The sequence below is a fragment of the Chryseotalea sp. WA131a genome (assembly GCA_025370075.1).
In the GTDB taxonomy this organism is placed as follows: Bacteria; Bacteroidota; Bacteroidia; order Cytophagales; family Cyclobacteriaceae; genus ELB16-189.
The window spans coordinates 3,114,262-4,037,007 of sequence record CP073016.1; the positions used below are offsets into that span (position 1 = coordinate 3,114,262).

At 42.0% G+C, this 922,746-nt stretch carries 825 protein-coding genes, 3 tRNA genes, 5 pseudogenes and 1 riboswitch (2 of these 834 cut by a window edge); of the genes and pseudogenes, 454 read left to right on the plus strand and 379 right to left on the minus strand.

Annotated elements, in window-relative coordinates; translation table 11 throughout:
* Positions 1 to 275: the start of an NAD-dependent epimerase/dehydratase family protein gene (locus tag KA713_14295; GenBank protein ID UXE65633.1), read on the minus strand. It extends 637 nt beyond the left edge of the window; 275 of the gene's 912 nt are visible here — the first part of the coding sequence; it begins with the start codon at positions 273 to 275; its stop codon lies off the left edge, out of view.
* A 70-nt stretch (positions 276 to 345) separates the two neighbouring features.
* Between KA713_14295 and KA713_14300 the strand changes: the two genes are divergently transcribed.
* Positions 346 to 1,692, plus strand: a complete 1,347-nt coding sequence (locus tag KA713_14300; protein ID UXE65634.1) for an MATE family efflux transporter — start codon at positions 346 to 348, stop codon at positions 1,690 to 1,692.
* A gap of 28 nt (positions 1,693 to 1,720) precedes the next feature.
* Here KA713_14300 and KA713_14305 read toward each other — a convergent pair whose 3' ends face one another.
* Positions 1,721 to 4,156 carry a TonB-dependent receptor gene (locus KA713_14305; GenBank protein ID UXE65635.1) on the minus strand — a complete coding sequence of 812 codons (2,436 nt, stop codon included), beginning with the start codon at positions 4,154 to 4,156 and terminating at the stop codon, positions 1,721 to 1,723.
* Between the two features lie 223 nt (positions 4,157 to 4,379).
* On the opposite strand from KA713_14305, the gene KA713_14310 reads away from it, so the two are divergent.
* On the plus strand, positions 4,380 to 5,036 hold the full coding sequence (locus tag KA713_14310) for an NAD(P)H-binding protein (GenBank protein UXE65636.1): 657 nt from the start codon (positions 4,380 to 4,382) through the stop codon (positions 5,034 to 5,036).
* Between the two features lie 7 nt (positions 5,037 to 5,043).
* Here KA713_14310 and KA713_14315 read toward each other — a convergent pair whose 3' ends face one another.
* Positions 5,044 to 5,643 (minus strand): Crp/Fnr family transcriptional regulator, encoded by a 600-nt coding sequence (locus KA713_14315; protein UXE65637.1) that lies wholly within the window; start codon positions 5,641 to 5,643, stop codon positions 5,044 to 5,046.
* Between the two features lie 102 nt (positions 5,644 to 5,745).
* The gene (locus KA713_14320) at positions 5,746 to 6,870 is read right to left on the minus strand and encodes an aminotransferase class V-fold PLP-dependent enzyme (protein UXE65638.1); all 1,125 of its coding nucleotides are present in this window, start codon (positions 6,868 to 6,870) and stop codon (positions 5,746 to 5,748) included.
* Between the two features lie 266 nt (positions 6,871 to 7,136).
* Here KA713_14320 and KA713_14325 point away from each other — a divergent pair, with 266 nt between their 5' ends.
* From KA713_14325 to KA713_14335, 3 genes are read left to right on the plus strand one after another with little or no spacing between them, the layout of a single operon-like run.
* Positions 7,137 to 7,448, plus strand: coding sequence for a hypothetical protein (locus KA713_14325; protein ID UXE65639.1), 312 nt, complete (start codon positions 7,137 to 7,139; stop codon positions 7,446 to 7,448).
* Positions 7,445 to 8,320, plus strand: a complete 876-nt coding sequence (locus tag KA713_14330) for an aldo/keto reductase (GenBank protein UXE65640.1) — start codon at positions 7,445 to 7,447, stop codon at positions 8,318 to 8,320. Before KA713_14325 ends, KA713_14330 begins: the two co-directional genes overlap by 4 nt.
* A 52-nt stretch (positions 8,321 to 8,372) precedes the next feature.
* On the plus strand, positions 8,373 to 9,989 hold the full coding sequence (locus KA713_14335) for a DNA mismatch repair protein MutS (GenBank protein UXE65641.1): 1,617 nt from the start codon (positions 8,373 to 8,375) through the stop codon (positions 9,987 to 9,989).
* Between the two features lie 22 nt (positions 9,990 to 10,011).
* Here KA713_14335 and KA713_14340 read toward each other — a convergent pair whose 3' ends face one another.
* The 4 genes from KA713_14340 to KA713_14355 form a co-directional block, all read right to left on the minus strand.
* Entirely contained in the window at positions 10,012 to 10,503 is a 492-nt protein-coding gene (locus tag KA713_14340; GenBank protein UXE69141.1) for a RidA family protein, read from the minus strand.
* Positions 10,504 to 10,622: 119 nt separating this feature from the next.
* Positions 10,623 to 11,105 carry a YcxB family protein gene (locus KA713_14345; protein ID UXE65642.1) on the minus strand — a complete coding sequence of 161 codons (483 nt, stop codon included), beginning with the start codon at positions 11,103 to 11,105 and terminating at the stop codon, positions 10,623 to 10,625.
* 174 nt (positions 11,106 to 11,279) lie between these two features.
* Positions 11,280 to 12,143, minus strand: coding sequence for a carboxylating nicotinate-nucleotide diphosphorylase (gene nadC, locus KA713_14350; protein ID UXE65643.1), 864 nt, complete (start codon positions 12,141 to 12,143; stop codon positions 11,280 to 11,282).
* Entirely contained in the window at positions 12,144 to 12,536 is a 393-nt protein-coding gene (locus KA713_14355) for a DUF4783 domain-containing protein (GenBank protein ID UXE65644.1), read from the minus strand.
* 174 nt (positions 12,537 to 12,710) lie between these two features.
* Between KA713_14355 and KA713_14360 the strand changes: the two genes are divergently transcribed.
* Complete coding sequence (locus tag KA713_14360) at positions 12,711 to 13,052, plus strand: carboxymuconolactone decarboxylase family protein (GenBank protein UXE65645.1); 342 nt, start codon at positions 12,711 to 12,713, stop codon at positions 13,050 to 13,052.
* On the plus strand, positions 13,052 to 13,426 hold the full coding sequence (locus KA713_14365; protein ID UXE65646.1) for a hypothetical protein: 375 nt from the start codon (positions 13,052 to 13,054) through the stop codon (positions 13,424 to 13,426). Before KA713_14360 ends, KA713_14365 begins: the two co-directional genes overlap by 1 nt.
* Here the strand turns inward: KA713_14365 and KA713_14370 are convergent.
* Positions 13,419 to 14,000 carry a hypothetical protein gene (locus KA713_14370; GenBank protein ID UXE65647.1) on the minus strand — a complete coding sequence of 194 codons (582 nt, stop codon included), beginning with the start codon at positions 13,998 to 14,000 and terminating at the stop codon, positions 13,419 to 13,421. The genes KA713_14365 and KA713_14370 overlap by 8 nt on opposite strands.
* A 182-nt stretch (positions 14,001 to 14,182) precedes the next feature.
* On the opposite strand from KA713_14370, the gene KA713_14375 reads away from it, so the two are divergent.
* The 8 genes from KA713_14375 to KA713_14410 all read left to right on the plus strand — a co-directional run bounded on the left by KA713_14375 (position 14,183) and on the right by KA713_14410 (position 25,227).
* A complete protein-coding gene (locus KA713_14375) occupies positions 14,183 to 17,128 on the plus strand; it encodes a hypothetical protein (GenBank protein UXE65648.1) in 2,946 nt (981 codons plus the stop codon).
* Between the two features lie 243 nt (positions 17,129 to 17,371).
* Positions 17,372 to 18,229: a dienelactone hydrolase family protein gene (locus KA713_14380; protein ID UXE65649.1), complete on the plus strand. Its 858-nt coding sequence runs from the start codon at positions 17,372 to 17,374 to the stop codon at positions 18,227 to 18,229.
* Entirely contained in the window at positions 18,226 to 18,372 is a 147-nt protein-coding gene (locus tag KA713_14385; GenBank protein ID UXE65650.1) for a hypothetical protein, read from the plus strand. The genes KA713_14380 and KA713_14385 overlap by 4 nt, the downstream gene beginning before the upstream one ends.
* Positions 18,373 to 19,491, plus strand: coding sequence for a DUF1343 domain-containing protein (locus tag KA713_14390; GenBank protein ID UXE65651.1), 1,119 nt, complete (start codon positions 18,373 to 18,375; stop codon positions 19,489 to 19,491).
* Between the two features lie 99 nt (positions 19,492 to 19,590).
* On the plus strand, positions 19,591 to 22,821 hold the full coding sequence (locus tag KA713_14395; GenBank protein ID UXE65652.1) for a PD40 domain-containing protein: 3,231 nt from the start codon (positions 19,591 to 19,593) through the stop codon (positions 22,819 to 22,821).
* A 6-nt stretch (positions 22,822 to 22,827) separates the two neighbouring features.
* Entirely contained in the window at positions 22,828 to 23,316 is a 489-nt protein-coding gene (locus tag KA713_14400) for a hypothetical protein (GenBank protein UXE65653.1), read from the plus strand.
* 17 nt (positions 23,317 to 23,333) lie between these two features.
* On the plus strand, positions 23,334 to 24,374 hold the full coding sequence (locus tag KA713_14405; protein ID UXE65654.1) for an IS5 family transposase: 1,041 nt from the start codon (positions 23,334 to 23,336) through the stop codon (positions 24,372 to 24,374).
* Between the two features lie 232 nt (positions 24,375 to 24,606).
* A complete protein-coding gene (locus KA713_14410; protein ID UXE65655.1) occupies positions 24,607 to 25,227 on the plus strand; it encodes a DUF1684 domain-containing protein in 621 nt (206 codons plus the stop codon).
* On the opposite strand, the gene KA713_14415 is transcribed toward KA713_14410, so the two are convergent.
* The gene (locus tag KA713_14415) at positions 25,224 to 27,524 is read right to left on the minus strand and encodes a carbohydrate binding family 9 domain-containing protein (protein UXE65656.1); all 2,301 of its coding nucleotides are present in this window, start codon (positions 27,522 to 27,524) and stop codon (positions 25,224 to 25,226) included. The two genes, KA713_14410 and KA713_14415, sit on opposite strands and share 4 nt — an antisense overlap.
* Before the next feature lie 160 nt (positions 27,525 to 27,684).
* Here KA713_14415 and KA713_14420 point away from each other — a divergent pair, with 160 nt between their 5' ends.
* Both KA713_14420 and KA713_14425 read left to right on the plus strand, forming a co-directional pair.
* Positions 27,685 to 28,866, plus strand: a complete 1,182-nt coding sequence (locus KA713_14420) for an MFS transporter (protein UXE65657.1) — start codon at positions 27,685 to 27,687, stop codon at positions 28,864 to 28,866.
* A 288-nt stretch (positions 28,867 to 29,154) separates the two neighbouring features.
* Entirely contained in the window at positions 29,155 to 30,288 is a 1,134-nt protein-coding gene (locus tag KA713_14425) for a hypothetical protein (GenBank protein ID UXE65658.1), read from the plus strand.
* Positions 30,289 to 30,565: 277 nt separating this feature from the next.
* Here KA713_14425 and KA713_14430 read toward each other — a convergent pair whose 3' ends face one another.
* Positions 30,566 to 31,357, minus strand: coding sequence for a helix-turn-helix transcriptional regulator (locus tag KA713_14430; GenBank protein UXE65659.1), 792 nt, complete (start codon positions 31,355 to 31,357; stop codon positions 30,566 to 30,568).
* Positions 31,358 to 31,457: 100 nt separating this feature from the next.
* Here KA713_14430 and KA713_14435 point away from each other — a divergent pair, with 100 nt between their 5' ends.
* From KA713_14435 to KA713_14455, 5 genes are all read left to right on the plus strand, one after another.
* Positions 31,458 to 31,745 carry an alpha/beta fold hydrolase gene (locus KA713_14435; protein ID UXE65660.1) on the plus strand — a complete coding sequence of 96 codons (288 nt, stop codon included), beginning with the start codon at positions 31,458 to 31,460 and terminating at the stop codon, positions 31,743 to 31,745.
* On the plus strand, positions 31,714 to 32,184 hold the full coding sequence (locus KA713_14440; GenBank protein ID UXE65661.1) for an alpha/beta hydrolase: 471 nt from the start codon (positions 31,714 to 31,716) through the stop codon (positions 32,182 to 32,184). The genes KA713_14435 and KA713_14440 overlap by 32 nt, the downstream gene beginning before the upstream one ends.
* A 146-nt stretch (positions 32,185 to 32,330) precedes the next feature.
* Complete coding sequence (locus tag KA713_14445; GenBank protein ID UXE65662.1) at positions 32,331 to 32,735, plus strand: hypothetical protein; 405 nt, start codon at positions 32,331 to 32,333, stop codon at positions 32,733 to 32,735.
* Positions 32,736 to 32,833: 98 nt separating this feature from the next.
* On the plus strand, positions 32,834 to 35,239 hold the full coding sequence (locus tag KA713_14450) for a TonB-dependent receptor (GenBank protein UXE65663.1): 2,406 nt from the start codon (positions 32,834 to 32,836) through the stop codon (positions 35,237 to 35,239).
* A gap of 18 nt (positions 35,240 to 35,257) precedes the next feature.
* Complete coding sequence (locus tag KA713_14455; GenBank protein UXE65664.1) at positions 35,258 to 35,890, plus strand: hypothetical protein; 633 nt, start codon at positions 35,258 to 35,260, stop codon at positions 35,888 to 35,890.
* A 44-nt stretch (positions 35,891 to 35,934) separates the two neighbouring features.
* On the opposite strand, the gene KA713_14460 is transcribed toward KA713_14455, so the two are convergent.
* The gene (locus tag KA713_14460) at positions 35,935 to 36,645 is read right to left on the minus strand and encodes a methyltransferase domain-containing protein (protein ID UXE65665.1); all 711 of its coding nucleotides are present in this window, start codon (positions 36,643 to 36,645) and stop codon (positions 35,935 to 35,937) included.
* 74 nt (positions 36,646 to 36,719) lie between these two features.
* Here KA713_14460 and KA713_14465 point away from each other — a divergent pair, with 74 nt between their 5' ends.
* The gene (locus tag KA713_14465; protein ID UXE65666.1) at positions 36,720 to 37,595 is read left to right on the plus strand and encodes a hypothetical protein; all 876 of its coding nucleotides are present in this window, start codon (positions 36,720 to 36,722) and stop codon (positions 37,593 to 37,595) included.
* Positions 37,596 to 37,714: 119 nt separating this feature from the next.
* Here the strand turns inward: KA713_14465 and KA713_14470 are convergent, their stop codons facing one another.
* From KA713_14470 to KA713_14485, 4 genes are all read right to left on the minus strand, one after another.
* Positions 37,715 to 38,557, minus strand: coding sequence for a dienelactone hydrolase family protein (locus tag KA713_14470; protein UXE65667.1), 843 nt, complete (start codon positions 38,555 to 38,557; stop codon positions 37,715 to 37,717).
* Between the two features lie 62 nt (positions 38,558 to 38,619).
* The gene (locus tag KA713_14475; protein ID UXE65668.1) at positions 38,620 to 39,093 is read right to left on the minus strand and encodes a DinB family protein; all 474 of its coding nucleotides are present in this window, start codon (positions 39,091 to 39,093) and stop codon (positions 38,620 to 38,622) included.
* A 4-nt stretch (positions 39,094 to 39,097) separates the two neighbouring features.
* Positions 39,098 to 39,475 carry a type II toxin-antitoxin system VapC family toxin gene (locus KA713_14480; protein UXE65669.1) on the minus strand — a complete coding sequence of 126 codons (378 nt, stop codon included), beginning with the start codon at positions 39,473 to 39,475 and terminating at the stop codon, positions 39,098 to 39,100.
* Positions 39,457 to 39,672: a hypothetical protein gene (locus KA713_14485; protein UXE65670.1), complete on the minus strand. Its 216-nt coding sequence runs from the start codon at positions 39,670 to 39,672 to the stop codon at positions 39,457 to 39,459. Before KA713_14485 ends, KA713_14480 begins: the two co-directional genes overlap by 19 nt.
* A gap of 65 nt (positions 39,673 to 39,737) precedes the next feature.
* Here KA713_14485 and KA713_14490 point away from each other — a divergent pair, with 65 nt between their 5' ends.
* The gene (locus KA713_14490; protein ID UXE65671.1) at positions 39,738 to 41,384 is read left to right on the plus strand and encodes an amidase; all 1,647 of its coding nucleotides are present in this window, start codon (positions 39,738 to 39,740) and stop codon (positions 41,382 to 41,384) included.
* Between the two features lie 125 nt (positions 41,385 to 41,509).
* Here KA713_14490 and KA713_14495 read toward each other — a convergent pair whose 3' ends face one another.
* From KA713_14495 to KA713_14515, 5 genes are read right to left on the minus strand one after another with little or no spacing between them, the layout of a single operon-like run.
* Complete coding sequence (locus tag KA713_14495) at positions 41,510 to 42,385, minus strand: hypothetical protein (GenBank protein ID UXE65672.1); 876 nt, start codon at positions 42,383 to 42,385, stop codon at positions 41,510 to 41,512.
* Between the two features lie 23 nt (positions 42,386 to 42,408).
* The gene (locus KA713_14500) at positions 42,409 to 45,573 is read right to left on the minus strand and encodes an N-6 DNA methylase (protein UXE65673.1); all 3,165 of its coding nucleotides are present in this window, start codon (positions 45,571 to 45,573) and stop codon (positions 42,409 to 42,411) included.
* A gap of 54 nt (positions 45,574 to 45,627) precedes the next feature.
* The gene (locus KA713_14505) at positions 45,628 to 46,827 is read right to left on the minus strand and encodes a DUF418 domain-containing protein (protein UXE65674.1); all 1,200 of its coding nucleotides are present in this window, start codon (positions 46,825 to 46,827) and stop codon (positions 45,628 to 45,630) included.
* A gap of 37 nt (positions 46,828 to 46,864) precedes the next feature.
* Positions 46,865 to 47,602 (minus strand): hypothetical protein, encoded by a 738-nt coding sequence (locus tag KA713_14510; protein UXE65675.1) that lies wholly within the window; start codon positions 47,600 to 47,602, stop codon positions 46,865 to 46,867.
* 40 nt (positions 47,603 to 47,642) lie between these two features.
* Complete coding sequence (locus KA713_14515) at positions 47,643 to 48,593, minus strand: tetratricopeptide repeat protein (protein ID UXE65676.1); 951 nt, start codon at positions 48,591 to 48,593, stop codon at positions 47,643 to 47,645.
* Between the two features lie 165 nt (positions 48,594 to 48,758).
* On the opposite strand from KA713_14515, the gene KA713_14520 reads away from it, so the two are divergent.
* From KA713_14520 to KA713_14535, 4 genes are all read left to right on the plus strand, one after another.
* On the plus strand, positions 48,759 to 50,300 hold the full coding sequence (locus KA713_14520; GenBank protein ID UXE65677.1) for an alkaline phosphatase D family protein: 1,542 nt from the start codon (positions 48,759 to 48,761) through the stop codon (positions 50,298 to 50,300).
* Positions 50,301 to 50,418: 118 nt separating this feature from the next.
* Entirely contained in the window at positions 50,419 to 50,961 is a 543-nt protein-coding gene (locus KA713_14525; protein UXE65678.1) for a hypothetical protein, read from the plus strand.
* The gene (locus KA713_14530) at positions 50,962 to 51,915 is read left to right on the plus strand and encodes a pyridoxal-phosphate dependent enzyme (GenBank protein ID UXE65679.1); all 954 of its coding nucleotides are present in this window, start codon (positions 50,962 to 50,964) and stop codon (positions 51,913 to 51,915) included.
* A 101-nt stretch (positions 51,916 to 52,016) separates the two neighbouring features.
* Complete coding sequence (locus KA713_14535; protein ID UXE65680.1) at positions 52,017 to 52,865, plus strand: hypothetical protein; 849 nt, start codon at positions 52,017 to 52,019, stop codon at positions 52,863 to 52,865.
* Positions 52,866 to 52,902: 37 nt separating this feature from the next.
* Here KA713_14535 and KA713_14540 read toward each other — a convergent pair whose 3' ends face one another.
* Both KA713_14540 and mutY read right to left on the minus strand, forming a co-directional pair.
* A complete protein-coding gene (locus KA713_14540; protein UXE65681.1) occupies positions 52,903 to 54,222 on the minus strand; it encodes an amino acid permease in 1,320 nt (439 codons plus the stop codon).
* 56 nt (positions 54,223 to 54,278) lie between these two features.
* A complete protein-coding gene (gene mutY, locus KA713_14545) occupies positions 54,279 to 55,322 on the minus strand; it encodes an A/G-specific adenine glycosylase (GenBank protein ID UXE65682.1) in 1,044 nt (347 codons plus the stop codon).
* Positions 55,323 to 55,483: 161 nt separating this feature from the next.
* On the opposite strand from mutY, the gene KA713_14550 reads away from it, so the two are divergent.
* The 5 genes from KA713_14550 to KA713_14570 all read left to right on the plus strand — a co-directional run bounded on the left by KA713_14550 (position 55,484) and on the right by KA713_14570 (position 61,009).
* Positions 55,484 to 55,789 (plus strand): integration host factor subunit beta, encoded by a 306-nt coding sequence (locus tag KA713_14550; GenBank protein ID UXE65683.1) that lies wholly within the window; start codon positions 55,484 to 55,486, stop codon positions 55,787 to 55,789.
* Between the two features lie 72 nt (positions 55,790 to 55,861).
* Positions 55,862 to 56,680, plus strand: a complete 819-nt coding sequence (locus tag KA713_14555) for a tetratricopeptide repeat protein (GenBank protein UXE65684.1) — start codon at positions 55,862 to 55,864, stop codon at positions 56,678 to 56,680.
* A 199-nt stretch (positions 56,681 to 56,879) separates the two neighbouring features.
* Positions 56,880 to 58,481, plus strand: coding sequence for an Rne/Rng family ribonuclease (locus KA713_14560; GenBank protein UXE65685.1), 1,602 nt, complete (start codon positions 56,880 to 56,882; stop codon positions 58,479 to 58,481).
* Positions 58,482 to 58,732: 251 nt separating this feature from the next.
* Positions 58,733 to 59,539 carry a class I SAM-dependent methyltransferase gene (locus tag KA713_14565; GenBank protein ID UXE65686.1) on the plus strand — a complete coding sequence of 269 codons (807 nt, stop codon included), beginning with the start codon at positions 58,733 to 58,735 and terminating at the stop codon, positions 59,537 to 59,539.
* A 147-nt stretch (positions 59,540 to 59,686) separates the two neighbouring features.
* Positions 59,687 to 61,009, plus strand: a complete 1,323-nt coding sequence (locus tag KA713_14570; protein ID UXE65687.1) for an IS1380 family transposase — start codon at positions 59,687 to 59,689, stop codon at positions 61,007 to 61,009.
* Between the two features lie 20 nt (positions 61,010 to 61,029).
* Here the strand turns inward: KA713_14570 and KA713_14575 are convergent, their stop codons facing one another.
* From KA713_14575 to KA713_14585, 3 genes are all read right to left on the minus strand, one after another.
* Positions 61,030 to 61,629: a thioredoxin family protein gene (locus KA713_14575; GenBank protein ID UXE65688.1), complete on the minus strand. Its 600-nt coding sequence runs from the start codon at positions 61,627 to 61,629 to the stop codon at positions 61,030 to 61,032.
* 11 nt (positions 61,630 to 61,640) lie between these two features.
* A complete protein-coding gene (locus KA713_14580) occupies positions 61,641 to 62,120 on the minus strand; it encodes a TlpA family protein disulfide reductase (GenBank protein ID UXE65689.1) in 480 nt (159 codons plus the stop codon).
* Positions 62,121 to 62,580: 460 nt separating this feature from the next.
* Positions 62,581 to 62,835, minus strand: a complete 255-nt coding sequence (locus KA713_14585; protein UXE65690.1) for a hypothetical protein — start codon at positions 62,833 to 62,835, stop codon at positions 62,581 to 62,583.
* Between the two features lie 98 nt (positions 62,836 to 62,933).
* Here KA713_14585 and KA713_14590 point away from each other — a divergent pair, with 98 nt between their 5' ends.
* Positions 62,934 to 63,848 (plus strand): hypothetical protein, encoded by a 915-nt coding sequence (locus tag KA713_14590; protein UXE65691.1) that lies wholly within the window; start codon positions 62,934 to 62,936, stop codon positions 63,846 to 63,848.
* Positions 63,849 to 63,850: 2 nt separating this feature from the next.
* Positions 63,851 to 64,996 (plus strand): aminotransferase class V-fold PLP-dependent enzyme, encoded by a 1,146-nt coding sequence (locus KA713_14595; GenBank protein UXE65692.1) that lies wholly within the window; start codon positions 63,851 to 63,853, stop codon positions 64,994 to 64,996.
* Here KA713_14595 and KA713_14600 read toward each other — a convergent pair.
* On the minus strand, positions 64,989 to 65,834 hold the full coding sequence (locus KA713_14600; GenBank protein ID UXE65693.1) for a lysophospholipid acyltransferase family protein: 846 nt from the start codon (positions 65,832 to 65,834) through the stop codon (positions 64,989 to 64,991). The two genes, KA713_14595 and KA713_14600, sit on opposite strands and share 8 nt — an antisense overlap.
* A gap of 54 nt (positions 65,835 to 65,888) precedes the next feature.
* Between KA713_14600 and KA713_14605 the strand changes: the two genes are divergently transcribed.
* The 4 genes from KA713_14605 to KA713_14620 all read left to right on the plus strand — a co-directional run bounded on the left by KA713_14605 (position 65,889) and on the right by KA713_14620 (position 71,556).
* Positions 65,889 to 66,695, plus strand: coding sequence for an SDR family oxidoreductase (locus tag KA713_14605; GenBank protein UXE65694.1), 807 nt, complete (start codon positions 65,889 to 65,891; stop codon positions 66,693 to 66,695).
* Entirely contained in the window at positions 66,692 to 68,080 is a 1,389-nt protein-coding gene (radA, locus tag KA713_14610) for a DNA repair protein RadA (protein UXE65695.1), read from the plus strand. The genes KA713_14605 and radA overlap by 4 nt, the downstream gene beginning before the upstream one ends.
* Positions 68,081 to 68,159: 79 nt before the next feature.
* Entirely contained in the window at positions 68,160 to 69,809 is a 1,650-nt protein-coding gene (locus KA713_14615; protein ID UXE65696.1) for a hypothetical protein, read from the plus strand.
* Positions 69,810 to 70,032: 223 nt separating this feature from the next.
* Complete coding sequence (locus KA713_14620; GenBank protein UXE65697.1) at positions 70,033 to 71,556, plus strand: GH3 auxin-responsive promoter family protein; 1,524 nt, start codon at positions 70,033 to 70,035, stop codon at positions 71,554 to 71,556.
* 1 nt (position 71,557) lies between these two features.
* On the opposite strand, the gene KA713_14625 is transcribed toward KA713_14620, so the two are convergent.
* Genes KA713_14625 through KA713_14640 form a run of 4 tightly spaced genes read right to left on the minus strand, consistent with a single transcriptional unit; the run spans position 71,558 to position 74,898 of the window.
* Positions 71,558 to 71,929, minus strand: a complete 372-nt coding sequence (locus KA713_14625) for a hypothetical protein (GenBank protein UXE65698.1) — start codon at positions 71,927 to 71,929, stop codon at positions 71,558 to 71,560.
* Between the two features lie 53 nt (positions 71,930 to 71,982).
* Positions 71,983 to 73,386: a peptidase gene (locus KA713_14630; protein ID UXE65699.1), complete on the minus strand. Its 1,404-nt coding sequence runs from the start codon at positions 73,384 to 73,386 to the stop codon at positions 71,983 to 71,985.
* Between the two features lie 2 nt (positions 73,387 to 73,388).
* Positions 73,389 to 73,850, minus strand: a complete 462-nt coding sequence (locus tag KA713_14635) for a hypothetical protein (protein UXE65700.1) — start codon at positions 73,848 to 73,850, stop codon at positions 73,389 to 73,391.
* A 49-nt stretch (positions 73,851 to 73,899) separates the two neighbouring features.
* Positions 73,900 to 74,898 (minus strand): gliding motility lipoprotein GldB, encoded by a 999-nt coding sequence (locus tag KA713_14640; protein UXE65701.1) that lies wholly within the window; start codon positions 74,896 to 74,898, stop codon positions 73,900 to 73,902.
* Between the two features lie 101 nt (positions 74,899 to 74,999).
* Between KA713_14640 and KA713_14645 the strand changes: the two genes are divergently transcribed.
* Entirely contained in the window at positions 75,000 to 75,629 is a 630-nt protein-coding gene (locus KA713_14645; GenBank protein UXE65702.1) for a deoxynucleoside kinase, read from the plus strand.
* A 52-nt stretch (positions 75,630 to 75,681) separates the two neighbouring features.
* On the opposite strand, the gene KA713_14650 is transcribed toward KA713_14645, so the two are convergent.
* Complete coding sequence (locus KA713_14650) at positions 75,682 to 76,791, minus strand: hypothetical protein (GenBank protein ID UXE65703.1); 1,110 nt, start codon at positions 76,789 to 76,791, stop codon at positions 75,682 to 75,684.
* Between the two features lie 82 nt (positions 76,792 to 76,873).
* Between KA713_14650 and KA713_14655 the strand changes: the two genes are divergently transcribed.
* A complete protein-coding gene (locus tag KA713_14655) occupies positions 76,874 to 77,446 on the plus strand; it encodes a Uma2 family endonuclease (GenBank protein ID UXE65704.1) in 573 nt (190 codons plus the stop codon).
* A 10-nt stretch (positions 77,447 to 77,456) separates the two neighbouring features.
* Here the strand turns inward: KA713_14655 and KA713_14660 are convergent, their stop codons facing one another.
* Genes KA713_14660 through KA713_14675 form a run of 4 tightly spaced genes read right to left on the minus strand, consistent with a single transcriptional unit; the run spans position 77,457 to position 79,302 of the window.
* Complete coding sequence (locus KA713_14660) at positions 77,457 to 78,482, minus strand: RluA family pseudouridine synthase (protein ID UXE69142.1); 1,026 nt, start codon at positions 78,480 to 78,482, stop codon at positions 77,457 to 77,459.
* Positions 78,482 to 78,835, minus strand: coding sequence for a phage holin family protein (locus KA713_14665; GenBank protein ID UXE65705.1), 354 nt, complete (start codon positions 78,833 to 78,835; stop codon positions 78,482 to 78,484). The genes KA713_14660 and KA713_14665 overlap by 1 nt, the downstream gene beginning before the upstream one ends.
* Before the next feature lie 3 nt (positions 78,836 to 78,838).
* Positions 78,839 to 79,105 carry a hypothetical protein gene (locus KA713_14670; GenBank protein ID UXE65706.1) on the minus strand — a complete coding sequence of 89 codons (267 nt, stop codon included), beginning with the start codon at positions 79,103 to 79,105 and terminating at the stop codon, positions 78,839 to 78,841.
* Positions 79,102 to 79,302, minus strand: a complete 201-nt coding sequence (locus tag KA713_14675; protein ID UXE65707.1) for a hypothetical protein — start codon at positions 79,300 to 79,302, stop codon at positions 79,102 to 79,104. Before KA713_14675 ends, KA713_14670 begins: the two co-directional genes overlap by 4 nt.
* A gap of 49 nt (positions 79,303 to 79,351) precedes the next feature.
* Here KA713_14675 and KA713_14680 point away from each other — a divergent pair, with 49 nt between their 5' ends.
* Positions 79,352 to 80,722: a GIY-YIG nuclease family protein gene (locus KA713_14680; GenBank protein ID UXE65708.1), complete on the plus strand. Its 1,371-nt coding sequence runs from the start codon at positions 79,352 to 79,354 to the stop codon at positions 80,720 to 80,722.
* On the opposite strand, the gene KA713_14685 is transcribed toward KA713_14680, so the two are convergent.
* The 3 genes from KA713_14685 to KA713_14695 are packed head-to-tail and all read right to left on the minus strand — an operon-like array spanning position 80,618 to position 82,428.
* Positions 80,618 to 81,010 (minus strand): Txe/YoeB family addiction module toxin, encoded by a 393-nt coding sequence (locus tag KA713_14685; GenBank protein UXE65709.1) that lies wholly within the window; start codon positions 81,008 to 81,010, stop codon positions 80,618 to 80,620. The two genes, KA713_14680 and KA713_14685, sit on opposite strands and share 105 nt — an antisense overlap.
* Positions 81,011 to 81,032: 22 nt before the next feature.
* The gene (locus KA713_14690) at positions 81,033 to 81,326 is read right to left on the minus strand and encodes a type II toxin-antitoxin system Phd/YefM family antitoxin (protein UXE65710.1); all 294 of its coding nucleotides are present in this window, start codon (positions 81,324 to 81,326) and stop codon (positions 81,033 to 81,035) included.
* A gap of 49 nt (positions 81,327 to 81,375) precedes the next feature.
* On the minus strand, positions 81,376 to 82,428 hold the full coding sequence (locus tag KA713_14695; GenBank protein UXE65711.1) for a PA0069 family radical SAM protein: 1,053 nt from the start codon (positions 82,426 to 82,428) through the stop codon (positions 81,376 to 81,378).
* A 71-nt stretch (positions 82,429 to 82,499) separates the two neighbouring features.
* On the opposite strand from KA713_14695, the gene KA713_14700 reads away from it, so the two are divergent.
* Positions 82,500 to 83,345: a 1-aminocyclopropane-1-carboxylate deaminase/D-cysteine desulfhydrase gene (locus KA713_14700; GenBank protein ID UXE69143.1), complete on the plus strand. Its 846-nt coding sequence runs from the start codon at positions 82,500 to 82,502 to the stop codon at positions 83,343 to 83,345.
* A gap of 41 nt (positions 83,346 to 83,386) precedes the next feature.
* On the opposite strand, the gene KA713_14705 is transcribed toward KA713_14700, so the two are convergent.
* The gene (locus KA713_14705; protein ID UXE65712.1) at positions 83,387 to 83,740 is read right to left on the minus strand and encodes a YraN family protein; all 354 of its coding nucleotides are present in this window, start codon (positions 83,738 to 83,740) and stop codon (positions 83,387 to 83,389) included.
* Between the two features lie 41 nt (positions 83,741 to 83,781).
* Here KA713_14705 and KA713_14710 point away from each other — a divergent pair, with 41 nt between their 5' ends.
* The 12 genes from KA713_14710 (at position 83,782) to rpiB (ending at position 93,306) form a co-directional block, all read left to right on the plus strand.
* Entirely contained in the window at positions 83,782 to 84,780 is a 999-nt protein-coding gene (locus tag KA713_14710) for a bifunctional phosphoglucose/phosphomannose isomerase (GenBank protein UXE65713.1), read from the plus strand.
* Positions 84,777 to 85,484: a lipoyl(octanoyl) transferase LipB gene (gene lipB, locus KA713_14715; protein UXE65714.1), complete on the plus strand. Its 708-nt coding sequence runs from the start codon at positions 84,777 to 84,779 to the stop codon at positions 85,482 to 85,484. Before KA713_14710 ends, lipB begins: the two co-directional genes overlap by 4 nt.
* 25 nt (positions 85,485 to 85,509) lie before the next feature.
* The gene (locus tag KA713_14720; GenBank protein ID UXE69144.1) at positions 85,510 to 86,526 is read left to right on the plus strand and encodes a hypothetical protein; all 1,017 of its coding nucleotides are present in this window, start codon (positions 85,510 to 85,512) and stop codon (positions 86,524 to 86,526) included.
* Positions 86,510 to 86,914, plus strand: coding sequence for a hypothetical protein (locus KA713_14725; protein ID UXE65715.1), 405 nt, complete (start codon positions 86,510 to 86,512; stop codon positions 86,912 to 86,914). Before KA713_14720 ends, KA713_14725 begins: the two co-directional genes overlap by 17 nt.
* A gap of 110 nt (positions 86,915 to 87,024) precedes the next feature.
* Positions 87,025 to 87,828, plus strand: a complete 804-nt coding sequence (locus tag KA713_14730; protein ID UXE65716.1) for an endonuclease/exonuclease/phosphatase family protein — start codon at positions 87,025 to 87,027, stop codon at positions 87,826 to 87,828.
* Positions 87,829 to 87,866: 38 nt separating this feature from the next.
* Positions 87,867 to 88,517 carry a hypothetical protein gene (locus tag KA713_14735; protein UXE65717.1) on the plus strand — a complete coding sequence of 217 codons (651 nt, stop codon included), beginning with the start codon at positions 87,867 to 87,869 and terminating at the stop codon, positions 88,515 to 88,517.
* Between the two features lie 13 nt (positions 88,518 to 88,530).
* A complete protein-coding gene (locus tag KA713_14740; protein UXE65718.1) occupies positions 88,531 to 89,289 on the plus strand; it encodes a TPM domain-containing protein in 759 nt (252 codons plus the stop codon).
* Positions 89,290 to 89,319: 30 nt separating this feature from the next.
* The gene (locus KA713_14745) at positions 89,320 to 90,291 is read left to right on the plus strand and encodes a TPM domain-containing protein (protein UXE65719.1); all 972 of its coding nucleotides are present in this window, start codon (positions 89,320 to 89,322) and stop codon (positions 90,289 to 90,291) included.
* 114 nt (positions 90,292 to 90,405) lie between these two features.
* Complete coding sequence (locus tag KA713_14750; GenBank protein UXE65720.1) at positions 90,406 to 91,677, plus strand: serine hydroxymethyltransferase; 1,272 nt, start codon at positions 90,406 to 90,408, stop codon at positions 91,675 to 91,677.
* Between the two features lie 36 nt (positions 91,678 to 91,713).
* A complete protein-coding gene (locus KA713_14755) occupies positions 91,714 to 91,941 on the plus strand; it encodes a hypothetical protein (GenBank protein UXE65721.1) in 228 nt (75 codons plus the stop codon).
* A gap of 90 nt (positions 91,942 to 92,031) precedes the next feature.
* Positions 92,032 to 92,871 (plus strand): twin-arginine translocase subunit TatC, encoded by an 840-nt coding sequence (tatC, locus tag KA713_14760; GenBank protein ID UXE65722.1) that lies wholly within the window; start codon positions 92,032 to 92,034, stop codon positions 92,869 to 92,871.
* A 3-nt stretch (positions 92,872 to 92,874) separates the two neighbouring features.
* A complete protein-coding gene (gene rpiB / locus KA713_14765) occupies positions 92,875 to 93,306 on the plus strand; it encodes a ribose 5-phosphate isomerase B (protein ID UXE65723.1) in 432 nt (143 codons plus the stop codon).
* A 4-nt stretch (positions 93,307 to 93,310) separates the two neighbouring features.
* Here the strand turns inward: rpiB and KA713_14770 are convergent, their stop codons facing one another.
* Both KA713_14770 and KA713_14775 read right to left on the minus strand, forming a co-directional pair.
* Entirely contained in the window at positions 93,311 to 93,400 is a 90-nt protein-coding gene (locus tag KA713_14770) for a type II toxin-antitoxin system HicA family toxin (GenBank protein ID UXE65724.1), read from the minus strand.
* Positions 93,401 to 93,507: 107 nt separating this feature from the next.
* Complete coding sequence (locus KA713_14775) at positions 93,508 to 93,729, minus strand: type II toxin-antitoxin system HicB family antitoxin (protein ID UXE69145.1); 222 nt, start codon at positions 93,727 to 93,729, stop codon at positions 93,508 to 93,510.
* Positions 93,730 to 93,811: 82 nt separating this feature from the next.
* Between KA713_14775 and prmA the strand changes: the two genes are divergently transcribed.
* Positions 93,812 to 94,642, plus strand: coding sequence for a 50S ribosomal protein L11 methyltransferase (gene prmA, locus KA713_14780; protein ID UXE65725.1), 831 nt, complete (start codon positions 93,812 to 93,814; stop codon positions 94,640 to 94,642).
* Positions 94,643 to 95,025: 383 nt separating this feature from the next.
* Here the strand turns inward: prmA and KA713_14785 are convergent.
* From KA713_14785 to KA713_14795, 3 genes are all read right to left on the minus strand, one after another.
* Positions 95,026 to 95,111, minus strand: a tRNA-Leu gene (locus tag KA713_14785).
* Positions 95,112 to 95,195: 84 nt separating this feature from the next.
* Positions 95,196 to 95,268, minus strand: a tRNA-Gly gene (locus KA713_14790).
* Between the two features lie 82 nt (positions 95,269 to 95,350).
* Positions 95,351 to 95,905 (minus strand): DUF1572 family protein, encoded by a 555-nt coding sequence (locus tag KA713_14795; protein ID UXE69146.1) that lies wholly within the window; start codon positions 95,903 to 95,905, stop codon positions 95,351 to 95,353.
* 111 nt (positions 95,906 to 96,016) lie between these two features.
* On the opposite strand from KA713_14795, the gene KA713_14800 reads away from it, so the two are divergent.
* On the plus strand, positions 96,017 to 96,583 hold the full coding sequence (locus KA713_14800; protein ID UXE65726.1) for a hypothetical protein: 567 nt from the start codon (positions 96,017 to 96,019) through the stop codon (positions 96,581 to 96,583).
* A gap of 184 nt (positions 96,584 to 96,767) precedes the next feature.
* Here KA713_14800 and KA713_14805 read toward each other — a convergent pair whose 3' ends face one another.
* Complete coding sequence (locus tag KA713_14805; protein UXE65727.1) at positions 96,768 to 97,289, minus strand: DinB family protein; 522 nt, start codon at positions 97,287 to 97,289, stop codon at positions 96,768 to 96,770.
* Between the two features lie 77 nt (positions 97,290 to 97,366).
* On the opposite strand from KA713_14805, the gene KA713_14810 reads away from it, so the two are divergent.
* The 3 genes from KA713_14810 (at position 97,367) to KA713_14820 (ending at position 99,264) form a co-directional block, all read left to right on the plus strand.
* Positions 97,367 to 97,525, plus strand: coding sequence for an RDD family protein (locus KA713_14810; protein ID UXE65728.1), 159 nt, complete (start codon positions 97,367 to 97,369; stop codon positions 97,523 to 97,525).
* Positions 97,526 to 97,630: 105 nt separating this feature from the next.
* Positions 97,631 to 98,899 (plus strand): IS4 family transposase, encoded by a 1,269-nt coding sequence (locus KA713_14815; GenBank protein UXE69147.1) that lies wholly within the window; start codon positions 97,631 to 97,633, stop codon positions 98,897 to 98,899.
* Positions 98,900 to 98,958: 59 nt separating this feature from the next.
* A complete protein-coding gene (locus KA713_14820; protein ID UXE65729.1) occupies positions 98,959 to 99,264 on the plus strand; it encodes an RDD family protein in 306 nt (101 codons plus the stop codon).
* A gap of 34 nt (positions 99,265 to 99,298) precedes the next feature.
* Here the strand turns inward: KA713_14820 and KA713_14825 are convergent, their stop codons facing one another.
* Together KA713_14825 and KA713_14830 are read right to left on the minus strand one after the other, a co-directional pair.
* On the minus strand, positions 99,299 to 100,186 hold the full coding sequence (locus KA713_14825) for a YegS/Rv2252/BmrU family lipid kinase (GenBank protein UXE65730.1): 888 nt from the start codon (positions 100,184 to 100,186) through the stop codon (positions 99,299 to 99,301).
* A gap of 180 nt (positions 100,187 to 100,366) precedes the next feature.
* Positions 100,367 to 101,479, minus strand: coding sequence for a tetratricopeptide repeat protein (locus KA713_14830; protein UXE65731.1), 1,113 nt, complete (start codon positions 101,477 to 101,479; stop codon positions 100,367 to 100,369).
* Between the two features lie 508 nt (positions 101,480 to 101,987).
* Here KA713_14830 and KA713_14835 point away from each other — a divergent pair.
* From KA713_14835 to KA713_14870, 8 genes are all read left to right on the plus strand, one after another.
* Positions 101,988 to 103,100, plus strand: a complete 1,113-nt coding sequence (locus tag KA713_14835) for an amidohydrolase family protein (GenBank protein ID UXE65732.1) — start codon at positions 101,988 to 101,990, stop codon at positions 103,098 to 103,100.
* Between the two features lie 90 nt (positions 103,101 to 103,190).
* Positions 103,191 to 104,507: an ethanolamine permease gene (gene eat, locus KA713_14840; GenBank protein UXE65733.1), complete on the plus strand. Its 1,317-nt coding sequence runs from the start codon at positions 103,191 to 103,193 to the stop codon at positions 104,505 to 104,507.
* A 127-nt stretch (positions 104,508 to 104,634) separates the two neighbouring features.
* Complete coding sequence (locus tag KA713_14845; protein ID UXE65734.1) at positions 104,635 to 105,993, plus strand: glutamine synthetase; 1,359 nt, start codon at positions 104,635 to 104,637, stop codon at positions 105,991 to 105,993.
* Between the two features lie 71 nt (positions 105,994 to 106,064).
* Positions 106,065 to 106,319 (plus strand): addiction module protein, encoded by a 255-nt coding sequence (locus KA713_14850; GenBank protein UXE65735.1) that lies wholly within the window; start codon positions 106,065 to 106,067, stop codon positions 106,317 to 106,319.
* The gene (locus tag KA713_14855; protein UXE65736.1) at positions 106,312 to 106,617 is read left to right on the plus strand and encodes a type II toxin-antitoxin system RelE/ParE family toxin; all 306 of its coding nucleotides are present in this window, start codon (positions 106,312 to 106,314) and stop codon (positions 106,615 to 106,617) included. Before KA713_14850 ends, KA713_14855 begins: the two co-directional genes overlap by 8 nt.
* 58 nt (positions 106,618 to 106,675) lie before the next feature.
* On the plus strand, positions 106,676 to 107,824 hold the full coding sequence (locus KA713_14860) for an iron-containing alcohol dehydrogenase (protein UXE65737.1): 1,149 nt from the start codon (positions 106,676 to 106,678) through the stop codon (positions 107,822 to 107,824).
* Positions 107,825 to 107,831: 7 nt separating this feature from the next.
* A complete protein-coding gene (locus tag KA713_14865; GenBank protein UXE65738.1) occupies positions 107,832 to 108,524 on the plus strand; it encodes a gamma-glutamyl-gamma-aminobutyrate hydrolase family protein in 693 nt (230 codons plus the stop codon).
* Positions 108,525 to 108,565: 41 nt separating this feature from the next.
* Entirely contained in the window at positions 108,566 to 109,930 is a 1,365-nt protein-coding gene (locus tag KA713_14870; GenBank protein ID UXE65739.1) for an aldehyde dehydrogenase family protein, read from the plus strand.
* 1 nt (position 109,931) lies between these two features.
* Here the strand turns inward: KA713_14870 and KA713_14875 are convergent, their stop codons facing one another.
* Positions 109,932 to 110,129: a hypothetical protein gene (locus KA713_14875; protein UXE65740.1), complete on the minus strand. Its 198-nt coding sequence runs from the start codon at positions 110,127 to 110,129 to the stop codon at positions 109,932 to 109,934.
* A gap of 151 nt (positions 110,130 to 110,280) precedes the next feature.
* Here KA713_14875 and KA713_14880 point away from each other — a divergent pair, with 151 nt between their 5' ends.
* The 4 genes from KA713_14880 to KA713_14895 all read left to right on the plus strand — a co-directional run bounded on the left by KA713_14880 (position 110,281) and on the right by KA713_14895 (position 114,400).
* On the plus strand, positions 110,281 to 111,117 hold the full coding sequence (locus tag KA713_14880; GenBank protein UXE65741.1) for an alpha/beta fold hydrolase: 837 nt from the start codon (positions 110,281 to 110,283) through the stop codon (positions 111,115 to 111,117).
* A gap of 87 nt (positions 111,118 to 111,204) precedes the next feature.
* Entirely contained in the window at positions 111,205 to 112,029 is an 825-nt protein-coding gene (locus KA713_14885) for an alpha/beta fold hydrolase (GenBank protein UXE65742.1), read from the plus strand.
* On the plus strand, positions 112,026 to 113,804 hold the full coding sequence (locus tag KA713_14890; GenBank protein UXE65743.1) for a long-chain fatty acid--CoA ligase: 1,779 nt from the start codon (positions 112,026 to 112,028) through the stop codon (positions 113,802 to 113,804). Before KA713_14885 ends, KA713_14890 begins: the two co-directional genes overlap by 4 nt.
* 53 nt (positions 113,805 to 113,857) lie before the next feature.
* Positions 113,858 to 114,400, plus strand: coding sequence for a hypothetical protein (locus tag KA713_14895; GenBank protein ID UXE65744.1), 543 nt, complete (start codon positions 113,858 to 113,860; stop codon positions 114,398 to 114,400).
* An 87-nt stretch (positions 114,401 to 114,487) separates the two neighbouring features.
* Here KA713_14895 and prfA read toward each other — a convergent pair whose 3' ends face one another.
* Entirely contained in the window at positions 114,488 to 115,555 is a 1,068-nt protein-coding gene (prfA, locus tag KA713_14900) for a peptide chain release factor 1 (GenBank protein UXE65745.1), read from the minus strand.
* A 91-nt stretch (positions 115,556 to 115,646) separates the two neighbouring features.
* Here prfA and KA713_14905 point away from each other — a divergent pair, with 91 nt between their 5' ends.
* Positions 115,647 to 116,138, plus strand: a complete 492-nt coding sequence (locus KA713_14905) for a hypothetical protein (protein UXE65746.1) — start codon at positions 115,647 to 115,649, stop codon at positions 116,136 to 116,138.
* Positions 116,139 to 116,189: 51 nt separating this feature from the next.
* Here the strand turns inward: KA713_14905 and KA713_14910 are convergent, their stop codons facing one another.
* The 11 genes from KA713_14910 to KA713_14960 all read right to left on the minus strand — a co-directional run bounded on the left by KA713_14910 (position 116,190) and on the right by KA713_14960 (position 126,120).
* Positions 116,190 to 116,747 carry an OmpH family outer membrane protein gene (locus KA713_14910; protein ID UXE65747.1) on the minus strand — a complete coding sequence of 186 codons (558 nt, stop codon included), beginning with the start codon at positions 116,745 to 116,747 and terminating at the stop codon, positions 116,190 to 116,192.
* An 18-nt stretch (positions 116,748 to 116,765) separates the two neighbouring features.
* On the minus strand, positions 116,766 to 117,299 hold the full coding sequence (locus KA713_14915; protein UXE65748.1) for an OmpH family outer membrane protein: 534 nt from the start codon (positions 117,297 to 117,299) through the stop codon (positions 116,766 to 116,768).
* A gap of 2 nt (positions 117,300 to 117,301) precedes the next feature.
* A complete protein-coding gene (locus KA713_14920) occupies positions 117,302 to 120,037 on the minus strand; it encodes a BamA/TamA family outer membrane protein (protein UXE65749.1) in 2,736 nt (911 codons plus the stop codon).
* 4 nt (positions 120,038 to 120,041) lie between these two features.
* On the minus strand, positions 120,042 to 120,785 hold the full coding sequence (locus KA713_14925; GenBank protein ID UXE65750.1) for an isoprenyl transferase: 744 nt from the start codon (positions 120,783 to 120,785) through the stop codon (positions 120,042 to 120,044).
* Between the two features lie 110 nt (positions 120,786 to 120,895).
* On the minus strand, positions 120,896 to 121,597 hold the full coding sequence (locus tag KA713_14930; GenBank protein UXE65751.1) for an outer membrane beta-barrel protein: 702 nt from the start codon (positions 121,595 to 121,597) through the stop codon (positions 120,896 to 120,898).
* Complete coding sequence (locus tag KA713_14935) at positions 121,597 to 122,703, minus strand: hypothetical protein (protein UXE65752.1); 1,107 nt, start codon at positions 122,701 to 122,703, stop codon at positions 121,597 to 121,599. Before KA713_14935 ends, KA713_14930 begins: the two co-directional genes overlap by 1 nt.
* Positions 122,704 to 122,798: 95 nt before the next feature.
* Entirely contained in the window at positions 122,799 to 123,677 is an 879-nt protein-coding gene (locus KA713_14940; protein UXE65753.1) for an NAD kinase, read from the minus strand.
* 9 nt (positions 123,678 to 123,686) lie between these two features.
* Complete coding sequence (locus KA713_14945) at positions 123,687 to 124,325, minus strand: CBS domain-containing protein (GenBank protein ID UXE69148.1); 639 nt, start codon at positions 124,323 to 124,325, stop codon at positions 123,687 to 123,689.
* Between the two features lie 27 nt (positions 124,326 to 124,352).
* Entirely contained in the window at positions 124,353 to 125,108 is a 756-nt protein-coding gene (locus KA713_14950) for an alpha/beta hydrolase (GenBank protein ID UXE65754.1), read from the minus strand.
* Between the two features lie 56 nt (positions 125,109 to 125,164).
* Positions 125,165 to 125,671 carry a CvpA family protein gene (locus KA713_14955; GenBank protein ID UXE65755.1) on the minus strand — a complete coding sequence of 169 codons (507 nt, stop codon included), beginning with the start codon at positions 125,669 to 125,671 and terminating at the stop codon, positions 125,165 to 125,167.
* Positions 125,668 to 126,120 (minus strand): GatB/YqeY domain-containing protein, encoded by a 453-nt coding sequence (locus KA713_14960; protein ID UXE65756.1) that lies wholly within the window; start codon positions 126,118 to 126,120, stop codon positions 125,668 to 125,670. Before KA713_14960 ends, KA713_14955 begins: the two co-directional genes overlap by 4 nt.
* Positions 126,121 to 126,201: 81 nt before the next feature.
* On the opposite strand from KA713_14960, the gene KA713_14965 reads away from it, so the two are divergent.
* Positions 126,202 to 126,693: a hypothetical protein gene (locus KA713_14965; protein ID UXE65757.1), complete on the plus strand. Its 492-nt coding sequence runs from the start codon at positions 126,202 to 126,204 to the stop codon at positions 126,691 to 126,693.
* A 43-nt stretch (positions 126,694 to 126,736) separates the two neighbouring features.
* On the opposite strand, the gene KA713_14970 is transcribed toward KA713_14965, so the two are convergent.
* Positions 126,737 to 127,867, minus strand: a complete 1,131-nt coding sequence (locus KA713_14970; protein UXE65758.1) for an ATP-binding protein — start codon at positions 127,865 to 127,867, stop codon at positions 126,737 to 126,739.
* A gap of 125 nt (positions 127,868 to 127,992) precedes the next feature.
* Between KA713_14970 and KA713_14975 the strand changes: the two genes are divergently transcribed.
* Positions 127,993 to 128,706 carry a pyridoxine 5'-phosphate synthase gene (locus tag KA713_14975; protein ID UXE65759.1) on the plus strand — a complete coding sequence of 238 codons (714 nt, stop codon included), beginning with the start codon at positions 127,993 to 127,995 and terminating at the stop codon, positions 128,704 to 128,706.
* An 80-nt stretch (positions 128,707 to 128,786) separates the two neighbouring features.
* Here the strand turns inward: KA713_14975 and KA713_14980 are convergent, their stop codons facing one another.
* The gene (locus tag KA713_14980) at positions 128,787 to 129,986 is read right to left on the minus strand and encodes a BamA/TamA family outer membrane protein (GenBank protein ID UXE65760.1); all 1,200 of its coding nucleotides are present in this window, start codon (positions 129,984 to 129,986) and stop codon (positions 128,787 to 128,789) included.
* A gap of 515 nt (positions 129,987 to 130,501) precedes the next feature.
* Here KA713_14980 and KA713_14985 point away from each other — a divergent pair.
* The 4 genes from KA713_14985 (at position 130,502) to KA713_15000 (ending at position 136,961) form a co-directional block, all read left to right on the plus strand.
* Positions 130,502 to 131,671: a peptidoglycan DD-metalloendopeptidase family protein gene (locus tag KA713_14985; GenBank protein ID UXE69149.1), complete on the plus strand. Its 1,170-nt coding sequence runs from the start codon at positions 130,502 to 130,504 to the stop codon at positions 131,669 to 131,671.
* An 88-nt stretch (positions 131,672 to 131,759) separates the two neighbouring features.
* The gene (locus KA713_14990; GenBank protein UXE65761.1) at positions 131,760 to 134,057 is read left to right on the plus strand and encodes a patatin-like phospholipase family protein; all 2,298 of its coding nucleotides are present in this window, start codon (positions 131,760 to 131,762) and stop codon (positions 134,055 to 134,057) included.
* A gap of 118 nt (positions 134,058 to 134,175) precedes the next feature.
* Complete coding sequence (locus KA713_14995; protein ID UXE65762.1) at positions 134,176 to 136,245, plus strand: OmpA family protein; 2,070 nt, start codon at positions 134,176 to 134,178, stop codon at positions 136,243 to 136,245.
* 2 nt (positions 136,246 to 136,247) lie between these two features.
* Positions 136,248 to 136,961, plus strand: coding sequence for an OmpA family protein (locus tag KA713_15000; GenBank protein ID UXE65763.1), 714 nt, complete (start codon positions 136,248 to 136,250; stop codon positions 136,959 to 136,961).
* A gap of 12 nt (positions 136,962 to 136,973) precedes the next feature.
* Here KA713_15000 and KA713_15005 read toward each other — a convergent pair whose 3' ends face one another.
* A complete protein-coding gene (locus tag KA713_15005) occupies positions 136,974 to 137,768 on the minus strand; it encodes a hypothetical protein (GenBank protein ID UXE65764.1) in 795 nt (264 codons plus the stop codon).
* Between the two features lie 124 nt (positions 137,769 to 137,892).
* Here KA713_15005 and KA713_15010 point away from each other — a divergent pair, with 124 nt between their 5' ends.
* Both KA713_15010 and gltB read left to right on the plus strand, forming a co-directional pair.
* A complete protein-coding gene (locus KA713_15010) occupies positions 137,893 to 139,329 on the plus strand; it encodes an aldehyde dehydrogenase family protein (protein UXE65765.1) in 1,437 nt (478 codons plus the stop codon).
* 164 nt (positions 139,330 to 139,493) lie between these two features.
* Positions 139,494 to 144,008 (plus strand): glutamate synthase large subunit, encoded by a 4,515-nt coding sequence (gene gltB, locus KA713_15015; GenBank protein UXE65766.1) that lies wholly within the window; start codon positions 139,494 to 139,496, stop codon positions 144,006 to 144,008.
* Between the two features lie 79 nt (positions 144,009 to 144,087).
* Here gltB and KA713_15020 read toward each other — a convergent pair whose 3' ends face one another.
* From KA713_15020 to KA713_15030, 3 genes are all read right to left on the minus strand, one after another.
* Positions 144,088 to 145,614, minus strand: coding sequence for an IS1634 family transposase (locus KA713_15020; protein UXE65767.1), 1,527 nt, complete (start codon positions 145,612 to 145,614; stop codon positions 144,088 to 144,090).
* A 107-nt stretch (positions 145,615 to 145,721) separates the two neighbouring features.
* Positions 145,722 to 146,480, minus strand: a complete 759-nt coding sequence (locus KA713_15025; protein ID UXE65768.1) for a hypothetical protein — start codon at positions 146,478 to 146,480, stop codon at positions 145,722 to 145,724.
* The gene (locus tag KA713_15030) at positions 146,477 to 147,799 is read right to left on the minus strand and encodes a hypothetical protein (GenBank protein ID UXE65769.1); all 1,323 of its coding nucleotides are present in this window, start codon (positions 147,797 to 147,799) and stop codon (positions 146,477 to 146,479) included. Before KA713_15030 ends, KA713_15025 begins: the two co-directional genes overlap by 4 nt.
* Before the next feature lie 188 nt (positions 147,800 to 147,987).
* Here KA713_15030 and KA713_15035 point away from each other — a divergent pair, with 188 nt between their 5' ends.
* Positions 147,988 to 148,353 carry a helix-turn-helix transcriptional regulator gene (locus KA713_15035; protein ID UXE65770.1) on the plus strand — a complete coding sequence of 122 codons (366 nt, stop codon included), beginning with the start codon at positions 147,988 to 147,990 and terminating at the stop codon, positions 148,351 to 148,353.
* Between the two features lie 37 nt (positions 148,354 to 148,390).
* The gene (locus KA713_15040) at positions 148,391 to 149,854 is read left to right on the plus strand and encodes a glutamate synthase subunit beta (GenBank protein ID UXE65771.1); all 1,464 of its coding nucleotides are present in this window, start codon (positions 148,391 to 148,393) and stop codon (positions 149,852 to 149,854) included.
* Positions 149,855 to 149,868: 14 nt separating this feature from the next.
* On the opposite strand, the gene KA713_15045 is transcribed toward KA713_15040, so the two are convergent.
* The 4 genes from KA713_15045 to KA713_15060 all read right to left on the minus strand — a co-directional run bounded on the left by KA713_15045 (position 149,869) and on the right by KA713_15060 (position 155,615).
* Positions 149,869 to 150,525, minus strand: coding sequence for a dienelactone hydrolase family protein (locus KA713_15045; GenBank protein ID UXE65772.1), 657 nt, complete (start codon positions 150,523 to 150,525; stop codon positions 149,869 to 149,871).
* 23 nt (positions 150,526 to 150,548) lie between these two features.
* Positions 150,549 to 152,948 (minus strand): ABC transporter permease, encoded by a 2,400-nt coding sequence (locus KA713_15050; protein ID UXE69150.1) that lies wholly within the window; start codon positions 152,946 to 152,948, stop codon positions 150,549 to 150,551.
* Between the two features lie 360 nt (positions 152,949 to 153,308).
* Positions 153,309 to 153,641: a PadR family transcriptional regulator gene (locus tag KA713_15055; protein ID UXE65773.1), complete on the minus strand. Its 333-nt coding sequence runs from the start codon at positions 153,639 to 153,641 to the stop codon at positions 153,309 to 153,311.
* Between the two features lie 108 nt (positions 153,642 to 153,749).
* Complete coding sequence (locus KA713_15060; GenBank protein UXE65774.1) at positions 153,750 to 155,615, minus strand: LPP20 family lipoprotein; 1,866 nt, start codon at positions 155,613 to 155,615, stop codon at positions 153,750 to 153,752.
* A 178-nt stretch (positions 155,616 to 155,793) separates the two neighbouring features.
* Between KA713_15060 and mqo the strand changes: the two genes are divergently transcribed.
* Positions 155,794 to 157,293 carry a malate dehydrogenase (quinone) gene (mqo, locus tag KA713_15065; protein UXE65775.1) on the plus strand — a complete coding sequence of 500 codons (1,500 nt, stop codon included), beginning with the start codon at positions 155,794 to 155,796 and terminating at the stop codon, positions 157,291 to 157,293.
* Between the two features lie 104 nt (positions 157,294 to 157,397).
* On the opposite strand, the gene KA713_15070 is transcribed toward mqo, so the two are convergent.
* Positions 157,398 to 157,961 (minus strand): hypothetical protein, encoded by a 564-nt coding sequence (locus KA713_15070; GenBank protein UXE65776.1) that lies wholly within the window; start codon positions 157,959 to 157,961, stop codon positions 157,398 to 157,400.
* Positions 157,962 to 158,093: 132 nt separating this feature from the next.
* Positions 158,094 to 159,293 carry an IS4 family transposase gene (locus tag KA713_15075; GenBank protein ID UXE65777.1) on the minus strand — a complete coding sequence of 400 codons (1,200 nt, stop codon included), beginning with the start codon at positions 159,291 to 159,293 and terminating at the stop codon, positions 158,094 to 158,096.
* A gap of 610 nt (positions 159,294 to 159,903) precedes the next feature.
* Here KA713_15075 and KA713_15080 point away from each other — a divergent pair.
* The 4 genes and pseudogenes from KA713_15080 to KA713_15095 all read left to right on the plus strand — a co-directional run bounded on the left by KA713_15080 (position 159,904) and on the right by KA713_15095 (position 163,614).
* Positions 159,904 to 160,080 (plus strand): annotated as a pseudogene (locus tag KA713_15080) (acyl-CoA dehydrogenase).
* A 430-nt stretch (positions 160,081 to 160,510) separates the two neighbouring features.
* A complete protein-coding gene (locus tag KA713_15085) occupies positions 160,511 to 162,028 on the plus strand; it encodes a Do family serine endopeptidase (protein UXE65778.1) in 1,518 nt (505 codons plus the stop codon).
* Positions 162,029 to 162,046: 18 nt separating this feature from the next.
* Positions 162,047 to 162,220 (plus strand): hypothetical protein, encoded by a 174-nt coding sequence (locus KA713_15090; protein UXE65779.1) that lies wholly within the window; start codon positions 162,047 to 162,049, stop codon positions 162,218 to 162,220.
* 416 nt (positions 162,221 to 162,636) lie between these two features.
* On the plus strand, positions 162,637 to 163,614 hold the full coding sequence (locus KA713_15095) for a YpdA family putative bacillithiol disulfide reductase (GenBank protein ID UXE65780.1): 978 nt from the start codon (positions 162,637 to 162,639) through the stop codon (positions 163,612 to 163,614).
* Positions 163,615 to 163,618: 4 nt separating this feature from the next.
* Here KA713_15095 and KA713_15100 read toward each other — a convergent pair whose 3' ends face one another.
* Positions 163,619 to 165,679 carry a TonB-dependent receptor gene (locus KA713_15100; GenBank protein ID UXE65781.1) on the minus strand — a complete coding sequence of 687 codons (2,061 nt, stop codon included), beginning with the start codon at positions 165,677 to 165,679 and terminating at the stop codon, positions 163,619 to 163,621.
* Positions 165,680 to 165,786: 107 nt separating this feature from the next.
* Between KA713_15100 and KA713_15105 the strand changes: the two genes are divergently transcribed.
* The 7 genes and pseudogenes from KA713_15105 to KA713_15135 all read left to right on the plus strand — a co-directional run bounded on the left by KA713_15105 (position 165,787) and on the right by KA713_15135 (position 173,891).
* Positions 165,787 to 166,155: a hypothetical protein gene (locus KA713_15105; protein ID UXE65782.1), complete on the plus strand. Its 369-nt coding sequence runs from the start codon at positions 165,787 to 165,789 to the stop codon at positions 166,153 to 166,155.
* Positions 166,156 to 166,272: 117 nt separating this feature from the next.
* Positions 166,273 to 169,405 (plus strand): annotated as a pseudogene (locus KA713_15110) (efflux RND transporter permease subunit).
* Between the two features lie 95 nt (positions 169,406 to 169,500).
* Positions 169,501 to 170,628 carry an efflux RND transporter periplasmic adaptor subunit gene (locus KA713_15115; GenBank protein ID UXE65783.1) on the plus strand — a complete coding sequence of 376 codons (1,128 nt, stop codon included), beginning with the start codon at positions 169,501 to 169,503 and terminating at the stop codon, positions 170,626 to 170,628.
* 75 nt (positions 170,629 to 170,703) lie between these two features.
* On the plus strand, positions 170,704 to 171,039 hold the full coding sequence (locus KA713_15120) for a helix-turn-helix transcriptional regulator (GenBank protein UXE69151.1): 336 nt from the start codon (positions 170,704 to 170,706) through the stop codon (positions 171,037 to 171,039).
* Between the two features lie 28 nt (positions 171,040 to 171,067).
* Positions 171,068 to 171,697, plus strand: coding sequence for a DUF4062 domain-containing protein (locus tag KA713_15125; protein ID UXE65784.1), 630 nt, complete (start codon positions 171,068 to 171,070; stop codon positions 171,695 to 171,697).
* Positions 171,694 to 173,196 carry a putative DNA binding domain-containing protein gene (locus KA713_15130; GenBank protein ID UXE65785.1) on the plus strand — a complete coding sequence of 501 codons (1,503 nt, stop codon included), beginning with the start codon at positions 171,694 to 171,696 and terminating at the stop codon, positions 173,194 to 173,196. Before KA713_15125 ends, KA713_15130 begins: the two co-directional genes overlap by 4 nt.
* 56 nt (positions 173,197 to 173,252) lie before the next feature.
* Positions 173,253 to 173,891 (plus strand): lipid-A-disaccharide synthase N-terminal domain-containing protein, encoded by a 639-nt coding sequence (locus tag KA713_15135; protein UXE65786.1) that lies wholly within the window; start codon positions 173,253 to 173,255, stop codon positions 173,889 to 173,891.
* 282 nt (positions 173,892 to 174,173) lie between these two features.
* On the opposite strand, the gene KA713_15140 is transcribed toward KA713_15135, so the two are convergent.
* Complete coding sequence (locus KA713_15140) at positions 174,174 to 174,518, minus strand: hypothetical protein (GenBank protein UXE65787.1); 345 nt, start codon at positions 174,516 to 174,518, stop codon at positions 174,174 to 174,176.
* 69 nt (positions 174,519 to 174,587) lie between these two features.
* Here KA713_15140 and KA713_15145 point away from each other — a divergent pair, with 69 nt between their 5' ends.
* The 3 genes from KA713_15145 to KA713_15155 are packed head-to-tail and all read left to right on the plus strand — an operon-like array spanning position 174,588 to position 178,157.
* Positions 174,588 to 174,920, plus strand: coding sequence for a tRNA-binding protein (locus tag KA713_15145; protein ID UXE65788.1), 333 nt, complete (start codon positions 174,588 to 174,590; stop codon positions 174,918 to 174,920).
* A gap of 6 nt (positions 174,921 to 174,926) precedes the next feature.
* The gene (locus tag KA713_15150) at positions 174,927 to 177,359 is read left to right on the plus strand and encodes a bifunctional UDP-N-acetylmuramoyl-tripeptide:D-alanyl-D-alanine ligase/alanine racemase (GenBank protein ID UXE65789.1); all 2,433 of its coding nucleotides are present in this window, start codon (positions 174,927 to 174,929) and stop codon (positions 177,357 to 177,359) included.
* A 45-nt stretch (positions 177,360 to 177,404) separates the two neighbouring features.
* Positions 177,405 to 178,157: an arylamine N-acetyltransferase gene (locus tag KA713_15155; protein UXE65790.1), complete on the plus strand. Its 753-nt coding sequence runs from the start codon at positions 177,405 to 177,407 to the stop codon at positions 178,155 to 178,157.
* Positions 178,158 to 178,234: 77 nt separating this feature from the next.
* Here KA713_15155 and KA713_15160 read toward each other — a convergent pair whose 3' ends face one another.
* The 5 genes from KA713_15160 to KA713_15180 all read right to left on the minus strand — a co-directional run bounded on the left by KA713_15160 (position 178,235) and on the right by KA713_15180 (position 184,367).
* A complete protein-coding gene (locus KA713_15160) occupies positions 178,235 to 178,393 on the minus strand; it encodes a hypothetical protein (protein ID UXE65791.1) in 159 nt (52 codons plus the stop codon).
* The gene (locus tag KA713_15165) at positions 178,390 to 179,574 is read right to left on the minus strand and encodes a glycosyltransferase family 4 protein (protein ID UXE65792.1); all 1,185 of its coding nucleotides are present in this window, start codon (positions 179,572 to 179,574) and stop codon (positions 178,390 to 178,392) included. The genes KA713_15160 and KA713_15165 overlap by 4 nt, the downstream gene beginning before the upstream one ends.
* A gap of 457 nt (positions 179,575 to 180,031) precedes the next feature.
* Positions 180,032 to 182,551, minus strand: a complete 2,520-nt coding sequence (locus KA713_15170) for a zinc carboxypeptidase (GenBank protein ID UXE65793.1) — start codon at positions 182,549 to 182,551, stop codon at positions 180,032 to 180,034.
* A 134-nt stretch (positions 182,552 to 182,685) separates the two neighbouring features.
* The gene (locus KA713_15175; protein UXE65794.1) at positions 182,686 to 183,591 is read right to left on the minus strand and encodes a type IX secretion system membrane protein PorP/SprF; all 906 of its coding nucleotides are present in this window, start codon (positions 183,589 to 183,591) and stop codon (positions 182,686 to 182,688) included.
* Between the two features lie 8 nt (positions 183,592 to 183,599).
* Positions 183,600 to 184,367, minus strand: a complete 768-nt coding sequence (locus KA713_15180; protein UXE65795.1) for a gliding motility-associated C-terminal domain-containing protein — start codon at positions 184,365 to 184,367, stop codon at positions 183,600 to 183,602.
* Between the two features lie 7 nt (positions 184,368 to 184,374).
* On the opposite strand from KA713_15180, the gene KA713_15185 reads away from it, so the two are divergent.
* Entirely contained in the window at positions 184,375 to 184,656 is a 282-nt protein-coding gene (locus KA713_15185) for a response regulator transcription factor (protein ID UXE65796.1), read from the plus strand.
* A 9-nt stretch (positions 184,657 to 184,665) separates the two neighbouring features.
* Here KA713_15185 and KA713_15190 read toward each other — a convergent pair whose 3' ends face one another.
* Both KA713_15190 and htpG read right to left on the minus strand, forming a co-directional pair.
* Positions 184,666 to 185,085 carry a retroviral-like aspartic protease family protein gene (locus KA713_15190; GenBank protein ID UXE65797.1) on the minus strand — a complete coding sequence of 140 codons (420 nt, stop codon included), beginning with the start codon at positions 185,083 to 185,085 and terminating at the stop codon, positions 184,666 to 184,668.
* 50 nt (positions 185,086 to 185,135) lie between these two features.
* Positions 185,136 to 187,028 (minus strand): molecular chaperone HtpG, encoded by a 1,893-nt coding sequence (htpG, locus tag KA713_15195; protein UXE69152.1) that lies wholly within the window; start codon positions 187,026 to 187,028, stop codon positions 185,136 to 185,138.
* Positions 187,029 to 187,497: 469 nt separating this feature from the next.
* Here htpG and KA713_15200 point away from each other — a divergent pair, with 469 nt between their 5' ends.
* The gene (locus KA713_15200; GenBank protein ID UXE65798.1) at positions 187,498 to 192,189 is read left to right on the plus strand and encodes a hypothetical protein; all 4,692 of its coding nucleotides are present in this window, start codon (positions 187,498 to 187,500) and stop codon (positions 192,187 to 192,189) included.
* A 275-nt stretch (positions 192,190 to 192,464) separates the two neighbouring features.
* Here the strand turns inward: KA713_15200 and KA713_15205 are convergent, their stop codons facing one another.
* From KA713_15205 to KA713_15215, 3 genes are all read right to left on the minus strand, one after another.
* Positions 192,465 to 193,733 (minus strand): D-alanyl-D-alanine carboxypeptidase, encoded by a 1,269-nt coding sequence (locus KA713_15205; GenBank protein ID UXE65799.1) that lies wholly within the window; start codon positions 193,731 to 193,733, stop codon positions 192,465 to 192,467.
* 5 nt (positions 193,734 to 193,738) lie between these two features.
* Positions 193,739 to 194,248 carry a DinB family protein gene (locus tag KA713_15210; protein UXE65800.1) on the minus strand — a complete coding sequence of 170 codons (510 nt, stop codon included), beginning with the start codon at positions 194,246 to 194,248 and terminating at the stop codon, positions 193,739 to 193,741.
* Positions 194,249 to 194,368: 120 nt separating this feature from the next.
* On the minus strand, positions 194,369 to 195,130 hold the full coding sequence (locus tag KA713_15215; GenBank protein UXE65801.1) for a hypothetical protein: 762 nt from the start codon (positions 195,128 to 195,130) through the stop codon (positions 194,369 to 194,371).
* Between the two features lie 186 nt (positions 195,131 to 195,316).
* Between KA713_15215 and KA713_15220 the strand changes: the two genes are divergently transcribed.
* Both KA713_15220 and KA713_15225 read left to right on the plus strand, forming a co-directional pair.
* Complete coding sequence (locus KA713_15220; GenBank protein ID UXE65802.1) at positions 195,317 to 197,815, plus strand: ABC transporter permease; 2,499 nt, start codon at positions 195,317 to 195,319, stop codon at positions 197,813 to 197,815.
* A 126-nt stretch (positions 197,816 to 197,941) separates the two neighbouring features.
* Positions 197,942 to 198,682 carry a hypothetical protein gene (locus KA713_15225; GenBank protein UXE65803.1) on the plus strand — a complete coding sequence of 247 codons (741 nt, stop codon included), beginning with the start codon at positions 197,942 to 197,944 and terminating at the stop codon, positions 198,680 to 198,682.
* 52 nt (positions 198,683 to 198,734) lie between these two features.
* Here KA713_15225 and KA713_15230 read toward each other — a convergent pair whose 3' ends face one another.
* A complete protein-coding gene (locus KA713_15230) occupies positions 198,735 to 199,301 on the minus strand; it encodes a DNA-3-methyladenine glycosylase I (protein UXE65804.1) in 567 nt (188 codons plus the stop codon).
* A 168-nt stretch (positions 199,302 to 199,469) separates the two neighbouring features.
* Here KA713_15230 and KA713_15235 point away from each other — a divergent pair, with 168 nt between their 5' ends.
* Both KA713_15235 and KA713_15240 read left to right on the plus strand, forming a co-directional pair.
* Positions 199,470 to 199,757 (plus strand): hypothetical protein, encoded by a 288-nt coding sequence (locus KA713_15235; protein UXE65805.1) that lies wholly within the window; start codon positions 199,470 to 199,472, stop codon positions 199,755 to 199,757.
* A 2-nt stretch (positions 199,758 to 199,759) separates the two neighbouring features.
* Positions 199,760 to 200,245 (plus strand): RecX family transcriptional regulator, encoded by a 486-nt coding sequence (locus KA713_15240; protein ID UXE65806.1) that lies wholly within the window; start codon positions 199,760 to 199,762, stop codon positions 200,243 to 200,245.
* 7 nt (positions 200,246 to 200,252) lie between these two features.
* Here the strand turns inward: KA713_15240 and recG are convergent, their stop codons facing one another.
* The 6 genes from recG to KA713_15270 are packed head-to-tail and all read right to left on the minus strand — an operon-like array spanning position 200,253 to position 205,296.
* Positions 200,253 to 202,343 carry an ATP-dependent DNA helicase RecG gene (gene recG / locus KA713_15245; protein ID UXE65807.1) on the minus strand — a complete coding sequence of 697 codons (2,091 nt, stop codon included), beginning with the start codon at positions 202,341 to 202,343 and terminating at the stop codon, positions 200,253 to 200,255.
* Between the two features lie 34 nt (positions 202,344 to 202,377).
* Entirely contained in the window at positions 202,378 to 202,689 is a 312-nt protein-coding gene (locus KA713_15250) for a type II toxin-antitoxin system RelE/ParE family toxin (GenBank protein ID UXE65808.1), read from the minus strand.
* The gene (locus tag KA713_15255; GenBank protein ID UXE65809.1) at positions 202,674 to 202,865 is read right to left on the minus strand and encodes a hypothetical protein; all 192 of its coding nucleotides are present in this window, start codon (positions 202,863 to 202,865) and stop codon (positions 202,674 to 202,676) included. Before KA713_15255 ends, KA713_15250 begins: the two co-directional genes overlap by 16 nt.
* A gap of 25 nt (positions 202,866 to 202,890) precedes the next feature.
* Positions 202,891 to 203,490, minus strand: coding sequence for a gliding motility lipoprotein GldD (gldD, locus tag KA713_15260; GenBank protein UXE65810.1), 600 nt, complete (start codon positions 203,488 to 203,490; stop codon positions 202,891 to 202,893).
* Positions 203,487 to 204,824, minus strand: a complete 1,338-nt coding sequence (gene gldE / locus KA713_15265; protein ID UXE69153.1) for a gliding motility-associated protein GldE — start codon at positions 204,822 to 204,824, stop codon at positions 203,487 to 203,489. Before gldE ends, gldD begins: the two co-directional genes overlap by 4 nt.
* A gap of 31 nt (positions 204,825 to 204,855) precedes the next feature.
* On the minus strand, positions 204,856 to 205,296 hold the full coding sequence (locus KA713_15270) for a single-stranded DNA-binding protein (protein ID UXE65811.1): 441 nt from the start codon (positions 205,294 to 205,296) through the stop codon (positions 204,856 to 204,858).
* A 174-nt stretch (positions 205,297 to 205,470) separates the two neighbouring features.
* On the opposite strand from KA713_15270, the gene KA713_15275 reads away from it, so the two are divergent.
* The 6 genes from KA713_15275 (at position 205,471) to KA713_15300 (ending at position 213,217) form a co-directional block, all read left to right on the plus strand.
* On the plus strand, positions 205,471 to 206,865 hold the full coding sequence (locus KA713_15275) for a DUF58 domain-containing protein (GenBank protein UXE65812.1): 1,395 nt from the start codon (positions 205,471 to 205,473) through the stop codon (positions 206,863 to 206,865).
* The gene (locus KA713_15280) at positions 206,862 to 209,567 is read left to right on the plus strand and encodes a hypothetical protein (GenBank protein ID UXE65813.1); all 2,706 of its coding nucleotides are present in this window, start codon (positions 206,862 to 206,864) and stop codon (positions 209,565 to 209,567) included. The genes KA713_15275 and KA713_15280 overlap by 4 nt, the downstream gene beginning before the upstream one ends.
* A complete protein-coding gene (locus KA713_15285; GenBank protein ID UXE65814.1) occupies positions 209,564 to 210,550 on the plus strand; it encodes a MoxR family ATPase in 987 nt (328 codons plus the stop codon). The genes KA713_15280 and KA713_15285 overlap by 4 nt, the downstream gene beginning before the upstream one ends.
* Before the next feature lie 80 nt (positions 210,551 to 210,630).
* The gene (locus KA713_15290) at positions 210,631 to 210,867 is read left to right on the plus strand and encodes an addiction module protein (GenBank protein UXE65815.1); all 237 of its coding nucleotides are present in this window, start codon (positions 210,631 to 210,633) and stop codon (positions 210,865 to 210,867) included.
* A gap of 6 nt (positions 210,868 to 210,873) precedes the next feature.
* Complete coding sequence (locus KA713_15295) at positions 210,874 to 211,182, plus strand: type II toxin-antitoxin system RelE/ParE family toxin (protein ID UXE65816.1); 309 nt, start codon at positions 210,874 to 210,876, stop codon at positions 211,180 to 211,182.
* 1 nt (position 211,183) lies between these two features.
* Positions 211,184 to 213,217 (plus strand): hypothetical protein, encoded by a 2,034-nt coding sequence (locus KA713_15300; GenBank protein UXE65817.1) that lies wholly within the window; start codon positions 211,184 to 211,186, stop codon positions 213,215 to 213,217.
* Between the two features lie 298 nt (positions 213,218 to 213,515).
* Here KA713_15300 and KA713_15305 read toward each other — a convergent pair whose 3' ends face one another.
* The gene (locus tag KA713_15305; protein ID UXE65818.1) at positions 213,516 to 215,039 is read right to left on the minus strand and encodes a T9SS type A sorting domain-containing protein; all 1,524 of its coding nucleotides are present in this window, start codon (positions 215,037 to 215,039) and stop codon (positions 213,516 to 213,518) included.
* Positions 215,036 to 215,800, minus strand: coding sequence for a hypothetical protein (locus KA713_15310; protein UXE65819.1), 765 nt, complete (start codon positions 215,798 to 215,800; stop codon positions 215,036 to 215,038). The genes KA713_15305 and KA713_15310 overlap by 4 nt, the downstream gene beginning before the upstream one ends.
* A gap of 97 nt (positions 215,801 to 215,897) precedes the next feature.
* On the opposite strand from KA713_15310, the gene KA713_15315 reads away from it, so the two are divergent.
* Positions 215,898 to 216,119, plus strand: a complete 222-nt coding sequence (locus KA713_15315; GenBank protein UXE65820.1) for a helix-turn-helix transcriptional regulator — start codon at positions 215,898 to 215,900, stop codon at positions 216,117 to 216,119.
* A gap of 235 nt (positions 216,120 to 216,354) precedes the next feature.
* Here KA713_15315 and KA713_15320 read toward each other — a convergent pair whose 3' ends face one another.
* Genes KA713_15320 through KA713_15335 form a run of 4 tightly spaced genes read right to left on the minus strand, consistent with a single transcriptional unit; the run spans position 216,355 to position 218,496 of the window.
* Positions 216,355 to 216,831 (minus strand): hypothetical protein, encoded by a 477-nt coding sequence (locus KA713_15320; GenBank protein ID UXE65821.1) that lies wholly within the window; start codon positions 216,829 to 216,831, stop codon positions 216,355 to 216,357.
* Between the two features lie 10 nt (positions 216,832 to 216,841).
* Positions 216,842 to 217,459 (minus strand): hypothetical protein, encoded by a 618-nt coding sequence (locus KA713_15325; protein UXE65822.1) that lies wholly within the window; start codon positions 217,457 to 217,459, stop codon positions 216,842 to 216,844.
* Positions 217,456 to 217,845, minus strand: a complete 390-nt coding sequence (locus KA713_15330; protein UXE65823.1) for a hypothetical protein — start codon at positions 217,843 to 217,845, stop codon at positions 217,456 to 217,458. The genes KA713_15325 and KA713_15330 overlap by 4 nt, the downstream gene beginning before the upstream one ends.
* 51 nt (positions 217,846 to 217,896) lie before the next feature.
* Complete coding sequence (locus KA713_15335) at positions 217,897 to 218,496, minus strand: Crp/Fnr family transcriptional regulator (protein ID UXE65824.1); 600 nt, start codon at positions 218,494 to 218,496, stop codon at positions 217,897 to 217,899.
* 149 nt (positions 218,497 to 218,645) lie between these two features.
* Here KA713_15335 and KA713_15340 point away from each other — a divergent pair, with 149 nt between their 5' ends.
* On the plus strand, positions 218,646 to 219,062 hold the full coding sequence (locus KA713_15340) for a DUF1761 domain-containing protein (protein UXE65825.1): 417 nt from the start codon (positions 218,646 to 218,648) through the stop codon (positions 219,060 to 219,062).
* Between the two features lie 20 nt (positions 219,063 to 219,082).
* On the opposite strand, the gene KA713_15345 is transcribed toward KA713_15340, so the two are convergent.
* Positions 219,083 to 219,688 (minus strand): DUF1801 domain-containing protein, encoded by a 606-nt coding sequence (locus KA713_15345; protein UXE69154.1) that lies wholly within the window; start codon positions 219,686 to 219,688, stop codon positions 219,083 to 219,085.
* Positions 219,689 to 219,870: 182 nt separating this feature from the next.
* On the opposite strand from KA713_15345, the gene KA713_15350 reads away from it, so the two are divergent.
* Together KA713_15350 and KA713_15355 are read left to right on the plus strand one after the other, a co-directional pair.
* Positions 219,871 to 220,218: a hypothetical protein gene (locus KA713_15350; protein ID UXE65826.1), complete on the plus strand. Its 348-nt coding sequence runs from the start codon at positions 219,871 to 219,873 to the stop codon at positions 220,216 to 220,218.
* An 8-nt stretch (positions 220,219 to 220,226) separates the two neighbouring features.
* Positions 220,227 to 221,234 carry a DUF4065 domain-containing protein gene (locus KA713_15355; GenBank protein ID UXE65827.1) on the plus strand — a complete coding sequence of 336 codons (1,008 nt, stop codon included), beginning with the start codon at positions 220,227 to 220,229 and terminating at the stop codon, positions 221,232 to 221,234.
* A 171-nt stretch (positions 221,235 to 221,405) separates the two neighbouring features.
* On the opposite strand, the gene KA713_15360 is transcribed toward KA713_15355, so the two are convergent.
* Complete coding sequence (locus tag KA713_15360) at positions 221,406 to 222,167, minus strand: DUF2971 domain-containing protein (GenBank protein ID UXE65828.1); 762 nt, start codon at positions 222,165 to 222,167, stop codon at positions 221,406 to 221,408.
* Between the two features lie 388 nt (positions 222,168 to 222,555).
* Between KA713_15360 and KA713_15365 the strand changes: the two genes are divergently transcribed.
* Positions 222,556 to 224,271, plus strand: coding sequence for a carboxypeptidase-like regulatory domain-containing protein (locus KA713_15365; protein UXE65829.1), 1,716 nt, complete (start codon positions 222,556 to 222,558; stop codon positions 224,269 to 224,271).
* A gap of 89 nt (positions 224,272 to 224,360) precedes the next feature.
* Positions 224,361 to 225,416: a metallophosphoesterase gene (locus KA713_15370; protein UXE65830.1), complete on the plus strand. Its 1,056-nt coding sequence runs from the start codon at positions 224,361 to 224,363 to the stop codon at positions 225,414 to 225,416.
* Positions 225,417 to 225,422: 6 nt separating this feature from the next.
* On the opposite strand, the gene KA713_15375 is transcribed toward KA713_15370, so the two are convergent.
* The gene (locus KA713_15375) at positions 225,423 to 226,118 is read right to left on the minus strand and encodes a GNAT family N-acetyltransferase (protein ID UXE65831.1); all 696 of its coding nucleotides are present in this window, start codon (positions 226,116 to 226,118) and stop codon (positions 225,423 to 225,425) included.
* A gap of 555 nt (positions 226,119 to 226,673) precedes the next feature.
* On the opposite strand from KA713_15375, the gene KA713_15380 reads away from it, so the two are divergent.
* Positions 226,674 to 227,441, plus strand: coding sequence for an alpha/beta fold hydrolase (locus KA713_15380; protein UXE65832.1), 768 nt, complete (start codon positions 226,674 to 226,676; stop codon positions 227,439 to 227,441).
* A 104-nt stretch (positions 227,442 to 227,545) separates the two neighbouring features.
* On the opposite strand, the gene KA713_15385 is transcribed toward KA713_15380, so the two are convergent.
* Positions 227,546 to 228,169 (minus strand): hypothetical protein, encoded by a 624-nt coding sequence (locus KA713_15385; protein ID UXE65833.1) that lies wholly within the window; start codon positions 228,167 to 228,169, stop codon positions 227,546 to 227,548.
* A gap of 96 nt (positions 228,170 to 228,265) precedes the next feature.
* On the opposite strand from KA713_15385, the gene KA713_15390 reads away from it, so the two are divergent.
* From KA713_15390 to KA713_15400, 3 genes are read left to right on the plus strand one after another with little or no spacing between them, the layout of a single operon-like run.
* A complete protein-coding gene (locus tag KA713_15390; protein ID UXE65834.1) occupies positions 228,266 to 228,667 on the plus strand; it encodes a hypothetical protein in 402 nt (133 codons plus the stop codon).
* Positions 228,664 to 229,839, plus strand: a complete 1,176-nt coding sequence (locus KA713_15395; GenBank protein UXE65835.1) for a class I SAM-dependent rRNA methyltransferase — start codon at positions 228,664 to 228,666, stop codon at positions 229,837 to 229,839. Before KA713_15390 ends, KA713_15395 begins: the two co-directional genes overlap by 4 nt.
* A gap of 9 nt (positions 229,840 to 229,848) precedes the next feature.
* Positions 229,849 to 231,627 (plus strand): ABC transporter ATP-binding protein, encoded by a 1,779-nt coding sequence (locus tag KA713_15400; protein UXE65836.1) that lies wholly within the window; start codon positions 229,849 to 229,851, stop codon positions 231,625 to 231,627.
* Between the two features lie 27 nt (positions 231,628 to 231,654).
* Here KA713_15400 and KA713_15405 read toward each other — a convergent pair whose 3' ends face one another.
* Entirely contained in the window at positions 231,655 to 232,980 is a 1,326-nt protein-coding gene (locus KA713_15405; GenBank protein UXE65837.1) for a carboxypeptidase-like regulatory domain-containing protein, read from the minus strand.
* 58 nt (positions 232,981 to 233,038) lie between these two features.
* Between KA713_15405 and KA713_15410 the strand changes: the two genes are divergently transcribed.
* From KA713_15410 to KA713_15495, 18 genes are all read left to right on the plus strand, one after another.
* Positions 233,039 to 233,377: a PadR family transcriptional regulator gene (locus tag KA713_15410; GenBank protein UXE65838.1), complete on the plus strand. Its 339-nt coding sequence runs from the start codon at positions 233,039 to 233,041 to the stop codon at positions 233,375 to 233,377.
* A 71-nt stretch (positions 233,378 to 233,448) separates the two neighbouring features.
* Complete coding sequence (locus KA713_15415) at positions 233,449 to 236,043, plus strand: ABC transporter permease (GenBank protein ID UXE65839.1); 2,595 nt, start codon at positions 233,449 to 233,451, stop codon at positions 236,041 to 236,043.
* Between the two features lie 12 nt (positions 236,044 to 236,055).
* Positions 236,056 to 237,288: an SUMF1/EgtB/PvdO family nonheme iron enzyme gene (locus KA713_15420; GenBank protein ID UXE65840.1), complete on the plus strand. Its 1,233-nt coding sequence runs from the start codon at positions 236,056 to 236,058 to the stop codon at positions 237,286 to 237,288.
* 26 nt (positions 237,289 to 237,314) lie between these two features.
* Positions 237,315 to 238,577: a carboxypeptidase-like regulatory domain-containing protein gene (locus KA713_15425; GenBank protein UXE65841.1), complete on the plus strand. Its 1,263-nt coding sequence runs from the start codon at positions 237,315 to 237,317 to the stop codon at positions 238,575 to 238,577.
* An 11-nt stretch (positions 238,578 to 238,588) separates the two neighbouring features.
* The gene (locus KA713_15430) at positions 238,589 to 239,827 is read left to right on the plus strand and encodes a carboxypeptidase-like regulatory domain-containing protein (GenBank protein UXE65842.1); all 1,239 of its coding nucleotides are present in this window, start codon (positions 238,589 to 238,591) and stop codon (positions 239,825 to 239,827) included.
* 128 nt (positions 239,828 to 239,955) lie between these two features.
* Positions 239,956 to 241,254: an amidohydrolase gene (locus KA713_15435; GenBank protein ID UXE65843.1), complete on the plus strand. Its 1,299-nt coding sequence runs from the start codon at positions 239,956 to 239,958 to the stop codon at positions 241,252 to 241,254.
* 1 nt (position 241,255) lies between these two features.
* Positions 241,256 to 241,756, plus strand: a complete 501-nt coding sequence (locus tag KA713_15440; GenBank protein UXE65844.1) for a hypothetical protein — start codon at positions 241,256 to 241,258, stop codon at positions 241,754 to 241,756.
* Positions 241,757 to 241,884: 128 nt separating this feature from the next.
* Positions 241,885 to 245,367 carry a hypothetical protein gene (locus KA713_15445; GenBank protein UXE65845.1) on the plus strand — a complete coding sequence of 1,161 codons (3,483 nt, stop codon included), beginning with the start codon at positions 241,885 to 241,887 and terminating at the stop codon, positions 245,365 to 245,367.
* 52 nt (positions 245,368 to 245,419) lie between these two features.
* Positions 245,420 to 245,824 carry an ATP-binding protein gene (locus KA713_15450; protein UXE65846.1) on the plus strand — a complete coding sequence of 135 codons (405 nt, stop codon included), beginning with the start codon at positions 245,420 to 245,422 and terminating at the stop codon, positions 245,822 to 245,824.
* A gap of 42 nt (positions 245,825 to 245,866) precedes the next feature.
* Positions 245,867 to 246,286 (plus strand): rRNA maturation RNase YbeY, encoded by a 420-nt coding sequence (gene ybeY, locus KA713_15455; GenBank protein ID UXE65847.1) that lies wholly within the window; start codon positions 245,867 to 245,869, stop codon positions 246,284 to 246,286.
* Between the two features lie 169 nt (positions 246,287 to 246,455).
* Positions 246,456 to 248,318 (plus strand): tRNA uridine-5-carboxymethylaminomethyl(34) synthesis enzyme MnmG, encoded by a 1,863-nt coding sequence (gene mnmG, locus KA713_15460; GenBank protein UXE65848.1) that lies wholly within the window; start codon positions 246,456 to 246,458, stop codon positions 248,316 to 248,318.
* An 80-nt stretch (positions 248,319 to 248,398) separates the two neighbouring features.
* Positions 248,399 to 249,289: a methyltransferase domain-containing protein gene (locus tag KA713_15465; GenBank protein UXE65849.1), complete on the plus strand. Its 891-nt coding sequence runs from the start codon at positions 248,399 to 248,401 to the stop codon at positions 249,287 to 249,289.
* The gene (locus KA713_15470) at positions 249,286 to 250,908 is read left to right on the plus strand and encodes an Ig-like domain-containing protein (GenBank protein UXE65850.1); all 1,623 of its coding nucleotides are present in this window, start codon (positions 249,286 to 249,288) and stop codon (positions 250,906 to 250,908) included. Before KA713_15465 ends, KA713_15470 begins: the two co-directional genes overlap by 4 nt.
* A gap of 252 nt (positions 250,909 to 251,160) precedes the next feature.
* Positions 251,161 to 253,116, plus strand: a complete 1,956-nt coding sequence (locus tag KA713_15475) for a tetratricopeptide repeat protein (protein UXE65851.1) — start codon at positions 251,161 to 251,163, stop codon at positions 253,114 to 253,116.
* A gap of 27 nt (positions 253,117 to 253,143) precedes the next feature.
* Complete coding sequence (locus KA713_15480; GenBank protein UXE65852.1) at positions 253,144 to 254,037, plus strand: helix-turn-helix domain-containing protein; 894 nt, start codon at positions 253,144 to 253,146, stop codon at positions 254,035 to 254,037.
* 66 nt (positions 254,038 to 254,103) lie between these two features.
* Positions 254,104 to 255,168: a DUF3500 domain-containing protein gene (locus tag KA713_15485; GenBank protein ID UXE65853.1), complete on the plus strand. Its 1,065-nt coding sequence runs from the start codon at positions 254,104 to 254,106 to the stop codon at positions 255,166 to 255,168.
* Positions 255,169 to 255,232: 64 nt separating this feature from the next.
* Entirely contained in the window at positions 255,233 to 255,787 is a 555-nt protein-coding gene (locus KA713_15490) for a hypothetical protein (GenBank protein UXE65854.1), read from the plus strand.
* Between the two features lie 89 nt (positions 255,788 to 255,876).
* The gene (locus KA713_15495; protein UXE65855.1) at positions 255,877 to 256,548 is read left to right on the plus strand and encodes a DUF4396 domain-containing protein; all 672 of its coding nucleotides are present in this window, start codon (positions 255,877 to 255,879) and stop codon (positions 256,546 to 256,548) included.
* Here the strand turns inward: KA713_15495 and KA713_15500 are convergent.
* Both KA713_15500 and KA713_15505 read right to left on the minus strand, forming a co-directional pair.
* The gene (locus tag KA713_15500) at positions 256,545 to 256,856 is read right to left on the minus strand and encodes a WYL domain-containing protein (protein ID UXE65856.1); all 312 of its coding nucleotides are present in this window, start codon (positions 256,854 to 256,856) and stop codon (positions 256,545 to 256,547) included. The genes KA713_15495 and KA713_15500 overlap by 4 nt on opposite strands.
* 75 nt (positions 256,857 to 256,931) lie before the next feature.
* The gene (locus tag KA713_15505) at positions 256,932 to 259,775 is read right to left on the minus strand and encodes a carboxypeptidase-like regulatory domain-containing protein (GenBank protein ID UXE65857.1); all 2,844 of its coding nucleotides are present in this window, start codon (positions 259,773 to 259,775) and stop codon (positions 256,932 to 256,934) included.
* 220 nt (positions 259,776 to 259,995) lie between these two features.
* Here KA713_15505 and KA713_15510 point away from each other — a divergent pair, with 220 nt between their 5' ends.
* From KA713_15510 to KA713_15525, 4 genes are all read left to right on the plus strand, one after another.
* Positions 259,996 to 261,447 carry a fasciclin domain-containing protein gene (locus tag KA713_15510; GenBank protein UXE65858.1) on the plus strand — a complete coding sequence of 484 codons (1,452 nt, stop codon included), beginning with the start codon at positions 259,996 to 259,998 and terminating at the stop codon, positions 261,445 to 261,447.
* A 277-nt stretch (positions 261,448 to 261,724) separates the two neighbouring features.
* Complete coding sequence (locus KA713_15515) at positions 261,725 to 262,747, plus strand: histidine kinase (GenBank protein ID UXE65859.1); 1,023 nt, start codon at positions 261,725 to 261,727, stop codon at positions 262,745 to 262,747.
* A gap of 2 nt (positions 262,748 to 262,749) precedes the next feature.
* Positions 262,750 to 263,511 carry a response regulator transcription factor gene (locus KA713_15520; protein ID UXE65860.1) on the plus strand — a complete coding sequence of 254 codons (762 nt, stop codon included), beginning with the start codon at positions 262,750 to 262,752 and terminating at the stop codon, positions 263,509 to 263,511.
* Positions 263,512 to 263,521: 10 nt separating this feature from the next.
* Positions 263,522 to 263,869: a hypothetical protein gene (locus KA713_15525; GenBank protein ID UXE65861.1), complete on the plus strand. Its 348-nt coding sequence runs from the start codon at positions 263,522 to 263,524 to the stop codon at positions 263,867 to 263,869.
* Between the two features lie 82 nt (positions 263,870 to 263,951).
* Here the strand turns inward: KA713_15525 and KA713_15530 are convergent, their stop codons facing one another.
* Together KA713_15530 and KA713_15535 are read right to left on the minus strand one after the other, a co-directional pair.
* The gene (locus KA713_15530) at positions 263,952 to 265,145 is read right to left on the minus strand and encodes a Gfo/Idh/MocA family oxidoreductase (protein UXE69155.1); all 1,194 of its coding nucleotides are present in this window, start codon (positions 265,143 to 265,145) and stop codon (positions 263,952 to 263,954) included.
* Between the two features lie 146 nt (positions 265,146 to 265,291).
* Positions 265,292 to 266,485, minus strand: a complete 1,194-nt coding sequence (locus KA713_15535; protein UXE65862.1) for a nucleoside permease — start codon at positions 266,483 to 266,485, stop codon at positions 265,292 to 265,294.
* 201 nt (positions 266,486 to 266,686) lie between these two features.
* On the opposite strand from KA713_15535, the gene KA713_15540 reads away from it, so the two are divergent.
* Together KA713_15540 and KA713_15545 are read left to right on the plus strand one after the other, a co-directional pair.
* Positions 266,687 to 267,679, plus strand: a complete 993-nt coding sequence (locus tag KA713_15540) for a Gfo/Idh/MocA family oxidoreductase (protein UXE65863.1) — start codon at positions 266,687 to 266,689, stop codon at positions 267,677 to 267,679.
* Between the two features lie 28 nt (positions 267,680 to 267,707).
* Complete coding sequence (locus KA713_15545; protein UXE65864.1) at positions 267,708 to 271,034, plus strand: ThuA domain-containing protein; 3,327 nt, start codon at positions 267,708 to 267,710, stop codon at positions 271,032 to 271,034.
* Positions 271,035 to 271,256: 222 nt separating this feature from the next.
* Here the strand turns inward: KA713_15545 and KA713_15550 are convergent, their stop codons facing one another.
* The 4 genes from KA713_15550 to KA713_15565 form a co-directional block, all read right to left on the minus strand.
* Complete coding sequence (locus KA713_15550; protein UXE69156.1) at positions 271,257 to 272,474, minus strand: 4-hydroxy-3-methylbut-2-enyl diphosphate reductase; 1,218 nt, start codon at positions 272,472 to 272,474, stop codon at positions 271,257 to 271,259.
* Positions 272,475 to 272,785: 311 nt separating this feature from the next.
* A complete protein-coding gene (gene polA / locus KA713_15555) occupies positions 272,786 to 275,491 on the minus strand; it encodes a DNA polymerase I (protein UXE65865.1) in 2,706 nt (901 codons plus the stop codon).
* A gap of 69 nt (positions 275,492 to 275,560) precedes the next feature.
* The gene (locus KA713_15560; GenBank protein ID UXE65866.1) at positions 275,561 to 276,562 is read right to left on the minus strand and encodes a hypothetical protein; all 1,002 of its coding nucleotides are present in this window, start codon (positions 276,560 to 276,562) and stop codon (positions 275,561 to 275,563) included.
* A gap of 3 nt (positions 276,563 to 276,565) precedes the next feature.
* Entirely contained in the window at positions 276,566 to 277,255 is a 690-nt protein-coding gene (locus KA713_15565) for a carboxypeptidase-like regulatory domain-containing protein (GenBank protein UXE65867.1), read from the minus strand.
* A gap of 285 nt (positions 277,256 to 277,540) precedes the next feature.
* On the opposite strand from KA713_15565, the gene KA713_15570 reads away from it, so the two are divergent.
* The 6 genes from KA713_15570 to KA713_15595 all read left to right on the plus strand — a co-directional run bounded on the left by KA713_15570 (position 277,541) and on the right by KA713_15595 (position 291,027).
* Entirely contained in the window at positions 277,541 to 278,590 is a 1,050-nt protein-coding gene (locus KA713_15570) for a phosphotransferase family protein (protein ID UXE65868.1), read from the plus strand.
* Positions 278,591 to 278,674: 84 nt separating this feature from the next.
* A complete protein-coding gene (locus tag KA713_15575) occupies positions 278,675 to 279,541 on the plus strand; it encodes a 3-hydroxyacyl-CoA dehydrogenase (GenBank protein UXE65869.1) in 867 nt (288 codons plus the stop codon).
* 57 nt (positions 279,542 to 279,598) lie between these two features.
* Positions 279,599 to 280,144: a hypothetical protein gene (locus tag KA713_15580; GenBank protein ID UXE65870.1), complete on the plus strand. Its 546-nt coding sequence runs from the start codon at positions 279,599 to 279,601 to the stop codon at positions 280,142 to 280,144.
* A 288-nt stretch (positions 280,145 to 280,432) separates the two neighbouring features.
* Positions 280,433 to 284,254: a PKD domain-containing protein gene (locus tag KA713_15585; protein UXE65871.1), complete on the plus strand. Its 3,822-nt coding sequence runs from the start codon at positions 280,433 to 280,435 to the stop codon at positions 284,252 to 284,254.
* A 44-nt stretch (positions 284,255 to 284,298) separates the two neighbouring features.
* Complete coding sequence (locus KA713_15590; GenBank protein ID UXE65872.1) at positions 284,299 to 289,392, plus strand: M4 family metallopeptidase; 5,094 nt, start codon at positions 284,299 to 284,301, stop codon at positions 289,390 to 289,392.
* Between the two features lie 69 nt (positions 289,393 to 289,461).
* Positions 289,462 to 291,027 (plus strand): serine hydrolase, encoded by a 1,566-nt coding sequence (locus KA713_15595; protein ID UXE65873.1) that lies wholly within the window; start codon positions 289,462 to 289,464, stop codon positions 291,025 to 291,027.
* A gap of 214 nt (positions 291,028 to 291,241) precedes the next feature.
* On the opposite strand, the gene KA713_15600 is transcribed toward KA713_15595, so the two are convergent.
* Positions 291,242 to 292,564, minus strand: coding sequence for an IS1380 family transposase (locus KA713_15600; protein UXE65874.1), 1,323 nt, complete (start codon positions 292,562 to 292,564; stop codon positions 291,242 to 291,244).
* Between the two features lie 114 nt (positions 292,565 to 292,678).
* Between KA713_15600 and KA713_15605 the strand changes: the two genes are divergently transcribed.
* Positions 292,679 to 292,876 (plus strand): hypothetical protein, encoded by a 198-nt coding sequence (locus tag KA713_15605; protein ID UXE65875.1) that lies wholly within the window; start codon positions 292,679 to 292,681, stop codon positions 292,874 to 292,876.
* 520 nt (positions 292,877 to 293,396) lie between these two features.
* Here KA713_15605 and KA713_15610 read toward each other — a convergent pair.
* Positions 293,397 to 294,137: a 1-(5-phosphoribosyl)-5-[(5-phosphoribosylamino)methylideneamino] imidazole-4-carboxamide isomerase gene (locus KA713_15610; protein UXE65876.1), complete on the minus strand. Its 741-nt coding sequence runs from the start codon at positions 294,135 to 294,137 to the stop codon at positions 293,397 to 293,399.
* Positions 294,138 to 294,166: 29 nt separating this feature from the next.
* Entirely contained in the window at positions 294,167 to 294,721 is a 555-nt protein-coding gene (locus KA713_15615) for a DUF2911 domain-containing protein (GenBank protein ID UXE65877.1), read from the minus strand.
* A gap of 215 nt (positions 294,722 to 294,936) precedes the next feature.
* On the opposite strand from KA713_15615, the gene KA713_15620 reads away from it, so the two are divergent.
* Both KA713_15620 and KA713_15625 read left to right on the plus strand, forming a co-directional pair.
* Positions 294,937 to 295,479, plus strand: coding sequence for a TIGR00730 family Rossman fold protein (locus KA713_15620; protein ID UXE65878.1), 543 nt, complete (start codon positions 294,937 to 294,939; stop codon positions 295,477 to 295,479).
* 42 nt (positions 295,480 to 295,521) lie between these two features.
* Complete coding sequence (locus KA713_15625) at positions 295,522 to 296,763, plus strand: aspartyl protease family protein (GenBank protein ID UXE65879.1); 1,242 nt, start codon at positions 295,522 to 295,524, stop codon at positions 296,761 to 296,763.
* Here the strand turns inward: KA713_15625 and KA713_15630 are convergent.
* On the minus strand, positions 296,760 to 297,218 hold the full coding sequence (locus KA713_15630) for a hypothetical protein (protein UXE65880.1): 459 nt from the start codon (positions 297,216 to 297,218) through the stop codon (positions 296,760 to 296,762). The genes KA713_15625 and KA713_15630 overlap by 4 nt on opposite strands.
* A 121-nt stretch (positions 297,219 to 297,339) precedes the next feature.
* Between KA713_15630 and KA713_15635 the strand changes: the two genes are divergently transcribed.
* The 3 genes from KA713_15635 to KA713_15645 all read left to right on the plus strand — a co-directional run bounded on the left by KA713_15635 (position 297,340) and on the right by KA713_15645 (position 299,926).
* A complete protein-coding gene (locus tag KA713_15635; protein ID UXE65881.1) occupies positions 297,340 to 298,470 on the plus strand; it encodes an NAD(P)/FAD-dependent oxidoreductase in 1,131 nt (376 codons plus the stop codon).
* 83 nt (positions 298,471 to 298,553) lie between these two features.
* Positions 298,554 to 299,540: a TIM barrel protein gene (locus tag KA713_15640; GenBank protein UXE65882.1), complete on the plus strand. Its 987-nt coding sequence runs from the start codon at positions 298,554 to 298,556 to the stop codon at positions 299,538 to 299,540.
* Positions 299,540 to 299,926 (plus strand): rhodanese-like domain-containing protein, encoded by a 387-nt coding sequence (locus KA713_15645; protein ID UXE65883.1) that lies wholly within the window; start codon positions 299,540 to 299,542, stop codon positions 299,924 to 299,926. Before KA713_15640 ends, KA713_15645 begins: the two co-directional genes overlap by 1 nt.
* On the opposite strand, the gene KA713_15650 is transcribed toward KA713_15645, so the two are convergent.
* Positions 299,920 to 301,017 (minus strand): type III polyketide synthase, encoded by a 1,098-nt coding sequence (locus tag KA713_15650; GenBank protein ID UXE65884.1) that lies wholly within the window; start codon positions 301,015 to 301,017, stop codon positions 299,920 to 299,922. The genes KA713_15645 and KA713_15650 overlap by 7 nt on opposite strands.
* Before the next feature lie 81 nt (positions 301,018 to 301,098).
* Here KA713_15650 and KA713_15655 point away from each other — a divergent pair, with 81 nt between their 5' ends.
* From KA713_15655 to KA713_15665, 3 genes are all read left to right on the plus strand, one after another.
* Entirely contained in the window at positions 301,099 to 301,989 is an 891-nt protein-coding gene (locus KA713_15655) for a UbiA prenyltransferase family protein (protein UXE65885.1), read from the plus strand.
* A 134-nt stretch (positions 301,990 to 302,123) separates the two neighbouring features.
* Entirely contained in the window at positions 302,124 to 302,633 is a 510-nt protein-coding gene (locus tag KA713_15660) for a hypothetical protein (protein ID UXE65886.1), read from the plus strand.
* A gap of 11 nt (positions 302,634 to 302,644) precedes the next feature.
* A complete protein-coding gene (locus KA713_15665) occupies positions 302,645 to 303,403 on the plus strand; it encodes a triose-phosphate isomerase (protein ID UXE65887.1) in 759 nt (252 codons plus the stop codon).
* A gap of 1 nt (position 303,404) precedes the next feature.
* Here the strand turns inward: KA713_15665 and KA713_15670 are convergent, their stop codons facing one another.
* Positions 303,405 to 304,799, minus strand: a complete 1,395-nt coding sequence (locus KA713_15670) for a hypothetical protein (protein UXE65888.1) — start codon at positions 304,797 to 304,799, stop codon at positions 303,405 to 303,407.
* An 86-nt stretch (positions 304,800 to 304,885) separates the two neighbouring features.
* On the opposite strand from KA713_15670, the gene rbfA reads away from it, so the two are divergent.
* The 5 genes from rbfA to KA713_15695 all read left to right on the plus strand — a co-directional run bounded on the left by rbfA (position 304,886) and on the right by KA713_15695 (position 311,293).
* Positions 304,886 to 305,248 carry a 30S ribosome-binding factor RbfA gene (gene rbfA, locus KA713_15675; protein ID UXE65889.1) on the plus strand — a complete coding sequence of 121 codons (363 nt, stop codon included), beginning with the start codon at positions 304,886 to 304,888 and terminating at the stop codon, positions 305,246 to 305,248.
* Positions 305,248 to 306,471 carry an ABC transporter permease gene (locus KA713_15680; protein ID UXE65890.1) on the plus strand — a complete coding sequence of 408 codons (1,224 nt, stop codon included), beginning with the start codon at positions 305,248 to 305,250 and terminating at the stop codon, positions 306,469 to 306,471. Before rbfA ends, KA713_15680 begins: the two co-directional genes overlap by 1 nt.
* Before the next feature lie 180 nt (positions 306,472 to 306,651).
* Positions 306,652 to 309,600 carry an ATP-dependent helicase gene (locus KA713_15685; GenBank protein UXE65891.1) on the plus strand — a complete coding sequence of 983 codons (2,949 nt, stop codon included), beginning with the start codon at positions 306,652 to 306,654 and terminating at the stop codon, positions 309,598 to 309,600.
* 92 nt (positions 309,601 to 309,692) lie between these two features.
* Positions 309,693 to 310,628, plus strand: a complete 936-nt coding sequence (locus KA713_15690; protein UXE65892.1) for a DMT family transporter — start codon at positions 309,693 to 309,695, stop codon at positions 310,626 to 310,628.
* Positions 310,625 to 311,293, plus strand: a complete 669-nt coding sequence (locus KA713_15695; GenBank protein ID UXE65893.1) for a hypothetical protein — start codon at positions 310,625 to 310,627, stop codon at positions 311,291 to 311,293. The genes KA713_15690 and KA713_15695 overlap by 4 nt, the downstream gene beginning before the upstream one ends.
* A gap of 78 nt (positions 311,294 to 311,371) precedes the next feature.
* Here KA713_15695 and KA713_15700 read toward each other — a convergent pair whose 3' ends face one another.
* From KA713_15700 to KA713_15715, 4 genes are all read right to left on the minus strand, one after another.
* Complete coding sequence (locus KA713_15700) at positions 311,372 to 312,238, minus strand: PD40 domain-containing protein (protein ID UXE65894.1); 867 nt, start codon at positions 312,236 to 312,238, stop codon at positions 311,372 to 311,374.
* Positions 312,239 to 312,254: 16 nt separating this feature from the next.
* Positions 312,255 to 312,899, minus strand: a complete 645-nt coding sequence (locus KA713_15705; GenBank protein ID UXE65895.1) for a hypothetical protein — start codon at positions 312,897 to 312,899, stop codon at positions 312,255 to 312,257.
* Positions 312,899 to 314,161, minus strand: coding sequence for a DNA cytosine methyltransferase (locus KA713_15710; protein UXE65896.1), 1,263 nt, complete (start codon positions 314,159 to 314,161; stop codon positions 312,899 to 312,901). The genes KA713_15705 and KA713_15710 overlap by 1 nt, the downstream gene beginning before the upstream one ends.
* Before the next feature lie 72 nt (positions 314,162 to 314,233).
* Complete coding sequence (locus tag KA713_15715; GenBank protein UXE65897.1) at positions 314,234 to 315,535, minus strand: amidohydrolase; 1,302 nt, start codon at positions 315,533 to 315,535, stop codon at positions 314,234 to 314,236.
* Positions 315,536 to 315,571: 36 nt separating this feature from the next.
* Here KA713_15715 and KA713_15720 point away from each other — a divergent pair, with 36 nt between their 5' ends.
* From KA713_15720 to KA713_15730, 3 genes are read left to right on the plus strand one after another with little or no spacing between them, the layout of a single operon-like run.
* Positions 315,572 to 315,892 (plus strand): Rieske 2Fe-2S domain-containing protein, encoded by a 321-nt coding sequence (locus KA713_15720; protein UXE65898.1) that lies wholly within the window; start codon positions 315,572 to 315,574, stop codon positions 315,890 to 315,892.
* Between the two features lie 43 nt (positions 315,893 to 315,935).
* On the plus strand, positions 315,936 to 317,507 hold the full coding sequence (locus KA713_15725) for a hypothetical protein (protein UXE65899.1): 1,572 nt from the start codon (positions 315,936 to 315,938) through the stop codon (positions 317,505 to 317,507).
* A 23-nt stretch (positions 317,508 to 317,530) separates the two neighbouring features.
* On the plus strand, positions 317,531 to 318,547 hold the full coding sequence (locus KA713_15730; protein ID UXE65900.1) for a hypothetical protein: 1,017 nt from the start codon (positions 317,531 to 317,533) through the stop codon (positions 318,545 to 318,547).
* On the opposite strand, the gene KA713_15735 is transcribed toward KA713_15730, so the two are convergent.
* The 5 genes from KA713_15735 to KA713_15755 all read right to left on the minus strand — a co-directional run bounded on the left by KA713_15735 (position 318,548) and on the right by KA713_15755 (position 321,123).
* Positions 318,548 to 318,841, minus strand: coding sequence for a hypothetical protein (locus KA713_15735; protein UXE65901.1), 294 nt, complete (start codon positions 318,839 to 318,841; stop codon positions 318,548 to 318,550).
* A 201-nt stretch (positions 318,842 to 319,042) separates the two neighbouring features.
* Entirely contained in the window at positions 319,043 to 319,471 is a 429-nt protein-coding gene (locus KA713_15740; GenBank protein ID UXE65902.1) for a hypothetical protein, read from the minus strand.
* A gap of 21 nt (positions 319,472 to 319,492) precedes the next feature.
* A complete protein-coding gene (locus KA713_15745; protein UXE65903.1) occupies positions 319,493 to 320,041 on the minus strand; it encodes a hypothetical protein in 549 nt (182 codons plus the stop codon).
* Positions 320,041 to 320,388 (minus strand): hypothetical protein, encoded by a 348-nt coding sequence (locus KA713_15750; protein ID UXE65904.1) that lies wholly within the window; start codon positions 320,386 to 320,388, stop codon positions 320,041 to 320,043. Before KA713_15750 ends, KA713_15745 begins: the two co-directional genes overlap by 1 nt.
* A gap of 6 nt (positions 320,389 to 320,394) precedes the next feature.
* Positions 320,395 to 321,123, minus strand: coding sequence for a TIGR04255 family protein (locus KA713_15755; GenBank protein UXE65905.1), 729 nt, complete (start codon positions 321,121 to 321,123; stop codon positions 320,395 to 320,397).
* Between the two features lie 437 nt (positions 321,124 to 321,560).
* Between KA713_15755 and KA713_15760 the strand changes: the two genes are divergently transcribed.
* Both KA713_15760 and KA713_15765 read left to right on the plus strand, forming a co-directional pair.
* On the plus strand, positions 321,561 to 322,382 hold the full coding sequence (locus KA713_15760) for a helix-turn-helix transcriptional regulator (protein ID UXE65906.1): 822 nt from the start codon (positions 321,561 to 321,563) through the stop codon (positions 322,380 to 322,382).
* 177 nt (positions 322,383 to 322,559) lie between these two features.
* On the plus strand, positions 322,560 to 323,798 hold the full coding sequence (locus tag KA713_15765; GenBank protein UXE69157.1) for a beta-lactamase family protein: 1,239 nt from the start codon (positions 322,560 to 322,562) through the stop codon (positions 323,796 to 323,798).
* A 37-nt stretch (positions 323,799 to 323,835) separates the two neighbouring features.
* On the opposite strand, the gene KA713_15770 is transcribed toward KA713_15765, so the two are convergent.
* Positions 323,836 to 324,165: a hypothetical protein gene (locus KA713_15770; protein UXE65907.1), complete on the minus strand. Its 330-nt coding sequence runs from the start codon at positions 324,163 to 324,165 to the stop codon at positions 323,836 to 323,838.
* 184 nt (positions 324,166 to 324,349) lie between these two features.
* Here KA713_15770 and KA713_15775 point away from each other — a divergent pair, with 184 nt between their 5' ends.
* Positions 324,350 to 324,943 (plus strand): hypothetical protein, encoded by a 594-nt coding sequence (locus tag KA713_15775; GenBank protein ID UXE65908.1) that lies wholly within the window; start codon positions 324,350 to 324,352, stop codon positions 324,941 to 324,943.
* A gap of 523 nt (positions 324,944 to 325,466) precedes the next feature.
* Here KA713_15775 and KA713_15780 read toward each other — a convergent pair.
* The 3 genes from KA713_15780 to KA713_15790 are packed head-to-tail and all read right to left on the minus strand — an operon-like array spanning position 325,467 to position 326,801.
* Complete coding sequence (locus KA713_15780) at positions 325,467 to 325,700, minus strand: hypothetical protein (protein UXE65909.1); 234 nt, start codon at positions 325,698 to 325,700, stop codon at positions 325,467 to 325,469.
* A gap of 1 nt (position 325,701) precedes the next feature.
* Positions 325,702 to 326,058 (minus strand): hypothetical protein, encoded by a 357-nt coding sequence (locus tag KA713_15785; protein ID UXE65910.1) that lies wholly within the window; start codon positions 326,056 to 326,058, stop codon positions 325,702 to 325,704.
* Between the two features lie 11 nt (positions 326,059 to 326,069).
* Positions 326,070 to 326,801 carry a TIGR04255 family protein gene (locus KA713_15790; protein UXE65911.1) on the minus strand — a complete coding sequence of 244 codons (732 nt, stop codon included), beginning with the start codon at positions 326,799 to 326,801 and terminating at the stop codon, positions 326,070 to 326,072.
* Between the two features lie 232 nt (positions 326,802 to 327,033).
* On the opposite strand from KA713_15790, the gene KA713_15795 reads away from it, so the two are divergent.
* The 5 genes and pseudogenes from KA713_15795 to KA713_15815 all read left to right on the plus strand — a co-directional run bounded on the left by KA713_15795 (position 327,034) and on the right by KA713_15815 (position 329,789).
* Positions 327,034 to 327,585: a hypothetical protein gene (locus KA713_15795; GenBank protein UXE65912.1), complete on the plus strand. Its 552-nt coding sequence runs from the start codon at positions 327,034 to 327,036 to the stop codon at positions 327,583 to 327,585.
* 101 nt (positions 327,586 to 327,686) lie between these two features.
* A pseudogene (locus tag KA713_15800) lies at positions 327,687 to 328,070 on the plus strand (GNAT family N-acetyltransferase).
* Positions 328,071 to 328,225: 155 nt separating this feature from the next.
* Positions 328,226 to 328,651 carry a hypothetical protein gene (locus KA713_15805; GenBank protein UXE65913.1) on the plus strand — a complete coding sequence of 142 codons (426 nt, stop codon included), beginning with the start codon at positions 328,226 to 328,228 and terminating at the stop codon, positions 328,649 to 328,651.
* Positions 328,652 to 328,685: 34 nt separating this feature from the next.
* Positions 328,686 to 329,375, plus strand: a complete 690-nt coding sequence (locus KA713_15810; GenBank protein UXE65914.1) for a DUF4386 domain-containing protein — start codon at positions 328,686 to 328,688, stop codon at positions 329,373 to 329,375.
* Between the two features lie 12 nt (positions 329,376 to 329,387).
* Positions 329,388 to 329,789, plus strand: a complete 402-nt coding sequence (locus tag KA713_15815; GenBank protein UXE65915.1) for a hypothetical protein — start codon at positions 329,388 to 329,390, stop codon at positions 329,787 to 329,789.
* Here KA713_15815 and KA713_15820 read toward each other — a convergent pair.
* Positions 329,777 to 330,760 (minus strand): helix-turn-helix domain-containing protein, encoded by a 984-nt coding sequence (locus KA713_15820; protein UXE65916.1) that lies wholly within the window; start codon positions 330,758 to 330,760, stop codon positions 329,777 to 329,779. The two genes, KA713_15815 and KA713_15820, sit on opposite strands and share 13 nt — an antisense overlap.
* Before the next feature lie 380 nt (positions 330,761 to 331,140).
* Between KA713_15820 and KA713_15825 the strand changes: the two genes are divergently transcribed.
* The 3 genes from KA713_15825 to KA713_15835 all read left to right on the plus strand — a co-directional run bounded on the left by KA713_15825 (position 331,141) and on the right by KA713_15835 (position 332,473).
* Complete coding sequence (locus KA713_15825) at positions 331,141 to 331,557, plus strand: SRPBCC family protein (GenBank protein ID UXE65917.1); 417 nt, start codon at positions 331,141 to 331,143, stop codon at positions 331,555 to 331,557.
* Positions 331,558 to 331,576: 19 nt separating this feature from the next.
* On the plus strand, positions 331,577 to 331,996 hold the full coding sequence (locus KA713_15830; GenBank protein ID UXE65918.1) for a VOC family protein: 420 nt from the start codon (positions 331,577 to 331,579) through the stop codon (positions 331,994 to 331,996).
* 105 nt (positions 331,997 to 332,101) lie between these two features.
* Positions 332,102 to 332,473: a DUF1801 domain-containing protein gene (locus KA713_15835; protein UXE65919.1), complete on the plus strand. Its 372-nt coding sequence runs from the start codon at positions 332,102 to 332,104 to the stop codon at positions 332,471 to 332,473.
* Positions 332,474 to 332,498: 25 nt separating this feature from the next.
* Here KA713_15835 and KA713_15840 read toward each other — a convergent pair whose 3' ends face one another.
* Positions 332,499 to 332,858 carry a hypothetical protein gene (locus tag KA713_15840; GenBank protein ID UXE65920.1) on the minus strand — a complete coding sequence of 120 codons (360 nt, stop codon included), beginning with the start codon at positions 332,856 to 332,858 and terminating at the stop codon, positions 332,499 to 332,501.
* Positions 332,859 to 333,050: 192 nt separating this feature from the next.
* On the opposite strand from KA713_15840, the gene KA713_15845 reads away from it, so the two are divergent.
* The 11 genes from KA713_15845 (at position 333,051) to KA713_15895 (ending at position 343,341) form a co-directional block, all read left to right on the plus strand.
* A complete protein-coding gene (locus tag KA713_15845; GenBank protein UXE65921.1) occupies positions 333,051 to 333,467 on the plus strand; it encodes a hypothetical protein in 417 nt (138 codons plus the stop codon).
* 97 nt (positions 333,468 to 333,564) lie between these two features.
* Entirely contained in the window at positions 333,565 to 335,211 is a 1,647-nt protein-coding gene (locus KA713_15850; protein UXE65922.1) for an AMP-binding protein, read from the plus strand.
* Positions 335,212 to 335,287: 76 nt separating this feature from the next.
* Positions 335,288 to 336,016, plus strand: a complete 729-nt coding sequence (locus KA713_15855) for a hypothetical protein (GenBank protein ID UXE65923.1) — start codon at positions 335,288 to 335,290, stop codon at positions 336,014 to 336,016.
* A gap of 70 nt (positions 336,017 to 336,086) precedes the next feature.
* Positions 336,087 to 336,347 (plus strand): DUF4372 domain-containing protein, encoded by a 261-nt coding sequence (locus tag KA713_15860; protein ID UXE65924.1) that lies wholly within the window; start codon positions 336,087 to 336,089, stop codon positions 336,345 to 336,347.
* The gene (locus KA713_15865; GenBank protein UXE65925.1) at positions 336,280 to 337,287 is read left to right on the plus strand and encodes an IS4 family transposase; all 1,008 of its coding nucleotides are present in this window, start codon (positions 336,280 to 336,282) and stop codon (positions 337,285 to 337,287) included. Before KA713_15860 ends, KA713_15865 begins: the two co-directional genes overlap by 68 nt.
* A gap of 783 nt (positions 337,288 to 338,070) precedes the next feature.
* Positions 338,071 to 338,349 (plus strand): GLPGLI family protein, encoded by a 279-nt coding sequence (locus KA713_15870; protein UXE65926.1) that lies wholly within the window; start codon positions 338,071 to 338,073, stop codon positions 338,347 to 338,349.
* A gap of 233 nt (positions 338,350 to 338,582) precedes the next feature.
* Positions 338,583 to 338,789 carry a hypothetical protein gene (locus tag KA713_15875; GenBank protein UXE65927.1) on the plus strand — a complete coding sequence of 69 codons (207 nt, stop codon included), beginning with the start codon at positions 338,583 to 338,585 and terminating at the stop codon, positions 338,787 to 338,789.
* Between the two features lie 302 nt (positions 338,790 to 339,091).
* Positions 339,092 to 339,652, plus strand: coding sequence for a GLPGLI family protein (locus tag KA713_15880; protein UXE65928.1), 561 nt, complete (start codon positions 339,092 to 339,094; stop codon positions 339,650 to 339,652).
* A gap of 12 nt (positions 339,653 to 339,664) precedes the next feature.
* Positions 339,665 to 339,868, plus strand: a complete 204-nt coding sequence (locus KA713_15885) for a hypothetical protein (protein UXE65929.1) — start codon at positions 339,665 to 339,667, stop codon at positions 339,866 to 339,868.
* Between the two features lie 72 nt (positions 339,869 to 339,940).
* Entirely contained in the window at positions 339,941 to 340,645 is a 705-nt protein-coding gene (locus tag KA713_15890) for a GLPGLI family protein (protein UXE65930.1), read from the plus strand.
* A gap of 5 nt (positions 340,646 to 340,650) precedes the next feature.
* A complete protein-coding gene (locus KA713_15895; protein ID UXE65931.1) occupies positions 340,651 to 343,341 on the plus strand; it encodes a TonB-dependent receptor in 2,691 nt (896 codons plus the stop codon).
* Between the two features lie 49 nt (positions 343,342 to 343,390).
* Here the strand turns inward: KA713_15895 and KA713_15900 are convergent, their stop codons facing one another.
* Positions 343,391 to 344,593, minus strand: a complete 1,203-nt coding sequence (locus KA713_15900) for an acyl-CoA dehydrogenase family protein (GenBank protein UXE65932.1) — start codon at positions 344,591 to 344,593, stop codon at positions 343,391 to 343,393.
* 180 nt (positions 344,594 to 344,773) lie between these two features.
* Between KA713_15900 and KA713_15905 the strand changes: the two genes are divergently transcribed.
* Positions 344,774 to 345,280, plus strand: a complete 507-nt coding sequence (locus KA713_15905; protein UXE65933.1) for a hypothetical protein — start codon at positions 344,774 to 344,776, stop codon at positions 345,278 to 345,280.
* A 108-nt stretch (positions 345,281 to 345,388) separates the two neighbouring features.
* Complete coding sequence (locus tag KA713_15910; GenBank protein UXE65934.1) at positions 345,389 to 347,608, plus strand: TonB-dependent receptor; 2,220 nt, start codon at positions 345,389 to 345,391, stop codon at positions 347,606 to 347,608.
* A gap of 72 nt (positions 347,609 to 347,680) precedes the next feature.
* Here KA713_15910 and KA713_15915 read toward each other — a convergent pair whose 3' ends face one another.
* The 8 genes from KA713_15915 to KA713_15950 form a co-directional block, all read right to left on the minus strand.
* The gene (locus tag KA713_15915; GenBank protein ID UXE65935.1) at positions 347,681 to 347,938 is read right to left on the minus strand and encodes a SemiSWEET family sugar transporter; all 258 of its coding nucleotides are present in this window, start codon (positions 347,936 to 347,938) and stop codon (positions 347,681 to 347,683) included.
* 130 nt (positions 347,939 to 348,068) lie between these two features.
* Entirely contained in the window at positions 348,069 to 349,214 is a 1,146-nt protein-coding gene (locus KA713_15920; protein UXE65936.1) for a histidinol-phosphate aminotransferase family protein, read from the minus strand.
* Between the two features lie 139 nt (positions 349,215 to 349,353).
* The gene (locus tag KA713_15925) at positions 349,354 to 351,123 is read right to left on the minus strand and encodes a hypothetical protein (GenBank protein UXE65937.1); all 1,770 of its coding nucleotides are present in this window, start codon (positions 351,121 to 351,123) and stop codon (positions 349,354 to 349,356) included.
* A gap of 5 nt (positions 351,124 to 351,128) precedes the next feature.
* Positions 351,129 to 351,632 carry a GAF domain-containing protein gene (locus KA713_15930; GenBank protein UXE65938.1) on the minus strand — a complete coding sequence of 168 codons (504 nt, stop codon included), beginning with the start codon at positions 351,630 to 351,632 and terminating at the stop codon, positions 351,129 to 351,131.
* Positions 351,632 to 352,288, minus strand: coding sequence for a lipoprotein signal peptidase (locus tag KA713_15935; protein ID UXE65939.1), 657 nt, complete (start codon positions 352,286 to 352,288; stop codon positions 351,632 to 351,634). The genes KA713_15930 and KA713_15935 overlap by 1 nt, the downstream gene beginning before the upstream one ends.
* Positions 352,289 to 352,450: 162 nt before the next feature.
* Entirely contained in the window at positions 352,451 to 352,678 is a 228-nt protein-coding gene (locus tag KA713_15940) for a hypothetical protein (protein UXE65940.1), read from the minus strand.
* 14 nt (positions 352,679 to 352,692) lie between these two features.
* The gene (locus KA713_15945; protein ID UXE65941.1) at positions 352,693 to 356,502 is read right to left on the minus strand and encodes an isoleucine--tRNA ligase; all 3,810 of its coding nucleotides are present in this window, start codon (positions 356,500 to 356,502) and stop codon (positions 352,693 to 352,695) included.
* Between the two features lie 362 nt (positions 356,503 to 356,864).
* On the minus strand, positions 356,865 to 359,282 hold the full coding sequence (locus tag KA713_15950; protein UXE65942.1) for an MMPL family transporter: 2,418 nt from the start codon (positions 359,280 to 359,282) through the stop codon (positions 356,865 to 356,867).
* A gap of 155 nt (positions 359,283 to 359,437) precedes the next feature.
* Between KA713_15950 and KA713_15955 the strand changes: the two genes are divergently transcribed.
* The 17 genes from KA713_15955 (at position 359,438) to KA713_16035 (ending at position 377,226) form a co-directional block, all read left to right on the plus strand.
* Positions 359,438 to 360,427: an AAA family ATPase gene (locus KA713_15955; protein UXE65943.1), complete on the plus strand. Its 990-nt coding sequence runs from the start codon at positions 359,438 to 359,440 to the stop codon at positions 360,425 to 360,427.
* Positions 360,428 to 360,467: 40 nt separating this feature from the next.
* Positions 360,468 to 360,701, plus strand: a complete 234-nt coding sequence (locus KA713_15960; GenBank protein ID UXE65944.1) for a hypothetical protein — start codon at positions 360,468 to 360,470, stop codon at positions 360,699 to 360,701.
* On the plus strand, positions 360,686 to 360,985 hold the full coding sequence (locus KA713_15965) for a type II toxin-antitoxin system RelE/ParE family toxin (GenBank protein ID UXE65945.1): 300 nt from the start codon (positions 360,686 to 360,688) through the stop codon (positions 360,983 to 360,985). Before KA713_15960 ends, KA713_15965 begins: the two co-directional genes overlap by 16 nt.
* Positions 360,986 to 361,222: 237 nt before the next feature.
* Complete coding sequence (locus tag KA713_15970; GenBank protein ID UXE65946.1) at positions 361,223 to 364,051, plus strand: carboxypeptidase-like regulatory domain-containing protein; 2,829 nt, start codon at positions 361,223 to 361,225, stop codon at positions 364,049 to 364,051.
* 171 nt (positions 364,052 to 364,222) lie between these two features.
* Complete coding sequence (locus KA713_15975) at positions 364,223 to 366,046, plus strand: hypothetical protein (protein UXE65947.1); 1,824 nt, start codon at positions 364,223 to 364,225, stop codon at positions 366,044 to 366,046.
* A gap of 78 nt (positions 366,047 to 366,124) precedes the next feature.
* Entirely contained in the window at positions 366,125 to 366,670 is a 546-nt protein-coding gene (locus KA713_15980; protein UXE65948.1) for a hypothetical protein, read from the plus strand.
* A 233-nt stretch (positions 366,671 to 366,903) separates the two neighbouring features.
* Positions 366,904 to 367,893 (plus strand): hypothetical protein, encoded by a 990-nt coding sequence (locus KA713_15985; protein UXE69158.1) that lies wholly within the window; start codon positions 366,904 to 366,906, stop codon positions 367,891 to 367,893.
* Positions 367,893 to 368,714 carry a glycosyltransferase family protein gene (locus tag KA713_15990; protein ID UXE65949.1) on the plus strand — a complete coding sequence of 274 codons (822 nt, stop codon included), beginning with the start codon at positions 367,893 to 367,895 and terminating at the stop codon, positions 368,712 to 368,714. Before KA713_15985 ends, KA713_15990 begins: the two co-directional genes overlap by 1 nt.
* A 51-nt stretch (positions 368,715 to 368,765) precedes the next feature.
* Positions 368,766 to 369,614 carry a transketolase gene (locus tag KA713_15995; GenBank protein ID UXE65950.1) on the plus strand — a complete coding sequence of 283 codons (849 nt, stop codon included), beginning with the start codon at positions 368,766 to 368,768 and terminating at the stop codon, positions 369,612 to 369,614.
* Positions 369,615 to 369,762: 148 nt separating this feature from the next.
* The gene (locus KA713_16000; protein UXE65951.1) at positions 369,763 to 370,701 is read left to right on the plus strand and encodes a transketolase; all 939 of its coding nucleotides are present in this window, start codon (positions 369,763 to 369,765) and stop codon (positions 370,699 to 370,701) included.
* Positions 370,702 to 370,784: 83 nt separating this feature from the next.
* Positions 370,785 to 372,116: an aminotransferase class III-fold pyridoxal phosphate-dependent enzyme gene (locus tag KA713_16005; GenBank protein ID UXE65952.1), complete on the plus strand. Its 1,332-nt coding sequence runs from the start codon at positions 370,785 to 370,787 to the stop codon at positions 372,114 to 372,116.
* A complete protein-coding gene (locus KA713_16010; GenBank protein ID UXE65953.1) occupies positions 372,113 to 372,919 on the plus strand; it encodes an SDR family oxidoreductase in 807 nt (268 codons plus the stop codon). The genes KA713_16005 and KA713_16010 overlap by 4 nt, the downstream gene beginning before the upstream one ends.
* A gap of 95 nt (positions 372,920 to 373,014) precedes the next feature.
* Positions 373,015 to 373,524, plus strand: coding sequence for an HAD-IIIA family hydrolase (locus tag KA713_16015; GenBank protein UXE65954.1), 510 nt, complete (start codon positions 373,015 to 373,017; stop codon positions 373,522 to 373,524).
* A gap of 26 nt (positions 373,525 to 373,550) precedes the next feature.
* Positions 373,551 to 374,441: an N-acetylneuraminate synthase family protein gene (locus tag KA713_16020; protein ID UXE65955.1), complete on the plus strand. Its 891-nt coding sequence runs from the start codon at positions 373,551 to 373,553 to the stop codon at positions 374,439 to 374,441.
* A gap of 214 nt (positions 374,442 to 374,655) precedes the next feature.
* Entirely contained in the window at positions 374,656 to 375,924 is a 1,269-nt protein-coding gene (locus KA713_16025) for an IS4 family transposase (GenBank protein ID UXE69159.1), read from the plus strand.
* A gap of 49 nt (positions 375,925 to 375,973) precedes the next feature.
* Positions 375,974 to 376,861, plus strand: a complete 888-nt coding sequence (locus KA713_16030) for a sterol desaturase family protein (GenBank protein UXE65956.1) — start codon at positions 375,974 to 375,976, stop codon at positions 376,859 to 376,861.
* Complete coding sequence (locus KA713_16035; GenBank protein UXE65957.1) at positions 376,858 to 377,226, plus strand: hypothetical protein; 369 nt, start codon at positions 376,858 to 376,860, stop codon at positions 377,224 to 377,226. Before KA713_16030 ends, KA713_16035 begins: the two co-directional genes overlap by 4 nt.
* Here KA713_16035 and KA713_16040 read toward each other — a convergent pair.
* Complete coding sequence (locus KA713_16040; GenBank protein ID UXE65958.1) at positions 377,221 to 378,891, minus strand: glycosyltransferase family 39 protein; 1,671 nt, start codon at positions 378,889 to 378,891, stop codon at positions 377,221 to 377,223. The genes KA713_16035 and KA713_16040 overlap by 6 nt on opposite strands.
* A gap of 2 nt (positions 378,892 to 378,893) precedes the next feature.
* Complete coding sequence (locus KA713_16045; protein UXE65959.1) at positions 378,894 to 379,610, minus strand: glycosyltransferase family 2 protein; 717 nt, start codon at positions 379,608 to 379,610, stop codon at positions 378,894 to 378,896.
* 180 nt (positions 379,611 to 379,790) lie between these two features.
* Here KA713_16045 and KA713_16050 point away from each other — a divergent pair, with 180 nt between their 5' ends.
* Together KA713_16050 and KA713_16055 are read left to right on the plus strand one after the other, a co-directional pair.
* Positions 379,791 to 380,456: a phosphatase PAP2 family protein gene (locus KA713_16050; GenBank protein ID UXE65960.1), complete on the plus strand. Its 666-nt coding sequence runs from the start codon at positions 379,791 to 379,793 to the stop codon at positions 380,454 to 380,456.
* A gap of 76 nt (positions 380,457 to 380,532) precedes the next feature.
* Positions 380,533 to 381,444 (plus strand): sphingomyelin phosphodiesterase, encoded by a 912-nt coding sequence (locus tag KA713_16055; protein ID UXE65961.1) that lies wholly within the window; start codon positions 380,533 to 380,535, stop codon positions 381,442 to 381,444.
* A gap of 135 nt (positions 381,445 to 381,579) precedes the next feature.
* Here KA713_16055 and KA713_16060 read toward each other — a convergent pair whose 3' ends face one another.
* The 16 genes from KA713_16060 to KA713_16135 all read right to left on the minus strand — a co-directional run bounded on the left by KA713_16060 (position 381,580) and on the right by KA713_16135 (position 396,435).
* Positions 381,580 to 382,023 carry a BLUF domain-containing protein gene (locus tag KA713_16060; protein UXE65962.1) on the minus strand — a complete coding sequence of 148 codons (444 nt, stop codon included), beginning with the start codon at positions 382,021 to 382,023 and terminating at the stop codon, positions 381,580 to 381,582.
* 71 nt (positions 382,024 to 382,094) lie between these two features.
* Positions 382,095 to 382,811: a PrsW family intramembrane metalloprotease gene (locus KA713_16065; GenBank protein ID UXE65963.1), complete on the minus strand. Its 717-nt coding sequence runs from the start codon at positions 382,809 to 382,811 to the stop codon at positions 382,095 to 382,097.
* Positions 382,812 to 382,899: 88 nt separating this feature from the next.
* On the minus strand, positions 382,900 to 383,664 hold the full coding sequence (locus KA713_16070; GenBank protein UXE65964.1) for a type III pantothenate kinase: 765 nt from the start codon (positions 383,662 to 383,664) through the stop codon (positions 382,900 to 382,902).
* On the minus strand, positions 383,664 to 383,852 hold the full coding sequence (locus KA713_16075; protein UXE65965.1) for a type II toxin-antitoxin system HicA family toxin: 189 nt from the start codon (positions 383,850 to 383,852) through the stop codon (positions 383,664 to 383,666). The genes KA713_16070 and KA713_16075 overlap by 1 nt, the downstream gene beginning before the upstream one ends.
* A 5-nt stretch (positions 383,853 to 383,857) precedes the next feature.
* The gene (locus tag KA713_16080; GenBank protein UXE65966.1) at positions 383,858 to 384,070 is read right to left on the minus strand and encodes a type II toxin-antitoxin system HicB family antitoxin; all 213 of its coding nucleotides are present in this window, start codon (positions 384,068 to 384,070) and stop codon (positions 383,858 to 383,860) included.
* A gap of 35 nt (positions 384,071 to 384,105) precedes the next feature.
* The gene (locus KA713_16085; GenBank protein ID UXE65967.1) at positions 384,106 to 385,911 is read right to left on the minus strand and encodes a hypothetical protein; all 1,806 of its coding nucleotides are present in this window, start codon (positions 385,909 to 385,911) and stop codon (positions 384,106 to 384,108) included.
* Between the two features lie 120 nt (positions 385,912 to 386,031).
* Entirely contained in the window at positions 386,032 to 387,024 is a 993-nt protein-coding gene (locus KA713_16090) for a FecR domain-containing protein (GenBank protein UXE65968.1), read from the minus strand.
* A 2-nt stretch (positions 387,025 to 387,026) separates the two neighbouring features.
* Entirely contained in the window at positions 387,027 to 387,602 is a 576-nt protein-coding gene (locus KA713_16095) for an RNA polymerase sigma-70 factor (protein UXE65969.1), read from the minus strand.
* 117 nt (positions 387,603 to 387,719) lie between these two features.
* Positions 387,720 to 388,460: a DUF2807 domain-containing protein gene (locus KA713_16100; GenBank protein ID UXE65970.1), complete on the minus strand. Its 741-nt coding sequence runs from the start codon at positions 388,458 to 388,460 to the stop codon at positions 387,720 to 387,722.
* 173 nt (positions 388,461 to 388,633) lie between these two features.
* Positions 388,634 to 389,326: an ABC transporter ATP-binding protein gene (locus KA713_16105; protein UXE65971.1), complete on the minus strand. Its 693-nt coding sequence runs from the start codon at positions 389,324 to 389,326 to the stop codon at positions 388,634 to 388,636.
* Positions 389,327 to 389,335: 9 nt separating this feature from the next.
* The gene (locus KA713_16110; GenBank protein ID UXE65972.1) at positions 389,336 to 390,823 is read right to left on the minus strand and encodes a hypothetical protein; all 1,488 of its coding nucleotides are present in this window, start codon (positions 390,821 to 390,823) and stop codon (positions 389,336 to 389,338) included.
* 47 nt (positions 390,824 to 390,870) lie between these two features.
* Positions 390,871 to 392,472, minus strand: coding sequence for a GMC family oxidoreductase N-terminal domain-containing protein (locus KA713_16115; protein UXE65973.1), 1,602 nt, complete (start codon positions 392,470 to 392,472; stop codon positions 390,871 to 390,873).
* A 131-nt stretch (positions 392,473 to 392,603) separates the two neighbouring features.
* The gene (locus tag KA713_16120; protein ID UXE65974.1) at positions 392,604 to 393,077 is read right to left on the minus strand and encodes a hypothetical protein; all 474 of its coding nucleotides are present in this window, start codon (positions 393,075 to 393,077) and stop codon (positions 392,604 to 392,606) included.
* A 65-nt stretch (positions 393,078 to 393,142) separates the two neighbouring features.
* The gene (locus tag KA713_16125; protein UXE65975.1) at positions 393,143 to 393,685 is read right to left on the minus strand and encodes an RNA methyltransferase; all 543 of its coding nucleotides are present in this window, start codon (positions 393,683 to 393,685) and stop codon (positions 393,143 to 393,145) included.
* Positions 393,686 to 393,742: 57 nt separating this feature from the next.
* Positions 393,743 to 395,143, minus strand: a complete 1,401-nt coding sequence (locus KA713_16130) for a M20/M25/M40 family metallo-hydrolase (protein UXE65976.1) — start codon at positions 395,141 to 395,143, stop codon at positions 393,743 to 393,745.
* Between the two features lie 365 nt (positions 395,144 to 395,508).
* Complete coding sequence (locus KA713_16135; GenBank protein ID UXE65977.1) at positions 395,509 to 396,435, minus strand: SRPBCC family protein; 927 nt, start codon at positions 396,433 to 396,435, stop codon at positions 395,509 to 395,511.
* Between the two features lie 168 nt (positions 396,436 to 396,603).
* On the opposite strand from KA713_16135, the gene KA713_16140 reads away from it, so the two are divergent.
* The 3 genes from KA713_16140 (at position 396,604) to KA713_16150 (ending at position 400,489) form a co-directional block, all read left to right on the plus strand.
* Positions 396,604 to 398,790: a S9 family peptidase gene (locus KA713_16140; GenBank protein UXE65978.1), complete on the plus strand. Its 2,187-nt coding sequence runs from the start codon at positions 396,604 to 396,606 to the stop codon at positions 398,788 to 398,790.
* Between the two features lie 132 nt (positions 398,791 to 398,922).
* Positions 398,923 to 399,060, plus strand: coding sequence for a hypothetical protein (locus KA713_16145; protein UXE65979.1), 138 nt, complete (start codon positions 398,923 to 398,925; stop codon positions 399,058 to 399,060).
* A gap of 157 nt (positions 399,061 to 399,217) precedes the next feature.
* Complete coding sequence (locus KA713_16150) at positions 399,218 to 400,489, plus strand: hypothetical protein (GenBank protein UXE65980.1); 1,272 nt, start codon at positions 399,218 to 399,220, stop codon at positions 400,487 to 400,489.
* Between the two features lie 156 nt (positions 400,490 to 400,645).
* Here KA713_16150 and KA713_16155 read toward each other — a convergent pair whose 3' ends face one another.
* Both KA713_16155 and KA713_16160 read right to left on the minus strand, forming a co-directional pair.
* On the minus strand, positions 400,646 to 401,230 hold the full coding sequence (locus tag KA713_16155) for a 2'-5' RNA ligase family protein (GenBank protein ID UXE65981.1): 585 nt from the start codon (positions 401,228 to 401,230) through the stop codon (positions 400,646 to 400,648).
* A 38-nt stretch (positions 401,231 to 401,268) separates the two neighbouring features.
* Positions 401,269 to 402,999, minus strand: coding sequence for a hypothetical protein (locus KA713_16160; protein ID UXE65982.1), 1,731 nt, complete (start codon positions 402,997 to 402,999; stop codon positions 401,269 to 401,271).
* Positions 403,000 to 403,118: 119 nt separating this feature from the next.
* On the opposite strand from KA713_16160, the gene KA713_16165 reads away from it, so the two are divergent.
* Together KA713_16165 and KA713_16170 are read left to right on the plus strand one after the other, a co-directional pair.
* The gene (locus KA713_16165; protein ID UXE65983.1) at positions 403,119 to 404,027 is read left to right on the plus strand and encodes a sugar phosphate isomerase/epimerase; all 909 of its coding nucleotides are present in this window, start codon (positions 403,119 to 403,121) and stop codon (positions 404,025 to 404,027) included.
* 23 nt (positions 404,028 to 404,050) lie between these two features.
* Positions 404,051 to 404,767, plus strand: a complete 717-nt coding sequence (locus tag KA713_16170; GenBank protein ID UXE65984.1) for a ComF family protein — start codon at positions 404,051 to 404,053, stop codon at positions 404,765 to 404,767.
* Between the two features lie 52 nt (positions 404,768 to 404,819).
* Here the strand turns inward: KA713_16170 and gldJ are convergent, their stop codons facing one another.
* A complete protein-coding gene (gene gldJ / locus KA713_16175) occupies positions 404,820 to 406,127 on the minus strand; it encodes a gliding motility lipoprotein GldJ (GenBank protein ID UXE65985.1) in 1,308 nt (435 codons plus the stop codon).
* A 199-nt stretch (positions 406,128 to 406,326) separates the two neighbouring features.
* Here gldJ and KA713_16180 point away from each other — a divergent pair, with 199 nt between their 5' ends.
* Complete coding sequence (locus KA713_16180) at positions 406,327 to 406,644, plus strand: hypothetical protein (GenBank protein UXE65986.1); 318 nt, start codon at positions 406,327 to 406,329, stop codon at positions 406,642 to 406,644.
* On the opposite strand, the gene mfd is transcribed toward KA713_16180, so the two are convergent.
* Complete coding sequence (mfd, locus tag KA713_16185) at positions 406,639 to 410,016, minus strand: transcription-repair coupling factor (protein ID UXE69160.1); 3,378 nt, start codon at positions 410,014 to 410,016, stop codon at positions 406,639 to 406,641. The genes KA713_16180 and mfd overlap by 6 nt on opposite strands.
* Before the next feature lie 84 nt (positions 410,017 to 410,100).
* On the opposite strand from mfd, the gene KA713_16190 reads away from it, so the two are divergent.
* Positions 410,101 to 411,426, plus strand: coding sequence for a hypothetical protein (locus KA713_16190; protein UXE65987.1), 1,326 nt, complete (start codon positions 410,101 to 410,103; stop codon positions 411,424 to 411,426).
* Positions 411,426 to 411,614 carry a hypothetical protein gene (locus KA713_16195; GenBank protein ID UXE65988.1) on the plus strand — a complete coding sequence of 63 codons (189 nt, stop codon included), beginning with the start codon at positions 411,426 to 411,428 and terminating at the stop codon, positions 411,612 to 411,614. The genes KA713_16190 and KA713_16195 overlap by 1 nt, the downstream gene beginning before the upstream one ends.
* Before the next feature lie 18 nt (positions 411,615 to 411,632).
* Here the strand turns inward: KA713_16195 and KA713_16200 are convergent, their stop codons facing one another.
* From KA713_16200 to KA713_16210, 3 genes are read right to left on the minus strand one after another with little or no spacing between them, the layout of a single operon-like run.
* On the minus strand, positions 411,633 to 412,844 hold the full coding sequence (locus KA713_16200) for a class I SAM-dependent methyltransferase (GenBank protein ID UXE65989.1): 1,212 nt from the start codon (positions 412,842 to 412,844) through the stop codon (positions 411,633 to 411,635).
* Entirely contained in the window at positions 412,844 to 413,515 is a 672-nt protein-coding gene (locus KA713_16205) for a DUF1080 domain-containing protein (GenBank protein ID UXE65990.1), read from the minus strand. The genes KA713_16200 and KA713_16205 overlap by 1 nt, the downstream gene beginning before the upstream one ends.
* A gap of 15 nt (positions 413,516 to 413,530) precedes the next feature.
* Complete coding sequence (locus KA713_16210) at positions 413,531 to 414,355, minus strand: MBL fold metallo-hydrolase (protein ID UXE65991.1); 825 nt, start codon at positions 414,353 to 414,355, stop codon at positions 413,531 to 413,533.
* A gap of 93 nt (positions 414,356 to 414,448) precedes the next feature.
* On the opposite strand from KA713_16210, the gene KA713_16215 reads away from it, so the two are divergent.
* Positions 414,449 to 415,186 carry a hypothetical protein gene (locus KA713_16215; protein ID UXE65992.1) on the plus strand — a complete coding sequence of 246 codons (738 nt, stop codon included), beginning with the start codon at positions 414,449 to 414,451 and terminating at the stop codon, positions 415,184 to 415,186.
* Here the strand turns inward: KA713_16215 and KA713_16220 are convergent.
* Positions 415,167 to 415,427, minus strand: a complete 261-nt coding sequence (locus KA713_16220) for a hypothetical protein (protein UXE65993.1) — start codon at positions 415,425 to 415,427, stop codon at positions 415,167 to 415,169. The two genes, KA713_16215 and KA713_16220, sit on opposite strands and share 20 nt — an antisense overlap.
* Positions 415,428 to 415,437: 10 nt before the next feature.
* A complete protein-coding gene (gene mutS / locus KA713_16225) occupies positions 415,438 to 418,044 on the minus strand; it encodes a DNA mismatch repair protein MutS (protein ID UXE65994.1) in 2,607 nt (868 codons plus the stop codon).
* A gap of 294 nt (positions 418,045 to 418,338) precedes the next feature.
* Between mutS and KA713_16230 the strand changes: the two genes are divergently transcribed.
* The 4 genes from KA713_16230 (at position 418,339) to KA713_16245 (ending at position 422,150) form a co-directional block, all read left to right on the plus strand.
* Positions 418,339 to 419,202 carry a tetratricopeptide repeat protein gene (locus tag KA713_16230; protein UXE65995.1) on the plus strand — a complete coding sequence of 288 codons (864 nt, stop codon included), beginning with the start codon at positions 418,339 to 418,341 and terminating at the stop codon, positions 419,200 to 419,202.
* 50 nt (positions 419,203 to 419,252) lie between these two features.
* Positions 419,253 to 420,380: a glycosidase gene (locus KA713_16235; protein ID UXE65996.1), complete on the plus strand. Its 1,128-nt coding sequence runs from the start codon at positions 419,253 to 419,255 to the stop codon at positions 420,378 to 420,380.
* Positions 420,381 to 420,538: 158 nt separating this feature from the next.
* On the plus strand, positions 420,539 to 421,492 hold the full coding sequence (locus tag KA713_16240; GenBank protein ID UXE65997.1) for a LytTR family transcriptional regulator DNA-binding domain-containing protein: 954 nt from the start codon (positions 420,539 to 420,541) through the stop codon (positions 421,490 to 421,492).
* A 256-nt stretch (positions 421,493 to 421,748) separates the two neighbouring features.
* On the plus strand, positions 421,749 to 422,150 hold the full coding sequence (locus tag KA713_16245; protein ID UXE65998.1) for a hypothetical protein: 402 nt from the start codon (positions 421,749 to 421,751) through the stop codon (positions 422,148 to 422,150).
* 80 nt (positions 422,151 to 422,230) lie between these two features.
* On the opposite strand, the gene KA713_16250 is transcribed toward KA713_16245, so the two are convergent.
* Together KA713_16250 and KA713_16255 are read right to left on the minus strand one after the other, a co-directional pair.
* Complete coding sequence (locus tag KA713_16250; protein UXE65999.1) at positions 422,231 to 422,512, minus strand: hypothetical protein; 282 nt, start codon at positions 422,510 to 422,512, stop codon at positions 422,231 to 422,233.
* Positions 422,509 to 422,733, minus strand: coding sequence for a hypothetical protein (locus tag KA713_16255; protein UXE66000.1), 225 nt, complete (start codon positions 422,731 to 422,733; stop codon positions 422,509 to 422,511). The genes KA713_16250 and KA713_16255 overlap by 4 nt, the downstream gene beginning before the upstream one ends.
* Positions 422,734 to 422,827: 94 nt before the next feature.
* Between KA713_16255 and KA713_16260 the strand changes: the two genes are divergently transcribed.
* The 6 genes from KA713_16260 to KA713_16285 all read left to right on the plus strand — a co-directional run bounded on the left by KA713_16260 (position 422,828) and on the right by KA713_16285 (position 427,664).
* Positions 422,828 to 424,168, plus strand: a complete 1,341-nt coding sequence (locus tag KA713_16260) for a dihydroorotase (GenBank protein ID UXE66001.1) — start codon at positions 422,828 to 422,830, stop codon at positions 424,166 to 424,168.
* A 146-nt stretch (positions 424,169 to 424,314) separates the two neighbouring features.
* On the plus strand, positions 424,315 to 424,893 hold the full coding sequence (locus tag KA713_16265) for a Crp/Fnr family transcriptional regulator (protein ID UXE66002.1): 579 nt from the start codon (positions 424,315 to 424,317) through the stop codon (positions 424,891 to 424,893).
* A gap of 62 nt (positions 424,894 to 424,955) precedes the next feature.
* Entirely contained in the window at positions 424,956 to 425,381 is a 426-nt protein-coding gene (locus KA713_16270) for a DUF2141 domain-containing protein (GenBank protein ID UXE66003.1), read from the plus strand.
* A gap of 7 nt (positions 425,382 to 425,388) precedes the next feature.
* Positions 425,389 to 426,045: a hypothetical protein gene (locus tag KA713_16275; protein ID UXE66004.1), complete on the plus strand. Its 657-nt coding sequence runs from the start codon at positions 425,389 to 425,391 to the stop codon at positions 426,043 to 426,045.
* A 13-nt stretch (positions 426,046 to 426,058) separates the two neighbouring features.
* The gene (locus KA713_16280; GenBank protein ID UXE69161.1) at positions 426,059 to 426,835 is read left to right on the plus strand and encodes a hypothetical protein; all 777 of its coding nucleotides are present in this window, start codon (positions 426,059 to 426,061) and stop codon (positions 426,833 to 426,835) included.
* Between the two features lies 1 nt (position 426,836).
* A complete protein-coding gene (locus KA713_16285; GenBank protein ID UXE66005.1) occupies positions 426,837 to 427,664 on the plus strand; it encodes an SDR family NAD(P)-dependent oxidoreductase in 828 nt (275 codons plus the stop codon).
* A 28-nt stretch (positions 427,665 to 427,692) separates the two neighbouring features.
* On the opposite strand, the gene KA713_16290 is transcribed toward KA713_16285, so the two are convergent.
* Together KA713_16290 and KA713_16295 are read right to left on the minus strand one after the other, a co-directional pair.
* Positions 427,693 to 428,406, minus strand: coding sequence for a response regulator transcription factor (locus KA713_16290; GenBank protein ID UXE66006.1), 714 nt, complete (start codon positions 428,404 to 428,406; stop codon positions 427,693 to 427,695).
* The gene (locus KA713_16295) at positions 428,403 to 429,212 is read right to left on the minus strand and encodes a histidine kinase (GenBank protein ID UXE66007.1); all 810 of its coding nucleotides are present in this window, start codon (positions 429,210 to 429,212) and stop codon (positions 428,403 to 428,405) included. The genes KA713_16290 and KA713_16295 overlap by 4 nt, the downstream gene beginning before the upstream one ends.
* 412 nt (positions 429,213 to 429,624) lie before the next feature.
* Between KA713_16295 and KA713_16300 the strand changes: the two genes are divergently transcribed.
* The 3 genes from KA713_16300 to KA713_16310 all read left to right on the plus strand — a co-directional run bounded on the left by KA713_16300 (position 429,625) and on the right by KA713_16310 (position 432,700).
* On the plus strand, positions 429,625 to 429,930 hold the full coding sequence (locus KA713_16300; GenBank protein UXE66008.1) for a hypothetical protein: 306 nt from the start codon (positions 429,625 to 429,627) through the stop codon (positions 429,928 to 429,930).
* Between the two features lie 5 nt (positions 429,931 to 429,935).
* Positions 429,936 to 431,312 (plus strand): erythromycin esterase family protein, encoded by a 1,377-nt coding sequence (locus KA713_16305; GenBank protein ID UXE66009.1) that lies wholly within the window; start codon positions 429,936 to 429,938, stop codon positions 431,310 to 431,312.
* A gap of 128 nt (positions 431,313 to 431,440) precedes the next feature.
* Complete coding sequence (locus tag KA713_16310) at positions 431,441 to 432,700, plus strand: carboxypeptidase-like regulatory domain-containing protein (GenBank protein UXE66010.1); 1,260 nt, start codon at positions 431,441 to 431,443, stop codon at positions 432,698 to 432,700.
* 656 nt (positions 432,701 to 433,356) lie between these two features.
* On the opposite strand, the gene KA713_16315 is transcribed toward KA713_16310, so the two are convergent.
* Positions 433,357 to 434,340 (minus strand): helix-turn-helix domain-containing protein, encoded by a 984-nt coding sequence (locus tag KA713_16315; protein UXE66011.1) that lies wholly within the window; start codon positions 434,338 to 434,340, stop codon positions 433,357 to 433,359.
* A gap of 142 nt (positions 434,341 to 434,482) precedes the next feature.
* Here KA713_16315 and KA713_16320 point away from each other — a divergent pair, with 142 nt between their 5' ends.
* Both KA713_16320 and KA713_16325 read left to right on the plus strand, forming a co-directional pair.
* Positions 434,483 to 434,863, plus strand: coding sequence for a VOC family protein (locus KA713_16320; GenBank protein ID UXE66012.1), 381 nt, complete (start codon positions 434,483 to 434,485; stop codon positions 434,861 to 434,863).
* A 12-nt stretch (positions 434,864 to 434,875) separates the two neighbouring features.
* Positions 434,876 to 435,292, plus strand: a complete 417-nt coding sequence (locus tag KA713_16325; GenBank protein UXE66013.1) for a hypothetical protein — start codon at positions 434,876 to 434,878, stop codon at positions 435,290 to 435,292.
* A gap of 136 nt (positions 435,293 to 435,428) precedes the next feature.
* Here KA713_16325 and KA713_16330 read toward each other — a convergent pair whose 3' ends face one another.
* The 7 genes from KA713_16330 to KA713_16360 form a co-directional block, all read right to left on the minus strand.
* Positions 435,429 to 436,244 (minus strand): RNA polymerase sigma factor, encoded by an 816-nt coding sequence (locus tag KA713_16330; protein ID UXE66014.1) that lies wholly within the window; start codon positions 436,242 to 436,244, stop codon positions 435,429 to 435,431.
* A complete protein-coding gene (locus tag KA713_16335) occupies positions 436,241 to 436,876 on the minus strand; it encodes a hypothetical protein (GenBank protein ID UXE66015.1) in 636 nt (211 codons plus the stop codon). Before KA713_16335 ends, KA713_16330 begins: the two co-directional genes overlap by 4 nt.
* 178 nt (positions 436,877 to 437,054) lie before the next feature.
* Positions 437,055 to 437,885 carry a prolipoprotein diacylglyceryl transferase gene (gene lgt / locus KA713_16340; GenBank protein UXE69162.1) on the minus strand — a complete coding sequence of 277 codons (831 nt, stop codon included), beginning with the start codon at positions 437,883 to 437,885 and terminating at the stop codon, positions 437,055 to 437,057.
* Positions 437,870 to 438,058 carry a hypothetical protein gene (locus KA713_16345; protein ID UXE66016.1) on the minus strand — a complete coding sequence of 63 codons (189 nt, stop codon included), beginning with the start codon at positions 438,056 to 438,058 and terminating at the stop codon, positions 437,870 to 437,872. Before KA713_16345 ends, lgt (KA713_16340) begins: the two co-directional genes overlap by 16 nt.
* Positions 438,039 to 438,542: a sigma-70 family RNA polymerase sigma factor gene (locus KA713_16350; protein UXE66017.1), complete on the minus strand. Its 504-nt coding sequence runs from the start codon at positions 438,540 to 438,542 to the stop codon at positions 438,039 to 438,041. Before KA713_16350 ends, KA713_16345 begins: the two co-directional genes overlap by 20 nt.
* Positions 438,543 to 438,672: 130 nt before the next feature.
* The gene (locus KA713_16355) at positions 438,673 to 439,224 is read right to left on the minus strand and encodes a DinB family protein (GenBank protein ID UXE66018.1); all 552 of its coding nucleotides are present in this window, start codon (positions 439,222 to 439,224) and stop codon (positions 438,673 to 438,675) included.
* 54 nt (positions 439,225 to 439,278) lie between these two features.
* Positions 439,279 to 439,785: a Crp/Fnr family transcriptional regulator gene (locus KA713_16360; protein ID UXE66019.1), complete on the minus strand. Its 507-nt coding sequence runs from the start codon at positions 439,783 to 439,785 to the stop codon at positions 439,279 to 439,281.
* Between the two features lie 428 nt (positions 439,786 to 440,213).
* On the opposite strand from KA713_16360, the gene KA713_16365 reads away from it, so the two are divergent.
* From KA713_16365 to KA713_16435, 15 genes are all read left to right on the plus strand, one after another.
* On the plus strand, positions 440,214 to 440,426 hold the full coding sequence (locus KA713_16365) for a hypothetical protein (protein UXE66020.1): 213 nt from the start codon (positions 440,214 to 440,216) through the stop codon (positions 440,424 to 440,426).
* 46 nt (positions 440,427 to 440,472) lie between these two features.
* A complete protein-coding gene (locus KA713_16370) occupies positions 440,473 to 441,321 on the plus strand; it encodes a hypothetical protein (GenBank protein UXE66021.1) in 849 nt (282 codons plus the stop codon).
* Between the two features lie 29 nt (positions 441,322 to 441,350).
* Positions 441,351 to 441,821: a hypothetical protein gene (locus KA713_16375; protein ID UXE66022.1), complete on the plus strand. Its 471-nt coding sequence runs from the start codon at positions 441,351 to 441,353 to the stop codon at positions 441,819 to 441,821.
* Positions 441,822 to 442,032: 211 nt separating this feature from the next.
* The gene (locus KA713_16380; GenBank protein UXE66023.1) at positions 442,033 to 442,239 is read left to right on the plus strand and encodes a hypothetical protein; all 207 of its coding nucleotides are present in this window, start codon (positions 442,033 to 442,035) and stop codon (positions 442,237 to 442,239) included.
* Between the two features lie 62 nt (positions 442,240 to 442,301).
* Positions 442,302 to 443,417: an FIST C-terminal domain-containing protein gene (locus tag KA713_16385; GenBank protein ID UXE66024.1), complete on the plus strand. Its 1,116-nt coding sequence runs from the start codon at positions 442,302 to 442,304 to the stop codon at positions 443,415 to 443,417.
* Positions 443,418 to 446,223: 2,806 nt separating this feature from the next.
* A complete protein-coding gene (locus KA713_16390) occupies positions 446,224 to 446,574 on the plus strand; it encodes a DNA methylase (protein UXE69163.1) in 351 nt (116 codons plus the stop codon).
* A 355-nt stretch (positions 446,575 to 446,929) separates the two neighbouring features.
* Positions 446,930 to 448,036 carry a helix-turn-helix transcriptional regulator gene (locus tag KA713_16395; GenBank protein UXE66025.1) on the plus strand — a complete coding sequence of 369 codons (1,107 nt, stop codon included), beginning with the start codon at positions 446,930 to 446,932 and terminating at the stop codon, positions 448,034 to 448,036.
* 89 nt (positions 448,037 to 448,125) lie between these two features.
* Positions 448,126 to 449,679 carry an IPT/TIG domain-containing protein gene (locus KA713_16400; protein UXE66026.1) on the plus strand — a complete coding sequence of 518 codons (1,554 nt, stop codon included), beginning with the start codon at positions 448,126 to 448,128 and terminating at the stop codon, positions 449,677 to 449,679.
* Positions 449,680 to 449,865: 186 nt separating this feature from the next.
* Positions 449,866 to 450,696, plus strand: coding sequence for an AraC family transcriptional regulator (locus KA713_16405; GenBank protein ID UXE66027.1), 831 nt, complete (start codon positions 449,866 to 449,868; stop codon positions 450,694 to 450,696).
* A 72-nt stretch (positions 450,697 to 450,768) separates the two neighbouring features.
* Positions 450,769 to 451,296, plus strand: coding sequence for an SgcJ/EcaC family oxidoreductase (locus tag KA713_16410; GenBank protein ID UXE66028.1), 528 nt, complete (start codon positions 450,769 to 450,771; stop codon positions 451,294 to 451,296).
* Positions 451,297 to 451,504: 208 nt separating this feature from the next.
* Positions 451,505 to 451,984 carry an RNA polymerase sigma factor gene (locus tag KA713_16415; protein UXE66029.1) on the plus strand — a complete coding sequence of 160 codons (480 nt, stop codon included), beginning with the start codon at positions 451,505 to 451,507 and terminating at the stop codon, positions 451,982 to 451,984.
* A gap of 1 nt (position 451,985) precedes the next feature.
* A complete protein-coding gene (locus KA713_16420; GenBank protein UXE66030.1) occupies positions 451,986 to 452,588 on the plus strand; it encodes a hypothetical protein in 603 nt (200 codons plus the stop codon).
* Between the two features lie 89 nt (positions 452,589 to 452,677).
* Positions 452,678 to 455,515: a S9 family peptidase gene (locus KA713_16425; GenBank protein ID UXE66031.1), complete on the plus strand. Its 2,838-nt coding sequence runs from the start codon at positions 452,678 to 452,680 to the stop codon at positions 455,513 to 455,515.
* Between the two features lie 123 nt (positions 455,516 to 455,638).
* Complete coding sequence (locus KA713_16430) at positions 455,639 to 456,532, plus strand: Abi family protein (protein ID UXE66032.1); 894 nt, start codon at positions 455,639 to 455,641, stop codon at positions 456,530 to 456,532.
* 79 nt (positions 456,533 to 456,611) lie between these two features.
* The gene (locus KA713_16435; protein ID UXE66033.1) at positions 456,612 to 457,586 is read left to right on the plus strand and encodes a hypothetical protein; all 975 of its coding nucleotides are present in this window, start codon (positions 456,612 to 456,614) and stop codon (positions 457,584 to 457,586) included.
* Between the two features lie 32 nt (positions 457,587 to 457,618).
* Here the strand turns inward: KA713_16435 and KA713_16440 are convergent, their stop codons facing one another.
* Together KA713_16440 and KA713_16445 are read right to left on the minus strand one after the other, a co-directional pair.
* A complete protein-coding gene (locus KA713_16440) occupies positions 457,619 to 458,275 on the minus strand; it encodes an ureidoglycolate lyase (GenBank protein ID UXE66034.1) in 657 nt (218 codons plus the stop codon).
* A 200-nt stretch (positions 458,276 to 458,475) separates the two neighbouring features.
* Positions 458,476 to 459,150, minus strand: coding sequence for a DUF1669 domain-containing protein (locus KA713_16445; GenBank protein ID UXE66035.1), 675 nt, complete (start codon positions 459,148 to 459,150; stop codon positions 458,476 to 458,478).
* Between the two features lie 393 nt (positions 459,151 to 459,543).
* Here KA713_16445 and KA713_16450 point away from each other — a divergent pair, with 393 nt between their 5' ends.
* The 7 genes from KA713_16450 to KA713_16480 all read left to right on the plus strand — a co-directional run bounded on the left by KA713_16450 (position 459,544) and on the right by KA713_16480 (position 466,335).
* Positions 459,544 to 460,245 (plus strand): hypothetical protein, encoded by a 702-nt coding sequence (locus KA713_16450; GenBank protein UXE66036.1) that lies wholly within the window; start codon positions 459,544 to 459,546, stop codon positions 460,243 to 460,245.
* A 2-nt stretch (positions 460,246 to 460,247) separates the two neighbouring features.
* A complete protein-coding gene (gene arfB, locus KA713_16455) occupies positions 460,248 to 460,661 on the plus strand; it encodes an aminoacyl-tRNA hydrolase (GenBank protein UXE69164.1) in 414 nt (137 codons plus the stop codon).
* 110 nt (positions 460,662 to 460,771) lie between these two features.
* The gene (locus KA713_16460; GenBank protein UXE66037.1) at positions 460,772 to 460,996 is read left to right on the plus strand and encodes a ferrous iron transport protein A; all 225 of its coding nucleotides are present in this window, start codon (positions 460,772 to 460,774) and stop codon (positions 460,994 to 460,996) included.
* On the plus strand, positions 460,996 to 463,110 hold the full coding sequence (gene feoB / locus KA713_16465; GenBank protein ID UXE66038.1) for a ferrous iron transport protein B: 2,115 nt from the start codon (positions 460,996 to 460,998) through the stop codon (positions 463,108 to 463,110). The genes KA713_16460 and feoB overlap by 1 nt, the downstream gene beginning before the upstream one ends.
* 95 nt (positions 463,111 to 463,205) lie before the next feature.
* A complete protein-coding gene (locus tag KA713_16470) occupies positions 463,206 to 463,577 on the plus strand; it encodes a hypothetical protein (GenBank protein UXE66039.1) in 372 nt (123 codons plus the stop codon).
* Positions 463,574 to 465,472, plus strand: coding sequence for a peptidylprolyl isomerase (locus KA713_16475; GenBank protein ID UXE66040.1), 1,899 nt, complete (start codon positions 463,574 to 463,576; stop codon positions 465,470 to 465,472). The genes KA713_16470 and KA713_16475 overlap by 4 nt, the downstream gene beginning before the upstream one ends.
* Entirely contained in the window at positions 465,469 to 466,335 is an 867-nt protein-coding gene (locus tag KA713_16480; protein UXE66041.1) for a hypothetical protein, read from the plus strand. Before KA713_16475 ends, KA713_16480 begins: the two co-directional genes overlap by 4 nt.
* 23 nt (positions 466,336 to 466,358) lie before the next feature.
* Here the strand turns inward: KA713_16480 and KA713_16485 are convergent, their stop codons facing one another.
* The 5 genes from KA713_16485 to KA713_16505 all read right to left on the minus strand — a co-directional run bounded on the left by KA713_16485 (position 466,359) and on the right by KA713_16505 (position 471,866).
* The gene (locus KA713_16485; GenBank protein UXE66042.1) at positions 466,359 to 467,318 is read right to left on the minus strand and encodes a polyprenyl synthetase family protein; all 960 of its coding nucleotides are present in this window, start codon (positions 467,316 to 467,318) and stop codon (positions 466,359 to 466,361) included.
* 6 nt (positions 467,319 to 467,324) lie between these two features.
* The gene (locus tag KA713_16490; GenBank protein ID UXE66043.1) at positions 467,325 to 468,230 is read right to left on the minus strand and encodes an Abi family protein; all 906 of its coding nucleotides are present in this window, start codon (positions 468,228 to 468,230) and stop codon (positions 467,325 to 467,327) included.
* 185 nt (positions 468,231 to 468,415) lie between these two features.
* Complete coding sequence (gene rnr, locus KA713_16495; protein UXE66044.1) at positions 468,416 to 470,572, minus strand: ribonuclease R; 2,157 nt, start codon at positions 470,570 to 470,572, stop codon at positions 468,416 to 468,418.
* 293 nt (positions 470,573 to 470,865) lie between these two features.
* Positions 470,866 to 471,114, minus strand: a complete 249-nt coding sequence (locus KA713_16500) for a hypothetical protein (protein ID UXE66045.1) — start codon at positions 471,112 to 471,114, stop codon at positions 470,866 to 470,868.
* Between the two features lie 35 nt (positions 471,115 to 471,149).
* The gene (locus tag KA713_16505; GenBank protein ID UXE66046.1) at positions 471,150 to 471,866 is read right to left on the minus strand and encodes a 3'-5' exonuclease; all 717 of its coding nucleotides are present in this window, start codon (positions 471,864 to 471,866) and stop codon (positions 471,150 to 471,152) included.
* 53 nt (positions 471,867 to 471,919) lie between these two features.
* Here KA713_16505 and KA713_16510 point away from each other — a divergent pair, with 53 nt between their 5' ends.
* Positions 471,920 to 473,275, plus strand: a complete 1,356-nt coding sequence (locus KA713_16510; GenBank protein ID UXE66047.1) for a dipeptidase — start codon at positions 471,920 to 471,922, stop codon at positions 473,273 to 473,275.
* Between the two features lie 115 nt (positions 473,276 to 473,390).
* Here the strand turns inward: KA713_16510 and KA713_16515 are convergent, their stop codons facing one another.
* Together KA713_16515 and KA713_16520 are read right to left on the minus strand one after the other, a co-directional pair.
* Positions 473,391 to 476,486, minus strand: coding sequence for a hypothetical protein (locus tag KA713_16515; protein ID UXE66048.1), 3,096 nt, complete (start codon positions 476,484 to 476,486; stop codon positions 473,391 to 473,393).
* Between the two features lie 87 nt (positions 476,487 to 476,573).
* On the minus strand, positions 476,574 to 477,329 hold the full coding sequence (locus tag KA713_16520; protein ID UXE66049.1) for an outer membrane lipoprotein-sorting protein: 756 nt from the start codon (positions 477,327 to 477,329) through the stop codon (positions 476,574 to 476,576).
* 205 nt (positions 477,330 to 477,534) lie between these two features.
* Between KA713_16520 and KA713_16525 the strand changes: the two genes are divergently transcribed.
* Together KA713_16525 and KA713_16530 are read left to right on the plus strand one after the other, a co-directional pair.
* Positions 477,535 to 479,607, plus strand: coding sequence for a thioredoxin family protein (locus KA713_16525; protein UXE66050.1), 2,073 nt, complete (start codon positions 477,535 to 477,537; stop codon positions 479,605 to 479,607).
* Positions 479,608 to 479,726: 119 nt separating this feature from the next.
* The gene (locus KA713_16530) at positions 479,727 to 480,101 is read left to right on the plus strand and encodes a YHS domain protein (protein ID UXE66051.1); all 375 of its coding nucleotides are present in this window, start codon (positions 479,727 to 479,729) and stop codon (positions 480,099 to 480,101) included.
* Here the strand turns inward: KA713_16530 and KA713_16535 are convergent.
* Both KA713_16535 and KA713_16540 read right to left on the minus strand, forming a co-directional pair.
* Positions 480,098 to 481,420, minus strand: a complete 1,323-nt coding sequence (locus tag KA713_16535) for an IS1380 family transposase (protein UXE66052.1) — start codon at positions 481,418 to 481,420, stop codon at positions 480,098 to 480,100. The two genes, KA713_16530 and KA713_16535, sit on opposite strands and share 4 nt — an antisense overlap.
* Positions 481,421 to 481,856: 436 nt before the next feature.
* Complete coding sequence (locus KA713_16540) at positions 481,857 to 482,303, minus strand: hypothetical protein (GenBank protein ID UXE66053.1); 447 nt, start codon at positions 482,301 to 482,303, stop codon at positions 481,857 to 481,859.
* Between the two features lie 79 nt (positions 482,304 to 482,382).
* Between KA713_16540 and KA713_16545 the strand changes: the two genes are divergently transcribed.
* The gene (locus tag KA713_16545) at positions 482,383 to 482,997 is read left to right on the plus strand and encodes a 2OG-Fe(II) oxygenase (GenBank protein ID UXE66054.1); all 615 of its coding nucleotides are present in this window, start codon (positions 482,383 to 482,385) and stop codon (positions 482,995 to 482,997) included.
* 21 nt (positions 482,998 to 483,018) lie between these two features.
* Here KA713_16545 and KA713_16550 read toward each other — a convergent pair whose 3' ends face one another.
* Positions 483,019 to 483,369, minus strand: coding sequence for a VOC family protein (locus KA713_16550; protein ID UXE66055.1), 351 nt, complete (start codon positions 483,367 to 483,369; stop codon positions 483,019 to 483,021).
* A gap of 115 nt (positions 483,370 to 483,484) precedes the next feature.
* Here KA713_16550 and fumC point away from each other — a divergent pair.
* A pseudogene (gene fumC / locus KA713_16555) lies at positions 483,485 to 484,875 on the plus strand (class II fumarate hydratase).
* A gap of 17 nt (positions 484,876 to 484,892) precedes the next feature.
* Positions 484,893 to 485,837, plus strand: a complete 945-nt coding sequence (locus KA713_16560) for a hypothetical protein (GenBank protein ID UXE66056.1) — start codon at positions 484,893 to 484,895, stop codon at positions 485,835 to 485,837.
* Here the strand turns inward: KA713_16560 and dcm are convergent.
* Both dcm and KA713_16570 read right to left on the minus strand, forming a co-directional pair.
* Positions 485,776 to 487,173: a DNA (cytosine-5-)-methyltransferase gene (gene dcm, locus KA713_16565; GenBank protein UXE66057.1), complete on the minus strand. Its 1,398-nt coding sequence runs from the start codon at positions 487,171 to 487,173 to the stop codon at positions 485,776 to 485,778. The two genes, KA713_16560 and dcm, sit on opposite strands and share 62 nt — an antisense overlap.
* Entirely contained in the window at positions 487,160 to 487,447 is a 288-nt protein-coding gene (locus tag KA713_16570; GenBank protein ID UXE66058.1) for a hypothetical protein, read from the minus strand. Before KA713_16570 ends, dcm begins: the two co-directional genes overlap by 14 nt.
* Positions 487,448 to 487,622: 175 nt before the next feature.
* On the opposite strand from KA713_16570, the gene KA713_16575 reads away from it, so the two are divergent.
* On the plus strand, positions 487,623 to 490,130 hold the full coding sequence (locus tag KA713_16575) for an erythromycin esterase family protein (GenBank protein UXE66059.1): 2,508 nt from the start codon (positions 487,623 to 487,625) through the stop codon (positions 490,128 to 490,130).
* Here the strand turns inward: KA713_16575 and KA713_16580 are convergent.
* A complete protein-coding gene (locus KA713_16580) occupies positions 490,127 to 491,056 on the minus strand; it encodes a hypothetical protein (GenBank protein ID UXE66060.1) in 930 nt (309 codons plus the stop codon). The two genes, KA713_16575 and KA713_16580, sit on opposite strands and share 4 nt — an antisense overlap.
* Before the next feature lie 159 nt (positions 491,057 to 491,215).
* Here KA713_16580 and KA713_16585 point away from each other — a divergent pair, with 159 nt between their 5' ends.
* The 3 genes from KA713_16585 to recJ all read left to right on the plus strand — a co-directional run bounded on the left by KA713_16585 (position 491,216) and on the right by recJ (position 494,452).
* Positions 491,216 to 491,842, plus strand: a complete 627-nt coding sequence (locus KA713_16585) for an Ezrin/radixin/moesin family protein (protein UXE66061.1) — start codon at positions 491,216 to 491,218, stop codon at positions 491,840 to 491,842.
* A 128-nt stretch (positions 491,843 to 491,970) separates the two neighbouring features.
* Positions 491,971 to 492,750 carry a hypothetical protein gene (locus KA713_16590; GenBank protein ID UXE66062.1) on the plus strand — a complete coding sequence of 260 codons (780 nt, stop codon included), beginning with the start codon at positions 491,971 to 491,973 and terminating at the stop codon, positions 492,748 to 492,750.
* A gap of 1 nt (position 492,751) precedes the next feature.
* Positions 492,752 to 494,452, plus strand: a complete 1,701-nt coding sequence (recJ, locus tag KA713_16595) for a single-stranded-DNA-specific exonuclease RecJ (GenBank protein UXE66063.1) — start codon at positions 492,752 to 492,754, stop codon at positions 494,450 to 494,452.
* A gap of 68 nt (positions 494,453 to 494,520) precedes the next feature.
* Here the strand turns inward: recJ and KA713_16600 are convergent, their stop codons facing one another.
* Together KA713_16600 and KA713_16605 are read right to left on the minus strand one after the other, a co-directional pair.
* A complete protein-coding gene (locus tag KA713_16600; protein UXE66064.1) occupies positions 494,521 to 496,662 on the minus strand; it encodes a T9SS type A sorting domain-containing protein in 2,142 nt (713 codons plus the stop codon).
* Between the two features lie 11 nt (positions 496,663 to 496,673).
* Complete coding sequence (locus KA713_16605) at positions 496,674 to 497,507, minus strand: hypothetical protein (protein ID UXE66065.1); 834 nt, start codon at positions 497,505 to 497,507, stop codon at positions 496,674 to 496,676.
* A 113-nt stretch (positions 497,508 to 497,620) separates the two neighbouring features.
* Here KA713_16605 and lptB point away from each other — a divergent pair, with 113 nt between their 5' ends.
* Entirely contained in the window at positions 497,621 to 498,367 is a 747-nt protein-coding gene (gene lptB, locus KA713_16610; protein ID UXE66066.1) for an LPS export ABC transporter ATP-binding protein, read from the plus strand.
* A gap of 3 nt (positions 498,368 to 498,370) precedes the next feature.
* Here lptB and KA713_16615 read toward each other — a convergent pair whose 3' ends face one another.
* The gene (locus KA713_16615) at positions 498,371 to 498,805 is read right to left on the minus strand and encodes a hypothetical protein (protein UXE66067.1); all 435 of its coding nucleotides are present in this window, start codon (positions 498,803 to 498,805) and stop codon (positions 498,371 to 498,373) included.
* 142 nt (positions 498,806 to 498,947) lie between these two features.
* Between KA713_16615 and KA713_16620 the strand changes: the two genes are divergently transcribed.
* Positions 498,948 to 500,474, plus strand: coding sequence for an IS1634 family transposase (locus tag KA713_16620; protein ID UXE66068.1), 1,527 nt, complete (start codon positions 498,948 to 498,950; stop codon positions 500,472 to 500,474).
* Positions 500,475 to 500,479: 5 nt separating this feature from the next.
* Here KA713_16620 and KA713_16625 read toward each other — a convergent pair whose 3' ends face one another.
* Both KA713_16625 and KA713_16630 read right to left on the minus strand, forming a co-directional pair.
* Positions 500,480 to 501,151, minus strand: a complete 672-nt coding sequence (locus tag KA713_16625; GenBank protein UXE66069.1) for an acyloxyacyl hydrolase — start codon at positions 501,149 to 501,151, stop codon at positions 500,480 to 500,482.
* 38 nt (positions 501,152 to 501,189) lie between these two features.
* Positions 501,190 to 501,963: a hypothetical protein gene (locus KA713_16630; GenBank protein UXE69165.1), complete on the minus strand. Its 774-nt coding sequence runs from the start codon at positions 501,961 to 501,963 to the stop codon at positions 501,190 to 501,192.
* Positions 501,964 to 502,088: 125 nt separating this feature from the next.
* Between KA713_16630 and KA713_16635 the strand changes: the two genes are divergently transcribed.
* From KA713_16635 to KA713_16655, 5 genes are all read left to right on the plus strand, one after another.
* On the plus strand, positions 502,089 to 502,538 hold the full coding sequence (locus KA713_16635; protein ID UXE66070.1) for a GNAT family N-acetyltransferase: 450 nt from the start codon (positions 502,089 to 502,091) through the stop codon (positions 502,536 to 502,538).
* 20 nt (positions 502,539 to 502,558) lie between these two features.
* Positions 502,559 to 503,095: a Uma2 family endonuclease gene (locus KA713_16640; GenBank protein UXE66071.1), complete on the plus strand. Its 537-nt coding sequence runs from the start codon at positions 502,559 to 502,561 to the stop codon at positions 503,093 to 503,095.
* A gap of 56 nt (positions 503,096 to 503,151) precedes the next feature.
* Positions 503,152 to 506,010 (plus strand): excinuclease ABC subunit UvrA, encoded by a 2,859-nt coding sequence (gene uvrA, locus KA713_16645; GenBank protein ID UXE66072.1) that lies wholly within the window; start codon positions 503,152 to 503,154, stop codon positions 506,008 to 506,010.
* Positions 506,011 to 506,079: 69 nt separating this feature from the next.
* Complete coding sequence (locus tag KA713_16650) at positions 506,080 to 506,304, plus strand: DUF4160 domain-containing protein (GenBank protein ID UXE69166.1); 225 nt, start codon at positions 506,080 to 506,082, stop codon at positions 506,302 to 506,304.
* Positions 506,301 to 506,594, plus strand: coding sequence for a DUF2442 domain-containing protein (locus tag KA713_16655; protein ID UXE66073.1), 294 nt, complete (start codon positions 506,301 to 506,303; stop codon positions 506,592 to 506,594). Before KA713_16650 ends, KA713_16655 begins: the two co-directional genes overlap by 4 nt.
* A 154-nt stretch (positions 506,595 to 506,748) precedes the next feature.
* Here the strand turns inward: KA713_16655 and KA713_16660 are convergent.
* From KA713_16660 to KA713_16670, 3 genes and pseudogenes are all read right to left on the minus strand, one after another.
* Positions 506,749 to 507,007 (minus strand): annotated as a pseudogene (locus KA713_16660) (Txe/YoeB family addiction module toxin).
* Positions 506,998 to 507,216 carry a hypothetical protein gene (locus tag KA713_16665; GenBank protein ID UXE66074.1) on the minus strand — a complete coding sequence of 73 codons (219 nt, stop codon included), beginning with the start codon at positions 507,214 to 507,216 and terminating at the stop codon, positions 506,998 to 507,000. Before KA713_16665 ends, KA713_16660 begins: the two are co-directional and overlap by 10 nt.
* A gap of 42 nt (positions 507,217 to 507,258) precedes the next feature.
* The gene (locus KA713_16670) at positions 507,259 to 507,627 is read right to left on the minus strand and encodes a helix-turn-helix transcriptional regulator (GenBank protein ID UXE66075.1); all 369 of its coding nucleotides are present in this window, start codon (positions 507,625 to 507,627) and stop codon (positions 507,259 to 507,261) included.
* A gap of 126 nt (positions 507,628 to 507,753) precedes the next feature.
* Here KA713_16670 and KA713_16675 point away from each other — a divergent pair, with 126 nt between their 5' ends.
* The 5 genes from KA713_16675 (at position 507,754) to KA713_16695 (ending at position 511,019) form a co-directional block, all read left to right on the plus strand.
* Positions 507,754 to 507,900: a hypothetical protein gene (locus KA713_16675; protein ID UXE66076.1), complete on the plus strand. Its 147-nt coding sequence runs from the start codon at positions 507,754 to 507,756 to the stop codon at positions 507,898 to 507,900.
* Positions 507,901 to 508,523: 623 nt separating this feature from the next.
* Positions 508,524 to 508,703: a hypothetical protein gene (locus tag KA713_16680; GenBank protein ID UXE66077.1), complete on the plus strand. Its 180-nt coding sequence runs from the start codon at positions 508,524 to 508,526 to the stop codon at positions 508,701 to 508,703.
* 63 nt (positions 508,704 to 508,766) lie between these two features.
* Complete coding sequence (locus KA713_16685; GenBank protein ID UXE66078.1) at positions 508,767 to 508,943, plus strand: hypothetical protein; 177 nt, start codon at positions 508,767 to 508,769, stop codon at positions 508,941 to 508,943.
* 47 nt (positions 508,944 to 508,990) lie between these two features.
* Positions 508,991 to 509,629 (plus strand): hypothetical protein, encoded by a 639-nt coding sequence (locus KA713_16690; GenBank protein ID UXE66079.1) that lies wholly within the window; start codon positions 508,991 to 508,993, stop codon positions 509,627 to 509,629.
* Positions 509,630 to 509,894: 265 nt separating this feature from the next.
* Complete coding sequence (locus KA713_16695) at positions 509,895 to 511,019, plus strand: HlyD family efflux transporter periplasmic adaptor subunit (GenBank protein UXE66080.1); 1,125 nt, start codon at positions 509,895 to 509,897, stop codon at positions 511,017 to 511,019.
* Positions 511,020 to 511,152: 133 nt separating this feature from the next.
* Here the strand turns inward: KA713_16695 and KA713_16700 are convergent, their stop codons facing one another.
* The 3 genes from KA713_16700 to KA713_16710 are packed head-to-tail and all read right to left on the minus strand — an operon-like array spanning position 511,153 to position 511,944.
* Positions 511,153 to 511,380 (minus strand): DUF2283 domain-containing protein, encoded by a 228-nt coding sequence (locus tag KA713_16700; protein ID UXE66081.1) that lies wholly within the window; start codon positions 511,378 to 511,380, stop codon positions 511,153 to 511,155.
* Between the two features lie 14 nt (positions 511,381 to 511,394).
* Complete coding sequence (locus KA713_16705; protein UXE69167.1) at positions 511,395 to 511,811, minus strand: PIN domain-containing protein; 417 nt, start codon at positions 511,809 to 511,811, stop codon at positions 511,395 to 511,397.
* Positions 511,786 to 511,944: a hypothetical protein gene (locus KA713_16710; GenBank protein UXE66082.1), complete on the minus strand. Its 159-nt coding sequence runs from the start codon at positions 511,942 to 511,944 to the stop codon at positions 511,786 to 511,788. Before KA713_16710 ends, KA713_16705 begins: the two co-directional genes overlap by 26 nt.
* 69 nt (positions 511,945 to 512,013) lie before the next feature.
* Between KA713_16710 and KA713_16715 the strand changes: the two genes are divergently transcribed.
* Complete coding sequence (locus tag KA713_16715) at positions 512,014 to 512,298, plus strand: hypothetical protein (GenBank protein UXE66083.1); 285 nt, start codon at positions 512,014 to 512,016, stop codon at positions 512,296 to 512,298.
* Positions 512,299 to 512,326: 28 nt separating this feature from the next.
* Positions 512,327 to 512,482 carry a hypothetical protein gene (locus KA713_16720; protein ID UXE66084.1) on the plus strand — a complete coding sequence of 52 codons (156 nt, stop codon included), beginning with the start codon at positions 512,327 to 512,329 and terminating at the stop codon, positions 512,480 to 512,482.
* Positions 512,483 to 512,515: 33 nt separating this feature from the next.
* On the opposite strand, the gene KA713_16725 is transcribed toward KA713_16720, so the two are convergent.
* From KA713_16725 to KA713_16740, 4 genes are all read right to left on the minus strand, one after another.
* Complete coding sequence (locus KA713_16725) at positions 512,516 to 515,128, minus strand: TonB-dependent receptor (protein ID UXE66085.1); 2,613 nt, start codon at positions 515,126 to 515,128, stop codon at positions 512,516 to 512,518.
* 68 nt (positions 515,129 to 515,196) lie between these two features.
* Positions 515,197 to 516,183, minus strand: a complete 987-nt coding sequence (locus KA713_16730) for a FecR domain-containing protein (protein ID UXE66086.1) — start codon at positions 516,181 to 516,183, stop codon at positions 515,197 to 515,199.
* 73 nt (positions 516,184 to 516,256) lie between these two features.
* Positions 516,257 to 516,772 (minus strand): RNA polymerase sigma-70 factor, encoded by a 516-nt coding sequence (locus tag KA713_16735; GenBank protein UXE66087.1) that lies wholly within the window; start codon positions 516,770 to 516,772, stop codon positions 516,257 to 516,259.
* A gap of 365 nt (positions 516,773 to 517,137) precedes the next feature.
* Positions 517,138 to 518,178, minus strand: a complete 1,041-nt coding sequence (locus tag KA713_16740; protein ID UXE66088.1) for an IS5 family transposase — start codon at positions 518,176 to 518,178, stop codon at positions 517,138 to 517,140.
* 255 nt (positions 518,179 to 518,433) lie between these two features.
* On the opposite strand from KA713_16740, the gene KA713_16745 reads away from it, so the two are divergent.
* Positions 518,434 to 519,354, plus strand: coding sequence for a histidine kinase (locus KA713_16745; GenBank protein UXE69168.1), 921 nt, complete (start codon positions 518,434 to 518,436; stop codon positions 519,352 to 519,354).
* A gap of 34 nt (positions 519,355 to 519,388) precedes the next feature.
* A complete protein-coding gene (locus tag KA713_16750; GenBank protein ID UXE66089.1) occupies positions 519,389 to 520,105 on the plus strand; it encodes a response regulator transcription factor in 717 nt (238 codons plus the stop codon).
* Here the strand turns inward: KA713_16750 and KA713_16755 are convergent.
* From KA713_16755 to hemW, 3 genes are read right to left on the minus strand one after another with little or no spacing between them, the layout of a single operon-like run.
* Complete coding sequence (locus tag KA713_16755) at positions 520,083 to 522,617, minus strand: DUF3857 domain-containing protein (GenBank protein ID UXE66090.1); 2,535 nt, start codon at positions 522,615 to 522,617, stop codon at positions 520,083 to 520,085. The genes KA713_16750 and KA713_16755 overlap by 23 nt on opposite strands.
* Before the next feature lie 7 nt (positions 522,618 to 522,624).
* A complete protein-coding gene (locus KA713_16760) occupies positions 522,625 to 522,990 on the minus strand; it encodes a hypothetical protein (protein ID UXE66091.1) in 366 nt (121 codons plus the stop codon).
* Between the two features lie 32 nt (positions 522,991 to 523,022).
* Positions 523,023 to 524,147: a radical SAM family heme chaperone HemW gene (hemW, locus tag KA713_16765; protein UXE66092.1), complete on the minus strand. Its 1,125-nt coding sequence runs from the start codon at positions 524,145 to 524,147 to the stop codon at positions 523,023 to 523,025.
* 52 nt (positions 524,148 to 524,199) lie between these two features.
* Between hemW and KA713_16770 the strand changes: the two genes are divergently transcribed.
* From KA713_16770 to KA713_16805, 8 genes are all read left to right on the plus strand, one after another.
* A complete protein-coding gene (locus tag KA713_16770) occupies positions 524,200 to 525,288 on the plus strand; it encodes a DUF4271 domain-containing protein (GenBank protein ID UXE66093.1) in 1,089 nt (362 codons plus the stop codon).
* A 24-nt stretch (positions 525,289 to 525,312) separates the two neighbouring features.
* Positions 525,313 to 526,089, plus strand: a complete 777-nt coding sequence (locus tag KA713_16775; GenBank protein ID UXE66094.1) for a uroporphyrinogen-III synthase — start codon at positions 525,313 to 525,315, stop codon at positions 526,087 to 526,089.
* Between the two features lie 113 nt (positions 526,090 to 526,202).
* Positions 526,203 to 527,174 carry a type IX secretion system membrane protein PorP/SprF gene (locus tag KA713_16780; protein UXE66095.1) on the plus strand — a complete coding sequence of 324 codons (972 nt, stop codon included), beginning with the start codon at positions 526,203 to 526,205 and terminating at the stop codon, positions 527,172 to 527,174.
* A gap of 143 nt (positions 527,175 to 527,317) precedes the next feature.
* Positions 527,318 to 528,436 carry an SUMF1/EgtB/PvdO family nonheme iron enzyme gene (locus KA713_16785; GenBank protein ID UXE66096.1) on the plus strand — a complete coding sequence of 373 codons (1,119 nt, stop codon included), beginning with the start codon at positions 527,318 to 527,320 and terminating at the stop codon, positions 528,434 to 528,436.
* Positions 528,437 to 528,501: 65 nt separating this feature from the next.
* The gene (gene gldL, locus KA713_16790; GenBank protein ID UXE66097.1) at positions 528,502 to 529,323 is read left to right on the plus strand and encodes a gliding motility protein GldL; all 822 of its coding nucleotides are present in this window, start codon (positions 528,502 to 528,504) and stop codon (positions 529,321 to 529,323) included.
* 41 nt (positions 529,324 to 529,364) lie between these two features.
* Positions 529,365 to 530,951 (plus strand): hypothetical protein, encoded by a 1,587-nt coding sequence (locus KA713_16795; protein UXE66098.1) that lies wholly within the window; start codon positions 529,365 to 529,367, stop codon positions 530,949 to 530,951.
* Between the two features lie 11 nt (positions 530,952 to 530,962).
* A complete protein-coding gene (gene gldN, locus KA713_16800; protein ID UXE66099.1) occupies positions 530,963 to 531,856 on the plus strand; it encodes a gliding motility protein GldN in 894 nt (297 codons plus the stop codon).
* A 64-nt stretch (positions 531,857 to 531,920) separates the two neighbouring features.
* Positions 531,921 to 532,394, plus strand: a complete 474-nt coding sequence (locus KA713_16805; GenBank protein UXE69169.1) for a GNAT family N-acetyltransferase — start codon at positions 531,921 to 531,923, stop codon at positions 532,392 to 532,394.
* Here the strand turns inward: KA713_16805 and KA713_16810 are convergent.
* The 5 genes from KA713_16810 to KA713_16830 form a co-directional block, all read right to left on the minus strand.
* Positions 532,391 to 532,696 (minus strand): DUF4286 family protein, encoded by a 306-nt coding sequence (locus KA713_16810; protein UXE66100.1) that lies wholly within the window; start codon positions 532,694 to 532,696, stop codon positions 532,391 to 532,393. The two genes, KA713_16805 and KA713_16810, sit on opposite strands and share 4 nt — an antisense overlap.
* Before the next feature lies 1 nt (position 532,697).
* A complete protein-coding gene (locus KA713_16815; GenBank protein UXE66101.1) occupies positions 532,698 to 533,915 on the minus strand; it encodes an alanine dehydrogenase in 1,218 nt (405 codons plus the stop codon).
* A gap of 161 nt (positions 533,916 to 534,076) precedes the next feature.
* Positions 534,077 to 534,847, minus strand: a complete 771-nt coding sequence (locus KA713_16820) for a TIGR00266 family protein (protein UXE66102.1) — start codon at positions 534,845 to 534,847, stop codon at positions 534,077 to 534,079.
* Between the two features lie 2 nt (positions 534,848 to 534,849).
* A complete protein-coding gene (locus tag KA713_16825; GenBank protein UXE66103.1) occupies positions 534,850 to 535,068 on the minus strand; it encodes a hypothetical protein in 219 nt (72 codons plus the stop codon).
* A complete protein-coding gene (locus KA713_16830; GenBank protein ID UXE66104.1) occupies positions 535,065 to 536,597 on the minus strand; it encodes a glutamate--tRNA ligase in 1,533 nt (510 codons plus the stop codon). The genes KA713_16825 and KA713_16830 overlap by 4 nt, the downstream gene beginning before the upstream one ends.
* 142 nt (positions 536,598 to 536,739) lie before the next feature.
* On the opposite strand from KA713_16830, the gene KA713_16835 reads away from it, so the two are divergent.
* From KA713_16835 to purE, 4 genes are read left to right on the plus strand one after another with little or no spacing between them, the layout of a single operon-like run.
* Positions 536,740 to 538,959: a M1 family metallopeptidase gene (locus tag KA713_16835; GenBank protein UXE66105.1), complete on the plus strand. Its 2,220-nt coding sequence runs from the start codon at positions 536,740 to 536,742 to the stop codon at positions 538,957 to 538,959.
* A gap of 43 nt (positions 538,960 to 539,002) precedes the next feature.
* Positions 539,003 to 539,410: a GxxExxY protein gene (locus KA713_16840; GenBank protein ID UXE66106.1), complete on the plus strand. Its 408-nt coding sequence runs from the start codon at positions 539,003 to 539,005 to the stop codon at positions 539,408 to 539,410.
* Between the two features lie 34 nt (positions 539,411 to 539,444).
* Complete coding sequence (locus tag KA713_16845; protein ID UXE66107.1) at positions 539,445 to 540,575, plus strand: 5-(carboxyamino)imidazole ribonucleotide synthase; 1,131 nt, start codon at positions 539,445 to 539,447, stop codon at positions 540,573 to 540,575.
* On the plus strand, positions 540,572 to 541,084 hold the full coding sequence (gene purE, locus KA713_16850; protein ID UXE66108.1) for a 5-(carboxyamino)imidazole ribonucleotide mutase: 513 nt from the start codon (positions 540,572 to 540,574) through the stop codon (positions 541,082 to 541,084). Before KA713_16845 ends, purE begins: the two co-directional genes overlap by 4 nt.
* Positions 541,085 to 541,417: 333 nt before the next feature.
* Here the strand turns inward: purE and KA713_16855 are convergent, their stop codons facing one another.
* From KA713_16855 to KA713_16870, 4 genes are all read right to left on the minus strand, one after another.
* Positions 541,418 to 542,437 (minus strand): TerC/Alx family metal homeostasis membrane protein, encoded by a 1,020-nt coding sequence (locus tag KA713_16855; protein UXE69170.1) that lies wholly within the window; start codon positions 542,435 to 542,437, stop codon positions 541,418 to 541,420.
* A 278-nt stretch (positions 542,438 to 542,715) separates the two neighbouring features.
* Positions 542,716 to 544,503, minus strand: coding sequence for an ATP-binding cassette domain-containing protein (locus tag KA713_16860; protein ID UXE66109.1), 1,788 nt, complete (start codon positions 544,501 to 544,503; stop codon positions 542,716 to 542,718).
* Positions 544,504 to 544,505: 2 nt separating this feature from the next.
* A complete protein-coding gene (locus KA713_16865) occupies positions 544,506 to 545,096 on the minus strand; it encodes a hypothetical protein (protein ID UXE66110.1) in 591 nt (196 codons plus the stop codon).
* Positions 545,097 to 545,114: 18 nt separating this feature from the next.
* Positions 545,115 to 546,644 carry a 2,3-bisphosphoglycerate-independent phosphoglycerate mutase gene (locus KA713_16870; protein ID UXE66111.1) on the minus strand — a complete coding sequence of 510 codons (1,530 nt, stop codon included), beginning with the start codon at positions 546,642 to 546,644 and terminating at the stop codon, positions 545,115 to 545,117.
* Between the two features lie 333 nt (positions 546,645 to 546,977).
* On the opposite strand from KA713_16870, the gene KA713_16875 reads away from it, so the two are divergent.
* On the plus strand, positions 546,978 to 547,835 hold the full coding sequence (locus KA713_16875) for a hypothetical protein (GenBank protein UXE66112.1): 858 nt from the start codon (positions 546,978 to 546,980) through the stop codon (positions 547,833 to 547,835).
* Positions 547,836 to 547,886: 51 nt separating this feature from the next.
* Here the strand turns inward: KA713_16875 and KA713_16880 are convergent, their stop codons facing one another.
* From KA713_16880 to KA713_16890, 3 genes are all read right to left on the minus strand, one after another.
* Positions 547,887 to 548,333, minus strand: a complete 447-nt coding sequence (locus KA713_16880; protein ID UXE66113.1) for a DUF2214 family protein — start codon at positions 548,331 to 548,333, stop codon at positions 547,887 to 547,889.
* 1 nt (position 548,334) lies between these two features.
* A complete protein-coding gene (locus KA713_16885) occupies positions 548,335 to 550,680 on the minus strand; it encodes a penicillin acylase family protein (GenBank protein ID UXE69171.1) in 2,346 nt (781 codons plus the stop codon).
* Between the two features lie 97 nt (positions 550,681 to 550,777).
* A complete protein-coding gene (locus tag KA713_16890; protein UXE66114.1) occupies positions 550,778 to 553,282 on the minus strand; it encodes a T9SS type A sorting domain-containing protein in 2,505 nt (834 codons plus the stop codon).
* A gap of 125 nt (positions 553,283 to 553,407) precedes the next feature.
* Between KA713_16890 and KA713_16895 the strand changes: the two genes are divergently transcribed.
* The 5 genes from KA713_16895 (at position 553,408) to KA713_16915 (ending at position 559,918) form a co-directional block, all read left to right on the plus strand.
* The gene (locus KA713_16895) at positions 553,408 to 553,857 is read left to right on the plus strand and encodes a MarR family transcriptional regulator (GenBank protein UXE66115.1); all 450 of its coding nucleotides are present in this window, start codon (positions 553,408 to 553,410) and stop codon (positions 553,855 to 553,857) included.
* A gap of 17 nt (positions 553,858 to 553,874) precedes the next feature.
* On the plus strand, positions 553,875 to 556,274 hold the full coding sequence (locus KA713_16900; protein ID UXE66116.1) for a 3-hydroxyacyl-CoA dehydrogenase/enoyl-CoA hydratase family protein: 2,400 nt from the start codon (positions 553,875 to 553,877) through the stop codon (positions 556,272 to 556,274).
* Between the two features lie 109 nt (positions 556,275 to 556,383).
* Positions 556,384 to 556,779 (plus strand): four helix bundle protein, encoded by a 396-nt coding sequence (locus KA713_16905; protein UXE66117.1) that lies wholly within the window; start codon positions 556,384 to 556,386, stop codon positions 556,777 to 556,779.
* 62 nt (positions 556,780 to 556,841) lie between these two features.
* The gene (locus KA713_16910) at positions 556,842 to 558,017 is read left to right on the plus strand and encodes an acetyl-CoA C-acyltransferase (protein ID UXE66118.1); all 1,176 of its coding nucleotides are present in this window, start codon (positions 556,842 to 556,844) and stop codon (positions 558,015 to 558,017) included.
* 98 nt (positions 558,018 to 558,115) lie between these two features.
* Complete coding sequence (locus KA713_16915; GenBank protein ID UXE66119.1) at positions 558,116 to 559,918, plus strand: acyl-CoA dehydrogenase family protein; 1,803 nt, start codon at positions 558,116 to 558,118, stop codon at positions 559,916 to 559,918.
* 60 nt (positions 559,919 to 559,978) lie between these two features.
* Here the strand turns inward: KA713_16915 and KA713_16920 are convergent, their stop codons facing one another.
* Positions 559,979 to 560,389 (minus strand): YeeE/YedE family protein, encoded by a 411-nt coding sequence (locus KA713_16920; GenBank protein UXE66120.1) that lies wholly within the window; start codon positions 560,387 to 560,389, stop codon positions 559,979 to 559,981.
* Complete coding sequence (locus KA713_16925) at positions 560,386 to 560,946, minus strand: YeeE/YedE family protein (GenBank protein UXE66121.1); 561 nt, start codon at positions 560,944 to 560,946, stop codon at positions 560,386 to 560,388. Before KA713_16925 ends, KA713_16920 begins: the two co-directional genes overlap by 4 nt.
* Before the next feature lie 348 nt (positions 560,947 to 561,294).
* On the opposite strand from KA713_16925, the gene KA713_16930 reads away from it, so the two are divergent.
* From KA713_16930 to KA713_16940, 3 genes are read left to right on the plus strand one after another with little or no spacing between them, the layout of a single operon-like run.
* Positions 561,295 to 561,759, plus strand: coding sequence for a (2Fe-2S)-binding protein (locus KA713_16930; protein ID UXE66122.1), 465 nt, complete (start codon positions 561,295 to 561,297; stop codon positions 561,757 to 561,759).
* Positions 561,760 to 561,768: 9 nt separating this feature from the next.
* A complete protein-coding gene (locus KA713_16935) occupies positions 561,769 to 563,928 on the plus strand; it encodes a xanthine dehydrogenase family protein molybdopterin-binding subunit (protein ID UXE66123.1) in 2,160 nt (719 codons plus the stop codon).
* A 31-nt stretch (positions 563,929 to 563,959) separates the two neighbouring features.
* A complete protein-coding gene (locus tag KA713_16940) occupies positions 563,960 to 564,460 on the plus strand; it encodes a hypothetical protein (protein ID UXE66124.1) in 501 nt (166 codons plus the stop codon).
* A gap of 262 nt (positions 564,461 to 564,722) precedes the next feature.
* Here the strand turns inward: KA713_16940 and bglX are convergent, their stop codons facing one another.
* From bglX to KA713_17040, 20 genes are all read right to left on the minus strand, one after another.
* The gene (gene bglX / locus KA713_16945; GenBank protein ID UXE66125.1) at positions 564,723 to 567,011 is read right to left on the minus strand and encodes a beta-glucosidase BglX; all 2,289 of its coding nucleotides are present in this window, start codon (positions 567,009 to 567,011) and stop codon (positions 564,723 to 564,725) included.
* Positions 567,012 to 567,057: 46 nt separating this feature from the next.
* Positions 567,058 to 568,389, minus strand: a complete 1,332-nt coding sequence (locus tag KA713_16950; GenBank protein UXE69172.1) for a beta-glucosidase — start codon at positions 568,387 to 568,389, stop codon at positions 567,058 to 567,060.
* A gap of 32 nt (positions 568,390 to 568,421) precedes the next feature.
* A complete protein-coding gene (locus KA713_16955; GenBank protein ID UXE66126.1) occupies positions 568,422 to 570,083 on the minus strand; it encodes a family 43 glycosylhydrolase in 1,662 nt (553 codons plus the stop codon).
* 126 nt (positions 570,084 to 570,209) lie between these two features.
* Positions 570,210 to 572,183: an Ig-like domain-containing protein gene (locus tag KA713_16960; protein ID UXE66127.1), complete on the minus strand. Its 1,974-nt coding sequence runs from the start codon at positions 572,181 to 572,183 to the stop codon at positions 570,210 to 570,212.
* A 130-nt stretch (positions 572,184 to 572,313) separates the two neighbouring features.
* The gene (locus KA713_16965; protein UXE66128.1) at positions 572,314 to 573,138 is read right to left on the minus strand and encodes a hypothetical protein; all 825 of its coding nucleotides are present in this window, start codon (positions 573,136 to 573,138) and stop codon (positions 572,314 to 572,316) included.
* 57 nt (positions 573,139 to 573,195) lie between these two features.
* A complete protein-coding gene (locus tag KA713_16970) occupies positions 573,196 to 574,476 on the minus strand; it encodes an Ig-like domain-containing protein (protein ID UXE66129.1) in 1,281 nt (426 codons plus the stop codon).
* A 54-nt stretch (positions 574,477 to 574,530) separates the two neighbouring features.
* Positions 574,531 to 576,042, minus strand: coding sequence for a RagB/SusD family nutrient uptake outer membrane protein (locus tag KA713_16975; GenBank protein UXE66130.1), 1,512 nt, complete (start codon positions 576,040 to 576,042; stop codon positions 574,531 to 574,533).
* On the minus strand, positions 576,042 to 579,008 hold the full coding sequence (locus KA713_16980) for a TonB-dependent receptor (GenBank protein ID UXE66131.1): 2,967 nt from the start codon (positions 579,006 to 579,008) through the stop codon (positions 576,042 to 576,044). The genes KA713_16975 and KA713_16980 overlap by 1 nt, the downstream gene beginning before the upstream one ends.
* A gap of 177 nt (positions 579,009 to 579,185) precedes the next feature.
* Entirely contained in the window at positions 579,186 to 581,135 is a 1,950-nt protein-coding gene (locus KA713_16985) for a transposase (GenBank protein ID UXE66132.1), read from the minus strand.
* 281 nt (positions 581,136 to 581,416) lie between these two features.
* Positions 581,417 to 581,791, minus strand: a complete 375-nt coding sequence (locus KA713_16990; GenBank protein ID UXE66133.1) for a hypothetical protein — start codon at positions 581,789 to 581,791, stop codon at positions 581,417 to 581,419.
* Entirely contained in the window at positions 581,788 to 581,985 is a 198-nt protein-coding gene (locus tag KA713_16995) for an AtpZ/AtpI family protein (GenBank protein UXE66134.1), read from the minus strand. Before KA713_16995 ends, KA713_16990 begins: the two co-directional genes overlap by 4 nt.
* An 83-nt stretch (positions 581,986 to 582,068) precedes the next feature.
* Positions 582,069 to 582,500 (minus strand): polymer-forming cytoskeletal protein, encoded by a 432-nt coding sequence (locus KA713_17000; protein UXE66135.1) that lies wholly within the window; start codon positions 582,498 to 582,500, stop codon positions 582,069 to 582,071.
* 11 nt (positions 582,501 to 582,511) lie between these two features.
* Positions 582,512 to 583,189 carry a M23 family metallopeptidase gene (locus tag KA713_17005; protein ID UXE69173.1) on the minus strand — a complete coding sequence of 226 codons (678 nt, stop codon included), beginning with the start codon at positions 583,187 to 583,189 and terminating at the stop codon, positions 582,512 to 582,514.
* Positions 583,190 to 583,527: 338 nt separating this feature from the next.
* Complete coding sequence (locus tag KA713_17010) at positions 583,528 to 584,289, minus strand: geranylgeranylglyceryl/heptaprenylglyceryl phosphate synthase (GenBank protein UXE66136.1); 762 nt, start codon at positions 584,287 to 584,289, stop codon at positions 583,528 to 583,530.
* On the minus strand, positions 584,276 to 584,677 hold the full coding sequence (locus KA713_17015; GenBank protein UXE66137.1) for a hypothetical protein: 402 nt from the start codon (positions 584,675 to 584,677) through the stop codon (positions 584,276 to 584,278). Before KA713_17015 ends, KA713_17010 begins: the two co-directional genes overlap by 14 nt.
* A 2-nt stretch (positions 584,678 to 584,679) precedes the next feature.
* On the minus strand, positions 584,680 to 585,051 hold the full coding sequence (locus tag KA713_17020) for a phage holin family protein (protein UXE66138.1): 372 nt from the start codon (positions 585,049 to 585,051) through the stop codon (positions 584,680 to 584,682).
* Between the two features lie 3 nt (positions 585,052 to 585,054).
* Positions 585,055 to 585,549, minus strand: coding sequence for an acetyl-CoA carboxylase biotin carboxyl carrier protein subunit (locus KA713_17025; protein ID UXE66139.1), 495 nt, complete (start codon positions 585,547 to 585,549; stop codon positions 585,055 to 585,057).
* 53 nt (positions 585,550 to 585,602) lie between these two features.
* Entirely contained in the window at positions 585,603 to 586,835 is a 1,233-nt protein-coding gene (locus tag KA713_17030) for a cation:proton antiporter (protein ID UXE66140.1), read from the minus strand.
* Entirely contained in the window at positions 586,828 to 587,682 is an 855-nt protein-coding gene (locus tag KA713_17035; GenBank protein ID UXE66141.1) for a universal stress protein, read from the minus strand. Before KA713_17035 ends, KA713_17030 begins: the two co-directional genes overlap by 8 nt.
* 333 nt (positions 587,683 to 588,015) lie before the next feature.
* Positions 588,016 to 588,168: a hypothetical protein gene (locus tag KA713_17040; GenBank protein ID UXE66142.1), complete on the minus strand. Its 153-nt coding sequence runs from the start codon at positions 588,166 to 588,168 to the stop codon at positions 588,016 to 588,018.
* Positions 588,169 to 588,332: 164 nt separating this feature from the next.
* On the opposite strand from KA713_17040, the gene KA713_17045 reads away from it, so the two are divergent.
* From KA713_17045 to KA713_17060, 4 genes are read left to right on the plus strand one after another with little or no spacing between them, the layout of a single operon-like run.
* Complete coding sequence (locus tag KA713_17045) at positions 588,333 to 589,874, plus strand: glycine--tRNA ligase (GenBank protein ID UXE66143.1); 1,542 nt, start codon at positions 588,333 to 588,335, stop codon at positions 589,872 to 589,874.
* 46 nt (positions 589,875 to 589,920) lie between these two features.
* Positions 589,921 to 590,511, plus strand: coding sequence for an RNAase (locus KA713_17050; protein UXE66144.1), 591 nt, complete (start codon positions 589,921 to 589,923; stop codon positions 590,509 to 590,511).
* 2 nt (positions 590,512 to 590,513) lie between these two features.
* Positions 590,514 to 591,833 (plus strand): deoxyguanosinetriphosphate triphosphohydrolase, encoded by a 1,320-nt coding sequence (locus KA713_17055; protein ID UXE69174.1) that lies wholly within the window; start codon positions 590,514 to 590,516, stop codon positions 591,831 to 591,833.
* A 23-nt stretch (positions 591,834 to 591,856) separates the two neighbouring features.
* Complete coding sequence (locus tag KA713_17060; GenBank protein UXE66145.1) at positions 591,857 to 593,125, plus strand: sterol desaturase family protein; 1,269 nt, start codon at positions 591,857 to 591,859, stop codon at positions 593,123 to 593,125.
* Here the strand turns inward: KA713_17060 and KA713_17065 are convergent.
* The 11 genes from KA713_17065 to KA713_17115 all read right to left on the minus strand — a co-directional run bounded on the left by KA713_17065 (position 593,122) and on the right by KA713_17115 (position 603,626).
* A complete protein-coding gene (locus KA713_17065) occupies positions 593,122 to 594,585 on the minus strand; it encodes an aldo/keto reductase (protein UXE66146.1) in 1,464 nt (487 codons plus the stop codon). The genes KA713_17060 and KA713_17065 overlap by 4 nt on opposite strands.
* Positions 594,586 to 594,595: 10 nt before the next feature.
* Complete coding sequence (locus KA713_17070; GenBank protein UXE66147.1) at positions 594,596 to 596,080, minus strand: APC family permease; 1,485 nt, start codon at positions 596,078 to 596,080, stop codon at positions 594,596 to 594,598.
* A gap of 7 nt (positions 596,081 to 596,087) precedes the next feature.
* Positions 596,088 to 597,383 carry an aminopeptidase P family protein gene (locus KA713_17075; protein ID UXE66148.1) on the minus strand — a complete coding sequence of 432 codons (1,296 nt, stop codon included), beginning with the start codon at positions 597,381 to 597,383 and terminating at the stop codon, positions 596,088 to 596,090.
* Between the two features lie 19 nt (positions 597,384 to 597,402).
* Complete coding sequence (locus tag KA713_17080; GenBank protein ID UXE66149.1) at positions 597,403 to 598,464, minus strand: saccharopine dehydrogenase NADP-binding domain-containing protein; 1,062 nt, start codon at positions 598,462 to 598,464, stop codon at positions 597,403 to 597,405.
* 5 nt (positions 598,465 to 598,469) lie between these two features.
* Positions 598,470 to 598,898 carry a hypothetical protein gene (locus KA713_17085; protein UXE66150.1) on the minus strand — a complete coding sequence of 143 codons (429 nt, stop codon included), beginning with the start codon at positions 598,896 to 598,898 and terminating at the stop codon, positions 598,470 to 598,472.
* Positions 598,899 to 598,900: 2 nt separating this feature from the next.
* Positions 598,901 to 599,683, minus strand: coding sequence for a prolipoprotein diacylglyceryl transferase (lgt, locus tag KA713_17090; protein UXE66151.1), 783 nt, complete (start codon positions 599,681 to 599,683; stop codon positions 598,901 to 598,903).
* Positions 599,684 to 599,685: 2 nt separating this feature from the next.
* A complete protein-coding gene (locus tag KA713_17095) occupies positions 599,686 to 600,810 on the minus strand; it encodes a BamA/TamA family outer membrane protein (protein UXE66152.1) in 1,125 nt (374 codons plus the stop codon).
* Positions 600,811 to 600,912: 102 nt separating this feature from the next.
* Positions 600,913 to 601,209 carry a ribosome-associated translation inhibitor RaiA gene (raiA, locus tag KA713_17100; protein UXE66153.1) on the minus strand — a complete coding sequence of 99 codons (297 nt, stop codon included), beginning with the start codon at positions 601,207 to 601,209 and terminating at the stop codon, positions 600,913 to 600,915.
* 49 nt (positions 601,210 to 601,258) lie between these two features.
* On the minus strand, positions 601,259 to 602,137 hold the full coding sequence (locus KA713_17105; GenBank protein UXE66154.1) for a tyrosine-type recombinase/integrase: 879 nt from the start codon (positions 602,135 to 602,137) through the stop codon (positions 601,259 to 601,261).
* Positions 602,138 to 602,236: 99 nt separating this feature from the next.
* The gene (locus tag KA713_17110) at positions 602,237 to 602,431 is read right to left on the minus strand and encodes a 30S ribosomal protein S21 (protein UXE66155.1); all 195 of its coding nucleotides are present in this window, start codon (positions 602,429 to 602,431) and stop codon (positions 602,237 to 602,239) included.
* A gap of 55 nt (positions 602,432 to 602,486) precedes the next feature.
* A complete protein-coding gene (locus tag KA713_17115) occupies positions 602,487 to 603,626 on the minus strand; it encodes an acyl-CoA dehydrogenase family protein (GenBank protein UXE69175.1) in 1,140 nt (379 codons plus the stop codon).
* 200 nt (positions 603,627 to 603,826) lie between these two features.
* Between KA713_17115 and KA713_17120 the strand changes: the two genes are divergently transcribed.
* The 3 genes from KA713_17120 (at position 603,827) to KA713_17130 (ending at position 608,621) form a co-directional block, all read left to right on the plus strand.
* A complete protein-coding gene (locus KA713_17120; GenBank protein ID UXE66156.1) occupies positions 603,827 to 605,140 on the plus strand; it encodes a UDP-glucose/GDP-mannose dehydrogenase family protein in 1,314 nt (437 codons plus the stop codon).
* A 6-nt stretch (positions 605,141 to 605,146) separates the two neighbouring features.
* Positions 605,147 to 606,136 carry an SDR family oxidoreductase gene (locus KA713_17125; protein ID UXE66157.1) on the plus strand — a complete coding sequence of 330 codons (990 nt, stop codon included), beginning with the start codon at positions 605,147 to 605,149 and terminating at the stop codon, positions 606,134 to 606,136.
* Between the two features lie 82 nt (positions 606,137 to 606,218).
* The gene (locus KA713_17130; protein ID UXE66158.1) at positions 606,219 to 608,621 is read left to right on the plus strand and encodes an ABC transporter permease; all 2,403 of its coding nucleotides are present in this window, start codon (positions 606,219 to 606,221) and stop codon (positions 608,619 to 608,621) included.
* Between the two features lie 2 nt (positions 608,622 to 608,623).
* Here KA713_17130 and KA713_17135 read toward each other — a convergent pair whose 3' ends face one another.
* Complete coding sequence (locus KA713_17135) at positions 608,624 to 609,613, minus strand: M28 family peptidase (protein UXE66159.1); 990 nt, start codon at positions 609,611 to 609,613, stop codon at positions 608,624 to 608,626.
* 139 nt (positions 609,614 to 609,752) lie between these two features.
* Between KA713_17135 and KA713_17140 the strand changes: the two genes are divergently transcribed.
* The 5 genes from KA713_17140 (at position 609,753) to KA713_17160 (ending at position 617,403) form a co-directional block, all read left to right on the plus strand.
* Positions 609,753 to 610,214, plus strand: a complete 462-nt coding sequence (locus KA713_17140) for a ribosome maturation factor RimP (protein ID UXE66160.1) — start codon at positions 609,753 to 609,755, stop codon at positions 610,212 to 610,214.
* A gap of 8 nt (positions 610,215 to 610,222) precedes the next feature.
* Positions 610,223 to 611,464 (plus strand): transcription termination/antitermination protein NusA, encoded by a 1,242-nt coding sequence (gene nusA, locus KA713_17145; protein ID UXE66161.1) that lies wholly within the window; start codon positions 610,223 to 610,225, stop codon positions 611,462 to 611,464.
* Positions 611,465 to 611,515: 51 nt separating this feature from the next.
* The gene (gene infB, locus KA713_17150; GenBank protein UXE66162.1) at positions 611,516 to 614,173 is read left to right on the plus strand and encodes a translation initiation factor IF-2; all 2,658 of its coding nucleotides are present in this window, start codon (positions 611,516 to 611,518) and stop codon (positions 614,171 to 614,173) included.
* A gap of 192 nt (positions 614,174 to 614,365) precedes the next feature.
* The gene (locus KA713_17155; protein UXE66163.1) at positions 614,366 to 615,937 is read left to right on the plus strand and encodes a hypothetical protein; all 1,572 of its coding nucleotides are present in this window, start codon (positions 614,366 to 614,368) and stop codon (positions 615,935 to 615,937) included.
* On the plus strand, positions 615,937 to 617,403 hold the full coding sequence (locus tag KA713_17160; protein ID UXE66164.1) for a hypothetical protein: 1,467 nt from the start codon (positions 615,937 to 615,939) through the stop codon (positions 617,401 to 617,403). Before KA713_17155 ends, KA713_17160 begins: the two co-directional genes overlap by 1 nt.
* Before the next feature lie 290 nt (positions 617,404 to 617,693).
* Here the strand turns inward: KA713_17160 and KA713_17165 are convergent, their stop codons facing one another.
* Complete coding sequence (locus tag KA713_17165) at positions 617,694 to 618,353, minus strand: methyltransferase domain-containing protein (protein ID UXE66165.1); 660 nt, start codon at positions 618,351 to 618,353, stop codon at positions 617,694 to 617,696.
* 143 nt (positions 618,354 to 618,496) lie between these two features.
* The gene (locus KA713_17170) at positions 618,497 to 619,075 is read right to left on the minus strand and encodes a LemA family protein (protein ID UXE66166.1); all 579 of its coding nucleotides are present in this window, start codon (positions 619,073 to 619,075) and stop codon (positions 618,497 to 618,499) included.
* 20 nt (positions 619,076 to 619,095) lie between these two features.
* On the opposite strand from KA713_17170, the gene KA713_17175 reads away from it, so the two are divergent.
* A complete protein-coding gene (locus tag KA713_17175; GenBank protein ID UXE66167.1) occupies positions 619,096 to 619,653 on the plus strand; it encodes a hypothetical protein in 558 nt (185 codons plus the stop codon).
* 9 nt (positions 619,654 to 619,662) lie between these two features.
* Here KA713_17175 and KA713_17180 read toward each other — a convergent pair whose 3' ends face one another.
* Positions 619,663 to 620,667, minus strand: a complete 1,005-nt coding sequence (locus KA713_17180; protein ID UXE66168.1) for an aspartate-semialdehyde dehydrogenase — start codon at positions 620,665 to 620,667, stop codon at positions 619,663 to 619,665.
* A 37-nt stretch (positions 620,668 to 620,704) separates the two neighbouring features.
* Here KA713_17180 and KA713_17185 point away from each other — a divergent pair, with 37 nt between their 5' ends.
* The 4 genes from KA713_17185 to KA713_17200 all read left to right on the plus strand — a co-directional run bounded on the left by KA713_17185 (position 620,705) and on the right by KA713_17200 (position 626,480).
* The gene (locus KA713_17185; GenBank protein UXE66169.1) at positions 620,705 to 623,293 is read left to right on the plus strand and encodes a lamin tail domain-containing protein; all 2,589 of its coding nucleotides are present in this window, start codon (positions 620,705 to 620,707) and stop codon (positions 623,291 to 623,293) included.
* 490 nt (positions 623,294 to 623,783) lie between these two features.
* A complete protein-coding gene (locus KA713_17190) occupies positions 623,784 to 624,200 on the plus strand; it encodes a TraR/DksA family transcriptional regulator (GenBank protein UXE69176.1) in 417 nt (138 codons plus the stop codon).
* 48 nt (positions 624,201 to 624,248) lie between these two features.
* Entirely contained in the window at positions 624,249 to 624,815 is a 567-nt protein-coding gene (gene scpB / locus KA713_17195) for an SMC-Scp complex subunit ScpB (protein UXE66170.1), read from the plus strand.
* A gap of 138 nt (positions 624,816 to 624,953) precedes the next feature.
* Complete coding sequence (locus KA713_17200) at positions 624,954 to 626,480, plus strand: rRNA pseudouridine synthase (protein UXE66171.1); 1,527 nt, start codon at positions 624,954 to 624,956, stop codon at positions 626,478 to 626,480.
* Between the two features lie 30 nt (positions 626,481 to 626,510).
* On the opposite strand, the gene KA713_17205 is transcribed toward KA713_17200, so the two are convergent.
* A complete protein-coding gene (locus KA713_17205) occupies positions 626,511 to 627,158 on the minus strand; it encodes an ABC transporter permease (protein ID UXE66172.1) in 648 nt (215 codons plus the stop codon).
* A gap of 56 nt (positions 627,159 to 627,214) precedes the next feature.
* Entirely contained in the window at positions 627,215 to 627,562 is a 348-nt protein-coding gene (locus tag KA713_17210; GenBank protein ID UXE66173.1) for a hypothetical protein, read from the minus strand.
* 164 nt (positions 627,563 to 627,726) lie between these two features.
* On the opposite strand from KA713_17210, the gene KA713_17215 reads away from it, so the two are divergent.
* The 4 genes from KA713_17215 to KA713_17230 all read left to right on the plus strand — a co-directional run bounded on the left by KA713_17215 (position 627,727) and on the right by KA713_17230 (position 633,133).
* Positions 627,727 to 628,305, plus strand: a complete 579-nt coding sequence (locus KA713_17215; GenBank protein ID UXE66174.1) for an RNA polymerase sigma factor — start codon at positions 627,727 to 627,729, stop codon at positions 628,303 to 628,305.
* Positions 628,302 to 628,682 (plus strand): hypothetical protein, encoded by a 381-nt coding sequence (locus KA713_17220; GenBank protein UXE66175.1) that lies wholly within the window; start codon positions 628,302 to 628,304, stop codon positions 628,680 to 628,682. Before KA713_17215 ends, KA713_17220 begins: the two co-directional genes overlap by 4 nt.
* Before the next feature lie 79 nt (positions 628,683 to 628,761).
* Positions 628,762 to 629,595, plus strand: a complete 834-nt coding sequence (locus KA713_17225; protein ID UXE66176.1) for a transporter substrate-binding domain-containing protein — start codon at positions 628,762 to 628,764, stop codon at positions 629,593 to 629,595.
* Positions 629,596 to 629,740: 145 nt separating this feature from the next.
* Positions 629,741 to 633,133, plus strand: coding sequence for a PD40 domain-containing protein (locus KA713_17230; protein ID UXE66177.1), 3,393 nt, complete (start codon positions 629,741 to 629,743; stop codon positions 633,131 to 633,133).
* Positions 633,134 to 633,205: 72 nt separating this feature from the next.
* Here KA713_17230 and KA713_17235 read toward each other — a convergent pair whose 3' ends face one another.
* A complete protein-coding gene (locus tag KA713_17235; protein ID UXE66178.1) occupies positions 633,206 to 633,973 on the minus strand; it encodes a glucose 1-dehydrogenase in 768 nt (255 codons plus the stop codon).
* Positions 633,974 to 634,164: 191 nt separating this feature from the next.
* Here KA713_17235 and KA713_17240 point away from each other — a divergent pair, with 191 nt between their 5' ends.
* The 3 genes from KA713_17240 to KA713_17250 all read left to right on the plus strand — a co-directional run bounded on the left by KA713_17240 (position 634,165) and on the right by KA713_17250 (position 637,689).
* Positions 634,165 to 636,153 (plus strand): sensor histidine kinase, encoded by a 1,989-nt coding sequence (locus KA713_17240; protein ID UXE66179.1) that lies wholly within the window; start codon positions 634,165 to 634,167, stop codon positions 636,151 to 636,153.
* A 92-nt stretch (positions 636,154 to 636,245) separates the two neighbouring features.
* On the plus strand, positions 636,246 to 636,836 hold the full coding sequence (locus KA713_17245) for a TetR/AcrR family transcriptional regulator (protein ID UXE66180.1): 591 nt from the start codon (positions 636,246 to 636,248) through the stop codon (positions 636,834 to 636,836).
* Positions 636,837 to 636,855: 19 nt separating this feature from the next.
* On the plus strand, positions 636,856 to 637,689 hold the full coding sequence (locus KA713_17250) for an alpha/beta hydrolase (GenBank protein ID UXE66181.1): 834 nt from the start codon (positions 636,856 to 636,858) through the stop codon (positions 637,687 to 637,689).
* Here KA713_17250 and KA713_17255 read toward each other — a convergent pair.
* The 3 genes from KA713_17255 to KA713_17265 all read right to left on the minus strand — a co-directional run bounded on the left by KA713_17255 (position 637,674) and on the right by KA713_17265 (position 639,280).
* Entirely contained in the window at positions 637,674 to 638,330 is a 657-nt protein-coding gene (locus tag KA713_17255) for a hypothetical protein (protein UXE66182.1), read from the minus strand. The two genes, KA713_17250 and KA713_17255, sit on opposite strands and share 16 nt — an antisense overlap.
* A gap of 145 nt (positions 638,331 to 638,475) precedes the next feature.
* A complete protein-coding gene (locus KA713_17260; protein ID UXE69225.1) occupies positions 638,476 to 638,706 on the minus strand; it encodes a hypothetical protein in 231 nt (76 codons plus the stop codon).
* Positions 638,627 to 639,280 carry an RNA polymerase sigma factor gene (locus KA713_17265; GenBank protein ID UXE66183.1) on the minus strand — a complete coding sequence of 218 codons (654 nt, stop codon included), beginning with the start codon at positions 639,278 to 639,280 and terminating at the stop codon, positions 638,627 to 638,629. The genes KA713_17260 and KA713_17265 overlap by 80 nt, the downstream gene beginning before the upstream one ends.
* A 190-nt stretch (positions 639,281 to 639,470) precedes the next feature.
* Between KA713_17265 and KA713_17270 the strand changes: the two genes are divergently transcribed.
* The 3 genes from KA713_17270 (at position 639,471) to KA713_17280 (ending at position 643,213) form a co-directional block, all read left to right on the plus strand.
* Positions 639,471 to 639,857 carry a hypothetical protein gene (locus KA713_17270; GenBank protein UXE66184.1) on the plus strand — a complete coding sequence of 129 codons (387 nt, stop codon included), beginning with the start codon at positions 639,471 to 639,473 and terminating at the stop codon, positions 639,855 to 639,857.
* Positions 639,858 to 639,945: 88 nt separating this feature from the next.
* Entirely contained in the window at positions 639,946 to 642,816 is a 2,871-nt protein-coding gene (gene uvrA, locus KA713_17275) for an excinuclease ABC subunit UvrA (GenBank protein ID UXE69177.1), read from the plus strand.
* On the plus strand, positions 642,803 to 643,213 hold the full coding sequence (locus KA713_17280) for a heme-binding protein (protein ID UXE66185.1): 411 nt from the start codon (positions 642,803 to 642,805) through the stop codon (positions 643,211 to 643,213). The genes uvrA (KA713_17275) and KA713_17280 overlap by 14 nt, the downstream gene beginning before the upstream one ends.
* A gap of 74 nt (positions 643,214 to 643,287) precedes the next feature.
* On the opposite strand, the gene KA713_17285 is transcribed toward KA713_17280, so the two are convergent.
* Positions 643,288 to 644,754, minus strand: a complete 1,467-nt coding sequence (locus tag KA713_17285; protein UXE66186.1) for a carboxypeptidase — start codon at positions 644,752 to 644,754, stop codon at positions 643,288 to 643,290.
* A gap of 176 nt (positions 644,755 to 644,930) precedes the next feature.
* Between KA713_17285 and KA713_17290 the strand changes: the two genes are divergently transcribed.
* The 4 genes from KA713_17290 to KA713_17305 all read left to right on the plus strand — a co-directional run bounded on the left by KA713_17290 (position 644,931) and on the right by KA713_17305 (position 653,249).
* Complete coding sequence (locus KA713_17290) at positions 644,931 to 645,257, plus strand: helix-turn-helix transcriptional regulator (protein UXE66187.1); 327 nt, start codon at positions 644,931 to 644,933, stop codon at positions 645,255 to 645,257.
* A 106-nt stretch (positions 645,258 to 645,363) separates the two neighbouring features.
* Positions 645,364 to 647,988, plus strand: coding sequence for an ABC transporter permease (locus KA713_17295; GenBank protein UXE66188.1), 2,625 nt, complete (start codon positions 645,364 to 645,366; stop codon positions 647,986 to 647,988).
* A complete protein-coding gene (locus tag KA713_17300) occupies positions 647,981 to 650,629 on the plus strand; it encodes an ABC transporter permease (GenBank protein ID UXE66189.1) in 2,649 nt (882 codons plus the stop codon). The genes KA713_17295 and KA713_17300 overlap by 8 nt, the downstream gene beginning before the upstream one ends.
* Positions 650,622 to 653,249, plus strand: coding sequence for an ABC transporter permease (locus KA713_17305; GenBank protein UXE66190.1), 2,628 nt, complete (start codon positions 650,622 to 650,624; stop codon positions 653,247 to 653,249). The genes KA713_17300 and KA713_17305 overlap by 8 nt, the downstream gene beginning before the upstream one ends.
* A 210-nt stretch (positions 653,250 to 653,459) precedes the next feature.
* On the opposite strand, the gene KA713_17310 is transcribed toward KA713_17305, so the two are convergent.
* The 11 genes from KA713_17310 to KA713_17360 form a co-directional block, all read right to left on the minus strand.
* Complete coding sequence (locus KA713_17310) at positions 653,460 to 654,215, minus strand: OmpA family protein (GenBank protein ID UXE66191.1); 756 nt, start codon at positions 654,213 to 654,215, stop codon at positions 653,460 to 653,462.
* Between the two features lie 12 nt (positions 654,216 to 654,227).
* Positions 654,228 to 655,418, minus strand: coding sequence for a class I SAM-dependent RNA methyltransferase (locus KA713_17315; protein ID UXE66192.1), 1,191 nt, complete (start codon positions 655,416 to 655,418; stop codon positions 654,228 to 654,230).
* A gap of 1 nt (position 655,419) precedes the next feature.
* Positions 655,420 to 656,217 (minus strand): pyrroline-5-carboxylate reductase, encoded by a 798-nt coding sequence (proC, locus tag KA713_17320; protein UXE66193.1) that lies wholly within the window; start codon positions 656,215 to 656,217, stop codon positions 655,420 to 655,422.
* Positions 656,218 to 656,245: 28 nt separating this feature from the next.
* Positions 656,246 to 658,951 (minus strand): hypothetical protein, encoded by a 2,706-nt coding sequence (locus KA713_17325; protein UXE66194.1) that lies wholly within the window; start codon positions 658,949 to 658,951, stop codon positions 656,246 to 656,248.
* 307 nt (positions 658,952 to 659,258) lie between these two features.
* The gene (locus KA713_17330; protein UXE66195.1) at positions 659,259 to 660,878 is read right to left on the minus strand and encodes an NADP-dependent glyceraldehyde-3-phosphate dehydrogenase; all 1,620 of its coding nucleotides are present in this window, start codon (positions 660,876 to 660,878) and stop codon (positions 659,259 to 659,261) included.
* A gap of 145 nt (positions 660,879 to 661,023) precedes the next feature.
* Positions 661,024 to 661,671: a deoxyribose-phosphate aldolase gene (gene deoC / locus KA713_17335; GenBank protein ID UXE66196.1), complete on the minus strand. Its 648-nt coding sequence runs from the start codon at positions 661,669 to 661,671 to the stop codon at positions 661,024 to 661,026.
* A gap of 3 nt (positions 661,672 to 661,674) precedes the next feature.
* Complete coding sequence (locus tag KA713_17340; GenBank protein ID UXE66197.1) at positions 661,675 to 661,980, minus strand: type II toxin-antitoxin system RelE/ParE family toxin; 306 nt, start codon at positions 661,978 to 661,980, stop codon at positions 661,675 to 661,677.
* Positions 661,977 to 662,231 (minus strand): hypothetical protein, encoded by a 255-nt coding sequence (locus tag KA713_17345; GenBank protein ID UXE66198.1) that lies wholly within the window; start codon positions 662,229 to 662,231, stop codon positions 661,977 to 661,979. The genes KA713_17340 and KA713_17345 overlap by 4 nt, the downstream gene beginning before the upstream one ends.
* 57 nt (positions 662,232 to 662,288) lie before the next feature.
* A complete protein-coding gene (locus tag KA713_17350) occupies positions 662,289 to 662,663 on the minus strand; it encodes a hypothetical protein (GenBank protein UXE66199.1) in 375 nt (124 codons plus the stop codon).
* 44 nt (positions 662,664 to 662,707) lie between these two features.
* Positions 662,708 to 663,196 (minus strand): thermonuclease family protein, encoded by a 489-nt coding sequence (locus tag KA713_17355; GenBank protein UXE66200.1) that lies wholly within the window; start codon positions 663,194 to 663,196, stop codon positions 662,708 to 662,710.
* 233 nt (positions 663,197 to 663,429) lie between these two features.
* A complete protein-coding gene (locus KA713_17360; GenBank protein ID UXE66201.1) occupies positions 663,430 to 666,939 on the minus strand; it encodes a tetratricopeptide repeat protein in 3,510 nt (1,169 codons plus the stop codon).
* 50 nt (positions 666,940 to 666,989) lie between these two features.
* Between KA713_17360 and KA713_17365 the strand changes: the two genes are divergently transcribed.
* Positions 666,990 to 667,169, plus strand: a complete 180-nt coding sequence (locus KA713_17365; protein UXE66202.1) for a hypothetical protein — start codon at positions 666,990 to 666,992, stop codon at positions 667,167 to 667,169.
* Between the two features lie 330 nt (positions 667,170 to 667,499).
* Here KA713_17365 and KA713_17370 read toward each other — a convergent pair whose 3' ends face one another.
* Complete coding sequence (locus tag KA713_17370) at positions 667,500 to 667,811, minus strand: hypothetical protein (protein ID UXE66203.1); 312 nt, start codon at positions 667,809 to 667,811, stop codon at positions 667,500 to 667,502.
* A gap of 64 nt (positions 667,812 to 667,875) precedes the next feature.
* Entirely contained in the window at positions 667,876 to 668,658 is a 783-nt protein-coding gene (locus KA713_17375; GenBank protein ID UXE66204.1) for a DUF2520 domain-containing protein, read from the minus strand.
* 95 nt (positions 668,659 to 668,753) lie between these two features.
* Here KA713_17375 and KA713_17380 point away from each other — a divergent pair, with 95 nt between their 5' ends.
* On the plus strand, positions 668,754 to 670,049 hold the full coding sequence (locus KA713_17380) for an acetyl-CoA hydrolase/transferase family protein (GenBank protein UXE66205.1): 1,296 nt from the start codon (positions 668,754 to 668,756) through the stop codon (positions 670,047 to 670,049).
* Positions 670,050 to 670,060: 11 nt separating this feature from the next.
* On the opposite strand, the gene KA713_17385 is transcribed toward KA713_17380, so the two are convergent.
* The 13 genes from KA713_17385 to KA713_17445 form a co-directional block, all read right to left on the minus strand.
* Positions 670,061 to 671,200 carry a cysteine desulfurase gene (locus tag KA713_17385; protein UXE66206.1) on the minus strand — a complete coding sequence of 380 codons (1,140 nt, stop codon included), beginning with the start codon at positions 671,198 to 671,200 and terminating at the stop codon, positions 670,061 to 670,063.
* A gap of 82 nt (positions 671,201 to 671,282) precedes the next feature.
* Entirely contained in the window at positions 671,283 to 671,903 is a 621-nt protein-coding gene (locus KA713_17390) for a LysE family transporter (GenBank protein UXE66207.1), read from the minus strand.
* Positions 671,904 to 671,929: 26 nt separating this feature from the next.
* Positions 671,930 to 673,252 (minus strand): TonB family protein, encoded by a 1,323-nt coding sequence (locus KA713_17395; GenBank protein ID UXE66208.1) that lies wholly within the window; start codon positions 673,250 to 673,252, stop codon positions 671,930 to 671,932.
* Entirely contained in the window at positions 673,245 to 673,697 is a 453-nt protein-coding gene (locus tag KA713_17400) for a sigma-70 family RNA polymerase sigma factor (protein ID UXE69178.1), read from the minus strand. The genes KA713_17395 and KA713_17400 overlap by 8 nt, the downstream gene beginning before the upstream one ends.
* A gap of 142 nt (positions 673,698 to 673,839) precedes the next feature.
* Positions 673,840 to 675,453: a Na/Pi symporter gene (locus KA713_17405; GenBank protein ID UXE66209.1), complete on the minus strand. Its 1,614-nt coding sequence runs from the start codon at positions 675,451 to 675,453 to the stop codon at positions 673,840 to 673,842.
* Positions 675,454 to 675,527: 74 nt separating this feature from the next.
* Complete coding sequence (locus KA713_17410; protein UXE66210.1) at positions 675,528 to 676,556, minus strand: hypothetical protein; 1,029 nt, start codon at positions 676,554 to 676,556, stop codon at positions 675,528 to 675,530.
* A gap of 59 nt (positions 676,557 to 676,615) precedes the next feature.
* Positions 676,616 to 677,809, minus strand: coding sequence for an amidohydrolase (locus tag KA713_17415; protein ID UXE66211.1), 1,194 nt, complete (start codon positions 677,807 to 677,809; stop codon positions 676,616 to 676,618).
* Between the two features lie 6 nt (positions 677,810 to 677,815).
* Entirely contained in the window at positions 677,816 to 678,364 is a 549-nt protein-coding gene (locus KA713_17420; protein UXE66212.1) for an SPOR domain-containing protein, read from the minus strand.
* The gene (secA, locus tag KA713_17425; protein ID UXE66213.1) at positions 678,361 to 681,711 is read right to left on the minus strand and encodes a preprotein translocase subunit SecA; all 3,351 of its coding nucleotides are present in this window, start codon (positions 681,709 to 681,711) and stop codon (positions 678,361 to 678,363) included. The genes KA713_17420 and secA overlap by 4 nt, the downstream gene beginning before the upstream one ends.
* A gap of 186 nt (positions 681,712 to 681,897) precedes the next feature.
* Positions 681,898 to 682,224: a type II toxin-antitoxin system RelE/ParE family toxin gene (locus KA713_17430; GenBank protein ID UXE66214.1), complete on the minus strand. Its 327-nt coding sequence runs from the start codon at positions 682,222 to 682,224 to the stop codon at positions 681,898 to 681,900.
* Positions 682,218 to 682,454, minus strand: coding sequence for a hypothetical protein (locus KA713_17435; protein ID UXE66215.1), 237 nt, complete (start codon positions 682,452 to 682,454; stop codon positions 682,218 to 682,220). Before KA713_17435 ends, KA713_17430 begins: the two co-directional genes overlap by 7 nt.
* Positions 682,455 to 682,473: 19 nt before the next feature.
* Positions 682,474 to 683,247, minus strand: a complete 774-nt coding sequence (locus KA713_17440) for a diaminopimelate epimerase (GenBank protein ID UXE66216.1) — start codon at positions 683,245 to 683,247, stop codon at positions 682,474 to 682,476.
* A gap of 55 nt (positions 683,248 to 683,302) precedes the next feature.
* Complete coding sequence (locus tag KA713_17445; protein ID UXE66217.1) at positions 683,303 to 683,494, minus strand: hypothetical protein; 192 nt, start codon at positions 683,492 to 683,494, stop codon at positions 683,303 to 683,305.
* Between the two features lie 225 nt (positions 683,495 to 683,719).
* Here KA713_17445 and KA713_17450 point away from each other — a divergent pair, with 225 nt between their 5' ends.
* Entirely contained in the window at positions 683,720 to 686,176 is a 2,457-nt protein-coding gene (locus KA713_17450) for an ABC transporter permease (GenBank protein UXE66218.1), read from the plus strand.
* A 79-nt stretch (positions 686,177 to 686,255) separates the two neighbouring features.
* On the plus strand, positions 686,256 to 686,672 hold the full coding sequence (locus tag KA713_17455) for a hypothetical protein (protein ID UXE66219.1): 417 nt from the start codon (positions 686,256 to 686,258) through the stop codon (positions 686,670 to 686,672).
* 83 nt (positions 686,673 to 686,755) lie between these two features.
* Here KA713_17455 and carB read toward each other — a convergent pair whose 3' ends face one another.
* Entirely contained in the window at positions 686,756 to 689,572 is a 2,817-nt protein-coding gene (gene carB / locus KA713_17460) for a carbamoyl-phosphate synthase large subunit (protein UXE66220.1), read from the minus strand.
* Between the two features lie 183 nt (positions 689,573 to 689,755).
* On the opposite strand from carB, the gene KA713_17465 reads away from it, so the two are divergent.
* Positions 689,756 to 690,991 (plus strand): MFS transporter, encoded by a 1,236-nt coding sequence (locus KA713_17465; protein UXE66221.1) that lies wholly within the window; start codon positions 689,756 to 689,758, stop codon positions 690,989 to 690,991.
* A 12-nt stretch (positions 690,992 to 691,003) separates the two neighbouring features.
* Here KA713_17465 and KA713_17470 read toward each other — a convergent pair whose 3' ends face one another.
* Complete coding sequence (locus KA713_17470) at positions 691,004 to 692,221, minus strand: IPT/TIG domain-containing protein (GenBank protein ID UXE66222.1); 1,218 nt, start codon at positions 692,219 to 692,221, stop codon at positions 691,004 to 691,006.
* Between the two features lie 103 nt (positions 692,222 to 692,324).
* Here KA713_17470 and KA713_17475 point away from each other — a divergent pair, with 103 nt between their 5' ends.
* Complete coding sequence (locus KA713_17475) at positions 692,325 to 693,614, plus strand: aminotransferase class V-fold PLP-dependent enzyme (protein UXE66223.1); 1,290 nt, start codon at positions 692,325 to 692,327, stop codon at positions 693,612 to 693,614.
* A 372-nt stretch (positions 693,615 to 693,986) separates the two neighbouring features.
* Here KA713_17475 and KA713_17480 read toward each other — a convergent pair whose 3' ends face one another.
* Positions 693,987 to 694,565, minus strand: coding sequence for a hypothetical protein (locus KA713_17480; protein UXE66224.1), 579 nt, complete (start codon positions 694,563 to 694,565; stop codon positions 693,987 to 693,989).
* A gap of 1 nt (position 694,566) precedes the next feature.
* Positions 694,567 to 695,250 carry an Abi family protein gene (locus tag KA713_17485; GenBank protein ID UXE66225.1) on the minus strand — a complete coding sequence of 228 codons (684 nt, stop codon included), beginning with the start codon at positions 695,248 to 695,250 and terminating at the stop codon, positions 694,567 to 694,569.
* Positions 695,251 to 695,543: 293 nt separating this feature from the next.
* Here KA713_17485 and KA713_17490 point away from each other — a divergent pair, with 293 nt between their 5' ends.
* The 7 genes from KA713_17490 (at position 695,544) to atpG (ending at position 701,171) form a co-directional block, all read left to right on the plus strand.
* A complete protein-coding gene (locus tag KA713_17490; protein UXE66226.1) occupies positions 695,544 to 695,903 on the plus strand; it encodes a hypothetical protein in 360 nt (119 codons plus the stop codon).
* 148 nt (positions 695,904 to 696,051) lie between these two features.
* The gene (gene atpB / locus KA713_17495; protein UXE66227.1) at positions 696,052 to 697,083 is read left to right on the plus strand and encodes a F0F1 ATP synthase subunit A; all 1,032 of its coding nucleotides are present in this window, start codon (positions 696,052 to 696,054) and stop codon (positions 697,081 to 697,083) included.
* A 78-nt stretch (positions 697,084 to 697,161) separates the two neighbouring features.
* Positions 697,162 to 697,389: an ATP synthase F0 subunit C gene (atpE, locus tag KA713_17500; protein ID UXE69179.1), complete on the plus strand. Its 228-nt coding sequence runs from the start codon at positions 697,162 to 697,164 to the stop codon at positions 697,387 to 697,389.
* A 70-nt stretch (positions 697,390 to 697,459) separates the two neighbouring features.
* Positions 697,460 to 697,954: a F0F1 ATP synthase subunit B gene (atpF, locus tag KA713_17505; GenBank protein ID UXE66228.1), complete on the plus strand. Its 495-nt coding sequence runs from the start codon at positions 697,460 to 697,462 to the stop codon at positions 697,952 to 697,954.
* A gap of 3 nt (positions 697,955 to 697,957) precedes the next feature.
* Positions 697,958 to 698,518 (plus strand): ATP synthase F1 subunit delta, encoded by a 561-nt coding sequence (gene atpH, locus KA713_17510; protein ID UXE66229.1) that lies wholly within the window; start codon positions 697,958 to 697,960, stop codon positions 698,516 to 698,518.
* Between the two features lie 38 nt (positions 698,519 to 698,556).
* Positions 698,557 to 700,131: a F0F1 ATP synthase subunit alpha gene (atpA, locus tag KA713_17515; protein UXE66230.1), complete on the plus strand. Its 1,575-nt coding sequence runs from the start codon at positions 698,557 to 698,559 to the stop codon at positions 700,129 to 700,131.
* Positions 700,132 to 700,286: 155 nt separating this feature from the next.
* A complete protein-coding gene (atpG, locus tag KA713_17520) occupies positions 700,287 to 701,171 on the plus strand; it encodes an ATP synthase F1 subunit gamma (GenBank protein ID UXE66231.1) in 885 nt (294 codons plus the stop codon).
* Positions 701,172 to 701,185: 14 nt separating this feature from the next.
* Here atpG and KA713_17525 read toward each other — a convergent pair whose 3' ends face one another.
* Positions 701,186 to 702,703 carry a putative DNA binding domain-containing protein gene (locus tag KA713_17525; protein ID UXE66232.1) on the minus strand — a complete coding sequence of 506 codons (1,518 nt, stop codon included), beginning with the start codon at positions 702,701 to 702,703 and terminating at the stop codon, positions 701,186 to 701,188.
* 52 nt (positions 702,704 to 702,755) lie between these two features.
* On the opposite strand from KA713_17525, the gene KA713_17530 reads away from it, so the two are divergent.
* Positions 702,756 to 704,132 (plus strand): hypothetical protein, encoded by a 1,377-nt coding sequence (locus KA713_17530; GenBank protein UXE66233.1) that lies wholly within the window; start codon positions 702,756 to 702,758, stop codon positions 704,130 to 704,132.
* Positions 704,133 to 704,143: 11 nt separating this feature from the next.
* On the opposite strand, the gene KA713_17535 is transcribed toward KA713_17530, so the two are convergent.
* Both KA713_17535 and KA713_17540 read right to left on the minus strand, forming a co-directional pair.
* A complete protein-coding gene (locus KA713_17535; protein ID UXE66234.1) occupies positions 704,144 to 705,238 on the minus strand; it encodes an acyl-CoA desaturase in 1,095 nt (364 codons plus the stop codon).
* A 178-nt stretch (positions 705,239 to 705,416) separates the two neighbouring features.
* Positions 705,417 to 706,073 carry a phosphatidylserine decarboxylase family protein gene (locus KA713_17540; protein UXE66235.1) on the minus strand — a complete coding sequence of 219 codons (657 nt, stop codon included), beginning with the start codon at positions 706,071 to 706,073 and terminating at the stop codon, positions 705,417 to 705,419.
* A gap of 107 nt (positions 706,074 to 706,180) precedes the next feature.
* Positions 706,181 to 706,275: riboswitch (TPP riboswitch) on the plus strand.
* Between the two features lie 50 nt (positions 706,276 to 706,325).
* Between KA713_17540 and KA713_17545 the strand changes: the two genes are divergently transcribed.
* The 5 genes from KA713_17545 to purN all read left to right on the plus strand — a co-directional run bounded on the left by KA713_17545 (position 706,326) and on the right by purN (position 715,084).
* Positions 706,326 to 708,776, plus strand: coding sequence for a TonB-dependent receptor (locus KA713_17545; protein ID UXE66236.1), 2,451 nt, complete (start codon positions 706,326 to 706,328; stop codon positions 708,774 to 708,776).
* Between the two features lie 260 nt (positions 708,777 to 709,036).
* Positions 709,037 to 712,018 carry a TonB-dependent receptor gene (locus tag KA713_17550; protein ID UXE66237.1) on the plus strand — a complete coding sequence of 994 codons (2,982 nt, stop codon included), beginning with the start codon at positions 709,037 to 709,039 and terminating at the stop codon, positions 712,016 to 712,018.
* Positions 712,019 to 712,029: 11 nt separating this feature from the next.
* Positions 712,030 to 713,412 carry a RagB/SusD family nutrient uptake outer membrane protein gene (locus tag KA713_17555; GenBank protein UXE66238.1) on the plus strand — a complete coding sequence of 461 codons (1,383 nt, stop codon included), beginning with the start codon at positions 712,030 to 712,032 and terminating at the stop codon, positions 713,410 to 713,412.
* 247 nt (positions 713,413 to 713,659) lie between these two features.
* Positions 713,660 to 714,499 carry a geranylgeranylglycerol-phosphate geranylgeranyltransferase gene (locus KA713_17560; protein ID UXE66239.1) on the plus strand — a complete coding sequence of 280 codons (840 nt, stop codon included), beginning with the start codon at positions 713,660 to 713,662 and terminating at the stop codon, positions 714,497 to 714,499.
* Positions 714,500 to 714,502: 3 nt separating this feature from the next.
* Positions 714,503 to 715,084 carry a phosphoribosylglycinamide formyltransferase gene (gene purN, locus KA713_17565; protein UXE66240.1) on the plus strand — a complete coding sequence of 194 codons (582 nt, stop codon included), beginning with the start codon at positions 714,503 to 714,505 and terminating at the stop codon, positions 715,082 to 715,084.
* Here the strand turns inward: purN and KA713_17570 are convergent.
* Positions 715,081 to 715,764, minus strand: a complete 684-nt coding sequence (locus KA713_17570; GenBank protein ID UXE66241.1) for a response regulator transcription factor — start codon at positions 715,762 to 715,764, stop codon at positions 715,081 to 715,083. The two genes, purN and KA713_17570, sit on opposite strands and share 4 nt — an antisense overlap.
* Positions 715,765 to 715,774: 10 nt before the next feature.
* Positions 715,775 to 717,043, minus strand: coding sequence for a HAMP domain-containing histidine kinase (locus KA713_17575; GenBank protein ID UXE66242.1), 1,269 nt, complete (start codon positions 717,041 to 717,043; stop codon positions 715,775 to 715,777).
* A 172-nt stretch (positions 717,044 to 717,215) separates the two neighbouring features.
* Here KA713_17575 and KA713_17580 point away from each other — a divergent pair, with 172 nt between their 5' ends.
* On the plus strand, positions 717,216 to 717,638 hold the full coding sequence (locus KA713_17580) for a DUF1573 domain-containing protein (protein ID UXE66243.1): 423 nt from the start codon (positions 717,216 to 717,218) through the stop codon (positions 717,636 to 717,638).
* A gap of 47 nt (positions 717,639 to 717,685) precedes the next feature.
* Here the strand turns inward: KA713_17580 and KA713_17585 are convergent, their stop codons facing one another.
* The 6 genes from KA713_17585 to KA713_17610 form a co-directional block, all read right to left on the minus strand.
* Positions 717,686 to 718,672, minus strand: coding sequence for a D-glycero-beta-D-manno-heptose-7-phosphate kinase (locus KA713_17585; GenBank protein ID UXE66244.1), 987 nt, complete (start codon positions 718,670 to 718,672; stop codon positions 717,686 to 717,688).
* Between the two features lie 97 nt (positions 718,673 to 718,769).
* Entirely contained in the window at positions 718,770 to 719,966 is a 1,197-nt protein-coding gene (locus KA713_17590; GenBank protein UXE66245.1) for a pyridoxal phosphate-dependent aminotransferase, read from the minus strand.
* 2 nt (positions 719,967 to 719,968) lie between these two features.
* Positions 719,969 to 720,331: a type II toxin-antitoxin system VapC family toxin gene (locus KA713_17595; GenBank protein UXE66246.1), complete on the minus strand. Its 363-nt coding sequence runs from the start codon at positions 720,329 to 720,331 to the stop codon at positions 719,969 to 719,971.
* Positions 720,318 to 720,482, minus strand: a complete 165-nt coding sequence (locus KA713_17600; protein ID UXE66247.1) for a hypothetical protein — start codon at positions 720,480 to 720,482, stop codon at positions 720,318 to 720,320. Before KA713_17600 ends, KA713_17595 begins: the two co-directional genes overlap by 14 nt.
* A 31-nt stretch (positions 720,483 to 720,513) precedes the next feature.
* Positions 720,514 to 721,119 carry a recombination protein RecR gene (gene recR / locus KA713_17605; GenBank protein ID UXE66248.1) on the minus strand — a complete coding sequence of 202 codons (606 nt, stop codon included), beginning with the start codon at positions 721,117 to 721,119 and terminating at the stop codon, positions 720,514 to 720,516.
* 60 nt (positions 721,120 to 721,179) lie between these two features.
* On the minus strand, positions 721,180 to 721,458 hold the full coding sequence (locus KA713_17610) for an ATP-dependent Clp protease adaptor ClpS (protein UXE66249.1): 279 nt from the start codon (positions 721,456 to 721,458) through the stop codon (positions 721,180 to 721,182).
* A 93-nt stretch (positions 721,459 to 721,551) separates the two neighbouring features.
* Here KA713_17610 and KA713_17615 point away from each other — a divergent pair, with 93 nt between their 5' ends.
* The 4 genes from KA713_17615 to KA713_17630 all read left to right on the plus strand — a co-directional run bounded on the left by KA713_17615 (position 721,552) and on the right by KA713_17630 (position 724,293).
* A complete protein-coding gene (locus tag KA713_17615) occupies positions 721,552 to 721,761 on the plus strand; it encodes a hypothetical protein (GenBank protein ID UXE66250.1) in 210 nt (69 codons plus the stop codon).
* Between the two features lie 75 nt (positions 721,762 to 721,836).
* Positions 721,837 to 723,288, plus strand: a complete 1,452-nt coding sequence (locus tag KA713_17620; protein UXE66251.1) for a sodium:solute symporter — start codon at positions 721,837 to 721,839, stop codon at positions 723,286 to 723,288.
* 354 nt (positions 723,289 to 723,642) lie between these two features.
* Entirely contained in the window at positions 723,643 to 724,095 is a 453-nt protein-coding gene (locus KA713_17625; protein UXE66252.1) for a MarR family transcriptional regulator, read from the plus strand.
* 27 nt (positions 724,096 to 724,122) lie between these two features.
* Positions 724,123 to 724,293: a hypothetical protein gene (locus tag KA713_17630; protein UXE66253.1), complete on the plus strand. Its 171-nt coding sequence runs from the start codon at positions 724,123 to 724,125 to the stop codon at positions 724,291 to 724,293.
* A 60-nt stretch (positions 724,294 to 724,353) separates the two neighbouring features.
* Here KA713_17630 and sdaAA read toward each other — a convergent pair whose 3' ends face one another.
* Complete coding sequence (gene sdaAA / locus KA713_17635; protein UXE66254.1) at positions 724,354 to 725,259, minus strand: L-serine ammonia-lyase, iron-sulfur-dependent, subunit alpha; 906 nt, start codon at positions 725,257 to 725,259, stop codon at positions 724,354 to 724,356.
* A gap of 104 nt (positions 725,260 to 725,363) precedes the next feature.
* Here sdaAA and KA713_17640 point away from each other — a divergent pair, with 104 nt between their 5' ends.
* On the plus strand, positions 725,364 to 726,737 hold the full coding sequence (locus KA713_17640) for a M20/M25/M40 family metallo-hydrolase (GenBank protein UXE66255.1): 1,374 nt from the start codon (positions 725,364 to 725,366) through the stop codon (positions 726,735 to 726,737).
* Positions 726,738 to 726,743: 6 nt separating this feature from the next.
* On the opposite strand, the gene KA713_17645 is transcribed toward KA713_17640, so the two are convergent.
* The 5 genes from KA713_17645 to KA713_17665 form a co-directional block, all read right to left on the minus strand.
* The gene (locus KA713_17645) at positions 726,744 to 727,193 is read right to left on the minus strand and encodes a hypothetical protein (protein UXE66256.1); all 450 of its coding nucleotides are present in this window, start codon (positions 727,191 to 727,193) and stop codon (positions 726,744 to 726,746) included.
* Positions 727,190 to 728,278 carry a HAMP domain-containing histidine kinase gene (locus tag KA713_17650; GenBank protein UXE66257.1) on the minus strand — a complete coding sequence of 363 codons (1,089 nt, stop codon included), beginning with the start codon at positions 728,276 to 728,278 and terminating at the stop codon, positions 727,190 to 727,192. The genes KA713_17645 and KA713_17650 overlap by 4 nt, the downstream gene beginning before the upstream one ends.
* Complete coding sequence (locus tag KA713_17655) at positions 728,241 to 728,801, minus strand: hypothetical protein (protein ID UXE66258.1); 561 nt, start codon at positions 728,799 to 728,801, stop codon at positions 728,241 to 728,243. Before KA713_17655 ends, KA713_17650 begins: the two co-directional genes overlap by 38 nt.
* Positions 728,802 to 729,150: 349 nt before the next feature.
* Complete coding sequence (gene gcvP / locus KA713_17660) at positions 729,151 to 732,039, minus strand: aminomethyl-transferring glycine dehydrogenase (protein ID UXE66259.1); 2,889 nt, start codon at positions 732,037 to 732,039, stop codon at positions 729,151 to 729,153.
* A gap of 100 nt (positions 732,040 to 732,139) precedes the next feature.
* Positions 732,140 to 732,559, minus strand: a complete 420-nt coding sequence (locus KA713_17665) for a nucleoside-diphosphate kinase (GenBank protein UXE66260.1) — start codon at positions 732,557 to 732,559, stop codon at positions 732,140 to 732,142.
* 114 nt (positions 732,560 to 732,673) lie between these two features.
* Between KA713_17665 and KA713_17670 the strand changes: the two genes are divergently transcribed.
* From KA713_17670 to KA713_17700, 7 genes are read left to right on the plus strand one after another with little or no spacing between them, the layout of a single operon-like run.
* On the plus strand, positions 732,674 to 733,696 hold the full coding sequence (locus tag KA713_17670) for a bifunctional oligoribonuclease/PAP phosphatase NrnA (protein ID UXE66261.1): 1,023 nt from the start codon (positions 732,674 to 732,676) through the stop codon (positions 733,694 to 733,696).
* A gap of 10 nt (positions 733,697 to 733,706) precedes the next feature.
* Entirely contained in the window at positions 733,707 to 734,633 is a 927-nt protein-coding gene (locus KA713_17675) for an FKBP-type peptidyl-prolyl cis-trans isomerase (protein ID UXE66262.1), read from the plus strand.
* Positions 734,634 to 734,635: 2 nt separating this feature from the next.
* Positions 734,636 to 735,514: an FKBP-type peptidyl-prolyl cis-trans isomerase gene (locus KA713_17680; protein ID UXE66263.1), complete on the plus strand. Its 879-nt coding sequence runs from the start codon at positions 734,636 to 734,638 to the stop codon at positions 735,512 to 735,514.
* A gap of 11 nt (positions 735,515 to 735,525) precedes the next feature.
* The gene (locus KA713_17685; GenBank protein UXE66264.1) at positions 735,526 to 736,410 is read left to right on the plus strand and encodes an FKBP-type peptidyl-prolyl cis-trans isomerase; all 885 of its coding nucleotides are present in this window, start codon (positions 735,526 to 735,528) and stop codon (positions 736,408 to 736,410) included.
* A 2-nt stretch (positions 736,411 to 736,412) separates the two neighbouring features.
* Positions 736,413 to 736,991, plus strand: coding sequence for an RdgB/HAM1 family non-canonical purine NTP pyrophosphatase (gene rdgB, locus KA713_17690; protein ID UXE66265.1), 579 nt, complete (start codon positions 736,413 to 736,415; stop codon positions 736,989 to 736,991).
* Between the two features lie 32 nt (positions 736,992 to 737,023).
* Positions 737,024 to 738,268: a right-handed parallel beta-helix repeat-containing protein gene (locus KA713_17695; protein ID UXE66266.1), complete on the plus strand. Its 1,245-nt coding sequence runs from the start codon at positions 737,024 to 737,026 to the stop codon at positions 738,266 to 738,268.
* Positions 738,265 to 739,314 (plus strand): hypothetical protein, encoded by a 1,050-nt coding sequence (locus KA713_17700; GenBank protein UXE66267.1) that lies wholly within the window; start codon positions 738,265 to 738,267, stop codon positions 739,312 to 739,314. The genes KA713_17695 and KA713_17700 overlap by 4 nt, the downstream gene beginning before the upstream one ends.
* A gap of 1 nt (position 739,315) precedes the next feature.
* Here KA713_17700 and KA713_17705 read toward each other — a convergent pair whose 3' ends face one another.
* Positions 739,316 to 739,996 (minus strand): septal ring lytic transglycosylase RlpA family protein, encoded by a 681-nt coding sequence (locus tag KA713_17705; protein UXE66268.1) that lies wholly within the window; start codon positions 739,994 to 739,996, stop codon positions 739,316 to 739,318.
* 144 nt (positions 739,997 to 740,140) lie between these two features.
* Here KA713_17705 and KA713_17710 point away from each other — a divergent pair, with 144 nt between their 5' ends.
* From KA713_17710 to KA713_17750, 9 genes are all read left to right on the plus strand, one after another.
* Positions 740,141 to 740,854, plus strand: coding sequence for a DJ-1/PfpI family protein (locus KA713_17710; protein UXE66269.1), 714 nt, complete (start codon positions 740,141 to 740,143; stop codon positions 740,852 to 740,854).
* A 36-nt stretch (positions 740,855 to 740,890) separates the two neighbouring features.
* Positions 740,891 to 742,381: a PAS domain-containing sensor histidine kinase gene (locus tag KA713_17715; GenBank protein ID UXE66270.1), complete on the plus strand. Its 1,491-nt coding sequence runs from the start codon at positions 740,891 to 740,893 to the stop codon at positions 742,379 to 742,381.
* A complete protein-coding gene (locus KA713_17720; protein ID UXE66271.1) occupies positions 742,378 to 743,547 on the plus strand; it encodes a hypothetical protein in 1,170 nt (389 codons plus the stop codon). Before KA713_17715 ends, KA713_17720 begins: the two co-directional genes overlap by 4 nt.
* Positions 743,544 to 744,155, plus strand: a complete 612-nt coding sequence (locus tag KA713_17725) for a VTT domain-containing protein (protein ID UXE66272.1) — start codon at positions 743,544 to 743,546, stop codon at positions 744,153 to 744,155. The genes KA713_17720 and KA713_17725 overlap by 4 nt, the downstream gene beginning before the upstream one ends.
* A 110-nt stretch (positions 744,156 to 744,265) precedes the next feature.
* Positions 744,266 to 745,738 carry an IMP dehydrogenase gene (guaB, locus tag KA713_17730; GenBank protein ID UXE66273.1) on the plus strand — a complete coding sequence of 491 codons (1,473 nt, stop codon included), beginning with the start codon at positions 744,266 to 744,268 and terminating at the stop codon, positions 745,736 to 745,738.
* Positions 745,739 to 745,762: 24 nt separating this feature from the next.
* Positions 745,763 to 747,826 carry a SpoIIE family protein phosphatase gene (locus KA713_17735; GenBank protein ID UXE66274.1) on the plus strand — a complete coding sequence of 688 codons (2,064 nt, stop codon included), beginning with the start codon at positions 745,763 to 745,765 and terminating at the stop codon, positions 747,824 to 747,826.
* Positions 747,827 to 747,862: 36 nt separating this feature from the next.
* Entirely contained in the window at positions 747,863 to 748,213 is a 351-nt protein-coding gene (locus KA713_17740) for an STAS domain-containing protein (protein UXE66275.1), read from the plus strand.
* Positions 748,197 to 748,607: an ATP-binding protein gene (locus tag KA713_17745; GenBank protein UXE66276.1), complete on the plus strand. Its 411-nt coding sequence runs from the start codon at positions 748,197 to 748,199 to the stop codon at positions 748,605 to 748,607. The genes KA713_17740 and KA713_17745 overlap by 17 nt, the downstream gene beginning before the upstream one ends.
* A gap of 69 nt (positions 748,608 to 748,676) precedes the next feature.
* A complete protein-coding gene (locus KA713_17750; protein ID UXE66277.1) occupies positions 748,677 to 749,369 on the plus strand; it encodes a DUF2461 domain-containing protein in 693 nt (230 codons plus the stop codon).
* Between the two features lie 229 nt (positions 749,370 to 749,598).
* On the opposite strand, the gene KA713_17755 is transcribed toward KA713_17750, so the two are convergent.
* Together KA713_17755 and KA713_17760 are read right to left on the minus strand one after the other, a co-directional pair.
* On the minus strand, positions 749,599 to 750,504 hold the full coding sequence (locus KA713_17755; GenBank protein UXE66278.1) for an alpha/beta hydrolase: 906 nt from the start codon (positions 750,502 to 750,504) through the stop codon (positions 749,599 to 749,601).
* 2 nt (positions 750,505 to 750,506) lie between these two features.
* Positions 750,507 to 751,274, minus strand: a complete 768-nt coding sequence (locus KA713_17760) for a TSUP family transporter (GenBank protein UXE66279.1) — start codon at positions 751,272 to 751,274, stop codon at positions 750,507 to 750,509.
* 278 nt (positions 751,275 to 751,552) lie between these two features.
* Here KA713_17760 and KA713_17765 point away from each other — a divergent pair, with 278 nt between their 5' ends.
* The 11 genes from KA713_17765 to KA713_17815 all read left to right on the plus strand — a co-directional run bounded on the left by KA713_17765 (position 751,553) and on the right by KA713_17815 (position 757,006).
* On the plus strand, positions 751,553 to 752,287 hold the full coding sequence (locus tag KA713_17765) for a pirin family protein (GenBank protein UXE69180.1): 735 nt from the start codon (positions 751,553 to 751,555) through the stop codon (positions 752,285 to 752,287).
* A 109-nt stretch (positions 752,288 to 752,396) separates the two neighbouring features.
* Positions 752,397 to 752,651, plus strand: a complete 255-nt coding sequence (locus KA713_17770) for a response regulator receiver protein (protein ID UXE66280.1) — start codon at positions 752,397 to 752,399, stop codon at positions 752,649 to 752,651.
* Between the two features lie 88 nt (positions 752,652 to 752,739).
* Positions 752,740 to 753,609, plus strand: coding sequence for a pirin family protein (locus KA713_17775; protein UXE66281.1), 870 nt, complete (start codon positions 752,740 to 752,742; stop codon positions 753,607 to 753,609).
* Positions 753,610 to 753,628: 19 nt separating this feature from the next.
* Positions 753,629 to 754,027, plus strand: coding sequence for a hypothetical protein (locus KA713_17780; GenBank protein ID UXE66282.1), 399 nt, complete (start codon positions 753,629 to 753,631; stop codon positions 754,025 to 754,027).
* Between the two features lie 67 nt (positions 754,028 to 754,094).
* Complete coding sequence (locus KA713_17785) at positions 754,095 to 754,688, plus strand: nitroreductase family protein (protein ID UXE66283.1); 594 nt, start codon at positions 754,095 to 754,097, stop codon at positions 754,686 to 754,688.
* A 3-nt stretch (positions 754,689 to 754,691) separates the two neighbouring features.
* Positions 754,692 to 755,078: an OsmC family protein gene (locus KA713_17790; GenBank protein ID UXE66284.1), complete on the plus strand. Its 387-nt coding sequence runs from the start codon at positions 754,692 to 754,694 to the stop codon at positions 755,076 to 755,078.
* A 77-nt stretch (positions 755,079 to 755,155) separates the two neighbouring features.
* A complete protein-coding gene (locus KA713_17795) occupies positions 755,156 to 755,584 on the plus strand; it encodes a (4Fe-4S)-binding protein (protein UXE66285.1) in 429 nt (142 codons plus the stop codon).
* Between the two features lie 40 nt (positions 755,585 to 755,624).
* Positions 755,625 to 755,702, plus strand: a tRNA-Val gene (locus KA713_17800).
* A gap of 71 nt (positions 755,703 to 755,773) precedes the next feature.
* Positions 755,774 to 756,157, plus strand: a complete 384-nt coding sequence (locus KA713_17805; GenBank protein UXE66286.1) for a hypothetical protein — start codon at positions 755,774 to 755,776, stop codon at positions 756,155 to 756,157.
* 4 nt (positions 756,158 to 756,161) lie between these two features.
* Positions 756,162 to 756,545 (plus strand): helix-turn-helix transcriptional regulator, encoded by a 384-nt coding sequence (locus tag KA713_17810; protein ID UXE66287.1) that lies wholly within the window; start codon positions 756,162 to 756,164, stop codon positions 756,543 to 756,545.
* An 11-nt stretch (positions 756,546 to 756,556) separates the two neighbouring features.
* Positions 756,557 to 757,006, plus strand: a complete 450-nt coding sequence (locus KA713_17815) for a hypothetical protein (GenBank protein UXE66288.1) — start codon at positions 756,557 to 756,559, stop codon at positions 757,004 to 757,006.
* Between the two features lie 2 nt (positions 757,007 to 757,008).
* Here the strand turns inward: KA713_17815 and KA713_17820 are convergent, their stop codons facing one another.
* Positions 757,009 to 758,298 (minus strand): hypothetical protein, encoded by a 1,290-nt coding sequence (locus KA713_17820; protein UXE69181.1) that lies wholly within the window; start codon positions 758,296 to 758,298, stop codon positions 757,009 to 757,011.
* A 94-nt stretch (positions 758,299 to 758,392) separates the two neighbouring features.
* Here KA713_17820 and KA713_17825 point away from each other — a divergent pair, with 94 nt between their 5' ends.
* The 3 genes from KA713_17825 to KA713_17835 all read left to right on the plus strand — a co-directional run bounded on the left by KA713_17825 (position 758,393) and on the right by KA713_17835 (position 762,004).
* On the plus strand, positions 758,393 to 760,669 hold the full coding sequence (locus KA713_17825) for a TonB-dependent receptor plug domain-containing protein (GenBank protein ID UXE66289.1): 2,277 nt from the start codon (positions 758,393 to 758,395) through the stop codon (positions 760,667 to 760,669).
* 4 nt (positions 760,670 to 760,673) lie between these two features.
* Complete coding sequence (locus KA713_17830; protein ID UXE66290.1) at positions 760,674 to 761,519, plus strand: DUF4249 domain-containing protein; 846 nt, start codon at positions 760,674 to 760,676, stop codon at positions 761,517 to 761,519.
* A 74-nt stretch (positions 761,520 to 761,593) separates the two neighbouring features.
* Positions 761,594 to 762,004 carry a PQQ-dependent sugar dehydrogenase gene (locus tag KA713_17835; GenBank protein ID UXE66291.1) on the plus strand — a complete coding sequence of 137 codons (411 nt, stop codon included), beginning with the start codon at positions 761,594 to 761,596 and terminating at the stop codon, positions 762,002 to 762,004.
* Positions 762,005 to 762,006: 2 nt separating this feature from the next.
* Here KA713_17835 and KA713_17840 read toward each other — a convergent pair whose 3' ends face one another.
* A complete protein-coding gene (locus KA713_17840; GenBank protein ID UXE66292.1) occupies positions 762,007 to 762,693 on the minus strand; it encodes a response regulator transcription factor in 687 nt (228 codons plus the stop codon).
* Between the two features lie 4 nt (positions 762,694 to 762,697).
* Positions 762,698 to 764,116 carry a HAMP domain-containing histidine kinase gene (locus tag KA713_17845; GenBank protein UXE66293.1) on the minus strand — a complete coding sequence of 473 codons (1,419 nt, stop codon included), beginning with the start codon at positions 764,114 to 764,116 and terminating at the stop codon, positions 762,698 to 762,700.
* A 130-nt stretch (positions 764,117 to 764,246) separates the two neighbouring features.
* Between KA713_17845 and KA713_17850 the strand changes: the two genes are divergently transcribed.
* From KA713_17850 to KA713_17875, 6 genes are all read left to right on the plus strand, one after another.
* Positions 764,247 to 764,987, plus strand: coding sequence for a GLPGLI family protein (locus KA713_17850; GenBank protein UXE66294.1), 741 nt, complete (start codon positions 764,247 to 764,249; stop codon positions 764,985 to 764,987).
* Between the two features lie 83 nt (positions 764,988 to 765,070).
* Entirely contained in the window at positions 765,071 to 767,872 is a 2,802-nt protein-coding gene (locus KA713_17855; protein ID UXE66295.1) for a TonB-dependent receptor, read from the plus strand.
* Between the two features lie 115 nt (positions 767,873 to 767,987).
* A complete protein-coding gene (locus KA713_17860; protein UXE66296.1) occupies positions 767,988 to 768,926 on the plus strand; it encodes a glycerophosphodiester phosphodiesterase in 939 nt (312 codons plus the stop codon).
* A gap of 188 nt (positions 768,927 to 769,114) precedes the next feature.
* Positions 769,115 to 770,410, plus strand: coding sequence for an NADH:ubiquinone reductase (Na(+)-transporting) subunit F (gene nqrF, locus KA713_17865; GenBank protein UXE66297.1), 1,296 nt, complete (start codon positions 769,115 to 769,117; stop codon positions 770,408 to 770,410).
* Between the two features lie 156 nt (positions 770,411 to 770,566).
* The gene (locus tag KA713_17870; GenBank protein ID UXE66298.1) at positions 770,567 to 771,727 is read left to right on the plus strand and encodes a formimidoylglutamase; all 1,161 of its coding nucleotides are present in this window, start codon (positions 770,567 to 770,569) and stop codon (positions 771,725 to 771,727) included.
* A gap of 3 nt (positions 771,728 to 771,730) precedes the next feature.
* Positions 771,731 to 772,468 (plus strand): hypothetical protein, encoded by a 738-nt coding sequence (locus KA713_17875; GenBank protein UXE66299.1) that lies wholly within the window; start codon positions 771,731 to 771,733, stop codon positions 772,466 to 772,468.
* Between the two features lie 59 nt (positions 772,469 to 772,527).
* Here the strand turns inward: KA713_17875 and KA713_17880 are convergent, their stop codons facing one another.
* The 3 genes from KA713_17880 to KA713_17890 form a co-directional block, all read right to left on the minus strand.
* Positions 772,528 to 774,957 carry a bifunctional YncE family protein/alkaline phosphatase family protein gene (locus KA713_17880; GenBank protein ID UXE66300.1) on the minus strand — a complete coding sequence of 810 codons (2,430 nt, stop codon included), beginning with the start codon at positions 774,955 to 774,957 and terminating at the stop codon, positions 772,528 to 772,530.
* A gap of 343 nt (positions 774,958 to 775,300) precedes the next feature.
* Positions 775,301 to 775,837, minus strand: a complete 537-nt coding sequence (locus KA713_17885; protein ID UXE66301.1) for an IS630 family transposase — start codon at positions 775,835 to 775,837, stop codon at positions 775,301 to 775,303.
* The gene (locus KA713_17890; protein ID UXE66302.1) at positions 775,818 to 776,339 is read right to left on the minus strand and encodes a transposase; all 522 of its coding nucleotides are present in this window, start codon (positions 776,337 to 776,339) and stop codon (positions 775,818 to 775,820) included. Before KA713_17890 ends, KA713_17885 begins: the two co-directional genes overlap by 20 nt.
* 63 nt (positions 776,340 to 776,402) lie before the next feature.
* Here KA713_17890 and KA713_17895 point away from each other — a divergent pair, with 63 nt between their 5' ends.
* A complete protein-coding gene (locus KA713_17895) occupies positions 776,403 to 777,734 on the plus strand; it encodes an ammonium transporter (GenBank protein UXE66303.1) in 1,332 nt (443 codons plus the stop codon).
* Between the two features lie 8 nt (positions 777,735 to 777,742).
* On the opposite strand, the gene KA713_17900 is transcribed toward KA713_17895, so the two are convergent.
* From KA713_17900 to KA713_17910, 3 genes are read right to left on the minus strand one after another with little or no spacing between them, the layout of a single operon-like run.
* Positions 777,743 to 778,621, minus strand: a complete 879-nt coding sequence (locus KA713_17900) for a YicC family protein (GenBank protein ID UXE66304.1) — start codon at positions 778,619 to 778,621, stop codon at positions 777,743 to 777,745.
* 51 nt (positions 778,622 to 778,672) lie between these two features.
* The gene (locus KA713_17905; GenBank protein ID UXE66305.1) at positions 778,673 to 782,053 is read right to left on the minus strand and encodes a PD40 domain-containing protein; all 3,381 of its coding nucleotides are present in this window, start codon (positions 782,051 to 782,053) and stop codon (positions 778,673 to 778,675) included.
* Between the two features lie 16 nt (positions 782,054 to 782,069).
* A complete protein-coding gene (locus KA713_17910) occupies positions 782,070 to 783,173 on the minus strand; it encodes an FAD-binding oxidoreductase (GenBank protein UXE66306.1) in 1,104 nt (367 codons plus the stop codon).
* A 72-nt stretch (positions 783,174 to 783,245) separates the two neighbouring features.
* Here KA713_17910 and KA713_17915 point away from each other — a divergent pair, with 72 nt between their 5' ends.
* The 6 genes from KA713_17915 to KA713_17940 all read left to right on the plus strand — a co-directional run bounded on the left by KA713_17915 (position 783,246) and on the right by KA713_17940 (position 792,796).
* Positions 783,246 to 783,899 carry an MBL fold metallo-hydrolase gene (locus tag KA713_17915; GenBank protein UXE66307.1) on the plus strand — a complete coding sequence of 218 codons (654 nt, stop codon included), beginning with the start codon at positions 783,246 to 783,248 and terminating at the stop codon, positions 783,897 to 783,899.
* Positions 783,896 to 784,579, plus strand: coding sequence for a CDP-diacylglycerol--serine O-phosphatidyltransferase (gene pssA / locus KA713_17920; GenBank protein UXE66308.1), 684 nt, complete (start codon positions 783,896 to 783,898; stop codon positions 784,577 to 784,579). Before KA713_17915 ends, pssA begins: the two co-directional genes overlap by 4 nt.
* A 12-nt stretch (positions 784,580 to 784,591) precedes the next feature.
* A complete protein-coding gene (porU, locus tag KA713_17925; GenBank protein ID UXE66309.1) occupies positions 784,592 to 787,975 on the plus strand; it encodes a type IX secretion system sortase PorU in 3,384 nt (1,127 codons plus the stop codon).
* Between the two features lie 26 nt (positions 787,976 to 788,001).
* Entirely contained in the window at positions 788,002 to 789,165 is a 1,164-nt protein-coding gene (porV, locus tag KA713_17930) for a type IX secretion system outer membrane channel protein PorV (protein UXE69182.1), read from the plus strand.
* Between the two features lie 5 nt (positions 789,166 to 789,170).
* Positions 789,171 to 790,433: an insulinase family protein gene (locus tag KA713_17935; GenBank protein UXE66310.1), complete on the plus strand. Its 1,263-nt coding sequence runs from the start codon at positions 789,171 to 789,173 to the stop codon at positions 790,431 to 790,433.
* Between the two features lie 110 nt (positions 790,434 to 790,543).
* Positions 790,544 to 792,796 carry a TonB-dependent receptor gene (locus tag KA713_17940; GenBank protein UXE66311.1) on the plus strand — a complete coding sequence of 751 codons (2,253 nt, stop codon included), beginning with the start codon at positions 790,544 to 790,546 and terminating at the stop codon, positions 792,794 to 792,796.
* Between the two features lie 162 nt (positions 792,797 to 792,958).
* Here the strand turns inward: KA713_17940 and KA713_17945 are convergent, their stop codons facing one another.
* On the minus strand, positions 792,959 to 793,495 hold the full coding sequence (locus tag KA713_17945; GenBank protein UXE66312.1) for a DUF1599 domain-containing protein: 537 nt from the start codon (positions 793,493 to 793,495) through the stop codon (positions 792,959 to 792,961).
* A gap of 193 nt (positions 793,496 to 793,688) precedes the next feature.
* Here KA713_17945 and folP point away from each other — a divergent pair, with 193 nt between their 5' ends.
* Together folP and cdaA are read left to right on the plus strand one after the other, a co-directional pair.
* Positions 793,689 to 794,546: a dihydropteroate synthase gene (folP, locus tag KA713_17950; GenBank protein UXE66313.1), complete on the plus strand. Its 858-nt coding sequence runs from the start codon at positions 793,689 to 793,691 to the stop codon at positions 794,544 to 794,546.
* Between the two features lie 95 nt (positions 794,547 to 794,641).
* A complete protein-coding gene (cdaA, locus tag KA713_17955) occupies positions 794,642 to 795,499 on the plus strand; it encodes a diadenylate cyclase CdaA (protein ID UXE66314.1) in 858 nt (285 codons plus the stop codon).
* A gap of 97 nt (positions 795,500 to 795,596) precedes the next feature.
* Here the strand turns inward: cdaA and KA713_17960 are convergent, their stop codons facing one another.
* Positions 795,597 to 795,962 (minus strand): hypothetical protein, encoded by a 366-nt coding sequence (locus KA713_17960; GenBank protein UXE66315.1) that lies wholly within the window; start codon positions 795,960 to 795,962, stop codon positions 795,597 to 795,599.
* An 89-nt stretch (positions 795,963 to 796,051) separates the two neighbouring features.
* The gene (locus tag KA713_17965) at positions 796,052 to 796,210 is read right to left on the minus strand and encodes a hypothetical protein (protein UXE66316.1); all 159 of its coding nucleotides are present in this window, start codon (positions 796,208 to 796,210) and stop codon (positions 796,052 to 796,054) included.
* A 250-nt stretch (positions 796,211 to 796,460) separates the two neighbouring features.
* Here KA713_17965 and KA713_17970 point away from each other — a divergent pair, with 250 nt between their 5' ends.
* The 3 genes from KA713_17970 (at position 796,461) to KA713_17980 (ending at position 804,661) form a co-directional block, all read left to right on the plus strand.
* Positions 796,461 to 799,973, plus strand: coding sequence for a prolyl oligopeptidase family serine peptidase (locus KA713_17970; GenBank protein ID UXE66317.1), 3,513 nt, complete (start codon positions 796,461 to 796,463; stop codon positions 799,971 to 799,973).
* Between the two features lie 905 nt (positions 799,974 to 800,878).
* On the plus strand, positions 800,879 to 804,169 hold the full coding sequence (locus tag KA713_17975; GenBank protein UXE66318.1) for a caspase family protein: 3,291 nt from the start codon (positions 800,879 to 800,881) through the stop codon (positions 804,167 to 804,169).
* A 54-nt stretch (positions 804,170 to 804,223) separates the two neighbouring features.
* Positions 804,224 to 804,661, plus strand: coding sequence for a hypothetical protein (locus tag KA713_17980; protein UXE66319.1), 438 nt, complete (start codon positions 804,224 to 804,226; stop codon positions 804,659 to 804,661).
* Positions 804,662 to 804,699: 38 nt separating this feature from the next.
* Here the strand turns inward: KA713_17980 and kbl are convergent, their stop codons facing one another.
* Positions 804,700 to 805,896: a glycine C-acetyltransferase gene (gene kbl, locus KA713_17985; protein ID UXE66320.1), complete on the minus strand. Its 1,197-nt coding sequence runs from the start codon at positions 805,894 to 805,896 to the stop codon at positions 804,700 to 804,702.
* Between the two features lie 89 nt (positions 805,897 to 805,985).
* On the opposite strand from kbl, the gene KA713_17990 reads away from it, so the two are divergent.
* The 5 genes from KA713_17990 to KA713_18010 all read left to right on the plus strand — a co-directional run bounded on the left by KA713_17990 (position 805,986) and on the right by KA713_18010 (position 812,216).
* A complete protein-coding gene (locus tag KA713_17990) occupies positions 805,986 to 806,945 on the plus strand; it encodes an NAD-dependent epimerase/dehydratase family protein (protein ID UXE66321.1) in 960 nt (319 codons plus the stop codon).
* Positions 806,945 to 808,384 carry a lipopolysaccharide biosynthesis protein gene (locus KA713_17995; GenBank protein ID UXE66322.1) on the plus strand — a complete coding sequence of 480 codons (1,440 nt, stop codon included), beginning with the start codon at positions 806,945 to 806,947 and terminating at the stop codon, positions 808,382 to 808,384. The genes KA713_17990 and KA713_17995 overlap by 1 nt, the downstream gene beginning before the upstream one ends.
* Before the next feature lie 83 nt (positions 808,385 to 808,467).
* A complete protein-coding gene (locus KA713_18000) occupies positions 808,468 to 810,225 on the plus strand; it encodes a tetratricopeptide repeat protein (GenBank protein ID UXE66323.1) in 1,758 nt (585 codons plus the stop codon).
* Position 810,226: 1 nt separating this feature from the next.
* A complete protein-coding gene (locus KA713_18005) occupies positions 810,227 to 810,991 on the plus strand; it encodes a DUF4292 domain-containing protein (protein UXE66324.1) in 765 nt (254 codons plus the stop codon).
* On the plus strand, positions 810,978 to 812,216 hold the full coding sequence (locus KA713_18010) for a peptidoglycan DD-metalloendopeptidase family protein (GenBank protein UXE66325.1): 1,239 nt from the start codon (positions 810,978 to 810,980) through the stop codon (positions 812,214 to 812,216). The genes KA713_18005 and KA713_18010 overlap by 14 nt, the downstream gene beginning before the upstream one ends.
* A 172-nt stretch (positions 812,217 to 812,388) precedes the next feature.
* Here the strand turns inward: KA713_18010 and clpB are convergent, their stop codons facing one another.
* Entirely contained in the window at positions 812,389 to 815,004 is a 2,616-nt protein-coding gene (gene clpB / locus KA713_18015) for an ATP-dependent chaperone ClpB (protein ID UXE66326.1), read from the minus strand.
* 152 nt (positions 815,005 to 815,156) lie between these two features.
* Between clpB and KA713_18020 the strand changes: the two genes are divergently transcribed.
* Both KA713_18020 and KA713_18025 read left to right on the plus strand, forming a co-directional pair.
* Complete coding sequence (locus KA713_18020) at positions 815,157 to 817,001, plus strand: glycosyltransferase (protein UXE66327.1); 1,845 nt, start codon at positions 815,157 to 815,159, stop codon at positions 816,999 to 817,001.
* 51 nt (positions 817,002 to 817,052) lie between these two features.
* Positions 817,053 to 820,217: an SAM-dependent DNA methyltransferase gene (locus tag KA713_18025; GenBank protein ID UXE66328.1), complete on the plus strand. Its 3,165-nt coding sequence runs from the start codon at positions 817,053 to 817,055 to the stop codon at positions 820,215 to 820,217.
* A 38-nt stretch (positions 820,218 to 820,255) separates the two neighbouring features.
* Here the strand turns inward: KA713_18025 and KA713_18030 are convergent, their stop codons facing one another.
* A complete protein-coding gene (locus KA713_18030) occupies positions 820,256 to 821,104 on the minus strand; it encodes a methylated-DNA--[protein]-cysteine S-methyltransferase (protein UXE66329.1) in 849 nt (282 codons plus the stop codon).
* Between the two features lie 155 nt (positions 821,105 to 821,259).
* On the opposite strand from KA713_18030, the gene KA713_18035 reads away from it, so the two are divergent.
* Both KA713_18035 and KA713_18040 read left to right on the plus strand, forming a co-directional pair.
* Positions 821,260 to 822,150 carry an MBL fold metallo-hydrolase gene (locus tag KA713_18035; protein UXE66330.1) on the plus strand — a complete coding sequence of 297 codons (891 nt, stop codon included), beginning with the start codon at positions 821,260 to 821,262 and terminating at the stop codon, positions 822,148 to 822,150.
* Positions 822,151 to 822,305: 155 nt separating this feature from the next.
* On the plus strand, positions 822,306 to 822,599 hold the full coding sequence (locus KA713_18040) for a hypothetical protein (protein UXE66331.1): 294 nt from the start codon (positions 822,306 to 822,308) through the stop codon (positions 822,597 to 822,599).
* A gap of 17 nt (positions 822,600 to 822,616) precedes the next feature.
* Here KA713_18040 and KA713_18045 read toward each other — a convergent pair whose 3' ends face one another.
* Together KA713_18045 and KA713_18050 are read right to left on the minus strand one after the other, a co-directional pair.
* A complete protein-coding gene (locus KA713_18045) occupies positions 822,617 to 822,847 on the minus strand; it encodes a metal-binding protein (GenBank protein UXE66332.1) in 231 nt (76 codons plus the stop codon).
* Positions 822,848 to 822,878: 31 nt separating this feature from the next.
* The gene (locus tag KA713_18050) at positions 822,879 to 823,577 is read right to left on the minus strand and encodes a 2OG-Fe(II) oxygenase (GenBank protein UXE66333.1); all 699 of its coding nucleotides are present in this window, start codon (positions 823,575 to 823,577) and stop codon (positions 822,879 to 822,881) included.
* Between the two features lie 97 nt (positions 823,578 to 823,674).
* Between KA713_18050 and KA713_18055 the strand changes: the two genes are divergently transcribed.
* Complete coding sequence (locus KA713_18055) at positions 823,675 to 824,556, plus strand: DNA-3-methyladenine glycosylase 2 family protein (GenBank protein UXE66334.1); 882 nt, start codon at positions 823,675 to 823,677, stop codon at positions 824,554 to 824,556.
* Between the two features lie 80 nt (positions 824,557 to 824,636).
* On the opposite strand, the gene KA713_18060 is transcribed toward KA713_18055, so the two are convergent.
* The 7 genes from KA713_18060 to KA713_18090 all read right to left on the minus strand — a co-directional run bounded on the left by KA713_18060 (position 824,637) and on the right by KA713_18090 (position 831,607).
* A complete protein-coding gene (locus tag KA713_18060) occupies positions 824,637 to 825,854 on the minus strand; it encodes a HAMP domain-containing histidine kinase (protein ID UXE66335.1) in 1,218 nt (405 codons plus the stop codon).
* 66 nt (positions 825,855 to 825,920) lie between these two features.
* Positions 825,921 to 827,246: an ABC transporter permease gene (locus KA713_18065; protein ID UXE66336.1), complete on the minus strand. Its 1,326-nt coding sequence runs from the start codon at positions 827,244 to 827,246 to the stop codon at positions 825,921 to 825,923.
* A 94-nt stretch (positions 827,247 to 827,340) separates the two neighbouring features.
* Positions 827,341 to 828,285 (minus strand): ATP-binding cassette domain-containing protein, encoded by a 945-nt coding sequence (locus KA713_18070; GenBank protein ID UXE66337.1) that lies wholly within the window; start codon positions 828,283 to 828,285, stop codon positions 827,341 to 827,343.
* A 156-nt stretch (positions 828,286 to 828,441) separates the two neighbouring features.
* Positions 828,442 to 829,332 (minus strand): hypothetical protein, encoded by an 891-nt coding sequence (locus KA713_18075; GenBank protein UXE66338.1) that lies wholly within the window; start codon positions 829,330 to 829,332, stop codon positions 828,442 to 828,444.
* A gap of 136 nt (positions 829,333 to 829,468) precedes the next feature.
* The gene (dnaJ, locus tag KA713_18080; protein ID UXE66339.1) at positions 829,469 to 830,590 is read right to left on the minus strand and encodes a molecular chaperone DnaJ; all 1,122 of its coding nucleotides are present in this window, start codon (positions 830,588 to 830,590) and stop codon (positions 829,469 to 829,471) included.
* Positions 830,591 to 830,636: 46 nt separating this feature from the next.
* On the minus strand, positions 830,637 to 831,008 hold the full coding sequence (locus KA713_18085; GenBank protein ID UXE66340.1) for a four helix bundle protein: 372 nt from the start codon (positions 831,006 to 831,008) through the stop codon (positions 830,637 to 830,639).
* A gap of 38 nt (positions 831,009 to 831,046) precedes the next feature.
* Positions 831,047 to 831,607: a nucleotide exchange factor GrpE gene (locus tag KA713_18090; protein ID UXE66341.1), complete on the minus strand. Its 561-nt coding sequence runs from the start codon at positions 831,605 to 831,607 to the stop codon at positions 831,047 to 831,049.
* A 283-nt stretch (positions 831,608 to 831,890) separates the two neighbouring features.
* On the opposite strand from KA713_18090, the gene KA713_18095 reads away from it, so the two are divergent.
* From KA713_18095 to KA713_18110, 4 genes are all read left to right on the plus strand, one after another.
* Positions 831,891 to 832,397 carry a hypothetical protein gene (locus KA713_18095; GenBank protein ID UXE66342.1) on the plus strand — a complete coding sequence of 169 codons (507 nt, stop codon included), beginning with the start codon at positions 831,891 to 831,893 and terminating at the stop codon, positions 832,395 to 832,397.
* Between the two features lie 123 nt (positions 832,398 to 832,520).
* Positions 832,521 to 832,931, plus strand: coding sequence for a DUF1572 family protein (locus tag KA713_18100; protein UXE66343.1), 411 nt, complete (start codon positions 832,521 to 832,523; stop codon positions 832,929 to 832,931).
* 407 nt (positions 832,932 to 833,338) lie between these two features.
* The gene (locus KA713_18105) at positions 833,339 to 834,694 is read left to right on the plus strand and encodes an IS110 family transposase (protein UXE66344.1); all 1,356 of its coding nucleotides are present in this window, start codon (positions 833,339 to 833,341) and stop codon (positions 834,692 to 834,694) included.
* Positions 834,695 to 834,747: 53 nt separating this feature from the next.
* The gene (locus tag KA713_18110) at positions 834,748 to 836,118 is read left to right on the plus strand and encodes a peptidase S41 (protein ID UXE66345.1); all 1,371 of its coding nucleotides are present in this window, start codon (positions 834,748 to 834,750) and stop codon (positions 836,116 to 836,118) included.
* On the opposite strand, the gene KA713_18115 is transcribed toward KA713_18110, so the two are convergent.
* Positions 836,075 to 836,284, minus strand: coding sequence for a helix-turn-helix domain-containing protein (locus KA713_18115; protein UXE66346.1), 210 nt, complete (start codon positions 836,282 to 836,284; stop codon positions 836,075 to 836,077). The two genes, KA713_18110 and KA713_18115, sit on opposite strands and share 44 nt — an antisense overlap.
* Positions 836,285 to 836,310: 26 nt before the next feature.
* Between KA713_18115 and KA713_18120 the strand changes: the two genes are divergently transcribed.
* The 3 genes from KA713_18120 (at position 836,311) to KA713_18130 (ending at position 838,928) form a co-directional block, all read left to right on the plus strand.
* Positions 836,311 to 837,072: a creatininase family protein gene (locus KA713_18120; GenBank protein ID UXE66347.1), complete on the plus strand. Its 762-nt coding sequence runs from the start codon at positions 836,311 to 836,313 to the stop codon at positions 837,070 to 837,072.
* 59 nt (positions 837,073 to 837,131) lie between these two features.
* Entirely contained in the window at positions 837,132 to 837,947 is an 816-nt protein-coding gene (locus tag KA713_18125; GenBank protein UXE66348.1) for a purine-nucleoside phosphorylase, read from the plus strand.
* Positions 837,948 to 838,058: 111 nt separating this feature from the next.
* Positions 838,059 to 838,928, plus strand: coding sequence for a DUF4097 family beta strand repeat protein (locus tag KA713_18130; GenBank protein UXE66349.1), 870 nt, complete (start codon positions 838,059 to 838,061; stop codon positions 838,926 to 838,928).
* Here KA713_18130 and KA713_18135 read toward each other — a convergent pair whose 3' ends face one another.
* The 4 genes from KA713_18135 to KA713_18150 all read right to left on the minus strand — a co-directional run bounded on the left by KA713_18135 (position 838,929) and on the right by KA713_18150 (position 842,160).
* A complete protein-coding gene (locus KA713_18135; GenBank protein UXE66350.1) occupies positions 838,929 to 839,792 on the minus strand; it encodes a TIM barrel protein in 864 nt (287 codons plus the stop codon). It lies immediately after the preceding gene.
* Positions 839,793 to 839,797: 5 nt separating this feature from the next.
* Positions 839,798 to 841,054 (minus strand): amidohydrolase family protein, encoded by a 1,257-nt coding sequence (locus tag KA713_18140; GenBank protein ID UXE69183.1) that lies wholly within the window; start codon positions 841,052 to 841,054, stop codon positions 839,798 to 839,800.
* 108 nt (positions 841,055 to 841,162) lie between these two features.
* Positions 841,163 to 841,660, minus strand: a complete 498-nt coding sequence (gene tpx, locus KA713_18145) for a thiol peroxidase (protein ID UXE66351.1) — start codon at positions 841,658 to 841,660, stop codon at positions 841,163 to 841,165.
* A gap of 35 nt (positions 841,661 to 841,695) precedes the next feature.
* The gene (locus tag KA713_18150; GenBank protein ID UXE66352.1) at positions 841,696 to 842,160 is read right to left on the minus strand and encodes a DUF4293 domain-containing protein; all 465 of its coding nucleotides are present in this window, start codon (positions 842,158 to 842,160) and stop codon (positions 841,696 to 841,698) included.
* A gap of 34 nt (positions 842,161 to 842,194) precedes the next feature.
* On the opposite strand from KA713_18150, the gene KA713_18155 reads away from it, so the two are divergent.
* The 9 genes from KA713_18155 to KA713_18195 all read left to right on the plus strand — a co-directional run bounded on the left by KA713_18155 (position 842,195) and on the right by KA713_18195 (position 854,113).
* Complete coding sequence (locus KA713_18155) at positions 842,195 to 843,388, plus strand: acetyl-CoA C-acyltransferase (protein ID UXE66353.1); 1,194 nt, start codon at positions 842,195 to 842,197, stop codon at positions 843,386 to 843,388.
* 94 nt (positions 843,389 to 843,482) lie between these two features.
* Entirely contained in the window at positions 843,483 to 844,226 is a 744-nt protein-coding gene (locus KA713_18160; protein ID UXE66354.1) for a DUF1080 domain-containing protein, read from the plus strand.
* A gap of 110 nt (positions 844,227 to 844,336) precedes the next feature.
* A complete protein-coding gene (locus KA713_18165) occupies positions 844,337 to 846,682 on the plus strand; it encodes an ABC transporter permease (protein ID UXE66355.1) in 2,346 nt (781 codons plus the stop codon).
* Positions 846,683 to 846,744: 62 nt separating this feature from the next.
* Entirely contained in the window at positions 846,745 to 847,491 is a 747-nt protein-coding gene (truA, locus tag KA713_18170; GenBank protein ID UXE66356.1) for a tRNA pseudouridine(38-40) synthase TruA, read from the plus strand.
* Positions 847,492 to 847,617: 126 nt separating this feature from the next.
* Positions 847,618 to 849,390, plus strand: a complete 1,773-nt coding sequence (locus KA713_18175) for an ABC transporter ATP-binding protein (protein ID UXE66357.1) — start codon at positions 847,618 to 847,620, stop codon at positions 849,388 to 849,390.
* A 623-nt stretch (positions 849,391 to 850,013) separates the two neighbouring features.
* Complete coding sequence (locus KA713_18180; GenBank protein ID UXE66358.1) at positions 850,014 to 850,961, plus strand: hypothetical protein; 948 nt, start codon at positions 850,014 to 850,016, stop codon at positions 850,959 to 850,961.
* An 82-nt stretch (positions 850,962 to 851,043) separates the two neighbouring features.
* Positions 851,044 to 852,006, plus strand: coding sequence for a hypothetical protein (locus tag KA713_18185; GenBank protein UXE66359.1), 963 nt, complete (start codon positions 851,044 to 851,046; stop codon positions 852,004 to 852,006).
* Positions 852,007 to 852,122: 116 nt separating this feature from the next.
* Complete coding sequence (locus tag KA713_18190; GenBank protein UXE66360.1) at positions 852,123 to 853,085, plus strand: hypothetical protein; 963 nt, start codon at positions 852,123 to 852,125, stop codon at positions 853,083 to 853,085.
* Between the two features lie 5 nt (positions 853,086 to 853,090).
* Positions 853,091 to 854,113 carry a hypothetical protein gene (locus tag KA713_18195; GenBank protein ID UXE66361.1) on the plus strand — a complete coding sequence of 341 codons (1,023 nt, stop codon included), beginning with the start codon at positions 853,091 to 853,093 and terminating at the stop codon, positions 854,111 to 854,113.
* A gap of 232 nt (positions 854,114 to 854,345) precedes the next feature.
* On the opposite strand, the gene KA713_18200 is transcribed toward KA713_18195, so the two are convergent.
* From KA713_18200 to KA713_18250, 11 genes are all read right to left on the minus strand, one after another.
* Positions 854,346 to 857,012, minus strand: a complete 2,667-nt coding sequence (locus KA713_18200) for an ABC transporter permease (GenBank protein UXE66362.1) — start codon at positions 857,010 to 857,012, stop codon at positions 854,346 to 854,348.
* Positions 857,009 to 859,594, minus strand: a complete 2,586-nt coding sequence (locus tag KA713_18205) for an ABC transporter permease (GenBank protein ID UXE66363.1) — start codon at positions 859,592 to 859,594, stop codon at positions 857,009 to 857,011. The genes KA713_18200 and KA713_18205 overlap by 4 nt, the downstream gene beginning before the upstream one ends.
* A gap of 52 nt (positions 859,595 to 859,646) precedes the next feature.
* Positions 859,647 to 859,997, minus strand: a complete 351-nt coding sequence (locus KA713_18210) for a helix-turn-helix transcriptional regulator (protein UXE66364.1) — start codon at positions 859,995 to 859,997, stop codon at positions 859,647 to 859,649.
* Positions 859,998 to 860,183: 186 nt separating this feature from the next.
* Positions 860,184 to 862,562 carry an ABC transporter permease gene (locus KA713_18215; GenBank protein UXE69184.1) on the minus strand — a complete coding sequence of 793 codons (2,379 nt, stop codon included), beginning with the start codon at positions 862,560 to 862,562 and terminating at the stop codon, positions 860,184 to 860,186.
* A 219-nt stretch (positions 862,563 to 862,781) separates the two neighbouring features.
* The gene (locus KA713_18220) at positions 862,782 to 865,202 is read right to left on the minus strand and encodes an ABC transporter permease (GenBank protein ID UXE69185.1); all 2,421 of its coding nucleotides are present in this window, start codon (positions 865,200 to 865,202) and stop codon (positions 862,782 to 862,784) included.
* A gap of 219 nt (positions 865,203 to 865,421) precedes the next feature.
* Positions 865,422 to 867,887, minus strand: a complete 2,466-nt coding sequence (locus KA713_18225) for an ABC transporter permease (protein ID UXE69186.1) — start codon at positions 867,885 to 867,887, stop codon at positions 865,422 to 865,424.
* Positions 867,888 to 868,174: 287 nt separating this feature from the next.
* Positions 868,175 to 868,567 (minus strand): GxxExxY protein, encoded by a 393-nt coding sequence (locus KA713_18230; protein UXE66365.1) that lies wholly within the window; start codon positions 868,565 to 868,567, stop codon positions 868,175 to 868,177.
* Between the two features lie 22 nt (positions 868,568 to 868,589).
* Positions 868,590 to 868,943 (minus strand): PadR family transcriptional regulator, encoded by a 354-nt coding sequence (locus KA713_18235; protein ID UXE66366.1) that lies wholly within the window; start codon positions 868,941 to 868,943, stop codon positions 868,590 to 868,592.
* Between the two features lie 359 nt (positions 868,944 to 869,302).
* Positions 869,303 to 870,253, minus strand: coding sequence for a biotin-dependent carboxyltransferase family protein (locus KA713_18240; protein UXE66367.1), 951 nt, complete (start codon positions 870,251 to 870,253; stop codon positions 869,303 to 869,305).
* Positions 870,250 to 870,972, minus strand: a complete 723-nt coding sequence (gene pxpB / locus KA713_18245) for a 5-oxoprolinase subunit PxpB (protein UXE66368.1) — start codon at positions 870,970 to 870,972, stop codon at positions 870,250 to 870,252. The genes KA713_18240 and pxpB overlap by 4 nt, the downstream gene beginning before the upstream one ends.
* Positions 870,969 to 873,365, minus strand: a complete 2,397-nt coding sequence (locus KA713_18250) for a helix-turn-helix domain-containing protein (GenBank protein ID UXE66369.1) — start codon at positions 873,363 to 873,365, stop codon at positions 870,969 to 870,971. Before KA713_18250 ends, pxpB begins: the two co-directional genes overlap by 4 nt.
* A 120-nt stretch (positions 873,366 to 873,485) precedes the next feature.
* Here KA713_18250 and KA713_18255 point away from each other — a divergent pair, with 120 nt between their 5' ends.
* Positions 873,486 to 873,881: a hypothetical protein gene (locus tag KA713_18255; GenBank protein UXE66370.1), complete on the plus strand. Its 396-nt coding sequence runs from the start codon at positions 873,486 to 873,488 to the stop codon at positions 873,879 to 873,881.
* Positions 873,882 to 874,111: 230 nt separating this feature from the next.
* Here the strand turns inward: KA713_18255 and sucD are convergent, their stop codons facing one another.
* The 3 genes from sucD to upp are packed head-to-tail and all read right to left on the minus strand — an operon-like array spanning position 874,112 to position 876,196.
* Positions 874,112 to 874,987 carry a succinate--CoA ligase subunit alpha gene (gene sucD, locus KA713_18260; protein ID UXE66371.1) on the minus strand — a complete coding sequence of 292 codons (876 nt, stop codon included), beginning with the start codon at positions 874,985 to 874,987 and terminating at the stop codon, positions 874,112 to 874,114.
* Positions 874,988 to 875,041: 54 nt separating this feature from the next.
* Positions 875,042 to 875,512: a hypothetical protein gene (locus tag KA713_18265; GenBank protein ID UXE66372.1), complete on the minus strand. Its 471-nt coding sequence runs from the start codon at positions 875,510 to 875,512 to the stop codon at positions 875,042 to 875,044.
* Between the two features lie 36 nt (positions 875,513 to 875,548).
* Positions 875,549 to 876,196: a uracil phosphoribosyltransferase gene (gene upp, locus KA713_18270; GenBank protein UXE66373.1), complete on the minus strand. Its 648-nt coding sequence runs from the start codon at positions 876,194 to 876,196 to the stop codon at positions 875,549 to 875,551.
* Between the two features lie 69 nt (positions 876,197 to 876,265).
* On the opposite strand from upp, the gene KA713_18275 reads away from it, so the two are divergent.
* The gene (locus KA713_18275) at positions 876,266 to 877,207 is read left to right on the plus strand and encodes a M20/M25/M40 family metallo-hydrolase (protein UXE66374.1); all 942 of its coding nucleotides are present in this window, start codon (positions 876,266 to 876,268) and stop codon (positions 877,205 to 877,207) included.
* Here the strand turns inward: KA713_18275 and KA713_18280 are convergent, their stop codons facing one another.
* A complete protein-coding gene (locus KA713_18280) occupies positions 877,208 to 877,750 on the minus strand; it encodes a Uma2 family endonuclease (GenBank protein ID UXE66375.1) in 543 nt (180 codons plus the stop codon).
* A gap of 74 nt (positions 877,751 to 877,824) precedes the next feature.
* Here KA713_18280 and KA713_18285 point away from each other — a divergent pair, with 74 nt between their 5' ends.
* The 4 genes from KA713_18285 (at position 877,825) to obgE (ending at position 881,863) form a co-directional block, all read left to right on the plus strand.
* Positions 877,825 to 879,177 carry a Gfo/Idh/MocA family oxidoreductase gene (locus KA713_18285; protein UXE66376.1) on the plus strand — a complete coding sequence of 451 codons (1,353 nt, stop codon included), beginning with the start codon at positions 877,825 to 877,827 and terminating at the stop codon, positions 879,175 to 879,177.
* A 228-nt stretch (positions 879,178 to 879,405) separates the two neighbouring features.
* Positions 879,406 to 879,942, plus strand: a complete 537-nt coding sequence (hpt, locus tag KA713_18290) for a hypoxanthine phosphoribosyltransferase (GenBank protein ID UXE66377.1) — start codon at positions 879,406 to 879,408, stop codon at positions 879,940 to 879,942.
* Positions 879,943 to 880,077: 135 nt separating this feature from the next.
* A complete protein-coding gene (locus KA713_18295; GenBank protein ID UXE66378.1) occupies positions 880,078 to 880,644 on the plus strand; it encodes an adenylate kinase in 567 nt (188 codons plus the stop codon).
* Between the two features lie 229 nt (positions 880,645 to 880,873).
* Positions 880,874 to 881,863: a GTPase ObgE gene (gene obgE, locus KA713_18300; protein ID UXE66379.1), complete on the plus strand. Its 990-nt coding sequence runs from the start codon at positions 880,874 to 880,876 to the stop codon at positions 881,861 to 881,863.
* A 142-nt stretch (positions 881,864 to 882,005) separates the two neighbouring features.
* Here obgE and KA713_18305 read toward each other — a convergent pair whose 3' ends face one another.
* The 3 genes from KA713_18305 to KA713_18315 all read right to left on the minus strand — a co-directional run bounded on the left by KA713_18305 (position 882,006) and on the right by KA713_18315 (position 887,405).
* Entirely contained in the window at positions 882,006 to 882,428 is a 423-nt protein-coding gene (locus KA713_18305) for a hypothetical protein (GenBank protein ID UXE66380.1), read from the minus strand.
* Positions 882,429 to 882,845: 417 nt separating this feature from the next.
* Complete coding sequence (locus KA713_18310) at positions 882,846 to 883,679, minus strand: Bro-N domain-containing protein (protein UXE66381.1); 834 nt, start codon at positions 883,677 to 883,679, stop codon at positions 882,846 to 882,848.
* Positions 883,680 to 883,691: 12 nt separating this feature from the next.
* Complete coding sequence (locus tag KA713_18315) at positions 883,692 to 887,405, minus strand: Eco57I restriction-modification methylase domain-containing protein (protein UXE66382.1); 3,714 nt, start codon at positions 887,403 to 887,405, stop codon at positions 883,692 to 883,694.
* A gap of 590 nt (positions 887,406 to 887,995) precedes the next feature.
* Here KA713_18315 and KA713_18320 point away from each other — a divergent pair.
* Positions 887,996 to 888,859 (plus strand): alpha/beta fold hydrolase, encoded by an 864-nt coding sequence (locus KA713_18320; GenBank protein ID UXE66383.1) that lies wholly within the window; start codon positions 887,996 to 887,998, stop codon positions 888,857 to 888,859.
* Between the two features lie 495 nt (positions 888,860 to 889,354).
* Here the strand turns inward: KA713_18320 and KA713_18325 are convergent, their stop codons facing one another.
* Both KA713_18325 and KA713_18330 read right to left on the minus strand, forming a co-directional pair.
* On the minus strand, positions 889,355 to 889,804 hold the full coding sequence (locus tag KA713_18325) for a hypothetical protein (GenBank protein ID UXE66384.1): 450 nt from the start codon (positions 889,802 to 889,804) through the stop codon (positions 889,355 to 889,357).
* Positions 889,798 to 891,084 carry a DegT/DnrJ/EryC1/StrS family aminotransferase gene (locus tag KA713_18330; GenBank protein UXE66385.1) on the minus strand — a complete coding sequence of 429 codons (1,287 nt, stop codon included), beginning with the start codon at positions 891,082 to 891,084 and terminating at the stop codon, positions 889,798 to 889,800. The genes KA713_18325 and KA713_18330 overlap by 7 nt, the downstream gene beginning before the upstream one ends.
* Positions 891,085 to 891,218: 134 nt before the next feature.
* Here KA713_18330 and KA713_18335 point away from each other — a divergent pair, with 134 nt between their 5' ends.
* From KA713_18335 to KA713_18360, 6 genes are all read left to right on the plus strand, one after another.
* Positions 891,219 to 892,079, plus strand: a complete 861-nt coding sequence (locus KA713_18335) for a PocR ligand-binding domain-containing protein (protein ID UXE66386.1) — start codon at positions 891,219 to 891,221, stop codon at positions 892,077 to 892,079.
* A 21-nt stretch (positions 892,080 to 892,100) separates the two neighbouring features.
* Positions 892,101 to 892,415, plus strand: a complete 315-nt coding sequence (locus KA713_18340; protein ID UXE66387.1) for an HAD-IA family hydrolase — start codon at positions 892,101 to 892,103, stop codon at positions 892,413 to 892,415.
* 628 nt (positions 892,416 to 893,043) lie between these two features.
* Positions 893,044 to 894,306, plus strand: a complete 1,263-nt coding sequence (gene solA / locus KA713_18345; protein UXE66388.1) for an N-methyl-L-tryptophan oxidase — start codon at positions 893,044 to 893,046, stop codon at positions 894,304 to 894,306.
* Complete coding sequence (locus KA713_18350; GenBank protein ID UXE66389.1) at positions 894,306 to 894,803, plus strand: nuclear transport factor 2 family protein; 498 nt, start codon at positions 894,306 to 894,308, stop codon at positions 894,801 to 894,803. Before solA ends, KA713_18350 begins: the two co-directional genes overlap by 1 nt.
* 1 nt (position 894,804) lies before the next feature.
* A complete protein-coding gene (locus KA713_18355) occupies positions 894,805 to 896,592 on the plus strand; it encodes a gamma-glutamyltransferase (protein ID UXE66390.1) in 1,788 nt (595 codons plus the stop codon).
* 118 nt (positions 896,593 to 896,710) lie between these two features.
* Complete coding sequence (locus tag KA713_18360; GenBank protein ID UXE66391.1) at positions 896,711 to 898,462, plus strand: DUF885 domain-containing protein; 1,752 nt, start codon at positions 896,711 to 896,713, stop codon at positions 898,460 to 898,462.
* Positions 898,463 to 898,653: 191 nt separating this feature from the next.
* Here the strand turns inward: KA713_18360 and rlmB are convergent, their stop codons facing one another.
* Both rlmB and KA713_18370 read right to left on the minus strand, forming a co-directional pair.
* Positions 898,654 to 899,397 (minus strand): 23S rRNA (guanosine(2251)-2'-O)-methyltransferase RlmB, encoded by a 744-nt coding sequence (rlmB, locus tag KA713_18365; GenBank protein ID UXE66392.1) that lies wholly within the window; start codon positions 899,395 to 899,397, stop codon positions 898,654 to 898,656.
* Positions 899,398 to 899,501: 104 nt separating this feature from the next.
* Entirely contained in the window at positions 899,502 to 900,404 is a 903-nt protein-coding gene (locus KA713_18370; GenBank protein ID UXE66393.1) for a nucleotidyltransferase, read from the minus strand.
* A gap of 90 nt (positions 900,405 to 900,494) precedes the next feature.
* Between KA713_18370 and KA713_18375 the strand changes: the two genes are divergently transcribed.
* Together KA713_18375 and KA713_18380 are read left to right on the plus strand one after the other, a co-directional pair.
* Entirely contained in the window at positions 900,495 to 901,757 is a 1,263-nt protein-coding gene (locus tag KA713_18375; protein ID UXE66394.1) for a sugar MFS transporter, read from the plus strand.
* Between the two features lie 24 nt (positions 901,758 to 901,781).
* Positions 901,782 to 902,627, plus strand: a complete 846-nt coding sequence (locus tag KA713_18380) for an SMP-30/gluconolactonase/LRE family protein (GenBank protein UXE66395.1) — start codon at positions 901,782 to 901,784, stop codon at positions 902,625 to 902,627.
* 5 nt (positions 902,628 to 902,632) lie between these two features.
* On the opposite strand, the gene KA713_18385 is transcribed toward KA713_18380, so the two are convergent.
* Positions 902,633 to 903,004 (minus strand): hypothetical protein, encoded by a 372-nt coding sequence (locus tag KA713_18385; protein ID UXE66396.1) that lies wholly within the window; start codon positions 903,002 to 903,004, stop codon positions 902,633 to 902,635.
* A gap of 162 nt (positions 903,005 to 903,166) precedes the next feature.
* On the opposite strand from KA713_18385, the gene KA713_18390 reads away from it, so the two are divergent.
* The 5 genes from KA713_18390 to KA713_18410 all read left to right on the plus strand — a co-directional run bounded on the left by KA713_18390 (position 903,167) and on the right by KA713_18410 (position 908,659).
* Positions 903,167 to 906,052, plus strand: coding sequence for a serine hydrolase (locus KA713_18390; GenBank protein ID UXE66397.1), 2,886 nt, complete (start codon positions 903,167 to 903,169; stop codon positions 906,050 to 906,052).
* A 25-nt stretch (positions 906,053 to 906,077) separates the two neighbouring features.
* On the plus strand, positions 906,078 to 906,269 hold the full coding sequence (locus tag KA713_18395; protein UXE66398.1) for a hypothetical protein: 192 nt from the start codon (positions 906,078 to 906,080) through the stop codon (positions 906,267 to 906,269).
* The gene (locus KA713_18400; GenBank protein ID UXE66399.1) at positions 906,266 to 906,736 is read left to right on the plus strand and encodes a nucleotidyltransferase; all 471 of its coding nucleotides are present in this window, start codon (positions 906,266 to 906,268) and stop codon (positions 906,734 to 906,736) included. The genes KA713_18395 and KA713_18400 overlap by 4 nt, the downstream gene beginning before the upstream one ends.
* An 88-nt stretch (positions 906,737 to 906,824) precedes the next feature.
* Entirely contained in the window at positions 906,825 to 907,967 is a 1,143-nt protein-coding gene (gene bshA, locus KA713_18405; GenBank protein ID UXE69187.1) for an N-acetyl-alpha-D-glucosaminyl L-malate synthase BshA, read from the plus strand.
* Between the two features lie 56 nt (positions 907,968 to 908,023).
* Positions 908,024 to 908,659 carry a sterol desaturase family protein gene (locus KA713_18410; GenBank protein ID UXE66400.1) on the plus strand — a complete coding sequence of 212 codons (636 nt, stop codon included), beginning with the start codon at positions 908,024 to 908,026 and terminating at the stop codon, positions 908,657 to 908,659.
* A 169-nt stretch (positions 908,660 to 908,828) separates the two neighbouring features.
* Here the strand turns inward: KA713_18410 and KA713_18415 are convergent, their stop codons facing one another.
* From KA713_18415 to KA713_18450, 8 genes are all read right to left on the minus strand, one after another.
* A complete protein-coding gene (locus KA713_18415; protein UXE66401.1) occupies positions 908,829 to 909,707 on the minus strand; it encodes a transglutaminase family protein in 879 nt (292 codons plus the stop codon).
* 3 nt (positions 909,708 to 909,710) lie between these two features.
* Positions 909,711 to 912,290: a circularly permuted type 2 ATP-grasp protein gene (locus KA713_18420; GenBank protein ID UXE66402.1), complete on the minus strand. Its 2,580-nt coding sequence runs from the start codon at positions 912,288 to 912,290 to the stop codon at positions 909,711 to 909,713.
* A complete protein-coding gene (locus KA713_18425) occupies positions 912,287 to 915,757 on the minus strand; it encodes a transglutaminase family protein (protein UXE66403.1) in 3,471 nt (1,156 codons plus the stop codon). Before KA713_18425 ends, KA713_18420 begins: the two co-directional genes overlap by 4 nt.
* A gap of 150 nt (positions 915,758 to 915,907) precedes the next feature.
* Entirely contained in the window at positions 915,908 to 917,041 is a 1,134-nt protein-coding gene (locus KA713_18430) for a divalent metal cation transporter (protein UXE69188.1), read from the minus strand.
* A 38-nt stretch (positions 917,042 to 917,079) separates the two neighbouring features.
* Entirely contained in the window at positions 917,080 to 917,823 is a 744-nt protein-coding gene (locus tag KA713_18435; GenBank protein ID UXE66404.1) for a LamB/YcsF family protein, read from the minus strand.
* Between the two features lie 65 nt (positions 917,824 to 917,888).
* Positions 917,889 to 918,071, minus strand: a complete 183-nt coding sequence (locus tag KA713_18440; GenBank protein UXE66405.1) for a hypothetical protein — start codon at positions 918,069 to 918,071, stop codon at positions 917,889 to 917,891.
* 95 nt (positions 918,072 to 918,166) lie between these two features.
* Complete coding sequence (locus KA713_18445) at positions 918,167 to 920,554, minus strand: ABC transporter permease (GenBank protein ID UXE66406.1); 2,388 nt, start codon at positions 920,552 to 920,554, stop codon at positions 918,167 to 918,169.
* Positions 920,555 to 920,855: 301 nt separating this feature from the next.
* On the minus strand, positions 920,856 to 921,626 hold the full coding sequence (locus KA713_18450; GenBank protein ID UXE66407.1) for a hypothetical protein: 771 nt from the start codon (positions 921,624 to 921,626) through the stop codon (positions 920,856 to 920,858).
* 250 nt (positions 921,627 to 921,876) lie between these two features.
* On the opposite strand from KA713_18450, the gene KA713_18455 reads away from it, so the two are divergent.
* Positions 921,877 to 922,746 carry the 5' portion of a F0F1 ATP synthase subunit beta gene (locus KA713_18455; protein UXE66408.1) on the plus strand. It continues 636 nt past the right edge of the window, so the window shows 870 of its 1,506 coding nt (coding positions 1–870); it begins with the start codon at positions 921,877 to 921,879; the stop codon falls past the right edge of the window.

Genomic DNA, 922,746 nt, shown 5'->3' on the forward strand with positions numbered 1-922,746 from the left:
TTGCACGCATCAATCACATTCTTCATTAACTTCGGCCATTGCTCTTGCCAAAGTGAAGTTTTGTAGGGAAGACCTGCTACCAAATAAACAATTTCACTTCCAGCTACTGCCTTTTCGGTTTGCTCGTGGTTGAGGAGGTCGGCCGAAAAGGTTTCATCGGTGATGTTGACCGCCTTGGGATTGCGGCTAACTTGCCGAATTTTGCTGGTGTACTGAGGCAGGTGTTTGGAGAGTTCTGTGGCAATAACTCCGTTGGCTCCGAGGATGGTTTGCATAGATGGATGATTTGGTTATAAAGTTAGTCGATTGCATCTCATTTTTATTTTACTTTTGAGTTTATCTTTTATGAACCCGCCTGACCTCCGCCTCCAAACAGGCTACAAACAAATCCTCCAATTGGCGTTGCCCATTTCGCTGGCACTCATCGTTCCTCAGATAAACTTTATCACCAACAATATTTTTTTGGGTGGCTTGGGCGAACAGGCCTTGGCCAGCGCGGCCATCACGGGCGTTTATTATTTAATCTTTGCTGTGATTGGTAGCGGATTGAACAATGGCTTGCAATCCCTTATTGCGCGAAAAGCGGGAGAGAATCTGCCCAAAGAAATTGGTAAACTGTTTTACCATGGTGTGTATGTGGCTCTTGGCATCGCCTTCTTGGGAATCCTAGTCAGCTATATTTTTGCGCCTGTTATCTTGCGGACAACCATTCACAATGCAGTCATTGCGGAGGAGGTCATCGGGTTTATTCGCATTCGGGTGTGGGGTTTGCCTTTACTTTATTTGTATGTGATGCGCAACGCGTTGCTCGTAGGCACCAACCAAACGAGATTTTTGGTTTGGGGTACACTGAGCGAGGCCATCGCCAATATTTTTTTCGATTATGGATTGATTTACGGAAAACTGGGAATGCCGCAAATGGGCTTCAACGGTGCAGCGTATGCTTCCATCATTGCGGAAGGAGTCGGACTGTTGGTGATCTATGCGGTAATTCATGCGAAAGGCATCCACAAAGCATTCTCGTTTTTTGAAAGTTGGAAATTGGAAGGAGAGATGGTGAAGATGATACTCATCAAATCTTCTCCGTTGATTTTGCAGTTTGCGCTGAGTATCATCACGTGGGAATATTTTTACATTTTGATTGAGCACCATGGCGCCCGCGACTTAGCGGTATCGAACACAATGCGCAATGTGTTTGGAATTGCGGGCATTTTTTCTTGGGCTTTTGCTGCTACTTCTAATACGATGGTGAGCAACGTGATAGGCCAAGGCAAAAAAGACGAAGTAATGCCATTGATCATCCGCATCTCAAAAGTTAGTTTTAGCTTTTCATTATGCATTACCCTTTTGTTCAACCTGTTCCCCGAAGTGCTTTTGTCATTGTTTGGGCAAGGCGAAGATTTTATTGTTTACGCCACGCCTGTTCTGCGAGTCGTTTCTTCGGCTTTGTTGCTGCAATCTTTTTCAGTTGTGTGGCTGAATGCCGTCACGGGCACGGGGAATACTGCAGTAAATTTGATGATAGAATTGGTCACCCTATTTTTATACACCGCTTACGTTTATTTTGTGTTAGAAGTTTGGCATTTGTCGCTGGTCTGGGGCTGGGTAAGCGAATGGGTGTATTGGATAAGTATGTTTTCGATGGCGTTCGTTTATATGCGGTCGGGAAGGTGGAAGAAAAAAGGGAGCTGACGAATCCATCAGCTCCCTTCACAAAATTCTAAAACGTATACCTCACAAACGGCACCGGGAAAAACCCTTGCTGATATTGATTAGCAATGGAATTCGTGCGCGGGTTGTAGGTTTGCGTAAAGATGTTTTGGTTGCCCGTTACGTTTTGTAAATCGAGTGAAAACTCTAGCGTACTTCGTTTGTATTCCTTACGATACGCTACGCGGAAGTCGGTGCGAAAATACGGTTGTTGTTTTTCGCTGAAGGCCAGGGTTTCATTATACACAGCCTGCCCTTGAGCTTGCGAGGCAGCAAAGTTCAGAGGTGTTAAGTAACGGCCACCAATCGTGGTGACTTTCAAATTCAAGCTTAAGAAATTCTTGTTCCTGCCAACTCTAAACTCTTTTCCTCCCAAGGCATTGACCACATATTGCGTATTGTAGGCAGTGTTGCGTTCAATATTGTCGCTTCCTTTGTATTTTGAATCAAAGATCGAAGTAGTAAAGAGAAAATAATAGCCCTTGCTGAAAAATCGCTCGAGGGTCAGTTCAACACCGTAGTTTTTTCCAGTTCCTCTGTTAATCAAATTTACTTTATCGGAAGGCCCAAAGCTTACACCTGTGTTGATCGCTGAAAAAGAAGACGCGTTGCGCTCTACCGGCACATTGCTCAATTCTTGGTAGTAGGCTTCTGCTTTCAAACGCAGGGTTTCTGATAAATTCCAATCATAGGTGAGCACGTAGTGATTGCTAGCAATAAAATCCAAGTCTTTGTTGGTATAGAGAACACCCGTGGGCGTTTTAGTTTGAGCGTAAGATGTGTACACCGAAGGCGTTTGATGATGCAAACCATAGCCGAAGCTCAACGATTTGTTTCCCGTCATTTGGTAAGTCACATTTCCCCTTGGTTCTACCACCGCTTGGTTATTAAGTGAATAGTGTTGTGCATGAAGTCCAGCAGAAAACGACAGCTTGCTGGAAAAACGATGCTTCCATTGTGTGTATGCTTGGCTCAGCGTGTTGTTGTCGGTGATGTCCACTCGCACAGTATCTTTATTTACATTGGCAAATAAATCGCGGTTGAAGAGAGTAAAGGTGTTGTAATCGATATAGACACCTGATGTAAGCGAGTTTTTAGAATTGAACTTGGTGCGGGTGAAGAAAACGAATGAGGCTTTGTCGGTATTAAACTTTGCTTCCGCCTGCTTGAATCTGCTGACAACATCCAAGTCGGCATTGCGGGTAAGGGAATCAGATGTGAACTTCTCGCGGGTGGTACTATAACCTAAGGTGAACTTAGCATACGTCTTTTTTGAGAGATTTTTTTCGAAGCTGACACCATTGATGGTTGTACCATATCTCGGATAAGAATCCTGATTTTCATTTCCATACAAATCGCTGCTGTTCGGCTTGCGCAAATCGTCTTTTTTGATTTTGCTTCCTAGCAAGTCGATGGAGCTGTTACCCAAAATTCCGAAAACAGTAAACTTGCCATTGTTCTTAGTTGGGAATGTCAACTTGTAATTTAAGTCTTGATAGTTAGGTGTATTGCCGCCCGTGCCAAACTCAATACCCAGTGCTTGAAACACACCTAAGGTAGAGTAACGATAATTTACAATGAAGGAACTTTTACTATTTTTTGAGAATGGCCCTTCAAGGCCTAATTCAAAACCATTAAAGCCAATCTGCGCGACCTTTTCAATTTTTTTATTGTTGCCCTCTCTTAACCGAATGTCAAACGCACCCGCTATGGCATTTCCGTATTGAGCCGGAAAAGCACTTGTTATAAAATCCGATTTGTCAAGGTTGTTGTTGTTCAACATGCTCACTGGGCCGCCCGTGCTGTTCAATGCACCGAAGTGGTTGGGATTGGGAATATTCAATCCCTCCAATTGCCAAAGCATACCTGTGGGTGAGTTGCCGCGCACCACGATGTCGTTGCGGGAGTCATTCCCACCAATTACACCCGCAAAGTTTGCAGCCATACGAGACGGATCGCCCAACGCACCAGCATAACGTTTGGTGTCATCAATGTTAAATGACCGTGCACTCACCGCGGCCAGATCATTGTTGGTGGCGGTTTTGTCGTCTTTGGTGTTGGCCGTAATCACCACCTCGTTCAGTTGTGCTACACGCTCGGTAAGTGATAAGTTCAAAATAAATTCTTTACCGGCCGTAACAATAATATTCGGAATGGTTTGTTCTTCATAACCAACATAGCTTATCTTAATGGTTTGTCTGCCCACCGGTACATTGGCGATAACAAAAAATCCTTCTTCATCACTAGCACTTCCCAAGGGCGATTCGAAGTTGCCTAGCACTTGCACGGTTACTCCTATCAAGGGTGCTTTACTTACTTCGTCCATCACTCTGCCGCGGATGGTTTGCGTAGTTTGGCTGTAAGCCTTCATTGACAATAAAATAGCAGCTACAAATACTCCAATGAGTAGAGTCGCATTTTTTCGGTGTTGATTTAAATTTTTCATGGCGTTTTTGTTTTCGATGGCTCAAAATTGAAACGCTTTTTCTTCCTCAGAATTGATTTGGGTTAAGTTCGGTGCCGGCTCGCGATTACTTAACCCAGATCAAGAAAACAATGCGCTACGAATTGATGTAAGTTAAGAAATCACTCCGCTCGCCAGTACTTGACTCAAATCAATTGCCTTCTCTTAGGCAAACAGCAATTTTGAACATCAAAAAAGCAGCCCTATGGAAAAGACAATAAAATCAATTTTAGTTTTAGGAGGCACTGGTCGCACAGGCAAACATGTGGTTGAACAAGCGCTACAACAAGGGTTGCGGGTTACCACGCTGGTGAGAGACCCTTCAAAAGAAAATAGCCTAAGTGAGCACCCCAACTTAGAAATCGTAAAAGGAGATGTGCTACATTATCCTGATGTGTACAATGCGGTACAAGGAAACGATGCCATCGTCTCTGCGCTGGGGCGCGATGGAAAAGACGTTTCACCAATCACCAAAGGAACGGAGAACATCCTTGCGGCTGTTCGAAAAAGTAGAGTCTGTAAACTGGTTTGCTTATCTTCTTTTGGTGCAGGAAGCACCCGTTCGAAGTCGCCTTGGTTATTGAATGCAATGGTTCGCCTTGCTGGATTGCAACGATCCTTCGAAGCAAAAGCGCAGCAAGAATTACTTTTCTACATGAGCAAAATTGATTTCACGTTGATAATGGCCGGCACGCTCACCGATGAAGGCCAGGATCAAGGAATCGCTTATGCTCTCACGCAACTGCCTTGTGTTACGGGATTGCCGAAGAAAATTTCACGGTCAAAGGTAGCTGCGTTTATGTTAGACCAACTGCATTCCAACCGATGGAGTCGAAACACGGTTTGCTTGCTCGCAGAATAAAAGATCGTTAAATCTTTTTTGATTCGGCCAATCGTTTCCGAATGCGGCTCAATGACTCAGGTTGTATGCCCAAATAGGTAGCAATGTATTGTTGAGGAATATTTGCAATTACCTTCGGGCGCGTTTTCATCAAATCAAGATAGCGCTCTTCGGGGCTCATAAACAAAAGCGATCGGTTTCGTTGGGCGATGCCCACAATGATAAACTCAGCAATCAACCGACCAAAGCGTTCCCACATGTGCGAATTGTTGTAGCCTCGCTGCATATCCTTGTATTCCAGCATCAAGAGTTCTGCATCCTCCAGCGCTTGATGTGTTTCAGTAGAAGGTTGCCGGGAGATAAAACCAGGGTAATCCGTAATGAAGTTTCCGTCAAAAAAGAAGTTATAGGTTATTTCTTCGTCTTGCACAATGCTGAATGACCGAAAATGCCCCTTATTGATAAATGCCACATGTGAACACACTTCACCGGCTTCCAATAGCAATCGTCCTTTTGGCAAATACTTCTTGCTCAGCATGCCTCTAAATTGGGCTAAGTCCACCTCATTAAAATCTACAAAGCGGTAGATATATTCTTTCACTCGCGCAAAATCCTCGTCCGTAATCATCTTATAAAAATCTTTTTAGGCAATTTACAAAGCTGCTCTACACTCGTCAAACTTTTTAACGTACGTAATTGCGGATGTTTCGTTGCATGCAATAAGTTAGGCTCAGGATAATGCCTGTTTCAAATCCTCTATCAAACTGTTCACGTCTTCAATGCCCACACTTAATCGTAAAAGATTTTCTGGTGTGGGCGAATCGGGACCTTCTACACTTTTGCGATGCTCCAATAAACTTTCGGTGCCGCCCAAGCTGGTGGCGTTGGTAAACACTTTTACACGCTGCGCTATTTTGATAGCGTCTTCTTTTGTACCCCTTACTAAAAAAGAAACCATTGCACCAAAATCGCTCATTTGATGCTTAGCAATAGCATGACCCGGATGTGTGATTAATCCAGGGTATAAAACTCGTTCAACTTTTGGATGCTGCGAAAGAAATTCCGCTACAGCTTTTGCATTGCTAATATGTTGCATCATGCGGGGAACAAAACTGCGAATGCCTCGAAGCAACAGCCAGCAGTCGAAGGGAGCGGGTATCGCTCCTTGTATATGTTGAATGTGGCGAATGCGCTCCCACTGTTCGTCTTTTTTAGCGGTGATGAGTGCGCCTCCTGTTAAATCGCTATGGCCTCCCAAATATTTGGTGGTGCTGTGCATCACGATATCCGCACCAAGCGCCAATGGATTTTGCAGGGCAGGTGTGGCAAAGGTATTGTCAACCGCTACTTTGATTCTCTTTTGTTTGCAAATACCAATGACAGAAGCTAAATCAACAATTCGAAGTTGCGGATTGGTGGGCGATTCTGTCCACACCAGTTTTGTGTTGGGTTGAATCGATTTAGAAAGATTGGAGACATCGCTTAAATCGGTAAAGGTAACATCCAATCCCCAAGGCATAAATACATCTTTAAGCATGGCACGAATGCCGGCATATGCATCGAAGTTGATGATAATATGATCGCTAGGCCGAAGGCTTAAAAACACAGCACTCGCAGCTGCGCTTCCGCTACTGAAAGCCGCTGCATCTTCGCCTTGCTCTAATTGAGCTAGCACAGTTTCTAATGAAGCACGCGTTGGGTTTGACTCCCGACTGTAAATATGGCCAAGCGGGTACTCGCCTGTGGGCGGATAATGAAAGGTAGACGAAAAATAAAGAGGTGAAGTAACAGCTCCTGTTGAAGGATCGGGCGTGGCACCTGCGTGGGCACAAATGGTTTTGATGTGTTCGGTCATTTTTTAAAAATCGTTTGGCGACTAAATGTAAGGTTTAATTTTTATTTGAGAAGATGGGAATTTAAAACCTATTTTATCTGGGTTCGACATTAAAAATTATTAAAAATGTCGAACAGCTAACAAACTCCCGGTATAGAAGCAGCATGCTGCTGGCGAAGCAAAGCGGGAGAAGTATAGCGGATAGCCTCCCTCCTTTTGGCTGTACCAAACCATTTTTATTCTTCCTTAAAAAATCACACCTTGTGGCAATAACCAAAACCCATTTTATGAAAAAGATTATGGTCATTGGCCTGTTCCTGTTTTTTGGATTAGCCGTAAAAGGTTTTAGCCAAACGGTGTATGCTTCTGCCAAAGGCGAAAAGTATCATACTGCTGATTGCAAACTTTCTGGCGATGCCGATGGCATGACTCTGGCCGCTGCCAAAAAGGCGGGCAAGGGTGCGTGCGGTGTGTGCAAACCAGACGAGCATGTGAAAGATAAAGTAGCACAGTGCAGCGGGAAGACTGCCGATGGATCAAAATGCAAGCGCATGACGGCCAGCAAATCAGGAAAGTGCTATCAACACGTAAGCAAATGATTTCCCAACCGCTTCATCCTACGGGTCCTAGCTTCTCGCGCATCATTACCGGTGCGTGGCGATGGCATACCGTTTCTCCCGAAACAGTCGAGCGTCTAATTCACACTTCGCTGGACGAAGGCATCACCACATTTGACCATGCCGATATTTATGGTGATCACACCTGCGAAGAAGTTTTTGGGCGTGTGCTGAGCGCAAATCCGGGCTTGCGAAAAAAGATCCAGTTGGTAACGAAGTGTGATATCAAATTTCCCTCAGCGCGCAGACCCAACACATGGATAAAACATTACGATACTTCGGAAGAACACATTACCTGGTCAGTCGAAAATTCGTTGAAGATGTTGGCCACCGACCACATCGATTTATTGCTCATCCATCGCCCGGACCCGTTACTCAATCCGCACGAAGTGGCCGAAACATTTGTGAAGCTGAAGGCAGATGGAAAAGTGTTACACTTTGGGGTATCGAATTTTACAACTGCACAGTTCAACATGCTGCAACACCACTTGCCCATGCCGCTGGTGACCAATCAAATTGAAATTTCGCTTTCGCGGATTGACCCGCTCTTCAATGGCGATTTGGATTTGATGCTGCAACTGGGTGCAAGTGCCATGGCGTGGTCTCCATTGGGCGGAGGCAAGATTAATTTTGACGACCGCGATTGGTTTGCCAAAGCTTCGAAATACAACGCCACCTACAGCCAGCTTTCATTGGCATGGTTGATGAAACACCCCTCTAACATTTTTCCCATTATAGGCACAACTAAACCCGAGCGAATAAAAGAAGCGGCAAAATCTGTTGACTTTGACTTGGACAGACAAGACTGGTTTGAGATGCTTAAATGGGCGATGGGGGGTAGGGAGATGCCGTAGGGCGAAAAATTCTTTTGTGCAAATTTTCAACTATCTGATATGGGCGGCAATTATGGTAATTGCAATTACCATTGTTGTTCACCTTTCTAATAAAAGAAGGTTAACAAAAAAAATCGAGCGCCTTCGTTTGCAGTGGGGTAAACCCAAAGCCGAAAATTTTGATTTTGACGCGATTCGAAAATATTCCGATGTGGCAAAAGCCGACAGCTTCCATCAAATTACAGAGCAGACCATTCATGACATTGATTTTTATAAAGTGTTTGCCTTTGTGGATAGAACAACGAGCAGGGTTGGGCAGCAATTTTTGTTTAAGAAACTTATTCAACCGGGCAATGAACCTAAAAATCCGCTTGACACTCTTATCGAAATTTTTGCTTCTGATAACATGTTGCGGGAAAGTATTCAATTGGAGTTCTCAAAATTGGAAAGCCGTGATGCCAATTACATTTCTTCGTTGCTAACAGACAACAATATCAAAAGACCGAAATGGTTTTGGCTGTTGTATCTGAACGTGGCCGTTTTGATTGGTCTTTTTCTTTTGTCTTTTCAATTCCCATTTTGCATCATAGTAATGCTGGCACCACTTACCATCAACATGTTTATCCATTATTGGAACAAAGGAAATACGTTTCAGTTTGTGCGCTCATTTCCACAGTTGAACATTCTAATATCCGTCTGCGCAGCAACAGAAAAAAAAGGGAGTGTGTTTGTAAACAAACAGGTGATTGCCTCCATGGAAGAATTGAAATCATTTCAACGAAAGTCTGTTTTACTTTCGTTGAAAAACGCCACAGGCCTGGAGGCGGAGTTGTCTTTGATTGGCCTTTACTTCATTGAACTCGCAAAAATATTTTTTCTAGTGGAGGTTTTTGCTCTCTTTGGAATTTTAAGAGAACTGAAAACGAAGCAATCGGCCATTGGTACGCTTTTTAGTTATGTTGGTGAAATTGATTCAGCTATTTCAGTTCTCTCGTTGCGTTCGGGTACCCTAAAAACTTGCGTGCCCGATTTTATTTCTGCCAAAAAGGAGATTTCAGTAAAAGGTATTTATCACCCACTCATTGAAAACTGCGTAAAAAACGATTGGGTAATTGCTGGAAAAAGTATGTTGATTACTGGCTCTAATATGTCTGGCAAATCTACTTATTTGCGAACCGTTACCATCAACTCGATTTTGGCTCAAACTATTTTTACTTGCTTTGCCGATAGATTTGAATCTCCTCCGCTAAAGCAATTCTCCTCTATCCGAATAGATGACAATTTATTTGAGGGGAAGAGTTTTTACTTTCAGGAAGTAAGGAGCGTAGCTTCTTTGATTGAAGCCTCTGAAAAGGATCATCAAAATTTGTTTGTGTTAGATGAAGTGTTTAAAGGCACGAACACCGTTGAGCGAATTGCTTCTGCCAAGGCCATTCTATCGTATCTAAACAAAAATAACAACATCGTGGTCGTTGCAACCCATGATATCGAATTGGCCGAAATGCTCGCTCGAGAGTATGATTTGTACCACTTTACGGAAACGGTAGAAAGCAACCATTTGCACTTTGACCATCGTTTGAAAATCGGGCCATTGAAAACAAGGAATGCCATTAAGTTGCTGGAGATCTCTAATTATCCAATGGAAATTATTAAAGAGGCAAGGGAGTTAAGCGAGGAAATTAAAAGTTGAATCGATCGGCAAGTTTTCGGATTTACTCCACCTCCACAATTATCTCCACCTCCACCGCCATGCCCAAGGGCAATGCATACATGCCCACAGCCGAGCGAGCATGTTTACCTTTTTCACCAAACACCGCTACCATAGTGTCAGAGAAGCCGTTGATTACTTTGGGCTGGTCAGTAAACGTTTCAGTACAGTTCACCATCCCCAATACTTTTACAATGCGTTTTACTTTGTTCAAATCACCCAACTCCGCTTTTAAAGTTGAGAGCAATGAAATGGCCGTTTGTCGAGCTGCTTCGTAGCCTTGTTCGGTGGTTAAATCTTTTCCCACTTTACCAATCGTGTTGCTGCCATCTGCTTTGGTGGGGCCATGTCCTGCCACAAAAAGCAGGTTGCCCGTGCGCACCGCTTTCACATAGTTGGCAATCGGCTTGCCGGGCGTAAACAATTCAATGTTCAGTTCTTTCAGCTTTTTGTCAAAGTCGATTTTTTGAGCGAAGCAGAAACTCACGAAAGACATCGCAATTAAAAGAGAGCACAGCTTTTTCATAAATAAAATTTTAAAAGTCAGAATTTAAAAGACGGTATCAACTGCCGTTTACACTACCGACTGCTTACTGCTAACTGCCTACTTTTTTCTCAACTGATTTCCTTCACCAAACCCTTGTTCTTCAAAATGCTCCCCACAAACTTGCGCTCGTTATCGGTATTGAAAATTTTGAACGGCAAATGAATCAATTGTGCTTTGTTCACAAATAGCAAGTAATGGTCCTTGCCCACTTGTGCACTTTTTATCTGGTCCCACTTTAGTGGCATGCCCTCACGCGGGTTGATTTTCATCACGATTTGTTGGCTGGTGATTTCGTACGAGAATCGCTCGAACAACATCTTGCCTTGTTCCAATTGGGTAACACCGTAAAATTGTATCCACCAAAAGAGCAAATACAAACCGGCACCAACCAATGCACCAATAAACCACCAAATGCTCGGCACTAAAAAATAGAAGAGGCAAATGGCTACCACAATCAAACTTACCCACCATTGCTTGCGCAAAATGCTTCGCATGGCCATTCGGATGTAATCTTTCTTTTCTAAACGGTAATTACGGGTTTTTACAATCATAAAGATTAGCTATCAAACGGCAAAAGTAACGCGGTTTTTCAATTGCACGCAATTTATTTTTCACCTTAAACATTCTTCAGATTTTGGCCACTGATTCACAGATATAGGCGAATAGAAGCCGGAAAAAATTTGCCTTGCTGTCCCATAAATCTGAGAATCAGCGGCAACTTCAACCTAAATCGGCTTCGTCTTCAAGCTCAAATCCAAACTCTTTACCGAGTGTGTCAGTGCCCCTACTGAAATAAAATCTACTCCGCACTCGGCTACAGCGCGCAAGGTGGCCTCGGTAATGCCGCCACTCGCCTCGGTTTGATAGCGCCCCCCAATCCACTCAACTGCTTTTTTCATGTCCTCACCACTCATGTTGTCGAGCATGATAACATCCACTCCGCCCACTTGCAACACCTCTTCCACTTCACGAAGCGAGCGTGTTTCAATCTCTATTTTCAGCTTTTTCTTTTTTTCATGTACGTACAATTGAGTTCGGTCAATGGCATTTTTTATTCCGCCTGCCATGTCCACATGGTTATCCTTCAACATAATCATATCATATAGCGCATAGCGGTGATTATGCCCACCGCCAATGGCTACCGCCCACTTTTCCATCAACCGAAAGTTAGGGGTGGTTTTGCGCGTGTCCAGTAACTTTGCCGATGTGCCTTCAATCAGTTTACAAAGTCGGTGGGTGTAGGTGGCAATACCACTCATACGTTGCATGCAATTCAGCACCAAGCGTTCTGCGGTTAATATCGATTGTGCTGGCCCCACTACTTCAAAAGCAATTTCTCCCGTTGCGATGGCATCGCCATCTTTTTTGAAGAAGGTAACTTGAAGTGTAGGATTAACCTGATGGAAAATTTTTGCAGCCATCTCCAGCCCGGCAATAATTCCTTCATCCTTTACCAGCAACTTTCCTTTGCCAATTACTTTTTCCGGAATTGCAGCCAACGAAGAATGGTCACCTTCGCCAACATCTTCGGCCAAAGCGGAGATAATAAATGATTGGATTGCTTCTTCTGTTAAGTAGGCAGGGCGCATCTACTCCTTAATAAACGAAATCTCGTGCACAAAATATTGCTTGTCGGTTTCTTTTACCCGTATCAACACATTGTAGCTATCGCTTCCGCTTTGGTATTTGCCAATAGCATACTTCAACCCGTTTGGCGATGACCCCGTGTGCAGCACATTGAAATCGCCCGCAGGGTGCTTCTTAAAAAAATCGCGGAGCACAAATTCAGCTTGGGCCTTGCTGTAGTTATTGATGTCGCCTTCAATGTTGATGTCCACCGACTGATTGAAATTCCTGACCAACTCTTTCGCATTGTTCGATTTGATGGCTTCCTTCATAGAGGCAAAAAGTTCGGCTTGGGCAAATACACCCGTGGCCGAAACCCCTAAAACAATCACCAAAACCCATTTCACATTTTTCATAACGGCAATACTAGGCCAAAATTATGCCATAAACCCGTTCCAAAAAATAAAAATCGATGCAATTTGCTCCCCATTTTTAGGTCAAGTGCCAGCATAATCAGGGCTGCCAACCTTTGAAAGGTTGGCAGCCCTTTGTTATTAACTTACTTTTGCAATCTAAATTTAAACCATCCTATGGGCTTAGTAGACCAATTCAACGCATACCGCAGCCAAATGAACGAACGCATTTTGGATGCAGACAACCTCATCATCAAACGCATCTTTAATCTTGATACCAACGCCTACCAAGCAGGCGCACTGGATGTAAAATCCAAAGAACTCATCGGCCTTACCTGTTCACTTGTGCTTCGCTGCGATGATTGCGTAAAATACCACTTGGGCAAGTGCAAAGAAGTGGGTTTCACCACGGCAGAAATACACGAGGCAATGGGCGTGGCCACGCTGGTAGGTGGCACCATTGTAGTGCCACACCTGCGCAGAGCATTTGAGTATTGGGATGAATTAACAAAAGCCTAATGTTCAAGCGCGACCTAGAACAAGAACGAATTTGGGCAGGATTGCTCGCGTCTATGGAAGCCATGATTGGCAAAAAGCCCAAAGACCTCAACGAAGTCTTGTACTTGATTGGCATACAAGAGCTCGGGCAGGGCGTCAAGCATTTCAGCAAAGAAGAGAAGCAAGACCTCATGCATATTGCCATCTGCAAAGTGTTAAGCCTAGCTGGCTATTATGAATTGGAAGGGTTGGATGCACAAGGCTGGCCGCACTGGAAACTCATCAAAAAACTTCCCCACTTCGATTTACTCGAGCAAGAAAAACTATTGAAGATGCACGTGATCGAATATTTTGAGAAAGAGTTTGAGTGGAGATTTGTCGCTAACGCTAATTGACCTTCATCCCAATAATCAATTTAGAAGTAATGTAGCCTTTAGTTTTAGGAAAGTAGATGTCCGCCATCTCGTAAGAAAAAGTGACGTTTCTGTTGATTAAGGTTTTAGGATCACTAACAAAATCATCGGAGCCATTGAAATAACTTATCCACAACAATCGATGTTCCTTGCCAGATTCTTCTTTCAAAACAATTGTGCCAAATTCATTTAGTTCCACGGCTTTTATTTTACCCGAAACTTCAAAACTGGTTGGTTGCTCTTGGGTAATGTCTTCTGTATTGGCAAATGAAACGAATATGGCAGGGCATTTGGTAGCCATTTTTAATCCTACTTTTTCGGCTAGGGGCTCAATCTCTTCCGTGCCTGATTCAAAATTGATGTTGTTTTTACCCGCAGCCTCTAAAAGACAAATGCCTAATTGCATCTCCACTTCTTTGCGATTTTTTAGATCAAGATTTTTTGCATTAACACATTCGCACGTTTGAGTGGCTATGCTTTCGAGTTGTGCATTGGTTTGCGAATAGAGTGGATGAATCGATAGTATAAAGAAAAGCAGGTAAATTGACTTTTTCATGAATGGTTGCTTTGGATAGAGTAGAGTAGTAATGAAACACTCAAATTAAATCATTAGAACCCATTTTACCTACACAGTCCTCGGACAAACGGCCTACCGAAAAAATAACCTAGCCTTCATTTTGGGTAGCGCAAATAGTTTTCATTTCTGTAACTTTACCAATCAAATAAAATTATTAACAAATGAAATGGTTGAAGAGAATCCTTATCGGTGTTGCAATTTTTCTGGTTGTATTGATTTCGGCAGCATTCATTTTGCCCGTCTTGTTCAAAGACGACATCAAAAAAGCCATTGACGAGCAGTTGGCCAAAAGCCTAAATGCAGACGTGTTGTTTGATATCAATAATTTTAGCCTAACGCTCTTTCGAAACTTTCCGAATTTAACCGTGGAGGTAAAAGAGTTAGGTGTCTTCAATCGTGAGCCCTTTGCAGGTGAGCACCTTTTTGTGGTAGATCAGTTTGACGTAGAAATAAATTTGGCTGACGTAATTTTTGGCGATCAGTTACGCGTAAAAGGGATTGCACTTGTTCATCCGCGCATCAACGTAAAAGTTCTAAAGGATGGCCGCGCCAATTATGATATCGCAATCCCTTCCACCGATACCGTCAAAGCCGAGGAAGCACCCGCCAAATTTTCGTTTGGTATTGATCATTGGGAAATTGTAAATGGAGAGTTGGTGTATGACGATGCCACCATGCCATTTTATACCTCGCTAAAAGGATTAAACCATACTGGTAGCGGCAACTTTAATGATCAGGCATTTGATCTTACCACCAAAACCGTAGTCGATTCATTAACGCTTTCATACGGAGGTAGCCAATACATTACCAACAAGAGAGCCGAAGTAAATGCGACTATTGGCATTAGTGAGGCCTACACCAAGTATACATTTAAAGATAACGTTGCTAAGTTAAACGACTTTGCCATGAGTGCCGAAGGCTGGGTAAAAATGGCCGATAAAGACATCAACCTGGATATGAATTTCAAGAGCCCTGATAACTCGTTTAAGAGTTTGTTATCGCTTGTTCCGGGTATGTACTCCAAAGAGTTTAAAAATATTGAAACAAAAGGCGATTTGGCCTTTAGTGGGTTTGTAAAAGGAACCTACAATGAAAAGCAAATGCCCGCTTTCAACTTAGCCTTGCAAGTAAAAGATGCCATGTTCAAATACCCTAGCCTGCCAACGGCTGTTACTAACATTAACATGGATTTGTTGGTCGATAATAAAACAGCCGTAATTGAAAATACCGTTGTCGATTTGAAAAAATTGCATTTGGATTTTGGGAGCAATCCTTTTGATGCTCGGCTATTGGTTGAGAACCTGAAGGACTATCGTATGGATGCCAACCTGAACGCAAGGCTTAATTTAACCGAATTGAGCAAAATGTTCCCCATGAATGGAATGGAGATGAAGGGAACTTTCTCAGCCGATGCTAAAGCCAAAGGCGTGTACGATAGCATCAGAAAAATCATTCCTGCATTGGACATTTCCATGGCATTGGAAAATGGCTACGTTAAAGCATCTCAATTTCCGCTGCCTTTGCAGGATTTACATTTTTCTTCAACAATAAAAAATGCCACGGGCAAGATGGCGGAAACTTTTATTTCTGTAAAAGATTTTTCGATGTTGATGGAGGGTGAAAAATTTACGGCCGACCTGTTACTTCAAAATTTAGAAGACTACACGTGGGACCTGAAAGCCAACGGTGGCATCGACATTGAAAAGATGACGAAGATATTTCCGGTGGAAGGAATAACCTTGGCGGGAAAAGTAAAAGCCAATATTGAGACCAAAGGAAAATTCTCAGATGTAAATGCCAAGCGCTACGATAAACTTCCTACTAGCGGCTCGGCTTCGCTGAAAGATTTTAAGTTCAGTTCTAAAACAATACCTTATGCTGTTACGATTGCCGAATCGCAAGCGGTGTTCAATCCGCAAAAAATAGAATTGAAAAACACCACCGGTACCATTGGCCGTAGCGATTTCAGTGCCGATGGTTCGGTGAGCAATTACATTGGTTTTGTGTTTGGCAAAGAAACCATTAAAGGAAATGTGAATTTTAATTCAAATCTTCTGGATTTAAATGAATTTATGACCAGCAGCAGTGAGCCTGTTAAAAATGATACGGCCAAGTTTGGTGTAATTCCTATTCCGCAAAACATCGACTTTGTTCTTCACTCGGATATTAAAACGGTGAAGATGATGGACTACACCATTACCAATGCTTTGGGCGATGTAATCGTAAAAGATGGAGTTGCCAATTTGAGCGGAGTAAAGTTCAATATGCTGGGCGGTGCTTTCGCGGTGAATGGATCCTATAGTACAAAAGATATCAATCAACCGAAATATGACATGGCGGTGAAGATTGATAATTTGGCCATCCAACAAGCTGCTGCCTCTTTCTCCATTATCAAAACGTATGCGCCCATTGCCGGTTTAGCAACGGGTAAATTCGGAACTGATTTTAAAATTAGCGGTGAGCTGGGCCAAGATATGATGCCAAAGATGAATACCGTGAGTGGGGCTGGATTGATTAAGATTGCCGAAGCCGCGTTAACAAAATCAAACTTGGTTTCGGGAATTACCTCGCTTGCAAAATTAGACAATGCCGATAATGTGACATTCAAAGATGTACTAATGTCTGCGTCCATTACCGATGGACGGTTGAGCGTGAAACCTTTCAATGTAAAGTTTGGCAATTATGCAACCACCGTAAGCGGAAGTACCGGATTGGATAAATCAATCAGTTATGATTTAAAAATGATGGTACCAGCCGGCAAATTGGGAGCGCAATTGAATAGCTTCTTAAACCCAAATGCCAATCCAAATTCAGAGGTGCCTGTACCCATTACCCTCGGTGGCACCATGACCTCGCCTAAGTTCACACTGAACATGAAGGAACAAAAGGAACAGGCAAAGGAAGCGGTGAAAAATGTAGTCCAAGAAAAAACAACAGAGGCCGTTCAAAACCTTGTAAAGGACTCTCCAGCCAAAGATGTGATAAATAACATTTTGGGGGGAGGAACAAAATCAGATTCGACCAAGAAAGACAGTACTAAAGCAAATCCGCTAAAGGATGCTCTTCAAAATAAGTTGAATGGTTTTTTCAAGAAGAAGAAAAATTAAAGCATGCGCTATTATTTTAAAAAGGTAGCAATCTTGTTGGTAAACATCGTTGCTTTTTTCCACGCCTACAAAACGGTTTGTGTTAGATTAAAACTCATGAATGCTCCAATTCGCCCGTCATCCAAATTTTTATTCAAGTGTTTATTACCTTGCTCGTGTTTCCAATAGAGAATTACTTCCGTAAATTTAGGCGAGCAGCTGCCGGAGCTAGCTACAACCGAAGTTTAAAAAAACAAGAATGATATGGATCAGCGCATCATCAACCTATTTGACGAGTACACACACAAACCACTTTCACGCGAAGAGTTTTTAAAGAGACTTGCCATGCTTACCGGAAGCACGGCTGCAGCCTTGACAGTTCTGCCCTTGTTAGAGGTAAACTATGCACATGCAGCCACGGTGTTGCAAGAAGATGAGCGATTGATAACAGAACGAATTGCGTACGCTGGCGAAGAGGGAGAGATGAAGGCCTATGTTGCCCGGCCAAAGAAGGAACAAAAATATGGCGAAGTAATGGTCATTCATGAAAATCGCGGACTGAATCCGCACATCGAAGACGTGACCAGAAGAATGGCATTGGAGGGGTTTTTAGCCATCGCACCCGATGCTTTATCAACGCAAGGTGGCACCCCAATGGACGGAGACAAAGCAAGAGAAATGTTTGGTAAGCTTGATGCTACCAAGAACATCAAGAATTTCACAAAAGCCTTTGATTATTTAAAGACCCGTAAAGATTGCAACGGAAAATTTGGGTGCATGGGTTTTTGTTGGGGCGGAGCATTGGCTAACCAAATGGCCGTGCATGTTCCTGATTTGAAAGTAGCCATTCCTTTTTACGGTAGGCAACCTGAGACAGTAGATGTGCCTAAGATAAAGGCGTTTGTTCAGTTACACTATGGCGAGCAAGATGAGCGTGTCAATGCTGGCATTCCTGCCTATGAAGAAGCATTGAAAAAAGTGGGTACACGGTATGAGCTTTTTATCTATGAAGGGGCTCAGCATGCTTTTCACAACGATACTGCCCCCACTCGCTACAACGAAGCAGCAGCTAAGTTGGCGTGGAGTCGCGCAATTGAACTTCTCAAAAAGGAATTGAAATGAAAAAATCGCTTTTCAAACTTTTAGCAAAAATCAACAAGGCATTGATGCCAAGTTTTGGCAAAAAAGATTTGACCAAACTTTCAAAGCCGGAAAAAGTAATGGTGGCGTATCGTTATTGGGTAACGACTAATGCGTTGGAGTAGATGCTGGGCTGCGATCGATTCATTCAATCAGACCATTTTAAAGAAATCCGATTTGGCTTATTAACCAATCACAGCACCTTTACCTCCAGTTACCAGCCACTTGCCCTCGAGCTAGTCCACCGAGGCGTCAACATTCAAAAAATTTTTTCGCCCGAACACGGGATCAATTCACAAGGCGAGGATGGGGCAAAGCAAATCAGCCACCTTGATGGGCTTACCCGAAAACCGGTTATTAGCCTGTACGAAAACCAACTGTTTCCACCAGTAGAAGACTTAGCAGATATTGAGGCGGTGTTGATTGATCTTCCTAATGTCGGCTGTAGATTTTACACTTATTGGTGGACGATCACCTATATGCTTGAGGCCTGCAGCAAAGCGCACCGTGCGGTATTTTTGTTGGACCGACCAAACTTGCGAGGAATTGAAAGTACGGTTGAAGGTCCGATGTTGGATGTAAATCACTGTCGGTCATTTTTAGGTCGTAAGTCAATGCCCCTAACCCATGGTTTTTCCTACGGCCAACTTGCGCAGCATTATGTGAGAAGTGAAGGAATAGAACTTGAAATGGAGATATTTTCAACCGACACCTTTTCTCAAGCTGAATTTATACCACCTTCACCATCTCTTAACGATTTGCAAGCCGTGACGTTGTATCCCTTTACCGGTTTATTTGAAGGAATTAACGTAAGCCACGGGAGAGGAACATCGTTTCCATTCAAGGTGATCGGAGCGCCTTGGATTCATGCCGAAAGCTTTTGGAGATTTTTTCAGGAACAGAAAATCCCAGGTGTCAAAGCGTACCCTTATTCATTTAAACCAATGTGGGGCAATTTTCCGCAACAAGTTTGCAATGGCTTGTATTTTATGGTTACTGATCGCGCGGCCTTCAGGCCAGTCGCATGCGCCTTGAAAGTAGCCCAATACTTGTTAGAAAAATACAGTGAGCATATATCGCAACAGTCTTATCCAACACATGCCAACCCAACAGGCGCGCACCATCTAGATCTCTTGTTAGGCGTTCCAAACTCATTCTTCAGAATACAAAATGACTCAACAAACCTTTTCGCGCAGCTAACCGACCGTACAGTTAGCCGTTGGGTTTCGGCCGTAAAAACCTGATTGTCGGGTTTATGTTTGTTTTAAATCTGGAATTTTTCCGTGGGCGGTAAGACGTCCTTTAAACCTGCTATTTATCTTCACTATTCTAAATTACCCTTTATGAAAAAGTCCTTTTCGCTTTTTGTGCTTGTCCTGCTTGCCGGCTTCGGATTTTCGCAAGGTACGATGCTCCTTCGCCAGCCAACCATCAGCAATACGCAGGTAGCGTTTGTCTATGCTAACGATTTGTGGATTGTTGGCAAAGATGGTGGTGATGCCAAACGGCTTACGAGCAACGAAGGGCAAGAAAGCCTCCCTCATTTTTCCCCAGATGGCAAATGGATCGCCTTTACCGGCCAATACGATGGCAATACAGATGTGTATCTGATTCCCTCGGAAGGCGGCCAACCCCAGCGATTAACGTGGCACCCTGGTGCAGATAACGTAACAGGCTGGACACCCGATGGCGAGTCGGTTTTGTTTGCGTCTTCGCGCGAAGCCGTGCCTACACAAGAATCAAAAATTTATAAAATCAACTACAAGGGCGGTATGGAAGAAGCGTTGGAAATTCCTCGTGCGGTGGCGGGAGAAATTTCGGAAGACGGAAAATACATCGCCTATCAGCAAATTGGTTTTTGGGATGCCGAGTGGCGAAACTACCGTGGAGGCCAGGCGAAACCCATTTGGATTGTGGACTTGAAAAACTATTCTTTAAAGATGACGCCACAAACGGATAACGAGCGGCACACAGACCCCGTTTGGTTAAACAATGTCGTTTACTTTCTTTCGGAGCGCGACTATGCCAATAATGTGTGGTCGTACAATCCAGCTACCAATGAACTCAAACAACAAACTTTTCATTCTGATTTTGATGCCAAGAGTTTGGATGGAGGAGGCGGTGTGATTGTTTACGAACAAGGTGGCTATTTAAATATTCTCAATCCCGCCAACGGAAACACGAAACGATTGACGATCAATGTGCGGGGTGATTTCCACTGGGCTCGCGAACGTTGGGAAGAAGTAAAACCTATTTCACTTGCTAACGCTTCCCTTTCACCTACCGGACAGAGGGCATTGTTTGAATATCGCGGTGAAGTGTTTACCGTGCCAAAAGAAAAAGGAGATTGGCGCAACATCACACGCAACTCCTCTGCAGCGGATCGCTCGCCTGTGTGGTCGCCCGATGGAAAAAAGATTGCGTGGTTTAGTGATGTAAGTGGCGAGTATCAATTGATGATTGGTGACCAAGAAGGATTGGAAAAGCCAAAAGTTATTTCCATTGAGAAGCCCACTTTCTTTTTCAAACCAGCGTGGTCGCCCGATAGCAAGTACATTGCCTTCACCGATACCGATTATGTGTTGTGGTTTACTGATGTGAATTCTGGCATCACCAAAAAAATTGACAGCGACCGCTACGCTCATCCCAATCGCACATTAAATCCTGTTTGGTCGCCCGATAGCAAGTGGATTGCGTATGCGCGCTTGTTAGACAATCATTACAAGGTCATCAAAGCATACAACATAGAGACTGCACAGAGCGTGCAACTTACCGATGGCATGGCCGATGCCATTTCGCCCGTATGGGATTCCAGCGGAAAGTATTTGTATTTCTTGGCCAGCACGAATTATGCGTTGAACTCAGGTTGGCTGGACATGAGTTCGTACGACCGCCCGCTGACGCGAGCCTTGTATTTAATTGTGTTGAACAAGGAGGATGTATCGCCCCTTGCACCTCGCAGCGATGACGAAAAAGAAAAACCAAAAGAAGACAAAAAGGAAGGTACGCCCGTAGTGAAAATCGATTTGGACGGAATAGCCAATCGCATTTTAGCGGTGGATATTCCGCAACGGAATTATGCAGCCCTCTATCCAGCGAGCGATGGGTATTTATTTTACTCCGAAATCGTAGCAAACCAGCAAGGACAAACATTGCACCGCTATAACTTTAAAGACCGCAAAACAGAAGTGTATCTCACACCGGTAAATGATGTAGCTGTTTCACATGATAGAAAATCGCTTCTCTATCGCAGCAACGCTACATGGGGAATTTTAGGCACAAGTGATTCCAACAAAAAGATTGGCGATGGAAAGTTGGAAACATTAAGCAGCATGAAACTAAAAATCAACCCAATGGAAGAGTGGAAACAAATCTTCCGAGAAGGCTGGCGCTACCAACGCGACTTTTTGTATGTGAGCAATGTGCACGGTGCGCCTTGGAACGATGTGTACAAATGGTATAGCCCTTGGATTGACCATGTGCGCCACCGCACCGATTTGAATTATGTGGTCGATATTTTGGGTGGTGAAGTAGCAGTAGGTCACTCTTATACAAGTGGTGGAGATTTCCCTAACATCGACAATGTGCCGGTAGGCTTGCTCGGTGCTGACTTTGAAATCCAAAATGGAATGTATCGATTTAAGAAAATCTATTTAGGCGAAAGCTGGAATCCAGATATCAAAGCGCCATTGCGCGAGCCGGGTGTGAATATTAGTGCCGGTGATTATTTATTAGAAGTAAATGGGCAATCGATTTCAACTTCTGTCAATCTCTACAAGTACTTTGAAGCTACGGCCAACCGACAAATTAAAATAAAAGTAAGCAGCAAACCTTCGGCAGAGGGTGCACGAACAGTTACCATTGTGCCGGTGGAAAATGAAAATCAACTGCGCAATATCGATTGGGTGGAAAGCAATCGGAGAAAAGTGAATGAATTGTCGAAAGGTCAATTGGCGTATGTGTATGTACCGAACACAGGTAATCCGGGCTATACTTCTTTCAATCGTTACTATTTTGCACAGCAAGACAAGAAGGGAGCCATCATTGACGAACGCAATAACGGAGGAGGTTCGGCCGCGGATTACATGGTCGACATTATGGCGCGTGATTTACACGGATATTTCAACTCGCGCACCGAGGGTCATTTGCCTTTACGTGTGCCTCATGCAGCTATCTACGGCCCAAAAGTAATGTTGATCAACGAACGCGCTGGTTCGGGTGGTGATTTGTTGCCTTACCTTTTCAACAAAATGAAAATCGGGCCCTTGGTAGGAACCAAAACATGGGGTGGCTTGGTAGGCACGTGGGACACACCTCTTTTTGTAGATGGTGGACGGATGGTAGCACCTCGTGGTGGTTTCTATGATGTGAATGGACAATGGGCGGTAGAAGGCGTTGGCATCTCGCCAGATATTGAAGTGCAGCAAACGCCAGCCGATGTGATGAAGGGCCGCGACCCGCAATTGGAAAAAGCTGTGGATGAAGCGTTGAAGTTGTTAAAAACGCAAGCTGTAGAGATGAAGGCTGAACCGCTTGCACCGGTGAAGTATAAGAGGCCGGCTAGAAAAAATTGAAAAAGTATGAGGGTTCAATCAACATTGTCATTGTTATTCTTTTGTTGCGTCTCCTCTATTGGTCAAGTAGATAATGTTAGAATGAAGAATCAGGCTGAAGAAACCGCCAAGGCTTTGTTAAATGACGACTACGAGACATTAATAAAATTCACGTATCCAAAAGTCATTAAGCTTATCGGTGGAAAAGAAAAGATGATTTCTATCATTAAAAAGGGGAAGGTTGAAATGAATGATCAAGGAATCTCCTTTGAAAAAGTCGATATTGGTGAACCGGGAAAAGCAGTAAAGGCTGGAGATGAAATTCATGCCTTGATTCCTCAAACGGTTTTTATGAAAGTGCCGAATGGAAGGATGAAGAGTGAAACTAACCTTTTGGCGATTTCTACAGATAATGGTAACAATTGGTATTTTCTAGATACTGTAAATTTAACCATGGAAACAATTAAGGGTATCTCTAAAAACCCTACGAAATTATCTATAAATTTTGTTTCTTGAGAAAAAGGAGAAAATAGATGAAAAATAAATCGAGAGGATTATTTGATGAGCAGTTTCGGTTGGATAAAATCGGTAAGCAAAACGATCCATTGTTAAAATTGCAAGCCCACATTGACTTTGGGATTTTCCGCAAACCCTTGGAGGCACATTTTGAATCGGGAAAAGACAGAAGCCAAGGCGGTCGCCCTTCCTTTGATTATCTGATGATGTTCAAAATATTGATTTTGCAGCGCTATTATAATTTAAGCGATGACGGCACGGAATATGCGATTTTAGATCGTTTATCGTTCATGCGTTTTTTAGGGTTGACCATATCTGATACGGTGCCCGATGCCAAAACAATCTGGAACTTTAAAAATGAACTTGCCAAAGGCAAGATGGTGGAGAAATTGTTTTCCTTGCTGGATAAAACCTTGAGCCAACGGGGTGTAATTCTTAACAAAGGCCGAATGATAGATGCCTCCATTGTGGAAGTCCCTATTCAACGAAACAGCCGCGATGAGAACCAACAACTCAATGAGGGGATTATTCCCCCAGATTGGAAAGATAAAGAAAACAAGCTACGCCAGAAAGATATTGATGCCAAATGGGTTACGCACAATGGAAAAAGTTACTATGGGTATAAAGACCATGTGAAAGCCGATGCGCGCACCAAACTCATTACGGGTTATAAGGTAACCCCTGCCAATGTTCACGATAGTGAAATGATTGGACCATTGATTGACAAAAGGGATCGCGGACAAAAAGTATATGCTGATAGTGCTTATCGGAGTGAGAAAATTGAAAAAGAGTTGAACGGAAAAAATATGACCTCCATGATCCATGAAAAAGGATACCGCAATAAACCCCTTACCAATGCGCAGCAAAAGCGCAACAAGAAGAAATCAAAGACAAGGGCAAGAGTGGAGCACATTTTTGGGTTCATGACCAACTCGATGAACCGAATGTATATCCGATGCCGAAACTTTGTGAGGGCCAAAGCAACGATTGGTTTAATGAACCTCACCTACAATTTGTTCAGGCTAACGCAGATAAAAGTGAACTTGAATGGCCGATAGTTTGACCAAATGGTCAATCATCATCCTGCCAAGGGTGAAAAGAAAAAGTCAAAAGAGCCCTTAATCACTATTTTTTAAGATTGCAAAGAAAAAATTCGATAAACTAGGAAGTGAAAAAATTTAAAACGGGTTTTTAGAGATGCCCTTAAGAACATTTTACCAAATTACAATACGGATTTAATTTTGCCAATAAAAAGTAAACCCGTGTTTTTATCAAAATAAGTATAAAGCAATGCAAAATAACTTAGCTGGATTAGTTATCGCGATGCTTTTCTCTCATGTTAATTATGGTCAGATTGATTCAATTTCCTCGTTAGCTGAAATCAAAAAATTTCAAACAGAGTTAAACACAGAATACTCGGATAGAAGTAAATCACCACTTGAACCAAAAGACTTTAAGAAATTCAGAGGACACGCATTCTTTCCAATAAATTTGAAATATCGGGTGAAAGCAACGCTGAAGTTAACCGAGTCTTCAGCTTTTTTCTTGATGCAAACCAGCAACGATCAACCACGTTTGTACCGAAAATATGCCGATGTAGTTTTTAGTTTAGAGGGTCAGGAGTTTTCAATCCCCGCTTATCAGTCAAAAGATTTAATGTCGACAAAGGAGTATGCTGATTATTTTTTTTTTCCTTTTACGGACATAACGAATGGAGAAACCACGTATAGTGCAGGAAGGTATATTGATTTAAGAATTCCCAAAGTGGGGAATGAGCTGATTTTAGATTTCAATATGGCCTATAACCCCTATTGTGCATACAGTAAAAATTATTCTTGCCCCATCGTTCCAAGAGAAAATGATTTAAATATAAAAATTGAGGCGGGTGTAAAACTTGCCGGCAAGCATTAAAGATTCAACCAATATGTCAATTTAAACACCAGCGAATAATTTTTACTGCCAAAGGTTGACGGCAGGTAATTTTCGGTGTACACAATAAAGAAATCACTAGCGGGTTTGTACCGCCATTGAAAGCGAGCGTTCAGATTAATGTTATCGCGAAGTGAGTTGTATTGAATAAAAGTAGTAAAGAAAATGGCCCGCGTAAACGTTAAATCAAAACGAGGGCTTAACACAAAAAGTCTTTCTTTGCCATACCCTTCGGCCAAATTCAAGTCGTTGTAGTCAAATCGTAGCGAAACACTTCCGTAAGGCTGATAACGGTAGTTTAGTTCACCGTTGATATTGGCGTTGTTGCCATTGTAAAATCCACCAAGTGTTGTTCCCAGGGAGTATCGAAATATTTTGCGCTGATCCGATCGATACGTGAAGGTGTAATTATGCCACATATAGATCTCTCCTGTTTTGAAAGCTGTATAAACCTTTTCGTCAATGGGATTGAATGAATTGGTAAGTTCTTGAAAAGTGTAGTTGTAAGCGACATTTGCACTTGATGTGTTGAGGAAATTGATCCGATACCCAAGGGCCGCAGTTTTGTCCGTCATCAAACCCGAAGGTACGTTATTCACACCTAAGTCTAAGGTTGGCCCCATCGTGGCAATGGCGGAATTCTTTGGGTAAAAAGTGCCATAAAAACTGGCGAAAGTATTGGACCATCCCGGGTACACGCGTTGGCTTGGCACAAAACCGACTTCTGCATTGTAGTTTTTTTGGTTGAACACGTGACCAAAGAAAATCTGAAAATGGCGCTTGGTGTGTTGTGCAAAGCCTCCACCTGTTTGTGTTTGGTTAGTATTGAAATTATCAAACGATAAACCGTAATATAAACTTGAGTACCATCGGTTGTCGGCACTTCGCATTTCAACGTCAACCGTGGCAGACCGATTGAATACGTTTAAAACTTTGGTGAACGAACCATCGGCATTCTCTCGCTTTTTATATAAGTCGCGTGTAAAGTATTTGAGAGAATCGCTTAGCGAGTGGATACCCAACGACTCTTTGTTCACAAACGATAATTGAATGTTGGATTGCTTCCAAAAGTTTCGTTGGATGGCGGCTACCATGAAATTTTGAGTGGGCAAACCGATTGAAAGAGTTTCTTTTGTTTGCATGTTCAACAAACTCACACGCCAGTTTTTGTTGATGGAACCACTGAGGCGCGCACCATACTCAATGCGCACCTGCTGCAGCGTTGGGCTAACGCGATTGGAGTCAGAGGCCAAACCAATTCTGCGCGAAAAAAATGGACGTGCCGAGGGAAAACCCATACGATCAAACAAATCGCTGTTTTCCAAAAAGAACTGTCGCCTTTCGGGAAACTGAAATTCAAATCGCGTGAGGTTAATCACTTGCCTGTCTACTTCCACTTGTGAAAAATCCGGATTTACAGTCAGGTCTAAGTTGAGCGAAGGCGTCACCGCCACTTTTGCATCGGCACCGTATTGAAAATCGTTGGTTGTGGTTTGCGGGTTGGTGGTTCTATCCGTAGCGGTACTCCCAGCCACAAATGGGATCAATGATACATTAATTGATTGGCGGGGTGGTGGATCTTGCCAAACAAGTTTACCGGAATAAGCAAAGGATGCCGGGATAAACTGAATGGGCGTGGCGATCCAACTGGAAATTTGGTTGCGTTTGACATCGTTGCGCAGAAAGGTAATGTTCCACTCTCGTGCTTCGCTCTTGTACCTAAAACTTTTGAATGGTATCATCAACTCGGCCACCCATTTATCGGCATAGTTGGTTACATGCGAATACCACTTATTGTCCCATGTAGCGTTGTAACCGTTGTCATCAGCGCCAGCGCCCGCAACGGTTCCTTCACGTTGCACGCCTTCGGGCGTTATGCCGAAAAAGAAACCGTTGATACCATCGTTGTATGGCCCTATGTATACGCCAATGTGGTCGTTGGTGGAAAAATCAAAATCGCGTCTGAGCGATTGCACGATATCGGGCCGCTGATCATCATAACAAACAAATGAAACATATAATGCATGCTCATCAAACATTACCCTGGCTTCCGACTGAAAGGAGGGGGCTGCATTATCCACAGGATAGTTAAGAAAAAAATCAGCGGCTACTTCTGCGCTTTGCCAATCGGCCTCATCTAGTTTGCCGTCTAATACAATTTTACCAGTCGCCTTGCGAATGGCCAAGCCTTTGCCCGGTTGATTTTTGATCTGGGCAAAGGCCGTGAGGTTAACGAGCAAGAAAATGAAAGTAATACTAGCTCTGTAGAATAAAACCATAGGTGCCAAAGATAATTGCTGAACGAATTGAATTGACCATGGTTGGGATAAACGGCAGTATTAACAAATTATTTATATGAGCGGAGCGCAACTCAAAAAGTAGTAGCGTTTAAAATTTATAGTCACCTTTGTAAGTCAACCAGTTTTCGACAACCGCTCAATGAAAAAATCTCCTCTCTTCGTACTCTTTATTACCATCTTTATCGACATGCTCGGGTTTGGCATCATCATACCCATCTTACCGATTTTCAGTAAGGAATTGGGTGCAGCCGATTATCAAGTAGGGCTGATTGCCATGATATTTCCCATCATGAATTTTTTGTTTGCTCCCCTGTGGGGAACACTCAGCGATCGACATGGCCGCAGGCCGATTATGCTCATCAGTATTTTTATTACGTCCATTGCCTATTTTGTTTTTTCGCAAGTAACCGTGCTTTGGATTCTGTTTTTTTCAAGATTGCTTTCAGGAGTTGGCTCGGCAAACATTTCAGTTGCACAAGCTTACATCACAGATGTTACTTCGCCCGCAGAAAGAACAAAGTCGTTGGGGTTTTTAGGAGCCGCCTTTGGCATTGGCTTTATCATGGGGCCGCCATTGGGCGGGTGGCTCAAAAGTATTTCCACTTCGGGCACGGTGGATTGGGTAGGCTATGTAGCGTGCGGCATGTGTGTGGTAAATTTAGTGATGGCCTATTTTTTGTTGCCCGAGTCGTTGAAGGAAAAGAAAATAAATGTGCCCTTCAATTTTAAAGTAGTAACCGGCATCATCACCGAATTGAAGAAGCCAATGGTGGGGCAATTGCTGTGGATAAATTTTATTTTCATCACGGCCTTTATGCTCATGCAGATTTCGTGTTCACTGATGTGGAAGGAAATCACACTTTTGGATGAAAAGCAAATCGGTTACGTGTTTGCATTTATTGGCGTGGCCACCGCGGTGGTGCAAGGGCTGCTGGTGGGCAGAATGGTGAAGGCATTTGGCGAAACAAAGATGTTGACCTATGGAATCATATTCATGGCGGTAGGGCTTGCAATTTTACCCCTTACAGGGAAAACGCTTTTTGTACCTGTTCAATTCATAGGGTTGGCATTGATTGCATTGGCCAATGGTTGTTTAACCCCTAGCATCACATCGTTGCTTTCAAAATTTGCCAATCAAAATGAAGTGGGTCATGTGCTGGGTGTGAGCCAATCGTTTGGGTCGGTGGCCCGCGCGGTGGGGATGGGACTCAGTGGATTTTTATACAGTGTTCAATTTGCAGTGCCGTTTGTGGTGGGGGTGGTGTTGATGCTCACATGCTTTGTTTTTACAAAAAAATTGAAGCGTGAGACGGTTGGGTAATCCGTACACCGTAAAACCACTGAGCTTGTAAACAAGTTGATTAAGAGCAGAATTATTTATACGCTCCACTTCGATTAAGGCCCCCATCAATCACACCACTCCGTAGTCAATCGACTGTCGCTCAATTCCAGAGCGCGTGACCATTCTAAGCAAAAAGACTTTGCTGTATAATGATGCCGCCAGTAGTCCTTTTGTTCTATTTTTTAGCAAACCCCATCAGAAAGTGTATACTGTGCGAAACCTGTTTAAAAGACAATCGTTCGACTCAAAAAAATTAAAACACAGCGTATGAAAAAAATTATCACAACCATCGCTTTTGCCAGCCTCTTCGCAGCGTGCAAAGAGAGCGAGACGATAACTCCACAGCTGCCCACTCCACAGCAGCCTTCAACAGCAGTAGCAGCATTTCAAACGGCATCAGCAAATTTGAAAGAAGGCGATCCCATTCAATTGAACGTGGCCATACCGTTGTCAAAAGCAGCACCTGTGGACGGAACACTCACAGTTAAAGTAACCGCTACCAATAGCGAACACGGTGTTGATTTTGTGACGTCACCTGCGGCCGTCAACCAAGAGATTTTATTGCCTGTTTTAAAGGGGGCTACGTCTATTGGTTTTAGTATTCAACCCGTTCAGAACAAAGTTGTAAATTATGAACGCTCTATTCAGTTTACACTTGATCGTGCTTCTGGTGGAGTTTCCGTTACTGCGAATAACTCTTACACCTTGCTAATTCAAGACGATGATTTAATAGGCAAGTTAAAGAAGTACGAAACCGTTTCCAGTAATTGGCGCATGTCGCGCGAGTTTACGTATGTTGATCAGGGGCTTGTAAAAGGAATCAACTGGACATCGTACACGCCATTCCCGGTCACAGGCTCCTACACATACAAACACGAAAATGGGAGGGTAACGTCAAAGACCGATCAAGCAGGTTTTGTAACGCGCTATTTTTGGGCAGGCAATCGAGTGGTGAAAAGTGAGAAGTATGCATCTCAAAACTTGGTGCAACGCATTGAGTATGGCTATGATGATGCCGGCAATGTGGGTGAAATGGTGTACTACGATCGCCAACCTGACGGAACGATGCAACGATCAATAGTGTTTATTTTCCTATACTACAATGACGGTAATGTTTATAAGAAAATGACCTATCATGTACAGGAAGATCAGGAGTTAGTGCTTTCGTCAACACAGACTTTTGAAAACTATCTAATGAAACCGCACCCGGTTCCAATGGTAGAAACACTTCCGCACCTTAACGCACAACCTAATTTACCCCAATCGTATCGCTACGAAATTCAGGATACAGCAGTAGAGTATCAAATGCAATATCGGTTCCGGGAAGATGGCTTGCTGGTGCAGCGAACGGTTGCAGACGGCAAGGGAACCACCGAGACAACCAATTATACGTATCACTAGATATTGATAGCCTGAAATGTAAAAACCTCGATGACCACACCATCGAGGTTTTGCTTTTTTATTGCAATCGGAGCAATTTCAACTTGCGCTCCGCAAGTTTTCGTCCCGCGGAGAGCGTGGGCGACTTTGACGACTTCATCAACGTGGACTTGACTCGGCTTCTAGAGCAAAATTCCCGAGCATGTAAAATTGTGTTTATGCTTGCGCAAACCAATCGACACCAACGCTATGGCAAAAGCCAAATTCCTCCCCAAGAAAAAATGCTATAAGGATGCCGCTATAGCTTACTAGCCAACTCAGTGGCTTTGTGCACGTTCATCTTTTCAAAGATGTTTCTTTTATGGGCTTTTACCGTGAAGGGAGAAATGAAAAGTTTGTTGGCTATTTCCTCACTTGAGTCTCCTTGGGCAATTAACCGCGCGATTTCAAGCTCTCTTTCGCTCAAATTTGAAATTGGATTATCTGCGGGGACAAAAACCTTTACAAATTCTTTATGACCACTCAGTTCATCATAAAATTCAGCTTTGAAAATGATTTTATTGTCTGTCTTTTGATCCGTTATGTCAGTGATCGTTCCTAGCCCAATCAAAGGATAGCCTGTTTCTCTATCAGGAATTACACAAAATTGACTGAGATATTTACCGTAAGTGCCATCCCCGCGCATGGCCCTGTAGTTATTGGTATACCTTACTTTATCACGAAGTGAGATTGGAATATCCTTTGCTATTACTTCAGCCCAGTGGAAGCAATCTTCCGTTAAGATTTTTCGGTCTGCCGGATGTATAATGCTGAAGGTATAATTCATTCCAAATTCTCTGAATTTCTGTTGAATCTCTTCTTCCGGAACACGAAACAGTTTTCCGAAAATATTCGGTGTCAAAAACTTAATCCCCAAATCCACATAACTAAAAATATAGTAAGCCATTGGATCAAGACCGTTGAAAGACTTTACGACAGGATGCGTTTCTAGTAAGTTTTTCAGTAGACCTTCATGATACTCGGGCGGGCTAGCGAGCAGTTGATTGCTAAAGTGAAAAAGATTGGATGGAATATTATCGTTCGGCTTCATTCTATTTTCAAAAATAAAGAAATGATCAAAACAGTCTTTTTGTTCTATTGATTTTTATTTATTGGAATTAGCTTTTCTCAGGCATAGAAAAATACTCCTTTTGATTCAAGATGTTGATACGTTGGTGGAATATCTAAAAAGAAGATTTGAAGTAGACAAAATCTTTTTGGTAGGGCACTCTTGGGGAGCCAGACTTGGCTTATATTCTGTTCAGCGACATCCTGAAAACTATATCGCCTATGTTGGAGTTGGGCAAGAATTGGCAGCTTATGAAGGTGAGCTACTTTCGTATCAATACACACTGGATAAAGCAAAAGAGCAGAATAACGTCAAAGCGATCAACGACTTGGAGGAGAGTGGACCACCTCAGTCGGGTGGTTTCAAGTAAGATGTATAAAAATGGTTTTTGGGGATTGGTTAAACAGAAAGATTGGCTTTTGAAATTGGGAGGAGAACGATATGGAAAAACTAAATATACAGACTGGATTTTTTCAATATGGTTTTCAAGGGAGTACTCATTTTTCGACTTATTCAAGTACGGTAAAGCATCCGCGTTTTCGGCAGGAAACATCATTTACGACCCTGACTTCAATAATTTCGATTTTTTCAAACAAATACCCGAAGTAAAAATACCAGTGTTTTTTATCTCAGGAGCTTACGACTATAACACACCTTGGGAACTCGTGGAAAGATATACTAACGTGTTGATAGGACCCCAAAAGGAGTTTATTAAGTTTGAGAAGTCGGGGCACAGCCCTGTATTTAAAGAACCTGAAAAATTCAATAAAGAAGTTATCAGGATTTACAACTTAGTAAAAGACAAGTAAGCATCGCACAACATACGCGTAGAGGGTCCATTGAACCTCGATAGCCACCGAGGTTTTATTTTTTTTTGCAATCGGAGCAATTTCAATTTGCGCTCCGCAAGGTATCTTAACTTGATACCACAATATTTATTAGCTTTGCCACCTCAATGACAAAGCGAATTAATCCCCGCATTCAGGAAGCACTTTTTCAACTGTGTGTGGGCATCGCCTTGTCGTTATATCTGTTGGGCTCTTTCCCAGACGAGTCCCTTCACGTACTAGTCCATTCAAAAGAAGTAACCGAACTTCACTCCGCAGAACATGAAAAAGATGCTTGCCATCAAACACTTTTTCATGGTCAAACAGAAAAGGGCTGTGCGCACAAAACGCACTTTTTCAATGCGCATAAATGTTTGTTCAGTCAGATTGCGCACCAATCGCCACATCTGCTTCAGGAAGTTGAAGGTAATCAACCATCTGATTTCGCAATCGCAATCATCGGCTACAGCAATGATTGTGCTCTTCAATTTTTTGTAGATTTTTCTTCTGCGCGCGCACCTCCATTGGTTTAAAAAATCTAGTAGGCGTCAAACCAACAAAACCTTCCTAAAAGAAGTAATCAAACGCCTTATCTACTTTTTTTAAAATCAATTTCAAAAATTCCCCTTTCGTGCGAAAGCAACTGGCGCTTTTATACCTATTCATTTTTGGCTTAGCCGTTTTTGGCGATGCACAGCAGCCTTGCGTAGAAACCATTCGCGGCCGCGTGTTCGATGAAAATGATGGGCCGTTATTCAATGCATTTGTGAGCATTGACAACGAAAGCACTGTAACTAAAGCGGATGGCACGTTTTCAATTGTAATCTCCTGTGCCAAAGTTCATCAACTCAGCGTTCGATTTGTTGGCTACAAAACGATTACAGAAAGTGTAGTGGCCAATCGGGTAGTAGATATTCATTTAAAACCCGACCAACAACAATTGGAGGAAGTGGTCATCGAGGCCATTGCTGAAAAAACAGAAACAGCTCAAAACTTTTCAGTTGTGAATGAAAAAATGTTGGAAGCGAGCGCTGGAAAATCGTTCGGAGAAATGCTGAAAGAAGTGCCGGGTGTTAACGCCATTCAAGCAGGGCCTGGAATTTTCAAGCCAGTCATCCATGGAGTGCATAGTCAGCGCGTGTTGATTTTGAACCATGGCATCCGCCACGAAGGGCAACAATGGGGCGCTGAACATGCTCCTGAGATTGACCCCTTCATTGCCAGCAACATTGTAGTGGTGAAAGATGCGAGTTCCATCAAGTATGGTACCGATGCCTTGGGCGGAGTGATCATCGTCAACCCACCCGATTTGCCCGTCACCAATAAGATGGGCGGGGCCATTCAAACGATCGCGCAAAGCAACGGGCGAATGGGAACAGTATCGGGAATGTTGGAAGGCGGTTTGAAAAAACTAAAGGGATTTGGGTGGCGGGCTCAAGGCACAGCCAAACGTGCCGGAGATTTTCATTCGCCTACGTATCAGCTTACCAACACGGGCGTAAGTGAATTGGATTTTTCTGCTGCAATGGGCTATCAAAATGAAAAACTAAAACTCGAGATTTTCTTCAGTCACTTTCAAACTGAAATTGGGATTTTGCGGGGTTCGGCTGTTGGCAGCATCAATGATTTGCTTGCAGCCATGGAGCGCGAGCCACCTTTGGGGACACAATCCTTTAGCTATTCTATTTCGGAACCACGTCAACAAGTGCAGCACAACTTGCTGAAGTTGAGTGCAGAGATAAAACAGAAATCTTCTGTGTGGCGGATGAAATATGGTCTTCAAAACAATGGTCGACAAGAATTTGATTTGCGAATCGGCAATCTTGCGAAGCGGCCTGTGATTGACTTAGATTTGACAACACAAACATTGGACATTGAACGCGAAAGTTTTTCGCAAAACAATACGTTCCATACAACGGTTGGAGTTTCTGTCATGGCGCAAAGCAACAACAACATTCCCGGCACACAACGAATACCTTTCATTCCCAATTATGATAATCTTTCAGGGGGAGCTTATGGAATTGTAAAGAAGGAGTGGGCCAATTTAATGTTGAATGCAGGTGTGCGCTACGACTATCGCTCCTATTCGGTTGCGGGTTTCGATTTTAAAAATGAGTTGTACACCAGCGATTTATTGTTCCACAATTTTAGCGGAACTGTTGGTGGCACCTATCAAATGAAGAATGGAAAAAGTTTTTCGTCTTCGTTTAGCAGTGCTTGGCGGCCACCTCATGTGGCAGAGTTGTATAGTTTGGGTACACACCAGAGCGCGGCAGCTATTGAATTCGGATTGTTGCTGAATGAAAAAACCAATGAAGTAACGTCTATTCAAAATGCCAATTTCAAAAATGAGCAGGCACTAAAATGGGTAAGCACCTATCGCGCAAAGCAGGGCAACATAAACTGGGAAGTAACCGGATATATGAACTACATTTTCAATTACATCTACTTGCAACCCAAGGGTGTTACACAGACCATTCGTGGAGTGTTCCCTTACTTTCGCTATACGCAAACAGACGCTTCTTTTTTGGGTGTTGATGTTTCTGCTGAATGGTCACCTTCATCGCACTTCAAAATTTCGCCAAAAGCATCTTTGCTACAGGCCACGGATGAAACCAATAACGACTACTTGGTTTTTATTCCTGCCAATCGATATGAAAGCAGCTTTCGGTGGGATGCGCTGGAGCGAGTGAACCTAAATGGGTTTTTTGTGGAGGCAAAAGTAACCTTTACCGATCGGCAGCATCGCGCACCACGCACCGTTACCGTTCGAGAAATAAACGAAGCCAATGAGAAAGGAGTCGATTTGTTTGCCAATGATAAGCGAAATTCTGATTTTATGGATGCGCCTGCTTCGTATTGGTTGGTGAATGCCTCTACAGGATTTTCACTGAGAAGTCAAAAGTTGAAATATGATTTTCGCCTTTCGGCTGATAATTTTTTCAACACCGTATATCGCAACTACACCAATCGCTTGCGGTATTTTGCCAATGATCTTGGCAGCAATTTTTCTTTATTAATTAAATGCACATTTTAATATCAAACTAAAATTTTTATGAACAAATCTATTTTAAAATCAAGTGTATCTATTTTGTTATTAGCCATTTCGCTTTTCCTATCAAGCTGTAGCAAGGATGATCCTAAAAAAGAAGATACCCCCGAACTGATTACCAAAGCTACATTAGTCTTTACCCCTAGCGATGGTTCTGCTGCAGTAACTGTTTCGGCTACCGATCCCGATGGAGAGGGCGTGAAGCCACTTGCAGTTGATGGCGCTATTAATTTAGCAAAAGGAAAAACCTATGTGATGACTATTGAATTGATCAATGGCCTTGCCAAACCAACTGATCCGGCTTACGATGTGTCGGAAGAAGTGAAAGAGGAAGGTGACGAACATCAATTTTATTTCGCGTGGACAAACAATATTTTCTCGAGCCCAAGCGGCAACGGCAACATCGATAATCCAAACGATGCAATGAACTATGTTGGTGGTACGGACTCGAAAGATAGCAATGGCAGAAATCTTGGCCTTACTACTACTTGGGCTGCGTCTTCTGCCGCAGGAGCCGCGCTCTCTGGCACGTTCCGGCTTTTGCTAAAACATCAGCCAGGTTTAAAGTCCGCAACATCTGATTCGAATACAGGAGAAACAGATTTAGATTTGACATTTGATATTTCGGTGCAATAAGGTAAAAGAGGTAGCGGCAATCAGCCGCTACCTTTAATCTTCTTTTAGGGATGAATGATCAATTGCCACCTAAAAGCCCACCGCCACCTAAGCGAATAGTTTTCGATACCCGCTTCTTTCAAAATAAATATCCATTCATTTTTGGTGAAGGCTCGCATTACCGACAAGGGGGCATCGAACTTGACCATGGCCGATTTTGAAAATAGTTGCGTTAACCATTTGATGGAGTAGTAAGCCAACGGGTGTCTGTGGATGTCATTCATAATAATCGCGTGTTTTGTTTTGGCACGTATTTGCTTTAGCAAGGCAACCAGCTCTTCGTTCGAGAAGTGATGTGTAAAAAGTGTGGCGAGCACAATATCAAACCGCTGCGATTTGAATGGTTCTTCAAAAACATTGTGTGCGAAGAATTGAATATTCTTGAAGCCTTTTGAATGATCTGTTGCAAACTGAGTGATGTTTGGGTTGGCATCCACCCCAATCAACTCTACCTTTCGTTTTTGCTTCAAAGCGATTGCCGAAATGATTCGCAACATTTCGCCACTGCCACAGCCCAAGTCTGCAATCGTAATCGCTTTATCTTTGGGAATTCCATTCCACACCAAGGCAAGTGCTTGAAGGGTTACGGCATTTCCGCCAAGCCAATGGTTAATAAAATCAAGTTCGCGCAATGTTTGATCCACGACCTCACCTTCACAAAGCAAATCATCCATGATTTCAACATCAGCAGAACGATTAGTAAAGGAGATAGCCATTGGTGCGAGAAAGGTTCTGTTAAAGGTAATGTCAAATAGTCATTCCGTGCATATATTGCAGCAAATCTTTCACTATGCAAACGTGCCACTCAGAATACGGGATCATCAAAACCATCTTTATAAAGAAAGCATTGGATGCATTTAGGGATCAAGAAAAAATTGATGCCGAGTGGAAAACGCTCAATTTTTTAAGCGCCCCCGATTTCAAAGTCGCCTTAACAGAATCGGCTGAATTTGAAAAACACATTCGCGACAACGGAGCAGAGGTAAAGTTTTTTCCATCAGAGGAAGTACTCTCCTTAGATTCAATTTATTGTAGAGATGCCAGCATTGCCACCGATGCGGGGATGATTATTTGCAACATGGGTAAGCCCGCCCGCAGCGGTGAGCCATCGGCATGTGCAAAAGAATACGCAAAAAATGCCATCACGATTTTGGGCGAAATCAAATCGCCTGGCAAGGTGGAAGGTGGCGATGTGGCCTGGCTCGATACCCAAACATTAGCAGTAGGAAGAACGTATCGCACCAATGCCGAAGGCGTTCGCCAACTGCGCGAGATGCTGACGCCCATTGACGTTTCGGTATTAGAAGTTCAATTGCCCCACTACAAAGGGCCGGGCGATGTGTTTCACCTGATGTCTATTCTCAGTCCTGTGGATAAAGATTTGGCAGTGGTTTATTCCCCATTGATGCCGATTGTTTTTCGGGAAGAGTTGATCAATCGAGGATACCGTTTTGTAGAAGTACCCGAATCGGAATTTGACACCATGGGTTGCAATGTATTGGCACTAGCCCCACGCAAATGTTTAATGGTAAAAGGCAATCCAAAAACAAAAGAACAATTGCTAAGGGCAGGCTGCGAGGTGATTGAATACGATGGTCAGGAAATCAGTTACAAAGGTGGTGGTGGGCCTACGTGCTTGACGCGACCCGTTTTTCGCGAAATTTGAATTAAGGGATTCCCTAAATAGCATGATCTGGCTTCACAGGAGATTTTGGAGAAAAAAAGAGCTCTTGAAAAATTCAAGGGCTCTTTAACAAATACTTATCTGTAATTTTTTTTTAAAGATTACTTCAGTCTTTTCTTGAAAAACGCCAGCGTGTTTTTGTATGCATCGGCTGTAAATTCTTTGTTGTGCTTGGCATTGCTGGGATTGGCAAAGGCATGGTCGGCATCGTATGATTTAACGGTGAGCTTTTTGCCAGCTGCTTTCATATTGGCTTCAAATTTATCAGTTACTTCTTTGTTGATCCATTTATCTTGGGTGGGCCAAATGTTGAGCACGTCACAATTTAATCCTTTCAATTTTTCAACATCTTCTTCGGGCTGACCATAATAGATCACACACGCAGCGGCTTGCTTTGCAGCCAACAAACTTGCTTGCATCGATTGCCCTCCCCCAAAGCACCAGCCGATTGTGCCAATCTTGGCCTTTGCTCCTGCAAAAGAAATTGCTGCTTTTACAATTTCCGCACCACGCTCTTTTTTAAATTCTTGCATGTACTTACCAGCTGTTTGCGGATCGGTGGCCAACTTGCCATCGTACATGTCCAAGGCCAACACATTTACATTGCCCAAGTCGTTGTACAGATTTTCAGCCTCGCGTTTGATATGGTCGTTCAATCCCCACCATTCTTGAAAAACAAAAACCCAGTTGTTGGATTTCTTTTTTGATTCAATAAAGAATGCATTTGCTTCCACACCATCTGCTGCTTTTAGCTTAATCATTTTTCCACCGGCCTCACTTTCGTGCACATAAGCCAGCGGACTTGGGTGATCGCGATTGAATTTTTTGTTCGATGCAAATACCGCAAACTTATCGGTGGCATCGGTGTGGCAAATCGTTTCTTTTTGTGCAAATGAAATCGAACACAAGAGCACGAAAGCAACGAGAAGTTTAATTTTTTTCATGGTAATGGATTTTAGTTTTAGGTTAAATGCTTACAATTTTTTGTCGACTAAAAATGCAATAATCAATCTTTCCACTGGCCCAACAACACACGATCGTAGGTGATCAAATCGGTGTTAATGGGTTCATAGCCTCTCTCACGCAAAAGCACCGCCACTTGCCCACGATGATACGAACCGTGGTTGACCAAATGGATCATAATATCTTGCATGTTGTTTTCATAATAATCCCCCACATAGTTGTGGTACTTTAACACGCGATCGAACGAATGGTTTGATTCAATAAATTCGAGCCAGAGCTGGGCGGCCTCTTCCACCATGTTTTTTAGGTCGGCTACAGAGTAATTTCCATCCCAAAGCTTGTAATCGCTTTTGGGCAGACCCATGAAACGGTTGTACCAAATAAAATTGGCAGCCACACAATGCGCAAAAATCGAAAGAATTTTTTCATCTGTTACCGCTTGTCTTTCCAAACAGCCGATTACCCTTCGGTTAGCCCAAGCATTGTATTGATAGAGTTTTAATATGTAATGCTTCATGAAATTATATCTTCCAAGGATTAATAATTGTTAGACCGCTGACAGAATCAAAATCGGTCTCGTTTCTTGTTATCAAAGTAAGGTTCTTAGTCTTGGCGGTTGCTGCAATAATCGCGTCTGGCAATTTAACCTTATGGATTTTTCGAATGGCTATTGTTTCATCCACCATCTCATCCGTTAATGGAATAATGGTGGACGCTTCAATCAACTCGATCATTTGATTGTTTGGGTCAGCAAAACCTTGAACCTCTATTTTATTGATTATTGAAATGATGGGATTGATATCTATAACCTTTGAAACAAATAAGGAGCCTGAAGAGGGAAGTTTTTTATTAGCAAAGTTGATAATGCTATTAGTGTCAATCAGATAGTCCTGTTCCATTCTCCCCTCATCTCGTTTAGTTCAATTCTCATTTTTTCAGCGTCATCGTCCGTGAGACTTCCATACAATCTTTCTGAAAGCTTCTTTGAACCATCTTTGGACTTGCTCTTTACAACATGAATAAGATTCAAAGCCTCTAAGTTTTCAATCAGTTTGAGTGCCTTCGGATCAAGTACATTTATCGTAAGTGTTTCCATAGTCGTTTATACTCTACAAAGATATACATTCAATTCTTATATTGCCTTCTTAAACCATTAATGAAATGAGAGTGAGTAGTAAGGTTTCTTTAATTCTTTTGTTCAGCTTGGCGACAATACCGTTATTTTCACAACAAAAAACACCCACCGCTGATATTGAAACTTACTATGATATAAGTTTTACTAAAGCCGAGCGGGATTCACTTTTCTCCAGCCTACAGGACTATCAAAAATCGTATCAAGCCATTCATCAATATAAATTGGACAACCAAGTGCCCATGTCGTTGGTGTTTGATCCGATACCGGTTGGTTTCAAACCAAACCTAAATCAGAAGCCAATTGATTGGGGCTTGCCGAAAGAAGTTAACGTGCCAGCCAACAAAGAGCAGTTGGCATTTTACCCCGTTTATAAATTGGCCGCGCTGATCCGAACCAAAAAAATTACTTCCACCGAGCTGACAAAACTTTATTTGAGTCGAATAAAAAAATATGCGGATACACTGCAATGCGCCATTTCTGTTTTGGAGGCCACTGCCTTGCAGCAAGCCAAGCAAGCTGACGATGAAATTGCCAAAGGAAAATACCGTGGCCCATTACATGGCATTCCGTACGGGATCAAAGATTTGCTTACGGTAGAAGGAACGGAGACCACTTGGGGAGCTGCTCCCTACAAAGGTCAAGTCATTAGCGAGACAGCCACCGTAGTAAAAAAACTAGAACAAGCGGGTGCAGTACTTACCGTAAAACTAACCTTGGGTGCTTTGGCAATGGGCGATATTTGGTACGGAGGTGTCACTAAAAATCCGTGGAATTTAAAAGAAGGTTCTAGTGGCTCTTCCGCAGGCTCTGCCTCTGCTACGGTGGCGGGTTTGATTGCTTTCGCGATTGGTACAGAAACACTCGGTTCAATTGTTTCGCCTTCTACACGCTGTGGCGCCACTGGCTTGCGCCCAACGTTTGGTGCGGTGAGCCGCCATGGCGCAATGGCACTGAGCCATAGCATGGATAAAATTGGACCGTTGTGCCGATCCGTTTTGGATTGTGCTTTGGTGTTTGATGCCATCCGTGGTGCAGATGACTTAGATCGGGCAACCCGAGCAGCCGCCTTCAACTTCGATGCGAAAACGAATATCAAAAAATTGAAAATAGGGTATTTTAAAAATTGGTTTGATGCCAAATATCCATCGCACGACAATGACCAGAAAGCATTGGACGTTTTGAAGAGCTTAGGTGCAGAACTAATTCCTATTGAATGGGATTCAAAAATCCCGATCACTGCTGTGCGTTTGATGCTGACGGCAGAAGCGGCTGCTTCCTTTGATGAACTTACGCGCTCCAATCGGGATAGCTTGCTAACAGACCAACGTAAATGGGCGTGGCCAAATACCTTTCGCGCGGCACGGTTTATTCCCGCGGTGGAATACATCAACGCCTCACGGTTGCGCCAAGCACTCATTCAAGAGTTCTATGAGAAGACAAAAAACTTTGATGTGATTGTTACGCCAAGTTTTGGCGGTTCGCAATTGCTCACGACCAATCTCACGGGCAATCCGTGCGTAGTGGTGCCAAATGGTTTTAATGACAAGGGCAGCCCCACCAGCATTTCATTTATCGGAAATTTGTTTGGCGAAGCTTCTTTACTATCATTGGCCCATGCGTTTCAACAAGCAACCGATTGGGAAGACAAAGTGCCTCCTCTTTTTAAAGATTAAGTTGCTGGAAACCGTCAGGAAAATACGGCTGCCATCAAAAAACGTTTTGGGTCCTTTTTTCTTCTGTGAGTTTAGTTGACGTAGTCCCGCAAAAACGCCTGACTGTACTAAAGCATTCTGGCAGATTACCGCTTCTGATAGATTTTTTCAAGCCACGAAATGCTACCTGGTTTCGCCTGCCAAATGGGTCGTGCAAAGGTGGCATAGTAAACTGCTTCACTTTTTTCGCCCAGCGAATACGCGTCCGACAGTGGGGGCAATTCTTTGCGCGACATCAGTAGCATCGGTACATGTTTGTTGCTGGACCGAGCCTCCGCCAACAACGCGCGCGAAGTCTCGCTGTCTCCTTCCTTTAAAAAAGAATACAAGACCTTGTTAAACTGATAAAAGGCAGTGATATCATCTGGGTATTTTGTGGCCAGCTTTTCAAAATCATCCAGGCGATTGAGTTCGAGGCAATATAAACTGGCCTGGTCGCGCACGCCTTGGTTATCGTTTGGATTTAATTCCAACATATCAAAATATACATGAAGTGCAGCTTCTGCATGACCCAACAAATACAGTGCATCGGCATAGCCTTGCATGCACCGCATGAAAGGTCGTGTTTCGTGTAAGCCCCAAAAGTGTCCTTTGTTTTCTTTAAAATATTTTTCGCCCAATTTCTTGCGCGCGGCTGTAAAACCGTTTCTAAACAACATCAACGACAGCATAGGGCTGCCCGCTACTCCGGCCAAGTATTCATATGCTTCTACACAATCGGGGTCGAGCAGAAAAGCGTGAAAGATAAGCCGGTCAGCTTCCAGCACATCATCTACTTCGCTGGCCTCGTATACCAAGTCCTGTGCCTGCTCTTCTTTACTCAGTGCTTCTTTGTCAAATTCCGGAATGGTTTTGCCCGTCATTTCGCGGGCGAAGCGTTCATAATCTTCTTTTGTTTTTAAGTTGGCTGCCTCCATCAGTCGGTGGAGGTCGAGCATCATCTTTTGGTGTTTTTTATCCATGCTTTTTATTTCTTAATCGTTTGCTATCCCTTCTCTACAATCGCAATCTCTTCGGGCGTAAGCTCGTAGAGGGCGTACACCAGTTGGTCTATTTCTTTATCGGTTTTGTCAATCTCGTTTTGGGTGGTTTTGATTTTTTCCTTTTCGGTTTTGAAAAGCTCTAGCCACTCGCCCTGCTTTTTGGGTGGCAACTTGGCACCGCCTTTCTCTAGCTCGGCAATCACATCAATAAACTCAAGCGTGTGCCACTTTTTTAGTTTAGCCGTAGGCTCAAAAACAAAATTGGCGCGAAGCAGGTCAATGAATTTTTGTGATTGATCCGAGACGGATTTGTGGAGGGCAATCATTTTTTCGGCTCTGGCAACTATTGAATTCTGTTCTTTCTTGGAGACGGCCTTAATTGGGAGTTTAGCCAAGTGGATTGGCTTTACTTCATATTCATTGTAAACTTTATTGAAATAAAAATCCATCAGTACAGAATTCAACAAAGCGTAAATAAATTTCAAACTATAGTCTTTATTCTCCAAAACCACATTCGAAAGACGATTAAGATTATAAAAACCATCTGCATCAAAATAACAAACCAATTTGCGTTTCATTCCTCGTCTTGTCCTTTGAACAAGTATCTTTTCTTGTTCAAATATTTTTTCTGGTGGTAAAGAGCGACCCAATTCACCTTTGCTCTTTACAAACACAGGGTCATACATGATATAATCGCCAGGCCAATTAACGGAATAGCGACCAATATCTTTTCCGTTCAATACTTTGTGGTAGCGATTATCAATTTTTCTGCTTGATACTAACTCTTCTTTTATATAACCGGTATTTATTCCAACGGTGCAATAGCAAATCTTTCCTAGAACAATTGATTCATTGTTGATTTTATCAATAACTGTTTTGTTTTCCTTTGATAAGTAAATATTGAACTCCTCAAATTCTGTTATCGGAATAAGGTAATCGCTTTCTGGGTCTATTATTGAAAGATCACGATTTCTTTGTATTTTGATTCTAGTTCTTACATCACCTTTGATTTTACCTTTCCTAAATCTGAAGATTACACTCTCCACCACCACATCCTCAAACACATGTAATCCCAAATCATAGACCTCTTGAATTTCAAATTCTTTTAAAATAATCTCCCTTAACTTTTTGTAAGTTGAGGCAGACAAAAATGTATTTGGAACGATAAAGCAACTTAATCCATTTGCGGATGAGAGATTGATTGATTTTTCAATAAAGAATTTGTATAAATCAAAATTTCCCTCGCACGATTTATAATTTTGTTTAAAAAAATCCTTTTCAGACTCCCTTATGGCATTTCGATAAGAGTAAGGCGGATTCCCTACCACCACATCAAAGCCACCCGCTTGCATTATTTCCGCGAAAGCGTGGTTCCAGTCAAAGGCATCATCGCCCGCCACTTTGGGGTCATCTATCAAACTGTTGCCTTGCTTGATGTTGCCGCTCAGGTCGGCCAGCGTTTCTTTGCGGTTGGCGGTTTTCAGCCACAAGCTCAGTTTAGAAATTTCTACGCTTTCGGGATTGAGGTCTACGCCATAAATGTTGTTGGCCACAATGGCTTTTTTGATTTTCCATTCGTCTGTGCCGTTGTACACTTCCAGCGGCTCTGCCACGGCATGGTCGCGCAGTTGGTCTTTCCACGGGCGGGTGAGCTGGTTCCACTCTTTCATCAGCACGTCCCACTCCAGCCACAAAAAATCAAACACGGCATTGAGAAATGCACCCGAGCCGCAGGCGGGATCTACCACTTTCACCTTTTTCAGTTGCTCGCGGTAGCGCTCCAAAAAAGCAAGTGTGGCTTTTACTTTTTCGCTGGGCGCCACGGTGGCGTTTTCAATTTCTTCTGCCGATAAAACAGGGGCAGCATCCAGTTTAAGCTCTTGCAGAATTTCTTTTTTGCGGTCTTCCAGCCATCCGCCCACGGCTTCTTTCACCATGTAGCGGGTAATGTACTCGGGCGTGTAAAAGATGCCATCTTTTTTTCGTTTGCCTGTGTTTGCTGCTTTTGCTTTCTCTTCGTCAAAAGTGGATTGAAACTCTTCAATATCTGAAATGGATTGCTCGAATATATGGCCAAGTATATTTACGTCTAGCTGGCTATCAAAATTGTAGGAAGAAACAAAGTGGATGATTTCGGTGAGTTGGCTATCGAGTACGTGTAGGTTATTGAGTTCTTCATCTTCTTTAAAAAGCCCGCCATTAAATTCGGGGATGTCGCGTTCGGCTTCGGCAAGTCCCTCGTTCATGGCGGTGAAAAAATATTTCATTTCCGTCCATATTGCTTCTTTCTTTTTGCGGAAGCTGCGCTTTACCGCCTGCTGCACGTCATTTAAAAAACGGTTGGCATCCAACAACTCGCGGTCGCGCACAAAGCAAATAAACAAGAGCCGATCCAGCAGTTTCTGCGTGAGGCCAAAGAGTTTTTTGGGTGCGATTGTAGGATGCTGTTTACGCAGGTTGTTGAACAGTGCCAAGCGCAGCTGGTGGTAGCGGTTGTAAAATTCTTTTTCGATTACCTTTTGTTCGGCAACGCGTTCGTGAAAAATCAGGTCGACTTTAGAATCGCCCGCTTCTAAGAACAGTTGTTGATAGCTGAGCAAGAAAAAGAACCGTGCCAGTTGATCGGGTACTAGCAGTTCGGGTATTTGAAAACTTTCGTAGCGGCCAATGTCGGTGCGCGAGTAGAGCCGTATCTCGATCATGTTGGTCACAATTACCCACTCGCACCTGCCGGGCATGCGTGGCACATAGGCAAAAGCCTGATCTACCGGGCTGCCCGAAAAATCGGCACGGTTTTGTTTTTTATCAAGATTGTTGAGCGCTCCTTTTACTTCAATGACACAGCGCACATCATTTTTTTCCTTTTGATCGAAGAAGCCAAGAGCAGCATCAGGCTTTTTATTGTCACTGATCGATTTGAATTCTTTCTCTAAATTCCATTCGGGTTCATGGCTCTCGTAAGAATAGCCCAATACTTGGCCGAAAAACTTGTCTAAAAATTCTCCTTTGATTTGTTCTTCTTTGCTTTTCTGCACTTTGCCATTAGCAATCGCCTTCTGCCAGTTGCGAATGATCGTTTTCTTCTCTTCTAGTTGCAGAACTTTTTGAATGAAGGTGTTGAGTTGTTCTGGCTTAAGATCTTTAGGGGAAAATAGGTTGCTGGCCATGTAGCTGCAAACTAAGAAATTTTTGGCGATGCTAGAAAAGAAAAAGATCCGTTTCTACTTTTTCAACGGCCACTCTTTAAAATAAGTTAAGCTCCGCCACAGCCACTCCGCGGGTCCGTATTGAAATCGACCGAGCCACCACTTGCTGAAAACGATTTGTAAAGCGAACACGATGAGAGAAATCGCTGCCCACACACTGGCGCCAAAATTCCCAAGCAATGCTAAGCCGTACGAAAACAAAAGCCATGTGCCAATAAGTGCTTGCATTAAATAAGAGGTGAGCCCCATGCGCCCAACTTCATAAAAATTCATCAACCGCCTGTGCCACTTTTCTCTTTGAAAGACAGTGACAATCAACCCCACATAAATGGCGGCCAGAGCGATATTGAAAACATCGTATACTGTGCCACCCAATAAAAATTGAACAGCCTGAGACATCTCCACCTTGGCAACGAAAATGATGAGTGCCAACAAACCCGCAAACACCACGCAGCCGAGCAACATCCACAATCCAAGGCGTATCAATTTTTTAAAGAAGGGAATGTTTTCGAAAACTTTCTTTCGGCCAGCATAAAGACCCAACAGAAATAAACCCATGGTGATGTACAGCCTACCTGAAAGAATTTGGAAATCAAACTTTGATTTGAATTCATAGAAATTTGCCCGAAGCATATCTAAATAACTTCCGGATTTTAAAGTGCTGTAGTAAATTTCCAATTCTTTTTCGTCCCCTATGGGAAAAGGACTAGCAGAATTTGATAATAGAATATCAAAAGTACGCTGAAGGATGGCAGGTGTGTCAAAAACAAGCAAGAGCGCTAAAACCAATAAGAATTTATCGGGCAGTTTGTGACAAAGCAATAACCCAAAACCCAGCACCGCATAGATGGTAAGTATATCGCCTCTGTAATGAAGGTGATGGACAAGCCCAATGATAAATAGAACAATCAATCGCCAAGCAAATCGAAAAAGAAATGCGGGCGAGTCATCGCTCTTATCGAGTTGAATAAAAAAACTCATCCCAAACAGGAAAGAAAAAATCATGAAGAACTTGCCCGAGATGAAAATGCCAATGAACCCCAATACAATCATATCAGCCAAGTTGTGCGCTCCATAATTTTCATGAATTTTAGGAGGCTGGCCAGCATAGTATTGTTCGGTGAAATGAACGAGGATAATGCCCAGCAACGTGAAGCCACGAAGCACATCAATTACTTCGATTCGATTGCTTTTCTTAGCGAGGGCAATATCCATTGATGAATTTGATTAAGTTGTTTTTTGAAAAGGCGACTTAACCCTTGTTGCTGCTCCACTTTAAATTTGGCAACCTCCACAACTCAAAACGAAGTTTTATGTTCCATTCAAAACCACTCAACTTAATAGGCGCAGTGCTGCTCAAGGGATAGTCTTCTGTAAAGCGAGAATACGCAAGCCGATAGCCGCCCGATGCACCCAAATAAAAATCGTAAGCGCCAATCCGTAACCTTCTTTCAATGCCAACACCCGCATTAACTTGGATGTAAAATGACATCCACGTTTTGCGATCAGGCACAGTAAGATTAGAAGCACTTGCCAAAAATGATTGCTGCGAAATCTTGTCATATAGTGTAAGCTCTCCATAACCAATGCCTTCGCCAAAATAAGGGTACACTAACCATTTCGGGCTTTTGATTAGATCAAAGACTCTGCCTACTTGAATTTCCCAACTTCGAAGTCTGACATATTTTGGGGTGCCTGCAACAAAAGGCGAAGCCGGATTAGACGATAAAATAGAAACTGCTACAAAGCTGTAAGAGTTGTTTCGTTTGTCTGATAACGTAATTCCGTAGGTAGGGCCACTATAAGAATTTCTAATTTCTGGGTAACCGATAAGGGAAAGGCTAGCATTCAATTCTGAAAAATTTCCATACGTGACGCCCACGTGAGAATAAAAACCAATTTTTCTCTTTGATTTAACCGAATCCGTTTGGCTCCTTGCAGAGAAGGAACAGAGAGCGAAAATAATTAGGAATGAAATCTTTAGTGTCATTAACAAATGTAAAAAAGCATGGTCACTAGGCCAAGCATCATTATTTTGAGACCCTCTCCAACCCTTCTTTTGCCTCCTTCAAACCCCCATCCAATTTCAAGGCAGTCTCGAATAATTTTTTTGCCTCTGCTTTTTGGCCTCGCTTTTCTTTGATTTGTGCCAAGCGCATATTAGCGCCAGCATGCGAGGGTTCGTTTTGCATTGGCGTATGTGTCAAATATTTTTTTAGGCACTCTTCACCCCTATCTAACTTTTGGCCAGAGAGCGCACTTGTTTTACCTACTTGATAAATGGAGGTGTAATCTTGGGGGTTTTTCTTGATGGCCTCCTCAAATAGGGCAAAGGCCTTGTCGTATTGTTTTTGATTGGTATAAAAATTCGCCAACAACGAAATGTAATCCGGATTGATTTTTACGGCCTCCAAAAATTCTTTCTCCGCTTCTGCCGGTTTTTTATCCGACAAATACACATTCCCTAGTTGCCGATGACCTTCTGCCGGATTTAAGGCGATGATTTGTTTGGCCACTTCTTTGGCTTTATCGATGCTACCACCCATAAAGCCGGGGGCTTGCAAATAGTATTGGATAAGAGAGGTGCGCGCATCAAGGTTTTTCGGGTCGAGGGCAATGGCCGTTTCCCAAGCTTTTTTCATCTTAGGGGCCAGCATGCCTTGCTTCAGCATATTGGCATCGCGGGCAATGGTGCCGTAGGTGTTACCCAACCAATTAAAATAATCTGCTCCTTTCGGATCGGCCTCAGTGGCTTCTTCAAAGTAATCTGAAGCATCGTCATACTCCTTTTTATCAAAGGCAATGCGCCCGAGATAATAACGAGCCGCTGCGTAGTCAACTGTCTTTTCTCCTACCGATTTTAAAATCTTTTCAGCCTCCTCGTATTTCTTACTTTCATATAAGGCTTTTGCCTTTTCAACAGACGACTGGCTAAATAAAGCAACCGGCAATAAAAGGACAGCATACAAAAGAGCTTTCATAAGGAAGGGGGTGAGTTTTATGTGATTAAGACTTCAAAAGAGATGAAAAGGTTGCGTTTAAGCAGCATTCTTTACCGAATTGTTAAAAACCTAAGACCAATTGATGAATGGTTAGGAGTATCTTGTTGCAGCGTGTAACTTTCCTTCAAAATAAATTATTGGCATATGAAATCGTTAGGCTGTATATCGTTTTACGTACTAGCAATTGCTTTTTTTATCTCGTGTGAAAAATCAAAACCAATCACTAAAAAATGGAACGATGGAGTAGCCAAGCATTTCGATGAGTCACTCAAACCATTTTATCACGGTGTGGCTTCGGGTGATCCATTGCCCGATCGGGTCATCCTCTGGACGCGCGTTACCCCCGATGATTCACTCTCTTCCATTTCCGTAAAGTGGGAAATCGCGGAAGACGATAAATTTTCTTCGATCTATAAATCAGACACACTGAGTACTTCTCCTTCGCGCGATTACACGGTAAAAGTAGATGTAGATGCACTTAAGCCCGATCAAATTTATTATTATCGATTTAGCGCATTGGGCAAAACATCGATTGTGGGACGGACGAAAACCGCGCCCGTTTCGGCCAAAGACAGTTTGAAGTTTGCTATTGTTAGCTGTGCCAATTGGGAATTTGGGTATTTCAACCCTTACGATAAAATGGCCGATCGCCCGGTGTTGGATGCGGTACTGCATTTAGGTGATTACATTTACGAATACGGAACGGGCAAATATGGCGATACCACCATTGGCCGGATCAATATTCCTCCTCATGAAATTGTTTCGTTGAAAGATTATCGCACGCGCTATTCGCTTTACCGATTGGATAAGGGATTGCGAAGGGTACATCAGCTCCATCCATTTATTGCTATTTGGGACGATCACGAAGTGGCAAACAACTCAACCGTAACAGGCGCCCAAAATCACCAGCCCGAAGAAGGTGACTATCAAGCAAGAAAAGCAGCCGCACGCCAAACTTATTACGAATGGATGCCCATCCGCGAAAACCAAGAATTGTATAGGAGTTTTTCTTTCGGAAGTTTAGCGGATGTAATGATGCTAGACGAACGATTGGCTGGTCGTGACCCGGAAATCACCGACCCAACCAATCCGGATTTGGCAAAAGAAGAGCGCACGATGCTTGGCGCGAAACAATTACAGTGGTTTGAAGAAAAATTGAAAGCATCGAAAGCCACTTGGAAATTGATTGGCAACCAAGTGATTTTTTCGGATGTGTATTTACAAAAGGTGTTTCCAAAAATGCCGCGCAACTTAGATTCGTGGGATGGCTTTCCGGTAGAAAAGAAAAAGATCGTAGATTTTATTTCAGCGAATAAAATTCAAGATGTCATTTTTGCCTCGGGCGATACACACGGTTCGTGGGCGATAGAAGCTGCCATCGATATCAATAAAAATTATTCGCCTTTTGCCATCGAACTGGGTACCACCAGTGTTTCATCTGGCAACGGCAACGAACGCAAGCCTGACGATACGGTGAAGCTGGCAGAGCAGGCCTTGATGAAAGAAAACCCGCACATCAAATATGTAAACGATCGTGACCACGGCTATCTGTTGCTAACAGTTTATCCTACGCAATCAAAAGCGGAGTGGTTTTATGTAGAGACATTGCGCAAACCAGACACCAAAGAATTTTTAGGCAAAACTTTTTGGTTTGAGAAGGGCAAGAATCGGTTGAAGCTAAATTGAAGTGGGTTCCTAAAATCCAAAAGGTCTAATTGCTAAAGCGAAAAGATCTTATTGGATTTGATAAACTCCCTTCAAAAATCAATCGCAAATCTAAAATCGTATTTCGTACATTTGATTTATGAGAAAAGCACTTACCCCATTTGTCTTGTTGGTTTCGATACAAATTGGTTTTGCGCAAGTAATCGGCAAACAATTTCCTGCTATGGTGGCCGAAACCGTAGACGAGAAGAAAGTAAATTTACCGAGCGATGTGAAAGGCAAGTACACGCTACTCGGATTGGCGTATTCCAAAAAGTCAGAAGAGGAACTTAATTCGTGGTTCAACCCTGTTTTTGGCAAGTTCATTCAAAAGAGCAATGGCATGATGTCGAGCTTCGGCTACGATGTAAATGTTTATTTTGTACCCATGTTTACGGGCATCAATGCGGCTGCCTCAGGCACAGCCAAAAAGAAGGCTATCAAAAATATAGACCCCCAATTGTTACCCAACATTTTGTTTTACAAAGGCGAACTGAAGACGTACAAAGAAGCACTTGATTTTGAAAGGCGAGACATTCCTTATTTTTTTGTGTTAGACCCTGAAGGCAAAATAGTATATGCAACTTCTGGTGCATACACCGAAAAAAAGATGGATGAAGTAGAGGAATCAATTCAAGATTAGATGATCACACAAGAAAGCATTTCGCAAGCGCACAAGCGCATCAAGCCCTTTATTGAACATACACCCGTGCTTACCAGTAGCAGTTTAAATGAAGTGGCAGGCTGTCAATTATTTTTTAAGTGCGAAAATTTTCAGAAAGTAGGGGCTTTCAAAGCGCGGGGTGCCATCAACGCTGCCTTAAAGCTGTCGGATGAAGAAAGGAAAAATGGATTGGCCACCCATTCATCGGGCAACCATGCACAGGCCATTGCACGGGCAGGTAAAATTTTAAATGTGAAGTCGTATATCGTGATGCCGCGCACAGCCCCAGAAATAAAAAAGCGCGGAGTGCGAGGATATGGTGGTGAGATTTTTGAATGCGAACCTACGCTGCAAGCACGTGAAGAAACATTGGCGCAGGTGATCAAGAAAACAGGGGCTTCTGAGATTCATCCGTTTAATAATTATAATGTGATGGAAGGGCAAGCAACGTGTGCCAAAGAACTATTTGAGCAAGTGCCCAAACTCGATGTGGTGATGGCACCCGTGGGCGGAGGAGGCTTGCTAAGCGGCACGGCCTTGGCCACCAAGTTTTTTTCCCCAGCTACAATCGTGATTGGGGGTGAGCCGGCCGGATCAGACGATGCGTATCGTTCTATGCAATCTGGCAAAATTGAGCCAGCGCAATCCAATACCATTGCCGATGGGTTGCTCACCACGCTGGGCGATAAAACATTTCCCATTATATATGAAAATGTAAAAGAAATCATCACGGTAACAGATGAAGAAATCATTGCGGCTATGCGATTGATTTGGGAGCGATTGAAAATAATTGTGGAAACATCTTGTGCGGTGCCGTTTGCTGCAGTACTAAAAAGCAAAGAAAAATTTAAGGACATGCGAGTAGGGATTATTCTTTCAGGTGGGAATGTGGATTTGGAGAAAGTAGGGAAGTGGTTTGGTTCGCAGGCTTAAAAGGCGAAGCGAAAAGAATACAAAACCTTCGCATACATTTGGTTCGGTAGATTTACCAAAGTGATGCGTATCTAATTCCCGCAAGAGTTGATAGAGATTTTATGGAGACTACTCGCAACAGATACTATCTATTAAATATTGTTTTCCTTATTAGCTTGGTAACGCTTTTACTTAACGACCACTATTTAAAGTATGCGTTTTCGAATTGGCTGACAGGAAAGCTGTCTGATGTTGTTGGAATAATTATTTTGCCGTTGCTTTTGGCATTTATATTTCCGAAGCTAAAAAAACATTCTGTTTGGATGAGTGCTCTTTTATTTGCATTTTGGAAGTCTCCTTTTTCTCAATCACTAATAGACCTATACAATCAGATTGCTTTTATACAGACTTCAAGAATAGTAGATTTCACTGACTTGTTTGTTCTGCTGCTTTTGCCAGTTCCATACTTTATTATTTACAGAATTGACCAACTAAAATTTTTAAAAATCCATAAAGTAAATATACTGTTTATACTCTTACTAACAGTTGCAACGCTGATGGCGACCTCACCACCACCAAGCCATTACTACACAAGAACTGAAGGCAATTTGGCATGTTACAGGTGCAACATGACCGTAAACTACAATCAGGATGAAATTGTATGGAGACTGAAAGAAGTGAATATTGTTTTTGACAGAATTACATCTATTGACAGCGTTGTGTTGGAACGTGTCCCAAGCCTGAAAAAGGAAAATGTCCATGTTTATCGATTAAACGAACTGGTTATTGACAAGGACACTTTGAGAAATTTAGATTTTACTATGAGGACCATTAAAGATGGGAAAACAAAAATATATTTCAATGGTATGCAAGTTTCTGACGACATTTCGACTATGAAATTGGAAATCAAATTGAGGAACTACTATAAAAAACTTTTGTTTAAGGAACTAAAAAACATGCTTCGAAGATAAAACCTCTTCTAAGAAATTTGGATATAACATGGCGGGGTCAGCTCTCTTGGGTATGCTGTTCCCTACCCTTCATTCTACTCCATCCATAAATAGGAACACCGATCATCAACAAAATAAAACCCCAATACACGGCTTCTTGTCCTGAACCTGCCACAGCCCAAACCGAATACAAGAAGGCTATGAAGGCAACAAAAAGTTTGATGGGGCTTTTCCTCTTTGCTTCGCCCGTTCTCACAGAAATGATTGCAAAGGCTACTGCCGAAAACAAATAAGGCACCAGCACCGTCATCGCGGAAAGCAAAATCGCGAATTGATAAGTGTCGCCAAGGCTTCTGCTAAAATTCATAAGCATCAGCACCGACACGAGTATGCTCGAAATGATCAAACTAAAAACAGGTGCCCCCATTTTGTTTTCCGTTTTAAAAATGGAAGGCAACAGTTTATCCGCTGCGGCTGCGGCAGGGATTTGCCCTTGCATGGTGATCCATCCATTGAGCGCACCAAAAGTGGAAATCACCGCACCTGCGCCAATCAAATACCGAGCCCACTCGCCCCACATGCTGGCTGCAGCATCGGCAAACGGTGCTTTGGAGTGCTGTAAAATAGAAGATGGCAGCACACCCATGATCACGACCGTGCCAACAATATAAAGAAGCGTTACGGCCAGTGTTCCGATCATGGTGGCGCGCGGAATTGTTTTTTCTGGATCTTTCACTTGCCCCGAAGGAATGGTAGCACACTCCAATCCCATAAAAGCGAACAGCGTAAGCGTGGCCGTGGCGGTGATCGCCCCAAAATCAGAATGGGTGCTGGCGTTGAACGGAATATAATTTTCGGTATGGATGTAAAACAATCCACCAATGGTTACTAGCAGCAGCGGAGCAATTTTTAAAATGGTGGTGATGAGTTGTACATTGCCCGCTTGCCGAAGGCCACGTGCATTTACCCAGGTAAGCGACCAAATGGTAATCAATCCGGCCATCACAGCTAATAAAGAATTTGTACCCAGCACGGGAATAAAAACCGTGAGGTAACTGATAAAGGCTACGGCAATGGCGGCATTGGTGCACCAGAGTGAAATCCAATAACCCCACGCTACCAAAAAGGCCGCGAAGTCGCCCATGCCCTCGCGTGTGTAGGCATAAGGGCCACCGTTGGCAACGGGCATCAACTGACTAAGCCAACTGTACACGAGCGCTAAACAGACCGCCCCAATACCCGATACCACCCAACCAATCAAACTAATGCTGCCATAGCTGGCGAGGGTAGCGGGCAGCATAAACATGGCTGAGGCAATCATGTTGCCCATCACCAACGAGGTAGTAGTCCAGATGCCGATGGTTTGAGTTTTGCCCATTGTAATGCTAGATATTAAAACTTTTTAGATTTGTTGCCATGGGTGCATTTCAAAAGCTACAAATACCGATCTATAACAATGGGCTTGGGCAGGTGGCCAATCTGTATTTTGGTAAATGCTTTCAAGCCGACCTCAATTAATTTTTTTTCCAAGGTCGTAGTAAACGAAAGGTTGATCTCAATGAATTTAATTTTCAATTTCTGATGCGAAAGAAGGTGCGTAAAAATTTTGCTCTCGGTTAAAATAGAAGCAGTTGATACGATGCTCTCATTCTTCATAACATCCACAGCCTTTTTATTTCTGTTCGTCTCTACCAAATAAAAATCATACAGCCCCTTCCAAATATCTTTGCCTTCCCGTTTTCTCATCAAAATCTTTTTTTGATGATGGATCAAGAAATAGTAAAAGTACCGCGTGCGCACCTTGGCTTTCTTCTCTTTTACAGGAAGAAGCTTTTGTAATCCTTGCCCATTGGCAATACAGGTTTTAGAAAAAATGCAATCGGTACACAACGGATTTTGAGGAAGGCATTGGATTGCCCCAAACTCCATCATGGCTTGGTTGAAAACATCGGGCTGATGCGCGTCAAGCAGGGCATTCGCTTTTTCAGTAAAAAATTTTTTACCCATTGGCGAGGCAATGTCTGTATCCATTCCAAAAATCCGCGCCAATACCCGAAACACATTTCCATCTACCACCGCCACACTTTCGCGGAAAGCAAACGAAGCGATGGCAGCCGCGGTGTAAGGGCCAATGCCAGGTAGTTTTTGTAGTCCCTCGGCACTATCAGGAAATTTTCCCTGATACTCCGTCACCACTTTTTTGGCGCAAGCATGTAGGTTGCGCGCCCGCGAGTAATAGCCAAGCCCTTGCCACAAGCGCAACACCTGTTGTTCGCTTGCTTTGGCCAAGGCCGTCACGGTGGGGAAAGTGTTAACAAACTTTTCGTAGTAAGGCAGACCTTGTGCCACACGCGTTTGTTGAAGGATAATTTCGGAAAGCCAAATTTTGTATGGGTCTTTTGTTTCTCGCCAAGGCAACGACCGATGGTGGGAAGTATACCAAGCAATGATTTTGGAAGCAAACTGTTTTTGGGTCATCAAGTGGCAAAATAAATAATCGGAGGCTAAACTCGCTTTTAGATGCTGTTTTGGCGAAATAAATAAGTACCCGACTGATTGTCAGTAAATTAATTTTGCATTTGAGTAAAGGGCTTCTAAATTTGCCGTCCCGAAAAAGTTGTACTCAAACCATACTATTTGTGACTAAAGCTGACATCATCAACCAAATTACTGACCGCACCGGAATCGATAAGGCAGATGTTTCTGCTTCCGTAGAAGCCTTCTTCAACATTGTGAAAAGCAACATGGCCGCTGGCAACAACATCTATGTACGTGGCTTTGGCAGCTTTATCAATAAAAAACGAAAAAAGAAAATCGCCCGAAATATCTCTCGTAATACTGCCATTGTGATTGATGAGCATTACATTCCTAGCTTTAAGCCTGCCAAAATCTTTATTAACAAGATCAAGAACAGCGAAAAAGTAAAGCAGCTTGCCGAGAAGTAAATTCGTTGCTGGTCATTAGTTATTTGTTGGTCGCTCCTTTCGATTAACAACCACCAACGAACAACCATTAAGATGTTAAAGACCCGAATCATATTAGTTTTTGTTTGTGCGGCTGTGATTGCGCTGCTTTTCTTTTTGCCAAAAGTGGTGGTTGAAAATGAAGATCAGTTACAAACATCGGTCGATTCAACAAAACAAAATACTGCATCCACTGCTCAAGGCCACTCCACCTTACCCAAAGAATTAACCCAATCCATCAACGCCTTGAGAACCCAATACTTAGCGGGTTTGCCGAATCAAAAAAATGCTATCTTTGCCGACTCTTTGCAAAGCCTGTACACCCAGGCGGGGCAATTTGACAGCGCTGCCTGGTTTGGCGAACAAGCAGCATCGTTCTTTAAAACAACAGAGAGTTACCTAAAAGTTGGCAACAGCTACTATGAAGCTTTCAGCTTCGCCATGCAGCAAGAAAAGCAAACGGCCATGGCAGAAAAAGCCCGCGAGTGGCTGGGCAAAGCGGTGGAGGCCAATCCAAAAAACTTGGAAGCCAAAATCAAAATGGCTATGACCTTTGTGAGCTCGGCCACACCGATGAAGGGCATCCAAATGATGCGCGAGGTATTGGCAGAAGACCCGAAAAATGAATTTGCATTGTTCAACATGGGCATGCTTTCTATTCAATCCGGTCAATATGCCAGAGCTATTGAGCGATTGGAAGAATTGGCTCAGGTAAACCCCAATCATTTGCAAGGCCAGATGCTATTGGGTGTAGCCTATATGAACAATGGTAACAAAGACAAAGCGCGCCAGCAGTTTGAAAGAGTAAAAAAGTTAGATAACGACCCCGCGGTTCAGTCCACGGTTGATTCGTACCTAAAAGATTTAAAGTAAATAAATTGTTAAACCATGTTGACCGTTAGCGTCAGCACTAAAATCCTACAACATTATGCCAAGTGGTAAGAAAAGAAAGAAACACAAAATGGCCACCCACAAACGTAAAAAGCGTTTGAGAAAAAATCGTCACAAGAAAAAATAGGGACGCATAAGTATGCGTCCATACGTATTTTACAACATCTAAATTTTTAAAGTTTTGAGTAATGAACTAATTATTAGTGCAACTCAGGATGGATGTCGTATAGCCCTTCTTAAGGACAAGCAACTTGCCGAATTTCACGAAGATCAAGGAGGCGGTAAGTTTGTAGTTGGTGATATTTATCTCGGCTCAGCAAAAAAAATAGTGCCGGGGCTAAATGCAGCTTTTATTGATATTGGGTATGAGAAAGACGCCTTTCTTCACTACCTCGATCTGGGGGCCAAGTTTAGTTCGTTACAAAAATTCATCAAGCTCGTCCGCGCCAAGAAGATTACCGGTGGCAAACTGGATAAATTTCAACTCGAAAAAGAAATTGATAAGCACGGCAAAATTGCTCAACAGCTTACCAAAAATCAGTTGATTCCAGTACAGGTGGTGAAAGAACCCATCTCCACCAAAGGGCCGCGACTTTCGTGCGAGTTATCCTTAGCTGGGCGATACCTGGTTTTGGTACCCTTCTCATCCGGGGTAAGCATTAGCAAACGGATTGCCAGCAGTGACGAGCGCAAAAGATTGCAGCGCCTGATTCAATCGATCAAACCTGAAAACTTTGGTGTGATTATCCGGACCGTGGCCGAAGGCAAAGAAGTGGCCGAGTTGGACAAAGACCTGCGCAACCTGGTGAAGATGTGGGAAGACGGCATGACACGATTGGTGGATGCCAACCCGCGCGATAAAATCATAGGTGAGATCAATAAAACCTCTTCCATCTTACGGGATGTATTGAACGAATCGTTTGATAGCGTGATGGTGGATGACAAAAAAATCTTTGACGAGGTGTTGCAATACATCAAAAACAATGCACCCGAAAAAGAAAAAATTGTAAAGCTCTACACCGGCAAAACCAAAATATTCGAACACTTTGGCATCGAGAAGCAAATCAAATCAGCCTTTGGCCAAACGGTAAGTTTGCGAGGTGGTGGTTATTTGATCATTGAACACACCGAAGCACTGCACGTAATTGATGTGAACAGCGGCAATAAATCGAACCGCGAAGAAAACCAAGAAACCACTGCTTTATCGGTTAACCTAGAGGCAGCGCGAGAAGTGGCTCGTCAGTTGCGTTTGCGTGATATGGGCGGCATCATTGTGATCGATTTTATTGACATGCGCAGCATGGAAAATAAAAAGCTCATCTTCAACAAGATCAAAGAAGAGATGGAAGCGGACAAGGCAAAGCACACTATCTTGCCTCTTTCAAAGTTTGGTTTGATGCAGATCACGCGCGAGCGTGTGCGCCCGCAAATGAATATTGTGACCAAAGAAGTGTGCCCTACCTGCAACGGCACCGGTAAGATTTCAGCTTCTATATTAGTGACTGATCAGATTGAGCAAACGGTAGAGCATTTATTCACCAAGCAAAACGAAAATGGTTTGGTACTGGCCGTGCATCCGTTTTTGTTTGCGTACTATACCAAAGGCATTTTCTCAAAACGTTTTAAATGGTGGTGGAAATACAAACGCTCGATTGAATTAGTGAAAGATTCTTCGATGGCCATTACCGAGTTTAAGTTTTTGAATAAAGAAGGTGAAGAAATAGATTTAGGCAACGGAAGGAAGGAGAAAGAGAAGATGGTAGAAATGCAGGAAGAAGCATAAATAAATTGATAGAGAGGCTGTCTCAAAAAGGGCAGCCTTTTTTGTTATGCAACAGGTTTGAACTTTGACAAGCGCACGCGTTGGGCAAGCGAAGGAGCACCTTCTACAGCAAATAAAACGAATGGAACGGCTTGGGCTCAGCAAACTGAAGCTGTTGATTCAGCGGTAAGTCAAAAGTCAAATTCAATCGAGGCGAGGGCGTACCCCGCCTTTTTTATTGTGGTATATTGAAATGACATTACCTTTGCCTCATGATTAATTTCGTCATCAAAATCTTTAAGCGGTTTGCCTGGTTCAAACGCTTCAATGCCAAAATCACCTATGAATTATTGGCCAAGTATATTCCAGCCGAAGATTGGCATTTTATGAATTATGGATATGCACCAAATTCGTCTGAAAAACCGATTGAGTTAAAAAGAGAAGTAATGCAGCGGTACCCGTTGCAGATGTACCATTATCTGGGACTAAAAGCCGATTTGACTAACAAAGACGTACTGGAAATTGGCAGCGGCCGCGGAGGCGGGGCAAACTATTTAGCAAGTGCCATGAAACCCAATTCTTATGTGGGGCTCGACTTAGCCCAAAGTGCGGTGGATCTAGCAAATAAGATTCACCGCCAGTCAAATCTAAAATTCATTCAAGGGAATGCCGAAGAAATTCCGATCGAAAGCAATAGCATCGATGTGGTTATTAATGTGGAATCGTGTCATGGATATGGAAACGTACCGAAATTTTTAAGTGAAGTAAAACGTGTGCTAAAACCAGGCGGCCATTTGCTGTTGGTTGACTTTAGAAACGAAGTAAAAAACATGGAGATTTTTCAGCAGCAGCTTAAGCAGTGTGGCTTGTTGTTGAAGGAAGAGGAAGACATCAGCCAGAATGTGATTCAAGCCATAGAGACTGAAAATCCCGCCAAGGTTGACCGAATTCAGAAGCTAGTCCCGAAGCAATGGCAAAAGCTGTTCTCTGATTTTGCGGGCGTGGTTGGTTCACGTTTCTACAATACATTAAAAGACGGTATTCGCGTTTATCATCGATTTGTATTGCAAAAGGTGTAGTCCTTCTAGCAAGTTCACCCCTCAAGTTCGCATACTAAAAATGCTGCCAGTGGCAGCATTTTTTATTCTTCAAAAAATTTTTGTTTGATATTTTAACCCAGATTTTGCAGTAGAATGAAATAGTGACAAGGTGTCTTATATTTGAATATGGAACACCACTATACCGATAAATTAGTAACAGCGTGGGGCGGGATGAAAGAGATGAAAATATTGATTGACCAAACTGGGATCAGCAAGAAGTTGGCCGAGCTTGGTTTGCCTGAGAGCAAGAGTAACAACCGGATAGATGCCGTGGGTATAATAGAGAGTTTTTGGGTGGGCATCTGGATTGGTTGCTTTCGTTTTAGTCACACAGCGGTGGTGCGGGTTGATGAAGTGTTGCGCCAGATATTTGGATGGAAGCGGGTTGCTTCGGGGACCACCTTCGGGCGGTTCTTTAAAAAGTTTACGCCCTCAATGAACCACCAAATTTTCATTGAACTGTACACGTGGTTTTTTGAGCAGATCCAATTCGACAATTATACGTTGGATATGGACAGCAGTGTGATCACCCGTTACGGGGAACAGGAAGGCAGCAAAAAAGGGTACAACCCCAAGAAGCCTGGCCGTGGCAGCCATCATCCCTTGTTTGCTTTTGTCAATGACATACGCATGGTGGCCAATTGCTGGAACCGCAGCGGCAATACAGGGAGCAACAGCAACTGCATCCATTTTTTAGAAGAGACCTTTGCCATCCTCAAAAACAAAACAGTAGGGTTGTTCAGGGCCGATAGTGGGTTTTGTACCGGTACAGTCTTGGATTTCATTGAGCAGAGAAATATCCCCTACGTCATTGCCTGTAAGCTGTATGCCAATTTACAAGCCAGCATTTATGGTATCACCCAATGGAATGCGATAGGCGAAGGCTTATGGGTATCGGAAATAAACTACCAGCAAGGCGGCTGGGGCAAAGCCCGTAGGATTGTGGTCATCAAACAAAGTGAAGAAATCAGGGCCAGGGCAACGGGTAAGAAGCTCAAGACATTATTCAGCAGCGTGGGCATAGCGGACGAAAAAGTGTACCGCAAAAGGTACCATGCCTTTGTCACTAACCAAGCCCTGCCGGCAACAGAAATATGGGAACAATATAAGCGCAGGGGTGATGCCGAAAACAGGATCAAGGAGTTGAAAGAAGATTTCGGTACAGAAGGCTTTTGCATGGATAGTTTTTGTGCTACTGAAACAGCTATGCGCTTTGTGATGGTAGCCTATAATTTGATGAGCCTATTCCGCCAAATAACCCATCAAAAACAGCCACAGCCCAAGCTTTCCACATTAAGGTTCAACTGCTTTGCAGTTGGAAGTTGGGTGGAGCAGGAAGCCCAAAAATGGGTACTGAAAATGTCCGTCCCACTCAAAAGAAGGCAATGGTATGATGGATTATTCTCAAATGTCCAAAAAATAAACCTGCCACTAAGTCTGACTGGATAGTTCTACTGCAAAATCTGGGTTTAAGCGTCCTTCCATTTAATGCCGCATCCAATAGCTTTCACTTTTGTAACGGGTACTGGCTTATTTGCTAGCAATGCATCCACAGCATCTTCTACATAGCGCTTGGTTACCGACTCTGGAGACTTTGCATTGTCATCAATGGTGCCAATGTACTCTACGCGCAAAGTTTTATTGAGAACAAAAACGTGCGGTGTGTTGGTGGCACCGTATGCGGTAGCTACCTGTTGGGTTTCGTCAACCAAATAGGGGAAATCATAATTTTTCTTTTTGGCCAGCTTCACCATATTTTCAAACGAATCACCACCTGGTTTTTGTGGATCGTTAGGGTTGATAGCAATTACCGGAAAGCCCTTGCTTGCATATTTTCTGTTTAAGGCTGCAATGCGGTCGTTGTAAGCTTTAGAATACGGGCACGTGTTGCAGTCAAAAATAATGATGTAGCCTTTAGCTTCTTTAAAATCTGCAAGGGAAACCATCTTGCCGTCTACGTTTTTCAATTTAAAGTCAGAGGCTGTATCACCTACAGTATACCCACCTGAAGTGGGGGCTCCCGCCCAAAAAAGGCACATCATTACCAATAGAATTGTTAGTCGTTTCATAGTTGTTTGCTTTATTTTTTTACAGATTCAATCATTTTCTCTAATTGACCTTCACCTACTTCGCCATTTACAAATTCGCGTTTGTTGGTTTGGGTGTTGATCACAAGGGTAGCGGGCAACGCACCCGACCATTGTTTTTCTATTTTATCGATCCACGCGTTAGGATTATCGGCTTTCAAAAACAATACGTGGGATTGAAGTTTTTTCCGTTCGATGAATCGCTCTACTTTCGCCACATCGGGGTCCAAATCATAATCCATGCTTACTAACAATACGTGAGCCTCTTGGTTTTGCGCTGTCAATTTTTCAAACAAGGGCAGTTCTTTGATACAAGGTGCACACCAGGTAGCCCAAAAGTTAACGACCAGTATTTTATCTGATTTGGTAGTCAGTAGCTTTTGAAATTCGGATAAAGTGGCGGGCTGAGCTTTTTGACTGAAAACCTCAACCGAAAGAAGTATAAAAAGACCGAGAAGGATTAAGCGATTCATGCTTTCAACAATTGTTATCTGGTGGCCAATTTATGGCTCAAAAGTGAGGCAAACCTAGCTATTTTTTGTTGGCAAATGGCGAGTACGTTTGATGAAAGATAGTTGGCTAAATACGGATATTTCAAACAGTTGGCATTTGCAATAATTCGCAGAAAAATTAATCCACAAAAATCAACAGTTGTCAACATTATTGGATTCTAAATGAATAACTATCTGATTTACAGTAATATATATGCATTTCGGTTAATGATTTCTTTGTGGATAAGTATTTTGTTTCACTCATTGCATTACTTTCAATAGATAAAAAGGTAAGAACCTAATTTTCAATACAATACAAGGAAAAGTCCAGATTTGGTGTAATTGATCATCGCTTTTATTTCCTGGAGTCAGCCAAAAGGAATGAATTATACCAGCCTAGGAATGGTGAGCTATGTCAAATAGCAATCACTAGTAGTTGGATTTAAGCCGCATTGAAGGCATGCATGGGCACTTGCACTTCCTCTTGTGATTGCAGAGCAGTTGATTTACCGGCCGGCAACAGGCTTTGCCATTCCAAAAAGTCTTTTACCAGCACACAATCATTTAATAGGGAATCGTGCATTAAGATTTTTATGATTTTATGCTGATCGAACGATTGCAAGAATAACTTTTTTTGTTCCTCTGCTAGTGTTGAAATACGAATGAACTCGATTCCCTTATAGACTTCTGGCGCCATACTCATAGATTACAGGCATGAATTACATTCGAGCAAAAATGGTAACCCAATGTTTTTTGGAGATAACAAAAAGGTTAAGTTTAGCTACAAATTGACGCATGAAAAAACCAGGGCCTTTTTTCTCACTATTGTTTGTATCACTCATTTCTTGTTCACCAACAACCAAGAATGGATCAGAAGCACGATTATTCGAATCGGAAGCCTTTAAAAAATATTGGTATACAGGCAAAGCCGAAATCAACAGTTACACACTTTGGCAATCGCGCTATGGCGAAATGCGCGAGGGCAAAGCTGTTCTTATTTTTGTGACAGAAGATTTTTCCAAAAGAAAGCAAGTAAAGCTTGATGATCCGGCCAATGCTGGAAATGATAAAGTAGGCGTGCTGAAAATGAATTTCACAAAGAATTTTGTTACCGGCATTTATCCGTATTCACTCATGCTATCAGTCTTTACTCCGGTTGATCGCAAGCAATACCCGAACACAACAAAGGTAACCATGAGTTCGCAGGAGTGGTGCGGCCAGGTATTTTCGCAGCTAAATCTTACCTATAAAAAATATAGTTTTCAATCTCATTCTTACTTTGAAAAGGAAGGTGAAGAAAACAAACCATTAAAAGCTGTCCGCTTAGAAGATGAACTGTGGAACCTCGTTCGCCTGGATCCAGAAAATCTTCCAGAAGGTGAAATAGAATTGATTCCCGGAATGTTTTTTTCAAGACTGCTCCATACGGGTTGCACCATTGAGAAAGCATCCATGAAGAAAGAAAAAGTGGCAGCAGACTGGCATTACACAATAACTTTGCCTGCCCAAAACCGCTCGTTGTCCATTCAATTTCAGCAAGCGTTTCCACACAAAATTTTGGGTTGGGAAGAAACTTTTCAAGAAAGAGGCAAACCTGTTCAGACCAAAGCCATACTGGATAAAACGATTGTCACCGATTATTGGACAAAAAACAAAAATGAATTCTTGTACTTAAGGGATTCGCTAGGACTGTCACGCAAAAATTATTGAACATGATTTCATTGCAACGCACAAAATTTTCAATGGCCAGAGGTACCACTTACCTAAACTGCGCTTACATGTCGCCACTTCTTAAAAGTGTAGAGCGGGCAGGAATAAAAGGCATGCTGCGCAAGCGAAGTCCATTTCAGGTAACGCCTCAAGATTTTTTCACCGAAACAGAAACCCTGCGAAAAGAATATGCGAAGCTCATCCACGTAAGCAACCCAAAGCAAATTGCACTCATTCCTTCCGTTTCTTACGGAATGGCCAACGTGGTCAATAATCTGATGGCGCAACCAGGGCAAAACATCATTGTTGCCGAAGAGCAATTTCCGAGTAACTACTATCCATGGCACCGGACCTGCAAAGAGCATCATTTAAAATTGAAAGTAGTGTCGGCTCCAATAGTGGCAGGTAGGGGCAGAGTTTGGAACGAACGTATTCTAGATTCCATTGATAGCCAAACAAAAGCGGTAGCGCTTGGGCATGTGCATTGGGCAGATGGAACGTTGTTTGATTTAGAGGAGATCCGTAGGCGAACCAGAGAAGTGGGCGCTCTATTGGTCATTGACGGTACACAATCCGTTGGTGCGTTGCCATTTGATGTTTCAAAAATTCAGCCCGATGCGCTTATCTGTGGGGGTTACAAATGGCTGATGGGCCCTTATTCGCTTGGCCTTGCTTACTATGGCGAACATTTTAATGACGGCAAACCACTAGAGGAGAATTGGATCAACCGCTTGAATAGCGAGAACTTTGCCGGATTGGTGAATTATCAAAACAATTATCAACCGGGCGCACTTCGCTATGAAGTTGGTGAGCATAGTAATTTTGTTTTAGTGCCCATGTTATTGACAGCCATCAAGCAGGTTAATCAATGGAAACCCGAAAATATCCAAAAGTACTGTCAAAAAATTTCCACAAAGGCTATTGCCCAATTGCGTGATGCAGATTTTTGGATTGAGGATGAGGTCTTTCGCGGCAAGCATTTGTTTGGCATTCGCATTCCCAAAAAAATTGATCTAACCGAAGTAAAATTAAAATTACAAAACGCCAAAATTTCTGTTTCGATTAGAGGAAATGCCATTCGTGTATCTCCGCATGTTTACAATACAGAAGCCGAGATGTTGAAATTGGTAAAAGTTCTCCTTAGCTGACAGGCTTCTTCTCTTTCCATCGTGCGTGTGACCACAGCCAGTTAGCGGGCAACTCTTGAATGGATTTTTCTAAGCTCGCCACATACTTATCAACCACTTCTTCGCTTCCTTTTTCAAAAGGAGGTGAGACCAATGGAATCAATCGGGCCTGGTAGTACCCTCGTTTTATTTTTTTTGACTCTACATAAAAGGCAGGGTATTGAGTGAGTGTTGTTAGCTGACCCACGCCTCTAAAGAAGGCTGTATCTTGCGATAGAAAAGTTGTCCAATAACGTTTTTCAAAAGTGGGGAACTGATCCACCACAATAGCGATAGCGCGCAAAATACTTTTACGTTTGATTGCCTCCCTTGCCGTGCTTTGCCTTTCGATTGGATACGCGCCAAAGCGGGTCCGAACGACTGTGCTAAATCGATCAAACAGTTCACTAGTTTGTTTTTGGTAAATGAAATCAATGGGCAAGGGCAAATTAATGCTGGAAGAAGTTACCAACCACTCCCAATTAAATTGATGCGAAGCAAGCAGGATGACCGATTGCTGTTGGTCACGGTACGGGTTGAGCAAATCACCATTTAGGTAGGGCATTCGTTTACTTAAATCTTCTTTGCTTATGGTGAGTAGCTTGAGAGTTTCTACCCCATAATCACACAAGTTGGCGTAAAATTGTTTTTCAATTTTACGAAGTTCCATTTCAGGCTTTTCGGGAAAGGAATTTTTCAAATTGTTCCACACAATGTTTCGCCTGTACTTTAAAACGCGATAACTCACAAAGAACAGAAAGTCAGAAATTCGATAAAGAACCCCAAAGGGCAGGTAGGAAATCAAACGCAAGAAAAGCATGTGTGTAAAATTAATTTCTGGGTTTACTTACTTTTGTCCGAGTTATTACGAATTATGAAAGACAAAGTTGTGATCATAACAGGAGGCTCTTCAGGCATCGGTAAAGCGTTGGCCGAATCTTTTAGCAAAAATGGTTCGCGGGTTTTAATCACGGGCAGAAGCAAAGACGATCTTTTGGTGGCTCAACAAAGTTTAAAAACAAAAGGTTTGGAGGTGGCGATTTTTCAGGCCGATGTAAGCCTAGAAAGCGATAATCGGTTGATGGTGGAGGAGGCACTTCGGTTGTTTGGGCAAATAGACGTGCTGATCAACAATGCAGGCATTTCGATGCGCGCGTTGTTTGAAGAGTTTGATTTAGAAGCTTTTAAAAAAGTAATGGGGATTAATTTTTATGGTGCAGTGTATGCCACCAAACATGCCCTTCCGCACATTCTAAAATCGAAAGGATCTATTGTTGGGATTTCGTCCATCAACGGAAAAAGGTCTTCTCCCGCACGGTCTGCTTATTCCGCTTCCAAGTTTGCTATGGAAGGTTTTTTAGAAGCTTTGCGCACAGAGGTAATGAAGCGTGGCGTGCATGTGTTGGTGGCCAGTCCTGGGTTTACCGCTTCTAACATTCGAAAAAGGTCGCTCACAAAAGATGGCACGCCTCAAGGCGATTCTCCTAGAAAAGAACAAGAGATGATGACTTCAGAAGAAGTGGCCGACCGCATATACAAAGCGGTAGTAAATCGCAAAAGAGATTTAGTGCTCAGTGTTAAAGGCAACTTGGCCGTATGGATCAACAAATGGTGGCCAACCTTGGCAGATAAAATAGTTTATAACGAATTGGCCAAAGAACCTGATTCGCCTTTGAAATGAGCAAATCCAAAACTTCTTTCTTCTGTCAATCCTGTGGCCATGAATCTGCCAAGTGGGTAGGCAAGTGCCCTTCGTGTAATGCATGGAATTCCTTTGTGGAGGAGATTATTTCAACAGAGAAGACTACCAAAAATGATTGGCGCAATGAGGCTGGCAAGACAAAGCTAGATAAACCCCGCAAGCTCGATGAGATTGCCAGCACCACCGAAGCAAGGATTTCAACCGTTGATGAAGAACTCAATCGCGTATTAGGCGGTGGCATTGTGTATGGATCGCTGGTGTTGATTGGCGGGGAACCCGGTATAGGCAAGTCTACTCTGATGCTTCAAGTCGCTTTATCGTTAACTCGATTAAAAGTACTGTATGTTTCAGGTGAAGAGAGCGATCAACAAATAAAAATGCGTGCCGAGCGACTGCAGCCAACACTAAAATCGAAGCAAGACAATTTTTACATTATTACCGAAACAAATACCCGCAATATTTTTTTGGCGGTGGAGGAGTTGCTTCCCCAGCTTCTCATCATCGACTCCATTCAAACACTTCATTCCAACCAACTAGACTCTGTGGCGGGCAGCGTTGGGCAAGTCCGACAATGTGCTGCTGAGTTAATGCGCTTTGCCAAGGAAACGAACACGCCCGTATTTTTAGTAGGGCACATTACTAAAGACGGCATGCTAGCTGGCCCCAAAGTATTGGAGCACATGGTGGATACGGTATTGCAATTTGAAGGAGACAGGCATTTGGCTTACCGCATTTTGCGAACCACCAAAAATCGCTTTGGTTCCACATCTGAAATCGGTATTTATGAAATGTTGGGAAGTGGCCTTCGACAAGTTTCCAACCCATCTGAGATTTTGATTTCGCAAAAAGATGGAAACCTTAGTGGTGCCACCATTGGCGCGACCATCGAGGGCAATCGACCTTTGTTGATCGAGATTCAATCGTTGGTGAGCCCGGCATCGTATGGCACTCCACAGCGTACACCTACTGGCTTCGATCAAAAGCGACTGAACATGTTATTGGCGGTGTTGGAAAAGCGATGCGGCTTTCGCATGGGCACGCAAGATGTTTTTCTGAACATGGCCGGAGGCATTAGTGTAGAAGATCCAGCCATTGATTTAGCGATCTGTATTTCCATCATTTCATCGATGGAAGAAATTCCAGTATCCGATAAAATTTGTTTTGCTGCCGAAATCGGCTTGGGCGGAGAATTGCGTGCCGTGAATCGAATAGATCAACGCATTTCCGAAGCGGAGAAATTGGGCTTTACCCAAATTTATGTTTCTAAGTTCAGTCAAAAATCGATCGATCTTAAGAAAACCAAAATTGATGTGAAGGCTTTTGGCAAACTGACGGAGGTATTCAAGGATTTGTTTGGTCGTTAAGACTTAAACATTCAACCCATTTTCCCCAGTCAAACAAAATAATGCTACCTTCGCTAACCTTCACCTAAACCTTACAGGTATGCGTAAACCTATCGTACTCTTATGGATTGCCATTTTTGTTGCCAGCTGTCAGCCAACGAAAAAAGAAACTCCTCCAAAAGGCGCTTCCGATTACGCCAGCTTGGTCAACTTGTTTAAAGAATGGCGGGCATTTGAAACCCCACCTATGCGTGATGGAGCACCGGATTATACAGCAACCACGTTTGAGCAGCGAATGCCAGCATTTAAAAAGCTGCAAGAGAAACTTTTGGCGATGGACACCGCGCGTTGGCCAATTGAGCATCGGGTAGATTGGCACTTGGTGTGGGCAGAGATGAATGGTTTTGACTTTAACCATCGAGTGTTGCAACCGTGGGTGCGCGACCCAGCTTATTATGCTACCGTAAAAACAGAACGCAGCGATGTGCCAGCGCACGAAGGGCCTACGCACCATAAAACACTTGAGCTATGGACGTATCAATTTCCATTGTCACCAGAAGCCAAAACAAAGCTGATACAAGAATTAGGTATCATTGTCCCACTTAATGCGCAAGCCAAAATTAATCTCACAGGCAATGCAAAGGATTTGTGGATTGCGGGCATCCGCGATATAAAAACACAAAGTGAAGACCTCGCCACCATTTTACAAAAGCAAGGTGCAAATGAGCACAGTGATTTGGTTGCCGCTGTTAACGCAGCCATTCAATCGACCGATGAATTGGCAAGTTGGTTAGAAAAGGAAGCTGCATCTAAAACGGGATCTTCTGGCATCGGTAAAGAAAACTACACGTGGTATTTGCAAAATGTGCATTTGGTGCCGATGACATGGGAGGACGAAGTGCTCTTGCTTAAACGTGAATTAGTTCGTGCATGGACTGGGTTAAAGTTAGAAGAACACCGAAATCGGAAACTTCCACTACTCACGTCTGCCGAAACACCCGAAGCCTTTGCAGCATTGACGGAACGTGCTGCCAAAAGCCTAATGAATTTTTTGGAGAAAGACGAAATCTTGACCGTGAAAGATTATTTTGAACCCGCTTTGCGCGAACACTTGGGAAGTTTTGTTCCTGCTGAAAAGCGAAACTTTTTTGTCATTGGCCTGCACCACGATCCACGACCGTTGTATTCGCACTTTTATCATTGGTTTGAATTGGCACGCATGGATCGGGAGCCGAATAAAAGCGAAATACGGAAAGGACCTTTGCTTTACAATATTTTTGACACACGCAATGAAGGCACTGCCACTGCGGTGGAAGAAATGTTTATGCAAGCGGGCTTGTACAACGATGATCCACGTGTGAAAGAAATTGTGTACATCATGATTGCACAACGGGCGGCCCGCGGGTTGGGTTCTTTGTATGCGCATGCCAATCAGTTGACCATGGAGGAGGCTGGCAAAATTCACTCGGAGTACACACCTCGTGGTTGGATGAAGACCGAGAAAAAACTGCTTTTGTTTGAACAACATTTATATATGAGGCAACCCGGGTATGGAAGCAGCTACATCACCGGAAAATATTTATTGGAAACCGCAATGGCCGATTTTGCCAAGATGAAAGAAAGCAAGAATGAAGAATTCAAAATCAAAGACTTTTTAGATCAAGTCAATGCCAATGATTGCATTCCGATTTCGTTGATCAATTGGCAAATGACAGGGAACGAAAAGGCTTTGACGGGTGAGATGAAGTAGTATTGGGTTGAAACCATAATCTAAAAAATATGAAAAAGCTTGCCCTTTTCTTTTGGTTAGTCGCCCCGCTCATGGGTCAATCACAAAAAATCATGCTTCGTTCTATTACTGAAGTCATGATTTAGACTGAACAACCTATTTCAAATTAATAGATTTTTGAGGTTTTACTTACACGCCCTTGTTCGCCTTAGGGGCAACCCCTATTTTTGAACCCTTTACCTAAATGCAAATCCTAAACTCAATCCTCTCTTGGGTCATGAAGAAGCGTATCCATCAAATGGAGCTTTTCATGAAATACCCCCACGATGTGCAAGATGAGGTGCTTAAAAAGCTCTTAACCGCGGGCAGATATTCTGAGTTTGGTCAAAAATATGCCTTTGACGATTTGCTCAACTATGAAGATTATAAGAAGCGGGTACCTATCCATACTTACGAACAACTCTTTCCTTATATCGAACGGCTGCTTAGGGGTGAGCAAAACATTCTTTGGCCAAATGAAGTAAAATGGTTTGCCAAATCAAGTGGCACTACCAATGCACGTAGCAAATTTATTCCGGTAACCAAAGACGCCCTAGAGGAGAGCCATTTCAAAGGAGGCAAAGATTTACTTTCTATTTTCATCAATAATTATCCCGATACAAAAATCTTTAGCGGCAAAGGTTTGGCCATTGGCGGCAGCTATCGGGTAAATGAGTTTGACCCAACTAATTCATCCAATTATGGAGATGTATCGGCAGTGATCATGCAAAACCTGCCTCCGTGGGCGGAGTTCATTCGCACCCCCAGTTTGGAGGTAGCCTTGATGGACAATTGGGAGGAGAAAATTGAGAAGCTTGCTAACGAAACCACCAAAGTAGATGTTACACAGATAGCGGGTGTACCTACTTGGACCGTGCTGCTACTGCAATACATTATGGAGCGGGAAAAGAAAAATTCTGTGTTGGAGGTTTGGCCAAACCTAGAAGTTTTCTTTCATGGAGCAGTATCGTTTGCCCCTTACAAAAAGCTTTTCAAAACACTGATTCCCTCTGCGCAGATGAAATACTGGGAGACCTTCAATGCAAGCGAAGGTTTCTTTGGAATCCAGGCGGAAAAAGATTCAGAAGATTTGTTGTTGATGTTGGATTATGGTGTCTTCTATGAATTTATTCCCATGGAAGAATTTGACAAAGAATATCCAGATGCGATTGGTCTGCAAGATGTAGAAGTAGGCAAAAACTATGCGATGGTGATCTCCACCAATGCAGGGCTGTGGCGATACAACATTGGGGATACTATAAAATTTACCAGCGTTGCTCCTTACAAAATCCGGATATCTGGCCGAACCAAACATTTTATAAATGCATTTGGGGAAGAAGTGATTATTGAAAATGCAGACACTGCCATCACCACGGCTTGCGACCAAACAGGGGCGGTGATTGATAATTTTACAGCCGCTCCTATTTTCTTAGAAAAATCCAAACGAGGAGGGCACGAGTGGATCATTGAATTCAAATCGCAGCCAAACGACTTCAATCGATTTGTACATGTATTGGACGATACCCTGCGCAAAATCAACTCAGACTATGATGCTAAGCGGGCCCATGATATTGCACTGATAGCACCAACTGTGCACAGCGTAAGCGAAGGCACTTTTTACAATTGGATGAAGAAACGTGGCAAACTAGGTGGGCAAAACAAAGTGCCACGGCTCAGCAACTCACGCGAGTATGTAGAAGAAATATTGGCGATGTTGGCCGAAAAGTAGGCTAATCTTTAGAGGCTACTTGTATTTCTTCAAGACAAGTAATTTTTACTACATCGCCCACCATGCAAATGCTAGCTTCGTTTTTTAAAATTTCATAACCAATTTTTACTTGCTTGCCGTCTGCAAACTCAAAATTAAAAAGCGGATTTTCGGTTACTTCTTTTGGCAACGGTGGAGTTCCGCAATAGTAAAGTATCTGAGGTTCTAGCCGTTTTCCGTCTGCCAATTCAAATACAAAGCCACAGCCATCTAAACCGCGCAAATCACGAACGGTAGCCAATGTACTGCAGGCAGCATTGCTTTTCTTAACCTCCTCTTTACTGCACGCAGCAAGGCTAAAAACAATTACAGAAAGAAATAGTACTTTTTTCATCGGTTGAGATTTTCATTTTAGTCACTCAATGCAAAGAAAAGGTTGGAAGTAGATTATCTAAATTTTGAATCGATGATCAAATCCATGTTTCGGCCTTTGAAGTCAAACGAATGACCCACAAAAGATCCAAAACTAGGTTCAGAAGCAGCAACTCTACCACCATTGATAATATTATTGATGGCAAGACTTAATAGTTTTTCGTTTACATCCCCTATCGGGTATTGTGCTCCATTATCTAAGTCAAGAATATTTGGTGTAAATCCTGTTGAATAATCGGATTGATCAAGGCTATTGAATGACTTGACAACAATGGGCTGCATGCCCCATGTATTTTTAGGATCACTTTTTTCATAGATCGAAATGGAGCCAACATTTTTTCCATAGGTTTTATTTCCGATTATGAAAACCTCCATATATGGTTTGAGTCCGTTGATGAGCAACTCGCTGGCAGAAGCGGTTCGTGCACTTGTTAAAACATAAACCCGGTTTCGTGTAAGCAAAGAACTTACATTTTGGGTTTTGTTGGTAAACTTCGTCAACAGGAAATTGGCACCAAGCGTAGGGTCATTTAGAATTTGTTGTTTTAAGTTCGCGTTATATTCACGTTTTGCAAAAACCTTGGTGTTATCTACACTTTTACCAATAAGGCTGGCCAAGTTAACCGTAGCCGCTTCTGCACCCCCGCTATTGAAGCGAAGATCGATTACCAAATCTGTAATTCCAGCAGATTTAAAGCGATCAAACACTGCATCCATTTCATCATTATATTGTGAGCTGGTAGAAGAAGGACCAGTGGCAAACAATGTGTAGACGTAGTATCCAATTTTTCGGTTGTTGACAGAAATTACTTTATCTAGAAAATTCGGATTCTCAGAATATTCTACGGTGGTAATAGAAATGGTTTTGGAAGCACCAATAGTATTAGAAACAAAATTGTAAGGTCGATACGTTATTGAATGGTTTTCGCTGATTTGTTGGAGCAGAGTTTGATAATTACTTGCTGTAAGCTGCGTATTATTGATTTGATCGATCACGTCCCCCCTCTTTAGACCAACTGCTTCCGCAGGAGATGATTTTTTTATATAAAGAACCTGGGCCACCAGATTGACTTGTGTGTTGTCAGCATAATAAAGAGCAAATTCGTAACCAGCTTCTTTATTGATGCCTTGCAAAGAATTTAAAAGGTCTTGATAATTTTCTTGAATCCATGAAAACTTGTCATCGGGTTTGTTAAGGAGAGATTTAAAAAACGATTCAGGGTCTAAATTTTTGTTAGGCGAAGCAGGTAGTTTGTCGGTCCAATAATATGCTTCCTTCATATTGCTAATGATCCACGAGTTCACATAGTCATTTGGATTAGTAGGCTGCGGGTCATCCTTTTTGCACGACTGCAAAACAGTAACGCTAACCAAAATAAAGACTGCCAAGACGGCTTTTAAAATTTGATTTATGTTCATACTCAATTTTTATTCAGGGTTATTACGTGATGGGTTTGTTGTATTACAAAACGTTTTTCTACAAATCTCTTTTTTCGAATAACGACTTCTTCTCCAATGCCTAAGGATGGTAAAAAAAAGCTACCACAATCGTTCGTTAAAGTTAATACGGTTCCGTGGCTATTAATAACCTCTGCATTTTTTATTTTTTTTCCTTTTCTATCCACTACCTCACCATAAACTGGAATTTTACCATCGCCACTGATGATGTAAATGCCGCTGGCCGCTTTCGCACCTAGTAGATCAATAGCCTTTTTTCCTTGAATAAAATCAATTCGATCAAACTTGTTGAGGCTTACAGAATCAGTAACGGGTATTCCGTTCAACAATACAATTGGTTTGGTTGTTTTGGCGGAATCAGGTCGTTGTGAAAAGGCACATGTGGCGATAAACAGAATCAAAACGGTAAAGTGTAGGCTTTTCATAAATTCAAATGTTGATTTAATGGATTGAATCAATTTTTAAGCCAGTTGCTTATTTAGGTCTATATTTTGAGTCAGTAAAAATCTGTTGCGCATTGGCTTGCTTCATCAATCTTTGAAGGCTAAGTGTTTCAGAGTTTTGACTCGCATACTTATTAACAATTTGCCACCCCACCCACACACCAATCCTACCCGGACACTGGTCGCTCACCTCTACGGTCTTGGGTCGCTCATCAATGTATTTTTGTTTAATGTTCTTAGCAGTTTTAAAAAACACTTCTTTGTCGATAAAATGTTTCCAAATCACATCTTGGTTTTCACGCGCGCCTTCTATTTCTGTTTTTGTGTAACCTATAAAGATACTATCGGCTACACACGGAAGCATGTGTTTGGCAAAGTAGTACGCTTTTCCATAGGCAACCATATCGGCCAACACGGTTTTGTCATTTGGGTCAACCTCGTTTACTCGGCCATCTATTCCGTATAAAAGCATAGCTGAAGGCACAACAAAATTTTGGGTATATCTTCGCTGCATGTACTTGTGCATATCGGGTTTGTATTTTGCGTTAGCCCCCAAATAGTAATCGAGCCCTACAATAAGAAGGGTATCGCTAACAAACAAATCGCTTTCTAAACCGGTAATGACAGTTTGTATTTTTGGGATTTTAAAATCAGGATAATAGTAACGAAGGTTGGTAAAAGCCAACTCAAATTCTTTTTTTAATTCTTCGCCATTGCCAAACACACGCTTCGTTTCCATTCGAAGCGAATCGAACGATGGATTGTGAAAAACGGTAAACAGTCGATTGATAAATAATGAATCGTTTGGATAGGCGGCTCGATTGAAAAATACATCGCGCAAAGCAACATGACGCGAAAAGAAATCCACCAATTGTTGTTTTGAGCTGAAAGCAAAAAGAGAGTCTTCGAGCGATTCAAATGCTACCGTAACTTTCTGCGAAGCTGGCGGCTGAAACACACATTCTTCCGTGTCTGTTTTGCACGACCACATCACGATACCTAGTAAAGAAGCAAAAAGGAATTTCTTCATGTTTATGTATATAGGATAGAACGAGCTTGAAGATATGAAATTGTTATACAGACACGGCACTTCATAAATTACTATTACTTTTACAAAAATATCATTTCATTTTGAAGAACCTCAAACACGTTGCTGTCGCAGGAAATATCGGCTCTGGCAAAACAACCTTAACCGCAAAATTAGCAAAACACTATGGTTGGACACCTTTGTATGAATCGGTAGACCATAATCCCTACCTGCGCGATTTTTATGACGACATGACCCGTTGGGCATTTCACTTACAGATTTATTTTTTGAACAGTCGGTTTAATCAAGTGCGCCAAATCCGCGAAAGCGAAAAAGCCATTGTGCAAGACAGAACCATTTACGAGGATGCAAATATATTTGCCGCCAACCTGCACAAAAGTGGCCACATCAACGACCGCGACTACCAAAGCTACCTCGACATCTACCATTCGATGATAAACTTTGTGCAGCCACCCGACTTGCTTATCTATCTAAAGGCAGATATCCCAAAACTGGTTCAGCAAATACAAAAACGAAACCGCGATTTTGAGTTCAACATTAAGTTGGATTACTTAAAAACACTGAACGAACATTACGAAAATTGGATTCGAAACTACAAGCAAGGCAAGCTGATGATTGTAGATGTGAACAAAATGGATTTTGTCGAGAACATCGAAGACTTTGCTTATATCATTGGAAGAATTGACTTGGAAGTAAACAGTTTGTTTAGCTAGGCATCAGGCCGCCCTAGTGTGCGCTAACATCGGTCAGAGGCCTCTATGAAATTTACTTTTTAAATCCAAGCAACTTAGGCGCATACCACAGTAACGGCAAGCCGAACACGGCCATCATAGCATAGGCCATCAGCTCATATCCTTTTGCTACCAAATCGATAATGCCTACTTGGGCCAGTAGCAAAGAAGCAATCAATGCCACGGATGAAATCAACGCTTTGGAAATCTTTTTTAACGGTTCTTTTTTTTGCTCCGCCATTTCCATTTCAATGCGACTGATGAACGCGTGTATCATACCCGTAGCCGTTTCCACCAGCGTCCAGCCCACTACAATTCCAAAGACTACGATCAACGATGGGTGGAACGATTTTAAAATCTCGAGCCACGGCACGGTAGCGGCCAACACGCTTGCATCGGGGTAGTAGCCAAGAATGGCGAAGTAAGTCAAAAACCATGGGATGGTCATAAGTAAACCTGCGATAACCCCAGCAGCTACACTTTCGCGCCTTGTGTAAATTTCTTTGAAGGTGAAAAACGAAGCCGGGTAGACCGCCAAGTTGTAGCCCACATACAACAAGCCTGTCCAAAGCAGCAAACCAAAATTTGGTGCGATGGCTTGATAGCTGGTATCCCATTGAGTAAAAACTTTAATAATGGCATCGCCTTTTGCAGAAAAAACAACCACTGCAAACAATATGTAAGCAGCAAAAAGAGCTATCGTTCCCAGTGTTTCCAACTTCGCTATCACTTCTTCGCCCTTGTAGTTAAGGAAGCCCACGAGCACAATGATGATCAATACACCCACCCATCGGTTGAAGCCCACGGTGCTATGCAATATTTCTCCCGCGGCTGAAGCCATTACTGCTATAATCAGGATCGCCAGAAGTAGATAGACGATTTCGTAAGCAATCCATCCTGGGCCAATCATTTTTTTCAGCATCGATTTGTAGTCATACACGTGCCACAATCGGCTTGCCTCCATCGCTAAAATGGACATTAAACTAAAGCCCAAAAAGATGGCAAGGCCACTTACCCAACCGCTGGCTCCAAACTTTGCACCGTACTCTACAATCTCACGGCCAGTCGCATACCCACCACCAATCAACACCGATTGTAGAATGATGCCAAGGAGAAAAATTCGTTTGAGGTAAGATGAGGTCATGGGGAAATCTAAAACTTGCCTCGACAAGATAGATAACATCACGAAGGAGTAAAAAGAAAAGTTTACTAACTTTGATGATGTTATGACACCGACTATTCAAAACAGAAAATATACTGAGCAAGAATATTTGGAGCTTGAGCGAAAAGCCGAGTATAAAAGCGAATTCTTTGGAGGAGAGATATTTGCGATGGCAGGCAGTACCAATCCACACAATATTATTTCAGGTAACTTCTATGCTTTTTTACATAACCTTTCGAAAGGAAAGGGTTGTAGGCCATACGGTTCCGATATGCGGGTGCATACTCCAGTCAATTCATTGTACGCTTATCCTGATATTAGTGTAGTGTGTGGTGAAAAAAAATTTTTAGACAATGGATTCGATACGTTGTTGAATCCGATATTCATTTGTGAAGTACTTTCAAAATCTACGGCCGATTATGATACCGGTGGAAAATTCATGAGATATCGCTCAATTGAATCGCTCAAAGAATACTGGGTAATCTCTTCATTAGAATATCGACTTCAAAAATTTGTGAAGCAACCTAATGGTAGTTGGTTGCTATCAGAAACAACCAATGTAAACGATACAGTATTGATGGAATCCCTAAATGCAGAAGTATCTCTAAAAGAAATTTATTTTGAAGTTTCTCTTTAAGCCATTTACCCTAATGATGCTTCACATAATTTTCCCATTTTTCCATCACGTCTTTAAAATCGTTTGGTAACTCAGAATCAAACTGAAGAAATTTGTTTGTAGCCGGATGTAGGAAGCCCAATGTTTTGGCATGCAACGCTTGGCGCGGAATGATCTTAAAGCAATTATCCACAAACTGTTTGTATTTGCTGAACACGGTGCCCTTTAATACTTCATTACCGCCATACGTGGCATCATTAAAAATGGTGTGACCAATAAATTTCATATGTGCCCGTATCTGGTGCGTGCGACCTGTTTCCAATTTGCACTCGATGAGAGACACATAGCGCAAATCTTTCAGCACCTTGTAATGTGTAATGGCTGTTCGCCCAAAATCCCCTTCCGGAAAAGCAACCGTTATTCTTCTGTCTTTTAAACTGCGACCTACGTTTACATTAATTGTGCCTTGTTGTGGTTCAGGAATACCCCACACAATGGCGTTGTATGTTCGTTCGATGCTGTGGTCAAAAAATTGTTTGGCTAATGAATTCATCGCCACTTCGGTTTTGGCAATCACCAATAAACCCGAAGTATCTTTATCGATGCGGTGAACTAACCCCGGGCGGCCTTCGTTGCCTTTCATCTCAGGCAAGTTTTGAAAGTGGTACGTGAGTGCGTTCACCAATGTGCCACTCCAATTTTGATAGGCGGGGTGCACCACCATCCCCGGTTCTTTGTTTACCACCAACACATGTTCGTCTTCAAAAACAATATTGAGCGGGATGTTTTCAGGTTTTACATCCGTGTCGCGGGGAGGCTCCGGCAACGAAACTGTAATTACATCGTGCGGATGGATTTTGTGATTGGGTTTGATGGTTACATCGTTTACTTTCACAAAACCGTCACGTATGCCGTTTTGAATTTTCGAGCGTGTGACATTCGGCAACCGATCCATCAAAAACTTATCAATGCGGAGCAAGCTCTGGCCGGCATCGGCTACAATGCGGTGGTGTTCGAAGAGACCGTCTTCGTTATCGTCTAGTTCGTCTTCTTGCATCATGCTTGCTTTTTGTCTTTCAAAATATCGTTGATGATGCTATTGAAGATGGACATAATTAAACTGAAGGCCAGTGCCCACCAAAACCCATTCACTGAAAAACCCGGTACAAAGTAATCGGCCATTAAAATGATAATGGCATTGATCACCAATAAGAATAGACCAAGCGTGACAACGGTAATGGGAATTGTCAGTACAATTAAAATTGGTTTGATGATGATGTTGGCGATGGAAAGAACCAATGCCGTGAGTAAAGCAGTTTCGTAATTTTTTACCTCTACACCTGGCAGCAAGTACGCTGTGAGCAAGACGGCTACACCGTTGAGAAGAAAACGAACGAGGAGATTAATCATAGATTATTTTTTAGGAAAGTAGCGATACATTTCCTTACGATTTAGTACTCTTGAAAAGATAATTTCATCTTTGATTAAATAGAACCCAACTCGGTAATGCCCAATTCTAATTCGATAGGCATTTTTAGCAGCTTCCATTTTGGAAGCATTTATTTTAGAAAGTGAATCAGCCCATTGAACTGTACTAATTAGATTTTTTAATTTTTGTTGAATCTCGGTGGGCAGTTTTTTGGCGTCTTTTTCAAAAATTCTTTCAAAAGAAACCTTCATTTGCCCAAGCCTTCTATAAATTTTTTGGCCTCTTCCTCTGAAAGACGACCATATTTTTTACCTTCTTCCATGGCCTTGCTTAACGCTCCATCTTCGTCTTGCTCTGATAAAATCTCAACTTCAATTTTCAATTCTTTGATGAGAGCCTGAACGGCTTTTTCCTGTTCTTCGTTTATGTTAAGAATATAGGTTTTCATGCAGTAAAGATAATGAATTGATGCTACTTTTTAGTTTAACTTTGTTAGGATGTACGCAATTGTAGATATTGAAACCACGGGTGGCTATGCCGATAATCATCGCATTACCGAAATAGCCATTTACCACTACGATGGGCTTCAAATCAAAAATGTATTTCACAGCTTGTTGAACCCCGGGCGCAAAGTGCCGCAATTTATTACCGGCCTTACGGGAATCACTTCCAAAATGGTGGAAGAGGCACCCGAGTTTTCTGAAATGGCCGATGAAATTTTTTCGCACCTCAAAGACCGTGTGTTTGTAGCCCATAATGCACATTTCGACTACAGTTTCATCAAAAAGGAATTTGAAACGATTGGTGTTAACTGGCAGACAAAAAAACTTTGCACGGTTCGCTTGGCGCGAAAAATTATTCCGGGGTTGGAATCGTACAGTTTGGGGCGATTGGCAGAAAGCCTTGGGATCAAAATTCCCGACCGCCATCGGGCGGGAGGCGATGCACAAGCTACCGCCAAAATTTTTGATGTTTTGGTGAAGCGTGACAATTCAGGTGTTATTACCAAAGCACTCAAACGAAATTCAGGTGAGACAATTCTACCACCCAATCTTGCCAAAGAAGAATTTGACCGACTTCCCGCCAAGGCAGGTGTTTATTATTTTTTGGATGGGCGCGGCCAAGTAATTTACGTGGGCAAAGCACTCAACATCAAAAAGCGGATTGCCGGCCATTTTACAGGCGAAGCACGCGAATGGAACCGATCAAACATCCGCAACGAAATTCACCACATCACCTACGAGCTAACCGGCAGCGAATTGATTGCGTTGATTTTAGAATCACAAGAGATCAGGAGGCTGTGGCCCAAGTACAACCTAGCCCAAAAATATAAAACAGAAGAATGGGGTGTGTATGATTATGAAGATCGCAACGGCTATTTGCGTTTTTGTGTAAACGTGGTGAGCAGAGGAACCAAGCCGTTGATCACCTTTAGCAGCAAAGGAGATGCATGGAATTTTATGTGGGAAAAAGTAAAAGAGTACGATCTCTGTCCCAAGTACAGCGGCCTGCAATTGGCAAAAGGCTTATGCTTCAGCCATCAATCGGGTTCGTGCAAAGGCGCGTGCCAAGGTGTGGAATCAGCCAAGAAGTACAACAAACGCGCACAAAAAGCAGTGGATTCTTTTTTTGAAGAAGGTGAATCGGTGGCAATTATCGGGCAGGGAAGAAAAGTGGAGGAGAAATCGTTGGTGTTGATTGAGAACGGAAGTTATGTGGGGTTTGGTTTTGTGCCGAAAGAAGAATCCATCGGCTCGTTTGAGTCAGCTCGTAATTTTATTAAACCAAGCAAGGAAAATAAAGTGGTCCAGAATTTGGTGAACTCGTATTTGCTCAATCCGCGAGGGGCGGAGGTGGTGGTGTTTTAGTTGAGAAAGAAAAAGCATTACGTTATAGTGAAAACGCGCCTTTACAATCACAAGAACTTGGTGGGGTTTTGTGCCATGCACACGATATACCAATCGATGTTCACCAGAGATTCTTCTAGACCAGTATCCTGCTAAATTTCCGCGTAGAGGTTCCGGTTTTCCAATGCCTTTAAACGCGTCTCTTTTTATTTCTTTAATCAAATCATTTATTTTGTCCAAAATTTCTTGATCACTGTCATACCAAAACAAATAGTCATCCCAGCCATTTGGTGTAAACTCTATACTCATTCAATGAACTTTGGCCTTTGTACTAGTTAGTTATTCTCGATTTTTGTTTTTTATCTGATGTTAACCTAACCTTAAGTCCTCTACGGACAGCCTTCCCAGCTTTGTCTTGTTTAATACTTTCCAATAAATGATTCGCGTTGGCAGGCGTAGAAAGTAGATGTGCGGTCTCTTCCATTGAATTGAATTGTGCAAGGGTGAGCACTACAAAGTCCTTCTTCTTTGCACCAGATAGTATCAAGATGTCTTGGTCTATTTCTAGTTGATGCAGATGTCCTTTCATCTTCTTCCTAAAATCAGTAACCGTTGTTGTTTTCACGTTATTTGGAATTTTAGCAAATGTACGTGATTGCGTACGTTTTTCCATATCAAAACAAACTCAAACTGCCTCCCTTTTGAAACTTTGTCAAATCATAAACGGGCATTGATCGGTCAGCAAAATATTTTTTCTTCGATGCTTTGAAGAGTTGATGAATGGCATCGGCAATATTGCCTTCGCCACGCATGCGCCTGCCAAAGTTAGAGTCGTTTACATTGCCACCATGCATGGAACAGATTTGGTTCCACACCTTTTCAAACCGGTCCGGAAAATTCTTTCTCAACCAGTCTTCAAAAATCGGCCCGATAGAACCATTTAACCGGACGACTGTCATGCCTGCATTGCATGCGCCATGGTCGGCAGCGGCTTTTAATACTTCAGGAATTTCATGGTGGTTCAATCCTGGAATAATCGGTGCATTCATAATCCCAACGGGCACGTTCGCCTTGGCCAGTGCTTCTACTGTTTTCAATCGCTTAATGGAACTTGCTGTGCGAGGTTCCATTGCTCTTCGTAAATCTTCGTCCAACGTGGTGATGGAAATATAAACATGAACCAAATTGTCGGCAGCCAAGTCTTGTAGCAAATCCAAATCGCGCAACACCAAACTGTTTTTAGAAATAATGCTCACCGGATGCCGATAGTTGGCCAGCACCTTCAACATCTTTCGCGTAATCTCAAACTTTTTTTCTTGAGGCTGGTAGCAATCTGTATTACCGCTGAGCATGATCGGTACTGCATTCCAAGTGGGCTTCATCAGTTCTTTTTCTAAAAGCTGAGGCGCATTTCTCTTCACAATGATTTTACTTTCAAAATCCAATCCTGCGCTGAACCCATAATACTCATGTGTGTTTCTGGCATAACAGTAAATGCAACCATGTTCGCAGCCCTGGTAAGGATTCATGGAATAGCCAAAACCCAAATCAGGGCTATCTACTCTGTTCAAAATCTTCTTGGCATTTTCTTGAAAGATTTGAGTGGCCGGGTTTTCCAGCAATGGCTCATCAAGCCCCTCTATATGCTCCATTACATATTGAGCTTTTAAAAACTTATTCTCGATTTTAATTTGTGCCCCTCGACCTTTAAAGTAATCTTGCTCCATAGTTCAATATTACTAAATAAATTAGTATTACTAAATTTTTTGTGAAAGAACTTTCGTATCAGCAAACATCTATTCAAGAAATCATATTGCCAGGATCGAGTGCGAAGCTGTTGGTAAAGCGCGAAGACTTGAATCACCCGTTCGTTTCGGGCAACAAGTGGTGGAAGCTTAAGTACAATTTAGAAGAAGCCGTCCGGTTCGGTCACCAAACATTACTGACTTTCGGTGGGGCGTACTCGAACCATATTTTTGCCACCGCTGCCGCGGGAAAAGAACTGGGTTTGAAAACCATTGGCGTGATCCGTGGGGAAGAAACTCTTCCGTTAAATCACACCCTCACATTCGCGGAAAGCTGCGGAATGGAATTGCACTACATCTCTCGCGAAGAGTACAGAAAGAAAACAGAGCCTGATTTCATTCAACAGCTTCAAAACTTATTTGGCAATTTTTATTTGATCCCGGAAGGAGGAACAAATGAATTGGCCGTTAAAGGCGGCACAGAATGGGCAGTAATGCTAGAGCAAGAAACAGATTTTGATTACGTGTGTCTGCCTGTGGGCACCGGTGGCACAGTGGCTGGGATTATCAATGGATTAAGTCCCATTAAAAAAGTAATTGGATTTCCAGTGTTAAAAGGAGCAGAATATTTAGAAGGAGAGATTAAAAGTCTCTTACTTCACTCCAAACAAAATTGGTTTCTGAATTACGATTATCACTTTGGCGGGTATGGAAAATTCAATGATGGTCTGCTCCACTTTATTAAGGACGTAAAAGAAAAATACGGGCTTCCGCTGGATAAAATATATACCGCTAAAATGGTTTATGGAGTTTTTGATTTAATAGGGAAGGGCTATTTCCATAAAGGCTCTCGCGTATTGGTAGTACATACAGGAGGGTTGCAGGCAAATTATTTTTAGAGAGTTACCAAAAAGAATAGAAATCTGCGGCAATCTCAGAATCAGTAAAAAGCATCTTCAAAATGCTTGACTTCGGTTTCGCCACCGATGTCTAAAACTGAAACAATATCATACCGCACATTCCCCTTCCAGTTGATTTTATATTGATATTCTACGGCAGCATCCACCACATTCCTAGCTTTCTTGTAATCCACAAAATCTTCAGGGTAGCCAAAGGCAACCGAAGTCCGGTATTTTACTTCCACAAAAACCAACCAATTATTTTTCTTGACAATTAAATCGATTTCATTGTGCTTGTGGCGAAAGTTTCGCTCCACTATTTCGAAGCCTTTGCTCGCTAAGAATTTAGCGGCCAGTTCTTCGCCCTCTTTGCCTTTTTTGATTTTATCGCTCACGAGAAATAATCTACCTTTGAAGATCGAAGATAAAACAAAGAATGAAGAAACTTATAGAGGGATTTACGCTGCAACTAGCCCAAGCACTTAAGATTGGCCAATCGGTAGATTTGGTGCGACCTGGTAGTGATATTCGTAACATTCACATCACGGGCATGGGCGGCTCAGGTATCGGTGCCAACCTAGTAGAGTCCCTCACATTTGGGCGAGTGCCTATTCCGATCACTGTTTCAAAGGGTTATAATATTCCGCAGTTTATAAGTCCGCACACGTTGTTTATCGCGTGCTCCTACTCGGGCGAAACAGAAGAGACGTTGGCCTCCATCCATAAGGCGATGTTGAAGCGTGCCCATATTATTTGCATTACCTCGGGAGGCAAAATGTTGGAACTGGCGAAAGAATACAACTTATTTTGGATTCAAATCCCGGCAGGTTCTAAAAGCCCGCGTGCCAACATTGGTTATTTGATGATTTCATTGATGTATGCTTTGTACCACACCAATTTGATTGGGGCTGCCTTCATGAAAGAAACCGAAAATGCGATTGAATATTTAGATCGTGGCGAGAAAGCAATTCAATCGGAAGCCGAGCTGATCGCCAAAAAACTACGTGGCAAACTTCCCATCATTTATTGTGACGAACGCTTGCGCGCCATGGCCACACGCTTTCAAAATCAAATCAACGAAAATGCCAAGCAACTTGCACATATCAATACCTTTCCGGAAATGAACCACAACGAAATTGTGGGGTGGCAATTTCCTGAAACCGTTTTGCAGCAGGCACAGGTAATTTATTTGTATTCCGACCACGACCATGAGCGCGTGGAAAAGCGAATGGAAATTTGTCGCGACATTTTCGAAAAGAAATCAAACCCTATCATCGACATCGTGGCCGAGGGAGCCTCATTGCTGGAGCAATATTATTACCTCATTCACTTAACGGATTGGATTTCTTATTTCTTGGCACGAGAAAATGGAGTGGATGCAGATTCGGTAGAAGCTGAAGAGTTTATAAAGGGTGAGTTGACAAAAATTAAGTGAACGACCTTCTGAACAAACAAACTCAGTTCATAGACCTTGGTCTCATTGACTATCAACAAGCGTGGGATTATCAAACTGATTTGTTTAACAAAACGCTGGAGATCAAAAAACAAAACCGTGACCTCCCCATTACCCAGCAGCAAGCAACACCCAATCACTTAATTTTTTGTGAGCACCCACATGTATTTACATTGGGAAAAAGTGGAGAAGAAAAAAATCTGCTGGTGGGCAAGAAAGACCTTCCGAAAATCAAAGCAACTTACTACCACATCAATCGAGGAGGAGACATTACCTACCATGGACCTGGGCAACTGGTGGTGTATCCTATTTTAGATCTCGAGAATTTTTTTACCGACATCCATCACTACATGCGATTACTGGAAGAGGCGGTGATTCAAACCTTGGCACACTTTAAAATGGAATCGGGTAGAATTGCAGGCCTTACAGGAGTTTGGATTGGTGAAGGCGATGAAGCCAGAAAAATTTGTGCGTTGGGAGTAAAAACCAGTCGGTGGGTTACCATGCACGGATTGGCTTTTAATATCAACACAGACTTGAATTACTTCAAGCATATTGTGCCATGTGGTATTGATGATAAGGCTGTTACTTCATTGGCGAATGAAGTGGGGCATCAAGTAAAAATGGATGTGGTCAAATCTTTGATGAAAGAAAAAATAGCTTCACTTTTCAATCTCCAGCTTTAGAATGTCTAAAAAAGTGAACTTTAGAATGCTCTTGTTTCTGGTCTTGTTTATCGAAGCCAGTGAGATAAGTTTGGCGCAACAATCCATTGGCAAAAAACAGCAAGGCGTTTGTTTCGTTGGCGGAAAAAAGGAAGTTACGGAAAAAGAAATCGCCCAACTAAAAAAATGCAACGTCACTTGGATTTCGCAAACTCCTTTTGCGTTTCAACGTGATCCCAATGGTTCAGACATTCGAACGAATTTTTCTTCTGATCGGGTTTGGTGGGGGGAATCCGATGAAGGTATTTCAATTACTACCCAGCTCGCTCGCAAGGCAGAAATCCATTCGCTGTTGAAACCGCACCTATGGGTGAGTAAAAGTTGGCCGGGTGAAATAAAAATGAAAAGTGATACTGCTTGGCAACGATGGTTTCGGTTGTATGAAAAATTTATTGTGCACTATGCCGAACTCGCGGAAAAAAATAAAATAGAAATCTTTTGCATTGGCACGGAGCTTCATCAAACGTTGCGAGAAAAAGAATGGAGGGCTATTATCAAGAATGTGCGCAAAGTATATAAAGGCAAATTAACGTATGCCGCCAATTTCAATAAAGAGTTTGAAGAAGTTATGTTTTGGGATGCCCTCGACTACATTGGCATACAAGCGTATTTTCCGTTGGCAAAAAACGAGGTGCACACTCTGGGGGATTTACGATCGGGTTGGCAAAACCATTTGGTTGCCATTGAGCGCATTCAGAAAAAATATAGCAGGCCGGTTATCTTTACCGAAATTGGGTATCGAAGTGATACCCGCGCTGCAATTGAGCCTTGGACATGGCCTAGCGAAAAAAGCACTGCGGTGCCCTCCGAGCAAGCGCAAGCCGATTGCTATCAGATCTTTTTTCAATCGGTATGGAACAAAGAGTGGTTGGCTGGTGCTTATTTTTGGAAATGGTATCCGCATGGCACTGGACGATTAAACGAAGTAGATTTTACACCGCAAGGCAAATTAGCCGAAAAGGTGATGACTGAAAATTTTTGGCGTGATGATCAAAGACATTAAAAAACCTGAAGTGAAAAACGTAACGTTGGCCGTGGTGCGAGAGAAAAACATTCTACAACAAATTGAATGGAAAGTTTACTTGATCAACAACAATGCGGAAGCTATTGAAAACACACTGGTGGCCAGCACCGGCTATGGCGAAAAGAATGGTGAAACGCAACGCACTTCTACCTTGCGTCATTTTTTGCAAACCGTGCCACCCAAAGGCACAACGCTTATCGAACCGATTGACACCAACGTATTTCATTTGAATAACGAGTATTGGGTAAGCTATTATATTGGCCAAGAGATTTATGACAAGCGCTTTGTGTTTGTTCCCGATTCTATTCGAGAAGAAAACTTAATTTTTATAAAGGAGTTAAACACAGAAGGGGTTTTGCATTCGTAATCATGCGACAAAGAAAATTAGCAATCGTATTTTTTATAGCAGTTTCTTTTTATTCGCCTTTGCAGAGTTTTTCTCAAGATTCTCTTCGCTGTCTATCTTGGAACATCAAAATGCTACCCAGAATAGCCAAGGGAAACAACAGAAGAGCAAAGGTGATCCTAGAAAAATTAAAGAACCATCGGTATGATATTCTGGTGTTTCAAGAAATGTTTTCACCTCGTGCCCGCAACATTATTCGGAAAGGGCTGAATGATCTTTATCCTCATCAATCAAATCTCTTGAACAAAAAGGCATTTGCTATCAAAGCAAGTGGTGGGGTGATGATCCTTTCTCGGTATCCTATTTCCTTTACCAAACAAATCCGTTTCAATAACCGCGAAGGTATCGATCGCATGGCACGAAAGGGTGCTTTGCTGACCGAGTTAAACATGAATGGCAAAGTGGTTCAGATAATTGGCACTCATTTACAGGCGTTTGGCTCACCTGAGGTGATGTATGGTCAGTATAAACAACTGCATGACGAATTACTGAAACCCAACCAAAAGGATAATGTGCCCCAAGTAATTTGTGGAGATTTTAACACCATCAAAAAATTGCCACCTCAACTTCCGCCATCAGTTACCCAAGCGATGGTAGACCGATTAGCCCGCTATTCGGTAATGATCAATACATTGCAAGCCACCGATGGAGAATTGATGGGCGAACAACAATTTACCATGGACCGGCCTTTCAACGATCTTTGCAAAAGCAGAAAAGAGTATCGGCTGCTAATTGATTATTTCTTGCTGCGGCCGAACGGAGTTTCGGATGTTTCTCTTTCGCGCCAAGTGAAAATAATTAGGCAACCTTGGCACAAAAAGTATTCCGACCTATCCGATCATTATGGATTAGAGGCCTTGCTCACATTTCCCTAATGTTTCGTTAACTTTGACCATTATTTTTCCCAAAACTCATGTCCATCCAAAAAAGATTTACTACGCAAGACCTTGACCGCATCAAGGCGGCCGTGCGCCAAGCCGAAGACAAAATTTCAGGAGAAATTGTGCCCGTGTTTGTAGAAAAGAGTGGCATCTACTCTATTGCCACCTATCGCGGTTTTTTGGTGTTTGCTTCTTTGGCCTTTTTGGCCATCATTGTCTTTGATCGTTATGCAGAAAATTTAGCAGTCTATGATCCGTTCATGATTTTTTTATGGGTACTGATGGTCGGCCTGGCAGGAGCATTTATCACCCACTATATCGATCCGCTCAAGCGAATGATGATGAGCCAATCCCATCTTGATAGAGCTACGCGCCAACGTGCCGAAAATGCTTTTTTGGAAGAAGAAGTATTTGCTACGCGTCATCGCACAGGCATCATGATTTTTGTTTCTTTTTTTGAACGTGAAGTAATTGTGATGGCCGACCGTGGTATCAGCAAAGTGGTAGATCAAAAAGAATGGGATAAAATGGTGCGCGGAATTACAGCCAACATAAAAATGGGAAAAATTACCGAGGGTATTGAAGCGGCCATTCTGCGCAGTGGGGAAATTTTATTGGAGAAAGGCTTTATTAAAACCACTGATGACGTAAATGAATTGCGCGATGATTTGCGCATGGAATAAATTCATTAAAGCCATGTTGCGCCCTTTTCATTTATCTAGTCCCTTCATCATGCGAATAATTCATTTTCTTTTCTGCTTCTTTTTCACACTGCCACTGGTAGGCCAAATTAAAGTGCCCGACTATGCGGGCAGGCGCGTGCACGATTTGGCCGGGGTGCTTTCGCCTAGCACGATTGCCCAGCTAGAGCAAGTGCTAATGGCTGAAAAAGATTCTACCACCAACCAAATAGCGGTGCTGATCGTTCCTTCGCTAGATGGAGAAGACATTGATGGGTTTGGCATTCGCGTAGGAGAAGCGTGGAAATTGGGTACTGAAAAAAATGACAACGGAGTGATTCTAATCATTGCCGTTAACGATCGTAAAATCAGAATAGAAGTAGGCCAAGGATTGGAAGGTAGATTAACCGATGCCCTCAGCAGCCGCATCAACCGAAACGAGATCATTCCCTACATAAAAAAAGGCGACTATGATACGGGCGTGGCGGTTGGCGTTTCGGCAATCATTCAAGCGATCAAAGGTGAATACGTAAATACCGATCCGCCCAAGCGCAAACGTGGAGGAGGCAGAGGCGCTTCACCGCTCACTATCATTGTAATCATCATCATCATTGCCTTGCTTTCCAGAAGGGGTGGTGGTGGAATTGGTGGCTATTGGGCTGCGGGCACACTACTAGGTGGTGGAGGCGGTGGTGGATTTGGAGGCAGCTCCAGTTCGTGGGATTCGGGTGGAGGAGGAAGCTTTGGTGGCGGAGGGTCAAGTGATTCGTGGTAGTTTGGGAAAAAAAGCGGCAACGTTATTGGTATGAATAAAGATCAGTTAGAAATAAAAGCTCGACTTGTAAGTGCAAAGCAAATAATCTTGGGAAAATCTTGCCTACTGCTATTTGCCTACTGCCTATTTGCATTAAATGCAACCGCTCAAAAACAAATTCCCGAACTCTGGAACCTACGGGTGCATGATGACGCTAAGGTGCTAAAGCAAGAAACTGCTGAGATACTTGAAAAGCAATTAAAGGCATACGAAGATTCTACCAGCAATCAAGTAGCGATTTTGATTGTTCAATCGTTGGACGGTGAGGTAATTGAAGACTATTCCATACGAGTGGTAGAAAAATGGAAACTGGGCACGAAGAAAAACGATAATGGGGTATTGATTTTGGTAGCGATTGATGACCACAAAATGCGTATAGAAGTAGGTCAAGGATTAGAAGGGGTGTTGACCGATGCCTTGTGCAATCGCATTATTCGAAATGAGATGGCACCCGAGTTTAGAAGAAACGATTACGATGCAGGGATGACGTCTGCCGTAAACGCGGTGATCAGCGGAATTGGTGGTGAGTACAAAGCCGAAGACGATGGGGGCTCCAACGATTTGGATTCAATGAATACCACAACTAAAATTGTCATTGGCTCCATCGTATTTATTTTTCTTGGAATATTTGCTACCCTTGGTCTTTTTTCCAAAGGGGGCATGACGTGGGTTCTGTATGCCTTTTTAATTCCCTTCTATGCGGCCTTCATGGGCTTGCTCATTAGTTGGTGGTTCTTTTTCGGTTACCTGATTGTGTATCCGCTGCTACGCCTTTGGGTGGTAAAGAGTGGGAAGAAATTATTGGAGTGGCAATCGTCAGGTGGCGGAGGCAGTGGAGGCGGTTCCTCGTCTGGCTCGAGCTGGTCATCAAGCGGAAGCAGTTGGTCATCCAGTAATAGCGGCCGTAGTTTTTCTGGAGGCGGAGGAAGTTTTGGGGGCGGGGGGAGTAGTGGGAGTTGGTAAGAAGTAGCTTTCCGTGATCATTCCATTCTAAATCCTAACTCCTAACTTCTATATTCTTTTCTGGTTATTATTTGACGGCATCCCTTATTTTTGCCCTTCCTTATTACACTAGCTATGAAACGCGACAAAATCATCTTCGACCTGATTGAAAAAGAAAAGCAACGCCAAGAGCATGGCATTGAATTGATTGCCTCCGAGAACTTTACTTCTCCGCAGGTCATGAAGGCTCAAGGCTCGGTGCTTACCAATAAGTATGCCGAAGGCCTGCCCGGCAAACGCTACTACGGTGGCTGCGAGGTGGTAGACGAAGTAGAGCAACTCGCCATCGATCGGATAAAGGAATTGTTTGGTGCCGAGTGGGCCAACGTGCAGCCACATTCAGGGGCGCAGGCAAATGCTGCCGTGATGTTGGCTTGTTTAAAATCAGGCGATAAAATTTTGGGTTTCGATCTTTCGCATGGCGGGCACTTAACACACGGTTCACCTGTAAATTTTTCAGGCAAGTTGTACCAGCCATCTTTTTACGGAGTGGAGCAAGAAACAGGACTTATTGATTTCGATAAAGTAATAGAAATTGCTCAACGCGAAAAACCTAAAATGGTAATCTGCGGTGCCTCTGCCTATAGCCGTGATTGGGATTATAAAAAATTGCGCGAAGCGGCAGATAGTGTAGGCGCAGTTCTCCTAGCAGATATTTCACATCCCTCGGGATTAATTGCGCGTGGATTATTGAACGACCCGATGGAGTACTGTCACATCGTAACCACCACTACTCACAAAACGTTGCGCGGCCCGCGTGGGGGTTTGATTATGGTAGGAAAAAATATTGACAATCCTTTTGGTTTGAAAACGCCCAAAGGCGAGTTGAGAAAATTGGGCTCCGTGTTGGATTCAGGTGTGTTCCCTGGTACACAGGGCGGCCCGCTGGAGCATGTGATTGCTGCCAAAGCCATTGCATTTGGCGAAGCTTTGTCGGATGAATACATGGAATACATTGTGCAAGTGGCCAAGAATGCAAAAGCCATGGCACAAGCTTTTGTGGATAAGGGTTATAAAATCATTTCGGGTGGCACGGATAATCACTTGATGTTGATTGACCTTCGCTCCAAGAATTTGACGGGCAAATTGGCGGAAGAGGCATTGATACAAGCAGACATCACCATTAACAAAAACATGGTGCCGTTCGATACACAATCACCGATGGTTACTTCTGGCATGCGCATCGGCACACCGGCTGTTACCACTCGCGGCATGAAAGAAAAAGACGTGATCAAAGTGGTAGACCTGATTGATGAAGCTTTGCAAAAGCCTCAGGATGCGAAACACTTAAAATCGGTGAAGAGAAAAGTAAATACCTTGATGAAGAAGTTTCCGTTGTTCTCTTAGTTTGTAAGAGCAAATGGATTTTTATAATTTAGAGAAATGAAACTAGAAGATCAGGTGAAGCAGTTAACGGATTTGATGTCGGAATTAGTGCCAACAGTAGATCGATTGGTAGAGACGCAGAAAAGAACAAACCTTGAGACCTCTGAGATGAGGATTTCCAATATGCGGCTTGCAGAGGCGATCGAGAAGCTAATCATTAAGATTGACAAGATTGATCAGTTTGAAGAAAGACTAGTAAGAATAGAACGCACACTATTCAAATAGTGAATTTTCTACCTCATTTCCACTTATTTGTACAACCCATTAATTCTGACAAATTGCAGGTTGGTTTGAAGCCGCTTGAATCATTTTACTATGGCTGAAGAAAAAGAAATGTCTTTCCTCGATCACTTGGAGGAGTTGCGCTGGCGCGTGGTTCGGTCATCCATAGCGATGTTTGTTTTTATGATTTTGGCCTTTATTTTCATTGAGGAGATTTTTGATCTGGTAGTGTTTGCACCTACTGAAGTAAGTTTTCCCACCTTCAAATGGATGTGTTCGATCGGCAAAGCATTAGGGTTCGAGGAACTGTGCATAACTGATTTCCCATTTAAATTGCAAAGCCGCAACATGACCGGTCAGTTCATGATGTCGCTCACGGCTTCTTTTGTGATTGGGTTGATTTGTGCATTTCCTTACCTCGCATGGGAGCTATGGTCGTTTGTGAAGCCGGGACTGAAATCAACCGAACGAAAATATTCACGCGGGGCAGTGGCCGCCATCTCTTTCCTTTTCCTTTCGGGGATCTTATTTGGTTATTACATTCTTAGCCCGATGACAATCTGGTTTTTGTCGACTTATTCCATCAGCCCTAAAATTGTAAACGAGTTTGACATTACTTCTTATGTGTCTACCATTTCAAGTTTGATTTTGGGTTGCGGATTATTATTTCAATTTCCGATGGTGATTTATTTTCTGTCGAAGATTGGGATTGTTACACCTCAGTTGATGCGCAGTTACCGTAAACATTCCATTGTGGTGATTTTGATTTTGGGTGCGGTCATTACACCTTCCGGTGATCCTTTTAGCTTAACGGTGATATCGCTACCTTTATACATACTTTTTGAAATCAGTATTTATATTTCTTCGGTGGTAGTTAAAAACAAGTTAAAAGATGAAGAGGCACAATTGCGTGCCGATCAACAAAATCTATAAACGATGAGTACAATCGCGCTGGGTGCCGATCATGCTGGCTTTGAATACAAAGAGCATTTAAAAAACTGGCTTGCAGAAAGAGGGTATACCACCAAAGATTTTGGAGCCTACTCGACTGACTCTGCCGATTATCCAGATTTTGCGCATCCCGTGGCAACGGCTATAGAAAAGAAGGAGTTTGATTTAGGTTTATTGATTTGTGGCAGCGCCAATGGCGTGGCCATGACGGCCAATAAACACCAAGGCATTCGTGCTGCCATTTGTTGGAAAGAAGAATTGGCAGAACTAGCTCGGTCTCACAACAATGCTAATATCCTCTGCATTCCCGCTAGGCATGTTTCAAAAGAGCTAGCTGAAATAATGCTGGACAAATTTATCCATACTGCATTTGAAGGCGGGCGGCACACCAAAAGAGTAGATAAAATCGGGTGTTAAAGGTTCATCTAAGATCATCCCTTTCAATACCGGATTGCTTAAGAATGGCATGAAGTGTTCCTTTCGGTAGGTCTTTCTTATGCATCGGAACCACAGTTACTTTTTTACTGTCAGGGTGCTAAAAGATGTGATGACTTCCATTGATTCTTTTGAGTAAAAAACCTCTGGCCTCTAGTTCCTTAATGATGTCTTTTGGGGTCATTAAGCGGAAATGGCCAATGAATACTCTAGTGTTGCACTATTGTCAGGAATAGGCTCGTTACTTTCCTTTAAAACAGACACATAACCTTCTATTGCTTCTTTGGCCATTGATAATGCATGATTTAAATCTTCACCATAGGTCACACATCCGGGCAAAGCTGGAACGGTAACTGTAAAGCCGCCCTCGGGCTCTTCGTTGAGCAGCACTCGATAGGTTAATATTTTATTATCCATAATCAAATTTACATCAATTAGAAGACAATAAAAATTTTGAACTTGCAGCTGTTTAATTTATTCCCTTATTATGTACTACACCCGCCTGCAAGTAGTCTGCGACTTAGAATTCACTGAAATCTTAATGGCCGAAATTGCAGAGGCTGGCTTTGACACGTTTATGGAAACCGAGAAAGGTTTTGAAGCGTATGTTGAAGAAAAAAATTTCAATGCCGACTTATTTGATAGTATCAAAGAAAAATATAAAGCAGTAAACCCTTTGCTGTTTTTTTACGATCAGGTAAAAAAGCAAAATTGGAACGAGGAGTGGGAAAAAAACTTGCAGCCAATTATTGTGGACAATCGCTGTTTGGTTCGGGCCGAGTTTCACAAAATCGAAAAGCAATATCCCTACGAGATTATCATTACACCCAAAATGTCGTTTGGTACAGGGCATCATCAAACAACTTACTTGATGATTCAAAGTCAGCTCGATATAGATCACACCAATAAACGCGTGATGGATGCGGGGTGCGGAACGGCTATTCTTTCCATCATGGCATCTAAACTAAAAGCCAAAGAGGTTGAAGCTTTTGATATTGACGAGTGGAGCGTGATCAACGGAACCGAAAACATACAAAACAACCATTGTCAGAACATTCATATCCATCAAGGCAAAATTGACGATATGAAATTTGAGGGAAAGTTCGACCTCATTTTGGCTAATATCAATAAGAACATTCTACTTTCAGAAATGAAAAGCTATGCAAATTATTTAGTTGCGGGTGGGCAACTATTGATCAGCGGTTTTTATACCCACGATATTGGTGACTTGTTGAACGAAGCGAATAAACATCAGTTGACGGAGGTAAGCAGAAAAGATAGGGAGACCTGGGCTGCGGTTTTACTTGAGAGAAAATAAGAAAAGCCTCGGAGGAGGCTTTCCCAGGACGGGACTTGAACCCGTACAGATATTACTATCCCGCTTTCAGCGGGACGTGTCTATCAATTCAGAATATGGAAGCTGTAAAAAACAAAAGCCTCTCATCGAGGCTTCATTATGTACCCAGGACGGGACTTGAACCCGTACAGATATTACTATCCCGCTTTCAGCGGGATGTGTCTATCAATTCAGAATATGGAAGCTGTAAAAAACAAAAGCCTCTCATCGAGGCTTCATTATGTACCCAGGACGGGACTTGAACCCGTACAGATATTACTATCCCGCTTTCAGCGGGACGTGTCTATCAATTCAGAATATGGAAGCGGTAAAAAACAAAAGCCTCTCATCGAGGCTTCATTATGTACCCAGGACGGGACTTGAACCCGTACAGATATTACTATCCACAGGATTTTAAGTCCTGCGTGTCTACCAATTCCACCACCCGGGCATTTCAAAAAAATTCAGCAGCCAAATACCACCGAACCAGAACAAAAATGCCCCGCTTAGCGAGGGGCATTTTCTGTCCATTCTGAGCGGGAAACGAGACTCGAACTCGCGACCCCGACCTTGGCAAGGTCGTGCTCTACCAACTGAGCTACTCCCGCTTATCAACTCCTAAACCGAGCTTTTGAGCCCAATTCCCCCAAAAGGGAGTGCAAAGTTAATCTCCCAGTTTAAATTTCCAAATCACAATTTATCCGTAGGATGCCTAATTTCTTTGGGCTGGCCAAAGTGCTTCTCATTAAAAGCCCCTGAATTGCCTTTGGGGATCGACAATGACTCGAATTCATCACCCTTCAAAATCTTGGCTTGGTACAAAATCTGACCCACATGGTGTGGATAATGGGCCAACTGCCGTTGAATGGCCTCAAGTACGGTTTGGCCCTCGTTTCGGATATAGATTACCTTCAGCAAATCATCAGGCTTTATAGAATCAAGGGCATTCAACAAGCAAGTCCATCCTTTTTCCCAAGCAACCAGCATGGCTTGTTTATTAGGGTAAGCCTCTTCAAATTCGGCTTCGCGATTACGCCAATCTTTCTCACCATCGGTGGTCATAAAATCAGTCCAGCGAGAAAGCATATTGCCGCTGAGGTGGTGAACAATCAAGGCAATGCTGTTGCTTGCCTCGTTGGGCTTTTTCATCATCTGTTCATCGGTTAACTGTGCCATGGCTTGTTCTCCTAATTTCTTGTAATACCGAAAGAACTTAATGGCGCTTTCCAGAAATTTTTCTTCTATCATATCTGTTTTCTACTTAGCGATTTAAACGACAGGGAACACGAAAAAGATTTTTGGCATTAAACCATTTTGTAAATTTCACCTCTAATGGAACTAAAACCAATTTATAATATGAAAACATTAATTAGTTGCTTGTTAATAATTGCGCTCGCATTTAGCGCGCAGGCGCAAGGCAGAAAAAGAGCTGGCCAAGCTAGGGAAGCTCGCGAGGGGAAAGTGAGCGGTCAAACCATTGATGCCAGCCAAGTGCCCGATGCTGTGAAAAATGCATTCAGTGCCACTGGAGCCACTGCCATACGTTGGGAAAAGCATGAGGCCAAGGGCAAATCAGAAAAATCGTATGTGAAGTATGTAGCAATTTATGATCAAAATGGAATTCGTTCGAGGGCTCGTTACAAAGAAGATGGCACTGCTTTAAGTTCATCAAAATACTTGAAGGCAGAGCAATTGCCAGCGAATATCAAATCGGCAGCAGAGACAAAAGCGCAAGGCATGAAAGTGATGGGTGGTGAAGAATTTAAAACCAAAAAAGGTGAAGTGTTTTACAGGGTGTTTACTCGTGGTGGAGGTTCTAAAACTGTAACAGTTTTCGATTCGAATGGGCAACCGGTTACAAAAGATAAAATGCACGAAGAACTAAAGGAATCAGAAGGAGAACAAGAAGGGGACGGAAATTAAATCAGGCAATAAAAAAAGGGCTTCGTCAAAAGCCCTTTTTTGTTTTTTAGTTCGGCCTCAAAATCACTTTCCCAAAGAAGAAATCAAGTCCGCATGCATTTAATCTTATCTACAAAACCTTTCAAAATCATTGGCTGGCTGGTTACATTATTTGCCTTTCTGGCAAGCTGAACAGATAGAAAGCTTAGTGCGTAAGTCGCTGAATTTGGGGAAGGTGATGGATGAAATGTTCGCGAAAAAAGATAAGTGCTTGTCGCGAATTTAATTTGCCCGCAAACACGTGTTTGTAGATTTTGCGCTTCACTAAGTGATCGGGTATTTTTTCAAGAAGTTGCTTTAAATCAGAACGCACACTGTCCCATTGGGCAGTTAATTCGGGCAAGGTTGAAAGGGTGGGTGTTGACTCTTTTACCAATTTGGGTGCTTTAAAGCGCAAGGGCAGCCGCTGACTGATGATCAGCACGATTAGCTTTCCTTCTTCAACAATACCTGCATCGCCAGCTTGCTCAATGCCCTGAATTTTCTTTTGCATGTACTGGATGGAGAGCCGCTCGGCCGTGATGAGGTGGGCAACGATTTGCGCAATCGACCATTTGCCGGCAGGTGCGGAGTTGAGTTTTTCAATGGAAAGAGAACTAAGCTCATTAAGGAGGTTGTCTTTTTGTTGCTCGAGTTGAGCGAAGTAGGTTAATAGAGATTTATTCATTTGATAAAGGTAGTGGTTTTGCTTTTTTAATCAGTATTGATAACTTACATCACCTAAAAACTTAAACCTCAAATATTATGGAAAATTATGCTGGATTTTGGAAACGTTTTGGCGCAGTCCTGATCGATGGAATCATTATTGGGGTTGTGCAGACTTTTATTTTTGTGCCTATATTAGGAGCATTAGGTTTTGGACTTTTTAGTTCTCAACCCAATGTCGTTAAGTTAAGGAAATGACGATTAAAAGTGATTATTTTTATGGCATAGTATAAGGGGCATGTTGCATTCGAACCTGTATCTAACCAGTACCGAGAAAACCTATCCGAGAAACTATTAAACCACATATCAAATGACAATTTTAAAAGCCGTTCAAAAGACGGTTCGAAGGGGGCATTTACAAGGGTCCGGAAACTTCCCTTCGGGCATTTGATAGTGAGCATGTTAACGATGGGCAACTCCTCGCTCCAACGTGAGATGGACAAGTTTATACGTGAGGCCCACGGAAGGGAATTCAATATCCGTGGCATCACCAAAAGTGCTTTTAGCCAAAGCCGCAAGCAATTAAAGCCGGAAGCATTTTTAGAGCTCAATGAGTTGGTTTGCAACGAATTTTATGAAGGTGCCCCTTACCTTGGATATAACAACCACCGTGTGCTTGGCCTGGATGGAAGCCGTCTTTTATTGCCCAACAGTGAAGACATTGCCCAGGGGTTTGGTACAGTGGGCTATGGCCCCAATGCCGATGTACAGCGAAGCTTGGCAACGGTATCTTTTCTCTACGATGTGGGCAATTACCTTACCCTTGATGCGCAAGTGGCAGCCCAGGGGGGCAGTGAAAAATCGTTGTTGTACAAGCATTTAGAAAAAGTAAAGGCAGGCGACCTGTTGCTCATGGACAGGGGTTATCCAAGCAAAGCGTTGTTGGGTATCCTGGCCGGCAAGGGGATCGAATTTTGTGTGCGCATGAAAGAGGACTGGTGGTTACAGGTCAACAGCTTTGCGCAAAGCAACGCAGTGGATAGTGAAGTTGTGTTTGAACCCTCTGACAAAGACAGAAAAGAATACGGGGCCCAGTACCCAGAAATGAAACAAAAAGTGAAATGCAGGTTAGTAAAAGTCTTGCTCGACAATGGCCTTACCGAAATCCTGTGTACCTCTTTGTTGGACACACAGAAATATCCGCTTGCAGACTTTAAAGAAGTCTATCACTTGCGTTGGGGCATAGAGGAGGGCTTTAAAATGTTCAAATCAAGGGTCAACATCGAAGCCTTCACAGGAAAATCCGCAGTGTCGGTCAAGCAGGACATTTATGCCAAGGCCATGATGATGAGCCTGTGCGCAGCCTTCGCCTTCCCCATCGAGCAAAAGGTAAAAGCAGAATATGCAGCCAACAAAGACTTGAAACATCCCCAGAAAATAAACAGGACAACCGCTTATGCCAATACCAAAGCAGTGGCCATAAGCATGTTCTTAAAAAGCAAGATAAAACAGGCCATTGCCGCCTTTGATGATATTGTATATAACACAAGGGAAATAGTAAGGCCCAACAGAAAAAACCCACGCAACCACAGGCCCAAGCAACAACACTATATGAACTACAAACACATCTAGCTTAACTTAACGACATTGGTTCTCAACCTGACTTTTCAGATCCTGAAGCTGCTGTAGGAATGATGGGGGCACTCATGGCTGCAATGGGCGCAACGTGGATTTTAGCGATGGTTATTCAAGTGCTTTATTTCACTTTTATGGAGTCTTCTAAAAATCAAGCAACATTAGGTAAAATGGCACTGGGAATAATTGTGACGGATATGAATGGAGGGAAACTAGATTTCTCAAAAGCATTGGTAAGAAACCTTTGCCGTTTGCTATCCAACTTCACCATGCTTATTGGCTATATCATTGCAGCCTTCACAGCCAAGAAACAAGCATTGCATGATATCATTGCAGGGACTCTTGTAGTCAATAAAAAATAGTTTTTTTTTAGTAGCCTCTTGGGAAACCAAGAGACTATCTTAAAAAATTTATCTTGGCGGAAGCCACTTCAACCCTAGCTGGCAGATACCCCACCAACTCACCATCGGCTTCCAGCATTACTTTTTGCTCCGCACTAAGTTCAATTTTCTTCCCCATCGTATAGTGTACATCGGTTGATTGGATTAATTTCTTTGCCTTAATCTGCTGCAGGTAGAGCAGAAATTTTAGCAGGGGAACATTTCCCCCAATAAAAATATCAAAGATGCCATCCTCTGCTTTGGCATGTGGGGCAATGTAAATTTTGTTGCCAAACGATTTTCCATTCGCAATGGCTACCACACGGGCCTTGCCCGTCCATTCAAAACCTTCGGTATGTACTGTTACTTTTTCTGGCCGGTGCATAAAGAAAGTTTGCAAGATCGACAGTAAGTATTTTCCGTTGCTGCCTAGCCACGCGGGCTTTGTCTTCATACGACTAACGGTGGAAGGCCCCATCCCTACGCTGCACACATTCATAAAAAACTTTTCAATGCGCTGGCCGTCCGCATCGTGACAAATAATTTTTCCAATGTCGGTAGGATGTGCAGGTTGAAGCAACCGCTCTTGGATACTAGCCGCAGTAGCCAACATGCCGCAAGCACCCGCAAAATCATTGCCTGTACCCAATGGAATAACCCCGAGGGCTGGGCGTTCAGCGAGGGTCATGATGCCGTTCAATACTTCGTTCAAGGTGCCATCGCCTCCTGCGGCTATCAACACTGAATATTTTTTTCCAAGCTCTGCGGCCAATGTTTGCGCATGACCCGCATGGTTGGTTTCGAAAACGGAAATAGCAAAGCTCGCTTGCAGCGCAGGTAGGATGTCGGTGTAAAACTTTATCTTCTTCGAAGAGATTCCGTTTAAGATGATGGCGATTTTCAACTTGGTAAGTGTAAGAATATAAGGAGGAGTAATGAACTACCTAGGCACATTGGGAAAATCGTAAATGCACACAAAGACAAATTATGATTACATCTAGGTGAATTTCTATGTGTCTATGTTCCTATGTGGTTCAAAAAAATCAACTCTATTTTTACCGCACCTTCGCAGTGACAGTGAAATTTATTTACAATTTTTCTTGATGGCCGCCTTTGCCTCGGCAGAACCTAATTCTTCGGCACGTTTGAAATCCAAGCATCCATCGTAGTTATTGCTCATGGAAATTTTTACCAGCGCACGTTGATAATACGTTTCGGCATCGTTGGGGTAAATGTCGATGGAAGCAGAATAATCTTCTACCGCTCCGGCAAAATCTTCTTTGCTGGTTTTGCTCAACGCGCGGTTGTCAAAGTAGGTGGGATTGATGCCGTCCAATTCAATGGCTTTGGTGTAATCGGCAATGGCTCCTTCATAGTCTTGCATGGTGTGTTTGAGCACGCCCCGCAGATTAAGAGTTTCGGGGTCGTCATTCTCTAATTCCAATGATTTGTTGTAATCCTCCAATGCGCCCTTCAAATCTTCTTTGGCAGTTTTGGCCAACGCACGGTTTTCATATTTCAACGGATCTTTTGCATCGATCTTGATGGCTTGGTCGTAATCGGCAATGGCTTTGTCAAAGTTGCTGGTATTGTAAAAGGCTACACCACGGTAGTTATACAGGTTGGCATCGTTCTTATCCAGTTCAATGGCTTTGCTATAATCGTCAATGGCACTGACGTATTCTCCCAACTCTGATTTTACAATTCCTCGATTGAAATATTTATCATCGTCCGCGGGTCCAAGTTCCAAGGCTTTTGAAAAATCAAAGTAAGCACCTTGTAAATCTTCGGTGTTGTATTTGGCAAACCCTCGGTTGGTGTAGGCTTCGGTATATTTTGTGTTGAAACGAATGGCTTTATCCAAGTCTGCAATCGCGCCATCATCATCACCTAAATTTACTTTGGCCTCGCCACGGTAGTTAAACGCTTCGGCCAACGTAGAGTCCATATCCAAGGCGAAATTGAAATCACCAATGGCACCATAAAAATCGCGCAAGCCAATCTTTGCCTTACCGCGCAGCACATAGGCACTTTTACTTTTGGGGTTAGCTTCTAAAATTTTGGTGAGGTCGACCTTGGCCTCGATAAAATTGAGGGAGGCGATTTTTCGTTTCGCCACATCCAGTTGTTGATCGAGCGTTTGGGCAAGACCTACGGTGTAAAAAAAACAAACGGCAAGGGGTAAAAACTTTTTCATCGCAAAGATTTCAGCTACGCGAGCAAGTTAAGAAGTTTTTGATTGAAAGTTGCTACCCCACTAAATTGCCCTTGTTTTCGTAGGGGTCTGCCACGGATATCCCAGCACGCTTATCCGCACAAGTATCCAGTAATGGAGTATTTTTGAAATGGCTTCTACTTAGTTCTATCGAAATTTACCGGGCGCTGGTTGATACCCGAAATCACCTCTTCAATTTCCTTGATCAGGTTTTGGCTTCTCGATAATTTTGAGAGGTAAATTTCCTCCCTCCGATTGAAGGATCATTTGCCGGAAAATGAAAACGTCCTGTTGAAGAACTCGCGTGGTGTGGTGAAGTGCCTGTTTGATCTTTTCCAATAAAATTGTTTTCGTGAAGTACGTAGGCCTCTTAGACACCCGTCATCATTAAGCGTTTAACCCAACTTGCAAATTGTCGAGTAAAAATTTCCGTTTACACCATTGATGTAAATTTTAAACCGTATTTCACGCATTGCCGTACTTTAGCTTTATGCAAAAACTCCTTTTAACTGCTTTCTGCCTCTTTTGGCTGTCGTTTGATGCCCGTGCGCAAGAGCGCCCGCTCGATATGAAAATGGATTTTGAAGAATACGAACCGCCCAGCAGTTTAAAGGTGCAAGAGCACCGATTGACTCGAGCAAAATTTCCGTTTATCGATATTCACAATCATCAGGGCAATATGAACAATGCCGACTTGAGTGGGCTCATCAAAGAAATGGACAAACTTAACATGGCTGTGATGATTAATTTGAGTGGCCGTGGTTTTCGTAGCAGTGGCGATCATTTGGAAAAATCCATCGACAACATTGCCAAGCAATATCCTTCGCGCTTTGTGTTGTTTACCAATGTTGATTTTGGCGCCATCGATGATGCCGACTGGACAGCCCGCACGGTGAAGCAATTGGAAATGGATGTAAAGCGTGGGGCAAAGGGATTAAAAATTTACAAAAGCTTGGGCATGTTCAACCGCGATAGTAAAGGCAGGCGCATTCATATTGATGATCCGCGCATCGACCCTGTATGGGCCAAGTGTGGTGAGTTGGGGATACCCGTGTTGATTCACGCAGCGGACCCTAAACAATTTTGGGAGCCAATCGATAAAAACAACGAACGCTGGCTAGAGTTAAAGCTGCATCCCGGGCGAAGACACGACACCGATTCGGTCAAGTGGGAAACCATTATTGCCGAGCAACACAACATCTTTAAGAAACATCCGAAAACAAAATTCATCAATGCACACCTCGGCTGGTTTGGCAGCGATTTGAATAAATTAAGTCAGCTCATGGATCAATACCCCAACATGTACACCGAAATAGGTGCAGTGATTGCCGAACTGGGCAGGCAACCGCGCGCAGCCAAAGCTTTTTTGACCAAGTATCAAAACCGTGTGCTATTTGGAAAAGACAGTTGGGTGCCCGATGAATATGAAACGTACTTTCGCGTGCTGGAAACAGAAGATGAATATTTTCCTTACCATAAACGTTACCATGCCTTTTGGCGCATGTACGGCATCGGTTTGCCAGACGAAATATTGAAAAAGATTTACTATAAAAACGCGCTGAGCATTTTGCCGAATATGGATTCACGTATCTTTCCGAAGTAAAAAATACGTCCATGTCAAAACTGCCACCTCGCGAGAGGATATTAACCATAGCTTGTACTGCCTAGAGATTTACAGTTATATTTACTGTAGATGACCCCCGAAACAAATACACACCTTAAACGCTCTCTTTCCCCTTGGATGGTGTGGGGCTTGGGCGTAGGCTATGTGATTTCAGGCAACTACTTTGGTTGGAATTTAGGATTGGAAAAAGGAGGTACGTTGGGCATGAGCATTGCATTGCTTTTCATCATCGTCCTGTACATCACCTTTACATTTAGCTATACCGAATTAGCATGCTCCATACCCAAAGCAGGTGGAGCATTTGATTATGCAACGCGTGCCTTTGGTAAGGATGTTGGTTTCGTGGTGGGCATGGCACAAAATATTGAATTCATTTTTGCTCCGCCCGCCATCGCCTTTGCAATTGGATCCTACGGAAATATCTTTTTTACTGACGTATCGATTTTGGTTTTTTCAGTCGCTGCCTATTTCTTTTTTGTAGCGTTGAATATTTCGGGCGTGAAGGTGGCTGCCACGTTTGAACTGGTCATTACCATTTTAGCAGTAGCCGCTTTGGTATTTTTCAGTCTCCTCACGTTTTCAAAATTTCAATTCAGTCACCTGCAGCAAAATGCTCTTCCGTTTGGCTATGCCGGTGTCTTTGCTTCTATTCCTTTTGCGATTTGGTTTTTTTTAGGGATTGAAGGTGTGGCTAATTTGGCGGAGGAAGCCATCAACCCCAAGCGCACTATTTTGGTTGGGTTTGGTTCTGCGATCGGAACACTTGTGGTTTTGTGCATCATTACGTTTCTCAGTTCCGTTGGTGTGGCCGGCTGGGAAGCAATTGTTTTCAATTCCGATGGAACGACCTCTGACTCTCCGTTGCCATTGGCATTGGGCTATATTGTAGATAGCTATTCTTGGAGCTATCGTTTTCTGTTGGTGGTGGGTTTGTTCGGATTGATTGCATCGTTTCATGGGTTGATGCTTGCAGCAGGACGGTCTACCTATGAATTTGGTCGAGTGGGCTATGCGCCTGCGATGCTCGGAAAAATTCACGACAAGTTTCAAACGCCTGCTAATGCCTTGCTCGTCAATATGGGGTTGGGTTTGCTGGCATTGTTTTCAGGCAAGACGGGCGAGATTATTACCATCGCAGTTTTTGGAGCGTTGACGTTGTATGTTATCTCTATGTTATCATTGATTCATCTTCGCAAAGTAGAACCCAACTTACCGAGGCCGTTTCGCGTTCCGCTTTATCCCGTTTTCCCAATCGTGGCACTGCTCATTGCTACGTTTTCGTTTGTGGCAATGGCTATTTACAATGTAAAATTGGTTGTGATTTATTTTTTGATAATTGGAATAAGTTATGGGATATTTAAGGTGTTTAAAGCGAAGCATATGTAGTCGGGTGAATATTTCAGTTTGTATAGTAGACAATGATTTGCGCCATAAAGACACGAGCTTGGAGGAAACTTGAATTTGTAAATCTTAGTGTCTTCGTGCCTTAGTGGCAATTAATCTTTTTAATTCTATGACCACCAAAACTATTTTTGATTACGTAAAAAAACACCCATCGGGGAAAGTGAAAATTGCTTATGCCGATATCGATGGCATTTTGCGTGGCAAATATATTTCAACCGAAAAATTTCTTTCGTTCAGCAATGGTGCTACCACTTTTTGCGATGTGGTTTTCGGATGGGATGCGAATGATGCAGCCTACGATAATGGCAAGTACACAGGTTGGCATTCAGGCTACCCCGATGCACCTACACGAATTGACTTTAACACGTTCAGAAAAATTCCGTGGGAGAACAATCTTCCATTCTTTTTGGGAGAAGTAGTGGATATGAAAGAAAACCCTTCTTTCGTTTGTCCTCGACAGTTACTTAAAAAAATTTATGCTGATGCAAAGCGCGAGGGCTTTACTCCCTTTTTTGCGCAAGAGTTTGAGTGGTTCAATTTTCAAGAGACGCCACAAAGTGCGCAAGACAAGAATTACAAAAACCTTACGCCACTGACACCGGGCATGTTTGGTTACTCCATTCTGCGCACCACGTTGCAAAACCCGCTCTTCTCCGACTTATTCGACTTACTCAAAAAATTTGATGTTCCTCTCGAAGGACTTCACACCGAAACAGGTCCAGGAGTTTTGGAGGCAGCTATTCAATATGCGGGAGTGATTGAAGCAGCCGACCGTGCTACGTTATTTAAAACAGCAGTGAAAGAAATTGCTTACCAGCATGGTGTCATAGCCACGTTTATGGCAAAGATTAGCGAAAATCTTCCAGGCTGTGGCGGGCACGTACATCAAAGTTTGTGGGACAAAGTCGCGAAAAAAAATCTCTTCTTCGATGCGAAAGATAAACACAACATGAGTGAGGTAATGAAGAGCTATGTGGCCGGGCAATTGTTTTGCTTGCCGCACGTCTTGCCCATGTACGCACCCACCATCAACAGCTACAAGCGATTGGTGGAAGGAGCTTGGGCACCCACTACGTTAACTTGGGCAGTGGACAATCGCACCGTGGCGTTGCGTGTTTTATCGGGTGGCAGCAAATCGTGCCGGTTGGAAACCCGCGTCATTGGTTCGGATGTAAACCCATATTTAGCAATGGCAGCAGCCTTGGCTTCGGGTTTGTATGGCATCAAAAAGAAATTAAAACTTAACCAGCCCGAAACCATTGGCAACGGTTACCGCGATTTTTCAAACGGAATTTTGCCCAGCAGCCTGCACGAGGCCACACAACAGATGAAGAGCTCATCGATCGCCATCGAGATCTTGGGTGAAAAATTTGTGGAGCATTTTACCATGACGCGCGAGTGGGAGTGGCGGCAACATTTAAAGGCCGTGACGGATTGGGAGTACAGGAGGTATTTTGAGATTATTTGAGTCAGGCCACCAAACACGAATTCAAAAATTGAAAGCCTTAATGCCGCGAATATTTTTCGTAAATTTGAAACATGAATAATTCAACTTTAGCTATCCGACATAAACTTTACGACTATATCCGTGTTGCTGATGATAAAAAACTATCGGCCATTTATCATCTACTGGAGAGCGAAATTGAGCAGACGCAAGAATGGTGGAAAGATAAAGAGGTAACACGAGAGCTTGACCAACGTTATAAAGCACTTGAGGATGGCACCGATAAAGGATTTACCCTGGAAGAGTTGAAGAGCTCAGTCACTAAGCTTCGTAAAAAGAAGTATGGATAGACATTCCATCTATCGCACTATTTTTTCAAGCAAGGCTCAAAGGGAAATTGCTGAATCTTGGAACTGGTATGAGGATAGACAGCTCGGTTTAGGCGACCGCTTTTTAAACGAGATAGCAGAGCATATTCGTAAGATAGAACAAACGCCAATCAAATTTCCAATTCGTTTTAAATCATATAGAGAGACGCCAGTACCCGTTTTTCCATTTCTCATCATTTATCGGATAAACGGGAGGAAGAGAATCATTCGAATAGTTTCAATTTTTCACACATCCAGAAATCCAACACGGAAATACTAAGGTAGAAAGCTGTTCAACTTTAGAGTAAATACAAAACAATAATGATTCACAACCGTCTATGACCTTCGACAAAATCTATCAATACAATTTCCCAACCACCATTCGTTTTGGAGCAGGCTCGCGCCACGAGCTAGCAGACTATCTACATAAAAATAATTTGAAAAAGCCGCTCGTGGTTACTGACCCCACGGTTGCACAGTTGGGGTTCTTCAAAAAACTAATAGCCGAACTTCAGCAAAAAAATATTTCCACCGAAGTATTTAGTGACATTCACAAAAACCCAGTGAAGTCAGACGTGTACAAAGGCACAGACGTGTATGATGCAACCCATCGCGACTGCATTATTGGCATTGGTGGAGGCGCTGCCTTAGACGTGGCCCGCGCCATTTTGTTGCGTGTCAATCACCGCGAAGATTTATTTAAATACGATGACTTGATCGGTGGTGATGTTTTTGTCACCAACGATGTTCCTCACTTCCTTACGATTCCCACCACGGCCGGAACCGGTAGTGAGGTAGGAAGAAGTGCAATCATTGCCGATGATACAACACATCAAAAGAAAATTCTTTTTGCACCAAAGTTGTTGGCTAAAATAATTTTTGCCGATCCTGAACTTACATTTGATTTACCTCCGTTTGTAACGGCCGCCACAGGCATGGATGCGCTCACTCATAACATGGAAGCCTATCTCGCAAAAATGCCACATCCGTTATGTGAAGGAATTGCATTGGAGGGCATATCACTCATCCATCAATCGCTGGAGCAAGCAGTGAACAAACCCGACTTGGAATCGCGCAGCAAAATGATGATTGCCTCGCTAATGGGAGCTGTGGCATTTCAAAAAGGGTTGGGCGTGGTGCATTCGTTGGCGCATCCTCTTTCTTCGTTGTTGGATACTCACCATGGCTTGGCAAATGCGGTGAATATTCCTTACGGGATGCAGTTTAACGTGGCAGGAATTGAACACAAATTCAAACGTATTGCACGCACGTTGGAATTGAAAGAGGAAACAGGCGAGGCCGTAGTGAATTATTTGTTTGACTTGAATACGAAAATAAAAATACCACACAAGCTGAGCGAAATTGGAGTGAAGCAAGAACATATTGAAACCTTGGCAGATTTGGCCATTGCCGATTTTGCGCATCCCAATAATCCGAAACCCGTTTCGCGAGACGATTTTAAACAATTGTACTTGCGGGCGCTATAAAATCTTTATGAAAAAAATCGTAGTAGGCGTTACCGATTGCAGCAAATATGCAAAGTATGCCGATTGGATTTCGAGCGATAGGAATGTGGAAGTAGTAAAGCTAGGGTACACGCTTTCTTTTGATGAGGTAAAGAAGTGCGAAGGTGTGCTTTTTACCGGAGGTGAAGATGTGCACCCAAGATTTTACAACCGTATGGATTTGTTGCAGTTCTGTTATCCAGATGATGTGGATGAAAGGCGGGACGAATTTGATTTAAAAGTCTTGGACTACACCCAATCGCATGGCCTACCGGTGTTGGGCATTTGCAGAGGCTTGCAAATCGCCAATGTGTTTTTTGGCGGCACCTTAATTCCAGACTTGCCTTCTTTTGGAAGATTCAATCATTCCAAGTTTGGCGAAGGCAACGATCGTTACCACTCCATTCAAATTGATCCAGAAGGTCAATTGAGTAAAATTACCGAATGTCAATCGGGTAAAGTAAATAGTGCACATCATCAAGCCGTAAAACATGTAGGCAAAGGATTAGTCGCCAATTGCTTTTCTGCAGATGGTGTCATTGAAGGGCTGGAGCGAATCAATCCAATTGGTAAACCATCGCTTACACTAGTGCAGTGGCACCCTGAGCGCATGCTCAATCAACAAGATGCTTTGTCATTCAAAATCAAACAGCATTTTCTAGAAGCGATCGGAAAGCAATAATTGGCAAGTAAATTTTTTCAACAGATTTTCAATCGATAACCATGCACATAATCAACCCAGCCACCGCAGAAATCATCACTGAATTAACAGAAGACAATCAAGTTTCTGTTGCTAAGAAGTTTCAATTGTTGAAAGAAGGCCAAAAGCGGTGGAAGAATGTTCCTTTGGGCGAGCGGATCAAAGTCTTGCAAAAATTTTCTTCACTGTTGGAGGCCGACATCGAATCGTTGGCTGCAGTGCTTACATCTGAAGTAGGAAAACCGTTGCAGCAATCGCGCAATGAAGTAAATGGAGCAAGGTCGCGCATCCAATGGTTGACATCCCATGCCGAGAGATACTTGGCGGATGAAGTGATGGTGCAAGAGAACAATCTCACCGAAAAAATTTCGTACGAACCGCTGGGGGTTGTTTGTAATATTTCTGCGTGGAACTATCCGTATCTGGTAGGTGTCAATGTTTTTGTTCCGGCCTTGCTAGCCGGCAATAGTGTACTTTACAAGCCTTCTGAATATGCTACACTTACGGGATTGGAAATGAAGAAGAAGTTAAAGCAAGCCGGCCTACCCGATGCTGTCTTTCAAGTAGCTGTGGGCGAAAAGCAAGTAGGTGAACTTTTATTGAGTTTGCCGTGTGACGGATATTTTTTTACAGGCTCTTATAAAACTGGAAAATATATTTATGAACGTGTTTCCGCCAAGATGGTACCTTGTCAATGTGAGTTGGGCGGAAAAGATCCCTTGTATGTGGCCGATGATGTGGCCGATGTAAAAGCGGTGGCAGCAGGTACGGCCGATGGCGCTTTCTACAACAACGGGCAAAGCTGCTGTGCGGTGGAACGGATTTATGTTCATGAAAAAATTTACGAACAATATGTGGATGAATTTGTGAAGGAAGTAAAGACTTGGAAACTAGGCGCGCCAACAGAGCCAAGTGTTTATTTTGGTGCCATTACACGGCAAGAACAATTGGAGGTTTTGCAAAACCAAGTGGAGGATGCAACGAAGAAAGGAGCAAATATTTTGCTTGGCGGAAAAAAGATACAGGGGAAAGGAAATTATTTCGAACCGACCGTATTGACAAATGTCACTCACCAGATGGATATCATGCGCGAAGAATCGTTCGGCCCTGTGATCGGTATTATGAAAGTAAAAAACGATGCGGAGGCGATTGAGTTGATGCAAGATTCTGATTATGGATTGACGGCATCGGTTTATAGTGCTGACAAGTCGCGTGCGGAAAATATTTTACAACAAATTAATTCAGGCACGGGTTATTGGAATTGTTGTGACCGCGTGAGCGCGGCAGTGCCATGGAGCGGTAGAAGCCATTCTGGTTTTGGCGCAACTTTATCGCATGCAGGGCTGCGGGCTTTTACCAAACCGAAGGCGTATCAGATGAGGGGTTAATTCAATCCTCCATCCACACCAAAAAAGAAATCATCACCAACTGATCACTCAGGTATTGAACGATCGGTTCATCTGGAAGAAATTGATTGCCGTATTTTTTGCGGATTGCTTTTACTTCTTCATCCGTCACATATTCGGTGGCAATCAGTTTGTGCGAAGGGTCAACCTTCTTTTTCAACGAGATCAGCATACGTTTCATAGTCGTGATTTTAGTGTATCAATCTTAGGGCCTTTTGGTTTGTCAAAAAATGACAAATATCAGTTGCACTGAAATAGGTATCTTTGCGGCCTTGCTGCAGACTATGTAGCTAAGCAACAGGCAATTTTAACCACCAACACCAACATTGCTGATGACTGTCGCTCAACTCAATTACCGAAGTAGGATGTGGCAAAATCGGCTGAAAAAGGGATTGGGCATTTTGCTCGCCACTTTTGTAATTTTAGTAATGGCTTTCCAATTTTTGCAAGACAAATTGATTTTTCAAGGCGTGCGGCTGGATGCTTCGCATGCGTTTGTTTTCAACCAATCTTTTGATGAGCATTTTATCAATACACCCGATGGTCACCAACTAAATGTCATTCATTTCAAAACATCCGTAGCACCAAAGGGTTTGATTTTATATTTCCACGGAAATCGAGACAATCTTCAACGTTGGGGAAACTACGCATCGGATTTTACGAAGCACGGATACGAAGTGTTGATGATGGACTATCGGGGCTATGGCAAAAGTACGGGCAAGCCCAATGAAGAAATTCTGTATGCAGACGCGGCCTTGGTATGGTTGTGGGCGAAAAACAATTTGGTTATTCCGCAATTGGTGGTGTATGGTCGCTCGTTAGGTACCGCGGTGGCTTCGCGATTAGCTATGGAAGCCAAACCACAATTATTGATTTTAGAAACTCCGTTTGATGAACTGCGTGGTGCTATTGTGCCATGGCTCAAGCCTGTTTTTTCCATATTGCCTTTTGACTATACCTTCTCTAATCGCGATCATCTTTTACAAACCAATTACCGCAAAGTCATTTTTCATGGCACCGATGATTTGGTTACACCCATTAGTTCGGCTTTGCGATTAAAACCATTGCTGAAAGACGGAGACGAATTTTTCATTATTCCGCACGGTACACATGGCAACCTTCGTGAGTTTAAAGAGTACCATTCCCGACTGGCCGAAGTACTACGGTAAATCCCATAAGGTATTCTTTTACTTTTGCGTAAAGACCTTATAGGATTAAGCTTTTTTTTCTTATCATTATTTCTTACTTTTTACGAAATGGTTAGCACATTGATTTACACGGTGGTGGTTATGGCCTGTGTTTACGCAGGTTTGTGTTTGGCCATATTATTCTTTCAGCACCTGTTTTTCTTCCGCCCTGAGATTTTAGCCACGCATTTCAAATATCAATATGCTTTTCCTTTTGATGAACTTGATTTTGATATGCCCGATGGAGGGAAGATCAACGCCATTCATTTTAAAGTTCCTAACTCGCGTGGAGTAATCTATTATCTGAAGGGCAATTCACGGAGTATCAAAGGGTGGGGCAAGTTTGCAAAAGATTTTGTGAGCAATGGGTATGACTTTTTTATGATGGACTACCGCGGCTTCGGAAAAAGTAAAGGCAAGCGAACACAACAAAAATTATTTGATGATGCTCAGTTTTTGTACAAATGGCTGCTGGAGAATTATCGACAAGATCAAATTGTGGTCTTCGGTCGTTCATTCGGGACAGGTATAGCCGCTCACGTGGCTTCGCAAAATCACCCCCGATTGCTTGTATTGGATTCGCCTTATTTTAGTTTTTTGTATAATGCCAAACGCTATGCTTTTTTTCTCCCACTCCAGTGGATTTTGAATTATGATTTGCGAACAGATTTGTATTTGAAGCAAGTAACCTGTCCCGTTCATATCATTCATGGCACGAAAGATAGATTGATTTCCTTTCAGCAGAGTGAAAAACTAAAAGCCTTGTTTCCAAACAAGGTTACACTTCATGCCATTGAGGGAGGCAGGCACAATAACCTGCCTGATTTTTCGGCCTTTTTTGAAGTGCTCTACGATGTGCTCTATGTAGAACCATCTAAAATTGCTACTCCATGAGCATCGATTTTCTTCGCGTGTTTGATCTGATAAATTATCAGGCCATAAAATATCCGCAAGCCAACTGCCTCAATTATTGGCAGAACGAAAAGTGGCAAAGCCTCTCTACACTTCAGACGCAAAAATCCATTGACGACATTTCGTGCTGGTTGATGCAAAATGGTTTTGCGGAAGGTCAACGAATAGCGATTGTGCCACGCATGGGCAGCCCCCGTTGGATGATGGTTGATTTTGCCTGTCAACAGATAGGATTGGTGGTGGTGCCAATTCATCCCACGTCTTCACCGGAGGAAATGACTTTTATTTTAAAGGAGACCGAAGCGGTGTTATGCATTACAGCGGATACTGAACTCTATCGTAAAGCTAAAGATCTTTTGGATAACACTTCTTTAAAAATGCTTTTTCACCTAGAAGAGAAATCAGAAGGATTTTTTCCAGCCTTAAACGATAGCGCATCAGATCATTTTTCAATGGCTCAACTAGAAGCGCAAAAAGAAAAGATTACGCCCCAGCATTTGCTTGCTATTCTATACACCAGTGGCACATCAGGTCAGCCAAAAGGCGCAATGTTAACGCACCACAACGTAGTCAGCAACATCAAATCTATTTTGCCCATTTTACCATTGCAAGCGGGCCAGCGCGCGTTGAGTTTTTTGCCGTTCAGTCATATTTTTGAGCGCACCAGTTGCTGTGCTTACATTGCCTTTGGTGTGAATATTTATTTTAGTCAAAACCTGAGTCTGTTAAGCACTGATTTTAAGAGCGTCCAACCTTACTTCTGCACCACCGTGCCCAAAACGCTTGAACGCATGTATGACATTCTACTCGAACAGCAATCAGAAAAAAACTGGTGGAAAAAAAAAGTGATTGGCTGGGCAATGGCCGTAGGCGAAAAATACCGCGATGAAAAGCAAGTCAGTTTATTTTTTGGGATGAAACTCTTTTTCGCCCGTCACTTGGTTCTTTACAGATGGAAGCGTGCATTGGGTGGCCATATCAAGTACATGGCCGTGGGGGCAGCCGCTTTACGTCCACAGATCAGTCGCTTGTTTTCTGCTGCTGGCGTGGTCACCTTGGCGGGATATGGCATGACGGAGGCTTCGCCTTACATCAGTGTAAACCGTCCAGGCTTTCACAAGTTTGGAACGGTGGGCTTGCCCGTGCCGGGCGTTGAAATAAAATTGGATGAACCCACTGAAAATGGTGAAGGCGAAATCTTGATCAAAGGCCCCAACATCATGCTTGGCTATTACAAACGACCCGAACTAAATGCGGAGGTATTTACAACCGATGGATGGTTTCGAACAGGCGATGTAGGAAAAATGATTAACAAACATTTCCTTACCATTACCGATCGCAAGAAAGATATCTTTAAAACCACGGCAGGTATTTACATTGCGCCACAGCCCTTGGAAAATCATTTCGTGGCATCTGCTTTTATTTTTCAATGCTTGGTAGTAGGTTTCAACAAACCATTTGTGAGTGCCGTATTGGTGCCCAACTTTCAGGTGTTAAAAAATTGGTGCGACCAAAACAACATCCACTGGACTTCGCCCACCTACATGATCCACAACATCAAAGTAATGGCCAAAATGCAAATGGAAGTAGACGCGTTGAATGAAACGTTAGAAAACTACAGACGCATTAAAAAATTTGTGTTAAGCGATGTGGAATGGACCACCGAGAGTGGGCATTTGACTACGTCATTTAAAATCATGCGCGCGAAGCTATTAGAGAAGCATCGGCAAGAGATAGAAAAGTTGTATTTGGAGTAGCCCACTTTCTGGCACAATTTTTACTTATTTTCGTAGCAATTAAATGTATCACTATGAAAATGATCCTGCTTTCTTTTGTTGTGTTGGTGGCTTCTTCGTGTGCCAATAGCCCTTTTGGTAAAAAAGTAAGCGAGCCCTTCAGCGGAAACGCCTACGAATCCAACAATCGTTTCTTTCGTGCTACTGGCAAAGGAGAAAGCTCATCGGATAACATTGCCAGGGGCAAGGCCGACATCGAAGCAAAGACCTATTTGGCCGGCCAAGTAAACACCACCATGAAGCAAGTGGCAGACAATTATCAAGGTCAAACTGAAAACGAACGAGGTGCCGATGTTGCCGAGAAATTTCAGAGCTTGGCCCGCGAAGTAATGAATACTGACTTGGCCGATTTGCGCAAAGTAGGAGAAAAGAAATACTATAACGACAAAGAGAAGAAATACACGGTCTTTATAGCCTACGAAATAAAAAAGAATGCCATGTTCCGTTTCATGAAAAAGCAAGCGAGGGTAAATCAAAAAATAGATGAACGTCAACTGGCCATCATCGATAAAATATTAGACGAACAAATCAAAAACTCGGAGGACGATAAAAACTAATTTGAAAATGAGGCAATTTGAAGATTTGAAAATGCTAATCAAACTGGACTTAGATTTTCAAATTGAACTCATCTTCAAATTTTCAAATTAAGTAGCATTCGCCATCTTCTCGGCCGTCTCAGCAATTTTTAATTGATTGATAAATTCATCAATCTCGCCATTCATTACAGCCGGTAAGTTGTGTTGGGTGTAACCCACTCGGTGATCAGTTACGCGGCTCTGTGGATAGTTATAGGTTCTGATTTTTTCAGATCGATCGCCACTGCGCACCTGACTTTTGCGTGAGGCCGTAATGCCGGCATTTTTCTTTTCTACTTCAAGTTCATAAAGCTTCGCGCGCAACATCACCATGGCACGTGCCCTATTGCCATGTTGCGATCGCTCTACTTGGCAGGTGATCACAATACCCGTAGGTTTATGTGTCATCTGCACTTTTGTTTCTACTTTATTTACGTTCTGCCCACCGGCACCACCCGAGCGCGAGGTGATCACTTCGATATCGGCTGGATTGATTTCTACATCCACATCTTCGGCTTCTGGCAAAACCACTACTGACGCTGCCGAGGTATGAACACGCCCTTGTGTTTCCGTTTCGGGCACGCGCTGAACACGATGAACACCCGATTCGTATTTGAAGATTCCGTAGGCACCATCTCCTTCCACACTGCTGATTACTTCTTTGTAACCACCGGCCGTTCCTTCCGTTACATCTAGCACCGACATCTTTAACCCAACCCGATCGCAGTAGCGCTGATACATGCGCCATAAGTCGCCCGCAAATATGGCGGCTTCATCGCCACCGGTGCCAGCACGGATTTCCAAAATGCAGTTCTTGTAATCGTTGGGGTCCTTTGGCATCAGCAGCTCTTTGATCTCCGCTTCAAGGGCGTCTACTTTTGGTTCAAGCTCTTCAATTTCTTGCTTGGCCAATTCACGCATTTCAGGATCTTTCTCCTTCGCCAATAAATCTTTTGCGTGCTTTACTCCGTCTATTGCGTTTTGATAGGCATCAAACTTCACCACCACTTTTTCCAAATCACGGTACTCTTTGCTTAACTGACCGAATTTCTTTTGGTCGCTAAGCGTATCGGGCTGCACCAACAATTGGCCAACCTCTTCAAAGCGGTTCTTTATTTCTATTAACTTCTCTATCATAATTAAAAATCAGGCAAAGGTAAGGGTTAGATTTTAGATTTGTGCCGTTAGATTTTTAGATTTGATACCTCTTACCAAATCAAACATGAGTATGAACGTGAAGAAAGTTGTTGTTTTTGTCTTGGCGATTCAGATGATGGCTTGCAATGGCCGATTGTCTGATGAACAGAAAAGGAAAATAAAAGATGAAATGGAGTCGAGCCAGATTGTGAAAATACCCGAGGCGACCATTACAGAGGCGGCATTTGAGTACGGTCGCACCATCGTTGCGCCTTTGGAGGCGCGCGATCAGCAACTGATGAACCAAAAGCTTATTGACTCTTTACAAGAAGCTTTTCATGTCAACATCAAAGCACTTAATGCCAACGATTCGCTGCTGCGCGAAGTGGAAAAAAAAATGATTGAAGCCTACCTGGGTGCGGGCAGTGAACAGCTTACGGATAATGTGCAAAAGATGGGTGTCGATTCTATTTTTTATACCAAGCCATTCATGAAAACCCATCCGGATGGTTCTGTAGAATTGATTAAAGTGGTAGGCATAAAAATGTCTAAACGTGAGGTGATCAAACAAATCAAAAAATAAAAAAGGCTGCCCTTCGTAAAGGACAGCCTTTAAATATCAAAAATAATTTTGTTACGGTTTCTTTACAGCAGGGGTTGCGGTAGTGGCAGGGGTTGGTGTTATACCGAATTTCTTCAACACCAAATTTGAAATGTTGTATTGCTCATCACTATACAAAAGGATATCAACACCACCAGAAATCTGCGGATTGATGATAAAGCTGTACCCATTTTCCTTGGCTACATCTTCAACTGCTTTGCCAATCTTCTCATAAACGGGAGCCATTAAATCAGCTTGCTTCTTTTGCAATGAGGCCTGTGCTTCTTGTTGAAATTTTTGAAAACCTTCTTGCATGGCTTGAAGTTCTCTTTCTTTATCAGCCTTAATTGGATCGGGAGTGGTAGCAGGCATTGCTTGGTACGCCTTATACTTAGCTTCGAAATCCGCTTGTTTTCCTTTCATGGTATTTTCCAATTGAGCACCATGTGTTTTTAACTCGCTATCAATTTGTTTGTATTGTGGCATTTGACTGAAAATATATTCCCAATCAGCATATCCGATTTTTTGAGTCTGGGCTTGGGCGGTTGTTAATGCTAATCCGCAAAGCAGGGCAACTAAAAGTGTTCTCATTTTAAATTAATTACTGGTTTATTTTATTTTATCGTTTGGGTCTCCTAATCCTAGTTCTTCTAATACAAAATCGGTGTAATCGTGGCGCGGGTCGGTATAAATCATCACCAACTCGGCCGACTTATCAAAAACAATGGCCAACCGATTCGTTTTGGCCACTTTTGCCACGGCATCAAATACTTTATCCTGCAAAGGTTTAATCAATTCTTGTTTTTTCAAAAAAAATAGCCCTCCAAATCCAAAAACCTTTTTTTGATAGTCTTTCAGTTCTATTTCCTTTCGTTTGATCTCTTCCAGCCGATCATTTTTCATCTCCTCCGTCAGCAGCACTTGCTCGGCTTGGTAGGCTCGGTAAAGGGCATCTACCTTACTCTGCATTTCCTCAATTTCTTTCTGCCAAGCAGCCGAAAGTTGATCGATTTCGCCTTGTGCTTTGCCGTACTCGGGCATTTTGCTCAGCACATAGCCCGAATCAAAATAACCGAACTTCTGTGCATTTACAAAACTCAGGCCGAAAATGAAAAAGCATACCGAAACCGCAAAAAACCTCATTTTTATCTGATTTGCTGACCAATCGTAAAGTGGAATTGTGAGCCGCTCACGTCACGCGCATTCGGTAATCGATCAAATCCATACGCCCAGTTCAACCCAATCAACCCAAATGCTGGCATAAAGATACGCGCTCCAAATCCCGCTGATTTGTACAAATCAAACGGATTGAAAAGCTGATAATTGTCCCAGTTATTGCCTGCCTCAGAGAACACAAATCCATAAACGGTAGCCGACTGGCTGGTCACCACCGGGTAACGCAGCTCAAATCCAAACTTATTGTACACAATACCGCCTTCTATTCCTGTTACTTGACGGCTGCCCCTGGCGGCATAAAGCGGTGGTGTTACCTGATTATCAGGATAGCCACGCAAACCAACTATATCTTGCCCTAACACAAATGAGTTGAAACCTCCTGCCAGGCCAGCACCGCCCACCAAAAATCTTTCAAAAGGACCGGGTGAAACTTTATTGTTATAGGTACCAATAAAGCCCATGTGTGCTTTGGCTTCCAACACCAAACTGCGACCCTGCGGTTTTTTGCTCCCCAAAATCTTAACATAAAATCTAGTATCCAACATCCACTTATGTAACTCGATAAAGCTGTAGCGTTGGTTTACATCGTTATAAAAGGAGGCATCTCTGAAAATCGAATAGGGTGGAGTGAGGTCTAAGCTAAGTGAAACGCTTGAACCTGCTGTTGGAAACATCGGATTGTCGATGCTGTTTCGGGCAAGGGTAGTATTTAACTTAAAATTTCGGGTGGTACCAACAGCTGGTAACGTAGGCGAGCCAAAGTAATTGGCGTAATCATACACCAAATAAGAAAGTGAGTGGGTTAATGAAAAATAATTATCGGGCCATTCTAACCTTCGGCCAAAGCCAATGGTAACCCCGGATTGCTTCAATGACGCATTGTCGTTAAATGTTAGTCCACCTACGCCCCGAGTTGGCAGGCGAGAGATGGAATGATTTAAACTGATGGTAAGAGCATTTGGCCTACGTCCACCCAGCCACGGTTCAGTGAATGAAATGTTATAGCTTTGGAAAGACGCTCCATTTGCTTGCACTTGCAATGACAAACGCTGTCCATCCCCCACGGGCAAGGGTCTCCATTTTTTTATGTGGGGCACATTGCGAAGAGAGAAATTGTTAAACGTCAACCCTACCGTTCCCACAAATCCAAAGAAACCTCCCCATCCACCCGATAATTGCACCTGGTCGTTTGATTGTTCTTCCACTTTCCAACCGATGTTAACTGTTCCGTTTGCAGGATTGGGCCGAATGTCTTGTTCAATCTTTTGGGGATTAAAATAACCCATCTGCGAAAGCTGCTGCTGCGTGCGTATGATATCAGCCCTGCGGAATTTCTGTCCTGGTATGGTTGTTAACTCCCTGCGGATTACATGGTCGCTGGTACGTTCGTTGCCTGCAATGGTTACTTCATCAATGGTTGCCTGGTCACCTTCAAAAATGCGCATCTCCACATCAATCGAATCGCCCGCTACCGCTACTTCTACGGGCGTTACGCGGAAGAACAGATAGCCATCGTCCATGTACAAACCACTGATGTCGGCACCTTTCGGATTGAAAGTGGTTTTTTTATCAATCATTTCCTGATTGTAAACATCGCCCTTTTTGATGTCGAGTACCTTGTTCAGTGTGGCAGCGGTGTACAAATAATTGCCCGTCCAGATGATATTTCTGAAAAAGTACTTTCTTCCCTCTTTGATTTTAAAATGGATGTCAATTTTAGAATCGTTATAGTTTGAAATGGAGTCTGAAACAAGTTCTGCATCGCGGTAACCTTGCGTATTATAGAAGGCAATCATCTTCTTTTTGTCTTCTTCGTACTCTGTGCGAAGGAACTTTGACCCATTAAAGAAATTTAATTTGACAGTGCGATTGAAAAATTCTTTTACTTGGCGCCAGCTCGTTTTTTCCGCTGCAGAGTCTTTAAAAAATTCTTTTACTTTTCTGGGTTCTTTTCCCGTACCAATCAAGGTTTTGATTACTTCGCGATGAATGGAAACACGCGCATGTTCTTTCGTTTTCTTCAACTTCTTCTTCAAAACGGAAGACGAAACTTCATCGTTCCCTTCAAACTTGATCTCGTGTATCTTTACTTTTGATTTGAGATTGACGTTGATGCGCAAACGCACACCGCCCCGGTTTAACGTATCGCGCTCTTGCACAATTTTTACTGCGGTGTTGAGAAAACCTTTTTTTACAAAGTGTTTTTTTACGCCCATCTCCGCATTGCGGATCATGGCATCGTTCACAATTTTACCTCTGATGAGGGTCAAGTCATCTTTTAACCCACTCACTTTGCCTTTGCTGATGCCGTCAAAATAAAAATCAGTCAACCGTGGACGTTCGGCCAAATTCACCACCAAGTATACGTTGGTACCTTCAATGCGGTCTATGGCTATGGTGGCATCGCCAATCAAACCGTGCTTCCACAACTTGCGAATAGCGTTGGAGATTGCATCTCCTGGTATTTTGATTTTATCACCAATTTTCAAACCGGTTAGCGATACCATGGCATTTTTATCCAACACATTTAAGCCTTTTACCTCAATGCCAGCAATGGTGTATTCATTTGGCGCGCGGTAATTTAGCTCACCACTGGTAGGTTGTGAATCCGTGGTGGTACCTGCATTGGTACGGCTCTTTCGAAATTGGGCTGAACTGGAGATACCAACAGCAAGCAATAAAAAAATCAGTAGAATCCGAGTCATTAAATCAAGCAATAGGGGTCAGCACTTTTCCAAAACGTCTTTCTCGCTTTTGATATTCACAGATGGCCAGATAAAGATCTTCTTTGCGAAAATCTGGCCAAAGCTTAGGGGTTATGTACAATTCCGTATAGGCAATTTGCCAGAGCAAAAAATTACTGATGCGCATTTCTCCGCTTGTACGGATCAATAATTCAGGGTCGGGCACACGAGCAGTTTCCAAGTGTTGCGAAATCATCTGCTCATCGATGTCTGCAGGTTTTAGTTCTCCCAAGTGGATCTTTCGGCCAATCTCTTGAACAGCCTTGGTTAACTCCCACCGGCCGCTATAATTCAATGCGATAAATAAAGTGAGTCCGGTATTATTTTCGGTTTGCTTCATGGCATCGTGCAGATTTACCCGGCAATCGGTGGGCAACTGAGAAATATCTCCGATGGTTTTAAGTTTCACTTTATTCTTGTGCAATGAGTCAATTTCTTTTCGCAAGGTATTCACCAACAATTCCATCAATGCGTCCACTTCTTCTTTTGGCCTTCCCCAATTTTCAGTACTAAAGGCATACAGCGTTAAGTATTTTACACCCAATTCGCCAGCGCCTTCAATTACATCCCGAACGGCCTCGATCGCATTTCTATGACCGAAAATGCGGACAGCCCCTTTGTTTTTTGCCCATCTACCATTGCCATCCATGATAACGGCAATGTGGCGAGGCAGATTATGAGGGTCAATATTTTCTTTAGCTGAAGCCACAAGGGTGCAAAAGTAGCCTTTTTTTGAAAATAATAGCGCACTTTTTAAGCCTTGGTTTCGTGTGTTTTAAGATGATTGTGATAAAGAAAAAGTTCTATTGTGACCCCAAATTAGCGATAGGGATTTTTGGCGCAGGGTATATCGTAGAAAGTATAGGTAAGGGTAATGCCGGTGAAGAAATAATTGTCGAAATCGTTGGGGTTACCGTATTGATAGTTTTTTAACGAAGGATCTGCTTGCGATACATTGTCGAGGTAGTCGAAAAAGGTTTTTCTTATACCAAATTCAAAAGCGATGTAATACTTAGGATTAAGCACATATTTCATGCCTCCACCGATTGGAATGGATAATTGAACATTGCTATACTCTGCCGGTTTGGTTTGCGTTCCTGAAATGCCGAATAAGGCAATGCCTGTAAACAAATAAGGGGTAAACCGAAGCCTACGCTTGTCATCGCGCCAATCCAAAAAATGATATTCGAATGTGCTGGACAACTCCATCAAAAAAAGATCAAAAGAGGCATTGCGCTTGAAGGCAGCCGGATCGATAGGGTCATTCTTATCACTGGCACCAAGTTGGCCAGCGGTTAGTGCCGTTCTAAAACTGATGACTCGGCTAATGTTGCTCCGGTAAAATAAGGTGGCAGCAGGCTCACTAGTCGTTAAGTCATAGGTACGTACCAAATCGCCTGTGTAGTTAAAAACACCGATGCCACCACCAATCTCGGAGCGTTGAGATAATTGGCTAAAAAGATTCGTAGCCGATAAAAAGGCAATAGTAAAAAAAACATTCGCAAGGGAATTGCGAATCATTATCTGAATTTCGCTTTATGGAAGGTGGCTCCTAAGATATACGTCAATCGCACTGAGGTCACCATATAGATATCGTTGTTCTTTTTGTTGCCTCTATTGTTGTCTGGGAACTCTCTTCCAAATCCGCTGCGTGTTAAATATGTGTTTCCATCGGCTCCTACATAACTTCCAAAGTTGAAAGGATCGGCAGCTATTTGCTGCGGGGTATAAAGTTCGTTGGTTCTATAAGATAAAGCTTGTGCCAATTTTGTTAAGGTTGGATCTCCATTTTCAGCTTTGATTTTGCCTAGGTCAACATAGTTTTGGCTTACATCATCCAGATAATCTGTGAAAGTATACCGGAAACCTAAATCGGCCCACAAATCAAACACTTCGTTTAATCTAAAACGAGCGCCAATGCCAAATGGTATAGCAAACTGCAAATTACTGTAAGGCTTTATTTCATAGTTGACATCACTTGGTGCTAAAGTTGCGTATTGCCCTTCCGTTCCCAGTGGTTGCAAATCAACCCATTGCCCAGCGTAAGGATTAGTCGTGCCGTCTAAGAAAGTGGCGGGGGCTTGAGCTTGCGGGTTATGGTAAAACAGTGCAGCCCCAACGAAAAAGTAGGGAGTCCATTTTACACGACTGATATAGGTAGATTGATTATCAAAAAGGTCAAAGTAAGCGACCGCTGACAGTTCGTGAATTCTGTTCCGGAACGAAGCATTGCGTTGAGCACGAAAGAAACCATTGCTAAGGTCATTTTCATTGGCAGACTCTTTATCTGACCCCTTTAGCGTTCCAAACATATACTGCACTTGCAATGTATAGCGAGGGCCAAAACGGTGGAATAAGGAAATGCCAAATCCCGGCTTGGTAAATGAAATGTCTGTGCTGAAAGCGGAAGGTGTTGGAGCTAAATCTCCAAAATAGTTTAGTGCATTTAATGAGAAGCCAACACCAGAATATACGTTTTGACGGCTAAAGCCCCTTTTTTTTCCTTGAAAACTGGCCATACTCTTATTATTTTTTTTGATGGCTTTTCGATTAAACTGGGCATAGGATTCATTAAAGGATCCTACCAGTAGAAACAAACTCATCAGAACAAAACATAGCTTTCTCATATCGAGTAATTTTAGGCCAAGTGCAAAGTTAAAAAAAATAATTAATTGACAATTAACCATTTAAAGTTAAAAAAGTAAATTTAATGTAAGATAATCTAATTTCGGATATCCAATCCCCAATTCAATTTTTGGCGTAAGGTATTGAAGTAATTTTGACCATCCAATTGAACCAAGCGAACCTTAAATTTCTCTTTGCTGATCTTCAATTTTACTGAATCATCAACGGTTTCGAAACGGGAATCTAATGATACCAGGTATTTTTTACTGCGGCCTTCAATTGCGAGCGTTATTTCCGAATCATCCGATAATACAATTGGCCTCGTGCCCAAATTATGCGGGCTAACGGCTGTTAGAACAAAGCACTCGGATTGAGGATTTACCAACGGCCCCCCACAGCTTAACGAATAACCCGTAGATCCGGTAGGCGTGGCAATGATCAATCCATCTGCCCAATAAGAATTCAATAGTTGCCCGCCCACAGATGCATGCACGGTGATCATGGAAGATGTGTCTTTTTTAGTGATGGTGAAATCGTTCAACGCATAATTGAGATTGCCAAATAACTTAGGTGTAGAGGTTAACTTTAACACCGAGCGGCTATCGATTTTAAACTGACCATTGATGAGTGCATCGATGGAGTCTTCCATATCATCGCGGCTGTTGGTGGCCAAAAAACCTAATCGGCCAGTGTTGATACCCATAATGGGCACTTCTGTTCGCCCGATGAATGTAACGGACTCCAACAACGTGCCATCGCCACCCAGCGAAAGAAAAAAATCCAGCAGGCGCAAATTGTCACCCAATTCAAAAGTTTTAAGTTTATAGGCTTGCACCTTGGCCGATTTAAATTGCTTTAGAAATTTGGATGAGACCCAAATCTCGGCCTCTGTCCTTTTCAGATGGTCAAGTACCTTCTCAATAAAGCGAGTGGATTTGTTTTGAAAATCTTTGCCGTGGATGCCAATGCGCTTCATAGAGCGGGTTTATATTTCTAGGTAACGAAGCAATAAATCCACCTTCTCTTTTTCGTGGTCTTCGTATTTGGTCTCTTTATAGCGTGCGATGACCCGGTAATTAAATCGCTCAAGCGTAGCTACAATTCGTTTGATATCGAGCTGATTGATTTTCAGTGTAAGCTTGATTTTGCCTATGTCCATGGGGTCTTCCACCATGTTGCTGCTGATAATTTTAGCATTATTCTCTTCTACATACCGGCTGATTTCGGCCAGGGAATAATCTACCAAGTCCATTGACAAAACAAGGATGGCCCCAGGCATTTGCACCGAGGCAGATTGAGCAAACGTGTATAAGATATCTTGAATGGTAATCAGCCCTACGTATCGAGAATCTTCGTTCAGCACGGCCACTATTTGCAATTTGTTGTCGCCCGCTACTTTTAAGATGTCATAAAAATGAGCATCCCCGGTAACGGTGCAGTTTGGGGCTACCAAATCAAAATCAGCAAGATTTTTTTCAATGTCGTTTGATTCTAAAATGATTTCTTCAGAGATAAAGCCAAGTAGTTTGCCATCGTCAACCACGGGCAAGTGATTGCAACGGAACTCTTCCATCCACACAATGGCCTTGTGGGCATCGTCTGTCACCTTCAGCGGTGGTATCATGTGGTTGATCAGTTCTTCGGCTATCATTTATTTCCTAACTAAAAAATCTTCCACCATTTCATTGAATTTCTCTGGGTGCTCCATCATAGGGGCATGACAGCATTTATCAATAAATTTCAATTCTGAGTTTGGAATCAATCGGTTAAACTCATGCCCAACCATTGGTGGGGTGATGGTGTCGTTCAGCCCCCACACAAGCAACGTTGGTACTTTTATTTTTGGTAATTCCAATGCCAAATTGTTTCGCTGAGCAGATTTTGCAATCGCCACGATGCGCATACACTTAGGGATGCTTTTAGTCGTTTCAAAAACCTCGTCTACCAATTCTTTACTGGCCACTTTCGGATCGTAGAACGTATACGCCACACGCTCGCGAATGTAATCGTAACTGCCTCTGCGTGGGTACGAGCCGCCCATTGTGTTTTCAAATAAACCCGAGCTTCCCGTAAGAACTAGCTTGGTCACTTTTTCAGGATTCTTGAGTGCATACAAAATACCAACATGGCCACCGAGTGAATTACCCATGATCATGAGCTTGTCAAGCTGCATTAATTCTACAAATCGCTCGGTAAACTCACGCAAGCCTTCTAACCCTGCCTGTTTAATAGGCATCTCATAAATAGGCAACATGGGTATCACCACGCGAAAATGCTTGGAGTAGTGATTTACCACTGCTTCCCAGTTGCTCAGCGCACCAAAAAGTCCGTGCAAAAGCATCAGTACAGGGCCGCTGCCTTTGTCAACATACTTAAAATCATGCGCTTCCTTTACTTGCAATGCCATTTTGGTATTTTATTTTCCGATAAGTAACTAAAAATTATTGAACCTAGAAACGGTCATCAAAACTCCTTAAAAATTTCTTTGAAGAAAGGGATCATATCACCAGCCCAACCCGACATGTTTTGCGCCACTTTGGCCACCCATGGATATAGGTAGGAGCCTGCCACCCAGTTGGATGGAAGCGTTAGTTTCAACGCAGTGGCCAGCCAAATAAGTACGCTAACGCAAAACACATATTTAGTTATCCCCAATGCCGCACCAGCAAAAGAATCTACTTTGCCGAGAAACGTATCGTCCAGCGAATTTTTGATTCGATTGCCAATGAACAATGTGAGCCCCAACACCAACACAAAAATGATCATGAATGAAAGGTAAGGAAGAAACTTTTTGTCGGCATTGAATTCTCGCTGCAGCACTTCCATTCCCCAGCCCATCAATTTGAAGCCCACAAAAATGCCCAGCACAATAGCGAGCAAATAAAAGAGTTCCATCAAAAAACCACGCTTGTAACCGAGATAGGCACCCAACCCGAGCATGAGTATCAATACAATGTCTGCTTTACTCAAGAGGCCAACAGCTTTTTAACCAACTCTGAAATGACTTTTCCATCGGCTTGGCCAGCCAATGCTTTGGTGGCCGTACCCATTACTTTGCCCATGTCTTGAGGACCTTTCGCACCTACCTGTTCGATTATTTTTTTCACCTCGGCAGCTATTTCGGCTTCACTAAGCTGCTTGGGCAAATACCGATTGATGATTTCCAATTGAAAAGTTTCTTTTTGTGCCAAGTCGGTGCGGCCTTCCTTGGTAAAGATTTCGGCTGATTCTTTGCGCTGCTTGGCAGCCTTCATCAAAATTTTGTTTTCTACATCATTGGCAATGTCTTCGCTGCCACCTTTCTCTGTTTCGGCTAGCAAAATCATGCTCTTAATGCTGCGCAAGGCTTCTAACTCTTCTTTGTTTTTGGCGAGCATGGCTTTTTTGATGTCGCCATCGATTTGAAGTTTTAAACTCATAAGTGATGCTATTAATGGGCAAAGATAGAATAGAAAACCAAATGACAGACCCCTGCGTTTGATAGACCAAAATGATTTTTTATGAAAGTAGTGATGATGCTTCTCGTGATTGGCTTGAATCTTTCAAGCTATGCCCAATCAGAAAAGGAAATCAACGACCAAGTTTGGAAGTCTTTTGTTGAAACTTTTAACAATCACCTATCAAACGAGTTTTTAGCACTTCATTCAAAAGAATTAGTACGCTCTTCGCGCGAGTCAAGACAAGTTCTCAACTGGGATCAGTATTTGAAACAGACAATTGGTGGCGACAAACAAGACCTTGATGAAAAACGGAAAAGAGATTTGGAATTGAGATTTACGGAGCGAATAAGCAACGGAAGCCAAGCGATTGAGGTAGGCGTTTACAAAACCACCTATCACTTTGCCAATGGCAAAACACAAACCTACTATGGCCGGTTTCATGTGGCCTTAAGAAAGGAAAAAGGAGTTTGGAAAATTTTGGTTGACACGGATTCATCAGAAAATAATTCCATTGGTGAAAAAGATTTTTTGGCCGCTAAACCGATGGAGTAGTCTTTGTCAGATGGCCGCAATCAAGCCTTGGGGGAAACTTCCCTTATTGGGCATTATTCATAAAATATTTTCGGAACAAAGGCTCAAAATAAGGCTCTGTTAATTCTGGTGTTCCTGTAAAGAAATCCATGATTTCAGAATCTTGCAAGGACTTTTCTATTCTCTTTATATTGCCAGGGCTGCCCAATTGGTAGTGGTTTATTACTCTACTTGAGGACATTTTTCTTTCCCCTGAAACAAAAGCGATAAGGTAATTTGCTTGGTATTTAGTTAGGTTCTCGGTTTGGGCGCGAAACAGATTTAGCATGTCTGCAAGAAGTTGCTCAAAGGATTCATTTACCGTTGATTCTGTAACCTCCTTTTCGGCATTGCTCCAACAAAGTCGACTTAAATATTGAACGTAGTAGGAATGGGCATTTACTTTTTCTATTAATTGTTTTGCAATTGTCTCGGTTATTTTTTTACCAGAATCTAGAAATTTTTCAGCTAAGAATTTAACCCAATGTTCGGTAGAGATTTTTTCCAAAAACAAAGTGTCGCCAAATCGAAAGAAAGGCTTAGAAGAGTCATTGAAAATGCCCGACATAAGGTGGCGCTTACTACCATATAAGCAATAGGAAACGCCTTGATGTTTTTGCCACACGGAGCGTAGCTTCTCCAAAAATTTTGCACCTTCGAGCCATTCTTGAATTTTTTGGAATTCATCTACGCAAACCAAAAATGGAATGCCTCTAGCATCAGCCAATCGCTGCGGAAGATTGAGTATTTCTGTCGGGTCAAATTTCCCCTTCGGTAACGACAAACCAATTTTAACCCCTTCCGTATCACCGACCGAAAAGGAAATGTAAGGTGCTATGTTTTGAAGGAACTCTTTGGTTGTTTTGGCCATGTTAGAAAGCTTTGATTCGCTTTTCAAAACAGATTTTAAGTAGACTTCTAAAAATTGTTCAGAAGAAGTGATCCCAAAACAATCTATTGCGGCCACCAAAATTTTGCCCTTATAGCGGGCAATAGATTCATCCACCAAAGAACTTTTTCCCCAACGTCTTGGTGATATAAGTATAACATTCTGACTATCAGTAAATGCTTGCTTGAGGCGGGCGATCTCCTTGGTGCGGTTACAGAAATTCTCTTCACCAACGATTTCACCGAATTTGAACGGGTTTTTAGTCATAACTCAAAATTACCTATCCATGTATATTATAAATATAGGTATTTTTTGATATACATAGTTGTAATATACATAGATAGCCTAAATTCATAAAAAAAGCCCATCCTTTTCTTTTGTAACTTTACATCATGACCCGCCTCTCCGTAAACATCAACAAAATTGCCACCCTGCGTAATGCGCGTGGAGCCAACAATCCTGACGTATTAAAAACTGCTTTGGACTGCGAGCGGTTTGGCGCACAAGGCATTACGGTGCATCCGCGGCCCGATGAGCGACATATTCGGTGGATGGATGCGATTGAACTAAAGAAAATTGTTACGACCGAATACAACATTGAAGGTTACCCCGATAAACGCTATTTAGATCTCATCAAAGAAACGAGGCCAACCCAAGCCACCTTGGTGCCCGATAAGCCAGATGCCATTACTTCAAATGCAGGCTGGGATACCATTGGCCACCATGGGTTTTTATCGGAAATAGTTTCGGAGATCAAAAGCTTGAGTGTGCGGGTATCCATATTTGTTGACCCAAGTACAAAAATGATTGATGGAGCTAAAAAAGTGGGTTCTGATAGAATTGAGCTATACACTGAGCCCTATGCCTCTAACTATCATCAAAATCGGGAGGCAGCCGTAAAGCCTTATGTAGAGGCAGCAAAAGTAGCCCATGAAATAGGATTAGGAATCAATGCAGGACACGATTTAGACTTGCACAATCTGAAGTACTTAAAGCAGTCGCTTCCCCACCTCGATGAGGTCTCCATTGGCCATGCTTTAATCTGTGATGCACTTTATCTAGGGCTGGAGAATACGATTCAGTTGTATTTGAGACAATTGATTTGAAAATTGGACAATTTGAAGATTTGAAAATCTTAAGTCGATTGATGGCAATTTTTAAAGTAGCCCATCTTCAAATTATGGACTTAAAACACCTCTCCCAAATTAACAAATACCCCCTGCGAGCCACCTTGCCCAAAGGCATAGTCAATGCACACATTGGTTCGCGAGTGCTTGTTGAATTTTAGTCGCACGCCAGCCCCAGCCCCAAGTGCTACGGAATTGAAAGAGTTACTGGGCCATTCGGTTACGGTCTGGGCGTTTCCAAAAACCACTCCACCAATCAACCCATTTCGCAAAACCTTAAAGCGATATTCGGCTTCGGTATAGACTAAATTTTTGCTCCTAAATCTTCCTTGAATGTAACCTCGCCCGGTGTTGCTGAAAGGATCCCACCCGGTGGAGGGCAGATCAAGATACGGTGCGTTGCCGGCAAACGTAAACCAGTTATAACTCCACAAAGCCAAAATGTTTTCGCTGTGACGAGGAAAGGGAATATACCTGCGCATATCCAATTGAATGGCTTGCCAACTTTGATCGCTTCCTAGGGCAGTAAGATTAGATCGGTAAACAAAATTAAAGTAGGTGCCACCCCATGGATTGATGGAGTTGATTCGATCATCGTACAAGACATTGAATAGAATGCCCGAGGAGGTAGTGCTGTTACTTAATCCATAGCTGTTCATCTGGGCAAAGACTTCAGTGCTCGGATTGGTTTCCACAATGTCGTAGCGATGGTCCCATGCCAGCCCCAAGCCTGCGTACCAATTTGGACGAAAAGGTGCAAGTACCGTTTGGTGAAACCGTAGGTAGGAGTAGGTTTGGTCTACAAAATTTTCAAGAGACGATTGACCACCCAACCCATAGGTTTTTTGCGGATACCAATAATATCGCCAATCGGAAACCAAATTTAACTTATTGTTACGAGTCCAAATATTGTTTTGCAAACGAAACACAAATTGCTGCTTTTGAGTATAGAGTATGTCGATATACACAATGGAAATTTTTTGATCTTGAAACTCGCTGGTGAAAAAGGCCACATCGCCTACAAAAATGCTGGCCCAGCCGCTGGTGAGTGAGTAGCCAATGGAGGGTGCTCCTGAAAAATAGACTCGGCCCGATTTTTTGGTCAGCGTATCTCGTTTCAATAGCCACTTGGTTTTAAGAATGCTTCCGGCTATATCAATAACATCTTTCTGATTTCTTTTTAAGATGAGCATATCCTGTGCTGGGGAAGGATAGAAGAAGAATAGTATTGAAAGAAGAGTGAGAAGGCGAAGAAGCATTTAGGTTAGATTTACCAGTTTAGACATCAACAGCATCTAACGGGTTTAATGCCAAAGTAGATAAAACCATTTTGAACTTCCAATTCAAAATGGTTGATAACGACTGTGTGGTGCCAAACAACAGTCTGGTACGTTTGCATAAGCCCGAGTTTGGTTCTCCAAGATTTTTGGCAAAAGCAAAAGAACAGGGTTATTTTTTTGGCATCCTTCGGGCCTTGTTCGCATTTTAAGACAAATCCACTTGAGTAATTTTCTCTTATAGAAATTGGCTAATTAATGATTGTTAATCCCGATTGCCAATTCATCTATCGGTATTCACAAATTTTTCAACTAAACTTGCAGAGTTTTAATGCATCTGCCTTTTGATAAAACCATTTTTCAGGTCGTTGTTCACAAAGAAACCATTCGTTATCGCGTTGGTTGCGCTGATCGTGGGCATTTTGTTTTTGTGGATTGATAGCACCACCTCCTTTTTTTCAAAGCCTGGTGATTATGCCGAAGAGCAAGACTCTATCATGATTATTACGCCTACACCCAAGCCAATCATTTTGTATGGCATGGAGGTAACCGACCTGAATGTGATTGAAGATGTAGTGAAAAAAAACCAACTTTTTTTTGAGCTATTCAAAGATGCGTTTGTATCGCAGCAAGTGATGCAGCAACTGCACACGCTTTCCAGAAAAGAATTTGATTTTAGAAAAGTAGCTTCCAATAAAAAGTACACCCTCATCCACGAAAATGATTCGCTCAAATCCGCTCATGCACTGGTGTATGAAGCAAACCCAATCGAGTATGTGATTTTTTATTTGAAAGATTCTCTTCGTATTGAGGCTAAGCAAAAAGAAGTGGTGACCGAAGAAAAATCAATCGCAGGGCGTATTGAATCTTCGTTGTCCGAAACAATTGAGGAACTCGATATATCAAACGAACTCACCAATAAATTTGTAGACGTGTTTGGATGGCAAGTGGACTTTCAGCGATTGCAAAAAGGAGATCAATTCAAATTGATTTATGAGGAAAAATCGGTGGAAGGAAAACCTTTTGCCATTGGCGATATTTTAGGAATTTACTTTGAACACTTCGGGAATGGTTATTATGCTTTTCCGTTCGATCAAGGTGATGGCTTGGATTATTTCGATGAAAAGGGAAATAGCCTTCGCAAAGCATTGCTCAAATACCCTATTGAATTCACGCGCATCAGTTCGCGTTACTCCATGAGTCGATTCCACCCTGTTGTAAAAGTCTTTCGGCCTCATTTGGGTACTGATTTTGCCGCGCCCACAGGCACACCGATTCGCAGTGTAGGCGATGGAATAGTGGAAGACGCCCAATACACCACCAATAATGGTAACTACGTGAAAGTTCGGCATAATGCCACCTACACCACAGGGTATCTGCACATGTCAAAAATAGCCTCGGCCATCACACCGGGCACGCGCGTTAGGCAAGGTCAAACAATCGGTTATGTGGGCAGTACAGGTTTAGCGACAGGCCCACATTTGTGCTATCGCTTTTGGCGCAATGGGGTGCAGGTAGATGCGTTGCGAGTGGAGTTACCTCCTTCTCAACCGGTTAAAAAAGAATTGCTTTCGGATTTTGAAAAAGTAAAGGAAGCTTGTTCAAAAAGGTTACAAGCCATACCATTCCCAGAAACAATCCCTACAGTAGTGGTTGCCAAAAACTAAAAATCCATTTCCTATTTATAAAGTGATCTGAAATGCTACTCGAATCCAAGTAATTTGCGAAGTAGTATATTTGCTTAAAAGCGATTGTATGCGTGCGTTGAGGTATTTCCTGTTGTTATTTTTATCTACCCTAAGCTACTTCGCACAATCTCAAAAGGTATCAGTAGTATTGAGCGGTGGAGGCGCCAAAGGCCTCGCCCATATTGGTGTGCTAAAAGCTCTAGAGGAAAATGAAATCCCTATTGATAATGTCATAGGCACATCCATGGGTGGAATTGTGGGTGGATGTTATGCAGCCGGCATGAGCCCCAACCAAATTGAAGACATGGTTACCAGTCCAGAATTTTTAGACTGGGTAAACGGACGATTTGAGAAAGGACGAAGCTATTACTACTTCAAAAAAGAAAACGATGCCTCGTTTCTGCGCTTAAATTTATCCCTTGATTCTACTTTTAATTTTCTCTTCAACACCAGCATTGCCAGTGACCTTTCATTAAATTTTGCCATGGCGGAGAAGTTGGCTCAACCATCGGCCATTTCGAAAAATGATTTTGATAGTTTGTTTGTGCCTTTGCGAATAATGGCTGCGGATATTTTTACACAATCTGAAGTTGTGCTGAAAAAAGGCGCACTGAGTGACGCGTTGCGTGCCACTCAGACTGTTCCCTTCTTTTATAATCCGATTCGCATCGATGGAAAATATTTATTTGATGGTGGCGTGTACAATAACTTTCCTATCGATGTAGCCGAGCGTACCTTCCAACCCGAAGTTATCATTGGCTCAAATGTTTCTTCTAAGGTTTACAACACCTACCCATTTGGCGAAGATGAAAAGCTCATCTCAAGATCCTTGCTCTATATGTTGTTGGATAAATCAAACCCAAACGATGTGCCGGCATCAGGGGTCTATATTCAACCTAATTTAACGGCCTATTCTGCGTTTGATTTTGAAAGTGCCCAAGCCTTGATTGACAGCGGTTATCAACAAACCATAAAGCAAATGCCCGAAATCAAAGCGAAAGTAGGCAGACGCATAGCTTGTGAAGAAGTGGCCCGCAAGCGAAACGGGTTCAATCGAAAAACATCACCAATAGTGGTTCAAAACATTGAATTGGAAGGTTTTAACAAAGGGCAGCAATTGTATTTGAATAAGTTTTTTAAAAGTGGCAAACGGCCTCTTTACTTTAACGATATTAAAACAGGCTACTTCAAATTGGTTTCAGAACCATATTTCAACAATGTCTATCCAAGTTTTAACTTTGATACTACTGACCATAAGTTCGATTTTAAACTTAGCCGCAGGCCGCAGAACAATTTTCAGGTCGACTTTGGTGGTGTGATTGCCACCCGTAGCATTTCGCAAATGTTTTTGGGCATCAATTATTATTACTTCAATAGAGCCCTTACTCGGTATTCGGCCAACTTTTTTGCTGGCAACTTTTACAAATCCGCTTTGATAAAGGCTAGGATTGATATTCCATTATTAGGTCAATTTTATATTGAGCCCGAACTGGTATTCAATAGCTGGAGTTTTTTGCAAGGTGATGATATCGTTCAAAAAAAATTCAGCCCTACCGTATTAGACCGCATTGATAGGCGATTTGGCCTAAATATCGGACTGCCAGTGGGCAATAGAATCAAGATGGCTTTAACGGGTGCTTATATCAACAATAATGATCAATATGTGGATACGCCTGTGCTGGTTTCTACCGATACACTTGATGGGCTGAAGGTCACGGGTTATCGAGCGGGGATTTCTTTCTCGGCTAATTCACTAAATCGTAAACAATATGCTTCCAATGGAAAATCATACACCATTTCAGGAGACTGGTTTAATTTGGATGAAACCCTCACACCAGGCAACACTTCCTTGTTAAGCCAAATCGCCAAAAAAAATCGTAGTTGGGTGCAAGCCAGGGTAACATTAGAGCAATATTTTAAAAAGGGAATTTATAGTTCAGGTTATTATTTTGATGGTGTGCTTTCCAACCAGCCTACTTTTCAAAATTACTTTGGCACCATTATCTATGCGCCATCTTTCAATCCTATGCAAGATAGCCGAACGCTATTGCTTCGAAATTTCAGAGCGTTCAATTACATAGCAGGTGGTTGGCGAAATGTTTTTGCCATTCGCAAGAATTTAGATTTTAGGGCAGAAGGTTATGCCTTTAAACCGATTGCAGCGATAAAAGAAATCAATCAAGAAGCTCAGTTTGATGATGACTTTACTAAAATATACTTTGCTGGAATGGCCAGTTTTGTGATGCACACCACCATCGGGCCAATAAGCTTAAGCCTTAACTACTATGATGATAAAAGCAGACAATGGGGCGTGTTGCTGCACGCTGGATTCTTGCTTTTCAACAAAACCTCGATGGAAAATTGAACCCGATCAACCATTGCTTTAAGTCCGTTGATTTTCTTTTTTTCTTATCCCTTTCTTCAATTTTCATTTTTTAACTAAATTTAACTTTTTATTAGGCTAATATTACCTACCAAAATCTATGCGCAAAGGTCTATTTATTACCATCCTATCATTTTTTGCCTATCAACTGGCTTCTGGCCAAGTTGTGCAATGGGCAAACAAAGTGATTGATTTTTCATCTGAACTTACTTCTGTTCAATATTCGGCACAACAAATCTTGGGCAAGCCCAATGTGATGCCAGCCGTTGGCCAAAATCCCAATGCGTGGACACCCGACCGGCCAAAAAGAAAGGAATGGATCAAAATTGGGTATGAAAACCCCATGCAAATTCAACAGGTTGCCATTGCCGAATCGAACAACCCAGGAGCACTCTATCGGATTTTGGCTTATGAGGAAAATGGCACTGAGCACGTGCTGCAAACCTTAAACCCCCAGGCTATCCCCACAAAGGGTAGGATGTTGAACATTTTTATCGAAAAAACATCATTCAAAGTAGCCTCATTAAAACTTGAATTTGATGGAGCTCCGCTACCTGATTATTTTTCTATTGATGCCGTAGCCATTACAGATTCTCGTTTGCCCATAGCTGCATTGGTCAATGTTTCTGAAATGATCGCCAAAGGCTTGTTAACTGATCGGCTGGATGAAAACGTCAATAGCGAATACAAGGAGCTCAACGCAATTCTATCTCCAGATGGGCAGACGCTTTACTTCAGTCGCAGAAACCACCCTGGCAACCTGGGCGGAGTGAATGACAAAGAAGATATTTGGTTCTCCACACTGGATAAGAATGGAAAATGGACATTGGCGCAGAATATGGGGGCCAAGTTTAACAACGAGCATCCAAACTTTATCAATTCCATTAACTCGGTGACGCCCGATGGAAAAGCTGCCGTGATGGTATTGGGTAACCAATATATCAATGGGGGTAAAAAAATGCTGGCAGGCATGTCGATTAGTAATTATGTGAATGGTGAGTGGACGGCCCCCAAATCGGTGAAAATTGAAAATGACTATAACTACAACGAAAAGTCGCACTACTTTTTGACCAATACGCGAAACGCGTTGCTTATGTCTGTCGAGCGAGAAGATTCATATGGCGACCGCGATTTGTATGTGAGCTTTTCGAAAAATGACTCAACCTGGTCCGAGCCACTCAACCTTGGAAAAACGGTTAACACTGCCTCAGAAGAAGAAGCACCATTTTTGGCAGCCGATAATAAAACGTTGTATTTCTCCTCTAAGGGATTTAGCGGCTATGGCGGGTCAGACCTGTATCGCAGCATTCGCTTGGATGATACTTGGACTAAATGGTCGGAGCCAGAAAATTTAGGGCCTGAAATCAATTCAAAATTTGATGACCTGTTCTTCAATATCCCTTCCAACAGTGATTTCGGATATTTTTCAAAAGGAGTGGCCGACAATAACGTAGATATTTTCAGGTTAAAGTTGCCACCTTTTATGTTGCCCGATCCCGTGGTGTTGGTAAAAGGAAAATTGATTGACCAAAAAACAGGGCTGCCCATAGGATCAAAGATAATTTTTGAAACGCTGCCGGATGGAAAAGAAGCGGGCATTGCCCAATCCGATCCGCAAACAGGGGAATACGAAATTCAATTGCCGGTAGGAAAACAATACGGCATTCGTGCAGAGGCGAAAGATCATTTGTCCACCAACCAAAATTTAGACTTACGAAAAATTGCTTACGGCCCAGTTAAGCAAGATTTGGCATTAGTGCCGATAGGGGCTGGAGATAAGCCAGTGGTGGTTGAACCGATTGAGATAACGCCCATTGCGGTTAATGTAATCATTCCACTTAACAATATCTTCTTTGATTTTGATAAAGCCTCATTACGATCTGAATCATTCTCTGAGTTAAACCGGATTGTAGCCCTAATGGCCGAACGTAAAAGTATGACGGTTGAGATTAGTGGCTACACCGACAACTTAGGCCCAGATGCTTACAACATGAAATTGTCAGAGCGCAGAGCAAAATCGGTTTCTAACTATTTGGTAGAAAAAGGGGTGGATTCAAGTCGTATTACCACTACTTGGTTTGGCGAAACTAAGCCAGTAGATACTACTAATACGAAGGCAGGCAATCGCAAAAATAGAAGGGTAGAGTTCAAGATTCTAAAAATGCCATAGGTATGAAATTTGTTGCTGCTTCTATTTTAGTAACGATGCTGTTGAGCAATTCTATAAAAGCACAAGAATCGGATTCCCTTGTCTATGCTCAAGGAAAAGTTATCAATAGTGCCACCAAAGAAGCAGTAAATGCTAAAATTTCTTACCGCAGCGAGCCATATGGTAATATAATGGGTTCGCTGAACGGTAGCTCATTTCAATTTCCATTGTTTGATGGACAAAAATATTCGATTACGATAGAAGCACCCGGTTTTGCCTCCTCCAAATTTTTGTTAGACCCGGTTACTGCAGTGGATAGAAAAGTGATCAAAGATGTAGAGCTTGGTTTGCCCGGTTCTGTAGCAAAAAACTCAGAAACTACCCACACCATAGGAAAAATACTTACCCTTGAAAACTTAATATTTGATGTGGGCACTTCTACGATTACCAAAGAATCGTATCCTGAACTTGACGAGTTGGTGAACATGTTGAAGAACAATCCAAACATGGTCATTCAGTTGGAAGGCCATACTGACATAAAAGGTGATCCAAAACTAAACATGAAGCTTTCACAGAGCCGTGTAGATGCAGTAAAATCTTACTTGATTACAAAAGGTGCAAACAAAAATAGAGTCAAAGCAAAAGCTTTTGGAGGCACTTTGCCAATTAGCCGGGAAAATACAGAGGCTGCATCCAAGTTAAATAGACGAGTAGAGCTTCGTATATTAGAGAATTAGCAGTTAGTTTCTTCAGCGAGATGCAATCATGGGTTCTTCGAATGTTGCCAATTGCACCAATAGCGAATATTTTTCTTTTTCTGAAAGTAGGCTTGTCGAAATGGCTTGTGCCGTGATGGAAGCAAGTTCTTTGATGCGTGGGTTATTGTATTCTTTGTGGGCTAATTCAAGTCGATTTATGCATGTGGCCAAGTCATGAGAATTAAAGGCCACTACTGCTTGATTGAAGTACAGCAAGCCCAAGATCTGAAACGTTAGTATTTCTTTAAAAAGATCATTCTTGTAGCGATAGTATTGATAACCTGAGGAAGCGGTCGTCAGCAAGTTTTGCTGATACGAAGAAAGACATTTCTCGATTTCACTTTGCTTTGTTTTTAATCCAAAAAGTTTGTCGGTGGTCTCCAACAATATTTTGCCATGCTGCCCATCAATCATTAAAAAGATATGGTAATTGGTTTCTATAATCTTATGTTGGATACCAAGTTCCGTAAAAATTATGCTGAATACAGCCGTACCGGTTAGGCAATCAAACTCTCCTGTTTCAAATGGTTCATTGATGGAGACATAAGGTTTGTAATGCTTAAGAAACTGCTGATGTGTGCTTTTTACAAGTCCACTTAAAAAGTGCAATTCAGTTTTTTGACTTTTTTTTATGGCTTGCTCATTGATAAAGGCATTTAGTTTTGCCTGTGCCATTTCCAAGGAAGAGGAATTGGAGGCCGATTTATAAAGACCTTGTAAGGTACTTTTTTGCGCCTTTACGGAGATTGCAAAAGCCACAAAGGCAAATGCCAAAAGTAATCTCATGTTATTTCAATGTTACGTATTTTAAGATAAACTTAACAATTTAGTAACATTATTCAAAATAAAATTCTGCATTCTTTCTTTCGACCATACAAAAATCAATATTTTCACAAAAAATCAAGCTTTTATGGTAACCGTTACGTCCTCTGATCAGCAACTACTATCCGTCCCTAGTTTATTTGCAAAACAAAAATTGAAGGCTTTATCATTGAGAAATGGATTGTTAAAAGAGAGAAAAAAGCTACTAGTAGCGTTTGAGCGGTTTCTTTTAGCTAATCGAGAACGAATTTGTAAGGCCGTTCATGCGGATTTCAAAAAACCATTTACTGAAGTAGATATTTCTGAGATTTACCCAGTAGCAAGCGAAATCAGGCAAACCGTTAGTCATTTAAGCGAGTGGGCCGCTCCCCAAAAAGTTGATGCCCCACTTACCTATTTAGGTTCTCGCTCGCACGTGGTGGTAGAGGCTAAAGGAGTTTGTTTGATCATAGCACCCTGGAATTATCCTTTTAGCCTTTGCTTTGGGCCATTGATATCATGCTTGGCGGCAGGCAATACAGCCATCATCAAGCCATCTGAAATGACACCAAATACCTCATCACTTATCAAGGAATTGGTCGCTGAATTTTTTGATCCCAGCTTGGTTACGGTAATAGAGGGTGGCACGGAAGTAATGCAAGAATTGTTAGCCTTGCCTTTTGATCATATTTTTTTTACAGGAAGCCCTGCTGTGGGAAAGATTATCATGAGAGCCGCAGCCGAAAATTTAACTTCTGTTACGTTGGAATTGGGAGGGAAATCGCCCACGGTGATTGATGAAACGGCAAACATCAGTGATGCTGCAAAGAGGATTGCCTTCGGCAAGTTTTTAAACAATGGGCAGACCTGCATTGCGCCTGATTACGTTTTAATCCACGAGAAAATTAAATCGAAATTTATTGAGGCGCTTAAAAAAGAAGTAACCAACATGTTTGGCTCCCACGGCCAGATAGATGAAAATTCATCCAGCTATGCCCGCATCGTCAATCAAAAACACTTTAAGCGCATCAGTGGGTTGATAGAGGAGGCGGTAAACCAAGGGGCAAAAATTGAAATGGGTGGATCCGTAAATCCTGCTACTAATTTTATTCATCCCTTGCTTTTGACGAATGTTTCGATGAATGGAAGAATCATGGAAGAAGAAATCTTTGGTCCTGTGCTTCCGATTATTGAGTATAAAGATGAGGAAGAAGTGATTCAGCTTATCAATGGCAAGCCGAAGCCATTGGCCCTTTACATTTTCAGCAACAATAAAAAGTTTCGCAACAGCGTGATGACATCCACCTCTGCTGGCACTGTGTGTATTAATGAGTGTGTAATCCAATTTACACATGCCAATCTTCCATTTGGAGGAGTTAATAACAGTGGTATTGGTAAGTCGCACGGCTATTATGGCTTTATGGAATTCTCCAATCTAAAGCCTGTTCTCAAACAAATGAACCATTATTCTTCCACCAGCATGATGTACCCACCTTTCACCGGAAGAGTAAAGCGACTTGTAAATTTGATGTTGAGATATTTTTAGATAGCCAACTAAGTTCCTCCAAAGGAAATCTCAACCGATTTCGCTACTAACCGTTAGTTAACTTTTCAATTTTTTTAGAAAATACTTGCAACATTCCATACAAGCGACCTCGCTGGGCTTTAAATTTATTTCTTGAAACCCACTAAACAGGAAATTTTTAGGAAGTGAAAGATCAAAAATACCAAGGTTTATATCGCGAAGAGTTTGAACACGACTCGTGTGGCGTAGGCTTTATTGCCAACATAAAGGGTCACAAGTCGCACCAGATCGTGAGCGATGCATTGACGATGTTGGAGCGCATGGCGCACCGCGGTGCATGCGGTTGCGAACCCAACACGGGCGATGGCGCTGGTATTTTGATTCAAGTGCCGCACGCTTTTTTCATCAGCGAGTGCAGCAAGCTCGGTTTCAAATTGCCGGCCTTCGGTAGTTATGGAGTGGGCTTAGTCTTTTTCCCACGAGACCCAAAAGTGCGCGAAGAATGCCGCGTTGCGTTAAATAGGCAAATCAAAAAAATGAAAATGGGTTTGGTCGGCTATCGAGTGTTGCCAACAAACAATGCTGAACTCGGTGAAAGTGCCTTGAATACCGAGCCCGTGATGGAGCAAGTCTTCATCAAACGATTGGATGCGGGCACTGATCCAGAGGATTTTGAACGCAAACTATTTGTTCTTCGCAAGTACGTCACGCATGTGATTACGGAATCGGTGAAAGGTGTGGAGGGGCAATTTTATTTTTCATCACTTTCGTATAAAACCATTTCGTACAAAGGGATGCTCACTTCAGGGCAATTGAAACCGTACTTTGCAGATTTAGAAAATGAAGAAGTGGTTTCAGCTTTAGCTGTTATCCACTCACGTTTTTCTACCAACACCTCCCCTTCGTGGCGTTTGGCGCAGCCGTTTCGTTACATCGCCCACAACGGTGAAATCAATACTGTACAAGGCAACATCAATTGGTTAAAATCAAAAGAAGTTTTTTTCTCTTCTCCGAATTTCTCGCGCGAAGAGTTGAACATGATTTTGCCCATTTGCAACCCCAAGCAATCGGATTCATCCAATCTCGACAATGTGATTGAATTGCTCGTGCACGCGGGCCGGCCATTGCCACATGTGATGATGATGTTGATACCCGAAGCGTGGGATGGCAACGACCAGATGACGCAGGAGAAAAAAGATTTTTACGAATACCACGCTAACTTGATGGAGCCATGGGATGGGCCTGCATCCATTACGTTTACGGATGGTAAAATTGTGGGTGCCACACTAGACCGCAACGGCCTGCGCCCCTCTCGTTTTGTAGTGACAGACGATGATTTGGTCATCATGGCTTCGGAAGTAGGTGTGCTTGACACTGATCCCGCCAAGGTGATTACAAAAGGCCGTTTGCAACCGGGCAAAATGTTTGTGGTGGATTTGGAGAAAGGCCGCATTGTGAGTGACGATGAGTTGAAGAAAGAGATTTGTACACGGCAACCGTATGGCAAATGGGTGAAAGAAAACAAAGTACGTTTATCTGACTTACCTGAGCCAGGTGGAAGCTTTCATAAATACGACCCTGTTACTTTTTTAAAGCGACAGATTTCATTTGGCTATACTTCGGAAGACTTGCGTGTGATCTTGATGCAGATGTGTGACACGGGCAAAGAAGCGTTGGGTTCGATGGGCAACGATACTCCGCTTGCAGTTTTGTCGAATCAGGCGCAGCATTTATCTAGTTATTTCAAGCAATTGTTTGCGCAAGTCACCAACCCGCCCATCGACCCAATACGCGAACGATTGGTGATGTCGCTGGCCTCGCATGTAGGTAGCTCGTTAAATTTATTGGAAGAATCGCCCGAGCATTGCATCACGCTTGAATTGCCGACACCAATTCTTTCTAACAATGAGCTGGAAAAAATCAGGTACATCGATCACCGACATTTACAAACCAAAACGATTTATACCTACTTTAAAGCAGATGGGCAACCCGGACAGTTGGAAAAAGGGTTGAACCGTGTGTGCCAATATGTGACAGACGCCATCGAAGATGGATTCACCATCATCATTCTATCGGATAGAAGTTTTGACAGTGGTCACGCACAAATTCCTTCGTTGCTGGCGGTAGCGGCTGTGCATCACGACTTGATTCGCAAAGGCATACGGGGTAAAGTGGGGTTGTTGGTAGAAGCTGGTGACGTATGGGAAACACATCATTTCGCTACCTTGTTAGGTTACGGTGCATCGGGCGTCAACCCTTACTTGGTGTACCAAACCATTCACGACATGAAGAAGCGAAATCTTTTGCGTGAAGATCTCACCGAAGAGAAAGCACTGTACAATTATAAAAAAGCTGTGGCCGGTGAGTTGCTGAAGATCATGAGCAAGATGGGGATTAGCACGTTGCAATCGTACCATGGTGCGCAGATATTTGAAGCACTCGGCATTCATGGCGATGTGGTCAATCAATATTTTACTGGCACAGTGTCGCGTATTGGAGGATTAACACTCGATGATATTGCCAAGGAAGCATTGGCAAAACACCAATTGGCATTTCCCAAGACCACCAATTTATCACCACGGTTGGAAGTGGGTGGCGTCTATCAATGGAAGCAACGGGGCGAAGCACATTTGTTCAATCCGCAAACCATCCATCTGCTGCAGCAATCCACCAAGACAAAAGATTACAACCTCTTCAAGAAATATTCCAGCCTCATCAACGAGCAAAGCGAGAAAGCCATTACGCTCCGCAGCTTGTTGAAATTCAAAAGTGCTAAACCAATTCCGCTCAGCGAAGTAGAATCCAAAGAAAAAATATTTAAACGATTTGCTACGGGCGCCATGTCGTTTGGCTCGATTTCGCACGAAGCGCACAGTACATTAGCCATTGCCATGAACCGCATTGGCGGAAAAAGTAATTGTGGCGAAGGTGGTGAAGATGAAGTTCGTTTTCATCGAAAAGAAAATGGCGACTGGGAAAACTCGGCCATCAAACAAGTAGCCTCCGGCCGATTTGGTGTAACGAGTTATTACCTTACCAACGCCAAGGAGTTGCAAATAAAAATGGCGCAAGGTGCCAAGCCAGGCGAAGGTGGACAATTACCCGGCCACAAAGTAGATGAGTGGATCGGTCGTGTGCGGCATTCTACTCCCGGTGTTGGATTGATTTCTCCACCTCCGCATCACGACATTTATTCGATTGAAGATCTGGCGCAACTGATTTTTGATTTGAAGAATGCCAACCGTGCCGCTCGCATTAGTGTAAAGCTGGTGAGTGAAGCGGGTGTTGGCACCATTGCATCGGGCTTAGCCAAAGCACATGCTGATGTGATTTTGATTGCCGGGCATGATGGAGGAACGGGCGCATCTCCTATCAGTTCCATTCGCCATGCAGGACTACCGTGGGAGTTGGGCTTGGCGGAAGCACATCAAACGCTAGTGAAAAATAAATTGCGCGGCCGCGTGGTCTTGCAAACTGACGGGCAAATTCGTACGGGCAGAGACTTGGCCATTGCTGCATTGCTTGGCGCGGAAGAATGGGGCGTAGCTACTGCAGCTCTCGTGACCACTGGTTGCATCATGATGCGTAAGTGTCATTTGAATACCTGCCCAGTGGGTGTGGCGACACAAAACAAAGAATTGCGTGCGCTATTCACTGGCAAGGCAGAATATGTGGTAAATCTTTTTGAATTTTTGGCGGAGGAGCTTCGCGAGGTAATGGCTGATCTGGGTTTCCGCACCGTTGATGAGATGGTAGGACAAGTGGATCGCCTGGAAATCAAAGAAGCAGATCAATGGAAGATGAATAACCTTAACTTGGACGCCATTTTGTACAGACATCATACAAGTTTGGACACAGCTTCATTTCACCAAGAAGAACAAGACCACGGCATTGAAAATGTGTTGGATAAAAAATTAATCAAAGCAGCAGAGTCTGCTTTGAAAGATGTTAATCCTGTAAAAGCAAGTTTCACCATTTCAAACCAAGACCGCGCGGTGGGCGCGATGCTCAGCAACGAAGTTTCAAAAATATATCTGGGGCCAGGGCTGCCAAAAGATACCATTAATTATCATTTTACAGGCACTGCAGGTCAAAGCTTTGGTGCCTTCACCACGGGCGGAATTACGTTTGAATTAGAGGGCGATGCGAATGATTATTTTGGAAAAGGCCTTTCGGGTGGAAAACTGATTTTGTACCCGCACAAAAAATCGACTTACAATCCTGCCAAAAATATTATTGTGGGCAATGTCGCCTTCTTTGGTGCTACTTCTGGTGAAAGCTACATCAATGGCATGGCGGGAGAGCGTTTTGCTGTACGCAACTCTGGAGTGAAAGTAGTGGTAGAGGGCGTGGGCGATCACGGCTGCGAATACATGACAGGCGGCACAGTTGTTATATTGGGCGAAACAGGGAGAAACTTTGCAGCCGGCATGAGCGGAGGGGTAGCGTATGTGTGGGACGTGAACAAAACATTTGCAAAAAATTGCAACATGGAAATGGTGCTGCTGGATGAAATGGATGGCGAAGATGAGTTGCTGTTGAAAAAGATGATTGATGCGCACCAACAGTTTACCAACAGTCAGGTAGCAGCTCACCTGATTAGTTATTGGGCGAGTGCCTTTAAGCATTTTGTGAAGGTAATGCCGATTGACTATAAAGCAGTTTTGGAAAAGAAAAAAATGAATCAATTGGTGGGTTGAGACTTACTTTCTTTTTAAGTTCAATTTATAACCTAAAGAAATACTTTGATATTCGTCCTGTTTTCCGCATTTGAGCCACCTAATTTAAAAGATCGATATTGAAAGCTTTTAGTAGTTGTTTGTGGTCCTCTGTTTTTACATGGAGAAGTTTGGCGGTTCTACCCGATTGAGGCAATTGTATTTCGATAGCGAAGACAGATTGCATCAGACGTATGGCCTTTTCGATGGATATTCCCACCTTTTTTTCAGCGAGTTGTCTTTCGAGTTCTTTATAGAGTTTGTAACTGCAAAAGGCAATTATAAGATGGGATTCAATCCTGTTCTTTAAGCGATGGTAGATAGGCCTTATTCGAAGGTCTGTCTTGGATATTCTAAAGGCCTTTTCAATATGCCATAGATTTTTGTAGTGATTGATGATTTCTTCCGGTGGCAATGCGGCATTGGTGACATATCCTTTTAACCCATCCCATTGCGTATCCTGATTAAATTTTCCGTAGTCGATTTGAACGGTGATTTGTCCCTCTAATTTGAGATACTTATTGTAGCCACGATTATTGATATGCTTTTTTGAAAGCTTGCCAAGTCGGATAGCTTGCTCTAAGCGATGTAAGCCTTTTACTCTATTACTTTTATCTTTAGTTGCACGCGTTGATGAGTGACTGACTATTAGTTTTAATCCATCGGGTCTTATCAAGGTGTGAATTTGATCATTTAACTTCAAGGCCAAAATTTGACTTTGCAGAACCTTCGATTCATTTTTTATTCGACCACCCAAAATGAATTGATACTTTAACCGAATCAAATCATTAATATTTTCTGAAGATAGTAGCCCTGCATCCGCTACAACAATCGCCTGGGCCATGCCGTACTTTTTAGTAAAAGCCTCTACCACAGGAAGCATCGTTTTGCCTTCAAACTTATTCCCTTCAAACATTTCAAAAGACAAGGGATACCCTTGTGTGCTCACCAACAGCCCTAGTAAAATCTGAGGATGTTGAGCCTTGCCATCTTTTGAAAAGCCTGTCTTGCGTAAATCGTCCTCGTCCTCAGCTTCAAAATACAAGGTGGTTACATCATAAAATAAGAGCTGGATCTGGCCCTTGAATAATTTTTGAGTGTGCTGGTAGCTCACCTCTTGTAATATGGATTTGTGCTTCGAATGGATTTTATCCAAATACCTGTACACCGAATCCATATCAAAAAAAATACTGTGGTGTTCCTGTAAGTAATTGATGGTTTTAAGCTTGCTCCCGGGATGGCTTATTCTGCTTAGCACAAGATGTCTAAATAAATCATCGGTAACCACATCAAAGCCAATCTCCCTGAATAGTTTACCTAAGATTAATTCATATCCAGCTACTTCTATTTTCCGAATGTTATTGCTGAAGGCATCAATAAATTTTTTATCCTCATCAAATTGCAAGTCAAGACTTTGTTGACGCACAAGCTTCTCTAGTTCCAAATGCGCTTGCCGTTCAAGAATTCTTATCTCCTCTGCCGAAGAGCCACTGCCAATGGACTTAACGTGAATTTGCCGTTGACCTTCCTTCCTGAATATATGAAGGCTCGTTGTACCTGATCGATTGACTTTCTTCCTTATAAACACCCTTCAAGATAACCTTGAGCCACCTAATTCAACCAAAAAATACCCCTAATTTTATCAAATTCAACGCTTTTTTGGCTCAAGTTAAAAAAGTGCGGAAAACAGGAGACTTACTTTCTTTTTAAGTTCAATTTATAACCTAAAGAAATACTTTGATATTCGTAACTTACTTTCAACGGGTAGCTATTGCCCCACAGACTTAAATCCTTAATCGCTGAGTTATTAAGTAATTGGTCTACTCTGTAAATTAAAATGAAATTCCACAACTTTACCCGAAATCCATAGTTGTAAAAATAATTTGTTGCTCTGATTGAATTATTAATTGCTGAATTAACATCGTCAACCCCTGAGCTGTTCAAAGGTTGTTTCTGATAAATAACTTGGTTAGAAGTTGATTGAAATTGAAAACTAACACCAGCAAGTAAACCTGCTTCAAATTCTACGGATTTGTTTAGTAATCGCAAGCCGCGCTTAAAAAGTGTATAGCCCAAGTCTATTGGAATTTCAAGGTTATAGCTTTGCTTTAACTCTGAATAATTTGATGCAGAAGTTTTCCCCGTGATGCTATTAAAAACAAAAAGTTGAAGACCAGAAGGCTTTCCTCCTCTATAATTAAGTTCGCTTCTAATCATTACGGGAAACCTTGACTTTAATTGGTACTCAAAAAATAGTCCCACCCCTTGGGGTGGGTACTCAAGCAATTGCGCGTTACTATTAGTAATTACCACCATTGAATCTACTTGTCCACCTCCGCCACCGCTTCGTCCAAAATTCTGGATTTGGACACCGAAGCTAATTTGAGCTCTTAATGTCAGACTAGTTAAAAGATATACGAGCAAGACGAATAGGATATTTTTTTTACAAATCATCTGTGAATATAAAAATAAGCAAGTTGATTTACCCCATACCTAGTTCCTTGACCGATTACATTGTCACAATATTTGACGTAGTCTTGAGCTAAAACTCGGTCTCTGCTAGAAATAGTTCTGGAAACAGTATAGCTCAGGCTTGTCCCGCTAACGCCCTGTGCTGTATATGTATAACTATTTGATGTTGTTTGACCATTTCCTAATGCCCACAAGGTATAAAGCATCTGCTCGCCATCATTTGTCCGATCCCAAGAAACTGTTGGAACTGCTGGGTTAAATTGTGTTGTCCAGCACCACCAAAAAAAGTCACATGATGAAGAGGTATGACGGCTAACCCAAAAATAGACCGAGAAGTTTTTAACTGAAGACCCATTGACTCCCCCATAATCAATATCCATTTTAAAGTCTTTTGCACTGCCTGTCCAATCCGCAACTGAGCTTAGAACATCAAAATTTTGGTAAGACATATCTCCAATCACATCTTTTCCGTCAGTAGGTTGACCAGCGCGATAACAAGTCGGTGTACTATTGCCACCACCACCACCACCTCCTCCTCCTCCACCGCCACCGCCACATGTTGCATCTATCAGGTTAAAGAAATTACTGACCTCTTTTTTCAAATAATAGCTACCGTGCGCTGTGGAGTTAATAGCTGTTGGGTTTGCTGACCTTAAATACTGAACACATCTCATATTACTAGTCCCCTTGCTTTTTACAATTTTTTCAAAAGATGGGTTGTCACGATTGTTGTAGAATTCAGTACGGACGTTTTCGCTAATTACCACAACGTGTTCTTTAGGGTCTCTAACGGTAGTTAATTTAGTGAAATTTCCTTTTGAGTCATACGCGCCAACTAAGGTATCTTTACCAGGCTTATGTTTTTCGGGAACAATGATAACCAAAGGCAGATGGCTCTGTGTATCCCATGTTTCAGGCATGACTGTTCGCAGTTCGGGTAAAACGATTTGCATCAGCGGATGAAACCTTAAAACGGAGTCAATGAATTGCGCATCTTTATTTGGGTCTAAAAGTGTGCGATAAGAATCTGCGAACAAAAAATTGTAATCTTCATCAAATTTCTTTAAGCATTCTTTTTTGATGTAATCTCGCACTTTTATGTCATTCATTTTCACAGCCAGAATTTTAGCCATTTTTACTGAAAGCATATCTTTGACGGTGCTTGGCTGCAAATAGCTTTCATCAAACGGCTTTATTTCAATGTCATTTTTACATTGATTGAATATTGAAATGAAGAAAACTAAAATAAACGACCTCAGGTAACTTCTAAAGCTGTAGTTGTGAGTAAATTTCTTTTTCATTTAGTTTGGGTTTAGAGGTTTAGTATGAATTAAAAAAGCATTACTTTTAATCTAAATATTTTTGCTAGTACATCTTTAGTTAAATGTATTTTGATAAAATGCTAATCACATTAGAATCGGATATAAGATTATTCTAAAAAGTAATAATTTTATACGTCAAAAAATTTACATTCAGAAATTTTATAATTATGCAGATAGGTACGCGTTTGAGACAACTGAGGGAAAGTAAGGGATATTCGCAGCAAAATGTAGCTGATTACTTAGAAATGGAACAACCCAACTATCAAAAGCTTGAAAGCGATAAAGCTCAACCAAAACTTGATCTGCTAGAAAAATTAGCTGACTTTTACAAAGTGTCGCTGGTGGATTTGATTTCTTCTGAAAAGAATTCCGTCCATATTCAAAACAACAACCACAACCATAACGGTGTAGTAATGGGTGATGCTGAATTATTTCAACTTTGCATCAAATCAAAAGAAGAAATTATCAAAGCCAAGGACGACATGATTTCACATCTACAAAAGGAACTTGAATCGCTAAGGAAAAAACATTAGTAAAATTAACTGCTCCTTACTGCCTACTTTTATCAAAATGAGTAAACCAACAGGATTTTTAGAAGTACCACGCGAGCTTCCGCAAAAACGTGACCCAAAAAAACGCATCAACGACTACAATGAAGTAGAAGGCGATGTCAACGTTGACATTACGGTGAAGCAAGCCACGCGCTGCATGGACTGTGGTGTTCCATTTTGCCACAACGGCTGTCCGCTGGGCAACATCATTCCTGAGTTTAACGATGCCGTGTACCAAGGCAATTGGAAGCTGGCGTATGAGATTCTGATTTCTACCAACAATTTCCCGGAATTCACTGGAAGAATTTGTCCCGCACCGTGCGAGGCATCGTGCGTATTGGGCATCAACAAACCCCCCGTTGCCATTGAGTACATCGAGAAAACGATTATCGAAAAAGCCTTTCAAGAGGGGTATGCAAAGCCACGGATCCCTTCTTTACGAACCAATAAAAAAGTTGCCATCATTGGTTCGGGTCCATCGGGCATAGCCGCAGCAGCACAATTGAACTATGCTGGGCATTCCGTTACGGTATTTGAACGAGCCGATGAAGTGGGCGGATTGTTGCGCTATGGTATTCCGGATTTTAAGTTGGACAAGCTAGTTGTGGAACGCAGGGTTAACTTGATGATTGAAGAAGGGGTGGAGTTTCAAACCAACACTTCAGTAGGTGAAGATATTTCAGTCAAGCAATTGGAAGAAGACTACGATGCAATTTTATTATGTACGGGTTCTACCATTCCGCGCGACTTGCCCATCCCCGGAAGGGAATTGAAAGGTGTGCATTTTGCCATGGATTTTTTGACCCAACAAAACAAACGCGTGAGCGGAAAGAAAAACACTAGCGAGGAGATTTGGGCTACTGGCAAAAATGTGGTGGTGATTGGTGGTGGCGATACAGGTTCGGATTGTGTAGGTACCTCGAATCGACATGGAGCAAAAAGTGTTACGCAAATTGAAATTTTGCCAAGGCCACCAAAAGAACGAACCGACTCGATGCCGTGGCCCAATTGGCCGATGATCCTTCGCACTTCTACTTCCCACGAAGAAGGTTGTGAGCGGCAGTGGAGCATTGTTACCAAAGAATTTTTGGGCGATGCACAAGGTAACGTAACGGGCATTAAAATTTCTGAAGTAGAGGTGAAGAGCGAACCTGGTAAAGCCCCTTCGTTTGTTGAGATAGAAGGAACCGAGAAAATTATTCCGTGTGAGTTGGCATTGTTTGCGATGGGTTTTTTGCATACGCAAAACGCATTGCCGAAACAACTAGGAATTGAGCAAGACGAGCGCGGCAACATCAAATGCACACGCTATCAAACTTCCAAAGAAAATATTTTTGCTGCTGGCGATGCACGCAGAGGCCAGAGCTTGGTGGTGTGGGCCATTAGTGAAGGCAGAGAAGCGGCCAGGGTAGTGGATCAATATCTAATGAATGAGACATTTTTAGAATCGAAAGACAGTGGAAATCTTTATCTACTAGGATAGAATCATTTCTGCAATCAGAATGATAAGGTTTTGATCCACTGGCTTGTGAGCATGGCTAAGGTGGGAATGAGATTTTGCTTCCCGGCTTTAAAAGCATGATCAGCTCCTTCTATTTTGCACAACGTTGCTTGAGACAGGTTGTTGATCACATTTTTTGTTAAACTCCATTCTGCGAGTTCATCGCGAGTACCCTGAATAAACAACGTAGGTATTTTTATGTCTTTCAAATGTTCCGCACGATCAACAGAAGGTTTGCCCGGTGGGTGCAATGGAAATCCATAGAAGATTATTCCTTTGATGAAATCTTGTTTCGCCTTCGAAAGATATTGAGAGGACATTCTGCCACCAAACGATTTTCCTGAAGCAAAAAGTGGAACACCTGGAAGGAACTCACTTCCTTTGTTGATGGCCGCTTCAATTGTTTTGTGTGCGATGGCAGGCATATCGGGTCTTCCTTTTTTATTTTCACTAAATGGAAAGTTGAAGCGGAGAGTTGATATGCCATGGTGTGCCAATTCTTTTGCGAGTGTGCTCATGAACGAATGGTTCATCCCTGCGCCAGCACCATGGGCAAGTGTTAACAGCGCGGCACTTGAATCTGCTTCAATGAATTCAGCCGACACGCTACCAAGAGTGTCAGAAACAAAAATTTTTAGAGGAGTAATTTTCACTTAAGAAAGGTAGCAATTACAACTTACTCATTCTTCAACACTTCCGTTGGATTAGCCTTCGCCACTTTTAATGTTTGCGAGCCAATCATAATTAGTGCCAATACTAAAATCACCAAAACACCCAGTACCATTTCAATAACATTCAAAGGTGCGTGATTTGCTGTATTCGGAAAAACAACCTGCTTGAAGAATAAAATAATAAGAGGCAATCCGATGATTGCTGCAATGAGCAATAACCATATAAAGCCTTTTCCAAGTAGGTAAATCAATGACGCCTCACTCGCACCCATTACTTTACGGATACTGATTTCTTTTAGTCTGATTTCAGTAGTGAATACCACCATACCTAAAAGGCCAAGCGATGCGATGCAGATAGCGAGGAAAGCAAGAAAGCCTGCTAATTTTATAGTTGCCTTTAAGCCAGCGAACGCCTCTTCTATTTGTTGGTTGTAAAAATTAGCTTCAAAAGGATGGATTGAATCAACTTTCGTCCAAATAGCCTCAATCTTGGAGTATGTAGCTAACAAATCACTCGAAGTTAGTTTTACGTTCATTACTCTGGAGGAGGCAGGAGCATAGCGAAAGACAATTTCTTTTGATGTTTGATTGTTTGCCCTGCCATATTGAAAATCTTTCATTACACCAACAATGGTCAGGTCTTTGTCATCTATACGAATAACATCACCCAATGCTTTGGTAGGATCTTGACCCGCGATATTAAACCGTTTCAATACCTGCAGGTTCACGATTACTTCTGTTTCTTTTGCACTGTCTGATTTTGCTACAAAATTTCTGCCAGATATAAGCTTATGTCCGTGCAGCGGCATATAGTTTTCATCGATCGAATTGAAACCTACGCCCGAAGAATCATTTGGACTGCCATGATACTTCATGTTTGTTCCGTAATAGTTCCCTACGCTTGTCACCATCAGCGACTGCGAAACATCATTTACCTCAGGTAACTCGTTCAGTTCTTTACGAAGAATAGCTGCGCTGTTGCCTTGCAATTCAATGTTAAGTATGTTTTCAGTGTTGAATCCAAGATTAAATGATACGTAGTGGTGATATTGACGATACACCCCGATGCTTGCACAAACTAGAATAATCGAAATACTGTATTGAATGACGATTAGAATTTTACGTCCTGTTATTTTATTAAGACCTTGAAAAGAGGATGTGTTTTTCAAAACTTTCAGTGCTTGTACATTGGCGAAGAATAGGGAAGGAAAAATACCTGCGGCTAGGCCAACTACAATGGCAAACAAAACGAAATAAACAATCACCATAGGCGAAAGTTGCAGGGTAAACATTTTCTGAATTTCAGGTTCAATACTCAAAAAATGTGGACGTAAGATAAAAAAACCGAGCATTGCCAAAGCCAACGCGCACAACGAAATGATTAATGCCTCTACTACAAACTGCGTTATTACATGCCCACGCTTCGCACCAATTACTTTACGGATGCCTACCTCTTTTGTGCGTTTAAGCGAACGCGCCACAGACAGGTTGGTGTAGTTAAAACATGCCGATAGGATAACCACAAAAGAGAGCCCTCCGAAAACCCACAGGAGGGTACTTCCAAGTACGGGTCCCATTTGATTGCCCATATTATCACTGACCATGATATTATCCATTCGCTGAAGCGACAGCTCAATGTGTGTATTCTTTACAGTACGATCTTCTGTTTCACTTAGCTTATCCAAATTTGTTTTGAAGTTTGTCAAGTCTGCATCCGTTGGAAGTAAAACGTAAACCCAGGTATTCCAAATATGATCCCAAGTCATTTCGTCTTTTGAATCCTTTTCTGTCACTTCTCTCGTGCTCAAGGAACACAGCATATCAAACTTGATATGTGAGAACGCAGGAATATTTTTCAATACGCCCGTAATGGTGTACTCACGACCGTTGTTGTAGGTAATTATTTTTCCAAGCGCATCCTCTTGTCCAAATAGTTTTTTAGCTGTCTCTTCTGTTACCACCACAGAGAACGGATCTTTCAACGCAGTGACTACATTTCCCTCTAATAGCTCAAAAGAAAAAACTTTAAACAATTCGGGGTTAGACCAATAGCCATTCAGCGGAATTATTTTTTCACCAAATTTTATATCGCCATTAAAATCTCTTCGCAGGATGGCAACCTCTTGAGGCGCGGTGAACGTTGCGCTAATCGCCTTTCCAGCTTTCAAAGAGGTAGTAGCCATAAAATTGCTCCCTTTGTCACCCAAGTATTCGTAGCGGCTAATCACTCGATAAATGTTATTGTAGTTTTTGTGAAACTTATCGTACGATTTTATATCCGAAAGAATCCCTATAAGAACCAACCCCACCGACATGCTCACGGCCAGCCCAACAATATTGATGAATGAAAAAAGTTTATTGCGCACCATGTTTCGCCCTGAGGTTTTGATATAGCTGCCTATCATAATAAAGTTGATGAAGGAATTTAAGAATTCCGGTTTCTTAATCGTATAAAGCCTAAAAAATTTTAAGACATCAAGGACATAAATAAGTTTTGCCTTTTTGGTACCTTTTGATTTTACATTTCGTTCAAAGTATTCATTTAAATCGCCTTGCAGGTCTTCCAGCAACTCTGGCTTGCAATACCAAGCCAAGAGCCGAGTAGCCCAACGTGGTGGCGATGTATCTTTATTGCTGCTCATTGATTCTTCTGAATAGTAGGCTGTATCCGGTTGACAGTCGGCAGTGAGGTAGCCCTGCCTATTGGAGGGTGCCTATTGCCTACTTGAAATAAAAGTTGTTTGGATTTTTTGCCGGGTCTCATCTCAAATTCTTTTCAACGAAAGCTCCGGAATAATGCTCCAATATTGGTCACGCAGCTCCTTTGATTTAAGAAGTGCAGACTTACCCGCATTGGTCACACTGTAGTACCTCTTTCTTTTTCCTCCTCGCGTATTGGTAGCTTCACCCAAGCGACTTTTTGCTAACCCTTTTTCCTCCAATCGATTGAGCACAGAGTGCACTACACCTAATTTTACAGCCCTCTTTGTTTTCTTTTCTAAGTCATCGCAAATCGCTACGCTGTAAGCATCATTCACCATAGCCGCAACGGTTAGTAGGACGAGTTCTTCAAATTCTCCTAAGTTCGTTCCTTTCATATTTGATCATTAATTACGTAAATGTATGTATTATCGTTACGATATTATCTTATTTTGGATGTAATAAATTGTCACAGCGTTCGAATCGCTAATACAAAAAAGAGGAAATTAATAAGTTGAGATATGAATTACTTGCTGCCCTTTGCGAAAAGCTTGGCCGCGCTGCTCAATGAAATTGGCTTGTGTAGATAAGTCCAATAACTTGTTTATGTATTCCTCCATGGCAGCTTGGGGCACGGTGATGGGCGCCCCATAGGTAACAGCTTCATCGATATAAGAGTATAACAGTTTCGGATATTCCTGTAGAAACAATGGATTATTGATAAACAGATCTACCCCTTCCACACGATTGGCCGTTATGGACATAACACCTATGACGGAAGCATCGTTGTCAAATAAACGCAGGAAAAAATCAACATACTCTTGCTCAGCCCTGCGAAAGGTACGATTATTGGCATGATCGGTATACGCATCGCTGCCACTGTTCACGCCATCGCGTTTGTTGCTTTTCGAAACTTCGTCCCAAACGTCTTGCTGACCTTTTTTGTGATCGATAATATCGCGCAAATGCTCATTGGCCATTCCATAATATTCTGAAAACTTCTGGTCGTTGTTTTCCCCTTTGTATTTCCATCGTCCTTTCTCTACGCAGAAAACAGGAATCTTCACGCGGCCTTCCCCAGGAGGAATGAGCATATCGCGCGCTACCACGCGATCTTGTTTCCCTCCCTGTAGAATTTCCCCTGACATAATAAAAAGTGTATCGGTGCTGAGGTTTCGCCCAATCAGTGTATTGACCGAGCCACCCGTACCGGATTCGCTGATAGCGATTTTATCATTCAGCATGGCTTGGTGAAGTGACAAATAATACCCCATGCTCCCTACGGCATCTCTAAAGTTGTCTTTCATGCGGATAGGAATCAATCTCAAATTTTTAAATGTGTATTTTTCGGGCGATGAAAAATCGGCCATCACCAGCCCAGAATAAAATGGAAAGAAATCGCCTGTGGGTTGCACACGGTTGCTAGCCGAAACTTCCACACCTATCTTAGCAGACGGTACGCGCAAACTGCGAATCAGGTAATCATAAAATCGATCTTCTGAACTGGCCTTCGAAAAACTCTTCAAATCCAAAATTACCTCCGCTTCTCGTGTGGCAGCACTCCACACATCGCTTAAAAATAATGCCGTAACCTCTCCTTTTTCGTCACTTATGTAACTGGAGGGAGCCGTGCGGGCAGGTGACGATTGTAACAGAACAGGAATTTTAGAAAGTGCGTTGGAGCGACTCGTAATCGTAAAAACCATACGCCCACTATTGTTGCTGGTCAATCGTACAACATTGGTTGTTGCTTTTATATTGATCAAGTCCAGCAACTGCTGTAGTCTGGCATAACTTTCAATGGCCAAAAAAAACGGTTTACCTTGGTAGATAACTTCAATGTTATCACCCCAATAATCTTTCAGCGTTAGCAATGTTCGAAAATAGAAATCGATGGCAGTGGCAAACGACTGATCTTGTTCAGCTTTTGCAGCTTTTTCGAAAAACTGTAAGGCCATAATTTTGGTATCTGCCAAACTCTTTTGCTTTTGAGAATTGAAAGTAGCCTTTGAAAGACGATAATAAACCCAATAACTTGCGGCATCTTCATACGCAGCCACCCGTTCGAAGTCCTGAATTTCGGCCGCTGCTGTGGTTTTTACTTTTGATTCATATTCTTCCTTAAACTGATAGTTCTTATCAATCTGGCTGAGAATAGAGGTGCTGCTGATGTTGATCTTTATTTCACTGACCAAATCCTGCAAAGCATTTTTCTTAGCAATGCCGGCATAATCGCTGAGCTTTTTGCTGGCCGTGCCGATGCCAACGTAGAAAGCGGGGTCGTTGGGCTTTTGGTTGACCCAATCGGGTTGCACTTGTGCAATGCCTTGCGAGGACATCAGAAAAACGATTATCAGAAGTTGGTATTTCATGGCTGTTTATTTGATTTATAATTTATACGAAAAAACGGTTTTGCCGATCATAGGTGGGGAGCAAAGAGCTTGAATTTTTTAGTGCTTTCCTTAAAACAATTAGTTGAAAAGCCTGTTCCGTCAATTAAATTACAGTTGGGTAAAATTTAAGCAATAAATTTGCCATTCAATATTTTTCATGAGTAAGACAATGCGCCCCCTTGTTGCAGAAACTGATGTTGCCTTGATTGGTGCCGGTATCATGAGTGCCACCTTAGGCATTATTTTAAAAGAACTTAATCCTTCCTTAACCATTCAGATCTTTGAGCGGCTTGATAAACCCGGCACTGAGAGTTCTGACGCTTGGAATAATGCAGGCACAGGTCATGCGGCCTTTTGTGAATTGAACTATACGCCACAAAAACCTGATGGCACTGTTGATATTTCGAAAGCTTTAAAGATTTGTCAAGATTTTGAGATATCGAAAGAGTTTTGGTCTTATCTGGTGCAAAAAAAATACCTTCCCAATCCAAAAGACTTCATCCGGCAAGTGCCACATATCAGTTTTGTTTGGGGTAACGACAATGTCTCGTTTTTGAAAAACCGATACTCGGCTATGCAAAGCAATCCGCTTTTTCGAGACATGCAATATTCGGAAGATCGGGGCGAACTGACGGAATGGATGCCGCTGATTATGAAGAACAGAGATGACCATACAGCATTGGCCGGCACCTTTATGGAAATGGGCACAGACGTAAATTTTGGCGTCCTCACCCGCCAACTGATGGCAAAGTTGGAAAAAATGCCAGAAGTGACCGTTCACTACAATGTTGAAGTGTATGACATCGACCCACACAAAAAGGGAGGCTGGGAAGTAGAAACCAAGAGCATGCTTTCAGGCGAAGAAATTGATTGCCGCGCAAAATTCGTCTTTCTGGGTGCAGGGGGCGCAACACTGCATCTATTGAAGGACGCAGAAATTGATGAACGCAAAGGGTATGGCGGATTTCCTGTAAGCGGGCTCTGGCTCAAGTGCAATAATCAAGATCTGATTAACATGCACCAAGCAAAAGTGTATGGTAAAGCATCAGTTGGTTCTCCACCCATGTCGGTGCCACACGTGGATACACGTGTAATTGAAGGAAAAAAAGAATTGCTCTTTGGTCCATTTGCAGGATTTTCCACCAAGTTTTTAAAATCAGGTTCACGATTGGATTTGGCCAAGTCACTGAGGATAGACAACCTATTGCCCATGATTTCTGCCGGGCTGCGCAATGTGCCGCTGACAAAATATTTGATTGAACAATTGAGGTTAACACCCGAAGATCGATTGAAGATCCTTCAAGAATATGTGCCTCTTGCCAAGCTAGCAGATTGGGAACTGAAGGAAGCTGGGCAACGTGTGCAGGTGATCAAAAAAGATGAAGGCTATAAAGGGAAATTGGAATTTGGTACGGAGGCAGTGGTAGCCGCTGATGGAAGTGTTGCTGCCTTGTTGGGCGCCTCCCCTGGTGCATCAACAGCAGCCGCTATCATGTTCAGCATTTTGCCCAAGTGCTTTCCGAAAGAAAGCAAAACCTTGGCCTGGCAAGAAAAACTAAAAGAGATGGTGCCCTCACTTGGAGTCACTTTATCAAAAGATGAGAAGTTGGTGGAGGCAACTCGCAAAAGAACAACTAAGGTTTTGGATCTAGGTTGAACTTTGATTTGCTGCTTCGTTGATTTAATTTCCTGATAGCCTTAATGCACATCTTTGAGACAGTATACTTGGAAAAGAGCATTTTCTCATAGATGGTTAAGGCTTTAGAACCCGAGTACTGTAATTCTTTTTTCCTTTTTTTTGTGATATACAACCGCAATTTTTTTTGATTCAAGGAGCTGGTAATTCTTTGTGTTAAAATCGACTCCCTTATTTTGTTCGTCAATTTCAAAATCATCGATAATTTGCTTCCAGGGCTTTTCGGTTTTAAATTCAGTTTTTAATTTGAACCCCTTAGCTTGTGTTGTGTCCCCAAATAGATAGCTATATCTACTTTGGCCAGCTCCTTTGCCAAATTGCTGGCGTAAAGTTGTGGTTACCATGAAAACAGCAAACATTGAGATTGGGTTTGAACCGGCCGCGATGCCTACTCCTTTTTCATCAAAGAAATCGCCAAATGTGATAAGCTTTTCTGATAAATGATCTTCTACTAGAATTGATAACTCAAAACTCTCGTTTCTGTTCATTAGTTTGTAGAGGCTTCCATCCTTAAAGACTTTCATCTCCTTATTGGACCTCCTGTAGATAGGAATTTCTTTAAAGGCATCCATGCGCGCAAACGCCTTCTTATAAATTTCTTTTTTCGATGTTAGATCAAAAATTCGCAATATGTATTCACCAGTTGCCGCGGAAAGAAAATATAATAAATCATTCTTGTCCGACTAAACTAGTCTAAAAAGTCATATTTCCGTAGGGGAATTAGGTCTTAAAATGACGCTTCGTTTTTAGGGGTAGTTGCCTTACGCGATGAACAAAGGAGGGTCGCTGCTTTTTCGCCAAGCGGTATACGTATCTTTGATGAAATCGAACAAGGCAACATAACTCATCAAATGTAGCCGTATCACAGTAATCATATTGGCAAATGATTTTTTAGTCTGTGCTTTTTTGCGGATAACGACCATTAATAGTTGAGCTATGAGCACTGCATACACTTGTATTTTAATCGCATTCTCGCTGTTACCCCAGAAGTAGCGCAGTGGAAAATTTTGTTTGATTTGTTTGAACAAGAGCTCAATCATCCATCTACACTTGTAAATCAAAGCGATTTGCGCACAGGGTAGCGTAAAGTTGTTGGTTATGAAGATGAACACTTTGCCATCATCGGATTTGAAAGTAATCCGTCTGAGTTTTAATCGCAAGGTCTGCTCTGCGGTTTTGTAGCCCACTGTGACGTACTGCTCTTTGAGAACACCCTTTGCATTTTTCCTTTGAGTGTTGTCGATAATTACTTTGGTGACATGGTACACGGCATTGCTTTTCATGCGTGTTACGAACCATACTTTTTGATTTGTCCACTTTACAAATTGATGATACAGGTTATACGCCTTATCAAATACGACAAAGCTATTGGCCGGTAACTTAATGTGGTAGAGGAATTTACGGTCATGTACCTTGGCTTCGGTCATTCTTACAAATTCAGCCACACCTGAAAAGGCATCCATCAAGGCATGCACTTTGATACCACCTTTCTTGCGTGAACCATCCAGCGGATTACGACCAACTCCTCGTAGAATGTCGCTAAACAAGCGGATGGTAGTACTGTCTATGATTTTCAAGTTACGTATACTGAGACCTTTCAACCGGCTGTCCGAGATAAAACTGTGATATTGCTTGAGTAATTTGAAGTAGATCGTTTCAAATACCAGATAACTGCGATTGTTGTTTGCATCGGATAGCGTACTACGAGCGGGAGCCTGATCGAAACCAAGATGTGTCAGCTTTCCTTCGCAGGCCAATATGCCCTCACAAAGCTCCCGAAGGCCATTACAATAACTGAAAACACCGTATAAAAGACTTACCAGATGAACTCGTACTGGGAGACGTTTATAATACCGATTGCTTCGATGTTGCTTGCTGGACTGCTTGATAATATCCGTGGATATGCAAGAAAGTATTTGAGAAAGAATCGGCTGTCCGACAAATTTTTTACCTTTATTCATGGCTATGTGAAGTGTGGTAACTAAACGTAACCATAAAGGGTGACCTTAAAAAGGACGCCCTTTAAAAATTTTAGTCGGACAATAGTGAAAGGTTTACTAGCTTTTTCATTGACGCAAAACTTAAACAATTAAAATTACTGCGCATGGTCGTTAGATCAAAATAATAACAAGCGTCCTTGCAACTTGAAATTGATTGTGATCTAAACGTCCAACGCAAACATCATTTTGCGTGAGCTTTTCTCCACTCAGCACAATTGCAGAACCAGCATCTAGAAACGTTGCCATTATTGTCTCTATCTGTACATACTAAACCTGGTTCATCTTCTGATTTGGGGATTGAGATATTTGCGCTAACTGAGCTTGTTACAGAAAAAAGAACAGCTAAACAAAAGGATAATAATACACTTAACTTTTTCATAAGAATTTAGATTTAATGGTTTAGAAAATTTTTTAACAATAAGTTTCACCATCAAAAAAAATAATTGCGCAACATTTATTTTGATGATCGAAAGTAATGCTCCCCCCCGTTTCCGCAATTTTTTTTTAAAAAAAATATTTTCAGTAGAATTTGAAAAGACCCCAAAATATTATTTCTGGGCATTTACTACGTCTAATAAAAGCACTATGCAAAGCCATTCAAGTCCATGGAGCACTTGGCATTACGGATGATACGCTTCTTTCCTTTTGGTATCGGCACGAGCGCGGGGCCAGAATTTACGATGGGCCGGATGAAGTGCATAAAGTTTCGCTGGCAAAGGCGATTTTGAAAGGGTACGGGATGGAGTAACCAACTTCTCAAAAGACTCTTTGAGCCCGATTTAAAAGTGATGTCATATCTACTTGAATGAATATTCAACACCTGCTCTAAAAAACCTCGCAAACAAAAATTGTTGGCTTTCAGAAAAATAAGTGGGCAAAATGTGTGGTCTGACCAAGAAGGCAAGTTGACCATCTAATACGAGTTTTAAAATAGGGAGTTAGTTAAAAAGTAGTGCCAATTCGTTTTATCTGCTTTATAAATCTGTGGCACTGTATCACTGACAAAATTTCAGTTTGAACCCTTTTGGTACAAAATTCGTATTTAGGAGGAATGTTTTGGAAGTTGACCAAGTGCAGATATGAAAAGGTATTCAACTTTTTCAACGAGACTAACGTCTTATGCCCGCTCAAATTCCATATCAATTAAAATTTAAACAATTGAACAAAAAGAAAAGAGTATGAAGCAGTTTGTTTCTTTGGTGGTTGCTGCCCTGTTGGGTAGCATCCTTACGCTGGTAGCCAACCAGTACTTTAACAATAATCAAAAAGCCAATGTAAAAATCGAACATGTAAATGGAGCCCCCGCCTCGCAGGTGGCCTATCGCATCAATGAAAAGGGTGAGACGGTTGCATTAGATTTTACAGGCACAGCCGAAAAAGTGACCGCAGCGGTAGTGCACATCAAATCATCGCAAAAAGAAAGCGCCATTTCGCGTGAGCGCGATGCCGATGATCCTTTCCGTTTTTTCTTTGGTCCCCAAGGCCCTATGCAACAAGGCCCTAGCCAAAGTTCAGGTTCTGGTGTGATTATCAACAGCGATGGTTATATTGTTACCAATAACCACGTGGTGAAAGATGCCGATGTGGTGGAAGTAACGCTGAGCGATAACCGCTCTTTCAAGGCAGAAGTAATCGGTACAGACCCGGATACGGATTTGGCGGTTATCAAAATCAACCAGAAAAATTTGCCTGCCCTTTCGTTTGTCGATTCAGACAAAGCACGTGTAGGTGAATGGGTGCTGGCCGTAGGCAATCCATTTAATTTGAACTCAACGGTTACGGCTGGTATCATCAGTGCCAAAGGCCGAAACATTAATATCATCAATTCCAACAACCGAGCAAGTAAAAACGGAGAGGTGCCTGCAAGCAGCGCCATAGAATCGTTTATCCAAACAGATGCGGCTATTAACCCCGGCAATAGCGGTGGCGCATTGGTTAACTTAGATGGTGGATTGTTGGGCATCAACACAGCCATTGCAAGTCCTACAGGAGCTTACTCCGGTTACGGCTTTGCAGTTCCTTCGGATATTGTGAGCAAAGTAGTGGAAGATTTATTGGCTTATGGCACGGTGCAGCGGGGCTGGCTGGGCGTACAGGTTCGCAGTGTTGATGGCGAACTTGCAAAACAAGAAGATCTAGACTTAAATGAAGGTGCTTATATTATTGACTTTGGCGGTGCAGACGATAGAAGTGCAGCAAAAGCAGCTGGTGTGAAGCCCGGTGATGTGGTGGTGAAAATAGACGAAGCCCCTATCAAATCAAGCACAGCATTAATCGAATATGTGGGAAGAAAACGCCCAGGCGATAAATTGAATCTAACCATCAACCGCAAAGGAAAATTAGTGACCTTACCCGTTACCCTTAAGAACCGTGCAGGAAATACGGGAACTGTAAAACGTGAAGAAAAAGATGCCGTTGCTTCGTTAGGTATTGAACTAGAAGACATCGACAGCAAAACATTGAAAAAGCTTGACCTTCAGAATGGTGTTCAGGTAAAGTCGTTGGAGAATGGCAGAGTGCGCAAGTACACGGATATGAAGGAAGGGTTTATCATTACACATATTGATAACAATAAGATAAACTCCGTTAAAGAAGCCAGTGCTATATTGAAGTCGAAAAAATCCGGAGAATTGATTACGTTTGAAGGTGTTTACCCCGATTATCCTCGCGAGTACATATTCGCACTACGATATTAACCAAACCCAAATTTAATTATGAGGAGACTGTTTAAAAAAGGCGAGCGCGTGCGCAGCAAGATTGATGGCAAAGTGATGGAGGTGCTACGATACATCAAAGCCAATGTGATTCAAGTAAAATCGTTTGATATAGAAGCCAAAGAAGTTAGAACGGGCATTATTAAAGAAGACAAGCTTAACCGAGCTGCATAAAGGTAAAAAGGCTATCTCAACTGTAGAGATAGCCTTTTTTATTCAGAAGTCTTTGTCAGCTTTTTATAAAGGGTGTTTTTTTGAGAGCAAAAAAATGATGGATGATTTTATGCGGTTAGCCTAGCTAGGTTGTGAGTTAATGCAAGCAATACGATTTCTATTTCGATTTTTTCTAACCCTTTGCTCGCTTTTCAACCGCTCTTCTGCCTTATTGTTTTAACCTCCTCTGGGGATGATTAGTGGCCCCTAATTTCATTTTCTTTTTGCGGATGGCAATCATTTCGTATGTGCAGGTTTGACTTATGGGATTTCCTTTCAAAAAAAACCAGAAATCGTTTTCGGAAAAAATACCGAAAATATAATACGAGAGCTTCCCAACTCTGATAAAGCGTTTTAAACTAAATTAGTTGTGATTTATGAAAAAGCCACTTGATCTACTGATTATCGGAGCCGGCCCTATTGGTTTAGCCTGTGGAATAGAAGCAAAAAAAGCAAGGCTTTCCTATGTTATTGTTGAAAAAGAAATGTTGGTCAATTCGCTCTACAACTATCCTAACAATATGCTTTTTTTCTCTACTTCCGAAAAGTTGGAAATCGGCAATGTGCCCTTCATTTCCAATAATCCTAAACCAACTCGGGCAGAGGCACTCGAATACTATAGAAGGGTTTGCACAAGTTGGGATTTGAATGTGAAGCTCTACGAGAAAATCGAAAGCATTTCTAAAGTTGAAAATCAGTTTGTCGTTCGCTCCAACAAAAATGAATATCTGGCGAAAGCAGTGGTGTTAGCATTGGGATTTTACGATCTGCCTTATTTGCTCAATGTGCCGGGAGAAGATTTGCCGAAGGTGAAACATTACTACGATGAACCGCATCCCTATTTCAAACAAAAAGTAATCGTAGTGGGCGCGGCCAACTCTGCCGTAGATGTGGCGCTTGAAACATGGCGGAAAGGTGCGGAGGTAACGATGGTAGTGCGCGAACCCACTATCCGCGAAAGCGTCAAGTATTGGGTGAAGCCCGATATCGAAAACCGAATCAAAGAAGGTTCTATCAAAGCATTTTTCAATTCTGAGATTTTGGAGATCACGCTCTCCCACGTAAAGATCCAAACACGTGATGGTCAACTTACTTTAGAAAATGATTTTGTTTTGGCAATGACGGGCTACCAACCTCCTTTTGAATTTATGAAATCTGTTGGCGTTGAATTTCAACATGACGAATACCATACACCAATCTTTAATCCCGAAACGATGGAAAGTAATGTTCCGAATTTATACTTAGCAGGTGTGGTATGTGGTGGATTGAAAACGAACAAATGGTTTATTGAAAACTCAAGGGTGCATGCGGAGATGATTATTCGGGGCTTAGGTATTGGGTCGTTCAAGTCCTAACATCCTAATACCCAATTTCAACGCTTGCCCCAACATAAAAATTCCTCCCCGCAGCCGCGTTGTAATATCTTCCCCCTACCGCATTCAAGTCATTTCCTAAACTGTACCTCTGGTCGGTAGCATTATCGATGCCTAGCCAAACATCAAACGGAAAATTTTTTGCCTGAGACGAATACCCCACACGACTGCCTACAATGAAATACGATGAAGCAAAATCGGTGTTGGCATCGTTGAGGGGAATGGCATCTACGTAATTGAAGGTGGTGTTGATGTAAAATCCAATTTTTGATTTCAAGTCAACTCCTGAAACCAACATATTCGGAGAAACGCCTGTTAAACTTTTGTAGGAAAAGTCTTGTTGATTTTTGATGTATCGATTGAACGTAAAGTTATTGCGTGTATAGCTCGTCCAAATTTTGAGATATGAAATCAAGGGGGATGAAAATAGTTTTGAGTAACTCAGCATTACCTCCGCTCCCAATTGAGAGGTGCCCCCAGCATTCACAAAAAAATCGGCATTGCTGATTTGCCGTTGCACTACTATTGTTTCATTCAGTTGCAACGAATACAAGGCAACATCAAATGAAAAGTTTTTGAAAAAAATGCCTCTCGCTCCTATTTCGTAATTAATGCCTGTCTCGGCTCGCAAGCTATCGTTGTAGGTGTTGGTAGACGGACGAACTTCAGCTAACGTAGGCGGAGAAAACCCTTTGCTGATGCTTCCATAAACAGAAATCTTTTCGCTGAGTTTTTTCAACAAGGCCACACGAGGAATTAGCACAGGGTCAAAATTTCTGGTTTGTTGAATGGCTGGTGCGACTGAAGTGCGATTGAATTGATAAGAGAGAAAATTACTGCTTGCCCCCACTGTCAAATAAAATTCCTTTGGCAAATCCAATTCTGCTTGAGCGAACAACAACGCGAGCGATGATTTCAACTCATCGCTAGACTGCAGATTGCCCGCTACACCTTGCAGATTATCATAGTTTTTGATAGGCGAATTGAAGAACTGGAACTCACCACCGAAAGTAAGTTTTCCCTTTAAAAAATCCGAATGATTAAACTGATATTGATTCTCCATTCTTCCACCCCAATTGGTTTCATTTCTTATTTCGTAATTGGCAATTGCGGGATTTTTGAAATCGGTAGCGGAGCCAAACATTCCAAATTTAGTCGACCAAGCAGCACTCCACTGATGGTCGAGCATCAAACCAGAATAAAAAGTTTTGTTGTAAACGGCCGCTTTTTGTTCAACAGCACTTGGTAATGTGTCTGACGGGGTAACTACTACTTGGCGTGCCTGCCGCGGGTCTTGGTCGTATTGCGCTTTTGTTAATGCCCCTGGGGTTTGGTAAAACAAATCAGTATAGAAAGAAGTGGAGCGTAAAATGGTTTTGTTACTGAGCTGAAATTGTAAATCCAAATTCAAGGCATCGCGCTTCATGGCGGTTTGTTGTCGATAGCCATCCGATTGTTGATGTGCATAGCCAACAGTTGCTTTTACTTTTCCTTGTGTTGCCTGTGCCTTTAACTGATAGCGTTGCAAACCATAACTTCCGGCCATAGCCGAAAACTGTATTTCATTTTTTGAAACACTGGGCGAATTCAACAACAACACACCGCCCATGCCCGCACCATACAAACTACCGCTCGGGCCTTTTATTACTTCTAGTTGATTAATCGAATTGAAGTCGAGCAAATTCAGATACGTGTTGCCCCCACCGTCTGTCATGGGCAAACCGTTCCAATAAAATTTTACATTGCGCACCCCAAAAGGCGACCGCAACGAACTGCCGCGAATGGCCAACCGAAAACTTCCGGGAGAACGCTCTTCCATGCGAACACCGGGAATGGTATTGAGTGCAGGCAAAAACGAAGTGTTGCTAAATCGGTTCAAATCTTTCGACTCAATCACGGCCACCGATGCCGCCACTTCCTGCAAAGGTTTTTCGTAGGCGAAGGCTTTGATGATGACTTGGTCGAGGAGTTTGGTAGAATCGGTTTGGGTAAAGGCATAGCACGCAAAAAAAACAAAAAAAACGCTTGTACTAAAAACCCTTTTCATCCGATTTGCCCTTGGTGTCTTTATGCCTTCGTGGTAAAAACTTCACACCAATTCGCAAAGAACGTAAAGTTGATACTATCTCAAATTCTTTTTTCTATCTTTACATCGTGAAACAACTCATAGCCGCTTTATTTCTTTTCACCTACATCAGCTCTACCACGGAGTTTCATGAAGCGCTGCGCCTACCTCTTTTGTTCGAGCACTATGCCGAGCACAAAACAAAAGTAAACGACTTAACTTTTTGGGAATTCCTCACCATGCACTACAAAACCGATGTAGCACACGATGACCACGACAACCAACTTCCCTTCAAAGTGCCGGGCCATGAATTTACGGCCTCCATCGTAGCACTGCCCGCACCAAAAGTTTCACTTATCGAATCTACGCTTTCAATAAAAGTTACACATACGTCTTCTTATCGCGAAGCGCATTTCGAATCGCAGCTTCAAGATATTTTTCAGCCTCCGAGGATTTAGATTTGAGTCCTGACGCTACCGTCATGATAAGATTTTGAGTAGCAAGATGGTTGCTTCAAGTTCGAATCACCACTGGCAAAATCTAACATCTAATATCTTAAATCTAACATCTGTTCAATGCTCAACAGCATCATTTCATTTTCTATTCGCAATAAAATTGTGATTGGCATGCTCACCATCGGCTTGGTGGTGTGGGGCAGTTACTCGCTCACTCAATTGCCCATCGATGCCGTGCCTGACATCACCAACAATCAAGTGCAGATACTTACCATATCGCCTTCGTTGGCTGCACCCGAAATTGAGCGGCTCGTTACGTTTCCCGTAGAGCAAACCATGTCCACCATTCCGGGCATCACCGAAATGCGTTCGTTCTCACGCTTTGGCTTGTCTGTCGTTACCATTGTATTCACCGAAAGCACCGATGTGTATTGGGCACGTCAGCAAGTAAACGAACGACTGACGAAGGCTAAAGAGTTGATTCCTAAAGGTTCGGGCAGCCCAGAACTCGCTCCGGTTTCTACGGGCTTAAGTGAAATTTATCAATACATCTTACGGCCCAAAAAAGGGTACGAATCGAAATACAATGCCATGGAATTGCGCACCGTTCAAGATTGGATCGTGCGCAGGCAATTGCTCGGCACCGAAGGCGTGGCAGACGTAAGTAGTTGGGGAGGCTATCTCAAGCAATACGAAATCGCGCTAAGCCCCGAAAAGCTGCGCGGCATGAACGTGAGCATCTCTGAAATTTTTCAAGCACTCGAAAAAAACAATCAGAACACGGGCGGTGCTTACATCGATAAAAAACCGTACGCTTACTTTATTCGCAGCGAAGGGTTAGTAAATGGATTGGAAGACTTGGAAAAAATTGTGGTGAAAAATACCCCCACGGGTTTGCCCATTCTGATTCGCGATGTAGCCACGGTGCAGTTTGGTCATGCGATCCGCTATGGCGCCATTACGTACAACGATGAAGGCGAAGTAGTAGGTGCAGTGGTGTTGATGTTGAAAGGTGCCAACTCATCGTTGGTGATTGAAAAAGTAAAAGAGCGCATCGAGCAAATCAAAACCACCTTGCCCGAAGGTGTAGAAATTGAGCCCTACCTCGATCAGAACCAAACTCGTGAACAACGCCATCAGCACGGTTACCAAAAACTTAGCAGAAGGTGCGCTGATTGTGATTTTTGTATTGGTGCTTTTGTTGGGGAATTTGAGAGCAGGACTTATTGTCGCTTCCGTTATTCCGCTCGCCATGCTCTTCGCGATTACATTGATGAATTTATTTGGTGTATCGGGCAACTTGATGAGCCTTGGTGCCATTGATTTTGGTTTGATTGTAGATGGGGCCGTGATTATTGTAGAGGCCATCATGCACCATTTACAAATCCGAAATCTTTCTACCCGTTTATCGCAAACCGAAATGGACGATGAAGTGTATGAATCGGCTACGCGCATCCGCAGCAGTGCAGCCTTTGGCGAAATCATCATCTTGATTGTGTACATTCCTATTTTAACATTGGTGGGCATCGAAGGAAAAATGTTTCGCCCCATGGCGCAGACCGTTTCATTTGCCATACTCGGAGCATTAGTCCTTTCGCTCACCTACGTGCCCATGATGTCTGCATTGTTCCTGAGCAGAAATCCGCTTCCGAAAGAAACCATCTCTGATAAAGTCATTCGCAAACTACACCGCTGGTATGCGCCAGTACTTGCGGCCAGTTTAAAAAAACGGGCAGTGATTGTGGCCTGTTCCATTGTTGCTTTCGCGATAAGCTTCATCATTTTTTTAAACCTTGGCGGTGAATTTATCCCCACACTTGATGAAGGAGACTTCGCTGTGGAGACGCGCATTCTTACTGGAAGTTCGCTCTCACAAATGACAGAGACTGTTCAAAAGAGTTCGCGTGTATTGTTAGACAATTTTCCGGAAGTAAAAAAAGTGGTGGGAAAAATTGGCACTTCAGAAATCCCCACCGACCCAATGCCTATTGAAAATGGCGACTTGCTCATCGTACTCAAAGATAGGGCCGAATGGACAAGTGCGGCTTCGCGCGATGAACTGGCCGAAAAAATGGCCACGAAGCTTCAAGAAGAAATGCCGGGTGTATTATTTGGATTTCAGCAGCCGATTCAAATGCGCTTTAATGAATTGATGACGGGTGCGCGGCAAGATGTGGTGTTAAAAATTTATGGCGAAGACTTAAATCTGCTGGCCAGTTATGCCGACCAGGTGGGAAAAATTGCCAGAAAAGTAGAAGGCGCAAATGATGTGTACGTGGAGCCGATTGGCGGATTGCCGCAGTTCATGGTTACGTTCGATCGAAATAAGCTGGCGCAATTTGGATTGAGCATAGAAGAAGTGAACCGCGTATTGCGCACCGGCTTTGCGGGCGAAACAGCCGGAGTGGTATATGAAAATGAAAAACGATTTGATTTGGTCGTTCGCTTACAAGCGCAAGACCGAATCGGTATCGAGAATATCAAAAATCTATATGTCACCACAGCCGAAGGAAAGCAAATCCCGCTCGAACAATTGGCACGAATTGAATTGAAAGAAGGGGCCAACCAAATTCAGCGCGATGATGCCAAACGAAGAATAGCGGTTGGCTTTAACATTCGTGGCCGCGATGTGGAAAGTATTGTAAGAGAAATGAAAGAAAAAATTTCGCGCGAAGTAAAATTTGAACCAGGGTACTTTGTGTCCTTCGGGGGTTCATTTAAAAATTTGGAGGAAGCCAAGCAACGGTTGCTGGTGGCGGTGCCAGTCGCACTATTATTGATTTTGGGTTTGCTCTATTTTACGTTTCATTCCCTCAAGCAAGGCTTAATGATTTTTACGGCCATCCCACTATCTGCCATCGGTGGGATTGTTGCCTTGTGGATTCGGGGCATGCCGTTTAGCATTTCGGCAGGAGTCGGTTTTATCGCGCTATTTGGAGTAGCCGTGCTGAATGGCATTGTGCTGATTGGCGAATTTAACCGATTGAAAAAATTAGGCGAGCTAAGCATCCATCAAATTGTAATGAAGGGAACGGAAGTACGCTTGCGGCCTGTAATGATGACATCACTTGTAGCATCGCTTGGTTTCTTGCCAATGGCTTTATCGCACGGCTCTGGTGCTGAAGTGCAGCGGCCACTGGCTACCGTGGTGATTGGCGGGTTGATTACAGCCACATTGCTGACCTTGATTGTGTTGCCGATTTTGTATACGTATTTTGAAAAAGATGAAAGTAAAATCACCTCTACCACCTAATTGCATTTTTCTAATAAAAAGTAAATTTTATCTAACAATCAAATCAAGCACTGTATAGCATCTATGTTTCTATATGGTGAAAAAATTAACTACTCATGAAAAAGTTTCTCATTCTAATTCTATCCGTTGTTTCAATTTTCAGTTGCTCCAAAAAATCGGAGCCTGAAACAAAAGCACAAACAACGGCTACTTCCTTGCACGTAGCTTTATCGGAAGAGCAAATTAAAAAAATGGGCATTGAGGTTGGGCAGCCAGTGATGCGCTCGATTAGTGGAGTTATTAAAGCCAACGGCATGCTCGATGTGCCTCCACAAAATTTGGTTTCCATTTCTGCGCCTTTGGGCGGATTTGTGAAGAGGACAGAATTTCTTCAAGGTATGCGCGTGGCAAAAGGGCAAACGGTAGTCGTGCTGGAGCATCCGGATTATATTCAATTGCAAGAAGATTACCTGATGACTAAAAACCAATTGGAATACCTGGAGTTAGAATATAAAAGGCAAGAAGAATTGCAAAATGAAAAAGTGAGTGCAGCCAAAGATTTTCAAATGGCCAAATCCAATTATCAATCAAGCAAAGCAAAGTTGTTGGGATTAAAAGCGAAATTGGAACTCATAAACATTCACCCTTCCGATATTGAAAATGGCGAAATCAAAAGCACCATTTCAATTGCTTCGCCCATCTCTGGTTTCATCAGTCAGGTGAATGTTAACATTGGTATGTATGTAAGCCCCAGCACCATGATGTTTCGGATTGTGGACACCGAACATTTGCATGCAGAGGCACAAGTATTTGAAAAAGATATTCCACAACTTAAAATCGGTCAAAAAGTTTTCTTGCGACTATCCAACGAAACAACAGAACGAGAGGCCACCGTTTATCTGATTGGGAAAGAAATCACGCCCGAGCGAACAGTGCGCGTACATTGTCATTTGGAAAAGGAAGATGCGGCATTGATACCCGGACTGTTTTTTAGTGCCCGCATCGAAACGAGCCAGATACAAGTGAGTACGGTGCCATCCGATGGCATTGTATTGTTCCAAAATAAAAGTTATGTATTTGTTCAAACGCAGCCACTTCAATTTGAAATCGTGGAGATAGAAAAAGGAGTTTCGGAAGGTGGGTTTACGCAAGTAACGTTGACCGAAGCACTAAAGGAAAAACAAATTGTGTTGAAGGGAGCCTACCATTTGGTGAGTATCTTACGGAATTCAGAAGAAGAGTAAAGTTTCGAAAAACTTGACATTTTTACATTTTAATGTTAAATATTTTTTACATTTATATCAAAAAATGTAAATATTATTTTACATTATGAAAAAAACAAAAGACTAGTATTGCCCAAAATTGAGAGTATTCTCAAAGAAATTGGCGCAAATATCAAGCTAGCAAGGCTCCGAAGAAAGTTGAGTGCAGAACAAGTAGCCGAAAGAGCGAATATCAGTCGCCCTACTTTACAGAGTATTGAAAATGGCAGCGCAGGTGCAGCCATGGGTGCTTATGCACACGTGTTGTTTGTTCTTGGATTAGAGAAAGACTTGCTGAAATTGGCTGGCGAAGACCCGCTGGGCAGAAAATTGCAAGATGCCAATTTGCTTGTGAAAGAAAGAGCGCCTAAGAGGAGGCTGAGTATCAATTAAGAATACCTAAAAAGAAAACTCGATTGGCATGAGTAAAAAGGTATCCATATCAGTAACGAAGAAAACCACTGCAAAAAAAGTAGTAACCAAGATTCCTGCCGTGCCCACTAAGAAGCAGTTAATGATAATGGTTTCATCTACTGTTTATGACTCTGAATCTGATTTAGACCAAATATCAGCCATTTTAGGTCAGCAGTTTGGATATAATGTAATCATGTCGAAAGAAGGAAGTGTTTATGTTTCGATGAAACATGTTGGTGACACGAAGGCGGCATGTTTACAGGCGGTTAAAGACTGTGATTTGTTTTTCGGCATTATTTTTCCCAGATATGGCTCTGGAATTACACATGCAGAATTTTTAGAAGCCAAAAGACTTGACAAACCTATGTGGTTTATTGCACATGAAAAAATTGAATTTTTAAGAAAGCTTCTTCATCCTAAAATGTATACAAAATCTGGGAAACGGAAAAAGTTCGAAATACCCAAAACTACTGTGTTAGATAGCGTAAAAGTAGTTGATATGTATAATGATGTTCGAAAATATTGGGTGCAATCATTCAAAAGTATGGAAGAAGTAAAAAAATTTATTGAAACCCAATTTGGTGATATGAAGAAGCGAATAAGAGAATTGGAAGAGCTTAAACAGCCAAAAAAATGAAAGAAGAACAACTCATAAAAGACCTGATAAAGCAGGGCGAAAGCGAACAGCTTGAATTCAAGGATTCTGTTCGTAAAGATGAAATAGCTAAAGTACTATGCAGTTTTCTAAATGGTAAAGGAGGGCGCATATTGGTAGGATTAAGTGAAGCTGGAAAACCTATGGGTGTCGCTAATGCAGAGAAAAGTGTGGAGCAGTTAAAGATATATTTACTTTCTTCTATTGTTCCTGAAGCACCCATCACTATTAGCGTTGAATCTATTGAAGAAAAAGATTTGATTCTGTTAAAGGTTTATGGTGGTTCAAAGCAACCTTATTTGTTTGATGGCTCTATTTATTTCAGGGTAGCTAATAAAACAGTAAAGGCCACATCACAACAAATTTCTGAATTGATTCACGGTCGTCAAAAATCCGAATTACATTGGGAACGCCAACCTTGCTTAGGTATTGACTTGGTTGATTTAGACCAAAAACTTGTTCTTTCGGTCATTAAAGAATCAAGAGATAACCACAGAGGAAATTTTGAAAAGAGTGATGTGATTGATTTTCTTTCTCATTATGGTTTGTATCAAAATGGTGCATTCACCAATGCCTGCGTGGTGCTATTTGCAAAGACACCAACAAAATATTTACCACAAGTTAGGGTTCGCTTAACGGAATATGGAGAAGGTAAAACTGACAAAGCCTTATTGAGAGATGAAGTATTTGAAGGCAATCTTTTTGCTATCCAGGATAAACTGGAACGTTATATAGAAAACTTGGGCGTTCGTAGCGTATTCGATAAGAACCAATGGAAACGGATAGATTTTAAGTTTCCACCTAAAGCTTTGCAGGAAGGAGTTATTAATGCCTTAATGCATAGAGATTATAGCAGCCGCTCAAGTAATGTTGAAATAAGCATATACCCTGATAGCTTTGTTGTTTCAAACAGTGGTCATCTTCCTGATGATTTAAAAGTAAGTGAGTTAAAGAAAAGCCATCGTTCACATCCTGTCAATCCAGATATAGCTCATATTGTTTTTCTAAAAGGACTGATTGATAAACTTGGTAGGGGAACTATAAAAGTAGTCGAGCTATGTAGAGCAGAAGGTTTAAAAGACCCTGTTTGGAAGGATAGTATTGATGGAGTTACGCTAACATTTAATGGCCCTAAAGCATTAGCTACTAAAAAAGAAACTAGTGTAAATGATGGTCTAAGTGATGGTGTAAGTGATGGTGTAAGTGATGGTGTAAATAGATTGATAGATGATGGTCTAAGTGATGGTGCAATTGATGGTGTAAGTGATGGTGTAAGAGTAGAGATTATAAAGATAGTAGAGCTAATTCTAACAAAGGAAGGTGCTAATGCTTTAGATATTGCTACAAAAAGAGGTAAATCAAAACCTACCACAGAAAGATACCTAAGAACAGCCAAAGAAGTAGGGATAATAGAGTTTAAAGGAGCACCTAAAACTGGAGGGTACTATCTGACTAAGAAAATGCAATCAAAAATTAAATGAATAAAGAAGATAAATACAGCAGAACAACTATTGATTGAAAAGAGCAGCAAAAAGATATGACACTCGACTGGCTCCTCATTTTAGGGTTCTTCGCACAAGGCTTGTTTGGGGCGCGGTCGGTGGTGCAATGGTATCTTTCGGAGCGCGAAGGCCGAGTGGTTTCGCCAACCTTGTTTTGGGTATTTAGTTTAACAGGCTCTTCGCTGTTTTTGATTTATGGGTTGCTTCGGCAAGATGTGGTTATTTTAATAGGCCAAACCATTTCATTTTACATCTATGTACGAAACCTACAACTGAAAAAAGTTTGGAGCTATGTTCCCATGCCCATCCAAATTCTACTTTTGCTCATCCCGCCTGCCATTGCATTTTTCTTTTTTAAATCCTTTGAAAAACTTGATTGGACGTTTTCCTTTCACGCGCTTACGTTGTTGGGCATCACCGGGCAGCTCTTGCTCAATTGTCGGTATCTGTACCAGTGGTACTTTTCTGAAAAGGCCCACGAATCCATTTTGCCGTTGGGCTTTTGGGTCATCAGTGCAGTGGCTTCCATTTTTGTGGTGATGTATTCCATCTACAAATCAGAGCCTGTCTTGTTGGTAGCCCAATCACTGGGATTGATTTTCTATGGAAGAAACATCATCCTCTACTTTCGCACGGGGATGTATATTGATTCTAAAACAGCCGTTAAACCCTGACGGTGACAAGCAACTTACTAAAGGTGGCGGCATCTATTCCTAGATAAGAGGCCAGGTACTTGTGAAGAAACTATCGCAAAACCTGTGGACTGCGCGTAAGAAGAGGGGTGAATTTTTTTCAGCGGAAAAAGTTTGGAACTCTATTTGTCTTTCCAAGACTCCACGCAAAGCAATTAGCTTTCAAAATCAATCTTTCAAAATGGGGGTTGCTTTCCATCAATTGCCGCACTTGTAGGTAATTTGTTTTCAGAAAACTTATTTGGGTAAACAACATCTCCCAATCTAATTATCTACAATGTCGCTTTTCTTAAACTTTTCGAAGATATAGAATAGAAAGTTGAAAGAGAGTGCATCATCCTCCTCTTTTTCTAGTTTTGCATCTTTTGGTTTACCTGCTTTGGTGGACTGGTTTTCGCGAATAATGGCAGCAGGGGTGATAAGTGTTTTTGTATCCGGCTCGGCAAGCAGGGTTTTGTCTTCTTCGAGTTTTAACTCCGGGTGGTTGGCATTAAGTTCTTTTAATTCATCGGCTGTTTCAGGATGGTTTTCTTGCGCACGCGCAGAGATCACAAGCAAGCTCAAGAAAGCTGTTAAAAATACTGCGAACACCGAAAAATTCTGCTTCATTATGGTAAAACGTTGAAACGTAGTATCTTACTTTTTAAGTTTAGGAATGCAAAATATAAAATTTTTTGAATGATTTCATGGGATGACTTCGTAAAAATTGATCTTCGTGCGGGGACAATTGTAAAAGCCGAGCCTTTTGAGGGTGCAAAAAAGCCGGCCATTAAGCTCTGGGTCGATTTAGGCCCAGAATTGGGTGTTAAAAAATCAAGTGCGCAAATTACCCAGCATTACCAGCCAGATGACCTCCTGGGCAAACAAGTGGCCTGCGTGGTCAATTTTCCGCCCAAGCAAATCGCCACATTTATTTCCGAAGTACTGGTTACAGGCTTTCCGGATGAACAAGGGTTTGTAGTGCTGACTTCCATTGATAAAAAAGTGCCCAACGGGGCTAGATTGTTCTAAGCCAACATGATGTTTTCTGAACTCGCGAATATTTGTGGTGGACGCTTCCTTCAACTGATCAATGAAAGGCCGGTTAAAACATTGCTGATCGATAGCCGCAAATCCGTAGTGGCTGATGGTTCTGTTTTCTTTGCCATCAAAGGCATTCGGCACGATGGCCATGCGCACCTACATGAACTTTACCACTTGGGCATTCGCCAATTTGTAGTTGAACAAGCCATTGATGTTCATTTGTTCACCGAGGCCAACATCTTGCTGGTCGATTCTTCGATTGATGCGATCCAAAAAATAGCTGCGCACCATCGCTCCACATTTTCCATTCCCATAATTGGGATTACAGGCAGTAATGGAAAAACAGTTATCAAAGAATGGCTGTATCAACTTCTTTCTAACGATCAAAACATTGCCAAAAATCCAGGCAGCTACAACTCGCAAGTAGGCGTTCCCTTATCGGTTTGGCAATTACAATCGCATCATCAGTTAGGGATTTTTGAAGCGGGCATTTCTCAGCGAAGTGAAATGGAAAAGTTAGCCGCCATTATTCAACCAACCATTGGCATTTTCACCAACATTGGCACGGCCCACGATGAAGGGTTTTCAAACCGGCAAGAAAAAATAAATGAAAAGAGCAAGCTGTTCAAAAATGTAAAGGTGCTAATCTATTGTGCCGATCATGCAGAAATTGATAGAGCAATAAAGGGACAAAATATCCCTTCCATTAGCTGGGGGATGAGTTCCTCGGCCGCCATACGATTTCAAGAAATAGAAGGAGGCGTTCATGTCAACTACCAAAATCTTTCTTTTGAACTGAAGTGGCCATTTCGCGATAAGGCTTCGATTGAAAACGCCTCGCATTGTGTAGCGGTGATGTTGTATTTGGGCTATTCACCCTCCATTCTTCAAGAGCGGTTGCTCACCTTGCAGTCGGTGGCCATGCGGTTGGAATTAAAACAAGGTATCAACCATTGCCAACTCATTGATGATACCTACAACAATGATTTGGCCGGGTTGCGCATCAGTCTAGATTTTTTAGCCAGTCAACAAAAGAAAAAGAAAACACTAATCCTTTCCGATGTTTTGCAATCGGGGTTGCCTGACGAGGTGTTGGTAAAAAGCATCTATGAGTTAGTGAAACAAGTTCATATAACACGGTTCATAGGCATTGGTCGATTACTGTATGGTCATCAATCTGTGTTTAGTGACTTGAATGCCAGGTTTTATCAAAGCACGGCTGACTTTTTGAAGTCAAATACGTGGGAAGATTTTGATAATGAATTGGTATTGATAAAGGGAGCCCGTGTTTTTCGGTTCGAACAAATTGTACAACTACTTCAACGCAAGATACATGGTACCGTAATGGAAATTGACTTGAACAAGATGGTTCATAACCTAAATTTTTTCAAGTCGAGACTCCAACCAAAAGTAAAATTGATGGCGATGGTAAAGGCGTTTGCCTATGGAAGTGGTAGCGAAGAAGTGGCCAATCTGCTGCAATACCATCAAGTAGATTACTTGGGTGTGGCCTATTCAGATGAAGGTGTGGAGTTGCGTAAAAACAATATTGCTTTGCCCATTATGGTCATGAACCCTGCCGAAGAAAACTTTCAGTCGTTACTCAGTTATGGATTAGAGCCTGTAGTTTACAATTTAAAAATGCTTCAGGCGCTCGTTCGGTTTGTTGAAAATTCGCCCGTTACCATTCACATCGAAGTTGACACGGGTATGCACCGTTTGGGTTTTGATGAAAGCGAGTTAGGTGAAATTGTTTCGTTACTAAAAGATAAGCCTACGATCAAAATTGCCTCCGTCTTCTCGCATTTGGCTGGGGCCGATGAAGCTGTACATGATGGGTTTTCGGCTGAGCAGTTTTCACGTTATCAATATTTTTACCAAACGCTTTCGCAATCGCTACATGCAAAACCCCTTCGGCACATTCTTAATTCGCCAGGAATTTTGCGCTTACCCGATTTTCAAATGGACATGGTGCGATTGGGCATTGGCTTATATGGAGTAAACCCTACTGACGATAAATTTGACCAACTGCAACCGGTGGCTACCCTGAAAACAATCATCTCGCAAATCAAAAAAATAAAAAAGGGCGAAACCATTGGCTACGGAAGAAAAGGAGTAGCTGAAAAAGATTTACAACTTGCTACCATCGCCATTGGCTATGCCGATGGGTTTAGCCGTGGGTTTAGCAAAGGCAAAGGTGTGGTGTTGATTAAAGGCAAACGTGCACGGGTGGTGGGCAATGTGTGCATGGACATGACGATGGTTGATGTGACGGACATTGATGCACACGAAGGAGACGAAGTACTTATTTTTGGCGAAGATTTGCCGATACATGAAGTAGCCGAGCGGTTAGGCACCATTCCATACGAAATTTTAACCAATACCAGCGAGCGGGTGAAACGCGTGTTTTTTGCCGAGGGTATTTGATGGAGTTAAAATCGCGACAGATTTGCTCGTTAGCGGTGATTACCTATGAATATAACAAAGTATCTTGAACGTATGAATTATGCTGGCACTATTGATGTTAAAGCTGATGTCTTAACAAGGCTTCATAAGCAGCATGTACACTTGATTCCGTTTGAGAACTTGGACATTTACTACAACAGAGTCTTCGACTTGAACATAGAGAGGGTCTATAAAAAGATAATCTCTGACGTGCGTGGCGGGTTTTGCTACGAACTGAACTTGTTATTCAACTGGCTCTTGAATGAGATAGGTTTTTCAAGCAGAATCATAGCTTCACGTATTTTCAATGAGAACGGTACTCTTGGGCCTAAATTTGATCACATGTCGGTATATGTTAAAACTGAAAAAGAATTTTTGGTTGACGTAGGCTATGGTGACTTGTTTGTCACCCCCATTGAGATTAAGAGTGGAGTACAATCTGATGGTAGAAATTACTTTCGAATCGACAGGTGGAATCAACGAGAATACGTAGTTTCAATGTCACCAGACGGGATAGATTATTCGAGGCGATATACGTTTAGTTTAGATGTGGTTAAGGTCGAGGATTTTGATAGTATTTGTTTGGACAAGCAAACTAATCCGAATTCATACTTTGTCAAGAATATAATTTGTACCAAGCCAACAGAAACTGGCAGAGTTACAATCTTTAATAACAAACTTATTGAAAAGGATGGTGAGTTGAGAATAGAAAAACCAATTCAAACGGAAGAGAATTTGATAAAGTATTTAAAAGAGGATTTTAGAATTGTAATTAGATAATAAACCTTTTTCAAAAAGACTTCAGTAATAGAATGTTGACTTATAAATTCAAATAATCTGTGAATCTGTGCCAAATTTTATCCGCAACCCAAATTCTTTTTTAAATCACGCTGCGGCAAACCACCAAAGTCAAATGGATTTTCGGAATTAGGTGTTGGCTCTTCGATTTTTACGTTGGATTTCTCAACTGGCTTAAGTTGTTTCAGTTTCGCTTTTGCTTTCGTTTTCTTTTTCATGAGGTCCGTGGTGAAAAAACACCTGCAAACTGTTTTGACAATGTTGATCGAGCATATTTTTTTTCAGCCAATGCACGTGCATTTCGCTGATATTGTTTTAACAAACCGATGTCATTTAAAAAAGGAGCAATCTTGTTAACCAAATCGCTAGGATGGTGTGCATCTAGGGCAAGTCCACATCTTTCAGTTTCAATTTCAGATTTAATCCATCCTCCAAAATTGGTAAGCACCAACTTGCCAGCCGCCAAGGCATCAAAGTACTTGTTGGGTGAACCTGTCTGCAGCACCGATAGGTTTTTATAACAAATGAAACAAGCATCCGTATAACTTAATACATGTCTCACCTTATCACGATTTCCAAACTCAATAAACAAAAGATTTTTTAGTTGTAATTTTTCAGCAGCCTTTGTTAGTCGAGCCCGTTCGGCCCCTTCACCCATTACAATAAATTGCAATGGCAGATTTGCTTTTCGTGATGTGTTGGCGCATTCCAAAAAGTAATCCAATCCATTAGCAATACCTATGGCACCAATGTAGGCAATCGTAAATTTTGTAGGATCGATGTTCTCCTCATTTATCGATTGGGGCTTCTCTTGCGGATAATAAAATTCACAATCGGCCATGTTGGTGATCAGGGATATTTTTTTGTCTGGTACTTTCTGTTGAATGTCAGCTTGAATGGATGGCGACAACGCCACAATGGAATGGGCAGATCGGTAGATTCGTTTTTCCAGTGCATAGAGCGTCTTTTGCAACAATGTGTTATTAATGACTCCCATTTGAATGGGTGCCTCTGGCCATAAATCCCCTACCTCAAAAATGAATGGGGTTTTGTAAATCCGTTTAATCCACATGGCTGCAATCCCAACTGTAAGTGGAACCGAGATGGCGTAACAAAAATCAAAGCGTCCTACTTTGCCGCTTAGCCGGGAGGCGCTCCATGTAAATTTTATAAATGAAATGATGCGGGCAGCGAACGCAAATTTATTGTCATAGGCGATGGGTAAAAAATGGATTTCGACACCTTCTTCGAATGACTTTTTGTATTGCTTTTCATTGTGGGTGGTAATCACCACAGGCGTAATTCCATTTTCAACTAAAGCACGCATCAGATAAAAAGAACGAATAGCGCCACCGTTGGAAGGCGATTTATAATGCTGATGAAGAAGTAATACTTTCAAAAAATAGATTATTAGTATTTAAAAATCGTTATGCAAAGGTGCTTTTTGAAATTCTGAAATCTGACGATTTTAAGAAAAAAATTACCTAGAGGTTATCTTTTCGTTAATAGATAAGCAGTTAGTAGAACATTCGGCAAATAATTTACGTTCTTTGTAATGACAACCACTAATTGTCATGATACCAGCACAAAAATTAGCAATCTTGCAAAGCCTTGATGCTTTGAACAAGGTGCAAATGGAAGAAGTACTCACTTACATTAAGGAGGTACTCAACCAGCCTGAAAAGAACCTGATCGCCAAAAAAGAAGCGATGAAGGAAATTCGTCAGGCATTGCGCCAGAGCAAAAAAGGTTTACAGTTAGCAGCCTAACCAACTGCCTTTACAAACGGTTGCAGACTCACACTCGTGAGTTGGATTGGAATCTTGACCTCAAAATTTACCTTAACAATTCGGTAATCAATTGCCCACCATAAATACGGCATTGGCAAAAACCATTTTTCCGTTCTCCCAAAAAGCGCGAAACAAGGGATTGTCAACCAAATAGACTACTTGGCCTTGGCCGTTGTCTTCTACACCAAACACCAATGTATTTTCTAGCTTTACGTTGGCTCCCTGTCCTGCAAATCCAATCAAAGGTTTTTGCTTTCCCTTCAATGAGCCAACATTCCACCCTTTATCGAGGTAACTAAAATGCAATTCATTCGTCCGCAATGAAAAGTATTGATCGTTGAGACCAAAGCCTAGCGGATGAGATTTATCCAACGTGACTTTGTAAATCGCACCAAAAATATGGTTGCTCAATTCCTTTCGTTCGGCTTCTTCATATCGCATCAGAACATTTTTTTCTTTCAATTCTTTTTCAGCTTTCTCAGCTTGGCTCTTTGCATCGTCATTGGCAAATTCTTTTAAGGCAAAACCTTTTTTGTCTGCAAATGAATTGTTAGCGCCTGCAATGGTAATCAATCGGCCACCATCTGATACCCAACGCTCAATCATTCCTAATGTTCCTTCATCAAACAATCTGTAGCTGCCATCAGGCACAACAAAAACAGTGTACTTCCACAGGTCAATATTTTTGAATTGATCGGTGCCTATGATGGAGATGGGATAATGAATTTGCTGTTCAAAAAAATGCCATACTTCTCCATGACTGAGCGAGGAGGTTTGATCGCCACCCAACACAGCTATTTTTGGTGGTTTGATATACCCCACATCCGATGAGCCAAAGTCTGCGCCTTTATCTACAAAACCCGTAGTGGTGGTATAGATCGTGCGCGATAGTTGCTTGGCCGTTGCTTGAACGATGTTATCAAAATCATTAATCGATTCGTTACCAGCTCGCGTTACTATTAATGAACCAGCATCAAAATTTTGATTGTTGAATGCAAAACTCTTGGTGGCTTTACGCACTTTCACTCCTTTTTTAATGAGCGCTGCCAAAAATTCCACATCGCTTAAACTTTTGTATTGAAAGATGTAAGCGTAGGGTTTTGGAGAAATGGTTGGGGTTTCTATTTGTTTTGCTTGATAGGGCTTAATGACAGGAAGTTTTTCGGCTACTGCGTACGCTTTCAAATCATACGAATACAATACGTTCCATGCGGTGATGTCGTACGTAAGCGAATCGACCAGCTTGGAAGTCGGTTCAAATAATGTAGTCACCAACCGGCCTTTGGGTTGGTAAACATTTACAACAATGTCTTCTGCTGCCATGTTAAAACTACTCAGGCTTTGGGTTTGAAAATCAAATCCCCTCAAAGTCTTTGTGGTAGAATGCCCGAATTGAATTTGATGCGAATTAAGCCAATTGGTCAACTTCATTAGTTTATCAGCATTGTTATCGGCTTTGATGATGTAGCTTTTGTAAGGAACATTGGGTGAATTCAAATTCTCTTTAAAGAACTTTTCGAACTCATCCAATAACTTGGTAGCATTCGTTGATGAAACTTCAAGGGTACTCATGCCTGTAGTAAAGTGATGGGTGAGTCGGTCTTTAAGTGTGAGCGGGGTATCATCGGTGGTGGTTACTACCAATCCTGCACCGATTCCTCCTTTTTCGTACGTCATGCCAATCGCACCACTGTATGTTGGGTACGTGTCGCCATAACTTGGGTAGTACAAATCAAATCGCTCTTTGGTAAAATAAAGCCAGCCTTGCTCATCAAAATACTTGGCGTTGTTTCTGCCAATCGTTTTTTGGAACTCGCGCTGCCAATTGCTGATCACTTCATGATAAGGCTGGGCTGCGGGCGCAAAATAATACGGTGAATTATAGCCTTGCTCGTGATAATCGACATGCACGTGTGGCATCCATTGATTGTAAATTTTGATGCGTGCTTGCGACTCAATTTGGGTTTCCCACGCCCAATCGCGATTGAGGTCAAACAAGTAATGGTTCGCCCGTCCGCGCGGCCAAGGCTCAGCATGCTCGCGCGCTTGTGGGTCGGCATTGGGAGGGTTATTGCCGTATTGGTTATAAAAATTTGCATAGCGGTCTCTGCCATCTGGATTAATGCACGGATCTAAAATCACTACCGTGTTCTTTAGCCACTCTTTTGTTTTTGCATTGGCAGGATTCACCAACTCGTACAAAATTTTCATGGCGGCTTCCATGCTGTTGGCCTCGTTACCATGCACATTGAAACTCATCCAAAGAATAGCAACCTTGGTGGTGGGTGTGCCTTCAGCCATTCCTGCTCTGCGCAGGTTATCCAAACGAATTTGTTCTAAGTTCTTAAAATTGTCAGGTGACGCCACGATGGTATAAATCAATGGGCGGTTTTCGTAGGTTTCTCCATACTGCGTTACCAGCACATTGGCACTGGCCTCATCCACATATTTAAAATAGTCAACCACTCTGTGATGTCGGGTAAAGCGATCCCCCAGCTCATAGCCAAGAAATTCGGAAGGGGATTGGATGGATTGAGCCTGTACAACAAAAGGGAGCAGTGCGATAAAACTAAAGAAGTATTTCATAAAAATGATAGGATAACTGCAATATCACAAAAGTAGCAATCTTGGGGGAGGCGCAAAGCGAAAACGACAAATTCAAAGATCAGTTCTGAATAAACGCCAAGGATTTGCGGAGTCTTGGCAACTATAAGGTAAACTTAGAAATTGCTCCTCTGTCTATTGTGATAAGCAAACGCTGCCAGTGATATGCCAATGCTTACTTCATGAGTTGTGAAGCGCGCGCCAACGGAAGCATTGGTAGGCACTTCAAACACATACCCAATGCGATAATCTTTGACATTAATCTGCGCTAAATATCCAACCACATTGAAGTTTCGGGTAAACAGACCGAGCGTGTAATTTTCTTCCAAGTTCAAATTGAAATTAATATCCGCGGAGAGCGGTGCATTTGCTGTTGCTCGCAGCAGCAGGGATGGCTTCAGTTGAATGCTTTCTGTAAGGTATAGCATATACGCCCCCATTAAATAAAATGTCCGTCCGTAAATCTCCACATTTTGGGTTCCGCTTGGATTTACTGTTGTTGGCGTCAGCCTCGGCACTGAAAACCCAACCATAAACCGTTCACTCTTGAGCACAACGCCTGCACCAATATTAAATTTTGTTTCATTCACAAAGCCAAAAAGCGGATCACCTGCGTCTTTCGGGTTCAGGTTTGCGGCATCGTTACGATAATTTATAATGCCGGCCTGTAAGCCGAATGACAATACCCGATCATCATTCAATTCGATTTTATACGCATAGAGCGAACTCGTCTCCGTAATTTTTGTATCGCCAATTTTGTCTTGAACCACCATAATGCCAGCGCCTACTTTATTTTGAACCAACGAAGTGTGGGTGCTAAAATTCAACGTGGTGGGGCTGCCATCAAAACCCGCCCATTGTAAACGATAACCTGCCACTGCATTCAGTCGGTTATTCAAACCTGCATTTGCCGGGTTCAGCAATACCGGGTTATTCAAGTATTGCGAATAAAGTGGATCTTGCTGGGCGGAACTCGCAACAGCAAAAAGAATAAACGGCAAGATGGCAAGTAGTCGTTGCATAAATTTTTCTATCTACGGAGTGAAAAGAAACCTGTCTTTACTGGAATGCCACTTCTAAAATCAATTCGATAAAAGTAAGTCCCTGAGGGAATTGGATCTCCGCTGGTACTTAAGCCCCTGAAAGCGATGGTCGTATTGTTATAGTTTTCCGCTTCATACACCACATCGCCCCAGCGATTGAAAATCCGAACCGTATTGTTCTTCGCTTCGTCAATGATGGAAATATATTCGATAAACAATGCATCATTCAACCCATCACCATTTGGAGATATGGCGTTGTAAACTTTGATCTCTCCTGTTACATCGATGATGATTTGTTGCTGCGAACAACTGGCACTGACATCGCAAACTTGCAGGGTAAGTGTCTCCTGACCTGAGAACTGAATGCCACCGTAGTCAATGGTTAATTCTTGCGAAGCGTTAATGGTGGCTACTGCACCACTAGCCGGTGGCTGAACAATTCTCAGCGTGGTAAAGTCAATGCTATTGTCAGGGTCGCTGATCAATTCCGCCAATGATAAGATTATTTTTCCGCCAATGGCTGTGTTCACTTTGGCAGCAACAATAACAGGTGGTTTATTATTGGGATCTATTGTTGGCCCCCCGGTGCATGGCTGACCGGTAGACGCGATGGTAGTTGCGGTAGAAGCAGTCGACAAACAATTTGCGGCATTGCCTACCACCACTGAGTAAGGGCCCGCAGTAGATACCGATATACCTTGTGTAGTTTGCCCATTCGACCATTGATAAATTAAAAAGCCGGAAGGGGCAAGCAAGGCGCTAGTGTTAAAGGGAAAACTATTTTTAAGTAAAGCGGCCAACGAGAAAGTTCTGGAACAGTTTCAGTCCGGAAGACCGACTTCCCAACAGGCACAATTGCTTACTCGCAGAGAAAAAGAAATATTACAACTACTATCTGATGGGCTTACCGGGCCACAGATCGCTGATAAATTATTTTTGAGTCCGCTCACGGTAGAGACACACCGAAAAAATCTATTTCGTAAATTCAATGCACATAGCGTGCAATCTCTGTTAAAGATTGCACGCGATAGTAAATCGGTGTAAAATGTGTTTCTATTTCAAAGGTTTTTTTGAAATATACGGTTGCTCTGGATTAATCATTATCTTTTCTTCTTTTTCAAAGATTACCAAGTCTAAATCTTGCATGGGGATTGCTCCTAACAAACACTCTGAGTTGCCTGGGAGAACCATGGCATCAACACTACTACGTCTAGTACCAAAGCGCAACTCCAATGGGCCAACTACATCGAGCTTAATCACTTCGCCATTTGCCATTTCAGCTAAACGGGAATCTACTTTTTCAAGCCCTAATTGGGCAACAATGTCTTCATTTATTGCCATCATGTACGCTCCAGAATCAACAAGGAATTTTACATTCATCTTTCTTACTTTCTCCTTTGGTATGATTCCCTTTTTGCTTAAATGTATATCACTCCAGTTAGCGACTTCCAGTTCTGTTCGTATCAGTCCCATAAAAACTTATTTTCATTTCGCAAAGATACTCAAATAAAAGCTTGACGTTATCAACCTACCAACTCTACACTTCTCTTAATAAAGCTAGTCAAGTCTGCCCCTGTAAGCATATTTTGCGAAAGCAATCCCAAGTCATACGCTTGCTTGGCAAGTTTGATTTTTTGCTCTTCGTTGTCTGCTTTCAGTATCTTTTGAACAATGCCATGATTGCCGTTGATGGCCACATTGTAGTTATCAGGCATGCTGCCCATAAAGGCCATGCCTCCACCTCCGCCCGTACGTGCCATGTCTTTCATCCTTCGCATCCACTCGCTCATGGTAATGGTTACTGGCAAATCGTTTGGCGATAATGATTCGATGGCCAACGTCATGGCTTTGTTGTTGATGGCCTTTTCAAAGATACCTTTCACTTGCTCTTCTTCTTCCTTGCTCAACACGCTCGCCACCGCGTCTGACTTCACAATCAACTTGTCGATGATTTCGCTGTCCACACGTTTGAGTTGTGTCTTTTCTAGTTTTTGTTCTAAGTTCCCAATGAAGTGACTGTCCAATACACCGTCCATCATCAGCACATCATAGGCTTTTTCTTTAGCTGCTTGGATGAATGCGTCTTGTTTTCCTTTGTCCGTTGTGTACAGATAAACTACACTGCCATCTTTGTCGGTTTGATTGGGTTTCACCTTGTCAGCATATTCATTCAGCGTAAAATAGTGGGCATCCACATTTTTCAACAATGAAAACTCTTTCGACTTGTCGTAGAATTTTTCATCGCTGATCATGCCGTAGCGAACAAAAACGCTGATGTCGTCCCACTTCTTCTCAAATTCTTTACGGTCTTTTATGAACATGTCCACCAGTTTGTCGGCTACTTTTTTGGTAATGTGTGAGCTGATCTTTTTTACGTTTGAATCACTCTGTAAATAGCTGCGCGAAACGTTCAAGGGGATGTCGGGTGAATCCAACACACCGTGCAACAACATTAAGAAATCAGGCACTACGTCTTTCACCTCATCGGTAATAAACACCTGACGTGAATACAACTGGATTTTGTTACGCTGAATTTCAAAATCGTTTTTGACTTTGGGAAAATACAAAACCCCCGTCAGATTAAATGGATAATCAACATTTAGATGGATCCAGAAAAGCGGATCTTCGCTGAACGGATAGAGTTCTTTATAAAATTTAAGGTAGTCTTCGTCTTGCAGTTCGTTTGGAGCCTTGGCCCAAATAGGTGCCGGGTTGTTGATGATGCGGTCTTTTGTTACCGTCTTGTATTTAGGCTTACCGTCTTTGTCAACTCCATCTTCTTCGCTTTCGTCTTTTGTTCCAAACTTTATTTCTACAGGCAAGAACTTGCAATACTTTTCAAGAATGCCCTTCAACCGAAACTCATCCAAAAATTCTTCTGAGTCTTTATTGATGTGTAGGATCACGTCCGTTCCCCTCGTATCTTTTTTATCGGAGGTGAGTTCAAATTCAGTAGAGCCATCGCACGTCCAGCGAGCTCCTTCGGTTCCGTCTTTAAACGATTTTGAAACCACCTCCACTTTATCGGCCACCATAAAAGCCGAGTAGAAGCCCAACCCAAACTTACCGATGATGTCTTTCGCATCGGCCTTGTCTTTGAATTTTTCTACAAACTCAGTCGCGCCAGAGAAGGCAATTTGGTTGATGTATTTCTTTATCTCCTCGCCCGTCATGCCCAGACCTTTGTCGCTAACGGTGATGGTGTTTTTCTTTTTGTCGAAGCTAACTTCAATTTTCAGGTCGCCCAATACGCCATTGAATTCGCCTAGTGAAGAAAGTTTTTTGAGTTTCTGGGTTGCATCCACCGCATTGCTTACTAGCTCACGCAAAAAGATTTCGTGATCGGAATACAGGAATTTTTTAATGATCGGGAAAATATTCTCGGTATGGATGGATATACTGCCTTTTTCTGCCACTTCTGCCATAGTAATTCTGTTTATAGGGTTTTAACTAGTAAGAATCGTAGTAGACAAGGATTGTTCCAAAGGCGAAAAATGTCAGGTTGGCAGAAATCCTATCGTTCCAATCAACGGTGGCGCGGTATGTGGGTATTCAAAAAATCATCGGCCGACTTATTCCAGTGATTGATCGCATCGCTCCTACGTTTGTTCAGGTCATTATTCACTGCTTAAATTGTTGAACCACTTTGGCAACTTGGCCACAATTTGTTTGTGCACAGCAATAGGAGGCTGCCGACAGCAATGCAATTAGATGAAACGCCCGAATGGTCATAATTATATCCGAATTAATATCAACCTTTGTCAAATTGAAAGATTTTGTTTGTTTTTAATTGCCAAAATCAGCTGATCCGAAAAACACGGAAATGGTCGATGCGTTCATTAGAACTTCTGCGTTTTATTTCCGAAATTTCAGATTCGTTCAAGAGTGAAAAAGCAACTGGTCTCCATATTGTTGATTTCAATGGGTTGGGCAGCCTTCGCGCAGAAAGGTGCTCCGCAAGAAACCTATCAGCTAAGTTTTGCCGACAGCATCCGTGTGTTGCTCAACAATACCAAATCGCAAGAGGCAATGGCCGTAGGAGATGCCTTTGGCACACTTTGGATAAACCTTGGCCCCGATCAACAAACCACCATTCAGCGGCAAGCCAAGTGGATGAAAAAAAAGGGGCACAAACTCCGGCCGCATTTTGTCAATTACTATGGGGCCATAGTAGCTGCTATTAATACTGAAAAAGCAGACGCGTCAAAATTTTCTGGATTTCTTTCCGTAGTCGACAAAGTAATCGCTAACCAAAACAGCAACTTGGCCAATGTCTTTTTTCAACAATCGCGTGATTTCTTTGAGCACCACGCTATCACCTACCAAAAATCGTTTCAACTACGCGCCACCGATGATGACTATTCCTTTTCGTTTTTGGAGAAGGCCATTGCAACCGATATTTCTCAAGACTTTGTTCCGCCAGCTGAACCCGACACCGCCATGGCTATTCTTCCCAATTGGAGGCAGCCCATTGTTCAGCCAGAAGTGCTCGGGGCAGCGATTGTCTTTTCGCGCGTATCCCTGGTATTCATTACTCCTTATGATTCGGCTGTATTAAAAAACACGCGCGGCATCTATGCGCTGCAATCAAAATTGTTTGTGGGCGAGGGTGGCAACTTTGATTGGACAGCGGCTGGTTTAGCAGCCGATTCGGTAAACTATGAATTGAACAAATATAATTTTAACACCACCAAGCCATCGCTAAAAGCGGAGCAAGGCAAATTGCTATACATGGGCAAATTGCCCGGTCGTGTACCTGGGCAGTTTGCTTTTAATAGCATCAACCATAAAACAAAAAAGGCTTCTATCTATCCACGCTTTCGCTCGTACGAAAACAATGTAAATATTTTGGGGCTTGGTCAAAACATCAAGTATGCTGGAGGGTTCGGCTTAGTAGGTTCCAACATCAACAGCAATTCAGTCAACAACGATTTGGCCACCTTAGAAGTTATGGGCGAGGCCGATAAACGTTTTCGTGCTCAATCGCTTTCGTTTGGCTTTCGCGACTCGGTGGTGTTGGCCAACAGTGCACGTGTAGTTATTTATCAAGGCAACGACTCGCTTATACACCCTTCCATGCAAATGCGATACGATTTTCGCAAGCAAAAGATGACCCTTACGAAAGATAATTCGCAACTGCGCAAAGCACCCTTTTCATCTTCTTTCTTTGGTGTGGATTTAAATCCAGATGCTATCCATTGGGATTTAAAATCCGATAGCCTGACCCTTGCGGTAAATGGAAACGGTAATGTATCTCCTTTGGTGATTGAATCAAATGATTACTACCAATTAGAAGATTACGAACAATTGCGCGGCCAAGGTTTTAATTTTCACCCATTGGCCGTGGTGGTGCAACATGCGAAAACATTCAACACGCAAGATTTTACTGTTTTCGATTTAGTGACAGCCAATCGCAAACTCGAGCAAATGAAAATGGCTGCTGATTTGTTATCGCAGAAAGGCATGATCTTCTACGATGCGCGCACCGGAAAAATCCATGTGAAAGACAAATCCATGCACATGATCAATGCCTTAAAAGGAAATGCCGATTACGACAACATGAAAATCCACTCGTTGGCCGATACAGTCGCCAACGCAACCATCAATCTGAAAGACCGAAACATGGTGGTGCACGGTGTGGAAGAATTTAACGTGAGTGATTCATTGAACGTAATCATTAAACCTGATAGCAGTGTGATCACTTTATTACAAAATCGGAATATCAAATTTAATGGTTCGATAACCGCGGGCAATTTTGAAATATGCGGTAAAGATTTCATGTTCAACTATGAGGGGTTTTTTGTAGATCTGAATCATATCGATTCAATTCGGTTTTACATTACCGGAAAAGACGGTTCGCGCAGGCGGGTGAACAACACTATGATGGTGGCGGATTCAGCGGCTATTGCTTCAATTGACTTAAAATCTAACGCCACAAAAACATCAGGTAAATTATTCATTAATCGTCCTGACAATAAATCTGGGCGCGACAAAGAACCAAATTTCCCAAGATTAAGTGCAACGGAAGGCGGAGGCGTAATTTATTTCGATCGGCAGGAAATACTAGATGGCGCTTACGATAAATCTGTTTTTTTCGTGATGCCTAACTTTAGCTTAGATAGCTTGGACGATGCTAACCCAAATTCCATGAATTTTGACGGTACATTTGTATCCAGCGGTATGTTTCCAAATTTCAAAGAAAAAATTCGCACCATAGGCAGTGGATCCATGGGTCTTACTCATCGGGTACCCCAAGGGGGGTATCGTTTGTTTCGAAGCGATGCAAAGTTGCAAGGCAATATAAAATTAGATAACGAGGGCATTCGTGCCAACGGAAAAATTGAGTATATGGCAGCGGAAGTAAAGTCGAACGATTTTGTTTTTTACGTAGACTCTGTATTGGCGAAAGGGAACGAGGCTGTGATTCGTGAAAAGCAAATAGGCTCAGTACGATTTCCACAAATGAAAGTGAGCGATTATCAAATGAAATGGTTTCCAAAGCAAGATCGGTTTAGGATGAAAAACCTAAAGGAGCCATTTGCATTCTACAATAACACCGCCTCTTTAAACGGTATTGTCACAGTAACAAAAACAGGTACATATGGAAGCGGAAAATTGACCACTCGCGGCTCAACTGTTTCTTCACGTGAGTTTAACTTCAACTCCAACGATTTTGGTGCCCGCCATGCGCGGTTTGAAGTGAAAACCGGGAATCCTGACAAGCCGGCACTAGCCGGAAACGATATAAATTTAAAGTTCGATTTGGATCGAAATTTTGTCAACATCAGCCCCGAAGTAAAAGGGGTAGCAGCATTTGAATTTCCTTTCACTGAATTCAAAACCTCACTACCAAATGCCCGTTGGGATTTATCAACACAAAAAATTGTGATGACGAAAGCAGCAGATGTGCCACTCGAAAACTCCTATTTCTATACCACTCGCAAAGAGTTGGATTCGCTCCATTTCAATGCAGAAAAGGCGGAATACGATATTCAAAAACAAGAATTGAAAGTAAGTGGTATTCCATTCATGGTAGTAGCCGATGCAAAAATCACACCTGAAAACAACCAAGTATTGATTTTAGAAAATGCAAAAATTGGTCAACTGAAAAATACCACCATTGTGATTGATACACTCAACGGCTATCACTTATTAACCAATGGTGTGGTGGATATCATCTCTAGAAAAGAGTTTTCTGGCTATGCCACCTACAAATACATCAATGCAGCCAACGACACTTTTGATATCAAGGTGACAGATTTTCACTTGGAGCCAATTGTGCAGGAAGGCAGGAAAAGCCAACACAAAGGTGCCACTGCTCAACAAACGGTGGGCAAGGGAGTTGTGGCTGATACCGAAAAAATTCAAGTGGCTCCCCGCATTTTTTACAAAGGCGACATGACCATGTATGCCACACGCCCCGCTCTTCAATTGAAAGGTTTTGTAAAACTAGATTTGAAGAAAATCAAAAATTATAATACTTGGCTGAGCTACAACCAAAGTGGAGATGAAAAAGATATTTATTTAGACTTTGACAAAGCCACAACCGAAGAAGGAAGGCGAGCCATGGCCGGATTGCACTTTGCACAAGACAATAGTTTGTACATCACCTTTGTGAACGATAAAAAAGATGAAGGAGACGATGACTTCTTTTTGCCAAGCGGGTCGCTCTTCTTTGATAAGGAAAGTGGGCAGTTTAAAATTGAAGACCGCAAAAAAGCAGCCGGAGAGAAACTGGAAGGAAAAGTTTTCGCCTACAATGAAGACAAACAAGAAGTAAACTTTGAAGGCCCTGTTAAATTCTTCCGCGAGAACAAAAGTTTTTCCCTCTTGTCTTCGGCCATCGGCTCAGGCAATTTGGTGAGCAACGACATCAAAATGAATGCGCTCATACAAGCAGACATGAACATTCCCCCAACGGCCTACCAAGTAATGGCACTTAACTTAGAAGAAGTAATCAAAAACGAAGGCGCTGCAGAAGGATTGGGTGATCAAACCGAATTGCTTTACAAAATGGCCAATTTGGTAGGCGAACGAATCACCAAAGATTATGAGACACGCGCACAGCAAGGTTATGTTTCGTTAGCTACCGTACCGGGAATGATTAAACCAATTGTGTTCTCCAATGTAAACTTAAAGTGGTCGCAAGACCGTAAAGCATTTTTCAGTGAAGGGCAATTGGGCATTAGCAACATGGCACGCATTGATATCAACGGATCATTTGAAGGATTTATGGAAATCCGAAAGAACGAAGATGGTGCGCCCGTATTTCATGTATTCTTTAAAGCCTCACCTGAGGCATGGTATTATTTTGGTTTTGAAGACAACCGCTTGATGGTGCATTCATCCAATGCTGCTTTCAATGACATTATCACCAAAAAGACCAACGCCAGCAAAGCCAAGATTGGTGAATTGGCGTTCATTCCCGGCAGCGATGATGAAACCCTTGCTTTTGTGAACCGTTTCCGGTTGACCTACTACGGAATTGAAGCACCTTATGACCTCTCTGGCGGAACTTCTTCAGCAAAAAAGAAAGACAAGAAAAAAGAAGAGAAGAAGGAGGATGATGGGTTTTAAGTGTATGATGGTAAACACAGCTGGAGAGTTGGCTCAGCATGGATAAAAAAGTGGGCGTTGGTAGATGAAAAATATGACCTGTATTCAACGTGTCTTAATGCAAGCACTAAAATAAGCACAGAAGGCAGGAGAAATTTCAAAACAATTTTTACCGGAAGCCATCGTCACGCTGGTCTTTATAACAATCAATGGATTGCGCGTAGCTGAAAAATGGGGCAGCAACGAAATGGGGTATAAGCAAGTAATGCAGTTGGTGTTGAGCAAGCTATAGACTGTCAATACTTCTCCCGAATCTCGAGCAGCAATTTTTCCATCTTCTTTCTCACTTCATTAGTGGGCGTTACAAAGTTATTATTCATCCAACTGAAGATGAGTGTTTTTCCTTTTTTGGTGATGATAAATCCGCTCAGCGTGTGGTTATTGCTCAGCGTGCCTGTTTTGGCAAAGATGAAAGGAGGCGTATGCTTGTACCAGTTTTTTATCGTTCCCGATCCTCCACCGACTGCCAACAATCTGAACAATCGCTCACGCGGCACTTCGTTGTAAATCTTCTCCCATAGACTAACAATGGTTCGAGGAGTAAACAAGTTAAATCGACTAAGGCCTGAGCCATCTACCCACTGCGGTTTGTCGGGCAGTGTATTCATAAAATTTTTAGTGGCGTAGCGAATGGCAATTTCCGGTTTGAGGGTATCACTTACCACAGCAGCACATTGCAACAGCAACTGTTCGGCCATAAAATTATCACTGTCTTGCATCATTACACCGTAAATGCTATCCGCTGGAATACTTTTCAAAATCGTTCCCCGCTTCAACGGGATGAATACATGCTCCACTTGCCGTTTCAATGTATCCGTCAATAAATCGGCCAGCAAATCTGCACTCACGTGAAAAGGTATCTCTTGGGTTTTGAATTTCCGTTTGCCGGGATAGTAGGTTAACTGATTATCGTCAATGGCCCGAACTACTTCTTCATCGGAGTGATTTTCGTTTGCTGTAATGAGATGCTCCTCGAAAAAAGACGGCTGGGTCACAACTTTTTCCCCTTGCTTTTTAAGGGTGATCAGGTTTCCATACAAGGTAAATGAAGAACGTTCAATTGAATAATTGTAATTGTAATCGTCCCACGCCCAACCATTGCCCAGGGCATCGGTTTTAAAATTAGAAGAAGAAAAATATAATTTGCCCGGTGCATTTTTTAAAAATTGAAAGGCACGGCCATTATCGTACGCCAATGGGTTTAAAAAGCTCGGATCACCCAATCCCCAAAAAATCAATGAATCATTTTGTTGAACATAGGTCAGGGCATTGATGGAATCGCCCAGCAATTTGAGACTGGTGTAAAACGTAAAAATCTTGGTATTAGAAGCAGGCGTAAAATACTTTGCATCGTTATACTGGATGAGCGACTTTTTAGTAGCTGGATCATAAAGTGAAAACCCAATATGATCTTGCTGTAGGTTCTGTATTTCACCTAACTGCTTTTTGATAACAAGTGCAGGTGAACAGGCCACGACAATCAAAACCAGAATAAACCACTTCATTTTTTTCAAGAAAGATAACGCTCCACCAAAATTTTTCGATGATGGGTTTCGTGCCCAGCAATGATAAAACCTAATCCAATGACGGAGATTTCATTGTTATTGGCCGCTCCCTTTCGTGCTAGCATTTCGGGGGTAAAGCTTTCAAACAAATCAACGGTGGTCATTCGAACATGGGTCATTTCCAACGCGATTTTAGTAAGGCTTCTGCCTGCCGCGTTGGCCTGCGGTGCATAATCGTTTTCTTCAAATCCCGCCAAAGGAGTTTTATCATTTCGCGCAAAGCGCAAGGCACGATAGGCAAAAATACGCTCCGCATCTATTACGTGGCACAGCAATTCGCGGATGGTCCACTTTCCATCTGCATAGCGATAATCGGCATTGGCTTCTTTAATAGAATGAACGGCTTCAATCATGCGATGGCCAGAGATACGAAGGGCTTGGAGTAAATCAGGCTCATCAATTTGTTTGATGTAGTTTTTATAAAAGTGTGGGATGCTGTCGAGATTTAGGAGCATGAGGGGAAATTTAGGATTTTAGATGTACGATTTAAGATTTGGGACACAATACTGATTATGGATTATGGATACTTGATTCGAAGAATATAAATCCAGCATCAAGTATCAAGTATCTATTTCTTAAAATTCAGTAAAAACCTTATCGGGCATTTCCATTTCTACTTTTACATTTTTGGGGCCACCATCGTCTGACCGATCGGCAGAAAGCAGCACGCCATTGTACGTTTTGTAATTATCCCACGGACGCAAAAAATTGGCCGTGTCTTGCTTCGCATTATTGTAGTAGGCCCAATACTTCACCAATTTATCTTGAATGCCCACATACACACGGTATTTATTGTCGGGGGTATCGCCCACTTGGTTAAACCGCAGCTCCAACACATTGAAGCGATTGTTAAGGACGGTATCTTGCCCCATGTACTTGAGCGTAACGCCACTGTCTTTGATTTTAAATGGCATTACCAGCCAATACGAATCGTTGATCCAAATGCTTTTGGCCCGGGCCATTAACTTCTTTAGCGAATCGGGTTCGGTGATTTCCGTTCCTTTCATGCGGGCACGTCCTTCTCCTGAATTGATGTTCACCAAAAAAATGATGCTGTCTTTGGGAATTTCTATTCGCACACGGCCCGTATGCTTATCCCAAGTCAAATCTCGTCTGCCGAAAAAATTCCATGAAATAAATCTTGCCTTGTCCCAGCTTTCGCGCCCGCCCATGGCAGCCATGATGCTATCGGCCAACTGAATGCCTCCGGGGTCAGAGTTAACCGTATCAAAGCCAGGCATGGCAGGATTTAGTTCGGCCAGCGTTTTGGGGCGTTCCGAACAAGAGACGATTGCCCAAGAAATAACAATAAAATAAAACAGTAATTGGCTCTTCATAATGGGTTTGGGTTTGTGGCGGAGTGAAGGTAAGAAATTTTATGAAGGAAAAATGAGTGAATGGGAAGAGCGGCAATTCATCGCCTTTGTCACAAATTGTAATAAGATGTTACAAGGTGTGTAGCGTTTCATCGTTTCAGAAACTATGTCGTACCTTTTATCATCCATTACACAAATCTCAAATTCATGTTCACCAACTACCTTCTACTGGCATTTCGCAATATTGCGCGAAAGCGTGCATATGCCGCGGTAAACATCCTTGGCTTGGCCGTGGGTTTATCGGCTGCATTGTTCATCTCGCTGTATGTACGCGATGAGCTCACCTACGATACCATGCATCCTCAAGCCAATGAAACCTATCGGATGGGTTATGTGGTCACGTTTCCCAATGGTGAAAAAGAAGCAGCTCCTTACGCCCCAGCTGGTTGGGACAATTACATCCAAGCAAACTTTCCAGGCATTGGTGGCATTACCAGCTATACTTCGTGGGGCATGCCCACCAGTGTTCAATATGTAAACAAAGACCGGATCATTTTAACCGAAGAATTGATTTGGGCAGAATCGTCCATCACCGATTTGATTTATATGCCTGTGTTAAAGGGCACGTCTAAAAATCCGCTCAAAGAAATCAACTCAATTGTTTTAACCGAATCAGCCGCTAAAGAATTATTCGGTAACGAAGACCCCATCAATCAACAAGTAACGGTGATGCACACATGGGCCACCCAAGGCAAAAAAGTTGAGATGATGGTAACGGCTGTGATCAAAGACATTCCGAGCAACTCGCACGTAAACCCCAAGTACGTGGCCAACATTTTGGCATTGAAACCCTTTATGCCAGATTTGGAAAACCTGTTGAACACCTCGATGGCAGATGGCAACAATAATTTTTTTACGCAGTCTTACTTTGTTTGCAAAGACCCCACTAAAATTCCATTGATTATGGAAGACATGCAGAAAAAAGTGGATCAAATGATTGCCAAAAACAAGTGGGACATCAAATTCAAACCCGTGGTGAAAAAGATTACCGATGTGCACTTCGACCAAGAAATGGACTGGACCATTGACCACAAAACTGCCGACATCAAATACATGTACGTATTCATGACCATTGCACTACTCATTTTAGTGGTGGCGTGTATCAATTACATCAACTTATCTACTGCCAAGTCGGCTGGCCGTGCGCGCGAGATTGGGTTGCGCAAAACGTTTGGCGGCATCCGTTCGGAATTGTTCTTGCAGTTTATGCTCGAATCATTTGTATTGGTGTTTATCTCTGCGTTGATGGCATTGTTGATAGTGGCGATGCTCACCGCACCATTCAATCACTTAACGGGCAAAGCTTTTACGTTGGCGCATTTGTTCAACGGGCAAATGTTGTTGATTATGCTTGGCGTGATTGTGTTGGTCACGTTATTGGCGGGCAGCTATCCGGCTTTGTTTGTTTCAGGTTTTCAACCCGCCACCGTGCTTAAAGGAAAATTTGCTTTCCGCAAAGGCTCCATCTTTTTCCGTCAGTTTTTAACAGCGTTGCAATTTGTGGTAGCTGTTACCCTGCTGGCGGGCACCGTTATCATCGTTCGGCAAATGGATTTAATGCGTAACTCAAAATTAAACGAGGCGGGCAAGCAAGTAATCTCTATCCGTTTTGGCGGCTTCAACGAGCCCACACCTGATTACAAATATTTGCTCTTCAAAAACGCGGTTCAATCCGACCCTGAAATAGAACACGTAACCCTCGCCAACCATTTGCCACGCTTGGATTTTTTTGGCCCGATCAATATGCAAATGCAATTTCCCGACATCAACGAAGAAAAGCACGAGTGGTTTCAATTGAATGGCGATTACGATTTCACCCAAACGTTTCAATTGAAGTTAATTGCAGGCCGCGATTTTGATCCTAAAAACGTAGCCGACTCTGCTTCCATCTTGTTGAATAAATCGGCTGTGGAGGCGCTTCATCTTACGCCAGCAGAAGTAGTTGGCAAAGCGGTGGTTCGCCCCGATTGGAGCATGGGCTATTCTCAACCAGACTCTACCAAAAAACCAATCACCGGCACGGTCATCGGGGTGGTGGACGATTTTCCCTATCGCTCCATGCGGAGGAAGATTGACCCTTTGGCGATTTGCCCAAAACCTCATCCGGTAGATCGCATCATTCATGTACGCTTGCCTGCTGGCAAAATGCAAAACAAAATTGCTTCGATCGAAAACGAATGGAAAAAAATATTCCCAGGCCTTGGTTTTGATTACTGGTTTATTGATGAAGAGTTTGGCCGGATGTATGAGAACGAAACCAAGGTAGCTGCGCTGACTGAGAAGTTTTCGTGGCTGGCTATTCTAATCACGTGTGTTGGATTGTATGGGTTGGCATCGTTTCTATCGCAACAACGCACCAAAGAAATTGGCATTCGCAAATCCATGGGGGCGAGCAATTTTCAAATATTGGTTTTACTCTTGCAGGTATTTGCCAAATTGTTATTGATTGCGTGCCTCATTGCGCTGCCGCTGGCTTATTTTGTCGCCAATAATTGGTTGCAAAGTTTTGTGTACCGAACAGAGCTATCGGTTCTATTATTTGCGGGGGTGGTAGGTTTGATTGCTTTCATCACGCTTCTCACCGTTGGGTACGAATCATTGAAAGCTTCGATGACCAATCCGGTGCAGGCGTTGAAGCATGAGTAGTTTTAGCGAGACAAGTCTACGCCATAAGCTGTATACTTCATGCTCCTTTTTGACTGCTAAAGTGATTTGCATGTAGAAATAGAAAAGGCGTAGATTTGCTGATCGTAATTTTAACGCCTAGCTCAAATGCGCTTACTGCTATTCTTCTCTTTTATATTAACTGGTTTCGTTGCTCATTCACAAAAAGGGATACGCGAAAGCTGTGAAATAACAACCCCGCCTGTGATTGATGGCGTTGCCACCGAATGGACAAGCGATTGGAATTTGGATGGAGAAAGTAAAATTTTGTATACCATCTGCAACGATGCCGAAAATCTTTATATCCGTTTAAAAATTACCGACAATTTAACACAAACCAAAATTGGGTTGTATGGATTGTATGTAAAGCTAGATGCAAACGGAAAGAAAAAAGGAAAAGTAGGGTTGAAGTACCCTGTTGGCAAAGCAGACAGTGAACTAAAAAAACAAAAGCCGCTTGATTTACCCGATGCAGCAGCGGTTGACGCCTACAAAAGACAATTGTTAAGTGATGTAGAAGTGGTGGAGCTTGTTGGCCTTGCGAAAGAAAACATTATATCAAGTCGACTTGGATTGATGAACGGCATCGAAGCATTTATTGCAGCAGATGCAGACGCCAACTACATTTATGAAGCCAAGATACCGTTCAAGGCATTTAAAATTGAAAAAGCGAAAACGCCAATTTTAGGTGTGACCATTGAAACCGGAAGACAGACAACGGCCAACCAGCCGAATGGATCTACTCCGCCCCCTAGTGGCTTTGGTCAACGAGGCGGTGGCTTTGGCGGAGGTGGATACAGTGTGATGGCAGTGCCTGCGTATTTGTGGGTGGGCGTAAAACTTAAGTAAAGCTGGCCCGTCTATTGGAAGATTCTTCGCTTAGGCTCAGAATTAATATACTTTATTTCCCATATCTCCAGCAATCAATCAGGTGATCATTCACCAACCCACAGGCTTGCATGTGGGCATAGATGACCGTACTTCCAACAAACTTAAACCCGCGTTTAATCAAGTCTTTGCTTAATGCATCTGATTCGGGAGTCGTGGCTGGTACTTCTTTCATCGTTTTCCGTTTGTTGACAATAGGCTTGCCGCCAACAAACTGCCAAATGTATTTGTCAAAACTCCAAAACTCTTTCTGTAATTTCAAAAATTGCTTTGCGTTATTAACGGCCGCATAAACTTTCAGTCGGTTGCGCACAATTCCGGGATCCAACAAAATTTTCTCAAGTTTCTTTTCAGTAAAACGCGCCACCCTGTTGGGATCAAAATCAGCAAACGCTTTTCGGTAGCCTTCGCGTTTTTTTAAAATAGTAGACCAGCTCAATCCTGCTTGTGCGCCTTCTAAAATTAAGAATTCAAAATGGACTCGATCATCATGCACCGGCACGCCCCATTCCTCATCGTGGTATTTTTTATATTCTTCAAAACCCAAACACCACGGGCAGCGAGTCTTTTCTTTTTCCATTTTCTTCTATTAATCTTATCGAAAGTTCCAAACTTTCTGGAAGATTACAATTTAATTGCTTACCTTTTGAAGATGGTAAGGTGGCTTTTTCTTTTATGTTTTTGCGTTTCGCTTTCGGTCCAAAGTCAGTTTAGGCAAAAAACATCATTGCCTTCCTATCAAGTGTCAATGCCAGCAACTCCAATTTTAAAAAAACTACCTTTCGGCTTAGTGGAGGATGCTGCCCAAAACATTCCGTTTCAATCGCCCACACTTACCGCCTTGCCAATGGCCGATGCCAATCATAAATTCCAAATGCAATGGATAAGTTCGGTCTCATCACTTTCTTTTAACAACGGAAAATTTGGCTCTTATTATTACTGGGATGTAAGTGGCAACCTGATTGACACGCGTGGCTTTATTGACATCGCAGGCAAAAAGAAGCGTGGCTTGAAGTTAGTTTTTCCTTGGCGATAGTTATGTTCTCAGAAAAAGAACCTAAAAAAATCAGATTATCCCCAACCGTTGCCCTTGCTAAGATTCAACTCTATTGCGCCTACCAAGAGCGCTCACACCAAGAAGTAAAAAACAAGTTGTTCGACTATGGGCTGTATTCCACGCAAGTGGATCAAATCATTGCACAACTCATTACCGAAGGGTTTTTAAATGAAGAGCGGTTTGCCAAAGCCTTCGCTGGGGGCAAATTCCGGATTAAAAAGTGGGGCCGCAAAAAAATTGAAAACGAACTAAAGTTTCTTGGCCTTAGCAAACGAAACATTGCCACTGGACTAAAAGAAATTGAAGACCCAGACTATCGAAAAACGTTAAAGAATCTTCTGAAAAGGAAGTCAGAACAATCAACCGAAACAAACCTATTCAAAAAGCGTGATAAACTTGCTAGCTACGCCATCGGAAAAGGGTACGAACCCGAGCTGGTGTGGGAGATGGTAAAAGAAATAGACTAGTATTTTTCTAACTAATCCTACTCCAATTCACAGCTGCCTTTTTGATCGACTGAATCTGCCTAAGCACCATGCTGTTTTCTGGCTTTTCTAAGTTCGGATCATTCTCTAACAGCAACTGTGCCTCTTCACGAGCTTGCTTCAACAATTCACCATCTTTACTCAAATCAGCAATCAGTAAATCTAACGCCCCACTTTGTTGTGTGCCCATTAAATCTCCGGGGCCACGTAGTTTTAAATCCGTCTCTGCAATCTCGAACCCATTATTCGTGCGCACCATCGTTTCAATGCGTGTTTTCGATTCAGTGCCTAGTTTGTGATCAGTCATTAAAATACAATACGACTGATCGACTCCACGCCCTACTCGCCCTCGCAATTGATGAAGTTGTGACAAACCAAAACGCTGTGCACTTTCAATAATCATAACCGAAGCATTTGGAACATCTACTCCTACTTCGATTACCGTGGTCGCTACCATAATCTTAGTCTCGCCTTTTATAAATCGCTTCATTTCAAAATCTTTTGCCTCTGCCTTCATTTGCCCATGCACAATGCTGATGGCCACGTCAGGAAAAGAACGTGAAATGCTTTCGTAACCATCCATCAAATGCTTTAAATCTAATTTTTCAGATTCTTCAATCAATGGGTAAACAATGTACACTTGCCGGCCTTGCTCAATTTGTGCCTTGATGAAACCATTTACTTGTAAACGATGGGTATCATATTTGTGCATGGTTTGAATAGGCTTTCGGCCTTTGGGCAATTGATCGATGACAGAAATTTCCAAGTCGCCATAAAGCGTCATCGCCAATGTGCGCGGAATAGGTGTGGCCGTCATCACCAGTACGTGCGGGTAAACACTTGCGTTCTTCTGCCAGAGTTTGGATCGTTGTGCTACGCCAAAACGATGTTGCTCATCGATAATGGCCAATCCCAATTTATTGAATTTGACTTCTTCTTCTAATAAGGCGTGTGTGCCAATCAGTATTTTGAGCGAACCGTTTTGCAAATTTTCGTGAATAGGCTTGCGCGCACTTTTCTTAACGGAACCTGTTAGTAGCGCAATAGAAATTCCCATGGGTTCAGCATAGCGCTTTAAGTTAGCGTAATGTTGCTGTGCTAAAATTTCGGTAGGGGCTATCAAGGCCGTTTGCGAGTCGCTGCCCACCACCAAAAGAATACAGATAAATGCAACAATGGTTTTGCCACTGCCCACATCTCCCTGAAGCAACCGGTTCATTTGTTTGCCCGATTTCATGTCCGCATAAATTTCACGGACTACTTTCTTTTGGGCTTCTGTTAGTTCAAAAGGCAAAAACTCTTTGTAGAATTTAGTGAGGATGGCGGTATCATTGAAAACAATTCCCTTGAACTTTCCTTGCCGCACCAACTTCATTTTTATCAATCGCAATTGAATAAAAAAGAGTTCTTCAAATTTTAATCTGTGTTGAGCCGCAGCAAGCAATTCGTGATTGGAAGGAAAATGGATTTGAATGATCGCCTTCTTTTTATCGAGTAGTTTCTGTTTTTGTAAAATTGAGTTAGGTAAAATTTCTTGCAGATGGGTTTGAGCCATCCGCAAAACTTCTTGCTGCATTTTAGAAATGAACTTTGAATCGATATGGCGAGCTCGCAATTTTTCGCTAACCGGGTAAACGGGCTGCAAATATCCTCCCTTATCGCTTTTTTCAGTTAGCGGTTCGATTTCGGGATGCGCGATCGAAAACCTACTGCCGTATTGATTGGGTTTGCCAAACACCACGTAATTGGTGTTGGTTTTGATTTTTTGCATCACCCAACTAACCCCTTGAAACCAAATTAATTCAATTTCACCTTTGCCATCGGTGAAATAGCCTACCAATCTTTTTTTATTTCCTGCACCCAAGGTTTCAAATTCAGAGATTGTCCCTTTGATCTGCACATAAGGCATTGTTTCGTTTATCTCTGCAATCGAATAAAATCTTGTTCTGTCTTCGTAACGAAATGGATAGTGCTGAATCAAGTCGCCATAGGTAAAAATTTTAAGTTCCTTTTGAAGCAACGTGGCACGCTGCGGTCCCACGCCTTTTAAGAATTCAATGGAGGTGTCGAAGAAACTCATCGTGCGGCTAATGAGTTAGCAAATTAGCCAATGTTTATTGTTCTCCGAACAAAGGGTTGTTTGATAAGAGCCTACTACTATGTTGAATAGTGAGTATGTCAATCCTGCTTTTTGAAACAATTCGATAAATAATACGATAGTTCCCATCAATCAATTGCCGAATTGATTTCAATTCCTGTTCAGGAACGACCCTTCCAAACTTTGGATAAGTTTCCAATATTTTAACTCTTTTAAAGAATCGCTCCGATTGAAGTTGAGCATAAAACTCAGAATCTTTGGCAATAAATTCAGCTATGTTTTCGATATCCTCAAGGGCCTGAATTGACCAGCTTACTTCAACAGCCATTTTTTCAATTTCTTTCTAGCTTCATCGGTAGAAAGCACTTGCCCAGATTTTGATTGCTCTAACCCTATCTCTATCTTTTGCAACAGAATGATTCTCTCAAAAAGATCCTCGATTGAAAAGGAATCAGGCAAATCCTTAATGGTTTCTATCAATTTTTCTTTGGAAAGTGTCGCCATGTTCAAAAGTACATAAAAAATTTCTTCATTTCTTCTTCCATTCTAAGGTATTGATCAAATGCATCGCCTCCTTTTTCATAAAGTCGATGGCCGGTGACAATGAATCGTTATTTACTTCTGTGTTGAAATAAAGCGCACCACGAAGAAAATTTTTGGTTGAGTCTGTAATAGTGAATTGAAATTGGGTAGGCACATCTCCACTGATTTCGGCAATCATAGCCGTTTTGCCCAAAGGTGTAACAACTTTAACTTCATCAATTCCATACGCTTTTATTTGCTGTTTTGATGTAAGCTTGTACGAATCATTCAAAAACTCTTTCAGCAATTCTTCGCGGTTGTTGATTTTTTTATAAGTGATGTGCAGGTTGGCCTTCAAAGTAGGGTAATAAATTTCAACCCAATGACGCTCGTTTACCCAAGAAGTATCGCGCATCAGTTTCGCTGCGGTTGAATACTCAAACGAATACGGTAAACTATCGGGTAGCGAAAGGTACTTCTCTTCCGGTAAAATTAATCGGTTGTATCCTTTTGGCTTGGGCTGATAATCGCGCGAACAGCTAGTTAAAAGGAATGCAATCGCCACAAGCTCCAAGCCACAAACTGCAAGTAAAATCGAACGTCTCATTTTTTTTCCATCACTTCCTTTTGCAACGTCACTTTCACTTTGTTGATTCTTTTTAGATCCGCTATCATAATCGTAAACACAAAACGCTCAAACACAATTTGCTCACCTTGTGCCGGCATCGAGCCATGTAACTCCAAAATCAATCCGGCCAATGATTCGCTTTCCCTCTTCACCTCGTCAAAAGAAGTAACAACCACATCCAAGGCCTTGCATACATCGTGTATGGATGTTTTGCCTTCAAAAATAAAGTTGTGATCATCTATTTTTTGAAAGCCAAGGATGACTTCATCAAATTCATCGTTGATCTCACCAATTATTTCTTCAATTAAATCTTCGAGTGTTACCAATCCTGATGTGCCACCATATTCATCAACTACAATGGCCATGTGCACGCGCTTGCTCTGAAAATCTTTGAGCAGCGAATCGAGTTTTTTGGTTTCTGGAACAAAAAAACCGGGGCGCAATAATTTTTGCCATTTAAATTCCTTCGTTTCATCTAAATAGGGAAGCAAATCTTTGGTGTATAAAATCCCTTCTATCCGATCAATGGATTCTTTATAGACCGGAATGCGCGAGAACCCAGATTTATTTACCTGGTTCATCAGTTCTTTAAAGTCCAATTCACCATCTACGCAAGAAATATCCAAGCGCGACTTCATCACGCGCTTTACGGTAAGCGTCCCAAAATTTACGATGCCTTTTAAAATCCCTTTCTCCTCAGCCGTGGTGTCGCTGTTGTTGGTTGTCAAATCAAGCGCTTGATTCAACTCTTCTACCGTGGTGCTGTATCCTTTTTTCTCAATTCGTTTTTCAATGATTTGACTCATGTTCAGCAGTAACCAAGAAATTGGCATCCACACTTTCTCCAAAATCAACCAAAGCCCACCCATGCGTTTGGCAAAGGTCCAGTTGTGGCGTGTGGCATAAACTTTCGGAACAATCTCACCAAAAAAAGTAATGGCAAAAGTGGCTCCAAACGTAACCAAGCCTACCACCGCCTCTTCTGGCTTGCGTGTGCCAGCCATGGCCCACATTAAAAAGGTTGAAATGGTTACCACACCTACATTCACAAAATTGTTCATGATCAAGATGGTGGCCAACAACAAGCGCGGCTTCTTTAGCAATTGAACAATATTTTTTTCTGAAGAATCTTCGGACTCGCGGCAGCGATCCAAATCATCTGCTTTAAGCGAAAAAAAAGCTACTTCAGAAGCGGAGATCATAGCCGACATAAAAAGCAACACCGCAATGGCTGCAAAACTTACCGCATAGAATGGATTTAATTCAGCAAAAATTTCTGCCAAAATAAAACTAGGAGGCTCCTCTAATGCCAATACCGTTTCCAAGCATCAACTGTTTTGGTACTTAAAAAGGCAAGTCATCGGTGGTGTCGGTAGGCGCTGATAATGGGGCAGGTGCCGGTGATTGTTGATAGCTAGAAACGTTTGCTGAAGGAGATGAGCTGCTTCCGCTTGGCTTGCTACCCAATAGGGTCATATTGTCGCCAATAATTTCGGTGGTGTAGCGAGTCACGCCTTCTTTCTCCCAACTGCGGGTGCGAAGTTTTCCTTCAATATAAACTTGGTCACCCTTGTGCAAGTATTTAGCGGCAATGTCTGCCAAGCCACGCCACAGCACAATATTGTGCCATTCCGTTATTTCCTTGCGATCGCCAGTAGTTTTGTCTTTATATGTTTCGGAAGTGGCCATGGTAAAATTGGCTACCGTAGCCCCATTTTCTAAATTTCTTACTTCTGGATCTTTGCCTAACCTACCAACTAAAATTACTTTGTTAACACCCGACATATATTCTTAAAATTTTTCTTTGGACTGCAAAAATACCAAATTTTTAGGGAAGACACCTTGTAAGGATTTATTTGACATAAGCTTTTGGTTTAGAGGAGGGATGCAAGCACCAATCTTTTTCCATAAGCCCACATCAACTTTTTCAGTATTTTGCGTTCTTTGAGAATATTCTTAATGCAACAACTCTCAATCTCTTCTTTTCTCAGAACTTCAGCCTACTGGAGCAAACTAGCCGGAATTCGCTGGCAATTGCTTTTGACCATAGCCGTTTTGGTGATGGTAAGCATCTGGCTAAAAAACGAGTATGGCCAAGACGATTCCAATCTCTGGTTAGTAATGAATCTATTTCTGCGGTTGGTGCAGTATGCACTTGTAGGATTGATTGCCTTGAGTTTACTAACAGCACTTGCCACCTGGCTATATTTCATAAATAGTGTGCGTAACAAAAAGATTTCCGCACAGGCAAAACTGGGCGATGGCCAAAAGGCAGAAGCGGGTTGGGTGTCGCTTTCCATTTCTATTTTTGGAAATATAATTCGCCCGTTGCTTGGCTCGGTCCAAGCGCGATTGGTATTTTCAGAAAAACGCTTGAGCGAACGGGTGATTTTAGACACGGGTATTCCGCGCCCGCGCCATTGGTGGCGCCAAGGCATTAAAGGCACTGGCCAAACACTCCTCCACGACCGCGGCATTTACGATGTGCAACATGTACTGATTTCGTTTTGCGACATGTTTGGGTTGCTTTCCTTGCCCTGCAAAGTTCCCTTCACTCAGCAATTGTTTACATTACCGCTTTCGCGGGAAGCGCAAACCATTAAAGCACAACCCAATGCCACCGAAGAGCAAACACATCGCATCGATATTCCAAAAAAAGTAGAAGGCGAATACGTGAACTACAAAGAGTTTGAAATGGGCGACAACATTCAGCGCATTGTGTGGAAGATTTATGCCAAAAGTGGGCAATTGGTGGTGCGCATCCCTGAAACAAAAGACCCTTATGCTTCTCATTTGTATTTTTATGTGAGCTTCTTCAATGGCTTGAGTTTGCAGGGCGCCTTTGAAACGGAATTGCTCAATGTCTATAAAGATAAGGTCAGAAACCTTTTTGAAGCGATTCAGCGCAATGGCTACGATGTGCGCCTGCCCCACGACCAAGAAGTGCCAAAACTGGCGGGACTTAGCGAAAAGAAAAGTGAACTGTTTCAAATAACAGTCGCCCATTGGCAAAACCAATTGCCTCCCAATCTTTATATTAAACCAACCAACGCAGCGTTTGTCTGTTTATCAGCGTTAACGCCTGTCAATGAAATTGAAATGATACTGAAGAACTTGCCAAGCAATGTGCCCGTGGTGGTTGTAAAATTATCAGATGCGATTGCTTCGCCTTTTAAAATCTCAATAAAAGACATTTTCTTTAAACCCGAGAAACAACCAGCCGACCATTTGCGTCAGCCTTGGTTGCTTTCATCGCTGCGAAGAGAATTGCAGAAAAATGAGATGAAAATTTCAGCGTTGTTGAAAACTCGGGAGAATAGTTGGTTAACGAGTGCTATAGATCTTGAAAAATGAGTAACTTTTTAAACAAGGAAAAATTTCAACAGCTGCTCATCCGATGGGTGCTAGTGGTACTGCCCACCATTCTCATTGGCTACATCACTTTACGATTCGTCAACTTCTCCTACACATCGCTCAACACAGGCATTGTAAGCCAAGCAATTTACTTTTCACTAGGTGTATTGCTTGCATTTACGCTCTATTATTACGGAGCGCGTATAGTCATCACCTTTTTGTTGTTGTGGTTGGTGTATTGGTTGTTTGAAAAGGCAATCAACAAACTACCTGGCGAGTTTGACGTTCTCTATGCAAGTGCTCGCTTCATGTTGCTCTCCACCCTATTCATTTTCGGATGGGTGTTTGGCTTTTTGCTGGCGCGAATCAAGTGGTCGTATATTTTGATTGCCGGGTTGCTGGCAATCGTCACGCTCGTTTCCGTTTCCGATACAATCGATATCAGTTTGTCCTACATTTTACTTCATCTTTTGCCCGTGGTGATGTATGGGTTGTACATGCTGTTTCTATCACCATTGCTTACTGACAAGATTGAATTGACTTGGAAAAAATCAACCAGGCTAGCGGCACGATTGGCTGCGTTTGTGTTTCTTATTTTCTTAACCTTCGTCATCACCGAAAGCCTCTTTAAGGGAGAGATGAAGGCGGTGGAAAAAGAATTGATTGCGCGTGGGGCAAAGGGTGACAAAGGAGGTTCGAAAAAAGACCAAGAGAATGACGACCGAAATAGTCTGATGGAAAAAGGTGGCAAAGGAGGAAAGGGCGATGATGGCTATCGATTGAAAGACACCATGCGCGTCAATTCAAAAATGAGCCAGTCAGACAAACTGATGTTTTGTAGCAAGCTTGATAATTATTTTCCAGATGGCTCACCCATGCCTTTGTATTTTGTTTATCACTACCTCACCCGCTACGATCCCGTAAAGGAAAGTTTTACACGCGATATCAACGTGCCTTCCTTTGATGAAATGCAAGTGGACCCTACCGAGTTGCCAATGTATTATTCGTACACCGACACGTCTATCCTTCGAAAGTCGTTGGCCACTAAATTTAGGAAGCTGGTAGAAGCGCAAGTGTATCTTTCGGAGAATACATGGAAGCATTCTCTTTTGGGGCCTGCCAGTGTGTTCTCGATTCAAACCATTCCGGTAGAGAAAGATTTTCAGAAAACATTTTTGTCGGCTTACAAGATTACTTCGTTTAGCAGCGATTTGAACAATGCCTATTTTGTATATAATGTTTCTGCTAACCCCATGCTCGAAAAATTGCAAGACGAGCGGCATGACGAATTGCGTAAGGTTGCGAACTACAATCGTATCAATCAAAAATTCTTGGATTACTATACACAAATGCCTTCGGGCGGTATTTACGATTCCATTACAAGCTTGGCACTGAAGCTGGTGCCGAAAGATGCGAAGCCAGTAGATAAAGTATTGGCGGTGCGCGATTTCTTCTTACAACGAAATGAAAATGGCAAACGAATTTTCCGGTACACTTTAAAAGCAGGCGCAGTAGATGACCCCAACATCCCGAGTTCAAAAATGCTCTATAATTTTTTGTTCAAGACACACGCAGGCTATTGTACCTATTATGCAGGTGCTTCACACTTTATGCTTCGTGCGTTGGGCGTACCTACACGCTTTACCACCGGCTTTGCAACGGTCAATCGCAGTGATAAAAACAAAGGTTGGTATTGGTTCTACGCTAGTCAAGCACACGCGTGGACGCAAGTTTATTTTCCGGAATATGGTTGGTTAGATTTTGACATGACCATCGGCAACGAAGATCAACAAAGCGCACCCAAACCAGACGGTACACCGCCATTGCCTCCGCCAGAGCCTTGGTTGGTGTTAAATGCAAAAGCGGAATCAGTAAATCCGAAAGCAAAAAAATTAGAAGCTTCCTTCAATGAGCTGATTTATTTCAATACGCCACATCAATTGAAAAAACCATTTACGCGTAGTATCGATGCATCGCTTTGCCGTGTGCTATACGACAAGCGCGATACTACCTTCAATGCCATTCAACCAAACGATTCGATTATCATTGTATCGTATAAAGATGAAGCGAAAAAGATTCCACCACCACAAGCAGGTGTTTCGATTGAAGTTCAAGTAGAAAATTTTCCATCGCCCATCATTGCCGATGAAATTCACATTCGCCCCAAGGCAAAGGAGAAAAAACCAGAGGAAGGAAACGGCAGGCCAGCCAATCAGCAAGAAAAGAAAATGACATGGCAAGAGATGGCATGGATAGTAGGAAAAATTATCATCGGTTTAATTTTGCTCCTCCTTCTTTTGCCTTTGCTGTATTTGTTGTTTCGCTTGGGGCGGATTGCGTTGGCAAAAGACACCAATGCAAAAGCAGACCACGTTTACCAAGCTACGTTGTACCGCTTGCACATGGCCGGTTTTGAGCGCGAAGCAGAAACGCCACTGGAATATGCCGAGAAAACAATTGACCCGAATCTGGGTATTCACTTTGCTGATTTTATGAGAATGTATTTGCGGTTAAAATATTCGAATGGGGTTTGGAGGGAAGGTGATGATAAAATTATCAACCAATTGGCAACCGAAATTGGTTCTGCTGTTCGAAAGAAAAATGGAGCTTTAAAATCAATCTTTAACTATTTTAATGTTTTCCGCGCCAGTCGCTTTTTTCAAAATCCAATATCAACCGAAAACGAAACCACATCTGTATGAGCGAATCCATAAAAAAACTCAAATCCCTTACCGACAACATCGAAACCATCATTCGTGGCAAACCACAACAAGTAAAATATGTGGTGACTGCGCTGCTCGCCAAAGGGCACATTTTGCTTGAAGATAATCCGGGAGCCGGAAAAACCGTGCTTGCCAAAACCTTGGCCCAATCCATCAGCGAAGGCGTGGTGGATTTCCACCAAGCGGGTGGTGGCGTAGCTTTTAAGCGCATCCAGTTCACCCCCGATTTGTTGCCGATGGATTTGATTGGCTCTTATATTTTTGATGACGTAAAAAAAGATTTCGTTTTCAAAAAAGGGCCGCTCTTCACGCACGTGCTGTTGGCCGATGAAATCAACCGGGCTTCCCCAAAAGTGCAAAGTGCATTGCTGGAATGTATGGCCGAAAATCAAATCTCGGTGGGCGATACCACCTTTCCGCTCGACCAATTCTTTTTCACCATTGCAACGCAAAACCCCATTGAGATGGAAGGCACGTACCCGCTGCCCGCAGCACAGCTCGACCGTTTCTACATGAAAATCTCGTTTGGTTATGTTACTGAAGAAGTTGAGTTTGACATTTATTCGAACTACTTGGCCATCAACAATGGAAAAAATACAGTAAAACAAGTGCTTAGTTATTCAGACATTATTCAATTGCAAAAAGAAGCCGAGAACGTTTATGTGCATCCTGAAATCATCAAATCAATTGTTCGGTTGGTACAGGCCACACGCAACCATACCGATGTAGCGCTGGGTTGTTCTACGCGAGGGGGGATTACTTTTATTAAATGTTTGAAGGCTTGGGCACTGGTGAATCAGCGCGATTACGTAATTGAAGATGACATCCGTGCCTTAGCACAGCCTGCGTTGCATCACCGCATGGTGTTCCGCAATCGCGAAGCATCAAAAACTGCGTTGCAACAAATGGTAGATGCGGAGGTGAATAAGTTAGCGAAATTGGGAATTGGGATGAAGAAGTAAATTGTTGTTTGGTTGTCAATGACGTGACAAATAAATAGATTTACCAAATTCAAGAGGGAACATAAAAAAGAAAGGAAAAAATGAAAGCTACTGAAACGCTTGACCTCAAAATCAATTTAGATTTCAAGCAACTGACCTCTATTGTTAAGCAGTTGAATTCTTCTGAAAAAATGAAATTGAATGAGGCGATTTGGGATGATGGCATGGAAATACCCGAAGAACATCAGAAATTGGTTTTGCAACGGATAAAAAAAGCAAGACAAAATCCTAATCGGATGTTGCCTTGGGATAAGGCCATTAAGATGTTGAAGCCCTAATGCGTTATGGAATTATTCATTGACCCAGAAGCGCTTGATGACATACAAAAAGCTACTGATTGGTACAATGAGCAGCTTCCAGGGTTAGGGAGTCGATTTCAAACGCAAACAATCAAACAAATTTCTTCTCTAAAATATAGCTATCACCGCTATTCGATTCGCTATAAGAAGGTACGTTGTATGTTGATTAAGAAGTTTCCTTACTTGGTACATTTCTTGGTTGACGAAAATAGGGGGATAGTAGAAGTCTTTGCTCTTTTTCACACCAGCCGCAATCCGAAAATTTGGCTGAAAAGGAAGAAAACAAAAAGATAGAATGTTGATATATCTGCGTATTTTTTTATTATTCATTTTTCTGGCGCTTCAAATAGCTGTGGTCGCCCAACAAACTCCCCTCCGCGACCAAATGGACCGTGAGCGAGAAGGGAATTTTGACGACATAAAGACATACGAAAAAGCGCGCAAGTTCATCCGGATGGATAGCAACTACTACCTCGGTCATTTGCTAGAGGGAGCCTATCTTTTTTATCGTGCCAACGATGAGCTGGGTTTTAACAAAGCAAGTTTTCCGTTGCAGAAGGCTCTTACAAAAATCGAGCATGACTATGATCGCGAACTGCGCACACGGAGCAATAACTATGGTGTATACTCAGCCGTCTATCGTTATCATTCAGACTATGGATTGATTACCTATTTTCTTGGTCGTTGCTACCAAAACGTAGAGAAGCAAGACAAGGCCATGGAGGTGCTGCGCCATATTCGTAATCGGAATTTTCAAATCGAGTTTAACAGCGACTCCTACAACACCATGGCGTGGATTTTCCATCGCAACCGCGTGTACACGAGTAAGAATTTTTCTTTCCTGAAAAACTCTGTAAAAGAAAATGTAGCCGTTGCCAATAAGATGCTGGATTCTGCTATTTGGAAACTCCGAAATGATTTCCCCCTGAACAACGGCCTGTTCGACCCCAACATGCTCAACCGCCAATTCTTGAGCACTTTTCACTACAAGGCAATGATTCACGATTATTTGTTAGATATCGACTCGGCCAATTACTATTACGATTTACTCATTCAAAACCAAGCTTATTCTAGCAACAACTACGCGGAGTTCAAACTGGCGATGGGCGAGTTTGAAGAAGCCGACATGTTTTTTCAAGAGGCAGAGCAACGCGAACAAAGCCAGGAGAAGACTACAAAAGAATATTACTACATGCGCGGCACATTGGCTACGTATCGCGGTCACCCCGAGCAAGCAGATACGTTGCTCAATAAAGTTCTGTTGGAGCAAGGAAGTACACCTGGCTACGGCTGGCATTGCATTGGGTTGGCACGCGCACAACACTATGAAGGCTTAACAGCCGAGAGTCAAGAACGCACTAACAAGGCTGCACGCTTTCAAGAGCTGCATATTGGCACCACATGGGGGCAAGAACAGTATAATTTGGCAGTGGCTTCACTCAACTATATCAATCAACTGCAATTCAAAAAAGAGTATTGGTTTGAGCATGACGAGTGGTATTTCTGGCTCAACCCGTTGAATTGGTACCGATGGATCAAATATTCATTGGAAATACGCCATCATAAAATGGTGTTGGCCTCGCTGGTTGCGGAGAACCCTGAGCGGGCACAAGTGATTTACTCCATATTCTCACCTGAAAACCTGATAACATTTGATGAAGTCTGGTCGGTGATTAATGGCTTTGGCCATGAGTATTTTATTGATTTGTACAAAGAACGATTGCAAACCGACAAGCGGCCGCGCGTGAAAAAGTATTTCAGATACTTTTTGGGGAAACTTTATTTGGCAGAAGGCAACGAAAAAGAAGCGATTCAATATTTCAATCAAGTGCTTAACGACCCCGACCGCGAAGACCCTTACCAAACACTGTTGCTTGCCAGAACCTACGAAGGCCTTGCGGAAGCCACGAGCGGAAGTCAGCGCGAGGCGTACACGCAAAAAATGTATGAGCTATTTCCACAGTTAGTACCCTTCTCAAAATTGACCGCCCAGTTTCAGTTGCAGATAGAAGGAGAAACAAATGATGTGGCAGACGACATTCTCACCGACCTAAAAGAATCAAACATCGACTTTGGCGGAAATCAAAAATCACCGATGGTCACTGTTTCGTTTAAGAAAAGCGGAGAAGCCATGGATGTAAGCTACCGTGTTGAAACGACCACACATATTTTGCAGCGAGGCGTGTTACGCGTGGAAGCGCACGAACAAGAAAATGCGGGCAAGCTTTTGGCATACCGCTTGTTCGGCATTCAAAAAAATAAAACGGGTGAGAAGCCTACCCAAGCGCAGCCTATGAAGGAGGAGAAGAAAGAAGAGAAGGTGGTTTAGCAAAATTTCAAAGAATAAGATAAGTTTCATTCTGTGAATCCACTACTCTAACGCATTTCAGTAGACCCCAATATCTGTTTCGTCAAGCCTTGCATTTAAGGGCATCGTATTTGGATATCGCTCATCTTGGATTATTTGGAAAGGCAGAGAAACCATTGAACAAATACTTGATAGTTATCCGCAATTAAGCCGCGAGGATATTTTGCCTTGTATTGCATGCAGCTATGAGCCGCGAAAACGATGTGGAGTTAGATGAAAGGGCAGTATAATAATGCCCTATATTGCTTTTGGAATCAAATCAGTGCTTGATTAGCACTTGCTTTGTAAGAACTGTGTATCCTCTACCAATTTTAATATAATATACCCCGTTCGGTAGATTTTCAATATCTAATTCCAATTTTTCACCATCGGTACTCATCTTTCTTTTGAGAATTCCGAAAGCGTTAATAAGTTCAATAGTAAATTCCGATTTTACTAGTTGAGAAGCGGGTATCGATTCAGTCATTTCAAGCGCCTCTTGGTCAAATGAAACCTCTTCGATTGTCAGTCTAGTATTCGCAGGATTTGGGAAAGCCCTAAACTGACCTCCGCCACCAGAACATGTCGCTCTATATCTACCCTCTTGATTTGCTGTCGTAATAGAACCGCATAAGTTTGAAATTTCAACTTTTAGATTGTGCCAAGCATTGTCAACTATGCCAGCAGGAACGGTTGTACTATTTACATTAGTTGTTTTCCGCAATACATTGTCTATAAAATATTTGAAACTATAATTGTTTATATCAGTACCTGCAGGCTGCGTAACTCTTGTTGCTACCTCATATTGATTTGTGCCAGGGATGCACACAGGAGATTTTTGCTCAATCAATGGGTCAATAATACCAACGCCAAGAGCAACAATTTTAGTGATCGTTTTAGATCCACAAGCGTTTGAAACAACTGCTGAAACGGATACCCCTCCAGTAAAGCTATTTTGCCTTTGTGCAAAACCTGATGTAGAATTGATGGTCAAAGCTGCCTGATTGGCTGATGACCACTGAACGCTGCTGCCAGTTGGCAGGTTAACTACTGCCAGGCTAGTAGATGAGCAAACTGCACCAGGTGTAAACGAGTTTAATGCTAAGAGATTGTCAATATTCCCAGGCGATAATTGAACCCAAGCAGACCGAGGAATAGCCGGCTCACCACTATTTGGGATTCCCGGAATTGGATCTATTGCCACAAGGGGAGTTGTCCTAGTGGTAAAGCCACATGAATTTTTAGTGCCAACTGCCACCGTTGCTGACAATGAACTTCCGGCAGCCCAATTGGCATAATTGATGGTTATTTGAGGAGCTGTTGTGCTAATTAAACCAGTTGGTGAGACTCCGGTTCCAACAATGTTCCATACATAACCAGTAATATTTGTAGTGGATGAGACACTAGCTTGCAATGTTATACTCCCGCTGCCACACAATGAGACTGTGCTTGATCCAGATATAGTAGGCTGGGCAATCGAATTAATTGAAACTGTTAACACACCACAAAAATTCCCTATCTTTCCACTTGCCACATTATCCCACTGGACATCTGCCCAGACTGAATTATTACTACCAACACCATCACTTGTTATTTTGCCATTTTCAACCTTCCAACCACCAAACCGATTACAAAGGCCACCATCATTTGCTGCAGCTGATGTATAGCGATAAGTCTGCTTGGGACAAAGATTAGTGCTTGAGCCAGTTGGAGGAGTATTTGCTTGAGCTAAAAGAAATGACGGACAAGCTATACTTATTAAAAGCATTGTAAATTGGAATAAGTTGGTGATTTGAATATTCATAATTTCAAACGTTTACTTTTTAAAAACCTTAATCCTAACATTATTGAATATGATCTATAATACCATGACGGATAATTAAACTTTAATTGAAAATCAGAAATATTGGAAATCCCTTGGCTTGCAAATAGCTGTAGAGAAATTTCCATTACCTTCGAAATTGAGTGTGAAACCCCTAAATTCAATGAAAGCCCATAGTCATAGCTATTAAATGCTGGAGAACTGTTATACGTGTAATTTGGTTGTGCGGCTTGTCTAACTTCCGTTTGAGACCCAACTAACTTTGACAAATATCCGCCCAAGCCAAAATTGCATTTGATTTTTCTGCCTACTAAATACTGTGGAAGAATTTGTAGTGTAACATATTGATTACTTGGTTGCTCAGATCTAACGAAAGTGATTGACTCTAACTTCCTATTCGATGTATATCTAATAGAGTCCAACTTTTCCGTATATGATTTTACAGCATAAAACAGTAAAGCCTTTACTTCAAAATGTTTATTTAATTGTTTACATGCGCCAAACGCTACAGAAAAAGACTTGTTCACTTCTAAACTTGTAATAAAATACCCATATCCATCACTACCAGTAGGCGAAGCCTGTGGCGGCTGATACCCTATAATTGAAAAAGTACTTAGCCCCAAGAAAACTTCGTAAGCTGAAATCTTAGGCTTGGGGTAATACTTTTCAGGTATTTGAGAGGATTGCTGAGCTGCTGCGATGATTCCAGATGACAGCAGAGTAAAGACTAATAGTGTTTTCATCTGGGTAAGTTACTAAATGCTCCGATAAATGTAACTGTTTTGTTGTTAATGACAAATTCGTCATTAATATTTTTTTGAGCAATCGCCACTTTTCGAGGTGGGTCAATTGAAAAATAAGAAGTTGTTAGCTTGGATTGCTTCTCAAGTAAAAGAGTTGCGTTCTAAGAAGAACTTGACCCAAGAAGATGTTTATAACGATACCAATATTCACCTTGCAAGAATCGAAACGGGCAAAGTCAACGTTAGCGTAAGTACTCTAAAGCGTTTATGTGATTATTTTGAAATATCGCTGTCAGATTTTTTCAGGGGCATGGATTAAACCACCCTCTCCTCAATCTTCCCCGTTTTCTTATTTTTCAAAATCAATTTCTTAGCACCGCAGTGTTTAACATAACACTGTTCGACATTTGTAAGACGAACGCTTAATGCAAAGGATTTAAAATCCGTTTCCATCTTGGTTCGGGATTTGTAATCCCGAACAACAATTCATTAGCTAAATTTTGGTTCTTCAGATTGGTAAGAGCTTCTCACCAAATATAAAGTTTGGTGAGAAGTTAACTCAGCCAACGCAGAAATTTTACCCAAGCACTCCAACGTGTGGTTTTCTTTTGCGATAAAAAATGATTTTCCGTTTTGTCAAAAGCATCATCGATCAGCGCATCATGTAGCCACCGGATTGCCAACGGCCATGTTAGCAAAGCGAACCCGGAAGTATGCATGTCAAGGATGTGTCTGATTTCAGTAGTGTGAGTATCCAATGCAACAATATCAAAACGATGAAAACCATGAAAGCCACGAGGCTTCGAAAATCGAAATTGAACAAACTCTCCAGATGAGTACGCTTCTACTGTGTAGCGAATCGGCCCGTGCCCTCCTTTGGAACCCACTGTTAGCCCATTATCTAACTTCATAGCTGGCCATTTGTGGGTGGCTAGCATCAAATCATTTTTAGAAGCAAGCGTATTGAATAATTCCACTACAGCCGATTTGGGTTGATGAATGATTCGCTGGTGGACATTGATAACTTTCATAAGTGGTACTTCAATAAAGTCTGTATTCTTCAGGTATGGTGGCTCCCACAAATCCATTAGTCATTCCATAAAGAATGAGTAGCATCACCAATGCCCCCAAAATAAAAATAGCTTTGGATTGCCCATCAACCGATACTCCCCATATAGCGTTTTTCATTTTACAATGATGGATAGCTGCGATATGACCAAAAAATGAAAGGATAGCAAGACTATAGTAGGGAATAAAAAACAAGTTGACAGGAAAGGAGTTTAGACCTGCAGCACCAAAGTAAAAATTTGTATCAAGGTGAAGGATAAACCTTCCGGCAAGAACCGCGCTTACATGAATGAATAAAAAAACAGCCAGATACAAACCTGAGAATACGTGTAGCTTTTCAAATCCAATTTTTGTGGTTTTTCTTTTCGATAAAAAGAGCCGTATGCCGGAATACATCTGCATCAGCACAGCCGCTAAAAGTAAAAATTCAATGATGGGTGCGCGATAGAAGTGACGCAATGCATTCATCCATTCAATATGTCTATTTACACCGGCTATACTCGCTAAATGATTAGCCAAATGAAGGCCAATGAAAATGGTAAGCGTTATGCCACTGACAAAATGAATTTTACGAATCGTTACGTGCCTCATTCGATTCCCCAATAGATTAATCCTGCAATGGTAAAAAGAAGCAACCATTGTCCGAGCCTAAAAAAACTATTTTTAAATTTTTTCGAGATGATAAGCGTTAATAAGAACGCCAATCCGTAGGCAAAAAAGTAAAGTGCCAGCAAAGTCAGGAGAAGCGATTTCTCTTTTACATATTCTGTAAAGTTGATGAGTGTTAGCCCGATAAAAGCCAATAAAAAATCAGCGGATACGATATGAAAAGCACCTCGCCCCATCGTCCATTTTTCCCGATGGTTAGTACTTCCATCTATGGGCTCAAGTATTTTGTATTCTTTGTCGCCCCAAAAAGTGTGCGCGATAAACGTTAGTAGCACCAACGCGTTTGCTGCAAGTAAAGCCAGATTCATAACTTCTTTTTTTTTCGAAAGATGAGGCAAAATCTGGCAATGCCACTTGATTTAAATCAAATTCGACTTTCTGGGTTGTCGAGCACGGCTAAGCGTTTCTAGTGTCATGCCCAAGTACGAAGCGATGTGGCCGAGCGGAACACGTTGCGTGATATCAGGCCGTAATTTTGTTAACGTTTCATACCTCTGTTGAGCTGATTCAAACTGAAGTGAGACAACGCGTTGTTGCAATTGCAGCATGGTTTGAGTAACGGCCAGTCGGCCGAACCGGTCGAAATCGTGATAGGTGTCGCACAAATAGTTTACGTCTTGGCGATTGATGATTAGTAGCGTGGCTGGTTCTATGGTTTCAATATAATGAGGACTGGGAATATTAAGAAAGTAACTGTTTATGGCACAGATAAAATCATTTTCGAATCCAAACCAATCAGTTATGTTTTTGGCGTCCTTTACATAGTAGGCACGTACACTGCCCGCATAGATGAAAAATAGCTTGTCTGAAAATTCGCCTTCTTTCACTAATGTGGTATTTGCCGGTTGCGACTCAAGCCGAAGCCTCTTTGCAAAGTCCTTTTTACAATCATCTGACAAAGCCGACAGTTTAGAATCAACAAAATCAATGGAGGCCTTTATGATGGAATCTGCATTCATATAGCGAATATACAACTAGAAGATTTGAAGATATCTTCTTCGCGCAAAGCATTTTTTCAAGTCCGTGTCTTGTTGCTCAAATAAAGTCACTCGCACACACAAATTTTTTTTGCTACCTTTCTCTCATTCTAAATCAAAACTTCAAATTCATGGACGCAAAGAAAAGAATGATGGCAACCCTGGCTGGGTTCATTGTGTACTTCGTGCTCGGTTTTTTATTGTATGGTATTCTACTCTCCGATTTTATGCGCGCCAACACGGGCTCGGCCACTGGTGTGATGCGCACCGATGACGAAATGCAATGGTGGGCACTGATTGTCGGTAATGTGGTGCAGGCTTACCTGCTGGTGTACATCTTCGGCAACTGGGCCAACATCACTACGTTTGGGGGCGGCTTAAAAGCAGGTGCTATCGTTGGTTTTATTATGTCACTTGGTTTCGGCCTGAACATGTATGGCACTACCAACATTTCTAATCTAACGGCCACACTCGTTGACCCGATTGTGATGACTGTGATGATGGGTGCAACGGGAGGCGCAATCGGCTGGGTACTCGGGAGGAAGTGAGGCCTTCGGATTTCCTCCACTTAATCATCCAGGCCTTTTCCCGTCATAATGTGTGGTATAAACTTCTCAATTCGTGCCTCGCGGGTGTTGACTTGCTTGGCCGTTGAAAAGTATAGCAAGTAGCCACGCTGCCGCCCGGGCGTGAGCGACTCAAATGCCTTTTTTAAAGACGGAGATGCATCCAGCTCCCACTTGAATTCTATCGGCATCTTAAATTCTGAGACTTTTTTGAATTCAACTTTCTTGCCTGTCGCTTCGACTTTAATGGCTTCTTTAATGTAAGCTTTCAATACGGTTTCCTTATCAGTGATTTCATCTAGGTGGGTAAACCGAATCTGCCGGGCAGACTGCACATTCTCGGTTTGCTGAATGAGCATTTTCTTGGCGTCTTTTAGCAAAGCACCTTTGTGAAAGAGTAAGGCGCAATATTCTTTGAAGCCGTGAATCAGAACCACGTTGTTGCCCTCGTACGTGTAGCAAGGGCAACCCCATTTCAATTCCTCCACAAGTCCGCAACTGAGTACAATGGTGCGCAATGCTTTGTATTCCTCCTGCCATGGTGTGGCCTTGTTAAAAAACCAATCGACTTTGGGTTGGGGGTATTCATCTTCCTTTTTTACACTAATTCACTAATAAAGCACGAATTTATAAAATCAATTCGTGCACTAGTCGTGTGATCTTTCTGTTGTGTAACCCCATTTATCAACTTATAAGTTACTACTAAATTACACTTTAAAGTGTTTTTTATAAAATTTTTATTGCTTTATTCACTTTAAAGTGCAAATTTTGCCGATGTCTATAGAAACCTATGACCTCAATAGCAGCCATAGAAAGCTTCTTACAAGATTTTAAATACAAGCTTGGCTTTTGGGGATTGTTCCTTCGCACTGAGCGAGGAAAGAATTTTGAAACTATCAAGGAATTGGAATACTCCGTTGAAGATGTGAAAAATGAACTCCGTGATTTGGCAGTTGCAAATTATTCGGGAGGGCCACTGAGTGACGTACTTTACAAAGGTGCTGATATGTGGGTGTTTGGAAAGATGGTGCAGTCGAGAGAGGTGTATATCAAAATTGCACTCGGCCAACCGAGCAGCAAGGTCATTTGTATCTCCTTTCATTTTGCTGAGCATTCTATGATATATCCCTATAAATAAAAAAATTTATGAATAGCCCCATTACAGGCAAACCAATGGTGATGAAGCAGGAAACCATTGAGACCGAGTTTCGCAAAGAGAAATTCGAAGTGGTGTACCATTATTATTTGTGTGAGGACAGCGGAGAAAAATTTGAAGACGAGCGCCTCGCGCAACTCAACCTGAGCCAGGTATACAACCAATACCGGAAGAAGTACAACCTGCCGTTTCCCGAAGAGATTATTAAACTCCGCGAGCAGTACGAACTTTCTGCCGCGAAGATGAGCGAAGTGCTGGGCTTTGGCATAAACGTCTACCGCAATTATGAAAATGGGGAAATTCCCAACTCCAGCAATGCGCGACTGATTCAGTTGGCGCAAGACCCGAAAGAATTCAAGCGGTTAATTGAATTGGGCAATGCACTGAATGAAAAAGAGAAGGAGCGCGTGAATAAGAAAATTGAAGAACTTCTGATTAAAGAAGACTTCTTTGAATTTGATCTGACCAGCTACTTAATGGGCCAACCCGCTGTGGACGACCAAACGGGCTACCGCAAACCCAACCTAGACAAGTTTACAGAGATGGTGGTATTCTTCACCATCCACGCGCAGCCTTCGTTGTGGAAAACTAAGATGAACAAAATGTTGTTCTATGCCGACTTTTTAAACTTTAAAAAAGAAGTGCAATCCATTAGCGGGTGCCGCTACCGCGCCATTGACATGGGGCCGGTGCCCAATAATTTCAACAGCCTGTTTGACTACATCGCGCAAAACAACCATATCGATATACTCGCCACCTCATTTGCCAACGGCAGCATAGGCGACCAGTTTAAGCCAAACCCCAAACGCCAATTTGACGAAAGCAAACTCAGTAGTACCGAACTGGAAACACTGAAAGAAGTAGCGGCCAAATTCAAAAGCGTAAAAACCAACGACATCATTGAACTCAGCCACAAAGAAGAGGCTTGGGAAAAGAATTTTAAGAATGGGAAGAAGTTGATAAGTTATATAGAGGCATTTAAGCTTGTGAATATTTAATAACACCGCACTCCAAGCCTCATTTTAATTCCTCCACAAGTCCGCAACTGAGTACAATGGTGCGCAATGCTTTGTATTCCTCCAGCCATGGTGTGGCCTTGTTAAAAAACTAATCGACTTTGGGGTTGGGGGTTTTCACGAGTAATGATTAAATTAAAAAAAGATTTGAGTTTAATCAAAAGCTTTGAAATTTAACTTAAACTGATTTGGCACCAGATCTGCTTTGAAAAACTTTGGATGAATTGATTTTTTTTCAAGTAAACTTTTACTTTGAATGATTGTCGAATCCGCACACTGGGTACCAAAAGTTATTGAACAAATAGAGTTTAAATCAAAAACCTTTAAACCGTTCTCAGCAAGGAGAACCCTAAACTCTTTTTCATAACTCCAATCTTCAGCTTTTGTAAATACTAAATTGTCGACTGCCACCTTTGGCGATTCATGAAAATTGATAGTATCTAGTTCCGAGCAATAGGTTACCTCTTTGACATTTACTTTTATTTTCCCATTCTTAGTCACACTTCTAATAAGCGGGATTGAATGGAATTCGATGCAAACACCAGTGTGTTTATTCGCGTAATGAGACCACATTAACATATTTTCTCGATTCAAGCTAAAACAAGTAATGCCACTCTTTACCAATAGATCATTTGCTATTTGATTTAACGCATGAGGTAATTCGTGTGGATTTTCCTTAAAATCCTTCATCTTTTTTGCTTTGATTTCATCACTTATCGTGGGATCATTCTTAACTCGATCAATGGCTTTTTGAGTAACTGCGAAGGAGATCAGACCTAAATAACAATCATAAGGGTCGTTGAATTTACTAGGAGGTGTAAAATTTAAACTCGAGTTTTCAAGAATCTTGATGAGTATTTCAGGACAAACAAACTTAAAAACTGTAGCAGGAGGCTTATAATTACTTTCAATCATATTCAAGCAATGTTAAGTCACAAAGTTCGAACTTTTTTAGCTGATACCTCATTGTGCGAATGCGTCCCTGCCAGGAATGGAGCGACATGTCCTAGCCCGAACATGTCCTAGCCCGAAATGGAATTGTGCAGCTGGTGGCAGCGACAGCCCCGCCCGAGTTCACCTGCGTTGGCCACTCGCGTGAGCAGGTGTCTAAGGGAAGTCCCGAGACTAAATAATTAATTAAAGCGCCTTAGTGATGAAGGGCGGCTTATTTTGCCACCATCTCCCACACCATCTTTTTCCGAAACGCGATCGGAGATCACCCCGCCATGCAGGCGTCACTTGTATGACAAAGGTTTTGCTACCCTTTCGATTTGAAATATTCTTTACATTTATCGCATAGAAGATGGCCAACCCGAAGTCGGTCATTGAAAAATCTAAGGAAATGACTTATGAAAGTAACAAATTGAATAAGGCAGTATATGAAAATATGTTTAGGTGCATACTCATTTTTTTGATTTCTAGTTTTTCAGCCTTTGGGCAGCAGATTATTCAAGGCCAAATTGTTGATAAGGAAACTTCCTTGCCAATTCCTTTTGCCTCCATTGGTATAGTAGGTTCGTCTAAAGGCACAAGTTCTAATTTAAACGGAGAATTTTCGTTGGCCATACCAGAAAGCACATCTATTAAAGTTTCGTGCGTGGGTTACGAATCGGTTGTTCTGAGTACTGTTCAAGAATTTAAGCTGATAAAATTGAAACCGGTCTCGACCCAACTAGGGGAAGTGGTGGTTTTTGAACGAGCGGTTAATCCCAAAAAAATTGTTCGCAGGGCATTTGCCAACATTGCCAAGAACTATGACGGATTACCGATGCTGCAAAAATTCTTTTATCGGCATTATTGCAAAGACGATTCGGTTTATGGCCGGTTAATAGAGGCAGCGGTGGACGTTTGGAAAAACCATGGCTACCGAACCACGCGGAGTTATGCAGGCGAGAATGAAGAAATCAAAGTAACGCAACTACGCAGAAGTGTAGATAAAACAGCCATGGCACAAGGCCACGAACCCATTGCAATCAAAAACATTTTGCAAGCCGATGGCGTGGCGTATCAAGCCCCGGAGAAGAGCGAATATCTTTCTTTCTTTTCAGAGGTAAGCAACCTCAAAGCAGATTTTGATAATTACACATTTACGTTTGCGGGCGTTACCAATTACGATGCCCGTGAAGTATATGAAATCCAATACGAGTATAAAAAAGATTCGGTACTCACCACATCGGGATACAAACCACGGGCGGAAGCATCAGGTTCTCTTTTTATTGATATGGATTCGTATGCTTTTGTCAAAACCGAAGATTTAAAAAACGTGGATGGAAACACCCTTGCTACCTCTGCATATTACCACCAACTTAACGGAAAGTATTACCCTTACCATTTAATTCGCAAGGGCCAAAGTGTTACGGCTAGGGGCACGCATTCTTTTCAAATCGACTTAATGTCGATGGAAATAAGACATGATGTGAACGAAAAATTTGTAGGAATAGAACCCACCAAAAGTGAATTATCGAAACTGGCGTATGACTCCGTTTTTTGGAACACCACTTCAATATTGAAAACCACGCCACTTGAGGACGGTATCATTCACGACTTAGGTGGAGGCAAATCGCTGAGCGAACAATTCAAGCTTTATCAACAATATGAATACAATCTAACGGATGGAGGAACAAACGGTGAGCAAAAATTTAATTGGCTGAAAGAATATTACAAAGGCAAACTGCTTCTCTATGTTGTATTTTGGTCGAGCGAATGCAAATTGTATTTAAATGAATTAGAACAAGCCAAGCGCCTGCAGCGACTTTACCGAAACAAAGTGCTCTTCGTGTTTCTTTCTACCGAAAATGATGAGGCGATTTGGGGGCAAACGGTTAACCGATTCAGTTTATTTTCGGAAGGCATGGTGCAGTATCGTATTGGGTCAAATTCAAAGTTGCTTCGGGAGTATAAAGTAACAGACGTCCCCGCTTTTCGATTGCTCAATAGCAGGGGCGATGTAGTGATAACCCCAAAACACCCAAGTGATCCCACACTGGAAAAGGACTTTGAAAATTTGTTTCTCCATTAAAAGAAGACGGAGAATACAGCAGAGATGCCACGTGTGAGTTTGCTTTAATTTTTAAATCTATCTTTATTGTGCAATAAAAATAGCTACCATTGAAATCGCCCTCACATCTCCCTACCAAGCAAATCAAGCCATTTGTTTTTGTCCTGATTATTTTCATAACGGCACTCGCCTGCACACAAAAACCCACTTCTCCTTTTGCGCATAACCTTACTACACAAAACAAACCTTGGTCGTATGCACCTACTGGTAAAAACCAAAATGAATTTTCGTTTGCCGTGATTGGCGATTTGAATAGCAGTGAACGCGAAGGTGTCTTGCAAGTGGCCGTTGAACAATTAAACTTACTTGGGCCGGAGTTTATTTTGAGCATTGGCGATTTGGTGGAGGGTGGAACAGAAGACACCACAGAACTCAAAAAAGAATATGATCATTTTGACAATCGCGTAAGCAAGGCAAAAGCACCGCTCTTTCATTTGGGGGGCAATCATGATCTGACAAACCCTGTGATGCGCAGCTTCTGGGAAAGTCGCTACGGAAAAAGATACTACCACTTTGTCTACCAAAATGTTTTGTTTTTGATGTTAGATTCAGAAGACTACTCAGAAGCAAGAATGTGGGAGATTTATAATGCCCGCAAAGAGGCTCTTGCACTATTAGATAGTGGCAAACGCGAAGAAGCAGAACAGACTCCCTACTTTAAAATGCCCGAGCGAGGCACGGGTGAAATCAGCGATGAGCAATCTGCTTATTTTGAAAAAGTAATTGCCGATCATCCCAGTGTGCGTTGGACTTTTGTTCTCATGCACAAGCCCGTGTGGCAGCGCGAAGGCAAAGGAAATTTATCTCGAATAGAAACAGCCCTTGGCACGCGCAACTATACCGTGCTCAATGGCCATTTGCACAAGTATTCGTACACCGAGCGCAACCACCGCGACTACATTATGGTTGCCACCACGGGCGGAGGGCAAGATGCGAAAAGCGACATGGCTTTTGATCACATCCTATATGTTTCATTTACAGAAGAGGGGCCATCGCTCGCCAACTTGCGCTTGGATGGAATTTTAGATAAGAAAGGGAAGATTCCGTTGCAGGGCGACACACTTTGTTTTCAGGCATCCAAGTGCAATCCTTCGGCATCGCACTAAGTAAATTCAGTAGGAAGCAGAATTCAATATTTCTTCATTGAATTTTTTCCAACCCATTGTTTCGGGTGCAAAGTACTCGGCTATTTCTGGCCCTAAAAAGAGTTTGTAGTTCATTTTGGCAACATCTTGCACCACATACCCTGGATAGTAGTAAGGCATGCCTTCGTCCTTCAAATAATCAAGCGTCAATAAAATTAACAACTTCCCCAAACTGTAGCGAGCGTAGGCGGGATCGTAAAAATGCAAGATAGAGGCAGCCGATTTTTCACCCACATCAAAATAGCCAGCGGCAATCAATTGATCTTTGTCAAAAATGGAAATGCATTTGGTATCAAAAATAGTAGAGTAGGGCGGAGAAGCTTCGCCAAAGAAACACTCTTGAATGCTGCCGGCACCATCAAAGTCGATGTGATTGCGGTAGTTGGCATGTAATAAAATATGCTCTGCATTAATGTGGTTAACATCTTCGATTACTACACGAAACGCTTTGTTTCGCCTGCGTATTTTTTGATGAGAGGCGCGCGTAGCAATTTTGGCAGTGGCAAACCGAAGCCAATGTACACGGTGCATGCCTTCGTGCAACTCGATGTGCGAGCACGTAAAAAGTGTTTGATGCATGCGGTACCAACCCATGGCCAGCAACTTATCCAAATCTGTTTTTGGCAGATAGGCGGGAGCAATGCTATTGAAGTAGGGAGTCAAATGTTGAGAATAGCTTGAACACGAAGGTAAGAAGATAGTAAAGTAAGAAAAGCATTTTTCGTTCTTGCAAAGTAAAAAACAAGCGGAAAGCTTTTAACTATCATTTCTCGTTTTACCTCTCTTCTGATTAAAAATAACATGACTAATCAACAACTCAAATATTGTAGAGTTTGCCAATAGAAAATTTTTGACCCGCAGACCGGAATTTATTGCGCACTCACAAACACAAAACCGATTTTGTGGAGAGTTGCCCCACATGTAAACCTATTGCAGAAGCGGATTTGAACATGCTTGAAATACGCGTGGAGACAGAAAACTTGCCGATGGCCACAACAGAAAATAGATTTGCGAATATGCTAGTTGTAAAAGTGCAATTGGATTGTGGCTATATTTGATGTTAGCGGAAAGCCTTAGTGACGGTAGAGACTTCGTAAAAACAACAAATTAAGTTTGAAGGACACTAGAGTAATACAATATAACGACAACACAACAAATCAAGTTGTGACATTTCAGGCAAAGGAGAGGGCTGAGACTACTCTAATTTGCCTTCCAGCTATGGGTGTACGAGCATCGTACTACGAAGCATTTGCTACCAATTTATGCGGACATGGATTTAATGTAGTGACTGCCGACTGGCGTGGACAAGGTAAATCATCTGTAAGAGCCTCAAAGAAAATTAATTTTGGGTACGAGGAGATTATTGAGGACTTAAGGAAGTTAATTGAAAATACAAACACTTGGTTTCCAAGTGGGAAAAAAGTTATCATCGGACATAGCTTGGGCGGACAAATAGGAAGTTTATTTGCATCTCGTTACCCTAACTCAATTGATGGCCTAATACTAATTGCTTCATGTTCCGTATTTTACAAGGGCTGGGACAAAGTTGATAGAGTCAAATTATACATTGCTGGCAACAGCTTTTATTTACTCAGTAAAATTATCGGGCATTTCCCTGGAAGTGTAATTGGATTTGGTGGCCGAGAAGCGAGAACAGTTATGAAAGACTGGTGTTACAATGCGGTTTATGGCGAATACAAACTTGCTAACTCAAACCACGACTATGAATTGTCGCTAAGGCAAATGAACATACCTGTTCTATCATTTTCAATAGAGAATGACCATTTAGCGAGTAAGACAGCAATTGAAAACTTGCATAAAAAGTTTGACCGTAACTCAAAGATATTGCAATTACACCTGACATCTGACCTGACAAACATTTCACCTCTCAATCATTTTAGTTGGACTAAAGACTCAAACTATTTAGGACAACAGATAAAGAATTGGCTTCGAGACAACATTGAATTACAAATTGACAAAAGATAAGAGAGGGGATTGGCCAGCCGCTAACAATGACTTCAAGACAATTTCCGTGTCACTGAACGGAATTAATAAAATAGACGACCTTAATCATCAGCTATTCATAAAACTTATACATTTTTTTTAACTAACTCCCCATTTTTATACTCGTATTGGATGGTCAAATTGCCTTCTTGGTCATACCACTTGGAAACGCCATCGCGCAAGCCATTTTTGTAAAGGCTTTCTTCCATAAGTTTACTGTTATCATAGAAGATTCTTACTGTACCTTCCAATTTTCCGCTCACATACATCCCTTCTTCCTTTAGGGATGAATAATTGAACTCTTTATAATCACCGTGCCGCACACCATTATGATAATAAAATCGCTTGGTCATTTGACCAGTTTGATTAAGCTCCATGCACAAGCCCTCTTTCTTACCTTCAAAATACGTGGTTACGGATTTGACCAACCCATTTGTCTGATATTCTGTCCACGTCCCGTGTCTTTTATTGTTGAGATAGTACCCATCGGCTGACTTTAACCCACCTTGGTCTGTCATCGTCACGCGTACCAATCCCTGAATATCGGCAAACTCTTCTTTGATTGCTCCGAGCGGAATTCCTTCTTCACCACCATTGGTAGTAGGAGCGGATGCAGGGTTGGCTGGTTGAATTGCACTCGTTGTTTCCTCCTTGGATTTTTGATTGCAGCCAATTGCTAAACAAACTAAACTTATCCACATGATTCTCATATTTGTAAAATTTTGCTGCCAAATATATTAAGTAACTTTACTTTTTGTCAAGATAGTTATTCAATGAAAAAATTCTGCGGAGTTCTAATCTTTCTAATGGCAGCCCTAAGTTTGTGTGCCCAAATAAACGAATTCGATTGGCTGGTGGGCACGTGGCAAGAAAAAGGCAAGCAAAATTTTGAGGTGTGGCACAGGGCGGGGGATGAGTTAAGGGCAGAATCATTCGAGTTAAAGTCTGATGAAATAAAAACGATGACCGAAAAAATAAGATTGATAAAAAGGGGTTCTGATTTCTTCTATATCCCCGAGGTGCCGCATAACGGCAAGCCTATTGAGTTTAAAATCACCTCGTTCCATAAAAATGGATTTGTGGCAGAAAATCCACAACATGATTTTCCTAAAAAGATTTCCTATAGAAAAATCAACGAAACAGAACTTCAAGCCACCATTATCGGAGGCAACAAAAGCATCTCTTACCTCTTTCAAAAAATAAAATGAACATTAAAGGCACCGTTATTCTTAAGTCAGGACGCGACCATTCCATTAAGCGATTTCATCCGTGGGTGTTTTCGGGTGCCATCCAAAAAACAGAAGGCGACCCACAAGATGGCGATTGGGTAGAGGTTCAAGATAGCCAACAGGCAACGCTGGGGTTTGGCCATTATCAGAAAGGCACGATTACTGTCCGAGTGATCTCATTTTATAAAGATGTTCCCTCCGAGAAATTGTATTCTGAAAAAATCAAAAAAGCATACGAGCAACGCACTTCTACATTAGTGATTTCGAATTTTACCAATGGCTACCGGCTCATCCATGGCGAAGGCGATGGATTACCCGGACTGATTGTAGATATGTACAACAAAGTGGCAGTGGTGCAGGCACACTCGCCCGGCATGCACACCGACCGCCAAGAAATTGCCCGTGCCTTACAAGCCGTGTTGGGTGAAGGCCTTCATGCTATTTATTACAAAAGCTTATCCGCAGGTAAAACCAAAACAGAAAACGAGTATCTCTTTGGAATGGCAGCCGTGCCACACACTATTGTTGAACACGGAAATCACTTTTACGTGGATTGGGAAGAAGGACAGAAGACCGGATTTTTCCTCGACCAACGCGAGAATCGAAAATTACTAGGTGACTATTCCGCGGGGAAAAAAGTGTTGAACACGTTTTGCTACACAGGCGGCTTCTCAGTATATGCGCTTCAAAATAAGGCAACTTTTGTGCATTCGGTAGATGCATCCGAAAAAGCCGTTGAACTTACGCGAAAAAATATAGAGCTGAACGGGTTTAGCGTTAACGAAAATATTTGCGTGGCTGCCGACACCTTTGACTTCATTCGCGATAAGCAAAATGAATACGATGTGATTGTGCTGGATCCTCCCGCTTTTGCTAAACATAAAGAAGCCAAGCATCAAGCCATGAAAGGTTACCAGCGATTGAATGCTGAAGCCATGCGCATCCTTAAACCGGGAGGTATTATTTTTACATTTTCGTGTTCACAAGTAGTAGATAGGCAATTGTTTTACGATACCGTAGTCTCGTCTGCTATACAAGCGAAACGAAACATAAAAGTGCTTCACCATCTATCTCAGCCAGCAGACCATCCGGTTTCTATTTTTCATCCAGAGGGTGAATATTTAAAAGGGTTGGTTTTGTTTGTGGAATAATTTTCAAAAATGTCCAACCCCTACATCTCCTTAATGAAAACCGCTTGGCGGTATGCCAAGCAAGAAAAAAGGCAATACATACTTGTTTACTCGTTGTTTATTCTGGCGAGTGGTTCTTTTGCGCTGTACCCACTGCTGTACGGTTGGTTCATCAATGCTCTTCAAAAAGGTGATGCACAGCACTTGCGCTATGCGCTTATCTATGTGGGGCTATACTTTTTGATGAAACTGGTGGAGTGGGGATTGCATGGGCCTGCGCGGATACTGGAAAGAAAGCTGGCGTTTAACCTCAGTCGGAATTATTTGCAAGAACTTTACCATCAAACTTTGCACCTGCCCGTGAAGTGGCAGCAAGACAACCATAGCGGAGCCACCATCAACCGGATCCGCAAAGCCTATGAAGCCCTCAAAGACTTTTTTCAAAATGGATTCATGTATTTTTATGCGCTGGCCAAGTTTATTTCTTCGTTTGTGGCCATGATTGTTTTCTCGCCTTTGTTTGGCGGCATCGGCATTGTGTTGGGCGCCATTACAGTGTGGATCATTTTCAAGTTTGACAAACCTTTCATCCAATCAGTAGACGATACCAACGAAAAAGAGCACGTGGTGTCAAGCACGTTGTTCGACAGCCTTTCGAATATCATTACCGTGATCACGCTGCGTTTGGAACAACGCATGGAGAAAAGCCTGCTAGAAAAGGTGAAAGACGTATACGCACCGTTTATGCGGTCGGTAAAAATAAATGAGTGGAAATGGTTCGCGGCCGATATGCTGGTAGTATTGATTTACTGCGTGAACATTGCTGGGTACATCTATCAAAATACCATGCCAGGACAAGTTTTTATGCTGGGTGGATTGGTTACCTTGATTGGTTTTGTGAACCAGTTTACCAGCGTGTTTCACGATGTGGCATGGCAGTACACACAAATTGTTCAGTACAACACTAATGTTCAGACTGCCCGGTCTATCTCAGAAGCCTATCAGCAGAACCACTTGCCTGATGGGGCGAGCAACTTGCCCGAGGATTGGAAAAAGATCTCCATCCGTGACCTAAACTTCACGCACAAAGAAAAATATTCTTCGGAAGAAAGGGCACAAAGCCTGCACGACATCCAGCTCTCTATCGAAAAAGGAAAACGCATTGCGTTGATTGGCGAAAGCGGCAGTGGCAAAAGCACCTTGATGGCTTTGCTGCGTGGCTTGTACGAACCAGAATCAGGAATAAAAGTAACAGTGGACAACAAGATTGCTTCCGATATAAATTCCCTCCACGACTCCGTTACCTTGTTCCCGCAAGAGCCAGAAATTTTTGAAAACACCATTGAGAACAATATCACCTTGGGATTGCCATTTGAAGAAAAAGACGTTCTGGCTGTTTGCGAAACAGCCCAATTTACGGAGGTTGTCAATCAATTGCCAAAAGGTTTGCAATCGAACATCCAAGAAAAGGGCGTGAATCTTTCAGGTGGGCAAAAGCAACGGTTGGCACTGGCGCGCGGAATTTTGGCAGCAAAAAGTTGCGATATTGTTTTGTTGGACGAACCCACCAGCAGTGTGGACCCCAAAACAGAAATTCAGATTTATGAAAGACTTTTTGCCGAGTGCAAAGACAAAGCCATCGTGTCAAGCCTTCATCGATTGTACTTGTTGAGTTATTTCGATTACGTATACGTACTGAGAAGTGGACGAGTGGTGGACGAAGGCACGTTTGAAGAACTCAAAGCCAACAGCAGCATCTTTAAAGAACTGTGGCGGCATCAGGAGGAGAAGATGGTGGAACGGGTCTAGTTTCATTCTTATCCACTTAATGTCAATTTAATTTTTCAATCGTTGTGAAGGTTGTTTTTTCGAACGATTAATAGTCTTTTCCTCGTTCTTATTGATACTGCTCTTTTTAAATTGTTCTTCCAGTGCGCCCGCTTCTTCCAAGTCTTTCACGATTTGTTTATTCAAAGGCGACTCGCGAATGATATTGTAGCTCTGCCAAAACGCTTCGTTGTAGGGTTTTGTTTGAAGCTCCAATACGTTTTCTGCGTTCATCAAATTTCCTTGCGCGGGCCTTGTTGCATTAGTGGTGATAATGCTGTTCACTAATAGTTCTTGATAGAAATCAGAAGTAAACAATATTCTATTGGTACTTTTTATAAAGCCTTCAATTCTCCAGGAGTAACTCATGTATTCTAAATGGTACTTTCCTTCATGTCTTTTAAATTTTATGTTTTTCTTGATGAAAGTTGTTCTGTTCATGATGGAGTCGTTCATTTTCCACTCGTTCTTGTCCGTGCCTTCCCATCGAGCATCCATTTCAATCTCCAGAATGGCATAGCTAGTGGCATCGATAAAAACACGACTAAACCAAGGGTAATTGGTATTGATTACATAGACCAACTGCTCATCTAAGTAAACATACTTTTCAAGTTCATATTTCTTAGCATTTATATCAAGTGCAAAGTTCACATACCGTACATCATTGGATATGAGAAGTCCATCCAGCAAATTCAAATTGGTATAAATTGCTGCTTTATAATTGACAATTTTGCTTTTTCTTATCTCGTTAATGTACACCTTCTCCTGTAATTGTCTTCTTTGCTTGGGACGGGGGGCAATATAGCCTCTGTCATAGATGGCAATAGCTGCTTCTAACAAAGCGATGTACTTTTCGTTTTCCTTTTTATAATCCCTGTAAAATCCATTCAGTAAATAGGGCTCTTGCGTATAATTGAGAGGAATGTTAGCAATGGCTTTTTCTACAATTTCTTTAGCCGTTAGTTTTTTGTCCGTAATCACTACCTCGCTCAGTATAATTGTTTTTGGATCAAGTTGCACAAGGAGATTATTTCGATCCGGAATATTTTCGATTTTGCATTTATAGGTAGTATATCCCATCATGGAAATCATTAATGTGTCGTTGTCGTATTGATCGGAGAGCTTGAAAGCAAACTCGCCAAGTTGATTAGACACCACTCCGATGGACTTTCCAACAATACTGATTGTGGCGTATGGCAGTGGCTCTTGCGTTGTTTTGTCAGCCACTTTTCCTGTAATAACAATCTGATTCTTCTGGGCAAACGAATCAGAGCATAACATCGCTAAAATAACAGATAGGGTGCTGACGAACGCTCTTACGTTGAAATTTTTCATGATAACTTATACAAATATAAAACAAATCAATTATATTCACGTTTGTATAACATATATTATGACCACCAAAGGAAATTATTTGGGCGAATTTGAAGAGCTCGTCCTTCTCTCGGTTGCCTCGCGGGCAGATGAAGCGTATGGTGTCTCCATCCGGCAATACATTATCGATGAAACGGGACGAAGCGTAAATATCAGTGCGGTACACGAAGTACTGAAACGCTTGGAACGAAAGGGCTACTTGAAGTCCAAAATGGGCGGAGCCACACAAGAAAGAGGCGGACGAAGAAAACGCTACTTTGTGCTGACGGCCAGTGGAAGAAGAACACTGGAAGAAGCCATGAAGCTCAAGATTCAGTTGTATAAACGTGTCCCTAATTTTTCTTTGAAACCAATATGAAATACAAGTATGATATAGGCAAGGTCGTTGTAAATTATAAGTATGAATAACCTATTTAAAAAGCAGATAAAATGAACAATCAGCCCCCTAAATGGATCGACCGCTTTTTGCGTTGGTACTGCAATCCTGATTTGCTGGAGGAAATTCAGGGCGATGTGCACGAGCTGTATTTTGAGCGGGTGAGAAATGAAGGTGAACGAGCTGCCGATTTAAAGTATGCGTGGGACGTGCTGCGGTTTTTTCGGTGGTCAAATATCAAGAGAGATGAATATGTGCCTGGGAGCATGGGGGCATTGTGGAATTTGAATTTTAAGATAGCTGCGCGAAATGCCCGCAAGAACAAGCTGATCTTTGCGGTGAAGACGATTGGACTTTCTATTTGCCTCGCGTTTGCATTGCTGTTGACGGCCTTTGTTGTCAATGAACTTACATTCGATCAATTTCATGTCAACCATGATCGGATCTATCGGATCAGTACCAAAGTCAACTTTCAAGATCATGTTACTCACTATGCCGTTACGCCATTGCCAACGGGCCAGGCATTGGTGGAAGGCATACCTGAAATAGAAAATTACTTTCGGTTCATGTATCAGGATAAGCCCATCTATCATATTGATGACGCTATTTTTTATGATGAGGTAACGCTGGCAGCGGATAGCAACTTTTTAAAAATCCTCTCATTTGATTTTGTGCAGGGAACAAGCAGCGCGTTGAACGAACCTGATAAAATTGTATTGACGGAAAAAATGGCTACCAAATTTTTTGGCGATGAAGATGCAGTGGGCAAGTCGATTGAGTTCGGTTGGGGGATTTTACTAGAAGTAGCCGCAGTGATCAAGGACGTGCCTTCCAATTCACATTTGAAATTTGATGCGCTGATTTCATGGGATACATTTGATCGCAACGATGATTGGGGGAACTTAAATGCTTACACTTATATTCTCTTAAAGCCAAACGCAACCATCGAAATGGTGCAAAACATTATTCCTAATGTACTTGATACATTTGATGAATTAGTGGTGCGTGAATACAAAGCAACCTTTGAGATGATCTTTGAAAAAATCACGGACATTCATTTTTCACAAAACTTGGATGAAGACATCGCAGAAAAAAGAAACAAGAGCAATCTATTCATACTGATTGCTGTAGTCGTTTTGTTTTTGATAACGGGACTGATCAACTATCTTAACCTTACATTAGCTGAACTTACCACCAACGTAAAAAAAATCGGAATCCTTAGAGTGTATGGTGGAATGGCCAATGGTCATGGAAAAATCCTGATCTCCGAAACCCTATTTACTATGCTCATCGTCTTGCCATTGTCAATACTACTTAGCTATTTTGGGTTAATCCTTGCCGCTCATTTTTTATCCATCCGAATTGATCAGCGAATATTGTTCAGCCCAGGGTTTATCCTAGCAGGGATCAGCTTTCTGTTTTTGCTGTTCGCGTCCACGCGGGTTAATTCATTGGTGCTTTCAAAGACAAGCCGCGTTATTAATTCATTGAAAGGGAGACTCAGCTCGACACGAAGCGATTTGTCAGCCCGAAAATTCTTGGTGGCCGCTCAACTTTCATTTTCGATTATCATGATTGCATTGATCATCTTGATTGTAGATCAATTTCATTTTATTCAAGATGCCGATAAAGGTTTTGATGAAAAAAATATGGTCGTAGTGAAGTTGCGATCGAATGAAGCCTTGCGTGTGGAGGCATTCAGTGAAACACTCAAAAAAGTGAGCGGCATCGCTCAGGTGGAAGGCGGCTCTTACTACCCCGGTGCGATTGAAACCAAATATGTGTTTCAAGTAGAGACTGACAAGGGCATGGAGCAGCGGTTGGTGCCGATGATGAATTGCAGTTATGGTTATCTAAATGCCCTCAATATAAAAGTAGTGAAGGGGCGTAGGTTTAACGATGAAAGCGTGGTTGATCGGCATGGGTCGTTTATAATCAATGAAACTGCTGCTAAGGAATTTGGTTGGAAAGACGCCATTGGCAAAAAAATCAGCGGGCCTGAGAATTACGTTGATGGCGAAGTAATTGGTGTAGTAAAAGATTTCAATTTTGCATCGCTCCACAGCAAAATAGAACCAATGATTATCTTCCCTACGGATGAAAATTGGGGAAATCTTTTTGTCTATATCAAAGTAAATCCTCTGCGGCCACTGGATTTGATTTCAACTATCGAAAAAGAATTTAAAGCACAATGGCCAGAACTTCCGTTTGAATGGGAATACCTTGATTCCAAATACCTGAGTCTTTACAAAAATGACTACGAGCTAAAAAATATCTTTGAGGTAGGCTTGGTCATTTCCATCTTGATTTCTTGCCTCGGTATCTTCAGCATCTCTGCGCTTTTGGTCACATTGCGCTCCAAGGAAATGGGCATTCGCAAAATAGTGGGTGCTAATTCGCTGCAATTGTTTCTCCTTCACACGAAAAGCTTTTTGCAATTCTTAGTCATCTCCATTTTGGTCGCGTGGCCAGTGATCTGGTATCTATCCAACCAATGGCTAGAAAATTTTGCCTACCGAATAGAGTTAAATGTTTGGTATTTTATAATCCCTGGATTGATTGCATTGTTCATTACCATTATCACTTCAAGTTATCACGGAATAAAAAATGCCATGGTGAACCCCGTGGATATTTTAAAACATGAATAAATTAATAAGTACATGAAAACTTTACCAATTGTTTTGACACTAGTCGCGTTCCTACTGACTGGCGCATTCGATGTTTTATCTCAAGAAACCATCGTCCGCGGAAAAGTCATCGACTCAAAAACACAGCAGCCACTAGTAAACGCTAACATTGGATTGAAAGGCCGACCTTACAACACGGCATCGGATATCGAAGGGAATTTTAAGTTTCTGCTTCCAGAGAAAACAGAAACCGATACGTTTTTCATCTCTTACATCGGCTACAAAACCTTTGTAGATCGACTTTCCAATCTTAGGCGGGCAAATAAAACCTATTTGCTAGAGGAGTCTTCTACGCTACTAGATGAAGTAACTATCCTTGAAAAGAAGTTGTACCGATTCGAGATCAAGAAACTAGAGGCAGCCATGAAGTTAGTAAAGGGAAATCTATACGCTTGCCAAACGGAAGTAACGAATAAAGAGTACAACCAATTCTTAAGTTACTTGCTTCGATCCAATCAAATGGCTTTGTACAAAAAATACAAGCCCGATATTTCGCAGCATGAAGGCTCGCTACTTATCTTTTTCAAAGGCTATCATTTGCAACAACTCGAATCAAAAGAAAACAAGTACCATAAAAGCTATAATGACTATCCAATCGTGAACATCTCGCACGAAGCAGCAATCGCCTACTGCGAATGGTTCACTGATTTGTACAATAGCACCAAGGGAAAAAAGAAGTTTAAGAAAGTCAATTTCAGGCTTCCGAAGTTGAAGGAATGGCAGATTGCCGCGTTGGGTTATAAAAAATTTCAATCATGGGAGTTGGATGAGAATGAAGTGGATGTGGGCATTCCGAAAAATCTGGGTGAGGAAGTGGCCGTGAAGAAAAGAATGATACCTGTAAAAGGAAGTGATATACTTTATCCCTGGTATGGGGTTTACGAGTATCGCAACAAAGCACAGAACAATAGAAATTGTTGGCTTGGCAATTTTAAGATACCATCTGGAGCTCCACTCTGCCAAGCCTTACCTGCGGCTGGTGATGGTTATGCGATTACTGGTAAGACAGGATCCTATTTCCCGAATGGCATGGGGTTTTTTGACGTGGTTGGCAATGTGGCAGAAATGATTGATGAAAAGGGAAAGGCTTATGGAGGAAGCTGGAATCATTTTCCCAACGAATCAACCATAAGAAGCGTAGATGATTACAAAGGGCAAAGCGGTGCAGTTGGGTTCAGGGTTTTTATGGAGGTGATTGAGAAATAGTGTTCCTAAAAATTCATACAAATTTTATGAAAAGATCAATTTCAGTAATTGCCTTATTGTTTATCGCAATAAATCTTTTTGGCCAAGAGGATTATTTCTTATTCAAAGGCGAGCTGCGGAATTCTAAATCCAATGAAGTGATTCCTTGGGCTTCCATCTTCATCAAAGGAACAGCCATGGGTGTGGCATCCAACGAAAGTGGACAATTTGAATTTTCACTTGCCAAAAAATACGCTAACGACTCACTTTTGATAAGTGCTTTAGGCTATCAATCAGTTGGTTTTGTTATTGACGATTTGCGAAAGCAAACATACCATACGATGAAACTTACGGAGCGAATCTACCAACTGAAAGAATTAACAATAGTGGGCCCTAATCCTACAGACCTTGTAAAGAAGGCACTTGACAAGTGGAACAAAAACTTTCATGTGTCAAATTACGAGTTCGACAGCTTCTATCGACAAACTCAAAAAGAGGATGGAAAATATGCTAAGCTTTGGGAGTGTTGTTTGCGTGGACTGGATCATGGCTACAATAGTTCCAAACGTGGTTCGGTTGATATCGAGTATTTGCAGATCAGAAAAAGTAACGATTACAGAGATAGCCGAACCCAATGGCTAATTGGTTTTTTTAAACCTCAATTCATTTTTACAGGAGAAAATCATTCGCGCAACAAAGACTTGTTGATTAAGAATTTCTCAAAATCGATTTATACGTATGAGTTGGATTCCATTCTTTATTTGGATAACCAAGCCGTCTATGTCGTTGATGCACGTGTCAAGGATTCAATTAAGGAATTTCTTTTCGATATTCGCTTTTACATAAGAGAGAAAGATTTCGCTTTTGTTCAAATGGATTTTAGCGGAAAGAGTAAAATTCAGTACGGTAAACCTACAGGGATCCCCGGAAAATTAAAGATCAAAATGACGGATTACGTATGCCGGTTTGTTTTCAAAGAATTTGAAGGCAAAATGTTTATGTATTATCTCAACGTGAATGCTGCTTTCAATTGGACAGATCCGGAAGGGAAAAAAATTTATCAAGAGGAAAACTCAGAAGCAATCATTCAAAACATTCGCCTTCTTGCACAAAAGGAAAAATCAAAAGTAAAATCAAATTTCAGCAATCTCAATTATGGGATTCCGCACAGTAGCTATGATTCTGAGTTTTGGAAAAAATATGAAATGGCTAGGCAAATTCCTTATGCCAATGGCGTGGTCAAAGATTTGCACAAAGATATTTCCATAGAAGAACAGTTTGCTAAAAATGGCCCTAAGCCAACTAAGTAATGAGATTCGTCATGAAACTATTTTCGATAATTGGCTTTATGTCTATTGCTTTCCCCACTAACTGCCAGGATAGTTCATTAAAGGGAAGAGTACTCGATCAAAAATCAAAAGAACCACTCCCCTACGCCAACATCAGCATCCAAAATTCTTCTTTGGGCACGGTGTCAAATGAACTGGGAGAATTTATATTTTTTGTGCCGACCAATTTGGCCAATGATACGTTGATTGTTTCCTACATCGGCTATAAGACTTTCAAAGATAAAATTTCCAATCTTCAACAAATAACAATTTTTACCCTTGAGGAATCGCCCATCTTGTTAAATGAGATTACGGTATCAAGCGAAGGTGCAAGAAAACTAGTAGAAGAGGCATTGAAGGCAATTCCACTTGTGTATCCTACGATGCCTTACTTGATGGAAGGCTTTCACCGAAGTTGGGAGAAAATAGATTTCACAGATAGCATCCGTTACCCAGGAACGCTCATCGAAGCGGCCGTAACGATTTACGATCCTGGTTATGGGCAAAAGAAAGTAGGAAAAGCAAAAGAGGAAACATACATTAACGAAATAAGGAGAAGCGAAATAATGGATGGCTGGAATTATGGTCGCGGGAATGGCTTGAGTGATTTGTTGGCAAAAAATCTAGTGAAACATAACCACGCGTCCCCATTCATTTTTCTGAAAAGTTTTTTGGATATGCCCAATACTCTTATTTACGAATGGGAAGGCTCTACCGCACTCAACGGTGAAAATTTATCGATTGTAAAAATAGAAGCCACTAACAAAATGAAATTTCCAGCGTTTTACAAAGTTTACATCAGCGAATTGGATCATGCCATCTTACGATATGAGTTGTACGGAATCAAAAAAGAAATTGATTATTCCTTAGGTGAATGGTATACTGAAAGTTTGATCGAGACATACATTTTTAAGCGCTATCAAGGTGCACCCTGTCTCAGTTACGCCAAAATAAAATACACAATCAAAAATTTAGATACGACCAAAAAGAAAGTAATTCGAACTGAAGATTATTTTCGAGAAGTTTTGGTCAACAACGTAATCACAACAAACGTAGATGAAAAACGGAAGTCGTTGATTTCCAAAAAGTCCAAAGATGTTTCGTTGGCGCTGCAAGCGAAAGGATACAATGCAGCGTTCTGGGAAAATTATAATGTGATTAAAGAAAACCCGCTCGATAAAGAGATAATCCAATACTTTGACCAAAAGGTCAATAGCAAAAGGAAAAAATAGAAACTCGGATTTGAAATGCCTAAATCCTTGCTCATCCGTGCATCCGTGGCTCAATGCTCTCTATATAATTCTATTTTGTATTCCCCTCGCCAATTTTTATTTTTATCGAAACCTAAATTCAATCCATCATGCGTCAACTTCTATTGCCTGTTCTCTATCTGATTTGTATTCAAGCCTTTTCGCAAGCCAATCCAAAACTATTAACCAAGCTCGACCAGCAAGCAAAGGAAATGGAAGCCAAAGTGATAGAATGGCGCAGGCATTTTCATCAAAATCCAGAGCTCTCCAATCGCGAGTTTAAGACGGGGGCAAAGATTGCAGAACATTTAAAGTCGTTGGGGCTAGAAGTAAAATACCCCGTGGCCAAAACAGGAGCGGTGGGAATTTTACGAACGGGTAAACCAGGACCAGTATTGGCGCTGCGTGCCGATATTGATGGACTACCCGTTGTTGAACGAAATTCTTTGCCTTTTGCCTCCAATGCAAAAGGAGAATACCAGGGCCAAGAAGTGGGCGTGATGCACGCGTGTGGGCACGATACACACATCGCTATTTTGATGGGCGCGGCCGAAATTTTGGTGAAAAACAAAAGTGATTTGAAAGGAACGATTGTGTTTCTGTTTCAACCAGCTGAAGAAGGTGCGCCCACAGGTGAAGAAGGCGGTGCGGCATTGATGGTAAAAGAAGGCGTACTTGACAATCCAAAAGTAGATGCTGTCATTGGTTTGCACATTAATTCATTGACACCCGTTGGCACGATAACCTATCGCCCCGAAGGTGAGATGGCAGCGGTAGATGTTTTAGATATAAAAGTAACGGGCCGCCAAACACACGGAGCCGCCCCGTGGAATGGTGCTGACCCCATCGTAGCTTCTGCACAAATTATCACTGCATTGCAAACCATTGTCAGTCGCAATTTAGAGTTGACCAATGCCGCGGCCGTTGTCACCATTGGCAAAATCACCGGTGGTGTGCGCAGCAACATCATCCCGGAAACGGTAGAAATGCAAGGCACCATCCGCACACTGGATAGCAAAATGCAAGAGCTCGTTCATGCCAAAATCAAACAGATAGCAGAGAACATCGCCACAGGGATGGGCGTAAAAGCAGACGTGCAAATCACCAAGTTGTACCCCGTTACCTACAACGACCCAAACCTCACGGCCTGGGCAGCGCCCTTTATTGAACGAGTAACGGGCAAAGAAAAAGCGAAAGTAATCCCCGCTGTAACGGGTGCAGAAGACTTTTCGTTTTATGCTCAAAAAGTGCCAGGCTTCTTCTTCTTTGTGGGTGGCATGCCATTGAATGCAGACCCGAACAAAACATCCGCACACCACACACCTGATTTTTACATTGACGAAAGCGGGATGTTAACGGGCTTGAAAGCAATGTTGAATTTGACTGTAGAGTATTTGAATAAAAAGTAATATGGCAAAAGTATCACCATTTGCAACTAAACTTTATAAGTTACTTGAACTAGCCGAGAAGATTTTTTTAGCAATTGCTGTACTGGCTTTGGTTCTTAAAAGGCTTGATGTACAATCAAATGAACTTTTGATTTTAGCCTTAGGTGGATTATCGACTGTTTATTTTTTAATGGCCCAAAGGCCTGCATTAGAAATTGGAAATACTGAAAGCGAGGATAGCGCTAAGCTTGGTTTTTTTGATTTACTAGTAACTACCATCGCCCCCAAAGTCGGTTGGATAAGCTGCTCGGTAGCAGTTGTGGGTATTTTGTTTTGGTATCAGAAATGGGAAGGTTTCAAAGAGATGTTATTGTTAGGTGGTAGCACTTTGTTTGTTGTGAGTCTACTGGTGAGTTATGCTGTTATCAATGGTAACAAGGCGCTTATCGTTTTACTGATGCGCACGGTGTCGTTATGCTTGATTTGTGCATCACTGCTTTCAAAGGTTGGATTTTTTGGTTGATGTTAGAGTACCGGCTGGCAAGGGTTGAAAAAATGTCTTTCATTGAAACGGACTTGTCTTTGTTACTCTCCTGGCCTCTCCCTACCTTAGCTAAAACTATCTCTCTATAGATTTCGTTTAGCAAGGGTATGGGCGAAGGGATTCAACACATCAATCAAAAAGTAACGGCCTTCAAACGCAAGTATTATCTCAACTTGTTCTTGCGAGGCTCTATCCTTACGCTCTCGCTCGTGCTCGGCTATTTCTTGTTGGCCACTGTATTAGAATACAACCTGTGGCTGGGCAAGGGCTTGCGATTATTCATTTTCGTCAGCTTCTTTTTGGTAGTGGCGTTTTGTTTGTACCTCTTTTTGCGCGAGCCGTTGCGCTGGTGGCTTTACAAACGCGGCCTTGGCGAAGAAGAGAGCGCCAAAATGATTGGCAAATATTTTCCCACCGTGGGCGACCGGCTCCTGAATGTGCTTCAACTTTCCTCCACCCAAAACCCAAGTGCCCTGCTCGATGCAGGCATCGCCCAAAAATCTTCTTCCTTCAAAGACATTGCTTTTGATACCGCCATCGACCTTGGCGAAAACAGAAAGTATCTAAAATATTTTGCCTTGCCCACGCTAGCCATGGTGCTATTGTTCATCATCAACAAGGGCATTTTTACGCAAAGCACACAACGCATTGTTCAGTTCAATCAAGAATTTTCGCCTGAGGCACCTTTCAAGTTTATGGTGGAAAATCCCTCGTTAGCCGCTTTCTTCAATGAAGATTTTACCTTGCAGCTTTCGTTGGATGGTGAAGCGCTGCCAGACGCGGTTTATATCAACAACGGCACCCAGCGCAGAAAAATGGAGAGCATAAGCGCTGGTCATTTTTCATATACGTTTGAGCGGTTGCAAAGCCAAGTAAATCTTCAATTTGAGGCGTCTGGCTTTTTTTCAAAGCCCGTGACAATTTCAATCATCAATCGACCAGAGGTAAACCAAATTAACGTAAGCCTTCAGTATCCGGCTTATCTGCAACGCAAAGCCGAGCAGCTGAGCAACGCTGGTAATTTAGAAGTGCCCGAGGGAACCAAAATCACTTGGAAAATCGGCACCCAGTATGCCACCAAAGCACAAATCAGTTTTAGCGATGGCACACCTAACAACATGCAACTGACAGACAATAATTCGTTTGGGTTTTCAAAAAACATAAAAGACCCCGACCAATATTCGTTGGTGTTAGAGAACGAGAAGAGCAAAAACAAAGAACCGATTTCGTATTCGATAGCCGTGGTGAAAGACCTGTTTCCACAAATCACGGTGGACAACTTGCGCGATTCTATACTTTTCAAAAATATTTTGTTGGGCGGTCAATTAACGGACGATTACGGTATCACCGAGCTAAAACTAAAATACCAAATTACACGAGGCAATCGCGAAGGCGCAGAAAAAGCAATCGCCATTCAACTTGCTTCGCGCAATCAGCAACAAAACTATTTCTATCAGTGGGCAGTTGATTCGCTACAACTAAAGCCAGGCGATAAAGTGAGTTACTATTTGCAGGTGTGGGACAACGATGGTGTGAATGGAAGAAAGTCTACACGCTCTGGCAATTATATATTTTCCCTTCCGGGGAATGAGGAGTTGGTTACGCAGATTTCGAAATCGCAACAGAAGACCGAATCTAAAATTGACGAAAGCCTGACGCAAGCCAAAGAGCTGAAAGAATCCATCGATGAAGCACAACAACGCCTTCGCGGAAAGCAAAATTTAGATTGGCAGGACAAAAAAATGCTGGAAGACCTGGTGCAACAAAAACAAAAACTGGACAACGCCATCAACGACCTGAAAAAGGAAAACCAGTTGCTCGAGCAAAAGAAAGAAGCCTTCACCGAAGAGAGCGAACGCCTGAAAGAAAAATCAGAGCAAATACAAAAATTGATGAACGATTTGCTCGATGAAGAAACCAAAAAACTCTTTCAAGAATTAGAAAAACTACTGCGCGAAAATGCCGACCCATCACAAATGCAAAAGGTGTTGGATAAAATGAATCGTAAGGAAATTAATCTGGAGAAAGAGCTTGAGCGCACATTAGAGTTGTTTAAGCAACTGCAATACGATTACAAGTTTGAACAAAGTATCGAATCGCTGAAAGAGCAAATCAAACAGCAAGAGAAACTTTTGGAAGACACTAAAGAATTAGCGGGAGAAAAATCCAAAGACGATAAAGAAAAAGACGGAGACAAAAACAACGACCCATCAAAAGACAAAAACCCATCGAAAGAAGGTGAGAAAGGAAACGAGGGAAAGGATAAAGACGGAAAACAAAAAGATGGTAAAGACGAGAGTGGCGATAGCCAAGACAAAGACTTAAAAGATAAAGCGGGCGACCAGCAAGAAAATCAAAAATCAGAAAAAACCAATGCCAACGACCTTTCGCAAAAGCAAGAAGAAATCAATAAGCAAACCGAAAAACTGAAACAAGAAATGAAAGAGTTGGAAGAAATGGGTGAAAAGCTCGACCAGCCCCAAGACTTGCCTGGCGATGAAAAATTCAGCCCTCTTCAACAAGAGCAGCAAAACAGCAAAGAATCACTCGATCAAAACAAGCCGAAGAAATCAATGGACTCACAAAAGAAATCCATCCAGCAAATGAAGCAGATGCAGCAACAAATGAATAGCATGCAAAACTCCATGGAGATGGAAATGGACATGGCCAACTTAGAGAGTCTGCGCCAAATCCTCCATGGGCTTATCAAGCTTTCTTACGACCAAGAGGGGCTGATGAAAGATTTCAATCAGGTGCAGCAATCCGATCCCAAATATGTGCAGCTTTCGCAGAACCAATTAAAGATAAAAGATGACTCTAAAGTGCTGGAAGACAGTTTGTTAGCTCTTGCTAAGAAAGACCCATTCCTAGGCTCAGTGGTCACCAAAGAGGTTTCTGAATTAAACGACCATTTGGATAAAGCTGCCTTGCAAGTGAAGGAAAGGCGTAAGTCAAACGCTAGCTCCGAGATGCAATTCAGCATGACGAGCATCAACAACTTGGCACTAATGCTCAACAGTCATTATGATATGATGATGAATGCCATGGCCAATGCCAAACCTGGAAAGGGAAAGAAGAAAGGCGGCAAAAGCTTATCGCAGATGCAGCAGCAACTCAATCAGCAAATCGAGCAAATCAAAAAAGGGGGCAAGCAGGGTCGTGAGTTGTCAGAAGATTTAGCCAAGATGGCAGCCGAGCAAGAGCGCATTCGCAGATCATTACAGGAAATGCAGGAGAAATTGAAAAAGGAGGGAGGAAAAATCCCCGGTGGAGATTTACAGGGCAAGATGGAACAAACCGAGATGGATTTAGTTAACAAACAGATTACGGAGCAAACCATCCGCAGGCAAAACGAAATTATCACGCGGTTGTTAGAAGCTGAGAAATCAATGCGTGAACAGAACCAAGACCAAGAGCGAAAAGGAGAAACGGCCAAAGACTATGCGAAAGAACTTCCCCGTAATTTTGAAGAGTATTTAAGATTAAAAGAAAAAGAAGTAGAATTGTTGAAAACCGTGCCTCCTAAATTATTTCCTTACTATAAGAAAGAGGTAAGTGAATATTTTAAACGGTTAGGTACAAAGGAATAAACGTGCTGGGGATGAAGTCATAAAACCAAAAACAGTAAGGCAGAAAAGATTCATGAAGAAAATCAATATTCAAATTCCCGCCCTTTCCGAAAACATTCGGATGATTGAAAGCTTCATTGATAATGCCAAGGAGAAATATCAGCTCAATGACGATATCTATGGCAACATCATGATTGCCGTAACCGAAGCAGTGAATAACGCCATAAAACATGGCAGCCGTAGCGACTCGTCTAAAAATGTATCGTTATCGCTTGCATTGGCGGATGGGCTTATAAAATTTAGGGTTGAAGATGAAGGCGCAGGTTTTGACTATCAGAATCTTCCAGACCCAACCTCAGCCGAAAACCTAGAGAAACCAGGTGGCCGCGGCATCTTTCTGATGAAGCACCTAGCCGATGAAGTCGAGTTTGCAGAGAATGGCAAGGTTGTAGAATTGAGCTTTTATATGAATGCCTAAAAAAATTGACAGTTGACCAGCGGATTGTCAATTGAATAGAATATGCCTATCCACTACTTCTATGAGCAAATTGATTTTAAAATCAAAAACCCTCGTAAGTCCTCTATCTGGATTGCATTGGTTGCTAAAGCGGAGAAAAAAGAGATTGGTGATTTAACCTATGTGTTCTGTTCCGATGATTATCTACTTTCCCTCAACCAGCAATTTCTAAAGCATAACACCCTTACGGATATCATCACGTTTGATTACTCGGAAGGCAAAAAGGAACTGAGTGGGGAAATCTACATCAGCATCGACCGGGTAGCTGACAATGCCGCAAAATTCAAAACCGACTTTCAGGATGAACTTCATCTAGTAATGATTCATGGGGTTCTGCACCTTGCAGGCTACAAAGACAAGAAGACAGCCGAAAAAGCCCTGATGCGCAAAAAAGAAGAAGCTTGCCTATCTTTGCGCAAATAAGTTTCACGTGGAACATATTGGGTTTGTAGGCAGGGCTTGAAGCCGTAAGTTTTTTTGAGCGGGGCCTGAAATGATTAATCTCGAATTTGTTTCACGTGGAACATGTTCATTTAGAAACTTTCAATTGGTCAGAACAGCCTGTAGCTAAGTAAATACGAGTAAGAACACAATGTTCAAAGAATACAATGTCATAGTAATTGGGGCCGGTCATGCCGGATGTGAGGCAGCTGCAGCGGCTGCCAACATGGGGTCAAAAGTACTTTTGATTACCATGAACATGAACACCATCGCCCAGATGTCGTGCAACCCAGCTATGGGCGGGGTGGCTAAAGGGCAAATCGTTAGAGAAATAGATGCACTGGGAGGCTATTCTGGAATTGTGTCTGATAAGTCGATGCTACAATTCAGGATGCTGAACCTATCAAAAGGTCCAGCCATGTGGAGCCCCAGAAGTCAAAACGATAGAATGCGTTTTGCAGAAGAATGGCGGTTAATGCTCGAAAGCACACCAAACGTAGATTTCTGGCAAGAGATGGCCACGGGAATAGTAGTAAAAGGAAATAGAGTGGTAGGGGTAAAGACCGCCTTAGGAATTGAGATTTCAGCGAAAGCGGTTGTTCTAACCAACGGCACATTCTTGAATGGCAAAATACACATAGGTGAAAAGAACTTTGGTGGAGGCCGAGCAGCTGAAAAGGCTGCGATGGGAATCACCGAACACCTGGTAGAACTGGGATTTGAATCTGGTAGGATGAAGACAGGCACACCACCACGCATTGACGGCCGCTCACTTGATTATTCCAAAATGGAGGAACAAAAGGGTGATGAAAACCCAAGCAAATTCTCTTACACCGATACCGAGCCTTTGAAGAAACAGTTGAGCTGTTGGATTACGTACACCAATGAGTCAGTGCACAAAGAACTCGAAAAAGGCTTTGACCGGTCTCCAATGTTTCAAGGGCGCATAAAAGGACTTGGACCTCGCTATTGTCCTTCCATTGAAGATAAAATCAATCGGTTTGCTGAGCGTGATCGACACCAAATATTTGTAGAGCCAGAAGGGTGGAAGACAGTTGAAATCTATGTGAACGGATTCTCTACTTCTCTGCCAGAAGACATCCAATATTCTGCCATCACCAAGATCCCTGGATTTGAAAACGCCAAGATGTTCCGGCCAGGCTATGCCATTGAGTATGATTACTTTCCTCCCACTCAATTGAAGATGAGTTTAGAGACTCAACTAATTGATAATCTGTATTTTGCAGGTCAAATCAACGGCACAACCGGGTATGAAGAAGCAGCCTGTCAGGGCCTAATGGCAGGCATTAACGCGCATAATAAAGTAAACGACAAGGAACCACTCATTCTTAAACGGTCCGAGGCCTATATTGGTGTGCTGATTGACGACCTGGTGAACAAAGGCACACAAGAACCTTATCGCATGTTTACTTCGCGCGCTGAGTACCGGATTCTGCTCAGACAAGACAATGCTGACTTGCGATTGACGGAGACAGGACATAAGCTTGGTTTAGCCACTGATGAGCGATTAGAGAAATTGCTCGACAAGAAAAATGCCATTACTAATTTGCGGAAAGAACTGAGGGAACTTCGAGCTGAACCAGAGGTAGTAAATGCTCAGCTGCTGGAATTGGACACCGCTACCATTTCAGAAAAAGTACCCGTTGAAAATCTATTGAAACGACCTCACGTGGGAATGGCCGAACTAAAATGCCTTGATCACACGCTAAAGGAAAAGTTAAGCAAGTATAGCGAGGAGGTTTTGCAGCAAGTGGAAATTGCAACGAAATACGAAAGCTACATTGAGCGAGAGCAAAAGCTAGCTGAAAAAATCTTGAGTTTAGACGATTACAAAATCAGACCAGACTTTGATTACGATAGAGTGAAAGCATTGTCATCAGAGGCAAAAGAGAAATTGAAAAAGATAAAGCCAGAAACGATTGGTCAGCTTTCTCGCATCAGTGGAGTGTCGCCTGCGGATGTATCAGTGCTTACAGTTTATATGGGAAAATGATGATAGAGGAAAATAGGCACTTGACAGTAAGCAATAGGCAGCATTGCAGCACACCAAAACTATTTAGTTGAGAATTCCGAATGGTTGAAACAATTTCCATTTGTCCACTGTGCAATTCAACTTCACTTGAAAAGTTTTTGGAAGCAAAAGACTATACCTCAAGCAAAGAAACCTTCACTATTGTAAAGTGCATCAACTGTGAATTCACTCTTACCAACCCACGTCCCTCTGCCACAGAAATAGGAAAATACTACCTATCTGATAAGTACATTTCCCACACCGGTGGAGGTAAAACCATATTTGACAAAGTTTATCTCACCGCCAGAAATTTCACATTGAAATGGAAGTTTGAACTCTTAAACAAGTATCAAAAAAGTGGCAACCTTTTAGATTTCGGCTGCGGCACAGGTGAATTCTTAGCTCACTGCCAGAGAAGAAAATGGAACATAACTGGGGTTGAGCCATCCGAAAACGCCAGAGTGAAGGCAGGCCAAAACATTGGCAAACCAGTAGCATCCAATCTCAATGAAGTAGACAATGAACGATTTGATGCCATTACGCTATGGCACGTTCTTGAACACCTCCATGAATTAGAATCGGATTTAAGAAAAATAGTCGCCCTACTTAAAAAGGATGGCACTATTTTTATTGCTGTACCCAATCATCAATCGCCCGATGCAAAACACTACAAAAGGTTTTGGGCGGGTTACGATGTTCCCCGTCACTTATGGCACTTTTCAAAAGACACAATGAACCGGTTGTTTGAAAAAGTAGGATTACAAATGATTGAAATAAAGCCGATGAAACTGGATGCCTTCTACGTAAGCTTACTAAGCGAGGCATATCAAAATCCACAAGCATCCAAATTAAGTAACGGCTTGACCGCTTTTGTACAGGGAGTAAAGTCAAATAGAGCCGCGAAGGTCCACAACAATTACTCAAGTCTCGTCTATATTGCGAAGCACGCATGAGAAATTTGATTTCAATAATCGCGATTCTGTTGCTAATCAGGTGCGCCAACCAAACTTCACCTACGGGCGGGCCACAAGACAAAAAGCCACCTGTTCTATTGGAGTCCACTCCAAAAAACAATGAGAAAAACTTTAAGGCAAAAACCTTTGAGTTATCCTTTGACGAACTTGTCAAGCTTAAAAACGCAAATGAAGAAGTACTGATAACACCTTCATTGGGTAAAAAATCTAAAATCGTAGCAAAGAAAAACAAAGTACTCATCACCCCCGAAAAGCCGCTTGAAGACAGTACGACCTACACTATTAACTTTCGAGATGCGGTGCAAGACTTGAACGAGGGAAATCCCGCATACAACCTTCGGTTGGCCTTTAGCACTGGTCCAGAAATTGATTCCTTACAAATCTTCGGTTCGGTAAACGAGTTGTTCAAAGAGCAAATACCGGAAAAAATCACCGTGGCACTCTATCAGCAAGATACATTCAATATCTTCAATCATACGCCCGTCTATTTTACAAGAACAGATGCCAAAGGAAGATTTAGCATCACGAATTTGAAAGCGGGCAAATACTACATCTATGCATTTGAAGACAAAAGTCGAAATCTGAAAGTCGACAGTAAATCAGAAAAGTTTGGATTTCAAACACAGCAAATACTTTTGGATGAAAAGAAACAAGACAGTATAAAAATTTGGCTTACTCGAGTCGATGCACGACCCCTGAAAATAACGAGTATCCGAAACACAGATAGGCAATCAAAAATAAAATTTAACAAAGCCATCGACAGTATAAACGTAACTGCAAAAGATTACGAACTGACCTACCAATACGCTAACACGCAAGAAGAAATCCTGATTTTCAACCCACCTAAAAAAGACTCGGTTCAAATAAAGATCGTTGCCATGGATAGCGTAGGTAATAAGCTCGACACAGTAAGCTACATCAAAATAAACAACACAAAATTACCTAAAGAGAAGTTTACGATCCAATTAAACGAGCCGGTATACAATATTGAAGAACAACAAGCAACAATTGAAGGAACCTTCAGCAAACCACTTGATGGATTTACCCTGGACAGCTTATTCATCCAATTGGATACTACGCAGTTTGTAGCGATAGATAAAAAAGATATTAGTATAGACCCTGTGAAACATAAGATAAAAATCACCAAAACATTTACGCCACTTACTTCGAAAGACGAAAAAAGCAAAGCACCACAACCCATATTTATAGCAGGAAAAGGTAGCTTTATTTCCATAGAGGGGGATACGTCTAAATCAGTCGTATCCAACATTAAGATTTTAAAAGAAGATGAAATGGGTGCATTATCCATAAAAGTGTCCACTTCAATCCCTAACTATATACTCGAATTAATGAACTCGAAGGGAACTGTCATTAAAAAATTAAAAAATCCGAAAAATCACGTCTTCAAAAACCTAGTCCCTGATGAGTACAAAATCCGCGTGATCATCGATACCAACAATAACAGAAAATGGGATATTGGAAACTTTGAAAAGAAAGTTGAAGCAGAACCAGTATTTCTCTACAAAACGATTGACAAAAAATACAGCACACCAGTTCGAGCGAATTGGGAAGTTGGCCCACTAAATATTAAATTTTAATAAGAAAAGTTTTGAACAATTGATGTTGATAACGTGAGAAGCATCCACACATAGACACAATTTTAGCATTCATCACGATCCAAATGGGTACAACTCCAAGATATGAACAACTCACGAACAGGCAACAACTGTAGATAACCTTATCCACATTCCACAAATTTTAGTTAATTGACTAAATTTAGAGCATATCAAGAGAAAGGAAAATAAATTTATACACAACTAATCCATAAAAGCATCCATCCACAATCCAACATGGATAATTACTACTACATATCTTTTAATATAATATATAAATACATACTACTGGTATTGATATGTGTGAATCTCTGTCCCGCACAAAATCAGCAGGAGATACAAATTGCCAACGAATACTATTTAAAAGGCGACAAAACAAAAGCGCTGTCTGCTTTTCAGGCATTGGCAAAAGACCCACAAAATAGTTCGGCCATTCACAGTAATTATCTTAGCTTGCTGCTCGATGTTGGAAATTTTAAACAAGCCGAAGATTATGTTGAAAAGCTCATTCGCAGAGACAACCGTATTACTTACAAATTGGATCTGGGTCTTATTTATTTTCGCGCGGGCGATGTGGCCAAGGCCGATAAATATTTAAAATCGATTATTAAGACACAGGCCGATGATGTGTATCGTGCCAAAACAGTTGCCGATTACCTCGCTTCTCGAAACCTCATCGACTACGGCATTTACTCCCTCAAGTGCGCCCGTGAGTCATCTAAAAACCCCTCCATATTTTTTTTGGAGATGGCCAATCTCTACCGAATGCAAGGCAAGCGCGATGAGATGGTGGAAGAATATCTGGAGTACGTAACCCAAACTCCGGCTAATATTGGCTATGTAAAAAACCTGCTCCAAATTTTATTGACCAAGCCCGAAGAACTCGAAAGCCTTGAAAGATTGTTGACAGACCGGGTTCAAACGAATCCTGCATCAGAAGTACTTATTGATTTGTTGATTTGGACGCAATTGCAACAAAAAAATTTCTATGGAGCATTTGTGCAAGCGCGTGCCTATGATAAACGTTTTCGTAAAGACCAATCAAAGACACTGGAGATTGCACAAATCGCACTCAACAACCAAGACTTTGTGAATGCCGATAAAGCTTTTGCATACGTGCTAAAGGAATTTGCCAACACCGAAAATTATTTGCCGGCACAGCTTGGTTTGATAAAAGCCCGCGAGGCAAAAGTGAAAAAAAATTACTCCGTCAATACCGATTCCGTAAAATATTTAATTGACGAGTACACCAAGTTTTGCACACGCTACCCAACACACCCAAGTGCCTACGAAGCGCGACTAAACCAAGCGATGTTGTATGCACATTACCTCAGTCAACCAGACTCCGCCACGGTGCAGATCAATAAATTAATTGCTGACCCGAAAACACCCACTTCGCTGCGCAACCAATCGAAAATAGATTTGGGCGATATCTATTTATTAAAAGGCGAACCTTGGGAATCCACCTTGTTGTATTCACAGGTAGAGAAATCGCAACGCGAAACACCCCTTGGCTACGAGGCGAAATTGCGCAATGCAAAACTTTCTTACTACAAAGGCGACTTTAAATTGGCCCAGGAACACCTGGACATTCTAAAGCAAGCCACTACGCGGGAAATTGCGAATGACGCCATGGACTTAAGCATGCGCATAAAAGAAAATACCGCATTTGACACTACGGGTTTTTCGTTGCGGCAACTGGCCCACATCGAACTATTGCTTTACCAAAACCAAACGGCCAGGGCAACCAAACAACTTGGCTACTTTGAAAACAACAAAGTGTTGATGAAACAAGCGGAGGCTTTTTTATACGGCTTCATAGATGTGAACACATTGGTGGAGACAGAGGGCGAATACATTTGGGTTACCCTTCCGGCCAACTATGTTAACAATGCTATTCAAGATGATGTATTTTGGTTGGAAGCAAATTTGAACGCAAAGCAGGGAAAATTTGAAAATGCGTTGACCTATTTGGAAAAAATTATTCAACAGTATGGCGAAGATGTGTTGGCCGATGATGCTGCTTTTATGCAAGCCGATATTTACGAGAACAGATTAAGTCAAAAGGAAAAAGCAAAAGAATTGTACCGTGCCTTTTTGGATCTGTACCCCGGAAGCGTATATGCGGCCGAGGCGAGGAAAAGGTACCGGATCTTGAGAGGCGATTTTGCGGAGGGTAAAGAAGTGAATTAAAAAGCACGTACTTCAAAAAAAGCCTAAATGTTTGAATCCTATGAAATACTTGATTTTTTAGAATTTCAGAATGATGGCAAACGGCATTTTCATATTAACCGATTGGATGAGATGCCCGAGCTTCCGGCAAAAATCAAGAGTCCTCACAAGCATCTTTTCTATGAGGTGTTTTTGATTACCCAAGGTAAGGCACACCATAATATTGACTACAGAGAGTACCACATTCAAGCAAACAGCCTTTTCTTTGTGTCGCAAGGGCAACTCCATCTATGGGGTAAGTCCGATAGATCGGCAATGAAAGGTTATCGGTTAATGTTCACAGAAGAGTTTTTCTTGATGAAAAACATCGATAAAAATTTCTTGTTTGAATTAGTGTTTCTTGACAATGTATATTTTAATCCATGCATTGAATTGACCAAAAAAGATGCTGAGCCGATTCATACATACTTCAATTTACTTTTTAATGAGTACAAAAGGTTAGAGCCTAACCCCAAAGTACTGCAGTCTTTGCTCTTTTTGGCCTTAACAGAAATTCAGCGAATAGCGACTGTTAAAAACCCAAAAGTGGGTACTAACCATGAAGTCAAAGTCTACAAAAGCTTTGTAGAGTTACTGGAGGTCAATTTCAAAAACCAATTATCAATTAACGATTATGCATCCAGACTGTGCCTTTCGAGTAAACAATTCACGCGATTGATACGCAGTTTTACAAATCAATCAGCCACCCAAATAATCAGGAATAGGGTAACCCTTGAGGCAAAGCGGTTGCTAACTTGCACGCATCTAAACATTATGCAAATTGGACATGAGTTGGGATTTGAAGATGCCGCCTATTTTTCTCGCTTTTTCAAGAGAGAAACAAAACAATCTCCAACTGAATTTAAGGGTTTAGTTGTCGAAAAATACATGAAAACGTCTTAAAAGTCCAAGCGTGGTATTTTAGTCCTGCCATAATTTTGTTTTTCAAATTTAAACGAATTCAGAAATATGAGTTTAAACCACACAATGCTGACATTTTCCGCGGTTTGTTTATTTGTGTTTGCATGTAAGACTTCGTCCAACGACCCAACGCCCTCTGGAGCAGTTAAAGATTGTAGCTCACTTACCGGGCTTGAAAAAGTTGTTTGTTTGGCAGAAAATTTTAAGGCGACACTATCCACATCACAACTTGCAGCAATGCAGTTAGATTATACTAAAGCCAATGCAGTGAAATGGTCTAATCTCCCGCAGGCCTTGACTCAAACAAAACGTGTGGGCATAAGTTTTGGCGAGTTGAACGCTACCCAAAAAGATGCCGCGCAAGCATTATTGAAAGAGGTTACAGGAACAGGAACCAATGAAGGATATTCGGAACTTCTACAAATCATGGGAGCCGACAACTACTTAAATTCAAACGGTGGAGGGTCTACTTATGGCGATGGCAATTACTATATCGCTTTTTTAGGAACCCCAAGCACAACAGGTTTGTGGGAACTACAGTTTGGGGGGCATCATTTTGCGTTGGCTAATTCGTATAATCAGGCTAAACTTGTCGGAGCCACACCATCGTTCCGCGCAGTGGAACCAATGGCCGCCTTTGCGCTAAATGGTGCACAGGTGCAGCCCATTGAACAAGAGCGAAAAGCGTTCTCCGATATGTTAAAAGGCCTTAGCACCACAGAGCTAACCACCGCGCGATTAACATCAACTTTTTCTGATTTGCTACTTGGCCCCGGTAAAGATGGGCAGTTTCCCACTGCAAAATCAGGTATAAAAGTGGGTGACTTAACACTAGATAAAAAGAACTTAGTGCTGAATGCAATTAAAACCTATGTGCAAGATTTAGATGACCTCAATGCCTCGGCTATCTTGTCAAAATATACGTCAGAATTAGAGGATACGTACATCGCTTACTCGGGCACTACAGATGTGAATACGCAAAATGACTATGTGCGTATTGATGGCCCTAACGTTTGGATCGAGTATTCTGCCCAAGGTGGAATTGTGATTCGAAATGTAAGTCACCCCCATTCAGTTTGGAGGGATAGAAGCGGAGATTATGGGGGCAACTAAAACGAAGTTTTGCTTAAGTCTTGCGTTTTTTTTGTGGGCAAGATTAATGCCATTTGCGCACCCCATGCCAAACTCTATTGTTTGCCTTACTATTTTAAAGGATAAGATTAAAGGCAATGCACAAATTCCGATGCGAGACTTGCGGGCAGTGCTGGGGGAACAAACACAGCTAGACGCACTTAAGGCTTATTTCAAGTCACACGTTCGGCCCAAAAGCCTGAATGGGGACGCATGGTACGTTGAAATCGAAAATGCGAGAATAACGGAAAGCACACACATTGCCTCAGGTGACTACACCGAGCTAACAGCCGATTTCTGGATGGTGCCTACTAGTTTAGAGGATATGAATGATTTTATTTTTGACTACGATGTGGTTTGCCATCAAGTGGTAACGCACAAAGTGTTTGTATTAATGAAGCGGGGCGAAAATCAGACCTCAGCTACGATTGAATTGGACATACCTTCAGAAAAAATAAAACCTTTACAAGTAACAATGGGGCAAAAAGCGGATCTACGAAAATTCTCCATAATCGGCTTCGATTTAATTATCGTAGTTTTTGCTACGGCTGTCTTTTACTTGATTTTGAATTCAAAAAAGAGTTTTCAAAGGAATATTTAGCCTTGTAAAGCTTCACTTCGATTAAATTATACAAATGCTTTTGAACTTTTAGAAGCCTATCTGTTGTTACTTTTGTCGCACCTAAAGCAATGACACACACCTACAAAGTTTCTGGAATGACATGCATGGGCTGTGCTAGCACAGTGGAGAAGGCATTGAAAAAAGTACCGGGCGTTACAGAAGCAGAAGTAAGCTTGGCACATAGCGAAGTTCAATTGCACATGGCTGCGCCAGTAACATTTGCTCAACTGCAGGCTGGGTTGTCTGGCTATGCATATCAACTTTTCGAAAATAGTTCTGCTCTTGCTAAAGCACCAACACAATTTTGGTTGCACAAAAAAGTTTGGGGCCGTGCGGCATTCAACACGCTAAACTGTTTGGTCGGGTGTTCTATCGGTGATTTTGGGATGATACTTTTCTTGCAGGCACTTTATCCAGATACATCCATGATGACCCAAATGTTATTGGCCACTATTGCAGGATTGTGTACATCTATTTTGCTGGAGACTATTTTGCTGCGTGTCCGCGAAAAATTTAATTGGGCGTCCGCTTTCCAAACCGCTTTTTCTATGTCATTCATTTCTATGATTGCGATGGAGCTGGCCATGAACACCAGCGACTTTATGATGACCGGTGGCAAGGCAGCCTTCGGCAACCCGATGTATTGGATGGCATTGGCAGTATCAATGGTGGTAGGGTTTTTAGCCCCATTGCCCTACAACTATTACAAATTGAAGAAGTACAACAAGGCGTGTCATTAAATATGATATACCCAATCCTTGTATTGCCCGTCTAGCGGATTAAAGTCATTTCGTTTTTGAAAGTGCCCATCCAAGATTTCCAATTCAATAATTCTGTCGAGCTGTAGATTTCGATACCCCTCTTTGCCTCCTGCTTTGGTGAAGCCAGAAGTTTGCCAACACACCAGGACAATCTGCCTTTTGGCGGTCGTGCAAATCCCGTAAGGAAAAACTGTGCGCGGCAATGGTTCTTTGCTAAGCACAATTCGGCAGCTACGCTTCTTTTCTGAAGCTTCCCAAAGTTGCTGCGTGAGTTCTTCGAGCTTCATAAAAGTTCGCGTAAAGTTATTGATTATCGATTGATTTTAGCGCGAATGACAATAACACAGGTTATAAATGCACCCCTATTGCAACGTCACCTTGATTAAATAGTTGCTTTCCAACTGCTTTGCTACGTGTGTGTCTATAACACCTTTGGCTACGATACTCCAAGTTTTTGTCGGTTGAAGCATAGTTTCGTCTGCCAATTTTAAAGAAGGCCGGAAGGAATCTACGCTACTATTCAATTTATACTTGAAGCCATGAGGTTCCATCTTCTGAATCGTTAGCAAAGGAATTTCTGTTGTTTGAAGGTATTGATGGAAAAAAGCATTAAAATCATTACCTAATTTTTCATTGAAATACTGAACAAGTGTTTTCGTATCAATGAACGAGTGCCTGAAATCAGTTTGTATACCTTTCAATGTACTGAACCAAAGTTTATCATTAGCTACCAGATGGCGCAGTGTATTTAGGATTAAAGCGCCTTTAAAATATTTGTCTTCAATACGATAATGGAAATGATTTACATCCGGTACTCCAACTAAAGGAAAGTCATTCAAAATTCTGTCCTTTCTAGAATTCAGATATTCCTGTCCAATACGATAGCCAAGTGTCTCTTCTACGTAAAGTGATTCGGCATACGTAGCGAATGCTTCATGAATCCAAATGTCAGAATTGTCTTTGCAACTTATATTATTCCCCCACCACTCATGGGCAGATTCATGAAGGATGAGTTGTTCATCAAAATACTGCCCCACAGCCACACAGCTTTGATGCTCCATTGGATAAGGGCTTTGAACAATCTTAAACCCATCATTAATAAATGGGTACGCTCCAAAATACTTCTCATACACTCTGAGCATTTGTGGTACCATGGATAGTTTTTTGGTAGCGAAGTCTTTATCACCCTCTAAGAAGTAGTAGGCCAAGTTTAGTTGTTTGCCTTCTACACTTTCAAAAACTTCTTGATGTGTTTCGTACCGACCAATGTGAACGGCAATGTTATAATTGTTAATGGGACTGCTTACCGACCAGTGATACTTCACGTTACCATTTCCCAAAGATTCTGTCTTGCTGAGTTTTCCATTTGATACCGCATAAAGATTTTCAGGCACAGATACACTTACGGATGCACTGTCAGGTTCATCAGAAATATGGTTTTTTACTGGCCACCACCCTTTTGGCCCATAACCCTGACAGAGCGATTGAACCCATGGATTGTCTTGATTATCAGTTTGCCAAAGAAAAGCTCCAGCAAAGATGTCAAAATTAGCATCTAGTGGTCGGCCCTCGTATCTTACCTTAACAGAATGCGTTGTTCCCTTTTCTAAAGGCTTATCGAAATCAACATACACCGCATCAAGATCTCTTTTGAACTTTAAATCATTGCCTTTGTATTGAATACTATTGATCTTAAGATATTCAAATAAATCGAATCTGATTTTGGTCGTTGTATCCACTATTTTGAAAGTGATTTCAGAATAACCTTTTACCAATTCATTTTTCACATCGATATTAATATCAAGGTGATAGTACCCGACATCGTAGCAAGTAAGCTGTGATGTAAGTAGCCCGAATAGTGTGTCAATCTTGTTAAACTGTTTCAACGAATGGTTACCTATTTTTAACCTTCGATTTTCTGCATAAGGCTTCACGGAGTTATACTTTGTTCCCTTGTTTTCTGCCACTCTACTAATTATTGATGTTCCCTTTGTGTCAGTCAATTTTTGTTCGCGGTCCACTTCCTTAATATCGTTGAAGTTTCTCCAAAACATAGAATCATAGGGTTTCTTCATATTGATTAAACCCTTTTGTAACTTCAATTTATCCGAAGGTGTCTCGTGAATGTTTTCTGTTACAGCAGAATTGATCAATAGTTCACTAGAGAGGTAAGATTTACTTGCTATCACTTTTTCAGATAACTTAAAACATCTAAAATCTTGCTTTCGGAAAAAGTAATAAGGAAGCATCTTTCCTTTAATATGCCTGTATTCATATGCCTGATGATCTACAATGGCTCCGCACTTTTCACCTTTTGTATTAACACCGCCCCATATATAATTGGTGTAGTCCATTTCGCCAGAGCTTAGAATCAATTCATTTTTATATAAAGAATAGTTTTCCGCATCAATCAATAATTTAAGCTCCATTGCCTGAGATTTACTCGATAACGCATAAACCAATTGATCATTGAAATACGTCAGTTTTTCGATGGTAAATATTTTGTTTCCCCATACAGAGCGTTTTATGTTATTTACGAGAGGCACTAAGTTTGCTCCTTGATTTACAAGAAGTAAGAGATGATTCTTGCCTGCCTTCCAGCCCATAAACGCATCATTCATTTTCTTGTTGTCAGATACATTCCGGAATTGGGGTATTGATATGTCCTCCATTTCATTCACCACATTTTTGGCTCGAATTTCAAGAGCACATTCAACTACTCCTGTTTGCGTATCATTATCGGAATGAATCTCTCTATAGAATCCGTTTAGAAGAAAATAGTCTTGCTGATGCTTACTCTCTGCAAGAATCTTTCTGACGGCAAGGTTAAAAACCTCATTACCCGTTACTTTCTTTGATGTTACTGCTATGTCCTCTAGATTCAATACAGCCTCATTCAAATGAATAGTTATCTGACCAGGAATATCTTTCACTACTCCATAAAAATTTTGAAATCCGATGTACGAAACTACGAGAGAGTCCTTTTCATAAGTGAGCGGAACGTTGAAATTGAATTCACCGCTATCATTTGTGACGGTTCCTATAGTTGTCCCCTTTACATATACAGAAGAAAATGCCAGCGACTTTCCGCTACTTTTCTCTACGACCTTCCCCTTGATAACTTTAAAATGATTTTGGGCTTTGGTCAAAAAGGAAATTAATGATACCAATACGCTAAGAACAAAATATAATTTAATGTTTGGCATGAATGACATATAACAGACTTCAATGGACATTATTGTTCTTCAAATGTAATCTTGTCTAGTTTAGGCACAATCTTCTAAAAACTTGAATGGTCAACTCTTTTTTTAATCTCACAAAATGACACTTCACTCCTTTCAACCCACTGCTCACTCTAAAGCCCAAAGTCAAACTCTGTTTAGCTGCGTTCTTTTGCCAAACAATGTTAAACCAAATACAACTAAAATGAAAAAACTAGGAAAACCAGTATTGTCTTGGGCTCTCGCTTTAATCGTCTTGTTCGTTACGGCCATCCGCTGTTCCGATGACAAAAAATCAACACCAGCACCTACGCAAAGCATAGTAGCTTTAGCATCGGCCAACACCAATTTAACTTCGTTGGTAGCGGCATTGAGCAAATTTCCAGATTTAGTAAGCACACTGAGCGGCACCGGAAACTTTACCGTGTTCGCTCCAACAAATCAGGCCTTCACAAAATTATTGGCGGATATTGGCCAAACGGATATCAACAATGTGCCTGACAATGTATTGAAGAGCATTCTTCAGTACCACGTAGTTTCTAGTGCTGCGTTGAAATCAACTCAGCTAACAGCGGGAAACGTCAATACTGTTGCCAATGAAAATATAGCCGTGACATTAAACCCAATAAAATTGAATGGAACAGTCAATGTCACTACGCCAGATGTGCTTGCTTCCAATGGAGTGGTGCATATTGTGGATGCTGTTTTGGTAAACCCAACCATCGCGCCTGTTGTAGGCACCGTGGTAGCTCCTGCCTATTTCAGCAAAGGTTTTTCAATATTGACGGCAGCAGTGGTTAAGGCAGGTGTCTTATCAGCCTTATTGGATAAAACGAAACAATACACCGTATTTGCTCCAACGAATGCTGCCTTTATTGCCAACTTGGGCGCCTCTAATGAGGCCGCTGCCATATCAGCAGTGAACGCATTATCCCAAACAGCCGCAGCCGATTTATTGAATTTCCATGTGCTGAGCACCGAAATAAAGGCGGGGGGCATTGCTGTTGGTACAAGTAGCGTTACAACTATTCGTGCAACGAACAATCGGGCGTTTGTGACGAAAGTCGGTTCAGCGGTCACTATTAACAACGCCCGCGTAACAACCGCGGATATTGATGTTAACAATGGTGTAGTTCATGTAATTGATGCCGTGCTCACCCCTCCAGTTGGCGACATTGTTGCAGTAGCAACTTCTGCCGCTAACGCAGCAAACTTCAATATCTTGGTCGCGGCTTTGACGAAAGCAGGTTTGGTGCCAACGGTACAAGGAACAGGTCCCTTCACAGTATTTGCTCCAACCGATGCCGCATTCCTGACATTGTTAAGCGCAGTATTCGGCTCGAATGTGGACGAACCAACCGCCTTAAGCTTTATCAATAACACGATCTCGGATACGTCTACTCCGATTAACTTGCCTACGTTAACAAGTATTTTGACCTACCACGTAGTTTCAGGTGCTGCATATTCGATTAACTTAACGAATAGTCAGGTACTAACCACGGTAAAATCTGGAGCTCCAAATACAATTGTGGTAGGTATTACTGGCTCAGCAGTCACCATAGACGGTTCTGGCTCTTTACCGTCCACAGTTGCCCCAGCTAATATTTCGGCAACCAATGGCGTGGTTCATGTGATAGATCGTGTTATGCAGTTTTAATGGTTAGTTCATTTTCACAAAAGCCATCATAACGAAAAACGATAGCATGGAAAAGATAGGTATCATTGGTTTGGGTTATGTCGGCCTACCGTTGGCCATTGAGTTCGGAAAGATTATTCCGTAGAAAAAATTGCTTTTTATCAAGGAGATTGCACAGATGAGAGATTTTTAGTTAGTAATTTTTAATGGAATGGGAAGCTTCACAAAAGGTGAAGCTTCCTTTTTTAAAAATCAAACACTATATTAGATTTGTTTGTTAATCTGTAAATTGTAGCGAATGTTCTCCGTCAAATACCGATATATTTTCATTCTGCTATTGGCCGTTTACTCTTACCTCAACATTCAGTTTACGGTAGGCGAAAAACTCTTTGATGCAGAGCTAACCAATATTCACTTGTTTGGCGTGTTGTCGGCTGTGGTGTTGCTGATTTGGGAGTTCAACCGTTTGGTGGAGTCAAACCTCGATCGAATAAGACAAACCTTTTTACGCAAAGTCCATCCACTTATTATTTTGTTTTTGGCCAGTATGATCAATGTCGTATTGGCCTCGTTTATCACCTTATTTTTATTGGACATCGTGCTGATTGCTCCGTTGCAATACGATTTCTCTCATTCCAAATTGTTGCTCGCCTTCGGTTTTCGCGTAAACTTGTTTTTGAATTGCGTTAACGCGATTGTGTTTTATATGAACCGATTGAAGCAAACCCAATTGGAAGCGGAGCAATTGAAAAAAGAAAGCATCGAGGCCCAGTTTGAAGCCCTGCGAAATCAAGTGAACCCTCATTTCATGTTCAATTGCTTCAATGTACTTTCCAATTTAGTTTATAAAGATCCCGATACCTCGTCTCAATTTATCGCCCAACTTTCAAACGTTTATCGTTACCTGTTGCAAAGTCAGCAGAAGAAGGTAGTTGCGTTGCAAGAAGAACTTTCGTTTATCGAGTCGTATTTGTATTTATTGAAAATGCGCCATGGCGATAACTTAATCATCGAAAAAAATTTGACGGCCGAGCCCGAGAGCTTTTATGTGGCACCCGCCTCGTTGCAGATGTTAATCGAAAATGCCATCAAGCACAATATTGTTTCGAAAAGTAACCCACTCACCATCCGGTTGTATTCCAACAACGGTTCTATAGTTGTATCCAACAACCTACAAGAAAAAGAATTCAAAGAGGAATCAACCCAACGAGGTCTTCAAAACATTCAAAGTCGCTATCGGTTACTCAGTGATGAAAAAGTAGTAATCGAAAAATTGGCGCAAGAGTTTAGGGTCACTATTCCGTTATTGCAATTACAATAACTATGAGAGCGATTGTAGTGGAAGATGAAGAGCTCGCAGCCGAGCGATTGATTGACCTGATCAAAGCCATTGATCCTACTATTGAAATAGTAGCACAACCGGATACGGTTGCCGACACGTTACATTTTTTAAAAACACAACCTGTGCCAGATGTTATATTTCTTGATATACAATTGGCCGATGGCAGGAGTTTTGAAATTTTTGAAAGGGCATCTATCGATTCCCCTATTATTTTTATTACCGCCTACGATCAATTTACCCTCAAAGCATTTAAAGTAAACAGTATCGATTATCTACTAAAGCCTGTGCAAAAGGAAGACCTTCGGCTGGCTTTGGAGAAACTGAAAAAACTAAACCGCAAAGGGTTAAATGGTGACGAGCTTGATCTGCTAAAGGAAATAATCAAATCAAAAGGACAATCCTACAAGCAACGCTTGGTGATTAAGGCTGGAAATAAAATTCAATTTAAACCAGCCGAAGAAGTGGCCTATTTTTTTGCTGACGGCAAAGAGGCTTACATGGTTTCGCGCAAAGAAAACCGTAAGCATTTAATCGGTTATACGCTGGAGGAGCTTGAAGAAATTTTGGATCCGAGAGATTTTTTTAGGATTAGTCGTAAATTTATTGTTCGAGCCGATGCCATTGCCGAAGTGAAAGGATTGATTAGCTCAAGGTTGGAAGTGAAGCTGATACAAAATACCGAACACGAGCTGGCCGTTAGTCGCGAACGTGCACAGGATTTTAAAACATGGTTAGACCAATAGTACATACATTATGAGATTTCTTTTGTTATTGCTTCTCCTCATCCCGATGCTTTCAAAAGCGCAAGAAGCACCCGCTACTGAAGCCGAATTGAAAAAACAAATTTTGGAATTGAACGAGCGAATGGATCAAGTACAACTCAACTTGGTTACTTCTGAAAAAAAATTCAAGCGCGGAATTTTAGTGGCAACCATTGGATACACACTGACAATTACGGGTGGCTTAATGCTTGGCCGATCGAATGATCAACTCGGGCAGGGATTGTTAGTGGCAGGTGGAGTTACCGGAGCGGTAGGCACTGTGCTGATGATTGATTCATTTAAATATTTAGGACGAGCCGGACGAAAGGATAAAAAGTAAGAAGCAAGTAATGTTTAAAGTGTGAACTTTAGGGTGAAGTTATGGATCGTAAGAAATAGCGGTGAATAATGGTTCAGCGCGATCAGCTAACTACCCTCTCCTCAATCTTTCCTGTCTTTTTATTTTTCAAAATCACTTTCTTCGCTCCGTAGTGTGTCATCTCTTCTTTTACGAGGTAATGCTCGGCATCGTATTCAATCAAATGGCTGTCTTTGCTTACACCTATGCGGCCGCGCCAGATGTCGAGCTGCACAGGTTCCCATTGTTTAGTCTTTGCTGATTTGTACGCGGCATCTAAAATAGAATTGACCACATAACCATCGTAAAAAGTTTCTTTCGGTTGAGTTTTGCTTTCGTAGGCATTGAACATATCCATAAACATGTGGTTGTAGCCGAGCTCATTCAACTCATCACCCACCGGAAACAACCAGCCCGTATTGCTCTCGGCCTTCTCCGCTACATAATCACCACCCTTGCCCGTGGTAAACATTTCAAAACCTGTGCGCAAAAAACTATTTATCCAAATGGTGCCTTCGCTGCCCATCACCTCATCGCGCAGGTCAAGCCCACCACGGAAAGTCCAGCTCACTTCAAACTGGCCAATCGCACCGTTTTCATATTTCACCAAACCAATGGCATGGTCTTCGGCATCAATCGGTTTCACTTGCGTATCGGCCCAGCACATTACTTCCACGGGCTTAATGTCTTTGCCAATGTAGCTACGCGTAATCTCCACACAGTGGCAACCCAAATCTAAAATGCAGCCGCCACCGGCTTGCTCCATGTCCCAAAACCAATCGCTGTGTGGCCCGGGGTGCGTCTCGCGCGATTTTGCCCAGAGTATTCTGCCCAACGCTCCGTTCTTTACACTTTCATGTGCTTTGATGAATTTGGGTGTGTACACCAAATCTTCGAGGTAGCCATTGAAGATTCCTGCTGTATCCACGGCTTCTAACATGCGTTTTGCTTCTTGCGCATTGCGGCCAAGCGGCTTGGTGGTAATCACAGCTTTTTTGTGTTTGCAACAGAGCATCACCGCCTCTTCGTGCAAATTATTCGGCAACGAAATACAAACTATTTCTACTTCTGGTCTGGCAATGGCCTCTTCCATGACGGTGGTGGAAAAGGCAACCTTATAATCGGTAGCAAATTTCTTCGCACTTTCCGCTCTGCGCGAATAGATACTTACAATTTTGTCTTTGCTACGGTAACCTTGTAAGGAATCGGCATAAAAGCGGCCAATGAAGCCAGAGCCTAACATTGCGATGTTCATAATTATTAAAGTTTGTCTTCAGTCGATAAATTAAAGTAAAACTTAATTTGCCACAGCTGCCCAGATAGACACCGACAGGAATAATTAGAAAATTTCTTAGTAGCCTGTGCATCTGTGGCAGAATTATAAATGGTTCTTTTGGGATCTCGTCAAACGGATTGAATTTCTTTTTTCTCTTTAAAGAATAACAGGAAATAAATCACCACGGCCACTGCGATGTAAACAGGTACAAACCAAATGGACTGCCAATCATGACCCGTTTGCTTTAGATAATGATCGGTGGTGAAACCAGAAAACCAAGTGCCAATAAACATGCCCACACCGTAGGTTGCGAACGTGAACAAACCTTGGGCTGCGTTCTTGATTTTTTCTCCTGCCTTTTTTTCGGTGTACATATAGCCCGTAACGAAAAAGAAATCGTAACACACACCGTGTAGCAGAATTCCTGCATATAGCATCCACAGATTCCCCTCTAAGTTACCAAAGGCAAAGCACACATAGCGTAGAATCCACCCGGCCATGCCCAGCAACAGCATTTTCTTCACACCAATGCTATTGAACAAAAACGGTATGGCTAAAATAAAAACTGCTTCCGACACTTGGCCCAAAATCATTTTGGTGGCGGCACTCTCCATTCCCAATTCATTTAAGAACACATTGGCAAAGCCATAATAAAATGAAAGTGGAATACAAACCAAAATGGCAGCGATGAAGAAAATCAAATACGGTTTGTCTTTGAACATCACAAAAGCTTCGGTGCCTAACGCCCTAGAGGCAGAGTTTGCTTCTTTCCCTTTCGGGGGAGTATTGGGCAATACAAAACTGATGACGCCCAATGCAATAGAAACGGCTGCAGCCATGTGAAAAGTGGTGGCTGTTTTTTCAATGGATAAGAATCCAATCATCAAACCAGCTAATATCCAACCTAAAGTTCCAAACACGCGTATCCAGGGAAACTGTTTGCCTGGATCGGTCATCTGACCAAAGGCAATGCTATTAGAAAGCGCAATGGTAGGCATATAGAGCAACGAGTACCCTAAAACAATCCAATAAAAAACATCGCTACCTGTAACTTGGGTTGCTAGATACAACAGTAGTCCACCGATGAGGTGTAGCACACCCATAATTTTTTGAGCAGCAAAATATCGGTCGGCCACAAGCCCTACAAAGAAAGGTGAAATCATGGTGGCAATGGCCAAGGCACTGTAGGCCGCCCCAATTTGCACCCCCGATGCATGCAGGTACTCCGTCATATAAGTGCCCATGGTTACGTACCAGGCTCCCCAAATAAAATATTCGAGCAGCATCATGAGCGAGAGTTTAGTAAAGACAATTGGCTTCATAATTTTTATAAAAGTTGGCAGTTGGCAGTCACCAGTTGGCAGTCTGCTTGTAAAAATAATAGTATTCAAAAATCATAAGAATCAAATTAATGACATTTAGGGTAAGCAATAGCTCTGGTTTACATAGAAGAAAATTTGATTACATCAAGGTTAAAAGTAGTGAGGCTTTGGCTTTAATCAAAACCATTCACACATTTGTATATGAATAATAAGATACGGTGGGGCATTTTGGGTTGCGGCAAAATCGCTAAAAAGTTTGCAGCCGATTTGAAGTTGGTAAAAGATGCGGAATTGGTGGCGGTGGGTGCTCGAGAGCAAGCTTCAGCTGATGAATTCGGCAAATTGTTTGGTGTGCGTGATTGCCACAGCAGCTATCTTGCTTTGGCGCAAAACCCACAGGTGGATGTCATCTATATTGCCACCCCACACAGTTTTCATCACGCTCATGCATTGTTGTGCATCGAAAACAAAAAGGCCGTGCTGGTCGAAAAAGCTTTTACCCTCAACGCCACTCAGGCCAAGGGAGTAATCGCTTCCGCGAAAGCGAACGGTGTATTTTTAATGGAAGCTTTTTGGACACGGTTTCTTCCTCATTATTTGAAAATCAAAGAAATGATTGGCCAAGGAAAGGTTGGCAGAGTACAATCGGTAATAGCTGAATTCGGGTTCAAACCTACTCCACCCGTAGCCCAGCGTATTTATGATCCCGCTTTGGGTGGAGGTTCGTTGTTGGATATTGGAGTCTACCCTGTTTTTTTGGCTCTCGATATTCTTGGAAAGCCCGATGATATAAACGCCTGGATGACACCTGCCACCACCGGGGTGGATAGTCAATGTAGTATTCAATTCAAATACAAAAACGGAGCTCTTGCTCAGTTATTTTCTTCTTTCAATTCAAACTTAGCAACAGGTGCTGACATTGCTGGTGATGGAGGAAGAATTAGAATGACCCACCGCTTTCATGGACCAACAACCGATTTGGAATATTATCCTGATATTGTTGATTCACGTCAAGCAATCCATTTTGAAAAGGCCAAGGGAAATGGCTATGAATACGAAGCGCAACATGTAACGGATTGCATAAAAAAAGGGCTTACGGAAAGCCCCTTGCGCTCTTACGCAGATACTATTTTGTTAATGGAGACCCTTGATGAAATTAGAAGAATTGCAGGAATAAAATATTCAATTGATTAGTCTTTTTTTATGTTAAACTTCAACCACTATGAGAACTATACTTAGTTTCATAATTCTGTTTACTGTTTTATTCTCCTCGTGCGATCAGCAAAAAAATCGCATCCTCGTTTTTTCCAAAACCAAAGGGTATCGGCACGAGTCGATTGAAGCGGGTAAAGAGGCTATCTCCAAATTAGGATTGAAAAACAATTTTGAGGTAGATACCACTGAAAACGCCAATGCTTTTACCGATGAGAATTTGAAAAAATACAAGGCCGTTGTTTTTCTCAGCACTACGGGCGATTTATTGAGCGATCATCAGCAAGTAGATTTCCAACGATTCATTCAAGCGGGCGGTGGCTTCATGGGCATCCACGCGGCTGCCGACTGCGAATACGATTGGCTGTGGTACGGGAAATTAGTTGGCGCTTTTTTTAAAAGTCATCCACAAACACAAGAAGCCATTGTTCGAAAAGCTAAACCAGATGCACTCACAGAAGGATTGCCAACCGAGTGGAAACGCACGGACGAATGGTACAACTACAAAACAATTTCACCGGATATCAACGTGCTGTATTGGCTTGATGAAACCTCCTACAAAGGTGGTGAGAACGGAGAAAAACATCCCATCGCATGGTACCATGAATTTGACGGAGGTCGTGCGTTTTACACTGGCATGGGGCACGTTAAAGAGAGTTTTACGGATTCACTTTATATCACTCATATCGAGAAAGGGATTCTATATGCCCTCGGCAATCAAGAACTTGATTATGGAAAAGCTACTGCTCTGCGTGCCCCCGAAGAAAATCGGTTTACCAAAGTGGTGCTAGGGTATAACTTCAACGAACCTACCGAGATGGGCATTTTACCCGATGGTCGTATTTTATTTTTAGAACGCAGGGGCCGTGTAAAACTCTATGATCCCAAAAACGATTCCATCAAAATCATCAACGAACTAAAAGTGTATTCCACGCATGAAGATGGAATGATTGGCCTGACAATCGACCCCGACTTTCAAAATAACCATTGGCTTTATATCTTCTATTCTCACCCAGACAAGGCAGCCAATGTGATTTCGCGCTTTACCTTTGATGGGAACAAACTCGACTTAACCTCAGAAAAAGAAGTATTGGAAGTAGCTGTGCAGCGGGAGACCTGTTGCCACACCGGTGGTTCGTTAGCATTTGGTCCTGATGGAAATTTGTATGCCTCCACAGGTGATAATACTAGTCCGTTTGAGTCGGATGGTTTCAGCCCAGCAGATGAAAGGCCCAAACGCGCTCCCTTCGATGCTCAAAAATCATCTGCCAATACCAACGATTTGCGAGGAAAAATTTTGCGTATAAAACCACAACCCGATGGCACCTATACCATTCCGGAAGGGAATTTATTTCCGAAAGGAACACCCAACACACGCCCTGAAATTTATGTGATGGGCTGCCGCAATCCGTACCGTATTTCCCTCGATGAAAAGACAGGCTATCTATACTGGGGCGAAGTAGGACCCGATGCTGGTAATGACGATGCAAAACGCGGCCCCCGAGGCTACGATGAAGTGAATCAGGCAAAGGCCGCTGGGTATTTTGGGTGGCCCTACTTTGTAGGAAATAATTATGCTTACGCGAAATATGATTTTGAGAAAAAAGAAATCGGTTTGCCTAACAATATTGCCAAGCCAGCCAACACTTCGCCCAACAATACTGGTTTGAAAGAATTGCCCGCTGCACAGCCGGCTTTTATTTGGTATCCCTATGTGCAATCAGAAGATTTTCCATTGGTGGGTAAAGGTGGGCGCAACGCGATGGCCGGCCCTGTTTATTATTCTGAAAAGTACAAAGACAAACCAGGGGTATATCCCGCCTACTTCGATGGCAAACTAATTACCTACGATTGGATGCGCAACTGGATGATGGTTTGCACAATGGACAAAGAGGGTAAGCTAATGGATATGCAGCCTTTTTTGCCTCATATGCCATTCAATAATATCATCGACATGGCTTTAGGGCCTGACGGGAAATTGTACACGCTAGAGTATGGCACACAATGGTTTAAACAAAACATGGACGCCCGCTTGTCGCGGATTGATTTTAATGGTGGCAATCGAGCTCCCATCGCTAAGTTGACAGCAACGCCAACATCGGGTCCGCTTCCGCTCACGGTTTCAATTAATGCAAAAATGAGCGAAGACCCAGACGGAGATTCCGTTAGTTACCTATTGGAATGGGCCGGTCAAAAACAAGAATCAAAGACAGGAACATTCACCGTTACGTTGGATAAGCCCGGTGAGTTTAAGCCTCGGATTATTGTCACCGATTCAAAAGGCACGAAGGGAACAGCCGAGACTACTGTGGTTGCAGGCAACACGCCCGCTACCGTGAGCATTGCCATAGAAGGCAACTCCATGTTCTTTTTCCCCAACTCATCCGTGCGTTACAGCGTGAGTGTCACCGACCCTGAAGATGGAAGCACCAAGGACAAATCCATAGCTGCATCTGCTGTGGGCGTGGCCTTTGATTATGTCGATAAGGGCACGGACCTCAGTAAACTCGGCCATCAAAAAGCAGAGTTGCCGGGCGTGGCACTCATCGCGGCCAGTGATTGCAAATCGTGTCACCTCATTGACCAAAGGTCTGCAGGTCCATCGTATCGTGATGTGGCGAAACGTTACAGCAAAAATCCGAAGGCTGTAGAAATTCTGTCGGACAAAATTCTGAAAGGCGGAGCAGGTGTGTGGGGCGAGACAGCCATGGCTGCCCATCCTCAACTGAGCCAAGACCAAGCCGCACAAATGGTAGAATACATTTTATCATTGGAAAAGAAAACGGTACAACCTGGTTTGCTTTTGAGCGGAGTAGCTAAGACGGGCAAGCAAGAAGAAGGCTCTTACGTATTGGAGGCAAGCTATATTGACAAAGGCGCTGCCGGTGTGCCATCTCTCGCTACGGTGACAAGGACAGTACTGAAAGCTCCCGAACTCAATCCTGGTGAAGTGAGCGAATTGAAAGTAGCCAGCAAAGTAGCTGCCCCAACGGGTAATTTCATCTTCGATAATGTGAAGCATAATTCGTCTGCGTTATTTAAAGATGTTGACCTCACCAACGTATCGGGCCTGGAAGCAGTAGTTTACATAATGGGCGCCCAAACGGGTGGCGAAGTAGAGTTTTTCTTAGACGGTGCTGATGGCAAAATGATTGGCACTACCTTGCTCGCTAAAGCACCCGGCATTGAAGTGATGGATGGTGTGAAAATGAAATCCAGCAAAGTGGCTCTCGCCAAAGTATCGGGTCGCCATGATGTGTTGCTCATTTTCAAAAACGACCTGGCGGGAGATAAAAATTTATTCTTCTTTGGGAAAGTGATTTTGAGGCCGAACTAAAGAACAAAAAGAGGCTGTCTTAAAAGGGCAGCATCTTTTGTCATTTTCAGAGAAAAAAAGAGGAAGCCGAAGCATTCCTCTTTAGGTGCAAGTCGCTATCCACCCAATAGCGTTCGGATATTGCCGATGTTTCTTTTGTAAAATTAAGATGCTTATAAAGTGGTCTATTGGAGGAGTGCATCCCCCACTGGTAGTTTAACGAAGACATTTAAAGGAAATGCATCAATACGATCGCATCACTTCCTCCAATGGCTTTGCTTCGCCAAAAAAACTCACCAGTCGCAGCATCACACGATCAACTAATGTATCTGGGCAAGAGGCTCCACTGGTCAACACGATTTTAACAGGTTTGGCTTGGGGCAAAAAATCATTTGTGGTTTTCTTTGCCTTGGCGTGATAATCAAAATGATGAATCACATGGTTAGATTCTATTTCTTTTTCAGAATTGATAAAATAGGTGGGAAATTTTCTTTCGCACAATTCTACGATGTGCGAAGTGTTGGAGCTGTTATAGCCTCCCACCACAATTGCCAAATCTGCTTCTGTTTTCAATAACTCGTAGGTAGAGTCTTGATTATCGTTAGTGGCATAGCAAAGTGTATCGCGCGTGTCCGCAAAGTGCTGTTTGATGTTTGCCTCCGAATATTTTTCAATCATCAGTTTTTTAAAGTAATCGGCAATGGCTTGGGTTTCGGTGGCCAACATGGTGGTTTGGTTGACAACGCCCACACGCTGCAAGTCTCTTTCTGGGTTAAAGTTCTTAGAATGAAGACCTCTAAACTCCGTGTAAAATTCTGCTGTTGATTTTTTCTCTAAGATAAATTTACCCAGGCGAACAGACTCTTCCATGTCGCGCACAATAATGGAAGGGGCTTCATTGGCACTGTGCGAAAAGGTTGCTTTGGTTTCTTCGTGCTTGGGTTTTCCATGAATAATGACCGTGTAGTCTTCTTTGCCAAGTTTCTCGGCACGGTTCCACACCTTCTCTACAAACGGGCAAGTGGTATTGTATTTTTGCACCTCCACACCTTTATCCAACAATAAATTTTCTGTTTCAAGCGTGGTGCCAAAGGCCGGAATGATTACCACATCTTGCGCAGTGATTTCAGACCACGGAATGAATTGGGTTCCGTCTGTATCTAAAATAAATCGAATGCCTCTGCTTTGCAGGTCGTTGTTCACTTCTTGGTTGTGAATCATTTGGCTCAACAGGAACACGCGCTTATCTGGATTCTCTTCAAGTGCCTTATAGCTGATTTCAATCGCATTTTCCACTCCATAGCAAAAACCAAAGTGGCGGGCGATGATAAATTGAACGGACCCAAAATCTAAAATGGCCGGAGAAAAATCTTGTTTGCGCAAATCTTTTAACCTGCGCGATTCTTTTATTCGTCCTGTAATTGATGAACGATAGTAAGCGGGTATTTCAAATTTTTTGATGGTACTATGATTTAATGGAATTACAACCTCAAAAGTAGCCGATTTGTTTTGATTGTTGAACATTAGTATTGTTTGTTCTAGGCAATTGCTGTTGTGGGGCATTTCGGCAATGAAAGAAACTAAAAGCCCACCATGGGTTGGGTTTTGGGAGGGTAGGCCTCTCCCTCTGCAGCAGGCTCTAAGTAAATAGTCTTAACCGTAAGCGTTGATTAATGCAATGACTGGATTCTACCAAAACTTTTTTTGTTTTAAGAAAAATAAGGAACCCGAAGCATCCCTCTTTAGGTGCAAGTCGCTATCTTGAAAAAACGTTAATGCGCCTCCAACCAATTTTTCCCCACACCCACCTCTACTTCCATCGGCACATCCAATAGCACGGCAGTTTTCATTAGTTCAATTACTTTCGTCTTTACGATTTCTTGTTCACTTTCGTGTAGGTCAAACACTAATTCGTCATGCACTTGCAGAATCATCTTGGTTTTCAGTTTCTCCTTTTGCAACCAACGGTGGATGTTAATCATCGCGATTTTGATAATGTCGGCTGCGCTGCCTTGGATGGGCGCGTTGATGGCATTGCGCTCGGCAAAGCCACGGGTGGAAATATTTCGCGAGTTGATATCGCGCAAATATCTGCGCCTACCTAAGATCGTTTCTACGTATTCTTTTTCGCGCGCCATGTTGATGCTGTCGTCCATGTACCGCTTGATGGCTGAAAATTCTTTGAAGTACGATTCGATGATTTCGGCTGCTTCGGTGCGCGAAATATTTAAGTTTTGCGCCAACCCAAAAGCGGTGCTTCCGTACAAAATACCAAAGTTGACCTCCTTTGCTTTTCGCCTCATGTCAGGCGTTACTTTTTCTAGTTCAACTTTAAAAACTTTCGCAGCCGTGGTGGTGTGAATGTCGCGCCCCGTGCGAAAGGCTTCAATCATGGTTTCGTCTTTGGCGAACGAAGCGGCAATGCGCAACTCAATTTGCGAGTAGTCGGCAGACATGAATAGATAGTCTTTTGCCCTAGATACAAAGGCACCACGAATCTGTCTTCCTTTTTCGGTGCGGATGGGGATGTTTTGCAAGTTGGGATTATTCGAACTCAACCGGCCTGTGGCGGCCACAGCTTGCCGGTAGTCCGTGTGAATGCGATGGTCTGCTTTGCTCAACATTTTCGGCAACGCATCTACATAGGTGGAGCGAAGCTTTTCATACTCGCGATAATCCAAAATCTTTTTGGCGATGGCATGTTCCTCGGCCAGCTTGGCCAACACCTCTTCGCCTGTGGCATATTGGCCCGTTTTGGTTTTCTTGATTTTGCCATCCATCAATTTCATCTTATCAAACAAGATTTCGCCCAATTGCTTTGGCGAACCGATGTTGAATTCCTGTCCTGCTATCTCGTAAATTTCCTTCTGTACTTTTCGGCTATCCTTTTCCAATGCCTCCGACATCCACTTGAGTGCTTCTTCATCCAGCGCCACGCCTTCAAACTCCATCGCGGCAAGCACTGGCACCAAGGGCATTTCGATGTCGCGCATCAATCGTGAATGTGTTCGATGTTCTAATTCCTTTTGCAATTTCGGTTTGAGTTGCAACGCTTGGTCTACACGCTCAAACGCATTGTCATCAGATGACAATTGATAACCCAAATATTGTCCGCAGATGATTCCCAAATCGTGCGAGGCTTCGGGTTCAATTAGGTAATGCGCGAGCATCGTGTCGAACAACGTGCCCTTTACTTCGATTCCTACTTTCTTCAGCGCCAAAATGAAATGCTTGATGTTATGCCCAATCTTTATCACCTCTTCATTTTCAAAAGCTGCTTTTATTGTTTGAATGGCCTTGGCCGAAATTTGATAGGCCTCTCCCGCAGAAACGGAAATGACCAAAGCCGTAATTGAATAATCAAATGTCTCTACCTTGTCTGTGAGTACTTCAAAAGCAAACTCTCGTTTGTCTTTTAATTTTTCTAAAATAAGCGAAGCCTCTTCATCGTTCAACTTCACGTATTTTACGTTAGAAACATCCAATGATTTTTTTTCATTGGCATCTTCCGTCTCAGTTTCTGATGACTCAGAACTTCCACCAAACATAGATAGCTGTGCTGCCTTGGGTGAATTAGGAACAGGAGCGGGCGCAGCCCCAGGAGCAGAAGCAAACACGCGCGGCATCATGGTTTTGAATTCCAACTCTTCCATGATTGGTTTTAATTTTTCAGCGACAGGTCCGCTGTAGGCCAAATCCTTTTCGTCCCATATGACGGGCACATCAGTAATGATGGTTGCCAATTTTTTTGAAAGAATGGCTTGCTCTCCAAATTGCTCAACGCGCTCTTTTAGTTTGCCCTTCAGTTCACCAGCGTGTGCGATAATGTTTTCAACGCTCTTGTATTGCTTCAACAAATCGGCTGCAGTTTTTGGCCCCACACCCGGAATGCCCGGAATATTATCCGAGGTGTCGCCTTGCAATCCCAAAATGTCAATCACTTGCGATACATTTTCGATGTCCCATTTCTCGCATACTTCCTTCGGCCTCATAATGTCTACCGAGTTGCCCATGTAGGCTGGCTTGTACAGTAAAATTTTATCGGTTACCAACTGACCAAAATCTTTGTCGGGCGTCATCATGTACACGGTAAACCCTTCTTGTTCCGCTTTCTTCGCAATGGTGCCAATGATGTCATCGGCTTCGTATCCATCTTTCTCTAAAATCGGAATGCCAAAACCACGAATGATTTCCTTCACAATCGGCACGCCCGCACGTATGTCTTCGGGTGTTTCTTGTCGAGTGGCTTTGTACTCTGTAAAAATTTCATCTCGAAATGTTTTCGCGGAGGTATCAAAAGCCACTGCAATGTGCGAAGGCTTTTGTTTTTGAAGAACTTCCAGCAATGTATTGGTAAATCCAAACGGCACTGAGGTGTTAATGCCCTTGGAATTGATGCGTGGGTTTTTGGTAAAAGCAAAATGTGCACGGTAAATCAATGCGTATGCATCGAGGAGGAAGAGTTTTTTTTCGGCCATGGGGCGAAGGTAGAAAGAACGAATGAGAACTTAAACCAACTAATCCATTGCTTCGGGCGTACCATTTTTCTACTTGATTCTCACTTGGTAGCTTAGTACTGCTTCCTTATTGAATAAAATATGAATTATGTACAAGCCCTTTGAAGTAAAGTCATATTCAAACTGAACCATCCCATTCGCGGGTGTGACCGATAGCGTGTTAAGCACATGATTGCTTTGAATTACTTGAATTTCTATTGATGGGTAAATACCAGGTGGAATGCAAAAGGAGAATGTGAGTAGGGTGTTTTTTTGAGCCTCCAAACTAAATTTTTCAGGATAAATTTTTCCAATTCCATATTTAAACAAAGCATGATATGCCAAGGGGGCGTCCAAGAAATTTTGCAAGGTTGGGTGCTCTTTCAGTAAGAGCCATGCGGTATCAAGAGGATAATGATTTTTCGCAAACAACTCTGCTTTCGGTAGAAAATATGCGTCTGTGTACTTTTTAATAAAATTGCCGTCATAAGAATCTACTACTCCACTGGACCATGTGGCATCGCATAAGTACCACTTTCCTTTCAAATGCACCGCATTCCACGAATGATTGGCAACACCTTTTCCGCCTATGTTTGATTGAGACGTTCGGCCATAACCGTTTATGATTTCGCAGGGCAACCCCGCATGCAAAGACAGTTCGCGAATCAGGTAAGCATACCCTGTACAAATTGTTTTGTGCTTACTTACCAATGTGAGGACAACCTGTTTACTAAACTTTTTATTCCACAAGCGAAGTTTCTCTGGATCGTCAGCAAACTTTTCGCGCTTACTTTCATTGACTATAAAATTGTGGTAATCATTTTGGATGTTTGAACAGACCCATGTATAGATAGCCCTGAACTTAACGACCGAATCTGCAAGGGAAGCGGTGAGTTTGTGAGCCAATAATCTCAAATCAGAAAGTGAATGATGTGGGTACAGTGCCGCCACACTATCCGCTTGATGGTACTGAAAAGGCAAGTCTGCCAGTTGCGCGAACAAACTGGCAGACCCTCCCATCCATAAACCAAGAAATAGAGCGGCAACTTTCAATGGTTAGAAAATCGATTTGACTTTATTCCAAAATCGTTGTGCACTGGTGGGTTGTTTGGTGTACATCTCATTTACTACAATTTCACCCATCATCACCGAATTGGGGAGCGTTATTTGAATCTCAAGTGTCTCAGGCGAATTGGCTGGCACTACGTATTGCTGCGTTTCCAACCCAACAAAACTGAAGAGCAGCACATCTCCTTCTTTCAATTTTTTTGGGAATTCAAATTTCCCCATTTCATCTGAAACAGTACCAACGGTTGTGCCTTGCAAGTAAATGTTAACACCTGCTAAAGCCAATTGGTCTTCATCTTTCACCACTCCTTTAACGGTATGCTCCAAAGCCACCTGATGAAGTGTGGTCTCCAAAATTTCTTTGCTGGGTAAGGGTTGAGAAAAAATTGGCGAGCTGACCGCGAGAATTGAAACCAAAAAGAGACTGTTCTTCAAGAGCTTCCGTCCTGGTTGAACCTTAAAAAAAATGGACGGAGTGATTTGGGATGAGGAAAAGCGACCACAAGTTGCTTTTGTTTGTTGGGCAACATAATGGGCGATTTCTTGGGTTGACTTTTGGGTAAAGTCCACTACCGTTTTTTGACAGGTAGAGCAAAAGCCACCAAGGTTTGTGATCGTAAAGCCGCTCCACTTTTGCGAGCATGACTTTGGCACGGAGAGTACAATTTGTTTTTTCATAGGATATTAGTTTTGCCTATGAGATGCTTGCTCTATTCAGATTCCATAATGTTTTTAAATTTTTTTGAACATATTTTATTCGATAGTTTTGCGGAAACCATTAAAATGGTTTGGTGAAAATACTTTCTCCCATGGCCCACGGGTTAAACCATGGGCTATGGCAATGAGCCGATCGTGTCGAATGATTTTAATCATTTACTTCTAATCTAAACCAAATTTATTAATTGGATTCCCTTCCTTTGATTCAAAGAAATAATTATTTTTAAAGAAGTCTATATTCTATTCATGCTCGACCAACCCTCTTCTATTCGTACAGGCGAAGAACTAAATCAAGAAAAGCTAGCTACTTATTTGAATGAGCATGGCATTGCCAAAGAAGTTGCCATTCAACAGTTTCCCAGCGGCTATTCCAATCTCACGTATTTAATCAAAACAGAAGAAGAAGAGTACGTTTTGCGCAGGCCACCTTTCGGGGCCAACATCAAATCGGCACACGACATGGAGCGTGAGTTTAATGTGTTGTCGCTTTTACAAAAAGCAGGGTTTACCAAAGTTCCGCAGCCAGTTCTCTTTTGTGGTGATGAAAGTGTAATGGGCGCAAAATTTTATTTGATGAAGCGTGTGAACGGGGTGATTCTTCGCAATCGAGTACCCAAAGGAATGACCATAGAACCCGCAACATTTAATCAGCTGTCGAAAACCGCGATTGATCAACTGGTGCAGCTACATCAACTCGACATAAAATCTACCGGCCTCGCTCAACTTGGAAAACCAGAAGGCTATGTCCAACGTCAGGTGGAGGGATGGACAAAACGCTATGTAAACGCGCAGACCGATGACATTGCCGCCATGAATGAAGCTGCTGAGTGGATGCAGAAAAATATTCCAACGTCTGCCAAATCATCATTCATTCATAATGATTACAAATATGACAACCTTGTCCTTAATCCCGATAACCTGACAGAGATCAAAGCTATATTGGATTGGGAGATGGCCACCGTGGGCGATCCGCTGATGGACTTAGGAACTACGCTCGCATATTGGGCGGAGGCAAATGATTCCGATGCATTGAAGCCGTTCAATCTAACCTGGATGCCTGGCAACATGACGCGAAATGAAATGGCGAATTATTATGCTGAAAAATCGCAAACCAATATTGACGATATTGTATTCTATTATGTATTTGGTAGTTTTAAAGTAGGTGTGATTTGCCAACAAATTTATCATCGGTACAAACAAGGACATACGCAAGATGCTCGTTTTGGATCGTTGATTTATGTGATTAAAGCATGCGCAGACAATGCAAGAAAAGCAATAAGTAATTTGAAGATTTGAAAATTTACTAATTTGAAAATGCTAGGTTCAGACGTGCAGATTCATTTTCAAATTTTCAAATCAACACATTTTCAAGTTTAATTTATGGATATAAAGAAAGTCCTCATCCTCGGTGCTGGCACCTTGGGAACCCGTGTTGGTTTGCAAGCAGCGATTTCGGGTTATACGGTAACGATTTACGACATCCACGAAAGTGCGTTGCAGCAGGCGCAAAAAGTGATGGAGAAAGTATTGCGCTACACTGTTAAAATCAGATTGACCAAAGAAGAAGACAGGCCTGCTATCCTTTCTCGAATAAAATTTACTACTCATCCGCAAGAGGCAGTGCTTGATGCCGATCTGATCAATGAAAGCGTGACGGAAGACATCGCCATCAAAGAAAAAGTGTGGAGGCAATTTGGTGAACTGGCTTCCGCCAAAACTATTTTTACTACCAACACTTCCTACCTATTGCCTTCTCAATTTGCCGCAATCTCCGGCCGGCCAGAAAAATTTTGCGCATTCCATTTCCACGATGTGTTTACCGCAAAAGTGGTGGACATTATGCCGCACCCTGGTACAGATCCTGAATTGATTCCCTTGCTCATGGATTTTGGTAAAAGTCTAAATCAAGTGCCCGTTCTGGTAAAGAAAGAGTCGCCTGGCTACATTTTCAATTTTATGTTGATGGCCTTGATTGGTGCAGCCGGAAAATTAAAGACAAGCGAAGTAGGCAGCATTGAAGACATTGATAAATCGTGGATGGTGAACTTTAATATGCCGATGGGACCGTTCGGTATTTTAGACAATGTAGGACTGGACACCGCTTGGCGCGTGACAAAAGACAGGCCTGATTCATCTTCCAGAGCTTTTGCTGAATTGCTGAAGAGTTACATCGACCAAGGCAAGCTGGGTGAAAAATCGGGGGAGGGGTTTTACAAATATCCAAATCCTGCCTACAAAAGCTTTTAACAAAATAAATTACTAATTCAACTTAGTTACTGGTTCAATTCGTATAGATTAATCACTATGAAAAATGTAATCGTATTTATTCTGTGGAGTTGCTTTCTTTATTCTTGCAAAGAGGTTTCGTACCCGCAGGCCCAACCAACCGGAGTAGAATCCTTAAAAGAAATCCCTGAATCCTTAAGAGGAACGTATCAAGGAGTTGATAAAAACACAGGAGAATTGGGTGATACCATTATCATTGAACGGTGGGGCTATCGCGCCAAAGACAACAAGGAAAAAGATTGGTTAACAAGCGGCTCGCTGAGCGATACACTCGTATTAAAAGCATATCAAAACTATTTCTTTGTCAACTTCAAAATCGGTAACCAATGGGTATTGCGTGTGATTCAGCGGGAACCCAACGGCAGTTTACTCTTCTTATCCATTGATTTGGGCGATGACAAAAAGCGACACGATGCACTTAAAAAACTAAAAAAGAAATTCATTGTAAAGGAAGCTAAAACAAAAGGTGATGTTTTCTATCAAATCAATCCTTCACCAGAACAGCTAATGAATATGATTAAGGAAGGATATTTTACAGGGCAGCGGTTGGTAAAGTTAAAATGATCTCTACTTTATTGCACACTCACTATTAAACCGCGAGGAGCGCAAAGATTGTTTTCCATGGGAACCTCTAATTCAAGACTTTCAGTTTCTAAAAATACAGTTTTGAAGTTATTGCTTGGTCATTTATTGTGGGAGTAATTTCTCTCGGCTTGATAATAAGTAAGTATTGTTTGAGTTTAAGAATTTCATTCTTTCTACAACCTATTGACTTCCAGTTGATGGTGGTTTAGTTTTTGAAATTCATCTCCGACAACTGACCTTCTTATTATTTAGTAAATTTGCTTCCCTATGAGATTTGCGTTTTTGTTTTTGGTGATTTCGTTTCAGGCCATTGGCCAAAATGCCCAAGGCTTACGTTTTATTCAGAACAAAGGGCAATGGAATGACGGCATCGATTTTCAGGCCAAAGTGCCGGGCGGGCGATTGGGTGTTTCCGCCAAGGGCTTTTCGGTGGTGTTGCTCGACCTGGAAGAAATGGAGCATCGCCACTTGGCCAATCACGGAGAAATAAATGAATCCAACGGCCAAGAATCAGATGAACCCATCCAAGGGCATTACTTCCAAATCAATCTCATTGGGTCAAACCCATATGCAAAGGCAATAGTGGAAAATCCGCTAGAAGGTTACAACAATTATTTTTTGGGCAGCGACTCATGCAAGTGGGCCAGTCATGCGTTAGGGTATGCCTCCATTCTTTATAAAAATGTGTACAATGGAATTGACTTTCGCGTAGCCTCGGTGGGCAACAATCTCAAATATGATTTTATAGTAGCCTTAGGGGCCAACCCTGCGCAGATAAAAATTGAATACTGTGGTGTGAATGGCCTCGAAAAAGTAAACGATGCCTTGCAAATCAAAACCGTGGTAGGATCGCTGACCGAACTAAAACCCTACTCGTATCAGTCTAATGGCATTAGCAAACAAACCGTGCCGAGCGAATACCACGTTGAAGACAACATCGTCTCTTTTTCGTTTCCGAATGCGTACGATGAATGCCAACCATTGATCATCGATCCCCTGTTGATTTTTTCAACTTACTCCGGTTCTACGGCCGACAATTGGGGAAGCACAGCCACCCCCGGTGAACGCGGAACACTGTATTCGGCCGGTGTAACACACCAAACGCTAGGGGGCGCTTTCCCGGCTACTCCGGGTGCTTTTCAAACAACCAATAAAGGAAGCTTTGATATGGCTATTATCAAATATGATTCGGCTGGAACACGATTTTTATACGCCACTCACTTAGGTGGTTTCAACAATGATTCACCCGAAAGCTTAATAGACGATAAGGCAACGGGCGATTTAATTGTATTGGGCATCTCCAGTTCGCCCGATTACCCCACGGGTGCTGGTTCGTATGACAAGACATTTAATGGAGGCACTACTATTTTTAATCGCGTACTCGATACCAACGATCAGTGGGATATTGTAATCACACGTTTGCCGCCTACTGGAGACCGATTGATCGGCTCCACTTTTTTGGGAGGATCGGGAAATGACGGATTGAACTTACCGAAGCAATCGGGAGGATCGCTGGTGGTGAATTATGGTGATGAGATGCGGGGCGATGTGATCACCGACCCAACCGGAAATGTGTACATCAGTTCCGTTACTGGATCAACCAATTTTCCCATTGTCAATGGCTTCGACAATTCATTCAATGGCGGCACTACCGATGGTCTGGTGGTTAAACTTTCCCCCGATTTATCATCCATTATTTGGTCGAGCTACGTGGGTGGGGCTGGTTTGGATGCTGCCTATTCTATTAAATTTGATAACAGCAATAACCTTGTTTTGGCAGGCGGAACTACCAGCACAAATTTTCCAGTAACCACGGGTTCGTATCAAACTACTTTCAACGGCATTGTGGATGGTTGGATTGCCCGCGTGGCAGCCGATGGAAGCTCAATCTTAAATGCCACTTTCACGGGCACGAATTCGTTTGACCAAGTTTATTTCATCGATCTGAATGCAGCAGGAAATGTTTTTTGTTATGGACAAACTACAGGCCAAATGCCCATCACAGCCGGGGTTTATAAAAACATCAACAGCGGACAGTTTTTACAAAAATTCTCACCTGATCTAAGCAAGTTAGAGTTTTCTACTGTATTTGGTTCGGGCTCTGGCAACGGCTTGATCATACCCAACATCTCGCCCACAGCTTTTCTAGTTAACGACTGCAATAACATTTACATGGCTGGCTGGGGAGGCTTCGTTAACTCAAACACCAGCACAGGATTTTGGCAAAGCTCTACTATCGGTATGCCCATCACCAACGATGCCTATCAAAAAACCACCTCGGGTTCTGATTTTTATTTTATGGTGTTGAATGGAGATGCCACGCAATTGGTGTACTCCACTTACCTAGGCGGCACTTCTTCAAAGACACACGTAGATGGCGGCACCTCTCGCTTCGATAAGTTCGGTATCGTGTATCACGCGGTGTGCTCGGGTTGTCAGTTTGGTAATACCACAGGAGCTAAGACATCTGATTTTCCCACAACTCCCAATGCTAACTCGCGACTAAACGGTAGCCAGAATTGTAACAATGCAGCCTTCAAGTTCGATTTGTCATCACTTCGAGCAATGTTCCAAACCAATTCAGTAAAATTGAATAACCCAGGCTTTAACAATGTCTGTTTTCCTGATTCGATTGTATTTGAAAACCTGAGTGCGGGCGGAAGAAGTATTATTTGGAATTTGGGAGACGGAACGATCATCAATCAAACATCCGATGATCCACGATTCATTATCCACCAATATAAATCTACTGGGCAGTTTCCCGTAAAATTAAAAATCACCGACCTGAGTACGTGCAGCCAAACCGATTCTACAATAAAGGTGATCAATTATTTTAAACCGCAAATCATTGTGGGGCAAGATGCCATTGTGTGTGAAGGAAAAAGTCACCAGCTTACCGCGAGCGGAGCCGTTACCTACAAATGGACCAGCAGCGATGGAACATTTACCTCTACCGATCCATCCCCTTCTATCACCCCAAAGGAACCAGGATTTTACTACCTCACCGCGGCCGATGCCAATGGCTGCACCCTAAAAGATACAGTAGTGATTGGCGTTAACAAAAATGTGCGGGCGGCTTTTCAAACCTACGACCTTAACTTTGCGAAGCCTGGTTACAATAATGTTTGCTACCCTGAAGAGATACGATTTAAAAATCTCAGTACCAAAGGCGAGAATTTTGTTTGGAATTTTGACGATGGCATCATCGTTTCTAAACCAAAGACCGATACGGTTTCCATCTTGCGCGGATTTAAACAAGCAGGAGCCTATCGTGTAAAATTAAAAGCGACTAATACGGGCACGTGCAACAAGGCCGACTCGGTAGTTAAAATAATCAACTACTTTAAAAATACAGTAAAAGCTGCTAACGATGCGCAGATTTGTGAAGGCTCTACTTTTCAACTAACAGCACCTGGTGCACTTATCTACGATTGGTTTACGGCCGATCGTTCCTTTACTTCCTCAAGCCCTTCGCCTGTAGTGAAGCCAACGATCACGACACAATATTTTGTTAACGCCACCGATGCAAGTGGTTGCAAGAAAAAAGATACACTGCAAGTAACGGTGTTGAACAAAGTTGAATTGAAATGGCAGTATCGTCTGCTGAGCAATTGTACGGATCGACCCTCACTCTTTGTTGAAAATCAAACACCACCAGCAGAAGGTGTAAACTTTCGTTTCGATTTTGGGGATGGAACAACTTCCGAAGAGACTGAAGCGCAGTACGAGTATAAAGAGGATGGATCCTATCGCCTGAAGTTAACAGCACAAAATAAATTCTGCCCCACCGAAGAAGTTGTGCAACTGCCCGTCTATACAATGTTTGTTCCCAACGTGATTACGCCAGAAAGTTCACCTGGAGCGAACGATCATTTTGAAATACGCTTTGGTCCAACTTTACTAAAGCCGGCCGATGTGGGCATACCTATTCAATTGACCGTATCCAATCGCTGGGGGAACGAAGTGTTTCAATCGAAGGATTACAAAAATGATTGGAATGGTAATGGGCTTGTGGGCGGAGTATATTACTTTCAAGTGAAGGTTGGTGACTTAGCAACCTGTAAAAGTTGGTTACAGATAATCAAGTAATTGAAGATAGTTCGTAGATAAAACGACTTTAATGGTTTCAAAAAATGACTAGGCGGATTGTTCTTATTTTTCTAATTACCTTTTCTCTTGGTCAGGTGGCAGCCCAGCAACAAATAAAGGGTGTAACAAAGTCGATAAGTTCTGTTAGCACGGATAAAGGCACCAAGTATTATGGCAACAAGAATGAGCCGCCACGCGCCATCGAATTTAATGAGCGGTCACTTGCTAGTGCTAACTTTCTAGTCAACATCAATAGCTATTTTGATATTCCGATCGAATTCACTTTCACCGAAACGGAATCAACTACTGACAACCTAGGAATGCGGCATCGCTTTCTGCAACAAAATTACAAAGGCATTCCATTAGAAGGCATGGGGTATCGTGTGCATGAGCGAAACGGATTTGTTACTTCGGCCAATGGCAAAGCAGTACGAAGTATGAACGTAAATACTCAAGCAACCCTTAGCGAAAGGCAATGTTTTCAACTTGCTGTTCAATATTTACAAACAAAAGATACAACCATGCAACGCGGCAGAAAATTGATTGTATCTAAAGGCTTTGCTTTTTCACCAGAAAGTTTTTTTGTAGCCTACCAGTTTGATGTTGACGTGTCGTTGGTAGAGCGTTGGAGAATTTCCATTGATGCGCGCAGCGGCCAAGTTGTCAATAAAGTAAGCTTGGTCAATAATTGCTTTGGGGAAAAAGAATCACCACCCCTGCCCTATAGTACTGGAACAGGATTGACAAACTATTATGGAACCCAAACGATTCGGGTTGAAAAATTTGAAGATGGTTCTTCGAGGCTGCAAGGCCAAACAGAGCATGGTGGAAAAATTGGGACGTATGATTTCGGAAATCGTCCCAGTATTATATTGTATTTGGGAATTCCATTTAACCCGTCTTATTTCTTCTCCTCCAATAATACTTACAGCAGCCCCTATCAGAAGCCGGCCGTATCTGTTCAGTGGGCTGCTGAGCAAGCCTATGAATACTATTTCAAAAAGCATAGTCGTAATAGTTTTGACAATAAGGGCAGTGAAATTAAATCATATGTACATGTTGATGTTAATTATGATAATGCTTTTTGGAACGGTAAGATTTTAGCCTTTGGCGATGGCAGCAAAAACAACCCATTGGTAGAATTAGATGTTGTCGGCCATGAACTAACCCATGGGGTAACGCAGTATGAGGCGAATCTTCGCTATTATGGAGAACCGGGTGCTCTGAATGAGTCATTCTCAGACATTTTCAGCAAAGCGATTGAGTTTAGTGTATTTGGTGATACTGCTACTTGGCAATTGGCCAAACATTTTCAGGCCGGTGGCTTGCGTGATTTTAGTAACCCCAATCTTAAAAAACAACCCGATACATATTTTGGAGATTTGTGGTACACAGGCTATGAAGATAATGGTGGAGTTCACTATAATTCGGGGGTGCAAAATTTTTGGTATTATCTTTTATGTAAAGGCGGCAGCGGGGTAAACGATAGGCAGGTAAGTTACACTGTCAATGCAATCGGCATGGAAGCAGCCACCAAAATTGCTTACCGAAACTTAACGGAATATTTGAGCTATTTCTCAGACTATCTTGATAGTAGAATTGGATCCATGTTAGCCACAGCCGACCTGTACGGAAAAAATTCAGTTGTCTATCAAGAGGTAGATAAAGCGTGGGATGCTGTGGGTGTAGTAGACGAACCCATCATCACCAATCTTGAACTATTTGATATCACTGCTACCACTGTAAAAATAAAAGGTACCCTTCTTCCTAGGGGAGATACGGTTACGTATCGGTTTGAATATGGAACAACACCGATTTACGGAAGTTCGTCTGTCAACTATAAATACACAGATAAGGTAGAAGGCATATTAACAGGACTTCAAAGCAATACGAAATACTATTTGAGGCTGGTGGCTACCAATGAAAATGGAAGCTCTTATGCTGCCACAGAATTTACAACTATTTCACTGAGTCCCTTGGTAAAAATTAAACAAACAGTTGATGTAACAGAAACCAACGCCATACTATATGGTCAGATAAATCCAAACAGTTTGCCTACCTCTTACTATTTTGAATATGGATCAACACTTTCTTTTGGTTTGGTTACCCCGACATTTACATTGTCTGATACTACTGAGTTTTTGCAAGTTTCAGTACCGATTGGCAATCTTCAATCACGTCAAACCTACTATTACCGATTGGTAGCAACCAATAGTTTTACATCTTCATCATCTGAGTCGGCTAATTTTTTCACAGCGGTGAAACCACTTATTAGTTCCTACTCTCCGAATATAGCAACCGTAGGCTCTGAGATAACTATTATAGGGCAAAACTTTAATGCAACAATGGATAAAAATATTGTAAAATTTGGTGCTACTCGTGCCACCGTGTTATCAGCGAGCATAACCGAGATAAAAGTAAAAGTACCGGTAGGCGCCTCTTTTGGGCCTATCACCTTGCTGGATGTTGAGTCTGGTTTAAGTACACAATCTGTACAAGAATTTATGCCCACTTTCACTGGGGAATTCAAAAAAACCGATCTAACACATAGGGTCGGCATCAATGATATTTACTTTTATCAGACGTTTGTGAAGGACATGGATGGCGATAGTAGACCCGATATTATTGGCATCCACAACAGCGGTTTCTCGGTTCTCCAAAATGTAAATCAAGGGGGGGACATTACCAGTGAATCATTTGTAAGAAATACATTTCCGTCTGAATATTCGCTTGGGCAGGCCTCCTTAGTTGATTTTGATGGCAATGGTTTACAGGACTTAGTAGGTTTCTATCAATACGGATTGCGGATATACCCAAATCTGTCAGTGCCGGGTTTTATCTTCTTTGGCCCTCCTATTGATTTATCTACAGGGTATTTGTCAAATTTGATATTTGGCGATTTTGACCAAGACGGCCATATTGATATTGCCGGCACTAGTAGTGTTTGGACAGTAGGCAGTATTTTAAAGATCTTTAGAAATCTAAATGCAAAAGGCTACTTAGCATCAAAGAACTTCGAACTGCGATACGAGAAGCCATTGACCTTCTTTATTGATTACCTTACTACAAGTGATTTGAACAATGATGGTACTCCAGATTTAATGGCAGGTACATATAATAAAAAGTTTCTTTCCGTATTTGTGAACAAGAGCCACTCCGGTAATTTTGATTTTGAAGAAACAATGGTGCAGGATCCAACCAGAGCTGAATATCCTCAATATGTTTCGCACGATTTGAATCAGGATGGATGGAAAGATATAATCTCTTTCTCTCGCTCTCCGTATCAGAACGGAAATCTTTCCATTGCCGAAAATATGGGTACTTCACCCAACATCACCGCAGCAACACCAGCCGTAATCATTACCGACAATGGCATAAGAGGCGTTAAAACAGCAGACATAAATGGTGACGGTAAGCTTGATTTATTAGTTGGCATCGACAATTGGACATTTACATTACTTAACAATTCACTACAACTCAATGGGCATCTCTCCAGTTCTTCTTTTGAAAAATTGGCAACCTACGGAATGTCAGTGTCAAATGTTGGTTCAAATTCTGTTGAGACTCAATTGAGTCTTAATGATCTAAATGGAGACGGCAGACCCGAAGTCATTTGTAATTATGCCTATAACTTTCCGCCTCGTGATCGATATGGTTTCGAAATTTGGCAAAATGCCCCTGCTAACTGCTTAGACCCTTCACTAATAAAACTTAACGTGACTAACTCGGCAACCATCATTCTGCCACCCGGCACAACGATAAATAAATACGAAATCGAATATGCCTATAGGGGCAATAGTGACTGGTATCCCGTCACTTCAACTACCATACCGGTGTACTCTGGTTACTCTTATCGGCTGAGGGTTCGCGCCAAATGCTATCTGGGCTTTACCGACTACTACTACATAGATTTTACCACTGATTGCGCAAACACAGACTATTTTACCATTTCAAGTGTAGAGGTCGACAAGGTGATATTCAATTCATACAATTATTACGATGTACAATATTCACCCGCAGGCAAAAATCAATGGTTAACGCTTCCACAATCCACCAATCAGATTACCAATCTGACTCCTGGCACTAATTATGATTGGCGAATCCGTGGTTTATGTAGCACACCTGTTCAGTACAGCTATAGACAATTCACTACCCTATGCCCTAAGTTAAATTCACTTACAGTTACCAATATACTTTACAACAAGGCCACCGTAAATTGGAGCAGCACCTCCCCAGGCGATGCACTTCTTGAGTACAGCGCAGACAACATCAACTGGACGCCCATTGGTGCATCCAAGGAGATGTCCCCACTTCTACCTACCAAGCAATATTTTGTAAGGGGAAGAAAAATTTGTACAAATATCAATTCTGATTTTATTTATAACTCATTTACTACACCCTGCCCGAAAGTTTCATCTGTAACCGTTGATGCGGTTACTCCATTCAACGCAAGAGTCAATTGGCTCGATGAATCGAACACCGGCAATTACACCTTAACCTATTCAATCACTGCGGGCGGCCCTGTTTCAACTGTGCAGACTCGTTCAACTTCCTTTATATTGAACAATCTCCAGCCTGGTACTAGCTACACCGTCAAGGTTGCTCCGAATTGTGTTTCTAGCCAGAGCTTTACCTCAACAACTTTTACTACAATATGCTTTGTGCCTTTCGACTTATCCGTGAAGGAAATAAAATACACTACTGCCGAGATTTCGTGGAGTGATTCTTTCGGTGGCGTCAACTACTTTGTCGACTATGCGATTAAAGAAACCAACGTTTGGCAAACAATTGAGACTAGATTGACCAATGTATCGCTTACTAAACTAAGGCCGGGTGTTGAATATGAAGTGAGAGTACACATCAATTGCTCAAGTGCAAAGGCACCCTTTGTTTCTCAATTTTTCAAAACTAATGTTTATGAAGAAACAACCATTGCCCCTAACCCAACAGAAAAGAGCATTACGATATTCCCAGCCAAAAATTTAATCGGAAGTACTTTCAGTATGTATGATAACACGGGTAAACAAGTGGTCAACGGTGAGCTGATTGATTACACTATCGATTTATCTATTCTTTCTCCTGGCATTTATATGTTGAAAATTGATGGAGAAAAACCTCTCAAGATTGTGAAGTTCTAATTCAGAATAGTGCTCACAACTTTTCTTGCCTCTTCTTTTTAAGTACTTTTATAAGAATATTCCATTCCTATGAAAAAATTCACTACCCTGCTCGTCAGCATTTTTTTCCTCTGTAATCTTGCTTATTCACAAGCGCTCACCAGCAAGCAAATTGATTCACTCGTAAATAAAACGATGGAGGTGATGCCACTGGCAGGTATTGCTGTGGCCGTGGTGAAAGACGGAAAAGTAATTCATTCCAAGGGGTATGGCGTGACTTCCATCAAAACAAAAGAAAAAGTAGACGAGAACACCCTATTTGCCATTGCATCGAACAGTAAATCATTTACCACCGCTGCACTCGCCATTTTGGTGGATGAGGGCAAACTCTCGTGGCAAGACAAAGTGGTGGACTACATTCCTGAATTTAAAATGTACGATCCGTATGTTACCGCCAATTTCAACATTCAAGATTTGTTAACGCACCGTAGTGGCATGGGGCTTGGTGCTGGTGATTTGATGTTCTTTCCAGATGGTAGCAATTTTACGATCAAGGATATCCTCAAAAGTTTTCAGTACCAAAAACCAGTATCCGCGTTTCGCACCAAATTTGACTACGACAACCTGCTTTACATGGTGGCGGGTGAAGTAATAGCACGTGTAAGCGGCATGAGTTGGACAGAGTTTGTAGAAAAGAAAATCATGAAGCCGTTGGGTATGAGCCGCTCGGCTGGTGGTTATCAACTTTTGAAAGACAAAAAGAACGTGTCCATGCCACACGCAGCAGAAAAAGGAGTGTTGCGTCAATTACAACCTTACCAAGATGGCGATGGCACACTCGGTGCTGCGGGAGGAATTTATTCTAGTGTATCAGATTTGAGCAAGTGGTTACTTATGCACCTAAACGATGCCAAGTATGGCGATGCCCTTCAATCACAACTCATTACTATCAACAACCACCGCGAGTTGTTTCGGCCGCACACCATTCTTGGCTTCAACATCAAACCCGATCCGCGTTCCAAACGTCACCTCAACGCATATGGTTTGGGCTGGGGCATAGAAGACCAGCGAGGAAATATTTTGATCAGCCATACAGGCGGATTGCCTGGCATGCTCAGCCGCACAGCCTTTATTCCTGAATTAAATGTAGGTGTGGTGGTGCTCACTAACACGGACCCCGGAGGGTATAGTTTTCAAACCATCTCTGCCTCCATCCTTGATGCTTACCTAGGCAAACCGAAAATGGACTTAATCAGTCGCACGCTAAAAAATATACAAGAGAGCGAAAGCCGTGGAGATTCTGTAACTACTGCCGTGTGGAATGCAGTGAAGAACGCCAAGGCAGACCATTTGAAATTAGAAAACTACACAGGCACCTACCGCGATCCTTGGTTTGGTGAAGTAAAGATTGTACTGAAAGAAGGAAAGTTGTGGTTTGCTTCGGCACGTTCGCCCAAGCTCAACGGGCAAATGTTTTATTACAAGGCCAACACATTTGCCATCAAGTGGGGGTATCAAGAAATGCCATGCGATGCTTTCGCCATTTTTCAAGTAGACGAAGAAGGTTATCCAACCGGAATCCGCATGAAAGGAATTTCGCCAAATATGGATTTCAGTTTTGACTTTCAGGATTTGGATTTGCAGAAGTTGAAATAGGCTTGCATGACTAAGTTTATTGAATAGTTATAGAATAGAAGATGGGTCAACCAGAATAACTGCTTGCTAACGCCAATCAGACTAACAATTTTTAAACATTGGCTGGGATGAAAATAAACCTCTTTATGGATAAAAATAGTGTAACCGCTCGCAAAACCGCTCGGGTAGAGTTGGAGGTGATTAATCCCAGATTTTGCAGTAGAACTATTTTGAACTAACCGGTAAGACTTAGTGGCAGGTTTATATTTTTAATATTTGAGAAAAGGCCATCATACCATTGTCTTCTTTTGAGTGGCACGGACATTTGCAATACCCATTTTTGAGCCTCTTCCTCCAACCAACTTCCAACTGCAAAGCAGTTGAACCTTAATGTTGAAAGCTTGGGCTGGGGCTGTTTCTGGTGGGTTATTTGCCGGAACAGGCTCATCAAATTATAGGCTACCATTACAAAACGCATAGCTGTTTCGGTAGCACAAAAGCTGTCCATGCAAAAACCTTCTGCACCAAAATCTTCTTTGAGTTCTTTTATCCTGTTCTCAGCATCTCCCCTGCGTTTATATTGTTCCCATATTTCCAATGCTGGCAATTTTTGGTTCGTTACAAAGGCGTGATATCTTTTACGGTATACTTTTTCGTCTGCTATGCCCATGCTACTAAATAATGTCTTTAGTTTTTTCCCTGTAGCCTTGGCCCTGATTTCTTCACTTTGCTTTATTACTACTATTCTTCTTGCACCGCTCCAGCCTCCTTGTTGGTAGCTTATTTCAGATATCCACAGCCCTTCCCCTACAGCATTCCATTGGGTAATATTATAAATGCTGACTTGTAGATTCGCATAGAGTTTACAGGCCATAACGTAGGGTATATCTTTTCCTTCAATGAAATCTAAGATCGTACTACTGCAAAAGCCACTATCGGCCCTGAACAATCCTATTGTTTTATTTTTGAGGATCGTAAAGGTCTCCTCTAAAAAGTGAATGCAGTTACTGTTGCTCCCTGTATTGCCACTGCGGTTCCAGCAGTTGGCCACCATGCGGATATCATTGACAAAAGCAAATAAGGGATGGTGGCTGCCCCTTCCAGGCTTCTTGGGGTTGTACCCTTTTTTGCTCCCTTCCTGTTCTCCATAGCGCGTGATAACGCTGCTGTCAACATCCAACGTGTAATTATCAAACTGCAGCTGCTCAAAAAACCAGCTATACAATTCAATGAAAAGATGGTGGTGCATGGAGGGTGTGAACTTTTTAAAGAAACGCCCAAATGTTGTTCCTGAAGCAACACGCTTCCATCCGAATATTTCGCGCAAAACTTCATCTACCCTAACCACTGCTGTATGGCTGAACCGAAAACATCCGATCCATGTACTTACCCAAAAACTCTCAATTATACTTATAGCATCGATGCTGTTGTTGCTCTTTCCTTCTGGCAATCCAAGGGTTGATAGCTTCTTGCTGATACCTGTCTTATCGATCAGCATTTTCATCTCCTTCATACCGCCCCAAGGAGTTACTAATCTATCGGTGTAGTGGTGTTCCATATTCAAAAATAAGACACTATGTCGTATCTATTCCTATTGCAAAATCTGGGTTAATTGAGTTCCAATGGAAGGAGGAAGTAGTACACTGGATTTCGCTAAATTTTATTTTCAATTATGACCGAACGTGAATTGATAAAACTTGAAGCCACCATTCGAAACAAAATGGAGGAAATCAGAAAACAGCGCGTAAGCCTGAAAGATTCAGGCATTGGTGGACTAATGAATACGCTAAAGAAGGTAGACGAAGCCCTATACGAAAAAATATTGCCCGATTACAAAAAGATGGCGATAGAAAGCAAAATCTTTAAATAACAACTCTTATGAGTCAAATTTCCTTCGTCTAAAGTAAACCAAATCAAACTTTAACAATATACTATTCAAATTTAACAGCTATAGCATACTCTGCCCATTCCCCAAAAACTCCAGCATCCAAACAAAAACAAAAAGCTGGATCTGGAGTTGATGTAAGTGAGTAAGTAGTTTATCTAATGTTGCAAAAGCTGGCTCCTCGTACGAAAACGCTATCCGGTGAAAAATATACGAGAAGAAAACGATTGGCTTAGAAAAACCTCAGGGCGAAGTTCATTGAGAAGGCCTTGAAACTAAAATTTCTTTAGACGAACAGTTTCTTCGTCCAGTTGGACAGGAAATTATTTTACCAACCTGATGAGGCCATAAACTGAGGGGAAAATTTCAAAAATGAAATCTCCATAAGATCACGCTCCGAAAAAAATTGTAGAAAGTCATTTGGTGATTGCCCAGTTTATTGATCAGCAGGGAACCTTGCTGTGCCTTGGCAATGGCGAAGAAATCTTCGGAAGCCTCTGCGTGATTAGCCCTCCTTTACTAAAAACTGCTCGAGATCTTTTAGTTGTAAGATGCCTTCGTAATAAGCTTTGCCAAAAATCACGGAGTAAACGCCCATGTCGTTTAGGCGCTTAATATCATCTACTCCTCGGACACCTCCACTGGCCAACACCTTTAGGTCAGGGAAGGTATCTATGATTTCTTGATAAAATGAAAAGGCGGGGCCTTCCAGCACACCATCGCGAGAGATATCGGTGCACTTGGCATATTTCAATCCGCGATCATAAAAGTATTCGATGTGCTCAAAAAGCGTTACGTTGGCCATTTTTTGCCAACCCCTAAAGGCTACCTTTTTTGATTGGATGTCGGTAACATCTGCCCCCAGCGTGATGTTTTCTCTTCCATAGCTGATCAGCCAAGAGGCAAACAAATTGGGATTTGTGATGGCAATACTGGAGGCGGTAATGTAATCTGCTCCATAATTGTAAGCATTGCCTATATCGCCATCTGTGCAAATGCCCCCGGTAAAATCCAATTTCAAATCGGTATAGCCGGAGATTTGTTGCAGCACATGAAGGTTTCTCGGGCTGCCCGTTTCGGCTCCATCTAAATCTACCAAGTGAAGAATTTCGATGCCGTGGTCTTCAAATCTTTTGGCTAAATCCACCGGGTTTTCATCATAGGCCTTTTCGCTGGTTGGGTCGCCCTTGCGCATTTTCACCACCTTGCCTTTTCGAATCGCTATTGAAGGTATTACTTGAATCATTATAAATCAGAATTTAAAGTATAGAAAGACTATTTAACCATAAAGGGTGCCGCCACCAATGTTTTGTCCCAAATAAGAATCAGCTCCATTTCTTCGCCAACTTTTTCTACGCTGATGGTAAACTGTTCAAATTCCTTTTCTTGCAATACAACGGGGCTTTCCAATTTGATAACGTCTTTAGTGGAATCGCGTAACGCTTGCCCATCAAACCCAACCCCCCAGGAGGGGATATTGCTATTAAAAATGATCTTCCAACTCGTTTCGTTGGGAATTGTCCATAGGCTGTATCGTCCTTTTGGAAGATTTTGACCCGAGAATTGCAGAGCCTGGTTGGTTTCAAAAACGGTGGCTTCGTTGGCCCCCGTGCGCCAAACCTTGCCAAAGGGAACCAGCCCATCTTTTGCAAAAAGAACGCGTCCCTTTTTTGAAGGGCGGTTGTAAAAGACATGCACCTTCAAATCCCCATTAGAAAAGTTAACATTCGACTCGGGGCTGAAGGATTTGGTATAGAAAAAACGAAGATACGTTAAGGTTCCGATCAGGATCACCAAGATAACTCCAACAATAATCAATACGCGTTTCATACACGGGTTTTAAGTGAAATAGACGTCTAGTTAATATTTAACCCTCAATTTGCAAATAATTAATGTTATCCGATTACTTTTGAGCGTTAAACATTTTGAACTATGGCAGTTTTTGGTGTCGTACTTGCCCTTTTCGCTTTGGCCATTCTTTCTATATGGCTTTTCCCCAACAGTAAAGTGAGCGATAACGAGCATGATGTAAAGCACTAACCAGAATGAACATCTGCGTTTTTTGCGGAAGCTCATTGGGCTCAAAAGGTGTTTATAAAAGCGTAGCGCACGAATTGGGCAAACTGATTGCTCAATCAAAATCAACCTTGGTATACGGTGGTGGCAACATTGGCCTAATGGGCGTAGTGGCAGATGCTGTAATGGAACACAACGGAGAGGTGATTGGCATAATACCCGATTTTCTTTTGCGCAGAGAAGTAGCCCACCACGGCATCACCCAATTAGAGGTTGTAGAATCTATGCATGAACGCAAAAAGCGGATGGCCGATCTTTCGGATTCATTCATTGCTTTGCCGGGTGGATGGGGCACCTTGGATGAACTGGCCGAAATTCTTACTTGGAAACAATTAGGCCTCATCTCTTCCTCCATTGGCATCTTAAACATCAATTCTTTTTTCAATCATTTGATCAATCAAATGCAATTGATGGCCAGCCATGGCTTTCTTCAAGAAAATTATCTGCAACAGGTAAAGATTGCCGATAATCCCAAAGATATGCTCATCCAAATGGGTGCTTTCCACGTATAGTAACTCGGTTAGAAATTACTAGATTTCGTAAAACCGTACTAAATGGGGAGAGTTTTACTTTGCCTTCTCTTATTTGTTTTTTCCTATGGTCTTTGCCAAGAACAGCAAATACTGGGCTTCTCATTGCCCCCAAATACCAACAAGGTCGAAATCCCCATCGAGATTCACAACAACCTGGTGGTGGTGCCAGTGATCCTTAACAACACTCTTCCTTTAAAATTTATTGTCGATACGGGCGTTCGAACGGCCATTCTTACGGAAAAAATTTATAGTGATATCCTTAATCTTTCATACACCCGAAAATACACCATCTCGGGGGCAGGTGGCCAAAAATTGGTAGACGCCTTCCTTACAAACAATGTAACCTTTGATATGCCGGGTGTGCACGGGCAAGGGCACTCCATGTTGGTATTAGGTCAAGATTACCTGGAATTAAAAAACTCAATGGGCACCGAGGTGCACGGGATTTTAGGGTATGAACTTTTCAGTCGATTTGTGATAACCATTAACTACGAAGCCAAGCGGCTTACCTTGGAGTTGCCAAACAAATTCAAGCCCAAGCGCTCTTACAAAGTATTGCCCATTACGGTAGAAGACACCAAACCCTTTGTTCATGTAAAATTACAAATGAACGACTCGGTAAAAGTAGATGCAAAGATGTTGGTAGATAGCGGAGCAAGCCACGGTATATTTTTAGAATCCACTTCCGATAGCTTGATTCAAATCCCCGCAAAAAATATTGATGCTGTTTTGGGCCGAGGACTAGGAGGAGTAATATTTGGGAAAATTGCCCGCATCAAATCAATGGATATTTCTGATTACCGATTGGAACAAGTGATTGCCAATTTCCCGTTGGACTATTCCCCCAAAGACACCACCAAAACGAATGCCCGAACTACCTTTCGCAATGGAAGTATTGGTGGTGACTTACTAAGCCGATTTACGGTTGTGTTTAATTTTCCTGACGAGAAAATTTACCTAAAGAAAAATGCTGCCTTTAAAAAGAAATTTTATTATAGCCTCAGTGGTCTAACCGTGCGCGCGAAAGGCAATCGGCTTAGCGAATTTGAAATTACGGATGTTCGCAAAAACACGCCTGCCGAACGCTCTGGAATACAAATTGGCGATCAATTGCTGTTTATAAACGGTTTTGATTTGAGCGAGCTAGAGCTGAACAATGTCAATTCTCTTCTTAGCCAGAAGCCCGGAAAAAAAATAAAAGTTCAGGTGCTGAGAAACGGAGAGAAACTTAAAAAGGAATTTACCCTTGAAAGTGTAATCTAGTCTGCTAGCAACCGCATCAATTGACCTTTCCTTTTTCGGTATGCCTTTCTTAAAAACTGCTGGGCCGCACGAGGTGTAAAGGCTTGCGTTAGGCATTTATAGAGGCGTTCGGCTGTTAAGTTGGACTTCAACAAATAATTTAATGCCTCGTTATTTACGAAGTGTTGGTAATTCGAATTTTTTAAAACAGTGATGGGAACATCTTTAGTTTTTCGATTGCGTGATAGCTGGTGGATAGTTTCTCGCAGTTCATGGTCTCCAATATTATCGTCAATCAAAATATAGGAAGGCGAAAACGTAGCCAAGCAATCCAGGCTACTGCGCAAATCAAAAGCGATTTTGGTAATGAAAGGCTGGTGCCTGATTTGATCTATGTGGTTTACCACATCGCTCAATTCAATGGGATTATTTCCCACCACCAACACCTGCCACTTTTTCTCTGCTTCTGTTATCATAACACGAACTTTAAACGTAACGATTAATAGCTCATTTAGTTGGATTGTAACCATGTTTTTTTGGAACTTGACATTCGTTAACAAATCATCCACAAAAGATTAAACATTCAAATACATTTCATTGAAATTACTCAACAGAACAGAACCAAAAACAATTGTAATCGTTGGCGGAGGCTTAGCTGGCTTGGTCTGTGCGAATCTATTAAGCCAATCAGCCAAGGTAGTTTTACTTGAAAAAAAACAATATCCCTTTCATCGGGTGTGTGGTGAATATATTTCGAACGAAACTATTCCTTTTCTTAAAAGAAATGGACTCTATCCCAACTTTTTAGAATTGCCCTCCATTCGTCAGTTGTGGTTAACTTCGGTTAATGGACAAAAAGCAGAAATAGATTTGGGCTTAGGAGGGTTTGGCATCAGCCGATTTCAATTGGATCATTTTCTATATCAGAAGGCAAAAGAAAAAGGGGTAGCTGTTTTTGAAAATTGTGAAGCAACCCAAATCACCTTCCAAGATGAGTTGTTCGAGATTGAAACAACCAATAAAAAATTTACAGCCGATGTTGTGATCGGCTCGTTTGGCAAGCGTTCTCGTTTGGATAAAACGCTCCAGCGAAACTTCATTCAAAAAAAGTCTCCGTATGTAGGTATCAAGTATCATATCCGAACACAACATCCCAACCACGTAATTGCGCTTCATAATTTTAAAGATGGATATTGTGGCATCAGCAATATTGAAGAAGGAAAAAGCACGCTGTGTTACCTTACCCATCGCAACAACGTCCGGCAGTTCAAAAGCATTGCAGAAATGGAGCGGCAAGTATTGTTTAAGAACCCTTACCTCAAAAAAATGTTTAGCGAGTCAGAATTCCTGTACGAAAAGCCGGAGACCATCAATGAGATTTCGTTTGAAACCAAAGGCCCGATCGAGCAACATCTACTGATGAGTGGCGATGCCGCTGGGATGATTACTCCGCTCTGCGGCAATGGCATGGCACTGGCGATTCATTCGGCCAAAGTAGTAAGCGAACTGGTTCACCAATTTTTGCAAGGAGCGATAAATCGATCTCAATTGGAAAATCAATATGCGCAACAATGGAGAGCTTTATTTGCAAAGCGATTGTGGGCTGGTCGACAAATACAAAACCTATTTGGCAGCGAGTGGGCTTCTAACATTGCGGTAAACTTGGCACGATACACTCCCTCTATCGCCCAGTTTTTGGTGAAGCAAACCCATGGGGATGAATTTTAGATGTATCGGATAGTCGGGTAAGCCACATAAAATCGATTTGCTTTCCATTTTCGCCTTCCTAACTTTAGCAATCAAATTCATTTATGGAAACATCAAGAAGAGCCTTTTTACAAACCCTTGGCCTAATGGCCGGTTATGGGTTAACTACCAGCGTGGGGTTTTGTTGTTCAACCAAATCAACATCAGAAGAAACCCGCGATTCAACCAACACTGTTATGCAAACCCCAAAAGATATTTTCTTCAAGATTTCTTTAGCGGAATGGTCGCTTCACCGGATGCTCCAAGATAAAAAACTAGATCATCTTGATTTTCCTGCAAAGGCCAAGAATGATTTCGGTATTTCTGCCGTAGAATATGTCAATCAGTTTTTCTTTGACAAAGCAAAAGACAGCGCCTACTTAACCGAATTAAAGAAACGCTGCGATGACAATGGCGTTACCAGTGTTTTGATTATGTGCGACAACGAGGGTGGCATGGCCGATACCGATGCGAAGAAAAGAAAGCAAGCGGTTGAAAACCATTACAAGTGGGCTGATGCAGCTAAATTTTTAGGCTGCCACAGCATTCGCGTCAACTGCTTTGGCGAAGGCACACGCGAAGAAGTAGCGAAAGCCGGCACCGATGGCCTTCATCAATTAAGTGAGTATGCTCAACAAGTTGGCGTGAATGTAATTGTAGAAAATCATGGCGGATATTCATCGGATGGCCAATGGCTGAGCAAAGTAATTACCGATGTAGGTATGACCAACTGCGGCACACTGCCCGACTTTGGTAATTTTTGTGTTCGCAGAGAAAAGGGCGACATGTGGGAATCGAAGTGTATGGAATGGTACGATCGATACAAAGGAACGACCGAGATTTTGCCATTTGCAAAAGGGGTAAGTGCCAAGAGTTATGATTTTGATGCGAGTGGGAATTGCATTGAAACAGATTACGAAAAGATGCTGAAGATTGTAAAAGCGAGTGGCTACACCGGTTACATTGGTATTGAGTATGAAGGAAGCGTGTTGTCAGAAGAAGAAGGGATACGGGCAACCAAGGCATTGTTAGAAAAATTTGGAAGAATCTAATGAAAAAAATATTACGGTTTTTATTCATTGCATTAATCACTTCGGTGGTCTCTTGTTCTACAAAAGAAAATGAAAATTTCGTTTTAGCGCCTCCCGATTTTCAAACAAAATTGAGCCAAGCACAAGATGCCTACTTGTTGGATGTGCGCACAAGTGAGGAGATTACAACGGGTATAATTGCCGGTGCGGTCAATATTATCTATGATGAAAATTTTGCGCAAAAAATTTCTGAAGTGCCTCTTCAGCCAATATTTGTTTATTGTGCTTCGGGCAAGCGAAGCGCCAAGGCAGCAAAAATTTTGAGGGAAAAAGGTTATGCTCCTGTTTACGAACTAGCGGGTGGGCTTAATGCTTGGAAAGAAAAAGGGCTAAGTGTGAATCAATGATTTTGCACTTCCAACACCATGCTCTCTAAAGTCAAGCCGGGGCCAAAAGCAAAGCTCAAAATCTTTTTTCTCGTATCCTCCTTGGTTAAGCGGAGGTAAATCTCATGCAAAACAAAAAGCACTGTGGGTGACGACATGTTGCCAAAGTTTTTCAGCACTTCATAGGCATGTTGGTTTTGCAGTTTCGTTACGTTCAGTTCCGATTCAATGGCTTCCAATATCTTTTTCCCTCCAGGGTGAATGGCAAAATAATCGATATCCGAAAGTTGCTGTGAAATACTATTCAACAGCGAAGAAGTCAATTTTTTAATGCCGCCTTTGATCACATCTGGTACATACGATGAGAGCCTCATTTCAAAACCCATATCGCCCACCGTCCAGGCCATGTCATGTTCACCTTCGGTGGCAATCTCACAAAAAAAGTTAAGTGGTTTTAGGTTTATTCCAGTGCGGGGAATGGCCTCCACAATCAATGCCGCAGATCCATCGGCAAATAGTGAGTTGGCAAGCAGATTGTCTTCGGTGTTTTCTGGTTGAAAGTGAATGCTGCACAGCTCCGTGCAAACCACCAATACTTTTACTTTTGGATTTTTTTCACAAAATGCATTTGCCAACTTCATGGCATTGAAGGCTGCATAACAACCCATAAAGTTGATGCAGGTGCGCTCAACGGAAGATTTCAATCCAAGGCTTCTGACCAAATCAATATCCAAACCGGGAGCGTACATGCCCGTGCAACTCACTACTACCAAATGGGTAATTTCTGAACGTTTGAGATCATGTAGCTTCGCAAAACATTTTTCTGCAGCCGATACACTTACGTGAACGGCATGCTTTTGAAACAGTGCCATGCGCTGCTTGGTGGAGGGAAATGCTTCTGAATGGTTTGGATAAAAATCAAAATGACTCGCGCGGCTATAATCGTTGATGACCGAGTGCCGCGTTTCAATGCCGCTCAATCGGTGCAGTGCCCTCAACTTTCGCGCATCTTCGGCATCCAGCTTCATAGCCTTCACCATAAATTCAGCTATCGCTGATTGGGCAATTTTGTTTTCTGGATTGGCAGTGCCAATAGCGGTAATGAAGCTCATCGTTCAAGTATAACAAAAAAGTTAGTCAATTGATTTAGTAAGCTGCTCAAATTTGTATCTTGAAAAATAATTGCGTGCAGCATGTCATTCAAATCCACTTTTCTTCACCTTCGATTTCCGTTTAGCTACTTCTTATTACCTATTTATTTGTTTGCGTTGAGCCAAAGTCCAGACTTTACAGCCGATCGATTGTTATGGTCTTTTTTGCTCATCCATCTTTTTCTGTACCCCGCCAGCAATGGATACAACAGCTATTTCGATAAAGATGAAAAGAGCATCGGTGGGTTGAAGAATCCTCCACCGGTTGACAAAAGTCTTTACTATTCTGCACTTGGTTTAGACGTGGTTGCCATCGGCCTTGCCGTCATAAAAATTGGAATCTTGTTTGCAACCATGCTGGTGATTTATGGATTGGCCAGCAAAGCTTATAGTCATCCTTCCATCCGATTAAAAAAATACCCGTTTGGGGGATGGTTAGTGACTGGATTTTTTCAAGGCTTCTTTACTTTTTTGATGAGCTACGTGGGCATCAATCACGCAGAAATTGGCCATTTGTTTCAACTCAAAATTTTGATTCCTGCTGCATTGACCAGCGTAATGCTGTGGGGCAACTACCCCATGACGCAGGTCTATCAACACGAAGAGGATGCTAAGCACGGTGATAAAACATTAAGTCTCTTGTTGGGCATACGCGGCACATTTATTTTTGTGCAGGCGGTGTTTGGAGTGGCTGCCTTTGGTTTTGCTTGGTTTTTTACCAATTATTATTCATTCGACTTTGCAATCAAATTTTTAATGGCATTGGCACCGGTGGTCATTTATTTTATGTATTGGTTCTACCTGGTTTGGAAGGATGAATCGAAAGCGGACTTTTCACGCACCATGCGATTGAATTTTGTTTCTGCTACATGCCTTAATCTTTTCTTTCTGTATTTCTTTTTGGCGAATAGCCATTATGGGGGGTATTTTTAAAGTGATGGTGACCATCTACCTATCGCAGGGAGATTCATAGATTTTATTTTACTTTTAAGTTTAAGCCGTCAACTTGCAAATTTGGCAACGCTCAGGTTTTTAAATCAGCTCATTACCTTTACTTTTGAAGTCGCATGATACTACTACGGATAGCTTTCTTTACCTTGCTTACGCTTGGCTCGTCATGGGCGAATGTACACCCCGTCCACATTTCCGTTACTGAAATCAATTACAGCGAAAAGGATAAATCGTTTCAAATCACTTCGCGACTGTTTGTGGACGATACCGAACTTTCCATTCGGGCGTGGAAAAAAAATCCAGACTTGGATATACTCGAACCTAAAGGAGCAACCACCCAACAATTGGTGGAAGAATATATGCGGTTACATTTAAAAGTTTGGATTGACGGAAAAATAATGAAGATGAATTTTTTGGCTGTTGAAAAAGAAGATTTATCCTTTATCTGCTATATCGAAATACCCAACGTAAAAAAAGTAAAATCATTAAAAGTGCTAAACGATTGCATCATGGAAATGCATGACGACCAGTCGAACTTAGTGCATATTACTTATAAAGCTCCCGTAAAAAGTGTGCGGCTCACACGGCAAAACCCCGATGAAGTGTTTACCTTTGAAAAAAAATAACCTACCTATTTATGCGTAAAAAAATTGTTGCCGGCAACTGGAAAATGAATAAGACTTTAGAAGAAGCAAAAATTCTAACAGCTGAACTGATGGGCATGGTAGCCGATGAAGTGAAAAGTAACACCGAAGTAATTATTTGTACACCCTTTCCCTATTTAATCAGTGTCAAGAATCAGTTGGGCAATTCCAACATAAAAGTTGGGGCGCAAAATTGTAGCGAACATGACTCAGGTGCCTACACAGGCGAAGTATCTGCCGCCATGATAAAATCAATCGATGTGCCTTATGTAATTGTTGGCCATAGCGAACGAAGACAATACTTTGGCGAAACCAACAAAATGTTAGCTGTCAAAGTAGATAAAGCATTGGCCAACTCCCTAACACCCATCTTCTGCTGTGGCGAGCCATTGGAAATCCGTGAAAAGGGAGAACACGAAACGCTAGTAAAACAGCAGGTGGAAGAAAGCTTATTTCATTTATCGACTGATGTGCTTCAAAAGGTGGTGATTGCATACGAACCTGTGTGGGCGATTGGCACTGGCAAAACAGCAACTTCACAACAAGCGCAAGATATGCACTTGGTTATCCGAAAGCATTTGGCTTCTAAGTATGGCCAGTCGGTTGCAGATTCTATTTCGATTCTGTACGGTGGCAGCGTAAAAGCAGACAATGCAAAAGAGCTTTTTGCTTGTGCAGATGTTGATGGCGGATTGGTAGGCGGTGCTTCCTTGAAGTCAAGAGAGTTTGTGGAAATTGTGAAGGCTTGTTAAGCTATTTAGCGATTCGTTTGTAGTAAATCCCTTCTCGCACATATTCCTTTTTCCATTTTGGAAGTCTATTTAAAAAAGGTTTCAGCCAATCGTTTTTATCCATAATGATTTCGGGCGCATCTTTTTCAAAACAGTTGTTAATCATCACAACGTTTTCAAAATATTCAGGATTCGTTAAAATCGAGTGCGATAGTTCTGCATTCAAGAAAAAACCGGCCATTTTATTGTTGACATAGAGCGGAAGATCATCTTCAAGGGTCATCACCCGTTTTTCGCTGATTGAGCCAGGGGATCTCGCTACTCTCATTTTTGAATAGTCAATCGCTTTTATGCTCCCTTCCTTTCCTAGCGTGCCAGTCACCAAAATTCCCACTACAAAAAGCCAGAGCGCTACTTCGGCAATACGTTTTCTTCTAATGAGCAACAAATAATGGCTAATAAAATAAGTTAAGGAGGGTACTATGGTGATGAAAGAGTGCGGTGTACGTTCGCGGGTAAAGGCAATTTCAATCAACGCAACAATCAGCCAGCCAAACATTACTTGCAATAGCTGCGATTGGTATTTGGTAAACCGCGCTTCGCGGTTTACCATAAAAAGTGAAAAACCAAAATAAACCAGTGGCACAAGACCGAGCATCCCCAGCGAAGGCCAGCTAATCAACGAATGGTTACTCAACATGATATTGGCCAAATAAAATCGCTCAAAAAAAACCAAGGTGTGATCGCCATACCAGTAATACATGATGAGGCAAGCGTGGGGCAGCAAAAAGCCAACCAGTATCAAAAAAACTTTGCGTAACGAAATGCGGGTGTAAACGGCCAGCAGTACAATGGTACCAATCAAAAAAATGAAGTAGGTGAAAACCAGCAAAGAAGCCATGCCTATGTAAATACCCAAGTTCAACAATGTTTCATCACGTTGCACCCTAAATTCTATTTCGCGGAAAATATTGTTCAAAGCAAAGAGCAAGAGAATGGACGCAAGCAATGGCGCAGAGAGATGAAAAAAATCGAATGAACAACAGCACAACACGGCAAACACCAAAGCGGGCAAGTAGGTGTTTTCGTTGTAGGCTTTATTGTTGATCAGCAAAATGGCAAAGTATGCTGCCGAAAAGAATATCAATAAAATAGCCACCACATGTCTACCCACCAATCCTCTACCAAATAGCGTATCCGTAAACTCGCTAAACCACGCATGGATTGGGGCGGTGTGGTCCACAATCTCTACGTACATGGCTTTGCCATCATTAAGTGCTTCCCCCACTACCATGGATTTTAACTCGGGTGAGGTGAGCTGCTGAGAAAACGTATAAAAAGTAAGGCCCGCTATCAACAAAATCAAAAGTACCACCAACAGGCGGTAAGGATCGTTATATCTAAAGAATCGCAGCATTTTTCAAACGGACAAATTTAAAACAAAGGAGTTAGCTTCTTAGCGTCTTTCAGCCAATCGAATAAATAAAACTATCTTTGCCAACTATGAGCACCGTACGGCAACAGAAATATGGCAAATTGATTCAGAAAGAATTGAGCACCATCTTTTTTAAGGAAAAAGATAACTTGTTGGAAGGGCAATTGATCACCGTGGCAGAAGTAAAAATGAGCCCCGACCTGGGCTTGGCCAAAGTGTACTTGAGCATGAGCTTTGCCAAAGACAAGCAACGTTTGTTAAACCGCATCACCCTCAAGAAAAGTGAAATTCGGAAAGACTTGGGTCAACGCATCCGAAATCAGGCGCGCATTATTCCCGAATTGCATTTTTATGTGGATGAGGTAGAAGAAAATGCATTGCGCATGGAAGAGCTCATTAAAAGTTTAAATATTCCAAAAGAAGAAAAGTAGTGAACTTACCGTTCTTCATCGCGAAGCGTTATCTGCTTTCCAAACGCAAACGGAGTTTCATTAACATCATTTCTATATTATCGCTCATTGGTGTTGCCTTTTCTACGGCAGCTTTAATTATCGTTTTGTCGGTTTTCAATGGTTTAGAGCATCTGATTCGTTCGCTCAACACTTCCTTTGACCCTGAATTGAAGATAGAAGCAGCACAAGGAAAATCCTTTGAATTTACTTCCGAGCTAAAACAAAAAATCAATTCGATAAAGGGAGTTGAAATTGTAACCGAAGTAATTGAAGACTATGCCTTGGTGCGTTACCGCGAAGCCGATATGGTGGTTACTATTAAAGGCATGAGTGACAATTTCTTAGACCAACACCGCTTAGATAACCGTATTGTAGATGGTAAATTGAGGCTGCATGAAAATAACATCAACTACGCCATTGTGGGCAGAGGGGTTCAAGACGCACTGAGCATAGGTGTTGAGTCAAATATTTATCCGTTACAGGTTTTTTACATTAAGAATTTAAAAGCTACGTCACTGGATGTTTCCAACCTTTACAGCCGAAGAGATATTCAGCCAGGCTCTGTGTTTTCCATCGAAAAAAATTATGATGAGAACTATGTTTTTCTTCCTCTTAATTTTGTACAAGACCTGCTGGACTATGGCAACAAAAGGACATCGCTAGAAATTAAAACTAAAGCCGAAAGCAACCTCAAGCAAATTCAACATTCCATTAAAGAAACGTTGGGAAATTCATTTACGGTTCTTACAAATGAAGAGCAGCATAAAGACTTCTACAAATTACTAAAGATGGAAAAGTTGTTCTTTTTTATCGCTTTGACGATGCTCATTTTTGTTGCTTCAGTTAATATTTTCTTTTCGTTGATGATGCTGGCCATTGATAAGAAAAAAGATATGGCAATACTTTCGGCCATGGGCGCCACTCATCAGGTGATTAAGGCTATTTTTTTGACCGAGGGTGCTATGATTGCCTTATGGGGAGCAGCCATTGGCTTGGTACTAGGCGGTGGGGTTTGTTGGCTGCAAGACCGTTTTGGGCTGGTGGGAATGGGAATGGAAAATGCTATTGTCAATAGTTACCCCGTCAAGTTAAAAGCGGTCGATTTTGGAGTCACTTCTCTTGTGATTATCGCAATTACCTTTGTTATCTCTTTTTACCCCGCTAGGCTAGCAGCCAAAACTTTTACTACCAACCAGCTATAGCCTTTTAATCTAGCGACTAGATGTAATGACAGTGTATGAAACGGTTGACAATTCACAGAATTTAATGGCAGAATCTACATAATTTGCAATTCGGCTTTTTTTGAAAAGCTGCAAAAAAGAGCTTTTGACCTTGGTCATGAGCCTTGAAGCATTTAGTAAGAAGCTGATCTAGAAAATTTTATGAAGGTATCTGCCGTCCAACCGTTTCAAATCATTTACTCGCTTTATCAGCACGAGTACTTGGGCTACGTGTTTGAATCTTTTATCATTCATTTGGACGAACGGGGCAAGCTTACCTATCAGCACCAAAACATTTCGGCTAAAAATGCGCGTGAATTTTCGAAAGGGCTAGATAATCGTGATTTTGAATTGATAGAGCTAATGGACAGCATGAGCCAAGATGCCGTGCTGAAACATTTTTCTAAAAAGCTACTGAAGCCCGATGAGTTTTTCAGTAAAGTTTTTCACAAAGACAAAGGCGATGAATTGCTGCAAGAGCAAATTGAAGCCTACATGGAAAAACGTAGGGCAGCAGTATTGGAAAAAATGAAAGGCAAGTTCCTTTTTGAAATGGGGAACGATGGGGAACCTACTTGGCGCAAAGTGGAGGTACTTGAAAAACGGGCTACCATCCAATTTCATTTTGAACGCACTCCAGAAAACACCAACTACTATCCCACCATTAGTCATAACGGAAGAAAAGTTGAGATACCCAATCCTGCCGCCTACTTGATTTGCAAACAACCCGCCTGGATGGTGTTCAATGGAAAGTTGTATGGTTTTGAAAAATATGTAGATGGAAAGAAATTACAGCCCTTCCTGAACAAAAAGCATGTGGTGATTCCAAAAAATCTGGAAGAAACCTATTACAACCGATTTGTGGCTCCGCTCATTGCATCTTTTGATGATATTGAAGCGTATGGTTTTGAAATCAGCAAGCACGAATTTGACCCACACCCATTGTTGACCATTTCTGAACTTCCGCCTGCTAACGAAAAATCGACCCCCACACTTTTCGAAGCCTCGCATGATGATGCGCCAGCCGATGATGAGGCTGGAAAGATTGTGTTCGATTTATCTTTCCGTTATGGAAAGTATAAATTTAGAGGCGATGCCTTTGGCAATGTAAATGTAACAGTCGAAAAAAAGGAAAATGGTGATTATGTTTTTCACCGCATTAGACGCAACATCGACCTTGAAAAAAAATCTGCACAAACACTTATTAAATTAGGTTTGCCCTTACGGGGATTTCGGTGCGCCCTCGATAAAGCACAGGCCTTCTCTTGGATAAATGAGAACCGTGTGAACTTGCTCAACTTCGGTTTCGAAGTAAATCAACCTGAAAATCGCGATAAGAAGTATTTTGTGGGCAAAGCGGTGATTGAACTCGAAGTAAAGGAGAACATCGATTGGTTTGACATTCATGCAAAAATCCGATTTGGTGAATATGAAATCTCCTTTAAAGAACTGCGCAAGCTCATTCTCAAAAAGAAGGTAGAGTTTAAATTACCCAATGGCGAAATTGCCATCATTCCGGATGCGTGGTTGATTAAGTATGGCGATCTGTTCGCACTCAGCGAAACACAAGGCGACCACGAAAAACCAGTGCTGAAAAAACACCACGTCAATTTGGTGACAGAACTAGAAGAAGGCAATTTGGCCAAAGTGCACATGAGTGAGCGCATGCGGAATCTACAATCCTTTACAGGAATAAAAGATTACCCAATGCCTGCGGGATTTCAAGGCGAGCTTCGTCCGTATCAAAAAGCAGGTTACAATTGGCTGCGATTTTTAAACGAGTTTCATTTAGGCGGTTGTTTGGCCGATGACATGGGTTTGGGTAAAACGGTGCAGACATTAACGCTCCTTCAATCTGAAAAAGAGAAAGAAAATGCGGGTACTTCACTTTTGGTAATGCCCACCTCGCTGATTTACAATTGGGAGATGGAGGCGGCAAAGTTTACACCCGATTTAAAAATACTTACCTACACGGGCACGCTTCGAAATAAAGATGTGAGCCGCTTCAGCAAATACGATCTGGTGTTGACCTCGTATGGCATCACACGATTGGATATTGACGAACTTCAAAAATTTTATTTCAACTACATCATTTTAGACGAATCGCAAGTAATTAAAAACCCCACGGCCAACATTGCCAAGGCGGTGATGCAATTGAAGTCGCGGTTTAAGCTGACCTTGACGGGAACGCCATTAGAAAACACCACGCTTGATTTGTGGTCGCAGATGACCTTTATCAACCCGGGTTTGTTGGGTGGGCAATCGTTCTTCAAAAAAGAATATCAACTTCCGATTGAGAAAAAAGCAGACGAGGCAAGAACAAAAAAATTGAATGGCATCATCCGGCCATTCATGCTGCGCAGATTAAAATCGCAAGTGGCCAAAGACTTGCCCGAAAAAGTAGAGAACATCTACTACACCAACATGACCGCTGAGCAAGAAGAAAAATATGAAGAAGCAAAATCATACTACCGCCATAAAATTTTAGATCTCATCGACAAAGAGGGTATTGGAAGTTCTCGAATGACCATTTTGGAAGGCCTTACCAAGCTGCGCCAAATTTCCAATCACCCTAAAATGGTGGACACGCATTACACGGGTAGCTCTGGCAAACTGGACGACATCTCGCACATGATTGAAAATGCCATGTTAGAAGGGCACAAGCTGTTGGTGTTTAGCCAATTTGTGAAGCATCTTGAGATCGTTAAAGATTTGTTGAAAACGCGCAAAGTGCCATTTGCCTATTTGGATGGATCGAGCACCGATCGCAAAGAACAAGTAGAAAAATTCAACAAAGACCCTGATTTAAAAGTATTTTTGATTTCTATTAAAGCCGGTGGCTTAGGTTTGAATTTAACCGAAGCCGATTACGTTTTCATCCTCGACCCGTGGTGGAACCCAGCAGTGGAGGCACAAGCAGCCGACCGAGCTCACCGAATCGGTCAAAAGAAAAAAGTATTCACCTACAAGTTCATCACCAAAAATACGGTGGAGGAAAAAATACTCACACTCCAAAAACATAAATTGAAACTTTCTGAGAACCTCATTCAAAACGAGGAAAACGTAATCAAAGCGCTTACACGCGAGGACATTGAGATGTTGATGAGTTAGACCCAATTGGCAGTTGGCAAAAAGCAATTGACAATTTGAAATGTTAACTATGCCTATCCTTGTCAGCTACTTTTTTTTCTTACGGTGAACTAATGAGATCAAGATTATTAAAATCAAACAATGTTTTCCTGATTGGTTTTATACTTGCTTTTTTTGGCTCAATATTGTTTTCAGTCAAAGCCATTTTAGTAAAGCTAGCGTATCGCGATACAGAAGTAGATGCCGTAACCCTATTGGCTTTGCGGATGATTTTTTCGTTGCCGTTCTTTCTGGTTTCGGCATGGGTAGTTTCGGGCAGAACAGAAAATTTAAAGTTTACAACTAAGCAATGGCTGTATGTAGCACTTGTGGGTTGTCTGGGATACTACATTAGTAGCTTGTTGGATTTTTTAGGTTTGCAGTACGTAACCGCTGGCATCGAACGATTAATCTTGTTCATTTACCCCACCCTTGTGTTACTGATTTCGGCATTCTTCTTCAAGCAAAAGATAAAATCCATACAAGTACTCGCCATTGCTATCAGTTACATTGGATTGGTCGTTGCTTTTTTTGGCGAAATTGATTTTCAAAAAGGACAAACACACAATTTTTATTTAGGTGCTTTGTTGATTTTCTGTTGTGCCATCACTTATGCAACCTACATTGTGGGCAGCGGTCGGTTGATACCCGTGGTGGGTGCAGTAAAATTTAATAGTTACGCGATGGCCTTTGCTTCGGCTGGAGTGCTTTTGCATTTTCTATTCAATTCTAAAACATCGCTCATTCATCTTTCGCCTCTTACCTATTTGTATGGGTTTTTAATGGCTATCTTTGCCACTGTGCTGCCTTCGTATATGGTGGCAGAAGGAATTAAACGAATTGGTTCAGGTAACGCTGCGATTGTAAGCAGCATAGGTCCGGTGTCTACATTAGTGCTTGCTTACTTTATGTTAGGAGAATCCTTTTCTGTTGAGCAAATCATTGGAACGATCATGATTTTGATTGGGGTGTATATTGTTGGTAAATTCAAACCAAAAGAAGATTTATGATGTTTGAATGGAGATTTAAGATTTTGGCTTGTGCACTCTTTTGCCTATTTATTAAATTATCTGCTCATGCTCAATACAATCGGATTTTTGTTTTTCTGAATAAGCGAACAGACAAAGCAGAATTGCCAAAAGAGCAAGCAGACAAACTGATGGAAGGGCACATGGCCAATATCAACCGATTGGCAAAAGAAGGAAAACTGGTAGCGGCAGGGCCGTTTGATGGCGGTGGTGGGATTTTCATTTTTAATTCAAGTTCAATCGAAGAAGTGAAACGGTGGCTGGCTACCGACCCCGGTGTGCAAGCCGATCGATGGAAAATAGAGATGCTTCCTTTTCAATTCCGATTGGGAAAAGATATGACTTTAAAAGAACCGTACGAAATGGTTTCGTATCAATTCATTCGGTATACGCCTAACATTGCCAAGTTCAACATTCAAGAAGTGCCAGAGCTATTTGTAAAGCATGACGATTACTTGAAAGAAATCAAACGCACAGGCAATGCAATAATGGAAGGGATTTTTAGCGACACCGAAGGTGGGGTGTTAGTGATGAAAGGAGATTTGGATTCGGCCGTTATTGAACGCGACCCGGCTGTGCAACAAGGCTTGCTACAGTTTGAAATTAAAAAATTGTGGATTGCAAAAGGGGCGTTTGGCGAAAGATGACATCCCTGTGAGGAACGCACACATTCGCTTGAACGTTTGCGTGTGGTAGTCTCCGTTAAAAAATTTATTGGTGGTGACTTATTCCGCTACCACCACCGTCAATTTATCTCCCTTCTCATTCATCGCCACGCGGGTAATGCCTTTTAATTCTTTTGCTCCTTCTGGCCACATCATTTCTTTCCATTGTTTGTCTCCGTACGGATCGATGATAAATAATTTGGCTCCATCACTCATCAACAATTTGCCATCGGGTGTCCAGCATAAATCTTCGCGTTGAGGTAAGGTATCAATCAATTTGGTGATGGTGAGGGTTTCGTTATCCAATTGCATCACCGACCATTCTGCATCGGTTGTCTTCTTTACAAAGCTCATGGCATTTTTAGTGGGGATGCGGTGCAACGAGCGTCCTATTCTCTCGGTGAGTGTTTTATCTTCTTCCGTTCTAATATTGTGCAGGCGGAGCGTTTGTGGTTCGCCCAATACAAAAAGCAGTATTCGGTCAGCGTCCAGCCACGCATGGTAGCCAACAACCAAGTGATTAATCAATACCGCTGGGTTGCCTCCTCCAATGGGGTACATACCCAAATCTTGTGCATTGTTATCGCGTTGAATGATGCACGAAACATATTTTCCATCGGGGGTGAGGGTGGGTGAGTATTCCCGCTCTTGTGTTTTTGTAAGATTGGATGTGCTTTTGGTTTTGTAATTATAGATTTTAATATCCGCTCGGCCATCGTCATTAAAGGATGAATAATAGACCAACGGCTCAGTGCGGTGAAACGAAGGTTGATTATCGTACCCTTTATGGTTGGTGATGTTTCGTGGATTGGAAAGGGTGATGTTTCCTTTTTCCGATTTTACATTGAAGAGGAAAATTTCGGAGCCAGTTTGACTATAAGCCTGCCTGAAAACGATGGAAACAAAGACCAGAAGCAAATATTTCATTCTGTAAAATTGGCGATTAAATTAAAGAGTCAATTGATTCCTTAGTAACAATTTGATTGCTGTCGATAACGAGTACTCTTGGCGATAAATTCAATTTTAGGGACTTCAGTTCGCCAATGAACTTGTCAAATTTCTTCGAATTTGCCACAATTACATCATCTAAGCCGAAAGTCTCGCCCTTGAGAATTTTTCCACTTACAGAATTTGCGTCAGCATCAGATAAAGTAATTAAAAAACATTTTGAAATGCGGTGGACATTTTTAAGCGCCATGGCTTCTAGGTCAGCTTGCTTATATCTTTCTCTAAAAGAGGTTTTAATGCTAAGTGATATTGGCCCAGAATCTTCTGAGTACAGCAGAATATCGAAATTTATGTTTGGTACAAATGCAACTCTTGCGTTAAGAAAGATTGGTAAAATCTTTTCTCGGATTAAAAGTGCACAAATGATATACTCGAAAATCTTTCCATTAACCCCACGTCTCTTCTGCTCATTAGGTATCAGTTTTTCTCTCAACCCGCAATATGCCGACCAGTATTTGTCTACAAATTCGGACGGCCTTGAGTACTCAACATTCAAAAAGGACGGGAATAGGCTTTCAAAAATAGAGGCTGTTTGTCCATCTTCTTTTTGTACAAGTTTTAGAGTTTTTAAGATCCCCATTATCTTTTCAGTATTCTTGTTAGAACTTCTTTTGCCGTAGCTTCAATTGCTGGAACAGCGACCGAATTACCAAATTGCTTATACGCAGATGCATCAGCAACGGGAATTATAAACTCATCAGGAAAGCCTTGAAGTTTCGCCCATTCTTTAGGCGTCATTTTCCTAATGCCTTTTCTATTTACTTCACCTTTAATGTGGGTTGTCGGAGTAAAATCCGTAATCCGATTGTCAACAACCAAATTGCGTTCTCTTCCCATACCTCCGACTACAATCGCGTTCGCAATTCCATCATCTGGAATAATCTCATAGCCAAACCCATTTCCTTTTCCTTCATGCCTAGCCTTGTGATTTATTAAAGTTTGGACGTACTGGTTGGAGAGATAATACTTTGTAGGAACAACTTTCTTTTCTTTGATGTCCGAGAATTTTACTTTTTTCCTTAGTGGCTTAGGGTAGCTAAATTCTTTAACACCTGTGCTCTTATGAAAGCCTACAATATAGATTCGTTCTCTGTTTTGAGGGACACCAAAGTCTTTCGCATTAATTATTTGAGGCTCGGGAACAAAATAGTCTAAGTCGTTTCTCAAAACATTTAAAATTGTTGCAAGCGTTTTCCCTTTGTCGTGATTTTTTAACCCCTTTACATTCTCTAAAAATATTGCTTTAGGTTTTTTGCGTTTAATAATTTCTGCTACGTCAAAAAACAATGTTCCTCTCGTGTCGTCAAAACCACCACGTTTGCCAGCAATAGAAAATGCTTGGCATGGGAAACCAGCGCATAGTAAATCGAAGCCGTTTGGGATATAATTTTTTACTTGCTCTTTTGTAATGTCACCGAATGGAACTTCTCCAAAGTTAGCTCTATATGTTTTTTGCGCTTCTTTGTCCCACTCACTTGTGAATACACATTTACCGCCAAGGTTTTGTAAAGCCAGTCTGAAACCGCCAATGCCAGCAAACAAGTCAATGAACTTAAAACTGTAGTTTTGCGGAGTAGGAAATGGGACATTTTCTACTTCAAAAAGAAGCTGCTGTAAGGCGTTCTCAGCTACTAGGGGTAAATTCTCTTCTTCGACTTTATAGCTAACATACTTCTTGAGAATTTTTAATGCATCTCTTTTATAATGCTTTGAAACCCCATTTCTAATGTTGTGCAAGTAATGAGTAATTAGCGCTTTGTAGTTGTCGGCTGGCTCTACAAGTCTGATTTTGAAACGTTTTCCGTCAAATTCATCAATACTAATTTGTTCGGTCAATCTCATTTTTAATTGTCTAAGTTTTGGTTGGCAATTTAGTCATTTTAGTCCTAGTTTTTTTTCCATAAAAGCCCAAAATCACTTCTTCCCATACATATAATCCACCGTCAACCCCACCAACGCCTTCACGCCTGTGACAAACGATTTTTCATCAATCATAAAATCGGCCGTGTGGTGCACGGGACGCTTTTCCAAATTCATATCGGCAGGGTAAGCGCCAAGAAAAATAAATACTCCTGGTGCTTTTTGTTGGAAGAACGAAAAATCTTCGGCCATTGTCACGGCTTCAGTAATGATGATGTTTTGCTCACCCGCCACGCGCGCCAGCGTTGCTGCCATTTGCTGCGTGAGCGCAGGATTGTTGTACGTAACCGGATAGCCGCGTGTAATGGTGGCCTCGGCCGTTGCTCCGTTAGCTTCTGCAATTTTAGCAACAGTAAGTTTTATTTTCTCGTGCAGTTTTTTCTGCATCTTGTCGTCAAAGGTGCGAATGGTGCCGTCCATCAAAACCGTTTCAGGAATGATGTTGCCACGGTTGCCTCCGTGTATGCTTCCGATCGTCACCACTACACCCGCCTTTGTCAATTCAGTTTGTCGGCTCACAACCCCTTGCAGCCCTGTCACAATTTGACTGGCTACATAGATTGGATCCACACCGTCCCAAGGGGTTGCACCGTGTGCGCCTTTGCCCGTCACTTTTATTTGTAAACCATCTACCGCGGCCATCAGCCCTTCAGCACGGTAGGCGATTTTTCCACTGGGCAACAGCGATTGAATGTGCAAGCCAAACACCGCATCTACTTTTGGGTTTTCCATCACGCCTTCTTGTATCATCAACTCGGCCCCACTGGTGCCATCGCTGGCAGGTGCGCCTTCTTCGGCTGGCTGGAAAATAAATTTTACAGAGCCTTTCAATTCCGCTTTGTTCTTGGATAGTATTTCTGCCACGCTCATGAGTATGGCCATGTGGCTATCGTGCCCGCAGGCATGCATCACACCTGTTTCTTGTCCGTTGAATTGAGCCCGCTCTTTCGAAATAAAGGGCAATGCATTTCGCTCGGTCACAGGCAGAGCATCCATGTCGGCACGCAAGGCCACTACGGGGCCGGGCTTACCGCCTTTCAACAAACCCACCACTCCGGTTTTTGCCACCGGGTATTTTACATCCATTCCCAACGATTTCAAAAACTCCGCTATCTTCTTTCCGGTTTTTACTTCTTGGTTTGAAAGCTCAGGGTATTGATGAAAATGTCTGCGCCATTCTATCAATTTGGGTTCTATATCTTTAGCTTCTTGGTCGAGTTTAGCTTGTAGTTTGGGATTGACTTGCGCAGAAGCTGCAATGGAGAGCAACACCAACAACATGACGAGTTTGTTCATAGATTTGAGTTTTGGAAAGGTAAGGTAGCTAAAAGAATGGAGTGGATAAAGGTATTTTCAAGCAATGGCGAAATGTGCGAGCGATTGAAAGAAGGAGCGCCACAACACCTGATGGTGAATGGCCAATCCATTTGCATGGTACTTTGGAAAGGTGAATTGCGAGCAGTTGAAAACAAATGCCCACACAATGGCGAATCGCTGAGCAAGGGAAAAATCAATTATTTAGGCGAAGTGATTTGCCCGTTGCACGGCTATCGATTTAATCTGAAAAACGGGAGAGAAGCAGGTGAGCGCTGCCGCGATGCGGAGACCTTTCCCGTGAACGAAAATGATGAAGGAGTTTTTGTAGGTTTGTAGAAGATTGAATCAGCAAAAAACTCTCACGAAATAATTGTATTTCATGAAAACTAGTTTTCTACTTGTACTACTTATTCTTTTTAAACTCACTATCGCGTTGGGGCAAGATATCAACCTGAAGGTAAAATGGGGCGAGGAATTTAAAACACCACGCTCAACGTTAGATGACGTGGTGGGCTATGATGCAACTGGGTTTTATGCCGTGCATGATCGGTTTCGCGCCTTTGGCAAAGTGGATCGCTCACTGCAGCATTTTGATGTGAACATGAATCCGGGCACGATTGTAGACCTGGAGATTGAATCTGGCAAAAGACAAGGCAAAATCAATAACATCTTGCATCACAAAGGCAAACTGCTGTTCTTCTACACATTTGAAGATACAAAAACAAAGAAGAATACTTTATACCTTGATGAAATTGACAAGTCAACGCTGTTGCCAAAAAAACAAGAAAAGGTAATTGGGCAGATCGACTTCACAGGAAAAGGAAAAAGAAACCGTGGTAGTTTTCAATACCGTGTATCGCGGGACAGTTCAAAGATTTTGGTTTTGTATGCCTTGCCATATGACGAAAATTCACCTGAAAAATTTGGGTTCACCGTTTTAGATCAACAACTGAATTTAATGTGGTCCAAAGACATTACCATGCCCTACCGCGATGAGTTGTATGATTTTGAATCGTTTCGGGTAGACAATCAAGGCAATGCCTACGTGCTGGGCTTGGTGTACAAAGAAAAACGAAAGGACAAACGCAAAGGGCAGCCCAATTACAGCTATGAAATTTTGGCTTGCCGCGACAAGGGCAACGTAATCAAGCAGTACCCTGTATCGCTGGACGACCGCTTTCTTACTGATATGCAAATTGAAATATTGGATACCCAAAATATCATTTGCGCTGGCTTCTATTCGGAAAAAGGCAAAATGAGCATTCGTGGTTCGTATTTTTTACGGGTAGATGCTTCCTCAGCCGAAATTGTTCATAAGAGTTTTAAAGAATTCGATATTGACTTCATCACTCAAAACATGGGCAACCGTGAGGCGCGCAAGGCAAAGCGGCAAGAAGAACCTGAGCTATTTCAATTTGATCTTGATAAACTTTTGATCGGCAAAGACGGGAGCGCCATTTTGGTAGGCGAACAATACTTTGTAGAAACCGTCACTACCACCATGCGCATGGCCGGTGGCGGAATGACTACTCAAACCAACTACCACTATTACTACAACGACATCATTTTAGTTAAGTTCAGCCCTTCGGGCGATATTCTCTGGACACAGAAAATACCGAAAACACAACACACCGCCAACGATGGTGGATTCTATTCGTCATATTGCTTAGTGCTGGCCAAGGGGCGAATTGGTTTTGTCTTCAACGACAACCCTAAAAACTTAGAAGCAGAAAAAAATGAAAAGGCAAGCAACTATCGCCCGAGGAAGTCGGTGGTGGTTTTTGTTTCGGTAGATCAAAGTGGAGGCATGAACAAGCAACCGATTTTCAATGCGATGGATACCGAAGTAATCGTTCGCCCCAAAGCATGCAAGCAAATTTCCAATACGGAGGTTATTCTCTTTGGTCAGAAAAAGAAGACCCAACAGTTTGCCAGTCTAGCTATCTTGTAATGTGGCCGATCTTTTTATACCAAATGAGTGTATTTTCTCGTTGTAGCAGTGCCATGAAGTTAGCGATACAATTTATTGCATTGTTTCCTTTTTGTCTATCTGCCCAATCCGCAGAAGAACAACAGGTCACGCAACGAATCACCTGGACGAACACCATTCCCTCCGATTTGCTTTCGGTGCGCTCGGTGGTATTGTTTCAAAACTCATTTACCAAAGCTGAACTAGACCAAACACAAAAATACTTTCAGCAAACAGGCATTGATGCAGTGTGCTATTTGAACATTGCCTACGTATTGGCAGGGGCCGATACTCAAAAAGCTTTTGCCAATTATTTTTCGGTACGCAACATCAAGTACTTAATTTTTGTGCAGAAAACCGAAAAAGAATTTACGTATGCGTTTGCCACCTATGCGGGCAACAAAAACTTGATTGACAAAACCAGCACAGGATGGAAGCAGAGCAACTCTTCTCTTGAAGAATTATTGCGAACGGTTTATCGATTGAGCGTTAGCAATTTGAAAAAGCAGAATTTTCTCATCAACGATTTGCCGGAAATGGATATTCCGATGGCCTACTTTACGGGGCGGATCAATCAAAACTTCTCAGTAGAGGCTAAATCCTTTAAAACAGCCGTGCCCAAAATGGCAAGCGAAAAAGACAATGCCGAACTGGAGGCATTTCTTAAACAATATTATCCCTTTAAATTTGAACTGGTTGATCCACAAACAGAAGAAGCCGACTTAGGTGCAAAAGGTTTTCGAACCATCTTGCGCATGGTGCACACGCGGGGTAAAATTGCGCGCGAGATTTTAGGATACGACCCCACACAAACAGGCCGATCGCTTGCTACCACCTACTTTGTTGATGGTGTTCCGCAGATAAAAACAATTTTAAGCGAAGAACCGATTTACAAATTCTACATGAAAAGCATTGAGTACGGAAATATTTTTCTTGGCAACAAGTGGGATGCCGACCTCACTTGGCAAGATGCCCTTCGCAACTACATCTTGGCTTACCGTGCGGATGCAAAAATAAACTGATTATTTGTTTGATCTGCGCACTAATAATGCGGCAATGATTAACAAAACAATCCATGTAATCGGGCTCCAATCAAATCCAAAATCCCAATCGTGCCAACCAAAGACTAGACGAAAGGGAAGGGTGATGGCTGCGATGAGTACGCCAAAGATTGCACCAATAATGCCGATTATCGCACCAAACAAACCAGCTATTACCCCAAACAAAGCTGCGCCAACACCAAACCAAATCGGAAAGGTGAAAATCAAAAGGATGATAACTAAAATGCTGGAGGAGGAATTGGAGCGGGTAGCCATACTGTTTCTCAATTATACTTCATGCCACTACAATAATTGTTCATCTTTTTATGGACGTTAAAATACTTTGATTTCGCTCATTTTATAAGGAAGCACTCTCCAATCTTGTCGAAAATTGAACATAAATACGTACGTAAATGAACAGTTTTGGTAATTAATTGGCGATCAGAAAACGGACTGGCCAGTAAGCACATTTAGCAGTTACAGCGCCAATTCCATCTTGGCTAATGTAGCAATGGCTGCGTGCGAGTTTTCATAAGCCACCCAAACGGATTCGCACCACTTTTTAATCATTAGATCGCGGGGTACTCCTTCTTCGGCTTTTAGCACATCTGTGATGGTGATAGTCCTTCGATATTTGGGCAAACCCACCGAAGGCCACACTTTTTTGTTCTGCGATAACTTGACGTGTGAATTCTGCAATTGCTTGCCCGTGTATCCTTTTTCTAAAAACAAGTAAAGGCCAATCAGACCAAAGGTTAGTTTGATAGGCTTGGTGTTCTCATCAGCCGTTTGTGCTGCAAATGCATCTACGGCATGTTGATGAATAAAATAAACCGTGTCGGGATGGGCAAGGGTGTAGAACGAAAGTTCGTGGAATTGGTGTTGAGGGGATGGGAGTGTTGGCATCTGTGGAGCACAACTGATTTACTATATTACTCCTTCAATATCATTAGGCAATCCTACTCTCATAAAAAATCTTGCAAATGCTTGAGACAAATGTTCGCGATAGGGCGGCAGTAATCTTGGCCTATTTGGGATTGAGCTAACAAAGCTCTTCAAAAAGTCATAGTTTACACCATAGACATTTTTAAAGTCTACAACGGAATAATCACTAAGCCCACAGTCTAAATCTTTATTCAAAAGATGATATGCGGGAAGATTTCCTTGTCTCAGAGCTTCAATTTTCTTTCTTCTTCCATTGCCAGTGCTTTCACTGATTGGAAGTGCACTAAAAAAGTACTCTAGCGAGTAGTAGGGGCAGACCAAAACAATCTCGACTTTATCATGCTCTAAGTCACAAGATTGTGATACAACAATTGCGTTTAATTTTTTTAAAGATATGTCCACCTCATTCCCCTCTTCAATCAGTTCAGTATTTAAGTTGGATGGAGGAACAAAAATTGGGCAATTAGGTATGAAGTCACCTTGCCTTATTTGATTCGAGTTTTTTAGAATCTCATACCACGGATAAGGCATCAGTCAATAAAAATCTTAGGTAGTGATACGTCTACTTTACGAATCTTTGCTCTAATTATTACCTCACTAATGTATTTTGGTTTTATTGTGGTATTAAACTGATCAAATGTTTCTTGAGACCAAGAGATAAGATCAATTAATTCAAGTGTAGTCGAAACCGTTTTATGAGTGTGCCTCAAACCAGAACTTATTTTAATATTGCTTGCAGGAAAATTAGTATCCTCCGTTGGCAAAGCTGTTGCTGAAATTATTAATCCTGTTGAGAAAGCAAGATTGTTTAAAGTGTTAAGGCCTCCGCTTTTCAACCTAGTATAATTAGGGTAAGTCTTCTCTATTGTTAGCGCCATAACTTATTAACTTTTAAGTGAAAATTCTTTGTAAAGCTTTCCTTTGGTCATTTGCTTAAAAAGTTGGCTACAAAGTTCATGTGCCTTTTCAAGCCAATTCTTAACATCCATAGTTCTAACGTTAACTTCATGACTAGTTATATTAGTTTGAATGGCAATCCCTTCTTCATTTTTTAAATTTTTTCCTCGATTAAAGCTGACATTTAACGTTCCAAGTTCATTTTCAAAAATGAAATTTATAGCAAGCCCCTTTGTTACTGGCTTTTGGCTATAGAATTCCTGACTAACTACTACATTAAGGTTTTCTTTTAAAAAGCTAATGATATCCTCTCTTTCAAAGTCAAAATTAACTAGATCTATGTATTGTAAAACTAATCTTATACTGTGAGATTCTTTAAATGTATATACTTTTTGAAGCTTTCCAATAGCGTCCAAAATCTTCTCTTCGTAGTCTTCCCAAAAATATTTAGAGTCAATTGTATTTATAGTAAGTAATCCAGGCCCTATTTGTACTAGAGGATAATCATTAGCCGCTTTGCGAAATCTGTGTGTCGGGGCATTTAACAGAAACTCTATGGGAAAAGTTTGAAGTGTCTCACGAAATGGGTACTCATCCTTTATAAGTGGGTATAAATCGCCATGTAAATATTGTATTTCCTGAGTCTCTTGTGGCGTAATGGTCCACCTTAGTTCGAAAATTACCTCTATTAATGGCGCTTGTGGTAGTTTGCTCATCTTGTATGAATACGAAATATATGAAAATGTGGCTGAAAAATGGTTAATGCCCTTGTTTTCTGTTCTTTTTTGAAGCTCCTCTCAAAGCACCGGCAAAATAATCAAAGTAAAATAATTTGTTGCGTGAGCGATGAAGGCTTTTGTTTGAGCCCAGCCTTTGCTGCGCTTAGGTTGGCGGGCCGAAAAAGTCTGGCGAGTGCCGACAGCGCGACCCCGCTAGCTTTGTGCGTTGGCTTGCGCGCATCGGGGACACGCCTTGCTTCGCTAAGGCACCGCAGGGCAAGCCAAAAAAATCTTAATGCTTGCTCTAATTCATTTCAAACTGTGCATTGTCGTGCCCTTTCCATCAAATGACGGGCAAATGACGGGTGAAAATGGCAACGGCTGATTCGACCGTGCCCGTTAAACGCGTAACATTGTGCTTCTAAAAAAAAGTTATGCAACAACCGGAACTGGGCAGACGACTGACCGCCTTACGCAAAGAAAAAAACCTGACGCAGGAAGAGTTGGTGGAAAAAAGCCACGTGAGTGTGCGCACTATTCAACGCATTGAGGCGGGTGAAGTATTGCCCCGCACCATTACGGTAAAAATTTTATTGGAAGCACTTGGAGAAAGTTATGATTCATTTTTAACCAAACAAAACCAAATGATGGAAACACAAAAAAGTACTTTACCCACCACCTACCGAAACACACTCTTGATAGCCGTGCTGGCGGGGGCAGTTTATCTGATTTCTGAAATTATTCTCGGCACGATGGATATTGCCTGGTTCACAGACGGCCGCGACTGGGGATTTCGGATGAATGCGATCTACTCCGGCCTTACGATTGTGATGATCGTTTCCTTCGCATTTTTCGCCCGAGGATTTATTGCCTTGAGCACCGTGTTCGAAAACTCACTACTAAAAGTAGCTGCTTACTTGTTTATTATTGTCACGGCAAGCAAGGGAATTTTAGATATCAGTTCGCTTTCAGTTGAAGACCTTGAGAGCATCTGGATTTTTTACACGGCCATCGCAGTAATAATGGGTGCTGTGAGCATTGTATTCGGAATATCCCTCGTTCGACTGCAAGATGGCATGGGCGAACTCGCGCGCAGCGCAGGCATTCTGGAAATTGTAATAGGTTGTTTGCTCGTGACGGTGGTGCTCTTTTTCATTACCTACGTGATCTTGATACCTACCGTGGTAATCGAGATTATCGTGCTCTACCGTGGGTATGAATATCTTTCTAAATCGCCAGAGGCGACAGTTGCATAATTTAGTTTCTCAATCATGATGAAATGCCCACGAGCAATGCTCACCCAGTAGGATGATAATTTAGCTTGGGCATTCCATACCTGAGTGCCGAAATGCCACTGAGGCATGTGACCATTCAAAACAAAATATTAACACATGAAAAGAATACTGCTTTTAATTTTAAGCACCCTCCTGCTTATGCTTCTATGGGCTGGGATTACACTTTTGGGTACCATCAACGGTTGGTTTCATCAACCTATTGCTAAATCAAATACGCCTGCATCTTTTCTTGAGGCTGTTGATGTAGAAGTGAACAAACAATTCGTAGGAAACTTTGCCATGGCAGTAATGAAAGATGGCATCGTTGAATATGAAAAATTTTATTCGGCAGGAAAGGCTGTGGATAGAAATACTTTTTTTCAGGTTGCATCATTGAGCAAGTGGATTTCTGCTGTTGGAATCATGAAGCTGGTTGAAGATGGAAAGCTCGATTTAGATGTACCGGTAAGCAAGTACTTAACGAGATGGCAATTACCGCCCAGTCCGTTCAATAACGAAGAAGTCACCGTGCGGAGATTGTTAAGTCATACGGCAGGACTTACCGACAGGCTTGGTTACTCAGGTTTTAAAAAAGGCACACCGATACAATCTTTAGAAGAATCCTTAACCAAAGCAGCCGATGCTGATGAAGGCATCAGTGGAGAAGTACGTGTCGGTATAAAGCCAGGCGAGTTTAAATATTCCGGTGGTGGCTATACACTTCTGCAACTACTGGTAGAAGAAGTGAGTGGACAATCCTTTGCCTCTTACATGAAAGAAAAAATATTTGTTCCTTTTAACATGACGCACTCTTCGTATTTGTGGAAAGATTCATCTGATGTTGAGCTGGCTGAATTTTACAACAGCGATGCAAGCAAAGCTGATCATTATCGCTACACATCACTTGTCGCTACTTCGCTGTACACTTCTCTCGCAGACTTAGAGTTATTCTGTCAGGCATTTTTGAAAGGGAAAAATAACGAACCCATTGGCAGAAGTGTGCTTTCACCAGAATCGCTTGCCGCCATGCGGAAACCGCACGGTCAATCGATGGGCGTTGACATTTGGGGATTGGGAACAGTACTATTCGCAACAACAGAAGGAAATGATTTCATCATCGGTCACGATGGAAAGAGCACACCACCCATCAATACAGCCGTTCGGTTGAACCCGGAGACTGGTGACGGGATTATTGTTCTTGAAACCGGAAGCCCCGCACTCGCCACAAAATTGGCCAGTGAGTGGGTCTTCTGGAGAACTGGAAAAGTAGATACGTTTCTTTTTCCGATGTTGATTGATGTAATGATTTGGATTATTGGGATAGGGTGGGTTGTGATTATTGCTATTACAATTGTATTGAGTGCACGCTACCAGCCTCAATCAATCTTATCGATTTGACATGACTTGGTATAGCCCATTAGGTTTTGGAATGGTTTTATCTGTCGATTTCTTCAGGTAAACGACAGAAATGATATGAAAGCTTAAACATGAAAAGGTAATAACCAAACCAGTCTAAACAAGCTATCCTGTTCCTGTCAATATCTATTTTTAACGCGTTAAGTTCTTCGTTTGAGACTGAACTTAATTCATCAAAAAAAGCAATATATTCCGTGTTGTTGATAGGTGGAAAATACATGAGATTTGAATACTCCTGATTTTTTAGCCGCTCAACAATAACCTCACAATCTTCAATTCCGTGAAAAGCAAGTCCCTCTTTGAAATCAGTCAACGAAAATAGCTTTGCAATCATTACTTGCTTTGGCAAAGTGCGAGAAGATTGATTTGCCTCATCTATGTCACAACTGTTTGAAAGTATTATCGAATCTAAATACACTTTTTCGGCTTAATGGACATTTATTAGGCTGAAACCCTTGCAAATTATTGAATGCCATAGCTTTAGGTCAAATCAAAGCTATGAATAAAAAAACTGCATTCACTGCGGGTCTAAAATGACCAAAAAGAATGGTAAGGTCAAAGGTATTCAATTGTATAAATGCACTTCTTGCGGTAAGCAATTCTTAGGTGGTGAGCGATTGGATAGCCATTTGCTATGGCAAGAATACACCGAGGGGAAACAGACCTACCAACAGTTGAGCGAACAGTACGGCTGCTCTATCAAGACAATTCAACGAAGGTTGGATAAAGTGAATGTGAAAACACCAGCCCTGGAAAAAGCAGCGGTAGTGGTGTTGATGGACACGACCTATTTCGGACGGGCCTTTGGCGTGATGCTGTTCAAAGATGCCTATAGCGGCAAGAACCTTTATAAACAATACGTGAAGAATGAAACGAACAGTTTGTACGGGGCAGGGCTTTTGTTTTTGAAAGAGAGCGGACTTGACATAAAGGCCATTGTCTGCGATGGAAGGAAAGGGCTGCTCGCCTTAATGCCAACCGTACCCAAGCAAATGTGCCAGTTCCATCAAGTGGCTATCGTTACGCGATACCTCACACGCAAGCCCAAGGTGCAAGCGGCCAAGGAGCTACGTGAACATGCGTTGTTGCTATCTAAAACAGACAAAGAAAGTTTTGAAGGGGCCTGACCGCCTGGCATACAAAGTGGGAACAATTCCTCAATGAACGCAGCAAAGACAAAGCAGGAAAAAATCGGTACACACACCGCAAGCTCCGCAGCGCCTATAGAAGTTTGAAGACCAACTTGCCTTGGCTCTTCACATTTTACGATAATATGGAACTCAACATTCCCAACACCACTAATGCCATTGATGGCCACTTTGCAGATATGAAAAACAAACTACGAAACCATAACGGACTGTCTTTGAACAGGAAAATGAAATTCATTGATGAGTTTTTGAAGGCATGAGGGTTCTCCAAAATATCAACAGGCCACCCTTTGGATGACCTGTCAAAAGACATTTTGTCGAACCGTCAAGGCATCCCTGATAGGTTGCTCTCCAGCAGGGCCTACTTCCGTTTCACCATTGACACAACAAACTTAAGAACATCATACATTGGATGTGCAAATCAACCCAAATCCCAAAAATAAACAGCCTAATAAATGTCCATTAAAGACTATCGTCTAAAAAACAGCCTAATAAATGTCCATTACTCCACTTTTTCAAAGTCCCTTTTCTCCGAATCCCATGATGGAAATCGCAATTCAAAAATCAAATCGCCTTGTAGAAAATAGTTAGGTGAATATGTTAGATAGAAATCTGTATAGAGTTTTGAATCAGAGTTAACTGCAAATTGTTTTAATCCGTCTCGCAGCCTACTCTTTCGCTGCTCTGAAATACTGGGTGGAAAGAGACGTTCAATTAATTCTAAATTAAAACCCATCTTACAATCTTTGAGACAGCGATGTTCGCCTTTTTGTTGCCTTTTTTAAAGCATAATCTAGGGCCAGAACAGCTTTTCCAGAAAGTGGTTTTGAGCTCTTAAACAGCTCCGTTGCCACTTCTAAAATCTCAATTTGGCTCATGTTGACCGAGAAGGGAAATGAATAATAACCTTTTGAGGGATTTAGTAAAATCGAACCGTTTCCTGTTATAGAGTACTGTTTGCCCACGGGAGATAGCACAAAGTATTTGAATGGGTCTGGATAGCTATAGTCTTTCTTTGCTTCCATTTTTTCAATAGTTATAGTGGGATTGCCTTTAATCCGATCAAGATTCAATTCCAAATCACTTATGAACATTTGTTATAGGTCTATTTTATTAAACTTTTAAAATAATCAGATGATATCTGGATAAAGGCATTTCTCGCTGCGCTATGTGCGTCATCTGCTAAGGTGTTCCAAAGAACCTCGTTACTATTGTTGTTGGCTATACAATTGCATTCCAAAATTACTCTTTTATTCAATTTTGGCAATAATCCTGTGTTTAGAACGGTTTTTACAGATAACTGTTTATTTGGAGCGATTGTATAATTGCTCTGAAAGAAATGAGAATTTTCCTCACCTTCACCGAAATCTTTCATGTTTGGAACGAACTTGAAGTAATCTGCTAGAGATCTTCCCGACTCTAAATCAAAGTTATTTATGTAAATCATTTGGGCACTAAGGACTCCATTACCCAATCCTAAACCAAAGTATTCAGCAATATTTGGATCAATTATCTCAGGCTTAAATACGTCCCAGCCGGAATAGTGATTGAGGGAGTGGAAAGAAATGTAGTTATTGCCCATTAAGATTGCATGTTGATCATTAGTGGTTTTAAAAACCATTTGTGTCTCACCATGCTGAATGTTTGATTGGGGTTCTGAGTCGCCTTTGAATTCAAAGTTGAGTTGTACTGGTTTGATTTCTTGTTTTTTATCGAAACCTTTCTGCTTGATTTTATCAAAAAAATAAGAAAAGAAGGTAACATCCCATGGGTTCTTCGATGGATCAAACCTGAATGCACAAACAGCCTCAGTTATTTTATGATTCTTAAACTCCATTTTGAATTAATGACAAACATATCATTTATTACACAAAGTTAAGACGTTTATTGAAGCATATTAAATAAATGTTTACATCTACGTGAGCAATAGAAGCAGATACCCTGCAACTGCGTGGGCACGTGGGCGGGCGCGAGGAGTAGAAGCGGATAGCGCGACCCAGCGATAGCGAGTGCGCGGCAGGGGCACGCCCTTACAACCTTTTCAAGTCCTTTCCGTGTATTAACGAACCATGACCGAAACGACCTTTTTTAAAGCCCGGCTTTACTTTACAGGAATCGTTGCCCTAGCCATCTGGTCATTGCTAACTTGGAATCATTATCATGGAGGTGTGCCAAGCCATCACCTACTGGCGCGCGAAGATTTGCCTTCCTTTTCCAACTGGTGGGGCGGCCTTTTGGTTCCGCTCCTCGCTTGGTTTCTATCGTATCAAGTTCAAAAGAGAATCTATCATGGAGCGGAAAAAAATTCAAAAGAAGTAAATCTACCCGCTTCTGTACTTTACGGATTTTTTGGTGCACTGCTATTTGGAATAGTGATCTCCATTTTTTTCACTTTTGGAAACGAAGATATGCCCTCCTACATGATGATGGGGCTTCTCGCGCTTGCGCTCTCCTTTCCTATTTATCGGGCAGAATGTTTTCTTGGATTTGTGATCAGTATGACTTTTACATTTGGTGGGGTGCTTCCAATTATCATCGGGTCAATCTTAGCTCTATTGGGTGTAGTACTTTATCTGATTGTTCGACCCACAATAGTATTGATCTGGACAAAACTTATATGAATGGTGCACCCACGATAGAGGAAATTTCCAATTTCTGATTATTATTCCAATGGAATCCAACCTGTTTCAATCGGCAATTTTCACAACTTAATCGAACTCGTTTGGAACTTTGGCCAGGATGTGATTTTGAAGAAGAGTCTGAAAACTATAAAGCTGCCATAAATTCTTAGATTGAAATCTGTTACCTTGCCAAAAAGCAAGAAATTTATATTGCATTCATCCATGTAACTATTCGGAAAGAATATGTGAAAGGCGCAACGGAATCACCTGTTGCTTATGTGGAAGGTGTCTATGTTAAGCCAACGTATCAAAGACAAGGAATTGCCAAAAAACTAATTGATCAGGCTGAAGATTGGGCAAAACAAAAAGGCATAACTCAACTTGCCTCAGACAGCAACATCACTAATTTACAAAGCATACATTTTCATAAAAAGATTGGCTTTATAGAAGTTGAACGAATTGTTTGTTATATCAAAAATATTTGATGGGAGTATACCAAACGAAAAAAACTTGGTGAATTTGAAGAACTGGTACTACTTACAGTGCCATGCCCAAACTTAGCATTAGTTACAGGTAACTTTTAATTAAGTTAGGCGTCTGGCACTTGAGGCATATTCTAAAACTTGTTAACAACGAAATCATGGACAACAACATACCACTAGACAAAGCCCAAGTCAACATTCGGATTAAACTGGCTGCCCTATGGGCCGCTGTGATGTTTTTCTATATCTATGGCGATTACTTCTCGCTCTACATACCCGGTTATGCAGGTAAGCTCGTTGCTGGAGACACGCTACTTGACAGTCCCATTAAAGTTTTTGCTGCTTCTGTTTTGATGTCCATTCCTCCACTTGTTATTATGTTAACAGTAATGGCCCGACCTGTCCTAGCACGTTGGGTAAACATTGTTTTCGGCATTGTGTTCACAGCTATTATGGTGCTGATTGCTGTTTCGGCAATCCCGGTTACTCCGGAGATAGCCGCGTATGTATTTTATGCCATTGTAGAGAGCTGTATTACACTCGTAATTGTTCGGCTTGCATGGATGTGGCCACGAGCAATTTGAAAGTAACAACGGTATGATTGTATAAACTTCACAAATGAACTCAAACAAAAAAACAGCTCGAATAGCGGGCGCATTTTACTTGATCCTTGTCCTAACCGGAATCTTTAGTTTACTCTATGTTCCCTCCAAGCTTATTGTGTGGAACGATGCTGCTGTTACCTTTAATAACATTGTAGCCAACGAAACTCTTTTTCGATTAGGTATTGTGGCAGGTATAATCGCCTACATCTCCTTTCTATTTCTGCCATTGGTTTTATACAAGTTGCTAAGCCCGATCCATAAAACAATTGCCATAAGCATGGTAGCATTGGCAGTTGTAAGTGTCCCTATATCACTCATTAACATCAATCACAAACTTGAAGTACTTACGTTCATTAGCGAGGCAAGCTATCTCGATGTATTTCAGGCAGGTGAACTGCACACGCAAGTCATGTTATCGCTTGAGCATTACAACAACGGAATCGAGGCCGTTTCCATCTTCTGGGGATTGTGGTTATTGCCGTTTGGTTACTTGGTCTTCAGGTCTGGTTTTCTTCCAAAATTATTAGGCATCTTATTAATGATGGGTTGCTTTGGTTATTTGATAAATTTTGTTGGCGGGTTTTTATTTCCAGGTTATGCAAGCTTAGGTGTTGCCAGTTTTATTTCTATACCAGGCAGCCTTGGTGAAATAGGAACTTGCCTTTGGTTGGTAATTGTGGGAGCGAAAAGTGGAAAAAACTGAATTTGACGAAGAATGTGGCAGATTATTGCTAAACTAGTCTCCAACCCAAAAAAACTTTTTCTGGTTGACAGCGTAGGTGCATTCATGACGGCATTCTTTTTAGCCGTAGTCTTACCGACCTTCGAAGAATATGTTGGGATGCCGAAAAAAATACTTGTTCCACTTTCCACCATTGCATTGGTCTATGCACTGTATTCCGCTTTGTGTTATTATTTCACCGATCAAAACTGGAGGCTATTTCTTAAAAGCCTTTGTATTGCCAACTTGCTTTATTGCTTTTTAACAACAGGGCTTTTAATTCTCTTCTACTCAAGCCTCACTACTCTTGGCGTTATGTATTTTTTGATCGAAATCGCTTTGATTGGTGTTTTGATAACTATTGAGCGAAAGGCTTTAAAGTATCACGTGGTGTAAGCTGGCTGCTTGTTATACTTATTCCGATATTCAATCGGTGTAAGCCCCGTTATCTTTTTGAAAATCGAGCGGAAAGCTTTGGTATCGGTGTAGCCCACATCAACCATTGCTTCGCTGATGTTTTTGCGGCTTGATTCAAAACTTCTTTTGGCCGCTTCAATCTTCACACGATGAACATACTCCAACACAGAATTGTTGGTGGCCTGCTTAAACCTGCGCTCAAAACTCCGTCTGCCCAAGGCTACCATCTCAGCCAATTCATCGAGCGTGATTTTTTCGTGGATGTTTTTTTCAATGTATTCTTGCGCCTTTATCACCGCTAGGTCTTTGTGGTTCTTCTGCGCTTTGAACATGGCAAAGGTCGTTTGGCTTTGTCTGTCAATGTCAATCGCAAAATATTTGGAGGCGAGAATGGCCGTATCGCGGTCTGTATATTTTTCAATCAAATGCAACAACATGTTCCAGTACGAGTTGGCTCCACCGCTGGAATAGATGCGATGCTCCTCGGTAATGATACTTCCGTCCATCACCTCCACTTCTGGAAACATTTCACGGAACTCGTTTTGAAAACCCCAATGTGTAGAACATTTTTTGCCGTTCAGCAATCCCGTTGAGGCCAACAAAAAAGCTCCCACGCAAAGCGAAGCCACTTCCGCTCCTTTATTATACTGGTTGGTAATCCACGGAATGAGTATTTTGTTTTTTGCAATGGCCGTGGACATATCGCCAAACAGCGCGGGTATAAAAACCAAGTCGGTTTTCTTCACATCCTTCAATTGTTGATCGGTATGTACTGAAAACAACCCTCCATTGAGCTTCACTTCTTTTTTCGCGCCTACCAGTTGCACATTGAACAATGGCTTCTTCCCCGAGGCAATCAAAAACTGATTCACAGCTGTGAACAAATACTGTGGATCGGCTATGGCCTGCGGCACAGACGATTCGGGAACGAGGATGCTTACATTTTTCATCTTTCAAATGTAGTTAGGTCTGCGAAGGTAATGAACGCCTTGTCGTAAAACACCCTTTTATTGTCATTTCCGCACATGCTCACTTGTGGTTCCGTACTGCATCTTCGTATCGTCAATCGGAAGAAAAATATCGGTACCACAAAAATGGCACAAATCAATTCCTATTTGACCTTACGTGGAAATTGTCGCGAGGCAATGACTTTTTATCGCCACTCTTATAAATTCGTTTCCCAACATAAAACCAAATTTTGACCTTGACGATTGTGATCGGGTGTTGAGGGTGGAAGGAGATTTTGTTGCAACGGAAATAATCCGTCTTATCAAGATAAAAGGGCATTCATGTGAAGGATTGAAGTAATAAACATTAACCAAAAAATAAAATGGATAAGCAAAAAATCAACATCGAAGCAACTATCAACGCATCCCTTGCAAAAGTTTGGCAGTATTACACAGAACCCAAACACATAACCCAATGGAACAACGCCTCAGACGATTGGCACACCACGAGAGCAGAAAATGATTTGCATAAAGGAGGAAAGTTTCTCTCGCGCATGGAAGCTAAAGACGGAAGCTTTGGATTTGACTTCACGGGTGTGTACGATGAAGTAAAAGTAAACGAATATATTGCCTATACCATTGACGATGGTCGAAAAGTCGAAATTGATTTTAGTGCGCAAGGCAACCAATGCAAAATAAGGATAGCCTTTGAAGCAGAAACCCAAAACCCGATTGAAATGCAAAGAGAAGGGTGGCAAGCAATATTGGATAATTTTAAAAAATATACTCAATCAAATTAAATCTTAAATACCAAGAACTATGAATTCTATTTACCCCTGCCTCTGGTTTGATGGCAACGCCAAAGCGGCCGCTGAATTTTATTGTTCGGTCTTTGAGAATTCAAAAATTACAGCCGACACGCCCATAGTTGTCAACTTTGAACTGAATGGAAAAAAATTTATGGGCTTAAATGGCGGACCGATGTTTAAATTCAATGAAGCCGTGTCATTTGTTGTCGATTGCGAAACTCAGGAAGAAATCGATTACTACTGGGATAAACTTACGAAAGATGGTCAGGAAAGTCAGTGCGGCTGGCTAAAAGATAAGTTTGGAGTGTCGTGGCAAATTGTTCCAACCATCTTGGGCAAGTTAATGGCCGACCCAAGCAAGACGCAGCGCGTGGTGGCGGCTTTCACGCAGATGAAGAAATTTGATATTGAAAAGTTAGTGACTGCCTAATAACTTTTAATAACCGCGAAGAGCGCAGAGAGCCGCAGAGTTCTATCCTTAATTCCCTTTGCGAACTTTGCGTCCTCTGCGGTGAAAAAATAAAATTATTAACACATGAAAACAGAAATAGCACGAGACATTGACGAATATATTTCGTTTCATCCAGAAAGTGTGCGGATGCAATTGGAGACACTGCGCCAAACAATCCGCAAGGCAGCACCCAAAGCGGAAGAAGTCATCAGCTATCAAATGCCCGCATTCAAATTTTACGGAATGCTTGTGTACTTTGCCGCCTATAAAACGCATATCGGCTTTTACCCAACAGGTTCGGGCATTGCGTCATTCAAAAAAGAACTTGACAAATACGAGACATCAAAAGGCACGGTGCGTTTTCCCATTGATAAACCGCTTCCGCTTGGCTTGATTGGGAAAATGGTGAAGTTTAGAGTAAAGGAAAATTTCGAAAAGAAAACAAAGAAGATATGATAGGAGTGCCTACCAAATTAAAAAATCACTCTTGTTTTCTTATTACCGATCCTACAAACAAAAGTGTATTGGTATGCGGAATGGCAATGTGAATTTCACGCATGCCGTATTCTCGATCGAATGGTGCCCTTACTTTGATGCCCGCTAGTTTATCTTTGATTGCATTCCACACAGCATCTACATTATCAACTTCCAAATAAAATTCCATTTCGCCAATGTGGGTGCCGGCATTCAGCAAGTGAATAGTCAATCCGTCTTTGCTTAAAATGGCGTAGCCCGGTGTATCCGTTCTTTGCGCGAATCCAAGAAGATCTTTAAAAAAAGTAGCCGTCCCCGCAATATTGTAACTGGGGATCATCGGACTAAGGTGCACTGCTTTGTACATATCTATTGCTTGTATTATTTGTATTTGAATTGCTAGCTTAAATTAAACATATAAATGTGGTAGGCGAGCGAAAATCCTCTTTTTATTGGATGTTTCCGTTCGAAATTTTCCACCGTATTTCGTATAACCTACACCCCCATAAACCATGAAATCATCATCTACCTTTTTTGTTGCATTGCTGGTGCTTGCAGCTTGTTCATTTTCAAAGCGCGTAAAAAAGATTTGACCACGGGCTTGAGCACTTCTTACAATTGGTTCTTATTGGAAAGCATTTCATTGGTGGGCGACAGCGACCAATCTATTTTAACTGAAGAGGTGCCCATAGATTCTAAGTTTGCCATCGTATTTGAAGGCATCGCCAACCATCAACTAAAAGACGAAAAGGCTTTTCTTGGACTTTCCCTGTTGGTTACAGATGCAAAAGGAATGTCAATCAGCAAAGAAGCGGATTTGTTTGCGTCCTCTACAGATGGCTATTCAAGCGAAGACGCCTCGGTGCTACGGGCTACTTTCACGGTTGGTAGTCCTATGGAAGCAGGCCAAACTTACCATTGCAAAGTCTTGGTGTTCGATAAAAACAAGGCCGAGTTTGAGATTGTTTCTGAATAGGATTTTACCATGAAGTAGTTTCTTTTACCAATATTAGTTGTACGGTTTTCTTTTTTGCAATTTTATTGTTAACTCGTTTTAACAAAACCGTATTTATATGGAAGCTAGCACACCAATCAAGCAATTTTTGAAATGGGAAAAAGAAGTCCCTAACGATACTTTTCTTCGTCAGCCTGTTCAGGGCGAATGGAAAAAGTGGACTTATCAACAAGCAGGGGAAGAAATTCGAAAATTAGCCACAGGCCTTCAAGCATTGGGGCTGCCACCGCGCAGCAATGTGGCCTTGCTCTCAAAAAATTGCGCGCACTGGGTAATGGCTGATTTAGCCATTATGATGGCAGGTCATATTTCGGTCCCACTTTATGCAACGCTCACAGCCCCTTCCATCCAGCAGATATTAGAACACAGCGAGTCGAAAGCCATCATCATTGGCAAATTGGATGATTACACCAATCAAAAGAACGGCATCCCTGACAACGTTAAGCGAATTGGTGTAGCGTTTTATGGTATACACGAATCACTTTCGTGGGAAAAGATGGTGGACGAAAACAAACCCTTGCAACAAGTAACCGATTGGGACCGCGAGGAGTTGCTTACTATCATGTACACTTCAGGCACTACGGGCAAACCAAAAGGCGTGATGCACACCAGCGGCACATTTGACGATACACTCCGAGCCGCCATCACCGAATTGAACCTGCCCAAACGTCCTCGTGTTTTCTCTTATTTGCCCATGAGCCACATTGCCGAACGCATGGGCATTGAGATGTACGGGTACTATAGCGGGGCTGAATTTTCGTTTGCCGAAACATTGGAGAGCTTCCCTAAAAATCTGGCTGATACCCAGCCCAATACATTCTTTGCAGTGCCGCGCATCTGGGCCAAGTTTCGCGAAAAAATTCTGGAGAAGATGCCACAGAAAAAATTGAGCACACTATTATCGATTCCTATCATTGGTAGCATCGTGAAGAAGAGCATTCGCAAGAAACTGGGGCTAGGTCAAGCCACTCATATCTATTCAGGAGCAGCCCCCATTGCGGTGGATTTGCTTGATTGGTTTGACTCCATTGGTATCGAAATTTTTCAGGCCATTGGCATGACCGAAGATTGCGTGAATTCACATTTTAACCGGCATGGAAAAAATAAAAAAGGAACCGTGGGTATTCCTTTCAAAGGCGTTCAGGTTAAACTTTCGAGCGAAGGCGAACTACGCCTAAAAAGTACGGGCAACATGAAGGGCTATTATAAAGAACCCGAGCTAACCGCTCAAGCATTTGATGAAGAAGGGTTTTTAAAAACAGGTGATAAAGGTGAAATAGACAGAGAAGGATTTCTGACCATTGTTGGCCGGGTGAAAGATCAATTCAAAACCGACAAAGGAAAATATGTTTCACCAGCTCCCATTGAAATGAAATTATTGGCGAACACAGACATTGAACAAGTTTGTGTGGTGGGTATGGGCATTCCTCAACCCATTATGCTCACAGTGCTATCGGCCGCAGGCAAGGCAAAACCAAAAGAAGAATTGATTAAAAGCTTAACTACTTCCATGAATGAAGTGAATGCCAGCTTAGAGCCTTACGAGAAAATGGAAAAAGTAGTCATCATGAAAAGTGATTGGTCGATTGAAAATGGATTGATGACGCCCACCCTGAAAGTGAAGCGTAACGAGGTAGAAAAAATCCACGTCCCTAAATACCCGACTTGGTATCATACCAAAGAGAGTGTGGTGATTTGGGAATGACCGGCCGATGATGAAAAAATTTTGTTTTGTCACTCTATTCGCATTTTTTATAACCTATTCTTTCTCTCAGATTAATGTGGCAAGTATTAACTTGTCTACAGATCAGGTTGCAGACGTTCAGACGCAAGCGATTGGAGACAGTCTCTTCGTAGCGCTGAACTGGTTTGATTCAAGTCCAAATCTGTTTTTAAAAAAAGGTTACTGGGTTGGCACAAGAGGAACAGTATCCGAAATAGATTTTGGTTTTTTGCAAAAAGTTGCTCTTCATGCAATTGAGCAAGCTAAAGATACTATTTACTATTACTATCAAGACTTTGCACTGTCCAAAAAGCGAGAGCCTGAGATAAGAGTGATGCGAAGCACGAGAGAATCAAAGCGAGTCCAACAGACGAATCAATCAATTCCTTTCAAAGGCGCATTAATGGGGATTTTAGGCGATGATGGCCTCAAGGCGATAACCTATGATAAAAAAACACTAACGTTTAAAATTATAGACCTCAAAAACGGGGCGCCAATCAGAATAAAAGAAATTGAATTAGATATTAAGCTTGCGAACTTTTTGAATGAATCAATCACCCTGATTAACAATAAATCATTGACTTCAATTGCTGAAGGGGCTTCGTTAAACAAACTATACTACACTGAAGGAAAATTGATTCTTATTGCAACCAACTTCGAGATGGAAACAAAAGTGCTGAAAATAGATATTGAGACTGGACGAATTTCTACATTTAACGTTCCCATTGTATATCAAAAGAGAGCGACTTGGTACGACAATAATTTATTATCACTATTGTCCGACTAAAATTTTTAAAGGGCGTCCTTTTTAAGGTCACCCTTTATGGTTACGTTTAGTTACCACACTTCACATAGCCATGAATAAAGGTAAAAAATTTGTCGGACAGCCGATTCTTTCTCAAATACTTTCTTGCATATCCACGGATATTATCAAGCAGTCCAGCAAGCAACATCGAAGCAATCGGTATTATAAACGTCTCCCAGTACGAGTTCATCTGGTAAGTCTTTTATACGGTGTTTTCAGTTATTGTAATGGCCTTCGGGAGCTTTGTGAGGGCATATTGGCCTGCGAAGGAAAAGCTGACACATCTTGGTTTCGATCAGGCTCCCGCTCGTAGTACGCTATCCGATGCAAACAACAATCGCAGTTATCTGGTATTTGAAACGATCTACTTCAAATTACTCAAGCAATATCACAGTTTTATCTCGGACAGCCGGTTGAAAGGTCTCAGTATACGTAACTTGAAAATCATAGACAGTACTACCATCCGCTTGTTTAGCGACATTCTACGAGGAGTTGGTCGTAATCCGCTGGATGGTTCACGCAAGAAAGGTGGTATCAAAGTGCATGCCTTGATGGATGCCTTTTCAGGTGTGGCTGAATTTGTAAGAATGACCGAAGCCAAGGTACATGACCGTAAATTCCTCTACCACATTAAGTTACCGGCCAATAGCTTTGTCGTATTTGATAAGGCGTATAACCTGTATCATCAATTTGTAAAGTGGACAAATCAAAAAGTATGGTTCGTAACACGCATGAAAAGCAATGCCGTGTACCATGTCACCAAAGTAATTATCGACAACACTCAAAGGAAAAATGCAAAGGGTGTTCTCAAAGAGCAGTACGTCACAGTGGGCTACAAAACCGCAGAGCAGACCTTGCGATTAAAACTCAGACGGATTACTTTCAAATCCGATGATGGCAAAGTGTTCATCTTCATAACCAACAACTTTACGCTACCCTGTGCGCAAATCGCTTTGATTTACAAGTGTAGATGGATGATTGAGCTCTTGTTCAAACAAATCAAACAAAATTTTCCACTGCGCTACTTCTGGGGTAACAGCGAGAATGCGATTAAAATACAAGTGTATGCAGTGCTCATAGCTCAACTATTAATGGTCGTTATCCGCAAAAAAGCACAGACTAAAAAATCATTTGCCAATATGATTACTGTGATACGGCTACATTTGATGAGTTATGTTGCCTTGTTCGATTTCATCAAAGATACGTATACCGCTTGGCGAAAAAGCAGCGACCCTCCTTTGTTCATCGCGTAAGGCAACTACCCCTAAAAACGAAGCGTCATTTTAAGACCTAATTCCCCTACGGAAATATGACTTTTTAGACTAGTTTAGTCGGACAAGAATGTAAACCTTTAAATCTATAGAAATGAAAAAGTTAAGCGTGCTAATAGTACTTTTCAAATTAGTTCTATCCTCGGTTTCGAGTTCTGTTACGGCTAAATCGTCACTAACAGCAAAAGATGAGGTAGGATTGGTATGCACGGATAGAGATTTTTGGGGTAATGTCTCTAGATGTTGGTTCTGCAATTGAGTGGAGAAAAGCTCATTTAAAATAGTTTTCGGCTAAACAAAAAGTGGAGGAACACAAAAATCCACTTTTTTAAATTAATCTTTGTATGGCTCGTATTTTTTTTCTCTTGGTAGTATTGTTTAATTTTTCTTTCAAATTAATATTCGCTCAAAAAGAAGGGACTGTAACCTATTACTATATCCACAAAAATTTAGGCATGCGCCAGCCAAGTCATTTAAAATTCAAAAATGAAGAGTCGGTGTTGATTCAACGGCAAGATCAACAAGTATGGCCTACACCGGGGGACAGCCGAGCAGAAACCACCAGTCCAAGACGATACAATGATTGGTATTTGAACTCTAAAACAAAAAAAGTCATTAGGCGTGAGATCTTAAAGGACAGCACTATGCTTTTTGCTCATTTTGATGCGCAACCTATGGAATGGGAAATAAAAAATGAGACAAAAACTATTTTAGGCTATAAGGTTCAGAAAGCAACGGCAAAAAGTCACCTGCATTCAGGCAAAGGTGACAATAGAGTATGGCTACGCCATAGCTTGGTTTGCCCTAGATATTCCAATCAGTTCAGGCCCTGATAGATTTTGGGCTCTCCCAGGTCTAATTGTAGAACTAAGTTTTTCTGAACGTACTTTAATTAATATTGCTGAGAAAATAGAGTTCTCATCCGTTGGCGATATTAAGCCAAATAAAGGGATTGAGGTAAAAAAGGAACAGATAGAAGACCCGAAAAAACTTAATAAGAAATGGCTTAAGGATGCCCGAGAACTTTTGAATAATGAAAATTAAGTTGTGCGGAAGATTTGCGCCAGAGGGGGATTTCATGTTCCAATCTGCCAGTGCGAAGATTTTTTCAAATTATTATAAAACCTTACATGCTACATATTTTTTCTAAAAAAGACTTGTACACGGGGGGGGGGGGGAGTATATATTTGTTCTATCAAAATAAATGTTGCGCAACTATTTTTTTTGATGGTGAAACTTAGTAAAAAAAATTTCTAAACCATTAAATCTAAATTCTTATGAAAAAGTTAAGTGTATTATTTGTGGTTGTGGTAATTTGTTCGGCCTTCACCTCAAGTGCAGTGGGGTCAACAACAAAAGAGCTTACCTCTTCCATTCCTGCCGAAGAAGCTTTGTATTGTTCTTTTACACATTTAAAAGAAACTTACACTTGCTGGTTTTGTGACTGTGGTGCTTTGGTTGATAAGGTATTGTATATGAAATAAGATAGCATGCATTTGTTTGCCATTTCATATTTACACCTTCTCCCTCTTTTACCATTTTCTAAGAAGTATCAGATCGAGAAGGTGTAATTTTCAACACTACCAAAATTGATGCAAACTTCTTATTGTGTTTTGAACGGTCATTTCACGATATTAAAAGTTACTACCCTATGAAGTTATTCATTTCTAGCCTCTTATTTTTTCTACTGGTTTGGTCTTACACAAAAGGTCAAAATTCTAAACTAGGAGGGGTTGTCACCTACTCGTATCGCCAAGATGGTCTAAAGTTAAAGAGAGACTATGTTTTGAAATTTAGCTCTAACTCCTCTGTGTATATTTACCGCCAAGAGGAGAGGTCTTTCACCACTTCAGATGGTGTACATGTCAATACGCATAGAGATTTCTCTGACTGGTATATCGATTTAATGAATAAAGAAGTAACGAAAAGGGTAATACTAAAAGACGGGACAAGTTTATTTGCAGTTTACAACGCTGAGCCAATCAAGTGGGAACTGCAAAACGAAACGAAAACAATTTTAGGTCACGTGGCACAAAAGGCAATCGCTAAAACTCACCCCATTAGGACACGTGAAACGCAATATGATTGTGGGGATGCCATTGCTTGGTTTGCTACTGATATTCCCGTTTCAAGTGGGCCAGATGAGTATTGGGGCCTGCCAGGACTTATCTTAGAACTGAGGTTTTCAATTGCTTTTTATTTTATTGCTGAAAAGATAGTTTTTGAACCACAGAAAGACTTTCGACCGAATCAAGGAATTAAAGTTACACTCAATCAGCTTGATGACCCTGAAAAAATCGATAAAAAGTGGTTGAAAAATGCACGTGAGTTATTAAACAAAAATTAAAACCAAATTCTTATGAAAAAAATCAGATTTGCATTATTCCTTTCTCTCTTGCTCGTAACAGTTTTTGGGCTAGAAAGCAATGGAAAAGCACCCATGCCGGAAACTGCACCGGCCATTAGTTGCAAGGTATATGGTGCTGACGGAAGTGAGATCGGATCATGTTGGTTCTGCAATTGTAGAGCCTTTGCAAGTAAACTCTGTGGCTGTCAAATGTAATTCTTAACCACAAGGCGGATTCAATGTAAGAGTCCGTCTTGTCTTTTTGTGTCTTAACTTATTTTGGACGTTATGAGTTACGTTAAGTTTTTTGCTACATTATTATCGATACAGATGCTTTCATTTGAAGGGAAGGCTCAAAAAAATAATATTCAAGGCGCAGTAACCTATACTTACATTATGAAGAATATGGGTGTTAAAGCAGATTATTCATTGCTTTTCACTGAGTTTGGCGGTCTTTACAATTTATACCAAGAAGACAAGACTTTCAAAACCTCAGAGGGATATGAATTTTACCTCCACAAAAGACACCTACAATGGTACCTAAATTTCAAAACAAGAGAAGTTATCCACCAAGAGCGCGTTGGCGATAAAGATGTGTTTGCGGTTTATGCTGCCGATCCAATAGATTGGGAAATCCAAGAAGAAACTGGTACGATCTTAGGATATAAGGTTCAAAAGGCAATTGCTAAAAAACATCATTTTCTAACAGCCAAAAGTACCTTTCCTTATGGCGATGCGGTTGCTTGGTTTGCTGTGGATATACCCGTGCCCATGGGGCCTGAGCGATTTTGGGGGCTACCGGGGCTTATCCTGCAAATAAAATTCACAAATTTTGTAGGTGAATACACAGCAACCCATATTCATTTTCAAAAAGTGGATATTGCCATCCCAAACACAGGCGTGAAGGTCACCAAAGAACAAATTTTGGAAAGAAACAAGATTGACAAGAAATGGCTCAAAAAAGCCAGTGACCTGTTGAACAATGACAACTGAACTTATTGGCACTCAAAAAATCATACTTAATCTTACTCATAGCTCAGTGGCCTATTTTCTGTTTAGGTCAACTGACAATCAAAGGCACGGCAACCGATAGTGTTACAAAGATGCCGGTAGAGTATCTGCTCACGGCCATCTATCATTACAAGTCTGACAAGATAATCACGTATGCCTACACCGATCCACAAGGGAACTATACCTTGGTGCTACCGTATGCTGCGGGCATCTTCACCTTCAAAACACGTAGCTTAGAGTATGCAGACTATGTCCGCGATATTGTGCTGGGCGATGCCGGGCCAAAAGAAATCAACATTTCTTTTGAAGTAGTACCAAAAATCAACGCACTCAAAGAAGTGGTGGTAAAGGCCAAGCCCACGCCCGTGATCGTAAAGAAGGACACCATCATTTACGATGTGGCGCACTACACACAAGTGGGCGACCAAACGCTGGAAGATGTGCTGCGAAAAATGCCGGGCTTTGAAGTGCAAGAAAATGGCGAGCTGAAAATAAACGGCAAACCCATTGCCAAGGTGCTGATAAACGGTGAAGAATTTTTGAAGGGCGGTGCCGCTCTCAGCACCCGCAGCATCAGCCCTGATATGGTTCAAAGCTTGGAGGTGCGGCTAGACGAGAAGGATACTAAAATAAAAGAGAGCCTGCTCAACTCAGATAAAATGGTGGTGCTGGACATAAAACTAAAGGATGATTTTGACAAGTCGCTCTTTGGCAAGGTGCGGATCACTTCTGGTTATCAAAAAGCGTTGAACATGGGCGGATATGCCAATCTTTTTTCTTTGGGCAAAAAACAAAAGTATCACATACTTGGCGAGTTTGATGCCTTCGGCCAACAGACCATTTCGCTCATGCAAATCAGCAATATCGGGCGCGAGGCTTTTCAAAGCATTTTTAACTTGCCTGCTAATTTCAACAGCTTGGCAGAGAACCCCGAGTTCAATAAAGAAGTATATGGGTTTAAAGATTTTACCCAATCGAAACTGGGCATTGCCGGTGTTACTGCGAAATATAACCTTGGCAAACATTTGGAAATGTTTGTGGGCAGCTACAACAGCTACGCCAAAGAAGGAGTAGGAGGCCGAACCACCCAGCGTTTTTTTGAGTCGCCCGAATTTCGATTTACCGACCAAAAAACAAATACCAACTACCTATCTAAAAACAAAATAGATTTTGAATATGATAACGAAAAAATAAAGGCCAACTACAATTTTAATTTAGTGCTCACCAACAAAAATCTTTCTGCTTTCAACCAAAGCTTGGCAGATGGTTTGAATTTTTTGTTGGACAGGGGAAACCAATCTGACGAGTTGTACAACAACTTTTTGTTTGAATATCTGGTGAACAAAAAGATAGCATTTCAAGCCAAATCTTTTTTTGGCGTGAGCAACAAATCGCTTTCTAGCAATTTGAACCACAACCAGCCTTGGTATATTCGCTATATGACCGATGACAATGGCCAGGTAGTGAACAATTTTTATCAGACCATTGACGATAAGAAGAATGAATTGGCAGCCGATGCAAAACTTCAGATGCAAGGGAAGCTGGGATCGTTGCAGGTAGGCCTTCAATATTATGCCGAACAACGAAACATCAACAAAGCGGCATTCAATAATGTGGCTCCAGAAAAAATTGTCATCACCAACTCGTTGTTTAGCGGAAGCACGCCCACGCTGAACTACACCAAGTGGATGCCCTATGCTGAACACCGCATCAGCTTTGGCAAAGTAGGCTTTCATAATAAATTGGGGCTGGCCAATTTGAGTTTTCCTGGGCTAAATTTCTCATACCAAGACCAACGCTTGCTAGAATATGATGGCGGGTTGAAAATCGATTTCAATACAGAGGATAATTTTAGTTTTTCATATTCACAAAAAGTATCAGCTTATCCCTTACTTAACATTGCCGGTGGTTATGACCTGATTGATTTCCAAACTTTTTCCACACCGCAGCTTACTGCACCTAAGCCACAAGTTGAAACTACTCTGCAAATGAATTTTGATAAAATCATCAGCCCGATCAATACCGCTACAGAATTGTTCGCTCTTTACACACAGTCCAAAACATATAACTCTTATGCCTTCAATACCGAGCCTTTCATAGGCATTAACGCTAATCAGCTTTCGGGCAACTACTTGGTTGCAGGTATAAAGATTGCCACCGTATTCAATCGTTTTCCCTTCAACTTGAAAATTGAGCCATCCTACTTAGCCAACGAAAATGACAATCTTACTGACCAAAGCACCCTTTACAAAACCACGGTGCAAAGAAGAATGCTGCAGATTAGGTTGCTTTCAAGTTTTGAAAAGAAATCTTACAACCTCGAGCTAAAAACAAAGTACTCTGATTTCAAATTCAATAGTGACATTACCTCGGCCACAAATCAGTATATGTTTTTGACAGGGATAGTGTATAAACAAACATTGTTTGATAAAAAACTACTTTTGCAAACTTCGCTGCAGCGAGTGGACATTTGGGGCGGGGGCACTGCCGTAAACTTGAACCTAAGTGCTAGGGCGCAATACAATGTAAAATCAATTGTCGCTTTCATTGAAGGTGATAATCTTCTAGACAATCAATACTTCATCCGGCAAAACATTTTGCCGACTTACTTTTCTGAAAGCCAACAATTTTTGTTTGCGAGGTTTTTTAGAGCAGGTGTTGAATATTCATTCAAGTAGATATGACATCACTTTTCAATCGGGCTCAAAGAGTCTTTTGAGAAGTTGGTTACTCCATCCCGTACCCTTTCAAAATCGCCTTTGCCAGCGAAACTTTATGCACTTCATCCGGCCCATCGTAAATTCTGGCCCCGCGCTCGTGCCGATACCAAAAGGAAAGAAGCGTATCATCCGTAATGCCAAGTGCGCCATGGACTTGAATGGCTTTATCCAGCGTTTTCATCAGCACATCTGCCACGAAAAATTTAATGGTTGAGATTTCTTCTTTGGCGGCTTTCGCACCTTCTTTTTCCATTTTGTAAGCCGTGTGCAAAACCATCAGTCGTGCCGCGTTTATATTTGCACGACATTCCGCGATCCACGCCTGCACAATTTGTTGTTGACCAAGAACTTTGTGTTCGCTCAACCTGCGTGTAGCCGCGCGGCTGCACATTAAATCAAATGCCCGTTCACAAATGCCGATCCATCGCATGCAGTGATGAATACGTCCGGGCCCCAATCGCGCTTGTGCCAATGCAAAACCCTGTCCCTCCTGACCGATCAAGTTTTCGATGGGAACTTTGCAATTGGTAAATCGTACTTCCGCGTGACTAAAATAGTCTTCGCCAGCCTCGCCCATGATTGAAATGTTGCGCACCAACTGAAACCCAGGATTTTCCAGTGGCACCAAAACCATGCTGGCTCGCAAATAGGGGTTTGGATTCTGTGCATCCGTCACCGCCATCACAATCGTAAAGTTGGCACCATCAGCTGCGGTGGTAAACCATTTGTGCCCATTGATTACATATTGGTTCCCTTCCCGTTGTGCTGTGGTGGCCATATTCACCGGATTGGAACCGGCAAACTCAGGCTCAGTCATGGCAAAGCAAGAACGAATCTCTCCGTTCATAAGCGGGTGCAAATATTTCTTTTTCAATTCAGCGGAAGCAAACTGATGCATCAGCTCCATGTTGCCTATATCGGGGGCGTTGCAATTAAAAATCAAATGACCTAGGGGAGAAGTGCCTAACACCTCACTCACTTGTGCAAACTCCATTAAATTCAACCCTACGCCACCCTCTTCCGGTGATAAATGGGGTGCAAATAGCTTCCTGGCCTTTGCCTTTTCCCGTAAGACTTTGATTATTGGCAGGGACTGCCGAAACGGTTTGGTGATAATTCCGAGTTCGATCGGGTACACGTCCGTCTTTAAGAAATCTTCGTATTGGGGAAGAAGTACTTTTAGTTTTTCAGTATAGAATAGCTCAGTCATTTTGTAAATTAGAATTTTTCACGCAAAGGCGCAAAGACGCCAGAAAAATTTGGATGTCGTATTCCATTCGAGCAAACTTGGGGGCTCTGGGTTTTGCATTTAGTTACATTCTTCTCCTACGCCATCCATCAACAAATCGCCTGTTTTTTTGCCAATTTTACTTAGATTGCCGATCCAGCAATGAAAAAACTATTCGCAATTGCTTTTGTGTGTCTCTTCTTACTGCATTTTGCGGGAGTATACACCTATTTTGGTGTTCGTTTGATGGCTATTCGGCAAGAGATGAAGCAGCTATTGAAATCTACCCCAGACCATCAGCTAGAATTGATTCGGCTAACAAAATCAGAATATCAAAAATCACTGCATGAAGAGGATGAATTGGAGTTGAACGGTAAAATGTATGACATTGCCCGGGTGGAAGTTAGAGCCGGAATTTACTATATCTATGCGTTGCACGATGAATCCGAAGATAGTCTGCTTAGCTTCCTAGATGAAGTGGTCAAACGCTCCTCCAACGACAAAAAGCCAGTGCCATCCATGGTAGCTCAATTTCTCGCCTTGGTTTTTGTATTGCCTCAATCTTTTGAATTTCTTCATTCGCTTACTCCATCTTTTCTCTTCACTGAATACACAAAGTCATCCAAAGACTTTGACTTGATAATTGACGTTCCGCCACCCCGAGGCTGATCGCACTCTTTCTTTTTTCAAATCGACAATTGATCACGCTGGTTTGGGCATGTCTCAACACCTGGCTGATTAATGTTTCCATTATTTTCAATTATCAACCGATAAGTGATGAAATCATTTTATACGATCATATTATTCTACTTACTCTTTTCAACTTCTGTTGCCCAGGAGGTCAATGACACTACCAAAATTTCCTATTTGAATGAAGTGGTTATATCTGCCAATCGTTGGGAGCAAAATTTGCGCGAAGTTTCCAGCCGCGTTACGAAAGTTGGCGCACAACAGATTCAGTTTCAAAACCCACAAACTGCGGCCGATTTGCTGGGTCTCTCCAATCAGGTGTTTATTCAGAAAAGTCAATTGGGCGGTGGTAGCCCGATGATTCGGGGCTTCGCCACCAATCGCGTACTCCTTGTAGTAGATGGTGTTCGCATGAACAACGCCATCTTTCGCAGTGGCAATTTACAGAACGTCATCTCGCTCGATGCGAATGCCATTGAAGAAACAGAAATAATTTTTGGCCCCGGATCGGTCATGTACGGCAGCGATGCGATTGGCGGAGTGATGGATTTTCACACGTTGAATCCGCGGTTTTCAACAGATGATAAAGTAAAGCTAACCGGGAATGCATTTAGTCGCTATTCATCTGCAAACGAGGAGAGAACCGGCCATTTAGATTTTACGGTTGGTCTCAAGAAGTGGGCGTTAACCACCAGTATCACAAAAGGATTTTATGGAGACTTACGAATGGGCAGTAATGGCCCTATCGAATACACACGACCCGATTACCAGGTGCGTGACGGAAATGGAAATGATATTGCTGTGATCAATCCCGATCCCGATGTACAGGTATCAACCGGCTTTGATCAACTTAACGTGATGCAAAAGATACGATTCAAACCCAATGAGAATTGGAATGTTTCGTATGGCTTTCATTTTTCTGAAACTTCGAATGTGCCCAGGTACGATCGCCTGTTATTGAAAACAGGCAATGTGTTTACGAGCGCGGAATGGTATTATGGCCCGCAGAAATGGATGATGCATGCATTAAACGTGAACTTTGTAAAGGCGACAGCTCTTTTTGATCAGGCCAAATTAACTGCCGGATACCAGGAATATGAAGAGAGCCGACACAACCGAAACTTTACTGGTGGAAATAGAAACCGTAGAACAGATCGCTTTGAAGCAGTAAAAGCTTTTTCAGTGAACATCGATTTTGACAAGCAACTAAATCCGCGGGCCAATCTTTTTTATGGCGCTGAATATGTTTCCAATCAGGTGGGATCAACCGCAAGGCGAGTCAACATTGTAGACGGAACGGTATCAGGTGTATCTACCCGCTATCCCAATGGATCAGAGTGGAACTCTACCGCAGCGTATGCAAGCCTTCGTTATAAACTTGCCGCCAAGTGGCTCCTCAATGCCAGTGCCCGCTATACGTATGTTTATACGTACGCTCCCTTTGACTTAACCTATTTTGATTTTCCGTTTGCCGAAGCTTCCCTTAAAAATGGAGCGGTGAATGGAAGTTTGGGTATTATCTATAATCCAACATCGAATTGGAAAATATATTCCAATTTATCCACCGGTTTCCGCGCTCCGAATGTGGATGACATTGGAAAAGTATTTGACTCAACACCGGGTACTGTCGTAGTGCCAAACGCCAATTTAGAACCGGAGAAAGCATACAATGCCGAATTGGGATTTACCGGAAAAATTGCTGAAGGGTTAACCATGGATGTGTCTGCCTTCTACACACTACTAAATAATGCCATTGTTCGGGGTAAGTATACGTTCAACGGTCAGTCGCAGATTGATTACGATGGAACGCTGAGTGATGTATATGCTTTGCAAAACAGCAGCGCGTTAAGCGTCCGTGGCTTTCAAGTAGGCTTGCTGTGGGATATAACCAAAAGCTTTAAACTTGCATCGAATCTGAATATTCAAAGCGGAAAAGAAAAAGACATCGCCACAGGAATGGATTTTTCTCCCACACATGTAGCCCCAACATTTGGATCGATTCAACTGGTTTATAAAAAGGACGCCCTTCAACTCTCTGCGTACATGAATTACCAAGGCGAAATTAGTTATCAAAATCTGGCGCTTAGCGAACGAGCGGATGCGCACCTGTATGCAAAAGATGCGAACGGTAATCCATTCGCTGCCTCCTGGACTACCCTTAATTTAAAGGCTACATACGCCATCAATAAAATATTTACCTTCGATGCTGGTGTCGAAAATTTATTTGATAAGCGCTATCGTCCATACTCCTCGGGTATTACTGCACCCGGAAGAAATATTTTTGGTACACTGCGTGTGAAATTTTGATTTTCTCCTGAAGTGCTTGTGCCTTCGTGCCTTAGTGGTGAAATTTTACCACTGAGGCACAAAGACACAAATCTAATTCTTAAATCGAAGTTTAAAGAACAATAAGATCCCGGCCAAAATTAGTGTGAGCAAATTAGCAGCTATCACGGGTACATCGTTTACCAAAATGCCATACGCTAACCACATCGCTACACCTAAACAGAAAAGCGAAAACATACCGAGTGATAAATCTTTGGCAGAGCGACTCTTCCATGTTTTAAGAACCTGCGGCAAAAAAGCAATTGTAGTGAAAGCACCTGCAGACAAACCAAGAAGTTGAATCGGATTCATAACATTATTATTTTTGAATGCAAAACTAGTGCATCCAACTCGGTCAGTGGGCTGGATGTAACATTTTCCACTTCCGAGAGAATAATAACGATTGCGAAATTCTTTGCACAAAGGATTTCCGCTTTATGCACTAGCCAATTACCTCATCAAACGCTTTTACAAAACTCTTCATCTCCTCTTGTGTGCCAATGCTCACACGGCACCACTCTTTGCTTTGGTAATCCCACACACGAATCAAAAATCCTTTTTCATCCAACTGCGAAAGAATTTCCTTTGCACTTTTCGGAGCGGGGAAAAGTACAACATTGGTTTTGGGGTCACCACAATAAAATTTTTTCTGTTGTAGATAATCTGTCAGCACCTTTCTAGCAGCGGCATTTTTTTCGCGTGTAAGCTTCATAAAATCCTCATCTCCCAAGCTCGCCTTGGCGGCTGCAATAGCGGTTTGACTAGGTGATATGGTGTCGCCATACTTGGCAATTTTTTTCAATGTATCGGGTTGGCCAACCAGGTAGCCTATTCTCAATCCGGCCAGCCCGTAGATTTTTGAAAATGTTTTTGAGACTACAATATTCGGATTGTTTTGAACGAGGGACACCATTGATTTCTGCATCGATGGTTCTAAAAATTCCAAGTAGGCTTCATCGGCATAAACTAATGTTTTCTTAGAAGCTTCTACGCAAAATGATTTAACAATATCGGTACTGACAAACGTACCCGTGGGATTATTTGGGTTGCAGAAGAAAACCAATTTTGTGTCGGCTTTAATGGCGCTTAACAGTGCTTCGTAGTTATATTCAAGTTTCTCGTTCAAATCTACTTTGTCCCAGATAGCACCCATTTGCTGGGCATAATTCATTAACAATGTAAAGGTAGGGTAACTCGACAATACACGCCCTCCTTCTATCCCATAAGCGATTCCGGTTTGCACCAACAATTCTCCAGAGCCTGCACCAATTAAAATATACGATGGATCAACTCCTTCTTTTGACGCGATGGTTTTTCGAAGGTCTTCCAATTCATTAAAGGCGTAGCGATTTCCTTCTGATAAAATGTTTATCACTGCTTTCTTCGCTTTTTCAGAAGGGCCGTAGGGATTTTCATTGGAGTTGAGTCGGATTTTTTTTCCGCCATTACTCACTATGGAAAAAAACTCCCTTTCGGCCTGACTGGCCGGGGCCGCGATTAAATGGTTTACAAAAGAAGAGGTGACGACAAAACCAGAGGCAAGACCGAACGATGACTTGAGCCAATTTCTACGAGATAGATTTTCCATGTTTTTTTGATTAGTAAATTCAATATAGGAAGTTCAATGTAAATCCACTCATAAAATTACACAGAAAGAATTCTGTAATATTTTACCTTTCTGAAGACCAACTGGATTCTGATTTTTCTGCGACAAATTTATGCTCCATTTACGGTATGATCCCCATCTTTCGCATCAAAAAGGTGGCATTTGCTTTTTGTGCCAATCCTTTGTTTAAACAATAATCGAATGTCAACTCTTCGTTTTCTATTTTGCCTTCGAAGCAGGCATTGGTAATTTGATTCGGGAATTGTTGTTCCATATCGCCCAAGGCAATGTCGTGTGTGGCCACCATCACCAAGGCTTTGTAGTGAATCAATTGTTTGATTAGTTCACGCGAGCCTGATTGCTTGTCAGTGGAGTTGGTGCCTTTCAAAATTTCGTCCAACAAAATAATCATTGGCTTGCTGCTCTTTAATTCTTGCACGATGGATTGCAAGCGATTCAGCTCGGCAAAAAAATACGACTTGTGTTCTTGCAACGAATCGGAGGTACGCATCCCGGTTCGCAAGTGCCCAATCGGGCAGCTCCAGTGGGTGGCACAAACAGGCGCACCATTCAGCGCCAATACGTAGTTGGTGCCCACGGCTCGTAAAAAAGTACTCTTGCCTGCCATGTTGGCACCGGTTATCAACATCACACTCGCGGGATTGCCAAGGTCAAATGAATTGTTTACTCGCTCGGAAGAAGGAATCAATAAATGACCCGCTGCAGTAGCTTTAATGGAAAAATCATCTTCAAATTCTGCGAACGCGTAACCCGGTTGATTAAAGTGAAGCGTACCAAAGGAAAGTAAAGCATCCCACTCGGCCAACGAATCAATCCATGGTTGAAGTTCATGAGCATTTTGGTCGCGCCACGCTTCTAACCGAGTGACGCTATGAAAATCGTATAGGAACAATCCATTGCCAAAAAATCGGGCAAACATATTCATGCGGGTTTCCAGCGCATTGACAAGTTTAGAAAATGCATGAACATTTTCAGCTGCTTCGTTAGCTTTTTGCTGATGTTGATTCAATACGGCAGATTGAAACGTCAACCCCTTCCATTTGCTAAGCAGCTTGGCATAATTTTCCAACAGCATTCGGTAACCTGCCAGTTTATTTTGAAGAATGGAAATAGGCTTAGAATACGCAGCCGCAAAACCGATTTGAGAAATGAAAAGAAGAAAGAAAATAATTTCGAAAGTTGAATCAAAAACGATCGCTACCAATGCAGCACAGGTGATGAATGGGAAAACCCATTTGGCAATTTGAAAGAATCTTTTTCCTAAAAACAGGTTGGGTTCTCGCAGCCAAGCAAACAATGGATTGAGATGACCATCGCCCTTTTGTATTTGTTGCCCAATAGCCCAGCATTGCTGCCGTAGTTCCAGTTGTTGCGCCAACTCACGAATAGCTTCTTGACGTTCGATGATTTCTTCCTTTGTAAATTTTAACGAAGTGAGATCGTCAGCTAATTTTTTTTCTCCGATTTGGGTGGCGCATCGGTTGATGTATTGAAATACGGAGCCAATGCCAAAAACATCCAAGTCATGACTGAATGGATGGGTTGGATTGATAAACTGCTCGCCAGCAGGAAAGTGGCTAAAATCAAATTGAAATGCTTTTACCTCCCGTTGATTCAAGTGAACTAAATGCAACAAAAGGTTACGCTCACTTTCTTTTTTCTGCTGACTTTGAACAAAGTAAAAAAATCCAATCACCAGAAGAGGAATGGCGGAGAAGAAAATAGAATGGTTAAATCCAAAATAGCCAAATAGTAAAATGAGTGCTGCAATCAGTAGCCGTGTCCAGGCCAATTGCCGAATGATTTTGTCTACTACGGTTATTTGTGATTGAAATTGATGCGCGCGCTCTTGATAAAAATTTTCGGTCATTTTGTTTAGATAAACCGCTCGATGAGCCTCATCAATTGAGTGAGGTATTTTTCATCTACGGCATCGAAGTCATTGAGTTGGTCGCTATCCACATCCAGCACCAAAGCCACCTCGTTGTTTTTAAAAGCAGGTAAAACGATTTCAGACTTAGAAGTAGAACTGCACGCAATGTGCCCAGGAAATTCATCGACATTGGGTACCAGCATTACTTTTTTTTCTTTCCAGCATGCACCGCACACACCCTTTCCAAAGCCAATGCGTGTGCAGCCAATTGGCCCTTGAAAAGGTCCCAAAACCAACTCCTGCCTGCCGGCAGGCATGGCATTATTTTTCACGATGTAAAAACCAACCCAGAAAAAACCCATCGCTTCTTTTAGCGCTGCTGAGATGTTGGCAAGATTGGCTACAACATCGGCTTCGCCCGTTATCAACCCTTCAATCTGCGGAAGCAATGATTGATAGCGTGTGGCTTTATCTTGCGTGGTGTCAATGAGAAGTTGTTCGGCCATTACAATAATGTTGAAGTAGAGGGCACATTATTCTCGAGCGTAGATTCATCAATAGTTTTGGAGGGCTCGTTCGGATTCACCTCTTTTTCTTTGAAAAACCTTTTCTGAAAAATCAAGATAGAAGCTACACCAATAAAAATAGATGAATCAGCAATGTTAAAAACAGGACTGAAAAACAAAAAATCTTGTCCTCCCAAAAATGGGACCCATTCTGGCCAGGTGAAATTAAATATGGGAAAAAAGAGCATATCGATTACTTGTCCATGAAACCAAGGCGTGGGTGAATCAAACGGTGCATTGTTGAGCAGCACACCGTAAAATGTACTGTCAATCACATTGCCAATGGCACCACCTAAAATCAGCGCCAAGCAAACCAAAAAACCAGGATGAGATTGCTTTCTGATCATGTTTAGCAAATAGTACCCAATCCCAAACATGGCGATGATGCGGAAGAGGGTGAGTGCTAATTTTCCAAACTCACTTTCCCAACGAATGCCAAAGGCCATGCCCGGATTCAATAAATAGTGAAGCTTAAACCATTCGCCAAGTACGTTTACCTCATCGTGCAAGCCCATGTATTTATGCACCAATAATTTGCTGGCTTGGTCGATGGCGATTACGGCAAATGCTATTAAAAAGTATTTTAGGATTTTCATTTGAAAAGTTCTACGGGGTACATGTTGAATTTTGGATCATCAGAAATAACAACCAACTTAAAATGACATTATTCCTGTTTTCGATTTCGGCAATAGCCTTCGCAGATAGTTTGGGATTGTTTTCCATGTACCAAAGTAAAACATGGGTATCGACCAAGTAATTCATGGGCGATAGTTTTCATCGAAATGATCGAGTGGCTCATTAAAGTCCTCTGCGATATACTCAATTAAGTATTTTCCATCACCCGCTTTGCGTTGAGAATTTGGGTTTGAAGAAATTCTCGATTTTTCAGATTCTTCTTTCAAAAGGTTGATTTTCTGAATTAAACCAATATCCTTCAGCTTTTGAACCCAATTTATTATTGCGGATTTTTCTAGTTCGATATCCATACCACAAAGGTAAATTATTTCTTATTTATCTTCACCTTTAAAATAAACTCGTCCATGTCTGCTTCGGCAACCTCTGTCAGCGAATCGTTAAACTCCAAACTCAAGGCTTGTGTTTCGGTGCTGATGTAATCTTTAAATTCTGTCAGCGCACACACCACTAACTCCGCTTGCTCTTTTGGCAATTGGTCTTTTTGAACTTCAATCGAAATTTTATCCAACACTTCAAGACCTTTGTCTTTGCGCAAGTTTTGAATGCGGTTGACAAAATCGCGGGCAATGCCTTCGCGTTTTAGCTCTTCCGTAATGGTGATATCCAATGCCACCGTGATGCCACCTTCAGCCGCTACAGACCAGCCCGGAATATCTTCCGAAGAAATCAACACATCTTCCAACACCAAATCAAAACCACCTTTGTTCAACGTTCCTTTTTTCTCCAAGGTTTGAATTTCAGTTTTTTCTAGTGTGCTAATGACCGCAGATACTTCTTTCATTTTTGCACCGTATTGTTTGCCAAGTTTTGGCAGGTTTGGCTTCACTTTTTTCACCAGCAAACCAGAAGTGTCATCAATGTATTCAATCAACTTTATGTTTACTTCCGATTTGATGATGTCTTCAACTCCTTTAATACGGTTGGCAAATTTTTCATCCAGCACGGGCAACAATACTTTTTGCAGCGGTGTCCGCACTTTTATTTTATTGCCTTTGCGGATGGAGTGCACCAACGAACAAATGCGCTGTGCATATTCCATCGATTTCTCCAATTCAGCGTCAATGCGTTTGGTTTCGGCTTGAACCAAATCGGTTAAATGCACCGACTCAAAACGCAAGGGAGTATTATTTTTCTTGGCGCTTTCGCGGATGCTGTTGGTAAGATTTTTATACAACCAATCGGCAAAGAATGGCGCGATGGGCGACATCAATTGAGCCGTTACCATCAAACACTCAAACAATGTTTCGTAGGCAGCCTTTTTGTCTTCGGTCATTTTGCCAACCCAAAAACGTTTCCGATTGAGACGTACATACCAGTTTGAAAGATGATCGTTCACAAACTCTTGAATGGCACGTGCGGCTTTTGTTGGTTCATATTCTTCATACGATTGGCGTACCTCAATAATCAACGATTGAAGTTTAGAAAGAATCCAACGATCAAGATGCGTCAAGTGCTCTTTGCCAGTCACATTCATTTCATCTTTACTGAACCCATCGATATTGGCATACAAAGCAAAGAAGGAATACGTGTTTTGTAATGTGCCAAAAAACCTGCGCTGCGTTTCTTCCACGCCAGCAAAGTCAAATTTCAAGTTATCCCAAGGCGGTGCATTTTCAATCATATACCAACGCAACACATCCGCACCGTATTTATCAAGAGCTATGAAAGGATCTATCACGTTCCCTTTGCGCTTGCTCATCTTTTCACCAAACTTATCCAACACCAAGCCAGTGGAAATTACATTTTTGAAAGCCTTGCCGTTGTTGTCAACATGGGCATTTACATTTTTGATTTCCTCACTGCTGTCGTTGAGCAATACGGCTATTGCATGAAGCGTGAAAAACCATCCACGCGTTTGGTCCACACCTTCTGAAATGTAATCGGCTGGATAGGCGTTTTCAAAAACTTCTTTGTTCTCAAATGGATAATGCCATTGTGCGTACGGCATCGCACCGGAGTCAAACCATACATCGATCAGGTCGGATTCCCTTTTGTAAATCACTTTTTTCGTGCCAGTATTTGACCCTTCATTATTAGCGATAAAGTAGACGTTATCAACGAATGGTCTATGCAAGTCCAAAGACTTGATAACTTCTTTTGCAGGCGTTAGATGACTGAGATACACAACAGGATCTATGAATACGTTCAAAAGATCTTTAAACTCTATTACACGATTGTTTGGGAGCAATTGCAGAAATTCGAAGTTTTCTTCCCAGTACCGCTGTTCATTGGCTGAAAGTGAGATACCCGTTTTGACCTTGGTCAAAAATTCTAAGAAGGGGCGAATTTTAGCTTCATCTGCATAGTACCAACCTTCATTTTCGAAATCTGAAATAGAGCCTACGACAAATTCCTTTTTTTGGTTGCTTGAAATGTCAGTTTCAGTTCTCCAAATCGGCAGTGGCGTTCCCCAATAACGTGACCGCGATAAATTCCAATCCACCAAGTTCTCCAACCAATTACCAAATCGGCCCGTGCCGGTGGATTCTGGTTTCCAGTTGATGGTTTTGTTTACGGCCACCATTTTATCTTTCAGCGCGGTGGTTTTGATGAACCACGCATCGAGCGGATAATACAACACGGGCTTGTCGGTGCGCCAACTGTGCGGGTAGGTGTGCTCGTACTTCTCTACTTTAAATGCTTTGTTCTCTTCTTTTAAAATGATGGATATGATGACGTCCGTATTCTTGTAATCGGGATTTGTTTCATCTTCATCGGTGTAGTTCTTTACATAAAAATCATCGGCACTTAGCGGCTTGTGTGTTTTGATTTTGTATTTAGCTACGCCTTCTTGCAAATGCTTGCCAATCTCGGTAACGAATTTCCCTTTTTTGTCAACGGTGGGTACTTCGTTGCCTGCTTCATCGCGCACCATCAATGGCGGGATGCCGTTTTGTTGCGCCACTCGAAAGTCATCGGCACCAAAAGTTGGAGAGATGTGTACTATACCCGTACCGTCTTCTGTGGTTACGAAATCGCCTGCTATGATTTGAAAAGCTTTGTCAGCATTGTGCAATGGCTGCACGTATTGCATGAGTTGTTCGTAACGCAAGTCAACCAGCTCTTTACCGAGAAATTCATTAACTATCTCCCAAATTTGAATTTTGCCCACTCTAACTAAAGTAGTCTTGAGAGCCATTTCAAAATTCATCTCAGAAGTTATATGGGAACTAGAATATCCTACTTCTAGATCTGTCAATTTTAAGTTTCCACTTTGATCCAAATAAAAATATTTAGTAAAAAGGTCTCGAGCTATAATTACACTAATTGGTTTGAAAGTGTATTGGTTATAGGTGTTAATCTGAAAGTACTTAATTTTTTCTCCGATAGCTAACGCAGTATTCGATGGTAGTGTCCATGGGGTGGTGGTCCAAGCTAAAACATAAACATCCAAATCATTAAATTCTTGATTAAAAGCTGATTTAATCCCAAATAGAAACTTAGACTTATCGTAACGCATTACCTTAAACTGCGCAACTACAGAAGTGTCCTTCACTTCTTTGTAGCAGCCGGGCTGGTTCAACTCGTGCGAACTTAGGCCAGTGCCATCCGAGGGTGAATAGGGTTGAATGGTGTAGCCTTTGTAGAGCAACCCTTTGTCATAAAACTTTTTCAATATCCACCACACGCTCTCAATGTACTCGTTGTTGTAGGTGATGTATGGATTTTGCAAGTCCACCCAGTAGCCCATCTTCATAGTCAGGTCGTCCCACTGGTCTTTATACATCATCACCGTTTCGCGGCATTTTTGGTTGTATTCTTCAATAGAGATCTTCTTTCCGATATCGTCTTTGGTGATGCCGAGTTGTTTTTCTACTTGCAGCTCTACGGGCAAGCCGTGTGTATCCCAACCACCTTTGCGCTTTACTTGAAAACCTTGTAGGGTTTTGTACCGACAAAAAATATCTTTGACAGTACGCGCCATAACATGGTGAATGCCTGGTGTGCCGTTGGCCGATGGCGGCCCTTCGTAAAAGGTGAAGTTGGGTTTGCCCTCGCGGTTGCTCACCGACTTTTCGAAAATGCCTTTTTCTTTCCAAAAGGTTAGCACATCTGCCGCTACTTGCGCCAGGTTTAGATCTTTGAATTCGTTAAAATTTTTCAAATTGCTCACGGTCAAAAAAAATGAGGGCGCAATTTAGTGAGTATCAATTGTATTTGCGATGTGATTTTTACAAAGAATCCTCCTATACGAACGGAAAATGTTGCTTATTGGGGGGATATGGGTGTTGCCCAATGGTTCAAGCGGTTCCTTTAATGGCGTTTGCGGACATCGCGGCATGTATGGTTAGGTTGCAGCCTACTATACTTACTACCACCAAGCAATTTGCCACAAAACGGGAAGAGGCCGGAAGGTTTTGAATCAGATGTACGAGCGGAACATGCCTACGAGCACTATTGCTAAAGATTTTGATTTTGTGCACTTCCACCAGAAAGGGCAATCATCGATCCAAGGTAAGTTTGGTTCTTTTGAGTTTACTCTGAAATCCCCTTGCGATCGTGAATCTTGATCTTGCTCAGGTCGATGGCCACATCTTCATCTTCCCCGTAGAAGCCGGGGTCAAAATCATCGATGAGCAGTTTCTCGTCTTTTGATTTTTTTGCCGTATCGAAGGTCATGATCAATGCAGGCAGCAAAATCAAATTGGTGAACATCGAGATTACCAGTGTGGTAGAGGTTAATACACCCAGAGCAATCGTTCCGCCAAACGAAGAGAAGGCAAACAAAATAAATCCGGCAAAAAGAACAATAGAGGTATAAATAATGCTCTTGCCCGTTTCTAAAATACTTTCGCTCACCGAAACAGGAACAAAAAATCCGTTGGCCAATTGCTCTTGGCGATACTTGGCCAAAAAGCGAATGGAGTTGTCTACCGAAATACCAAACGTGATACTAAAAATCAACGCGGTGCTCGGCTTTAAATCAATCCCCAAATAACCCATAATGCCTGCGGTAATCATCAGCGCAATCAGATTTGGCACTAGCGAAATGATGATCATGCGCACGTTGGCAAATAGCAGTGCCATGGAGAGGGTGATCAGAATTACAGCCAACAACAAACTCTCCTGTAAATTATCGATCAGAAATTTATTGCCTTTAATAAAAAGTTTGGTAGTCCCGGTTACGTTGGTGGTAATGCTAGTGCCTTCAAAAATTTTATTCATTCTAGGCTCAATCACAGTATGCACCAACGAATCCAATCGCTTGGAACCGATGTCGGCAATCTGCAAAGAGATGCGCATTTTGGTGAAGGTAGAATCAACAAATGATTTTAATAAACCCGAGTTATCGTTTTGGCCTTTCATGTAGCGAAGGATGTAACCACTTTCGGCCTTGGTGGGCAACGCGTATTTGGTGGGGTTGTAATTATAGAAGGCTTGCTTGGAGGCTTTGACCAAACTGACAATTGAAACAGGCCGTGATACCACGGAAATGGAATCGATAAAGCCTTCAAACTCGTCTATCTTTTCTAAGTTTTTCAAATTCAACACGCCTCGCTTTTTCCCCGTGTTCACTTCAATCTCCAAGGGAAGAATGCCACTGAAATGGGCTTCGAAAAATTTTAGATCTTTCTTGATTTGACTTTGCTCGGGCACATCATCTACCATATATGAAACCGACTCAAGCCTCAGCATCCCGATGGCAGCTACCACCGTAACGACCACAGAGGCGATGTAGATGGCAGGGCGATAGCGATGAACGATCAGATCGTTGTACTTTAAGAATGTGCCTAATATTTTGAAATCCAGGTGACGCAAATGCTTGGGGGCCGGTTCGGGTAACCAAGAAAAAATACCGGGGATCATGATGAGGCTCACCACAAAAAGCGCCATGATGTTGATGCCGGCCACAATACCGAACTCGCGCAATACAAGAATGTCGGTGGTTAATAAAGTAAGAAACCCAATGGCTACTGTTAAGTTGGTAAGAAACATGGCCAACCCCATTTTGTTCACTACTGCGGCAATGGCTTCTTCTTTGTTTCTGCGCCTGGCAAATTCTAAATGGTATTTGTTGAGCAAATAAATTGCATTGGTGATGCCGATGGTCACGATGACGGGCGGAATCAATCCACTCAGAAGCGTGATTTTATAACCGAACAAAGCCAACGTGCCCATCACCCACACCACCACAATGCCAATAATGATCATGGAAAAAAGCACGGCACGGAACGACCGGAAGAACAGAAACATAATGAAACCCGTAACGAAGGCAGATAGGTACAAGAAAATCTGCATCTCTTTTCTTACCTCGCTTGCAATTACAGAGCGGATGAACGGGATGCCTGCATAGCGAAGTTCAATGCCCGTTGCCTTGGTGAATTCTTTGCCGAAGGCAACCAGATCATTTGTCATGGCAATACGCCTTTCCGAGTTCATCACTTCTTTGCTGATGGAGATGAGCATCATGGTAGCACCATTGGTTTCATTTACCAACTGACCCATGTAAAATTTTTGGTTTCGCAGTGCGCTCATCAAACTATCCAACTGCGTTTGGCTGCTGATCTCTTTGGGGAAAAGAGCATCTAAATAAAAGCGGGTGTGCGCAGTATCCTTTCGGATGATTTTTACTTCGGGCAGACTCAGCACATTGTTTACACCAGAAATCGTTTTGATTTGCTTGTTGAGTTCGCGAAAGCGGTTGAAGTTTTCGATTTTGTAGATGGCGCTATCGCGCATGCCCACCGCAATGATGTTGCCATCTTCGCCAAACTGCTCTTTGAATTTTTGCAGGAACACCATTTCGGGATCATCCAGCGGCACAGTGCGATTTAGGTCGTAGCTCATCTGCACCCGTGTGGCATGATAGCCCATAAAAGCAGTGATGGCCAGTATCACCCCAATGAGTGACATCCGGAACTTAATAATGAATTGAGCGATGCCTGTCCACATAAAAGAACGCCAAATCTAAGGAAATTTTGGGCTTACAGAATCGAAAAAAATCAACCGGAAGGTACCCCTCTTAAGCCCCTGTCAGAACAAAGTACTTTAAACCTACCCAACAAATCTTTAATATTGCCGTTCGATTAAACGGAAAAGAAACAGATATGTCATTAGGCACAAGCTCAGAACTGCATCAAACGCACAAAGCAAAAATACAACAGGTATATGACGAGGTAGCCAAAGTGGTGGTAGGCCAGAGTTACATGGTCAATCGCCTGATGATTGGCCTATTTACCAATGGCCACGTATTGCTAGAGGGTGTGCCCGGCCTTGCCAAAACGCTTACCATCTCTACCTTGGCCAGGGTATTGCACTTGGATTTTCAGCGCATACAATTTACACCTGATCTGCTTCCGGCCGATTTGATCGGTACGATGATTTATAACCAAAAGGACGGAAAATTTGAGGTGAAGAAAGGCCCTATTTTTGCCAACATTATTTTGGCCGATGAGATCAACCGCTCCCCCGCCAAGGTACAATCGGCCTTGTTGGAGGCCATGCAAGAGAAACAAGTAACCATTGGTGAAACAACCTTTACGCTAGACAGACCCTTTTTGGTTTTGTCGACACAGAACCCAGTCGATCAAGAAGGTACGTACCCACTGCCCGAAGCCCAGGTAGACCGCTTTATGATGAAAGTGTTTGTAAATTATCCTACCAAAGAAGAGGAGCTGGAGATCATGCGCAGGATATCCAACATGCAGTTCGGCTATGAAGTAAACCAAGTGCTGACCAAGGAAGATATTTTTGCAATTCGTAACGAAGTAAACAAAGTAAAGATCTCAGAATCGCTGGAGAAGTATATTATTGAATTGGTAACGGCTACACGCAAACCCAAAGAATACAAACTCGACCACGAGGCGCAATACATTCAATTTGGAGCATCGCCCCGCGCCAGCATCAACCTCAACTTGGCTTCCAAAGCCATTGCCTACATGGATGGCCGTGATTATGTGCTGCCCGAAGACATCAAAGAAGTAGCCTTGGATGTGATGAACCACCGTATTTTGCTGAACTACGAAGCCGAGGCCGACAATGTGAAGACAGCCGATATTGTTAAAGTGCTGTTGCAGAAAGTGCCGATTGCGAAATAGATAGGTTTCTCATAACTTTATTGAAGTTAAAATAACCAAGATGTCATTTGCAGATGTAAAGCGAAAGCTAATCTCTAAAATAAAGAGCTCGCAAGACGAAGTTCTTTTGAATGATATTTACTCGCTTATGAAGGACGACTCAAAATCTGAGATTTTGCTGCTTTCAAAAGAACAAAAGGATGCAATTCGGCAAGGTGAAAGTCAAATTGCTAAAGGTGAGTACCTGACCGATGCCCAAGTAAAGAAAAGAGCTTCTGAATGGCTCGGAAGATAATTTGGGCTAAGAAGGCAGCCTTAGAGAAAGACGCTATTCTAGCGTATTGGTTAAAACGAAATCAAAGTAATGTCTATCCAAAAAAACTAAGCACTCTTTTTCATCAGGCCACCAAATGGCTTTCAAAAAACCCATTAACAGGAAGAAGAACATCTGCTGAAGGTGTTCGGGTAAAAGTGGTTCGTGATTACCTTTTATTCTACAAATTCGATGATAAAACCGTGTTTGTTCTTGCTATTTGGGATATGAGAAGAGACCCAGCAAAAAGGCCTTTCAAATTGTAAAGGCTAGATAATCTGTTAACCAAATATTAATTTCTTTACGGCAACATCAACCCAATGTTATCTTGAGTCGCAGTGTAAATACCTGTTTTTCAGTTGAGTTAAATGAATTGAGGTGAGAATCTACTTTTTTAAAAGGCCTTTTTAAAAAGAAATTGACCCAATCTCTTAACAATTCCTTAATAATGGCGACCCACCTAGGTAACATGCCATTGCCACCTTTGCGCCAAATTTAAAGGTATGCAAAAAATTTACGTATTGGCTTTGGTTTGTTTTTTCTCATTAGGAGCAAAGGCACAATATGGTTCCATTAGCGGAACTGTAGTTGACTTTAAAAGCAAAGAGGCTCTCATTGGTGCCAATGTTGTTATACAGGGCACGTCAGTGGGTTCTGCCACCGATCTCGAGGGTGGCTACACTATTTCGAATTTAAAACCGGGTACGTATGTGCTCGTCATATCATCTGTCACCTACAAGACCCAAACAGTTGCGGACGTAACGGTCGAGAGCGGAAAAAAAACAACGGTAGATGTAACCTTGGTAGAAGATGTTGCTGAACTTGCCGAAGTAGTGGTTACGGCCACCCGCGAAGTAAACAATGATGTGTCGCTGATGATGGGTATTAAAGAAAGCAAGTTAGTAGTAAGCGGTATTTCGGCAGAGCAGATTGTGAAGATGCCAGACAAAGATGCAGCCCAAGTAATGCAACGCGTGTCAGGTGTTACTATCACAGACAATCGTTTTGTGGTAGTTCGTGGAATGCCCGAACGATATAATCAAGTTTTGATAAATGGTGCAGTTGGCCCAAGTACAGAAGTTGACAAACGGTCTTTTTCTTTCGATTTAATTCCCGCGGGGGCACTCGATCAATTGTTGATTTACAAATCAGCCACACCTGAATTGCCAGGTGATGCTGCCGGTGGAATTATTCAGATGGTGACAAAAAATCCAACGGATGAGAAATTTATAAGTTTCGGAGTAAACGTTGGATTACGTCAAGGGACTAGTTTTGAAAACTATTCGCAATCGAGGGGTAGTTCAACAGATAAATTCGGTTTTGATGATGGATTTAGGTCTTTACCATCAACACTTCCTTCAACTCAAGTATTACAAAACCCCAACGTAAATGGATCTCTACTTGAGTCCTCAGGTAAGTCGCTCACTAATAACTTTGATTATACAACAAGAACTGCATCTCCTGATTGGGGTTCTAATCTAACCATCTCGGAAGGATTTAATATTGGCAGCGTTCGCGCACGAAATATTACGGCACTGTCGTATAGCAATAGTTACCAGTCTTTTGTTGCGCAATTTTTAAGGTACAATCAGATTAAAGAAACAAATAGCCCTAAAAGATTTGAGTACTTTGACAATTTCTTTTCTAATAATGTTAAAGTAAGTGCAATGCATAATTGGAGTTTCGCGCTCAATCCAAAGCACAAGATTGAGTTCAAAAACTTATTCGTTCAAATCGGACAAAACGAAACAACTCTTAGAATAGGTAATGATTTTGCTCAAAAGATATCTGAAGACTTAAGGAATTATGCTTATCATTATTTATCACGCAGCATCTATTCTGGACAGCTACAGGGATTTCATGAATTTGGTAGCTCAGGCAAATCAAAGATTAACTGGGTAATAGGGACAAGTTTTATCGATCGTAATGAACCTGATTTCAGAAGGTTTAGAACACAGAGATTAAAAACTGCGGCTGAGACAGATCCCTTTGAAATCATTTTGCCAAGTGCTGGAAGCTTAACGGAGACTGGTAGGTTTTGGTCTACTTTGAAAGACAAAGGTTTTTCTCATGGTGTTAACTTCGACCAAAGCCTGACTAGCTCAAAAGAAAAGCGGAAGGCACAGTTGAAAGCTGGTTACTACTTAGACTATAAAGAAAGATCTTTTATGGCAAGAACAATAAATTATATTGCTCCCGATCCTTCTGCGGTGACACAAATAGTCATTCAACCATTATCAACTGTTTTGTCGCCTCAAAACATAAGTAGAATAGGAGGTTTAGCTATTCGAGATAATACACAGCCACGTGATTCATATAGCGGCACTGGTTTGGTTGGTGCCGGGTATTTAAGTGGTAACCTTCCAGTCGGAAAGTTTGATTTTGCGACTGGTTTAAGGTTAGAATATTTTCGACAAACATTGAAAGGTTTTGAAGGAAGTGATGCGTCAAAGCCGGTAAACGTTGACAATTCAATTCTTTCAACGCTCCCATCTTTGAACACGGCATTTAACGTGTCAGACCGCGAACTCATTCGTTTCGCTTATAGCCGAACAGTTAACCGCCCTGAGTTCAGGGAAATTGCTCCGTTCTTATTTTACGCATTTGAATACGAAGCGGCAATCATTGGAAACCCAAACTTGAAAATTGCTAACATTGATAACTTTGATTTGCGTTATGAAATGTATCCAAACCCTGGAGAGACTTTCAGTGTAGGTGCGTTTTATAAATACATTGCAAATCCAATCGAGATTTTCCTACAACGTACGGCAGAAAATCCACAGTTGACTTACAACAATGCAAAGCAAGCAATCAACTGGGGCTTTGAATTAGAGTTTAAGAAATCATTGGCAGGGTTGGGTGTAAATCGATTATTCAGAAACACAACTTTTAACCTAAATGCATCTTGGATTAAAAGTGAGGTGCAAATTCCCAACGATCCTCAATTTGCTAACTTAGATCAAAAGCGTCCTTTGCAAGGTCAATCGCCTTACATCATCAATACCGGATTGTATTACTTCGATGAAGAAAAAGGCTATGGCGTCAATATTGGTTACAATGTGTTTGGCCCCAGAATTTTTGCAGTAGGTGATGATTTGTTCCCAAGCTGGTGGGAAATGCCACGTCATTCGTTGGACTTACAATTATCAAAAACCTTCTGGAAAAAGTTTGATGTTAAATTTAATGCGCAAAACTTATTGAATGCACGGTATTGGTTAATGCAAGACAATAATAGAGATCAATCTATTGATTTGAAGGAGGATTTAATTCAAAGTTACCGAATTGGCTCTCAGTACACATTAAGTGCAAGTTGGAAGTTTGCATTAAAGTAGATTCTGTTCGATATGGTTTTCAAGAAGAGCTGCCTCACCCGAAGCAGCTCTTTTATTGCTAGTCATAATCTCCTCATTCTACTAGGCTTGTTAACAATTTGGTAAAATAGCCTTAATGAAGCGGTCTTTTTGTAGCCATACATTTGCTCCGACTAATAAAAAATAATCCAAATGAAAAAAATTACAGCAGCATTCATCTCATTATTGGCGATGGGTTCTGTTTTGTTCCTTCAGTCTTGCGATAAGACAGAAGCCTCAAAACCGGCACCTACACTAACACTTTCTTCGACCACGGCATCGAATTTGCCAGGCTCATCCGTTACAACCAACGTTTCGGTTAATTCGCCAAATGGTGGAAGTACCGTGCAAATTACCGTGAACGGTTCATCTAGCTCTGCATATCCTGATTTGACATTTACAGGTGGTACATTTGCTCAAGATTTTACCTTTAATATTCCCGCAAACGCAATCGTGGGCTCTACTTATGTAATCGGATTCCAAGCAGTAGATAGCAAGCAATTCCCTTCGCTGGTGGTTTCTTATGTGGTAACCGTGGGCAACCCGATCATTGAATTGACAGGTAATTTAACTACGCAAACACTTAATGCAGCAAGAAAGTATTTATTGAAAGGGCAGGTGTTTGTTCCAAGCGGTATTACATTGACAATTCCTGCAGGAACAGTTGTTTTAGGAGACAAGGCAACCAAAGGTACGCTCCTTGTTGAGGTAGGCGGTACGTTGATTGCAAACGGTACTGCTACCAACCCAATTGTGTTTACTTCAGCTCAAAATGTAGGCGAACGCGATCGTGGTGACTGGGGCGGAATTCTACTTTTAGGAAATGCTTGGGTTAACCAAACCGTAACTCCTGCGGCAGAAGGTATCACCCCCACGAAAACTTACGGAAATACTACCAGCCCCACTACGAATGCCAACGCCAATTCTGGTACCTTACGTTATGTTCGCATTGAATATGCGGGCGTTGAATTGACTCCCAACAATGAGACTAACAGTTTGACAATGGGCGGTGTTGGTAATGCAACAACCATTGAATTTATCCAAACCTCTTTTGGTGGCGATGACAATTTCGAGTGGTTTGGCGGAACAGTTAATGCCAAAAACTTGGTTTCACTTAGTGCTTGGGATGATGATTTTGATACTGATTTTGGTTGGGGTGGTAATGTGCAGTTCGGCTTAGCCGTACGTAACCCTTTCTTTGCAGATCAGTCAGGTTCAAATGGTTTTGAAAGCGATAATCAGGCAACCGTTACAGACACTCCTCAAGGTGCTGCTGGATATACCAGAGGTGTATTCTCGAACATTACTGTATTAGGGCCACGTGACTTTAATACTGGCACGGGTTCAGGTTTAGTTACCCGTGCTATTTCAGGGAACTATCAAAATGCACTTCACATCAGAAGAAGATCGGCCATCTCGATTTTCAACTCTTTCTTCTCAGGTTTCCCTAGTGGTTTGCGTTTAGATGATCAAGCAACTTTGGACAACCTAGCTGGAACAAACGGAGCAGCAATTACTGGCAAACACACACATAATACCCTGACCGTTCCCAATCCAACAACAACTGTTGGAGCGACAGTAGCAGCGTTTACTACAAATATTGGAAGTGCTGATGCAACTGCGATAAATAATTACTGGACTTCTAACAATAATTCTGTGACGATACCAACGGGTGCCGCCCCATGGTCACCAGTTGCGGGTACACCTGCCGGCTCTATTGAACCTTACACAGCAATGGGCATCAATCCAGCATTGTTCTTCTCTGGTTTTACGATTGCAACCTATCCCTCTAATCCTAACTTTGCGGTAACATCTGGTACACTTACAACCGCAGGTGTTGCTAACTTCGCAACAGAAGCGAAATTGGTCAACGGAAATAACTTTACGTGGACAGCTGTAACTTACCGTGGCGCATTCGGTACTACTGATTGGACAGACGGATGGGCAGAGTTCCAACCGATAAGTAAAGCTTACTAATTGGTTTCTTTAAACGACCAAAGTTCTCTTACTAAAAAGACCTACCATTTCGGTAGGTCTTTTTTTATCTTTGTACCCATGAAAAAACTCTTTATTTTCTTTTTGCTTCTAACTAGCCTTTCTTGCCAAAACAAGAAAAGCTACTTGCCGTCCGATCATTTATCTCCCCAAGAAGAGGACAAATTTATGTCAAGCGTAATGAGGTACGTTTCAGATTTACCTCGGGGTGCAAGCCATGAAACTAAGTTTGCTGCAGAGCATAACGAACATTATCAAGAACAACAAAGCCGACATCGATTAGACTCTTATTTCCCATCAAAGGACAAGACAATCTATTTTCTGATGAGCAGAGGCGCACCCAGTCTTGTAGAAAAACGTGTGGCCATAGGAGGTAAATTAAAGCTTGCTTTGGATGGCTCTATTGTTGAATATGAAGAAGTGTTTCGTACCTGGAAAATGAAACCTGAAACATTGAAGCAGCGTGCCGAATTCTTGTTTGATCAAATGGTGAAGGGAGAGAACCTAGATAGATATCAGCCTAACAAAACAAGTGAAGAGTGGATAGAATTTCCGGATGGGCGAGTTTATTATGATACAAAGTTACGGCAATGGAAGACTCCATAATAGAAAATTAGAAAAAGCAACCTCTGTAAACGGGAATCAAAATCAATAAGTCCTCTATTTTCAAATCTTCACTCAAACGTTAAGTTAACATAAACTGAATGTTAAAAACTTAACCGTTTGGTTACAACCACTAAAATTTAAAGTAATATTCCTGATCTACTTTTGCATCAAAATAGAAGGGAGCGTTGAAGAAGATTTTATTTACTGTCGGTTCGCTTAATCAAGTAACACAGATGCACGCCATCGCATCGCATCTGCCCGAGTACGATTGTTATTTTTCTCAGTTTTATTCAGACAATATCATTATACAAGAGATGCTAAAACTGGGCGTGGCCAAAAGCACCGTTCTTGCTGGGCAGTTTCGGGAGAAATCAGAGAACTATCTCCAACAACATCAACTCAAAAACGATTACGCGCAATCTGTCTATAATAATACATACGAGTTGGCAGTAGTGTGCAGTGATTTATTGGTGCCAAAGTCTATCCGTCAACTAAAGTCAATTTGGGTGCAAGAGGGAATGACGGATGTAGTCACGCCACTTTCTAAAGTAGTTAAGGCACTTAACCTGCCTCGCTATTGGGCCATGAATACTTCCCTCAACGGCACCTCCAATCTCTGCGATATTTATTGTGTGGCGAGCGAAGGATACCGAGAGCACTTTCAAAAAATGGGCACTGACCCACATAAATTGATTGTTACGGGCATTCCCAACTTCGACAATGTGGAGGCACTCAAGTACAACAATTTTCCGCACCGCAACTTTGTGTTGGTAGCCACATCCGACATTCGCGAATGCATGGGTTTTGAAAACCGCCCCAAGTTTATTCGCGCGTGTGTAGAGAAAGCCAATGGTCGGCAATTGATTTTCAAACTTCACCCCAACGAAAAGAAAGATCGCGCCATTCGTGAAATAAAGGAGAATGCACCCCAAGCTTTGATTTACACAGAGGGCAACATCAACCACATGATTGTTCATTGTGAAGAATTGATAACGCAGTATTCAACGGTAGTATATGTGGGAATTGCCTTGGGCAAAAAGGTGCATTCCTATTTTAATTTGGAAGAGCTAAAGAAAAAATCGCCCATACAAAACACTGGTCGGTCTGCTGCTCACATCGCAGAGATTTGCAGGCGCTATTTGGAATACAACAGAAGCAAAGAAGATTTTTTATATCACGAATTGCCCACCATCGAAGAGCAATACCAAAAAATAGCGTGCTAATGAGCAAAGAGCGAAAGGTAGTCACGGTCATTCAAGCGAGGGTAAGTTCTACGCGCTTGCCCGGCAAGGCGATGCTGCCGCTTTGTGGAGAGCCACTGTTAATAAGAATGGTAGAACGCGTGGCTTCCGCCAAAAATGTAGGCAAGGTAATAGTTGCCACTACCACACACGAAGAAGACAATGCCATTGTGGATGTCTGTGAACAGCATCAAATTGAAGTATACAGAGGCAGCAAATTTGATTTGCTCGATAGGCACTATCAGGCAGCTAGTAAATATAAGGCCACTGAAGTTGTAAAAATCCCATCCGACTGCCCGTTGATTGACCCGGCCATTATTGACATCGTCATTGATTATTACTTTTCCAATGAAGGAAAGTATGATTATGTGAGCAACCTTCATCCTGCCACGTATCCGGATGGAAACGATGTGGAGATCATGTCCTTTTCTGCTTTGGAAAAAGCATGGGAAAACGCCATCTCACCCATGGAGCTTGAACATACTACACCATTCATCTGGGAGCGACCAAATCACTTTAGAATTGGAAACGTGCGATGGGAAACAGGTTTGGATTATTCGATGAGCCACCGCTGGACAATTGACTACTCCGAAGACTACGAATTCATCAAACAAGTTTATGAAAAGTTGTACCCGATGAATCCGCATTTTTCTATTCAGGATATTTTAAACCTGTTGGATGAAAATCCTTCATTAATGGAAATCAATAGTAAGTGGGCAGGCGTGAATTGGTATCGAAATCATTTAGATGAATTAAAAACAATTAGAAAAGAACAGACAAGGGTTTTGGTAGGTATTAATTAGTGATTGTCAGAACTTCAACACATCTACACGTTGGCACATCAACACATCAAAATGACTAACATCGAATTAAAAGAACTAGCGCTTAAGGTAAGAGAGAACATTGTTCGCTTGTCCACAGACGGGGGGTGTTTTACGGGTGCTTCCCTCTCCTGTGCCGACTTGTTTGTGTTTCTTTATTCAAAATTTTTGAATGTCACTCCTCACAATTTACAAGACCCGCTTCGCGATTATCTGTTTTTGTCGAAAGGACACGATGTGCCGGCCTTGTACGGATTATTTGCAGAGATGGGCTTCATTGAAAAGTCAAGATTGGATAATCACCTGAAAGCGAATGACCACATCTACTGGCATCCCAACACCAATATTGCGGGAGTAGAATTTCATTCGGGTTCGCTTGGGCATTTGCCTTCGGTAGCCATGGGTGTCGCATTTGATTGCAGGTTGAAAAATCAAACCAATAAAGTCGTAGTCGTTACTGGCGATGGAGAATTGAACGAAGGTTCGGTATGGGAAGCAGCGTTGGTAGCGGCTGCGCACAAATTGGATAACCTGATTTGGATTGTGGACCGAAATTATTTTCAAGCCAATGTGGCCACTGAAGAACTCATTCCACTAAACTCCATCAAGGAAAAATTTGAATGCTTTGGTTGGAATGCTGTGGATGTGGATGGTCACGATTTTGAAAAGCTAGAAGAAGCATTTACCCATCTCCCCCTTGGAAATGGAAAACCAACGATTGTAGTAGCCCACACGGTGCGTGGCAAAGGTTTGCCGAGCATCGAACGCAGAGCCGATCGGTGGTTCTGCAATTTCACACACCAAGAAGTGAATGCGTTGTTGGAAGAATTGCATGAAAATAAAATGGCGGAGTTAAACTCAGAGACATTGGTGGTAAGGTAGGGCTTAGGTATAAGGTATTGGGGCTTAGGCATTGGGTCTTATGCGTGAGTATAGTAAATGGTATAAGGTAGTAAGTAGTAAATGGTATAGGTAAGCAGTAGAAAAGCATTCGAACTTCTAAATTCTGACTTCTAACTTCTTTTTGAAAATGACCTACGAACAATTAATAACCGAATTAGCACTAACCGATGATCGGCTCATCATCATGACGGCAGAGAACCGTGCACTGATTCGAAATATTCCCAATAATCCGGCACTTGCCAATCGATTTATTGATACGGGTATCACCGAGCAAACGATGATTGGCATGGCTGCAGGGCTGGCACTGCGCGGGCGTGTGCCGGTGGTGCATGCCTTAGCGGCTTTTCTTACCATGCGGGCGTTTGAATTTATCCGCACAGATGTTGGCATCGCCAATTTGCCTGTGAAGCTCACGGGATTTATTCCGGGTCTCTTATCAGATGGAAACGGCCCAACACACCAGGCGATCGAAGATATTTCCATCATGCGCGGCATTCCTCACATGCAGGTATTTGCCCCTGCTGATGAAGAAGATATGTTGGTGATGATGCCTGAAATTTGGAAATCAAAATCTCCATCTTACACGCGTGCCAATTTGGTTAAGCCAATTTATCAACACGATAAAAATTTTCGCATTGGCAAAGCTGAAGTAGTGGACGAACCCGCTACGATTACTTTTTTGGTGTATGGCATGTTGTTCAACCAAGTTTATCAAGCCAAGCAAATATTAGAGGAGCAAGGTCAGGCCGTTGGTTTGGTAAACATGCGAAGCCTAAAACCGGTGGATGAAGAAATCATTCTACGCGCGGCACAAGAAAGTGAGTTGGTGGTAATTGTTGAAGACCATTTTAAAACAGGTGGTTTGTATTCGATTGTGGCAGAAGTTTTATTGAAACATCAGACAACAGGCAATGTTCAATCACTTTCGCTAGATGAAAATTGGTTCACGCCAGCACGCTTGAGCGAAGTATTGGAACACGAAGGGTTTACTCCAGAGAAGATTGCAATGAGAACGCTCGAACTTTTAGAGGCGACTGTTTCACAGGAAATAAACGGTAAGAGGTGAGTGGTAGTTGGTAAACGGTATTCAGTAAACAGTATTCGGTAGACAATAAACATCAGCACTTTAACACATTAACACTTCAACACATGATTAACTATCCCGATATCACCATCTCAAATGCTTGGTACGAACGCGCGAAGCAAATCATGTTTCCGGTAACACAAACCATGGCGAAGGGCCCATCACAGTATGTTAATGGAGTGGCGCCAAAATACTTGGCAAAAGGAAAAGATGCACATGTATGGGATGTGGATGGGAATGAATACATCGACTACAACATGGGCATTGGCCCAATATCATTAGGTTACGGATACGAAGCGGTTGACAATGCTATCCAACAACAGTTGAAAGATGGAATCACGTTTTCGTTGATGCACCCGCTGGAAGTGGAGTTGAGCGAATTGATTCATCGCATCATACCTAATGCAGAAGCAGTGCGCATTGCAAAAACCGGAGCGGAAGTATGCAGTGCTGCTGTTCGTATTTCTCGTGCTTTTACTGGGCGAAAAAAAGTGTTGTGCTGTGGCTACCATGGTTGGCATGATTGGTACATTGGCACGACCAGTCGCGCGGAAGGGATTCCCCAAGAGATAAAGGAATTGTCGGGCACTTTTGATTACAACAACATTGAATCACTAAAGGCTAAGTTAGACGAGGAAGTAGCCTGCGTGATTTTAGAGCCCTTTATTTTTGAAGCACCCAAAGATAATTTCTTAGAAAAAGTTCAAGCACTCTGCCAGGCCAATGGCACGCTGTTGATTTTTGATGAGATGTGGACGGGCTTCCGAGTAGCCGTGGGTGGAGCCCAAGAATATTTTGGCATCACACCCGATTTAGCGGTTTACTCAAAAGCATTTGCCAACGGAATGCCGATTGCTTTGTTGACAGGTAGAAAAGACGTGATGCAATTGTTTGTGAAAGATGTTTTCTTCTATTCCACCTTTGGAGGCGAAGCCTTGTCGATGGCAGCCGCGATAGCTACCATTCATGAGATGATTGATAAAAACGTACCGACCGCCTTGGCCGCGAAAGGAAAGAAATTAAAAGAAGGATACAATGCCTTAGCTGCGAAGCATGATCTCACATCCGTAACAACTTGCCAGGGTTTTGATTGCCGCACTATTATCACCTTCAACGCCTCGGCTGGTGACCCACTGATTTTAAAATCATTTGTGCAGCAAGAGATGATTAAGCGTGGCATTTTGTGGGGTGGCTTTCACAACGTATGCTTTACCCACACAGACGAAGATATTACCAAAACACTCACGGCTTATGAGGAGGTGCTTCCACTATTAGCCTCGGCATTGAAAGAAAACAATGTAGCCGAGCAACTCAAGGGAAAACCAGTAGAGGCTGTGTTTAGAAAAGTGGGTGACGTACAAAGGACATTTAAAGAAAAAGAATTGCTAGCAAAATGATGGATTTGTTCTCATTGAAAGGTAAAACAGCAATTGTGACAGGTGCGTGTGGGTTGTTGGGTAAGCACCATTGCTATGCGTTGGCAGAAGCTGGTGCAAAGGTGATTGCCGCAGATATCGACCAAATAGCATCGCAAAATTTGGCGAAGTTACTAGGTGATGGCCACATGGGCGTTGGGTTGGATGTGTCGAGCGATGTATCGGTGATGGAAGCAAAAGAAGCAGTGATGGAGCGCTATGGAAAAATTGATGTACTAGTGAACAATGCCGCTATCAACGACATGTTTGAAAACCCAACAGCTGCACTAGAGCTTTCTAAGTTTGAAAATTATCCATTGAGCCTTTGGAAAAAATCAATTGATGTTAATGTGACAGGCGTGTTTTTGTGCAGTCAGATTTTTGGCTCTGTAATGGCCGAAGCAAAACGTGGAAGTATTATCAACATAGCGTCTACGTATGGTATAACCGCTCCCGACCAAAAGCTTTATCAAAATGAAAAAGGGGAGCAAACTTTTTATAAGTCCGCTTCTTACCCGACTACCAAAGGTGCTGTTATTAGTTTCACGCGATTTTTGGCTGCGTACTGGGGCGACAAAGATGTTCGTGTAAATGCGTTGTCACCAGGAGGTGTTGAGAATAGTCAGCAAGAATTTTTTAAAAAGAATTATAGTGAGCGAACACCCTTGGGACGAATGGCAAAGCCGAACGACTACCAGGGGGCCATTGTTTTTTTGGCAAGTGATGCTTCAAGTTACATGACGGGAGCGAATTTGGTTGTGGATGGTGGATGGACGATAATTTAGATGTGAGATGTCAGATTTGAGATTTTTGAACCCAGCGTTAAGCGATGCCTTCTCAAAATCTTAAATCAAACATCTTAAATCTTAAATGAAAAGAAATGTCAATAACAGAAATAAAGCGAAGAGCTGAAAAAATAAAGCTGATGATTACCGATGTGGATGGTGTGCTGACGGATAATGGAGTATACTATTCCGGTAACGGAGAAGAACTCAAACGTTTTTCATTTCGTGACGGCATGGGTGTGGAGCGTTTGCGAAAAATTGCTTCCATCGAAACGGGGATCATCACACGCGAAGATTCGCTGCCGGTATCGAAGCGCGCGGAGAAACTCAAAATAAAAGAATTGCACATGGGTGTGATGGACAAGGCGCAACGATTGCAAGAAATTATGGAGCGCATCAAGATTTCCAAAGAGGAGATTGCCTACATCGGGGACGACATCAATGACGAAGAAATTATGAAACAGGTTGGCTTATGCGCCTGCCCGGGCGATGCGATGAGCTTTGCGCGAAGGGTGGCGCATTACGTTTGCACAACCAATGGCGGCCACGGAGCTTTCAGGGAATTTGCAGAATTAATTATCAATAGTAAAGTAAACGCGAATTAAAAATTATCAACTAAAACCATACTACTATGAACCATGTTGAACTAAAAAACAGAAGAAAGATTGGGGTTGGGCATCCTGTGTACATCATCGCAGAGATTGGGATTAACCACAATGGCTCAGTAGAGATTGCGAAAAAATTAATTGACTGGGCAAGCATTGCAGGCTGTGATGCTGTGAAATTCCAAAAGAGAACACCTGAGTTGTGCGTACCGAAAGACCAATGGGAAAAGCAACGTCAAACCCCGTGGGGAACCATGAGCTACATTGATTACAAGCGCAAGACTGAATTTGGAAAAGCGGAGTTTGAAGAGATTGACGAGTACTGCGCACAAAAGAAAATCGATTGGTTTGCCTCTGCATGGGATGAACCGTCCGTTGATTTTTTAGAGCAATTCAATCCTGTGATGTACAAATTGGCTTCGGCCAGTTTAACTGATTTTGATTTGATTAAAAGAACGTTGTCTACCGAGCGGCCTTTGATGTTATCGACAGGCATGTCGACACAAATGGAAATTGAAGATGCCATTGACTTAACCGGCACTAAAAATGTGATGGTAGCGCACTCTACTTCTGCTTACCCTTGCGACCCTGCACAATTGAATTTGAACATGATTCGTACACTCATCAATCAATTTGATTTACCGATTGGTTACTCCGGCCATGAGACGGGCTTGGCACCAACACTTGCAGCCGTATCATTGGGAGCAACTTTTGTGGAGCGTCATGTTACTTTGGACAGAGCCATGTGGGGTTCCGACCATGCAGCGTCTGTGGAGCCACAAGGAATTGTAAAGCTGGTCCGCGACATTCGCGACATTGAAAAAAGTTTGGGCGATGGCGTGAAGCGCGTGTACGACACAGAACTTGAGCCGATGAAGCGCTTGCGGAGAGTGATTCATCAGCCGGTTACTGTTTAGATTTACGATTTCAGATTTACGATTTGTGATTTTTCTTACTTCGCTTACTTTCTTTGAGTGAATCAGAAAACACAATTCTAAAATCAATGTCGTTAAGTTAAGGAAATGACGATTAAAAGTGATTATTTTTATGGCATAGTATAAGGGGCATGTTGCATTCGAACCTGTATCTAACCAGTACCGAGAAAACCTATCCGAGAAACTATTAAACCACATATCAAATGACAATTTTAAAAGCCGTTCAAAAGACGGTTCGAAGGGGGCATTTACAAGGGTCCGGAAACTTCCCTTTGAGCATTTGATAGTGAGCATGTTAACGATGGGCAACTCCTCGCTCCAACGTGAGATGGACAAGTTTATACGTGAGGCCCACGGAAGGGAATTCAATATCCGTGGCATCACCAAAAGTGCTTTTAGCCAAAGCCGCAAGCAATTAAAGCCGGAAGCATTTTTAGAGCTCAATGAGTTGGTTTGCAACGAATTTTATGAAGGTGCCCCTTACCTTGGATATAACAACCACCGTGTGCTTGGCCTGGATGGAAGCCGTCTTTTATTGCCCAACAGTGAAGACATTGCCCAGGGGTTTGGTACAGTGGGCTATGGCCCCAATGCCGATGTACAGCGAAGCTTGGCAACGGTATCTTTTCTCTACGATGTGGGCAATTACCTTACCCTTGATGCGCAAGTGGCAGCCCAGGGGGGCAGTGAAAAATCGTTGTTGTACAAGCATTTAGAAAAAGTAAAGGCAGGCGACCTGTTGCTCATGGACAGGGGTTATCCAAGCAAAGCGTTGTTGGGTATCCTGGCCGGCAAGGGGATCGAATTTTGTGTGCGCATGAAAGAGGACTGGTGGTTACAGGTCAACAGCTTTGCGCAAAGCAACGCAGTGGATAGTGAAGTTGTGTTTGAACCCTCTGACAAAGACAGAAAAGAATACGGGGCCCAGTACCCAGAAATGAAACAAAAAGTGAAATGCAGGTTAGTAAAAGTCTTGCTCGACAATGGCCTTACCGAAATCCTGTGTACCTCTTTGTTGGACACACAGAAATATCCGCTTGCAGACTTTAAAGAAGTCTATCACTTGCGTTGGGGCATAGAGGAGGGCTTTAAAATGTTCAAATCAAGGGTCAACATCGAAGCCTTCACAGGAAAATCCGCAGTGTCGGTCAAGCAGGACATTTATGCCAAGGCCATGATGATGAGCCTGTGCGCAGCCTTCGCCTTCCCCATCGAGCAAAAGGTAAAAGCAGAATATGCAGCCAACAAAGACTTGAAACATCCCCAGAAAATAAACAGGACAACCGCTTATGCCAATACCAAAGCAGTGGCCATAAGCATGTTCTTAAAAAGCAAGATAAAACAGGCCATTGCCGCCTTTGATGATATTGTATATAACACAAGGGAAATAGTAAGGCCCAACAGAAAAAACCCACGCAACCACAGGCCCAAGCAACAACACTATATGAACTACAAACACATCTAGCTTAACTTAACGACATTGATTCTAAAATCAAAATTCACAAATCAATGAAATGAAAATCGAGACCATCACTTTTCTCATTCTGATCTCTTCCGCATTAACAATTATTTTGCTGGAGCGAAAGTACCCCTACAGAAAAGGATTGCCTTTTTTCCGTGAAGGCTTTTGGGTGGATTTGGTTTGGTACACGCTCATCCAAAGTTTCTTTTTGAAAATTTTGATTTTCGATTACATCATTCAACCAGTTAATGTAAAGTTTGGATGGTCATCGTTGCAATTGATTTCGCATTGGCCAATAGGGGTGCAGGTACTATTTTTTTTGGTCACGCACGATTTGTATATCTACTGGTTTCACCGCTGGCAACACAACTCTAAGATTTTGTGGCGCACCCACGAGGCACATCATTCCGTGAAGGAAGTAGATTGGATTGCTGGCTCACGTTCGCATGTGTTGGAAATCATCATCAACCAAACAATTGAATTTGCCCCCATTATTTTGTTGGGTGCAAATCCAATGGTTGTGCCAATCAAAGCTTGCATCGATGCCGTGTGGGGCATGTACATTCACAGTAACATTGATGTCCGCTCAGGCAGGTGGCAATATTTTATCAATGGACCAGAGATGCATCAATGGCACCATGCCGAAACCAAAGAAACCTACTTTGCGAACTATGCCACCAAGTTTGCCTTTTGGGATTGGATGTTTGGCACCGCTTATCTTCCTACCAAAAAACCCAACGAGTTTGGGCTACCCTATAAATACCCGAAAGATTATTTTTTACAACATGCCTTTTCTGTGAAACGGTTTGATGAAGACGAGCTGAAAAAGAAAAAGGGGTGGGATTGGTATTTAAATTTACGCTTTAGCATGATGAAGTTTTTTGCAGGACTATTTTCTACCAAAGCAAACGAGTCAGCCAAAGAAGAAAGCCTGGTGTGATGCAGTGGCTTTATTTATTCATTGCTTCCTTATTTGAAATCGGCTGGATATTCAGTTTGAAAAAACTGAGTTTTGCTGAAATCAGAAAAATATCATTCCAAGCTATCGCGCAACACCCAACGGATAACCTGCTTGTTCTTTTTCCCTTGCTAGGATACATTGGCTTTGGATTGGCAAACATTTATTTTTTCTCATTGGCCATGAAGCAAATTCCGGCCTCAACCGCTTTTGCCATTTGGATGGGCGTTACCCTAGCAGGTGTAAAATTAATTGAAGTGTTTTATTTCAAAGATGCCATCAAACCAATGGATTATGTCTACTTGAGTTTGATCTTAATCGCTATTGTTGGTTTGAAGAAATCATAAATTAGAAGTATCAATTTTTATCAGATACTTATACTCAATTTCTTTACTTCTTGTTTTGGGGTTCAGGAAAATCATGGATAAAGTGGAGATATGAAAGTGCTCCATTTTTTTGTCTTCCATAACCTTTGCCCCACTTGCCAAAATTTCTTGATATCCCGGCTCATTGGTGTAAACCCACATTGTTTTATCGTTGCTGTTTTTTAGTAGTTCGTCTACCGTGCTGTAATTCGGAATCGTGCGTTGCGAATACACATCCAAGCCATACAATACTTGATTCAATGTTTTGAAATTCTGTTCACCACCTTGTGCTTTTACCATCTTGGCTGCTTGATTGGATGTGGTAAAATGAAATAAGGTTGGGTAGAAATGTGAGTTTAACAAAAAATTAAGAATGATAATAGCAATGGCAGAGGGCAGAACCAACTTTTCGAAAGTTGATGTTCCTTTCCATACAAAATAAATGCTCGCGCCAATGCCAATCAAAACTACAGTCCACGAAATAGGATTGGTCATTGGAAATACCCATGTACAAAGCAAAACGCCAAGGGCATAAACAAGACTTAACACAAAGAGTTGAATCCACTTCCATCTGGTTTGCCAAAGCATTGTTCCATTTTCCATTAAGCAACCGAGAAAGTTAGCCGACATAATGGCGGCCAATGGAAAAATCACAAAAATGTAGTGCGGCAGTTTGTAATGCGAAAGGGAGAAGGCAATAAAAGGAAAAACAAACCCACCCCAAGTAAGGGCTGTATATCCGTTCACTAGATGAAGGCGCGATTTGACTAATTCAACGGTATCGCGCCACAGCGCTACCACAAACAAAACGCACCACGGCAGAAACGCCCACAGAAAAGTGTGCGTAAAGAAAAGTTGGGTAGTATCATCTTTCCAAACACTTTCGCCTGTTATTCGACCGAAACTTTGAGTCCACAAATAAAACTTAACCCCCGATTGAATGGGTTCACCTTGAATGAGCTTGCCTGGTTGCAAATCGTATTGCTGATAAAGTCCATATAGAAATGGGCTAATACAAAAAGTAACAATAACAGGCACTAGCAACCATTTCCAGTTGAATAGATTTTTCCAATCACGTTCTACCAATAAAAAGAAACCAATCGACAAAGCAGGAACCATCAAACCAATTGGTCCTTTGGTGAGCATGGCACCCGCTGCACCAATAGAACCTAAAGTAAGATGAACGAATTTTTGCTGATCCATGAAAATGAACAATTGCCAAATGCCAAAAATGGTGCAGGCGGCTAAAATGGTATCGGTGCGGATATCTTGGTTCATCATAAACCAAGCTTGGCACGAGGCAAGAATGAGTGCTGAGTAGAACCCTGTCTTTTCTCCGTACAATCTCTTGCCCAGTTGGTAGGTGGCAAAGATTCCTAACAAAGAGAATAGTACGGATGGAAGCTTGTATGTAAAGTTGGAGATGCCAAAAAGTTTGAATGAGAATGCCGATACCCAAAACAGCAAGGGTGGCTTATCTAAATAATTCAATCCACGATCGTACAGTTGCAGGTAACTGCCGCTTTCCAGCATCTCACGGCTCATGGCAGCGTACTGAGAGGCGTCCACCTCCATCACATCGTTGAACATGCCAATAAAATAGACGATGCCGATGGGAATAAAAAGAAGATAGTATTTCGTTTTCAAAATCAGCTTTTAGAAAAGTAGTTGTATTTGATAATGCAGTAGATGGCGCGAAGCCCGTCTTTCCAATTTATTTTTTTTCCTTCTTCGTAGGTACGGCCGTAGTATGAAATACCCACTTCATAAATCCGAATGCCTTTTATTCGTGCCACCTTTGCTGTTACTTCGGGCTCAAAGCCAAAGCGATTTTCCTTGAGAGAGATTTGATTAATGATTTCTTTGCGAAACAACTTGTAGCCCGTTTCCATATCTGTAAGATTAAGATTGGTAGCCGCATTACTCAAGAACGTCAAAAAGCGATTGCCAATCGAGTGCCAAAAAAATAAAATACGATGGGCCAAGCCACCCATGAAGCGCGAGCCGTACACAACATCAGCCTTGTTGTTAAGCATTGGTCTTAACAACGTGTTGTATTCTTCCGGGTCGTATTCCAAATCAGCATCCTGCACAATTACAAAGTCGCCCGTGGCTTCCTTTAGTCCACGCGCCAATGAAAAGCCCTTGCCTTTGTTTTTTTCGTTTCTAAAATACCGAATAAAAAGCTCCGGATTTTCTGTTTGATACTTCTGAATGGCTGCTAGGGTGTTATCGATCGAGCAATCGTCCACAATCAAGACTTCCTTTTCCAGACCTCCTATCAATTGAACGTCCTTTATTTTGAAGAGGATGAGATGAATGGTGGCCGCTTCATTGAAAGCAGGTATGACAATCGATAAAGTCAATTCTCTATTTTTTTCAAACTAATAAAACTATTGCCAGTTCATGATGAACGGAATGTTGTGAAAACATTAAGCCGATATGAACGAAATGTTTGCTTTGCTAAGGTTGATAATGATTCGGTGAATTTTATTTCAACTTGAGTTGATGATTGGGTAATTTTTGAATGATAATGTTGTACCGATATGAAGTTGACCTGCGAATATTCGCGTTTCACCTGCGCTGCTTACCTAGTGGCTGCCATTTTGCTGGTAGTTTGTTCTATTTTGATTGCTAAAGGGGAAGATGTGCTTTGGATAAATCATAACCATACTCCTTTTCTCGATCGCTTCATGGTGTTTGTTACGCAGCTGGGTGCTGGTTTTTTGTTTTTGCCGCTGCTTATTGTTTTACTCTTTGTTCGATTTCGATATGCAGTACTCACCGTGCTAGTATGGATTGGCCATGGCGTGGTGTGTGCTATTTTAAAACGCGGTGTTTTTGGTCCCGTCAAGCGACCAGCGGCACTGCTTGATAATAGTTTACTCTATTTTGTGCCCGATGTAGATGTTCATAGTTTCTTTTCTTTCCCATCGGGGCATACGGCAACTATATTTTGCTTTGCGTTCTTACTTTCCTTACTTATCAAAAAACGATGGGCTACCGTTGGGTTTCTATTGATAGCCCTGTCTGTGGGCTATTCACGTATTTATTTGCTACAACATTTCCTTATCGATGTAGCGTGGGGCGCAATGATTGGCGTATTGTTTACATACTTCGTATGGAGCTATTTTGAGACGGCCAAGTTGCCCACCTGGATGGATCGATTTATTAAAATCAATCGTGACCTATCGTTGCGGGTGACAATCTGAGAAGAACCTTTCTTTATAGAATCGTAACCATCACTTCACGTTAAAGTAATAGTAACGGTTGATATTTGCGGTGAAAATGAAAATTCAACTGATTGTATTCATCAGTGTTTTCTCCGCCCAACTCGGCTTTGCACAGTCGGTAACATCTCCCTCACCGCCAGAAAAAATCAAAATCCTTTCGTGGAACATTTACATGCTTCCCAGCATTGTGAAAGCCCAAGGAAAAAAAGAACGCGCATCTTCTATCGGAAAAGTGCTGAAAGAAAGTGATTATGATGTGATTGTTTTCCAGGAGGCGTTTCAGCGCAAAGCCCGAAAAAAAATTTTCGATCAACTCAAAGAAAGTTTTCCGTACCAAGCCGGGCCCGCCAATCAAAAACTGATTTCGTACCGAACCAATAGTGGCTTGTGGATATTTAGCAAACATCCAATTGTAAATACCCATTCGATTGTTTTTAAAAACCGCTCTGGTGTAGATGCGCTTTCACGGAAGGGTGGTTTGATTGCCGAAATTTTGGTTAACGAAGTGCCGATTCAAGTGGCGGCTACGCACTTGCAAAATTCCGGTCAGGCATGGATTCGGCAAAGTCAGTGTGTGGAATTTTACAATAGACTGTTGAAGCCCTTTCAAAAGGATGGTGTGCCCCAAATCATTTGTGGCGATTTCAACATCAATCGCGAGCGCGAAGAAGAATACAATTTTATGTTACAGGCACTTCATGCCAACGATGGCGAGTTGGCAGGCGAACAAAAATATACATACGATCGAGTGAACAATGATTTACAAGTAGAAAAGGGGACTCGCAAGGATTTGATTGACTACATCTTGATTTACGATGCAAACAGTCAATTCCTTTCTACTTCCCGGCAAGTACGAATTCTCAAACAGCATTGGAATTCTAAACATGCTGACCTATCAGACCATTATGCTTTGGAGGCAGAAGTGCAGTTTGCTTTACCACTTTTTATAACAAGCCTTAAGCAATAGAACAAACAGAAATCCTTTTTAGAGCAATACTTATCAAGAAATCGGATCCTGTTTCTAAACAGAAACGCCAAGGCTACCAGCTTCGATCAGACCAAACGATTTGCCTTTTAGTAATTTCTTTCTCGATGTGCGAGGCTAATTTTCAACTAGTTCGGGAAAGTCGACAAAATTCTTTTTGTAGAATAGCTGCAAGAATACCATTACCAAATTGCTGTCTTCGGTTAAATTTTGTTGGATAAAAAATGCTTCTGTGTCATGAAACCCACTTAGGTTTTTAAAATCATTCTCCGACAAACTTTTAAAGCCCATCGACCATCTGTCGAAAATTCGGTTGGCCGATTCCCCCTCTAGAAGCAAAGTCACTCGCTTGTGCCGCTCATCATTTTCAATTCTATGATAGAGTTGCTTTACTTTCTTTTGATCGCCCTCCAGCACTTGGATAAACTTGCCGTTTACGTATAAGAGCATGCCGGTAATCTCTTCTTTTTTATTATGATTTCTGGCCTGATTTAGCAATCCGACTAAACTGGCTTCATCAAAAGGTGGTATTGCGTAGCTTGTATAAACGAGATGGTACATTAAAATCCGTTGTTTGTTTTATTTATCTTGGTTAATTTAACCTAAAGTTAAACAAAATAGAGTTTAAATTGTCAATGAGCCAATTCATCGTTTTTTTCAAGCGATTGATGCCTGTCGATGAAGGGTGAATTTTGTTGATGAATGCGGATGGCGCTCTTGGAAAGTATAATGCCCGTGATGAGCGAAGCGATGGCGCCCACCCAAATGCCAGGCACATACGAGATAAACCAAAAATAATCGTATGCCCCATGAAAAAGGGTGGCTACTGCCAAAGCATAAAACGAGTAGTGCTCTTTCTTGTGTTGGAATTTTGCAATCCCTAAAAAGTAGCCCATCAATGCCCCAAACGTGGCGTGAGCTGGCACCGCAGTAAACATGCGCACAAGGGCAACTTCAAAACCTCCATTCCACACGTACAATATATTTTCAAATCCAGCAAAGCCAAGGCTTACAGTAACGGCATATACGATGCCATCGAATGGCTCGTTGAAGTTTGCATTCGGGTACAACACCCACCGCACAAAAATAAATTTGCTAAACTCTTCTATTAAGGCTACCAAAATAAAGGCATGTATGGCTTGCTGACCTACACTGTTTGGGTCAATGGAAATTAATTCATTCACAGGCCACGATATCAATAAGGTGATGATGGTACTCAATACCCCCAGAAAAAAACTTTTGACCAGCAGTCCAATTGGTTCACGCTCGTGCTTGTCTTTTAGATAAATATATAAACCAATAGCAGCTCCGGGAGCTAGTGCAAAAGCAAGAAGGAAGAGAATGTTCATAAACGAAAGTAGAGATATTCAATTAAATTTCAATCAAAAGGGAGCGGACCAAAATTTCTGAGGCCACATTTTGATAATCAGGATTTTGCTAGGAAACACTTTTCCCAATAAACCTCAACCCATCCAATGTCAAATCAGGGTCGATTTCATGAAAAAAATCTTTGAGGGGAGAAATCACAAACGACAAGCCACCGGTAGCGATAGCGGGGCAATCTTCGTTGAGCTCTTCACGGATTGCAGAAACCATTTTTCGCACTAGGCCCTCATAGCCAATTACGATTCCGGATTGAATGGCTGTAACAGTGCTAGTACCCAAAGCAGATTTCGGAATCTCCAACGGCACATCAAATAGTTTGGCCGCATTTTGTGATAATGCTTTCAAAGCAGTTCTTAATCCCGGCACAATGGATACGCCCAAAATTTTTCCTTCTTTTGAAATGGTCGTAAAAGTTAGGGCAGTGCCGAAATCAACTACAATGCATGTTCGTTTGAATTTGATATAAGCACCCATGGCGTTGGCCACCAAATCGGAACCAATTTCGTAAGGGTTTAAAACTTGGATGGGAAGTAGCTCGTAAATTTTAGGCCCAACAACTATCGGTTCTTTTTGGAAAAGAGTTCGAATGACATTCTTTACCTTTTCATTTAGCGCAGGCACCACCGAGCTCAATACAATTTTGTTCACCGCTTCTACCTGCAACGAAGACTCAATAAAGAAATCGCGGATTTTTACACCGTAAAATAATTCGGGCTGATCGGGCTTGGAAGGAATGCGCCAATGATGTTTCCAATGTTCATCAGTCCAAATTCCGATGGTAATGTCGCTATTGCCAATGTCGATTGCGAGGAGCATTATTTCAACGAGGCTTGCTTTAATATGCTATTAAGTGTTCCTTTGGGAACTTCATCTGACAACCGGTGATAAGCAATTGTCACAATTCCGGTTTTAGTTGCATGCTTATAAGCGCGGTGGCTTCCACGCTGTCGGACTTGAAACCATCCATCAGATTCAATAATCTTAACTATTTCTTGATACTTCATGTAAGCTAAGCCAACACAAGCATTTCAGATTCTGAGTTTGCTTCAGGTATTGGGTACCCTGATTCTATCATCATTTCAATGTGCAGTCTGATAGCTTCAACAATATTTTGTTCCACTTCTTTTTTGGTAGCCCCAGCAGAGGTACAACCAGGTAAGTCTGGAACGTAAGCACTATATCCATCAGCGCCTTTCTCGTAAATAATTAGATATCTTGTCATAACAACCTTTCTTATAGTTGAAAGGTAGCAAAAAATTACAAAAACCGAAGTGCCACTTTCGCGCCCCACCACATTTTTAGGTTGTGGCGGCTGTCCCAATCTTGGCTGTATAGGAGAGACGGTTGGTATTGACTAAAAAGAGAAGGGTTGTCGGTGGAGGAAATCTCCGTAAGGTATCCGTTGAGCGTTAGGCCACCATAAATCCAAAACTTTCTTGCTAGTTTAAAATCAAGTCCAAGGTGAATTTTGTTCAGCAAGCTTAGTGAATTGGTGTAATCTGCTTTGGTTACATGCTGTGCGGTAGCATCAATGTTCAGTTGAATGCCCCGTGAGATTTTCCGTGCTGTGCCTAATCCATAACCGAATGTCCAGAGGTAGTTATTGCTGCTGATACGATTGGGCTGAATACCAACCAATAAAATGTTGTAGAACTTCCTTGCCCCCGTTCTAAAAGCTAAGTTGCCATAAAATATTTCGTCTGCTGAAATTTCTAATTTATGATAACCATGATTGACGTAACTGATGAGACCAATGGGCACACCCCCTAAGCTATCGGCATAGTTGAGCAAACCAATTTGTGTTCCGCGTACATTTTTGCCATAATTAAATACTCCGGCCACTTGTGAACCCGTCACTCTTTTTATACCGATGTTGCTTACACCCGCAATTTGTGTTCCGTAGATATTTTTGGTATTCACATTCACTGCTCCTGCTATCTGCGTTCCTTGGAATCTTCCCACTAACACATTGGCACCACCTGCTATCTGCACACCGCCCGATTTGCCCCTAGCAAAATTACTTAACCCTGCCACCTGCACACCTTGCATAGATTTTAAGTTGGCGTTGGCAAAACCTGCCACTTGCACACCGTGCAGTTCGCCACGATTACCATTAACAAATCCAGCCATTTGCAAAGCCGTAACATCGCCACCATTCACGTTTACAAAACCTGCAGCTTGCACCCCATATACATTTCGGCCTACCAAGTTTCCTACCCCGCCAATTTGCAACCAACTCACATCTCCTCGGTCGATGTTAAAGAAAAACCCCAGTTCAATTTGTCTTGTACCTAGCGAATAACCGCCCAACATATTAATCGAATAATTATTGATGGTATTCCCGCTAAGGCCATTGTTACTCCCCACAAAAGGCAACAGCGAGATTTGAATATCACGATAAAGCGTGTCGCTGATATTCTGCACATTCGGCTCCGATTCATATGGCATCGTCATGGATTCCTCTACTTTTTTGGTAGAGTCGACCAACCTTGGCGCGGCAATTATTTTGCTTTTCAATCCAATTTTTAAGGATTGATAATTTTGGGCTGACAAGGTGATGAGGGTATCTACATAACTTTTTTTGCTTACTGAAAACCGAACGGAGTCGGTTTGTTTGCTGAGCTTCAATTGAAAATAGCCGACTTCATCTGTAATGACCGAACTGATAGAATGCTTATCGTATACACTTGCATTCTCGATTTTATTTTGCGTCTGGGCGTCTTCAATAAAGCCACTTACAATATATTGCGAAGGCTTTGCTACTACCACCACTTTTTTTAGGATGATGTACTTTCCTTTTTCCTTAAAGCTGATGTTGCCTTTAAAAATTTCGGTCAGCACTTCTGCCACGGTGCGGTCAAAGGCATAAATGGTCACCGTTTGTTCGGCTGATAAGATGGAGCTATTGTACGAAAAATAAAAACCTCCTGCTTTGCCGATTTTATTCAACGCCTCTGGCATTTTTTCATCCATCAAACTGATCGTTATTTTCTTATCTAAAATGGATTGAGCTTTTGCGGAATCCACAGCGAAGACAAAGAATGCTAAGGCAATCAGTTTCAATTTAAAATTGGAACGAGGTTTGAGGCTTGAGACGTGGGTGTTTGGCAAGGCCATATTCTAAATTCTGACTGCTAAAATTCCTGTTCAGATCATTTTCCTATCGACTATTTCTTATCTTCTTCAATGCGTACTACAACCCTCTCCCTCTAACACAACCTCATCCTCTTGTCTACTAATGCTTAGACCCATCGTTTCTGCAATTACTTCGATTATTGTGTTCGGATTATCTTCATAAAAACTGGCTGTTAAGCGACATTTCATCAACCCAGGCGCCAGCTTGATGTGTGTATTGTAAATCTCGTTCAGAAGTTTCACCACCGATTGCAATTCAGTATTGTTGAAATTGAAAACTTTGGTTTTGTACGCCAGCACATTGGTATCTGGCTTTTCGATGCGCTGAAATTCTTTTAAATGTTTTAAGTAGCGTGCACTTTCGCCAGCTTTCAAATTTAATCCTGTATTTTTCAACGTATAGAATTGTACCTCACCCTGAGTCACCACAATTTCGATGGTGTCTTTATCGGGATAGGCTTTTAAATTAAATTCGGTACCGATATCGCGCACCAGAATTTCATCTGCTTCGATTATAAATGGTTTTGTTTCTTCATGCTTTACCGAGAAGAAAGCTTCTCCTTTCAATGTTACTTTTCGTGATTGACTTTTTTCATTGAAGGAAAAGCTCAACTCACTTTTTTTGTTAAGGAAAACCGTAGAGCCATCTGGCAATGTATCGCTTTGGGTGGTAGTGTGGGCCGTTACTTTTATTGTGGAGAGTTCGCTATTGTTCGCTAAATAAAACAAAGAAGCAACACCCACTACTGCGGCAATGGCAGCAGCGATTCGCCAATCAAAAGTCAATAGACCTCGCTCTTTTGTTTCCTGTTTGGCCTCGCTCAATTTCGTCTTTACCAACAACCAAGCTGCATCGGCATCAAATTGATTGCTTATTTCTTTTGCATTTGATTTTTCGAAAATCAATTTTACTTGATTGAAGTAGTGCTGGTTTTCTTCGCTCAACTTCATCCAATCATGCACGTGCTGTTTTTCCGCACTTGTAGCTTCATTCGCCAACACTTTGCTAATCAACACATCGATATCGTATTCGTTTTGCATTTCTACAGAATGAAGTTATTTAGAAAAAGCATATACAATGGCAAATACTCTTTCAGTTGCGTGCGCATAATTTTCAGTGCCTTGCCCATTTGGTTCTCCACCGTCTTTACCGAAATCTGCAACTGGTCGGCTATCTCTTGGTATTTCAATTCTTCAAATCGGCTTAGCTGAAATACCAAACGACACTGCTCGGGCAATGCTTTCATGGCCAAATAGATTTTGGATTCCAAATCGTTTGACAATACTTTTTCCTCCACCAAGTCACGCGAACGCTCCGTTTCTTGCACGTGCCATTTCGCATGAAGCTGTTTTACTTTTTCGTGCTTGATTACGTTGAGACAGCCATTGCGCACCATGCTGTACAAATAAGCCTTCAAAGAAGACTGCACACTCAGTTCATTTTTCTTTTCCCAGATTTTGATAAACGTTGTCTGCACCACTTCTTCGGCTTCATTCTTGTCATTCAGAAAAGAATGCGCATAATGACATAACGGTTTATAGTAGGTTTTAAAAATCATTTCAAAAGCGATTTGGTTGCCCTCTTTAATTGCTCTATAATTTTCTTCGTCTGATTGCATCTGCCAAATTGAAATGACAATGCAATGTACGGTTTAGTTTATTTTTTGTTTTCAAGTCGTGCCTAACTAAATTTTTGATTTGCAGCAACCTGTAGGATGCCGAATAGCTTGCGCCTATTACTTACTATGTGTAATACTCGCCCTTCCAATCATCAATCCTTTTCGAATGTCGGGTGAGCCCCATACTTCAATCAATGGTTCGCCAAAAGCGGTGATGTAAACTTGGTTGGAAGCAAACAATTTCAATCTGCCTTCACCATAAATTGAAGTGGTAATGTCTTCACTCTTTAAAGCACTGTTATCAATTTTATTTTCGCCATAGAGCCGATAGGTTTGTCGCTGCGCAAGTCCGCTCTTTACCTTGATTTTGTTTTCACCGTACAGAACCATCCGAAACTCCCCCACATTCAAACTGTCTAGTGTAATTTCAGATTGACCGTAGGCTTTCAGTGTAAATTCATCACCCGCAATCACGCTAGTGCATGTAATCTCTTCTTCGCCCCGTACTTCCAATTTTTGCAAATCGGTGTAGGTAACATAGGCCGTTACCAATGCATCGCGATAAACACTCACCTTACTGCGATAATCATCGCCATCTACATATTCACGCTTATCTAAAATGCGCGCACCTTCTAAATAAAGTTGTAATGTTTTGCCTGAAACACTGGCGTGGATTTTATCTTGATCTACCCGTGCATACACAACGCGCACACTTTCCTTGTTGCCTTTGGTCAATACAACATTGATTTTGGGCGAAATAGTGATTTTCTCGAAGGAGGGCAATGAACGAGTGAACTCTTGTGCATGTACATGCATGTACGTCAATGCTAAGCAAAGAAAAAGGTTAATTGTCTTCATATCTCTGGGTTTTAGAGATATGACAACCCAGAAGATGCTTACCCCTATTCTGAGAAAAGATTTTTTTTCTTGCCAGAACGATATTCTGTTGTGTTTATCGGTGCTTTTAATCCGATTACACTTGCCGAAATAAGAAGAGATAAATACACTGAATCGATATCGATTGTTTTTAATTACGCCTTGAAATATTCTTCCAGCTCTGTTAAGGTGGTGGTGCCGCGGAGATCCTTGATTACTCTCCCTTTTTCCAACAGCACAATGCGGTCGCAGATTTCGGTTACGTGGTTCAGGTCATGACTGGAAATCAGGTAGGTTACTTGCCTTAACTTCCTTTCGGCTTGCAACAAATCTTTCAGGCGGATTTGCGAAGTCGGGTCCAAGTTTTCAAACGGCTCATCGAGCATAATGACCTGCGGATTGCCAATGAAGGAAGCGGCTATGCCTACTTTTTTCAAATTCCCTTTCGACAAATCACCGATGTATTTGTTTTGCCCGGTAATTTCACCATGAAACAACACTTCAAACTTTTCTTGAAATGATTTCAAATCAGCGGCACTATATCCGTGTAAGTTGCCCACAAACCGAAAGTACTCATCGGGCGTGAGGTAGGGAATCAGAAATCCTTCATCTAAAAAAGAGCCAACGTGCTTTTTCCATTCATCATTGCCTTGCACATTTTTTCCATCGATCGATACGCTTCCCGAAGTTGCTTTCACCAAATCGAGTATCATGCGAAACAGCGTTGTTTTCCCCGCACCATTATTGCCGACCAATCCAAAGCTTTCGTTGTTGCCAACGGTTAGCGATTCAACATCTACCACCGTAGTGTTCTTGTAAACTTTTTTTAATGCTTGTATTTCTATCATACGTATTGTTTATTCTTTGCGGAAGCCCGCTGCTATTTCGTATTTTTTTTGTTCCAATCTTTTTGCTGTCAGGGTTATCAAAAAAGGTCGGCAGGCAATGCCAATTAATCCCGCCAAGGCTACTGCCATTATTCCAATTTGAGTAGAGAAAATAAATTTAAAGGGTAAATAAAAAATAAATGGAGCCAACATAAGCGGTATGGCCATTACCCATTGGGCAGCACCCATTCCCTCGTAGTTAAATGTTGAGCCTTTTTTCAAATCAATTTTCTGGGGTCCCCACATGGCCAAGTTCATGATGATGAAAATGTTTACACCCATGTTGAAGAGCATCATCGCCAAGTGAGTGAATACAATCCGCCAACCAAAATAAGCGTACGGCAAGCTTACTACAAAGGCCACCAAGGTGGTAGCGCTGAGCATCCAATATTTAGACTCAATGAACTGGCGGATGGAAAGTGGCCGCGTAAGTGTAAAATCAAAGTGACCGCCTTGCCAACTAAAAAGCAACTGGCCATAGTTAATCATAAATGCCCCTGTAATGAACATGCCAGCAAACAATGCAACACCTGGCATCTTTTCACCCGCACCGCCATCGCGGTAAAACACCAAGCCATAGAGCAAGAGCAGGGCACTGATCATCACAAATGTTCTTGGGCGTTTGTTTCGCAAAATCAACTTTATTTCCAGGTTTATCCACTCGCCATACGTACCAAATCCTCGCAGAAACTGCCAGTCGCTGTACTTGCCCCATTCCGTGGCACTATCTTTTTCCGAACTCCAGTCATCGGCATACATGCTGTTAATCATCACGTGATAATCGAGCCAATAGAAAACCACTGTAAGCCCAAATGAAATGATCAGTGTTATATAAATAAAGGTTGGTTGATGAAAAATGGCTAATGAAATATCTGACAATTGAAACCATCCGTAATAATCAGCTCCACCCAGCAAACCAAATACTCCCATGAATAGTAAGATACCCCAAATGTTATCATCTAATTTCTTTTTGTAGAAGATAACCAAGTAATGAAGTGCAAGGCTTAACAGCACCAAACAGCTCAGCCACGAAATGGCCGAACCGGTGCCCCACTGGGGCGCTACTACTTTGAAAGTAAAAGGGGCAAAGAGCAAGAACACCGAACTATTGAAAACATGCACCAGCGACTTGGTTAATAAATAATGCGCAATAGAAGAACGATGGATGGGCAAGTGTAAGTAAGGCTGAACATCCAATGCGGGCACATTTTGCATGAAGTAGCGCATCACAAACTCTACTACAAAATAATACAGCAACAGTTTGTTAACGAAGAGCAAACTATCGGGCTGTTTCAAATAGCCGGTGATGAGTCCATCCATGGCGAAGCCCAAGCCCAATGAATAGCCAACAATCATGAGCGCCAAAAAGCCCATGAAAATACCTTTTGCTAAATCTTTGCTAAAGGCAGAAGAGTGTGTGAATTTTTTATAGGCGTGTGAGAGGAAGATGTAGGTCATGAAAAATGCAAATTCAAATTTATAAAACGCAAAATTAGGAGATTAAGTTAAGCCTTAATCATCTCCGCTCCCTTCTCCGCAATCATCATCGTTGGTGCATTCGTATTTCCACTGCTGATGACGGGCATCACCGAAGCATCAATCACACGCAAATTATAAAATCCCCTTACACGAAGTTCAGGATCCACCACAGCCATTTCGTCTGTACCCATTTTGCAGGTGCCCACAGGGTGATAAATGCACTCGGCTGTTTCACGGATGTGATTCAACCACGCTTCATCTGAATCGCGCTGTTTAGGCAAATGGGTTTTGATGCGAATGTTTGAAAAAGCATTTGCTTCTAAAACTTCCAACGCTTTTCTCCCACCCGCCACCTGCACCTTTTTATCTTCTTCTTCAGCGAGGTAATTTGGATTTATCAAGAGTGGCTTGGATATATCTGCGGAATTCAAGGACACATAACCCCTGCTATCGGGCCGCACTTGAGCAGGAAAAATGGAATAGCCATCTGTTTTTGAAAACGTGCTCATGTCGTACATATTGGCTACTTTATCATCTCCTGCGTTGGTGGGCGTAAATTGAAACTGAATATCGGGCCGCGTTTTTTCGGTTGATGATTTAAGAAAAGCAACAGCTTCTAATGGCCCAATCGACATGGGGCCGCTCTTGGTAACTAAGAATTCAATCAAGGCGGCCGCCTGCCGATACCACGGCAAGTAATAATTGTTCGACTTGATGTTGCATTGACTGCTCACAGGAAAGAAAATATGGTCTTGCAGATTTTTGCCCACACCCGGCAAATCTTTTTTTACATCAATGCCCTGTCTTTTCAATTCATCGCTGGCGCCAATGCCCGAGTGCATGAGTAACTTGGGCGACTCAAAAGCACCCGCACTTACAATTACTTCTTTACGCGCACGCGCCACCATGGTGGCACTTCGGCTCGTCATAAACTCTACACCGCTTGCACGCTCGCCCTCCAGCACAATTCGTTTGCACAAAGCTCCGGTAATGACCGATAAATTTGCTCTCTTGAGTGCGGGCACTAAAAAAGCTTTGGCCGCGCTAAAACGTTTGCTGTTTTTCATCGTGTACTGAAACCAGCCGGCCCCTTCTTGTCTTGCTCCGTTTACATCATCATTTTCTGGAATGCCCTTTTCCGCACAGGCTTTGATGAACGCTTCTCCCATCGGTGTGTGGTACCAATGCGCTTGTGTTACGTTCAACAAACCGCCTTTGGCATGAAATTCATTCTCAAATTGTTCGTTGTGCTCTGATTTTTTGAAGTAGGGCAGCACTTCATCAAAACCCCAGCCTTCATTACCCAAACTTTTCCAGTGGTCATAGTCTTCGCGTTGGCCGCGAATGTAGGCCATGGCGTTGGTAGAACTGCAGCCACCGAGTACTTTGCCTCGGGGGTGATAGATTTTTCGGTTGTTGAGATGCGCTTGTGGCTCCGTCCAATAGCAATTCCAATCCACATTGCTGTGATGCAGTTTTAAATACGCTTGCGGAATATGAATTTCAGGTTTAGAATCTTTGCCTCCCGCCTCAATCAACAATACTGTTTTAGATTCGTCTTCCGACAGTCGATTGGCCAAAATGCACCCGGCTGAGCCAGCCCCGATAACGATGTAGTCGTAGGTCATAATTTAATTTGAAAATGTATCAATTTGAAGATTTGAAAATGAAAATGCAACTAAGGCATATAGAAATCTCAAGGTTATCTTGATGAAACTTAGTGTCTTCGTGTCTTAGTGGTTTATATCTAGCCAACATACTACTCAAGAGCAGCAATTGCATTCGCATAATCGCTCTGCAAATCTTCTGGCAACTTGGCGAGAATCGTATTGATCTTTTTTAGTTGACCTTGATATAAATTGAAAAGTGCCGGGCTATTGTCCATCGGAATTTTCGCAGCTTTTACTTTTTCGCAGAAATAGATTCGCAATTCCAAATCGGTTTCGTCTCGGTCGGAGTATTTGATGTGGCGATTGGCAAAGCGCAGCGTTTTGCGAAGCATCTTTTTAACGATGTACAGATTACGGCCTTTCAACTCTTCAAATTGCGAATCGATGTCTTCTTTAATTTGGCGGACATAACTTGCCTCGTCCTGCGACTCAAAAAGCAAATACCCGAGCAGTTCTTTATTTTCCTTTTTGTATTTGGCCAACCGCAAACACAGCGATTGGATTACGTCCGGATCGGTTTGTTGTAGCTCTTTCTTAATTTCTGCTAAGCTGGCAAATGTCATGACTCACTTTGGAAATGCGTCAATTTGAAGATTCGAAAAGCATAATCCAAATGCCGATTTTCAAGTTAGCCAATTTTCAAATTTTCAAATCGCTTAAACATCTCCCACACCACGATTCCCAAGCATACCGAAATGTTAAGCGAATGCTTCGTGCCGATTTGTGGAATCTCCAAAGCTAAATCGCCTAGTTCAATCACCTCATCGCTCACGCCATGCACTTCGTTGCCAAAAACTAAGCAATATTTTTCATTGGGATGTGAAGCAAATGTTTGTAGAGGAATGCTGTCAGTCGTCTGCTCAACAATTACGATTTTATAGTGCTGCTCTTTTAGTTTTTTAACCGCTTCTGCCGGATGCTCAAAATATTCCCAAGCGACAGATTCCGTGGCGCCCAATGCCGTCTTTTGTATTTCTCGGTGCGGAGGCGTGCCAGTGATGCCGGTCAAGTAAATTTTCTCCACTCGAAACGAATCGGCTGTGCGAAAAGCCGAACCCACATTGTGCAAGCTTCGCACATTATCCAACAAAATACAAACGGGTATTTTTGCTGCTTCTTTAAATTCATCAACCGTTATCCGGCCGAGTTCTTCGAGTTGTAGTTTTTTCATTTCAATCAATCATCACCCACCATTCCGATACACATTATATTCGTTGCTACCCTAGCTTCAATTCGCCTTTGCTAAATTAACTACCAACTCCCAATTAAATTGCACAAACTTGTGTAACGATTCTTCCAAAATCCTTTCTTGATCGCTGTGAGCCGCAAAACCTTTTGGCCCATCCTCGACATCCGTCATCGGGCCGATGCCATAACACTCAATGCCTTTCGCTCGTAAGAAAGCCATATCGGTTGCACCTGTTGGCATGGTGGGAATGGTAACAGTATTATAAATTTTGGTGACCGCGCTTTCGGTTACCTTAAATGCCTCTGAATCTAACCGCGAAGGACGGGCAGACGGGCGCAAGTTTCTAGTGTTGGGAACAATTTCAATTTGCGAATCATTGATCACGCGTTTCATCTCGGCCAACAATGTTGGCATGTCTTCATCCGGCAAAGCTCGAACATCTAAAGTAGCTTCGGCTTCACTTGGGATTACATTGCTTAGATAACCACCTTTAAAAATATTGGGTGAGATGGACGTGCGAAGGGTAGAATGCATCCGTGGCTCTTTGGCGGCAAAATACTCTTGCGCCTTTTCTGCATCCTTGCCCGTCACCACCGCCATGTAGCGTGCAGCATCGGCTGGCGCACTCACCGAAGCAAGTCGTGTGAAAAATGCTTTCGTAGTTTCGTTCAAGCGCATGGGTGTTTGCCAGGCTGCAATTTTAGCAATGGCCTGCGACAAATGAACGATGGCATTGTCTTGCAGCGGCACCGAACCATGACCAGCTGTTCCGCGGGCAACCAACTTCACACCATTCGGCACTTTCTCGGTGGTAGAAACGGCTGCGTATAAAATTTTTCCTTCTTTGCGCGAAACGCCACCGCCCTCGGCAAAGCAAAACTCTGCTTCAATATCGGCCCAATGTTCCTTCACCATAAAATCAATACCCACTTTGGTGTTTGATTCTTCTCCGGCCTCGGCCAAAAAAATCACATCTCGATCCAATGGAATATTCAATCGTTTTAATTGCAACATCACCATTAAGGCGGCCACCACATTGTCTTTATCATCTACGGCACCACGGCCGTACACGTAGCCACCTTCGCGCGTGGCCGAGAATGGGGGATGAATCCACTTAGAGGAATCAACACTCACCACATCGGTGTGCGCCATGATGAGGATGGGTTTTTTCTTTCCGTTGCCTTTGATTCGCGCCACCAAGTTGGGGTGCTTGGGGTCGTTGGAAAATACTTTGTTTGAAATGCCTTCTTTGTCCAAAACGGATTTTAAATAGTCTACCACGGGGGCTTCATGGCCCGTGGCCACGCTCGAGTTGATTCTCAAGATGGCCTGAAAATGTTTCATGGTTTCTTCTTGCAGTTTGGCCCAATCGGGTTGTTTGGTTTGGGCATGAGCAAGTGTGAAAGCAAAGGCGAAGGATAAAAAGAGTAATAGGCGCATAGGTTTTGGGTTAGGTCTATGATTTGTCCCACAAGATAGCAAGGACAGTTGATACTTGATTAACAATTGCCGAATCAAAACCTTTTTACAAAATATCTTTTCCAGCTATCAGCAATTCGTAAACTATCTGCATTGGGAAAACATTCGTATAAGAAAATGCGTCCATGTTAAAAACTTAATTCCCTTATAAAGTAGCATTTTTAAGTCTCACAGATATTGGTTTATGACCAGCAACATACATTCCGTATTTGGTTGCTTGTGGTAAAATTTTTTATAGATTATGAAAACTGTATTCTGTCTAGCAGGTAGCTTTAGTTATGGCATTCGCCACAGAGTAGCCAGTAAAAAATTAATAAAAGGAAAACTTATTCAACAACTGGAAAATGTATCTCTGTAACTAATTGTTCTTCCGATACCTGACCCGGCATATTCATATAGACTTCAAATGGATCAATTCCTTTGCGGTGCTTAAACTCCTTGCCGCGCTGCATCATGTATTGCGTTGTCCACGCATTGCCTAAATGTTTGTACGGTCCCGTGTGCGAAATGGTATTTACTTTAACTGCGGGAATAGTCCCACTTATAAATCCTTCGGACAATGAAGTAGGAATTTCTTTCACAGGAAAGGCCGATGTGTAAACGACTTTATTCTTTACTACATCCCAAACGTGATAGATTGAAAAACCAGGGCCTGCCATTTGGTTAGCATTCTTCGCTGCCCATGTGGAGAGCTTACCGAAATCATCTGCCATTTTGGTATTCAGTGTATCCATCGTGCAGGTTGTTTTGATTCCGATGTATTTGTTTCCATCATATTGATGGATGCCTTTAAAATCTAGTTTGGAAGGTACGGCTCCGTTCTCTACATAATCTTTTAGCATACGAAGGCCACGATCGTAATCCGAGCCAATGTAGGCGGTCATCATCTTCGTCATAAAGAACATAAAAAAGGGAAGACTTCCCGTCATACTCCACGTTACTTCGGTAGTTTGTCCTTGTTGCTTCAACTCAAACCAAACGGGCGAAGTGGATTTCCACGGCTTTAAAAAATGAACAACCATATCTAACCGATGTGGGCCATTTTCTTTCAGCACTTTCATTTCTCCGCTGCCCGTACGTTTTCCGTTCCAATTGTATTCTTTGCCTCCCGTTTTTACTTCCACCTTCACACCTGGCTCTGTAATTAGCCAAGGAGACCAAGCTGGCCAATGGTGATAATCGCTGATGATAGAATAGACTTTTTCAGGCGAAGCCTGAATAGTGATGGATTTGGCAACATGAAAGGCGGGCATGGCTATTGGGGTTTAAGTAACGAAAGTAAGAAAAGGAGGGATTATTCTAAAATCGTTGGAATCAATTTCACACCAGCTCAAATGGTCTGTTGAAATAACCGAAGGAATAAATCTTCTTGCACCTCTGCGCCCAATTCAATAGCTTGTTTGTTCTTTAATTTACAAGATATGAAAACACTTTTTAGAATAATCCTCTTTCTTGGTGCAACGTCTTTTTCGTTTGCCCAAACAAAAGCGCCCATCACCGCTGGCGACTTGATGAAAATCGTCACCACCAATCAAATACAAATCTCACCCGATGGCAGCAAGGCCGTGACGGTGGTGAACCGCAAGGCCGTGAAAAATGAAAATGAATATTACTACACGCGCCATTTATATTTGCTGGACCTGACTGGCAAAGACGAACCACGCCAATTGACTTTCGGTGATAAAACCGATGGCCAACCCCAATGGAGCCCCGATGGCAAAACGCTTGCCTTTGTGCGCAGTGAAAATGACAAGTCGCAAGTATGGATGCTGTCTTTGAGCGGTGGCGAGGCCTACTCCATTACAAAATCAGAATTTGGGGCCAGCAACCCGCGGTGGAGCCCGGATGGCAAAAAGATTTTGTACACCTCTTCGATTCCGTTTTATGCGATAGAAGGTGCACTACCATGGACTTATGAACGCCCGGGAAGAACAGTGGGAGATGAGCCCAACTGGAAAAAACTAAAACCCGAAGAGCGAAAAAATATCAAGGCCAGTCCGGATGGCACATTGGAAGAAGTGCGCGCCTGGCTGAGCAAAAACAATTTTGAAAACAATCCGCGCGTGCTAACCCGCCAGCAACTGCAAGGTGAATTGAATCTTCAACCTGAAGAGGATTTTACCCATCTTTTTTTGAAAACAATTGGCAGCGATGAGAAGCCTGTTCAAATCACTACTGGCTATCAGGATTTTGAAGGTGCCGAGTGGAGTCCTGACGGAAAGAAAATCATTTGCCACTCGCGTATTTACAAAGTCGCACCTGATGACGAGCAGGATACGGACTTGTGGGTGATAGATGTAGAAACCAAAACAGCGAAAGAATTTTTGACTTGGAGCGGCCATAGTTTATCCAATGCAAGCTACTCACCCGATGGCACGCAACTTTTATTTTATGCGGAGGTATTAGCGAATCGACATGCTACGCAAACTCAACTGGCAGTAGTAAGTGCCAATGGCGGAACGCCTGTTTCATTAACAGCAGCGCTTGACCGCGATGCAGGCCAAGCTACCTGGAGTGCTGATAGTAAAAACATTTATTTTACCTCTCAGACCGAAGGTGACATTCCGCTATTTGTTGTATCGGCTAAAGGCGGAAACGCTATCAAAGTTCTGGGCAACGATAATGGTATCAATGATCTTGATGTGCAAGGCGACAGGGTAGTGTATGCTCTTACAGAAACAAAAAATCCGTGGGAGGTTTATCACTACAATCTAAAAACCAAAGCAAACCTACAACTCACCAAATTCAACGAAGGCTGGTTGAAAGAAAAACAAATCAGCACTCCGAAAGAATATTGGCTCACTCGCCCCGATGGCAACAAAATACAATATTGGGTAATGGAGCCTATCGGTAAAAAAGAAGGATTGAAATATCCAGCCATTCTCAACATCCACGGTGGACCAACGGCCATGTGGGGGCCAGGCATCTTTAGTATGTGGCATGAGTACCAGGTCGAAAACAGTTGGGGCTATGGTGTAGTGTACAGCAATCCACGCGGTAGCGGTGGCTATGGCGATAAATTCAAAAAAGGCAACTACAAAGATTGGGGTGCTAGCCCTGCTGGAGATATTTTGGCTTCGCTCGATGAAGCCATGAAACAACATGCGTGGATTGATAAAGATAACTTGTTTGTAGAAGGTGGAAGCTACGCGGGTTACATGGTGGCGTGGATTATATCTCATGATAATCGTTTCAAAGCGGCCAATGCGCAACGAGGCGTCTACGATTTAACTACGTTTATGGGCGAAGGCAACGCGTGGCGATTGGTGCCCACTAATTTTGGTGGATATCCGTGGCAGAAAGAAACGAGAGCGTTGTTGGATGCTGAATCGCCTTACTCCTATGTTGAAAAAATCAACACTCCTTTGCTAATCATTCATGGAGATCAGGATTTACGCACCGGTGTGATTCAATCAGAGATGCTTTATAAGAGTTTAAAAATTCTAAACAAGCCGGTAGAATACATTCGCTATCCAAAAGAAGGACACGAGCTCACGCGCAGTGGTAATCCCGGACGGATGATGGATCATTTGCTAAGAGTGATTGAGTTTTTTGAACGGTATGCGAAACATGCTGAGGCACCACCAGCTACTTCACCAAAACACTAAATACAATCTCGAGATCACCACCCAAGATGGAACAGAAGGTAGGTCAGCTGAATATACGACAATCTGTTGGGCGTTTGATGCATATTTAGCGTATCAAGGTTAACTTTCGGTAAATTGTAAAAATAGATTTTTATGAACAGGTTATTGATAGCTTTTGCAATTTCCATAGCCACTTTTTCTTCGGCCAATGCGCAATACGACATGGGCGATGCCGAATGGAATGCCTCCCTAAATACCCTTATCTCAAAAGCGAAAGTTCAATTCAGCTAATTCAAAACCTACATGACCCAAAACTATAATGTGGGCAGAGATAAATACGATATGTGGCAGAGCACAATAGGAATGAACGTGGGCGACATTTATTTGGCTGTTGGCGGCAAGTTTTATAAAAAATTGTATACGAAAGAAAGTGACTAAAATTAGACGTATGAAAAATGTACTATTTCGATTTTTCTTTATACTTTTTTTACTAACAATCAGTCCTTGGTACTTTCTATATGAAATACCTGGCATTTCGAACCTACTCGACCTCTATTACAAAGGTGAAGTTTGGACTGTTGGAATTTTTAACGAGTATTTGTTCAAAATCAAAGATACACTAAATGAAAATGGTAACGGCAGCGGAGACACTTCATATGCTTGGGCACAATTTTTTACATTTCTTATTATATCATTTCTAGGAAGTATCATTTGGACAATAACTGCTATAAAAAAAGAAGTTAGCTATAAACCTCTTGACTTTTGGCTTAGAAACATTATCAGGTACTATCTCGCACTTGTCTCGTTTAGTTATGGTGTTACCAAACTTTTTGCACTACAAATGTCATTTCCTAATCTGAGTCAATTAGCCACTCCTCTTGGAGACTTTTTGCCTATGCGATTATCATGGATGTTTATTGGCTACTCGACTCCTTACCAAATATTTTCAGGTGTAATGGAAACCATTGTGGGGATTTTACTTCTGAACAGAAAGACTGTTACACTTGGTGCAATTCTTGGAATAGGTGTATTCTCCAATGTATTTATGCTTAATCTAAGTTATGATGTCCCTGTAAAACTGTACTCGATGCAGTTACTTCTATACTGCATATTTCTTACCGTCCAAGATTGGAAACGATTATTAAATTTCTTTTGGTTTAATGAAAATGCTCAGCCTACAGCTTTATACCACATTGAATTAAATAAAAAATGGCAAAAGATTGCAAGAATAATATTCAAAGTGGGTTTTGCTATACAATTTGTTATAATGCCAATTAATGGAGAATGGAGTCGATACAAGGAGGAATCTAGCAAAGGTGAATTGAAGCCAATAAAAGTTGGTTTATACAACATCAAGACATTTGTAAAAAATAATGATACAATACCAATTTCTATGGACGAAATGATTTGGAAAGATTTCATATTTGATAAAGGGGGTATTGGAAGCATAAATACGCTTGACACACTATTCAGACAACGCTATAACAGAGGATACTTTGTATATCAGCCTGACTCAGTTACTGAAACCATCCTATTCAAAAGAAATGCGACAGACTCAACTAATCTCTTTGAAATGAAGTATAAAATTATTGACGAAAGAACTATTGAGCTATGGGGCAAATTAAAGACAGACTCATTGCATTTTCAACTTCAAAGAAGCAACAGACATTTCCAATTAACAGAACGACAATTTCACTGGATTTCTGAATCAAACAGGTGACAGAAAACTAGTCGCCAACAAAATGCTTCTGCATTACGCGGTGACGTGTAAGCTATAAGTTGCCAGTGGTGAAGAAAAATCCAAAAAAGCTAAGCCAGTCCCTAAGACACCATCGATAACAACAAAGCCCCAAAAACAATACTCTCAAAATGGGCTTCAATGCAAAGATTTGCTAGTGGTGGCGTTTGGTTGTAAAGCAAATTCTTTCAAGACTCGCCATTGGTTGTCTTCGTTTTTCAACAACACAATAACGTTTACTTGCCATACGGCTTCAAATTTTTTTGACCTGAATTCTTGCCAAGCTTTCGCAAACATTGATTTCTTTAGGTCACGAAATGCAATGGTGATATGCGGATGAAAAGGTAGCCCGCGATAATCCGCGTTCAGGATATTCAATTCCTTACGGAAAAAAAGTTGAAGCCGATTACGAAATTGATTGAGCACCAAGTTTGGCTGAATTGAAATATAAATAACGCGTGGCTCAAAATGCCCAAATCCAGACGCCAAAATTTCGAATGCGGTTTCAGTTTTTACAAAACTCGCCAACGAGGTAAATAATCTATCTTCTTTCGCTTCTTTCCAGCGAAATGGCATAAGCAAGGTTAGGTGCGGTGGAGAGTTTAATGCACCTTTTGTATTAAAGTTTTCTTTGCAATATTCCTTTAGTTGATTGATCTCCTCGTAAGTAGGCGAAGGGGGTACGATGGCAATAAAGTATTTAGATACGTTCGTTATGTCCATTTCGCATTACTGTGGAATTTTCTTTGGAATATCAAAACCTAATACCTCCAGCTTTTTAAATCAGCTCCTTTCGGTGCGCTTTCCTCAATGCGCTTCAAAATCCGAGGCAAATACATAGTGTTGTACCGCAAACGAGAAATGTAGTTGGGATTATCGTGATCACCATTCCAGCAATGTTCTGCCCGATCGCCATAATCAACTTCTCCTTTATAAAATGGATTGTTTGTTTTTTTCAAAAAGTCCTCCATCAAATAAACAGCATTGTTCAAATAGTAATTATCCATATCGCCACAATACAAATGAATTTTGCCTTGCAACTTAGGCCCGAGTGTTTTCCAGTCGCGTTCTAAAATATACCGAAGGTCATAATTTTCTCTCCAATACTCGGCTACACTCTTATCTATCTCTCCCGTTAGTTTATCAAATATCCGTTTGGGGTAGCCATCTTCGCCTTGCGGAGAATAGACTGCTTCCCAAATATCAAATTGATCGCCCGAGCGACTGTGGGTACCGAGAACATATTCATAATGGTTGGTCTCCTCCATGGTAGCGGATACTTGACCCAAGTAGTTTCGAAATGCAGGTTTGGCGATTTTTTTGAAATCACTCTCGTACCAAAACGCATTATTATCTTTGTAAATATCCACTAAGCAAAAGGAACGAAAGTCAACTGGGTCGGGGCAGGCAGCAAAGCATCCGTTAAACTCATCAGGGTAAAACATTTGCACGGCCAGCGCTTCCCAACCGCCTGTTGATCCGCCATACGTAAAGCGCGCCCATCCTTCACCAATGCCTCTAAACTTTCCTTCAATCTCGGGTAAAAGCTCTTTCATAATGGCATCGCCATACGGACCTAGATTGGCAGAGTTAACGGCATACGAATCGTCATAGTAGGGATTAGCATGTTGAATTTCAATCACTAAAAAACGCGGAAAGTTTTTGCTCGTCCATTGCTTATAAAAATTATAGGCTTCTTGCTTTTGAAGTTTGTTGTAGCCGTAAATTGAAAAGCGAGTGGAGTAATCAGAGGTATCCATTTTGGGGTCGGGTGGTTCGGTGCTAAAGCCACCAAAATCAGAAGGAAAATGACCATGATAAATCATCAATGGATAATGAGCATTTGGATGCTCATCAAAACCCTCGGGTAACAACACGTGGGCTCCTAGGTACATCGGTCTTCCCCAAAATTCAGTGAGCAGTTTGCTTTGAATTTTAATATGCTTCACATACTTGGTGTTGGCTGGCTCTTGTATGGGCGGTATCTTTTGATCCATTACAATTTTGATTGTCTCCCCCTTTGCGGGATCGATATTTACTTTTGTTGGCTTGCTGTAAAAATTTCCAGGTTTGATATTCCAATGTTGACCTTCTCCTTGATCGGGCGGAAGCTTCACTGTTTTGCCATTCTTTAAATGAAATGTTTCGTACCGATTGATCAGTGCTTGAACATAGTAATCGCCTGCTGGAATGTCTTTGATGCTGCGCACCGGAAAACCAAAGACTGATTCGTCTATAAATATTTCCTCTCCCGGTTTTAAACCATCCACATCTAAGCCAAAGGCCAGTTGTGTTTTTAACCCAAAATTGATTTGATTCCGAGGCTCCGATTGATTGTTGTTGGCAAGCATCAACATGATGTGACCATCTTGCGCGGAGTCAATCATTTCTTTTGTAAAAGAAATGGCAAAGCGCAATCGAGTTGAAGAAGAGGGAGTGCATTGCCATCCGAAAAAAATCAAAATCAACAAAAAGGGCGAAAATCGTTTCATAGGTTTATCCTTTAGATAGGTTCTTAAATCTACAATAATTATCCCTGCACCAAAAACAAAGAATGATGAGTGGTTTTGAAATTTATTGTTAACTTTATTTCACTTAAGCAAAATCGGTAATGAAAACCTCTCGCAGAAATTTTATTAAGAAGGGAGCTCTTGCATTGGTAAGTGCCTCCGTTTTATCTACACGCTTGTTTGGCTCAATAGGTAAAGAGCAATTGCTCGGACTTCAATTGTACTGTGTACGCGATGATATGAAAGACGATCCGCTCGGAACGCTTAAACTTCTAGCAGAGATAGGATACAAAAACGTAGAGCATGCTAACTACGTAGATCGAAAATTCTATGGGTACACGGCCAAAGAGTTTAAGAAGATACTCTCAGATTTGGGAATGAAAATGCCCAGCGGCCACACTGTGTTTGGAAAAGAGCATTGGGACAACAACAAAAAAGAGTTTACCGATAAATGGAAATACACCGTAGAAGATGCGGGAGAAGTGGGGCAACAGTTTGTGATCAGTCCATGGTTAGATGCAACGCTTCGGTCAACTTACGATGACCTGTTGAAACAGATGGAAATCTTTAACAAGAATGGAGAGCTGTGCAAAAAATTGGGTATGAAATTTGGCTACCACAATCATGATTTTGAGTTTAGCCAGAAGCTCAACAATCTAACAGTTTACGATATCATGTTGAAAAACACCGATCCCAATTTGGTGATGCAGCAACTCGATACCGGCAATCTATACAATGGCGGTGCAAAAGCGATCGACATTGTAAAAGCCTATCCAGGCAGGTTTGAGTCGATGCACGTAAAGGACGAAATACCCAGTGCGGTTGGTCATGAAAAATATGAAAGCACAATTTTGGGTGCGGGCATTGTAGATCTTAAGAACGTAATTGATTTGGGTAGAAAATCGGGTGGCACCAAACATTTTATAATCGAGCAAGAAGCTTATCAAGGTAAGAAACCAATTGATTGTGTGCGCGAGGATTTGGCGATAATGAAGAAGTGGGGGTACTAAATACAGGTGTCATTTCTTGAACAATGTCTGCCTCTTCTAAATCTATTACCCTCAAAGAAGTCACGCTCGATTTCATTTCACTTTTCTTCCCACATTATTGTTTTGGATGCAACCGCGCTTTGGTAAAAGGAGAGGACACCCTTTGCACTTTTTGCCTGATGGATCTGCCGAAAACCAACTATCATTTGCAAGAAGAGAACCCAATCAAAAATAGATTGCTTGGCCGCTTGCCACTCAAGCATGTGTGGGCTTACCTTAAATTTCGCAAAGCAGGCATTGTCCAACACCTCTTACATCAGTTAAAGTATAATTATCATCCCGAGGTGGGCATCAAATTGGGGAAAGCCTATGGCCACGAGTTGGTGAAAGCAGGGTATAAAAATGAATTTGATTTAATCATTCCTGTGCCGTTACACACTTCTCGTAGGCAGAAACGCGGATACAATCAAAGTGCCAAGTTTGCCGAAGGCCTTAGTGCTTTGTTTGAAACCCCGTGGGACGACTCCATTTCTATTCGCAAAGTTTCTACCGCCACTCAAACCAAAAAAACAAAATTGGCGCGTTGGCAAAATGTATCTGACGTATTTGACTTGCCGGACAATGGAAAAATTGAAGGCAAACGAATTTTGTTGGTTGATGATGTAATCACTACAGGGGCTACGATTGAAGCCTGCGGCCAGCACCTAATTGCCAAAGGTTGTCAAGAGCTAAGCATCGCCTGCCTTGCCGAGGCACAATAAAAAAACCCTCCGATTTCTCAGAGGGTTTTGAGTAAATTTCTTTTCGTTATGCTTAGTAGTTAGATCCGGCACGGATCATCGCGCAACGGAAACCAATGGTGGCCGTAGCCGAGTCTTCATCTAAAAATCTACGCGTACCGGGTGACATCCAATAAGCCACATCTTTCCAAGAACCTCCTTTGTACACCCGCACTTTATCCGAAACCAAAGATATAAAGCCCTGAGGATTTTTGGTATAATTGGCAACTTTAATGGACTTAGAAGTACCATCAGGCAAGGTAATGGTAGAGTCTCTCATTTCTTTGGTGTAACGATTCCGGTAGTCACCGTGGCTATCAATAAAATCATCTCTACGGATAGGGTTCAAGTCATCAAAATCTTGGTGCGAAAGCGGACGGTAAACATCCATTACCCACTCGCTCACGTTACCGGCCATGTTATACAAACCGTAATCGTTAGGAGGATATTCATAAATATAAGAAGTAATCAAGGCACCGTCATTTAGGCGTCCTGCAATACCACCGTAGTCACCGCGTCCTCTTTTAAAGTTGGCCAAGAAATAGCCCATTTGCTTTCCGTACGGATTACGAAGCGCATGGCCATCCCAAGGATAAAGACGCTGGTGGGTTTGCATTTCCTCCAGCCACAGCGTTCCAATTAACGCCTGTGCTGCATATTCCCACTCGGCTTCCGTTGGCAAACGGTAGGCAGGAATGCTATAACCAGATTCGATTGGCACACGACCTTGACCAGTTAATTGCTCGGGCACTGCTTCGCCAGCTTTTTCAGCGAAGTCAGCATTTACTTTTGCAGTTCTCCATTTTGCATAATCATTGGCTTGTTTCCACTTAACACCCACTACTGGGAAGTAACGGAAACCTGCATATCTTAAATAGTAATCAACATACGGATCGTTGAAGGCAAGTTTAGATCTCCAAACCAAGGTATCTGGCAGCGCAGCAAGGTAGGCTTTACCTCCGTCAACTTTAGTAGAGTCAGCGGTTAAGTAATAAAGATATTCGAGGTAGTGAATATTGGCAATTTCAGTCTCATCCATGTAGAAAGAAGCCAACGAAACGGTTCTTTCCACGTTATCGCGATACGACATCACATCTTCTTCAAAAGAGCCAAGCACGACACGACCGCCCTCGATAAACATCATGTTGGGTGCATCAGGCTGCTCATTGTAAGGTTGAACTTCAAAGCCCTCGGCTTTATCGCGTGTGTATTTTAAGCCGGTAGCACTACTAACTTGGCCAGGGTTTTGAGCTGTTGGTCTACCTCCGCTTTTCTTTAAGAAGCAGGAAGAAGCTAAAAATGACAGCGCAACTAAGGGTAAAAAGGACTTCGAGTACTTCATTTTCTTTTGGTTATGGATAAAAGTAACCGCTAATATAAAGAGATAAATACATGTTTACCAATCTGTAAGAATTTTTTGATAAATCCTTAATGGAGGTGAAAGCGCATTATAAAGTTCAACGCCTACCGTGCTTTGATTATTGTATTACCAAATTGGGAAGGATCATCTTGCTTCATATATAAAATCTCAGCTAATACATTTGATTTTCAGCGATTTGAATGATTGGCATGAAATTGAATCATTTAGGAAAAATCAATTGTACAGTATGATTTCCATCGATGATTTTAGAACGGCCTCCTTTGAGAGAAAGTGTGATGTGGTAATGGCCGATACCACTTATATTACCAGCCGAAAGCTTGGGGGTGCTGAGGTCTATCTTTACCATTCTGGCAAATTCTTTATCGAAGTATATTACTCACCCACTTACAAAAAGGTATTAATGATTAATGCTTTTGACGATAGCTATGGGTTGGAACCATATGCAGAAATGGTTTCTTTGGTTGACTTGGGTTTATAATCCAACCAGCCCCAAAATTTCAATGGCCTTGCCCACAGAGGTAATATCTTCCATGGTAAGGGTAAGCTTGCTGGCCGAATCCTTCATCCGGCACTTTTTGTTATGGGTTTGCACAAAGGCCAATATTTTGCCGAATACCTCAGATTTAAAGTAATCCGCTTTGCCAGATATGAATTGTGCCCTCAACTTGTCGTTTTTCAGCGAAATTTTTTCAAAACCTAACTGCTCTCCCATCCAGCGCAAACGAACAGAGTTGATCAACTGCTCCACCGAATCTGGCCATGTGCCAAATCGGTCTTTCAACGAATCGCTAAACTTTTGAAGTTCTTCTTCATTTTTAATATTGTCAAGCGATGAATAGAGTTGCAAGCGCTCGCTGGTATTGTTAATGTAGGTGTCAGGAATCAATATCTCTAAGTCGGTTTCGATCACACAATCTTGCACAATCAATTTTGCTTTGGCCGTTAGTTCTTCTGCAAACAAATCGCGGAACTGCGTCTCCTTTAATTCTTGAATGGCATCGTCCAAAATTTTGTGGTAGGTATCAAAACCCAAATCGGTGATGAAGCCGCTTTGCTCTGCGCCTAGCAAGTTGCCTGCACCGCGTATATCCAAATCGCGCATGGCCACTTTAAAACCATCGCCCAAATCAGAAAACTCTTCTAACGCAGCCAACCGCTTCCGCGAATCGGAGGATAACACCGAAGTAGGAGGTGTGAGCAAATAGCAAAATGCTTTTTTGTTAGATCGGCCCACGCGGCCGCGCATCTGGTGCAAATCGCTCAAGCCAAAAAGATTGGCGTGGTTAATAATAATAGTGTTGGCATTGGGAATGTCCAAACCCGATTCGATAATATTGGTGGATACCAGCACATCGTATTCGCCTTCTATAAATTTCAACATCACCTTTTCCAATTTATCGCCATCCATTTGCCCGTGGGCAATGCCAATGCGCGAATCAGGAACGAGTTTAAAAATGACGTTGGCAACTTGATCGATGTCGCTGATGCGGTTGTGTACAAAAAATACTTGTCCGCCCCTGCGCAATTCGTGGCTCACGGCATCGCGAATGGTGATTTCGTTATACGTGTGCAATTCGGTGGTAACGGGTTGGCGGTTGGGCGGAGCCGTAGCGATGATGCTCAAATCGCGGGCGCCCATCAGCGAGAAGTGTAACGTACGCGGAATAGGCGTGGCGGTAAGGGTAAGCACATCTACGTTTACTTTCAATTCTTTCAACCGGTCTTTTACCTTTACACCAAATTTTTGCTCTTCATCAATCACCAATAATCCCAAATCTTTAAACACTACATCTTTGCTCACAACGCGGTGCGTGCCAATGATGATGTTGATGTTTCCATCGCCTACACTTTTTATGATTTCCTTGATTTCTTTTTCCGATTTGAAACGAGAGACATAATCAATTTTCACGGGGAAGTTTGCGAGCCGCTCGGAAAATGTGCGGTAGTGTTGCATTGCCAAAATAGTGGTGGGTACCAACACGGCCACCTGCTTGCCCTCGGTAGCCGCTTTGAAAGCGGCACGGATGGCCACTTCGGTTTTTCCGAAACCAACATCGCCACAGACCAACCGATCCATGGGGTGGGCTTGCTGCATATCGCGCTTCACATCTTCCGTGGCCTTGGCTTGGTCGGGTGTATCTTCATAAATAAAAGACGACTCCAATTCAGCTTGTAAAAAACCATCTTCTGCAAAAGCAAAACCGGGTGCACCTTTGCGCTTGGCGTACAGATCGATCAACTCTTTGGCAATGTCCTTTACTTTCTTTTTAACCTTTGCTTTCTTGCTGTCCCACTCGCCACTGCCCAATTTGCTGATGGAAGGCGTTGCCCCGTCTTTACCGGAGTATTTCGAAATTTTGTGAAGGGCGTGGATGCTTACGGTAAGAATATCGTCATCGCGAAACACCAACCGAATGGCCTCTTGCTCTTTGCCGTTGACCTCTTTTTTTTCCAGTCCTGCAAATTTGCCGATGCCATAATCGATGTGCGTTACAAAATCGCCTGGCTGCATGGTTTGCAACTCACGAAAAGTCAATGCCTTCGACTTTGAAAACTTTTCTTTGCTGCGGTAGCGGTGATAGCGTTCAAAAATCTGATGGTCGGTATAGCAAACGATTTTTAAAGTAGGGTCGACAAAGCCCTGCCGAAGCGAAAATGAAAGTGTTTGAAATGTAAGTTCGGGATGTATTTCGGCAAAAACACCCTGCAAGCGCTCGGCTTGCTTGGGTTGCTCGGCCGCAATTAAATTGGCAAAGCCTTGTTGTTGATGTTCGAGCAGATTAGCAGCCAACATCTCAAAATTTTTATTGAACGAAGGTTGAACAGAAGATTTGAACTCAAACGTATTGTGAGGTTGAAAATAAAACCGCGAACCAAATTCAATGCGCCCAAACTTTTGAAGGTGTTGCAGAAAGTCAGCTCCGGTATCAAAAAGTTGAGTGGGCTCCAACACAACTTTTGTGTTGCCACTTTCGTGGAGAATTTTATCAAAACTTTGGCTGGCCTTATCAAAACAGGTATTGATGATGTCATTGGCCATGGCTACATCTTTCAACCAAAAGCGCGAAGAGGGCGAGATGAAATCGAAAAAAGATTGACGCTCTTCTTGCACCAAACGGGTTTGCACATTGGGCATCAAACTAACTTTTGTCAAACTTTCAACCGAAAGTTGCGACCCGGGATCAAAAGTGCGGATGCTGTCCACTTCGTTACCAAATAGCTCAATCCGAAACGGCAGTTCATTGGCAAATGAAAACACATCGATGATACCGCCACGCATGGCAAACTGCCCCGCTTCAAAAACAAAATCTGTTTTCTCGAAGTCGTACGTGTGCAAAAACTCTTCTAAAAACTCACGATCTAGTTGCTCGCCTTTGTTTACAATAAAAGTATTGGAGGCCAACGACTTTTTGTTGATTACTTTTTCTGATAGGGCTTCGGGATACGTAACAATGATATTACCATCGGGGTGGTTGCTGAGTTGGTTCAGCACTTCTGCCCGCATCAATACGTTGGCATTTTCAACTTCATCGTACTCGTAGGGTCGCTTGTACGACATGGGGAAAAGAAAAATCCCCTTTTCTTGCAATAGATTTTGAAGATCGTTGAGGATAAAAGAAGCTTCTTCTTTGTCGTGGGCAATTAAGATGTGTGTGGCGCGCACACTTTTGTACATGGCTGCCAATACAACTGCATCTAAACTGCCATGAAGCCCCTTTAAGTGAATTGATTTTGAAGCAGACGCGCCTTCGTGCGGGGCATTTCGGTGAACGAGCGTACGAATCCCCTCGGCCAGCGTCTGCAAGAGGCTGTCCGTTTTGTAGAGCAATAAGAAATCTGCGGCCTTCACAAAACGAGGCGCAAATATACAGTGGTGGTGCGCGGATAAAAAATCAATCATAAAACTTAATTGAAACTTGATTACTTTTGCTGGATGCGTACCGTGATACTATTTGTTGCTAGTCTTCTGATTGTTTTCTCCTGCAACTATGAAGACAAAAAGCAATCTTCCTTTGAGCAAATCCAAAATCAAATACTCACTACTTCGTGTGCCATTTCCGGTTGCCATCAATCGACTTCCGACCCCAGCTTTTTGCAACATGGTTTGGTATTAGAACGGTCGGTGGCTTATCAAAACCTGATCGATCAAAAACCGAAAAACAACAATGCGCTAACCGATGGCCTGCTGTTGATAAAACCATTTAAATCAGAGGAGAGCTTGCTCTATCATAAACTTAATTTTGCAAGCCACCATCAAAGTGACTATGGCAATAAAATGCCATTGGGGCTTCCCCCTCTGTATGTTGGCCAAGTGGAGTTCATCCGGCAATGGATTGAAGCGGGCGCACCCAAAGATGGAAACCCCGTGGACGAAAAATTGTTGCAAGATAAAACCGTGCCCGAAGAAAAGTTTGATGCACTGCCACCCCCGCCAGCAGGTAAAGGGTTTCAGGTAACTATTCCTGAATTTGAAGTGGCACCTAATTTTGAGCGCGAGCTTTTTCTGTACAAGAAAATTGGCAACACCCAAGATGTGTATGTGAACCGCATTGAGGTGAAGATGCGGCAGAACAGTCACCATTTTGTTTTATACGATTTCAACGGTCAAACACCGCCTGCGCTGATCCCTCAACTGAATGTTATTCGCGACATCCGCAACCCCAATGGCAGCAATAATGTTTTTAACATGCTGCCCATGGCTTATCATACCTATGTTTCCGGCACACAAACTCCGTATTCTGATTTTCGATTTCCCGACAATGTCGTGTTGGTGATTCCGGCCAATGCTGCTTTGGATATGAATACTCATTACGTAAATAAATCGGGCACCCCGATTAAAGGAGAAGTGTTTATGAATTTGTACACGGCCGATTACACGGCCGCCACCAAAGTGGCAAAGCCAATTAATTTTGGCAATCAAAATTTTAATTTGCCCCCCAAGCAACGGACGCTTATTACCAAGTCGTTTGCATTTAATAGTTCGGTAAAAATTATTTCACTTACGTCTCATACCCACCAACTGGGCGAGCAGTTTGTCATAAAAATAAATGGTGGCCCCCGAAATGGAGAAGTGATTTACACTAGCACCGATTGGCACCATCCACAAGTAATCAATTATTCAACACCCATTGTGCTAAATGCTGGGGAAGGATTGACGTCAGAAATTACCTACAACAATGTGAAAGATGTAGCTGTAAAATTTGGGTTGACCAGCGAGGATGAGATGGGAATCATTTTTGGATACTACATCGACAACTAATGGATTACGTTCGGTTGCTGATGCTGTTGATTGCACTCACCGCGCTTTTGTTTTTACTGCTCGGATTGATTCGCCCGTGGATTATGCTGTGGTGGGAAGATGTACAAAATCGGTTGAAGGTGATTAAAGTTTATGGCACCGTAGCCGTTATTTGCTTTCTTGCTTATTGGGTAATGGGTCTATTTTAGACTATTTTAGTAGAGATCTCATTTTACTCTTGACGCGATCACAATTGTTTTTCTATTCTCTTGTGAAAATCCTATAACATATTTGTTTCCACCATCTTTCAGTTTTAGTTTTTTCTTTAATTTATCGGCTGCTAGTGGATAATTCCTTGTGATGACATTGACTTTGCCTTCTGGCAACATTTTATTAAAATCTGATGGTGTTGGATTTACCGTTTCAATTTTAAAAATCCGTCCCGGAAAATTGATTTCTAAATTTTCAGATGAATAAAGATGTGTGTGCGGATGAATTTTTCCTACATTAAACTGCAGTGCCACGGATTTAAAAGCACCTGTCTTTAAAATGACTGCATTTGGCTCGTAGAGATAGGTTTGCAAAACACTCGGCTCGCTCTTCAATTCTTTTTCTTGCGTAAGCAAAAAACTAAACGTCTCTTTCACGTTACCTTCTTTGGTAAGATGGATAGCCTCTATGGTTGCTTCACCTTCAAACCCGAAATGTTGAAAAAACAACAATTCTTTCACTTCATTTTCTACGGCCACTACTTTTACCTGTTCTACATTAGTCAGCTCTCGCAAGCCTTGTTGAATATCGAGTAGGGGTGATGCTTTTATCAATACAAATTCCGATTGCTGGAACAACAAGTGTTGCAACTCTATGGTGTTGGGCTCGCAATCTGATAGCCGAAATACTTTGCCCGAATTTTTTCTTCGAGAAGGATCTAGGTAAAACAGGCTCACGGCTTCGTTGTGTTCCGCTAGCCATTGCGTTGCCGATGTCGGAAAATAGGAAATAGTTTTATTTCCCAGTTGTTGGTGATTATGTTTTGCTAACGAAAGCAACTCTTGGTTGGGCTCTATATAGGTTGTCCCATTAAACAATCTGCCCACAAAAAATGTATCTACGCCCAACCCGCCCGTTAGGTCTACCAGATGCTTTTTCGGAAAAACTAATTCAGCAAGCCATCTTTCTTTGTACAGTGCCGTGGCTTCAGATGAACTTTGCTCGAGATTTAAACTAGGGGGATACACAACGCCTTTGGTGCGGAACCAAAGCGGCAATTTCTCTTTGGATTTTCTTCTGCCCACCAACTGCTGTGCAATCAATGCAAAAGGTAACTGATAAAGTGTTTTGTGTTTTAACGATAGCTTGTTTTCATCTTCAGTTTCGTGCTCAAAAATAAATTCTTGTACGTCATCATCACTGAGTCTTTTGATGTGCGTATCTTCCATTACAACTTAACCAATTCAATCTTACCAAACTCCACTTCCGAGCCTTCAGCTTGTATGGCAATTTGCCCTTTCGATGCGCTGCAGTTATCTCCCTGATTGACCAACACGCCATTTACCCACACGGTAATTGCGTTCGCTGTGCATTCTATTTTCATTTCGTTCCATTCGCCCACAGGTTTTTCAGTTCCATCCGTTAGGTTGATGATGCGCCTTTCTTTGCCTTCGGTAATTCCCCAGTTTTCTTTTGGCCCGCGTCTTTTTTCCATGTCAGGCACTTGAATGTCTTCCACAATGCACCAAAAGTCACCCGCATTCTCGTGCATCATTTGCACTTCAATCGACTTGGGAAACATTTGGTATAATGCGCGCGGTGTAGAGGCATGAACCAACACGCCACAATTTCCGGGGGTGCCAGCAAAACGGTAGCGAATGTTCAATTGATAGTCATGAAAACTAGAATCGGTGATAAGATGACCGCCCGGTGTGCCCAAGCTCACCAACATACCGTCTCGAACAATAAAAGGTGAGATGGCCGTTTTGCTAGTATCCATTTCGGGCACATCGGCATGCCACCCGGTTAAATCTTTGCCATTGAAAAGGGCAACGGGCTTTTGCGTGCAACCGGCAAGTATAACCAAGATGACGAGCAAGTGAAGAGGGTGAGTTTTCATAGAGTATTCAGAAATTTATTGAAACAATTGAAGCTGCGTATTTTCAATCACGAACCGGTTGTTCATTTTTATGCTCGACCGAATTTGATAAAGAGCCGTTGGCTTATCGCGGGGGGCCACGATGATTTTAGTTTGCTTGGCCACTGCATCGAAAAGTTCTTTGGCTTTTTTGGGTGTGTTGTTTTGACGCGAAAGATGTGCCAGAAACAAATGACTCATGTAAGTAGGGCGGTGATTCAAAAAGATTTGTAACGCCTGTTTGTTCGATAAATGCCCTCGCCCTCCGCGTATCCTATTTTTTAGCGGCCATGGATACGAACCATTTTCGAGCATGTGCTCATCATAATTCGATTCTAAAAAGGCCGCGTGGCATTGAGCAAAGTGATTAATTAGGTTTTCGTCAGGTAAACCAATATCAGTAAAAACCCCCACGCGCACATCGTGGTCAGTAACCACAAAACTATGTGCATCGATGGCATCGTGAATTTTTGCAAACGGAATAATGGCCAGCTCGCCTACCTGAATGTGTTCATCTTTTTGAAACGAACGAACCAAGTGCTCTTCAATCTTCAATTTTCCGTGCAAGAGCGTGGCCGGTGTTATGTAAACGGGCAATTGGTATTTTTTGGAGAGTCGCTCTACCCCAAAAATATGATCGGTATGCTCGTGTGTGATAAAAATCGCTTTTACCTTTTTCAACGAAAGGCCAAGCCGCTTCATGCGCTTTTCTGTTTCCTTGCACGAAATGCCGGCATCGATTAACAAGGCCGTATCGCCATTGGCAATGTAATAGCAATTGCCGTTGCTGCCCGAGTTGAGTGATGCGATAAACAATGCCATGGCCGAAAGTACTGTAAAAATTTAGTATGAAAATAACAATTGCTGGAGACTTTTGGCAAAGGATTTGTTTGTCCAAGGCGCATAAGTGCTTTTATGCTTAAGACCGCACCTTTTCTTTTCGTTCTATTATTTACCAGTTGTATTTCTTATGTTCCGCTCTCCTATCATGGATCGGGGTCATCGCTTACGGCAAAAATAGAAGCCAAAGAAGCTACCATGTATCTTCAGCACATCAATCATCAATACCAACACTTGGTTTTTGATTTTGAGGTAAATAACCAATCGATTGATACTGTTGCGTTGGCCCCGGAGCAGATCAGTTATTATTTTAGTGCAACCCGATTTTCAAAAAAGGAGTTCAATCAATTGGAGGATGGGGTGAGTACCCTTCGGCTGAATAAAAGCCGGTTTGCACGAAGCACAACGGAGGTGCATGAGTTGTTTCAACGAAAGGAGAGGAGCCGTGCTACTGTAGGAGCCATCTTTACGCTCATCAGCGTAGGCTTAATAATTTATGACGAAACGAAGGATAACAGCGATAGCCGAAAAAGATATTTGAGTGAAAAAGATGTTCGGCAAGCGGCCACACGAGACGCCATTGTTACCGCGGGCTTGCTGGCAGCCGATATCGCCAACAAATCAACCGAGCAAGCGCAAACCGAAAGCTATTATTTGCCTTTTGAAATTTTCAGAGAAGGCAAGATCGAACCAAATGCAAAAAAAAGAGGCAAGATTTTTTTACCTGCCGAAGAAACCCTTACCTATTTGCGGATCATTGTTCCGTTTGCCAACAAACAGTTTGTGTTTGACTTTAAGCAGAAGGGGAGTTGAGTTTAGGACTATTCTTTTCAGCTTCTAATTTTATTTTAAACCTCAGAGCATCGATCAATAAACAATTGCCTGCGATCACAACGCCTAGGCTGAGGGTTCCGAGTATGAACCATGTTATAAACGATGCCCCTGCGTGTTTCATAAAAGCTACTTCAATGGTACAACAAAGTCCTGCACCAATCAGCGAGGCGCCAATGCCTCCCCGCAAAAGCCATTGATAGTAGAGTGTTGAATTACTCATATAATCTGCTTTAGTTTTTCTTTAAAACACTCAACACCTCATTCAACTTCAACAACGCCTCCACAGGGCTAATCGTATTGATATCAATTTGTGAAAGCATTTGGTGAATGGCTTTTGATTTAGGGTCGATCTCGAACAAGCTCATTTGTTGCGTGGCTTTCGGCAATTCATCAAACTTCTTGTCCTTTTCATTCTTATGCTTATCCTTTTCTAAGAAATGCAGAATCTCATTGGCCCGCAACACTACCTTGTTAGGCATACCCGCAATCTGCGCTACATGAATACCAAAACTGTGTTCGCTGCCGCCTTCTTTCAGCTTGCGCATAAAGATGATTTTATCGCCAATCTCTTTTACACTTACGTTGAAGTTTTTCACACGGACAAAATCTTCCGCCAGTTGGTTGAGTTCGTGATAGTGTGTGGCGAAAAGTGTTTTCGGTTTGTAGTCTTTGTGCTGATGCAAATATTCTACAATTGCCCATGCAATAGAAACGCCATCGTAGGTAGAAGTGCCTCTACCGATTTCATCCATCAAAATCAAACTGCGGTCGCTGAGGTTATTGAGAATGCTGGCCGTTTCCGTCATCTCCACCATGAACGTACTTTCTCCACGCGAAAGATTATCGCTTGCACCCACCCGTGTAAAAATCTTATCAACAATGCCAATGGTGGCTGCTTCTGCGGGAACGAAGCTTCCCATTTGTGCCATTAATACAATTAAAGCCGTTTGCCTTAGCAAAGCAGATTTACCTGCCATGTTGGGGCCAGTGATGATTAAAATCTGTTGTGTTTCGGTATCGAGGTAAATATCATTGGGCACATAGTTTTCGCCCACAGGCAATTGCTTTTCAATCACCGGGTGGCGACCTGCTTTGATAGCGAGACGTGTGGAGTCACTGATTTCGGGCTTGCTGTATTTATTGGTTTTGGCAGTAGTGGCAAATGACAATAGGCAATCCAACACAGCTATCACTTTCGCGTTTTGCTGAATTTGTGAAATATAATCAGCCGTGTGCTGCACCAGTTCGTTGAATAATCGAACTTCAATCACCGAAAGTTTTTCTTCGGCATGAAGGATTTTTTCTTCGTACACTTTCAGTTCTTCCGTAATATAGCGTTCGGCATTCACCAATGTTTGTTTGCGAATCCAATCGGACGGCACCTTGTCTTTGTTGGCATTGCTTACCTCTAAATAATAGCCAAAGACTTTGTTGTAGGAAACTTTTAATGAATTGATCCCCGTGCGCTCCACTTCACGCTTTTGTACTTGCAGCAAGTAATCTTTTCCCGCGAAAGCGATGGAACGCAACTCATCCAACTCTGCATTGACACCTTCTTTAATAATGCCGCCCATGTGTACTAGCATTGGTGCATCCTCTTTCAGTTCTTTTTCAATTTTCTCCAACAAAAATTCGCATCGGTGAAGCTGGTCACCGAGTTTTAATAATTCTTTTGTTGTGGATTTCACTAACCAATCTTTGATGGGCAAAATGGCTTGAAGCGAACGTTTTAATTGCATCAATTCGCGCGGGTTGATTCTGCCCACTGCCACTTTAGAGATCAATCTTTCTAAGTCTGCGATTTGCCGAAGGTGTTCTGTTATTTTTTCGGAGAGATCGTGATTCAGATAAAAATTCTCAACAACTTGAAGACGTTCTTCAATTGCAAGTTTTTCTTTCAATGGCAAAATCATCCATTGCCGCAATTGGCGCGAGCCCATAGGTGTGATGGTCTGATCTAAGATTTGCAATAAAGGCACACCGCCTTCATTAGGTGAATGCACAATTTCTAGATTCCTTATGGTGAACCGATCAAGCCACACGTATTTTTCTTCATCGATGCGAGAGATGCTGGCGATGTGATTGGTCTCTTTGTGCTCGGTGGCTTCGAGGTAATGCAAAATCGCGCCAGCTGCAATGATGGCTTCGTTCATGCCATCGATACCAAAACCCTTTAATGAATTGGTCTTGAATTGTTGAATCAGTTTTTCATTGGCAAAATCAAATGCATACACCCATTCATCCAACGCAAATGTGGCATGGATTTCGGCAAATTGCGTTTCAAATTTTTCGCGCTGAGTTTTAGAGAAAATAATTTCAGCTGGGGCAAAGCTCTGGATGAGTTTGTTCACGTACACTTCTGTGCCATGTGCAGCATAAAACTCGCCTGTACTGATATCGAGAAAGGAAACACCAAGAATATTTTTGCTGACATGAATAGAAGCAAGAAAATTATTCTGCTTTTTCTCTAACACATTGTCATTGAACGACACCCCTGGAGTCACTAATTCAGTTACCCCACGTTTTACAATTCCTTTTACAAACCGGGGGTCTTCCAACTGATCACAAATCGCCACACGATGACCCGCGCGAACCAACTTAGGCAAATAGTTGTCCAGCGCATGATGAGGAAAACCTGCCAACTCAATTTCGGAAGCAGATCCATTGCCACGCTTGGTCAATGTGATGTCCAGCACTTTGCTTGCTTTAATGGCATCTTCACCAAACGTTTCATAAAAATCGCCCACGCGAAAAAGCAACAACGCACCGGGATATTTCACCTTGATGGCGTTGTACTGTTTCATTAACGGGGTGTCCATTGCGCTTGCTCCTGCCATGCTGCTTCGAGTATTAATTTGAGTCTACTTGGTTCGAGCGGTTTCACGCTACGTAGTACGAAGTAGGAGGCAAATATAGAAGTTAGAAGTTGGAGATTCGAAGCTGAAAGTTGGAATGAATCATCTTTTTCTATCAGATATTATCCGGTTTTGATAATCTTTCAATTTATGGGCAAATACTCAGAGAGCTATTGAGAGTTTGACTTTAACATTCCGTTAAGAAACAATTGGCAATCCATTAACAGGGAGCAAGAAAAGAAGGGTATAGTTTTGAAAAAATCTAAATCCAACCCTATGAAGAAAGCAATTGTACTCTTTGCTCTATTAAGTATTTTTTGTGAATTTCTTTCTGCCCAGAACGCAGATCCGAAAATTTTGGGAAATTGCTCCATATCTCAATTAGAAAAAGAACCATACTCAGAATGGTATGCCAAAAACTTTTCTGCTTACGAACCTAATATACAAGTTTTAGCAGCACTCAAGAAAACCAATCCCACGAAATACACGATGAAAATATTCTTCGGCTCATGGTGTGGCGATAGCAAGCGCGAGTTGCCGAAGATGACAAAGGTTTTGGAAAAACTATCATTTCCTGAAACCAATTTTACCTTGATTGGCGTTGACGATTCTACAGAAGTATACAAGCAATCGCCACAGCGACAAGAAGCCGGAATGAATATATTTCGGGTGCCTACTTTTATTGTTTATGAAAATAGTAAAGAGATAGGCCGCATCGTGGAATTCCCGACTGAAACCATTGAACGCGACCTTCTCAAAATATTTTCTAAAAGGGAGTACGTTTCAAATTACTCTGGCTATCCACAAATCATTCAGTGGATGAAAGATGGATTACTTACGGATGAAAACATCAGTGCCCGAGGCCTTGCTATGCAATTGAGAAATCGTATTGCGGGTGAATCTGAACTCAATTCGTGTGGCTACGTATTGCTGGCACAAGGCAAGTTAAAGGAAGCCATCATGGTGCTTAGAATTAATGCCAATCTTTTTCCACAATCGGCTAACTGCTGGGATAGTTTGGCAGAGGCTTATGCAAAAGATGGGCAGAAGGACAAAGCCATTCAAGCGTATGAATATGTGCTGGAGTTGGATCCTAAAAGTGAAAACGCAAAAGTCCAACTCGTGAAACTAAAAGGGTAGATAAGAAAAGTTTTGAAAGTTCATAGGATATACTCTGTATATTAGCATCTATGAACTTTCTATCATTGAATTGGCTCCGACTATTTAGCTCCATTGGCGGAGTGCTTTTACTCGTTGCATGCTCCCCTCAAAAGAAGGACCAGTTATGGGAAATCAAAGACACTACCTGGGCCATTCTACCATTTGTAAAAGTCGATAGCCTGAATCCTATCCTGGCTGCCGGAGTCGGAAAGTTTTTTTGTTCTATTCTAAAGAAGGAAGTTAACTGGGAAGAAAAAGATGTTTTTAATCCGGCAGCGGTAGTTCGCAACGATTCAGTTTTTCTTATTTATCGGGCGGAAGATAGAATCGGAAAATATGCGGGCACTTCTCGATTGGGATTAGCAATAAGCACGGACGGTTTGCATTTCATTCGTAAGAAGGAACCCATTTTATTTCCCGCAGAAGATGAAATGAAAAAATATGAATGGGAAGGTGGCGTTGAAGATCCGCGGGTCGTAGAAAGCGAAGATGGAACCTATATCATGACGTACACTGCTTATGATGGAAAAGTGGCGAGGTTATGTGTTGCGTCTTCCACCAATTTGGTGAAGTGGATAAAACATGGGCTGGTATTGCAGGGGAAATATGTTGACTCGTGGAGCAAATCTGGAGCAATTGTAGCCAAGCAAGTGGGAGAAAAAATAGTTGCTAAAAAAATCAACGGAAAGTACTGGATGTATTTTGGAGACACAGATTTATTTCTGGCAACTTCGGATGATTTAATTCGTTGGCAACCGATTGAAGAGAACAACACGCTCAAATCTGTTCTTCAACCGCGCAAAGGTTATTTTGACAGTCGCTTGGTGGAGAGCGGTCCCTATGCGTTGCTAACTGAGAAAGGAATCGTATTGATTTATAATGGTATGAACCTCGATGTGGGTGGCGATAGTACCATTGCCAAAGGCGCCTACTGTGCAGGTCAGGCTTTGTTTGATGCAAATGACCCATCTAAACTTATCGACCGACTGGAGAAAAATTTTCTTCGTCCTGATCAACCTTACGAAATTTCCGGGCAAGTCAATCAGGTTTGTTTTGTAGAGGGTCTAGTTCCCTTTCATGGAAAATGGTTTTTGTATTTTGGTACGGCTGATTCAAAAATTGCTGTAGCCACATCCACTATTTTGCGAGCCAATTGAAAAGCGCAATTCCCAGTAGGACGAACACACACGGAAAGTAACAAGCATCGGGGTACTTCACCTTGATAGAGTTGACATTTCACCCCAAATCCTATCCTTTCACCACTCAATTTGCGGGTTTTTTGCAACCCAACTGCTAGTTTCTAAGTTTGTGGTGTATGGAGCAAGCCCAAACGATTAAGTCTTCTTCTCTGAACGGTTCAATTACCGAACGAATGGCGGATTGGTTTAACGAACCTTTTCCTTTTTACCTTAATGACGACCGCAAGAATTTTCTGTTGCTTAGCGTACTCAGTCTTTTTGTAACGGCTTTTTTGTATCTCTTTAAAACAGAGGCTGAATTTGAATTTGCCAACGATTTGGGTTGGCTGCACGGACTGATTACATTTTCGGTTTTGATTTTCAATATCATCTTGCTGCCGCGTATTTTCCCTGCGTGGATGGACCCCATTTCGTGGTCGATTAAGAAATACATAGTGTTAAATGTGTTGCACCTAGCGTTGATTTGCGTGGCTGCCACGGTGATGGAGAAACTTTTTTTCTGCCCATACTACATTAGTTGGATGACGGTGGCCAACCACACGATGGTGCAAGTGGCTGTAAAAGGGGTAATCCCTATTGCCCTTACTACCTTGTTTTTAAAGGCCCAAATGCTGCAAGAAAATTTGCGCGAGGCCATTAAAACCAATCAGGAGTTGCAAAAGATTCAGACGTTGAAAAGGGAATCAAAAGAATCGGTGAAGAATGCAAATCAAGTTACGTTGTATTCGGATACCAGCGAGAGCCTTACCTTCAATCTACCCGATTTACTATTTATCGAAGCGGATGATAATTACTCTACCATTAGTTGGAAAGAGGAGGGCGTACTCCAGAAAAAACTATTGCGCGTCAATCTAAAAAACCTGGAGTCACAACTTAACAATTCCTTCACGTTGCGCTGCCATCGATCTTACATTGTCAATGTAAATGCCATCCGTGCCATTAGTGGAAATACCAATGGCTACAAATTAAAAATCGATGGCTCTGATTTTTCAATCCCAGTCTCTCGCCCAAAAGGCAAAGAGGTGATGGAGAAGATTTCTCAACTGCGTAATATGATGGAGTTGAGTTAGCAATAGACAATTACTTTTGTGCATTAGGCACTAGGCATTGGGATGTTGACACTCAAATTTTCCAGCTACCTCCAATGCCTAATGCCTAATGCCCAGGCCTAATTTTCTGGTTACAATTCACCTCAGATCCCCTCCCGTTCACCCCGCCTCTTATTCAGTGCCATCAAAACCTGCTCGCTCTGCCCCATTCCATCAAAATGATCAGCTAATGGGTGATGGAAATACGTCTTTCATAGAAAATTAAACAACCCTTTTTATGAAGACACTATTCACACTTTCATTTCTTTTTGTATCGGCTATGGTGGTAGCACAAACCAAAACTGAATTGCCCAGAACCGATTTTGTGGTCAATCTCTCTGAGAGCAGTTTGACCTTAAAGCCGGGCGAAAGCAAACAAGTAATTGTAAGCATTGTGCGCTCAAAGTATTACGCCAAAGAGAAAGCTATTTTGGGTTTGATGGGGCAGTTGCCAAAAGGGATTACGGTAACGTACGAACCCGCTGAAGGAAATTTTGAAAGCAGCGTGGCCACCCTGTCTGCTGCAGCCGATGTGCTGCCAGGTACTTACAATATTGTGCTCAGTACCATGTTGAGTGTAAAAAAGAAAGGAGAGATTCTTAAGGTAACGGTAGCGGCAGATCAGGTTTCTGTTAAGTAGTCTTTGCAAGCAGTACGTAACTAGCCATATAACCGTACAAGCCCCAACACTGAAAAGCGTGGGGTTTTTTATTATGAACTTTAGCGAGCCAGCCAGTTGAAAAGCATAATCCCCAGCAAGCCAAACACAATGCTGAGGTGAACGATTAACCAAATCTGCTGGTAAGCAGGCCGATTGTTCCACATCACTTTTTGGTCAAAGGGGTCAAAGATTAAAGCAATCCCGAAATTTGACATGGCTGTCGAAATATCTTTATTGGCCAATAAGAAGTAAAGCCCCAGAGAGACAAACGCTCCATACAAAAATCGGTTGTATGTAAAGGTAAGGTCTTTCGGCTTGTCGTTTTCTTTTGTTGTGGTCATGCTTTAGCGGTTGATGTTTTGCAAGACTTTTTCTTTTGCGTTTCCATCGAAGAAAGAAATACAGACATGGAACTGGCTGCAATCGCTACCCAAATCATCGTATCAGAAACATCAGAACTTGAATCGAGAACAGTAAATAGGGCTGCCAGAAAGACAAAGCCAGCAGTAATGCCAATCGTCAGTGCATATTTTCCAAAACGAGAACGTTTCTTAGTTTCCATGAATCTTTTTTCCAGTTAGTAGTTTTTGATCGCTAATAATTACAGGCATCCATGATTTTTTTATAAACTTGTGTTACCTCAAAAATTGAACGATATGAGTACAGAGATTATAATAAAAAACGTAACGCTTGTAAACGAAGGTCGGCTGCGGGTAGCCGACCTGCTTATTAAAGACCAGTTCATTCATAAGATTGGAAACGTTCACCCTACCGAAAACAGTTTGGTTATCGATGGCTCTGGCAAGTATTTATTTCCCGGTATTATTGACGGTCAGGTTCACTTTCGAGACCCAGGCCTAACCCACAAAGGCGACTTTTACACAGAAAGTAAAGCTGCGATAGCCGGTGGCGTCACCTCGGTGATTGATATGCCCAACACTGTACCTAATGTTTTGTCGGTTGAACTACTTGAACAAAAACATCAGATAGCTGCTGAAAAATCACTTGTCAACTATTCCTCTTTTCTCGGTGTGAACGCAGATAACATTGACAGCGTAATTCAGACAGACACGTCCAATCTTATTGGAGTTTCAGATGATGGTCTGTATTTCACTAAGAAGGGGAATCTGCTAGCAGATAATCCGGCAATTCTAGAGAAGCTTTTTGCTAACTGCCAATCCATCATCGCGATCCACGCAGAGAAAGAAAAATTAGTAGAAGAAAATGAAATAATCTTTCGAGAAAAATATGGAGAAGACGTACCAATTGAATTTCATCCTATCATTCGCAGCGCGCAGGGTTGCTTCGAAGCATCCAAAGATGCCATTGCGTTGGCCACGAAACACAATGCACGGCTTCACATTTTACATCTGAGTACGGAAGCCGAAACACACTTGTTTCGCAATGATATTCCGTTAACACAAAAGCGAATAACCACCGAAGTATCTGTGCATCACCTTTGGTTTTCGGATGTCGATTACAAACGACTGAGCACCTTAATCAAGTGGAACCCTTCCATCAAAACTGAAAAGGATAAAGACGGTCTTTTGAAAGCGCTGCTTGATGATCGAATCGATATTGTAACGACTGACCATGCGCCACACACGTTAGAAGAAAAGCAAAGGCCCTATTTTCAAGCTATGTCGGGCGCGCCCATTGTTCAGCACTCGCTAAATATCATGCTGGAGTTTTACAAGCAAGGAAAAATATCGTTGGAGAAAATTGCAGAGAAGATGTGTCATAACCCGGCCATTTTGTACCATATTGCTAACCGCGGATTTATACGAGAAGGCTATTTTGCCGACCTCACATTGGTAGATTTGAATAAGCCGTGGACAGTAAGCCAGGATAACATTTTATACAAATGCGGTTGGTCGCCATTGCTGGGCACCACCTTTCAAACCAAGGTGGTTCAGACTTTTGTCAATGGGGGATTGGTTTATGACAATGGGGAATTTTACGAATCCGTGAAGGGACAACAGTTAACGTTGAAATAAGCCGCCTTTTGTGCTATCAACGCAAAATGGGTATTTTACTCAATTGATTTCTTCGTGTCGCAAAACTGATCTTAGATAAAATTACGCTGAAAAAGAAGGAGCAGTGAAACCAAACACCTCCTCTATTGTTTAATTTGGCAGTTCACATGAAGCAAGTCAGTCAAGTCATTCAGCAAATGATTTCCATTTCGGAAGAGGAGCTTAAGAATTTTCTCAAGAACTGCTTTGTAAAAAATTTTCAGCGGCAGCAATTCCTCAGCCATCCTAATGTAATTCCTAACGAGATCTTTTTTATCAATAAAGGAATTATTCGCGTGATTGTTCACGATAAAGAAGGAGGCGAGCATACCATTCATTTTGCTCTAGAGAATCAATTCATTGCCGATTATTCGAGCTTTATTCAACAACAACTTTCGCTTTACACACTGCAAGCATTAGAAGAGACGGAAGTAATTGTGATGCCCCGCTCGGCTGTAGATTGGGGTTACAAAAATTTGAAGGAGGGCGATAAGCTGGGGCGGCTCATTGCCGAGTTTTATTTTATCTACCAAGATAACCGAATCAAAAACCTGTATGCGCGCAGCGCTAAAGAGCGTTACGATACCATCACCGAAGTTTTTCCCAACATCCATAACCGCGTGCCGCAGCACATGATTGCCTCCTATCTGGGCATTACACCTGTCCATTTAAGTCGCCTAAAAAAGGCCGACTACCAAAAAGTATAAACATTTGTTATCGTTTCGGGTACGGTCAACCAGTGACCTTTGACTCAACAAAACGAAACAAAATGAAAAAGACAATTTTAGCAATGACGCTGCTCTGGTTTGGTCTGGAGGGCCATGCGCAAACAGGAACGGTGGTTATCAACGTGCAGCAAATTCAGGCTAACAAAGGCGGTGAAATCTCTGCCGGTATTTTTAAAAAGGAAAATTTTCCGAAAGTAGGTAAACAAATGATCGGCACGGAAAGGCCAGTGACCGGAAGCTCGATGCAAATTGTTTTTGAAAAAGTCCTTGCTGGAGAATATGGGCTGGTGGCATTTCAAGACATCGACAAAAACAAAGACCTGAAGACAAATTTTGTGGGCTTCCCAAAGGAGCCAATTGGCTTTTCCAACGATGCAAAAATCAAACTTGGTCCGCCTGATTTTGAGGATGCAAAGGTAAAAGTGGAAGCCGGAAAAACACTTACGTTAACTATTACGCTAGAATAATTTGATCATGGCTGGAATTCATTTCAATAAAACAAAGACGTGCGCACTTGTTTTTTTATTTTTACTGGCAACCTCAATTGTCGCGCAGGCGCAATTTGCTAAAAAAGGACTTCGTTTGGGAGCAATAGTAGGCACCAGTATAAATAACTTTAGTTCAACATTTGGCTCAACAGCGGTTCAACCCAACTTTAATGCATTTGCTCTTGGGGCGGGCGCCAATTACCTTTCTAACCGTTTGATACTCGGTGGAGAATTTTATCAACTGAATGGCAACCAATCGAGCGCTACGGAGTCGATACAGTTTATTGGCGCAGTTACCACAGTTTCTTTTGGGTATTGTTTATTGGAGAGAAAAAACACGCGTTTGGAAACTTCTTTAGGGTTCGGATTCTCCAATAATCAAATTATCAGTCAAGACAAGCAAAACACGCGCTTTCAAAATGTGATCAATAATCAACTACTGTTAAATCCCAGTCTTTCCATATATCAGAAAGGCGCCAATAACTTATGCTTTGGATTGAGGCTTATTTACTCGGTCGGTACTGGCGGAGAATCGGCTTGGAAGTATCAGTCAAGCGAGCTTGAATCAGGCTTTAAAAGTAATGTAAATGCTTTCTCATTTCAGCTTTCTATCGGAGGAATTGTTGAATTTGCGAAAAAATGAAAAAGCAATTAGCATGAAGCAATTTATTGAAACGATTTATCACAGGAATGAAATCCTGTTCTATTTTGGACTTATCAATGTAGTGGTTGCGGTCTGTTTCTTCGTGTTGACGCAAACAACCAGCACTCAAGTAATGGGCATTAGCGCGTGGTACAAACCCACCAAGTTCGCGCTTTCCACCTTTCTTTATTCTTGGGCAATGGCTTGGTTTATTTCTTATCTGCCTTCCTTTAACATAACCATCTTTAGTTGGTCAGTGGTAGTTCTCTTAGGATTTGAAGTTGCCTACATCGCATTTCAAGCTGGGCGGGGCCAGCTTTCTCATTACAATGTAAGCACCCCAATGTATTCAGCGCTTTTTTCTATGATGGCATTGGCTGCTACGTTAGTTACTCTTTACACAGCTTATGTCGCAGTCTTGTTCTTTGCAAATAAATTCACCTCACTTCCAAATTACTATTTGTGGTCAATCCGATTAGGTCTCATCATCTTCGTACTATTTTCATTTGAAGGTTTTGCGATGGGTTCGCGCCTATCGCATACCGTGGGCATCGAAGATGGAAGCAAAGGAATTCCATTCCTAAATTGGAGTCTTAGCCATGGTGACTTACGCATCGCACATTTCATTGGTATGCATGCCTTACAAGTGCTGCCATTGCTTTCGTTTTATATATTAAGAAATACAAAGGCTACCATTTTTGTAAGCATCCTTTACGGGTTGCTTGCCTTATCCGTGCTGATACAGGCATTAAACGGTACATCCATCTCTAAAACATTCAACCATCCATAGCATGCAACTTTCTGCTAGTGAAAAAGAACGATTAAAAAATAATTACGGCCCTTGGGCAATCGTGAGCGGAGCTTCCTCTGGTATCGGTCTCGAAATCATTGAACGATTGGCCGAATCGGGCCTTAACCTCATAATCCATGCTCGTAGCGAGAACATACTTCAGGGAATAGCAAAGCGACTAACTTCTACTCACAACATTGAAGTAAAAGTGGTAGCGTCTGATATTTCAGAACAAGCAGGTATTCAAAAATTGATTGAGACCACACAATCGTTGCCCATTGGTTTGCTGGTTGCCTCGGCTGGCTATGGCACCTCCGGAGACTTTATTCACACTTCGGTGCATGCTGAAATTAATATGCTGCGACTGAATTGCGAAGCATTACTAACACTCACCCATCACTTCGCGCAGAGATTTGTTGCGCAAAAAAGAGGAGGTATCATTTTGATGAGTTCCATGTTCGCTTTTCAGGGTGTGCCGTACTCCGCAAACTATGCCGCTACCAAAGCGTATGTACAATCGTTGGCTGAAGCACTCGCTGAAGAATTGAAACCACACGGAGTAGATGTGTTGGCAGCTGCACCCGGGCCGGTGGCCAGTGGCTTTGGGCAACGCGCGAATATGAAAATGAATATGTCGCTCACGCCACAGCAAGTGGGTATTCCGATTTTAAAAGCATTGGGAAGAAACACAACTGTTTTACCTGGTTTTCTCACCAAATTTTTAGTGTATTCACTGCGCACGGTTCCAAGATGGGGTAAAGTAAAAATTATGAAAATAGTAATGGGCGGAATGACGGAGCATCAGAGAACGAAGGAGAACGTAGACTGATCGTGATAAGTACAGTAAAAAGAGCACTTTACTTCATTTTTAGGATATCATCAATCTTTAGTTTGAATGTTTGTCCAATGGGCAGCTCGGTATCGCCAATGAACAATCGGTTGCCTTCTAAGGAGTGAATAAAATGGATCGCCACGAGGTAGGATTTATGTATTCTTAAAAACTGATCTTTTGGCAATGTCCCCTCTAGTTGTGTAAGTGTTTCTTGGGCAATTATGGTTTTATCAAGGGCATGTACCTTCACGTAGTTTCCATATGCTTCGAGGTATCTTATTTCGGTGAAGTTCACTTTGAAAATTTTTCGATCCGATTTTACAAAAAGAAAGTTGCGTGCTTTTGTATCAGCTATTGAAACAGGGACAGGGCTGTCCATTTGTTCAGCGGGGATTACTTTATCAATCGCTTTTAAAAAGCGATCAAATGCGATCGGTTTGATTAAATAATCAATCACCCCAAACTCATAACTTTCCAGCGCATGTTCCGCGTAAGCAGTAGTTAAAATTACCTTTGGTGGATTCTTGAGAATTTTTAAAAGCTCGAGCCCAGAAAGCTCAGGCATTTTTATATCCAAGAAAAGCAAGTCAATGGGCTGTTTTCGCAGTATGTTACTAGCTTCAATGGCATTTGAACAAACACCGTTCAATACTAATGAATCAACGTGACCAATAAATTTTTGAAGTATTTTTTGCGCCAGAGGCTCATCATCTACTATCAGTGTTTTGATTTTGCTCATACCATACTCAATTGAAGATTGACACTAAATTTAGTTCCATCGTTTTCAATAATTAGTTGATGGTTATTTGGATAAAGCAAATGAAGCCTCCGCTTTACATTCTCTAATCCTGTGCCTGTACTTTCAGTTGACCGATTAGTTGCCCGGCTGTTCTCAATAAAAAAGAAAAGTTCGTTTTCTTCAATCCTAAGCTGACTGTGTAGGTAGGCATTTCCGGCTGTGGCATTGATGCCGTGTTTGAACGCATTTTCAATAAAGGGTATTAAAAGAAGTGAGGCTATTGTTTTTTGTTGCGGCTCTCCCACTACTTCAAAATCAATCGTTGCACGATTATCAAGTCGTAGTTTTTCTAATGCCAAATAGTTATTTATAAAGTCTATTTCAGACTGCAAAGATGATCTCTCGTGCTTACTGGTTTCCAACATATACCGCATCAATTCCGATAGTTTAACAACAATGGCGGGGGCTTGATCTGATTTTTCAAGTGTAAGTGAATACAAATTGTTTAGCGTGTTGAACAGGAAATGCGGATTGATTTGTGCGCGCAATAATTGAAGTTCTGCCTCCAGTTGTTTAGCTGCTAATTCCTTTTCTGCCAGCTGCCGCTTAATACCTAGCCTGATCATTTTTAATGCACTCGTGATAATGACGAACGCACTAAGGTTAACTACATTTTGCAAAACGGTTGTTTTGTCTTTAAATAAATAACCCGTAAAATAAGTCATCGCAATTGCGGTAACTGCCAGTAAAGCGACCAAAGCAAACAAGTACATTATATACTTTTGCCGTTCTAGAAATTTAGCCATCAACAAGTACATATTAGTGTAGGCTGCGATGGCACAAAAAAATAGTATAGTGATTAAAAAGCTAAAAAAATCTTTTCCCATTTCGCTAGATGGGATCGTAAACAAAAACAGCAAGAAAAACCCTCCCCAAAAATAGAAGTGCAATAAAATTCGATTTGTCAGGATTGTTCCTACTGCGTTAAAGCGAGGCTTTGTCATTCATCAAAAGTAACGGAAAAAAACAAACCAAGTAAAGTTGCATGACCAACCTATCCGATTGCCTGCCCAACCTATTCAGTGGAAGGGCAAACCTGTTTACCCATCTTTTTCTTTCATTAATCATTGGCAGCGGCAAGTACATCATTCTTTGTTTGCGATTCTAAACGAAGCCTCTACTCTTGCCGTAAGATAATTCAAACAAATAAATCTAGTTATGAAAAAAATCGCATTGTCAACAGTCTTTTCATTTGCAATCCTTTTGGGGTTTGCTCAAAACAGTGGTTCAACTAAATCCCCTTCTAAACAAAAAACATCAACGGTATATTATAGCCTCTTTTGGGGTTTAATTAAATCCAAAAATTATAAGAGGGATGAGATTGAGTCCAAAAAAATTAAGATTGAACCCATAAGAATCACAACCAATACGTATGATTCATTAGATAATAATTATGAAATGAAGCAAGCCCTTTGGGGAGCAATTCAATGGACACAAAAAAAGAGGCCAACCAAAACCAACTAATTCTAATGAAAGCAACAGTTAAAAAACAAATGGCAAGCACACTAAAAAAAGTGGGGCGAGGAGTGCATCTAGTTGGATTTCTTGTGTTTCCCTTGTTCAATTTTGCACAAAGTAAAAATGAGAGAGTAACCAATTTATCGGGCCAGTGGGTAAGTGAAAATGTACACTCTATTAAACTGAATACAGACGAATTGAAAGACCTGGAATTTCTTAAGAATGAAGTTGGGAATAAGCGAATTGTAGCTATCGGTGAGCAGACCCACAATGATGGAGCTACTTTTCAATTGAGAGGTAAGATGATTGAATATTTGATTGAGGAGATGGGTTTTGAAGTTATTCTTTTTGAGGCTGGCATGTTCGATCTGCATTATGCCAATGAATCTGTGAAGCGATCTATGCAAATAGATAGCCTACGTAATGGAATTTTATGGTTTTGGAAAAATGCCAATCAGCATGATCATTTGTTTGCCTATTTACAGCAACAGCTTCAAAAGGGAAAAGAGTTGGAATTTGGAGGATTCGATTGTAAACTCACCTCTTCTTATGGAAGAAAAAATGGTCATTATGCCAATATGTTGAAAGCGTTGGTTAAAACATTGGATAGTCAGTTTTTCTCCTCCGCTGATTTTGTTTCCTACCTCCATGTCTGGGATAGAATAGACGCGGACATGAAAAAGGGAGGCCTAGGCTCGTTCTCATTTAAAATGAATGCACGTGAGCAAGCAGACTTTTTAAAGCAAAGTCAATTCATTCAGCAATGGCTTTTTAACAAAGGCCAATTAGAATGGGCGCAAATGGTAAATACTATAGATAAAGGCATAGTACTTTATGCTGATTTTAGTATTGGAAAAGCGTTGTTCAATAAAGAATGGTTATTAAATCTAAACAACGGGCGCGATAGTTTGATGGCGGAAAACTTACAGTACCAACTGGCCACGAAATACGCCAATAAAAAAGTGATTTTGTTTGGTGCTACGTATCATTTCGCAAGAAACATTCAAACCATAACACCTTCAAAAGTACGAGGTTTACGACTTGATAAATCTGTGACCACAGGCGGTATTTTACATCCGATGTTTCATAACGAAATTTACACCATTGGTTTCACTGCTCATGAAGGCACTTATGGATACGTTAAAAAAGGAGGAAAGGGAAAATCTGTAAAAAAGGCATCATCGAAAAGCTTGTCTTATCAACTCGTCAACCAAAAATACGATGCCGCTTTTGTGCCACTAAAAAACATTAGTGCCGACAGTCAGTATTGGTCTAATGGAGCAATCATTCGGTTTCTGGATTATAAAACTGATACCGCAGCACCCGATTGGAGTGCTGTAATGGATGCGGTAGTTTATATAAAAACCATGACGCCTATTACGTATTAAAGAGTTCAACATCAAAAAAAACAAAAATGCAAAACGATCCTTTTATACTACAATCCTATCGCAAAACACTAAATCCGCTTTATCATTCATCGTATAATGGGCAGCGGAGTATGTTATTGAAATAGCACTTGCTGAGAAAAATTACTAATAATCCCATTATGAAAGCCCTAGTAACCATTACAATCATATTTTTTTCGAACTTAGTCCATGCGCAAAACATAAACTCGAACCAAAAGGAAAAAACGCCTGAACAACTTTCAGAAGTAATTTTTGATCATATCGAATTTAACAAAGATGATGTTACTTCATGGGTTTTTGACATAGTAGATACTGATAGTTTAAAGTTGGTTAAACTCAGCAATGCAGTTACATTTTTAGGACTGACACCCAACGGCCCCGTACGTTTTGAAAAAGATGCTTCCCTTCAATACCCCGATGCCTTTGTACTTGAAACCGCTGAAATAGCTAATTACAATCAAGAAGGTTTGGCTGCCAGAATAACATCGTTGAGGAAATCGTTAAAGAAATTAAATGTGATATTAGGGCGAGTTGGCTACAGTAAAAAAAAGGAAACAAATGCTAAAGTGAGTGGTCAATTAATTAAAAAGGAAAAACCAATAGGAGACAACTTACTACTTAGTGGAATCATCAAACACGGTGGCTCACCATTACCCTATTCAACTATTGGCATTCGAAAGACAACTTTGGGTACTGTTAGCGATGCAGAAGGCAAATTCAAACTAAACATTCCCAAAGCCTTGTTTAATGAAATCTTAACAGTTTCATACGTAGGTTATGAGGATAAAAATATAAGTATTTTAGACATCGACAATGCCACTGAATTGATAGTAGAATTGAATGAAAATATAACTGAGCTAAAGGAGGTTGTTGTTTCAGCCAAGCCTCTGAAAAAAACTAAAAGATTAGTATTGGGACAAGAAAAAGCGGGCAATAAGTTTGGTTGGGTTCAAGGAACAGGTGCTGGAGCTGAAGCAGCCAGACTAATGAAACTGCTTAACAAAAAAATACTTTTAAAAACAGTTAGTATATATGTTGATAACCCAAAAGAGGAAAAATTTACCTTATTGGTTAACATTTATGAGCAAGATACTGTGACAAAGTTGCCCGGAAGGCAATTGCTTAAAAAGATCATGATTGTAAACTCAACAGTTAAACAGGGTTGGCTTGATGTCGATCTGAACTACCAAAATTTAGTTTTAGATAAACCATTTTTTGTGTCTTTTCAATGGCCTAACCAAGACATTAAGATTCCATTCGTTGGCATAGGTGGTTCTAAAGCCTATACACGAGCTTCCGCTTTTGGGCCATGGAAAAATTCAGGAGATTTTGATTGGGTGATAAAAGCCGAAGGAATAGTCTTAGATTGATATTATGAACATGGCTATTGAAAAGTGCTTTGACAAAGAGAATTTAAATACGCTAGTAAGAGACTGCAAGTTTGTGAAGCGTGCAACAAATTATTATGTATTTTCGTTTTCCCATCTTGGGGGAGAAGGAAAATAGTAGGGTATAGAATTATTTTTCAAAAGTAGTCAAATCATCTGTTAAGATTTTTTATATCATCCGCTTTTAAGCTATGTCTAATTTACTCCCTCCCAATTCAAGAAAGGCTTGTATCTGCCACCCTAAAAATCATCCAATACATGTGCTGCTGCTTTAAATTTAAAATAGTGTGACGCTCTTGACCAAAATCATTACCAGCTTGCCGAAAAAATATGTTTGATCAAAGATGTAAGTAAAATATGCTACCAATTAAAAACTCATCAAAAAGAACTATCCAATTTTTATTCCTTTTAGTTTTTTTTAATCCAACCAAGTTACGCGCAAATTGTTGAGTCTTGGGTTGACAATAAAGGGGGATTTCTCGACAGTATTCCAATAGCATACACAAACGGGAGAATTTATGTAAAGCTAAAAATTGGACAAGATACTACCCAGTATAGATTTTTGCTGGATACGGGTGCCCCTTGTAACGTTGACGAAAACTTAAAACCGCTTTCGAATAGGAGGCGGTTTTTTGTTGTTAACCCACAGAAAACGAATACATCTTTTTATACTCCATTGGGGTAAGCCCCGTGTATCGTTTAAATATATCACGGAAATAGTTTAAATCTTCATAGCCAGATTTATACGAAATCTCCTTAATATTTTCTTGCCCTTCTTCCAGTAGTTTTTTTGCGTGTTCCACCTTCACACGTTGAATGTATTCAGAAGGAAGGTTCCCCGTTGCAGCCTTGAAACGTCTGATAAATGTGCGCTCACTCATCAATACTTCATCTGATATAGTTCCGACCGTGAGTTTCTCTTGTGCATGAGCTTCAATAAAGTCTTGCGCCTTCAATATCTCTGTATCTTGATGTGACTTTTGAACGGAAAAAATGGAATAAGAATTCTGCGAAATCTTCCCTTTGTCAACCAAAAACATTTTTGCACAGTAATTTCCTAGTTCTTTCCCGTAGTATTTTTCTACCAAGTAAATGCACAAATTCATAAAAGATAAGGTAGCACCACCCGTCACAATCTTGCCATTATCAACAATTATTTTTTCGTCTAATAATTTTACTTTGGGAAACATCATTCTGAAATAGTCAGAAGCAAACCAGGAAGTAGTCGCTTCTTTACCATCTAACAAACCCGTGGCGGCTACAAAGAAAGCGCCTGTGCACGTACTGCAAATGGCTGCTCCTTTCTTTTGTTGTTGCAATATCCACTGGACAAGGGTTGGATATTTTTGCACAAGTTCGGCCATATTGCCAACAGCCGCAGGCACTACCACTAAATCAGCCTTCTCAAAGGGAAGAAGGGAAGCATGGCAAACCAACTGATACCCATTGCAATTGATCGTTTTGCTTTTTTCTGCTGAGGCCAGGATTACCTCAAACGTATTTTTCTTTTTCTTTTGTGGAGATAGCTGATTGCTAAATGCCTGCGAGTAGTTTAAGATGTCCATAATGCCCAACACAGAAGTGGGCACATTAGCGGAGATAACAGGGACTATTACTTTCATGTGTTACGAATAAGATGATGGCAAATATATCTATTTGCGTATATGAATCTGCCATGTGGCAAAATTATCCTGTGGGGTTGTCCGTTTACCCATGCTTATCTGATTGTATGATGCCCCACCTTTGTAACACAAAAAACTATTTATGAAAACGACAGACAACAGTTTAAGCTGGTTCGAGATTTCAGTAGCTGAAATGCCTCGGGCGAAAAAATTTTATGAGTCAATCTTTGGTCTTGCATTGGCCGATGGTGAAGTGGCTGGCACACAGATGGCGTTCTTCCCTACCGATGGAGGCAATGGAAAAATAGGAGGCGCATTGGCGCAAGGCCCTTTCCATAAACCGAGTATTGATGGAAGCAAAGTGTACCTCAACGCAAACCCCAACCTTTCAACGGTGCTTGACAAAGTGGAGAAATCAGGTGGTAAAGTAGTGTTGCCTAAAACTTCTATTGGCGACTTTGGCCACATGGCATTCTTTATCGATTCAGAGGGTAACGTAGTAGGACTTCATTCTAACAACTAACAGAAAAACAATATGGACAAAATCTTAAACTTGGGTAGATGGATCTTCCCAATTTCCTTTATCATGTACGTGGGCTTGCATTTTGGTAAACCCGATGTGGGCGCTGCCTTTGTGCCCGATTATATTCCTTTCCCCTATTTTTGGAATTACTTTACGGCCGTGTGTATTATTTGCTTTATCGTTAGTGCATTAATAGGAAAGTATGATAAACTCGCGTATACCTCCATGGCATTGTATGTAATCCTAATGGGCTTACTCGTTCACCTGCCGCGCGCCATGGGCAATGAGCTTGGCATAGAAAATATGACCGCGGATTTGGCCCGCGAGAAGGAGTTAGAAATGGTGAACTTTTTCAGGAACGTTATGGTCACTGGCGCCTTGCTTGGGTTTGCAAGGTATGTTGCGAAAGACAAACGAATAATAGAATAACACCGACTGCCGAAATCATTTTTAAAATAGGGTTTAAATGGTAAGTGTCGTCCACGAACTGGACGACACTATATCAATCGATGCGCTGTATTATGTAAACTTGGACTTTTTGGGAGTGTTTGCCGGTTTGTTTGTGTTAAGCCACAATATCCGTCAACATTTTATCCAACTCGTTTTTGATTTGAAACGGGTTACTAGCGAATAACTCTTTCATCCGAAACTCAATCTCATCACAAGCTTCGTTTTTGGTGAGTTTTACAATTTCAGAAATGCGGTGTTGATAGCTCGCATTAAACAACATATTGTTTTTATCTACCAGGCCGCGGTCAATCATCACGCGAGCCTTCTTATTGCAGCGGCATGGATTTTTGGGATTGACTAAGCCGCACTTGCCGGAGATGTATTGCAACAAATCGGTTTTGGCGCGATGCAGTTTTACACGAAAATTGGCGGGTGTAGTGTCAAACAAATCGGCACCTAGTTGGTGGTCGGCACCAAATATTTCGCCAATAATATAAATCAAACGCTGCTCGCGGTGGAGGCACATGAGCATGGCTGTAGAACATAAAATGCGCACTTCTTCTACCTCCGCTTCTGAAATAGTATCATCTGCTTCTTCATTAAAACCTCCATAAGCTTTTGGGTTTTCTTCAATGAGTCTTTCTGTTTTCTTTTTGGGTGAATTCAAGAAATGATTGACAGCGATACGATAGAGCCATGTGCTAAACTGAGCGTTTCCCTTGAACGTGTTCAGACTGGTTACCACTTTTATGAGTACTTCTTGCGTGGCATCCAAGGCATCATCAGGATGGATAAACAGCCGGAGCGAAATATTGTAAATGTAATCTTGGTACCGTTTTATCAGTTGCTCAAGCGATTTTTTATCGCCCCTAATCGAGGCGGTAATCAACGCTTGGTCGGTTGGTTCGTTTGGTTTGGGTGTTAATTTCATGGCTTAGCAATGTGAAGGGGAGTATCGAAATACTCGGCTTCCATTTTTTGATTCGAAAAATAAGATACAGCTCTTTCTTTTGTTTCCCAAATGGTAAGCAGACTTGCTTTTCCTTTCTCATTTTTTATCGAAACGATTTTAATCAGTCCTTCTGCATTTTGTAGCTGGGCGGGACGGCCTTCACTAAGTGCTGCCCAAAAGGTGACGACCGATCCTCTAGTTGTTTTTAGTGTCTCCATTTTTTCGATTTCATAGTAGTCAACCTGTCCGCGTTGGCCGTATGACTTTTCGGTGCGCTCAAACCATTTTTCGGTAAACCAAGCCTGAGCTGCAGCTTTTGTATTCCAAAAATAGATTCCGCCAAAGAGTTTCTGGTTTTCTGTGAAACTATAAAACTTCTCTCCCAAACCATCAATGGCTTGGTATTCGGGAAATGATTTTTTCATTTTGCCCACCACCAGCGAACGCCACGCATACCACGGCTTTTTTACTTTAGTGATGACAAGGGTTTGGAAAGTAGTGCTATCAGCAGTTGGTTGTACTGCGTGGGTTTGGCTCGGGCTTGTGTCAGTGGCACAAGCAACAGCTTGCAAGGCGAAAACAGTCATGGCAATGTTAGTTAAAAGGTTCATATTGTTTTTTCCCTTTAGACCGATAATCGCGAATGTGTTACAAAAGTATTTTTGAGATGACGACTGAGTGCAGCCAGATTGCCATGCCGCAAACGCAGTGTTTTAAAGTGAAGGTTCACAAGCCAAAACCTCGCCCGTTTTAGCCGAGTTGTTCGTCTAAAGTAACGGCCCCAGACAACTAGACCGTTTTGTTAGAAAATGTTTTACTACTCCCAATCATTACAAAGATCCCCAAAAGGAGTAGTGGTATACTAAGTATTTGTCCCATGTTCAATGCGAGGTGCTCTTCAAATGCAACTTGATTCTCTTTCAAAAATTCAATTAGAAATCGTTGCAAGAATATCAAAAAGAGGCCGAGCCCAAATAGAAAGCCTTTGTACTTATTAACTTTCTGCGATCTCCAAATAAAGAATAGCAACACAGAAATGAACAAATAAAATAGTGCTTCGTAAAGCTGAGCAGGATGTCTGGGTGTTTGATCGATGCGAGAAAATATGAAGGCCCAAGGAAGTTGAGCAGGCGCGCCAATTATCTCGGAGTTTATCAAATTGCCAATCCGTATGAAGCAACCCAGTAAAGCACCGCATATAATTAATCGGTCTAGCATCCACAGATAGTCGTTTTTATATTTTCTACAGTAAATGTAAAGAGCTATTAGCGCTCCTACTGTTCCTCCATGGCTAGCAAGACCAGCAAGTCCTGTAAATTGCAATGTTGGTTCAATTCGTATGGGAAGAATCTCGATCGGATTGTTTAAATAGTAGGATGGATCGTAAAATAGAATATGTCCAAAACGAGCACCCATAATTCCACCTAACATGACATACAAGCTAGTTTTGTCAAGTTCTTCCGTTGCAATGCCCTCGGTCTTGTAAATCAGCAGCAAGACTTGATATCCGAGCATCATACCGACTGCCCAACAGAGACCATACCATCTGAAAAATTCAATCCCATCAACTATTTGTGGATCAATATCCCAAACTACATACGAAATCATCCTCCCTGACAGCTAATGATTAAGACTGTAAACATCAACGTGTTGATGAGGTACCTATGCGTGTTGTTTACACGCACCTCTTCGGCTCGTTCTATGATGAATAGGATTTCATCCTTGTCTATTGATGGCATGGAATTCAAAAATCGAAACTGTTGCCACGCTGGTTTAAGACTGTTTAAATTCATAATGCTGACTTTTAAATTTGGCTTTTAGTTCTGCTTTCACTCGATTCAATCGGGTGCTTATGTTCGTAGGAGTGAAGTTCAAAATGCTAGAAATTTCTTTGTTCTTGTAACCCTCCAGATAGAGGATCACAATGGCTTTATCCACGTCTTTTAATGATTGAATGACCATGTGCAGAAGTTCCATGTCACTATCTGCCATAGCGGTCGAAAAAGACAGTTCGTAAGCGCCAATAGATTCAGTAGCGATTGTCCTCTTTTCTTTCCTGATTTTAGAGAGCAGCGTGTTAAGGCTTACGCTATAAATCCAAGTGCTTATTTCTGAACTTCCTCGAAACGTTTCGAATGATTTCCAAAGCTGCAGAACAATGTCTTGAAAAGCATCTTTCTGATCGTCTTGACTAGCATAATAGGCTTTGCAAAGACTTTTTATAATGCCTCGATGTACGTCTAGCGTCTGAATAAATTTTCTTTTTTGAAGTTCCAATTTTTGCTTGGGTCTTTATTGCATTAGTAGCCTAATTTTAAGAATTGTCACACGCGCACACATTTTTTATTAGGTAAATTGCACTAACATAAAGAATCGTAAATCAACCTTGCGAACTTCTTATTCACGCTCAGTCCTTTTTCATACCAGTCTGTATTCTTTCAATTTGTGCTAAATGTCTTTTTATATGATTAATGAAGAATTGAAAAGTGTCACCCAATTTAAGTGTAATAAAGCTTGAAATTGAAGTTGGAATTTTGACTTTATTCAAACTCACTTTTCTGGATTGGTTTAGCAATTCTAAAAGGTTAATTTGTTGATTGATAAACGTGTCGATAACACTTTTATCCAGTGTAGCATTCAGCGGATTCTTGTCTTTAAATGTTTTCATTTTGTTGAGCTTTTCTTTGGGCAACATACTTTTTGCAAAGTAACTCCCTAAAAATCCACTTTTAAATTCAAGCTCCGCTTTGGTAGTTGAGCTTTTTATAGTTCGTTCTATCTCAGGTAAGTAAAAGTCGCCATATAAATTCAAATGCGTTAAGCATTCTAATATATTCCAACTCAGCTCATTTTCCCTCCATGTTAATGTCTGAAAATCATAACTCCTAAGCTGTTCAACTTGGTTTATGATTTCTCTCGTCTGCTCTAAAAGCGATTGTATTAATTTTTCGGATTGCATAGTTTAAATTTTATGCAAGGTCTGCGAAGTATTTTTCAAAAGTCTTGATTGAAGTCAAGACTTTTTCAGTCGCGATAAGGTTTCGGCACTCATTCTCAAATAGTTTGCAATGTGCCGGTTAGGAATTTCCTGAAATAGTTGCGGACTTCTCTTCAAAACCCGTTGATATCGTTCCTTCGGGGAATTTGTAAGGAGATCAACTTCCCTTTCCATTTGTTGCAGAATTAGACTTTCTAAAATATTCGTCCACAAATTGCTGTTCACCGCTGTTTTGAAAAAGGTGTCGATTTGTTGTTTGGTTACAACTTTTACGGTAGTTTTTTTAATTGCCTGAATAAAGAAATCGGAAGGTTTACCCGTTAGAAAAGAGTCTAGCGAAACGATTAAGTTTTCCTTGTAACCGAACCTAATTGTCTGTTCTTCATATTCGTCTAAAATGAAGACTCTTAGGCTGCCACTTTCTACATAATATATGTTCGTGTCGATGCTACCCTTCACTTTAAGAAACTCGTTTCTACCGATGGTGATGGCTTGGTTAGAAAGCTCAACAATTTCTTTCATTTTTTATTTGTAAGGAGTTTCTCTCTTTGCGGCATTCAAATTAGCATAAAAAAGTAGTTTTAGTTTGATGATCGATGAGATAAAACAACGAAACAGACTCAACATGAAAATTACATTTTTCGGAAGGCTTCAAACTAGTTTTAAGTACTTTGATAGACACCAAACAGATTTGAAATGACGATTACAGGCTTCGTAACGTGGAAAATAAGAGAGGATAGAGAAGGTTTGAGAATAATTGCGAACCATTGTGTTGTGCGGAAAAGGAACTAAGGCTAAGAATATGTTTGGAACTAATTTTTCAAAATCTATAATTAAACTTTGCTTTAAATGTTAAATAATTTAGTGTTTTTATATTTGCCACTAACCACCCGTTCTTTTTAAATTGAAGGAAAATTAGTAAAATTGAATTTTAAAAGTCAGTACAGTTTATGAAAAAAAGATATACTTGTTTTGTTGGTTGTCGTTTTGTTTTCACATTCGCCTTTATTGCGGTGCTAGGCGTTTCTGATATCTTGAGCCAGGAAGCTACAAGCATCCGGTTTTATGCACACCCCGGCTTCGACTATTTTACAAACCCAAGTCAGAACTCCTCTTCTCCCTATTTTCGCGGGGGGGCCTTTGGTGCTATTTATTACCTCTAAGATAAATGATAAAGTTTCGGTAGCGGGTGAGTTAAATATGCATTACATGGCGACTACTGGGGCAGAAATGGAATTGGAAAGAATGTATATCAAATATGATTATCGGAATTACTTGAATTTCTCCCTAGGGCGAATGTATAGCCCGATTGGATTTTGGAACGTTAATTACAATTTTGGTTTGATTTTACAACCTAATATTTCTCGTCCACGAATTTTAAACCCAACCCATGACGGAGGTTTTATCCAAACGCGTGACATAGGGCTTCAACTAGGCGGGGATAACATTGGTAAAACTGGTTTCTTCTACCGAGTCTTTCTTTCAAATGGAATCGGACGAAATGGAGGGCTTTTAGGTGTACCCTACAAATTAGGCTCGCAATTATCTTACACAGTTCAATTGGGTATCGAACCGATTGAAGGTCTTCGCATATCAGCTTCCGGGGTATTAAATGATTTACCGTTGGGGAGTCTTACCCAATTTGACGATCCCGTACCAGAAGCTATGAAAAGCACTCTGTTAACGGCTAGTATTTCGCACATGAGCATCGATAAAAAGTTTGAGTTCATTGCCGAAGGCTATTCTAATACCCACGACTACTCTCAACGGCCAGACAAGAATCTAACGGGAGCCATTGTTTATATGGGCTATAAGGCGAATTCAAAAGTTGTGCCTTATCTTTTTGCCGAATTTTTAGATTTCCCAACAGGTGATGATTACTACCCAAACCCTAACCCATATACCAAACAGAATTACGGTAGTTCGAGTGAATATAATTTAGGTCTTCGCTATCGGGTCAGTAGTAACTTGGTTGTGAAGGGTGAATTGGCCGCCTTTAATCAAGATCAATTTGGCTGGAGTAGTGGCATAAAAACTCAGGTAGCAGTAGGATTTTAACGAATAGTAAAAAGACTAATTTAACGTATATGAAAAAGGCAGTTTCTTTTTTGATTCTAAGTCTGATATTCTTTCTTTCCCCAAATCATACAATTTCAAAAAGCCCACCAGCATTGGAGTTGGCGGTTATTGTGCACAAAGATAATCCTATTGAAAAACTCTCGATCACTGAAGTTAGGCTTTATTGGATGAAGCGAGGTACTCAAAAATCGTGGCCTGGATTAAAAACAACGGTACTTCCTGTTGATCGCAAAGGAAATATTGCAGAGAAGACTTTGTTCTATAAGCATATAATAAAATTGAGTGAGGCAGAAGTAGACTCTTATTTTGCTGCAAAACAATATCAAAACAGCGAGCCACCTCCAGTGAAGTTGAATTCTGATAATGAAGTAATCGAATATGTGGCCAATAATAAAGGCGCTATTGCCTTTGTAAAGGCCTCTTTACTGACGGATGAAATTCGGTCGCGAGTAAAGCTAGTTACTTCCATTAGCGAGTGAACCGATGAAATATAACTGGCTTCAACTTGAGACGAAAATGGTCAATGAGCAAGAATGCTTGCTGAGTAAAGCCACCAGCTAGCTACGCCTGTAAGTCCTCTGCGTGCTTAGATGCTCGTTTCTCGTACCTTTTTCGAGCGAGGAAGGCCATACTTGACAGGATTGACCAAGAAATAAGATTTCTTCAATATATTTGTCTAAAGTCAAGCATATGAAAAAACTTATTGATGCAATAATCTCCGCTAAAGCAAACGGAAACAGCTTTCAAGAAATGAACTACACCATGAAGCTGATGCTGAAAGGTATACCCGTAAAAAGCATAACCGATGAAACGCCAAATGACCCTATTATTTTAGAGAAAATTTACCAAGCAGCCAAAGAGTTTAATGTGATGATACCTAGCGTTTCGTCTAATTGATAACTTGTTTTCTTCGCACGTTCTATTTTTAAAGCGCATCAAAAAAATTTAAACTCTCCATTATGAAATCAAAAACAGCGTTCTCAACGGATACTTCAGTAAGCAGATCGGTTCACGACATAACCGAACAATTGAAAGATGTAAAACCAACGCTCGTTCTATTTTTTGCCAGTTCCATTTATGACCCTACTGAGTTAAGTGCCCAAATGGCATTGGCTTTTCCCGATTCCGTTGTTGTAGGATGTTCCACTTCGGGTGAAATCACCTCTGGTAAAATGTTAGACAACGCGCTGGTGGCAAGTGCGTTTTCATCGGAAGTTATTGAAGACTTAAACATACAAGTAGTTGAAGGAATAAAGGAAAACAGCATAATCGGCCTTGATACCGCGTTTGCAAAATTTGAAACGTATTATGGCGAACCGTTGGCTACACTAGACTTTACAAAGTATGTGGGGATGGTGTTATTCGATGGCCTCTCGGGCGTAGAAGAAGAAATCAATGACTTAATTGGAAATAGAACCAGTGTATCTTTTGTTGGCGGCTCAGCCGGTGATGATCTCAAATTTAAAAACACGTATTTGTATGCCAACGGCAAGGCGTATCAAAACGCGTTGCTCCTTATCCTTATTAAGCCAGCCAAAGGGTTTACAATATTGAAAACCCAGAGTTTCAATGTTACCGATAAGGTATTAACGCCTACTAAAGTAAATGAAGCCCAAAGACGCGTAATAGAATTTGATCGCAAGCCTGCCAGTCAGGCTTATGCCGAAGCAATTGGAGTTAAAGAAGAAGATTTAGCAAAGTATTTTACAAAATACCCATTGGGCGTGGTACTTGATAATGCCGACCCGTTTGTTAGAAGTCCGCACACGAAGGAAGGTACCGATATTTTGTTTTTCTGCTCGCTGAAAGAAGGATTTGGACTTAATATCTTAGAAGGTCGCGACATAGTAAAAGAAACCAAAATTGACTTAGAAAAAACAAAAGCCGATTTTGGGGAAATTTCTGGCATAGTAAACTTCAATTGCATTTTGCGCACGCTTGAATTGAAAGACCAGAAAAGAACCGAAAACTATGGCGAACTTTTTTCAGATATTCCAACAGTTGGTTTCAGTACTTATGGGGAAACCTACATTGGTCATGTAAATCAAACGGCAACTATGCTTGTTTTAAAATAATTCAAGCCATCTTTCTGCCGACAGATATCTTCTTTGAAGCAATCCAGTTTGCCATTTTACATAACTAGTTTCCCTTTTTTCCAAACTAGTTCCCTGTGTTGGAGGAGTATAAATAAGACTCTGTAAACAGGTTGAAGTTAGTGTTTGCCTCCTCTGCTTTTGGAGGCAGTTTCTGGTGTTATTCCGTAGGCGATAGACAGAATCCTCAATCACCCACAGTATAAAGAGCAGCCATAAATAACTAAATTGGCCATGTAATTTAGAAAATCGTATGGCGGCATTAAGCTGGAATGAGATAAAAGATAGAGCACTAAAATTCTCAAAGGAATGGGCAAACACTCAAAATGAAGAAGCCGATGCAAAGCCATTTTTAGTAGAGTTCTTTAATGTATTTGGAGTAAGCCGCAAGAAGGTGGCAACCTTTGAGGAAAGGGTAATGAAACTTGACGAGCACGATGGCTATATAGATCTATTTTGGAAAGGCACCTTGGTAATAGAAATGAAAAGTCGCGGCAAAAACCTCGACAAAGCATTCACGCAAGCAAAAGAATATCTGCATGGAATTAAGCAACATGAACTACCCAAGTACATTCTTGTATCTGACTTTGACATAATAAGGCTACACGACCTTGAAGAAACAAAAGTCATCGAATTCAAACTAAAAGATTTTGTTAACAATATTCAACACTTTGGCTTTATAGCAGGTTATCAAAAGCGCACATACAAAGAGCAAGACCCTGTAAATATAAAGGCAGCAGAGTTAATGGGTAAGCTGCACGACCGACTAAAAGAAATCGGCTATGAAGGACATCCCTTGGAAATCTACCTTGTCCGCATTCTGTTTTTACTCTTTGCCGAAGACACCACCATATTTGAGAAGCAGCAATTTCAGGAATTCGTTGAGCAACGTACCTCAGAAGATGGAAGCGATTTAGCTGCTAAACTTCAGGAACTATTTCAAGTTCTAAATAACCCAATTGAAAAGAGGTTTAAAAATCTTGATGAACAGCTTAACGCTTTTCCTTACGTAAACGGAAAATTGTTTGAAGAAATGTTGCCAAGTGCAAGCTTTGATTCTAAGATGAGGCAAAGTCTATTAGAATGTTGTTATCTAGATTGGAGCAAAATCTCCCCCGCCATTTTTGGTTCTATGTTTCAAAGCGTGATGAACCCCACAGAGCGGAGAAATTTAGGTGCTCACTATACAAGCGAAAAAAACATACTCAAACTTATAAAGCCGCTATTCCTTGATGAACTTTGGCAGGAGTTTGATACGATTAAAACCAATAAGAATAAGCTACCTGAATTTCATAAGAAACTCAGTCAATTAAAATTTCTCGATCCCGCGTGTGGTTGTGGTAACTTCTTGGTAATAACTTATCGCGAACTACGCCTTTTGGAGATTGAAGTATTGAGAGCGTTGAATAAAAACGGAACGGGTGTGTTAGACGTGCGCGAAATTATTTTGCTGGACGTTGACATGATGCACGGCATTGAGTACGAAGAGTTCCCCGCGCGAATAGCCGAAGTAGCCATGTGGCTGATAGATCATCAAATGAACATGGCAATCAGTAATGAGTTTGGTCAATACTTTGTGCGTTTGCCATTGAAAAAAGCGGCTAAAATTATTCATGGCAATGCCCTGACAACGGATTGGCAAAGTTTATTGAACCCAGTGAACACGATCAATATCATTGCCAAACATGCCAATATATTTTTAGTAGAAGAGCCAACTGCCGATTATAAAACACTAAACGTACAAACTGAAACCATTGAAATCCACAAGGGAAAAAGCCCAGCAATGGCCGAGGAAAGCAAGTTTGATTATATCATAGGCAACCCACCTTTTATTGGTTCTAAAATAATGACCCAATCTCAACGCGATTCGGTAGTAAGGGAATTTGACCATGTGCAAGGAAGTGGCGTCTTAGACTATGTAACTGCTTGGTACATAAAGGCGGCAAAGTATATCCAAGGCACGCGTACCAAAGTAGCGTTCGTGTCAACCAATTCAATTGTGCAAGGCGAACAAACAAGTATTTTGTGGGGGCAGATGTTGCATAAGTATAACATCAAAATTCATTTTGCGCACCGCACGTTCAAATGGAGCAATGAAGCCAAAGGAAACGCAGCCGTGTATTGCGTGATCGTAGGCTTTGCAGGTTTTGACACTCCAAACAAAAGCATTTTTGAATACGAAGACATTAAAGGCGAGGCCCATGAAATAAAGGCCAAAAATATTAATCCTTATTTGGTTGATGCCAAAGACTTGCTGATCGAAAAGAAGTCCAATCCTATTTGTAATGTACCTAAAATGAGTTTTGGTAATATGCCCTTAGATGGTGGCCACCTACTTCTTACAGATGAAGAAAAGAAAGAGTTTTTAAAAAGAGAGCCAGACGCCAAGAAATTTGTCAAACCATTAATCTCTGCATTCGAGTTTTTGAATGGTGAAAAAAGATGGTGCCTTTGGCTAATAAATGCAGAGCCAAGCGAATTAAAGAGACTACCTGAAGTATTAAAAAGAGTAGAGCTTGTTAAGAAGTTCCGTTTGGCAAGTGTTGCGCCCTCTACACAAAAATTTTCGACAAGCCCAACACTGTTTCGCGATAGAAACCAGCCATCCACTTATATATTAGTACCGAGCACAACATCGGAAAATAGAAAATACATTCCAGTAGGCTTCTTTGGTAAAAATGACATTGCTAACAATAGCTGCCACATAGTTCCAAACGGAACTCTATTTCATTTTGGTATTCTCACGTCCGAAATGCACATGGCTTGGGTTAGATCTATTTGTGGTAGGTTGGAGAGTCGCTTTCGTTATTCCAAGGATATTGTTTACAATAACTTCCCTTGGCCGCAAGATTTACCGAAGCAAAAAATTCAAGGAGTTGAAAAATTAGCACAGCAGGTATTAAAAGTGCGTGAGCGTTATCCTGATAGCTCATTGGCCGATTTGTATGATCCACTCACTATGCCAACCGATTTGGTTCACGCCCATCAAGAGTTAGATAAGTTTATTGAAAGTTGCTATCGCCCTTTACCATTTTCATCCGAAGCAAAGCGCATGGAATTCCTATTTGAACTCTACGAAAAATATACGGCAGATTTGTTCACCAAAGAAAAAGTGAAGAGAACAAAAAAAAAGGTTTGAGGCGAGAGATAAACTGCGGCTTAAAGGAACTTCAATAACAAAGCAAGCAGTGATTTTTTTGATTTAGATGACACCGCGGCAGACATTGCGGATAGCAACGCGCTAATAATAAGATTATCCGAATTTTAACCCCTGCCCTGAAAAGTCTTCTATTTAAATATTAGATGTGCTCTGCAGCGTTTGTTACTTATTGATTAAAAGAATAGGGTTTGTTTACGACCCTCATTATTCGACATCTTTAAAAATTCAAGCACACTTAGAAATTTACGAGGATGACCTTGTTACATCACTAATTGAGCTCATTTCACAGAATCTGCCGTTTTGAATTGCGCCTTCTGTTAATTACTTTAGCTCAATGAGTTTTTCCACTGAAGATGTATTTAGAATTCTAGGATTAGTGCAAGGTCTAGGAGTAGGTCTTGCACTTATTTTCTTTAAGCGAAAGAACGTTTCCCTTTTATTCTTAGGCATTTTTCTTATTGCCTTTACGGCTCCATCTTTATCTTGGCTGATTCGAAACGCTGGGGGTTTAGAGCTATACCCGCGCTTACTTTTCCTCCCGATTGGATTTTATTTTTTAGTAGCTCCGCTACTATATATATATGTGAAGAGTTTAGGCACAAAATTCTCACGTAAATTGCTTCTTGCTCATTTAACATTGGGATTAATTGAATTTGGATTTCTATTCGTGCTTTTTTTGTTGCCTCCAAAATTGGCACGGACCTGGTGGAGTAGTATAAATGAGATAATTGATTTTGTTTACGGGGTTTTTCTAAACATTTATTCACTGGTTTATCTGATATCCACTATCGTGATCGTTAAAAAATTTAAAAGAAAGAGCCTTAATTTTTATTCCAACACTCAAAAAAGGTTACTTCGTTGGATTCTCTTTACAACAAGCATTTTAATCATCGTTTACCTTTATCAGTTGTCAACAGCCTACTTCGTTATCAACGATATTTCAAGAAATACAATCTTACTGGTTGATAGTTTATTGGCTGTCATATTTATCTATTGGGTTTCCATTGCTGGTATTCGCCAAACCACATTAGGATTTGCCTCCTTAGAGGTAGCCGATGAACCTAATTCTGAAAGTGAAAAATCGGATGTCACATTTGCAGAGTATGAAAAATTTACAGAAGAGATCCGTCATGATAAAATTTTTGCCAACCCAGATTTAACAATTGCCGATTTAGCAGCGCAACTTAAAACCCCGGCCAAACGGCTATCGAAAATGATTAATCAATACGGAAAAGTGAATTTTAATCGGTTTATTAATGAACTTCGTGTGGAAGAAGCCAAGAACCTTTTGGTCAATCCCAAAAACGATCACTTAACAATCGAAGGCATCGGGTATCAGGCTGGATTTAAATCAAAAACTGTTTTCAATACGTTTTTTAAATCAACCGTAGGCATCACTCCGAGTGTGTACAAAAAGAATCATCGTTCCATCCCAAGTTAAATGTCGTTCGAAATCCTGATTCCGAACGATTCATAATTCGCCTATGCGTTCATTTGATCGTTGAAAGGAAAACTAAAAGTTAAAAATGTATGAAAGCAATTGTTAAGGTAATGTTAACAGTTTGGGTCGCAAGTGCATTCTTGTTTACTTCTTGCGAGTCGGATGATTCAAAAGTAGACAATCAAAATCCTGAGATAGTGTCCGTTGTTCCTGATCAAGCCGCTGTTGGAACTTCGGTTCTCATTACGGGAAAGAACTTCTCTACTACTTTGTCTAATAATTCTGTCAATTTTGGTAGTGTGAGTGCCACCATCACAGCTGCCACTGCCGTTTCATTAACCGTTACGGTTCCGGCTGGTGCTACTTCGGGAGCCATTACAGTTAAAGTGGGTTCAAAATCCACTCAATCGAAAATTGCGTTCAGCGTTTTAGACGATAAGAAACCTGTAATCGTATCTACCAGCATTAGCTCCGGTTTTTGCGGATATGAAGTAACCATTTCCGGTTCTAATTTTTCAGCAACTCCTTCCGATAATATTGTAAAATTTAATGGGAGTGTTGCCACAGTATTACAAGCATCTTCTACCAGCTTGTTGGCACGCGTGCCTCCATTAGCTAGTACAGGAAACATTACTGTAGAGGTAGCAGGGCAAGTAGCCAACGGTCCATCTTTTCAACTGCCGCCCGCCTTTACACTTACCAGTATTAAAGACACCCAGGTAGGGGTCTTGGATCAACCAAATGGGATTGTAATGGATTCAGATGGAAATTTTTATGTAACAGATTATAATTTATCACAAGTCAATAAAATTACACCAAGTGGAATCGTGTCACGCGTGGCGGGGCAAAATTATATTGGAAACAACTCCAATCTGGGTACAGAAGATGGCCCTGTTGCAACGGCTACACTAGCGTTTCCCAACGGGCTTAGCTTCGATAAAAAAACGGGCGATATCTATTTCTTAAACTCAACTAACGTTAAAGACAATGGCGCACTTCGTAAAATAACGCCCTCGGGAATTGTAAGCACCATTGCGAAAGGGTTTTATAATCCTACAGGAGTCGTGCAAGACGATGCCGGAAATTTTTATGTGGCAGACTATGGAAACTTTTGCGTGAAAAAAGTAACCCCGTCTGGCACCGTCAGCATTTTGGCAGGTAGCGGATCCCCAACTTTGGCGGGCGCTCTAAATGCCACTGGAACTGCCGCGCGATTTACATTGATCAACTCCATTGCCATTGATGCGAAGGGAACTATTTATGTAGCCGAATGGGGATCTCTGGGAATAGGTTCTGGGTCTATTCGAAAAATCACTTTAGCTGGCGAAGTAAGTACCTATTACACGCATCCATCAACCGCCTTTGTGGAGATGTTTGAAGTAGCTGTTGACGCTGCAGGGAATGTGTATGCCTCCGGAGAGTTTACATCAGGAAACAAAACCAGTTATTTCCTCCATCAAATAACGCCAACCGGAAATGTGAAGCAAATGGCCTTTAGTACCATTAATAGTGACGGTACTTATTTGGCTGACGGTTGCACGATTCCATTTGGAAGGGTAGCCGGTATTACGGTAGATGAGAAAAATAGAAAACTGATTTTGCTGATTGATGGAATAAAGCAACTGAATACAATACCGATGTAACTCAAAACTTGTTGATTTGATTCCGAATTAACTAACGTTTCCTGATCTTCAACAGCAATGCTTTTGGAATTGCCCACCTCCAACGAATTCCTTTGTTCAAAAACAAACTATACCCAAGGAGGTGTAAAAAACTGACATTTTTTATTATTTGTTTTGAAAATGCCTTGTAGTAGGTAACATTACAGTATGGTTTTTCTTCCTTCTATCAGGCCGAGGCATGAACTTGATCCGTATGTAAAGAACTTCCTCCTTTCACACGTAAATCTTAGGGATGCACGGGCCGATCAACGATTAAGACCGGTTCCACCGGATGCCAACCAATCGCTTTTTTTCTATCCACGCAGCCACGTGAACGTAATTGTAAACAGTACGGGAGAAAGACGTAAATCTGCTTCAAGTATTTTTGTTGGCAACCAAAACTCGCGGATAAACATTGAATTTGGAGACGACCATCTGATTATTCAAGTATGTTTCAAATCCGGGTTCTTATACCATTTATTGGGAATGCCAATACAAGAATTCAATCACAAAGAAATTAATGCGGAATTTCTTTCATCTCCCGAAATAAAAATCTTGAACGAACAGTTGGCGGAATTGAGTGATTACCGACAGATGATTGCCCTTATCGAAAACTATCTATTGCACCGCATTGCTTCTGTAAAAATAAAGACACGCCCTATTGACAAAGCCATCACCTATTTAAAAGATAACAGAGGGCAAGTATCGTTAGATTGGCTGGCAAATGAAGCCTGTTTGAGTGCGCGGCAATTTGAGCGCACCTTTTACGATCGAACCGGCATGAGCCCCAAATTCTTTGCCCGAGTAACGCGTTTTGACAACGCATTCAAATTGAAGACCGCGCAACCGTCAATGAACTGGTTAGCAGTGGCAGAGGCATCTGGTTATTTCGATTTTTCGCACCTGATGCGCGACTTTAAGCAGTTTGCAGAAGTGACCCCATCACTGCTGATGGCACAAGAGATGGCATCACCTGATGGCACATTTTTCATTCGGTAAACATTGTCAGTTTTTTACATCGACTGGTAAATGTAGCAACCATAGATTTGCTGAAAACAAACATTTACCAAAATGAAAACAAAACTTCACATAACAATTTTCATTGTAATAACTCTAATGGCCTTTGTCTTAGGCTCGCTTTGCGCTCATGCTCAAAGTGTAAAAGACGAAGAAGCAATCAAAGCGCAGATTGACGTTTACCTGTCGGATTGTGTAACACACCAGTTCACCAAAAACATGAAATCCTACACTACACCAGATGCCGAATGGATAAATATTGTGGGCATGCATTGGCGGGGACAGGAAGAAATGATTGTAGGCCATCAACGAATATTCGATGCGATTTTCAACAACGTGCCTTTTACAAAGAAAAGTGTGCGTGTGCGTTTTGTTACAAACAATGTTGCCGTATCCACATTGCAAATTCACGTGGGCGCTTTCTTTCCGCCCGATGGAATTGATCGAGGTGTGAACAAACGACCAGAAGCAGATGATTTATTAACATTGGTATTTGTGAAGAAAAATAACGTTTGGCTACTCACAGCAGGCCAAAATACAGTAATTGACCCCAATGCAAAAAATCCGGTGGAACCTAAATAAACTTCCGAACAATACTATTTCAAATTTTGAAAGCACTTTTAAAATAATCACCATTTTAGTCGTACAAAGACCTTTCCGTCAAAAGCGGGTCGCATTTATTTTTACAATTGTTTCCAAACGCTGTAATCTTGTGGACATTAAACCGACTCATGGTTAAATTAAACATTTGGTTGGGGTAAGATGTTAGCTAAGACGCGAAAAGTAAAGTATGGCATCTGAACGAGAGTTTACCAACCTCATTGAAGAGAACCGGGGAATTATCTTTAAAGTAATTCGGCTGTACGTGAACCATGAAGAAGATGAGCGCGACTTGTTTCAAGAGATTCTTTTTCAAGCATGGCGGTCGTATCCCAACTTTAAAGGGCAGTCAAAGTTTTCTACGTGGCTCTATCGAGTTGGTTTAAATACCGTGCTTACGTTTAAAAGACGACCGCAATTAGTTGTTCCGCATGAAGATTTGTCGTTGTTGAAAACCAGTTCGGGCAATAAGATTCAAAGCGAAGAAACAGAAGCCTTGTATATCGCCATTCGCGAACTAAATGAAATTGACCGCATGATTGTCACGCTGCATTTGGATGGTTATGAAAATGAAGAAATCGCAGAGATATCAGGATTGACCAAAAATAATGTGGCAGTAAAGCTGCATCGTATAAAAGAGACATTGACTAAAAAGTTGAAAGCCTTGTAGTATGGAATTAGGGGAGCTTTGGAAAAAATTAGATTCAGATAAACTCAGCAAGCCTGTGTTAGGAGCTGTTCACATTCAAAAAAAATCTAAGCACCCGGTACAGAAGCTGAAGAATGCCTATTTATGGACTTCGGGTTTTTCGTTTGTCTTTTTGATTGGCTTTATAATTCTTTTCTTTTTGTTTGACGAGACTATTGTAAAAGCAGGATTGGTGTTTATGATAGCCAGCTATATTTTCTTTTTTGCAGCTAATTTTTCCATGTATCAAAAAGTAAATGTCGTGTTGCCCATTGATCAGAGTTTAAAAAAGGCACTGGAGTATACCCATCAATTTATTACGGAGAATATTCGATTTCAGGAAAGAGTGGCGCTATTCATCTATCCGTTTGCCGCTGCGTCCGGCTTTTTAATGGGTGGCTCTGCGGGAAGTGGAAACGTGATGAAGATGTTGGAGATAAAAGAGGTCATCATCATCATGGTTGTTACCAGTGCTGTTCTTACGCCAGCCGGTTTTTACCTGACCCGCTGGCTATACAAGGTATCTTATGAGAAGTGCCTGACCGAATTAAAAGCTCGAATTGACGAGTTGCAGAGACCCAATTAGTTCACCGAACAAAACAAAACAAGACACTTTATAACATAGGCGTTGTTTTCATGCCGAAAATAGAACATCTTTAGTGCAAACGTTTTATCATGCGCTATCTTGTATTGCTTCTTTGCTTGAATTCGTTTTCTGCCTTTGCACAGAAAAAAATCACCACTACACCCACTGCCAAAAAACCGTTAACTCATTCGGTGTATGATGGCTGGAAAGAAATTCCATATAAATCATTAACTCCCGATGGCGCGGTGGCCGTGATGACTATCAACCCGCAAGATGGAGATGGCAAGGCCGTGTTCTATCATCTCAAAACCAATATGCAAGATTCTGTTAAGCGTGCAGCCGAAATCGGGCTCACGTTTGATAGCAAGCAAGTCGTCTTCAAAATCAAGCCGCAGCAGAATGTAGTGAAGGAATTGCGAAGGCAGAAAAAGAAAAAAGAAGATTTGCCAAAAGATTCATTAGGCATTTATTCAATAGCCACAAGAAAAACTGAAAAAGTAGCCGAGGTAAAATCATTTAAAATCCCTGAGAAGGCAGGCGGATGGGTGGCGTATCAATTAGAAGCTAAAAAGGAAGTAAAGCCCAAGGTGGATGATAAACCCAAGACCGAGGTAAAGCCTGAAGAAAAGAAAGAAGAGAAAAAATCTACTAAAAAGAAAAAAGGCAACTCCGATGATAACGGCTATACCCTTGTGCTGCGCTCATTAGCAGATGCCAAGGAAAAGTCTTTTGGATATGTAAAAGACTATACGTTCGCCAAATTTGGTCAAGGATTATTGTTTTCCTCCACGGGAAACGACTCGACCATGAAAGCGGGCGTATATTGGTATGACTTGACCAACGGCAATCTTGCCGCATTGCATCAAGGCAAATCTAAATTCAAATACAAAGGCCTTTCCATCAGCGAAGACGGAAAACAAGCGGCCTTCTTAGTGGACACCGATACAACAAAAGCACTCGTGCGCCATTTCCAACTTCACGTTTGGAAGCAAGGCGAGGCATCAGCAAAATTTGTCGATGCGGAAAAAGCATTGGTGTTGCCCACGAATTGGTTGGTAAGCGAACATTACACACCGCTATTCAGCAAAGATGGGAGCAAATTATTTTTTGGTTCAGCACCAACTCCAGCCGTTGCCGATACCACACTGCTTCCCGAAGAAATGGCCGTTGTCGAAGTTTGGGGCGGCAATGACGATTATATTTATTCGCAGCAAAACAAACAGCTGGATACTGAAAAGAAGCGCAGCTATTTAGTAGCCTATGATTTGGCAACAAATACCATTAGGCAGATAGGCAACAAAGATGTTCCCACGATTACCATTGGTAACGAGGGCAATTCAAAAATTCTGCTGGGAGAAAGTGATGTAAAGCACCGAAAGATGATTACATGGGACACCCAGAATTTTTCAGACGTATATGTGTTTGATCTGTCCACTAACACTCGAAAATTGGTGCAAGAAAAATTAAAAGGAAACGCCAATCTCTCGCCATTAGCAGAGTATGTGTATTGGTATAGCCTGCCTGATACAACTTGGTTTGCCCATCACATCGCTACAGAAAAAACCAGCCCGGTTTCAAAAGGCATTCGCGCAGGCGATGAAGAAGATGACCACCCTGATTTTCCAAGCTCATATGGTTTGGCAGGTTGGACAAAAGATGATGTGCACTTATTGATTTACGACCGCTACGATATTTGGTCACTCGATCCAAAAGGCAATGAAGCGCCTGTCAATCTTACTAAGATTGGCCGCACTGAAAAGATTCGATTCCGTTATGTTCGGCTTGATAGTGAAGAAAGATTTATAGATCCCGACAAAGAACTTTTGTTGAGTGCATTTAATGAAACGACCAAGGCTTCGGGCTACTACAAATTCAATTTAAAAACCAATCAACTGACAAAGTTAATGATGAGCGATCATCGCTATTCGTTTACTGCGAAAGCTAAGAATGCGAATCAACTACTTTTTACCAGAGAGAGTTTCCGCGAATATCCCGATGTGTGGACCACCGATTTCTCATTTGCAACGCCAAAGAAAATTACTGATGCTAATCTACAAATGAAAAATTATTTCTGGGGCTCGGTTGAAAAAGTTTCATGGACTTCGTTGGACAATATTCCACTAGAAGGCTTGTTATATAAGCCCGAAGGCTTTGATCCAAAAAAGAAATACCCGATGATGGTTTATTTCTACGAGAAGTATGCAGACGACATCCATCAGCACTATGCACCAGCGCCTATTCGGTCTTTTATTAACTTCTCTTTATATGCCAGTAATGGCTATTTGGTTTTTGTGCCAGACATCGTTTACAAAATCGGCTACCCAGGCGAGAGTGCACATAACTGCGTGTTGCCGGGTGTTACATCTTTAATCAGCAAAGGATTTGTAGATGAGAAACATATTGGAGTACAAGGCCATAGTTGGGGAGGCTATCAAGCAGCTTATTTGATCACGCGCACTAATTTATTTGCTGCTGCTGAAGCGGGCGCACCTGTAGTGAACATGGTCAGTGCATATGGTGGTGTGCGTTGGGAGAGTGGTTTGAGTCGAATGTTTCAATACGAAAAATCACAAACCAGATTGGGGGCTTCACTGTGGCAGAAACCATTGCTTTATTTAGAAAACTCCCCCATCTTCTTTGCCGACAAAGTGCAAACGCCATTACTAATGATGCACAATGATGCGGATGGCGCGGTGCCGTGGTACCAAGGGATCGAATTCTATATGGCTATGCGTAGGCTGAACAAGCCCGTGTGGATGCTCAACTACAACGGTCAGGGCCACGGCCTCACACAGCGGCAAGACCGCACCGACTTCGCCATTCGCATGATGCAGTTTTTTGACCACTACCTGAAAGGCACACCCATGGCACCGTGGATGAAGCAAGGGATATCTGCTGTGGAGAAGGGGACTATGAAGGGGTATTAAGGAATACTGTAGAAATTCTGCAGAAAATGTAAAAAATATTGTACTTTTGTACTAACCGTACCCGTATTGCTTCCCGTAAGAACAGCATGCGGGTCTTTTTTTGCACAATAGCGATCTTGGCTTATGCCCAAACCGCCTAAAACAATCACTGAGCAAATTACCCTTCTACAAAGTCGCAACATGACTTTTAAGGATTTGCCTAATGCTCCGCATTTTCTTTCCAATATCTCATACTACAGGTTAAAAGGTTATTGGTGGGAAATGCAGGACAATCAAGTGAATCATCATTTTCGAAACGGAAGCGTTTTTGAAGATGTAATCGACTTATACAACTTTGATAGACATTTCCGGCTTATTGTCTTTAATGCAATCGAGCGAATTGAAATTGCCTTGCGTACAAAATTAATTTATCACTTCTCCCTGTCTCATGGTGCTGAATGGTATTTAAATCCATCCTTATTTGATAAACAAAAAGAGTTTGCCTTGTTTGTATCAAAAATTTATTCTGATATGGGTAGGAGTAGCGAAGAATTTATAGTAAAGCATTTTGAAAATCATCCAACGGAACACCCAGAAAGCTGGAAAGGATTAGAGGTTTTAACACTTGGAACTCTTTCTAAGCTTTATCAGAATATTAAACATCAAATGCCTCAAAAAAGTCAAATAGCTAATGAATTTGGTCTAAACAATCAAAAGTATCTTGCTAGCTGGTTGCTCACGATAACCTTGATTAGAAATATCATTGCGCATCATGGAAGGCTATGGAACAGAGTTGTCATTAATAAATATGATTGGCCTCCAAGCACGAACAAACCACTCTTAAGCTATATTCCCAATAACGTTCAAAGACGCAAAATCTTTCCAATTCTTTCAGCTATAATTTATCTTAACAATGAAGTAAGTCCAAAGCATCATATAAAGTCAGAGCTATCGCAATTATTTCAAAATTTTCCGAATATTCAATTAGGCAGAATGGGCTTCCCTGTGAATTGGAGGAATGAACCTATTTGGCAATAGCCTTTAATTGCTTAATCTTATTTCAATTCCCACCAGAATTCAATACTTTGTTGCCCTTTCTGTTAAACCTTGTTAGGCTATGGCCAATGCTCCTGATTTATTTGGTATGATTAGCAAACTTCAGTTTCACTATTGGTTTAGCGACAAAACGCACACCATGGATGCGCTGGTGCACAACAAATGCGAGCGCGAGCTGCTGGAGCTAACAAAGGCCGTTGCTAAATTGTGCGGGGTGGCCATTAAAATGGAAACGGAACCATCGGGGAAGGGTGGACTGAAAAGTTGGCTTACGCTTGCTGCCAAATCCCCCAAAAGAACACCTCTCCAAAAAATTGTCTTGGTAAATACCATAGTAGCGGCAAGCGTATCTACACCGAACAATACTTCGGTCCAAGGAGCAATCGACACATGCCTAGATAAACTTATTGATGAAAAAGAACTTGATGAAGCCAAGCGAACATCTCTTCAACAGGATATTCTTCAACTAAAGGCTGCGGCTGCCAATCTTTTATCTTCTCTCGACCAAGACACCGTAATAAAGAAACGGAGATCTAATTTTTACGATTTGCTCCGCAAATACCTGAAGGTAAAAAGCATTTCAGTAACCCTAACAGACGAAGCGAAGAAGCCCCTAACCGAAGAACAACGAGTGGACCGCGAGGACTTTAAAAATTTTATTGTTCAGTCCAATGCAGTCGCTCCGCAGACGGTGGAACATGCGCAAATTGAAATTATCTCACCCGTGCTCATGAAAGGCAAACACAAATGGCGGGGAATGTACAACGGGTCGGCCATTTCGTTTGTAATGAAATCTGACGATTTTATGGAAATGGTGCAGTCCGGCAAAGTGGAATTTAAAAGTGGCTCTAGCATCGTTTGCACATTGGAAATCGAAAAGAAAATAAACGGTGTGGGCGTAGAGCGTATCATTGGCTATAATATTTTAAGTGTGAGCAGCTATTCAGAAGGAGGTAAAACAATTGAAACGCCAGAAGCCAAACAAAAGCAAAAACAGAATACCGTAAGCAAACGCCAACTCGATTTGTTTGGGTAGTGCGGTTGTTTTTCGGTGACTTGCCAGCGGTCCTACAAATCTGACAAAGGTATTTCCAGCAAGCACTGAAACTCTCGGGCAAAGTCCACCGACACCCGTGCATGCACCGCCCCTTGCCGATCTAAAAATCGTTGGCTTCCCTCAATGGCAAAAACGCCTTCGTGCCAAATATTTGGGTGGATGTAGAAACCTTTATTGCCCTCGCATAAAAAGCAAATAAATTGGTCAGGGCGAATGTCATCTCCTGGCAATGCCACTGGCACCAGGTAGGGTCGGTTATCGATCGGAAAAAATAGTTGACCACCATCGGGGTGATAATTAGCGTGCCACAACAGTATCTTGTTGGGTTTACTGTTTGTTTGTGTTGATGCTTGTGTGGGTTCGTTTCCATAACCTAAAACATAGTTTCCTCCTACTGCCTCATTGCTTCCGTAAAGTATCTCGCCTTTCCATTCACTTAGAAAAATACCTTCTTTCGTTCCTCCTTCATCGCCACTGTCGCTATCAACAGGCCGCCAACCTTGCGCGGGCCATCGAGAAATTTCTATCTTAAAATGTGCGGGGTTGTCTACCAAAAAGCCATAGTTTTTTACGCTCATCTCAGTTGCTTCGATGATGGGAACTTTAACTCGACCAAGCCCTTCAGGCAAATTTGGGTTGAGGTAATCAGGTGGGGCATTCGTTATCATCCTACAATTTTAACCAACTGGCATGACACCAAGATTATGGAATGATGAAGTTTCTGTGGGTTGAATTTCAAATCTCGTCCTCTTATTTGACCCACTCAAAAAACACCACAGATTTCACAGAAAATAAAGATGAGTAAATTTTAGTTGTGAAAGTCCAGGAATCGGTAGCTACCTAAATCATGCATAACTATAGATTACCACTAAAACGCTTGCATCACATACCACAATTGTTCAAACTCATTTGCAAAAGATTTGATTACCCCGGCTTCGCTTGTGACCAAAATATTTTCGTGGTTGTATTTCGCTGCACTCAGTGTCCAGTTGTAGCTGCCGGTAATTAAAGTGCGCTGGTCGGCAATCATAAATTTATGATGCATGTGGTTGGGTGTGATGTCCATCTTCACAGCAATGCCTGCCCTTGCCAATTCATCAATATCAGACCCCATATCCAACGACTTGTCATTATCGGTAATCAATTTGATTTGAACTCTTCTTTTGTGGGCGGCCAGCAAACTTTTGGTGATGTTGTTATCGCTAATCGTAAATACACAAATCAGTAATTGCTTGGTAGCACGATCAATGTAATGCGTGATAGTGGTCCAGCATTCTTCCCCGGGGCTAAAGAATGCATCGGTCGTTAGTGGTGGTGGCGTAGCCAATGCACTGATAGCCGTTTTGGTCCACTCTAAAATAAAGGAATAGTTGTTTGGATTAATTTTTTGATCGGCTAATTCAAACACTTTGCCGCGCAAAAAATTCAGTTGATTTTGGTCAAGCAGTTTTTCTTGAACCAGCAATTTGAAGGTTCGCTTTTCTTCTTTTGAAAAAACTTCGTCTGCAATGCTGCTTTGCAGATAGGCTACTAGTTCATCCATTTTTTTCTGACTTATTTTTTCTCGCCCACTGGCAATTCAATTTTTTCTGCCCACACATACTTGTTAAACCACTGCCAATTGTGCCATGTTGCGGCCAATCGTTCTTTCGGCTTGGTAATGCCGTGACCAAAGCCTTTCTATACAATTAATTCGGCCGGTATATTTTTATCGCGCAAGCCTTGCAATAGCTCGTAGCCATTTGGCAATGGGCATCGATGTTTAAAATAGAGATACAAATGAACAAAATGATTGGCGATGGCTCAGCGCTTTTTGATGATTGGTGAAGAGGTTATACAAAGTGGTTATGCTCCATTTCAAAGGTCATACCAAAGAAGGAAGCTAGCCTTAGTATCACTTTTCGCAGTATATTTGTTGCCTAAATTTTTAAATTTTATGCGGCTTGCCCAATTAGCCAGAAAGGTATCGATCAAACAAAGTGAAATCATCGAATTTCTTGCCACGCAACAAATCACTGTGCAAGATTCTTCCAATGCACGGATAGAAGACGAGCACATGAAAGTAGTGGTTGGCCATTTTGCGCCAGCCTTGTTAGAAGAAATTTCTGTACAATCAGCAGACGAAGAAAAAATTGAATCTGCCGAAATGCCTGTGGAGGTTGCGGCCACAACTCATCATGAACCAATCGCTTCCGCGGAGGTGGTAATTGAAAATAATAAGCAGCCCATTGAAGTTATCAAAGTGCCTAAAGTTGAACTTCCTGGCTTAAAAGTAATTGGCAAAATTGAATTGCCCGAGCCGAAGAAAAAAGATACCACCACCGAAGGATCAACAACCGAGGAAAAACCTCATAAAAAATTTGGTCAACCACGCGAACGCAAGCAGTTTGACCGCAGGGACAACCGAAACCCCATAAGCTTGCAACGAGAACGCGAGGAGCGGGAGGCCGAACGAAAAAGACAAGAGCAACTGAAGACAGAAAAAGAGCTAAAGACAAAACGCTACTTAAACAAAGTAAAGCAGCAACCTAATAAGCCAATAAAGTTAGTGAAGGAAGAAGTGGAGGAAGTGGTTACAGTAGAAGAGCCCCAACCTAACACGCTATGGGGAAAGTTCATCAAATGGTTAAGAACCTAACCATGCCAACGCGCCAAGTAACTTCACAATTAGTAGCAAGCGAATTAGAATTCGTTACCTCGCGCAGTAGCGGGCCGGGTGGGCAAAATGTAAACAAAGTTAATACAAAGGTTACCCTGCGTTGGCCAGTGGTTGCTTCTGTCATTCTTTCCTCAGAAGAAAGGGACACCATCACCCAAAAACTTGCCTCGCGCATTACCCTTGAGGGCGAACTCGTCATCTCTGCACAAGACAAGCGCTCGCAACTGCAAAACAAAGAAGCCGCGCTGGCAAGGCTGGATGAACTGCTCACCAAAGCCTTTGTTAAAAAGAAAAAACGGAAGGCTACCAAGCCGAGCAAAGTTGCAGTGCAAAAGCGAATCGAAAGCAAGAAAAGGCAAGGCGAGAAAAAGAAGATGAGGCGGGTGGATTATTAAAGTGCCGACCCCAACCCAAGCGCATAGAACCCAAAAACCCTGACTCCAATCATTGTTTTGTATCGATTGCGCCTTTATATTGCACTGTTTAAAATCAGTCTAAATAAGAAATGGCCAAAACGGTATCAGAAATGAAGCCTGGCGAGACAGGGGTAATTGCCCATTTTGATGATGAGCAAATTGCCATTAAGTTGATGGAGATGGGTTTTCTGCCTGGGACGGCTATCCGCTTCAATTTTGCCGCACCTTTTGGCGATCCGGTGTGCGTTACCGTTTCAGATTACGATCTATCGCTACGTATTGAAGAGGCTTCCACCATTACCATTATCAACTAATGGCAAACGGAAAGCGCTTAAAAATCGCCCTGGTGGGCAAACCAAACTCAGGCAAATCATCTTTGTTCAATCAACTGACAGGGCTTAACCAAAAAATCGGAAATTTTCCGGGCGTAACGGTTGACAAGCGGATTGGCTTTTGTCAATTGGATGAAAACATACAGGGAGAGATAATCGATTTGCCGGGCATTTATAGTTTGTATCCCCGAACCTTAGATGAAAAAATCGTAACCGAAATTTTTACCGATCAGCAAAACAAGCTCTACCCCGACAAGGTAGTACTGATTGCCGATGCCACCAATTTAAAAAACTGTCTGTTGCTGCTTACGCAATTGATGGATCTCAAGATTCCCTCGGTATTGGCTTTGAACATGATGGACCTGGCCGCGAAGTCGGGGCTGAGCATGGATGTAAAGAAATTGGCCAGCAAGCTGGATATGCCCGTGGTGATGATTAATGCTCGGCAAGGCCACGGAATTGTGGAACTAAAGCGCTGCATGGCAAAGGATCTGAAGGCATCGCACAAAACAGTATTTACCATTGATGAAGAAATAAGGCCTGTAGTTGAGAAAATCAAAACCCATTTTCACCTGCAAGCCGATTACGAAGCTTACCAATATCTTCAGCAACCCGATAATCTCGTTTTTTTAAAACCTGAACAACGCGAGTTTATTAAATCAACGGCAAAGGAAAACGGATTTTTCGCCCATAAATACCAAGGGGCTGAAACCGTAACCCGCTACGGGTTCATTCAAGAGCTGTTAAATGAAATCGTTATTAAAAAATCCACCCGCGAGTGGAAAAAAGTTTCCTATGGCATTGATAAGGTACTGACGCACAAAGTGTGGGGCTACCTCATTTTCTTTGTGGTGCTGTTCCTAATTTTTCAGTCCATTTTTGCGTGGGCGCAAATCCCGATGGATTTCATTGATAATTCGTTTGCCCGTCTGAGCAATGTGTTGGCGAAAGAACTGCCGGAGGGACCTTTGTTTGAATTGATTTCACAAGGCATTGTGCCCGGCATTGGCGGCATTGTTATTTTCATTCCACAGATTGCCATCTTGTTTGCTTTCATCGCTATTTTAGAAGAAACAGGCTATATGGCACGCGTGGTTTTTATGATGGACAAAATCATGCGAAAGTTCGGCCTTAACGGGAAAAGTGTGGTGCCATTGATGTCAGGTTGGGCGTGTGCCATACCCGCCATCATGGCCACGCGCACGATTGATAATTGGAAGGATCGGTTGATCACCATTTTCGTAACACCTTTTATGAGTTGCTCGGCAAGGTTGCCGGTATTCACCATTTTAGTAGCATTGATTATTCCGGACACCAAATTATTTGGCTTCTTCAATTACCAAGGGTTGGTGTTGATGGGCTTATATCTGTTGGGATTTTTGGCCGCCATCCTCTCGGCTTGGGCGATGAAATTCATCATTAAAACAACAGAGCGGAGTTTTTTAATGATGGAGCTACCCACTTATCGAATGCCCAAGTGGAGTAATGTTGGCTACACCATTATTGAGAAAACCAAAGCCTTTGTATTCGAAGCGGGGAAGGTAATTTTAGCCATCTCGGTTATCTTATGGGTACTGGCTAGTTATGGCCCTATTGACGAAATGAATGCAGCCAAAAAATTAATGCGGGAGGAAGGACAAAAGCTTAACCTAACCGAAGCCCAAATTGCAGATAATGTTGCGGCCTATAAATTAGAGCATTCGTATGCTGGCAAACTCGGTAAAAGTATCGAGCCAGTGATTAAGCCTTTGGGCTTTGATTGGAAAATCGGAATTGCTTTAGTGACCTCCTTTGCTGCGCGCGAAGTGTTTGTGGGTACCATAGCAACCATTTATAGCATTGGCAGTGCCGAAGACCAACCCACCATTAAACAACGGCTGAAAAAAGAGATTAATCCAGAGACAGGTGGCCCTCGCTACACACCCGCAGTGGGTATGTCGCTCTTGGTATTTTATACTTTTGCCATGCAGTGCATGAGCACGTTGGCCATCGTGAAGCGCGAAACCAAAGGATGGAAATGGCCTCTTATTCAGTTGGCTTACATGACTGGGTTGGCCTACTTATCGGCCTTTATTGTTTTCCAAACCATGTCATAGGTAGCTCCTTTCAAAAACGAAAGTAATATCTGCTCAAAAATTGCCCTTTTTCATTTTGTACTTTATTTTAACTTTACCCAGTTGAAAAGTTGGCTATGAATAAAAACTATCCGTTTGGATTATTTTATCTCGCACACCTGCTCATTAGTGCCGATGTCATCGATGAAAAAGAAGAAACAGCCTTGATGCGCATCAAATCCAAAGAACAAATCGCCAACAATAGCTTTTGTGAGTTTTCAAACAATGTAAGGTCTTTAAAAGAAAAGGAAATTTATCAACAAGGTAGTGAGATGTTGAACAAGTGCTCGGACTCCGAAAAACTAAGCGCATTTGTCCATTTGTACAAAATGTCAGAAGTAGAAAGTACTGTACATGTAAAAGAAGTTCGCTTGTTATTGTATTCCATCAGAATGGTGGCCATTGAATTTAAAGTTATGGTTGAAAAGGCTAAAGCAACTGTATATTGATTACCCTTCGAAGCTTCATAGCAGCCATACTCGTTTCACTTTTGATTGGGTGTAGCTCTTCTCCAAACAAATTTTCAGATACAACCTTATTGGCGATAGCCGATTACCAAGATCATCGGCAAACGGATAGCCTTATTCAATTCCTACTAAACAAAAATCCCGAATACAGAACAGCCGCTGCCTTGGCACTAGCATCGGTGCAAGATAGCGTTGCCGCGCTGCAACTTGGAAACATGGTGTTGGAAGACCCCGTTGTGGAGGCGCGCATGGCTGCAGCCTTCGCTTTGGGGCAAACCAATTGCATTGCATCGGGCAACGCACTGATACCAGCGCTGCAAGACAAAGATATTCGGGTAAAACGAGAAGTGTTGGAGGCATTAGGAAAAACAATACGCAAAGAAGACTTGTCAGTTTTGAAAGCAGTCTTACCAATTGACACGCTTTCGCAAATCGGTTTGGCGTGGGCCAATTATCAACTTGGCTTGCGCGGATTGGTCGACTCGACAATAGTGGCAAAGCAAAGCGAGTTTTTGAAAAATATGTATCCCGAAGGTGCACGATTGGGAGCGGTTCATTTTTTCAATCGTGTTCAAAACATAAAAATAAATCGTTACAGTACTCTCTTACTTGGCACTTGTGCCGATAAAAATGTTTTTGTGCGCATCACAGCGGTAAATGCTTTACGCAAACTAGATTCTGCGGCAGCAGTTAATACTCTTATCAGAATATTAAAAACAGACACGGATTACAGGGTGAGGATTTCTGCTGTGAGGGCATTGGCAAGTTTTAATTCATTAAAGGCTTCACAAGCAGTCATTGAAAGTTTAAATGATTCGAATGCAAATGTGGGCATTGCCGCATCCGAAACATTGAAGGCGCTACCCGAATTAGAAACACAGATTTTAGAAAAATCAAAGGCGACTAAAAACTGGAGGATCCAATCTAATCTCTACAAGCTTGCGCTGGAATTGGGGAAAGCTGGAATTGAAGAAGAGATCATTCGACTTTATAAAAAATCAACCAACGATTATCAAAAAGCAGCATTGCTCAATGCGGCATCGGTGTCGATGGCTATGTTTGATTTTGTTGCCAACGAATTAAAAAATAATTCAGTTTTGGTTGTCAAAACCACTGGAGCTCAAGCATTGGTCAACCTTAATCAGAAATTTTCAAAAGAAAGACAACAAGATTTTGCGGCCGCCTACCAAGAGGCCATTCTGCAAGGCGACCCTGGTGTGATTGGTATTGTTACTTCCGCACTTAAAAATCCAGAACTAAAATTTAAAGAATTAATAAAGGATTACTCGTTCTTATTGGTTGCGAAAAGTAAACTCTCTTTACCGAAAGATGTGGAGGCGTTGCAACCTTTAGAGGAAGCGATTGCCTATTTTGAAGGAAAAGAAAAACCTAATTTCCCCACGAATCCATTTAATCATCCCATCGATTGGAAATTGGTAAAGTCGATTCCTGCTAACCAACAAGTAAAAATCAAAACAGACAAGGGTGATGTTATTCTAAAGTTATGGGTAGAAGAAGCCCCTGGTTCTGTAGCCAATTTTGTAGAGTTGGTGAACAAAAAATATTTCAACAACAAAAATTTTCATCGTGTGGTCCCCAATTTTGTAATCCAAGGCGGCTGCAACCGGGGCGATGGTTTTGGCAGCGAAGACTATTCGATCCGCTCGGAGTTTAATTTACGAAGATATACCGAAGGCTCCGTGGGCATGGCATCTGCCGGAAAAGATACCGAAGGCACTCAATGGTTTATTACCCATTCACCAACGCCACACTTAGACGGACGATACACTATATTTGCCACCGTTAGCAAAGGCATGGAGGTAGTTCATGCCATGGAAGTGGGCGACAAAATTATCGATGTGTCTCTAATCAAATGAAGTATTTTATCATACTCCTCACCTGTTTGGTGGTAGGGAGCTGCCAAGAAAAAAAATCAGCCAACTCGCAGTTATTTGCAAAAGGAAAATCGTTGGGTCAAGTAGTGAAGCGATTGGAAGAAGCATCGGGTTTGGTAGAGAGCATTGCTCAACCAAACCACTTCTGGACGTTGAATGATAGTGGCCATCCAGCGGAAGTTTTTTTGATCGATACGAAAGCCCAGATCAAGCTCGTGTGTAAGTTGAAAGGGATTGAAAATCGTGATTTTGAAGACATCGCCTTAGCAATTGACCCACGTGATGGAAAGAGGTATGTGTATGCGGCTGACATTGGAGATAACCTAGAGAAATTCAAGGTGAAACTAATTTATCGATTTGAGGAACCTTCGCTTGCAACGGGAGCAGAGATCACCATCACCAAATTCGATACAATCAAAGTTGTTTTGGAGGATCGGGTGCGCGATACGGAAGCGATTATGATCGAACCCAAAACAAATGACCTGTATTTGGTTTCGAAGCGCGAAGATTCCGTTCGATTGTATCAAGTAAAATATCCTTTTACTAGAGATACACTTACTGCCATCCGGGTTGCCATTCTACCATTTCATAAAATTGTAGCTGCCAGCATCTCTGCCGATGGTAATGAAGTGTTGATGAAAGACTACGACCGTGTTTATTATTGGAAAGCCAGTAACAATTTAGACTTGGAGAAGCTATTAATGACAAAACCGATTGAGCTTGCTTATGAACGTGAACGGCAAGGTGAGGCAATCTGTTGGGCGCGAGACGGCAAAGGATTTTATACGTTGAGTGAAGCCGTAAGGGGGGAGATGGGGAGACTTTTATACTATAAAAGGAATTAAAAAAGCTTTGAAATTCCGCACCATTAGGATTGCCTCTTTATTAACTCCTCCGCGAATGATTTAAGGATTGTTTGATTTGCTGAAAGTCTATCGAGCGATTGAAAGCCTTCACCAAAGTAGAAATTGATTTTTTGTTCGGTCATTTCACTGACCTTTAATCTATCGTAAATCGCTGTGATTGCCTTTACCTTTTTTCGGTTGTCAAATTTTTTAACTGTTAGCCACTTCTGCAATTCTATTTTATCTTTTCCTCTTGCCTTTTCAATTGACTTGATCAGTAGATAGGTCTTTTTATTGGCAATAATATCGCCACCAACTTGCTTACCAAATTTTTTCTGGTCGGCATATACATCTAGCAGATCGTCTTTTAACTGAAACCCGATCCCGATGTTAGTTCCAAAAGAACGTAACGCTACACGATCACTTTCGGGCGCATCGGCCAAAACAGCACCTAGCTCCAGTGCAAAGCCCAACAGCACTGCTGTCTTCAAACGAATCATTTCAATGTATTGTGCCTCCGTAACTTTTTTCTTCGATTCAAATTCCATATCCCATTGTTGACCTTCACATACTTCGGCTGCACATTGATTGAAGATTTTTAAAACAGATTTAAGTTTCTCTCCCTCCAATTCTAAGAACATGTCATACACCCGCACCAACATCACATCGCCTGAGAGAATAGCGGTATTTACATTCCACTTTTCGTGCACAGTGGCTTTGCCTCTTCGAAGGGGTGCTTTGTCCATAATGTCATCGTGCAACAAAGTAAAGTTGTGAAACGCCTCCACCGCCACGGCATACTTCACTACATCTTTAACATTGCTTTTATACAATGAATAGGCTAGCAATGTGAGCAGAGGGCGCAAGCGTTTTCCGCCAAGAGACATGATATAGCGAATGGGCTCGTAAAGCGAATTGGGCTGTTGGCCGTACTTTTGACGGGTGATTTCTGATTCAATCTGTTCTTTATATTGATTAAGCATATCTAACTAAATATTCCATAAAGGTTCATTTTTCCAGTTTTGCTTTAACCCAATAGCTTTAGCGTCTACATTAGGATACAGTTCAAGTAGAGCAGCAAGTCTTTGAGTAAAATTGTTCTTTGGATGAATTATGTTCAGCAAATATTTCATGCAACATAGATGAACATACAGCATTTCGAATTCGTGCTCTTTTGGTACATCATTAACCCATTCATTAGGAGGATTGTTCATAAGTTTAGGTCTGCCTGGTAGATTCCTATTCCACAATCTACTATGATGTGCACAATAGTTTCTTATTTGGGAAATAGACTGCAACCAACTTGGCAAAAAGGTATGATTGACTGTACCTAATTCCTTTGCAATTGTATCTTTGGATATTACAGTATTTTTTAAATTACCGTACAGCTTTGAGAGATTTCCAAAACTGGTTAACTCTAGTGTTTTCCATGCAGGCGGAAACCTAGAGTCGTCTTTATGTTTTTTTTTGTGCTCCTTAATAAAAGCGTCCTTGGAGCGTTCAACTTCTTCATCAATAGACGCTAATGTCTGAATTAAACTACTTGTATTTTCAAAAATTGAAGTATCTTGAAACCACCAAGGACTAAACTCATGAGACAAGTGATAAATTAATTTAGTTCTGAGACTGATTTCTATCTTTTCGATTACATCAAAAAGCAATAATCTTAATTCTCTATCAAAATTGTATAGAGCTATTGCATCTGAAAATCTGCTTTGAGGTTTAAATATGTGCTTCGCTTTATCTGCTTGCATTGGCCACCAATAACCAGCTAAGCGATAATAACTTATTTGACTCAGATAGTGATAGACATTGTCATTATCTTCTATTATTAAACCTCTTTTTATAAGCTGTTCAACCTGTTCCTGTATTTTGAGAGGCCTTTTTTCAAACATGGCTTAAATGAAAAAACCTCCTTTGTGGAGGTCTACATATGGTTATCGAAAAGTCTAAAAAGCAAAAGACTCGCCCTGGGACGCTGTTCTTATGGGTAGCGTGGCGAGTACTGTTAGTACAAATGTATGCAAAGGTTTCCAAAATGGAACAAAAATTTACACTTCCAAATATAAATGCTTGTATTTTAAATACTTACGTCAAAAGTCAAATCAATCATCCTCCTATCCACATCGGTCTTTTTTATCCGCACCACCACCTTGTCCCCCAATCGATAAACTTTCTTTCTTCTTCTTCCGATAGCACGATAGTTCTTTTCATCAAATTCGTAGAAATCATCTTTCATATCGGCCATGCGAACCATACCTTCACATTTGGTTTCTACCATCTCCACAAAAATACCAAAGTCGGTAACGCCCGTGATGATACCATCAAAGGCTTTGTCTTCGGCCATGCTCATGAATTCGACTTGCTTGTATTTAATGCTGGCACGCTCTGCATCGGCTGCACGCTTTTCGCGCTCCGAAGAATGAATACATTTTTCTTCGAACTCTTTTTTATTTACGGATTTTCCGCCATCCAAGTAATGCTGCAACAACCGGTGCACCATCATGTCGGGATACCTGCGGATGGGTGAAGTAAAATGAGTGTAGTGTTCAAAAGCCAAACCAAAGTGCCCCTTTGCATCGGTGGTGTATTTGGCCTTAGCCATGGCACGCACCGCCAGTGATTGCAATACATTTTGTTCAGGTTTGCCTTCAATTTCATCCATCAATTTGTTCAATGATTTTGAAACAGCCGACTCTTCAACATTTAGCTTATGGCCAAACTGCTTAGCAAATAGCGCAAAGTCTTCTACTTTTTGTGGATTGGGAAAATCATGTGTACGATAGACAAATGTGTTTTTATCCTCACCCTTTTTCATTTTAAAAATATACGTGGCCACGGCACGATTGGCCAGCAACATAAATTCTTCAATGAGTTTGTGGGCGTCCTTCCGGATTTTAGGAATCACCATCAAGGGCTTGCCTTGCGCATCAAGTTTGAACTTTACTTCTGATGTTTCAAAATTAACTGCCCCTTTTTTGAAACGTTCTTTCCTTAAAATGTGATGGAGTTGATTTAAAATTTTTAACTCTTCTGCAAAAGTACCCTTACCACTTTCAATCACTTCTTGCGCTTGTTCATAAGTAAAACGATGGGCGGAGTGAATAATGGTTCTGCCAAACCATTCGCTATAAATTTTGCCTTTGTCGTCCATTTCAAAAATTGCAGCAAAGGTAAGTTTGTCTTCATTCGGTCGCAGCGAACAAAGTGCATTGGAAAGTCGCTCGGGCAACATGGGCACAGTGCGATCCACTAAGTAAACGGAAGTAGCGCGATCAAAAGCATCGTCATCCAATACATTTCCAGGTTTCACATAATGTGTAACATCAGCTATGTGAACCCCAATCTCGTAATGTCCGTTTTCAAGTCGGTGAAAAGAAATGGCATCGTCAAAATCTTTGGCATCTTCAGGATCGATGGTGAACGTAAGTACTTTTCTAAAGTCTCTTCGCTTCTTCACTTCGTCTGCGGTAATGCCTTCCGAAATTTTTTCAGATTCTCTCAGCACATTTTCCGGAAAACGAAAAGGCAACTCAAACTCTGCCATAATAGAATGAATCTCGGCATTGTTCTCCCCAGTCTTCCCAAGAATCTCAATCACTTTTGCTTCTGGGTTTTTATCTCCGTCAGCCCATTTGGTTACTTCAATTAATACTTTGTCATTGGCCTTCGCTCCATTGAGATTTTCAGAATAGATAAAAAAATCTTGATAGACTTTTTTAAAGTCGGGAACCACAAAGCCATAACTTTTAGAAATCTCCATTTTGCCCACAAACCGATTGCGACTGCGTTTTATCAACTCCACCACTTTGCCCTCTGGGCTGGCACCATTTTTCTTTCCCAACAATTGCACCTTCACCGTGTCGCCATGCATGGCCCCACCCAAGTCGCGGTTTTGGACATACACATCTTTCTGGTCTTCTTCGCCCGTTACGATATAAGCAAATCGCGGGTTGACGTGATCGACTATTCCTGTAATACTTTTGGTTGCTTTGGCAGATTTGTAGGTGCCGTTACTCAATTGCTCAATACGCCCTTCGGCCACAAGGGCATCGAGCATATCGTACAATTCATCCATCAGGGCTTTCTTTTTTACTTGCAATTTTTTGGCAATCTGCTGGGCGGAATACGCTTTGCCTTCCATGCTGTTGAGCAGACCCAATAGGGAACTGAACAAGCCGCCTTTCTCTTTGGTATTGCGCTTCTCTTTTACTTTATTGAATTTCTTTTTGCTCATGGGCATTTTATAATTTTAATTTTTTGAGATTCATACGGTTATCCCAAAAGGTTAATAATTCGATTTGATTTTTTTGATGCGGTAGAGTAGGCTGATTTGTTTTACAACTACGCATCGATAAGCCCGATGCTTTGGCAGATAGATGAAAATTTGAGGATGCTTAGAAATCAGTATGACGACATCATAAGCCCTTTCAATGAAATTAACTGCTTCTTTTCTAGACCAATTTTCTTCAAGATACTGAATGACACTTTCAAAGGTTCTTTTTGCTTCAGGTGACCAAATCACAGAATTCATTTCGCCTCTGAAAACCTTGTCCTTATTTCCTGTATTACCTCTTCATGGGGTATGCCTTTTCCTTCTTCTAACTCCTTTATCGAAATATTGATTGAGTTCAAAACATGCAGGGGCAACTCTTCGGTAGATTGCTGATTAGATAAGAGCAACTCATCTATCACTTCTTGCAACTCTTTTAATATCTCTTGGCTTTCTATGGTTGCAACTTTTTGTTGTATGTCCTCAACAATTGCTAGTCGATTCATTTTTTAAAAAACTTAATCAGTCAAAGTTACAAAAATTATATCGGTAAAATGATATTCTGTTCGCTCATTAACGCCATCCCTTTCATCTTCAAATACAACTGTGCAATGGCCACCACATCGCCCACGCAGTACTCAGCAATTTTTTTTAAATCGCCTTCACGGTAATACACTCCATTTACTTGGCTTCCATCCATTGTGCCTTTGCTAGACGGGATGTTAAAAATAGCGGCCAATAAATCAAGAGAAGTATAATGCTTGTAGTCGCCAAACTTCCACAGCTCCATTGTGTCGAGATGCGGCACTTCCCACGGTTTCTTGCCAGCATAATCTAAACAGGCCGGTAAACTGATGCCGTTTACCAACATTCTCCTACTGATGTATGGAAAGTCAAACTCTTTGCCATTGTGCGCGCATAGTTTCGGGGTACCTTCCAATTTTTCCACCATCGCTTTGAATTCCATCAACAACTGCCGCTCATCGTGATGGTAATAGCATTTCGTACGGAGGCCTATTTCGCCTTTCTGGTTTTCGGTGTATTTGCCAACGGCAATGGAAATTATTTTTCCGAACTCCGCATAAATGCCCGATTTTTCATGAAATAAATCTTCATCGGTTTGATTTTGTTCGCGTTTAAAAAAATTGGCTTTGCGCGCCCATTGAGTTTTCAAGCGATCGCTCAGCTGCGAATAATTGGCAACGCAACTTACGGTTTCGATGTCGAGAAAAAGAATGTCTTTGAATTCGGGAATCATACGTTAGTAAAAGTAATCATTCGTCTTTAACTTTCGAATTCAAATGATTATTTATGGTTCAATCGTATATCCAATCCAACCAAGATCGATTTTTGTCAGAACTCTTTGAATTGCTTCGCATCCCATCGGTAAGTGCCGACAGCCGACACAAAGGTGATGTGCGCAAAGCAGCCGAGTATGTTGCTCAAAAATTAACAGAAGCAGGATCGGACAGTGTTCAACTGATGGAGACCAAAGGCCATCCCATTGTGTTCGGAGAAAAAATAGTTGACACCGCTAAGCCAACCGTGTTGGTGTATGGTCATTATGATGTGCAACCTCCCGATCCGCTTGATTTGTGGAAAACGCCTCCGTTTGAACCCACCGTGCGCGATGGAAAAATTTATGCACGAGGTGCCTGTGACGACAAGGGTCAATTTTACATGCACATCAAAGCATTTGAAATCATGATGAAGCACAAACTGCTTTCATGCAATGTGAAGTTTATGATTGAAGGGGAAGAAGAAGTAGGCTCCGATAACTTGGGGACATTCGTGAAAGAAAATAAAGCCAAGCTAAAGGCGGATGTCATCTTGATTTCAGATACCTCGTTGATTTCGTTGGATCAACCTTCCATAACTGCTGGCTTGCGTGGATTGAGTTATATGGAAGTAGAAGTGACCGGCCCGAACCGCGATTTACATTCAGGAGTGTATGGAGGGGCAGTGGCCAATCCCGCCAATGTATTGAGCAAAATGATTGCCTCCTTGCATGATGAAAATGGACGTGTAACAATTCCAGGTTTTTACGATCAAGTGGTAGAACTTTCTCCAACCGATCGCGAAGCTTTGAATAAAGCCTCATTTGACTTGAACGAATACAAAAAAGAATTGGGCATTGAAGAAATTCAAGGAGAGAAAGGCTACACTACATTGGAGCGAACGGGCACTCGACCTACGTTAGATGTAAACGGGATTTGGGGTGGCTACACGGGCGAGGGTGCAAAAACCGTTTTGCCTTCCAAGGCATCTGCAAAAATCTCCATGCGGCTGGTTCCGAATCAGCGCCCCGATGAAATCACGGCTTTGTTCACCAAGCATTTTCTTTCGATTGCTCCTACATCAGTAAAGGTAAAAGTAACTGCGCACCATGGTGGCGAACCGGCTGTTACACCTACCGATTCAAAAGCATTTAAGGCTGCTGCCAGTGCCTTTGAAGAGGTGTGGGGCAAAACACCTATTCCCACCCGCGATGGGGGAAGCATTCCCATTGTAGCATTATTCAAAAAAGAGTTAGGGCTTGATACCGTGTTGATGGGTTTTGGGTTGGATACCGATGCGCTCCATTCGCCCAACGAACATTATGGGATCAAGAATTTTTTGATTGGCATTGAAACCATTGTGGCGTTTTATAAGCACTATTCGAAGTAGAGAAGTTGCCAAAGATTCACAAATGATTTAAAAGAATGGATTGACACACCTGATTCTTCAAACAAAAAAGGGTTGCCATTTGGCAACCCCTTTTTTTGTCCTATACTTTTTTCTATTAAGGCTCTCTCTTAAACTCTTCAAATGTTTTGAGAATCAATGGTTGAGGTGCCCCATCTTTTGATTTGAATCCTGTAATCTTAGGAAGATTTTTATCCTTAATCTTCTTGAACTCATTTTTGCTTTCCGTAAATCTGGTTTCAATGGCGGCTAAGTTAGAAAGCTCCGCTTGATTTGGCTTGTAATAACTATCTGCCACTTTTGCATAAAGCTCTGCCATTTTCTCTCTCAATTGAGGTTCAGCGGCACCCACGTAGTTATCGCCTTTCGTGACAACAAGTTTTTCTTTAAGTGTATTTAACTCACCAATAAAGGGAGTTGCAATTTTTGCACCTTGTGCATTAGTTGTCTTTACTCCTTCCGAAATTTTGATATACTCATCCAACGTGTAAACCATGTAGGCTAATTCCTCAGCCATGTTAAACAACTTTTTGGTCGTTTCTTCTTGCAGTTTTCTGTCCGCTAAGGAAATATCCGACTTAGGATCATATTGCACAACCAAATCATTGGTATACGTTTCCTTTCCTTTTTGAATGACCACTTTGTAAGTCCCTGCAGGTACACGCGGAGAAGTAAATCCTCCAAACGCAAAAGTTTTTGCTGCGGCCATCTTGGGTGGCTTGGTGTTGTAATTCCATTCAACCACATTGATACCCTTTGATTTGCCGGGTCCAAGCTCTATGATCTTGTTTCCATTGGCATCCTGAATTTCTAGCGACATTTTCCCAAGCGTGTGTCTCTTTTTCAGATGGTACATAATTTTGGCTGCAGTGCTTGGGTTCTCACCCACAAACTGAGTTTCGGTGCTTCCCCCTCCAAATCCATTTGACTCAACTATTGTTGTGGGTTTAGTTTTGAAGAAGTACAAATCCTTGGTCAAATTTTCCTCGGTTAATTGCCGCAATGGACTAATGTCATCAATGATTATAATTCCTCTTCCATGAGTAGCAATTACCAAATCATTCGTTTTCTTGTGTAATTCTATAAAATGAACGTTAGCCGGAGGCATGTTGTTTGTAAACTTATACCAATTCTTGCCTCCGCTTAGCGTAATGTATAAGCCAAACTCAGTACCTACAAACAACAAGTTTTCGTTTTCATAATCTTCTTGAATGTTTCTAGCAAAACCATATATCTCAGGCGTAACAATTGATTTCCAGGTTGCACCAAAATCTGTTGTCTTATAAATATAAGTTCCTTTATCCCCAGTTTGATATCCTGTGAAAACGGCATACGCATTTCCTTTTCCAAACACACTTGCTTCAATGTGATATACCATGGTCCCTTTAGGTAAACCGGGAACATTAGCAGCCACATTTGTCCAAGTTTTTCCACCGTCTTTGGTTATTTGAAGATTCCCATCATCGGTCCCTGCCCAAATAATATTTTCATCTAACGGAGATTCGGCAATGGTAAAAACGGTACAATGATTTTCCGCACCCGAGTTGTCTTGCGAAAGGCCACCTGAATTTTCTTGATCCTGCTTTTTGGGATCGTTGGTGGTTAGGTCAGGTGAAATCTTTGACCAAGTTTCCCCCATGTCTTCTGAGCGATGCACAAATTGGCTGCCCATGTAAAACCTATCTGGTTTATGTGCGCTAATTGCCATGGCGGCATTCCAATTGAAACGAAGCTTGTTTTTCTTATCGGTTTCACCTGCTCCTGCCAATGGCTGTATTGTCTTAGCCTGATTTTTTGCGATATCAAATCGCCACACATTTTCTGCGCCCTGCATTTCAGAGTAAATTAACTTCTTAGTTGGATGAGGGTAAGCACGATATCCATCGCCAACCCCTATTCGCTTCCAATCGCGTGCCTCCACGCCACCTGGTGATTGCGAAGGCCCTACCCAAGAGCCATTGTCTTGCAGGCCTCCATACACATTGTAGGGTTCTTCGTTATCTACACTTACATGATAAAATTGACAAACCGGCATATTCTCCACCATCTCGAGGGTAGTGCCTCCATCCCAAGAGCGATAGATACCACCATCTGTTGCCGCAAACATTCTATCTGAATTTTTGATGTCAAAAACAATATCATGTACATCTGAGTGATTGGGGCCAAGGTTTTTAAATGTTTTTCCGCCATCTCGCGAAATAGAACCGAGCAATCCTGCCTTCACCACTACATCTGGGTTTCTAGGGTCCACTTCTATTCGTGAGAAATAAAATGGACGAACCACGATTCCAAAATCATTATTGAGCTGCTTCCAACTTGCGCCAGCGTCCTCGCTGCGGTACATACCCTTGTCTTTGTCTTCTTTCGATTCAATAACAGTGTAAAGTATGTTGGTATTGGAAGGGGCTACTGCAATGGCCATTCTTCCTAATTTTCCTTTTGGAAATCCATTATGTATTTTGTTGAATGTTTTTCCCCCATCAATAGATTTGTACAATCCACTGTTTTCTCCACCCGAATTGAATGCCCAAGGTTGTCTCCTGAATTCCCAAAAAGTTGCATAAACTATATTGGGATCCTTTGGGTCAAGTGTTAGATCGCTGCAACCAGTTTTCTGATCAACGTATAAAATTTTATTCCACGTTTTACCGCCATCCATTGTCTTGTAGAGGCCACGCTCTTCACTATCATTCCAAAGTGGACCAAGTACAGCAACATAAATTTCATCACGATTTTTTGGGTTCACTTGGATGCCGGCAATGCGCTCCGATTTCTCAAAACCCATTTTAATCCAATTGGTGCCACCATCTACCGTTTTGTACAATCCATCACCTATGGAAACACTATTTCGTGTCCACGTTTCACCGGTACCTACCCAAATTACATTGTCAGGGTCAGATGGATCAACTTCTACTGCCCCTATGGATTGGCAATGTTCATCAAAAATAGGATTGAATGTTGCTCCACCATTGCTGCTTTTCCACACGCCACCACCAGCAGTGCCAGCATAGATCACTCGATCATTAGTAGGGTGAAGTTCAAGGTCGGTAATACGACCACTCATTAATGCGGGGCCAATGTGCCGGGCACGCAAATCGCCAAATAACTCTTTGCCTTTTGTAACAGCATCTTGACTGAATGCAGAAGAAAATGCCAAGATTAAGGGCGTAATTAAAAAATAGTATTTCTTCATGTTTTTTATTTTTTTAGATTGAACTGGTTATAAAAAAAGCATACTTCAATGACCTTGCTGAAGTATGCTTTTATAGATTCATTGAAACTACTTTTCTGCTGGGAAAGCAAATGCCGATTGATCAATTTTTGGATTTAACTCAATATTAGTGATAACAAGGGGCTGCCCAGAAGGTTGACCTTTTGCGCCTTGTGCCCACGAGAATGGAATCATTAATCCGCCTACTTCTTGGAAATCGCTAAACTTGCTTTGGGCAATCATACCTTTGTTTTCCCCTGATTTAATTTCTGATTCAACCATTAGAGGCACAAAGTTTTCTGCATCGAAATAGTAAAACTCTACACTTTCTTCAGGCTTACCATCTACCTTAATTGGATTTTTTGTCATCTTTAATTTAAAAGTTTCCGTTCCGTCAACAGATTCCTTTCCCAATAATTCTAATTTAAATTTCTTTTCTTTATACATAAGGAACACAAATGGATAATCACTTCCCAAGTTTGCCTTCAAGTTTTCTGTAGATTCAGCATCGCTCTTTTCGGCTTTTTGATTCATGAAATTTGTTGACCAAAGTGTGGTTCCATCAAAAACCCCTTGCTTCACTTCCTTTCCTTGTATCGTTATTTTTGTCATTTGCCTACCGTCTTTCATAAAAACCAACTCAAGAGGAATGTCCATCCCCTGTTGGTTTACCTTAGCGGTCATTTTCACTCCTTGCACAGCTTTCCACTTATCCAAGCCTCCTGTATTCTCAAAATACTTGGCAATAATCTCATCCGCAGTTTGTGCGTTTGCAGCAACGAAAAAAATCATGGCCGCCATGGTCAGTACACTCTTTAACTTCATATAAATTGGGTTTTTAATTGGTTTACGTATTTTTTTGAGCCTCCAAGATAGGCGAAAAGCTGATTTTAGCAAACGCTTGCACTATTGACGATAATCTGTGCCCATTTGTTGCAGAGCCGACAGAATAATTACTTGTTTCATGGATTCTTTTTCAACGATTTTGCTGCTCATTGCGTTATTTTAGCACTTTCAAACCCTGTCTATAATGAGGTTTCTACCACTTTTGTTTATAATTCTTTCAAAATCGTTTGTTTTTGGGCAAGTGGAAACGCCTGCCAAATGGCAAACCAGTACTTCTACTTCTTCTGCCAATATTGGTGAAGAACTAGATTTGATTTTTACAGCTGCCATTGACAATAGTTGGTACTTGTATTCTTCTGAGTTTGATTGCGAAGATGGCCCCATCAAAACAACCTTCACCTTTACTCCCGATGCGAGCTATCAATTGTTAGGCAAGTTGCGGGCTATTAAACCTGTTGATAAGCACGATAAAAGTTTTGAGTGTGATGTAAAGATTTTTAAAGGTACTGCAGAATTTAGGCAGCGCATAAAAGTACTTTCCACTAAACTAAAGATTGCAGGCGAATACGAATACCAAGTTTGCACTGATTTGACAGGAAAGTGCATCCCTGGCGATGGAGAGTTTTTATTTGATAAGATTAGGGTAATGGGGAAGGAGATAGGAGATAGGAGTCAGGAGACAGGAGCGGTCTCCAGTTCCGAGTTACCCGTTTCCAATTCCTCATCGATTGTTATTGACTCAGCAAAACTAGCAACTGGCAACAGGGAACTGGCAGCCATAAAAGGCCCGATTTTAGACCCATCTTTGCTCAAAGACGAAACCCAAAACCAATCGTTGTGGGGCTTTTTTTTGTTGGCATTTTTTGCTGGCCTTGCGGCATTATTGACGCCATGTGTTTTTCCCATGATCCCGATGACGGTAAGTTTTTTCACCGGGCGAGGCACAAAATTTCAAGCTTTTATTTACGGGCTATCCATCATTTTGATTTACACTTTAATCGGTGCGGTAGTGGCGCCCCTCATGGGACCTGAAACAGCTAACCATCTTTCTACTGAATGGATACCGAATCTGATTTTCTTTTTGGTGTTCATTGTATTCGGGCTTTCTTTTTTAGGATTGTTTGAAATCACCTTACCGGGATCAGTCATTAACAAAGTAGACCAGCAAGCAGAGAAGGGTGGATTGACGGGCGTATTTTTTATGGCCTTCACACTAGTGTTGGTGTCGTTCTCTTGCACAGGGCCGTTGGTGGGAAGCATTTTGGTTTCCTCGGCAGGTGGGGAGTTTTTGAAACCAATTATTGGCATGTTTGCCTTCGCGCTGGCATTTGCCATTCCGTTTACACTCTTCGCCTTCTTTCCGGGTTGGTTAAAATCATTGCCGAAATCTGGTGGGTGGTTGAATACAGTGAAAGTAGTTTTGGGTTTTGTTGAGATTGCATTAGCCTTTAAGTTTTTGAGTATTGCCGACCAAGCTTTTCATTGGAGAATGTTAGATCGCGAAATCAACATTGCCATTTGGATTGTGATTGGTTTATTGATTGGGATCTATTTAATGAAAGGCTTTCGCATGCCGGGTGATACGGGCAAAGATGCCGAAAACAAAACCGTAAGCGTATTGCGCGTTTCGTTGGCAACGATTGTTTTTACTTTCGTTATTTATTTGACTCCGGGCATGTGGGGCGCACCTCTCAAGGCCTTGGCGGGATACTTGCCACCGATGTCCACCCACGATTTCAACTTACTATCGGCCAACGAAAAACAAAATCCCAATCAGATTTGCGAGGCTCCCAAATATTCTGAGTTTCTCCACTTGCCACATGGCATCAATGGCTACTTCGATTACAAGCAAGCCCAAATGTGTGCACGTCAGCAAAACAAACCGCTATTCATTGACTTTACTGGGCATGGTTGCACCAATTGCCGCGAGATGGAAGCGCGCGTGTGGAGTGATCCGCAAGTATTGCAACGATTAAAAAATGATTACGTGGTGGTGGCGTTGTATGTAGATGATAAAACGGTGCTGCCCGAAAGCGAATGGTACACTTCTACCTATGACAAAAAAGTAAAGAAAACCATTGGCAAACAAAATGCGGATCTTCAAATTGAAAAGCTGAACAATAATGCACAACCATTATATGTGTTGGTTGGCACAGATGAAACGGTGCTCGTATCTCCCAAGCCATATGATTTAAAGGTGGAGAATTTTGTGAAATTTTTGGATGAAGGGAAGAAAAAGTTTAAGGAGGCAAAGTAAATTTTTAATACCAGGTTTTTTTGCATTAGTATGGTTTTGAAATAGTCAAAAGCCCCAACCTGTTTTGTCAGTAGGCTGACCGATTTTTGTCCAGAAGAAAAAGACATTTGCAGGAAAAAATGAAGAAGCTATTAATCGGTTTTATTCTTACTTTTCCCATCATGTTGTTTGGGCAAAAACCATCTGTCTTCTCTACCAAAAAGGGTGCTATTCAAGGCTACGATCCAGTTGCCTATTTTACTTTAGGTAAAGAGGTAAAGGGTACCGAAACCGATACACTTGTTTTTCAAAATGCAACCTGGCATTTTGCCGACCAAGCGAACTTGAACCTTTTTAAAACCTCGCCAGAAAAATATATGCCTCAGTTTGGAGGGTATTGTGCCTTTGGCATGTCACGCGGCTATAAAGCAGAAACGCAACCTAATGCATGGACCATTGTAGAAGGAAAGCTTTACCTTAAACCCAGATTTTGCAGTAGAACTATTTTGAACTAACCGGTAAGACTTAGTGGCAGGTTTATATTTTTAATATTTGAGAAAAGGCCATCATACCATTGTCTTCTTTTGAGTGGCACGGACATTTGCAATACCCATTTTTGAGCCTCTTCCTCCAACCAACTTCCAACTGCAAAGCAGTTGAACCTTAATGTTGAAAGCTTGGGCTGGGGCTGTTTCTGGTGGGTTATTTGCCGGAACAGGCTCATCAAATTATAGGCTACCATTACAAAACGCATAGCTGTTTCGGTAGCACAAAAGCTGTCCATGCAAAAACCTTCTGCACCAAAATCTTCTTTGAGTTCTTTTATCCTGTTCTCAGCATCTCCCCTGCGTTTATATTGTTCCCATATTTCCAATGCTGGCAATTTTTGGTTCGTTACAAAGGCGTGATATCTTTTACGGTATACTTTTTCGTCTGCTATGCCCATGCTACTAAATAATGTCTTTAGTTTTTTCCCTGTAGCCTTGGCCCTGATTTCTTCACTTTGCTTTATTACTACTATTCTTCTTGCACCGCTCCAGCCTCCTTGTTGGTAGCTTATTTCAGATATCCACAGCCCTTCCCCTACAGCATTCCATTGGGTAATATTATAAATGCTGACTTGTAGATTCGCATAGAGTTTACAGGCCATAACGTAGGGTATATCTTTTCCTTCAATGAAATCTAAGATCGTACTACTGCAAAAGCCACTATCGGCCCTGAACAATCCTATTGTTTTATTTTTGAGGATCGTAAAGGTCTCCTCTAAAAAGTGAATGCAGTTACTGTTGCTCCCTGTATTGCCACTGCGGTTCCAGCAGTTGGCCACCATGCGGATATCATTGACAAAAGCAAATAAGGGATGGTGGCTGCCCCTTCCAGGCTTCTTGGGGTTGTACCCTTTTTTGCTCCCTTCCTGTTCTCCATAGCGCGTGATAACGCTGCTGTCAACATCCAACGTGTAATTATCAAACTGCAGCTGCTCAAAAAACCAGCTATACAATTCAATGAAAAGATGGTGGTGCATGGAGGGTGTGAACTTTTTAAAGAAACGCCCAAATGTTGTTCCTGAAGCAACACGCTTCCATCCGAATATTTCGCGCAAAACTTCATCTACCCTAACCACTGCTGTATGGCTGAACCGAAAACATCCGATCCATGTACTTACCCAAAAACTCTCAATTATACTTATAGCATCGATGCTGTTGTTGCTCTTTCCTTCTGGCAATCCAAGGGTTGATAGCTTCTTGCTGATACCTGTCTTATCGATCAGCATTTTCATCTCCTTCATACCGCCCCAAGGAGTTACTAATCTATCGGTGTAGTGGTGTTCCATATTCAAAAATAAGACACTATGTCGTATCTATTCCTATTGCAAAATCTGGGTTAAATTATAACACCGATGTTCGCCAAAAATGGAACGAGGATCAGGCTGGATTTATACAAAAGGCCAATGAAAACTGGGCAAAAGTCAAGCAAAAGTAGCCCACCCATTGCTATTAAAATCGAAATTTTAGTTGAATTTAAGGCAAAATCATGTGCCAAGAAAAATAAGGTGGCTATAATGCCCAGTCCTTAAATTGAAGATTAAGGTTTACGCAGACTTCCTAAAGAAGGCACTAGCTCAAAAATAGGTCAAAACCCATCTTTTAACGTTACCGTTTTTCATTCGGCAGAAGATGCGTTAAAGGCTATGATCAAAGACGATAGCGCAAATAGAATCCTTGATCGCTATTTTGGAAAGGAAAGATGACGATTACCTATTTGGTTGATTACTTCAATTTGATTTCGTCCTTGAAGGCAACCGGTACTTTAACCGTAACCCCATGCACCGCCACGCGTAAGTTACCTGTAAACATGATCTGATATTTTTTGCCTCCAAAAAAACTAACCACGGCATCTAATAGGTTTATTTCTTCCAGCTTCAATTGAGCAACAATGGGCACGGTAAAATCTGCTTGACCCTTTACCACCAAATCCATTTGCTGGTCTACCTCAGCCGCTTTTTTTCCATCTACCAAAATGTCTACATCAATTTCCTTTAGCTTGGTTTGTGTTTTATTAGGATTATAAAAAACTGCATCGCCCTTCACCTGCAACTTACCATCTTCGGTGGTGATGAGTTCAATGTTTTTCACAGTTTTGAAAACAATAGGCTCTTTGGGTAAGCAACCAACTGCTAGGAAGGCGAATAAGAATGGTAAAAAAAATTTATTCATAAGGTTCACGGACAACAAAAATAAGGTACTTTTTCAGTTAATCGATAAATAGCAAAAATCCTTCCACTAAATTTGAGCAATGAGCCACGCGGAAGAATCTTATTTAAATAAACTAGCCGATGGACTGGCCGACCAGGGCTATGCCGAAGTGGATAACTTTTTGAGTCAGCAAGAAGTGCAAGCCATTCTCGCAACAGACGATTTTAAAAATGGATTGTTACAATTCAAAAAAGCGGGAATTGGCAAAAGCCAAGAGAAGCAAATTAACGAGAGCATACGTGGCGATTACATTCAATGGATTGATGGTGGCACTACCCAAAAGGCCGTGGAGGTGTATTTGAATAGATTGAGGCAGTTGATGGAGTTTGTCAATCGCACGTTGTATTTGAGTTTGAAAGATTTGGAGGTGCACCGAACCATTTACCCCATCGGTAGTTTTTACAAACGCCACCTCGACCAATTTAAAAAAGATGACAAGCGAAAACTGTCGGTGATTTGTTACCTGAATACAGATTGGAAGGAAAGTGAGGGAGGCCAACTCAGAATTTATTTACCCAACGGCAGCACAGATATTTTTCCCTTGGCAGGAAGATTGGTTTGCTTCCGCAGCGATTTGTTGGAGCATGAGGTGCTGCCCGCTACAAGAGAGCGATTGAGTTTGACAGGGTGGTTGTTGGATCGAGTAATTTTATAAAGAGTAAGTATAGAATAGGATTCAGATGTCCTTCCCAAAAGTTAATAGGTTGTTATCCGGGTCAAGCAAAGAAAACTCGCGCTGACCCCAGGGTTTGTTTTGAAGTGGAGCATTAGGGTGGATAGTCACTTTATTGGCAAGCAAAGATTGATATAACGCGTCAATGTCATTAGTGCGAATGTACACTTGGCCATAATTTTCTTTTGGGTCTAAGCCCTTGAACTCAAAGAAATGAATTTCAATCCCGTCTTTTTTAATGATCAGGTAATCGGGATAGTTATCATCACATTGAAAGCCTAGCTTATCGATGTAGTACTTTTTCGTAACTGCCTTGTCGCGCATGGGCAGTTTTGGATGGATAGCGGTAAGCATGGTGAAAAATTGGACTCCAACAAAGATAATCTAGTTGGCAGATATAAATTCCTCGGCATTGAACTTAATCTTATTTTTGTCAAGATCTAAATACTAACTAAAACAAAAAACCTATATGAACTTCCGCATCGAAAAAGACACCATGGGCGAGGTGCAAGTACCAGCCGACAAATATTGGGGCGCACAAACTGAGCGTTCGCGCAATAATTTTAAAATCGGCCCTGAGGCTAGCATGCCCAAAGAAATCATTCACGCGTTCGGCTACCTGAAAAAAGCAGCGGCTATGGCCAATCACGAGTTAGGGGCTCTTGCCGCAGACAAGAAAGATATGATAGCCACGGTTTGCGATGAGATTGTGGCCGGAAAATTAGACGATCAATTTCCTTTGGTGATCTGGCAGACAGGCTCGGGCACGCAAAGCAATATGAACGCGAACGAGGTGATTGCTTATCGTGCGCAGGTATTGAGCGGTGGAAAACTGACGGACGAGAAAAAGGTATTGCACCCGAATGACGATGTTAACAAGTCGCAATCTAGTAATGACACCTATCCTACCGCCATGCACATTGCTGCTTACAAGCAAGTAGTGGAAATCACCTTGCCGGGGATGCAAAAACTACGCGACACACTACATAAAAAAGCAACTGACTTTAAATCTATCGTAAAAACCGGGCGTACTCACTTTATGGATGCTACTCCACTTACCCTTGGTCAGGAGTTTGGCGGTTATGCGCAACAATTAGATAACGGTATTCGCGCGATCAACAATTCGTTAGGAATGATTAGTGAATTAGCGCTTAGGTGGTACGGCCGTTGGCACGGGATTGAACACCCCGAGAGGTTACGATGTGTTGGTCGCGAAACACATCGCTGCCCTCACGGGCTCTTCCGTTTGTAACCGCTCCCAACAAGTTTGAGGCCCTGGCCGCGCACGATGCCATGGTCGAACTCTCCGGCGCGTTGAAGCGAGTAGCCGCTGTGTCACTGATGAAGATCGCCAACGACATCCGCATGTTAAGCTCAGGCCCGCGCAGTGGTATTGGTGAAATTGTGATCCCCGATAACGAGCCGGGTTCCTCCATCATGCCCGGCAAAGTAAACCCTACCCAACCCGAAGCGATGACGATGGTGTGTGCACAAGTGATGGGCAATGATGTGGCTGTAACCATTGGCGGATCGAATGGTCACTTTGAACTAAACGTATTCAAGCCGGTAATCGCAGCCAATGTATTGCAAAGTGCGCGACTGATTGGCGATGCTTGTGTTTCCTTCAATGACAAATGTGCGATTGGTATTGAGCCCAACCTGCCCATCATCAAACAACACATGGAAAACTCGTTGATGTTGGTGACTTCTCTTAACACACACATTGGTTACGAAAATGCCGCTAAGATTGCCAAGAAGGCACACAAAGAAAACAAAACACTACGTGAAGCAGCGGTAGAGCTAGGCTTGCTTACTTCAGCTCAATTTGATGAATGGGTGCGGCCGGAGAAGATGGTGTAGTTAATTAAAAAAATTTTATGCAAAAGCTATCCTTTGAGGAATGGAAAAATAGCATGTCGTTCATGATTGATGACGATTTTGACCAATCTTTCTTAAACTCTATCGAACCTATTGCGATATTCATAAATAAGAATTGCGAACAATTTCCAAATGCCTATAAATTGACGAAGTTTTTATGTACAAACGAAGGTTTTTCGGCACTTCAAAAGTTAAAAGCATTTGTCTCGGTGTTAGGCCTTTCAGAGGAGAGATTGAAAAGAGTCGTTTCTTTGGTTCGCTATAAATATTATGATGATGAATTCCGTTCGGAATGGGGTGTCCCTAAGATCAGTAAGGCAATGCGAAGTGATGATGAATTCTCTAATCGTCTAATTGACTTTTTTATTAATGGACGTAACTCAGAGATAGGAGCTGATATCCCTTTGTATTATATGAGGAATTTTAAGTTGAAAGAGAACTCATTCATTAAGGATTTACAAAATTATAATTATGTAGAACGTATTTTGAATGACAATGAAATTCAAGGCAAGTATTCTAATGAAGTTGGAGCTCATGTAGAAAAAATAATTGGACAGCGACTTGAAAAATTCAAATTAGATAGAAACCCCAATTTGAAATACGAAGTTCAAAAAGAATTTCCTTTACTGAACAAGAACGTTGATTTTTTGATACCGAGCGTTGCATCACCAGTTATACTGATTGAATCATCGTACAATATTACAACTGGCAGCGCTCAATCAAAAAGAGCAGATCAACTAGTTGAGTTTTTTGGCATACTACATAAGCACAACTCAAACCATAGAAAGAACAAGATATTAATGGTTAATTATTGTGATGGGTTCGGCTGGGTAGGAAGGCAAAACGATTTAAGTAGGATTTACGAAGCAAGCCATTTTGTGTTTAATCAAAAATCACTGCATGTTCTTGATGATGTGTTGACTGAGTATTATCCAAATAAATAGCGGGTGACTCTAACAATGAGTTTTGATAAGCAGCTTCGGCTAAACGTGAAGCCACAAATTCAACTACGGGTATGGCAACGGTATTGCCCAGCAGGTCAAAGGCGTTAGATTCATTGGTCGGAATTTCGTACCATTCTGGAAAGCCGAATAACCTAAGACCCTCTCTGATTGTTAATCTTCTTAAACCTCTTCCATCAGGAACCGCCAAACGTGAAACATCTGTTGCTACCAAAGTAGGGGCGATATCGTTTGGATCTAGGATTTTATTTATTTCAAAGCTTAATTTTCCAGTTACGATGTTATATCCTTTTGGCTTTGTTTCATCTGTTACCCTAAATGATTTAACCCCACTTTTAGTTTTTTCTTTAACCAGTTTTTTAGGGTGTTCGAACTTGATGTACCCTTTTTTAGTTAAATCAGTCAACATCCTTTTTAGTTCAACTTTTGAGCAATTATAAAATGTCTGTATTTGCTCTAAGGTCAGCGGCATACCATCCATCCAATCAATTCCGATTTCTTTTGCCCATTGCTTTTTCCTTCGTTCTTTAAAAAGTTGATTTAGAAGAACATTTTGCTCTTCCGTTACTTCTCCCTTAAGGCTAATATCCCAACTGTGAATATTGTTATCACCGCCACGCTTATCTTTGATGGATTTCCCGTACAAATCTTTAATAGAAAAATGAGATGACAGCTTATCAATGAATTCAGATTTCATCGGCTTAAGTCCTTTTTCTAAAACACTATTCAAGGTCTTAAATTGAGGGATGTGGCCACTCAGGTCAACCTTGCTATTTTTTGTGCCTACAATAAAAATCCTTTTTCTGGACTGCGGGAGACCAAATTCTAAAGAATCAAAAACGCTCCACGAAACTTGATAACCCAAATCTATTTCCAAAGAATGCAGAATAGTAGAAAGCGTTCTTCCAATTTCATCATTAGCATTTTGTAAATCATGCTTGACCAACCCTTCCACGTTCTCCAAAATGAATCCAGAAGGATTTTTGTGTTTTAAAATGCGCTCTATTTCAAAGAAAAGAGTTCCCCGTGTATCGAAGAAACCTTGCCTTTTTCCGCTTGCGCTGAAAGGTTGACAAGGAAACCCACCTAGTAGAAAATCAAAATCCGGAATAAATTCATTTCTTATTTCAAAAATATCGCCAGCAAAAAAATCATTTTTAAAATTGTGTTTGAGTGTCTTTACAGCGTAGGGCTTGATTTCCGAAGTCATCACGCATTCGGTTTCGTAACCTAAATTTTTAAAAACATTTTCAAACCCAAGTCGTATGCCACCGAGGCCAGCAAACAAATCAATAAATTTTATCTTACCTTTTTTCATGTGTCAATTTTTTATAAAGGGCATCAGATTCTGCTGCTGTAAGGAAAGTACTTTCATATTCTTCGAATTCAAGCTTACTGCAACCGATCACTGATAAGCACTGAATAAAAAATGAAGCACTAAATGTGCCTCTACTTATTTTGCTGTCGATACTCGACTTTGTTTCGTCAATCCCAATTTGCTTTAACAAAAGAGCTAAATTTGAATTTGATACACCCCTTTTTATAAGCTCGGATTTGAGTAGTCGTTTAGCCCGATTGTTCCAATCTAACATGGTTGTTAAGTTATGAGTTTGCGATATTATATATAAATTGTCATTTATGCAAATTATGCATCGTATTTGATAATTGATCAAACGCAAAATGCGAAGTAAAAGCATATTTAAAGTAGGATTATGAAAGATTAAATCGATACAAAAGCCGTTTTAAATAAACCTAACTTCGACCAACATGCGATTTTTATTCTTACCGCTGGCCATCGCTGTCAGCTCTATCCTATCTGCTCAATCAACGTACACCACTTTTCCAATTCACCAGATAAAATCAATTGACCCTTCGCAAACTGATTTTGGCGACCTAGAGCCCTTAAAAGAAGTTCTTAAAGATAAAAGAATTGTTTTGCTTGGCGAGCAATCGCATGGCGAGGGGGCAACGTTTGAAGCCAAAGTCAGACTTATAAAATTTCTACATGAACAACTAGGTTTTAACGTTTTGAGTTTTGAAAGTGGGCTTTACGATAATTACAAAGCGAATGAATTGTTAAATTCAAACCCTTCGATTAATCCTCTCAAACAAAGTGTATTCGACATCTGGTCAGAGTCGAAAGAGTTTGTGCCGCTGCTCGAATACATTAACACGCAGCGCAAGAGTTCAACTCCTTTACTCGTAAGTGGTTTCGATTGTCAGGCCGATAATCTCTTCAAAGAAAATTATTTGTTGGACTTAAAAGAGCTTTTAAAGGATTCGCAATCTTTAACTGAGTCAGACTATCAAGCTCTACAAGAAGTGATTGAAGGTGATGCAGAATTTGTGGCCAGTGATGCTGCCGATTCCGCCCGTTTTTTCACTTCAGCACAAAGAATTTTGAAAGCGTTTGATACGCTTCCCGGCAAAGAAACAATACATGCTAAAGTAATGCACCAAGTGTTGATCAGTTGGTTGGCGATGGTTCAATACGAGATTGAAATGATGAATGGCAAAGAGATAAAAGTCCAGAATCCGCGCGATTTGCAAATGGCAAAAAATCTAATTTTCCTTTCTACGCTTTATCCCGATAGCAAAATCATTTGTTGGGGCGCCACCTATCATTTTGCAAATCAAATTCAATTGCACCGAGCCACAATCTTAACCAAAACATTTGTTCATAGGTTGGATAGTTTAGAAAAAAATCACGAACCGACCGATTTTGATAAGTTGCTGGAAGGCGCTGTTCCAATGGGACAAGTGTTAAAAAATCATTTTGGCGACAACGTTTATAGTCTAGCCTTTTCATCTTTTGAGGGAAGTTTTGGAATGCTTGGCTTTCCACCCAAATCGCTCAAGCCGATTGAGCCGCCTGTTGGTAGCATAGAGAGCCACTTGGCCAATAGCAAATACGACTTCTCTTTTGTTGACTATAGTAAAAACATAAGCAATGGATATTTCTATTCTTCGGCATTGGGCAACTTGCCAATTGAGGCGGCTTGGCCAAAAATTGTAGACGGGCTTTTCTTTATAAAAAGTTCATACCCGCCTTCAATTCTGGCTATTGCTGGATCCGATGTTTCTCCAACGGCTAAAAAGATTGAACCCGTTATTAGTAAAAAAAAGTTACCAACAAGTATAAAGAGAGTCACCGACAAAAGCACCAAAGAAGGAGTTGCTTACGCCACTGTTTCATTGATGAATACCTCAAAAGGCGTGGCTTGCAATTCTGTTGGTGAGTTTGTCTTCCATTGGAAATCGAGCTCGGCAGATAAATTAATAATTTCTTCCATCGGCTATTTTTCTGATACTGTATCTGTTTTGGAATTCAAGAGAAGCAACAACTTTGAACTAGTACCTCGGCAATATGAATTGGAAGCGTTGGAGATTCGCGCGAAAGCACTTTCCGCCAAAGAAATTTTAAAAAAAGCCGAAAAGAACATTTCATCAAATTATTACCAACTCCCACATCAGCAAGAGTTTTTCTTCCGCGTGAAAGATTATGATAATGACTCAGTAATGTTCAACGAAGAGGCCTCCGTGATGGTGTATAATCAAGACGGTTACACGCCCTCATCTACTATTCAAAAAAAGTTAAAGGGAGAAATTTTGCAGTTCCGGAATACCACTAAAAATCAGGAAAAAGATTTATGGAGCGGAGTAGGCTCTCTATGGCTGATGCTGACACACGATGTAGTGTTAGACAAAGACAATGTACTTCATCGACCTAGTTACTACGATCTAAGTGTGATTGGAAAAACGGTTTTAGAGAATCGGCTCGTTTATGAAATTTCGTTTGACTGTAAGCGACCAGGGGCTTTTACGACCGGCTTTGGATACCCCGGACCATTATCGGCCAAAGGCAGAATTTTTGTGGATGTAGGAAATTTTGCTGTGCTGAAGTTTGAGATTTTGATTTATCGGAAACCCCACTCATCAAGAAAACATCCACACTTGCGATATGACCCGTATGGTCATCAACTTGTACAAACCTATAAGCAACATGACGGTAAATACTTTTTGAATTACTCCAAGCAGGTTAGTTTCTACAAGATACTGAATAGCAAAACCGAGAAACATTTTAACTATGCACACATCAAAGAACTGTTATCGACAGAAATAACATTGGGCGAAAAAGATATTTCTAAAAAGTTAAGCCTTTCCAGCATCAAAAATAAAATCCCAACGGAAGAACCCGAATTTTGGCAGAACCACAATATCGTTGTGGAAGATAAGGTCGCGGAGATTTACAAATTACTGAGTGGTGAATTTTAAAACCTTACCACATATGCCAACTGTGCCACAAAGTCTCTTGAAAGTCCATCTGGGTTTTGGGCACGCTCGGTAAGTTTACCCGCCACCAACAAGCGAATGCCCGAGTGAATATTGAATTGATAGCCGCCACCTACCAAAAGATTGCTCGCCAACCCAGTGCTGCCGGTCACGGACGTTGATTTTCCTTCACTGTCCAAGGTTTGATCGGGCGTTACACGAATCAGATTTAGTGTGCCAATGAAAAAATTCCATTGAGCCAACCGAAAGTTGCGCTCTACGCGAAGGGCAATGTCATCTCCACGAAACAATCCTACAGACGCGGTATAGTTTCTTGCTATGTTTTCAAATGCGCTACCCTCAAAGTTGGTAGGTTGAAAATCATTAAGGGTTCCGTTCAATGGCTTTTGATACCCAACGCCCAGCATCCATTTTTTTGAAATCAACGATACCCCCATCATCAAATCATTTGAGCCAAGCGTGGTTTGCTGATACAGGGGCATGGTATTATCAGACTTTGTCATAGAGGTGTAAATTTTTCCGCCTACCGTGGCACTTAATTGAAAGTTATCTTTTACCACTAATTGACGTGTAAAACTGAAGAAGGTATCGCCCCAACCACGCACCGTGGGCATGTTACCTTCAATAATGGCATACGATGGCAGGCGCAGTTGAAAGAAATTTTTTCTGCCAACGCTAAAGTTCGCATCAATAAAAGTGGAATGAATCCAATCGCCAAACTTGGTGTGACCCAAGTGCTGGGTAAGTTCGATGGAGTGTAACTTAATGCGTACTTTTTGCACATAGGGCTGATCGGGTCGCAAGGCACCCATGGTACAAAAGCCTGAATCGCTGCAACCTTGACCAAGCGCGACAAAACTTGCAGCAATCCAAAAGCCAGTCGTTAAAAAGGGTAGTATTGTTTTCATATCTCAAAGAAACCTGACTTGATTTTAATAAGTTTTGGGTTTTGGAGCCATTCGCTTGATTGAAAGAGTGAACGGTGTTATTTGACGTGCGAACCACGTGTATATATGGACGTTCAAACTTTTTTATTACTTTTAACCAATTATTCAAACCCCAATTCAATGAAAACTCGACTTTTATTTGTTTGCCTGGCTTTGATTTTTTCCGGCACCCAAGTTTTCGCCCAACTTTCTAAGAAGGAGAAAAAGGAATGGAAAAAGAAAGCCAAAGAATACGCAAAGGATCCCGCGAACCTGAAAAATTTGGTGGAGACCAAGCAGGTGATTGATACGGACAACACTGCCCTGAAAGGACAGGTAAGTTCGCTCAATGGCCAAGTTAGTGACAAGAATGCCAAGATTGCTGATTTAGAAGATCAGCTTTCTAAAATGCGCAGTGACCTTACTGCTACCAAGGCAGAACTCGCCCAATTGAAAGAATCACCCTCTATCAACCCAATGGATTTTTCGAAAGGTGTGGTGTTTAAAGTACAGATTGGCGCGTTCAAAAATAAAAACCTTAAAAAATATTTTGACAACAACCCCAACTTTGGTGGCGAAGCTACCGACAAGGGCGAGCAGAAATATACCATCGGTGTGTTTCGCGATTATTGGGAGGCCGATAAATTCAAAAAGTATATCCGCGAAATGGGTGTCAAAGATGCGTGGATCGTTCCGTTTAAAGATGGCCAACGTGTAGAGATCAAAGATGTGCTGGAAGGTGTAATAGCCGACAAGGCTGCGAAATAATTAAGAGGGTGAATGACCGAAGAATCCGTTTTTCGGCATTCATATAGAGTAAAAAATTCAACAAAAAGGCAGCCGTTGGTTGCCTTTTTTATTTTGTGCGCTGTGGCGCGAAGGCTTACTTTTGCAGTATGGCAAAATCAGTGAAGTGTTCCGTTGTATTTATTTTTTTGTTTGCAAGTTTAGCGAATGCACAAATCCGTTTGGATAAACTCGAGATCAAAGCCAAGCAAGAATACATTATCGAAGGGTCAGACGTATTAGTAGTCGATACACTCATCATGCGTGACTCCTCCCGCATTATTCTCAATCGTGAAAAGCGAGAGACCATCATCAACGCAAAAGTTTTGATTGCGAACAAAGGCGCTCAAATAATCGGCAATGGTTTAGCAGGTGAAAATGGCAAAACTGGTGCAAATGGAGCAAGGCAAAGCGCCCCTTGCCGAGTAGGAGGCCACGCAAAGGAAGGAAGTAGTGGCGCACGTGGAAATGATGGATTAGATCTTTCTTTATATGTTAACCAGCTAACCATAAGCGGAAGTTTGATCATTGACTTGAACGGAGGCAACGGAGGCAATGGGGGCAACGGTGGCCGAGGTGGTGATGGTGGAGGGGGCACGCGTGTATGTCGTGGAGGAAACGGGGGAATAGGTGGAAACGGTGGAAATGGTGGCGATGGTGGAAATGCGGGTAAGTTGGTGATGCGGTGTACCCAATGCCAAAATTTACATGTGTTGGACCAACTGTTTATCAAAAATTATGGAGGCTTTGCAGGATTTGGTGCCAATGGAGGTGCTGGTGGATTAGCAGGGTTGGGCACTAATGGTGATGGAAAAAATGGAGCAAAGGGTGTGGCGGGCATAAATGGCGTGGCAGGCAAACAAGGTGTGGTAACTTTCGAAAAGAAATAGAATGGCCAACCGATGGATTTATAAACCACAACCTGCTGCTGAAGAAATACAATCGCTCAGCAAAGCCATTAATGTAAATCCTTATTTGTCCTCCGTACTTATACAGCGTGGCATTTCTGGTTTTGACCAAGCCCAACATTTTTTTCGTCCTCAGTTAAGCCAATTGTATGATCCGTTTTTATTGAAAGATATGGATCTGGCAGTTGCCCGAATAAAATTGGCCATCGATCGGCAAGAAAAAATTTTGGTGTATGGCGATTACGATGTGGACGGCACAACAGCCGTGGCAACCGTTTACGATTACCTGCGCAGCTTTTATACAAACTGTGATTTTTATATTCCCGATCGGCACATAGAAGGGTACGGAGTTTCGGAGGCTGGCATTCGCCACGCAGCAGAGAATAATTTTAAACTCATCATTGCGCTTGACTTAGGAGTAAAAGCCTTGGAGGCAGTGGACCAAGCCACCATCAAAGGAATCGATTTTATTATTTGTGACCATCACCTTCCAGGACTAACCATTCCCAATGCGGTGGCGGTACTGGATCCTAAACGCGAAGATTGCTCCTATCCATTTAAAGAATTGAGCGGATGTGGCTTGGGTTTTAAATTGTTGCAAGCCTATGCGCGCACCCATGGCGATGAGCGCGAAGTATTTGCGTACCTGGATTTAGTGGCGGTAAGTATTGCGTCTGATATTGTTCTCATCAACGATGAGAACCGTGTATTGGCCTACTATGGGATTCAAAAATTAAATCAAAACCCACGGCCTGGATTAAAAGCGTTGAAAGATATTGCTGCTATCAAAAATGATATGGATGTGTCAGCGGTAGTGTTCACGTTAGGGCCACGCATTAATGCTGCAGGCCGCGTGGCGCATGCGCGGGCAGCAGTTGAATTGTTATTATCAAAAACAGAGGCCGAAGCCAATGATTTGGCAGAGAAAATAAATCTAAAAAACAATACGCGCAGAGAGTTTGACTTAAGCATCACCGAAGAAGCCATTGCCATGATTGAGGGCGATGAAGTTTTGAAAAAAGCGAATGCAACCGTTTTGTTCAAAGATACGTGGCACAAAGGCGTGATTGGTATTGTCGCTTCACGCTGTATTGAAAAATATTATCGACCGACTATCATCCTTACCGAGTCAAACAATAAAATCACAGGTTCTGCCCGCAGCGTGCGCGATTTTGATCTGTACGAAGCCATTGGTGCTTGCAGCGATTTGCTCGATAAATTTGGAGGCCATAAATATGCAGCAGGGCTTACGATGGATCGAGATAACTTAGAGGCATTTCAAAAACGATTTGAAGAAGTGGTGGCCGCCCGAATGACCGATGAGATGCGAACCCCCGTGGTGGAAATTGATAGTGTGCTGCCGCTAGACGCCATCACCTACAAATTCAGCAATGTGCTAAAGCAAATGGCACCCTTTGGCCCCGAAAACCAAAAGCCCGTATTTGAGGCACGAAATGTGTTTGTACGCAATGAGCTTTCGAGTTTTAAAGATCGACACATCCGCTTTTTGGCCGGGCAAGAAAATTCGGAAGCAGCTTTGATGGCCGTGGGTTTTGACATGGCCGATTGGTACGATAAGCTTGCCACGGGTGATTTTTTTCGCATGGCATTTACAATAGAAGAAAATACGTTTAATGGACAAACATCCATTCAATTGCGATTGAAGGATTTAAAATTTGATTGAGGCATTAAAAATTCAGACTATTAAATAAGGAGCATGATTGAATCAGCAATCAACCAACAACTCACATATCAATTGTTGGTCACTAAGAATCGCTTCGTTTCTCTGACACCCAAACCTTTTTCAATTGATATAAAATATACTCCAATTTGGAGATTAGAGATGTCTATTTTAGTTTCAAACAATCCGCTATCAACATGTTGATTGAATGGAACAGCTATCAACTCACCAAGTAAGTTGTAGATTGAAATCCTAACGGACTGCTCATTTGCAAGAGAGCACTTTATAGAAACCATCTCTTTTGCAGAAGCGGGGTTAGGCGATAGCTCAAAGATTTCCTTTTCATTTTTTGCTAGGTTTTTGCGCTCAGACTCTTGCAACTTTTTTACAGCATCATCATATTCTTCGGCACGAACAAACGGAAAACGAGGCTGACGCTTATAGATAGAGGATTTACAAAAATTGTCTACAACAGTTGGGTTCGCTGCCGTGATTGTTCTGCAAGGGCTTGACTGACTTGTATTCCAATCAACTCCAGAATTACTTGCATAAGTAACAGGATACTTGCTGACAAAAAGTACGTTTTGTGTATCAGCGTTGCTATTAATCCTTCGAAGATTAACCATTAATTTGGCATACACTAAAGTAGGTGCCCAATTTACCCCATTTGGTTCATCAGTATAGCTGATTTGAAAAACTTGATCAGTTAAACAACCAACATCCACATAATCGGTTCTAAAAGCATATCCGTTCGTGAGTTCATTATAACCCTCAAAATAGGCAAAGTCTCCATTTGGCGAACCATAGTCTGGAAAGAAAGAGCCTTCGGCTACCAAGGCCACTTTAATTTCTTGTATTTCTAGACCAGAGGCGGGATTCAGTACGTAGCTTAAATCTTCTTTGATCTTATAAAGTTCTTGCGTGCGCGTAATGATATTGAAGGTTACCTCATCAAACTCTTGCGTTCGGGTAACAAGGTTTGTCAACTTAGGCGAAAGCATCAAATTAAATGTGCCCAACACTTCGTTGTAGTATGGGTAATCATTATCGGATGCTCCGCTCACATCAGAGCCTGGTGTTCTAAAACCAATGGTGGTGTAGGGGGTATTGTTTTGTATATCACCCTTCAACTTGGTGAACATATCTATGGACATGGGCATTACATTCACATCAATAGGGCCAGATGCTTGCGTGCCACCAGAGGTGAAAAAATCAAATAGACTAACGGCACTAGAAATAAAAGGAATGGAATTGAGACCCGCCCGAAGAAAGCCACTTTTGCCCACCACTTGCGCGAGTTGATCGGCTAAATCTTTTTTGTTCTGCTTCTCCTGCTGGGGAGCATATTTGTCTACCTTGGTTTTGAATCCATTTATAAAACCTACTGCAGATTTGTACGAATCGGTTGCTTTTTTCGCACCTTCCGTGAGCTTACCTACAGAATAAGAACTATTATCACTGGATCCGTTTACTGGCCTGCCTTGATCAATAATGGTTTCTATCCGACCCGTGCTGGTACCCTCCAGCGTAACTTTACTAGTGTTGGAAAACCAAACTTCAATATTTAACTTGGAAGCATAAAGACAAGTACATGGGTCATACATTAAGGGGAAATCTGCATAAAACCATTTGAACGGAAGTGTGCTTCCAAAAGCGGCAACGGTTGTGAATGTTTTGTCAGTATCAAAAATAACATCCACGGCTTTTACTTCTTTCGATAAATCAAGAACGGATGTTTTCATGGGCGAAAACGCATCGAATTTTAAGATAACGTTACAACCATTAAAGCTATTGAAGTCAAGTTTGGCAAAGAAGATACGCAGTACGCTGCGGTATTTATTATACACAATAAAGTACGGGAAAGTGGTGCCCGGGTTGTTGGCTACGCCCTGATCATTGAAACCCAAATCCCGCTTGATCAGCTCCCAACCATTTTCGGGCAATATATCTTTGGGGCCGGGTATGGGGTCATAAAATTGGCTCAAATTGTCGGTGTTAAAGAAAGGAGAGGGTATTGAGGTTGCCGAAACCTGGTTGGACGATATGTTCAGCGGCCAAGAAGGGGCGGCATAATTGAACGTATTGACTTTGGATGGGCGCTGAGGGTTTACGGCAGAACCGGGTGTTGTGGTAATGCCATTGGGCGCGCACAACTGCGCATAGGTCAGGGTAGAGAGCAACGTGCAGAGAAGAGAACAATAGAATTTTCTCATAAACTATATCGTTAGGGGTTAATTCGTGTTCCGTTAAAGGTATCGTTGATTCGAGCGTACTGAAGCGTATTAGGATCTTTGGGTTTGGTGCGGTCTTCGTAACTGAACTTTACCGTAAGCCCCTGATCTTTGGTCATTTTTACCCATGCAATCGGGTTGAGGCAGCCAGGGCAGTCACCCACGCTATACTTAAAATTTACGGCTCTTGCCCCTCTATTAATAAACAAAAATTCATGGTAAAAAACGGCCTGAGGGTTTGGCGAGGGGCACTGCACCAGCGCGCAGCCTTTGTTGATGTTGATGAGATCAAAAGCCCCGTAAATACTGGAAGGGTCAGATGGGTCGGTGCGGTAGGCCACCTGCACCACCTGCCTATCGGTCTTGTTCATGTCGCTGCCAAAGTAACCACTATAACGGCCAATAATTGGGGCCTGCGCCCAATTGATGATATAAAAAGATTTTGTGACCGTGGTTTCCTCTGGGTCGTTCGGGAAACACTGGGAGTCCCGCTTCTTTTTCGCCTTCAGGGTCACATCGATTTTTCCCTCGGCCGTTAAAAAGAGCAGGCCAAACTGACGGGTGGTAAATACCCGGTCGTCAGTGCCCACCTTCCATTCATAAGAATCATACTCTCCTGCAGCCCTGAACACCACAGAATTGTAGGTAAGTATGGTGTCGCTTTCTACCAAGCTATCGCCCACAGCCTCAAAGATCCCAAAGCTCCCATTGAAAGAAATAGCTTTTTCGCAAGGGTCAACGGGCATGATGGGCGGCTTGGGATCCCCGCAATCGATCAAAAGGATTAAAAATGCCAACAACAGCGCAACAGAGAGGATTTTCTTCATAAGCTTTATTGTCAAGTAAATCTAACCAAAAAAATCAACTGCCGAAAGTGGCATCATTAATGTTTCATTGTCAATTGTAATATATTGCGGCATTAGCTTCACAAACAACTTTTATGATTTTACGTTCTGAGAACCTGGTAAAGAAATACAAAAAGCGAATCGTTGTAAACAAAATATCGGTACAAGTACAACAAGGAGAGATTGTGGGTTTGTTGGGCCCCAACGGTGCTGGCAAAACCACGAGCTTTTACATGATTGTGGGGCTGATCAAACCAAATGAAGGCAGCATTTATTTGAATGATGAAGACATCACCGACTTGCCCATGTATCAACGCGCCAAGCGCGGCATTGGTTATTTGGCGCAAGAGGCTTCTGTATTTCGCGGATTGACCGTGGAAGAAAATATTTTGGCACCATTGGAAATGCGCGACATGACGCAGAAGGAACGAAAAGAAAAAGTAGAAACATTGTTGGAAGAGTTTAGTCTTGCTCACGTGCGCAAAAATTTGGGTATGGTGCTATCGGGTGGAGAACGAAGAAGAACAGAAATTGCCAGGGCCTTGGCCGTAGATCCTAGTTTTGTTTTGTTAGATGAACCCTTTGCAGGTGTTGATCCAATTGCGGTGGAAGAAATCCAAGGCATTGTTTCCAAATTGAAAAAGAAAAACATCGGTATTATCATCAGTGATCATAACGTAGACGAAACACTTGCCATTACCGATCGGGCATATTTGATGGTGGAAGGAAAACTTTTTAAAGCAGGCACTGCACAAGAATTAGCAGATGATCCGCTCGTGCGCAAAGTTTATTTGGGTCAGAATTTTCAGTTAAGAAGGGCTGCGGTTACAGAGGATAAATAATTTTTATTTTCCTTGCTTATTCTGAAAGATATACGTCAAGCGGACATCCGTAAAATCAGCAACTTGTTTATGTGCGCGCAAGTTGACACCCAGTGCCCATTTAGAAGTGAAATAATAATTCAATCCCCAGCGATGGTAGACTAAATCATTATTGTTTTGCCCTAACCAATAGATTCCCAACTGCTGACTAAAAACAAATTTGCCTAGCAGAAATTCATGGCCTGCCAAAAAACCACCACGATAACCATCAACAGATGTTCCATTTGATGACAGCCGCTCTAGCATAAATTGGTCAAAATAAAATTCGGTGCCTATCGTCCAGGCATGCAAACGACTAACTTGCCAGCTGCGTGTAAAGTTTGCTCCGGTAATCGGGTAGTATTTTCGTTCACCGCTAAAATCTCCGCCTTTTACAACACCTAAAATGCTAATGTCCATTCTGCGAGAGCGAAAAGATTCGTTGGATTCTTTTGTTCTCCTGTTTTCCGCACTTTTTTAACTTGAGCCAAAAAAGCGTTGAATTTGATAAAATTAGGGGTATTTTTTGGTTGAATTAGGTGGCTCAAGGTTATCTTGAAGGGTGTTTATAAGGAAGAAAGTCAATCGATCAGGTACAACGAGCCTTCATATATTCAGGAAGGAAGGTCAACGGCAAATTCACGTTAAGTCCATTGGCAGTGGCTCTTCGGCAGAGGAGATAAGAATTCTTGAACGGCAAGCGCATTTGGAACTAGAGAAGCTTGTGCGTCAACAAAGTCTTGACTTGCAATTTGATGAGGATAAAAAATTTATTGATGCCTTCAGCAATAACATTCGGAAAATAGAAGTAGCTGGATATGAATTAATCTTAGGTAAACTATTCAGGGAGATTGGCTTTGATGTGGTTACCGATGATTTATTTAGACATCTTGTGCTAAGCAGAATAAGCCATCCCGGGAGCAAGCTTAAAACCATCAATTACTTACAGGAACACCACAGTATTTTTTTTGATATGGATTCGGTGTACAGGTATTTGGATAAAATCCATTCGAAGCACAAATCCATATTACAAGAGGTGAGCTACCAGCACACTCAAAAATTATTCAAGGGCCAGATCCAGCTCTTATTTTATGATGTAACCACCTTGTATTTTGAAGCTGAGGACGAGGACGATTTACGCAAGACAGGCTTTTCAAAAGATGGCAAGGCTCAACATCCTCAGATTTTACTAGGGCTGTTGGTGAGCGCACAAGGGTATCCCTTGTCTTTTGAAATGTTTGAAGGGAATAAGTTTGAAGGCAAAACGATGCTTCCTGTGGTAGAGGCTTTTACTAAAAAGTACGGCATGGCCCAGGCGATTGTTGTAGCGGATGCAGGGCTACTATCTTCAGAAAATATTAATGATTTGATTCGGTTAAAGTATCAATTCATTTTGGGTGGTCGAATAAAAAATGAATCGAAGGTTCTGCAAAGTCAAATTTTGGCCTTGAAGTTAAATGATCAAATTCACACCTTGATAAGACCCGATGGATTAAAACTAATAGTCAGTCACTCATCAACGCGTGCAACTAAAGATAAAAGTAATAGAGTAAAAGGCTTACATCGCTTAGAGCAAGCTATCCGACTTGGCAAGCTTTCAAAAAAGCATATCAATAATCGTGGCTACAATAAGTATCTCAAATTAGAGGGACAAATCACCGTTCAAATCGACTACGGAAAATTTAATCAGGATACGCAATGGGATGGGTTAAAAGGATATGTCACCAATGCCGCATTGCCACCGGAAGAAATCATCAATCACTACAAAAATCTATGGCATATTGAAAAGGCCTTTAGAATATCCAAGACAGACCTTCGAATAAGGCCTATCTACCATCGCTTAAAGAACAGGATTGAATCCCATCTTATAATTGCCTTTTGCAGTTACAAACTCTATAAAGAACTCGAAAGACAACTCGCTGAAAAAAAGGTGGGAATATCCATCGAAAAGGCCATACGTCTGATGCAATCTGTCTTCGCTATCGAAATACAATTGCCTCAATCGGGTAGAACCGCCAAACTTCTCCATGTAAAAACAGAGGACCACAAACAACTACTAAAAGCTTTCAATATCGATCTTTTAAATTAGGTGGCTCAAATGCGGAAAACAGGAAAAGATTCGTTGGATTCTTTTGTTCTTGCAAATTTTTTCAACGCCAACCCTTTTTGCGAATACTCAATGCCCAAACCTACCGTTGGCCAATTGATGCCTTTGTTAGGTTCGCGCAATCCGCCATTTGAAACATGTTGGTACTCTCCGTTGATACTCATCGCCCACGAAGAAGAAAACTGCCATCGTAAACCAACGCCCAATGCCAAGTTCGCACTCACCGGTAAACTATACGAGTTGTTGGTCGGATTTTTTATTGGATCGCTTGGGTTCGATAAGAAGGCTGCCCCAATGGAAACTTTGGGATAAAAACTGAGGTGCTTGTTCATCATAAAATGAGGCTCAAGTGAATACGCCAAATTAAGACCTCGGCCCAAAATCGAATTGTCGAAATCGTAATAGCCAACCAATAAACTATGTCGCGGAAAGCAATTGTATTGATCTAGAATTTGCTTGTCAGAGCGCTGCCAATTGAGTGTGGCCGTCACGCCAAGAGGAAACGAATTCGCTGTATTCTCTACATCGTTCGAGTGTGCAAAAATAAATCCATAGTTACCAAAAAGTGAATAGCTAAAGGAGGGTTTACTGCGCAAACTATCTTGTGTATATGCCACAACGGCAATAAAAATAAGCACTATTGTGTTAAACCACTTCATGCACAACAATAACCAATGACGTCTTTTCTTGTTTAAGTTTACTTCGAATAAATCTCCTTTCCCTTATCGTCCCACTCTTTTCTCAAATAGGGCTTGGTATCTTTATCGAATGGCTCTTTGGGGTAGGTGATGACTCGCTTGCGTTTTCCGTTGGGATAGTTCTCTATCCAATCCCCTACTTTTTCGTTGAAGCGGTATTCTCCACGCACGGCCACTTGGCCATTTTCGTGGAGCAGGTAATAAAAGCCTTCTTTCTCATTGTACTCCACGGGTGTGATCTCTTTAATTTTTTTACGCTCGGCAGGGTCGTAGTAAGTGATGCGCGTTTCTTTTGGCCAACCTTTGTAGTATTTCTCTTTGTCTTCCAATAAATCTTGTCGGTCGTAGCGCATCCACCGGCCGTGCTTCGTGCCTTTGTAATAAATGCCTTCTTCAATTAATGTGGTCCCCACCATTCTTTTGTAAGGGCCATGCAGCAGCACACCTTTGGCGGGGTCAAATTTTTCGGTCCGCCTTACTTCTCGTCTGGTAAAATCATACCAGTAGATATCGCGGGCAAATGTATTGGCAGGCTCCGATTTTTTTAGTTTGTAAAATAACTCCAGCACCACACGGTCGCCATAGCCTTTGCGGGTAAAACCTTTTTTTGTTTTGATTCCATAAAAGACACGCGGCTTTGGTTTTTTCTTTTTGGTAACAATAGGTTCTTCAATCTGTTGGTACAAATCGAGTACTGTAAAAGGCTTGTCCGTATCAAAAGTAAATTGACCTTCTTCGCGCTTGGGCTCGGGCTTTTGAGCTAAAGCGCAAATAGGTAAAGCAAGAATTAACGAAAGCGCAAAAATCTTCATCACGAAATGGAAACGAAGATACGATAAAATTATTTTGGCGATGACTGAATAACCGCTTCTTTTGTATTTTTCAAAATAGATTATTCATGACTATTCGTGAAGCTACCACCACCGACATTCCTTACTTGCTCGATTTTCAACTCAAGATGGCCTTAGAGACTGAAAATATCACACTTGAAATCTCTACCCTTACAGAAGGGGTGAACAAACTTTTTAAAGACCCCACCAAAGGAAAGTATTATGTGGCGGTAGATGAAAACGAAGTAATGGGCTGTTTGATGACGACTTATGAATGGAGCGATTGGCGGTGCGGCACGGTGTTGTGGATACAATCTGTTTATATAGCTGCACCACATAGGGGCAAAGGTGTTTACAAAAAAATGTACGCGTTCATTCAGCAAATGGTGAATACTGATCCTGATTTACGAGGCATCCGTTTGTATGTAGATAAAACAAATGCGGCAGCGAAAGAAGTCTATCAAAAATTGGGCATGAATGGTGAACATTACCAGATGTATGAGTGGATGAAAGGATAATAATTTTATATCTTTAGGTTATGGAAATCACAATTGAACGCCCGCCTCGCACCATGATGGAGCTTTATGAAATGCTACCTGAGGGCACATTGGCCGAATTGATTGATAATCAAATTTATATGTCGCCTGCACCTCTTTTTAAACATCAGAAGACAATTCAATCTATTTTTAAAGAACTTGATAAGATAGTTGAGGAAAAAGGCAAGGGCTCAATAATTGTTGCACCATTTGATATTAAATTGGATAAGACTCAAAATTCTGTGCAACCTGATATTATTGTTATTCTTAAGAATAATCCTAATCAAGTAACCGAAGATGGTCGCTATACAGGTGTGCCTGATTTATTAATCGAGGTCCTTTCGCCAAGTAACAAAGAATATGACCTTATTAAGAAAAAGGATCTTTACGAAAAATTTGGTGTTCAAGAATATTGGATTGTAGATCCAGATACAAAATTGGTCATTGGCTTCTCATTAAGTAGTAATCTTTATAAAAAAATCAGCGAAGAAATTGGCAAAATCAAATCTCCCCTTCTAAGCTCCGAATTTACTTTTTAACTCTAATTCAATCTGAGGTTAAAAACTTGTAGCTTGCAGCTTGTAGTTAATTTTCCATGCCTACTTCTCCCGTAAAGAAAATCCGAGACCTCTCCGGCCACGACTATATTGAAATCATTGGTGCGCGTGAGCACAATTTAAAAAACATCTCAGTTTCGTTTCCGAGGAATAAATTGGTGGTGCTTACAGGTATTAGTGGGAGTGGCAAATCTTCGCTAGCGTTCGATACAATTTATGCCGAAGGCCAACGCAGGTACATGGAAAGTTTCTCGGCTTATGCGAGAAGTTTCATGGGTAATCTTGAGCGACCTGATGTTGATAAGATCAATGGCCTTAGCCCTGTGATCTCAATCGAGCAAAAAACCACTTCGCGCAATCCAAGATCGACTGTTGGCACGGTCACAGAAATTTATGATTTCCTACGACTCTTGTATGCGCGCGCAGGCGAAGCATTCTCCTACTTGACAGGCGACAAAATGGTGCGCCAAAGCGAGGAACAAATTTTGGACGCCATCATTCATAACTTTAGCGGTAAGAAATTGATTGTTCTTGCACCTGTCATCAAAGGCAGGAAAGGACACTACCGAGAATTATTTGTACAGATACGTAAACAGGGTTACACCAAAGTTCGAGTAGATGGTGAACTGCAAGACATCACCCCCAAAATGCAACTCGACCGATTTAAAATCCACGATATTGAAGTAGTCATCGATCGAATTGTGCCGGATGCCAAAGACCGATATAGAATTGGGCAATCAGTAAACACCGCATTGAAAGAAGGAAAGGGTGTGATTCTAATCCAAGAGGAGAACAAAAAAGTACATCACTTCTCTAAATTTTTGATGGATCCCAAAACAGGATTGTCGTACGATGAACCTGCGCCCAATAATTTTTCTTTCAACTCGCCCTATGGTGCTTGCCCTATGTGCAATGGCTTGGGCGAGATTGAAGAGATTACTGAAGAATCTGTAATTCCAGATAAAAAGTTAAGCATCAGTCGTGGTGGAATTTTGCCATTGGGCGAGTACCGCGACATCTGGATTTTCAAAAAAATTGAAGCGATACTCAAACGATACAAACTCACGCTCACCACCCCGATCAAAGACATCCCCAAAGAAGCGTTAAAAGTTTTGCTCTATGGCGATGATGTGCCGGTAGCGGTCGCTTCTGTAAAATATCCGGGCACGGAATGGAACACCAAGTTTGAAGGCATCGTTAACTTTCTCCAAAAGCAAAAAGACGAAGGCAGCGAAGCCATTCGCAAATGGGTAGATGATTTTACGATTACCAAAATTTGCCCCGAGTGCCAAGGTGCACGGTTGAAGAAGGAGTCACTTCATTTTAAAATCGCTGATAAAAATATTGCCGAACTCGCCAACCTAAATATCTCCGATTTAAAGAAATGGTTTGACGGTTTGGAATCGCGCCTCAGCGATAAGCAAAACCAAATTGCCGTGGAGGTGCTGAAAGAAATCAGAAAGCGCATTGGCTTTTTGTTGGATGTTGGGTTGGATTATTTGCACCTCAATCGACCCTTGCGAACATTGAGCGGTGGCGAGGCACAGCGCATTCGCTTGGCTACACAAATTGGTACGCAGTTAGTGGGTGTTCTCTACATTTTAGATGAACCGAGCATTGGCTTGCATGCCCGCGACAATGTGAAGTTGATTAAAGCATTGAAGGACTTGCGCGACTTGGGCAACTCCGTAATTGTGGTAGAGCACGATAAAGAAATGATGCTTGAATCCGATTACATCATCGATGTAGGGCCGGGCGCGGGAAGGCACGGAGGCCACATTGTGGCGGAAGGTGATCCTGAAACATTCTTAAAAATTGATAGCACCACCGCAAAATACCTGAGCGGAAAAATTGGAATAAAATATTCGAAAGAGAGAAGAAAAGGCAGTGGCGAAAAATTGGAATTGCTTGGCGCGACCGGCAATAATTTAAAGAATGTTGACTTGCAGATAAATCTGGGAACACTTACGTGTATCACAGGCGTTTCAGGCAGTGGAAAATCAACATTGATTCATGACACACTCTTTCCGATTTTGAATCAATACTTTTTTAATTCACATAAAGAACCGCTGCCCTACAAAAAAATTGAAGGGTTGAAGTTGATTGACAAAGTGATTGAAGTCGATCAATCGCCCATTGGCCGAACACCGCGCTCTAATCCGGCTACCTACACGGGCGTGTTCACTGACATCCGCGATTTGTTTTCACAAATGCCAGAGGCTAAAATCCGTGGGTATAAAACAGGTCGCTTTTCATTTAATGTAAAGGGCGGCCGCTGCGAAACCTGCGAAGGTGCTGGCTTGCGTTTGATTGAAATGGAATTTTTGCCCGATGTATATGTGCCGTGCGAAACATGTAAAGGCAAACGCTACAACCGCGAAACACTGGAAGTGCGCTTCAAAGGCAAATCAATTTCGGATGTGCTGGACATGACGGTGGAAGAAGCTGTTAACTTTTTTGAGAACCAGCCGCGCATCTTGCGTAAAATTCAAACGCTGAGCGAAGTGGGGCTTGGTTATATTTCCTTGGGGCAACATGCTACCACGCTTTCGGGTGGAGAAGCTCAGCGCGTGAAATTGGCCACCGAACTTTCAAAGCGTGACACTGGCAAGACACTTTATATTTTGGACGAGCCTACCACGGGTTTGCACTTTCAAGACATCAGCCACTTGTTGGATGTGTTGCAGAAGTTGGTAGACAAAGGCAACACGGTATTGGTGATTGAGCACAACATGGATGTGATTAAATCTTCTGACTATCTTGTAGACCTTGGCCCCGAAGGTGGACAAGGTGGAGGAAGAATTGTTGCAAAAGGAACACCTGAGCAAGTGGCCAATAATCCGGCCAGCTTTACGGGTAAGTTTTTGAAGGTGGAGTTGAGTAATAAAAATAATTAAATTTGTAGCGGAATAATCAATAACTTCAGTATGCCTGAACTTTCTAGATTTTTTGGAGTGATTATTTACATGTATTTCAAAGATCATGTGCCTCCACTTTTTCATGCTATATACCAAGATCAAGAAGCCCAAATCTCAATTGAGACGGGAAGCATAATAGCGGGTGATTTGCCAAATAAGCAAACAAGACTAGTACAAGCGTGGGTGGAGCTGCATCGGGACGAATTGAAGCAGAACTATGAGGAATTACAGAAAGACTTTGGGAAGCTAAAAAAAATAAAACCATTGGAATGAACCCACGCATTGCTAAAATAGTAGATGTCAAACCATTTCTGGTTACCGTAGAATGGACAAACGGTCAGACAAAGACCATTGACTTTGCTAGTTTTTTGTCAGCGGAGAAGGGCAAGGATTCCATTTTCGCAAAATTACTTCAAAGGGAAATTTTTGCTCGTGTAAAAACAGATGGGAGGACTCTTTATTGGGACGCTATGACGGAAATGATTGACACGGATGGCTCTGTGATAGCCGCACCTATTGATTTCTGCCCAGATGTGCTATACGATTTTTCAGAAGAAGTTTAAAAACACTACTTCTTAAGCGCTTGAGCCAGCAATTTATTCTGCGCCAGCAGTTCTTCTATCTGCTTATCTTTTACAGCAAGCTGCTGAGTAAGCTGCTGTAATAGTTGTTCGCTTTGGTTTTTTGATCTTTCCAATGTGGATGGCAACGTTGTAATTATCTGCCATAATGGCCACGCATAGAGTGGATAAGGATTTTGTTGCCTACTATTTCATAGACGATGCGGTGTTCTTGGTTGATCCTTCTAGACCAACAACCTGATAAACTGATACCTTAATAGTTCAGGCTTTCCGATCCCTTCAAAGGGTGTTTCTTGAATAGATTGAATTAATTGAGTGATTCTTTTTAGGATAGCTTTATTGCTCTTCCAAAATGCCAGGTCTTTCTCAGCATCTGGCAAAAAAACTATTTCCATAATTTTTGAAGATCACCGATGGTAACGGTTTTTCCTTTACCCAACTTAAAATCCTTTCTGCTTTTCTCAATCTTTGCCACAAAGGCTGGATTGTAGGGCGATTCGTTCGCCACTTCAAATTTTATTTTCAGTACTTTTAATAATGCTTTTAAAGTAGTTACCTCATTGGCATTGGAAGGGCGGGCAATAAGTATTTCTGGCGTTTTCATATAGTTACAAAAATAATGAATCCTATCAAATAGAAGAAACTCTTACTTCTTCAACACCCCCGCCAGCAATTTATTCTGCGCCATTAGTTCTTCTATCTGCTTATCTTTAATGGCGAGCTGCTGAGTGAGTTGTTGTAACAATTGCTCGTTTTGGTTTTTTATTTCCCCATTGTTTACCCCATTGCTCTGTGGACTATTGTGAAAATTGATAATGACAGGCTCTGGGCTTTTGATGTCTTCTGCCGATACTCCAAAGATGGCGGCCAGCTTCTCCACCATGGCATCAGACACCTTGCTCTGATTAGTTTCTATTTTAGAATAGGCGTTTTGCAAGATGCCCAGTTTTTTAGCTACTTCTTTTTGGTTCATCCCTCGACTGGTGCGTATCAATCTGATTTTGGTTCCGTACATGTCAGTAGTAATTTTCTTGAATAATTTAATCTAAGATAGGAATAATTTATACAATTGATTGATAGAATTTATTTTTGTCAATCCATACAATTGTAATAGCGTAAACAACTTAAAACAATTACAACTATGGAAAACCTGCATGAATTAGGTGTATCACGCCTACAAGCACAAGAATTAATATCAATTGAGGGTGGTGGATCTAAAACCCCCGTACAAATTGTTGTTGATACTTGGAATAGATTCAACGACTTGGTCGTTAGTATCTTTTTCTAAGAGACGTCAATGGATTAAAATCACCTTGCAAAAAAAGGCTCATCATCGAGCCTTTTTTCGCTTATGGTTCTATTGCAAATCTCCTCGTGCATTTGTAGCTCACTTTCCTATGTTGCTCTTTATGCGCCAAAAGATAATCTGTACGATGACTAGCTAAGTCTTTTAGATTGCGCGGGAAGACTTCTTGTAGCAATACAATCATTCTATCATACCAAAAGGATTTAATAAATACCTAAGAATAACTCCTGTGGATTTACCAAGATTACAAACTGAAATATCCTCAGTACTTTCAACAACGGCTGAGATGAGTGAGATGGCCGGTAGGCAAATCATCACCAATATCAACTTTTAGACTTTGGTAGCCATCCATATATATTGTTGACGTTGAAACATAAAATTACACTTATAAAACACCCTCCAAAGTTTCATAATACCCGTAAAAAGATCTTGAAGGTTTCTTTTTAGGATACTGGAATAACTTAATCTAAATTAGGAATAATTTATACAAAAAATTATTTTCACTTATTCTTAATGAGGGCTAAATATGTATCATCATTTGGCCAAAATGGTGTTTTAAAAGAATGGTATTCTCAAATAAATTTTTAACTTTAAAAACAAAAATTATGAAAACATTGGAATTGGAAAGCCTATCACTTCTCGAACTAAAAGTTGAGGATGCAAAATCAATTAATGGCGGAGGCTGGCTTGCTGACTTAATAGCTGACACAATTGCTTATTATAAATGTGGATGTGGCCCGAAATTTAGTTCTGTTGATTGGAGTTCTGCCGCAAGAATTAACTGATAACTCGGTAATTTAGCCCAAGTTTAAAATTGCAGGTATTTTTTTAAATGTAAAGTATAAACCATGAAAACTTTAGAAATAGACAAAATAGAATTCAAATCTCTTAATGATGCAGAATTAGCAGACACAACAGGTGGTGGCTGGTTTTTGCCATTTTTAGCGGGTTATCTTGCTGGTGAAATTTTAGAAGGCATCCAAAGAGGCATTTCAAAGCCTTGTTCTGAAGTGCGTTGTTGTTAACAGTTATTAAAAGCATTGAGAGGATAGGCTCAATTTGAAAAGTGCAAATGAAGGTGTATCCTCTCAATATTTTGAAAACTATTGGTTTAAAAAGTTTTTCTTGGCCATTCGTTGCAGTGCTTACATTTTGCTGCATTATTTACAATATGAGTTTGACACATTTCATTGGAATTGCGTTTCCATTGAAGAAACTGATGACTCCCGACACATTCTTTAATTCTACTAGTTTAAATTTAATCAGTTCAGTAATTATTGCCCCGACTATTGAGGAAATAGCGGCTCGTGGATTCTTGTCAGGAAATAGAATTTATTTTCTTTCATTGCCCCTTTTATTCTTAGCCATATTAGCTGGGTTTGATTTTAGTGTTTTTTCGATAATTATTGTTGGGATTACAGTATTCTTTTTTTTGGCTCTATTGTATAAACAGGAATACTATGATGTTGTTTACAATCGCTATGTTAGTCAATTGATAATATTCAGTTGCTTATCTTTTTCATTGGCTCATGTTATTGTGATTCAAAAATATTTTGATTTTCATATTGCACTGTTTGCGAGTATTTTCGTTTACTATCCTCTAGCCTATTTGCTTGCTAAAGTAAGAATTGCTTACGGATTACGGTACTCTATAATGATGCACTCTATTCATAACGTCCTCATAATTAGTTTTAATAGCTTATTTTATTAGAACCCATCTCAAAAATAGATTTTCAAGGAATTTTCAAGTATTTGGCCAGTATGCAAGATGGCTTTTGCCGCCCATACCAGACGAATTCTGGGAAAAAAAGCCAGCGCACCAGAATGGCCAAAGTCGCAGAAAATTTCTAGGAGGTATTTTTGAGATAGGTTCCACTGTTTTGTTTTTTTGAACAGCATATTGCTCTAGCTAACCTCAAGCTCTAACTAGTGCAAGCACCCGCTTGTGTTCAAAAGCATGATCAACTAAAATAGAAATGTTCTCCGAAAACACCTATTTTCCCGCCTATACCCGCACCGCTATCATTTACATAGGATGCATTGTCTGTTGCTTTATAGCGCTTGGCGCCATGCCCTATTTAAAAACAGATGTAAGTGTGCGCTCATCGGCACTTATCCGCCCTGCTTCTGAAGTAAATGTAATCCGCTGCATTAGCTCTGGGAAGATAAAGGAAACGTATGCAGCAGAAAACAAAAAAGTAAAAGTAGGTGAGTTACTTTATGTGATCGACTCTGAGACACTCAATGAACAAGAGCACTTTTTTCAGGAGAAGATAAGCATGAAGAAATCACTGACACAAGATGTGGAGTTGGTGATAGAAGCGTCAAAAGCTCCATCAACTACAAAGCCAATTTTTAATAGCGCGGTCTATCGGCAAAGCTATTTTACTTACCAGCAAAAGGTAATCGAGGCACAAACGAGCTACAACAAAGCCAAGCAGGCATTTGATAGGCAATACAAACTCTATCAAGAAAAAGTTATTGCTGCTATGGAGTTTGAGAATTTTCTGTTTGAACTGAAAAAGGCAGAAGATGCCATTACCCAACTGAAAGAAACACAGCGCAGCCAATGGCAAAGTGAATTGAAAACGCTGCATGAGGAAAAGAATGAAATGGAAAGCCAGCTCGTACGCATACAAAAAGAGAAAGCCCTGCTTACCATCACAGCACCGGTGAGCGGCACGCTGCAAAATTTAACAGGCGTATATGTGGGCAGCAATGTTTTCGCCAACCAAGAGCTAGGACAAATTTCACCGGATACCAGCATGCTTGTGATTGCGTATGTGCAGCCAAACGATATTGGTTTTATTAAAAAAGATATGAACGTGCGCCTGCAAGTGGATGCCTTTAATTATAATCAGTGGGGCATGGCCATGGGCAGAGTAATAGCTGTGCCACAAGATATTAAGATCATTGACAACAAGCCCGTGTTTGAGGTGCGCTGCTCACTAAATAAGGATTTTCTTCAACTGAAAAGCGGCTACAAAGGCTATTTGAAAAAAGGAATGACGCTGCAAGCACGGTTTATCGTTACCGAGCGCAGCTTGTGGCAGTTGTTGTATGATAAGGTAGATGATTGGGTGAACCCTAATTTAAAGTAGTTAGAAGTTAGTAAGGGCATTCTGTTTCCGGTTGCCAGTTTCCGGGGAACAGCAACCAGTCGGTGGTAAGAGAAATTCCTTTAAAAAACTCGCGCCCTCTGCTTTTAAAATTTTGATAAAAGAGGCTTAGAATCTAACGAGAAGTAAAATGAGTAACAGTAACACCCACTATTTCACCCTTGCGGTAACGGTACAAAATATCATTTTCATCCAGTTCGCTGTCATCAGCAGTTACAGGAGCGCCAAAGTTAATGTACATAGTATACGCTTCTTCGTCATAACGCATGTGCATGTCTTTCACACGGCTATGATTAACAGTTTTCAATACCTTCAAAATGTTAACTATCTCAATTTCTGTCATCAATTTATTACCAACTATAAAAAGGGATTTGTGATTTTAAGGGTTCCTTCAATAACTTGGCCGTGCTGCATATCTTCTGTATATAAGGTGTGGCAACCTAGTTCTAGTGCCGCAGCAATAATGAGACTATCAAAAATGCTGTACCCATATTTCTCAAAAACTTTGAGAGCAAGGGTCATGGTCTCAGTACTTACCGTTTTAACGATGCAAGCACTTTGTAGGCTACGAGCGTGGGCTACGGCAAAAGCCCTTTCACTTTTTAATTTCTTAAGGCACACATTTACATTTTCTAAAATTACTTGTGTGCTAATCGTGGGGCGGCTTTCCAAAAGCTCTTTGGTCTTGGCGAACTTTGGGTGCGTGTCGTCAAAAATGTATAAGCAAATGTTGGAATCTAAAAAAATATCAGCGTGCGTTCGCTTCTTCGCGATTAAATTTAAACTTACTCAGATCCACGTGGGCAGTCTTCCAAAACTCCCAAGCCTTTTCAAAGCCTTTGTTCTTTTGGTTTTTAGCAACGATGGTTCTCCGAGTGCCTTTTTTTATTTTTTTTGTGACGTTCATACGATCCAATTATATGATTATAAACAAATATAAGTAAAAATAGGAGTACTATTAAATGAGGTATTGCCAATGAAAATTCCAAAAATTAAACAACGCGACATCACCGACTGCGGTGCGGCTTGCCTTGCATCCATTGCCGCGCATTACGAATTGCAGTTACCCGTAGCGCGGAGGCTACTTCGGCTTTGGACTCTGCCTCTGAGCAATATGTTCATCGCATGGTGGAGTGGATGCGAGAGAACGAAAAGACGGTTATCCTCATTGCCCACCGCCTCAGCTCGGTTTTACGAGCCGACAAAATTGTGGTGCTATCTCAAGGCACTGTTGTTGAAGAAGGGCATCACGATCAACTGATCAGCAATCGAAAACAATATTTTGAGTTGTGGAAGCAGCAGTTCCCGATGATGCAAGAGATTGCTTGAACTTGATGAGCCCTGCTAATTTCAAAGGCCGCATCATTGCCAAAGTCACACCAGAAGAAGTTTCGAAAAATCCGGCAAGCTTTACGGGTAAGTTTTTGAGACTGGAGTTGGAGTAGATTATGCCATTGGGCATTGATAATTTCTTATACTTAAAACTCAATCCGGTAGCTAAATACAGGTATGAGACCCAACTGGTACTCGTAGCCAATTTTACCTGTATTAAAGTTAAGAAATTCGTAGCGTGGATTTTGACGGTTGGTGAAATTACGAATGTCAAATGACCAAATATGTGCAGCCCTCGCTCGACTCTTACGGAAGCCAATATGTAAATCCACTCGAAAGTAATCAGGAAGATTGGATTCAAAGCTTCGGTTATAATCATAAATTTGCTGTCCTTGTTTTAAGCTGCCAGTGATGTCAATGGGTGTTTGAGGATTATTGCCCGCCCATGAAACGCGTGCGTTCAATTCAAAAATATTTGACTTTCGGATGCCCGTCCGATATTCCTTTCCAGCCAATGCGGTAAAAATATGTTGACCATTAAAAGAAGTATTGCGTTTTATGCCATCAGCTCCCTGATAGTGGGATTGATAAAGAGTACCGGTAAATAGAAAGTAATAGTTATTTGAAAATCTTTGATCGAGACTGAGTTCCAATCCGTAATTTTCACCAGTGCCAGAATTAGCAAGTGGAATAGGTTCATTACTATCGAGCCGCGAATTCAGATATTCACTGATGGTGTTAAGAGCAGAAAAGGTGTTGTTATAAGGTGAGTTTATGTTGCCATTATAAACAGGTATTTGATAAAGGTTTTGGTAATAACATTCCGCCCGCACGTGGAGAGCTTTTGCAATCTGCCAATCGTAACTGACTACGTAATGCAGTGCTTTTGATAGGTCTAAATTTTTATTTAGGTATTCAATGGAACTATCAGGTTGTACAAATTTTTGATTATACAGCGTAAGTGGTTGCAATTGGCTATGAAACCCTATTGCTGCTCCAATAACTTTCGTTTCTGAAATTTGATAAGATAATCCTGCACGTGGCTCAATAGAATACCGTTGATTGAACAAGGCATAAATGCCGTGCAAACCAGTATTGAGAGTAAGTTTTTCACCCAAGTTTTTTTTCCATTGTGCATAGGCCTGAACGTATTGAGTACTGCCATCTGAGTCAAGTGGATATTTGAGCTTCTTGTTGTCTGTAAAATCGATAAAGCGTTGACCAATTTCGTAGTTGCGGTGGCTGAAAATAAACCCAGCCCTTAATAAACTACCAGGCGAAAACTTTTTATTGAGTTGTGTAGATATCCGCAAAGATTTACCTTGGTTTCTGATCCATCGGATTTCCTCCAGTACATTGTTAGAAAAGATTCGTTCTTGCGTTAACTTATCATAGGTGTAAGTGCCGGATAGGGTGGTAGTGATAGATAGACTTTTGTTGAAGTTTTTTAAAAAAGTGACTCCACCGATTGCGCTGCTAGTAGTCAAATTGTTTTTACCCCCAAACGAAACACTTTCATTGAAGATACCATCACCCATAACACCCCAAACATTGATTGCCCCAGAGGAAAGAGGGAAAGATAAGTTAAAGGATAGGTCTTGATAGGTAGGGGCCGCCCCCTTTGGCAGTACGCCTAGACCAGCCAAAATACCGGCTGTTGAATAGCGATAATTGACCAAGTAGGATGCTTTTTTTCCTTTCTTAAAGGGTCCCTCAGCTGCGGCATCAATACCCAAAAAACTTAGCTGGAATGATTTTTCGCTTTTTTCTTGATTGCCTTTTCGAAGTTTCATATCCATAATACCCGAAAGGGCATTGCCATACTCAGCAGCAAAAGCACCAGAGTAAAAATCGGAGTTGTCCAGCAAATTAATACTCAGCTTACTTACGGCTCCTCCCGAGCCAGCAAAAGCAGCAAAGTGATTGGGGCTTGGAATTTCTATACCCTCCAATCGCCATTGTAAACTGTTGGGTGAGTTGCCGCGTATGGAGATACTATTGTTAAAATCGCTGGTAGAAGTTACACCGGGGTAGGCAGTAATCATACGAGCCACATCGTTAAAGTTAGATGCAAATCTTTTTGTTTCTTCCACAGAAATGGAACGCCCACCTGAAAGTGAGAATGAATTGATAGGTTGGCCATTCGTTTGGCTAGGACGGACAATAACCTCTTGCAAGTATGTAAAAGCCTCTTTCAAGCCGATGGCAATCATTGGTTCTTTGCCCGTGTAAACCAAAACATCGGCTATTTGATAATCTTCATAACCTAAGTAAGTTGCCTTAATAGTATGCCTGCCCACAACTACATTTGACAAGCGGAAATAGCCTTGGGCATCAGTGGTGCTTCCAATGGTGGAGTCATTTTCGTGAATTACTACATTCACCCCTTCAAGTGGTTCACCCGAATCTTTATCTAACACTCTGCCTCGAATGTTTTGCCGTAGGGGTATAGAAGTTAATGTGATACCATTGCCAATCCACTTATAGGTAACATGCAGTGGTGGAAGAATTTTTGCAAGTACTTCAATTATTGTTTTGTCGGTAACTTGCAATGCGATTAACCTTTCAATCGGCACTTCCTGACTGCCATATGAAAATTTGACTCCGTAAATCTTAGTCAAGGCGAAAAGAGCATCTTCAAATCGAATCGAATTGTAATTGAATGAATGGCGTTCTGTGGATTGTGCACTCAACTCACCTCCTGAATAGAGAAGAAGCAAAATGACAGTATAAACATATCTTACAAATAGCTTTTTCATCGAAGGTTAGCTCAAAAATTGATTCTATTTTTTTAAAGTTTGCTAAAATGCAGCAGTTGCAAGGCAGTTCAATCTTTTGAAATCAGATAGCCTTGTGTTGTTTTCTTCCAGCGAAGGTGAAGCGAATAGCAAATTGTTTCGAGAGCGTTTTCCGCAGATGTTTGATTGAAAGCTCCAGTAAACAAGTAATCATCCGGTCTATCTACATTAATTTTGATTGACTTGTGATAGTATGACGATAGTTCTGAAATTACTTCTGTTAACTTTTGGTTTTTAAACTCTAAAACTCCTGTATGCCAGGCGAGCTTGTTTTGATTGAGTGTTTGGCTCATCATTAATTGGTGATCCAGATTAGCTATCGCCTGAAATCCCCTTTCAACTACAACGGAAGACTTCACCTTCCCATTTTCTTTAGATGAAAATCGAACTTTGCCTGTTACTACTAGTAGGCTGCTTTCATGTTCCGTTAACTGAATATTGAATGAAGTCCCCAGAACTCGTGTCTCAAAGTATTTTCCTTTTACTAAAAATGGCTTTTGTGGATTATGTGTTACCTCTAGAAAGGCTTCACCATTCAATCGTACTGAGCGAATAGTATCATCCGTAAATTCCTTGGGAAAGGTGAGGGAAGAGTTTTCATTCATCCATACTCGCGTGCCATCAGCTAACACTATTTTTTTTGATTCGCCAACTTTAGTACTAATCGTAATTTGCTGGATAACTTGAGAAGGTTCCCGTACTTGCCAATAAGCAATGCTTGCCAGCCCAACAATTAACACTGCTGCAGCAGCCCAGCGGAGCAAACTCGGAATTAAATATCTGATGTTCGATTTAGAACTTATACGCCTTTCTACATTGGGCCATGCCGTTTTAGCATTGAATTTAAATTGTTCTTCATCGTTACTTGTTTGACTCAACACCTGTGTCATAGCATCAGCTAACTCGCGATTAGCTGGATTTTGAAGAAGCCAATTATTCAATCGCTCCGATTCTTGCAGGGAAATGGTCTGATAGTGCTTTTTTACCACTAATTCCCAAACATCTATTTCGTTCATAGGGATTTTGATTACGCTATTTACTTAATGATGCAGTAAACAGGCGTTACCCCTATGTATAGAAGAAATAAGTTTAAGAGAGGAGGTAAGCAATTAACAAGAGTAAGTGCTCTCGCATAATGTGAAGCGCTTTAAGGAGCTGATTTTCAACCGTCTTTATGGAAAGATTAAGGTGACTTGCAATTTCTTTGTAACTCATCTGTTCGTAACGACTCAGTATAAATATTTCACGGCAAGCTGGGGGGAGTCGCTTCAGCGCATTAATCAGTCTTTTTTCTGATTCTTGATAAAGAATAGCTTCTTCAGTTGGGTTATTAGCTATTGATTGGCTTGTCCCAAATTCCTTTAGTTTCTTTTCATGCTGTCGCTTAGAGCGAAGATGCATAAGGGCATTGTTAACCGCAATACGAGCAACATATCCCGGGGCGGCATTTTTATTAAGTAATGTAGGTTTTGTTTCCCAAAATTTCACAAAGGCATCTTGCACCAAGTCTTCGGAAAGATCAGATTGCTGGACTAACAAATTTACGCGTGCGCAAATTGCTGCATAATGTAGCTCAAAGAATGAATTGAACTCGCCAATTTCCATCAAAATATCAGAATCTATCTCAAGAGTTGAAGTAAATTAATCATTTAGTAAAAGGTGGCTGATACACTTAAATTATAGACTGGTAAAAGTAGAAAATTTAGACTATTGCAGTAAACTTATGAAAAACGTTGAGGTATATTTAACCTTTTCGGCACCCGCGAAGAGTAGCTAAAACCCTGTGAGCTTTGCAGCCAATTTTTCAAAGCAAGAACTCAAGTAAGGGCATCTCTAAAAACCCGTTTTAAATTTTTTCACTTCCTAGTTTATCGAATTTGTTCTTTGCAATCTTAAAAAATAGTGATTAAGGGCTCTTTTGACTTTTTCTTTTCACCCTTGGCAGGATGATGATTGACCATTTGGTCAAACTATCGGCCATTCAAGTTCACTTTTATCTGCGTTAGCCTGAACAAATTGTAGGTGAGGTTCATTAAACCAATCGTTGCTTTGGCCCTCACAAAGTTTCGGCATCGGATATACATTCGGTTCATCGAGTTGGTCATGAACCCAAAAATGTGCTCCACTCTTGCCCTTGTCTTTGATTTCTTCTTGTTGCGCTTTTGCTGCGCATTGGTAAGGGGTTTATTGCGGTATCCTTTTTCATGGATCATGGAGGTCATATTTTTTCCGTTCAACTCTTTTTCAATTTTCTCACTCCGATAAGCACTATCAGCATATACTTTTTGTCCGCGATCCCTTTTGTCAATCAATGGTCCAATCATTTCACTATCGTGAACATTGGCAGGGGTTACCTTATAACCCGTAATGAGTTTGGTGCGCGCATCGGCTTTCACATGGTCTTTATACCCATAGTAACTTTTTCCATTGTGCGTAACCCATTTGGCATCAATATCTTTCTGGCGTAGCTTGTTTTCTTTATCTTTCCAATCTGGGGGAATAATCCCCTCATTGAGTTGTTGGTTCTCATCGCGGCTGTTTCGTTGAATAGGGACTTCCACAATGGAGGCATCTATCATTCGGCCTTTGTTAAGAATTACACCCCGTTGGCTCAAGGTTTTATCCAGCAAGGAAAACAATTTCTCCACCATCTTGCCTTTGGCAAGTTCATTTTTAAAGTTCCAGATTGTTTTGGCATCGGGCACCGTATCAGATATGGTCAACCCTAAAAAACGCATGAACGATAAACGATCTAAAATCGCATATTCCGTGCCGTCATCGCTTAAATTATAATAGCGCTGCAAAATCAATATTTTGAACATCATCAGATAATCAAAGGAAGGGCGACCGCCTTGGCTTCTGTCTTTTCCCGATTCAAAATGTGCCTCCAAGGGTTTGCGGAAAATCCCAAAGTCAATGTGGGCTTGCAATTTTAACAATGGGTCGTTTTGCTTACCGATTTTATCCAACCGAAACTGCTCATCAAATAATCCTCTCGATTTATTTTTCATCTATTTTCTCCTTTTTCTCAAGAAACAAAATTTACAGATAATTTCGTAGGGTTTTTAGAGATACCCGTAAGTTACCGCTAACATAACTCCTCTTCTTTTCCCTCTTGCGTTTTTCTACTTTTGTCCATCATGGTAAGTAACAAGCAACGGTGGTATTGGACAATGCAGGTAAGCGGCTGGGCGGTGTATGCAGGCTTGCAAATCGTGGCTACCATTTTGGCTTCCGGCAAGGCAGGGGTGGTTGCCGAGCGCATCATTTTTTTAACCTACGAGTCGTTGTTCTGTTTATTAGTGTCGCATCTTTTCCGCAACATTATTATCAATGGCAAATGGCTGAACCTTGGTTTTTCTCGGTTGCTGCCGCGCATAATCTTGTCGGTGTTCATCATGGGGGCGATTATGTATTTGCTTCGCATCCCGGTTTCCTTTCCGTTGGGGTTGTTCAAGCGAGAAGTGGCATTTGATCCGTTTACTTTTTTAGGCCAATCTTTTTTTTATGCCATCATCTTTTTTCTGTGGTCGGCACTTTATTTTGCCTACACTTATGTGGAGCGATACAATACCACGCTCCGCTACGAGGCTTCGGTAAAAGAAATCGAGTTGAATAATTTAAAATCACAACTCAACCCACATTTTATTTTCAATGCGCTCAACAGCATCCGCGCCTTGGTGGATGAAAATCCTGAAAAGTCAAAACTGGCCATCAATCAGCTATCGAATATTTTGCGTAATTCGTTGGCTCGTGAAAACAAAGGCCTCATTAAATTTGACGATGAGATGAAAATGGTGCGTGATTACCTAGGCCTCGAAAGTATTCGGTTTGAAGAGCGGCTGCATACTGAATTTGATATCGCTTCCGGATCACAAGATTTTTTGGTGCCGCCTCTCATGATTCAAACCTTGGTAGAAAACGGAGTAAAGCATGGCATATCAAAACTAAAGGAAGGGGGTTTGCTACATGTATCCACCAAAGTGATTGACGATGAATTGAAAATACGCATCCGAAACACAGGACGTTACCTAAACGGAAGAGAGTCACCCACTGGTCTGGGGTTGGCCAATACCGTACAGCGGTTAAAACTTTTGTATGGCGAGGCTGCTTCGTTTCGAATTGTGAACGATAAAGATAATTTTGTACTGACAGAAATCAGCATCCCACATTTATACAACACGTAAATAATCTCAACATTTTAACACTTCAACACCTAACATGAAAGCACTTATAATCGATGACGAACGCTTGGCACGAAAAGAACTTTTAAAATTATTGGAGGCTCACCCATCTATTGAAGTGGCAGGAGAAGCAGCCAATGCGGATGAAGCCGAAAAGATGATTGAAGAGTTAAATCCTGATTTGCTCTTTTTGGATATTCAAATGCCAGGCCGTACAGGCTTTCAATTATTGGAATCATTAGACTCTGTACCAATGGTGGTATTCACAACAGCCTACGATCAATATGCGCTGAAAGCGTTTGAAGTGAACGCGCTCGATTATGTATTGAAGCCAATTGTACCTGAGCGGTTGAGCGAAGCCATCCACAAGGTAATGGAAAAAGAAAAGGCCAAGACGGGTCGCTTGGGCGAAAAAAAACTTGGACTCGAGGATCAAGTATTTGTAAAAGATGGCGAGCGGTGCTGGTTTGTAAGTCTTTCTGCCGTGCGCATGTTTGAGTCAGATGGTAATTATATAAAAGTGTATTTCGATAACAACAAGCCCATGATTCATAAATCGCTCAATGCGTTGGATGAAAAATTGGACGAGCGCGCATTTTTTAGGGCCAGCCGCAAACACATTGTAAATTTAAGTTGGGTAGAAGGAATAGAGCCGTGGTTCAACGGTGGCCTGATGGTGCGCCTAAAAGGTGGTGACAAGGTGGAAGTAAGCCGTAGGCAAGCTACCAAATTTAAGGATATGATGAGTTTGTAGGTTTTAACATTTGCGTAAACGTACCTTTTACCCGATCTGAATAAATAAAATAGGGTACCCAAATAATCACACGAAGTCCTTGTTTTAATATTTCTTTCTGATTTGCCCACGTCTCTTCGGGGGTAAACAGGTTGAAATAATAAATGCCAAGCAATACATCAATCGACATAAATACAAGACTTGCGATTGTAAATGCAATGATAAGCATAGGTGCACTGGTGCGCCTCTTAAAAAACAAGATGATGCACAGCACGCTGAACAATAGAAAAAAAGTAGTCCCCCCCATTTCAAAGATAACAAGTAACCCAAGTGTTGGATTATAGGTGGAGAATGTTGGGTCTGCTAAAATGCTCCATTGCACAGGATTGAAATAGTCATTTGTAAAAAGACTGTAGATTTCAAAAAAAGGACTAAGCACCAACCCAATCGAAAAAAGAATCAGCCAGCCTCCTATTTCTTCGTATTTTCCAGTATTGAGGGAAGCGGCAGGAGGATCGTATCGATATACTTTTAGAACACAATAGCCAGCAGAGGCCATTGCTATCAGAAAAATGATAAGGTATTGCCAATTGAAACCAGATTTGTCAGATGGAATTGAGTAGGTGAGTTGAAAGGTAAGGTCTTCAAAAATTTTCTTGGTTTTTTCCAGATGCTCTTTTACTTGGTTTGCCTCAATGTATTCTCTTTTTGTTTTATAGGCATACGATAGATTGAGAATTTTATTTTGATAGTTCGTTTTTGATGCGTAGGAAAAGCCAGCGGATTCAATTTTTAGTTCCCGTTCCGCCACCGTCCAAGGTTCTGGTAAGTGGAGTGTAATGGAGTGTCGAATATCTAATGGGTAGGATAAAGAAAAAGGATTTTTTCTAATTTTGGTTTCCGGATTTTTAACATAGCCTGCTAATATTCGAGCATACGTTTCTGTTTTGTATTGCTGAATGGCCGAGTCATAATTCCAGAACGGATCAAGGCTGTACTTCTCCTTCGTTTTTAAAATGTTTTTTTCAGCGTCATCTTCAAAAACAACACTTTCCTTTAATGCAATATTGGGGTAATCGGAAGCATAAAAATTTACATAGGCTTTATCAATTTCTTCCTGGCTGTTTGATTCTTTGTAAATCCTCATCGAGACGGCCTCATCTCCAAAATAAGTTGTAAGCACTTCAAGGCTAGCCGTAGTGCCTACCTTCTCTACCGTAAATTTTTCATGCACGTCAATCGTTGATTTATGAAAACCAAATGGAATGGAGAGCAGCTTACGATCAGTAACATCTAAGCCATGATAATACGAGGGGATATATATTTTTTTGAGACTTCCTCTTTGATAGCTAATGGTGGGATCAATCCAATAGCTTGAATCTTGAAAATCCATCTTTACAATACAATGGTTAAAATTCCAAGGAGAGGGTAGGCTTTCATTCAATGTTTTGCCGTAGTATGCATTTACTAAAACAGGCGTACTGCTTACTCCCAGTAATTTCAGCATAGAAGTTAACAATAACGATTTGTCCTTGCAATCGCCAAATCGTTGATCAAATACCTGTGTGGGCGGATGTGGTTTATAGGCGCTTATTCCTTCCGAAAGTGACAGGTACCGTATTTCATCTTGTACAAATTGAATCACTTTGGCAACCTGTTTTTCAATGGATGGATTCTCTTTTTTGATCTCTTCTATTTTTTTTCGAATAGTTGAAAAGGTGTGATCCTTTACATCAAATAGTTCTTTGGCCCAGTTTCCTAATTCTTGGTTGGACGAAAATTCAGAGACTTCAAATCGGCCCGAAGTTTCATACCAATTTGGGGTGCCGTCCTCACCTAACACAACTTTTGGATTTGTAACAGTAATCGAATAATCGGTCAGGTTACCGGTTGTTTTTTTGACTACCCTTTCCTCGGTAATAAAATATTTAAAGATTAAGTTTTTAGTGGAAGAAGCGAGAATGCGATAGTTGATTTTACCGCTGGGCATCCCATAGTTTAAATAAAATGAATTGAAAAACTTACCATGGAACAATGGATTCTGGCCTTTGATGCTATACGCATACTCAACAATATCGCCCACCTGCACATCTTCTAAATCCAATATGGCCGATAAACTTCCATCATAGATGCTACGGTCTAGGCTCTCTTCTCGCTGAATGACCTTGAATTTATTTTTATCCAATCGATTAAAAACTTGCCCTTTGCGAATAACATTTACCGTGTGAAAGGTTAAGGATTGGAAACTTGGATCGTATGATTCTGATATGGAGGAAGCAAACTGCAATCCCTTTTCTGATAAAACTTTGATGGCATAGCGCTTAAACATCTCGCGCGTATCGGCATGGTGTTGCCGCTCAAGCAAAAGATAGTAATAACCACCACTGGTATTGGTGGTGTCGGTTGGCTCAGGTGCGTAAGAGGTAGGGTTTACCCAGCTATTGGGTTGTCCTGTGCTAAAACCTTTTTGTGCGTGTGCGGCATGAGCAACTAAATGAATGGCAATTGGTACCCATAAAAAATACTTAACCATCAAAAAATTATTTCAATACCAACTCAATTAACTCTTTCTCCACATTCCAGTCTTTGGCCAACTTGAGCATGGCCGTTGCTTCCATTTCGGTAACATAGCCTTTTAGATTATTGGCTTGCCACACCATTTGTATGAGCTCTACACGTTTATCTTTTTCGTAGTCGCCAATGATATCGTTTAAAAAAATACGTGCTCGGTCAAACGAGGTGATGTAGTCTTTTGAGATAAACTCTAGCGCCCATGCTAGCTCGGGTTGAGCATCTAATTGTTCTGCGGTAGCCTCCAAGTCGTTGCGCTCCAGCTCGTCTAGGCCGTGGTAGTGGTAGATAACTGCTTTTAATAAAATCCGAACTCTTTTTTCTTCTTGTGTCATTGGCAGAAAAATAGTGATTTGTACCCAAATAATTAGCCAGCGTCAACAAATAAATCCATGGCAATGTGGTCAGCCAACAATTTTCCTTTTGCCGTAAGAAAAATAGTACGGTTTTCAGTTCGTAGCAGACCCTCTTTGGTATACTTGTCGAGCTTTCGTTGATCTAGGGTAAAGTCAAAAACCTCTGTCAGGTATGGCACGCTGCAACCCCACTTGGTGCGCAAGGTGGTAAAAATATATTCGTTGATTTTGTTGCTCCTTGTCAATACCTCTTTTTCAAACGAAAGCGCACCCTTCTTGATCGAATTTAGATATGCATGGTTATTGGCCACATTCCACTGTCGTGTGATGCCATCGTATGAGTGCGCGCTCGGCCCTAGTCCTACATATTTTTTTTGTTGCCAATAGCTGGTGTTGTGTTTGGAGTAAAACCCAGGCCGACAGAAATTTGAAATTTCATATTGATTATAACCCGCGCCTTCTAGTTCAACGATCAACAACTCCACTTGAAATGCTGATTCATTTTCTGCCAATGGCTTCAATAAACCTTTCTTTTGCCGATGGCCAAGCACAGTTTTATCTTCGATTGTAAGCGAGTAAGCAGAGATATGCTCCGGCCTGAGGGAAATAGCCTTCACAATGTTTTCTTTCCACTCAGCTAGCGATTGCTGAGGGATTGAGTAAATCAAGTCGATACTGATATTATCGAAACCAGCTTGTCGTGCATTTTCGATGCAGGTTATCGATTGAGCAGCATGATGGGCTCGATTAAAAAAAATTAAAACGGATTCATCAAAAGATTGAATACCAATACTTAAACGATTAAAACCAATAGCCCGTAAGTCCTTTAATAATAGAGGCGATAAGTCATCTGGGTTGGCTTCCAAGGTAATTTCCAGTGACTGGGCGAGTGTAAAGTTTTTCGAGACCCCAACCAAGAGCGATTCAAGCTGGGCAGATGACAACAGCGAAGGTGTGCCACCCCCAAAATAAATGGTCTCGATGGTTTCGCCAGATAGGTATTCTCGCTGCATCTCCATTTCCCTTAGAAGAGCGCTCACCATTTCTTCCTTTAGTGTTTGATTGGTGGAAAAGTGAAAGTCACAATAATGACATGCCTGCTTGCAAAATGGAATGTGGAGATATAGCCCCGCCATATATGGTGGTTTGAGTATGAACGTCTAAATTGTGAAATTTTTGAACGGATTCATGCGCTCAACCTTTCTTTTTCTTGTGTTTGTTTTAGTCGTTCTAAAAGCGACTGCCCAATTTCCCAATAAAATAATAATAGACCTAAAGCCTACTTGGCTAGTGCACGGAGGGCCTGAGTTTGAACCATCTCAAAACCAAACTACTTCCTCCATTTACTTTTGGTTGCCTGCCTCCCGATACAAAGGCACGGTTTTGTCTATTGCTGGGCGGCACCCGCTTTCCGTTTTTGTCGATTCAAAGCTGATATGGAGCGGGCAGCAACCAGTAATTTTTTCGGTAGATAGTTTAGCTAAGCTTTATTCTGCCCGACTTTTTATCGGCATCTACTCACCAGCAGGCTTTAAAAATGTTTCTACCAAGATTGTTACCCAAATTCCGATCGATGAAACGCTACAAAATGCATTGCGTGGCGGTAATTTTTTTCTAGACTTCGCCATCATCGCTTCTTTGATGCTGCTCGTATCCTTTACCATGTTTGTTCGCACCAATCCTATGCTTACGCAAGATTACTTCGATTTCCGAAAGCTGCTCAGCACGCAAGATCGCACCGAAAGTGGATTTGGGTTGCGCATTGCTTCCAGCGTAAACATCCTTTACTACTTTTTCGGAAGCTGCTTTCTCGCATTGATATTGTTATCGGTTTTTCACTTTATGAAAAACACAACGTACCTCTCGGCCATGTTTCAAATTCAAACTACCCCCCAAGGCTTTGGTCAATGGGCCATATTGTCGCTGGCAATTTTTGGATTTTTGATTTTTAAGTTATTGTGGATTACGATTTTTGCCAGGTTGTTTGCCTTTAAAGACACAGTGCGATTTCAATTCTTTAATTTCATTCGCCTGATTTTTATTTCAGTTGCCGCCTTGATGATCATTGGCTTGGGTTCATTGTTATTTAATGTTCGCTCCGAATTATTTTTTTATTACCAAATCTACCTGTTAGCGGCTTTGTTTGTTATAGGCACCTCAGTGCTGTATCTCAAATTAATGACACGGCTGCCGTACCATTTCTTTCATTTATTTTCCTACCTTTGCGCTTCTGAAATCATCCCATTAATCCTTTTGATGAAGGTAATTTTGTATTAATGCCTAACCTCGACTTGTGCTGCTATGACAGAAACTGCTACTGACCGGATGCGCAAAGTAAAAAGCATTTTGGTCACACAGGAAGCCCCCACCGACCTTACCTCACCGTATTTTAAATTGGCAGAAAAGTACAATATCAAAATTGACTTTCGTCCTTTTATTCAAGTGGAGGCCGTACCGTTGCGGGAGTTTCGCAAACAAAAAGTAGATATCCTTCAGCACACGGCCATTATCTTCACCAGCCGCAATGCCGTAGATCATTTCTTTGCCATTTGTCTGGAGTTAAAGTTAGAGATGCCAGCGGATATGAAATACTTCTGTATCTCTGATCAAACTTCCAATTACCTACAGAAATATATTGTTATTCGGAAGCGAAAAATATTTTCGGGGTTGAAAGACACCAAAGATTTATTGGAGATCATTAAAAAGCACAAAAACGAAAAATTTCTTTTTCCCTGCTCCGATATCCGCAAAAGTGATATCCCTGATTTTTTGAAATCCAACGGTTACACCTACACAGAGGCCGTTATTAACCATACCGTTGCTGCCAACCTTAGCGATTTGAAAAATGTATATTATGATGTTTTGGCATTTTTCAGCCCCTCCGGTATCAACTCGCTCTTTGTGAACTTTCCGGATTTCAAACAAAACAATACCCGATTGGCAGCTTTTGGCCCTACCACGGCTAAAGCGGTAAAAGATGCGGGTCTATTTTTGGATATTGAAGCGCCATTGCCCAATGCCCCCTCCATGACGGGCGCATTGGAATTATACATAAAAAAAGCCAATGTAATTAAATAAAGCGTTCACCCTTACGTTATTAATGGGGGTTAATTTTTATTACACTTTAATTACATGGAGTTGTCAGAATCTGTTTTTTGGTATATCTTTAAGTTTGTTTTTAAGTTTAACGAGTGAAGAAGCTACTACTGTATTTCATTTTTTGCGTGGGTTTCGTGGCTCCTTTGCTGGCTCAGCAAGATCCTCAGTTCACCAATTACATGTTTAACACTTTATACTTTAACCCAGGTTTTGCTGGAGTTGAAGGAGTTACAAAATTTACCGCTATCCACAGAAGTCAATGGGCTGGATATACACCAACGTTTGGAGGGGGTGGAGCACCCGTTACTCAAATTATTACAATGACTACCCCAATTTTTAAACTAAATAGTGGTTTTGGCGCACAAATAGTTAATGATAGGTTAGGTGTGCAAAATAATTTAGACGCCCAAGTTTCTTATGCCTACCACCTAGGTATTAAAAATAGTAAACTAAGTATAGGAATTAGATCAGGCATTTATTCTCAAACGTTTAATTATGGAGAGTACCGTTATATTGACCCCAACGATCCATTTTTTAATACACCTGAGGGTTCTAAAAAATTTGGGACTGAATCTCAGATAAAACCTGATATGGCTTTTGGAGTTTTCTGGCGGAAAGAAAAATATTATGCCGGCTTTAGTGTCAATCATCTTTTGAGTTCATCTTTTGATTTTGGTGTACAGAACATAAGGGGTTATTTGCAACCACACTACTATTTAACAGGAGGTTATTTTTATGAAGTCAATTTTGATTTAAAGTTTCAGTTCATGACTTTGATTTCTTCAGATTTATCAAGTACCTCGGTGAATTTTGGTGGAATTGCCTACTATAAAGATACGATGTGGGGCGGTTTATCATTTAGAACATCAGAATCTGCCAATATTATGTTGGGCTACACACTGTTGAAGGATAAATCACTGCGAATAGGTTATGGAATGGATTACACTTTAATAAACCAAGATGGCAAACAAGCTACTTCGCATGAATTTTTGATGACTTATGAACTGCCCGTAAACCCCGGAAGTGGCAAAAAAGTGGTCAGAACACCCCGTTACAGGCACTAAAAATAAAATAATTTTGGTTTTTTTAAGATTTTGTGGATTTTCGTGACCTTATTTTTTGATAAAAAGAGTAACTTTCGAATTCGTTCGATGGAAGCCTTGAACTATTAAATGGCTAACGAAGGGATAAGGATAAAAAATAACCTATGAAGAAAATTGTTTCTCAGAAAGTTCTGTCTAGTGGATTAATAATGGGGGTGGCTATCTTTTTAGGAAGCTGCGGTCTATTAGGTATTGGAGGCAAAAAAGGAAAAGGAGATGCAGGAGGCGAAGTATTGGGTCAGTCCACAATTGAGCGCAGACAACCTTGGTCAATGGTAATACCTTATGGTATGGTGCCAATTCCTGCTGGTACCTTCCACATGGGTCAAGCTGATGAAGATCCTGCCTCCACGCAAATCAACTTTAATAAGCAAATTACCATCGGTCTTCTTTTCATGGACGAGACCGAAATCACCAACGATGAATACCTTCAATTCACATCCTTCTTTTTAGGGGCTGAAGGAGGGGCTCAGTTGACCAACTTTCCGGCAGTAAGTCAGCAAGAGTTTATGGCCAAATACTATCCTGATACTACTGTTTGGATGAAAGACTTCTCTCACCACATGGGCGATCCGTTGGTTGATTCTTACTGGCAGCATCCGGGCTACCAAGATTACCCTGTAGTAGGTGTAAGCTGGGAAGCCGCTAATTTCTTTGGTCAATGGAGAACAGCTTTCTTAAATGAGTGGCGACAAGTAAACGGTGGTCAGCCTCCTATGCCTGCATTTCGTTTGCCTTCTGAGGCTGAGTGGGAATACGCAGCCCGTGGCGGTCGCGATATGAACAAATATCCTTGGGGAAACCCATACATCCGTAATGCAAAAGGCTGTATGTTGGCTAACTTCAAGCCTGGCCGTGGTAACTATTACGATGATGGGTATGCTTATACATCACCTGTAGGTATCTATTTCCCCAATGATTATGGTTTAGTTGACATGTCTGGAAATGCAGCTGAGTGGTGCTTAGATGACTTCAATCCTGCTTCAGTGCTAACAGTTTGGGATTTGAACCCGCAGTTTATTGACAAGAACGCTTACGATAAAGAAGGAAAGTCGAAAGAAAAATACAACGCTAGAAAAGTAGTACGTGGTGGCTCATGGAAGGATGTAGCCTATTATTTGGAAACAGGTACACGCACCTACGAATATAAAGACTCAACAAGAGCCTATATTGGTTTCCGTTGTGCGATGACCATTCATCAGGAACAGAATTTCACTAATTAAAAATCATCACTATATTTAAAAAATTAAAAGAAAACTCAGAACATAACCCTAAATCCTAAAGAACCATGGCAAAGAAAAAAGGCGGATTCGTTGACTTAATTTTTACGGCCATCATGCCAAAAGTATATGGTATTGGTGCTGCTGTTGTTATTGTTGGTGCGTTGTTTAAAATCCAGCACTGGCAGGGTGCTAACGAAATGTTGATTTTAGGTCTTGGCACAGAGGCCGTTATCTTCTTCTTAAGCGCGTTTGAACCAAAGCATGCAGAAGTAGACTGGTCGAAAGTATATCCAGAATTGGCAGAAGACTTTGAAGCGCAAGTAACCACCCCTACCCGCATTAGTAATCGCCCTAGTGCTGGCGAATCTCCTTTACTGAAGATTGATGAAATGCTGAAAACCGCTAAAGTTGACCAAAACCTATTGGATAATTTAGGCAAGGGCTTGACTAATTTGGCTACATCCGCCAGCCAAATGAGCAATTTGTCCAATGCCGCTGTTGCTACTAATGAATATGCGAAGAATGTTCAGACGGCTGCTTCTTCGTTAATGGAAATGAACAAATCTTACGGTACAGCTATGAAAGCCGTAGGTGCCATGGCCGATGCTTCTAAAGATACAAGCGAGTACCATGCTCAAGTGAAGAAAGTTACTAACAATTTGGCGTCATTAAATGCCGTTTATGAAATGGAGTTGAAAGATGCCGATTCGCATGTGAAAAACATGAACAAGTTCTATGAAAGCTTAACGGGTGCTATGCAAGGCCTTTCTAAAGTAGGTGAAAACACCTCTAAGTTTACAACAGAGCTTGGAACCTTGACCAATAATTTAACTGCCCTGAATAAAGTTTATGGCAGCATGTTGACAGCCATGAGAGGCAGCAACTAGTATTTAGAAAAAATTTGTTTTAACCCTTTAAATAATAAACCATGGCAGGTGGTAAGGAAACACCCAGGCAGAAGATGATAGGCATGATGTACCTCGTGCTTACCGCACTGTTGGCATTGAACGTGAGCAATGCCGTGCTTGAGAAGTTTGCGATTATTGATTCTACGCTTTCTGATTTTTTGGTGGAAAGCGACAAGAAAAATGCGGCAACGTTGGCTGGAATACAAAACTCCAAAGCTGACGCAACCCTCGTGAAGGAACAAGGGGAGAAGGCCCAAAAGGTTCGTGATTTGGCTAAGAAGACAGTAGCAGATCTTGAAGAGTTTAAAAAGAAAATGAAGACAGAACCAGATGGAAAAGCAATCGAGGGTGAAGAATTGGTTTTGAACACAGTAAGAGCTGAAGAATTAATGCTTGATAGCAAGAAACCTGAGGTAGGCCAGTCTTATGAGAAGGCCCTCAACGCATATGTAATTGATCTGAATAAGATTATGGCATTTAAAAACCAAGCTCACAATTTTTCCAAATTGACGAGGGAAGCCAAAGATTACGAAGCATTCAAAAATAGTGTTCATCATCAAGGAAAGGATTTCTTGCAGTTTTCTTTCGAAGGTACGCCTACTATGGGTGCAATCGCTACTGTGAGTCAAATGCAAACAGAAGTTTTGGAGTACGAAGCGGTTGCACTGGACTCAATCTTCAGAAAAGTAAGAGGAGCGGTCGTTGAGTTTGGAATTACAGTTCCTATGGTTAGACCTGAAAGGAGCATATTGGTAGCTGGTCAAGAGTATAAAGCTGATTTGTTCATTGCCGCGGCCTCTAGCGAAAATCCTGAGATGTTTTATAATAATTCCCCACTGCCTATAGAAACAGACCCTGCTACAGGTATTAAAATGGGTAAAATCAAATTTAGGGCATCTGCTGGTAACTACGACAAAAATGGTTTAGCGGAAGCATCATACAGTGTTAAAATAAATTTAAAGGGTAAACCCTTTATAGATGTAATTAAGTACAAGGTAGCTAGGCCAGTAGCAAAATTTGAATCTGAAAGTGCTAGCACGCTTTACTTGGATTGCGGAAATGAAATGAGTGTTAGCGTAGCTGGTTTAGAAGAAGCCTCAGGTATTTCATTGGCTGTTTCGCCTGATCAAGGTAAGATCGTACAACAAGGGCCTGGTAAGTTCGTTTTAATACCAACACGCCCTAGCATGGACGTGAAAGTAGCGGTGAACGGTTCACAAATCGAAGTAAAAAATTTCAAAGCTAAAGAAGTTCCTAAACCAAGCGGAAAATTGATGGTGGGTAACGGAGAGTATGATGTGAAAAAAGGTATACCTCCGGGCACCTCAATTGTAAAGTATGTACCTGACATTACAGATGAAACTTTTAAAAGACAAAATGTAAAGGATGCTGGTTATAGAATCACTAGTATGACTTTGCAAATCACAGGAAAGACACCCATTACGTTGAGTTCAGGTACTATTGAATTAACCAAGTATGGTCTTCGGCCTGGCGACAGCTTTTCAATATTCAATGTGCAGGTAGTTCGCTCCACTTGGGATCCAAGTGATAACGATGCAAAGCCTGTTAATGCGAAATTGGAAGGTTCATATATTATGGGTAGATAATAAAAGGCACAATGAGAAAAATACTTGCGGTAGTTTTGTTGGTTTTAGTTTGTGATTTTGTATTCGCACAAAGAGACACGATAGCGAACCCTAATTCAATTGATAAGATTCCGTTCTATGAGCAACTTTATCGGTTTAGGGTATGGCGAAATGTAAACCTACGCGAGAGACAAAATGCTGGATTTAAATCCGCGAAATCAGATATTGGAGATTTTCTTATCAAGGCCATCAAAAATGGTAGTTTAGTAGCCTATGATGGTGATTCGGTAAAAGCTGCTAAAACGCCCGAAGAAGTTATGATGTTGAACAAAGCCATCAAGCAGACCGCCTACAATCCTCAACAGACGTACACAACTACTGAGCAAGTTTCCTATCAGGGCAAAAATTACGCCTCTACTCGTAACGATAACATCGGTCACCTGCCAACAGATAGCGAATGGTGGGAATTATCTGCAGAACAAGATGCTGTTTTGCAGGCCAATCAAATTGCGGAACTGCAAATAGTTGAAGACGTTATCTTTGATAGAAGACGTTCGCGTTTATACTACGATATCCAATACATAGGCATTATCGTTGAAAGAGATGGCCAGTATAATCCTATGGGTTACGTTTATTACAAAGAGTTTGCTAGGTTAGTAGAAAAATCTGCACACAGCAAGAGCCTAGATGAACGGGATAGAGTGCAATGGAGAAACCGTTATAACCCTGCTGAAAACAAAAATTTTGTTGATGCCTTTAAGTTAAGATTGTTCCACGGTATCATTGAAAAAGTAGAAAATCCTGACGATCGAACGATTGAACAGGTATATTCTAGCAATGGAAGAACCTACGGAGAATCGGTATTTGCTCGATGGGAAGAAGAGATGAAATTGATGGAGAAGGAGCACAATCTCTGGGAGTATTGAGTTTACAGAATTAACATTAAAGGCTCCAATGAAAATTGGAGCTTTTTTATTTCAACTGTTTTGCATGATTACCATACGTGAAGGAAAGAAAGCGGATCTGCCCCAAGTACTAAACTTGGTAAAAGAGTTGGCTGAATATGAAAAAGCATTGGTGCAAGTGACCAACACTGTTGAGCGTATGGAGCAAGATGCCTTTGGCGAACACCCTGTCTTTGGTTTCTATGTAGCCGAGAAAGACCAATCTATTGTAGGCATTTCTCTTTATTATTACCGGTATTCTACCTGGAAAGGCAAAAGACTCTACTTAGAGGATATTGTGGTGACCCAACAAGGGCGTGGTGGCGGAATCGGAAAGATGTTGTTTGACCAAACGATGAAGTTGACTTTGGAAAAAAAATGCTCTGGCCTAGTATGGCAAGTACTGGATTGGAATGAGCCCGCTATTAACTTCTATAAAAAGTACGGAGCTACGTTTGATGCAGAGTGGGTGAACTGCAGTTTAGAGGAGGAGCAGATCACAAAAATTCTCAACTCTTAAATTACTTCTTCGAGCAGCGTGTTAAAAACTACGTGCCGATCTTTGAACTTCAATCGATGAGCTTCAATAATAGTAGTGGTATGTTCGTCTAGGTATTTAACCACATTTTCAATTCTATTGGAAAAAAATTGCAAGCTATACGAAACGGAATGTTCGTCATCGTGCGTAACCACCCGATATAGTTTGGCGTCCGAAAAGTAACCCGTTTCAATAACGGCCGGAATATAAATCTTCTTAACCCAATCAATCCATTCATGCTCAATCGCTTTGTCCACCCCTACCGTTACGTTGTATAAGAGCATATTAGTTGTTGGCGTTTACGTAATCTTGCAAATAACTAAAGCGAGGAGTCAGTTTTCCGCTTTCAGCCATGGTTGCCCTTGAAATAATTCCTTCTGGATCTTCTACCAAAAGAGGCTGAAGAATCCTGTCAATCAAATCTCTGCCAAATTCTTCTGAGGCTGACCGAGGTAATTCACATGGTAAGTTATCTACTGCCATGACGGTGATAAAAGAAGGGCTGCTCAGGGCCGGTGCAGTTTGTTGCGAAATAGGATCGAAGTCATACAGCGGATCAACTATGGTGCTTGCCTTTACCGTGCTGGGGATAGACCCATTGATGTCGCAGGTGATGTCAGCAATCACTTTTATTTTGAAATCAGCTCTTTGCATGTCCACAAGCTCAAATAGTCTTGATGCTTTGGGATTCCAAAAGGCACCTGCCAATAACAGATCTGTAACTTTTGCAAAGTCAATAAAATGCGCCTGGTATTTTTCTGGGTGTTGATGAAACTCTTCTCGGTTGAAATGCCCCCCTTCTATTCGAGAATGGTAGTCGGCACTGCTGAGTTGTGTGTACACGGCTTCGGTAAACTCTTGGGTAAGAAAATCGGTAGGCGAAACTTTACGAATCCCTACGGTGTCTAAACTTTCCATCGCGCCTTTGCCTACACGGCCAGCACCGGTTAAAGCAATTTTTATTGCAGGCAATTTTACTTTTCGTAATTCTATTTTCAGGTCGTTGATATCGAAACAATCAGAAGCTCGCTTTAGATCAAACAACTGATACCGTTTGCCATACGCTAACAATCCGTTATAGGCCCCAACGATTCCCGCAAATCTTCCAAACGCAACCAGTCTATTTCCTTGATGATCTTTTAATGTTTCGTAGTCGATAAGTCGAATATTTTTTTGAAGAACAGCTTGCAGAAGTTTTCGATTGTAAGGCTGTTTTTTAAGCGTATGAGAAAAAAACAAATATGTTTTATTGGGCAACAACTGATCGATTGGCACTTCTTTTATACCCATTAATATATCGCAAGAGGAAAGGTCTTCCGAAACATCAATACCTGCTGCGCTATACTCTTCGGCTTTAAAGCAACGGATGGCACTGGGTTGGCAAACTATTTTAGCGTGCGTGAAACGTTGTTCGATCTCTTCTGTTTGCGAAGGCGTAAAGGCAACACGCTTATCAGGTGGTACTTTGCCCTCGCGAATAAGACCGATTTTAATTACTTTCATGTGTTAATAATTGTTTGTTAGTTGCCACATGGAATCGCTAAGATTATCATTCCGTTGGGTGTAGGGCATCTTAATGGCGATTTCATGGTATCGTTAAAATGAGAAATCCTTCCGTACGATTGCTAAATGGATATGATTGAAAAAAATTTTACCATACATGGCTATTCCAAAAAATTGCCTAACAGTGAGCTTGATTCTTTGCGGCTATTGCTACCATAGGGAGCCAATGCTTGTACTAATTTTCTGATCGGCATGGACTGTAGCCACACCCTGCCCGTTCCTCGAAGTGTGGCGAGGAAAATACCTTCTCCCCCAAACACCATTGATTTTAAACTTCCGGTGGTTTCTACATCAAAATCGATTTGTGATTCAAAGGCAACTACACAACCTGTGTCCACGCGCAGCGTTTCATTCGAAAGCGTTCGTTCAATCACCGTTCCGCCAGCATGTACAAATGCCAATCCATCTCCCTGAAGTTTTTGTAAAATGAATCCTTCCCCGCCCACTAACCCCGCTCCAATTTTACGATTGAAAACAATGGAAAGTTTTGTTCCGAAAGCAGCACAAAGAAATCCATCTTTTTGCACAACCAGTTCTCGCCCCGGGCTTTTGGATAAGTCAACAGGAATAACGGTGCCAGGGTAGGGAGCAGAAAATCCAACTTTCGCTTTTTTGTTTCCGCGATTGGTGAAGTGGGTCATGAACAATGATTCGCCAGTCAGCAATCTGCTTCCAGCAGAAAGTAGCTTGTCAAATAGACCTTGATTTGGCTGAGAGCCATCGCCCATTTTAGTTTCGAATTGAATGCCATCTTCCAAGAAGAGCATGGCACCGGCTTCGGCAATTACGGTTTCTTGTGGATCAAGCTCTACTTCAACAATTTGAATGCTTTCTCCTTTGATTTGATAGTCGATAACGTGTGAGGTTGGCATAACTACTTTTGCTTTTTTTCTTTTTTTAATCTTTCTTTTTCTTCCTTTTCTAAGAGTTTTTTATCATCCACGTTGGCATCTAAAAACTTATTTATTTTTTCGATGTTCATACTCGATTTCAATTCACCAAACTGATCGATGGATACCTCAAATCCACTTAGCTCTTTGTGAACGCGTGGCTTCCCTTGTTTTTTACTGACCTTGATTTCTTTCTTACTCATTTTTTTAGTTGAATGTTTTGCAGGGCGTAATCCAATCGACTGACGGTTTCTTCTGACCCTAGTATTTCGATGGTCAGCATCAAATCTGGGCCAGAGCCTTGGCCAGTAAGGGCCACACGAAGGGCTTGCAGTACTTTGCCTGTGCCAATACCTAAATTACCAGCTACCGAATCTAACGTAGTTTTCGCAATCTCTGCCGAAGGGGCTTCTATTTTTTTTACCTCATCGCGATAAGCTGAAAGTACTTTTACGGCCTCTTCATTCCATTTTTTTGAAATGACGGATTCATCAAAAAGGATAGGCGCAGTAAAGAAAAATCTTCCATGTTCAAAAATATCTTGCGGATAGGTAATGCGTTCGCGCATGGCCTGGCAAACTTTTTCCGCTTTCTGCTCGCTGCAGCTAATATTCTCTTTCTTCAATGAATTCAATAATTGTTTTGCCAATTCCGTATTTGATTTTGAGCGCAAATATTGTTGATTGAACCACTGTGCTTTCTGAATATCAAACTTGGCTCCCGCTTTGCCAATCCGTTCAAGGGTAAAAACTTCAGTCAATTGTTCTATCGAAAAAATTTCTTGTTCAGTGCCTGGGTTCCAACCTAAAAAGGCTAGAAAATTTATCAATGCTTCTGGTAAATAGCCGCTTTCGCGGAAGCCTTTCGCCAGCTCTTTTGTTTTAGGGTCAGTCCAGTTTAATGGAAAAATAGGGAAGCCCATTTGGTCTGCATCGCGCTTACTTAATTTGCCATTGCCATCTGGCTTTAACAATAATGGCAAGTGCGCAAACTGAGGCATGGCATCTTTCCAGCCAAATGATTGATACAACAAAACATGCAGCGGAGCAGAAGGCAGCCATTCTTCGCCACGGATTACATGCGTGATTTGCATCAGGTAATCATCCACCACATTGGCCAAATGGTAAGTGGGCATACCGTCTGACTTCATCAACACCTTGTCGTCAATTTGAGATGAGTTGACAACCACTTGGCCGCGTATCAAATCCATTAGCTCGACAGATTGTTCCGCTGGCACTTTCAGTCGAATGACATAGGGTTCTCCAGCATTTAATTTTTGCTTCACCTCTTCTGCGTTAAGCGTAAGCGAGTTTTTCATTTGCCCGCGCGTGCTGATGCCATATTGTTGATTGATGGCATCTTCTTTTTTCAAGCGCTCGCGCATGGCTTCCAGGTCTTGTTCAGTATCAAAGCCGTAATAGGCTTTGCCTTCAGCAATCAGTTGCTGTGCATACTTTTGGTAGATTTCTTTTCGTTCAGATTGGCGATAAGGCGCATGCGGCCCGCCCTTGCCAACACCTTCGTCTATTTGAATGCCTGCCCACGCCAAGGCTTCTAGAATGTATTCTTCCGCCCCTGGCACATAACGGGTTTGGTCGGTATCTTCAATACGCAAAATCATGGTGCCCCCATGTTTGCGGGCAAGTAAGAAATTGTACAAAGCAGTACGGATACCTCCAATATGGAGTGCACCTGTGGGGCTAGGGGCAAAGCGAACACGAATGGTTTTCATATAAATTAGACGTGTAAAGTTACGCTAAAAACGGAAGCCGAAAACGGATTTGACTTTCGAAAGCATAAACCGACCTAGTGAAAAAGTAGGCTGGTTTAGTACACTGCCTTTCCTTACTTTTACCTTCCAAAATTTTACCATTATGCGAAGACTTGTCGGCATCCTTATTCTCTTGGTTTCTTTCCCTTCCATCGCCCAGCAACAATGGTCCGGCAAGTTTGAGCAGTTGGATCAAACACTGCCAACCCCCAATAGCTACCGCTCGGCCTCGGGCGCACCGGGCATCAATTATTGGCAACAGCGTGCTGATTACGATATCGATGTAGAACTCAATGACGATACCCAACTACTCACTGGAAAGGAGACCATTACTTACTACAACAACGCCCCGGAGGTGCTGCGCTTTTTGTGGCTGCAGTTAGACCAAAATAATTTATCGGATGGGAACATGACTGATAAAACCGAAACCAACCGCGTTCGCGATTCAATACCCGTTAAGTTTTTTCCGTTGGCTACGGATACCTATGGCTACGAGGGCGGCTTTAAAATCACGGCCGTAAAAGATGCCATTACAGGCAAGGCATTGTCTTATCTGATCAACTACACCATGTTGCGTGTGGATTTGCCCACACCTATGAAAACAGGCGACAAGTTCAGTTTTGTTGTAGAGTGGAATTACCGTGAAAAGGATCGGATGAAATTTAGCGAACGTGGTGGGTATGAGTATTTTCCAGAAGACGGAAATTATTTGTACACGGAGGCGCAATGGTTTCCGCGTATGTGTGTATTTGACGATTACGAAGGGTGGCAAAACAAACAATTCATCGGACAGGGAGAATTTGCATTGGTGTTTGGAAACTATCGGGTTAGAATTACTGTTCCTTCCGATCACATTGTAGGTGCAACAGGTGTACTTCAAAACCCAAAATCAGTTTTAACAAAAGATCAAATCGATCGCCTTGAAAAGGCGAAGAAAACATTTGATCAACCTGTGCTGATTGTGACGGAAGAAGAAGTTCGCAAGAAAGAAAAAGAGCGTTCGAAGAAAAAGAGCACATGGGATTTTGCAGCCGAGAATGTGCGTGATTTTGCGTTCGCCACATCGCACAAGTTTATTTGGGATGCGATGGCAGTGAAAGTAAACGACAAGACGCCATTGGCTCAATCACTCTATCCAAAAGAAGGCAATCCGTTGTGGGGCAAAGAGTCCACCATGGCAATTAAAAATACATTGGAAGTTTATTCGGCCCGCACACTCGATTATCCGTACCCAACGGCCTACTCGGTTCATTGTGCTAACCAAGGTATGGAGTATCCCATGATTTGTTTCAATGGCGGAAGACCAAAAAGCGATGGAACATTTTCGCAATCTACCTATGAAGGGATGGTGGGCGTAATCATTCACGAAGTAGGCCACAACTTTTTCCCGATGATTGTAAATTCAGACGAACGCCAATGGAGTTGGATGGATGAAGGGCTGAATTCATTTTTAGAGAGAGAAGTAAAACGCGAACGATATCCCAATGTGAATATTAGCTGGGGCTCACCCAAAGGAATGGCCAATTACATGAAGGGTGATAAAAATTTAATGCGGCCCATCATGTGGCATTCGGATAACATTCCGGGCCGAGATTTTGGCCCTAATGCGTATGGCAAACCGTCTGCTGCACTTACGCTACTGCGCGAGACTGTGATGGGGCCAGAGTTATTTGACAAGGCATTTAAAGAATATGCCCAACGCTGGGCATTCAAGCATCCCAAGCCCGCTGACTTTTTTCGCACGATGGAAGACGCTTCTGCGGTCGACTTGGATTGGTTTTGGAGAGGTTGGTTTTACACCGTGGACAATGTAGATGTAGAGTTGGATGAAGTGAAATGGTTTAAAGTACGTTCAGAGCAAAAGGATTTTGAGAACAAGAACATCAAGGCCAAGCAAGGTGATTTGGCTGCCAAATCAAAAGATAAATTGACCGATTTTAGTGGCGGAGCGCAGGAGTTTACGATGATCAATACCGATGATCGCATGTATGGCGAATTCAAAAACAAGATCAACGATGGCGATGTGCGCAAAAGATTAGCAGACAAGAATTTGTATGAGATTACATTGAAAAATAAGGGCGGATTGGTAACACCCGTGATCATTGAATGGACATTTAAAGACGGCACCAAAGAGATTGAAAAAATACCAGCAGAGATTTGGCGTGTGAATGAAACCGAAGTGAAAAAAGTTTTCATGAAAGATAAAGAAGTGACCAACGTGGTTATTGATCCAGATGGCGCTACAGCAGATGTTAATTTAAGCGACAACGTATTTCCCAAGAAGCCTACGGAGAGCAAGTTTGATCAGTTGAAGAAAAATTGATTTTTAACCACATAGGCACATAGAAAACATAGATTTTTCTATCATGACAAAGAAATACCTAGATGACTTAACTTATCAAATTATCGGGGCAGCAATTGAGGTTCATAAGTCTATTGGGCCAGGGCTTTTAGAAAGCGTCTATCATAAGTGCCTTAAACAAGAATTTTTTGAGAGGGGTCTATCCTATGGGTCTGAATTCTTAGTGCCTGTTGAGTACAAGGGTATAGAAATAGATGCTGACTTAAGATGTGATTTTTTGGTAGAAGATTCAATAGTTGTAGAATTGAAATCTGTGGAGTTAATGGTTCCTGTTTTTGAAGCCCAACTTCTTACCTATATGAAGTTACTTAAAAAGCCAAAAGGCATTTTAATAAATTTTAATTGTTTTAACCTTTTCAAAGAAGGTCAGCGCACTTTCGTAAATGAATATTTTAAAGAATTAGCTAATTGATTCTATGTGGCCTATGTTTCTATGTGGTTAAATTATGGTCAATCAAAATAAACAAATAGGAATCCTTGGTGGCGGCCAGCTCGGTCGCATGCTCATCCAATCAGCCATTGATTTTAATATTCATTTTTCAGTGCTAGACCCAGATGCCGAAGCGCCTTGCAGCAAACTCTCTTCATTTACACATGGCAAGCTTACCGATTTTAATACCGTTGTAAATTTTGGAAAGGAGTTGGATTTGCTTACCATCGAAATTGAAAATGTAAGCGTTGCTGCGCTTAAGGAATTGGTTCGCCAAGGGAAAAAGGTTTATCCGCAGCCAGAGATAATTGAACTTATCCAAGACAAGCGGACTCAAAAAGAGTTTTACCGAAAGAATAACTTTGCCACAGCAGATTATATTTTGACTGACACCAAAGAAGACGTAAAGAAGCAAATCGGTTTTTTGCCCGCTGTCAATAAATTGGGTAAGGAAGGTTATGACGGTAGAGGCGTTCAAATCCTAAGAACCGAAAAGGATTTAGAAAAAGCTTTTGATAAACCAAGTCTGCTGGAGAAGCTAATCGATTTTGAAAAAGAGATTTCGGTAATTGTTGCCCGTAATGAAAAGGGTGATGTGGTTTCCTATCCTGCTGTGGAGATGGTGTTTCACCCCGAGGCTAATTTGGTGGAATATCTTTTTTCACCAGCACAAATTAATAATGCCATCGCAAAGCAAGCAGATGAATTAGCCCGAGGTATTATTCAAAAACTAGAAATGGTTGGGTTGTTGGCCGTGGAAATGTTTGTAACGAAAGATGGCAAAGTACTTGTCAACGAAATGGCCCCCCGTCCGCACAACAGTGGTCATCAAACTATTGAAGCAAATGTAACTTCTCAATACGAACAACAGTTGCGAGCCATTTTAAATTGGCCGCTGGGTGATACACGTATTCTTCAGCCAAGCGCCATGGTCAATCTTTTGGGTGAAGATGGTTACGCTGGAGAGGCAAAATACCTAGGCTTGGAAGAGGTTATGAAAATCTCAGGTGTACACGTTCATCTTTATGGAAAAAAAACCACTAAACCATTTCGAAAAATGGGGCACGTAACAATTGTAGATGCCGATGTGGAAAGTTTAAAAAAGAAAGCCAACTTTGTTAAAGAGACCCTGAAAGTAATCGCATGAGCAAAGCAACTATTGGCATTATCATGGGCAGTCAATCTGATTTAAAAATCATGAAAGAAGCTGCCGAATTTTTAGAAGAGATGAAAATCCCTTTTGAGTTGACAGTAGTTTCAGCGCACCGCACGCCACAGCGCATGGTTGATTACGCTTCCTCAGCCCGTTCACGCGGATTGAAAGTGGTGATTGCAGGCGCAGGTGGCGCAGCACACTTGCCCGGCATGGTAGCATCGTTAACTTCATTGCCTGTGATTGGTGTACCCATCAAATCGTCTAACTCTATCGATGGTTGGGACTCTATTTTGTCCATTCTGCAAATGCCATCAGGTGTGCCCGTGGCTACCGTTGCCTTAAATGGTGCCCGCAATGCCGGCATTTTAGCTGCTCAAATTGTTGGAAGCAGTGACAAGGCAACCGCCAATCGATTGGATGCGTTTAAAACGAGTTTAAAAAAGAAGGTTGAAGAATCGTTTGAGGTCATAGAAAAAAAGGGATGGAAGAATGTGTTGTAATGCAGTAGGAAACAAGAAGACCCCTCGGAATCAAAGCTGTTGAATTTTTTCTTGCAAAGCCCTCATCTTTCTTCTGAAAAAAGAAGGAAGCTCTGACCATTTTTTGAAAAAGGCATTTGAGAGGAAGAAATCAATTTGCCAACCAACAATTTGGGGATACTACGAAAGTATTTTTTGGAAGTGGCCATTGTTTCTATTTGGGCCGATAAAAGAGTAGAAGGAAATGAAACGGATTCCCAAACCGCCTAGGTGTGTGCCTGTCGTTTTATGATGATGATTTGCAGAATAGTATGTCGGGAGTAGAAGGCTTTGTGCTGGATCATTAGGACCTGCTTAACCAGAAACATCTTCTGATTCTTCAGGCTGGTCTTTGCGCGGCACCAAAACTGAAAATAAGATTGATAGCGTAAGGGTAGCAATAATGACGGAAAAGGACAGAACGGGTGAAAGTTCGATGTCAATTATCTCCAAAAGCATCTTAGCCCCAATAAAAAATAGAATAATGGAAAGACCTTTTTGCAATAAGTAAAACTTGTCGATAATCCCCGAAAGCAAAAAGAACATGGCGCGTAAGCCCATTACCGCAAAGATATTGGACGTGTAAATCAAAAATTCACTTTGCGTAATGGCGAAGGCTGCGGGTATGGAGTCAACCGCAAAGATTAAATCAGTAGTTTCGATCAAAATGATTACCAAGAAAAGTGGCGTAAACATGTACTTGCCGTTTTCTTTAATCAAGAATTGTCCGCCCTCGTCATTTTTAGAGATAGGCAAGTATTTGCGGCATAACTTTAAAATTGGGTTTTTCTCAGGGTCGATCTTTTCATCACTGTCCTCAAAGTATATTTTTATGCCTGAATAGATCAGGAAAACCCCAAATATGTAAAGAATAAAATGCCATTTGGCAATGAAGTATGCACCGACAAAAATGAAGATTCCTCTAAAAACAACTGCTCCAAATATTCCCCAAAAAAGTATTCGGTGGTAAAATTCCTCCTTTACTTGAAAATATTTTAATATCAATAAAATGACAAAGATATTATCAACAGATAATGCGTACTCCGTTAAGTAAGCAGTGAAATATTGCACCGTGGCCGTGAGGCCAGAAATGGATTTGATTTGTCCCGACACCTCCACTTCGTAAGGGCCATCTATATAAATGACATAGCCGAATAAGGTGCTGATTATTACCCAAAAAATGGATTGATAGAGAGCTGATTTAGTAGTGATTTTGTGGGCACTTTTATTAAAGAAGCCTAAATCAACTAATAAAAAAATGCCTATGACCAGACCAAAAATGCTATAAATAACGGTTTGTTCAGAAATTTCTCTCCCAAATAAAAGAAATGCCATCATTTGTTAAAATTAAGCCTTTTGTGAAGGTAAGAAAGATACAAATTGAAGAGATTGTACACGTATTAGGGTCGAATCAATTTTCAAAACTACGAATATATTTTAGATGTTAAAGTATCTCGGCTATGATTTAGTCAATTGAAAAAAGGAATCTTAAGAAAGGAGAAAATACATTTTCCATCCCCTTAAAGGGCACTTTTAAGGCTATTTCCCAAATCAATTTTATAAATCAAATGTTTAAGCGAAAGCATACTGTGAAGATTAATTCTTTAATCCTGTTAACTTATCTCTAGTTGAAGTCTTAGTAAGTTAGCATAAATCCCTGTTTCATTGGCTGAAAGTTGTTGATGAGAACCTGATTCGGCCACTTGCCCATCCTTTATTACCAGTATCCGGTCCACCTTGCGGATGGTGCTGAGGCGATGTGCAATCACAATGGTAGTTCTGTTCTCCATCAGTTTTTCAAGGGCATCCTGCACCAATCTTTCTGATTTGGCATCCAGTGAGCTGGTGGCTTCATCCAAAATAAGAATGGCGGGGTCCTTTAAAATAGCTCGGGCGATGGCCACCCGTTGGCGTTGCCCTCCTGAAAGTTTTATGCCCCTATCGCCAACCACCGTTTTCAATTTTTCAGGAAAGCCATCGATAAACTCCCACGCATTGGCTTTTTGTGCAGCCGCGATTACCTCTGCTTCGGTAGCATTTGGTTTTCCGTAGGCAATATTTTCCAGAATGGTACCGCCAAATAAAATAACCTCTTGTGGCACAGTACCAATGTTGTTTCGGTAGGCCGATAGATTGTACTCTTCAATAAGTTGCCCATCTACTTCTATAGACCCCTGTTGAATGGAATATAGGCGCATCAACAAACTGGTGATGGTGGATTTGCCCGCCCCACTGGCTCCCACTAACGCTATTTTTTCTCCAGATTTAATGTGAATTGAAATCGACTTTAGAATAGGATAATCAGTGCGCGAGGGATATTCAAACGAAACATTTTCAAAGCGGATGTTTCCTTGCAACTTGAGTGACTGACTGGGCAAAGGTTGCTCATCTTTGGTATCTAAGATTTCCAAAATCCGTTCTGATGCGCCAATAGAGCGTTGCAGTTGACTGTAAATATCGCCCAATCCGGCAATAGAGGCACCAATGAAGGAGGTATAAAAAATAAACGAAAACAATTCGCCCACGGTAATGATATCGTTTTGAAGCAGGTAAGCCCCATACCAACCCACGGCCACAATGCCACCAAAGAAAGCCAAAATGGTAAACGAGATAAACAATCCTCTGTACTTTGCTGTGCGGATGGCAGTGGTGACCACATCACTCAACGATTTTTTATAGCGAACAATTTCAAATAATTCATTGGTAAACGCTTTTACCACAGCAATAGATTGAAGCGTTTCTTCCACAATCACATTGGATTGTGCCAACTGGTCTTGCGACTTCTTTGACATTTTGCGGATGAACTTTCCAAAAACCAACGCGGCTATCACCAACACCGGAAACGTTAGCAACATGAACAATGCCAGCTTAGGCGTGAGAAAGAAAATCAATGGAATGCCAATCACTAAAATCAAAATCTGACGAAGCAACTCGGCCAACGTAAAAGTGAAAACATCTTGCAGCGTGCCTACATCTGAGGTCAAGCGGCTGGTAAGTTCGCCCACTCTGCGGCTGTCAAAAAATGACATGGGCAACCAAATTATTTTTGAATAGACTGCTTGCCTCAAATCCGCCAACGTGCGCTCGCTCACTTGCGTGAAAGTGTAAACACGAATGAAAGAGAATACGCTTTGAATAACCAAGATGCTCATCAGCGTAATGCCAATCTGGTTGACGGTGGTGAAAATGAAGCTCTTTTTGCCTTGTGCTACGTCCAACATTTGCCCCGCGAAGTAGGGGAATGATAACAATATCCCGCTGGATAGCCCTAACGCTACCAATCCAAATGCAAACATCCACCGATAGGGCAGCATAAATTTAAAGATGCCCGCCAATCGTTTGAATCCCTCTTTATTTACAGGGCGTTTTTCTCCCTCCTCTAAAAAATTTCGTTTTGCCATGCTTAGAAAATAGTACCGCTAATCGTAAACTTCACCGAATCATTCAAAATCATTTTTTGCACACCCGAGATGGAGTATCTCTTCAACATCGACCTGTCTGCCTTTTCTTCAAATTCCACTGTCAGGTTTCGTTTGGTGAAGTAAAGTGCATTTTCTTCTTGATAGACCGATTCAATCTTTTTGAGATGGTGGATATCATTTAAATAATAAAAACGAACAAAATCTACGGGCGATTTGATGTTTGATTGTTGATTGAATTGATACAGCCGGACTTTCAGATTGCTCTTGGTATCTTCTTCATCAGAAATCAAAAATGCTTTTTTGAAAATTGGTTTATTGATGACGTCCAATTGTTGAAAAACATCTAACTCGTGCCGCAATGCTTCTTCCGTAGCTTGAAATGCCGAGGCATCCTGCTTTCCATCCATGACAGCTATTTTTTTGATAGAATCACCCAATGGACTAAGCCATTTTAGTTGGTGGGTAACCAAGCTATCAAAATCGAAATGGGGTTTATTGTAAGTTAAATTGGAGCGGTTGCAAGCTGAAAGCGAAAAAAGGAACGCTAACGGAAGAATATTTTTTATCGTCATCTATTGTTTGCTGATGATTTAGTTCGTCACCAATACTTTTCCCGTCATTTCTTTTGGAATGGGCACTCCCATTATGGTAAGAATGGTAGGAGCCAAGTCGCCCAATTTTCCATCCCCTATTTTTGAATAGGTTTTTGAATCATTCACCAAGATGCAAGGCACCAAGTTGGTGGTGTGTGCCGTGTTGGGTGTGCCATCTTCATTAATCATAATGTCGGCATTGCCATGGTCTGCAATAATGATTATGGTGTAACCATTCTTTCTCGCCACTTCCGTTACCGCCTCATTGCACTGGTCAACGGTTTCGCATGCTTTTACGGCTGCTTCAAATACACCCGTGTGGCCTACCATGTCGGGGTTCGCAAAATTCAAACAAATAAAATCAGCTTCTTTTTTCTCTAGCTCCGGAATGATTTTATCGCGAATGTCGCGAGCACTCATTTCGGGTTGCAAATCGTAAGTAGCCACTTTGGGTGACGGACACATGATGCGCGATTCGCCTGTAAAGGCCTCTTCGCGCCCGCCTGAAAAGAAAAAGGTTACATGCGGATATTTTTCTGTTTCGGCAATGCGGATTTGTTTTTTACCAGCCTTCGAAACAATCTCGCCCAGCGTGTTCACTAAATTATCTTTATCAAAAATAACGTTTACATCGTTGAACGAATCATCGTAGTTCGTGAGCGTAACGTAATAAAGTTTTAATTTTTTCATTCCCTGCTCGGGATAATCTTGTTGCGTCAACGCCATCGTTATTTCCCGCCCTCGGTCGGTGCGGAAGTTGAAACATAGCACCACATCGCCTTCTTGAATAGTGGTTAACGGATTGCCATTTGCATCTACACTGACAATCGGCTTGATAAACTCATCGGTCACCCCAGCATCGTACGATTTTTTGATGGAAGCCAATAAGTCTGTTGATTTTTCGCCAGTGCCATGCACCATCAAATCGTAGGCGAGTTTCACACGCTCCCATCGCTTATCACGATCCATGGCAAAATAGCGGCCCACAACGCTAGCCAACTTGCCCGTGGTTTTGGTAAGATGATTTTGCAAATCCGTTAAGTAATTAAATCCGCCTTTGGGGTCAGTATCTCGGCCATCCATAAAGGCATGAACGAAAACATTTTTTAATTTATGGTTGTGCGCGATGGTGCAAAGGCCTTTCAAATGCTCGAGGTGGGAGTGCACTCCGCCATCGCTTACCAGCCCGATGAAGTGAACCGATTTATTATTTGTTTTTGCGTAAGCAAAAGCGTTTAGCAAAGTTTGATTTTCGTCCAGTTCTTTTTCTTCCACTGCTTTGTTAATGCGCACCAAATCTTGGTACACCACGCGCCCGGCACCGATATTCATATGGCCCACTTCGGAGTTGCCCATCTGCCCGGCCGGCAGCCCCACGGCCAAACCAGAAGCCTCAAGTTTGCTGTGAGGATATTTTTTGTACAACGAATTGATGTAAGGTGTTTGGGCATTGTCGATAGCCGAAACTTTTGGGTTTTTGGCGATGCCCCACCCATCCAAAATCATCAGTAGCACTTTTTTGTTCATAAGGAGTTTTTGAATCGGCCTCAAATATAGTGTTGTTACAGTGTACTACGTAGGTTGGTTCACACATAATAGTATAAAATGCCTTAGCCGTTTGTATTTCTAGTAATAAGTAACTACCGAAGTAGTATCCATAGCAAACAGGTGTGGTCGATACATTGTAGTTGTAAACGATTTTGAAGTTGCACAGTCGGATTCTTTTTTTGTAGCTTCACCAGTTCAAAAGCGAAAGCATGAAGTCGCCAATAACAAGTCAGACACATATGAATCATGATAATATGCGATTCGTGCGCTTTTGGTGGGCTTACCTGACCATTTTACAATAATTCTTACCCGATGAAAGCAAAAATTACTTATGTCTTAATTGGCTTGTTTGCGATATGGTGCATAGTGGCCTCGCAATGGTACTTGTTTGGCATCAAAGGCTTACAAGCAGACCTTGCTCATTTTCAGCCACACGAAACCACCAAGGGCATTATTGAAATTATTACCATACTCCTTGTTACTGTGTTCATTGGCTTTGGCATTGCCTGGTTTTTGCGACAAACATCCATTGACGAGATGAAAGCCGCTATTCAAAACTTTAATCAAGCGAATAACCAGATTAGCGAGCGCGAGCAAGAATTATTGGCACAGATAGAACAGACCGAGGACACATTTGCTCGAGCTAAGAATACCTTTCGGGATGATTTAGCTGCCGCCAGCCACGAAAACGAGCGCTTGAAATCGGAGTTGGCCAGCTATCAGCAAGACATACAATCAAAAAAAGAAGAGCTTCAAAACCTGCGGCCCAAAATGCAATTGGCCGATTTGGAGTTGGGGAGAATTACGATGCAGTTCAGGCAACTTGAAATGCAATTGAAAGAGGCGATTCAAAAAAATCAAGAATTGACCAACGAACTGGCTCAAATACACTCCACAAAATCAGCTACATCATCGCTGGCAAGCGTTCCTGAAAAATCAGCGCAAAAAGAAAAACTGCAAAAAGATGATTTAAAGTTGATAGTCGGTATTGGCCCAAAGATTGAAAAGAAACTTAATAAATTGGGGATTTATACTTTTGAGCAAATTACAGAACTTTCGCCCGAAATGGTTGACCAAGTAAATACTAAGTTAAAATCATTCCCTGATAGAATTGCACGCGATAACTGGATGGGACAAGCAGCTAAGCTTATTAGGCAGTTAAAAAATTAGAAATTTGTTGGTATGAAAAGCCTAAGCGACCAGTTGCCCATCAACATATCGTTACCCAAAATAGCCAACCCCTCTTGCCATCAATCCCGCCAATAGCGGGATAATTAACAGTAACAGTAATTCCATCCGCAGCATCTTAAACACAGCAGATGGAATCTTCACTTTTTCATCTGGATTTCCTTTTCGGCTTTTCAAAAAGAAAACAGTAGGGTAGATGGAAAGCAAACCGATTACCACAAACAAGCTGATTTTGGTATGGAAAATCCAATTCTTGCTGTAGAAATAAGCAGGCTTGCCAATCTCGCCTAACCAAAGCGTAAGCCCTGCTACTAGCAAAGTAATGGCGGCAATACCATACACGGCATCAATTTTTGCCAACCGACTCAATTGGGTGCGCGTCATTTCTTTTTGTAACAATAAATGTTCCGACACAAGCGAACCAACAATTGCAAAAATGCTAATGAAGTGAAGGTAGCGAAGAAAGATTTTGAGGGTCATATTATTTGTGTGGTTTTAAAACGGTAAAGGCGGATGCCGATTGTTCAATTTTCGGTTTGCTAAAGTAAACTGGAAAATGGATGTCGTTTGCCCAACGCTCAAATAAATTTTTGTAAAAAGGATTTCCCACTTCGCCACTTTGGCCCGGACTGTTGGTAAAATATGCACCATCCCAATCGCCCACATCCACCACCATCCTAAAAGTAGCGCCTGCCAATTGATTATCGAGATTAGTGGTCATGCCGGGGGTTGAACCATTTCCACCTCGAGGCATTGGCCCCACCTCAAACTTTTTTCGTGTGGCATCATCTACTACATTGCTAAGCGGATGTTTTATCCACACATGGTGATTCGCGGTTTGCCCATATTGCCATTTGGCTCTATCGGTTCCTAGCTTTTGGGTTAGTTTTGCCAATGCTTCTTCTAACGAAACAGTCAACAATTGATTTCGTTGATCAACACCTACCTTAGATGAATCAGTCAATATCAATATGGTTTTGCTTAGCGGAATGGTTTTGATAAGGTCTTTTACTTGGGCAGGTATCATCTGCTTCGATACATTTTCAATCAATTGCCTTTCCCAAGCTGTGTAGATGGTTGCTTCCACGGAATTTTTTTCGAGGACAAAATTCCATTTCAATAAAATTTGTTTCGCTTCATCCATACTTTTATTTGTCATCAGAATGGGTTTCAGTAGCGGAATTAGTTTTCTAGCCGGCAGTGAGACATAGTCGACTTGCAGTTTCCTCATGTCATCAAGGGAAAATTTCGTTTTGCCGCTCAAGACTTCGTTGATGCGCTGAACTCTAAAAGGGTCGGCCCAATTCCAACCCACGGCATCGCGATACTGGTAATTTTCAGGAATTAAATTTTCGTTAGCTGTTGCCCAAAATCCCTTGGAAGGATTTAGAACATGCGGAAGAGAATCAATCGGGAGATAACCGCTCCATTCATATCGCCCATCGCCCGGCACTGGCACAAGCCCACTCCAATTTTTTCGAATCGGTGCAATACCTGCCGCTTGCCAAGCAATGTTTCCTTTTTTATCTGCCCAAATCATGTTCTCACCAGGAATGTGGCTATAACTCACTGCCGATTTAAATTCTTGTAATGACGTAGCTTGGTCGATGCGCAAGCTGGCCATATAGGGCGCACCGCCCACTTCCATCCAGGCACACCGCACGGCAAAGGCTACATGATTTTTTTCGTCTAAAAAAGTGACGGGGCCATGTCGTGTATATTTATGTTCAACAAATGTGGGTGAAACACCTTTGGCGCGAAGGGTGTCGCGTATCACACGCATCGTTTCCCATCCTCCATTGTATTTGTATTGAAGTGGATTAGTGGGGTTGAGTTCGTACATGTATAAGTCTTCACCATCAATGGCAAAAACGGTAAGCCCCCATGCACCAAAATCGTTGTGACCAATCGACACGCCCGGAATGGTTGGTTCTCCACCACCCACCACGTTCCAGCCCGGTGCATTTAAATGAACCATGTAACGAAGCGAGGGAACAGCAATGGCGCGGTGTGGGTCATTGGCTAATAGCGGATTTCCGCTAGCAGATAATTTTCCGCTTACAATCCAGTTGTTGCTTCCAATAATTTGCCGGTCGTTTTCATATCGGTAGGTATAGTCATCGCCATTCACGGCTGGCTTTACCTTTTTAACTTTTTTGTTTTGTGCCGACACTAAATCTTGCGGCATAAAAGTGATAGGCTTGCGAAAGGCATCGTACAGTTCGGTTACGTTGTTAAAAAGTGTGGTTGCGTCAATGGCTTTATCAATTGTTAAATTAGGTTCACCCGGTTCAAAGTTTTGTATCTCTTTTAATTTTTGTTCGCCAATCAGAGACACTGCTTTTCCATAGGTCAATTCATCGGGCAAATTGCCCAGCAGCCCTTGGTGGCGCGAAACAATAATTTCAGGCGTCCATTTACCAGGTGTTATTCCGAGCAATTTAAATTCAAGCGGAAGCGCTTTTGGATTTTTATTTACCTCACTGATGTAGGCATTAATGCCGTCAGTAAAGGCAGTCACAATCTGCTCGCCTCGCGGATGGTAATGTGCCAGCTCTTTTTTCAAATCGCCTCGGAACTTGAATAGCCTAGCTCCTTGGTCTCGCTTTAGCTCACGAGGCCCCACTATTTCGGCCAGTGTCCCGGTTGCCTGTCTTCGCCACATTTCGAACTGGAATAGGCGGTCTTTGGCCGCACAATAGCCTTGGGCAAAAAATAAGTCATGCTCATTTTGGGCGTAGATATGGTTTATCCCATTTTCATCTCGGATTACCTCCACGGGTTGGCGCAAACCTGCTAACTGAATGGTTTGTTTTGTTTGGCCAATTACTTTTGTACTGACAAAAACAAAGCATAAAAAAAAATTGACGTGTAAAAATGGGGAGATCACAAAATATGGATATGCGGATATTAAAAGTGATTTATTAATTTTTCAAAAATTTAATCTGGTAAACCTTTCCGCCTGCCTCAATCCGTAAAAGATATATGCCTTGCTGAAACTGTTGAACTTGTGCTATGTGAATATCCGCTTTCTTTTCTAACAAGCCCTTTACAACGCGCCCAGTTAAATCAAAAAATTCATATCCTCGAACATCGTCTTGCAGACCTATTATCTCAAAAACTGATTCCACCGGATTAGGTGTAATTGTTAATTCAGAAGTAGTTGACAGGCCCTCTCCAATAGATGTGTTTACATTTGATATTTCAATGAGAGTAGATCTTGGGTAAGCTCCATTGGATCGCGAAAAGTCGATTTTTTTTGCATACAAATTCGTAACTGGATCAAATTGAAATAAAATACCTAGTCCATCCGATCCGCCTTCGCTAGTCATACCGTAAAGTTTTCCATCGCTTGCCTGCATCAGTGACCCCAATGGGTAAGCACCGTCAACATAAGAAAAATCTATTTTTTTTACATACAAATTTGATGTTGGGTTGTACTGAAACAAGACTCCATTTTGGTTTGCTCCGCCTCTTGACATCATACCATATAGTTTGTCATCATTGCCTTGAATCAACGAGCCGCTCGTGAAATATCCACTCGTTGAATTATCAAAGCTAAATCTTACTGAAAACACATTTGCGCTTAAATCATATTGAAATAACGTGCCCTTAGAATTTGTACCTCCAAAATCGGTTAACCCGAAAAGGTTACCGTCACGAGTTTGCAAAAGTGATTGCCGAGCAGAATACCCAAGAGAAGTAGTAAAATCATACTTTTTATTGTACTGGTTGGTAGTTGGGTTATATTGGAACAGAACTCCTGCGGAATTGATTCCACCACTAGTAGTGACACCATAGAGATTTCCATCCGAAGCTGCAATCAGAGAACCCTCGGGATTTGCTCCATTTTCAGTGCCAGCAAAATCAAGTTTTTTAGTGTAGGAATTGGCTACTGGATCGTACTTAAACAATACACCTAAATTGTTAGCCCCACCTAAAAAAGTGACACCGTATAATGTACCGTCATTAGCTTTTGCCAATGAACCGTAAGGCCTCGCACCATTATCTTTAGTGAAATCAACTTTCTTGGAGTAAAGACTTGCAATAGGGTCATACTCAAAGATAACACCTAGATTCTTTGTACCTCCAGAGGTAGTAAAACCATAAAATTTTCCGTTATTAGCTTGAGTAAGTGAACCGAAAGGGTTGGCCCCATTCAAGACACCTTCAAAATTCACCCTTTTTGAATAAAGATTTTGTACGATGTCATACTCGAAAAGTACCCCAGCACCCCCACTTCCACCAGATTGAGCAAGTCCATAAATTTTACCATCTTTGGATTGCATCAAAGTACCTAACGGATTGCTTCCGTTAACTTCCGTAAAATCAAATTTCTTGGTAAATACTCCATTTGTAAAATCATATTTAAATAGAACGCCAAGATTATTTACCCCTCCTTGCGTAGTAGTTGCATATAGATGACCATCATTTGCTAGAATAAATGAACCTTGGGGATCATATCCATTTTCAAAAGTTAAATCTAGTTTTTTTGTAAATGTGTTGGTGGTTGGGTTGTATTTGAAAATAACACCAAAATTCCCTATACCGCTGTTCTGAACCATTCCATACAAATCGCCATTGGGCACAAGAGTAAGTGAACCCAAGGGATTACCTTGAGTCATCACTTGATAAAAATCTATCTTCTTAGTTAAAGTATTGGAATTTAAGTCATATTCAAATATTAACCCCGAACCATTAATCCCCCCATAAGGAGTCATTCCATACATCTTGCCATTATTTGCCAGCACCAAAGAGCTTTGAGGGTAAGCCCCATTTACTTGATCCTTAAAATCTATTTTTTTACTCAGGCTGTTGGTAATGAAATCATATTGAAACAAAACCCCTTGGTTGTTGACCCCGCCTCCAACGGTCAGTCCATACAACTTACCATCGCTACCTTGAATTAAAGAACCTAGTGGGAAGGATCCAATGGTTTCCTGATCGAATTCTATTTTTTTAGAGAAAATGCCAGTAGTTGGATTGTATTGGAAAAGTACGCCCTTATTTTTGGCTCCCCCCTCACGGGTCATGCCATAGAGCAATCCATCACTTGCCAATAATAAAGAACCATACGGATAAGCTCCGTTGGATTGTCCCGTAAAATCTACTTTTTTGGTGATGATGGAACTACCCGGATCATATTGGAACAGAACCCCAGAATTACTGATGCCACCCAAATAGGTCATTCCGTAAAGCATACCATCGTTGGCCTGCACCAGATGCGTTCGCCCAGGTTCGGAACCAAAATGATTGGCATTGACCGTGAAATTATGCTGCACTTCCAAATTGCTTCCCTGCCCATCAGTTTTAAAAATCACCCCTCTATTGTTAACACCTCCAGAACTCGTCATGCCCCAAAATTCTGTGTTCTGAGCGCTCACAGTTAAACCTAAGAAAAAGAAAAAGGAAATAAGTAGTTTTTCCATATTTGATTGAAATTTTACTTTAATGTAATACTTCTCCTTTGAATAATTAATGAGAAGAAATATTTTTTCAAAAATAGTATGCATGCATACTAAATTTCATATACCTTCGTAACCGTTTGCACCGTATGAAGAAAGAAGAGACCGTTGACTACCACATCAAAACCGCCTGGCATGCCATCGCGCGCATGTACAATCAGCAGGCGTTGAAGTTTGAGGGAACTATGTCAATTGGTTATGCTTTGTTGAACATCTCTTCCGAGGAAGGTACACCCGCCATGAAAATTGGGCCGATGATGGGATTAGAACCCAGAAGCTTGACCCGCCTGTTAAACTCAATGGAGGAGAAGGGCTTGATAATTCGGCAGGTAGACAAAAATGACAAGCGTTCCGTAAGAGTTTTGCTTACTAAAGAAGGGAAGAAGATGAAAGAGAAATCGCGCGAGACCGTGCTACGCTTTAACGAAGCTGTTCGCGATGAGATTTCAAACCAAAAATTGAATGTGTTTTTTGAAGTGGTGCAAGACATAAACAACGTTATTGAACGCAGTAGTGTTTACGAGAAACAATTAACCTAGAACTGTTAACTAATTATATGAATCGTTCCATCAAAAAAATGGCTGTCCTCGGCTCAGGCGTAATGGGTTCTTCCATTGCCTGCCACTTTGCTAACATTGGTTGTGAAGTCATGCTACTTGACATTGCTCCGAAAGAATTGACTGAAGAAGAAAAGGCCAAAGGCCTTGCGCTTGACAATAAGTTGGTGAAAAACCGCATTGTGCAAAGCTCGTTCGACAAGTGCATCAAATCGAGCCCTGGGCCGATTTATAGTAAGAAGTTTTTGCAGCGCATTACGCTTGGCAACTTTGAGGATGATTTGCAAAAAATCAAAAACGTAGATTGGATTATTGAAGTGGTGGTGGAAAACCTCGACATTAAAAAGAAAGTTTACGAGCAAGTAGAGAAGTACAGAACCCCTGGCACGCTCATTACTTCTAACACTTCGGGAATTCCCATTCATTTAATGGCCGAAGGCCGCAGTGAAGATTTCAAAAAGCATTTTGCAGGTACGCACTTTTTCAATCCGCCTCGTTACTTAAAATTATTTGAAGTAATACCCACGCCACACACCGACCCAGAAATCACCAAATTCTTATTGCATTATGGTGATTTGTATTTGGGCAAAACATCGGTGTTGTGTAAAGATACGCCTGCCTTCATTGGCAATCGAGTAGGTGTGTGGGGTTTATTGAAGGTAATCGATTCCATGCGCAAATACGATTTGAATGTGGATGAAATTGATAAGTTGACAGGTCCCGTTATTGGAAGGCCGAAGTCAGCAACCTTTAGAACATCCGATGTGGTAGGCTTGGATACGCTCGTGAAAGTGGCCAACAATCTGTATGCTGGCTTGCCCAACGATGAAGGCCGCGATATGTTTAAGTTACCCGAAGTGGTGACCAAGCTGGAGCAGAACAAATGGCTCGGAGATAAAACAGGTCAAGGTTTTTATAAGAAAGCAAAAAGTGCGGATGGCAAATCAGAAATTTTAACGCTCGATTTAAAGACATTAGAATACAAGCCAAAAGCAAAGGCAAAATTCGCAACGCTTGAAACGACCAAGACCATCGACAACCTGAAAGATCGATTTAAGGTGTTGCTAGCGGGCAAAGACAAAGCGGGCGATTTTTACCGCGATTGTTTTTATGGATTGTTTCAGTATGCTTCGAATCGCATTCCAGAAATTAGTGATGAGTTGTACCGCATTGATGATGCTGTGTGTGCTGGCTTTGGTTGGGAACTTGGGCCATTCGAAACATGGGATGCCGTAGGCGCAGAAAAAACCGTGCAAGCCATGGAAGCAGCTGGCTACAAACCAGCAGCATGGGTGTATGATATGATTGCCGCTGGCAACAAAACATTCTATAAAGTAGAGGGTGGTCAGCGCAAGTATTATGATATTCCAAGCAAGTCCTACAAAGTAATCAACAGCAAAGAGGCGTTTATTATTTTAGAAAATCTGAGCGACAAAGTGGTGTGGAAAAATGCCGACTCAAAAGTTACTGACTTGGGCGATGGTGTTATCAACTTCGCATGGCACAGTAAGAGTTATACGCTAGGTAGTGCGGTGGTAGAAGGGCTTAACAAAGCGATCGACTTAGCAGAGAAAAGTTATCGTGGCTTGGTGATTGGCCATCAAGGCGCAGACTTCTCGTTGGGTGCCAATTTAGGAATGGTGTTTATGTACGCCATCGAGCAAGAGTATGATGAGTTGGATTTCATGGTTCGTGCATTCCAAAATTCTGTGATGCGCATCCGCTATTCAGGAGTTCCGGTAGTAGTGTGTCCGCAAAGCAGAACGTTGGGCGGTGGTTGCGAGATGACCATGCACGCTGACTTGGTGCAAGCTGCAGCCGAAACCTATATCGGTTTGGTAGAAGTAGGAGTGGGGCTAATCCCTGGTGGAGGTGGCACCAAAGAATTCACCAAACGCGTAAGCGATGCCTTGCAAGAAGGAGATGTGGAGTTGAACGAACTTCAAAATGCATTTATGAACATCGCGACAGCAAAAGTGGCGTTAAGCGCAGAAGAAGCAAGAGAGATGGGCGTGCTGCGCGCCAAAGACAGAATCTCTGTAAATAAAGACCGTCAGATTTTAGATGCGAAGGCTGCGGTGATTGAATTGGCCGATGCGGGGTATACGATGGCACCACAAGCAAAGAACATCAAAGTGCAAGGTCGTACGGGCATGGCGTTGTTTGCCGCAGGTGTAACTGGCATGAAGATGGGGCGCTACATCAGCGACCACGACATGAAGATTGCGATGAAGATTGCGAACGTGATGTGCGGTGGTGATTTGAGCTATCCGCAAGAAGTAACCGAGCAATATTTGTTGGACTTGGAGCGTGAAGCATTTGTTTCTCTATGTGGAGAGAAAAAGACCCTAGAACGGATTCAGAGTATTTTGACTGGGGGAAAACCATTGAGAAACTAGTAGGCAGTCGGCAGTTTACAGTCGGCAGGGTAATGCATGAGTAAATTGCCAATAGATGCAATAGGAAAGATAGTGACAAGTAATCAGTTGGCAGGCTAGATAGAACAGAATGAAAAGTAAAGGATATAGAAGTCTGATCGTTTATCAAAAGGCATTTGCGCTTGCGATTAGGATTTTTCAAATCACGAAAAATTTCCCAAAAAGCGAGACGTATTCTTTGGTTGACCAAATCAGGCGGTCATCTCGTTCTGTTTGCTCGTGCGTTGCCGATGCTTATCGTAAACGACAATACCAAGCCTACTTCGTAAATAAATGTTCGGATGCGGATGGAGAGAACAGCGAGACAATTGTTTGGTTGGAATTTTCGTTAGCAAGTGAATTTATATCTCAGGCCGAGTTTGATGAGCTTGAGCAAATCGCAGAGGAAATAGGGAGGATGCTCAATACGATGATTGAACACCCTGAGAAATTTTTACCAAAAGAAAAATTAAAAGCAGTAACATAACTTAATAGTAGCTCCAGACTGCCTACTGCCGTCTGCCTACTGCCAACTTTAAATACAGAAATATGGATGCATACATTGTTTCAGGATTTCGCACAGGAGTCGGAAAAGCAAAAAAAGGCGGGTTTAGATTCACTCGACCTGACGACCTTGCTGCTGATGTGATTAAACATCTAGTAAAGTCAGTACCGGGCGTTGAAAATAAAATGATTGATGACCTCATTGTGGGCAATGCGGTGCCAGAAGCAGACCAAGGCATGCAGATGGGGCGTATCATCGCATTATTAGCATTGGGCCTTGATGTGCCGGGCATGGTGGTGAATCGATACTGCGGCTCGGGCGTGGAGACCATTGCAATTGCAAGTCAGCGCATCCACGCAGGGCAAGCCGATATCATTATAGCGGGCGGAACCGAGTCGATGTCACTGGTCCCGGTGATGGGTTTCAAAACAGCGTTGAATTATAAAATCGCAACCGAGAACCCCACCTACTATACCAGCATGGGTTTGACGGCAGAAGAAGTATCGAAGCAATTCAAAATTTCTCGCGAAGAGCAAGATCAGTTTTCGTACGAGTCGCACATGAAAGCGGCTGCCGCTTGGAAGGCCGGAAAATTCAAAGACGAAGTAGTACCCATCACCGTAAAAGAAACCTACGTAGATGAAAACATGAAAAAGAAAACCCGTGAGTTTGTAGTGCAAATCGATGAGGGTATCCGCGCTGAAACTACCGTAGAAGGTTTATCGAAATTAAAACCCGTATTTGCGGTAGGCGGTTCTGTCACCGCAGGTAACTCTTCACAAACATCAGACGGTGCTGCGTTTGTGATGGTGATGAGCGAGCGAATGGTGAAACAACTCAACGTGAAGCCTATCGCACGAATGGTAAGCTACGCAACAGCCGGTGTTGACCCACGGATCATGGGCATTGGCCCCGTGGCCGCAATTCCAAAAGCGTTGAAAAACGCAGGCCTAAAACTCAATGATATTGATTTGATTGAATTGAACGAGGCGTTCGCGGCACAATCATTGGCGGTAGTTAAAGAGTTGGGTATTGATAGAACCAAGCTAAATGTAAACGGTGGAGCGATAGCCGTTGGGCATCCACTCGGTTCATCGGGCGCGCGTCTTTCCGTACAATTGTTTAATGAACTTCGCAGACAAAACAAAAAGTATGGAATGGTAACGGCTTGTGTTGGCGGAGGACAAGGGGTGGCGGGGATTTATGAGTTATTGAATTAAAAAGTTGGCAGTAAGCAGTCTGCAGGAATTCTGACTGCCAACTGGTTACTACCCACTGCCGACTTATCAAGATAAAGTAAAATTTAAAAGCAGAACATATGGCAACAACAGCGCAAACGACAACAGCCTTGAAGGGCGGAGAATTTTTAATCAGGGAAACTCAAGCTCACGATATTTTTATTCCAGAAGAATGGAACGAAGAGCAAAAAATGATTGCCCAAACGTGTTTGGATTTTATCAAGACAGAAATCACACCACGCTTGGATGAAATTGATTCAATGAAGCATCCTGAGTTGATGCCTTCGCTATTAGAGAAAGCCGGACAACTTGGTTTGCTCGGCACATCAGTGCCCGAAAGCTTGGGCGGCTTTGGAATGTCATTCAACACAACCATGTTGGTGGCGGAGGTACTAGGTGGTGCCCACTCCTTTGCAGTGGCCTATGGTGCGCATACAGGCATTGGCACGTTACCGATTTTGTATTACGGAACGGAAGAACAAAAGAAAAAGTATGTTCCCAAGTTAGCAACAGGCGAGTGGAAAGCTTGCTACTGTTTGACAGAACCCGATTCTGGTTCGGATGCGAATAGCGGGAAGACGAAAGCCAAGTTGAGTGCGGATGGCAAGCACTACCTCATCACCGGACAAAAGATGTGGATTACCAACGGTGGCTTTGCCGATGTGATGATTGTGTTTGCCAAAATCGACAATGACAAAAATTTGACGGCCTTCATTGTTGAGAAATCTTTTGGTGGCATTACCATGAACGAAGAAGAAAAAAAGATGGGTATTAAAGGTTCCTCTACCCGCCAGATTTTCTTCAACGATTGCAAGGTGCCTGTTGAAAATATGTTGAGCGAACGCGAAAACGGATTTAAGATTGCGGTGAACGTGCTGAACATTGGTCGTATTAAGTTAGGCTCGGGTGCGGTAGGCGGTGCCAAGTTTGCTATTGCGAAGGCAATAAATTATTCAAAAGAGCGCAAGCAGTTCGGTACTTCTATTGCTAATTTCGGAGCCATCAAGCATAAGATTGCGCAGACCATTGCTCACACATTTGCTTCTGAGTCGGCACACTACCGTGCAGGACAAAATATTGATGATGCGTATGATACTTACATTGCCAGTGGCATGGAGCCCGGCAAAGCCCGCTTAAAATCACTGGAGGAATATGCCATTGAATGTGCCATCTTAAAAGTACATGGTTCCGAAGTGTTGGATTTTGCAGTGGACGAAGGTGTGCAGATTTACGGTGGTATGGGATTCTCGGCAGAAGGCCCAATGGATAGAGCTTATCGGGATGCGCGCATCAACCGCATCTTTGAAGGTACGAACGAAATCAACCGAATGCTTACCATCGACATGTTGATGAAACGTGCGATGAAGGGTACATTGGATTTGATGAATCCAGCCATGGCCGTTCAAAAAGAATTGATGAGCATTCCGGATTTTGGGGCAAGTGATGATGAGGCTGTTTTTGCGAAAGAGAAAAAAGTGATTGCCAATTTGAAGAAAGCAGGCTTGATGGTATCGGGGGCGGCTGTTCAGAAATTCATGATGAAGTTGAGCGAAGAACAGGAAGTGTTGATGAACCTGGCCGACATGTTGATTGAAGTATATGTGGCCGAATCAACGCTGTTGCGTGTCGAAAAACTCATTGGCATCCGTGGAGAGAAAGCGTGTGAAATCCAAAAGGAAATTGCGATGATTTATTTGCACCATGCTGTGGAAACCGCCACCAACGCAGGCAAGCAGGCCATTTATGCTTTCGCGGAAGGTGATGAGCAACGCTTGATGTTGATGGGCTTGAAACGCTTCACTAAAATTGACCCGTACAATTTGAAAGAATCGAGAAGAAAGGTTGCGAACTATGCTATTGAAAAGGGAGACTACCCTTTTTAAGATGTGAAACGTCTGATTTGAGACTTGAGAAAACCCGGGAGTAATTCCGGGTTTTTGCGTTTAGTCGGGCAGGTACTTTTGAAAATAACCGTAGCACCATGTTCCCGCCAAGGCAGAGAGCAAGGTAACGATGGCTACTAGGGTGCCGCTTCCGATCTGTGTATAAATTGGCCCGGGGCAAGCGCCCGTTAATGCCCAACCAAATCCAAAGAGTAAACTACCGATGATGATTCCGTGGTGATATTCTTTTTTTGGCATTTCAATTTCTTCTCCCTCCAATGTTTTTATTTTCAGTTTGCGGATAAGCAACAAAAGAATGGCTCCAGTAGGAATGGCGGTCATGAATATTCCAAACATGTGAAAACTTTCAAAGCGAAACATTTCTTGAATGCGGTACCACGAAATGGCCTCGCCTTTGGTAAGCACCAACCCGAAGAAAACGCCTACAAACAAATACTTTAAATTTCTCATAATGCTAAAATGTAGGGAAGTATAAACTTGCTAAACAAAATGCCACCTAGAAAAAAGGAAGCAGTTGCCACCAGCGATGGCCACTGCAATGCGGACAAACCCAAGATGCCATGACCGGAGGTGCATCCCCGCGCATAACGTGTTCCAAACCCTACCAAAAATCCACCGACTACAAGGAGCAGAAAACCTTTTATCGTCAGCACCGAACCCCAATGAAATAATTCTTGTGGCATCAACCCACTTGCTTCCGCAATTCCAAAAGATGATAAATATGACCACGTATTTTCAGATAAGGCAACGGGTTTTGGATTGGCTAATAGATGGCCTCCCATAAATCCACCGAGAAACAAACCAACTACAAAGAATAGATTCCAAGCATCTTTTTTCCAATCATAGTTGAACAGGGGAAGTTTGTGTGGCAACACTGCGGCACAAATTTGCCGTAACGAAGACGAGATGCCAAGCTTTTTGTTGCCCAGCAAAAGCAGCAACGGCACCGTGGCACCGATGAGTGGGCCGGCTACATACCAAGGCAAAGGTTTGTATAAAAACTCCATAATGATTAAAAGTCAGTAGCAAATATATAATAATCTACTGAATTGATAGATTTAATACATAATTCAGATTAGAGATTGGTTTAAACGAGTGGCTTCGTACGGATTATATTTTTTAATCAAGCCGCACAGCAGAATTTCCACTCCTCAATTTTTCCAAGCAACTAATTGGGCATTTGCTTACCTTCACCATCAGATTTCTAGGAATTTTGTGAAAACAATCATTTGCTGAAATCAAAATCAACATCTAATGATTAGGAATCAGGTGAATCACATGAATCATTACTACCTAAAAAGCTTCGCACTCATCAGGACTAAAATATTTCTTTAACCCAAATCACAGTTAAGACAATGGCAACGTATCAATTGCAAATCAATGGAAAGACATTACAAGCCGATGTAGAACCCGATACCCCGCTGCTGTGGGTGCTACGCGATTCGGTCGGTTTGCTCGGCACGAAGTATGGATGCGGCATAGGGCAGTGTGGTGCTTGCACGGTGCATATCAACGGCACGGCAGTGCGCTCGTGCTCGCTGCCAGTGTCTGCTGTAGGAACCAAAAAAGTGACCACTATTGAGGGGCTTTCAGAAAACGGAACGCACCCGGTGCAACAAGCGTGGGACGAAGTGGACGTAGCGCAATGTGGCTATTGCCAAGCAGGACAAATTATGACGGCTGCTGCTCTGTTGGCAAAAAACCCGAAACCTTCTGCAGAACAAATTGATACAGCCATGAATCCGAATCTGTGCCGATGTGGTACGTATCACCGCATTCATGAAGCAGTAGTAGTAGCATCCAATAAAATGACCAAATAAAAAATGGCTATGGAAACAATTTCAACAACCAGTAGAAGGAATTTTTTAAAGATAGCTGCGCTTTCCAGTGGTGGATTGGTGTTGGGCTTTCATTGGAATGAAAGTGCTGCTACCTCTTTTAAAGTATTGAAAGATGAAGCGATGCTGAGCGAGCACAACTTCAATAGCTATTTGTCTATTTCAACAGAAGACATCATCACTATATTTTCACCCAACCCAGAGCTGGGGCAAAATATCAAAACTTCTTTCCCCATGATTGTGGCCGAAGAGTTGGATGCCGATTGGAGCAAAGTGAAAATTATTCAGGCTGCACTCGACACCAAAAAGTACGAGCGACAACTAACAGGCGGAAGTGGTGCCATTCCACATTCGTGGGAACGCTTGCGCAAGGCAGGCGCCACGGCCCGGCATTTATTGGTAGAGGCGGCAGCTAAAAGATGGAGTGTTGCTTCGTCAGCGTTGGTGACGGAAAATGGAAAAGTCATAGACAAAGCAAATAATCGTTCGCTCAGTTATGGAGAGTTGGTGACGGATGCCGCTACGATAGCTGTACCTGCCGATGTAAAACTGAAAGACAAAAAAGATTTTAAAATCATTGGCAAGGCAATAAAGAATGTAGAGAACGAGGCCATCTTCACCGGCAAGCCGTTGTTTGGTTTGGATTTTTATCGTGAGGGTATGTTGCACGCGATGGTTCAACGGCCTACAGGTTTTGGAATGAAAATAAAATCAGTGGACAGTGCGGCAGCCAGGGCTGTACCCGGAATTATTGATGTGGTGCAATTCAAAAATAATGTAGCCGTAGTGGGCAAATCAACTTGGCAAATCATTAAAGCACGCAAACTGCTGAAAGTTGACTACGAACCCGATGGGACGGTTGAAAGCTCTGCCGACCACGACAAGCTTTTCAAAGAGTTGTTGAACAGCAAAGACGCAACGGTGCGCAGGAAAAATGGCGATGTAGAGGCTGCTTTTAAAAATGCTGCCAAAGTGATTGTGAAGGAATACCAATGTCCGTTCATTCCGCACAATCCTTTGGAGCCCATGAACTTTTTTGCAGATGTTCGTGCCGATGGTGTGGAGCTAATCGGCCCCACGCAAACACCCGACCGCGCTCGCGGTGAGGTAGCGAAGTTATTGAATATCTCGCCCGAAAAAATTACCGTGGAGATTACGCGCTTGGGTGGTGGATTCGGTAGAAGGTTATATGCCGATTACGTGTTAGAAGCAGCAGAACTCTCGAGCATTTTGAAAGCACCTGTAAAAGTTACTTGGCTGCGTGAAGATGACATGAGCGGTGGTACGTATCGCCCTGCCGTGCGTTACCGATTTGAAGCAGCCTTGGATGGAAATGGAAATGTGATTGGTTATAAGTTAAGAGGCGTGGGCATGAACTCGGGTAACCCCACACGTGAAGATAATTTTCCCTCGGGTGCGGTAGAGAATTTATTGATTGACTCGGTGGAACACAAGTCGAGCATTACTACCGGTGCGTGGCGCGCGCCCATCACTAATTTTTTGGCGTATGCCGAGCAAGCGTTTTTAGATGAAGTGGCTGCCGAAGTAAAACAAGACCCTGTTCAGTTTCGATTAAACCTTTTGGAGAAAGCAAAAAAATCGCCCACAGGCCCGATCAAGTACGACATCGACCGCATGAAAGCAGTGATTGAATTGGTGGCTGAAAAATCGAACTGGGGCAAAAAGAAAAATGTAGCGCAGGGGTTCAGTGTTTATTTCTCACATCGCTCGTATGTGGCACAAGTGGCCGAAGTGGAAGTTAAGAATGGAAAACCTACGTTGCAAAAAATTTATGCTGCAGCCGATTGTGGTGTGGTGGTGAACCTAAGTGGTGCGATGCAACAAGTACGCGGTGGTATTGTGGACGGACTCGGTCATGCCTTCTATGGAAATCTGACTTTTAAGAATGGTGAACCAGAGCAAAAGAATTTCAACACCTATCGGTTGATTCGGTTGAAAGAGATTCCTGAAATTGATGTTCACTTTGTGAACAACGGCATTGACCCAACAGGTTTGGGCGAGCCAGCACTTCCCCCGACAGGTGGCGCGGTGGCAAATGCATTCTTTAAAGCAACGGGCAAGCGATTGTACAACCAGCCGTTCTTTAAGCAGGACGCGTTAGAGGGTGTGCAGTTAGGGACGAAGGGGTGATTTTATTTGATGGTTGTGGTGTCATGAATTTATGAATACTAACGTTTTAAAGGAACTATATTGGACGGTTGGGATTGCGGTAGCAACTGGGACAATTGGGATGTTGTTATTTAATGCTCGACTTTGGGATGGGCAACCAGTTGAGATTCAACTTCCAGAAATGTATTTAGTTTTCTCAAAGCTATCAGTGTTAATAATTATTTTTTTAATTCTGTTGACGAGTTGTTATATAACGCGGATAATTTATTACAAACTCGACAATAAAATATTGATGGGATTTTTGACATTCCTTTTATTGTCCCTTCTGCTTTATCAATTCGCTTATTTAGAATGGATAAATGGATTTGAATATCACATTGCCCCAGCCGTTGATAAAGGTGATTATTTTCAAAAACTTGACGTTCTTGGGTTTAAAGAATTCAGAGTACTTATGTGGACATTAATTTCCGCTAACGGGATAATCTTAACGGCAGTTGGTCTGAGATTTTTTAAAACTAAAGAGATTGAGTTGACTCGCATGAAGACCCAATAATGCTTATGTTTCATTGTGAGGATTATTATTTTTGGGTAAGAAACATATTCACAATATAAATATATAACCACAAATCCCCTTTTCATCGGATTTCAATGGAACAGAAAAGAACTAGCTTTCTACTAAAAATCACCCGCTGATGAAAAAACTATCGAACACCTACGTTATACTTTTTTTGTAATCACTGGCCATGAGCAACGCCTACTCCACAAAGTAAAAGCCAAGGCCGTGGTATTACTTTACTAAATCCAAGTAAGGGGATTTATAAAGAACCCAGAGTAAACTCAGCTTGCTTAACATCTCTGGAATTTCCTCCCACAAAAACTTGAAATTTGCCAGGTTCGTAACCAAAACTCAAATCGGATTTATAAAAAGATAAATCCTTGACGTGAATAGTAAAATGAACGGTCTTATTTTCGCCCGCTTTGAAATTGATTTTCTGGAAGCCCTTCAACTCCTTAACGGGACGGGTGATGGAGCCAACCAAATCCCGAATATATAATTGAACCACTTCCGCTCCATCGCGCGAGCCTGTATTGGTCACCTCGATAGTAAGGTTTAGCGAGTCGGTTGGTAAAATATCTGTTTTACTCAATTTGATTTCTCCATATGAAAATTGAGTATAGCTCAAACCAAATCCAAAGGGATACACTGGGTCGTTGGAAACATCTAAATAATTTGAACGGAATTTTTGAAACCACTTATCATTGCCCAGTGGACGACCTGTATTTTTATGGGAATAGTAAAGCGGTAGCTGCCCTACATTTTGAGGAAACGTGGTGGTTAGTTTACCCGATGGATTGACATCGCCAAATAAAACATCGGCAATGGCATCGCCTGCTTCGCTGCCGCCATACCACACATTTAAAATCGCGGGAACATTTTCTTCTTCCCATGCAAGTGCCAAAGGCCTTCCAGTAAACAAAACCAACACCACGGGCTTTCCTGTCTTCAATAATGCTTTTACCAATTCCTTTTGTGTTTCTGGAATTTCAATGTTCGTTCGGCTCGATGCTTCTCCGCTCATTTCAGCCGATTCTCCAACAGCCGCAATAATTACATCTGCGCCCTTTGCTATTTGCACGGCTTCGTTGCGTAGCTCTTCTGCCGAACGCTTGTCGCGATGAAGAGTTTTGCCAAACATAGTTCCACGTTCTTCAATAGCCTCATCTGCATCTAAGTTAGAACCTTTTGCATATACTACTTTTGCACTTGCTCCTACTGCTTTTTGTAATCCTTCACGTACCGAAATCGATTCTGAAAAACGTGCCGCTACACTCCATGTGCCTGTCATATTTTCTTTGGCATCAGCCAGCGGCCCAACCAAGGCAATCGTTCCCGTTTTTTTGATGGGAAGAATATCTCCTTTGTTCTTTAGCAAAACAAAACTTTGTGCGGCAATGCTTCGCGCCTCCGCTCGGTTCGCAGATGTAAAAATTTCGTTTTTTGCTCTATCGACATTGCAGTAGCGATAGGGATCATGAAAGAGACCCAACTTGAATTTTGCTTCCAATATTCTTCGGCACGCATCGTTGATTTGTTTTTCTGATATTTTACCTTCTTTCACAGATTGACGGAGTGTACTTAGCAGACCTTCGCTTACCATGTCCATATCCAAACCGGCATCTAATGCTTTGGCTGAAACAGTTTGCAAATCGCCAAGGCCATGGTTAATCATTTCGCTTACGCCTGTATAATCTGAAACCAGAAAGCCTTTGAAGTTCCACTCGTTACGCAGCACATCGGTGAGCAGCCACTTATTGGCCGTAGCCGGCACACCATCTATTTCGTTAAAGGATGCCATTACACTTCCAACACCAGCGTCAATTGCCGCTTTGTAAGGCGGAAGGTATTCGTTGTACATGCGCACGCGGCTCATGTCGGTGGTGTTGTAATCGCGGCCAGCTTCGGCCGCACCGTAAAGTGCGTAGTGCTTGACGCAGGATAGGATTGTATTGTTTGCTGACAAATCGTTGCCTTGATAGCCGCGCACCATCGCTTTTGCAATCTCCGAACCGAGGTGAGGATCTTCACCGCTTCCTTCCGAAATTCTGCCCCAGCGCGCATCGCGGGAAATATCTACCATGGGCGAAAATGTCCAGTTGATTCCATCGGCACTAGCCTCTTGTGCCGCTATGCGTGCGCTACGCTCAATCAACTTCATATCCCATGAACAACTCAACCCCAATGGAATTGGAAAAATGCTTTCATATCCATGGATCACATCCATTCCAAAAATCAATGGAATTTTTGTACGGCTTTTTTCTACAGCAATTTTTTGTACCTCTCTGATTTTGGCGACTGACTTTATGTTGAACAAGCCGCCCACCATTCCGCTCTCGATTTTCTTTGCAATGTCTGAGCTGCCTGTTTCACCTGTCACCATATCGCCTGACGAGGGCAGGTTGAGTTGGCCGATTTTCTCTTCAAGTGTCATTTGACTGAGAATGGAATCGACCACGTGCGTCATGCGGTCGCTTTTTTGCTGGGGCGTTGAGCAGGCCATTGCCAAGAGCAAGGCACTGAAAGGGAGTATAGATTTTGAGAACATCGTGATTAGATTAGTGGATAGTTTTTTTTATTGAGAGGTATGAATGTTATGGCGCAAAGCCCAATTTTGTTTTGGCTACTTGCACTTCAGGGGCCGACATAAATAAATTCCACAATAGTCCCGAGCGGTAGTTCTCCATCATCACTACGATCGGCCCTTGGTCGATGGCGAGGTACCATGGTTTTGTCCAGTTGGCTTGCTCGCTAAAGCCATCATAAAATCCGTACGTTCCAAAAATTTTTGTGTTGAGGCTGTCGTAGAAGTAGCGCATGGCCACTTGGCTTTCTTTCGGTGTATAGGGAAAAGAGGAAAGAGCTGCTGTTGGGCTAATCACACTTTTGTCTTCGTTGGGGCTATGGGCGGCATAAAATTTTATGGAATAACCCGCAGTAAGACCCCAGCAGTTAGGTCCGTAGCCTTTATAATGGAGTGGGTTCTCAACACAGTATTTATAATTAATCAGTGTGTGATTGACATTGTGTTGCCAATAATCGGCATAGGTATCTTTTAGCTTGCGCGGATCCAATCCCAAAAATGAATAGTGCGACCAAAACAGCGGCCCTCCAAATTGTTGTGCCCCGTTGTGCTTCAATGCAAGATGCAATCCATATTGCTGATGTGCCGAATCATTTCGAATGGCACCTTTGCGCGCCCAACCTTCATGATAGGCAGCGGCAGGTATTGAATGTGTTGGCGAAGCGGCTGCAAGAACGTACGTAATCAGGCATTCATTGTAACCTTCCAACGGAAAATTCATCACCCACTCTTTGTCGGGCGACCAGTGCCAATACAGTACATTTTTTTTGTTTTGATACCAATCCCACTCCACACCTCGCCACAGCGAATCGATTTTGCTGGCCAGCGCCTTTTCTTCTTTGTTGCCATCTTTAAAATATTGGCGCACGCACAAAAGACCTTGCACTAAAAACGCGGTCTCCACCAAATCACCACCATCATCATTTTTACTGAATGGTTTTACTTTTCCTGTTTCGCCATACATCCAATGTGGCCATGCACCATGAAAGCGATCGGCTTTTGCTAACCAATTCGTTAGCTTGATCATGCGTTTCGTTCCTTCTGTGCGTGTAATAAAGCCTCGCTCCATACCAACCAATATGGCCATCACGCCAAAGCCTGTGCCACCTGTTGTCACCACATTTTTGTCATTGTCCGGATAATCATTATCCAAATGAATTCGCTCGCGTGCCGCGCCAGAAACAGGCTCGGCTCCTTCCCAGAAATACTGAAAGGTTTTGTATTGGACTAACGTGAAAAGTGAATCATCAGAAATGGATTTGCTTGATTCATTTTTTGAAGAAGGCTTGCATGAATGGAGCACAAGCACCATTACAAAAGTGGCTACAAACAGGTACTTCATATTTTTTTCGATTAGCCCAATTCTCATATTGATCAGAATTTAATAATCTTACTTTTTTGTGAAAGCCCCGTTTCACCAATGGCTTCGATTTGCACGTAATAAGTTATGCCCTTGTTCAATCCTCTAAAATAGCGCTCTGTTTTGTCGTGTACCATAATGCAGTTGTATAATTTATCGGGTTGAACCCCATAATAAATGTTGTAGGCATACGCACCGTCCACAGCCTTCCATGTAAAGGTCGCATCACGGGTGTCAACATGCCTTGCAATTTTGAAACCCGAAACTGTTTCCGGTTGATTGCCTTCTGCTTTTCCAAATACGCGAAAGCCAGCAATGGCAAATTTTCCATCGGCCATGTGAATGTTTTCCAGTTTGAGATAGCGGGTGCGAAACGGTCTTTTTAATTGTACATAATCGTGTGGCACATCGGTTTTGTTTTTACTTTTGTCAATCAAGGTCTGCCACTTTTCACCATCCTGGCTATGGTGTATTACATATTGATGGTAAATGTTGTATTGCTTATCGCGAAGGCGTGCACCTTCATCTGCATAGTTTATCTGGATAGCATACAGGTCATATTCCCTGCCTAAATCGACCGCTAAAAACTCACCAGCTTGATCTGATGCAGCGCTCCAATAGTCACGAATATTTTCGTTGAAAGCGAGCGATGGATCTTTTCCGTTTAAAGAAGAGGATGCCCACGCTTTCTTTTTATACGAAAGCAACATCCATCCTGTAAAGGTAGATTGGGTGTGATCGCGCAAAGCTGAAGCGTGATAGCTGGGGTAATCGCCAAATGCCGTGATGCTATACATTTGTCCATCGGCATCAAAACCTGTCGGGAAAACGCCCAACCTTCTTTCAAATTTGTACTTGATCCAATTCAGCATGGTGGCAATATGCCAATAGTTTCCAAATTTGTCTTGAAAGGTGCTACCATGGCCGGCTCCAGTGATGAAGCCGCCAACCTTTGTAGAAAATGGATTGTAATTTTGGTACACAAACGGACCAAGAGGATGGTCGCCCACCAATACACCATCGGCATACACATTGAACTCTGTGCCGGGTGCAGCATACTGATAATAATATTTGCCGTTGTGCTTGGTCATCCAAGCCCCTTCGGTATAGGGGGCGATGGTTGTATCAGTATTGTCTTCCCCAAAACGTTCCCATCCATGTTCATTTGGGTATAGCCTCGATAATTCCTTTTTTTCACCCACTGGCTGATATTTTTTTTTCGTATCCAACTCCATACCGTACAAAGGGAATGTGTTGCTGCTTCCCCAATACACGTAGGCTTTGCCATCGTCATCTTTAAAAAAGGAAGGATCCCACGTGGATACGCGAAAAGAGTCTGTCAGTATTTTCCACTTCGCGTGAACGGGGTCCGTACTAAAATAAAGTGGCATGGGGTCAGGTGCTGCAAAAGACGGAATAAACAATAATGTATCGCCCCAAGCCCATGCACCGGGTGCACACACATTGTCGGCCGCTATGCCATTACTTTGAAAATCTTGTTTCACAAAGTTCCACTTACGCATATTGGCACTCCACCAGTATCCGTTTTGGTTGGTTGAAAACAGATAAAGTGTATCGCGCAGTTTAACTACAGCAGGGTCTGCGGTACTGCGGTGCGATTGATCTTGTGCGTAGTATTTATGGGTAGATGGTATGTATGCATAATCCAGATTCATGGGATTGCAATACGTGTTCGGGATATCAAGATACCCAGGTTGGTGTTGTTCACAGCCGATTAGCAAAATCAGAGCAGCCAATAGGACAAAAAAATAAATAACTTTAATTGAAACGTTCATGATGAACTAATAGCTAAAGCCAAGTTTTGTCAAACCATCTTTCACTTCCGGTGCTGACATAAATAAGTTCCAGAGCAATGCCGAGCGATGGTTCTCAATCATAATGATGATCGGCCCTTGATCAATAGCCAGATATGAATTAGCGATCCAACCTTCAGTAACATTAAAGGCATCGTAAAAACCGTAGTCGCCCCAAAGTTGATCGCCCATGGTGTAGTAGAAAAACTTTAAAGCATCCATGCTTTCAGTAGGTGTGTAAGGCATTGATGAGAGTGCAGCTGTTGGCGAAATCACACCCAAATCGTTGGTTGGCGAATGGGCGGAATAACCCGATTGATTGTCACTGGCCGTTAAACCCCAATTTTGATCACTATAGCTCACAAAGTTTTTTGGGTTCGCAATGCAGTATGCACGATTGATCAAGGTGTGATTTACATTCTGTTCCCAATAATTGGCATATTGATCTGAAAGACTCTTCGGATTCAATCCTAAAAAAGAGTAGTGAGCAAAAAATAAAGGACCGCCAAAATCATACCCCAACGGCAACTTGATGTTATAGAATAGCTTGTTATTTCTCATCGCACCATTGCGCGCCCAACCATTGTTGTAAACCGCAGGACTTATGGTATATGTAGTTGAAGTCGCAGCTAGTGTATAGACAATCAACGCTTCGTTGTATCCGTTGATTTGCATGTTCATCGCCCACCCCTTGTCGAGCGACCAGTGCCAGTATAAAACATTTTGATTACCACGAGTAAACCAATTCCAATCTACCGCTTCGCATAGCACATTGATACGATCTTTTAAGCTTTGCTCTTCCGAAACTGCGCCATTCAGGTATTGGCGCACGGTTATTAATCCTTGCACCATAAATGCCGTCTCAACCAAATCTGCCCCGTTGTCGTTTGCGCTAAAGGGGATTGTTTTACCAGTGTTTCCGTTGATCCAATGAGGCCATGCACCATGAAAACGATCTGAGGTTTCAAGAAACGTAATTACTTTATTGAGCCGATCCAGACCTTGTGAGCGTGTAATAAATCCTCGCTCTATACCCACAATCAACGCCATCACTCCAAAACCGGAACCTCCGAGCGTCACTAAATCGCCCGAGCTATTTCGTTCGCGTGCCATGCCGCTGGCAGGATGTGCAAAGTCATAGAAATATTTAAAGGTTTGGCGTTGTGTAAGTGTCAACAACGCATCATCACTGATTATTGGATATTTGGGGGTTGGATCAACCTTGGTGTAAAAATTCCTTAGGTAAGTAGTAAAAACCTCACCGTTAACACCCGTTATTGACCCTGAAATAAGTAATTGGTGGCGACTAAGATGTGACATGGGCGTTAGCGGAGAAATGGTGACGCGTTTATTGTCGCTCGACACCGCAATTGTGCTTGGCACTAAACCCTTTGGACCCAACAATCTTACATTTTGTGTGTTTGCTGTGGTCAGATCAATAGCGTTTGAAAATGTGATATCGACAGGCACATTTAAGTCTACGTCTTTGATAAGTGCAGCGTTTAAGAACTCTTTCCCACCGAATTTTAATCCCGTTAAGCTGAGCGGCAATGCTTGCGTTACGAACGAAATGTTTACCCCCAAGAACGTTTCACCTTTTGCGCCCTTCAGCTGTTCACTTATTGCCAACTCGTAGGCTTGATTTGAAACAAGTGTGGTTGTGATAGAAACCGTACGTCCATTATCAAGATAGTCAAAAGCCAATCCCACATAATCGGTATTTTTTTTTCGAAGTTTGATTGAACCTGGCACAGAACTAGGATCGACAGCTGTGGAAAATGTAAGGTTAATTGATTGGTCGGTTGGGGCGCCACTGTTTGACTGTCCAGCCAGCAAAGTGTATCCTCCCACCCTTGTGTTGGTTAATTGAAATGATGAGATAACCGCTGTGGTGTTTTCTTGACAACCGAACAAAACAGCTATTGTAAGCAATAATGCAGATAAATGACCCAATAGTCTCATATCAAATAAAAAGAGGACGCCATCTCTGAACGCCCTCTATATTTAAACCAATCTTGTCTATGGCTTGTCAGAATTATAAACAGCTTTCAATTTCTCTTGTATAAGGCCGCCCAAAAGACACTGTAATGACTTAAAAAAAGCTAAAACTGTGGTAACCATTACTGAACGAGTGACCTTTGCTAACTGCGTTTAAAGTAATAATTATAGTTGTCGAACTGCCAGTTTTGCTGAAAGTCAGAGGTGCGCTAATACTTGACCCTGAACCGCTACAATTGAACGAACTGTTAATTGGGATATTCACTCCTGCCGCCCCAGGGCAATAATAAGAAGTTCCATTGTAATTTATTGTAATAGGATCATATGAAAATACTTTCATGATTGGTCTATTGGCATAAGTACGCAAAAGCTGAGCACTGGCATTTATAGAATAGTTTACCGTGGTCTTTCCGTAGATAAAACTAGGAGCTCCAGTTAACGTCCAATGTGAGTAAAAACAACCGGTGTTCGGTGTGACGAGTGAAAAATTATTGCTATCCGAAAATTGAGATGAGTTGGCCGAATTGCTTATCCTGATTTTGTAGTTGCTACCGGCTGGAACTGTCGTCTGGATAGCCCAGTTATACTGACTTTGAAAATTAGAATCGATAAACGGAACATTCGAAGCTATTCTGAACCCCACGCCTCCCCCGTATAAATCGATATTTATGAATTGAGAAGACCAATCTCCACAACCAGTACATGTTACAAGTCCCCATGTAATAGCCATAGTGTTTCCAGTGTAATAAGTTCCACCATTTGGCTGAACAATGACTGCATCAGTTCTTCCATTACCAAAATACTTAAGTAATCCAGTGTCAATCTTAAGTCGAGGTTTTTGCCGAACTTCTTCCTTGTTACAACTTACAACAACGATTAAGATAACAGCCAACAGTTTGATTAATGAATGATTTTTCATTTTTTAATGTATTTATCTGTGGGAAAATCCCTCGCCCTTTAGGCAAGGGAAGTTTAGTTATTTTTCTGAATTGTACATAAGAGTAATTTCGGCCTGTGTTAGAGCCTTGCTGAATGCACGAATATCATCTAACTGACCTTTGAAGTGGTTAGCGCCCGGGAATGTATAACCACCCCAAGGCTCGGTTGCCCACAACGCACTTGACCTATCTTTGATAAAACCAAATGCCATTTTCTTACCTACGTCTGGGTTAGGGTTGAACTTAATCCCTGTCGCAGTTGTAGCTTTATCTCCAGCAGGCCACAAGTTAAAATTTTCGCGTTGCGCCAGCTCGCCATTTATATACATAGACCTACGTCTGGTAGAGCTTTCATAAGTAAACACGATGTGCGCCCATTTATCTTTAATCAGTCCATCAACGCCACCATTGGTAGTCAAGTCCTTACGCACTTCAGTACCCTGCCAACCGCCATTATCCTTTGTTTTTCCATCACCATTGAAGAATAGATCTCCTTTTGTGTCAGTCGTACCATCACCCATAGCATATTGCACTGCGAATTTGCACCATTTGTAATCAGCTGGTATCTCAAATTGTAAACCGAAGAATGCTCCTAGTCCAATTACAAAATGACCTGTTGGGTTTGGTGTTGGTGTAGCACCGTCATTATGACCAGCTGAATTCGTCTTAACCCAAAAACTCATTGAAAAATCAGGCCTTGTAATAAGTATGTCACCATTTGGAACTTCAATAATACTAGCATCACCATCAAAGTTGGCAGCTTTGCCTGCCGAAGGTTTACGGCCATCTACATATGTAATGGCTACCACATCACTTGCTGCAGGGTCATAGGTCCCAACAATATCATTTGCATTATTCTCAAAATTCCAATAGGCAATTTGGCCTGCTGGTGCAAAGAAACCATCCGTGGTAAATGTGCGGTCAGCTGGAGACAATGTTTTGCCTTTGGTAGATTTAAGTCCAGCGGCAAACGACAATTTATGCAATGCGCCAGTTATTAGATCTGCATTTGGTTTGATGGTGATTGTTTTTCCATTCACTGTGATAGCGGAAGCTATTGTTTGATTATCATAGTCACGTAGCAACGAGATATTTGCATTAGCAGAAGCCGGATCAACTTCTGTGGAAAAAGTTGCTGTTATGGTTTCCCCAACAGGCACATTGTTAGGGCTTGTAATTCCATTCAAATCAACTGATCCAGATGTTAAACTAACAAGGCTAAGCTCTGCTGGCGGATCATCTTTTGTACAAGAAATCACTACTGTTGCTAATACTCCCATTACCAACAGCACGAAGGGAATGAATTTTACATGTTTCATTTGCATAAATTGTGATTGATTAAAGGTTAAAAAAAATTAAAACTACTTACTTAACTACCAATTATCGTTTTGCCCAAGTAATCCTTGGGTTATGTCTATTTCACTTTGCGGCACAGGTAGCAACTCATGCTTACCGGCTTTGAACCCAAGCGGCCCTAACACCTGTGCCGCCCTATCTGATCGAACCAAGTCCCAAAAGCGATGACCCTCCAACGCAAGTTCAACCCTTCGCTCTTGAAAAATTCTATCTAACAAAAGTGCTTTATCGGTTACCGTGATGTCTGGTAAAATCGCAGCATTGCCTTGGCGTGCACGTTCTCTTACCTTATTTAGGTGCAAGAGTGCTTGTATGCTTTTATTGTTTTGAGCGAGTGCCTCTGCAGCCATCAGCAACACATCAGCATAACGTATTATTCGCTTGGTGTGGCCCCACTGGGTCGGCACGTTATTGCCAGGTGTCCACACTTTTTGATTATAACATTCCCTTTCCTGTAGAATTCCATTGGAATCAAAGGTTTGATCTGGTGTGCTACCATCGCCAGCTATCGTAATGCCATCTAAAACTTCACCAAGTCGTATAATCGTTAACTCTAAGCGAGGGTCGCCTGGTTCAAATGCCGCTTCTAAAGAAGGGGTTGGCCTGTTAAAGCCCCAACCACGATTGGGTGTGCCTCTTACGCCTTGCACGTTGGCGTATTGATTACCGCCCAAATCTGAACCAAAGAAATCTTCAAAAGGCAACGCGCCAATTTCAAAAACCGACTCAATACCACCTGCTCCAGTCACACTATTTGTATTGGCAAATTGAGACTCTAAACCATATAATCCCGAATTAATCACTTCTAACGAGTACTGTTCTGCCGATGCGTAATCCTTTTGGAATAATGCGTAACGCGCCATTAAAGCACGTGCAGCATCTTTAGTTGCCCTGCCATTGTCATTTGTAGCATACTCGTTCTTAGTAGGCAAATTGGCGATGGCAAAAAGCAAGTCATCCTTAATGAGTGCCGCAATATCTGCTTTGGGGCCGCGGGCTAAACGTGTAGGGGGATCCGCAACCGTAACCAGTGGAACGGCACCCCAAGCCCTCATCAAGTCAAAGTAATATAAGGCTCGTAAAAACCTAGCTTCACCAACATACCGCTTTTTCAAATTTTCATCCATTGAAATCTTGGGCACAGAGATAACTACAACATTAGCCCACTTGATGCCTTCGTAAAGTGTATTCCACCAACCTGCCAATGACGACTCCCCGGGCACATGTTCAAACGAATCATACGGACCGATTGTAGCTGCCTGGTCTGTAGGATTGCTTCCTTTTCTGGCGTCATCGGACATAATATCTAAAATGGGAAACAAACCTGAATGATAACTTGACCTTCGAAGTGTTTTGTAAACAGCATTAGTTGCCAATAAGGCATCGCTTGCCGAGGTTGGAAAATTTTGTTGGGTTACTTCTCCCTGTAGTTTCTTTTCTAGAAAATCGCTGCACGATATAGAGATGGCTAATGGAAATACAATTATCCATTTTAGACCGATCGTAATTTTTGAATTCTCTGTTTTCATTAGAAAGAAATGTTTAAGCCTACAGAATAAATGATTGCTACTGGATAGGAGCCTCTATCCACCCGATTATCGGTAACATTTTCACTAGCAATCTCAGGGGAATAGCCCGTGAATTGTGTAAGGGTGAATAAATTTGTACTCCGAATATATATGCGAGCTACCCGCATTCCTGCTTTACTTGCCAGAGTTTTTGGGAAGGAGTAGCCAAGGCTCAATGTCCTTAGTCGGAAGAAAGAAGCATCTTGAATGAAGCGGTTAGAAGGCAAAAAGTTATAACCACCTTGCGTTGCTCTTGGCTCGGTATTGCTCGTTCCTTCTCCCCGCCAACGGTCTATTACAGAAGCTTCAAAATTGTAAAGGTCGGGTCGAATGGTAGCCTTTGCATTATAGATTTTAGCACCTCCCTCTCCTTGGAAATCTGCCGACAAATCAAAGTTTCTAAAATTCAACTCTAGATTAAATCCATAGAGAAAAGTGGGAATTGGAGAACCTAAAACCACCCGGTCTTCTGGGGTAATCTTCCCATCGTTGTTGGTATCTGCAAAACGTAAATCACCAACACCTGCTTGTGAATCTCTTGGGTAAGCAGCGAGTTCGGCTGCATTTTGAAATACCCCATTTGTTTGATAGCCGAAAAAAGAACCAATCGGTGAGCCAGGTGTGCTAAGGGTAACAAATGCACCGAATACATTTCCTCCTCGCAAAAAGTTGCCAACTCCAACATCGCCACTTACCGTATTCACTTCATTCTGTATAAAGGTGGTATTTCCCCCCACCTTGTAACCAAGACCACCTACGTTGCCGTCATACTTAACATTAACCTCTAGGCCACGGTTGGTTACCTGGCCGGCATTGAATGTAACTTGGGCACCAGCATTGCCTAAATGGCCTGGCACTGAAAGCGGAATCAGAATGCCTTCTGTGCGTCTGTTAAAATAATCAATCTCAATAGCCAAACGATCATCAAAAAATCCTGCCTCTAAACCAACGTTAAGTTGATAGGTGGTCTCCCATTTTAAGTTTGGATTTCCTAATCCACCAAAACTAGAACCTGGTTGAAGCGTACCATTGAAAACAGTATTCAATCCATTGCTTACTGAAGAGAATCGATCTCTATACGTTATTTTTTCATTACCAATGCCGCCCCAACTGCCGCGTATTTTCAGGTTAGAGAATACGTTCATTTTCTTGATAAACTCTTCTTCTATTAAGTTCCAACCCAGTGCGAGCGAATAAAAATTAGCATACCTGTTATTTTCAGAGAACTTGCTGGACCCATCTCTTCTAAAAGAAACGGTAACCAAATAGCGGTCATTAAAGACATAGTTAGCTCTTCCTAAAAACGAAATCATACTAAAATTTCTGTTCAAGTCTACTCCATTTTCAACACTTGAAAAATTATTGTTGTTTAAGTACCAAAAATCCTGACTGTCTCGAATAATATTACGTGCGCCTAGCTGAGTAAACTCCGAACTACTATTTTGCATCGTATAACCTGACAATGCATCAATCCGATGCTTGCCAATAGTCTTTTTGTAGTTGAGAATGTTTTCCCATAACCAATTAACTTCATCGCTGGTGCGTTTGGACAACGTACTTAGAGAATTTTGCTGTTGAGCTGAGACGAAAAAAACGGGCACGAAATTATCGTTCTTGTTATATTGAAAATCAAAATTATAGGAAGTCTTAAATGAAAATCCCTTAGGTAAATCAACCTCAAGATAGGTATTCGATAAAGTACGAAGACCTTTACTGAAATTATTTGTGGTGTACTCTAAATCAGCCAAAGGATTGCCAACGCCAGGTACTTCTGTATAGCCATCGTTTACCTGATAGGGGGCCAAGGTTGGCCATGCCCGATAGGCAGCAAACACAACGCCACTATTCGTATTTTGCTGTCTGGTAGGTGCAATGTTCATATTGTTCCCTAGTCGTATACGATCCGTTAGCTTAAATGTGTTATTGATCTTTACTGTTAACCGTTCAAAACTAGAATTCGGTATGATGCCCTCCTGATTGAAATAGCCAACACCTACATAGTATTGAATTTTAGAAGATGACCCTGACGCAGAAACATTGAAGTTTTGGAGAGGTGCTTGTTTAAAAACTAAGTCTTGCCAGTCTGTGTTAGGTAGCGCATCAACATTGTTGTAGGTACCAGGCTTAAAATCGTTAACCACTTGCGCAAACTCTCGGCCTTTTAAAAGATCAATTTTTCTTTGAAGTGTCTGTAAACTATATTCTGAGTTTACTTCAAAAACGGTTGGTGTTTCTTTATTGCCTGCATTGCCCTGCTTTGTCGTAATTATAATAACTCCATTGGCACCTCTGGACCCATAGATCACCGTTGCAGATGCATCTTTAAGGACTTCCACCGATTTAATATCTGCCGAATTCAAAAAATTAATGTCGTCCAATATCATTCCATCAACAACGTAGATGGGTGCTGAATTATTAAAAGTGCCAACACCCCTAATACGCACAACAGGTGCAGCACCTGGCGCACCACTTGAACTGCTCACTTGAACACCTGCCAAACGACCTTGCAATGCCTGCATAGGATTAAGCGCAGGAACTTTTGTCAAATCAGCCGACTTTAGTGATGAAACTGCTCCCGTAAGGTCGGATTTATTGACCGTGCCGTAGCCAATAACAACTACCTCATCTAGATTCATTACATCAGGTTGTAGGGTTACCTCCAAACGATTTTGACCGGTTAGTTGGACAATGGTGGGTTTGTATCCAACAAAAGAAAATGCAAGCGCTTTATCCGAATCTTTAACTTCCAATTGGAAATCGCCATTGGCATCAGAAATAGTACCCCTAGTTGTTCCTTCAATACCGATACTAACTCCTGGCAGTGGTTGTTTGTCATCACCTGATAGGACTTTACCTTCAATTAACCTTTGACAAAAGGAGGCAAAATTTATACATAAAAATGTGATAATCAGCAGAATGAATCTCATAATTGGCTATTTTAGAAATACTGCAATGATGTAAATTTCATTCTATCCCAATAAATATTGAAAGAATTTTTCATTAAAGGTACATTCTAGTCTACGTATGGACCCCTCAGGGGTTAATTATAAATTGCGGTTAAAAAACATTAATTTCAATCGTTTCCGAGGCTAAAAGGGCTATTTTCAAAAAATGAATTTGCGGTTAGCAAACAAGCGTTTTAATTGATGATTATTGAATCTTTTGTAAGATCTTTTTTGAAGTAGAATTACCTCTTGCCAAATGGATGCGTTGAGCGGATAACCAGTATTTTCTAATTCAATTAGTCTTTCCAGTACACGTTTCTTAAATGCCCATATGGTGTTTATCCGAATATCGAGCTGTCGGCCAAGACCCTCTAGCGTAAATGATTTTTTAGCAACAACGGTGAGATAAGCAATAAAAAATGCTTTCTCAAGTGGAATTTTAGTTCCATGAAATATGGTATAAGCAGTTACCGATTCGTTGTACCCGCACCGTGTGCATCTGCGGGCAAATTTAGTAGCACCTTCAAAATATTTTAGATTACTGCACTTGGGACATTCAAAGCCATTGCCCCATTTTAGCTCTTCTAGAAAACGATCACAAGCAAGCGCATCGGGATAAAGAGTTTTAAACTCGGAATAGTCCATGGTTTTTTCCAACAATCTTTCTTCCAACACTTCCTTCACCCGATTTTTCAATTTCCAATTCTCCAAATCCAAAAGTGAATTGATTTGATTGATTTCTTTGGCTTGATTGATTAGCTTATGATTGCTGTCCACTAACGCCAAATTTTTTTGATCTAACTCGATGGTTCTTTCCTTAACCTTCTGTTCCAATTCGCGGTTTACTTTATCCTTTAATTGAATGTTGGCCTCATGTTGATAAATGATTTTACGCAAGGCCCTATCCCGGTTATCTTTTAAAATACGAATGCGGTCGCCCAATGCAAGTGTTAAAAAGAGCATCTCTAATACAAAACTCAAGTGCAGACTATAGTGTGATAGCGTAGTAAATGGTAGCACATTGAAATAGACTAGAGCCCTGATAAAAACCCCAAAGAACAAAAGACCATAAGCAATCACAAAAAAACGAGCCGGTCGGTAGCCATTGCGCCACACGAAAATGGAGGCGTAAAAAATCAATGACAGTGGAATAATGTCTATAATCCGCTGGCTCAATAGCTTAGGATAGAATAAAAGTGCAAAAACGAAGAGAGCTGTTCGTAAAGCCACCATCCATTTAAACACCCTATCAAGCTGTGGGGCATTCGCTTTGGTGACCAAAAATCTTCGTGTAAAAACAAGCGCCCAAAGTATCACAGAATACAGAGCTATTCCTGTGGCATATCGGTTTACCGGAGGGTAATCTGGCCATAGGTATTGGAAACCAATGCCATCAAGGCTCATGGCATAAAAGGCAACACTAAGAATGTAAAAGATGTAGTAAATGAATTTGATTTCTCGAATCGCTAAATAAGTAAGAAAGTTGTAAAGGCTGATGATCAGAATCATTCCATAAAAAATACCAAACAAGAAGTATTCATTCAAAGCATAATAAATGAAGCGATTGGTGGAGCGAAAGGCAATCCGTATATCTGCAAATTCGTGCGACTGAACTTTGAAGTAATAAAACATAACTGTGTCCTTCTTCATGTCCAACATAAGTTCAAAATTCTTATGACGAAACAACCGATTAGTAAAAGGCTGTTCATCACCCAGATTTAGCCTCTCATAGGTACCATTTTGCTGAGGAACGTAAGCCTCAATTTTGTCTATGGATTGATCATAGAATTCTAACAACCATATTTTTTGGGTGTGCGGAATATGATGAACAGGAAGCCGAACCCAATAAACAGCATTCGGTACAAAATCTTTGTTTTGATACCTTGTATGTTGCTTAAATTTATTCGCAAAGAGCAAAGAAGATATCTGCCTAAAAGAAACTGCATTTGTGCTATCTTGAAAGTACATCAACTCATAAGGCATGAAGTTGCGTTCTTCTACAAGATCATCTACTTCTACGGGCTGCTGGGCCACCACACAGAAGGGCAAATGCAAAAGCCATAGGAAAACTAAATTTCTTATAATCATTAAGCTGAGGTTATTCGCCATACCACTTGTTTAAGGCTATAAGTTTGTCAATGAAATATAGAAAAAAGAAGAATAACCTACCACTATTTGCCGTGATGATAAACTGTTTTCGCTTCCGCAGACACCTTCTGCTGGTCTAGTGTCATTGGTTTGGTCTTTTGTTGAACAAACAATTCCATCTGAACTGAATAGTGTGGGATAGTTGATGGTTTCTGTTTCTTGCCCGCAGAAGTAAACTTTACCAATTCAATATACGATTCACCTTCAGAAAGTGCTCGATAGTTCGCCCTTGTTTTCTTCCTCTACGACTTGGCTCGCTTTACCAACAACAGCGCAATTACTTCAAAGATGGTAAAGGTAACATAGCTGATCATAAAAAGAACAACATTGGTATTTGACGAAGAAGCATCTTGTTGCAAAATGACGAATACAGCAATGCTAGCAATTACGAACTTACCAAAAATCGAAAGCAGGTAATACAACACAAAATTTTGATGCTGATCCTTTTTTACATTTTTCAAAAGAATGAAAATCACCAACGTCATGAAAGATAAGCCAACCAAAATGGGTTTCGTGAAAGAGGGAGGAGCTGCAGCTAGTTGAAACGCACCCAATGCCAACAAACAGGTAATTGAAACCAATGCGAAAACAAAAAAAACGAGTGCTCGGTCAATCATTTGTTTTCTTTGTTCAATGTTCGATATAATTGATACATTATTCCTGCAAAAGAAAGTAACACGAACGATAACAAGAAGGCAGCAAACTTCAATTGAAGGTATTGATCTAGCTTATGCCCCAGATAAGCAGCCAACCCAATGGTTACTAACAACTGAATGCCCAAACTACTGTACTTAAGAAATGAAGAATTCATTGAATGGTGAGGATCAAAAAAATGATGATCAGTATGTGGTCTTCAGTGTTCAAGTGAACATGCTAAGTTAATCTCTCACCTACTTAGTTCAATCTTGCCTCTTGCGCAGCAGGGGTAGCTGTGCGATGACCATTTTCGTTAATCTTTAATTCTTTGATGGCACCCATTTTACAGCTTCCGTTGAATACAGCCCCCGGTTCTACCACCAATTTGCCGGTGCTTATATCGCCATGAATAACAGCGGTTGATTTTAACGCCAACAATTCTGAAATATCAATTTTGCCTTTTACCTCGCCTTCAATATCTGCGTTCTGCGCAGAAATGTTTCCTTCTACATGACTAGAGTGACCCAATGCAATTTTTGATTTTGATTTGATATTGCCAATGATACGACCCTCGATGCGAATGTTGCCGTGGGTGTCGATGTTACCTTCTAAAATAGTACCCTTACCAATTACATTACTGGAGTTGCTAATTTCATCTGCGGCTCTTTTTTGTTCTTTAGTTGTTAGCATAGCATTTGTTTTTAAAACGTTACAAATTCTTCGGGGTTGAGTGCATTTCCGTTGTACCACAATTCAAAATGAAGATGTGGGCCATCGGTCATCTCTCCACTATTGCCAACGATAGAGATAATGTCCCCAGCAGAAACAAAATTACCAACTTTTTTCAATAATCCAGCATTGTGCTTATACACCGATATCAGGTTGCCCCGATGCTGCACAGCTATCACATAGCCTGAGTCTTGTGTCCACGAGGCCATTACTACTGTCCCATCTGCCACACATTTCACGGGCTCATTTGTTTTGGCCACCACATCCACACCATAATGTAATTTTTTGAGATCATACTTATCGCTGATAAAGCCTGTGATGGGCGTAAAGAAAAATACTCCTTGGAGATCGCGGTATTTACTTTTGAACGAAACCACCGAGTATTCTGATTGCTCAAATTCTTTTCGGAACTGCGAATCGGCAGGCGTTAATTTCATACTGCCAATGGGCTTTACAGGTTCGGTCTTGAGTGATTTGGCAGGGTCTGAAAACCCGCTGGCCGTATCACCACTAAGAATGCGTTGCACATTTTGGATGAACATATCTTTTCTCTCTACCTCTACTGCGAGCGAATCCATTTTAATGGCCAAAGCATAAAGCCGTTTGTTGTTTTCGATTTGTTCGTACTTGGGGTCAAACCATTTTGCCATCAAGGTTTTAGATAAGAAAAGGCTACCAACAAAAATCAAAAAGAAAACAGAAAAGGCAATTACTAACAACTTAGCATATGTAAAACCGATAGAGGTTTTTTCAGCTAGGTTATCTTCGTTGCGAATTACCAACTGGTATTTGTTGGTGAGGCGCTCAGAAAGTGTTTTTTTTGGTTTCACCAGAGGTAAAATTTGGGCAAAGGTAGGGAATAGAAATCACTTCACCAGCACTGCAATTATCCCTGAACTAGCCAAGCAAATAAATTTGGGATCCAATATCGGAAGCGATAAAAGGGTAGACAATTTTTCGAAGGTTGGCAACCTACTGTGATTTCGACTTAGGATCGGGGTACATCCTGATTCCAGTCATACACCTTATCAGAGATTTCTGTTAGTAGATTAGGATCTTTTTCAAGAGCGTTGCCAATTACAATCAAATCGGCACCCGCTTCCAATGCAGCAATTGCTTTTCGCGAAGTGTTGATTCCACCACCCACAATCAAAGGAACATTGACAGCCTTGCGAACAGTTGAAATCATTTTAGGGCTAATTTCATTTTCGGCTCCGCTTCCGGCATCTAAATAAATTAATCGAAGACCAAGCATTTCGCCAGCCAACGCAGTGCAGGCGGCCAACGAGTATTTATCTTCGGGTATGGGCGTGGTGTTGCTGATGTAGGCGACCGAAGTAATTTTACCAGAATTGATGAGGATGTAGCCAGTGGGCATCACTTCGAGTTTGTTATTTTTTAATATGGGTGCTGCAATCACATGCTGTCCGATCAACAAATCAGGATTGCGGCCGGAGATCAACGACAAAAATAAAAGCGCATCTGCTGCTGGATCTATCTGTAAAGAACTGCCTGGAAAAATAACTACGGGTATCGAAACATTTTCTTTAATATGCTTGATCACTTCTCCCAAGTTGGCCGTAGTCACTAAGCTGCCGCCCACAAAAAAGAAATCAACACAATTTTCATTCGCCAACCGAATCAGTGGGTTCAGTTGATCGGGATCGTCTACCTTATCGGGATCTACCAATACCGCAATGGATTTTTTTCCTTCGCGGTGACGGCTTTCTAAGCTTCTAAGAATCTGCATTTTTTTGTTGGCGTGTTTTTAAAAATTCTGATAATGCTTCTTTGGCGATATCCAGCAGCATAACGGTGGCCGTGTCTGCAATTTTTGCCCCGATGGCAGAAAACGCACTGGGTGTTTCTTCTTCCTCTTCTACCATTTGGTCGATTGGGGCAGGGGCGGCTTGCAGTTGTATTTTTGCTTTGCTTTTTTTCTTTTTCTTACCAGAGCCAAGCTGACTTACCAGTAAGTAAGTAACGGCCAATGCACCACCAATGATGAGTGCATTCTTCAGCACCTTCTCGGTTTTATCAGACATATCTTTCACTTCCTTCTCCAACTCGCGCTTGTGCCGCTCGCTGGTTTCCAAAAGTTTTTTGCGTTCTGGGTTTTGGGTTTCTAATAATTCCATACTCAGCTGGGGCGTTTTTCTTGGTGCTTGATCATTTCACTAAACTGGTACTCAATTTTTTTACTGATAGATTTTCTGAATACCAAAAACACAATGCAAGGTAATCCATAAATGCAGGCCACAATCCAATAGCCTATAAAAGGTTGCTCGAACAGACTGTTGAGGTAATGGGCCAAACCTACACTAAAAAAAAGCAGAAACAAAAAGGCCAACAAAAGCACCACGCCCACCACCAATCCGCGCGATAAAATTTTGGCTACCTCGTCACGCACTTCCAATTTTACCAACGCCACCTGCGATTCCACATATCCCGTAAGGTGACCTATCAAATTTTCCAGTCGCAGCAGCTTAGCAATCGATCTTTTCAAATCCATACATTAAAATTCAAGTAACACCTGCCCTTTCTCTACACTTTCTCCTTTTTTCACCTTTACATTTTTGATTACACCTTCTCTTGAAGATTTTAGAATATTCTCCATTTTCATGGCTTCCAATATCAATAACGGTTCACCCGCTTTTACCACGTCACCCGCTTTTACTTTTAAGTCTATGATAAGGCCTGGCATCGGAGCTTTGACATTGTTGATTTTACTGGCACTGCCATTGGCAATGCCCATTTTTTCCAACATCAAATCCAATTTTTCCTTCAACGCAACCACGTACACATTTCCATTGACCTTAAACGTAAAGGTCTTGGTTTCACTATCTGATTTTATCCATTCAGCACGATAGGTTTTATTTTGATAGAGGATGTGAAAATACCTTTCTGAGATTTTGAGAATGTCCCACTCCAACGGTTGGCCATCCATCAAAAAACCTTCTTCAGTAGAAGTGATTTCAAATTTCTTATCATTTACGGTGGCCTGTGTCATGGGCAGATTTTTGATGTTTCGATTTACGATTTTTGAATTGATTTACCAACAAACTATTTTTTCAACACCCACTTCATCAAAGGGCCGCTGGTCATGCTGGTGATGAGTGCCATAATAACCAACGACACAAAAACTTTTTCGTTGATCAATCCATTTTCTAAGGCAATCAATCCCAAAATAATTTCCATAGCCCCGCGTGCATTCATACCAAATCCGGCAGCCATCGATTCGCGCCACGTAAATCCGCCCAAGCGTGTGCCTAATCCGCTGCCAATGATCTTTCCCGCAAAAGCGATGACTACAATAATAATGGTAAGACCTATATCAAAATTGGTAATAAAATTTACACGCAAACCAATGGATACAAAAAACAAGGGGGCAAAAACATTATTGATAAACTGGTGAACGATTTCTTTTGCCCGTTCGCTAAAATGAACCGAATCGCCAAACGCCACGCCCATAATAAAGGCACCAAATATGGCATGAATACCAATATACTCCGTAAAGGCAGCGCCTAAAAAACACAAGGCCAGTGAAAATGAAAGCACGCCACCCGGCCAGGCCATTTTTTTGTTGATCCACGGGAGTATGCGATTCAATAACCCACGACCTAGGGTAAGCATGATCACGGTAAAACTGATGGTGAGCAAAATCGTGTTGGTAAATGACATGCCTCCGCCACCTTTGCCAATCATACCCAATATTGCCGAAAAAATAATCCATCCAATTACATCATCGATCATGGCAGAAGCCACTACCAACAAACCCATGCGTGACTTAAAAAGATTTAGGTCCATGAGAATGCGAACAATGACGGGTAAGGCAGAGATGGCCATGGCTGTGCCCATGAACAAAGAGAAAACAAGCTTTGCTTCTTTATCGGCCAACCCAAAAAAATCCGGAAATAGATACGGCAATGTAAAACCAAACAAGAACGGCACCACCAACCCGAACAAACTGGTAAGAATGGACTGCCTGCCCTGCTGCCACACAATGTGCAAGTCCACTTCAAGCCCTGCAATAAAAAGCAGCATCACTACTGCTACTTGCACAAATCCAGCAAGCACTACACCTGAAGTGGCACTCGGAGGAAACAAAGTTTCAAACCACAATGGCTCAATCATGCCCAGCACAGTAGGGCCTATGATGATGCCGGCAATCAGTTCGCCCACCACTGCGGGTTGCTTCAGCCTTCTGGCAATTTCAGCAAACAATCTCCCCATCAAAAGCATTGTGCTTAGCTGAACCAATAAAACCATCACTTCATGATGCGATAGCTTACTCATGCTTAGTGGATTTTATTACCAACAAATTGCAAGGCAGATTGGCAAATACATATTCTAGGTCGTGCGGAAAAAGCCGGTCTAGCAAAATCAATCTTTCTTTTGGCGCACTCACCACTAACAAATCCGCCTTTTTTCGCTCCGCAAACCGCGCCAATTCAAATCCCGATTTACCTGACAGCATCTTGATGGTAATTTTCAAACCCTGATGTGGGATGTGGGCAAGTTTTCGTTCTACTTGTTCAATCTCTTCGCGCACCATCTCTTGTTTGCTCTCCGCATACTCTTGTTCGTTACATTGTTCATTCACCGCCAAGGTCAACCCCAATAATTTTAACTCGCGCACCACGTGCAGCCAACTGGCGTTTTCCAGTTGAGCAATTTTGCAAGCTGCCTGCAAAGCCATTTCGGCATGTGGGCTCTCTTCGGCATCAACAACCACGTTTTGCAACGGCATTAACTCTGAGGTTGGGTTTTGTATCATCAAAATAGAGCAGTTGGCTTTTCGCATAATGGTTCGTGCCACTGTGCCGATATAGTTTTTAAGAAGATTCTCCTTTTTTAAAGCACCGGCTATCAGCAAATCGATACCCTTCTCTCGACAAACGGATAAAATCTCAGAAGCTATAGAGCCCTGCCTCCAAATTAGCTTGTGGTTTACTCTAGAGAGGTCAACTTTTTGCAACAAGTTTTGAAATTGCTCTTCTTCTTGTGGTGTCTGCTTACCAATATGCACCAAAATCAGTTCTGCCTTAAATAGATTGGAAAGCCTAGCAGCGATTACCAAAAGCGATTGTGCCGTTGGGGAAATGGCAATCGCCAAACCTATTTTTTTTACTTCAAAACTCATTGAAGCTACAAGATAGTAAAAGTGCCGCTTACTTAACTTTTTTCATTGGCCTCAGTCGTTAGTTGAAACTATAAACTTTTGGTGCAAGACTTTCAGTTTCTTAAAATATAGTTTTGAAGCTATTGCTTGGAGTTTTTTGGGGTAGTAATTTTTCTCGCTTTGGGAATAAGTATTATTTGGGGTTAAGAATTTCATTCTTTTTACAACCTATCGACTTACAACCGATCGATGGTGGTTTAGTTTATTTGAACTGGGTTTTTTGGTGCGGATTCTCAATAAGCGAGGCTACTTCAAAGTAGCAGCAATTCTTGGAATTACCGCTTTTATTCCGTACTATATTTGGTCGCCAGCCCGAACCCTATGGAAACGACTGTTTCGATGCACCTCGTAAGCACATGTTTTGTTTCGCTTTTTTTGGTCGAGATAATTGCTGGCTTGGTTCCGTGCCACGGATGGATCCAAAGGATCTGGGCTAGGGCTATTCATTGTCAAGAGGCTTTAGAAAAATTGAGGGGTGACATTTCCATTGAATCAACCTACGGTCGGGGCACTAGCTTTACCGTTCATTTGAACACACACTTGCTGACATAGATAAAAAAATTCACGCTCACCCAATTCTACTTGAAGCTAAAAACTATCTTTGCGGCCTCATGGCAAATACTGAAGACAATCTCTTAAAAAACATTATCTCACACTCCAAGGAGTACGGGTTTATTTTTCCTTCCAGCGAAATCTATGATGGCCTTAGTGCCGTTTACGATTATGGCCAAAACGGAGCGGAGCTAAAAAACAATATTAAAGAATACTGGTGGAAATTTATGACGATGATGCACGACAATATTGTGGGCATCGACTCGGCCATATTTATGCACCCCACCATTTGGAAGGCCAGCGGCCACGTAGATGCCTTCAACGACCCGATGGTGGACAACAAAGATTCTAAAAAAAGATACCGGGCCGATGTCTTGGTGGAAGATGCCATCGCCAAAATTCAAGATAAGATTGACAAGGAAGTAGAGAAGGCAGCCAAGCGATTTGAGAACTTTGACAAAGCCATGTTTGTGAGCACGAACGCACGTGTAGTGGAGTATCAAAAGAAAATTGAGGAAGCCAACACACGGTTGAAAGATGCGATGAATGGCTCCAATATGGAAGCCCTAAAGCAATTGATCATTGATTTAGAAGTGGCGGATCCAATTTCGGGAACCAAAAATTGGACAGATGTTCGCCAATTCAATTTGATGTTCTCTACCGAAATGGGTTCGGTGGCAGAAGATGCCAACAAAATTTACCTTCGACCCGAAACGGCCCAAGGCATTTTTGTCAATTTCTTGAACGTGCAAAAAACCGGCCGCATGAAAATTCCTTTTGGGATAGCACAGATCGGCAAGGCCTTTCGAAATGAAATAGTGGCGCGCCAATTCATTTTTCGTATGCGCGAGTTTGAGCAGATGGAAATGCAATTTTTTGTGAAGCCAGGAGAAGAGATGAAATGGTATGAATACTGGAAAGAAAAACGCTTAAAGTGGCACAAGGCTCTTGGCCTAGGTTCAGAAAACTATCGGTACCATGATCATTTAAACTTGGCCCACTATGCCAATGCCGCGTGCGACATTCAGTTCAACTTTCCCATGGGCTTTAAAGAGTTGGAAGGCATACACAGTCGCACGGATTTTGATTTGAAGAGCCATGAAAAATATTCGGGCAAAAAGTTGCAGTACTTTGATGCAGAAGATAATCAAAATTATATTCCTTACGTGGTAGAAACTTCTGTAGGCTTGGATAGAATGTTCTTGTCGGTGTTGTCATCTGCTTATAAAGAAGAAAAGCTTGAAGATGGTAGCGACCGCGTGGTGTTGCGCATCCCTGCGTCACTGGCGCCCAATAAAGTAGCCATCCTTCCTTTGATGAAGAGAGATGGCCTTCCCGAAAAGGCAATGGAAATCATGAACGATTTGAAGTTTGACTTCCGTTGCTTCTACGAAGAGAAAGATGCCATTGGAAAACGATACAGAAGACAAGATGCCATTGGTACACCGTATTGCATTACCATCGATCATCAAACATTGACTGACAACACCGTAACCATTCGTCATCGCGATAGCATGAAACAAGATCGGGTAGATGTGGCAGCGGTCAAATCAATCATCCAAGAATCTGTTTCGTTGGCTTCATTACTAAAAACGATTTAAGCGCAAAAATCTTAAATCTTAAATCGAACATCCCAAATCTTTAATAATGCACCCCGCACTCAACAAAAATCTATTTTTCGTTAAAGAACATGTAAAAGTTTTTAAGGCCGCCAACAGTTTTGATGTGTTGGACCCCGAAACCAAACAACTTATTTTCCAATGCCAAGAAGAAAATTTAGGTTTCTTCACTAAGTTTTTTCGGTTTACAGATTACAAACGCATGACCCCGTTTAACATGGAGATCAAAACACCCGAAGGGCAACGGCTGCTAACCGTGCGAAGAGGTGTGTCTGTCTTTTTGTCTACAGTGGAAGTGTTGGATGAGCGAAACACATTGATCGGAAAATTTAAGCAACAATTTTTTTCCATTGGCGGAAAGTTTGAAGTACTAGACGCGAGCGAGCGACCGTTGTGTATGCTGAGAGGAAAATGGACAAGCTGGGATTTTAAGTTCGTCTCAAACGATGGAAAAGAATTTGCCACTGTCACCAAAAAGTGGAGTGGCTTGGGCAAAGAGTTATTTACTTCTGCCGATAATTACATTTTACAAATCAGCCCTGAAGTTCCTGCAGGTCATCCTTTGCGATTACTGATTTTAGCGGCTGTTATGTGCATTGATTTGGTTTTGAAAGAGTGATGATGAACTGGCTCCAACTCCTCTCTCCTCAGCGACTGGATGCAAAATCCGATTTCGCAGAACCTTCGCGCAGTGCGTTTGAGCAGGATTATGACCGCATTATTTTTTCGCATCCGTTTCGTAGGTTGCAAGACAAAACACAAGTGCACCCTTTGCCCGAACACGATTTTGTACACACTCGCTTAACGCATAGTTTAGAAGTTTCTAGTGTTGGCCGATCGCTCGGCAAAAAAGTAGGTGAAGTAATCTTGCAACGCCATCCGGAATTGAATGCGCAATCTTCGCTTTTTGATTTCGGAGCGATTGTGGCCGCGGCAGCATTGGCGCATGATTTAGGCAATCCACCTTTCGGGCATGCTGGTGAAGATGCACTGTCGGATTTTTTTCTGCATCACCCGCACGGCCAATCATTCGAAGAAAAAGTGACAGAAGCCGAATGGGCCGATCTTACGAAATTTGAAGGCAATGCGCAGGGCTTCCGCTTGCTGAATAAAAAGCAATACGGATTAAAATTAACGACTGCAACATTAGGTGCATTCACCAAATATCCGTGCCCATCCTTTTTTCCCAATCGTGATAAATCAAAAAAGAGCCAGAAAAAATTTGGTTTCTTTTTGTCTGAACAAATAGCATTTGAAAAAGCCGCCTCTCAACTTGGCCTTCTAGCTGGAGAAACCAGTTGGTGCCGCCACCCGTTGGCTTTTTTGGTGGAAGCTGCGGATGATATTTGTTACAGCATTATAGATTTAGAAGATGGTTGCCGATTGGGTTTAATCAGCTTTGCTGAAACCATAGAAATGATGGCCGCCATATTGGGCGATCAATTTGACAGCAAGAAATTGAGCAAACACATTAGCTTAAACGAAAAACTGGGCGTATTGCGCGCGATGGTAATTGGTAAGTTGGTCGATGATTGCACAAGCATTTTTTTAGATCAGGAAGTGGCCATTCTAAACGGAAAATTTGATCAGGCCTTAACCGATGTGGGTACGCACAAAAAAGCCTTGACTCAAATCAGCACAGTTTCCATCGAAAAAATTTACCGTGCACGACATGTGGTTGAAATTGAGGCGGCAGGCCATGAAGTTCTGCCCGGCTTGCTCAGTGAGTTTTGTTTATCGGGATTTCAGTTAAAAAACAAGAATCATTCACGAAAGTATGCAAATCTAGCATTGCTGTTACCCGAAGAGGTTCGGTGGAGCATTGAGCAAGATTCAGTAAGTGATTATGACATCCTACGCCAAATCATTGATTTTGTCTCTGGCTTAACCGATCGGCACGCCATTTCACTCTTCAAAAAAATCAAAGGCTTTTCGGTTTAATTTTTCCTAATTTCGTAGCCTATATGGAAGCTTACGGAAAAATCCTATTGATAGCCATGCCTGCCTTTTTGGTGCTGGTGCTTTTTGAAAAATGGTACGGTTGGCGCAAAGGGAATGACACGGTGCGAACCAACGACATGATTTCAAGCCTTAGCTCGGGCATGACCAACGTTACCAAAGACGTGCTGGGCTTAAGTGTCATTATTATTTCGTATCCGTGGTTGCAGCAAAAAGTGCAATTGGTGCAAGTGCCCAGCGGGTGGGTGACGTATGTCGTTGCTTTTATAGCATTGGATTTTGCCGGATATTGGGTACACCGCATCGCACATGAGTATAATTTGTTTTGGAACAACCACATCATCCACCACAGCAGCGAAGAATTTAATTTAGCCTGCGCGCTTCGGCAAAGTATTTCAAGCATTGTAAAAATATTTGCCATCTTTTTGTTACCTGCTGCAGTGTTGGGTGTGCCAAAAGATGTGATTGCTATTGTGGCACCTCTTCACTTGTTTGCGCAGTTTTGGTACCACACACAGCACATTGGCAGCATGGGTTTTTTGGAAAAAATTATTGTCACACCTTCGCACCACCGCGTGCATCATGCCATCAACCCTGAATACCTAGATAAAAACTACGGACAGATTTTTATTTTTTGGGATAAATGGTTTGGTACGTACCAAGCAGAATTGGAATCGGTGCCAGCAGTGTATGGCGTCACAAGGCCAGTGCAAACGTGGAACCCTATCAAAATAAATTTTATGCACCTGTGGCTTTTGATACAAGACGCATGGCGTGCAAAAAGACTGGAAGACAAACTGAAAATCTGGTTTATGCCATTGGGTTGGCGCTCTTCCGATGTGGCCGCAAAATACCCCGTTCAAAAAATTAAAGATGTATATCATTTCGACAAATACGATCCTGCTACAGCAAAAGGCTTAATGGCTTGGAGTTGGACTCAACTAGTTATCCTGTTGATTTTTTTAAGCTACTTGTTTGGCAACATTGCCACCATCGGCACACCCAATATTTTTCTTTATGGAGCCTTTGTTTTTTTAACAGTCTATGCCCTTACTGATTTAATGGACAAAAATATCTCTTCCATTTTTTGGGAAATGCTTCGCAGTGGCTACGGCATCTATTTGATTTTCTCTCAAGGCGATTGGTTTGGAGCCAATACGTTCGTGCCCGGCATCAGCAATTTTGTTGTCTGTTACTTTATTCTTTCAATGGGTGGTGCTGTTTATTTTGCACTTCAGCAGAGAAAAGAGAGTAGTGAGTTGAGGATGGCTTAAAGAGCAGCGTCCCTCACAACCGCTTCCGCCTCCATCTCCACTAAATATTCCTCTCCAATCAATTCAGCTTTTACCATGGTGTTGGCAGGTTGAATATCTTTAAATCGCTCGCCATGGGCGCGGGCAATGGGTTCCCAATCATGTATGTTTCTGATGTAGATGCGTGTGCGCACCACCTCTTGCAAACTTCCCCCCAATGATTGTAATGCCCCTTCAATTTTATCCAGTACAAAATGCATTTGTGCAGCGGGGTCACTTCCGCCAATCAATCCGTTGCCGTGTGTAGCAGTTGTACCCGAAATCAAAATGCGATTATCCTTTCGGATGGCTCTACTGAAGCCCGCTAGGTCTTCCCAAACTGTTCCGCTCAATGCTTTCGTTCGGCCATCTTGCCCGACTTCTGTCGGATACGGAGATGGAGTAGATTCTAGGTGATGACTCAGATCACCAGAAGCGGTAAGAAAGGGTGGCTTGCGGTATTCGTCACCGCAATCACCGGGTATTGCAGTCAATTGTTTTAGTGATTCGCGAATCAAATTTTTACTCACGTCATCCAATTGTAACGTGAGCAGTTTTTTATTCTCTTCGATGTGTTCGCTCTGACCAAGGCGTGCGCCAATAATGACACCACCCACAGCGGGCTGCTCTAAAATAAAGCGACTGGATACATTAGCAATGGATGTGTTGTTCTTCTTGCTTACCAAATCCAATGTATGTAACAATTGCTGAAATTTATCCCAACCGCCAGCCGCGTCCACAAAACGTTTGTATTTCATTTGAGACCAAGTGAGCGATTCACTCATAATGGGTGCTGGTTTATTCAACCATTTTTCTGAAAGAAATCCTCCCGCCAAGGTGCCGAAGGCCAGTAATTTTATCTGATGTTTTAAACAGAGGGCAGTCATTTGGCGTGATGCCCGTTGGTCTAGCAACGAATAACAAACTTGATTGGAAACAACCGTGATACCACTGTTTACAACCATCGATAAATGAGCAGTATCGAAATTGGTAAGACCAAGATGAGCAATAAGCCCTTCTGTTTTTAAATCTTGCAACCAATACAAGCAATCTAACCAAGCAGGGTGAGCATAATTCCACGCATGAAATTGTAATAGGTCTATCTGTTCAGATTGCAATCGCCTAAGTGATTTTCGGATAGCCTCTTTGACTTGTTCTTTTTTCACATGCCCCGGTTGGGGCACCCACTTGGTAAATAACTGAGCTTTATTTCCTCCATATTTTTTGTGAAATACTCCAGCGATGTCTTCTGCCGAGCCATAATGATCGGCCATGTCAAAAGTGGTGAAGCCATTATCAAAATATTGCTTCATGTCGAGTGCTGCTTTTTCAGCGTCAAGCAAACGACCATCGCGCTCTAAGTCTGCCACTTGCCATAAACCGGTAAGCACTTTGCAAATCGAAAGATTGGTAGCAAGGGTAATACTATTGGGTGTATCCATCCTAAAAAAATTACTCAGCAGGTAAGTTAGCAAAATGTGTTTTTGTATCTACGCCCATTCGCTTTAACCGTTTCCAATAAAAAAGAAAAATGGAAGAAGCGATGAGCATCACGATTAGCCAAACAGGAGTTGAATGAAAGTACCAAGCCCCTACCGGTGCAGAAAAATCTTTGCTGATGTGCACCCACAAAAAACTCCCCAGACAAAATACACCCAAGCCTGCTACAACGCGTTGTAGCTTGATTGACTTAAACACCGTAATTCGTTTTGCGATTTCTGGATTGGTAAAGGGCAGCACGATTACCGATAAACACATCAACAAATAATTTACCAACATAGAAGTAACCATGATATCAATGCCCAGAAAAAAATCTCCCGCAAAGTGACTACCTAAAATACCAATGGAGGCCATTGTTCCGCTCAGTAAGATAGCCGCATGCGGTGTATGAAATTGGGCATGAACCTTTGAAACTTGTGAAGGGAAAATGCCGTCTTTCGCCCACGAAAATAGCAAGCGCGAAACGGCTAATATCATAGCGGGCAAATCGTTTAACAACGCCACGGCTGCTCCTGCAATAATCAATACCGCCCAACCCGTTGGTAATAAATAACCCAACAACCCGGGAGCCGTTACGTCTTTTGTCAACGCCTCTTGCGCTACAAAACTCCAAGGCACAGTGTGGTAAAGTGAAAATGTGAAAACAAAATAGAAAAGTGTTACGCTAATGATGGCAAGACCAATGGCACGAGGCAAGTTGCGTGATGGGTTTTTGGCTTCCCCTCCGGCTTGCGCAATGGAATCGAATCCAATGAAACTTGAAAACAACAGCGAAGCACCTGCCAAGAAGGTTGTCCACTTAAATTCGGCAGTCGATGTTAAAATGTTTCTTCCTTCCTTGGTGAAAACAGCTTCCGTAAAATCTTTTTGGGTAAACGATAACCCAATCACAATCACCACTGCGCCCAAGCCAAACATAAGTATCATAAGCGGAATCAACGTGAGCTCATAAAGCGTTACGCCTCTAATGTTTACATATACAAACATCCATAAGATCACCATGGCGAGCGTAACACGAACCCATCCGCTATTCAACAGCAAGCCCAAATCTGTAAACTTTAATAGCAATAAAATATCTCGAACAAATGGAACAATGACGTACGATACCACACCGATGGCAATGGACAAACCAAACCATTGCGAAAAACTGGCAACAAAACCTAAGTATGGACTGAGTGAGCGGCTCGCATACACGTAACTTCCGCCTGCGCGTGGCATGGCCGAAGCAAGTATAACGTAAGCAAAGGCTGCGAGCGATGCCGGAACAGCAGCGAACAAAAATGCCGTCAATACATAAGGTCCAATGCCGGGCACGTTTCGCTGAATCATAAACGGCACAACATAAATAGAAGCGCCCACCATCGAGCAAATGCCAGTGGCAGTTAAGCCCAACAGTCCCATTTTTCGTGAAAGAGCTGGTGAGGAAGTGGCGGCCATTAAAAAATTATTTGATCAGTAACACGCGCTGATTAACTGGGTACACCCATTCCACTCCTCGTTCGGTGACCACGGCATCGTCTTCCAATGGTATGCGCAACTTGCTACCGCCCCACTCGGGCATGGGCGTGTAGGCAAACAATTCGATGGAAAATAAATTGGAAGGCTTCACTACATAGGTTAACTGCACGGGATTAAAAAAAGCAATCGATGGCCCTGTTCCATGCCCCCAATCGCCCACCGAATGACAACCAATGATTACATCGGTTTTATTTTCGGTTGTTGGCTTGTTAAATTCAATTTGAACAAAGCCAGCCTCCTTCAATGCTTTGTAGATATTCTCTTCGTTTTGTTTGGCAGTGATGTGTGGCTTGATGGAGCTTTTTACAACGTCCCTAACTTTTATTGCTTGATCAAATGCATGTTGAATGCTTTTTGGAACTTCTTTCTCACCTTCTTTTAGTACATATGCCATGCGCTTCATGTCTGTATAAAAATTCATAAGACCCACTCCCCAATCCAGCATGAGTATATCGCCTCGCTGAATGATGCGATCCGTTGAAGTCGCTTCAATTCCTTTGGGGCCTGTTACATAAATAGAAGGCATGCCGAAAGAGGATTGTAAATTGTTTTTAAACAGTTGCTCCTTCATCCACCAGGCTACATCTTCTAAGGTAGTAACCCCAGGAGTGATCACCTCATTGGATAAAGCGCGCTCGGCCAGTTGATAGGAATAATCTCCAGCTTCGGCAAACACGGCAATCTCAATGGCTACGTGGCGTGATCTGAAATCTGAAAAGAGTTTTTCTGCCGAAACAAATCTCTCTTCGTACTTTTTTCCGAGGATTTCAGCTAATTGCATCCTACCTGTGTACGACAAACCATCGGCACCACCAATATCCTTGGACATGTTCAGGCCAATGCGCTTGGGGTCTCGCTTTTGTACAAATTCTTTCAGCTCACTTTCAGAACCAAAATAATCATAGGCATTTGTTTTTTCTAATAGGTAACCATCGATGCCGAGCACCGCCCGTTCAATCCGCGGCTTACCAATGTCAGTAAAAATGTAATAGCCCGTGTGCCCCACATAACCTTCTCCCATTTCTGAATAGAGCGGATCAAAATTTCCTTCCCGCGACATGATAATCCACATGTCAATTTTGTTCTCGCGCATTACCTCGGGCAAAATCAAATCATATTTATCCAATCGAATTTGATTTGTCTTTCGCCATCTCCGAAACGACTCTTGCGAAAAAACAAAAGATGGTAGGAGGATGAAAAATAGAAGTAGGGGAGTGCGCATTCTATTCATAAATAGTTATTCACAGATCAAGTCTTTTGGTACTTACTATTTCCATTATCAAATCCGAGCCATAGCACATAGCAGGTGTTTGGTAGCCGGGCTTGAAATTTCCGGCTAGAATTTTTTGGGCAATCAATACCGATGTCTCAGCCGTTAACTTATAGCCGCTCATGGTTTCCAACCGGCTTTCTATCGAGGTGCCAGAGTTATCCCACACTTTTCCCCATAAAAAACTTCTGCCTGTTTCTCGTTTATCATCGCTGGGGCCTGCCGGTTTTTTATCAATTTGTTTGAGCATGAAATTTTTTACCCAACGCATGCGCAGCAACCAATTAAAATAATTGCTACGTTTGGCATTGGCAATCATGCTATCGGTGGCACCTGTATAGACTTCTATGTTGGGTATGCCCGTGCTTCGCCACGCAGTTGAAATATCGCCCCACGGAATGCACAACGTTTTTGTTTTAAATCCACCAAAGTCTATTTCCAAAACTTTTGAACCAAGTGCGCAATAGGTAAGTACTCCGTTTTGTCTGATCAGCCCACCATATCCCAATCCTTCCGTCATGCTTTTGGAAGTGCCCCGAGATAAGCCGCCTTTGGACATGGTGAAGGCAAGTTGAAGATGGGTGGCCGATGGCAACCGTTTTTTCAAATGCAAAGCCAAACAATCAGAGGGCACCACATCGAAGCCGGTGCCTGGCATTATCATTAAACCAAGCTGTTTTGCATTTGCATCTAAATCTGGAAGCGATTCAAAAACCTGGTATTCACCAGTTATATCGGTATAGTGTGTGCCGGTAGCCATGCAGGCCTCGCTCATCGTTTTGGCCGTGTAGCGAAAAGGGCCTCCGCAATGAATGACCAACCTAGCAGGCTGCAATAATTTTTTTAACCCCTCGAGGTCATCGCTTTCAACCACTACATAACGATAGCCTGTCTTGGTACTTTGCGCTTGCAAGGTCATTTCATTTCTGCCTGCCAGCACAACCTCCAAGTTTTTTGACTTACACAAATCAACTATAAGTTTGCCTGTATAGCCATACGAGCCATACACTACAATTTGATTGGAGTTCTTCACCGTATTTATTGTTTAAGATTTTCAGATCGCTCTACTTTGATTATAAAATACCGTGTATCACCTCGCCATGGAAAGGCGAGAAAACGTTTTTCGAATTGCAGGTTTACTCGTTCGCCACTCAGCGCTACTTCTTCCAAGGCTTTGATGACTTCCACTTTATCACTTTCCACTGAAAAGTCAAATGATTCGGCAATCGGGCTAACGCCTTTCAAGGCACCAAAAGTATCTAAGTTAAGTTTTCCTTCATACGTTTTAAACACCCATCCTTTCTGGCTTAAGCGCAAGACTTTGCCCGCCATCACTCCTTTTTCGAACGTTCCCCAATACGAAATCGCAAATACGATGGCCGCCAGAATAACTATAATCAGTAATAGTCTTTTAATGAATTTTATCACTTTTTGAAAGAAGCGTTGAACGACAGAGGTGTTTTCCATAATTATTTTCTTTGATGGTTCAAGGTAGCCTTTCTCCTCAACTTTACATAAAAATAAATGGCTACCGAAACAACGATTGCTGAAATGAATTGAGAGGTTGAAACTAAATCCTTGATCACAAATCCTCTTTCCAAATCTCCCCTAAAAATTTCTAACACACTTCTTCCTATCGCATACAAAATCAAATAGGTGATAAAGAGTTGGCCATTAAATTTCTTGTAAGGTTTGTAGACCAGCAGCAAAATCATGATGGCAAAAATGAAGGTAGCTTCCATTAGCTGCGTAGGGAACAAAGGAATATTTTTTGGCTCTGCCTGACAAAGGGGATGAGTAAAGGTAACGCCCAAAAAAGAAGGGGTTTGTTTACCATAGCAACAGCCGGCCATAAAGCAACCGATTCGGCCAAAACCATGCACGATGCAGGTTACAATCGCCATTACATCGAGCATGGCCAACACTGGTATTTTATTTTTTCTAAAATACCATAGCATGATGGGTATGGCCGTAAGCAACGATCCGTAAAAGACAAATCCGCTTCCCGAAAAAAGTTGCTTTAAGTTTTTTAAGTAATAACCAGGGTTCTCAAAAATCACAAATAGTTTTCCTCCAACCACTCCACCCACAATCAAAAGCACAAACAAGGTGTTGGCTTGATCGAACGTCCAGCCAAATTGTTTCTTGCCTTGCCGATACATGTACAACCCACCTAGCACCGCGCCCATGGCAATGCAAAATCCGTAGGTATAGACAGTAAATTTTCCGGCTTCAAATAGAATGGGATGCATGCTTAGAATGATTCGGCCAGCACAATATAGTAGTTTATTTCACCGCCATTTCCCGCTGCTACGTCTACACGCAGGTTTAGTTTTTCTTGTCGAAGCACAGCAAAGCGTGTCCCTATGCCCACAGCTGGTTTGATGCGTTCTAAATTAAAATTTCCAAAATCGCTGGCTACCTCGCCAAGCGAGCCGAAGGCAACTCCTGCAAATCTGCCTATAATAGGGAATCGATACTCCACTTGAGCACCCATAAACATTTTATCACGATAACGGCCTGCGTAGTAGCCACGCATCATATTGTTCCCGCCAAGGATCGCAAGGTTGCGATAAGGCACGTTGCCAAAATTGAACGTGTTAAAGCTTTGAATAGCTAGAATCCTTTTTCGCGATACACGGATAAATTTTCGAAAATCTATCTCCAGTACTCTAAAATCATAATCGCTAACAAAGCCTTTGTTAAAATCTGAAAACTTTACACGAAACAAAGCTCCACGATCGGGTTGGTAGGCATGATTGCGCGAATCGTAATTTATGAAAAGACTATAACCAAACACATTGTACTCACCCCTATCTGACGCGCCCAGCACTTTATCTTGATCGAAGTATCCATTGGGCGTGTACTCTAAATTGAATACGCGCTGAAAATCTACTCCACCACCTAAAAAAAGATTGCCTTTCACTTTTCGGTACAATTGTGGGTTGATGTAAAATTGCGTGAAGGTATAGCTCTCAGGCTCTTTTCCATCGGTCTTATTTCCGATGCCCCAAAACTTATCAGGAAATTTACTGAATGAATTTTCGAAACGGATGATGTAACGCTCTTTGGGCAAAAAAATGTTCGCTCCGAGGGCAATCAAAATTTGATCGTTCAGGGTATATAAAAAACCAGAAGGTATAGTGGAAACGCGAAGAGCCGAATCTTTTTTGTTGGTTTTAAAAATGAAAGCGTTGGCCACACCAAATACCCAGCTTGTTTCGGTAGACCGTGCTGTGAGTGGGAAAATCAACAACTTGTTTTTATAGGGCTTTACAACCGAGTCGCGTTTAAACAAAGGTGTCGACACATCCGTTTGGGCCTTGGCTATCACAGCCGAGACCAACATAGCAATAAATACCACTATTCGAAGCCTCACACTCATTGATTAAACTCCAACTTTAAGCGGTAAATATCGGTATTCAATGGCATAAAAAAAGGCCACCGAAGTGACCTTTTATTAATGAAGTGCTAAGGTACTTTATTCGTTTTGGTGCTTTTCTTTAAACTTTCTGATCTGAATTCGCAAAGCTTCCGTTGCCATATCAGTGGCCGCTTCAAAAGAGCGGGCTTGCTCTTTGGCAAACAACTGTGTGCCTGGCACTTTCACTTTTATTTCTACGGTTTTGTTATCAACCCCTTCGTTATTCAATCGAAGAAAAACTTCTCCATCCACTACCCGGTCATAGAATGTTTCGAGCTTATCAACTTTGCGTTGGATAAAGTCAACCAATTTTTGGTCGGCATCGAAATGGATGGAATGAACTTGCAATTTCATACGCGTTAACAATTTAAGTGAAACATATTACTAGAAACAATTTTTATCTTCATGCTTTCGGATGTGCTTGCTCAAATACTTTTTTTAATTTCTCCATCGAGTTGTGAGTATACACTTGTGTAGCGGCCAAGCTACTGTGCCCCAACAAATCTTTGACCGCGTTGATCTCTGCCCCTTTGTTCAACAAATGCGTAGCGTAGGTGTGGCGCAATACATGCGGGCTTTTCTTTTCTACACTAGTAAACAACTTCAGGTATTTTTTTACCACACGATTAACCAATACCGGATACAGCGGCTCGCCTTTCTCGGTTACCAGCAGTAATCCATGATCTTGTTTATCGATTTCGCGGTTGCGCAACTTGATGTATTCTTCTATCAATGAAACGAGCGGATTGGAAAATGGGATAACTCTTTCTTTGTTTCTTTTTCCTACCACTTTAAGGGTGCGATCTTTTAAGTTGATGCACGACTCCTTCAAATGGATCAACTCTGACAATCGCATGCCGGTGCCATAAAACAATTCTAAAATCAACTGGTCGCGAGTGCCTTCGTGATTTTTAGGTAAGACCAAGTTGTCGAGCAGTTTCACAGAATCATTTTCACTCACAAAATGCGGAAGGCGCTTGGGCGATTTTAGGATTTTGATTTTCACCATGGGGTCTTTGGTGATGATTTCTTGCTTTCTCAAAAATTTATAGAACGAGCGCAAGCACGCAATCTTTCGGTTAATGGAGGTGTTGCCAATTTTACTTTCGGTCAATTTTACAACCCAAGAGCGCACCAAAGCATAAGAGGCTTCTTGGGGCGTGGTTTCAAATTCGTTCAACAAAAATTTCTCAAACTGATGTAGATCCGTGGCATAACTAATCACCGTTTTGGGGCTATACCTCTTCTCGAATTGAAGATATTTTAAAAATGAATCAACCATTAAGACTACACAACCCCCCTTTTGTATAGTGTGAATATAAAACAAATCCCTGCCCGAATGAAATCGAACAGGGATTGTTTATAAAATATTAATAGAATGTTAGTAGTTATCGTTGGCGTACATCTTTTGGATGTAAGAAGCATGAATCACTTCACTCCTTCTTTTCACAGATGGCTTGGTGAATGATGTGCGGGCACGCAATGTTTTCAAAACACCGGTTTTCTCAAATTTCTTTTTGAAGCGTTTTAAGGCTTTGTCGATTGATTCGTTTTCTTTAATGTTTATGATTAGCATCTCTTTTCTTGTTTGGGCTGCAAATATAGAGTAATTGAGCCTAAATGAGCAAATACTATTTTAAAATCGACCTAGAAATTACCAATTTCTGTATTTCCGAGGTGCCCTCTCCAATTGTACAAAGCTTGGCATCGCGGTAATACTTTTCAGCCGGAAAGTCTTTGGTGTAGCCATAACCGCCAAAAATCTGAACCCCATCATTGGCCACCTCCACCGCAATTTCGGAGGCATACAACTTTGCCATGGCCGATTCGCGGTTTACGCTCATGCCTCTATTTTTTAGGTCTGCCGCGCGGTAAGTAAGCAACTTAGCGGCCTCGACTTTTGTAGCCATTTCCGCCAGTTTAAACGAAATCCCTTGAAAATTGGCAATGGGCTGGTTGAATTGATGACGCTCTTTGGAGTATTTCAATGCAGCCAAATAAGCTCCTTCAGCTATGCCTAAACTCAGCGATGCAATGGATATTCTGCCTCCGTCTAACACCTTTAAGGACTGAACAAAACCCTCGCCTTCGTTACCGATCAACTGGCTTTTGTGAATTTTACAGTCTGTGAAGACCATTTCGGCTGTTTCGGAGGCACGCATGCCAAGCTTATTCTCTTTTTTTCCAGCCGAAAACCCGGGGGTACCCCTTTCAACAATAAAAGCAGACATGCCATGCGAATCGCCTACTTCGCCAGTGCGGGCAATCACTACGGCCACATCGCCCGATTTGCCATGAGTGATAAAATTTTTTGCTCCATTGAGAATGAAATAATCTCCTTTTTTTTCAGCTACCGTTCGCATATTTCCTGCATCCGAGCCTGTATTGGGTTCCGTCAAACCCCAAGCCCCTAGGTATTTGCCCGTAGCGAGTTTGGGTAGATATTGTTGCTTTTGAGATTCGTTGGCAAACTGAAGAATGTGGCCCGTGCACAAAGAATTATGTGCCGCCATTGATAGCCCTATTGATCCATCAATTTTGGATAGCTCTACAATGGCTGTCACATACTCGTGATAGCCGAAGCCGGCACCTCCATATTCCTCCGGCACGAGCACACCCATCAAGCCAAGGTGTCCTAGCTTTTTAAACAAATCGAGTGGGAAATGTTGCGATTCATCCCATTCCATACGATTGGGCACCATTTCCTTCTCACCAAAATCTTGTATCATTTTGGCAATCATCTTTTGATTCTCCGATTCAATAAAACTTATTCCCATTGGTGCTTCCACTAGTGTTTCCATGATTTCTAAAAATTTTATGGTAAAAGTATGCAAAGTATTTATACTAACAAACGAATGTTAGGTTTATGGTGATATCGTTACATTAAAATCATCGTATTCTTTGGATGCTATTAGGGTTAAGCCTCAAATCGCTTATTTTTGTCAACTTTAAAACCTATTATAAAATTTAAATGAACATTAGTGTAATTGGAACCGGCTATGTTGGATTGGTAACCGGAACGTGCTTTGCTGAAACGGGCAATACCGTTGTGTGTGTGGATATCGACAAATCTAAAGTTGATAAACTATCGAGCGGGAAAATCACCATCTATGAACCAGGCCTTGAGCAGCTTTTTGAAAGAAATTTAAAGCAAGGCAGGCTATCTTTTACAACCAATTTGGCTGAAGGAATAAAAGAAGCCAAGATTATTTTTTTGGCATTGCCCACACCACCTGGAGAAGATGGATCTGCTGACTTGAAGTATATTTTGGGCGTGGCCGAAGAACTTGGCCCTTTGCTCAAAGATTATACCGTAATCGTTGATAAAAGTACCGTGCCTGTAGGAACTGCCGACAAGGTGCATACTAGAATTTCGTTAAAAGCAAAAACGGCTTTTGATGTGGTGTCCAATCCCGAGTTTTTGCGCGAGGGTGTGGCGGTAGAAGATTTTATGAAACCTGAGCGGGTAGTAATTGGCACCAACTCTGCGCGTGCCAGAAAAGTTATGGAAACGCTTTATTCTCCGTTTGTGCGCCAAGGCAACCCGTTGGTGTTTATGGATGAACGTTCAGCCGAACTGACAAAATATGCAGCCAATTCGTTTTTGGCTACTAAAATTTCTTTTATGAATGAGATTGCCAACCTATGCGAGTTGGTAGGTGCAGATGTGGATTCCGTTCGAAAAGGAATTGGGACCGATAGCCGAATTGGCAAACGGTTTTTATTCCCAGGCATTGGTTATGGCGGAAGTTGTTTCCCAAAAGATGTGCAAGCGTTGGAGAAATCATCATCGGATGTGAAGTATGATTTTAAAATTTTGAAAGCAGTAATGGATGTTAATGCTGACCAAAAGACTAAACTTTTCCCTCGCATCAAAGATTATTTTAGGGGAGATCTAAAAGGAAAAGTATTTGCGGTTTGGGGCTTAGCGTTTAAACCACATACAGACGATATACGGGAAGCCCCCGCTCTTTATAACATTGAAGAATTGCTGGAAGCTGGCGCCATTGTAAAGGCGCACGACCCGGAGGCCATGGAAAATGTGAAGCGATTGATGGGTGATAAAATCCAATTCTGTGATACACCTTATGAAGCTGCCCAAGGAGCCGATGCTATTTTTATTGCCACCGAGTGGCCCGAATTCCGTACTCCAGACTTTGAAAAAATTTCGTCTATCGTTAAGAATAAAGTAATCTTTGATGGACGAAATCTCTATGACTTGGCCGTGATGAAAGAATTAAAATACACCTACTTTAGCATTGGTCGTGAAACGATTTACGCGTAGATGAAAATGGAAAGAAAAAGAGTCCTCATTACGGGTGGTGCTGGCTTTTTAGGCTCACACTTGTGCGATTGGTTTATTAAAGAAGGCTATCATGTAATTGCCATGGATAACCTGATCACGGGCGATTTGCGAAACATTGAGCATCTATTTAAGCTTGAACAATTTGAGTTCTATCACCACGATGTTTCCAAGTTTGTGCACGTGCCAGGCGAATTGCATTACATCATGCACTTTGCATCGCCCGCCAGCCCCATCGACTATTTGAAAATTCCAATTCAGACGTTAAAAGTCGGGTCACTAGGTATTCACAATTTACTTGGATTGGCGCGGGCCAAAAAAGCACGCATCATGATCGCCTCTACCTCAGAGGTTTATGGCGACCCGACTGTGCATCCGCAACCGGAAGAATATTTAGGAAACGTGAATGCCGTTGGTCCGCGTGGCGTATACGATGAGGCCAAGCGCTTTCAAGAAGCAATGACCATGGCCTACCATACCTTTCACGGGTTGGAAACACGTATCGTGAGGATTTTCAACACCTATGGTCCGCGCATGCGCCTGAATGATGGACGCGTGCTGCCCGCATTCATTGGCCAAGCTTTGCGTGGAGAAGATTTAACAGTATTTGGCGATGGCTCACAAACACGTTCCTTTTGTTATGTCGATGACTTGGTGGAAGGCATTTATCGGTTATTGCTATCCGATTATGCATTGCCAATGAACATTGGCAACCCTAACGAAATTACCATTGGCGATTTTGCAGAAGAAATTATCAAGCTGACAGGCACTACGCAAAAAGTAATTTATAATCCCCTGCCCAAAGATGACCCCAAACAACGCAGGCCTGATATTGCCAAAGCCAAAAATATGTTGGGGTGGGAACCGAAGGTATCTCGTGCCGAAGGTTTGAAAATCACCTACGAGTATTTCAAATCATTACCCAAAGAGGTACTTTATCAGCGCGACCACAAAAATTTTGACGGGTATATCAAATAGAACCCTTTCAATTGAACTTAGCCAATTTTTTCCTTGTAACTATTTGCATTTTATCTAGTAATCCTTCGTAAATAGGATTGCTATGTTCCAAAACTACCTCACTTCCCTCTGGCGTTACGTTTCCAAAAACAAAGTGTTCACATTCATCAATGTGGCAGGGCTTGCCATTGGCATGCTCGCTTGCATGTTGATTGCGCAGTTTGTATTACACGAGTTGAGCTATGATAATTTTCTGGATAAGAAGGATCACATTTTCCGCTTGCAGTTAGATCGCTACGATAAAGGCGAGCTTTCTACTAGCTGGGCATCGGGCGCGGCTGGCATTGGGCCTGATGTAAAGGCGAATTTTCCTGAAGTGGAAAGGTATGTAAGATTGATTCGGTTGAATAGCATTATGGCCAATGGCGATACCTATTTCAAAGAAGAGAATTCGTATTTCGCTTCCGAAGATTTTTTCAAAATATTTTCTATCAAGTTAATCGATGGGGTTGATTCGGTGGTGTTGAAAGAGCCGTTTAAAATGGTGTTATCAAAATCGCTTGCGCAGAAGTATTTTGGTAAGGAAAATCCAATAGGTAAATCCTTGAAGTTAAATGGCAGGACAGATTATGAAATCACAGGTGTGTTTGAAGATCTCCCCGCCAACTCGCACATGCAGATTGATGCCCTCGGCTCGATCAGCAGCATAATGAAATTGTGGGACACGCAAATGGACTCTTGGCAATGGGATGGTTTTATGACCTACGTACTGCTGAATGAAAAAACCGATCCCAAGGTATTTGAAAGCAAACTCCCCGCCTTTGTTGAAAAGAAAGTTGGCGCAGAGTTGAAACCGATGAATGCCGGGATGGTTTTCCATCTCCAACCTGTTTCGGATATTCATTTGGATTCAGATTTCATTATGGAATTTAAGCCGAACGGTAGTCGGCAATCGGTCTACTTTTTATCCATCGTAGCCATGTTGATTATGCTCATCGCGTGGATTAACTACATTAACCTCTCAACAGCCAAATCCATTGAGCGAGCGCGTGAAGTGGGCGTGCGCAAAGTTTTGGGTGGGTTTCGCTTTCAACTCATCCAACAGTTTTTAACGGAGTCGCTTTTCTTAAATGTGTTGGCTGTGTTAGTGGCCGTGGCATTTGCATTTTTGTTGACCAATTGGTTTAGTGGATTGACAGGCAGAGTCTTGGGCTATGCCCTTTTCCAACAACCTTTTTTTTGGATCGTGTTGGCGGCACTTATTTTATTGGGTGCGGTGCTATCGGGTTTATATCCCGCTTTCGTTTTATCATCCTTTCGCCCAGTGGAAGTATTGAAAGGAAAATTTGGAAACTCTGACAAAGGGGTATGGCTGCGCAAGGGCATGGTGGTGATGCAATTTGTTGCTTCGATCACCTTGATGGTTGGTACGTTCACCGTTTACCAACAGATCAGCTTTATGCGCAATCAGGAATTGGGCGTGAACATCGATCAGACCGTAGTGATCAATTCGCCCATGGTGACAGACACTACGTACAAGCATAAATTTCAAGCCTTCAAACAAAGGCTTTCTCAATACCCGGAAGTAGTTTCGGTATCGGCCTCCACCTCGGTGCCGGGTACGCAGCCCGATTGGAATGCAGGTGGAATCCGCAGGTTAAGTCAGCGCGAGGATGAACAGAATCAGTACCGCATCATTATGATGGATGGCGAGTTCATCAAAAGTTTCGGATTACAAATGGCAGTAGGCCGTGCCTTTTCAGATGGTTTAGCCAACGAAAATAAAAAGGTGTTACTCAATGAATCGGCTGCTCGGCTAATGGGCTTTGCAAAACCGGAAGATGCCATTAACGATCAGATATTTTTCTGGGGCGATACATTCAAAATTGTAGGTGTGGTAAAAAATTACCATCAAGAGTCGTTAAAGAAAGCTTTTGATGCGCTGATCTTTCGCTATGATGATGCTCCCGGTGGCTATTACTCAGTGAAGTTCAACACACAAAAGGTAAAAGAATCCATGGCGCAGTTTCAATTGGCCTGGAAAGAAATATTTCCTGGCAATCCGTTTCATTATTTTTTCTTGGATGAGCATTACAACAAACAATACCAAGCCGACCAGCAGTTTGGAAATATTTTCGGGATCTTCTCTGGCCTTGCAATTTTCATTGCTTGCTTGGGGTTGTTCGGCTTGTCATCTCTTACGGCTTTGCAGCGCACCAAAGAGATTGGCATTCGCAAAGTACTGGGCGCCTCGTTGTTTAGCATCTTGCGGTTGATCAGTAAAGATTTTCTTTTACTGATTGCGGTGGCCATCGTTTTATCTATCCCACTATCTGTGTGGATCATGAACTCGTGGCTGCAAGACTTCGCTATGCGCATTCCATTAGCATGGTGGCTCTTCGCGATACCTGGCATCACGGTAGTGATCATAGCTTTATTAACAGTGAGTATCCATACATTAAAAGCTGCGATGGGCGATCCGGTAAAATCGTTACGGTATGAGTAAGATTACTCTTCGTTGTAAACTACATTCAAAACCGTAGCGCCTACGGCCTCTAATGTTTCTTTACTGATCAAGCTCAAGTTGTCTTTGGTAGTATGGTGGTAGTCGCCAAAAAAACCAATGCCCGCTTGGTAATGCACAATATCGATCATCGGTATTTTAGCAATTTTATTGATGATGAGGTGATCATCCATAATGCCACCTACGTTTTGTTTCACAAAATAATCAGAGTAGCCCAGCTTCGCTGCAGCATCCCAGACTTTGGCCACGGTTTGGCCTGCGTATTCTAACGAAACCTCCTCGCGGTAAAACTGCGAACGATTGGCGCCAACCATGTCAAGCAATATTCCATAATACGCACTGTAATTTTTTTGATGTTTGTTTTTCGCCCAATATTGTGAGCCTAAGCACCACCAAGATGCTTGCCCTTCGGGCAGCGGCACTTCTTTTTGGCCATCACGCTCGCCCCAATCTTCTCCGTCAAAAAAAATAATATCGACACCGACAGAAGGCAATGTGTTGCTTCCTAAAATACGCGCCACTTCCAGCAAAACGCCAACCCCGCTGGCTCCATCATTCGCCCCATCAATGGGGGAATCTTTTTTTGTTTTGTCTTTATCAGCAAACGGGCGTGTGTCCCAATGGGCTGCCAGTAAAATCCGCTTCTTCACTTCTGGATTGTAGCTGGCAATGATATTTTTCAATTTCAGTCTTTCATTGTCAAAGGTAGTCGCCTCAAATTCTTGCACAGCTACTTTTGCTTTGTACTGAGCCAATCGATTTACTAAAAACTCGGCCATTTTTGTATGTGCCGATGTGTTGGGGACACGTGGTCCAAACTTTACTTGGTGCGCTACAAAAAAATAAGCAGAGTCGCCATTAAAGAAGGGCACTTGAACTACGCGGGTAGTAACTACTTCTTCTTTCGGCTTTTTATTTCCGCATGCGAAGAACAATCCCGCAAAGACAATGAAATAAAATAAACGAATGGTCATGATAAGTGGGTGACAAGTTTCAAATAACACAATTATTTGCGATAAAGTAAAAATCTATTACCTTTGCATCACTTTCTTACGAATCAAGCTAGAGGGGACCGCAAGTCCCCTCTTTGTTTATCAAAAGTTGAGTCAAGAAATGGAATTGAATCAAAAAATAAAAGAAATGGCAGCGAAAGGGCTTCAAAACCCTTCTCATTTTGTGGTCGATGTGTCGGTTTCCAAACACAAGCCTACTAAAATAACGGTTTTTGTAGATGGTGATCAGGGTATATCGATAGACGATTGTGCAAACTTGAGCCGATTGCTTGCCGAGCAACTGGATGAACAAGATTTGATCAAAGAAGCCTACACATTAGAAGTGAGCACACCGGGCATTGATCATCCGCTAAAATTGAAAAGACAGTACCTCGCCAACATTGGACGAAATGTAAAAGTGCAACTGACGGACAAAGAATTGTTGCGCGGAAAATTGCTGAATGCAGACGAACAAAAAATTATATTGGAGACGCAAAACAAAGAAAAGAACAAAGGATTGATGACTAGAGAAATACTTTTTACCGACATAGAAAAAACAATAGTAACCGTTTCTTTTAACTAGCAAACTGTATGGATACCTCAACACTGATAGAATCGTTTGCCGATTTTGCCAAGCAAAAAAACATCGACCGCCCGACCATGATTCGGATTTTGGAAGATGTGTTTCGCAACATGATTAAGAAAAAATATGTGCAAGACGATAACTTCGACATCATTGTGAATGCCGACAAAGGCGACTTGGAAATCTGGCGTTTCCGCGAAATCGTAGATGACGAGTCAGAAGATATTTGGGAACATGACAAAATCAGCCTTTCGGAAGCCAAAAAGATTGAACCTGATTTTGAAGTTGGGGAAGAAGTAGCAGAAGAAATACACTTGGAAGATTTTGGGCGTAGAGCTGTAACTACCGCTCGCCAAACGCTCATTCAAAAGGTAAAAGATTTAGAGAAAGACATCGTCTACCAAAAATACAAAGACATTGTGGGCGAATTGGTAACAGGTGAAGTATATCAGGTGCTGAGCCGCGAAGTATTATTGATCGATGCCGATGGAAATGAGATATCTATTCCACGCAACGAGCAAATCCCCAAAGACCGCTATCGCAAAGGCGAAACCGTAAAATCAGTTGTTCACATGGTGGACATGGTGAACGGAAGCCCTAAGATTATTTTGTCAAGAACTTCGCCTGTTTTTTTAGAGCGATTGTTTGAGCAAGAAGTGCCCGAGGTGTACGATGGATTGATCACCATCAAAAAAGTAGTGCGCGAGCCTGGCGAGCGTGCCAAAGTAGCGGTAGAATCGTACGATGATCGCATTGACCCAGTAGGTGCTTGCGTAGGGATGAAGGGTTCACGTATTCACGCAGTAGTGCGCGAGTTGCAGAACGAAAATATTGATGTAATCAATTACACCGAAAACTTAGAACTGTATATTCAACGCGCCCTTAGCCCTGCTAAAATCACGTCCATCAAAATCGATAAAGACAACAAACGCGTGTCTGTATTTTTACAACCCGATCAAGTTTCGTTGGCAATTGGAAAGGGTGGATTGAACATTAAACTAGCCAGCCGATTGGTGGACATGGAAATTGACGTCTTCCGCGACAATGCTGGAGCCGTTGAAGAAGACGTTGACCTAGATGAATTCGGTGACGAAATCGAGAGCTGGGTGATTGATGAACTGAAGCGCATTGGGCTAGACACTGCCAAAAGCGTACTCAATCTAAGCAAGGAAGAAATTGTTCGGAGAACTGATTTAGAGGAAGAAACGGTGGATTCCGTATTAGGTGTATTGAAGAAAGAATTTGAATAAGACGTAACCTAGCAACAACACGTAAGTCAATAAAATAGCTGATATTTGAGCATGGCAGAAGAAAAATCCGTTCGTTTAGGGCAGGCCTCCCGCAAGTTAAATGTGGGCCATAATACCATTTTGGAATTTTTAGCCAAGAAGGGTATTGCGGTGGAGAACAACCCTAATGCAAAACTTTCCCCTGAGCAGTATACTATGCTGGCCAAGGAGTTTGCTTCTTCTGCTTCTGAAAAGCTAGAAGCCTCCAGCCTTACCATTGGCATTAAGCCGGTGGAAACGCCATCAACCAAAGCTGAGCCCGAAGTGGTGCACCGCAAAAAAACGGAAGATGAAGAAAGTGTGCTGATCAAAAATCTAGGCTCAAAGGAAATTGTAAAGCCTAAAGAAGAACCGAAGACCGAAAAAGTAGAAGTTGAAAAACCGAAGCTGGAAGGTATTAAGGTGGTTGGCAAAATTGATTTAGAAAAGGAAACACCTAAGAAAAAAGAACCGGAGCCAAAGAAGGAAGAAGAAAAGCCCGAGCCAAAAGAAGCGCCAATTGTTGAAAAGCCGGTAGTGGTAGAACAAGAGCTTATCAAAGCGAAAGCTGATAAGTTGCAGGGTTTAAAAGTAGTTGACAAAATCTTATTGCCTACAGAAAAGAAGAACCAGCCAGTGGCTTCTTCCGATCCTTCAAAGCAACAGCAAGGCAATGGACAAAAACGTCCGCGCAAGCGACTGCCCAATACCAACACCTCAAGGCCGAATGATGGACGGACGGGCGCTGGCCCACAACGACCAATGCCGACAAGGCATACGCCCAAGCCTGAACTGACTGACAAACAGATTCAAGATCAAGTAAGGGCAACCTTGGCCAAACTCAGTAACAACCAAAAGAAATTTACCGGGGCCAAATACCGTAAAGAAAAAAGGCAAGCCGTATCCGATGCGGAAGAGGTACGCTTGCAACAAGAGGAAGAGTCATCAAAAACATTAAAGGTTACCGAGTTTATTTCGGCCAACGATTTGGCCTCGATGATGAACGTATCAGTAAACGATGTAATCTCTACGTGCTTAGGATTAGGCATGTTCGTATCCATCAACCAACGCTTGGATGCCGAAGCCATTACCGTGATTGCCGATGAGTTTGGCTATGATGTGCAATTTGCTTCTACAGAAGAAGAAGATGCTGCCATGGAAGCGGAGGATAGTGAAGACGAACTTCAACCACGTGCCCCCATTGTAACGATTATGGGTCACGTAGACCACGGAAAAACTTCCTTGCTCGATTATATTCGAAATACAAAAGTGACGGCCTCCGAGGCAGGTGGTATTACCCAGCACATTGGTGCGTATGATGTGATGACCAAGAGCGGAAATAAAATCGCATTCTTGGATACGCCCGGTCACGAAGCATTTACGGCTATGCGTGCTCGTGGTGCCAAGCTAACGGATATTGCGGTGATTGTCGTGGCAGCCGATGATGACGTGATGCCGCAAACAAAAGAAGCCATCAATCACGCACAGGTGGCAGGTGTGCCACTCGTTTTCGCCATCAATAAAATTGATAAACCAACAGCCAATCCAGATAAGATAAAAGAGTCACTTTCTAAGATCAATATTTTGGTGGAAGATTGGGGAGGCAAATACCAAACCCAAGGCATTTCCGCCAAAACAGGTCAGGGTATTGATGATTTGTTGGAAAAAGTTTTGTTGGAAGCCGAACTACTCAATTTAAAAGCCAATCCTGACAAACCAGCGGTCGGTTCTATCATTGAAGCAGAGTTAGATAAAGGTCGTGGTTATGTAACCACGCTGATGGTGCAAGCAGGCACACTTCAAGTGGGCGACATTATGGTGGCTGGTTCTAACTATGGCCGTGTAAAGGCGATGTTTGACGATACCGGAAAGCGCGTGCAAAAAGCAGGGCCTTCTACTCCTGTGCAAGTTTTAGGTTTGGATGGCGCTCCCCAAGCGGGCGAAAAATTCCAAGTGATGGAGACGGATCGCGAGGCACGCGAGGTGGCGAATAAGCGCAGCCAGATTTTGCGTGAGCAAAGCATCCGCACCAAGAAACACATTACCTTGGATGAGATCGGCAGACGGTTGGCCATTGGTTCTTTCAAAGAGCTGAATGTGATTGTAAAAGGCGATGTGGATGGTTCGATCGAAGCGTTGTCTGATTCATTGTTGAAACTATCTACTCCGAAAGTGGGTGTAAACATTATTCACAAAGCGGTGGGTCAGATTTCAGAATCCGATGTGTTGTTGGCTTCGGCATCCGATGCCATCATCATTGGTTTCCAAGTTCGTCCGTCTCAGTCAGCACGTAGATTGGCCGAGAATGAAGAAATTGAAATCAGGCTATATTCGATCATTTACGATGCCATCAATGAAATAAAGGCAGCCATTGAAGGCATGCTCGAGAAGGAGATGGAAGAAGTGATTGTGGGCAATGCCGAAGTGCGCGATGTATTTAAGATTTCGAAGATTGGAACAGTGGCGGGCTGTATGGTCACAGATGGTTACATGAAGCGCGCCAACCCAATCCGTTTGATTCGCGAGGGCATTGTAGTGTATGCCGGTAAGTTGACTTCACTGAAGCGTTTTAAAGACGATGCCAGCGAAGTAAAATCCGGTTTTGATTGCGGCTTGGGCATAGAAGGCTTTAACGATATTAAAGTGGGCGATGTGATAGAGAGCTACGAAACCCGAGAGGTTAAGAAATAACAGAAATTGTTTGAAAATTGAAAAAGCCCTACACGGGCTTTTTTTGTTGGCAACAAATTGGCCACCTTAAATCGAAGCGGGCTTATGCAAAAATGTATTACCGAATGTTTATTGGAAATGTAATTACAGTCCCGTCTCAGTAATTGGATAACCTTTTATATCTTTATAAAATAAACCACATAAATTTACTCCATGAAACTTTTGTTGGCTTTCATCACGAGCTCGCTCTGCCTTATAGGTTGCTCAATAAATGAGGCTGACTATAAAATTAAGGGGGCTACCTCCAACCCCTCTTTGGCAATTCCTCTCATCGAGGGGAGCATAGGAATAGTAGATGCATTTAGTGAAAACGATCTCTCCTATGTAAAAACCTATTCTGACGGCTTGATCTATTTGAACTATGACCAAATGCTGTCCTCGCAGGATGTCCGCAACTTGATAAACCTGCCTGCTTTAAGCATAACTCGCTCGGTTCCTGTAGCTGCAGGAACATACCCTCCCTCCCCGGCAGACTACACCTTGCCGCCTGTTAATTTTCCCATTGACATGACAACTTCACCCGAAAAGTTAACCGATATAAGCTTTAAGGGAGGATCTCTGTCATTCAATATTTCATCTATCACCCCAGCAAATGCTAACTTTTTATTCGAATTAAACTTAACAATACCCGAGTTTAAGAATGCTGATGGACTATCACTGACGCAAAAGGTAAGCACCGGATTAACAACTATCCCCCTTCAAGGTTATACCTATACATCCACTACCTCCAATCGATTCAACTTACAAGTTGTAATGATTGTAAAAAAATCAACCAGCTCGGTAACCATTTCAGATAATAGTAATATTAATATCGATCTTTCGCTGGTGGGTTTGGATTTTCAATACATTCGCGGCTTCTTTGGCGATCAGACTACTACTACCTCGACACAAACTTTGTCTATCGCGGCCTTTGGCAGCTCGCTTTTGATAGGGAAAGCATCCGTGGCTTTCAAGCAACCAATCATTAATCTCACGGTTGTGAACGATTATGGGGCGCCCTTACAAGTCAATTTTATAAAACTTCTCGGAAGAAAGAATACCGATGTAATTTCCATTACAACCTCGCCCGCTAGCCCGATCATGGTAAGCTCACCCGCCACGCTTGGTGCCTCGGCCAGTACAACCGTCTCTGTTACCAATATTACCCAAGTGTTGAACTTTGCCCCTACCTCGCTAGAATATCAGGTATCCGGCAGAATCAATCCGGGTCTTACTACTGGTTCTAACTTTATGGCAGACACTAGCAAGATGAGAGTGAAAATGCATGTGGAAATCCCTCTGTATGGAAGTGGTTCAGATATTATACTGTCAGATACCGCAACCATCGATCTAACTAGCATCAATCAAACGCAGATTGAAAAGGCAACATTACAAACAAAAATCACGAATGAATTGCCAATGGATGCTTTTATTCAGCTTTACTTAGTCGATAAAAATTCCGTTGTGCTTGACTCTCTCATCTCGTCCAATCAAAACCCGATTGTTAAGGGCAGTACGGTAGATGCAAATGGCGACTTAAAAACAGCTGGCATCGCCAACAAAAGTATTGATTTAGAAAGTACCAAGGTGACTAAACTTTTTCAATCAGCTAAATTGATTTTGGTCGCAAAACTCAATACATCGGGTGGTAATGGAGGCTCCCTAGACGTAAAATTCAAGTCCCAGTATAAGTTAACTTCATCCATTGCATTGTTAACTAAGATTAGATTAACCACCACATTCTAATGAGGTTCCTTTTATTGATCATTTTTTTTATGGAGGGCAATTTATTGTTCGCACAAAATGAAGGCACGTTGACCCTGATGAATAGCCTTCCGCAACACTTAGAAAACAATCCTTCCTTTATACCCAAATACAACTTCTCGTTTACGCTACCAGCAACTTCTTTTAGTGCTTTTTATTCGAGCAACGGTTTTGCGTATGGCGATGTAATCAGCAAACAATCAGATGGCAGCACGGTGGCCGATTTACCAAAGCTGCGAGGTGCATTGACTGAAAAAAACTACTTGTCCCAAGCATTCTCAGTTGATTTGCTTCGGATTTCTTTCAAGGTAAACGATAAGCTTTTCATGAACCTAGGTACGCAAGGAAAAGGATACAGCCGGGTGATGTTGCCAAAAGATGCAGTCGCTATTTTAATTGATGGAAATCAACCTGCCAGTTTATCTGGATCCGGATCCAGCAACTTCACCTTGAGTCCGCAAGTTGAATCCGTGTCGTATTTAGAAACTTACCTAGGAGCTGCTTATAAACTAAATAACGACCTGACCATAGGCTTACGGGCCAAGCTTTTGCATGGAATAACGAATGCCACAACCCAGAATTCGAATTTCAATCTTTCTACTGATAATGCCACTTACGCCATCAGTGCTACGGCTGCGGCCGAGTTGCGGACATCAGGCATCTATAACCTAACCCAAAGTAACTATTCGTTTAGGGTGGGTGATTACTTGAGTAACAGTGGCTTTGGGGTTGACCTTGGTGCTACATTTAAAGTCACTGATAAGTTCACATTGGCTGCAAGTCTGTTGGATATTGGTAGTATCCATTGGCAAAACAATACCTACGCTTACTCTTTAGACGCGGTCAAAGCGAAATATACTTTTTCTGGCTTCGATCTTAGCAAATTGGTAAACAATGAGCAAAACTATGTTGAGTCGATAACTGATTCAATAGCTAACAATTTCAAATTTGTGGAATCAGCTATCCGTTCTTACTCTTCGACCATTCCAAGTAGAATGTATTTGAATGGAACCTATCAGTTGAGAGGGCAACTAAGCGTGGGTGCCATTTTGTTTGGTGAAACATTTAAGGGAAGAACAACAACAGGCATAACGCTCGGGCTAAATAAGCATTTCGGTAAATGGTTTAGCCTCTCCGGCAGCTATACCGTCTCCAGCAATGCATACAATAACGTTGGTTTGGGATTTTCACTAAATCTAGCTGTGGTGCAATTCTATATGGTTGGCGATAATCTTTTAAGGATCCCTATTTCGGGAAACGAAATCAATGGTTTCGTTAATTCTACTCAGTTCTTCAATATAAGAACGGGTATGAACTTTGTTTTCGGGTGGAAACCAACGAAATCAAGTAACGTTGCAAAAGCTGATGACTTTAAAGTGAAGGGCAAGAAAAAAACAGTCAAATCGACCAATGGTCGCGCGTCCGATTTTAGAAGAAGGAAAAAGTAACGAGTTGTTACAGCTTAAGCACTAAAGCGAAAAGCCCCAAATTGAGGCTTTTCATTTTAGAATCTTGCGTTCTTTAATATTCCTTAATTTACTTCATTTAAATCTACCTCCGACAAATGTCTTTTATAGACAGGAGTCAATTGCATTAACGTTTGTGTTTGCGCAGTGGTGCGGTTTCGAAGCCGCGTCCTGTCCCAGACACCGAACGTGGAACGAAGATAACACTTTGAGTAACACGTCACCGCACCATTGAGCATTTTGTTGGCGGCTGTTCTCGCACTCACCTAATTTCAGTTTTTTGTCCAAGTAAAGCCAAGTATTGGATATCCGCTAATATTTGGGGATTGTTTCTTTAGTTCAAATCCATTCCTTTTCATTGTCGTCAAGAATTTGTCCATAGTGAGAAGCGGCCTTCTACATTTAGGGTCCGAACAGTAACTTTCCACGTCCTGATTTTTTTTAAAACCGTCCCTAAAAAACAAAACACCATTCGTCTTCAATTTCCTGCCCAAGTCAATCGACATAGAGTCGAGCGAAGAGAAACAATGAACAGTTGCGTTGCTGTATATCAGGTTAAAGGTGTTGTCGGGCAAATTTGTTTTTTTTAATGTCCCGATAGTGATGATGAATTTGTTGTTCATTCTTAAATCCCTTCCGCTCTGCTTTTTAAAATCATCAATAGCCTTGTCGATATTTTCCTTCTTTAGGATGCTTGAATCTATGTCCTGAATATAGATTGTTGACTTGTCCATCAGGGTCGCCATCGCAACTGTCAACGCTCCAGACCCAGCTCCAACGTCAGCAAATGTCATTCCCGATTGATAGTCCATAAATTGAAGAATGGGTTGAAACGTCTTTTTGCTACCCTTTTCGTTCATGACTGATTTCGGAGCACATGTCGACAACAAAAGAGTCGCAGATAAAAAAATAAAATAAATGCTTTTTCTCATTTCTGGTAAACGAATTTGTCCAGCGAGAATTGCCGCCAACATATCATCTCTTTCCAAAATTGATCGGACACACCTGCCTTCATGGCTTTGAAGCTAGGCATTATACGTAGTGGCAATACTTTTTTTCTTGGAAGATATGCCGATTAGAACTTGACTGCTGGTGCATTTTCAGAGCCCTGAGCTGCCTCAAATCCTTTTCTAACACTAAAGTCTTCACCACCTCCAAATAGATTAAGGGCAAAACGCTTAAAAAACCCACGGACATAAGAATTATAGCCCTTGATGGACTCGTTGTATCGTTGACGAGCTACATTAATTCTGTTCTCTGTTCCTTCTAATTGAGATTGTAATTCTTGAAAATTTTCAGTTGAACGGATTTGTGGGTAGGCTTCAAAAGCTAAATTTATAGCGGTATTGATTTTTCTACCAGCAACCTCTAAATCTTCGGGTGTCTTAGCATTTACAATACCAGCCCTTGCCTGAGTCACTTCTACTAAAATTCCTTTCTCATTTTCAGCTGCGCCCTTTACAGTAGCCACCAAATTAGGGATAAGATCTGCTCTACGTTGATATGCAGCCTGCACATCTGAGAATTGAGCATTTACTTCTTCTTGTAATTTTACGGCACTATCATAAACCCCAGTACCCCACATAAAGAACCCTCCTACTATAACTACAATTGCTCCAATAATTACCAATGTTGTTATTAATCCTTTACTCATATTTTTTGTTTTAAAAATTTATGCAAATCTACGAATTTATGAGGAAATCATTTTTAGCGATAATTTGTGTTTTTCTATTGTCTTGCAAAATCGACCGCGATAAAACCGTTGATCGCAGCAAATACACCTTTTTTATTGGCGATGATGCCGAACTATTTTTCCGTAACGTCCGTCAAATTTACTATGACCGCAGCAGCCCTGACGGAAAATGGCAAGCCTACCGATATGGCAAACGCTACCAAGGAACCGAACGACCGAGCATAAACCCGGTAATTGTAATCAATTGGCTGAAAGATGAAGCCTATTTGCTGATAGAAGAAAACGAACCTTTAACAACCGAAGATTTTTTACAGCTACGAATCAATTCAAAAAAAGACACCACTATTATTGACTTAAAGGAGCGAGGTCGAGAACGGATGCTGGAATTTGGTAGCCAAATCTACGAGGCCATCCAGGCCAAAAAATCCATTTATGTTTTATGCAAACGTGAATATGTTCCAATCTTTACTGATGAGCCAGAGCAAGAAGCCTTTCGGATAACGATGAGTGATTTTTACCGATTGACGCGGGTGTTTTAAAACGTATGCTTATGGCAACACGGCCACCAAATTCTTTTCCATCAAAAACTGAGCAATTTGCACGGCATTGGTAGCAGCGCCTTTCCGCAGGTTATCCGACACAATCCACATGTTTAAGGTTTTGGGTTGCGATTCATCTCTGCGCAAGCGGCCTACAAAAACCTCGTCTTTTCCGTGCGAAAGGATGGGCATCGGATACACATTATTTTTCACATCGTCTTGCACAATAACCCCATCGGTGTTTTCCAATATTTGACGAACTTCCTTCAGATCAAAATCTTGGTAAAACTCAACATTAACTGCCTCGGAGTGACCCCCGATAGTTGGGATCCGCACGGTGGTGCTGGTCACTCCAATGGTTGAGTCGCCCAATATCTTCCGTGTTTCGTTCACCATTTTCATTTCTTCTTTGGTGTAACCATTTTCCAAAAATGAATCGATGTGCGGCAAAGCATTCATGTCAATTTTGTGTGGATACACTTTTATTCCGTTGGTAATCCCTTGGCGCTCTTCCATCATTTGCTGCACAGCATCTTTGCCGGTGCCTGTTACGGATTGATAGGTAGAAACCACAATGCGTTTGATTTTATATTTGATATGTAAAGGGGCTAGTGCCATCACCATTTGAATGGTAGAGCAATTGGGATTGGCGATGATGCGGTCATCAATTTTCAACACGTGCCCATTGATTTCAGGCACTACCAATTTTTTGGAGGGATCCATGCGCCAAGCCGAAGAGTTATCAATCACGATCGTTCCCTTTTCAGCGAACTTAGGCGCCCACTCGAGTGAAGTATTTCCACCCGCTGAAAAGATGGCAATATCAGGAGCCAATGCCACCGCTTCTTCCATGCCGATGATGGAGTAATCTTTGCCCTTAAATTTAATTTTCTGCCCTACCGATTTTGGCGAGGCTACTAAATACAATTCGGTAAATTCGATGGCACGCTCTTCCATCACACATAAAATCTCTTGACCAACTAATCCGGTGGCTCCCACAACTGCTATTCTCATTTCAAAAAAAATTTTATAAGCAACAAAAGTAGTATTTTTGAAATACAACATGCGGCTTTTTGCGCTCATATTGACGTTGTTATTTTCTGCACTCGTTTGTAGGGCGCAGTTTACCGATAACTTTTCAGACGGGGATTATACCAATAACCCAACATGGACACCTGACAACGGCTCTAATTGGACCATAGCCGACAACCAACTGCGTTCGAATTCATCTATTGCGAGTTCCACTTTTTACATTAGCACCCCTTCAACACAAGCCCTAAATGCCCAATGGGAGTTTTATGTCAACTTACAGTTTAACACCAGCAGCGCCAATTTTGTAGACATCTATTTGATGTCGTCAACTGCTAGCATGATTTCTGCTGACGGCTACTTTGTAAGGATTGGTGGCACACCCGATGAAATTAGTTTGTACAAAAGCACGAGCGGAACAGCTTCGATTTTAATCAATGGTACAGATGGAATTACCAATGCTTCTAACAACACCTTAAAAATCAAAGTAACACGCGATGTATCCAACCTATGGAAGTTGGAGCGAGATGTTACGGGAACTGGCAACTCATTTGTTTCGGAAGGTACAGTGGTCGACAACTCATTTACAACTGGTTCAATATTTGGAATCCGAATCACACAATCAACCTCTAGCTTCTTTCAAAAGCACTTCTTTAGCGATTTTTATGTAGGGCCAATCATAGGCGATATTGTTCCACCAGTTCTCAATTCGATTTCCGTAATCTCATCAACGCAGTTGGATTTAGTATTTAACGAAAGTTTGGAAACCACTTCATCACAACTAATCTCCAATTATTTTGCGAACAACGGGATCAGCAATCCAGTATCGGCCACTTTGCAAGCCGACCAAAAAACTGTGCGGTTGACTTTTGGAAATTCGTTTAGTAATGGCATTCAAAATCAGTTGACATTGATGGGCATAAAAGATTTGGCTGGAAATAGTATGAGCAGTATCAAACAGAATTTTTTATTCTTTCAACCTGTCGCAACAATCAATAAAGATATCATCATCACCGAAATTTTTGCCGACCCAACACCTCAGATTGGGTTGCCAGATGCTGAATATATCGAAATTTATAATCGCAGCAACAACCCCATCGACTTGATCGGTTGGAAACTTTCGGATGGGTCTTCCATTGCCACTTTCCCTTCTCAAATTATTTTACCAAAAGAATATTGGATTGTAACCGCTTCGGCCTCCACGTCAAAATTTACTTCCTTCGGAAAAACCATTGGGTTACCAAACTTCCCTACGTTGAACAATGACGCAGATGTGCTCACCCTACAAACTTCCTTCACCATCGATTCGGTCAATTACAATTCGAATTGGTACAAAGACGATGACAAAGCCAATGGTGGCTGGTCGTTGGAATTGATTGACCCCAATAATCTTTGTGGTGATGCCAATAATTGGACAGCCACCATCGATGCAAAAGGCGGAACGCCAGGAAAACAAAACTCTGTCTTTGCCAACAAACCCGATGCGGAGGGTCCGAAATTAATTTCAATAGTAGCAAGCTCTTCTCAATTAACGTTGACATTTAACGAACGGCTCGAAAAACCTTTGGGGGTAGTTTCTGTGAACATTCTTCCGCTCCTGCCAATTGCCAATTTGGGCTTGAGCAACGCTGCGTTAACAGAAATCAAAATCAACCTCTCACAACCAATCGCACCTCGGCAATTGTATACCATTCAAATCACCAACTTGCGCGATTGTGCGGGCAACCTCATTCAAGATAATTTCAATAAACTGGATTTTGCCCTACCCGAAAATGCCGATAGCCTGGATGTGTTGGTGAACGAACTGCTGTTCAATCCGCGACCTGGTGGCGTTGATTTTGTTGAAATCTATAATCGCTCGGCCAAGTATATCAATCTTAAAGATTTTCGGTTGGCCAATTTCGAAAATGGTGTTGTCAAAAATTCAAAAACAATTTCGGTCGATTATATTTTAGCACCCACCAGCTATTTGGTCTTGACAACCGACCCAGTAGTCTTAAAAGCTCAATACCTACAAAGTGTGGAAAAGAATTTTTTGAAAGTAGATATGCCAGGCTTGAATGACGATGAAGGGAGCATCGCCCTCATCAACAATCAAAACAAAATACTTGATTACTTTTTGTATTCAGATAAACTCCATTCTACTTTTTTAAAAGATACCGAAGGTGTTTCGTTGGAGCGGATTTCGTTTTTCCAAAATACTAACGAAACCAGCAATTGGAAATCGGCCAGCTCAAACGCAGGCTTTGCCACACCTGGATATATTAACGCCAACGCTCGGCCCGAGAATTTCGGTAACGAAAATTCCATTTCGGTTGACCCAGAGGTTTTCTCTATTCAACAGCCCGGTCAAGATTTTTCTAAAATCAATTACAAGTTCGATCAAGGCGGTTGGGTGGCAAACATCAAAATCATCGACCAACAAGGCCGGTTAATCAAGACCATCGCCAACAACGAAACGCTTGGGGTTGAGGGCTTTTTTCGGTGGGATGGGCAGCAAGAAGATGGCACCATGGCCCGTATTGGCTATTACCAAGTATGGGTTGAAGTATTTGATGGCACTGGCAATATTCAGACTTTTAGGAAGAGGGTGGTAGTGGCGGCACACTAGATTTCTGCCAAGCTATTACTGACCAATGGCGATAAACTAAATAAAAACCCATTTTTTAAAGCCCAGACACCTTTTTACAATAAAGGAATTAATTGCCTCACATTTTTTGTTACGGGTACTACCCTTTATTTTTGCAAATCTTTTTCCAAAACCTAAAAGAAGAACTTATATGGCGAAATCAGTGAAGAAAAAAGCAGCAAAGCCAGCCAAAAAGGCAACGGCAAAAGCACCGGCTAAACCTAAAAAAGTTGTAAAGGCACCTGCAAAGAAAGTTGCTTCTAAGGCCAAGCCTGTAAAAAAAGTGGTCAAGGCACCCGCCAAACCTGCGAAAAAGGAGAAAGCACCTGTTGCTAAACCAGTAGCAAAAAAGGAAACTGTAAAAAAAGTGGTAGTAGAGTCAGGCGAACTGAGAACAACCAAGCCTGCTGCTCCGCCATTAAAATTATCTCCCTCTCAATTGAATATCTTCCCAATTCTGAGTCATCGCCCCATTGCGCACAAACCGACCAACCCTTCTACCACATCAGAAGACAAAACGCGCTATAGCGATGAAGAGTTGAAGGAATTTGAAGTGTTGATAAAAGCCAAGCTTGAAAAAGCCCGCGATGAATTCAAAATTTTGAAAGACACCCTTACCCGCACCAACGATGAAGGCACCGACAGCACCTCGGGAGGAAATACAAAAGTTTTGGAAGACGGAGCTGAAACAGCCGAGAAAGAAAACTTGAGTCAGTTGGCCGCACGCCAATTAAAATACATCACCAATTTAGAAAATGCCTTGATCCGAATTAAAAACGGCACATATGGTATTTGTTCTGTTACCGGAAAACTGATTTCAAAAGAGCGCTTGATTGCGGTGCCACACACTACCCAGTCGATTGAGGCTAAGATGATGAAACAAGATTAACCTCACCCAAACCCCTCTCCAAAAAGAAGCGGGGCTTACTTTTACAACATGGACTTTTTACAAAATCACATCGAAGCATTGGTTTTCTGTTCGCCTACCGCCACCAAGGTGGCTGATTTGAAAGCATGCCTTTCAGAAATGTTTAATGCCGATGTGCCTGAAGAGGATATTGAAGCTGCACTTCAGCGCATTGATCAAAAATTTCAAGCAGAAGAGTTTTCGTTTCAGTTGTTTAAGGCAGCAGGCGGCTATCAATTTTTGACCAAACCTGCCTACCAAGCCAGCATTGGGATTATGCTCAAGCAGCAATCCAAAAAAAGACTGTCTACTTCAGCGATGGAAACACTTTCTATCATTGCATACAAACAACCGATTTCAAAAACCGAAGTAGAAAATATTCGTGGCGTAAATTGCGACTATGCAATTCAGAAGTTATTAGACAAAGGCTTGATTGAAATTCAAGGCAAAGCCGAAACCATCGGCCGACCGATTTTATACGGCACCAGCCCGAAGTTTATGGAGTACTTCGGCATCAATGACATTACCGAATTGCCAACGCCCAAAGATTTTACAATTGAAGTAAATACCATTGGAGAGACACCCGATAATCAGTAGGCATCCTGACGGTACCGCCACGAGACAATAGGCAAAGCTTCCAGAAGCCATAGCCGACCTTAAATTTTAATTTCCCGTACAGAAAATAATAACGTACATTAGCTAATCGCGCGATTGGCAAACAGAAAATCTACAACTATGGCAAAATCACCACGTTCCAATAAATCTTCTTTCGGCAAACGTTCGGATGCCGAAAAAACATTCCGTAACAACCGCAGCAGCAACCGTTCGGGTCGCGGTGAGTTTGATAGCGGTCGGTCGCGTAGTTTTTCAACGCGTCCGTCTCGCTTTGATAAACCAGAAGGCGAAAGCAAATCATTTACCCGCAGAGACGATACGGAAAAACCAAAGCGCGCTTCAGGACCTTTTGAAAGGCGTGGTGGTGATTTTGGTTCGGATCGACCCAAACGTTTTACAGGTACTGGGTTTAATAAAAGAGACGATGGTGAGCGTAAATCGTTTAGACGAGATTCGTTTGATGGGGAGAAACCAAAGCGTTTTGGAGACGATACCAATCGCGATGAAAGACCAAAAAGATTTGAACGGAGCGAAAGTGGAAGTTCGTTTGGGAGAAAAAAGTTTGATGCGGAGAAGCCAAAACGACTCTCCGATTCAGACGACAGACCAAAGCGTTTTTCAAAACCGGAAGGAGAAGAAAAACCATTTGGCCGGAGAAAGTTTGATAGCGACAGACCAAAGCCATTCACACGATTTGAGGGTGACTCATCTGACGAAAGGCCAAAACGCTTTTCGACATCCGAAGAAGCTGAAGAAAAGCCCTTTCGCAAAAACCGCGAATCGTTTGGCGATCGCCCGCAACCAAAAAAGTTTTCGCGCGAAGATGTGGTGAAACGAAAAGCAGGAGAAGAACCTGAACGCAGATCGTTTGTTGATTCCAAAAAAATGGATCGCAGAAAATCGGTGCCGGAATATGAAGAGAAACCAGCAGACGATGGCTTGATTCGGTTGAATAAATTTATTGCCAACAGCGGTGTGGGCAGCCGTAGAGAAGCCGATGAGTTGATTAAGATGGGAGTGATCACCGTGAATGGTGTCACCATCACACAATTAGGCACCAAAGTAAAACACACGGATGATGTGCGCCACGATGGCAAGAAACTAAAGCCCGAAAAGCCTATCTATGTTCTGTTGAACAAACCCAAAGGCTTTATCACGACTACGGACGATCCACAAGAACGTAACACTGTGATGAATTTGGTGGCCAACGCGGGCACACAGCGAATTTACCCGGTAGGCAGATTAGACCGCAACACCACGGGGTTGTTGTTGTTGACCAACGATGGTGACCTTACCGATAAGCTCACCCACCCATCCTATAAAGCTAAAAAGGTTTACAAAGTTGAATTGGACAAGCCCATCACCAAAGCTGATTTTGAAAAGGTGCAACAAGGCGTGCACTTAGAAGAAGGTCGTGCAATGGTAGATGATGTAGCCATTGTGAGCGATGACAAAAAAACCATTGGTATTGAATTGCACATTGGCTGGAACCGAATTGTGCGAAGGATTTTTGAAACGTTGGGTTACGATGTGGTGAAACTTGATCGGGTGGTATATGCCGGTCTCGACAAAAAAGATTTAGCCCGAGGTCAATGGCGCTTTTTAAGACCTGAAGAGGTGATCAATTTGAAGCATTTGAATAAGTGATTCATTTGTAATTATTCTCTCTTCAAATTATCAACCAGATTTGTTCTGAGCCTCCAAGCTTTTTACCGAGCTAATGCTTGCCAGTGCTTCAAACGGAATGTGGGATTTGTTTTTCGTCTCTTTTAATATACCTGTCACTTTGTAAGGCCCTTCTTCGCCCACTTTAAAGGACTCGCCAATGGGATTCTCTTGCTTGAATAATTTCTTCGCGGTCTTTTTGCTTAGCACTACCGAGTACGGTTCTACCAATGCGGTGTGTGAATCTCCATACTCTAATTCGTATTCAAATACATCTAATATCTCTGAGTCGGCATAATATCCTGCAATCGGGATGTTAACGTTTTGTTCCATCTCCAACCACAAGTTGCCGAAGCCTCGCATGATGCGCACCGCTTTTTCCACACCTACGTAGTTGTCAAGAAGTTCTTGTTTCAGTGGCAGTGTTGTGGTCGCGTATTCATTTAGCGTTTCTCCATTCGATCCTTGAGGAATAGTATTAAGTCGATAGATTCGATCACGCTTAGTATTGTATCGGTCATAAGTCATCTGATCGGCCACCAGCATAATAATAATCATTGACAAAGCCATGGCCACCGCCAAACCAAAAATATTGATGGCAGAGAAGAACCGGTGACGGAACAAACTGCGGAAGGCGGTCTTGAGATAATTGCGGAACATGGAATTGATTTAAGATTTGTGATCTGATATTTTTTATTTGGGTGGTGTGCTTTTACCTATTTTGTTTCCCTCTTCACCAAAAAATAGTAGATCAAAAATCCGAACGAAACGGCCACGGCAAATAACCCATACGGAAGTGGTGATTCTGGGCTAACGGGCACATACTCCATGATGATAAGTGATAGCCCAGCGAAGAAAGCAATCAAGCCCCATTTTAAAGAAGCGTACTTATTATCATCGGCTTTGTAGTTTTTAAAGATGGCCTGGGTGTCATCGTTCACAAATCCTTTGTCGATCATTTTCTTTTTCAGAATGTAATCGGTCATTACTTTGGTGAAGAAGTAAATGGACGTGCCTAAGGTCCCTAGAATTGCAATGGGCATTAATACTTCAGATGTAATCATAGCAGTTTTATTTTTGTTTGTGGCGTGAGACGCAAGCTACGTGCAGCTTGTTGCAGTTGATAGTGAATTTTTTTTAGGGTCGCTGAATGTTTGTTTCTTTGGTTGACCTTGAACGGTGAAACTTTTACCAAGAATAATTCCATGCAACATCTTACCTTCGGGTTGTGTCTAATCCCTTAATGACAGACGATCGGGAGTTGGTTTCCCGCATAATACAAGGCGATTCGCAAGCGTTTCGGCAACTGATTCACCAGCATCAACGGTTGGTGGGGCATATGGTGGCACGCTTGGTAAAAAGTGAGGAGGATCGCGAAGAAATCTGTCAAGACGTTTTTTTAAAAGTGCACGACAAGATTCGTAGCTTCAATTTTGAATCAAAACTTAGCACCTGGATCGCCACAGTAGCCTATCGGCATGCCATTAACCATTTGCGGAAGCAAAAAATGTTGTTTGCCGACTTGCCGAACGAAGATGGGTTTCAACGCGAGTTTGTATCGAGTGAAAAGGTGGATGATGACTTTGGTGACCAAGAGTTGGAAGAAATGATTTTGAGAATGATTGACTACTTGCCCGTTCAATACAAAACCGTTCTTACATTGTATCACCTCGATCACATGAACTATCAAGAAATTGGTGCCATCACCAATATGCCCGAAGGCACAGTGAAGAATTATCTTTTCCGTGCCAGAAGTATTTTAAAAGAAAAAGTAAAAAACTACCTTGGAAAGGAAATCGCGCTATGACAGACGAACAATTGCAACATGAAATAGAAAGTGGCCAAACACCTAAGGGCAATGATTCCTTGGCCTATCAGAAGGTTTTTAATGCCTTGCGCAAAGACCCTTATATATTGCCTGTTGATTTTGCTGATCGGGTATTATTTAAACTCCAGCAAAAGCCAGCCTTCTTATGTAAAGAATATTTTTGGATGGTCAGTGGGTGGGTCTTGCTTTTGGTGGGAGCAGTAGTTTCCATTCGATGGATTTCATTCAAATTTACGTGGGGAACTTTCCAGTTCTTTTCAGGATACCCGGGGTTAGTGGGCTTAGCATTCGTGCTGATTGCAATTGTACAATGGCTTGACAAGCGATTGTTAAAGTCTAACAACATCGCAGAGTAAAATCGGTGTAATATTTCTGTAACTCTACGCGTTTCTATTTCGGTTTCATTTGTTATCATTACAGAAAATTAAACCGTATATGAAAAAGTGGGTATTTGGATTTGTTTTAGTACTTATTTTCACCAGTTCTTGGGCGCAACGCACCGAGGGGGACTCTTGGTTGAATGTGAAGTCGTTTGGTGCAGGAACCTTAGCCGTTCTCTACTACGAACAAGCCGGGCTTATACAAGAGGTGAATGGAAAGCCGCAAGGTTTATGTGTGGATATATTGAATGACTTTGTCGCTTTTGTGCAAAAGAAGTACAATAAGAAAATTACGATTCAATATGTTGGCAAAGAACCCGTCTTTACCAAATTTCTAAGCACAACGGAAAAAAGTCCCTATCTTTTAGGAGTAACCAATGTAACCATCACTGAAGAGCGTAAAAAGATTTTGAAATTTACACCTCCGTTTCTATCTAATCCCGTTGTGCTGTTGACGCACAAGGATGCACCCGCTGTTTCTTCGTTTGCAGAGATTTCAAAAAAATTGGAAGGCTACTCAGCCGAAATTATTGGTGGCAGCACGCATGTTAAGTTAATCAACAAAATCAAAAAAGAAAATTGGCCAAATCTTTCCATTGCTTATGGGCCTTCAGGACAAGAAATTTTAAAAAAGTTTGTGGCCAATCCAAAGCTTTTCACGATTGTTGACTTCACAGAATTTGTAGATGCCAACCGCAAGCGCCTTCCTGTAAAAAAACAAAAAGTAGAGTTTGGCGACCCTGAGCAGTTAGCTTTTGCCATGAGCAAGGGCAATGATTGGGATGAGCCGTGGAAAGAATTTATGACGGACGAGTATCGAAAAAGCCCCCAGTTTAGCAAGTATGTTTCAGATAATTTAGGCATGGCATTTTTGAGTGTGCTTAAATAAATTTTGATTTATCAACCAATGCCATTAAGTTTTGTAAGAAGTTTTTACCTCTAAAGCGGGCGTTTACATCCACTATTTTACCAACTATATAATTCCTTTTACCTAATTGAGATATTCTCGTACATTGTTTTCATAAATCGACATTATGAAAAAACTGTACCTACTATCCCTTATCTTTTTATTTGGCTTGTCCGCTTTCGCACAAGAGAAGAAGGACGCCAAAGCCGATTCAGTCAAAAAAGAAAAACCGAAAAAGAAAAAAGATCTTCCGCTCGAGGTAGCACGCAGAGTGCCGGTAAAATCCAATGAAGGTACTTGGATGAGTTTGGATGTTAGCCCAGATGGCAAAACCATTGCCTTCGATTTTTTGGGTGATATTTTCACGATGCCCATCACCGGTGGCAAGCCAGTTCAATTCACCAAGGGCATGGCCTTCGATTCGCATCCCAAGTTTAGCCCGGATGGAACGAAACTACTTTTCCTTTCTGACCGCAGTGGTGGTGAAAACATTTGGTGGTTTGCATTGGATAAAAAAGATTCTCTTCAAATAACAAAAGGAAATACAGACCACTACCAATCGGCCGAATGGACGCCTGATGGAAACTATATCATAGGCTCACGCGGAATCCGCAATTTAAAACTTTGGATGTTTCACAAAGACGGTGGCTCTGGTGCGCAACTCATCAGCAAACCCGATAATCTCAAAACAGTAGAACCAGCGTTTGGTAACGACAACCGTTACATCTGGTTTTCGCATCGCAACGGAGCCTGGAATTATAACGCGCAATTTCCACAATATCAAATCGCAGTGTACGACTGCGAAACAGGGGAATTTGAAACACGCACCCAGCGCTACGGTTCAGCTTTTACCCCTACGCTTTCACCAGATGGAAAATGGTTGGTGTATGGAACGCGTTACAATGACCAAACAGGTCTAGTGCTTCGCGATATTAAATCAGGCGATGAAAAATGGTTGGCCTACCCCGTGCAACATGATGAACAAGAGTCGATAGCACCATTGGGCGTTTTGCCTGCCATGTCCTTCACGCCCGATAGCAAAGAAGTGGTGGCTTCGTATGGCGGAAAGTTTTATCGCCTACCCGTAGCAGGAGGTGATGCCATCAATATTCCATTTGAAATGGAAACTGAATTTTTGTTAGGGCCCGCAGTTAGTTTCAATTATCCCATTAAGGACGAAAAAGAGATGATTGTAACCCAAATTCGTGATGCAGTAATTTCACCCGATGGAAAGCAAGTGGCTTTCACCGCGCTCAATAGATTATACACCTACGATTTACCCAACGGTACTCCCAAACGAGTAACGACCAATAATTTTACCGAAGCACAACCCACATGGAGCCCCGATGGGGCACAGTTGGCTTGGGTAACATGGGAAAACAACGCAGGGCACATCTATAAAATGAATTTGAAATTGAAAGGTGCAAAACCCGTTCGGCTTACTAATACTCCCGGACTTTACACCGAACCATCGTGGTCGTTGACCGGAAACAAAATCGTTTTCTTCCGCGGGGCAACGCAAACTTTTAAAGACGCAGCTGACCCTTTCTTTTCGGGAGGGCAGGAAGATTTACTTTGGATTTCGGGCGATGGAGGCAACGTAAACTTCATTGCGAAAGCAAAACGAAGAAGCAATCCACACTTTACCAAAACAGACGACCGTATCTATTTGTATCATGCGCAAAAAGGGTTGGTGTCCATTCGGTGGGATGGCACCGATGAAAAAGCGCATTTGAAAGTGAGTGGTATTACAGTGTATGGTTCGGTAATGATGGATGACAATTGTATGCTGAAAGAATTAGAAGCTGAACCGGCACAAGAACCATCGATTGCCGATGTGGTGTTGATGGCGCCAGAAGGCGACAAGGCACTGGCGAAAGTGAACAACGAAATTTATGTGGTCACCATTCCCAAAACCGGTGGCGAAACACCAAAAATTTCTGTGGCCGATGCAGAGAAAGCGCAGTTTCCTTCTAGAAAGTTAACCAAATTAGGTGGCGAGTTCCCTACTTGGGGAAGCAATGCGAAGAATGTTTACTTCAGCTTAGGCAATGCATTTTTTACTTACAATTTAGATTCAGCGAAGTTGAAAGAAGATGTTATCAAAAAGAAAAAGGCTGAAGAAGACAAAGCAAAAGAGGCAGAGGAGTTGAAGGGTGAGAAGAAAGATGAGAAGAAGGACGATAAGAAAGATGAAAAAAAGGATGAGGGGTATAAGCCTTCTGAAATCCGTATCAAAGTAAAAGTAGAGAAAGACATTCCTGCAGGAAAAGTATTACTGCAAAACGCGCGCATCATTACCATGAAAGGAGATGAAGTGATTGAGCGTGGCGATATATTGATTGAGAATGCACGCATCAAACAAGTAGGCCCAGCAGGTTCTATTTCGGTTGATGCCTCCACACAAAAAATGGACTTAACTGGTAAAACCCTTGTGCCTGGCTTCGTGGACACACACGCGCACATGTGGCCTGCGTGGGGCATTCACAAAAATCAGGTTTGGATGTATGCAGCCAATCTTGCGTATGGTGTGACCACCACACGCGACCCACAAACGGCCACCACCGATGTGTTGACCTACGGAGACATGGTGGAGACGGGGCAAATGATTGGGCCACGTATTTACTCCACAGGCCCTGGTGTTGGCTTCTGGGCGTACAACTTAAAGGACTACGAGCAAACAAAAGATATTTTGAAGCAATATTCAGAATACTACAATACCAAAACGATTAAGATGTACTTGACGGGCAATCGCCAACATCGTCAGTGGATTATTCAAGCTGCGAAAGAACAAAGTTTAATGCCTACTACTGAGGGTGGTCTTGATTTTAAATTGAACATGACCAACTTGATTGATGGCTACCCCGGTCATGAACATGCATTGCCAATCTATCCGTTGTATAAAGATGTGGCCACCACCATCGCGGAAGCTAAAATGACCTACACCCCAACTCTACTTGTTGCTTATGGCGGTCCTTGGGCAGAGAATTTTTATTATGCTACTGAAAATGTAAATAGCGATCCAAAACTAAATCACTTTACAGCCAAGTCGGAACTTGATGAAAAGTCTAGACGCAGACCCGGATGGTTCATGAAAGAAGAGCATGTATTTGAAGACCATGCCAAATTTGTAAACGACTTAGTGAAGGCGGGTGGCAACGCAGGCGTAGGTTCGCACGGGCAGTTGCAAGGTTTAGGTTATCATTGGGAATTGTGGAGCATTGCTTCTGGTGGCATGCGTAACATCGATGCGTTGAAAGTAGCAACCATACATGGAGCAAGAGCGATCGGTTTGAGCAACGATATTGGAAGCATTGAAGCAGGCAAATTGGCCGACTTAATTATACTCGACAAAAACCCACTAGAGAATCTACACAACACTAACTCCGTAAACAAGGTGATGAAAAACGGAAGGCTTTACGATGGGAATACGTTAGATGAAGTTTACCCAACCGTGCGTAAAGCTCCTTCGTTTGCGAATGAGCAAGCTGTGCCTGCTGGGGTGCCCGGAATAAAATAGTCGATGGTCAATAGTCCATTGCTGGTAAGTTTGAATCTACCGGCAATGGACGATCGACTGTGGACAATCGACCTAAATCGTAAAGCCTCCATCAGCCGTAAACACGCTACCGGTGCAATAACTGCTGGAATCGGACGCAAGATAAAGTGCCAAGGCTGCAATTTCTTCTGAAGTGCCTACGCGTTTTATCGGCAACATCTTCATCATAATGCCCATGACTTTGTCATTGTTCCACAGTGCTTCGCTAAATTTTGTTTTGATGAGGCCTGGGCAAATTACGTTTGCACGGATGTTGTCATCACCCCATTCTTTTGCCATTACTTTGGTGAGCGAAATCAACGAAGCTTTACTCATGCTATAAATTCCCAAGCCCGGCTCAGGGCGCAGGCCACCTACTGAACTAATGTTAATGATGGAACCTGATTTTTTTGCCTTCATAGCGGGATACAATTTTTTTGAAAGCTCAAATGGCCCCTTCACATTCACGGCCATAATCTTATCGAAGGCCGCTGCATCGGTTTCCACTACGGGGCCAAACACTGGATTGGTGGCAGCATTGTTCACCAATATATCCACACCTCCAAAATTGGTCAAACAATAGTCAGCCAGTTTATGTACATCGCCTACATCGCCTACGTGGCATGCCATGGCTGTCGCATTAAATCCCTTCAATTTCAGATCCTTGGCAACCGCCTCAACCGCTTCTTGTTTGCGACTACTCACCACTACATGAGCGCCAGCGGCCGCATACAATTCAGCAATAGCTTGACCAATGCCTTTGGAAGCACCCGTGATCAAAGCTGTTTTATTTTTTAGACTAAACAAGGAGGTCACATCCATAACTTTAAATTAAATTTTTAACAATGTTACACATTTTGCAGAAATCATTTGGATTGAAAGGAAGCATTTGCTTTAACGCTTCCTAAGAATAGCTCGGTTTGAGCGGTGTATCTTTTATTACAAGCTATTTATTGTAATATTTACAACAAACTTAATTCGTGGCGCGTAATTTTTTAGCAAAGCTTTTAAGATTGGTAGCAGTTTTGTTGTTGGGGATTAATCTTCTTTCTTCTGCCCAACAACCTGTCGTACTTTCTGATCCATCAAAGATCTACCAGTTAGACGAACATGCAAGGGTGTTTATCGATTCACTCGGTGTTATTGATTTTAATCAAGTAATGGATTCCTCTTTTCAATACCATTTTAAGCCAAGCGGCACGGGTAGTTTAACTTTTGGCTACCTGAACAAGCCCATTTGGATAAAACTGAAACTTTCCAACCAAGCGATTGGCACACAATGGTACTTGGAAATCCCAGCGCCTTATTTAGAGTTTGTTCATTTTTATCAGAAACAAAGTGGTAAATGGGTGAAAAACTCCTCAGGGTATTACTTACCACACTCTGATAAGGAAATTTCGCACACCGCATTTTCATACCTATTGGATTTTGATGGTGGGGCACAAGGTGAAGTATTCATCCGTGTTACAGGAAGCAGTCCAAAAAATATTCCACTTTTTGTACTTGAAAAAGAAAAATTTCTGGAGAAATCGCGCTTAGAAGATGTCGGTTATGGTATCTTTTTTGGCGTACTGCTCGTGATGATTTTATTCAACCTCGTTATCTTCTTAACCCTCAAAGATCTCAATTACCTGATTTACGTTTGTATCATTTGTTGCACCTTCTCTATTTTCTCTGCGGCCTCTGGCTATGGAGGAAAATTTCTTTGGCCAAACTACCCTGATGTTAATTTTTATGCTGGGCGGCTGTCGCTAGGTATCATGGTGATTTTAATCTCAATTTTTTCAAGACGGTTTCTAGAGACCAAGCGTTATTCAAAAACAATGGATTTTGTTCTTCTTTTGTTGATACCATTGGCCGTTTTGGCTACAGTGCTAGTGGCTACTGAGGTGATGTCCTCAGCTGGAAATAATTTGATGTCGGTTGCAACACCCATCTTTTTGATTAGTGGTATTGTTTGTTGGGTAAAAGGGAACAAGAATGCCCAGTTTTTTGTGGCCGCTTGGGCTGTTTATTTGATAGGGGGTCTGTCTCTTACCTTGCGAAATAGCGGAATACTGCCATACAACTTCTGGACTACGCACTTAGCTGAAGTAGGTGCCGCATGCGAAACATTTTTGATAGCCTTGGCGCTGAGCAGCAGATACACTCGGTTAAAAAAAGAAAACGAAGAGGCGCAACTCTCGTTGATTGACCAACTTCAGAAAAATCAAAAACTTCAACAGCAAGCAACGGCAGACCTTGAAACAAAAGTGAATGAACGCACCCAGGAAATTTTACAGCAAAATGAAAAATTGAGCAAACTTAATCTGTTAAAGGACAAACTTTTTACTATTGTATCGCATGATTTAAAAAGCCCTCTATCTCAATTGTCCGGTGCTTTGTATTTGGTGGAACGCGACATGATTACCAAGGAGGAAATCAAAGATTTAATGCCGAAAATCAGAAGAAATTTAGCGAACAACGAAAATTTTCTATCCGAACTGTTGGCCTGGACAAGAAGTCAATTGGAAGGAGAAAAAATAAGCCTTACGTATTTCAATTTAAAGAATGCAACTGATGAAATTGTGCGCCTAATACTTCCGCAAGCAGAAGCAAAAAAAATTGAAGTGAGTAGCCAACTTAAAGATAACACTATTGTGTATGCAGATGTTGAAATGATCAAAACGGTTATTCGTAATCTAATGGTTAATGCCATCAAATTTACGGAGACCAATGGCTTCATTGAGATCTTCGTAAAAGTAACTAATGACACTACTACGTACTATGTGAAAGATACGGGCAGGGGGATAGAAGACTCGTTAAAAGGTAACCTATTTACGATGCACGTGCAAAGTATGCGTGGCACTGCCAATGAAAAAGGCACAGGCTTGGGCCTTTTGATTTGCAAAGACTTTGTAGAAAGTAATGGCGGCACTATTTGGGTAGAAGGTAAACCGAATGAAGGAAGCATCTTTGCCTTTACCATCCCCAACCATCCTACTGATAATCATCGGCCATAGTAATTTGCATTACGCATTTCCTGATTCTTTATTCTTGATTTTCTCTAGGATATATTTTTTTATTATTAGATACCGATTGGTATCTTTGCGGTATGCGCAATCCAATTGAAACCAAAAGTGCCATCTTGCAACATGCGGGCAATTTATTCAATGTGCAAGGCTATAAGGCTACCTCCATTAGCCATATTACCGATTCCACTGGCTTTACCAAAGGCGCCATCTATCGGCACTTCAAGAACAAGGAGAAACTCGAAGAACAATCGTTGGTTTATTTAATGGGCGTGATGTTTGAAAAACTGCGAGCCCAAATCAAAAAACAAAACAATGCTGTCGATAAACTAAAAGGTGTGATTCATTTTTTCGAATCATACATTTCAAAGTCACCTATAGCAGGAGGGTGTCCATTGTTAAATGTAGCAATAGAAGCCGATGACCACAGTCCGCATTTACGCAAGAAAGCATACTCGATTTTAGAAATATTGAAAGAGTCAATTGTAACTATTTTAAGCAATGGCATCAAGTTTGGGCAAATAAAGAGGAATATTGATAAAGAATACTACGCTACTGTTATCATTGCCAGTTTGGAAGGTGCTATTATGATGAGCCGTCTGTCAAAAACAGACCGCGATATACGGTTGGTGATATCTCATTTAGAAAAATTAATCGAAGAGATAAAAGCTTAACGCTTAACTCATCCCATTCATGAACAAAATACTCATTAGATCCATCGGTCTTTATTTGAACTCACTCGCCCTTTTGTCGCCTAACCTAGCTGCCAAAAAAGGTTTTGAGCTTTTCTGTTGGCCACGCAGAATAAAGGTGAAACCGCATCAATTGGAATTTTTAAATCAAGCAGACGAAAAATTCACCATCACCTATGCAGGTAAAAAAGTGCAAGCGTATCGATGGGGAAAGGGAGCAAAAAAACTATTGATGCTTCATGGCTGGCAAAGTCATAGTTATTGGTGGAGGTATGTAATCAATGCCATCCCCAAGGAGGAATACACTATCTTTTCGCTAGATGCCCCAGGCCACGGCTTATCGGAAGGCGACTTCTTGAATTTACCTCACTATAGTGGATTGCTAGAAGAATTTGTTATCAGTCAAGGTTCATTTCATGCCGTGCTCAGTCATTCGTTCGGTAGTTTTGCAAGCATTTATTCGTTGCATCGAAAGCCTGATTTAAACATTGGCAAAGTTGTGGTAATGGCAGCTCCCGGTGAGGTAGAGTTCTTTTTTACCTATTATCACAAACTACTTGGGCTGAGCAACAGAACGATTGAGTTAATCACAAACTATTTTATTAAAACCATTGGCAAGCCTCCATCCTATTTTAAGATAAAAGATTTTGCGGCAACCCTTTCGCTGCCGGGTTTGGTCATTCACGATACAGAAGATTTGGAGGCTCCTTACAAAAATGCAGTTTCAATGCAGCAAGTTTGGAGCAACTCTCAATTGATTTCTACCACAGGGCTTGGTCATCATCTAAAGTCAAAAGAGTTGGTTGAAAAAGTAGTGGCCTACTTGGCAAACTGAATTTTATACTTACGGATGGTGCGGGCAATCATCACACTACCAATTAATGTCGGTAAAATCCACAACACCCAACCGTATTGGGGCAATTGAATATTTACCACCACAAAAGCTGTTACGGCCGAAATGTAACTGCCACCCATGCTGCCAATATGGGCAAACCACCAATGCATTTTGGGCGGAGCTTTGAAAAACTTGCGTACATCTATGGCTAGAAAAGTCAAGCCAATCAAACTAAACACAATGGCCGGAATGCCCATGCCATTTTCATTTATTAACATCCAAAGTCCATACATCAACAAAGCTGATATAAAAATTCCTGAGATCGTGACAATCAACCAATCGAGGGCTGCTGGCTTCTGCCCCAAGCCAATTTTCTTTAAGTATAAAGTTCGGTAACCACGCACGGTGAGGTAGTAACTGAAAAATCCTACCATCAGTAAGAAGTCTTTACGATGACCAATCGCCACAATCACAGCTCCAACAAAAACAGCAGTCATTCCACCAAAATAAATTTTGCCTGCCAATCGATGGGCTTTGCCGCCCTTTTCTGTAAGCATGGCTACTACCCCACTGACCAAAGCAACAGTGCCCCCGGCTATGTGCATAAGAAGCATGAGCGAAAGGATTTTTTCTGTTTCCATGCTTCAAGGATACAATAAATGTTCGAAAACACTGAGTGAATTATTCCGAATTGTGGAATGGTTTGACAGAAATAACATTTCAGTGACCTGAAAAACAAAAGCCCCTGAAACAGGTCAGAGGCTTTCCTTTTTGATTTATCGAAGCTCACAATTTGTGATGCATGCCTCTGGCATAACTTAAGATGCTGAGTACGGTAGAGGGTGGCGGTTGCAATTCAGCTCCGTTAAGTGCCTCTTTACTTTCTTTCAATTCTGCATACTGTGCTTGCAACTCACTGTCGCAGAGCAGGGCCTTGTTAATTTCCCTCGTCTCCTCTTCCGAGGTTTCGTGGTAAAGCAATCTGATCAGGTCGTTTTGGGTAAAAGTCTTTATCATAGGCTATATGGTTTTTAATCATTTTCTTCCTCAAATTGATTAACGCATAACGCATCCTCCCCAATGCCGTATTGATGCTCACCCCCGTTCGGTCGGCTATTTCCTGAAAGCTCATTTCTAAATAGTGCCTCATAATCAACACTTGCTTTTGCTCTTCAGGCAATTCTTTTATCAAATCTCGTACGCGCGAGTGTGTGTCGCGCATCATTTGCTTTGCCTCATACGACTCTTCCGCGAATTGCATGGAGTCGAACACCTTGTTTCCATCTTCAAACGTAATCTCAGGATAGCGTTTGTGGCGCCTGAAGTGGTCGATGGCCAAATTATGTGCAATGCGGCAAATCCAGGGAAGGAATTTACCTTCTTCGTTATAGCGACCACTTTGTATAGTGTTGAGCGCTTTAATAAAGGTGTCCTGGAGAAGATCCTGGGCCTCGTAGCGATCTTTTACTATTAAATAAATGGCCGTATAAATACGGGACTTGTGTCTGTGAAGTAGCATTTCGAACGCCTCTTCGTTACCGGTTTGATAGAGCGTCACCAACTGGCTATCGCTGCATCTGCTGTCAATCATCTGTCTTGCGTTTAGGTAACGTAAACTTGTCGCTCGATAGTGTGTGGGTTTAGTTGTTAATTTCGAAATGCTTCGTAATTATGTTCAAATTAAAATGAAATTGAAGAAAAACAAAAAAAAATTGGAAAAATCTTGCCTGTAGTGTAAATTCTTTCGCTAATTGAGCCGTTTTTCACAATAAACAAGAATCATGGCCGTTGCGAAGAAGAAACTTATCAAAAGTTTAGAAAATCTCACTGAAGATCTCAAGGAATTAGTCCACGAGCAATATCCGAACGGGTACGAAGCGAGCATTACTCGAATCACAAATGCAAAAAAGGAACCCATTTTCGTTTTCCCCATCGAGACGGAAGATGCCGTAGTATTGGTGAAAGTGCCTGTGACCAAAAACAGCGAGGGCGGATATGATGTGGATTCGGGTGAACGGCAAGAATTTGATGCCGATGATGACGTGCGAGCAGGGGCTGAACCTGATTTTGAAAGCGGTAGTGACAGCGATGGCGATGGGTTTGACGATGAAGGAGATGGTGGAGGCCGCAGCAAAGAAGCTAGTTACGATCCGGATTTTGATAATTAAGCAGCGTTTGCAAAAAATAAACAAGAATAAACATTAAGTTGCGTGAACACCATCCTACACGATGGTGTTTTTTATTTTTGCATCCTTTATGACCAAGCCAACCCTTCCTTTTTCCGATACTGAGCTAGACGACCTCGACCCCAAAGAATACATCATCATCAAGCGGGCAAGGGTAAATAACCTAAAAAATTTAAGCGTTGCCATCCCCCGCAATAAGTTAGTGGTAATTACAGGTCTTTCAGGCTCCGGCAAATCATCGTTGGCTTTTGATACGTTGTTTGCCGAAGGCCAGCGGATGTATGTGGAAAGTCTGAATTCGTATGCCCGCCAGTTTTTGGGGCGGATGGAAAAACCCGAGGTCGATTATATCCGTGGAGTTTCGCCAGCCATTGCCATTGAGCAAAAAGTAAACACCCGCAATCCTCGCTCCACCGTTGGCACTACTACTGAAATTTATGATTACTTAAAACTGCTCTTCGCCCGAATAGGCAAAACCTATTCGCCCGTGAGCGGAAATGAAGTAAAGCGCGATACCGTAACGGATGTAGTAGAATTTATCAACAAACAAAAAGAAGGCACGCGTGTGATGGTGGCCTGCCCCCTAAAAATCCAAAAAGGAAGAAAGCTAGCAGACGAATTAAATCTCCTTTTGAGCAAAGGGTTTGCTAGAGTTTTGATCGATGGTGAAGTAAAGTTTATTGAAGAATTGGTGGGAGCGCCAACGGAAGAAGAAGCACCAAAAAAGAAGACATCGGCAAAAGCTAAGAAGGTTGAAGGAGAAGTGAACATTCTAATTGACCGCGCAGCCATCAACGCAAGTGATGAAGACCTCACCTTCCGATTATCAGACTCTGGTCAAACGGCTTTCTTTGAAGGCCAAGGGGATTGCGTAATTTATATCGAGGGTCAGGCCAAGAAAAATTTCTCTGATCGATTTGAGTTGGATGGCATCAGTTTTACCGAGCCTTCCATCAATCTGTTTAGCTTCAATAATCCCTTTGGTGCCTGCCAAACCTGCGAAGGCTTTGGAAAAATTCTTGGCATTGATGAAGACTTGGTGATTCCAGATAAAAGCCTTTCGGTTTATGAAGGTGCTATTGCCCCTTGGCGGGGAGAAGTGATGAGTGAGTGGGCAAAGCCTTTGTTGAAAAATGGAATCAAGTTCGATTTTCCGGTGCACCGGCCGATAAGTGAGTTGAGTAGAAAGCAATATGACTTGCTCTGGACCGGTAACGAACACTTCGATGGCTTGCACGAATTCTTTCGCTACCTCGCATCAAAGACACATAAAATTCAATACAGGGTTATGCTTTCGCGCTACCGTGGCAGAACCACTTGCCCTGATTGTCGTGGCACAAAGTTGCGCAAAGACGCAGCCTATGTAAAGATTGCGGATACTTCCATTACCGATTTAGTATTGATGCCCTTGGAAGACGCGTTGGTATTTTTTGAAAACTTAAACCTTCCTGCGTACGAACAAAAAGTTTCGGATCGGATTTTGACAGAAATCAAAACGCGATTAGAATACATGGTGAAAGTAGGCTTGGGTTATCTCACACTCAACCGTGTTACCTCCACTTTATCGGGTGGAGAATTTCAGCGCATCAAATTAGCAACTTCGCTCGGCAGCGCGTTGGTGGGCTCCATGTACATTATGGACGAACCGAGCATTGGCCTACACCCTCGCGACACGGCCCGCATGGTGGAAGTACTGAAATCTCTTCGCGACATGGGCAATACGGTGATTGTGGTGGAGCACGAGGAAGAAATCATGCGCGCAGCTGACCAAATCATCGACATCGGTCCCGATGCGGGTTCGCACGGTGGCCATTTGGTTTTTCAGGGAAGCATCAAAGACATTACCGCAAAAACGCAATCGCACACAGCCGAGTATTTGTTTGGCACCGATGAAATTTCCATACCCAAGCAGCGCAGAAAATGGAAAGACTCCATCACACTAATAGGGGCGCGGGAAAACAATCTTAAAAATTTGAAAATAAAATTTCCATTGGGTGTGCTTACCGTTGTCACGGGAGTGAGCGGCTCTGGAAAATCAACACTCATCAAAAAAGTATTGTATCCGGCACTGGGCAGATTAACCGGCAATATTGGCGACACGCCTGGCAAATACGACCAACTGGTTGGCGACTTTAACATCATCAAGCAAATTGAATTTGTTGACCAAAATCCCATTGGAAAATCATCGCGCTCCAATCCCATTAGTTACGTCAAAGCATACGATGTGATCCGAAACTTATATGCCGACCAACCAATGGCCAAGCAGCGCGGCTACAAACCTTCTCACTTTTCGTTCAATGTAGAAGGCGGCCGGTGCGAAACGTGCGAAGGGGAAGGTGAAATAAAAGTAGAGATGCAGTTTATGGCCGACATCTTTTTGGAATGCGAAAGTTGCCATGGCAAACGCTTTAAGCAAGAAGTATTGGAGGTAGAACACAAAGGTAAATCGATTGCCGATGTGCTGGACATGACGGTGGAAGAGGGCTTGGAATTTTTCAAAGACAAGAAACCCGTGTGCGATAGAATCCTTCCACTTTTTGATGTGGGCTTAGGTTATGTGAAGTTGGGGCAGTCCTCCAACTCGCTTTCGGGTGGGGAAGCACAGCGTGTAAAGCTAGCTTCTTTTTTAGGTAAGAACTCACCCGAGAAAGGTGACCACATTCTTTTTATTTTTGATGAGCCTACAACCGGACTGCATTTTCATGATATTTCAAAACTATTGAAAGCAATGAATGCCTTAGTGGATGAAGGGCACAGCGTGATGGTAATTGAGCATAACATGGAGGTAATCAAATGTGCCGATTGGATTATTGACCTCGGCCCAGAAGGCGGAGAAAAAAATGGCGGGCAACTTTTATTTGAAGGTACACCCGAGGAGATGGTGAAGAAAGGAAAAGGCTATACATCGGAATTTTTAAGAAAAAAATATGAATCAAATTAGTAAGATTAGTTCGAAAGAAGCATTGCTCTTGATTGAGCAAGTGGTGGTAGAGGCTGAAAAAATAAACAAACAAGTCGCAGTGGCTGTCTGTGGCCCAGAGGGTGAACTGATTTCCTTTCTGCGAATGGATGAGGCGTCTCCCGCTTCTTCTACCATTGCACAAAACAAAGCCTACACTTCAGCACGCGATCGAAAATCTACAAGGGAGATGGGCGAAGGTATGATTGCCAAGAGTCGCCCACCAGCATATTGGGGAGATCTTAGAATTACAGGCTTTGGTGGCGGGCTCCCCATTCTGCAAAATTCAAAAGTGATTGGCGGAATTGGTGTAAGCGGTCTTTCAGAGGCAGAAGACGAGCGAATTGCACAAGCAGCCATTACAAAAGTTTACGGCTGATTTGCAGCAGAATACCTCCCCCTTTCGGGTTTTAACATTTCGCAAAGCAAAAATAAATCTCAGACGATAAACAGTTAGTACTTAGCCGAACCGCTCGGTGTACTCTTCTTAATAAAATCGCGAATATGCTCGTTGGAGGTTGCCAAATCTTCCGCTCGCAAATACATCATGTGGCCACTGCGGTAGCCTTCAAAGCGCAAGCGATCTTTCATTCTTCCACTGGGGTCTAGTTGCCACATTGAATATTTAGCATCGAAGTATGTAGTCGCACCATCGTAGTAGCCACTTTGAATCATCACGTGCATGTACGGATTTTCGGCCATGGCCATGCGAAGGTTTTCACCGGTGTTGTCATTTGAATTGTCCCATGGACGAACGGGGCCAAACATATTATACTGCAAATCAGTTTTGTATTTCAATACATCGCGCAAATAATAGTTGATGGCTGGCGTGAAGGCGTGCAGCCAGGAAGTCAATTCTGAATTGTAATCTGGACTGCTTCCTGCTTGTTGTTTGTCGATGCCTAAATAGCGCGAATCCAATCGGCCAACGGTAAACCCTTTTTCGCGCAATAGATCTTTCCAAAAATAATTAGTGGGCACAGCTAAATTATGATGCAACACCGTGCGCTCCGATAGACCAGAAAAACGCGAAACTTTTGCCGCGATTTGTTTTTTCTTTTGCTCGTCCAAAAATCCACCCCTTGCCAACGCGGGAATAAATTCATCAATGGTAAATTGCTCTGACTCGGCCAGCACCTCGTTCAAATCTTTTTGTTGCAGGTCGGGGGCAAGTACTTTTTGATACCAAGCGGCTGCAGTATAGTACGGGAGTGATAGCGCATCGTTTACGGCACCATCACGTTTTATTCCCAACTCGGTTGGCGAAACCAAAATCACACCGTTCAAATACATCCAATGCGCATTTTGCAATTCCAACGCCAATCCAGAAACACGTGTAGTGCCGTAGCTTTCGCCAATCAAATATTTAGGTGAAGTCCAGCGGCCTTGGCGGGAAACAAAATTATCGACCCAATCACCGAGGTATTTGATATCTGCGTTCACGCCAAAAAAAGTTGACTTTTCTGCTTTGGGATCTAAGATGCGTGAAAAGCCTGTGTTCACGGGATCGACATAAACGATATCGGCAACATCCAAAATGGAATGCGGATTATCGCGCACGCCATAAGGCTGCACCGGGTAGCCTTCCGAATCGATGTTCAATTGTTTCGGTCCCGTGTAGGCCACGTGCATCCACACCGATGCAGAGCCTGGCCCACCGTTAAATGAAATCACCAATGGCCGCGTACTTTTATTGGTAACATCGGTGCGCTCATAATAAATATAAAACAACGAAGCACTTGGCTTGCCTTCAGCATTCCAAACGGGTTGCGTTCCGGCCGTTACTTTATAAGGAACGGGTTTGCCTTTGATGGTTACAGTGCCTGTAGAGTTTACTGCAGACTCCGCGGGAAGTACGCGCTCTTGCGCAAAAAGGCTAATGGAAAAAAAAATCAGCAGAAAGGTAAATGTAGACTTCATTTTAGTTGTCGATTTATTAGAAAGCTAAAATACGCAGCCTTTTCGGTAAAGGGAAAGCTGAATTTTAAATGCGCATTTGCCTTTATGAGCGGTTAAATTCTAATGATACATTTGAAAAGTTCCATTTTTTTTGTTATTTGCTTAACAAAATATAAGTATATACTAAATATAAGGATATGGCGAAAGAATTTTTGGGCGAATTTGAAGAATTGGTTTTGACCATGGTGGCGGCATTACAAGAGGACGCGTACGGAGCAGCCATCGCAGAAGAAATAGAAACGCGATTGAAGCGCGAAGTGAATTTGAGTGCTGTCCATGTCACGCTGTATCGGTTAGAGGATAAAGGCTACATCAAATCAAGTATGGGTGGAGGAACAAACGAGCGAGGAGGCAGGCGAAAAAGGATTTTTGCGATTACCAGTGCTGGCATGGCGATGTTGAAAGCGATGAAGGAATCGCGCGTTGAGTTGTGGAAGATGGTACCGCAATTGAAGATGTCTTAACGATGATTAGTATGGTGCTGCTGATTTAACATGAACGTCCAATCATATCCAAGCAATGAATAATCATGATTATCGCAAAAATCAAACTCATAAAAGTTTAAGACTTTTGAAATGGTTCTGCCCAACCCACCTCTACGAAGAAATCGAAGGTGATCTCATTCAGAAATTCGATCGCGATGTGAAAACGGTTGGAGAAAGAAAAGCGAAGCGGAGATTAATGTGGAATGTGGTGAGGTTTTTTAGGCCGGGTATTTTGTTGAGGAATAGATTTCTAAAGACTAAAAACATAAACCATATGTTGATACATAATTTTCGATTCTCCGTTCGGCATCTGCTAAAGCAAAAAACGAATTCAGCTATACATATTTTGGGGCTCACGTTGGCCATTACTGTTTGCTTGTTGATTGGCTTGTTCGTGCAGTTCCAGCTTGGTTTCGATTCGTACCATCATTCTACCGAAAGGATCTATCGGATAAACTCTGTTTTCAGAGAAAGTGAAATCGATTTTCATTTGTACGCCACGCCACTGCCGCTCGCACAAGCCATTCGCGGGCTGGTAGCGGGCATTGAAAAAGTCGCATTGACGCGCGCACTGTTTGAAACAACAATTGAAGTCAGTCCTCAGAAAATCCTCAAGCAAAACCACATCCTTGCTGTTGAGCCAGACTTTCTCAACATTTTTGATATTGACATACTACAAGGCGATGGCCATCAAATCTTGGCCAAACCGCACCATGCACTTATTTCTGAATCAACTGCCAAGAAACTTTTTGGCGATGATGAGCCTATAGGCAAAACCATTAAATTCAAAAATAAATTTCTCATTACCGTGGGCGGAATTTTTCGCGATCCACCTTCTAACACCAGCCTGCCCGCTTCGATGCTGATTTCATATTTAGACAATGATGTGCTGTTGGAAAACGGAGATACTTGGTTCTTTGGTGACTTCACTTGGGTAAAACTTCAAGCTTCAACATACATACGTATTCAAGAGAATGCGGATATACAAAATATTACCACGCAGTTAAAAAAGCTCTCTGAGCAAAACATAAATTCATCCCCCACATTAAGTGAAAAAATAAAAGGCACTTTTGAAGTTCAACCATTGCGCGAAATACATTTCGATACAAAGCATTTTGGCGGTGGCCCGTGGGTAAGTGCCATCAATCGTTCATGGCTTTGGTTTTTTGTGGGCATCGGTGGCGTTGTGTTGCTGCTGGCGTGCGTTAACTTCCTAAACCTATCGACTGCCCGCGCCTTTACGCGAGCCAAAGAAGTAGGCATACGCAAGTCCATTGGCGCAAAAAACAATCAATTGGTTGTGCAGTTTTTGATGGATGCATTTGTGATTATAACTATTGCGGCCGGACTGGCCATTCTCATTTCTTCGTTGTCGATTGATAGAGTAAATATGATCGTGGATGCACAAATTCCATGGCAGAGAGTTTGGTCAATCAAAACGATTGCGCTTTTAGCGGGAGGAATCATTATCATATCTCTACTTACTGGAATTTATCCTGCATGGTTCATCTCCCGCTTCAATCCGATCGCCACGCTCAAGTCGAATTTTGTTTCGGGAAAAAGTTCTGGCGCATGGCTTCGCAAATCGCTGGTGACGGTCCAATTTGTATTGTCCACCATTTTGATAATTGCCGTATTGGTGATTGCTGCGCAAGTGAACTATATTCACGAGAAAGACCTCGGTTTTGAAAAGGACAACATAGTAACAGTCGCAGTAGAAGATGCAAGCAAAGCGCAAAATCTATTGCAAGGCCTTCATCAATTGTCTGGCGTAAAAGATGTTTCGCTTTCGCGTACAGCACCTATCAGCAACGACCATTGGTGGAACACAATTAGTCAAAGTGCTACCAGTGAGCAGCGATATTCCGTATGCGCCATCCACGCAGATGAGCGGTTCTTTTCCTTTTACAATCTCAAACTTCTGAGCGGTCGTATTCCGCAGCCTTCTGAGTTCATACCAGAATCCCTTCAGAATGAATCTGGCACAACAAAAGTGGTGGTGAATGAAGACTTGCTGGCGAAACTAAACTTGGGGTCGCCCAGTGAAGCCATTGGCAAACATTTTTGGTGGGGCAGCAACGCGGAAATCACCGGTGTGGTTTCAAATTTCCACACCGAGCCACTGATGTTTGGTGTCTCGCCTACCCTTATCACGCAAGGTCTGAGTCTCTATCAGCAAGTGAACATCAAAATTGAGAAAGGAAGTAACTTCGCTCAGACTATTGAGGCCATTGAGCGGGAGTGGAAAAAGCATTTTCCGGAGAGCGTGTTTGAAGTTAAATTCCTAGACCAGCAAATCAAACACTTTTATCAACTCACGGAAAGGATTTACAGTTTATTTAAAGTTTTTGCGCTGATGGCCATACTGATTTCCTGCCTTGGTCTGTGGGGATTGGTGAGCTATGTCGCCACGCAGCGAACCAAAGAAATAAGCATCCGAAAAGTGTTTGGAGCTTCTGTGCAATCTTTATTGCTTCTGCTTTCGCGCGATTTTATCATCACCATTGGTGTAGCTTTTCTGCTGGCATCGCCATTGGGCTACCTGTTGATGCGGAAACTGCTTACCAACTTTGCCTATCGAGTGGATATTGGTTGGGACGTGTTTGCTGTTGCCGTATTGTGCCTTGCATTAGTCTCAATGGCTACACTTGGTTTTCAAATCGTTCGCACCGCCACCACAAATCCTTCAAGCACGCTGAAAAATGAATGACAACAAACCGATATTTCCTATTCGGCTCCTTAACTGGTTCTGCCCCGCGCACCTCCACGAAGAAATCGAAGGCGACCTCATTCAAAAATTCAATCGCGATGTGAAAACGGTTGGAGAAAGAAAAGCGAAGCGGAGATTAATGTGGAATGTGGTGAGGTTTTTTAGGCCGGGTATTTTGTTGAGGAATAAGTTTTCAAATAACCTTTTTCAAAAGACTATGATTCAAAGTCAATTGACGTTTACGTTCCGTGTATTCTCGCGCAACAAACTGTTTTTGGGTGTCAGTGTTTTGGGGCTCTGCATCAGCATTGCGGCCTGCATCCTAGTGCTGGAGTATGCCAAGTTTGAATTGAGCTACGATAAGTTTTTTCCAAGGCACAAAAACATCTATCGCCTCCAACACAATCGCTATACAAAAGGAGATTTGCTTTACAAAAAAGCAATGACCTTTCCTGAAGTTGGTCTTGCGATGAAGGACTACTTCCCAGAGATAGAACAGGTGGGCCGATTGTTTCCTGTTAGTATAAACGTTGAGCCGGTCTTTACAGCCATTGACAAATCTGGTGAGCGGAGAAGTTTTACAGAGCCTAATTCCTACTGTGCCGACAGTACGTTCTGCAAAGTATTTGATCTCGATTTTATTTATGGAGACGATGCCTCCGCATTAAATGGCAAAGACAAAGTCATTCTGTCAAAGTCAACAGCCCTGAAATATTTTGGGAGACTGGATGTAGTGGGAGAAACCTTAAAGGGAAATGTGGGTGAAAGCGATATCATAGTCACCGGTGTGTTTAACGATCTACCCGCCAACTCGCATTTACAGTTTGACGTATTGTTATCATGGTTTGATGTCTATGAAGAGCGTAGTTTATTTACGTGGGATGGCTTCTATAATTATGTATTGCTGAAGGATGTTCATGATCTGCAGCGAGTAAAAGAACGGTTGCCGCAATTCGCTAAATCGTATACTGGAGAATACTACAAACAACATCCGAACTCGAAATCGGAGTTTGAATTGCAACCGCTTGAGACCATCCACCTCGACTCGCATTTGGATGGGGAGATGAAGGCCAACGGAAACCGAAACATTGTTTATGGTCTGTTGATTGTAGCCTGCTTCATCATTGTGATCGCTGTCATCAATCAAATCAATCTGAACACTTCGCGCTCGCTGGATCGTGTAAAAGAAGTGGGTATCCGCAAAACCATTGGCTCGTCTAAAACGCAATTGTCGTCACAATTTTTAATGGAGTCGTTCATCATCAATCTGCTATCGGCTGCATGTGGCATATTACTCGTGTGGCTTCTTTATCCAAAGTTCAATGATCTCTTTGAGTCGTCAATTTCACTTACGATGTTTTCACAGCCCATTTTCTGGGTAGCTCTTATCATCTTTATAGTGACAGTCTCCATTCTCTCCAGCTTTTACCCTGCGTTTATGCTCATTCGTTACAAAGTATACGAGGCATTGAAGGGTTTGACCGTGCGCGAAAGGAAGTCAAATTTACAAAGAGCATTGGTAACAGCTCAGTTTGCTATTTCATTGATTTTGATTATCGCAACCTACACTTTGTTCCAACAAATCACGTTCATGCAGACCAAGGACTTAGGTTTTGGCATCGAGCGGAAACTTGTGGTAAAAGTACTGCCGGCACCCGGAGAGGAAATTGATACGCTGTTTCTCCAGAAAATTACTTCTATAAAGAATGAGTTGAGATCCCATTCCTTTTGCAGGGTTTCTACAATTTCGTCCGATATCCCGGGAAGGAAAAATGAATGGCGCGGCTCAAGTCGTTTGGCTGGAGACGAAAGCAATCCGGTTATTCGGGCCAACTTGTCTCGTGTGGATGAGGATTTTATCGAAGCATTCGATTTGAAGTTGATAGCAGGTCGCAATTATACTTCTTCGCTTAACAACGGAAATTCTATTATCGCGAATGGCGAAGTGATCAAGCAATTGGGTTTCAATTCCCCTGAAGAGGCCATTGGTAAAAAGGTTTTGACCTTCGGAGAGCGGGAGATCATTGGCGTGGTAGAATCATTCCACGAAGCCGGGCTTCATGAAAACATCAGTCCGTCCATGTATATCACCGGGGCGGGCTACATGAAATTTCTTACTCTCGCCATGACCGATGGAAATATTCCAAAACAGTTAGAGCAAGTTGAAAAAATCTGGAAGAAGCATTTTCCGCATAAACCATTTGAATATTTCTTTTTGGATGACTTTTTCAATCGACAATACCAAGCCGATGTGTTGATGGGTCAGAGCATCGGGCTTTTCTCAGTTATCGCGATTATGATTGCCTGCCTCGGTCTTTTCTCACTCTCAGTCCACACCATCCATAAAAAGACAAAAGAGATTGGCATTAAGAAAATTTTGGGCGCAGGTATCTCTACCATAACGTTCGAACTCTGCGGAAATTTTCTACTGCCCATTGGGCTTTCGGCATTTGTCGGCATCCCCTTAAGTTATTATTTGATAAGATGGTGGTTGGCGCAGTACGCATTCAGGATTGATATCACATACCTCTTGTTCATCGTGCCATTGATTATACTAATGGCGATGGGCTTATCCACCACCGTTTTTCAGTCAATTCGAGCCGCCAGCCAAAACCCGGTTGATAGCTTAAGGTATGAGTAATGAGCACCGTCATACTGCACTCAGGATTTTGAATTGGTTCTGCCCTCCCCATTTGCATGAAGAAATCGAAGGCGACCTCATTCAAAAATTCAATCGCGATGTGAAAACGGTTGGAGAAAGAAAAGCGAAGCGGAGATTAATGTGGAATGTGGTGAGGTTTTTTAGGCCGGGTATTTTGTTGAGGAATAGGTTTTCAATGGAATTAAATCAATCTTATATGTACAGAAGTTATTTCAAAATCATGCTGAGGAATATGATTAAACAAAAATTCTATTCTGCTATCACAATGCTAGGCCTCACCGTGGGAATTACCTTTGCTTTGCTTACCGGGATTTTCATTTGGGGCGAACTGCAGGTGAACACCGATTTGAAAGACGTGGATCGCCTCTACCTTTTGGAGACCCATTACAAAACCAACGAAGGCAACCAGCCGCCTTTTTTTGTACCTGCTCTATTGGGTCAGGCAGCGATTGAGCAGTACCCAACCTTATTTGAAAACTACTATCGCTTTCGTGATCGGGCTATAACCGTTTCCAAAAGCGACAAACATTTTCGTTTGCAGAGTATGATTGGGGACTCTACTTTTTTTGACATGTTCGGATTTCACATTTTGCATGGGGATCCACAAAGTGCGCTGAACAAACCCAACACAATCGTAATCACCGAAAAGATTGCTCGGCAATTTTTTGATAGATCCGATGTGACAGGCGAATCGCTAACGCTGAGTACTGAAGTAAGCGGATCAAAAGAGCATTTGATTACAGCCGTGATCGCAGATGTACAGGAAAAGAATTCGGTCACCGACTTTATGAACTCGGATGCACAGATCTTTTTGCCACAAGAAAGTCGGACAGACTTTAATCTTGGCTTCCAGGACGAATGGAATACTGGCATCATTACCTATTTAAAACTAACGGATGGGGCATCGCCTGTTGAGGCAACTGCTGTTCTCAATAAAATATTACAAAAGGATGCCCCTAAAGACATCAGCAACGACAAAACTATTGTACTTGATCCGTTGAGCAATTATTATTTGCTCACAAATCACGGAGCTGTTCAAAAGCTTATTGTATCCCTGATGGTGATTGTTGCGTTCATTTTGTTACTGGCGGTTACCAATTTTATCAATATTTCCATTGCGAGTTCTTTTTCGCGGCTAAAGGAAGTGGGTGTACGCAAAGTTATTGGTGGTGTCAAGGGGCACGTGCTTATTCAGTTTTTGTCGGAGTCATTGCTGCTCGCAACTGTTTCTGGCACGGTATCGTTGCTTCTCTATGAAATTCTTCATAATTACTTTGCCAATGTCTTAGGTGTTTCATTGCCATCTTTATTGAAAATGAGTTTCCTTTTCTGGGTTTACTTTTTGACAAGCACGATTGCTGTGGGGTTCCTGGCTGGAATCTATCCTTCATTCTATTTAGCATCTACGGGAGCGATCGAGTCGCTAAAAGGGAAATTCAATTCGGTGAAAGGTACGCTTCGCTTTTCGCGAGGGTTAGTTGGGTTTCAATTCCTTGTGGCAGTGTTTACCCTTATCACTTCGTTTGTTATGTCAAGGCAGATTTCCTATTTCATGGAAACTGATTTGGGTTATGATAAATCACATGTTTTGATTGCGTCATCGCTGCCGCGGATATGGACGGAAGAAGGAATGAACAAAATGGATGTGGCAAAAAGAGAGTTTCTGACTTCGCCCAAGATAAAGTCCGTTTCACTTTCGTGGGGATCACCCAATTTTAATTTTGAACCATACAAAGCCAACATTAACCATGCAGGCCAACCGACTGAGAAAGGAATACTCACCAGCATGAGCAGTGCCGATGAAGCGTATGCGAACGTCTATGGATTAAAACTTTTGGACGGGAAATTTTTCTTTGATGAGGGCGAACCTTTCCAGACCAATCGGTTGGTCTTGAATGAATCGGCACAGAAAGCATTGGGCATCCAGGTGGGCGATAAACTAGATATTCAGTTTTCCGATCAACAGTTTACTGTAGCAGGCATTGTCAAAGATTTTCATTTTGAGTCGATGCATGAGAAAATAAAGCCGGTGGCCTTCACGCACAATCGCGACTTTCAGGCTTATCGGTATTTTTCTTTTAAACTAAACCCGGGAAGCATTGTGCAATCTGTTCAAGAAGTAGAACGCCTTTGGAAAAATATTTTTCCCAACGATCCCTTTGTTTATGCGTTCACCGAAGATCGGTTGGCCATTACCTATCAGACCGAACTTCAACTACGAAAAGCCACAGCCTTTGCTTCGGTTCTAATACTGATTATTGTTTTAACGGGCGTGCTGGGCCTGGTGTCACTTAGCGTAACCAAAAGAAATAAGGAGATAGGCATTAGAAAGGTATTGGGTGCTTCTGTTTCCAATATCCTTGCTTTAATCTCTCGTGAGTACGCTTTGCTAATGATAATAGCATTTGGATTAGGCATTCCTGTCAGCTACATGTTTATATCCCAATGGCTAAGCGGATTTGCTTACCGTATTGATGTAGATGGGTGGATGTTTGTTGTCCCAATTCTTGCTCTATTCTGTATAACAATAGTTATGGTTTGCGCCCAATCATTTAAAACGGCTAAGTCTGATCCAGTGAAGTCATTAAAGTATGAGTAACGGTAGGTTATTTGGTTTTGCTTTGTTATTTCTTAACTGGTTCTGCCCCGCGCACCTCCACGAAGAAATCGAAGGAAGCTTCGGGGTTTTTCTTTTGGTACTGGTAACTCTGGCGGCCGGATACTCCGCCTTGAAATCGGGGGCAACGAATCCAGTTGATGCAATCAAAACCGAGTGAGATGAAAATAGTGTTTAACCAAGTCGATTAGGTTACCGCTTCACAATCACAAACTCTACTCTTCGGTTTAGTCTTCGGCCTTCTTCATCTTTGTTGGCAGCTATTGGCCTCGTGCCACCAAAGCCTTTACCACTTATTCGGTTAGGTTTGATTCCCTTCAAAACTAAATAAGCTTTTATTCGGTCAACTCGCTGTTGCGACAGCTCCATGTTTTTCTGCGCGTCTCCTTGGTTATCAGTGTGGCCTTGCAATTCTATTTTCACTTTTTGGTTTTCTTTTAAAAAGGTTACCACTCCATCTAGCTCTGGGTAAGAATTCACAAGCGAATCGTTTTTCAAGACCGTAAAGTGCAGCCTAACTTTTGCAAAGGACTTTCCATTCACAAATCCTGCCACTTTGGGGTAAAAAATTTCTACGGTAGGATTTATGACAACCAATGATTGGCTGATTACATGAGTTTGGCTTGCACCTAATCGTTTGAAATCCAACTCAATTTTCTTTTGGATTTCATTGATTATGGGCGTTTTAAAAAATTCTTCGAGTGGCTTAACCTTTAATTTTTTATAAACTACCTCGCCATAGAATTTTTCCCTTTCATCTTTTGGTACCGAAATCAAAACCCGAAATGCAGAAAAATCTACTTTTCTGATTTTGGACTTACTATCGTACAACGGTGGTTTTAGATAGAAAAGACGAGAGTTGATTTTGTTTTGTGACAAAGAAATTTTTACCCCTAGCAATAGAAGGAAAAAGAGTAAACAAAATTTCTTTGCATTCAATGAGAGCATTCACCCCAATAGCTAAGCACCCTCCACGTCAACAGGTCTTTTATCAACCCTCCGTGTGCCTCCATACAACTCGTACTCCAACAATCTACAGTCCAACTGGGCGGTATAAAACTCTAACCGCTTGCTTGTTTTCAATCTGATCTTTTTTGCAAGGTCGGGGTTGCCTGTAAAAATATAGCCTGTGTAACCTTGGCATTTCTTTTTCATAAAATCACCAATACGGGTATAAGTAGCCTCCAACTCAACGGGGTCGCCCAAACGTTCGCCATATTCGGGATTAAAATAAACAATGGCAGGTGCTGTTGGCAATGTGGTCAGTTCAAAATCACAAAGCTCAAAATGGATTAAGCTTTCAACACCTGCTATGCCTGCATTTACTTTTGCTATTTGAATGGCATCATCGCTAAGGTCCGATGCAATTATTTTCAAATCGGGTGCCTCCACAATTTGCGACTGTAGTTTGCCCATTTCTTCTGCATATACTTTCTCATCGTAGCCCAACACGTGCATGAACGAATAGTTTTTTCTGAATAGCCCTGGCCTGCGATTGGTAGCCATCAAAGCTGCTTCAATCGCTAATGTGCCTGATCCACACATGGGGTTGATGAAGGGCATTTTCTGATTCCACTTGGAAGCAAAAATAGTAGCGGCCGCTAATGCCTCGAGCATGGGTGCCTTACCGGGGATTTTTCGGTAGCCATGCTTGGCTAATGTCTGTCCAGAGGTATCCAAAAAAATTTCTGCTTTGTCGTCCTTCCAATACAAATGAAGTACCGCCTTATCATGCGAAGAACCAGAATCCGGTCGGGCGGCCACTTCTCTGCGCATGTGGTCCGCTACGGCATCTTTCACTTTCACGTTAATGAACATATCGTTGTTGACAGTGAAGTGATCCACATTGCTGGTGACCGAAAAATAACTTTGTGGCGACAGCCAACGCTCCCATGGATAGCGAAGCAATTTCTTATAAACTTCTTCCGGATCTCGGGCAGTAAATGCATCGAGCGAAAAAAGTACTTGACTAGCACAGCGCAGATTGAGGTTGAGCCGAATGCAATCATTGACGGTGCCTTGCAGCTCTACACCCGTAATAAATTTTCGTTCAAGGGTAAAGCCAAGTTCTTCTACTTCTTGCGCTAAAAAAGGAGAAAGTCTTTTTGGACAAGTGATGATGATGCGGCTAGAGGTGGTGAAGTTGCTCATTTCATTGTGTGATTTTATTAAAAGAAGCCCCAATCCCTCTTATCAAACTTGAACTAAACCCGCGGTGCTCCATTTCATTTAGGCCAACAATGGTGCAACCCTTGGGTGTAGTCACTTTATCAATTTCTTCTTCGGGGTGGCGATTGCCTTGCAGCAAAAGCTCGGCTGCCCCTTTCACTGTTTGCGCGGCAATCAAATTTGCCGTCTTGGCATCAAAGCCAATTTCAATTCCTCCTTGCGTGGCCGCACGAATAAAGCGAAGGGCATACGCAATTCCGCAAGCTCCCAAAACAGTAGCCGCGTCCATTAGTTTTTCTTCAATCGGGATAGTAATGCCCAACTGATTGAAAAGAGATTCTACATATTCGATTTGTTCAGTGGTGGCGCCACGTTGGCAAATGCAAGTTACCGATTCTTGAATAGCGATGGCCGTGTTGGGCATGGCACGGAAAATGGGAAAGTCGCTTTCAAAAATATCGGCCAAGTCCTTCAAAAAAACGCCCGTTACTACGCTGATGATGATATGCTTCTTCGGGTCAAATGATTTCTTTAGACCAGTAAGCACTTCTTTTACATTAAAAGGTTTTAAAGCCACAATGATTACTTCGCTTCCGCAGATGGCAGCCTCATTGTCATCGGTCGTATTCACGCCTTTTTCTTTTAATTCATGTAGGCGAGCGAGTGTCCTTCGCGTAACGGTGATATCACTGGCTTTTGCAAACGAACTCTTAATAAGCCCTTCGGCAATGGCAATGCCTAAATTTCCTCCTCCTATGATGGCGATTTTCTTTTTTGTCATGAATATTTAGATGTAAGTGCAAATATGATTATTGATTTTTGATAGAAGCCAATTTTTTTCTTAGATATTCCTTATCCCCATCATAAACCAACTGGGGTATTATCTTCTCTAGCGCTTGGATGGCCTCTTCTTTCTTACCCATTGCTAGTAAAACATCCGTCTCTAACTCAAAATCATCTGAGAAATTTTCAAACTTAAAGAGTTTAATGATTTTAAACTCTTGATGAAGTGCTTTCAACGCCAACGGAAATAAAGTTGTGTCAATTTTATTTGTTTCTTCATTCGGCCTCAATGAAGCAATTGCAAAATTGCGATATTCTTCAGCTAAAAAACGATAAACTTGTGTAAACCCATATTGATTTCCATATTGTTGAATGTACCAATCACTTCTCGCTATACCAGCCTCCAGTGCTTTTTCGCGTTGCAAAAGGAATCTATTGCTTTCATTTTTTTGCAATGCTTCAAAAATATTTTTTACATCAAGTGTTCCATGTTCGTAGCAAATCTGCACCCTCAATCTTAGTTTATTAAACATGGGTGAAAAGTATATTCCCATTAAAAGGGTAGCAACGCAAAAGCGCACCATAAGAAAATGAAAGCTTTTTCGCTTCCACACAATTAGCGGAAGCAATATCAAAGAGCAACTGATTCCAATAATTCGCATCTCTTCAGCTCCTTCCCAATGTTGTATTTTAAACAACGCACCAATACCGCTCACTGACATAACCAATCCGCACACAATTCCAATCCATTTCGTTTTGGTAAGGTAGTAACCAACAAAATACATAGTATACCCAGTGAAGGTTAAACCTAAGATTAACATTTCATTTGCCCCAGCAAACCGAAGTTGTTTAAATGCTAAACCAATACTCACTATCAAAATCAAAATGGCCAAAGTTGTTTTTGCAAACTTCCATCGGCTTATTCTTGTCTGTTCTCTCTTGGTTACTTCAATATCACCAAATTTTTCATCAACGTGTGCCGCTAAAATAAGCCAAGCAAACAAGTAAAGCCCGATTAAAAAATAGCTTACAGCAAATAGAAAATCGGTATCTCTTACATGAAAAAATACCCGCAGCACAAAAGCAAAAATTTGCGGCAATATAGTTAAGGAGAATAGCCAGTATCCATACTTTATAAACCCAATACGAAAATTAAGGGAGAACGCCTTTATACGGACGCTAATTTTGGCCCTATTGAAATATAGATAAGTGGCAATGGTGAGTGCAAAAAATGTCCAACCCAAAATACTGGTAATAAACAAACTGCTGCTGATAAGAATGACTAGAAAAACAAGAATGCCCGCATTGCGAAAATACTCCATGTACCGCATCACGGGATTTATCTCCTCTAAAATCAAAGTAGCCTGGTACAATTGCTCATTTACTTTTACCGTCAGCAATTCCAATCGCTTGGTTGTCTTACCAGTGATTTCTTGCTCATCGTGGAGCACTTCTTCTTTGGCGTTGTATGCCTTGGCCAGATTAATGGCGGTGCGTACTTTATCTGCGATATCGCTAAACCGAAGACGGGAAGCAATTACCGCCAAAAAGAAAATGGAGCAGGTAAGGCTTTGCGCTGAAACAAGGCAAAACAAGCTCTTCTTGTTACTGAGCCCATTTATACCGGCATCAAATTTTGCCCAATCAAAGTGAATAAGCGCTTGTGCCGTTGAAAAGATATAAGCTGAAAAATCTTCTAAATCTTTAAAGGAAACCAAATCGGTAGCCATGATTTGTAAAAAACCACTGAAGGTCAATGCACCAAAAAGTGCGCTTTCCAAGACATACGCTTCTAATCGGCTGGTAGAAGAATTTAATTTCGTTTCGAGCGATACAATGGCTTCATCATTTTCATCTGCCGTAAGGTTTGTGGTGTCAATCTGTTTGTTCTCCAATTGTCTAACTAAATCATTCTCTCCCAACCGCCCAATACGAAAATAGCGCAAGTAGAGGAAGTAATAAAAAGTAAGACCAAAAAGTGCCACAATGTATAGTTGGTCAGGAAGCAGATAGCTGATGAAGATGCTAGAGCAAAGAAAAAATGCTAGCCATGTGTATTGGTTGGCCGAAACGCGGTATTCAATTTTATACTGAGTGGAGCCACCATACGAATCGAGCAATTTAAGATTCGCTTTTCGATGTCTTCTTCCCAAGACATAAACGAAGGCAAGAACAAAGAGTGGGATGAACAAGATGTTAAGAAGTGCCAAAAAGCCTTTGTCGAGTTCCCAGTAACTAAAGCTAAAGAGAAGAGCAAATCGAATGGCGTAGTCTAGTGCAAGCGGCCAAATCTTAGTTAGTATTTTTATAACTGGCCGATTTTGAAACTGATGTATCTCCAGTTGAATTTGCTTCTGTTCCTGTTGGATTAACTCTTGTTGGTTTTTTAGCTCAAATGCAAGCGTCAACTCATTTATTATGCCTCCAATCTTTCGTGATACAATTCTATCATCCAGTTTTTCAGCCTGCGCTCGCAAATGGTTCATGGCTGCCACACACCACACCTTATCTTTCGTAGAAAAAGATGAAGAAGCTTGAATCAAATCGTCATGCTTAATGGCCTTCGAGGCCTTTCTATTTTCAATGTCTTCTATCTGCTCTTTTGAAACTATATTTGAAAAATGAGAGATTAAAAATTGGCTGAAATAGAGCTTTAGCTCATTTGGCAATCCCTCAATGTTATAGGTAACTCTAGAGATAAATTCAATCAGGTTTTTTTCCATTGGATTCATAATCCAAGGCAAGATAATTTATTAAATCTAAAGCATTACTTGGATGTCCAAAATATCAAGTTCCGGAATAAGAAAAATTGAATGCTTAAAGCACCTACAGGCTCATGTGATTTCTTGGGGATGTACAAACAACTAGAATGACATTAACATTAGGCATTCGAAAACAAGAAAAGTTCATTTGCAGAGATTCTTCCAATCGAATGGATACAACAAAAGCATATCCCAGCCGATTATTAACGACCATAGCGTTTACCTCTCACTGGAAATGCAACTTTGGAGTCTATATTTCAATTCCAATTTTTAGAGTTTAAAATATATAGTCCGTACTCAAAAATGCCGACTCGCGGTTTTTGATAATCTGTGAAATGATCTGTTTGTTGGCATCAGTGCTCTTGGCGGCCACGATGGTGCGCATGGAGAACACCCGCAAGGCATCGGCTACGGATAGCGTTCCTTCAGCTGAATCTTTTCTTCCGTTGAATGGAAACGTGTCGGGGCCACGCTGGCTTTGTGTATTCACATTAATCCGTCCCACTTGATTTACAAACGCATCCATCAGCATCGCTAATTTTTTCGAGTCGTTGCCAAAGATGCTCACTTGTTGCCCAAAGTTGGAGTTCACCACATAATCAATAGCTTCCTTTTCATCATTGAACGGAACAATCGGCACCACCGGACCAAATTGCTCTTCGTGGTACAAGTGCATTTTTTCGTTTACCGGATACACTACGGCAGGGTAGAAAAAAGAATGGAACATCTCTCCTCCATTTTCATTCAACACGCTTGCCCCGTTGGCTTTGGCATTGTCCACTAATCCTTTTAAGTAATCAGTTTTGCTGGGCTCTGGCAATGGCGTGAGGCCTACACCTGTATCCCACGGCATGCCGGGTTTTAGTTTTTTTACTTCCGCTAAAAACTTCTGCGTAAATTTTTCTACGATGGATTGATGTACAAACAAAATTTTCAGTGCGGTACATCGCTGACCGTTGAACGAAAGTGAACCTGTGATACATTCTGTCACCGCATTGTCAATATCGGCATCCGCCAACACAATCGCTGGGTTCTTGGCATCCAAACCCAAAATAGATTTCAAACGATGTGGTTTGGGATGTAATTTTTTCAAATCGTTTGCGCCTTTATTAGTACCGATGAAAGCAAACACATCAATCTTGCCTGTCTCCATCAGTGCGCCCACTGTGTCGCGCCCTCTTCCATAAATGATGTTGATGACACCCGCGGGGAAACTATCACGAAAGGCTTCCAACAAAGGGCGAACCAACAACACTCCATATTTCGCTGGTTTGAAGACAACGGTGTTGCCCATGATAAGGGCGGGTATGAGTGTAGTAAATGTTTCGTTGAGCGGATAATTGAATGGTCCCATGCACAACGCCACACCTAAAGGTACGCGCCTAATTTGCGCCATAAAGCCTTGCTCTTCCACCAACTTTGCCGAGTTGCGATCGAGGTCTTTCAATGCTTTGATGGTGTCGTTGATGTAATCACATGTGCGGTCAAATTCCTTTTCGGAATCTTTCAGTGACTTGCCAATCTCCCACATCAATAACTTTACTACCTCTTCGCGCTTCAGGCGCATGGCTTTCAGAAATTTTTCTACATGTTCTATGCGTTCGGTCACGCTCATAGTTGGCCACACACCATGACCAAGGTCGTAAGCTTTTACAGCTGCATCCAACGCTTGCAAAGCTTCGAGCTTAGTGAGCAACGGAGTGCTTCCAATTACTTTTTGTTTGTAGCCAGTTCCGTCCTTTAAAAAAACCGGACTTCCCACAGGGTTGACCGTGCCCGACCACGTGCGCAATTCCCCACCGATGAGGTACTCGCGTTGTTCTAAATAGTGGGGAAGTTGAAATTGTACAGGAATGTCTTTTTCGGCAGGGAAGAGGTTCGATAAAAAATCGCTCATGTAGTTTGGTTTTGGAAACGAAAGTTACAAATTTAGCTTGCAAACTAATTTTAATTTAAACTAAGAATGTGATTCATTTAGGCCATACTCTGCAAGCCTCAGGCTACAGGCTGGTGCCATGAAGTTTGAGGCATGGAGCAAAAAATTATTTAGAGACAATCTTCACCCCAGAAGAAGTCCCAATTCTATCGGCCCCTGCCTGAATGAGTGCTAACGTTTGCTCTTTGGTTTTTATTCCACCTGATGCTTTGATGCCCACGTGTGCAGGCAACGACTTTCGCATTAATGCAATGTGCTCCACTTTTGCTCCGCTTGGTGCGAAGCCCGTGGATGTTTTGACAAAGTCAACACCGGCATCGGCACAAAGTTTACATGCTTCAATGATTTCGGCATCGGATAGATAAGCCGTTTCAAGAATTACTTTTAAAATCTTTTGATGGTCGTGGGTGAGTTTGCTGCACTTGGCGATTTCAATTTTCGTCCACGGGATACCGGTTTTAAAAGAAGAGATATTCCAAACCACATCCACTTCATCGGCACCGTTATCAATGGCACGCTTGATTTCATCCAATTTGGTTTCAGTCATTGAGTAGCCAAGCGGGAAACCTGCCACTGTAACCAACAGAATTTTTTCTTTTCCAATTTCTCGTTGCGCGCGCTTCACCCAGAATGGTGGAACGCAGATTCCCAAAAAATTATACTGAGTTGCCTCTTCTACCAACGTATCAATGTCTTTGATGGTAAGCGTAGGGCTTAGGTTGGTGTGTTCGATGTAGCGGGAGAGATTTTCCAAAAGCTATTTCCTAACTCGTTTAAACTTCTCTTTCAGGTTTCTTTTGTTGTGGAAAACGGAGACAATTGTAACTAAACTTCTTTTTTGATAGAACTCAAAAATGATGCTAAAGGGAAAAATGTTAACGACTGCTTCACGCAGATTACTCTTCCTTTTTGGAAATAGTTCAGGAGATTCGGTAATAAGCTCAATCTTCTTTTCAATGACCTCGGCAAATCGAAGCCCTAATCCAGAGCTTTGTTCTTCATACCATATGACTGAATTTTGCCATTCAAGTTTGGCCTCTTCAAAGATTACTAGACCATTCACCGTTTTTTGTTGACTTTCTTGATAGCTTGTTTTATATCACTCATTGTTTCTTGCAGCGTATAAGTTTTTGCTTCGCCCGAGATATAAGATTCTTGCCTTCTTCTGAGTTCTGTTAAAAATTCGTCATCATTCCAGTAATCATACGTTTCCTGAATTTCATCTTCAACCATTGCATAAATGGCCTTTACCTTTTTGTCTTGGGCGGTTTCAATGTAATGATGAAGCTTTTCTCTGATTTCGACTGTTTTCATAAGTAAACAAATATAACACCTCGAAATCGCAAATCATAAATCTAAAATCACAAATCCTCAGTGCCTTATCCCACACTCTTTACAATACCGCATGGCATACGGTTTGTTTTTCTTGGGTTTATGCTTGTGTCCGAAGTAGGCAAAATCAGAATATTGCGGTTTAGCCATCTGGCGCAACATCCGTTTTTTTTCTTTGGCCACCTCCTCCATGCGCTGATAGTATTCGTAGCGCGCAGTGTGTTTGACATTTGGCTTTTTGAAAAGAAGTCGTTGTCGTCTTTTTTGTTCCCGCGTAAGGTGAACTTTCTTTGTTGCTTGAGTTTCTGTAAAAAAATCAGGAGACTTGTCACCCTTGGTGTTGTCTTGCCCGCTTGCACTCAGTGACCAAAGCACGGCCACGAAGGCATAAAAAAAACTCCACTTTTTTTGCATAGTGGAGGTATAACGTAGTTTTATCTTTTTTATTTCGCAGCCAGTTAGCTGGTCTTAAGCTGCGTCATCGTTTGCTGCCTTCTGAAAATCCACGGAGGTGTAGGGTTTTGTTCTTTCCATAGCCCTTTACCTTTTTCTTTTGATTTTTCTTTCATCAACTCAAATGCTTCTATTGGATTTTTTTCCGATGTCCAGGCCAATCCTTCTTGTAATAATTCTTCACGCGGGTCAATTCCTTCAAACAAAATAATGCCTAAGCGATTTCCCCAACGGTCTATGCCCTGAATTTCCACCCTCACCTCTTTGTTCAAAATCAATTTCTCTAAATACCGCTTTGCCTTTTTTCCATACTCTTGTCCTAGTTCTGGGCAATCAATTCCAAAAAGTAAAATCTTGTACGTTTCATTTTCTGGAGTGAAAATTTCCAACGTATTTCCATCAATCACTGTTACTACTTTTCCGGCAATCACTTCCGCCTGCAACATCACCGATGAAAGCAACAGCCCGAGCAGCGCACATCCAATGCTTTTCATTATGATTCTTGTTTTTAATTTCATCCCATAAATTTCAACTCTGAAACTTGCAATTCATCGGCCAAAACTTCCGTTTGCGCACAGATGTAAGGTTGATTGGTGAATTAATGAGGAATTAGAAAGTAAGAGGCCAAATGTCTTGCCTTGGGATTTTTTAAGGCACAATTGTTAAATTAATCAGAAAACTCTTATTTCCCCTTATGGGAAAAGAAATCCAGTAAGTAGAAAATGAGCTATTTTTTCTTGCAATACTGATCAATCGAAAATTTTGCCTTGGCATCGCCCAGTTCCACCGCTTTTTGCCAATCCGCACAAGCCTCGTTTTTGTTTCCCAAATCGTAGTTGAAATTCCCCTTTAGTTTATGATAAGCAGATATTTTAGGATCTATTTGAATGGCTTCGTCTAAATCTGAAATTCCGGCACCGGGGTCACCCAATTCTGCTTTGCAGTTCGCGCGACCGTAAAATGCGGATGCGTCCTTAGGGTTTAATTTGATGGCCTTGTCGTAATCTTGCTTGGCACCCTCATATTCTTGTCCTTCTTCTTTAATCAATCCGCTATTGTAATGCAAATCGGAATTATTGGGTTCTAATGCGATCGCTTTGCCCAAATTATCAATCGCTGCTTTGCGGTTTCCTAATCCCAAATACGCATTGGCACGTTCACGGAAAAGTGTTACGGTGTTTTCGCCTGCCTTCAACGCTTCATCAAAATCACGCACTGCCAGTTGATATTCCTTTTGTTCGGCCAGCGATTTTCCTCTCATGAATAAAATATTTTTATCACGATTGCCGCCCGCAATCGTGCGGTCTAAATATTCTTTTGCCAGAGGATAGTTCTTCATTTCAAAATACGCTTCTCCCATTTGCTGATAAAAATTCGCATCGGGCTTTTCCGTCATCTTTTCAATTTGGCGTAAATCCTTGATTGCTTCTGGAAATTTTTTGGTTTTGAGGTAGGCAGCCGAACGATTTTCATACGCACGCACGTAGTCTTCTTTTTTGGAAATCGCCATTCCGTAATCTGAAATTGCATCCTCGTATTTTTCTAAATTGAAATATGCCTTGCCGCGATTGTTATAGATAACGGATTCCACTATTCCCATGGTGATGGCTTGCGTATAGTCTTGCACCGCTCCCGCAAAATTGTTGGTGCGGAACTTGGCATCGCCACGATGGTAAAAAGCATTGCTCAGTTTTGGATTTTTTTCGATGGCCGTGTTGAAATCGTTGAGTGCGCCTTCGGCATCTTTGTTATCCAATTTGCAAAAGCCACGCATGTCGTAGGCAGTTCCTTCGGTGTAGCCATTGACAATGGCTTTTTCTAAATCAGGCAAGGCAGCTTTGTACTCTTGTGCATAAAAACGACAAGCGCCACGCTTGAAAAACATTTCAGCAGAAGTTTCGCCTTGCTCAATGGCTTTGTTAAAATCAGGAAGTGCTTTGGCAAAATCTTGGGTTTCAAAATATGCACTGCCGCGTAGTGAGTACACTTGCGTTGCTGCCTTGCCGGCTGGCAGGTCTTTCGTACCGCCATCAATGGCTTTGCTCAAATCACCAATTGCCCCCGCGTAATCTTTCAATTGATACTTGGCCATTCCTGCCAAGGCCGATTCATCGGCACTGGCGTTGGTGCCCAATGCAGTAATGTCGGTAATTACTTTTTGCCATTCTTTTAATGAATAGTTCGCTGAGGCGCGATTTTTCAGTGCTTGCTGATAGTTGGGTTTTGCTTGCAGTGCTTTGTCAAAGTCTGCAATAGATTCTTTTGCTTGTGCGGAATTGAGTTTGGCTTTTCCGCGATTGTTGAATACCACTTCATCTTTTGCGCCCAACTCGATGGCTTTGTCATACGCAGTAATAGCCCCCGCAAAGTTGTTGTCTTTAAATCGGCCGTTCCCCACTTGAAAATAAACGTCTTTATTTTTACTGCCTATCATAGTGGCTTTTTCTAAGTAAACGAGCGCCTCTTTTGTTTTTTGTTGTTGCATGTAGGCGATACCCAAAAATTCTACGGTAGTTAAATCAGAAGAACCTTTTTGGTTTACTTTTTCTAAATCTGAGATCGCTCCGCCAAAATCTTGTGTTTGGTACAAGGCCTTGCCTCTTTTTTCGTAAAGAGAAATATCTTTTTCGCCACCTGCTTCGGCTGTCGTAAAGGCTTCGATGGCAGGTTTAAATTCACTCGCATCGTATCGTAAATTAGCTAAATAGAAATTTGCTTTCGCATCTTTCAATCCAGCTTTGAGGGCGCTTTCTAAATAATTTTTGGCTGCGATTTTATCGTTCAAATTGTATTTGGCCACACCCAACATGCGCAGTACTTCAGCCGATTCGCCCTCAGCTTTTGCTTTTTCCAAATCTTCGGCTGCGCCTTTAAAATCACCTTGGTTAAAACGCACAGTACCTCTATTCAGAAGGGCTTTGGTATAGTCTGGCTTAAGCGAAATCGCTTTGTCAAAGTCCGGAAGTGCTCCAGCAAAATCGCCCAATGAGGCTTTTGCTTTACCGCGATTGTTGAAGGCCACGGCATCGGCTGCTGGAAAGGCCACTGCTTTGGTGTAATACTGAATCGCTGCAGCAAAATCGTTTTTCAAAAACTTGGCATCACCCAAATTTTTAAACGCATCGTAATCGGATGCGCCCAGCGAAACGGCTTTCTCCAAGTCTTTTACGGCATTGTCAGTATCTTTTTGATTGTATTCTGCATTGCCCTTGTATAAATAAACTTCTTTGGTGGCAACGCCACTGGTAATGGCTCTGCTCAGGGATTCAATTGCTAATTTATAGTCTTTCAGAAAATACTGAGCGATGCCCAGTTGCTCAAATACTGCTTTGTCGCTAGCACCCAGCGATACAGCCGCTGCCAATGCATTCGCAGTTCCTTGATAGTCTTTCGCATTTGATAGGCTTAATCCCAATATCCGGAACACTTCCTTGTCTTTCACCCCTTTTGCCACTACTTTTTTCAATGCCTCAGCGCTTCCTACAAAATCGTTGAGGTTAAATTTTGAAGTGCCTATTTTTTGAAACAAATCTTCATTGCTTCTACCAGTAAATACAATTTTTTCAAAATCAGCAGAAGCCCCTTTCCAATCTTTAAGTTGGTAGCGCGTGTCAGCTCGATTTTCCAACGCTTTGTCGTAATCGGGTTTTAGCTTGAGGGCTTCGTCAAAATCCGCGGCACCGCCAGTTAAATCTTTTAGATTGATTTTTGCTTTACCGCGATTATTATACAGCACAGCATCTTTCTTGCCAGTGGCAAAAGCTTTGTCGTAATTGGTGATGGCATCTTTGTAATTCTCGGCCAGAAATTTTGCGTTGCCGAGATTGGCGAACGTTTCGAAATGATTAACGCCCATCTGCACGGCTTTTTCCAAATCACCAATCGAGCCTTGAAAATCTTCTAGCTTGTATTTTGCGTTGCCGCGAAACTGGAATAACTCAGCGGTGTTGATGCGCGCTTTCACCGCTTCATCAAAATCAGTTTTGGCTTTTTCAAAATCATTTTGATAAAAGTTGGCAATGCCACGCTTTACAAAAACTTCTTTGTTTGAAAAGCCAGTGGTAATAAGCTGCGAAAACTGAACAGACGCTTCTCTGAATTTACCTTGCTTTAGTTTCTCAAGTGCTTCTTGATATACGATCTGTTGTATGGAATCTTGCTTGGCTGCTGGCAAGGCAGGCTTTTGGGCGAATCCTGAAAAAGAAATATAAATAAATGCTATCGCTAAATATCGCATGACGGTCAAAATTTGAAAAGTAAAAATAGAGAATTAGCCGAAGCGAAAAGATGAAAATTAGAGGTATTCCTCACATCGCAAAAAGGACGATATTATCGGGTAAAGTGCTGGAAAAGATAAAAAATGAAGAAACCTATAATGGATGCCAAAATCAAATAGCCGAACACTTTGGCCCGCTGGTAGTAGCCTTTTATGTGAATATCTCCACGGTGTTTGCGGCTCATAACTAATCGTTTAGAAGACTTTCAAAAATTCAACGACCAAGTAGGCCAGTATGCCAAAACCAATCAAATAGGCAAAAACCCTCGCCCGGGCATAGTAAAACTTAACAGGCATCATTTTCATAACTTCCAGATTTTAAATATAATAACGTAAATATACGAACTAATACTTAAAATACTAGCCAAACTCTATGACAGGCGGAATTTGACCGGTCAGCAGCTTTTCCATTCTGATGGGCGCAGGGATGTAACCTTCGATTAGGGCAAACAAACACAGATAAAACACACCATATCGACTCGGCAAGGACTCAGGCTATAAGGGTTTTGGAAAAATTTGGGTTATTGACCCGACTTGGATTTTTTGGTCTTGTATTTTTTGGTGGTAATGATTAATACCCCGTTTTTGCCTTTTTCTCCGTATTTCTCTACGGCTTTGCTGTCTTTCAAAACGTCAATTTTTTCGATGTCTTCAGGTTTAACGGCTCCCAAATCGCTGCAGGGCATTTCTACATCATCTAATATAAAGAGAGGTTTGGGCTGATTTGGTACTAGCTGAACAGACTTGGATGGCTTCACTTGTAAGGTGTCTTGAGCCAAGCTAATAGTACTTATAAATAACATCAAGGCCAAAGTATAGAGGAGATTTTTCATGTTGTTGAATGGCCAAAGCCATTGGTTGAGTGACCAAAGATAGTTTTTTCTTTCAAAACAATTTCTACTGATACCTATCCACAATATGCTGACTGATAACTTTATAAATCTCGGCCACGCTTTCGTCTTCTTGCAAAAATTCTAAATGCTTATCCAAAATTTCTAAATCACCACGCATGGCAGGGCCGGTTTGTGCTTGGTCGGGGCCAAGAGCTAAACTTTTGGTGATGGTTTCTAAAATCAATGGCTTTAAAAAAGTGAAGTCGATGCTGTTTTGTTGCAAGATATCTTTACTGATGGTAAGCATGTGGTTGGTAAAATTAGAAGCAAACACGGCCGCCAGATGCAACGCCTTTCTTTCTTCTGAAGTTATTTTTGCCACTTGCTGACTTATGGCTTGAGCCAGTAACATCAATACTTTTTCTGCTTCTTCCGTATTGCTTTCTATAAAAATGGGAGTGGTTTTAAAATCAACCTTTTTTGCTTTTGAAAAAGTCTGAAGGGGATAAAGTACCCCAACGTGCTGGGCGGCTGCGTAGTGCAATTTGCTCAACGGTTGGCTGCCCGATGTATGAATCAAAACAGCCTCATCTGGAAGAACAATCTCTTGTGCTACGTTTGAGATGGCATCGTCACTGACGGCTACTATAAAAATGGTTGAATCACTTGTTGAGAAATCGAGGGAAGCTTTTACTTCGGCTTGGTAAAGGCGCTCGGTCAATTCTTCGGCATCGCGCGGATTGGGGCTATACACTTCTTTCACAATAAGACCAGCATTGTCGAGGGCAGGTGCTAAATGCCATGCCAAGTTTCCGGAGCCGATGAAAGAGATAAACGAATTGTCCATGCTCCTAAAATTAATTCTATTTTAACCAATTCTATGACAAATATCATCACTCGCATTTGAATACACACGTATCTTTCGGTCAAAAAAAATATCCTATGTCAGTTCCATTTATGTCCGCATCAGATGCTATCAAAACTATTCAGTCGGGAGACCGCGTTTTTGTTCACGGCAGTGCGGCCACGCCTTTGTTCTTGCTGAAAGAACTCGCCAATCAAGCTTCGCGACTCTCCAACGTGGAGCTTACCGCAGTTAGCACCCTAGGGGAGTTAGATATCACAAGGCCAGAGTATAGTGAAAAATTTTATTTTAACTCACTATTTGTTTCCGATAACATTCGCGCTAACATCAATGGAAATAATGGAGAGTACATCCCTATTTTTTTAAGTGAGATTTCGCGGCTGTTTGAGCAAGGCATTTTGCCCATCGATGTAGCCATGTTGCATGTATCACCACCCGATCAGCATGGTTATTGTTCGTTGGGCACTTCGGTAGATGTTGCCAAATCGGCCGTTAAGCAGGCCAAAAAGATTATTGCGCAAGTAAACCCTAACATGCCACGCACGCATGGGGATGGATTTATCCACATAAGTAAAATGGATGCGTTGGTAGAGTGTACGCAAGAATTGCCGCAGGTACGGTATGCCGATAAGATTTCGGAAGCTGAGGGGATAATCGGAAAACTAATTGCCAATCTGGTGGAAGACCGCTCTACTTTGCAAATGGGCATTGGTGCTATACCCGATGCGGTGCTTCAATCACTAGGTCATTGCAAAGATTTAGGGGTTCACACCGAGATGTTTTCGGATGGTGTGATTGACTTGTTGCAAAAAGGGGTCATCACCAATGCGTATAAAAAGAAACACCCCGGCAAGGTAGTTTCTGCTTTTGCCATTGGCACCGATAAGCTTTACCGAGCGATTAATGATAACCCGGCCTTTGCATTTTTAGAAGCTAGTTATGTAAACGATACACGGGTGATTCGCGCAAACCCAAAAGTAGTTGCCATCAATAGTGCCATTGAAATTGATATTACCGGGCAAGTGTGTGCCGATTCGATTGGCACCTACCAATATTCGGGTGTTGGAGGCCAGATGGATTTTATTAGAGGCGCGTCTTTATCCGACAAAGGCAAACCTATTATTGCGTTAACTTCGGCCACCAAAAAAGGTGAATCTAAAATTGTGCCTACCTTAAAACCTGGTGCAGGAGTAGTTTCAACCCGTGCCCACATGCACTACATCGTTACCGAGTATGGGGTGGCCAACTTGTACGGAAAGAATCTGCATCAGCGAGCATTGGCATTGATGAACATTGCACATCCTGCCAATCGCGAGATGTTAGAAAAAGAGATTATGAAAAGGTTTGGGAGCAATCACTATTATCGCGATTAAGCTCAGATCAACTAGACACTTACTTTGCAAAGGTCAGCCAACTTCTCTACCACAAAATCGATTTCTTCTAGTGTATTTTTTTTGCTGAAAGAGAAACGCACTGCGCCTCTTTTTGAATTGGGATAAAGTGCACCCAATACATGCGAACCGGTGGATGCACCGCTGGAGCAGGCACTGCCACCGGAAGCCGAGATGCCTTGTAAATCTAAATTGAAGAGCAGCATATCGTTCTCTTCTGCTTCGGGTAACGAAACATTCAGCACCGTGTACAAACTTTTTTCTAAGTTGGCAGAATCGCCATGGAACGAAACCCCTGGAATCGTTTCGCACAGTTTGTCAATCATGTGCGACTTTATCTTTTTGATATGGCTTTCATGTTCGTCCATTTCGCGATAGCAAATTTCCAACGCTTTTGCCAACCCAATAATGCCATATACGTTTTCAGTCCCTCCACGCATGTTGCGTTCTTGAGCGCCACCGTGTATAAGTTGATGTATTTTCTTGTCTTTGTGGATGTACATAAAACCAACACCTTTGGGGCCGTGGAATTTATGAGCCGCAGCCGTCATCCCATGAACTTTTAATTTTTTCATGTCGTGGCGATAGTGCCCCATGGTTTGCACGGTGTCTGATTGAAAGTAGGCATTGAACTGTGCACATAGTTCACCTACTTTTTCTAGGTCTAATAAATTTCCGATTTCGTTGTTAGCATGCATCAACGAAACCAACGCCTTGGGGTATTGTTGCAGAAGGCTTTGCAGATGCAATAAATCAACATGCCCTTTTTCATCTAACTGCACGTGGTGAAGTTGCACATGTCCTTTTTTCTCCAGCGTTTCGAGCGTGTGTGTTACCGCATGATGTTCGATCGGTGAAGAGATGGCGTGCTGCAACCCATAAGTAGTGATGCTATTGCATAATAAGGTATTATCTGCTTCTGTGCCACCTGAAGTGAAAATGATTTCGCCCGGTGTACAATTCAATAACTCCGCTACTTTTTTCCGTGCCGATTCAATCGCAGCCCTCACTTTTCTGCCATGCGCGTGCGTAGAAGATGGATTGCCGAAATCTTCCAACATAAAAGGCTTCATGGCCTCAAATACTTCGGGGTCGAGTGGGGTGGTGGCAGCGTTGTCGAGATAGACTCTCATACCAAATCTTTTGTCCGCAAAGTTATTGGAAAAAAATTCATGGAACGAAAAGCTATATCAATTGGTAGCATTCACCAACCTATCAAGCCCTTAAAAAATATCGTAAGAAGGCATAAATCCCCAAAGCCAGCATGATAAAACCCGGTGCCATTTTGAGGTACTTATTTTGGTGAATGTGGGGCGCAAGTTTAGCTGCCATGAATGTAAACAAGGTTAACAAGAGCATGGCCCCTACCGAAGTACCAAACACATAGCTATGGATCAACGGTTTCGATGATAAGTCTATCCATCCTTGCGCCCTAAAGTAAGCCGTTGCGGCCGTCCAATACGGAATGGCCATGGGGTTGAGGATACTTAATATCAGTCCACGTCTGAAACCGCTCTCATTAAACTTAACGGAAAAAGTAGAGGGCTTCCGCGCGGCCCATAGCGTAAACAAGCCAAGAGTAGTTACTGTAATGGCGGTGATCAACTGAAGGTTTGCTACCATCCATGGGTAACTCGAGATCCACCCTTCAAACTCTACGGCTATCCAAGCGTAGGGGTATTCAACGATGGCTACAGCCAAAGCAAAGCGAAGCGCGGTGTTTACTTTGTTTTCTAAACCAAGTTGTAGAACTGATACATTTAAGGTGCCAGGCGGTATGGAGCCAATAAAACTAAAGACCGTACCTGTTATGAAAACTTTCAGGAGCTCCAACATAAGTTAAATAAAGGCAAAATAAGCAATTACTTTCTTGCTTTTGCAGGATCGAATTTCACCCGTACCAGCACCTCACTTTCAATGGGCACATTATCTTCGGTGGTGGGCGACCACGTAGGGCCTTCTTTTACCATGCGCAAAGCTTCTTCATCAAATGCTTTACCCAAGCTTTTCACAACATTGAATTGATCTAAACTGCCATCGGTACGAACGGTGAACTTCAACGACACCTTTCCTTTTATCTTTTTTTCTAGTTCTGCTAGCGGATACCGGGCATCGTTATCGAGATATCGATTATAAGCCTTTAATCCACCCACTGGTTCTGCTTTTTTGATGATTGGATTGTGGTTTTCATCGCGCGATACGCCATAGCCAGTTACAACTACTTCGCTCAGTTGCGATACATCTTGCTCTAATGCCACTGCCAGTTTTGAATCATTTGGTTTGACTTCTTTTGTTTTTAATCCAATAAAAGAAAATACGAGATTGGGATTTTCGACAGGGCTTTCAATTTCGAATATGCCATTGGCATCTGTAACCGTACCTTGGGTAGTACCATCGATTACAACATTTACACCTGGCATGGGACTGCCGTCTTCAGAGGAAGTAACTTTGCCTTGGTAGGTTTTTAAGGCAAAAGATTTAGCACGACTTAATGATGGAGCTGGTGCTATAGATTTTTTTTCTTTTGAACTTATGTCCAGAGCGGCCATTCGTTCTGTTTTTTCCGCTTCAGCCTTTTTTAACTCTAACTCTTCTGCTTTTGATGGGGAAGCGACTTCAGAGGCCGTCTCATCAGTCTCCTCTTTTTCGGCCAACGCAATTGGGTTTTCAGTAGGCTGAGTAGCAGCCACTCCGGTTTTTGTAGTAGCAATTTCAGCAGGTGGTTTTGGTTGATTGTTTTTTGATTGATCAATGGTTGAAACCGAAGGGTTTTCTTTCGTCACTGACTTGTACGCGCCTGTGCCATTACCACTGGTATCGGTTTTGATTCCTAGCGGAGTAGGTGCTGATTCATTCGGAGTGGTGGCTTTGTTTTCAAGTGCTAGGTCATTTGGTTTAGTTCCCGGCATCAATTGGTTGGCAATCAAATAACCACTTACTGCAATGATTACCCCGGCAGCTATCCGTAAAGGCCAAATCCATGATGCGCCTTTTTTCTCACTTCCAATTTTGGATTGCAATTCATTCACATCGCTTGAGAAAGTAGTTGCATCCAACGCATCGGCACCTTCTAGGGCATCGGCTAAAAACGGATCGCGCAAAGCTTCTTTTTCAAGCGCATGCATTTGTGCTGGGGTCAGCTCGCCTCGTTTGTATTTTTCAATATCGGTTTTCCAGTCACGCATTTTGCTCCATGCATATTTTTAAATTCCGTTTGCCATTTTGAATGTAACTTTTTACTTGGTTCATATCAAAACCCGTGATTGTTACTATTTCTTTGTAACACTTTTCTTGTAAAAAGAATAACCGCACACATTGCTGCTGATCGGCCAGCAATTTGGCAATACAGTTCTCCAATTTAGTAAGATTTTGTTCCATTTCAGGCTCCTCTTCCAGATGCAAAACAATGTCCGTTTCCATAAGGAGAGGAGATAATTCTTCCGTTTGTTTGCCTTTTCGTGCCCGAAGCTGCATTAAACAATGATTTCGGGTGGCTACGTAGAGCCAACTTTTAAAATTTTCTACTTCGTGGGTGCGCAGGGAGGCGCCCAGCCTTTCAAACTGCTGCATGACTGCATCTTTGGCATCGTCTCGGTCTTTCAAATATTTTACGCACACGCCATAAACCATTGCGGTGTAGCGTTGATACAGATTTCCCCAATGCGCCAAATCGCCTGTCCTTTTATACAGGGCGAGTAATTCGGCATCGGTCAGGGTTTGAGTTTGCACGTATCGATTTTTGTGCTTATAAGATTGAGATTTAATTTAAGGACTACTTTTTCACAAGCTTTTGTAACGCTTCGCTCTTTATTATTTGTCCGTGCTTATTGACCGTTTCTTTTTTTACGATGAGGTTATCGCTGGCACTTACATAGGTGCGCACTGTGGTGCTATCTACACGGGCGGGTTCATATGATTGTTTTTCAAAAACATACACTTGCAATTGCTTTTCACCTTTTGCAAAGGTATAGGTTGGAATGATTTCGCGAATGCACATGTTGAATTTTCCGTTGTCGTCTTCGCCATCGCGGCAAAAGCCCGGTCTGTTAAGCTCAAACAATTCGTTGTTAATGATGAGAATATTTTGTCTTCGATAAACGGAAATTACATTGGGTTCATTCAGCTCTTTGTTATCTTCCGTAGTCCATCTGGAAAACTGGTTGCCATCGTATTTTTTTATCAACAAGTTGCGATACATGATTTTTCCATCTTTCTCCTTTACTATATAAGTAGCTTCACTTAGGCCCACTAAGTTCTTGCCTAAATAGATCAAGGCAAAAGGAATGAAAAAGAAAGTGAACAACACATACGAAAAACCTACGAGCCGATATTTGATGGTGAGTTTGCCAAGCCCTATGGCTAATTTAAGAGGTAAATCTTTTATATAGGGTATTGGTAGAAAGATCAATACACCAATGAAGTTGAAAAGAAAATGCGCTAAGGCAATGCTAATGGCAGCATTTGAATTGAATGTGGAGGCGAGAAACGCAGTAACGGTTGTTCCGATGTTGGCGCCTAAAATAAAAGGGGCTGCGGCTTGAAGTTTCACCACTTTTTTGGCCACCAATGGTACGACCAACGAAGTGGTAACGGTGCTTGATCGAATGGCAGCAGTCGTTAATAGCCCCCAGCCAAATGATTTGTAGGTGTTTTTAAAAAAGAATTGTTGAAAGCGTTCGGGCGTGCCAAACCCCATGATGTTAGTAATGATTTTTCGAAAGAAGAGGATCGATCCGAAAAGCAAAGCAATGGCAATAACACCCAATACAAAGCCATTGTTGATTATGCCTTTTAGAAAATGAATGAGTGGAGAGAACAATCCACCCAGCATGGTAAAATCGGTAACCAACGGTCCGTTTGGCTGGGCAAATATTTTCGACAATGAACGAGCCAGTTCAGAGAGGAACCCAAAATAATATTCGAGCGGAAAAAGGATAAGTACGGTGAGGATATTGAAGAAATCATGATAGGTTCCGGCTGCCACGGCTCTTCGAAATTCTTTTCGTTTGGTAATGAAACTCAAAGACACAAGGGTGCTGGTTATGGTAGTGCCCACATTTGCGCCCATGATAATGGGCACTGCGCCTTGCAATGAAATAGAGCCGGAGGCCACCAGAGCGACCACCAATGAGGTGGTGGCTGAACTGCTTTGAATAATGGCGGTAACCAAGAGTCCTATGAAAAGCCCAGTGAAAGGGTTGGATGTTGCTGTTAGAATTACTTCCGTGGCCACGTTGCCCAATTGCTCAAGGGCAGCAATCATCAAATCGAGCGAAAACAAAAAGATGAGCAACGCTGCGATAATGAGTGCCGAGTTGCGCGCATATATTTTCCAACGCGAAGGCTGCGAACCAGAAGGGGTTTGAACAATGGGAGGTAGTACCATGCTTACCTGTAAATATAAGCAGATAGCTGTAATTAGGGTTTTAACTAAAAATTAATTTTAGTAAGTAAAATTTATCATCTCGAAAACACCTCGTACGTAAAGGCAAGTTTTCGGCCTATGAAAATTCGAATCCTAATTAGACCCTTTTCTTTTAGAATAAGATTAAAGTTATAATAACCCTCTTGGTCAACCTTAAGTGGAAAAACTTCCGATCTGAAATGTTTAAAGCTGAATTTTGATTTTGAATACAAATCAACAGAAACTTTTTTTAAACTATCAGGCGGCAAATTAGATGTAAACGCAAACGTAATCACTGAATCTCCTTTCAATTTAATCGACCCTTCCGTTGGTTTATAGTGATTTAGTTTATTAGTAATAAATCCTTCCCCTTTATAAGGGGAATTCAAAAAATATTTTAAGGTAGGCTTGTCAGTAAGTAAAAGCCAATCTGGGTTTTTTGGATAGTGATCTAGCGCAAAGAAAAAGGGGTCGGCAAGAAAATAGTTTTTATTGAACCGTTTTCTAAACTGATTAAAATCTTCGTTTACATAACCAGCAGCCCATGTTGGATCTGATAGGTACCATTTGTTATTGATAAAGACGGCATTCCAAGCGTGGTCAATAACTCCATATCCCATTCTATCCAATTCATTCCTTCCATACCCTGAAATAACTTCGCACGTGATTCCCGCAAATCCGCACATGGTTTCAAGCAGCGATGAATAACCAGAGCAGATTGACTCTTTACCAATGATTAATCTTTTTAAGAGCCTTTTATCAAATCCCTTTTTCCATTTTTCGAGCTTTCTCTTTTTGTATTTGAATTGGTATTCTTTTTTCTTCTTTTCATCATAAAGAACGATATCGTAAGAGATATTATTTGCTATCCATTTGAAAATAGCTCTAAACTTTTCAACGTCAGAGCTCAGATCTTTTGTGAGTAGTGAGGTAAGCTTTTGCTGATCTTTTAAATCAAAATTTTCATACAATGCAGCAATGCTATCTGGTTTTGTAAAATCAGTTGTTTCAAAATCAAGAAATTGAGAAAAGCCAGGTACTGAAGTAAATAGCGTGTAAAAAAGAAAAAAGATTTTTCTCATCATTTGGAATACGCTGTTAATCCAAATTTGAAGAAAAGTAACAGCCCATTAAAAAGATTTTGTTACTCTTGAGATAACTGTTGAACCGCCATCCACGCCATCAGCCCGGGGCCGATTTTCAACGCGTCTTCATCAATATTGAAAGTAGGGGTGTGGACGTACGAAGTAATGCCTTTTGCCTCGTTGCGTGTGCCCAACCGATAAAAAGATGCAGGAATGACCTGCGAGTAGTAAGCAAAATCTTCTGACCCAAGTGTTTGCTCGATGTCCACCACATTTTCAACACCAACATATTGCACAGCTGCTGCGCGGATGGCCTTCGTCAGTTCAGGATTGTTTTCCAAACAGGGGTAGCCGTGGTGAATATCCACTTCACATTTTCCGCCCATGCCTTCGGCTATGCTCTCGGCCATTTTCTTTATTTTTTTTAATCCATCGGCACGCCAGATTTCATCCAATGTGCGAAAAGTACCAGCTATGTTTACTTCGTTGGGAATAATGTTTGTAGCGCCCATGGCAGTGATTTTTCCAAACGTAAGCACGGTGGGTTGTTTAGGGCTTGCATTGCGACTAATTACTTGCTGCAATGCTATGATGATGTGCGAAGCAATTACTACCGGATCGATGGTCAACTCAGGCGCTGCACCGTGTCCACCTTTGCCTATTACTTTTAGATAAATCTCATCACTGCTGGCCATGTACTTGCCTTCGCGAAAACCGATTTTGCCAACGGGCAACAGTGGAAATACATGCTGACCAATAATAGAAGTAGGAGAGGGGTTTTGCAAAACACCTTCTTTGATCATGATCGATGCCCCCCCTGGGTTTTTTTCTTCTCCGGGTTGAAAAATCAATTTCACTGTTCCTTCCCACTGCGATTTTGTTTCATTTAAAATCTTAGCCGTGCCCAATAGAGAAGCGGAATGAACATCGTGCCCACAGGCGTGCATCACGCCATTGTTTTTTGATTTGTAATCGATCTCGTTTGCTTCGGTAATGGGCAACGCATCAATATCCGCACGGAGAGCTATTATTTTTTTGCTTGGATTTTTTCCCTCGATCAGCACCACCACACCTGTGTTCGCTATAGCTTTTTGTGGATGTAAGCCAAACTCTTTTAGTTTTTGGGTGATGTAGTTGGCCGTATTAAATTCTTGATAGGATAATTCAGGGTTGGCATGCAAGTGCCTGCGGAAAGCGATAACTTCTTGCGCATACTGTTTGGAGAGTTTTTGAAATGTGGAGAGCAATACCATGGAATATTATTTAATCATGATTCGCTCGGGAACCAAACTGGCCGAAGAAAAAATCCGCTTGAGCTTTACTAAATCCCTCTGTGCCTCAATGCGTGTAAAATATTTTCCCACCGTTACCCTAAACTTAGGCTGTTGATATTGAATGCTAGGAACGAAGCTGCTATTCTCTTCCACCAATGTCTTTTGCACCTTTAAGGCATCGTCTTTTTTCTGACCTGAATAAATTTGGATAGTGTATCCGTCTACAAACTTGCGCGTGAGGTTAAAGCGATCGATGCTATCCAAGACAAAATCTACTTTTTCGTTGACATTGTATTTGGGAGGAATGTTTTCTTGCCGAGTGCTTTGAATGAGGGTATCTTTTTTCTTAGCTACTAAAGTTACTTTTGGTCGTAATGAAGAAAGATCTTCGTAATAGGGCTTAGCCGTTTTTTGAGCTTGGCAGGAGAATGATACTAAAAAGAAGAATATAGGAGTTAGTATATAGTATATAGGAGACTTCAAAGGCGGTCTTCTATATACTATCTCCTGTCTCCTGTCTCCTTTTCTTTTCATTGCTCAATCACAATACATCTTCCCGCACTAATATCGTCTTCAACTTTTTTGTACTTCACATCTTTCAACACGCGTCCATCAGGGTACTGCACTGTTACTTTATCATTGCGGTTGGCGATCTTTTCTGATTTCACGGGCATTACTTTTTCTTCCGTGCGCTGTTGTGTGTTTTGGTTGGCTTCTCCTCCTCCTTGCAAAAGCGAACGCGACTCCTCTTTTTTCTCGCTCAGCTTTTGTCTTTTTTGCGCACGTGCCTCTTGCACTTGATCCGAGTCTTGCACAGGTATGTCGCCTTTCATCAAAAACGAAACAGTTTCTTGGTTTACTTTTGATACAAAACGCTTGAATGCCTCAAATCCCTCGAACTTATAAATCAACAACGGGTCTTTTTGCTCGTACACTGCGTTCTGCACCGATTGCTTCAAATCGTCCATATCGCGCAAGTGTTCTTTCCATTGCTGGTCAATGATGGCGAGTGTAATCATTTTCTCCATCGACTTGATCAGTTCAGAATTCTTTGTCTCAACACATTTTTTCAAATTGGCGGCTACGCCAATTTGTTTGGTGCCATCCGAAAAGGGAACAAGAATATCTTGAATGGTAGCCCCCCGTGTTTTATAAATATCCAGTACGATGGGCATTGCTTTTTCAGCGGCCAATTTGTTTTTATGATTGTATTGCTGGAGCGCTTCATCATACAATCGCTCGGTAAGAATGCGTTGATCTAGCTTTTTAAATTCTTCATCGCTCACTTGAAAATCAATGCCCAACGTACTTAACAAACTAATTTTAAATTCGTCTAAATTCTCACCGGCTTTTACGTTGGCCACCATGTCTTCGCACGTATCGTAGAGCATGGTGAGAATGTCCAATTGCAATCGCTCACCAAACAGTGCATTTTTTCTGCGTTTGTAAATCACTTCGCGCTGCGAGTTCATCACGTTATCGTATTCCAATAATCGCTTACGGATTCCGAAGTTGTTTTCTTCTACTTTTTTCTGTGCGCGTTCTATCGAGTTTGTTACCATCGAATGCGAAATGACTTCGCCTTCTTTCAAACCCAATCTGTCCATGATGCGGGCAATGCGCTCAGGCATAAACAAACGCATCAAGTTATCTTCCAACGAAACATAAAAGGTGGAACTGCCTGGGTCACCTTGGCGACCTGCACGACCACGCAACTGCCGATCTACCCTGCGTGATTCGTGACGCTCCGTACCGATGATGGCCAAGCCACCCGCGGCCCTCGACTCAGGTGTTAGTTTGATATCCGTACCACGGCCGGCCATGTTGGTGGCAATCGTTACGGTGCCCGGCTTGCCCGCTTCCGCCACAATCTCTGCTTCCCGCTGATGCTGTTTTGCGTTCAACACATTGTGTTTGATTTTCTTCATCTGCAACATGCGGCTTACCAACTCCGAAATTTCTACGGAGGTAGTGCCGACCAACACAGGTCTGCCTGCTGCCGTTAGTTTTACGATTTCGTCAATGACGGCCGTAAACTTCTCGCGCATGGTTTTGAAAACTAAATCGTCTTGGTCTTTGCGGGTAGTGGGTTTGTTGGTGGGAATGACCACCACATCCAATTTGTAGATGTCCCACAACTCACCCGCTTCTGTTTCGGCAGTACCTGTCATGCCCGCTAGCTTATGGTACATGCGGAAATAATTTTGAAGTGTGATGGTGGCGTATGTTTGGGTGGCATCTTCCACTTTCACATTTTCTTTGGCTTCAATGGCTTGGTGCAAGCCATCGGAATACCTGCGGCCATCCAATACGCGCCCTGTTTGTTCATCTACAATTTTTACTTTGCCATCTACAATGATGTACTCCGTATCTTTTTCAAAAAGTGTGTAGGCTTTTAGCAATTGATTGATGCTGTGGATGCGCTGCGATTTAACCGAATACTCGCGAATGAGTTCATCTTTCTTCTGCATCCGTTGTTCTTCTATCAGCGAAAAATCCTTTTCGATTTTGTTCAGTTCGATGCCAATTTCTGGAAGAATGAAAAATTGCCTGTCTTCGCCTTCGCCCGTAATCAGGTCAATGCCTTTTTCGGTAAGGTCTACGCTATTATCTTTTTCGTCAATGACAAAATACAAGGGAGCATCTGCCACGGGCATTTCCTTTTTATTGTCTTGTAGATAAAAGTTTTCTGTTTTTTGCAAGATGGCCTTGTTGCCCGTTTCGCTCAACATTTTGATGAGCGGTTTGTATTTCGGCATGGCGCGGTAGGCACGGAAGAGTGCAGTGCCACCTTCTTTTTCGTTCCCTTCGCCAATCATTTTCTTCGCATCATTCAGATACTGATTGATGAGTTTTTTCTGCGCCTCTACTAATTTATTGATGCGTGGTTTTAAATCGTAGAACTCGTGTTCATCACCGCGCGGAACTGGACCAGAAATAATTAACGGAGTGCGGGCCTCATCGATCAACACGCTATCTACTTCGTCCACCATGGCGTAATGATGACCGCGCTGAACCAATTCTTCGGGGTCGCGGGCCATGTTGTCGCGGAGATAGTCGAAACCGAATTCGTTGTTTGTGCCATAGCAAATATCAGATTTATAAGCATCTCTTCGTGCAATGGAGTTAGGCTCATGTTTATCGATACAGTCTACCGAGATTCCATGGAATTGGAAGATAGGGCCCATCCACTCGCTATCTCGTCTTGCGAGGTAATCATTCACTGTCACAATGTGTACACCCCGTTTGGCCAAGGCATTTAAAAAGGCCGGAAATGTTGCCACCAACGTTTTACCTTCACCCGTAGCCATCTCGGCTACTTTGCCTTCATGCAAGGCAATGCCACCAATGATTTGCACATCGTAGTGCACCATGTCCCACGTAATCAAATTACCTGCTGCCATCCATTGACGGCTCCATTGTGCTTTATCTCCTGAAATTTTTATGTTGGCATGCTTGGCAGCAAAAATTCTGTCAGATTCCGTAGCTGTAACTTCGAGGAATTCGTTTTCCTTAAATCGCTTGGCTGTTTCGCGAATAATGGCGAACGCTCTTGGCAATACTTCTAACAGCACTTTTTCCAACTCTTTGTTGCGGTCTTTTTCGATCGCATCGATTTGGTTGAAGATGGCTTCCTTCTCGTTGATTTCACGGTCAGGTTGGTCGGCAATTTGCGCATGCAAATCGGCCAATTGGTCATCAATCGGTTTTAGTTTTTGATTGATTTCAGCTTGAATATCCAACGTGTGCTGACGGAGTTGGTCGTTGGAGATAGTAATCAGTTTTTCGCCCTCTTTTTTAGTCTCCTCCACTAAAGGCATCATGCGCTTGATGTCTTTGTCTGATTTGGTGCCGAAAATTTTGGCAATAAGTTTTAGCATAAAGTAGTCAATAGTCGGTGGCCAATAGTTGAGGGCAGTGAACACCACTGCCTTTGGCTTTGGCCGAAAAGTCCGAAAGTTAAGGATTTACGCTTTGCAATTATAGTTCCACGATCCCCTCAAACACCTTTTTGGCAGGATATTTTTAAGGTAGGTATGCCTGAATGGCTTGAATTTGATAAGAACTTAGTCGTCTGTTAATTCGCTTATCGTCTTTGGGTTTCTGCTAGTGTGGAAAATGTCAAGCACTAATATTGCTTCAGAAGTTACTTCATAGATAATTTTATAGCTCCAAATCGCTTTGAATCTATAGTTTCCTTTTTGACTTTTTAGATTCGGTTCTTCGGCAAATTTCTCAGGAAAGGCACTTAAAGAATTTGCTAATTCTACAATCTTTTTTCTTACACGAACTGCTTGAGCTTGAGATTCTCGTTGTTTGATATAATAATAGATGCTCTTTAACGATTGTTTTGCCTCATTATCCCAAATTACTTTGAGTTTTTTTTTCACCATTTTTCCATCTCCATCTCTAAGTCTTCTTGGGTAGTAAAGCTTCCAGCTTTTATTCTAGCTTTTGCCTCAGTGACCCTTTTTTTTAGAGTATTGACAGACATTGGGTTCCCTTTTTTTGTGAAGTCTTCTGAAGAATATTCTTTAGCGACAGAATGAAGTATTTTTAATAACCGGCTATCGCCAAGTTTGATATAGTCTTTGAGTTCTTCTCGGATTTGTGTTGTGCTCATGTTCAAATTTAACATTCTGTTACTCTAATTCAAAACTTCCCTCAAACACCTTTTTGGCAGGGCCGATCAAAAAAATGTCTTTAAAAGCGACCTGTTGGCCTATTGTAAACTCGACAGAAAGTTCGCCCCCGGGGGTTTTGATTTTAATGGGCGAATTATAACCTTTAAACGAAGCGGCCAAGGCAGCGGCCGTTACGCCCGTTCCACACGAAAGCGTTTCGTCTTCTACTCCGCGCTCATAAGTGCGAACTAAAATCTCATTAGGTTGTAATTCCACAAAGTTTACATTCGTGCCTGCGGGTTTGTATTTTTCGTTGTAGCGAATGGATTGTCCTTCCTTAAACACATTTACTTTTTCGGTTTCGCGAACGAATTCAATGTGATGAGGGGAACCCGTGTTGATGAAAATGGTATCGCCTTCTTTTTTCACATCACGCACATCATTCATTTTTAGTCGCACGTTTCCATTGGCCAGTAGGTGGGCTTCGTGTTCACCATCGTAGGCATTAAATTTTGTGTGACCACTTATAATACCAAGTGCTGCAGCCATTTTCACTGCTGCGCGACTGCCATTGCCACAAAGGCTTGGCGATCCATCGCGATTGTAGTACACCAAATTAAAATCCAGTGTTGGATGTTTTTCAATCAGCATCACACCATCGGCACCAATGCCAAACTTGCGGTCGCACAGCTTACCGATTTGCTCTGCAGACAGCGAAACATTCCCATCACGATTATCAATCAAAACAAAGTCATTGCCCGTGGCTTGGTATTTATGGAAATGGATTTTCATGTCGGATGTTGGATATTGAATGCTAGATGCAAGTACCAAGTATCTAGCATCAAGTTTACTTCACTTCTTCATAGTCAACATAATCGCCACCTTTAATAGTGCCATTGCGTTTGTCTTTTTTTGGCCCTTCCGGTTTGCGTGGTTGTTGATTGCGATATTGTTGAGAGGCCGCTCCCGCCCGAAAAAACAATCCGCCTACTTTATACAAGATGTAGGCCACCAGGCCCAATATGATGAGAAACTTCATCGTTTCACTTTTTTATTGATTGGGGGCAAAGATAATGTTTTCGGTATTAATCTAGTTGCCCTACTGGCAAATCGGATGATCACCACATTCCTTGACTACATCTCCATCCCAATACAACCACCCAAAAAGATTTTCGATATCGCTGTATCCTTTCAACTAATTTGAAGTATAGACTATCATACAATTACCTATCTTGTTTCAGGAGTTAAGCTAATCCCATCTGTTATGCTGAAAAATTATATCAAAATTGCTTTTCGCGGTTTGATCAAACAAAGGGTTTATACTGCGATTAATGTTATTGGGCTGGCGGTAAGCATCACGGCTTGCTTGCTCATTGCATTGTTTGTGAAAAACGAACTTTCTTATGACCGCTTTTTTCCGGATGCTGATCGGATATATAAAATGGTATTGGAGAGAAAGTACCCCGGCCATTCAACCTTCTATGCTTCCATTCCTCATTCGTATGCCACGGTAATCCAACGCGATTTTCCTGAAGTGGAGAATACCTTACACATGGGTGGCACTGGAAAAGATTCAAACATCAAATACAAAGTAAACGATAACGAAATCAAAACTTTTGAGGAGGATTATTTCATGTTTACCGATTCAGCCTTTTTTTCATTTTTTGACGTTGGCTTGTTAAAAGGCGATAAAAAGACTGCGCTTGCAATACCCAATCAAGTCATTCTTTCTGAAACTACAGCACAACGCTATTTTGGAAAAGATGAGCCAATTGGCAAAGTAATTTCTGGTGACTTTGGAGAGCTTAAAGTAACAGGGGTTTTTAAAGATGTGCCATCCAACTCGCATTTACGATTTGATGCCATGGTTTCCTTCTCTGCTACCGAATTTAGGAAAACAGAAAATTTTATCACCTTCGATGCCTATACGTATATCAAGTTAAAACCAGGCGCTTCCGCAAAAGCCTTAGAGTCAAAATTTCCTAAGATGGTTGACACTTATGCTGCTGGTCAAATTGAACGAGAGTTAGGTCAATCGTGGCAAGACTATAAAAAAGCAGGAAACGGCTATCGGTATTTTTTGCAATCGCTTCCCTCTATTCATTTAGATCCAACAAACATTGAAGGTACTAGCACGCCAAGCGGAAATCGAAATCATGTTTATGCTTTGATTTTTATTGCCGCTTTGATTCTATCCATCGCGTGTATCAACTTCATGAACCTAGCTACTGCTCGCTCGGCCGAGCGTGCTCGTGAGGTGGGTGTAAGAAAAGTGATGGGCTCGCTTAAAAGTCAATTGGTGACCCAATTTCTCACAGAGGCCACGTTACTCTCCTTGATCGGTACGTGTCTCGCCATCTTGGGGGCTTATTTATTATTGCCTTCGTTTAATTTGTTGGTTGAGAAAAACCTTCCATTTGTTTTTGGTATAGAAATTATTTTCGGGTTGATTGCCATTGTTCTTTTGGTGGGAATATTTGCTGGGCTTTATCCAGCTTTTGTATTGTCAAGCTTTAATCCTGTCACCGTAATGAAAGGAAATTTTACAGGCAGTGCCAAGGGATCGTGGCTACGAAACGGATTAGTGGTTTTTCAATTTATGATTTCCATTGTGTTGATTGTAAGCACCATTGTTGTTGGTGGGCAAATGAATTTCATTCAAAAGAAGGACCTTGGTTTCAATAAAGAAAAAGTGCTGATGATTGATCGAGCTTGGGCATTGCAAAAAAATGGAGAAGCCTTTAAAGAAGAAATCAAGAAAATGCCAGAGGTGGCGTCTGTGACAGGCACCAGTTCGCGTGTAGGCAACCGCAACGATGTGTTTGGACAGATGTTTCAACCACAGGGTAGCAACGAAGTGCTCACCGTTAAGTCCATGATGGTGGATGATGACTTTGCCGAGATGATTGGTTTTACCTTAGCAGAGGGGAGGTTTTTCAGTAAAGAAACAACCGACTCCCTTCACATTTTGCTCAATGAATCGGCCATTAAAACCCTTGGGCTTACGGATCCAGTAGGCCGGAAGCTTTCTAACACCGATCTATTCCAGGGAGATTCGGCAAGAGCCAACACACGTCTTTTTACGATTATCGGGATTGTAAAGAATTTTCATTTTCAGTCGTTGCATGATGAAATCACTCCGTTGGTCATGTTCAACACAGAAGTTTTTGGACGCTATGCCAATCCAAATTACATCGCAGTAAAATTGAAATCGGATAATACTCAATCAACGCTAGCAAAAATAGAAAGCAAGTGGAAGGAGTTGGCACCCGAACGACCATTTCATTATGAATTTTTGGATGAAAACCTTCATCAAAATTATTCCGAAGAGCAACGTTCAGGTAAAATCTTTTCTGTCTTCTCCAGCTTGGCTATCATCATTGCGTGTGTTGGGCTGTTTGGGCTTTCGGCCTACACCACCAGCCTGCGCACCAAAGAAATTGGCATACGAAAAGTAATGGGTGCATCGGTGGGGAGTGTGCTTATTTTATTGTCGAAAGACTTTACTAAACTAGTGTTCATTGCATTTGTACTGGCCACACCAGTGGCTTGGTGGATGATGACTGTGTGGCTGAGTGGTTTTGCTTACCGCATTGAAATGGGACTTGGTTCTTTTGTTTTAGCAGGAAGCGTTGCGCTGTTGATCGCATGGCTCACGGTAAGTTATCAATCCATCAAGGCAGCTATTGTTAACCCCGTGAAGTCGTTGCGGAGTCAATAGCTAGTTTATATCGCTTTTTCTTGAGGAGAGATTGCTTGGTTTGGTTCAATTAGCTAATTTAGCCAAACAATTTTTACTCATGGATTATTTCTCTACCATCATTGGGCTATACTATATAATAATTGGTGTCGATGGCAACATCAGCGAAAAGGAAGTTGTGCTTGGCAAAAAGATGACTAAGGCCGAGGGCTTTGAAGAAAATAGGTTCGAGTCCACCATAGCGCTCTATCAAACGCTAGATTTCGGTAAGTTGTATAAAGATACGTTGGTGGGGCTACGCAAATTGTCAACCGAAAGGCAAATCCGGTGTATTTCATGGATGTGCGTTATTGCCAACTCCGATGGTTTCATGGACAAGCGCGAGTGGGAACTGATTTATAAGATCTATCATACGGAGTTAGCGCTATCGCTAAATGAAATTATGAAAGCGCAGCGTGAACTGAATAAAATCCTTCACGGAAAAGATTTTTTGTCTTTTGGGATAAAGACGGATTAATCCACGACTGGTCGCCAAAAGTATTTCTTGATAGCGCGCATAGGCAGTAGGGCCGTGATTTGCCCGCAAAAGACTTTTTTTTGTTACCTACTCAAATACAAATTCCTTTCATTATAGATATTGAGGAAGTAGTCGTCCATCAAATCATCAATAAAGTAGATCGCTTCACCAGTTGATTTCATCTCAGGGCCGAGCTCTTTGTTTACATCGGGGAATTTGCTGAACGAGAACACGGGCACTTTTATCGCGTAGCCTTTTTTGGTGGGGTTGAAATTAAAATCTTTCACCTTGCAATCGCCCAGCATTACTTTGGTGGCGTACTTCACATACGGCTCATCATACGCTTTGCAAATGAATGGCACTGTGCGTGAAGCACGTGGGTTGGCTTCAATAATGTACACTTTGTCATTCTTGATGGCGAACTGAATGTTGATCAACCCCACGGTTTTCAGCGCAACAGCAATGCGCTTGGTGTAATTTTCAATTTGCTTGATCACAAAGTCGCCCAGGTTGTAAGGCGGCAACACCGCATAGCTATCGCCTGAATGAATGCCGGCTGGCTCAATGTGCTGCATGATGCCAATGATGTACACATCTTCGCCATCGCAAATTGCATCGGCCTCGGCTTCAATGGCTCCATCCAAAAAGTGATCGAGCAGTACCTTATTTTCAGGAAGGTGTTTCCAAATATCAAGAATATGGTGCTCAAGTTCTTTTTCGTTGATCACAATCTTCATGCTCTGCCCACCCAACACATACGAGGGACGAACCAGCAGCGGGAAACCAATTGTTTTGGAAACTTCGAGTGCTTCATCGGCATCGGTGGCCACACCAAAATCTGGATACGGAATTCCCAACTCTTTTAACAAGGTTGAAAAACTTCCGCGGTCTTCGGCCAAGTCCAACGCCTCAAACGAAGTGCCTAAAATTTTCACGCCATACTTATGAAGTTTTTCCGCCAACTTCAATGCCGTTTGTCCGCCCAACTGCACAATCACACCTTCGGGTTTTTCGTGCTGAATGATGTCCCACAGATGTTCCCAGAAGACTGGCTCGAAGTACAATTTATCGGCAATGTCAAAATCGGTGGAAACCGTTTCAGGGTTGCAGTTGATCATGATGGTTTCGTAGCCCAACTCTTTTGCAGCCAACACACCGTGCACGCACGAGTAGTCGAACTCGATTCCTTGTCCAATTCGATTCGGGCCAGAGCCCAATACAATTACTTTTTTCTTTTCCGATACGATTGATTCATTCTCGGTATCAAAAGTAGAATAATAATAAGGCGTCTTTGCTTCAAACTCAGCGGCACACGTATCTACCAATTTGAATACGCGGTTGATGCCCATCTCTCTGCGCTTTAAGTGCACTTCGCTTTCGAGGCAATCCATCAAGTGTGCCAACTGACGATCGGCATAGCCTTTTTCTTTGGCCGTGCGCATGAGCGAAACAGGAATGGTATCAACTTTATATTTTTCGATTTCTTTTTCTAATTCAACTAAATCCCAAATCTGCTCCAAGAACCATTTGTCAATCTTGGTCAGTTTTTGAATGGTTTTCATCGAGATGCCGAGCTTCATCGAATCATAAATATGGAAGAGACGGTTCCAGCTCGGATGCTCGAGGCTATACAGCAAATCATCTTGCTTGGTCAACTCTTTTCCATCGGCACCTAAACCATTTCTTCTGATTTCTAAACTCTGACAAGCTTTTTGCAGTGCTTCCTGAAAATTCCTTCCAATACCCATCGCTTCGCCTACCGATTTCATTTGCAAGCCTAGCTTGCGATCAGCACCGTGAAACTTATCGAAATTCCAGCGCGGAATTTTCACGATCACGTAGTCGAGTGCAGGCTCAAAGTAAGCAGTAGTTGTGCCCGTAATCGCATTCTTCAACTCATCTAAGTTATAACCAATAGCCAACTTGGCCGCGATTTTTGCAATCGGGTAGCCCGTAGCTTTTGATGCGAGTGCTGATGAACGAGACACACGCGGGTTGATTTCGATGCCGATGATTTGATCATCATTATCTGGATTGACAGAGAACTGCACGTTGCAACCGCCTGCAAACTTACCGATGCCATTCATCATTTTAATGGCGAGGTCGCGCATGTGTTGATACACGGTGTCGGGCAGCGTCATCGCGGGTGCTACCGTAATCGAGTCGCCCGTGTGGATGCCCATCGGGTCAAAGTTTTCGATCGAGCAGATGATGATTACGTTTCCTTTTCCATCGCGCAGTAACTCCAACTCATATTCTTTCCAGCCCATAATGCTCTGCTCCACCAACACCTCGTGGATGGGTGATGCTTGCAAGCCACGGTTCAGTGCTTGATCAAAATCTTCTGGCTTGTTCACAAAACCTCCACCCGTTCCACCCAAGGTAAATGAGGGACGAATCACCAACGGAAAGCCAATTTCCTGCGCAATTTCTTTTCCTTTCAAAAACGAAGTGGCCGTAGAGCCTTTGCATACACCCACGCCCAACTCCAACATCTTCAACCGGAATTTCTCGCGGTCTTCGGTGGTTTCAATGGCTTTGATGTCAACGCCAATAATTTTCACACCGTAATGCTCCCAAATACCTGCCTTATCGCACTCGATGCATAAGTTCAATGCCGTTTGCCCGCCCATGGTAGGCAGTACGGCATCGATGTTGTGTTTCTCCAAAATTTCGCGGATGTATTTTTTCTCCAGCGGCTTCAAATACACATGGTCGGCCGTCACCTTATCGGTCATAATCGTGGCCGGGTTGGAGTTGATGAGGATCACTTCGATGCCCTCTTCGCGCAGCGAGCGAGAAGCTTGTGAACCTGCGTAATCAAATTCGCAGGCTTGACCAATAATAATAGGGCCGCTGCCGATAATCAGTACGGAGCGAATGCTTCTATCGCGTGGCATAGAGTAGTGGTTGGATAAATCTCGCAAAAATAACAAGTCAATCGTAGCTATCCGCACACTCTGGAAATTAATTCATTTTATTTTTAATGACTTAGCTTTTGGATAGACAAATCGGCTCAAGCAAGGTCTTTTACAATGCGAAGGGAATGCTAACTTGCTTCTTTTATATCTACTCCAAATTAAATGGCAGAAGCTAATCCATACGCGGTACTCGCAATCAAAGACTTCCGGTTTTTTATTGCCGCGAGGTTGTTGGTAACGTTGGCCATTTTAGTGCAGGCGGTGGTGGTGGGTTGGCAGGTTTACGAAATCACAAAGGACCCTCTTTCGCTTGGCTTAATTGGTTTGGCAGAAGCCATTCCTGCGATTACCGTTTCCTTATATGCAGGGCATCTAGCAGATATTGTTGAGCGAAAAAAGATTATTGTCGTGTGCCTGGTCACGCTCGTGCTGTGTTCGTTCGCGCTGCTTTTTTTTACCGTTGATATGGGGGCGTTCATTTTGGCCAATGGTGCCTTGCCTATTTATGTGGTGATTTTTGTGAGTGGTATTGCCCGCGGCTTTTTGTCGCCCGCCAATTTTTCGTTTATGCCACAATTGGTAAGTCGTGATTTATATCAGAACGCCATTGTGTGGAATAGTACCTTGTGGGAAGGTGCGGCCGTGGGTGGCCCCATTTTGGGTGGGTTGATTTATGGATACTTTGACATTACCACCGCTTACGCAATGGATGCTGCATTGATGGTTGGGGGCTTACTTTGCATCATTCTTATTCCCAACCGTCCTCTTCCCCCGATTAGTGAAGAGCAAAATGTGTTTGAAAAAATAAAAGCGGGAATCAAATTCGTATTTCAAAATCAAATCATCTTGGGGGCCATCACCCTCGATTTGTTTGCCGTGCTATTTGGTGGTGCAGTGGCATTGTTGCCGATTTTTGCCAACGAGATTTTGCATGTAGGCAAAGAAGGGCTGGGCTTTCTTCGCTCGGCCCCTGGCATCGGGGCGGTTTTAATGGCGGTGTACATCACACGCAATCCCATCCAAAAAAACATGGGAAGGATTTTGCTGTGGTGCGTGGCCGGATTTGGCGCGTGCATGATTGGCTTTGGTCTCTCTACTTATTTCTGGCTGTCCATGGCTTTATTAATATTGAGCGGCATGTTTGACTGCGTAAGTGTGATTGTTCGCAGCACCCTGATCCACACACTCACACCCGAAAACATGAAGGGAAGGGTATCGGCTGTAAACAGTATTTTCATTGGCTCCAGCAACGAGATTGGTTCGTTTGAATCGGGTGTTGCTGCAAAACTTTTGGGTGTAGTTCCTTCCGTGATCTTTGGTGGTGTGATGACCCTAGGCGTGGTGGCCGTTACCGGATGGAAGGCGGTGAAGTTGAGAAGGTTGGATAATGTAAAATAGCAAAGTTCGCCCTTAGTTGATCGGGGCTATTTTTCTGATTCTATTATTGAAGGTATCGCAGACATAGATATTATTGCTGCCATCTACAAACAATCCTGTGGGTTTGAAAAATTTGGCTTCATTGCCAAAACCATCCTGATATCCCGCAACGCTTCCCGCAACTAATTCAATTTGCCCCTGGTTATCTATTTTGATAATAGTATCGCCATTTACAGTGTAAATATTTCCTTCTCTGTCTATTGTTAATCCACCATTAAGCTTTAGGCTTTCTTTAGATATCAAAGTTGAAACATTGCTCGTGGTAGAACGTCTGATCTTGCTACCCAATGAAAACTCAGTGAATATGAGATTTTTTTGGTTATCCGTTGTAATTTTAAATGGAATAACTTTCGCGCTTTCTGTTGGACCATCCACAGAGCTAAAGCTACCATCACCCGTAAACACCTTTATCGTTCCTGATAAATCTACACTTTTTATTTGCCCGATATCTACAACAAAAAGAGAGTTGTCAACCAATGTTATTCCAAGTAGGGCAGAAAATATTGATGCATTCATAGCCCCACATAGTGTTGTAACATTTCCGTTCAAATCTACTTTTCGGATGAATCTATAGTCAGCAACATAAAGATTGTCGGCATCATCCATTGAAATTCCACTGATTCGCTGATTGAATTTTGCAATCCCTGTAGCTCCATCACCATGCCCATATGTACTACTACCGGCATAAAGAGAAACGTTACCATTGATATCTATCTTTCGAATCACAAAGTTATCTGCAATAAATAAATTGCCCTTTTTATCCATTGTAAGTTCCTCTGGCTGACTAAAGGATGCCTGTAGACCATTCCCATCTTTAGTTCCAAAAAGCCCACTACCAGCAACGGTACTTACTTGATAGGATTTGAGAATATTAAAAATGGCTGGATTCGATCTCTTATCTACAAGAGAAACAGAAATTAATTTTGCTCCCACAGTTAGTTTCTCCGGGATCCTTATAAACAGCTTATTTACAGCAACAGAATCAACTTTTCCTTCAATTTGATCAAAAGAAACGGAGATTTTATTTTTATCAGATCCAAAATTTGAACCGGTAATAATTAATTGGCTACCGATGAAGCCAGAATCTGAGCTGAGTGTAAATATTACAGGCTCTTTCAATACAGTTTCCTTCTCGCAAGAAACTATTAGAAGGAACAGCCAAAAGAAACAATTGAATTTTACTTTCAACATAAATCAAAGATAAGATTTCCTTTATCAAGTAAAATACCCAATCGTAGAAAATTGTGATTTTTATGGGTATTTATCCTACCTTCATTGTAAAAACCTTGAAACCATGTCATCCCGCAGATCCTTCTTTAAAAAATCCATCGGCATAGCCGGTGCCGCTTCCCTTACTTCGATTGCAACGCAAGCAAAAGCAGAAGACATTTCTGATGCGTTGTTTGAACTGAACAAACTTTTGCCCGAGGAAGCGGCCACGGATGAAGACCTCTGGGCACGCATGGCGCAAGCTTACACCGTTTCGCCCAATATTTTGAATCTTAACAATGGCGGGGTAAGTCCGCAACCCAAAGTAGTGCAAGATGCGGTGGATCGTTACTACCACCTAAGCAACGAAGCGCCCACGTATTACATGTGGCAAATTTTGGATAAAGGTCGCGAGCCGTTGCGCAGAAAATTGGCCGACTTGGCGGGTGTCTCTCCTGAAGAATTGGCCATCAACCGAAATACCACCGAGGCACTGGGTACATTTACGTGGGGAATCGACTTAAACAAAGGCGATGAAATTGTAATGACCAAGCAGGATTACCCCAACATGATTCACGCATGGAAGCAGCGCGAATTGCGCGAAGGGGTGAGAATCAATTGGATCAATTTATCGCTGCCTGTCGATAATGACGAAGTGGTTTTGAAAGCCTATATCGATGCTACAACTTCCAAAACCAAGATTTGGCACATCACACACTTACTGACTTGGACGGGCCAGATTTTACCGGCCGCTAAGTTGTGTGCCGAGGCACGTAGGCGCGGTATTATTTCAATTGTAGATGCCGCGCATTCTTTCGCTCATGTCGATTATAAAATTTCTGATTTCAATTGCGATTACTTTGGCACCAGCTTGCACAAGTGGTTGTGCGCTCCGTTCGGCACAGGCTTGATGTACATCCGTAAAGACAAGATTGAAAAAACGTGGCCGCTGTTCCCTACCGACAAACCTCAGAGTGCGGACATCCGAAAGTTTGAAGCGTTGGGCACACGATCTTTTGCACCCGAGCAAGCCATTGGGCAAGCCATCGATTTTCACAATGCCATTGGTGCCAAAAGAAAGCAAGAGCGACTCCATTACTTAAAAAAGTATTGGTGCGAGGCCGTCACCAAAAATCCAAGAGTGAAACTTCACATCTCACTAAAGCCAGAGTATTCGTGTGCGCTCGGCACATTCAGTATTGATGGCATCGCTCCAGGTGATATCGCTTCGAAACTATTTGCCGATTATCAAATCCACACCGTTTCCATTGTTTGGGAAAATGTAAGTGCCGTGCGCGTTACGCCTCACGTGTACACCACAACAAAGGACTTAGATCGGTTTATTGAAGCAGTGGGGAAGATTGCGGGTTCTTAAAAAGAACTAATTTTTATACTATGCTCGGCCTCCGCAATCTCATCGTTTGTGTTTGTGCAGTGGTGCGATTTCGAAGCCGCGTCTTGTCCACGTGCACAAAATTTTATAAAATAAATATACTTCAATATTACTAGCCCCGCCACCATTGCGCAAACATACTGTTGGTAGCTGTAGGCCCTGCTCCGAACTTCTTTCGTAGCCTTGTCTTTCGTCACCCTTTAGTGTTAGATTACTCTTTATAATTCAGTCGTGCGGTGGGGCATTTTTCATCGGCTACTTTGTCCACGTACACTAAGGTGAGCAAACTTATTGGCTGGCTTTGACTGTGCGTTGAATGTGCTGCCAGGCAATGTGTGTACGAATTTTAGAACATTACATTCCAATTTCTTTTCTCATTAATCTCTTTATTTCATCGTATAAAAAAATCAGACGTTCTTGGTCTGTTTTTGAAATCAATGATTGAAGTTGTTCTTGTGCTGTTGGGTCAAACATATTAATGGTTGATAGCATACTGGTATAGCTATCGGATATTCTTTTATTTAAGTCTCTATACTCCTCAACTAGTGAAAGCATCTGTTTGCTGCATACTAAAGTCAACTGGTTAATCTCATTTGAATATATCAACCAGCCACGCATGCTTTCATTCGTAAAATATGAAAGCTTATTACCCATTTCAATTAACGTTTCATTGCTATTCTCAGGGTCTCGTAATATTGCTGCCGTAGTTTCTGCAGACACTTTCATTATTTCTCCAAAATTTAGTCTTGATGAATAATGAGCCTCATCCATTTTGTTTAAAAAGTTCTTATAAGTATCTAGTCTTATTGTTTTAAGATTGTCTTTCTTCTGATAGTATCTATTTACGAAAAACCATATAACAACACCAATCCCTGAAATTAGTAGAGCTAAATCAATTGGCTTGAATTCTATTATCTCTTTCCACCACTGCATATTATAAAGTATCGATTTTGTTGCAAATCATATTAATATGGTCCAGACCGTAAAGAAGTTTACCTTCATCAATGGTCATCCATTGAAATAGTTGCAGCAATAGGGTGTAATGCTGACGTGCATAGGTAGTGCTTTTCACAGGTTGTCCCGAGATAAAGCATATTGGCTCATGATGAGCTATCCTATTTCTTATATTATTGACTTTTGAGAGTTGATTGAATACAAAGGATGCGTTGTACTGCATGCCCGGTGTACTTTGTGGTTTAGCAGGAAAAATTGCTAGTAATGATTGGCCTGCTAAGAGAAATTGGTGTGGAGCAAACATATAGCGCCAGAAACCAAAGCCTAATTCAGCTACCAACTTATTATGCGTGTAATTCGCGTTTAATTTCTGAATGGCTTCATTAATATTATCAGCTGTCAGCCTGCATCTCTGATTATCGAACATTCCGCCAGTTGATGCGGCTTCCCGTAGCCAATTGTTACCATGAATGGTTAGATAGTGTTGGTCAATTGAATTTCTTAGCGCTATTTCAAAGCAACTGATGATTGTAAACAATTCCTGCGAAAGCTGTAGATTTTTGCGGTATAATGTCATTGCCCTTTTGGAGTTGTTATTACAAGCAGCTAAATAACGCCCCATCCGGGTAGTAGACATGATGTTTTCGAACTCGCTATACTTCACTTTTTTGAAACTTTTTTGAATTTTATACGATTATAGTGATACATTTGCAACATCTTATTCCCGGTAGTCCCTGAAGCAATTCAAACTATCGGGTTTTGTTTTTACAAGGTGTCTTAATTCTTTAAAAGTCTCAATTTTCGACCATATTTCCCCATTTTTTAGCCCTTAAATGTGATTTGAGAATTTGGCTCTTGCCATAGCTTTGGTGTCGCAGTGGGTTTGCGTGGCTATGGAGGAGTTGTTCACTTGTCCACGTGGGAAAACTTTGTTACTAGAATGTCAACCGTAAGTTTTTGAAACACAAATTTGTCCGGGCCCTATTGCTACCAACTCCAAAGTACCCGCACTCGCCAAAGCGAAAGAGTGGTATTCCCACGCCTTTGAAACCCAACGGGCAAGATCCTGACCAATCAAATACAGCAAAAGGGGAAACGGCCATTACCTATTGGGGCGTAGAGGATAACCACAAAGAATTTGATAGGCTGCTCAAACTTGGTGCAACCGAACATTCAAAACCGACTAATGTTGGTGGTGAGATGATGGTAGCCACCGTAAAAGACCCGTGGGGGAATGTGATTGGGCTTATTAATAATCCAGGGTTTAGTCCTTCAACGGATAATGCAAACGATGATTCTGAATCAGCTTCCTGCTAAAAGAAACGATTAAGAATGCAATAGCGCTTTCCATCATTCTATCCGTGCCAACCTGTGAATCAGCGGCCATAATTTTCCAAAAAGGTTTTTTTCGGAAACATTAATTGATAGTTTTGCAGTCCAATTGAAAGCCTTAGTCTTTTTTGCGATGAAAATGCCCTTTTTAAGATTAAAAACAGCGATTTTGGCCCTTTTGGCCATTCTTCTTTTCAGCGCAACACAACCCGCTTTTGCTTCGGAATCGGATACCACTAAAACGGAAGCTGCCTTTAACGCAAGCGAGGTAATTTTGCACCACGTTAAAGACGACCATCAATGGCCGCTGACACATCATTTTATTATTCCCCTGCCCATTATTCTATATTCTTCGGAAAAGGGACTTGATATTTTCATGTCAAGTAGATTTTATGACGAGCACCATAATCCTGTTGAGTATAACGGATACAAATTGGAGCATAACCACATCAGTATGGTAGGCGATGAGGGGCATGTATTGGATTTTTCAATCACTAAAAATGTGGCGATGTTGCTAATCAATGCAACGCTTTTGCTATTGTTATTAACTGCAGTTGCCAGAGGGTATAAAAAGAATAAGGGCAAAGCTCCTTCTGGTGTTCAATCCTTCTTCGAACCAATTATTCTATTTGTTCGGGATGAAATCGTAAAACCGAACATTGGCGAAAAGAAATTTGAGTTTTACCTGCCGTATATGCTCACGCTTTTCTTTTTCATTTTGTTCGGAAATCTATTGGGTTTATTACCAGGAGCAGGAAATCTTACTGGAAATATTGCAGTTACGATGACCTTGGCGGTATTGACTTTCCTAATCACAAACTTTAGTGGGAACAAAAATTATTGGGGACACATTTTTTGGACTCCGGGTGTTCCTCTTTGGTTGAGGGTGATAATTCTTCCTGTAGAAGTGGCTGGTTTATTTACCAAGCCATTCTCATTGATGATTCGTTTGTTTGTGGCCATTACGGCTGGTCACATTGTAATACTTGGTATTATTTGCCTCACGTTCATATTTAAGAGTTTTGCTGTTGGCTTTGGGGCATCTTTAATTTCGGTTTTTATTAATATGATTGAGTTGTTGGTTGCAGGGATTCAAGCATATGTTTTCACGATGTTCTCGTCACTCTACATTGGTATGGCCGTAGAGGAACATGACCATCATTAATTTGATTTAAGATACCCTCCATGTGGAGGTTTTTGTTTCACTTATAAATTTAAAGTTATGTTAACAGTAATCTTAGACATCTACTTAGCTGTAATGGGCGCTGGTATCGGTGCTGGTCTAGCTGCAATTGGCGCTGGAATTGGTATTGGTCGTATTGGTGGTTCAGCTATGGAGGGTATGGCTCGTCAGCCAGAAGCTGCTAACCGAATTCAAACTGCGATGCTTATCATTGCTGCTTTGATTGAGGTGGCTGCTCTGTTTGCACTGGTTATTGCCTTCATCGTAGCAACTAACGCTAAAGTCTAAAGAAAGAAAAGAAAAGCTCCGACAATTGGTCGGAGCCTCTTTTTAAACGTAGCATAAAAGAAAAAAAATTATGGATTTATTATTACCCGACTCAGGCCTTATATTTTGGCAAACAATAATTTTCGTAGGCCTCTTTATTTTATTATTCGTTTTCGCATGGAAGCCAATACTTGCTTCTCTAAAAGAAAGAGAGCAATCCATCCAATCCGCATTGGATGCTGCCGAGAAAGCGAAAATCGAAATGGCTTCTTTAAAATCTGACAACGAGAAATTGTTAAAGGAAACCCGTGAAGAGCGCGATAAAATTTTGCGTGAAGCGCGTGATGCAGCCAACCGTTTGCACGATGAAGCACAAGCAAGTGCCAAGAAAAATGCTGATAAAATCATTGAAGATGCGAAGGCCGTTATTCAGACGGAGAAAGCAGCAGCGTTGCGCGATGTAAAAGCACAAGTGGCCATGTTCTCCTTGAATATTGCCGAGAAGCTTATCAAGAAAAACCTCTCGGACGATAAGGCGCAGAAAGAATTGACCGATACGTTTATCAAAGACCTGAAATTAAATTAATCCATGGCGCACTCACGCGTAGCTTCCCGATATGTAAAATCTCTGCTCTCGCTGGCCGAAGAGCAAAAGGTGTTGGACCAGGTGCATGCCGACATGCAGTTGTTGGATAGCGTATGCAAAAGCAGTAGAGATTTTTCGTTAATGTTAAAGAGCCCAATCATCAGGCATGATAAAAAGCGCGATATTTTAGAAGCTATTTTTAAAAACAAAGTCCATAAAATAACGATGGCCATCATCGATATTTTGACGAAAAAGAATCGTGAGCCATTGCTTCCAGAAATTGCGGCAGAGTTCCATCAAGCATATAATGTTTACAAGGGCATTCAGAAAGCGACCATTACCACCACGGTGGCGATGGACAATGCTACCCGCGCGGAGATCGAAGCAATCGTGAAAAAATTGAGCGACAAAACACAAGTAGAAGTAGTGCAAAAAGTTGATAGCAGCTTGATTGGTGGCTTTGTGTTGAATGTGGGCGACAAACAAATTGATGCCTCCATTAAAACCAAGCTTAAGACATTGAAAGTAAAGTTTAGCGAGAACCCTTATATAAAAGAGTTCTAAAATCGTAAATCATAAATCTCAAATCGTAAATCATTTATATGGCAGAAATTAGACCCGAAGAAATCTCATCAATATTACGTGAGCAACTTTCACAATCACGCACCGATGCTCAGTTACAAGAAGTGGGCACCGTGCTTACCGTAGGTGATGGTGTGGCGCGTATCTATGGATTGACGAAAGCACAAGCCGGTGAGTTGATTGAATTTGAAAACGGCTTGAAGGCATTGGTGCTTAACCTAGAAGAAGACAATGTCGGAGCGGTGTTGTTGGGAGAATCAAAAGAAATCAAAGAAGGCGATACCGTAAAACGTACGGGCCAAATTGCCTCTATCAAAGTAGGTGAAGGGTTGCTCGGCCGTGTGGTTGATACTTTGGCTTCACCCATCGATGGAAAAGGTCCGATCACAGGCGATTTGTACGAAATGCCCTTGGAGCGCAAAGCACCGGGTGTAATTTTCCGCCAGCCAGTGAACGAGCCATTGCAAACGGGTATCAAAGCGATTGATGCCATGATTCCAATTGGTCGTGGTCAGCGCGAGTTGATTATCGGTGACCGCCAAACGGGTAAAACTGCCGTAGCGATTGACACCATCATCAACCAAAAAGAATTTTACGAAGCAGGCAACCCTGTTTACTGTATTTATGTTGCTATTGGCCAAAAAGCTTCTACGGTAGCAGGCGTGGCCGCAACTTTAGAAAAAGCGGGCGCGATGCCTTACACCGTAATCGTAAGTGCTTCGGCAGCAGATCCGGCACCCATGCAGTTCTTCGCTCCATTCTCGGGTGCATCCATTGGTGAATTCTTCCGCGATACAGGTCGTCCGGCATTGGTAATTTATGATGACTTGTCGAAGCAAGCTGTTGCTTACCGCGAAGTATCATTGTTGTTGAGAAGACCTCCAGGCCGCGAAGCATATCCTGGTGACGTGTTCTATTTGCACTCACGTTTGTTGGAGCGTGCCGCGAAAGTTATTAACAATGATGAAATTGCGAAGAACATGAACGACCTTCCTGCTTCTATCAAGCACTTGGTAAAAGGTGGAGGTTCATTGACTGCCCTTCCGATTATTGAAACGCAAGCCAATGACGTATCGGCTTACATCCCGACCAACGTAATCTCTATTACCGATGGTCAGATATTTTTGGAAACCAACCTGTTCAACTCAGGTATTCGTCCTGCAATCAACGTAGGTATTTCAGTATCGCGCGTAGGTGGCTCGGCTCAGATTAAGCCAATGAAGAAAGTAGCGGGTACCTTAAAGTTGGATCAGGCACAGTTCCGCGAATTGGAAGCATTTGCCAAGTTCGGCTCTGATTTGGATGCTGCTACCAAGTTAACGATTGAGCGTGGTCGCAGAAACGTGGAAGTATTGAAGCAGCCACAATATCAACCCGTGCGTGTAGAAGAGCAAGTGGCCATCATTTTGGCCTCTACCAAAGGTTATATCGACCGCGTGCCGGTAGCAAAAGTAAAAGAATTTGAAAGCGACTTTTTAGGTTTGATGCGAGTGCAGTACAAATCTGTGTTGGATAACTTCCGTGCCGGTAAGTTTGAAGATGCGGATGCAGATACGGTGAAGAAGGTAGCGTTGGAGTTAGCCTCAAAATACTAATTTGAAAATTTGAAGATTAGTCAATTTGAAAATGCTAAGCCTCGGCTTAACCAATTTTAAAATTGACTATGTTAACAAATAGTAAATATTAAAGTAAAGGATTAGCAATTGGAGTTTGTGTTCATTTTCAAATTGGTTAATTTTCAAATTGATTTATGCCTAGTTTAAAAGAAGTAAAAAGTAGAATCACGTCTGTAATCTCAACGCAACAGATTACCAAAGCCATGAAAATGGTGGCGGCTGCTAAGTTGCGGAAGTCGCAAGAGCGAATTATGCAAATGCGCCCATTTGCGCAAAAGATGAATTCACTTTTACAGAACCTATCGTCAGTCGAAAATGGTGGAGAGGCGTGGTACAGCCAAGTGCGTGAAGAGAAAAAGGTTTTAATCATAGCCATTACTTCCGATCGTGGCCTGTGCGGCTCTTTCAACAGCACCATCTTCAAAGCAACACTTCGCTTAGTGGAAGAAAAGTATTCCCAGCAAGGCAAACAAGGCAACATTACTTACTTGCCCATTGGTAAAAAGGCGTTGGAGTTTTTTGAGAAGCGAGGAGCGAATGTGATCAATAGCTATTCAGGATTGTTTAACAATCTATCGTTTGATAACGTGGCCAAGATTGGTGTGCATGTGATGGACGCTTTCCGCAAGGGCGAATTTGACAAAGTGGAAATTGTGTACAACGAATTCAAAAACGTGGCCACACAGATTTTGCGCGTGGAACAATTCTTGCCGATTTTGCCTCCCGGAGAAGATAAATCGATTAAAACATCTCAAACCGATTACATCTACCAACCTAACCAAGCTGAAATCTTAACAGGCTTGATCCCCAAGTCATTGAAAGTACAATTGTACAAAGCCGTCCTCGATTCTAACGCTGCCGAAAACGGTGCGCGCATGACGGCCATGGACAAGGCAACCGACAATGCTGGCGAACTGTTGAAGGAGTTGAAGCTCACCTACAACCGCACACGCCAGGCTGCCATTACCAAAGAGATTTTGGAAATTGTGGCCGGTGCAGAAGCGTTGAAGTCGGCTTAACAATTTCATTTTGTCTACTCAAGAAGATTCACTCTGTACCGAGGGATATCTTTTTTATCTTTTTTAGTTCTTTTCGCAATATTATTGACATTTTGCTTGGTCTTCAGGTCGGTCAATAAACCCAGTCCTTTTAAAGCTGTTACTTCTTTAGTGAATACCTCTAGGCTATTGGTATTAAGTGCTTTATAGATATCATTTGAAGTTATTCCCTTATCTCCTAATCCAAGTATGATTATTTGTTTTTGTTTTTTTGTCAAATGATACCTTTTGAATAGCTTTAACCACTCTAATTGTTTTGGGCTAAATATCGTTTTATTTGATAGAGTCACACTAAACCACAACCCATTGGAATATAGTTCTGGCTTGGCAAGTTCCTGCTCTTGCATCAAGTTAAAAATCCGTTTCATTCCTTCGCCCAGTTCACGCATCAGTTTATTTTCTTTCAGAACTCTTGCAATCATCGGATTCCTGGATTCGTGAGAACCCTCGAGCTCATACAAATTTTTAATAGTAAGAGTTGATAGCAGTGCCCCCGGGCTTTTTATTTCCATTCGATCGTTGAACAGAAAAATCTCAATCGCATTGGTTATGCTGTAATCTCGATGGGCGATTGCATTTAACACCGCTTCACGTACTGCATCTTCAGGGTAAATATACTTTTGTTCAAACTGAGTGTTTGCTCCAAACTCTGTTTTGTATGCCAAATAAGACCGTAAGTGCTCCCATGCCTTGATCACTAATTCAAAAATATTTCCAGTGACTAAATCATCGCTGATAACATTATAATTAGGAGCAGATTCAATCTTTACTCCATTTACTTTCAAAAAACGTACTTGGCAGCGCGGATGCCATTTGTTTATGTTGGTTGCAAAAAGTAATAAAGCAGCTCTTCTGAGCCGTAAATCATTTACCGCATACTCTGCCAGCCCAATCTGTTGAAGATAGCGCTCTACGCTTAATCCTTTAATGTATTCATCGGCAATTCCTTGTAGGAGTTTAACATCTAGATCGGTGACAAGAGCTCCATCTACAAACTGACTATCATACTCTCTAGATTTGATTTCTTGCCGCTCGAATTGGATTTGGTCTACCGAAGCGGGCATAGTCGATTTGTCCTTTCTCTTTACACATCTACCATCCGGCAATTGATAAATCATCGTAGTGCCTTTATTAACCGAAAAGTAAAGCAGCGTTTTAGCATCAAGAACTAACCTATTGGTGTTGGCAAGTGGAAGGCTTTGATTTTGGTAGACATGCGTTTTAACAGCATTGAGCATTGTTTCTATTTCTTCATCTGAATGAGGTATCCCTGTTATCGTTCCATCGTCTTCTACACCAATAATGATTGCACCGCCATCCGCATTGGCAAACGAAACAAGGGCTTCACCTATATCGGTGCATATCGATTTTACCTGCCTTGGCTTTTTATTTTCTGGTCGGCCTTCTAGTGCAGATTTGAACTCACGGAAATGGCTTTCGCCTAAGATTAGCGTGTTCCTTATCTTATCTGTTAATAAAAGAATGTCGTCCATAGTTGAAGCAGTATTGATACAAACTTACAATTTCTAAGGCATTGTTGCCATTATGAGAAATTATAGAGGCAAAGGCTTTGAAGTGAGCTTTAAGCCCATTTTAGGTTTTTTGTTGATCTCTTTTTACCTCAAATTTGCGCATCCTATGAATTTGAATTTCGTATTCTTTCTTTTCTTCACTTGGTGGCCACCCAAAGAAAACATCATTGCCGATGGATATGTTGATAAGCTGTCCGCGCATGTAGGCGATTCGCTCAGTGTGTTTATTAACGCACACATGAAAAAAGAGGACTTTGTTTTAAAGTTGTACAATCTAAAAGGCGACTTGGTTGCGCGGTACCGCGTAAATGTTTTCCCCCAAGAAAAGAGAAAGGACAAGCCGTGGGAAAATGGATTTGGCTACAAACCTACCCTTAAAATAAAAGTGCCTAGTTTGCGAAGTGGTGTGTATTTGTGGGATGACCAAATTCCATTTGTTGTAAAGTCAGCAAAACCAAAAATCATAGTTGTGTATTCTTCCAATACCGAAAATGCGTATTGCAATTCAGGTGGTAAAAGTTTGTACGCCTTCAACTCGAGCGAAAAAACCCCAGCAGCCATTGTTTCGTTCCTTCGCCCCATACCATTGCCCAAACATTCGGAAGCGTTTTTAAAGTGGTTTTGCAAGCAAAATTATTCTAATGTAGGCTATATCACTGATGGTGATTTGGATAACTATGATGAAATTAAAGACGCAAAACTCTTAATGATTGTTGGCCATAGTGAATATTGGTCATTAGAAGCCCGTAGAAATTTTGACCGTTTTGTAGACGAAGGTAAGAACGCGCTGGTGCTATCAGGCAACACCATGTGGTGGCAAGTGCGCTATAACAAAACGGCTCATCAGTTGATTGGTTACAAAGATTATCCTGACCCAGACCCAAATGTTTGCCTTCATACTACTCATTGGGACGAGCCCATACTTGGATATCCCATTATTGGATCTATCGGTGCGGATTTTTCACGGGCAGGCTACGGTCAAAAAATAGATCAAGGGTGGGATGGCTACAAAATTATTCTGCCCAATTCTCCGCTTCTAAAAGGGCTGAAAATCAAAAAGGGTGATGTGCTAAAGCTATCTTCTGATGAATGTGACGGAGCGCCCATAAAAGGTTTTTCAAAGCTGCTTACTCCTGAAATTGATCAGCAACAATTGGGTTTTGAAAAAATTGAAATCGTGGGCTATGATTCCACTTTTCGCAATAAGCCGGGCCTTGCAACTTGGATTGTTTTTAAGAAGGCCAAGAAATCTGGCATAGTCGTTAACACCGCCTCTACCGATTGGTGCTCGCATCGGGGAATGGGAAGCAATGAAATCAAGAAGATTACCCTTACAATGGTGAACAAATTACTTCGAAACGAGAATGTGTTCTCCTCAGAAGAAAAATGACGACCAACTTTTTAGGCAATAGCAGGTGCCGGTTTTCGCCCCAACATCTTTAATTGTTGTGCATGGGCACCAAGAGCTTCAAAGAATGTTTCTTTAGATTTATATGGTAAGTTAAATTCCTTTGCTGTCTGCTCAACAATTTTTGCAATGTCCCTATAATGGACGTGGCAGATATTTGGAAACAGATGATGTTCAACTTGATAGTTCAATCCACCAACATACCAAGAGAACAATTTTTCTTTGTGGCCAAAATTGGTAGTAGTATTTAACTGATGAATGGCCCAGTTGTTTTCCAGATTTCCTTTTTCATCAGGGGTTGGGTATTCAGTGCCTTCAATTACGTGTGCTGGTTGAAAAATAACAGCTAGAATAAATCCTGCAACATAGTGCATGATTAAGAAGCCGACAATTACTTGCCAGAAACTAACATCTAATAACAGGTAAGGAATTACTAAGGTATACGTCAAGTAAAAAACTTTCGTGAACAGCAATACAATCCACTCCGTAGTCAGTGAGCCTTTCTGTTTTTTTACCAATCCTTCTTTTTGGTATTTCGTAAGGCGGTAGTAATCTTTAATCACAATCCACACAAAAGTCATCAGGCCATAAAAGAACCAAGCATACAGGTGTTGGTATTTATGAATGGGTCGCCAAGTAGAATCGGGCGCCATTCTCAAAATGCCCCTCGGGCTAATGTCTTCGTCTACTTCGTGCACGTTGGTATAGGTGTGGTGAAGCACATTGTGTTGAATCCGCCAGTTGAAAGCATGTCCACCAATCACATTTAGTGATAATCCAAGAAAAGTATTGACCCATGATTTAGTGGAATAGGCTCCGTGGTTGGCATCGTGCATTACCGAAAGACCAATGCCCGCTTTGCCAAAGCCCATCACCACACACAAAAAAGCAAGCGCCCATAAACTAGAGACACCACTGAAGAGGATTAAAAAATAAGGAGTGAAATAAAGCAAGAACATGAAAATAGTTTTCACTACCATTTCTGCATTCGCTGTGCGCTGAATGTTATTTGTTTTAAAGTAGGCGTTTACACGCTGACTAAGGGTCGAAAAAAATTCTTGCTGGCCTGCAGCAAATCTCAAATTCATATTTATCATAAGGGAGTGCTGAACGGTTAACACTGGAATCTACAGCACGAGACCAGCGCAGTGCTGTAAAGGTATCGAATACGATTGAGAATAACGCCCGTTCGTGTAAAAGAAACTTGGATGTGGCCTATTCTGTCTTAAATGGCCAATCGAACTTTAAACAATAAAAGAAGAACTTCTATAATTCCGCTAAAATTGTTTTGCCACCTTTTGTCACATCTCCGATTTTCACTTTTACGCGGGCATCCAACGGAAGAAAAATATCAACACGTGAGCCGAATTTGATAAAGCCAAATTCATCGCCTTGCTGTAACGATTGGCCTTCTTTCACATACCATTTTATTCTGCGTGCCAGGGCTCCAGCAATTTGCCTGAATAGAATTTCGGTGCCATTCTGCATTTTAGTGGCCACGGTGGTGCGCTCATTTTCAGTACTTGATTTAGGATGCCACGCCACCAGGTATTTGCCTGGATGATATTTGAAATAAGAGATGGTGCCACCCACAGGCATGCGGTTAACGTGCACATTGATGGGTGACATAAAAATGGAAATCTGTTTGCGTTTTGATTTTAGATATTCTGGTTCATCCGCTTCCTCAATCACCACCACCTTGCCATCGGCAGGGGCAATAATTTGTTTGTCGTTTTTTTGAACGGTAAAAACAGGCACCCGGAAAAATTGAAGAATGAGTAGGTAGAAAAAAATACTTGCAACGATTACAATGTTTTGAAGGGTGGTGGCCTCAGGCAAAAAATAGGACATTGCCCAATTGAGGGAAAAAAGAATGACCAGCAAAACAAATAACAAAACGCGGCCTTCGCGGTGAATAATCATAGTCGTTAAATTAAAGTTTGCAAAGGTAACGGTTGTACTAGTCTACACAAAATCAAAAAATTAGAAGAAAAACTTCTATTTCCAATTACTTTCTACCTTTGCCCTTGTCGAAAGACACGGGGTGCCAAAAACACGGGCTGAGATTATACCCATAGAACCTGATGCCGGTAATGCGGACGAAGGGAGGCAGAATAAACTTGTAAGTAAGGTACATTCCCCAATGTGCCTGCGGGTTTAAAATTTTTAAAAATCATGTTTAAATTTTTAGCAGCCATCATGGGCTTTGCGCTTTCGCTGAATGTGGAGGCGCAAATTTCGGTGCAGGGTATGGTGCGCGATGCAAAATCCAACCAAGCCTTGCCAGGTGCTACCGTTCAGGTAGAAAATCAAAATCGCTACGCAGTGGCCGATGACCAAGGGAGATTTGAGCTGAAGAATGTTCCGAAGGGCGAACAAATTTTTATCGTCAGGTTTTTAGGTTACCAGTCGGTGCAGCAAAACGCAAATCTGGTTGGGGATACGGAATTGAATTTTTCGTTGGAAGAAAGCAATCAACTCACCGATGAAGTGGTAGTGTATGCCACGCGCGCCAATGAAAAAAGCCCCACCGTGTATTCCACTATCAGCAAGGCAACCATTCAAAAACAAAATTTGGGACAAGACTTACCGTTCTTGTTGAACTGGACACCTTCGTTGATTACCACTTCGGATGCAGGTGCCGGCATTGGCTATACTGGCTTGCGCATCCGCGGCAGCGATGCCACGCGAATCAATGTTACCATCAACGGTATTCCACTTAACGACAGCGAAGAGCACGGTGTGTTTTGGGTCAACATCCCAGACATTGCTACATCCACTCAAAGCATACAAGTGCAGCGTGGTGTGGGCAATTCTACCAATGGTGCAGGTGCGTTTGGGGCGAGCATCAACCTGCAAACCAATACACGAAATGATTTGCCCTATGCTGATGTTATCAATTCCGTAGGCTCGTTTGGCACGCATCGCCACACGGTGGGCATTGGCACGGGTCTGAAAAATACTTTCACCTTTGATGCGCGTCTCTCCGTGATCAAATCCGATGGGTTTATCGACCGCGCTTCGTCTGATTTGAAATCGTATTATTTGGCAGGTGGATATTATGGAAGCAAAACGATGATGAAGGCAATCGTTTTTGGTGGGAAAGAAATCACCTACCAAAGTTGGAACGGTGTGCCCGAATCAAAATTGAACAATGATCCGATCGCGATGGATGCTACCATTGCCGATGGCGGATGGAATGCCGATCAGATTGAAAACTTTCGAAATTCAAATAGCCGAACGTTCAATCTCTACACGTACAAAAATCAAGTGGACAATTATTCGCAAGACCATTATCAATTGCATGTCTCGCATCGATCCAACAATGCACTGACAGCAAACATAGCAATGCATTATACGTATGGCCGTGGCTATTTCGAGGAGTTTAAATACAACAGTGCCTTTAGCAAATATGGTTTTGATAGTTTGTTGATAGGCGGAACAAAAATTGGTTCGAGTGATTTGGTGCGCAGGCGGTGGCTCGACAATCACTTTTACGGCACTACCTATTCCCTTCAATACGATAAAAGAAAAATTAACTCTACGCTGGGCGGTGCCTTGAATCGATATGTAGGCGACCATTTTGGTGAAGTGATTTGGGCGCAAGTGTCAGCTATTCCGCAAGGACATCGATATTATTTTAATCAAGGAACGAAAACCGATTTTAATATTTTTTGGAAAACCAACTATCAACTAACGGGACGACTGAATGTGTTTGCCGATGCACAACTTCGCGCCATCGACTACCAAGCCAACGGAATTGATAATGAGTTGAGCAATTTTAATGTGAATGTCAAGTATCAGTTCTTTAATCCCAAAGCAGGTTTAATGTATTCGGTATCGCCCAACCAACATATTTATGGCTCGTTCAGCGTGGCCAATCGAGAGCCCGTGCGAAGTGATTTTGTGAACAACATTAACACCGTAACACCTAAACCCGAAACCATGTACGATTGGGAAGTTGGGTGGCGCATGAAAAAAAACAATGCTTCGCTCAATGTGAATTTCTATTGGATGGACTATGCTAATCAATTGGTGCCAACGGGTAAGTTAAATGATGTGGGGGCAGCCATTCGTGCCAATGTGGCCAATAGCTACCGGGCAGGAATTGAAGTAGATGGCGGCATTCGTTTCAGTCCAAAATTTTCGTGGATTGGAAACGTAACGTTAAGTCAAAACAAAATAAAGGAGTTTGTGGAGGTAATGTATGATTATGGGGCCGCCTTTGATGAATTTAACGAGCAATTGACCGTTTACAAAAACACCGACATTGCCTTTTCACCCAATTGGATTGGAGGTTCCAATTTGGTTTATCAACCTTTCAAAAATTTTGAAGCTGCGTTGTTATCAAAGTACGTTGGGCGGCAGTTTTTAGATAATACGTCTAATTCCAGTAGGGTCATCAATTCTTACTTTGTAAATGATTTGCGTTTGAGCTATTCATGGAAACCAAATTTTATGCGGGAACTATCCGTGAGTTGTTTGGTTAACAATGTTTTTAATGAGTTGTATTCCAGCAATGGCTATACGTACGGTTACTTTGCCGGTCCAAGCGAAACGCGACAAAATTACTTTTATCCTCAGGCAGGGAGGAATTTTTTGGTAATGGTGGCGATGAGGTTTTAGAAAATACCTCATACTTGCCACAGATTCCCAGATGTACTCTGACCTCTGACTTATTCGAATAAAAATACTGGAGAAAAACAAAGGAACTTCCTCCAAACCCTTAACCCGGCTTAGGGCCACTGCCGATGATGGCTTTAGGCATTCCCTAATCAATAATTTTTAAATTCAGAGGCCCTGGTACTACAGAGAAATACCATAATTGGGTATGAATTCTAGTTTTTTTTTAGAAACTTTGACCAGTTTAACCAAAACCAATTCATATGAGGAAATCTTTACTTATCAAATTCGTGCCGCTCTTGATGCTGCTAAGCAGCATGGCTTGGGCGCAAGAGAGAAGTGTATCAGGTAAAGTGACATCGCAAGAAGATGGCACTGCGTTACCTGGCGTAAACGTGGTAGTGAAAGGCACTACAAACGGTACAGTTACCGATGCAGAAGGTAACTTTAAAATAAGTGTTCCATCCAGTGGTGGAAGTTTAGTGTTCTCGTTCATTGGACTTTCTACGACTGAAGTGGAGATTGGCGATCGGACTACGGTAGATGTAAGTCTTAGCCTAGATGTCCAGCAACTTTCAGAAGTTGTGGTCACGGGTTATGGTACACAAGATCGTAAAACACTTACCTCTTCAATTACCTCAGTCTCAGCTAAGGACATCGCAGGAGTGCCGATGGCATCGCCAGACCAAATGCTTCAAGGCCGTGCTGTGGGTGTTCAGGTAAGTTCTGCTTCAGGAACTCCAGGTGGCGGGGTTTCTGTCCGTGTTCGGGGCAGTACATCGATTAATGCCAGTAGTGACCCATTATACGTTGTGGATGGAATACCTATTGTTTCATCGAATCTCAGCGCAGTTGGACTTGGTGGCCAGTTAACAAATCCAATTGCAGACCTCAATCCTGCGGACATTGAGTCCATGGAGATACTAAAAGATGCTTCGGCAACAGCAATCTACGGTGCTCGTGCTGCGAATGGTGTTGTTTTAATCACAACAAAACGAGGAAAGAATCAAAAACCTAAAATTGAAGTGAACACCTATACAGGCGTGCAAAGTCTTTGGAGAAAGCCTTCTGTAGTAGATGGGCCAACTTTCGAGCGGTTGATCAATGAATCGCGAGCTAACAATGGGCAGAGTCAACTTTATCCGAATCCTGATGCTGCGCTTAATACTGATTGGATGGGTCAGATTTTTCAGGAAGCTCCAATGAACAATGTTGACTTGTCTGTATCAGGTGGCTCAGACAAAGTAAAGTACATGACTTCGTTTAATTACTTCAAGCAGGATGGGATCAATAAGCCTTCTGTGTTTGACAGGAAAACAGGCCGGATTAATCTTGATTACTCAGCAACTGACAAGCTTAGAATTGGGACAAGTATTCTGTATTCAAGAAATTTCAGGAATAGGGTGAGGAACGATAACAATATTTTTGGTGCCATTGGCGCAGCCTACTTCTTGCCCACCAATCAACCCATTTTCAACCCCGATGGATCATACCTTAAATTCTCAATTTTTGAAAATCCCGTGGCGGCTGTTAATGAAGTTGATATTGGCATGGTGACTAACAGGGTCCTAGCGAACGTTTATGGAGAATACGAGATAGCTGAGGGTTTGCTTTTTAGGTCTACTTTTAGCGTTGATTATAATAACGTTAAAGAAGATCGTTTTGATAATTCAAAGCTCAACACAGGCTCAGCAACCAATGGTGATGCATCATCAATTGTAACTATTGATGATAATTGGATATGGGAGAATGTCTTGTCATATCAGAAGAAGTTTGGCGAACATAATTTTAACTCGCTGGTGGGTTACTCCATGCAGGAAAACTACTTTGAAAGAACGCAGGCAAATGGTCAGCAGTTTCCTAGTGATGAATTCAGGCGAATTGCATCTGCCGCAGTCCAGACATCATCGTCATCGGCAACAGGGTGGGGTATTACTGGGATATTTGCAAGATTGAATTATGACTATAAGGGCAAGTATTTGGCAACTGTCAATGTAAGAAGAGATGCTTCATCCAGATTTGGTACTGCTAACCAAGCTGCAACTTTTCCATCTTTTGCTTTGGGGTGGAATGTTAAGAAGGAGGGCTTTATGAACAATGTTTCATTCATCAGTACGCTAAAGCCTCGCCTAAGCTGGGGAATAACCGGCAATCAGAATGGCATCGGTGACTTTCAGTCATTTGGGCTTTGGGGAGGTGGCGCAAACTACACCGATTTTCCAGGCACAGCTCCCCTCCAGTTAGCAAATCCTAACTTGAAGTGGGAGACCACTGCTCAAACCAACATCGGACTAGATGTTTCTTTTATGAACGATCGTTGGAAGTTGACCTTCGACTACTATGATAAGCAAACGAAAGATCTATTGTTAGCTGTGCCGGTTCCTAGAACTACTGGATTTAATGAGTTAGTTCAAAATTTTGGGGAAATGGAGAATAAGGGCTTTGAATTAGGTATTGCCGGTGTTCTGGTGAACAAAGGTGACTTGTTTGTTGACTTCTCGTTTAATGTGTCGCAAAATAGGAACTTGATAAAAAAGTTAGCTGCGCCTTTTAACCAGTTTACTAGGGATGTAATTCGGCTTGAGCAGGGCGTGCCGTTGTCTTCGTTTTGGCTTCATGACCAAATCAGAGTTGACCCGGAGACTGGGCTCTCAATCTATCGTACGGTAAACGGAGAGGCGGCAGTGAATTCTGCTGATTTTAATGCGGGCCGCGATCGATTTATTGTTGGCAATGCCCAACCGGATTTCTTTGGCGGATTTAATTCAAATGTCAGGTTTAAAGGCTTTGATTTTAATATGTTCTGGCAGTTTACCCTTGGGAATGATCAGTTGAATTGGGTTCGCTTTTTTCAGGAACATGGAGGTACTCGAAACACAGGCTATGTGAAATCCCAGTTGGCTGCGTGGAAGAGTCCAGGTGATATCACCGATATTCCACGCCAGCTTGCCGTCAACTACAGAGGCGATTTGAGGCCTTCAAGATTTTTGGAGGATGGGTCCTATATGCGCTTAAAGAATATCACGCTTGGCTACACGTTGAATTCGGAGATCACTAGAAAAATTGGAGTAACAAGATTGAGGGTTTACGTCTCAAGTCAAAACCTGCTCACATTCACCAATTATACCGGACTTGATCCTGAGGTCAATACCGGTGCAGATCTTAATGGCCTTGCTGCGGGTATAGACTTGTATGCAATGCCGCAGCCGAGAGTTTTTATGGGTGGTATTAACATTTCCTTTTAATCGCTTTATCTATGAAAAGATATATTCTAATCACATGCTTCATTTTTGGTCTGATGACATCTTGTAATGTCTTAGATCAATTGCCAGAACAGCAGATATCAGATAGCCAGGCCATAACCAGTTTAAGTGGCGCAAATGCAGCTTTAAATGGCGCTTATAGCCAGATTCAGGGGGTTTATGAGGGACGACTACAGAGATTAAGTGATGTGTCGGCAGATGTTTCTCAAAGTATCGGTACTTGGGACTTTTACAGAGAAATGGACACCTACGCGGTCTCGCCTGATAACACCGAGTTGCTGGATTTGTGGACCTTTATCTATCGTGCTGTCAATCAAGCTAATAATTTGATTGAAGGTACACCCGGTCTTACAGCAACCCAGGCACAAAAAGATAACATCATCGGCCAGGCATACTTTATTCGCGCGTTGGCCCATTTTGATGCAGTGCGTGTTTGGGGTGGCGTTCCAAATGCAGCTGGTACGCTTGGTGTGCCTATTGTGCTAACTCCATCCCGTGGAATTGGCGCGAGCGCTTTTCCTTCCAGAGCAACGTTGCCTGAAACATACCAACAAGTGAAAGCAGACTTGGATCAGGCTTTGGCACTTCTTCCAGAAGATCAGTCGAGCAATGCGAATACACGCGGTAGGGCAACCAAAAACGCTGTGCGCGCTTTGCTAAGCCGAGTTCATCTTTACTTAGGCGAGTGGGCACAGGCAGAGGCTCGGGCAACTGAAATTATCTCCAACACTACAAAATTCTCTTTGGTGCCTTATGCGACCATTTTTACTGGAGACAACACAAACGAATCGATTTTGGAGATTCAGTTTAATACCGCTGACCAAAGCGGCCTGCGATTCTGGTATGCACCTGGTGCTTTGGGCGGACGAGGAGAGTTGGCGGTGCACGATGGGTTCTACAACAGTTTTGCAGCCAGTGATGCCCGCAGAGCTATGTTCGGCCGGGATGATGTGGTGGGTGTTTGGTACATTTCGAAGTACTTAAGAGCTGGCAATATTGATGACGGCCACGTTTTAAGACTTGCCGAGATGTATCTCAATCGTGCAGAAGCCCGGGCTAGACAAAGTAATAACGCTGGAGCCGAGGCCGATCTGAATGCTGTGAGAACTCGAGCCGGGTTGCTAAATTATAATCCCGGAGCAGATATTCCTTTGCTTGAAGCAATAGAGCGTGAGCGCAGATGGGAGTTTTTTGGAGAGGGCCATACATTTTTTGATTTGGTACGTACTGGCCGGGCTTTGGCAGTTCTTCAGAACGTTACCCGGAAAAATGGTCCCCCTGTAAATGTTGGCAATGCTCAGAGACTTGTTATGCCAATCCCAAGGAGGGAGGTAGATGCGAACAAAAACCTTATTCAAAATCAGGGTTACAATTAATTGAGATAAGAGTACGATGGCAACAGCCAAAAGAGCCCGCTAAATTGCGGGCTCTTTTTTGTGCCTGCTTCTCCGTGACACCCGCCATCGGTTTTAGACATTGAATAATCCCACATTATGCATTTGAGAATTTCAATCATCGTTTAGCTATCGCCAAAGCCTAATGCATAATTTGGGATAATCTGTGAATCTGTGGCAAACTTCTAATTAACACATTCGTGGCTAAAAAATTAGTTTACTTTTGTGGATGCAATTGATTCTGGCTCTCTTCCGGCTCACCCGCTTTTGGAATCTCGCCATCATTGCTCTTGCTCAATACTTTACTGCCTACTTTTTGTTCAATCAACGGCAAGCTGTCTTTACGGACATTTGGCTTTTTCTACTGAGTGGATCGACCATACTGATTGCAGCGGCTGGCTATATCATCAACGACTACTATGATATAAAGATAGACCTCATCAACAAACCCGACCGCGTGGTGATTGGCAAGACCATTACACGCAGGTATGCTATTTTGTTTCATACAGTAATTTCTTTTTTGGGGGTTGCAGCTGGCCTTCTCATCAATTGGAAAGTAGGCGCTTTGAATTTTGTGTGTGCTTTTTTGCTTTGGCTTTATTCCAACAACCTTAAGCGACTGCCTTTAATCGGTAATGTAGTGGTGGCATTCTTAACAGGGCTTTCCATTTTTATGCTGGTTTTTTTGTACAATCAATATTTGCCGTTTGTGGTGGTCTACTCACTCTTTGCTTTTTTTATGACGTTGATTCGTGAAGTGGTGAAAGATATGGAAGACATGAAGGGCGATACAACCTTTGGTTGCAAAACATTGCCCATTGTGTGGGGCATTCGAAAAACAAAATCGTTTGTTTATGTTATCGTTGTAATCTTCTCCATACTTGTGTTATGGCTCGATTATCGAGAATTAAAAATCTCTTGGATTTATTTTATTCCTTTGCTGTTTCTCCCCATGTCTGTTTTGGTTTTTAGATTAATCAAAGCTGATACCAAAAAAGAATTTTATCAACTAAGTCAATTATGTAAAATCATCATGCTGCTGGGAATCATCAGTATGGTTTTCATTTAGTGTATGTCAAAGTTTCGGATTTGTATTTTTGCTTCGGGTAGTGGCACTAATGCTGAAGCTATCATCAAATACTTTCAACATCATCCTTTCATAAAAGTTGAATTAGTTTTAACGAACAACCCAACTGCGGCTGTTTTGGAGAAAGCAAAAAAAGCAAATGTGGAAAGCACTGTGTTCAACAAATCACAATTCAGCGAAAGCGATGAAATTGTTCAGCTTCTTCAGGCACATGGAATTACCCATTTGGTTTTGGCTGGGTTTCTGTTGTTGATACCTAAAAATTTGGTTGCCACCTATCCCAACAAAATAGTCAACATCCATCCTGCGCTGTTACCAAAATTTGGCGGCAAAGGCATGTACGGATTAAAAGTACATGAAGCCGTGAAAGCATCAGGCGAGAAAGAAACAGGCATTACCATCCACGAAGTGAACGAGAACTACGATGAAGGCAAAATTTTGTTCCAAGCCTCTTGCGAAGTTTTGCCATCCGACACCCCTCAACAAATCGCAGAGAAGGTGCAGGCTTTAGAACACGAAAATTATCCGAGAGTTGTAGAAAAATGGATCACGTCAAAAGATGGCTAGCTACCGACTTCCAACCGAAAGCCTACCCCATGATAATTGACAATCTCGACCTTCGGGTCTTCTTTCAAATATTTTCTAAGCTTGGAAATGAAAACATCCAAGCTGCGGCCCATAAAATAATCGTCATCGCCCCAGACGGTGGTTAAAATTTCTTCGCGCTTCATCACTCTCTGCCTGTTCACACATAGCAGCTTCAATACTTCTGCTTCCTTCTGAGTAAGGGTCTTTGCACCAGAAGTATGTTGCAAAGTTAAGTTCTGGCAATCAAATGTAAAGGCACCCAATGCAAAAGAAGTGTCGGTATTTACTACTACGGTCGACCTTCGTAAGAAAACATCCATCCTCAAAAACAGTTCCTCCATGCTAAAGGGCTTCACAATGTAATCATCGCCACCCGATTGAAACCCGGTGATTTTGTCTTCGAGCATGGATTTTGCGGTGATGAATAAAATAGGAACGTTCTTATTTTTTTCGCGAATGGCTTGTGCCAAACTGAAGCCATCTTTCTTGGGCATCATCACATCTAAAATGCATAAATCAAATGGCCGCTCATTGAAAGCGCGCAAACCTTCCTCACCGTTTTCAGTCAATTCAACCAAATAACCCTTGTGAGTCAAATTGTCTTTTATGACAAAACCTAAACTTGGGTCGTCCTCTACCAATAAAATATGAGTTGCCATAGTACAAATCTTAAATGGGTTGAGGCAATAGAATCGTAAAGGTACTTCCGCTACCCATTTTGCTATTCACCATAATTTTTCCGCCATGCGATTCCACCACCAACTTCACATAGTTGAGGCCTAGCCCAAAACCTTTAACATCGTGTAGGTTGCCCGTAGGAACTCGATAGAACCGATGAAAAATTTTCTTTAGATTATCTTCACTTATGCCGATGCCATTGTCTTTTACGTCAAGCGTAAACTGGTGGTGCGAAGAGCTTGTCGTGATAGTAATGGTGGGAGATATCGTGCAATATTTAATCGCATTATCCATCAAATTGTACAACACATTAGAAAAATGTAGTTTATCGATATTGACCAAACTATTTTCCGCATTTAGGTACAATTCAAATTTTCCACTCTTTTTCTGAAGGGCCACCGTATTGTTTTTCACCGACTCCGAGATCAGTTCGTGCAAATCGGTCGTCTCGCGCTTCAAGGTAAGATTATTTTTTTCCAAACGCGCCATCTGCAATACGCGCTCTACTTGCTGCTTCAACCGATTGGTTTCATTTTCGATAATGGTAGCATAGTTGATCAATCGCTCAGGCGCTTGAATAATCGATGGGTCTTTCAACACACCCGTGGAAATGGCGATAGTGGAGAGCGGAGTTTTGAACTCGTGCGTCATGTTGTTGATAAAATCTTTTTGCACTTCCGATAACCTGCGTTGTTTTAAAATCACAAACAGCGTGTAGGCAAAAAAGAAAATGACCACCAGCATCACGACCGAAGAAAATCCCCAAATACCCATTTGACTAATCAGGTTGGCTTCAATCTGCGGAAACCGAACCCCAAAATAATATCCATCCATTTTTAAGGCGGGCAACTCGCTCAAGCTTGGTGGTATTTTGTTTTTAGTGGGCGAAATGTAATTGCCACCTGTCATGCATTGTTTGGAACAATCATACACGCCAAATTCGTAATCTGCGGTGATATTGCTTCTGTCAAATTCATTCTTCAGCAAAAAGCCGAGGAGGCTTGAATCGATGGGACCATTGACCATGACAGTAAAATAGTTACTCGACTCCTGATCCACGAGGCTATTGGCCGGTATGGGCGTTTTGTTGATATCGTGAATCCGAGATGCCACATTTTCTAAAGCCCTGTTTACATCGGCATTGAATTGATTTGCCTTCAGGTCAAAGGCTTTGCGCACCCAGTAAATTTGAGTAATAGTAATGCCTGTAATGCTGAGTACCGCTAGGGCAATAACAATTCGAAAGGTTAACCTGCTCACCTAGCAAAGATAACGGGTATTTAGGTTGGCATTGAAATTGTCAAAGACGTTAACAACTCATTAACATCTAAACACCATGTTTTAGGCCTTTTTTAACAGCTTAATTGGTTTTTAAGTGCGATGTTTGTAGAGTTCGAAACAAGGTTTTAAGTTTACACTAAATTAAACGACTATGAAAAAATTATTTGCTGTAGTTCTTTTTGCGGTATTGATTGGCAAAGGCTATGCACAAGAATTGAGTGGAGCTATACCACTTAATAAAAATGAAGTAAAGGTAGAGTACGCCACCGTTAATTGGGAAGCTACTCAATTTGATTTTGGAAAGGTAAAGCAGAATGTGCCGGTAACGCATGAATTCAAATTTACCAACACCAGCAAAGTCCCATTCATCATTGCCAACGCACAACCATCATGTGGTTGCACTGCCCCTGATTGGACCAAAACACCTGTCCCTCCTGGAGATTCTGGGTTTGTGAAAGCAACTTTCAATGCTGCTTCGCCTGGGCCATTCAATAAAACCATTACCGTTACTAGCAATGTGGAAGGCGGAATTATTCTTCTTACAATTAAGGGAGAAGTAGTAGTTGCTCAGTAATTTTCAGAAAAGTATTTTACAAAGGGTTGCAAGTCGGCAGCCCTTTTTTATTTGGTTGAAATGAATGCCCACTCCTCTTTCAGTTCTTCTCGGTCAATCGGAACTACACCCACATGCTGACACACCAACCCACCTCCTAAATTTGAGAGTTCTGCAATCTCTGTTGGGCTTAGCTTAAGTGCCAAGCACAAAGCGGCAATACTCACTACCGTATCACCTGCACCAGAAACATCGGCTATTTCCCGTTCATGCGCAGCAACCTTTATTTTTTGGTGATGTAAATCAATATACACTCCATGCTCTGATAAAGTGAGCATCACGCCATCAGCCTTTAGCTTCTCCTTTAAAAGTGAAACTGCTTTTTCAACTTGTGCTTGATTACTTGCTCCTACCTCAATTTTTAATCCTTCGCGCAGTTCTTTTAGGTTGGGTTTGAAAAGTGTTACTCCATAGTAGGAAAGAAAATTTCTTTTCTTCGGATCCACCACCGTGGGAATGTTCAACTGTTTTGTAAGGGCAACTGTCTTTTCAATAATAGTGGAAGTAATTGCTCCCTTATCGTAATCTTCGAAAATCACCACCTGGCATTGAGGCAATAGCTTCTCTATTTTAGAAAGAAGATTCTTTTGCTCTTCTTCGCTCGCTACTCGGTCGGTTTCTTCATCTACGCGCACTACATGTTGATGACTGGCAATGATGCGCGTTTTCACCGTGGTGGGTCGTGTGTTGCTTACCACTATTCCTTCACTGCTGATTTTTCCTTCTGACAAGCGCTGAGATAGTTTTTTTCCATCTTCATCGTTGCCCACCAAAGCACATAAAATGGGCTTCGCGCCCAGTGCCGCAATATTTAATGCTACGTTGGCCGCACCGCCCAAGCGAAAATCTTTTTTCTTTACGTTCACAATCGGCACAGGCGCTTCAGGCGAAATTCGCTCCACAGCCCCCCAGATGTAGCTGTCCAGCATGACATCGCCAATGATGAGAGCAGTAACTTTCGAGAAGGATTCGATTATTTGATTGGGTTCTTTCATTGCAAAAATAAAGTAGGCAGTGGGCAGTATGCAGTTGACAAGTTTTGACTGCAGACTGCATACTGGTGACTGCAAACTTTTTTTAGTATCATAAGAATTATTTTAGAACAGCCAACGCTTCCTTCATTCGCTTCATTGCTTCTACCAACTCCTTCTCAGAAGCAGCGTAAGAAAGGCGGACACAATTTTCGTCACCAAACGCCCCACCCGGAACTAGCGATACCCAACCTTTTTCTAGCATGTAAAAACAAAAGTCATCACCATTCTTAATTACTCGGTCACCGTCTTTTTTTCCATAGTAATAGCTCACATCGGGGAAAAAGTAAAATGCCCCCGTTGGGTAGTTGGCCTTTACGCCAGGGATTTCCTTTAACAGATTATAAACGATATCTCTGCGTTTGTGATATTCTTCCACCATCATTTTGGTCGGTGCTAAATCTCCAGTAATGGCAGCGAGTGCACCCCGCTGTGAGATAGAGCAATTCGCAGAAGTAATTTGACCTTGCACTTTGTTGCAGCCATCGGCCACCCATTTTGGTGCACCGATATAACCTACGCGCCAGCCGGTCATGGCAAAACCTTTGGCGAATCCATTAACCGTTATCGTACGGTCAAACATCCCCGCAAGGGAAGCCATACTGGTTTGGTCGCCTGTGAAATTGATGTGTTCGTAAATCTCATCGGCAATCACCAATAGGTTGGGGTGCTTCAACACCACAGCAGCTATGGATTCTAATTCCTTTTTCGAAAATACAGAACCCGTGGGGTTGCATGGTGAAGAAAAAATAATCGCTTTTGTTTTTGGAGTGATTGCATTTTCTACTTGCGCAGCTGTTACTTTAAAATCATTTTCAATACCGCCTTTTACCAACACTGGAGTGGCTTCTGCCAAACGCACCAGTGCATCATAGCTTACCCAATAAGGGGCGAACACAATTACTTCATCGCCTGGATTGAGTAGTGCCAACATCACATTGGCAATCGATTGCTTTGCGCCATTGGATACCACTATGTTTTCGGCTTTGTAGGGCACGTTGTTTTCTTTCACGTACTTTGCGGCCAATGCTTCACGCAAATCTTGATAGCCAGCTACGGGCGGATAGGAGAAATACTTACCATCATCGATGGCTTTTTTGGCAGCATCGCAAATGTGTTGAGGTGTTTTAAAATCGGGTTCACCCAAACTAAGGTTGATGACATCGATGCCTTTGTTTTTAAATTCCCGTGCTTTGGCCGCCATGGCCAAGGTAGCAGATTCTTCGATTGCGTTGATGCGGTTGGAGAGATTGTTCATGTTTAGGTATAAATTATTACTTCCTCGTTTTCCTTAAAATCTAAATCACTCGTAATCAAAGGCAAACTTAAATAACGAGCCGTGGCTAAAACAATAGTATCTGGTAATTTTAGTTTAGTGGATTTGCGTAGTTGTATGACTTCCTTCTTAATTTCTTCATTGATGTCGATCACTATGCATTCTTGAACGAATCTATTTATTTCAGTTTGTTGTTTTTGAGTGATGCCTCTAAACCCTAGTAACTCCAATTGGGAAATAAAGGATAGGTACAATTTCTTTTGATTTAGCAGTTCTGCTAAAACTTTATCTCCTCCCAATAAGTACAAAACGATATTCGTATCAAGAAGTATGCTATTCCCATTCATTTCTCAACTCTTTTTGAATGGTAAGGGCATCATAGGATAATTTTATCACCCCACAATATTTGGTTGTGTCCACACCTTTACGGTTAATTGCTTGATTAAATTTTCTTGAAATATTCTTTTTTGAAGATTTCTTTTTAAGAATCGTTGACATAAACTGATAATTAGCTGATAAAGATAGAGAATTAATTAAATAAAGTCCTCGCAGTAATACTCCTCCCCAACGTAATCTCATCGGCATATTCCAAATCGCCACCCATGGGCACACCGCGTGCGATGGAAGTAACCTTCACTGGAAAGGCTTGAAGTTTTCTATTCAGATAAAAGCTGGTGGTGTCTCCTTCCATAGTGGGGTTGAGTGCCAAAATCACTTCCTTTATTTCTGGGTTTTTGCTGATTCGCTGCACCAACGATTCGATTTGTAAATCACCTGGCCCCACACCGTGCATGGGCGAAATGGCCCCCCCTAACACATGGTAAACACCAATAAACTGAGAGGTGTTTTCGATGGCCATCACATCCTTACTTTCCTCTACCACACAGACCAAACTCTTATCGCGCCTGTGGCTCGTGCAAATAGAGCATTGGTCGCTATCCGAAATATTGAAACAAGTCTGACAGTATTTGATGTTTTTACGGAGTTTGTTCAAAGCCTCCGTTAGAGCGAAGGTTTGGTTTTCATTCTCCTTCACCAGATGCAGCACCAGTCGCAAGGCCGTTTTTTTTCCAATGCCGGGCAGCTTGGACACTTCATTGACAGCTTCTTCGATTAGTTTAGATGGGTACTCCATTTACGTTGACAGTTGACAATTGATAACTTGAGACACTTATTTTGTCAAATGTGAATCGAGTTATACAATCTTTGCATCGATGCCCGCTTCGCAGATTCCTTCTCGTTGTGGTTTCAATTCCTCCCAGCTTCCGGTTTTTACCGTGCACTTACCCTTGTAATGAATGAGCCAGGTGCATTGTTCAGCCTGCTCGGGCGAGTGCTTGCACACGCGAATGAGCGTGGCAATCACATGATCGAACGTGTTGAAGTCATCGTTGTACACCACCAAGTCGCGGACATCGGTTATTTCGGTGGCTTCTAATAAATCGGTAAGTTCTTTTTCTTGAATAGAAGTCATGGCGATTGTTGACCATGCAAAAATAAGAAAAGATTTGGGTAATTTTTTTGGCCAATTCCGAGAAGAAAATGTTTATTGCCTAAACTTATAGATATGGGTCATCATTCGGATTTTATTCAAAACGAAATTCAAAGCTTGGATAGTGAAATCGAAAAAGCGAGAAGGATGATGCCGCTATTAGAAAAAGAAGAAAACCTGATTAACAAAAAGAACTATCACGTAGTTAAGGTCAAACTAGCTAACTGGATGGAGAAGAGAGATTTCTTAGTTCAAATGCTAGTCAAACGACTCAAGAGACGATAGTGCTAAGTTTTAAAACGAACAGTACTTTTTTATTTCAAAAACTAAACCGTAGTTTTCCATCTAATTGAAATAGCAATGTCAGCAACCTTGGTCTCTTCCATCTTAATAGTTTATTTTTTGGTACTCATTACCATTTCTTATTTTACTTCCAAAGGAGCCGATAGCAATACATTCTTTACGGCCAACCGCCAATCTCCATGGTACTTAGTAGCATTTGGCATGATTGGCTCTTCGCTCTCCGGTGTAACATTTGTTTCCGTGCCAGGGAATGTGGGCAAAATTGGCTTCGCATATTTTCAATTAGTATTGGGATATTTGCTTGGCTATTGGGTAATTATTGGTGTATTAATGCCGTTGTATTACCGCTTGAATGTCATCAGTATCTATACCTATCTAGAGCAGCGCTTTGATACCATCTCGTACAAGACAGGTGCCTTTTTCTTTTTGGTGTCGCGCACCATTGGCTCTTCGCTGAGATTGTTTTTAGCGGCCACCGTACTTCAGCTTTTTTTGTTCGATGCATGGGGTGTACCCTTTTGGGTAACGGTGGCCACCACCATTGCCTTGATATGGGTATACACGTTTAAGGGCGGTGTAAAAACCATTGTGTGGACAGATTCGTTTCAAACATTGTTTTTAGTGACAGCCGTGGCCGTAACGGTTTGGCAAATTGCCGATAAACTTAATTTTTCGTTTGGCGATATGGTGGCAGCCATTCAAGACAATGGTTACGCGCGCATTTTTCATTTTGACGATGCCAATTCCACTTTATTTTTCCCCAAGCAATTTTTCGGAGGCGCATTCATCGCCATCACCATGACGGGCATGGACCAAGAAATTATGCAGAAGAATCTCACCTGCAAAAATATTGGTGAAGCTCAAAAAAATATGTTTTGGTTCAGTCTTACATTAGTGATTGTAAATTTACTTTTCCTCACGCTTGGGGCTCTTCTCTACATTTACAGCAAGCAGAAGGGTATCGACATTCCTGCCGCTTCCGATGAGTTGTATCCGCGATTGGCATTTAATGAGCTAGGTCCGTTTGTAGGAATTTTATTTTTATTAGGCATTACAGCGTCATCCTATGCAAGTGCAGATTCTGCCTTGGCGGGATTGACCACTTCTTTTTGCATCGACTTTTTGAAATTCAAAAACAAAACTGAAGCTGTTAAGCAAAAGCAAAAATTTGTCGTTCACATTGGCTTTTCCGTTTTGTTCTTACTCATCATTTTGATATTTAAGGAAGTCAACGAAAAATCGGTCATCGATGCGGTGCTCAACGTGGCAGGCTATACGTATGGGCCACTGCTGGGTTTGTTTTCGTTTGGCCTATTTACCAAGCTGCAAGTAAGGGCTAAGTTAGTGCCGGTAGTATGTGTGTTGGCATCGATGTTGTCTTATTTCATCAGCAGCAACTCAGAGAAATGGTTGGATGGCTATAAAATCGGGTTTGAGATTCTAATTATCAACGGTCTACTTACCGTGATGGGCTTGTTTCTAATCTCCGACTTTCAAAAAAAGAAATAAATACACAAGCGTTATCAACTGCTTTTTCATTTTGCCGATTGTTATTGTTTGATGAACGTAAACTCTTGATTGGGGGTACCTTTCTTCATATTGATTTTGTACCACTTCGGTGGTGTGGGTAGTGGGCTGGGTGATGGTAAACGACCTATCAGCATGTGAACCAGTACAGAAAAAGCAAGGAGTGATTTCGCAACAACCAATTTTGATTGTCCTTATCCAAATTTGATTGTCCTTATCCAAAGAACTGTGCCATCGATCTTTACAGTTTTTCCGATAATGGGATAACTTAACCTTTTTGAACCTTTGTCACGTTAATAATTGTCGATACAATTATTGTAGTTAACTTGTGCAACTATGCCACTAGAGCAAGATATCCGTCAAGAAAAATTTGCGAGCGAGTTTCAAAAGATGGCAGTCAATATCATGTTCACCAGCAGTTGGTTAAACAGCGGTAACATTGCCCGCTTTAGGCCGCATGGCATTACACCTGAGCAATTTAATGTGCTCAGAATTTTGCGTGGAAGCCATCCACATAAAATGAGGTTGGCAGATGTTACATCACGAATGATTGATAAAAGTAGTAATTGCACACGCTTAGTGGAGAAACTCAGGCAAAAAGGTTTGGTGACCCGAGAGATTTGCGAAGGCAACCGAAGACAGGTAGATATTGGTATTACCGATAATGGCCTACTACTTTTGAAGAAAATAGATGCTCAAACTGCGAGCTGGGTTACACAGTTAAAGAATGTTACGCAGGTTGAGGCCAAAGAAATAAATCGATTGTTAGACAAATTGCGAGGTGGATAGCTTTTTACAATTGCCTGTTTTTGGGTATTGTTTAAGTTTGCAAAATTCGATTCCTTTTGTGGAGCCTACCATTTTGATGTAGCTGAAAATACTGATTTGTATGCTGGAGTGATGTTTGCTTATAACTTTATTTCTTACAGCGATTCTGATAATTCATTCTTGAATTCAATTACAGATTCTGAATTGACTTTCCACTAGAAAGGTTGATGAATTTAGTGATTGACTTAATGTAAGCTTTACTGAAAAAGAGCTACTTTTTTATCTCTCTTCCTGATCAGGCAAAATTTCAATATCTCGAATCAATACTTTTTTTGAAATCGCTTTGCCTGTTTTGGTGGCGGCCAATCCGCCCAGAGCAGTCTCTTTATAACGTGTTTCCATGCTTGCACCAATTTCACCCATGGCTTCGATTACTTCGTCAACTGGAATTATGCTGCTCACATCGGCCAATGCAATTTGAGCGGAACTGTTGGCTATCGCTGCTGCACTGGCATTGCGCACAATGCACGGCACTTCAACCAAACCCGCTACGGGGTCGCACACCAAACCTAACATACATTGAATGGTGATGGCTACGGCATTAAAAATTTGATCGGTAGAGCCATCCAAGCAATACACAATCGCACCAGCCCCCATCGCAGCAGCTGTTCCTGTTTCTGCCTGGCAACCGCCCACCGCGCCTGCAATAGATGCTTTTTGTTCGATAATCAACGCAATGCCAGCCGCCAGTAACATCGCATCTAGAATTTTTTCATCATCGATTCCGTGAATTTCTTGTAGCGTAAATAGCACCCCTGGCATAATGCCGCTTGCCCCAGCCGTAGGCGCAGCCACCACACGCCCCATGCACGAGTTTACTTCTTTGGCCGCGAGTGCCCGAGAAATTAATTTTTGAAATTCTTTCGAGAGTACTGCTTTTGGAAAGCGATATACTTTTTTTGCACCATTATTTACCATACCCGAGCGCGAGGTCATGTCCTCTTCCAGCCCTGTCCGCACTGCATCTTTCATTACACTCCATGCCTTGGCCAAGCCTTGCCTGATTTGCTCCCGGCTTCTGCCTTTTTGTTCGCCTTCGTATTCAACAACGGCATCGGTAAGCGAGAGCTTTGTTTGCTCACAGTATGATCTCCATTCTTCAAAAGATTCAAATAGTAGTGCCATGACTTTCTAAATTGCCTAACAAGTTACGAATTATACCGAAATCGAATTTCAACTTTCGTGTTTGAAGTGGTTTCTCTACCTTACCTCCCCTAAAATTTAAATAAATGAAGAAACTTGTTGTACTCATTTTTCTGCTTGCAAATGTTTTAGCACATGCCCAAACCAATGACAAAAGTTTAATCAAAGAAATTTATGATGCTGCACTTCAAAACGGAAAGTCGTATCCGATGCTTCACGATTTATGTACCAAAGTCGGTCATCGATTGTCGGGCTCACCGGGCGCTGCGGCTGCCGTAGAGTGGGGGCGGCACACGATGGACGATTATGGTTTTGACTCGGTGTGGCTGCAACCCGTGATGGTGCCCCATTGGGTGCGTGGACAACAAGAAGTGGGAAGGATCATTAATTCAAAAAAAATAGGAAGCAAAGATGTGACTATACTATCTCTTGGAGGATCTATCGGAACGGGGCCCACGGGGTTGACTGCCAATATTATTGAGGTAAAAAGTTTTGATGAGTTGAAACAACTTGGTCAGAAAGGTATTCAAGGTAAAATTGTGTTTTTCAACCGTCCGCTTGACCCCACTAAATTAAATGCATTTGCAGCATACGGTGGCGCAGTGGATCAGCGGGCCAATGGTGCCAGTGAATCAGCTAAGTTAGGAGCGTTGGCCGTTATTGTTCGTTCGATGGGTTTTCCGAATGAATCGTATGCTCACACCGGTGGAGTTCGATATGCTCCGCTTATTAAACAAATTCCGGCTGTAGCCATCAGTACGCAGCATGCCGATTTGCTCAGCAAACTTTTAAAAGATGATCGCGATCTGCAGTTTTATCTAGAAACACATTGCGAAACGTTGGAAGAGGCACCTTCCTTTAATGTGATTGGCGAAATAAGAGGGGGCGAATACAAAGACGAAATTATTTTGGTGAGTGGCCACTTGGATAGTTGGGATGTGGGCCAAGGTGCTCATGATGATGGTGCAGGTTGCGTGCAGGCCATCGAAGTATTACGTTTGTTTAAAGAGATGGGCTACAAACCAAAACACACTATTCGGGCCGTGTTGTACATGAATGAAGAAAACGGATTGCGCGGAGGACAGAAGTATGCAGAAGTAGCCAAGGCGAAAAATGAAAATCATATTTTAGCGATTGAGTCCGACCGTGGAGGTTTTGCACCACGGGGTTTTACGATGACGGCTACTGAAAACATTAAATCAAAAATCAGAGGTTGGAAGCCTTTACTAGAGCCCTACGATCTGTGGGATTTTTCGCAAGAAGGCGGTGGGGCAGACATTGGCCCACTCGGTCCACTTGGTACTGCTTTGATTGGTTACTTGCCTGATTCGCAGCGTTACTTTAGCGTTCACCATACACAAGAAGATACAATCGATAAAGTAGACAAGCGAGAGTTAGAGTTAGGCTCTGCTTCAATGGCCGCATTGGTATTTTTGGTTGACCGATATGGGTTGAAATAGAACTGTTTAGAATTCTACCGCACCCAAAAATTCGGCTTCCTCTAAAATGTAAACCATCTTATCTGGATTTTGATTGTTCAAGACAAGCTTGCCTTTAATTTCCACTGGTTTGTCTGTGTACGTAACAGCACTTTTCAAAAAAACTTCAATGACCGTTTCGGGGCCACCCACTCCACAGAAAAAACAGGCATTGAGCGGAAGTGATGACAAAATAAAATGATTGCCCTTCATACCATTTTCAAATGGCACCATGTAACCTGGCAGTACGATTACTTTGTTTGACACTGCCAGTACGTCTTTGGTGAAGATGGGCTTATCGTGCTCATTATTTTTTTGATAGGTGATATTGTAAAGTTTTGGCCAAACTAAAGAGGGCAAGCCTTTGTATGTAATTTTTTGCGCGGAGGCCGTTGCGCTTATCATAAACAATAAAACGTAAACACTAAGTTTCATCATTTTTTATTGGGTAGTTCCAAAATAAAAGTTGTTCCTTTTCCATACTCTGACTCAACAGAAATACTTCCGCCTAGCGTGATGGCAGATTCTTTTGCGATGTAAAGTCCAAGCCCCGATCCATAGGATTTACTGTTTCCGCGAAAGAACATATCAAAAATTTTCTCTTTCATTTCAGGTTGAATTCCTTCGCCATTATCTGCTACTACTAATTTTAATTTATTGTTATCAGTGGAAATAGATACATTTAGGCAAGGTGTTTGTTCGGATATTCTTTTTTGAAACTTAATGGCATTTGAAAACAGATTGCTCAAAATGATTTTAAATCGAGAGGGGTCGGTGTTAATGATTTTCCCGTTGATAGAACCAAGATCCATTTTCATGCGTTGAAAATTTTCCATGTATTGCAAACTTTCTAGCACTTCAAGGCAGGTTGCCCCCACGTCAACTTGCACCTCTTGGTTGGGTAGTCTTTTGTTTCGTGAATAGTCCAAAATCTCTTTGATGAAAAGATCAAGCTTTGAAACACTTTGACCTATTCTTTCAATGTACTCTTGTTTCGCTTCTGGAGAAGTATCAAGCTTGCTAATGTTAACCAGACCTTGAATGGATTTAAGGGGAGCACTCAAATCGTGCGAAACACTGTAGGCAAATCGATCAAGCTCTTGGTTGGTCTTTTGAAGCTCTTGAAATTGGACTTGCAATTTATCTTCCGTATAACGTAAATCAGAAATTACTCTGCCTGTAATTGCAACAAAAACGGCAAGCAAGACTTTACCTAAGAAAATGTTAAAAATAGAATCAACGTTGTACCATGTGAAAAAAGAATCGGGAAGGTTAAGGGCGGGAATAATATAGGTGATGATGAATACGAAAAGGTTACAGAAGAGGGCTTCGCCAAACCCAACCCGTATGGCAATGAATAGCCCGCCCAATCCATATAAAAACCAATATTTTTCGATTGGAATGGTAAACGAAGCAAAAAAAAGTGCCACATAAATTAGAATCGGTTCAACCCGTTTGTAATTATATTGGGGCGGAGGCAATTCATTAGTGGGCGGATTGATCAGAAGTTTCCCCTTTTGCATGAAGCTGAGTAAATGAAAACAGGATGGGTGCACAAATGCTGAGGTTTGCGGTAAACTCACCAAGCCAATTTCTCATGAACTGATTCCAAAACTCGGATGCCGGTTGCTTACCAAGAGTGGTGAGTATCACCTGTAGCACCAATATATCTGTCAATATGGGAATCAAGATCCCTAACAAAATGAATGAAACAAATTGCTTGGTATCAGGCAGCCAATATTTGCCTTTGGCCCAATGAGTAAAAAGCAACCATGAAACGGCCGCAAAGGCGACTTCGTTAAGAGGGTATATAAACCAATCGACCCAATTTTCGATACCCCAAAAAGGTGTTAGTATGGCGGAGCTCAAGTACAAACTTGGCAATGTCCTTTTTAGCCCCCACCAGTTTACCAAAATGAGCGCAATGGCGGTGGGCATGTAAAATGAACCAAACCCCGTATCAATTGGAAAATTCAATGATATCAGAATTCCGCAAAAAAAAATCGGAAAAGGCATCACCCAGGTAAACCAAGGAAGTTTCTCCACTTTGACATTTTTTGATAGCTCCGATTGCATTGCCAATTGAAAACGAAATATATCAAAAACAAAATGATGCTATCGTAAATATTTTCAAATTGTTGAGAGTTTAATAGCAGTCACAGATATCTTTTTAACCCAGATTATGTATTAGGAAATTTCATTACCCTGTAAATTGATGAAAATGAGCGCCTGGCATCAAGTTTTATTCCAAACCTAATGCATAGCATTAGAACTTAAATCATTGATTCTCTTGGAGAAAAAAGTTATCATCATAGTCTAATGTACAATTTGGGTTTAAACAAAAAGACTTGATAACTAGTCAGGCCTTTTTCGTTCTGTTTTGAAATAGTTTAGATCAATCGTCTACTTTGGCATACTCCTCAATCGGCAAGCAAGAGCAAACTAAGTTTCGGTCGCCATACGCATTGTCTACTCGACTCACGCTTGGCCAAAACTTTGCTTCCTTCACAAACGGAAGTGGATACGCTGCTTTTTGTCTGGAGTAAGGCCGAGTCCATTCATCTGCGGTGATAACAGAAGCGGTATGCGGAGCATGCTTCAATACATTGTTTTCTTTATCAAACTTGCCCTCTTCTATTTCCCGAATTTCATTTCTGATTTCAATGAGTGCTTCTACAAAGCGATCAATTTCTTGCTTGGGTTCGCTCTCGGTCGGCTCGATCATGATCGTGCCCGCCACAGGGAAAGAAACAGTCGGAGCATGAAATCCATAATCCATCAACCGCTTTGCGATGTCTTCTACTTCCACGCCAACTTTTTTGAAATCGCGGCAATCGACAATCATCTCGTGTGCTGCGCGGCCATTTGTGCCCGTGTACAAAATTTTGTAGTGACCGTTCAATCTTTCTTTAATGTAGTTCGCATTTAAGATTGCCAACTTAGTTGCATTGGTCAATCCTTCACCACCCATCATCGCGATATACGCATACGAGATCGCCAAAATGCTGGCGCTGCCCCACGGTGCTGCTGACACTGCAGAGATTGCTTCAGTACCACCTGTTTTTACGACTGCATGACCAGGCAAAAACGGTTTCAATTTATCGTTCACACAAATCGGGCCCATGCCTGGGCCACCGCCACCGTGTGGAATGCAAAATGTTTTGTGCAAGTTTAAGTGACACACATCGGCACCGATGTTGGCGGGCGATGTCAAACCTACTTGTGCATTCATGTTTGCGCCATCCATGTACACCAAGCCACCGTTATTGTGAATAATTTCACAGATGTCGGTGATGGCCTCTTCAAACACACCATGTGTGGATGGATAGGTGACCATTAAGCAAGACAGGCGGCCTTTGTATTGTTCCGCTTTTGCTTTCAAATCAGCCACGTCCACTTTTCCTTCTTCGTCTGATTTGGTTACAATTACTTCCATGCCTGCCATTACAGCGCTGGCCGGATTGGTGCCATGCGCAGATGATGGAATGAGTGCAATGTTACGATGATGGTCGCCACGGTTTTGATGATAGGCACGAATCACCAGCAAGCCAGCGTACTCACCTTGTGCACCACTATTGGGCTGCAACGATACACCTGTGAAGCCCGTAATTTCTTTCAACCAATTTTCTAAGTTGGTGATCATTTCGGCATAGCCTTCGGTTTGGTTGCTTGGCGCGAAAGGATGAATTTGTCCGAGTTCAGGCCACGTAACTGGAATCATTTCGGTGGTGGCATTTAATTTCATGGTACAAGAGCCTAACGAAATCATGGAGTGCACCATCGACAAATCTTTGTTCTCTAATTTTTTGAGGTAGCGAAGCATTTCGTGCTCGCTGTGGTGAGAGTTGAAAACAGGGTGGGTTAAAAAGGAAGTACTTCTCCTTAGTGATGCTGACCAATCAATCCCAAGCTTTCCTTCTTGAAGTTTTAAATTAACTGAATTCTTTCCGATAGACTCCGTCAAAATAGCGAGAATATTTTTCAGGCTCGCTAGGGAAGTCGTTTCGTCCAAAGAAATACCGATTGTTCCATCTGAAAAGTAACGGAAGTTAACACCGTGTTCCTCCGCGATTGACCTTACTTTATTTGAGTCAATCCCTGAAATTTTCAAGGTGTCAAAATAGTTCTTATTCAACTGCTTGAAACCTAATGCCTCAATGCCCGATGCCACTAACTTCGTCAATCCATGTATCCTCCCTGCAATTTTTTTCAACCCCTCCGGTCCATGATACACAGCATACATACCCGCCATAACCGATAACAAAACCTGAGCAGTACAAATATTGGAAGTAGCTTTTTCTCTGCGGATGTGTTGCTCGCGTGTTTGCAAGGCCATCCGGTAACCGGGGTTGCCTTGCGCATCTTGCGAGATGCCAATAATGCGGCCCGGCATTTGTCTTTTAAACTCATCTTTGGTAGCAAAGAACGCAGCATGCGGCCCACCAAAGCCCATGGGCACACCAAATCGTTGAGAAGAACCCACCACCACATCAGCGCCCATTTCGCCAGGCGATTTCATCAACACCAAACTCATCAAGTCGGCACCCATTACAACAAAAACTTCTTTTTCGTGAGCCGATTCGATAAACGCGCTATAATCCTTTATCTCACCGTTGTTGTTGGGGTTTTGAATATAAACTGCAAACAAATTGGCATCAGTAATGTCCAATTTCGATACATCGCCCTCTACCAATTCAACGCCAATGGGAGCCGAACGTGTTTTCAACAAATCGATTACCTGCGGAAAGGTATTTTCATCCACAAAAAATTTATGTGAATTTTTCTTGGAAGATTTTTTGGAAGCATGCAACAAGTGCAAGGCTTCTGCGGCAGCGGTGGCTTCGTCCAATAGCGAGGCATTGGCAATTTCCATTCCCGTCAGGTCAATGATCATGGTTTGATAGTTGATCAACGCTTCCATACGCCCTTGCGCAATCTCTGCTTGGTAAGGAGTGTAGGCCGTGTACCATCCTGGGTTTTCTAAAATATTGCGAAGGATAACGGTTGGCGTAATGCAATTATAATAGCCCGTGCCGATGTAAGACTTGTAGATTTTATTTTTCGATACGGTTTTTTTGAAGTTATTCAAAAACTCATACTCCGATTGTGCGGCAGGCAAGTTCAAAGGTTTTTTCAACCTAATATTGCTGGGCACTGTTTGGTCAATCAGTTCATCCACTGATTTTGCTTTTACCACTTTTAGCATCTCTGCAATTTGCTTTGCATCGGGTGCGTTGTGGCGGCTTTCAAATTTTTCGGAGTAGGTGGGATTTATATTATTCATCGATGTGCTTTTATGAAGCATTAACAAACTATTTAATTCAAAGTTCAAGATTCAAAATGGACTGATCCAATCTTGAACCTTGAATTTTTAATCTTGCATTCTAAAATCGTTCAAACTGAGAGAAGAAGAAGTTGCCTTCAATCTCTGCATTGGTATCTGAATCAGAGCCGTGTATGGCATTGGCATCAATGGATTTGGCAAACAACGCGCGAATAGTGCCTGGTGCGGCCTTCTTTGGGTCTGTAGCTCCAATCAAGGCTCTAAAGTCTTCCACTGCGTTATCTTTTTCCAAAATCATGGGCACAATAGGGCCAGATGACATATAGCTCACCAATTCGCCATAAAAAGGGCGGGCTTTGTGGATTTCATAAAACTTGCCGGCCAGTTCGCTGCTCAACCGTGTTTTCTTCATCGCAACAATGCGAAAGCCTGCTTCTTCGATCATTTTTGTAATTGCGCCAATGTTGCCAGCCGTGGTTGCATCTGGCTTTAACATGGTAAACGTTCTATTTCCTGCCATTTTGTGTGTTTTTAGTAGTTTTTAGCTTAAATAATTTGGCCGCAAAAGTATCAAAAGAACCCATATCAATGAAGCCTCAATCCCAAATCATTGATTATTTTTGCGCCCTTATTCATGACAAATCTCCCCGCGCTTAAATCTTTATTGGAAACTCCGCAAACTGTGGTAATTGTTACCCACTTTAAACCGGATGCCGATGCCCTTGGGTCATCGCTAGGCTTGGCGGGTTTTTTGGTAAAAAAGGGTCATCAGGTTTCCGTTATCTCGCCCAGCGATTATCCGGATTTTTTGGATTGGATGCCGGGCAAAGAAATGGTGACGGCCTTATCAAAAGAATCGAAACGAGGCGAGAAAAAAGCCGCTGAATTGATTGAAAAAGCAACGCTTATTTTTTGTTTGGATTTTTCGAGCTTGAAACGCATTAACGAAGTCGGGCCAATGGTGGAAAAATCATTGGCCGTAAAGGTGATGATCGATCACCACCTAGAGCCAGAGGATTTTACTGTATTCAAAAAATGGAAAGTCTCTGCAGCTTCCACCGCTCAGTTGATTTTTGAACTGATCGAGGAGTTGGGTGAAAAGGAATTCATCGATGAAAAAATTGCCAACTGTTTGTATGCTGGCTTGATGACCGACACCGGTGGATTTCGGCATAACAATACCACACACAAGGAATTTGAAGTGGCGGCAGAACTCGTGAGCCGCGGTGCAAACCCCAGTGAAGTGGCCAAACAAATTTATGATACCAATTCATTGGTGCGCCTACGCCTTACGGGATATGCACTCAGCGAAAAATTAGTAGTGCTGCCCGAGTTTAGAACGGCCTATATGATGCTTAGCCAACAAGAGCTTAGAAAATTTGGCTCTCAAACGGGTGATACAGAAGGGCTAGTGAATTATGGTCTCTCTATAAAAGGTATCAAGATGGCCGTACTGATGTACGACCGTGGCGAAGAAATAAAACTATCGTTTCGGTCGTTAGCAGATTTTGATGTAAATGCATTGGCACGCAAACATTTTGAAGGTGGAGGCCATAAAAATGCCTCTGGTGGCCAATCTAAATTGAGTTTAGACGATACATTAAAGAAATTTTTGTCAATTTTGCCAGAATATAAAAACAAATTAAACCAAGATTAACGACTACCTGATGAAAAATTACCTTGTTGCCTCCCTATTGATTTTAACAGTATTGGCTTCCTGCACCAACTCTAAAGAAACCATGTCAGGATTTAAATATACGTTGCTGCGCGAAGGTAAAGGAGCAAAGGTAGATTCAGGAAAATATGCAGTAGTGTCATTTTATTTTAAAGATGGCAAAGACTCCATTTGGAACGACACGCGCAAAACTGGTTACCCGGGTGTGATATTGATAGGTGGTGATGCTTTTATAAAAGGCGATGCAGTAATGGAAGTGTTAAAAAAATTGACCAAGGGAGATAGTGTAACTTTCAATGTAAAGGCCAAAACCCTCTTTCAAAATACTTTTCGCCAAAACATACCGTTTGGCATCGACACTGCTCAACTCTTCACCTTCAACATAGGCGTGCAGGACATTATTGATGAAGAAGGAAAAAACAAACTGCAACAGGATTTGATAGCAAAGGAAAACGCCAAAATGTTGAAAGATCAACAGGAACAGTTTGCGAAAGACACGGTCTTGATTGATGATTATTTGAAATCAAAAAATGTAAGTGCTCTTAAGACAGCATCTGGGCTTCGCTACGTGATTACTCAAGAAGGCAAAGGCGAGAATGCAAAAGCTGGCCAAAAAGTACAGGTAAACTATTGCGGATATTTATTGAATGGTAAGTATTTTGATTGTAGCACAGAAGCTGCCGCAAAAGAGCATGGTGTTTTTTCGGAAGGAAGAAAGCCTTATTTGCCGCTGGATGGACAACAGCAATTGATTCCGGGTATGGAAGAAGCCATCCGGTTGATGAACAAAGGGGCAAAAATCACGGTATATATTCCTTCAACGCTTGCTTATGGAAATCAAAGAAGAAGTGCCGACATTATTGAAAACTCAATTTTAGTATTTGATATGGAAATGTTGGATATTGAAAAAACAAAATGATTATGGTAAGAAAACAATGGTTTTTAATTTTTTTGATTGGAGTTTTATTTTCGTGCACAACGGATGTGCCGCCAGGCCCAAGTTTTGATGAGCAGCTAGAAAAAGACATTGCAACCATTGACGATTACTTGGCAAAGAATGGGATTAATGCAATTAAAGACACTACTGGAGTTAGATATGTAATCAATTCTGTAGGCTCTGGAGAAGTGCCTAGTGCTACAAGCATAATTTATGTTAGCATAAAAGAAACCGTTATGAGCACGGGCAAAGTATATCGTGATTTTAAAGATCAGTATGGACGCGGCCAATTGGGAGATCCCAATTCAGTTTTCCCAGCCTTTCAAATCGTGTTGCCAAAAGTTAAGAAAGGCAGTGATGTTACCATTTATTCTCCTTCTGGCTATGCCTATGGAGGGTCAAGTTCATCGGACGGTAACTTGCCAGCAAACGCCAACATTATTTTTAATGTAAAACTGCTAGATGAACCGACACAGTTTAAAATTGACACAACAGCTATTCAAGCATATATCACTACAAAAGGAATTACGGGGGTTACAAAGGATCCTAGTGGCTTGAGATATGTAATCACTTCTCTGGGAACGGGAGCAAAACCTTTGGCCTCCAGCAGAATTAGTTTTAATTATATAGGCAAATTACTTACAACCGAGGCTATTTTTGATCAATCTGCAAGTACAGCATCCGCACCATTAAATTCATTGATTCAAGGTTTTCAGATTGGGATGCAACAATTGCCTACTGGAAGCAAGGCGGTGTTTTATATTCCATCATCGTTAGGTTATGGACCTTCGGGTGATAGTAGAGGTGTAATTCCAAGCAACTCCAATCTTATCTTTGAAGTAGAATTGGTATCGGTAAATTAAATTTTTACCAAATGAAGACGGTCGCATTTTTTTTGATCGGTCTTGTGGTAGCAACTGGCTGCCAAAAAGAAGTTGCCATTGTTCCCTATCAAGAGCAACTTGAAAATGATGTAGCGACCATCGACAGCTATCTAAATGCCCAAGGAATTTCGGCCGAGAAAGATTCTACCGGAAACTTACGTTTTGTAGTAACCCTTCCGACCAATGGACGAAAGCCCGTTTTGGTTGACTCTATTCGGGTTAACTATTCTTACTCTGTTTTGAAGAATAATACGCTTTCGGCAACCACTACATCCGCTGCTCCTATCTCGTTTTTATTGGAAAGTCTAATTCAAGGATGGAAAAAAATCATTCCTTTGGTGGGGGAGGGCAGTAAGGTAACCATTTATGTTCCGTCTGGACTCGCGTATGGTGCCTTCCAACAAGGCAGAATTCCACCCAACTCAAATCTTGTTTTTGATGTAGAGTTGGTTAAAGTCATTCCAGAATTTTCGCGCCAACTGAATAAGGACATTGCCTTAATCGATACGCTTTTAAAAAAACAAAATATTGCCAATCAAAAAGATTTATCTGGCGTTCGATATATTATTTTAAACACAGGTGCGGGCGCGGTGACTAGCTTGTCAGACACTGTTAGCATTACCTATACCGGGAGATTTTTGTCCGATAACACCTTATTTGATCAAGCGACCACTCCTAAAAAATACTTGTTGAGCAAAACCATCCGCTCATGGCAGATAGGCATTTTGCAACTGCAAAAGGGAGGAAGTGTTCGTGTTTACTCCCCTTCCGGATTGGCATTTGGTGCATACGGAACAACCAAAACTCAAGTGCCAGTTCCACCATCTACGAATGTTATCTACGACATTCAGTTGGTTGACATAAAAAAGAATTGATTGTGGAATATTGTTTCGCCACCAACAATCAGCATAAAATACAAGAAGTAAAAGAGCTGGTAGGTTCGTCCATTTCCATTCTTTCCTTGCAAGATATCGGCTGCCATGAGGAATTGAAAGAAGAACATCCCACGATTGAGGGCAATTCATTACAGAAAGCCAGATATGTTTTTTCGCAGTATCACATTCCTTGTTTTGCAGATGATAGTGGGCTTGAGGTTGTGGCCCTGAATGGAGAGCCAGGTGTTCATTCTGCCTATTATAGTGGCAGCCGCGATTTCAATTCTAATATTGCGCTTGTCTTAAAAAAATTGCAAGGAAGAAGCAATCGCAAGGCACACTTCAAAACAGTTATTACACTTGTAGCGCCAGCCATTCAAAAGCAATTTGAAGGAATCTTGAAAGGTCAAATCCTAGTCGAGAAAAGAGGAGAGCAAGGCTTTGGCTACGACCCCATTTTTTTGCCTGATGGATATCAAAAAACATTGGCCGAAATATCGCTTACAGAGAAAAACAAAATCAGTCATCGCGCCCAAGCGGTTGATAAACTAATTATGTTTTTAAAGAGCAATTTTTCTTAGCTTTAAATTAGCAAAACCTAAATACTTTGTCCATGATCCGATTCACCATTTTGGTATTACTGGCTTTTTTGATTGCCTGCACGCCTGCCAAGAAAGAGCCTATTATGTGGAAGACCATTGAAAAAACCCTTCAGACAGAGTTGATTACCATTGCCGATGGCGATACAATCTATCTTCCAGAGGGAAATTTTATGTTTACGAAGAGCCTAACCATGGATGGAAAAAAGAATGTGGTTATTATCGGGAAGGGTATGGATAAAACAATTCTAAGTTGGAGGAATCAAACAGAAGGTGCTGAAGGGTTGCATGTGAGCAATGGCCAAAACATTGTGCTCCAAGATTTTTCGGTGGAGGATGCAAAGGGTGACAATTTGAAAGTAAACGATACCAACGGATTGGTGCTACGCAGGATTCGCTCGGTTTGGGCCGATGGACCAAAAACAGAAAACGGTGCGTATGCATTGTACCCTGTGTTGTGTAAAAATGTATTGATGGAAGAGTGCATTGCCATGGGCAGTTCGGATGCTGGCATTTATGTTGGCCAATCCGATTCGGTTATTATCCGAAACAACAAAGCCTACTGGAATGTAGCCGGTATCGAGGCAGAAAATTCAAAGTACGTGGAGATTTATGGAAACGAATCATATGAAAATACGGGTGGATTATTGGTGTTTGATTTGCCTGGTTTAACTAAATATGGCCATACCACGAAGGTCTATAATAACAATATTCACGACAACAATCATGAAAATTTTGCACAGAAAGGAAATGTTGTGGCAAGTATTCCGCCAGGCTGTGGCATGATGATTTTGGCCACCCACCATATTGCTATTTACGAAAACAAAATTTCCGATAACCGCTCGGTGGGACTGGCGGTAGTCAGTTATGAAATGGTGGCTGCGCTAAACAAAGATGAGGAAGAGCAAGCCAATTCTATTGGTGGTGTGCAAACCATCAATAACCGATATAAGGAAGATTCACTCTATAATCCATTTCCTCATACTGTGAGTATTCATAAAAACACATTTAAGAACAGTCATTGGTTCCCAACCATGCAAAGTGACATTGGCAAGTTGTTGCTAATGAAGTCGTTTATGAATCCGCCCGATATTTTATATGACGGAATTGAAAACCCAAAACAAAAGGAGCGCAACATTTGTATTGGCGAAAATGGGGAATTCTCTTTTATCAATTTAGATGCAGCCAACGATTTCAAGTCATTATCAAAAGACCCTGCACCTTTTTCCTGTAAGCAACTCTCGGTAAGCCTGCAATGAAGCTGATTTCTTTTCTGGCGATTTTATTCTTCGCTTGCCAAACAAAGCAAAAGCCTGCTGTGGTCATGGCCGAAGAAGAAACAGCCCCGGTAGATTTATCCTCTATTGGCGAAATGAAGCTTTCCAGTTATCAATTTTTTGCAGGTGATCTTAAAGAGTTGCGACCAGCCGAAAGCGTATATCCCTATTCGCTCAACTCAGCACTTTTTAGCGATTATGCTTATAAGAAACGCTTTGTTAAAATCCCGAAAGGGGCAAAGATAAAATACAATGCCACGGATGTCCTTGATTTTCCAGAAGGGACCATTTTGATAAAGAATTTTTATTACCCATCTGATTTTAGAAAACCTGAATCGGAAAAAAGAATATTGGAAACACGCTTGTTGATTTTGGAAAAAGGCGTTTGGAAGGCACTGCCCTACATTTGGAACAAAGCACAGACCGAAGCTTATCTAGAAGTGGCTGGAAAAAATATAGATGTGAAATGGATTCACACTGATGGTGAAATTCGGCAAGTCAATTACACAGTGCCGAACATCAATCAATGCAAAGGTTGTCACTTGCGTGGCGAAAAGATTTTTCCCATTGGGCCATCAGCTAGGCAACTGAACAACTCAACCAAGAATATAGTGGTAGAATGGGCGCACGAGAATATACTGGAAGGATTACCTCCGCTCCACCAAATCCCTCGACTTGCTTCCTATGAAAATGCAAGCGAGCCAATTGATAAGCGCGCACGGGCTTGGTTGGAAATCAATTGTGCGCACTGCCATCGCAAAGATGGGCCTGCCAAAACAAGCGGCCTCCATTTGTTGGCTGATGTGGAGGAATCAACTGTGCTGGGTATTGGGAAATCACCAATAGCTGCTGGAAAAGGTTCGGGTGGCAGGCTTTACGGAATTGTGCGAGGCAAACCTGATGAGTCCATTTTACAATACCGAATTGAATCGTTGCATCCTGGCATTATGATGCCAGAGTTGGGAAGAAAACTTGTGCACGAAGAAGGAGTGGAGTTGGTGCGGAGGTGGATTGTGGAAATGAAGTAATTTACAATTTACTCAGATCCACAATAAAAGAATCCGGAAAGTCTTTCTTAAGGTCGCCAAAAGTGCTTTGTGCTTTTTCACGGTTTGTAAAACCACCCAGCAACGGACTGTAAAACTTGACACCGTTTAGGATTTTTACCTGTACCAATATTTTTTTCTGGTACTTGCTCGAGAGGTTATCAATGATCTTTAAAAGATTGGCTAATTCTTGATATGTACCCAATTGTATCCCAAAGCCTTTTGGGTCTGTGCGTACTATTTTCAGTTCATACAACTCGCGGTCATCTACCATTATATGCTCTTGCATCACTGGCAAAACATCGCCTTTTCCATCGCCCGCGTTTTCAATTTCAATTTTCACATCGGCAATGCCTTGATTAAAAAAGCCTAATTTTTCTGCGGCCGCTTTTGAAACATCCAGCACACGTCCTTCCACAAAGGGGCCGCGGTCGTTCACTTCCAGTACAACCGTTTCGTTATTGGCCAAATTGGTTACTTTAATCTTGGTACCAAAGGGCAGCGTACGGTGGGCGGCCGTCATTTTGCTGCCTTTATATTTTTCGCCACTGGCGGTTCGACTGCCTTCAAATTTGTCGGCATAGAAAGAGGCCTTGCCGGTTTGTATTTGAGCTATAGAAGAAAACCCAAACAGGCACAGCAAAAGAAAAAAGGAGGCTTGCATGGTGTAAATATACTTTTACTTTTTTGAAGGATTTCTTTTTGTGGGTATTAATTTTTAAGCTGGTGGTTCAGCATATTTTATTACCCAAAAACTTTTTTGTGTGCTACTTTTTTCAAAATACATGCCATCTTTACGAAAATCGATATGAAGGTTTTTTCCTTTTTTGTTTTAATCGCATGGGTTCTTTCCTGTAAAGATAACACTACGAGCCAGAGTGATGGGCCGCCTGTATTGCCAACTCGTCAATTGAACGTTGGTTTTTTGGTGGTGGATGGTGTGTATAATTCTGAGTTAATCGCCCCGATGGATGTTTTTCACCACACGGTTTTTCATACGGAAAAAGGCATGCGCGTTTTTACGGTTGCTCCTCAAAAAGATACCATTACCACATTTGAAGGCTTGAATCTGCTGCCCGATTACGCCCTGACGGATTCATTGCCTTTTATTGATGTATTGGTAGTGCCCAGCGCTAGGCATAGCACGGATTCGGATTTGGACAACGAAGTTTTGATTGGGTTTGTAAGGGAAACCGGCAAGCAGGCTTCCTACATTTTTTCGTTGTGTGATGGGGCTTTTGTTTTGGCGAAGGCGGGTCTATTAGACACCTATCAATGCACTACTTTTCCTGCGGATATTGCGAAATTCAAGCAGCGGTTTCCCCACTTGCAAGTTCATGAAAATGTAAGCTTTGTGCATGACCGAGTGGCTATCACTTCGGCAGGTGGTGCAAAGTCATACGATGCCGCATTGTATCTTTCTGAGTTGTTGTATGGCAAAACGGTAGCCATTGCTATCGGAAAAGGATTGGTAATCGACTGGGAAAAAAGTAAAGTCAACTATTTCAGCACATCACATTAACCTCCAACTTACTATCTTTGACTTTACCATTTGTGCATGGAGCTTGAAAATTTAAAAATTGAAGAACAGATAGAAAAGGCGACCGAGCTTCGGTACAGTTCTTTGCTGGAGTCGTTGCCATTGGGTATAGCCATTCACCAAAATGATGTTCTGGTGTATGTCAATTCATATGCGGCTAACATCATGGGTGCCAATTCTCCAGCTCAATTAATAGGAAAGTCAGTGTTGGAAATGGTGCACCCCGATTATCAAAAGATGGTGATTGAAAGGATAAAAGGACTGATGGATGGAAAGCCAGCAGCTGCAGCAGCAGAAAAATTTATCCGAATAGATGGCACTGAAGTAATGGTGGAAATCTATGCGGTTCCATTTCAGTACAACGGAAAGCCCGCAGTGCAGATAGTGGTGAAAGACATTTCGCAGCAAGAGGAAGCCAATCAAGCCATTCGTAAATCCGAGACGTTGTTCTCACAATTATTTCATAATTCGCCTTTTGGAAAAGTGATGCTGGACGACACTGGAAAAGTGGTCTTGGCGAACAGTGGTTTTGAAAACATGTTTGGGTATCGACAAGACGAGCTGAAAGGAAAAGAGCTCAACCAATTTATTGTACCCTGCGACTTGGTGAGCGAAGGAAATGATTTGAATTCATTGATTTCTGCTAAGCGAATAGTCCGCATCGACACACAACGCAAACATAAAGATGGCACTTTATTTCCGGTGATTGTGTACGGTGTGCCCATACAATTGGAGAACAAAACCATTGGCATTTTTGGCTCCTATGTAGACATGACAGAACAAAAGAAGACAGAAGAAGAATTAAAGATTAGAAATGCCGAGTTGGATAATTTTGTCTATAAAGTCTCGCATGATTTGCGCGCCCCGCTTTCTTCTGTATTAGGGCTCGTTAACGTGGCCAAGTTAGAGGGTAATACCGATAGCCTTGAAGACTACATCAAAATCATTGGCCAAAAGGTAAGTCAATTGGATGGGTTCATCAGCGATGTATTGAGTCATTCAAAAAATTTGAAGCTTGATGTAAAGATTGAACTGATTGACCTACACAAACTGGTGAGCCAAACTTTTACCAGCTTAGATTACATGAAGGGAGTAGATCAGATAAAGAAAAACATTCGGATTGAAGGTGTCTCGTTTTTCAGCGACCCGTGGCGATTGGGCGAAATTTTTAGGAACCTGATTTCAAACGCGATCAAATACCGCGACCTTGAGAAAGATACTCAATCCATTTCAATTAATATCCATACCACCCCGCAGCAATCTTCCATTTTATTTTCGGATAATGGAATAGGCATTGACGACACAAACATCAAAAAGGTTTTTGATATGTTTTATCGTGCCAGCGCACAATCCGATGGCTCTGGGTTGGGTTTGTATGTTGTAAAGAATGCCATGGAAAAGTTAGGCGGCTCCATTCAAGTGAATAGCAACCTTGGCAAGGGCACATCTTTTGAATTAAAAATACCTAACCAAACACTTATAGTATCTAAACCAAGTTTAACCGCATGAGAATGCTCGAGGTTGTCAGCCAAGCTGACAGGAAAGATTTTTTGACTTTTCCTCTGTCGATCTACCAATCATTTCCTGCTTGGATACAGCCACTCAACACAGATATTGAATCTGTATTTGATCCAACCAAGAATAAAACCTTTAAGCATGGTGAATGCGTCCGATGGTTGCTAAAAGACGCATCTGAAAAAACAATCGGTCGACTGGCCGCCTTTGTAAACCAAAAAACCGTCATGAAAGGCAATGACCAACCTACTGGTGGCGTTGGTTTTTTTGAGTGTATTGAAAACAAAGAAGCCGCTTTCTTTATGCTCAATCATGGCAAAGCTTGGTTGCAATCAAAAGGCATGGAAGCCATGGATGGGCCTATTAATTTTGGGAGCCGCGATCGGTGGTGGGGATTATTGGTGGATGGCTATGAGCGAGAACCGAACTACCAATGCAATTACAATCCGCCCTACTACAAAGATTTTTTTGAGGCCTATGGTTTCAAAGAGTATTTCAAGCAATTTACTTTCGCCCGCAAAACAATGGATGCGCTTTCGCCCAGGCTCGCACACAAAGCAGAGATTGCAAGCAAAGATCCAGATTATCAATTTCGTTACCTGAGCAAAAATGAGTTGCCAAAATTGGGTGAATACATTCGGGAAGTTTATAACAAGGCGTGGGCAAACCGTGCCGAAAACCCCGAGATAACCTCACAGCAAGCTGCTTTGATTGTTAAGCAGATGAAACCTATCTTGGATAACAAACTGTTGTTTTTTGGTTTTTACAAGGGCAATCCGGTTGGGTTCTTTTTGTCGTTGCCCGAAATCAACCAGATTTTTCGGCACGTGCACGGCAACCTCAACTGGTGGGGCAAGTTGAAGTTTGTGTGGCTCCGATGGCGAAAAATAAATACGAAGGCATTTGGTATTTTGTTCGGGGTGGTGCCCGAACATCAGGGAAAAGGGGTGGATGGTGCCATGATTATGGAGGCAAGAAAATTATGGCAAGGGCCGTATAAACGATACGAAGATTATGAGATGAATTGGATTGGGGATTTCAACCCTAAAATGATAAATGTGGTGGAGCAAGTTGGAGGCTTCGTTTCTAAAACCCATATTACATACCGAAAATTATTTGATGAGACGAAGCCCTTCACGCGTCATCCTATTTTGAAATGAGCCAGCCACAAGCACCGAGCGAACCAGAAGAAACCAAGTCCAGCTTTCTATTCAAGAATTTAGCCAAGGGCCTACTTTGGTTTGCCTTTATCATCGCCATTTTTATTGCAATGGAGGGCTATATCCAAGCCAACTTCAAAGAACACATCGATACGATTCGAGCCAACCCTGGCATCTTGTACGGCATCTACACTTTATCAGAGATTGTATTTGGCATCCTTCCGCCAGAGCTATTTATGATGATTTGGATTTTGGACAACATTGATGTGAGTGGGTTCATTACAAACCTTGCCATTCTTACCATCATCTCATACGGAGCTGGCATATTGGGATACTACATTGGCAAAGTCTTTTCAAAAACCAAGCTGTACCAAGAACGTATTCGCGAAAAGTACCTAAAACAATACGAGGGCAAGTTGAAAACTTTTGGAGGTTACTTGGTATTTGTTGGTGCCGTTACGCCAGTTCCCTTTTCAGCCACGTGCATGTTGGCAGGTTCGGTCAACCTAAATATCCGATACTTTCTTTTGATTTGCATTACACGCATTATACGCTTTGCTTTTTATGGATGGATGGTATGGACTTTCCCGAATTGGTTTAATGGATAGTAAATCGATCTATTAAGCGGAATCGGAAGAGGCTTAAAAAAATTAATTAGTTAATTACCCAGTAACCCTTTACTTTTGCCCCGCAAATAATCACTCGTAAATTATTTGCCATGGCACTCGATTCCCGCAAGTTACTTTTTGAAGCATTGACCTATGACGATGTGCTTCTCGTTCCAGCTTATAGCGAAGTACTTCCCCGCGAAACTGATGCTTTAGGCTTTCTGACCAAGAATATTAAGCTGAATATCCCAATTATCTCAGCAGCGATGGATACCGTTACGGAAGCAGAGCTTGCCATCAGCATGGCATTGGAGGGCGGCCTTGGGTTTATTCATAAAAACATGTCCATAGAGGCACAGTCCGACCAAGTGCGCAAGGTGAAGCGCTCACAGAGTGGAATGATATTAGATCCGGTAACACTTCATGTTGGCTCTACTGTTCGCGATGCCGAAAAAATAATGCGCGAGTACAAAATCGGTGGCATACCGGTGATAGACGAAAACGGAAAACTGATGGGCATTATCACCAACCGCGATTTACGTTTTCAAAAAAACATGAGCATGCCAATTGAAAGCATCATGACGCGCGAAAACCTGATCACAGCGCCCGAAGGCATCACACTTGAAAAAGCCGAATTGCTGTTGCAAGATTATAAAATTGAAAAACTTCCGATTGTAAATAAAAAAGGAAAACTGACAGGGTTGGTTACGTACAAAGACATCCTGAAAAAGAAAAATAAACCCAATGCGTGCAAAGATCAATTCGGAAGGTTGAGAGCAGGTGCAGCCGTTGGCGTAACGCCTGATATTTTAGATCGCATCGAGGCTTTAAAAAATGCAGGCGTAGATGTGATCAGCATCGACACGGCACATGGTCATTCGAAAGGTGTGATGGATGCAGCAAAGAAAGTAAAAAGAAAATTTCCTTCACTGGAATTGGTGGTGGGCAACATTGCCACTGGCGAGGCAGCAAAAGCATTGGCAAAAATTGGAGTGGATGCTGTAAAAGTCGGAGTAGGGCCAGGCAGCATATGCACCACACGTGTGGTGGCAGGCGTTGGGCTTCCTCAGCTATCGGCTGTATACGAAGCGGCTAAAGCATTGAAAGGATCGGGCACCAAAGCCATTGCCGATGGAGGCATCCGTTTCTCAGGCGATATTGTAAAAGCCTTGGCGGCTGGGGCCGATAGTGTAATGATTGGTTCATTGTTGGCAGGAACAGAAGAAGCACCAGGCGAACTTATTATTTACGAAGGCCGGAGATTCAAATCGTACCGTGGCATGGGCTCGCTTGAAGCGATGGAAGATGGCAGCAAAGACCGCTACTTTCAAGATGTAGAGGACGATGTTAAAAAACTAGTTCCAGAGGGAATTTCTGGCCGAGTGCCTTTCAAAGGCTCAGTAGCTGAAGTTTTATATCAGTTGGTAGGTGGCCTCAAGGCCGGCATGGGCTATTGCGGTGCTAAAAACTTGGAAAAATTAAAATCTGCTAAGTTTGTAAAAATTACGGCTGCTGGAGTACACGAAAGCCATCCTCACGATATTACAATTACCCGTGAAGCCCCGAATTATAGTAGAAAATAAACCCTACTTTAGCCTGTAGGATTTATGTTTAAAACCAAAGCCCTTGTCCGTCTCACTTTCTTGTCCGCACTGGTGGCATGGATAATATTGGCTTTTTCTGACCTCATGGTTTTATACAGCGACATGCGCGCACTGCCTTCGGATTTGCCGCATTGGTTGCCAAGGTTCATGCTCGATCTATACATCATCGCCCTGTTTTATTACTACAAGTTTAAAATTGAACGAGACGAGAACCTCAATTTTACTGACCTGCTTTGGAAAGTTTTCGCTACGGGGTTAATAGCCACTATTGTATCGCTTTCACTCCGGTTGATCATTTTCTTAATAGGCACCGGCAAGCTTACCAACAATGTGTTGTTTCTCGACTTCGTTTACCAAATCAACCTCGCACTGTTCATCAATTTTTTGTTGGCAGCCTACACCTCTTGGAAGCGGCTGATCCTCTATCAAAAAACAAAATGGCTGATGCGCGCGTGGCTTTTATTTGAGCTGTTGCTGTTGGGGATATTGATTTATGACAGCATTCATTTTTCAATTTCATTGGCATTTACGAATGTGGTCATTGTTTTGATTAGTCTCTTGGGTTTGGTTTTGTCGGCCAACATGCGATGGGTGGCATATCTCAACTTCAAGCAGAAATGGACGAGCCTATTGCTGTTGTTGCTCACCATCTTTTATCTTATTTACTTTCTCTATTCCATACTCATTTCATCGGATGCGATTGTAGAGCAGACGCAGTCGTTTGTTCGCTTTCAAGAGCATGTATTCAATATTGCTTTGATGGCATTTGTGCTTACTTATATTACTTTTTCATTTTTGGTGATCTTGTTCAACTTGCCCACTTCTTCGGTGTTCGAACAAAAGTTGGAGGAGGTTGTGAATTTTCAACGCATCAGTCAATCCATACAAACCGAACAAAGCGAAGAGAGTGTGTACAATATTTTATTGGAAAGCTCTGTCAACTCAGTATTTGCCGATGCGGCTTGGCTTGAGATGAGGCTTTCCAACAACGAGCACAAAGTCTTTACTTACAAAATTACAGAAGTGGAAACCAACGCCATCAAGGAGCATCTGGAGAAAAACAATATCAAAGGTGTATTGGATCAAAGCAGTGATAAAACCAAAAACTTATCCAAGCACTTGAGTAATTTGAAAAATGCACGGTTTCGTTCGTTGTTGTCATTTCCCATCATTGTAAAAGAAGAGAACATCGGTACGCTGGCTTTGCTGAAAGAAGTGCCCGAAGGGTTTAATAAAGAAATGACCCGCATCGTATCAACCTTTGCCAACCAAGCCGGCATTTCGATTGAGAACTTCCGATTAATGGAGGAAGCTTTTCAGAACGCGCGCTACAAAGAAGAACTGAAAATTGCCAAAATGGTGCAGCAAAGTTTATTGCCTGCGCGCTTAGAGCAAGATGATGATTTTGAAATCGTGGCATTTTCAGAATCGGCCGATGAGGTGGGTGGCGATTATTACGATACACTTCGCATCAATGATCATGAAGTGGCGCTGATTATCGCAGACGTTTCGGGCAAGGGAACCACCGCTGCTTTCCACATGTCGCAGATGAAAGGTATTTTCCATAGCCTCGCCCAGCAATCGCCAGACCCCAAAGATTTTATGAGCAAAGCCAACCGGGCTTTGGTCTATTGTTTGGAGCGCGGCTCGTTTATTTCGGCCACTTATTTTGTAGTAGATACGAAAGACAAATCCATTCACTATTCGCGTGCAGGCCACTGCCCCGTGTTGTATTACAATGCTACTACCGGGAAAGCAGAGTATCTCAAAGACAAAGGCACAGCACTCGGCATGGTGCGCAGCCACGACTACTACAATTTTGTAGAAAACAAACGCCTAACCTATGCACCTGGTGATGTCATGATTTTGTACACCGATGGAATTACCGAAGCGAAGAATAAAAAAGGTGAGGAGTTTGGTGGCGAACGCTTGGCAGAAGTGCTACAACAAAACGCGTTAAAAAGTTCCAAAGAAATTGAAGAAAGTATCATCAAGAGATTATATGAATTTTCTGGCTCAGACGATATAAATGACGATTACACCGCCATGACGGTGAAATTTAAATAATTGAAAACTTAAAAAAATTAAAAACGTTTCAACTGCATGGTACACATTAAACGACTACAAGAAAACGGAGCGGACATCGTTGCCATCATTGGTGAGATTGATGCCAGCTCCTCCATTGAGTTGGATTTGGCTATTGCCAAAAGTGTGGGCGAGGGATATAAAAAGATTTTAGTGGATTGCCACGCATTGGAATATATCTCATCGGCTGGTTTGGGCGTGTTTATGTCGTACATCGAAGAGCTGCGAGACAAAAATGTTTCGCTGGTATTGTTTGGGTTAAAAGAAAAGGTGTTGAATACCTTTAGCATTTTGGGATTGGCCGATTTGTTGAAAATACGGAATACAAAAGAAGAAGCATTGAGTTTGGCAAATGAATTATCAGTATAATATAGGATGTAGCCTTCATAACTTGAAGGGAGTGCGCGAATTCATTCGCACTTCTTTGAAGGACTATGCTATTTCTGATTTGGAAATGGGCGCGATTGTATTGGCCATGGACGAAATGTGCTCCAACCTAATGATCCATGCCCACCACTGCGACCCCGATCACCTGATACAATTGCGCATTCATGTCAACGAGCCGCATCAGTTTATTTTTGAAATTGTGGACGATGGGTCGATGTTTGATATCAACCAATTTTCAGAGCCTGAAATCGGAAATTTGGTGCATGAAAAAAGAAAAGGTGGCTTGGGCATTCGGTTGGTGAAAACCATTATGGACAAAATTGAATACAAACGCGATGGCGGTAAAAATATCTGCCGGCTAACCAAGTCTATATGATTTGATGACGTTTTGTTTATGATGATAGCGACCAAACCACTTGTGAGCCATCTCAAAAACGAATAGAACATGAACTCCCTCATTGAAAAGTCCACTTTTGATTTTCTAAAATCGCTCAAGCGAAACAACAATCGTGAATGGTTTCAAAAAAATAAGGAGCGCTACCTGCATGCACAAACCAATATGATACAATGGGTAGATGCATTGATTTTGGAATTGGATAAACACGACCGTCTGCAAACCGAAACTGGAAAAGAGAGCCTGTATCGAATTTATAATGATGTTCGCTTCACAAATGACAAGACTCCTTACAGTCCTCGGTTTGCGGGCAGTTTAAAGCGCCATAAGCCACTTTTGCGCGGAGGCTATTATTTTTGGATCAAGCCGGGTGAATCACGGATTGGATGTGGTTTTACATATCCTAATCCCGAAGACTTAAAGCGGATCAGAGAAGACATAGCAAGCTACCCTACTGATTGGAAAAAATTGCTGGCGAACAAGAAATTGAAAAAGGTTTTTGGCGTGATGCAAGGTGAACAAGTAAAGACTTCACCCAAAGGCTTCCCAAAAGATCATCCGACCATCGCATTGCTTCGCTACAAACAATTTTGGTTCGAGCGTCACTTCACAGACGAAGAAGTGCTAGCTCCAAACTTTCTTAAAAAAGTGAATGAATCGTACAGAGCCATTCGTCCATTTTTCGATTATATGAGCGAGGTGCTTTCTACCAGTGCGAATGGGGAGAGTATTTATCAAAATTAATCCCACACAAATTTCCAACTTCCATCTTTTTGCTTTTTCCAAATGGTGTGGAATATTCCGCTGCTCGAAATTTTTAGGTTGCCTACACTATCTTTTTCAAGATGCTCATACTTTCCATAATGTGTAAACTAGCTCACCACTTTCGGCTACAATTACCGTGTCAGGCTTCCAAAGAAATTTAGTGCCCACCTGTTCCACGCAATACAGAATGATTTCATCGCAATTTTTTTTAGTTTATCCAGCGGTTCGCTTTAATCCAATTTCTCAATCGATCCATCCACTCGTCTTTTGTGGTGGGATTGTTCATCCCAAAACCATGGCCACCTTTTTGATAAAGGTGCAATTCGGCTGGCACTTTATTTTTGATAAGCTGCTGATAATACATTACACTATTCTCGGGAGATACTCCATCATCATCACTGGCATGTACTAAAAACGCAGGTGGCGTCTTTGCATTTACCTGTAGCTCGTTTGAATATTCATCTATCTTTTGTTGCGATGGATTTTTGCCGATTAGTTGATCGCGTGAGCCAATATGACCAAACGAGTTTTGAAAACTGATCACCGGATAAATCAGGATGGTGAAATCAGGACGGAGATTGGTGTTTTCTGCATTGGTCACAACTGCTTTCTGATAATGCGTAGCGGCAGTAGCAGCCAAGTGTCCACCAGCAGAGAAACCCATCATGCCAATTTGATTCGGATTCACGCCAAACTCTTTCGCTCGTTCGCGCACAATCTTAATCGCTTGCTGCGCATCTTGCAAGGGACCAATTTCTTTGTTCTGCATTGTTGCATCGTTGGGGATGCGGTACTTCAACACAAAAGCCGTCACGCCCCATTCATTCATTTTTTTTGCCACATCCGAGCCCTCGTGTACAGAGGCATTAATCCAATAGCCGCCACCCGGGCAAATAATGACAGCTGTGCCATTTGATTTTGTAGGTAGATATACGGTAAGTGTTGGAGTTGCGATTTTCCCAATCAGTGTAATACCATTTCTAATCTCTACGGTTTCTTTTTCGCTGGTTGGCTTGCTATTTGGAATATCTCCTGAGTAAAGCTCCATAGTTTGGCTTTTTAGACTTGTTTGCATCGCGCAGAATGTCAGAGCAAATAGAATTAACTTCTTCATGATTATCTGAAAATATCCCAACTTAAGCGTGCAATCAGTAATGACAAAACAAAAAGGAAAACATACCGCACAAATTTATTGCCTTTTAAAATTGCTGCTTTGCTTCCCACATATCCACCCGCCATGTTGCTTACCATCATGGGCAACGCAATTTTATAAACAATTGATCCGGAAATAAAAAAACCAATCAGCGATGCGAAGTCCGCCATCGCATTTACGATTTTGGCGCTGGCCGAACCTTGTAGAAAGCCTACTTGTAAAACCGTTACAAATGCAAATACCAACAAGGTGCCCGTTCCGGGGCCGATGAATCCATTGTAAAAACCGAGCATCGCGCCAATTAACGCGCTCATCAACCAAAGTTTGTGACTGGTAAAGCGAGGCGCATGTTGAATGCCCAAATCTTTTTTAACAAAAGTGTAAACCGCCAACACCACAATAATGATCAACAGCATCGGCTTAAACACTTCAGCCTTTACCAAAGCCATCACAAAAGTGCCTCCGAAAGAAGTCAGCCCAGCACTAATGCCCGCAAACAAAACCAAGGTAGTATCGATGCCCACATGCCGAATGTATTGAATGGCTGCCACCATAGTTCCGGCAATGGAAGCGAATCGATTGGTGGCAATTACCTGCACATGCGAAAGTTCGGGGAAGAGAATAAACAGCATGGGCACTTGTACCAAACCACCACCACCCACTACGGCATCAATAAATCCCGCGAAAGCAGCACCGAGGCAAACGAGTAGGTAAATCCAGTAGTCAGTCATCGATTGGCCCAAAACTACAAGAAATCATTGATTTTACGCCAAAATCAACACTTCTGAAAAATAATTGTATATACAACAATTGTATAAACTTTCTTTGTACATTTACTGTTGTAACCGTAGATCGCACAAAAAATATGGACAGAGCACAGTTTTTAAAGAAAGGGTTGGCAAGTGCTGCCGCAGTAGCCACCACCGCAGTAGTGGGGCAGCCCACTGCAAAGAACGAACCGCTTGAGCCCATTGGTTTTAATCATTTACCCACAGAAAATACAACAACTATGAACACAGTATTGCACAAGGCCAACACCCGCGGCCACGCCAACCATGGCTGGCTCGACACGAATCACACGTTTAGTTTTGCACATTACTATGACCCTACTCGCACGCATTTCGGCAAGTTGCGCGTACTGAACGATGACTTTGTAGATGGTGGCATGGGCTTCGGCACGCACCCTCACGACAACATGGAAATTATTTCCATACCCTTGGCGGGAGATTTGGAACACAAAGACAGCATGGGCAATGTAGCCGTGATCAGACAAAACGATGTGCAGATTATGAGTGCCGGCACGGGCATTTACCACAGCGAGTACAACAAGAACAAAGACGCGAAAGTGAACTTCTTGCAGATTTGGATTTTCCCAAAACAACGAGATATTGCGCCACGCTACGACCAGATTACGTTCAAGCCGGAAGATCGTGTGAATAAATTGCAACAGATTGTTAGCCCTTCAAAAACGGATGACGGTGTATGGATCAACCAAGATGCGTGGTTTCACCTCGGCAATTTGAAGAAAGGATTTACCACCGATTACACCATCAAACAAAAAGGCAATGGTGTGTATGCATTCGTGATTGAAGGCGAAGTAACCATCAACCTGCCTACCGGTCAGGCAGGTAGCCAAAAGCTGAACAAGCGCGATGGCTATGGCGTGTGGGATACCGAAAAAATTTCAATCGTGGCGGATGGTGATGCAGAAGTGTTGTTGATGGACGTTCCAATGCAACAGTAGGCAGTCGGCAGTAATCAGTCGGCAGGGAAAACTATCAACTGCCTACTGCCTACTTTACTCTTACTTTAGATAATATGAAATACTTGTCATCGGTCGTCATCCGCAAATTATGGAAACTATTTTGCGGTTGATCAATAGTCAACCTGATTGGAAAGCAGAGGGTGCGATTACGGATACCGAAGCGATTGAAAAATTTAATCCTACCTTCAACTTAGTCTTGATTGGGGGCGGAGTAGAGGAGTCTTCTGAGAGAAAATTTAAAGCTGCTTTTGAGAAATTCAATCCACACATAAAAATGATTCGGCACTACGGTGGAGGAAGCGGCTTGTTGTTTAATGAAATTGAAGAAGCGATTGCAAAATAGTTAGTGGATATTCGTTGGTAGTTGTTCGTATAATAGGTAACCAACACTATCCAACAACTATCAACTATCAACCAACAACGAATTTAGTATGAAAAACAGATCAGTATCTAGATTACTTTACGCACATCAAGTCGATATGGGAGGCATGCCGATTCGGCAACCGTTGCCCTCACAAAATGTAGAACAGATAGATCCGTTTTTGTTGTTGCACCACGCCAACATAAAAGCACCTATGCATATCGATCCCGATCATGCAGGGGTTGGGCCACATCCACACCGAGGTTTTTTGCCTGTAACATTTATTTTTCAAGGTGGCGTGCATCATCGCGATAGCCGAGGAAACGACAGCGTAATTTACGCGGGTGGTGCACAGTGGATGAATGCAGGTATGGGCATTATCCACAGCGAGCGGCCGCCACAGGATATCCATGAAATCGGTGGGCGGCAGGAGATCATTCAGTTGTGGATCAACACACCCGCTAAAAATAAAATGGATCAACCCGTGTACTTTCCGCTGAGTGCAGAAGAGGCCCCTAAAATTCAAACGGGTGATTTGCGTGTAAGTGGAAAAGTGTTTGCTGGTGAAGTGCTTGGCGTGAAAGGACCGATTCCTTCACAAGCCCATGTGAATGCTGCTACTTTTGAAATCAAAAAGGGAGGAAAAATTTCCATTCCAGTTCCACAAAATCACAACACGTTGATTTATTTGTTAGATGGAAAACTAACAGTTGATGGTTTTGGATTGGTGGAACGATTGCACATTGTACATTTTAAAAACGATGGCGAAGGAATTTCTTTTGAAGCACTGGAAGACACACGCATTTTGTTTCTTTCAGGCGAGCCCTTGAACGAACCCGTGGTATCGCATGGACCTTTTGTTATGAACAGCCAAACAGAGATCATGGAGGCAATGCGCGATTATCAAAAGGGGAAGATGGGCGTGTTAATTGAAAATTGAAAACCAAAACTATAAAACCATGGAAACACAAAAACCAACCATTATGCAAGTGCTGAAAGGCGGGGCAATTGCCGGATTTATTGGCGCAGGCCTCAACAACATTTGGAGCCTGATTGCTAATGCGCTAGGAGCCACTATACCGCCAGGTTTTGTTGTACCTGTTACATTTTCATCATTCATTCCAGTCCTAATTGGTGCATTGATTTTCTTTGCATTGGTTCGATTTGCGCCCAAGGGAAAATTGATTTGGTATGTAGTATCGATCAGTTTTACGTTGCTAAGCTTCTTCCCTGTTTTCAACACTCCCCAATTGCCAGATGGCACTCAACTGGATTCTACCTTTCCGTTATTGGCAGGGCCGATGCATGCCATTTCAGGATTTTTGGCTGCTTGGGGTATACCGAAGTGGAGCAGATAAGTCTAATGAAACTAATCGGCTCAAATGATGTTATAGAAAAGTGACAAATAATTGACAATTAAAATTTATGCAAATTACCATGATGGAAACATCCACCGAATTTGAATCACCTGTTTTAGATATCATCAAAAACCGAAAAAGCAGAAGGGCTTATTTGAACAAACCGATTGAACCGGAAAAGATCAAATCTCTTTTTGAAGCCGCCAAGTGGGCCCCCTCAAGCATGAACGATCAACCGTGGATGTACATCTACGCCACCAAAGACCAACCGGAGCTTTGGAACAAAATCTTTGAGGCGCTCAATGATGGCAATAATCCATGGGCCAAAGAAGCGCCTTTGTTGATTGTAAGTTTGGCGAGAAAAAATTTTGCGCTCAACGGTAAGCCAAACGGTTCTGCAAAATATGATTTAGGTGCAGCCAATGCTTTTCTTACACTGCAGGCAACTGCTTTGGATTTGAATCTTCACCAAATGGGAGGCTATCATCGCGATATTTTGATTGCCAATTTGAATATCCCTGAAGAGTATGAAACAGGCGTAATCATGGCAGTAGGGTATCTCGGTAGTCCTGATGGTTTGCCGGAAAATTTAAAGGAGCGTGAGTTGGCTCCGCGCCAGCGATATGTCCAACGCGAGTTTGTGAAGAACCAAGCCTTTTAGATTATGGTAGTTGCCAACATTGGTAAGGAAACCTATAAAACAGAACTGACGATTGCTGGTCATGAAGTAATTGCCGATGAACCCGAGGAACTGGGCGGTACAGACCAAGGGCCAGCACCCGTGGAATTTTTATTGATCTCACTCGCCTCGTGCACGGCCATCACGCTGCGCATGTATGCCAATAGAAAAAACTGGCCTTTAGAGAATATTAGGGTGGAGGTGGATTTTGAAAAAGTTGACAATAAAACTATTTTTAAGCGCGAGCTTCAAGTGGTGGGTGACCTAACTGAAGAACAGCGGACGCGCTTACTACAAATTGCCAACGCTTGTCCGGTACATAAAACATTGACCAATCCGATTGAAGTACAAACAAAATTGGTTGTTAGTTGATCGTTATTCGATATTTGTAAATACAATTAAACAACCCAAATGATTAACGATTAACCACTAACCAACAACGACTAACGATGAAAGATATCACCAAAAAATACACCAACGGAGAAGTGACCATCGTATGGAAGCCTGCGATGTGCATTCACTCAGCTATTTGTTTCAATGGATTAGGAGATGTATTCCATCCTCAAGAATTGCCTTGGATTACGCCCGAAAAATCAACCACCGATAAAATCATCGAGCAAGTAAAGAAATGTCCTTCAGGGGCATTGAGTTATTATTTGAATCGCGATGCCGGAAATGAAGAAGTAAAAGTAGATGCAGAAACGATTGTGGAAACTACACCCAATGGCCCATTGATGGTGTATGGAAATGTGACCATCAAAGATTCAAAAGGCAACCTTACCAAGAAAAGCAACGCCACTGCGTTCTGTCGGTGTGGTGCCTCTTCCAATAAACCTTTCTGTGACGGCAGCCATAAGAAGATAGGTTTTGAAGGCTGAACTTATCTTTAACTTTTCATTACTACCTTTGGAAATATTAGGGCTGTTAGCTCAGTTGGTTCAGAGCACTACCTCGACAAGGTAGGGGTCACTGGTTCGAGCCCGGTACAGCCCACCATAATCCCATAAATATTTGAAAACCAATTCATTAAAATATAAATTCAAATGTTTAGTTATAACTAAACTTTAATGAATAGATTTGCGTTAGAAGATATTCAAGAAGTAAAAGGACAGATAAAGTTCAAAAAACTTGTAATCGATGGTTTTTGCCAGTATGATGAATTTTGTCGGCAAATTGAATCAGATGGAAATCTCAAAAAGCAACTAGTTGGGATTTTAGCTAACATGAATCAGGTCGCTCAAATGAATCGATTGCCGAAAGAAAAATTCAGGGACATAACTCCACAAAAACAACAGGTTAAAGAATTTGAAATTAAGAAGGGTGATTTGAGAGTTTATTTAATTAAAGAGCAAGGCCACATTGTGATTCTTGGCGGAAAGAAGGGATCGCAGAATGAAGATGTAAAGCAGTTTAGATCAATTAAGCAGAGGTATCTTGAATCAAAAAAATAACATTATGACAAGAGAAGAATTATTGAGATCACCTGAATACTGGTTTGAAAATGCCCAGAACGAACTGTATCGACAAGTTGTAGAGTATAAAGAGAAAAAAGGTATCAATCAAACCGAATTAGCTGAAGAACTAGGTGTCACCAAAGGCTATGTTTCTCAAATTCTTAAAGGTGAGTTTAATTACACTCTTAAAAAGCTTATTGAAATTTCTCTAGCAGTCGGCAAGATTCCGCAAATCGAATATAAAACTGTAGCAGACGTAATAGCAGAAGATAAACAAACACAATTTATAACTGCTATTACCGATGTTCGCCCTGAGCTAAAAAGAATCGATTTCGAATTGATAAACTTTAGTTCAATGGAAGTACAGCCATCCATGGTTGCCTAACATTAATATGAATGATGGAACCAAAACCCATAAATGTTACAACGCTTTTTAAGTCGCTAGAATTAGTTTCGTTCAATGCCTACGAAAAGCCTCTAGATTTAGAAATCGACATTAATAAGATAACTTTTGGTATGAGCCTTAACTATAGATTAAATGCAGAGGAAAGGCTGGTAACCATTTTTACTCCAATTGACATATTTTCCGATGAAAGCAAATCGATAAAATTAGGATCAATTAATGTTAAAGGCGAGTTTGTTGTCGAGAATTTTGAGGAGATTCAACTGAATCAACAATTGCCTGCACAGGTAGTTGCAATTTACGTTGGAGTCATGATTTCATCCGTTCGCGGCATGCTCAAGTTGCTGTCAAAAGGCACGTCATTTGAAGCAGCCATTATCCCTATTATTAACCCGTTGGCGTTGCTTCAATCTACTGAATTGAAACCGACTGAGGCTATTTAAAGCTATCTAATAAACTCCACTATATACTCCGAACTATACTCGTTCGCTTCGCTGTCTTTCACAAACAGACGTGCCCGTTGGCCAAGCTTTAGGCAGGTGTTTTTGTTTGCAATGTCTTCGGGCGTGTTCATTGGCTGAAGAGATGGGTACCAAAGTACGCGACCTGGTTTTGTCAATAACAATTGCGGCTTGCTCCATTCAATGGCATGATTGCCTTTGCCCAAATCTTTGTTCATGTTAAATGAAATATAAATGCTGCTCCCTTTCCACTTGGGCTCTTCCACTTTACCCATCAACATCACCCAACATTGAAGGTATTCGTTCCAACTGACAGACGGCCCCCAATGGTATTGCCCTGCTTTGGAAGCCGGTCCACCGCCTTCTTTGGTTGGAATTTGTATTGAAGGTATAGGTTTTCCAATGGTGGTGTAATCAGCAGAAAAACTCTCGCCATTCCACCGTTTCGCTTTTCCGGTTGGATCATCTAAATCAGCAATTTTTATTCGTGCCACGCTTATGCATTGCCCGCTCCATTCTTTTTCTTGCTCGTAATCTTCATGCAAATATTTTTCGGGGTAGCTGTACTCACCATAAAAAAGATACAAATATTCTCCGCTGGCAACAGCCGATGGATCACCCACGCCACCCGCAAATGTCAGCGATACGTTATCGGGTTTTAAAATCATATTGGGTTGTGTGTCTTCAATAAAAATCCCACGGTCTGTCCAACTCTTTCCACCATCAACAGATTTCATGATACCGATGCGGCACACAGCCGCGGCTGATTCTGGTCCGCGCAATCCTTCTGGCCAATTTTCATTCTTATACCCGAGCCCCGTTACCGAATCGAATGGAAGTGTTTGAGGATAGTTTTCATTATGATAGATGCCATACAACGTCTTTCCTGATGTGTCGTCCGGGTCTTGATACATGGTTTCAAACCACACGGCACCGTGTAGTCCCATTTCTGTGGGCAATACATTTTTAGGTAAAAGGGGACTACTAAACTTCTCGCGAGGCGTAAGAAAAACCTCATCGGCATTTTTGCCACTGGCGTATTTAAGATCGCGTGCATCACCCCACACTGGGTCTTCTCCATACTTGCCCGGAAAAATTCGCAGTGTGTCACCAATCCACGCTTCTGCCATGTTGCAATCCACAAACGAATTGAAAACAAACTTTTTGGTAGTAATCAATTCAAAGTGAGGTTCGCGGCTACTTTCATTTCTGCAAGCAAACACCACGATTGCTAAAAACGCTATTTTGTTCACTGTTTTGTTTAATGTGTTCATCATGTTTAAAGGTAAAAATAATACCACAATTTTTTTAAAATTTATTCATTTCTATGCGCACTATAAATTGTAACTTTCAGTTTAGATTATACTTATGTGGCGATGGATTTTATTGAGCGGTTGGTTTTTTTCGCTGAGCGCATCGGCTCAAACGCATATTTTGCAAGGGGTTGTATTGGATTCAGTTGGGCTTAGTCTTTCGCAAGCCCACATTCAAACCTCCATTAAAAAATCAGCCGTCACCGACTCAGCGGGCAGCTTTCTCATTCAAGTTCCGAAAGGAAAATTCCAAATCACTATTTCTTATACAGGCTATAAAAAATTTTCTCAGTCTCTTTCCATTGCCCGCGATACGATCATTTATTTTTTTCTTCAAACCAAAAATGAAGAACTAAATGAAATCATTGTGACAGCCGACCGCACATTGCAATCCGATCAATTTGAAACCACGCGCATGAGTACCAACACACTCAGTGGCAAAGAAATCAGTTCGATACCGGTGTTAGGTGGGGAAGCCGATTTGATCAAAACGATTCAACTATTGCCAGGTGTTACCAAAGGCGCGGATGGCACCACCGATTTATTTGTGCGTGGCGGTGCGGCCGATCAAAATTTAGTTATGTTAGATGGTGCTCCGGTTTACAACACCGGTCACTTGTTTGGTTTCCTTTCGGTCTTTAATTCAGATATGTTAGATAAAGTGGAGTCCATTAATGGAGCCTTCCCTTCTGAATACGGTGGCCGGCTTTCGTCCATTTTAGATGTGAGTTCAAAATCAACGATGCCCAATCGCACCAAGTTGAAAGGAAATATCGGTTTGTTGGCCAGTCGATTAATGATTGAGCAACCAATTGTAAAAGATAAATTGGCGATATGGGTAGCGGGCAGGCGAACGTATGTCGATCAGGTAATTCGATTGACAGGTGAAGAACTTCCCTATTTTTTTTACGACCTGAATGCGAAAGTAATTTATAAACCCAATGCCCGCGATCGCATGGAGTTTACGATTTACGAAGGCAACGATGTGTTGGATTTTTCACGCGCGCCCCGCGCCACATTGCGCAACCGCAACATCACCAATAGTTTTACACTCGGCAACAGTACACAAACTTTTTTGTGGAAGCGAAATTTTTACAATTTTAATACCACACTCTCCCTTTATCGAACCGTATTCCAGTACAACATTCAAAGTACGTTTACAGACAACGCACTATTTGTTAACTCTAGTATTGTAGACGTAGGTGGTAAATGGATCATCGCCTCTGATTCGCTAAAGAAAAAAATTTCAGTGAAGGGCGGTGTGGAAATGGTGCAGCATCAAGTAGCGCCCAATCGCATCACTACCACGGGCGAGATTTCGGATATTTTAAAATCAGGAGCGACTACACCCCAAACCGCACTTGAAACCAGCGGATTCTTTCATGTAGACGGGTCGCTCACTCCGCGATTGCGGTTCAATGCGGGCGCGCGCGTTTCATCTGCCTATGTTGACAATACGTTTTATGTTAATCCAGAACCTCGGGTGGCTTTTCGTTATGCGATCGATTCGCTCACTGCTATAAAAGCCAGTTACTCGCGCATGGCGCAGTATTTACACCGAGTGTCCAGTGCTGCCGTGGCATTCCCCACCGATATTTGGTATCCGGTTACATCGCGCGTAAAACCTCAGACGGCCGATCAGATTGCGCTGGGTGTTCAGCGGACTTTTCCAAAACAAAATGTATACGTCAGTGTAGAAGGCTATTATAAATGGATGCACGATTTAATTGGGTATAAAGAAGGAGCAAGTTTGCTGCTCAATACCAATTTTGAAAATCAGTTGGTCCAAGGTAAAGGACTTTCTTACGGGTTGGAAGTGTTGATAAAAAAGGAAAGCGGAAAATTGACGGGATGGATCAGCTACACGCTGGCAAAATCAGAACGACAATATGATGAAGTAAATAATGGCGATTGGTTTTTGGCCCGATACGATCGCAGGCACAATTTGGCGGTGGTAATGAACTATCAATTATCGAAGAGATGGTCGGTGAGCTCGGTGTTTGAATTTATTTCTGGTTCACGGTTCACACCCATCATTGGGCAATATGTTGTGCCTTCTCCTTCACTGGGCGGCATCGATTTGATTCCAGTCTTTGCACCTATCAATTCAGTGAGGTTGGCCGACACACACCGACTGGATGTTGGAATAAAATACCGTACACGCACCGACAAAAAATTGCAAGGCGAATGGTTTGTGGGTGTGTACAATGTGTACAACCGTGCTGCTCCTATCGGGATCGTCATTCGCCCCAATGGCGATGGTTCGTTTCGCTACGAGCAGCCCGGGCTTTTTGGATTGCTGCCTTTTGTGAGTTATGGATTTAAATTTTAATGAGATGAAAATAGTCGTGCATTTTTTATTGACAATTGTCATTGCTGTTTTTGCATCATCGTGTATCCCAACGCCATTGCCCATCGATGACATTGCAAAGTTGCAACCGAAAGTAGTGGTGTCATCGCAAATGCTTCCTGGAGGGGCGCTGGTAATACTCATCACCAAAAGTGTGAGTGCACTTGAAGCAGGATGGGGCTCCAATCCTGAAGATGTATTGAGCAAAGCGGCTATCAGCGATGCCGAGGTAACTATCTCCGTGGGTGATGCGATAGTTGCGCTGCCCAACTTGGGCGATGGATTGTATGGCAACATCAATCTCGATTTGCAACCCAACCGTGATTATATGCTAAAAGTAAAAACACCCGAATTAGGCGAAGTATATTCCATCACGCAGATGAAACCATTCGTTCCGTTTCGAAGTGTGCAAGCGACTTTGTTCAAATCACAATTTGATTCAGTTGCCAATGTGAGCTACAGTTTGCAAGATTTGCCAGGTCCCAATTGGTACATGGTGAATGTTCAAAAATTTTCGCAGACGCAACAAATTACATCGTTGCTAAACCCAAGGGTGTTTACGCACCTGCGAAGCGACAGTGCCGTGGACGGAAAAATTTTGGAAGAAGAATTCAAAGTTTTGTTTAGACGATTTAAAGTGGGCGATACGGTAGCGGTAACAATGGCCAGTATCAGCCAAGAGTATTATCAATTTTTGAAAACAAGATTTGACAGACGATACAGTGCCGGGGCCTTTGCCACGGAGCCGCTTAATTTTAAAAGTAATGTGAATGGTGGCTTAGGGTATTTCAATCTGTTTTTGCCCGATGCGCGTCTGTTTGTATTGGAGTAAATGTCGTTTGACTGATGTAACGACATTTTAACTTTCGTGAATGTTAGGGCAATTACCTTTTTGCATTTTGAAGTATGAAAATTATGCGATCACTCACTTTCATTTTTATTTTGGCAACCACCATTATAGCGCAGGGCCAAACTTTTTCGGCCAACTTTACGCGCGAGCAAGTGGGCGGAACAATCACCAACCCAACCGTAATGGCCTTTGCCCCGGACGGACGGATTTTTGTCGCAGAGCAATCGGGCACGCTAAGAGTAATCAAAAATGGTACACAGCTCACCACTCCGTTTATCACACTCACGGTCAATTCTTCAGGCGAGCGTGGGTTGATCGGCATCGCTTTTGATCCAGATTTTCTAACCAACAATTTTATCTACTTATACTACACGATTAGCACCGCTCCGTTAAAAAACCGAATCAGTCGATTTACGGCCAATGGTGATGAAATGGTTCAGAATCAAATCCAGCAACTTTATGGGTAAGTTCAGCCTACCACAAATCGATATCCTATTCCTTTAATGGTAATGATTTCAATAGCGGGATCAGCTCTTAAAAATTCACGAAGCTTGGTGACATAAACATCCAAGTTTCTGGAGTTGAAGAAAGAATCATCGCCCCATACGCGCATCAAAATGGTTTTGCGATCAATATTGTTGTTTTGATTTTCAGCAAGAATTTGCAGTAACATCGCCTCGCGATGCGAAAGCTTTCGGACAGCTCCATCCTTGAGCAGCTCATACCGCTGTGGGGCGAACTCGAATTTGCCGATGGTTATATTTTCTTTTTGAACCGTTGACCGCTTTTGTGTGAGTTGTAACAGGTTATTGATACGCACAATCAACTCTTCCATGCTAAAAGGTTTTTTCAAGTAGTCGTTGCCGCCTACGCCAAAGCCTTTTATTAAATCCTCGGTTTGGTTTTTAGCCGTTACAAAAATGATGGGCATCAGTGCATTTACTTTACGGATGTCTTGCGCAATAGCATAACCATCTTTATGCGGAAGCATGATGTCCAGCACACAGATATGGGGTTGAGCCGATTGAAAAGCAGCGAGGGCTTGGCTGCCATCATTTACCATCACTACTTCAAACTCACGGCTTTCCAAGCTTTCTTTCACAATGCGTCCCAGAAAGGGTTCGTCTTCAACGTACAAAATTTTTGTTTTGGTCATCTTCTTATTTTGGTAAGTTGATAACAAAATTACTTCCCTTGCCTGGTTCACTGTCTACGTCAATCGTTCCTTTGTGCGCTTTCACCACTGCGTACACATAACTCAGCCCCAATCCATATCCCTTCACAGTGTGCACATCGCCTGTGGGCACACGAAAGAATTTTTCGAAAATCTTTTTCTTGAACTCAGGCGCAATACCCACACCTTTGTCTTGTATCGAAAGCGTGATTTGGTGCGCTTCTTCTTTTAAATAGATTGTAATCGTAGGGTTTTCCGTACTATACTTCAATGCGTTGTCGAGTAAATTGTAAACTACATTGGTTAAATGTATCAGGCCACCACGCAATGTAAAGTCGTTGCCGCCTTTCTTAATCTCAACAGTCGCTTTTGATTTTTCAAAAACCAACTTCAACGATTGAACGGTTTGCTCAACTATTTTTTCAAGGTCAACAGCCTCTGGATCAAAGTCAACGCCTCGATTTTCGAACACAGAAGTTTTTAAAATTTTATCAGTCAGTAGCGATAGGCGACTCAATTCATTTTGGGCAATAGTTAAATACTCGTGTGTAAGCGCTGGGTTTTCTAATCCCTTAAAGTTTTTTAATGCCTCCAACGCTACGCCCACGGTGGTAACAGGCGTTTTTAATTCATGCGTCATGTTGCTGATGAAATCGTTTTTCAGTTCGGCCAACCGCTGTTGTGCCCGAATGTTTCGATACAACATTAAAAATGAAATCGCAGTAAGTGAAGTAAGGAAAATAGAAAACAAGATTTGCGGGGTCATCCGCTTTAGGATAAACCCGTTTAACCCACTAAAGTCCGATTTGAATCCGCCAGCAGGGGTGAGCACAAATTGCTCGTCATGAAGGGGCATCCGCTTTCTGAAATTTATGGCAGGCGCAACGGAAGTGATCGAAAATTCAATGGGTAGATTTGATTTTTTTAATGTATCTAAAAACTTCTTTCGCACATCTTTCTCGCTTAGCATTTCGTCCGTTAGGTTAATGTAGAAGGCTCTGTTGCCCTTGCTGCCTTTTATTTTTTCGGCCAATGGTTTGAGAAAATCATCCAACGAATCTTTTCTGTTCTGTCCAGAAACAAAAACTTGAATATTGGCACGTTTCTGTGTGTCGGAAAGCTTTAGTCCCTTTTTTATAATACCGCTAGAAGTAATTTTTAATGAGTCTCGCCATTCAATTCGGGCAAAACTTTCCTCTGCAGGAAATGCGTTTATATTTTTCTTGAACAACGAATCACTCATGGAAAAAACTACTTCCCTGAAAAGGGCGTGCAAATCTTTGTTCAGGCGTTGATGCTCATCGTTATAAACACTACGTAACCAAAACGCTTGCAATACCAATAGCAATACGATGCTGCTGATAATGAGTGATAATGTCAAGGTGTTTTTAGTGGCCTTCATCATAACAAAAGTACGAGGTTTCACCACTTGTAAAGAGCGCTTTAACCTTATTTAACATTCCTTTCAGAACTATTAACCTACCCCTGCCATCTATGGCCGTAGATTTACAGCATAAATGAAATTTCAACCTTATATGAAAAAACTAATACTGATTGCCGGTATACTGGTATCGCTGACTGCCTTTGAAGTTGTGTTTGGTCAAACCAATTCTGGCGTGATTGATTTCGAAACCAAATTGAATTTGCATCGCACATTGCCTCCCGGTCGTGAAGGCATGAAGAGTATGCTTCCCGAATTTCGTACCAACAAAAATCAATTATTCTTCAATGAAAATGAATCGCTTTACAAAGTGGTTATCGAAGATGAAGAAGATGAGCCACAAGGTGGTGGAGTTGTTATGCGATTTCAAATGCCCAACAACGAAATGTATTTGAACCAAGCCGAGGGCAAGAGCATCTCGAAGGAAGAATTTTTTGGTAAAACTTATTTAATTGAAGACTCTATTAAAGTTCCTGCTTGGAAATTCGGAACGGAAACCAAAACCATTGCTGGCTATGAATGCCAAATGGCTTATTATACGGATCTATCAGGTCCGAGAGGCAAGCAGGAAATTACAGCATGGTACACCACTAAATTGCGTCCGTTTTTAGGGCCAGAAAGATTTCGGTCATTGCCAGGTGCAGTATTGGCAATTGATGTCAACAATGGTGAGCGTGTAATAGTGGCTAGAAAAATAGCGTTACGTGAATTGAAAAAGAAAGAACTGCTTGCACCTACTACAGGGGAAAAAGTTACCCGAGCAGAATTTGTTAAACAACGCGATGAGCAAATGAAGAAAATGGGCGGCAGTGGCGGAATGATTATCCGAAACTAAAAGGTTGGCAGTCGATAGGATGCGGTCGGCAGGTTAGCGAGTACTTTTTCGAGTTTGATTTTCAAAATTCTTTAATACTAAAGATGAAAAATTTTATTGCCTTCTTTTTTCTAATGATGGGCGTGTCCGTAGCAGTGGCACAGAAGTTTTCCGTTACAGGTACGGTGACGGACACCGTGCGCAGTCCATTGCCTTCTTCTACTGTCATGCTGCTCAATCCCAAAGATTCTACGCTCGTCAACTTTGGCGTAACCGATTCGAAAGGGTTGTTTGAAATCAAAGGCGTGAACCAAGGTGATTATTTATTGAAAATCACTTTCGTGGGATATGCATCCTTTGAAAGGAAGATCTCTGCTAGTGGTAATTCACCCATCGTAAATGTTGGGTTTATCAAGATGCAGCCGCAAAATTTGCAGTTGAGCGAAGTCGTAATACGAGGGGAGAAAGCACCTGTAACGGTAAAGCGCGATACGATAGAGTTTAACGCGGGTTCGTTCAAAACAAAAGCGAATGCCAACGTAGAAGATTTGTTGAAAAAAATGCCTGGCATGGAAGTGGATACCGATGGAACAGTGCGCGCACAAGGGCAAGAGGTGCAAAAGGTGATGGTGGACGGTCGCGAGTTTTTCGGTCGCGACCCAAAGTTGGCCACACGCAATTTGCCAGCCGATGCGGTTGACAAAGTGCAAGTGTTCGATAAAAAATCTGATCAAGCAGTTTTCACTGGTATTGATGATGGAATAAAAGAGAAAACAATCAACCTTGAATTGAAAGAAGACAAACGCAATGGTGCTTTTGGGAATGTGATGGCAGGCTATGGTACGAACGACCGCTTTCAAGGCAAGGCAAGTATCAATCGGTTTGGCAAAGGGCAGCAGCTTTCGTTTTTAGGGATGGGCAATAATATCAACGAACAAGGTTTTTCGTTTGGTGATTTTATGAATTTTACTGGGGGCTCTCAACAAATGATTGGTGGTGGTGGCGGAAGAGTGAACATTCAAATCGATGATAACAATAACAACGGTGTTCCCCTCAACTTTGGTGGAAGGCAGAACGGCATCATGACAAACTATGCAGGTGGCGTAAACTTTAATCGTGACTTAAGCAAGAAAACACAATTGACTTCTAACTATTTTTATAATCGCATCGACCAGAACATTTCGCAACTCACTAATCGAATCAACTACTTGCCCCAGGATAGTACTTATTTCTTCAATCAAGATAGCCGGCAAGTAAACACGAACGATAACCATCGTGCTAATTTCATGATTGACCATAAAATTGATTCAGCCAACTCCATAAAGTTCACCAATAACTTTACGTACTCGAATTCCAACCAGCAATCGCAAACACTGAGCAAAACCACCACTACTGATAACACGCTGCAAAATTTGAGCAATCGAATAAATACCAATAACCAGCTAAGTGCAAACCTAAACTCCAGTTTGTTGTATCGGCACCGCTTCGCCAAAAAAGGTCGCTCGTTTTCAACCAATTTTTCTGCCATCCTAAGCCAAACAGATAGTAAAGGCGATTTGCAATCGACAAATGACTTTTTTGGTAATAACCCAGGCCGACAAGATATTTTGCAACGCAATACACAGACTAATAGTAATCAAACGTACGGTGCCACTTTTACTTACACTGAGCCGTTGGGCGGAAGAAAATATTTGGAAGCATCGTATGCCTTTCGCACCAACCGTAATGAAGTAAACCGCGAAGTTTTTGATGAGAATGGAGGCAATTCAACTATCAACACCAACCTGAGCAATAAATACAACAGCAATTATTTGTATAGCCGCCCGGGCATCTCCTTCCGCATGAATCGCCAAAAGTATAGTGTGACCACAGGTGTAAGCTATCAAAACACACATCTAAATGGAGACTTGATTTTGCGCAACGTAAAAATCAATCGCACATTCGAAAATATTTTGCCTGTTGCACGCTTCAATTATGATTTCAGCAACTTCAAACACTTGCGCTTTGATTACGAGACTTCCATGCAAGAGCCAACCATTCAGCAATTGCAGCCTGTGGTTGATAATAGTGATCCTCTCAATCTTACTGTTGGTAATCCCGAGTTGCGGCCAGCTTACGAGCATAACATAAGTGCTAACTACACCACTTTCAATCCAAGCAAGTTTATCAATCTTTTTGCTTTTCTCACAGCCACCTATACCACTAGTGCTATTGCCAGTTCACAAACTGTCAATCAAAGTTTGATTCGTACCACCAAGCCAGTGAATGTAAGTGATAACTTGATGCTGGTGGGTAACGTTAGCTTTGGATTTCCAGTAAAGAAACTAAACAGTCGTTTTAGCATTGGCCCAACGGGTACTTACCTCAACATGATAAATGTTTTGAATGAGAAACCCAATCGCACATGGAATGAGACACTTGGGGGCACGGTTCGGTATAACTATACCTTTAAAGAGATTTTGATTATAGATTTGAGTGCTAATCTCAGCTGCCAACAAACTCGTTATGACAATGCCCAACAAAATCAGGCATTTGTAAACCAAACCTATACCTCAGAGATAAATCTGACTTTCTTAAAGAACTATCAATTTAACAATAACTTCAGTTACTACAAATACAACAGCGAGACGACTTCGTTCAGTCAAACCATTCCGATATGGAATATTTCATTCTCTCGTTTCCTTCTTAAAAACAATGTGGGTGAATTAAAAATCGGAGTCAACAATTTGCTCGACCAAAGTATAAGTGTCAACCAAACCGCCACGGCTAACTATTTGCAACAAACAACATCTAACAATTTGGGTCGCTATTTTATGGTCAGCTTTACCTATGCCCTCAATAAACAACTCAATCCGATGGGAGCAGGAAGGAGAGGCGGGGAAATGCGGATGATCATCAACAATTAGTAGTTTATTTAGTAGGGTGATAGGCACTGTCTCTTGCAAAGGAGCAGTGCTTTTCATTTTAAAAAAACTTTGCGCCTTTGCGTCTTTGCGTGAAATCATCGCCTAACTTTGCTCCATGCCGAAACTTCTTTTCATTACTCTTGTATTGATGTCACAGTCTCTCCATTCTCAAATTTATCTCCCCAAATTCGATGTGCAAGGGCATCGCGGGGCGCGCGGATTAAAACCAGAAAATACAATCCCTGGATTTTTAACCGCCTTAGATTATGGAGTGACTACCTTAGAGCTAGATGTTGTGATCACCAAAGACAAGCAAGTAGTGGTTTCGCACGAACCGTGGATGAACTTTGCCATTTGCACCACGCCCGAAGGCCAACCGATTACCGAAAAGGAAGAAAAGAATTTTAACATTTATCAGCTTACCTACGATCAAGTGAAGCAATTTGATTGCGGGGCAATTGGCAACGCACGGTTTCCCGAACAAGAGAAAATTAGAACCAGTAAGCCGTTGTTAAGTGAGGTTATTGTGGCAGCCGAAAACCACATCAAAAGCTATACACGATACGAAGTAGATTACAACATTGAAATAAAATCAGAAAAGGAATTGGACGGTAAATTTCAACCTTCGCCTGAAGAATTTTCTGATTTAGTTTTTAGTCTCATCGACCAATACTTGCCGCTCGATCGGGTGGTCATTCAATCATTTGATTTTAGGGTGTTGAAATACTTTCACGAAAAATATCCGCAGGTGCGCTTGGCTGCGCTAGTCGAAAATGAAAAAGGTGCGGAAGAAAATTTGAAAGAACTTGGCTTTGTACCGTCTATTTATAGTCCATACTTCAAATTATTGAAAAAAGAGATTGTGAAAGAGCTTCGCGGCAAAGTGGTAGATTCTACCGATAAGCAGCAAGTCAAAATGCGTGTCATCCCGTGGACGGTGAACGAAGAAAAGGATATGCTCGCCATTAAAGGGATGGGGGTGGATGGCTTCATTACGGACTACCCCAACCGTGCGGCCAAGTATAAGTTGACACTGAGTATCAAGCGGGATTAGCTCTTCTTTTTGGTGTGGGCCGCCAAAAAATCGAATCTACTTGCACCATTTGCGCAAAAGAGTTAAACAAGCTTATTTTTTTTCTTGAATAAGGCTTGGTTTTTAGCAATTTACCCATGCCTATTTTGATGGATTTTAGCTCCGATTCATATATTTGTAGTCCTTTACAACAGTTATAAATAGAATCTATGTTAGTTCTCACTTCCATTGTGGCATTTACAGCAGTTATTTTGTTGTTGGTTGCCTTGTTGATTTTTGCTCAGAAGCAGTTGGTTCAGTCGGGGCCGGTTAAAATCCTTATAAATGGTGAAAAAACCATCACAGTGTCTGCTGGTAGCTCCTTGCTATCGACCCTGGCCAACGAAAAGATATTTTTGCCCTCCGCCTGCGGTGGCGGTGGCACGTGTGCCATGTGCAAATGCGTGGTAGAATCGGGTGGGGGAGATGTATTGCCAACTGAAGTGGGCCATCTTTCAAGGGCAGAGCAAAAGGAGCATGTTCGTTTGGGTTGCCAAGTAAAAGTGAAGCAAGATTTGAACATCCGCATACCCGAAGAAATTTTTGGTATCAAAAAGTGGGAATGCGAGGTAGTGAGCAACTACAACGTGTCTACCTTTATAAAAGAGTTTGTGGTGAAGTTGCCGCCTGGCGAAACCTTGAAGTTTGAAGCAGGCGGTTACATTCAGATTGATGTACCAATCATCAATGTCGACTTTAAAACCATGGACATCAAACCACACCCCGAATTGGGTCATAGCAACCCTGAGGTTTTCAAACCTGACTGGGATAAGTTTAAGCTGTGGGATTTGAAAATGAAAAACGAGGAGCCGATTTTCCGCGCCTACTCGATGGCCAACCACCCTGCCGAAGGCAACATTGTAATGCTCAACATACGTATTGCTACGCCACCGTGGGATCGTGCCAATAACAAATGGATGGATGTGAATCCAGGTATTTGTTCATCGTACGTGTTCTCGCGCAAGCCAGGCGATAAGGTTACCATCTCTGGCCCTTACGGGGAATTCCATATCAACAAAACACAGCGTGAGATGGTGTACATTGGTGGCGGTGCAGGCATGGCTCCATTGCGTGCGCAGATTTTCCATTTATTCCACACCGAAAAAACCAAGCGCAAAGTTTCATATTGGTACGGTGGCCGCTCAAAGAAGGAATTGTTTTATGTAGACCACTTCCGCAAAATCGAAAAAGAGTTTCCGAATTTCAATTTCCATATTGGTTTGTCCGAGCCTTTGCCGGAAGATAATTGGAAAGTGAAGAAGAGTTTAGATGATAAAGAAGCGGACGGTTATTTGGGCTTCATCCACAAATGTTTGTACGATAATTATTTGGGCAACCATCCCGCACCCGAAGATGTAGAATACTATTTGTGTGGCCCTCCGTTGATGAATGCGGCCGTATTGAAAATGCTCGATGACATGGGCATACCAAAAGAGAACGTTCGCTTTGATGATTTTGGAGGTTAAAACTCTCGATGAATCTGGCAAAAGCAAAAGACCTCTGCAAAGAGGTTTTTTTGTTTTCTGCAATTTGTAAGAACAGGCGCCTATTTTTTCGGGTGATCAATCAACAATCTAGTGTGCAATAATTCTTTTGCTTACATTCGTTTGCAAATTCAATACATGGATCTCACCATACTCTTCTCACCCATTCCCGAATCAATTTATTCGCAGCCGTATCCCAATAATTCATTTTTTAAAAATATAAGGGCTTATACCGAAAAGATTCCCGATTACAAAGATGCCCACATCGCCATCATCGGGGTGAAAGAAGAACGCGGCACGCAAACCAATGTTGGCGCTGCCAAAGGACCTGATGAGATCAGGAAGAAACTCTATCATTTAAAAAAGGGATCTGGTACGTATCGAATAGTCGATTTAGGAAACCTGAATGTTGGTATTGATTTGGATGAAACCTACGTGCGGTTGAGTGAAGTTTGCCGCATGCTGCTCGAAAGCAATGTGTTGCCGGTGATTATAGGAGGAACGCATGATTTGGATTACGGCCAATACAGCGGCTATGAAAACATGGAGAAGTTGGTGAACCTTTTGAATATCGATGCATTTTTGGATTTGGAAGACGATAAGCAGGCACCGAATGCAAATAGGCACATACACAAAATTTTGTTGCACGAGCCCAACTACCTGCTCAGCTATACGCACTTGGCCCATCAAACTTATTTGATCGATGCGCAATCTGTGGCCATATTGGAAAAACTATATTTTGAGGCATTTCGCATTGGGCAAATGAGGACCAACTTAGCCGAAATTGAGCCAGCTATCAGAAATGCAGACTTGCTTTCTTTTGATGTAACAGCGATCAAATCGGCCGATGCACCCGGCAATGCAAATGCCCAAGCTTTTGGCTTAACAGGTGAAGAGGCATGCCAACTGTGTTGGTATGCGGGCCTCAACGAAAAGTTGAGTTCGGCTGGATTTTATGAATACAACCCCGAGGCGGACGATGTGCATAAGAAAACGGCTTCTGTTATTGCCACCATGATTTGGTATTTTATTGAGGGATATTATCACCGAAAGGGCGAGACGAATTTTAAAGGAAACGATTTTTTGAAATATGTGGTATCCATGCCGGTAGAACCCGAGACTATTGCATTTTATAAAAGTAAGGTGACGGAGAAGTGGTGGATGGAAATTTCGCAGCATAGGCCGGGAGCGCGCTACTTACGCAATACCATTGTCCCCTGCAGTTACAACGATTATCAAACTGCATCGCGTGGAGAATTGCCTGAGCGATACATTAGTGCATTGGCAAAAATTAATTAAGCCATGCGTAGTTTTTTAATTCTTTTGTGCAGTGTAGTAGTAGTTGGTTGCACCCAAAATGATCCACAAACCATTGTAGACAAAGCTATCGCAGCCGCAGGAGGTGATCACTATTTGCATTCAACAATTCAGTTTGATTTTCGGGACCGCCACTATATTGCCACGCGCGAAGGTGGAAAATTTTCGTACGAACGTATTTTTAAAAGCGACAAAGATTCAACCCAAACCATTCACGACTTTGTCGGCAATAGTGGATTTAGGAGGGAGATCAATGGCGTGATTGCAGAGGTAGCTGATTCCATGAGAGTAAAATACAGTGCCTCCACTAATTCTGTTGTTTACTTTGCGCTATTGCCCTACGGATTAAATGACGCTTCTGTAAAAAAGAAATTTTTAGGCACCACAGAATTGGATGGCAAAAGTTTTTATAAAATTGAAGTTACCTTTGGTAAGGAGGGTGGAGGAGAAGATTATGAAGATGTGTTTAACTATTGGATCGATACAGAAGATTATTCAATAAGATATCTCTCGTATTCGTTTAGCGAAGAGGGAAAAATCGGGTACCGATTCCGCAAAGCCATCAACCCGCGAAGAGTAGAGGGTATTTTATTTTTGGATTACATTAATTTAAAGCCGAAGGGAACGGAGACATTGCAACAACTGGAAGACCTTTTTAAGAGAGGTGAATTAGAAGAATTGAGTAAGATTGAATTATCAAGAATTTTAGTTGAAATAAAATGACGCCAAGAAGCTTTTCTCAGACTTGTTGCTTTTATTGAGAAGAAAAAACGAGGTAGCGATTAATCTTCCTCCTCTTCCTTAACCCCAACCTTTACAAAAGCTGCATGTCGTGGTGCGGGGCATTTTTTCCCATCTCCTTTGATGGCGGCCCACAGCACCTCGTTAAATTCATCATCTGGCACACTGTCTTCTTTTCGGAAATTGAACTTTTCGCTTTTTCGTTGCCATTCGTTCATCGCCACGTTCCGCTCAAACAAATTCATTTCGGCTGGAACCGAATTGAAGGGTGTAAGGTTAGGCTCTGCATTAAAACTTCTCCAGAGTGTTTCAGCAGCCGCATCGTATTGGCTCATCGGGGACAAACCTAAAATCATTTCAATGGTGTGCAACACTGATGCGGTGGAGTACATGGTGTGGTCAATATAATTTCGCTTCACAAAACCACCGGCCACAAAAAGCAAACTGCGGTGTGCATCCACATGGTCGGGCCCGTTTTGGGCATCGTCCTCCACAATAAAAATGGCGGTCTCTTTCCAAATCTTACTCTTGCTTAAATATTCTACAAATAATCCCACGGCATAGTCGTTGTCGGCTACGTGGGCCTGTGGTGTTGGTCTGCCCAATCGCAAGCCCTCCGTGTGGTCGTTTATAAACCGCAGGGTGTTGAGCCGCGGCACTTGGTTGATGGCAAGTAGCGAATCAAAATCATGTTTCCATTGATAAAACCGGGTAGTGTCCATCACCGATTCATCCCAGCTGGTAAACTTTTTGCAGAAGTGCCCTTCCAGCACGGGAATGTTTGCCTTGCCATTATCGGCAAATTCGCCATACGTTCGGTATGAAACACCAGCGCGTTTACAAAAATCCCAAATGAATCCGTTTTTATTATTGGCAATTTCTCGCGTCCCTTCAGCATCGTAGGTGCCTCCGCGCCCACCATAGCTGGTCACCCAATTTTTTTCAAGGTAGTCAGTGGCATATCCTCCCAAGCTCCAATTATGTCCATCGGCACTTACTTCACCGTTCACATAAAAATTATCATAGAGTACAAAATCCTTGACGAGGGCATGTTGGTTAGGAGTATTTTTCTTTCCAAACAAAAGTAAAGTAGTGTCTCCATTTCCACCGGACACATCGCTCAATACTTGGTCGTACGTGCGGTTTTCTTTGATGACATAAAAAACATATTTGATGGGCGATGGTTGACCAAGTTTTGTAGGAATAGGGTTGCCTACTTGGCCGGCTGTTTCTGTTTCAGATTTTTTGGTATAGGGCGAGTTGGCATACACCGCCTGCGAAAATGAAGCCAACTGTTTTTCGTCCGGTGCTGAAATGAAGCTAAGCGTGCCTTTGAACAAACCCCCGATGTATTGCACTTCTTCGGCCTTTTTGGTATCGCCTTGTTGATAATTTACTTTTTGTTTTTTCTTTACCGGACTTGGGCCCATTGGGTTGGGCAGCGAAGAAAAACCTTTTCCATTGGCCACCAATAAAGTGGAACCAACGGTGCGCACCACGGTGGGGTACCATCCCACAGGAATAAATCCTTTACTCTGGCTGTTGCCGGGATTGGAAACATCAAATACAGCCAGGCAATTATTATCGGCATTGGCGATGTAAAGGTATTTGCCATCACTACTCAACGCCACGCTGTTGCTTGTTGAGCCGCTTGGAGCATTGGGATAAAGTGCTGCATTCAATACTTCAATTTCTTTTTTCTTCGATAAGTCGATGACCGAAACAGAGTTGTCGTTGGCATTGGCTACAAAAAGAAATTGATTGTTTTTGGATAGCACCATATCATTCGGGTTATCACCCACTTTGATTTCGCCTTCAATGGTTAATTGTTGGGTATTGATTAAAACAATTCGGTCACAACCCCAGCACGAAACATACAGCCGCTTTTTATCTTTCGACAACAAACACGTATATCCTTCGCCAGCTAGTTTTATTTGTTTGAGAATGCCTTTGGTTTTAGTGTCCACTACATAAATGGAATTATTGTCTTTCGTGGTAACGTATAATCGATTCTGAGCGTCATCAAGCGCCAGCCCGGCAATTGAAATTTTTTCCGGCCACGGTTTTCCGATCACGATGGTATCCAAAATGGTAAGTTTATTTTGCTGCGTGGAATAGCGCACCACCCAGTTGTCATTTCCACCCGATGCGTAAAGTGTTTTACTATCGGCACTAAAGGTTAAGCCAAGCCACGCCTTGCCAATGATTTTTGTATCAACAACCTGTTGTGTTTTCAAATCAATCAACTGAATGGATTGTGTGCTCTGTCCGTTGTTGGTAACGGCTGCCAGTTTTTGATTGGGTGCAATGGAAATATTTAACGGCAAATCGCCTAGCTTAATACTGCTGCCCACAGGGCTTAACTTCCAGCCCGTAGGCAATGTAATTTGATTGGCTTTTAATTGTTCTAGGGTTTGGGCACACAGCGATGAACCTGCCGTCAATACCAAAAGGAGAAGTAGATTTTTCATTGTTGCTAATTGATTCTGGTCAAAGCTAATCGATTTATGTCTCAATCGTCTGATGGAGAAGGTTAACTAATTATGACGAATCGCCTCAGAAGCCAGTGTGCGAGTTTATATGAGTGATCGTTGATCTTCCGGCTAGTGATTATCCCAAAATCCTACTAATAGCAATTTTTTGCTGCAAGGGTAAAAAATAAACTCATTTCAATCGGATTAGGTAATTTATTTGATAAAGTACATTAAAAAATACCCATCTATTCCAATATTTGTATTGTTTAGATGTATTTTGAACAATAACAAGAACGATGAAAAAATCTGTCATTTATTTGGGTTTACTATACATAGCGACTTAAATAATGCAGCATAATTTATGTATTGTTTCATTTGGCTTTCCCCACTCTTTCATTTGTTTTTTTATAATTAACTCTACTTCGCCCAGTGTGGAGAAATATTTATTGTGGGTACATTTCCTGCGTGTTATCTTCCAAACCCGCTCAATATTGTTTAGATCGGGACTGTATGGTGGCAAAAACATTAGGCCGATTTTATCCTGGTTTTCCGATAGCCACGACTTCAACAAAATAGCATGGTGATATCTTGCGTTGTCCAGAACCACGATCAATTTCTTCCCGCGTTTTCTTGTCTTGAGGACTTTTTTTAAGAACGCCAAAAAGGTCATTGCGTTGAACACTTTGGTTAGCATTGTTGTCATCTGTCCAGTACTTGCACTTACCACCCCGAAAAGTGATATGGTTTTCCGTGTGGGGGCATGAAGCAAAACGGGGTCTTTATCTTCGGGCGGAAACCACATTTTGCACCTTGAACCATGCTGCTGAAAATGACATTCATCCTCAAAACGCAAATCGTTATTTTTGTTTATTGCCATCAAAAGGAGTTTTTTTAAAAGCCTTTTTGGCTTTTGGGTCTCCATTTGCAATTAGTGGGCGCGGCTTTCGTAGTCGAAATCCCATCGAATTAAATATCCGTTGGCATTGACGGACGCCCAGTTCAACCTTATACTTTTTTTTAAGGTGGGCGGACATCAACTTACCATCCCAAAAATTCTGTCCATAAGAAAAATCGACAGGGCTTTTGCGTAAGTCATCACCTAATTGTTGCCATTGCTTCTCGCTTAGACTACCAGGCCGACCTGACTTTCCTCCTTCTGCCAAACCAGAAAACCCTTTGCTGTTAAAACTTTTTACCCATCTCTGAATAGTAGTAGGGGATTGACCAAACAATTCTCCCACGGTATAACAATCATAGCCGTTAAGAACCAACAATAAACCGTGTAGCCTATGATCGTACTTGGAATCATCCGATCTGTGTATCTCCTGTTGGATGGCTATGTGCATGTTCTTGTCGTCTTTAATAAATAACCGTTTCATTTGTCTTCATTTTTAGTTTGTTGAAAACAAAGATAACAATTTAATAATTATACTGCATTACTTATGTCGCTGTGTATAATCGCGATCAGCGTTTTGGCTCTATTTGTCCCTGCAGTCCCCACTTCCATTTCTACTGAAGGGATTAATGGAGGCGATGTGGCGTGGATGCTTACCGCCTCCGCCTTGGTTTTTTTGATGACCCCCGGGCTTGCCTACTTTTATGGAGGCATGATAGATGCCAAGAATATCATTTCCACGATGCTTCAAAGTTTCATCGCGATGGGTGTGATCAGTGTATTGTGGATTGTGGTTGGGTTTAGCCTGGTATTTGGAGATTCTATGGGTGGTTTCGTGGGTAACCCAGTTTCTTTTTTTATGTTTCAAAATGTTTTAGATGGAAAACCTTGGTCGCTGGCGCCCACCATCCCACTGGTTCTATTTGCTTTTTTTCAATTGAAGTTCGCCATCATTGCCCCTGCCTTGATCACAGGTACATTTGCCGAGCGAATTAAATTCAAATCGTATATTATTTTTTTAGTCTTATTCAGTCTATTCATCTATGCTCCGTTGGCCCACATGACGTGGCACCCCGATGGATTTTTCTTTAAACTAGGGCTATTGGATTTTGCTGGGGGCACGGTAGTCCATATGTCTGCAGGCTTTGCTGCCTTGGTTGCATCGATTTACTTACGGGACAAAACAACTGCAAAAGCACCGATCGCGCCCGCCAACATCCCCTTTGTGCTATTGGGCACAGGTTTGTTATGGTTTGGGTGGTTTGGTTTCAATGCCGGCAGCGCATTGAGCGCTGGTGTTTTGGCGGCCTCTGCATTTGCCACCACCAATACTGCCTCAGCGGCTGCGGGATTGTGTTGGGTTTTGTTTGATGTAGTTCAAGGTAAAAAGCCCTCTGCATTAGGATTTTGCATCGGTGCTGTGGTAGGCTTGGTTGCCATTACACCAGCTGCTGGTTTTGTCACAATTCCATCCAGTTTATTTATTGGCACAATTGCGAGCTTAATCAGCAATGGGATGGTTCATTGGAAATCAAAGACTTCGCTTGAAGATACGCTGGATGTATTCCCCTGCCATGGAGTCGGTGGTGCCGTTGGAATGTTGATGACGGGTTTATTGGCAAATACAAAAGTTAACCCACTCAATACAACCGGAAATGGGTTGTTGTTTGGCGAATTTCATTTGTTCAACATTCATTTGGTGGGTTTAGTATTGGCGATAGTCTTTGTGGTGATAGGCTCTTTTCTTATTTTGAAAATAACAGATATAATCTCTCCGATGACGATTTCACAAGCTGAAAAAAATATAGGGTCGGATCTTAGTCAACACGGTGAGCAAATTCAAACCTTTGGAATGGAAACAGTAGAAGAAGCAATGTAAAATTACCTTTAAATAATGTTGTTCAACTGCTCTTTTATTTTCTCTAACTCTTCCTTCATTACCACCACGTGCTTTTGAATTTCGGCATCGTTGGCTTTGGAGCCGATGGTGTTTATCTCACGACCGATTTCCTGGGCAATGAATCCTAGTTTTTTCCCATTCGAAATCTTCTCTCCCATGATTTTCAAAAAATAATCCAAGTGCGTTTTTAAACGTACGCGCTCTTCGTGTATGTCCAGTTTTTCAATGTAAAAGATAATTTCTTGCTCAAGCCGATTGGCATCAAAGCCTTCGCTGCCAAAAAAATCTTTTATACTGCCTTTTATTTTTGCACGCACCCGCTCTATCCGTTTGGGATCTAGTATCTCTACCTCCGCGAGTCCAGCCCGAATGGTGGCCAAATAACTTTCCAATTTGTTTTCTAATACTTTCCCTTCGGCCAATCGAAATTGATCACATTTTGCAAGAACATCTAAAATAGCTGTGTTCATTTTTTCCCACTCTTGTGGATCCAACTCTTCTTTGGTGTTGGTGCTTTGTACTTCGGGCGCATTCAGCGCTAAGTTGAACAGCGTATCGTGACTTGCGTTTACGCGGTCGGCCAATTTTTTTAGTTGTGCATAATAGGCCTCAAATAATTCTTCGTTATACCGTTGACTAACATCGGCCTTGCCATTGGATTGGATCTCAATCGAAAAGGAAATTTTTCCCCGCTCTAGTTTATCCGAAAGAAGGTTACGTACTTCTAATTCTTTTTCAGCATATTTTTTTGGTAACCGCAGGTTGATATCCAAAAATTTAGAGTTCAACGATTTTACTTCTATGGTGATGTTGAGGTTGCCGGTGGCAACGGTGGTTTGGCCGAAGCCAGTCATGGATTTAAGCATGGGGCAAAAGTACGAAAACCGCTGGCAGCGAAGGCTGTTAAGTTTTCAGAATTAAAAATCAAACCCAAGCGTTACGTAAGCGCGCGGGTTTTTGACAATAAAATTTTCAGTCGGCCACGCCACGTCTAGTTTTAAGTAGTAACCAAAAATGATGGAGCGAAATCCAACCCCATAGCTATACAACCATGGATTCAGAAATTCTCTAATATCAGCTCTAAACGGATTGTTGCTGGCGCCTGGGGTATTTGGATCTGGAACCTGCCGCACCCTTCCGTTGCTTTCATTATTCAAAGGGATGGGGCCGGTCCAACTACTGCCAATGTCATAAAAAGCGGTGAATTGCAGATTGCGGAAAAAATTAGAAGTGATGGGGCCACTGGAAAGTGCCCGCACCAGCGGTACGCGAAATTCTGCATTTGCCAAAGCTACACTGTTGCCATACAACGTACCATAATCAAACCCACGCAAGCTGGTGGCAAATTCGGTAAAGAGAAGATTTTCATTGTAAGTTCCTTGTTGACTTACAAATGGATTGAGCTTTCCATTGTAATTAAACTGGTTGGCGATCCAATTGTCCATTCCCCCAAGTGCATAATTTTTTGGTGAGTTGCCAAAGAAAGAGCCTGCATACCCACGCACGGCAAAAACAATTTCTTTATATACTTTTTGATAGTGGCGAACGTCCGCATAAATCTGTGAAAAACTTTTAGAGCTGTTTCCGTTGGCGTTGTAAACAATGGCCCCTATTTTTCCACGCGTTCCCTCAATAATGTTCATGCCCGTTGTCAGAGAGTTATCATAGACAGCCTCTAACTTGGCACCGGAATAAAACTGTGTTTGTGTTGGCCGAAAAACAGGTGGCTGTGCAGGAAAGTTTAAACCTCTATCAAGAAACTCGGTATACCCAAAAAATGGCTTTAGTGTTACTCTTGTTCTGACAGAGATAGGATAAGAAACACCGAGTTCAATTTTTTGAAAAGAATATTTTTGATTTTCTGCCGTAAAGGCTTCGCGGTTAGGAGGCTGCCAAAAAATAACCTTCCTATCAAAACGAACACTTAGATCTAAACGCTTTGGTAAGTATTGAAACTCTCCATATACATCACCACTTTTAAAATCAAAAGCGGTTTGAATTCCGCCATAAATACGGTAATTCTCCAACATGTCATTCATTTGGGTTTCTAGGCGAATGCTCCATCCCCGCAAAGGGTCTACCACAAAACTTGAAACTAAATTTTCGTAACTAAACTTTGGGGTATACGGAAATGGCCCCTGAACACGACTGGTCTCGCGGGCTTTTAAATAACGTGTTAAAAAAGTTTCGCTTGGTTGTTTTGATTTTACGGCTTCTTCTTCAAAAACATAATCGTTGGTGTTTATGTTTTTTTGATTGGTAACAGGTTTTGCATTTTTAGCTGGAATGGAATCGGGTTTGGCGGGTGTATCGAACGAATAATCATCGGTGTTGATAACGGTTGCTTTCACACTATCCTTTTTTTGAGCAGACTTTTGTTGAAGGGTATCTTTTTTAATTGGTTTTGTTTCAACAGGCAGGTCAATTGAAGAAGTATCCGTTTTTTCTTTTCTTCGGTTGTTGATCAAATCTTTGATGCTGGTAATTTTTGCTTGTTCTTTTTTCTTTCGCTCGGTAAAGGTTCGTGCTTGCAATATTTCTTTTCTTCGGGTGGCGGGTGTAAATATCTGACGCTCAAAATTGAAATCACGGTCGATGAAAATATCTTCTTTCAATCGTTGGGTGAGCACCATCGCCAACATTTTGTTTTGGTAATTGATGTCGTACTCTTTAATGCTGGAGTTGTAGTTGGTAAGCTGTGAGTAAATACCATTTTGGCTGTTATAGCGAAACAGGTTGACAATGCCGCGCTGGTCGCTCAAATAGAAAAAGTTATGCTCATCAATGGCCTTGGCATGAAAATCTCGACTGAGGGTATTGGTTACCCGTGTTAAGCGGCTAAGTGTAGTATCAATATTGAACAAGAATAGATTGTAGTTGGCCGTTACCTTTTGCAAATTGGTGGCCCCTGCGCGCAACGAATCATTTACCCGATTTGAACTAAACACAATCGTATTGGAATTGGGGATGAAGGATGGATCCAGGTCATCAAATTTATCGTTGGTCAGGCGCTTGGTGCGATCTCTTCGGCTTGCCATCAAAAACAAATCGTTTTGCCCTTCGAAGTCGGCACTCACAATGACCAATCGCCCGTTGTTCGAAAAACTAAAGCTTCGGATGTTGCTGAATTTATCAAGTTCGCGCGGTAGTTTGGTTTTCGTGGTAAGGTCGTACAACCAAAAAATATATTGACCTTCTTTTACGCCAATCACTCCCAACGTATTGGCATCGGCCCAATTTAGCAGGGGCACACGATAATCCACTGTTTGTTTGATGACGGTATTTCCTCCCCGCAGAATAACAGACTCTTTGCCGTTCTCAAGTGACTTCACAATTACTTTAAACTTACCACGGTAGTTCTCGGCATACGCAACTTTTTTTCCATCGGGGCTAATCTTCACCGTTGTGTAAATCAAGGCATCGCGGTGTTTGTCACTAAACTTAAGCGAGTCTTCCGCAGTGGTGTAGCTTTGTTCTATTTTAGTTTCAATACCTCCATAAAATGTGCGCCAATCAACCATTAATTGTTTGAACGGAACCCCCAACGTGATTAAAATACTTTTTTCCTCGTTGCGGATGATGCGCGTGTAGTTGAGAATGTTGTTGATACTGCTCTTTCCATATTTTTCCACGATGTAATTCCAAATGGACTGACCAACTAAGGCGGCCTCTTTGTCGGTGAAACGCAATGCTTTGCTGACGCGCTTGCTCTTTACCAATTGACGAACATAGTCGTCCATTTCTTCATCCCAGCCTTTGGCTACGTAATATGAAGTACCATCAATAAACCAATCGGGCAAATTCAATAGCACCGAGTTTTGGAAAACATCTTTAAGGTTGCCACCAAACATCATTTGGTTCACCATCAAGTCCGACATCTTGTAAAGAAGCTCTTCTTTAAATTCGTCAAGATTGCCAGGGTGCGCAATTTCTACATAAGGTTTAATAAATTCTGTTTCTCCGCCCGAGCTGTAGCGATTGGCATTTAGGCCCATATTGCTTTGTTGCAAATCGGTGATGGAGTTATATAGAAATACTTTTGTTTTTTGGTAGGGGTAAAATCCCAACAGGTCGGTAATGCGATCGAATTCCGATTCTAAATATTGAAGGGCTTCTTCGGCCACTTTTCTGCGCGCACCATAAAAATGAACGTCAAAGTTTTCTGAGCTGAGGTAGTTCCATTCAAACGTTTTGAATTGGATACGATTTTTTCCAAAAACCTCACGGGCTTGTTGCGCCTCACTCCATCCAAACGATAAAACCAAAATCAGGCTTAAGCCCCCGCCAATAAATCTCATACGTATGCTGACTAAACTACGAATATAACGCTTTAAACCGTTTAATATTGACTTCCTTTTTCAATTCTATTTTGCCCTCCAGCCAATCGGCCAGCACCCCCGAGAAATAAGGAGCCAAACTTACCCCTTTTGTGCCTAAGCCATTGAAAATGATCCGGTTTTCGAAACCCGGCCAATAACCCAGCACGGGTTTCCGGTCGATGGTGGTGGGACGCAAACCCCAATCCTGCCCAACGGTTTCAAATGGAAGTTTAAAAAGTTGCTTTAATTTAATCTCTAGTTCGTTACGACCTGCTTCGGTTATGCCTTCCGTTATGTTTTTTAATTGGTAGGTTGATCCAGCCTTGTAGATCATTGGTTGACCCGATGCCACTGCATAAACTCCGCGATTATAAATAAGGTCAGGCACTTCGTTTAGTTTTATCTGAAGCACTTCGCCTTTTAATTTGATCACCGGTAGCCAACCGAAGTCACTAGCCGTTGGAATACCTGTGCAAAAAATAACTTTTGAAGCGTGAATATCTTGATACGAAACACCAGCCTCCGTTTCATTTAGTTCTGAAATATTGAATCGTTTGCCTCGAAAGGATTCTAGATCGACCAGCCAATTGCGCACGCTATCTAAATACAAATTGGCATCTAAGTATCCGCCCCACCTAGCTACAATCCCACCTAGCGGATCGTGAATTTGATTTCCATAAGTAGATGTTGTGAAGGTAGCGTCAACAAAGTAAGCAATAGAAGGATCGCTGGTCGTAGCAATCCAATGATTTTGTTCTTCGATGGTCAAAAAAGGCCGATAGATAAGCGCTGGAAAAAAGAAACTTGTTTGCAACAATCTTTCCGCAGATGCATAAAAGGAATGCAGATGTGGAAAAATAGTTTCGGCCATCCAAGTTTTTATCAAACCCTTGCTAGCAAAAGGGTTGACCATACCCGCAGCCACGCGCGAACTTAAGTTGCGGTTCGGCTCATCGATTACCATTATTTTTTTTCCGCGCGCAGAAAGTTCTAAGGCTAAAGCTGAGCCTGCCAACCCTTGACCGATAATGATATAATCTAGTTGTGTTTTGATGGGTGAAAGATAAGGGTAAAATCTTTTGAGGTTAAGTCGATGCATTTCAGAAAGTCCTAATTTTCAACAAATATTTCAATCAATTCCAATGAGACTATTTTACTACCTTTGCCCTTCATGTTGTCAATAAAAACATTCGAGTTCAACCCCTTTGCTGAAAACACCTATGTAGTGTTTGACGAAACGAAGCAAGCCGTCATCATCGACCCGGGTTGTTGTGAAAAAAAAGAGCGGCAGATGCTGACCGATTACATCCAACATGAAGGTTTAAACATTAAGTTTTTGTTAAATACCCATTGCCATATCGATCATGTGTTGGGCAATTATTTTGTAAAGAGCCAATATCAAGTACCATTTCTCATCCATGCCAAAGAAGAACCGGTGTTGCGGGCCGTAAAGTCATACGCGCCCAACTATGGCTTTCCTAATTATCAAGAAGTTTTGCCCGATCAATTTTTAGCGGAAGGCGATACGGTGTCGTTTGGCAATACCAAGTGGTCGGTCCTTTTTTTGCCAGGCCATGCGCCTGGTCACATTGCTTTTTATGATGAGGGAGAGAAAAAGATTTTTGCGGGCGATGTATTGTTTCAACGCAGCATTGGCCGTACCGATTTACCGGGGGGCAACCATCAAACATTGATCGACAGTATTCAAAAGAAATTATTTTTATTGCCCGATGAGGTAGAAGTTTTCCCCGGCCACGGTGCCCCCACCACCCTAGGCGAAGAAAAAATGTACAACCCTTTTTGTGCCTTGTCCATTCGCGCATGATCCGAAAAAGCATTCCAAATTTTCTTACCTCCTGCAATCTCTTTTGCGGCTGCTTGGGTATCGTGGCCTGCCTCGAAGGTTGGTCAACGCCTGCTGCCTATTTTGTATGGGCTGCTGCCACGTTTGATTTTTTTGATGGCTTTGCGGCCCGTTGGTTAAAAGTAAGCTCCCCCATCGGCAAAGAGTTAGATTCGCTGGCAGATGTCATCAGCTTTGGATTGCTCCCCGCCATGGTGATGTACAAAATGATTGGCGCAACCACATCCCACACATGGTTGCCCTATGTCGCATTTATGATCGCTGTTTTTTCAGCGCTGCGTTTGGCCATTTTTAATGTTGATGAAACACAAAGCGATTCGTTCAAAGGATTAAACACACCCGCGAATACATTATTTGTCACTTCACTTCCGTTGATTGCTTTTCAAGTGGGGCCATGGTTGTTTCAAGAAGAGGTATTGGTGGCCATTACTCTTGTTTTTTCGTTTCTGTTGGTTTCTCCACTTCGTTTTTTTGCCTTCAAGTTCAAGAATTTTAGCTGGGCAGATAATTGGCTGAGGTTTACCTTTATCGGAATATCGGTATTGTTACTGGTATTGTTTCAGGTAAGCGCTATTCCGTTGATTATACTACTTTACATCGTGTCATCGTTAGTGGATAGTGCAATAGGTTGGAAGTTGTAGTTTGTAAAGAAATTGAATCACCAAAGAATCATATTGTTTGTCGCGTTGATGGCGTTTGCTCCAGTTAGGTTGGCAGCACAACAGAATTCTGTGCTCTCGTCTGGCCAGTGGTACAAGTTTTCGGTAACCAATGATGGTATTTACCGCATCGATTATAATCAACTCCGCAGCGTAGGCATCAATCCCGATCAGATTGATCCCAAAAATATTCGAGTCTATTCTTTTTCAACCGGTATGCTGCCTCAAGCAAATAGCGCTGTGCGCATGCAAGACCTAACCGAGTTGGCCATTTCCGTTACCGGAGAGGAGGATGGAAAATTTAATGGACAAGATTTTGTTCTTTTCTTTGGCCAAGGCCCCGATCGGATAAGCTTCAACACCCAAAAGCAAATGTTTGCCTATCAAAATAATTTGTTTACCGATAAGAATTTTTATTTTTTAACCGTTAGTGATTCTCCTGGTAAGCGTTTGGGCAACTCTCCCAATGTGGCAGGCAGTTACCCAACCATTCAAGAATTTGACGACTACGCTTTTTATGAAAATGAAAAATTCAATTTGCTGAAATCAGGCAGAGAGTGGTTTGGTGAGCAGTTCGACAATACCTTAGAAGCTACCGTTCAATTTACTATCTCAGGGATTACGGCTAATTCCCCCATCAAATTTACAAGCGCAGTGATGGCACAATCCATTACCGATTGCTCCTTCAAAGTTTTCTTTAACAATACCGAAATACTTACTCAGCCCATTGCAGCAGTCCCCAATACTACCTATGCCATCAAAGGAAGAAAAGTAGCCGATACGCTTCAGTTGGTGAGCAACGCAGTGCTAGCTTCCTCGCGCGCAACTCAAGAAATCAAATATCAATTTGCGAAGGGCGGTATGGGTCTCTCTGTTGGCTACCTGAATTATTTTCTGTTTTCGTTCAAGCGACAACTGGCGCAATATGGTGACATTACCTCATTTCTTACTTCTGCCAGTCTATCAAATGCTGTTTCCAATTTCATCGTCAACAATACAAGTGCAACCAGTGTAGTTTGGGATATTACCGATCCATTTAAAGTGCAGTTCCAAAACACCAATCAATCGGGCACACAAACTAGTTTTTCAACCGCTACGGCAAGTCTAAAACAATTTGTTGTATTCAATCCTGCAAAGGCAACTGCACCTACCTTTGAATTGAAAGTTGAAAATCAAAACCTGCATGCACTTTCACCGGCACAGCTTATTATTATTACCAACCCACTGTTTGAGGCAGAAGCAAACCGACTTGCCACACATCGCAAAACAAAATCTGGGCTATCAGTCCAAGTGGTAACTACCGACCAAGTGTACAACGAGTATTCGGGTGGTAAACAAGACTTTACTGCCTTGCGCGATTTTATTCGCGATGTATACCGAAGACCCAGTTCATCGTTGCAAAACGTGTTGTTGTTTGGCCGCGGTTCCTATGATTATAAGAACCGTGTGCTGAACAATACCAATTATGTTCCCATTTACGAGTCCGTTAATTCGTTAAGCCCGCTGGAGACCTATTCATCAGATGATTACTTTGCATTGCTGGATGATAACGAAGGTGATTGGCTGGAAAGCCCGGCACAAAATTCAACCATGAACATTGGGATCGGTCGTTTGCCTGTAAAGTCAAAAGACGAAGCTAAGGCAGTTGTTGATAAGTTGATTTCGTATGATACCGAAAGTCGCAAAGGATCATGGCACAAAGATTTTTTGTTTGTAGCCGATGATGGTGAATTTAATATCCACCAAAGCCAGGCCGATCAGTTAGCCATGTCGATTGATGCCAGCAATCCGGAATTTGATGTAAAAAAGCTATACTTGGATTCTTACAATCAAATTGAACGTAACACCGGACCCTTTAGCCCAGAGGCTGCTAAAGCATTGGATTTTGCTGTGCGAAAAGGGCAAGCCATTGTGAATTACACCGGCCACGGTAGCGAACGCGTGTGGATGCAGGAGCAAGTACTGACCGAGCAAACTGTTTTAAGTTGGAAAAACGCACCTATGTATCCACTTTTTGTAACGGCCACCTGCGAGTTTGGCCGCAACGATGACCCGTTTATTATTTCAAGTGGAGAAAAAATATTATTACAGCCAAAAGGAGGTGGAATCGGGTTGGTGACCACCGCCCGTCCTGTAAATTCGTCAACCAATTTTACATTGAATCGTGCTTTTTACCTTTCATTTTTCAACAAAATAAATAATCAGTTTCGTGATTTGGGCAGCATTCTTAGAGATACGAAAAATAACAGTCTTACTCTTGGAAATAGAAATTTTTCTTTGCTGGGCGATCCATCGATGAAACTGTTTGTGGGCAGCAATCAAGTAACCGTTGATGAGGTTAAAACCGCCAGTGGATCGACCACTTTAAAGGGTTTGTCGAACGTTACGATGAAAGGCCAAATAAAAAGTAATGGTAGTGTTGTCAGTTCTTTTTCGGGTGAGTTGGAAATAACTTTGTTTGACAAGCCAACTACTGAAGTGACCAAGGGAAACGAAAACCCGCCTTTTACCTTTACACAATGGTCCAACATTCTTTTTCAAGGAAAGGCCTCTGTAACCAACGGAGCCTTTCAATTCAATTTTGTAATGCCGGCCAATGTTGCTACCACAGTAGACAAAGGAAAACTAAGTGCATATGCATTTTCTACGGATGGAGGAGAGGCGTTTGGTTTTTCCACTAACTTTTTGATTGGCGGGCAGGAGCCTGCCCCACCCTCCGATACCATGCCTCCAACCGCACAACTTTTTATGGGCGATACTACGTTTGTGCCAAGTGGATTGGTTGCCCCCAATACCAAATTAGTGGCCCGTTTGTTTGACAAAAGTGGAATCAATGTATCGGGTATCAATCCTGATAAAAGTCTGGTTGCTACATTGGATGGGAAATTCAAGTTTGTGGTGAATGATTACTATGTGGCTGATAAAGATAATTTTCAACAAGGGACGTTAACTTTTCCCATCGATACGTTGGCCAAGGGAAAACACAACATTACGCTATCGGCCTCCGACACCTATAACAATACAAGCCTAACTTCCCTTGATTTTGTGGTGAGTGAAGGCGGTCAGTTGGTGATTGAACAAGTTGCCAACTATCCGAATCCGGTTACCGAATCGACTCAGTTTTGGTTTACCCACAACCGACCAGGCGAAGACTTAAAGGCAAATGTTGTGGTCTACAGCCTTACAGGGCAGTGGGTTTTTTCAGAGGAGTATAGCATTCCCGAGAGCCAATATCAAGTAAGTTTGCCCGAATGGAATGCTGTAGATAGCAACGGAAGAAAATTAGGCAATGGTTTATATGTAATCAGGTTATTTGTTCGTTCTGAGTCCGATGGCTCGAATGCTGAAAAATCGGCCAAGATTATTTTAACGAATTAGTTACCTTTACCCCTCTAAATTTGATGATGAAGAAGTTAAGTCTATACGTTGTTCTGTTCTGCTCAGGCAGTCTTTCCTTTGATGCCTTTTCGCAAGGATCGAACCCAGGTTTTGTTATTGGGCAAGACACACTGAATAGAAACATCACTACAGCCGTTCCTTTCCTTACCATCACTCCTGATTCCCGTGCTGCAGGTATGGGTGACGCTGGTGTTGCAACATCGCCTGATCTGAATTCTGCCTATTGGAATGCCGCCAAGCTAGTATATATCGATAAAGGTTATGGTGGATCACTTTCCTATACTCCTTGGCTTGGTAAGATCATTAATGATATGAAAATTCTATACCTAACAGGGTTTTATAAAATTAATAGAGAAGAGGCGGTAGCAGCCTCCTTAAAATATTTCGACTTGGGTCAAATTGATTTTAGAGACGGAACGAATCAACCATTGGGTCGCTTCAATCCGCGCGAATTTGCGGTAGATTTTACCTATTCTCGCTTGTTAACAGACCACCTTAGCATTGGAGGTACATTGCGTTATATTCATTCTAACCTTACTGGCTCTTTACAAAGTGGAGGCGTAGATGCACAACCCGGTCAATCGGTGGCAGTGGACCTTGGTGTGTTTTATACCAAGCCCTTGGAGTCAAAAAATGCAACCTTATCCTGGGGCGCATCCATTAGTAACATTGGTGCGAAAATGACCTATACGAACTCCACTTCTGCTAATTTTATTCCGACCAATCTTCGCATCGGTGGCGCCTACAAAACAGAATTAGATGCTATGAACACACTTACCTTTGCATTGGATTTCAACAAACTAATGGTTCCAAGTCCTGGTCCGGGAAGTTCTCAAAAATCTTTATTGAATGGAATGTTTGGTTCTTTCAGTGACGCAAAGGGAGGATTTACAGAAGAGCTGCGGGAAGTTACCATTTCAGCAGGTGTCGAGTATTGGTACAATAATACGTTTGCTGGACGATTGGGTTATTTTTTTGAAGCCCAAGATAAAGGTAATCGCAAATACTTAACCATTGGTCTTGGCGCAAAACTAAATGAGTTTGGTTTTGATGCTGCCTATTTAGTTCCAACGAATGGCCGCGAAAGTGCTTTGGCAGAAACACTGCGGTTCACTTTGTTTTATGTGCTGCCAACCAAGGCCAAAGCAGAAGAATCTGTTACAGATTGATAGGCATGCTTGACCGCACCGTTGCACCCCCATTTGCGAAAGAATTTTCATTTCCGCTTCCTAAACCTGAAATCATTCCTTTTGCCACTGGCAATACCCTTATTTGGGTAAAGGATTTGCAACAACAGGTTGTAAAAATTGAGGTAGTAATGAAGGCTGGCAAGTGGTATGAACCAACCATTGGCTTAGCCCACTTTACGTTATCAATGTTAGAAAAAGGGGCGGGCAAATTTTCGGCCGAGCAAATTGCCGAAGTGTTGGATTTATATGGTGCACAGATCGAACTATCCGCAGGTTCAGATTTTTCTTCTTTATCTGTCTACTCCCTGAGCAATAAACTCGACAAAGTATTGCCCATGATGATGGCCATGCTTTCGGAACCTACGTTTCCTGAACACGAGTTGGATTTGATGAAGGCCATCTTCATTGAAAATTTGAAAGTAAACCTAGAGAAGAATAGTTACTTGGCATCCAAGCAGTTTAAAAAAAATGTATTCGGTGCCCATCATCCGTATGGTAGCACGCTGGATATTGAAGAAGTAGAAACTACCATTACCAGTAAAGGCCTCCATCAGTTTTTTAAAGATCGATGCCAGCCCTTTGAAGTATATGTAACGGGTTCATTGACTGATTGGCAAATAGGCGAGGTGGTGAAAGCTCTTTCACAATTTGCTCCATCAAAACCAAATGCACTTCAGCCTGTGAGGATGGAAAGCCAAAACAAGATTGCTCAAATTGAAAAGGCTGGCAGTTTGCAATCTTCGTTGCGAATAGGAAATCAAACCATTGGCCGTCATCATCCAGATTATTTTCAATTGCTGTTGGTCAATCATTTATTGGGTGGCTACTTTGGTTCTCGTCTGATGAAGAACATCCGCGAAGAAAAGGGATTGACCTACGGGATTCATTCTTCAGTATCGGCCCATAAAAACGCTTCGGTATTTTCAATCGGCACCGATGTTAACGTTGATAAGCGAGAATTGACAATGGATGAAATCCAAAAAGAGATCGTACGCCTTCAACAAGAACCAATTTCAAACCATGAATTGGAAGTAGGCCGTAATCACTTTTTGGGTTCATTGCAACTCGAGCTTTCCAATCCATTTTCTGTGACAGAGAAAATCAAAAACATTCGCCTTAACGAGCTTCCCTCTGACTATTACACCCGCCTTTCTCAATCAGTGGCCTCTGCCTCACCTGATACCTTGCAATCTGTTGCCAATAGCTTGATGACTTGGGGTTTATTTCATCAGATTTCTGTCGGGTAATTTTTTTAATTAACTGATTTTAAAGAGTTTATAAATGTGTTAACTATTTTATTTGGAATGATTCTAAATAGATCATTCTTTTGCACTGTTTATAATTATTCTAAATAACAGTGGAAAAAATCTTCTTAACGATAACAATCGCTTTACTCCAAAATTTAATTTTTGCTCAATCTCAGGAATCAACTGCAGTCCAGGATTCCATTCCTGTTCAGGTTCTTCCAGAACTTACCGTTGTTGGTAAAGGAAGCAAATCAGATATTCATCAACTACCGCAAATTGTAGGAACCCAAATTTATGCGGGCAAAAAAAGCTCTATGGTGGTAATGGACAATGTGCAGGGCAACATTGTTTCCAATACCATGCGGCAAGTGCTCAGCAAGGTACCTGGCATTTTTGTTTGGGAGAGTGATGGCAGCGGTATTCAAATCAATATTGCAGCACGTGGCTTGAGCCCCAACCGATCGTGGGAATTTAATGTTCGCCAAAATGGATTTGACATAGCGGCCGATCCGTACGGGTATCCAGAAGCTTATTACAACCCGCAGCTACAATCGGTGCAACGGATAGAAATTGTGCGTGGTCATGGTTCATTGCAATATGGGCCACAATTGGGCGGCATGGTCAACTACATTTTAAAAAACGGAAGTGAGTTTACCAAGCCCTTTCAAATTGAAACCAACCAAACGGTGGGCAGTAACGGTCTTTTTAACTCGTACAATGCCATTGGTGGAAAGACCAAGAAATTGAACTACTACGTTTTTTACGATCATCGTTCAGGCAATGGTTGGCGAAACAATAATCAATTTAGAAGTAATACGCTTTCAGGTTCGTTTACGTTTAAAATCAATCCCAAACTTTCTATTACAGCAGATTTGACAAAATGGGAAAGCCTTAGTCAACAGCCGGGCGGCCTAACCGATAAGCAATTTCTTCAAAACCCACGGCAAAGTTTACGTTCGCGCAACTGGTTTGAATTGCAATGGCTTACCTCGGGCATTACATTAGATTACACCATCACTAATAATCAACGATTAAATGTAAAAACATTTGGCATTGTAGCCGATCGAAACAGTATAGGATTTGCGCCTGGCGGTGGAATTGTAATCGCGGACACGCTCAATACAACTACAGGAGCCTTTAACAACCGAACAATTGACATTGACCAATATCGCAACTACGGCTTGGAAGCAAGGTACTTGTTGCATTACAAACTGGGCGCACAACACAATAGCTTAAGTGCAGGGCTTCGTTTTTATAATGGCAATACCTATCGATTTAGGGGTGGAGTAGGCACTGCTGGAAGCAACTACACCCTTCAACAAGTAGCTGGCTCTGTGTGGAGTTCAGATATTGATTATGCCAGTGGCAATTTTGCACTCTTTGCTGAAAATTTATTTCAATTGACCGATCGATTGTTGATTGTACCCGGCATCCGATACGAATACATTACGGCAGAAGCTTTGGGATACAATGGTTTGACCAACAACAATCCGATTTATCTTCAAAATCAAACGCGCGACCGCTCTTTTGTTTTGGCCGGGCTAGGGGCAGAATATTCACTCTCACGTGCCACCACACTCTATGCCAATGCTACCCAATCGTATCGGCCTGTTCAATTTAGCGATTTGACAGCCGCCCCCACCACCGATGTGATTGATGCTAATCTAACCGATGCCAGTGGCCTAAACATCGATATCGGTTATCGGGGCACGCTCCGAGAGGTGTTCAAATTTGATGTGAGTGCGTATTGGTTAGATTATCAAAATAGAATTGGCACCATTCGCCAACAGCGACAAGATGGCTCGTTCTATAATTTTAGAACCAACGTGGGCGGCAGCACCAGCATGGGGGCAGAAGTCTTTGCAGAAGCATCGATTGCAAAATTATTTTCGGTAAGACCTAGCTGGGGAGATGTCTCCTTGTTTGCTTCTTACGCCTATAACCAGGCGCGTTACAACAGCTTTCGGGTGGTTACTGTTGTTAACAATGCTTTATCGGAGACCAACTACCGTGATAAACGGGTAGAGTATGCCCCGGAAAATATTTTGCGATCAGGGATCACCTATTCTTATAAAGGATTTTCGACTACCCTGCAGCACAGCTATACCGACCAAGTTTTTGCCGATGCAAATAACACCATACTGCCATCAACCAACGGCCAAAATGGTTCAATACCATCCTACAATGTTTTCGATGCTACGGTAAGCTATGAAAGCAGGGTAGGATTTTTGTTGAAAGCAGGGGTCAACAACCTAACGAATGAAAATTATTTTACCCGCAGATCAGGCGGCTACCCGGGCCCTGGCGTTTTGCCTAGCGATGGCAGGACATTCTTCTTATCAGTAGGGTATAAAATGAAATAGCAGTTACCTTATCCGTTTTGATGTTGGTTTCTTCTAGCCTTTGCTTTTATAAACTGGATAGATGTTTTCTTATCCATGATGGTAAGCTAGTTTTTGGTGAAAAACCCCTGAAATAGGGGAGATGGAGATGTTATCGTTTTTTAAAAAGAGGTTATTGGAAGATTATTTATGCTTAATCAGGCAAAATACCGCATAGTTGATCATGTCCTGATAGTTTGCCCGCACGCCTTCGCTGGCCAATGTTTTGCCTTGATTGTCTTCAATCTGCTTTACGCGAAACAGTTTCATTAAAATAATGTCGGTAATGGAACTCACGCGCATGTCGCGCCAAGCTTCGCCATAGTCGTGGTTTTTGTTTTGCAGTAAATCAAATGTTTCGGCCGCAGCCTTATCATACAAGGGTTCTAGTTCCTCAAAACGCAAATCCATTTTATTGGATTCGGCCAGTTCCATTTGCATCATGGCGATTAAGCAATAGTTGATGATGCCTACAAATTCATCCTTAATCGGGTCGCCTACTTTTTGAATGCCTTTGTCTTGTATGCTGCGGATGCGCTGAGCTTTGATAAAAATCTGGTCGGTGATACTTGGCAATCGCAATACTCTCCAAGCCGTGCCATAATCATGCGTCTTCTTGGCAAACAGGGCTTTGCAACCGGCCATTACCTCTTTATATTCGTGCGAAGTTTTTTCGTTCATAAGTTGGGCGAAGGTAGATAGTAGAATTTAGAAGTCAGAATTTAGAAGTCAGAATTTAGAAGTCAGAATTTAGAATATGGGAGATAGGATAGTGGAGCTGAGCAGAGGCCATCGAATACCGAACACCGCTTACTCTTACTACCAACCACCTAATACCTAAGTCCTAACACCCAATTTCCCAAGTCCCAAATAGATGAGCAACGAATTGTTCCCTACCAATAAAACCCTTAACTGTCGTGGCGAGTTGATTGATCTATCGCAACCCAAAGTGATGGGCATCATTAACGTAACGCCCAATAGTTTTTATGCTGGCAGCAGGCAGATGGATTTAAATTCTGTTTTGAAGCAAGCTGAAAAAATGCTTGCCGAAGGAGCTACCTTTTTGGATGTAGGCGGATATTCTTCACGGCCAGGGGCTGAAGATGTTTCATTGGAAGAAGAAAGCCAGCGCGTGTTGCCTGCCATTAAAACCATCGCCAACCAATTCCCCAAGGCGTTTATTTCGGTAGATACCTTTCGTTCTTCCATTGCCAAACAAGCCGTTGACGTGGGGGCTTGCATGGTCAACGATATTTCGGGAGGTGAATTGGACAATCAAATGTTTTCAACGATTGCTGAACTGCAGGTTCCTTACGTGCTTATGCACATGCGTGGCACCCCACAAACCATGACGCAGCATACCGATTACGAAGATTTGATTAAAGACATCATGGATTACTTTCATCCCAAAGTTTACCAGCTAAGATTAATGGGTGTGAAAGATTGCATGGTGGATGTGGGTTTTGGTTTCTCTAAAACCATTGAGCAAAATTTTACCTTGTTGAATGCGTTGGATTATTTTAAGATGCTCGAAAAACCATTGTTGGTTGGCCTATCACGCAAGTCAATGATATGGCGAACATTGAAAACCGATGCCGAACACGCCTTGAATGGGACTACTACTTTGCACACCATTGCACTAATCAAAGGCGCAAGCATTCTCCGCGTTCACGATGTAAAGGAAGCGGTGGAGACGATTGAGTTGGTTGGAAAGTATAATAGTGGTTGGTAAGTGGTCATTGGTGAGTGGTAGTCGGTATTCAGTATTCGGTGGCGCACTCCTATATCCTAACTCCCATCTCCTACTTTATCCTTACCTTTACAACGATGATTTTCCTTTTTAAAATCGGTTTTTTAGAAATCAGTTGGGTTGATTTTGTAGATGTGGCGTTGGTGGGCATTTTACTCTACCAAATCTATAAACTCATTCGCGGAAGTATTGCTGTGAATATTTTTTTGGGAATACTGGCACTTTACCTTATGTACCTGATCGTGCGTGCAGCGCAAATGGAATTGTTGGCCACTATCCTCGGTCAGTTTATGGGTGTGGGTGTGTTGGCCATGATTATTTTGTTTCAGCCCGAAATCAGAAAGTTTTTGTTGTTGATTGGCCGCAGCACGGAAATCAACCGAGGCAGTATATTAAAATCGATTGCCAACTGGCGCGGCAGCTACCACGATGATTTTGATGTGCAGCAATTGATGGAAGCCGTAAAAACGCTGAAGGTCACTCGAACAGGCGCCCTTATTGTGTTCTCGCGTGATATGGAGTTGAAATTCTATGCCGAAACGGGCGATCCATTGGATGCAGAAGTGAATAAGCGATTGTTGCTTTCTATTTTTGGTAAGAACAGTCCATTGCACGATGGCGCAGCTATTATCTATCAAGGAAGAATAAAAGCAGCACGCTGTGTATTGCCAGTTAGCGAAAATGACCATTTGCCTCCGCACTTTGGTTTGCGCCATCGCTCGGCCATTGGCATGAGCGAAACAACCGATACGTTGGTGATGGCGATCTCCGAAGAAACCGGCCGTTTGATTTTAGCCCGAAACGGAAAGTTTATTCGAGGCTTAAAACTCAAACAAGTCGAACAAAAGATTTTAGAATACCTGCACAACACCGAGCCGCAGAATTGGGAAGAGGTTGCCTTGGAGACAGAATCTACTGAAGGAATGAAGGCTTAGTAAAATTTAGATACCAAACGATGATTGATAATTACTGTCATCCGAGTAAAATGAAAAGGCGGAGGTATTTCTACTGACCGCCTTATTCTTCGCAGAGTTACCCGTTTCGGGAACTCTGCGCTTTTGTTATCGCTTTTGTCAAATCTATGTCTTTTAATTCAGTCCAGCTTGTAATGGCATAGATGCCTTGCTCGCCTTTCTGGTAATACTTTGCAGAACTGTGAATGTAGTCACATTCATCTGCCACTAAGGCCCAATTCCCCTTGCACTGATTGGCATGAGTGTAGTCAAGTTTCTGGCAAATGAATTTGTCGCTCATGCACTCCTTCCAATCGAACGATGGCTCGAACACTTCGTGCCGCTTGCCGCGCTTTCTATCGGTATCTTTTACAATGGAAGACAATTCTGATATTACATCTGTTTCATTTGCCTGCCGCAGCCTCCGCACTATCCCATAGGACATAAACCGTTTACCCTCGCCTATGATTGAGTTGATGGATACGCCTTGGGTGTTTAACTAATGAGCGCATGCAGGTGGTTGGGCATTATCACCTAGCCTACAACATAATGCCCTTGGCCTTTCAAGTGGTCAAACCATTTGTACACTTCTGCATACCCATCACTTAAGTGGAACAGATGCCGCCAACCACTGCAAGTAATGGTGACAAAGTAAATCCCATCGTACTCGGTTATCGCCCTGCGCACGCTCATGGTTTAAATTTAGCTCTTTTGTTTTTCTTGTGCTAAACCCGGAAGGTCATTATCACGCAGAGTTCCCGAAACGGGTAACTCTGCGAAGACAAAATGGGCAGCAATCCCTAAGACCCACTTTCGCGCGGCCACTTGTTTACAGTTAATGGTTTATTTTTTTTCCTCCTAAAATAATCTTTGTTCCGGTTCGTTCGGTGATGGAATATCTTGTATTTTAGAATTTACAATACGAATAAAACGGCCAACTAGTATGCTAAAATCTATCCTACTCACTGCATGCATCTTTGTCACGATTAACGCTCTATCACAATCTACAACATTAATTTCGGGAGTTGTTTTCAACATTGAAGACAGTAAGCCGCTTCCTTTTGCGTATGTTATGCTTAAAAATGTAAAACTTGGAACGGTAACTGATGAGAACGGAAAGTTTCATATATCGATACCCGAGCAGCATAAAACGGGCATATTACAGTTTTCCTATGTTGGCTTTAAGACCTTTGAACTATCCCTTTCAACCTTACAAAATGTAAAGAATGTAGAGGTAAAGCTTGCCCCTGAGATAAATCAACTAAGTGAAGTGATTATAAGAGCGCAACGGGAGTATAAGCCAAAAGAGTTGCTTAGAAAAGTACTAGATCGAGTGCCTAAGAATTACGGAAATACAGCTGTTAACATGGACGGATACTACCGGGAAACACTGCGGGAAAACAATGGATATATTAAGTATGCCGATGCAGTTTGCGAATTTTACTACACTCCCTATACAGGTGATAATTATAAGTGGCGTGATTTTGTTAACCCATACTTTGTTCGCGGTTCGCTCAGCAATCTTTCAGGTTATTGGGGAGAAAGGCTGCACCGTGGACATTTTTCGCACAAAACATTGAAAGATGATGGCGTTAAGATTGTTGATTCGAGAGCGAGTGCCAACCTGACGAAAAAAAACATGAATGCGAATATTGAAGGCGGACCTATGAGCGTGTTAGGAAATGACTTGATAAAAATACAAGAATACTTTTTAAAGAATAAGAACTTCGCAAAATATGAATATACGCTTACGGAGGAACTGGATTCAAAACTAAATGAATGGCTTTATGTTTTGGGTTTCGAACGAAGAGTAGATCTTGCGAAACTGAATTTGTTGGAGAAAAAGAAGAAGTTTGGTCGGTACATGTTAAACGTAAAGGAAAATATGTTGAGTGGAAAGATGTATATAGATAGAAATTCTCTGGCAGTACGAAAAATAGAATACGTTGTTCCACCCAATCTTAAGAAATACATCTGTGGTTATGATGCAATGGCGATAAAGCATTTTGATTACAAAGTAACCCTAGCATATCAGGAGTATAAAGGGAAGTGGTATCCGTATCACTTTCGCCAAGAGGATGAGTTTATCATAAATGATACGATTAAGGGAACTGTTACTCCTTACAATGCGGTGACTGAACTATTTATAAACAGAGTAGGTACTGATTCGGTAAAGAAAATCAAACCAGAGGAATTGTTTGCGAACGTAGACCATAATCAGTTGTATGATTACCCTTTAGAATATGATTCCACTTTTTGGGACAACTATATACGTGCTTTTCCGAACTATTCAGTTCCGCAAGATGTGCGCTTGGATATGGAATCGACAAAAAAACTTGAACGTCAGTTTGCGGATAAGCAGAAAAAAGATGAGAGCCTCCTGCCCCCGATAGCCCTCAAAGAAAACTATCAATTCAAAATACATGGAGAGTTGACTACTGACGAGTACGCATGGCTAAAGGACACTAAAGCGCCAAAGAACAATAAACCAGTAATGGATTATCTTACTGCTGAAAATGAGTATACCGATAACTACTTCATACCGTTGAGAAAAAACCAACGTGCTATTTTTTCTGAGCTCACTAGTAGGATGGAAAAAAGTTTCGAATCTCTGCCTACCCAAGAAGATGGATTTTCATACTACTATAGGTATCAACCTGATGACGAACATCCAAGATTTTATCGAAAGCAAAAAGAAGGTGGTAAGGAAGAACTCTTGCTTGATGTTAATGAAATGGCCGTAGGTAAAGAGTTTTACACTGCCGGTGTAGCGGCTGTGAGCCCGAATACAAACGTAGTGGCGTTTTACGAAAACGCGGATGGAACAAATGATTACACAATTAAATTTAAAGAGTTAGCCACCAGCAAAATCTTTTCTGACAGCCTGACTCAGGTGGGCGATGTAGTTTGGGCTAGTAACGAAATTCTTTACTATACCCTTCAGGAGCCGAAAACCGATCGGTCTTATCGCGTAATGAAACATCGGCTTGGGCTTCCTCAATCTACCGACAAGCTTATCGTAGAAGAAAAAGACAACCGTTTTTCGCTTTCGCTCAGTCGGTCAAAGTCGAAACAGTTTATTTTTCTCACATCGCGAAGCAAAACAGCTAGCGAAACGAGTTTCCTTTTATTGAGAAACCCTGAAAGTAATTTTCGGTCGATTCTTCCGCGGGAAGAAAAACATATCTACGATGTATATCATGTCAACGATAAGTTTTACATCCAGACCAATAAAAATGCTTCCAATTTTAAGATAATGGTAGTGGATACAGCAAAGTACTCCCCGCGTAACTGGAAAGAGTTCATTCCACATAGAACCGATATTTTCTTACAAAGCATAGAATTCTTCGACAATTACTATGTATTGAGTGAAAAATCGAATGCGCAAACCCAACTTCGAGTAGTTGAGATAGCCACCCGTAGGGAAGACATTTTAAAAACAAATGAATCTATCTGTCATGTGGCCTTGGGCTATAACCCCGAGATGGCCACCGATACGTTACAGTATTCATATTCGTCATTCACTGATCCCGTTAAAGTATTCAATTACGATATGAAGACCGGTAAACAAAAGTTGGTAAAAAAGCAGATGGTTCCTAATAGGCCTTGGACTCGCGCGATAAAAGTGGAACGACTATGGGCAACCACAAAAGATGGGAGGAAAGTGCCTCTTACCTTGGTGTATAATAAATATCTTCAAAGCAATAAAAAAATGGATGGCAAGCGCGTGTTCCTAACTTCGTATGGTGCCTATGGCTACCCCATGGAAGTTGGATTTAACAGCTCTATTTTTTCTTGGATTGACCGTGGGTTCATTTATGCTATTGCGCATGTTCGTGGAGGAAGTGACTTGGGTATGCAATGGTATGACGATGGTAAGTTGCTCAACAAAAAGAATACGTTTTCGGATTTTATTGCATGTGCCGAACATTTAGTAGCACAGGGATATGTGCAAACAGGCAACATTGTTGCACAAGGTGGAAGCGCTGGTGGCTTATTGATGGGGGCTATTGCCAATATGCGTCCAGACCTGTTTAAAGCAGTCATTCTTGATGTGCCTTTTGTGGATGCAGTCAACTCCATGCTTGATGAATCGCTTCCTTTGACCACGGTTGAATATGAAGAGTGGGGCGACCCCAAGCAAAAGAAGTTTTATGAATACATGAAGTCCTACTCGCCATACGATAATGTTCGGCAGCAGAGCTATCCTAATATGTTTTTCTTCACGGGCCTCAACGATCGAAATGTTTCTTATTGGGAGGCGGCAAAAATGGTAGCCAAACTCAGAGCAAACAATACGAGTAAAAACACCATTTTGCTAAAAACAGATTTTAATTCTGGACACGGTGGAGGTTCGGGACGCTATGATCAATACCGAGAGTTATCGTACAAAATGGCTTTGGTTTTCGATCTGTTTGATACAAGCAAGATATTGACAAACCCACCCAAACCTTGATCGAATTCTTTATTGCTGCAAGTGTTTTTGAAAAAATTATCCCAGAATTGTCATTGTCCCAGAATTGTCGATAGAAAAAAGTTCTAATAGCGGCCATTAGAGAAAATGCTTCGAAAGGATAAGATAAGTGTTAAGGATCCTTAAATTCGGTCAGATTTTCTGACAAAATACATGGACTATAAAATCGAATTTACCGATAAGAAATCACCCCCTGGTCGGGTATACTTATGCTCAATAAAATGCTTGACAAAATGGATTTCGACAGTTTCCTTGAAGGGTTGGGATTGCCCAGGCAAGGATCCATCCCGGTTATCCATACGATCAACTCATCAAGCAGTTTACGAACAGCCAGCGGCTTCGTATCAATGGTTTTTAAAAAATTTGCAGTTCACTAACCTTAAATGTGGACATTTAAGGCACAAGTGTCGCGCACACCAACGAACATGCGGAAGACTTGCGCTAGTACGGGCCAGTACGGAGGGGTATTCGAAAATCGTAACGCAACACCAACGCATCTAAGTTGAACAAAGCAGTTTAAAGGTAAAGAAGGGGCGAAAGCCTTTTTTTCCTAGGCTGGATTGCCCTGATAGCGCACCTACTTTTTACTGTTATCCATAAGCAAGTGAAAGAATGTGAACAGTTTAGGAGTAATGGACATTTATTAGGCTGTTTTTTAGACACAGTTTATGACTATGGTCAGCATGGCTTCAAACAATTTAGGTTCCTACATCTGTTTTGTATCCATGTTATCCATGCGAAATAAATTATCGGCCCCCCAGCTTGAGGTTAATAAAATCCAGCTTGATATGTTTGTGGCCATTAAAGGGGGTGTTCTTCAAAGCATAGAAAAATCCCCTTAATTTTAACCTATTAACCCTTTATAACACTTACTGAAAATTGGTCGGATGACATTAATTGATAATTATAAACGTAAAAAGTTTGGTTCCTACAACTTGCTTACTGCTTACTGCCTACTGCCTACTTTTTTACTAATCCTATTCTCGACCACCGCACTCTCCCAATCTCTTCAAACCATCGTGCAACGCGGCCACGAGCTTGCTATATTGTCAATCGCTATAAGTCCAGACAGTAATTATGTTGCCACAGGAAGTCGTGATAAATCGGCTAAACTTTGGGAGTTGAGCACTGGACGAGAAGTGCGTAGTTTTTTAGGTCATCAAGCATCTATCAATGATTTAGAATTTAGTCGCGATGGCAAACTTCTCATCACAGCAAACGGAGATGGCACCGCGAAAATTTGGGAGGTGGGCACTGGCAAAGAAATCCTTTCGGTTAAGCCCGATGAAGAGCGGGTCACGGATGTGACTTTCGATCCCAAAGGAAAATTTTTTGTTACCGTTGGTTTTGGGCGAAAGGCTCGCGTATGGGCGTATCCTTTTAAAGAATTGCTCAAGGAGTTTGATGCCGATGGCTATGCAGGCTCTGGCGGATTGATTCACGTTGCCATCAGTCCGAACAGTGAATGGTTGGCCATTGGTGAAGACGGTTTTACAGCAAATGTGTATAAAACTTCTACTTGGCAAAAAGTATGGACATTTAATCAATCAATCCTTCACTCCTCTTGCGGGGGTTGTTATACCGATATTGACTTTACTCCCGATAGTCAGTATTTAGTGAAAGCCTCCAATCATGATTTGGTTGCGAAGTACGACTTGACTACTGGCAAGCAAGTGCTGCAATACAAAAAGCAAATAGACGATTTAAAGTCGGTTACGTTTAGCAAGGATGGAAAAAGAATGGCCCTTTGCACAGAAAAGGAAGTGATAATTTATGACAGTAAAGGCGACTCACTAAAAACGATTCGTCCAGATACTGAAGGGGACATCAACCAAGCAAAGTTTACAACCGATGGTAAGCAGTTGCTAATCGCTTCCGATCAAAACATAGTGTTAGTTTACGATGTAGCAAGTGGTAAAAAGAAAAGTGAGTTAACAGGTTTTTTGAATAAGAGAGATAAAGGCGGATTGGCCTACGACCCTAATTCGTATTGGGACTCTTATATTGCTAAATATGTTCGCTTCAAAAATAATTTATTGTTGAGCCGCGACAATAAAACATTGCTCAAGGGCAAGTTTGGAGACAAAATTAAACGGTGGGATATTGCTTCGGGCAAAACAGAGATGGAGTATGTGGGGCACACCAAGGCCGCTTTGTGTTATCAATACAATCGAGACGGAAAGCTATTGCTATCCGGAGGAGGGGATGGAACAATTATTTTGTGGAATGCTCAAACAGGTGATACCATTCGCACCATTGAGTCATATCGCGAACCAGTTTTTGATATTCACTTTAGCAGTGATGAAACACAGATTTTGAGTAGCAGTTGGGATGGCACATTGAAAATTCACGATGTGGTCACGGGCAAAAGGCTGCATTTGTTTGAGTTGAAGGAAGGTTCTGCCTATCAATCACAATTCAGCAGAAATGGATTGTATGTTTTTACCGCAACCCTTAAAGAAGGTACAGATCGATTGCAAATGCGGGAAATTGATACCAAAAAAATCATTCGCACCTTTGAAGGCCATACCGATGCCATTTCTTCGTTGCAGGTTTCAGCAGACGGAAAAAGATTGTTGACCGCCAGTTGGGATGGCTCCGTACGCCAATGGGATGTAGTGACTGGTTTCGCGGATTTTAAGTTGCTCGGTCATATAGGCGCAGTGCATGTTGCTCTTTATAGCAGTGCAGAGAAAAATATTTTTAGTGCCGGTGCCGATCGAGTCATTCGCCTTTGGGACGTAGCCACAGGAAAAGTCATCCAAACATTGGAAGGCCACACGGCAGAGATCACCAGTTTACAATTAACATCGGATGAAAAAATGCTCATTAGCCACAGCTTGGATGGTACTACTAAGTTTTGGGATTTGAGTACGGGCAAAGAATTTTTTGAGCACATCCATTTTGGTGAGAAAGAGTGGATGGTGAAAAATGCGGAGGGCTATTTTAATGGCACCGATCAGGCGCGCCAATACATTCACTTTGTAGATGGCATGAAAACCTATTCGGCCGATCAGTTTTTCAATGAATATTACCGACCCGATTTGCTCCCAAAAATTTTTCAAAAAAGAGGTGGCGATGATGGCGCGAAGGGCATTCAAGGTAAACTGCAAAAGTCGCCACCGCCTACTGTTCGCGTAGCCATTGTACCCACAGCCGATGAAAGCAAGGCACAGATTTATGTTCGGGTGGTAGACAATGGGGGTGGCGCGCAAAACCTTAAATTGTTTCACAACGGCAAGTCGGTTTCAATTGATAAGGCCTTTGTGTTGCCAAAAGGCAAAGATGAACAGAACACCTATCACCAACTTATTTCGTTGGTGGGAGGTAACAATGTATTTATGGCTACGGCCGCCAACAAAGATAGAATAGAAGCCGATCCGCACTCAGCCGAAATTTTTTCCGAAGTGGTAACCAAAACAAGTACCTGCTATGTGTTGGCAGTGGGTATCAATCAGTACAAAAATCCGCGCATGACGTTGAATTACGCTCGGCCCGATGCCGAGTCGTTTGAAAAAATGGTGGATCATCAAACGGGGCTTTACAAAAACATAGAAGTACACACGCTCTTTGATTCGGATGCTACTCGGGTGTCCATCTTAGCAAAACTGGAAGAGCTCTCTACAAAGATCAATCAAGAAGACGTATTTATATTTTATTATGCTGGCCACGGCAGCATGGTAGACGATCGTTTCTTTTTTATCCCCAGTGAAAGTGCTCGCTTGTATGATTTAAGTTCGCTGCAAAAAGAAGCCATTGAAGCATCGGTCATCCAAGACAAATTCAAAAACATAAAAGCCTTAAAGCAATTGATAGTGATGGATGCGTGCCAATCGGGTGGCTCGGTAGAATTATTGGCTACGCGCGGTGCAGCGGAAGAAAAAGCCATTGCCCAACTCTCGCGCAGCGCGGGCATACACGTGATGGCCTCCGCAGGCAGCGAGCAATTTGCGACTGAGTTTGCCGAGCTTGGCCACGGGCTGTTTACTTATCTATTGGTAAAAGCCTTGCAAGGCGATGCGGATGGCGCGCCTAAAGATGGTAAAGTGACGATCTATGAATTGAAATCGTATCTGGATGACCAAGTGCCTGAGATGACGCGCAAACTGAAAGGCAAACCACAGTATCCTTACACCTTTTCGCGCGGACAAGATTTTCCGGTGGTGATACAGAATTGAACATGGCATTCGATAAAAGGCTACCTTCGTACAACAAAATCCATTTTATGATACATGGCGGAAGCAACCCGAGCTAAATTTTTTTTGGTCAAGTATTTTTTCTTAGGCAACGCACTACTGCTGCTGATTGCATCCACTTTGTTCTTTCTACAAAATTCAGAATCACCAAAAGGAAAAGCTGTGTCCTTTATTCTATTGGCAGCAGGACTGATTTTTATTTCGCTTCACTTTATGATTGCCAGCGACATTAAAAAAGTGGCCATCAGCAAAAAGAAAATTTCGATTGTGGACAAAGGCAAAGTAAAGAGCTATTATTGGGAAGATGTGAAGTCAATCAAATTTATCCCGTTCATTAACATGTACCGTGCTTATTTAAAAAAGAAACGCAAGGTGTATTTCCTTCCACCAAACAATAGCGAAGCACTCTTCGGCATGTTTATAGGAAAACAAGATTTTATCCCAAAGAAGGTTGGCAAGATAGCTAGGCGCTAATGCGCAAACCCCAACACAAAATATCCAACTCCCATCTCTTACTTCAAAACCCCCAACTCTTTCCCAACTTCCGTAAAGGCTTTGATGGCTTTATCTAAATGATGCTTTTCATGCCCAGCAGAAATTTGAACGCGAATCCTCGCTTTGCCCTTGGCCACCACCGGATAGAAAAACCCGATCACATAAATTCCTTTTTCCAGCAATCGCTCGGCAAACTTTTGTGCGAGTGGCGCCTCATATAACATAATAGGCACAATGGGGTGCACGCCAGGTTTTATGTCAAATCCAGCCTTGGTCATTTCTTCACGGAAGTATTTTGTATTTTGCTCAAGCTTATCGCGAAGAGCAGTTGTTTCGGAAAGCATGTTAAACACTTCAATGCTCGCGCCCACAATGGCAGGTGCCAATGTATTGGAAAACAAATAGGGCCTTGAACGCTGACGAAGCATTTCAATGATTTCTTTTCGCCCAGATGTAAAGCCACCCATCGCTCCGCCCAGTGCCTTGCCCAGCGTTCCTGTGATAATGTCTACTCTGCCCACTACTCCACAATGCTCGGGCACACCACGACCTGTTTTGCCCAAGAAGCCGGACGAATGACATTCGTCCGTCATCACCAACGCTTGGAATTCATCCGCCAAGTCACAGATTTTATCAAGTTGCGCAATGGTTCCATCCATGGAAAAGGCTCCGTCTGTTACGATAACGATTTGCTGCGCTCCTGCTTTCCGTGCTTCCTCCAATTGCGTTTTTAAATCCGCCATATCGTTGTGCTTGTAGCGATAGCGCATGGCTTTGCACAAACGCACGCCATCAATGATCGAAGCATGATTTAATTCATCAGAAATAATGGCATCCTTTTCGCCAAACAGTGGCTCAAACACTCCGCCATTGGCATCAAAAGCGGCCGCGTACAAAATGGTATCTTCTGTACCTAAAAAGTCGGCAATCTTTTTCTCTAATTCCTTGTGAATGTCTTGCGTGCCGCAGATAAATCGCACCGATGACATGCCAAACCCGTGTGTATCGATAGCCTTTTTTGCTGCTGCAATTACCCTAGGATGAGATGACAAGCCCAAATAATTGTTTGCACAAAAATTGATTACCTCTTTTCCATCGCTGGTTTTAATGTCGGCTGCCTGCGGGGTAGTGATAATGCGTTCTTTTTTGAATAAGCCAGCTTCGCGAATGGCGTTGAGTTCTTTCTCTAAAACGGGTTGCAAGGTTTTGTACATAGTATTAAAATTTGGGCAAATCTACAATCGTATTTCGTAAATCGTAAATCATAATTTTCTGATAACTTCGCGCCTTCATTCGTTTGAAAATGAAGAAAACAAAGGTTTTATTGATTGGTGCTGGCGGCCAGCTTGGCTCTGAACTTACCCAGGGGCTTTGGAAAATCTACGGTCAAGAAAATGTAATTGCTTCCGACATAAAAGATGCCCAGGGCATTTTAAAAGAAGGCCCCTACGAAAAGTTTGATGTGATGCAGCGTGATAAACTTTTTGACCTCATCAAAAAAAACGGCATCACTCAAATCTATCACTTGGCCGCGTTGCTTTCTGCCACTGGCGAGAAAGATCCGCGATGGGCATGGAAGTTGAACATGGAAAGCTTGCTCTTTGTGTTGGAAGCCGCCCACGAATTGAAATTGCACAAAGTTTATTGGCCTAGTTCTATTGCCGCCTTCGGCCCAACAACACCTAAACAAAATACACCTCAAGATACCATCATGGACCCCAGCACGGTGTATGGCATTACTAAATTGGCAGGCGAACTTTGGTGCGAATACTATTTTAGACGATACGGTGTAGATGTAAGGAGCTTGCGGTATCCCGGATTGATTGGTTATAAAACGCCACCCGGTGGCGGCACTACTGATTATGCAGTAGACATTTATTTCAAGGCATTGAAAGAAAAAAAATACGAATGCTTTTTAGCTGCCGATACTTATTTGCCGATGATGTACATGGACGATGCCGTAAAAGCAACCATCGATTTGATGGAAGCACCGGCTGAAAAAGTAAAGGTGCGCACCAGCTATAACATTGGCGCAATGAGCTTTTGCCCTGCTCAAGTGGCCGCTACTATTAAAAAGCACATTCCTGATTTTAGCATTACCTATAAACCAGACTTTCGCCAAGCCATTGCCGATTCGTGGCCAAAGTCAATTGACGATTCTTCAGCACGCAGTGATTGGGGCTGGAAAAATAAATTTGGACTGGATGAGATGACCAGCGATATACTTCATAATTTACAACTGAATCCTCAGTTTCTAGATTAATGTCCAAACTCAAATCATTAGCAGGCGAAACAGTGCTTTACGGCCTTGGCAGTATGTTGCCGCGTTTTCTAAATTTTTTGCTCGTTTCCCTCCATACCAAAAGCATGTTTTCAAGAGCGGAATATGGAGAACTTACATACCTGCTTTCCATTGTTGCAGTAATCAACGTGGTGTACATGTTTGGTATGGAGACTGCCTTTTTTCGGTTCTCCAATCAACCCGATGCCAATAAGGCAAAAGTTTTTCGTTTGGCGCAAACTGTGGTAGTGAGCATCAGTATCTTTTGCTCGATCATTTTTATTGGCTCCTCATCATTTATTGCAAGTCAGGTTGGGCAAGCCAACCATCAAGAGTTTGTGGTGTGGCTTACGCTGATCATGCTTATTGATGCTTCCGTGGCCATTCCGTTTGCTCAGTTGCGGCTTCAAAAAAAGGCCAAGCTCTTTGCCGTTGCCAAAATTGTAAATGTTTTGGTATTGATTGCGCTCAATTATTATTTTTTAAAAATAGCTTATCGTCCAAGCGTAGGCATTGGGTATGTCTTTTTAGCCAACCTTATTGCCAATTCGTTTTTTCTACTGTTCTTTTTTAAGTCATTGATTACATGGCGACCTGAATGGGACACAACCTTATCTCCTGCCATGTTGCGCTACGCCTATCCGGTAATGTTAACGGGGTTGGCCGGAATGACCAATGAGTTTTTTTCACGAACAACATTAGGCTATTGGTTGCCACCCAATTTTTATGGAAGTATGAGCAACCAAGAAGCGCTCGGGATTTTTGGAGCTTGCTACAAATTTGCCGTATTCATGAACTTGGGCATCCAAGCATTTCGCTATGCCGCAGAGCCGTTCTTTTTTTCGAATGCCTCCGATAAAAAATCTCCCGAGTTGTTTGCCAAAGTCAATCATTACTTTGTGATGCTGGGTTGTATCGTGCTGCTCGGTGTGAGCATCAACCTTGACCTCATCAAGCATTTTATTGGCGATAACTTTTGGGATGGCTTGGCCATTGTTCCCATTCTGTTATTGGCCTATTTGTTTTTAGGTATCTATTACAACATCAGCATTTGGTTTAAACTCACCAATCAAACGCATGTTGGCACTTTCATCACCATCTTGGGTGTATTGGTTACGGTAGTGGCCAATTACCTTTTGATTCCTCGCTTTGGTTACATGGGTAGCAGTTGGGCAGCGCTTTTGTGCTACGCAGTCATGACACTTGCTTGTTATGCATGGGGTCAAAAATATCATCCCATTCCGTATTCAGTAGGTAAAGATCTGATCTACATTTTTTCAACCATGCTGGTGGTGTATTTGGTGTATGCAATTGAAATATCCAATCAATATCTATCATCGCTTTTTCATATCGGAGTCACGGTTTTATTTGTTGGAATCGTTTACCTCTTTTCACGAAATGATTTGAAACAATCTATCTAACCAATAGCTTTTGAAAGCTTGATTAATTCGCTTAAAATCAGAAAATTCGGTTAATTTTGCTGGTTCAAAAAAGACAAATTCACTTGGCTAGTTGTAGTCTCCGTACGCTTTATTTTTTAGCACTGTTGTTGGTGGGCACGGGCGCTTTGGCACAACGCGATAAAAAGAAAAAACCAACCGATTTGTCAGAGGCCGCCAAGTGGGTGGAGGCCGAGGCCGCCTTTACCGAAGGCGAAAAATATTATGTGCTGGAAGATTACTCAAAATCGCTTCTTTATTTTTTAAAAGCTTCCGAACTAAATCCAACCAATGCCGCCATCTATTTTAAATTGGCCGATGTGCTTTCTAAAAGCGAACGAGATGAAGATGTTAAGAAAGCAGCCGTCAATATTGAACAAGCCATCCGAATCGACAGAAAAAATCAATACTTCTATCAACTTGCCGTAGCCATCTACAACCGATTGGGCAACTTTGCTAAATCGGCTAGCACTATTGAAAGTTTAATGAAGGAGGTGCCAGGTAATGAAGACCAGCTTTATGAACTGGCTGCCATTTATTTGTTTGACCGAAAGGAAGAAGAGGCCATTAAAATTTATAACCGTGCCGAATCATTTTTTGGGATCACCGAAACATCAAGCTTACAAAAGCAACACATTTTTTTAGATCAAGGAAGAATTAATGAAGCATTTGCCGAGGGAGAAAAATTGATTCGCGCTTTTCCTGAAGAGGAGCGTTATGTTTTGGCGTATGCAGAAATGCTTTCACAAAACAACCAACGAGACAAGGGGATTTTCACCTTGGAAAATTACTTGAGAGAAAATGCTGAATCGTCAGGCGCCAAAATGTTGTTGGCTGGTTTTTACCGTGATGGCGGGCAAGAAGCGAAAGCCACTCAATTGATGGAAAGCATTTTCGATGATCCACATACCAATGTAAACAATAAAGTGATTATGCTTGGTGCGCTGCAAGCAGACTTGGCTCAGAAAAAGCAACAAAAGGAAAATGCACAGTCGCTTCAAGAACTTTTGGTGAAATTATTTGAAAAGGCCGAGAAGGATTCTCCTACTGACGCTACTTTGCAAATGGTAGGGGGTGATATTTACATTACTATAGAACAACCCACAATAGCCAAAGCACATTATGCAAAAGCTGCGCGCTTTGGTATCACTAATTTTGAAGCTTGGCAAAGGCTGTTGTATCTAGAAACGGAAGCCAACGAATTAGATAGTGTGATTCAGCATGCCGATCAGGCACTTGAGTATTTCCCGAATCAATCCATGGTCTATTATTTTAAAGGGTATGCGCACTTGCGCAAACGAGAATTCTCTTATGCGGTCAACTCCCTGGAACAAGCGAAAAAGTTGTCTACCTCCAATCCGGGAGTGGTCATGGAAGTAAACGCGTGGTTGGGCGATGCTTACCAAGCGCTGAAGCAATACGATAAATCAGCGAAGTCTTACGAAGAAGTATTAGCCACCAATCCTGATAATGACATTGTGCTGAATAATTACAGCTACTACTTGGCTTTGCGGAAAGCGGATTTAGAAAAAGCGGAAAGAATGTCCACCCAGTTGGTTAAGAAGCATCCTGAAAACGCTGCTTATTTAGATACACACGCATGGGTATTGTATTCGCGCGAAAAATACCGTGAAGCAAAAAAAATTATGGAAAAGGCCATTCAAACGGGCAATGCTTCTGCAGCCCACTTTGAACACTATGGTGATATTCTTTTTAAATTGGGTGATGTGGAGGCTGCGGTAGCGCAATGGAAGAAAGCAAAGACACTCGACCAGAACAATGAGTTTATAGACAAAAAAATTGCCAACCGAAAAATATTGTAACGTGCGATTATATTCCTCCATCAAAACGGGTATCTGCTCGCTAGGTTTAGCAGGGTTGTTGCTTCTGAGCAGTTGTAGCAGAAAAGTGATACCCGTAGCGCCTCCCGCTGCCAGCATCGATATTCAAGAAATTGATTTTGAATATTTGCATGGCAAAGCGCGATTATCTTATCGCGACAATACCAGAGAACGCGAGGTAAAGGCAAACATCCGCATCCGAAAAGACAGCGTGATTTGGATGTCGTTCTCTGTCATTGGTGTGCAAGGTGGCAAAGCGTTGATCAATAAAGACTCCATCACTATTTTGAGTAATGTGGAGAAGGAATATTATGTATTTGATTATGCTGAGCTTTCGAAGCGTTTTAATTTTAAAATTAATTACTATGTTATTCAGTCGGCCATGTTGGGGAATCCCATTGTGCCCAAAAGCCCCGATGATCGAATCACCACAAATGAAACCTATAATCAGCTAACCCAACAGATAGGTTTGGTTTCCATCAAGAACCAAATTAACAAGACCTCCAAGAAACTAGAACAGGTTGAATTAAATGAATCAGCTACCGGTAATCTACTGAAAATCAATTACGCTGATTTTCAACCCGTGGGCGAAAAACTTTTTCCGTATAAAAGTGTAATTGATATTCTCTACAAGAGCGTTAAGGGTTTGGTGAACAATACCATCGTAATTGAATATAACAAAGCCGAGGTGGGTGATAAAGAGCTGCGTTTCCCATTCAAGATACCGAATCGCTATGACCGCAGGTAAGCCTATTTTTTTTGCCCTTGTATTTTTTTGCTCGGTCTCTCTCTATGCCCAAAAAACAAAGACGCAACTGCAGCGCGAAAAGCAGGAGAACCTTGAAAAAATAAAGGAGACAGAACGCATTCTGACAGAAACGACTACCGAGAAGAAAAATTCCATTGGCGAATTGCGTGCGCTAAACAAACGAATTGAGCAACAAGAAGTGTTGATGGTTTCCATCAATTCTGAAATAGGGCTTTTGAATTACGACATTGATGAGAATAATCAAATCATTGATGCGCTTTCGCATGATGTGGAAAAATTAAAGGAAGAATATGCATCCATGATTTTTGCGGCACAAAAAGCGAGCGGTAAAATTGATAAGCTTACTTTTTTGTTTTCGGCCACTTCTTTCGACCAATTAATGATGCGTTTAAAGTACATGGAGCAATACGGTAAAGCCAGGCAAGAACAAGGCGAGGCGATTGCTCGTGTGCAAAAAGTACTGGGCGACCAAGTGAGACAAATTGAAGCTAGGCGACAAGAAAAACAAAGCCTATTGGATGAAGAAGAAAAGGAAAGTCAACAGCTATCAGGCCTTAAAAATAAAAAGAACACCTTGGTGAAATCGCTGGAGAAAGAAGAGAAACGACTCAAACGCGAATTGGCGGATACCAAAAAAGCGGTGGCAGAGTTAGATGATTTGATTGCCAAACTTATCAAAGAAGAGATGGAACGGGCCATAGCCGAGGCCAAGCGCTTGCGAGAGCTAAAAGCCAAAGCCAATAAAAAGGCCGAAGAGGTAAAAGAAGAAGAGGATGCAGTTGCCAACATTGCTCTCTCCAATTCATTTGAAGAAAACAAAGCAAAATTTCCGTGGCCTGCAAGTGGATTTATTTCTCAGCGCTTTGGAAGGCAGATGCACCCCGTATTAAAGGGTATTGTGATACAAAACGATGGTATTAACATTCAAACCAAGCAAGGCGAAGCGGTGAAAACTATCTTTGGTGGCGAAGTGAAAAGAGTTGCCTTAATTGGTGGCCTTGGTACGGCTGTCATCATTGGGCACGGAGAGTTTTTTACCGTTTATGCAGGGCTAAAGGAAGTAACAGTAAAAACAGGGCAGAAAGTATCTCCAAATACCGAACTCGGAAAGGTAATTGCTACGGGGGAAGGAATTTCAGAATTGCGCTTCCAAATTTTTAAGAACACCACGCCACTTGATCCGCAGCAGTGGTTGCGGAATTAACTGGAATAAAAAAGGCGGGCTCCTCAGCCCGCCTTTACCCCAAAACCACCCCGCGCGCAGCGCGAGATGAACCCCACAAAACATCCTTGATCTTACGCAAGGACTTATCTTTATCCACCGTAGCTTAAGCGTAGGTGATTCATGTTTTTTTGATTCTTTCTTTAACTCATTTTTAATCTAGTGCTACAGCATTTGTAACATTAACGAAATCAAATTCAACTTCGTTTTTTAATTCAACGTAAATAATTGAATCCTTGTTCACTTTGCCTGCTAAAATTTGCTTCGACAGCTCATTTAAAATTTCGCGCTGCATCACTCGCTTCAAAGGCCGTGCCCCAAATTGCGGATCAAAACCAAGTTTTGCTAATCTGTCTAACGCTTCGTCTGAAATTTCCAGCTTTACGCCACTTTCCATTAAACGTTTTTGGATTTGCTTAAATTGTATTTCAGTTACTTTTCGAATGTCTTTTTTTGTTAACGGCCTAAACATGATGATTTCATCAATTCGGTTGATAAACTCTGGCCGAACGGATTTCTTTAAAAATTCAAGCACTTGATCTTTAGTCGTTTCGATTACCTCAAAATAATTTTCGTCCGTTATTTTTTCAAAATTCTCTTGAATGATAGCCGATCCAATGTTGGTTGTCATGATAATGATCGTGTTCTTAAAGTTTGCTATCCGACCTTTATTGTCGGTTAGGCGACCTTCGTCCAGCACCTGCAATAAAATATTGAACACATCGGGGTGAGCTTTTTCAATTTCGTCCAGCAAAATCACCGAATACGGTTTCCTTCGCACGGCTTCCGTCAATTGCCCGCCTTCATCATACCCAACATAGCCGGGGGGCGCACCAATCAATCGGCTCACGCTGTGCCGCTCTTGATACTCGCTCATATCTATGCGCACCATGGCGTTGTCATCGTTAAACAAATAATCGGCCAGTGCTTTCGATAATTCTGTTTTGCCCACGCCTGTGGTGCCCATGAATATAAATGAACCAATTGGGCGCTTTGGATCTTGCAATCCCGCACGACTTCTGCGCACCGCGTCACTCAGTGCTTTAATGGCTTCTTCCTGGCCAGCCACACGCTTGCTCAACTCTTGCTCTAGCGATAACAATTTTTCGCGTTCGCTTTGCAACATTTTTGAAACAGGTATGCCCGTCCACTTGGCAACAATTTCGGCAATGTCTTCGCTGTCTACTTCTTCTTTTAAGAGTGAATCTTCTTTTTGCATTTCTTTAATGCGCAATTGCATTTCTTTGATTCGCTTCTCGGCCTCTACCATTTTTCCATACCGTATCTCTGCTACTTTTCCGTAGTCGCCAGCTTTTTCGGCATGCTCTGCTTCTAGTTTTAATTTTTCCATCGCCTCTTTTTCCCACCGAATGCCCTGCACCACTTCCTTTTCACTTTCCCACTTTGCTTTCAGTGAATTGCGTTGTTCCGAAAGTTCTGCAATGTCCTTGCTTAACACTGCTTCTTTGTCTTTGTCTTTTTCCCTGCGAATGGCTTCGCGCTCAATTTCTAACTGCATGATCTTGCGGTTGAGTTCGTCCAATTCTTCAGGCAGCGAATCCATTTCCAACCGAAGTTTCGAGGCCGCTTCATCCATCAAGTCAATTGCCTTGTCGGGAAGAAAGCGATCGGAGATATAACGGCTCGAAAGTTCAACAGCAGAAATTACCGCATCGTCTTTTATCCGAACACCATGGTGCAATTCGTATTTGTCTTTGATCCCCCGAAGGATTGAAATAGAATCTTCCACCGATGGCTCGTCTACCATCACTGCTTGAAACCTGCGCTCTAAGGCTTTATCTTTTTCAATATATTTTTGATATTCCTTTAATGTTGTAGCCCCAATTGCATGGAGTTCACCACGAGCCAAAGCAGGTTTCAAAAGATTAGCGGCATCCATCGCACCTTCGCCACCGCCCGCACCAATCAAGGTGTGGATTTCATCAATGAACAAAATTATTTCTCCGTTCGAGTCGGTTACTTCTTTGATGACGGCTTTCAATCGTTCTTCAAACTCGCCCTTGTATTTGGCACCCGCCACCAGCAAACCCATATCAAGCGAAATCAAGATTTTGCTTTTTAGGTTTTCGGGCACATCGCCATTCACAATGCGCTGTGCCATACCTTCTACGATGGCGGTTTTGCCAACACCGGGCTCGCCTAATAGAATTGGATTGTTTTTGGTTCTACGTGATAAGATTTGCAGCACACGCCTGATCTCTTCATCGCGTCCGATCACTGGATCGATTTTACCTTTCTTTGCTAATTCGTTTAAGTTTTTGGAATAGCGCTCCAACGATTTGTATTTCGCTTCTGCATTTTGGTCTTTCACTGTAGCCCCACCGCGCAATTCTTGAATAGCTTTGATGAGGCTTTTTCGTTCGAAGCCAACATCTTTTAGGAGACTACCTACTTTGTCTTTTGTTTGTAGCAATGCCAACAGCAAATGCTCCACGGCTACATACTCATCTTTAAATTCAATGAGCTCTTTTTCTGCATTTTGCAAAACGGTGTTGGCCGCATTGGATAAATAAGATTGTTGACCTGAAACTTTTGGGTACGAGTTTATAATTTCATCTAACTTTGAATGTAGAATGCTTTCATTGATGTTCAGCTTTTTGAAAACATAATTGGTTACGTTCTCATCTGTTTCAATAATCGCTTTCAATAAATGCCCCGGCTCAATTGCTTGTTGTTGCAAGCCGGAAGCAATCTCAGACGACTTTTGCAAAGCCTCTTGCGATTTGATGTTGAATTTATCGAAGTTCATATGGGTAGTGATTAATTTTAATCGTCTGATTTTGCTCTAATAAACCATTCGGTATCAAATAAGTGTCCATCTAAATTTAGTCAAGCTTTTAAGAAAAATTGTCATTAAATTGAAGTGAATTCATCCAGCAACGGCCAAATTGACTTTGAAGTATGACAAAAAAAGCGTCAAATAAATCAAGTAGTAGATCAGCCACCTTATTAATTGAAGTAGCTTGGGAAGTGTGCAATCAAGTAGGAGGAATCTATACGGTTATTCGCTCGAAGGCACCCGCTATGATGCAGAATCATTCAGGGAACTATTGCATGGTAGGGCCATACCTTAATAAAAACATTCAAGCGGAATTGGAACCGATTGATGATGGCTCTGATATTTTTGGAATGGCGGCTACTAACTTAAGCAAGAAAGGCTATGAAGTTGTGTATGCCGAGTGGCTCATTACGGGTAAACCCCGCGTAGTGTTGGTCAATCCAAATGCCATTGAGGAAAAAGCGATGAGCGTGATTAAATATTTGCTTTGGAAGAACCATCAAATTGCGATACCGGAAGGCAACAAACTCATCGATCAAGTAATTGGGTTCGCTTACCTCACCAAATTATTTTTTGATGAAGTAGCTAAATTAATAACCACCGATCAGCCGGTGATCGGACATTTTCATGAGTGGATGGCAGGCTTACCCATCTTGGATATCAAACGAGAAGCCCAACCAATCAAAACCATTTTTACTACCCATGCCACCCAATTGGGGCGACATCTTGCGATTAACTCGCCTTTGTTTTATGCTCACTTGCCTTTTTTTAAGTGGGAAGAGGAAGCCGGAAAATTTGGCGTGGCCACCGAAGCAGCGATTGAATATGGCTGTGTACAGCGGTGCGATGTGATGACCACCGTGAGCGATGTAACCGCGCGTGAGTGCAAACACTTATTGAGGCGAAAGCCAGATGTGGTGTTGCCCAATGGATTGAACATTCAACGGTTTGAGGCACTTCATGAATTTCAAAATTTGCATGCTCGCTACAAAGAGCAAATCCATCAGTTTGTGATGGGGCATTTTTTTCATTCGTATTCGTTCGATCTCAATAAAACCATTTACTTTTTTACTTCGGGCCGATACGAGTACAAGAACAAAGGTTTTGATTTAACGCTGGAGGCACTGGTGCATTTGAATGAACAACTGAAACGCGAGCAATCCGAATACACAGTGGTGATGTTTTTTGTAACGAAGCGTGAGTTCTATAGTATCAAACCAGAAGTATTGCAATCGCGGGCGGTGATGGAGGAAATCCGGCAAACGTGCGAATCAATAGAAAGACAAGTTGGCAAGCGATTGTTTTTTGAAAGCACCATGCGGCAAGACCACCGCCTGCCAAACTTGAATGAATTTGTGGACGAATATTGGAAGTTGCGGTACCGCAGAACGATCCAATCTTGGAAAGGTGGAAACAAATTGCCGTTGCCCGTTACGCACAAGTTGGTAAATGAAGAACAAGATGATATCATTCAGTTTTTGTTGAGAAGAAATCTTTTAAATAGCGAAGAAGACAAAGTAAAAATTGTTTATCATCCTGATTTCATCAACTCCACTAACCCATTATTTGGAATGGATTACGGGCAATTTGTGCGGGGTTGTCACTTAGGAATTTTCCCCAGTTATTACGAGCCGTGGGGTTACACACCGTTGGAGTGTATGGCGAGCGGTGTTCCAGCAGTAACCAGCGATCTTAGTGGATTCGGAGATTACTTGCTCAGCAATATGCCCGATCATGAAAAAAGCGGCATGTTTGTGGTGGAGCGTGGGAAACGTACATTCGATTGGAGTGCCAAGCAACTAGCGGCATTTTTGTATAAGTTTTTGATCCAAGAGAGACGAGAACGTATTCAGCAGCGTAACAAAGTAGAAAATTATTCCGAAGCATTTGATTGGAAGAATTTGATTAAGTACTACGAAGAGGCGTATGAGTTGGCGCTCCGCCAAAGCCCATCTAGATCGGTCTGATTTTTTTGAATGAAGCTTCTTTTACTAATTTACGCATAATTTAGAGATTTAATGAAAAAACTCATTACTGAACACATTCTTAGCTATTTATCATCAGTAAAATCAGCTAATAAAGAACTGACCAAAAAAGAACTCTTCAAAGATCTGCTAAACCGCTTATACGCTAACGAAAAAAGTATCGTATCAATTTTGGATTCATTCAGCAAAGGAGCTGAAACCACTATTCTGAATATTCCCCGAAAGGATAAGATTCACAAAGGCAGCGCTGATACTCTTTATAATAATGTAATCATTGAGTTCGAAAATGATTTGAAAAAAACACTTAATCACGCCAAGGAACAATTAGCAGGCTATTTACTCGGTCAGTTTAATTCAGGCTTTGGATATAATTATACCCTAGTCGCTTCTGACTTTATACATTGGAAAGTGTTTGCTCCTGATATCTCTGCCATTGACAAACTAGATTCAATTCAAGAGCAGGATTTACTACTCAATGAAATCCCAACTGCATCGTTTACACTTACAGAAAAGAACGCGGAAGAATTCTATTATTATATTGATCGTTTCTTGTTTAAAGAGGAAAAAAGAAGGGCTTCTTTAAAATTAATTGAAGAGGCGTTTGGGTATCAGTCCACTATTTTTATCGAAAGCTTTCGAGAACTCTCGATACATTTTAATGAAGCGAAAAAGTATGGTGAAGTTCAAGTGTCATATGAACAATGGAAGAAATTTCTAAGTATTGCTTACGGATCTTTTGATGCTTCTGAAAATAATTTTTTGATCCATACTTACCTGAGTATTTTCTCTAAAATGTTGGCCTACACAGTAGTTGCAAATGACGACTACATCTCAGATGATGAAATGAAAGGCATTTTAGATGGGAGTATTTTCCATAAACTCAATATTCAAAATTTTGTTGACAATGATTTTTTCCACTGGGTAAAATCTGATAAAAACTTTAAGAACCTGAAAAAGGTATTCCGTATAATAGCGCATGAAATATCTACATTCAATTTTGAAGATGTGGATGAAGATGTATTGAAAGGAGTGTATCAAGAACTTATTGATTTAGATACAAGACATGCGCTGGGAGAATATTATACGCCCGACTGGCTCTGTGAACGGATTGTTCAAGAATTTAACTTTAAACCAGCGGATAGAATTCTAGACCCCTCATGCGGAAGTGGTTCCTTCTTGCGGGCAATCATTCACCGCATAAAGATTTTGAATCCAAATGCCACAGTAGAAGAATTGAACAATCAAGTTTACGGAATCGATATTCATCCTCTGTCGGTACAGATAGCGAAGACAACTCTTCTATTGGCTTTAGGTAAAGGAATTCGTAAATCTAAAAAGCCCATTCACCTTAACATCATTCTTGCTAACACGCTGTTGGCTCCTGAAGGGGTTCAGAATCTTTTTGGTGGAGAGTTTTCGATGAACATCGATAAGGAGAAATTCTTTTTGAACACTCAAATACTGGAAGATGTAGAACTCTTTGATGAAGCCTTGGAGGTTTGTGAGAATTTGGCCGACCAAACACTGCACAAGAAAAAGGAGACCAATGAGGTATTTTTTAAGCTGCTGACCAAGCAAGTCAATGTAAATGGTGTTACAAAGCTAGTGAGCGATAGCTTTTATAAAATCTACGAAGGCCTCAAAAACGTAAAAGAACAAGGGCGCGATAGTATCTGGAAATTTATTGTACAAAATCTCTACAAGCCCTATTTTTTGGCAAGCAAGTTTGATTACATCATCGGCAACCCACCTTGGTTTACTTACAGTTCAATTAAAAACGAGGAATACCAAAACATTTTAAACGAGCTGGCAGAAAAATATCAAGTTAAGCCCAAAAGCGTTGCCAACTTTCCGCATTTAGAAATAGCTGCCATTTTTTACGCGTACTGCAGTAGCTATTTTTTAAAGCTAGGAGGACAGATCTCATTTGTATTGCCGCGCAGCTTTTTCAGTGCAGACCATCATGACAATACAAGAAGTGGGAAGGCCAAAGGCTTTAGCATTACTAGCCTGTGGGATTTGAATGACGTAAGTCCTTTATTCAGGATACCCTCCTCTGTAATCTTCGGACATAAAAATGGCAGCAAACCAATTCCCAAAACAGGTGTCAAGGGAATCAGTTTTAGCGGAAACCTGCCAGCGCATAACTGTAATTTACAAACGGCTTTGCCCAAGCTGACCGAAGCGAATGCTACTTGGTATTATGTGAAACAAGGAAAATCAACAGCCTTCTCCACTCGAAAAGTCAAACATCAAACTGAACCTAACCCTTACAAAAATTTGTTCAAGCAAGGGGCAACTATTGTTCCCCGTAATTTCTACTTCATTGAATTAACACAGGAAGCACCACCCGATTTTGAAGATAGAGTAATTACCATTAAAACCTCAGATGATCTTAATGGAGACGCTAAACCACCCTGGAAGGAAATCCATTTCGAAGGAAGGATAGAAAGTCAGTTTATTTTTCGAACCGCCCTCTCAAAAAGTATACTTCCATTTGCTTTGCATAAACCAGCGTTAGTTGTGTTGCCCATTATTATCGAAGAAAAAACTGGGACTAAGAAGTTAGGGCTGCACGACTTCAATGAGCTACGCAGGGAAGGATACCTACATGCCTCCAAATGGTTTATGAATGCAGAGAATATTTGGGGCGTTCATCGCACTGAAAAATCAAGAAAGATGTCTAGCATAGATAGGCTCAACTTTCAACGGGGGATAACAGAACAAAACCTAGATGCTGAATATTTGGTGCTTTACAACTCATCGGCTAAAGATGCCAATGCCACAGTGGTTAAACGAAAGGACATTGACTTGCCATTTTTTGTAGAAAGCGTAACGTATGTTTTTTATACACACCAGTTAAAAGAAGCATACTATCTTACTGCGATTCTTAACTCATCATCTCCAAATGAGATGATGAAAGACTTTCAGGCAAGAGGGTTATTTGGTGCTCGCCATGTTCACAAAAAAATACTGGACGTTTATTTTCCAAAGTTCGATAAAACAAATGCGATTCATCAAGAGCTGGCCTCTCTTAGCGAGCAATGCCATCAAAAAACAACATCATTTTTAAAAAAACATCCACCCAAAGAATCGTTGGGAGCTCACCATCTTGGAAAAGTAAGGACGGATATTAAAAAAGAGCTTTCTAAAGAACTTGTTGAAATAGACAAGATTGTCAAGAAGCTGATTGGTTAATCTTACTTTTTGAAATAGTCAGGTAATTTTTTATTAGCTCACCCCACCTTCGTCATCTCCCAACCAATGATACTTTTTTTGCGAGTGGCTTCCCATCGGTACTCACCCAAAACTCCGTCTTTGCGTATCACGCGATGGCAAGGTATCAAGTAGGCAACATGGTTAGAGCCAACCGCTGAGCCCACCGCTTGCATCGCTTTTGGGTTTTCAATTTGCTGTGCAATGCCTTGGTACGTAGTTACTGAACCCAACGGCAAGCGAAGCAATGCCTCCCATACTTTTACTTGAAAGTTGGTGCCCTTCACAAACACATGAAGCTTTTGTTTTGATGGGGTAGCCGTTGCAAAAATCTGTTGAATAATTGACTGCGTAAGCAATTGATCTTGGTGAAACAACGAATTATTCCAATGCTGTTTCATTTTATTGATTTCAACCTGCGGCTCGCCATCGCTTGGCAAAAAGGATAGCCAACAAATGCCGCGCGAAGTTGCACCAATCAAAGCTGTGCCAAACGGAGTATCATGCAAGCCATACTCAATCCGCAAGCCACCACCGCTTTCTTTGTATTCTTGTGGGGTTACGGCCTCCAGCGTTGTAAACAAATCATACACGCGCGATTGGCTTGACAAGCCAGCCGATTCAGCAGCATCGATTAAATTTTTTGAATCTTGTAGCTTGTTCTTTAAATAATCAACTGTTAGGTATTGCAAAAAACGTTTCGGACTGATGCCGGCCCAATCGGTAAACAAACGTTGAAAGTGAAACGGAGAGAGGTGAACCTTCTCGGCAACTTCATCCAAGTCGGGTTGCTCCCTAAAATTTTCTTCCAAGTAACCAATGGCTTTGGCAATGCGCGAGTAGTTTAAATCTGTGTTCATGATAGTCATACAAATGTAAATTTTTGTTTCAAATGATGGTTCAAAATTGAAACCCCAAAACATTGATTTCAACCTGTTTCTTGCGCATTCTATTCATTCGTATAATCACGCCATTGATTTTGATTTAAATTCAGATAACTTGAAGCCAATAAAATCCATTTTTTATGAAGTTTTCAGTTAGCTTGTTGTTTCTACTATGTACCTTTTCCTTACAGGCGCAAAATTTTGATACAGTAAAAATCCGTCCACAAAAAATCACCGACAAAATCTACATGCTTACCGGATCCGGTGGCAATATTGGTTTGCTAATTGGCTCCGATGGTTTGCTGATGATTGATGACCAGTACGCTCCACTCTCCGCCAAAATTACGGATGCCATTAAGTCGATTTCCAAAAACAATATTCGATACGTAATCAATACCCACGTTCATGGCGATCACTCAGGTGGTAACGATAACTTTAAAAAGCAAGGAGCCACATTGGTGGCCCACGAGCAAGTGCGCACCCGAATGATGACCGAGCAATTCAATAAAAGGTTTAACAGCAAGACACCACCACGTGATAAAGAAGCTTGGCCGTCCATTACCTTTAACACCAATTTAAATTTTCATTTGAATGATGAAGATATAGACATCGTTCACCTTGACAAAGGACATACCGATGGTGACGCCATCATTCATTTTAAGAGAGCGAATGTCTTTCACGCAGGCGATGCGTTTGTTCGCTACGGCTATCCATTTATTGATTTGAGCAGTGGCGGCAGCGTAAATGGTTTCATCTCTACACTCGACAAATTTTTACTGCTATTAGACGACAACTCAAAAATTATTCCCGGCCACGGAGCATTGGCTACCAAGGCAGATGTAAAACAGTTGCGTGATGAATTGGTTGACATTCGCGACCAAGTGTTGGCCGCTTTAAAAAAGGGAACAAAAGTTGAAGATTTAGGAGCTTTAGGTATTACTGATAAATACGAAGCAAAACTCGGGAAGGGGTTTATTAAAGGAAAAGATTTTGTGATGATTGTAGCAGAGAGTTTGGCAAATAAGCAATAGTGATGTTTTTTAGCCATGGCGTCAGCTTTTTGGACATTAGAGGATGGAAGAGGATTTGCCAGAAACTGGCATTATGCTTCACATACTTTGGAATTGATAGTTGCGGAGCTACAAACAATTGAGGGGCTTCTGATTTTGCCAAATACCTAAGTGAAATGATATACCGACCAGATGAAGGTGATACCCCAAATGGTTTTGGTGGCTTTATTCGTGGAAACGAAGTGATTATGATCAATTTCGACCTAAGAACATTTTCACCTAAAAATCGAAGGTATTTCTGGCGTGCAAGCCAAAATGTCTATTCCAAAATCAAACTAGCGGACAACGAGAAATACAAACCAATCCAATTCTTATTGCATAGATTATTAGATATGCACAAAAGGATTACTAAAAAGGAGAATCCAATGTTATTAAACGACATGTCAATCATAGTGCCAGCGCCAAACTAAAAACTTGGACCTTGGCCTTAGAAAACATTAGTGATTGCCCTCACGCAATGCCCACAAGGCCGGTAGCCTAGTTTGATGGCTTCGTCTTCAGATTCGAAGAAAACACGATTTTCTTTTTTCATTCGCTTGCCCGATTTGCAATGGAGTGTTCCGAATATTTTTAACTTTTTGTTCCCCGCCAATCGGATTTTTCCAATTTTGATTTGACCACGCAAAAAATTAGCTGAAATCGTAGAATGAGAAATCATTATAAAATCTTTAAATTATCTCCTTTTCAAATTAAATCGCATCATGAAAGATAATTCCCAATGCAAACCGCTTGCCCGCTTGTAAAGGGCTGACACCATGTTTCATTTTTGCTTTATAATACCCTTTTGTGCCAAGTATTGGTCTAAAGTTGGTAGTAAAGATAAGTGCATCGCCTTGATGGAGATTGATTACTTGTGCTTTTGATTGCGCCCGAGGCAATTGTTCCACTAATACAAATTCACCTCCTACAAAATCTACGGTAGGGTCACTAAGCTGGAAGACTACTTGAAAAGGAAAGTACACTTCTCCATATAAATCTTGGTGAAGTGTGTTGTACCCACCCTCTTCGTATTTAAGAATGAGTGGAGTGGGTCTTACTTGCTGTTTGCGATTACATTGTTCAATAAATTCAGTGTGTTCCTTGGGAAACACCGTATCAATTGATAGCCGTTTCATCCATTCATTGGCTACTTTGGCTAACTGCGGATAAAGATTCTCTCGTAATTCTTTTATTATAATAGGCAAAGGATAGTTGAAGTATTTATACTCCCCCTTTCCAAATCGATACCGCTGCATGTTGATGGTACTTCGGTATAGATTTTCCTGCTGGTAAAGATTGATTAATCCCTCACATTGTTCTTTTGATAAACTGGAAGCCAGTTTTACAAATCCATTGGCATCTAAATTTTGTGATGCTTCTTCCGAGATAATGTAATTTGCATTTTGCATGTCCAAATATTCTAACGATGAGTAATTTAACCAACCCGTTTCTTGCTATTTAACTTTATTGGATTGCAATTCACCAATTTTTCATCCACCTTTCCGTATGCAAAAATTCTATTTGCCAACGCCTCACGAATTCAGTTTTGAATTGTGTCTAGAATTTCTAAAACGGTCGCCAAAAGAAAAATTACATACTGTTGAAGGCATAGCAGTATTAAAGCATCTGTACATAGAAGATCAATCTGTTTTGATTCGGGTGAGCGGTAAAACGAATCGGTTGATGGTTGAAGTGCTAACGGATGAAGTATCCGATTCAATAATCAATCGCATTAAACTTTTTGTTTCAGAATGGTTTGATTTGGCCGCTGACCTTAAGGCATTTTATACGATGGTGAAAAAAGATGCGCTATTGGGTGATTTAGTAAAAAAATATTTTGGGTATCGAGTGGTGGGACAACCAGATTTGTATGAATCACTTATTTGGGCGGTGCTGGGCCAGCAAATCAATTTAACTTTTGCCTACACCTTAAAGCAGCGATTTGTTGAGCAGTTTGGTAAATCGATTGAATGGACGGGTAATCAATTTTATCGGTTTCCAGATTATGAAATAGTGGCGCAATTAAAACCCGAAGACTTGTTGCCGCTTCAATTTTCCAAACAAAAAGCAATTTATACAGTAGGCATTTCACAAGCCTTTGCAGAGGGACGGATGTCAAAAGAAAAGTTAGTGGGCTTAAATCTTACGCAAGCCAAAGAAGAATTGATCAAAATAAAAGGCATTGGCAACTGGACTGCCAACTATGCGTTAATGAAAACCTTTCGTTATCCAGATGCTTTTCCGTTGGAAGATGCAGGCGTGCACAACGCCATTAAAAATCTAAAAGGATTGAAAGTAAAACCATCGCTCGATCAAGTCAGGCGCATCTTTAAGAAATACAAAGGCTGGGAGGCGTATGCCACGCTCTATTTGTGGAAGAGTCTTTGAAGATGGTAGTTGGTAAGTGGTAATTGGTAAATATATAAATAAATGACACCTCTTACTACTTACCACTTACCTTTCACCACTTAAGCGCTCTTCAACTCAATCCGAAAAGTAGTGCCTTGGTTTTCTTCGGAAGATTTTACAAATATTTTTCCTTCGTGATAGATTTCGATAATTCGCTTGGCCAAGGTAAGCCCTAACCCCCAACCTCTTTTTTTGGTGGTGAAGCCCGCCTTAAAAACATTGCCAATTAATTTTTTGGGAATGCCTTTGCCGGTATCTGATAAGTCAATCAATACTTTTCCCTCGCTGCCGCGTAATATTTTTATAGTAATGGTGCCGGTATTGCCCATGGCATCTACAGCGTTTTTGCATAAATTTTCTACCACCCACTCAAATAATGGTGCGTGTACTTTTGCTTTGATGGATTCCGAAAGTGTGTACACTTCAATTTTTACTTTGGCCGAAACACGCGGCTGCAAATACGAAACCACATTGTTTACCAACTGATAAATGTTTTCATTTTTTAATACAGGTGTTGACCCAATGCTGGAAAAACGTTCGGTTACCATGCGCAGCTTTTGAATGTCTTTGTCGAGTTCGTCCACAATGCCTTTCTTTTTTAACTCTGGGTCATCGCGCAATACTTCAATCCACGCCATTAACGAAGAGAGGGGCGTGCCCAACTGATGAGCGGTTTCTTTTGCCAACCCAACCCACACACGATTTTGCTCGGAGGTTTTGGAATAGTTAAAAGCCAGGTAAGAGATAAAACCAAAAATGGCCAGAATGGCAATCTCGATGTAGGGATAGGCGATCAGTTCAGAAAGCAAAAATGAATTTTTATAATACACCCGCTGAAGGGCAAACACTTTTTGTGTGATTTGATCTTTTAGTAAAATCTCAATGGGTGGATAGGTTTTAATCATATCGGCCAATTCTTCTTTCAACACTTTATCTTTTCGGGCGTTGCTCCAAGACGAGTCGATATCGATGTTGGTGAAGGAGATGATGTTATTTTTATCATCGGTTAGAATAGTGGGGATAGAATTGTTTTTATTGATGATCTCTTCTGTAATAAACACAATGTTGTTTTCGGTGTCGTTGATGGTGTACTCAATGGCACGTGCCACTAGTTTTACCTGATTACGCTCACGCTCTTTAAGTTGAGAGACCAGCACATTGGTAAAAACAATAGTGCCTACACTAATGAGCACCGAGACCACCAAGATGACCCACTTCAGGTTAGTGTTATCCCGATAAAACTCTACAGAAACAGGTGAATTGGGGTTGCCTGGCATAACTCAAAAATAGGCAAAAAAAATCCGGAGTGTATAGGCTCCGGATTTGATAACGGTCAATCGATATTATTCTCGCATCATAAACCATTTGGCCAATACTTTCCAGCTTACTTTGGTCCCCGACATTAAAATACCTACACGGTAAATGCGTCCCGCAATCCAGGTGGTGAAAATGAAACCTGCAATGAGTAAAACCATCGATAAAGCCAATTGCCAATCGGGAACATCGTTTGCAATTCTTGCCACCATAATAATTGGGGAAGTAAATGGAATCATCGATAGCCAAAAGCTTACGGATCCGTGCGGATCTTCCAAAACAAACAGAATTAAACCAAAATAGGCAATGATCAATGGTATTGTAATCGGAAATTGAAATTGCTGTGACTCTTGAATTGATTCAACGGCTGAACCAACAGCAGCGAATAATGCCCCGTACAAAAGATAACCACCTATAAAATAGAAGACGAATACAAAAGCTATTTTACTCCATGGTAAATCTATTAATTCAGTTATCATCTTTTCCGTTTTGCTTTTCTGTGCTTGCACCGCTTCTTTGGCTTCTGGAGATTTTTCATACTTCTTTTGTACTTGCTCCATCATTTGTTTTTGCGGAGACTTGAAACCAATACTCATTGCAAGCGGTGTGAGTAAACTAATGATGATTATCCAAATAATGAACTGCGCTAGACCTACAGAAGCGATTCCAACAATCTTTCCCAACATTAATTGAAAAGGCTTCACAGAAGAAACAATTACCTCTACAATTTTTGAAGTCTTCTCATCGATTACACCTTGCATAATTTGAATGCCATAAATGAATATGAACATATAAATTAAAACGCCCAATGCTGTACCTACAATTGTCAATAATGCTGAATTACTTTTCTTTTCCTTTCCGTCTTTTAGGTTAATTTGCTCTAAATCAACATCGGTTTTGAGGTTCTTCAATGTTTCATTGTCAATTTTGTATTCTTCTAATTTCAAATCATGAATTCGATCTTCAATTAGTGAGGTTAAATTTCCAATTTTTTCGATTCCTGAATTTTCTAATGTATAGATTACGAATCCCTTTGGTTTATTGATATCGAATGTTGGTATATATAGAAGCGCAAAATCTTTTGTCTGTTTATAAACGTTTTTTGCATCTTCTAGTGAATCTCGTGTTTTAATGAAGGTAAAATCTTTTGAGTTGGTAAATTCAAATTTTCCACTTTTATCCACTACATGCACAACCGATGGCTTGGCAGATTCGGACTCAATTTTTTTTAAGTAGCCAAGGCCAGCGAAAATAGCCGGAAAAATAAGTGGCACTAATATGGTAGTAATGAGAAATGATTTTTTTTGAACTCGGTTCAAAAACTCGCGTTGTATAATCAACCAAATTTTGTTCATATTTTTTTGTGGTAATGATGGTAATTTATTTTTGACTGCAAGGTTTGCTTCTGTTCATCGGCTGCGACCGGAAGCACGTAGCCTGTTGCTATATTCAAACTTCTTGCAAATGTTTTCGTAAGGCTTCATCGCCATCGGCTTTTACCAAACCGATAAAGATGTCAGCCATTGTTGGCAATTTTTCTTGAAAGCTGTAGAGCTCGGTAATGTCCACCAAATCGCGGATCACTTGATTGCCTTTGATGCCTGCGGCTGCTTTGATGGTGGTTGTGTATAAATCTTCTTCAATTTTAACCTGACTCTTTACTTCGTATTTCTCGCTGGGTAATTGGAAGTGATTGCCGCGGTGTTCTATTAAAAATGTGTTCGTGCGGTAACTTTCTTTTACTTGCTTCTTAGGCCCTTCCAAAATCTTTTTTGATTTGTTGATCAACGCAATGTGGTCGCACAATGATTCCACCGTTTCCATTCGATGCGTAGAGAAAATAATGGTGCTGCCATTTTCTTTCAGTTCTAAAATTTTCTCGGTAATCAATTGCGCATTCACCGGGTCGAAGCCAGAGAAGGGCTCATCTAAAATAATCAACTTGGGTTCGTGCAGTATGGTGCTGATAAATTGCACTTTTTGCGCCATGCCCTTGCTTAGATCTTCTACTTTTTTGTGCCACCAATCTTTGATCTCAAATTTTTCGAGCCAAATTTTTATTTTGGCCAACGCATCTTTGCGGCTCAAGCCTTTGAGTTGTGCCAGGTACAAAAGCTGGTCGCCCACTTTCATCTTTTTGTAAAGACCACGCTCTTCGGGCAAGTACCCGATAATTTCAATGTGGCTCGGTTTTAATTTTTCTCCGAACACCAGAATCTCACCACTGTCTGAATTGATGATTTGATTGATGATGCGAATGAGGGTGGTTTTGCCTGCACCATTTGGCCCCAGCAGACCAAAAATGGTTTTTTCGGGAATGGTGATGCTAACATTGTCGAGGGCTTTGTGTTGCGAGTAAACCTTACTCACATCTTTAACTAATAATGCTTCCACAGGGTATGTTGGTTTTTTTTGGAATAAGTACCAAAAGTAACAACAGGATTACAATTAGGGAAGGGAAAGTTGTTATTCGCTGGATACTAGATACTAGATTCTGGATACTAGATTCTGGATTCTGGATACTAGTATCTAGAATCCAACATCTATTCCCTAGCGTGGTTCTTTAAACACAATCTTTCCCATCGATACATCAAGGTCGAAGGAGAGGGCACCTTTGGTGCTTTTGTTGTAGGCTTCGTTGGCAAATTTATTCTCACCAATTTTCTTTAAGCTTTTGCACAGGTTGATGCTACACAACCACGAATCGTTGATGGTGACAACCACCGGGGTATCTTCGCTGGGCAATCCGATAATCAAGTTGCCGGCACCAACGCTGCCAATTACCCGCTGTGTGGTGATGGCTTTTTGATCGAAGTCGAGCAGCATGTTGCCAAAACCTACATCGGCCACTACCACTTTGGCGCGTGAAAGGTTTAGTTGACGCGCATTTACACTGCCCATGTCTATCTTCACAAAAAAAGTATCCATGTTCATTTTATTTTCAAGGCCCGATCCGTAGTTGATGTTAACATCGGCACTGGCGGTTTTGATCTTTAGCTTTTGAATGGATAAACCCGAAAGATCGATGTTGGCATTGCCCAAGCCATAATCCAAATCCAAAAAATAGGGCATCGATTCGGTGAGATATACCTTCCAAAATTTGTCAGAAGATTTTTCGCTTCGGCCAAACACCTGATACGAAATGCTTTTACCCACACCTTGCTCGGCTTCTTGCTCTAAGGCAAGTTTTACCATGCAGGTTTTATCTTTGATTTCGGTGCTAAAGTTGTGGTTGTATTCTTCTAGATTTTGATTGCTGTAAACGGCTAGCAGTTCCTCATTTTGCGTGGAGCGGATAAAGCAATTACCCGTTTTTGATTTTAGTTGAAGTTTTACCGACTGACAACCTTCATTTGATTCAACAGAAAATTGCTTTTTGATCTGGGCGATGGAAGTTCCCCCGATTAACCCCAAAAAAATGAAAAGCCCACTTTTTATCATCTAAAATAACTACTGTTTTTACGACAATATCGATTACAAGGTTCGCTCATGTAAGAAAGGTTTTTTTTCAAAAAAAATAAACCCGTAAGGAGGTATTACGGGTTTATCTACGAAAGGTTGTATAATCTTAAAAAATTTATCCGAAGTATTCCTTCATTTTTTCAAAGAACCCTTTCTCGTTGGCATCGGGGCTGGGTTGAAAATTAGGTGATGATCGCAACGATTCGATCTTGGTTTTTTCTTCAGGGCTTAGTTTTTTGGGCACCCACACGTTGATGTAGATCAGTTGATCGCCCGTGCTGTAGCCGTTTACGTCTTTCAACCCTTTTCCGCGCAAGCGCAAAATGCGCCCGCTCTGCGTGCCGGGGTCAATTTTAATGCGCACTTTGCCACCGATAGAAGGAACTTCTACGGAAGTGCCAAGGGCGGCATCTACAAAGCTGATGTGCAAATCAAAAATCAGGTTATGCCCATCGCGCTTTAAGTGTTTGTCTTCTGTTTCTTCTATCAATATCAACAAATCACCGGGAATGCCTCCACCGGGTGCCTCGTTCCCCTTGCCAGCCATCGATAGCTGCATGCCATCGGCCACACCGGCTGGAATTTTTACGGAGATTAAATCTTCTTTTGAAATCAAACCTGAGCTATCAACTCCCGAAGGGCGTTTGTCAATACTTTGACCTGCGCCATTGCAAGTTGAGCATGTGCTGGCGGATACCATTTGGCCCAGCATGGTGTTCACCACCTTGCGCACTTGCCCCGTGCCTTGGCAGGTAGGGCAGGTTTTAAAGGTAACGCCATCGGCAACAGTAAGCCGGTTGACTTTTATTTTTTTCTCAACGCCATTGGCAATCTCATCGAGTGTAAGTTTTAGTTTGATGCGCAGGTTAGAACCTTTGCGCTGGCGCGAACGACCGCTGCCACCTCCAAAGAAGCTATCGAATGGGCTGCCACCGCCTCCACCAAAGATATCTCCAAACTGGCTGAAGATGTCTTCCATGTTCATTTCATGGCTGCTGTAGCCACCGCCACCACCTGGGCGGTTGTGCCCAAAGCGGTCGTACTGGGCGCGTTTGCTTTCATCGCTCAGCACTTCGTAAGCTTCGGCTGCTTCTTTAAATTTTTCTTCAGCCTCTTTGTTGCCCGGATTTTTATCGGGGTGAAATTGTATGGCTGTTTTGCGATAAGCCTTTTTTATCTCTTCTGACGAAGCGCCTTTGCTTACACCCAGTATTTCGTAGTAATCTCTTTTTGCCATTTTTTCGATGTTGGAAGTTTGAGGTTAGATGTTCGAAGGGTTTGGGTTATTGATTTGTTTTGGTTTCCCAATTTTGATGAAGTTTCGTAAGCATTTTGCCTATGTGGTCGAATTTATCTTCGAAATTTTTGTATTCATAAGTTGAAATATATCCACAGTCTGATGCGAATGAAATCCAGTTTTGGCTTTCGCCATTTGAACCCAACGCATCAATCAAATGATTCTTAAATTTATTTTCATAATGTCTTTTCGACCAACCTTCAACAATATTTGCACTTACCGACCTTAAGGAGCGTACGAGTTGAGACGTTAAAGAATACAATTCTTCTTTTGGAAACCTTCTTGAAATTCGAAACAAGTCCATTGCTACTTCGTACGATAACTTGTACACATCTAAATCCTTAAAAGACTTTACCATTTTCAAACTTCGAATTTCCAGCCTCTAACCTCGAATTTCTAACTTCCAACAACAACTTTTGCAAACCTGATTACTTTGTCATTTAACAAATATCCCTTCTCCACCACATCTACTACTTTGCCTTTCAGTTTTTCTTCGGGTGCTGGTATTTGGGTGATGGCCTCGTGCAAGTCGGGGTTGAAGTCTGCGCCAGCGGCCTCCATTGCTTTTACGCTGTATTGCTCCAATATTTTTTTAAACTTGTTCTGAATCAGAAAAAATCCTTCGGCTGCTTTATCGGTTTTGTCAGGAAAAGTTTTCTCTGCCCGCTCAAAATCATCGGCTACGGATAGCAGCGATTTTAGCAACTGCTCGTTGGCCGATTGAATCATGTCCAGCTTCTCTTTGGCCGAGCGCCTACGGAAGTTATCGAACTCGGCATACAAGCGCACATATTTGTCTTTGGCCTCTGCCAATTCGTCTTGCAGCTTTTTGGTGGCATCAACGGGCGAGGCCGTGGTGGTTCGCTCGGCCTCGGGCGTTTGGCCGGGAATCTCTACTTCTGGGGTTGAATCATCGTGTTTGCTCAATTCAGGTTCTGGATGAACAGTATTTTCCATTGCAAATGGGTTAAATGGGCTGCAAAATGACAATAATTTTGCCAAACGACCAAGCGTGACAATAAGACGGGAAATTGGGTTGTTGGCGGTTGGTTAATTGGGACTTGAGGGTTAGGTGTTAGGGGTTAGCGGGGCTGCTGAAAGCCAGCTATTTTGGAGTGATTTACGCAAGCCCACAAGGAGGGAGTTGCGTATATTTGGAGTTAGGGGCAATAGAATGAATCGACCAACACGACAATTTAGTTTAATAATAGTGACTCTGAGTTTGTTCAATTGTAACCCCGTGGACAAAAAGCAGAACAACGAAATATTTGCTGGACACCAAATTTCATTCTACTTGACCCATGACAATATTCCACAAGCTTGTAAGGATTTATTCAGTAAAGTGGAACATCCTGCAGACGATACAAAAACCTTGGCGTTGTTGGACAGTTTACTAACGACCAATTCAGAAACGGGACCATTTTATTTCCTAACAGTAACGCGGACTATTGAGAAAGCGGACGGGGCCTACTCTGAATCCTTAGGACTAATTGGAAAACAATATTTGGAGAAGCGAACAAAGGAATTTGTTAAATATTTTATTGACGAATCCTTGCTGACAGACAATGACTTTGAGAATTGGGCAAAGATAGTTGCAGGAGAAATCCAAATATCAGCCGAGGGACAAGAGAAGGAAGAATTGGAGAGATTAGAGAATCAGTTGATTTTAAATTGTAATACTTGTTCCGTGGGACAAATCGGAAAGGTTAAAGACTTCGTGGACAGAGTGAGATACTACTGCCCCTAACACAGTGCTTATGCAATAGCGGGGTGTCGTGTTGTATCTTCGTTTTGTTTTCATAATTTCGTTCTGCTTGTGGGACAGGGCGAAGTTTCAAAATCCCGCTACTGACATAAGCACAAATCGTTAGTGCTTTCTCGTTGGACAGACTTTTTGACAACAGACGGAGAAAAAGAATGGCGAAAAAGAGACGAAGAGTTTGATAACGACATTGCAGATAGAACCGAACTGATAGACAAATGGAATGAAAGTTGGACTTGTTTGTTTAACGCAATAAATCCATTAACTGATAACGACTTGGCAAAAGAAATTTTCATACGAAACCAAGGACATTCGATTACAGAAGCCATAAACCGTCAACTTGCACATTATCCCTATCACATTGGACAAATTGTTTTTATTGGAAAAATGTTATGTAATGACAAGTGGACTTCACTGTCAATTCCGAAAGGAAACTCGAAAGAATACAATGCAGGAAAATTTTCTAAACCAAAACATAAACAACATTTTACAGACGAATATTTGAAAAGAGAAAAATAAAACTGCCACTAATAAGGGTTTTGCGTCAGGCGGGCTGAAGTGCAAAATCAGGTTTTGTACTCGGCTTCGATTTCCCACCCGAACGCAAAGCCCCGAATCGTTGGTGGCAAGCCTCCCTATTCTGAAAAAGAATTGATTTCCAAAGCTAACGTTACGTCCATCCGGACACCTTCCCATCGATTGAAATTTTGCTATCTTGACGGAGTCCTTTGCAAGGCCGATGTACGCGTTGGTGCATAATAGCCCGAGGCAATCCTGGTTGGAATGTAAAAAGCCTTCCTGTTCTAGCAAGAAGGCTTTGAGATGATTTCAGTGGTGGGCTCTCGCGAGTACCCCGTTCAGAATACTTTCATGTCAAAGATACATTCCCTTAGGGCATTTTTGAACAATCACTTAAAAAATGTTTTATGAAAGATCTATCAATGGAAGTAGTCAACCCCAATGCAGCCGGAATTGATATTGGGAGCCGTTCTCATTTTGTTGCTGTTGGGCAAAAAGAAGAGGATGTGAAAGAGTTTGGTGTTTACAATGAAGACTTATCGTCCCTTGCCAAATGGTTGTCCGATCACGGGATAAAGACGGTGGCCATGGAAAGCACAGGAACCTATTGGCAGAATTTGTTCACCGTACTACAAGGAGCTGGGTTTGAGGTAATTTTGTGCAACGGGAAGTTTACCAAGAACATTAAAGGGAAGAAGAGTGATGTGCAGGATTGTCAATGGATACAAAAATTGCACACCCTTGGATTGTTGAGCGGGAGTTTTTTACCCGATCAAGCAACCGAACAGCTCCGCACGTATTGCCGTCATCGGATGAATTTGATAGAACAGGGTGCCGATACAATACGTAAATTACAGAAGTACCTGCGGCTGTTAAATTTCCGCTTGGATATAGTGGTCAATGATGTGACCGGCTTGACAGGGCTTTCCATTATTAAAGCGATCTGCAAGGGTGAGACCGATCCAGAAAAGCTGGCTTCCCTGCGCAATGGGAACTGCAAGAAATCGGAAGAGGAGATCGCCAAGGCATTGCAATATAATGGGCGTAAGGATTATCTTTTTGCCCTGAGGCACGAATATGAAATGTATGTTACCCTTCAGTCACGTATAGAGGAGTGTGACGCAGAGATCAATACTTTATTGAAAGCGCAAATCAGCAGTGACGAGAATAAAAAGCAACACCATATTGAAAAGAAGGTACATAAGCGGGTGAACAAGAACAACCCCAAGAACATTGACATCAACCTGCTCTCATATCAATACTTTGAAGGCACAGACTTATTATCCATTGAAGGGCTGGGCCATTCCACGGTTCTTACCATCATGAGTGAGGTGGGGAATGGGATATATAAATTCAATACAGCCAAGCAGTTTGCTTCATGGCTCAGGCTATCGCCCAATAACAAAATCAGTGGTGGGAAAGTACTGAGCAACAGAATACCCAAAGGTAGCAACCGCTTAAAAATTGCACTGCGCAATGCAGCCAATGTGATTGGGAACCTAAAAGGCACAGCGCTATCCGATTTCTTCAAAAGGATCGCTTTTCGCAAAGGAAGGGTGTCAGCTATTTCAGCAACAGCCAGAAAGTTGGCCGTCATCATTTGGAACATGCTGGTCAAGAAGATCCCATACAAGCCGGAAAACACCTATGAATTCCTAGATCAAAAAAGAAAGAGGAAAGTAATGGAAATGAAAAAGCTAATTCATAAGTTTGATATAACACCTGACGACCTCGGATTGCAATTGAATATCAGCAACTTGTGAAACGTTAGTCAGAATTTTATAGAACAGCAAATAAAACAAAAAACATTAACAGAATGAAATACAATTCTCTTGGGTTTTTCCTATTTCTGACAACTTTTTCATTTGGACAAATTCCAAATAAATTAACTCCAACAGACAAAGTATATGGTCTCTCGAAGTTTTGGCAAGAAGTAAATTACAATTTTGTTTATCTTGACAAAGTAGATAGAACAATGTGGGATAATCGCTATCGTGAGCTAATTCCTATTGTTCAAAACACCAAAAACGATTATGAATATTATCGTGAACTTCAAAAGTTTTGTGCTTTACTAAAAGATGGACACACTAACGTATATTTCCCACAAGGTATTGAGCAAATGAACACTATGTTTGGAGATTATCGTCTTTTTATAGAAAACATTGATGGAAAAGCAATTATTGTAAGGACAAATTTTAGCAAGAAAGATGAAATCCCATTTGGAAGTGAAATAACTGAGGTTAATGGAAAAACAACCGAAAAATATGTAGAGGAAAATGTAGCGCCTTATATTTCATCATCAACAAATTATGTAATGAAAGATTGGAGTATTGGAAGATTATTAAGTGGTTTAGAAGGAGAAGTATTTAAAATAAAGATTAGAAAACCTTATAATCAAATTATTGAATTAACACTTACCCATAAAAATACAGAAGAAAAAGAAGTTTATCCTGCTTTTGAGCCTGACCACCAACTTTTGGATTTCAAATGGATAAATAATCAAATTGCTTACGTGTCTTTAAATTCTTTTGAGGACGAAAAAATTGATAGTTTATTTATTCAAAAACTACCCGAATTATATAAAGCAAAAGCACTAATAGTAGATTTAAGATATAATGGAGGTGGTAGTACAAATATTGGAACTGCAATATTTCAATATCTTACAAATGACAAAATTCTTTACGGTGCCAAAAATTCAAGCAGACTTCATATTCCTACTTTCAAGGCTTGGGGAAATTATATTGAACCCAAGGATAGTACAAAAAATGAGTGGAATAAAAAAGCATATTTGAGTTTCAAAGATAAATTTTATTATAATTTCGATTATGAAGCGGATACAATAAAATTAGATGCTAAAAGAATTGTTGTTCCCACAGTTTTATTAATGGGACATAATACAGCCTCAGCAGCAGAAGATTTTTTGATTTATGCAGACAATCAAAAACATATGACAAGAATTGGAGAAAATTCATTCGGAAGCACAGGGCAACCATTTGTTTTTGAATTGCCAGGTGGTGGTTCGGCACGTATTTGCACAAAGAAAGACACTTATCTAGACGGAAGAGAATTTGTTGGATATGGAATAAAACCAGATATAATCGTAAAAAGAACACTCAACGATTATTTAACAAAAAAAGATCCAGTTATGGAAAAAGCAATTGACCATTTAAAGCAGAAACTAAGATAAAAACTGCCACAGAGACTAAAGTCTGGACGTTCCTCTTTAATTCCCGACTGATGGCAGATTTGTGGCAACCGACAGCCGTGGCCATCTCCTCTTTCGTTTTGCCTGCTTTTAAAAGTCTGCCAATTACATACCTTTGTTTTTGGACAAGTTGTTTATATTTTGTCATTGCAACTCAAGTTTAACTTAGAACTGATGCGTCCATACATTTTAAAAGAAACCAATTGGAAGGCCATTCAAGAAACAAAATTTGAAGTGGCTGTTTTGCCTTGGGGCGCCACCGAGGCGCACAACTATCACTTGCCTTATGGAACGGACATCATCGAAGCGGAAGAGATTGCAGCCGAAGCAGCACGATTGGCATGGGAGAAAGACGCAAAAGTAATCGTCTTGCCCTGCATTCCATTTGGAGTCAACACAGGACAATTTGATGTAACACTCGACATTAATATGAACCCCAGCACACAGTTGGCTGTTTTGCACGATGTGACAGATACGCTCAACCGACAAGGCATTCATAAGCTGATTATTTTTAACAGTCACGGGGCCAATCATTTTAACAATGTCATCCGCAAATTGGGCTTAAAATTTCCAGACATGTTTTTGTGTGCCTGTAATTGGTTTCAGTCGGTTGACCAAAAACTCGTTTTTGAAAACAAAGACGACCATGCTGGCGAAATGGAGACGAGCGTCATCATGCACCTTCAACCCAATTTAGTGCGACCGCTCTCAGAAGCGGGTGATGGCAAAGCGAAGAGATTCGTTTTCACCGCCATGCAAGAAGGCTGGGGGTGGGCCGAGCGCAGGTGGACGGCAGTAACAAAAGATACTGGGGTTGGCGATCCAAGCAAAGCATCCGCAGAAAAAGGAAAAGGATTTTTTGAAGCAACAACGCAAAAGGTGAGCGAGTTTTTTATCCAAGTGGCTAAAACCGCCAGAGAAAATTTTTATTCCTAGTCTCGTCTACATCAGTTTATCAAATCTTAATTCTAAAATCACAAATCTAAAATCAGCATATGTTGAACGAAATTAAGGAAGCCACCGACTACCTAAAAAAACACGGAATCGATAAGCCAGAAGTTGGCGTGATTTTAGGAACAGGTTTGGGAAATATTTTTGTGAAGGAAATCAAAAACCCCATCGAGATAAATTACAACTCCATTCCGCACTTTCCTGTCTCCACAGTGGAGTTTCACAAAGGCAAATTGATTTACGGCATGGTAAAAGGTAAAAAAGTGTTGGCCATGCAAGGCCGCTTTCACTATTACGAAGGTTACAGCATGCAAAAAATTACGTTGCCAGTGCGCGTGATGAAAATGCTGGGAGTAGAAAATTTGTTGATTTCAAATGCCGCAGGCAACATGAATTTGAAATGGAAAAAAGGTCAGTTGATGTTGATTGATGACCATATTAATCTGCAACCAGATAACCCGCTACGTGGAGAAAACTTTGAGGTATTGGGGCCGCGCTTTCCGGATATGAGTCAACCCTATTCAAAGAAGCTCAACAGCCTGCTCGCTAAAATTGCGAAAGAGAAAAAAATCAAACTGAACCAAGGCGTGTACGTAGCCGTGATGGGCCCCAACTTGGAAACACGAGCCGAGTATCGGTTTCTTCATCAAATCGGTGCCGATGCTGTAGGCATGAGCACTGTGCCTGAAGTATTGGTGGCCAACCACATGGGGTTACCCTGCTGCGCGGTTTCTGTTTTAACGGATGATTGCGACCCCGACAATTTAAAACCGGCCGTGATTTCTGAAATTATTGCCATTGCAGGAAAGGCGGAGGCCAAGCTGACGGAGCTCTATGTCGAGTTGATTGGTCGACTGTAATTCTTTTTACAATTCATGACACTTTTAAGCCAATTGATGTAATTATTCTATCATCGCTGCAACTCTGAGGACATTTTGGGCGTCTATTCTGCAAAACCATCCCTTATTGTCATGAAGAAGATTTTTTTACACATCACGTTTGTATTATTTTCAGTTTGTGCCATTGCACAAGAAAAAGGTGAGGGCTACCATCTTGACAAAGAATATCCTATCGCGGCTATCGGTACCCTTACTCTCAAATGCTCTGATGCGAAGGTTTCTATTTCAGGAACAAATCGCAGCAATGCCCATGTAAAAATCAACCGCCTAGTGACTACCAAAGGGTGGGTATTTGGCAGCCACGATGAGTTTTCGGTGGATGTAAACCAGAATGCCGGCAATCTTGAAATTGAAGAGCACAAACGCCATCAAGTGTCTGGGGTAATTGGCTACTTTAGTGAAAAATATACCATTGACATCATCGTGCCACAAGGTGTGAGTTTGACCATCAAAGGCGATGATGGCGATTACAAAATTAAAAACGTAGATGGGGCAATTTCCATTGATGTTGACGATGCAGACATTGATTTAGCCGGTTGCTCTGGAAACCGTTTCAACTTTAAACTGGATGATGGCGATGTGACCATGGATGAAGGCAAAGGTGAATTGGAAATTGATGCGGACGATGGTGATGTACAAATTTCAAATGCACATTTTTCGTCTATCAATGCCGACATGGACGATGGCGATTTGCTGATTGAAACCGACTTAGTTGACAATGGCCGCTATTTTATCCAAGCTCAAGATGGCTTGGTGGCACTCACCATCACCAACGGTGGTGGCAAGTTTGAAATAAGGCATGATGATTCGCGTATTACCACCGAGGGTAGTTTTGCCACGATAAATGAGTCGGATGAGCGCACGAGTGTGGAGCTGGCCAACGGAAATGCCAATGTGGAAATAAGAACGGATGATGCTAGAGTGAGATTGGTGAAACGCTAATTACACGTCACAAATCTTCACCGCCTTTTCCAGCGATTCCAATTTTTTTGGATTGGCCGGAATGAACTCTTGGGCCACATAACCTGTAAATCCGGTATCGACAATCGCCTTCATAATGGCTGGGTAATAAAGTTCTTGAGTATCGTCTATCTCGTGCCGACCGGGAACTCCCCCTGTATGAAAATGTGAAATGTACTTGATATTTTTTCGGATGGTGGCAATCACATCTCCCTCCATAATTTGCATATGGTAAATGTCATAGAGTAGTTTGAAGTTTGGCGAGCCCAATTTTTCGCAAAGCTTCACGCCCCAATTGGTGTAATCACATTGATAATCTTTGTGGTCCACTTTGCTATTGAGCAATTCCATGCTGACAAGCAGGTTGTACTTTTCAGCAATCTTCATCACCGGCTCCAACCCGCGCGCACAATTTTCTAAACCTTGCTCATAACTGAGCCCATTTGCATTGCCGCTAAAGCAGATTACATTTTTCAAACCCGCTTCGGACGCTTTCGGAATATTTAATGAATAGTCTTTCAATAGTTGCTCGTGGAAAGCAGGATTGTTAAATCCCTTTTGTAATCCCCAATCATTTGCGTAAGCCATCGCACACGTTAGTCCGTACTTAGCGGCAGTTGCCCATTGTGTGGAATTCAGCAAGTCAATGGATTTGATGCCCATTCTTTTAGCGGCAGCACACAACTCATCCAAGGGAATGTCACTATAACACCACTGGCAAACAGAGTGATTGATTTTTCCTTTTATGGCATCGGGCAGTGCTTCCATCGATTTTGAAATTTGTGGCAATGCCATTGCTCCAAGAGCAGTGGCAGCCATTTTTTTGATTGCTTGATTACGATTCATATTTTTTATTTCTCAGTTCTAACCACCGTTCCATCTTTCATCACCCACTTCACTTTCCGCAAATCAGATATTGAACTTGAAGGATCACCTGTTACAATCAGCAAATCAGCTTTCATCCCTTCTTTGATAAACCCAAATTGATTCTCTAAATGAAAGGCCCGTGCATTTACGCTGGTGGCCGCTTTCAACACATCTAAAGGCTTCATCCCGTATTCCACCATCAATTCCATTTCCAACACATTTTCGCCATGCGGAAAAACACCCACATCGCCACCCATGCCAATAGCCACACCCGATTCCATCGCAGCCTTGAAACTTTTCTTTTTGTTTACCACGTTGGCCGGATCAGGTGCCACGCCTTTCTTCCATCCTCTGTATTGGGTAATCATATCTACTGCCGCCAGTGTGGGCATAAATGTTACGTTATGTTCCTTCATCAGTTTGCCCGTCTCCACATCAATAAAATCTCCGTGCTCAATCGTTTCGGCCCCGGCAAGCACGGCCCGTTTAATCGCTTCTTTTGATTTGGCGTGGCACACCATCGCGCGACCGCTGCTACGCGTGACTTCATTGATGAGTTTCAATTCATCTAACGTGAACGAAGGCTGGTCTTCGCCTTGCAAACCCCACCGATAGTCGGCATAAATTTTTATAAAGTCAGCACCTTTGCCAATTTGATCGCGCACCACGCGCACCAAATCATTTCCATCTGCCGGCTCGGCACCTAACATAATTTCCTGATCGTGGTCGTAACCTTTCGGACCATACGAACCGGTGGAAACAATGGCTCGACCCGCCACCATCAACCGAGGCCCCGGCACAATTCCTTCATTGATAGCACGCTTGAGTGCCACATCGGAATAGCCTGCACCTTCCGTTCCCAAATCGCGCGCGGTAGTGAAGCCCGCCATCAAGGTATTTTTGGCATGCACAGTGGCGCGAACGGTTCGATAAGCGTCCGTTTCTTTCAGTACCTGTGTATCCCAATCCGTAATATTGTAAGGATATAAAAATAAGTGTGAGTGCCCTTCAATCAGTCCGGGTGTGAGCGTAGAATTGGGATAGTTAATCTTGACGGCATTGGCAGGCGCATTGATTTTTTCTTTGGGTCCAACAGCAACAATCTTGTCGTTTTCGACTAATACCGCCCAACCCGTGTGAATTATTTCACCATCAAAAATGCGATCGGCCGTGATGTAATAACTTTTAGCTGTTTGCGCATACGAAGTGAAAGCAACTAATGAGAATAAAAAAACCGATATAAATCGCATGGGTTTAGATTTTGGAAAAGAAAAGATACGGGAATTGCCACAAACAAAAAAACCCTTTCGAGATGAAAGGGTCTTTGAAACAATAAGTAAGGAGAATACTCAAATTGCTTTTAGGGCAGCATCGTAGTTTGGTTCTTCGCCAATTTGAGGCACTAGTTGATTGTACTTTACTTTCCCGTTGCCATCGATCACCACCACTGCACGGGCAAATAATCCCGCGAAAGCGGAGTCCAACAACTCTACACCATATGCCTTGCCAAATCCACGACTACGAAAATCGGAAAGTGTAATGACTTTGTCTATTCCTTCCGCGCCACAAAAGCGTTTCATGGCGAAGGGTAAATCTTTGGAGATGCATAAAACAACGGTGTTATCCATAGATGCCACTCGTTTGTTGAATTCGCGCGTGGAGGTTGCGCACACATTTGTATCAATGCTGGGAAAAATATTGAGCACTACATTTTTTCCAGAAAAATCTTTTAACGACACATCTTTCATGTCGTTTGCGGTTAAAACAAACTCAGGTGCCGGAGCGCCTGAAGAGGGAAGCTCGCCAATCGTATTGGCGGGGTTGGGGCCTAATTTGGTATGTGCCATTTTAAATTTATGATTTAGATTTATGATTTTAGATTTCAGCGTATGCGGTCAGAATCTTTCACCAGCTTTTCGTCTTTCTTAATAAAGCGATTAGCGATCATGTTGCAAATAATGGCCACTATCGGCATAAATAATGCGTAGCCATACGTGCCGGCCACTTGTTGGGTTTTTATCAAGTTGGTGGCCATGTAAACTGCGGCAACCATGCTCCCAGCCATTAATACCGAGTTGAGCAACCCCAGTTTTAACTGCAACATCCGATTGCTAAATCTTGTGATAGAGGTAATACATACCGTGGCGGCAGCAATGGCCAACATGGCAGTAATTGAATAGGGAAAATAGAAAGTGTTAGCCGTTTCTCCATTTTTTACGGTGTAGTGAAGTGGAAAAAGTGAATGCAATCCTGTTTCGCTTTGCCCGCGCCAGATCGGAAAAAAGATCATGGCTATTAAACTGAGGGCGGCAATGCCCAGAAATACCGTTTGTTTCCTTTGCCACATAGATAGGTTGCTTTAACTTGCCGACAAAAATAATATGAACAGTGCTTACATCATAGATATTCTTCGCACTCCAATCGGAAAATATGGTGGGACGCTCGCCACCGTGCGGCCCGATGATTTGGCGGCACATGTCATCAAAAAATTGATGGAGCGAAACCCCTCTGTTCACCCTTCTCAAATTGAAGATGTGGTGTTTGGCGCTGCCAACCAAGCAGGTGAAGACAATCGCAATGTTGCTCGTATGGCGTTGTTGCTGGCAGGCTTACCCACTTCTGTGGGAGGTGTTACCGTCAATAGGTTGTGTGCTTCGGGCTTGCAAGCGATTATGGACGCAAGCCGCGGAGTCTTAAATGGTGATGGCGAATTTTATATAGCAGGAGGTGTGGAAAGCATGAGTCGCGCACCGTTTGTGATGGCGAAAGCTGAAGAGCCGTTTTCGCGCAAAGCAGAATTGTACGATACTACGCTGGGCTGGCGATTTGTGAATTCCAAACTTTCAAAATTGTATCATCCCTACTCCATGGGTGAAACTGCCGAGAACGTGGCCGAGAAATGGAAAATCAGTCGTGAGGCGCAAGATCAATTTGCGCTGGCCTCGCAGCAGAAATACGCTAGCGCACATCAAGGAGATAAATTTGCAGAGGAATTAGTTTCAATTTCTATTTCGAAGGGAAAAGAAGTGATTGAATTTAGTAAAGATGAATTTCCACGTGAGACATCATTTGAGAAATTGGCATCGCTAAAACCTGCCTTCAAAGAAAGCGGGAGTGTTACGGCCGGTAATTCATCAGGCATCAACGATGGTGCAGCCGCGTGTTTGATTGCAAGTGAAAACGCTGCAAAGAAAAATAACTTAAACCCACTCGCGCGTGTGGTGTCTATGGCCATTGCTGGAGTAGAGCCTGCCTATATGGGTGTGGGGCCAGTGCCGGCTGTGCAAAAAGCTTTGCTACGGGCAGGTTTAAAAATTTCCGATATTGGATTAGTGGAGCTGAACGAAGCCTTCGCCTCGCAGTCATTAGCTTGCATGCGCGATTTAGAATTAAACCCCGAGATTGTGAATGTAAACGGAGGTGCAATTGCCATTGGCCATCCGCTTGGTTGCAGTGGTGTGCGCATTAGTGCCACGCTTATTCACGAAATGAGAAAGAGAAAAGTGAAGTATGGTTTGGCCACCATGTGCATAGGTGTAGGGCAGGGGGCTGCAATTGTTTATGAATTGATTTAGTTTTCGGAATTCATCGCCACAGATTCACAGATTGAACAAATAATGTAAATCTGTGAATAGGTGGCTAAATAACTTTACCAACATTTAATTATTTATGAAAACAACCATCACTCTTCTTTTTATTTTTTCTTGTGCGGTATTGTTCGCGCAAGTCCAAAACCGAGGATCGCTCGATCCCAAAGTGACCGAAGTATGGGAGCCCAAAGCAAAAAAAGTAACTCTAAGTGGAGGTGCTGGCGATGCGCCTTCTGATGCTATTTTACTTTTTAGTGGAAAAGATTTGAACGAGTGGACTTTATTGGATGGCTCTCCTGCAAAATGGGAAGTGAAAGATGGTTCGTTCACGGTTGTGAAAGGCACGGGTGATATCAAAACGAAAAAAGTTTTTGGTGATATTCAGCTTCATATCGAATGGAGAAGCCCAGCGGTGATAGAGAGCGAAGGCCAAGGCCGAGGAAACAGTGGTATTTTTCTGCAAGAGCGCTACGAATTGCAAGTATTGGATAGCTATGAAAGCCAGACCTATCGCAACGGGCAAGCAGGCGCTATTTACAAACAGCATGGTCCGTTGGTGAATGCCACACGCAAGCCAGGCGAATGGCAAACATACGATGTGATTTACAATGCCCCTCGATTTAATGAGAATGGCGAGGTAGTGATTCCAGCTTATATTACCGTTTTGCACAATGGCATAATCATTCAAAACCATTCTGAAATCAGAGGCCCCACTGAATTTAAAGGCCTACCTGTTTATGTTTCACATGGAAAGGCTTCTCTTCAACTTCAAGACCATGGAAACCCAGTGAGTTATCGAAATATTTGGGTGAGGGAGTTGTAACCCACGCGTTGTAAAATGAGCACAGGAAACAATATGTAAGATTTTCTGGCGTTACGCATTTTTATCGCGCTGAGTAAGGCCTATCTTTCATCCCGATACCAACCTTTTCCATGCTTCGCTCAAACCTTAGGCTTATTCTTCGGCAGCTCAGAAACATCTATTCCTATTTGAATTTGCTTGGTCTGACGCTGGGCTTTATTGTGTTTACCCTGATATTTTTTTGGGTAAATGACGAGTTGAGCTTTGATGTTTTTCACACGCAGCATAGGGATATCTTTCGCGTGATTAACACCCAAACCGGTGAAGCAGGCAAACAAACAAAACTCGCGACAATCTGCGCCCCACTAGCTGAGTACCTCAAGGCAAATTTTCCCGAAGTTCAAGCAACGTGCCGGGCAAGGCAGACTCAGTTCTTTTTGAAATACGGAGAAGGGGGTTTTTATAAATTTGGCATGGCAGCCGACCCTAGTTTTTTTGAAGTCTTTTCTTTTCCCCTGATGAGAGGGAACTTGGATGATTTCAAAGAAGGTGTTGACAAAATTATTATATCTGATAGGCTTGCGAAAATCTTTTTTGGATCTGAAGATCCGCTAGGGAAAACATTCATTATCGCCAACCGAGACGTGGAAGTGGTGGGCGTGATGAAAGATGTTCCAACTAACTCGCAATTGCAGTTTGATTACGTTATGCCAATAAAGTTTTTAGAAGCAATACAAATGTTTCAGTTGGAAGATTGGAATTTCTATTTTTTACAAACCTACTTACGAGTTGATAGAAATGCTGGTACGGATTTATCTAAGAAGATAGTTGATGTCATTAGGAAAAATAGCAACGACAGAAACACCATGCTCAGTTTACAACCGATGGCTGATATTCACCTCAAGTCGGGTGACATCAGTTCTGATTGGCAAGGCAAGGGTGATATAATGTATGTGTATTTGTTTGCTGCAATAGCTGTGGTTGTTTTGCTGATAGCGGGAATCAATTATTCAAATTTGGCCACTGCCCGTGCTATTAAGCGATCGAAAGAAGTTGGCGTGCGCAAGGTTCTTGGCTCTAACCGTGTTCAGTTGGCCGTTTACTATTTTTTTGAATCTCTTGTATATGCAGTTGTTGCGTTTACTTTGGCGGTCGGTGCTTGTTGGCTGCTATTGCCTCCTTTTAACAGTATGGTCGACAAGCAAATAACTTTCGAGCTTTTTAAGCTTAGTATCATTGGGCCATTGCTGCTTTCGATAATGCTATGTGCTTTTTTCGGTGGTATTTATCCTGCATTGTTCCTTTCAGCACAAAACCCAACGCAGGTATTAAAGGGTGCTGTTGTAGGTGGTAAAAGAACCATTTCGCTCAGACGGGCGCTAGTGATTGGCCAGTTTGTGATTAGCGCAACTCTTTTGGTCGGCATGTTGGCGGTTCGAGAGCAAATGGTGTTTATTCAAAACAAAGACCTTGGTTTTGACAAAAAAGATGTGATTGAGTTTACCATGATCCGTAAGATAAGGTCAAACTACGGTACCATAAAAAATGAATTACTGGCAATACCCGGTATCCAAGCGGTTACGGCATCAAGCGAGAGCATATCGGTAAACGAAAGTTGGACTGACGAATTTGATTGGGCTGGCAAAGACCCCAACAGTAAACCTATTTTTTACCAAATGGCAGTTGACCATGATTTTGTGAAGTTTAATCAAATACAGGTGGTTGCAGGCAGAGATTTTTCTCCTGACGCAATATCCGATTCTACTGCAGTCATGATCAATGAAGAAGCATTCAAGCAGATGGGTATTAAGGAGGTAATCAATCAACGGGTTAAACTGCATGGCGTAAATTATACAATCGTGGGGGTGGCCAAAAATTTTCATTTTACTTCAGTCCATAAAAAAATAGAACCATTGATTTTCTTTATTGACCCAACATCGCTTTTTCAAATTGCGATCAAACTATCACCCGACCGACAGGAAGAGCAGATTAAGGCAGCGGAAAAGGTTTTTAAGAAATTTACCCCTGAAAGGCCATTTGACTATGTTTTTCTGGATGCGCAAATCGCCAAGAATTATAAGACAGAGAAGCGCGTTGAAAAAATCTTCAAATATTTTGCTGGCCTTGCGGTATTCATTTCGTGTCTCGGTTTGCTGGGTATAGTGTTGTTTGTTTCTGAGCAGCGGGCTAAGGAAATAGCTGTGCGAAAAGTTTTAGGTGCGCCTGTTTTCAAACTTGTTGAGTTGCTGACCAAGGAGTACTTTATCATGGCAATTGTTGGAGTTTTGATAGCTGCACCCCTGGTTTATTTTGGACTGAAGAGTTGGCTTGATACATTCGCTTACAAAATCGACATTGGGATTCAACTCTTTTTGATGGGAGGTGGAATAACTGTTTGCCTTGCATGGACAACCGTAGCTTACCGCGCATTTCGAGCTGCAAGCGAAAATCCAATCAAAAATTTACGCAACGAATAGCTTTAAGATAGGTGACTTTGTTCTTTTGACTATTTTTACGCTTTACTTCGGTTGTGTTTTTCATGCGCTACTTTTTCGAAATCTCCTACAGCGGCACTCACTACCATGGCTGGCAAAACCAAAAGAATGCAGTGGGCGTACAGCAGATCGTGGAGGATTGCCTTTCAAAGGTTTTTCGCCAATTGGTGGAAGTTGTTGCCAGTGGGCGAACAGATACTGGCGTTCACTGTGTGCAACAGTTTTTTCATGCAGATATTGACCGAGAGTTTGACACGAAACTTTACTTGCAAAAGCTCAACTCCATTCTTCCAAACGATATTGCCATTCGCTCTATTATCCCCGTAAAGGAAGGTGCCCATGCCCGCTATGACGCATACGAGCGCGCCTATGAGTATAAAATCACCCGCACAAAAAATCCATTGTTGATTGGGCAGGCCTATTATTTTTTTAAACCTATCGATATCAAAACCATCAACCACGCGGCCGCATTGTTGATGGGCGAGCATGATTTTGAGTGCTTCAGTAAGGTGAAGACCGATGTAAATCACTTTATTTGTGAAATAAAGAAAGCCCATTGGAATCAAAACGGTGACATGCTTGTTTTCACGATCGTGGCAAACCGGTTTTTGAGAGGGATGGTGCGGGCAATTGTAGGAACTTTGTTGGATGTGGGCAGTGGTAAAACATCGCTAGAAGACTTTAAAAGCATTTTAATAAGTAAAGACAGAAAAAAAGCGGGCATGAACGTGCCGCCTGAAGGGTTGTATTTGATAAGCGTAAAGTATCCTAAAAATATATTTATAAACTAATAGTGCTCCAAAGATATCAACCTAAACTTCCAAGGTCTTTTCAAACCGACCTTGGAAGTTTAACGATTGCGTGCCTTAGCATCTTTGCAGCTAGAAATCTAACAGCATAAATCTTAATTTCTGTTGATGGAAAAAGAAAAAGTAAGCAGCGGCAACATCATCGACTTCAAGGTGCTTAAACGCATCCTGAAATTTGTAACTCCCTACAAAGGCAGGTTTTACTTGGTGGTGGGGTTTACTTTTTTGTTGGGCATACTCACACCACTTCGGCCATTGTTAATTCAACACACACTCGATAAGCACGTGCAATACGGAAACTATTGGGGCATGGTCAACGTCATGTTGTTGATATTGGGATTATTGGTGATCCAGTCGGTGGTGCAATACGTGCACACCTATGTTTCGGGTCGAATCGCGCAGTTTGTAATTCGTGATTTACGCATTCAACTGTACGAGCACCTCATTAATTTACGTCTTCGGTTTTTTGATAAGACCCCTATTGGCAGGTTGGTAACGCGTACCATTTCGGATGTAGAAACACTGGCAGATGTTTTTAGCGAAGGCTTGGCCGCTATGGCGAGCGATTTGTTGCAAATCATTTTCATTTTAGCTTTTATGTTTTGGATTGACTGGCGATTGACGCTGGTAAGTTTGTCCACCATACCACTTATGCTACTTTCTACTTACGTATTCAAGGAAAAAATTAAAGTGGCTTTTAATGATGTGCGCAATGCCGTATCGAATCTGAATGCCTTTGTGCAAGAGCATATCACAGGCATGAATGTGGTACAAATCTTTGGTAGCGAAAAAAGAGAGTTTGAAAAATTCAATGACATTAATAAAGAACATCGCGATGCCAACTTGCGCTCGGTACTCTACTATTCTGTTTATTTTCCGGTAGCCGAAATCATAGCTGCCATGGGCACTGGTTTGTTGGTGTGGTATGGGGCGAAAGGTGTTATCAACATGGAAGCCACGGGCATCACCATTGGCAAATTAGTTTCCTTCATCATGTTTATCCAATTGTTCTTCCGGCCTATCCGCATGATTGCCGATCGGTACAATACCTTGCAAATGGGCATTGTGGGTTCTTCGCGCATCATCAACTTGATAGACGACAAAGCCGATGTAATGCCGGATGGAACGCAGTCACCTGAAAACATAAAAGGAGAAGTAATTTTTAAAAACGTATGGTTTGCTTACAACGATGACAATTATGTGTTGCGCGATGTGAACTTGGAGATAAAATCAGGTGAAACCATTGCTTTGGTGGGGGCAACGGGTGCGGGTAAATCATCCATCATTAACTTGCTCAATCGATTTTATGAAATCAATGGTGGATCAATTTTAGTAGATGGCATCGACATCAAAGATTTTAAGCTGGCATCGCTACGGAAAAATATTGGTGTGGTACTGCAAGATGTATTTTTATTTTCGGATACCATCCGAAACAACATCACATTGGGCAATGATGAGGTAACAGACGAAATGATTTTACATGCAGCCGATTTGGTGGGAGCAAGAAAGTTTATCGACCGATTGCCGGGAGGGTTGGATTACAATGTGATGGAGCGTGGTGCCACTTTATCAGTTGGCCAGCGACAACTTCTATCGTTTATCAGAGCCATGGTATATGAACCCAAAATTTTGGTATTGGATGAAGCCACCTCTTCGGTAGATAGCGAAACGGAACAAATGATTCAGGATGCCATCGGAAAAATGATGAGCGGACGAACCTCGATTGTGATTGCCCATCGCCTGTCAACCATTCAAAAGGCAGATAAAATAGTAGTGCTTGATAAGGGCGAGATAAAGGAAGCCGGCAAGCATGAGCAATTGTTAGAGCATCAGGGCTTCTATGCGCAGCTCTATAAAATGCAATATAAAGAAGTAGGTTAGCATTCAACAGTCTCCATGATTGATACCGGTACTGATTGCCTTTATTGTGATCACCTTGACATCTTTACCAACCGCATTTTTAACAGCCATTATGGACTATGTTTTGAGCCGTCAACCCCTAAATTGGCAATCGTCTCAATTACTCTTGCAAACCCCTTATTTTTTCTTTTACAAGAACATTGAATGATTGCCCATTGCCTCTAATGGGTAATCGGTCAAAAAAAATGCTCTCAACGGTTTTCGGAGTGGAGATGTGGTGGATTTAGCATGAAAGTTTCTTAGAATTTCTTTGAAAATGTTTTTTTTTGTCCGGCATTTCCTTGAGCCAATTTTCCATAATATTTCACTCCGTTGATATCTAAATGTTTAGTCCACCATAAATAACTGTAATCCAGCCCTGCAACTAAGGAATGTTTATCTAATGATTGCTCTACCCATTCTTTTGGACAAGGCCTCTGCGTTTAAAAATTACGGACTAATGAATGTCTAAAGTTATCGTCTGCAACGGCCTTTATTCGGGTCAAAGTGCGCTTCCCAAGCCCCGTTTGCGTAAAAAGTTTCTTTAATGGCAATTAAACCAAACTGTCTTCGGAACGTCTAACCAAAATAAAATTTAAGAAATAATGAAAAACGCAATTCTATTAATAACTATTTTTCTTGCTTTTCTTTCGTGTAAAAAAGATGATACCACACCTTCCCCACCTGCCGATAAACCAAGCGAGCAAAAAACAGTCAATCTAACAGTTGACGGAAATGCTAGGGCTTTTATAGTGTATCTTCCGCTCGGATATAACAACGCGGGCAAAATGCCCCTCCTATTTGTATTGCATGGTCAAGGTGGCACAAACACAGGAATGATTGAAATTGCAGATTTTAGGCCAATCGCAGATGCGGAGAAGGTGGTAGTGATTTATCCACAAGGCATAGAAAAAGTCTGGAATGACGGCCGGCCCGTGGCAGCAAATCAAATGGGTATAAACGATGTGAGTTTTTTTAGCCAATTAATAGACTATGCTGTAGCAAACTACAGTACAGATGCCTCCAAGGTGTATGCCACAGGGCTATCGAGTGGCGGATTTATGTCCACCCGTTTGGCCTGTGAACTTAGTACTAGAATTGCAGCAATAGCTGCGGTAGGGGCTTCAATCGAGGCCAACAGCATTTTCCCAAACTGCAATCCGTCAAAGCCTACACCTGCAATTTATATTCATGGTACTTCAGACCCTTTGGTGCCGTTTGATGGAGGTGCTATTGCTGGCTCTGGTGACAAAGGTGGATTTTGTGTTTCTCACCAAGAAGCACTTTCAAAATGGGTTTCGATAAACAAATGTAATTCAACACCGCAGCTTTCAACTCTTCCAGACATTGCCGCTGATGGTACTACTATCACTAAAAGAGCCTACACGGACGGAATAGACGGAACCCAGGTAGTTGGTTACGAAGTAATAAACGGAGGCCATACATGGCCACAGGGCTATCAATATGCCCCAGCGTTATTGGTTGGAAAAACCAGTCAAGATATGAACGCGTGTGAAGTGATATGGGCATTCTTCAAACAATTTAAACGATAAAAAAAACATTTAAAGGGGTTTGGCAAGTGATGTTAAAAACCTATACTTATAATCAAATCAAAAACTTACCAATTTTAAGACCATGAAAAAAGTAATATGCTATGTTCAATTATTAGTTGTCGCAATTTTGTTTTCGCTGTCGTCCTGTAAGAAAGACGATAACACACCTTCCCCGCCTGCCGATAAACCAAGCGAGCAAACTACCATTAATCTAACGGTTGACGGAAAGGCAAGAAACTTTATCGTTTATCTACCCATTGGTTACAACAATGCTGGCAAAATGCCCATGATCTTTTCTATCCATGGAGGAAATGGAACTGCAGATGGAATGATAAAGATTGCCGATTTCAGAACCATTGCCGACAAAGACAAGGTGGTTTTAGTGTACCCATCGGGAATTGAAAAGAATTGGAACGATGGCCGGCCTACTACTCCCAATCAACAGGGTATTAACGATGTGAGCTTTTTCAACCAAATGTGCGATTACATGATTGCCAATTACTCAGTGGATGGAACAAAAATCTATGCAACCGGAATTTCAAATGGCGGGTTTATGTCGTCTCGATTGGGTTGTGAACTAAGCAATCGGATAGCCGCCATTGCGGTAGATGCCGCAACAATAGAAGCTACCACCATTGCACCTAGTTGTAACCCCGGCAGGCCTGTTCCTGCAATCTACATTCATGGCACAACTGACCCTCTTGTTCCATTCGTAGGAGGGCAAATGACAGCGGGCGGAACAGCTGGTGGCACAATTCTATCGCATTTTCAAGCGGTGGACAAGTGGATAAGCATAAATGCTTGCAGCACCGCACCCACTATAACCGATTTGCCCGATATTGCTAACGATGGAACCACCATTACTCAAAGAATCTATTCTGGAGGAACAAATGGAAGCGAGGTAGTAAGTTACGTTATATTAAATGGAGGGCACACTTGGCCTCAAGGATATCAATATCTTCCCGAAGCCATTATAGGAAAGACAAGCCAAGATATGAATGCGTGCGAAGTGATATGGACATTTTTCAAAAGATTTAATCGATAAATAGGATGAAAGCATTATTGCAAGCGATGGTTTTTTGCTATGCCACCAGAAGTTAAAAATCTGAGCTGTTGATTAGTTCAAAAGCCAATTAAAAAATGAAATGTTAATTTTAAATCATGGGAAGAAAAATAGGTTATGCTCAAATATTTTTAAGCGCAATTTTGATTTCACTATTGTCGTGTAAAAATGACGAAACCACGCCTGCCCCACCACCTGATAAACCAAGCGAGCAAACTACCATCAATCTAACGGTTGACGGAAGAGCGAGAAACTTTATAATTTATCTGCCCATTGGTTACAACAATGCCGGCAAAATGCCCATGATTTTTTCTATTCACGGAGGAAATGGAACAGCTGCAGGTCAGATAAAATTAGCCAATTTTTTACCCATTGCCGATAGAGACAAAGTGGTTCTGGTTTTTCCATCCGGAATTGATAAAAACTGGAATGATGGCCGACCTACTACTCCCAATCAACAGGGTATAAATGATGTGAGCTTTTTCAACCAAATGTGTGATTATATTATCGCTAATTATCCTGTTAATGGAGCAAGAATATATGCCACAGGAATTTCAAATGGCGGGTTTATGTCGTCTCGATTGGGTTGTGAACTAAGCAATCGGATAGCCGCCATTGCGGTAGATGCCGCAACAATAGAAGCTACCACTATTGCACCTAGTTGCAACCCTGGCAGGCCTGTTCCTGCAATCTACATTCATGGCACAACTGACCCTCTTGTTCCATTCGTAGGAGGGCAAATGACAGCTGGGGGAACAGCAGGCGGCACGGTTTTGTCACATGTTCAAGCCATAGATAAATGGGTAAGTATAAATGGTTGTAACACAACACCGACCATAACTGATTTGCCCGATATTGCTAACGATGGAACCACCATTACTCAAAGAATCTATTCTGGAGGAACAAATGGAAGCGAGGTAGTAAGTTACGTTATATTAAATGGAGGGCACACTTGGCCTCAAGGCCCTCAATATTTGCCCGAAGCCATTATAGGAAAGACAAGCCAAGATATGAATGCGTGCGAAGTGATATGGACATTTTTCAAAAGATTTAATCGATAAATAGGATGAAAGCATTATTGCAAGCGATGGTTTTTTGCTTTGCCACCAGTATGGTCTGCGGGCAAATTGATTACTCTATTAACGGAAAGTATTCTCCTGGTGTGATTGAATTTAAAAATTGCACGGACGCAATCCGAGGAAGAAATATTCCAATTAAAGTGCATTACCCCCTCGAGAAAGGGCTGTATCCATTGATTATCATTTCGCACGGAGCAGGGGGCGATTGGGATACCCATTTTGCGTTGGCTCATCACTTGGCCACTCAAGGCTATGTTGTTTTTTGCCTTGAACACATTGGCAGTAATACCAAAATGCTGAAAAGAAGTATTCGCATTTTTAAAAACTTACGCGATATGATACATGATGGCAAAGAGGTTTTAGGGAGGCCACAGGATGTTAGTTTTGCGATTGATCAGGCAATTAGTTGGAACGAATCCATCGAACCTTTAAAGCATAAAATAGATACCCAGAACATTGGCGTATTAGGTCATTCATTCGGGGCATACACAAGCATGGTGATTGCCGGCATGAAGCCCGCGTTAGATTGGCTTGAACCAAGAGCTGTCTACGGCAATGGCCTTGGAAAAGATGCCAAAGATAAACGGGTTAAGGCTTGTGTAGCATTGTCTCCCCAAGGCGTTGGAGAACCCTTTTTTAAAAAGGAAAGTTTCTACACTCTGTCGACACCTTTGCTTGGAATTTCAGGAACAGAAGATAAACAACAAGGGGGCATACCACCCATGAATAGGTATGAGGCCTTTGAATTTTGGAGCAGCACTGGAAACAATGTTTTTGTATGGCTAACCAATGCCCATCATTTGGATTTTACTGACAGCGAGGGCGGAGAAACCCACGGGATGAAATCAAAAAACAGAAAGGAAGTGCAAAAGGTGGTAAGAGCAGCCACACTCATGTTTTTTAACCAGCATTTGAAAAACGATGCCCTTTCAAAAAAGTTTATCAATACAGATGGCTTGAAACCCTATTTAAGCGGAAATGTGAATGCGGTTGAAGTTAGGTCAAAATGATCTGTATTTTCTCAAGCAGCGTAAATAACTCTGCTTTTTAGGTTTAGTAGTATCCAATGAATAACATGTGGATAGTTGCTAATTGCAACACAAATGTTGGTGAAAAACGCCTGAAAGGAACTTCTTCAAATCGCCTCTCCCGACCTTTAACAATACACATCAATTATCTGGCGCGGTGTGCACTTCTAAATTTACCCTTTCCCCAGCGATATTCATATCTAATTTCTTGCGTCTATTCCGACTTTAAACTCTCCACCGGATTTCGTTTAGAAGCCCGAAACGTTTGTGAGCCGATAGTGATTAAGCCCAAACCTAACAAGACAACTATTCCCAACAAGACAGTCCCGAACCCAAATTCAACTCTGTTGGGAAAATGCTGAAGCCAAAGATTGTTAATGAAGTAACTGAAAGGCGCGCCAATACCTATTGACACTAGTAGCATTTTCAAAAATCCTTTTGAAAGCCACAGTGCAACACTCAAATCGCCCGCGCCCATCACCTTCCTAATACCAATCTCCTTGCTTTTACGCTCGGTGGTGTAAGTTGCCATTCCCAATAACCCCAAGCAGGCAATGCTGATAGCCAAGAATGCAAAAGAGCTGATTATTGAAACAATATCCACAAAACCCTGATTGGTTTCGGCTAGTTGCTCATCGTAGAATTGATAATCTAACGGGTGAATCGGATCCAGCTTTTTCCATGCTTCTTCCAGACGAGCTATTGTCTCTGTTCGATCAATCGATACGATTTTCAAATTTGCGTAGCGAAAGCTGGATGGGTGATTGTGAATCATTATGGGGGCAATGACTTCTTGCTCACTCGGCATACGAAAACGAAAATCTTGAACCACACCAACTACTTCCACCGTTTCTTTACTGCCATGTTGTTCCATCAGTTCACCAACTATTTCTGATGGATGTTGATAACCTAGTTTTTGTACTGCCGATTCATTCAAAAGAATAAACCGATTGCTCGCGTGACTTGAATCTGGCAAATTTTTACCCGCTATGATCTTGAGTTCAAGGGTTTCCATGAATTTATCATCAGTCACCAATACTGTCACTCCTAGATAGTCTTTTTCGCTACCTGCTATTTTTATTGCTGTGTTATTCTGCGTACCTGTGGCTGGCAAGTAATCACAAGCTGAAATAGAAGCAACGCCTGGAATTTTACTTAGCTCATTGGAGACTTTTGAATACTCATTGCCTTGCAACTTCACATTGACGATCTGCTTCGCATTAAAACCGTAGTCAATGGCCAGATGATGCTTGAACTGATTGTACAACAAGATGGACGTGGTAATAAAAAAAAGCGAAACAATAAATTGAGACATACTTAAGAACTTTTGCATGCCCCATTTCTTAGAAGGCAGACTTTCTTTTTTCTGAATCGCTAAAATTGGTTGAAGCCTAGACAAGCGGAAGGCGGGATAAATTCCTGCCAATAGCCCAACCAATAACGCAAACAAAATGAAATAGAGATAGACATGGATGCTATCATGTAATTCAAAATTCAAATAGTTATTGACCCACAAGCCTTTGAATGCCGGTTTTACAAACAACAACAAAATCATAGCGAGTACTAAAGAGAGTAACGAAATCAAAATGGATTCACTCAAAAACTGAAAAATCAAATCTTTTCGCCTCGCGCCTGTCACTTTTCGAACACCAATCTCCTTCGCGCGAGTGAGTGCCCTTGCCGTTGATAGGTTGGTGTAATTCACACCTGCCGATAGCATGATGGCAAGTGCCAGAAAAGATAAGAAATAATACACTTCAATGGGCAAGCTAAAACTGATGGGATTGCCCACAAATATTCCTGGCTTAATGTCCATTAGATTCTGAGCAACTAGCTTCAAGTCTTTTAGTTCTGCATTGTCCTCGTACTTTCGGGCAGTGAGGTCATTCAAAGCGGTTGTTAAATCTTCAGATTTGTTTTCAGAATGAAGAAGTACATACGAGTAGCAGTTAGAATACTCTTGCCAGTTATCTGTCATGTCCTTAAACTTTCCATCCACGGCAAGCGATTTGACGGAAGAGCTCGAGATCAACACGCCAAACTGTATGTGCGACTTATATTTCTGTGCATCAATCACTCCGGTGATTGTAAAAATTCCCCAATTGGAAGGAGTGGTTTCTCCCTCCACCTTCAGATGGCTTAAGCCACGGTTGGTGAACTCAACTGTCTTTCCAATGGGCTCTTCTCCATTGAATAATCGGTGGGCGATTTCAGTCGTGATAATCATGGACTGGGGCAAAGACAAAGCATTTTGCTTGTTCCCTTTCTCCAATTCAAAACTGAACACGTCAAAGAAAGAAGCATCAGCAAAAAATCCACGCATCTCTATGGCCTTTTGTTGATAGATGGCATCTCCACCAACACCGGGCACTAAATGGGTGGCATCGGTAATGATTGGGTAGTCAGATTTGATGGAACTTGCGAGTGGAAAAGGGCTAGAGGCATTTGGCTTTAACGACTTTGGTATTTTTGTGAGTACCCGATAGATGTTATCTTTCTTTTTGTGAAACCGATCATAACTTTTTTGATCGGCCAACATCAAAATGATGAGCATACACACCGACATGGCTACTGCCAAGCCAAATACATTTATGAATGAGAATACCTTATACTTTAAGATATTCCTCCACCCGATTGTAAAATAACTCTTGATCATACCGTAGTTATTTAAATTTTTATATCCTTCTATTGGTCTTATAATACTTGGCCTAAAGAGCAGCAGTACATCGATGATAAATTTTATATCTGCCTTTCGCTTGCCTATCTTATTCACTCGCTGTTGATACACTTCTATCAAATCCCCTTCGATATGATCGAGCAACTTCGGGTGGCAGTACCATCGGAAGAAGCGGAGGGGGAGGCGGGGAGCATTCGTTTTCATTCTGACTTTAGACTGTTCACTGGGTTTGACAGAGCTGCTTTGATGGATTGATAAGCAACAGTTGCTAATGCAATGGAGAGCAGAGAAAAACCTGTGATTGCGAAAATTGAAATGTTTATGTCCGTGCGGAAAGGATAGCTCTCTAAGAATTTGGTTGCAGCCAACCATGCGATTGGAAACCCGATAAGTATGGAAATACATACAAGCACAACAAAATCTTTGCACAGCAATGCCGTCAACTGCGAAACGGATGCCCCCAAAACTTTGCGGATGCAAATTTCTTTTGTCCTACGTTCAGCAGTGAAGGAAGCCAACCCAAATAAGCCAAGACATGAAATGAAAACCGCAATGCTCATAAAGGCTGTTGAAAATTTACCAATAAGTAATTCATTCTTGTACTGTTGATTAAATGAATCATCCAAGAATGTATATTCCATAGGGAAATCTGGTTCCAGTTTTTTGTATGAGGCTGCTACATGACTCATTACTTCTTGCAAGTGATGTTTCTTGTAATGGATAAAAATCCGATTTGAATTTTCTGGCCGCATACTAATTATCACGGGCTGTATGGCCTGATCAAGGCCTTTGCTGTGAAAGTCTTTCACCACGCCAATGATCATTCCCTTACGATCCACTTTTAGCATTTCTCCAACGGGGTGAGTAAGATGCATTCTTCTGGCTGCCTCTTCATTAATTATGAAATTGGTAGTGTCAGAATCGATTTCAAGTGAAAAGTCTCTTCCTTCTATCAAATCGAATTTAAAGGCGGAAAGAAAATCGACATCACAGAAAAGCCACTGAAAGCCAACATTATCTTCTTTAGTCTTTCCTCTCCATCCATCATCTCCCATCTCCAATCCATTTTGAATATTCATGGGTTCATCGGCTGCACGCGAAACAGAACTTATTCCAGCATGTCCCGTAATAGCTTGTTTAAAGGCTTCATAGTTTTTGCCAACTTTTCCGTTTGCGTTCAGGTAAAAAACATTTTCCTTATCAAAGCCCAGATTCTTTTCTCGCATGTATTCTATTTGCCGATAGACGACAAGGGCACAAATGATCATTATTACAGAAAGACTAAATTGAAACACAACCAATGCCTTTCGCACGCCAGCACCACCTGAACCAGATAGCCTATCTTTTAAGATTTGAATAGCTTTGTGTGAGGAAAGAAAAAAGGCAGGATAGCTTCCAGCAATCAAACCAGTTAATAAAGTAACTGCGATAAAACTGGGTATTAAAATCGGGTTGGCATAATCAATGGCAATCTTTTTATCTGTCAATAGATTGAAATAGGGGAGAAGTAGATAGACAATCACTAGAGCTCCAAATAATGCTATGAAGGAAATAAAAATGGATTCACTTAGAAACTGTCCGACCAATGATTGACGAGCCGCGCCAATTACTTTACGCACTCCTATCTCTTTAGCGCGGTTGATGGAGCGGGCTGTAGCCAGGTTCATAAAATTCACGCATGCAATCAGCAAGATGAATGATGTGATAAGGCCAAAGCCTTTTATGTAGGCAATCCTTCCTCCTGACTGCTTTCCGTTTTCAAAATTAGAATGAAGATGCCATTCTTTTAAAGGAAATAGAAACAGTTCGACATTGTTGCCCCAACGCGGCCATATTTTTGGATGAGTGATAAGTTTTGAAATCTTCTCATCCATTACAGATTTATCTGTTCCTGATTTAAGTTTTACATAAGTATCACCGCCTGTCCACGCGCCCCACTCCTGATTATAAGGATCACTTTTTGCATAGATGGAATAGGGAAGAAGGACTTGGAATTGAATGGTGGATTGAGTTGGAAGATCACGAAATACAGCCGTGACCTGCAAGTCAGTTTCATTGTTAACACGAATTGTTTTTCCGAGGGCACTTTCTCCATTGAAATATTTTCTCGCCAGCTTTTCGGAAATCACAACGGAACTAACATCCGGTAACGGATTGATAGGATTACCCTCTACCAAAGAGATTGTAAAAATTTTGAAAAATGAGGCATCTGCATAAGCACCGTCCTCAAAGAATGATTTATTTTTATAATGAATCAGCAAGCGACTTCTAAACGTAAAACGTGCGGATTCTTCAACCTCTGGAAACTCCTTTATCCCTTCTGCTAGCCGGCCCGATGTATTAGGAAATGTAAACATCCCATCCGTGTATGACGAGTTTGTACGAAACGTGAAAATTCTTTCCCCGTCTTTATGAAAAGCATCATAAGCAAACTCATCTATTACCCAAAGCAATGTGAAGATACTACAGGCTAAACCTACCGCAAGGCCACTGATGTTGATAAATGAGTACGCTTTTTGTTTCAGCAAATTCCTCCACCCTATCTTTAAATAACTTTTAATCATACCATAGTTGTTTAAGTTTTTATATCCTTCCATTGGTTTGATAATGCTCGGCCTAAAGAGCAGCAGCACATCAATGACAAATTTTACATCAGCCTTTCGCTTGCCCACTTTATTCAATCGCTGCTGATACACTTCTATCAAATCTCCTTCGATATGATCGAGCAACTTCGGATGGCAGTACCAGCGGAAGAAACGGATGAATATTTTGGGTGGGCTAATCATCGTTGTTCGTTAATGGTTGTTGGTTATTCGTGAGGAAATTTTCGAACAACGATCAACTACCAACCATCAATGATCTCACCTCCAACACTACTTTCGGTATCGCATTCCACAATTCGTCCCGTGTGCTTTTAGAGTAGGCGATTGCCTTTTTGCCAAGAGCTGTTATCTCAAAATACTTGCGCGGTCGGCCTGCCCGCTCTTCAGTTGCTTCGCCATTAGATGATTTGATATAACCTTTGTCTTCCAATCGTATCAAAGCAGTGTGCATCGCGCCCATACTCACGTCACGCGCCAACCGTGCTTCAATTTCGTTTTTGATGGATACACCGTAAGCTTCTTTGTTTAAGATGCCGATGGTAAGCAAAACGATTTCTTCAAATTCACCCAGATAATATTTTTTCATTCGAATGGTTTAATATTATCTAAATGTAGGAATAATAATCGTGCCAAACGAAATGTGTTGTTTATTTCAATGAATTTGAGAGTTAGTCAATTAGTTTTTGTTCGAGTTCGCACACTAGATGATCGACTGCGAGCGAGTTTGCGTGGCTTTTTGTCATCACTTTGAACTGGGAATCTTTTACTGATTTCACTCCGTTTTCAAATTATTCACCGGGTTCGTCAATGCTGCTCTCACTGCCTGAAAACTCACCGTTATTAATGTGATCACCAAAACACCAATGCCAATTAGCAACAAAAGCCATCCAGAAATAGTAGTATGGTATTCGTATAGTTGTAACCAGCTGTTCATTAAATAATAACCGATGGGAGCTGCCAGTAGGCATGACATTGCTGCGAGGATAACAAAGTCCTTGGAAAGCATTTGCCAAAGACCTGACACGGAAGCTCCCAATACTTTGCGGATGCTAATCTCTTTGATGCGTTGTTCTGCCATGAATGAAGCGAGGCCAAACAAGCCCAAACAGCTAATAAAAATGGCGATTAATGCGAAAATGCTTACCAATTTTCCGACTCGTGCTTCAAAGGAAAACTTTTCTGCGAATTCATCATCTGCAAACTTATATTCGAAGGGCGTGTTCGGATTATGCTTTACAAAAAGGCGATTCAATTCTTCTATAGCCTTACTTGCTCCGGCTTCCGGATTGATCTTAACATTAATGAAGCTTGCCCGATCAGATCGATCCAACACGAAGACTGTTTGCTTATTTGATTCGTAAAGCGATTGCGTAACCATATCCTTTACTACACCGATCACGGTATAGTTTCTGCCGTAAAAGCGAATGGTCTCTCCAATCGGATGTTCTAAACCCATATACTTTACAGCCGCTTCGTTGAGTATAAAAGCAGAAGAGTCGGAAGGGAAGTCTCTGGAAAAATCCCGGCCTTCTTTTATTTTCCAGCCGATGGTCTTCCCAAATTCATAGTCAATCGCACCGCGGTAGATATGACCCGGTGAACTCGGGTCTTTGCCTTTCCATTCATATCCCCAGTCCGACCACCACAGATTTGTTATAGTTGTTTCAGAGGTGGATACTTCGGCAATCGCACCGCTGGTCAACAGTTCATTTCGCAACGCATTGTAATTCTTTTTTACTTCCTGAGTTTGCATGGGTACTGTCACCAGTCCATTCAATTCATAGCCAATAGGTCTGTCTTTAGCAAATTGAATTTGTTGATATACTACGGCAGTGCCAATGGCTAGAATAATCGAGACCGAGAATTGAACTATTACCAACGCTTTGCGCGGAAGGGCTGCATATTTTCCTACCCGGAAAGTTCCCTTTAGTACTTTGATGGGACTGAACGCAGACAAATAAAATGATGGATAGCTACCAGCAAGGAGCGTGATCAACACCGCGAAGGCAGACAGTGCTACCCACAACGATGGGTTTAGCCAATCAGTCCGGATGTTCTTGCTTGCGATTTGGTTGAACCAAGGCAAGAAAAGATGAACCAATAAAATGGCGCAAACAAAAGCCAAAGTTACCACCAGCAATGACTCAATAAAGAATTGGCGGATGAGTTGAACACGACCAGACCCGATTACTTTGCGAACGCCAACTTCTTTGCTACGCTTCAACGAACGTGCCGTGCTCAGATTCATAAAGTTGATACAAGCGAGCAAGACCACAAAAACACCTATCAAGCCGAATAACCAAACAAGCTCAATAAGACCTCCTATATTTACTCCGTCTTTAAAGTCGGAATACAAATGCCATTTCGATAGAGGGTGTAGAAAAAGTTCAGGTTTGAAACGTTTATCATCCTCCTCTACGTTTTTCATTTTGGCATTCTTAATGGCAACCGATGCTTGCTGTATGTCCACATTTTCAGCCAACTGAACAAACACTTGAAGCCAGTTATTGCCCCAGCCAAAACTTCGACCACCTCTATTAACAAGCACTTGAAGTGGAGCAATAAATGCGAGTTCTCCTCTAAATGATGAGTTATCGGGAATATCCTGATACACACCAATCACTTTAAGATCAACACTATTATCAAGTTTCAATACTTTTCCGATCGGGTCATCTGCACCAAAAAAGATACTTGCCGTGGAGGCGGAAAGAAGAAGTGAGCTTGGGTCTTTCAATCCAGAGCTTGTTCCCTTTATCATATCTAGCGATAACAATTCTGGTCCGTACTCTTCCATGAAACAACCTGTTATTGTTATTACTTTTTCTTCCTTCGCCAGAATAGAACTGCTTGCAAAAGAAGACATCACCACATACTTGAAATAGCTTCCATAGCTCTCACGAAGCTCTGGGCCGAGCTGATAAGACTGAGATGAAAAGGTTTCCGTTTTACCATCCTCTGTGTTATTCTGAAGTACGGTTGCCACGGTATCATAGTTTTTCTGGTGTTTGTTGTAGGATAACTCATCATACACCCACAACCCAATCAGTATGGCTACAGTCATACCCAGCGCCAACCCGCTAATGTTGATTAAAGAATACCCTTTGTTGCGGATTAGGTTTCTCCACCCAATTTTAAAATAACTTTGAAACATATCGTAGTTGGTTAAGTATTGTGATCTTGATTTTCTTACCGCGAATGGCCTCAGATAATTTAGGACTTCATACCAGTAATTCAGTTTTGCTTTAAAGGCAGATTTATTTTTAAAGTCTGAATGAAATTTCTCGTCTAAGTCGCCACGCACTTCTTCGGCAAGATCCCTGCGGAGGAAGCTGTTGAGCAGGCGCGTGGCGAGTTTAGGAGGTGTTGTCATTTATTCTGATTTTAAACTGTTTACGGGGTTAGCGAAAGCGGCCCTTACTGACTGAAACCCAATTGTAAATAGCGCAATCAGCAAAGCTGAAGTTCCAGCCAAGGCAAATATCCACCAACTTACATTTACATGATAGGCAAATCCTTGAAGCCATTGCATCATCACATAATACCCAATTGGCGAGGCTATAATGAAAGAGATAACCACCAACTTCAAAAAATCTTTGGACAACAGCATCACAATCTGTGATACGCTTGAACCTAATACTTTGCGAATGCCTATTTCTTTGACGCGTTGCTCGGCTGTAAAGCTAGCCAATCCAAAAAGTCCCAGGCAGGCAATGACAATGGCAATCAGCGTGAAGTAGCGGATGAGTGTTAACGTAAGTTCTTCTTTTTCATAGCTCTTTTGAAAGTCCTCGTCCAAGAAAGAGTATGCGAAAGGGGAATCGCTATTTATCTTCTTCCAAGTCTTCTCAAGTAGCACAATCAAGTTAGCATAGTCAGTCGTGTTTGTATCAAGAATAAGGTAACTCATAGGTGGCGAACCGAAAATAGGAGATACTGTCAAAGCCATTGGCTTTATTTCTTGGTGCAAACTTTGAAAGTGGTAATCCTTCACTACGCCAATGATGTTCATGGTAAATTTTTTACCCTGCCATTCAAAATAGATATTTTTGCCTACACTGTTGGCTTCCGTATACCCTAACTGTTTGATGGCGGCTTCATTCAACACGACCGCAGCAGAATCATCACTTGTAAACTCTTTTGAGAATCCACGCCCGTGCAAAAGTTCTATATCCAAGGTTTCAATATAGTCGTTGCCCGCATTGCACAAGCTGATATCAACAATTTCATGGATTGATTTTCCCTCTGCATAGAAAAGCATATCATTGATGTTTTCTATACCCGGATAGCTGGATGCATGCGTGGCAGCAATAATTTGTGAATTGGTCAATAAATCTGTTTTTATTACTTCTGCGTTTTTATTGGCTTCGGCTGTTTGAATGGGGAGTACGATCTTTTGATTCTTATTAAAACCTAAATTTGTATTCGCTAAAAACCTCATTTGATCTCCAATTAAAATAGCACCGAGAATTAATACAATTGAAATAGTGAATTGAAAGACGACTAAGCCCTTTCTAATCATCACACCAGAAAACGTATTCACTAATTTTCCCTTCAGTACTGTTACTGGTTTGAAAGAAGAAAGATAGAAGGCCGGATAAAGCCCAGCCGACAAACCAGTTATAATAGTTAAACCGACCAACCAAAAATAAACGTTGGGCAATTGTATCAGCGACAATTGTTTGTTGATAAGCTGATTGAAAATGGGAATGGTAAGTTGAATTAGTAAAAACGCCAGGAGTAAGGCCAATACGCTCATGAGTATTGATTCGGTTAGGAACTGGCTTATCAACGCGTGCTTCTCAGCGCCTATTACTTTTCGTAGACCAACCTCTTTCGCCCTGCGCTCGCTTCTAGCGGTACTTAAATTCATAAAGTTGATACAGGCAATCAGCAGTAAGAAAACCGCAATCGAAAAAAATATGTAGAGATATTTTATACTGCCATTCGGAGCCACTTCAAATCCATAATCCGAATGAAGATAAATATCAGGAAGGGGCTGAATAAACAGCGATTTGCTGAACCCTGCTGCCTTAAAATCTTCTCCACCATTACGCTCTAAAAATTTAGTGAGTTTGCTTTCAAAATGCATTGGGTCTGTTCCTTGCTTCAATTTCACGTAAGTGTGAAAGACGTTATTGTTAGCCCAGTTATGCAGATTTTTAACCCAGCCACCTACATCGCTGTTATTCATAGATAGCAACATGTTGGCTGGAATATGCGACTTCTTATTCGTTCTAAATACGCCTTTTACAGTATAGTTAAAATCCCCGAAAGGAAGCGTTATTTTCAACACTTGGTCTATAGGGTTTTCATTTTCAAAGAATTTTGCGGCAATCTCCTCCGAAAGAATAATGGTGTTGGGTTCATTCAATGCGTTGATATCACCGAATTTAAGATCGTATGTAAAAACTTGCAAGAAAGTAGAGTCAACATAAAACGCGTTGATTTCAAAAAATTGTTTCTGACTCTTTTCTTCTTTGAGCAGCATTTTATCCGCTCCAGGGAATCTTAGTAAACGAGTTGATTGTTCTACTTCTGGAAAATCCTTTTTCAGGCCTTCTACCATCGGGGCGGAAACAGCTACATACTTTTCCCCTTTTACTTCTGAAGCAATGCGATAAACGCGGTCACCATCTTTATGGTGCTTATCATAGCTCATCTCATCCACCACGTAAAGCATAATGAGCACGCAAGCCGTCATGCCAATGGCCAAGCCAAAAACATTGATGAAAGAGAAACCTTTGTTGTGTAATAAATTCCGCCATCCAATTTTAAAATAGCTTTGAAACATATCGTAGTTATTTAAGTGATTCAATCTTGATTTCCGCATTGCAAACGGCCTGAGATAATTTAGAACTTGATACCAGTAATTCAGTTTTGCTTTGAAAGCAGATTTGTGCTTTAAGTATGAATAAAATTTTTCATTCAGGTCACCCTGCACTTCTTCGGCAAGGTCGCTTCGTAGAAAGCTGTTGAGCAGGCGCGTGGCGAGTTTAGGAGGTGTTGTCATTTATTCCGATTTCAAACTTTTTACTGGGTTAGCAACTGCCGCTTTTACAGCATGAATGGAAATAGTTATCAACGCAATAGCTGCAGTTGACATACCTGCCACTGCAAATATCCACCACGCCAATTCAATTCTATACGCAAAGCCTTGTAGCCATTGGTTCATAAAATAGCCTGCAATAGGTGCGGCTATTAAAAATGAAATGAAAACAAGAGCAAGTAATTCTTTTGACAACATACTGATGATTTTGGATATGGAAGCACCTAGTACTTTTCGTATACTGATTTCCTTCGTGCGCTGCTCAACCGTTAACATTACAAGACCGAGTAAGCCGAGGCAAGAAATAGCAATGCCCAATATGGCAAAGATGCTAGTGAGTTTTGTGATTACTTGCTCGGTACGATAAAGTTTGTTGTACTCTTGGTCCAGGAATTGAAAGGCAAACGGATAGTTGGGATTGATCTCTTTACAAACAGTTTGTAAACTGGCGAGTGCTTCTTTTGTTTTACCTGGCTCTATGCGCACAATTATTACACCAAAATATTCATACTCTTTTACATCAATAATTACTGGCTTGATGGGCTCGTGTAATGTATTGGTGTGGTAGTCTTTCAAAATACCAATGATATGCCCCCTCTTGTTCCATGCAGACACCCATTTTCCGATCGGGTCTTTTATTCCCATTTGCCTCACTGCTTCTTCGTTTACCATGAATGCATCGGCCGAATCAGTGGCAAATGATTTTGAGAAATCGCGCCCCTCGGCTACTTTCAAATTCATAATTTTGATAAAGTCAAAACCAACTGAAGCAGGTTTGAAACCAACGGATACATTTTTCTCCTTGCCTTCCCAATGGATGGCATCGTTACCGAAGTCTGTTTCACTTAAGCCATCGTTATCATCTACCACAAATTTCATAGCATGAGGAGCTTCGCTGCTGCGATCCACCATTGCAATTCCTGGCATTTTCATAGCTCGTTCCTTAAACAATGCATATTTCTGACTAAGGCTAAGCTCACCTTCAAGTTGAATATAGAGTAGATTATCACGGTCGTATCCCAAGTTTTTGCTTTGCGTAAATCGCATTTGATTGGAAACAACTAACGTTGCTATTAACAATACGATGGAAAGTACAAATTGAAAACAAACCAAGCCTTTTCTGAACCAGATCGATGGATTGGTAAACCGCAACGTTCCTTTCAATATCTTCACCGGCTTTAAAGAAGAAAGATAAAGAGCAGGATAGCATCCTGCCACTATACCCGTAACGAGCAAGAGACTAAATAATGCAACCCAGAACGATGGCTGGACTATGGGAGAAGCAATCTGTTTCCCCGTAAGGGCATTGAAAGAAGTAAGAAGAAGTTGCATCAGCAAGATGGACACGCCAAGGGCAATGAAGGAAAGCAAGATTGATTCGCCTAAAAACTGACCGATCAAATTGAACCGAGTAGAGCCAACCACCTTGCGCACGCCCACTTCTTTTGCACGCTTCACCGATCGCGCTGTCGCAAGATTCATGAAATTAATGCAGGCAATGATCAATATAAAAATGGCTACGCCTGTAAATATCCGAACATACACCATACGACCTGCTTCAGGTTTTCCGTTCACAAAGGTTGAGTACAAATACTTATCTCGATAAGACTGTAGGCCTATCCTCATTTTTGTAGGATTTTTATTCATGTCCAAACGCGATTGCAGAAAGCGGTTGAGTTTTGTCTCCACCTCCTCAATGTTCGCATTCTCATCTAGTTGCAAGGTGGTGAGCAGAACAGGCGAGGCCCACTCCAACTGTTTCAACTGAGAATCCCAGTTGATAAGGAAATCAAAGGTTAAAGAGCTATGGGGAGAAACATTTTCAAATACAGCATTGATAACAAAATCAATCTTATTTTCATATCGCAGTGTTTTATTAATCGCATCCTGCGGTGTTTGAAAAAAGAATTCAGCCATTTTGCGCGAGATAGAAATGCTACTGATGTCTTGCAGTGAAGCCTCCGCATCTCCGGCAATAAGTGGGTAGCTGAACAAGGCAAAGAAATCCTTTCCCGCACGCGAGCCACTAAACTTTTGGATTTTTTCGCCAACTTGAAATGTTTCTGGATGCCCCCAGGGAAGCTCGTAGCCAGTAGCATACGAGCATATTTTCTTTACCTCCGGTACCATTTGATTCAAATCTTGAGCAGTGATGCTCGCTATACTGTTTCGATCACTACCTTGAATAATCAATTCAACAGGTGTATTATAACTTCCATTGGCTTCTCCGTCAGGTGAAGCTATTTGATAAATATTGTACAAAGTATTTCCCTGTGTGTGAAAATTATCCACCGCCCGTTCATCTTCCACCCAAAGAAAAATAAACAAACAACAAGTCATACCTAAGACAAGTCCTATTATGTTGATGAAAGAAAGCCCTTTGTTCTTTAGTAAATTCCTCCACCCAATCTTAAAATAACTTTGAAACATATCGTAGTTGGTTAAGTATTGTGATCTTGATTTTCTTATCGCGAATGGCCTTAGATAATTAAGAACTTCATACCAGTAATTCAGTCTTGCTTTAAAGACAGATTTATCTTTTAAGTCTGAATGAAATTTCTCCTCTAAGTCGCCACGCACTTCTTCGGCAAGATCCCTGCGGAGGAAGCTGGCGAGCAAACGCGTGGCGAGTTTGGGGGGAGGTATGGTTTTAGTTGATTTCAAATTGTCAGAATCAGGATTTATAAGATTTTAAGATTAACTGGATTGTGATGTAATCATCCTGATCTTGGATTTTGTTTTCGGAATAATCGTTTTACCTCCAAACTTGTTGATCCAAAATTGATCAATAGGCCTTTGTCAATTTTATAAGCTTGCAAATAATTCAACCCTTGGGCAAGGTGAACATCTTCTAATTTGATAACAGCTTTTAACTCCACCATTACCTTATTTTCCACTATGAAATCAGCGCGTCTTGTTCCTACCTCAACATCTTCATAGTAAATAGGCATCTCTAGTTCTCGGGCAAACAAAAGCTTTTGTTTCTCCAGCTCTATTGCCAAGCATCGTTGGTAAATGACTTCTTGAAATCCATTACCAAGTGCACTGTGAACTTTCATAGCACATCCAATGATCTTATAGGTAAGTTCATCTTTTGTAATGTCGTCCATGGTTTTGTTTTAAATTTTTAAGCTATCCGGTAAATCCAATAATCCCATCCATCCTAATCGCGAAGCCCGGAAACTGATCCCACAGTGCCTGCTTAAACTCCTTCGCTGCAGCAAGGGTTTTTTTCCCATAAGCCGTAATCGTGTAAATCCGTTTGCGCCTACCTCCTCGTTCAGCTGTGGATTTCCCCATTTCCGACTTTAAAAAACCCTTTTCTTCCAATCGGGTAAGGGTAGAGTGCACCGCACCAATGGACACCGAGCGGCCAGTTTGCGATTCAAATTCTTCGGCAATTTTGAAGGCATAAGCCTCTTCGCCTAGAATTCCAGATAATAATAATATCACTTCTTCGAATTCGCCAAGTCTTGTTTCGATCATATGCTACTAGATTGTAGAACTAATATACGGAAGATTGCTGGATTTGTTCTACCAATTAGTAACAAATATTTCGTAGGCGTCTGTTCTCCACGTGTGCGGAGCCACAACAAAAAGTGTTACCGTAAAAAAATAGTGGGTGAATGTAAAACTGTAGTTGCCTGTTGCAGAAAAGAATTTTTACTTCCATATTTAACTCACTAACCTAAAACCATTCCTATGAGTCAACCCACTATAAAAGCATCCAGTCTGTTTTGGGCCTGATGTAATCAAAACCACGTTGGTGATACCGATTATGCTGGTGGTGGCTTTCGCGGGATTGGTCTTTTACATGAGAGGGAAAAAACCTGCTCACTAGAAATTTAAGTCTCCCGAAATTTAAATCGGCACGAATACTGAATCTGTTTCAGCAGTGTATGTTGTGCTAATAATAAATCTTCGGCATCTTCTAAACTCACCGGTTGAAATGAAATGGCATCGTTTGGCCTTTGTTGTGCCAACGTAGGCAAGTCAGCAGCCATCACTTGCGCGATGCGCGGGTAGCCGCCCGTGGTCTGATGGTCGGCCATCAAGCAAACCAATTGGCCGTTGGGCAAAAGTTGGATCGTGCCAAAATGAGCAACGGTCGATAACAATTCTTTTTTAGTTGCTTGCTTAAGGGCCGCGCCTTCTAAGCGGTAAGCCATACGGTCGCTGGTGGAGGAAATTGCGAACGATTGTTTATAAAATTGTTGCTGCGATGATTTGGTGAGCCAATCGAACTCATTTCCTTCTACGCAACGAATAACCGAATCATTCTTTTGCAAAGGAAAGCTCCACGGAAAAATGCTGGTTTCGTCAACCACAAACTCTTGCTTAAAATCCAATCGGTCGCCTTTGACAAGCGCCCTACCCAACCCTCCAACTTTTGCTTTTAGATTTGTACTGGCGCTGCCCAACCACTTTTCGATTTGAAAACCATTGCGCACCGCCAAGTAACCAAACCGACCGCATCTATTTTTTTTGAAACGCAACTCCGTACCGGATGAAACGGCAACGGGTGTATTCAAAGGAATTCGCTGGCCATGGATCGTTGCCTCAAAATCAGCACCCGTAATTGCGACAATAGCTGCTGAAAGAAATCGAAGGTGAGCAGCAGGAAAGCATATTTCCATAACTCCTTCACTCAATTCATTTCCTACCAATGCATTTGCCAATTGAGAAGAAAATTGATCCATCGGGCCGTTGGTAGTAATGCCCAGATGTTGATAGCCGAATCGTCCGCCATCTTGCAGCGTGTCCAAGATTCCTTTTTTTATAATTTCCAAACTCATAGCGAATTCAAAAATTCATTTTCATCAAAGTCTTCAAATTGCTCTTTCGAAATAGGCAGGAACGAAACAAGATCACCCGGTCGAAAAAAGACTGGGTCTTGCCTTAACGTATCAAATATTTTTACGGGTGTTCTGCCAATGATATTCCATCCTCCTGGAGAGTCGAGCGGATAAATTCCCGTTTGCTCACCGGCAATGCCCACGCTTCCAGCCATAACGTTTGTTCTCGGTTTCTCCAAACGTGGCAACACCAGGCTTGGATGAACGTTGCCCATGTAGGGAAACCCAGGAAGAAAGCCAATCATATATACCCGATACGATGCTTGTGCATGAAGTGCGATAAAATCATTCCTTTCGAGTTTCCTTTCATGACAGATTCGGTCAAGGTCAGGTGCGAAAGATGGATGATAGCAAACGGGAATGGTAAGAGACCGAGAAATTTCCGGTTGATAATTTTCTCTTTGCTGAAGAGCTTTTTCCAACTCAGTTCTAACAAATGTTGCTGTCGATGGATGCTTTTTCCGAATAACCGAAACATCATACAAAACAGTAACAGTAGTGTAGGCGGGTATTACATCTAGCCAGAGCGAGTTTCGCTTTAGTTGAAGAAAGAGCGCTTGTACTTTTTGATTAATGGCCTCGTCCATGGAATCACCAAACGAAATAGTGGTGGAATATTCGCTGGTGGTGTAAATAGAATAATTTACGCTGTCAATCATAAACTCTCTTCGCGCTGCCGAGTGGACTGAATCCCTGTATGGTTCATGACAGCACGTAGCATACCGTAGCCAAACTTTCCTCCTAACTTCGTAAACAAATCTTTGGATGTAAAACCTTCTGGCATTTCTTTCAATGCGTGAGTGATTGTGCCAACATCCTGCTCCGACATAAATTTTAAAATGCTGATGCGGTTTGCGCTCACGGCCTTAGCAAGATGGCCTTCGATGGTGCCCGGTGCCAAACCACGCTCTTTGGCAATCGTCTCGATGGTCATGCCGCTTTCTAACATAGTCAATGTTATATCGTACGTGCTGGGTTCATCTTTTTTATTTTTCTTTGCTTTTCGTCCACGCGATTCCTTTTGCTCCTTCATGAGTCTTAACCCAACTTTCGTACGGATTTCTTCGAGCAGCCGATACCTTTCTTTTTCTCGCTCTTTCGCCAAATGCGAAAAGTCAAACTCATGATTGCCTTCTAAAATGTTTTGCGTAAGGTACTGTGCTTTGTCTACCTGCTCTCGCTTTTTACCAATAAGTTGATCCAAGTCGGTGATGTCTGTTAAATACCCCTTCACCCGCTTCCGAGTTTTTACCAGCTCAATATGTTCCACCAAAAGTTTTACAATTGAATACAAAAAATGGTTGTAATACTCGCTGCCCTTTTTTAACCGACTGAGCAGTTGATCTTTGTTGTTGGATTGGAGAAGCTCCGTTAATTGCTTGCGAAACTTTTGCGTATTCTGGATCTCGGCATTCAGTGATTCATGGATTTGTTCCAAAACTGGCTTCATCGAATCTTCTTCAAAAGCTGCGGATACATCATTGGTTTTTTTGATGTACGCAATTTCTTTTATCAATGTATCAAACTCAAACGTCTTGCTAATCAACTCTTCGATAAATTGGAGTTGTTTGGTTTGCATTCTGGCTACCAGTGTTTCGGGTTGGTGATACTGTTGACTAAACGAAACTACTTGCTGGTTGGTGCTAATCACGTTGGCATCAATCCGTGTCCGTAAAATCAAGCCCTCCAACGAACGCAAACGCGAAAGTGCTACATATACTTGGCCATCGGCAAAGGCTTGCCTCACATCGATAATCGCTTTGTCAAACGTCAGTCCTTGACTTTTGTGAACGGTGATCGCCCAAGCCAATTTGATCGGGTATTGTTCAAATGTTCCCACCACCTCATCATCCAGTTCTTGTGAAGTGGGGTTTATGGTGTAACGTTTGTTCTCCCACACTTCCTTTTTAAGTGTATAAGGTTGGTGCGTTTCCGCCATGCTTACTTCAATCTCATCATCTTGAATAGATGTAACGGTAGCCAGTTTTCCATTAAAGTAGGCTTTGCCATCATTATCATTTTTGGTAAACATAATTTGCGCGCCCTCCTTCAATTCGAGTCTGGCCAATACCGGAAACATGCTCTCAGGAAAATCGCCATCCACCTCTGCAGCCAATACGTGGAGAGGGGTTTTCAATTCTTGTAACGCATTTCTATTCAATTCATCCGCTTTGTAATTGTGCGTAGTGAGGGTAATCACTTCGCGCATGTTTTGTATTTCTGCGGGTGATTTATGATATTCATTCAGCACAGCAATATCTTCGAGGGTGACTTGATTATTGCGCAAATTGTTGAGCAGACGGATGAACGCGTCATCGGTTTGGCGAAAAATCTTATCGAGTTCAATGTACACCCAATCGCTTTGGCGGAGTGCCAGCGCATCGAAAAACCACGCGCTGTTATAGTACTTCTTTAATTGCTCTTCATCTTCTTGCTTTACTACAGGTGGAAGTTGGTACAAATCACCAATCAACAATAATTGCACACCACCAAATGGCTGTCTAAAGTTGCCACGAGCAGCCTTTAGTCGATAGTCAATCGCGTCAAGCAAATCGGCACGCAACATGCTCACTTCATCAATCACCAATAAATCAATTGACCGCAGCACCTGTTTGCGTGCACTATTCAGTGGGTGCTTGCGCGCCAGCATATCAGAAGTATAATAATTGCCCGCTTGATGGATGTCGTGCGTAATGGATCGATCGGGCACAAACATCCCAAACGGAAACAAAAATTGAGAATGGATCGTAACACCACCTGCGTTGAGTGCAGCAATGCCCGTGGGGGCCACAACCACAAATGATTTGTGGGTACGCTTCGCCAAGTTTTTTAAAAAAGTAGTTTTGCCAGTGCCTGCCTTTCCTGTAAGGAAAATATGACTAGCCGTGCTGTTGATAAACTGAACAGCCGAAGCAATCATTTCAGTTTCGGGGAGGATAGACTTGGCTGTCATAAAATCGCTGTTAAAATAGAGATAATAATTGGAAGGAGGAAAAAGATAGAAACTCAATAGGATCGCCAAACTGCGAAGGATGGGAATCTCATCATTCACCAATTCAAAAGAAAATATTCCTTAGATTTGAAACACTATTTCTCCAGTATGAAACTTTTAGCATTATCTCTATTTGTCATTTGTTGTACATCACTATCGGCCCAGCAAAAAAAACTTACTATGTATAAAACATTTGGTGGTGCAGTTTACGAATTGAACGACAGTATTGCCATAAGCGTGAGGCAGGTGAAGCTTATTCTGAAAGATGTACCAGAAGCCTATCAGGAATTTAAAGCTGCGCGCGCCAAAAATAGCATAGCCGGAGGGCTTGGATTTGCGGGTGGCATATTGGTGGCATTGCCATTGGTTACAGCCTTGGCCGGTGGAGAACCGGAGTGGATTTATGCCGGAATTGGTAGTGGGCTGATTCTACTTTCCATACCGTTGCTTACTTCTTATCGCGGTCATGCATTTAATGCGATTGATCTTTATAACAAAAAACATTCAGCATCTGCCCGGTGGCAAACAAATTTTTACTTCAATGGATCGCAAGTTGGTCTGACCCTTCGGTTCTAAAATCAGTTACCTTCTTTTTTTGTATACCGAAATTGGGGAAACATTTCCGCGCTTAAGCCAGTAGATATTGAGCTTAACCGCCAATGTTCCATGCTAAAAGTTTTTTTGTCGAGGTCATTTATCAACAAGATAATAGCAATAGTTAAGCTGAAAGGCTCAATATCTTTAATTCACTAAAAGGATTGAATTCGTACTTAGAGAATGAATTTCGAACGGCTTTTTAGAAAACCCTATTTTCCGAGTGCTTTTAGCATGGTGTCACCAATTAAGGCTGGCGATTCCACCACATGGATGCCGCATTCACTCATGATTTTCATTTTCGCGGCAGCGGTATCTTCGGCACCACCAATGATAGCTCCGGCATGGCCCATTCTCCTCCCGGGAGGAGCCGTTTGACCAGCGATAAATCCAACAACCGGCTTTTTGTTTCCATTTTCCTTTATCCAGCGAGCAGCTACTGGCTCATAGCTTCCGCCAATTTCACCAATCATCACAATGGCATCGGTTTCAGGATCGTTCATCAATAATTCAACGGCATCTTTAGTAGGTGTGCCGATGATCGGGTCTCCACCAATACCAATAGCGGTGCTAATTCCCAATCCAGCTTTCACAATCTGATCGGCCGCTTCGTAGGTAAGCGTTCCTGATTTTGATACAATTCCAATTCTGCCTTTCTTAAAAACAAAGCCCGGCATAATGCCAACTTTGGCCTCGCCTGGCGTAATCACCCCCGGGCAGTTCGGGCCAACCAACGTCACCTTTTTATTTTTGATATACTGCTTGGCAATCATCATATCCTTTACGGGAATGCCCTCGGTTATGGTCACGATTACCTTAATGCCCGCATCGGCTGCTTCCATGATGCCATCTGCTGCAAAGGCAGGCGGAACAAAAATAATGGAAACATCCGCGCCTGTTTTTTCAACTGCTTCCTTCACTGTATTAAAAACCGGTCTGCCCAAATGTACTTGCCCGCCTTTTCCGGGGGTTACTCCTCCTACCACATTGGTACCGTACTCAATCATTTGGCCGGCATGGAATGAACCTTCGGAACCTGTAAAACCTTGAACAATTACGCGGGAGTTTTTGTTGACGAGTACACTCATAAATTTTTTAGTTAGCGATTACAAAAGTAGGATAATAAGGCTCAAGTGCAAAGATTAATTCAACCACTGAAACAAGTCAGGAAACCACTTTATGATGGCCTTTCCAAAAGCATAAATAGCAACTGTCAACACAGCTCCCCAACTCATGGCGCTGATGAGCATGAACAGCAAAATTTTTTCTTTGGGTTTGCCCAAACTCACTGCGATGATGGTGCCCCCAATGGGGGTAAGCAAAATAGGGGTAAGAAAAGCAACCCCGCCCAAACCATATTTTTTTATTACCCCTGCAAACTTGCGATTGCTGGAAGCAGCGTTTTCTTTTTTATTGAACCGCTTCAATACCCGTTGCCGAATCCATCCACCAAAATAGGTAAACACCACCACGCTGAGCATCATCCCGCTCACGGTGAATGCCCACGTTACCACAGGATGAAGTTGAAAAGTAAATCCTTCGGCTGGGCCTAATATAAATTTGATTGCGCTGGAGAGTAGAACCGTTAATGCCTTCGCTAACACTTGCCACATACAACTTCTCTTATCGTTTCAGTATTTTCAAAGGTATCACAATTTGTTGCCAAAGCTTAAATCACCCGCATCGCCCAAGCCTGGCACAATATAGAAATTGTGGTTCAGCTTCTCATCAACCGCAGCCGTCCATAAAGAAAAAGCTGTGGTCATGGTTTGTTGGATGTTACGGATACCTTCGGGTGAAGCGATTAGTGCAGCCAAGAAAATGTGTGAAGGCTTGCCTTGTTTCTCTAAAGCAGCCACCGACCGAATGAATGAATTTCCTGTGGCCAGCATGGGGTCAACCAAAATAACGGGGCGGCCTTCTAAACTAGGCGTAGCAAGGTATTCTAAGTTCACGGTTACTTCATCGCCACCTTCCTTTCGGTATGCGCCAATAAAGCCACTATCTGCTTTATCAAAATAATTTAAAAAACCTTGAAAGTAAGGAAGCCCTGCCCGAAGCACGGTAATGATCACAGGATGTTGTGCAATGGTAGGAATTTGCAATGACTTTAGTGGAGTTTCAATAGATTGCTTTTCATATTCTAATTTCTTGGAGATTTCATAGGCCATAATTTCTCCCAAGCGGGTCAGGTTATTGCGAAATCGCATTCGGTCTTGCTGGATTTGCGTATCGCGAAGCTCCAATAAAAACTGATTGGCTATTGAATTTTGGTTGTTTAGTACAAATACTTCCATTAAAAAAACTTTGGCATTGTAAATATAGTATGGGTTCTTTGTGCCCACGCTATTTGACACTAAAAAATTATGGCCAAGAAAAAGTCAACAACTTTCGATTCAGCTCTTTTAAAAAAACTATGCGAAATACAATCTGCCTCAGGGCATGAAAAGGCTTTGAAAGATTTTTTGCTTCACTACATCAACAAAGAAAAAAAGAAATGGAAAAATAATGTAGAGATAATAGAGGGCGAACACCTGCAAGATTGCTTTCTCCTAAAGTTTGGAAAACCGCGCACCGCCATTTTTGCCCATATGGATAGCATTGGGTTTTCGGTTCGATATTCCAATCAATTGGTTTCCATCGGCAGCCCCGATGCAGAAACAGGAACATTGCTTGTGGGAAAAGATAGTTTGGGCGAGATAGAATGCAGCCTTGAACTCGACCACGAACACCACGCGTTTTACAAATTTGGTCGGCCCATCGAGCGCGGCACACCGCTTACCTATAAAATTGACTTTCGCGAAAGCAACAATTTTGTTGAAACGCCTTACTTGGATAATCGCTTGGGGATTTACAATGCGCTGAAAGTTGCCGAAACATTGAAAGATGGCGTGATTGCCTTCAGTTGTTGGGAAGAGCATGGCGGAGGTTCAGTTGGTTATCTGGCCGAGTTAATGTACAAGAAGTGGAAGATTCGTCAAGCCCTAATTTCGGATATTACGTGGGTGACCGATGGGGTACAGCACGGCAAGGGGGTAGCCATCTCCATGCGCGACCGAAATATTCCGCGAAGAAGCTTTGTTGAAAAAATTATTAGTGTCGCTAAGAAAAATAAAATTGAATATCAATTAGAGGTAGAGGGCTTGGGCTCAAGCGATGGTGGCGAATTGCAACGCAGTCATTTGCCATTTGATTGGTGTTTTGTTGGTGCCCCCGAAGCCAATGCGCACACTCCGCACGAGAAAGTTCACAAAAGTGATATTGAAAGTATGATAGCGCTATATCAAGTTTTGATGAAGGAACTTTAACTAGTCAAAACTTTGATTAAAATAAAACTCTTGTTCAAGAAGAGAGGAAGCGATTTTTCCATGAAACGTTCCAATCGAATTGAACTTATTGTCTTTCAATTCATAACCAAATGCTTCTTGGGTTTCTGGGTCTATCACCCAATATTCTGATACGCCAAAACGCTCATATAATTCCATCTTTTCACCCAGGTCATAGCTTCTGCTTCCTTTCGACAAAATTTCAATAATAATGTCAGGCACTCCATGAATATGTCCCTTCACAATGGAGGCGTTCTTTTTCAGCACCACCAACACATCCGGTTGAACGACATTGCTAGTCTCGTCTAAATATACATCGCAGGGGGCTGCAAATAGATAGCCTATCTTATTCTTTCGGATGTAATGACCCATTTCAATAGACAAATTCATTGAAATCAGTTGATGCTTACTCAAGGGTGCTGGACTCCTATAAATCGCTCCTTTTATCAATTCTGCCAATGTACCCTCTGGAAGCATCTTGTATACTTCCATGATTGTTCGGGGTGGGCGCTCGATTACTTGCATAATCAAATTTAAGGAAAAAATAATTTAGATGTCCATTCAAATCTCTTAAGTTTGGTGACAAACTATTTTTACCCATGTCAACCCGTAGAGAATTTCTTAAAACCACCACTGCCGCTACACTGGGCGCCACCTTGCTTCCACATTTTGGTCAAGCAGAAAATACAGATGGTAAAATCAGATTAGGGTTTATCGGGGTAGGCCTTCGCGGCCAAAATCATTTAGAACTGGCGCTTTCGCGAAACGATGTAGAGGTGGTAGCTATTTGCGACATTCAACAGCGCATGATTGACATGAGCCTTGGTCTTTTCGCCTCAGCTGGCAAACCAAAGCCGCAAGTATTTTCAGATAGCGCGCAAGCCTACAAGAAATTACTAGAGAGAAAAGATATTGACGCGGTTGTTATTTCCACTCCGTGGGAATGGCACACCGCAATGTGCCTAGATGCCATGAATGCGAAGAAGTACGTTGGCTGTGAAGTAATTACAGGGATGACGGTAGATGAATGTTGGAAACTGATAGAAACATCCGAAAAAACAGGCATGCCCTTGATGATGTTGGAAAATGTTTGCTACAGACGCGATGTGATGGCGGTGCTGAACATGGTGCGGCAAAATATTTTTGGCGAGTTGGTTCATCTGCAAGGTGGCTACCAACACGATTTGCGCGAAGTAAAATTCAACGATGGCATTCATCCCTACGGTGGAGGTGCAGAATTTGGCGCGAAAGGTTTTTCAGAAGCGCAATGGCGCACGCAACATTCTGTTGATAGAAATGGCGACCTCTACCCTACCCACGGCATTGGCCCGTTGGCAATGATGACCAACATCAATCGCGGCAATCGATTTACACATCTGGTAAGTTATGCAACCAAGGCAAGAGGATTGCACAATCATATCGTGAAGGTGGGCGGAGAAAATCATCCAAACACAAAAGTGAATTTTAAGTTGGGTGATATTGTAACGACCATGATCCGTACCGCTAATGACGAAACTATTTTACTGCAACACGATACCAACCTACCACGGCCCTATTCACTAGGATTTCGGGTGCAAGGAACCAACGGCATCTGGATGGATGTGAACAAATCGATTTACGTAGAAGGAAAAAGTGCCAAACCTCACCAGTGGGAAGAAGCCAAAAGTTGGCTGGAAAAATACGACCATCCCTTGTGGAAAAAATATGGCAATGATGCGGCCGGTGCTGGCCACGGTGGCATGGATTGGTTTGTGCTCAATGCGTTTATCGAGTCAGTGAAAAGAAAAACGGCACCTCCGCAAGATGTGTACGATGCCGTAACGTGGAGTGCCATCACGCCACTCTCCGAAGAATCCATCAAAAAAGGTGGTGCCAATTTAGAATTTCCTGATTTCACTAAGGGAAAATGGCAAACACGAAAAAATACTTTTGCGTTGGACGATAGTTACTAAGATACTTTTCCAAAAATACCAAACAAACGTCTTTGCAATCCCGCTCCAAGCGAAGTAATCTACTGTGGGTTGGTATGCACGAAGTTGTGATAACATTTCTGAGGTGTGTTCCAAACCAAATTTCACACGGTTGCAATTATTTTATCAAAACAAAAATTTGAGATATAATTCAGCACGATTGGTTTGCTTTCACTTTCGCGGGTTATCTTTGCAGCCCGTTGAAGAAAAATGAAAATAAAAGATCTCGAGTTTAAAAAATTAATTGCCGCTGCTAAAGTAGAAGAGCGCGTTGCTGAATTGGCTACCCAAATCAACACCGATTACAAAGACAAAAATCCAATTTTGTTGCCCATCCTCAATGGCTCGTTCATGTTTGCTTCCGATTTGATGAAGGAATTGAAAATAACGTGCCGCGTTTCATTTGTGAAAATTTCTTCTTACTCGGGCACTACTACCACCGGTCAATTGAAAACATTGATTGGGCATGACGAAAGTTTGTTCAACCAAGATATTTTGATTGTGGAAGATGTGGTGGACACAGGCCTTACGCTTTCAAAAATCATGGAAGAACTTCGCGACCTGGGAACAAAATCGGTGGAAGCCATTGCCCTGTTGCGCAAAGCACCTGCCCGGGAAAAAAACATCGATGTAAAGTACGTGGGCTTCGATTTAGAAAATGATTTTGTGCTAGGGTACGGGATGGACTACGATGGACTGGGAAGAAACCGCAAAGATATTTATAAGTCGATAGGTGAAGACAAGTAGAAGTAATCGGTATTTGAACACTTACTGAATACCGAATACTGTTTTACCAATTCGACCAATCTAGTCAAATCTCCCGTTGGCTATTGACCATTTGATTATTACCTTGCGCATCTTTTACCTAACCAAAAAGCGTCTATGATTAATCTGGTACTCTTTGGCCCACCGGGGGCTGGCAAAGGCACACAAAGCGAAAAGCTTATTCAAAAATATGGGTTTGTCCACATTTCTACGGGCGATTTGTTTCGGTGGCACACCAAAAACGATACGGCCCTGGGCAAACGCGTAAAAGAAATTATGAATAGCGGTGCCTTGGTGCCGGATGAAATCACCATCGCCATGCTGAAAGAAGAGTTGGACAAAAACCCCAACGCGAAAGGATTTCTGTTTGATGGCTTTCCGCGCACCGTGCCACAAGCCGAAGCGTTGGATAAATTCATGAAAGACAACGGCACGGCCATTCACTTCATCATTGCCTTGGACGTAACCGAAGCAGAAGTGCGTACCCGCATTGCCAAACGCAGAACCACCGAAAACAGAGTGGATGACGAAGAAGAAAAATTGAACAAACGCATTACCGAATATTTTACCAAAACCATTCACGTGCTTCCGTTTTATGAAAAGCAAGGAAGACTGGATACTGTGCACGGCATTGGCGAGGTAAATACAATTTTTGAAAACATCTGTATTGTCTTGGATAAATAAATGTGAGGTTTTAAATGTTAGATGTGAGATTTAAGATGTTAGATTTAATCCCACACCTGATACAATCTTCAATCTTGCAATGTTAGATGTGAGATTTAAGATGTTAGATTTAATCCCAGATACAAATCTTACATCATAAATCTTAAATCTTAACTCTTACATCATAAATCTTAAATCTTAAATCTTCAATCTTCAATCTTACATCATAAATCTTAAATCCTAAATTCCCGTGTCTTCCGTCAACTTTATCGACTACGTAAAATTCAATGGCAAGTCTGGGCATGGCGGAGCGGGCTGCAGGCATTTTCACAAAGAAAAATTTATTGACAAGGGTGGCCCTGACGGTGGCGATGGCGGACGCGGTGGTCATATTATTTTAAAAGGCAACGCCCAACTGTGGACGTTGCTTCACTTAAAATACCGCAAGCACGTAAAGGCTGAAAACGGTCATGCGGGCGAAGGCCAAGACAGAACGGGCGCCTTTGGAAAAGATGAAATTTTGGAAGTGCCCATCGGCACGGTTGCACGCCATGCCGAAACCGGAGAGGTGATGTGCGAAATCAATACGGATGGCGAAGAGATTATTTTGCTGCCCGGAGGCAGAGGCGGAAAGGGCAATGCTTTTTTCGCGACCCCTACACAACAAGCACCGCAGCATGCACAGCCCGGTGAGCCCGGAAAAGACGAGTGGGTTATTCTCGAATTAAAATTATTGGCCGATGTAGGTTTGGTTGGTTTCCCCAATGCGGGCAAGTCAACTTTGCTCTCGGTGGTGTCGGCAGCAAAACCAAAAATTGCCGACTATGCGTTCACTACGCTAACACCAAATTTAGGTGTGGTGGCTTACCGCGATAACCAATCGTTTGTGATGGCCGACATACCCGGTATTATTGAAGGCGCTGCAGAAGGAAAGGGATTGGGCATCCGTTTTTTAAAACACATCGAGCGCAACTCGCTGTTGCTGTTTATGGTGCCAGCCGATGCCAAGGACATCAAACAAGAGTTTGAAATTCTACTGAACGAGTTAAGAAAATATAATCCTGAGTTGTTGGATAAAAAACGACTATTGGCCATCACCAAATCAGATTTGTTGGATGACGAACTGAAGCAAGCCATCAAAAAAGAAGTGCCCAAAGGAATTGCGTCCGTTTTTATTTCTTCCCTTACTAATTCCGGAATTGCAGAGTTGAAGGATTTGATTTGGAAGAATTTGAAGTAGAATTAAGTTTGTGCTTGTTGCTTAAATGCCATTCTCTACCCTTCAAATCAGTGAAATTTCGCGGACTAATTTGATGGCTTTTCACAAATTCATAGTTGTGCAACAGCCACTTTTGTTGTGTGCTGGCCCCGTCCTCCGTTACTCATTGTGTCACCTTAACAGCCAAGTAAGTATAATAAGTCTTTGGATTGTTGTCACTCCAATAAATCAGATATTTGTCGTTAAGGAAAACAATTTCAAGGTTTGCATTCTTCTTTGCATCCTTTTTTGTCCCAAGAATTATTTCGCAAGCTCCTTTGTCGTAAGTGAATGATTTATATGATTTAAATTTCTTATTGAAAACACTCTTGAATGAAAAAGTCCCATCGTCTTTAAAGTCCCACGTCCCAAGAGTCTGTTTTGAATTCTTAGTTAATTCCTTCAAGCTATCAACGTTTGTCTTTTTCCCCATCATCGAAGTTATATAGTTCCATTTACCCGTTAGTTTGTCAACGTGGCAATCAGTTTGTCCGATGGTCAATTTGGGTAACAGAATAAGAAGTAAGTAAAATAGTCTTTTCATCATTGGTTTATTTTTCAGCGGCTTGCACACAACATTTGTGTTTGCGCAGTGGTGCGGTTTCGAAACCTCGTCCTGTCTCTGACGCAAAGCGTTTAACGAAGATACAAACTTAGAGCAACACATCACCCCACCATTGCGCAAACACTTTGTGCTTGTTGCACAACTAACTTTTCAGCCTAAATACCATTCTCTATTTTCAAATAAGTGAAATTTCGCGGACTAATTTGATTGCTTTTCACAAATTCATAGTTGTGCAACAGCCACTGCTGTTAGCTGCTGCCCTTCTTGTCTGTCGTGGGTTTCGCTGGCTTTGGTGCGATTCAATCCCCTAAAATAGTTTCAAAATTTTCTTCGGTGATAATGCTTCTGAAAAAGTTATAGTTTTCGGTAACATTGTAGTTCGTTTGCTTTCATTTGATGCTATTTCAATTTCTTTTTATCCTTTGCAGGTGGCAAAAAGTTCTCGCCAGTTACCACACTTTTGCCTGTTCTTGATTCTAATTCTTTTCGGGCATTTTTGGCTACTGCTCCGCCTTTTTTACTGGCTATAGCATTTTCATTGAATCCTTTTGCTTTTTCGGTTTCGGCTATTTGCCTTGTAGAAAGTTCAGCCAAGGCTGTAAAGATGAGTTCGGCTTCACTCATATGGTCTCTAAGGTTTTGAGATTTCAAACCCTTTAAGTCTTTGTGTTTTTTCACGATTAATCCAGTCCATTCCTGGTGAATAATATTGGTTAATGCCGCAAACTCATCTCCTTTTTTTACGCCACTTTCTTGCCAATAGTCGGTTAGCTTGTTTCGGGTTTCCTGCCCTGTCATTCGCTGTTGAATCCATTTTTCGCTCCTGCCCAATTTTTGCCAGTTTTCTCTGGCTCTGTCTATGCTTTGGCTGGGGTCGTTTATTTCTTGCAATCTTTCGTAGCCAACTTTTGCAAGCCATTGCTTAAAAGGTTCTGCCTTGGGTGATGGAATGGATTGGATAAGCCGAAAAATATCTTCTACATTGCCTACATCTGTTTTGTAAAATTTACCATCATCTGATTGAAGTTTCAGTTGGTTACAATTTGTAACCGACTCGTTTCCTTCCTTTTTTAGTCTGTTTTTCAACACCTTCCAATAGTTTCGGGCTCTATCTACGGTTGGCTGCTCAGTTAAAATACCAACAATATCTACAATGCTGAAATACCACATTTCCTTATCAGCATCGTATTGACTGCGAACCTTCTTATTTTCAAATAATTTTATACTACTCATAGAGGTTATCATTTATGCGTTCTCAATGATTTTTATTTCATTTTCCGTCAAGTCGTAAAGTTGGTAAACCAATGGGTCTATTTGGTTTTCAAGTATAGCCAAATCAAAGTTAGGGTTATTAGCTTTTTGGGATTGAATCTCTTTAACTAGTAAGGCAATTGATTTAAATATTTGCTCAGGTGATGTCCTAATCGGAAAATCTTTAAAATGTTGTAGCTTGACTTTTGGAAATAAATCATCAAATTCTGAATACTTATTTCTAAAATAGAATGCTAATAACTTGGAGTTGATTATTCCCAAAACACCAGCAGGATTAATTACATCATTTTCAAATCGAGCAATAAAAACTGATTGGTCAGTAATGAACTTTGAGTCAATAAATGCAGCAATTAATTTATCCCCTGGGATTTGCCTTAATAGAATTCTATTACCTTCAAAATACTTAGGTTCTCTTGGTTCTGCTAGCCATTTACCATAACTAATAAATGAATCATTTTTCCAATCAATTGTGTAAGGCTTAATATTCTTACCACGTAGATATGGAACAAACGTATTATCTTTTTTTTCTTTTGATTGATAGGGGTCTTGAGCAATAAGCTCTTTTGTGTGTCCAACCCTTTTATGATAAACACCTACCCCACGAGCAATGCTCGTAAAACTTTGTAATCTATTTGCACTGTCTTCCATTTTTCTTAAAAGAACTTGTGCTTTGCTATTTAAAAAGATATTTATACTGTTGTTCTGATTCAGAAGAAAATCTGTTTGTTTATATTGGTTAACTAGTTCAAAACCATTTACAGAGTAGGTCTTAATTTTAGTATCAACTTCCTGTTTTGATTTATTTCCGCTCAATATAATTGTATCTACAACTGCTTCTTCAAATACAATACTCGGCATATTGCATATTTCTATCAGATTCATATTTTCGATAAAATATTTCCGAACTTCAGAGAGAAATAAATTATTTAGCCAAGCATTAGGAGTAATGTATGTCATATATCCATTTTCATTCATAAGATTTATTGCTTTCTCAATGAATAAAATGTAGGTGTCTATTTGGTATCTAGACGTTTTGTAATTTTCCAACGCATATGACTTGAAGGAGCTTTCAAATTTTTCTCCTTTGCTATTTACATAAGGCGGATTACCAATCACCACATCAAAGCCCACAAAATCGCCATCATCATTCAGCACTTCGGGAAATTCAAAACGCCATTCAAAAGCGTTTTCAAAAATCTTGTTGGCTTTTATTTCTTCAATTTCAGCTTCCACTATTTTAGTTTCTTCTGTCAGTTGCGTTACTTTCTTGTTCCAATCGGCTTTTTCCTTTTTGCTCATTTCAAAAAGTTGCCCTTGATTGGTCATTTGATACAAGTCGGCTGAAAGTTTGCGTAGCTTCTTAACTTTTGGGTCGTTCAAGGAAATTTCACTTCTAAAATCCGATTTTATATCGGCAATCAGTCGTTCCATTTCTCTTTTTTGTTCCTTGCTTTCAGCGTTTCGGTAAGTGTCCACAGCTATTCGGTAGCTGTCAATTGTCCACTTGCTTTTTTTCAAGGCTTGTTTCAAGTCTGCATCAATCGCAAAACGGCTCACTAAAGAGTTTCCGCATTTGATGTTGATGTCAATATTCGGAAGCGTTTCAAGTTCTGTGCTGTTTTTGCCTGCCTGCCGGCTAGGCAGGTAATAAGCATTTTTTAGAAGTTCAATCCATAAGCGCAAACGGCAAATTTTTACCGAGTTGGAATTGATGTCAACACCAAAAAGGCAATTTTCAATAATGGTTTGCTTTTCGTGGAAAAGCGTTTCCTGTATGCGTTGGCTTTCTTTGTTGCTTGGGTTATATTCAAAAAGTTCGCCTTCTTCGTCCGTCACAATCAATTCATCATTTACCACTTCCACCTGATATTCTTTCAGGCGTTTTCCGTCTCGGTCTTGCAGAATTTTCAAGTCGTTTTTAACGGCAATCATTTCATTGAGTGCCGAAACTAAAAAGTGTCCTGAACCAACGGCAGGGTCACAAATTTTGATGCTGTTTACAATCTTGTTGGCTTCTTTTCGGTCTTCAATTTTGTCGTAAAGTTCTTCAATGTTGTTGCAGTTCCATTTTTTGGTTTCGTTAAATTTTTGGACAACTGCTTTACGAATGGTTTCACGACACATATACATGGTGATGAAACCCGGAGTGAAAAACGAACCGTCTTTGTAGCCATTTATTTTCTCGAAAATCAATCCGAGAACCGAAGCATTAATCAGGGTTTTGTTGTCTTCCTGAATTTCTTCTCCGCCTTCTGCTCCAAAGTCGTAAGCATCTAAAAACTCAAATAAATATTGAAGTGTGGTAATGTTGCCCGACCGTTTTTTGCCTTGCTGGTCTTTCAGCACAGTTTGCGAAAAAATCGGAATGGTTTTATCGTCTTTCAGATTACTGATAAACAACGTAACCTGCTCAATGTCTGTCGGCTCGAAAAGCGATGAATTGAGATAAGGAACTTTCTCGAAAATCTTTTTTACATCTTCGTTTCGCTCGTCATACTTGCGTGCCAACACCTGAAAAAACAAACTGTTCAGGTCGTCATAATTCTTGATTTTGTCAAGGTTGAGAAACGAATACGACCCGCCTGCCTGACGGGCAGGTTTGTCGCCTTTCCCGAAGTCTCGGGACGAGTTGTGATAAGTAATGAGTTGGGCTTCCAACAACTTCAAGAATAAAATGCGGTTTATCCAAGTAATCGAAAGTTCAAGAGCAACATTAAAAAGTCTTTCCTGTTGTGTGTTGCCAAACTGATTTGGCTTCTCCAATCTGCTTAGTTTATCCAAGCTGTCAAGTTGAATGATTGCATCTTCAAGAATAGTTCCTGTGTGGCGTTCACCTGCTTTGTTACGTTCAATCAGTTTTTTGCTTCCTTCTTTTGTTTCGGTCAGTCCGATGATGTGCAACAACTCGCTGTAAAAGCGTTTGTCAAGGCTGTTGCTGTCGTTGGTGAACGGAAGTTTTAAAAGATGCTCTGGCGAAAGCAATTTGAATAAAGCAATCAGCGAATTGTCGCCTACCTGCCGGTCAGGCAGGTCTGCTTTGCCGGTATTGCGTAACGGTTTTTGAAAGTCCTGAATGTTGAAGTAAGTAAATTCAATTTCAGAAGTGATGCTGTCAATAAACGGCTCGGCAACTTGTTTGTAGAAAAAATCGGTTTTGGTGTCTGCCAAACGTCCCGCTTCAAAGTCGTTGAATTGCCTTACAAGATTTTTGTTTTGTGCAAAAAGTCTGTCGAATAGGGTAGCGTCAAAAATGAACCATTCGTTAATGTTGGTCGCAACTAAATGTTTTACTTCAAGATTTTTGTGTGTAATTCTCTCTCGTAAGTAATACAAAACCAATTCCTGAAACGCTTTAGCATTCAGTTTTTTGGTTGTAATCATTTCGGATTTGTTGGTCGGCTTTTTAGCTTCGAGAATTACGCCAACTGTCGAGTTTGCATTTTGTCCGTTGTGAATAACAAGGTCGTTTCGACCTTTGGTATTTATAAAATGGTTCGGGTCGTAATAGGTTTTCTTTAAAAAGTCAATGACAAGGTTTTTATGAAACTCTTCGCTTTCTGTGTCATTTGTCCTGTCGAGTAAAGTAATGAGATTGGTCTTGAAACCTTCAATTTCAGTCCTGTTCGGTTTTACTTTTAAAAAGGCTTTGTTCAGTGCCTTTCTTGGTTTCAATTCTTTTAAAATCATCTACAATTATATTTTCTATTTCAGTCGGTTAAGATAAGTTTTAATGTTGAAATGATGTCAGAGCGTTGGCAAAAAAAAGGCTCTTTTGGTTTTGCGAAGGGTCGGCTTGTGTGTCGGGCAAAACCAAATGTGCCATTTTGTGCGGTTGGCTTTTCGGGTCGTTTTTCTGTCGGTTTGATGTTGCTCTGTCGGTCGTCATAGGGTTGCAGCTAACGATTTGTGCTTATGTCAGTAGCGGGATTTTGAAACTGCGCCCAGTTCCACAAGCAGAACGAAATTATGAAAACAAAACGTAAAAGCAACACATCACCCCGCTATTGCATAAGCACAGTGTGCTTGTTGCACAACTAATTTTTCAATTTAAATGTCATGATCTACCCTTCAAATCCGTGAAATTTCGCAGACTAATTTGATGGCTATTCAGAAATTCATAGTTATACAACAGCCACACTGTATTTGCGTCAAGTGGGGTTGACCTGTAATCCAACGTTTTCGTATCTTTACTCCGTTCGGTGTCGGGGATGGGGCACGGCTTCGGAAGCGCACTACTGAAGAAACACAAACGTTAGTCAGAATTTTAAAAATATCTTATGCAACAAAATGTTTTAATTGAAGCGCGAGACGGTTTTAAACTTTCGGCAACCATCCGAAGACCATTAACTGAGATAAAGGGAGTTATTCAAATGAATTGTGGAACGGGTATTCCTCAAAAAGTATATTCTAATCTAGCAATTTATCTCACACAATATGGATATGTTACTGTAACCTACGACTATCGTGGAATAGGTAATTCAAAACCTAAAAATTTAAAGGGATTTGAAGCAAAAATTGAAGATTGGGGTATTTTAGATATGACAAGCATATTTGATTGGATAATTAGTGAATTTCCTAACGAAAAAAAAATCATTATTGGTCATAGTATGGGTGGGCAGCTTGTTGGGCTCATGGACAATTATCAAAAGATTGATAAACTTGTATTAATTGCTTCCTCTACAGGCTACTGGAAGGATATGAGCAGCCCTTACAAATGGCTTATGCCACCGTTATGGTTTTTATTTGTTCCGCTTACTACATTTATTTATGGCTACGCAAATGCAAAAAAAATTCGTCAGGGAGAAAATTTACCAAAAGGAGTTGCAATACAATGGCGAAATTGGTGCATCAATCCAAATTACTTTGACGAGCATTTCCAAAAATCGAATACAAGTTTATTCTTTGACAAATTGAGAATTCCACTAAAGTCCATTCAAATCAAAGACGACCCAATTGCAAATGAAATAACATCTAACAAAATATTGAAATACTACAAAATCGCAAACATTGAAATTGAAAAAATAAGTCCCGAACAACTTGGCGTGAAAAAAATTGGGCACACAGGCTTTTTTTCAAGACAATTCAAAGATACACTCTGGAAAAACTTAAAGACAGATATTGAAAAGAAAAACTACGCCTAACACGGTGTTGGCAGTGGTTTTTCGCTCCGCCATTTAGCTTTTCTTGAATTTTGTTAATAGTCCTACTTCCAACCAATACAATAATAAAAAAGGTATTCCTGGAATAAAGAATAGAAATAAAATTTCAAAGCCCTTCGGAATGTTCATTTGAGTAATGTAAATTACAATTGCTGATGCAAGTCCAACTAAACTAAATACTATCGTTAAGATCGGACTCCAGATTTTGATATGTCGTAAGGTGTATAATTGTATTGAAAGCCATATTATTAATGAGAACTGAATGGTGCGGGGGTGCGGCACTTATGGATAAGCTTTGGTCTTGCGGGTGGAATTGCGCGGGCTTTGCCATGTGTACCGCTTGGGTCGGCCTCACTTTCGGGTTAGATATGTCCAAATCTGCTCAAATTCGGGGATTGGTCGGGGAAATTGAAGTCACGGGTGTGAGATTCTACTCTCTGAAGTTCGAATGCATCGAGAATGCCCTTGTCTCCAGTATCACGGTAAATGGTTGTCGGTTTTAAGATTACCTAATAAAGCTTTTACCCTCTCTTCCAATCTAGGTAGTAAAACAGTAGGAGAGATTAGATATTCATCTTCGAAATTCCAATAGGTGATACAATTTTCCCAACGAGGAAATTTTTTGGCCATCATGGGTCGGTGTTCTTTTTCGCTCATGGCAATGGCAATAGCACCTTCATCAAAGTCTTGTTCGGTTAATGGTAAAGGCTCAGATAAATTAGTTAAGTCAACACCTAGCTTAGTTAGATAGTCAACTGTATGTTGAGAAATCAACCCAACATTATCCACGTGATACGGTTCAATTCCTTTTGAAAAAGAACGGATAGGTAAACAATACAGTTTAGCAAGGTGATTAAACAACAATTCAGCGAAACGACTTCGGTAGTAATTGCCTGTACAAATGAAGAGGACATCCCTACCTAGCATAAGATTTCATTTACCTCTGCTTTAACTGCCATGCAAGCTAACAACATCGCTCTTTCAATTATGTCTTTTTGTGCCTCTGTCAATTTAGAGGCAATACAAAAGATTACTGTTCTGGAAATTAATGAATCTAGGTGCGGAAGAGTTCCTTTATCATATGTGTATGATTTTCCAAACAAATTTTCCTGTAACTCCCATACTGAACTATTACCAGAGAAAGATTTTTTTTCTACCAGACTACCTATATTGTAGTAAATATGCAAGCCCCATTCTGTCATGACAATAGGGTACAAACTATTTTGACCACCTTTCGCACCGTTGGATAAAAGTACTTCTTTAAAAATTTTTGCTTTTATATCAGTATCAAGTATCACCTCCAAAAAACCACCCGAAAATCCGTTGCTGTCAATGATAGTTCTTGTAACTATGCTACGATCGTTTAATATTTTCTGTAGTTTCAAATTAAAGTTCCGCATGGTTTCTATAATAACAGGAAGCTTTTTCAATTGAACTCTTAATATGGCAGCCGTAATTTCTGACATCCTACTCCCAATACCCCATCGGCTAAAATCATTGAGTACCAGTCGGCCAAATTCGTTGCGCGGGTAGCCCAAATCGTGAACAGCTAATGCCTTTTTGTATAGCACTTCATTGTTGGTAGCAATAGCTCCGCCCTCACCAGCGGTGATGTTTTTATTCAATTGAAACGAAAACGTAGCAATGTCTCCAAAAGAACCGCTCATTTTTTTTGATTGCGATGCCCCGATAGATTGGGCGCAGTCTTCAATCAAGAATAGCCCATGTTCATCACATATTTTCTTCACTAAGTCTACGCGCCCAACAATTCCACCCATGTGTACCATAATGACCGCCTTAGTTCTTGGTCCAATCTTCTTTTTCAAATCATCTGGGTCTAAACTAAAAGAATCATCTACGTCTACTAATCTTGGGATTGCCCCATTCCTAATTACTGCGCTAACAGTGGCGACCCAAAAATAGCCAGGTATCAACACCTCATCACCCACGCCCACATCTATGGCGGATAAAGCGATTTGAAGCGCAGCTGTACCACTGGAAACACCAAGGCAATAAGTGACGCCTAAAAATTGAGAAAGTTCGTTTTCAAATTGACTTGCTTCATTCAGGAGATTTGGCCCATAGAAACGAAATGGTGACTTTGCTTTTAGTACTTGATGAACAGCATTTGCTTCTTGTTCGTCAAAATAGTGAATACCAGGCCATTCTTGGGGCAGGAGCGATTGAGCAAAGAAATCTTGATTCATAGAAGCTTACATTTTTCATCAAAATTGGTTTCAAGGCTTTTCCCATTCAATGTCAAAAGTGCCAAATTTGTATCTATACTGGCAATAGTTGTGAATCAGAGTATTCACTTAGCTAATATTGTATTTTATTGAGCATGATGGGAAAAAACACTCAATCCGCAACAGTTAAAGAGCTGAAGATCGATGTAAGTGGATTAAAAAAGATTTTGGATTTATTGGGTAGTCTATTCAATATCCGAACGGCTTTTTTGTATGACATCGAGCAAGAGGCCTATCTTAAAGAAATAGCTGGCAACAACGGTGATTTTAGACCTTATTGCACAATTGTTCAAAAAGAACTTAAGCATAAATGCATAGCCTGTGATAATGACAAATTTAAAATTGCATTTGGGCTGCGAAGGTCTTTACTCTACAGGTGTTATAACGGGTTGTACGAAATGTTTTTACCATTGTTAATAGACAATGTAGTGATTGGTTATCTTCACTTTGGTCAAGTGCGCTCTAGTGATTCGTTCGAGCAAATAGTGAAAGAATGTAAGTTAGATGCACACTCTCAGGTTGAAAAACTTAAGTTCCATTACAATGAAATGGAGGCCATACCGGAGCTTAGACTTAATCAAATCGCGGAACTTTTTTCAACTATTGCCGATAGCATCTTAAGGAGTAATTTGATTGAAATAAAAAGGGCGAACCCTATTTATTATGTGAATAAATTTATAGAAGAAAATTCAAACAAAAGAATTACAATAAAAGACGCAGCAAATTTTGTCGGCAGGAGTGAATCCTATCTAACCCATGAATTTAAAAAACTGCACAATTGCACTTTTCACGAGTACTTAACAAATAAGAGAATTATTGTCGCTAAGCAACTTTTAAAGCTAAAAAGTATAGATGAAACTTTTGAAGAATGTGGCTTTAAAAACCGATACCACTTTAGCAGAATGTTTAAAAAAGTTACAGGCTTCACTCCCAAGGAATTTCAAGATATGGTTTAGATTTTCAAAGGGGGACTAAAAATGATAACGAATCAAGAGCAACAACTGAATATAGGCGTTCATAATCGAGGCAAGCTCTCATTGGAGGTAACCAATATCTATAAATACTTTGGAAGCATTTTCAGCGCAACTCAAGTAAAGAAGGGTAAGCCCCATCCTGATATTTTTCTATATGCCTCAAAAAAAATGGGATTCAAACCTGACCATTGTATTGTTGTTGAAGACAGTGACCACGGAGTTCAGGCGGCACTTGCCGCAGGAATGAAACCTCTTTTGTATTCGACCGCATATGGATATTTTATGGGCAGATTCAGACAAAGTAAAAATTTTCAATGATATGTCTCAACTTCCTACAATTATCGAAAAATGGGTTAGCTATAAATTTCGCTAGGCAAGTTGTTGAAGTGAACCTTAGTCAAGAAGAAGACTACGTGCGATTAATCAGTTTGTAGTCTTTTTTTCTTGGTGAGAATATGCTAAAACAACCTCTTGCTTTCAAAAGAAATTTACTTCTCGCTATTGACAACTAACCTATATACATAGGACATTTTTGTTGGCAACATGTGCCCTTCTTCTCTCAACTTGTAAGTCAGTCGTTAGTGTGTCGTCATGGTGTCTCGGAATAGAAATTGATTGTCACAGTACATGGTTGTCCGTTTGTTATTCATTTGTTTTTTGTCACCGAAACTTTGTTGTGAAACTGTACGAGTGCGGGGGACAGCCTTGGAGAATCTTTTAGTTTACTATGGTATGGAAGAAAAGGAGAATAGCGATTGCGATAAAACGAAGCCAGTCGAGGTCATGCCTCCGTTGATCGTTGATGGTTAGTGGTTCTTGGTTCATATTCCGTTTATTTTTCTGTAAAAAAACGAGCAAGAACTGTTAAAGTAAGGCCGATTTTATAGATTAAAAGGCCGATTTTATAAGTCGAACGCCAAAATTTCATTACCTTCATATTCCCTTTATGAAACGAAGAAAATTCATCCAAACTAGTGCTGCCTTGGCGGCAGCCTCTCTCCCAATGCAGCAATTATACGCACGTGTGCAAAATCAATTGCATAAAGCTTCCACCGATCAAACATCGTATGATGTCATTGTCTTAGGCGTAGGAAGCATGGGTTCTTCTGCGTGTTATCAACTGGCGAAGAGTGGGCATAAAGTTTTAGGTTTAGAGCAGTTTGACATACCACACGAATTGGGCTCACATGGTGGGCAAAGTCGCATCATCCGCAAAGCGTATTTCGAACATCCTGATTACGTGCCGTTGCTGGAGAGATCGTATCAAAACTGGAAATCGCTGGAGGAAGAGACAGGTGCACAACTTTATTTCAAAACCGGCCTCTTGTATTTCGGCAAAGCGGAGCACGCACTGATAAAGGGCTTGCGCGAATCGGCTTCCAAATATTCCATTCGCGTGGATACTCTGAGCGAGCAAGAGCAGGAGAGGCAATTTCCTCAATTCAACATTCCATCTGGCTACGAACGATTGATTGAGCCCGATGCAGGCTTCCTTTTGCCCGAGCGATCAGTGTTGCTCTACACACAACAAGCGATACGTGCAGGGGCCACTATTCACACCAAAGAAAAAACGATAGAGTGGAAAAAATCCGGAAGCACCATCACCGTCAAAACGAGTAAGGCTACCTACCAATGCAAGAAGCTCGTTATAACTGCCGGCCCATGGGCGACCAAAATGGTGCCCAACTTTTCGAAGAACCTGAAAGTGACACGCCAAATGATTGCGTGGGTGAAACCAAAAGACTGGAGTAAGTTTGAACTTGGAAATTTTCCATGCTGGACAATTGCCGACCACGAGAGGGCCGGCATATTTTACGGCTTTCCCATTTTGCCGGTCGCCCAGTTCGGTGGCCCCATAGGTCTCAAACTCGCCCATCATTTTCATGGCACCGTGTCTGACCCCGACACCATCAATCGCATACCCACGCCTGCAGACGAAGACATTCTTGTGTCTGCACTCAACAAGTTTATGCCCGAAGGATATGAGTCCACGCACGTGATGAAGACGTGCATGTACACCAACACGCCAGATGAAAATTTCATTCTGGATTTTGTGCCCGGCTATGAAAAAGAAGTGGTGGTGGCTACGGGTTTTAGTGGTCATGGCTTCAAGTTCGCGAGTGTTGTGGGCGAAATTATGGCCGACCTCGCGATGAAAGGCAGCACCCGCCAGCCCATTGGATTTCTAAACGCCCAACGATTCAGTTGATGAGAAACGTCTTACTTCTATTTCTGTCGATTTGCGTTACAACCCTCTTCGCGCAAAAAAGGCCAATTTCTTCGCATGACGAACAGCTAATTCGTGAAGCGAGAAACCTATCTAATCTCGCCATCGCTCATCACGATACCATCAACATTGCCAACTACTGGACAAACGATTTTCATGTAATCTCATCACGCAATTTTGAAGTAACCGGTTTGGAAGCCAATCGGCAAATCTTTGTACGCGATTTCAAAACCAAAAAAGAGGTCGTCTATGTTCGCACACCTTTGCAAGTTGAAATTTTTTCTGATTGGAGTATGGCCTCCGAAACCGGCACATGGACGGGCCAATGGCAAGAGTCCGATGGCATCGTAAAAATATCAGGCACCTATTACGCCAAGTGGCACAAGATTGACGGCACGTGGAAAATCCGTGCCGAGATTTTTACACCCCTCTCATGTTTAGGAAGTACCTTTTGCAAACAAACCCCAAAACTAAATTAAGATGAAGAAGTATCGTTTTGTATTTTTAACGGTCAGTTTCATTTTGCTTTTGCCATGCTGCAACAGTAATAAAAAAGAAGTAACACTCTCTCCTGATAAATGGGGCGATGGTGAATTGATCAAGTACCTAGAAATGGATGCTCGCCCTTTTCCAAATAACCCGGCAGCTATCGGAGAAAAAGGGGCAGTGACCACTGCCTTTCATACCGCAGCCTCGCGCGCTGGTTTGGAAGCGTTGAAGCAAGGAGGTAGTTCTGTTGATGCAGCATTGACTGCAGCCATGACCCAAGTCACGCTGAATGCCGGGGCCGTCACCAGTTTCTTCGGTATCATTAACATAGTACACTACGATGCTGCTTCAGGAACAATTGCGAGCATGGATGGCACTTGGAATACGGTAATGAATGAAACCGATCCAATGACCATTCCGGGTGGAATTCCTTTTAGTGCGGAAGGGGCATATCCTTCGCGTGAGGTGAGCGGACGAACAGCTATGGTAGGTGGTTTTATGCCTGGTGTTGAAGCTGCACACCAGCGCTATGGCAAGCTGCCTTTCAAAACGCTATTTGAGCCGAGCATCTATCTCGCGAGGAATGGTTTTATCATCAATGAACGCACCGCGAATTTTTTCGCACGAAGAGATACCCAAATACGTAGACTTCCTGAAACAAAGGCAACGCTCATCAAAGCCGATGGAACTGGTTACGTGGCGGGCGATTTATTCAAGCAGCCCGCTCTTGCCACCACATTGGATAGTATAGCCAACCGCGGTGTAGATTATATGTACAAAGGCGCGTGGGCCAGGAAGGCCGTTGCCGCTGTGCAGAAAGATGGAGGAAAAATGACACTCGAAGATTTGGCCAACTACAAGGTAATTTGGAGCGAGCCCGTCAGGCAAAAGTATGGAGCGTATGAAGTGGCTGTGTTGGGCCCACCCGCAACAGGAAGTGTGAACTTGATTGAAGCGCTCAACCTTGCAGATGCTTCCGGCCTTTTCACGAAAACACATTGGTCAAGAAACGGTGAATCGCTTCGCCAGATGTCAGACATTACTAACATGCAGATGCTCTCGTATATTCCCCAAGAGACCCGCGAAATGATTTATCCCGGTCTTAATCTTAGCGACTCTTCACGGTTGCTCAAAGAGACGGCCGTAGAGTTATGGAATCGCATGGAAAAAGGTGTAAAGCTTGTTCAATATGCAGGCGCAGGTCCGAGGCACTCTGACGTGGTGGTGGCAATCGACCAATGGGGAAATTTGACGGCCATTACGCATACAATCAATACACTCACATGGGGTAACGAGGCAATCATAGTGGATGGTATCTCCATTAGCGATGCTGCCTGGTACAAACAAGCAGAGATTAAAATGGCAGGTCCTGGTAATCGTTTACCTTCCGAGATTGAAGCGGGAATATTGTTAAAAGACGGAAAACCTATCATTCCCTTTGCTTCAATGTCGATGGGCTTCCACCAGCAAACGGTGCAGTCGCTCGTGAACATTATCGCTCACAACATGGATGTAGAAGAAGTGGTCAATGCGCCTTGTCTATTGATGCCAGATGCAGATTATTCGGTACCGGAAGCAGTCAAGGTAACAGTGCGGGTAATGGCAGGAGCATTTCCTGATTCCGTGCTGCAAAAGAGTGGTTTGCCCATAAAGCAAATTCCAGCAAGTGAAAGGCGGTACACGCAAGGCTTATGGGTGGGCATTTACCGCGACCCACTGACCGGTAAGATGAAAGCTGCATCCCCACCGTATGCTACCGGTACAGCTTTCGCTTACTAATTCAGGCATCAAAGTATTGGCGTTAAGTCTCTTGTTGCCCTCGGACTCTTAACTCAAATATCTTGGTGTTTCTCTGTTCTCTCTGTGAACTAAATAATACAACTCAAACATTCATAAAATGAAATATTTACTCATCCTCATCATTGCCGGTTCCCTTCTGGCATGCACCAGCAAAGAAACACCCCGAAATGAAAAGGCAGAATTAGACAGCCTCGTACAGCACTATTGGAAGCGTGAGCTTAGCACGGGGCGTGCCGTAAAATTTAGCGGAGGCAAATCTCCGTTACCGGAAAAGCTGTATGCTGGCACACGCCAAGATTTCGATGACGATTCAGTTTTCTTCACAGGCGTATTGCAAAAACTAAAAACCATTGAAGTCACGAAATTACCGTCTTCATCGTGGGTAGACTACGACTTACTCCAATGGATTGCCGAAATGCGGGTGGAAGCTACACGCTATTATGATAATGTATTCCCCAATGTGACACCCTATTCCATTCACACCTCATCAGGCCCTGAGCAGATTTTTAAGCAAGCTTCATTTGATACTGAAGCCGATGTTACGCAGTATTTAAATTTACTCGAACAATACAGCGAAGTTCAGAAAAGCGAATTGGCTAAGTTAAAAGAGATGGAGGCGCGTGGCATTCGTTTGGCTAAGCCGGAGATTGACCTCACACTTGGCCTTATTAAAACATGGCAAATGGAGCCTGACAAGCATGGGTACTATCCACAATCCAGTCGTTTGCAAAAATTAGATTCGTCTGTTCAAAAATCCTTTCAGGAAAAAGCTTCGCTCATTCTATCACAAAAAGTAATTCCCGGTCATGATTCACTGGCTGCCTACCTAAGTGGGTCCTATCGGACCAGCGCTTCGGAAAAAGTTGGCCTTGGTCAATACCCCGGTGGAAAAGCGTATTACCGCTATTTGGTAAAGTGGCATACCACCACCAACCTGACACCTGAAGCCATTCATGAAATCGGCAAAAAGCAAGTTATTAGTATTTTCAGAAAGCTGGACAGTATACGGGTGGCCACCAATTTTAAAGGCGACATGAAAGCGTTTTATAAGTTCCTTCAAAAAGATAAACGCTTCCTTGCGGCTACGCCTGATGAAGTGGGCGAGCGTTTGAAGAAGCCATTGCGCAGAATGGACACTGTCATTCATCGTTTGATTTCGCTAAAGCCAAAAGCAAGTTATGACGTTCGCAGGTTGTCGGTGGCACTTGAGCCTGCCATGACATTTGGCATCTACCTGCCTCCGGCAGGAGATGAGCCGCTGGGTATTTATTATTACAATGGCTCGAAGCTCGACCAGCGCCCGTTAGCCACTGCAGCGAGTTTGGCATTTCATGAAGTCACGCCCGGTCATCATTTGCAAGCGTGTTTGCAAATCGAGAACCCGGAACTTTCAGAATTCCGGCAGAACCTAATGGTGACCGCGTTCACAGAAGGCTGGGGCGATTACTCTTCTTACCTCGGCATCGAGTTGGGCTTGTTTGACGACCCCTACGATTACTGCGGCCGCTTGCTGATGGACATGTTTATATCCGTTCGGTTGGTGGTAGACACAGGAATGAACTACTTAGGTTGGAGTCGTGAGCAGGCAGTGGATTTTATGCGTGCTAATATGATTGAATCTGAAGAGCAAATCAACACAGAGTCCATCCGCTACAGTTGCGACATACCGGCACAGGCACTGGGCTACAAAATCGGATGCCTGAAGTTGATTGAGCTGCGCAGTAAATACCAAGCTGCTCTCGGCAAAGATTTCAGCGTCATCAAATTTCACGATATCATTTTGCGCAACGGTAATTTACCACTCGCAGTGCTGGAGAAAAGTTTGGACCGAGAGTTTGGAGTGAAGTAAAACGGGAATAGCTAAATGGTCATTTCGTCATGTCACTTCGGATGTTTTCTCGAGTGTTATGTTGAAGGATGATTTCGAATTGTTCTGCAACGCTTCAGAAACAGGATAAATCTGCGAAATGACTTTTAATAGACTTAATTTTTCTAAGGATAATATTGCTGTGCTATTTTTATAGAATTATCTACCCTTACTTATTTCCTAAAGTCTCTCTGCCTAATTTTCTCGTAAACAACAATTCCTGCGGCAACGGATACGTTTAGCGATTCTATACTTCCCATCAATGGAATTTTAGCGAGGTGATCAGCATCCTTTAACATCTGTGGTGAAATACCGTCTTCTTCAGACCCCAGTATAATCGCTATCGGTGTATTCAAATCAATCTGATAGATCGTGTTAGTGGCCTTCTCCGTACAGGCGATAATTTGAATACCATTGTCTTTCAATAATTGAAATGTCTTTTTCATGTCTTTCACGCGGCAAACAGGCAGATGATTGAGCGCACCGGCTGATGTCTTCATCGCATCACCCGTAATAGGTGCATTCCCTTTGTCCGCAATAATAATGGCATCTAACTTTGCACACTCAGCCGTGCGTGCCAACGCGCCAAAGTTGCGCACATCTGTTACTCTATCGACTATTAAAAAAAATGGCTCCCGCCCTTCTTGGTAGCATTTGTCAATGATGTTTTCGAGTGAGCCATATTCCACCGCAGACAGGACACAAATAACACCTTGATGGTTTTTGCTGGAAAGACGGTTTAATTTCTCTTGCGGAATAAACGTGTACGGTGCTTTGTATTCTTTGGCTGTTTGCACCAACTCTTTGATCAAATCATTACTGACACCCGTTTGAATATAAATTTTTTCAATCTGCCGCCCTGCTTTGATGGCCTCCATCACCGCACGTGTGCCAAATATCATTTCTGTTTTTTCCATTCCTGAGAAGGAGTTAGAAGTTAGAATTTAGGAGATAGGAGGTAAACCCCACTGAATACCGAATACCGCTTACCAACTACCAATGACCAATTACTACTCACCACCTACCACAACCTAGAAGGATACACACCACTATTCACCAAGGCTTTAATTTTACCCGATACTTCTTCCTTATCTTCTTTGTAGGTAACGCCAAACCAAGTAGTGCCACCATCTAAAATATGCACTTTGCCCAAGTTTTGTTTGACTATCTCGTTTGTCAGAAGCGCAATGTAAAACTCTGCCGATGGGTTTGATTTATTATCGATGGCAAATTGGTGAAACATTTTTTCTGCTACCGAAAAAGCGCCTGCCTGGAATCCCCAGCAATTCATTGATACGGGCAGCTCTGCACTCAGTTCGCGATCGCCCGTTTCTTCTTTGGAAATAATTTTGCCGCCCTCTTTTACAATCTTTGTTAACTCGCTCAATTTTTTCAAGTATCCTTGGGCATCGCGCTCTTCGGCCACCCCACGCGAAACACTTCCATGTTCTGACAACACATTTTTCAATGTATAGCCTACCATTGCATGATGATCGGGTGCTGCTGTTTGAAAAAAAGTTGCCAACGAAGCAAATGCATCACGGCCATAAAAATCATCCGCATTGATGACGGCAAAGGGCCCATCAATCACATCCTTTCCACACAACATGGCATGGGTAGTGCCCCACGGCTTTTTTCGTTCCACTGTGCCATAGCCAGCGGGCACAAAACGTTCCAACGATTGTACTTCATAAAACACCTCTGCTTTGCCTCTGAGCTTAGGTGAAAAAATTTCTTTCACCGTTTCCTTGATTTCATCGCGCACAATAAAAACAACGCGATCAAACCCAGCTCGTAGGGCATCAAAAAGAGAGTAGTCCATGATGGTTTCACCATTGGGACCAAAGCCATCTATTTGCTTAATGCCACCATAGCGACTGCCCATACCAGCAGCCATCACCAATAAACTCATCCTCTTTGCCATAATTTTTTGAATATTTAGGGCGAAACTAAAGAATAATCGCCAACTTAACTGCAAAATTTAAATACTGACTCATTAAAATAACTTCGCTGCATGTCTACATCAAAAAATTACGTTTATTCCATCACCATCATTGGTGTGTTATTCTTCATTTTTGGATTTGTGACATGGCTCAATGGCACGTTGATTCCATTCTTGAAGTTAGCCTGCGATTTAAAATCCGATAGTGAAGCATTGTTAGTTACATCCGCCTTTTACATGGCGTATTTCTTTTTGGCCATACCTTCCTCTTTTATTCTGAACCAAACCGGATTCAAACGAGGCATGTCGTTGGGGTTGGCAGTAATGGGCTTTGGTGCTTTGTTATTCATTCCGGCAGCCAACGCACGAAGTTTTGGTTTATTCCTTACGGGATTGTTTGTACAAGGAATGGGTTTGGCGTTGCTGCAAACCGCTTCTAATCCTTACATATCTGTTATTGGTCCGATAGAAAGTGCCGCCAAGCGCATTAGCATCATGGGCATTTGCAACAAAGTAGCTGGCGCGTTAAGCCCGTTGGTATTGGGAGCCATTGTGTTAAAAGGAGCAAGTCAAATTGAAACCAACATCGTCAATGCTACTTCTGAAATGGAGCGTAGCCAATTGTTAAATGATTTGGCGCAACGAGTGATATTACCCTACATGATTATGGCAATTGTGCTATTCATTTTAGCCGTCATGATTTGGTTTTCGGCCTTGCCTGAAATTGAAACGGATAAAGAAAGTGCTTCTGAAAAACAGCTTACCCGTTCAAGCATTTTAAAATTTCCTTACTTATGGTTGGGCGTTCTTTGCCTCTTTCTGTATGTTGGAGTAGAAGTAATGGCAGGTGACGTGATAGGCACATACGGAAAAGCCATTGGCATCAGCCTAGACGAAACAAAAATTTTCACTTCTTATACATTGTGGTCCATGGTGGCCGGTTACATCATTGGTATTTTCACCATACCCAAATACATCAAACAGCAAAATGCGTTAGCGCTTTCGGCTGTGGCCGGAATAATACTTGGCACCGGTGTACTTTTAACAACCGGGTACACATCAATTGTCTTTATTGCCCTGCTTGGGTTTGCCAATGCACTCATGTGGCCCGCAATTTTTCCCTTGGCCATTGAAGGGTTAGGCAAATTCACGAAGCTCGGCTCTGCCTTTTTAGTGATGGGAATTGCAGGGGGTGCCGTGTTGCCGCAAGCATATGGATGGTTGGCACCAAAATCAGGTCCATCCATTGCCTTCTTTTGCATTGTTGCCCCGTGTTACGCCTACATTTTATTTTTTGCCCTGAAAGGCCACGCTATCGGCAAATCAAAATCGTAACCAACACTTGGCGCACACAATCCTATGAAGTACTTTTTGATTTTTCTTTTGGTTGTAAGCGCGAACGTTTTTTCTCAGGTAAGGCACTCATCCGATTTCACAGCCGAAAACCTTTTTTCTGAAAATATAGAAGGTCCTTGCTTTCGCAATGGCATATTATACGTTGTCAACTACCAGACTGACGGAACCATTGGCTCGGTAAAACCTGATGGAAGCGCAGAATTATTTGTCACGCTTCCGACTGGCAGTATTGCCAACGCCATTCAGTTTGATCCATATGGCAACATGCTATTGGCTGATTTTAAAGGTCACAACATTTTAAAAGTGGATATGATCTCAAAAGCTATTTCGGTTTTGGCGCACAACGATCTCTTCAATCAGCCAAATGATATCTGCATCAGCAAAAAAGGAAGACTCTTTGCCTCTGACCCTAACTGGAAAGAGGGCACCGGCAAGCTATGGCGCATTGAACCAACAGGGCAAACTGTTTTACTAAAAGAAAACATGGGCACTACCAATGGCATTGCGCTAAGCCCCAACGAAAAAATTTTGTATGTAAACGAAAGCGTGCAACGAAAAATTTGGGCATTTGATGTGGACAGTAATGGGGCTATAAGTCATCAACGACTTTTTGCGCAGTTTGATGATTTTGGGTTAGATGGCATGAAATGCGACCTAACAGGAAACCTTTACGTAACTCGTTATGGGAAGGGAACAGTAGCAATTTTTTCCCCGAAAGGGAAGCTGATACGAGAGCTCAAGCTGAAAGGCAAGAAGCCAAGCAACCTAAACTTTGATTCTGGCAAAAACCCCAAATGCTATGTTACGCTCCAAGACCGTAAGTGTGTAGAGGTTTTGGCGATTGACTGAATTTTCTACTTCCTATTTTTAAATTTTAAATAAAGATAAAACGGCACGAAAATAAATCCACCATAAAGTGCCGGCTTACCCCATTGCAAAAAGGCGATCAGAAACACCACCATAAACAGAATGATACCGAAGCGCATCAACACCGATTGCTTTTCTTGGGTAGGCTTTGACCTTCTTCTCGCGGCCTGAAAAGACCCAGCAATACGAGATTTGTAGCCTCCGCTTGTTTCTGGTTTCGAACCGCGCTCTTGATCAATTTCGCGTTGAATTCGCTCCACCCGTTCTTTCATTTCTTCCTTCGAGGGATCGTAATACCTTGGAATGTAATTGAAGCGCTGGTGCTTGGGTGCTTTGGTAAACAATGAAACGATTTTCATGTGTTAATAATTTTTTAGTGGTCACATGGATTGGCCCAGATTAACATACCGTTGGATGTAAGACATCTGAATGGCCATTTCATGAGCTATTGAGTAGTGTCAAATTCAAATCGACAACTTATTGCTAATTTTAGCTTCAAAGTTACAAAATCAAACAGCCCGATGTTCAAAAAAGTTTTTGTCGTTCTTCTCTTTTTTATTAGTTCCACTCTTTTTGCTCAAAACCGAAAATCTCAATGGGTCGACAGTGTCTATAATTCGCTTAGCCTCACGGAAAAAGTAGCGCAGCTGTTGATGGTGTCGGTTTCGGCTTACGGCACGCCTGAACAAAAGCAAACACAACTCGATCTTCTTAAAAAGCACAAACCGGGAAGCATTCTTATAACACAAGGAGGTCCGGTAAGTCACGCAAACTTGATCAATAAAATTCAGGCGACAAGCAAAGTACCTTTTATGGTGGCCATTCAGGCCGAGTATGGAGTTGGCCAAACGCTGGATAGCATCATTTCATTTCCGAAACCACTTTTGCAAGGAGCCGTAAAAAACGACTCGTTGTTGTTTTTGTTAGGTAAGCAAATTGCTGCCGAAATGAAAACGCTGGGCATTCATCTCAACTTTGCACCGAATGCCGATATCCATTACCATGATGATTTGTTTCCGCGAACGTTAAATTATTTTGGTGACAATCGCGAGCGTGTTTCAACTAAATCCATTTGGTTGCTTCAAGGTTTGCACGCAGGTGGTGTACTCGCTTGCGCTAAGCATTTAGAAAACCCAAAGAAAAACAGAAATATCATCAAGCAAGACAGTGCCATTTTCTTTGATGTCAATCAGATTGATACCATCGGTTTTTATCCTTATCTACAATTAATGGAGGCTGGAGTAGATGGATTGCTGACTTCACACCTTGATTTTGTTTTGCAGGGAAAAAAGAAACCGGTTCCTGCAGCCCTTTCAGAATTGTTTATCACCCAAGTCGTAAAACAGAAATTGAACTACACGGGCTTAACATTTTCTGAAATCCCCTATCTGAAAAAACTGACCCGCAAAAGCAGGGATGGCGAGGCTGAGAAACTTGCTTTCCTGATTGGCAACGATGTGCTCGTAAACCCCAGCAATGTTGGTGCTGCCATTAAATCCATTTCCAAATTAGTGAAGAAAGACAAAGCACTTCAAAATCAACTGGCCATATCCGTAAAAAAAATATTGGGAGCTAAATATTCGGCAGGATTATCAGAAAGTAAGCTCGTAAATAAAGACAACCTATTGATCAAATTGAATTCTTCAAAAGCAAAAGTGCTGCGCCAGCAATTAATGGAGTCTTCCATATCCCTCTTGAAGAATGATGACTCGCTGCTCCCCATTCAACATTTGGATCATAAAAAATTTGCTTCCATTTCTTTCGGTGCCGAAACCACCAACGAGTTTACTCACGTTCTATCCAAGTACGCCCCATTCCAGCATTATGGGATAGCTAACCTCAAAGACACCGTTGGATTGATAAGCAAAATAAAAGAAGACGTAGCAGTGGTCGGGTTATTCCCCAACTCAAAAGGTTTCATCTTACAAATCGCACCGCTTGTAAAAAAGTTATCAAAAATAAAGAGAGTAATCGTGGTCAGTTTTGGCTACAGTGATGATATGAAATTCTTTTCAGAAATTCCAACTTTGCTTGCTGCTTATTCCGATGATGCGCAAACCCAACAAGTAGCAGCAGAAATTATTTTCGGTGGAGTAACTGCTAGAGGCGCGTTGCCGATTACGATAGCCGATGTTTTCTCTGAAGGAAAAGGTTTAGAATCTACTTTACAAAACCGATTCAGCTATGCCGAACCAGAGTGCCAAGCAATGGACTCAAAGGTTCTTCAGAAAATAAGATCGATAATGCAAGAAGCAGTAGATGCAGGTGCCACACCCGGTTGCCAAGTGCTGGTGGCGCGTGGTGGAAAAATCGTGTACGAACAAAGTGTGGGTTGGTTTACCTACGATAAAAAGCAGCCTGTGACAGACCAAACTATTTACGATTTGGCTTCTGTCACCAAAGTTTCGGCCACCTTACAGGCTGTTATGTTCATGCATGAAAAAGGGCTCATAGACATCCACAAAAAATTATCAGTATACCTGCCCGAACTAAAAGAATCGAACAAAAAAGATTTTACCATCAAAGATATTCTTACTCATCAGGCGGGCTTGTGGCCGTTTTTGCCTTTTTGGGCGCAGACAGTAAAAGACGGCCAACCGCTACCTGAATTTTACAATCGGGAACGAAGCGAAGCGTATCCATTTCCGGTGGCCGATAGTTTGTTTGCCATTAAAGCAATGAAAGACAGCCTGTGGCAGTGGATCATCAAAGCCAAAGTGCGCGAGAAGAATGACCGCACCGCTTTTGATTATCGCTATAGCGATATGGGTTTTTATATGCTTCAACACTTATCGGAAAAAATTTTAAATCAACCGCTAGAAGATTTTCTGGAACAAAATATTTACGACCCATTGGGTGCCTACACCATTGGGTACCTGCCGCTGCAGCGATTTGGCGCTTCGCAAGTTGCACCAACAGAAGACGATAAACTTTTCAGAAAAAAAATATTGACCGGCTATGTGCACGATCAAGGTGCGGCCATGCATGGTGGTATCGCGGGCCACGCGGGTTTGTTCGGCAATGCAATTGATTTGGCCAAACTTGGTCAGATGTGGTTGCAAAAAGGAGAGTACGGTGGTCTTCGTTATTTTAAAGCCGAAACCATTGAGTTGTTTACTTCCAAACAATATGAAACAAGCAGGCGCGGATTGGGTTGGGACAAGCCCGTGTCGAGCGACCCTAACGGACCGACTTCCATTTACGCTTCGGCCAAAACATTTGGGCACACAGGATTTACGGGCACGTGCGTTTGGGTTGACCCGGAGTTTGAATTGGTTTATGTTTTTTTGTCGAACCGTGTGTATCCAGATATGACCAACAATAAAATATTAAATGCCAACATCCGTCCACGCATACAGGATGTGATTTATCAGTCGATATTTAATTATACATCCAATAAACAGTAGCTTTGCATTCTACAAGTGAATCGGTATGAAGAAAGCCATTCTTGTTCCCTTTACAGAAAAGAAAGATGCCCAAGTGATGGAGGATATTGCCTTAGGGCCGCGTGGCCGCTTTTTTAAAATGTTCGATTTGATATCATTAAGTATTCTTTTTTCTGCTGATAAAAATCTAAAAATGTTTGATCGGCAAGATGTCATTGTGCTAAAAAAGAAAGCATGACCGTTCAATTAAAAGAAGTTAAGAACTTTTTTGAATTGCTAAACAAAAACAATGTTGAGTACATGATTATTGGTGTCGTAGCGGTAAATGTACATGGCTATACACGCGCCACCGGTGATTTAGATATCTGGTACAACCCAACGGAAGTAAATTACCATAAACTACTAACTACCATTCAAGAATTCGGGTTTGATACCTCTGAAATCGAGAGCCTTGCAAGCGACCCCTTGAAAGCCTTTATCCGTCTTCCGCTAGAAAGCTTTTATGTCGAGCTTTTAGCTATCATTGATGGGCGATTAGACTATAATGAAGTCTATAGTAGGACGTATAATTTTAATATAACGGAAGAGCTATCCGTAAAGGTTATTGGTTATGATGATTTGATTCAAAACAAAATTATGGCCAGAAGAGTGAAAGACCTAGATGACATTGCGCAGCTAGAAAGAAGAAGAAATAAACAGAATTGATATTCATTAATTCTTAAGTATCTAAACTGTTCCGTTGTCACGAAACCAAATAGCTTAATTTTGGGTTAAAGAGTTTATTATGCGAAACATGAATATAGGAATTGTGTGCTACCCAACCTTTGGTGGTAGCGGAGTGGTGGCCACTGAGTTAGGCAAGGCATTGGCCAAAGAAGGCCACAAGGTTCATTTTATCACCTACAGCCAGCCCAGCCGATTGGATTTTTTAAATGAAAATCTATTTTATCATGAAGTTGACTTTCGCTCGTATCCTTTATTTGAATACGCCCCCTATGAATTGGCATTGGCCAGTAAGATGGTGAGTGTAGTAAAAAACGAGAAACTGGATTTACTGCATGTGCACTACGCCATTCCACATGCCTCGGCCGCTTATATGGCTAAACAAATATTAAAAACCGAAGGCATTTATATTCCCGTTATTACCACCCTGCATGGCACCGACATTACCCTCGTGGGCAAAGATGCATCCTATGAGCCGGTAGTAACCTTCAGCATCAATCAATCGGATGGCGTCACCTCCGTTTCGGAAGACTTGAAAAAAGAAACGTACCAGTTTTTTAAAATCACCAACGAAATTGAAGTAATACCCAACTTCATTGATCTTGAGAAATTCAAAAAGCAGAAGAAAGACCATTTTAAAAAAGCCATTTGCCCTAATGGCGAATCGTTGATTGTGCACACCTCCAATTTCAGAAAAGTAAAACGGATCAAAGATGTGGTGGAGGTATTTTACAACATCCACAAAGAAATACCGGCTAAGTTGTTGATGATTGGGGATGGCCCCGAGCGGAGCAAAGCCGAAAAACAAGCACAAGAATTAGGCATTGCAGCCGATACCCGCTTTTTGGGAAAACAAGAAGCCGTTGAAGAAGTGCTATCGGTAGCTGATTTGTTTTTAATGCCTTCTGAAAAAGAAAGTTTTGGGTTAGCTGCCCTTGAAGCCATGGCTTGCGAAGTCCCGGTAATCTCATCCAACACGGGTGGGTTACCGGAATTAAACGTGCAAGGGGTAACAGGATTTTTAAGCAACGTAGGTGATATTGAAGACATGACCCGTAAGTCGCTATTTGTGTTGGACAAAAACAATCTCCCCAAATTCAAAGAAAATGCTTTGAAGCGAGCCCAGGAATTTGACATCACCAAAATCCTGCCTTTATACGAAAACTACTACGAAAAGATTCTTGAAAAAGCATCTATAAAATCAACTGTTTAGAGATGAGTACTTGCCTTTATTTGGGTCGGCAAATAAATTTGTAATAGATTTAAAGTATGGAAGCTACCTTCATTAAACCAAGCAATAAGGGTACAAAGCAGCTTTTTAAGAACCCTCTTTTAGAAAGACTTACACGCACACACATTGGGGTACCCGTTACTATATTTTTCGTTTATTCCTGCCTGCTGTTGTATTGGAGCTTTAGCAACACATCGCTGACGTTGCTTACTTCCACGGCCATATTTTTTGCTGGGTTTATTTTTTTTACGTGGGTGGAATACCAAGTGCACCGACATATTTTTCACATGGGCACGTTCTCCAAATGGAGGAAAAAAACGCAGTACCTAATACATGGGGTGCATCATGAATTTCCCAAAGACAAAGGCCGCCTAGCCATGCCACCAATTGCCAGCTTGACCATCGGCACTTTGCTTCTTTTACTTTTTAGGTTGATTATGGGCGACTTGGCCTTCTCATTTATACCTGGCTTTATGATTGGGTATGCGTATTACCTGCTCGTTCACTACATGGTGCACGCACACCAACCACCTAACAATTTTTTCAAAGTATTGTGGATGAACCATAGTATTCATCACTATAAAAATGGGGAAGCCGTCTTTGGGGTAACATCACCCTTTTGGGATTATTTATACGGAACTACCGTAAAATCTCCGAAAGGAATTAAAAACTAGATTCTGTTAGTAGGTTCAGCTTTCTTTTGAGGGGATTTTGAATGCGTAGGGCAAGTATATTTGTCGCTTCTTTTTTTGGTACTTGTTCATTGATTCTTGTGATCGTGATGATTCAAGGAGCGAAAATAATTTCAACTAACTCGGCTAAAACATTGAGAAGTGAGTAAAATCAATTTACCCTATTCACATCCACCTTCACCGAAATATTTTGTTTGCCTGAACTGAAGATGATCCCTTTAATAGGGGCCACATCAAAATAATCGCGGCCGAAGGCAACTACGGTGTGATGGGAAGAAGGAAGCAAATTGTTGGTAGGGTCAAACTCTACCCAGCCAATGTGAGGAAAGTGAACTGCCACCCAGGCGTGCGAGGCATCGGAGCCAACCAGTTTTTCTTTTCCTGGAGGCGGAACCGTTTCGATGTAGCCACTCACATAACCAGCTGGCAATCCCATGTTGCGTAAGCCCGCAATCATAAGGTGGGCAAAATCTTGGCAAACACCTTTGCGAGATTTCAAAACTTCTTCTACCGGGGTATTGACAGTTGTGAACCCGGGTTTAAACTCAATTGAGTTAAAAATCTTTTGCATCAATGCGAGGCAACTACTCCAAAGCGAGGCATTTTGCAAAAAACAATCTTGCGCAAAATTTTTGATAGCTTCGCTGTATGGAATATGGTAAGATGGCAATATGTATTGCGCTATTTCAGAATGGTCGTTAGCTCGATTACCAACATTCAATTCACCATCAGTCCACCGAGTAGCTGAATGAGTGGCCTTGTCAGGATTTATTCTATTTTCAATATCCACCACGCTTTCCGAAATAACTTCCAAATGCGAATGCTCTTGGTAAATTGAAATGAACAGCAATGTGTTGCCGAAAAAATCGGTGCGATATATAAGTTCATCGGGTGTAGGCGAAATTTTAACATCAGAGGAAATACACTTTTGCTTGGGCAGATTAAGCGGTACTAAACACAATCGGTTGTGCGCGGTACTCACCCTATCTTGGTAGGTGTACTCGGTACTATGTCGGATGTGGTAGCGCATGGGTTACACTTCAAATTGAAATCCGTCTTTGTCACCTTGCGCCTGATAGGTAGTATGGCTAAAGTAATTTGCGCTTAGCTTAGAAGACAGCAGCAAAATTTTACTTTGCAAGGATCCGCAAAACTCACCGAAGGCTTTGCGATGATGCGTTTCTGGGTCAGCCTCCATCAATTGGTCAATATTCATCAACCGAACTTGACTGTAACATTCAAACACCAACAACGAAATTTCATTGTCGGCATGAGTGCCACCTTTCTGTGCAAGGGCTTTTGAATATTTTAGCAGGCCTTCTAATTGTGAAATAAGCGAGGTAGGATTTTGACCATTTAAAAATAACAAGTCGACTGCAGGCGATACGCTCAACAGGGTGCGGTAAACAGATCGGTAAGAAGAAAGATTCTGATTACTCATGAGTAGGGCTTCCAAAAGCTGAAACTCCGTGCTCTCGTCATATTCATACGATAGGATTGGTTGATACTGCCCTAATTCCATTAGAATTTCTTCAATCAATTGGCCCATGCGGTACATGGTGCGCCCATCGCTGCGGTACATACTTTGGCGCGTCATCTCTGAAAAAGAAAGGAGTCCACCCTCTAGTTGATAGATTAAGGAAAAGATATAGCGGATTCCATCTGGCTCCACCGCTCCCATTCTTCTTCTTACATTTTCAATTTCATCAATGATGCGCCAACTGTCCATCGTCCACCGGTCTCGGGCACCATACATCGCTTTGAGCAGATTATTTAAAGTAAACAATATGCTTCCCACGCGCTCGGGATTGCAGATGAGTTGATGAATTTCTTTTAATGGATTCTCCAGCTCGCCTTTTTTATATTCAACAAATCCGGGATAGGTGTCAGTGAGGTGCGTTATAGTCTCCAACAATATTTTTATGTAGGCTGAATCATTAACTTGGTTGGCATAATTCTTCTCGGTAAGAATTCGCAACACAATCCGAATGAAGCGAGCGGAGCGAATCACGCGCTGCGTGTAGCGACCCACCCAAAATAAATTTTCGGCCGCGCGACTAGGCAATACCGCTTTGCGGTTCATATCCGGTGCACGTTGAATCAATGGGAAAGAATTATTTTTTTCTGGCACGGACTCCACCCATGTGTCTTTCGAAATGCCACCATCTTGATTCGAAACCAAGAAACTGCCTTTCGCGGGCGAGCACCGGGTAAGGCCACCGTGCATCATTTCATAGTTTTCTTTGTTGGCTACCAAATAAGTGCGAAGCACCGTGAAGCGAGGTTCTAGTTTTTCTTTTGTGAAAACAGGTGAAGTGGAGAACGCCACCTCTTCTTGACCTACATATTTGAACGGTTCAAATTTTATTTTTCTAATTAATTCATCTTTCTGTGCTTTTGAGAGACTTCTGCCCATTACTGTTTTAAAGCTGCTCATGCGCTCAATGCTTTTGATCACCAATGTATCCAGGTTATCAATCACATAGTCCATTTCTTTTTTCTGACCGCACCACCACGTGGCAATCATGGGTAGAAGTGGGTCTTCATTGAGAAAAAACTTGAATGCGTTCTGCATGAACGCCATCAAGCCAGTATTCTCAAGAATGCTACTGCCCAACGGATTGGCCACGGCCACATTGCCCTTTCGTACGGCTTGTAACAAACCCGGAATGCCCAGTTGAGAATCCTCGCGCAGTTCGAGCGGATCGCAAAAGGTGTCATCCACCCTACGCAAAATCACATCTACTTTTTCTAAACCCTCTACCGTTTTGATCCACACGAAGCTATCGCGCATGATCAAATCTTGGCCTTGCACCAAGGTAAGCCCCAAGTACGAAGCAAGAAATGCGTGTTCGAAATAGGTTTCGTTATTCGGTCCTGGTGTGAGCAATACAATGCGAGGATTTTCTTTGCCTTGGGGTGCAATCTGGATCAAGGTCTGCATCATGCTGCTGAAAAAACTTCCGAGCTTGGCAATCTGATGCTGCTGAAACAATTCTGGAACGATACGGCTCAATGCACTGCGGTTTTCCAACGCGTAGCCCATGCCCGAGGGTGCTTGTGCGCGATCTTTTATTACCCAAATTTTTCCATCGGGCCCCCGCGAAAGATCTGCCGAGTAAATCGGTAATTGATGGTTACTTGGTAATTTTATTTGATCGCAAGGCCGCAAAAACCCAGGATGCGCATAAATCAATTCAGGAGGAATGATTCCATTTTTTAGTAAAAGTCTTTCTCCATAGAGATCGTCTAAAATTTTATTGAGCACATAAGCCCGCTGCTTCATGCCTTGTTCTATGCCCTGCCACTCTTGTGATGAAACCATCATCGGAATGGCATCCAGCAACCAAGGTCGATTCAGTCCATTGCTATCTCCGTATGAATTGTAGGTAACACCATTTTCTTGCAGTTGCTTCAGTAGTTCTGCCTGGCGGGTTTTCAATTGGGCTACACCCAGCGCATCAATGTTAGAAAGGAGCTGCTTCCAATATTGCTTGGGCTGCTCATCTTGTCCAAAGCACTCGTCTATCACCTTTTGGTCGGTAAGATAACCGGATGTGAGTATTTTGGTGGAAGGATTTTGAAGTGTGCTATCCATCAGGGTACTTTTCAAAATTGGCGAAGGTCTAAAGTTCGTGGATATTCTGGACTTACTATCAACGGAGGCGGATCAAAATTTTTGGGCACTTGGGTTGGCTCTACATACCGTGACACAGTGCTAAAATTTTCAGAAGGCGTGAAGGTGCCTTGCGTATGGCCTTGCGTCCAAAAGCGGCTGATTCTTCTTCCCTCTGCTTCGTATGAATTGACAGGGAATGTATCGTAATTTCTTCCGCCCGGATGTGCCACGTGATAGGTGCAGCCACCAATGGCGCGGTGATTCCAGGTATCGATCACATCAAACACCAACGGCACGTCTTTGCCCAACGTAGGGTGCAAGGCCGATGGTGGCGTCCATGCGCGGTAACGAATGCCCGCGACATATTCGCCTTTAGTCAAGGTGGATTGCAGCGGCACTGGCACACCATTGCACGCAATCATGTAACGCTCTCGGTTGAAATTTTTTACTTTCACTTCCACGCGCTCCACCGATGAATCGACAAAACGAGTGGTGCCTGAACTGGACGATTCCTCACCCAGCACATGCCATGGCTCAATGCCCATGCGCAACAGCAACTCCATGTCTTGCACGGCAATTTTTCCATACAACGGAAAACGAAATTCAAAAAATGTCTCCAACCACTTTAGTTGAAAGGGGTATCCTGCTTCTTGCAGTTCGGTGACCACTTCTGCCAAATCTTGCTCCACATAATGCGGCAGCATGAATTTATCATACAGCTCTGTGCCCCAACGCGTCAACTTGTGTTTATAAGGTGTCTTCCAAAATTTTGCCAACAAGCAACGGATCAACAACAGTTGTACAATACACATGTGCTTATTGGGTGGCATGTCAAATCCTCTAAACTCTAGCAAACCCAATCGACCCGTGGAGCTATCGGGTGAATAGAGTTTATCGATACAAAACTCTGCACGGTGTGTGTTGCCGGTAATGTCAATCAACAGATTTCTAAAAATCCGATCGACCATCCAAAACGGAATTTCGCCTTGCTCGGGCAATTGATTGAATGCTATCTCCAACTCATACAACATCTCCTGCCGGCCTTCGTCTACACGTGGTGCTTGGCTGGTAGGCCCCACAAACGAAGAAGAAAAAAGGTACGACAACCCGGGATGGTGCTGCCAATAGGTGATTAAGCTTCGCAGCAAATCAGGTCTGCGCAACAGCGGGCTATCCGCTGGCTTCATTCCACCAATAGTGATGTGATTACCTCCACCGGTGCCGGTGTGTTTTCCATCGAGATTAAATTTCTCCGTGCTCAACCGACTGAGCCGTGCTTGTTCAAAAAGAATATCGTAGTTGCTAACAATCTCCTTCCAACTTTTAGCCGGATGAATGTTTACTTCCAACACACCTGGATCTGGCGAGAGCGAAAGTTTGGTGACGCGATTATCATACGGTGGCTCGTAGCCTTCAATCACCACTTTCAAATTTAATTTTTCTGTGGCAGCCTCAATGGAAGCAAGTAAATCAAAATAATGCTCCACGTGAGTGAGCGGTGGCATGAAGAAATAAATCTTACCCTCGCGCACTTCAATGCACAAAGCAGTTTTGATCGTGTAAACTTCAAACGAAGGTGTTACCTCTTCAGGTTTTTCTTTTTTGTGTTTTGAAGTAGTGGTCTGTGGTTTTTTGTGGTTGTCTTTTTCGTCCTCACTTTCTTCGAGCAGCGAAGGTTGATAAAATTCTTTTGGTAGATTTTCTTCAGCAATAGGTTTATTGTACCGTTTTTCTGCTGTGCTGTGAAAATTTTCCAGATCAGGAAGTTCTTCAAATGTGCTTCGCTCTACCTTGCGCTGTGTTTTGGTTTCTTGCAGGTACGCAATGGATTTCAATGGCAAGCGCAAGCCAATGGCTGAGTTGCCCGGTATCAATACCAAATGATTATTCCGAAAAGGCCACTGACACGAAATCCATCGGTTGTTCCAATGGTTCCACTCCAAGGGAATAACATAGCCCACCGGATTGCCCAATCCCTTTGTCAAGAGCTCCGCTAACTTTTGTCGCTCCAGCGGGTCGTTCAAGTTTGCTTTGTACGGATCTAAATTGACCGGCACTTTGTTTTCTTCCCACAAAAAATAAAAAGCATCTTCCATAGCAGGATGGACATGCGTTGCCGGAATATTTAAAAACTTGGTCAATTCATGCGCTAACTTCTCTGCATCGGCCACGGTATAGCGCGAGGGACTTTCGTTCACACCTGCCTGTCCGGTAGGCAGGTCCAATAGCGAATCATTTTTCCAAATAGGTTGTCCATCATTTCGCCAATAAGCGGAGTATTGCCAGCGTGGCAATGGTTCGCCCGGATACCACTTGCCTTGGCCTATGTGAATGTACCCGTTTGGGGCAAATGATTTTTTCAATCGCTGAATCAACTCCGCTCCCAGTTTTCGTTTCTGAGGGCCATCGGCACCGGTGTTCCATTCCTTTGCTTCCATGTCATCGATGGAAACAAAGGTAGGCTCGCCACCCATGGTCAATCGCATGTCACCTTGTTGCAACTCTTCGTCCACTTTGTTTCCCAACCCAATGATGGTTGCCCACTCTTCGTCTGTGTACGGCTTTGTCACGCGTGGGTCTTCGTGAATACGCACGACTTCATTTGCAAAACCAAATGTCACTTCGCACACATCGGTGAGGCCAGTAACAGGTGCAGCACTCACCGGGTCAGGCGTGCAGCACAACGGAATATGTCCTTCGCCCGCAAACAATCCAGAAGTGGGATCAAGCCCGATCCATCCTGCACCGGGAATAAATACTTCGGCCCACGCGTGCAAGTCTGTAAAATCTTTTTCAGTACCCGAGGGCCCGTCCAATGCTTTTACATCGGCCTTCAATTGAATGAGATAACCCGAGGCGAAACGCGCGGCCAATCCAAGATGGCGAAGCACTTGCACCAGCAGCCATCCCGAATCGCGGCACGAACCACTTTTCAAATTCAATGTTTGCTCACACGATTGAATGCCAGGCTCGAGCCGCACGGTATATTGCGTTTGCTTCCACACTTGTTGATTCAACGCTACCAAAAAATCAATGATGGGTTTCTTTTTTGAAATATCGATCGACTTTACCCATTGCTGAAGAAGTGGCCCATTCTCGGTAACTTCAAAATAGGGAAGCAATTCTTTTTTTAGTTGTGCATCGTATGTAAACGGAAAATCATCGGCATACTTCTCCACAAAAAAATCAAAGGGGTTGATCACGATCATGTCGGCAATCACCTCCACATCAAACTTTAGCTCGGTCGTCTTCTCAGGAAAAACCACACGCGCCAACATATTGCCGAATGGGTCTTGTTGCCAGTTGATAAAATGATTTTCGGGTTTGATCTTGAGCGAGTACGATAAGATGGGTGTGCGGCCATGGGGCGCGGGGCGTAATCGAAAGATATGAGGTGAAAGACCAACTGCGCGATCATACTCATATTTCATTTGATGACGAACCGCGACTTTGATGGACATAGGTAATAGGTTATAAAATAGTCAACCAAGTTATTGTTTATTTTAGAATGTTGGGTGATTATTTTAAAGCTTCCGAAATCGAAAAGAGCTGAACGTGAAGAAAATGGGTTTCTGCAATTTTACAACGTTTGCTAATCCGTTGCACGTTATCTAACTGTTTATGAATTTCACCAGCGAATATGCACTCATCGCCCCCATCAACACCACCACCATCCATCCGATCACTTCAAGCCATGGAGGATGCTGATAGCCGTGAATGATTTTTTTGTTGCGCGATGCCAATAAAATAATGCCAAGCGCAACAGGTAGCGTGATGCCATTCACCGTACCGGCCATCACTAACAACCGAACAGGATTGCCTACTAAAATAAAAATGGTTGCAGAAAATAATATAAACCCTGAGATAATGTAGCGTTGATTGTCTGCTAATGATTGGTGAAAACTAGTGACAAAAGAAATGGATGTGTACGCACATCCCACCACCGATGTGATGGCCGCACTCCAAATTACAATCCCAAAAAATTTAAAACCAATATCACCAGCCGCCACTTGAAAGACCGAAGAGGCAGGATTATTCTTCGTAAGAACAGTTCCGCTAACCACAACGCCTAGCGCTGCTAAGAATAAAACCACTCTCATCAAACCCGTAATAACGATTCCACTCACAGCACTCTGATTGACCTGTGATAAATTATTTGTTCCGGTAATGCCAGCATCCAACAAACGGTGTGCGCCAGCAAAACTAATGTATCCACCCACGGTGCCACCTACCAAGGTGACGATTGAAAGTGGGTCAATGCGCTCAGGAATAAAGCTGCGATGAACTACTTCCAGCAGTGGAGGATGTGAATGAATAGCAACATAAGCAGTTAACAAAATCATCAGTATCCCCAGCACTTTGGCAAATGTGTCAAGCGCATTGCCTACTTCTTTCAACCAAAAAATAAACAGCGCCACCACACAACTAATGGCTGCGCCTACTTCGGGTTGAATGCCAAACAACACTTCCAAGCCCAAGCCGCAACCGGCCAAATTACCGATGTTAAACGCCACTCCACCCAACACAATAATGGCCGCCAAAAAATAACCAAGGCCCGGAACAATTTTATTGGCAACATCTTGCGCCCGAAGATTGCTCATGGTTAGAATGCGCCAAATATTAAGTTGGGCACCGATATCGAGTAAGATGGTAATCAAAATAACGAAACCAAAGCTCGCCAACAGTTGCTGCGTGAAAACAGTAGTCTGGGTAAGAAAGCCAGGGCCTATGGCCGAAGTGGCCATCAAGAATGCAGCTCCGAGTATGGCGGATTTCTTTCTCCTCAAAGCGCTTTGATTTTGATGCCCTCGCTCTTTAATTGATGATGAATAGCACTTGCAAACGCTGCTGCATGTGCACCATCTCCATGCAGACAAATCGTGTCCGCCTTTATTTGGATCGGTTGGCCTGTAACATCTACCACCTTGCTCTCCTTTACCATTTTCATCACCTGGCTGAGGGATTTTTCTTCAGATTCAATCAATGCATTATTTTCTGTGCGTGGAGTAAGCGAGCCATCGGGTTGGTAGGTGCGGTCGGCAAATACTTCGCTTGCTGTATTTATCCCAACAAGGTTTGCTTGCAAAATCATATGACTGCCACTTAATCCGTAGTAAATCAGTTTTGGGTTGAAATCAAAAACAGCTTGCGCGATGGTGCGACTCATTGCCTCGTCCTTCGCTGCCATGTTGTATAGCGCACCGTGCGGCTTAACATGATGCATCACCGCACTTTGGTTGCGGCAAGCAGAATCAATGATAAAAAGTTGAAGGGTGATTAAATCATAAAGTTCCTTCGAAGTCAACTTCATGTTCGTTCGCCCGAAGTTGGGTTTATCGTCAAACCCTGGATGTGCGCCAATGGCTACGTGATGTTGCAGGCAAAGGGCAATCGTATCTTTGATGGTCTCGTCATCGCCCGCATGATAGCCGCACGCAATATTGGCACTGCTGATGAAAGGCATAATAGCCGCATCGTTGGGCATGCCCTCGCCCATGTCGCAGTTGAGGTCAATGGATAAACGCATGGAGCAAGGTACAGAAATACCCAGAACATTGCCTGATACTTCGCACGCCAAGCGTAAAAAAAATCCTATTGGTACACTCTCAAATAGTCAATCTCCATGGTAGCACTGTTTATGGATGCATCGACTGGTCCACCAAAATTGCTGCCCATGGCAACGTTAAGAATGATAAAGAAATCTTGATTAAAGGGTAAGGACGGTAACGGTATATGTTTTAATACCAAGGGTTTTGAATTTGTAGGTAATGACATTTAAAGAGGCGGTTTTCGTTCCTCCATCTCCAAAGTTGAACACGTAGCCGATGGCGTTATCTGCCAAGGTAAACACAATTTAGATTAATTCAGAGTTACTCTGTCCTTAAGCTGTTTACCGGATTCGCCATTGCCGCTTTAATGGATTGATAGCTCACCGTTGCCAGTGTGATGATCAAAGCACCTGCTCCGGCTGCTACAAATATCCACCACGCCATTTCTGTACGATATTGATACTTGGCAAGCCAGCCACCCATCAAGAAATACGATATAGGCACAGCTAACAAAAAAGAGATGAGCACCAGCAAGATAAAATCACCAGAGAGCATTTTCCATAATCCAAATACCGATGCCCCCAACACCTTTCTCACTCCAATTTCTTTCGAACGTTGTTCTGCTACAAATGAAGCCAATCCGAAAATGCCCAAGCAACTGATAAAGATGGCAAGGCCGGCAAAGAAACTCGCCAGTTTTCCGATACGCTCTTCTCCTTGAAACTTCTGTGCATATTCTTGATCAACAAATTGATATTCAAAGGGAGATTCTGGGTTAAATTTTTCACAAATCGCTTTTATTTTTTCGATAGATTCGTGTGAACCCTTTGCAGGGTTGAGCTTCATTAGAATAACATTACCATCATCTTTCGAAATATGAAACAACGAGGCTCTGGCAGGCTCATAGGGCGACTCGACTATCATATCTTTGATAATGCCAATAATCGTATACGACTTATTATCCCACTTCAACATTTCACCCACCGGATTTTCAAATCCTAAAAACTTAGCAGCTGCCTGATTGATTACAAAGGCTAAAGAATCGGTAGCATGTTCAGGCGAAAAATCTCTTCCCTCCACAAACTGCCACCCAATTGTTTTTCCATAGTCAAACGTTACACTGGTATTCGGAAAGTCAACCGCCAAAGCCGGATCTTTTCCCTTCCATTCAAAACCACCATTGGTATTCCATATTTGCGTAGGAGGGCTTCCCGATTCCGCCATTTCCAAAATAGCACCCGATGATTTTAGTTCGTTTCGAACCGCATCAAAATGTTTGTGCAATTCCGGAGTGATCATAAACATTTGCACAAGTCCGTTTCTTTCGTAGCCGATGGGCCGGTCTTTGGCAAATTGAATCTGCCGGAATACGATTACCGTTCCAATAATGAGTATCACAGAAACGCTGAACTGAACAACCACCAACACCTTGCGAGGCAGCGAAGCAAAACGACCAACACGAAATGTTCCTTTCAAAACTTTTACCGGATTGAAAGAAGAAAGATAGAGTGCGGGATAACTGCCTGCAATCAAGCCAGTGAACAAACTAAACACAATGCCAGCCACCCAGAAAGTGCCACTTCCCCAAGGCATGGTCAATCGTTTATCGGCTACCTGATTGAAGGTTGGCAACATCAATTGCACGGCCAGCAAAGCCACTAAAAAAGAGATGAAAGCGACCAAAAGCGATTCACTAAAATACTGGACCACCAGCTGCGATCGTACCGAACCAATGGATTTGCGAATGCCCACTTCTTTAGCACGCTTCTCCGATCGGGCGGTGCTCAGGTTCATGAAGTTGATACACGCCAAAAGAAGAACAAAAACACCAATTGTGCCAAACAACCAGATTTGTTCGATACGTCCTCCCGAGTTTATTCCGTTTTTAAATTCGGAATAGAGATACCATTTACTCATGGGGTGAAGAAAAACTTCCGGCTTATACTTTCGGTCTCCCTCGTCTTTTAGTTGGTTCAATTTTACATCTCTTATTTTTTGTGACACTCCTTCCATGTCTGCATTTTCAGCTATTTGCACAAATGTTTGGGTGAAATTGCTGCCCCACGGATTTTCCATTTTCTTGATCCAGTCATTGCTAATCAGGTAGAGTTCCCAAGGCAAAATGTAATTCATATTGCGAAAGAATGTGTTGTACGGCAAGTCTTCGTACACACCTGTCACCTTCACATCGTATTTATTATCGATGCGAATCATTTGGTTCATCGGGTCGGTATCGCCAAAGTAGGTTTTAGCCAACGACTCCGATAACAAGATGGAATACGGATCTTTCAATCCATCACGTGTGCCCTTCAGCATTTTGAGCGAAAGCATTTCTGTTACTTCAGGCTCGAAGTAATAACCATCCTTATTGAATTTCTTTTCGCCTACGGTGAGAATGCGTGTGAAGTTCCAGGTGGCCTGAAGTACATATTTAAAGTCGCTGCCATATTTGCTTCGAATTTCTTCGCCCATCACATACGGATTTGAAACCTGCGACTGCACTTCGCCATTATATACATTGTTCTGCCAGACCTGTGCAATAGTATCGTAATTGGGGTGATAGGTGTTGTAGGTTAATCCATCCGATATCCAAAGGCCAATTAAAATGGCGACTGCCATGCCTGTGGCCAGCCCTGCAATGTTGATAAACGAATAGCCTTTTTGTTTTACGAGATTGCGAAAGGCAATTTTGAAGTAATTCTTGAGCATGGCGAGGAAGTTTTTATAATGAACATTGAATATACTTCGCAAAATGAAAGAGGTTGCAGGGATTTTGAAAATAATTTTTCATAAGTCAATCTGACTCTAACCTTGAACTCCTAATCAGTTTGGCAAAACCTCTGTCAAATCCACTTCAATCTCCTCTATATAATCTTCGCGGCAAAACCAGCAGAAGAATTGGAGGGGACGTTTGGGAGGAATGATTTTCATTATTCAGATTTCGAAATGGAATAAAGAGGACGAAAACGTTGTATTACGCGTAAACCCCGCTTGACGCAAATACAGGCAATTAAAACTGCATTACTTGGTAGCCCAATTGACCGTTGGATTCTACGAGTTGATACACTGCTTGGATTTTGTATTTTTCTTTTTTGAATTCATTAATTACAGACTTTACGTAGTCAATTGGCACGCTGGAATCAATTATGAAATAGAGAGCAACAGGCTGTCCAAAGCTTTTAACTTCGTTGATCAATTTTGGGATTTCCTTTTTTTCAATAAATACGTCAAATGCTTGAATTCTTGGTTTGGTTCCATCTTCTGAATACTTTGGATAACCTATTCCAATATGGCATATCTGATGATTCCGAATAGTGGTATCATAACTAACAAAATTGCCAGATCTTGGTAGAAATTCATCTAGCTTGAGCCTCCAAGAATATCCTGAAAAAGCGTGCCGTTGAAAACATTTGTTTGGATCGCTTTTAACAAATGACAAGGGTGAGAATGCAGAACAATCAGTCAACTCCTCGTCATCGTAAGTCAAATAGTCTTCTTTTAATTTGAACTTGGAAAAAACAGGTAAGATTGCTGAACCACAGCTGCAATAAAAAGGCAAAACTGGATTTCGTCCGACAGAATCAAAAAGACTAAACTCTTCACTATACGAAACCAACGTGTATTTGTTAAAAACTACTACAGAATCATTGATATCTAATGTGGAATCGTAGTAATCGTTGCCCACTGTGTGCCAATGCCCCTGTAATCTTGATACAATATCTCGCTTGCTGGTGCAAGTAATTAAAAGCAGTAGGCTTAATAAAGCGAATGCAATTCTCATTGTTTAAACATAGCACATTTCAGGCGGTAACGGAAGCCAAGCAGTTTTAAACCGATGGCTCGAAGCCTTGAAAGCCACCCTAACAATAATCGGGTAATATTCATCTTTAAAATTTCCCTCAATATCTATGAATGGTTGTTTGCATAAACGCCATAAAAAACTACTTTTGCGGTTCGGATTTTGAAGAGATCAGTGCTTTTTCAATTTCTTGAAAATCAACTATTTAGAAAAGAATAAATTATCCCCATACATGGCAAATACTGGTAGAATAACCCAAGTAATCGGTCCGGTGGTAGACGTTGCATTTGACGAGCCCGGCACCAAACTCCCCAACATTTTAGATTCACTTGAAGTGACCAAAGCTGACGGTACCCGCGTGGTGCTGGAAACCCAGCAGCACTTGGGTGAAGATCGCGTTCGCACTATCTCCATGGAGGGCACGGAAGGATTGGTGCGCGGCATGAAAGTGACCGACACAGGTTCGCCTATTCAGATGCCAATCGGTGAAGACATCAAAGGCCGTTTGTTCAATGTAGTGGGCGAGGCCATTGACGGTATTAAACAACCCAAGGGCACGAAAACGTTGCCTATTCACCGCCATGCTCCGCTATACGAAAACCTTTCTACCTCTTCAGAAGTACTTTATACGGGTATCAAAGTAATCGACTTGATTGAGCCTTATGCAAAAGGTGGTAAGATTGGTTTGTTTGGTGGTGCTGGTGTGGGCAAAACCGTTTTGATTCAAGAGTTGATCAATAACATCGCAAAGGCCTATTCTGGTTTGTCGGTGTTTGCTGGTGTGGGTGAGCGTACACGCGAGGGTAACGACTTGTTGCGCGAGATGATTGAAGCGGGCATTGTGGATTACGGTCCGGAGTTCATGAAATCGCTCCACGAAGGTGGCTGGGATTTATCAAAAGTAGATACGCATAAATTAGAAGATTCGAAGGCAACGTTTGTGTTCGGTCAGATGAACGAGCCACCTGGAGCCCGTGCGCGTGTGGCTTTGTCAGGGTTGACGATTGCCGAATATTTCCGCGATGGTGATGGCACGGGCAAAGGCCGCGATATTCTCTTCTTCATCGATAACATTTTCCGTTTCACGCAAGCAGGTTCTGAA

What these genes read in the sequence shown, in the direction of transcription:
- KA713_14300 (UXE65634.1), top strand. Translation starts at nt 346, where the DNA reads ATGAACCCGCCTGACCTCCGCCTCCAAACAGGCTACAAACAAATCCTC.
- KA713_14305 (UXE65635.1), bottom strand. Translation starts at nt 4,156, where the DNA reads ATGAAAAATTTAAATCAACACCGAAAAAATGCGACTCTACTCATTGGA.
- KA713_14310 (UXE65636.1), top strand. Translation starts at nt 4,380, where the DNA reads ATGGAAAAGACAATAAAATCAATTTTAGTTTTAGGAGGCACTGGTCGC.
- KA713_14315 (UXE65637.1), bottom strand. Translation starts at nt 5,643, where the DNA reads ATGATTACGGACGAGGATTTTGCGCGAGTGAAAGAATATATCTACCGC.
- KA713_14320 (UXE65638.1), bottom strand. Translation starts at nt 6,870, where the DNA reads ATGACCGAACACATCAAAACCATTTGTGCCCACGCAGGTGCCACGCCC.
- KA713_14325 (UXE65639.1), top strand. Translation starts at nt 7,137, where the DNA reads ATGAAAAAGATTATGGTCATTGGCCTGTTCCTGTTTTTTGGATTAGCC.
- KA713_14330 (UXE65640.1), top strand. Translation starts at nt 7,445, where the DNA reads ATGATTTCCCAACCGCTTCATCCTACGGGTCCTAGCTTCTCGCGCATC.
- KA713_14335 (UXE65641.1), top strand. Translation starts at nt 8,373, where the DNA reads ATGGTAATTGCAATTACCATTGTTGTTCACCTTTCTAATAAAAGAAGG.
- KA713_14340 (UXE69141.1), bottom strand. Translation starts at nt 10,503, where the DNA reads ATGTCTTTCGTGAGTTTCTGCTTCGCTCAAAAAATCGACTTTGACAAA.
- KA713_14345 (UXE65642.1), bottom strand. Translation starts at nt 11,105, where the DNA reads ATGATTGTAAAAACCCGTAATTACCGTTTAGAAAAGAAAGATTACATC.
- nadC (UXE65643.1), bottom strand. Translation starts at nt 12,143, where the DNA reads ATGCGCCCTGCCTACTTAACAGAAGAAGCAATCCAATCATTTATTATC.
- KA713_14355 (UXE65644.1), bottom strand. Translation starts at nt 12,536, where the DNA reads ATGAAAAATGTGAAATGGGTTTTGGTGATTGTTTTAGGGGTTTCGGCC.
- KA713_14360 (UXE65645.1), top strand. Translation starts at nt 12,711, where the DNA reads ATGGGCTTAGTAGACCAATTCAACGCATACCGCAGCCAAATGAACGAA.
- KA713_14365 (UXE65646.1), top strand. Translation starts at nt 13,052, where the DNA reads ATGTTCAAGCGCGACCTAGAACAAGAACGAATTTGGGCAGGATTGCTC.
- KA713_14370 (UXE65647.1), bottom strand. Translation starts at nt 14,000, where the DNA reads ATGAAAAAGTCAATTTACCTGCTTTTCTTTATACTATCGATTCATCCA.
- KA713_14375 (UXE65648.1), top strand. Translation starts at nt 14,183, where the DNA reads ATGAAATGGTTGAAGAGAATCCTTATCGGTGTTGCAATTTTTCTGGTT.
- KA713_14380 (UXE65649.1), top strand. Translation starts at nt 17,372, where the DNA reads ATGGATCAGCGCATCATCAACCTATTTGACGAGTACACACACAAACCA.
- KA713_14385 (UXE65650.1), top strand. Translation starts at nt 18,226, where the DNA reads ATGAAAAAATCGCTTTTCAAACTTTTAGCAAAAATCAACAAGGCATTG.
- KA713_14390 (UXE65651.1), top strand. Translation starts at nt 18,373, where the DNA reads ATGCTGGGCTGCGATCGATTCATTCAATCAGACCATTTTAAAGAAATC.
- KA713_14395 (UXE65652.1), top strand. Translation starts at nt 19,591, where the DNA reads ATGAAAAAGTCCTTTTCGCTTTTTGTGCTTGTCCTGCTTGCCGGCTTC.
- KA713_14400 (UXE65653.1), top strand. Translation starts at nt 22,828, where the DNA reads ATGAGGGTTCAATCAACATTGTCATTGTTATTCTTTTGTTGCGTCTCC.
- KA713_14405 (UXE65654.1), top strand. Translation starts at nt 23,334, where the DNA reads ATGAAAAATAAATCGAGAGGATTATTTGATGAGCAGTTTCGGTTGGAT.
- KA713_14410 (UXE65655.1), top strand. Translation starts at nt 24,607, where the DNA reads ATGCAAAATAACTTAGCTGGATTAGTTATCGCGATGCTTTTCTCTCAT.
- KA713_14415 (UXE65656.1), bottom strand. Translation starts at nt 27,524, where the DNA reads ATGGTTTTATTCTACAGAGCTAGTATTACTTTCATTTTCTTGCTCGTT.
- KA713_14420 (UXE65657.1), top strand. Translation starts at nt 27,685, where the DNA reads ATGAAAAAATCTCCTCTCTTCGTACTCTTTATTACCATCTTTATCGAC.
- KA713_14425 (UXE65658.1), top strand. Translation starts at nt 29,155, where the DNA reads ATGAAAAAAATTATCACAACCATCGCTTTTGCCAGCCTCTTCGCAGCG.
- KA713_14430 (UXE65659.1), bottom strand. Translation starts at nt 31,357, where the DNA reads ATGAAGCCGAACGATAATATTCCATCCAATCTTTTTCACTTTAGCAAT.
- KA713_14445 (UXE65662.1), top strand. Translation starts at nt 32,331, where the DNA reads ATGACAAAGCGAATTAATCCCCGCATTCAGGAAGCACTTTTTCAACTG.
- KA713_14455 (UXE65664.1), top strand. Translation starts at nt 35,258, where the DNA reads ATGAACAAATCTATTTTAAAATCAAGTGTATCTATTTTGTTATTAGCC.
- KA713_14460 (UXE65665.1), bottom strand. Translation starts at nt 36,645, where the DNA reads ATGGCTATCTCCTTTACTAATCGTTCTGCTGATGTTGAAATCATGGAT.
- KA713_14465 (UXE65666.1), top strand. Translation starts at nt 36,720, where the DNA reads ATGCAAACGTGCCACTCAGAATACGGGATCATCAAAACCATCTTTATA.
- KA713_14470 (UXE65667.1), bottom strand. Translation starts at nt 38,557, where the DNA reads ATGAAAAAAATTAAACTTCTCGTTGCTTTCGTGCTCTTGTGTTCGATT.
- KA713_14475 (UXE65668.1), bottom strand. Translation starts at nt 39,093, where the DNA reads ATGAAGCATTACATATTAAAACTCTATCAATACAATGCTTGGGCTAAC.
- KA713_14480 (UXE65669.1), bottom strand. Translation starts at nt 39,475, where the DNA reads ATGGAACAGGACTATCTGATTGACACTAATAGCATTATCAACTTTGCT.
- KA713_14485 (UXE65670.1), bottom strand. Translation starts at nt 39,672, where the DNA reads ATGGAAACACTTACGATAAATGTACTTGATCCGAAGGCACTCAAACTG.
- KA713_14490 (UXE65671.1), top strand. Translation starts at nt 39,738, where the DNA reads ATGAGAGTGAGTAGTAAGGTTTCTTTAATTCTTTTGTTCAGCTTGGCG.
- KA713_14495 (UXE65672.1), bottom strand. Translation starts at nt 42,385, where the DNA reads ATGGATAAAAAACACCAAAAGATGATGCTCGACCTCCACCGACTGATG.
- KA713_14500 (UXE65673.1), bottom strand. Translation starts at nt 45,573, where the DNA reads ATGGCCAGCAACCTATTTTCCCCTAAAGATCTTAAGCCAGAACAACTC.
- KA713_14505 (UXE65674.1), bottom strand. Translation starts at nt 46,827, where the DNA reads ATGGATATTGCCCTCGCTAAGAAAAGCAATCGAATCGAAGTAATTGAT.
- KA713_14510 (UXE65675.1), bottom strand. Translation starts at nt 47,602, where the DNA reads ATGACACTAAAGATTTCATTCCTAATTATTTTCGCTCTCTGTTCCTTC.
- KA713_14515 (UXE65676.1), bottom strand. Translation starts at nt 48,593, where the DNA reads ATGAAAGCTCTTTTGTATGCTGTCCTTTTATTGCCGGTTGCTTTATTT.
- KA713_14520 (UXE65677.1), top strand. Translation starts at nt 48,759, where the DNA reads ATGAAATCGTTAGGCTGTATATCGTTTTACGTACTAGCAATTGCTTTT.
- KA713_14525 (UXE65678.1), top strand. Translation starts at nt 50,419, where the DNA reads ATGAGAAAAGCACTTACCCCATTTGTCTTGTTGGTTTCGATACAAATT.
- KA713_14530 (UXE65679.1), top strand. Translation starts at nt 50,962, where the DNA reads ATGATCACACAAGAAAGCATTTCGCAAGCGCACAAGCGCATCAAGCCC.
- KA713_14535 (UXE65680.1), top strand. Translation starts at nt 52,017, where the DNA reads ATGGAGACTACTCGCAACAGATACTATCTATTAAATATTGTTTTCCTT.
- KA713_14540 (UXE65681.1), bottom strand. Translation starts at nt 54,222, where the DNA reads ATGGGCAAAACTCAAACCATCGGCATCTGGACTACTACCTCGTTGGTG.
- mutY (UXE65682.1), bottom strand. Translation starts at nt 55,322, where the DNA reads ATGACCCAAAAACAGTTTGCTTCCAAAATCATTGCTTGGTATACTTCC.
- KA713_14555 (UXE65684.1), top strand. Translation starts at nt 55,862, where the DNA reads ATGTTAAAGACCCGAATCATATTAGTTTTTGTTTGTGCGGCTGTGATT.
- KA713_14565 (UXE65686.1), top strand. Translation starts at nt 58,733, where the DNA reads ATGATTAATTTCGTCATCAAAATCTTTAAGCGGTTTGCCTGGTTCAAA.
- KA713_14570 (UXE65687.1), top strand. Translation starts at nt 59,687, where the DNA reads ATGGAACACCACTATACCGATAAATTAGTAACAGCGTGGGGCGGGATG.
- KA713_14575 (UXE65688.1), bottom strand. Translation starts at nt 61,629, where the DNA reads ATGAAACGACTAACAATTCTATTGGTAATGATGTGCCTTTTTTGGGCG.
- KA713_14580 (UXE65689.1), bottom strand. Translation starts at nt 62,120, where the DNA reads ATGAATCGCTTAATCCTTCTCGGTCTTTTTATACTTCTTTCGGTTGAG.
- KA713_14585 (UXE65690.1), bottom strand. Translation starts at nt 62,835, where the DNA reads ATGGCGCCAGAAGTCTATAAGGGAATCGAGTTCATTCGTATTTCAACA.
- KA713_14590 (UXE65691.1), top strand. Translation starts at nt 62,934, where the DNA reads ATGAAAAAACCAGGGCCTTTTTTCTCACTATTGTTTGTATCACTCATT.
- KA713_14595 (UXE65692.1), top strand. Translation starts at nt 63,851, where the DNA reads ATGATTTCATTGCAACGCACAAAATTTTCAATGGCCAGAGGTACCACT.
- KA713_14600 (UXE65693.1), bottom strand. Translation starts at nt 65,834, where the DNA reads ATGCTTTTCTTGCGTTTGATTTCCTACCTGCCCTTTGGGGTTCTTTAT.
- KA713_14605 (UXE65694.1), top strand. Translation starts at nt 65,889, where the DNA reads ATGAAAGACAAAGTTGTGATCATAACAGGAGGCTCTTCAGGCATCGGT.
- radA (UXE65695.1), top strand. Translation starts at nt 66,692, where the DNA reads ATGAGCAAATCCAAAACTTCTTTCTTCTGTCAATCCTGTGGCCATGAA.
- KA713_14615 (UXE65696.1), top strand. Translation starts at nt 68,160, where the DNA reads ATGCGTAAACCTATCGTACTCTTATGGATTGCCATTTTTGTTGCCAGC.
- KA713_14620 (UXE65697.1), top strand. Translation starts at nt 70,033, where the DNA reads ATGCAAATCCTAAACTCAATCCTCTCTTGGGTCATGAAGAAGCGTATC.
- KA713_14625 (UXE65698.1), bottom strand. Translation starts at nt 71,929, where the DNA reads ATGAAAAAAGTACTATTTCTTTCTGTAATTGTTTTTAGCCTTGCTGCG.
- KA713_14630 (UXE65699.1), bottom strand. Translation starts at nt 73,386, where the DNA reads ATGAACATAAATCAAATTTTAAAAGCCGTCTTGGCAGTCTTTATTTTG.
- KA713_14635 (UXE65700.1), bottom strand. Translation starts at nt 73,850, where the DNA reads ATGAAAAGCCTACACTTTACCGTTTTGATTCTGTTTATCGCCACATGT.
- KA713_14640 (UXE65701.1), bottom strand. Translation starts at nt 74,898, where the DNA reads ATGAAGAAATTCCTTTTTGCTTCTTTACTAGGTATCGTGATGTGGTCG.
- KA713_14650 (UXE65703.1), bottom strand. Translation starts at nt 76,791, where the DNA reads ATGACCTCATCTTACCTCAAACGAATTTTTCTCCTTGGCATCATTCTA.
- KA713_14655 (UXE65704.1), top strand. Translation starts at nt 76,874, where the DNA reads ATGACACCGACTATTCAAAACAGAAAATATACTGAGCAAGAATATTTG.
- KA713_14660 (UXE69142.1), bottom strand. Translation starts at nt 78,482, where the DNA reads ATGCAAGAAGACGAACTAGACGATAACGAAGACGGTCTCTTCGAACAC.
- KA713_14665 (UXE65705.1), bottom strand. Translation starts at nt 78,835, where the DNA reads ATGATTAATCTCCTCGTTCGTTTTCTTCTCAACGGTGTAGCCGTCTTG.
- KA713_14670 (UXE65706.1), bottom strand. Translation starts at nt 79,105, where the DNA reads ATGAAGGTTTCTTTTGAAAGAATTTTTGAAAAAGACGCCAAAAAACTG.
- KA713_14675 (UXE65707.1), bottom strand. Translation starts at nt 79,302, where the DNA reads ATGAAAACCTATATTCTTAACATAAACGAAGAACAGGAAAAAGCCGTT.
- KA713_14680 (UXE65708.1), top strand. Translation starts at nt 79,352, where the DNA reads ATGTACGCAATTGTAGATATTGAAACCACGGGTGGCTATGCCGATAAT.
- KA713_14685 (UXE65709.1), bottom strand. Translation starts at nt 81,010, where the DNA reads ATGAGTATAGAGTTTACACCAAATGGCTGGGATGACTATTTGTTTTGG.
- KA713_14695 (UXE65711.1), bottom strand. Translation starts at nt 82,428, where the DNA reads ATGGAGCAAGATTACTTTAAAGGTCGAGGGGCACAAATTAAAATCGAG.
- KA713_14710 (UXE65713.1), top strand. Translation starts at nt 83,782, where the DNA reads ATGAAGAAACTTATAGAGGGATTTACGCTGCAACTAGCCCAAGCACTT.
- KA713_14720 (UXE69144.1), top strand. Translation starts at nt 85,510, where the DNA reads ATGCTCTTGTTTCTGGTCTTGTTTATCGAAGCCAGTGAGATAAGTTTG.
- KA713_14725 (UXE65715.1), top strand. Translation starts at nt 86,510, where the DNA reads ATGATCAAAGACATTAAAAAACCTGAAGTGAAAAACGTAACGTTGGCC.
- KA713_14730 (UXE65716.1), top strand. Translation starts at nt 87,025, where the DNA reads ATGCTACCCAGAATAGCCAAGGGAAACAACAGAAGAGCAAAGGTGATC.
- KA713_14735 (UXE65717.1), top strand. Translation starts at nt 87,867, where the DNA reads ATGTCCATCCAAAAAAGATTTACTACGCAAGACCTTGACCGCATCAAG.
- KA713_14740 (UXE65718.1), top strand. Translation starts at nt 88,531, where the DNA reads ATGTTGCGCCCTTTTCATTTATCTAGTCCCTTCATCATGCGAATAATT.
- KA713_14745 (UXE65719.1), top strand. Translation starts at nt 89,320, where the DNA reads ATGAATAAAGATCAGTTAGAAATAAAAGCTCGACTTGTAAGTGCAAAG.
- KA713_14750 (UXE65720.1), top strand. Translation starts at nt 90,406, where the DNA reads ATGAAACGCGACAAAATCATCTTCGACCTGATTGAAAAAGAAAAGCAA.
- KA713_14755 (UXE65721.1), top strand. Translation starts at nt 91,714, where the DNA reads ATGAAACTAGAAGATCAGGTGAAGCAGTTAACGGATTTGATGTCGGAA.
- tatC (UXE65722.1), top strand. Translation starts at nt 92,032, where the DNA reads ATGGCTGAAGAAAAAGAAATGTCTTTCCTCGATCACTTGGAGGAGTTG.
- rpiB (UXE65723.1), top strand. Translation starts at nt 92,875, where the DNA reads ATGAGTACAATCGCGCTGGGTGCCGATCATGCTGGCTTTGAATACAAA.
- prmA (UXE65725.1), top strand. Translation starts at nt 93,812, where the DNA reads ATGTACTACACCCGCCTGCAAGTAGTCTGCGACTTAGAATTCACTGAA.
- KA713_14800 (UXE65726.1), top strand. Translation starts at nt 96,017, where the DNA reads ATGAAAACATTAATTAGTTGCTTGTTAATAATTGCGCTCGCATTTAGC.
- KA713_14805 (UXE65727.1), bottom strand. Translation starts at nt 97,289, where the DNA reads ATGAATAAATCTCTATTAACCTACTTCGCTCAACTCGAGCAACAAAAA.
- KA713_14810 (UXE65728.1), top strand. Translation starts at nt 97,367, where the DNA reads ATGGAAAATTATGCTGGATTTTGGAAACGTTTTGGCGCAGTCCTGATC.
- KA713_14820 (UXE65729.1), top strand. Translation starts at nt 98,959, where the DNA reads ATGATGGGGGCACTCATGGCTGCAATGGGCGCAACGTGGATTTTAGCG.
- KA713_14830 (UXE65731.1), bottom strand. Translation starts at nt 101,479, where the DNA reads ATGAAAAAGTTTTTACCCCTTGCCGTTTGTTTTTTTTACACCGTAGGT.
- KA713_14835 (UXE65732.1), top strand. Translation starts at nt 101,988, where the DNA reads ATGCAAAAACTCCTTTTAACTGCTTTCTGCCTCTTTTGGCTGTCGTTT.
- eat (UXE65733.1), top strand. Translation starts at nt 103,191, where the DNA reads ATGACCCCCGAAACAAATACACACCTTAAACGCTCTCTTTCCCCTTGG.
- KA713_14845 (UXE65734.1), top strand. Translation starts at nt 104,635, where the DNA reads ATGACCACCAAAACTATTTTTGATTACGTAAAAAAACACCCATCGGGG.
- KA713_14850 (UXE65735.1), top strand. Translation starts at nt 106,065, where the DNA reads ATGAATAATTCAACTTTAGCTATCCGACATAAACTTTACGACTATATC.
- KA713_14855 (UXE65736.1), top strand. Translation starts at nt 106,312, where the DNA reads ATGGATAGACATTCCATCTATCGCACTATTTTTTCAAGCAAGGCTCAA.
- KA713_14860 (UXE65737.1), top strand. Translation starts at nt 106,676, where the DNA reads ATGACCTTCGACAAAATCTATCAATACAATTTCCCAACCACCATTCGT.
- KA713_14865 (UXE65738.1), top strand. Translation starts at nt 107,832, where the DNA reads ATGAAAAAAATCGTAGTAGGCGTTACCGATTGCAGCAAATATGCAAAG.
- KA713_14870 (UXE65739.1), top strand. Translation starts at nt 108,566, where the DNA reads ATGCACATAATCAACCCAGCCACCGCAGAAATCATCACTGAATTAACA.
- KA713_14875 (UXE65740.1), bottom strand. Translation starts at nt 110,129, where the DNA reads ATGAAACGTATGCTGATCTCGTTGAAAAAGAAGGTTGACCCTTCGCAC.
- KA713_14880 (UXE65741.1), top strand. Translation starts at nt 110,281, where the DNA reads ATGACTGTCGCTCAACTCAATTACCGAAGTAGGATGTGGCAAAATCGG.
- KA713_14885 (UXE65742.1), top strand. Translation starts at nt 111,205, where the DNA reads ATGGTTAGCACATTGATTTACACGGTGGTGGTTATGGCCTGTGTTTAC.
- KA713_14890 (UXE65743.1), top strand. Translation starts at nt 112,026, where the DNA reads ATGAGCATCGATTTTCTTCGCGTGTTTGATCTGATAAATTATCAGGCC.
- KA713_14895 (UXE65744.1), top strand. Translation starts at nt 113,858, where the DNA reads ATGAAAATGATCCTGCTTTCTTTTGTTGTGTTGGTGGCTTCTTCGTGT.
- prfA (UXE65745.1), bottom strand. Translation starts at nt 115,555, where the DNA reads ATGATAGAGAAGTTAATAGAAATAAAGAACCGCTTTGAAGAGGTTGGC.
- KA713_14905 (UXE65746.1), top strand. Translation starts at nt 115,647, where the DNA reads ATGAACGTGAAGAAAGTTGTTGTTTTTGTCTTGGCGATTCAGATGATG.
- KA713_14910 (UXE65747.1), bottom strand. Translation starts at nt 116,747, where the DNA reads ATGAGAACACTTTTAGTTGCCCTGCTTTGCGGATTAGCATTAACAACC.
- KA713_14915 (UXE65748.1), bottom strand. Translation starts at nt 117,299, where the DNA reads ATGAGGTTTTTTGCGGTTTCGGTATGCTTTTTCATTTTCGGCCTGAGT.
- KA713_14920 (UXE65749.1), bottom strand. Translation starts at nt 120,037, where the DNA reads ATGACTCGGATTCTACTGATTTTTTTATTGCTTGCTGTTGGTATCTCC.
- KA713_14930 (UXE65751.1), bottom strand. Translation starts at nt 121,597, where the DNA reads ATGATTCGCAATTCCCTTGCGAATGTTTTTTTTACTATTGCCTTTTTA.
- KA713_14935 (UXE65752.1), bottom strand. Translation starts at nt 122,703, where the DNA reads ATGAGAAAGCTATGTTTTGTTCTGATGAGTTTGTTTCTACTGGTAGGA.
- KA713_14940 (UXE65753.1), bottom strand. Translation starts at nt 123,677, where the DNA reads ATGAAGCGCATTGGCATCCACGGCAAAGATTTTCAAAACAAATCCACT.
- KA713_14945 (UXE69148.1), bottom strand. Translation starts at nt 124,325, where the DNA reads ATGATACCACCGCTGAAGGTGACAGACGATGCCCACAAGGCCATTGTG.
- KA713_14950 (UXE65754.1), bottom strand. Translation starts at nt 125,108, where the DNA reads ATGGCATTGCAAGTAAAGGAAGCGCATGATTTTAAGTATGTTGACAAA.
- KA713_14960 (UXE65756.1), bottom strand. Translation starts at nt 126,120, where the DNA reads ATGAGTTTAAAACTTCAAATCGATGGCGACATCAAAAAAGCCATGCTC.
- KA713_14965 (UXE65757.1), top strand. Translation starts at nt 126,202, where the DNA reads ATGAAAGTAGTGATGATGCTTCTCGTGATTGGCTTGAATCTTTCAAGC.
- KA713_14970 (UXE65758.1), bottom strand. Translation starts at nt 127,867, where the DNA reads ATGACTAAAAACCCGTTCAAATTCGGTGAAATCGTTGGTGAAGAGAAT.
- KA713_14975 (UXE65759.1), top strand. Translation starts at nt 127,993, where the DNA reads ATGACCCGCCTCTCCGTAAACATCAACAAAATTGCCACCCTGCGTAAT.
- KA713_14980 (UXE65760.1), bottom strand. Translation starts at nt 129,986, where the DNA reads ATGCTTCTTCGCCTTCTCACTCTTCTTTCAATACTATTCTTCTTCTAT.
- KA713_14985 (UXE69149.1), top strand. Translation starts at nt 130,502, where the DNA reads ATGATTATTACGCCTACACCCAAGCCAATCATTTTGTATGGCATGGAG.
- KA713_14990 (UXE65761.1), top strand. Translation starts at nt 131,760, where the DNA reads ATGCGTGCGTTGAGGTATTTCCTGTTGTTATTTTTATCTACCCTAAGC.
- KA713_14995 (UXE65762.1), top strand. Translation starts at nt 134,176, where the DNA reads ATGCGCAAAGGTCTATTTATTACCATCCTATCATTTTTTGCCTATCAA.
- KA713_15000 (UXE65763.1), top strand. Translation starts at nt 136,248, where the DNA reads ATGAAATTTGTTGCTGCTTCTATTTTAGTAACGATGCTGTTGAGCAAT.
- KA713_15005 (UXE65764.1), bottom strand. Translation starts at nt 137,768, where the DNA reads ATGAGATTACTTTTGGCATTTGCCTTTGTGGCTTTTGCAATCTCCGTA.
- KA713_15010 (UXE65765.1), top strand. Translation starts at nt 137,893, where the DNA reads ATGGTAACCGTTACGTCCTCTGATCAGCAACTACTATCCGTCCCTAGT.
- KA713_15025 (UXE65768.1), bottom strand. Translation starts at nt 146,480, where the DNA reads ATGATTTGTAAAAAAAATATCCTATTCGTCTTGCTCGTATATCTTTTA.
- KA713_15030 (UXE65769.1), bottom strand. Translation starts at nt 147,799, where the DNA reads ATGAAAAAGAAATTTACTCACAACTACAGCTTTAGAAGTTACCTGAGG.
- KA713_15035 (UXE65770.1), top strand. Translation starts at nt 147,988, where the DNA reads ATGCAGATAGGTACGCGTTTGAGACAACTGAGGGAAAGTAAGGGATAT.
- KA713_15040 (UXE65771.1), top strand. Translation starts at nt 148,391, where the DNA reads ATGAGTAAACCAACAGGATTTTTAGAAGTACCACGCGAGCTTCCGCAA.
- KA713_15050 (UXE69150.1), bottom strand. Translation starts at nt 152,948, where the DNA reads ATGATAGGCAGCTATATCAAAACCTCAGGGCGAAACATGGTGCGCAAT.
- KA713_15055 (UXE65773.1), bottom strand. Translation starts at nt 153,641, where the DNA reads ATGAAAGGAACGAACTTAGGAGAATTTGAAGAACTCGTCCTACTAACC.
- KA713_15060 (UXE65774.1), bottom strand. Translation starts at nt 155,615, where the DNA reads ATGAAATACCAACTTCTGATAATCGTTTTTCTGATGTCCTCGCAAGGC.
- mqo (UXE65775.1), top strand. Translation starts at nt 155,794, where the DNA reads ATGAGTAAGACAATGCGCCCCCTTGTTGCAGAAACTGATGTTGCCTTG.
- KA713_15075 (UXE65777.1), bottom strand. Translation starts at nt 159,293, where the DNA reads ATGAATAAAGGTAAAAAATTTGTCGGACAGCCGATTCTTTCTCAAATA.
- KA713_15085 (UXE65778.1), top strand. Translation starts at nt 160,511, where the DNA reads ATGAAGCAGTTTGTTTCTTTGGTGGTTGCTGCCCTGTTGGGTAGCATC.
- KA713_15090 (UXE65779.1), top strand. Translation starts at nt 162,047, where the DNA reads ATGAGGAGACTGTTTAAAAAAGGCGAGCGCGTGCGCAGCAAGATTGAT.
- KA713_15095 (UXE65780.1), top strand. Translation starts at nt 162,637, where the DNA reads ATGAAAAAGCCACTTGATCTACTGATTATCGGAGCCGGCCCTATTGGT.
- KA713_15100 (UXE65781.1), bottom strand. Translation starts at nt 165,679, where the DNA reads ATGAAAAGGGTTTTTAGTACAAGCGTTTTTTTTGTTTTTTTTGCGTGC.
- KA713_15115 (UXE65783.1), top strand. Translation starts at nt 169,501, where the DNA reads ATGAAAAAGTTTCTCATTCTAATTCTATCCGTTGTTTCAATTTTCAGT.
- KA713_15125 (UXE65784.1), top strand. Translation starts at nt 171,068, where the DNA reads ATGAGTAAAAAGGTATCCATATCAGTAACGAAGAAAACCACTGCAAAA.
- KA713_15130 (UXE65785.1), top strand. Translation starts at nt 171,694, where the DNA reads ATGAAAGAAGAACAACTCATAAAAGACCTGATAAAGCAGGGCGAAAGC.
- KA713_15135 (UXE65786.1), top strand. Translation starts at nt 173,253, where the DNA reads ATGACACTCGACTGGCTCCTCATTTTAGGGTTCTTCGCACAAGGCTTG.
- KA713_15140 (UXE65787.1), bottom strand. Translation starts at nt 174,518, where the DNA reads ATGAAGCAGAATTTTTCGGTGTTCGCAGTATTTTTAACAGCTTTCTTG.
- KA713_15145 (UXE65788.1), top strand. Translation starts at nt 174,588, where the DNA reads ATGATTTCATGGGATGACTTCGTAAAAATTGATCTTCGTGCGGGGACA.
- KA713_15150 (UXE65789.1), top strand. Translation starts at nt 174,927, where the DNA reads ATGATGTTTTCTGAACTCGCGAATATTTGTGGTGGACGCTTCCTTCAA.
- KA713_15155 (UXE65790.1), top strand. Translation starts at nt 177,405, where the DNA reads ATGAATATAACAAAGTATCTTGAACGTATGAATTATGCTGGCACTATT.
- KA713_15160 (UXE65791.1), bottom strand. Translation starts at nt 178,393, where the DNA reads ATGAAAAAGAAAACGAAAGCAAAAGCGAAACTGAAACAACTTAAGCCA.
- KA713_15170 (UXE65793.1), bottom strand. Translation starts at nt 182,551, where the DNA reads ATGAAATACTTCTTTAGTTTTATCGCACTGCTCCCTTTTGTTGTACAG.
- KA713_15175 (UXE65794.1), bottom strand. Translation starts at nt 183,591, where the DNA reads ATGCAACGACTACTTGCCATCTTGCCGTTTATTCTTTTTGCTGTTGCG.
- KA713_15190 (UXE65797.1), bottom strand. Translation starts at nt 185,085, where the DNA reads ATGGGACTGATACGAACAGAACTGGAAGTCGCTAACTGGAGTGATATA.
- KA713_15205 (UXE65799.1), bottom strand. Translation starts at nt 193,733, where the DNA reads ATGAAGTGGTTTATTCTGGTTTTGATTGTCGTGGCCTGTTCACCTGCA.
- KA713_15210 (UXE65800.1), bottom strand. Translation starts at nt 194,248, where the DNA reads ATGCTCCTAAATCTCGACAGCATCCCACACTTTTATAAAAACTACATC.
- KA713_15215 (UXE65801.1), bottom strand. Translation starts at nt 195,130, where the DNA reads ATGAAGAGCCAATTACTGTTTTATTTTATTGTTATTTCTTGGGCAATC.
- KA713_15220 (UXE65802.1), top strand. Translation starts at nt 195,317, where the DNA reads ATGTTCACCAACTACCTTCTACTGGCATTTCGCAATATTGCGCGAAAG.
- KA713_15225 (UXE65803.1), top strand. Translation starts at nt 197,942, where the DNA reads ATGCGCTTACTGCTATTCTTCTCTTTTATATTAACTGGTTTCGTTGCT.
- KA713_15230 (UXE65804.1), bottom strand. Translation starts at nt 199,301, where the DNA reads ATGGAAAAAGAAAAGACTCGCTGCCCGTGGTGTTTGGGTTTTGAAGAA.
- KA713_15235 (UXE65805.1), top strand. Translation starts at nt 199,470, where the DNA reads ATGCCAGCAACTCCAATTTTAAAAAAACTACCTTTCGGCTTAGTGGAG.
- KA713_15240 (UXE65806.1), top strand. Translation starts at nt 199,760, where the DNA reads ATGTTCTCAGAAAAAGAACCTAAAAAAATCAGATTATCCCCAACCGTT.
- recG (UXE65807.1), bottom strand. Translation starts at nt 202,343, where the DNA reads ATGAGTTTCTTCGACACCTCCATTGAATTCTTAAAAGGCGTGGGACCG.
- KA713_15250 (UXE65808.1), bottom strand. Translation starts at nt 202,689, where the DNA reads ATGGCTGTTGAAGTAAGCTGGTCAATTCAGGCCCTTGAGGATATCGAA.
- KA713_15255 (UXE65809.1), bottom strand. Translation starts at nt 202,865, where the DNA reads ATGGCGACACTTTCCAAAGAAAAATTGATAGAAACCATTAAGGATTTG.
- gldD (UXE65810.1), bottom strand. Translation starts at nt 203,490, where the DNA reads ATGAGACGTTCGATTTTACTTGCAGTTTGTGGCTTGGAGCTTGTGGCG.
- KA713_15270 (UXE65811.1), bottom strand. Translation starts at nt 205,296, where the DNA reads ATGTCGGGTGTTAACAAAGTAATTTTAGTTGGTAGGTTAGGCAAAGAT.
- KA713_15275 (UXE65812.1), top strand. Translation starts at nt 205,471, where the DNA reads ATGCAACAACTCTCAATCTCTTCTTTTCTCAGAACTTCAGCCTACTGG.
- KA713_15280 (UXE65813.1), top strand. Translation starts at nt 206,862, where the DNA reads ATGAGTAACTTTTTAAACAAGGAAAAATTTCAACAGCTGCTCATCCGA.
- KA713_15285 (UXE65814.1), top strand. Translation starts at nt 209,564, where the DNA reads ATGAGCGAATCCATAAAAAAACTCAAATCCCTTACCGACAACATCGAA.
- KA713_15290 (UXE65815.1), top strand. Translation starts at nt 210,631, where the DNA reads ATGAAAGCTACTGAAACGCTTGACCTCAAAATCAATTTAGATTTCAAG.
- KA713_15295 (UXE65816.1), top strand. Translation starts at nt 210,874, where the DNA reads ATGGAATTATTCATTGACCCAGAAGCGCTTGATGACATACAAAAAGCT.
- KA713_15300 (UXE65817.1), top strand. Translation starts at nt 211,184, where the DNA reads ATGTTGATATATCTGCGTATTTTTTTATTATTCATTTTTCTGGCGCTT.
- KA713_15305 (UXE65818.1), bottom strand. Translation starts at nt 215,039, where the DNA reads ATGAATATTCAAATCACCAACTTATTCCAATTTACAATGCTTTTAATA.
- KA713_15310 (UXE65819.1), bottom strand. Translation starts at nt 215,800, where the DNA reads ATGAAAACACTATTAGTCTTTACTCTGCTGTCATCTGGAATCATCGCA.
- KA713_15320 (UXE65821.1), bottom strand. Translation starts at nt 216,831, where the DNA reads ATGAAAGTTATCAATGTCCACCAGCGAATCATTCATCAACCCAAATCG.
- KA713_15325 (UXE65822.1), bottom strand. Translation starts at nt 217,459, where the DNA reads ATGAGGCACGTAACGATTCGTAAAATTCATTTTGTCAGTGGCATAACG.
- KA713_15330 (UXE65823.1), bottom strand. Translation starts at nt 217,845, where the DNA reads ATGAATCTGGCTTTACTTGCAGCAAACGCGTTGGTGCTACTAACGTTT.
- KA713_15335 (UXE65824.1), bottom strand. Translation starts at nt 218,496, where the DNA reads ATGAATGCAGATTCCATCATAAAGGCCTCCATTGATTTTGTTGATTCT.
- KA713_15340 (UXE65825.1), top strand. Translation starts at nt 218,646, where the DNA reads ATGGACGCAAAGAAAAGAATGATGGCAACCCTGGCTGGGTTCATTGTG.
- KA713_15350 (UXE65826.1), top strand. Translation starts at nt 219,871, where the DNA reads ATGACCTCAATAGCAGCCATAGAAAGCTTCTTACAAGATTTTAAATAC.
- KA713_15355 (UXE65827.1), top strand. Translation starts at nt 220,227, where the DNA reads ATGAATAGCCCCATTACAGGCAAACCAATGGTGATGAAGCAGGAAACC.
- KA713_15360 (UXE65828.1), bottom strand. Translation starts at nt 222,167, where the DNA reads ATGATTGAAAGTAATTATAAGCCTCCTGCTACAGTTTTTAAGTTTGTT.
- KA713_15365 (UXE65829.1), top strand. Translation starts at nt 222,556, where the DNA reads ATGGCCAACCCGAAGTCGGTCATTGAAAAATCTAAGGAAATGACTTAT.
- KA713_15380 (UXE65832.1), top strand. Translation starts at nt 226,674, where the DNA reads ATGGGTGTACGAGCATCGTACTACGAAGCATTTGCTACCAATTTATGC.
- KA713_15385 (UXE65833.1), bottom strand. Translation starts at nt 228,169, where the DNA reads ATGAGAATCATGTGGATAAGTTTAGTTTGTTTAGCAATTGGCTGCAAT.
- KA713_15390 (UXE65834.1), top strand. Translation starts at nt 228,266, where the DNA reads ATGGCAGCCCTAAGTTTGTGTGCCCAAATAAACGAATTCGATTGGCTG.
- KA713_15395 (UXE65835.1), top strand. Translation starts at nt 228,664, where the DNA reads ATGAACATTAAAGGCACCGTTATTCTTAAGTCAGGACGCGACCATTCC.
- KA713_15400 (UXE65836.1), top strand. Translation starts at nt 229,849, where the DNA reads ATGTCCAACCCCTACATCTCCTTAATGAAAACCGCTTGGCGGTATGCC.
- KA713_15405 (UXE65837.1), bottom strand. Translation starts at nt 232,980, where the DNA reads ATGAAAAATTTCAACGTAAGAGCGTTCGTCAGCACCCTATCTGTTATT.
- KA713_15410 (UXE65838.1), top strand. Translation starts at nt 233,039, where the DNA reads ATGACCACCAAAGGAAATTATTTGGGCGAATTTGAAGAGCTCGTCCTT.
- KA713_15415 (UXE65839.1), top strand. Translation starts at nt 233,449, where the DNA reads ATGAACAATCAGCCCCCTAAATGGATCGACCGCTTTTTGCGTTGGTAC.
- KA713_15420 (UXE65840.1), top strand. Translation starts at nt 236,056, where the DNA reads ATGAAAACTTTACCAATTGTTTTGACACTAGTCGCGTTCCTACTGACT.
- KA713_15425 (UXE65841.1), top strand. Translation starts at nt 237,315, where the DNA reads ATGAAAAGATCAATTTCAGTAATTGCCTTATTGTTTATCGCAATAAAT.
- KA713_15430 (UXE65842.1), top strand. Translation starts at nt 238,589, where the DNA reads ATGAAACTATTTTCGATAATTGGCTTTATGTCTATTGCTTTCCCCACT.
- KA713_15435 (UXE65843.1), top strand. Translation starts at nt 239,956, where the DNA reads ATGCGTCAACTTCTATTGCCTGTTCTCTATCTGATTTGTATTCAAGCC.
- KA713_15440 (UXE65844.1), top strand. Translation starts at nt 241,256, where the DNA reads ATGGCAAAAGTATCACCATTTGCAACTAAACTTTATAAGTTACTTGAA.
- KA713_15445 (UXE65845.1), top strand. Translation starts at nt 241,885, where the DNA reads ATGGGCGAAGGGATTCAACACATCAATCAAAAAGTAACGGCCTTCAAA.
- KA713_15450 (UXE65846.1), top strand. Translation starts at nt 245,420, where the DNA reads ATGAAGAAAATCAATATTCAAATTCCCGCCCTTTCCGAAAACATTCGG.
- ybeY (UXE65847.1), top strand. Translation starts at nt 245,867, where the DNA reads ATGCCTATCCACTACTTCTATGAGCAAATTGATTTTAAAATCAAAAAC.
- mnmG (UXE65848.1), top strand. Translation starts at nt 246,456, where the DNA reads ATGTTCAAAGAATACAATGTCATAGTAATTGGGGCCGGTCATGCCGGA.
- KA713_15465 (UXE65849.1), top strand. Translation starts at nt 248,399, where the DNA reads ATGGTTGAAACAATTTCCATTTGTCCACTGTGCAATTCAACTTCACTT.
- KA713_15470 (UXE65850.1), top strand. Translation starts at nt 249,286, where the DNA reads ATGAGAAATTTGATTTCAATAATCGCGATTCTGTTGCTAATCAGGTGC.
- KA713_15475 (UXE65851.1), top strand. Translation starts at nt 251,161, where the DNA reads ATGGATAATTACTACTACATATCTTTTAATATAATATATAAATACATA.
- KA713_15480 (UXE65852.1), top strand. Translation starts at nt 253,144, where the DNA reads ATGTTTGAATCCTATGAAATACTTGATTTTTTAGAATTTCAGAATGAT.
- KA713_15485 (UXE65853.1), top strand. Translation starts at nt 254,104, where the DNA reads ATGAGTTTAAACCACACAATGCTGACATTTTCCGCGGTTTGTTTATTT.
- KA713_15490 (UXE65854.1), top strand. Translation starts at nt 255,233, where the DNA reads ATGCCAAACTCTATTGTTTGCCTTACTATTTTAAAGGATAAGATTAAA.
- KA713_15495 (UXE65855.1), top strand. Translation starts at nt 255,877, where the DNA reads ATGACACACACCTACAAAGTTTCTGGAATGACATGCATGGGCTGTGCT.
- KA713_15500 (UXE65856.1), bottom strand. Translation starts at nt 256,856, where the DNA reads ATGAAGCTCGAAGAACTCACGCAGCAACTTTGGGAAGCTTCAGAAAAG.
- KA713_15505 (UXE65857.1), bottom strand. Translation starts at nt 259,775, where the DNA reads ATGCCAAACATTAAATTATATTTTGTTCTTAGCGTATTGGTATCATTA.
- KA713_15510 (UXE65858.1), top strand. Translation starts at nt 259,996, where the DNA reads ATGAAAAAACTAGGAAAACCAGTATTGTCTTGGGCTCTCGCTTTAATC.
- KA713_15515 (UXE65859.1), top strand. Translation starts at nt 261,725, where the DNA reads ATGTTCTCCGTCAAATACCGATATATTTTCATTCTGCTATTGGCCGTT.
- KA713_15520 (UXE65860.1), top strand. Translation starts at nt 262,750, where the DNA reads ATGAGAGCGATTGTAGTGGAAGATGAAGAGCTCGCAGCCGAGCGATTG.
- KA713_15525 (UXE65861.1), top strand. Translation starts at nt 263,522, where the DNA reads ATGAGATTTCTTTTGTTATTGCTTCTCCTCATCCCGATGCTTTCAAAA.
- KA713_15535 (UXE65862.1), bottom strand. Translation starts at nt 266,485, where the DNA reads ATGAAGCCAATTGTCTTTACTAAACTCTCGCTCATGATGCTGCTCGAA.
- KA713_15540 (UXE65863.1), top strand. Translation starts at nt 266,687, where the DNA reads ATGAATAATAAGATACGGTGGGGCATTTTGGGTTGCGGCAAAATCGCT.
- KA713_15545 (UXE65864.1), top strand. Translation starts at nt 267,708, where the DNA reads ATGAGAACTATACTTAGTTTCATAATTCTGTTTACTGTTTTATTCTCC.
- polA (UXE65865.1), bottom strand. Translation starts at nt 275,491, where the DNA reads ATGGCCGAAAAAAAACTCTTCCTCCTCGATGCATACGCATTGATTTAC.
- KA713_15565 (UXE65867.1), bottom strand. Translation starts at nt 277,255, where the DNA reads ATGAAAAAACAAATTGTACTCTCCGTGCCAAAGTCATGCTCGCAAAAG.
- KA713_15570 (UXE65868.1), top strand. Translation starts at nt 277,541, where the DNA reads ATGCTCGACCAACCCTCTTCTATTCGTACAGGCGAAGAACTAAATCAA.
- KA713_15575 (UXE65869.1), top strand. Translation starts at nt 278,675, where the DNA reads ATGGATATAAAGAAAGTCCTCATCCTCGGTGCTGGCACCTTGGGAACC.
- KA713_15580 (UXE65870.1), top strand. Translation starts at nt 279,599, where the DNA reads ATGAAAAATGTAATCGTATTTATTCTGTGGAGTTGCTTTCTTTATTCT.
- KA713_15585 (UXE65871.1), top strand. Translation starts at nt 280,433, where the DNA reads ATGAGATTTGCGTTTTTGTTTTTGGTGATTTCGTTTCAGGCCATTGGC.
- KA713_15590 (UXE65872.1), top strand. Translation starts at nt 284,299, where the DNA reads ATGACTAGGCGGATTGTTCTTATTTTTCTAATTACCTTTTCTCTTGGT.
- KA713_15595 (UXE65873.1), top strand. Translation starts at nt 289,462, where the DNA reads ATGAAAAAATTCACTACCCTGCTCGTCAGCATTTTTTTCCTCTGTAAT.
- KA713_15600 (UXE65874.1), bottom strand. Translation starts at nt 292,564, where the DNA reads ATGGAACACCACTACACCGATAGATTAGTAACTCCTTGGGGCGGTATG.
- KA713_15605 (UXE65875.1), top strand. Translation starts at nt 292,679, where the DNA reads ATGACCGAACGTGAATTGATAAAACTTGAAGCCACCATTCGAAACAAA.
- KA713_15610 (UXE65876.1), bottom strand. Translation starts at nt 294,137, where the DNA reads ATGATTCAAGTAATACCTTCAATAGCGATTCGAAAAGGCAAGGTGGTG.
- KA713_15615 (UXE65877.1), bottom strand. Translation starts at nt 294,721, where the DNA reads ATGAAACGCGTATTGATTATTGTTGGAGTTATCTTGGTGATCCTGATC.
- KA713_15620 (UXE65878.1), top strand. Translation starts at nt 294,937, where the DNA reads ATGAACATCTGCGTTTTTTGCGGAAGCTCATTGGGCTCAAAAGGTGTT.
- KA713_15625 (UXE65879.1), top strand. Translation starts at nt 295,522, where the DNA reads ATGGGGAGAGTTTTACTTTGCCTTCTCTTATTTGTTTTTTCCTATGGT.
- KA713_15630 (UXE65880.1), bottom strand. Translation starts at nt 297,218, where the DNA reads ATGATAACAGAAGCAGAGAAAAAGTGGCAGGTGTTGGTGGTGGGAAAT.
- KA713_15640 (UXE65882.1), top strand. Translation starts at nt 298,554, where the DNA reads ATGGAAACATCAAGAAGAGCCTTTTTACAAACCCTTGGCCTAATGGCC.
- KA713_15645 (UXE65883.1), top strand. Translation starts at nt 299,540, where the DNA reads ATGAAAAAAATATTACGGTTTTTATTCATTGCATTAATCACTTCGGTG.
- KA713_15650 (UXE65884.1), bottom strand. Translation starts at nt 301,017, where the DNA reads ATGAGCTTCATTACCGCTATTGGCACTGCCAATCCAGAAAACAAAATT.
- KA713_15655 (UXE65885.1), top strand. Translation starts at nt 301,099, where the DNA reads ATGTCATTCAAATCCACTTTTCTTCACCTTCGATTTCCGTTTAGCTAC.
- KA713_15660 (UXE65886.1), top strand. Translation starts at nt 302,124, where the DNA reads ATGATACTACTACGGATAGCTTTCTTTACCTTGCTTACGCTTGGCTCG.
- KA713_15665 (UXE65887.1), top strand. Translation starts at nt 302,645, where the DNA reads ATGCGTAAAAAAATTGTTGCCGGCAACTGGAAAATGAATAAGACTTTA.
- KA713_15670 (UXE65888.1), bottom strand. Translation starts at nt 304,799, where the DNA reads ATGCTGCGATTCTTTAGATATAACGATCCTTACCGCCTGTTGGTGGTA.
- rbfA (UXE65889.1), top strand. Translation starts at nt 304,886, where the DNA reads ATGAGCACCGTACGGCAACAGAAATATGGCAAATTGATTCAGAAAGAA.
- KA713_15685 (UXE65891.1), top strand. Translation starts at nt 306,652, where the DNA reads ATGAAGGTATCTGCCGTCCAACCGTTTCAAATCATTTACTCGCTTTAT.
- KA713_15690 (UXE65892.1), top strand. Translation starts at nt 309,693, where the DNA reads ATGAGATCAAGATTATTAAAATCAAACAATGTTTTCCTGATTGGTTTT.
- KA713_15695 (UXE65893.1), top strand. Translation starts at nt 310,625, where the DNA reads ATGATGTTTGAATGGAGATTTAAGATTTTGGCTTGTGCACTCTTTTGC.
- KA713_15700 (UXE65894.1), bottom strand. Translation starts at nt 312,238, where the DNA reads ATGAAATATTTGCTTCTGGTCTTTGTTTCCATCGTTTTCAGGCAGGCT.
- KA713_15705 (UXE65895.1), bottom strand. Translation starts at nt 312,899, where the DNA reads ATGGGGATCTTAAAAACTCTAAAACTTGTACAAAAAGAAGATGGACAA.
- KA713_15710 (UXE65896.1), bottom strand. Translation starts at nt 314,161, where the DNA reads ATGAGATTGACCGAACAAATTAGTATTGATGAATTTGACGGAAAACGT.
- KA713_15715 (UXE65897.1), bottom strand. Translation starts at nt 315,535, where the DNA reads ATGAACAAACTCGTCATGTTGTTGGTGTTGCTCTCCATTGCAGCTTCT.
- KA713_15720 (UXE65898.1), top strand. Translation starts at nt 315,572, where the DNA reads ATGGAGTGGATAAAGGTATTTTCAAGCAATGGCGAAATGTGCGAGCGA.
- KA713_15725 (UXE65899.1), top strand. Translation starts at nt 315,936, where the DNA reads ATGAAAACTAGTTTTCTACTTGTACTACTTATTCTTTTTAAACTCACT.
- KA713_15730 (UXE65900.1), top strand. Translation starts at nt 317,531, where the DNA reads ATGAGTGTATTTTCTCGTTGTAGCAGTGCCATGAAGTTAGCGATACAA.
- KA713_15735 (UXE65901.1), bottom strand. Translation starts at nt 318,841, where the DNA reads ATGGCTACCCGCTCCAATTCCTCCTCCAGCATTTTAGTTATCATCCTT.
- KA713_15740 (UXE65902.1), bottom strand. Translation starts at nt 319,471, where the DNA reads ATGCCAACACTCCCATCCCCTCAACACCAATTCCACGAACTTTCGTTC.
- KA713_15745 (UXE65903.1), bottom strand. Translation starts at nt 320,041, where the DNA reads ATGCCTTATCCGTGGTATGAGATTCTAAAAAACTCGAATCAAATAAGG.
- KA713_15750 (UXE65904.1), bottom strand. Translation starts at nt 320,388, where the DNA reads ATGGCGCTAACAATAGAGAAGACTTACCCTAATTATACTAGGTTGAAA.
- KA713_15755 (UXE65905.1), bottom strand. Translation starts at nt 321,123, where the DNA reads ATGAGCAAACTACCACAAGCGCCATTAATAGAGGTAATTTTCGAACTA.
- KA713_15760 (UXE65906.1), top strand. Translation starts at nt 321,561, where the DNA reads ATGCAACAACCGGAACTGGGCAGACGACTGACCGCCTTACGCAAAGAA.
- KA713_15765 (UXE69157.1), top strand. Translation starts at nt 322,560, where the DNA reads ATGCTTCTATGGGCTGGGATTACACTTTTGGGTACCATCAACGGTTGG.
- KA713_15775 (UXE65908.1), top strand. Translation starts at nt 324,350, where the DNA reads ATGACCAAAAAGAATGGTAAGGTCAAAGGTATTCAATTGTATAAATGC.
- KA713_15780 (UXE65909.1), bottom strand. Translation starts at nt 325,700, where the DNA reads ATGGGTTTTAATTTAGAATTAATTGAACGTCTCTTTCCACCCAGTATT.
- KA713_15785 (UXE65910.1), bottom strand. Translation starts at nt 326,058, where the DNA reads ATGTTCATAAGTGATTTGGAATTGAATCTTGATCGGATTAAAGGCAAT.
- KA713_15790 (UXE65911.1), bottom strand. Translation starts at nt 326,801, where the DNA reads ATGGAGTTTAAGAATCATAAAATAACTGAGGCTGTTTGTGCATTCAGG.
- KA713_15795 (UXE65912.1), top strand. Translation starts at nt 327,034, where the DNA reads ATGACCGAAACGACCTTTTTTAAAGCCCGGCTTTACTTTACAGGAATC.
- KA713_15805 (UXE65913.1), top strand. Translation starts at nt 328,226, where the DNA reads ATGGACAACAACATACCACTAGACAAAGCCCAAGTCAACATTCGGATT.
- KA713_15810 (UXE65914.1), top strand. Translation starts at nt 328,686, where the DNA reads ATGAACTCAAACAAAAAAACAGCTCGAATAGCGGGCGCATTTTACTTG.
- KA713_15815 (UXE65915.1), top strand. Translation starts at nt 329,388, where the DNA reads ATGTGGCAGATTATTGCTAAACTAGTCTCCAACCCAAAAAAACTTTTT.
- KA713_15820 (UXE65916.1), bottom strand. Translation starts at nt 330,760, where the DNA reads ATGAAAAATGTAAGCATCCTCGTTCCCGAATCGTCTGTGCCGCAGGCC.
- KA713_15825 (UXE65917.1), top strand. Translation starts at nt 331,141, where the DNA reads ATGGATAAGCAAAAAATCAACATCGAAGCAACTATCAACGCATCCCTT.
- KA713_15830 (UXE65918.1), top strand. Translation starts at nt 331,577, where the DNA reads ATGAATTCTATTTACCCCTGCCTCTGGTTTGATGGCAACGCCAAAGCG.
- KA713_15835 (UXE65919.1), top strand. Translation starts at nt 332,102, where the DNA reads ATGAAAACAGAAATAGCACGAGACATTGACGAATATATTTCGTTTCAT.
- KA713_15840 (UXE65920.1), bottom strand. Translation starts at nt 332,858, where the DNA reads ATGTACAAAGCAGTGCACCTTAGTCCGATGATCCCCAGTTACAATATT.
- KA713_15850 (UXE65922.1), top strand. Translation starts at nt 333,565, where the DNA reads ATGGAAGCTAGCACACCAATCAAGCAATTTTTGAAATGGGAAAAAGAA.
- KA713_15860 (UXE65924.1), top strand. Translation starts at nt 336,087, where the DNA reads ATGAATAAAGGTAAAAAATTTGTCGGACAGCCGATTCTTTCTCAAATA.
- KA713_15875 (UXE65927.1), top strand. Translation starts at nt 338,583, where the DNA reads ATGAAAAAGTTAAGTGTATTATTTGTGGTTGTGGTAATTTGTTCGGCC.
- KA713_15885 (UXE65929.1), top strand. Translation starts at nt 339,665, where the DNA reads ATGAAAAAAATCAGATTTGCATTATTCCTTTCTCTCTTGCTCGTAACA.
- KA713_15890 (UXE65930.1), top strand. Translation starts at nt 339,941, where the DNA reads ATGAGTTACGTTAAGTTTTTTGCTACATTATTATCGATACAGATGCTT.
- KA713_15900 (UXE65932.1), bottom strand. Translation starts at nt 344,593, where the DNA reads ATGACTGAGCTATTCTATACTGAAAAACTAAAAGTACTTCTTCCCCAA.
- KA713_15905 (UXE65933.1), top strand. Translation starts at nt 344,774, where the DNA reads ATGAAAAAACTATTCGCAATTGCTTTTGTGTGTCTCTTCTTACTGCAT.
- KA713_15910 (UXE65934.1), top strand. Translation starts at nt 345,389, where the DNA reads ATGAAATCATTTTATACGATCATATTATTCTACTTACTCTTTTCAACT.
- KA713_15915 (UXE65935.1), bottom strand. Translation starts at nt 347,938, where the DNA reads ATGAATCCGATTCAACTTCTTGGTTTGTCTGCAGGTGCTTTCACTACA.
- KA713_15920 (UXE65936.1), bottom strand. Translation starts at nt 349,214, where the DNA reads ATGGAAAATCTATCTCGTAGAAATTGGCTCAAGTCATCGTTCGGTCTT.
- KA713_15925 (UXE65937.1), bottom strand. Translation starts at nt 351,123, where the DNA reads ATGACCGAAAATTTTTATCAAGAGCGCGCGCATCAATTTCAATCACAA.
- KA713_15930 (UXE65938.1), bottom strand. Translation starts at nt 351,632, where the DNA reads ATGGCCGAACAACTTCTCATTGACACCACGCAAGATAAAGCCACACGC.
- KA713_15935 (UXE65939.1), bottom strand. Translation starts at nt 352,288, where the DNA reads ATGAAAATCCTAAAATACTTTTTAATAGCATTTGCCGTAATCGCCATC.
- KA713_15940 (UXE65940.1), bottom strand. Translation starts at nt 352,678, where the DNA reads ATGGATATCGAACTAGAAAAATCCGCAATAATAAATTGGGTTCAAAAG.
- KA713_15950 (UXE65942.1), bottom strand. Translation starts at nt 359,282, where the DNA reads ATGTGGACAGGCATCGCTCAATTCATTATTAAGTTCCGGATGTCACTC.
- KA713_15955 (UXE65943.1), top strand. Translation starts at nt 359,438, where the DNA reads ATGTCATTAGGCACAAGCTCAGAACTGCATCAAACGCACAAAGCAAAA.
- KA713_15960 (UXE65944.1), top strand. Translation starts at nt 360,468, where the DNA reads ATGTCATTTGCAGATGTAAAGCGAAAGCTAATCTCTAAAATAAAGAGC.
- KA713_15965 (UXE65945.1), top strand. Translation starts at nt 360,686, where the DNA reads ATGGCTCGGAAGATAATTTGGGCTAAGAAGGCAGCCTTAGAGAAAGAC.
- KA713_15970 (UXE65946.1), top strand. Translation starts at nt 361,223, where the DNA reads ATGCAAAAAATTTACGTATTGGCTTTGGTTTGTTTTTTCTCATTAGGA.
- KA713_15975 (UXE65947.1), top strand. Translation starts at nt 364,223, where the DNA reads ATGAAAAAAATTACAGCAGCATTCATCTCATTATTGGCGATGGGTTCT.
- KA713_15980 (UXE65948.1), top strand. Translation starts at nt 366,125, where the DNA reads ATGAAAAAACTCTTTATTTTCTTTTTGCTTCTAACTAGCCTTTCTTGC.
- KA713_15985 (UXE69158.1), top strand. Translation starts at nt 366,904, where the DNA reads ATGCACGCCATCGCATCGCATCTGCCCGAGTACGATTGTTATTTTTCT.
- KA713_15990 (UXE65949.1), top strand. Translation starts at nt 367,893, where the DNA reads ATGAGCAAAGAGCGAAAGGTAGTCACGGTCATTCAAGCGAGGGTAAGT.
- KA713_15995 (UXE65950.1), top strand. Translation starts at nt 368,766, where the DNA reads ATGACTAACATCGAATTAAAAGAACTAGCGCTTAAGGTAAGAGAGAAC.
- KA713_16000 (UXE65951.1), top strand. Translation starts at nt 369,763, where the DNA reads ATGACCTACGAACAATTAATAACCGAATTAGCACTAACCGATGATCGG.
- KA713_16005 (UXE65952.1), top strand. Translation starts at nt 370,785, where the DNA reads ATGATTAACTATCCCGATATCACCATCTCAAATGCTTGGTACGAACGC.
- KA713_16010 (UXE65953.1), top strand. Translation starts at nt 372,113, where the DNA reads ATGATGGATTTGTTCTCATTGAAAGGTAAAACAGCAATTGTGACAGGT.
- KA713_16015 (UXE65954.1), top strand. Translation starts at nt 373,015, where the DNA reads ATGTCAATAACAGAAATAAAGCGAAGAGCTGAAAAAATAAAGCTGATG.
- KA713_16020 (UXE65955.1), top strand. Translation starts at nt 373,551, where the DNA reads ATGAACCATGTTGAACTAAAAAACAGAAGAAAGATTGGGGTTGGGCAT.
- KA713_16030 (UXE65956.1), top strand. Translation starts at nt 375,974, where the DNA reads ATGAAAATCGAGACCATCACTTTTCTCATTCTGATCTCTTCCGCATTA.
- KA713_16050 (UXE65960.1), top strand. Translation starts at nt 379,791, where the DNA reads ATGAAGTTGACCTGCGAATATTCGCGTTTCACCTGCGCTGCTTACCTA.
- KA713_16055 (UXE65961.1), top strand. Translation starts at nt 380,533, where the DNA reads ATGAAAATTCAACTGATTGTATTCATCAGTGTTTTCTCCGCCCAACTC.
- KA713_16060 (UXE65962.1), bottom strand. Translation starts at nt 382,023, where the DNA reads ATGTACCATCTCGTTTATACAAGCTACGCAATACCACCTTTTGATGAA.
- KA713_16065 (UXE65963.1), bottom strand. Translation starts at nt 382,811, where the DNA reads ATGAACATTCTCTTCCTTCTTGCTTTTGCACTAGCTCCCGGAGCTGCT.
- KA713_16070 (UXE65964.1), bottom strand. Translation starts at nt 383,664, where the DNA reads ATGCTCCTCGCAATCGACATTGGCAATAGCGACATTACCATCGGAATT.
- KA713_16075 (UXE65965.1), bottom strand. Translation starts at nt 383,852, where the DNA reads ATGAAGTATCAAGAAATAGTTAAGATTATTGAATCTGATGGATGGTTT.
- KA713_16080 (UXE65966.1), bottom strand. Translation starts at nt 384,070, where the DNA reads ATGACAAGATATCTAATTATTTACGAGAAAGGCGCTGATGGATATAGT.
- KA713_16090 (UXE65968.1), bottom strand. Translation starts at nt 387,024, where the DNA reads ATGCAAAACGAATACGATATCGATGTGTTGATTAGCAAAGTGTTGGCG.
- KA713_16095 (UXE65969.1), bottom strand. Translation starts at nt 387,602, where the DNA reads ATGCAATCAGACGAAGAAAATTATAGAGCAATTAAAGAGGGCAACCAA.
- KA713_16100 (UXE65970.1), bottom strand. Translation starts at nt 388,460, where the DNA reads ATGAAGACAATTAACCTTTTTCTTTGCTTAGCATTGACGTACATGCAT.
- KA713_16105 (UXE65971.1), bottom strand. Translation starts at nt 389,326, where the DNA reads ATGATAGAAATACAAGCATTAAAAAAAGTTTACAAGAACACTACGGTG.
- KA713_16110 (UXE65972.1), bottom strand. Translation starts at nt 390,823, where the DNA reads ATGACCTACATCTTCCTCTCACACGCCTATAAAAAATTCACACACTCT.
- KA713_16115 (UXE65973.1), bottom strand. Translation starts at nt 392,472, where the DNA reads ATGACCTACGACTACATCGTTATCGGGGCTGGCTCAGCCGGGTGCATT.
- KA713_16120 (UXE65974.1), bottom strand. Translation starts at nt 393,077, where the DNA reads ATGACATTTGCCAGCTTAGCAGAAATTAAGAAAGAGCTACAACAAACC.
- KA713_16125 (UXE65975.1), bottom strand. Translation starts at nt 393,685, where the DNA reads ATGAAAAAACTACAACTCGAAGAACTCGGCCGGATAACGGTTGATGAA.
- KA713_16130 (UXE65976.1), bottom strand. Translation starts at nt 395,143, where the DNA reads ATGCGCCTATTACTCTTTTTATCCTTCGCCTTTGCTTTCACACTTGCT.
- KA713_16135 (UXE65977.1), bottom strand. Translation starts at nt 396,435, where the DNA reads ATGCCCGCCTTTCATGTTGCCAAATCCATCACTATTCAGGCTTCGCCT.
- KA713_16140 (UXE65978.1), top strand. Translation starts at nt 396,604, where the DNA reads ATGAAAACACTTTTTAGAATAATCCTCTTTCTTGGTGCAACGTCTTTT.
- KA713_16145 (UXE65979.1), top strand. Translation starts at nt 398,923, where the DNA reads ATGAACAGGTTATTGATAGCTTTTGCAATTTCCATAGCCACTTTTTCT.
- KA713_16150 (UXE65980.1), top strand. Translation starts at nt 399,218, where the DNA reads ATGAAAAATGTACTATTTCGATTTTTCTTTATACTTTTTTTACTAACA.
- KA713_16155 (UXE65981.1), bottom strand. Translation starts at nt 401,230, where the DNA reads ATGGACATAACGAACGTATCTAAATACTTTATTGCCATCGTACCCCCT.
- KA713_16160 (UXE65982.1), bottom strand. Translation starts at nt 402,999, where the DNA reads ATGAAACGATTTTCGCCCTTTTTGTTGATTTTGATTTTTTTCGGATGG.
- KA713_16165 (UXE65983.1), top strand. Translation starts at nt 403,119, where the DNA reads ATGAAAACCTCTCGCAGAAATTTTATTAAGAAGGGAGCTCTTGCATTG.
- KA713_16170 (UXE65984.1), top strand. Translation starts at nt 404,051, where the DNA reads ATGTCTGCCTCTTCTAAATCTATTACCCTCAAAGAAGTCACGCTCGAT.
- gldJ (UXE65985.1), bottom strand. Translation starts at nt 406,127, where the DNA reads ATGAAGTACTCGAAGTCCTTTTTACCCTTAGTTGCGCTGTCATTTTTA.
- KA713_16190 (UXE65987.1), top strand. Translation starts at nt 410,101, where the DNA reads ATGCGTACCGTGATACTATTTGTTGCTAGTCTTCTGATTGTTTTCTCC.
- KA713_16195 (UXE65988.1), top strand. Translation starts at nt 411,426, where the DNA reads ATGGATTACGTTCGGTTGCTGATGCTGTTGATTGCACTCACCGCGCTT.
- KA713_16200 (UXE65989.1), bottom strand. Translation starts at nt 412,844, where the DNA reads ATGGAAGATACGCACATCAAAAGACTCAGTGATGATGACGTACAAGAA.
- KA713_16205 (UXE65990.1), bottom strand. Translation starts at nt 413,515, where the DNA reads ATGAAAACTCACCCTCTTCACTTGCTCGTCATCTTGGTTATACTTGCC.
- KA713_16210 (UXE65991.1), bottom strand. Translation starts at nt 414,355, where the DNA reads ATGGCATTGTTTATCGCATCACTCAACTCGGGCAGCAACGGCAATTGC.
- KA713_16215 (UXE65992.1), top strand. Translation starts at nt 414,449, where the DNA reads ATGCTTAAGACCGCACCTTTTCTTTTCGTTCTATTATTTACCAGTTGT.
- KA713_16220 (UXE65993.1), bottom strand. Translation starts at nt 415,427, where the DNA reads ATGAGTAATTCAACACTCTACTATCAATGGCTTTTGCGGGGAGGCATT.
- mutS (UXE65994.1), bottom strand. Translation starts at nt 418,044, where the DNA reads ATGGCAGGAGCAAGCGCAATGGACACCCCGTTAATGAAACAGTACAAC.
- KA713_16230 (UXE65995.1), top strand. Translation starts at nt 418,339, where the DNA reads ATGAAGAAAGCAATTGTACTCTTTGCTCTATTAAGTATTTTTTGTGAA.
- KA713_16235 (UXE65996.1), top strand. Translation starts at nt 419,253, where the DNA reads ATGAACTTTCTATCATTGAATTGGCTCCGACTATTTAGCTCCATTGGC.
- KA713_16240 (UXE65997.1), top strand. Translation starts at nt 420,539, where the DNA reads ATGGAGCAAGCCCAAACGATTAAGTCTTCTTCTCTGAACGGTTCAATT.
- KA713_16245 (UXE65998.1), top strand. Translation starts at nt 421,749, where the DNA reads ATGAAGACACTATTCACACTTTCATTTCTTTTTGTATCGGCTATGGTG.
- KA713_16250 (UXE65999.1), bottom strand. Translation starts at nt 422,512, where the DNA reads ATGACCACAACAAAAGAAAACGACAAGCCGAAAGACCTTACCTTTACA.
- KA713_16255 (UXE66000.1), bottom strand. Translation starts at nt 422,733, where the DNA reads ATGGAAACTAAGAAACGTTCTCGTTTTGGAAAATATGCACTGACGATT.
- KA713_16260 (UXE66001.1), top strand. Translation starts at nt 422,828, where the DNA reads ATGAGTACAGAGATTATAATAAAAAACGTAACGCTTGTAAACGAAGGT.
- KA713_16265 (UXE66002.1), top strand. Translation starts at nt 424,315, where the DNA reads ATGAAGCAAGTCAGTCAAGTCATTCAGCAAATGATTTCCATTTCGGAA.
- KA713_16270 (UXE66003.1), top strand. Translation starts at nt 424,956, where the DNA reads ATGAAAAAGACAATTTTAGCAATGACGCTGCTCTGGTTTGGTCTGGAG.
- KA713_16275 (UXE66004.1), top strand. Translation starts at nt 425,389, where the DNA reads ATGGCTGGAATTCATTTCAATAAAACAAAGACGTGCGCACTTGTTTTT.
- KA713_16280 (UXE69161.1), top strand. Translation starts at nt 426,059, where the DNA reads ATGAAGCAATTTATTGAAACGATTTATCACAGGAATGAAATCCTGTTC.
- KA713_16285 (UXE66005.1), top strand. Translation starts at nt 426,837, where the DNA reads ATGCAACTTTCTGCTAGTGAAAAAGAACGATTAAAAAATAATTACGGC.
- KA713_16290 (UXE66006.1), bottom strand. Translation starts at nt 428,406, where the DNA reads ATGAGCAAAATCAAAACACTGATAGTAGATGATGAGCCTCTGGCGCAA.
- KA713_16295 (UXE66007.1), bottom strand. Translation starts at nt 429,212, where the DNA reads ATGGCTAAATTTCTAGAACGGCAAAAGTATATAATGTACTTGTTTGCT.
- KA713_16300 (UXE66008.1), top strand. Translation starts at nt 429,625, where the DNA reads ATGAAAAAAATCGCATTGTCAACAGTCTTTTCATTTGCAATCCTTTTG.
- KA713_16305 (UXE66009.1), top strand. Translation starts at nt 429,936, where the DNA reads ATGAAAGCAACAGTTAAAAAACAAATGGCAAGCACACTAAAAAAAGTG.
- KA713_16315 (UXE66011.1), bottom strand. Translation starts at nt 434,340, where the DNA reads ATGAAAGTAATAGTCCCTGTTATCTCCGCTAATGTGCCCACTTCTGTG.
- KA713_16320 (UXE66012.1), top strand. Translation starts at nt 434,483, where the DNA reads ATGAAAACGACAGACAACAGTTTAAGCTGGTTCGAGATTTCAGTAGCT.
- KA713_16325 (UXE66013.1), top strand. Translation starts at nt 434,876, where the DNA reads ATGGACAAAATCTTAAACTTGGGTAGATGGATCTTCCCAATTTCCTTT.
- KA713_16330 (UXE66014.1), bottom strand. Translation starts at nt 436,244, where the DNA reads ATGAAATTAACACCCAAACCAAACGAACCAACCGACCAAGCGTTGATT.
- KA713_16335 (UXE66015.1), bottom strand. Translation starts at nt 436,876, where the DNA reads ATGAACCTTTTAACTAACATTGCCATGACTGTTTTCGCCTTGCAAGCT.
- KA713_16345 (UXE66016.1), bottom strand. Translation starts at nt 438,058, where the DNA reads ATGAATTTAAACAGTCTTAAACCAGCGTGGCAACAGTTTCGATTTTTG.
- KA713_16355 (UXE66018.1), bottom strand. Translation starts at nt 439,224, where the DNA reads ATGCAATCCGAAAAATTAATACAATCGCTTTTAGAGCAGACGAGAGAA.
- KA713_16360 (UXE66019.1), bottom strand. Translation starts at nt 439,785, where the DNA reads ATGAAAGAAATTGTTGAGCTTTCTAACCAAGCCATCACCATCGGTAGA.
- KA713_16365 (UXE66020.1), top strand. Translation starts at nt 440,214, where the DNA reads ATGAAAAAAAGATATACTTGTTTTGTTGGTTGTCGTTTTGTTTTCACA.
- KA713_16370 (UXE66021.1), top strand. Translation starts at nt 440,473, where the DNA reads ATGGCGACTACTGGGGCAGAAATGGAATTGGAAAGAATGTATATCAAA.
- KA713_16375 (UXE66022.1), top strand. Translation starts at nt 441,351, where the DNA reads ATGAAAAAGGCAGTTTCTTTTTTGATTCTAAGTCTGATATTCTTTCTT.
- KA713_16380 (UXE66023.1), top strand. Translation starts at nt 442,033, where the DNA reads ATGAAAAAACTTATTGATGCAATAATCTCCGCTAAAGCAAACGGAAAC.
- KA713_16385 (UXE66024.1), top strand. Translation starts at nt 442,302, where the DNA reads ATGAAATCAAAAACAGCGTTCTCAACGGATACTTCAGTAAGCAGATCG.
- KA713_16395 (UXE66025.1), top strand. Translation starts at nt 446,930, where the DNA reads ATGAGTTTTTCCACTGAAGATGTATTTAGAATTCTAGGATTAGTGCAA.
- KA713_16400 (UXE66026.1), top strand. Translation starts at nt 448,126, where the DNA reads ATGAAAGCAATTGTTAAGGTAATGTTAACAGTTTGGGTCGCAAGTGCA.
- KA713_16405 (UXE66027.1), top strand. Translation starts at nt 449,866, where the DNA reads ATGGTTTTTCTTCCTTCTATCAGGCCGAGGCATGAACTTGATCCGTAT.
- KA713_16410 (UXE66028.1), top strand. Translation starts at nt 450,769, where the DNA reads ATGAAAACAAAACTTCACATAACAATTTTCATTGTAATAACTCTAATG.
- KA713_16415 (UXE66029.1), top strand. Translation starts at nt 451,505, where the DNA reads ATGGCATCTGAACGAGAGTTTACCAACCTCATTGAAGAGAACCGGGGA.
- KA713_16420 (UXE66030.1), top strand. Translation starts at nt 451,986, where the DNA reads ATGGAATTAGGGGAGCTTTGGAAAAAATTAGATTCAGATAAACTCAGC.
- KA713_16425 (UXE66031.1), top strand. Translation starts at nt 452,678, where the DNA reads ATGCGCTATCTTGTATTGCTTCTTTGCTTGAATTCGTTTTCTGCCTTT.
- KA713_16430 (UXE66032.1), top strand. Translation starts at nt 455,639, where the DNA reads ATGCCCAAACCGCCTAAAACAATCACTGAGCAAATTACCCTTCTACAA.
- KA713_16435 (UXE66033.1), top strand. Translation starts at nt 456,612, where the DNA reads ATGGCCAATGCTCCTGATTTATTTGGTATGATTAGCAAACTTCAGTTT.
- KA713_16440 (UXE66034.1), bottom strand. Translation starts at nt 458,275, where the DNA reads ATGATAACGAATGCCCCACCTGATTACCTCAACCCAAATTTGCCTGAA.
- KA713_16445 (UXE66035.1), bottom strand. Translation starts at nt 459,150, where the DNA reads ATGGATGAACTAGTAGCCTATCTGCAAAGCAGCATTGCAGACGAAGTT.
- KA713_16450 (UXE66036.1), top strand. Translation starts at nt 459,544, where the DNA reads ATGCGGCTTGCCCAATTAGCCAGAAAGGTATCGATCAAACAAAGTGAA.
- arfB (UXE69164.1), top strand. Translation starts at nt 460,248, where the DNA reads ATGCCAACGCGCCAAGTAACTTCACAATTAGTAGCAAGCGAATTAGAA.
- KA713_16460 (UXE66037.1), top strand. Translation starts at nt 460,772, where the DNA reads ATGGCCAAAACGGTATCAGAAATGAAGCCTGGCGAGACAGGGGTAATT.
- feoB (UXE66038.1), top strand. Translation starts at nt 460,996, where the DNA reads ATGGCAAACGGAAAGCGCTTAAAAATCGCCCTGGTGGGCAAACCAAAC.
- KA713_16470 (UXE66039.1), top strand. Translation starts at nt 463,206, where the DNA reads ATGAATAAAAACTATCCGTTTGGATTATTTTATCTCGCACACCTGCTC.
- KA713_16480 (UXE66041.1), top strand. Translation starts at nt 465,469, where the DNA reads ATGAAGTATTTTATCATACTCCTCACCTGTTTGGTGGTAGGGAGCTGC.
- KA713_16485 (UXE66042.1), bottom strand. Translation starts at nt 467,318, where the DNA reads ATGCTTAATCAATATAAAGAACAGATTGAATCAGAAATCACCCGTCAA.
- KA713_16490 (UXE66043.1), bottom strand. Translation starts at nt 468,230, where the DNA reads ATGTTTGAAAAAAGGCCTCTCAAAATACAGGAACAGGTTGAACAGCTT.
- rnr (UXE66044.1), bottom strand. Translation starts at nt 470,572, where the DNA reads ATGAGCAAAAAGAAATTCAATAAAGTAAAAGAGAAGCGCAATACCAAA.
- KA713_16500 (UXE66045.1), bottom strand. Translation starts at nt 471,114, where the DNA reads ATGAATCGACTAGCAATTGTTGAGGACATACAACAAAAAGTTGCAACC.
- KA713_16505 (UXE66046.1), bottom strand. Translation starts at nt 471,866, where the DNA reads ATGATTCCCGAATTCAAAGACATTCTTTTTCTCGACATCGAAACCGTA.
- KA713_16510 (UXE66047.1), top strand. Translation starts at nt 471,920, where the DNA reads ATGGTTCAATCGTATATCCAATCCAACCAAGATCGATTTTTGTCAGAA.
- KA713_16515 (UXE66048.1), bottom strand. Translation starts at nt 476,486, where the DNA reads ATGAAGAAATACTATTTTTTAATTACGCCCTTAATCTTGGCATTTTCT.
- KA713_16520 (UXE66049.1), bottom strand. Translation starts at nt 477,329, where the DNA reads ATGAAGTTAAAGAGTGTACTGACCATGGCGGCCATGATTTTTTTCGTT.
- KA713_16525 (UXE66050.1), top strand. Translation starts at nt 477,535, where the DNA reads ATGAGGTTTCTACCACTTTTGTTTATAATTCTTTCAAAATCGTTTGTT.
- KA713_16530 (UXE66051.1), top strand. Translation starts at nt 479,727, where the DNA reads ATGAAGAAGCTATTAATCGGTTTTATTCTTACTTTTCCCATCATGTTG.
- KA713_16535 (UXE66052.1), bottom strand. Translation starts at nt 481,420, where the DNA reads ATGGAACACCACTACACCGATAGATTAGTAACTCCTTGGGGCGGTATG.
- KA713_16540 (UXE66053.1), bottom strand. Translation starts at nt 482,303, where the DNA reads ATGAATAAATTTTTTTTACCATTCTTATTCGCCTTCCTAGCAGTTGGT.
- KA713_16545 (UXE66054.1), top strand. Translation starts at nt 482,383, where the DNA reads ATGAGCCACGCGGAAGAATCTTATTTAAATAAACTAGCCGATGGACTG.
- KA713_16550 (UXE66055.1), bottom strand. Translation starts at nt 483,369, where the DNA reads ATGCTTACCGCTATCCATCCAAAACTGCCCATGCGCGACAAGGCAGTT.
- KA713_16560 (UXE66056.1), top strand. Translation starts at nt 484,893, where the DNA reads ATGCAAAAGCTATCCTTTGAGGAATGGAAAAATAGCATGTCGTTCATG.
- dcm (UXE66057.1), bottom strand. Translation starts at nt 487,173, where the DNA reads ATGAAAAAAGGTAAGATAAAATTTATTGATTTGTTTGCTGGCCTCGGT.
- KA713_16570 (UXE66058.1), bottom strand. Translation starts at nt 487,447, where the DNA reads ATGTTAGATTGGAACAATCGGGCTAAACGACTACTCAAATCCGAGCTT.
- KA713_16575 (UXE66059.1), top strand. Translation starts at nt 487,623, where the DNA reads ATGCGATTTTTATTCTTACCGCTGGCCATCGCTGTCAGCTCTATCCTA.
- KA713_16580 (UXE66060.1), bottom strand. Translation starts at nt 491,056, where the DNA reads ATGAAAACAATACTACCCTTTTTAACGACTGGCTTTTGGATTGCTGCA.
- KA713_16585 (UXE66061.1), top strand. Translation starts at nt 491,216, where the DNA reads ATGAAAACTCGACTTTTATTTGTTTGCCTGGCTTTGATTTTTTCCGGC.
- KA713_16590 (UXE66062.1), top strand. Translation starts at nt 491,971, where the DNA reads ATGGCAAAATCAGTGAAGTGTTCCGTTGTATTTATTTTTTTGTTTGCA.
- recJ (UXE66063.1), top strand. Translation starts at nt 492,752, where the DNA reads ATGGCCAACCGATGGATTTATAAACCACAACCTGCTGCTGAAGAAATA.
- KA713_16600 (UXE66064.1), bottom strand. Translation starts at nt 496,662, where the DNA reads ATGAGAAAATTCTATTGTTCTCTTCTCTGCACGTTGCTCTCTACCCTG.
- KA713_16605 (UXE66065.1), bottom strand. Translation starts at nt 497,507, where the DNA reads ATGAAGAAAATCCTCTCTGTTGCGCTGTTGTTGGCATTTTTAATCCTT.
- lptB (UXE66066.1), top strand. Translation starts at nt 497,621, where the DNA reads ATGATTTTACGTTCTGAGAACCTGGTAAAGAAATACAAAAAGCGAATC.
- KA713_16615 (UXE66067.1), bottom strand. Translation starts at nt 498,805, where the DNA reads ATGGACATTAGCATTTTAGGTGTTGTAAAAGGCGGAGATTTTAGCGGT.
- KA713_16625 (UXE66069.1), bottom strand. Translation starts at nt 501,151, where the DNA reads ATGAAGTGGTTTAACACAATAGTGCTTATTTTTATTGCCGTTGTGGCA.
- KA713_16635 (UXE66070.1), top strand. Translation starts at nt 502,089, where the DNA reads ATGACTATTCGTGAAGCTACCACCACCGACATTCCTTACTTGCTCGAT.
- KA713_16640 (UXE66071.1), top strand. Translation starts at nt 502,559, where the DNA reads ATGGAAATCACAATTGAACGCCCGCCTCGCACCATGATGGAGCTTTAT.
- uvrA (UXE66072.1), top strand. Translation starts at nt 503,152, where the DNA reads ATGCCTACTTCTCCCGTAAAGAAAATCCGAGACCTCTCCGGCCACGAC.
- KA713_16650 (UXE69166.1), top strand. Translation starts at nt 506,080, where the DNA reads ATGTATTTCAAAGATCATGTGCCTCCACTTTTTCATGCTATATACCAA.
- KA713_16655 (UXE66073.1), top strand. Translation starts at nt 506,301, where the DNA reads ATGAACCCACGCATTGCTAAAATAGTAGATGTCAAACCATTTCTGGTT.
- KA713_16665 (UXE66074.1), bottom strand. Translation starts at nt 507,216, where the DNA reads ATGAAAACGCCAGAAATACTTATTGCCCGCCCTTCCAATGCCAATGAG.
- KA713_16670 (UXE66075.1), bottom strand. Translation starts at nt 507,627, where the DNA reads ATGTACGGAACCAAAATCAGATTGATACGCACCAGTCGAGGGATGAAC.
- KA713_16675 (UXE66076.1), top strand. Translation starts at nt 507,754, where the DNA reads ATGGAAAACCTGCATGAATTAGGTGTATCACGCCTACAAGCACAAGAA.
- KA713_16680 (UXE66077.1), top strand. Translation starts at nt 508,524, where the DNA reads ATGAAAACATTGGAATTGGAAAGCCTATCACTTCTCGAACTAAAAGTT.
- KA713_16685 (UXE66078.1), top strand. Translation starts at nt 508,767, where the DNA reads ATGAAAACTTTAGAAATAGACAAAATAGAATTCAAATCTCTTAATGAT.
- KA713_16690 (UXE66079.1), top strand. Translation starts at nt 508,991, where the DNA reads ATGAAGGTGTATCCTCTCAATATTTTGAAAACTATTGGTTTAAAAAGT.
- KA713_16695 (UXE66080.1), top strand. Translation starts at nt 509,895, where the DNA reads ATGTTCTCCGAAAACACCTATTTTCCCGCCTATACCCGCACCGCTATC.
- KA713_16700 (UXE66081.1), bottom strand. Translation starts at nt 511,380, where the DNA reads ATGACAGAAATTGAGATAGTTAACATTTTGAAGGTATTGAAAACTGTT.
- KA713_16710 (UXE66082.1), bottom strand. Translation starts at nt 511,944, where the DNA reads ATGAACGTCACAAAAAAAATAAAAAAAGGCACTCGGAGAACCATCGTT.
- KA713_16715 (UXE66083.1), top strand. Translation starts at nt 512,014, where the DNA reads ATGAAAATTCCAAAAATTAAACAACGCGACATCACCGACTGCGGTGCG.
- KA713_16725 (UXE66085.1), bottom strand. Translation starts at nt 515,128, where the DNA reads ATGAAAAAGCTATTTGTAAGATATGTTTATACTGTCATTTTGCTTCTT.
- KA713_16730 (UXE66086.1), bottom strand. Translation starts at nt 516,183, where the DNA reads ATGAACGAAATAGATGTTTGGGAATTAGTGGTAAAAAAGCACTATCAG.
- KA713_16735 (UXE66087.1), bottom strand. Translation starts at nt 516,772, where the DNA reads ATGGAAATTGGCGAGTTCAATTCATTCTTTGAGCTACATTATGCAGCA.
- KA713_16740 (UXE66088.1), bottom strand. Translation starts at nt 518,178, where the DNA reads ATGAAAAATAAATCGAGAGGATTATTTGATGAGCAGTTTCGGTTGGAT.
- KA713_16750 (UXE66089.1), top strand. Translation starts at nt 519,389, where the DNA reads ATGAAAGCACTTATAATCGATGACGAACGCTTGGCACGAAAAGAACTT.
- KA713_16755 (UXE66090.1), bottom strand. Translation starts at nt 522,617, where the DNA reads ATGGTTAAGTATTTTTTATGGGTACCAATTGCCATTCATTTAGTTGCT.
- KA713_16760 (UXE66091.1), bottom strand. Translation starts at nt 522,990, where the DNA reads ATGACACAAGAAGAAAAAAGAGTTCGGATTTTATTAAAAGCAGTTATC.
- hemW (UXE66092.1), bottom strand. Translation starts at nt 524,147, where the DNA reads ATGGCGGGGCTATATCTCCACATTCCATTTTGCAAGCAGGCATGTCAT.
- KA713_16770 (UXE66093.1), top strand. Translation starts at nt 524,200, where the DNA reads ATGCGCTCAACCTTTCTTTTTCTTGTGTTTGTTTTAGTCGTTCTAAAA.
- KA713_16775 (UXE66094.1), top strand. Translation starts at nt 525,313, where the DNA reads ATGACAGAAACTGCTACTGACCGGATGCGCAAAGTAAAAAGCATTTTG.
- KA713_16785 (UXE66096.1), top strand. Translation starts at nt 527,318, where the DNA reads ATGAAGAAAATTGTTTCTCAGAAAGTTCTGTCTAGTGGATTAATAATG.
- gldL (UXE66097.1), top strand. Translation starts at nt 528,502, where the DNA reads ATGGCAAAGAAAAAAGGCGGATTCGTTGACTTAATTTTTACGGCCATC.
- KA713_16795 (UXE66098.1), top strand. Translation starts at nt 529,365, where the DNA reads ATGGCAGGTGGTAAGGAAACACCCAGGCAGAAGATGATAGGCATGATG.
- gldN (UXE66099.1), top strand. Translation starts at nt 530,963, where the DNA reads ATGAGAAAAATACTTGCGGTAGTTTTGTTGGTTTTAGTTTGTGATTTT.
- KA713_16805 (UXE69169.1), top strand. Translation starts at nt 531,921, where the DNA reads ATGATTACCATACGTGAAGGAAAGAAAGCGGATCTGCCCCAAGTACTA.
- KA713_16810 (UXE66100.1), bottom strand. Translation starts at nt 532,696, where the DNA reads ATGCTCTTATACAACGTAACGGTAGGGGTGGACAAAGCGATTGAGCAT.
- KA713_16815 (UXE66101.1), bottom strand. Translation starts at nt 533,915, where the DNA reads ATGAAAGTAATTAAAATCGGTCTTATTCGCGAGGGCAAAGTACCACCT.
- KA713_16820 (UXE66102.1), bottom strand. Translation starts at nt 534,847, where the DNA reads ATGCCAACCTCACACGTTATCGACTATCAAATCAAAGGAGAAAGCATT.
- KA713_16825 (UXE66103.1), bottom strand. Translation starts at nt 535,068, where the DNA reads ATGAGTAAGAAAGAAATCAAGGTCAGTAAAAAACAAGGGAAGCCACGC.
- KA713_16830 (UXE66104.1), bottom strand. Translation starts at nt 536,597, where the DNA reads ATGAAAACCATTCGTGTTCGCTTTGCCCCTAGCCCCACAGGTGCACTC.
- KA713_16835 (UXE66105.1), top strand. Translation starts at nt 536,740, where the DNA reads ATGCGAAGACTTGTCGGCATCCTTATTCTCTTGGTTTCTTTCCCTTCC.
- KA713_16840 (UXE66106.1), top strand. Translation starts at nt 539,003, where the DNA reads ATGACAAAGAAATACCTAGATGACTTAACTTATCAAATTATCGGGGCA.
- KA713_16845 (UXE66107.1), top strand. Translation starts at nt 539,445, where the DNA reads ATGGTCAATCAAAATAAACAAATAGGAATCCTTGGTGGCGGCCAGCTC.
- purE (UXE66108.1), top strand. Translation starts at nt 540,572, where the DNA reads ATGAGCAAAGCAACTATTGGCATTATCATGGGCAGTCAATCTGATTTA.
- KA713_16855 (UXE69170.1), bottom strand. Translation starts at nt 542,437, where the DNA reads ATGGCATTTCTTTTATTTGGGAGAGAAATTTCTGAACAAACCGTTATT.
- KA713_16860 (UXE66109.1), bottom strand. Translation starts at nt 544,503, where the DNA reads ATGGCAAAACGAAATTTTTTAGAGGAGGGAGAAAAACGCCCTGTAAAT.
- KA713_16865 (UXE66110.1), bottom strand. Translation starts at nt 545,096, where the DNA reads ATGACGATAAAAAATATTCTTCCGTTAGCGTTCCTTTTTTCGCTTTCA.
- KA713_16870 (UXE66111.1), bottom strand. Translation starts at nt 546,644, where the DNA reads ATGAACAAAAAAGTGCTACTGATGATTTTGGATGGGTGGGGCATCGCC.
- KA713_16875 (UXE66112.1), top strand. Translation starts at nt 546,978, where the DNA reads ATGAAAGCAAAAATTACTTATGTCTTAATTGGCTTGTTTGCGATATGG.
- KA713_16880 (UXE66113.1), bottom strand. Translation starts at nt 548,333, where the DNA reads ATGACCCTCAAAATCTTTCTTCGCTACCTTCACTTCATTAGCATTTTT.
- KA713_16890 (UXE66114.1), bottom strand. Translation starts at nt 553,282, where the DNA reads ATGGAAAAACTACTTATTTCCTTTTTCTTTTTCTTAGGTTTAACTGTG.
- KA713_16895 (UXE66115.1), top strand. Translation starts at nt 553,408, where the DNA reads ATGAAGAAAGAAGAGACCGTTGACTACCACATCAAAACCGCCTGGCAT.
- KA713_16900 (UXE66116.1), top strand. Translation starts at nt 553,875, where the DNA reads ATGAATCGTTCCATCAAAAAAATGGCTGTCCTCGGCTCAGGCGTAATG.
- KA713_16905 (UXE66117.1), top strand. Translation starts at nt 556,384, where the DNA reads ATGAAAAGTAAAGGATATAGAAGTCTGATCGTTTATCAAAAGGCATTT.
- KA713_16910 (UXE66118.1), top strand. Translation starts at nt 556,842, where the DNA reads ATGGATGCATACATTGTTTCAGGATTTCGCACAGGAGTCGGAAAAGCA.
- KA713_16915 (UXE66119.1), top strand. Translation starts at nt 558,116, where the DNA reads ATGGCAACAACAGCGCAAACGACAACAGCCTTGAAGGGCGGAGAATTT.
- KA713_16920 (UXE66120.1), bottom strand. Translation starts at nt 560,389, where the DNA reads ATGAGAAATTTAAAGTATTTGTTTGTAGGCGTTTTCTTCGGGTTGGTG.
- KA713_16925 (UXE66121.1), bottom strand. Translation starts at nt 560,946, where the DNA reads ATGGAGTTTTTATACAAACCTTTGCCTTGGTATGTAGCCGGCCCACTC.
- KA713_16930 (UXE66122.1), top strand. Translation starts at nt 561,295, where the DNA reads ATGGCAACGTATCAATTGCAAATCAATGGAAAGACATTACAAGCCGAT.
- KA713_16935 (UXE66123.1), top strand. Translation starts at nt 561,769, where the DNA reads ATGGAAACAATTTCAACAACCAGTAGAAGGAATTTTTTAAAGATAGCT.
- KA713_16940 (UXE66124.1), top strand. Translation starts at nt 563,960, where the DNA reads ATGAATACTAACGTTTTAAAGGAACTATATTGGACGGTTGGGATTGCG.
- bglX (UXE66125.1), bottom strand. Translation starts at nt 567,011, where the DNA reads ATGTTCTCAAAATCTATACTCCCTTTCAGTGCCTTGCTCTTGGCAATG.
- KA713_16950 (UXE69172.1), bottom strand. Translation starts at nt 568,389, where the DNA reads ATGAAGTACCTGTTTGTAGCCACTTTTGTAATGGTGCTTGTGCTCCAT.
- KA713_16955 (UXE66126.1), bottom strand. Translation starts at nt 570,083, where the DNA reads ATGAATCTGGATTATGCATACATACCATCTACCCATAAATACTACGCA.
- KA713_16960 (UXE66127.1), bottom strand. Translation starts at nt 572,183, where the DNA reads ATGAGACTATTGGGTCATTTATCTGCATTATTGCTTACAATAGCTGTT.
- KA713_16965 (UXE66128.1), bottom strand. Translation starts at nt 573,138, where the DNA reads ATGAAAAATCATTCATTAATCAAACTGTTGGCTGTTATCTTAATCGTT.
- KA713_16970 (UXE66129.1), bottom strand. Translation starts at nt 574,476, where the DNA reads ATGAAACATGTAAAATTCATTCCCTTCGTGCTGTTGGTAATGGGAGTA.
- KA713_16975 (UXE66130.1), bottom strand. Translation starts at nt 576,042, where the DNA reads ATGAAAACAGAGAATTCAAAAATTACGATCGGTCTAAAATGGATAATT.
- KA713_16980 (UXE66131.1), bottom strand. Translation starts at nt 579,008, where the DNA reads ATGAGATTCATTCTGCTGATTATCACATTTTTATGTATAAATTTTGCC.
- KA713_16985 (UXE66132.1), bottom strand. Translation starts at nt 581,135, where the DNA reads ATGGCGAATAACCTCAGCTTAATGATTATAAGAAATTTAGTTTTCCTA.
- KA713_16990 (UXE66133.1), bottom strand. Translation starts at nt 581,791, where the DNA reads ATGATTGACCGAGCACTCGTTTTTTTTGTTTTCGCATTGGTTTCAATT.
- KA713_16995 (UXE66134.1), bottom strand. Translation starts at nt 581,985, where the DNA reads ATGAATTCTTCATTTCTTAAGTACAGTAGTTTGGGCATTCAGTTGTTA.
- KA713_17000 (UXE66135.1), bottom strand. Translation starts at nt 582,500, where the DNA reads ATGCTAACAACTAAAGAACAAAAAAGAGCCGCAGATGAAATTAGCAAC.
- KA713_17005 (UXE69173.1), bottom strand. Translation starts at nt 583,189, where the DNA reads ATGGCAAAATGGTTTGACCCCAAGTACGAACAAATCGAAAACAACAAA.
- KA713_17010 (UXE66136.1), bottom strand. Translation starts at nt 584,289, where the DNA reads ATGCAGATTCTTAGAAGCTTAGAAAGCCGTCACCGCGAAGGAAAAAAA.
- KA713_17015 (UXE66137.1), bottom strand. Translation starts at nt 584,677, where the DNA reads ATGGAATTATTAGAAACCCAAAACCCAGAACGCAAAAAACTTTTGGAA.
- KA713_17020 (UXE66138.1), bottom strand. Translation starts at nt 585,051, where the DNA reads ATGGATTTGAAAAGATCGATTGCTAAGCTGCTGCGACTGGAAAATTTG.
- KA713_17025 (UXE66139.1), bottom strand. Translation starts at nt 585,549, where the DNA reads ATGACACAGGCCACCGTAAATGATAAGAAATTTGAAATCACTTCTACT.
- KA713_17030 (UXE66140.1), bottom strand. Translation starts at nt 586,835, where the DNA reads ATGAGTAAGCTATCGCATCATGAAGTGATGGTTTTATTGGTTCAGCTA.
- KA713_17035 (UXE66141.1), bottom strand. Translation starts at nt 587,682, where the DNA reads ATGAGTTTTGAAGTAAAAAAAATAGGTTTGGCGATTGCCATTTCCCCA.
- KA713_17040 (UXE66142.1), bottom strand. Translation starts at nt 588,168, where the DNA reads ATGAATAGCCCTAGCCCAGATCCTTTGGATCCATCCGTGGCACGGAAC.
- KA713_17045 (UXE66143.1), top strand. Translation starts at nt 588,333, where the DNA reads ATGGCAAATACTGAAGACAATCTCTTAAAAAACATTATCTCACACTCC.
- KA713_17050 (UXE66144.1), top strand. Translation starts at nt 589,921, where the DNA reads ATGCACCCCGCACTCAACAAAAATCTATTTTTCGTTAAAGAACATGTA.
- KA713_17055 (UXE69174.1), top strand. Translation starts at nt 590,514, where the DNA reads ATGAACTGGCTCCAACTCCTCTCTCCTCAGCGACTGGATGCAAAATCC.
- KA713_17060 (UXE66145.1), top strand. Translation starts at nt 591,857, where the DNA reads ATGGAAGCTTACGGAAAAATCCTATTGATAGCCATGCCTGCCTTTTTG.
- KA713_17065 (UXE66146.1), bottom strand. Translation starts at nt 594,585, where the DNA reads ATGGATACACCCAATAGTATTACCCTTGCTACCAATCTTTCGATTTGC.
- KA713_17070 (UXE66147.1), bottom strand. Translation starts at nt 596,080, where the DNA reads ATGGCCGCCACTTCCTCACCAGCTCTTTCACGAAAAATGGGACTGTTG.
- KA713_17075 (UXE66148.1), bottom strand. Translation starts at nt 597,383, where the DNA reads ATGCGCACTCCCCTACTTCTATTTTTCATCCTCCTACCATCTTTTGTT.
- KA713_17085 (UXE66150.1), bottom strand. Translation starts at nt 598,898, where the DNA reads ATGGAAAACACCTCTGTCGTTCAACGCTTCTTTCAAAAAGTGATAAAA.
- lgt (UXE66151.1), bottom strand. Translation starts at nt 599,683, where the DNA reads ATGCATCCCATTCTATTTGAAGCCGGAAAATTTACTGTCTATACCTAC.
- raiA (UXE66153.1), bottom strand. Translation starts at nt 601,209, where the DNA reads ATGAAATTGCAAGTTCATTCCATCCATTTCGATGCCGACCAAAAATTG.
- KA713_17105 (UXE66154.1), bottom strand. Translation starts at nt 602,137, where the DNA reads ATGGTTGATTCATTTTTAAAATATCTTCAATTCGAGAAGAGGTATAGC.
- KA713_17110 (UXE66155.1), bottom strand. Translation starts at nt 602,431, where the DNA reads ATGCTAATCATAAACATTAAAGAAAACGAATCAATCGACAAAGCCTTA.
- KA713_17120 (UXE66156.1), top strand. Translation starts at nt 603,827, where the DNA reads ATGAACATTAGTGTAATTGGAACCGGCTATGTTGGATTGGTAACCGGA.
- KA713_17125 (UXE66157.1), top strand. Translation starts at nt 605,147, where the DNA reads ATGGAAAGAAAAAGAGTCCTCATTACGGGTGGTGCTGGCTTTTTAGGC.
- KA713_17130 (UXE66158.1), top strand. Translation starts at nt 606,219, where the DNA reads ATGTTCCAAAACTACCTCACTTCCCTCTGGCGTTACGTTTCCAAAAAC.
- KA713_17135 (UXE66159.1), bottom strand. Translation starts at nt 609,613, where the DNA reads ATGACCATTCGTTTATTTTATTTCATTGTCTTTGCGGGATTGTTCTTC.
- KA713_17140 (UXE66160.1), top strand. Translation starts at nt 609,753, where the DNA reads ATGGAATTGAATCAAAAAATAAAAGAAATGGCAGCGAAAGGGCTTCAA.
- nusA (UXE66161.1), top strand. Translation starts at nt 610,223, where the DNA reads ATGGATACCTCAACACTGATAGAATCGTTTGCCGATTTTGCCAAGCAA.
- infB (UXE66162.1), top strand. Translation starts at nt 611,516, where the DNA reads ATGGCAGAAGAAAAATCCGTTCGTTTAGGGCAGGCCTCCCGCAAGTTA.
- KA713_17155 (UXE66163.1), top strand. Translation starts at nt 614,366, where the DNA reads ATGAAACTTTTGTTGGCTTTCATCACGAGCTCGCTCTGCCTTATAGGT.
- KA713_17160 (UXE66164.1), top strand. Translation starts at nt 615,937, where the DNA reads ATGAGGTTCCTTTTATTGATCATTTTTTTTATGGAGGGCAATTTATTG.
- KA713_17165 (UXE66165.1), bottom strand. Translation starts at nt 618,353, where the DNA reads ATGAGAAAAAGCATTTATTTTATTTTTTTATCTGCGACTCTTTTGTTG.
- KA713_17170 (UXE66166.1), bottom strand. Translation starts at nt 619,075, where the DNA reads ATGAGTAAAGGATTAATAACAACATTGGTAATTATTGGAGCAATTGTA.
- KA713_17175 (UXE66167.1), top strand. Translation starts at nt 619,096, where the DNA reads ATGCAAATCTACGAATTTATGAGGAAATCATTTTTAGCGATAATTTGT.
- KA713_17180 (UXE66168.1), bottom strand. Translation starts at nt 620,667, where the DNA reads ATGAGAATAGCAGTTGTGGGAGCCACCGGATTAGTTGGTCAAGAGATT.
- scpB (UXE66170.1), top strand. Translation starts at nt 624,249, where the DNA reads ATGGACTTTTTACAAAATCACATCGAAGCATTGGTTTTCTGTTCGCCT.
- KA713_17200 (UXE66171.1), top strand. Translation starts at nt 624,954, where the DNA reads ATGGCAAAATCACCACGTTCCAATAAATCTTCTTTCGGCAAACGTTCG.
- KA713_17205 (UXE66172.1), bottom strand. Translation starts at nt 627,158, where the DNA reads ATGTTCCGCAATTATCTCAAGACCGCCTTCCGCAGTTTGTTCCGTCAC.
- KA713_17210 (UXE66173.1), bottom strand. Translation starts at nt 627,562, where the DNA reads ATGATTACATCTGAAGTATTAATGCCCATTGCAATTCTAGGGACCTTA.
- KA713_17220 (UXE66175.1), top strand. Translation starts at nt 628,302, where the DNA reads ATGACAGACGAACAATTGCAACATGAAATAGAAAGTGGCCAAACACCT.
- KA713_17225 (UXE66176.1), top strand. Translation starts at nt 628,762, where the DNA reads ATGAAAAAGTGGGTATTTGGATTTGTTTTAGTACTTATTTTCACCAGT.
- KA713_17230 (UXE66177.1), top strand. Translation starts at nt 629,741, where the DNA reads ATGAAAAAACTGTACCTACTATCCCTTATCTTTTTATTTGGCTTGTCC.
- KA713_17235 (UXE66178.1), bottom strand. Translation starts at nt 633,973, where the DNA reads ATGGATGTGACCTCCTTGTTTAGTCTAAAAAATAAAACAGCTTTGATC.
- KA713_17245 (UXE66180.1), top strand. Translation starts at nt 636,246, where the DNA reads ATGCGCAATCCAATTGAAACCAAAAGTGCCATCTTGCAACATGCGGGC.
- KA713_17250 (UXE66181.1), top strand. Translation starts at nt 636,856, where the DNA reads ATGAACAAAATACTCATTAGATCCATCGGTCTTTATTTGAACTCACTC.
- KA713_17255 (UXE66182.1), bottom strand. Translation starts at nt 638,330, where the DNA reads ATGGAAACAGAAAAAATCCTTTCGCTCATGCTTCTTATGCACATAGCC.
- KA713_17260 (UXE69225.1), bottom strand. Translation starts at nt 638,706, where the DNA reads ATGATAAAGACTTTTACCCAAAACGACCTGATCAGATTGCTTTACCAC.
- KA713_17265 (UXE66183.1), bottom strand. Translation starts at nt 639,280, where the DNA reads ATGATTGACAGCAGATGCAGCGATAGCCAGTTGGTGACGCTCTATCAA.
- KA713_17270 (UXE66184.1), top strand. Translation starts at nt 639,471, where the DNA reads ATGGCCGTTGCGAAGAAGAAACTTATCAAAAGTTTAGAAAATCTCACT.
- uvrA (UXE69177.1), top strand. Translation starts at nt 639,946, where the DNA reads ATGACCAAGCCAACCCTTCCTTTTTCCGATACTGAGCTAGACGACCTC.
- KA713_17280 (UXE66185.1), top strand. Translation starts at nt 642,803, where the DNA reads ATGAATCAAATTAGTAAGATTAGTTCGAAAGAAGCATTGCTCTTGATT.
- KA713_17285 (UXE66186.1), bottom strand. Translation starts at nt 644,754, where the DNA reads ATGAAGTCTACATTTACCTTTCTGCTGATTTTTTTTTCCATTAGCCTT.
- KA713_17290 (UXE66187.1), top strand. Translation starts at nt 644,931, where the DNA reads ATGGCGAAAGAATTTTTGGGCGAATTTGAAGAATTGGTTTTGACCATG.
- KA713_17300 (UXE66189.1), top strand. Translation starts at nt 647,981, where the DNA reads ATGAATGACAACAAACCGATATTTCCTATTCGGCTCCTTAACTGGTTC.
- KA713_17305 (UXE66190.1), top strand. Translation starts at nt 650,622, where the DNA reads ATGAGTAATGAGCACCGTCATACTGCACTCAGGATTTTGAATTGGTTC.
- KA713_17310 (UXE66191.1), bottom strand. Translation starts at nt 654,215, where the DNA reads ATGCTCTCATTGAATGCAAAGAAATTTTGTTTACTCTTTTTCCTTCTA.
- KA713_17315 (UXE66192.1), bottom strand. Translation starts at nt 655,418, where the DNA reads ATGAGCAACTTCACCACCTCTAGCCGCATCATCATCACTTGTCCAAAA.
- proC (UXE66193.1), bottom strand. Translation starts at nt 656,217, where the DNA reads ATGACAAAAAAGAAAATCGCCATCATAGGAGGAGGAAATTTAGGCATT.
- KA713_17325 (UXE66194.1), bottom strand. Translation starts at nt 658,951, where the DNA reads ATGAATCCAATGGAAAAAAACCTGATTGAATTTATCTCTAGAGTTACC.
- KA713_17330 (UXE66195.1), bottom strand. Translation starts at nt 660,878, where the DNA reads ATGAGCGATTTTTTATCGAACCTCTTCCCTGCCGAAAAAGACATTCCT.
- KA713_17345 (UXE66198.1), bottom strand. Translation starts at nt 662,231, where the DNA reads ATGAAAACAGTCGAAATCAGAGAAAAGCTTCATCATTACATTGAAACC.
- KA713_17350 (UXE66199.1), bottom strand. Translation starts at nt 662,663, where the DNA reads ATGCAAAAAAAGTGGAGTTTTTTTTATGCCTTCGTGGCCGTGCTTTGG.
- KA713_17355 (UXE66200.1), bottom strand. Translation starts at nt 663,196, where the DNA reads ATGAAAAGCATTGGATGTGCGCTGCTCGGGCTGTTGCTTTCATCGGTG.
- KA713_17360 (UXE66201.1), bottom strand. Translation starts at nt 666,939, where the DNA reads ATGCGATATTTAGCGATAGCATTTATTTATATTTCTTTTTCAGGATTC.
- KA713_17365 (UXE66202.1), top strand. Translation starts at nt 666,990, where the DNA reads ATGAAAATTAGAGGTATTCCTCACATCGCAAAAAGGACGATATTATCG.
- KA713_17370 (UXE66203.1), bottom strand. Translation starts at nt 667,811, where the DNA reads ATGAAAAATCTCCTCTATACTTTGGCCTTGATGTTATTTATAAGTACT.
- KA713_17375 (UXE66204.1), bottom strand. Translation starts at nt 668,658, where the DNA reads ATGGACAATTCGTTTATCTCTTTCATCGGCTCCGGAAACTTGGCATGG.
- KA713_17380 (UXE66205.1), top strand. Translation starts at nt 668,754, where the DNA reads ATGTCAGTTCCATTTATGTCCGCATCAGATGCTATCAAAACTATTCAG.
- KA713_17385 (UXE66206.1), bottom strand. Translation starts at nt 671,200, where the DNA reads ATGAGAGTCTATCTCGACAACGCTGCCACCACCCCACTCGACCCCGAA.
- KA713_17390 (UXE66207.1), bottom strand. Translation starts at nt 671,903, where the DNA reads ATGTTGGAGCTCCTGAAAGTTTTCATAACAGGTACGGTCTTTAGTTTT.
- KA713_17395 (UXE66208.1), bottom strand. Translation starts at nt 673,252, where the DNA reads ATGCGTGACTGGAAAACCGATATTGAAAAATACAAACGAGGCGAGCTG.
- KA713_17400 (UXE69178.1), bottom strand. Translation starts at nt 673,697, where the DNA reads ATGGTTTATGGCGTGTGCGTAAAATATTTGAAAGACCGAGACGATGCC.
- KA713_17405 (UXE66209.1), bottom strand. Translation starts at nt 675,453, where the DNA reads ATGGTACTACCTCCCATTGTTCAAACCCCTTCTGGTTCGCAGCCTTCG.
- KA713_17410 (UXE66210.1), bottom strand. Translation starts at nt 676,556, where the DNA reads ATGATGAGAAAAATCTTTTTTCTTTTTTACACGCTATTTACTTCAGTA.
- KA713_17415 (UXE66211.1), bottom strand. Translation starts at nt 677,809, where the DNA reads ATGGTATTGCTCTCCACATTTCAAAAACTCTCCAAACAGTATGCGCAA.
- KA713_17420 (UXE66212.1), bottom strand. Translation starts at nt 678,364, where the DNA reads ATGAAAAGAAAAGGAGACAGGAGACAGGAGATAGTATATAGAAGACCG.
- secA (UXE66213.1), bottom strand. Translation starts at nt 681,711, where the DNA reads ATGCTAAAACTTATTGCCAAAATTTTCGGCACCAAATCAGACAAAGAC.
- KA713_17430 (UXE66214.1), bottom strand. Translation starts at nt 682,224, where the DNA reads ATGGTGAAAAAAAAACTCAAAGTAATTTGGGATAATGAGGCAAAACAA.
- KA713_17435 (UXE66215.1), bottom strand. Translation starts at nt 682,454, where the DNA reads ATGAGCACAACACAAATCCGAGAAGAACTCAAAGACTATATCAAACTT.
- KA713_17440 (UXE66216.1), bottom strand. Translation starts at nt 683,247, where the DNA reads ATGAAAATCCATTTCCATAAATACCAAGCCACGGGCAATGACTTTGTT.
- KA713_17445 (UXE66217.1), bottom strand. Translation starts at nt 683,494, where the DNA reads ATGAAGTTTCTCATCATATTGGGCCTGGTGGCCTACATCTTGTATAAA.
- KA713_17450 (UXE66218.1), top strand. Translation starts at nt 683,720, where the DNA reads ATGCTGAAAAATTATATCAAAATTGCTTTTCGCGGTTTGATCAAACAA.
- KA713_17455 (UXE66219.1), top strand. Translation starts at nt 686,256, where the DNA reads ATGGATTATTTCTCTACCATCATTGGGCTATACTATATAATAATTGGT.
- carB (UXE66220.1), bottom strand. Translation starts at nt 689,572, where the DNA reads ATGCCACGCGATAGAAGCATTCGCTCCGTACTGATTATCGGCAGCGGC.
- KA713_17465 (UXE66221.1), top strand. Translation starts at nt 689,756, where the DNA reads ATGGCAGAAGCTAATCCATACGCGGTACTCGCAATCAAAGACTTCCGG.
- KA713_17470 (UXE66222.1), bottom strand. Translation starts at nt 692,221, where the DNA reads ATGTTGAAAGTAAAATTCAATTGTTTCTTTTGGCTGTTCCTTCTAATA.
- KA713_17475 (UXE66223.1), top strand. Translation starts at nt 692,325, where the DNA reads ATGTCATCCCGCAGATCCTTCTTTAAAAAATCCATCGGCATAGCCGGT.
- KA713_17480 (UXE66224.1), bottom strand. Translation starts at nt 694,565, where the DNA reads ATGCAGTGGTGGAAAGAGATAATAGAATTCAAGCCAATTGATTTAGCT.
- atpB (UXE66227.1), top strand. Translation starts at nt 696,052, where the DNA reads ATGAAAATGCCCTTTTTAAGATTAAAAACAGCGATTTTGGCCCTTTTG.
- atpF (UXE66228.1), top strand. Translation starts at nt 697,460, where the DNA reads ATGGATTTATTATTACCCGACTCAGGCCTTATATTTTGGCAAACAATA.
- atpH (UXE66229.1), top strand. Translation starts at nt 697,958, where the DNA reads ATGGCGCACTCACGCGTAGCTTCCCGATATGTAAAATCTCTGCTCTCG.
- atpA (UXE66230.1), top strand. Translation starts at nt 698,557, where the DNA reads ATGGCAGAAATTAGACCCGAAGAAATCTCATCAATATTACGTGAGCAA.
- atpG (UXE66231.1), top strand. Translation starts at nt 700,287, where the DNA reads ATGCCTAGTTTAAAAGAAGTAAAAAGTAGAATCACGTCTGTAATCTCA.
- KA713_17525 (UXE66232.1), bottom strand. Translation starts at nt 702,703, where the DNA reads ATGGACGACATTCTTTTATTAACAGATAAGATAAGGAACACGCTAATC.
- KA713_17530 (UXE66233.1), top strand. Translation starts at nt 702,756, where the DNA reads ATGAGAAATTATAGAGGCAAAGGCTTTGAAGTGAGCTTTAAGCCCATT.
- KA713_17535 (UXE66234.1), bottom strand. Translation starts at nt 705,238, where the DNA reads ATGAATTTGAGATTTGCTGCAGGCCAGCAAGAATTTTTTTCGACCCTT.
- KA713_17540 (UXE66235.1), bottom strand. Translation starts at nt 706,073, where the DNA reads ATGATTATTCACCGCGAAGGCCGCGTTTTGTTATTTGTTTTGCTGGTC.
- KA713_17545 (UXE66236.1), top strand. Translation starts at nt 706,326, where the DNA reads ATGTTTAAATTTTTAGCAGCCATCATGGGCTTTGCGCTTTCGCTGAAT.
- KA713_17550 (UXE66237.1), top strand. Translation starts at nt 709,037, where the DNA reads ATGAGGAAATCTTTACTTATCAAATTCGTGCCGCTCTTGATGCTGCTA.
- KA713_17555 (UXE66238.1), top strand. Translation starts at nt 712,030, where the DNA reads ATGAAAAGATATATTCTAATCACATGCTTCATTTTTGGTCTGATGACA.
- KA713_17560 (UXE66239.1), top strand. Translation starts at nt 713,660, where the DNA reads ATGCAATTGATTCTGGCTCTCTTCCGGCTCACCCGCTTTTGGAATCTC.
- purN (UXE66240.1), top strand. Translation starts at nt 714,503, where the DNA reads ATGTCAAAGTTTCGGATTTGTATTTTTGCTTCGGGTAGTGGCACTAAT.
- KA713_17570 (UXE66241.1), bottom strand. Translation starts at nt 715,764, where the DNA reads ATGGCAACTCATATTTTATTGGTAGAGGACGACCCAAGTTTAGGTTTT.
- KA713_17580 (UXE66243.1), top strand. Translation starts at nt 717,216, where the DNA reads ATGAAAAAATTATTTGCTGTAGTTCTTTTTGCGGTATTGATTGGCAAA.
- KA713_17585 (UXE66244.1), bottom strand. Translation starts at nt 718,672, where the DNA reads ATGAAAGAACCCAATCAAATAATCGAATCCTTCTCGAAAGTTACTGCT.
- KA713_17590 (UXE66245.1), bottom strand. Translation starts at nt 719,966, where the DNA reads ATGAACAATCTCTCCAACCGCATCAACGCAATCGAAGAATCTGCTACC.
- KA713_17595 (UXE66246.1), bottom strand. Translation starts at nt 720,331, where the DNA reads ATGAATGGGAATAGCATACTTCTTGATACGAATATCGTTTTGTACTTA.
- KA713_17600 (UXE66247.1), bottom strand. Translation starts at nt 720,482, where the DNA reads ATGTCAACGATTCTTAAAAAGAAATCTTCAAAAAAGAATATTTCAAGA.
- recR (UXE66248.1), bottom strand. Translation starts at nt 721,119, where the DNA reads ATGGAGTACCCATCTAAACTAATCGAAGAAGCTGTCAATGAAGTGTCC.
- KA713_17610 (UXE66249.1), bottom strand. Translation starts at nt 721,458, where the DNA reads ATGACTTCTATTCAAGAAAAAGAACTTACCGATTTATTAGAAGCCACC.
- KA713_17615 (UXE66250.1), top strand. Translation starts at nt 721,552, where the DNA reads ATGGGTCATCATTCGGATTTTATTCAAAACGAAATTCAAAGCTTGGAT.
- KA713_17620 (UXE66251.1), top strand. Translation starts at nt 721,837, where the DNA reads ATGTCAGCAACCTTGGTCTCTTCCATCTTAATAGTTTATTTTTTGGTA.
- KA713_17625 (UXE66252.1), top strand. Translation starts at nt 723,643, where the DNA reads ATGCCACTAGAGCAAGATATCCGTCAAGAAAAATTTGCGAGCGAGTTT.
- sdaAA (UXE66254.1), bottom strand. Translation starts at nt 725,259, where the DNA reads ATGGCACTACTATTTGAATCTTTTGAAGAATGGAGATCATACTGTGAG.
- KA713_17640 (UXE66255.1), top strand. Translation starts at nt 725,364, where the DNA reads ATGAAGAAACTTGTTGTACTCATTTTTCTGCTTGCAAATGTTTTAGCA.
- KA713_17645 (UXE66256.1), bottom strand. Translation starts at nt 727,193, where the DNA reads ATGATGAAACTTAGTGTTTACGTTTTATTGTTTATGATAAGCGCAACG.
- KA713_17650 (UXE66257.1), bottom strand. Translation starts at nt 728,278, where the DNA reads ATGCAAAAGGGGAAACTTCTGATCAATCCGCCCACTAATGAATTGCCT.
- gcvP (UXE66259.1), bottom strand. Translation starts at nt 732,039, where the DNA reads ATGAATAATATAAATCCCACCTACTCCGAAAAATTTGAAAGCCGCCAC.
- KA713_17665 (UXE66260.1), bottom strand. Translation starts at nt 732,559, where the DNA reads ATGGCAGGAAATAGAACGTTTACCATGTTAAAGCCAGATGCAACCACG.
- KA713_17670 (UXE66261.1), top strand. Translation starts at nt 732,674, where the DNA reads ATGACAAATCTCCCCGCGCTTAAATCTTTATTGGAAACTCCGCAAACT.
- KA713_17675 (UXE66262.1), top strand. Translation starts at nt 733,707, where the DNA reads ATGAAAAATTACCTTGTTGCCTCCCTATTGATTTTAACAGTATTGGCT.
- KA713_17680 (UXE66263.1), top strand. Translation starts at nt 734,636, where the DNA reads ATGGTAAGAAAACAATGGTTTTTAATTTTTTTGATTGGAGTTTTATTT.
- KA713_17685 (UXE66264.1), top strand. Translation starts at nt 735,526, where the DNA reads ATGAAGACGGTCGCATTTTTTTTGATCGGTCTTGTGGTAGCAACTGGC.
- KA713_17695 (UXE66266.1), top strand. Translation starts at nt 737,024, where the DNA reads ATGATCCGATTCACCATTTTGGTATTACTGGCTTTTTTGATTGCCTGC.
- KA713_17700 (UXE66267.1), top strand. Translation starts at nt 738,265, where the DNA reads ATGAAGCTGATTTCTTTTCTGGCGATTTTATTCTTCGCTTGCCAAACA.
- KA713_17705 (UXE66268.1), bottom strand. Translation starts at nt 739,996, where the DNA reads ATGCAAGCCTCCTTTTTTCTTTTGCTGTGCCTGTTTGGGTTTTCTTCT.
- KA713_17710 (UXE66269.1), top strand. Translation starts at nt 740,141, where the DNA reads ATGAAGGTTTTTTCCTTTTTTGTTTTAATCGCATGGGTTCTTTCCTGT.
- KA713_17715 (UXE66270.1), top strand. Translation starts at nt 740,891, where the DNA reads ATGGAGCTTGAAAATTTAAAAATTGAAGAACAGATAGAAAAGGCGACC.
- KA713_17720 (UXE66271.1), top strand. Translation starts at nt 742,378, where the DNA reads ATGAGAATGCTCGAGGTTGTCAGCCAAGCTGACAGGAAAGATTTTTTG.
- KA713_17725 (UXE66272.1), top strand. Translation starts at nt 743,544, where the DNA reads ATGAGCCAGCCACAAGCACCGAGCGAACCAGAAGAAACCAAGTCCAGC.
- guaB (UXE66273.1), top strand. Translation starts at nt 744,266, where the DNA reads ATGGCACTCGATTCCCGCAAGTTACTTTTTGAAGCATTGACCTATGAC.
- KA713_17735 (UXE66274.1), top strand. Translation starts at nt 745,763, where the DNA reads ATGTTTAAAACCAAAGCCCTTGTCCGTCTCACTTTCTTGTCCGCACTG.
- KA713_17740 (UXE66275.1), top strand. Translation starts at nt 747,863, where the DNA reads ATGGTACACATTAAACGACTACAAGAAAACGGAGCGGACATCGTTGCC.
- KA713_17745 (UXE66276.1), top strand. Translation starts at nt 748,197, where the DNA reads ATGAATTATCAGTATAATATAGGATGTAGCCTTCATAACTTGAAGGGA.
- KA713_17750 (UXE66277.1), top strand. Translation starts at nt 748,677, where the DNA reads ATGAACTCCCTCATTGAAAAGTCCACTTTTGATTTTCTAAAATCGCTC.
- KA713_17755 (UXE66278.1), bottom strand. Translation starts at nt 750,504, where the DNA reads ATGAAGAAGTTAATTCTATTTGCTCTGACATTCTGCGCGATGCAAACA.
- KA713_17760 (UXE66279.1), bottom strand. Translation starts at nt 751,274, where the DNA reads ATGACTGACTACTGGATTTACCTACTCGTTTGCCTCGGTGCTGCTTTC.
- KA713_17765 (UXE69180.1), top strand. Translation starts at nt 751,553, where the DNA reads ATGAACACAGTATTGCACAAGGCCAACACCCGCGGCCACGCCAACCAT.
- KA713_17770 (UXE66280.1), top strand. Translation starts at nt 752,397, where the DNA reads ATGGAAACTATTTTGCGGTTGATCAATAGTCAACCTGATTGGAAAGCA.
- KA713_17775 (UXE66281.1), top strand. Translation starts at nt 752,740, where the DNA reads ATGAAAAACAGATCAGTATCTAGATTACTTTACGCACATCAAGTCGAT.
- KA713_17780 (UXE66282.1), top strand. Translation starts at nt 753,629, where the DNA reads ATGGAAACACAAAAACCAACCATTATGCAAGTGCTGAAAGGCGGGGCA.
- KA713_17785 (UXE66283.1), top strand. Translation starts at nt 754,095, where the DNA reads ATGCAAATTACCATGATGGAAACATCCACCGAATTTGAATCACCTGTT.
- KA713_17790 (UXE66284.1), top strand. Translation starts at nt 754,692, where the DNA reads ATGGTAGTTGCCAACATTGGTAAGGAAACCTATAAAACAGAACTGACG.
- KA713_17795 (UXE66285.1), top strand. Translation starts at nt 755,156, where the DNA reads ATGAAAGATATCACCAAAAAATACACCAACGGAGAAGTGACCATCGTA.
- KA713_17805 (UXE66286.1), top strand. Translation starts at nt 755,774, where the DNA reads ATGAATAGATTTGCGTTAGAAGATATTCAAGAAGTAAAAGGACAGATA.
- KA713_17810 (UXE66287.1), top strand. Translation starts at nt 756,162, where the DNA reads ATGACAAGAGAAGAATTATTGAGATCACCTGAATACTGGTTTGAAAAT.
- KA713_17815 (UXE66288.1), top strand. Translation starts at nt 756,557, where the DNA reads ATGATGGAACCAAAACCCATAAATGTTACAACGCTTTTTAAGTCGCTA.
- KA713_17820 (UXE69181.1), bottom strand. Translation starts at nt 758,298, where the DNA reads ATGAACACATTAAACAAAACAGTGAACAAAATAGCGTTTTTAGCAATC.
- KA713_17825 (UXE66289.1), top strand. Translation starts at nt 758,393, where the DNA reads ATGTGGCGATGGATTTTATTGAGCGGTTGGTTTTTTTCGCTGAGCGCA.
- KA713_17830 (UXE66290.1), top strand. Translation starts at nt 760,674, where the DNA reads ATGAAAATAGTCGTGCATTTTTTATTGACAATTGTCATTGCTGTTTTT.
- KA713_17835 (UXE66291.1), top strand. Translation starts at nt 761,594, where the DNA reads ATGAAAATTATGCGATCACTCACTTTCATTTTTATTTTGGCAACCACC.
- KA713_17840 (UXE66292.1), bottom strand. Translation starts at nt 762,693, where the DNA reads ATGACCAAAACAAAAATTTTGTACGTTGAAGACGAACCCTTTCTGGGA.
- KA713_17845 (UXE66293.1), bottom strand. Translation starts at nt 764,116, where the DNA reads ATGATGAAGGCCACTAAAAACACCTTGACATTATCACTCATTATCAGC.
- KA713_17850 (UXE66294.1), top strand. Translation starts at nt 764,247, where the DNA reads ATGAAAAAACTAATACTGATTGCCGGTATACTGGTATCGCTGACTGCC.
- KA713_17855 (UXE66295.1), top strand. Translation starts at nt 765,071, where the DNA reads ATGAAAAATTTTATTGCCTTCTTTTTTCTAATGATGGGCGTGTCCGTA.
- KA713_17860 (UXE66296.1), top strand. Translation starts at nt 767,988, where the DNA reads ATGCCGAAACTTCTTTTCATTACTCTTGTATTGATGTCACAGTCTCTC.
- nqrF (UXE66297.1), top strand. Translation starts at nt 769,115, where the DNA reads ATGTTAGTTCTCACTTCCATTGTGGCATTTACAGCAGTTATTTTGTTG.
- KA713_17870 (UXE66298.1), top strand. Translation starts at nt 770,567, where the DNA reads ATGGATCTCACCATACTCTTCTCACCCATTCCCGAATCAATTTATTCG.
- KA713_17875 (UXE66299.1), top strand. Translation starts at nt 771,731, where the DNA reads ATGCGTAGTTTTTTAATTCTTTTGTGCAGTGTAGTAGTAGTTGGTTGC.
- KA713_17880 (UXE66300.1), bottom strand. Translation starts at nt 774,957, where the DNA reads ATGAAAAATCTACTTCTCCTTTTGGTATTGACGGCAGGTTCATCGCTG.
- KA713_17885 (UXE66301.1), bottom strand. Translation starts at nt 775,837, where the DNA reads ATGGCAATAAACAAAAATAACGATTTGCGTTTTGAGGATGAATGTCAT.
- KA713_17890 (UXE66302.1), bottom strand. Translation starts at nt 776,339, where the DNA reads ATGAAACGGTTATTTATTAAAGACGACAAGAACATGCACATAGCCATC.
- KA713_17895 (UXE66303.1), top strand. Translation starts at nt 776,403, where the DNA reads ATGTCGCTGTGTATAATCGCGATCAGCGTTTTGGCTCTATTTGTCCCT.
- KA713_17900 (UXE66304.1), bottom strand. Translation starts at nt 778,621, where the DNA reads ATGCTTAAATCCATGACTGGCTTCGGCCAAACCACCGTTGCCACCGGC.
- KA713_17905 (UXE66305.1), bottom strand. Translation starts at nt 782,053, where the DNA reads ATGAGATTTATTGGCGGGGGCTTAAGCCTGATTTTGGTTTTATCGTTT.
- KA713_17910 (UXE66306.1), bottom strand. Translation starts at nt 783,173, where the DNA reads ATGCATCGACTTAACCTCAAAAGATTTTACCCTTATCTTTCACCCATC.
- KA713_17915 (UXE66307.1), top strand. Translation starts at nt 783,246, where the DNA reads ATGTTGTCAATAAAAACATTCGAGTTCAACCCCTTTGCTGAAAACACC.
- pssA (UXE66308.1), top strand. Translation starts at nt 783,896, where the DNA reads ATGATCCGAAAAAGCATTCCAAATTTTCTTACCTCCTGCAATCTCTTT.
- porV (UXE69182.1), top strand. Translation starts at nt 788,002, where the DNA reads ATGAAGAAGTTAAGTCTATACGTTGTTCTGTTCTGCTCAGGCAGTCTT.
- KA713_17935 (UXE66310.1), top strand. Translation starts at nt 789,171, where the DNA reads ATGCTTGACCGCACCGTTGCACCCCCATTTGCGAAAGAATTTTCATTT.
- KA713_17945 (UXE66312.1), bottom strand. Translation starts at nt 793,495, where the DNA reads ATGAACGAAAAAACTTCGCACGAATATAAAGAGGTAATGGCCGGTTGC.
- folP (UXE66313.1), top strand. Translation starts at nt 793,689, where the DNA reads ATGAGCAACGAATTGTTCCCTACCAATAAAACCCTTAACTGTCGTGGC.
- cdaA (UXE66314.1), top strand. Translation starts at nt 794,642, where the DNA reads ATGATTTTCCTTTTTAAAATCGGTTTTTTAGAAATCAGTTGGGTTGAT.
- KA713_17960 (UXE66315.1), bottom strand. Translation starts at nt 795,962, where the DNA reads ATGTCCTATGGGATAGTGCGGAGGCTGCGGCAGGCAAATGAAACAGAT.
- KA713_17965 (UXE66316.1), bottom strand. Translation starts at nt 796,210, where the DNA reads ATGAGCGTGCGCAGGGCGATAACCGAGTACGATGGGATTTACTTTGTC.
- KA713_17970 (UXE66317.1), top strand. Translation starts at nt 796,461, where the DNA reads ATGCTAAAATCTATCCTACTCACTGCATGCATCTTTGTCACGATTAAC.
- KA713_17975 (UXE66318.1), top strand. Translation starts at nt 800,879, where the DNA reads ATGACATTAATTGATAATTATAAACGTAAAAAGTTTGGTTCCTACAAC.
- KA713_17980 (UXE66319.1), top strand. Translation starts at nt 804,224, where the DNA reads ATGGCGGAAGCAACCCGAGCTAAATTTTTTTTGGTCAAGTATTTTTTC.
- kbl (UXE66320.1), bottom strand. Translation starts at nt 805,896, where the DNA reads ATGTACAAAACCTTGCAACCCGTTTTAGAGAAAGAACTCAACGCCATT.
- KA713_17990 (UXE66321.1), top strand. Translation starts at nt 805,986, where the DNA reads ATGAAGAAAACAAAGGTTTTATTGATTGGTGCTGGCGGCCAGCTTGGC.
- KA713_17995 (UXE66322.1), top strand. Translation starts at nt 806,945, where the DNA reads ATGTCCAAACTCAAATCATTAGCAGGCGAAACAGTGCTTTACGGCCTT.
- KA713_18010 (UXE66325.1), top strand. Translation starts at nt 810,978, where the DNA reads ATGACCGCAGGTAAGCCTATTTTTTTTGCCCTTGTATTTTTTTGCTCG.
- clpB (UXE66326.1), bottom strand. Translation starts at nt 815,004, where the DNA reads ATGAACTTCGATAAATTCAACATCAAATCGCAAGAGGCTTTGCAAAAG.
- KA713_18020 (UXE66327.1), top strand. Translation starts at nt 815,157, where the DNA reads ATGACAAAAAAAGCGTCAAATAAATCAAGTAGTAGATCAGCCACCTTA.
- KA713_18025 (UXE66328.1), top strand. Translation starts at nt 817,053, where the DNA reads ATGAAAAAACTCATTACTGAACACATTCTTAGCTATTTATCATCAGTA.
- KA713_18030 (UXE66329.1), bottom strand. Translation starts at nt 821,104, where the DNA reads ATGACTATCATGAACACAGATTTAAACTACTCGCGCATTGCCAAAGCC.
- KA713_18035 (UXE66330.1), top strand. Translation starts at nt 821,260, where the DNA reads ATGAAGTTTTCAGTTAGCTTGTTGTTTCTACTATGTACCTTTTCCTTA.
- KA713_18040 (UXE66331.1), top strand. Translation starts at nt 822,306, where the DNA reads ATGATATACCGACCAGATGAAGGTGATACCCCAAATGGTTTTGGTGGC.
- KA713_18045 (UXE66332.1), bottom strand. Translation starts at nt 822,847, where the DNA reads ATGATTTCTCATTCTACGATTTCAGCTAATTTTTTGCGTGGTCAAATC.
- KA713_18050 (UXE66333.1), bottom strand. Translation starts at nt 823,577, where the DNA reads ATGCAAAATGCAAATTACATTATCTCGGAAGAAGCATCACAAAATTTA.
- KA713_18055 (UXE66334.1), top strand. Translation starts at nt 823,675, where the DNA reads ATGCAAAAATTCTATTTGCCAACGCCTCACGAATTCAGTTTTGAATTG.
- KA713_18060 (UXE66335.1), bottom strand. Translation starts at nt 825,854, where the DNA reads ATGCCAGGCAACCCCAATTCACCTGTTTCTGTAGAGTTTTATCGGGAT.
- KA713_18065 (UXE66336.1), bottom strand. Translation starts at nt 827,246, where the DNA reads ATGAACAAAATTTGGTTGATTATACAACGCGAGTTTTTGAACCGAGTT.
- KA713_18075 (UXE66338.1), bottom strand. Translation starts at nt 829,332, where the DNA reads ATGATAAAAAGTGGGCTTTTCATTTTTTTGGGGTTAATCGGGGGAACT.
- dnaJ (UXE66339.1), bottom strand. Translation starts at nt 830,590, where the DNA reads ATGGCAAAAAGAGATTACTACGAAATACTGGGTGTAAGCAAAGGCGCT.
- KA713_18085 (UXE66340.1), bottom strand. Translation starts at nt 831,008, where the DNA reads ATGGTAAAGTCTTTTAAGGATTTAGATGTGTACAAGTTATCGTACGAA.
- KA713_18090 (UXE66341.1), bottom strand. Translation starts at nt 831,607, where the DNA reads ATGGAAAATACTGTTCATCCAGAACCTGAATTGAGCAAACACGATGAT.
- KA713_18105 (UXE66344.1), top strand. Translation starts at nt 833,339, where the DNA reads ATGAAAGATCTATCAATGGAAGTAGTCAACCCCAATGCAGCCGGAATT.
- KA713_18110 (UXE66345.1), top strand. Translation starts at nt 834,748, where the DNA reads ATGAAATACAATTCTCTTGGGTTTTTCCTATTTCTGACAACTTTTTCA.
- KA713_18115 (UXE66346.1), bottom strand. Translation starts at nt 836,284, where the DNA reads ATGACAAAATATAAACAACTTGTCCAAAAACAAAGGTATGTAATTGGC.
- KA713_18120 (UXE66347.1), top strand. Translation starts at nt 836,311, where the DNA reads ATGCGTCCATACATTTTAAAAGAAACCAATTGGAAGGCCATTCAAGAA.
- KA713_18125 (UXE66348.1), top strand. Translation starts at nt 837,132, where the DNA reads ATGTTGAACGAAATTAAGGAAGCCACCGACTACCTAAAAAAACACGGA.
- KA713_18130 (UXE66349.1), top strand. Translation starts at nt 838,059, where the DNA reads ATGAAGAAGATTTTTTTACACATCACGTTTGTATTATTTTCAGTTTGT.
- KA713_18135 (UXE66350.1), bottom strand. Translation starts at nt 839,792, where the DNA reads ATGAATCGTAATCAAGCAATCAAAAAAATGGCTGCCACTGCTCTTGGA.
- tpx (UXE66351.1), bottom strand. Translation starts at nt 841,660, where the DNA reads ATGGCACATACCAAATTAGGCCCCAACCCCGCCAATACGATTGGCGAG.
- KA713_18150 (UXE66352.1), bottom strand. Translation starts at nt 842,160, where the DNA reads ATGTGGCAAAGGAAACAAACGGTATTTCTGGGCATTGCCGCCCTCAGT.
- KA713_18155 (UXE66353.1), top strand. Translation starts at nt 842,195, where the DNA reads ATGAACAGTGCTTACATCATAGATATTCTTCGCACTCCAATCGGAAAA.
- KA713_18160 (UXE66354.1), top strand. Translation starts at nt 843,483, where the DNA reads ATGAAAACAACCATCACTCTTCTTTTTATTTTTTCTTGTGCGGTATTG.
- KA713_18165 (UXE66355.1), top strand. Translation starts at nt 844,337, where the DNA reads ATGCTTCGCTCAAACCTTAGGCTTATTCTTCGGCAGCTCAGAAACATC.
- truA (UXE66356.1), top strand. Translation starts at nt 846,745, where the DNA reads ATGCGCTACTTTTTCGAAATCTCCTACAGCGGCACTCACTACCATGGC.
- KA713_18175 (UXE66357.1), top strand. Translation starts at nt 847,618, where the DNA reads ATGGAAAAAGAAAAAGTAAGCAGCGGCAACATCATCGACTTCAAGGTG.
- KA713_18180 (UXE66358.1), top strand. Translation starts at nt 850,014, where the DNA reads ATGAAAAACGCAATTCTATTAATAACTATTTTTCTTGCTTTTCTTTCG.
- KA713_18185 (UXE66359.1), top strand. Translation starts at nt 851,044, where the DNA reads ATGAAAAAAGTAATATGCTATGTTCAATTATTAGTTGTCGCAATTTTG.
- KA713_18190 (UXE66360.1), top strand. Translation starts at nt 852,123, where the DNA reads ATGGGAAGAAAAATAGGTTATGCTCAAATATTTTTAAGCGCAATTTTG.
- KA713_18195 (UXE66361.1), top strand. Translation starts at nt 853,091, where the DNA reads ATGAAAGCATTATTGCAAGCGATGGTTTTTTGCTTTGCCACCAGTATG.
- KA713_18200 (UXE66362.1), bottom strand. Translation starts at nt 857,012, where the DNA reads ATGAAAACGAATGCTCCCCGCCTCCCCCTCCGCTTCTTCCGATGGTAC.
- KA713_18205 (UXE66363.1), bottom strand. Translation starts at nt 859,594, where the DNA reads ATGATTAGCCCACCCAAAATATTCATCCGTTTCTTCCGCTGGTACTGC.
- KA713_18210 (UXE66364.1), bottom strand. Translation starts at nt 859,997, where the DNA reads ATGAAAAAATATTATCTGGGTGAATTTGAAGAAATCGTTTTGCTTACC.
- KA713_18215 (UXE69184.1), bottom strand. Translation starts at nt 862,562, where the DNA reads ATGTTTCAAAGTTATTTTAAAATTGGGTGGAGAAACCTAATCCGCAAC.
- KA713_18220 (UXE69185.1), bottom strand. Translation starts at nt 865,202, where the DNA reads ATGTTTCAAAGCTATTTTAAAATTGGATGGCGGAATTTATTACACAAC.
- KA713_18225 (UXE69186.1), bottom strand. Translation starts at nt 867,887, where the DNA reads ATGTTTCAAAGTTATTTTAAGATTGGGTGGAGGAATTTACTAAAGAAC.
- KA713_18230 (UXE66365.1), bottom strand. Translation starts at nt 868,567, where the DNA reads ATGGACGACATTACAAAAGATGAACTTACCTATAAGATCATTGGATGT.
- KA713_18235 (UXE66366.1), bottom strand. Translation starts at nt 868,943, where the DNA reads ATGATCGAAACAAGACTTGGCGAATTCGAAGAAGTGATATTATTATTA.
- KA713_18240 (UXE66367.1), bottom strand. Translation starts at nt 870,253, where the DNA reads ATGAGTTTGGAAATTATAAAAAAAGGAATCTTGGACACGCTGCAAGAT.
- pxpB (UXE66368.1), bottom strand. Translation starts at nt 870,972, where the DNA reads ATGATTGACAGCGTAAATTATTCTATTTACACCACCAGCGAATATTCC.
- KA713_18255 (UXE66370.1), top strand. Translation starts at nt 873,486, where the DNA reads ATGTATAAAACATTTGGTGGTGCAGTTTACGAATTGAACGACAGTATT.
- sucD (UXE66371.1), bottom strand. Translation starts at nt 874,987, where the DNA reads ATGAGTGTACTCGTCAACAAAAACTCCCGCGTAATTGTTCAAGGTTTT.
- KA713_18265 (UXE66372.1), bottom strand. Translation starts at nt 875,512, where the DNA reads ATGTGGCAAGTGTTAGCGAAGGCATTAACGGTTCTACTCTCCAGCGCA.
- upp (UXE66373.1), bottom strand. Translation starts at nt 876,196, where the DNA reads ATGGAAGTATTTGTACTAAACAACCAAAATTCAATAGCCAATCAGTTT.
- KA713_18275 (UXE66374.1), top strand. Translation starts at nt 876,266, where the DNA reads ATGGCCAAGAAAAAGTCAACAACTTTCGATTCAGCTCTTTTAAAAAAA.
- KA713_18280 (UXE66375.1), bottom strand. Translation starts at nt 877,750, where the DNA reads ATGCAAGTAATCGAGCGCCCACCCCGAACAATCATGGAAGTATACAAG.
- KA713_18285 (UXE66376.1), top strand. Translation starts at nt 877,825, where the DNA reads ATGTCAACCCGTAGAGAATTTCTTAAAACCACCACTGCCGCTACACTG.
- hpt (UXE66377.1), top strand. Translation starts at nt 879,406, where the DNA reads ATGAAAATAAAAGATCTCGAGTTTAAAAAATTAATTGCCGCTGCTAAA.
- KA713_18295 (UXE66378.1), top strand. Translation starts at nt 880,078, where the DNA reads ATGATTAATCTGGTACTCTTTGGCCCACCGGGGGCTGGCAAAGGCACA.
- KA713_18305 (UXE66380.1), bottom strand. Translation starts at nt 882,428, where the DNA reads ATGATGAAAAGACTATTTTACTTACTTCTTATTCTGTTACCCAAATTG.
- KA713_18310 (UXE66381.1), bottom strand. Translation starts at nt 883,679, where the DNA reads ATGAGTAGTATAAAATTATTTGAAAATAAGAAGGTTCGCAGTCAATAC.
- KA713_18315 (UXE66382.1), bottom strand. Translation starts at nt 887,405, where the DNA reads ATGATTTTAAAAGAATTGAAACCAAGAAAGGCACTGAACAAAGCCTTT.
- KA713_18320 (UXE66383.1), top strand. Translation starts at nt 887,996, where the DNA reads ATGCAACAAAATGTTTTAATTGAAGCGCGAGACGGTTTTAAACTTTCG.
- KA713_18325 (UXE66384.1), bottom strand. Translation starts at nt 889,804, where the DNA reads ATGCTAGGTAGGGATGTCCTCTTCATTTGTACAGGCAATTACTACCGA.
- KA713_18330 (UXE66385.1), bottom strand. Translation starts at nt 891,084, where the DNA reads ATGAATCAAGATTTCTTTGCTCAATCGCTCCTGCCCCAAGAATGGCCT.
- KA713_18335 (UXE66386.1), top strand. Translation starts at nt 891,219, where the DNA reads ATGATGGGAAAAAACACTCAATCCGCAACAGTTAAAGAGCTGAAGATC.
- KA713_18340 (UXE66387.1), top strand. Translation starts at nt 892,101, where the DNA reads ATGATAACGAATCAAGAGCAACAACTGAATATAGGCGTTCATAATCGA.
- solA (UXE66388.1), top strand. Translation starts at nt 893,044, where the DNA reads ATGAAACGAAGAAAATTCATCCAAACTAGTGCTGCCTTGGCGGCAGCC.
- KA713_18350 (UXE66389.1), top strand. Translation starts at nt 894,306, where the DNA reads ATGAGAAACGTCTTACTTCTATTTCTGTCGATTTGCGTTACAACCCTC.
- KA713_18355 (UXE66390.1), top strand. Translation starts at nt 894,805, where the DNA reads ATGAAGAAGTATCGTTTTGTATTTTTAACGGTCAGTTTCATTTTGCTT.
- KA713_18360 (UXE66391.1), top strand. Translation starts at nt 896,711, where the DNA reads ATGAAATATTTACTCATCCTCATCATTGCCGGTTCCCTTCTGGCATGC.
- rlmB (UXE66392.1), bottom strand. Translation starts at nt 899,397, where the DNA reads ATGGAAAAAACAGAAATGATATTTGGCACACGTGCGGTGATGGAGGCC.
- KA713_18370 (UXE66393.1), bottom strand. Translation starts at nt 900,404, where the DNA reads ATGGCAAAGAGGATGAGTTTATTGGTGATGGCTGCTGGTATGGGCAGT.
- KA713_18375 (UXE66394.1), top strand. Translation starts at nt 900,495, where the DNA reads ATGTCTACATCAAAAAATTACGTTTATTCCATCACCATCATTGGTGTG.
- KA713_18380 (UXE66395.1), top strand. Translation starts at nt 901,782, where the DNA reads ATGAAGTACTTTTTGATTTTTCTTTTGGTTGTAAGCGCGAACGTTTTT.
- KA713_18385 (UXE66396.1), bottom strand. Translation starts at nt 903,004, where the DNA reads ATGAAAATCGTTTCATTGTTTACCAAAGCACCCAAGCACCAGCGCTTC.
- KA713_18390 (UXE66397.1), top strand. Translation starts at nt 903,167, where the DNA reads ATGTTCAAAAAAGTTTTTGTCGTTCTTCTCTTTTTTATTAGTTCCACT.
- KA713_18395 (UXE66398.1), top strand. Translation starts at nt 906,078, where the DNA reads ATGAAGAAAGCCATTCTTGTTCCCTTTACAGAAAAGAAAGATGCCCAA.
- KA713_18400 (UXE66399.1), top strand. Translation starts at nt 906,266, where the DNA reads ATGACCGTTCAATTAAAAGAAGTTAAGAACTTTTTTGAATTGCTAAAC.
- bshA (UXE69187.1), top strand. Translation starts at nt 906,825, where the DNA reads ATGAATATAGGAATTGTGTGCTACCCAACCTTTGGTGGTAGCGGAGTG.
- KA713_18410 (UXE66400.1), top strand. Translation starts at nt 908,024, where the DNA reads ATGGAAGCTACCTTCATTAAACCAAGCAATAAGGGTACAAAGCAGCTT.
- KA713_18415 (UXE66401.1), bottom strand. Translation starts at nt 909,707, where the DNA reads ATGCGCTACCACATCCGACATAGTACCGAGTACACCTACCAAGATAGG.
- KA713_18425 (UXE66403.1), bottom strand. Translation starts at nt 915,757, where the DNA reads ATGTCCATCAAAGTCGCGGTTCGTCATCAAATGAAATATGAGTATGAT.
- KA713_18430 (UXE69188.1), bottom strand. Translation starts at nt 917,041, where the DNA reads ATGGCCACTTCGGCCATAGGCCCTGGCTTTCTTACCCAGACTACTGTT.
- KA713_18435 (UXE66404.1), bottom strand. Translation starts at nt 917,823, where the DNA reads ATGCGTTTATCCATTGACCTCAACTGCGACATGGGCGAGGGCATGCCC.
- KA713_18440 (UXE66405.1), bottom strand. Translation starts at nt 918,071, where the DNA reads ATGTCATTACCTACAAATTCAAAACCCTTGGTATTAAAACATATACCG.
- KA713_18445 (UXE66406.1), bottom strand. Translation starts at nt 920,554, where the DNA reads ATGCTCAAGAATTACTTCAAAATTGCCTTTCGCAATCTCGTAAAACAA.
- KA713_18450 (UXE66407.1), bottom strand. Translation starts at nt 921,626, where the DNA reads ATGAGAATTGCATTCGCTTTATTAAGCCTACTGCTTTTAATTACTTGC.